Raw genomic sequence first — 922,746 nt, forward strand, 5'->3', positions numbered from 1 at the left:
TCAGGCCTTGGGGGAAAGCGCGCCGTTGCCCTTGGGCGTCTTGATCGACGTGCAGGTGCCGGCCTTCACCAGTTTCCAGGCATTGCCCTGATAATCGACCTTCGACGTTCCCGCACAGCTAGTGCCGGCACCGGCCGCGCAGTCATTCTTGCCGGCGAGCGAGACGCCGTAGCATTTCTCCATCTTCGGCGTCGTTTCTGCATGGGCGGACGCGGCGAGCGTGGTCGCCGAAGCGATGGCGATGCTGGCGGCGAGTGCCGCATGGGTGGTACGCATGATGATGATGTCCTCTTCGATCCAGCGCCTCTGCGCGCGGCCCGGACACAGGGCCGGGCCGCGCGGTGACCGGGGAGGAGGCGGGAAGCCCGTGTCACATTGGCAGGTTCGGGGAAGCACAAGCTGCGGTTACAATCGAACGGCGTAAAAATTATCCGTCGATGCTGTAACCGATGGTCGGTCCGGCCCGAACATGCGGGCGAGGAGATTGAATGCAGACCACAGAGGAGCATCTGCGCGCGTTGATGATCGATGGGCTTGACGGCGATGCCGCCGCCCATGCGGCATTGCTGCGCCTGCTTGTTCCGCTGCTGCGGGGTTTCTATCGACGCCGTGTTCGCGGCGCCGACGACGATGTCGAGGATATGGTGCAGGACACTCTTATTGCCGTTCACACCCGCCGCGCGACCTACGATCGCGGGCGTGCCTTCACCGCCTGGCTCTATGCAGTCGCCCGTTACAAGATGATCGACCATTTCCGCCGTGTCGGCAGATTGTGGCCGATCGACGATCTGGAAGACTTGCTGGTCGCCGACGAATTTGAGGCAAGCAGCATCGCAAAGCTCGACATACACGATCTTCTGGAGCAGTTGCCGCCCAAGCAGGCGCGGATGATCCGCGCCACCCGGCTGGAGGGATTGAGCGTCGCCGAAGCGGCAAGCGCGGAAGGCATAGGCGAATCCGATGTGAAGGTTTCGGTGCATCGCGGGCTGAAGGCGCTGATGGCACGGGTGCAGGGGGCGATGCGATGAACACGGATGATCTGATCCGGCATCTTGCCAGTGATACTCACCCGGTAGCCCGAAACAGCGTCGCGCGACGATTGGTTATCGGTATCGTCGCTGGCGGGATCGCATCAGCGCTTCTCATTCTGGCGTCGATCGGTGTCCGCCCGGATCTGGGCATCGCAATGCAGGGCACGTCCTTTTGGGTGAAATGGGGCTATACCTTCTCCCTGTCGATCGCCGCGCTGATGACCACGGCCCAACTCGCACGCCCCGATAGCGGTCGATTGCGCGGATTGTGGGTGCTTGCAATACCTGTCCTGCTTCTTGCGGCGGTCGGCCTGCTCGAACTGGCGCGCACGCCCTCGTCGCAATGGCTGGCAATGTGGCTCGGCCATAGTTGGAAGAGTTGCCCCTGGCTGGTCCTGTCGCTGTCGGCCCCGATCTTCGCCGGTTTGCTATGGTCCTTCCGCAGGCTTGCCCCGACCCGGTTGCGCGCGGCCGGAGCGGCCGCTGGGCTGTTGGCGGGGGCCTTCGCGGCAACAGTCTATTGTATCCACTGCCCCGAAGTGTCGGCGATCTTCGTCCTGACCTGGTATTCGCTGGGAATATTGCTCGCGACCTTGCTCGGCATGCTGGTCGGGCCGCGGCTGTTGCGCTGGTGAAGCGGAAGCCGCGCCATTGCGCGGCATGTTGCCATCGGTTCGGTAAATTTCTGCCGCCCCTGTAACCGGGGGCCGCTCCAGACCGAAAGACAGGGGCCAGATTGGCTTAACATTCTTTCGGAGAGATCATCATGCTCACCTATAACAGCGGCATTGGCATGGCTGCTTCGGCGGCCGCCATCGCGATCGTTTCAGCAGCAGCGGCCCCGGCCGGGGCGCAGGACAGCGCGGATACGAAAGTCGTTCACTGCTACGGCATCAACAGCTGCAAGGGCACGTCGGACTGCAAGACCGCCAGCAACGAATGCAAGGGGCAGAACGTCTGCAAGGGGCATGGTTTCAAGGCCATGACCGTCAAGGCGTGCAAGGCCGCCGGAGGCAGCCTGACCGAGCCGAAATGACGTTTCACTGCCCGGCGTGCACAGGCGCGTCGGGCAGCCCTAATCAGCAGGGAGTGTACCCATGATCCCCTCCTTCTTCGGTTTCGGACTTGGCCTGCGCAAACAGCATTATGCCGACTTTCTGGACCATCGCATTGCGGTCGATTTTCTTGAGGTGATTTCCGAGAATTTCATGATCGACGGCGGTCGGCCGCGACATATTCTGCGCGATATTCGTGCCCGCTACCCCGTCGCCCTGCATGGCGTGTCCATGTCCATCGGTTCCGCCGACGGACTTGATCGGGCCTATCTCACGCGGCTACGCGCGCTTGTCGATGATATCGAGCCGCTGTTCGTGTCGGACCATCTCAGCTGGTCGCGGATCGAGGGCTTCAGTTCGCACGATCTGCTGCCGCTGCCCTACACGCAGGAAGCATTCGATATCGTCAGCTCCAATATCGACCGCGCACAGAACGCGCTGGGCCGTGCGATGCTGATAGAGAACCCGTCGACCTATATTGATTTCGCTCCGGCGGACATGACCGAATGGCAGTTCATCGACGCCCTGTGCGCGCGAACGGGCTGCGGACTGCTGCTCGATGTCAACAATGTGTTCGTCAGCGCCAGCAATCACGGCTTCGACCCTGTCGCCTATCTCGACGGCGTGCCGCATGACCGCGTGCGGCAGATTCATCTCGCCGGGCACAGCCATGGCGACCATCTGCTGATCGACACGCATGACCAGGCGGTGCCTCGGTCCGTGTGGCAACTCTATGCGCATGTCCTGCCGAAACTTGGACCGGTCGCGACGATGATCGAACGCGATGACGCCATCCCGCCGCTGGCCGACCTGCTGGTGGAGCTTTCCACCGCGCGCGGGATATCCGCCGGGAAGTTGGAGGAAGCGGCATGAGCCTGCTGGCGCTTCAGCGCGACATGCGAGACTGGCTGCTACGGGAAGACATGGCTGCTGCCGATCGCATCGGTGCAGAGGCCGGGCCTGGCCTTGCCCTCTATCAGAATAATTACCGCACCCAGCTTGTCACCTGTCTGGAAGTCAGCTTTCCGCGAACCCGTGCGTGGATCGGTGAGGATATGTTTCTTCATGCCGCCGTACATCACATCGACAGCGTCCCGCCGAGCAACTGGACACTAGACGCATATGGACGCGATTTTCCGGCAACACTTGCACGGCTTCACGCTGCCAATCCCGAGATAGCGGAAATCGCTGGCATTGAGCTTGCACTGGAAGAGCTATTCGTCGCAGCCGACAGCCCCGCCGTTCGGCTGGGCGGTTTGGGCAATGTCGACTGGGATCGCGCGGTGTTGACATTCGCGTCGTCGGTCGACCTTATACACCTCCAAACCAATGGCTTTGTCATATGGTCGGCTCTGGTTGATCAGAAAGAACCACCCGCGCCGCAATATCTGGACATGCCCGATATCGTCATTTTGTGGCGTCAGGGCGAGCAGTGCCGCATCAGGACTATCGACGATGCCGAGTCGCAGGCGCTGATCAAACTGCGTCACGGCATGACATTCGGCGCATTGTGCCGTGACATCGCACTGTCGCTCGGAGAAGAGGCTGGCATGACGCTTGTTGGACGGTGGCTGGGCTTATGGCTTTCCGATCATATAGTGGTTGCCATAGACGATCACGGGCAAGCTTCGTCGCCGTGCTTATAGTCAGATGTTAAGGTTGTGTTTTGAAGATACGACTACTGCGGCTCTCTTTGCAGAACGGCAAAATTGTTCGCCAGTTTGCCGAAAAGGCGGAAGGTCTGCATTTTGGGCGCCGGACTCTGGCTCTGAGCGGCTGATAAGGGGCGTTCCAGGCTCTCCTACGCCCAAGCGAACCCATCCGCCAACAGCCGTCACGAAGAAGCCAGATCACCGGCGGCCCGCAACTCCCATCCGGCAGCGCCTTGCCGACGGGAGAGCGTGATAGCGCCATCCAAGAAGGAAATTGCAGTTGCGCTGTCTTCCCGCGCGTTTGCGACCCTAGCCTTGATCCGCAACAGTTCCGGCATCAGGCATTGTTCGCCATTCGCCTCGCACCGCTGGATGGTGGCGTCGATCACATTGCCAGCCTCCGTGAAACGCGAGTCGAACATCAGGCCCTGGGCCAGTGCGATGGAAAAAGGCGTCGTCAGCAGATCATAGCGGGCAGCGCGTAGCCGGACGAGACATTGCTCGATGGCGGCCAGTGCGTCGCCACCTGCTTGCCCGCGCAGGATCGCGAACTCGCCGGCAAATCCGCTGGCGGCGGCGATATAGGGACCGAGCGCATTGGCTTCGGCGCAGTCGGCAAAGGTGGCGAGCGTTTCCTCCGCAGCTGCAAAATCCATCATCCAGCTGTGGATTGACAGCGACCAGATCAGCGCGATGCAGAGCGTCACGGGATGATTGAGCGTCGCGGCTTCCTCGACGGCCTGGCGCGCCAGCGCCCTGGCTCGCTGTTCATCACCGGTCAGCCAGAGCGTGCGGGCCAATGCGATGATCGAGCGATTGCGATGGTCGAAGCCATAGCGGACGGTCCGGCTGCGCAGCGATGGAGGCGAGCAAGCAAGGGACATGTCCAGATCAGCACGCGCCTGAATCTGGTTGCCGGCCAGATGGTGCGAGATGCCCGACAGGGAATAGGCGACGCCGATCGCCTCATCCTCGCCAATCGCTTCCGCTATTTCGATCGCTCGTTCCGCATGGTCCATTGCGACCTGATATTCGCCGATCCGCTCATGAAAAATGTGCAGTCGGCCGAGAATGCGCAACTCGCTCCAGCGATCCTCCAGCCGCCGGGCGATTTCCAGCGCGCGGTCGAGCGCTTTGCCGACTTCCGGTCGGTTGCCGCGGGTGAACATCAGCGCGATGGCCAGCGCGCCCTGCAATTCCAGCTCGATCGCGGTGCCGCGTTCGCTGTCCGCCATTTCGGCAAGCGCCCGGCTGCACCAGTTGCGGCATTCGATAAGGTGCGAGAGATTGAGGAAGACCGGCGCACTGGCAGCGGCAAGGCGCACGGCGATGCGCCGATCCCCGTCTTCGCCAAAGGCCCAGTCGAGCGCGCTGCGGATATTGCCCAGTTGCTGCCGCAAGGGGCGCTGATCCTGAAGGACGTCATCCTCCTGCGCGAGCAGGGCTTCCAGTTCCGCCAGATAATAGGCAGCATGGCGCCGGGCATTGGCATGGAAATCCGACTGCCCACGGGCGAGCAGATGCTGACGCCCATGGGCGCGGGTCATCTCCAGGAGGCGATAGGTGCCCGCGCCACGCATCCGATTGGGCGCGATCAGCGACTTGGCGACCAGTTGATCGACGGCGGCCGCGATATCGTCCGCGCCCACCAGCGCATCGGCCACCACCGCCAGCGCCGCGTCGATCGAGAAGGGGCCGACGAAGATGGCGAGCCGCTCCAGCACGATCCGCTCGACGTCGGGCAGGAGGTCATGGCTCCAGTCGAGCGTCGCCTGCAACGTCTGCTGACGCGGCAGGGCGGTGCGCCGCCCCGGCCACATCAGGCTGAAGCGTTCGCCCAGTTGCCGGGCTGTCGCTTCCAGACCATGGGTCGCGGCGCGCACGGCCGCCAGCTCGATCGGCAGGGCCATGCCGCCCAGCCGGGCGCACAGATCCCCGATCAGGCGCGCATCGCCTTCATCCACCTGGAACAAGCTGTCGGCCGCGCTCGCCCGTTCCAGGAACAGCTCAATCGCGGGATAGGCGCGCAATTGTGTAAGCGTCAGAGCTTCGCCATCGTCGGGATAGCCCAGCGCGTCGAGGCGATGGACGTGTTCGCCACGCACCCGCAACGGCTCGCGCGAGGTGGCAAGGATGCGCACTTGCGGCGCCGCGTCGATGATATGTTCGACCAGTTCGGCGGTGGGGCCGATCAGATGTTCGCAATTGTCGAGCAGCAGCAGAAAGGATTGATCGCGCAGATGGCCCAGGATCACCGCCAGCGGATCGTCGCTCTGCACGGTCAGGCCCATGGCGCCGGCGATCATCGGCCGCACCAGGCCGGGGTTTTCCAACATGCTGAAATCGACGAAGGCGACGCGATTGGCGAATTGTGGGGCGAGGGCGTGGCCGATCTCGATCGCCAGCGACGTCTTGCCGACCCCGCCGGCCCCGACGATGGTGAAAAGGGGGGTGTCTGCAACCCGATCCTGCAACAAGGCCAGATCATCCGAGCGTCCGATCAGATGGGGCAGGCGGGGCGGGATATTATGCGCTGGCGCCAATGGAACGGCTGCCGCCTGCGCAGGGGACGCCATATTTGCAGGGCTCTGCACCGCGACCGGGGCGACGAAGGCATAGCCGACCCCGACCTGGGTCGCGATGTAGCGCGCGCCATCGGTGCCTTCGCCCAGCAGCTTGCGCAGTCCCGCCATGTGGAAACGCAGGCTGCCATCCTCGACCACCACATCGGGCCAGACGCGCTTGAGCAGATCGCGCTTGGAAAGGATTTGGCCCGGTTGTTCGGTCAGCACCACCAGCAGGTCGAAGGAGCGGCCGCCAATCTCCACGGGCATGCCGTCGCGGGTGAGCAGCCGTTCGGCCGGCAGTAGCGCGAAGGGGCCGAAGCTGCGCCGTTCGCCCAGAAGCTGCTTCTCTCCGTCCGCCACGCTTGCACCATCCCATTTCCGGCGACGCTCGCGCCGCTGTCTGCTGCATTGCCATATCGTTAGCGAAAGGCAACGACCAGTAGGATGGCGAGAGATGGACCGGGAAATCAGCCGAAGGTGAAGGAATAGGCTCTGGCTCCCGGCCGGGCGAACTGGATAGCGATGGTGCGATCGCGAACGGGGCCGCTCTGGCGGACAAGCTGGTAGAGCCGGTCTTCCCGCACTTCGCCCCAGCCCTGCGCATCGGTATCGGCGCCATGGCTGGCACCGGGCGCCGCGCCATCGATCGTCACGCGGAAACGGATCGGGTGGCCATCGGGTGCGCCGCCCAGGACCAGATGCGCGTCACGTGCATGGAAGCGATAGCGCAGCGTGCCATTGGGTGCATCCAGGCGGGTAAATTCCGATCCGACGGTCCAGTCGCCTGACACATCCCACCCGCCCAGCGGCAGATCCGTTGCTGCCCTGTAGCTTGCGGTCGCATCCCGGCGCAGGCCGCCGGGCGATTGGAAGCCGGTTGCCTTGTCATGGCCCAGATAAGCTTCGCCCGATGCCAGATTACGCCAGTCGGCCGGCGCCTCGATCCCGCTCCCCTGGGTTGGCGTCACGGGAATGGCGGCAGGATCGTGGCCGGCCTCGGCCAGCAGGCGGCGGATCAATTGTTCGGATTCGGCATAATCGCCCTCGCCGACGCGATAGCCGCGCACCTGCCCCTTGGCGTCGATGAAATAAAAGCCGGGCCAGCCCTGATTGCCGAACGCCTGCCAGACGGCATAGTCATTGTCTTGAAGATTGGGATAGCCCACGCCCAACCGGGCTGTGGCCTGACGGACCTTGGCGGGATCATGCTCGAACCGGAATTCGGGCGCATGGATGCCGACCACGACCAGTCCCTTATCGCCATAACGTTCCTGCCAGGCCCGTAGATAGGGCAGGGCGCGCAGCGAGTTGATGCAGGAATAGGTCCAGAAATTCACTAGCACCACCTTGCCGCGCAGCGAGGCCACGCCACCCGGCACGGGCGTCAGCCAGGGGCCTGCATGATCGAGCACGTCAATGGCCTTTCGAGGAGTGCCGAACGGCGCGGCAAGGGAAGGGGCTGCGCGGATCGCATCGGCGCAGCAGGCGATGGTGGTGGCACCGGCTGCCAGCAGGGCGGCGGCGATGAAGCGGATCGAACGGGTTCTGGTCATGGCGGGCGGCCTTGTGGTTGCTTTCTTGCCCGCAATGTAGCGCCCGGTCGCGCGGGCGCCCGTTAGGTCCCATGCGCGCGTGTTAGTTGGCGGCAGCGGCGCGTCGGCGGATCGCATTTGCAACGGCTAACGGTTCATCATCCCAACTAACGGGCGTTCCGCGCCCGCTCCTCTATCTCCGGGACCATGACTTCCCGGATCGAGGAAATGAACATGACGGAACCCTATTCGACATCACGCCGCCGGTTCATGGCAGGCGCTGCATTGGCAGGCGCGGCCGGGACCATGCCGTCCGCGCTGCGGGCCGCGATCGACGACACGGCTGTTCGGCCCTTTCGCGTCGCCATCCCGCAGGCGGACATTGCAACGATGAAGCGGCGCATCGCCGAAACCCGCTGGGCCGACGCCCAGCCGGTCTCCGACGACAGCCAGGGCGTGCGCCGCCAGACGCTGGAACCGCTGATGGGCTACTGGGCTGGCGCCTATGACTGGCGTCCGGTCGAGGCACAGCTCAATGCGCTGCCGATGTTCAGCACCCGGATCGACGGGCTCGACATCCACTTCATCCATGTCCGCTCGCATCATGCGGGCGCTATGCCGATGATCCTGACCCATGGCTGGCCGGGTTCGATCCTGGAATTTCTGAAGGTCATCGGCCCGCTGACCGATCCGACCGCGCATGGCGGCACGGCCGACGATGCCTTCCACCTCGTCATCCCCTCCATCCCTGGCTTCGGCTTTTCCGAAAAGCCCCGCGTGCCGGGCTGGGGATCCGACCATATCGGTCGGGCCTGGTCAGTGCTGATGCGACGGCTGGGCTATGACCGCTATGTCAGCCAGGGCGGCGATTGCGGATCGGTGATCTCGCAGCGCATGGCGTTGCAGCATGTGCCGGGCCTGATCGGCATCCATCTCAACATGCCGGCCGTCGTGCCGGCCGAGATCGCCCATATCCTTGCCGCCGGCGATCCCGCCCCCGCCACCTTGAGCGCGCCGGAACGCCGGGCCTTCGACCAACTCGCCGTCTTCTGTCGCGACAATGCCGCCTATGCCGCGATGATGAACACGCGGCCGCAGACGATCGGCTATGCGCTGGTGGACTCGCCGGTCGGCATGGCGGCGTGGATGTATGAGAAGATCGCGCAATGGACCTATAGCGACGGCCAGCCCGAGAAAGTGCTGGGCCGCGATGCCATTCTCGATGATCTTTCGCTTTACTGGCTGACCGGCACCGGCGCCTCGGCCGCCCGGATCTATTGGGAAGATCATAGCAATAACTTCAACGCGCGCGGCGTCATCGACCTGCCGGTCGCGATCAGCGTCTTCCCCGGCGAGATTTTCCGCGCGCCCAGAAGTTGGGCCGAGCGCTGCTACAGCCGCCTCCATTATTTCAACGAGGTGGCCGATGGCGGCCATTTCGCCGCCTGGGAACAGCCGATGCTGTTCACGCAGGAACTGCGCGCCGCCTTTCGCTCGCTGCGCTGAACTCCCTCAATAAAAGGAGACTTGCCATGTCCGACACCAAGACGCTCTACACCGCCCAGGTCCATGTGACCGGCGGACGTGAAGGCCACGCCCGCAGTTCCGACGGTCGTCTTGACCTCCCTCTGTCCACACCCGGCGGATCAGGGCAGGGGACCAATCCCGAACAATTGTTCGCGGCCGGCTGGTCTGCCTGTTTCGAAGGCGCGATGGCGATCGCCGCGAAGGCAAAGGGCGTGGCCCTGCCGGACGACCTTGCCATCGATGCGGAGGTGTCGCTGCGCCATGGCGACGAAGGCTATTCGCTTGCCGCCCGGCTCAATGTTTCGGTGCCCGGCCTCGCATCCGACATGGCCCGGCAGATCATCGAACAGGCGCACCGCACCTGCCCTTATTCCAAGGCGATCAAGGGCAATATCGATGCCCTGGTTACGCTCGTCTGAAACCCCGAACCTCAGGAGATTTGACATGCGGACTCTCATCATGGGCGCATTGCTGGCGGGCCTCGCGGCGGGCAATGCGCAGGCGCAGCCAACCAAGCCGACCATCGTCCTCGTCCATGGCGCCTTTGCCGACAGTTCCAGCTGGAACGGGGTGATCTCCTTCCTTGAACAGGATGGCTATCGGGTGGTCGGCGCGCCCAATCCGCTGCGCGGCGTGCGCGCCGATGCCGATGTCGTGGCCGATCTGGTTCGCAGCATCGCGGGACCGGTGATCCTGGTCGGTCATTCCTATGGCGGGTCGGTGATCAGCGAGGCGGCGGCTGGCGACGCCAATGTAAAGGGGCTGGTCTATGTCGCGGCCTTCGCACCTGACGTTGGCGAAACTGCCATCGGCCTGACTGGCAAATTCCCTGGCAGCACGCTTGGGCCGGCACTGGCGCCGCCGGTCTCGCTCGGTTCGGGAGGCAAGGATCTCTATATCCTGCAGGCCCGCTTCCATGACCAGTTCGCCGCCGACGTGCCGCCGGCCGAGGCGCGGCTGATGGCGGCGGGGCAGCGCCCGATCGCCGAAGCCGCCCTGTCGGAAGCCGCGACCCAGGCGGCGTGGAAGACCGTGCCGTCCTGGTTCATCTATGGCGACGCCGACCGCAACATCCCGCCCGCTGCCATGGCCTTCATGGCGCAGCGCGCAGCGGCGCGGCAGAGCGTGGTGATCCGCGGCGCATCGCATGTCGTGATGGTGTCGCACGCGCCCGAGGTCGCCCGGCTGATCGAGAAGGCAGCGACTGCGGACTGAAGACGCCTGCCGAAGGTGGGGCTGATATAAGGATCGGCTGCGCGTGCCGTGCAGCCGATCCTTTCGCGTTCACGGAATCAGCAACAGCTTGCCGGTGGTGGCACGGCTTTCCATCGCGGCATGGGCGATGGCGGCATCGGCTAGCGGGAATGTCGTGGCCGGGGCGATCGTCAGTTGGCCCGTGCGCACCCAGTCGAACAGTTGCGCGGTACGCGCCCGAAGGCGATGGGGCGTCGGGATATGATCGAAGAAGACCGCGTAGCCGAGCTTGATGCTGCGTGGCAGCTTCATGAGGTCGAAGTCCGTCGGGGCGCCCAGCACCGGGCCATACCAGCAGAAGGTGCCCGAACTGCGTAGCGACGCCAGCGATCCTTCAAAGGTGGCCGGTCCCGATCCGTCATAGACGACATCGACGCCGCGTCCGTCCGTCAGGCGCAGCACGGCATCCGCGAAGTCGCCATTGGCGTCGACGATGACATGCTCAGCGCCAGCCGCCTCGGCAGCGGCGACCTTGTCGGCGCTCGACACCCGGCCGATGACGCGACCGCCGCGCAGGCGGATGATCTGGGTCAATATCTGCCCCAGGCCGCCGGCGGCGGCATGGACCAGCGCTATGTCTCCAGCGCGGACGGGATAGAAATCGGTGGCGAAATGGCTGGCGGTCAGGCCCTGCATCATCAGCGACGCGGCGGTCCGGTCGTCAATATCGTCGGGGATCGGTACGGCGGAACCGGCCGGCATGATTACCCGGTCGGCATAGCTGCCCTGCGCATAGACCCAGGCGACCCGCTGGCCGATCGCCAGCCCTTCGACATCGGCCCCCAGCGCGAAGATCCGGCCCGCGCCCTCGACACCGGGTATATGGGGCAGCGGCACATTCATCATGCCGCGACGGATACCGATGTCCATGAAGTTGACACCGACAGCGACAGGCGCGACGGCGATTTCGCCCGGCCCCGGTTGCGGGTCGGGCAATGCCTCCATTTCCAGTACATCGGACCCGCCATAGGCCCGCATGGTGACAGCTTTCATCGTCAGTCTCCTTATATTGAATGATCGTTCCATAATTGGGAAAAAAAGGGGTCAGCGAAGTGCTCGCATCGCAAAGGGGATCATCGCGGCGACATGATCGGCACTGGCGCCGGCCCGTGCGGCAAGGCGGATGCTGGAAATGGTCTGGAGCAGGAAGGTGGCGAGCGGATCGATGGCAATGTCCGCGCCAAGGTCGCCCTGTTGGCGCGCGCGGTGCAGTGCATCGGTCATCGACTGGGCGAGCACCGCGCCGAAACTATCCCGGATGCGGACGAGTTCGGGACGGGTGCAGCCGAACTCGACGACCGAACCGATGCCCATGCAGCCGGCCGCCGCATCCGCCACCACCCGTTCCAGCATGGCGCGGATTCCGTCGATCGCGCGCGGCGCGTTGGCCAGCGCCGCGACATGGGCGGCAACCTCCTGCTGGCAATATTGGCGCAGGGCTGCGCAATAGATGCCCCATTTGTCGCCGAACGTGTCGTAGAGGCTCTGGCGACCGATCCCCATGGCATCGACCAGCATCTGCGCGGATGTGCCTTCATAACCATGGTCGCGGAACACGCCTACGGCTGCAGCAACGGCGGCATCGATATCGAATTGTTTGGGGCGGGCCATGCCCTTCTAGATAGAGTAATGGAACAATCATTCAAGATGTGTCAAAATGCCCATCGCGAAATTTTGCGAGGCCATCATGGGGGTATGTCGCATGCGCGCTCACAGCAGATCACAGCGATTAACAGGCGCATCGCTGGCGATGCGCCTATCAGAAAGCGGTCGCTGTGAGTGCCGGCCAGCTTGGATCCGGTTCAACCCATGGATGGGAGAATGATGATGCGTCAGGATATTGCAGACCCGGTTCGCCGGGATTTCGTTCGCGTCGCCGCCGCCATGGCCGCGACGCTGGTGGCTGGCGGATCGGCGGGGCGGGCGCTTGGCGCTCCGGTTGCCGGTGCGAACCCGCCTGCGCTGGGACAGATCCGTCAGATCGACGCGGGCGTGCTCAATATCGGCTATGTCGACATGGGGCCGCGCGATGGCGCGCCGGTCCTGCTGCTTCATGGCTGGCCCTATGACATCCACGCTTTTGCCGAGGTCGCGCCGCTGCTGGTGGCGCAGGGGCATCGGGTCATCATCCCGCATCTGCGCGGCCATGGCAGCACCGTCTTCCGCGACGCCGCCACCCCGCGCAATGCACAGCAGGCGGCGCTGGGCGCGGATGGCATCGCGCTGATGGATGCGCTGGGCATCCGCCAAGCGGTGGTGGCCGGCTTCGATTGGGGCGCGCGCACGGCGGACATCATGGCGGTGCTGTGGCCCGAACGGTGCAAGGCGCTGGTGTCGGTCAGCGGCTATCTGATCGGCAGCCAGGCGGCCAATGCCAAGCCGCTGCCGCCAGCCGCGGAGCTGCAATGGTGGTATCAATATTATTTCGCGACGGAGCGCGGCAAGGCCGGCTATGCCGCCAATACCAACGCCTTCAACAAGCAGATCTGGCAATTGGCGTCGCCGCGCTGGGCGTTCGACGATGCGACCTTCACCCGGTCGGCAGCCTCCTTCGTCAATCCCGATCATGTTGCGATCGTCATCCACAATTATCGCTGGCGGCTCGGTCTGGCCGAAGGCGAGCCGCAATATGATGCGCTGGAGGCGAAGCTGGCTGCTGGCCCGCCAGTGACGATCCCCGCGATCACGATGGAAGGCGATGCCAATGGCGCGCCGCACCCCGATCCGGCCGCCTATCGCGCCAAGTTCACCGGCGCTTATGCGCATCGTCTGATCGACGGCGGCATCGGTCATAATCTGCCGCAGGAGGCGCCGGCTGCCTTTGCAAAAGCCGTGCTCGACGCCGCACGCATGGCCGGATGAGGGAGCCAAGCGATGACAAGGATCGGCACTCTGGCCCTGGGCATGGCGGCATTGCTGCTGGGCGGATCGGTGGTCTTCGCCAGCCCGGCCCGCAAGGCGCAGGCGTCCCCTATCTATGGCGTGACCCTGCCCAAGGGCTATCGCGACTGGACGCTGATCGGCGTGGCGCAGGAAAATGGCAAGAATGATGATATTCGGGCGATCCTGGGCAATGCCATTGCGGTGAAGGCCTTTCGCGATGGCAAGCGACCTTTTCCCGATGGCGCGGTGATCGTCCGGCTGGCCTGGCGCTATCAGGCCTCTCCGCGCAACGACGCGGTGTTTCCCGCCCCGCAATCCTTCGTTGCCGGCGCGCCAACCAATGTGCAGGTCAGCGTCAAGGATGCGAAGCGCTATGCCGCGACCGGCGGCTGGGGCTATGGCCAGTTCGAGGGCGGTCGCCCCAATCCCGACCCCGCCGTGGTCCAGAGTTGCTTTGCCTGTCACCAGAAGCTGGAGGGGCTGGAAAAGGGCAAGGATTTCGTCTTCACCGACTATGCGGAATAAGGGGCGGCCTTGCTTTACCAGGGCAGGGGGCCATCCTCATTGAAGAAGCCGCCATTGGGGCCGTCTTCCGGCAGCGTCGCAAAGGTCATGACCACCCGCGCGCCCTGTTCGACCGTGCGGGTGCCGGCATGGCCGTTGAGGTCGGTGGCGATATGGCCAGGCGTCACGCTGTTGATGCGGATGTGCCGGTGCGTCGCGCTGCGCTGGAAGGCGTGGGCATAATGTTGTGTCAGCATCAAAATGGCGGTCTTGGACGAGGCATAGGCCAAGATCGTGTCCGACTGGCCGAACAGGGTGGCGGGATCGCTGGTGAGTGCGAGCGAGGCGCTGGTGCTGGAGACGTTGACGATACGCGGCGCGTCGGATCGGACCAGCAGCGGCAGCATCTGCCGCGTCACCCGCACCAGGCCGAAGACATTGGTGTCATAGGTTTCGCGCATGTTTGCCGCCGACGTCTCGATCGTCGGCACGCGCCGCAACATGCCGGCATTATTGACCAATATGTCGATCCGGCCATGCTCGGCCTCGATCTGAGCGGCGGCCGCGATCACGCTGGCGTCGCTGGTCACGTCGATGAGGATCGACTGGACATCGATCCCTTCGGCGCGCAGCTCTGCCGCCGCCTCTGCGCCGCGCCCGGCATCGCGGCTACCAAGCAGCATCGTCATGCCGGCCTGGCCGAGCTGGCGCACCACTTCCTTGCCCAGCCCCTTGTTGGCGCCGGTGACGAACGCGATCCGGCTCATGCGAGCACCGTGCGCGGTTCGAGGAAGGCGTCGAGGCCGAAGCTGCCAAATTCGCGGCCGATTCCCGACTGCTTCACCCCGCCAAAGGGGGCGAGCGGCTCATGCGCGGCGCCGTTGATGACGACCCGGCCGGAATCCAGCTGTCGTGCCACGCGCTTCAGCCGGTCGGGGTCGGTACCCAGCAGATAATTTTGCAGGCCATAATCGCTATCGTTGGCGATCCGGATCGCATCCGCCTCGCCCTGATAGGCGATGATCGACAGCACCGGGCCGAATATCTCCTCGCGCGCGATGCGCATATCATTGTCGACATCGGTGAACAGCGTGGGCCGGACGAACCAGCCGCGATCCAGCCCCATGGGCCGCCCATCGCCGCCCGCCAGCAGGGTCGCGCCCTCCGCCTGGCCGAGCCGGATATAGGATTGTACCCGGTCCCATTGCCTCTGGCTGACCATTGGGCCGATGCGCGATGCCGGGTCGCTGGCCGGGCCGACCTGCCAATCCGCCAGTGCGGCAATCAGGCGATCCTGCAACGCGCCCTTCAGCCGCGCGGGAACCAGGATGCGGGTACCGGCGATACAGGCCTGACCGCTGTTGATGAAGCCGCTCGTCAGGACCTGAACGGCAGCGGCGTCGAGATCTGCATCGTCGAGGATGATCTGCGCGCCCTTGCCCCCAAGTTCGAGCGTGACGCGGGCCATGCGTTCGGCGGCAGCGTGGAGGATCGCCCGGCCGGTGCCGGTCGATCCGGTGAAGCTGATTTTGGCGATGTCGCGATGGGCCGTGAGCGCGGCGCCGGCGACCGCGCCCGATCCGTTGACGATGTTGAGCGCGCCGGCTGGCAGGTCGGCCCGGTGCAGCGCCTGCAGCAGGACATGGGTCTGCAGCGCGCTCATCACGGACGGCTTGATGACGATCGAAGTGCCCGCTGCGATGGCGGTCGCTAGCTTGGCGCAGATGAAGCCGAAATTGCTGTTCCACGGCGTGATCGCCGCAGCAACGCCGATCGGGCGCATTTCGACCTCGGCAACTCCGATCCGGCGCTGCCAGGCATAGCTTTCCAGCACATGTGCCATGTCGAGGAAGACCGAGCCTGCGCGCCGCGCGCTATAGTCGATGAAATAGGTCGGGGCGCCATATTCCTGGCCCATCGCGGATGCCATCGCATCGCCATTGGCGGCTACCACGTCGGCCAGCCGTCGCAGCATCGCGATGCGCTCGGCCACCGTGCTATGGGCCATCACGGGAAAGGCCCGCTTCGCCGAAGCCACGGCCGCATCCACATCCGCCGCGTTCGACAGGCGGACAATGCCGATCCGTTCCTCCGTGGCGGGGTTGAACAAGGGTACCTGTTCATCGCCCGAAACGGGCAGGAACCGGCCGTTGATATAGTTTTCGCTGATCATCTGCATGGCGTGAATCCTCCATCTTGCATATGCGCAGCATGTGGACCCGCGCCGTCGATCTGATAAGAAGGACAAAATTGCACAGATTGATGAGGAATTTCGCGCAATGATGCCCAGCATCGCGGAGATGGAAGCGGTGCTGGCGGTCGCCCGCCATGGCGGCTTTCGGGCGGCTGCTCGTGATCTGCGCCTGTCTTCCTCCGCGCTCAGCCATGCAGTTGCCGCGCTGGAGGAAAGGCTGGCCGTGCGCCTGTTCAACCGGACGACGCGCAGCGTGGTACTGACCGCTGCGGGCGAGCAGTTCTTGGCCGGGATCGGGCCGGCATTGCAGGCGATCAGCCAGACCGTCGATGATCTGGGCGCCAACACCAGCGAACCGTCCGGTACGCTGCGGATCAACACCTCGCCAGGCGCAGCACGCATGATGCTTCAGCCGATCATTCTCGAATATGGCCGCCGCTATCCTCAGGTCATGGTCGAAGTCGTGACCGAAAGCGCGCTGGTCGACATTACCGGCCAGGGCTTCGACGCGGGCGCGCGGCTGGCCGATGCGATCCCGCCTGACATGATTGCCGTGCCGATCTTTCCGCAACTGCGGATGATAGTCGTCGGCGCACCGGCCTATCTGGGTGGGCATCGTGCCCCGATGGTGCCGGCTGATCTGCTCGACCATCGCTGCATCGGCATGCGACTGTCCAGCGGGCGGCTCTATCGCTGGGAGTTCGAGCGACATGGCGAGGCCATGCTGATCGACGCGCCGGGCAATCTCATCCTGGACGCGACCGACCTGATCCTAGACGCGGCCGTCAATGGCGCTGGGCTGGCCTATGTCGAGGAGTGCGGCGCGCTACCCCATATCGCGGCCGGGCGACTGGTCCCGCTGCTCGACGAATGGACACCGCCCTTTGCCGGCCTGTCGCTCTATTTCGCCGGGCGGCGCCATATTCCGCGCAAGTTGCAGGCACTGATCGAACTAATCCGCGAGATGCACAGGCAGAACGAAGATTTGACCAACCTCATTCTGCGCTAGAGGGACCACAAGAAGCTATGATCGCCACAATGGTCGAAGAGATGCCTTACGTCTGATGCATTCTTTTCACCGTCTACTTCTCGCACTGCATGGGAAAGCGGACGGTCGGCACTTAGATGATCAAAATTGCTGCCGGAATGACCGGCGTGGGTGTGCGCCGTGCGAAGGCGGCACTTTCTAGTGGGTGAAAGGCCCACCCGGCGATGCTCCAGCCGGAAGCAACCGGGGCAGGCATGGAGGTGACGATATGTCTGAAGCCCTCGGATGACGGTCACGTAGGTGACCGTGCGAGCGTACAGGTCGTAACGTGAGTGAACGCTGAGCAATCCTCGAAAAAGACGATGTGCAGGCCGACCCGTTAACCCTTACGGGGAAGGTTGATATGGACGGGCAAGTTTGAGCGACGTTTGAGCCCGTCTGCTGCACCGGGGTAGTGGCGACAGCATGTACGCAAGGAAAGTGCACGCAACACGGGAAGCCCCATGGCGTGCCGAGGGATCGGCAACCGGACGCCCGCGAGGGATGGGACGGGCGCGATGGGGTGGCGGAGAGGCCCGTAATACCGAGGAAGTCGGGTAATGCCGGTGGAGGGAAGGAGCCTCAGTTCAAGATGAACGCAACAAGTGGTGAGGGCAGGAGATTGGGAAACCTATCAACTCCGAAAAGCGTCCAGAAACTACAGAAGGCGTTGCACGCGAAAGCGAAGGCGGAAGCCGGCTATCGTTTCTACGCGCTGTACGACAAGATCATCCGCGTCGACGTCATCAATCGTGAGGAAATTGAGGAGAAGCTCCTCATTCGCCCTGGCAACATCGCCATGCTGGTCAGTGAGACGCCGGGCGTGCGGGTTCAGGCCACATCGCCCGCCCTTGGGGCAGCCAATGTCCGCATCCAGGGCCTCAAGGGTCGCTACACGCAGATACTGGCTGACGGATTGCCGCTCTACGGCGGGCAGACGCCTTCCATCGGTTTGCTGCAAATCCCACCGACCGATCTTGGCCAAGTGGAGATCATCAAGGGCGCTGCCTCGGCGCTCTACGGCCCCTCCGCATTGGGCGGGGTCATCAATCTGGTCTCGCGTCGTCCGGCCGGCGAACCGCAGGGCGAACTGCTGTTCAATGCCACTAGTCGCGACGGGTAGGATGTCACGGGCTATGTGGCCACGCCGCTCAGCAGCGTACTCAGCGCTTCGCTCACGGCCGGCTACGACCGACAAAGCCGGAAGGACCTGAACGACGACGGATGGGCCGACATGCCCGGCTATGAGCGCTTCACGGCCCGACCACGGCTGTTTCTCGATGCTGCCGATGGCACCAAGGCCTTGTTGACTTTCGGCGCGATGGCAGAGCAACGCGACGGCGGAACGATGCCAGGCGCGAATGCGCTGGACGGATCGCCTTTCGCGCAGACGCTGCGCAGCCGACGCTACGATCTGGGCCTTACTGCCGAAACGCCCCTGGAAGGCATCGGGACGCTGCATCTGCGCGCCTCAGGCGTCACCCAGTCGCATCGCCATGTGTTCGGCGACACAGTGGAGAATGACCGCCATCGGACGGCATTTGCCGAGGCGTCGATCGGCGGCAAGGCAGGCGCGACAACATGGCTGGCAGGCGCTGCGGTCCAGCTGGACGACTATCGTTCCAAGGCATTCTCGGCCTTCGACTACAGCTACACCGTGCCCGCGCTGTTCGTGCAGGGCGAGCAGGAGCTGGCTCGCAGGCTGACCTTGGCGGGAAGCCTGCGCTGGGACGCTCATAGCGATTATGGCTCGCACCTTAGCCCGCGCCTTTCCGCGCTTTATCGGCCCGGTGCTTGGACGATCCGCGCTTCGCTCGGGCGCGGCTTCTACGCGCCGACGCCGTTCGTCGAGGAGACAGAGGCCAACGGCCTCGCGCGCCTGCTACCCTATGGAAAGCTCAAGGCGGAGATTGCTGACAGCGGATCGATCGACTTCGGCTACGCCAGCGGACCGTTCGAGGCGAACCTCAGCCTGTTTGCCTCCAACATCGACCATGCCCAGCAGTTGCAGACGGTGGACGCCGTTGCAGACGGTGGACGCGGATCATATCACACTCATCAACGCCAATGGCGTAACGCGGACGCGCGGCGCCGAAGTGCTGCTGCGCTATCATTGGCAGGGTCTTTCTCTAACCGGCAGTTACGTCCATGTTGCCGCGAGCGAACCGGATCCCGATGATCCGGGACGCCGCACCGTGCCTCTGACACCGCGCGACAGTGCAGGCCTTATCGGCATGTGGGAGAAGGAAGAGCGCGGCCGCTTCGGGATCGAGGCCTATTACACCGGGCGGCAATCGCTGGACGACAGTCCCTACAGGTCGCGAAGCAAGCCCCATGTTCAACTCGGCGCGATGGGTGAACTGATACTGGGCAAGGTCAGCCTGTTCCTCAATGCTGAGAACCTGCTCAATGTGCGGCAGACGAAATATGACCCGCTGCTGCTGCCACGCCGGGCGGCGACGGGGGCATGGACGGTCGATGCCTGGGCACCGACTGATGGGTTCGTCCTCAATGGAGGGGTGCGGATTCGCTTCGGCGGGGAATAGGCACGCGCCTCAGTTCACCACGGGCCTGGCGGATGATCTGCCATCCGCCGGACAGGGCAAGGCCGGCCATGATCGCCGCGACCATGATGTCCGGCCAACCCGTGCCAGTGCCGAACACGCCCAGCGCTGCGGCGACCACGGCGATATTGCCGATCGCATCGTTGCGCGAGCAGATCCATACCGAGCGCCGGTTCGCATCACCCGCTCGGTGACGCCACAGCATCGCGGCGCAGGCAAGGTTGGCGACAAGCGCTATCATGCCCACAATACCCATTGTCTCGGCAGCAGGAACTAAGCCCTGCGTCGCCATCCAGATGGTGCTGCCCAGCACCCACAGACCGAACAGCAGTATCGATACGCCCTTGACCATCGCAGCCCGCGCCCGCCACGCCAGCGCCATGCCCGCGACACCAAGGCTGATCGCATAATTGGCAGCGTCGCCCAGAAAGTCGAGCGCGTCAGCTTTCAGTGAAGCTGACCCGGCGGTGACGCCGGCGACGATCTCCACGCCGAACATGACCGCATTGATGGCAAGCGCAATCCACAGCACGCGCCGCCAGGCTGCGTCACTGAGCTTATCCGTATCGTCCTGTGATCCGCTGCAGCATCCGCCAGCCATATGCATCTCCTGTTTCGGTGATGACAGGCTATATAGTCCCTGTAGCAACTACAGGGTCAAGGGTATGGCATTCACGATCGGCGACATGGGCAAGGCGACCGCCACGAAGATCGAGACGATCCGCTATTATGAGAAAATCGGTTTGCTACCCAAGCCGGCGCGCACAACGAGCAATTACCGGGATTATGGGCATGCGGAACTTGGCCGATTGTCCTTCATCCGCCGCGCCCGCGATCTCGGGTTTTCGCTCGATCAAGTCCGGGCGTTGCTCAGCATCTCAGGCGACCGCAGTTGTGATTGCGCCGGGATCGACCGGATAGCCAGAGAGCATCTGCTAGAAGTGGATCGCAAGCTTGCGGACCTTACTTCGCTTCGCAAGGAACTGAAGGCCGTGATCGATTCCTGCGATGGCGGCATCGTTGCTGATTGCCGGATTATCGAGGCGCTTGGACCTGTGCTGCCAGCCTGACGATCACAATTGCTGGCTCTCCCAGGTTCAAAGCAGCTCGTCTCCTTCCGGCAAGTCTGGGGCATCCGGAATAGGGAAGCAGACGGTCCACTCTTGGAACGCAGAAATTTGCGGCTGAGCGTCCGGCGTGGGTCGGTTGTACCGCCGCACGAACAGCTCGATCCGGGGTGACAATACGCTATATTATAAAGTGATGATCGCCTGGTCCCACGGTGCGCAGACCGTCAGGTAAAGCGATATCCGCCCTGCTATTTGCAGGCACCGTCAGCTCAAGCTTCACAGCGTTTGCCTGATAGGCCCATCGGGTCTCAATCAATCCCCTGACGCTGATCAGTTTCGTGCTTGCCTGTGGCACACGAGCGTCAAAGACGGGGGCAACGCGAAACCGCGCGAAGCCCGGTTCGACAGGTTCGATGCCGCCCACTCGCCGGTACAGGAAGCCGCAGACGGCACCCAGCGCATAGTGGTTGAAACTGTTCATCGCGACATCGCCGGTGTCGCCATTCCATCGCTCCCATATCGTCGTAGCGCCCTTGCGCGCCATATAGCCCCAGGAAGGAAATTTCGTGCGCAGCAGCAGATCGAAAGCGAGCCGAGTTTCTCCCACATCGACCAGCGCATCGAGCGCCAGCGGCGTGCCAAGGAACCCCGTTGTGAGCAGCGTTCCACGCTTGCGAATATCTGCCGCCAAGAGCGAGGCGGCTTTCGCGCGAAGCGCCTGCGGAACCAGATTGAGCCGGAGCGCCAGAATATAACTGCATTGGCTGCCGTTTCCGACTCTTCCGTCATCACGAACAAAGGCCGATGCGAAAGCGCTGCGGATCCGATCATGATGCGCGCGCCAAGTTCCGGCCTCGTCAGCGCGGCCCGTCCATTCCGCCATCTGCGCAATCTGCTCCACGGAGCGAGCAAGCATGGCTGTAGCGATAAGCGCCTTGGGGGTCGTCTCGTCCATCGGCGACTTCGCATCGAGCGCGAGCCAGTCGCCAAGATCTGCTCCACGCCCTGTCGACCACAGGCCATCGGGGTTTTTTGCGATTATGCCCTGCGCATAAGCGGTCATCGCCTGCCAATTTTCGTCGACGATCGTGCGATCGCCGCTGTGCAGATAGGCGGTATAGGGGAGCATAACACCGGCATCGCCCCAGCCTGGGGTCGGGCTGTCGGTGCCCCAACCCAGCCCCTGCGGAGAAGGGGTCCAGAGTGGGTAGGCGCCATTGCTGGCCTGCGCGTCGCGCATCGTGCGGGAGAAGGCGCGGGTATAAGCCCCGACATCCATGTTGAAGCTGGCGGCATCCCAGAAAATCTGCGCGTCGCCGGTCCAGCCAAGCCGCTCGTCACGTTGCGGGCAATCGGTCGGAATTCCCATGAAGTTGGAGCGCTGGCTCCACAGCGTATTCAGCCAGAGCTTCTGGACGTCCGGATTGCTGATCTGAAACGTCCCAATTTCAGGCATGGCACTCGAAAGGACCAGGCCAGCGATCATGTCCGAAGTTAGCGTGCTGACCCCGCTGATCTCCGCATAACGAAAGCCCTGGTAACTGAAGACGGGTTCGAGCGTCTCCGATCCGTCTCCGCGCAACCAATAGCGATCTTCCGCCCTTGCCGCCCGCAGGTTTCGACGGTCGAGCTCGCCCTGCTCAGACAAGATTTCAGCATGGCGCACGGTGATCGGCTGCCCTGCAACGCCCTTGACCTGAAGCCGCACGCGACCCGCAAAATTCTGGCCGAAGTCGACAATATGGCGTGCTTCGCCAAGCTTGCGAATGGTGACTGGCGGCAGTTGTCTGATGATGCGTACCGGCTCGGCAAGTGCCGCCGAAATCGGGGCAATTGGCGTCGGCGCCGTCCAGCACCGATCCCATTTGCTATCGTCGAAGTCCGGACGATCCCAGCCCTGGGACTGCGATCGCAAATCCTGGTCTTCGCCGGCGTAAATTTCCGACATCAATATGGGGGCGCGCGCGTGTCGCCATTGGCCGTCGGTGATGATCCGCTCGATCGAGCCGTCGGACCGGGTCAGTTCCAGCATCAATTGCAGTCGGCGGGGCGCACCGCCAAATGCATAGCGGCCGTCGGGCGCCTGGTAGCTCGCATAATAGCCATCGCCGATCACAGCACCGAGGCAGTTGGTGCCCTTTTGGATCAAATCGGTAACATCATAGGCGCGGTAGGGAATGCGAACGGCGTAATTGACAGGCTCTGCCTGCAGTTCATCGTCATTTACCCGGCGTCCGTTGAGCGACAGGCGATAGCCGCCAAGCGCTGCCGCATAGAGCCGGGCTTGGACAATCGCACTATCGTTGGAGAAGCTGCGCCGCAGCAATCTTGCCGGCGTGGGAGGCCAGGGGAAAATGGGCTGTGAATCCAGCAGCGGCGCCACCACCCAGTTTTCTGCCTCGCCAAGGCGGGTTTCCCAGCTGCCGCTCAACCGTTCGCTCGAGCCACTCAATGCAGGAAGACGGATCTGTCCGGCAATCGAGACGAATGGCTTGATGAAGAAGCCCGGTGCAGGCGCAATATCCAGGCTAAGCAGATGATCACCGGCCGGGAGCTGCAAGGCGAGGCGTGTTGCAGGCGCGCCGCCAAAAGCATTGGGATCGCGCGCAGGCAAGGCGAGTGGTTTGCCGTCGAGCTCCAGCCGTGACATCACGCCATCGCCGAAGATGGACAGCAGCGCGTCGCCTGCATCGCTGCGAAAGGCCAGACGAAAGCTGCGCGGCTTGTCGGGCGCAGGGGCGTTGCCGCCTACCCATTGGACACCGCTGAGCCGGTCTTCGCGCTCGACGGCATCTTCGGCGGCCAGCCAGTCACCCGTCCAGTCCTTCGTCTCGAGAAGGCCCATTTCCCAAGAGGCTGGGTCGCTCCAGCCGGTGTTGCCCTTTCCATTCCAGACCTGCACTTTCCAATGGCAGGTCTCGCGCGAGCGCAAGGGTCTGCCTTCATACCGGATGCCCGTGCAGGCGGAGCCTTTGATGCGCCCGCTGTCCCATATGTCGCCGACATTGCGTCCAAGCAAAGACGAACTGGACGCGACGAGAATGCGATATGCCGACTGCATCGTCTCGTCAGGGCCAGTGATCTGCCAGGACAGGCTGGGATGCCGGTCGTCAATTCCGATCGGGTTCTTCCGCATGGCGGCACGCAACTGGGTGGCGCCGAACCGCAGCGTCGATGCGGCTCGTGCCTGATTGGCGCTCAAGCCCAGAATTGCGCTGGTCGCCATGAAGGAACGACGATCGAATATGGGCATGGGCAGTTCCTTGGAAAATCAATATGCGTCGGGCGAGGGAACGGGTCAGATACTGTTGTCTCGCGCGTACCGGCCAAGATGCAAGCCGCTTGGCTTCAATGTGCGGCGGAAGTTCGTCCTGTCGACAGCTACCAGCCCGAATTGCGCCGTATAGGCCCTGTTCCACTCGAAATTATCGAGCAGCGACCAATGGATATAGCCGCGCACGTCCACGCCATCGGCGATCGCTCGCGAGAGACCCGCGAGCGCTCCGTCGATATAGGCGATCCTGCGGCCGTCATCGGCAGTCGCCACGCCATTTTCAGTGACGATGATCGGCCGCTTGGTGGCTTTGGAGACCCAGCGTACCGTGGCTTCGAGCGCCTGTGGATAGAATTCCATCTCGGTTTGCGTGAGTTCCGCGCCGGATGCGGGCGGCAAGTCGATATCATTGCCAACCACGGCTCGGCCATAGGTCTGGACACCCACGAAATCATCCTTGGCGACCGCGTCGAACCAGGGCGCATAGACCTCCGCAATCTTGCGTTCCAACCCGTTCGCGCCAGGAGCGGATTGTTCGTCAGCAACAGAGAGGCTCAGCCCCAATTGCAGATCGGGGCGCACGGACTTGATCGCCTCGATGGCTCGGCGATGAGCCTCCGCCTGTATTGGGCCGGCACGGCGGATGTCAAAAATCGGCGTCGATGAAAAGCGGTCACTGCCCACCGCCTTGGCGGCGGCTGCCGAAGCCTGGATGAAATATGGCATGGTTGCGCGAAAACCGGGCTGCCATGATAGTTGGGCGGCCAGATTGGGCTCGTTGAAGGTAAGCCCATGACTATAGTTCGGACCCAGCGCCTTGGCAGCCCGCTCGCAAAAGCGCAGGAAATGATCGACATTGGCCTGCTCTTCCCACCCGCCCTTTGCTGCGAACCAGCGCGGGACGGTGAAGTGCGAGTAGGTGATGAAGGGCTTCAGGCCCAGCTCGACGCATCCATCCACCATACGGCGATAATGGTCGAGTTCAGCGTTGGAATATTCTCCCTGCTCCGGTTCGATGCGCGACCATTCGATGCCGAAGCGATAGCAGTTGAGGCCCATCTGCTTGACGAGTGCCATGTCCTCACGCCAGCGATGATAGCTGTCGCAGGCGTCGCCGGAGGGCGCTGCAAAGCTGTTGGGCGTCAGATGCTCCATGACCCAGCTGTCGCTGTTGACATTATTGCCTTCCACTTGATGGGCGGCGGTGGCTGCCCCCCAGAGGAAGTCAGGACGCAGCTTGCGACGCGCGGCGAGCGCAGGACTGGCAAGCATCATCGCAAGACTCCCTCCGGCAAGCTGAAGCATGGAGCGGCGTGAGAGCGCAAAGGGCATATCATCCATCCTCAGAACCGGAACTGAATGTTGGCGCCGATGGTGCGTACGGAATCGAACCCGAATTGCTGCTGATAGGTGGCGACGCCGGAGATCGCGTCGCCGGAATCCAGCCCGATGAAGTTGGGATTATATTCGTTCGTGCAATTCTTGCAGAAGATCGACAGGCGCATGCCATTATCGATCCGCACGCCTGCGCTCGCCCCGATCAGATCGGTCGTCGGCACAGTGGCGCCTGGGGCCTGATTGATGAGGTAATTGATCGGGGTCCGATGGTACCAGTTGCCCTCGATGAAGGGATGCATGGTCCCGTCCGTCTGGAACTCGTAGCTGGCCTGGAGGGACGAAGTGAATTTCGGCGCGGTCGGCGTGCGCTTGCCGCCGGCGTTGAACGAACCGCTTGTTGCGCAGCTGGCGTCGGCTTGACCCGGATAGCATTCGGCGCCCGCAAAATCCTTGAACTTGGAGCTGAGGAAGGTCGCCGACCCGTTGATCGAGAGCCCACGGAACGGGTTGGCATTGACGGTCAGCTCGACGCCTTTGCTGATGACCGATGCCGCGTTCTGGACCACGAAGCTCTGCAGCTGGGTGTCGAGCGACTGGGTCTGGTAATTCTTGAACTTCGTATGAAAGAGTGATGCGTTGACCACGAGATGGCGATTGAACCAGCTCGTCTTGGCGCCGATTTCGGCGGTGTTCGATTTTTCCGGCTTGACCAGCAGCGAGGTCGTTGCGGTTGCGCCGGTGTCATTGAAACCGGGGCCCTTATAGCCGCGACCATAGGAGGCATAGATCATCGCATCGCGCGCCACCTGATATTGGCCGCCCGTGCGCCAGCTGAAATCGGTATGGCCATAGGATTGCGCAATTTCGCCGGGCACGCCGAGGGTCACAAAATAGGCACCGCGATTCTGGTCAAGATCGATGCTGATTTCGTCGCGCGTGACGCGGCCGCCGGCGAAGAGCTTCAGCGCGTCCGTCAGGGCATAGGTCAACTGCCCGAATGCAGCATAGCTGTCGGTCTTCATCCGATAGCGATTGTCCCGCCCGAGGAAATAATCATTGCTGACCGAGCAGGTGGGAGGAAAGGCGCCGGGCACTGCAGCTGCGCCGACGCAGAAGGGGAATGTCGGCAGCAGGAAGTCGGGCAGATAATTATTGCCGGCAATCTGGCTGCGCTGATCGATCGTCGAATGGAAATAATAGAGGCCGGCCTGTCCCGTCAGGCGGTTTCCGGCCGGCAGGGCCACGCGCAGTTCGTTCGAAAACTGATCATAGTCGGCATGGGAATAGTTGATGTTCGCGCCGTTGCTGTTGGTGAAGTCGGTATCGAGCTGGGCGTCGAAATTATAGAATTTCCAGGCAAAGATATTGCTCACGACGAGGCCACTGTCTGCGGTGTAGGAGAGCGAAGCCTGGGCGCCGCCCAGCTTCAGGTCACGCCAATATCCGCCGTCGCCCGCGAAGGTGAAATTCTTGTCGCCTGGAACGATGCCAGATGCTGCAAGCGGGGCTGCATTGACACTTCCCTCGCCAAGCTCGCGATAGGTGCGGTCATAGATGCCCGCGACACCGTGAGATTCGGCATATTCGCCGATGACATAAAGCTCGAGCTCAGGCGTGATCTCCTGGAGATATTTGGCGCGGACCCCATATTGCTTGCGATCCAGGTCGTTGCGGACACCGCCGGTACCGACGAAATTGGTGCCAGGCTCTTCCACGGAATAGGTTCCGTTGATCCGCAATGCTGCGGTGTCGCCGACAGGAATATTGACCGTCTGTCGCGCAATCACGGACCAGGCCTCCGCATCGCTGCCCGGCGTGCTGCGATTGTTGAGCTCCAGGTTGGTCTCGCTGCCGAAACTGCCGAGCTTGGGACGGGTCGATACGACGTTTAGAAGTCCTGCCGAGGCATTTTTGCCAAAGAGAAGCCCTTGCGGCCCGTTCAGCACCTCGACCCGTTCGACGTCGTTGAAAAGTCCCTGGGCAAGGAATGGCCGGCCCAGATTGACGTCGTCGAGTGCGGTCGCCACGCTGGAATCGATCGTGGTCGCAAAGGCCTGCGTCCCGACCCCGCGAATGGCAAAGCTGTTGTCATTGCCGACCTGTAGGCTGGGCGCCGCCAGCGCGACTTGGCTCAAATCATTGAGGTTGCGCGATTTGAGCGTGTCGCCGCCAAGCGCCGTCACGCTCACCGGGACATCCTGAAGCCGTTCGGCGCGACGCTGCGCGGTCACGACAATGTCGGTCACGCCCTCGTTCTGAGCGGTTTCCTGTGCATAGGCTGTATGGGCGACGGAGATCAGGCTCGCGCCAACAAACAATAGTGCCTTCCGCATTTCATCCTCCCTATTTTTGCGCAGCTCGTCCTGCACTTGCCGACCGCTTTGGTCTTTGTCATAAAAACAGTCAATCCTGATTGTTTGTATGGATATCGATCCATTTTTGTTATGCATGCGGTCAGCTGTGATAGATGAGAGGATGGCCGCCGGCGCCAAGCGTCGGCGACCTGTTCATGAAGGAAGATGATGGATCGAGCAGCGCCCAGGGTCAGGCGGACTCAGGAAGAACGGACCACCCAGACGCGGCTGGCCCTCATCGAGGCGACCATCGCTTCGATCGGGGACCATGGATATGCCGGTGCCAGCACTACGTTGATTGCACAGCGCGCGGGTGTCAGCCGCGGTGCGATGCTGCACCATTTCGCCACGCGCGCGGCCTTGATGACGCAGGTGGTGCGCCACGTGTTCGACAATGAAATGGCAGAATATGAAGCGATCCGCGTGCGCACGGGAATGGGCGACAATCTGTTCGATTGGCCCAGCTTGCTCTGGTCGGTACTTAGTCGCCCTCCCGGCATGGCGGTACTCGAAATCCTTCAGGCGACCCGTAGCGATCCTGAGCTCGCCGCGCTCGTCGTGCCGATGCAGGAGGAGGTCGAGCAATCGGCTCTGGCGGTGATGCGGGGCGCTTTTGGCGGCGATGAAGCGCTTGCCCGAACGGTCATGCGCCTGATGGTGTGGTCCGTGCGCGGTTTGTCCATTGCGGACCGTTATCTGCCGCACCGAGCAGAAACTGAACATGCCATCCTCCTCCTAGGAGAGATGATGCGCCTGGCAGTGCCCGATGGGCGGATGGAAAAGATGCGCGCACTGATCGAGGGAAAGACGAAGGGATAGGAGCATCATCGCCCCTATCCCATGCCCTCAGGCTTCCACGGCCTCTCGCTCCTGTTCGGCCCGAAACAGGTGCTGGATGAACTGGCGCGTCTGTCGGCCGCCAACATCGCTTGCGATGTCGATCAGCTGCCGCCCTGGCTCTCGCGCGATGCGCCGCTGCTGCATTTCCAGAACGGCCTGGTCTTCCTTGAAGGTGCGCGCCGTCTGTTCGAAGACTAGGTCGGGAATGTCGCCGCGCGTGATGTTTGTCGCCATCGACCAGAAATAATGGGTCGTCGTCTCGGTCTCCGGGGTGATGCCATGAAAGCCGAGCATCGAGAGACCATGGGATCTATCGCCATCATAGGCGCCCGTCCCTTCGTCACATGCGCCGGTATGAATGCGGATGAAGACCGGCTGGAACTCGATCTCCTGCCAGCGATCGACGAGCCCCTTGAAGCCCGCAGCAGCCACATAGGTCGGCGGGGGGACAGAGGAAGGCATTTTTCGCTCGACGCGAACACCATTTGGCAGGCGGGTGGATATCGTCGGGGTCTTGAAATGCAGTTCCGGATCGCCCCCGATGGTCGAGGGGTGGATATAGGGCAGGTGTGACAAATCCATCAGATTGTCGACCAGCAGCTGCCAATTGCCCTGGACATCATAATGGGCGCTCCGCCAGGCCCAGGCTGGATCTTGATGATAGGGATGATCGGGAATGATCGCGATGTCCGCCTTGTCCGCATCCCCCATCCAGATCCACAGGAGTGCGTCCTTTTCGACCAGTGGGAAATGGCGAACGCGCGCAGTCCTGGGTATCTTGTCCTGTGCGGGGATATGCACGCAGGCACCGTCCGTGCCGAATTCAAGGCCATGATAGGGGCAGCGAATGCTCTCCCCAATCACGACACCCTCGCTCAGCGGCATGGCCCGATGGCAGCAGCGATCCTCGAGCGCAGAGACTTCGCCGCCTTCGGTGCGAAACAGCACGAGCGGTTGCCCCAATATGGTTCGGGAGGTCCGGCTCCCTGGCTGCAATTCATGTCCCCAACCCGCGACATACCAGATGTCGTGGAGGAATGATGATCCGACCGTTGGCCCCGACTGCGCGCTCACATCGCTCTCCTGTCTTATTCTCAAGAAAGCCTAGCGCGCTGCCAGCCAATCAATGTAAATAGTTATATCGATATGCTGGATCAGTTTCATGGATTACCGTAGGCTCGACCTCAATCTGCTGGTGGTGCTGGATGCCTTGCTGGAGGAACGCGGGGTGCACGCGACCGCGCGGCGGCTCAACATGAGCCAGCCGAACGTCAGTTTCGCGCTGGGCAAGCTCCGGCAATTTTTCCAGGACCAGTTGCTGGTGCGGATCGGCAACGCCATGCACCCCACACCCATGGGCGACCGATTGCGGGAACCGGTCCGACGCATATTGGAGATGGTCGATGCCGATCTGCTGGGGCTGCCGGTCTTCGACCCGCTCCATGCGGAACGCTGCTTTTCGATCAGCACATCCGACATCGGCGAGCTCGTCTTCCTGCCGACCCTGCTGGAGGTGCTCAAGGAACGCGCGCCGCGTGCGACCCTGCGCTCCCACTCGATGCCGCCCCATGAGCTGGAGCGCGCCATGTCCGACGGGGTGGTCGATATGGCCATGGGCTATTTCCCGGATCTCCAGGGTAGCAATTTCCTGTGCCAGACATTGTTCGAACACCCCTTCAGCTGCATCCTGCGCAAGGATCATCCTGAGGTGGGTGACGCGCTTTCGCTCGAGCAATTTCTGGGGCTCGGCCATATCCTGGTGTCGCAGAAGGGACGGAGCCAGGAACTGGTGGAAATCCGAATGCAGCAGCTTGGCCTATCCCGCCGTATTCAACTGCAATCTCCCCATTTCATGAGCGTTCCGCTGCTTGTCGCCGGGTCCGACCTCATTTCGACCGTGCCGCATGCGGTCGCTGCCATCTTCGCCACCATGGCGCCACTCAAGCTCTTGCCGCCGCCTTTCGAGACGCCGCTGATAAGTCTCCAGCAATTCTGGCATCGGCGTGTCGATCGCGATCCGGCGATCGTCTGGTTTCGTAGCCTCGTCGCGGAGCTCTTCCTCGGCCGTGATCCGTCGATGCCGGCGGGTCGCGCTATAGGGCGATAGAGGCCGCCTCAGCGCAAATCGAGGCGAACACCGAAGCAATCAGCGCCTCAAGGCTTTCGTCGGCCCGGAAGCCGGCCTTGGTCGCTGATGGCGTTACAAGAGCGGGCTGGGATCCGAACAGGCACTGAAGCTCAGGATCGGGCGCATGAACGACCTGCGTCGGGTCTGAAAACAGTTGTTGGACCAGCTGTCCGATGGTGACATGCAGAGCCGGGCAGGTCAGGCTTATGCCGTCCTCGATGTCGCAATGAAGCGCATGGATCAGGTTCAAGGCTGCCCGCCGCGCAGACAATATCCAGATGCTGGCATCTGCCGATACGGGCAAAGTCATCGGCCGCTGTTCCAGCGCCGCGTGGAAGAGGTCGCTCATGAAAGCAGAGGCGAGACCGCTTGGACCCATGGGGCGAGCAACGATACCTGGCAGGCGCAGCCCGACAGCTTTGATGCTCCCTCGACGAGCGAATTGCGTCAGTGCGATCTCGATCATGCGCTTATGTGCGCCATAAAGGGTGGCCGGCGCGGGCACCGTCTCATCATCGACGGGTGAAGGCGTCGGCCCCAATATCGCAATCGAGCTGGCATAGACGAAGCGGCACGGGCGCTTGGCCTGGTCCATCTGCTCGAGGATGGCGAGCGGGGCATCGACATTGATGCGGCGAGCAAATCCGGGCGTCTGCTCCGTCGCGCCTCCAGGAACGGCGGCGAGATGGATGACGCGGTCGACCCCTTCGAGCAATGCGTCGAGATGCTCCGTGGTGGCCAGGTCGAAAGCGACGGCTTCAAATCCGCTGCCGATCGGTATGGGGGGCGCAGTTAGATCCGTCAGCCTGACAGCGCCATAGCCACCCTCATCGGCCAACAGGCGCGCCACTTGGCGGCCGACAAAACCGGATGCCCCGGTAACCAGCAGGGTCATGCCAGATCGTCGTCGAGGACGCCGTCGATGAGGATGAAGGCGATCCGGCAAGGTGCGCCGGAACGGTTGATCCAGCCATGATTGGTGCCACGCTGAATGATGATGTCGCCGGCATGGGCAACGGTCTCGCCCTCGTCCATCATCAATGTGATGCTGCCCGAGAGCAGGATGCCGTAATCGATCGAACGGGTCCGATGGAAACTGGCATGCCGATCGGATGTCTTGCCGACATGCGCGTCGCTGCCGCCGATCGCATCGAACACGGCATCGAAATCCGCCCCGGCTTGCTCCGGCGGGATGTCCAGGACACGGATGCGTGTCCCGCCCGGCGGCGGCGCCAACAGCAGATGCGTTTCTGCAGGTTCGGCGTCGTTCCGGTCAAGGATGGCGGGTGTCTGCCTGGTGTTCCAGACTTCGTGGAACACCAGGCCCTCCTCCCCCAGATTGTCGAAAACCCGGACCGGGGGCGCATCGCTGGCGATGCGCGATCGTCGATCTGCATCATGGCCGGTTACGATACGACGGAAAGATGTGCCGGGTTCTGTACCCATATATTCTCCTGACGCTCGCGCGAGCCAGAGGCTGACGCGCGAGCTGATTTGGGATCGACTAGAAGCGGAAACCGGCGCGCACGCCATAGGTGCGGGGCGGCCTCAGCTGATTGTAAATGACGCCGGGCTTCGCCGGACTCTGCAGCGAATTGGCAAACACCAGCTCATTCTCGATATTGTTGATGAAGCCGGTCAGGGAGAAATTGCCCGACGGGCTTTCATAGGTGAGCCGCGCATTGGACATCATGTAGGAGCCCTGCCGCCCCAGCTCGAGGAAATCGAGCGAGAGATAGCGGGACGTTTCGATCCGCGTATCAGCTGCCGCAATCAGCTTGCCATGATCGCCGAGTTGGAAGCTATGTTCATAGCCCAGATTGAACACCCACCTGGGCGCGTTGACCAGCGGTCGACCCGAACAATCCACATCATAGATGCGGGCGGCCGGTGAGGCACCGGTCTGGCTCGTGGGCGTCACCGTGCAGCCGATGACCGGCGCCGTGCCGGTCGTCGAATAGGCCTGATAGGTCAGCTCATCATATTTGCTGTGCAGATACTGAATATTGGCCGAAAATTGGTCATTGCTCGTCGGCTGGAACAGCGCCTCCAGTTCAAGACCGTAGATGGTCGACTTACCCGCATTTTCCGTGGTGAAGACCGGGCCGTAGATCGCGCCCGCCGGCGTGCTTGCAACCTGGACTGGACCAAGATGCGAGATCTGCTGGTCTTTATATTTCCAGAGGAACGCTTCCGCGTTCAACTGGACCTTGTTGTCGAAGAAGCGATTCTTCGAGCCGATCGTATAGGCCGTCATATTCTCGGGCGCTGAATAGTTGCGCCCTGTCGCCGCAAACAGCGCGCCCGATTTGAAGCCGGTGGCAACCGATGCGTAGAGCAGCGATCGCGGTCCGACGTCATACTCCACGCCCGCCTTCCATGTGACCTTGTTGAAATCCACGTCGGTACGCGGATAGCTGACGATATCGAGGATGATCGGGGTGAAGTTGCCCTGCGCGGGATTGACGAAACCGACGAAGGGAAGCGTATGCGCCTCGGTTGCCTGGCGTTTTGCATCGGTTGTGTAACGCAGCCCGCCTGTCAGCCGGAATCTGTCGGTTACCGAAAAAGTCGCCTGACCGAAGGCCGCGAGGCTTTCGGTTTCCAGTTCCGAGTTGATCCGGGTGCCATTGCTGGCCTGGTCGAATAGCTGCCGGGCGCTCACATCTTCGGCGAAATAATAGCCGCCAACGACCCATTCGAGGGGGCCGTTATGCCCGCCCAGTCGGGTCTCGAGTGACATCTGGCTCGACTTTTCCTGGACGTCGATCAGGAAACTCGAGGCATAGGAGCGAAAGTCGAGATCCGTCTTGCGATAGGCGGGAATGACGGTGAGCGTTGCAAAGCCAAGATCGGCATTGAGCGTCAGCGCTGCGCCGAAGAAGTCATTGTCCTGATAGCCATCATCGCTGGCGATCGCCTGCGGGACCGGCGGCGTTGGCGAACGGGACACATAAGCCGCAATGACACGCGGATCGCTGGGGCCGAGCCGATGCTTTCCATCGAGCAGCGGCATGATCGTGCCGCCGGAACCCATGCCGCCCACATGCGCATAATCGACCGAAAGGGTGGCGTCGAAACCGGTGCCGGTCTCGCCACGCAATTGGGCGCGAACAGCCTGGCTATCCTCGTCATCATAGCCATCGCTGTAATAGCCGTCGCGCTTCACATATTGCCCCGCGATACGGAAGGCGAGCTTCTCACCCAGGGGCAGGTTGAGCGCGGCCGAACCCTTGATGGCATCGTAATTGCCATATTCCGCGTTGATATATCCCGACGTCTCCCCAAGCTTGGGCTTGGCGGTGATGACGTTGACGGCGCCGCCGGTGGCGTTGCGACCATAAAGGGTGCCCTGAGGCCCTTTGAGCACCTCGACGCGTTCGAGATCATAGAAGAGGCCGGCAGGTGCGGCGGGACGGGACAGATAGACCCCATCGAGATTGAAGGCGACGCCCTGCTCTGCAAAGGCATTGGCGCCAAAAGTGCCGACGCCGCGCAGATAGATCTGGGTGAAGGAAGCCGCAGGCGCCACCTGGAGCGCGGGCACGACCCGGGTGAGATCATTGGCCTGGGTGATGCTCTGCTGAACGAGCGTATCGCCGGCCACTGCGCTGACGGCTATCGCCGCCTTCTGCAAATTCTCGCTACGCCGCTGCGCTGTAACGATGATGTCGGCGATGCCGGATGCCTCGGCCTGCGCCGCCTCGCCGTTGGCCTGCTCCTGGACCAAGGCCGGCGTAACCGGGATCAATATCGCTGCAGCTGTCGCTAGTAGGGCCGCCTTCATGCCTGAATCCTCTCCTGATGTGCGCGCCCGGTTCGACGCATCTGTGAGGAAACAGTAGCGGCTTGATGGTCCATAGGTTAAATCGTTTGATCTTATCGTTATCCAATCATGAAATGGATGGATCATGCGTTTCCGCGGCCTCGACCTCAATCTTCTGGCTGTCTTCGAAGGGCTCATGCAGACGCATTCGGTGTCCGGCGCGGCGCGGCAGATGCATCTGAGCCAGCCCGCGATGAGTGCTGCCCTAGCCCGGCTGCGCGACTATTTCGGTGATCCCCTGCTGGTGACCCATGGCAAACGCATGTATCCGACCGCCTTTGCAGAAAGTCTCGCGCCGCTGGTGCGTGAATGCCTCGGCGGGATTGAGACCCTCCTTGCGACATCGGCCTCCTTTGACCCGGCTGTTTCGCAACGAACCTTCAAGGTCATTGCGTCCGACTATGTGATCACGGCGCTCGTGGCGCCCTTGATGGCGGACCTGTCCAGCCTGGCGCCTGGCGTGAGGCTGCAGCTGATCTCGCCCGATCAGCACAGCCCCGAACTGATCGGGGATGGAAAGGCGGATCTGATGATCAGCCCGCGCGAATTTCTCTCCGCCGATCACCCGACGGAATTGCTGTTCGAGGAAGAGCATGTGGTGGTGGGATGGGACGAGAACCCGTTGCTTCAGGCTCCCATCGACGAAGCGAAATTTCTGGGAGCAGGCCATGTTGGCGTCGCCATTGGTTCCCGGTCCAATATCGCCTTTGCCGATCGACATCTGGCGCTGATGGGCAAGCATCGCCGGATCGAGATATCGACCTCGTCCTTCACAACCGTTCCTTGGCTATTAGTGGGAACCCAGCGCCTGGCAGTCATGCATGAGCGGCTGGCGCGGGCGGCCATGCGCTTATTTCCGCTTACGTCGATGCCATTGCCTTTTGCCTTCCCTGTGATGCAGGAACTTGTCCAGTTCCATCAGACGCGCGCAGCTGACGAAGGGCTCAGCTGGCTTCGTGATCAATTGCGCCGTATAGCCTCCCATCCACAAGATGGATAAATTTCGATCCAAACAATCGAATTTTGATATTCAAAAGCGCGGCCTACACTTCTCCCATAACAGATTTGAGGAGAGGAACGCTTGGAAGCGCAGCGCATATTGGTCATTGGCGGTGGTATCGGGGGCCTGACGGCTGCGATTGCTCTCCGCGCCAAGGGGCACCAGGTAGATGTGATCGAGCGGGATCCCGACTGGTCTGTCTATGGCGTCGGCATCATCCAGCAGTCCAACGTCGTTCGCGCGATGGCGCAACTTGGCCTGCTGGACGATTATCTGTCTGCCGGAGTCGGCTTCGACGCGATCGAGATATTCCTTCCCAACGGGACGAAGATTGCCCGCGTGCCCTCGCCCCGGCTGGTCGAAGGGAAGCCCGCCAATGTCGGCATCGGTCGCCCAGCTCTCCACAAGGTGCTGGGCGACCGTACGCTGTCCAGCGGCGCGACCGTCCGTCTGGGCGTAACAGCCGAGCGCATCGTCGACGGAGCCGACTGCGTGACTGTCGATTTCTCCGATGGCAGCAGCGAGCGCTACGACCTGGTTGTGGGCGCGGACGGAGTCTATTCGCAGACGCGCGACCTCATTTTTCCCGATGCCCCCAAGCCCCAGTTCACCGGCCAGTCGGTATGGCGTTACAATTTCGCGCGCCCCGCAGGGCTGGATGCGCTGCAAGTCTATAACGGCCCAATCGGCGTTGGTCTCGTGCCCATCTCGGACGCGCTCATGTACATGTATGCGACCACGCCCGAGCCCGACAATCCGCGCTATCCGCTCGAGGGGCTGGCAGCGGTCATGCGTGCCAAGCTTTCGGGGACCGCGCCAGCCATTCAGGCGCTGGCGCAAGAGATCACACAAGATAGCGCTGTAGTCTATCGCCCGCTCGAAGGCCTGCTGGTCGAAGGGCCATGGCACAAGGGCAGGATCGTCCTGCTGGGAGACGCAGTCCACGCGACCACGCCGCATCTGGGGCAGGGCGCGGGTATGGCGATCGAAGACAGCCTGGTCCTGGCCGATGAACTCTCCAAACATGATGATCTGGAGAGCGTTTTTGAAGCCTATCATGCCCGCCGGTTCGAGCGGTGCGCCTATATCGTTCGGGCCAGCCTCGCCATCTGCCACGGTCAGATCGGCAAGGGGCCGCCTGTCGATAACGCGGCCGCCACCCATGAAATGTTCGAGATGATCGCCGAGCCGATCTGAGGCGGCAGTCCGCCTCCCATGCTTTTACCCAAGGAGTTATCTGATGAGCCGCGTTTCTGAAATTCGCTATGTCGGCTACGGCGTGCCCGACCTGGCCACCGAGCGGACCTTTTACGCCGATCAGTGGAAGCTGGTCGACGTAGGCGAGCAGGATGGCATGGTCCATTTTGCGGCCGATGGCGGCGAAGAGGCCTATGTCGTGCGCCTGCGCGAGAATGAAGATCGTCGCGTTGACGTGATCGCTCTTGCCGCTGAAAGCCAGGCCGATGTCGATGCGCTTCATGGCAAGGTGGTCGCCGCAGGCTGCCGGATTATCTTTCCACCTCGCAACCTAGCCACATTCGCGGGCGGCTATGGTTTTCGCTTCTTCTCGCTAGACGGCCTGCCATTCGAGATTTCCAGTGATGTCGAGCGGCGTACCGCACGAACGCTCAGCCGTTGGGACGGCATCCCACAGAAAATCAGTCACATCGTCCTCCATTCGCCCGATCATCAAGCTCTGGTCCGCTTCTTCGTCGACGTGTTGGGGTTCAAGATCAGCGACTGGCTGGGCGACTTCATGTGCTTCCTGCGCTGCAATGCAGCTCATCACCGGCTGGCCATCCTCCCGGGGCCTCCCTGTCTCAACCATGTCGCCTACGACATGCTGAGCGTCGACGACATGATGGTCGGCATCAACCGACTGCGCCAGAAGGGCACCGACATTCGTTGGGGTCCGGGCCGGCACACTGCGGGCAACAACACCTTCAGCTATTTCACGACGCCCACCGGCTTCGCCGTCGAATACACTTCTGAACTGGAGGATGTCGATTTCGAGTCACATGAGCCACAGGTCCATGTGCCCGGCCCCAAGGTGATGGATCAGTGGGGCATCGGCACCGGCGGTCCTCAGACCATGCCACATCCCGAGGCCGACAAGGGCCTCTTCCAGCCGGTAGAGGCCTGAACCATGGCGCTGTTCGAATATTTCCCCAACTATATCTGGAATCTCTCGATTTCGATCGCGATGGAGTCGGGCGCCCAACTCGGCGAAATCATCGACATGTGTCAGCCGATCCGGGATGCTGCCAATAGCGGCGCCGACGCCGGCACGCCCCAGTTCATGAAGGCCTGGGCGGCGATGGGCGACAAGCTGCTGGAACTAGCGGGAGAAGATGAAGCCAAAGGGCGCTATTTCTCCGCCTCGAACAAGCTGGAGCGGGCATCGCTCTATCTGATCACGGCCGAACGGATGCAGGGTCATGGCGCGCCCGGACGCGAGGCGACCTATGCCAAGGCGCGAGCGGCCTTCGACCGGTCGACCGCGCTTGGCCAGATCAATCGCGAGCGGGTGGAAATTCCGCTCGAGACCGGAACCATGCCTGCGCTTTTCACCCGTGCGCCCGGGGACGGCAGGAAGCCGGTAGTGGTGTTCTGCAATGGGCTCGATAGCTGCAAGGAGTTGCTTTACTGGAGCCGGCTCCCGGAAGAACTGGCTCGCCGGGGCATATCTACCCTATGTGTGGATCAGCCCGGATCGGGCGAGGCGCTGCGACTGCAAGGTCTGCCTGTCGATCCGCATAGCGAAAGCTGGGCCAGCAAGGCCGTCGACTGGCTCGAGCAACAGCCCGAAGTCGACCCAAAAGCGATCGGCATGACCGGCATCTCGCTGGGGGGGCATTTTGCGCCACGCGCGGTCGCCTATGAGCCGCGCTTTGCCAGTGGCGCGGTCTGGGGGGCCAACCATAATTGGCGTGAGGTGCAGGACAAGCGCATGTCTCGCGAAGGGGAGAATCCGGTTCCCCATTATTGGGCGCATGTCCATTGGGCGTTCGGTGCCAGCGATCAGGAGGACTTCCTGGCGAAATCGCAAGCCATGAATCTCAATGGCCATATGGACCGCATTGAGGTGCCATTCCTCGTCACCCATGGCGGAGACGATCGGCAGATCAGCGTCTCCTACGCAGATGATCTCTATGATCAGCTGATCAATTCACCTCGCCGTGAGAAGGTCATTTTCACTGCGCGAGAAGGCGGCGTCGAGCATGTCGGCGCCGACAATATGGCCTATGGCCGCGACCTCATCTCGGACTGGTTCGCCGAGACGCTGGGTGAGCACGCCCGATAATGACAGAGGTTGCGGTCATCAACGCCTATATCCGCAGGGAGACGCGCATCAGCATGGCAATCAACGCCTTGTTGTCGCTGGTGATCTTCTTTGCGGTGTTCGGAATCGGCCGGCCGGTGGAAAGCTGGGGCGTCGGGCAATGGGTGTTCGATTTTCTTCCGCAGAGCTTCATGATCGCCTTGATGAGCGTTCTCATTCCTGGTGCGCTCGCCCGACAAAAGCTCAAAAATGGGACGCTGGCGCCTGGTCCTCATCGCTCGGTCCTTCCGCGCAATCTGCTGGTGCGCGCACTAATCCTGGCGGGATTATCGGCTAGCATCGGCACAGCTTTGGTTGCCGGATTGGTCTGGATGACGGGTATGGCGACGATCGCCCCAATCCCTGCTCTGCTCTTCAAGACGACCTATGGTGCCATTCTCGCCCTGATCGTCACGCCTCCCGCTCTTCGCGCGGCTTTGGCCGCATGATTTCATCATATCCCGTATTTCAAGGAATGCCCCGATGACCCGCCGTTTCGTCGATCTGTCGATCACGCTCGACAATGATGTGGTTTCCGATCCGCCGTTTCTTCGGCCCAAAATAACCTATCAGGCGCATGGTGAAACCGTCGCCGAGCTCCAGCATTTTTTCCCTGGCGTGACGGCGGAAGACACGCCTGATGGCGCGGGTTTCGCCGCCGCGGAATGGGTGACGCTCACGACCCATAACGGCACGCATCTGGACGCGCCCTATCATTTCCATCCCACCATGGATGGCCGCGACGGCGAACCGCAACGCTCGATCACGATCGACGAAGTGCCGCTGGAATGGTGTTTCCAGCCCGGCGTGAAGCTCGACTTCCGCCATTTCCCCGATGGCTATGTCGCCACCGCAGCCGATGTCGAGGCCGAACTGGCCCGTCTCGGCCACAGCCTCCAGCCGCTCGACATCGTCCTGGTCAACACGGCCGCCGGCACGGCGCTGGGGCAGCCCGACTTTGTCAATCGCGGCTGCGGCATGGGCTATGAGGCGACCATCTATCTGACCGAGCGGGGCGTGCGCGTCACCGGCACCGATGCCTGGTCCTGGGATGCGCCGTTCAGCTACACTGCGCAGAAGGTCAAGGAGACCGGCGACACCTCACTGATCTGGGAAGGGCACAAGGCCGGCCGCGACATCGGCTATTGCCACCTGGAAAAGCTGCACAATCTGGAAAGCCTGCCCGGCTATGGCTTCATGGTCAGCTGCTTCCCGCACAAGATCAAGGGCGCGTCAGCCGGCTGGACCCGCGCGGTCGCAATCTTCGAGGAATAGAGATGCGCCTCGCCACTCTCAGCAATGGTCAGCCGGACGGCTGCCTGATCCTCGTCTCCCGCGATGCCTGTCGTTACCTGTCTGCAGTGGGCATTACGAACACGCTGCAGCAGGCGATCGAGCAATGGGACAGCGTCGAGCCGGCGCTGCGCCAGCTTGCCGACCGACTGGAACAGGGGGACGGCGATGTGCTGGACGAAAGCCGCCTGCTCGCGCCTCTGCCTCGTGCCTGGCAATGGCTCGATGGTTCCGCTTTCCCGCAGCATGGCGAACTGATGCAGAAGGCGTTCAACCTGCCGCCGATCGAGACCGACCGGCCGCTCATGTATCAGGGCCTGTCCGACCGCTTCCTGTCCGGAACGCAGGATGTGGTACTTCCCAGCGAAGCTGACGGCATCGATTTCGAGGGCGAGTTCGGCATCATTACCGATGCCGTGCCGATGGGCACCAGCGCGCAGGACGCTCTGCCCCATATCAAGCTGGTCCTGCTCATCAACGACTGGTCGCTGCGCGCGATCGCACCGATCGAGATGAAGACCGGGTTTGGCTGGGTCCAGGCCAAGCCCGCCTGCTCTGTCGCGCCCTTTGCGGTCACGCCCGATGAACTGGGCGACGCATGGCAGGACGGTCGCGTCCATCTGCCGCTGCAGGTGCACGTCAACGATGTCTGGTTCGGAAATCCCCATGGCGGCGAAATGGCGTTCGGCTTCCATGAACTGGTCGCCCACGCCGCCCGCACCCGCGATCTGGTCGCTGGAACCATCCTTGGCTCTGGAACGGTATCAAACGCCAATTTTGAAGAGGTTGGTTCCTGCTGCGTGTCGGAACGACGCGCCATCGAGATGATCGAAAAAGGTGAACCTCAAACCCCCTTCCTGAGCTTCGGTGATCACGTTTCGCTCGGCGTAGCTGGGAACAACAGATCCGTTTTTGGCAACATCAACCAACAGATCATTGCCGCAAATTTCTGATTCCCAAATTTTCATGCGATCCGGGTTTCTTTGATAGAACCAATTTTGTCAGGACCCGGCGTTGACGGGAGATGATTCGAATGGCCGACGTTGGTCGAGAGCCGTTGAACCGGAACGTCCGGAACTGGGCGACGAAAATTGATGGCTGAGAGTCTCATAAGGGTCGTCAAAGTGGCTGGGAGCGGTCGATCCGGCCGCTGTCGAGCAGCGGTGCGGCGTCGATCCAATCTGCGTCCATCAGCACGGCCAGCCTTTCCGTCGCGGCGAGGATCATGGCCTGTTCCCAGGTGGGGAGAGCGTCGAAGCGATCGGTGAAGCGCTTCTGCAACGGGTCGGGGGCGTCGGCCAGGGCGTCGCGGCCGGCGGGCAGCAGGGTCAGGTTGATCTGGCGCTTGTCGCGTTCGCCGCGCTGGCGCTGGACGAAGCCGAGCGCGACCAGCCGGTCGACGATCGCGGTGATCGTCGCCTGGCTGAATTGCAACGCCTGCGCCACGGCGGAGGGGGTGACGGACAGGCGCGTGTCGATTTCCCGCAGCACCAGCAATTGCGATGGCGTGAGCCCGGTCGTCGTCGCCAGCTGACGGCTGCCGATTTCGGTCGCGCGCAGGATGCGGCGCAGCGCGCGCAGGGTCAGGGAGGCGATTTCGGAATCCATGGGAAGGCGCATAGCGCGAAGTCCCGCAAAGCGCCAACGGGGCCAAAAATTCCTCATTATATACTTCATCATATAAAATATAATTTCGGCTTTGGGGTTGAAGATGGCGCTGATGATCGGCATATAACCGCCCGTCTCGCCGGAGAATCTGCTTCTCCGAGTAAAATATAATTCGGGAGATGAATAATCTTCGATTCCCAAGCTACAGCGGCAGCTTCGCCGCCACGGGCTTCTGCGCGCTCTCGATCGGGCGAGGGGCAGGACATCGTCTTACGCAAGCCCGTCGCCACGGACGGGCCGGCCATCAGCGGATTGATCGCGGCCTGTCCGCCGCTCGATCCCAATTCGGCCTATTGCAACCTGCTGCAATGCACCGACTTTTCCGACAGCTGCGTCGTTGCGGAGCGGGGTGGTGAAGTGGTCGGCTGGGTATCGGGCTATCGCCCGCCGGCAGCGCCCGACAATTTCTTCGTGTGGCAGGTCGCGGTGTCGTCCGCCGCGCGCGGCCAGCGCCTTGCCGGGCGCATGATCGAGGCGCTGCTGGCCCGGCCCGAGCAGGCCGGCGTCACTCATCTGACGACGACCATCACCGACGATAATCGCGCATCCTGGGCCTTGTTTCAGGGGCTGGCGCGGCGGTGGGGCGTTCGGATCGAAAAGACCGCCCGCTTTGAAGAACAGGCCCATTTTGCCAGCGCCCACGCCACCGAATGGCAGGCGCGCATCGGCCCACTGCCGACCCCGGCGCAGAGTTGAGAGAGATTGAAAAGAATGACCGTCACGACCCAGCCCAAACCCACCAGCGCCATGCCCGACACGGCCATTTATGAGCGGCGCGAGTCCGCCGTGCGCAGCTATGCCCGCGCCATGCCGCGCCAGTTCAACCGCGCGGAAGGCGTGTGGATGCACGACAATCAGGGCGGCCGCTATCTCGACTTCCTGTCGGGTTGCTCCACGCTCAACTATGGCCACAATCACTCGGTCCTGAAGGCTGCGCTGGTCGACTATATCGCCGGCGACGGCATCACCCATGGCCTCGACCTGCACACCGATGCCAAGGCCGACTTCCTTGTCACGCTGGAGGATGTGATCCTGCGTCCCCGCGGGCTTGATTATCGCGCCATGTTCACCGGGCCGACCGGTACCAATGCGGTCGAGGCCGCGATCAAGCTGGCGCGCAAGATCACTGGCCGCGAACTGGTGATCGCCTTCACCAACGGCTTCCACGGCATGACGCTGGGCGCGCTCGCCTGCACCGGCAATGCCGCCAAGCGCGGCGGCGCGGGCGTGCCGCTGAGCCATGTCGCCCATGAACCCTATGACGGTTATCATGGTCCCGATGTCGATACCGCCGACCTGCTGGAGCGGCGCCTGTCCGATCCGTCGAGCGGTCTCGACGCGCCGGCCGCCATCCTGGTGGAAACGGTGCAGGGGGAAGGCGGCCTCAATGCCGCCTCGCCGCAATGGCTGCGCCGGATCGCCGAGATCGCCAGGCGCCATGGCGCGCTGATGATCGTTGACGACATCCAGGCCGGCTGTGGCCGTACCGGCAATTTCTTCAGCTTCGAAGGCATGGGTTTCACCCCCGACATCGTCACCATGGCGAAGTCGCTGTCGGGCATGGGCCTGCCCTTCGCGCTCACCCTGTTCCGTCCGGAACTGGATCAATGGGCACCGGGCGAACATAATGGCACCTTCCGGGGCAATAACCATGCCTTCGTCACCGCCACCGCTGCGCTGCGCCATTTCTGGGGCGATGCGCAGTTCGAACAGGATATCGCCCGTCGCGGCGCGCTGCTGGAACGGCGGCTGGACGCGATGGCGGCCGAACATGGCCTGTCGACGCGCGGCCGCGGCATGATGCGCGGCATCGACGTCGGATCGGGCGAAATCGCGCAAACCATCACCGCCGCCTGCTTTGCGCAGGGGCTCATCATCGAAACCAGCGGTGCGCATGACGAGATCGTCAAGGTGCTGGCGCCCCTCGTGATCGAGGACGCCGTGCTGTCGGCCGGCCTCGACATTCTTGAGGAGAGCATCCGGTCCGCGCTGACCGTCACCTATGGCGTCGCTGCAGAATAAGAGGAGATTTCAGACATGATCGTTCGCAAGCTTCAGGACATCCGCAAGTCCGACCGCAATGTGAAGTCCAAGGGTTGGGAAAGTGCCCGCCTTCTGCTGAAGGACGACAATATGGGCTTTTCCTTCCACGTCACCACCATGTACGCGGGCGAGGAATTGCACATGCACTACCAGAACCATCTGGAGGCGGTGCTGGTGCTCAAGGGCACGGGCACGATCGAGGATCTGGGCACCGGCATCACCCATCAGCTGGCGCCCGGCGTCATGTATGCGCTCAATGCCCATGACCAGCATATCGTGCGGCCGGAAACCGATATCCTGTGCGCCTGCACCTTCAATCCTCCGGTCACCGGCAAGGAAGTGCATGACGAGAATGGCGCCTATCCCGCTGATACCAGCGCCGCGCGCGAGCCTGCGCTGGCCGACTGATGCGTGACGCCGGCTTGGGGGCTGCCCGAGCCTGCCACGCCCTTATTACCTTAGATTGAAAAAGGGGGAGTCCCATGAAAGACCTCTACCCGTCCCGCCATGCCGACATGGCGGAATTCTTGCCGCGCCACGATCCGGTCGTCCATGCCGACTGGAGCGCAGGCGCGCCGATCAGCCGCGACCAGGCCGAAGCCTTCGAGCGCGACGGCTATCTGGTGCTGGAAGACATCTTCCCCGACGCGGAAGTCGCCTTCCTCCAGCACGAGGCCCGCAAGCTGCTGGCCGATCCCGATGCACTGGAAGCCGAAACGGTCATCACCGAACCGGGCGGCAAGGAAGTCCGTTCCATCTTCCGCATCCATGCCCAGAGCCGGGTGATCGAGCGGCTGGCGGCGGACAGCCGCCTGGCCGGCGTGGCCCGCTTCCTGCTGGGTGACGATGTCTATATCCACCAGTCGCGGCTCAACTATAAGCCTGGTTTCCAGGGCAAGGAATTCTACTGGCACAGCGATTTCGAGACCTGGCATGTGGAGGATGGCATGCCGCGCATGCGCGCGCTGTCCATGTCCGTGCTGCTGGTGGAAAATACGCCGCATAACGGCCCGTTGATGCTGATCCCCGGATCGCATCGCCAGTATCTGACCTGCGTCGGCGAAACGCCGGAAGACCATTATCGCCAGTCGCTCAAGCGCCAGGAATATGGCGTTCCCGACGAGGATAGCCTGGCCGAACTGGCGCATCATCATGGCATCGTCGCGCCGACCGGCAAGCCCGGATCGGTGGTGATCTTCGACTGCAACATCATGCACGGGTCGAACGGCAACATCACGCCCTTCCCGCGCGCCAATGCCTTTCTGGTCTATAATGCGGTGTCCAACCGGCTGGAGGCGCCCTTTGGTGTCGATCGGCCGCGTCCCGCCTTCATCGCCGCGCGCGGCGAACCGCCAGTCATCACGCCCATCACCGGCCCCCTGATGCAGGAGGCGCTGGCATGAGCAGCCTGCATAGCGTCGAGAAGATCGGCGGCACGTCCATGGCCGCGACCGCGACATTGTTCGACAATGTGCTGATCGCCGGCCGAAAGGGCGCGGACCTCTATCATCGCATCTTCGTCGTGTCGGCCTATGCCGGCATGACCGACCTGCTGCTGGAGCACAAGAAAAGCGGCGAACCGGGTGTCTATGCCCGCTTCGTGGCGGACGAGGATGCGGACGGCTGGCGCCAGGCGATGGAGGCGGTGCGCCGCGCCATGCAGGAGCGCAATGCGACGATGTTCGTCCGCGCCGACCGGCTGGCGGAGGCCAATGCCTTTGTCGACATGCGGATCGATGCTGTCGCCGCCTGTCTTGACGATCTGGCGCGGCTGCGCAGCCATGGTCGCTTCTGCGTCAAGGAACAACTGGTGACGGTGCGCGAACTGCTGGCGGGTCTCGGTGAAGCGCATAGTGCGCATTCGACCGCGCTGCTGCTGCGCGACCGGGGCGTCAATGCGCAGTTTGTCGACCTGACCCTGTGGGACCAGCAGGACATGCGCGAACTGGACGACCGGATCGGCCAGGCGTTCGCGCCGATCGACCTTTCCACCACCCTGCCGATCGTCACCGGCTATGCCGGATGCAGCGAGGGCATGGTGCGCCTCTATGCGCGCGGCTATTCGGAAATGACCTTTTCGCGCATTGCCGTGCTGACGAAGGCGCGCGAGGCGATCATCCACAAGGAGTTTCACCTGTCGAGTGCGGACCCGCGCCTGGTCGGCACGGACAAGGCGCGCAAGATCGGCCGGACCAATTATGACGTGGCGGACCAGCTTGCCAATCTGGGCATGGAGGCGATCCATCCCGGCGCGGGCAGGGGGCTGCGCCAGACCGACATTCCGCTGCGGGTGCGCAACACCTTCGACCGGGAGGATGGCGGGACGCTGATCTGCGGCGCCTATGTCTCCGACACGCCGCGCGTCGAGATCGTCACCGGCGTGCGCCAAGCGCAGGCGCTTCAGTTCTTCGAGCAGGATATGGTCGGCGTGAAAGGCTATGACGCGGCGATATTGGACGCGCTGGCCCGCCATGGCGCCTGGATCGTCAGCAAGGCGTCGAACGCCAACACCATCACCCATTATCTGTCCGCCGATGCGGCGACGGTGAAGCGGGTGATCGCGGATTTGCAGGCGCGCTATCCCGACGCTGCCATATCGGCCCAGCCGGTGGCGATCGTGTCGGTCATCGGCAGCGACATCGCGCGACCGGGGCTGGTGCCCGACGCCCTGCGGGCGCTGGCCGATGCCCATGTGCCGATCGTCGCGATGCAGCACCAGATCCGCAATGTCGACGTGCAGTTCATCGTCGATGTCGATCATTATGAGACCGCCGTGGGCGCGCTGCACCGCGCCCTGGTGGAGGACGGGGCGGAACCGGCGGAGGATCGGCGCGCGGCCTGATCCGCCCCCGGTCACCCCCCATGTTCGCCGCGATTCACCCCGTCCGCAGCCTGCTGCTCGCCATCTTCATGCTGATGGCGGGCAGCGGCTTCCTGTCCACGCTGACCGGCCTGCGGCTGGAGCGGGCAGGGGCAGGCACGATGGCGATCGGTGCGGTCGCCACCGCCTATTTCGGTGGACTTGTGGTGGGCGCGTTGCGGGCTGGGGCGATCGTGCGACAGGTGGGGCATATCCGCGCCTTCGCCGCCTTCGTTTCGCTGTTGTCCGCCAGTACGCTGGCCTATGCGCTGGTCCAGTATCCGCTCTTCTGGGCGTGCCTGCGCCTGATCGACGGCATCTGCGTCGCGGGCGTGTTCATCTGTCTGGAAAGCTGGCTCAACGATCGGGCCGAGGCGGAAACGCGCGGCAGCGTGCTCGCCGCCTATATGGTCGCCCTTTATTCCGGGCAGGCGGTCGGGCAATTGCTGCTGGGCGCCAGCGGCGCCTTGCCGGCGGTGCCGTTCCAGATCGCATCCATCCTCATTTCCCTGGCCATCATCCCGCTCTGCCTGACGCGCAGCAGCGCGCCCGCGCCGGTCGATGCCCAGGCCTTCACCATCCGCGCCCTCTATGCCGCGTCACCGCTTGGCACGGTCGGCTCGGTCGCGACCGGGCTGATGCTGGGCGCCTTCTATGGCATGGCGGCGGTGCATGTGCGCCGGCTGGGACTGGACCTTGGCGCGACCGCCAGTTTCATGATGATCGTCATCCTGGGCGGCGTCGCGTTGCAATGGCCGCTGGGGCGTCTGTCGGACCGGCTCGACCGGCGCCGGGTGATCGTCGGCTGCTTTGCCGCGACGCTGGCGGTCTGCTCGGCACTGGCGATGCTGGTGGCGGGCGGCCCGCTGTTGCTGGCACTCGGCGCCCTGTTCGGGGGGCTCAGCTTCGCCCTCTATCCGCTCTGCGTCGCGCACTGCAACGACCGGCTGCTCGCGACCGAGCGGGTTGCGGCGAGCGGGCGGCTGGTGCTGCTTTATTCGGTTGGGGCGGCGATCGGTCCGCTCGGCGCTGCCCTGCTGATGAGCCTGGCGCCGACGAGCGGCCTCTTCCTCTTCATCGCCTTGTGTGCCGGCGCGACACTGGCCTTCGGTCTCTGGCGCCAGGCGGCCACCCCGCCCGTGCCGGTGCCCGACCAGCAGGAATTCCAGATCGTGCCGCGCACGACGCCGGTGGCGTCGCTGCTCGATCCCAATACCGTAGACGGACAGACTCAATGACCACTTCCGCAGTTTCCGCCACCCCCGCTGCCCCGGTGCAGGCCGACAAGGCCACGCTGCGCCGGGCCATCGCTGCATCGACATTGGGCAATGCCACCGAATGGTTCGACTATGGCATCTACGCCTATGGCGTGACCTATATTTCCGCCGCGCTCTTTCCGGGCGAGGTGGACGATGCCGTTCTGTTCGCGCTGGCGACCTTCGCTATTTCCTTCCTTGTCCGGCCCATTGGTGGCCTGTTCTGGGGACCGCTGGGTGACCGGCTGGGGCGCAAGTCGGTGCTGGCGCTGACCATCCTGCTGATGTCGGGCGCGACGCTCGCCGTCGGCCTCATCCCTTCCTATGCACAGATTGGATGGGCTGCGCCCGGGCTGCTCATCCTGCTGCGCATGGTGCAGGGCTTTTCCACTGGCGGCGAATATGGTGGGGCCGCGACCTTCATGGCCGAATATGCACCCGACGACCGACGCGGCTTCTATGGCAGCTTCCTGGAATTCGGCACGCTCGCCGGCTTCTCCTTCGGTGCGGCGCTGATGCTGGGCTTTTCGCTGCTGCTCGGGGATGCGGTCATGCACGCCTGGGGCTGGCGCATTCCCTTCCTGGTGGCCGCGCCGATGGGCCTCATCGGCATGTATCTGCGATCGAGGATGGAGGACACGCCGGTCTTTCGCGAGCAGGCGGCCGAAGGCAGCGGATCGCCGTCCCTTTCCCGACTGCTGCGCGATCATAGGCGGCCGATGCTGGTCGTGGGCGGGCTGGTCGTGGCGCTCAATGTCGTCAACTATACGCTGCTCAGCTACATGCCGACCTATTTGCAGCGCCGCATCGGCCTGTCCCCGGACGAGGCGCTGGTGGTGCCGATCATCGGCATGCTCTTCATGATGGTCTTCCTGCCGATCGCCGGCCATATGTCCGATCGGGTGGGCCGGCGTCCGATGTGGCGGCTGTCGCTAATCGGCCTTCTGGTCGCGGTGGTGCCGCTCTACATGCTGATGGCGACCGGATTTGCCGGCGCGATCATCGGCTTTGTCCTGCTCGGCCTGCTCTATGTGCCGCAACTGGCGACGATCTCGGCGACCTTCCCGGCGCTGTTCCCCACCGCCGCGCGTTTCGCCGGCTTTGCGATCGCCTATAATCTGTCAACTTCGCTGTTCGGCGGTACGGCGCCGGCGATCGGTAGCGCGCTGATCGGCGCGACCGGCAATGAACTCATGCCCGCCTTTTACATGATGGCGGCCTGCATCATTGGCCTGATTGCGCTACATTTCATGCCGGAAACGGCGGGTCGATCGCTCCACGACGATCCGTTCGCGCAGGAGCGCGCCGCATGATCAGCCAGCTCTATATCGCGTCGGACAGCCTTCAGATTCTCACCCGCGGCTATGTCGACAACGCCTGGTTGCAGGCCGTGACGGGATTGCTGCTGCTTGGCGCATTCGCCTGGGCGGCCAACTGGGTGGCCAAGCGTATCGTCCTGACCCTGTTGCTGCGGCTGATCGATCATCTGCCGTTCCGGGTCGAGGCCGCGCATATCGGTGCCGTAGTCGCGCGCCTGTCCAACATCGTGCCGGCGCTCATCATCCAGTCGGGCGTCGCCGCCGTCCCGCATCTGCCGGTCAGGCTCGCCGGCTTCATCGCCAGCCTGTGCTCCGCCTTCATCATCCTGACCTTGGCCATCGCCTTGAGCGGCCTGCTGACGCTCGGCAACGACCTGTATCAGCGCCGCCCTGACGCCGCGAACCGGCCGATCAAGGGCTATGTCCAGGTGGCCAAGTTGCTGGTCTATGGCGCGGCGAGCATCCTGATGATCGCGGCGCTGATGGACCAGTCGCCCTTCCTGCTGCTGTCGGGGCTGGGGGCGATGGCGGCCGTGCTGATGCTGGTATTCAAGGACACGATCCTGTCGCTGGTCGCATCCGTCCAGATCGGCTCCAACGACATGATCCGGGTGGGCGACTGGATCGAGATGCCGCAGCTCGACGCCAATGGCGACGTGATCGATATCGCGCTGCACACGGTGAAAGTCCAGAATTTTGATCGCACCATCACCACCATCCCGACGCACAGGCTGATCAGCGAGAGTTTTCGCAACTGGCGCGGGATGCAGGAATCGGGTGGCCGCCGGATCATGCGGGCACTGGTGATCGACCAGAACAGCGTCGGTTTTCTCGATGAATTTGGGCTGGGGGCTGTCTCGCGCTTTGGTTTGTTGCAGGACTATCTACATGATAAACAGGATGATCTGTTACGCTGGAATGTGGACCATGCGGCGGACAACGGGGTAGACAGTCGGCGGCTGACCAATATCGGCACCTTTCGTGCCTATGTCCTGGCCTATCTGCGTGCGCATCCCAATATACGTGCTGATCAGACCCTGCTGGCGCGCCAGTTGGCACCCAGCGAAAATGGACTGCCGCTGGAAATCTATGCCTTTGCCAACACCACCGTCTGGGCCGCCTATGAAGGGATACAGGCCGACATATTCGACCATCTCATCGCGATCTTGCCCGAATTTGGCCTGCGCCTATTCCAGCGGCCTGCGGGAAGTGATCTGAGGTCGTTCACACATCGTCCACGTAATCGAACCTGATGGGTTCTCCTATCAACTTCCATTGCTACGCGGTGATAATGAAATCGGTCAGGCGCCTTAAGAAGTTGAAGGCGGCGTCGAAAAGCGGACGGGCTGCAACTGGATAGCAGGATTTTCGGGGGCAGCGTCTCGAATGGGTCGGCAGCAGCACGGCTTCAGTCAGTCACCGCACCACCGTGGCAAACTTGCAAACATACGGGAATGAGTTAACCCCGGCAGCCATGTGACCTGTGGGGGAAACATGGCGATCAGCGATGGCCTTGACGCGCCAATACAGCGTTCAGTCTATGAGTTCGGCGATTTTCGTCTGCTGCCGGAACGACAGACCTTGCTATTCAAGGGGCAGCCCGTCGCCTTGGGCGCGCGCGCCTTCGACATTCTGACCCTGCTTGCGTCGCGGGCGGGCGAAGTTGTCAGCAAGGCGGACCTTTTTGCGCATGTCTGGCCGGGCTACATAGTTCACGAGCATAATCTCAAGGTGAATATGGGTGCGCTCCGCCGCAGCCTGGCAGAGCTTGATCCCGAAACGGAATATATCGCCACGATTGCCGGACGCGGATACAAGTTCGTTCGGGAAGTTGGAGGCGGCCGCCAGCATTCTGTTACTGCGAGCGCGAAATTGGCCGGGCCTCATGTCGGGCCGCCCGATGTGCCACATCTCTTCGGCCGCGAAGAGGCTATCCGCCTCATCAACGCGCAGCTTCAGCATCCAGGCTATCTATCTATCGTTGGACCGGGGGGCGCGGGAAAGACGTCGATCGCCATCGCTGCGGCGCAGATAAGCTGCGAGGCGCATGAAGCTGTCGCCTTCGTCGATCTTTCGACCTTGAGCGATCCGCATTTTGTCGTGCCTGCCATGGCATCGGGGGTTGGGGTTTCGCTCGGGCTGGACGATCCGATCGCTGCCGTCATCGACCGCCTCAGCCGCGACGACATGATCCTGATCATCGACAATTGCGAACATGTGCTCTCGATGGCTGCGTCCATAGTCGAGCGGATTTCTTCAGCGCTTCCGCAGGCCCGGCTTATCATCACGACCCGAGAACCATTGCGAACTCGCCACGAAGAAGTCTATTTTCTGCCTGGCCTCCTCTATCCCGATGGAGCGGGGAATATAGACGCCGGCGAGGCGCTTACTTATCCTGCGGTTCAGCTTTTCCTGGCAAAGGTTCAGAATGCGAGTGTCGCGGAACTGACCGACGAATATATTCGCAACATCGCGTCGATCTGCGGGAGACTGGAAGGACTGGCGCTGGCGATCGAACTGGCGGCCGGCACTGCCAGTGTGCTTGCCCCCACCGCGCTCAAACAATTCTTTGAACAGGGCTTCGACGTAATGGGCCGCGGTCCAAGAAATATGCCGCTGCGCCACCAGACATTGGAGGCGACGCTCGACTGGAGTTACCGCCTCCTTCCCGAACGGGAGGCCGTTCTGCTCGAACTGCTCTCACTATTCTCCGGCCGTTTTAGTGCCGATGATGTGGAGGCGCTCTACGCTGCCGGGGGGATGGAGCCGATGGCGGGACGCGACGCCCTATCCCAGCTGGCCACAAAATCGCTGGTAACCACGGAATTCAACCAGGGCGCGTTGCTCTACAGACTGCCCGAAAGCACATCCGCCTACGCAGCCCAGCGGCTTTTCGGAGCGCCCCATCGTCAACTGGCGCGGCGCCATTTTGCAATCGGTATGCGCGACAAGTTGCAGGTCGCTGAGCGCGAATGGTCGCTCCAGACTTCCCGACAATGGCTGGAAAAATATCGGGCGCTCATCGACGATGTTCGCTCCCTGATGATCTGGGCGTTCGACCCAGCGGGCGATGCGGAGATCGGCGCAGCCGTCGTGGTTGCGGCCCTGCCACTGTGGCAGGAATTGTCGGCGTTCAAGGAGCTGCTGGCCGCTATCGAGATGACCGAAGCGGCAGCGCCGGCGATGTCGGCCTTGTCGCCGGTGGACCGCGTCAAGCTCTCGACGGCTAAGGCTTGGGCTATGACGCTGTCCCGCCAGATGCATCCAAGGACCAATCTGGCGTGGCGGGGCAGCATCGATGATGCCCGCGACACCGCAGATCCGGAATTCGAACTCCCGGCTGTTTGCGGTCAAGCCGTGTTCCTGACCTATTCCGGCAAGCCGCTCGCGGCCGTACGCAGCATGCACCGCTATGCCGCCGCCACCGGTCTCAACTGGGCGGCAGCGCCCGACGGCAAGCGCTTCCTGGCGCATGCCGAAATCTATGCGGGAAGATTCTCATGTGCGTCGGTTCGGCTGGAGGAGTTGACGGCAAGCTGGGGGAGCTTGGCCGATGGACGTCGATTGTCGAGATTTCAGGTGGAACTGCCCGTAGCGATCGGCCTTTCCCATGCCTTTCTGCTCTGGTTGCAGGGAGATAGCGAACGCGCGTCCGACGTTGCCGGTCGGGCAATCGCGCGGGCGACCGAACTCGACCATATGATCTCGCTCGGCAATGCGCTCTGTCTAGCGGGCTTGCCTGTTGCCTTCCTGACCGGCGATCTGTCGGCGGCTTCCCGACTTCAGGCGCAATTGGCGGACGTCAGCAAGCGCGAGAATATCGGGATCTACGAAGGGACGAGTCAATTTTTCGCAGGCGCCATCCAGGTGGCTCGCGGCGATGAGGCTGGCCTTGCCACCATGCAAAGGAGCATCGCCGACCTCGAGGCCAATAGCTGGGTCGCCCGGGTGGCATTTTACCGCTGTCTGCTCGCGGAGGCCTGGCTCAAGGCTGGAAATGTGCGGCATGCAGAACAGTGCCTGACAGACGCGCTCGGTCAGCCTGATGTTCGTGAAGAACGCTGGTGCCATCCGGAACTCCTGCGGGTCGCGGGCTTGGTCGAAGGCGAGAAGGGGCATGTCGAAAAGGCAAAACGGCTCCTGGAAAAGTCGGTCCGATGGGCGCGGAGCATGGGTGGCGGGGCCGCAGTCCAGCGTGCCAGCACGTCGCTTTTCCAGATCGGATAGTTTGTCCGACGCGCGCTGGCCACTTTCCGACACCGACGCGATGTGGAAGCTATCGCGTCGGCCGATGACCGCCATGTCTCCAGCCGAAAGCCGGTCAAAGTCACGACGGCCTTTGAAATGGGAGCAGAGATGGTCCGCTCCCATTTCCTCGTACACTCTGCAAACGGCGAGCGTGATGACGATGTCGATGAAGCCATATGCCATAGCCGATACGTCTCGCGCCTGTCGTCCGCAGGGTGGATTGATGTGGCGTCAGAGTGCGTCCCTCGCGGCCTGTTGCGCGCGAGCGTAGCTTTCCGCCACGGCGGCATAGTTTGGCGCCACTAGCCCGTAGAGGGTGGCGAGCTCCGCCGCCTCCGGGCGCGCCCAGGTGCGGTGGAGTTCGGACAGCAGGGCGTTTGTGGAGGTCGGCTTGACCCCGCCCTGGACGAAGCGCGCCAGCGACACGCGTGAGGCCATCTCGCTGGGATCGCCAGAAGCATCGGGCACAGCATAGACATCATAGCCTGCCGCGCGCGCATCGAGCGCCGGGAACATGACGCACACGCTTGTCCAGACGCCCGCCATGATCAGCGTCTTGCGTCCCGTCGATCGAACCGCGGCAACGAAATCGTCATTGTCCCAAGCATTCACCTCGCCCTTGCGCGGCACATAGACGGCATGGGGGGCATGGTGATGGATTTCGGGCATGAGCGGGCCGTTGGGGCCGGCAGGCTCCGATGCCGTGGTAATCACCGGAATGTCGAGCAATGTCGCAAGCCTGGCGATCATCTCGACATTGCGGCGCAGGTCGGACACGGCACTGTCCTTCACGGTCTGGAACAGGCCTGATTGATGATCGAGCAGCAGGATCAGGGCGTCGGACGGATCGATCAGCGCAGCGCCGCCGCCTGAGGGCAGGACGCTTGATTTGGATTTGCTGTTGTACATGGTCACTCTCCGTTGCTTGCATTTTGGTCAGTGGGGCAGGTGGCACGCCAGGAAGTCACGCATCAGGGGGATCATCTCATCGGCCTTTTCCTCGAGTGCGAAGTGGCCGGTCGCGAGAAAATGGAGCGTTGCATCGGGCAAGTCGCGCAGGAATGCGCGCGCGCCGTTGGGCAGGAAGATGGGATCATTTTCTCCCCACAGGATCAGCGCCGGCGGCCGATATTCGCGGAAATAGGCATGAAATGCAGGGTAGAGCGCGACATTGGTCTGATAGTCGGTGATGATGTCCAACTGGATGTCGACGCTGCCAGGACGATCGAGGAACATCTGGTCGTACAGCCAGGCTGCCGGATCGATACGCGCCGGGTCGCTGGCACCAGTAAGATATTGAAAGCGCGTCCCGTCCAGCGACAGAAAGGGCCGCATGGCGTCGCGGTTCGCGGCTCCACTATCGGCCCAATAGGTGCGGGTGGGCTCCCAGAAATCGCCCATGCCTTCCTCATAGGCGTTGCCGTTCTGGATGATCAGAGCGCGCACCCGGTCGGGATGCGCGAGCGCCAGGCGGAAACCGGTGGGGGCGCCATAATCCATCACATAGAGCGCGAAACGGCCAATCTCCAACTGATCGAGCAGGCCAGCCATGATCTCGGCAAAGCGCGCGAAGCCATAGGCGAAGTCGGCCGGGGAAGGCATCGCGGACAGGCCAAATCCCGGCAGATCGGGCGCGATCACATGATAGCGATCGGCCAGCGCTGGCATGAGGTTGCGGTACATGTGTGAAGAGCTGGGAAATCCATGGAGCAACAGCAGGACGGGCTGCCCGCGCTGGCCGGCCTCGCGATAGAATATCTCGATGCCGTCGACAGTCGCGGTCCGGTGGTAGGTGGCAGGGTATGTCATGATCTTTCTCCAGGCTCATGCCAGGGTGGCGGCAGCGGCCGCGATGAAATCGGCCACCTCGTGGGGATGGGACAGCATCGCCGCGTGGCTGCTGTCGATCTCGCTGACTGTTGCACATGTGTGATGCGTCGCTGCGCTCTTGGCGGGACCACCCTGTCGGCCAGAGCCATCGACGAAGGCGCCATGGACAAGGACGATGGACAGGGATGGGGCACTTGTGGCCCGGGTGTCGGAAGCGGGAACCGTCATGTCTGTTCCTTTCGGGTGATGCGGGCGGAGCCGTAGCCCCGCCATGCGCGTCACTTGCAGAGGTTGCGGTCGAGGAAGTCGCGGATCAGCGGCGCCATCACATCCAGCCTGTCCTCCAGCGCGAAATGACCGCTGTCGAGGATGTGCATCTCCGCGTTGGGAAGGTCGCGCAGATAGGGATGCGCGCCGGCCTCGGGGAATATCACATCATTCTTGCCCCAGACGATCAGCGTCGGCGGCTTGCGCTCCCGGAAAAAGGCCTGGAACTGCGGGTAGAGCGGGACATTGCTGCCATAGTCGCCCAGAAGATCGAGCTGGATATCCTTGTTGCCCGGCCGATCGAGCAGCGCCTGGTCCACCACCCAGTTGTCGGGGCTGATCCTGGCGACGTCACCCATCCCGTCGGTATATTGGAATTTCGTCGTTTCAAGCGTCAGCAGGCCGGCCAGCGCTTCGCGGCGGGCTGGCGTCTTTTCGGCCCAATAGGCCTTGATCGGATCCCAGAAGGCGGCAAGCCCTTCGGTATAGGCGTTGCCATTCTGGACGATGAGGGTCTCGACCCGTTCGGGATGCTTGAGCGCGAGCCGATATCCAATCGGTGCACCATAATCCATGACGTACATGCTGTAGCGCTTTGCGCCGACCTTGTCGGTCAGTTGGTCGACGATGTCGGTCAGGTGCGCGAATGTATAGGCGAACTTGCCATGGGCGGGCGCGTCGCTCTGGCCGTATCCCGGATAGTCGGGCGCGATCACCCGGTAGCGGTCCGCCAGCAGTGGGATGAGATTGCGGAACATATGGGATGAGGTCGGGAAGCCGTGCAGCAGGAGCAGGACGGGCGCGTCTGCAGGCCCGGCTTCACGATAGAAGACCTTCACGCCGTCGATGGTGGTGTTCCTGTAATGAATGACGGGAACCGCCTTGGCGGCGATGCTGGTGGGGGCCGGCGCGCAAGCTGCGTAAGCTGCGGCAGGGCTGATCGCCGCGAGGATGGCGATGGCACTGACGAAATGCTTCTTCATGATCCTTACCTTTCCGGGGTGGGTGCAGACCAATCAGCACCTCGGAAATTGGGCTATCATCGCAGGTCTCTGGCCCCGGGATAAATTAGGGTAAAAAGTTGGAAGTCGGTTGTGCTTCGCTCCAATCAGGGAGCGCATCGCTTCGCCAGCAAATAATCAAAACACCTGATACGCCGGATTACATTTCAAAACACTCATCGCCATCTCGATCGACGACGTCGGTCGCGACACGATAGTCATCCAGTTGATCTGCGTTTTCTATGCAGGGCTTTGCAAAATGCAGACGGTCGGCAATCGGTGATGAGAAAATTACGGCTGAGTGAGCGGGAAGGGTCGTTCCCGAATTAAGAGGATTCTTCGAAAAATCGGCACCTGCATCTCAAATCAAAATCGCGCCGTAAATCAGCTCTTTCTGCATCCGACAATCGAGAGCATGTCAAAGGCGAAGCCGCTTCCCTCATAGGGGTCGCCAAGGTTTGTTGGCCTGTGTCGACTAGGCTCAGGACTCATTGATTGAGCCAAAAGATGAAGCTGGCGGCGAAAGCGACGGCTGAGAGGAAGGTGTGAGCACATCGGTCGTATCGTGTGTGGATACGGCGCCAATCCTTGAGGCGTCCGAACATGTTCTCGATACGATGACGCTGACGATAAAGAGTGCGGTCGTGAGGTATGGAGCTTGGTCGTTACTCCACCGCGACTGCGTCCGACACAGCGGGATAGAGCCCCTTTTTGAGCAGGCTGGCGGCGGTGCGGTGGGCCTTGATGTGCGTCGCGTCGATCATCAGCCGATCCGCAGCATCGCCGTCGGCTGCCAGTTCGGCAAAGATGCGATTGAATACACCAAGCCGGCTCCACCGGATGAAGCGGTTGTAGATCGTCTTGTGCGGTCCGTAGGCCGCAGGCGCATCCCGCCACCGCAACCCGTTGCGGATCACGAACAGGATGCCGCTTAGCACGCGCCGGTCGTCCACTCGCCCGATGCCGTGAGACAATGGGAAATACGGCTCGATCCGGCGCATCTGCGCTTCCGATAACAACAGCAGATCATCCATGACGGCACCTCCGCCACCAATGAATCAAACCCGTCGCTCGCGCACAACCGATTTAATAGGTCCTGAGCCTAGCTCAAACCTACGGGCAGAAAGGAGCGGGGAGGAGGGTGAGTCGAAATTAAGTGGTTGTAAAAATAGGAGAATATTGGTACTTTTGGACCTGGGTTTCTCTGCGGGCATGATCGCAATCGCCACAGAAAAAATCCTTTGTTTTCAATCTGATAATTAACAATTTCGGTTGCTGCTAGGCCCACCACGGACATTTTATCAAGATAAATTGATCAGCCGATGATATTTCATGTCTTGACCAACGGCATGTCGGCAGGGCGGATGTCGATCGGAGCAAGCCGTCCTGGCCGCGATCATCAGCGGGGCGGCACGGCCTGATCCTTTCATCATAGAAAAAATCAAATAATTACATATGGTTGATATGTGATCCTGTGGCGCATGCCTCAGTCGCACGGTCATGTTTCGCTTCCGGCACAGATCTGCCGAACAGCGCCCGGTCTATGGAAGCGCTAGCGTGTTCGGGTGCTTGGGCGACGGCACCGGAATCATGCGGGATAATTGACTACTTTAATTGTAGAGATTAAGCGGATTGCCCTGAAGCTTATCACCATGCCCGGGCGTCCACGCCAGCAGCTTTGGCTCTCTTCTGTCCGGGGATATCCAGTGTCTTCAATTCCGCGCAACCTCGCGCAATCATGGCCTGTTTCAATGCGTCGATGGCGTGGAGGAGGCCCTATTCCGAAACCCGTGCGATCGCGCCGCCATTAGCCGCAATGCGTCCCGGGCGATCGGTGCTCGGGCGGCGCATTTGCGCAATATGCTGATGGAAATCGCGGTGACGCTCGTTTCTCCTCATGGGTCGAAGGAATAAGGTTTCAAATTGGTGTGCGCACGAAAAATGGCGTTTGCCGCGTCGTGCGGGCGTCAGAGGCGATCATGGCGGGATTGGAAGGCAGCATTCGTCCTGTCGGCCATGGCCACACTGCCCCTTCCCCCTGTCGAGGCCAGGACAGCGGCGGATGTGCGCGTCGATATCAGCCGGCAGAGATTGGCAAATGCGGTCCAGCAACTGGCGCTGCAGAGCGGTCGTCAGGTGGTGTTCCGGTCTTCAGTCATCGGCGAACGCCTCTCCCCCCGCCTGGCGGGTATGATGTCGTTCGAGGCGGCCTTGCGGCGTCTGCTGAAGGGTAGCGGCCTCGGTTTTCGGGAAACGGCTGGCGGGGTGATCGTGATTGATCCGCTCAGGGCGCCGACCGAACCGTTGGTGCCGGGCAGGGAGGGCGCACGGCCCACGCCGGTTCCCGCCCTGGTCGTGACGGCGGCGCGGCAGACCGATCCGGTGAGCTTTTTCGGCGATCTGCGTCTGCGCCCGCGCCCATCCGCCGGCATCGCCGCGCTGCTCGATTCCAGCCCGGGCATCAGCAGTGAGCCGGGTAATGCGGGGCAAAATGCCCTGATCGTGCGTGGGGTCGGGATGGCCGGCGAGGCGACGACCCTGGTCTATTTCGCCGATGTTCCGGTCGTCGGCCCGTCTGGCACCGGCAGCGATGCTGCGCGCACCACCAGCGACCTGTCCCTGGTGGACGTGGCGCAGGTGCGCATATCGCGCACGGCGCGCAGCGCTGAGCATGGCGTAGGCGCATTGGCCGGCGAGATAGAGATAGAGCCGGAAGAACCGCATCTGGGCCAGTGGGGCGGGGGCGCTGGGTTGAGCCTTGGCATCCAGCAGGGCGGCGAACCGGGCTTGTCGGCTTCCTCCACCCTCAACATTCCACTGGGTACGCGCGCCGCGCTGCGTGCGACTGCCTATGCCAGCCGAGAGGGCGGCTATGTCGACAATGTCCGGACCGGCGCCCGCAATATCAATGATGACGATATTTCCGGCCTGCGCCTGATCGCTCGGATCGCACCGCAGCCCGATCTCGACATCTCCGCTCTTCTGGCCTGGCAGCATCGTCGTATCGCGGATGCCTCATCCTGGTTCCAGTCGCTCGGTCCATATCGCACCGACCGATATTTTGCGGCGGCGACTACGCATGATTTCCTGATGGGCCGGTTGAAGATCGGCTATGGTACCGGCGCCATCCGCCTGACCAGCATCACGTCCGCGTATCGCTGGACGCTTGACCGCCACTATGATCGGACCAATGCCACCTTGTTGCAGGGGCAGGATCCAGACGGTTGCCAACGCTATTTCGGGCTCGACACGCCGACCTGCGATCCCGCCCAGGCTCAGCAATTCGCCGACTATGCCGCCAGCCTCGCGCCGTCGCTGCTGCATATCCCCATCGTGTCGACGCGGATATTGCAGGAACTGCGCCTGAGCCATGACAACGCGCATGGGCTGGGCTGGATCGCCGGCGTGCTGATCGATCACCGGACCGAGAGGCTGCGCAGCGAATTGTCGTCGTATAGCGACGATCCGGGCGCTACCGGAGAGATATTTGGCGCGCGCAGGCTGGCGATCACGCGCGATCAGGCCGCGCTGTTCGGGACGCTCTCCTATCGCGAGGAGGATCTGCTCGTGTCGCTGGGATTGCGCTATGACGATTATCGCGTCTCGTCACAGAATGACGTGGTCGTGCCCAATCTGCTCAGCGGGTCGATCGATTCCTGGCCGCGCACCGTCAATCGCTCGGGCGGGCTGAGCGCGCGGCTGCATGTCGACCTGCCAATCGCGCCGGGCGCGACTTGGCACACCCAGTTGACCCGCAGCATCCGTCCGGGCGGGGTCAATACCGCGTCGGTATTGCTGGCCGATCGTCGTACCTATGACGGTGACAGCCTGTGGGGGGCCGAGCTGGGACTGAACCTGCATCTGGGCCGAGACGTTGAAATGACGCTGACCGCCTATATGAACGACTGGCGCGACATGCAGTATCGCGCCCTGTCGGAAAACCGGTCGCACGCCTATCTGGTCAATATCGGCAACGCCATGATCCTGGGATCGGAGTTCGAGCTGGTCGCGCGGCCCTTACCGGGCCTGACCGCCCGGCTGGAAGCCAGTCTGATCCGGTCCGACCTGACCCGTGTGTCCGATGCCGCATCGCTGGTCGGCGGCGCGGAGCAGGGCGACGCCATCCCGTTCGTACCGCACCGCCGGTTGCGGGTTAGCCTGACGCATGGTTGGGCGGTCGGCGGCCATGGCCAGCTGGCGATCGAGGGTGACGGGCAATATCAGTCCGGCTCCTGGTCCACCTTCACCCGGGACGATCCGGATTTTACTGCCACCAAGGGATTTTCATTGTTCGGCGCGGCGCTGACCTGGCGCCGGGAACGGACCAGCCTGTCGCTGCGGGCACGCAATATTTTCAATCGCGTCGCAAATCTGCGCGCCGTGACTAACGGATATGGGGTCGGTCAAACGTTCAGTTCTGGACCGCGATCGATCCAGCTGAGCTGGGATCGGCATTGGTAGTGCTGGCGGCCATGGGCGGCGGACGAGGCATTGGGAAGCGCGGGCAAGGGGTATCGGATTGAACCGTCTATCAGGATCATCGTTGCGGCAGTCGGGAAAGGCGGAGGATAAGACGGCGGACTATTCCGCCTATATTCCTGCGCTGCGCCGCTATTTTGCCCGTCGCGTCGCCGGCGCCCATATCGTCGATGATCTGGTGCAGGATGTGATGTTGCGCATGCATGTGCGGGATTCACCCGATGGCATCGACAATCTGGAAGGCTATATTTTCCGCACCGCATCGAGCGTCCTGCGCGATCAGGCCCGGCGCGACCAGGTTCGTCATGCCAAGGGCCACGATGAACTGACGGAGAAGGATCATCCTGCTGAGGAACGGACCGCTGATCGCGTCTTACAGGCAAGGGAAGAGATCGCCCAGGTCGTCCGCGCGCTGGAAGAGCTGCCGGAACGGACGCGCGACATTTTCCTGATGCGGCGCTATGAAGGGCTGGCCTATGGCGAGATTGCGGAAAGGCTGGGCATTTCGGTGAGCGCGATTGAAAAGCATGTTGCCAAGGCCGTCGCGCATATCGCCCGGCGCCTGGCACGATAGGATAACGGTCGGTTCATGACCCAGGATGGGGACGACCCCTTCGACATCGCGGCAGCCCATTGGGCACGGTTGCAATCCGGCATGGCGACGCCTGCTGAACGGGCGGCGATCGCGGCATGGTGCGATGCGCCGGCGCATCGCACGGCGATGAATGCAGTTCAGCAGGGCTGGGACAGCGCGGGCCGGGCGCAGGCGGATGATGCGATTACGGCGATGCTGGCACAGATGCAGGCCAGACAGACCGAAGCCGCGGCGCCATCGACCGGGCGCCGCCCCTGGCGTGCGGCCTTGTTGGCGGCGTCGCTGACTGCTTTGCTGGCGGTGCCGGCGACCCTGTGGTTCACCAGCCGCCCGGCCGAGCATCCCGTCCCGCCCGCGCTGTCCGGCGAGCAGGTGGCGCAAGCCACGGGCACGCGCCTGTTCAGCCCGGCCGGCCGTCGCCGCAATATCCAGCTGCCCGATGGCTCGCGCGTGATCCTGGACGCGGACAGCGCGATCCGCTTCGCCTTCTCCGCCGACAAGCGGGCGGTCGCGCTGGAATCGGGCCGTGCCTATTTCGCCGTCCACAAGGACAAGAGCCGTCCTTTCAGCGTATCGGCCGGCAAGCTGACGGCCACGGCGGTCGGCACCGCCTTCGACGTGTCGCGCCTGGCTGGCCGGGAACAGGTGACCACGACCGAGGGACTGGTGCGCGTCGTCACCGCTGCGGCGACCCGCGATGGCAGCCGTGCCACCCTGCTGCCCGCCGGCATGCGCCTGACGCAGAAGGACCAGAGCGTCTCGGTTGATCCGGTCGATGTGACCCGCGAAAGCGCCTGGCGTGATGGGCGCATCGTCTTCACCGGCCGCTGCCTGTCGGACGTCGCGGCGGAAATGAACCGCTATGGATCGGGCCGGCTGGAGGTGAAGGAGGGGGCCGCCCATATCGCCATCAGCGGCGTGTTCGACATCGACAATGCCGACGGCCTGGCGGAGGCGCTGGAGCAGCAGGGACTGGTGCATGTCGCGCGCAGCGCCGACCGGATCGTCCTGACCCGCGGCGATCAGATCATCCCCGGCGACTGCGCCGTCCGGGGCTGATCGAGAAGAACGGGGCGGTTGCCGCCGCCCCGATCCTTTCCTTGTTTCCGGCCTTATTTCCGATCGGCCGCGCCATAGAAGAGCGCGTTGAACAGGAATTTGAACGTGCCATAGGATTGGGCGCGCTGCGCTACTTCCGGCCCCATGACCAGCAGCTTGCCCTTGCCGATATCGACATCGGCGACGGCGATCGTGCCGGCCAGCTTCTCCTGCCCTACGGCCCAGCCGCTGCGCAGCAGGTCGCGGCCCTCGAACCAGGAAACCCGGCCATAGGGTGTCGCGTTCGCTGTCACCGTAAAGGTCTGCGCCTGGTTGAAGAAGATATCGACCTGGTCGGGCAGGCCATAGCCCAGCGGCTGGCGGTTATCGACCCGGGCGCGCAGGATCGAGCCGGGGATGTAGAAGCTCTTGGTGTCGAGTGGCTTCAACGCGCCTTCCACCTCGCGCGACAAAGCCGGCTTCAGCGGCGTGCCGAGCAGGTCGATGAACCGCGCCGAACTGCCGATGGCGACCACCGCGCCGCCATTGCGGGCGAATTCGGCCACCGCCGGCACGGTCTTGGCGTCGGTCGCCTCGCCCAGCATCGGCACGAACTCGGCCGGCGTGTCCTTGATGTCGGGCTGCTTGCCCGCCCGCATCGCGCCCCAGGCACCGCTGGGCGGCAGGGCATCGTCCGCGAACAGCAGGACGTCATAATCCTTGGCCAGATTGCCCGCATCGAGGCGCTTGGGATAGACCGGCGCGAAGGGGAATTCGAACTTCTCCAGCAGGAAGCGGGTCCAGCCGGTCGGGATATTGCCGCCATAGCGATCGACCAGGCCGATGCGCAGGGGCTTGAGCGCAATGCGCTCGCCCTGCGGCGCGGCGTCGAGCGCATGGGCGGTCAGGCCCAGCCCGGTCACCGCGTCGCCGACGATCTTCTGCGCGCCGGCCGATGCCGGGATCCAGATCGCGCCCGCCTGCATCGCCTCGCCATCGGCGCTCATCGCCTGCTTCAGCCAGGCCGGACGCTCGCCGGCCTTCAACAGACGGTTGGTCAGGATGAAGCTGTTGTTGCTTTCATGACCGACGATCCAGCCGGCCTTGCCCTGGCCGATGATCCGGCCGGGCGGCGGCGCCAGCAGGTCGGGCACCGGGGTGAAATGCTGGTCCAGTCCGTCGAGCAGCCGGTCGAAGCCGATCCCCATCTGATAGGCCAAAGTATAGCCGGTAATATCATAGGGCGCCTTGGGCGGGCCACCCGGGAAATCCGTGTCGTGCGGATGGTCCTGCGGCTCGAACATGTCGATCACATGCGGGCGATAGGCCTGGTCGGTGCGCACGATATAGGAGCCGGCGGCATAGCTTTTCCCGCCCGCCTGGAACGGCGCATCGGCCCGCTCCACCTCGACGCCATTCTTGATGAGTGCATTGAGGAAGGCGATCGCGGTCGGCATGTCGCGCTGGTCGGCGGGGATGATGTAGGCGCGCGGATCACGCTCGGCCGGGGCCTGCAACATCGTCTTGTAAAGGCCGGGATCGACCTTCTTGGGGCCGCGCCCTTCGTCCAGCGCCTTGGCATTGGCCAGCCGGTCGACCTTGGACGGGGTGATGGTCCAGCTATCCTTGCGGCCCTTCTCGATGCTGTTGGCACCCATCTTCCAGATGTTGAACAGCAGCCGCTCGCGATTGCGCGAGGCATAGTCGATGACGGCGCGGTCCAGTGTCCACTGATAGTCGAGTGAATCCTGCAAATGCCAGTCGCGCGGGCCGATCGGCATCATCTCGTCGCCGCGCGGCAATTGGGTCGATGGCACCAGCGGGATCTTCGCCGGGGTCGGCCCGCCGATGATCTCGGTCAGCAGGCCGATGCTGTTGTGGAAATAGGCGACCGACCGTTCCATGCCATTGTGCCAGGTCGAATAGGGTGCCGCGCTGCGTGTGCCCGACCCGGCCTTGCCTTCCGAAATCAGGCGGGAGTGCATGGCGAAGCCGACTTCGTTGAGCTGCGCCATGACGATCGGGTCATAGTTGAAATTGAACGGATCGCGGAACGGCGGCACGAACACCACCATGCCCTCCGGCCCGGTCTGATGCTGGTTATAGACGATCTGCGGATACCATTGGCGGAACAGCACCCGATTGACATTCTCGGTCTCGGGCATCGCCGCCATGAAGCTGTCGCGGTTATTATCGTGGCCGATATATTTCTGGTAGAGGCGCGGCAGCGTCGCCATCTCGCGCTTCTTGGGATCGGCAGACCGCATATACCAGTTGGCGACCAGTTCCATGCCGTCGGGATTGTCATGCGCGAACAGGATGATGCAGTCGTCCAGCATGCGCATCGTTTCCGGGTCCGACTGGGTCAGCATCCGGTAGAGCACCTGGATCTGCCCCTGCGACGTCACCGTCTCGGTCGCGTGCATGCCCGCGTCGATCCAGACCACCGCCTTGCCCTGGGCCGCCAGCTTACGCGCCTCGACCTCGTCCACGCCATGGGCGCGGGCCAGCTTCTCGGCAATGGCGCGATACTCGTCCAGCTTGGCGAGGTTCGCGGGCGAGGAGACGATCGCCATCCACTGGCTGCGCCCTTCCGCGCTCTTGCCGATGTCGACCAGCTTCATCCGGTCGCTCTCGGTCGCCAGCTTCTGGAGATAGGCCTCATATTCGCTGTAGTTGGCGAGATAATAGTCGGTCCCCGGCGGCTGCTTGAAGAAGCGCTCGGGCGGGGTCGGCGTGCTGGTCTGAGCCGCGGCCGGGACCGCCTGCAACAGCAGCGCGCCCGACAGGAAAAGCCAATGGGGTTTCATGCAATCTCTCCAGATATCTGGTCGTAAGCGGGCAGAAAGAGGAAAGGGCGCGATGCTCGATCGCGCCCTTTGAAAGAGGCCGTCAGCCCTTAGTAGAAGCGGACATTGTCGATCTGCAACCACATGCGCTTGCCGGGACCGCGCGATCCGCCGAACTCGACCTGGGTGATGCCGTCGCCGGTGAAGGCCGGGCCAGTCTTGCCGCGCCGCTCAACCGGCTTGAACTGGCTGAACGGCACCTCGACCGCAGCCCAGCCCGCGCCGCCCTGCACCTGCGCTTCCCAGACGCCATCGAGGCCGTTCAGGCGAACGGTATAGGTGCCGTCGCCCTTCAGCTCGAAGCGCAGGCCCTTATAGCCGCTGATCTTCGCCGGGGTGATCGACCCGCGGCTCAGCGGAATGGCAAAGCCGGCATAGGCAGCGTCCTTGACCGCCATGCGCGCCGACAGCGACAGCGCCTTGCCGCCCTCGTCACGCGGCACCGTCTGGGTGATCTCGACCGACCGGTCGATGCCGCCATCGGGCGTGTCGACGCGCAGCGTATCGATCGACGAGCGGCGATCGTCGCGCTCGAAATCGTCGATCAGCGCGGGCACGCTGATCGAGGGCAGACGGTCGGTCTTGTTGGCGGCGGGCAGCGCCGGGGCGCCGGCGCCAAAGGCCAGCTTGCCGTCGATCAGCACCTGCGAGACTTTGTAGACATCCTTGATGTTGGTCCAGGGCGTGCCGTCGATCAGCACGATGTCGGCGCGCTTGCCGACCGCGATGGTGCCGCGATCGGCATCGATGCGCATGATCTTCGCGCTGGTCTGGGTGCCGGCGACCAGCGCCTGGCTGGGCGTCAGGCCGGCCTGCACCAGCAATTCCAGCTCGTGCAGGGTCGACGGACCATGCGGCGTGCCCGGCATGCCCGCATCGGTGCCCAGCGCGATCGGCACGCCGGCATCGAACAGCGCCTTCACATTGCCCAGCGCAAAGCCGAACTTGCGGAAGCTCTGCTTCAGGCGCGGATCGTCGGCCTTCACGTCGCCGCGCTTATAGGGATCATAGACCGCCAGCGTCGGCGCCATCGCCATGCCGCTCTGCTTGATCGCGGCGACTTCCTCGGCGGTGATCGGCCGATCCTGCAGGCCATGGGCCAGCGAGTCCACGCCCGCCCGCGCCGCGACCAGGCCGCGATCGACGGTGACGGTGTGGGTCAGCACCGGCCAGTTCTGGACATGCGCCGCCTCGACCGTCGCCTTCAGCGTCCATTCGTCCATGCTGGTATTGTCGGGCGACACGCCATAGCGCCAGCCGTCGGAGAAGATCTTCACCAGATCGGGCTGATAGGGCACCAGGCTCTCGATCGCGGCCTTGCCGGCGCCGGGGGTGTTTACCCAGATGGTGGTCGCCTGATCGGCCCAGTCGGCGCCATGGCCGCCGGGCGTGCTGATGCGCGCGGCAAAGCGGACATGGGGGGCGTTCATCTGGCCCAGCCAGGCGCGCAGCGGCGCGAACGCCTCGGGCGCCTCGTTGAAATCATTCACCGTGGTCACACCAGCCGCGACATAGGCATTGGCGATCTGCGGGAAGGTGCTGGGGCTGCCTCCGGCGGTCCAGTGGGTATGAACGTCGAAGAAGCCGGGCAGCAACGCCTTGCCCTTGGCGTTGATGACCCTGGCGCCGCGCGGCACCTTCACATCGGCGCCGATGGCGGTGATGCGACCATCCTGGATCAGCACGGTGCCGGGTGCGGGCGCCGCGCCGGTGCCGTCGAAAATGGTCGCGCCGACGATGGCGACCGTGCCGCCATCGGCCGGGGCCGAGACGGAGGCAGCGGAATGCAGCGCGATCGGCAGGGCGATGGCCGAGGCCAGCAGAGCAGTGACAACAGATTTACGCATGGGACTTCCCCCTCAAAGGCAATGATTATTCTTCGGTCGCCGGCACCGCCGGCATGCAGAACCAGCATTCGGCATCGCTGCCGATCGGCGCGCCCGGCGGGATCGGCGGCGGCGGCGCGATCGGCTCGGCCAGCTTGGCGCGCTCCTCGGGCGAGGCGGTCAGCAGGACGGCGAGATAGCGGTTATGCGCGGCGTCGGCGGCAGCGCCGCGTTTGCCGAGGCGCCCGGCCAGGCTCTCCATATGCGCCCGCACGATGGCGATCGCGGTCGACGACAATTGCTTGTCATCGGCCAGGCTGATCAGGCGCAGGACATAGCGGGCACGGACCTGCCGCGCGATTTCCGCCTGCCGGCCCGTTGCCCCGGCGGCCATCACCCGATCGTCGATCGCGCCCAGATATTCGTCGAGCGACAACTGGTCGGCATCGGCGGCATTCTGCGCCACCAGCCGGTTGAGCCGCTCGGGCGCCAGCATCGCGATGAAGCTGCCGTCGGCCGCGACCTCGGCCGCGCGGGTCCAGTCGAAGGCGGCGGCGGTGCGGCCGGGCAGCAGTTCGATGTCGGTCTGGCGGTCGCTCATGCCCGACTGGATCGATGACAGCAAAGGGGACAGGCGATCGGGGAGATCGAGCGCCGCGGGATCGAGCGTCGCGAGCAAGGCGCGCAGCGCCGCCCGCTGCTGCGCGGCGTCGACCGGCAGCGCCTGCTCATGGCCGTCGCCCTTCACCGCATAGCTGTAATCCACCCCGCCGATCAGCTTCGACGCGGCCGTCACCTGGTAACGGTGGAACAGGTAGATCGGCACGATCATCCGGCGCAGATCGGCGGCGGCTGCCCCGGCGGGCAGATTGTCGAGCCCGAAGCGGTCGAGCGCGATCCGGCGCACATCCATGATATGGGTCAGCTGCGCGGCAGCATCCGTGCCGTCATCCCACATATTGCCCCAGGGCTGGGCATCGCCATCGCCGCGTGTGTCACCATCGGCGACAAAGCGATAGCCCTTGGCCTGGACCGCGCGGGTCATGGCGTCCAGCGCGCCCTTCTCGTCGGTGCCGGCCGGGAACTGGCGATAGAGCCAGTCGATCGCGAACCTGTCCCAGGCACCGACGCCGGTGGCATAGGCGTCGGAAAAGTCTAGCGCGCCATCCCGCACGGCAATGCGCGGCGCGGGATAGTCCATCACCGACGCCCGGTTCTCGAAGGTCGAACCGGCGAAATTGTGCGACAGGCCCAGCGCATGGCCGACCTCATGCACGGCCAGCTGGCGCAGCCGCGCCTTGACCAGCATGATCGGGTCGTCGCTGGCGCCACTGCCTTCCTTGGATGCACCGGCCAACCCCTCGAAGATCAGCTTGTCCTGCCAGGCGCGCAGCGATCCCAGCTGCACCACGCCGCGCACGATCTCGCCGCTGCGCGGATCGACGATGGTGGTGCCGGTCGACCAGCCGCGCGTTTCGCGATGGACCCAGGCGATGACATTGTAGCGCGCGTCCATCGGATTGGCGCCGACCGGCAGTTCCTCCACCCGGAAGGCATCGATGAAGCCGGCGGCGTCGAACGCCTGCGCCCACCATTGGGCACCTTCCTTCAGCGCATCGCGGATCGCCTGCGGCGCGGCCCGGTCGACATAGAAGATGATCGGTTTCTTGACCGCCGAACGCTCGGCATTGGGATCGGTCTTCTCCAGCCGGAACCGGCGCACCAGCCGGGTGACGATCGGCTCGTCCAGCGCGGCGGCATAATTGTTGCGGATCACCTGCACCGACGTGCCGGTGCGCGGATCATGGTCACGCGTGTGGAACTTGTCGTCGGGCAGGCGGATGAAGCTGTGATGCACCCGCACCGTCAGGCCCCGCGCGTCGGGCAGCACCCGCTCGATGCTGCGCCCCGGCTCGTCGCTGGTGAAGGTCAGCGCCGCCTCGAACTCGACATTGTCGGGAAAGGCCAGGCTCTGCGCGGGATCGACATAGGACAGGGTCGGCGTAATCTTGAAATTGCCGACCTTGGTCGCCTTGAGCCGCCCGGCAACGTCAAAGGCGTCGCGCATCAGCAGGCCGGACAGGTCGAGCGTGATCCCCCTGTCATCTTCGCTGACAATATCGCCCGACCAGATCGGCGAATTGGAGAAGGAGCGCGCAACCGCCTGCTCCTCGCCGGCGTCGCCATTGAGCGCACGGAAGCGGTAATTTTCGAACTCGGCCAGCACCTTGTTGCCGACCTTGCGGAACAGCAGCACCTGGGTCTCGCCCAGCCGCGCGCGATCCAGGCCGATCTCGGCTGCGCCCAGGCCTCCGGCGATCGAGGGGGTGTAGAGATAGCGGGCGATGACGCCATTGGCGCCCGCCCTGGGCAGGATGACCTTCTGCCCGCCAGCAAGGGCAAACAGACTGGTCGGGGCGGGGTTGAGGGCCGGCACCGGCTGGGCCAGCGCGGTGCCGCCGGGCACGCTCAGGATCATAAGGGCCATGAGCGGAAGCGCGCGCAAAGATGTCATCAATAACCTGTCCCGAAAGGAAAAAAGGGGGCACCGGCACGACACCGGTGCCCCAGGGGGCATCAGAATTTGTGGCTGACGTTCATGTACCAGTAGCGACGCAGCGGGGAATAGAGCGTCCCCTCATAGCCGTCCGACGACAGCGGTGGGGCCTTGTCGAACAGGTTGCGCACGCCCAGGCGCATGCTGGTGCCGTTGAGTGGCCCTTCGCTGAAGCGATACTGGCCATAGAGATTGGCCGTGGTGGTCGCCTTGATCGCCCAATAGTCGCCATCGCTGTCGATCAGACCGGTATCATAGACCTTGCCGGTATATTGGGCGAAGGCACCGACCGTGACATTGCCCAGCGACCAGGTGAGCGAGGCAGAGCCGCGCCATTTGGGCTTGCCGTCCAACTGCAGAAGGCTGCCGCCACCGCTGATCGTCGTGCCGGCGTTGATGTCGCCCGCCGCGCGCGCGTCCAGCAGTTGCTGGATGCCCGGCGAAGGTTCCTGATAATATTTCAGGAAGTGCGACGCATTGGCCGCGAAGCTGAAGCGCCCGATTCCGGTTTCCGGCGAGCTATAGGTCAGGTTGAAATCCAGGCCCTTCACTGTCTGCGGCTGCAGGTTGGTATATTGGTCGAGCACATAGAGGACCTGTCCCGCAGGGGTCAGGCCGGTGCCGTCGAACGCCTCAATGTCCGAAGCGGTGGGCGTGGCGCGGATCACGTTGGGATTGCTCGATCCCTGCTGGCGCAACAGATAGTCGAGGATCAGCGCATTGCCTTCGCCGAAGATGCCGACCAGGCCGGTCTGGCGCACCCGCCACCAGTCGGTGGTAAAGGTCAGGTGGCCCATGCCGTCAGGCAGCGGCGGTTCCAGCACCACACCAAAGGACAGGGTCTTGGCCCGTTCGGGCTTCAGGTCCGGATTGCCCGACCGGCGGGCCGAGGTGGTCTGGGCGCGCGAACAGTCGGAGAAACTGTCGATCCGCCCGGCGCGCAGGTCCGCCTCGCAATAGACATAGTCGGTGCGGCTATTGGCCCGGGTCACGACCGTCGCGTTGACCTGTTCCAGGTTCGGCGCGCGGAAGGACTTGGCCCAGGAACCACGGAAGCGGATACCCTTGACCACGTCCCAGGCGCCCGCCACCTTGGGCACCGCGACATCGCCGAAGTCGCTATAATGTTCGTAGCGGCCGGCGACCTGCAGGTCGAGGCTGCGCACCAGCGGTACGCCCATTTCCGGCGATACGACCGGAATGGCGAATTCGGCATAGGCGCCGAACACTTCGCGATGGCCCGATGTGTCGTTGTTGAGCGCCGAGTTGACGAAGTCGCCTGACGTCGCGCCGCTCAGCGGATCGGTATAGGTGATGGTGCCGTCGATGCGCGGATCGCGATCATCAAGCTGGGTCTCGCGCCGCGCCTCGATGCCGGCAGCAAAGCCGACATTGCCGCCGGGCAGGGTGAACAGGTCGGCCTTCGACACGCGGAAGTCATAGGTCGCCAGCGTCGACTTGGTATAGCGGACCAGATCCTCGCGCATCGCATCGATGGTCGACTGGCTGTTCACCGACGTGCCAAAGATATTATAGGCCTCGGGCGTCGACAGGGAGAGATATTCCTGCAGCTTGGTCCGGCTGATATTATCGCTGACGTCTCGCGCCCAGGCTTCCGAATAGCTGACCGCGCTTTCCCAGTTGAAGCCCTTGAATTCGCCGCGCAGTCCCGCCAGCAGGCGAAGCTGCTGGTTGGTGACGGTGACGGTCATCGGACCGAAATCCTCAAACAGATAATTGTTGATCGTCAGCGGCAGGCCCGATGTCGGCGCATTGGTGCCGGCCAGGCGATTGGGATTTGCGGTGCCGTTCGCGAACACGGCCTGGCCCAGCGGGTTCCAATAATTGCTGGCCGGCACATAGATCGGGATCGAGCTCAGCGTCGCGACCGGGCTCTGCTGCGCCTTGGTCTTGCTGCGATAGAAGCCGGCTTCGGTGAAGAAGGTGACGTCGTCGGTCAGGTCATACTTACCGGTCAGGAACAGGTTGAGGCGGTTGAGGCGCGGCATGATCGACGTGCCGGCCGCCAAGGAGTCATAGCGCAGGTCGCGATCCGCGCCGGCGGTGGCCATGGCGCCATTCTGAAGACAACGATCATTGCCGATCGTGGCGACGCAACCCGCGCTGCTGGTCGGCTGGACATGGAACTGGCCCGACGCATTGGTCAGGGCTGAGCCGTTGATCGTGACCGGGACATTCCCGTAGGTGCGCAGATTGGCATAGGGCGTGGTGGTCGATCGGCCATCGAGCGAGGTTGCGCCCTCGAACCGCGTTCCCTCGAACAGGCTGCGCCGGTCCGATGATGCGGTGAAATATTGATCGGTGGAATCGAGGCCGGTGCCATGGTCATAGCTGCCGAACAGGGTGATGTTGCCGCGATTTTCGGCGAAGTTGGTGCCGATGACGCCATTGCCGTTAAATTCGCGCAGGCCCGTGCCTTCGGCGTCGCCATATTGCAGCGACAGTTCCGCGCCCTGATAATCCTGCTTGAGCACGGTGTTGACCACGCCGGCGACGGCATCCGCGCCATAGATCGCGGCCGCGCCGTCGCGCAGCACTTCCAGCCGTTCGAGGCCATTAACCGGAATGGCGTTGGTGTTATAGGTCAGGACCGGCACCAGCTGGTTATTGGCCTGGCTGGTCGGGTTGACGACGACGCGACGGCCATTGAGCAGTACCAGGGTATTGCCGATGCCCAGGCTGCGCAGATCGAGCGAGCCGACGTCGCCGCGCGCGCCGTTGGAGCTGCCGGGCAGATACTGGCTGTTGAACTGGACATCGCCAAACTGGGGGATGGAGCGGAACAGCTCGTCGCCCGATACGGCGGCCGATGCCTTGATCTGCTCGGTGGATATGACGGTGACGGGCAGCGCCTCGTTGATCTTCGCGCCCTTGATCTGCGAACCGACGACGACGATTTCCGCCGACGCAGCCTCATCCGCCGGTGCAGCATCCTGTGCTGCCGCCATGCCGGCCGTCATGGCCCAGCCCATCGCGATCAGGCTTGCCGCGCAGGCGCCCTTGTTCCGATACAGTCCCATAAGTCTTCCCCTGGCTCCCGCCATCCGATCCCTTTCGGATGGGCTAATAGTTTCGGTGGCTTCCCCTCGTCCGGGTGTTCGGCCGGAAACCCTCTCATGGTCGGAGACGCAGGCCCGAAAATTTCCCCCATCAAAAATTTCAGTTTTGTGATGGCGGTATCCATGCCCCTGATCGATAAGCGCTTTCACCATCGGGAACGCGCTGGCGCTATCCCGCATTGCAGCTTCAGGGGATCTGTCCATGCCACGCTTTGTCCGCTCGCTTGTCGGCCTTCTCGCACTGGGTGTATCGGGGCCGGCGCTGGCCGGACCGCTGGCGGACGGCGACCGGATGGCAATCATGGCCGATGTCGATCGCGGCGCCGATACGCTGGCGAAGAATGCCCTGCAGATCTGGAACTATGCCGAAGTCGGTTTTCAGGAGACGAAGAGTTCGGCCCTGTTGCAGCAGGAACTGAAGACCGCCGGCTTCACGGTCGAGGCCGGCGTTGCCGGCATGCCGACCGCCTTCATCGCCCGTTTCCGGACCGGCGATGGCCCGGTGATCGGCCTGCTTGCCGAATATGACGCCCTGCCGGGTCTGCCCCAGGCAGCCGAGCCGGTGCGCAAGCCACTGGACGGCGCGGCGGGCCATGGCTGCGGCCATAACCTCTTTGGCGCCGCATCTGTTGCCGCTGCCATAGCTACCAAGGACTGGATGGTCGCACACAAGATCAAGGGCGAACTGCGCCTTTATGGTACGCCGGCAGAAGAAGGCGGATCGGGCAAGGTCTTCATCGTCCGCGCAGGCCTGACCAAGGATGTGTCCGCCATGATCCACTGGCATGCGGCCGACAGCAACAGCGCGTCACAGAATACGGCGCTCGCCAATATCAGCGGTAAATTCCGTTTTCACGGCATCGCTGCACACGCGGCCGCTGCGCCCGAACGCGGGCGATCGGCGCTCGATGGCGTGGAGGCGATGGACGCGATGGTCAACATGATGCGCGAACATGTGCCGCAGGAAACCCGCATCCATTATGTCATCACCGATGGCGGCAAGGCGCCCAATGTCGTGCCCGACACGGCCGAGGTCTATTATTATGTCCGCCACCCCAATCAGCAGGTGGTCGCCGACATCATGGAGCGCGTGAAGAAGGCAGCCGAGGGCGCAGCGCTGGGTACCGGCACGACGGTGGAGTTCAACCAGGTGGGCGGCACGTTCGACCTGCTGCCCAACGACGTGCTGGGCCATGTGATGTACGACAACCTCAAGCAGGTAGCGCTGCCCAGCTATACCGCGCAGGAACAGGATTTCATCACCAAGATCCAGTCGAGCTTTCCCAAGGGGACACGGATGGGTGACGGCAGTGTCGAACCCTATAGCAGCGGCGGCCTGACCCCGGCGTCGACCGATGTCGGCGATGTCAGCTACACGACGCCGACGGTCGGCATGGTCGCTGCCACCTGGGCACCCGGCACCCCGCCGCACAGTTGGCAGGCGGTTGCGGCCAGTGGCACCAGCGTGGGCACCAAGGGGGCCGTGGTTGCGGCCAAGGCGATGGCGCTGACCGCTGCCCAGTTGTTCCAGAGCCCGGATATATTGACGGAAGCGAAGGCCGAACTGGATCGTCGGCGTGGCCAGGACTTCGTCTACCGCTCGCTATTGGGCGACAAGGGGCCGGCGCTCGAATATCGCACCGACGCGAAGAAATAAGGCGATAGGAAAACGGCCCGGCATCATGGGATGCCGGGCCGGTCGATATCACACCAATTTGTTGGTGCGCACCAGTTCGCGATACCAGTCGGCGCTGAGCTTGGGCGTGCGCTTCTGGGTCTTGAAGTCGACATGGTGGATGCCGAACAGCTTGGTATAGCCATCCTCCCACTCGAAATTGTCCATCAGGCTCCAGACGAAATAGCCCTTTACCGGGATGCCTTCGCGGGTCGCGCGCTGGAGGTGGGTGAGGTAGTTGCGCAGATACATGACGCGGTCGGTGTCATAGACCTTGCCGTCTTCCGCCAGCTTGTCGTCGGCCGAGCAGCCATTTTCGGAGATATAGAGGCCCTTGGGCTTCCAGTTCTCGGCTATGGCGCGCATCCCCCAATAGATGACCTCCGGCGTGACATAGAGCCAGGGGGAGGGCATGCGCGGTGCCTGACCCGGATGCGGCAGGATCTTGTAGCCCGACGGCGCGGTCTCGTCGGCGCGGACGGTGTTGCCGGTATAGACATTGACCGACAGGAAATCGAGCGGCGCGCCGATCAGCTTCATGTCGCCATCCTTGACCACCGGGGCGTCCTTGCCCTGCGCGGTCAGATAGCTGTCGATATAGCGGCCTTCCATGATCGCGGTGAGGAACATGGCGTTCTCTTCGCGCACCGCCTTCTTCACCGCCTCGATATGCTCGGGCGTCTCGATCGCGGGCACATAGATGTTGGGATTGTCGGCAATGCCGACCTGCGTGCCCGCCTTGGTCGCGGCGCGGATCGCCTGTAGCCCCAGGCCATGGGCCAGCACGCCATGGTGACGCACCTGGTTCACCTCCTTCATCGGCAGCTTCAGGCCCGGCGCCTTGCCGCCGGTCATGTAGCTGAGGTCGGTGAAGCAGCGCAGTTCGTTGAGCGTCATGAAATGGTTGACGCGGTCGCCCAGCTTGCCGGCCGTGTAGCTGGCATAATCGGCAAAGGCGTAAGCGGTGTCGCGATTTTGCCAGCCGCCCGGCAGGGCATTGGGCAGGTCCCAGTGGAACATGGTGACATGCGGGGTGATGCCCGCCGCCAGCAGTCCGTCGACCAGCCGGTTATAATAATCCAGCCCCTTGGCGTTGGGCTGGCCCCGGCCATCGGGGAAGATGCGCGACCAGGCGATCGAGAAGCGATAGGCCTTGACGCCCAGCGCCTTCAGCAGGGCGATATCGTCCTGATAGCGGTTGTAGCTGTCGCAGGCGATATCGCCGGTGTCGCCATTGGCGACCTTGCCGGGCGTGTGCGAAAACACGTCCCAGTTGGTCTGCCCACGGCCATCCGCGTTCACGGCGCCCTCGATCTGATAGGCGGCGGTGGCGCAGCCCCACAGGAAGTCGGAGGGGAAGGCGAGGTCGCCTTGCGGCGCAGCCCCCGCCGCATTCTGGGTGCTCGCGGAGCTGCACCCGGCCAGGCCCGCGCCCAGCGCGGCGGCGCCCAGACCCATGCCAAGCCCCAGACCCAGTTCGCGGCGATTGATACCCGTCATCTTCTTTGTCTCCTTATTGACCGACGATCTGCACCAGGCCGCTGATGGCCTGGCCGGTGGGCAGCTTCGTCTTGCTCGTCAGCGTCTTTGCCTTGTCGTCCCAGACCAGCTCGGCCTTCATGCCGCCCTTGCGATAATCATTGGTCTTGCCGTCATCGTCATAGAGGGTGAAGCGGGCATCGGCACCGGGATAGACGCGGATGCCTTCCAGCGCTTGGCGTTCGGCCGTGCTCTTGATCTGCACGCCCATCGGCACGATCGACCCAGCCTTCACGAACAGGGGGATGCGGTTGATCGGGCTGTCGACCTCGATCGTCTGGCCGCCCTCGAACTTCTGGTTGGTCCAATAATCATACCAGGCGGTGCCGGCCGGCAGATAGACCGACCGCTTGGTCTGGCCCTGCTTGGTCACCGGGGCGACCAGGAAGGCGGGGCCGAACATATATTGGTCGCCGATGTCCGACACCTTGGGATCGTTGGGGAAGTCCATGAACAGGCCGCGCATGAACGGCGCGCCGCTGTCGTAGGTGTGGCGGCCCAGTGCATAGATATAGGGCATCAGTGTGTAGCGCAGGCGCAGCCAGTCGGCCAGGATCGGCTCGGCCGCCTTGCCATATTCCCACAGCGCCGTGCCGGGGCGCTGGCCATGGATGCGCAGCGTCGGCGTGAACACGCTATACTGGAACCAGCGCACGAACAGTTCGGGATAGTCGGGATAGTCCGCGCCCATCGCGGTCGCCCCGGTCGGATCGACCAGGATCGGGTTCTGCGCCTTGGGACCGCTCGGCCACTGCCAGCCGCCAATGTCGCTGCCCCAATAGGCCAGGCCCGACGCGGTGAAGTTGAGGCCGGCGGGCACCTGCCGTTCTAGCGCTTCCCAGGTTGATTTGACGTCCGACGACCAGAACAGGCCGCCATTGCGCTGTGAACCCAGATAGGCGGCGCGGGCCAGGATCATGTTGCGGAAACCGGGGCGGTCGCGCTCCGACCCTTCGGCCACGCCGGTGGTGTGCACCAGCGGGAACAGATTGTGATAACGATCGCCCGACCCGATCGAATATTGATAGCCATCGGGGATCAGGTCCGGCTCGGTCTCGTCCAGCCAGAACCAGTCGAAGCCCTGGCTTGCGATATTGTCGCGGATCTTGCCCCAGAACCATTCGCGCGCTTCCGGATTGGTGCTGTCGATCAGCGCGCCGGCCCGGTCGGAGCGCATCGGCAGGCCGTCTACGGGCAAGCCGTCCTTGTCGTGCAGGAACCAGCCCTTGGCTTTCAGAAACTCGAAATAGCGACCCTCGCGCTCGAAACGCGGCCAGACGCTGATGATCGATCGCATGCCCATGGCGTTGAGCTGGTCGTTCATGCCCTTGGGATCGGGATAATAGGTGCGGTCGATGTCGAGCTGGCCCATGCGGGTCCAGTAGAACCAGTCGAGCACCATGACATCGAGCGGCAGATTGCGCTGGCGATAGCCATTGGCGATGTCGAGCAGTTCTTTCTGGCTTTCGTAGCGCGCCTTGCTCTGGATCAGGCCGAAGCCGGCCTTGGGCGGCAACGGCGTCGCGCCGGTCAGCTTGGCATAGCCTGCATAGAGTTCGTCGGTGGTCTTGCCGGTGATGACGAAGAAGGAGACGCGCTCGCCGACCTGGCTCTGGAAGCGGGTGGAGCTGTGCAGGCCTGGCCATACCAAAGTGCGGGCGGGATTGTCCCAGACGATGCCATAGCCCTTGTTGGTGACCAGGAAGGGCACGCAGACGGTCTCGCCGGCCGGCGCATCATAGCTGTGCGAACAGTCGATCTGCTTGCCGCGCAGATCCATATAGCCTTCCTGGTTCTGGCCCAGGCCGTAATAATGCTCGTCCAGCGGCGCGTCGAAGCTGGCACCGACCTTGAAGGTCTTCTCGCCATTGACCGTCACCGGGGACATTTCCCAGCCGGTCATCTTGGTGAGGACCGTGCCGCTGGCATCCTTCACCGACAGGCTGACCGGTGGCAGGGCAGGGGCGAAATAACGCTCCATCTGGGTCGGTGCCTTGGGCCAGGGCTGGGCATCGACGGTCAGCGACAGGGCCGACGAGGTGAAGATGTCGCCGGTGGCGTTGCTGCTGTGGTTCCAGCCGGTGGTGTCGGTCTTGGCATTGGGGCCTTCGCCCGGTGCCGCCTGCGCCAGATCGGGATCGACGGCGATGGTGACGCGCACGATGTTCGGGGCATAGGGTTCGATGGCGACCTTGGCGCCGTTGCGGTCCAGCAGCGCCATCGGTGCGGCGAGCGCGGGGGCGGCGATGGCAATGCAGGACGCACCCAATGCGATGCCTGCCAATCTTGCCTTGAAGCCTGTTGCGATCATCCCTGTCATTCCCTGTACTTGCATTAAACCAGACCCCGACCGTCGATGCGGACGGCGGGGACGAAATCGATGCCGTGCGGCATGGTGAAGTGGAGGCCCGCGCCATCCTGACGGAAGGGTAGCGAACCACCGCCGAGCAGCGTCACCCGCTCGATTGTGCCAGCGACCTGGCCGCGCGCCAGTGAGCGGATGGTCGTAGATCCGGCGGGCTTGCCCAGGAACAGCGCATAGAGCGCGCCCTTGTTGGTGGTGAAGCGGATGTCCTGCGCGGTGAAGGGCTTGGCCTTCTCCTCATTCTGCATGCCGACGATCGCCTGGGTCGGCCCTTCGCCATAGCGCTTCCACGGCCGCGAACCGAAGATCGCCTCGCCGCCATGCACCATCCATCCGGCCATGGCGTCCAGGATCTTCTCCGCCTCGCTGTCGATGGCGCCGTCGCCGGGCTGGGGAATGGACAGCATCAGATTGCCGTTCTTCGACACGACATCGGCCAGCCGCTGGATCACCTGCTCGGCGCTCTTGTAGCTTTTGTCGGTCAGGCGGGCGACATTGTAGAACCAGTCGCCGATGCAGGTATCGGTCTGCCAGGGTTCGTCCCAGATATGGTCGGTATAGCCGCGCTCGACATCCTGGACGATGCCGAACCGGGCATAGGGCTTCAACTGCTTGCCGGTCATGACCACGTCGATCTTGCCGTGCCATTCGATCGAGCGGTTATAATAGTCCGCCGCCGCTTCCAGCCCGACCGGGCCGAAGGGCAGTTCATGATCGTCCATATAGACCATGTCGGGCTTGTATTTCGCGACCAGGTCGGTCTGGCGCAGCAGCCAGCGGGTGACATAGGCCGGGTCATCCTTCGGCCCGGTCTCGATCCACTGGCCATTATTGGCGTCGTGCCACTTGTCCATCGCCTCGATCGTGTCGATGCCGTCGGGCAGCACGGCATGGCCGCCGGTATAGAGTTCCTGCGGGTCGAGGCCTTCCCACCATTTGCCCGTGCCGTCTTCCTTGCGCAGCCGGAACGCGTCGTAACGCACGCCCTTTTGCGGGCCGACCGGATCATAGCCATAAGCGGGCTGATACCAGTGCCAGGCATGGGCGGCATGGTTGGACACGCCGAACTTCATGCCCGCGCGGCGCGCGGCCTTTTCCCAGATGCCGACAATATCCTTCTTCGGCCCGACGCGCAGGCTGTTCCAGGCATGATAGCGGCTGTCATAGCAATCGAGATTGTCGTGATGGCAGGCCAGCGCCATGAAATATTTGGCGCCCGCCTTCTGATATCTGGCGATCAGCGCATCGGGGTCCCACTTGTCGGCGGTCCAGAGGTTCTGGATGTCCTTCATCCCCGCGACCGACGGATGGCCGTAGGTCTTGAGGTGATGCTCGTACATCGGGTGGCCCTGCATATACATGAAGCGGCCATACCAGTCGCCCTGCGCCGGCACCGATTGCGGCCCCCAATGCGACCACATGCCCAGCTTCGCGTCGCGGAACCAGTCGGGATAGCGGTAATTGCTGACCAGCGAGGGCCAGTTGGCCTGCACCGGCCCCTTGGCGGTGCCCATCGGGCTGGCCGCACGGGCGGCATTGGCCAGGCCCAGCGCAGCCGCGCCCGCCAGGAAGGATCGGCGTCCGAAATCCTGCATCACTTGGCTCCCAGCGCTTTGGCGATCGCGGCCTCGGCCAGCGGGCGCATGATGGCATAGCCTTCCTTGGTCGGATGGACGCCGTCGCTGGACAGGCCCGGCTTCATCGCGCCGTCGGTCTGCGCCATCGCCTTGTGATAGTCGACAAAGGTGAAGCCGTTGGCGCGGGCATAGTCGGCCAGCCACGTGTTGATCGCGGCGACCTGCGGCGCGGGCGTCATGCCGGGGCTCCAGGGGAAGGCGGCAGCGGGCGGCACGGAGGCGATGATGACCTTGATGCCGTGCGCACGGGCGAGGTCGGCCATGGTCTGGATATTGCCCAGCACCGTTTCCATCGTCGCCGCGCCGGTATTGCCGGCGATGTCGTTGGTCATCGCCATGATGTGGACCGCCTGCGGCTTCAGCGCGATCACGTCATTGCGGAAGCGCACCAGCATCTGCTGCGTCGTCTGGCCGCTGATGCCGCGATCGACCAGCCCGTTCTGGAACATGGTCGGGTCCAGGTTGATCCAGTTGTCGGTGATGGAATCGCCCATGAAGACGACGCGCACCTTCTGGCCCTCGATCGCCTTGTTGGCGGCGGCATAGCGGCAGAGCTGCCCGAAATCGCGGGTCAGCATGTGCAGGTTCCACAGCTTCCAGCCGGCCTCGTCGCTGGGCTTTTCATGGGTGGGGCAGGGATCGGCGACAATGCCGACCGGATCGTCGGCATGGGGATCGCCCGGCACCTTGGTTTCGGCCAGGGCCGGCGCGGCCAGCGCCAGCGCGCAGGCCGCAGCGAGAAGGGGAGCGGTGAAACGCAGCATCGTCGTCCTCATTTCCTTGTTCCTAGCGCCTGCGCGATCGCCCTGGCAGCGATCGGCGCCATCACGGCATAGCCATTGTCCAGCGGATGCACGCCATCCTGGGTATAGGCGGCGGTCATCAGGCCATTCTGGTCGACCATCTCGCTGTGATAGTCTGCGAACACATGGCCATGCTGCGCACAATAGGCGCGCAGCCATTGATTGAGCGCCACCAGTTCGGCCGGCTTGCGCTCCGCCACCACATCCTTCGCCGCGTCGCTATAGTTGTTGACCGGCAGGATCGATCCGAACACGACCTTGATATGATGGGCGGTCGCGATGTCGGCCATCGCTTCCCAATTGGCCTCGATCTGTTCGGGTGTTTCCTGCTGCAGGAAGCCCTGAACGTCATTGATCCCGGCCAGGATCACCACCACTCTGGGCTGCAGCGCCACGACATCCTGATGGAAGCGCAGCAGCATCTGCGCCGTCACCTGGCTGCCGATGCCGCGATTGACATAGGGCTTGCCGGGGAAGCTGGCCGCCAGGTTCCAGCGATCGGTGATGGAATCGCCCAGGAACACGACGCGCTGTTCGCCGGCCTTCGGCGCGGGCAGGGCTGCATTGGCCGGGGCATAGAGATAGCGTTCGCCAAAATCCTGCATCAGGCTGGGCACCAGCTTCGCGCGGAACGGGCCAAGCCATGGCCCCCAATCCTTGTCCGCGACGGTGCGCCGCTCGGGCGAACTCTGATAATGGCTCGGCGCGGCCTGCGCCGTGCCTGCCATCAGCAGGAACAGGACAGGCAGCGCATATGTCATGCCGGGATCAATCCCTGCTTGGCGGCGAATGTCATGAACAGGTCGGGCCAGGCCGACGCCTGCATCGTCCTGGGCAGGCGGGTGCCAAAGCCATGGCCGCCATCCTCGAAGATATGGAGCGCGACCGGCCGCCTGGCGGCTTCCATCGCCTGGAACAGGGCGATGCTGTTGGCCGGCGGCACCAGTCCGTCGTCGCTGGCATGGACCAGGAAGACGGGTGATGTTTGGGCATCCACCCGCATCTCCACCGATCGGGCGCGGCGCATCTCGGCACTAGCACCTTCGCCCAGCAGATTGTCGCGCGACCCGCCATGGGTGAAGGGCGCGTCTAGGCTGACCACCGGATAGATGAGGCCGGCGACATCGGGCCGCGCGCTTTCGCGATCGGCGGCATCGACCGGGGCATAGACCTGCTCGCCATGGCGGGTTGCCAGCGACCCTGCCAGATGACCACCGGCCGAGAAACCGAGCACGCCGACGCGGCCTTTGTTGACAGCGAAGGTGACAGCCCGAGCCCGTATCAGCCGCATCGCCCGCTGCGCATCCTGCAACGGCACATCCTGCCGCTGCGCCCAGCCTTCGCCGGGCAGGCGATAGAGCAGGATGAAGGCGGTGATGCCCCGTTCGTTGAGCCAGGCCGCCTGGCTGGTCCCTTCATTGTCGTAGGACAGGAAGCCATATCCGCCACCCGGCACCACCAGCATCGCCGCGCCATTGGGGCGGGCAGGACGGCGAACCACCAGCACCGGGCGGGCAATGCCGGTGACGAAGCGGTCGGGCTTGGCAGGATCTTTCGACTGGTCGGCAACCTTGCGGACGATCCGCGCGCCAGTGCTGCCCGGCGGGGAGGCCGGCCACAGTTCGATCACTTCGTCGGCGGCGGTCGTCTGGGCGCCGGCGATGCGCGGCAGTGCAGCGAGACCGGCTGCGGCGATCAGCGCGGTGCGGCGATCCAGGACAGTCATTCTTCTTCCTCCAGGGGACGGGATGGCGCCGTCATGATCGGTGACACGGCCGTGCCGATGGCCTGCGCCGCCGCACGGACCAGATCATTGCATTGGTCGATGCTGGCGCGATTGGCCGCGCCGTCGACGAAGGGCATGGTCAGCGATGCGCGGGCGACGCCGCCGACCAGGATCGGGGCGGACAGGTCGGTGATGCCGGTCAGCATGGGGCTGGGCGAGACCGCGCCGCCTGTCGCGACCGCCGCATCCAGCCGCGCGACCAGGTCCAATTCCTCGATCATATGATCGCTTGCCCGGATTTCCCTGAGCATCGCCTCGCGATTTTCAGGCGACTGGAAAGCCAGCAGGATGCGGCCCGAATTGGAGCGGTGAAGCGGTCGGCGATAGCCCACGCGCACGGCAAAGCCCGACAGCCCCGGCGCTTCGATCGCGATGATGACCACCATTTCCACGCCCGACACCACGCCAAGGTGGCAGCTCTGCCCCGCATTGCGGGCCAGGTCCTGCATGATCGGCAGGGCGGTGGAGGCGAGGTCGCGGATCGGCGGCTGGCTCATGCCCAAGGTGAACAGGCGGTTGGTCAGGCGATAGCCGTCCTCGGCGCGAGCAATATAGCCATGTTCTTCGAGCACCTGGAGCATGCGGAAGATTTCGCTGACCGATCGGCCGAGCGCGGTGGAAATGTCGGACATGATGATCGGTTCGCTGGCACCGGCCAGAAGCTCCAGTATTTCCAGCCCTTTTTTTAGAGCGGGCGCCTGGTAGCGCGTCTTGCCATTCATTCCGGTCCCCTCACCAAGCGGGCGCCATCGCCTATGGTAGCGCCATCATCCGTTAGCCTCCTCCTACACACCATCTACAGGTGAAATCAATTTTTATATTTCACAAATGCGAAACCGGGCGTAATAGGACCGCGCCGTTTGGTATCGCTCCCAATAGCGAGAAGGCGGCGTCAGGGAAGAGCTTGCCGCGGCCAGTGTGCGGCGCCGAAGTCGATCAGTGCTCCGCGCAGGAGCCGTGGGAGAGGAAGGGTTAACATGTTCAAGAATCTGTATATTCCGTCGCGTGCGGAATTGCTGGCGGGTATCTCGCTGGCCGGTATCGTGCTGGGTTGCGCTGCGCCCGCCATGGCGCAGGACGCCGTCGGTGCCACCACCGCCACGAACGCCGAATCGCCTGAAGCTGCGTCCGAAGGGGACATCGTTGTCACCGGCGTTCGCGCCAGCCTTTCCAGCGCCCAGTCGATCAAGCGCAACAGCGACGTCATCGTCGACTCGATCGTCGCCGAAGACATTGGCAAGCTGCCCGACCGCAACGTGGCCGAAGCGCTGCAGCGCATCCCCGGCATCCAGGTGCAGCGCCAATATGGCGAAGGCAGCTCGGTCGCGATCCGCGGCCTGACCCAGGTCCGCACCGAACTTAACGGCCGCGACATCTTCACCGCCTCGGGCGCCAACCAGCTCAGCCTGGAAGACATCCCGTCCGAATTGCTGGCCGGCATCGACGTCTACAAGAACCCGTCGGCCGACCTGATCGAGGACCAGTTGTCGGGCACGATCAACTTCCGCACCCGCAAGCCGTTCGACTTTGACGGTCTGAAGGTCGCCGCCACCGCGACCCAGAGCTATTTCGACCTGACCGACAAGTTCAAGCCCTCGGCCTCGCTGATGGTCAGCGACCGTTGGGACACCGGCATCGGTGAAATCGGCATTCTTGCCAGCGTCTCCTTCCAGAAGACCGCCTTCCGTCAGGACACGATCTCGACCGAGCCCTTCTACACGCTCGATCCGACCAACGCGACCGACGCCGCCGTGCTGGCGGGCCTGGGCCGCACCGGCCAGACCACGACCCTGCCGCATGGCACCGGCATCGGCGAAGTCTATGGCGATCGTCGTCGCCTCGGCACCGACGTTGCGCTTCAGTGGCGCCCCAGCGACACGCTGGAGCTGACCGCAGAAGTCTTCCGTTCGGACTATAAGTTCCGTTTCGACGACTATAGCTTCTTCGCCTACAGCTCGGGCAGCGCGATCATCCCGCAGGCGGGCGCGCCCTTCACCTATGCCGATAACGGCGATTTCCAGAGCGGCACCTTCATCGATCTGCCGATCGGCAACAACACCAGCGCCCAGACCCGTCATTCGACCACGACGGACTATTCGCTGAACATGAAGTGGAAGCCTTCGGACCAGCTGACCATCACCGCCGATGGCCAGTATGTCGATGCCAAGACCAAGAATCTGCGTTCGATCGTCGGTCTGAACGGTACCGCCGACACGCTGTATCAGGATATTTCGGGTTCGGTCCCGGTTGTGAATATCGGTTCGAGCACTGGTCTCACCAACCCGGCCACCTACACCAGCGCCTTCTATCTCGATAACCTCAACGAGTCGAAGGCGTCGGACAAGACCGCGCGCCTGGACGCCGAATATCGCTTCGACGCCGGCATCCTGTCGTCGATCAAGGCGGGCTTGCGCTATGCCGACCGCAAGAACAAGACGATCGATACCGGCTATCGTTACACCGGCCTGAGCAGCGTTCCGACCCAGTTGGAAAATGTCGATCTGGGCGACTTCTTCCGGGGTGACGCGGACCTGTTCGGCAACATCATCGCCTTCAACCGTGGCATCATCCGCAACTATCAGGATACGCTCGACACGCTGGGTATCGCCAGCGCGCCGGCCTATACCCAGAGCGGCACGAACCAGCAGCGGCAGAAGACCTTCACCGGCTATGCTACCGCCTTCTTCAAGGCCGATCCGGTCGACGGTAATATCGGCGTCCGCGTGGTCCGCACCAATCTCGACGTGTCGGGCTATTATCAGCAGACCTCGATCGTGCTGGATGCGAACGGCAATGAAGTCAGCGGCCCGACCGTGTTCAACCCGATCGCCGTGTCGCAGGATTATACCTCGGTCCTGCCGAGCCTGAACCTGCGCGTCCACCTGACCGACGATCTGCAGCTGCGTTTTGCCGCCGCGAAGAACATTTCGCGTCCCAACTTCACGCAGCTCAACCCCAGCCTGACCGTCAGCGAACCGGGTTCCGCCCAGCAGGATCAGATCCACACGACCAGCGGCGGCAATCCGTACCTCAAGCCGATGAAGTCGGACAATCTGGACGCCACGCTGGAATGGTATTTCTCGCGGACCGGCTCGCTGACCGCAGCGGCCTTCTACAAGAATATCAAGAACTACATCCAGACCGCCGTGTCCTATCGCGACGTCACCTTCGACAATGGCAACAGCTACCAGTATGAAGTGACGTCTTACAATAATGTCGCCAAGGGCAAGGTGAAGGGCTTTGAACTCGCCTATCAGCAGTTCTTCGACTTCCTGCCCGGTCCGTTCGACGGCCTCGGCATGCAGGCGAACTTCACCTATGTGGACTCGCAGGCACCGTCGCCCGCCACTAGCGGCCCGGTCACCAACGTCCCGCTCGAACTGCTGTCGAAGTATAATTACAATATCGTCGGCATCTACGAAAAGGGCGGCCTGTCGGCCCGCGTCGCCTATAACTGGCGCAGCAAATATGTCGTCACCACGGCGGGCAACGGCACCGGCAGCCTGCCGGTGTTCAACAAGCCCTTCGGTCAGCTCGATGCGTCGATCAGCTATAATGTGACGCCGCAGTTCGCGCTGGCGCTGGACGGCACGAACCTGACCAACACCCGTCGTGCGACCTATTTCGGTATCGACAGCCGTCCGCGTGACGTGGTCGTCAACGATCGTCGCATCAGCCTGACGGCGCGGCTCAGCTATTGATCCGTGCCGGGGGCATTTCTAGCCTCCTCCCGACTGGGTGGGTCCGATCTCAAAAGGGACGGACCCACCGACTTTTCCCGGCAAAGAGAGGATGATGATGCTGGCCGATGCAAGGGTAGAAAAAGGACCGGCGGAGCAAGGCTCTCGCGCGGCGATGATCCTGACGATCGGCCTCTTCTTTCTTTGGGGCCTCGCCAATAATCTCAACGACGTGCTGATCGCCCATTTCCGGCACGCCTTTGCTCTCTCCGACTTTGCCTCGGGGCTGGTCCAGTCCGCTTTCTATATGGGCTATTTCTGCTTTGCCATTCCCGCTGCCATCACCGCCGAACGTTTCGGCTACAAGGCGACGGTGATCCTGGGCCTGCTGCTGTTCGCGCTCGGCGCCTTGCTGTTCCTGCCGGCCTCTGCCGTGGTCAGCTATCCCTTCTTCCTGTTCGCCCTGTTCGTGATCGCCAGCGGCCTCGCCTTTCTGGAGACGGCTGCCAATCCCATGGTCGCGGTGCTGGGAGACGCCGCCAGCGCGGCCCGGCGGCTTAACCTTGCCCAGGCGTTCAATCCGCTGGGATCCATCACCGGCGTGGCGCTGGGCGCCACCCTGATCCTGTCCGATGCGCCGACACAGGGTGCTGCTGCCGCCGCCGCCGTACAATTGCCCTATCTGCTGATCGCGATCGTCGTGCTGGCTTGGGCCTTTCTGCTGGGGCGTACGCCCTTCCCGAAGGCTGCGGTCGAGGGCAATGCCGATGCCGCGCCACTCGCAGGCTATCGGGAATTGCTGCGTCGCCCGCGCTATCTGGCGGGTATCGCTGCCCAATTCTTCTATGTCGGCGCGCAGGTCGGCATCTGGAGCTATCTCATCCGCTATGCGCAGGCCGCGCTGCCGGGCATCACCGCCCAGCATGCCGCCTGGCTGCTGACCCTGTCGCTCGGCCTGTTCATGGCCGGCCGCTTCGCCGGTGCGGCGCTGCTCACCCGCTTCGATGGCGCGCGGCTGATGCGCCTCTTCGCGCTCGTCAATCTCGGCCTCGCGCTGGTCGGTTCGATCTGGCTCGGCCTGCCCGGCGTCGCAGCACTGGTGGCCGCCAGCTTCTTCATGTCGATCATGTATCCGACCATCTTCGTCCTCTCGCTCGACGGCCTTGGCCCACTGACCAAGCCGGGCGCATCGATGATCGTGATGGCCATCATCGGCGGCGCGGTGCTGACCGCCGTCATGGGCCTGATTTCCGACATGGCCGGCACGATCAACGCGGCGATGGCGGTGCCCGCTTTCTGCTTCCTGGTGGTCGCGGCCTATGCCCATGTGATGCGCGGGAAGGGCGGGACGGCATGATCGACGCCCATGTCCATCTCTGGCAGCTCGGCCGCAACGATTGCAGCTGGCCCGGCGCAGACCTGCCGGCGATCCATCGCGACTATGGGCTGGATGATCTGCTCGCGCAGCTCGATGCCAACAAGGTCGATGCCGCGATCCTGGTGCAGAGCCAGGAATCGGAAGCCGACACCCACTGGCTGCTCGCGCTCGCGGCGGGGACGGATCGGATCGCCGGTGTCGTCGGCTGGGTCGACCTTACCGGCGATGTCGCCGCCCGCGTCGCGGCGCTGCAGGTCGCCGGGCCACTGGTCGGCATTCGCCCGATGATGCAGGGCCGCGCGCCCGACTGTTTCGACGATCCGGAACTGGCGCCCGGCTTCGCGGCGCTCGCCCGCCATGGCCTGGTGCTCGACGCGCTGGTGCGCCCGCAGCATCTCGCCTCGCTCGCCCGGCTGGCCCGGCGGCAGCCCGACCTCAGCATCATCATCGATCATGCTGCCAAGCCGCTGGTCGGCGAGGCGATCCCGGCAGACTGGCGCGCCGCCATGGCCGATCTCGCCGCCTGCCCCAATGTCGCCTGCAAACTGTCGGGCCTGCTCACCGAGCTGGCGCCGGGGGCAAGGGACGGCGCCGCCGCTCCCTTCATCGCAGAATTGCTCGCCCTGTTCGGCCCGGATCGCCTGCTCTGGGGCAGCGACTGGCCGGTGCTGACCCTCGCGTCCGACTATGTTGCCTGGCTCGATCGCGCCCGCGCATCGCTGCCGGTCGCGGCCCATCGCGCCATCTTCGCCGACAATGCCGCCCGCCTCTATCGCGTCACGCAGGGAGCCGCCGCATGATCGACTTCCCGACCCTGGGCATGGGCACCGCGCCCATCGGCAATCTCTATCGCGTCGTCAGCGATGCGGAGGCGCGCGCGACCCTCGACGCCGCCTTTGCCGCCGGCATCCGCTATTTCGACACCGCCCCCCATTATGGCTTTGGCCTTGCCGAACGGCGGCTGGGCGCGGCGCTGGCCGAACATGACCCGCAGGGCAAGGCGCGGGTCTCGACCAAGGTCGGCCGCCTGCTGCGGCCCACCGAAGCGCAGGGCGAGCGCCATGGCTTCGTCGATGCCGACCCGTTCGAGCCGCATTTCGATTATGGCCATGACGCCGTGCTGCGCTCCTTCGAAAGCAGCCAGAAGCGCCTGCGCCGCGACCGGATCGACCTGCTTCTCGCCCATGATATCGGCCGCCTGACCCATGGCGACGCGCATGCCGATCATCTCGCCGCCTTCCTTGACGGCGGCTATCGGGCGATGCGCGACCTGCGTGATGCCGGCGCGATCGGCGCGATCGGCATCGGCGTGAACGAGGTCGCGATCTGCCACGACCTGCTCGACCGGGTGGAACTGGACGCGATCCTGATCGCCGGCCGCTACACTTTGCTCGATCGCGGCGCGGAGGAGCTGCTCGACCGCTGCGCCAGCGTCGATGTGCAGGTCATCGTCGGCGGCCCCTATAATAGCGGCATCCTCGCCCGCGATCTCAGCGGCCCGCTCCATTTCGACTATGCCGCACCGGATGCGGCGATCCTCGCCCGCGCCCATGCCATGGCGGCGCTCTGCCGCGACGCCGGCGTCGCGCTGCCCGCCGCCGCGCTGCAATATCCGCTGCGCCACCCGCAGGTCATGGCCGTGATCCCCGGCCTGGTCGGCGCGGATCAGGTCCATGACACGATCGCCCGTCTGGGCGCCGCAATTCCCGACACGCTCTGGCCGGCGCTTGACGCGGCCGCCCGTGCCCATCCTCTTGCCAAGGCCCACAGCCATGCTTGAACATGACAGCCGCCTCATCCTGCTGCACCCCGACGACAATGTGCTGATCTGCGTCAGCGCGATCGAGGCGGGCGACATATTGCCCGTATCCGGCGGCACCATCCCCGCGCGCGAAGGCATCGCGATCGGCCACAAGATCGCCCGTATGGCGCTGGCGCAGGGTGACAAGGTCATCAAATATGGCGCGCCGATCGGGTCGATGACGGCCCCGGTCGCGGCTGGCCAATGGGTCCATATGCACAATATGAAGAGCGATTATATCAGCAGCCACACCCGCACCGCGCTGGAGCAGGGCGCATGATCCAGGGCTGGCTCCGTTCCGACGGGCGCAAGGGCATCCGCAATGTCGTCGCCGTCGCCTATCTGGTCGAATGCGCGCACCATGTCGCGCGCCGCATCGTCGACAAGGCCGATGATCCCGATGTCCAGCTGATCGGCTTCCCCGGCTGCTATCCCAATGCCTATGCGGCCAAGGTGATGGAGGCGATCGCCACCCATCCCAATGTCGGTGGCCTCGTCATCGTCTCGCTCGGCTGCGAAAGTTTCAATCGTGAGAAGCTGCGCGCCGTCGTGGAGGCCAGCGGCCGCCCGGCCGAACTGCTGGTGATCCAGGAAAAGGGCGGCACCGCCGCCACCATCGCCGCCGGGCTGGAAGCGGTCGAACGGGTGCGGGCGCAGATCGCATCGGTCGAGCGCGTGCCGATGGGCGTCGAGGAACTGGTCGTCGCCACCATCTGCGGCGGGTCGGACGGCACCAGCGGCATCACCGCCAATCCGGCGGTCGGCCGCGCCTTTGACCGGCTGGTGGCGGAAGGGGCGGCCTGCATCTTCGAGGAGACGGGCGAACTGGTCGGCTGCGAGAAGATCATGGCCGACCGCGCCGCCACGCCCGAACTCGCCGCCGCGATCGAGGCCTGCGTGCAGAAGGCGGAGGCCTATTATACCGTCATGGGCTTTGGCAGCTTCGCGCCGGGCAATGCCGAAGGCGGCCTCACCACCCAGGAGGAAAAATCCATGGGCGCCTACAGCAAGTCGGGCAGCTCGCGGATCGACGGCATATTGAAGCCGGGCGATATTCCCCCGATGGGTGGCCTCTATCTGCTCGACGTCGTGCCCGATGGCGAACCGCGCTTCGGCTTCCCCAACATCTCCGACAATGCCGAGATCGTGGAGCTGATCGCCTGCGGCGCGCATGTCACCCTGTTCACCACCGGGCGCGGATCGGTGGTCGGATCGGCGATCTCGCCGGTCATCAAGATCTGCGCCAATCCCGAAACCGGCCGCCGCCTGGCCGCCGACATGGACGTCAATGCCGGCCGCATCCTGGAGGGGGAAGCGACCCTCGACGATGTCGGGCAGGAAATCTACGACGCAATCCTCGCCGTCGCGGCGGGCGAGCGCAGCCTTTCCGAACAACTGGGCCATCAGGAGTTTATTTTGACCTACAAGGCTTTCGATCCCATCGGTCCCGAATGTCTGCCGATGGTGGCGCGCGCATGAGCGCCCCGCAGAACGGCCGCCTCGCCGGCAAGACCGCACTCATTACCGCCGCCGCCCGCGGCATCGGCCGCGCCTCGGTCGAGCGTTTCGTGGCGGAGGGCGCCCGCGTCTTCGCCACCGACCGCGATCTCGATGCGCTTGACGGGCTGGAGGGCTGCGAACGGCTCGCCCTCGACGTCACCGACGGCGCCGCCGTGCGCGCACTGGCCGCAGACATCGGCCCGATCGACATCCTCGCCAACATTGCCGGCGTGGTCCATGCGGGCAATATTCTCGAATGCAGCCAGTCCGACTGGGACTTTGCCGTCGCGCTCAACATGACCGCCCAATATCACACCATTTCGGCCTTCCTGCCGGGCATGGTGGAAAAGGGCGCGGGCGCGATCGTCAACATGTCCTCCATCGCCAGCTCGGTGAAGGGCATCCCCAACCGCTTTGCCTATGGCGCGACCAAGGCGGGCGTGATCGGCCTGACCAAGGCGGTCGCCGCCGATTTCGTCGGGCAGGGCATTCGCTGCAACTGCATCTGCCCCGGCACCGTCGACACCCCTTCGCTGCAGCAGCGACTGCACGACACCGGCGACTATGAAGCCGCCCAGACCGCCTTCGTCGCACGCCAGCCGATGGGGCGCCTCGGCAAGGCGCAGGAGATTGCCGGCCTTGTCCTCTATCTCGCCAGCGACGATGCCGCCTTCACCACCGGCGCGGTCCATGTGATCGACGGCGGCTGGGTGATGTGATGCGTCATGTGCTGCTGATCGACCTGGCCGACGATGCGGCCGCTATCGCCCAATATGAGGCCTGGCACGCATCGGGCGCACTGCCGCCGGCCATCGGCGCCAGCATCCGCGCTGCCGATGTCCGGGCGATGGACATTTATCGCAGCGGCAACCGGCTGGTCATGCTGATGGAGACTGGCCCGGATTTCGACCCGGCGGCGAAGGCGGCGGCCGACGCCGCCGATCCGGCGGTGCAGGCCTGGGAAGCGCAGATGGACGGTGTCCAGCGGCCGTTGCCCTGGTCCGTTCCCGGCGCCAAATGGACCGCCGCCACCCGCATATTTTCCCTAGACGAACAGCCCTGAGAGACCCGATCTGATGCGCAATCTTCTTCCCCTGCTCACGGGCGCCATGCTGCTCGCCACCCCCGCGCTGGCTCAGAATGGCGGACAAGTGCCGCATATCGAGAGCAAGAATGGCCGCCACGCCCTGATCGTCGATGGCGCGCCCTTCCTGATGCTGGGTGGTCAGGTCAATAACAGCAGCAATTATGCGACGCCCCTGAAGCAGGTCTGGGACCGACTCGACAGCATCCACGCCAATACGGTTGAAGTGCCGGTCGCCTGGGAACAGCTGGAGCCCAAGGAAGGCGAGTTCGACTATAGCTTCGTCCAGACCCTGCTCGACGAGGCGCGCGCCCATGACAAGCGCATCGTCCTCCTCTGGTTCGGCGCCTGGAAGAATACCGGCCTTGCCTATACCCCCGACTGGGTGAAGCTCGACAATCGCCGCTTCCCGCGCATGAAGACCGCCGATGGCAAGGATCATGGCGTGCTCTCGCCCCATGGCGCCGCCACGCTGGCGGCGGACAAGCGCGCGTTCCTCAAGCTCATGACCTATGTGCGCGACCATGATGCGCAGAATACGGTCATCATGGTGCAGCCCGAAAATGAAGTCGGCAGCTACCAGAATCCCCGCGACTTCAGCGCCGTCGCGCAGAAACTGTTCGACGGTCCGGTCCCGGCCGAGCTGACCCGTGCGCTCAAGAAGCCGGCGGGCAGCTGGAGGAGCGTGTTCGGTGAAACGGCGGATCGCAGCTTCAACACCTGGTACACCGCCCGCTATATCGAGGAACTGGCCAAGGCCGGCAAGGCGATCAAGCCGCTGCCCATGTATGTGAACGCCTCGCTGACCGATCCCTACAAGCCGGTCGATCCGATGACCGTGTCGAGCGGCGGGCCGCAGGGTGACGTGATCGACATCTGGAAGGCGGCGGCCCCCTCGCTCGATCTCGCCGCGCCCGACATTTATGACCGGGGCAGCCGCAACGTCTTCAAGCATCTCGATCTCTACACAAGGCCCGACAATGCGCTGATGGTGCCCGAAATCGGCAATGCCGCCGAATATGCCCGCTATTTCTGGTCGGCGCTGGGGCGCGGCGCGATCGGCTTCGCGCCCTTCGGCATGGATGATGCCGATTATTTCAACTATCCGCTCGGCGCCAAGAGCTTCGACGACGCGACCATCCACGCCTTCGCGTCCAAATTCGGCGTACTCGGCGCAGCCATGCGCCCCTGGGCGAAGATCGCCTTCGCTCACCCGACCTGGGGCGCGGCGCGGCCGGACGACGGCACGCCGCTCAGCACCACCATGGGCGACTGGACGGTCACGGCCAGCTTTGGCCAGTGGCAGTTCGGCCAGCGCGAATGGTTCCCCAATGCCGACACCCCGGCCTGGGACAAGGCGATGGTCGGCGGCATGGTCGTGGCGCAACTGTCGGCCAATGAATTTCTCTTCACCGGCGACCATGTCCGCGTCCAGTTCGGCTCGCGCGACGGCGCCCCGGCCAACGGCATGATCGTCAAGGTCGAGGAAGGCCATTTCGAAGGCGACAACTGGGTCTTCGACCGCATCTGGAACGGCGACCAGACCGATTATGGCCTCAACCTCATCGACAAGCCGGTCTGGCTCAAGGTGACGATGGGCCGCTATCGCTGATCATTGGAATTGTCATTGCGAACGAAGTGAAGCAATCCACAGGAGCGCGGATTGGATTGCTTCGCTGCGCTCGCAATGACGCAGTCTATTATGCTGAAATCGTCCTGATCTAGCGCCAGCCCAGGGCCGGCGCGATATGCGTCAGGATGGACTCGATCACATGGGCGTTATAGGCGACGCCCAACTGGTTCGGCACGGTCAGCAACAGCGTGTCCGCTTCGGCGATCGCCTGATCCGCCTTCAACTGCTCGATCAGCAGTTCGGGCTCGGCGGCATAGGATCGGCCGAACACGGCCTGCATATTGTCGATCACGCCGAACTGGTCCTTGCCGTCGCCGCGCCCGAAATAGTCATGATCGTCCTGGTTCATCAGGGCAAAGATCGAACGGGACACCGACACGCGCGGTTCGCGCGCATGACCTGCCTCTTTCCATGCTGCCTTATAGGCGCGGATCTGCTGGGCCTGCTGCACATGGAAGGGTTCGCCCGTCTCATCGGCCTTCAGCGTCGAGCTTTGCAGGTTCATGCCCATCTGCGCCGCCCAGATCGCGGTCGCGTTGGACGCCGATCCCCACCAGATGCGATCGCGTAGTCCGTCCGAATGCGGCTCCAGCCGCAGCAGTCCGGGCGGATTGGGGAACATCGGATTGGGATTGGGCTTGGCAAAGCCTTCGCCGTTCAGCAGGCGCAGAAACACTTCGGCATGGCGCCGGCCCATGTCCGCGTCGCTCTGTCCTTCCGCGGGCGCATAGCCGAAATGGCGCCAGCCATCGATCACCTGTTCGGGTGAACCCCGGCTGATGCCCAGTTGCAGCCGGCCGCCGCTGATCAGGTCGGCCGCGCCTGCATCCTCGATCATGTAGAGCGGGTTTTCATAGCGCATGTCGATGACGCCGGTGCCGATCTCGATCCGGCTGGTTTTGGCGCCGACCGCCGCCAGCAGCGGGAAGGGCGATCCGAGCTGGCGCGCGAAATGATGGACGCGGAAATAGGCGCCGTCTGCGCCCAGTTCCTCGGCCGCGACGGCCAGGTCGATTGATTGCAGCAGCACGTCGCTCGCCGATCGGGTGGCGGAATAGGGGGCCTGCGACCAATGGCCGAAGGACAGGAAACCGATCTTCTTCATCTTGGGCCTTCCAGCTTACTCTCTAGCCCAAGAGCTGGCGTCGCCGCGCCGCAAGCGCAACCGCGTGATTGGAATAGAAGAGTTTCCGATCCGCTACCGGACGAGCGGCACCGCTGCCAGCCGGTCCGCCGACGTCAGGAACAATGTCTTGCCGCCCTCGCCGATGCAGCAATTGGCGATCGCCTTGCCGGTGCGGATCTTGCCGAGCAGCCGGCCGTCCGGCGCGCAGATATGGACGCCGCCGGGGCCGGTGGCGAAGACCGTGCCGTCCGGCGCGGTCTTGATCCCGTCGGGCAGGCCCGGCTCGCCCGCCGCCAGTTCCCTGGCCATGTCGCGGAACAGGCGCTGGCCGGTCGGTAGGCCGTCGGCGCCCAGACTATAGGCCAGCACTTGCGGCTGCTTCTCGTCCGACAGGGCCAGATACAGGGTGCGCCCGTCCGGTGACAGGGTCACGCCATTGGGCCGGCGATGGCTGCCGTCGATCAGCGTGACCATGCCATCGGGCGTCAGCCGGTAGAGGCCGTTGACGCCGATTTCCCGCAGCGGCGACGTGTCGCCGTCGGTCAGGCCATAGGGCGGATCGCTGAAATAGATGCTGCCATCGGCCGCGATCGTCAGGTCGTTGGGGCTGTTGAAGCGCTTGCCCTGATAACGGTCGGCCAGGATCGTCCGCGCCTTGGTCTTGAGGTCCACCCGCACGATCGCGCGCGTGCCGCTGTCGGCGCCGACCAGATGGCCGTCCCTGTCGATCGCGATGCCGTTGAGGCCCGCCTCGCGTATCTCCTTGGGTATCGCCGTCTGCAGGCCGGAGGGCGAGAGGAAGGGCGATACCCCATCCTTGCGGGTCCAGCGATAAACGATGTTGGACGGCGGATCGCCGAACAGCAGGGCGTCGATCGGCGCGGCCCAGGTCGGCCCCTCGACCCAGCGATAGCCCTGCGCCAATATCTCCACCTGCGCGCCGGGCGCGATGATGCGGTCGATCGCCGGATCGATCCGGTCGATCCGCGCGGCCGGCAGGTCGGCCGCGTGCGCAAGGGCGTGGGTGAGGGGCAGGGCGGCCATCCCGGCCAGCAGGGTACGACGATCGATCATGCGGGCAGGGTAACCGTTCGATGCTCCGCAGCCGAGCGATAGATCGCTTCGATCACCCGCAGGTCAGCGAGGCCCTCTTCGCCCGCGACGATCGGGGTGGTGCCATTGATGATACATTCGGGCAGATGGTCGAGCTGGGCGGCAAACTGGTTCTTGGCCGGCGCCGGCAAGCTGCGCGGCGCGGTCACGCCATCCTTGCGGATCGTCATCGTCTGGCCGCTATAGGGGGTGGCCGGCTCCATATCGATCCAGCCCTGGGTGCCGATCACCCGATAGCCATTATGGCCCGAGCTATAGCTCGACACGCAATTGGCGATGATGCCCGACGGGAAGCGCAGCATGAAGTCGATCCGGTCCTCGACGGTGGCGAAGCGCGGATCGCTGCGGTCGGTGCTCTCGATCGCGCTTACCTCCACCGGCTCCTCGCCGGTCAGGTAGCGCACGGCGTTCAGGCTATAGATGCCGATGTCCATCATCGATCCGCCACCCGACAGCGGCCGATCGAGCCGCCACTGGTTCGGCTTGATCGAAAAGCCATGTTCGGCGGTGATGATCCGGGTCGGCCCGACATGGCCACCCCGCGCCAGTTCGATCGCCAGCTTGTTGTATGGCTCGAAGCGCGAACGATAGCCGATCATCAGCTTGCGCCCGGCCTTGGCGCAGGCGGCGATCATCGCCTGACATTCGGCGGCCGACACCGCCATCGGCTTCTCGCACATCACATGCTTGCCCGCCTGCGCGGCGCGGATGCTGTATTCGGCATGCAGGCTGTTGGGCAGCACGATATAGACGATGTCGATGTCCGGATTGTCGCGGATGCGGTCAAACTCGGCATAGCTGTAGCGATGCGTCCTGGGGATGCCATATTGGTCGCCATATTGCGCCAGCTTGGCCGGCGTACCGCTGACCAGGGCCACCAGCTTCGCATGGTCGCAGCCGGCGAAATTGGGCATGATCTGCTCCACGGCATAATAGCCCAGGCCGACAATGGCATAGCCCAGCTTGCGTGGCGGCGCGGCGCCGGCGGCGCTCCCGCTCATGCCGGCCAGCACCAGCCCGGCGCCGATGCCGCCCATCAACTCCCGTCGCGATCGGTCCATAGGGCGTCTCCCGCCAGAAAATTGGATATTAGTCGGCGGCGCGGCTCAGCGCCGGGCGCATCCCACTGAAATGGCTCGCGGCGATGGCGACCTGGGTGCGGTTGCGGACGTTGAGCTTGCGCATCAGCGCGGTCATATGGACCTTCACCGTCGCCTCGGCCATGCCCAGCTCATAGGCGATCTGCTTGTTGAGCAGGCCCGAATGGACGCAGCGCATCACTTTCATCTGTGTCGGCGTGAGATGTGGGGCTTCGGGGACCATAGGGTCCTGACGATCGAGAATATGCAGATCCTGCATCCTGCCTCTCCCTGTTGTGATCCACGTGCGGGCGCCGGGTGGCCCAGGATTCGTTAGCGCTAACGATACTGGAATCAGTCAGACAGGTTCAAGCGAAATTTTGCAATATTCGTGAAATAACCTAGCTTGTGACCAAAATACGGCTATAACCTGTCTAACAGCTTTTCGGGATTCGCCCTGCGAATGACCGAAGGCATACAGGAATGAGAGGGTGGGGATGGCGTTACCATATCGTCGATCGGTGCCATGCGGTCAGGTGTCCAGCCGAACCGGAAAGCAGGGAGGCATCATCCGATGAACCCCGCCGACTATCGCCTGCTGATCGCCGCCGTCATCGGCATCGCGCTGTCCATCGCCCTCATCATTCGCGGCCGGCTCCATCCCTTTGTCGGCCTGCTCTGCGGTGCCTTCACCGTCGGCCTGATCGCTGGTCTGCCGATGGAGGAAACCGCCAAGGCGGTCGAAAAGGGCGCGGGCACGATCCTTGGCGGCACCGGCCTTGTCGTCGCGCTGGGCCTGGGCCTTGGCGCGATGCTGCAATTGTCGGACGGCGCCGGCGGCCTGGCCCGCTCGGCGCTGCGCATCTCCGGTGTAAAGGGCGCGCCCTGGGCCAGCCTGTTCATCGCCATCGTCATCGGCCTGCCGCTCTTCTTCGAGACCGGCCTGGTCCTGCTGCTGCCGATCGTCGCGTCGGCCGCCGCCGCGCTCCCCGCCGGGCAGAATGGCGACACCGCCAAGCTCAAGCTGATGCTGCCCGCATTGTCGGGCCTGTCGGTCGTCCACGCGCTGGTGCCGCCGCATCCCGGCCCCTTGCTCGCGGTCAACGCGCTCGGCGCCAATCTTGGCCTCACCCTTCTCTATGGCCTGATCGTCGGCATCCCGACCGCGATCATCGCCGGCCCCGTACTCGCCCGCTTCACCGCGCCCGGCGTGAAGCTCAATCCGCCGCTGCTCGATCCGGTCAAGGTCGATGTCGCCACCCCCTCGGTCGGCCGCGCGCTCGCCGCCGTGCTGCTGCCGGTGGTGCTGATCGCTGCGGGACAGGCGGTGGCGCTGCTGCCGGCGGCGGTCGCGCCGCATTTCCACTGGCTCGGCTGGGTCAGCGATCCGGTCGTCGCGCTGCTGATCGCGGTGCTGGCCGCGCTGCCTTTGCTGTTCGGCCGCCGCATCACCGATGCCAAGATCCAGAACGCCATCTGGACCGAGGCGATGGCGCCGGCGGGCGGCATCATCCTGGCGATCGGCGCGGGCGGCGCGCTCAAGCAGGTGCTGGTCACCGCCGGCCTCTCCGACCTGCTGGTCCGCTTTGCCGCCGGCGGCGCGATCTCGCCGATCCTGCTCGCCTGGGGCGTGTCGGTCTGCATCCGCCTCGCCACCGGTTCCGCCACCGTCGCGACGATCACCACCGCCGGCGTGATGCAGGGGCTGGTCGCGGCCTCGGGCGTGGAGCCCGAATGGATGGTGCTGGCGATCGGCGCGGGCTCGCTCTTCTTCTCCCACGTCAATGATCCCGGCTTCTGGCTGGTCAAATCCTATCTCGGCACCGACATGCCGGGCACGTTCAAGACCTGGTCGATCATGGAAACCGTGGTCGCGGTCGTGGGCCTGCTGCTGGTGCTCGTCGCGAGCAGCATCTTCTGACCAAGGTGCTCCTCGTGCTTGTCGCGAGCAGCATCTTCTGACTAGGAGGCACAGGATGTTGCCCAGCGATCCACAGGTGCGCCGATGAACCAGGTTCGGCTGTCCGACCATGCCTATGCCGGCATCGTCGAGATCATCAACGACCAGGATCTGGAGGTCGGCGATCGCCTGCCGTCGGAAGCAGCACTGGCGGAGCGGTTCGGCGTCTCCCGCGCGATCGTGCGCGAAGCGCTGGTCCGCCTCGCCTCGGACGGCATTACCGAAGCGCGCAGGGGCGCCGGCTCCTTCGTCAAGAGCCGCCCGCAGCGGCTCGCCGCCTTCATGCCCGCCGCCGAACTGCCCGGGACATTGGGCAGCTATGAGGTCCGCTTCGTGCTGGAGGCGGAGGCCGCGCGCCTCGCCGCCACCCGCCGCAGCCCGCTCGAAATGGCCCATGTCGAGGAGGGGATGGAGATGCTGCGCACCGCCCTGCTGTCGAGCGAACCGGCCCATGCCGAGGATATGGAACTGCACCGCCGCATTGCCGAGGCGACCGGCAACCCAGCCTTCCTGATCGCCTTCGACGCGCTCCATGCCGATGTCGACAAGATCATGCGCGCCGGCGTCGACATCAGCCGCTCGCGCCCGCCCGAAGTGATCGCGACCATGCTGCGCGAACATGAACAGATCGTCGCCGCCATCCGCGCCCAGGACCCCGAAGGCGCGGCCCTGGCGATGCGCTGGCATTTGTGGGAAGGGCGGCGACGGCTGATGCCGTGAGGGGGCAGGGCGCCTGTCACCACTTCGCTTGGATGATGGAGCGAGTGGTTTTCCACCATTTCCCTCCCGCTGGCGGGAGGGGAACATGTCTGGAATTAGTCGTTAGCCGTCAAAACCCAATATCGTCATTGCGAGCGTAGCGAAGCAATCCACCGGCGCGAGATGGATTGCTTCGCTACGCTCGCAATGACGGGAGATGATCGCTAGCTGCCATTCCGCTGTCCTACTCAGCCTTTCTCTGATCTATCCTGTCGGATGGAACAGCCCGCTTCTTCGCCGCCAAGCCCTTCGCCGGTTCGCTGTCCAGCGCCGCGCCCGCCGCCTGGTTCCGGTCCGGCTGTCGCCTTTCTGTCGCTTCCCTGTCGCCTGACTGTCGCTTCGGAGGCGCGTCCGTGTAGCGCCACTGTCGCGTCCCTGTCGCTTCGTCGGCGCGTCACAGGCGCGTCATGGCCATTTTCGGCCCGCCAGCGCTGGCTATCGACACTATGAACTTTCAACTGTCGCGTCGGTGTGACCCTATCCCAGCCAGGCCAGCGCCCGGTCGCGCAGCTCGCTCGCCGGGACATTGGTGGTCAGGATCATCGCCCCTTCCTCGGGCAGCGGCGGTTCCAGCGTGGCGAGCTGGCTGTCGAGCAGGCTGGCGGGCATATAATGGCCCGGCCGGTTGCCCAGCCGCGCGAGCAGTTCGTCGCGGTCATTGTCGAGCAGGATGAAATGCACGGGCACGCCGATCGCCGCGCGCAGCCGGTCGCGATAGGCACGCTTCAATGCGGAGCAGGCGGCCACCGCCACGCCCTGCGCCGCCACCGTGCCCGCGATCGCCGCGCCCAGCCGGTCGAGCCAGGGCCAGCGATCCTCGTCGGTCAGCGCCTGCCCGCCGCGCATTTTTTCCACCGCCGCCGCCGAATGATAGCTGTCGCCCTCCAGGAAGGGGCAGTCCAGCGCCTGCGCCAGCATCGCGCCCAGCGTCGACTTGCCACAGCCGCTCACCCCCATGACGATGATGGCGCGTCCCACGGCTTTGGGCGAAACGGGGGCAGGGTCGGCGGAAATCGGCAAGCGGGCGTCCTTGGTCGCGGGGCAGGGGGGATCGCATCACGATCGCGTTTCCCCGCTATAAGGCCGCGCTACCCCTCAGGAAAACTACGACCTTTGTCGCAAGTGCCAAGCCGCCCCCGCTCCCCTAGCCATGCCTCATCAATAAAAATGAGGATGGGAGGCGGACATGATCGGACGCAGCATGATCGCGGCTTTGCTGGCGGCAACAGCCCTTGGAGCACCGGCCTTCGCCGCGACCACCTCGGTTTTCCCCGTGGCACCGGCGGAGCCGCATGCCGTGACGGTGAAGGCCGTCGGCGATGGCCGCACCGACGACAGCGCCGCGATCCAGCAGGCGCTCGACCAGGCCCGCGACGCGACCGGCCATGGCATCGTCTTCCTGCCATCGGGCACCTATCGCATCACCCGCTCGCTGATCGTGCCGGCGGGCGTGCGCGTCTATGGCGTCGGCCCGACCCGCCCGCTACTGCTGCTCGGCGCCAACACCCCCGGCTTCCAGCAGGGCGTGTCGACCATGGTGATCTTCGCCGGCGGCGATCAATATCAGGTCGGCAAGGTGCCGGTCCCGGTGCCGACCGTCGTGCCCCGCGACAAGATCGTTCGCGACGCCAATTCGGGCACCTTCTATTCGTCGATGAGCAATGTCGATATCGAGATCGGCGCCGGCAATCCGGCCGCCGCCGGCGTGCGCTTCCGCATGGCCCAGCATGCCTTTCTCAGCCATATGGAATTCCGTCTCGGCACCGCCTTTGCCGGCGTCTATCAGGCCGGAAACGTGATCGAGAACGTCCATTTCCAGGGCGGTCGCTATGGCATCGTCACCGAAAAGACCTCGCCCGCCTGGCAGTTCACCTTGCTCGATTCCAGCTTCGACGGCCAGCGCGACGCCGCAATCCGCGAGCATGAGGTCGACCTCACCCTCGTTAATGTCGCGATCAAGAACACGCCGGTCGGGATCGAGATAGACCGCGGCTATAGCGACAGCCTGTGGGGCAAGGATGTCCGGTTCGAAAATGTGTCGAAGGCCGGGGTCGTCATCTCCAACGAGAAGAATGTCTTCACCCAGGTCGGCTTCGACAATGCGCTGGCCGTGAACAGCCCCGTCTTCGCCCGCTTCCGCGACAGCGGCAAGACGATCGACGGCAAGGGCAAGGCCTATAAGGTCGCCAATTTCTCCTATGGCCTCGCCGTCCCGGCGCTCGGCCACACGGGCGATTATGCCACCACCGCCGACATCCAGCCGCTCTCCGCCATGCCCGCGCCGCGCGCGCCCGCGATCCGCGACCTGCCGCCGATGGACCAGTGGGTCAATGTCCGCACCCTGGGCGCGGTCGGCGACGGCAAGGCGGACGACACCGCCGCCCTGCAAAAGGCGATCGACGCCAATCGCATCCTCTATTTCCCGACCGGCTTCTATAAGGTGACGGACAGGCTGACCCTGCGCCCGGACAGCATCCTCATCGGCCTGCACCCGGCCATCACCCAGCTCTTCATTCCCGACAACAACCCCAATCATGCCGGTCTCGGCGCGGTCCTGCCGATCCTGGAAAGCCGCAAGGGCGGCGACAATATCCTCTCGGGCCTCGGCCTGTTCACTGGCCGGGTGAACCCGCGCGCCTCCGCCTTGCTCTGGCGTTCGGGCGAGCAGAGCCTGGTCGAGGACGTCAAGATCATGGGCGGCGGCGGGACGCCCACCGCCGATGGCAAGATGCTCGGCACGCTGCGCGTCAACACCGGCGACCCGGTCACCGACAGCCGCCTCGACGCCCAATATCCCAGCATCTGGGTGACGGATGGCGGCGGCGGCACCTTCGCCGACGTCTGGAGCCCCAACAGCTTCGCCCAGGCGGGCTTCTACATCACCGACACCGACACGCCCGGCCATGTCTATGAAATGTCGGTCGAACATCATGCCCGCAACGAATTCGTGCTCGATAGCGTCCATAACTGGGAGTTTCTGGCGCCCCAGACCGAGCAGGAGGTCGATGACGGCCCCGACGCCATCTCGCTCGACATCCGCAACTCCAGCAACCTGCTCTTCGCCAATTATCATGGCTATCGCGTGACCCGCACCTATGCGCCCGAAAAGAGCGCGGTAAAGATCACCAACTCCGGCAATATCCGCTTCCGCAACGTCCATGTGAATGGCGAGAGCGGCTATGCCACCTGCGACGATGAAGGCTGCGGCACCTTCCTGCGGGCCAGCAAATATCCGTTCGACAATGCGATCGAGGATGTGAGCCGCAAGCTGCTGGTGCGCGAACGCGAGTTTGCTGCCCTGGATATCGGCCCGGCCGGCAGCGCGGTCCCGGCAGCGACGCCTTCGGGCACGAAGGTCGAGAAGCTGGAGGACGGCTTCTGGTCCATCTCCGGCGCGGCTGTCGATGCACAGGGGGCACTCTATTTCATCGACCGCCGCTTCCAGCGCATCCACCGCTGGAGCGAGGGCAAGGGGCTGGAGATCGTCCGCGACCATGCGCTCGATCCGGTCAATCTCGCCATCGACGCTTCGGGCCATGTCATGGTCCTGTCCTCGCTCGGCGCGAAGGGCGGTGCCTATTCGTTCGACCCCGCCGGTCCCAAGGACGCGCTGACGCTGATCCAGCCGACCCCGGTGCGCAGCACTGGCTCGGCGAAGACGCTGCTGCCGGTCAACTGGTGGAATAATGGCGAGTTCAAGGATCAACTCGACCCCAAGACCTACGAGTTCACGACGCTGGCTCAGATGTTCGCCCGCGACGTCGGCACGCCCAAGGCAAAGGAATATGTCTCGCCCGACGGCAGCCTGTCTCTGCCCGCCTTCCGCGTTTGGCAGCAGGGGCCGGTCGACCATACCGGCTGGCGCTGGTCCGATGGCCTCAACGCCAACGGCTTCGTCTCGGGCAAGATTGGCGATCGGCTGTTCGTCACCAACGGGTCGGAAAATATCACCTATAGTGGCACGGTGGGCGCGGGCGGCACGCTGACCGCCCTCAAACCCTTCGCCAATCGCGGCGGCGAGAGCGTCGCGGTGGACGGGCAGGGCCGGGTGTTCGTCGCCAATGGCCAGATCTTTGTCTATGGCGCCGACGGCCAGGAAACGGGCCGCATCGATGTGCCCGACCGGCCGCTGCAGATCCTGTTCGGCGGCCCTGACAAGCGCACGCTTTTCATCCTGACGCATCACGCGCTCTATGCTGCAAAGCCCTGAAAATCGGCCATTCCGGGCCATCTACGACCTATGTCGTAAGTGCGGCCGGACGGGGCAGGGATTAATATTCACACAATAGCCCGCCATGGGCGCGCCGACGCCGGGAGGGCGCTTGGTGACAAGAGGGGAAGAGGAATGAACGTGCAGATCGCAATCCATCGCCATCTGGTGGGTGTCAGCCTGGTCGCGATGGCGCTGGCAGGAGTCGCTCAGGCGCAGACGGCACCTGAACCGGCTGCCACGGTTGCGCCGCAGGAGCAGGGCAGCGATGCCGCCGCGCCCCGTGCCGCCGATATCGTCGTGACCGGATCGCGCATCACCACCAGCGGCTTCAATGCGCCCACGCCCACCACCGTCATCGGTGAGGAGCAGATCGCCAACAACGCCCAGCCCAACATCTTCAATACGATCGCGCAATTGCCTTCGCTTCAGGGTTCGACCGGCGCCGCCACCGGCACGTTCAGCACGTCGAGCGGCCAGCAGGGCCTCAGCTCCTTCTCGCTGCGCGGGCTGGGTGCGATCCGCACCCTGACCCTGCTCGACGGCCAGCGCGTCGTCGGTGCCAACGTCACCGGCGTGCCCGACATTTCCATGTTCCCGCAGCTGCTGGTGAAGCGCGTCGACGTCGTCACCGGTGGTGCGTCGGCCTCCTACGGCTCCGACGCGGTCGGCGGCGTGGTCAACTTCATCACCGACACCCATTTTGAAGGCTTCAAGGGCAATATCCTGGGCAGCATCACCACATATGGCGATGATGAAACCGCCCTGGTCCAGGCCGCCTATGGCAAGTCGTTCATGGACAATCGCCTGCATGTCGTGCTGAGCGGCGAATATGATCATGAAGGCGGCGTGGGCGCTGGCGATTTCGGCACCGACCTTGCCGGCAGCCGCGACTGGTATCGCGCCACCACGCTGATGAACACCGGCCAGACCAATAATGGCCTGCCGCAATATAATTATCGCGACTATGCCCAGCCCTATCAATATGCGCGCTATGGCTTGATCAACAACGGCCCGTTGCAGGGCATCGCCTTCGACCAATTTGGTAACCCCTATCAGTTCAACTATGGCTCGAACGGTACGCCGACCGGCACCGGCACGGTCACCAACTGCTATCGCGGCAACAGCTTCTGCGAAGGCGGTGACCTGTCGGGCGCGCCGGGTTCGGGCGCGTCGCTCAAATCCTCGCTGGAACGGATCAATGGTTATGGCCGGATCGGCTATGATTTTGCCGACGACAATGAAGCCTATGTCACGGTCAACATTGCCCAGGTGAAGACCAATAACCAGCCCAGCCCTGGCTATAATCGTTCCAACCTGACCGTCCAATGCTCCAACCCCTATCTGCCGCAATCGGTGCAGGATCAGTGCGCGGTTGCGGGCATCACCTCCTTCGCCTTCGGTTCGTCCAACGCGGCCTTCCCCGATCCTCAGGTCTATACCGACCGCAAGCAATATCGCTTCGTCGCCGGCGCCAAGGGCAAGTTTGGTGCCGCCGGCACCGACTGGAATTATGATGCCTATTATGAGCATGGCATCACCATCTCGGACATTCGGGTGAAGGATATCGTGCTGCAGAACCGCTATGCTGCGGCCGCCAACGCGATCGAGCTGAATGGCGCGATCGTCTGCGCCGATCCGGCCGCGCGGGCGCTGGGTTGCCAGCCGATCAACATCTTCGGCGGTTTTACGCCATCGTCCGCCGCGCTCGCCTACATCGCGCCGCATGAAAATGGGCCGTTCCAGCACACCAAGCTGACCCAGGATGTGGCCAGCCTCAACTTCTCGGGCAATCCGGTCGATCTGTGGGCGGGGCCGCTATCGGTCGCCTTCGGGGCCGAATATCGCCGCGAATATTATCGCGTGAATGCAGATCCCTATGGCGCCGGTGTGTCCGACATCAGCCCCAACAGCGCCGACTATCCTGCCGATCCGCTGCTCAATTCCGCGCTGGGCAGCAACTGGGCGGCCGGCAACTACAAGAATGGCAACGGCAAATATGAGGTCTATGAAGGCTTCGTGGAAATCGACATGCCGCTGTTCGACAGCCAGGCGATGGGCCGTGCCAATCTGAACGCGGCGGGTCGTGGTACTCATTACAGCACCTCGGGCACGGTCTGGGCCTGGAAGGTCGGCGGCACATGGGATACGCCGCTCGACGGCATCCGCCTGCGCGCGGTCACATCGCGCGACGTGCGTGCGCCCAATCTGTCCGAACTCTTTGCCGCGCCGACCGTCACCACCGTGCCCAATTTCAACGATCCGTTCCAGGGCAAGGCGGTGCAGATCTTCCAGAATACGATCGGCAACCCGAACCTGCAGCCGGAAATCGCGCGCAATACCGAAGTGGGCATCGTGCTGGCACGCCCGTCCTGGCTGCCCGGCCTCAGCCTGTCCTTCGATTATTATGACATCAAGCTGAAGAATGTCGTGTCGACCCTGTCGGCGCAGCAGATCGTGCAGCTCTGCTATGACGGTAACCAGGCCTTCTGCGGCGGCTTCAGCCTCGACAATGCCAATCCCGGCCTCAACTATGTCAATGTCCAGCCGTTCAACCTTGCCTCCTGGCGGACCAGCGGTTTCGACATCGAGGCCAGCTATCAGTGGCAGCAGCCGCTCGGTTTGCCTGGCAGCTTCACCATCCGGGCGCTGGGCACCCATATCCGCAAGTTCATTGTCGAAGCGGGTATTGCCGGGGTCGATGCGGTCGATCAGGCTGGCGCCAACAACGGCAACACGCCGGATTGGAAATGGCTGGCGATCCAGACCTATGACAGCGGCAAGTTCAGCTTCACGGTGCAGGAACGCTGGATCAGCGACGGGACCTTCGGCAACCAATATGTGGTATGCCAGTCGTCCTGCCCGGCCTCGACCGCGAACCATCCGACCATCGACTATAACAAGATGGAAGGCGCTTTCTACGTCGACATCGGCGCCACCTTCAAGTTTGGCGACAATGTCTCCATCTATGGCAAGGTCGATAATCTGTTCGACAAGGATCCGGTCGCCTCGCCCCAGACCAATACCGGTCTCGACGTGAACCCGGCGCTCTATGATACGCTGGGGCGCACCTACCGCGCCGGTGTCCGCTTCAATTTCTGATAGAATATAATAATCTCTCCCCCCAAAACTTGTCCCGGTCCTGCACGGCCGGGACATCTTCTTTTTACGGAGCCTGCCTGATGTATCGTGGCCTGATGTGCCGAGGATTGAGCGGAGCTTGTGCGTCGGTGCTGCTATGTCTGGCGGCCGCCCAACCGGCCTTCGCATCGCCATCCGTCTATACCAGCATGCCCGATGATCCGCGCGCGGTGACGGTGAAGGGGGTGGGGGACGGCCGCACCGATGACAGTGCGGCGATCCAGCAGGCGATCGACGCGGCAGCGGCACAGGGCGGTGGCGGTATCGTCTTTCTGCCGGCCGGCACCTATCGTATCAGCCGCACGCTCTTTCTCTGGCCGGGCGTGCGCATCTTCGGTGTCGGCGCCCAGCGGCCGGTGATCCTGCTCGGCGCCAATACGCCCGGTTTCCAGCGCGGCGTCGCCCATATGCTGATCTTCGCTGGCGGCAAGCGCCAGACCGACAAGGACAGCCCGCCTGCAGCCTTCCCCCCGGCCGGCAGCGTGCCGTTCGACAAGAATGTGGCCGACGCCAATCCCGGCACCTTCTATTCCGCGCTCGGCAATATCGATTTCCGTATCATGGACGGCAATCCGGCGGCGACCGCGATCCGCTTCCATTCCGCCCAGCACAGTTTCGTCAGCCATGTCGATTTCGACATCGGATCGGGCCTCGCGGGCCTCTACCATGTCGCGAACGAGGCGGAAGATCTGCATTTCAAGGGTGGCCGCTATGGCATCCTCGCCGAAAAGACCTCGCCCGCCTGGCCCTTCGCCCTGGTCGATGCAACGTTCGAAGGACAGCGCGACGCGGCCATCCGTGAGCATGAGGCGGGACTGACCCTGCTCAACGTTGCTTTCCGCAACGTGCCGGTCGGGATCGAGATCGACCGCGGCTATGGCGACTGGCTGTGGGGGCAGGATGTCCGCTTCGAAAATGTGTCGAAGGCCGGCGTCATCATCTCCAACGAGAAGAATGTCTATACCCAGATCGGCTTCCAGAATGTGCTGGCCGCCAATACGCCCACTTTCGCTCGCTTCCGCGAGAGCGGCAGGACGTTGGCAGGGAAGGGCGCGACCTACAAGGTGTCCTCTTTCACCCACGGCCTGACCCTGCCGGGCCTCGGCCGCATCGGCGAGTATAAGACGGATATGCAGGCGCAAAGCATTGCCAGCCTGCCCGCACCGGCCGCGCCTGCCATCCGCCCGCTGCCGCCCGTCTCCGAATGGGTGAATGTCCGCACATTGGGCGCAAAGGGCGACAATGCCACGGACGACACCGCCGTGCTGCAAAAGGCGATCGACAGCCATCGCGTCGTCTACCTCCCCGCCGGTTTCTACAAGGTCAGCGACACGCTGCGGCTGCGCGCCGATACCGTACTGCTTGGCCTCCACCCCAGCCTGACCCAGATCGTCCTGCCCGACGGCACGCCGGCCTTCCAGGGCGTGGGCGCGCCCAAGGCGCTGGTCGAAAGCGCGCAGGGTGGCGATGCGATCGTCGCCGGTCTCGCGCTCGACACCAATGGCGCCAATCCGCGCGCGACCGGGCTGCTGTGGAAGGCCGGGGCCAGTTCTATGGTCAACGACGTCAAGTTCCAGGGCGGCCATGGCACCGACGCCTTCGATGGTAGCCGGCGCAATCCCTATAACAATAATGCCACCGCCGATCCCGACGCTGCGCGCCGCTGGGCCGGCCAATATGCCAGCCTGTGGGTGACGCAGGGCGGCGGGGGCACCTTCGCCAATATCTGGAGCCCCAGCACCTTCGGCCATCCGGGAATCTTGATCTCCGACACCGAAACGCCGGGCCGGTTGATCCAGGCCTCGGTCGAACATCATGTCCGCACCGAAATCGGCCTCAACCGCGTCGCCAACTGGGAATTGCTGGCGCCCCAGACCGAAGGGGAAGCGGGCGAGAGCGGCGACGCGGTCGCGCTCGAAATCCGGGATTCCCACAACATCCTGGTCGCCAATTTCCACGGCTATCGCGTCACCCGCACGCGCAAGCCCGCGCCAACCGCCGTGTCGCTCTACAATTCGCACGATATCCGCTTTCGCAACGTCCATGTGAACGCGGAAAGCGGGGTGGGAACCTGCGACGAAAATGGCTGCGCCACTTTCCTGCGCCTCACCAAATATCCGTTCGAGAACGCCATTCAGGATATCACGCACGGCCTGGAGGTGCGTGAACGCGAGTTCGCCGTGCTCGACATTCCCGCCAGGCCTGATCCGGTCGTGCCCTCGACCTTCGGCGGCGCGAAGGTCGAGAAACTGGCCGACGGCTTCTACGGCCTGGGCGGCGGCGCAATCGATGCGCAGGGACGGCTCTATTTCATCGACCGCTTCTTCCAGCGGATCTGGCGCTGGTCCGACGATCGGCGGCTGGAGATGATCCGCGACGCTGCGCTCGATCCGGTGAACCTCACCATCGACAAGTCCGGCAACCTCCTCGTCCTCTCCTCCTATGGCCGCAACGGCACCGTCTATAGCGTCACCCCCGGCGCGCCTGACACGCAGGTCAGCGTCATCCCGGCGACGCCCGCCGGGCAGGGCAGCGCGGCCACGATCTTCCCGGTCAACTGGTGGGTGAATGGCGAATTCAGGGACCAGATCGATCCCAAGACCTATCAGTTCACCACCCTGGCCGAGATGTTTACGCAGGATGTGGCGCAGCCCAAGGCCCAGCAATATGTCTCGCCCGACGGCAGCGTCGCGCTGCCGGCCTGGCGCGTCTTCGCCCAGGGACCGGTCGACCATCGCGGCCTGCGTTTCTCGCATTCGCTCGACAGCTATGGCTTCGTCCAGAGCAAGCCGGGTCAGCGCATCTATGTCACCAACGGATCGGAAAACCGCACCTACAGCGCACTGGTCGCCGGCAACGGTACGCTGACCGACCTCAAGCCTTTCGCCGATCGGGGCGGGGAGGGCGTGGTGAGCGATGCGCAGGGCCGGGTCTATGTCGCCAATGGCCAGGTCTTCGTCTATGCGCCGGACGGCAAGGCGATCGGCCGGATCGACGTGCCCGAACGGCCGCTACAACTGCTGTTCGGCGGCCCGGACGGCAAGACCCTGTTCATGCTGTCGCATCATGGCCTATATGCGGCCCGGATCGACTAGGGGGATCGTAATGAAGCGGATGGTCTGGGCTTTATTGGCACTGCTGGGGATGCTCATCCCCACGGCCGCGCAGGCCGAGCCGCAATATAAGCTGCTCATCCTCTCCATCCCCAACAAATATCATTATGAATATATTCCGGTCGCTCGGGATAGCCTGGAGCGGCTGGCCAAGTTGCACGCCTTCAGCTTCACCTGGGCGAACCGCACCGACGTTTTCGACGGTGATCTCAGCCAATATGCGGCGGTCATGTTCCTCAATACGCCGGGGGAGGAACTGAACGCCGGCCAGCGCGCGAAGTTCGAGGCCTATATGCGCGCGGGGGGCAATGCGATCGTGGTGCATCGGGCCGCGATCACGCCACCCAATGACTGGATCTGGTATGAAAAGCTGGTCGGTCGGAGCTTCGTCAACCATCCCATGCTTCAGACCGGGGTGGTGACGATCGCCGACAAGGGCTTTCCGGCAACCTTCGGCCTGCCCGATCGCTGGATCTGGAGCGACGAATATTATGTCCTCGCCGACCCCTTCAAGGTCGCCATCAGTCCGGTGTTGAACGTCGATGAAAGCAGCTATGATCCGACAAAGATCTGGCCGGGCCAGGTGGCAAAGCCGATGGGCAGGGATCATCCCGTTGCCTGGTATCATCCCTATGAAAAGGGCCGGGTGTTCGTCACCACGCTTGGCCATGATGTCGAAATGTATCGCGACCCGGTCTATCTCGCCCACCTGATGGGGGGGATTTACTGGACCGCCACGGGGCGTGGGCAGGTCTCTCGCTAAAGCCCTACAGGGTCAGGCGAAACAGTGCGCCGCCGCTGTTGGAACTATCGATCTCGATCGTCCCGTCATGGGCAAGCAAGACCTGTCGTCCCAGGCTGAGGCCGATGCCGTTGCCGGTCTTCTTGGTGGTGAAGAAGGGGAGGAAAATATCGTGGCGCAGCGCTTCGGGTACGCCCGGGCCATTGTCAGCCACTTCGATCCGGGTCCGGCCGGCGCTGCTGGCGCTGATGCTGAACGCGATTTCTGGCTTGTCGCGATAGCATTCGGCGGCATCGGCGGCGTTGCGGAGCAGATTGATGATGACCTGTGCCAACAGGTCCGGGTCGGCGTCGATCCGATGGTCATCGGGTGTGATGTTCAGTTCCAGACGAAAGGTGGATCGATCATTGTCCGCCGCGAACAACCGGGCCAGCTCTTCGGCGAAGGGACGGGCAGCGAACAGGCGTCGGTCGACCTGGGGCGGGCGCGTGATCGTTCGATAGGTTTCGACGAAGTGCATCACTCCGTCGGCGCGCCGGGCCAGCGTGTCGATTGCGGCGCGGGCATCGGCGATGGCCGGGTCCGTACCATCATCGGCCTGCGCGATCAGATCGGCGGCGGTACGCGCGAGCGAGGTTACCGGCGTCATCGAATTCATGATCTCGTGCGTGAGCACGCGGATGAGGTCGCTCTGCGCCGCGACTTCGACTGCATTCAGCGCCTGCTGGATTACCTGCACGGCAATGACCCGGGTCGCGCCGCCCAGTCGGGTCAGGCTGGCGCAGCGGATGAGCACCCGTTGTGGACCGATATCGGTTTCGATCAGCATGGTCTGGCTGCGACCGGGTTCCAGCCCGGTCAGAGTCGCGGCGAAATGGGCGCCATAGGGGGCATAGTCGTCGGGACGCACACCGGCATGGCGGTTGAACAATTTGCGCGCGGCCTTGTTGACTGGCTCGATCCGGCCATCCGGATCGATGGTCAGCAAGGCGGCAGGGGCATCATCGGCCAGCGCCTCATAAAAGCGCGAGGCTTCCTGTAAGCGGACGCGATCGTCGCGCAGCTTGCGAATGCCACGATCGAGCGCGGCACCCAATATGTCGAAGCCGCTGTCGCTGTCGGGCCGAACGAAACGCGCCTGGAGATCGCCGAACTCGATTGCCTCGACGAAGCGGGCGATTTCAAAATTGGCGCGTCGGACATGATGCCAGAGGGCCAGGCCGCTGAAGAGGACGGACAGCGCACACAGGATGCGGACCGCACCCAGATCCGGTGTCAGCAACGACCAGGCGAGTGCCGCCAGGCTGCCCATAGCCATGGCGAGACGGGCGGCCAGGCCCAGCGAAAAGCGACGGTCAAAGGCCATGTTTTTCCATGCGGCGATAGAGGGAGGCGCGGGTGAGGCCCAGTTCGCTGGCAGCGTTGGAGATATTATAGCCATGCTTGGTCAGTGCCGCCTCGATCAGGCGGCGCTCGACCCGTTCCAGGTTCATATCGTCCGGCGCTTCGTCTGCCTCGACCACGGCCGATCGTTCGATCCGGGGCGCCGCCGCATCATGCGCTCGCAGGGGAATGTCGTCAGCCGAAAAGGGCGCGTCGCCCGCCAGGATGACGGCCCGTTCGATCGCATGACGCAGCGCACGGACATTGCCGGGCCAGTCATAGGCGATCAGCGCGGCGAGAATGTCCGGGGCGATCGGATGGATGGGCTGGGTATATTTGCGCGCATAGAGTGCGTGATAATGGGCGATCAGAGCGGGAATATCTTCACGCCGTTCCCGCAACGGGGGGAGGACGATCTCGACGGTATTGAGGCGGAACAGCAAATCCTGGCGGAAACGCCGTTCATCGGCAATCTGTCCGGCGCTGAGGTTGGTGGCCGCGATCACTCGGATGTCGACCGGCACCGCCTTGTTGGCGCCGACCGGCGTCACCTTGCGTTGTTCCAGGGCGGTTAGCAGCTTGGGCTGGAGGTGCAGGGGCAGGTTGCCGATCTCGTCCAGGAACAAGGTGCCACCATCTGCGGCCTGCAGCCGGCCGATCCGGTCGGCCCGGGCATCGGTGAAGGCGCCCTTCATATGGCCGAACAACTCGGAATCGATCACGCTTTCGGCGATCGCGCCCAGATCGACTGGCAACATGATCCGGTCGGCGCGACGGGATCGGCGGTGGAGTTCGCGGGCGACCAGTTCCTTGCCAGTCCCGTTTTCGCCCAGGATCAGGACATTGGCATCGGTCGGGGCGGCCCGATCGATCAACTGCTGGACGCGCGCCATCGCTGGCGAGGTGCCGAGCAGGGGCGTCTCGCCCGTGGGCGCCGCCGCGATCAACGCGACCTTGTCCTTTTCCGCCACCGTCTTGCGCGAGGCGCGCAGCGCCGCAGCGGTCCGTACCGTGGCGAGCAAACGTTCGTTCGACCAGGGCTTGGTCACGAAGTCGGTTGCACCGCGCTTCATGGCCTCGATCGCGACCTGAACCCCGGCATGGGCGGTGATCATGACAATCACCGCTTGCGGATCACGCGCAAGGAAACGGCCGAGCCACTCAAACCCCTCGGCGGCGTTGGTGGCCCCGCGCGAGAAATTGGCGTCGAGCAGGATCGCTTCGGGCGTCCGGCCGGCGGTAGCGGCAAAAGCGGTCTCGGGATCGGGAAAGGTCAGGACCTCGTCAAAGATCGTGCGCAGCAATAGCCGCGCGGCCAGCAATATGTCGTCATCATCATCGATGACCACGCATAATTCAAATGGCTTGGCTTGTGTCATCCGCCCCTCGGTCATCCGTCCGTTCCCGTACAGCTCCTGTCCGGAACCGTGCAATCAATATCCGTGCCAGATCCTCGATCGATCATCGGATCCCATGGAAATCCGCGCGGAATGGCAAATGGCATGAGCCTTGCGAAAGCGGAAGGAAAGGGAAGCTGCCGCTTTCCCATGGAGACTGACAATGTATTCCCAGCCCGGCTCCTCGCTCTTTAAATCGCTCTCCGTGCTGTTTGGCGTCGCCGCCACCTTGTTGGTGATGGTCGCGCCGCAGGCGGATTCCCGGCCTTTCGGCTGCGAAACGCCTCGCCAGATAGCGGTGGAGAGCGGAAATGTCCGCTGCCCGGCGCGAGCGAGCGCCAATTGCAAGCCCTTCCTGGCCTGATGTTCGGAACCGGACAGGATATGTTCGAAACCGGACAGTGGAGCGACCGCGCATGAGCGTTGTCAGCATGTCGAATGATGCTGCCCAATGCGCGCAACCGACCAGCGGGGGGGCAATGGATCGGGTGGTTCAGCGCCGGACCCTACCCTTGCGAGCGAAGATCGCTCTTGGCACGATCGGCGCAATCGCGCTGCTGGGGGTTGCTTGGTATTATATGCCAAGCAGCAACAGCCAGAGCCTGCCAGCCGACCGCATCGTCATATCGACTGTCACACAGGGCCGGTTCGACGATTTCCTGCCGCTGCGCGCGCGCGTCACGCCGCTCATCACCGTCTATCTCGACGCGATCGAGGGGGGGCGGGTCGAGGAGGTGCTAGTCGAGGATGGCGCCACCGTCCAGAAGGGGCAGCTGCTCGCGCGCCTCTCCAACGCCGAACTGCAACTGTCCGTCCTGGCCCGCCAGACCGAAGTGACGCAGCAGCTCAATTCGATGCGCAGCCAGGAACTGGCGCTGTCGCAGAACCGCCTCACCAATAATCGCGCCATGCTGGAGGCCGATCTCGACCTCAAGAAGGCGCAGCGCCAATATGAACGGGAAGCGCCGCTGGCCGCGCGCGGCTTCGTCGCCGGCCGGACCTTTGCCGACACGCGTGACGACCTCAGCTATCAGCGCGATCGCCGGGCCGTCCTCGCTCGTACCCAGCAGACCGATGAGCGGCTCCAGACCAGCCAGCTCGCCCAGTTGCGCGCTTCGGCAGAAACGCTGCAGTCCAGCCTTGGCGTCGCCCGCGCCAGCCTGGAGGCGCTCAATCTGCGCGCACCGGTTGCCGGCACCGTCTCTGCCTTCTCGATCCAGGTCGGTCAGTCGATGGCGCGCGGCGAGCGGCTGGGCCAGATCGACAGCCCCGGCCGCAACAAGCTGGTCGCCGGGATCGACGAATTCTATCTGCCCCGCGTCCAGCTCGGCCAAACCGCGACGGTCGACTGGAACGGCAAGAGCTATCGGATGAAGGTCGCGAAAATCTATCCGACCGTGCGCAACGGCCAGTTTGAAATCGACCTGCAGTTCCTCGACGGCGAACCGCCCCAGATCCAGCGCGGACAGACGCTTCAGGCCAAGCTGACGCTGGGCGATCCGGTCCGCGCGCGTCTCATCCCCAATGGCAGCTTCTACAATGACACCGGCGGCAGCTGGGTGTTCGTAGTGACGCCCGACGGCGGCGAGGCGGTGAAGCGCGCCGTGCGGCTGGGCCGCCGCAACGCCGACTATATCGAGATTCTCGACGGGCTGGAGCCCGGCGAGCAGGTGCTCACATCCCCCTATACCGGGTTTGCCGACAAGGATCGGCTGGTCCTCGAAAAGAAGTGAAAGGCAAAGACATGACCCAAGCGTTGCTCAGCCTGCGTGAACTCAGCCGCGTCTATCGCACCGATATGGTCGAAACCACCGCGCTCGACGCGATCGACCTTGATATCTTCCAGGGCGAATTTGTCGCCATCATGGGGCCGTCGGGCTGTGGCAAGTCGACTTTGCTGAACGTCATCGGCATGCTCGATAGTCCGTCGAGCGGCTCATACCGCTTTGGCGACACCGAAATTGCCAGCCTGCCCGAACCCAAGTTGGCGGGCATTCGCAAGACGCATCTCGGCTTCATCTTCCAGAGCTTCAACCTGATCGACGAGCTGAGTGTAGCCGAGAATATCGAACTCGCCCTGCTCTATCACGCCATGCCCGCCGCCGAGCGCAAGGCGAAGGTCGAAGCGGTTATGGATCGGGTCGGCATCGCTCATCGTGCCCGCCATCGGCCAAGCCAGTTGTCGGGCGGTCAGCAGCAGCGCGTCGCCGTTGCTCGCGCGCTCGTGTCCGAACCCCGCCTGATCCTGGCCGACGAACCGACCGGCAACCTTGACACCAGCCATGGCGAAGAAGTGATGAAGATGCTCCAGACGCTCAACGCCGAAGGATCGACCATCGTCATGGTCACCCATTCGCCCGCCCATGCCGACTATGCCAGCCGCGTCGTCCACATGCTGGACGGCCGCATCCTGCAGGAACGGCGCCGCGCCGCCTGATAGCCCAAGACGGAGAGACTTCCCATGTGGCGCAATTATCTGACGGTCGGCCTGCGGTCGCTGCTCAAGAGCCGGACCTATGCGGCGATCAACATATTGGGGCTGGCGACCGGCATGGCAGCCTGCCTCATCATCCTGCTGTTTGTCCGCAATGAACTGACCTTCGACGCCTGGCTGCCGCAGGCGGACCGGACCTTCCAGTTCCAGACCTATTATACCGATCCGCATGGCGGCCGGGAAAATAATCTCCAGATGGCGCCGTATGTCGCGCAGGCGGCGCTGCGGAAGGATTTCCCGCAGATCGCCGCGTCCGTCCATCTGCTTTCGGCGGGGCCGGTCGCGTTACGCAACGGCGTCGCGACCGAAGTGGACGAAATGAAATTCGTCGATGGCCCGGTTTTCGACGTGCTCGACCTGCCGCTGGTGAAGGGCGATCCCCGCACCGCGCTGGCCAAGCCCGGCGACATGGTGCTGACCGACAGCGAGGCGAAGCGCCGTTTCGGCAGCGAAGATCCGGTGGGCCAGACGCTGACGCTCATCTCGCGCGGCATCTCGACCGATTATCGCATCAATGGCGTGCTCAAGGACCTGCCCAAGGCCTCGCACCTCAAGATCACCATGCTCGCCCGCTATGATCCGCCCAGCTACTGGACGCAGACGCCCGATTTCCTCAGCCAATATGGCTGGCAATCGGGCTGGATCTATCTCCGGCTGAAGCCCGGTGCCGACGTCAAGGCGATCAACGCCCAGCTGCCGCAATGGGAAAAGCGCAACATTCCCGACCAGTTTTTCGGGGGGCGTCGCTTCAACCAGGGCGATGACATGAACTTCGCCCTGGTCAATGTGCGCGACGTCCATCTCGGCCGGGCGCAGAATGGGTCGATGACGCCGGGCAATGATCGCGGGTCGATCATCACCTTCGCCATCGTCGCGCTGCTGATCCTGGGCATGGCCTGCGTCAATTTCGTCAACCTGGCCACGGCCCGCGCCAGCCAGCGCGCTCGTGAGGTTGCGCTGCGCAAGGTGCTGGGCGCCAACCGCCGCCAGCTGGTGCTGCAATTCATCGGCGAATCCATCCTGGTTTCGGCGGTGGCGATGCTGGTCGCGCTGGCGCTGACCGAATTGCTGTTGCCCCTGGTGAGCCGCTTCCTCGACGCGGATCTCACGCTCCATTATTTCGGCAGCGGCGGTCTCATCCTGCCGATCATCGGCCTGGTGCTGCTGGTCGGCGTGGCCGGCGGCGCCTATCCCGCCTTCTACCTGTCCCGCTTCCAGCCCGCCCGCGTGCTGAAGGCGAACAAGTCGGCGGCCGATGCGGAGGGATCGGGCCGGCTGCGCAGCGCGCTGGTCGTCGCCCAGTTCGCCGTGTCGATCGGCCTCATCATCTGCACCGCGGTGGTCTATGCCCAGACCCTCTATGCCCGCAATTCCGATCCCGGCTACAAGCGCGACGGGCTGATCCAGATTTCCGGCATCAGCCGCCGCCAGCTCGACCCGGTGCTCGACACGATGGTGCGGGAAATCGAGAAGGTCGACGGCGTGACTTCGGTCGGCCGTACCAATATCGGCATCAGCACCACCAACAACACCAATAGCGGCATATTGGTGCCCGGCCGTGAAGAGCCCATCAGCATGGGCATCTATCAGGTCGACACGAAATTCTTCGACACGATGGGCATCAAGCTGCTGGCCGGGCGGAGCTTCGACATCAACCGGCCGATCGACGACATCACTCGGCCTTTCCCGGAGGATCCGGCGGCCGAACGCGCCTTTGCCGCGCGCGGGGCCAACACCGTCGTCAATGAACTGGCGGTCAAGCGGCTGGGCTTTGCCTCGCCGCAGGACGCGATCGGCAAGCAGGTGCGTGGCGGCCTGGTGCGCGACGAATTTGGTGGCAGCGTTCCGATCACCATCATCGGCGTCGTGCAGGATTCACGCTTCCGTTCGATCCGCGACCCGATGGACCCGATCTTCTTCCTTTATGATCAGGACAATCATAATGAGATGCTGATCCGCTATCATGGCAATCCGGCGACAGTGCTGGCGCGGATCGAGAGTGTGTGGAAACGCCTTGCCCCCGAAGTGCCCTTCACCGCCCGCTTCAGCGACGACATCGTGCGCGAAGTCTATCATGCCGAGGAAGCTCGCGCCCAGGCCTTCGCCGCCTTTGCCCTGTTGGCGGTGATCGTCGGTTGCCTCGGCCTGTTCGGGCTGTCCGCCTTCACGGCCCAGCGCCGCACCAAGGAAATCGGCATTCGTAAGGTGCTTGGCGCCAGTACCTGGCGGATCGTGCAACTGCTAGTCTGGCAGTTCACCCGCCCGGTGCTGATCGCCAACCTGATTGCCTGGCCGATCGCCTGGTGGCTGATGCGAGACTGGCTCAATGGCTTCGACGCGCGGATTGCGCTGACGCCGTTGCCCTTCCTGATGGCGGGCGGATTGGCGCTGGTCATCGCGGTGGGAACGATCGGTGCGCACAGCTTCCGCGTTGCGCGAACCAATCCCATCCACGCATTGCGCTACGAATGATGAAGGAAGGAGGTGATGATCCGATCCATCGGTCGGATCATCACCTCATGCGCTTGGCCGATCAGTCCTTTTCGACCTGGCTGACGTCGCGCACCGCGCCGCGCGCAGCGTTGGTGGTGAGCGCAGCATAGGCGCGCAGCGCTGGCGAGACATTGCGCTTGCGGCCAAAGGGCTTCCACGCCTTCTTGCCACGTTCGACCATCTCCTCATGGCGCCGGGCCAGTTCGGCATCGTCGACCGCGAGATGAATGCCACGATTGGGGATATCGATCAGGATCGGATCGCCGGTGACGACCAGCGCGATCAGCCCGCCTTCCGCCGCTTCGGGCGAGACATGGCCGATCGACAGGCCCGATGTGCCACCCGAGAAGCGCCCGTCGGTGATGAGGGCGCAGGCCTTGCCCAGCCCCTTCGACTTCAGATAGCTGGTCGGGTAGAGCATTTCCTGCATGCCCGGCCCGCCCTTTGGCCCTTCATAGCGGATGACGACAATGTCGCCCGCCTTCACCTCATTGCCCAAAATCCCCGCGACCGCTGCGTCCTGGCTTTCATAGACGCGCGCGGTGCCGTGGAAGGTCAGGACGCTGTCGTCGACGCCTGCCGTCTTCACGATGCAGCCTTCGGGCGCGAGATTGCCGAACAGCACGGCGAGGCCGCCATCCTTGGAGAAGGGATGTTCGGCACTGCGGATGACCCCGGTCTGGCGATCCATGTCCAGTTCCTTCCAGCGGTTGCTCTGGCTGAAGGCCTGGGTGGTACGCACGCCGCCGGGCGCCGCCTTGAAGAACTCCTGCACGCTCTCGCTGTTGGTGCGGCTGATGTCCCAGCGGTTAAGCGCATCCGCCATGGTCGGCGCATGGACGGTGGGCAGCGAGGTATCGAGCAGGCTCGCCCGGTCGAGCTGGCCCAGGATCGCCATGATGCCACCGGCGCGGTGGACATCCTCCATATGCACGTCCTGCTTGGCCGGGGCGACCTTGCACAGGCAGGGGACGCGGCGCGACAGCCGGTCGATATCGGCCATGGTGAAATGCACTTCGCCCTCATGCGCGGCGGCGAGCAGGTGCAGCACGGTGTTGGTCGAACCGCCCATGGCGATGTCCAGGCTCATCGCATTTTCAAAAGCGGCGAAGCTGGCAATGCTGCGCGGCAGGGCGGAGGCATCATCCTGCTCATACCAGCGCTTGGCGAGATCGACGATCGTGTGCCCCGCCTCGCGGAACAGCTTTTCGCGGTCGGCATGGGTCGCGAGGACCGATCCGTTACCCGGCAGCGACAGGCCCAGTGCTTCGGTCAGGCAGTTCATCGAATTGGCGGTGAACATGCCCGAGCAACTGCCGCAGGTGGGGCAGGCGGCCTTTTCGATCGCCGCGACTTCCTCGTCGGTATAATTGTCGTCGGCAGCGACGACCATGGCATCGACCAGGTCGAGCGCGACGGTCTGTCCGCGAATGTCCGCCTTGCCGGCCTCCATCGGCCCGCCCGAGACGAAGATGGCGGGGATGTTGAGGCGCATCGCAGCCATCAGCATGCCGGGCGTGATCTTGTCGCAGTTGGAAATGCAGACGAGCGCGTCGGCGCAGTGCGCATTGGCCATATATTCGACGCTGTCGGCGATCAGGTCGCGGCTGGGCAGCGAATAGAGCATCCCATCATGCCCCATGGCGATGCCGTCATCGACCGCAATGCAGTTAAATTCCTTGGCGACGCCGCCGGCCGCTTCAATCTCGCGCGCGACCAACTGGCCCAGATCCTTCAAATGGACATGGCCCGGCACGAACTGGGTGAAGCTGTTGGCGATGGCGATGATCGGCTTGCCGAAATCCGCGTCGGTCATGCCTGTGGCGCGCCACAAGCCGCGCGCGCCGGCCATATTACGGCCATGGGTACTGGTGCGTGAACGATAATGAGGCATTTTGCGCCATTCCTGTAATCTTGTTTCCCTGCAATGGCTGCGCCCTACGCCTTTGCACGAAGGTTGTGAAATATATTATTGGGTTATTATAAGGTCGACAGGAGACTTTATCCATGATCGATCTGCGTTCGCTCCGTCATTTTCTGGCCGTTGCCGATACCCTGCATTTCGGGCGTGCGGCCGAGCAACTGGGCATGACCCAGCCGCCGCTCAGCCAGTCCATCCTCGCATTGGAACGAGAACTTGGCGCGCCGCTCTTCACCCGGTCGAAGCGCAGTGTGGCCCTGACGGGCTTTGGCCGGCAGTGGCTGGCGCATGTGCGCCCTGCGGTGGAAGGGGTCGCCCGGCTACCGGACATCGCCCAGCGCCTGCGTGACGGAACGACGGGACAGATCGGATTGAGCTTCGTCAGCACGGCCGATTATAGTCTGCTACCGATGCTGGTCAGGGAGTATGCGGCGCATTTCCCCGATGTGGAGATCGCTCTGACCGAAGCGACCAGCGATGTCCAAATCGCCAGCCTGCTGGAAGGAATGGGAGATGCGGGTATCATCATCTCTCCCGATGCTGCCCTGCCCGAGGCGCTGAGCTATATGGCGCTGCTGCGCGAACCGCTTGTGGTGGCAGTGCCGGACAATTGGGTGGTGCCGGGAAAAGGCAGAGGCGACGACTGGCTGGACCAACCTCTGGTCCTGTTTCCGCGCCGGGTTGCACCCGCCTTCCACGATGTGGTGACCGGCTATTTGCGTGGGCGGGGTCAGCGCGTGGAGGTCCGGCAGGAAGCGATCCAGATGCAGACGATCATCAGTCTGGTATCGGCGGGCATGGGGGTTGCGCTGGTCCCCGCCTCGCTACGCAATCTGGCACGAACGGGGGTGCGTTATCTTGACCTTGACGATGCGCCGGTTCTGGAAACGGGGCTGGCCTGGCGCAAGGCGGATGACGGTGCAACGCTGGCCGGGCTGCTGGGTGTCGCGCGCCAGCACAGTGACCTCATCCAAAAGAAGCCCCGCCGCACAAGGGAATGCGGCGGGGCCGAGGTTCAGGGAGGTGTCACTTCAAGGGGGGAGAAGTGACGAGGACCGCTATAGCGGCGCCGGATGAACGCCATGTGAAGCAATGCGCGCTTATTCCGGTTTCTTGGGCAGTGCTATTTCGGCGACGGCAGTGCAGATGACCGTACCTTTCTGATTGGCCATGGTCTGCTTGACCTGGATCAGATGTCGCCCGTCGGCGTCGATCATCTTGTCGACGATCGCACCATTTTGCACGGTGATGTCGCCACTCAGCGCGGGCGCGCGGTAGGACGCATTGGAATGCACGACCATGCCATGCTCGCCGGCCCACCCGCTCAAATAATCGGTCACCCACGACCCCATCGACGCGCCATAGCCATAGGCGCGGGGCATGCCGATCCGTCGGGCATATTTCGGGAAAAGATGGCCGCGCGAAGGCCCGTAATAGGCACCATCGGTCAGGGCCGGATTAAGCAACTGCATGTCCGGATCATTTTCATAACCCGCCATTTCCGGGTGAAGCCCAGTGCTTCGAGATCATTTTTGCGCAGATCCATCGTGCCCCAGATATTGACCAGATAGGCACGCCATTCAGTGGCGAAGCTGGCCACGCTGTGCGGGCCGAAGACGCGCTCGGGCAGTTGGTCGCCGATCGCGACCTCATCCCACCAGCGTGGCTTATGAGCAAGGTCGCGCAACATCTCGACCCAACCGAGCTTGCGCGCTTCCAGAGCATCGACATCTTCATCGCTCCATTCAGGCTCCTCTGAATCGGAGAGATCGGTGGCTGCGCCCCCAGCATGGGCGCTGTAGCGGATCGATGTGGAGCGTTGGCGCGCAATGAAGTCGCCATGCTGATTATAATAATTATTGTCGCCGCGCTGGAAGCAGGTCGGGCCGGCGAATTTGGTGTCCTTGACGACATAGTCGAACGGAATGCGTTCGTTGCGGATCGTGTCGCCACCAAAAACGCGCGGGCCATAGAACCACCATTCGTCCCCGCCGAACAGCAGGTGGGAATTGGCGATCCGGCCGACACAGGCAGGGGCGGCACCATGGCCGTCATCGGTGGCGATGCAAAAGCTTTGGGGGCTACCAGCCGACCCCAGTGGCTGGCCATGGCAAAGGCCGGATCATAATGGAGCAGGTTGGGATAATGCATGGCATGGACCCAGCGACGGATATCATTGTTGCCGATCGGTTCGCGCAGAGGCGAGGAATCCATCACCTTGCCCAGATATTGGTCGATGTCGGAACAATCCAGCGTGGCCATATTCATACGCATCTCTCCTCTGGTCCGATTGAGACCCGTCAAAGATGGCGGGGCAAGAGGGCTTGCGCAGCAATCGCCTTCGCGATGGACTACCAGCGCTCACCCTCGCGCGATGCGACGATCGGTCGCTGATAGGATGGATCCTCCTGGCTCCAATGCGCCTTGAGAAAGCCCTTCACATTGCTGGAATAGACCCAACTGCCGTCGGTGTCCGCCGACATCTCGATCGTGCAACGCCGGGTGAGCAGACGCCATTCCCCGTTCCGCCGTTCCAACTGGTCGATATAACGGCCGAAGGCGATCGTCGTGGTCTTGCCGTCCAGCCAGAACAGCCCACCAATCGTGTAAGTCTCGCAATAGGCCGTATCGCCGTCGATCTCGCACAGATGGTTGGTGATATTATGGCTGGTCATCAGGAAGAATTTGCCATGCCCCATATTGGCGCGGGCCGCATAGTCGGGCGCACATGTGATGACGGGGCCATGTTCATCGACCCCATCCTCCCACCAGCAACTGTTGATCTGATCTATGTCCTGGCGGTCACGGCCACGGCATTCACGCTGGATGCAGTCCAGGATATCCTGTCGATCCTTCAGCCCGCGTACCGTGACGGCGAGCCTCGCCAGTTCCTGCTGCATATCCATCAGGCCACTCCTCTCGATCCCATTATGTATCCAATATGAGGAGCGGCGGGCACACGGGTCAATCGGCCCGGGACATATCGTGATGGCGAAGTCGATGGTCAGGCTTGCGGGGTGAGTGTGACCTGCAGCATCTCGCCATTGGGACCCATCGGGCTGTCATATTCCTCGACCAGGCAGACCGGGTTGCTGTTGCTGGCGAATAGGCGCAGTTCATCGGCCTTGCGCACGTCGAGCATCGCCGGGTCGGACAGGCCGCTCATGGCGGCCTCATAATCGGCCCGGCTATTCCACCAGATTTCCATGATGCAGTCATAGCCGGGATGGATGACCTCGCCCGTCAGCGGATTGGGCTGGGGCGTGACGTAACGCCGGACGTAACGCTGGGCGTTGGGCAGGGCGGGTTTTGCCCCCATTTTCTGCGACAGCTGCGAATGCTGGTTCTCATAATAGTCCATGAACTGGTCCATGGAGAGGTCTGCGCGCTTCTTGAGGAAGACGACCTGTTTGATCATGATTGCTCTCTCCCCGTTCAATATTGCCGCTCGCCGGTGGCATCGGACAGTTGGAAGGGCGCGATTGGTTCGATCGCCTTCATCATCACCAGCGGGATCTGCCGGTCGGTCGACTGCTGGTAACCGGCATAGGCGGGGAAAACCTGGCACATGAAGGCCCAGACCCGGTCCCGTTCCTCGCTGTCCGGCTCCCGCCAGGTCGCGCGAAACGCCTGGGTCGCGACCTGGAAGTCGACATGCTCGCTGTCGCGGATGTTGAGATACCAGGCGGGATGATGATCCGCGCCGCCCTTGGACGCCACAATCACCACTTCACCGCCAATATCGCCATAGATCAGCGTGGTGATGAAGGTCTTGCCGCTCTTGCGACCGGTATAGCGGATCATGCAGTGGGTGGTGAAGCCATGCCCGCCGACGGCGGTGATGTCCATGATATGCCCCTGGGCGCCGCCCGAGCGGAGATACATGTCGCGATGCTCGCTGATCCAGTCCTTGCGCGTGTCGCGGATGGCGGCCGATGTGTCGTCACTCATGCTCTGTTCCTCTCTCCTGGCGACCAAATGTAGAGCAATCGTGGCAGGGGTGGATGGGAAAGGGCAGCGCCACAGCGATGTTTGGGCTGGTCACAGGCGGCTGGTGCGGATCACCGGTTCTGCATCGATCAGATGGCCATAGCTGGACAGGCCGGTCCGGGTACGGCGGATATGCAGGATTAACGCGGACTGCGCGATCTCCAGTTCGCGCCGCTCGATCGCGCCGAAATACAGTTCCTGCTCGGTGTGGAGGATGCGGCCGCCATTTTTAAGTGCGAGCTTGGCATAGGCGCGGCGATAGCTTTGCCCGGTATCCCAAAGCCGCTCAACGGCCTGGGCAAGCTGGGGCGCTTGATGACGCTGAAAGGCGATCCAGTGGAACTGCCGGTCGAGCGGCAGGAAGGTTTCGACATCGGCCGCATCGCGCAGGGCATGCAATGTCTCGCGCATCCGTTCGATATCGATGTCGACGAGATGCGGCAGGCTTTCCGCCAGCAGCATGGGCTCCAGGGCTTCGCGCATGCGATAGTTCAGTTCCATGTCGCGACCGCTGCTCCGTGCCACGCGCGCGCCAGCATTCGGGCGCAGCGTCACCAGGCCGCGTGCCTCTAGCATGCGTAGCGCGTCACGCACGGGGATGCGGCTGACATGGAGTTCGGTGGCGATCTCGTCCTGCTTGATCCGGCTGCCGGGCGGCAGGCGGCCGGACAAGATCCATTCGGCGACGATGTCGGCGACGCGCTGGCTCGCAACCTGAGCGGAATCCGTTTGCTTCATGGGTGGCGCCCCTCAGCGGATGATGCGGTCATATTGGGGCAATGGCGCGACGCCATAGCTATCGCGATAAGAAGGGGGCAGGCGACCGCCGGCGTCGGTCAGACCATAACGCCGGGCAAGTTCAGCGCCTATGAATGTCTGGCCGCTCAGCGTCGCAAGAGCCGGGTCCTGAGAAAGCGCCCAGATGAGATGGCCGGTAAATTCCGGCGTTTCCACCATATCTTCCAGATAGCGATATTTGGCCGGATCGGACGCGATCAGTTGCAACAGGCGCCCGGTGCGCAACGCGCCCATCCAGATCGACAGGGCCGACACGCCGGTATCGTGCAGGTCGATCGCCATGTCGGCGGCCATCTTGTCCTGGCTCGCCTTGTGGGCGCCATAGCCCGGGCCATACACATAATGCGCCGCGCCTGATCCCGAGGTGAAAAGGATCAACCCCTTGCCGCGCCCGACCATCATCGGCGCGGCGTGATAGCTGGCAACATAGGAGCTGCGGATGCCGACGTCGATGATGTCGGCCAGCTTCAGCGGCTTTTCCCAGAAGCGGCCGGGCATGGTCAGTTCATCATGAATCGCCGCGACATTGTTGACCAATATGTCGATATGTCCTTGTTCATTTCGGACCTGATCGAACAGGGCCGCGATCTGAGCGTCATCGCGATGGTCGAGCCGGACGGCAATGCCTCGCCCGCCAGCGGCCGTAACTGCCTCGGCTGTTTCATGGATGGTGCCAGGCAAGCTGGCATCCCCGGGCCGCTCCGATCGGCCGGTCACATAGACGATGCAACCATGCTGGCCGAGCGCTGTGGCAATGCCCTGGCCCGCACCGCGGCTGGCGCCGGTGACGACGGCGACGACAGGTATGTCGCGCATCCCTTTTCCTCTCCATCCTGCGCCGGCACATCTTGGTCGATGTGAGGCAATGACAGCGCGCTATGACAGGATTGGATACATTTCAATCGATGAGCTGGTTGAAGCCGTGCTCATCGCCGGGAGGATATGCAGGCTGGCGCAATCCGCTCACCCCTGGGGCGAGGGGGCGGGTGGTGGATTGCCGACCAGCTCCAAGGTATAGCCGTCTGGGTCGTTGATCATCAGGATCGCCGGTCCCTTGCCGGAAAGGCGGATAGCGTTCGTAGCATAGTTGGCGGCTCGCATGCGTTGCACGACGCCTGCCAGATCGGGCACGCGCAGCACGATCTTCGCAAGCCCGTTGCCTGGTGTGATCGGTGGGGACCTATCTTGTCCCCGGTCATGCAGCAGGATCAGGGCCAGTCGCCCGTTCTTGCTGTCGGCGCAGAGCATGACTTCGGTCAAGGATCCATGCTGTAACGTCGTACCGGGGACCAGTCCCAGTGCGGTCTGATAGAAGGCTATGGATCGTTCCATATTGCTGACGCGCAGACCTGGCGCCATCAAGCTGGTGGCGATCGCCGGCACGGGTTCCTGTGCCATGGCGGGCAGGGACGAACTCAGCGCTGCCATCGTGGCGAGGAGGAAGAGGTGTTGGCGCATATCAGGCATTTTCACCGGCCGGAGCATCGGCGACGACGTCCGGGTGGGTCGATCGGCTCTTCACCTTGTCAAAATCGGCCTCGAACTTGGGGCGCATTGTCTTGCACAGCCGATCCCAAATTGTCGTATATCCCCCGAAATTTCCCGTGAAGTAACGATGATGCTGATCATGGAAGGTCGCGGAGATGAACCATTTCGTGGCCCAGCTACGGTTCCACCAGCGCGGCAGGAATTCATAACCGGAATGGACATATAGACCCATCACGATGTTGGTCGGCACGATCAGTGCGACCGTCGCGTCATGAACGGTGAAGACCGCCAGGAACAGGGGCACGAAGCCGCCGTTGATGAGCGATTCCAATGGGCTGACCGACAGGGTGGTGAGCAGATTGGGGGAGGTCGACTTGTGGTGAATCTTGTGGACCCAGCTATAGACCGGCTCCTTGTGCATCCAGCGATGAAGCCAGTAGAAATAGGTATCGAACAGCAGGAAATAGAGAGCATATTCGAGCGCCACGATCCACCAGGTTGCCGGGGCAGGATTGAAACTGATCGCGCCAGCTTCCACCAACTTGGTCTTGAGCGTTCCGAGCAGCAGGCCGGTGATGGCCAGGTTGATGATGGCAAAACCCGCCTCGTTGCGGAATATCTTCCATTTGAAGCCGCGAGGTTGAATCTTGCGCGCTTTGAAGAAGCCGCTGACGATTCCGGCGGCGATGCCGCTCGCCACGAACAGGCCCAGCCAAAGCGAGAGCAGATGTTCTCCATTCCGCAAATATTCCAACACGTCCGTCCTTCCCATTTCGGCACCCTTTGGGCAGCCGTGGCAACGGGCGGGATAGCATGTGTGATGCGGGGTAATTTGTCGCGGTTGACAAAGAAGGCCGGAAATTTGCCTGCCCGGGATCAGTCGTGAGGGTGGATGGGACCATTGGCGTTTATGCCGTCCAGGACGAAATTGGCAACCGCTGCATTGATTGCCGCATCGTCCTTCAGGTCATCGGGGAACAGCCAGTCGCGGAACATCATATTGGCAAGCACCGCCGCAAAGGAGACGCGCACCATCAGTCTGGGGTCGACACGCGGCGGGCCATCGATGCGCTCGCTCTGGACGGCGGCACCTCGATCGAAATAGCGTGTCAGGCTCTCTATGGGGGGAATGCCGCTGCCCTCGTGGCTGCCTGTGAGTAGGGCTGCGTGCAGAAGGCGCGCATTATCGGCCACGAAGCGCTGCAATTCGGCGATATAAAGCCGGGCATTGTCGGCACGGTGGGCAGCATCGGCCGAGATCAGATGATCGCGGTTGAACTGCTCCAGATGCGCGCTCAACGGACGGAATACGGCTTCCTGGAATAATGCGGCTTTTGAGGCAAAGCTACGGAACAACTGGGCTTCCGTTGTCTCGGCTGCGCGCGCGATCGCGGCAGTGGTTGCGCCAGCATAGCCAAGCCGCTTGAATTCCGCCTGGGCCGCAGCGATCAGGCGATTATTGATCTCTTCCGACGAGCGTCGTTTGCGCCGGACGGGCTTGCCCGCTTCGTTGCCTGCCACTGCTTCGGGGGCCTGTGGTTTGGTTCCTGCCATTGCTTTGTTCTAGCTGCGATGCCGCGCTTCCGACAGATCGAGTTCGCGGATGAGCTTGCGTCCCGTCTCGCTGCCGATCGCGCGGTTTCGCAGCAGGTTCGACAAGGCTTCCCGTTCGGCGGCGACGCCCACCAGCCGGAATTCGGACAGCAAGGCACCTTGCTCGCGCAGGCTGTCCTCCTCGCTGTCACTGAGCGCTTCCAGCCGTTCGCGATACAGGTCCATGATCCGGCCGCCGACCTCGACATAGAGGTCGGCATCGCCATGCGTTTCGGCCAGCCTGTGAAGATGCCGCTCGATGGCTTGGATCGCTGCCTGGGCGGTGGCGATACGGGCGGCATTTTCCTCGGCCTGCTTGGATGCCTCGGGCGGCATGTTCAGCCCCTTGAGCAGGATCGGGAGCGCGATACTGGCGATCACCAGCGATAGGATGATGACGCCGGCCGCAAGGAAGATGGCGAGATCCCGTGCCGGGAAGGGCGTACCGTCATTCAGTGTGAGCGGCAGGGTAAGCACGCCCGCCAGCGTGATCGCGCCTCGTACCCCGGCAAAGGATGTTGCTGCAACCAGTCGCCAACTCGGACTCGTGGGGCCTTCCACGCCCTTATACTGGTTGCGCAGGATGGTGAAACGCAACGATACCCACACCCAAAGGAAGCGCAGCGCCGCCAGGCCCAGCACGATGGCAAGAGTGTAAAGGGCGAGCCAGCCCGGCTCGGTGTGGCCAGTCAGGGCCACGGTCCGCTTTGCTTCTGCCAGAATGCTCGGCAACTGCTCGCCCAGCAGGACGAAGATGATGCCATTGAGGGTGAACTGGATCGTTTCCCACACGGAGCTTCGGCGCATCCGCGTTTCGGCCATGGCCTCGCGCGAAATTTCGGCAAAGGTCATGGTGACGCCCGCCGCGACAGCGGCCAGGATGCCCGAGGCATGGACATGCTCGGCCAGCATATAGGCGCCGAACGGAATGAGCAGGCTGACCAGGATTTGCGATCCGCTTTCCTCGCCCCAGCGCCGTGTTACCCAGGCCTTCGCCCGCGAGACGATCAGGGTCAGCGCGACGCCGATGGCGATGCCGGCGAAGGCGAGCCATAGGAAGTTGAGCGCGGCATCGCCGGCCGAGAAGGTGCCGGTGAGCGCGGCGGCGATGGCAAAGCGCAGGCAGACCAGGCCCGATGCGTCATTCAGCAGCGATTCCCCTTCCAATATATGCATCATGCGCTTGGGGATGGGAACGCGGGCAGCGATGGCGGAAACCGCGATCGGATCGGTCGGCGAAACCACGGCCGCCAGCGCGAAGGCGACGGCAAGCGGCATGGCGGGGATCATCCAGTTGATGAAGAAGCCCATGCCTATCACCGTCGTCAGGACGAGGCCCAGCGCCAGCTCAACGACGGTCGATACGTCCTTGAGCAACTCATCCTTGGGAATGCGCCAGCCGTCGAGGAACAACAGGGGAGGCAGGAAGAGTAACAGGAATAATTCGGGATTGAGTGTGACCCGGTAGGAGGTCGAGAGGCCGATTACTGCACCCAACAGGATTTGAACCAACGGTGTCGGCACCGAAAAGGGCAACATCCGCGATATGGCGCCGCTTACGACAACCGCCAGGAACAGGAATAATACGACCGAAACTATATCCAAATTCTCACTCCATATGCTCTTCGTTTGTCTACCTAGTCGGGGCGTTGCGCTGATGGAACCCCTGGGAAGACAAATGCGGCGGAGCGGCTCAGGCGGATTCGACCTGATCGAAGCGGCGGGCAGCAGCCAGTTCTGGGAATAGTCTATGCCACATGAGGGCAAGCCCGATCGCGCCCGCTCCGCCCATGATAACCGCGCCGACCGGACCCAGGAAAGCCGCCGCGACGCCCGTTTCCATCTCGCCCAGTTCGTTCGACCCGGCGATGAACAGGCCCGATATGGCGCCGACCCGGCCGCGTTTGTCGTCGGGCGTGGCGATCTGCACCAGAGACTGGCGGATATAAACCGAAACCATGTCTGCGGCGCCCAAAAGGGCAAGGCAGAACATCGAAAGTGACACCGAACGTGACAGGCCGAACCCGATCGTCGCAAGCCCAAAGAGGGCAACCGCGATCAGCATCTTGCTGCCGACATTTTCCCGTACCGGGCGCCACGAGAGCCAAGTCGCGGTTGCCAGCGCGCCGACCGAGGAAGCCCCGCGCAGCAGCCCAAGTCCGGCAGGTCCGATATGCAGGATGTCACGGGCAAATATCGGCAGCAGCGCAGTGACGCCACCCAGCAGTACCGCGAACATGTCGAGGCTGATCGCGCCCAGCAGCAGGCGATTATGCAGGACATAATGCAGCCCTTCCAACATCAGGTGCCACGCGCGGCGGCCGTCCTGGTGAAAGCTCTGGACGATGGGGCGGATCTGCAGGTGCAGCAGCAGGGCGATGCCCAGTAATATCGCCGATCCGGCGAAGGCCCATCCGGCCCCCAGCGCATAGGCAAAGCCGCCCATCACCGGTCCCAATATCCCGCCGATACGCCCGGCGATCGCGCTGATGGCGATAGCTTGCGGCAACGCGGGACGAGGCACAAGCGCCGGGGGCAAAGCGTTCATGGCAGGCATGTAAAAGGCGCGCGCCGCCGCAAACAGGGCTGCGGCAAGATAGAGCGTAGCCAGTTCCTGTCCGGGACCAAAAGCAAGCAGGGCCAGCATCGCGGGGCAAGCCAATTGGCCCAGCATGGAGAGGCGCACGACCTGTCGCCGATCGAAGCGGTCGGCTGCCAGTCCGGTGATCGGACTGAGCAGCAGGATCGGCAAGAACTGGATCAGGCCGATCAGGCCCAACCGCAGTGCCGCAGCCCGGATGCCCATCGATAGCCGCGCCGCGTCATAGACCGCCCAGCCCAGTGCCACGACCAAGCCGCTATGGGCCAGCATCGCGCAGATGCGCGCTGCCCAGAAATAACGAAAATCGCGATATGCCAACGGGTGGCGTGACCCGGTCACGCGATGAGCATGGCGAGGAGAGTGGGACGGCGTGGCACGGATTACCCTTCGAGCAACTGTTGATATCGCGCTAGCAGTGGCGGCAGGGCGGCGCGAGGTCGCGGGCATCGTTCGATGCTGACCGGAGCGATTTCTTATATCGTGGCCGCGCCCATGCCCATGCTCAGTAGTCGTCGCGCAATCCTATGGGTGTTTCCCCCCATTTTCCGTGGGGAGACAAAGGACGAAGCTATCGCGGCACATGATTATGCGAGGGCCTTGTTCATGGAAGTCATCAAGCAACTAATCCCGCTGCTGGTCACCCTCAGCCTCGCCTTGCTGATCATCAGCGCCGCCATGGCTTCGTCCAGGGGGCAATTCGCCTATGTGCTGTGCCGTCCCCTGCTGCTGCTGAAAGCGATCGTGGCCGTCAATATCATTCCGCTGGTCGCAGCCCTGATCGTCGTATCGATTGCGCCGGGACTCAGTCTTCCGTCCAAGACCGGCATTCTGCTGATGGCGATTTCGCCGGTGCCGCCGCTGGTTCCGGGCAAGGCGTTGAAATCGGGTGCGCGCCCCGAATATGTGTATGGGCTGCAACTGGCGATGGGGGTGGTGTCGCTGATTGCGGTACCGGCGCTCGGCACGTTGGTAGCGCATCATTATGATGCGCAGGCGGTTTTCCCCCTGTCGGTGATCGGGCGCAATCTGGTGATCGGGCTGATCATTCCGATGATCATCGGCATCGCACTCGGCCGTTGGATCGCCCCTGATTTCTCGCGCCGGATTGCGCCCATGGTCGGTACCATCGGGATGTTGCTGGTAGTGATCGCTTTCCTGCCGATCCTGGTGCAGGCCTGGCCCCAGCTGATGGCGCTGGTCGGCGACGGCACGGTGATCGCGATGGCTGTCGTGGCGATCGTCGCGATGCTGGGTGGGCATCTTCTGGGAGGCGAGATGAAGAGCGACAGCTATGCCCTGGCTTTTGCCTCGGCGACCCGTCACCCCGGCATCGCCATGGCCCTGATCGGTGCCAACCATGCCAATGCCGCTCTGCTGGCGGCGGTGCTGCTGTTCCTGCTGATCGCCCTGATCGTTACCATTCCCTATCAGATATTGATCAAGCGGGGGAGCAGGGCCGGATCGACCGACATTCCGTAAGACGACAGCGAAAGCGACAGGCAAAAAAAAGAGGCCTGCCATATGGCAAGCCTCCTTTTTTGGTGCCGGGTTGGGATCAACTGGCGCCGGAATTGGCTTCCGCCATTTTCGAGATCGCATCGTCGATGGTAAAGCTGTTGGGCTTTTGCACCGGCGGGAATTCCCTGAACGTATCGGCGAACATCGCCGCACCGGTCTGTGCCGCATAGATGAAATAGCAGTTGTGCAGATACCAGTCATAATAAGTGTTCGATGTGACGTCCGCGAATTCGTAGGGGTCGGTCCGCAGGTTGAAGATCTTGGGCAGGCGCAGCTTGGTGAAGGGCTCTGCCCACACTTGCAGCGTGCCATGGCAACGCTGTTCCATGAACACGATCTTCCAATTGTCGTAGCGCATCGCCAATATGTCGCCGTCATCGCTGATGTAGAAGAAGAAGTTGCGCGGGCACTCCTTCTCCTTACCCGTCAGATAGGAAACAAGGCTGACCCCATCGATGTGGTTCTTGTAGGTACGACCCGCGGCGGAATAGCCCTGTTTGAGTTTGTCCACGATGTCGGGCGCGCCTGCCATTTCGAGGAAGGTCGGCAGCCAGTCATGATGCTGGACGATGCCGTTGCACACCGTTCCCGGCTTGATATTGCCCGGCCAGCGGGCCAGCATCGGGATGCGGAAGGCGCCTTCCCAGTTGGTATTCTTCTCGCTGCGGAACGGGGTCATGCCACCATCCGGCCAGCTGTTGCGATGCGGCCCGTTATCGGTCGAATATTGGACGAACGTATCGTCGGCGATACCGAGTTCATCCAGCAGATCGAGCATTTGACCGACATTCTTGTCATGATCGATCATGGTGTCATGATAGGGGGACTGCCACCGGCCGGCCTGACCCAGGCTTTCCTTCTTGGTATGGGTGAACATGTGCATGTGCGTCGTGTTCAGCCAGACGAAAAAGGGCTTCCCGTCAGCCTGTGCCTGCTTGATGAAAGTGGACGCCCTTTCGACAAAATCATCGTCGCAAGTTTCCATGCGCTTGGTCGTCAGCGGCCCGGTATCCTCGATCTTCTGCTTGCCGACCTTGCCCCAGCGGGGCATTTCGGTCGGATCGTCGACATCGGTTGCGAAGCTGTGGATCACGCCGCGCGGGCCGAAACGCTCCTTGAACTTCGGATCCTTCGGATAGTCGTACATCTCAGGCTCTTCTTCGGCGTTGAGATGATAGAGGTTTCCATAAAATTCGTCGAAACCATGGTTGGTCGGCAGCATATGATTGAGGTCGCCCAGATGGTTCTTGCCGAACTGACCGGTGGCATAGCCTTGCTCCTTGAGGAGCGCTGCAATCGTCACGCTCTTGTCGTTCATGCCGATCGGAGCCGCAGGAATACCGACCTTGGACAGGCCGGTGCGCAGGACGCTTTGGCCAGTGATGAAGGAGGATCGACCGGCGGTGCAGCTCTGCTCGCCATAGCTGTCGGTGAACAGCGCGCCTTCCTTCGCGATACGGTCGATGTTGGGCGTCTGATAGCCCATCAAGCCGTGGGTATAGCAGCTCAGATTACTCTGGCCGATATCGTCCCCCCAGATGACGAGGATATTCGGTTTTCCGTTCGGCATGGTGGACCTCCTTGCATGTCATGGGTCAAAGGTGACCGGTCCCGATATCATCCGGGCAGACAACCACCCGCCGCATGGGACATTCTGGCCAGGCACCTGACGTTGGAGGGGCGTCATTATATCGTCGGCCTGGGCGTGATGCCGTTCACCGACTGAGCCGTCGTGCCTCTCCAGGTCATGCCGGACTTGCGCAGGCTAGGGGGGCAGTGGCGAGCAGGCCAGTCGGGGATAGTCCCCATCAGCGACGGGGTTTGCCCTTAGCTGTTCAGGTCAGACTGGCCCCGGACAGCGCAACGCAGTTGTCATGCAGCGGCTCTAACATGGCTGAAGGCAATGGTTTTTCGGGGGCGAGTCGATGCAGGCAACTATGGCGCTTGGGGGATCGAGCCGCCCTGACATGGATGGGGGCCTTGGCCGGATCGGTACCGTTGGCTTCGTGGCGGCGATCATCGCCGCGCTCCTCTATGTCGTCTACAGCGTCTATAGCGATGCGACTGCCGTGGGCGTTTCGGCAACGGCCTATCTGCCCTTCCTGCTGCTGTTTCTGGCCCTGCTGATCGCGCTGGGCTTTGAATTCGTGAACGGCTTCCATGATACGGCCAATGCGGTGGCGACCGTCATCTACACCAACGCGATGCCAGCCAATGTCGCCGTGGTGTGGTCGGGCTTTTTCAATTTTCTCGGCGTTCTGCTGTCGACCGGGGCTGTCGCCTTCGGCATTGTCTCATTGCTGCCGGTGGAACTGATCCTGCAGGTCGGGTCGAATGCCGGTTTTGCCATGGTATTTGCGCTGTTGATCGCTGCGATCCTCTGGAATCTGGCGACCTGGTGGCTGGGTATTCCCTCGTCCAGTTCGCATACGCTGATTGGCTCCATCATCGGCGTCGGCGTCGCCAATGCGCTGCTGCACGGCAAGAGCGGCACGTCCGGGGTCGACTGGAGCAAGGCGACCGAGATTGGTCAGGCGCTGCTTTTGTCGCCGTTGATCGGCTTCGGCATGGCGGCGCTGTTGTTCGTTGCCATGCGCGTGCTGATCCGCAATCACGCGCTCTATCAGGAACCCCGGGATGGTGTACCGCCGCCGCTGTGGATCCGGACGCTGCTGATCTTTACCTGCACCGGTGTCAGCTTCGCCCATGGTTCCAATGACGGGCAGAAGGGCATGGGCCTCATCATGCTGATCCTGATCGGTACCGTGCCGACCGCCTATGCGCTCAACCGCGCGGTGCCGGCGCGCTATACCGCCGAATTTCATGCCAATTCCCAGGCCGCTATTGCAGCGCTCGGCGCGCGGACGTCGATTGCGATGACCCCGGTGCAGGCGCGCGCGCAAGTGACGCATTATATTGCCGACAAGGCGTATGAGCCGAGCACGCTACCGGCGCTGTCGGCGCTGATCGGCGATGTTGATCGCCAGGTCGGCGCCTATGGATCGCTGGCGCAGGTGCCGGCAGCCGCTGTCGGCAACATCCGCAACGACATGTATCTTGCGTCCGAGGCGATCAAGCGGATCGGCAAGGAGAAGGCACTGCACCTGCCCGAGCCAGGCATGAAGGCGCTCAATAGCTACAAGGCGTCGCTCGACGCCGGCACCCGTTTCATCCCGACCTGGGTCAAGATCGCCGTCGCCTTCGCACTGGGCCTTGGGACGATGGTCGGGTGGCGACGGATCGTCGTGACCGTGGGAGAGAAGATCGGCAAGACCCATCTGACCTATGCGCAGGGGGCGTCGGCCGAACTGGTCGCGATGGCGACGATCTTCGGCGCGGATCATCTGGGCTTGCCGGTGTCGACCACTCATGTCCTATCTTCGGGCGTGGCGGGAACGATGGCGGCCAATGGATCCGGGCTGCAGATGGGAACGATCCGCAACCTGCTGGTGGCATGGGTTTTGACGTTGCCGGTGTCGATCCTGCTGGCGGGTGGGCTTTACCTTCTGTTCGCGCAGATATTCTGATCGGCAGGGGGTTTATGACCGATCGGGACGATCCTCCCTTTCCCTTCACACAGTCCGTTCCGGGCATCGGGCCGGGATTGATCTGGGGGCTGGATTTCGCGCCCGATGCCATATTGCCGGTCAGCCAGTGCGATGGGCGCCAGCAGGGCGGATTTCGGTGGCTGCACCTCAATCTGGCCGATCACGGTACGCGGCAGTGGATCGAGGCAGCTGACATTCTGCCCGAGGCCGTGCGCGAACTGATATTGTCCCCTGACACCCACCAGCGCGCGCTGGTCGATGGCGATACGGTCGGTTGCGTACTCCATGATTTCGAGCGGGATTTCGACGTCGCGGACACGGCACGCGTGGGCGCGCTGCGCATGGCGTTGACGCCGACATTGATGCTGACCACGCGGCTGCACCCGCTGCGGTCGGCTGACATCGCGCGTCAGCGGCTGGAACGGGCCAAGGGGGTGATCGCCGGGCCGCAGGCGCTGGACCTGCTGATCGGCGCGATCGCCGAGAATGTCGCGGATATCAGCCGGACGCTGGCGGCAGAGGTCCAGCGCGCAGAGGATGCGTTTCTGGAGGGGCACCATCCGCCGCAGCCGGGCGACTTGATCGGCATTCGCCGGCGGCTGGCGCAGTCGCATCGGTTGCTTTCGGGCGCACGGGGCGTTTTCCAGCGGCTGGAACGGGACGAGGAACTGCCCGCAGCGCTGTTGCCCACCGTCGAGAAGCTGACCCAAAGGCTGCAGGCGCTCGATGCGGACATCATGGAGGGGCAGGCGCAACTCCGTCTGCTGCGTGATGAACTGGATATCCAGGCGACACAACGCACCAATCAGAATCTCTATATCCTCTCGATCATCACCGCGCTGATGCTACCGGCGACGCTGGTGACGGGCCTGTTCGGCATGAACACCGGCGACATGCCCTTTGCCGGCGCGCCGCATGGCACGCTGACGGCAACGCTGGTGGCGGCGAGCGCCGCTGGCGCGAGCTATTGCCTGCTGCGCTGGATGGGCTTCATGCGCCGCTAGAGCATGGACAATGATCTAGAAGCGATCCGGGACATAGCGTTCGGGTGGGACGGGATGACGGATATAGTCGGCATGCCGTTCGCGTGCTGGCAGCACGACCGGCGCCTTGGGAACGTCCTCATAGGGGATCTGGTCGAGCAGATGGGCGATGCAATTCAATCGTGCGCGCTTTTTGTCGACTGCTTCGACCACCCACCAGGGTGCCTCGGGAATATGGGTATGTTCGAGCATCGCCTCCTTGGCGCGGGTATAATCCTCCCAGCGGCGGCGGGACTCGACGTCCATCGGCGATAGCTTCCATTGCTTGAGCGGATCATGGATGCGCATGGCAAAGCGGAACTGCTGCTCCTCGTCCGTGATGGAGAACCAATATTTGAGCAGGATGATGCCCGACCGCACGAGCATCCGCTCGAACCCGGGGACCGATCGGAAAAATTCCTCTACATCCTCTTCGCTGCAGAAACCCATCACCCGTTCGACCCCGGCGCGATTATACCAGCTCCGGTCGAACAATACGATTTCCCCCGCGGCGGGCAGATGGACGGCATAACGCTGGAAGTACCATTGGCTGCGTTCCCGTTCGCTCGGGGCGGGCAGGGCGACGACACGGCAGACGCGCGGGTTCAGACGCTGGGTGATTCGCTTGATCGCGCCTCCCTTGCCAGCGGAATCGCGCCCCTCGAAGATCACCACGACCTTTAATCCCTTGTGCTGGACCCACTCCTGCAACCGCACCAGTTCATGTTGCAGCCGGAACAGTTCGCGGAAATAGGTGCGCCGTTCCAACTGCTCGCGCTCGGGATGATCCGACAAGTCGGTCAGCATTTCTTCGAGCCGGCTTTCGTCGATCTCCATTTCCAGTTCCTCGTCGAAACTGTCGGCGATCTCCTGCTTGATGCGATCCATGTCGAAATGCAGCGGTGGCGTGTTCATCAAGGGCCTTTCCAGTCGGTCGTCGCTGCATGGCATGCAGGGATGACAGTATATTGACGGAAAGCCGTGCCGCATCGCAGGTGCGATGCTGCGGCGGAGGGAAGATCGAGGCATCCGCCATCCATAAAGATAGTATATACTATCTAAAATTTGGAGAGGCAGGGTAATGACGAGCGATCCCGATCTATTGGCTCATCTGGCGGGCTTGGGCAGCGCAGTCGATCGATTGGCCGATACCTGGCACCCTGACGATCCGACGTATCGCGCCGATGTCTATCGGCAGACGATGACCAGCCTGTCATATGCCTATTTCGCCTATTTCCACGCAACGCCGGAACATCCCGACTGGGCGCCGCTGTGGAACCCGGTCTACACTTTGCAGCCCAATCCGGACGACATCTATATCCAGTCGCCGATCCGGGGCGACCTGATCTATCGGGTATCAGGCAATCGCGGTACCTGTCGCATCCTGAGCTTCACCACGCAGAAGGCATTGTCGGGAACCGTGGATGAGATGCCGCGCCCCAATGGCCATAATGAGGTCGACGACATCGATCTTGGACTGGAACCGGGCGAATATTTCGAGGTCATCTTCAGCGCCGAACGGCCGGCGGGCTATGCCGGCAAATGGGCGCCGATCGATCCGCAGGCAGGCGGCATGATGGTGCGCTATCGCAGTTATGATTGGCTGAACGAGATTGATCCGCAACTGACCATCGAATGCCTCGATCCGGTCCCTCCCAAGCCGCGCCTGTCGCCCGACCAGATCATTCACCGGATCGAGGAGATGGCGAAATTTCCGGGACGCAAGACCGGGCTTTATTATCCGATGCAAAATGGCGTGAAGGACCGGGTGGGCTTCAACATCTTCGAGCCGGTGCGGATGCCCGGGGCGCTGGCCAAGCAGGTCTATTGGCCGGCCTGTTTCCAGTTCGATGCCGACGAGGCGCTGATCATAGAGACCGATGTGCCGGCGCATGCACCCTATTGGAACATCCAGCTGAACGATCCTTATTTCAATGCCTTGGAATATGTCTATCGCCAGTCGAGCAGCAACGGCCATTATGCGCGGCTAAGCCGGGACGGGAAATATCGCGCCGTCATCGCGCTGGAGGATCCGGGTACCCCCAACTGGCTCGATCCAGCGGGCTATCTTGAAGGGGGCATATACGGGCGCTGGTATGATTGCGACAGCGCGCCGGTGCCGACGATCCGGCGGGTGAAGCTTGCTGAACTGCGCGCGCATCTGCCTGCCGATACCGCCGTCATAACGGCCGAGCAGCGCGCCGAGGAGTTGCGGCTGCGCGTGCGCGCCTGCCAACGCCGCCGCCGCTGGTAAATCGACAGACAAGATGGGAGAGGGGCCATGGAGCCGGGATATCAGCCGCCGTCGCAGTTCCGTACGGCCATTGATGAGCTGCACGAAATCATCATCGCCGAAACGGGCCATGATGATTTCGGACCGGATGATTATCTGCCAGGGCTCAAGGCCCTGCTCCAGTCGATGGATTATGATCCGCATTTTACCGCGCAGGGGCGCCGCACGGCCTGGGGCCATGTGATCGGGGTGTTGCGCAGCCGGGCAATTGCCATCGCCGGCATGCAGGCCAATCCCGATTTCATCGACGGCGCGATCATCAGTCCGGTCGTCATTACCGGCGTACCGCGAACCGGCACCACGGCGCTCCACCGGCTGATGGCGCTCGATCCGCGCTTCCAGGGGTTGCAGAGCTGGCTGCTGGAGTCACCCCGGCCACGTCCGCCTGTGACGCAATGGGCCGATTTTCCGGACTTTCAGCGTTCGGTCGCGATGCTGGAGCGTCGCTATATCGATGCGCCGGGCAAACGGGCGGCCCATCATGTCGCTGCGGCGGAAGTGCATGAATGCTGCATGCTGCTGCGCCAATCCTTCGTATCGAACCTCTGGAGCTGCGGCTGGTCTGCGGCGAGCTATGATGCCTGGTGGAGTGGTCAGAGCGAGGCGGCGGCCTATCGCCATTATCGGCGCTGCGTCCAGTTGATCGGCAGCAATGATCCTGACAAGCGTTGGCTGCTCAAGAACCCAGGGCATATCGAAAATCTCGATCTGCTATTCGCGATTTTCCCCGATGCCCGCGTGATCCAGACGCATCGTGACCCCGCCAAGGCCCTGCCTTCGCTGGTGTCGCTGCTGATGGCGGGGCACGGTGCGATGGAACAGGGGCGAGCCGACCAGCGTGCAGCGATCATGCTGGCGCGCGAGGTATCGAAATGGGCGAGTGCCACGCGCAAGGCGGCGGCGGTGGCGCAACGCTATCCCGGGCAGATACTCGATATCGTCCATGCCGATTTCCACGCGCGGCCGATGGCGGTGCTGGAACAGATATACAGTTTCATTGGGATGGACATTCCAATCGAAACCCAAGCCGATTTCAGCCGACGGATCGAGGACAAGCCCGAATTGCAGCATGGAACCCATCGTTATGCGATCGCCGACTATGGCATGACCGAGGCGGAAGCGCGTGCGCCCTTCGGTGATTATGTCGCGCGCTTCGACCTGGTGGAGGAACGGCGATGAAGGCTGCGCTCTATCCCGGTGGCGGTCAGCCGATCATCATAGCCGATCTGACCGATCCCCGCCCCGGCCCGCATGATCTGCTGATCCGCGTCCATCGGTGCGGCATTTGCGGCACAGATCTGTCGATGACGCGGGGCGGGGCTTGGGACTATGGCAAGGGGGTTCAGTTCGGCCATGAATATGCCGGGGAGGTGGTGGAAGCCGGACGCGAGGTAACCGGATTTAGGCCCGGGGACCGGGTCGCGGTGATGCCATCCGTACCCTGCAGCCGCTGCGAACCCTGCCAGGCCCATGGCAATCCGGTGCTGTGCACGGCCAAGCCCGGCAGTGCGATGGCAGGTTTTGCGGAATATGCCTGTATTCCCGCCAGCGTCGCCGTCCGACTGCCCGCGACGCTGTCACTCGCCGACGGTGCCTTGATCGAACCGCTGGCGATCAGCCTTTATGGCGCACGTCTGGGCCGCATCGGGGCGGGCGACCGCGTGCTCGTGCTGGGTGGTGGCACAGTGGCGCTCTATGCGATCTATTGGGCGCGCAGGTTGGGGGCAGGGCGGATCGTGGCGCTCTCCCGCTCGGCCCGCAGGCGCGATCTGGCGCTGGCCATGGGCGCGGATGAATTTGTCACCGCAGGCGAAGATGAGGTGGGTCTGGTGCAAGAGGTGCTGGGCGGCGCGCCACAGGTCGTTGTCGAAGCCGTGGGCGCCGAAGGGGTGCTTGGCAATGCCATTCGGCATGCCGGCCCCTTTTGCCGGATCGTTTCGCTTGGCTTCTGTACCGCGCCTGACCCCGTGATCCCGGCAATCGCCTCCTACAAATGCGTCTCGCTGCAATTTGCGGTCGGGTACAGGATGGCCGAATTTCTCTACATCGCGGATCAGATGGACAAGGGGCATGTCGATCCGGGAGCAATTGTCAGCCGGACTATCGGCCTCAGCGATCTGCCTGCCATGCTGGCCACGCTGCGGCAGCCGAATGCGGAAACGAAGGTTCATGTCATGTGTGGCGGCTAATCGCGTTGCCCGGTGCGCGATGCTTCTCTAAAAACCAGGGAAGGTCACCAATACATGACGGAAAATGGTGGACGCACTTGGGCTCGAACCAAGGACCCGCTGATTAAGAGTCAGCTGCTCTACCAACTGAGCTATGCGTCCACACCGGCCTATGACGGATCCCGATGGGATCATTCCTGCATCAGGCCCGATGCAGGATTTGGTGGACGCACTTGGGCTCGAACCAAGGACCCGCTGATTAAGAGTCAGCTGCTCTACCAACTGAGCTATGCGTCCATGCCTGTGTCGGTCAACCTGCTGGTTGATCGCTGCGGCGTGGGCGGGCTGTTAGCAGTCACTTGCGATTCTGCAAACACTAAATCGCGATGATCCGGAAATTTTTCGTGCCGGACAGCTATTACGCCCAGTTTCCGGGGCGCGCGATGCGCCGGCTGGAACGATCGATCGACATGATGATGCCAACGCACAGCATCACGGTGAGCATCGAAGATCCGCCATAGGACATGAAGGGCAGTGGGATGCCCACCACCGGCGCCAGCCCCATCACCATCATCAGGTTGATCGCGACATAGAAGAAGATCGTCGTGGTAAGCCCGGCCGAGACCATGCGGGCAAATTTGTCCGGCGTACGCATCGACACGCGAATGCCCCAGCGAAACAGCAGCATGAAGGCGCCGATCAGGAAGACACCTCCGGCCAGGCCCCATTCCTCCGCCATGGTTGCGAAGACGAAGTCGGTATGGCCTTCGGGCAGATATTGCAGGTGACTCTGGGTGCCCTGCATGAAGCCCTTGCCCCATACGCCGCCCGAACCGATCGCGATCTTCGACTGGCTGATATGGTAGCCCGCGCCAAGGGGGTCGCTTTCCGGGTCCATGAAGATCAGCACGCGCTTCTTTTGATAGTCGTGCAGAAAGCTGAAGGCGATCGGGATGACCGCAGCGACGGCGAGGCCCGAACCGACGAACAGGCGCAGGGGGAGCCCCGCCAGGAACATGACGGTAATGCCACCCGCCAGGATCATCGTTGCGGTACCCAGGTCGGGTTGTACCAGCACCAGCGCCCAAGGCACGCCGATCAGCACCAGCGCGGGCCAGATCGCATTCCAGCGGCGGATTTCACCCACCGGCAGCAGGGCATAGAAGCGCGCGACTGCCAGCACGATGATCGGCTTCATGAATTCGGACGGCTGCAACTGCATGAAGCCCAGGTTGATCCATCGCTGGCTGCCACCGGCCACGCCACCGATCAGCTCGACCAGAACCAGCGAGACCAGGATGATCCCATAAGCGGGGAAGGCAAAGCGGGCGATCAATTCAAGGGGAATACGGCTGAGTACCAGTGCCATCACCGAGAAGACAGCGAAGCGGACGCCCTGGTTGATGGCCCAGGGCGTGATGCTGCCGCCGGCCGCACTATAGAGGACCAGGGTGCCGAACAGGGCGATCGCGGTCAGGAGGCCCAGGACACGCCAGGGAAACTGGGTGACCTGCTGGGGAATGATGCTCATTGATCTTCCCCTGTGCCCGGAGGCGCCGGCAGGTCGTCATCGTCCGATACTGCGTTGACGGCGGCCGGGGCGGCTGGCGCGGTTGGCGTTGCGGCATTGGCCGCCTCGGTCGCGTTCGCCGCTGCCGTAACCGGCACTTCGCCCTTCTCGATCGCCTTGGCGAGTCGGAAGGCGCCCATCTGCCGTGCCTGGCGCTCGGCTGGGGTGCCGCCCCAGCCCTTTTCCAGCGTGACCAGCTTCTCCATCGCCGCCTTGGGATCGAACAGGTAGGACATGGTATCGCTGGCGATCATCGGCGCGTCTTCCAGCCGATTGACGTGGCCGCCATGCTCAATGATGCAGGCGATCGCATAGCGCGGATTGTCGAACGGGGCGAAACCCTGGAACAAGGCATGGTCACGCAGTTTGAAGGGCAGGCCGGCATTGCCGCGCACGCCACCGGCGCGTTCGGCCATGGTGATGCGGCGGACCTGCGCGGTACCGGTCTTGCCGGCGATCAGCACATTGGGGATGTTCATACGCGCCGCACCGCCGGTACCGCCGCCATTGACCACCGCACTCATCGCGTCGCGGATCGTGACCAGATGCTCCTCGGGCACGCCGACCAGGGCAGGATCGGGGCGTGCGACGCCGTGCAGGAAATTGGGCATCAACTGTCGCCCAGTCGCCAGCCGCGCTGCCATCACCGCCATCTGCAGCGGATTAATCAGCATATAGCCCTGGCCGATGGTCGCATTGACAGTGTCGTAAACCTGCCATTTCTGGTTATATTTCTTAAGCTTCCATGCCGGGTCTGGAACGGTGCCATAACTCTGGCTGGGGAAGGGCAGGTCAAATTTCTGTCCCATGCCGACGCGCCGCGCCATGCTGGCGATCCGGTCCATGCCGATCCGCTGGGCCATCTGGTAGAAATAGATGTCGCAACTCTGGGCGATCGCGCCACGCATGTTGAGCGGGCCATGGCCGCGCTTCTTGTGGCAGTGGAACAGGGTGTTGCCGACGCGGATCGCCCCGCCGCAACTGACCGTCTCGGATGGCGATACGCCTGCTTCCAGCAGCGCCAGCGCGACCATCGGCTTTACCGTCGATCCGGGCGGGTAGAGGCCCTGCAGCACCTTGTTGCGCAGCGGGACATGGTCGTCCTTCGACAGCATTTCCCATTCGAGATGGCTGATGCCGTCGGAAAAGCTGTTAGGATCAAAACTGGGCATCGATGCCATCGCCAGCACATCGCCATTGTGGCAGTCGATTACCACCACGGCGCCGCTTTGGGTGGCAAGGCGGCGGCCGGCATATTCCTGCAGGCCTGCGTCGATGGTCAGCTTGATCGGATTGCCCGGGGTGTCGGGGCGGGTGGTGAGTTCGCGCACGATCTTGCCGCGCGCCGTTACCTCGACCCGCTTGGCACCCGGCTTGCCCGTCAGATGGGCATCATAGGCGCGTTCCAGCCCATCCTTGCCGACCTTGAAGCCGGGGGTGATCAGGAGGGGATCCTTGCGCTTTTTATAGTCCTCGGCGGTCGCCGCGCCGACATAACCCAACAGATGGCCGACGGCAGCGCCTGCGGGATAGTGGCGGGAAAAGCCCTGGCTGGGCGCGACGCCCGGCAGGTCGGTCAACCGCACGCTGACGGCGGCAAATTGGTCATAGGTCAGCTTGTCAGCGACCTGGACCGGGCGGAACCCTGCCGATTTTTCGAGTTCCTCCCGGATCCGGTCGACCTCGTCCGACTGGAGGGAGAGCAATTGCGCCAGATGTCGGATCGTCCCATCGGCATCGGTCACCCGTTGCGGGATCAGGTCAACGCGAAAATCGGTGCGGTTATTGGCCAGAGGCCGGCCGTTGCGATCGATGATCCAGCCGCGCCGCGGCGGGATCAGCGTCAGGTTGACGCGATTGCTCTCGGAGAGAAGCTGATATTTCTCATTCTCGGCGACGCTGATCCAGGCCATGCGTCCGACCAGAAGCGCACCGACCGCGCCCTGTAGCCCCCCCACCACCATCGCCCGGCGTGTGAAGGTGAAGGATTGGGCGGCTTCGGTGATGATCTTGCGCTTGGGTGTCGGAAACTTCATGCCATGACGCGCCAGCGGTCGATCCGGGCACATTGCCGGACGATGAAGGGAAAGAGCAATATCGTCCAGAGCATTTGCGGTGCGACCAACAGCAGTTTTACGGGACCTCCGCCGGTGATCCGCGCGAAGAACAGGCCGCCGACGATGCAGAAGATAATCGCCATGGTCGCGATTAGCCAGTCCTGCCTGTAGCTGCGCCAGATCAATCGATGCTCGATCGCATCGATCCCCATCAGCATCACGGTCCACAGGAACATGGCGGAACCGATTGGCTGGCCGCTCATCATGTCGTCGAACAGGCCGAGGGGCAGGCCGATCCACGCGCGCCACAATTCCGGGCGCAGCAGGCGCCAGGACAGCAGGATGAGAAGGCCGAAGGGCGGCATCACCGGCGACTGGGCGATCACCGGCAAGAGGGTCAATGCCGATCCGAACATGACCGCCATGACCGGCGTTCCTGCCAGGCGCCAGCGTGACGGATGGCGGCCGAGACGCGGGACGTGCTGGAGATGCGGGTCAATCATGGAACAGCGTTGTTGCCGGTTAGCGGCATGTCGCCTGCGGCATCGGGATTGCTGCCCGGAACGGAGCGGGTCACGACCTGCTCGAACGCCCGCTCGACCACCACGGCATCGACCTTCGACGGATTGGCGAGCGGCACGCCATAGGCGATTTCGCCCTGGACGCGCACGATCACCGCGACCGGGATATTGGGTTGATAGATGCCCCCGATGCCCGACGTTACCAGCAGGTCGCCCGGCTTGAAGGGGTTGCGCCCGGCCGCAAGCGCACGGATTTCCAACGATCCATCGCCGGCACCGGTCGATATGGCGGGAATATTGTCGTTTGCCCGGCGGACCGGCACGATGTTGCTGCTGTCGGTCAACAACAGGACATCGGCGGTGTTGGGCGTGGTCGTCTGGACGCGCCCGACCAGCCCTTCGGCGGCGCGCACGGGCATGCCCGGTCGCACACCCTGCCAGCGGCCGGCATTGAGCCGGGCGAAGCGGCGCGCGCTGCTGGCAGACGAACTGATGAGGCGGGCCGACAGGAGGGCGCTGCTGTCCTCGTCGACCAGCTTCAACAACTTCTTGAGGCGCGCATTTTCCTGGGCGATGCCCTTGGCCTCGATAATGCGATTCCGGTCGGCCTCGACCTGACGGCGCAGGCCGACATTTTGCGAGCCGGCGCGCCAATAGGCGGCCAGAACCTCGTCGACCGAGCTGATCCCACTCACCATCCGCTTCATGCCGGTGGAAAGCGGGCGGGTGATTTCCGCCGTACCGGTCCGTATCGCGGCAAAGCCGGTGGGGTCGAAAATGGCGACCACCACCAGCAACAGCCCGATCGCGGCCCCGGTTATCGCCACTACATAGCTGGCGAACAGCCCATATTGCGCCTTCCGGTTATGACCGGGGCGACGGCTGGTTGGCCGCGCCATCGTCTATGTCCCCCGGCTCAGGCAGTCTGCAACACGCCCCGGAAGATCGGATCCTCCATCGCGCGGCCGGTGCCGATCGCGACGCAGGTCAGCGGATCTTCCGCGATGGTGACCGGCAGGCCGGTCTCGTCGCGCAGTTCGTCATCCAGCCCCTTGAGCAGTGCGCCGCCGCCGGTCAGGACGATGCCCTGGTCGACGATGTCGGCGGCCAGTTCGGGCGCGGTGTTTTCAAGCGCAATGCGCACGCCTTCCACGATCGTGCTGATCGGTTCGGCCAGGGCGTCGGCGATCTGGCCCTGGTTGATCGAGATTTCCTTGGGCACGCCGTTGACGAGGTCGCGACCCTTGATGTGGATCGTCTCGCCGACGCCGTCTTCGGGCGGCTGCGCGACGCCGAACTGCTTCTTGATGCGCTCGGCGGTGGCTTCGCCGATCAGCAGATTATGGTGGCGACGCACGAAGGAGACGATCGCTTCGTCCATCTTGTCGCCGCCGACCCGGACCGATGTGGTGTAGGCCAGGCCGCGCAGCGAGAGCACCGCGACTTCGGTGGTGCCGCCGCCGATGTCGACGACCATCGAACCGATCGGCTCGGTCACCGGCATGTCGGCGCCGATCGCGGCGGCCATCGGCTCCTCGATCAGGAACACCTGGCTGGCGCCGGCATTGCTGGCGGCGTCACGGATGGCGCGGCGCTCGACGCTGGTCGAACCCGAAGGTACGCAGATCACGATTTCGGGGAAGCGCCAGGGACGCGACTTGCCGCCATGCACCTTGGTGATGAAATGCTTGATCATCTGTTCGGCGACGTCGATGTCGGCGATCACGCCATCGCGCAGCGGGCGGATCGCCTCGATCGAATCCGGGGTCTTGCCCATCATCAGCTTGGCGTCGTCACCGACGGCCTTGACCCGCTTGACGCCGTTCAGCGTCTCGACCGCGACCACCGACGGTTCATTGAGGACGATGCCGCGGCCACGCACATAGACCACGGTATTGGCGGTGCCCAGGTCGATGGCCATATCCTGGGACGAGAGCTTGAAGAGGCGCGAGAAGATCGACATGCGTTATCCTGTTTCGCCCGATGCGCCGGCCTATGTTCCGGGACATCGGAAGTCCGTGCCCACGCTCCGTCCCGCCAAAATTATGTGACGCAATTATTTTGGGGTCGCGGCTCGCGGAAAGCGCTCGCTTGGGCTAGTCACTAATCAATGTCAATACGCCGTCTACCCGAACATCTGGTCAATCGCATTGCCGCAGGCGAAGTGGTCGAAAGACCCGCCAGCGCGCTCAAGGAAATCGTTGAAAACGCGCTCGATGCGGGCGCGACTCGGATTGCTGTGCGGCTGTCGGCCGGGGGGCTCGACCGGATCGAGGTCAGCGACGATGGCTGCGGCATGGATTCGCAGGACATGGCCCTGGCGCTGGAACGCCATGCCACCTCCAAGATGCCCGACGACGCGATCGAGAATGTCGCGACCCTGGGCTTTCGGGGCGAGGCGCTGCCGTCCATCGCCTCGGTCGCGCGCCTGTCGATCGACAGCCGGCCGCGCGGCGCCGATGGCTGGAACCGCACCGTCGACAATGGTGTGCTGGTGGCCGAGGGGCCGGCCGCGCTCCCGCCCGGCACCCGCGTCATCGTCGACCAGCTCTTTGCCAAGGTGCCGGCGCGGCGCAAATTCCTGCGCTCGGCCAAGGCCGAATATGCCGCCTGCCTCGACGTCATGCGCCGCCTCGCCATGGCGCATCCCTCGGTCGCCTTCTCGGTCGAGCATGACGGCCGCCGCGTGCTGGGCGTACAGGCGGGCGAGGCGCGGGAGGAGCGGGTCGCCGCCCTCACCGACCGGCAACTGGCCGACAATCATGTGATCGTCAGCCTGGAGCGGGACGGCGTGCAGCTTTCCGGCGTCGCTTCGCTGCCGACCTACAATCGGGGCGTGGGCGATCATCAATATCTGTTCGTCAACGGTCGCCCGGTACGCGACCGGCTGCTGATCGGCGCGCTGCGCGGGGCCTATGCCGACATGCTGGCGCGGGACCGTCATCCGGTCGTCGCCCTGTTCCTCGACGTCCCGCCGCTGGAGGTGGACGTCAATGTCCACCCGGCCAAGACCGAGGTGCGCTTCCGCGATCCGGCGCTGATTCGCGGCATGATCGTCTCGGGCCTGCGTCGCGCTCTGGACGCGGAGGGGTTCCGCGCGGTCCAGCATGCCGATCCGGCCGCGCTCAACGCCTGGAAGCCCGAACCGCTGTCGCCGACGCCGATCGGCGCCATGCCGATCTTCGAGGCGGCGGCCACGCCCTATGCGCCGCCCAGCTACAGCCAGTTCGCGCCGTCCTCGCCCGCCGGCTATCAGGGGGTAGGGGATCGGCGGCCGAATTTCCTGACTCCGCCGCCGCAAGCGCGGGCCGAACCTGCCGCCGCGCCTGCGCCCGAGGGCACCAGCTTCCCGCTTGGCGTTGCGCGGGGCCAGGTCGCCCGCACCTATATCGTCGCCGAGGCCGAAGATGGGTTGGTGATCGTCGACCAGCATGCCGCGCATGAGCGGCTGACCCTGGAACGGATGCGCCGCGCGATGGAGGGGCAGGGTGTGGCGTCGCAGGCGCTGCTGCTGCCCGAGGTGGTGGAACTGGACGAGCCGGCCTGCGATCGGCTGGAGGCGCGGGTCGCCGAACTCAAGGAATTCGGCCTGGAACTGGAGCGCTTCGGTCCGTCGGCCATGCTGGTGCGCGCGACCCCGGCGATGCTGGGGCAGGGCGATGTGCAGGGGTTGGTCTCCGACCTTGCCGATGATCTCGCCGCCTATGACAGCGCCCTGTCGCTCAAGGAGCGGCTGGATCTGGTCGCCGCGACCATGGCCTGCCACGGCTCGGTCCGCGCCGGCCGCATCCTCAGCGTGGCGGAAATGAACGCCCTGCTGCGCGAAATGGAAATCACCCCGCGCTCGGGTCAGTGCAACCATGGCCGGCCGACCTGGGTGAAGCTTGGCCATGGCGATATCGAGAAACTGTTCGGGCGGAAATAGCCTTACCGCTCTACCGCCATCCGTACGGCGAGGCCGCCCAGCACGGTGCCCATCAACCAGCGCTGGATCGTCAGCCAGCGCGGCCGGGTGCCGAGGAAGCCGGCGATCGATCCGGCGAGGCAGGCGATGATCGCGTTGACCGACAGGCTGATGACGATCTGGGTCGCGCCCAGGATCAGCGATTGGCCCAGCACATGGCCGCGCGCCGGATCGACGAACTGGGGCAGCAGCGAGAGGTAGATCATCGCCACCTTGGGGTTGAGCAGATTGGTCAGCAGCCCCATGGCGAACAGCTTGCGCGGTCCGTCGAGTGGCAATTGCTTCACCTGGAAGGGCGATCGCCCGCCCGGCCGCACCGCGTTCCAGGCCAGCCACAGCAGATAGAGCGCGCCGCCTAACCGCAGCGCATCATAGGCGAAGGGCACCGCCATCAGCAAAGCAGTAATGCCAAAGGCGGCGGCCAGCATGTAGAAGAGGAAGCCGCAGGCGACGCCGAGCAGCGAGACCATGCCGGCGGCGCGCCCCTGGCTGATCGAGCGCGAGATGAGGTAGATCATGTTCGGCCCCGGCGTCAGCACCATGCCGAGCGAGATGAGGGCGAAGGCGGCAAGATGCGCGGTGCTGGGCATGGCTGGGTTCCCCGGATGAGCGTTCGGCTTCGTCTAGGGAGGGGCGATCCGCGCCGACAGGTCCGGGCGGAAGGAACTGGCATTTTCATCCGTTCGGTTTGAGCATCGTCGAGAAGCAGCGCGGAAAGCGCTCGCGTTTCTCGACAGGCTCGAAACGAACGGATGTGGTGGGCTTATGCCGGGCGGGTGCGCCACATGGCGATCGGGCACATGGTTAGCACCGGTTCGTCCTTCTGGTTGTAGAGCGTCACCTTGTTGCGGACGATGCCCATTTCCGGGCGGCTCTGCGAAATCTTCTTGTCGATCACCTCATTGGTGCCGCGCAGCGTGTCGCCGGGGCGGACCGGGCGCAGCCAGCGCAGTTCATCGACACCCATCGCGCCCAGGCTGGCGGCCTGGCGTCCGGGTTGCTTCTGCATTTCGGCGACGAACATCTTCATGAACAGGGCTGTGGTGTGCCAGCCGCTGGCCGAGAGGGTGCGGAAATGGGTGGTGGCCGCTGCCTCGTCCGACAGGTGGAAGGGCTGGGGATCAAACTCCGCAGCAAAGGCGATCGTTTCCTCGCGCGTCAGGGTCAGCGGCCCGAACGCGACGCTGTCGCCTATCTCGATATCCTCGAAATAGAGAATGTCGTCCATCTATCCGTCTCCCATTGCAACGGAGATGATGTATGGCGACTTTCCGTTTACGTCAACTGTCAGGTGATGCTCAGGCCCGGTGCGCCGCGTGGCACGGTCAGGGTCGCACGGGTGCTGATCTGCCCGCCAGGCGCCGACACCTGATCCATCACCATAGCCTGCGTCGTCCACGCGTCCGGCGTCACCTCGCAGGTCAGATAGCCGCGCTGGTCGTTGATGAATTTGAGCTGAGGGTTGTTTTTCAGGATGATGTCGCTGCCCGGTCGCTGGTCCGATCCGTCGCCGCCCGAGGAGATGGAGGTCGACACAAACTCGACCGCCACCGGCTTGGTGCCGTCATCCAGCAGGCCGGCGAAATTCTGATGCTCGTCGCCGGTCAGGACCACGACATTGTCCAGCCCCTTCATCCGCCCGAGCAGCCGCTGGCGCTGCACCGTATAGCCGGCCCAGGTGTCCATATTATAGACGGGATCGGTCGCGCTGGCGCTGTTGCGGCGATCAAGTGCCATCATCATCACCTGCTGCGCCAGGCAGTTCCATTTTGCGTCGCGGCGGGAGAGGTTGCGGGTTAGCCAGCCTTCCCCCTCGGCGGAAATGACCTGTGCCTGGGTGGCGGCCATTTCGGCGCAGGCCGGCTTGAAATTGTCGCCACAGGGCTGGTCGGTGCGGAAGGTGCGGGTGTCGAGGAAGTCTATCGCCAACAGGTCGCCGAAATGCGCCTGGCGATACATGGTGCCGATCATCTCGCCACGCGGCGCCATCGCCGCGCGCACCGGCATATATTCATACCAGGCCTGCATGCCGGCGGCGCGGCGCATGCGGAAGGCATCGGCCGGCGCGCCCCTGGCATCGATGTCGCCGACCCAGTTGTTGGCGACCTCATGATCGTCGAAGGTCGGGAACCATGTGTGGTGGCAACGCGCCGCCTGCAGGTCATAATCGCTCAGATATTGGGCGTAGCGCAGCCGATAGTCGGCCAGGTCATAGCAATCCTGGCCGATATGGTCGCGCACCTGCGCTCCGGGCAGGCCGTCCTTGTCATAGTCCGGGCCGCGCTGGCTATATTCATAGATGAAGTCGCCATAATGATAGACGAAGGCGAGATCGTCCTCGCGCGCCAGATGGCGGAAGGCGGTGAACAGGCCGTCCTGATAATTTTGGCAACCCGCGACGCCAAATTTCAGCAGCTTGGGACTCGCCGACGCCAGCGGCAGGGTGCGGGCGCGGCCGCGCGTCGACTGGTCGTTGCCCAGGGCAAAGCGATACCAATAGGGTCGATTGGGCTGAAGGCCGGTCACCTCGACATGGACGCTGTGGCCCAGTTCCGGCCGGGCGATCGCCTCACCACCGGCGACGATGGTCTTGAAGCGATCATCGGTGGCCACTTCCCATTTCACCGGGATCGGCGTCATCGGCATGCCGCCATGCGGCTCGAACGGGCGCGGCGCCAGCTTGGTCCAGATGACGAAGCCGTCGGGCGCCGGATCGCCCGATGTCACGCCCAACGCAAAGGGGTATCCGGCGAACCAGCTCTGGGCACGAAGGATGGCGGGGGCGCCGGCGATCGGGGCGATGGCGGCGGCGGAGAGGAGCGAGCGGCGCGTGAACATGACGCGCCGCCTAGAACCGCATTATGACAAGCGCATGTCGCCCGGTCAGGGCTTGACCAGCCCCTGCAGCACCGCCGGATTGCCGTCGCTCGCCACCGGCGTCACGCCCAGCAGCCGGGCGAGCAGCGGATAGACATCGACATTGGTGAAATCGGCCGAGGGGTGAAAGCCGCCGACGAAGGCCGGGCCGTTGGCGATGAACAAGGCCTGCATTTCGGGCGCCCGATCATCCCAGCCATGGTCGCCGCCGGTCACCGGCTTGGTCGGGGTCGTGTTCTGGAACACCCAGCCGGTTTCGGCCAGGCAGAAATAGGGCGGGATGCGGCGATGGGTGCCATAGTGGAAGCGCGCCGGGATCTCGCTCTTGCGCCAGCACTGCATATGCTCGCGCGGCTTGAACAGCGCGGCCTCCAGCGCCTTTTCCCGGCCAGGGTTGGCGACCAGGCTGGCATAAGGGCCGGCTTCGATCACGCGATAGTCGGCGGGGTCGGCGATCTTGTCGATCGGCAGCACGCGGTCATTCGCCTTGGCGGCCATGCCATGGTCTGAGAGGATGACGATATTGGCCGGCTGGCCCAGCGCCTTCAGGCCCGCGACCAGCTCGCCGATATGGGCATCGACGTCGCCAACCGCCTGGGTGGTTTCCGGCGCGGCCGGGCCGTTGATGTGGCCGGCGGTGTCGACCTCATCGAAATAAAGCGTGACGAAGCGGGGGCGGATGTCGGCCGGGCGACGCAGCACGTCCAGCACGCCGTTGACGCGCTGGGTCGGGCTGATCGCCTCGTTGAACTGCGCCCAGTCGCTGGGGCGCGATCCGCCGCTGATCGTATAGGGCCATTCGGCCGCCTTGGTGCCACCCCAGGCGACGTTGGAGCCGGGCCAGAACATGGTCGCGGTGCGGACGCCCTGCTTTTCGGCGGTGATCCAGATCGGCTCGGCCTCGTTCCACCAATAGGGATCGTCGCTGGCCATGGTGAACTTGTCCTTGGGCCGCCTGTCATCTTCCATATTATTGGCGACGATGCCGCTGCGATCCGGTCGGTCGCCGGTCACGATCGCCCAATGATTGGGAAAGGTCTTGGTCGGGAAGGAGGGGCGCATCGACGCTTCGGTGCCGCCGGCCGCCAGGGCGTTGAGATTGGGCGAGACGCCGCGGGTCAGATAGTCGGGACGGAAGCCGTCGATCGACACCAGGATGGTCACCGGCGCACGCTGCTCGGCCGGTGCAGCAGCGACGCTGGCAGGGCGCTGCTGCACCGGGGCGCAGGCGCCCAGAATGGTCGCAACGGACAAGGCAAGGGCAAGGGGCAGGCGGCGGACGGACATCGGCGACTCTTCGTTATTGTCTGGGAATGCCCCGCTGCTTAGCAGTCGGACGATGTCGGTAAAGTGACGAATGCTTCACGAAGGTGGCACGATATGGTCCGCGATTGCCATCCAGGCCTGCCGTTTGGCTTCACGCGACAGGCTGGCATAGGCCCCGCTGGAAGAAGGAAGGTCGATCAACGACAGATCGGACCCGCCCCCCAATTGTCGCCGGCCATGCAGGGCGGCGGTCTTGCCGTTGAAGGCGATTGCCTGCAGCGCCGGCAGGCGACCGACGAAAGCGGTGAGGTCGCGCAATTCCGCGCCGCGGATACTGCTGTCCAGGCTGCCGTCGCGGTCCGCGCTCTCGATCACGTCCCACAGGCCAACACCCCGTGCACGCAGTCTCTTGAGCTTCACCGCATAGGGCGCGCTGCGCAGATCCTCGCCCAGAACGTCACTCATCAATGCCCAGAAGGCATTGCCGCGATGGGCATAATATTCGCCCTGCTTGATGGAGGCGTCGCCGGGCAGGCTGCCCAGGATCAGCAGCCGCGTTTCCGCATCCACGCTGGGCGGGAAGGCGGCCTTGCGCTGCGCGGGCATCTGGCCGATGCGCAGCGCCATCGGATCAGACGTTGAAGCGGAACAGCATGATGTCGCCGTCCTGCGTCACATAATCCTTGCCTTCCGAACGCCACTTGCCCGCTTCCTTGGCACCGGCTTCGCCGTTGAACTGGACATAGTCGGCATAGGCCATGGTTTCGGCACGGATGAAGCCCTTCTCGAAGTCCGAGTGGATGGCGCCGGCGGCCTGGGGTGCCTTGCTGCCCTTGGCCACGGTCCAGGCGCGGGCTTCCTTCGGGCCGACGGTGAAGAAGGTGATGAGGCCGAGCAACTCATAGCCGGCGCGGATGATGCGGGCGAGGCCGGCTTCGGTCAGGCCCAGCGCTTCGAGATATTCGCCGCGTTCCTCGACCGGCATGGTGATGAGTTCGGCCTCGATCGCGGCGGATACAATGACGGCGCTCGCATTTTCGGCCGCCGCCTTCTCGAACACGCGGGCGGAAAAGGCATTGCCCTCGGCCGCGGCGCCTTCCTCGACATTGCAGACATAGAGGACCGGCTTGGCGGTCAGCAGTTGCGCCTGGGCGAACAGGCGGGCTTCTTCCTCGTCGCGCGGCTGGGTCAGGCGGGCGGGCTTGCCGTCACGCAGCAGTTCCAGCGTCTGGCCCAGAACCGAAGCGGCGGCCTTGGCTTCCTTGTCGCCCTGTGCGCCCTTCTTGAGCAGGTTGGGGACGCGCTTTTCCAGGCTTTCGAGGTCGGCCAGCATCAGTTCGGTCTCGACCGTCTCGGCGTCGGCGATCGGATCGACCTTGCCCTCCACATGGGTGATGTCGTCGTCTTCGAAGCAGCGCAGCACATGGACGATGGCGTCGGTCTCGCGAATGTTCGCCAGGAACTGGTTGCCCAGTCCTTCGCCCTTGGACGCGCCGCGCACCAGGCCGGCAATGTCGACGAAGGCAAGCTGCGTCTCGATGATCTTGGCGCTGCCGCCGATCTTGGCGATGGTCTGCAGCCGGTCGTCGGGCACGGCCACGCGGCCCTCATTGGGCTCGATCGTGCAGAAGGGATAGTTCGCCGCTTGCGCCGCCTGCGTCTCGGTCAGCGCATTGAACAGGGTGGACTTGCCCACATTGGGAAGCCCGACGATACCGCAACGAAAACCCATTTCCGAAACCTTTGAAGACGCGAATTGATGTTGCGTCCGCTAGCGCCTTCCTGGCGCCAAGGCCAGAGTTTCCGACCTCTCGATGATGGAAAAGCGCGTTCGGATGGTGGCATGCTGGGGATGCTAGAGCCTGATCCGATCATATTGGATCGGATCAGGCTCTGTTCGTCTTTTATTGTCCGCATTTTCCGAGCCAGCAGACGATTCCGTCTGCTTAGAAAATGCGCTGGGGGAATGTCCCCTATTGCGTCGACGGGATTTTGGCATAGGATTTTTCAAAAATAGGCGGGTTGCGCTGGTAATCGGGGAGACGATTATGACCATCGCAGCAAGACTTGATGCCGCACTTGGCAAGAATATCAATCAGATATGCGGAAACAAATTTCATGATCCGGCGGCGAATCACTGCGCCCATTTTGTTTCCCATATCTGTGATCTGAATTTTTCCTTTAACTGTAAACAATTTGCGGGTGGATCAAAGCCTGGTGCAAATATTCGCGTCCATGAAGTTTTTGCCCAATGTCCTAAGGTGGGGCGATGGGCCGACGCAGATCTGGGCAAGACGCAGCTGATTTTCGTAACGCTGGACAGCAATGTCGACATTGGCCGCAAGGAGATGGTCAATATCCCGCAGAAACATATCGGCGTCTATCATGGTGGGAAGGTCTATCATTATAGCAACACCGCCGATCAGGTGACGTCGGAATCGCCCGATAGCTTCTTCAACAAGTTCCAGGCGCTTTATGCCGGCAATCAGGGGCTATTCTATGGCTGGATACCGGGCGAAAATCTGATGCTCGATATCCAGTCGGAACCCCACATGGTCAGCGCCGACAAGAAATTCGAGCTGCCCGATCCCGTCGATGGCCGGTGGAAGGCCCGGCTGGTTGGCGAGCCCGATTTCTTCCTGGTCGGCAAGGAGATCAACGACGCCGTTCACAAATATCACGGCATCTATATTCCGGGCAGCAGCTATTGGGGCGAGCGCTACAGGGCCGAAGATTATCGGTCCAGCTTGCGGACATGGGCCACCCTGCTGGAAGTGACGGGCGCGTGCGAGAGCGAAAATTATTTCAACCTCGTCAATACCTATGACCGGGCGAAATTCACCTTTGGCTTCTATCAGCTCGCCGCACATACGCCGCAGGACAATCTGATCCTGATGTTCCACCGGCTGGCGGCGTTGCCCGACTTCAAGGGCTATTTTCCGGAGCTGGAGCTGCGCAACGGACGGCTGTTCAGGGTGGATGACAGCGGCGCGGCCACCGATCTGGAGCAGGAATTTGTCGCCAGCAACGGTGAGCGTCAGATCATGTTGTTCATGAACTATCTCAATCCCCAGCGGGTGCCGATCGACCGGCAGGAAGTGTTGCAGGCGGCGCGGCTGATCCACTGGACGGAGCATGATCCAGCGGCGCGGCTGGCGCAGGTACGGGCTGCGGTTGATATCCTCCAGCGCAAGATGTCGACGCGCTATGCGCAGAAACTGCCGCTCGACGGCAAGTCCGACATCATCTGCGCAATCGTGGCGGACATTTTCCACCAGGGGCGATCGACGTTCGCCGCAGTCAAGCCATTATTGAACAGCGCCAACCCGGTCGACGCCCTGTTGTCGGTCAACAATGCCGCCTGGAGCGGGCGTAACAACCGGCTGCGGGCGGCAATCAAGGTCGCCAAGGATGAGGAGCGGCTGGGGCAGAAACATTATTCCGCCGCAACCAACGAATTTGTCTGATTGGCTAGAGCATTTTCGAAGCAGATGGCATCATCTGCTGGCTCGGAAAATGCGGAAAACAAAAGAAAAATAGAGCGTGATCCGATTCAGTATGAACGGATTACGCTCTAGTGGCGGAAGAACAGGGTGACAGACGCCACATGATTGACGCGCTGGCGACTGCCGCCCTGGTCGATCAGCTGATTGAGATAACCGACCTCCATGGTCGACGCGCCGGGCAGGCCGATCTCGACGCCGGCAAAGCTGCGCAACTGGTCAAAGCCCTTGCGCACCCCCCAGTCGGTGTCGTTGAGGGCGAAGAAGACCTCGCCATAGACGAGCGCGTTGACCGCGTCGCTGCCGGGTTTCAGGGCATGTTCCACCCGCAGCATCTCGCGCAGCCGCCAACCCATGTCGCTGCCGTTGGAGCGCCAGCGTTGCTCCAGGCGGGTGCGCGAAGAAATTTCGGCATCCTTCGGCCGTGCCAGCGTCCAGCTCAATTGCTGGAAACTACGCTCCTCATTGACGTCCTTGCCACCTTCGATCGGCACCACGACATGGGCAAAGCCCTGATAGAGAGTGACGTCGCGAGAGAGTTTCCAGCCGATCGCTCCACGAAACAGTGCCTGGTCTATCCGCGACACGCCGTCGCCGATACGCGGCTGGATTTCGGCGAAATAGACCAGTTCGTCCTTGATCGATCCCATCGCTGTCAGGTTGACCCATAGCTGCTCGTCCTCGGTCGTGGCGGCCCGGGCAGGCAAGGCAACGATAGCAAGGCTGGCGGCGACGGCAAGGGATGTGAAACGCATGAAACCTCTGGCGGTGGAAAGCGATATGTCCACCGCCTTTAGGTTGCTGTCATTGCCATCCCGTTGCTGCGGGGTAAGCGATGGTGAACTGGTTCAGGTAATGACGCTGGGTTCATTCATGCCGGTATAGCCGGCAATGTCGGCCAGTTCCTGCGCCGCCGCAACCAGTGGGGCGAGAGCGTCGCTGGTCGCCAGCGTCAGATCGCCGTCCGGGCTGACATAGCGTTCAATATAGACCCGCAACGTCGCGCCCTCGGTGCCGGTGCCCGACAGGCGGAATACCACGCGCGATCCATCCGCGAACAGGATGCGCACGCCCTGGTTCCTGCTCACCGACTGGTCGGTCGGGTCGGTATAGGCGAAATCGTCGGCTGCCTTCACCGTGCCGCCGCTATTGCCGGTGCCGGGCAGGCTCGCCAGCTTGTCGCGCAGCGCCGCCATCAGCGCATCGGCCTTGTCCTTGGCGATCGCCTCATAATCATGGCGGGCATAATAATTTCGGCCATAGGTCGCCCAATGATCGGCCATGATGTCGATCACGCTCTGCTGGCGTGCGGCCAGGATATTGAGCCACAGCAAGACCGCCCAGATGCCGTCCTTCTCGCGCACATGGTCGGATCCGGTCCCGGCGCTTTCCTCGCCGCAGATGGTCGCCATGCCGGCGTCGAGCAGATTGCCGAAGAATTTCCAGCCTGTCGGCGTCTCGTAGAGCGGAATGCCGAGCTTTTCCGCTACCCGGTCGGCGGCACCGCTGGTCGGCATCGACCGGGCAATACCCTTAAGGCCGGCGGTGTAGCCGGGCGCGAGATGGGCATTGGCGGCCAGCACGGCGAGCGAGTCCGACGGCGTTACATAGCAATGGCGGCCGATGATCAGGTTGCGGTCGCCGTCACCATCCGACGCCGCGCCGAAGTCGGGTGCGTCGCTGGCCATCATCCGGTCATAGAGCGTCTTGGCATGGACCAGATTGGGGTCGGGATGGTGATGGCCGAAATCGGGCAGGGGAGTGCCGTTCATCACGGTGCCGGCCGGTGCGCCCAGCCGCTTCTCGAAAATCTCGGTCGCATAGGGGCCGGTGACCGCGCTCATCGAGTCGAAGGCGAGGGTGAAGCCGCCCGCGATCATCGCCTTGATCGCGGGAAAATCGAACAGGCTTTCCATCAGCGCGGCATAGCCCGCAACCGGATCCACGACCTCGACGATCATGTCGCCCATCTGGTTCGTTCCCAGCATGTCGATGTCGACATCGGCGGTTTCAAGAATGCGATAGCTGTCGATCGCCAGGGTGCGCGCGTGAATGGCGTCGGTGACCTTCTCGGGCGCTGGGCCGCCGTTCGACACATTATATTTGATGCCGAAATCCTCATCCGGTCCGCCCGGATTATGGCTGGCCGACAGCACCAGCCCGCCAAAAGCGCCGGACGAGCGGATCAGGTGCGAGGCTGCCGGGGTGGACAGGATGCCGCCCTGGCCAACCAGCACCCGGCCAAAGCCATTGGCCGCCGCCATTTTCAGGGCGATCTGGATGACTTCGCGATTGAGGTAGCGGCCGTCGCCACCGACGACCAGCGTCTTGCCCTCATAGCCCTCCAGGCTGTCGAACACCGATTGGATGAAATTTTCGGCATAATGGGGCTGCTGAAATACACGGACCTTCTTGCGCAGGCCCGATGTGCCGGGCTTCTGATCGTCGAAAGGCGTGGTCGCGATGGTCTGGATCACCTGTGTCCCCTGCTTTGCCTGATACATTATGGCGCCTCTATGGCGTGTCTGTGCTGCACTGCGCAATGCGGTTCACCGTGCTGGCGGTGCTGGCGAGCGCGCCAGAGGCGGACTGTCCCGCAATAGAGCGGTTAGGCATGGGCATTATCACTAATAGCAAGTTTCCAGGAAATCAGCATTTTAGTGACAGCTCGGTCCCTCATTTCGGGAGGTCTTATGTCTCGCTTGCCTGATTTTTTTGCCGGTGCGGCACTGGCCGCGGCTGCGCTTTCCCCGGCTTCGCGGGCCGATGCCTGTACGCGCGTCGTCTATCATGGCGCCAATGCGGATGTGATCACGGCCCGATCGATGGACTGGAAGGTCGATGTCGGCACCAACCTCTGGCTATTCCCGCGCGGAATTGCACGTAGTGGGGAGGCTGGCCCCAATTCGGTCAGATGGACGTCGCGCTATGGCAGCGTGATCGCCACCGGCTATGACATCTCGACCACCGACGGCATGAACGAGGCCGGGCTGACCGCCAATCTCCTCTGGCTGGTCGAGTCCGAATATCCCCATTATGACGGCAAGAAGCCCGGCATGAGCATCGCGATCTGGACCCAATATGTGCTCGATAATTTCGCTACCGTGACGGAAGCGGTAGACGCGCTATCGAAGGAAAGCTTCGTCGTCGTCACCGACAATATCCCGGGCGAGGAACGGCTCGGCACGCTCCACCTCGCCATATCGGATGCCTTGGGCGACAGCGCCATCTTTGAATATATCAAGGGCAAGCTTGTGATCCACCATGGGCCGCAATATCCGGTGATGACCAATTCGCCGATCTTCGACGAGCAACTGGCGCTCAACGCCTATTGGAAGGAGATTGGCGGCACCACCATGTTGCCGGGGACGAACCGCTCGGCCGATCGCTTCGCCCGCGCCTCCTTCTATGTCGATGCCATTCCCAAGAGCGAGGATGCTGTAACGGCATTGGCCAGCATGTTCAGCGTGATCCGCAACGTGTCAGTGCCACTCGGCATCTCGACGCCGGGCCAGCCCAACATCTCGTCCACCCGCTGGCGCACGGTTGCCGACCATAAGCGCAAACTCTATTTCTTCGAGTCAGCGATGACCCCGAACAGCTTCTGGGTGGATTTGAAGACGATCGATTTCGCGCCTTCGGGCAAGGTGAAGAAGCTCGACCTTGGCCCCAATCAGAGCAAGACCTATTCGGGCGAGGTCGGCGGCCAGTTCAAGGATGCGCCGCCGTTCAAATTCCTCGGTATCTGACCCAACGTCACTCTGCCAGCCGTAGAGCGACCTCGTTCATGAAGCGGGCGTCGTCATTCTTGGCCAGCCATTCCGCCTCGGCGCCGATGGCGCCCAGCATGTCGGCCAGCGCGTCCATCTCGCTCTTGTGGTAGTTGCCCAGCACATAGCCATGGACCTTGTCCTTGTGGCCGGGGTGGCCGATGCCCAGCCGCACGCGGCGGAAATCATTGCCGATATGGGCGTCGGTCGAGCGCAGGCCGTTATGGCCGGCATTGCCGCCGCCGCGCTTCACCTTGACCTTCATCGGCGCGAGGTCGAGTTCGTCATGGAAGACGGTCACGTCCTGCGGCGTCAGCTTGTAGAAGCGCATCGCCTCGCCGATCGCGCGGCCGCTTTCGTTCATGAAAGTGGCGGGCTTGAGCAGGATGATCTTTTCCGGGCCGATCCGCCCTTCCTGCGCCCAGCCCTGGAACTGCTTCCTGGGCGGCGAGAAGCGGTACATGTCGGCGATCAGGTCCACGGCCATGAAGCCGACATTGTGCCGGTGCATCGCATATTGCGGTCCCGGATTACCGAGCCCGGCCCAGATCTGCATGAACATCCTCCAGAAAAGCAAAACCCCGCCCGAGCTTGGCTCTAACGGGCCTAACTCGGACGGGGTTGAGCAACAACCTTGCGGCTAGGAAAGGCTTACTCGCCTTCGGCCTCAGCGGCTTCGCCTTCGGCGCTCTTGAGAGCCGAGGGAGCCACGATGGTCGCAATGGTGAAGTCGCGGTCTTCGATCGCAGCCTTCGCGCCCTTGGGCAGGGTCACGGCGCTGATGTGGATCGAATCGCCGACGTCAAAGCCCTTGAGGTCGACGACGACGTCGTCGGGGATCTCGGCGGCATCGACGACCAGTTCGACGTCGTGACGGACGATGTTCAGCACGCCGCCCTTCTTGAGGCCGGGCGAAGCGTCTTCATTCTCGAAGCGCACCGGGACAGCGACGGTCACGGTGGCATGTTCCGAAACGCGCAGGAAGTCGGCGTGCAGCGGACGATCGGTCACGGGGTGGAAGGCCACATCCTTGGCGAGGGTGCGGACGGTCTTGCCGCCGACTTCGACCATGATGACCGAATTGAAGAAGTGACCGGTGCCGAGCTGCTTGTTGAGGAGCTTTTCCTCGACGTGGATCGACAGGGGTTCTTCGTTCATTCCATAGATGACGGCGGGTACGCGGCCCTCACGGCGGAGGGCGCGGGAGGCTCCCTTGCCTGCCCGATCGCGTGCCTCGGCCGACAGCGTAAGCTGCTCGCTCATTGCGTGTCTCCAAAAGCAAATTTGATACATTTTCCCGCCACGCCTCCAGGGATGACCATCGCGGGAAGGCGGCCCTGTAGCAGAAAGCAGCGATAAAGCAAGTTTAGCGTTGGCTTATTGCACGCGCGTGACCTTGTAGCCCCTGGCCTTGAGCAGATCGATGAGATTGTCCTTGCCGGTGAGGTGTCCGGCGCCCACCGCGATGAAGGGGCGCCCCTTCAACCTGTCGACCGCGCCGACCCAGTCGCGATTGCGGGCGGTCAGGATCGCATCCTCGACCACCGGGTCGGGCTGCTCGCCATTCTGGTCCTCTTTCGCGATCGCCTCCATGTCGCCCTTGGCCCAGGCGGTCAGGATGCGATTATAGAGCGCCTTCATATCCTTGGCTTCGTGGATGGTCTGGATCAGCAGCTTGCGCTGCGCCGCTTCGGGCAGGCCGTCAAAGGCGGCGAACTGGCGCTCGACCGTTTCCAGCCCGCCGATAGGCCGCCCCTTGAAGGCGGCGATCAGCACCGGCTCGACACCATTTTCCTGGCTGACGTTCAGGCTTTGCTGTGACGCGGCGGACAGCAGCATCGCCGCCGCCCAGCTTTCATAGCCGGACAGCGCCTGCGCACTGGTGCCTCCCTCCTTCACGATCCGGTCCAGTTCGGGGCGCTCGCCAGCCGGAACCCGCGCGTCGAGCGCGGCCAGGCCGGGGCTGCGGCCCATGCTCTCGAACAGGCCCAGCGTCTTCTGCTGGTCCTGCAAGTCGGCGGCCTCCAGCACCAACTGGTCGGCATCCTTCCACGCCTGCTTGATCGTCGGCGTCTGCCAATCGACGCCTTCGGGCAGGACATGGATGGTGCCGAAGATCCAGCCGTCCAGGCCCGCGCGTTCGACCCGCCATAGCGCCGGTCCCTGTCCGGCCTCGACCTTGGGGGCAGGGGCCTTCTGTTCGCTGCTACAGGCGGCGATGAGGGCAAGGCCACAGAGAGCCAGAAAACGGATCATCCAGCTTTTCATGGCCTTATTCCCCCTGTTTCACACGCGCGCTGGCGATGCCCAGCGTCTTCAACTGATCCTGCACGCTACCCTTGCCGGCGAGATGGCCGGCGCCGACCGCGATGAAGACGGTGCCCGGCTGATCCAGCCGCGCCTTGATCCACTTGGCCCAATTGGCGTTGCGGTTGATCAGCAGCACCTGCGCCAGTTCCGGCGTGGCTTTCAGGGAATCGTTCATCTCGTCCGCCAGCTTTTCCGGCTGGCCGGTCCGCCAATGATCGAGCAGGGCGGCGAACTCGCTCTCCATCCCGTCCATGCCGTCGACCGTGGCGTTGAGGAACTGGACCTGTTGTGCCATCGGCAGGTCGGCGAAGAAATTGAGCTGTTGCTCCACCGTTTCCAGCGCGCCGACCTTCTTGCCCGCACTCTGGGCAGCGGCGCGCAAGATCTTCTCGGCGCCGATGTCGGACTGATAGCCCAGCTTTTGCAGGGGGGCGACCGACAGGATCATGCCCGCCATCCACGGATTGAAAGCCTCGAAGGATTGCCAGGGAACGCCGGCCGTCACCATCGCCGCGCGATATTTCTGCGCGGCGTCGGGCGCGAGGCGGGTCGACAGGGCGACCCGGTCGGTCGCCATCGCCTTGCCCGCCATCATCTGGCCCATGGCGCTCGGATCGTCGGGCTCGATGATTTCCAGCACCAGTTCGTCCGACGCATCGAACGCCTGCTTTACCCCGCCCTTGAACCAGTCGATCCCCGGCTTCAGCACATGGACGGTGCCGAACAGATAGATGGTCGTGTCGTCATCCTTCACCTGCCACAGGGCAGGGGCGACGTTGACAGCGATGTTGACAGGTTCGCGGGCGGCGACGGGCTGGGTCTGGCCCCAGGTGCCCAGCAGCAAAAGTCCCGCGGAGAGCCAGCGGGACGGGAAAGCGGTCAGTCTCATATCCCTTCCATGCGGGCGCCGGGCGCGCAGGGCAAGCGGCTTAACCCTGTTCGACGCGGCTTTTCCTTGACCCTTGGCCCGGCCTGCGCCAATGCGCGGCCGACCATAATCTGTCATTATTGCAAGGACCACCGGTGGCCGAGGGCAAAGCGCTTTCCTTCCAGGACCTCATTCTCACCCTGCACGCCTATTGGGGCAAGCAGGGCTGTGTCATTCTTCAGCCCTACGACATGGAAGTGGGGGCGGGTACTTTCCACCCGGCGACCACGCTGCGCAGCCTGGGGCCAAAGCCCTGGAACGCGGCCTATGTCCAGCCCAGCCGCCGCCCGACCGACGGCCGCTATGGCGAGAACCCGAACCGGCTGCAGCATTATTACCAATATCAGGTGATCATGAAGCCCAGCCCTGCAAATCTGCAGGAGCTGTATCTGGGCAGCCTGAGGGAAATCGGCATCGACCCGCTGGTCCACGACATCCGCTTTGTCGAGGATGACTGGGAAAGCCCGACCTTGGGCGCCTGGGGCTTGGGCTGGGAAGTCTGGTGCGACGGCATGGAAGTCACCCAGTTCACCTATTTCCAGCAGATGGGCGGCTATGACTGCAAGCCTGTCGCGGGCGAGCTGACCTACGGCCTGGAACGCCTGGCCATGTATATTCAGGGCGTCGACAGCGTCTATGACCTGAAGTTCAACGACCAGGGCGTCACCTATGGCGACGTGTTCCTGGAAAATGAGCGGCAGATGTCGAAATGGAATTTCGAGGTCGCCGACACCGAAAAACTGTTCCGCTGGTTCAAGGACTGCAAGGCCGAATATGACCAGTGCATCGCCAATGATGTGCCGCTCGCGGCTTTCGAGCAGGCGATCAAGGCGAGCCACACCTTCAATCTGCTGCAGGCGCGCGGCGTGATCTCCGTGCAGGAACGCGCCAGCTATATGGGCCAGGTCCGCGACATGGCGAAGGGTAGCTGCGAAGCGTGGATGAAGACCAACGGATGGACCGCCTGATGACCGATTTCCTCCTCGAACTGCGCTGCGAGGAAATTCCCGCGCGCATGCAATTGAAGGCGTCCGACGATCTGGCCCGCCTCTTCACCGAGGAACTGGCCAAGGCCGGGCTCAAGCCCGCGTCGATCGACAGCTTCGTCACGCCGCGCCGCCTGGCATTGATCGCCCGCGACCTGCCGCTGGAAACCGCGGCGGTCAGCGAGGAATTCAAAGGCCCCCGCACCAGCGCCCCGGCGCAGGCGCTTGAGGGATTCTTGCGCAAGACCGGCCTGACCCAGGATCAGCTTGAGGATCGCGATGGCGTGTGGTTCGCCGTGGTGAACAAGCCCGGCCGTGCCACTGCCGATGTGCTGGCGGAAGCCGTGCCGGCGGTCATCCGCGCCTTCCCCTGGCCCAAGTCGATGCGCTGGGGCGCGGCCAGCGCTACCACCGAAAGCCTGCGCTGGGTCCGCCCGTTGCAGGGCATCATCGCGCTGCTCGGCGGCGAAATCGTGCCGCTGTCGATCGAAGGGATCGAGGCTGGCCGCGAGACGGTGGGGCATCGCTTCCATTCGACCGGCACCATCAGCATCGACGGCGCCGACGACTATGCCGACAAGCTGCGTGCCGCCCATGTCATCGTGTCGCACCAGGAGCGTCAGGCGATCATCGAGGCGAAGGCCGGCGAGGCCGCTGCTGCCAAGGGCTATAGCGTGATCGAGGACAAGGGCCTGGTCGCGGAGAATGCTGGACTGACCGAATGGCCGGTGCCCTTGCTGGGCGATTTCGACCCGGATTTTCTTGAGGTTCCGCCTGAAGTCATTCAGCTAACCCTGCGTATTAACCAGAAATATTTCGTTCTGCGTGATGCAGGCGAAAAACTCGCCCCGGCCTTCATCTGCACCGCCAATATCGAGGCGAAGGACGGCGGCGTGGCGATCGTCGCCGGCAACCGCAAGGTGCTGGCCGCGCGCCTGAGCGACGCTCGTTTCTTCTGGCAGCAGGACCGCAAGACCCCGCTGGCAGAGCAGGCGAAGAAGCTTGGCCGCATCACCTTCCATGAGAAGCTGGGCACCGTCGCCGACAAGGTGGAGCGGATTGCCAAGCTGGCCGAATGGCTGGCGAGCGAAGGCATCGTGCCGAACTGCGATCCGGCGCTGGCGCGCCAGGCGGCGAAACTGTGCAAGGCGGACCTCGTCACCGAGATGGTCGGCGAATTCCCTGAACTGCAGGGCGTGATGGGCGGCTATTATGCCCGCGCCGAAGGCCTGCCCGATGCCGTGGCAGACGCGATCCGCGACCATTATAAGCCGGTCGGGCAGGGGGATGATGTCCCCACCGCGCCGGTCACGGTGGCGATCAGCCTGGCGGACAAGCTGGATACGCTGGTCGGATTCTTCGGCATCGAACAGGGGCCGACGGGGTCGAAGGATCCCTTCGCTCTCCGCCGTGCGGCGCTGTCGATCCTGCGCCTGCTGGAACAGAATAGCCTGCGCCTGAACTTGAAGAAGGTCCATGCCGAGGCCCTGAGGGATCACGTCTATCGCCATGTGTTCCTGAACACCAAGGCGTTGGCGGATGTCGATGCTCAGACGTTGGCCAAGTTCGGTTTCGATCCCGGGAAGGTGACCGATATCGAATGGCAGGCGGCCAATCTTGCACGACCGGAAATCAAGTCCTTTGTCGGCGCTTTCGCTGCATCGGACGTGCCCTTCCTCGACTTCTTTGCCGACCGCCTCAAGGTCCAGCAGAAGGAAGCGGGCGTTCGTCATGACCTGATCGACGCGGTGTTCGCGCTGGGGGGCGAGGATGATCTTGTCCGCCTGCTCGCCCGCGTGAAGGCGCTCCAGTCCTTCGTCGCGACCGATGATGGTGCCAATCTGCTCGCGGGCTACAAGCGCGCTGCCAATATCCTCAAGAAGGAAGGCGTGGAGCAGGCGGAGTCGATTTCGCTTTCCTATGAACCTGAAAAGGCGGAAGCTGATCTGATCGCTGCGCTCGACGCGGCGGAACCGCAGGCGGCGCAGGCTGTCGCGGCCGAGGAGTTCGAGGGCGCCATGGCTGCGCTCGCGACGCTCCGTGCGCCGATCGACGCCTTCTTTGAGACCGTGACGGTGAATGATGCTGATCCGGCGAAGCGCACGACTCGCCTCGCGCTGCTGGCGCGGGTCCGTGATGCAGTGCACAATGTCGCCGACTTTTCGAAGATTACAGGATAAGGAAACGAAATTCCAAAATCTGCGGGAAATATGCGAAGTTAAGCGGGATAAGTCCTATCCCCTGATGGTTTGAGCCGCTAATTGCGGCATTATTATTGCAACGCACAACTCGGCAATCAGTGCAGGGAGAGCCGGTATATGGTTATGACGGAAGAGGCCCAGATGAGCACCACTTCGACGCGCTATGTTTATCGTTTCGGCGGCGGCGTGAATGATGGGGGCAAGGGCGACAAGAATCTGCTGGGCGGCAAGGGCGCCAATCTTGACGGCATGGCCGCGATCGGCCTGCCGGTGCCGCCGGGCTTCACCATCACCACCGAAATGTGCACCCGCTATTATACCGATGGCGGCGTCTATCCCGAAAGCCTGAAGGCGGAAGTCGCCAATGGCATCGCCCATATCGAGGCGGTCACCGGCAAGAAGTTCGGTGACGCCGCCGATCCGCTGCTGGTCTCGGTCCGTTCGGGCGCGCGCATCTCGATGCCGGGCATGATGGACACGGTCCTCAACCTCGGCCTCAATGATGAGACCGTGCTGGGCCTGGCCACGGCCTCGGGCGACGAGCGTTTCGCCTGGGACAGCTATCGCCGTTTCATCCAGATGTATTCGGACGTGGTGCTCGAACTCGATCATGGCGCTTTCGAGGAAGCCCTTGAAATCGCCAAGGAAGATCAGGGCTACACGCTCGACACCGAAATGACCGCCGACGACTGGAAGGCGCTGGTTTCGGAATATAAGGCGCTGGTCGCCAAGCTGTGGAACAAGCCTTTCCCGCAGGATGTCGCCGACCAGCTCTGGGGCGCGATCTCCGCCGTGTTCGGTTCTTGGCAGGCGGACCGCGCCAAGGTCTATCGCCGCCTGAACTCGATCCCCGGCGACTGGGGCACTGCCGTCAATGTGCAGGCGATGGTGTTCGGCAATATGGGCGACACGTCGGCCACTGGCGTTGCCTTTACCCGCGATCCGGCGACCGGCGAGAACGCCTATTATGGCGAATATCTCATCAACGCCCAGGGCGAGGACGTCGTTGCCGGCATCCGCACCCCGCAATATCTCACCCTTCAGGCGCGCGAGCGGGCAGGGGCCAAGCCGCTGTCGATGGAAGAGGCGATGCCCGAAACCTATGCCGAACTGGCGCGGGTGTTCGACATCCTTGAAACCCATTATCGCGACATGCAGGACATCGAGTTCACGGTGCAGCAGGGCAAGCTCTGGATGCTCCAGACCCGTTCGGGCAAGCGCACCGCCAAGGCCGCGCTCAAGATCGCGGTCGACATGGCGAACGAGGGCCTGATCACCGAGGAAGAAGCCGTCGCCCGCGTCGATCCCGCCGCGCTCGACCAGCTTCTGCACCCCACGCTCGATCCCAAGGCGCCGCGCGACGTGCTGACCAAGGGCCTGCCCGCCTCGCCGGGCGCGGCCAGCGGCCTGATCGTGTTCGATGCCGACACCGCCGAGCGTCGCAACGAACTGGGTGACGCGGTCATCCTGGTCCGCGTCGAAACCAGCCCGGAAGATATTCACGGCATGCACGCGGCCAAGGGCATCCTGACCGCGCGTGGTGGCATGACGTCACATGCCGCCGTGGTGGCGCGTGGCATGGGTCGTCCCTGCGTCTCGGGCGCGGGCAGCCTGTCGATCGACAATGCCAACAAGATCCTGCGCATCGGCAGCCGCGAACTGAAGGAAGGCGACATCCTGACCATCGACGGCGCCACCGGCGAAGTCATGGCGGGCGAAGTGCCGACCGTTCAGCCCGAACTGGCCGGTGACTTCGGCATCCTGATGGAATGGGCCGACAAGGTTCGTCGCCTCAAGGTGCGTGCCAACGCCGAAACGCCGCAGGACTGCAAGGTCGCGCGCGAATTCGGCGCCGAAGGCGTGGGCCTGTGCCGTACCGAACATATGTTCTTCGACGCGGCCCGCATCACCGCCGTGCGCGAGATGATCCTGGCCGACAGCGAGAAGGGCCGCCGCGTCGCGCTCGACAAGCTGCTGCCGGAGCAGCGCGACGATTTCGCGCAGATCTTCATGGTGATGGCCGGCCTGCCCGTGACCATCCGCCTGCTCGATCCGCCGCTGCACGAATTCCTGCCGCATGGTGAAGCGGAGTTCGAGGAAGTGGCCAAGGCTGCGGGCGTCGGTGTCGACGCGCTCAAGCGTCGTGCCGCCGAACTGCATGAATTCAACCCGATGCTGGGCCATCGTGGTTGCCGTCTGGGCGTGACCTATCCCGAAATCTACGAGATGCAGGCGCGCGCCATCTTCGAAGCCGCGCTGATCGTGAAGCAGCGCAGCGGTGAAGCGCCGATCCCCGAAGTCATGATCCCGCTCGTTGCGACCCGCAAGGAACTGGAACTGATGAAGGCGATCGTCGATCAGGTCGCCAAGGATGTCTTCGCCGAGCAGGGCGCATCGGTCGACTATCTGGTCGGCACGATGATCGAGCTGCCGCGCGCGGCGCTGAAGGCTGGCGAGATCGCCGAGGTAGGCGAATTCTTCTCCTTCGGCACCAACGACCTCACTCAGACCACGATCGGCATCAGCCGTGACGACGCGGGCCGCTTCCTGACGCAATATGTCGACAAGGGCATTTTCGCCCGCGATCCGTTCGTCAGCATCGATGTCGAGGGCGTGGGCCAACTCATCGAACTGGCGGCCGAGCGCGGCCGCGCGACCCGCCCCGGCATCAAGCTGGGCATCTGCGGCGAACATGGCGGCGATCCGGCCTCGATCGCCTTCTGCGAGGCGACCGGCCTCGATTATGTCTCGGCCTCGCCCTATCGCGTGCCGATCGCCCGCCTGGCCGCGGCGCAGGCCGCGCTGGCGAAGAAGTAAAAGCGGAAGGGGCGGGGGAAACCCCGCCCTTTTCAGTTCAGGCCGATCCGGTGAGGCGGCTCAGCAGGCCGGGCTTTTCGCCACGTTCCAGATTGTTGGCCTGAGCGCGCCAATCCTCTTGCGTGATCGTGCCCGGCCTGAGCCCCAGTCGCGCCTCAAGTATAGCCTCCTGCTCCGCATTCAATGCCGCGATCTGGCTATAGCGGTGATAGCCCGCCTCGTTCAGCGTCACTTCCTGGGTCTGGGTGATCCCGTTGATCCGGCTGAGATCATCGCGACCGTGCACGCCGCCCGCCACCGCTGCTGCCGTGCCCGGCCCGATCGGCGCGGATTGCCGCTCCAGTTCGGCGATGCGTTCATTGGCCGCTGACAGCCGGACATCGCGATCTCGTATCGCATGGTGGTGGGCGCTCTGTTCGTCACGCCACAGGCGCTTATATTTGCCCCTGCCGCTCATCATCAGGCCCAGAACCAGCCCGAGCAGCAGCGCGACCAGCAGCAACGCGATTTCATTGGGTGTGAAGCTCATATCGGCATCCTTTCCAAGGTCGAAACGATCGGTTGGGCTGGAAGTTGCCGAAATCCCCAATGGTTCGGGAATTGTCGAAGAAAGTGAAAGAAAAGGCTTGCCAGTGCCGCCGGACGCTTCTAACAGCGCCACTCCAACGCACCCGTAGCTCAGCTGGATAGAGCATCAGACTACGAATCTGAGGGTCGGACGTTCGAATCGTTCCGGGTGCACCATTCTCCTTATCCTATGATAACCAACGGTTTTTCGCCGTTGATTGGCTGATTGACCGGCTGCTTGGAACGGAGAAGATTTCCCATGTCGCCGTGCTGATGATAGTCTCCGGATGCTTTTTGGCATTCAGGGGATATCATGGTCTGGGTCGCACGCTTTCTTCTATTGATCCCTTCGCTGATCGCCGGATGGTTCGTTTCGACGGAAGATCCCCGCTATTGGGTGATTGCCCTGGCGATCGGCTTGACCTTTCTCGCTCTGGGCATTGTTGCGGCTATCTATTTGCCGGCGCTGCATCCTTGGCCACGCAAGAAGCGATAATTACGGCAGGCGCAAATCCCGAAAATTGGGCGTGCGATCGGTCATCTTGTCATAAATTTCACATCGATGCTTTTAGGGGTTGCCAGATCATTCTGGCCCTTCTATCTGCGCCTCCACAACGCACCCGTAGCTCAGCTGGATAGAGCATCAGACTACGAATCTGAGGGTCGGACGTTCGAATCGTTCCGGGTGCACCACTTTCCTTCGGTAATGAACGGGCTGGAAAATCTTAGGATTTTCCAGCCCGTTGGTGTTTAGGCTTGGGTGGATCGGCGCAGGGCGAGTGCCACAATCGCATCGATATCCAGATGGGTTTCCAGTTGCGCGGCGATGGCGTCGAGGGCCATGTCGACGGATCGGTCATAGTCGACGCTACCGGCTTCCACGCCGATGCGTGCCAGCATCGCGGCACGCATCGCGCCGCTTGCCAGCAAGCCATGGACATAAGTGCCCATGACCCGCCCATCGGCACTGACTGCGCCATCGGGTTGACCATCAATCCGGGCGAAGGGACGCATGCAGTCCATGCCTGACGTTTCGCCAATATGCATCTCATAGCCGGTGAAGGGCGCGCCCAGGGCAACGCCATCGACCTGCACCAGCCTTTTGCCCGACGTCAGGCGCGTCTCGACATCCAGCAGGCCGAGCCCCTCGATCATCCCGGCCGGTCCCTCAATCCCTTCGGGATCGATAATATGCCGGCCCAGCATCTGATATCCGCCACAAATGCCAAATATCGCGCCACCCCGCCGATGATGAGCAAGAATGTCGATATCCCAACCCTGGGCGCGCATCGCGACCATGTCTGCGATCGTTGCCTTGGAACCGGGCAGGACGATCAGCGCCGCTTCGGACGGGATCGGCTGGCCTGGCGGGATCATGCGCAATTCGACGCCGGTATCGAGCTTCAACGGGTCGAGATCGTCAAAATTTGAGATGCGCGGCAAGATCGGGCACGCGATAAGCGTGCGCGCGTGATGGGTGGGAGCCGCTCGCTCCAGCACCACAGCATCCTCGCTGGGCAGGCGGGTGGTTTCATCGAGCCAGGGGACCACGCCAAAGCCGCGCCAGCCCGCCAGCGTTTCGATCTGGCGATAGCCGTCCTCGAACAAGGTTGGATCGCCACGGAATTTGTTGATCAGGAAGCCATGGATCATGGCTGCGTCGGCGGGATCGATCACCGCCTTGGTGCCGACGATGGCGGCGATCACTCCACCCCGATCGATATCGCCGACCAGAAGGACCGGGACATTGGCGGCACGTGCAAATCCCATATTGGCGATGTCGCCGGCGCGCAGGTTGATTTCGGCTGGTGAGCCCGCGCCTTCGACGACGACGATGTCGCATTGCGCTTTCAGGCGCTCATAGCTTGCCAGTACGGCGCCAAGCAACTGGCCGCGCGCCGCGCGAAAATTCCCACTGCCCAATCTCCCGCGCACCTGGCCATGGACAATCAACTGCGATGTCCGGTCGGCCTGTGGCTTGAGCAGCACCGGGTTCATATCGGTATGCGCGACCACTCCGCAAGCGATCGCCTGCAGGGCCTGCGCCCGGCCAATCTCGCCGCCATCGACGGTGACTGCCGCGTTATTCGACATATTCTGGGGTTTGAACGGGCGGACATTGTAGCCACGCCGCACCAGTGCACGGCACAGCCCCGCCACCAGCACCGACTTGCCGACGTCCGACCCCGTTCCCTGCAGCATGATCGCGCCCATGGCCCGTTCCTGCAGGCTGGCGGCAGGGATGGCAAGTGCTGTCCCTGCAGGCGGGCGATCAGGCCTGGATGGTCAAGCGACCAGCGTTGGCATGCCGCAGCGCATTTGATGCACTTTGACCGATGCCGTGCCCAACTTGACGCCGAGCAGTCCGGTGACGTTGTTCAGCAGGCCATCGAGAATAGGTGCCGTTGTGCCCAGCAACCCGGCAACGGGTGAAATAAGCGGGCTTAGCGGGAGAGGGATGCCCGCCAGGGTCACTGTGACCTTGGTCTGGTTTGCCAGGCTGGCTGCCAGGCCCTGGGTCAGGTCCTGTGTGCTGACCATCTTGGCTTGCTGCGCGGCGATGTCGCCTGGTGTGAACAGCACATTCTGCGGCGTAACCCCGCCAAGGGCGATATTGGCATAGCCGCTGACCTGCGTGAGCGAACCAAGAACGGACGCCATGACCACCGGACGCGGATTGGCCGGGATTGAGAAGTTGGTCAGCGCGGCATTGTCAACCTCAGCCAGGGCGGCCGTGCCGATCGACGGCGTGACCGCCAGGGTGACGCCGCGATTGAGGGCTGCCTGATCGCAGACGACATCGGAAAGGCGGGCTTCGGCCGACGCCAATTCGACATAGAGCGGGATGCGCAGGTTCGCGATGCCGGACAATGCCGTGCCGACCTTACTATCCAGATAGATGCGGGTCTGCGCCGTGCGGAGCACGACATTCTTGTCGTTCGTGATGCTGATCATCGGCGTGCTGGTCTGGCCAGTGCCGGTGACCATCGTCAGGCGGGTGCTGGTGAGGCCCGGCACGTTCAACGTCAGGTCGATCGGAACGGCTGTCCCGGCCGGCGGACTCAGCACCATGCGCAGCATCGAGAAGGCATCGAGCAATAGGCTCGGTTGGCCGGTGGAACTGCCCGTGCCTTTCATCGGTCCCAGATCCACGATGTCGCTGAGCTTCACGGTTTTACCCGGTACTTTGCCTGCCATGGTCCGCAGGACGCCTGCGGTGCTGCTATTATCGGCTGTGTCGGCGATCGCCCCGATAATGTCGGATAGGGGGATGTTCGCGCCGAACAATTCACCATAGGCGGCGTCATTGCGGCCTGTCCGTACCTTCAGAGCATCAGCGAAATGGAGCAGGTCAACATTCAGGCTGGCAAGTCCCTGATAGTCCATGACGCTCAGGTTAAGCTCGGTTCCTGCAAGTGCAGACAGCAGCATATTGGGCAAGCCGCCGCTGAGTGAGGCGAGCCCGGTGCCCAAGGAGAAGGCCGCCGCATCGGACCGCGCAGCCGTCGCATGCGCCCGAACATCGACACCGTCGCGGCCGACCAGCAGTTTGGCGAAGAATAATGGCGCATGCCTCTGTACTTCCACCCGGGTGGCGTTCGCACGGGCATCGCCGGCGATGAAACGATTGGCGATGGGTACGCTGGTGTCGGAGGCATAATAGCCATTGTCGACGGTGATCAGCGACAATGCGTTGACGCCGCTCTTGGTCAGCAACTGTTCTGCGGCCGAGCGGCCGCCACCGCTGGCGGCGATCGCAGCGGCATCGGCAATGCCCTGCAACTGGCGCTTGGCCAGATAGACAGAGCCCAGGTCAACCGCCACCGTTGACGCGCCGGCCAGCATGAACAGCGCTCCCGCCAGCAGGACGCTGATGCCGCCGCGGTGATCCTGACGCAGCCTTTTCATCATGGTGCCCGAACCTTTCATGAGGCGATCCTGACAATCGCGCTGCGCTGTATCTGCGAAGCGGGGAGTGGGAATGGCGCAGCGGCAAAGAAGGGCGCATTGGTGAGGCTGTAGGTCAACGTCACCGTGTAATAGCCCGAATTGGCAGAGGCGGTGACACCGATGCTCTGAGCGCCTGGCAGTGGGAAGGAGCTGCGGCTTATGGCCACGCTCTGATCCACCAGGGCGCGTCGTTCGGTATCGTTCAATCCGGCAATGGCGGCGCGGGCGGCCTCATTGGCGGCCTGTTGCAAGGTGTGCGCGGTCATGAACCAACTGCCGTAGAGCAATATGCCCAGCAGCAGGGCAATCATGAGAGGCAAGGCAAAGGCCGCTTCGACGAGGACGCTGCCCCGCTCGCTACGAAGCAGAGTCGTCCCTCGCGGGGCGGGGCGTGTTGGCCAATGGAGAAGCGTGTTTCGCATGCTTCTCAGATATGTCCGCAGCGATCAAAAAGCGGTTCGCGGCGTTGTCGATCGGTTTTGCGCGATTTGCGTAAATCTATGCAGTGCTTTTAGGGGATTTTGGACGTTTCGCTGTGGAACGGCGGGGCGATTTCCGGATCTGTCCGTTATGGAGCGGATTTTACATCATGGTTGACGGGACTCGTTCGCCGATTGGGTGGGGGAGTGAGTCATGACCATGACGGCCCCCTCCGTGCCATAGGTGCCGCGTAGTTGAACCAATGCCCCTTCGATCCGCAACAATGACCCGTCATTGGTCAGCAGGCGTGCGTCGATGCGCCGGTCGCCTTCACCGCGCAATACCTCTTCCAGTTCCTGGCGAAATACCGGTCGCCGAGGCAGTTCGATGAGGTCGGCCATATAGGCATTGGTCAGTCTCTCGCCTGGCAGGCCGATCATCGAACAGAAGCTGGCATCGGCAAATTCGATGAATCCGCGACTTGATAAACGCACATAACCCACCCCACCATGGACGCTCATCGCCTTGAGAATACATGATTTTACGTCCGCCAAACGATGGCGCTGCATGTCTGAAGTAATGTCGCGCAACAGCAGCGCAATCCCTTCAGCAAAGGGAAAGGCCTCGACATGCAGCCAGCTTTCCGGTCGGAAGGGGGATGGAATATCGGCCGCGCTCGTTTCACCCGATGTCTGGCTGTGGCGGGCGTGCGCCTCCGTCAGCGTACCGGCGAACTCCGGCAGGGCATCCCACAATATTTGCCCTTCCAACTGGCGGTCCCATCGCTTGGCCATCGCCAGCGCCACGGTATTGATGTGATCGATACGGAAATCCGCACGGCATAGGATTAGTCCCTGTGCCATGCGTGCAGCCAATTCCCGCAGGCGATCGGGGCTTTGCGTCTTTTGGTCGGACACGGCGAGATCGCGAAACTGATCCAGGCCCATGAAAATATGGGTCTCACGCCCGTGGTGCGTGATAAGCAGCGGCCTGCGTGCGCCGATTTCTCGCCAGTGCGCGAAATTGCGCACCAGTTCAGCCGCTGTCACGCTCCGTTCGCTTTGGTCGTCCGGCATGGTATTCCCCTCTCCCAGCTTCAGACAGGACGAAAGGTAACATGTCCGAACGCGCGGGCTAGCGAATAATATCCGTCATTTCGGATGAAAAAATCATCAGCCGGCAGAACGGTGCTAGCGTACGAATCCGCGCTGCAATTCCAGCGCGTCCAATATCTTGCCACCGGCCATGAATACCGCACCAGAACAGGCAAGAGCGAGCAATTGCCCGCCCACACCAGGATATTGGTGCATGTAGACAACGCCGCGTTCGGTTGCGCCAAGCGCCAAAGCATAAATAACCAGGAAGGCCTCGAACTTCGTCTTGATCGTGAACAGGCGCTTGATCGTTTCCATGGCGTTCCATCCGGCGTTGCCGCCTAGCTAAGGCAATAAGTCGCCCGAAAGACGCAGATGGTCAACAAGCGTTAACCATGATTGTTCGATCCTGGCGATGAGACGGGTATCGGCAAGGTCATCCGGCGCAATCGCTTCGGGCCAATAGGCCTCCACAATCCTGCCGATTTCATCAAGCTTGGTTTCATCGACGAGGAAACGCGGATCGATATCCTTTGGATCCGCCACCACGCGCAGGCGCAGGCAGGCCGGGCCGCCGCCATTGGCCATGGACTGCCGGACATCGACGGGGTGCAGTTGGCGAATTGGGCCATTGCCAGCGATCATCTGTTCAAGCCAGTTCCAGACGGCCGGCACCGTCCTGGCTTCGCTTGGCAGGATCAACGCCATGGCGCCGTCGGGCAGGGTGACGAGCTGGGCGTTGAAAAGATAGCTTCTGATCGCGTCACTCAGCGACACGGCGCTCGCCGGCACCTCGACGATTTCGACGCCCGGCAACGCATGGCGCAGCGCGGCGTAGAAGGCGTCTTTGTCGGCAAAGGCCTGTTCATGGGTGAACAGCACCCGTTCATTGGCAACCGCAACGACGTCATTGTGAAATGCGCCGGCGGCGATCGCCGCTTCGGATTGTTGTACGAAAAGGGTTCGCGCCGGATCCAGCTCATGGATGCGCGCCACCGCCTTGCTCGCCTCAATATGCTGCCGCGCGGGGAAGGGGCCGCCGGACTGGCCATAAACGAACACTTCCACGCCGGGCAGGTCGTGCCGCTCGGACAGGCGCATATGGTTGGCCGCACCTTCGTCACCGAAAGGGGCGGGGATCGGTGGGTGCACTGCAAAGGCACGCGTATCGGAAAAGGCCAGCCGCAACTGCATCAGGGTTTGCGGCCATTCATGGCTGCGATGGGCCATGGTGACGAGATTGGCGACGGTGAGATGGGTACGTCCATCTGCCGTGTCAGTCGCAGGCGAAACCGTTGCGGCATTGGCCGCCCACATTGAGGATGCCGACATGGCGGCAGCACGGATATGGGGATCGGCATTGGCAATGTCGGTGCCCAGCATCGCCAGCCAACTGCCGTCAGGCCGCCATTGCGGCAGGAATAGCCCCTGTGCCAGGCCCAGGCGGATATTGCCGCGCATCTTCTCTATGCCCTGGAGCGCGGCAGCCCGGGGATGGGAGATCGCCCCTGCATTGCGCGATGAGGCGAGATTGCCCAGGCTCAGACCCGCATAATTGTGGCTCGGGCCGATCAACCCATCGAAATTGATTTCCCTGACCGTCATGCCCGCCCCGCCATGGTGAATATCTGCCCCGGTTCCAGCCGAAGAAGCGCTGCACTGGCCGCATCGAGCGACACTGCGCCATCCGCGCTTTCCAGCACGAAGCCATAAGTGCAGCGATAGTCCGCCAAGCTGCCCGTCGCGACCAGCATCTTGTCGCCGCCACGCTCGTGAATGGCGGTCAGAGTCGTGTCGCGTGCCTGGGCAACGGTCCGCAATTGATCGATTTGGCCGACCATCGTTGGGCCGCCGTCGAAAATATCGACATAGCCCGCATTTGTGAATCCCTCGGTCTCCAGCATTCGCATCGCCGCGCGCCCATTGGGATGGGGCAAGCCAATGACGGCGCGCGCGCTGTCGGTCAGCATCGCGGTGTAGATCGGGGTCTTGGGCATGAGATCGGCGATGAACTGGTTGCCGTTGACGGCATTGAACTCGTCGGCCTCCTGAAAATTCATCCCGAAGAAACGGCCTGCCAGCCCATCCCAGAAGGGAGAACCGCCCGCTTCGTCGATCACTCCGCGCAGTTCGGCGATAACCCGGTCGCCAAACCGATCGCGATGGTTGCGGATATAGAGGTAGCGGCTGCGCGCCAGGAGCAGGCCTAGCCCTTCGGCACGTTCGCGTGGATGCAGGAACAGCCCGCCGACCTCGGTCGATCCTTCCAGGTCGGTGGTCAGAGACAGCATCTGAGCGCGGAAGGTGCGGGCCAGTTCGCGACTATGCTGGGTCAATACACCCAGGCGATAGGAGTAGAAGGGCCAGCTTTGCCCCACCGTGCTGAAAATCTGGCATGTACCACGAACCTGTCCGGTCTGGGCATTTTCCAGCACCAGGACGATCAGATCGTCTCGAACCCCGGCTTCCTCCCGCGCCAGGGCGGCCTCGGTCCGTTCCAGCTTGGCGGCGAGCGACGTGCGATCGGGTGGCAGATTGGTAAAGCCCCCACCGGTCAGTTTGGCCATTTCATATAATGTCTGCAGATCGTCCGCCCGTGCGGTGCGCATGAAGAAACTCAACCGGCCATCCCCTCTATCTATATTGTCCCTGTGCGATCCGGAGCAGCGTCAGCGTGGAAAGTTGGGCACGCTCGGCCAAGCTGTCGGCGATCAAAAATTCGGCGTCGCTGTGGATGTTGCCGCCGCGCACGCCCATCGTGTCGACAACGGGGACGCCACAGGCCGCAATATTATTGCCGTCACAAACGCCGCCGGTATCGCGCCATCCGATCGGCAGCCCCAATTCTGCACCGCAGCGACGGACCAGGCCGAACAATCTTTCGGCCTTGGCATCCATTGGCTTGGGTGGTCGGCCAAATCCACCATGCAGATGAAGATCGACCTCATGGTTCCGCGCCACGTCGGCCATGGCATGCTCTATCAGTGCCTGGGCAGCGCGCTCGTCCGCTGCCGTGCGGGGGCGGAAATTCACCCGTAATATGGCATGATCGGGCACGACATTATTGGGGCTGGCGCCGTCGATCCTGGCGGGGTTGCAGGACAGGCCGGGGCCGCTGCCGGCCTTCAGCCGCAGCGCGAGGTCGGCAGCGGCCAGTAGGGCGTTGCGGCCATCATCGGGATTGCGCCCGGCATGGGCGCTGCGTCCTGTGACGATGATCGAGAAATTGCCGCTGCCCGCCCGCGCGCCTGCCAATGTACCGTCGGGCAGGGCTGGTTCATAGGTGAAAGCGGCCAACTTGCCCGCTGCGACCTGGCGCAACAGGGCGGCCGATGACGGAGACCCCACTTCCTCGTCGCTGTTGATGACGACGTCATAGCCGATCGTCGCCGCTTCCCGCATCGTTTCGATCGCCGTCAGCGCCGCCAGCATGACGGCAAGCCCCCCTTTCATGTCAGCGACCCCTGGGCCGTTCAGCACTCCAGGCTCCAGCCAGCGCAACGCCTGGAAGGGGTGATCGAGCGGGAACACCGTGTCCATGTGCCCGGTAAGCAGCAGACGTATCGGTGCCTGCGGACGAACCGACAGAAAGAGATGGCGCCCCTGTTCGGTCGTCGAAACATGGCCCTCGGGCGTCACGGCCTCGACCGGGGCGGCGTCGATCAGCCGGAGATCGCCCGGCAGAACGGAAAATGCGTCCGCCAGAAGACTGGCCATATGGCTCAGCCCCGTCAAATTCCGCGACCCGCTATTTATCGCCGCCCAGGTCTCCACCTGCGCAAGCATCGGCGCGGCGGCTGCGCATTCCAGCAGGGCCATTTCGGACGGGAGGATGCCGTTCATCCCGGGGGTCTATCAGAGCAGGGTCGCCGGCTCCACCCCGATCAGAAATCGTAGCTGAGCGTTAGCCGACTGAGCGTGTCAAAGTCTCGTGCGGACAGCAAAGTCTCTGATTCATATTGAACCGTGTAGGAGAGACCCGCAGACAAGCGGGTGCTGACTTTGGTCTGCAACGACGTCAATGAGTTGAGCGAGAAAACATCGCTTTCGGCATAGCCGGCCGCTGTTTGTTTAAACGTCACGTTGGGAGTCAGGCGCCAGGCCAGGTCCATCGAGGCACGGGCGCCGAGCTTCGTTTCCCGCTCGCCGATCACATATTTGGCATGTCGCACCGACGGTCCAGCATCGAGTGACAGGTCCAGCGGCTTGCTGACCACCAGCTTGTAACCGATGCCGGCCGAAGCAGTGTAACGTTCGTCATAGCCGATCGAGGGGTCGCGCTCGAATTGGGTCAGGCCATAGGCGAACCCGCGCGGATCGAACTGATAGCGCGGCTCGTAGCTGGCGGTATAGCGCTCGCGGGACGTGATCCCGTTCGCTCGGCGATAATCGACGGTGGCGCTGAGCTTATGGCTCCACTGCAGTCCTTCCCGCTTGACCTGAGCCGCCGCGCTGATGCCGATTTCGCTCGTGGAACCGGTCGATCGAAAGCCGCCTGCTTCAAATTTTCCGGTCCACAATTCGGTGAAACGGGCTTCGCGTATCACCGTGTCGTGGGTCGCCTTCGTCCGCTCTTTCCAACTGTTCACCATCCGCTGAATTTCGTCCGCAGATTGGGGATTGGTCTGCTTTGCGATCTTGGCGACGGTCGCGATTTCGGTCTCGTTGCCGTTGGCTATGGCTGCTTCCATCATCTCGCGAACGGAAGGCGGCAAGAGCGCAGGCGAATTGGCTGCGGCTGGGGCTGCAAGCAGTGCAGGGATGAGGGCGAGGCAGTATCGCATGCCTAGCTTCATAGCGGCCGGACTGAGGATTTTAACCCCCCTTCAGATCAAGTCCCGGAATTCTTGCAGAATATCCCGATAAAGCTTGCGTTTGAAGGGAACGATCAATTCCGGCAGGGAATCCGGGATCGCCCATTTCCACGCGCGAAATTCGGGATGCTTGGTCTGGATGTCGATATCGCTGTCCTGCCCCAGAAAGCGCGCGAGAAACCAATATTGGCGTTGGCCGCGATATTTGCCGCCCCACAGCTTGCCCGCCAGTTCAGGCGGGAGATCATAGAAATGCTCGTCCCGCGCCTTGGCAATGATATCGACATGATCGGGACGAATTCCGGTTTCCTCACCAAGCTCACGCAGCGCCGCCGTCCTGGCGTCTTCGCCTTCGTCAATCCCGCCTTGCGGCATCTGCCAGGCTTCAACCACATTGTCGATGCGCTGGCCGACGAAGACCTTTCCATCCATGTTGACGAGCATGATGCCGACACATGGCCGGTAGCTCAGTTCCGCGTCATTCGGCCTCGAAGCCATATTGTCCCCTGCATCTTCTGGCGTGCGAGCCGACCCCTGGCTGCGCCATAGCCCCATTCCTTTAGGATGTAGAATAAGCGCGCCAGATGCCCGCGTCCATTGAGCGAATCGGGGTTTCGTCGGATTTGCCGGGCGGGTCCGGACGAACCGATGGGAATTTCTTTGGAACCCATGCAATATATGGGCATTGAAGCGCCATGCCTTCCCCCGTCATTGTGTGGTTCCGACAAGATCTGCGGCTTTCCGACCAGGCTGCGCTCGCCGCAGCGGCGCATGCAGGCCCAGTTATTCCCGTTTATGTGCTGGACGACGATGGGCCACGACAATGGGCGATGGGTGGTGCGGCGCGCTGGTGGTTGCACCATAGCCTGCGCAGTCTGGACGAGAGCCTTCGGGCACGGGGATCACGGCTGATCTTGCGCTGTGGTCGCAGTGCGGACGTGCTGGCGCAAGTCGCGGCGGAAACCGGCGCGAAGAGTGTATATGCCCTTACTCATTATGCGCCATGGTGGCGGAACGCGGAAAAGGCCGTGGGGCAGCGCCTTGACCTGTGTTTGCATGATGGAACGCTGCTGCTGCCCGCCGGCGCGGTCCGTACAGGCGGTGGCACGCCCTATCGAATATATACGCCGTTTGCGCGCGCGCTGATGGAGCATATGCCGCCGGCGGTGCCGCAGCCAGTGCCTGCTCAAATACAGGCCCCGTTGCGCTGGCCCCGCAGCGACGCGCTGGATGACTGGCCCCTGCTGCCGCGCAGCCCGGATTGGGCCAGCGCCTTCCATGCCGATTGGACGCCCGGGGAAAAAGGCGCGGAGGCGCATCTGTCCGCGTTCATGGACGAGCTTGATGAATATCCGGACGCGCGCAACCTGCCTTCGCGGGAGGGGACGTCGCGGCTCTCGCCGCATCTTCATTTTGGAGAAATCTCGCCAGCCCAAGTCTGGCATCAGGCCGCCAACGCGCAGGGAGATGCCATGATCTTCCTCAGAGAGCTGATATGGCGGGATTATGCGCATAACCAGATCTGGACGATGCCAACCTATGGATCGGAAAATGCCCAGCCCGCTTTTGATGGCATGGGCTGGCGCGATCTAGAGGCGGCAAAGGGCGATTTCTATGCCTGGAAACGAGGGCGGACCGGCTATCCGATTGTCGATGCCGGGATGCGTCAGCTTTGGCAGACGGGCTGGATGCACAATCGGGTTCGGATGATCGCCGCCAGCTTCCTCATAAAACATTTGTTGATTGACTGGCGCCACGGTGCGCGATGGTTCTGGGACACGCTGGTTGATGCGGACTACGCCAATAACAGCGTGAACTGGCAGTGGGTGGCCGGCAGTGGCGTCGATGCCAATCTCTTTACCCGGATCATGGCACCGCTCAGCCAGTCGGAGAAATTCGACGCCGCTCAATATATTCGCCAATGGGTGCCGGAACTTGCGCAACTGGACGATCATATGATCCATGATCCTGATGCCCATGCTGCCCGGCCGGCGGATTATCCCGCAAAATGTATCGGGCACCGCGAGGGACGGGAACGGGCGCTTGCCGCGTATCGTGCGATGAAGGCATGATTGCAGCATAGCTTGCCATCGGGCAAATAGTCTTCTGATGAACGCAATCGACCCTCGTCGCGGAAAGTCCGCGCTTTCGATCCGGCGGCCGCCCGCTGAGCGGAAGACCGGTTTTGTCGCTCGCCTGATGGCGCCTTTCTTCCATCGCCTGCTGGATCGAATCGACCTGGGACTGGAATGGGGCACGCTCGAAGCGACCTTGCCGGATGGTACGCGGCGCCTGCTAGGGGGGCGTGCTCCAGGACCTGATTGCACTGTGGCCCTGATCCGGTGGCGTGCGCTCGTCCGTCTCGGGACGGGTGGGTCGGCTGGATGGTATCGTGCATGGGCCGCGGGTGAATGGACTAGCCCCGATCTTGTGTCGCTGTTTGCGTTGTTCATGAAGAATGCGGTGCCGCTCGGCAAGGTCGCACGGGCGCGGGGGCCGGTGCGATGGGGGGCAAGGCTGTTTCACTGGCTACGTCGTAACAGTCGCACCGGATCGCGCCGGAATATTGCGTTCCATTATGACCTTGGCAATGACTTCTATGCGCTGTGGCTCGATCAGAACATGCATTATTCCAGTGCATTGTTCTTGGATCCTGCAAACCGGATCGAGGGACTGGAGCGCGCGCAGCGCCGGAAGGTCGATGCGATACTGGATCGGCTCGACCTGCGTGATGGTCAGTCGCTGCTGGAAATTGGTTGCGGGTGGGGCGGACTGGCCGAGCAGGCAATGGAACGTTGTGCGCTGGTCTATGACGGGCTGACCCTCTCAGTCGAACAGGCTGATTATGCGCGCGATCGACTAGGATCGGGGGCGCGGGTGTTGCTGACGGACTATCGCGACGCTGATGGTCAGTATGACGCGATCGTCAGTGTGGAGATGGTGGAGGCCGTCGGGCAGCAATATTGGCCCGACTATCTGGCAGCGATCGCGCGCCTCCTCAAACCGGGCGGACGCGCCGTCATTCAATATATCCTGATCGACGATGCCATTTTCGAAAGCTACGCCCGCAACGCTGATTTTATCCAGACTTACATCTTTCCTGGCGGCATGTTGCTGTCCGAAAGCCGGTTTCATATGTTGGCCGAACGCGCAGGATTGGAATGGAATGACGTGCGGCACTTCGGCCTTCATTATGCGGAAACACTGCGGCGCTGGCGCGACCGGTTCGATCGCTGTATCGAGGAAGGGCGTCTTCCTGCCGGCTTCGACCAGCATTTCGTCGCCCTGTGGCGCTATTATCTGATGTATTGCGAGGGTGGTTTTCGGGGTGGAACGATCAATGTGGCGCAGGTGACGCTGGTCAAACAGCCCTGATCAGGGCGCGACGCGCATATGGTAGCCATTGGGCTGATCGCTCAGCGCCAGTTCGACGATGGCGGCGCCTACGACAGACGGCGCCTTGAGCGACGCAGGGTCTTCACCCGGGAACGCCCGGGCGCGCATGGCAGTGCGGGTGGCCCCCGGGTCGACGATATGGGTCCGAATAGCGGATATGTTCTTCATTTCCTCACCATAGGCGCCGATCAGGATCTCCAGCGCGGCCTTGGAAGCGCCATAGGCACCCCAATAGGCGCGTGGGGCAGTTCCAACGGATGAGGTCAGCGCTATCACCCGGGCGTCCTGGCTCGCGCGCAGCATGGGATCGAAGGCGGCGATCAAGGCTTGGGGCGCCGCGATGTTGAGGGTCATGAGACGCGCAAATTCCTTGGCGTCGATCGCCGGCACCGACGCGAGCGAGCCCAATGTCGCGGCATTGAGTACCAGAATGTCGAGGGCGTTCCAGCGGCCCGAAATGGCCTGCGCCAGCCGGCCGATGCTGTCGCCATCGACCAGGTCGAGCGGTGCGATCGTGGCGCTGCCACCGGCAGCATGGATCCGCTCCTCCACCTCTTCCAGGCCACCCGAAGTGCGTGCGGTCAGCACGACATGCGCCCCAGCGGCGGCCAATGCCTCGGCCGATGCTGCGCCGATGCCCCGGCTGGCGCCGGTCACAAGCGCGAGTTTTCCGAACAAGGGCAGATCAGACATGGGCTCTCCGTTCGCCCCGCCTTGTGGCACGGAGCCGCTTTTTGGGGAAATAGGGAGGGGATGGCGGGATCAGGTGACCCCGCCGATCAGGTCTCAGACGACTCGCTCTGCGAGCAGCTCGAACTGGTTTTCTACGACGGCATCATCCTGGTCGGTGAGCGTGGTCGGATAATCGCCGGTGAAGCAGGCGTCACAATATTGCGGACGGATGTCCGCCCGCTTGGCTTCGCCCAATGCCTTGTAAAGGCCATCGATCGAGATGAACGACAGGCTGTCCGCATGGATGAAGTCCTGCATGCCGCCAACGTCCAGGCGGTGCGCGAGGAGCTTGGTCCGTTCCGGCGTGTCGACGCCGTAGAAGCAGCTATGCTTGGTCGGCGGACTGGCAATGCGCATATGCACTTCTGCTGCACCGGCTTCGCGCATCATCTGGACGATCTTGAGGCTGGTTGTGCCACGCACGATCGAATCGTCGATGAGCACGATGCGCTTGCCCTGGATCAGGGCACGATTGGCATTATGCTTGAGCTTCACGCCAAGGTGCCGAACCTTGTCGCCTGGCTGGATGAAGGTGCGCCCGATATAGTGCGACCGGATGATGCCAAGCTCGAAAGGGATGCCCGACTGCTGGGCATAACCGATTGCCGCAGGTACGCCGCTGTCGGGTACCGGGATTACATAATCGGCGTCGACCGGATTTTCGATCGCCAACTGGGCGCCGATCGCCTTGCGGACCGAATAGACGCTGGAGCCGTCGACGATCGAGTCGGGACGGCTGAAATAGACATGCTCGAAAATGCAGGGGCGGGGGTGCACGTCGCCAAAAGGACGGATCGAGCGTGTGTCGCCGTCATTGGTGACGATCACCAGTTCGCCCGGGTCGATCGAACGGACATAGTCCGCGCCGACGACATCGAGGGCGACGGTTTCCGATGCGAAAATGGTCGATTCGCCGAGCTTGCCCATCACCAGGGGGCGAATGCCCAACGGATCGCGGCAAGCGATCATGCCTTCGGGGGTCATCACGATCAGCGAATAGGCGCCTTCGACCTGCTTGAGCGCGTCGATGAACTTGTCGAGCAGTGTTCGATAATTTGAAGTCGCAACCAGATGGATGATGACTTCGGTGTCGGAGGTAGACTGGAAGATCGACCCGCGGCGGATCAGTTCACGCCGCAATTTCATCGCGTTGGAGATATTGCCGTTATGGGCCACCGCAAAGCCGCCTGAACTCAGCTCCGCATAGAGCGGCTGCACGTTGCGCAGCGACGTCTCACCCGTGGTTGAATAACGGACATGGCCGCATGCCCAACTGCCAGGCAGAGCGCGAATCACTTCGTCGCGATCGAAATTGCCCGCAACATGGCCCATCGCCCGATGCGTATGGAAATCATGGCCATCCCAGCTGGTGATGCCGGCGGCCTCCTGGCCGCGATGCTGGAGCGCGTGAAGCCCGAGGGCCACCATGGCGGATGCGGTTTCTGCGCCCGAGACGCCGAAAATGCCGCATTCTTCGCGCAACTTGTCGTCGTCGAAAGGGTTTGTCGTGATCATGGGTGTGAGCGGGTCCATAGCCGTTCCTGTCGTCCCGAAGGACGTCGTCGGCGCGCATATAGTGCCTCCCGGTCCGTTTGTCGCCTGCTTGTAACAAAAAACCCTGTCAATCGTGGCAACGCTGGGTTTTCGTGCGTTGCAATGGGCGCAACGGCCCACTGGCGCTCGCCTCCGGCTATCGCTAAGAAACCTTCACTCATGCACCGTTTTGCCAATCCTGCCCGCTTCCTAAAGATCGCCCGTCCATTGACGGGATGGCTGTTCTGGCCGGGGCTGCTGTTGCTGCTCGTGGGGGCGTCCTGTGGTTTGTTCGTGACCCCGCCCGACTATCTGCAGGGCGAGACGGTGCGAATCCTTTACATCCATGTTCCCGCCGCCTGGCTCGGCATGGCAGGTTGGAGCGGCATCGCCGTGGCTGCGCTGATGCAGTTGGTCTGGCGGCATCCGTTGGCCAGCGTGGCGGGCCGAGCGATGGCTGCACCCGGTGCGCTCTTCACGGCGATCTGCTTGATGACCGGATCGATCTGGGGGCGCCCGACATGGGGCACCTGGTGGGAGTGGGACGGCCGCATGACGTCGATGCTGATCCTCTTCTTTCTTTATCTGGGCTATATGGCACTGGCGAATGCCTCCAGCCGGCAGGGTCAGGGCGGGGTCAGCTCCGTCACGGCAATCTTTGGCCTGGTTGGCGCGATCAACATTCCGATCATCAACCGGTCGGTGGTCTGGTGGAACAGCCTGCACCAGGGGCCGAGCATCACCATGCGGGGATCAAGCATCGACGGTTCGATGTTGTGGCCGCTGGGCCTTACCATGTTTGGTTTTACCTTGCTGTTCGTGGCGATAGTGCTGATGCGGATGCGCGCCATATTGGCGCGGAATAAGATAGAGGCGCGGATGCAGCGCCTCGCGAGAGGATAGCAGGGAATGAACCAGTGGGCTTTCGTGATCGCTGCCTATGCGGTGACGGCGATAGGTACGGTGGCGGTCTGCCTCGCCAGTTGGCGGGCAATGCGTGTCGCTGAGGCGCGGGCCGAGCGGTTGTCTGGTCAGCCATGAAGGCGAAGCATCAGCGGCTGATCCTGGTGCTGGTTGCGCTAGTCGGCTTGGTGGGGGCAGGCCTGCTCGCTGCGGCTGCGTTGAAGGATGAAGCGGCCTATTTCTATGCGCCGAGCGACGTCAAGAGCAGGGGCGTGGACACTGGCAAGGCGATTCGCCTGGGGGGCATGGTCGTCAAGGGCAGTTTGAAACATGCCGCCGATGGCGTCACGATGCGTTTCGATGTGACCGATGGCAAAGCGACGGTGCCCGCGCGTTTCACGGGCATCGCACCTGACCTGTTCAAGGAAGGCAGCGGCGTCGTGGCCGAGGGAGCGTTCGATTCTGAAGGCGTTTTCGTCGCCACCAACCTTCTGGCCAAGCATGATGAGCGCTACATGCCACGCGAACTGGATGGCATGACCTATAATGAAACCACGCACGAGATGAAGGCAACGCCATGACCGGCATGCGCGATGATGGAGCCCTGGTCGGATGATTGCCGAAGCCGGGTTGGCCGCCTTGTGGTTCGCGGCTGCGCTGGCGTTGCTCCAGCTGTTTCTCGTTGGTGTCGGATCGGCGGGCGGCAAGAGCGAATTGCTTGATGCCGTGAGGCCCGTTGCGGTGGGGCAGGGCCTGCTGGCGAGTCTCGCCTTCGTCCTGCTGGTGACATTGTTCCTGCGGTCGGACATGTCCGTGCTGCTGGTCGCCAGCAACAGCCATTCCATGAAGCCCTGGCTCTACAAATTTGCGGGCACCTGGGGCAATCATGAAGGATCGATGCTGTTGTGGGTGACGGTGATGGGCGTCGCCGGCGCGGCGGTGGCGCTATTCGAGCGTGCGTTGCGGCGTGACGCGCATATGGCGACGCTCGGCGCCCAGGCGGCGATCAGCCTCGGATTTTACGCCTTCCTGCTTTTTTCCTCGAACCCGTTTGCACGGATTGCATCGCCGCCGACCGACGGGCAGGGGCTCAACCCTCTGTTGCAGGACCCGGGCCTCGCCTTCCATCCGCCGACGCTCTATCTTGGCTATGTCGGATTGTCGGTGGCCTTCTCCTTTGCCGTGGGGGCGCTGCTGACGCGCCAGGTCGATGCGGCCTTCGCGCGCGCCATGCGCCCTTGGGTTCTGGGCGCGTGGGTGCTGCTGACGTTGGGTATCACGGCTGGCAGCTATTGGGCCTATTATGAATTGGGCTGGGGCGGCTGGTGGTTTTGGGACCCGGTCGAAAATGCGTCGCTGATGCCATGGCTGGCGGCGACTGCGTTGCTGCACAGCGTGACCGTGCTCGCGACACGTGATGCGTTGCGCGCCTGGACGGTCATGCTGGCGGTCATCGCCTTCTCTATGTCGATGGTCGGAACCTTTCTGGTGCGGTCGGGCATCCTGACCAGCGTTCACGCATTTGCGGTCGACCCGGAACGGGGCAGCTTCATCCTGGGATTGCTGGCACTTTACATCGGCGGTGCGCTGGCGCTGTTCGGATGGCGGATCGGCACCGTGCGCGAAGGCGCACCGTTCGAGCTGGTTAGCCGGGAAACGATGCTGGTGGTCAACAACCTCCTGTTGTCGGTCATTCTTGGGCTTGTGTTGATAGGGACGCTCTATCCCCTGATGACGGAGGCGTTTGGCCACAAAGTATCCGTCGGGGCGCCCTATTTCGACCGGATAGCCGGCCCGATCGCGCTGCTGTTGCTGATCGCCATGGCGGCCGGCCCCTTGACCCGCTGGCGACGCGACCAGGCAAGGGTCGTGGCCCAGCGGATGCTTGTCCCCGCCATTGTCGCCGCGATCGTGGCGGCGCTGCTGGGGGCGCTGGCGTGGGGGCGCATCGGCCTGCTGCCCTATTTCGGCCTCGTCATTGCATTGGCTGTTGGCTTTGGATCGCTTGCGCCGTTGTGGAAGCGCAAGCTTCGGCGGACGCCGCTCTTCACCTATGGGATGGTGATCGCCCACCTGGGCTGCGCGGTCAGTGTGGCAGGCATGGCATGCGATTCGGCCTTCACGGTAGAGAAGCTGGTCGCGGTGCGTCCCGGCGATCGGATCGAGACGGCAGGTTGGACCCTGTATTTCCAACGAATCATGCCGATCGCCGGCGATAATTGGACTGCGTTGCAGGCTGATATCGCGGTCAACCGGGGCGGCGATGCCGTTATGATCCATCCACAATCCCGTTTCTTTACCGCGCCGCCAACGTCGACGACAGAAGCTGCCTTGCTAACCCGCTGGAATGGCCAGCTCTATGTTGTGCTGGGGCAGGAGGCGGATGATGGCCGATGGCAGATGCGGATTTGGTGGAAGCCGTTCGTGACGCTCATTTGGCTGGGTGGTGCGTTGATTGCCCTGGGTGGCCTCCTGTCGCTGATCGGGCACGAACGGCGGGGATGGCTGCATAGATGGCGTGCGAGGTCGGCGGCATGAGGAAATGGCTCATCTGGCTGCCGCTGTTCCTGTTTCTTGGCTTTTTCGGATTGTTCGCCAGCGGACTGTTCAAGCCCGATGATCGCGTCATCGCTTCCAAGCTGATCGGTCAATCGCTTCCTGCCTTCACATTGCCGGCGGCGGCGAGTGATCGACCGGCGCTGGCGAGCGCCCAACTTGCGACTGGCGCCCCCCGTCTGCTCAACATCTTTGCCAGCTGGTGCGTGCCCTGTGCCGCCGAAGCACCGCAATTGATGGCATTGAAGAACGCTGGCGTCGAAATCGACGCCATCGCGATCCGGGATGCGCGCCCCGACGTCGACGCATTCCTCGCACGCAACGGCAACCCCTATAGCCGCATCGGCCTAGATGCACGCAGCGGCGTGCAGATAGCGCTCGGTTCATCCGGCGTGCCGGAAACCTTTGTGATCGATGGCCGCGGGCGGATAGCCTATCAGCATATCGGCGACATTCGCTCGGACGATGTGCCAATGCTGCTGCATCGCCTGAAGGAGGCGCAATGAGGCTGTACCTCTCTTTTCTTCTGCTGTTGCTCGCCGGACCTGTCCATTCACAGACCGCGCTGCCACCCGCGCCCTATGCGGATCGGCAGTTGGATGACCCGGCACTGGAGCGCAAGGCGAAGGCGCTGATGGAAACAATCCGTTGTCTCACCTGCCAGAGCCAATCGATCGCAGATTCCAACGCCAGTATGGCCGGGGACATGCGCTCACAGATACGCGAGCGGATCATGGCAGGCGAGGAGCCTGAACATATCCGTACCTGGCTTATCCAGCGCTATGGCGACTGGGTCAGTTATGCGCCGACGGCGGCGCCGATATTGTGGCCGCTATGGGCGGCGCCGATAGCGCTGCTGGGCATGGGCCTGCTGCTGCTGCGGGGCCGGATCAAGCGGCGGAGGCGGTCATGAGCGGCTGGATCATTGCTTTTGGCATCGGAGCCTTAGCCTTTCTGCTCCTGCTGTTTGTGGGGCGGATGCCACGGTCCGCGCGTGAAATTGTCGCTGCGGCACTGTTGCTTGGCTTGGCGGGTTATGCTTGGCAGGGCCATCCAGGATTGCCCGGTGCTCCACGCAAGCTTGCGGATGGCGGGGCAGTACAGTTTGACGAGAAACTTGCCGAGCAACGACGCGGTCTGGCCGAACGCTATGGCCCCGCAGGCCAGTGGCTCATCATGTCCGATTCCTATGGTCGCAGGGGGCTGACGAAAGAGGCGGCCAATATCCTGCTGTCCGGCCTGAAGCAGACACCCGATGATCCCAATCTCTGGCTCGGCCTTGGCAATGCACTGGTCGCGCATGCCGATGGGGTCGTGTCGCCATCGGCCGATTACGCCTATCGTCAGGCATTGCGCCTTGATCCGGCAGGGCCGGCGCCGCGCTATTTCTATGGCCTGGCGCTCGCGCGCGCAGGCCAGTTGCAGGCCGCACGCGATCTTTGGCTACCGCTGGCGCGCAGTGCACCGGCAGGGAGCCAGGTCAAGGCGGAACTGGAAGCGAACATCGGACGTATCGATGCCATGCTGGCGGCGGGTGGCCCTGCGCAATGATGCGCTGCAGCACCCGCATTGCGTGGACTCCACACCCATGGTAGGGCGCGGCGGTTTGCGGGACTTAACGTTCTAATGAGGATCACCCTGCAGGGTCGCGACATGGCAATGATCATTGACCGTTTCCTTCATGACTGACGAAGCCGCAGCCCGATCCACGGCGCTGGACGGCGATGAGCAGCATGAGCACGGCCATGCGCGCCAGAAAGCCACGCTGAAGCTGGTTGTGGGCGCCATCGGCATCGTCTTCGGTGATATCGGCACCAGCCCGCTTTACGCATTCCGCGAGACCTTTGCGGGCCACCACCATCTGGATCTGGACCCCGACCATATCCTGGGCGTCATCAGCCTGATGTTCTGGTCGATGATGCTGGTGGTGACGCTGAAATATGTCAGCATCATCATGCGTGCGGACAATAAGGGCGAAGGCGGTAGCCTTGCCCTGCTGGCGCTGATCAATGGGCAGACGAAGACGCAGCGCTGGTCGCGCGGCATCGTCCTGCTGGGCGTTTTTGCGACCGCCCTCTTCTATGGCGACTCGATGATCACGCCAGCGGTGTCGGTGCTATCGGCGGTCGAAGGCCTGGCGGTCTATAATGCAAATCTCGCACCGGCGATCCTGCCCGTCGCGGTACTCATCCTGCTGGGGCTGTTCTGGATCCAGGGGCTGGGCACGAACAAGGTCGCGACGCTGTTCGGTCCGATCATGTTGCTTTATTTCGTGACCATCGCGACGCTTGGCATTCTGAGCATCATCAAGACGCCGGGCATCCTCTATGCCTTCAATCCCTATTGGGCGGTCATGTTCTTCGTCACAGACCCATTGCCAGCCTTCCTGGCGCTGGGATCGGTCGTACTGGCGGTGACGGGAGCCGAGGCGCTGTACGCGGACATGGGCCATTTCGGTCGCAGTCCGATCCGCGTGTCCTGGCTGGTCTTCGTCCTCCCCGCGCTGATGCTCAACTATATGGGGCAGGGTGCCCTGTTGTTCCGCGAAGGCGCCGCTGCGCTGCACAGCCCCTTCTACAACCTCGCGCCGCAATGGATGCAGTTGCCCTTGATCGGTCTTGCAACGCTGGCGGCGATCATTGCGTCGCAGGCGGTGATATCCGGGGCCTTCTCGGTCACGCAGCAGGCGATCCAGCTGGGGTTCATGCCGCGTCTTCGGATCGAACATACCAGCGCGTCGACGGCCGGGCAGATCTACATTCCCCTCATCAATTGGGGTCTGATGATCATGGTCATCCTGCTGGTACTGGTGTTCCAGACATCGTCCAACCTGACCGCCGCATACGGCATTGCGGTGACCGGCGCGATGTTCATCGACAATGTGCTGCTTACCGTCGTCCTCTATCGGCTTTGGCACTGGAAATGGTATTTTGCCGCGCCGCTGCTTCTGGTCTTCTATGTCGTGGATGGGGCCTATCTGGCGGCGAACCTGACCAAGGTGCCCGATGGCGGTTGGTTCCCCTTGCTGATCGGCTTCATCATCTTCACCCTGCTGACCACCTGGTCGCGGGGCCGCCGCCTGGTGCAGGATCGGTTGCGCGAAGCGGCGATGCCCATTCCCGTCTTTGTCGCATCGGCCGCCAACAGCGCGGTGCGGGTACCCGGCACCGCCGTCTTCATGACGTCGACGCCCGATGGGGTGCCCCATGCACTGTTGCACAACCTGAAGCACAACAAGGTGCTGCACGAGCGGGTCATCCTGCTGACGGTCAAGATCAAGGACGTGCCGGTGGTCGAGGATGACGGCCGCTGCAAGCTGGAGGATCTTGGCCGGGGGTTCTTCCGCCTTGTCCTGCAATATGGCTTCATGCAGGAGCCGGACGTTCCCGCCGCGCTCAAGAATGTCACAGGCTGTGGGCAGGCCTTCAAGATGATGGATACGAGCTTCTTCCTCGCGCGCCAGACCTTGTTGCCCTCGGCCAAGCCGGGGATGCCGTTGTGGCGGGAAAAAATCTTCGCCTGGATGCTGCGCAACGCGGAAAGCGCGATGGAATTTTTCCGTCTACCGACAAATCGTGTGGTCGAACTGGGTAGCCAAGTCGAGATCTGACTGGGAAGATCATTTCATATATCAAAGTTCACACCGTTCAGAGCGGAACGATGGGCTGTGATTGTTTCCAAATGAGCATAAAAAAGGGCGCGGCCCAATGGCCACGCCCTCGTTCAACTGCGCGGCAAGATTAGGCGGCGTCGCGATCCGCGTTGATGTCGACCAATTGGCCGCCGTTGACGGCGATCTTCTTGGGCTTCATCGCTTCGGGTATTTCGCGCACCAGCTCAATCACCAGCAGGCCGTCGGCCAGGTCCGCCTTTTCGACGCGGACGAAATCGGCCAGCTCGAAACGGCGCTCGAAGCTGCGGTTGGCAATGCCGACATGCAGGAACTTGGTCCGATCGGCGGCGGTGGATTCCTCCTTGCGGCCGACCACCTGGAGCAGGTTCTGCTGGGCGGTGATGTCGATTTCATCGGGACGGAAGCCCGCGACGGCCAAGGTCACGCGATAGCGGTCGTCGGATAGGCGCTCGATGTTGAAGGGAGGGTAATTGTCCCCCTGTTGCAGGCGTGCATTATTTTCGATCAGGTCGAACAGACGATCGAAACCAACGGTCGAGCGGCGATAGGGGGTCAGGTCGAAACCTCGCATGGTCATAATCTCCAAAAGAGCAAAATGATCGCGCCGGACCCGATCCGTCGGCATCCGGCAATGGCATTGCCCGGCCCCTGATGGCGACCGGACATGGTTGATATGGTTGGGTTCTTTCGGCTTTCAAGGCCCGACCAAGCAATGGCGCGATCCGCGCGGCGGCTCGTCAAGCCAAGATCGGCCCAAGATTGTTGGCCAAAGGACAAAATATCGCGAAGCATTCAGAGATACGCAGAAAAGTCTCGCGCACGACATGCCGCAATGACCCAAAGAAAAAGTGCCCGAACCGCTTTCGCGATCCGGGCACTTAATGGACGATTGCTCGTCTCCCCCTTGGCCTGCCTCTACCGACTTCTCAGCCCCCTAAGCTCGAAGTGGGAAGCAGTATCCCTGAACCACGGCCTTTTGCCTGTGCTTCGAGTGCCTTGCTATGACCGGCGCAGGCCCCTGTCACGGGCTAAATCCGACTGCTGTGATTTTCTGTGACGCCCTGTGTCCCGAGTGCAACATTCCTGCAATGCTTGCCGTCATGACACAGCCTGCTAGACCGGCCGGATCATTCCAAGAAGGGCCGTTCGCGCCACCATGATTCTATCCCGCTACGAACGCATGATCGCCAAGCGCTATTTGCTGCCAGGCAAGGGGGAGGGGTTCATCTTCCTCGTCGCCGGCATCAGCCTGGCCGCCGTCATGCTTGGAGTCGCTGCCCTCATTATCGTGATGAGCGTCATGAACGGTTTCCGCGCGGAACTGTTCGACAAGATTGTTGGCCTTAATGGCCATGCCGTGGTTCAGGGCTATGGCGGGCGACTGCCCGACTGGCGGGATGTGCTGAAGGACGCGAAGGCTACAGCTGGCGTAACCAGCGCAACCCCGCTGATCGAGCAGCCCCTGCTTGCTGTCTTTCAGGGACGGGTCGAAGGCGTGCTGGTTCGCGGTATGACCGTGCCTGACATTCGCAACAACAAGACGCTGAAGGGCAAGGTGGTTGCCGGCGATCTCAACGCCCTGACCGCCAATGGCGGGAAGGTGGGCATTGGCGTCCGGCTGGCGGAAAATCTGGGTATCCAGGTAGGCGACAGCATCACGATCATGAACCCGGCCGGTCGGGCAACCCCGTTCGGTACCATGCCGCGCCAGATATCCTATCAGGTTGCCGCCATCTTCGAGGTCGGCGTCTATGATTATGACAAGGCGTTCGTCGTCATGCCGATCGAGGATGCGCAGACGCTGTTGCTGCTGGGCGATGTCGTCAGCATGATCGAAGTCGAGACGGTCAATGCCGACAAGGTCGGACCGATTTTGGAGCCGCTGGCCGCCAAGGTGGCGGGGCGGGCCGTCGTCCAGGACTGGCGGCAGATGAATGCGAGCCTGTTCGAGGCGCTGGCGGTCGAGCGGGTGGCGATGTTCGTCGTGCTCTCGATCATCGTGCTGGTCGCCGTATTCAACATCCTGTCTTCGCTGATCATGCTGGTGCGTGCCAAGACGCGCGACATCGCGATCCTGCGAACCATGGGGGCAAGTCGCGGGGGCCTAGTCAAGATTTTCATGACCGTGGGCGTTACCATCGGCACGCTGGGCATGGTGGCGGGCATGGTGTTGGGCTTCACCTTCCTCTTCTTCCGCCAGAGCATGGTGAATGCGATCCAGTTCGTGACAGGGCAGAATTTGTGGGATCCGTCGATCCGGTTCCTAACCGAATTGCCGTCCAAGCCCGATCCGGTCGAAATTGCGATCATCTGCATCATGGCGCTGGTCTTCAGCTTCCTTGCCACCCTCTATCCGGCCTTCAAGGCCGCCAACACCGATCCAGTCCAGGTACTGCGCTATGAATGATGTCCTCAAGGTCACTGGCCTGTCCCGTAGCTTCACCCAGGGCGGAGTCACGATCGACGTGCTGCGCGGCGTCGACCTGACCGTCGGGCCGGGCGAAATCGTCGCGCTGCTCGGGCCGTCGGGATCGGGAAAATCGACCATGCTGCAGGCCGTCGGCTTGCTGGAGGGGGGATTTGACGGGTCGATCCGGATCGCCGGCGAGGAGGCGGCGAAGCTCGACAATGATGGGCGTACCCGCCTGCGCCGCGATGCGCTGGGCTTTGTTTACCAGTTCCACCACCTATTGCCCGATTTCAACGCCACCGAGAATGTCGTGCTACCGCAGGTGATCCGCGATGCGACCATGGCGGCGGCGCGGACCCGGGCGGAATCGCTGCTGACCGCGTTGGGGCTCGGCCATCGGCTGGACCATCGGCCAAGCCAGTTGTCGGGCGGCGAGCAGCAGCGCGTCGCGGTGGCCCGTGCCCTGGCCAATCGCCCGGCGCTGGTGCTGGCCGACGAGCCGACCGGCAATCTGGACGAGCGCACCGCCGACGTCGTCCTCGCCGAATTCCTCCGTCTCGTGCGGGGGGAAGGATCCGCAGCCCTGGTCGCCACCCATAATGAACGGCTGGCGCAGAAGATGGACCGCGTCGTCCGCCTGCACGAAGGCCGGCTGGAAGAGGCGTCAGCCCGGTAGCAAGCCTTCGCGCGCGGTCGCGACGATGATTTGGTCGCGCCCCTCGCTCTTGGCGCGCAGCAGCGCGGCGTCGGCGGTGGTGACCATGCGGATGGCGGCGCCATGATCGGGCCAGGCTGCGAGACCGAAGGACGCGGTGATCGGTCCCAACTCCTGGCCGCGATGATCGACCCGCAGGTCGCGGATGCGCTGCTGGATCTGAGCCGAGCGGGTCAATGCCTGTTCCAGCGTGAACCCCGGCATCAGCAGGACGAATTCCTCACCGCCCAGGCGGAAGGCGAAACCCTGTTCGCGCAAAGAGTCGCCCAGCACGGCACCGACCGCCCGCAGCACCGCGTCGCCGGCATCATGGCCATGATTGTCATTGAACCGCTTGAAATGGTCGATGTCGACCATCAGGCAGGAGAGCGGGGCGTGGTTGCGTTCCGCCTCGTCCACCAGCGCCTCGAACATCGCGTCGAAATGGCGGCGGTTGGGCAGGCCGGTCAGTGCGTCGGCCATCGCCATTTCGCGCAGCGCGTCGCGCAGGCGCAGGTTGGCGAGGGCGAGGCCGATATTTTCGGCCAGCATTTCCAGATATTTTTCAGCCCGGTCGAGATGCTCGGCATCCATCGCCTTGGTCTGCTCGAAATAGAGCAGGCCAATGCTCTCGCCCTGGGCGGCGAGCGGGATGCAGATCGTCGGGATCGCGGTCTCGCCTTCCAGATGTTCGCAGGCGATGTCGACCATTTCACCGCGTGGCTTGTGTACCTGGCCGCGGCGTAGTGCCCAGCAGGCCGAGGCCGGGAAGTCACTGCGTGACTGTCTGGGGGAAAGCCAGTCGCACGCCTGCAGCATCATGTTGCGCCGGATATCGTGGATATAGAGGCGGCCGGGGAAGTCGGGCGTGATCTCCGGCGTGAAGCGGCGAACAACCTCGACCAGGTCGGTGGTGTTGTCGCACCCCTGCAATCGCTGGGTCATGCGGGACAACAGGTCCCGCATGGTGCGGTCGACATCGCGCTCCTGCTCCAGGCGCTGTCGCTCCAGGCCATTTTCGCGAAAGATGCGGATCGCCTGGGCCATATCGCCGATCTCGTCCACCTGCGGGAAATCGGGCGGGACTGCCGCGAAATCCTGCGCGGCAAGACGGGTGACGACATCGCTTAGACGCACGACGGGATGCAGGATGCGCTGTTTCAGCACGAAATAGAGTACGCACAGGAACAGCAGGGCGGTGACGCCCAGCATGACTTCCGACATGGTCCGCCACTGGCGCGCCGTATCGGTTGCGCTCTGCACCGCCGTGTCGGTGCGATGGTCCAGCATATATTGGAAACGACCGACCTGAGCGGCAACCCGGTCCAACTCGCGGCCATATTCGTCGCCGAACAAGATGGTGCGGGCTGTCTTGTCGTCGCCCGCCTGCGCCGCCTTGATTGCGACATCCTGTTCGTCGGCCAGGGCATCGGACCATTGGAGGGCCTGGCGCAGCGCGTTCAGCTCATTCTCGTTGGCGCCCGCATCCTTGAGATGGCGGATGCGATCCTCGACCGAACGCAGGGCTTCCTGTTCGCGACGATAGACCACCAGATGGCTGGGGTCGCCGGAAATGACATAGCCGCGCGCCTGTTCGGTCAGGCGATAGACATCCTCCTCCAGCGTGGCGGTGAGCTGATCGAAATTGGCGCGCTGGGCGACGGCGGCGCGCTCGCGCTGCTCGGCCCCCGATGCGAACAGCATCGTCGTGCCGGACGCCAGGGTGAGCAGGACGGTGGCCCCATAGGCCCAGTTGGTGATCGTGGATAAACGCATGATGGCGCCTAACCTAGGTCCGATAGCTTGGCAATTCGTTACGCGAACGACGTCATGGCATTGCCTATTTTGCGGCGAGCGCGGTCAGCCGATCAAGGTCCAGCCCGTTCACCGCAGCCTTGATTTCATCGATATTCGCGGCTGTGCCTTCCGCCTCGATCATGAAGCGGTTGGCGAGGGTGGTCGCATATTTGCCATGGCGGCTGCCCTTGTCCCATTCCTCAGTCACGATGCGGCCGTCGATGGTCTGGGTTCGCTCATAGCCATTGGCTGTTTGCTTGTTCGACTGGATGTTAAGCGCCGCGCCAATCCCGGCAAAGGCGCCGGCGACCGCGATGTCGTTCACCTCAAGCTCGATCTCATCCTCGCCCGCCTGATAACGGGCGCTGGCATGGGTGCCGGCGGACATGCCGCTGCTTTCGATCTCCGTGCGGGTGAAGCGGCCGATCTTCTCAGGCAACAAGGCCTGCAGCACATCGGGCGCGATCGCGGCGGCGTTGCCATTCTTGGTCGCCTCCTCCATCCGCCTGGCGGCTTGCTCCATCTGCTTGCTGGCGGCGTCCATCTTGTCGACATCGATCTTGCCGATGCCGGGTATCACCATTTCGCCACCGGTCTCGTCCGGCCGGGCCTGGCCGCCGAACAGGCCGCTGAACGGCATGGCGAGCAGGCTGGCGAGGATGAAGAGCAGGACGCCCGCAACCAGCGTGACGATGATATAGGGTAGAGCCTTCTGTTCAGGCACCTTCATCAGCCGGGGCAGGCCGAGATAGAGGAGGTAGAGGCCGTAAAGCCCGAGCAGACCGAGCATCCCAAGCCCCGGGATCAGCGAGAAGATGCCGGCCAGCCAGCCTGCGGTCGCCGAATAGGCCGAAATCTTGAACGCCTTGAGCTTGTCGCGCTGGCCGCCGAAACTGGGGGCGAGGAAATTGATGATGATCGCCAGTACCGCAAGGCCGATCAGCGACAGGACATAATGGGCGATGGCCATGCCGATCGCGCCGATCAGCGGCGGGCGCCAGGAAAAGCCAAACAGGCCATGGCCGAAAAGCTGGCCGCCGATCAGCGTGGCAAGCGGCGGGATCGCCGCCAGGATCATGGCATAGCCAGTATAGATTCCGCCGATGCTGGCCGGTTCGGCCTCGATCACCGACCATTCGTCCTTTGGCCGCAGGATGATCGCCTTGGCCCGATCGACGATGCCGGGTGGGGTGGAAACCGGGTTGCTATCCGACATGAGCGTCCTCCCTGTTCTCTGGGGCGATAGGATCAGCAAGCACAGTCCTTGGCAAGCGACAAGTGGTGCTCTTTTGTCCACAGCTTTTCGTAGGCCGGGACTGGCGCGTGAACGCGCGTGTCGTTAGGTTGACGCGATGTCCCATTCTGCCTTCGTACCGCTGCGTATCTTTTCGTCCTTCACCATGCTCGAAGGGGCGATCGACCCCAAGAAGATCGCCAAGCAGGCCAAGGCTCTGGGGTTTCCGGCGGCGGCGATCACCGATCGCAATGGCCTTTATGGTTCGATGGCCTTTTCCGACGGCTGCAAGGGTGAGGGCGTGCAGCCGATCGTCGGCGCCATGCTGGGCGTGGCGCGGCCGGGCCGACCGTCCAATGCGCCGGCGGTGCATGACTGGATCGCCCTTTATGCCCAGGATGCCGGCGGTTACGACAATATCTGCGCGCTCGTCTCTATGGCGCATCTCGACCGGCCGTTGGAGGAAGTGCCGCATGTCACGCTCGACATGTTGGAAGGGCGGACCGACGGCGTGATCGCACTGACGGCCGGCGGGGAAGGGGCGATTGCCCGCCTGTTCGCCGAGGATCAGCCCGACGCCGCGCTCGCCTATGCCGACCGGCTGCAGGCTTTGTTTCCAGATCGGCTCTATGTCGAGATCTGCCGCAGGCTCGATCCGGTCGAGGGCAAGGCGGAGCCGCATCTGCTCGACCTGGCCTATGACCGTAACCTGCCGCTGGTCGCGACGAACCCGACCTGCTTTGCCGAGCCGGAATTCCACGCGGCGCATGACGTGATGCTGTGCATTGCCGATGGCGCCTATGTCGAGACGCCCGATCGCCGTACCAGTTCACCCGACGCTTGGATGAAGCCGGCGGCGGAGATGAAGCGGCTGTTCGAGGATCTGCCCGAAGCGCTGGCCAACACGCTGGTCGTGGCGCAGCGCTGCGCGGTGATGGCGCCCAAGCGCAAGCCGATCCTGCCGAGCCTTGCCGGCGATATCGAGGGTGAGGCGCGGATGTTGCGCGAGCAGGCCAGTGCGGGCCTCGACGCGCGTCTGGAGAAGCTGGACATCACGAGCGATGAGGGGCGCCAGCCCTATCTCGACCGGTTGAAGTTCGAGACCGACATCATCATCCAGATGGGATTTCCTGGGTACTTCCTGATCGTGGCCGACTTCATCAAATGGGCCAAGGATCATGATATTCCGGTCGGACCGGGCCGTGGTTCGGGCGCCGGATCGCTGGTCGCCTGGGCGCTGACCATCACCGATCTCGACCCATTGCAACTGGGCCTGCTGTTCGAGCGCTTCCTGAACCCGGAACGCGTGTCCATGCCCGACTTCGACATCGACTTCTGCGAAACAAGGCGTGGCGAGGTGATCCGCTACGTCCAGCAGAAATATGGCGTCGACCATGTGGCCCAGATCATCACCTTTGGTAAATTGAAGGCGCGCGCCGTGCTGAAGGACACCGGCCGCGTGCTGCAGATGAGCTATGGCCAGGTCGATCGCCTGGCCAAGCTGGTGCCCAACCATCCGACCGATCCCTGGACGCTGGAACGCTCGCTGAACGGCGTCGCCGAGTTCAAGGCGGAATATGACAATGACAATCAGGTCAAGCGCCTGATCGACTATGCGATGAAGCTGGAGGGCTTTCCACGCCACAGCTCCACCCACGCGGCCGGCGTGGTGATCGGCGACCGGCCGCTGAGCCAGTTGGTGCCGCTCTATCGCGATCCGCGATCCGACATGCCGGTGACCCAGTTCGACATGAAGTTCGTCGAGGGCGCGGGCCTGGTCAAGTTCGACTTTCTTGGCCTCAAGACGCTGTCGGTGCTGCAGAAGGCGGTGCAACTGCTCAAGGGACGCGGCGTTACCGTCGATCTCGACACGCTCGCCTGGGATGACACGAAGGTCTATGACCTGCTTCAGCGCGGCGATACGGTCGGCGTGTTCCAGCTGGAATCCGAAGGCATGCGCAAGACTCTGGCCGCCGTGCGCCCGACCAATTTCGGCGACATCATCGCGCTCGTGTCGCTCTACCGCCCTGGCCCGATGGACAATATTCCGATGTTCGGGCGCCGCAAGAATGGCCAGGAAGAGATTGAATATCCACACATCCTGCTGAAACCGATCCTCGAAGAAACCTATGGTATCTTCGTCTATCAGGAACAGGTGATGCAGGCCGCGCAGATATTGGCCGGCTACAGCCTAGGCGACGCCGACCTTCTGCGCCGCGCCATGGGCAAGAAGGTGAAGGCGGAGATGGACGCGCAGCGTTCGCGCTTCGTCGAAGGCTGCGCCAGAAGCGACATCAAACCGGCCAAGGCCAATGAACTGTTCGACTTGATCGACAAGTTCGCCGGCTATGGCTTCAACAAGTCGCACGCCGCCGCCTATGCCCTGCTCGCCTATCAGACGGCGTGGCTCAAGGCGCATTATCCGGCCGAATTCTATGCTGGGTCGATGGCGTTCGATATCCATCTCACGGAAAAACTGACCGTTTTCGTCGACGATATGCGGCGCATGGGGATGACCTGCCTGCCGCCCGACATCAACCGGAGCGAGGCGGACTTCACCGTCGAGGCGGTGCCGTTCGAGGGGGACGATCCACGCCTGGGCTTTGCCGTGCGCTATGCGCTGGGTGGCCTCAAGGGCGTTGGCGAGAAGGCGATGGAGCAACTCGTCGCCGAGCGCGCGGCCAGCGGGCCGTTCAAGAGTCTGGACGATCTGGCCGACCGGATCGAGCCGCGCCTGCTCAACCGGCGCCAGCTTGAAAGCCTGGCCGCTGCCGGCGCGTTCGATACCATCCATGCCGATCGGGCCGGGGTGCATGCCGCCGCCGAAACCATCCTGAGCGTTGCGGCGAGCGCGGCGCAGGCGCGTGAGAGTGGGCAGGGCGGCCTGTTCGGTGATGTCGAGACGCCCCATGCCGATGTCCGCATTCCGCCGCACCAGGCGTGGACCGTGTCGGACCGCATGGCGCAGGAAAAGGATGCCTTCGGCTTCTATTTCTCGGCGCATCCGGTCGATCGTTTCCGTCATCTGGCTGACGCACGCGGCGCAAAAAGCTATGGCGAAATCTGTTCGCAGCCGATGGGCATGCCTAACGCCGAAGGGCGCGTGATGGGCATCATGGCGGCGATGGTCGAGGATGTGCGCTGGCGCGAGACGCGGCGCGGCGCCCGCTATGCCAACGCGACCTTTTCCGACCAGAGTGGCCAGTTCCAGGCGAGCTGTTTCGACGAGGATGCCTGCAAGCAGATCGAGGAAATGGCCCGAGAAGGTGACTGCGCCCTGCTGCATGTCGAACTGGATCGCCTGCCGGGTGAAGAAACGCCGCGAGTTACGGTGCGGCGGGTCGAACCCTTCCGCGAGATTGCCAATGCCTCCCGCATGGAACTGGTGCTCGATGTCGAGGCGCCGGGCGCGATCGAGACGCTGGCGGGCATATTGTCGCGCAGTCGCGGCGGACGCTGCGAAGTCTTCGTGCGGGCGCCGATCGGTGATGGTCAGGCGGCGCGGGTCTTTCTAGGCGACGATTTTACCCTGGGTGCAGATCAGGTCGATGATATCGGCGCAATTCAAGGAATTATCGTTCATAGCTTAAAGCGCATGGAGGCAAAGTCGGACGGCTATCGCGCCCGTAACCGACGTTCCGTGCTGCGCCTGGTCGGATGAGCGTCCTAGAATAACTGCATCTGTGCGCCGGCCGGAGGCCGGAACAGGTCGGCGCGGATGTTGATCCGTTCCTGCCCGAGGCCGGCCTTGCGGCGGGCCTTGGTGAAACGGGTGCGGGTGAGGTCAGCCCAGACGCCCTGGCCCCGCATCCGACTGCCGAAGTCCGGATCATTGTCGCGGCCGCCGCGGATGTCGCGGATCAAGGCCATCACCTTGGCGGCGCGATCGGGATAATGAACGTCCAACCAGGCCCGGAACAGCGGCGCAACCTCATGCGGCAGGCGTACAAGGATATAGTTGACGTCGCGCGCGCCAGCGGTGGCGAGCCGTGCCACCATCTGTTCGATCTCATGGTCGTTGATCGCCGGTATGATTGGCGACATGTTCGCTGACACCGGGATTCCGGCTTCGGCCAGACGAGTGATCGCGGCGATGCGCCGTTCGGGATGGGGCGCGCGTGGCTCCAGCGTCCGGGCGATCCGTGGGTCGAGCGTGGTGACCGAGATCATCACCGCGACCAGATTGTCGCGTGCCAGATCAGCCAACAGGTCGATGTCGCGCACTATGCGATCCGACTTGGTGGTAATGAAGACCGGATGGCGGCATTCCACCATCACTTCCAATATCTGGCGGGTGATGCGCCAATCCTTTTCGATCGGCTGATAGGGGTCGGTATTGGTGCCCATCGCGATCGGCGCGGCTATGTAGCTCCTGCGGGACAATTCACTCCGCAAGAGTGCGGCGGCATCGGGTTTGGCGAACAGCATGGTCTCGAAATCGAGACCGGGAGACAGGTCATGATAAGCATGGGTCGGCCTTGCAAAGCAGTAGATGCACCCATGCTCGCAACCGGCATAAGCATTGATGGACTGGGAAAAGGCGATGTCGGGCGACGCGTTGCGCGAGATGATGGTACGGGGCGTGATCAGCGAGACGCTGGTCCGCAGCTTATGCGCTGGTCCGTCGATCGCCTCGATGGCATCGAGCCAGTCGCCGTCCGCTTCGCGCGCCGCCAGGTTGAACCGCCTGCTGGCCTGATTATGCGTTGCGCCGCGTCCCGAAATGGCTGCCATGGAGCAATAAGAACATATCATGAACTTATTGACAAGGCCGCTTTGGGGGCGTCATGGCTGAACCCTTGAAAACGGGGGAGATATCATGCGTGCTCTTTGGCTGCTTCCGATGCTGATGCTATCCGCGAGCGGAGCGATTGCCGCTACGCCGCCGGCTGATTGCGCCGCCAATCTCGTCTGTGCGAGCCGGCCGCAATCCGTGGTCGAAGCGCTGCAAGGGGCGGGATACAAGGCGGCGCTCACCAAGAACAAGTCGAGCGGCAATCCGATGATCGAGAGCGCGGCAAGCGGCTATAATTTTACGGTCTATTTCTATGGCTGCGAAAAGGCGGCGAACTGCAATTCGCTGCAATTCGCGATCAATTTCGCCGATGATGGCGGCAATACGCCGGAATTGGCCAATAAATGGAACCAGTCCAAACGCTTCATCCAGATGTCGATCGCCGACGACAAGACGCTGGACGTTGCCTACGATGTGAGCACCATCGGAGGGCTGAACCAGGACAATTTCGCCGATGTGGTCGATTGGTGGGCGGTGATGCTGGGTGAGCTGGGCAAGTTCTTCAAGGAAAATCCTGCGCCCACGCTCGAGAAATAGGCGGGATTATCGCTCGGTAAGGCGTGGCATCAGTTCGACGAAGTTACAGGGGCGAAAGCGGCTGTCCAACTGGCTGGCGAGAATGCCGTCCCAAGCATCGCGCACCGCGCCGGTCGAGCCGGGCAGGGCGAAGATATAGGTACCGCGCGCGACACAGGCGGTGGCGCGCGACTGAATGGTCGAGGTGCCGATCGACTGGTAGCTGAGCCATCGGAACAGCTCGCCGAAGCCGGGAATTGGCTTGTCCTGCACCTGGGCCAGCGCTTCGGGCGTGACGTCGCGGCCAGTTACGCCGGTACCACCGGTGGTCAGGATCACGTCGATCTGCGGATCATCGATCCAGGCATGCAGGCGGGCCACGATGGCGCTGCGATCGTCGGTGACGATCAGCCGATCGGCGAGGATATGGCCTGCACCGGTCAGGCGTTCGACAAGCGTGTCGCCGGAGCGATCATCTGCAAGGCTACGGGTATCGGAAACGGTCAGAATGGCGATGCGAACCGGCAGGAATACGCGCGCTTCGTCAATCGGCATCAGTCGGAGCCGCCGGCGATCATCGCCCGACCATCGGCCTTGCTGAGACGCACCAGCTTCACGCCCTTGGCGTTGGGGAAGGTGGGCCACAGGCCCTGCGCCATACCGGTCAGGCAGTCGGCCGTGCCCTTCGCCTGGATCTGGTACATCCAGTAATTGCGCATGACGATGTTCACATAAGCGCGGGTTTCATAATAGGGCAGCGATTCGATGAAGAGCAATGGATCGCCCTTGTCCTTCACCTCGCTGTTCCAGCGTTCCACCGGCAAAGGCCCGGCATTATAGGCGGCCATGACCTTGGGCAGGAGTCCGCCGGTCGCGCTCATGTCGCGCAGCGATTCCAGATATCGCTGGCCATATTCCATATTGGTCGACGGCACGAACAACTGGGATGCGTTGGCCAAGCCCACGTCGCCGGCCGTTCCGGGACGAACCTGCATCAGGCCCCGCGCGCCGGCGCTGGACACCACATCCGAACGGAAGCCGGATTCCTGCAGAGTATGGGCATAGATCAGTGCCGGATCGACGCGCCAGCCGCCATCCGGTCGCCAATCGGGCGCCGGGAAACGCGCAAAGCTGTCGGGCTGCTTACCGGCCGGGCCATTATGGGCCAGCCACAGCTGGGTTTCGGGCAGGCTAAGCGCGCTGGCAAGACGCAGCAGCGCATCATATTGCGCGGTTCCGCCAATCTTGGCCTGATAGCGCAAGGTTTCGTCGGCGCGGCCCAATTCCCCAATGGCGGCCAGCGCGATCGCACTGCGGATATTGGGACTGTCCTTGAGCTGGCGCCATTCGCCATCGCCAAAGCGAGCAGCCATCGGCGCGCCGCCCAGGGGCATGCCGAGCGTCTCGCGTGCCAGCAAGCCGTAGAAGGTCTCGTCCGATCGCGCCGCGACCTTGAGCATATTCTCGACCTTCTCGGCCTCGCCGCAGACCATATAGGCCCGCGATGCCCAATAAGCACCGGCCGCCCGCATATCGTCGTTGGCGGCGAGGGCGGCGACGTTGGCAAAGGCCGGCGCAGCCGCGCGGCAATCATTCTGACGCCATGCGGCCAGGCCGGTGGTCCAGTGCGCCTGCACCGTCCAGTCGCCCCCGGCGCGGGTTTCGAGCGCCTTGGCCGCCAGCCGGCGCGCATTGAGATCATCGCTTTCGATATAATAGGCCCAGGCCACGCGCTGGCGCACCTCGGTCAGGCCTTCGGGGGTCAGGCCGGCCTCGCCGGCGGCGAGCAAGCCTTCCGCGCCGGCGGGATCATCATTCTTCACGAAGGTCTGGATCTGGCCGGACAACGCCTGGGCCAGGATATCGGTCTTGGTGCCGGTGACATATTGGCGGCGCGGAGCAGCGCCGAGCCACACCATCTTCTGCACCTGCGGCAGCGTGGGGAGGATGGTCGCACCGCGCTTTTGCGCCAGGCGCGACAGTTGATCTGCCTTGGGCAACCAAGGCGCCTTGTTGATGAGGTCCAGTAATTCAAACAGTTCGACCCGGGGCGAGCCCTTGGCGAGATACAATTCGGACAGGGCCATTGGACGGAGGGCATCCTGCGCGTCGAGTGCGACGATCATCGCCTTGGCATCGGGCCATTTCTGGTCGCGCAGGGCTGCGAAGATGGCGCTGTAGCGTGCCTTGTCGCCGTCGGACAGGTGCAGGGGCGACGCCGGCGCGGCGCTGGTGGGAATCTGTGGCAGCGTATTGGCCGTTTCGGCATGGGCGGGAGCGCCAAGGGCCGCCGCAAGCGACGTCAGGGCCAGGCAGGATAAACGGGTCGCGGCGCGAATCACGGATGATGTTCCTCGATCAGGCTTTGCAGGGCGTGCCAGCATTCGATCTTCGCAGCCGGCTGTGTCAGCAGCAGGCGGGGATGGAATGTGGCAACGGCGGACACAATGCCGCCGTCATGGTTAAAGGGGTGTAAACCGGACGTGTCGGGCACGGATCCGGTCGGAAGCAGGGCACGGATTGTCCTGTCGCCCAGCAGCAGCAGGCGATGGGGTGCGGCAAGATGGACGTGGAGGCGCATGCGATCGGCAACGGTGGCAAGGTCGCTGGCTTCCACCATGCCGCCGGGCGGGCGGACGGTAAACAGGGATGCCAGCGCGATCGCATCACGGCTGAGGCCGATCGCGCGTAGCATGGCATCGAACAGAACGCCGGCGCGATCCGCGAACAGCGTGCCGGCGCCAGCATCGGCCAGATCCGGCATGTCGGTGATCACCATCAGCGGCGCCCGGGCCGGGCCGGTCGGCAGGATCGGCTGGCCGGGCCAGCGTCGTTCGGGCTGGGCCGAATCCGTGGCAAGCCAGGAAAGAAAGGCGTCGAGCGTCCTGGGCTTGTCGGGAGCGGGCGGCGCGATCGGTGCAGCGGCACCGGCCAAGCCCGGGGACCGCGCAGAAGCCAGCCGCAGCCAGTTCACCGGCGCTTCCGCTACGGCGCCGTCTACCCCCGCCAATGCCCACCACGCCAAATAGGCGTGCGGCATCCCGGCTTCAAAGTCCCGCTCAATTCCCCGCATCATTTGCCCTTGGGCCAGAGGTTGACGCGGGGGTCAAGAATCTTCATCGCGTGAGATGTCAAAACGTTGGAGTAATAAGGCGACTGGATGGACGGGCACGATCCCGCTGGCGCCTTCATGGAGGGATTATGAGCGAACGGGAATCGATGCCCTATGACATCGTCATTGTCGGCGGGGGACCGGCCGGGCTGTCCGCAGCGATCCGGCTGAAGCAACTGGCGAATGATGCGGGGCAGGAACTGGCGGTCTGCGTATTGGAGAAGGGGTCGGAAATCGGCGCCCATATCCTGTCGGGCGCGGTCGTCGATCCCAGGGCGCTGGACGAACTGTTCCCCGAATGGCGCGAGATGGGCTGTTCGCTCGCTGATGTGCCGGTGACCGATAACCAGCATTGGTTGCTGACCAAGGCCGGCAAGATCGCGATGCCGCATATCCTGACCCCCGGCTGGATGCACAATAAGGGCACCTATACCGGTTCGCTGGGTAATCTGTGCCGTTGGCTGGCTGAACAGGCCGAGGGTCTTGGCGTCGAGATATTCCCAGGCTTTGCCGCCGCTGAGATCCTCTACAATGAGGATGGCAGCGTGAAAGGCGTGGCCACCGGCGACATGGGCATCGCCCGCGATGGCGAACGCAAGGGCGACTATCAGCCGGGGCTGGAACTGCACGCCAAATACACCTTCTTTGCCGAAGGCGCGCGCGGCCATCTGACCAAGATCCTCAAGCGCCAGTTTGAACTGGATGCCGATTGCGAGCCGCAGGTCTATGGCCTGGGCATGAAGGAATTGTGGGACATCGATCCTGCCAAGCATCAGCCTGGCCTTGTCATTCATAGTCAGGGATGGCCGTTAACCGACGCATATGGCGGCGGTTTTCTATATCATCAGGCCAATGGACAGGTCGCCCTCGGCTTCGTTGTAGGGCTGGGCTATCGCAATCCGCATCTCTATCCGTTCGAGGAATTCCAGCGCTGGAAGCAGCATCCTGAAATTCGCAAGTTCCTGGAAGGGGGGCGCCGCGTATCCTATGGCGCGCGCGCCATCAACGAGGGCGGTTGGCAGTCGATCCCGAAGCTGGTCTTCCCCGGCGGCGCGTTGATCGGTTGCTCGGCCGGCTTCGTGAACGTGCCGCGCATCAAAGGCAGTCATACCGCCATGAAATCGGGCATGCTGGCGGCAGAGGCGGCGTTCGAGGCCATCCAGAACGAGCGCGCCCGCGATGTGCTGCATGATTATGAGGATCGCCTGCGGTCGAGCTGGATCGCCGACGAACTCAAGCTGGTGAAGAATGCCGAACCGTTGCTGGCGAAGTTCGGCAATACCATCGGCACCTTGCTGGCGGGCATCGATATGTGGATGCGCACGCTCAAGATCGGCCTGCCCTTCACGCTGAAGCACAAGCCGGACAATGAGAAGATCTGGCGCAAGGACCAGTGCGAGAAGATCGCCTATCCCAAGCCCGATGGCGTCATCAGCTTTGACCGTCTGTCCTCGGTGTTCCTGTCGAACACCAATCATGAGGAGGACCAGCCGGTCCATCTGCAGTTGAAGGATCCGTCGATCCCAATTTCCTACAATCTGCCCCTTTATGACGAGCCGGCACAGCGTTACTGTCCGGCTGGCGTTTATGAAGTGGTCGGGCTGGAAGAGGGCGATCCCCGGTTCCAGATCAACGCGCAGAATTGCGTCCATTGCAAAACGTGCGACATCAAAGATCCGACCCAGAATATCAACTGGGTCGTACCCGAGGGCGGCGGAGGACCGAATTATCCGAACATGTAAGCGCCTGATCCCCATTGTCCTGCTGATGTCGCCAGCCATGGCTGGCGCGTCGGTCGATCCCGATACGGCGCTGCATGCTTATGCCCGGGCGCGCTTCGCCGATGGCGAGGGCGCGCTGGGGATTGCGGTGGCAAGCTACCGCGCCGCACTGGCGGACGATCCGGCACGGCTGGAGATTGCGCGCCGCTCCTATGCGCAGGCCCTTGAGAGCGGCGACATGGCGCTGGCCATGCAATCTGCGGCGTTGCTGGATCAGGCCGGCGCGCTGCCGCGGGACGGAACCCTGTTGCGCATTTGCGCCGCGCTAGGCCGCAAGGACTGGGGCGGGGCGCAGCAGTTGACGGACCGGATGGTCGAGGAGGGGAATTTCGCTTTTCTCGCCCCGATCATACGCAGTTGGATTTCGCTGGGCGACCGGCGCTATGCCGCGCCGGTGATCGACGGCAAGGACCGCTTTGGGGCACTGGCTGCCCGCTATCTGGATGAACATGTCGCCCTTCAGGCGATCATGCAGCGAGATATCGCTGGCGCAATTGTCGCGATGCGCCGTGCGGTCGCGTTGCGGAGCTCGGATGATGCCGCCCTGCGCGTGACCTTTGCGGGCCAGTTGGCGGCTCATGGTGAAAGGTCGGCAGCGCTCGACTTCTTGCCGGAAGGCGATGCGCGTTTCGTCAAGGCCCGCACGGATTTGCTGCGGGGCAAAAAGGCTGGGGTGGCGGGTGCGCCGATCAGTCCAGGCCAGGGATTTGGCCGCCTGCTGTCGCGCCTGGCGATCGATATCGCTTCAGACCAGACCGGCGCGGCCCTGGGCATTCGCCTGGCCAGGATCGCAACCTTCGCCGATCCTTCGGGTGCGGAAGCCCATATCGTCGCAGCCCGCCTGCTGGTCGGCGGCGGTTATGCCGCCTACGCCGCGCAAGAAGCGCGGAAAGTGCCGGTCAATGGCTGGTACGGCCGACTGGGCCAGGCCGAACTGATCGATGCGCTCGCGGCTGACGGGAACAAGGACGGCGCGATCGTGCTTGCCCGGGCCTTGGCGGCGACACCGGGGGCGGGTGCGGAGCAACAGGTGCAGTTAGGCCGACTGCTCGCGGATATGGCGGATTATGATGGGGCCGCAGCGGCTTTTCACGCTGCCCAGGCCGACTATGCGCCCGATGTCGTACCTTGGGCACTATTGCTGTTCGAGGGAAGCGCGCTGGAGCAGGGAAAGCGCTGGGATGAGGCCCGCGCTGTACTCGAGCGCGCGGCGAAGATCGCACCGCGCGAACCAGTTGTGCTCAATTATCTTGGCTACGCCCAGATCGAAAGGCGGCAAAATGTGGATGCCGCACTGGAACTGCTGAAAAGGGCGAGTGCGCTCAAGCCGCAGGATGCGTCGATCACGGATTCGCTTGGGTGGGCGCAATTCGTGACCGGCGATGCCAAGGCCGCAGTTCCCGTGCTGGAACGCGCGGCGGCGGGGGCTCCGGCCGATCCCACCATCAACGAGCATCTGGGGGATGCGCTCTGGGTGGTGGGGCGTCGTTATGAGGCGCGCTATGCCTGGCGCGCGGCATTGGCCGTGGCGGAAGGCGCCGCGATCACCCGTCTGGACGCAAAGACCAGAGAAGGCATGAAGCCGGAATATGCCGCTCCATGAGCTCAATATGATAAATTTAATGAGCTTTGATACCCAAATGATTGAAATCGCATATGCCAAGGTCAACCTGGCACTGCATGTCCGGGCGAAACGGCCCGATGGCTTCCATGCCCTGGAAAGCCTGTTCATGTTCGCCGAAGACGGCGATGTGCTTCATGCGCGCGCACGTGAAGATGGTGGTCTGACGCTGGTGATGGATGGGCCATTCGGTAGCCTGCTCGATGCGAATGACGATAATCTCGTGTTGCGCGCCGCCCGATCGCTCCAGATGGCTGCGGGCGTGGGGAGGGGTGCCGACATTTTGCTCGACAAACGCTTGCCGGTGGCATCGGGCATTGGCGGCGGGTCCGCCGATGCCGCTGCCACGCTGCGGTTGCTGGCGCGGCTCTGGGCGATCGATCTGGCTCAAGTCGACCTGCAGGCGATGGCCCTTTCGCTGGGTTCAGACGTGCCGGCCTGCCTTGCGAGCGTGACGCAGATGGTACGAGGGCGGGGAGAGGTGCTGGAGCCGCAGGAGCCGGTCGGCCTGGCGGGACGGCCCCTGTTGCTCGTCAACCCACGGGTGGGGGTTTCGACGGCCGATGTCTTTGCCGGCTGGGACAGGATCGATCGCGGAGCGCTGGATGCCAGCAGCATGGAGGCGCTGGTCCAGGCCGGGCGCAACGACCTTGAGGCACCGGCGCGGGCGCTTGCTCCCGTGATTGGCGACATATTGGCTGCGCTGCGGGGCAGTCAGGCGCGGCTGGCGCGGATGTCGGGCTCGGGCGCGACCTGCTTCGCGCTCTTCGATACGACAGCGGACATGGGCCTGGCGGCAGACAGGCTGCGCCGGGATCATCCAGGCTGGTGGACGATGGAAACGAGGATCAGGACGGTATGAGCGAGGCCTTCACCGAGTTGCACGCGGGCGGGCTCGACCTGCTGATCGTTGCCGATCATGCGTCGGCCCATGTGCCCCCTGATATCGATCTGGGTATCGATCCCACGCTGTTGAGCAATCATGTCGCGATCGATATCGGCGTTGCCGAGGTCAGTCGGCTGCTGGCCGAACAACTGGGCTGCAGCGCCATATTCGGAGGCGTATCGCGTCTGGTGATCGACCTCAATCGCGAGGAAACTGCCCCCGGCCTGCTGCCGGTGATGAGTGACGGCCATTCTATACCCGGCAATCGCGACGCCGATTTGCTGGCACGTCTGATCCGGTTCCATCATCCCTATCATCACCAGGTTGAACATCGGCTTGCCGGCATGACGTCGCCTTTCATCCTGTCAGTGCATAGTTTTACCCCACAACTGGCAAGTGATCCGGAGCAGAAACGGCCTTGGGAGATCGGCATTCTTTACAACGAGGATGATCGCGCCGCGCGCATCGCCATTCCGTTGCTGCAAGCGGCGGGGCTTATGGTCGGCGATCAGCAGCCCTATTCGGGCCAATTGCTCAATGCTACGATGAACCGCCATGCCGAAGCCAACGGTATTCCCTATCTGGGCATAGAGATGCGGCAGGATCTGGTCGCCGATGTCGCCGGGCAACGGCGCTTTGCCGACTTGATCGGTCCGATCGTGCTGGAGTGCCGCAATCGGTTGGCGTGACTGACGGCGGTGGTCACCGGCCAATATGCGATTATACCAGGCTGGGGCATAGGGAGCGTGAGGCATGGCAATGGGAATGATGGGCCGGTTGATCGGATTGGCATGCCTATCCCTTGCGGCATGCAGCGATAAGGGGCGCGATGCAAGCGATGGCCCCAACGCCACAGCCCAAATCGATGATGGCAACGCGGATTGTGCGATCGGCGTTGATGGCGGATGGGCGCATGATTGCCGGATCGATCGCGCCGGCGACTTGCTGACACTGCGCCATCCCGATGGCGGCTTCCGCCGATTGCGGATCGTCACGGACGGGCGCGGACTGGTGTCGGCCGATGGGGCCGAACGTGCGAAACTGACAATCATTGCCGATCGGCGGATCGAGGTGGCGATCGGCCCTGATCGCTATCGATTGCCGGCCACGGTCGCAAACGCCGCACCTTGATGCCGGGGATGGCGATAGTGACGGCGGTGGGGATGCGCGCGGCCGAACAGCACGCCTTTGATGCCGGCGCGGATCCCTATGAGCTGATGGAGGCCGCAGGTGCGGCGGCGGCAGAGATCATCTGGCGGGCGGGTCACCGACGCGACATGTTGCTTATGTGCGGGCCAGGCAACAATGGCGGTGATGGTTTTGTGATTGCGCGGTTACTGGCGGAACGGGGTGTTCCGGTGCGGGTGGCGGCACTGGCGGAAAGCCGGACAATGGCTGCGCAGCGGGCGCGGGCGGCCTGGCCTGGGCCGGTGGAGCCTTTCATGGATGCGAGGCCGGCGAGCCAACTGGTCGATGCGCTGTTCGGAACCGGTCTGACACGCGGACTGGACAATGCGGTGGCCGCACGGCTCGGTGCCTTGGTCGCGCAGGCCAGTCACAGCTATGCGATCGACCTGCCGAGCGGTGTCGGCACGGATGATGGCGCGATATTGTCTCCCCTGCCGCATTTTACCGGCACCATCGCGCTTGGTGCGTTCAAGCCTGCGCATCTACTGCAGCCGGCGGCGGCGCATATGGGATGGCTGGTCTGTGCCGATATCGGGATCGGCGTGCCGGACCGGATTCATGAATTGGCCGCTCCGCACCTTGCCGCGCCGGGGCGCCAACTCCATAAATACAGCCGTGGACTGGTCGCCGTGATCGGCGGCGCTATGCCTGGAGCCAGCATGCTGGCGGCGGCCGCTGCGGCACATGCGGGGGCGGGCATGGTTCGTCGTTATGATGCGCAACCCTGCCCGCTCGGTCCGCTTGCCATCGTCCGGGAGACGCTGGTGGATGCCGGCGCGCTGGCAGATGCCATAGCCGATCCCCGCATCGGCGCATTGCTGATCGGGCCAGGGTTGGGGCGGGATGGCGATGCGCGACGACGGCTCGACGGGGCGCTGGATGCGGGGCGCCCGATGGTCATCGATGCCGACGCGCTATCCTTGCTGGCGGAGGGCGGGCGGATGCGCATACCGGCCGGCGCAATCCTGACGCCGCATGAAGGGGAATTTGTCCGCTTGTTCGGCGATCTGCCCGGCAGCAAGATCGACCGTGCGCTGGCGGCGGCGCAGCAGGTGGCGGGTGTCGTCGTCTACAAGGGCGCGGACAGCATCGTCGCATCGGCCGACGGTCGGGCGGCGGTGACGCGGAGCGGTTCGTCCTGGCTTTCCACCGCCGGCACGGGAGATGTGCTGGCCGGGATAGCGGCTGCTCGCCTGGCTGTTACTGCTGATCCGTTTCGGGCGGCATGCGAGGCGGTATGGCTGCATGGCGAGGCTGCGCGCAGGGCTGGCCCCGCCTTTGTCGCGGATGATTTGCTTGCGCGGCTGCCAGCGGCTATCGGCAGCCGTTGTGAACCAAGATGACAATCTAATCCTCCGCATCGCCGCCAAGGGTGATGGCGTTACCGCCGATGGGCGACATTTCGCGCTGGTGGCGCCCGGTGACCATGTCGCGCCCGACGGTACGGTGCTGCGAGGGCCGCATCATGTCGATGCGCCCTGCATCCATTTTCCTGGTTGCGGTGGCTGTGAACTGCAGCAGCTCGACGAGCCGAGCCTGACGGATTTCGTCACCACCCGCGTCGTTGGTGCGCTGGCCGGGCAGGGTGTGGTCGCAGCGAGGGTGCTGCCCGCCCATATCTCGCCGCCCCAAACCCGTCGCCGGGCTTCGCTGCGTGCTGCGCGGCAGGGCAAGCGGATCACGCTTGGCTTTGCCGAGCAGGGCAGTCATGTGCTCGTCGATCTGGCCATGTGCGAAATACTGGACCCGCGCCTCTTTGCGTTGCTCGCGCCGTTGCGCACCATGCTATTGACCTGCCTGCCCGATAAGCGTGCCGCCCATGTGCGCATGTCGCTTACCGACCAGGGCGTGGACCTGCTGGTGGAAGGGATCAAGATCGAGGGATTGGCCGCCGATGAAGCGCTGGGAGATTTTGCCCGCAATCATGCGCTTGCCCGGCTGACGATCGACCAGGGGGACGGTCTGGAGACGCGATGGGAGCCAGAGCCGGTGACGGTCAGCTTTGGTGGCGTGGCTGTCGGCTTTCCGCCTTATGCCTTCCTGCAGGCGACGCCGGATGGCGAAGAGGCGCTGGTGGCGACGGTGCGTGAGGCGTTGCCGTCGACTGGGGCGGTGGCCGATCTATTCTGCGGCCTGGGTACCTTTGCCCTGGCGATCGGACGCGATCGCCCGGTCTATGCGGCGGAGGGCGCGCGCGATCTGGTCCTGTCCTTGAAGCTCGCGGCCAACCGTGCCCAGCGGCGCATGGCTGCCGATCATCGCGACCTGTTCCGCCGACCGCTGACGCCGGATGAACTAAACCGCTTCACCGCCATCGTCATCGATCCGCCGCGGGCGGGCGCGCGCGAACAGGTGATGCAACTGGCCCAGTCCAGCGTGCCGCTGATCGCCTATGTGTCCTGCAATCCGGGTAGTTTCGCACGGGACGCCGCCCATCTGATTGCAGGCGGCTATGTACTGGAGCGCGTGAAGCCGGTGGGCCAGTTCCGTTGGTCGACCCATGTCGAACTGGTTGGGATATTCCATCGCGCAAAATAGAAATCCCTCGCCGCGGAGGGGGGAGGCGCGGCGGGGGATCTAGGTATATTGGTCCGCAGTCTTGTCACCGGCCGGGACCAGGCACCCTCTCCCAAGGGGAGCGGTGCCCGGGTTAGCCCAGCTTGATGACAGTTGCGCGACGGCGCGCCGGAATCGTTTCGGCATAAAGGCTGGCCATCGGCTCGTCGGAGACTTCGATCGTCGATTCCGACGTAAAGCCATTGAAGCCCGTGCGCATCGCCGCGCCATAGGCGCCCAGCATGCCGATTTCGATATAGTCGCCGACCTTCACGTCAGCCGGGAGCATGAACGGGCCGACCATATGGTCCATGTCGTCGCAGGTCGGGCCATAGAAGGAGAAGCCTTCCAGCTCTTCCTCGCTCTCATCCTCGCGCAGCAGCGCGACGGGGAAGCGCCAGCCGATATGCGCAGCATCGAACAGCGCGCCATAGGCGCCGTCGTTGATGTAGAGTTCGGTCCCGCGACGGCGTTCGACGCGCACGATGATCGAGCTATATTCGGCCGACAGCGCGCGGCCGGGCTCGCACCACAGTTCCGACGAATAGCTGACCGGCAGGCTCTCGAAACCGCGATGGATCGCCTCGAAATAATTTTCGAGCGCGACCGGCTCCATGCCCGGATAGATGGACGGAAAGCCGCCGCCGACATCGATGATGTCGACCGTGACGGCCGCGTCCACGATCGCGGCGCGCACGCGTTCGATCGCATCGCTATAGGCCTGGGGGCTCATCGCCTGGCTGCCGACATGGAAGCAAATGCCCAGTGCGTCGGCCGCCTGGCGGGTGGCCATCAGCAGTTCGCGGGTTTCGCCCAGTTCGGCGCCGAACTTCGACGCGAGGCTGAGTTCCGAATGTTCGGATGAGACGCGCAGACGCACGCACAGCTCCAGATCGGTCGCGTCGCCCGTAGCGCGCATGATCTTTTCCAGCTCCTCGATCGTGTCGAGCGAGAAGGTGCGCACGCCATATTCATGATAAGCCAGCGCGATCGCTTCCTCGGCCTTGACCGGGTGCATGAAGCAGAGCTTGACATCATCTTCACCAGCCAGCGTCTCGGCAACCAGGCGCACTTCCGCGATCGAGGCCACGTCGAAATGCGTGATGCCCGATGCGTATAGCGTGCGGATCAGATCAGGAGACGGGTTCGCCTTGACCGCATAGAGCGAGCGGCCCGGAAACTTCTCCGTAAAGAAGCGGGCGGCCCGAGCGGCGGCTTCGGGGCGAATCAGCGTTACCGGTGCTGCCGGTGTGAGGGTGGTCGCTACCCCCAGCGCGCTAGGATGCTTGTGCAATTCAAGGGACCTCCAGTGTAGTTCAGGGCGAAAAGCTGCCTTGCGGTGGAAGTCCCATGGGGCAGCGGACGGTCGATATATGCGGAGGGGTCCCCCCTGTAAAGCGCACATCTCAATTTTGTTGCGCAGCCTGCTACGAAACGTGCGTGAGCTTGGGTGGAGTGTTGAAAAGAAACGAGATTTCGGTCGGGCGGAAGATACTTTCCGCCCGATTAACGCCTGCAAACAGGGTTCGGCCGATCAAACTCAGGATAGCCGGGTCTTAAAATCGTCATATGAAAAGGATCGGATTTCCGTGAGTTGATCGGATTCGGAATTCCACAGCCAGATGGCGGGCAGGGGCACGCCGTTGAAGGTATTGGTCTTGACCATCGAATAATGGGCCTGATCCAGGAAGGCGATGCGGGCGCCCGGTTCGGCGCCGCCGGGGATACGATAATCGCCGATGATGTCGCCTGCCAAGCAGGACGGGCCGCCAAGCCGCGTGACGGGGCCTTCCTCCGGCTCATGCAGCATGGCGGGGCGATAAGGCGCCTCGATCACGTCGGGCATGTGGCATGTGGCGGAAATGTCGGTGATCGCGACGGGCATGCCATTGTCGATCACGTCGAGTATCTCGCCCACCAGGATACCGGCGTCGAGCGCCATCGCCTCGCCCGGTTCGATGTAGAGTTCAAGGCCGGTCTGCGCCTTGATCCGCTGAAGGAAGGCGATCAGGTCGTCGATCTGGTAATCGGCGCGGGTGACATGGTGGCCACCGCCGAAGTTCAGCCATTTGAGGCCGCCGACATGGGGCATCACATGCGGCTCGATCGCCGCCCAGGTGCGCTCCAGCGGCAGGAAATCCTGTTCGCACAGATTGTGGATGTGGAGGCCGTCGACTCCGTCCAGATGTTCGGCGCGCAGTTGGTTGACCGGGAAACCTAGGCGGCTGTGCGGCTGTGACGGGTCATATTTAGGCACCTCACCCTCGGGGTGAAGCGGATTGAGGCGCAGGCCGATGTCGAAGATGCGGCCGTCAGCGCGGGCGGCATCGATCACCGGCTTCATCCGGGCGATCTGGCCGGGGCTGTTGAAGATCACATGGTCGGAAATCTTGAGGATATCGGCGAGATCGTCGGGCTTGTAGGCGGCGCAATAGGTCGCGACCTCGCCCCGATATTCCTCGCGGCCGAGGCGCGCTTCGTAGATGCCCGAGGCGCAGACGCCGTCGAGATATTCGCCCAGCACGGGACCGAGCGACCACATGGAAAAGGCCTTGAGCGCGCCCAGCACCTTGATGCCGGCCCGGTCGCCGATGGCGCGCAGCACCAACAGGTTGCGCCGTACCGCCGCCTCATCGACGACGAAGGCGGGCGAGGGGACGCGATACAGATCGAAACGGGCGAAAGCGGCGGGATCGCCGGCGCGGGTTTCCATGAAATAATGACTCCGTCATTGCGAGCGCAGCGAAGCAATCCAAAGGGGACGCCATTGGATTGCTTCGCTACGCTCGCAATGACGATTTATTCCACGGTACGGGCGCTTAGAAGGCCAGCGGCGCGTCCAGTTCCTTCACCTGCCAGGGCAGGCCATGCTTGTTCAGCATGTCCATGAAGGGATCGGGATCGAACTGCTCGATGTTGAACACGCCGTCTCCCTTCCAGGCGCCGGTCAGCATCATGGCGGCGCCGATCATCGCCGGCACGCCGGTGGTGTAGCTGACAGCCTGGTTGCCGGTTTCGGCATAGGCGTCCTCATGGTCGCAGACCTGATAGATATAGACGGTCTTTTCCTGACCATCCTTCTGGCCGGTCGCGATGTCGCCGATATTGGTCTTGCCCTTGGTGGTCGAACCCAGGCTCGACGGTTCGGGCAGAACGGCCTTCAGGAACTGGAGCGGAATGATTTCCTGGCCATTATAGATGACCGGATCGATCCGGGTCATGCCGACATTCTGCAGCACTTCGAGATGCTTGAGATAGGCGTCGCCGAAGGTCATCCAGAAGCGGATGCGCTTGATCTCGGGATAGTGGGTGGCGAGGCTTTCCAGTTCCTCATGATACATGAGGTACATATTCTTTTCGCCGACCTGATCGAAGTCGAACACCTGCTTGTGGCTCAAGGCCGGGCCTTCGACCCATTCGCCGTTCAGCCAGTGGCGCGACGGGGCGGTCACTTCGCGGATGTTGATTTCCGGATTGAAGTTGGTGGCGAAATGCTGGCCATGATCGCCGCCATTGCAGTCGAGAATGTCGAGCGTGTCGATCGTGTCGAGCAGATGCTTCTTGATGTAGCTGGCGAACACGCTGGTGACGCCCGGATCGAAACCCGAACCCAGCAGCGCCATGATGCCGGCTTCCTTGAAGCGCTCCTGATAGGCCCACTGCCAGCTATATTCGAACTTGGCGGTGTCGCGCGGTTCGTAATTGGCGGTGTCGAGATAGTCGGTCTTGGTTGCGAGGCACGCGTCCATGATCGCCAGATCCTGATAGGGAAGGGCGAGGTTCACGACCAGCTTGGGCTGGACCTTCTGGATGAGGGCGATGGTCTCTTCGACATTGTCGGCGTCGACCTGGGCCACGTCGATATCCACGCCGACCAGCTTCTTGACCGATTCGGCGACCTTCTCGCAGCTGACGATGCGGCGGCTGGCCAGCGTGATGTGGCTGAAAATATCAGGGTTCATCGCCATCTTGTGGACCGCGACAGACCCGACGCCGCCTGCGCCGATGACCAGAACCTTGCTCAATTCAACTGCTCCATAACTGTGGTCGCGCCGGACGCGCGAAAGCGCCCATATAGGGACGTCGCGTGACAGCGCAAAGTCAGAGTGTCGCTTAGCTGACCAGACGCTTCAATCCCTCGACCGTATCGGCCTCCGCTGCCGGCTTGTCCTTGCGGATGCGGGCGATGCGGGGGAAGCGCATGGCGAGGCCGGACTTGTGGCGCTTGCTGTCATGGATGCTGTCGAACGCGACTTCCAGCACCAGCGTCTTTTCGACTTCGCGGACAGGGCCGAAGCGGTTCACCGTATTGCCCCGGACAAAGCGGTCGAGCCATTTCAGTTCCTCGTCGGTGAAGCCGCTATAGGCCTTGCCCACCGGCAGCAATTCGCCATCCGCCGTCCAGCAGCCGAACGTATAGTCCGAATAGAAGGAGGAGCGTTTGCCATGGCCGCGCTGGGCATACATCATGACGCAATCGGCGGTCAGCGGATCGCGCTTCCATTTGTACCAGAGCGCTGCCTTGCGTCCGGCGACATAGGGGCTGTCGCGGCGCTTGAGCATGACGCCCTCGATCGCCGCGTCGCGGGCGCCGGCGCGGATGTCGGCCAGCGCCGCGAAATCGGGCGTGTCGATGACGGCGGACAAGTCGAACTGGTCGGGGTTTAATTGGGCCGTATAGGCTTCAAGCCGGGCGCGGCGGTCAGTCCAGGGCAGGGCGCGCAGGTCGTCGTCGCCTTCGATCAACAGGTCGTACAGGCGGACGAAGGCGGGGTAATCGGCCATCATCTTCGCGCTGACCGCCTTGCGGCCGAGCCGTTGTTGCAGGGCGTTGAAGCTGGCGGCCTCGCCCCCCTGAAACTCACCTTTCACCAGCAATTCGCCGTCCAGCACGGCGTGGCCGGTGAAGGCCTGCGCGATTTCGGGGAAGCTGCCCGTGATGTCGTCACCCGCGCGGCTGTAGAGGCGGGTTTCGCCCCCATGTTTTGGGCCGGTACCGACGATCTGGATGCGAATCCCGTCCCATTTCCACTCGGCGGCATAGTCGGCGAGGTCGACGCTGTCGACCTCGAGCGGCTGGGCGAGCATGAAGGGACGGAAATAGGGCGTGCCCTCCGGGTCAGGTCGGGCGCTGCGGCCTTCGGCCCAGTCGAACAGGGCGGTGTAGGGCGGAGCAAGGGCGTGCCAGACCTGTTCGACATCGTCGACATCGAGGCCGAAGGCCTGGGCGAATCCGGTCTTTGCGAGGCGGGCGGAGATGCCTACTCGCAGTCCGCCGGTGGCAAGCTTCAACAGGGCGAAGCGGCCGGATGCGTCGAGATGGTCCATCATCTGCGCCAGTGCATCGGGCGCGGTGGCGCGGTTGATAGTGTGGAGGCGGTCGATGACGGCGGACAGGCTGAGCGAGCCGTCGTCCAGTTCGGCCAGTTCATCATGGGCGCGGGGCCAGAGCAGGGCGACGGTTTCGGCCAGGTCGCCGACATAATCGCGGCTCATCTCGAACAGCACGGGATCGGTGCGGGCGCGGATCATCTCGCCGATGGCCGACGCCTTCACCGCCTTGAGGTCGAGATTGCCGGTCAGCGCGGCGAGCGCCCAACCCCGGTCGGGATCGGGGGCTTCGCGCATATAGGCGGCGATCAGCGCCAATTTGCCGTTGCGCGAGCGGGTATAGACGAGGCCGTCGAGGAGCTGGGAAAATTGCCTCATGGATCAATCCCAATCACCGTTCGGGCTGAGCGAAGTCGAAGCCCAGCGCAGAGCGAAGCCAAGTGGCTTCGACTTCGCTCAGCCAGACCCTTCGACAGGCTCAGGGCGAACGGGTTAGATAGCATCACCCTTCCTCCTCATCCTCGCGGCCCACGAGCGCGAGTGCGCGGGCGCGATATTGGTGGGTCATGCACCAGTGGAGCAGGGCTTCCTCGCGGCCGTGGGTGATCCAGGTCTCGCTCGGCGCGATTTCGCGGATCGTGTCGGTCAACTCGTCCCAGTCGGCATGGTCGGAAATGACCAAAGGCAGTTCGACATTGCGCTGCCGGGCGCGCTGGCGCACCCGCATCCAGCCTGACGCCATGGCGGCAATCGGGTCGGGCAGGCGGCGGCTCCAGCGATCGTTGAGGGCGGAGGGCGGCGCCAGCACGATCGCGCCGCGCATATCCTTCGCCGGCACGCCAGTCGCGCCGCGCAACTTCCCCATGTCGACGCCGAAATCCGCGTAGAGCGCGCACATGCGTTCGAGCGCGCCATGGATATAGATTGGGTCATGATGGCCGCGCGCGCGCAATTCGCAGATCACCCGCTGCGCCTTGCCCAGCGCATAGGCGCCGACCAGCACGCAGCGATCGGGACTGGCATGAAGCGCATGGAGCAGCCGGTCCATTTCGCTGCCGGTGTCGGGATGGCGGAAGACGGGCAGGCCGAAGGTCGCCTCGGTCACGAAGATGTCGCAGGGAACCGGCTCGAACGGCAGGCAGGTCGGGTCGGGGCGCCGCTTGTAATCGCCGGTCACCACCACCCGCTCGCCGGCATGGTCCAGGATGATCTGCGCCGATCCCAGCACATGGCCGGCGGGGACATAGCAGATGGTGACGCCGCCCAGCCTGATCTCCTCACCATAGCCGACCGCCGTGCCGCTGGCCGTGCCATAGCGCAGCGCCATGATCGCCAGCGTTTCCCGCGTGGCCCAGACATGGCCGTGGCCGCCACGCGCATGGTCGGCATGCCCATGGGTGACGAGCGCGCGTTCCTGCGGCTGCGAGGGGTCGATCCACGCATCGGCGGGGCGGACATAGATGCCGGTGGGGTGGGGTTCGATCCAGTGCGCCATCAGGTGCAGAAGATGGGAGAGGCGGTCCCGGTTCCGCAAGGGCCGTCATCATGGCGTAACCCAGCGGTCATGCGCACGACACGCGCCTGCCCTATCGGCCGACCGAACGACCCGGCAGCGAGGAGTGAGCCCATGGCCGCATCGGCCCACAAGAAAGTCACCAACGCGGTGCATCGTCACCGCCATCTGTCGAAGCAGGGGCTGCTGGAACGCGCCTTCACCTTCGCCTTCCGTGGCCTGGTCTATGCCCAGATCTGGGAAGACCCGGCGGTCGACATGGAAGCGCTGGCGATCACGCCCGACAGCCACGTGGTGACGATCGCGTCGGGCGGCTGCAATGTCCTCTCCTATCTGACCGCTGATCCGGCGAAGATCACGGCGGTCGACCTCAACACCGCCCATATCGCGCTCAATCGGCTGAAGCTGATGGCGGCGCAGACGCTGCCCGATCATGCTGCCTTCCATCGCTTCTTCGCGCGGGCCGACGACAAGGCGAACATTGCCGCCTATCGCGCGGTCGTGGCGCCGCATCTGGATGAGGCGACGCGCCGCTATTGGGAAGGGCGCGACATGATCGGTCGCCGCCGCATCGGTGGCTTTGCGCGTGGTATCTACAGGCATGGCCTGCTCGGCCGCTTCATCGGCGCGGCGCATTTGCTGGCGCGCCTGCATGGCGTGAACCCCAAGCGGATGCTGGACGCACAGAGCCGTGAAGAACAGCTTGCGATCTTCGAGCGCGAACTGGCGCCGATCTTCGACAAGGGCTTTGTCCGCTGGTTGACCAGCCAGCCCGCCTCGCTCTTTGGCCTTGGCATCCCACCCGCCCAGTTCGAGGCGCTCGCCGGCGACGACCGGATGGATAGCGTGCTCAAGACGCGCCTGAAGAAGCTGGCCTGCGACTTCGACCTTCAGGACAATTATTTCGCCGTTCAGGCTTTTGGGCGGGGCTATGCAGGCGGCGAGGGGCCGTTGCCCCCCTATCTGCAGGCGGCCAATCATCGGGCGGTGCGCGATCGGGCCGAGCGGGTCGATGTCCGGCATATCAACTTCACCGATTTCCTTGCCAACCAGCTAGCGGCATCGTGCGATCGCTACATCCTGCTCGATGCGCAGGATTGGATGGATGACGAGCAACTGAACGCGCTCTGGGCGCAGATCACGCGGACGGCCAAGCCCGGCGCCCGCGTGCTGTTCCGCACCGCCGGCGAACCGAGCATCCTGCCCGGCCGGGTCGCCGACGATGTGCTGGCCCATTGGGACTATCGGGCCGAAGCCTCGCGCGACTATACGGCCCGCGACCGGTCTGCCATCTATGGCGGCGTGCATCTCTATGTGCTGAAGGGCGCCGACGCATGAGCGGCCATGGGCAGTTGATGGACGGGGTCTATCGCTACCAGCGGCACATATATGACCTGACCCGCAAATATTATCTTCTGGGCCGCGACGGGCTGATCGCCGATCTCGATCCGCCTGCCGGCGGCGCGGTGCTGGAGATTGGCTGTGGTACCGGCCGCAACCTGATCGCGGTCGGCAAGGCCTGGCCGAAGGCGCAACTCTATGGTGTCGACATCAGCGATGCGATGCTGGATACGGCGCGCGCTTCGGTAGCGAAGGCGGGCATGGCGGATCAGGTGACATTGGCGCAGGGCGATGCCTGCGGTTTCGATCCGCAGGCGCTGTTCGGGCGGGCGAGTTTCGAACGGGTGTTCATCAGCTATGCGCTGTCGATGATCCCCGAATGGGAGATGGCGCTGGTCCAGGCCGCACGCTGCGTGGCGCCGGGCGGCAAGCTGGAGATCGTGGATTTCGGCCAGCAGGACGAACTGCCAGCGCTCTGGAGACGGGCGCTGTTCGGCTGGTTGGCACGCTTTCACGTGGCACCGCGGCGCGAACTTAATGGCGCGATCAACCGGCTGGCGCAGGATATGGGCGGCTTTCCCCACGTCCGGACATTGTACAAGGGCTATGCCGTGCGCGGCGGCCTGATCAGGGTTTGAATATCCCGGACCTTGTCGGCTGGAGAAGAGGATGCGCGTGAGCGCAAGGTGCTGCCGCAGCTCTTAAGATTTCATCAAATATTGTCTTGCATTCAATGTCTCATCACTTGGGGCAGGGGGTGTGGTCATGAGTGGGAAGCTATTCCTTTTACTCGGCGTATTGGGCGTCGGCGGATATGCCATAGTTAATCATACTCCGGGCGATCCAACGCTCTTCCCGCTGCCCAAGGAAAAGGTCGTCGCCATGCTGGCCGAGGGCCGCACGACGATGCCGCGCCGGGATGGCGATGGCGAGATCAAGATATGGAGCAGCGGCACTTCGATGAAGGGCGTCACGCTGAACATGCAATATGCCAGCTGGGCACCGATGTTGAGCTGCGAAGCGATCGTCACGTCGGTCACGCCCGAGGAAAGCCGGGTCGTCACCGATTGCGGCGGTGGCGACAGCACATCGGCCATCGCCAATACGCAGGACCAGCTGCGCGCGCCGATGTTCGAGGAGCATGTCCAGGCGACCTTGCGCGGGCGTCCGTTCGATCGGGCGTCGGTCGACGCCAAGGAAACGGCCATCGCCATGGGCAATCTGGGCGGGATGCAGCGGGAGGCGCTGAAGCGATCCGACGAGATGCAGCGGATGACGGCGAACGCCCACTGATCGGGACGGGAGCCGCGAGCGGTGGCGATCGTCAAATATGGCATGCTCTTGCTGGCTCTGGGCGGGATCTATGCCGCCCAGCCGCAGCAATCGGGGCCGCAATCGGCGACATTTCCGGTCTCGGCGTCCATCGCAAAGGCACGGCTGCAATCTGCACATCGCGTGGTCGAAGGGACGGGACTTGGCAGCCTGACGCTGCAAAGCATGGGAGCTGATGGTAAAGCCGCCTTGGTCGGCATCACCCGCGCAGGGCAGGTCCGCGCCATCCTCTGCCGGGTCATGATCGAAGCCGAGGGAGCGGACCAGTCGCGCGCCACGGTGGACTGTGCACAACCCCACGGGAAGTATGATCCGGCCCGCGCCGTAGCCGTCAAGGCGATGACCATCGTCGTCGCCGAGCATGTCGCCGCCAGCGTGGCGCAGAGGCCCTATGACATCGATACCGTCGCCAACCGGATGATGGTGCTGGTGGCGGGCAATGTCGTGCTGGCCAGGGCCGCGATGGGACAGAAGCCGGAATGAGGCCGCAGCTCAAGCCGGGTCGTAGATGCGGATGATCCAGCTCACATAATAGACAAGATAGGCCGCCGCGAAGAGGAGGTGAAAGCGCGCGTTGCGCGTCCAGATCGCGATCAGCGAAAGCAGGATGGTGATCGCGATGCGCACCGGATATTCCGGGCCGAGCGAGGCGATATAGCCATGCCCCTTGAGCCCGCTGTCGATCAGGTCGGCGATCATGGTGGCGATGAACAGGCCGAAGAACCAGCCGCGTCGGGACAGGAAATAATCCTGATAGCCGGAATATTCGTCAAGCTGATCGGGGAAGAGCAGATTGGCAAGCAAGGCAAAGAGAAAGGCATAGCCCAGGACGAACAGGAACAGCTCGAAGCGCCAGCGGGGCAGGCCTTCCAGTGCCAATTCCCACCACCAAAAATGAATCGAGGTGATGAGGATGATCGCCACCCAGATGAGGTGGACCGGATAGACCTTCACCTTGCCGGGATGCTGGACCAGGCGGGCGACGCCGTTGAGCAGCCGGGTCAGCGACAGGCCCAGGACAATGCCGATCAGCACCCGGATATGGAGGTAGACCTCATGGCTCATCACCGGATCAGGCGATGAGCCGGGCATGATCGCTTAGGCCGCCTGGCGCTCGGCCAGTTCCAGTTCCAGCCGGTCCCAGATCTCGACCAGTGCCGACACCAGGTCACGCATCATGTCTTCACTATGGGCCGGGCCGGGGGTGAAGCGCAGTCGTTCCGTGCCGCGTGGCACGGTCGGATAATTGATCGGCTGCACATAGGCGCCATATTCGGCGAGCAATATGTCGCTGATCCGCTTGGCCTTGACCGGATCGCCCACCATCAGCGGTACGATATGGGTGACCGAGTTCATCACCGGCAGGCCGGCGTCCCGCATCAATTGCTTGAGCTTGGCGGCCGAGGCCTGCTGGCCTTGGCGCTCTTCGCTCGACGCCTTGAGGTGGCGGACGCTGGCCAGCACGCCGGCGACCAGCACGGGCGAGAGCGAGGTGGTGAAGATGAAGCCGGGCGCATAGCTGCGGATCACGTCGACGATCATCTGGTCGGCCGCGATATAGCCGCCCATGACGCCGAACGCCTTGCCCAGCGTGCCTTCGATGATGGTCAGGCGATCGGCGACATCGTCGCGCTCCGAAATGCCGCCGCCGCGCGCGCCATACATGCCCACGGCATGGACTTCGTCGAGATAGGTGAGGGCGTTGAACTCGTCGGCCAGGTCGCAGATTTCCGCGATCGGCGCGACGTCGCCGTCCATCGAATAGACGCTTTCAAAGGCGATCAGCTTGGGCGCCTCGGGGTCTTCGGCGGCGAGCAGTTCGCGCAGATGATCGAGGTCATTGTGGCGGAAGACGCGCTTTTCGCAGCCCGAATTGCGGATGCCCGCGATCATCGAGGCGTGATTGAGCTCGTCCGAGAAGATGATGCAGCCCGGCAGCAGCTTGGCCAGGGTCGAGAGCGTCGCTTCGTTCGAGACATAGCCCGAGGTGAAGAGCAGGGCCGCTTCCTTGCCATGCAGGTCGGCCAGTTCGCCTTCCAGATCGACATGATAATGGGTGTTGCCGCCGATATTGCGGGTGCCGCCGGAGCCGGCGCCGACATCATGGAGCGCTTCCTCCATCGCGGCGACCACCTTGGGGTGCTGGCCCATGGCGAGATAGTCGTTCGAGCACCAGACAGTGATCGGCTTCGGGCCATTATGGCCATGGAAGCAGCGGGCGTTGGGGAAGGCCCCCTTGTTGCGCAGGATGTCGATGAACACGCGATAGCGGCCCTCGCTGTGGAGCCGGTCGATCGCCTGCGAAAAGATGTGTTTGTAGTTCACTACGCCGTTCTTCCCGTTGCTCGCGCGCCGGTTTTTATGGTCGCGCCATCCTCTTCCTGAGGCTGGCATTTACCTGCGCGGGCGTGCCATTACCAGCGATAACCGCTCGCAACGATACGCGAAATTCCCTATCACTGTGATTGACTTGCTTTGCCATTGGACAAATGGCCTACCCCTGGGGTCAGAGGGCGTCGATCCGATCCAGCCCATAGCCGGCCAGCGCATCGCGCAGCGCTTCGACCGTGTCATCGACGCGGGTGAAGACCGCGACGCCGGGTGAAGGGGCGTCCGGCCAGGGCTGTCCCTGCGTCAGGAAGGCGATGCGCCGGGCGATCCCCTCGCCACCGTGAACAAAGCCGATCGGATGTGGTGCAGCGGCGGCAAGTTCCTGTTCCACCAGCGGAAAATGGGTGCAGGCAAGAACGACCATGTCCATCCGGTCGCCACCTGGCTGATCGATCAGGCCAGCCAGCGCGTCGCGGGCAACGGCAGGATCGAGCGTTTCGCTGCGCAGCTTTGCTTCGGCCAGTTGCACCAGCGCGGCGCTGCCATGGCGCAGCACGGTGCAGTCGGCGCCATGTTCGGCGGCGAGCCGGTCGACATAGGGCTGGCGCACGGTCGCGTCGGTGCCGAGCACGCCGAACACCCGGCTTTTCGACAGCAATGCGGCGGGCTTGATCGCCGGGACGGTACCGACGACCGGGATGTCGAGCGCAGCGCGGACATGGGGGAGGGCGATGGTCGAGGCGGTGTTGCAGGCGATGACGGCGAGCCGTGGTCGATAACGTTCGACCAGCCGGCCGAGCAGCGCGGGTACGCGCGCGGCGATTTCCGCCTCGCTCTTGGTACCATAAGGGAATCCGGCGCTATCGGCGGCATAGACGACCGGGGCGGTCGGCAATGCGGCGCGCGCGGGCGCCAGGATGGAGAGGCCCCCTACGCCGGAATCGAAGAAAAGGATGGGAGCGTCTGGTGCGACCGTCATGCGCGCCTGTGTCGCCACATGGGGCGGGAGTGTCAACGTTTGGCGCTTGCAAAGCGGCCTGGCCGCTGCCACCTCGCCGGCCGATCGAAGGAGATGATGATGACGCAGCCCAGCATGAAACAGAAGATGATCGCGGGCGAACCCTATCATGCGAGCGACCCGGAAATCATCGCGGACCAGTTGGCGGCGGCGGAATGGATGCGCCGTTTTAACGCTACCCTGCCGCCCGAGCGCGAGGCACTGCTGCGCGAAAGGCTGGGCGCGTTGGGCGCGGGATCAACGATCCGGCCACCCTTCCACTGCGACTATGGTTTCAACATCTTCCTGGGCGCGGGCGTGTTCCTGAACTTCAATTGCGTCATCCTGGACGTGGTGCCGGTGACGATCGGCGATGGCACGCAGATCGGCACCGGGGTGCAGATATTGACCGCCGATCATCCGCGCGATCCGGGCGAGCGCGCCACCGGCATCGAATGGGGCGTGCCGATCACCATCGGCCGCAATGTGTGGATTGGCGGCGGCGCGATCATCCTGCCCGGCGTCACGATCGGCGACGACGCATTGATCGGCGCGGGCAGCGTGGTGACGCGCGACGTGCCGGCGGGCGCGACCGTGGTCGGCAATCCGGCGCGGGCGCGGTAAACCGATACAGACCATTGCCCCGCGCGTCTGTCACGCTATGGTCGCGCGCAACAATCAGAACAGGCCGGCCGATTGCATCGGCTGTCCTGTTCTGGTCTTTTGATTTACCGCGTTTTCCGAGTCAGCAGCTGTTCCACCTGCTTCGAAAACACTTTATCGGCGAATTTCATGACACCTCCCTGGCTGCTTCCCGCTTTTGTCCTGGTGCTGGGCTATCTGCTCGGCTCGATCCCCTTTGGCCTGCTGCTGACGCGCTTTACCGGCGCTGGCGACCTGCGCCAGATCGGGTCGGGCAATATCGGCGCGACCAATGTGCTGCGCACCGGGCGCAAGGGGCTGGCGGCGGCGACCCTGCTGCTCGACCTGCTCAAGGGTGCGGCGGCGGTGCTGATCGGCGCGGCGCTGGTGGATGGTGGCGGGCCGATGGCCGGCGCCATGGCATTCATCGGCCATTGCTACCCGGTCTGGCTGCGCTTTGCCGGGGGCAAGGGCGTGGCAACCATGATGGGCGTGGTGACGGCGTTGTACTGGCCGGCTGGCATCGTCTTTGCTGTCGTGTGGCTGGGTGCGCTGTTCGGCACCAAATGGTCGTCGGTGGGCGGCATGTCGGCGGCGGTCAGCGCGCCGGTGGCCATGTATGCCTTCGGCCGTATCGAGCTGGTCCCGGTCAACCTGGCGCTTGCGCTGATCGTGCTGTGGCGGCACCGCGCCAATATCGCCCGACTGATGAAGGGCGAAGAGCCCAAGGTCGGCAGTTCCAAACAGAAAGCCGCCACCGAGTGAGCGGGCAGGAGCGGTTCGACCGTCTCCGCCTGATCCGATCCCCCCGGATCGGCCCCGTCAGCTACCGCCAGTTGCTCGCCCGCTTCGGCAGCGCGGCCGAGGCGCTGCGCGCCATTCCCATGCTCGCCGCGCGCGGCGGGGGCGAGGCGCGGGTGGCCGATGCGGGGGCGGTCGAGCGCGAAATTGCCGCCACCCGTGCGGCTGGCGCTCGCTATCTGCTGATGGGTGATGCCGACTATCCCGCGCTGCTGGCGGAAATGGAGGGTGCGCCCCCCGCACTCATCATTCGGGGGGATGCTGCGATCGCGGCGCGGCCCTGCATCGCCATGGTCGGCGCGCGCAATGCTTCGGCTGCCGCCTGCCGCTTTGCCCGGATATTGGCCCAGCAACTGGGCGAACGCGGCACGGTGGTCGTGTCCGGCCTGGCGCGTGGCATCGATACCGAGGCACATCGCGGATCGATCGACAGCGGCACGATCGGCGTGATTGCGAGCGGCATCGATATCGGCTTCCCGCCCGAAAATGCCGCCTTGCAGGCGGATGTGGCACAGCGCGGTCTGCTGGTGACCGAACATCCGCCCGGCACCCAGCCGCTGGCCCGCCATTTCCCCGCGCGCAACCGGATCATCGCCGGACTGGCGCTGGGCACGGTGGTGGTGGAGGCGGCGCCCAAGTCCGGGTCGCTGATCACCGCAAGGCTGGCGACCGAGGCGGGGCGCGAGGTGATGGCGGTACCCGGATCGCCGCTCGACCCGCGTGCCCAGGGCTGCAACCTGCTGATCCGCGAGGGGGCGACGCTGGTGCAGAATGCGGACGATATATTGGAGGCGGTCGGCGGGCTTGATCCTCGGATGGTGCGGCAGGGGAGTTTCGACTTCATCGGCCAGCCGGTGTCGAGCGATGTCGCCGATGCCGATCGGGCGGCGGTGATCGCGCTGCTGGGGCCGGTCGCCGTTGCGATCGATGAACTGATCCGGCAATCGGGGCTGGCGCCGGCGCTGGTGCAGACGATAGTGCTGGAATTGGAGCTGGCCGGTCGCATCGACCGGCATTCGGGGGGAAGGGTGTCTTTTCATGAACGTTGATGGGGTACAGGTCGATATTGGCGGGGTCTTGACGCGGGCGAGTGGTGTCATTGTGGCAGACCTGCCGCGCTATGGCGGGCTGGCATTGACATCGGCGATCGTGGGCGGGCTGTCCGACACCTATCTGCCGGACGCGGGTAATTTTTTGGGCAATATCGCACTGTTCTTCATATCGGTGCTGGCGGTCTATTTTGCGTTGCAGGCGCGGTTGGCGGATGATGATATCCGGCCCCGTTTCGGTGCTGCCTTCGGCTATAATCTCCTGACCAGCATCGGCATTGGTCTGGGCCTGGTCTTCTTCATCATTCCCGGCTTGCTGCTGTTCGTGCGCTGGTCGGTCGGGCTTCCCGCGCTGCTGCGTGAAAATCTGGGCGTGTCGGAAGCGATGGGCCGCAGCCGCGACCTGACCGAGGGCAATCGCTGGCGGATATTGGGACTGGCGCTGCTGATCTGGGTGCCGTTCCTCCTGGTGATGTTGCTGTTCGGTAGTCTTGCCGGGGCCTTTGGCGGCGAAGCGATGCTGGGATCGTTGGCGTTCAACATGGCCATCAATTTTGCTGCCGGGGCCATCTCGGTCTTTAGCGCCCTGTGCTGGACCGAAGCCTATATTCTGTTGTCGGGTGTGGATCGTGCCGACAGTGCATTGGCGGAAATTTTCGCCTGAAGCCGTTGCGGGGGTGGCGTTTGGTGGCGCTTGACGCGATATCGCGATCATCGCCACACTCGCGCGTATACGTGAGAGATTTGAGAACCGGGGCCTGAATGCAACTTGTCATCGTCGAATCGCCGGCCAAGGCGAAGACCATCGAGAAATATCTGGGTGGGGATTTCCATGTCCTCGCCAGCTACGGCCATATTCGTGACCTGCCGGCCAAGGATGGATCGGTGGACCCTGACGATGGTTTTGCCATGTCGTGGGAAAATTATGGCGACAAGGGCAAGCAGCTCAAGGCGATTACGGACGAGGCCAAGAAGGCCACGCGATTGATCCTCGCGACTGACCCTGATCGCGAAGGGGAAGCGATCAGCTGGCATGTGCAGGAAGTGCTGCGCGCCAAGAAGGCGCTGCCCTCCGTCGTGGACCGGGTGACGTTCAACGCGATCACCAAGGCGGCGGTGCTGGACGCGATGGCCAAGCCGCGCGCGCTGGACGAGGATCTGATCGACGCCTATCGGGCGCGCCGGGCGCTCGACTATCTGGTGGGCTTCACCCTGTCGCCGGTGCTGTGGCGCAAGCTGCCCGGCGCCAAGTCGGCCGGCCGCGTCCAGTCGGTCGCGCTGCGCCTGGTGGTGGAGCGCGAGCGCGAGATCGAAAGCTTCACCCCGCAGGAATATTGGTCGGTCGCGGCCGAAATGGAGCAGGGCGGGCAGGGCTTCACCGCGCGCCTCGTCCGCTGGAAGGGCGAGAAGATCGATCGCCTGACCATCGGCAAGGAAGGCGATGCCATGGCGGCCAAGGCCGATGTGGAGGCCGGCCGCTTCACCGTCGACAAGGTCGAGACCAAGCCGCTCACCCGCAATCCGCCGCCGCCCTTCACCACATCGACGCTGCAGCAGGAAGCCGCGCGCAAGCTCGGCTTCTCCGCCAGCCACACGATGCGGATCGCGCAGCAGCTCTACGAGGATGGCGCCATCACCTATATGCGTACCGACGGCGTGCAGATGGACGGCAGCGCCATCTCGGCCGCGCGCAAGGCGATCGCGGAGCGCTATGATGGCGGATACCTGCCCGAAAAGCCGCGCCAATATCAGACCAAGGCCAAGAATGCGCAGGAAGCGCATGAAGCCATCCGCCCGACCGAATTTTCCCGCGACAAGGTGGGGTCGGGCGATCATGCGCGCCTCTATGACCTGGTGTTCAAGCGCGCGCTGGCGAGCCAGATGGCGTCCGCCCGGCTGGAACGCACCACCATTGACATGGTCGACGGCAGCGGCAGCCATATGTTGCGCGCCACCGGCCAGGTGGTGATCTTCCCCGGCTTCCTGGCGCTCTACGAGGAAGGCCGCGACGATGCCGAGGATGACGACAGCAAGCTGCTGCCGCGCCTGAGCGAAGGGGATGCGCCGGCCAAGAAGAAGGTGAGCGCGGAGCAGCATTTCACCCAGCCGCCGCCGCGCTATTCCGAAGCGTCGCTGGTCAAGCGCCTGGAGGAACTGGGCATCGGTCGCCCGTCGACCTATGCCTCGACGCTGCAAGTTCTGAAGGACCGCGACTATGTCCGCGTCGAGAAGAACCGCTTCTTCGCCGAGGAGAGCGGGCGGCTGGTGACGGCCTTCCTGGAGCGCTTCTTCGAGCGTTATGTCTCCTATGATTTCACCGCGGGTCTTGAGGACGAGCTGGACGAGATTTCGGGTGGCCGCGCCCAGTGGCAGGAGGTGCTGGAAGCCTTCTGGAAGGACTTCAAGCCCAAGACCGCCGAGATCATGGAGCAGAAGCCGTCGGACATCACGGCCGAGCTGGACAAGTTCCTGGAGCCGATGCTGTTCCCGCCCAAGGCGGACGGCAGCAATCCGCGCGCCTGCCCGCTCTGTGCCGATGGCCAATTGTCGCTGCGCGGCGGCCGTTTTGGCGCGTTCATCGCCTGCTCCAACTATCCCGAGTGCAAATATACCCGAAAGTTCGGCCAGCCGGGCGGCAGCGATGGCGCCGATACCGGCCCCGAAATCCTGGGTCAGCATCCCGAGACCGGGCAGGACATTGTCAAGAAGTCCGGCCGCTTCGGTCCCTATATCGAGATGGGCGAGGGCAAGGAGGCCAAGCGCGGGTCGATCCCCAAGGATCTGCCCGATGGCGAGATGACGCTCGACTGGGCGGTCAAGCTGCTCAGCCTGCCGCGCGAGGTCGGCCTGCACCCGGAAACCGGCCTGCCGATCGTCGCCAATATCGGCCGCTTCGGTCCCTATCTGCTGCACGACGGCAAATATGGCCGCCTGTCCTCCACCGCCGAGATTTTCGAGGTGGGCATGAACATGGCGGTCGCCAAGCTTGCCGATGCGGCGAACAAGGGCGGCCGTGGCGGTTCGTCGCGCGAGCCATTGAAGGTGCTGGGCAAGCATCCGCGCACCGAGGCGGAGATCAAGCTGATGGCGGGCCGCTATGGCCCCTATGTCACCGACGGCACCACCAACGCGACCCTGCCCAAGACGATCGAGCAGGACGCGCTGACGCTGGAGGAAGCGGCCCAGCTCATCGACGCCCGCGCGGCGGCGGCCCCGGCCAAGAAGGGCAAGAAGGCGCCGGCGAAGAAGGCTGCTGCCAAGAAGCCGACGGCGAAGAAGGAAGCGGGCGAGAAGAAGCCCGCCGCCAAGAAGGCCCCGGCCAAGAAGAAGGCGGCGGCGGAATAATCCGCCACCGCCTCCGGTCATGTGCGGCGGGCGTCAGAAACGCTCGCCGACCATTTCCTCGCTTGCCAGCCACAGCGCTTCGGCCTTGATCGGGTCGAACGCATAGGGACGCACGCCGCCGCTGATCGAGAAAGCATCGCCATCGGTCGTTACCTCGGCGACATGGCAATCCTCGCAATAATGGCCGCCGACGGCTTCGGCGTCCGCGACGATCGCGGCCCAGACGGATGTGGCGGCGCCCTGCGGGATCGACTTGAACGCGAAGGGCGGGCGGCCGGCGGCTTCATTGACCTTCTGCACATTCTCCACCAGCGCGGCCATGTCGGCTTCGCTCATGTGACGGGCGAGTTCGGTCTGGATGCCGCCCGGGTGGACCGCCGTGGCGCGGACGCCGCGATCGCGATGGCGCCGGTCGAATTCGACCGCGAACAGGATGTTCGCCGTCTTCGACCGGCCATAGGCGATGAAGGGTTCATAGGCGGTGTGATCGAAATTGGGATCGTCGAGGTCGACATCGCTGAAACGATGCCCGGCCGAGGAGAGGGTGACGAGGCGCCCACCATCCTTGAGCAGGCCTGCAATCCGGTTGACCAGCAGGAAATGGCCCAGATGATTGGTGCCGAACTGGGTTTCAAAGCCATCGGCGGTCTTGCCGAGCGGGCAGGCCATGACACCGGCATTGCAGATGATGATATCGAATGGACGGCCGTCGGTGTTGAGCGCGTCGGCGCAGGCGCGGACGCTGGCGAAGGAAGCGAGGTCGAGTTCGACCAGTTCGAGCGATCCCCCCTGCGCGCCCGGCACGACCTGCCTCGTGGCGCGGCGGGCCTTGTCGAGGTCGCGGGCGGCGCCGACGACATCAGCGCCATGAGCAACCAGCACGCGCGCTGTCTCGACGCCAAGGCCGGCCGACACGCCGGTGACCAGGATGCGCTTGCCGCTGAGGTCGATGCCGTCGAGCACCTCGTCGGTGGTTGAATATTGTCCGAAAACCAGGCTCATCTCATTCTCCTTATCTGAAGAGCGAGCGGCAGATGGCGTGGCCCTTGCGGCTTTGCGCGCCGGATCGCCTCACTCTCTTGCCTGATCCTCTCAAAAGCGGGGCGGGATGCGGGGCTGGCCCTTGCATCGCTTTGCGCGCGCGCCGATCTTGCGGCCATGCAGGACCAACTCCAGAGCATGTGCGCGATTGCGCTGCGGCACCCGGACGCACGTCTCAGTCATCCGCGCGCCGGCATCTTCGTCGGCCACAGCACCACGCCGCCATCGCCGGGGGTGTTCGAGCCGATGGTCTGCGTCGTGTTGCAGGGGGCAAAGCAGGTGCTGATCGGCGACCAACTGCTGCGCTATGACAGCGCCAGCTATTTCGTTGCCACGCTGGACTTGCCGGCACAGGGCTGCATTGTAGAGGCGACGCCCGGCCAGCCCTATATCGGCGCGAGCATGGCGCTCAATCGCGATGTGCTGGCGCAATTGCTGTGCGAAGTGCCCGATCGGTCGGCGGGCGAGGCGACGGGGTTCATGGTGAGCGCCATGACGGAGGAATTGCTGGCGACCTGGCTGCGGCTGCTGTCGCTGTTCGACCGTCCGGAGGAAACGGCGATCCTGGGGCCGCTGATCGAGCGGGAATTGCTCTATCGGCTGCTGCAGGGGCCGCAGGGCGCGGTGCTGCGGCAATTGGCGCAGGCGGACAGTCGGTTGTCGCGCATTCGCGCGGCGATCGGCTGGATCCGCGAACATTTCGCCGCGCCGCTGCGGATCGAGGCGCTGGCCGAGATCGCCGGGATGAGCGCGGCCTCCTTCCACCGTCATTTCAAGGCGGCGACGGCGATGAGCCCGCTGCAATATCAGAAGGCGCTGCGCTTGCAGGAGGCGCGGCGATTGCTCATCACCCATGGCGATGCGGCCGCGACCGCCTATCGGGTCGGCTATGAAAGCCCCTCCCAGTTCAGTCGGGAATATGCGCGCATGTTCGGCAACCCGCCGCTGCGCGACGCGGCTCTGCTGCGTGGTTCGGAACCGGCCATCGCCTAGCCCCAATATTGCGCGGCGGCGATCAGCGCGCCGGCGGCCATGATGGCAGCGGCGATCCATTGGCTGCCCCGGTCCGGTGCAGGCGATGCCGTGGGCGCCGGTTCAGCTTCCAGCCGGCGGGTCAGGGCGCGCAGCAAGCGCGGGGCATCGTCGGCGATGCGCGAGAGTTCCAGCAGCAGGGCGACGGTCTTTTCGGGGGCGTGGGCCGCCGCGACCTGGTTCATCACCAGCCGGCCACGCGCTTTCTGGAGCGCCTGCGACAGGTCGAAGCCGGGCTGGATCGCGCCCAGCACCCCGTCCATGGTGATCAGCGCCTTGAAGATGAGGGCGAGGTCGGGCGGCAGGACCAGCCCCTCCTTGCGCAGCAGCGGGAAGAAGTCGGCGACCATGCGGGTCAGCACCAGCGGGCCGCTGCCATGGCGCGCGACCAGTTGCTCGGCGGCGTCCAGCACCCGGCCGGGATCGGGCGCGCTGGCCTTTGACCAGACCCGCAGCGTGTCGGCCAAGGTGCGCGCGTCGCCGGAGCGCAGCGAGAGGATGAAGGACAGGAATTCCCGTCGCCGACGCGCACTGACATGGCCGATCAGGCCCAGGTCGAGCAGGGCGAGCCGGTTGCCGGGCAGGCAGAGGAGATTGCCGGGATGCGGATCGCCATGGAAGCGGCCATGGACCAGCACCATGTCGAGGACCAGCGCAGCGCCAAGGTCGGCGATCGCGGCCGGATCGATGCCGACTGCGCGCAAAGCATCGCCGTCGCGCGGCGGCACGCCGTCGATATAGTCCATCACCAGCACGGTTTCGGCGCAATAGCGCCAGTGGATCGCCGGGATGACGATGGCCGGGTTGTCGGCCAGGTCTTCGCGCAGCCGGTCGGCATTGCGGCCTTCCTGGGTGAAATCCAGTTCCTCCAGCACGGTATCGAGCAATTGCTGCACCAGCGCCTGGGGCTGGAAACGTCGCGCCTCGCGGCTGCTGGCCTCGACGATGCCCGCCAGATGGGTGATGAGGCGCAGGTCCGCCTCCATCGCCTTGCGGATGCCGGGGCGGCGGATCTTGACCACCACCTCCTGCCCGTCGGTCAGGGTCGCGCGATGGACCTGCGCCATCGAGGCGGCGGCAAGGGGCGCGGTATCGAAGCGGGCGAAGGCGGTCTCGACCGGTTCGCCCAGCACGGCTTCGAGGCGCGGGCGAAGCTGGTCGAAGGGCAGGGTAGGGGCGTCGCTGTGCAGCTTGCCGAACTCGGCGATCCACGCTTCGGGCAGCAGATCCTGCCGCGTGGCGAGGATCTGGCCGAGCTTCACATAGGTCGGGCCGAGCGCTTCCATCGCCTGCCGGGTGCGGCGGGGCAGGTCGGGCGGATCGGCGGCCATGTTGTCGCCGTCCTTGGCCAGCCCCAGCCGGGCGAGCAGCATGTCGAGACCGAAGCGGGTCGCGACGCTGGTAATCTCGGCCAATCGTACGCGATCCCGCGTAGCCACCATGATGGTCTTGAGCATTCAGGCTCAACGACCGGGACCGGGATTATGTTTCGCTTGAGCAGCGAAGCGGGATCAGTCCACCCAGTCTAGGCCGATGTCGCGATAGATGAATCGGTCATCCTCCCAGTCTTCCTTCACCTTGACGTGGAGGTAGAGGTGAACCTTGACGCCCAGCAGTTCGGCCAGTTCGGCGCGCGCCTTGGAGCCGATTTCCTTCAGGCGCTGGCCGCCCTTGCCCAGCACGATCGCGCGCTGGCTGGTACGGCCGACCAGGATCTGCTGGTGGATCTCGACCGATCCGTCGTCCCGTTCCTTATACTGCTCGGTATCGACCGCGGCGGCATAAGGGAGTTCGGCGTGGAGCTGGTGGTATAGCTGCTCGCGCGTGATTTCGGCCGCAAGCATGCGGTCGGTCGCGTCGGACACCTGATCCTCGGGGAAGTGCCAGGGACCTTGGGGCATGGCCTTGGCAAAGGCGGACTTGAGTTCGGCCAAGCCGTCGCCGGTCGCTGCGGAAACGAAGAAGGTCTCCTCGATCTCCAACTGCTCATAGAGGCGCTGGGTGTGGACCAGCAGCTTCTCCTTGATCGCGATGTCGACCTTGTTGAGCACCAGCCACTTCTTTTCCGGCCGGGCGGCCAGCGCAGCGATGATGGGTTCCATCTTGGACCCAAGCCCCGCCTTGCCGTCGACAACCAGCACGATCAGGTCCGCGCCCTGTGCACCGCCCCAGGCGGCCTGCACCATCGCCCGGTCGAGCCGGCGCTTGGGCGCAAAGATGCCGGGCGTATCGACCAGAACCATCTGCGCGTTACCCTCGATCGCGACGCCCATGACGCGGGTGCGCGTGGTCTGCGCCTTGGGGCTGGTGATCGCCACCTTCTGCCCGACAAGCGCATTCACCAGCGTCGACTTGCCGGCATTGGGGGCGCCGACGATGGCGATGACACCACAGCGCTGATTTTCAAATTCGATGGTCAATCAAATGCTCCGTTCGCTCCACGCTGATGCGGGGAGACGTCTTCCTAAACCAAAATGAGTGGTGGGGACAGGCTCTAGCCCGCCAGTTGCTCCAGCAGCGCCTTGGCGGCGGCGGTCTCGGCTTCCTGCTTGGATCCGCCCGTCGCACTGGCCTCGCCCACGCCCTTGATCGATACGGTGACGGTGAAGCGCAGCGCATGATGCGGCCCGGACCGGTCCGTCATCACATATTCAGGCGGCTTGCGCTTGTTCGACGCGGCCCATTCCTGCAGCGCGGATTTAGGATGGCGCGGCGCGGCGGTCTGCGTGTCGACCCGGTCTCCCCACAGGCGGCGGACCAGCGCGCGCGCTTCGTCCAGTCCGGCCTCCAGATAGAGCGCGCCGATCAGCGCCTCCATCACATCGCCCAGCACATTGTCGCTGTCGGCGGCGCCATCATCGCGCGCCTGCTTGCCCAGCACCAGATGGGCGGGCACGCCGGCGATGCGAGCAACCGCCGCGCAGGTTTCGCCCGACACCAGTGCGTTGAAGCGGCGCGACAGCTTGCCCTCCGGCTCGTCCGGGAAGCGGGCATAGAGCCATTCGGCGATCAGCAGGCCCAGGATGCGGTCGCCCAGAAATTCCAGCCGTTCGTAATTTTCCGCCTTGGCACTGCCATGGGTCAGCGCTTGCGCAAAGGCTGTGGGGTTGATCGGCGCGCGGCCGATCAGCGCGGCCAGCCAACCCGCCGTGTCGGGCTTGCTCAAAAACCTTCCCCGATCCGGCTCCAGCGCGCGGCGGTGAACCAGGTCCAGGGCAGCAGCCAGTTGGCGCTGCCGTCGGTCGAGAAGACGGATACGAGCGCCTTGCCGACCAGATTTTCCTCGGGGACGAGGCCGATGCCACCGCCTTCGACCGCCGGGAAGCGGCTGTCGGCACTACGGTCGCGATTGTCGCCCATCATGAAGAGATGGCCTTCGGGGACCAGCACGGTGTCACGGTCGTCGGCGGCGCCATCGGGCACCAAGTCGAGGACATTGTAGCTCTTGCCGCCCGGCAACGTTTCGCGGAACTGGGGGTAGCGGCACTGCTTGCCACCGCCCGGCGCGGCCTGCTCGAATTCGGGGCGATAGCAGGGCGAGGGGCTGCCTTCCTTCTGTGCCGCATCTTCCATGTTGGGCGTCACCGGAATGACGAGGTCGGCGACCTTCTGCTTCGGGATTGCCTGGCCATTCAAATAGACGGTGCCGCCCCGCACCGAGACCATGTCGCCCGGCAGGCCGATCACCCGCTTGATATAGTCATTCTTCTGGCTCGGCGGTGCCTTGAACACGACGACATCGCCGCGCTGCGGCGTTGAGGCGAAGATGCGGCCAGGGATCAGCGGCACCGAGAAGGGCAGCGAATAGCGCGAATAGCCATAGGGCCATTTGGCGACCAGCAGATAGTCGCCGATCAAGAGGCGCGGCTGCATCGATTCCGAAGGGATGTTGAAGGGCGAGACGATGAAGCTGCGCAGGACGAACACGAACAACGCCAGCTTGGCGAGGAACCAGATGAAGTCCCGCGTTTCCGATTTTGCGCTCATGTCTGTCTTATGGTCCTTCACAATCGTGCGGCACTGCGGCCTGTCGCGGCTTTTGCGGGGTCGCCCGCGCCGCGTCAAGCGCGTGGACGATGCAATGCGTGCCGCTTTTGGATAAGGAGAGGAAGAATCGACCGGTGCAGCGTCGATATCGACCAACGACCAAGAGGATACCCCGCATGTCCAGTCCTGCACTGGCGGCCCTTGCCGCCCTGCCTCAAGCCGACCTCAAGACCATCTTCACGACCGATCCCGATCGCCTGTCGAAGCTGGTGCTGAGCCAGGGGCCGCTCCGTTTCGACTGGTCCAAGACCCATCTGACTGACGATCTGGTCGACGGCTTCCTCAAGCTGGCGGTGGAGCAGGATTTCGCGGGGCGTCGCGAGGCGCTGTTCGCGGGCGAGCCGGTCAACAATACCGAAGGCCGCGCCGCCGAGCACACCGCGCAGCGCGGTGTCGGCAATGCCGAGAGCGTGGCGCTGGCCAAGGCGCTGCACAACCGCACCCGCGCGCTGATCGACGCGATCGAGGCGGAAGCGCTCGGCCCGATCCGGCATATCCTGCATATCGGCATTGGCGGGTCGGCGCTCGGCCCGGACCTGATCGTCGATGCGCTGGGCGGCGACGGCATGCGCTATGATGTCGCGATCGTCTCCAATGTCGACGGCACGGCGCTGGAAAAGGCGATGGATGCCTTCGACCCCGACGCCACGCTGATCGCGATCGCGTCCAAGACCTTCACCACCAGCGAGACGATGCTGAATGCGGCTAGCGCGATCAACTGGATGGTCGAGGCGGGTGTCGAAGATCCCTATGGCAAGATCATCGCGCTGACCGCCGCGCCGGACAAGGCGATGGAATGGGGCGTCGACGAGACCCGCATCCTGCCCTTCCCCGAAAGCGTGGGCGGCCGCTATTCGCTGTGGTCGTCGATCGGCTTCCCCGCCGCGCTGGCGCTGGGCTGGGATGCGTTCGAGAGCCTGCTGGAGGGCGCGGCGGCGATGGACCGTCATTTCCAGCTGACCGCCCCGCGCGAGAATATCCCGCTGATCGCTGCCTTTGTCGATCAATATTATGCGCGCATCCTGGGCTGCGAGACGCGCGCATTGTTCGCCTATGACGAGCGGCTGGCGCTGTTGCCCTCCTATCTCCAGCAACTGGAGATGGAGAGCAATGGCAAGTCGGTGAAGCTGGACGGAACGCCGGTCGACGGGCCGACCGCGCCGATCACCTGGGGCGGTGTCGGCACCGATGCGCAGCACGCGGTGTTCCAGCTGCTGCACCAAGGCACGATCCTGACCCCGGTCGAGTTCATCGCCTCGATCGAGCCGGGCAATGCGCTCGACCCGGCGCATCATCGCGCGCTGCTGGTGAACTGCTTCGCCCAGGGCGCGGCGCTGATGCGCGGCAAGGACAATGCGGACCCGGCCCGCGCCTATGCCGGCAACCGCCCGTCGACCACCATCCTGATGGACGATGTGAACCCGCATGCCCTGGGGGCGCTGATCGCTTTCTACGAGCATCGCACCTTCGCCAATGCCGTGCTGATGGGGATCAACCCCTATGACCAGTTTGGCGTCGAGCTGGGCAAGGAGATCGCCAAGTCGATCGAGGCCAACGGACCGACCGGCTTCGACCCCTCGACCATGGCGCTGATCGAGATCGCTTTGGGCGAGTAATCCAATAACGTCCGTTCGTTTCGAGCGACGTCGGGATACCCTTCTCGACAGGCTCGAACCGAACGGCGGTTATGGAAATTCCCATTTGTAACTGCGCGGTCCAGCCGCCATATCCGCCGCCAAGCAAGATGGTGCGCCGAGCGGAGACTGGCATGAGCGATTATGATTTCGACCTTTTCGTCATCGGCGCAGGATCGGGCGGGGTGCGCGCATCGCGCGTCGCCGCGGCGCATGGCGCCAAGGTCGCAGTGGCCGAGGAATTTCGCGTCGGTGGCACCTGCGTCATTCGCGGCTGCGTGCCCAAGAAGCTGCTCATCTATGGCGCGCATTTCGCCGAGGATCTGAAGGACGCCCGCCGCTTTGGCTGGAATGTACCGGACTGCGGCTTTGAGTGGGCGACGCTGCGCGACAATGTGCTGGGCGAAGTCGACCGGCTGGAGGGACTCTACAAGAACACCCTGGGCAGTCACAAGGTCGAGCTGATCGCCGAGCGCGCGACGATCGTCGGGCCGCACCAGGTCAAGCTCGCCAGCGGGCGCGAAGTGACGGCCAAGGTCATCCTGGTCGCGACCGGTGCCTGGCCGCTGATCCCGGAAGTGGAGGGCGCCGAACATGGCATCACCTCCAACGAGGTGTTCCATCTGGATGACTGCCCCAAGCGCATCGTGATCGTCGGCGGCGGCTATATCGCCAATGAATTTGCCGGGATCTTCCATCAGTTGGGCAGCCATGTGACCATGGTCAATCGTGGCGGGACGCTGCTGCGCGGCTATGATGAACAGATCCGCGATCGCCTGCTCCAGATTTCGACGATGAAGGGGATTAATTTCCGCTTCAACGCGCAGATGGAGAAGATCGAGAAGATGGAGGACGGCACGCTGTGCGTCCACTTCAAGAATGGCGATCCGGTCGCGGCAGACATCGTGCTGTTCGCCACTGGGCGTCGTCCGCATAGCGACGGGCTGGGGCTGGAAACTGCCGGTGTCGAACTGGACGAGAAGGGCGCGATCAAGGTCGACGAATATAGCCGCACCAGTTGCGAGAGCATCTATGCGGTGGGCGATGTCACCGACCGGCTGCAACTGACCCCGGTGGCGATCCGCGAGGGTCATGCCTTTGCCGACACCGTGTTCGGCGACAATCCGCGCACCGTCGACTATAGCTGTGTGCCGTCGGCCGTGTTCAGCCATCCGCCCCTGGCGGGCGTCGGCCTGACCGAAGCGCAGGCGAAGAATAAATATGGCACGGTGAAGGTCTATACCTCCGACTTCCGGCCGATGAAGAATGTGCTGGCCGGGCGCGATGAGCGGGCGCTCTACAAGATGGTCGTGGACGCGACCACCAACAAGGTGATCGGCCTGCACATGATTGGCCCGGACGCGCCGGAAATCCTACAGGCAGCGGCCGTCGCGGTGAAGGCGGGCCTTACCAAGCAGGATTTCGACGATACCGTGGCGCTGCACCCCAGCATGGCCGAAGAGCTGGTGCTGCTGAAATAATCCTGCCCGCTTGCGGGGAGGGGGACCGCTGGCGAAGCCAGGGGGGGTGCCGTCGGGCCATCCCCCTCCGTCATCGCTAAGCGATGCCACCTCTCCGTGCTGGGGAGGATTGGAACGTCAAAACCAGCGCGTCGCGCCAGGCTGGCTGGGCGGGATCGACGGCGTGGATTTCGGTCACGCCGTGGAAGATGCGATGGTCGTCGATCAGCATCGCGTCGCCCGGCTGGGCCAAGGTGAATTCGCCCATCGGCGTGCCGTCGGCGGAGCCGATGCGGGTAACGCCTTCGCGCACGTTGCGGCGTTCGACCAGCATCACGAAGACCCGGTCGACGCCGTCGCGGTGCATCCCCTCGGGCGTCGGGCGACCCAGTTCGCCCGGCTTCGCCTCGATCCGGAACTGGTGCATCTCGACATGCCAGTGGCCCGATGACGCCGGATCGAAATGGCCGGCGCAGAATTCCAGCAGCGCTTGCGTTACCGGCAGCGCGACGGTCGTATCCTCGACCGGATCGAACCAGCGCTGCACATCGCCGTTCAGCGGGTTATAGTCGCGGCTCTGATAATGGGGCTGGTGCGGCTGGCGGCTGAATTGCCCGGCGGAGCAGTGAAAGGTGGCGTGGCGTCGGCGGCGATAACGGCCTCCATCGGCCATGAACAGGTCGGGGCCAAGATCGTCCCAGCTGCGGGCAAAGGGCGCCCAGTCGGCCGCGCTGATATCCAGTTGGCGCAACAGGTGGGCGCCGGCCAGGCGGGCATAGCCATCCTGTTCCAGCGTCTGGTCGATGGTGGGCAGGCAGTCCGTATCGCTCATTTCCATCCTCATAGGCAGAGGAGGAAACGAGCGACAGGGCCAGTTGCCACAAGCAGGATACAGGAAAAGCCGTTCGTCCTGAGTAGCCATTGAGCGAAGTCGAAATGGCATATCGAAGGATGCTTCGATATGGGACTTCGACAGGCTCAGTCCCTACTCAGCACGAACGGTTACTGGTTTTCCAAGCCGTCAGTAGATCGTGGGCACCATGCCGCCTTCGACCTTGACTGCCGCGCCGTTAGTGGCGGCGGCCAGCGGGCTGGCGAGATAGGCGGTCATCGCGCCGACTTCATCGGCCTCGATCAGCCGCTTGATCAGCGAGAGCGGGCGCAGCTTGGTGAAGAATTCGGCCTCTCGCTCGGCTTCGGACGCGTCCTTGTTCTCGACCACGGAGCGGATGAATTCGACAATGCCCTCTGAGCGCGTCGGGCCAGGCAGCACCGAGTTGACGGTGACGCCGGTGCCGCGCGTATGTTCGGCAAGGCCCCGCGAAATGGCGAGCTGGGCCGACTTGGTCATGCCATAATGGATCATCTCGGCGGGCGGCAGCAGGCCGCTTTCGCTGGCGATGAACAGGACGCGACCCCAGTTCTTGGCCAGCATCTTCGGGAAATAATGGCGGGCAAGGCGGGCGCCGCTCACGACATTGACCTCGAACAGATGGTGCCAGTCCGCGTCGGTGATGTCGGTGAAATCCTTGGCCTCGTAGATGCCGAGATTGTTGACGAGAATGTCGATGTCCGGGACGGCGGCGATCAGCGCGTCGGCGCCCGCGGCGGTGGCGGGATCGGCCAGGACCGGACGGACGGTGCCAGCCTGCGACAGTTCGGCGGCGGCGGCGTCCAGCTTGGCCTGGTTGCGGCCGGTGATGACGACCTCAACCCCTTCCTGGGCCAGACGCCTGGCGATCGCGAAGCCGATGCCGGCGGTCGATCCGGTGACGAGGGCGGTCTTGCCCGAAAGCTGAAGATCCATGTCTTGTTCCTCTGAAAGTGACAGCGAAGTTGACACCTAGATAGACTATTTATCATTGGTGATTAGATTGCACTTTCGCATTTCAGAAGTGATTTGAAATCATGGACAACCGATTCGGCGATATCGAAACCTTCCTGATGGTGGCGGGCGAGGGCAGCCTGGCGGCGGCTGCCAAGGCGCTGCGCCTGACGCCGTCGGCGGTCAGCCGGTCGATCGCCCGGCTGGAGCAGCGGCTGGGCGTTACCCTGTTGCGGCGGACGACCCGCGCACTGGCGCTGACGCCGGAGGGTGTCACCTATCGCGACCGAATGGCGGTGCTGGTCGGCGACATGATGGAATTGGAGGCCGGGCTGGGCGAGGATCGCACCACGCCGCGCGGGCTGTTGCGGATCAACGCCTCCCCCTCCTTCGGCATCGAATGTCTGATCCCGATCCTGCCGGGCTTTCGCGAACGCTATCCGGCGGTGACGGTGGACCTGACCCTGTCCGACACGATCGTCGACCTGGTCGAGGAACGCGCCGACATCGCCATCCGCATCGGTCCGCTGCGCGATACCAGTTTGCGGGCGAAGAAGCTGGGCCATAGCGCGATGGTGCTGGTGGCAAGCCCGGCCTATCTCGCCCGGCGCGGCACGCCCCAAACGCCGGACGATCTGGACGATCATGACTGTCTGCGTTTCAGTTTCCGCCGCTCGGTCGATGGCTGGCCGTTCCGCATCGGCGGGCGCGTGGTGCAGCGGCCGGTCCAGGGCAGTTTCTACGGCAATTCGGGCGAGGTGGTACGCCAGATGGCGGTCGCCGGCGGCGGCATCGCCCGGCACGGTCATTTCCATGTGGCCAGCGACCTGCGGGCCGGACGGCTGGTGGAGGTGCTGGCCGACTATAATCCCGGCGATGGCGAGGATATCCACGCCCTCTATGCGGCGGAAGACCGCACGGCGGCGCGTGTGCGCGCCTTCCTCGACCATCTGGACGAGGCGATGGTGATCGCGACGGGGGTACCGCCATCATAGGCAGCCGCTATGGCTGCCCTCAATAATGCTATTTTACCCTCTGTTCCTTTCCGCTCATGAACGGAAAGGAACAGAGGGGAATGCCATGCCCGTGGAATTGTGTCGTCGCCATGTCCTGATGTCGGCGGCCGCGTTGATGAGCAGCCTGGCGGCGACCGCGCCTGGCGCCGTCGTGAGACGGCATCCGCTGGCGCGGGTCATTGTGGACAATGATTTTGCCGGCGATCCCGACGGGCTGTTCCAACTGGCCCATCATCTGCTCTGCCGATCGGTCGATTTGCCGCTGATTGTCTGTTCCCATCTTCCCCCGGCGTTCGGTGGCCCTGCTTCGGCGACGGCTGCAGCTGAAAAGGTGGGGAAACTGCTGGATGTGATGAAGCTTGATGGACGATATAGCGTCGTGGCAGGCGCCGAACGATCTTTTCCGTCTGGTGCCGCCTGGAAGCCCAGCCCGGCAACGGCGGCCATCGTCCGCGAGGCGATGCGGGAGGACCGGCGGGAGCCGCTTTACTATGCCGCTGGCGCTGGATTGACCGAACTGGCGTTGGCCTGGCGGGCGGAGCCGCGCATCGGGCCGCGCATAACGCTGGTGTGGATCGGTGGCGGTGAGCATCCGGGTGTCGCCTATCCGCCACCCGGGCCAGCCGAACCGGAGTTTAATTTTTCGATCGATCCGACTGCGGCACAGATCATCTTCAATGAATCCGATATCGAAATCTGGCAGGTACCCCGTGACGCCTATCGCCAGATGCTGTTTTCGACGGCCGAGATGGAGGATATGGCGGCGGGCAGCGCGTTGGGGCGCTATCTCAAGGATCGATTGGACGAGATGGCGGCGATGCTGGCGACCATCCCGGGCTTTCCGCCGACACCCGACGCGGATGTCTATGTCCTGGGCGACAGTCCTCTGGTGACATTGACGGCCCTGATGACGCCACTGCAACCCGATCCGGCTTCCAGCCGCTATCTGCGCCAGCCGACTCCCCATCTCAACGAGGACGGCAGCTATCATGACCGTCCGGATGGGCGGGCTATGCGGGTCTACACCGCCATCGATGCCGCGCTGACCTTCCGCGACATGGTCCACAAATTTGCCCGGCCGTTGGGCTGATAAATTCAGCCGATCCAGTAGGGCACGATCTGGCGATTGTCGGGGTCGACATGGATCGGCCGGTCGGCCGGCGGGAAGGCGCGCTGGTCGCAGCTCTGGCGTGAGCAGAGGCGGCAGGTAATGCCGATCGGCGTCGCAGCCCCTTCCTCCTGCAGATGCAGGCCGTCGGCATAGACGAAGTTCGCGGCATGGGCGACCTCGCAGCCCAGCACCACGGCAAAGCGGCGCGGGGTGCGCTGGTAGCTGCCCGATGGCTTCACCAGCCCCTTCGCCATGGAGACATAGCGCACGCCGTCCGGGGTCTCGCCCAGCTGGACGTTGATCCGGTCGGGCACGGCGACCGCCTCATGCACGTTCCACAGCGGGCAGGCGCCGCCGAAGCGGGCGAATTGCAGGCGGGTGGCGCTGTGCCGCTTGGTGATGTTGCCGGCCATGTCGACCCGGCAGAAGAAGAAGGGGATGCCGCGCAGCCCGGGGCGCTGGAGCGTCGAGAGGCGGTGGCAGGCCTGCTCGAAACTGACGCCGAAGGTGCGGGCGAGCCGGTCGATATCATGGCGCATCGCCCGTGCCGCCTCGCGGAAGAGGGCATAGGGCATGAGCAGCGCGCCGGCGGCATAATTGCCAAGGCCAATCGCCAGCAAACGGTCGGCGCCCATGACGGGCAGGGCGGCCTTGCGCACGACGTCGGCGATAACCGCCTGTCCTTCCAGCATCATCAGCTGATGGGCGAGCATGAACTTGCGGCTCTCGGTCGGCAGGGCGGCGTTGACGAACAGTCGCTTGTCGGCGGCGCTATAGGCGCGCAGCGCGCTATCGGGCGTCTCGGCGATCAGTGTTTCGATACCATGGCGGCGGGCCAGCGCCTCGACCAGCATGCCCTCGTCCAGCGTCTGCCCCTGGGTGAAGCTTTCCGCCATCTCCTCGGCCAGGCAGTCGATGGCGTGGACATAATTACCTGCCTCGTGAAACCAGTCGCGCGCCGCTTCCCACGGCAGGCGCGCCTGCACCTCATGATCGTTGGCGATCGCCTCCTCGATCATGTTGATCCGCTCATTGGCGCGCATATGAGCGTTGTAGAGATCGACATAGCGGGCGGCGAATTCGGGAAATTGCAGGTGCAGCTTCTCGATCCGCTCCGGCTCCAGAGCGGGGCCGGGCAGTTCGGGGTGGGACAGGGCAAAGGCGAAGGCGCCGAGCAACTGTTCGTCCTCGCGGCTGTCGAAGCTGGCCCAGTCGGTCGGGAAGGCGTTGGCGAGCGCGGCCTTGACCTTGGCGGTCAGCGGGCGATCGTCATTCTCCATCTGTGAAAGATAGGAGACCGAAATGCCCAGCGCCTGCGCCATCGTCGCCTGATCCATGCGATGGTCCAGGCGCAGCTGGCGCAATCTTGGTCCTGCGAAGATGCGATTGCCGCGTGCCATGATTGCAGCCATAATTTGCGAAGTCGTGATTTGCAAATTAGCAAATTCGCATTTGCGAAAATTCCCAAAGACGGGAAGAGGGCGACTATAACAAGTCGGTGACCTGACCGGAGAGAATGCGTTTATGTCGAAGCTCGCCATCATCGAACAGCTGGAAGCCAAGCGCGAAGGCGCCCGCATGGGCGGCGGCCAGCGCCGCATCGACGCCCAGCACGCCAAGGGCAAGCTGACCGCGCGGGAGCGGATCGAAGTGCTGCTGGACGAGGACAGCTTTGAAGAGCTGGACATGTATGTCGAGCATAATTGCATCGATTTCGGCATGGACGAACAGCATATTCCGGGCGACGGCGTCGTCACCGGATCGGGCACGATCAACGGCCGCCTCGTCTTCGTCTTCAGCCAGGATTTCACCGTCTATGGCGGCGCGGTGTCGGAACGGCACGCGATGAAGATCTGCAAGATCATGGACATGGCGCTGAAGGTCGGCGCGCCGGTGATCGGCCTCAACGATAGCGGCGGCGCCCGCATCCAGGAGGGCGTCGCCTCGCTCGCCGGCTATGCCGAGATTTTCCAGCGCAATGTGCTGGCGTCGGGCGTGGTGCCGCAGATCAGCGTCATCATGGGGCCGTGCGCGGGCGGCGCGGTCTATTCGCCCGCCATGACCGACTTCATCTTCATGGTGAAGGACAGCAGCTTCATGTTCGTGACCGGGCCTGACGTGGTCAAGACCGTCACCAACGAGGTGGTGACCCAGGAGGAACTGGGCGGCGCGATCACCCACACCACCAAGTCGGGCGTGGCCGACGTGGCGTTCGAGAATGATCTGGAAGCGCTGCTGGCGGTGCGTGACTTCGTCGACTTCCTGCCGGCGTCGAACAAGGAGCCGGTGCCCGAGCGGCCGAGCGCGGACCCGTGGGACCGGCTGGAGGACAGCCTCGATACGCTGATCCCGGCCAATGCCAACCAGCCCTATGACATGCACGAGCTGATCCGCAAGGTGGTGGACGAAGGCGACTTCTTCGAGGTGCAGCCGGCCCATGCGGGCAATATCCTGTGCGGTTTCGGCCGGATCGAGGGCAAGACGGTGGGCATCATCGCCAACCAGCCGATGGTGCTGGCCGGCGTGCTGGACATCAACTCGTCCAAGAAGGCGGGGCGGTTCGTGCGCTTCTGCGATGCGTTCGAAATCCCGATCGTCACCTTTGTCGACGTGCCGGGTTTCCTGCCGGGCACCGCGCAGGAACATAGCGGCATCATCAAGCATGGTGCCAAGCTGCTCTTCGCCTATGCCGAGGCGACCGTGCCCAAGATCACCGTCATCACCCGCAAGGCCTATGGCGGCGCCTATGATGTGATGAGTTCCAAGCATTTGCGCGGCGACTTGAACTATGCCTGGCCGACCGCCGAGATCGCGGTGATGGGTGCCAAGGGCGCGGTCGAGATCATCTTCCGCGGCAAGACGCCCGAAGAGATTGCCGAAAAGACCAAGGAATATGAAGACCGCTTCGCCAACCCCTTCGTGGCGGCGAGCAAGGGCTTCATCGACGAGGTGATCCAGCCCCACTCGACCCGCAAGCGGATCGCGCTGGGCTTGCGCAAGCTGCGCAACAAGGCGCTGGAGAACCCCTGGAAGAAGCACGACAATATTCCGCTGTGATAGATGATGTCCGCGCCTTCCCCCTTCGTCATTGCGAGCGCAGCGAAGCAATCCACTGGAGCGCCGTCTGGGTTGGTCCGGGCGGTGCGGCGTGATGCGACCGGCGGTCTACATCATGGCGAGCGGGCGGAACGGGACGCTCTATACCGGTGTCACCTCAAACCTGCCGCAGCGCGTGTGGCAGCATCGGGAGAATATCACCGGTGGGTTCACGCAACGGTACGGCTGCAAGATGCTGGTCTGGTACGAAATGGCGGAGACGATGGAGGTAGCCATTGCGCGCGAGAAACAGATCAAGGCAGGCTCGCGGGCAAGGAAGATAGCATTGATCGTCGGGGCCAATCCCGATTGGCAGGATTTGTATCAGGGCATCGCTCAAGGGTGAAACGTCGCATGGATTGCTTCGCTTCGCTCGCAATGACGAAGGATAGGATGTGAAACTCGGCCGCTTGAACCATATCGGCATCGCGACGCCTTCGCTGGAGGCGTCCCTCGCCTATTATCGCGACATCATGGGCGCGACACTGACGCATGAGCCGTTCGACTTGGCGGCGCAGGGGGTGAAGGTGTGCTTCGTCGATACGCCCGGCGAGGGCGGCACGGCGGGGACGCAGATCGAACTGATCGAGCCGCTGGGGGAGAATAGTCCGATCCATGGCTTCATCGCCAAGAACCCGGCCGGGGGGCAGCATCATATGTGCTATGAAGTGCCGGATATCCACGAGGCCAAGGCCTGGTTTGAAGGCCTGGGCAAGAAGGTGTTGGGCGAGCCGCGCATCGGGGCGCATGGCACGCCGATCTTCTTCGTCCACCCCAAGGATATGAACGGGGTGCTCACCGAGATCATGGAGACGCCGAAGGACGGCGCGCATTAAATGACGTCATGCCGGACTTGATCCGGCATCCCGCTTCTTTTCAGCAAGCGGGATGAAGATAGCGGGACCCCGGCTCAAGGCCGGGGTGACGAATGGGTAGGATAGGACACGCATGACCGAGAAGCCGACGCTGGACCAGTGGGCCGCCGCTGCCGCCAAGGAAGTGAAGGGCAAGGATCTGAACTGGGATACCCCGGAAGGTATCACGGTGAAGCCGCTCTACACCGCCGAGGACGTGACCGTCGATCCGGGCCTGCCGGGCTTCGCGCCCTTCACCCGCGGCGTGCGTGCGTCGATGTATGCGGGCCGGCCCTGGACCATCCGCCAATATGCAGGCTTCTCGACTGCCGAGGAATCCAACGCCTTCTACCGCCGCAATCTCGCCGCCGGGCAGAAGGGCCTCAGCGTCGCTTTCGACTTGGCCACCCATCGCGGCTATGACAGCGACCATCCTCGCGTCGTCGGCGATGTCGGCAAGGCGGGCGTGGCGATCGACACGATCGAGGACATGAAGATCCTGTTCGACGGCATCCCGCTCGACAAGATGAGCGTGTCGATGACCATGAACGGCGCGGTGATCCCGATCCTGGCCTTCTTCATCGTCGCGGGCGAGGAGCAGGGGGTCGAGCGCAAATTGCTCGACGGGACCATCCAGAACGACATCCTCAAGGAGTTCATGGTCCGCAACACCTATATCTACCCGCCCGAACCATCGATGCGGATCATCAGCGACATTTTCGGCTATACGTCGCGCGAGATGCCCAAGTTCAACAGCATCTCCATTTCCGGCTATCATATGCAGGAAGCCGGCGCGACGCAGGTGCAGGAACTGGCCTTCACGATCGCCGATGGCGCGGAATATGTGCGCTATGGCGTGGCGAGCGGCCTCGACATCGACAAGTTCGCCGGGCGCCTCAGCTTCTTCTTCGCGATCGGCATGAACTTCTTCATGGAGATCGCGAAGCTGCGCGCCGCTCGCGTGCTGTGGCATCGCGTCATGACCAAGCTCGGCGCGCAGGATGAGCGCTCCAAGATGCTGCGCACCCATTGCCAGACATCGGGCGTCTCGCTGACCGAGCAGGACCCCTACAACAACGTCATGCGCACCACGATCGAGGCGATGGCGGCGATGCTGGGCGGCACCCAGTCGCTCCACACCAACGCGCTGGACGAGGCGATCGCGCTGCCGACCGACTTTTCCGCCCGCATCGCGCGCAATACGCAGATCGTGATCCAGGAAGAGACCGGCATGTGCAATGTCGTCGATCCGCTGGGCGGCAGCTATTATATCGAGAGCCTGACCCAGCAACTGGTCGACGCCGCGCAGGAGATTATTGACCGCGTGGAAGCCGAAGGCGGCATGGCGAAGGCCGTGGGCGCCGGCTGGCCCAAGGCGATGATCGAAACCGCCGCCGCCGCCCGTCAGGCGCGCGTCGATCGGGGCGAGGATGTCATCGTCGGCGTCAACAAATATCGCCTGGCGAGCGAAGACCTGCTCGAAACGCTGGAAGTCGACAATAGCAAGGTCCGTGAAGCGCAGATCGCCCGCATCAACCGGGTGAAGGCCGAGCGCGACGAGGATGCCTGCCAGGCTGCACTCCAGTCGCTGCGCGATGCCGCCGCCGCGCCGCAATCGATCGAGAGCAATCTGCTCGCCCATGCGGTCGAAGCCGCGCGCGCGCGCGCTACGCTGGGCGAAATCTCCGCCGCCATGGAGGACAGCTTCAACCGTTACGGCACCCAGCCGACGCCGGTGAAGGGGGTCTATGGCGCGCCCTACAAGGATGACAGCCGCTGGAAACAGGTTCTCGACGGGGTGCAGGCCGTCGAACGGCGCCTCGGTCGCAAGCCCAAACTCCTCGTCGCCAAGATGGGGCAGGACGGGCACGACCGGGGCGCCAACATCATCGCCTCGGCTTTCGGCGACATGGGCTTCGATGTCGTGTCCGGGCCTTTGTTCCAGACGCCGGAGGAAACGGTGGTGCTGGCGCTCGACAGCGGCGTCGATGTGGTCGGCGCCTCGTCGCTGGCCGCCGGGCACAAGACGCTGATCCCGGAACTCATCAACCGGCTGCGCGACCACGGCCGTAGCGACATCAAGGTGATCGCCGGCGGCGTGATCCCGCCGCAGGATTATGACTATCTTCGTGACGCAGGGGTTCAGGGCATTTATGGGCCGGGTTCCAATGTCGTGGAGTGCGCCGCCGATGTGCTGCGCCTGCTCGGCCACAACATGCCCCCGGCGGGGCTAGAGGAAGCTGCGTAAATGAATACCCCCTGCACCCTGACCGCCCGCAACGACTGGACGCGCGAGGAAATCGCCGCGCTGTTCGACCTGCCCTTTGGCGACCTGATGTTCGAAGCGCAGTCGATCCACCGCGCCAACTTCCCGCGCAACGAGGTGCAGCTGTCCACCCTGTTGTCGATCAAGACCGGCGGCTGCCCGGAGGATTGCGGTTACTGCAACCAGTCGGCCTCGGCGGAAAGCGGCCTGAAGGCCGAAAAGCTGATGAGCGTGCAGGCGGTGATGCAGGCGGCGGCGCAGGCGAAGGACGCAGGGTCTTCGCGCTTCTGCATGGGCGCGGCCTGGCGCAACCCCAAGGATCGCGACATGCCCGCCATCGTCGAGATGGTGAAGGGCGTGCGCCAGATGGGCATGGAAACCTGCATGACGCTGGGGATGCTCAGCGAAAGCCAGGCCGATATGCTCGCGGAGGCGGGCCTCGATTATTACAACCATAATATCGACACCTCGCCCGAACATTATGAGAAGGTCATCACCACCCGGACCTTCGACGATCGTCTGGTGACGCTGGAAAATGTCCGCAATTCGGGCATCAATGTCTGCTCGGGTGGCATCGTCGGCATGGGCGAGGCGCGCGAGGATCGCGTCGGCTTCCTTCATGCGCTGGCCGTGCTGCCGGTCCATCCGCAGAGCGTGCCGATCAATGCGCTGGTCCCGGTCAAGGGTACGGTGCTGGGCAATATGCTGGCCGACACGCCACTCGCCAAGATCGACGAGATCGAATTCGTCCGCACCGTTGCGGTCGCCCGGATCGTGATGCCGGAAAGCATGGTGCGCTTGTCGGCTGGCCGAGAGAGCATGTCGGATAGCTGCCAGGCGCTCTGCTTCATGGCCGGCGCGAACAGCATCTTCACCGGCGACAAGCTGCTGACCACCGCCAATGCCGGCGACAATGCCGACGCGGCGCTGTTCGCGAAGCTCGGCGTCGTGCCGATGCAGGCGGAAGTGAAGGTCGAGCTGGAGGCGGCTGAATAATTTGATCCGCTATTTGGGGTGCCTGGCGATTGCCATCGCAATTCTTGCAGCGGTTTTTTGGATGATGGTCGATCTGGGCATGTTCATGCACGGCGGCTGAAATCATCCGTTCGGTTCGAGCAAAGTCGAGAAGCGGTTCTCGACAGGCTCGAACCGAACGGAGTTTAGAACAAGGACTGGGACAGGAAGTAGAATGGCAATCACCAAGATCCTGATCGCGAACCGTGGCGAAATTGCGTGTCGTGTCATGCGCACGGCCAAGAAGATGGGCATCAAGACCGTCGCGGTCTATTCCGATGCCGACGCCCGCGCGCCGCATGTGCTGATGGCCGATGAAGCCGTCCATATCGGCCCGCCGCCCGCCGCCCAATCCTATCTGATCGCCGACAAGATCATCGAGGCCTGCAAGGCGACCGGCGCCGATGCGGTGCATCCGGGCTATGGCTTCCTCTCCGAGCGCGAAAGCTTCCGCAAGGCGCTGGACGCCGAGGGCATCATCTTCGTCGGCCCTCCGGCGAACGCCATCGCCGCGATGGGCGACAAGATCGAGTCCAAGAAGCTGGCGATGGAAGCGGGGGTCAATGTCGTCCCCGGTTTCGTCGGCGTGATCGAGGATACCGAACATGCCGTCCGCATCTCCAACGAGATCGGCTATCCGGTGATGATGAAGGCCTCGGCCGGCGGCGGCGGCAAGGGCATGCGCCTGGCCTACTCTGAACAGGATGTCCGCGAAGGCTTCGAGGCGACCAAGCGCGAGGGGCTGAACAGCTTCGGCGACGACCGCGTCTTCATCGAGAAGTTCATCGAAAGCCCGCGCCATATCGAAATTCAGGTGCTGGGCGACCAGCATGGCAATATCGTCTACCTCAACGAGCGCGAATGCTCGATCCAGCGCCGCCACCAGAAGGTGGTCGAGGAAGCGCCGTCGCCCTTCGTCAGCCCCGAAATGCGCAAGAAGATGGGCGAGCAGTGCGTCGCCTTGGCCCGCGCGGTCGGCTATTTCAGCGCCGGCACGGTCGAACTGATCGTCAGCGGCGAGGACAAGACCGGCGACGGCTTCTACTTCCTCGAAATGAACACCCGTTTGCAGGTGGAGCATCCCGTCACCGAGGAAATCACCGGCGTCGACCTGGTTGAACAGATGATCCGCGTCGCCAATGGCGAGGCGCTGTCGTTCGGGCAGGCGGACGTGAAGATCAACGGCTGGTCGATCGAGAACCGCGTCTATGCCGAAGACCCCTATCGCGGCTTCCTGCCGTCGACCGGCCGCCTGATCCGCTATAATCCGCCCGAAACCGGCACGGACGAGAGCGGCGCGCTGATCCGCGTGGATGACGGCGTGCAGGAAGGCGGCGAGGTGTCGATCTTCTACGATCCGATGATCGCCAAGCTGATCACCTGGGCGCCGACCCGTCTGGAGGCGATCGACAAGCAGATCGAGGCACTCGACAAGTTCGAGATCGAAGGGCCGGGCCATAATATCGATTTCGTCTCCGCGCTGATGCAGCATGAGCGCTTCCGCTCCGGCAACATCACCACCGGCTTCATCGCCGAGGAATATCCCGAGGGCTTCCATGGTGCGCCCGCGTCGCCGCAACTGCTCCAGCGCCTGTCGGCGATCGGCGCCTTCGCCGCGATGGCGCAGGCCGACCGCGCCCGCCGGATCGAGGGACAACTCGGCAAGCGCCTCAGCCCCCCGACCGGCTGGCAGGTGAAGATCGGCGATTTCGTCCATGATGTCGTGATCGACGGCGACGAAGTGACGGTCGACGGCGATGCGATTGACATGGCGCTGGAATATACGCCGGGCGATCGCCTGATCGAGGCAGAGTTTGGCGAGGAGCAACTGGCGGTACGGATCGCGCCGGTGCGTGCGGGCTTCGTGCTGACCGCCCATGGCGCCAGCCACAAGCTGCGCATCCTGCCCGCCCATGCCGCGCCCTATGCCAAGCATATGATCGAGAAGATCCCGCCCGATCTCTCGCGCTTCCTGATCTGCCCGATGCCCGGCCTGCTGGTCGCGCTGAACGTCAAGCAGGGTGACAAGGTCGAGATCGGCCAGCCGCTCGCGGTGATCGAGGCGATGAAGATGGAAAATATCCTGCGCGCCGGCAAGGCGGGCACGGTCAAGAGCGTGTCCGCCGCCCAGGGCGAAAGCCTGCCGGTCGACGCGGTGATTTTGGAACTGGAATAAGGCTCGCTTCAACCGTCATCCCCGCGAAAGCTGGGATCCCACTTCTTTTGGCGATGGCGTTGAAAGAAAAAGTGGGATTCCAGCTTTCGCTGGAATGACGGGAATGCTTTGATGGCGCCATGCACCTGACCCACGACCCCGGCGCGCCCGCCGCTGACCCGATCAGCTTCGACGATTTCCTCAAGGTCGACATTCGCGTCGGCACGATCGTCTCGGCCGAGCCCTATCCCGAGGCGCGCAAGCCTGCCTACAAGCTGCTGATCGATTTCGGCCCGGCGATCGGCCAGAAGAAATCGAGCGCGCAGATCACCGAAAACCACGCACTGGAAGACCTGCCCGGCCGACAGGTCGCCGCCGTGGTCAATTTCCCGCCGCGCCAGATCGGCAAGTTCATGTCGGAGGTGCTGACGCTGGGCTTCACCGACGCCGCCGGTGCGGTCATGCTGTTCGCCCCCGACAAAGTGGTGCCAGACGGTTCTCGGCTGTTCTGATATTCCGACTTTCCTAATGTTCCAGAGCGCGTTAACCTTATTCGTCCTCGTTTCCGGGATGACGTGCGATGGCGACAATAAGCGTAGAGGGTTCGCGGAAAGATCAACGGGTCGGATTGGCCGCCATCGTGGATGGTGCCGCCAGGATCGGCCGCATTGGTCGATGGTATTTTGATTTCCAGTCAGGCACGATGCAGTGCGACGAAAGTTGGTACGCGGTCATGGGCCGGACCAGCGATACGCCGATAGAAACGCTGGCCGATTTCCGCGAGATCATCCATCCCGACGATGTCGATCGTGCGACCAATATCGGCGAGGCATTGCAGAATCTGGTCAGCGAGGGCCAGGATTATGGCCTGTTGTTCCGCATATTGCTGCCGGACGGTGGCGAACGCTGGATACGTTCGCTTGCCGTGCTGCAATTTGACGGAGACGGGGACGCTTATGGTGCGGCCGGTTTCGTCCTCGATGCGACCCATGACATGGCAAGGCAGGCGGCGCGAGAAACCGCGCTGGCTGAATTGCGAGAAGCCCATGGCGCGCTGGAGGCACGACAGCGCCATCTGGCCCAATGGTCGTTCCAGGACAGTCTGACCGGCCTTGCCAACCGGCTCTGCTTCGATCGCGATCTGGATCGGGCCTGCGCCACGGCGGTCCGGCGGCGGGAGCGGGTGTCGGTGGCGTTGATCGAGGTCGATCATTTCGACGATCTTGTCGCGGCGCAGGGCGAGGAAGCGGCGCATGCGGCGTTGCGCGCCGTGGCCACCGCAGTCGCGCGCGCAGCCCGACGCCCGCATGATCTGGCGGCCCGCTATGACACGGCGCGCTTTGCGCTGCTGCTGCCCGCCTGCATCGACCCGCGCGCCATATTGGACACCATCCGGGTCGCGGTGAATGCCCTGGAGATTCCCCATGGCGCATCGCCCGTGAAGGCGCATGTGACGCTCAGCATCGGCGGGGTTTCAAGCTGCACGATCGATGCCGCCGATCGCTTGCTGCAACAGTGCGAGCTTGCCCTGTTTGCGAACATCCATGTCGGTCGTGACGGGGTGGTCATCATCCCCGATCGCTGATCCGGCCGGCCTGTCCTACAATGAGCCTATCCAGCAAAAGCGGCGTGACCGACTTCTTTTCCCGCTGGAGATTTCCTTTCCCATAATGGCCTGAAAATGTCAGGATTTACGGGAAATATGCGCAATGAAGGGGGACGGATGCCGGATTCGGTGGGGGCGGGCTATGTCATGGATGCAAAGCGGGACCGGCTGGTCATCACCGCGTCAGCGCTGGGCACCGTGTTTGAATGGTATGATTTCTATATCTATGGCGTGCTGGCGCCGATCATCGGCCGCACCTTCTTCCCGACCGACAATCCGACCGTCGAATTGCTCTATTCGCTGGCCGGCTTCGCCATCGGCTTCGGCTTCCGGCCGCTCGGCGCGATGCTGTTCGGCTATCTCGGTGATCGGCTGGGGCGCAAATATACCTTCCTCGCCACCATCGTCCTGATGGGGCTGGCGACGGCGGGTGTCGGACTGACGCCGTCGGCGGCCAGCATCGGCGTTGCCGCGCCGGTCATCCTGATCGGCTTGCGGATCGCGCAGGGGCTGGCGCTGGGCGGCGAATATGGCGGGGCGGCCATCTATGTCGCCGAACATGCGCCGCCGGGCCGGCGCGGCTTCTATACCAGCTTCATCCAGGCCGGGGTGATCGGTGGCTTCATCCTGTCGCTGATGGTGGTGGTCGGCACGCAATGGATCGTCGGCATGGATGTGTGGGACGCCTGGGGCTGGCGCATTCCCTTCATCTTCTCGCTCGCGCTGCTCGCCATTTCGCTGTGGATGCGGCTTATGCTGCGCGAAAGCCCGGTCTTCACCGCGATGAAGAAGGCGGGGCAACATGCCAAGAACCCGCTGAAGGAAGCCTTCACCGCGCCGGGCAACAGGAAGCGGATGCTGGTGGCGATGATCGGCATCGCGGCGGGCTTCACCGTGATCGCCTATACGGTGATGTTCCAGGCGCTCTATTTCCTGCAGAGCGGCCTGCATGTCGCGCCGGGCATCGCGCAATTGCTGGTCGGTGGCAGCGCCTTTGCCGGCATGGGCGCCTTCATCTTCTTCGGCTGGTTGTCGGACAAGGTCGGACGCAGGAAGCCGATCATCATCGGTTATGCGCTGGTGCTGGTGCTGGTGATGCCGCTCTACCAGTTCATGGGCGCGACCGCGAACCCGGCGCTGTCGCAGGCCGCCGCCCGCGCGCCCGTGCTGGTGAGCGGCCCCGACTGCCGCTTCGATCCCTTCGCCAAGGTGCAGCCGACCGCCTGCGGTAAGCTGCTCGACCATTTTTCCAAGCGCGGCATTCCCTATGAGAAGCGCAGCGGCGCAACGCCGGCGGTCAACATCGGCGGCGTGGCCGTTGCAGATGTCAGTAGCGAAGGGATCGACGCAGCGCTCAAGGCCCAGGGCTATGATTTCGGCGTCGTCCGCCCGGACTGGCCACGTGCGCTGATGCTCTTTGCCGCGCTGCTGCTGCTATGGACACTATCGGGCGCGACCTATGGCCCGGTCGCGGCGCTCCTGTCGGAATATTTCCCGGCGCGCATCCGCTACAGTTCGCTCTCCATCCCCTATCATATCGGCACCGGCTATTTTGGTGGGTTCCTGCCGCTGGTCAGCCAATATATCGTCGCGCGCACCGGCGATCCCTATGCCGGCCTGTGGTACACCATCGCGGTGGTGGCGCTGGCGCTGGTCACCTGCCTCGTGGCTTTGCCGGAAACGAAAGGGCGCCCCCTCGACGCCTGAGCCCTGCCGCGCTATCGGCTGCGGACAATGACTGGCTATATCGCTCCGCTCCGCCTGCGCCTCGATGGCGATGCGCTGCTTTCCAACTGGCGCTGGCTGGCGCGGCAGGGCGGCGCCCCGGCCTGCGGCGCGGCGATCAAGGCCGATGGCTATGGCTTGGGCGCGGCGGGTGTGATGCAGCGGCTGAAGGGCGCGGGCTGCCGCGACTTCTTCGTGTCCAACTGGGGCGAGGCGGCCGCGCTGGAAGCCCAGATGGACGGTGTGAACTTCGCCGTTCTGCACGGGGTGCGCGAGGAGGATATGGTCCAGGCCCTCGCTTCACGGGCGCGGCCGGTGCTTTGCACGCCAGGGCAGGTCGCGCGCTGGAAGGGGGCTGGTGGTGGTGCCTGCGATGTGATGATCGATACCGGCATGAACCGGCTGGGCCTCGACTGGCGCGCCGACCTCACCGGACTGGTCGAGGGGCTGGAGATCGTCACGCTGCTGAGCCATCTCGCCTCGGCCGACGAGGATAGCGATCTCAACCCGACGCAACTGGCGCGATTTCGGCAACTATGCGCTGCCGTCCCGGCGCAGCGCTACAGCCTGGCCAACAGCGCCGGCATCTGCATGGGGGCAGATTATGGCTTCGACCTGACCCGGCCGGGCATTGCCCTCTATGGCGGCGTACCGCATCCCGACGCCGCCGCGCATTTGCGTCAGGTAGTTCAGCCCCAGGCGCAGATATTGCAGCGCCGTTCGGTGATCGCGGGCGATACGATCGGCTATAACGCCACCCATCGCGCCGAGCGCGACCTGGAGATCGCGGTCCTCAATATCGGCTATGCCGATGGCTATCTGCGTGGCTTTTCCGGGCGCGGCGCCGCGATCATCGATGGTGTGGCGTTACCGGTGCTGGGCCGGGTGTCGATGGACCTGCTGGCGGTCGATGTCGGCGCACGACCGGATGTCGCGGAGGGCGACTGGCTGACGATCGACTATGCGCTGCCACAGGCATCACAGGCATCGGGCCTGTCGCAATATGAGTTGCTGACGGGTCTGGGCAAACGGTTCGACCGCATCTGGGCCTGACGGCAAAAGGGCGCCGATCGCATGACCGGCGCCCCATATTAAGCATTGGACCGAAGGCTCAGCGCTCGATGCACATCGCAACGCCCATGCCGCCGCCGATGCACAGGGTGGCAAGGCCCTTCTTCGCGTCGCGCTTGGCCATTTCATACAGCAGCGTCGTCAGCACGCGCGCACCCGAGGCGCCAATGGGGTGACCGATGGCGATCGCGCCGCCATTGACGTTCACCTTCTCCGGATCCCAACCCAGTTCCTGACCGACCGATAGGGCCTGTGCGGCAAAGGCTTCGTTTGCCTCGATCAGATCGAGATCGGCAACCGACCAGCCGGCCTTTTCCAGCGCCTTGCGGCTTGCCGGCGCCGGGCCGATGCCCATGATCGACGGATCGACGCCGCAGGTGGCAAAACCGGCAATGCGGCCCAGGATCGTCGAGCCGCGCTTGGCGGCATCGTCGGCGGTCATCAGCACCAGGGCGGCCGCGCCATCATTGATGCCGCTGGCATTGCCGGCGGTCACGGTGCCGTCCTTCTTGAAGGCGGGGCGCAGCGCCTGCATCGCTTCGATCGTCGCGCCGGCGCGGATATATTCATCGGCATCGACGATGGTGTCGCCCTTGCGGCCCTTGATCGTCACCGGCAGGATTTCGTCGGCAAAACGGCCCGATGCGCGCGCGGCTTCCGCCTTGTTCTGGCTGGCGACGGCGAAGGCATCCTGCGCGTCGCGGCTGATCTGATATTTTTCCGCCAGATTTTCGGCGGTGATGCCCATATGATAATTGTTGAAGGCATCGGTGAGGCCGTCATGGATCATCGTGTCGACCAGGCTGACCGGACCCATCTTGGTGCCGCCGCGCAGATTTTGCGCATGGGGTGCCATCGACATGCTTTCCTGGCCACCCGCGATCATGATGCGGGCGTCGCCCGCCTTGATCGCCTGTGCCGCCAGCGCGACCGCGCGCAGGCCCGATCCGCACAGTTGATTGAGGCCGATCGCGGTGCGCTCCACCGGAATGCCGGCATTGACGGCGGCCTGCCGGGCCGGGTTCTGGCCCTGGCCAGCAGCCAGCACCTGGCCAAGGATCACTTCATCCACTTCTTCGGGCGCAATGGCCGCCTGCGCGATCGCCGCGAGAATGGCTTGGCGGCCCAATTCATGCGCCGGGGTCGATCCGAACGCCCCCAGGAAGCTGCCCACGGGCGTGCGCTTGGCGGCGGTAATGACGATGTCTGACAAAGCCTTGATCCTCACTAGTGGTAATGTTGTTTTCGCGGGTGCACATAACATCATCCGCCATGGCGCGAAAGCCAAAGGGAGAGCGGATCCCACAGCATGTCGGGTGCCCGCTGGCTCAATATCATGCCAACATGGCCAAGGTTCAATATCCGGCTTTCCGTAAGGGGCGGGGCTGCTGCGGCTGGAACGATCCGGTCGATGGCGGAAGCGATCGAGAGGGTGGGGCAGGTGAGTGTAGCCGGATTGACGATCGCCCCGCCGACGCGCCATTCGGCCCGCCCGCTCGCGTTTGCGGCATAGAGCGTCTCGAACAATTGCTGGCCCGCAGCATAGGTGAGTGGTGCGCCTTCATTGGCCCAATCCTCAACGGCAAGGAAGGCTCGCTCCTCGTCGGAGCCGGGGACTATGTCGGCGAAGGCGGCATATTTCTGCACGGTGCGTTGCGGATCGAGTGCCCAGAAACCCGATTGCAATGCTTCCATCGGCACATAGCCCAGCCGATCGCACACCGGTTTCGCGCCGCGCCACAGAGCGGCGATCTCGGCCAGGTCGGCGGACGGAAAGCCGGCAAAGTCCCAGGGCGAGGCGATCGTCGCCAGCGCCGTTACCCGGTGCAATGCTGCGGCCGCGATGGCGATCGTGCCGCCCAGGCAATAGCCGACCAGGATCGGCGGTCGCGGCAGCGCGGCCAGCATCGGGATGAGCCGATCCGTGATGTGCTGGTCCAGCCCCAATTCCCGGTCGGCGGCCGACGGCGTGCCCCAGTCAACCAGATGCGCATCATGGCCTGCTGCAGCCATATGGCGCAGCATGGATCGGCTTTCCGACAGGTCCAGCACCTGTGGCGGGTTGATGAGGGAGGGAATGAAGACGATCGGTGCGCGATCGCTTTGCCATGCTAAATCAGATCGATACCGCAGCAAACGGGCGGCGCCGACGGTCGCCACCAGGGCCGGGGGCGAAGGCAGGGCTAGCCGCTGCGCCTCCTGATAGCGGCGCAAGCCGATGAAAGCGCGGCGACGCAAATCAGGATCGCCCTCCGTTTCGCGCCATAAAATGTTGAGAAAGAGGGGTAAAGGCCGCGGCCCATGTTGCGGCGCGGCATCGCCCTGTGCTAATGCGGCAGGAGCAGGTGAGGGAGAGACAGGCATGGCCAAATCGAAGGCTGCTAATGAATCCGAACCGGTGGTTATCAAGAAGTACGCTAACAGGCGGCTCTATAACACCGAAACTTCGAGTTACATCACGCTGGACCTTTTGTCGCAGATGACGCGCGAAGGGCGAGAGTTTGTCGTGGTCGACGCTAAGTCCGGCGAGGACATCACGCATAATGTGCTGACCCAGATCATCATGGAAGAAGAGCAGCGCGGCAAGAACATGCTGCCGGTCAACTTCCTGCGACAGCTCATCTCGATGTATGGCGATTCGATGCAATCGATGGTGCCGCAATATCTCGAAGCGTCGATGGATGCCTTCCGCAAGAACCAGCAGCAGTTCCAGGAAGCCATGAAGGGCGCCTTTGGCGGTGGTCCGCTGGCCGAGATCGCCAAGCGCAACATGCAGATGTTCGAGGCAGCGGCGAGTGCCTTTGGCACCGGGGTTCCTGGCATGCCCGGCGCTGCGCCGATGCCCGCGCCGGCGGCTTCGGAAGAAAGCAAGGATGACGAGATTGCGGTTCTCAAGGCCCAACTCGCGGCGCTCAACGCGAAGATCGATAAACTGACCTGAGCAGCTTCGGGGTCGACAGGAGCGGCGCGCTTGTCCTATGGCGCGCCATCCACTCCAGACACAGGCGTTCGACCCCGTGAAACACGCTCTTTCCGTTACCCGCGAACAGGATTTTTCCGCCTGGTATCAGGCCGTCATTTCGGAAGCCGACATGGCCGAGGAAAGCGGCGTGCGCGGCTGCATGGTCATTCGGCCGTGGGGCTATGGCATCTGGGAACGGATGCAGAAGCTGCTGGACGCCGAGATCAAGGCGACGGGGCATGAGAATTGTTATTTCCCGCTGTTCATTCCGCTCTCCTATTTCGAGAAGGAGGCCGAACATGTCGACGGCTTCGCCAAGGAAATGGCGGTCGTCACTCATCACCGGCTGATCCAGAAGGACGGCAAGCTGGTCCCCGATCCCGAGGCGAAGCTGGAAGAGCCGCTGGTCGTGCGGCCGACGTCGGAAACCGTGATCGGCGCGGCGTTCAGCCGCTGGGTGCAGAGCTGGCGCGACCTGCCGGTGCTCATCAACCAGTGGGCGAATGTCGTCCGCTGGGAAATGCGCACCCGCATGTTCCTGCGCACCGCCGAGTTTCTGTGGCAGGAAGGCCATACCGCCCATGCCACCGTCGACGAGGCGATGGACGAGACGATGAAGATGCTGCGTGTCTATCGCGACTTTGCCCAGGATTGCGTCGCCATGCCGGTGGTGGCTGGCGAAAAGCCGGAGAATGAGCGTTTCCCCGGCGCGGTCGCGACCTATTCGATCGAAGCGATGATGCAGGACGGCAAGGCATTGCAGGCGGGCACGTCGCACTTCCTGGGCACGACCTTCTCCAGCGCGCAGAATATCAAGTTCCAGAATGCCGAGGGGCAGCAGGAGCTGGCTCAGACGACCAGTTGGGGTGTGTCCACGCGCATGATCGGCGGGCTGATCATGACGCATGGCGACGACGATGGGCTGTGCGTGCCGCCGCGCGTCGCGCCCTATCAGGTGGTCGTGGTGCCGATGCTGCGCGACAGCGAGGAAGATGCCGCGATCCTCGATTATTGCACCGATCTGGTGACCCAGCTCAATGCGCTGGATGCGTTCCGCGAGCCGGTGCGCGCGCTGCTGGACAAGCGCCCTGCCAAGGCGGCGACCAAGCGCTGGGGCTGGGTGAAGAAGGGCGCGCCGATCATTCTGGAAATCGGCGCGCGCGATGTCGCCAACGGATCGGTCGCGCTGCTGCGGCGGGACGAGCTGTACGATATGAACGGCAAGCTCAAGCCCGACTTCATCAAGAAGGAAGATCTGGTCGCCCGTGTGCCCGGATTGCTGGCGGACATCCAGGGTCAGCTGTTTGCGCGCGCCAAAGCCCGCCACGACAGCCGGATCGATGCGTCGATCACGCAGATTGACGCGCTCAAGGCATATTTCAAGGCCAGCAAAAACCCCGGCTGGGCGCTGGTCCAGTGGGCCAAGCCGACCGGCGCGGAACTGGACAAGGTGGTGCAGTGGCTGAAGGGGGAGAAGCTGACCCTGCGCAACGTGCCGACCGACGCGGAAGCGGCGGATGGGACCTGCATCTTCACCGGCGGCACCGCGGCCGAGCGGGTGCTTGTGGGCCGCAGCTACTAAATCGGTGATAGCGAGCGTAGTCGGGAAAGGCTTCTCGACTACGCTCGAAGCGAACGGCCTGGGTCGTTATTGCGCTACGCCCAATTGCTCCAGCGCGAAGGCGCTATACTCCGCCTGATCGCGATAGCGGCGGAAGCGGCCGGACTTGCCGCCATGGCCGGCCTCCATGTTGACGCGGAAGACCAGTGGATTGCTGTCGGTCTTGGTTGCGCGCAGCTTCGCCGCCCATTTGGTCGGCTCATAATATTGGACCTGACTGTCCCATAGGCCGGTGCCGACGAACAGGCTGGGATAGGCTTTCGCCTCGACATGGTCGTAGGGCGAATAGGCCAGCATCACATCATACCATGGCTTTTGTTCGGGATTGCCCCATTCGTCATATTCGCCGGTGGTGAGCGGGATGGTCGGGTCAAGCATGGTCGTGACGACGTCCACGAACGGCACCTGGGCGATGATGACCTTGTAATCCTGGGGCGCCATATTCGCGACGCCGCCCATCAGCAGGCCGCCCGCGCTGCCACCCATGGCGGCGACGCGGCCCTTCTTCGCATAACCCTGATCCACCAGCGCGCGGGTCACGTCGATGAAGTCGGTGAAGCTGTTCATCTTGTTCTTGAGATGGCCGTCATCATACCATTGGCGGCCCATTTCCTGGCCGCCGCGAATATGGGCGATGGCATAGACGACGCCGCGATCGAGCAGGCTGGGGAGCAAGGGCGAGAAGGCCGGATCGGTCGAATAGCCGTAGCTGCCATAAGCATATTGATAGAGCGGGGCGCTGCCGTCCTTTTTGAAGCCCTTGGCGTAGATAAGCGAGACCGGCACCTTCGTCCCGTCGCGCGCGGTCGCCCAGACCCGCTCGGTCACATATTTGGCCGGGTCATAGCCCTTGACCTCCTGGACCTTGAGAAGCTTGCGCTCACCACTATCGACGTTCACCTCATAGGTGGTTTGCGGCGTGCGCAGGCTGTCATAGGTGTAGCGGACCCAGGGCGTGCCGCTTTCGGCGTTGACGGCGAGCGCCATGGCATAGGCGGGCTCGTCTGCCTCGACAAAGCTGCTCTTGCCGCCCCTGGTCAGCAGGCGAAGGCGCTTATTGCCTTCGGACCGTTCCTCGATCGCCAGGAAGCTGTCGAAGGGCTGGAAATTCTCGATGAAGACGCTGGCGCTGGTCGGCACGATGTCCGTCCAGGCGGCGCGGCCCTTGGCGGCATCAGCATCCGAGACCGTCATCAGCCGGTAATTGGGCGCCTGCCAGTTGGTACGGATCGTCCACTGCCCGCCGACATTATCGCTGCTGTAGAGGAAGTCGCGTTCGCGTGGGGCCAGGACAGTGAAGGCGGCGGGGTTGGCGGAGGACGCACAGCGTTCCTCATTGCTGACCGTCGATTGCAGGACGATGCAGATATATTTGTCCGATGTCGTCTTCTTCAGGCCCATGTAGAAGCTGTCGTCCTTCTCCTCATAGACCAGCCGGTCGGCGCTGACGGGCGTGCCCAGCACATGCGCCTTCACCCGTTTGCCGAGCAGGGTGGTGGGATCCTTCTCGACATAGAAGATCGTCTTGCTGTCGTCGGCCCAGGCGAAATCGGGTTCGGCATTGGGGATTTCGTCGGCCAGCAATTTGCCGTCGGCGATGGCCTTGACGCGGATCACATATTGGCGGCGGCCGACCAGATCCTCGGCATAGGCGAGCAGCCGGTCGTCCGGGCTGACTTCCTTGCCACCGATCGCGAAATAGCCCTTGCCCGCGCCCATCCTGGGTTCGTCGAGCAATATCTGCTCGGGCGCGTCCATGCTGCCCTTGCGCCGGGCGACGATCGGGTAATCGCCGCCGGTTTCGAAGCGGCTGTAATACCAGTAACCCTTCTTGCGATAGGGGACGCTGCTGTCGTCCTGCTTTATGCGGCCGGTGATTTCGGCGTAGAGCTTGTCCTGCAACGGCTTGGTCGGCGCCAGCAGTGCGTCGGCATAGGCGTTTTCGGCCGCCAGATAGGCCAGCATCTCGGGATCTTTGCGGCTGTCGTCGCGCAGCCAGTAATAGGGGTCCTGGCGCGTTGCGCCGAAGGGCGCCTTCACCTCATGCGGTTTCTTGGCCGCGACGGGTGGCTTTGGAATTGTCTGCGCCTCGGCGGTGGTGGACAGCGCGGCAATGCCGAGGCTCGCCAAGAGCCAGGCCGAAGTGCGGATCATATTCCCTCCCTGCGAATCGCATGGCGGAGGCTGGCATGATGGCGGGCAGGGGGGAAGATGATCCGGGCCTGCCATGAGAAACGGCAGGCCCGGACTTAAATTATGCGCTCAGTTACAGCACATATTTGCTGAGGTCGGTGTCATGGGCGACGGCCGACAATTGCTTGTCGACATAGGCCTGGTCGATCACCAGCGTCTCGCCGCGGCGATCCTCGGCCTCGAAGCTGACATCCTCCAGCAGCTTTTCCATGACGGTCTGCAGGCGACGGGCACCGATATTCTCGATCTCGCTGTTGACCTCGGCCGCGATCTTGGCGACCGCGCGGATGCCTTCGGGCGTCAGGTCGATCGTCACTTCCTCGGTCGCCAGCAGTGCGCGATATTGCGCAACAAGGCTGGCCTTGGTGTCGGACAGGATCGCGACGAAATCCTCCTCGGTCAGGGCCTTCAATTCCACCCGGATCGGCAGGCGGCCCTGAAGCTCGGGCAACAGGTCGCTGGGCTTGGCCACATGGAAGGCGCCCGAGGCGATGAAGAGGATATGGTCCGTCTTCAAGGGGCCATATTTGGTCGAGACCGTGGTACCCTCGATCAGCGGCAGCAGGTCGCGCTGCACGCCTTCGCGGCTGACCGAACCGCCACGCACGTCGCTGACGGCGATCTTGTCGATCTCGTCGAGGAAGACGATGCCATTCTGCTCGGCGCTGGTGATGGCGACGCGGGCGACGTCATCCTGGTCCAGCCGCTTGTCCTGCTCTTCCTCGACCAGCTTGTCCCAGGCGTCGGCGACGCGCATCTTGCGGCGCTTCTTCTGCTGCTGGCCAAAGGCCTTGGACATCATGTCGCTGAGGTTGATCATGCCGACCTGACCACCCATTCCGGGGATTTCCATCGGCATCGACGGGGTGTCGGCGACTTCCACCTCGACCTCCACCTCGTTCATCTGGTTGCCCTCGATCTTCTGGCGGAAGGAGAGGCGGGTGGCTTCGCTGGCATCCTTGCCGGTCAGCGCGTCGAGCAGGCGGGCCATGGCGGCTTCGGACGCGGCTTCGCGCACGGCTTCGCGGCGACGGTCCTTTTCCAGGCGCACGGCTTCCTCGACCAGATCGCGGACGATCTGTTCGACGTCGCGGCCGACATAGCCGACTTCGGTGAACTTGGTGGCTTCCACCTTGACGAAGGGCGCGTCGGCCAGTTTCGCCAGGCGGCGGCTGATCTCGGTCTTGCCGCAGCCCGTCGGTCCGATCATCAGGATGTTCTTGGGCGTCACCTCGTCGCGCAGGTCGGCGGGCAGATGCTGGCGGCGCCAGCGGTTGCGCAGCGCGACGGCGACGGCGCGCTTGGCGTCATGCTGGCCGATGATATGCGCGTCGAGCGCGGCGACGATGGCTTTGGGGGTCAGATTGTCGTTCATGATCTTTTCTTGAAATCTCAGTTGGCGCTGTCGAGCGTTTCGATGGTGAGCTGGTCGTTGGTGTAGACGCAGATGTCGGCGGCCACGGCCATCGCCTTGCGGGCCAGGGTTTCGGCATCTTCCTCATATTCCACCAGCGCGCGGGCGGCGGCGAGGGCGTAATTGCCGCCCGAACCGATCGCGGCGACGCCGCCGAGCGGTTCCAGCACGTCGCCATTCCCGGTCAGGATCAGGGTGACATCCTTGTCGGCGACGATCATCATCGCTTCCAGGTTGCGGAGATATTTGTCGGTGCGCCAGTCCTTGGCGAGTTCGACGGCGGCGCGCATCAACTGGCCATTATGGCGTTCCAGCTTGGCTTCGAGCCGTTCGAACAGGGTGAAGGCGTCGGCCGTTGCGCCGGCAAAGCCGCCGATGACGCTGCCGTCGTGCAGGCGACGCACCTTGCGGGCATTGGGCTTCATCACGGTCTGGCCCATCGAGACCTGGCCGTCGCCGGCGACGACGACCTTTCCATTCTTGCGGACCGACATGATGGTGGTGCCATGCCAGACAGGCATGGAAGAGCGGTTAGGATCGTTCATGGCGGCGCATATGGGATGGCTGTCCGATCCGTGCAAGCACGCGCAAGAAAAGCGCGATAAAGCCGAGTCGTTGCTTTTCGGCGACAGCTTTATGACAATCCATTCAGGAACAAACTTGCGTCAATTGACATTGTGCAATGCAGCAATCAATCATGTTCGTCCCAAATGGAGGGAAGACTCGCATGTCTTTGAAGGCCAGAGCCCAGGAAAAGGTCGAACGCGCGGGCATCTCCAATTACTCGTTCGATCAGGATATTCTGGTGATGTGCGGCGTCCGCTATGCGGTCGAAGCCTGCGAATGCGGCGAACCTGACTGTGATGGCGTGCGCCTGCGCAAAAAAGGGGCCTTCCCCCGGATACTGCAATAGGACAGGCGCGCGCGCTCTGTTCGGTCGATCTTAGTGGATGACTTCCTTGCCGGCGGTGCCGACGGATTCGATGTCCCGACCGACGCCTTGCACCGTATTGCAGGCGGCGAGAGCAGACAGCAACATGCTGGCAAGGACGAGGGCAACGGTCTGACGCATGGATGGCGACTTTCTTATTTCAGTGGTGCGGCATTTATAATGCGGTTGAACGCACTGGACAGTGTTAATTTCCGTGTCCTGATGCACCGGCGCTTGACAGGCATCGCGCCGAATGCCAATGGCCGCCTCCTCCTTACAGGGGGCGCGTAGCTCAGCGGTAGAGCACACCCTTCACACGGGTGGGGTCACAGGTTCAATCCCTGTCGCGCCCACCATGGCCTTCCGGTCATGGCAGGACATATTATTCCCAAATATTGATCTTTTCCTTCGCCTCGCGCTAAGCCTGCCAGCGATCAAGCGGCGCATTCGTACGCCGACCGGAAAGGATGACCATGCCCCCCTATCTCAACGCCAGTGTCGCGCTCGGCGCACTGTTGCTGCTTCCGATCGTTCCGGTGCAGGCGCAGGAGAAGCTGACGCTGGAGCGCGTATTTGCCAGCCCTGATCTGGCCGGGCCGCTGCCGCGCGTGCTGAAGCTGTCGCCCGACGGCAAGCTGGTGACCCTGCTCAAGCCGCGTGCGGACGAGAAGGAGCGGCTCGACCTGTGGGCGATCGACACGTCGACCGGCGCGGAACGGATGCTGGTCGATTCGAAGAAGACCGGCAGCGGTGCGGAACTCAGTGAAGCGGAGAAGATGCAGCGGGAGCGTGACCGCTCGGTCGCCGGCAGCACCGGCATCACCAGCTATGACTGGTCGCCCGACGGCAAGACTATCCTGGTTCCGGTCGATGGCGATCTCTATCTCGCCGCGCTGGATGGCAAGGTGACGCGCCTGACCGATACGCCGGACGGCGAACTCAACGGCGTGGTCAGCCCCAAGGGCGGCTTCGTGTCCTTCGTGCGCGGCGGCAACCTGTTCGTGAAGCCGATGAACGGCGCCGAAAAGCAGCTGACGCAGGGCGCCAGCGAGACGCTCAACTGGGGCGTGTCGGAATTTGTCGCCCAGGAGGAAATGGACCGGCGCACCGGCTATTGGTGGTCGCCGACCGACGGGCTGATCGCCGTCGCCCGGGTCGATGAAAGCCCGGTCGGCATCGTCACCCGCACCGCCATCGGCGGCGAGGGCACCAAGATCTATCAGCAGCGCTATCCCGCCGCCGGCACGCCCAACGCGGTGGTCGATCTTTTTGTCATGAAGGCCGACGGTTCGGGCCAGGTGCAGGTCGACCTGGGCGCCGACAAGAATGTCTATCTCGCCCGCGTCGATTGGTCGAAGGACGGCAAGACCCTCTATGTCCAGCGCGAGAGCCGCAACCAGCAGCGGCTCGACCTGCTGGCGGTTGACCCGGCGACCGGCAAGGCGAAGATCGTGCTCACCGAAACCGCCAAAAGCTGGATCAACCTCAGCAACAATTTCACGCCGCTGAGCGACGGGAGTTTCCTCTGGTGGTCGGAAAAGACCGGCCATGGCCATCTCTACCATGTGCGCGATGGCAAATGGACGGCGCTGACCAGCGGCGAATGGGAAGTGCGCGACATTGTCGGCGTGGATGAGGGCAAGGGCCTGGTCTATTTCACCGGCAATCGCGACACGCCGCTGGAGCAGCAACTCTATGTCGCGTCGCTGGCGAAGGCCGGGCCGCTCAAGGCGTTGACCGCCAAGGGCTGGTGGAACGACGCGGTGATGGACGGGGCTGCCAGTCGTGTCATCGTCACCCGCCAGAATGCCGACCAGCCCAAGCAGGTCTATCTGGCCGACAGCGGCGGCAGGCAGTTGCAGTGGATCTCGGAAAATGCGCTGAAGGGCGATCACCCCTATGCGCCCTATATCGCCGGCCATGCAAAAACCGTGTTCGGGACGGTCAAGGCGGCCGATGGCAGCATCCTCTATACCAAGATGCTGACCCCGCCTTTGCAGCCCGGCAAGCGCTATCCCGTCTTCATGATCCATTATGGCGGACCTGGCACCGGGCGGCAGGTAACCAACACATGGAGCGGCGCGCTCAACCAATATCTGGTCGATCGCGGCTGGATCGTCTTTGCGGTCGACAATCGCGGCACGCCCGATCGGGGCAAGGCGTTCGAGGACCAGATTTACCGCGCGATGGGGACGGTCGAGGTCGATGACCAGCTAAAGGGTGTCGAATGGCTGAAGGCCCAGCCCTTCGTCGATCCCAAGCGGATTGCCACCTATGGCTGGTCCTATGGCGGCTACATGTCGCTGAAGCTCGCCGAAAAGGCGCCGGGCACCTTCGCGGCGATCGTTTCGGGCGCGCCGGTTACCAAATGGGAGTTTTACGACACCCATTATACCGAGCGCTATCTGGGCCAGCCGCAGGACAAGCCAAGCGCCTATCCCGGCTCTGATGCCGTGGACGACGCGGTGAAGATCACGGACCCGCTGCTGCTGATCCACGGCATGTCCGACGACAATGTCGTGTTCGACAATTCGACGGCGCTGATGGCCAAGATGCAGGCGGCGGCGGTGCCGTTCGAGCTGATGGTCTATCCAGGGCAGACCCACCGCGTGGGCGGGCCAAAGATCAGCGTCCATCTGTGGAAGACGATCGAGCATTTCCTGGCCGATAACGGCGTGAACCCCGCCGATTGACGCCATGACGCAACAGGCATAGCCTCTCCTTTCATGGCTGCATGGGGAGAGGCTATGACGGGGGAGATCTTACTCAGTCCGGTGCGTGGCAAGGCCCGCATTGAAGTGCTCGATATCCTGCGCGGGATCGCGATCCTGGGCATCTTCACCATGAACCTGCCTTTCATGGCGGGGCCTTCCGAATTGATGATGCGCGACATTCGCCAGATGGGCTGGACGCACGCCGATCAGGTCGCCTGGAGCCTGATCGAGATATTCTGGGAAGGCACCCAGCGCGGTTTGCTGGAATATCTCTTCGGTGCCGCGCTGATGGTGCTGGCGGCCAAGGCGATGGAGCCCGACGGTCCGGTTGCGGTCGCCGACCTCTATATCCGGCGCGCCTTATGGCTGCTGCTGTTCGGTTTCGTCGACATCTTCCTGCTCGCCTGGCCTGGTGACATCCTGCATGTCTATGCATTGGCCGCCCTGTTCCTGTTTCCATTTCGCAAGCTGAAGGCGAAATGGCTACTGCCATTGGGACTGGTTTTTGCCACGGTGACGTCCGTGTATCCGGCGATCCAATATGTCGAGCGGATCGACATGATGACCAAGGTAGAAGCGGCAAAGGCCAAGCAGGTGGCGGGTACCCCGCTGGCCCAGGCGGACAAGGCGGCGATGGCGGCCTGGCAGAAAAAGCTGGATCGCTACAAGATCGACAAGGAAACCAAGCAAAAGGCCGAAGCGGAAGCGAAGGCGCGCAGTGGCAGCTATGCCGGTTATATCGGCTTTCTCTGGGGCGTATGGATTGATCTCGCCGGTCAGGGCGAAGTCTATATGGGTGTTGCGGAGGCTTTTTCCGCCATGCTTATCGGCATCGCCCTGTGGAAATGGGGCATCATTCAGGGCCTGCGATCCACCCGTTTCTATCTGGTGCTGGCATTATGTGCCTATGGCTTTGGCCTTGGCGCACGGGCGATCGGCGTTGCCGAAATCACCAGCTTCCAGCCCATTCCCAAGACGATCTGGATCACCAGCGAATATGCCCGGCTGGCCGTCTCGCTGGGCCATGTCGCGCTGGTCAACCTGCTGGTGCGGTTCCGCGTTTCCCATGCCGTCCTGAAACCCTTCGTGGCGGCTGGTCAGGTGGCTTTCTCGCTCTATTTTCTGGAGCAGATCATCGGCATCAACATCCTCTTTTCACCGATCGCGCTGGGATTGCGGGGGGTATTTGGATGGGCAACCTTGTGGGGTTGGGCGACCGCCATCGCGCTTGGCCTGCTGCTCTGTGCCAATATCTGGACGCGCTATTTCGTCAGCGGCCCGATGGAATGGGCATGGCGTTCGCTGGCCTATTGCAAGCGGCAGCCATTCCGACGCCGCGCAGCGATCGGCGATGCCTAGCCATCCACTGACTATCGCTGGCAATAGCCCTTCTTTCTGGACAAATCGCGCAGTTTCGTTATGCGCCACCCCGCAATTCTGCATGGAGTGGAGTGTTTAGTCATGGGTTACAAGGTCGTCGTCGTGGGTGCCACCGGTAATGTGGGCCGCGAGATGCTGACCATTCTCGCCGAACGCGAGTTCCCGATTGACGAGATTGCGGCGGTTGCATCGTCGCGGTCGACCGGCGTCGAAATTGATTTCGGTGACACCGGCAAGACACTCAAATGCAAGAATATCGAGCATTTCGACTTCACCGGCTGGGACATTGCCCTGTTTGCCGCAGGCTCCGGCCCGACCGCCGAATATGCGCCCAAGGCGGCAGCAGCCGGTTGCGTCGTGATCGACAATTCGTCGCTCTATCGCATGGACCCGGACGTGCCGTTGATCGTGCCCGAAGTGAACCCGGACGCGATCGACGGCTACAAGAAGAAGAACATCATCGCCAACCCCAACTGCTCGACCGCGCAGATGGTCGTGGCGCTCAAGCCCTTGCATGACGCCGCCAAGATCAAGCGCGTCGTCGTTGCCACCTACCAGTCGGTCTCGGGCGCCGGCAAGGAAGGCATGGACGAGCTGTTCGAGCAGTCGCGCAACATCTTCGTCGGCGATCCGGCCGAGCCGAAGAAGTTCACCAAGCAGATCGCGTTCAACGTGATCCCGCACATCGACGTCTTCCTGGACGATGGTTCGACCAAGGAAGAATGGAAGATGGTCGCGGAGACGAAGAAGATCCTCGACCCCAAGATCAAGCTGACCGCGACCTGCGTGCGCGTGCCGGTGTTCGTCGGCCATTCCGAAGCGATCAACATCGAGTTCGAGAATGAGATTTCGGCGAAGGAAGCGCAGGACATCCTGCGCGAGGCACCGGGCATCATGCTCGTCGACAAGCGCGAGGATGGCGGATACGTCACCCCGATCGAATGCGTCGGTGATTTCGCGACCTTCATCAGCCGCGTGCGGGAGGATTCGACCGTCGACAACGGCATCAACCTGTGGTGCGTCAGCGACAATCTGCGCAAGGGTGCGGCGCTGAACGCGGTGCAGATCGCCGAACTGCTGGGCCGTCGCCACCTCAAGAAGGGCTGAGCCGGCATATGCTCTCCGGCGCTGTCGCGGCATGGAACAGCCTTCCTGTCGCGCAGCGCCGGATGATCGTCACCCTTCTGGTGGCGATCGGGTTGGCCAATATTGCGCAGCCCTTTCCCGAACTCGCTCCGCTGCAACACGGCCCGACCGTGCTGCTCGCGCTCGCAGCGCCGTGGATACTCCGGCGTTGGCCGCTTTCAAGCCGCTCGGCCGGCTGCATCTGGCTGTTCCTGCTGGTCCACACCTTCGGCGCGCGCTGGATCTATTCCTACGTGCCCTATGACGATTGGGCGCGCGCGCTCAGCGGCCATGATATTTCCAGCCTCTTCGGCTTGCAACGCAATGGCTATGACCGGCTGGTTCATTTCGCCTTCGGTGCGCTGCTGACGGCGCCCCTCGCAGAGATCGCCCGACGCAGAGGCGGTTTGCGCCAGGTCTGGAGCCTGGCCTTCGCCTTTGCCGCCATCGGCCTAGGCAGCGCGCTCTACGAGATATTCGAATGGCTGCTGACGGTGATCGCCGCCGGCGAGACCGCCGATTATTATAATGGCCAGCAGGGCGATGTCTGGGACCCGCAGAAGGACATGGCCGCCGCCCAGATCGGCAGCACCATCGCACTGATCGCGCTCTTGCGCCGCCGAAGCGGAAATCCTATCGGCGAGGCCCCATGCCCCGAAGGACCTGAGCAATGACCGACCTGCAGATCGAACGCCATGACATCGAAGGGCTGGGTGGCATGCCGATCGCCGTGCATGTCGTGGGGCAGGGACGGGACCTGGTGTTGATCCACGGCTATTTCTCCAATGCCTGGACCAACTGGATCCGCTACGGCCATGCAGCCAAGCTGGTGGAGGCGGGTTTCCGCCTGATCATGCCGGACCTGCGCGGCCATGGCGAAAGCGGCAAGCCGCATGATCCGGCCGCCTATCCGGCGGATGCGCTGACCGACGACAATCTGGCGCTGGTCGAGCAGATGGGGCTGACCGATTATGATCTGGGCGGCTATTCGCTGGGCGCGCGCACGACCGTGCGGATGCTGGCGCGCGGCGCGACGCCGCGCCGGGTGATCCTGGCCGGCATGGGCCTGCGCGGTCTGACCCGCACGCTCGACAAGGGCGGCTATTACAAGAAGGTGCTGACCAATCTCGGCACGTTCGAGCGCGGCACGTCGGAATGGATGACCGAGGCGTTCCTCAAGACCACCAAGGGCGATCCGGTGGCGATGCTGCATATCCTCAATACCTTCGTCGACACCGACGAGGCGACCATTGCCGGCTTCCGGCAGCCGACCGATGTGATCTGCGGTGTCGACGACCAGGATAATGGCATTGCCCAGGAACTGGTCGATGCGTTGCCAAACGGTCGCTATGTCGAGATACCGGGCAATCATATGAACGCCGTGACGCGCAAGGAACTGGGCCAGGCGATGGTCGATTTCCTGACCGCTTGACTGTCTCGCCAGCCTAATCCACCTTGGCCCCATAAGAAGACCTAAGGGGCCAAGTTCCATGAAAATCGCCATTTCGATCGCCGCGCTAGCGGCTGCCCTTGTTGCGTCGCCAGTGCTGGCGCAGCAGGCGCCGACCACGCAGCAGCCGACCGCTGCCGAGGCCGAAGCCTTCCTGACCAAGGCGGAGAAGGCGCTGTTTGATCAGTCGCTGATCAGCAGCCGCGCCGCCTGGATCAACGCGACCTACATCACCGACGACACCGACGCGCTCGCTTCCTATTTCGGCGCGATCGATACGACGATGCGCGTCGACTATGCGCTGGAGGCGGCCAAGTTCGCGACCGCACCGGGCCTGACGGAGGAGACGAAGCGCCGCCTGACGCTGCTGCGCACCGCGCTGACCCTGCCCGCGCCGACCACGTCGGGCGCCTCGCAACAGCTCAACGACCTCGCGACCAAGCTCCAGTCCACCTATGGCAAGGGCAAGGGCACGCTGAACGGCCAGCCGATCAACGGCAGCGACATCGAAGAGAAGATGGGCACGGACCGCAACCCGGACGAGCTCAAGGAAATGTGGGTGAGCTGGCACGACAATGTCGGTGCGCCGATGCGTGGCGACTATGCCAAGCTGGTGACGATCGCCAACCAGGGCGCCAAGGAACTGGGCTTTGCCGATACCGGCGCGATGTGGCGCTCCAAATATGACATGCCGGCCGACGACTTCGCCAAGCTCACCGACAAGATCTGGGCCGAGGTAAAGCCGCTCTATGACGAGTTGCATTGCTACACACGCACCAAGCTCAACGAGAAATATGGCGATGCCGTCCAGGCCAAGACCGGGCCGATCCGGGCCGACCTGCTCGGTAATATGTGGGCGCAAGAATGGGGCAATATCTATGATATCGTCGCGCCTGCCGGTGCCGGCGACTTGGGCTATGACATCACCGACCTGCTGACGGCCAAGAATTACGACCCGATCAAGATGGTGAAGACGGGCGAGGGCTTCTACAGCTCGCTCGGCTTTGCGCCGCTGCCGCAGACCTTCTGGGATCGTTCGCAGATTACCAAGCCGCGCGACCGCGAAGTGATCTGTCACGCCTCCGCCTGGGATCTGGATAACAAGGACGATATCCGCATCAAGATGTGCACCAAGGTGAATGGCGACGATTTCGTCACCATCCATCACGAATTGGGGCATAATTATTACCAGCGCGCCTATAATATCCAGAAACCGCTCTATCTCGATGGCGCCAATGATGGCTTCCATGAGGCGATCGGCGACTTCATCGCGCTGTCGATCACGCCAGACTATCTGGTGAAGATCGGCCTGCTCGATCCGGCCAAGGTGCCGGGCACCGACAAGGATCTGGGCCTGCTGCTGCGTCAGGCGATGGACAAGGTCGCCTTCCTGCCGTTCGGCCTGCTGATCGACAAATGGCGCTGGGGCGTATTTGATGGTTCCATCCCGGAGTCGAAATATGAAGCCGCATGGACCGACCTGCGCCGTCAATATCAGGGGATTGTCCCGCCGGTCGCGCGGGACGAAAGCAAGTTCGATGCGGGCGCCAAATTCCATATCCCCGGCAATACGCCCTATACCCGTTACTTCCTTGCCCGCGTGCTGCAGTTCCAATTCTACGAGGCAGCGTGCCGTCAGTCGGGCTGGAAGGGGCCGCTCCATCGTTGCTCCTTCTACGGTAACAAGGCCGTAGGGGAAAAGCTGAACGCGATGCTGGAAATGGGCGCCTCCAAGCCCTGGCCGGACGCGCTGCAGGCCTTTACCGGCAGCCGCGAAATGTCAGGCAAGGCGCTGGTCAATTATTTTGCTCCGTTGCAAAAATGGCTTGTAGTGCAAAATAAAGGCAAGTCGTGTGGCTGGTAAGTTTCAGTAAAACTTGGTAAATGGCCGGTGTATGACCGCACCGGCCGTTATTTTGTCCCTGCTTTTTGGTACCGCCCTGGTGATGACCATCGCCATGGGGGTCGCGTGGCTGCATTTTGGCCGGCAACGGCATGTGCTGACCTGGGCGGCCTCCTATGGCGTCGCAATCCTGCAATGGATCGCCAATGCCGGCGGGTTTTTCCTGCATAGTCGGCTGCTCTATATCCTGACCGGCGTCGGGTTGATCATCAGCGCCTCATTGCTGGCCATCGGGGTCCAGCAAAGGTCAGGCAGGCAGGTTCGGATCACTGCCTTTGCGGTGCCGGCCATGCTGGTCATTATTTCCATGTCGCTGGCGATCGGCCCGGTCGGCAGCCAGATCATGCAGGGCATGATCATTCCCGCCTATGTTGGGGTCTTGCTGGCGGTCAGCGCGCTATCGCTTTGGCCGCGGGATCGCGCATTCACGCCCCCTGAATTGGCGTTCTTCACGGTGCTGCTCGCATTCGCATTGGGCCAATTGGCGCTCGCGCTGTCGGCGTCCCTGATCCGGGGGCCGGAAGAGGGCAAGGAAGTGTATCGCGCGATCCTGGGGCTGGTCATGCCGACCATTTATGTCGGCACGGGGGTTGCCGCCGTGCTTGTGGTGGCGGGCGACCTGGCCCAGCAGTTGCGGCAGCAGATGCGCCACGATCCATTGACCAACGTCCTCAACCGTCGGGGCATCGAGGAATTCGCCAGCCGCGCGATTGCCACTGCCCGAAGGCAGGCGCGCCCGCTGTCTCTCGTGATTTGCGACCTCGACGGGTTTAAGGCGTTGAACGACAGCCACGGGCATATCGCCGGGGATACGGCCTTGCGCAGCTTTGCCCAGTTGTTGACCAATGCGGTGCGCCGCGGCGACGTCGTTGGACGACTGGGCGGTGACGAGTTCGGCCTGCTGTTGATCGACGCGCCGGCACAGGTGGCTGCCGAGGTTATGGAGCGGGTCCGGATGGAGATTAGTTGCTTACGGCTGGATGAAGCCCCTCACACCATATTGTGCGCGAGTTTCGGCGTAGCGGATCTGCGGGTCGAGGATGCGCGGCTGGAAGACATGCTCGCCCGCGCAGACAGCGCACTGTATGACGCGAAGCGCGCTGGCAAGAACCAGGTCAGTATCTGGTGTGACGCCGCCTGACGGTGGCGCCACACCAGATATTTAGCGAAACGGCGGCTCGTTAAAGGCGCGCAGCTTGCGACTGTGCAACTTAGGGCCTTCCTGCCTCAGCAATTCGCAGGCCATCAGGCCAACGCGCAAATGGCCGGCAATCGCTTCCTCATAGAAGCGGTTGGCCTGGCCGGGCAGCTTCAATTCGCCATGGATCGGCTTGTCCGACACGCAGAGCAACGTGCCATAGGGCACGCGGAAACGATAACCCTGTGCCGCGATCGTCGCCGACTCCATGTCTATGCCGACGGCACGGGACAGGCTGAAGCGCAGCGCGGAACTGGAATAGCGCAATTCCCAGTTGCGATCATCGGTGGTGACGACCGTGCCGGTACGCAGGCGGCGCTTGAAATCTTCCGGATTGCCGCTGCCCAGGATCGCCTCGGCCGCGCTCGCCATTGCCACTTGCACCTCGGCGATCGCAGGTACTGGAATTTCCGGCGGCAGCATTTCGTCGAGCACATGGTCGTCGCGCAGATAGGCGTGGGCGAGGACATAGTCGCCGATCCGCTGGCTTGGGCGCAGGCCGCCGCAATGGCCGATCATCAGCCAGGCCTCCGGGCGCACCACCGCCAGATGGTCGCAGATCGTCTTGGCATTGGACGGGCCGACGCCGATATTGACCAGGGTGATGCCGCTGCGATCAGGCGCGATCAGATGATAGGCCGGCATCTGGTGCTTGCGCCAGGCGCTGTCGGCGATCATTTGCGCCGGGTCGGCGGTTTCCGGGGTGACATAAACGCCGCCGGCACCCGACAGGGCAGTAAAGCGGCTGCCTTCGCGCTGAAGTTCCTGGCATGCCCAGTCGACGAACTCGTCGACATAGCGATGATAGTTGGTGAACAGGATATAGCGCTGCACATGTTCGGCCGGCGTACCGGTATAATGCTTCAGCCGCGCCAGCGAAAAATCGGTGCGCAACCCGTCGAACAGGGCTAGGGGCCGGTCGCCATCGGCATCCGGCGCGAACAGGCCGTCGGCGATTTCATCACCGATTTCAGCCAGTTCTGTCGCCGGGAAGTGGCGTGCCAATTCGGTCGGGGGCGTGCCGTCGAGCGCGTTGATGTCTAGGCCATCAAGCACATAGGGGAAGGGAATCTGCTGATCGCTGAGCCCCGTTTCCACTTCAACACCATAATCGCGAACCAGAAGATCGATCTGTTCGGCGAGATAATCGGCAAACATTGCCGGACGGGTGATAGTGGTGACGTAGCGGCCAGGTTTCGACAGCCGGGCGAAGGAACGGCCCGGCGGCGGCGCCTGACTGTCGTCATGATGGACGATCCGCAATTCAGGATAGCAGAAACGGCGATCGGTCCGCGCTTCGGCCGGCGGAATGCTGCCATCGCGCGCATAGGCCCGCATGGCTTCCCGCAGATTTTCAATGGAGGTCTGATAGATGGCGTCGAGTTGCGCGACGATCGCTGTGCCGATGCTCTGTGTCATCGCCCCCTGTTACCGCACTTATATGACGGAAGAAAGATGGCGGTGAAACAATCGCGCACGCCATTGTGGCGGCGTGCGCGATTAGCCCGAATCAGAGTTGCTCGATCAGGAAGTCAGCCGAAGACACCTTGAAATCGCCCGGCGCTTCCACATTGAGTTCCTCGACCACGCCGTCCTTGACCAGCATCGAGAAACGCTGACCGCGCTGGCCCAGGCCAAATTTGCTGCCGTCCATGGTCAGGCCCACCGCCTGCGCGAAGGCGCCGTTGCCATCGGCCAGCATCGTCACCTTGCCGTCGGCACCGGCCGACTTGCCCCAGGCGCCCATGACGAAGGCGTCATTGACGGCGGTGCAGGCGATTTCGTCCACGCCCTTGCCCTTGAGGGCGTCGGCCTTGTCGATAAAGCCGGGCAGATGCTTGGCTGAGCAGGTCGGCGTGAAGGCGCCGGGCACCGAGAAGAGGGCGACGGTGCGGCCCGCGAAATATTCGTCCGAAGCGACCTGTTCGGGGCCGTTTTCGGTCATGGTGGTGAAGGTCGTGCTGGGAAGGCGGTCGCCCTTGGCAATGGTCATCATATATCTCCTGGCCAGTGTTGCGGCGGACGTCGTCGCTATGCCCACCGCTGTCAAGGGGAGTGCCTCGAATATGGCGCGATGCCCCATGGTTGCGACGGCAGGCCATTGGCTTATGCGTGCCCATGCCTATATTCGGGTGGATGGATGACGCACGTTTTTATGGCGGCCGCTTTCTTCTGGCTCTGCCCGGCATGGAGGACGAGCGGTTCGCCTATTCCGCCATTGCCTTGTGCGTGCATGACGCCCAGGGCGCGCTTGGCATCAATCTGGGCGAGGAGATGGTCGGCGTCGGACTACGCGACCTGCTGCAGAGCTTCGACATCGACGGCTCGGGCGTGGAGGACCGGCCCGTGCTGCGCGGTGGCCCGGTCGAGCCGCGGCGCGGGTTCGTCCTCCATTCGCTCGATTGGGCAGGGCAGGATATGGTTCAGGCCGGTGCGGACTGGGGGCTGTCGGGGTCGATCGACATATTGAAGGCGATTGCGCAGGGCCGCGGTCCGCGCCGCTATCTTGTCGCGCTCGGCTATGCCGGTTGGGCGCCCGGGCAACTGGAACAGGAAATGGCCGGCGACAGCTGGTTCCTCGCCGATGGCGACGCGGACCTGCTGTTCGACGTTCCGCCACAGCGAAAATGGGCCGCCGCTTTCGCCGCAGCGGGAGTTGATTCGGCCCATTTGGTGAGCGGTGGAGGATCCGCCTGAGCCGGATATTTCGTTACGCGGTGCAATCTCCCTTGTTTCCCGTGCGAAAGAATAGTTGCGCATGGCCGCTTGTTTCCTGGTCGTAACTGAACCGAGAGCGGTAAATTATCGCTAAGTATCACGATTGATAATTCAGAAATTCGGCACGCGACATGCTGACCCCGGGGCAATTGATACGGGGGTTAATTACATGAAAAAGTTTGCAATTGCGGCACTGGCGGCAGCAATTTCGTTTGCACCTGCGCATGCGTCGACCTGCTGGAAGACGGGGGCTGCCGAAGCGGCGCAGGTTCGTAATTTTGAAATGATGTTGATGGTGTCGGCGCTGCGTTGCCGCACGAGCAGCAACAATTTCCTGCCGGCCTATAATCGCTTCGTTCTGGAAAAACGAGCTGCACTTACCGAAGTGAATGATGCGCTACGCGCCCATTTCAGCGAAGCAGTCGGGCAGGTCAACGGGCTGGGTGCCTATGATGACTATGTGATCAGCCTTGCCAACAGCTATGGCGCCGGGGTCAACGGCCTCATCTGCCGCGACCTGGAGGCGCTGACGGCCGCTGCGAACGCCTTGCCGGCGGACCGGATTTCGCTGCTGAAGCTGACGGATGCGGCCGGCATCACGCCGCGCCTGAATGCGGCACGATGCTCGGATGTCGCACAGATCGCCCAGGCCGGCGCACCCGCACCGGTCGCCCCGCAGGCTCCGGCGATCGCCATGGCCACATCGGCTCCGCGCGGACCGGTCGAATAGCACATAAAGAAAACTTTATATTGAGTTGCCATGGGCGGCGGCGGTTGGTAAAGGCTCCAGCATCGCCGCTGCCTTGTCCTATCAGGCCGCGCCGGAAATTCTAACGGAATGGAGATTGGCTCGTGGCCACCGTACCCGCCGCCCAGGCACAGGATTATGTGATCGCCGACATCGGCCTTGCCGCCTTTGGTCGCAAGGAAATGGATATCGCCGAAACCGAAATGCCGGGCCTGATGGCGCTGCGCAAGGAATTCGGCCCGTCGCAGCCGCTCAAGGGCGCGCGCATCACCGGCTCGCTGCACATGACGATCCAGACCGCCGTGCTGATCGAGACGCTGACTGCGCTCGGTGCGCAGGTTCGCTGGGCGACCTGCAACATCTATTCGACGCAGGACCATGCCGCCGCCGCGATCGCCGCGTCGGGCGTGCCGGTCTTCGCCGTCAAGGGCGAGACGCTGCAGGAATATTGGGACTATGTCGAACGCATCTTCGACTGGCACAATGATGACTCGGGCGTCTGCAACCTGATCCTGGACGATGGCGGCGACGCCACCATGTTCGCCCTGTGGGGCGCGCGCGTCGAAGCCGGCGAAGAGCTGTTCACGCCGTCGAACGAGGAAGAGGAAATCTTCTGCGCCGTGCTGAAGCGCGTGCTGGCTGAGCGTCCCGGTTTCCTGACCAAGACCGTCGCCAGCATCAAGGGCGTGTCGGAAGAGACCACCACCGGGGTCCACCGCCTTTACGAACTGGCCAAGAAGGGCAAGCTGCCCTTCCCGGCGATCAACGTGAACGACAGCGTCACCAAGTCGAAGTTCGACAATCTCTATGGCTGCAAGGAATCGCTGGTCGACGCGATCCGTCGCGGCACCGACGTGATGCTGGCCGGCAAGATCGCCTGCGTCGCTGGCTTCGGCGATGTCGGCAAGGGTTCGGCCGCGTCGCTGCGCAATGGCGGTGCCCGCGTGATGGTGACCGAAGTCGATCCGATCTGCGCGCTGCAGGCGGCGATGGAAGGCTATGAAGTCGTGACCATGGAAGAGGCCGCCCCGCGCGCCGACATCTTCGTCACCGCGACCGGCAATGAAGGCGTTCTGACCGTCGATCACATGCGCGCCATGAAGAATATGGCGATCGTGTCGAACATCGGTCATTTCGACAGCGAGATCGAGATCGCCGGCCTGTCCAACATGAAGTGGACCGAGATCAAGCCGCAGGTCGACGAAGTCGAATTCCCCGACGGCAAGAAGATCATCGTCCTGTCGAAGGGCCGCCTGGTCAACCTGGGCAACGCCACCGGCCATCCGAGCTTCGTGATGTCGGCCAGCTTCACCAACCAGACGCTGGCCCAGATCGAGCTGTGGACCAAGAGCGAGACCTACGGCAACGACGTCTATGTCCTGCCCAAGCATCTCGACGAGAAGGTCGCCGAACTGCATCTGGAAAAGCTGGGCGTGAAGCTCACCAAGCTGAGCCAGAAGCAGGCCGACTATATCGGCGTGCCGGTCGAAGGCCCGTTCAAGCCGGACCACTACCGCTATTGATCGAACAGGCGGGGAGGGCGATCAGCCGTCCCCGCCCTTTTTATCGTTAAAAATGCCCGGCCGATATCGCGCCGGGCATTCTTTGTATCTTCCTTCCATCTGGATGCTTTCCGCTATCGCCGAGTTGCGATAGTCCCACTATCCATATGAACGAAACAATGTTGGTCGCTGGCGGAGCGGGAATGGTGCAATGGCAATGACGAGCCCGCTCGCAACTCTGTTGCTTGGCGTCGTCCTGGCCGCGTGGCTGGGCGCAGCGATCTGGGCGTTGTTCACCGGTCAGCGGATGCGGCGCGAGGGGATGCAGGCCCAGGGCAAGCTCGACCGTTTGGCGATTCTCCTGTCGTCGGCGCCGGCAGCCCCGATCATCATCCATCCCGATGGCCGCATGGAAGCCGCCGACCGTCTGGCCAAATGGCTGGGGCGCGATCGGGTGCCGGCCTTTGTTTCGGAGCTTACCGCGCCCGACAGCGGACTGGAGCCGGCCGACGGCGCGATATTGGGACAGGAAATCGCTGCGGCGCAGAAGGCTGGCAAGAGCTTTTCCCTGCCAATCCGCGGCACGGGCTCGTCGCGGACCTTGCTGGTCCGGGGCGCACCGGCCGGACCTGGGCTGGCCGCCAATGGTGGCGTGGTCCTGTGGATTTTCGACGCGACGGACAGCCAGTCCGAAATCCAGGCGTTGACCGCCACCGTCGGCCAGTTGCGCGATGCCCTGGAAGCGCTGGCCGGGCTGGTCGAGGCCGCGCCGTTCCCGATGTGGCATCGTACGCCCGACCTTAGGCTGAGCCTGGTGAACAGCGCCTATGTGCGCGCCGTCGACAGTCCCGGCGCGCGTGAAGTGATCGCCAACGGAACTGAACTGGTCGAGGCTGTGAGCGGCCTCAGTCCACAGGACGCAGCGGCAGAGGCTGTCGCGGGGGGCGGTCCGATTGCGCGTATGGTGCCGGCCACCATCGACGGCGAACGCCGAACGATGCGGGTGGTCGATGTCCCGCTGGGCGATGCCGGGGTGGCCGGCTTTGCCATGGATCAGCATGAGCTGGAGCAGGCACGCGTCGAGCATCGACGGCTGGAAGCGGCGCAGCGCGACCTCCTCGACCGCTTGTCCGCGGGCGTCGCCCAATTCGGCCCCGATCGGGCATTGCGTTTCTGGAACCAGCCTTTCATCAGCCTGTTCGCACTCAATCAGGATGCACTGGCGGACACGCCCCTGTTTGAACGGGTGCTGGACCAGATGCGCGATGCGCGGCGGTTGCCGGACAATCGCGATTTCCCCGCCTGGCGGGCGGAGCGACGGGACTGGTTCCTGTCGCCCGATCCGCTGGAGGAGAATTGGCTGCTGGTGGATGGCACCCATTTGCGCGTCTATGCGCAGCCGTTGCCCGATGGCGGGCTGTTGCTGATCTTCGAGGACCGGACTGAGCAGGTCCAGCTGTCGAGCGCGCGCGATACCCTGTTGCGGGTGCGGACCGCGACTTTCGACAATCTGTTCGAGTCGATCGGGGTCTTTTCCTCCGATGGACGACTGCATCTGTGGAACAGCCGGTTCCGGATCATCTGGGGGGTAAGCGAAGAGGCGCTGGCAGCCCATCCGCGTATTGATGAGCTGATGCGGACGGTGCAGACCCGCCTTGCAAAGCCGCAACAGAGCAATCTGGTACGCGAACTGGTTCGGGCCGCGACCGTCGAACGCAAGCAGCGCGTCGGTCATGTCGGCTTTGCCGATGGCCGCGTCTTTGAATTTGCCGCCATTCCGCTACCCGATGGCAATGCGCTCTTCACCATGCTGGATGTCACCGACAGCCGGCGGGTGGAACAGGTGCTGCGCGATCGCAACGAGGCGCTTGAACAGGCGGACAAGGTCAAGACCGCCTTCGTGACCAATATGAGCTATGAACTGCGCACGCCGCTGACGACGATCGCCGGCTTCGCCGAGATGATGAGCGCCGGCTATGCGGGGGAATTGAGCGATGCCGCGAAGGAATATGTCGATGGCATTTTGCAGAGCACCGGCCGCCTGTCGATGCTGATCGATAATGTGCTCGACCTCACCCAGGGGGAGGCGGGCACGTTGCCGATCGAACGGACCGCCGTGGATCTGGCCGTGCTGGTCCGGGAAAGCGCCGCCCGGGTGGAGGGCGACGCCAACGCCAAGGGAATCGACCTGGCGGTCACGCTGCAGGATAGTCTGGGTCCGGTGCAGGGGGACGCGCGGCGGATCGGACAGGCGATCGATCATCTGCTCGAAAATGCGCTGCGCTACTGTGGCGAAGGTGCACGGATCTTGGTGCATGGCGACGGCGGACCGGATCTGGTGCGGCTGGTCGTGTCCGACAATGGCCCGGGCATCACGACCGCGCGCCGCGCGGCCATTTTCGATCCGATCACGCGCGCCGAACAAACCCGCAAGGGCGGGCGCGCGACCATAGGCCTGCCGTTGGTCAAGCAATTGGCCGAAGCCCATGGCGGTACGTTCCAGCTGATCTCCGAACCGGGGCAGGGTACCATGGCCGTGATCGAGCTGCCGCGTGGCTGAGCAGACCCTGGTCCTTGACGGCGCAGAGGCGCAGATCGCGCTGGGTCGCCGCCTGGCTCGGCATGTCCGCGTCGGCGATGTGATCGCCCTGGAAGGCGGGCTGGGCGTGGGCAAGACGACGCTGGCCCGTGGCCTGCTCGAAGGCCTTGGGTTGGAAGGCGAGGCGCCTAGCCCAAGCTTTGCCATCGTCCAGCCCTATGACGTTCCCGACGTGCGCCTGCCTGTTGCCCATGTCGATCTCTATCGCCTCGACGACGTGGCGGAGACAGCGGAACTGGCACTGGACGAATATCTGCTCGACAGCCTTCTGATCATCGAATGGCCCGATCGTCTGGGGGATCGGCTATGGTCCCATGCCTTGCGATTGAACATCGCATTCGCGCCCGATGGCGCTCGCCGCTTGACAGCGGACGTGCCCGACGCTTGGACGGACCGATGGTCACAGATATGATCCCACCCGCCACCGCCCCCGCCTTCCTTGCCCAGGCGGGCTGGGATGGTGCCGCCATTGTTCCGCTTGCCGGCGATGCTTCGTTCCGCCGTTATTTCCGTGTGCTGGACGGCGGCCGGCGCGCCGTCCTGATGGATGCGCCGCCACCGCACGAGGATCCGCGCCCGTTCATCGCCATTGCCGAACATCTGGTCGGACAGGGTTTTGCCGCACCGCAGATATTGGCCCGCGATCTGGATCAGGGGTTGGTCCTGATCGAAGATTTCGGGGACGAGCGGCTGAAGGAATATGCCGAATCCCACAACGCGGAAGATGAACTGGCGGTATATGGCCGGGCCATCGACCTGCTGGCTGACCTCCATCGGCTGCCTGCAGCCGATGTCCCCGCTTATGACCACGCCGTCTATCAGCGCGAAGTCGGGTTGCTGACGGAATGGTATTGCCCGGCCGTTGGTCTGGCTGTCGATGTCGACGCCTATCGTGCGGCCTGGGATGCGGTGCTGCCGATCGCGGACCAATCGAAAAGTCCGGTGGTGACGGTGCTGCGCGACTATCATGCCGAAAATATCATGCTAATCGACCGGCCCGAAGCACGCGGCCTTGGTCTGTTGGATTTCCAGGACGCGCTGGCCGGGCATCCCGCTTATGACCTCGTCTCGCTGCTGCAGGACGCCCGGCGCGACGTGTCGCCGGAGCTGGAGGCGGCGATGCTGGCGCGCTATCGGGTAGCGGCGCTGCCACCTGCCGATTTCGATGCGGCCTATGCCATATTGGGCGCCCAGCGTAACGCCAAGATCATCGGGATATTCACCCGGTTGTGGCAACGCGATGGAAAGCCGCGTTATCTCTCCTATCTGCCGCGCATGTGGGGGCTGCTGGAGCGCGATCTGGCCCACCCCGCGCTGGCGCCGGTCAAGACCTGGTTCGACGCCAATATTCCCGCAGACATGCGGCATCATGCGCTGGAAGCGCACGCCCAAGCATGATCGAGACCGCAATGCTCATGGCCGCAGGCCTCGGCAAGCGGATGCGTCCGCTGACCGCAACCCGGCCCAAGCCGCTGGTCAAGGTTGCGGGCAAGCCCCTGATGGACCATGCGCTCGATCGGCTGGCGGCGGGTGGGATCAAGACCGTTGTGGTCAACGTCCATTATCTGGCGGACACGGTCGAGGCGCACCTCAAGACGCGCAAGGACATGACGTTCCGTATCTCCGATGAGCGGCCCAAGCTGCTGGAAACCGGCGGTGGCCTGATCCATGCCAAGCCGCTGTTGGGCGACAAACCGTTCGTCTGTGCCAACAGCGACAATCTGTGGATCGACGGGCCGGCGGAGACGCTGGGCATGATGCAGCGCATCTGGGATCCCGTCCGCATGGACGCGCTGCTGCTCCTGGTGCCGCAGGCGCGCGCCTATTGCCACAGCGGGCCGGGCGATTTCCATATGGCGGCCGATGGCCTGTTGTCACGGCGCAAGACGGGCCATGTCGCCCCCTTCGTCTTCACCGGCGTTCAGATCATGGCGCCCAGCCTGTTGACCGATCCGCCCGCCGACGTCTTTTCGACCAACATCTTCTGGAACCGCGCGATCGCCGCCGGGCGGCTCTATGGCGTGTCGCACCAGGGCCTCTGGTTCGACGTCGGTACGCCACAGGCCATCCCGGTCGTGGAATCCATGCTCGCCTATGGGTGATCGATCTCACCCCGCCCTGTACAATATCCCTTCGCACCGCGCCTTTGCCGATGCGCTGGCCGCCGGTATCCTGGCCCAGCATGGTAACGACCCGGTCATATTGGCGCGCGGCATGGTTCTGCTGCCCAGCAATCGCGCGGTCCGGGCGGTAAGCGACGCCTTTGTTCGCCGGGCCGAGGGCGGCCTTTTATTGCCACGCCTCGTCACTCTCGGCGATCCGGAACTGGGTGAACAGGTCGGTGGCGCGTTGGATCCGCTCTGGGAAGGGGCCGATATTCCCCCCGCCATCGGGCCGATGCGGCGGCAGATGATCCTGGCCCGTATGGTCCAGGATAGCGGTGGCGCGGCCGATGCCGCCCAGGCATTGCAATTGGGACAGGCGCTGGCCATCGTGCTTGACCAGATGCAGGTCGAACGACTGTCGGTCGATAGACTGGCGGTGCTGGAACTGACCGATGGCCTGTCATCCCACTGGCAGAAGTCACTGGACCTGTTTGCTATTCTGACGGCGCGCTGGCCGGCGGAACTGGCCCGGCTTGGCCTGATCGATCTTACCGAGCGTCGCAACCGGCTGTTCGACCGGGTCGCTGCGCGCTGGGCGGTTGAACCGCCCGAAGGATTTGTCATCGCGGCCGGCATCGCGACCACCGCGCCGGCCATTGCCGGGCTTCTGCGCCGGATCGCCGCGATGGACAAGGGGCAGGTCATCTTTGCCGGACTCGACCAGCATATGGACGAGGATGGGTGGAAGGCGATCGGCCCCTTTCCCGCCGATCCGACGACTGGTCGCGCTCCTGCGGGGCACGAAACCCATCCGCAATATGCGCTCAAACGCTTGCTCGACCGGATGGGCGTCACCCGCGACGATATCGCGCTATGGCGCTGGGGCAGCGAGCATGATGCCCGCGCCGTGCGTGGACGCAACATCTCGAATGCGATGCTGCCGCCGTTGCTGACAACACGTTGGCGCGACCTCAAGACTGCCGATCGATCGCTGTCGGGCGTGGAGGCATTGGAGGTCGCCACGGCCGGCGAGGAAGCCCAGGCGATCGCGATCGCACTCCGCGAAGCGCTGGAGACCAAGGAACGTACCGCCGCGCTGGTCACGCCCGACCGCCAGTTGGCCGTGCGGGTGTCTGCCCATCTGCGCCGCTGGGGGATCGATGCCGATGACTCGGCTGGCCAGCCGCTATCCCGTCTGCCGCCCGGGACCTTGCTTATCGCCATGGCGCAGGCCGCCGCGGAACGGTTCGCGCCCGTTGCCCTGCTGACCCTGCTCAAGCATCCGCTGGTGATGCGTGGCGAGATGCGCCTGGCCTGGCTGGAGGGGGTGCGCCTGCTCGACCTGCTGCTGCGTGGGCCACGTCCCCAGGCGGGGCTTCAGGGGATCGACCTGCTGCTTGCACCGCGCGAGGGCGAGGACCGGCAGCGGGATATTCGTGCGCAAGCCCGAACCTGGTGGCCCTGGGCGCGCGATCTGCTCGAACCGCTGGAAGCTGCCTTTGCCCTGGCACCCGATCTGGCGGGACAGTTGGCGGCGGTGCGCGAACAGGCCGGTGCCCTCACCAACGACGCACTGTGGGCCGGACATCAGGGCCACGCTGCCGCCGACCTCTTCGCCGAGATGGAAGCGGCCGCCACCGAAGGGCCGCGCCAGGCCGACATCCGATCACTGCCAGCGCTGCTCGACCATATGCTGGGCGGCGTGTCCGTCCGCCCACCGCAGGGCGGGCATCCGCGCATTTCCATCCTGGGCCTGGTCGAGGCACAGCTGGTGCAAGCAGACCTCATGATCCTGGGCGGCCTTAACGAAGGCAGCTGGCCGGGCCTGCCATCGCCTGATCCATGGCTGGCGCCGCGCATCCGCCGCGAGATGGGCCTGCCGGGCCTGGAAACCCGGATCGGTCTTGCCGCGCATGATTTCGCGAGCGCGCTCGGCGCACCCCATGTGCTCATCACGCGCGCCCGGCGCGGCAGCGCTGGTCCGGCGATAGCCTCGCGCTTCTGGCTGCGGCTGAAGGCGATGGCGGGGCCGCAATGGAAGACCGCCGATCGTTATCGCCTGCTAGCCGCTGCGCTGGACCTGCCGCCCAGCCACCGGCCGGCCGCGCGCCCCGCGCCGGTGCCGCCGCTCGCCGCCCGGCCGACCCGGATTCCCGTCACCGATGTCGACCGGCTGAAGGCCGATCCCTTCGCCTTCTATGCCCGGCGCATCCTGAAACTCAATCGCCTCGACCCGGTCGATGCCGATGCCGGGCCGGCCTGGCGTGGCACGGTCGTGCATGAGATATTGGAGCATTGGGCGCAGGATGGCAGCCGCGATCCGGCCGATCTGGAGGCCCGCGCTCGCGCCATGTTCGCCCGGCCCGATGTCCATCCGCTGCTGCGCGCCCTGTGGCAACCGCGCCTGATGGAGGCGATCCGCTGGATCGCGGCCGAAGTGACGAAGGATCAGGCGGCGGGCCGTGACATCCTGGCGGTAGAGACCGAGGGCAAGGCAGAGATTGCCGGCGTGCTGCTGACCGGCAAGGCCGACCGGATCGACCGCATGCCCGACGGAAGCATCGGCATCGTCGACTACAAGACCGGCAAGCCGCCCAGCGCGCGACAGGTGCGCGGCGGCTATGCGCTGCAACTCGGCCTGCTTGGCCTGATCGCGGAATCCGCCGATGGCGCTTTCCCGGGGGTTGCGGGCGCACGGGTGGCGGGCAGTTTTGAATATTGGTCGCTGGCCAAGAAGGGCGATGCCTTTGGTTATCGCGAGAGCCCGGTCGATCCGATCGGCAAGCGCGACAAGATCGTCACCGCCGATTTCACCGCCTTCGTCTATGACCAGTTCCGCGAGGCGGCCGAAACCTGGCTGACGGGCGCCGCGCCCTTCGCCGCGCAGGTCAATCCGGAAGTGGCCAATTATGGCGATTATGACCAGCTGATGCGGCTGGAGGAATGGTATGGGCGCGACGATGGCTAGAAGCTCCAGTCCGCTGCAGCCGCTGGCCGGCGCGCAGGCGCTGGCCGCCGCACCTGATGCCCATGTCTGGCTGTCGGCCTCGGCCGGCACCGGCAAGACCCATGTGCTGACCGCGCGCGTATTCCGCTTGCTGCTGCAGGGGGTACGACCGGAAAATATATTGTGCCTGACCTTCACCAAGGCGGGCGCGGCGGAAATGGCCGACCGCATCCATGACCGCCTCGCCACCTGGGTTCAACTTGATGGCGTTGAGTTGGCAAAAGACCTCATGGCCCTGGGCGAGGATCATGGCCCGGAGATGCAGGACAAGGCTCGGCGCCTGTTCGCCGAAGTGCTGGAATCGACCGGTGGCGGCCTGCGCATCCAGACCATTCATGGCTTCTGCCAGCAATTGCTGGCCTCCTTCCCGCTGGAGGCGGACCTCGCGCCCGGCTTCCGGCCGCTTGATGCGCGCGAACAGGGCGTGCTGGCCCGCCAGACGCTGGCCGACATGGTCATCCGGGCCGAGGAACTGGGCGATAGTGCGCTGATCGACGCCTTGCAGGCGCTCAGCCTGCGCCTGGGCGAGGGCGCAGCCGAGACTTTCCTGTTGCGCTGTGCCGCGCGTTTGTCGGCACTGGCGGCCCTGCCGGGCGATATCGGCCCCTGGCTGATGCGCGAGCTGGACCTGCCCGAAGGTGATATCGACGCCTGGCTGGCGGAACAATGCAGCGATGCGACGTTCGACATGCGCAGCCTTGCCTGGGTAGCGCAGGCCAATGCCGACTGGGGCACCGGCCGGGCACTGGAACGCTGCGACCGGATCGCCGCCTGGCGCGGACGCGATCCTGCGGGGCGTGGCGCAACATTGAGCGAGCTGCACGGCGCCTGGGCCAAGGCGGACGGGGGCTTGATCTCTGCCAAGGGATGGGTGCCGCCGATCGACGGCTATGGCGAGGCGACGGCGCAGCTCCATGCCCGCTGCGCCGAACTGATCGGGGTCAAGTTGCAGGCCGATTATGCCGCGCTGCTGGCCCGCGCCCTCCATGCCGGGCGCGCCTATGCCCGTGCCTATGATGAGGCCAAGCGGCTCGCCGGCGCGGTCGATTTCGATGATTTGATCGAACGTTGCGCTGCCCTGCTCCAGCAGGATGGGATCGCTGAATGGATTCGTTTCAAGCTGGATCAGCGGATCGACCATATTCTCGTCGATGAGGCGCAGGACACCAACATTCGTCAGTGGCGGATCGTGCAAGCGCTGACCGAAGAATTTTTTACGGATGAATGGGAGCCAGGCGCCAAGGTCAGGACGCTCTTTACGGTCGGCGACTTCAAGCAGGCGATCTTCGGTTTCCAGGGCACCAGTCCCAAGGCGTTCTCCGACGCCCAACTGGTGTTCGGCCATTATGCCGACCGGGCCGGTCACCCCTTCCACGACCTGTCGCTCGATCACAGCTTCCGTTCGACCCCGCCGGTACTCGATCTGGTCGACCGGACGATCGCGACCTTGCGAGCGCAGGCGCTGGGGCTGGCCGACGGCGAGGTCCGCCACATAAGCGCCAATCGCCATCCCGGTGAGGTGTTGCTGTGGAAGCCGACGATCGCGGGTCTGGTCGAAGAGGTCGAGGGCGAGGAAGACTGGGTCGCCGACCAGGAACGGGAGTTGGCGAGCAAAATCGCGCGCCAGATCCGCCAATGGATCGACGAGAAAATGATGCTGGAGGCGCGTGGGCGCCCGGTCCGGCCCGGAGACATCATGATCCTGGTCCGCCGCCGCAGCGAATTGGCGCGATTGATCGTCGCGCGTCTCTATGAGGAAAAGGTTGCGGTCGCGGGAATCGACCGTTTGCGCCTCAACGCCCCGCTGGCGGTCCGCGACCTGCTGGCTGCGCTGCGTTTCGCCGTGCAGCCAGAAGATGACCTCAACCTTGCCGCGCTACTGGTGTCGCCGTTGATCGGCTGGACCCAGGACGAACTGATGGAACGGGCGATCGGTCGCAAGGGCGGCCTCTGGCGCCATTTGCTCCAGCGCCTGGACGATGCGGAGCTGCTGCCGCTGCGCCAATTGCTGGGGCAGGCCGACTTCACCACCCCCTATCGCTATCTGGAGGCGATCCTGTCCGGCCCGATGGACGGCAGGCGCCGGCTGATCGAGCGGCTGGGTGCGGAAGCGGCCGACCCGATCGAGGAATTGCTGAACGCGGCTCTCGGCTTCGAGGCGGACGATCATCCCTCATTGCAGCGCTTCATCGACTGGTTCGACCGGGGCGAGGTGGAGATCGTCCGCGACGCCGCGGCGCAGGGCGACGCGCTTCGGCTGCTGACCGTCCATGGCGCCAAGGGCTTGCAGGCGCCGATCGTCATTCTCGCCGACGCCTGTCTCGATCCTGATGCGGGCAATCGCATGGACTTGCTCGAATGGAACGGGCTGCCGATCCTGGCGCCGCGCAAGGGCGAGCGGCTGGGGCCGATCGGCGACGTCGCGGCCGATGCCGCCGCGATCGAGCGCGAGGAGCATTGGCGCCTCCTCTATGTCGCGCTGACCCGTGCCGAGGAGAAGCTGGTCGTCGCCGGATCGCTCGGGCCAAGGGCCAAGGGTGAGGTCAAGCCGCAAAGCTGGTACGGCGCGGTCGATGCCGCGATGGTCGATATGGGCTGCGACTGGGAGGCCGATCCGCTGTGGGGCGCCCGTCGCCGCTGGCGCGGAACCGAGGTGCTGGCGCCCAAGGCAGCACAGCCCGCAAGCGCAGAGGATAAACCGGTCGTGGTCGAACCCGACTGGTTGCGGGCGCCGGCGCCGGCCGAACAGCGTCCGCCCCGGCCGCTGGCGCCTTCGGCACCGGTCGAGGATGATGTGCCCAACCCGCCGCCGACCGCCGCGATGCGCCAAGCGGCCGAGCGCGGTCGCTGGCTTCATGCCCTGTTCCAGCGCTTGTCGGACCTGCCCATCGAGCGACGACGCGAGGGGGCCGATCGCTGGCTGGAGCAGCAGGGGGCAGGGGACGCCGCGCTGCGCCGCGACGTGATCGACCATGCGCTGCGAGTGATCGAGGATCCGCATTTCGCCGACCTGTTCGCGCCTGAAGCGCTTGCCGAGGCGCCGATTGCGGCGGTGGTGGGCGAGACGGTGATCGCGGGTACCGTCGATCGACTGCGGGTGGAGCCGGACCGGGTCCAATTGGTCGATTTCAAGACGGGCCGGGTAACGCCACGCAGCGCCGACGAAGTCCCGATCGCCCATGTCCGACAGATGGCGGCCTATGTCGCCGCGCTGGAGGTGATCTTCCCCGGTCGCCGCGTGGAGGCTGCCTTGCTTTATACCAGCGCGGCACGCCTCCTGCCGCTGTCCATCGATCAATTGGCACCGTACAAGCCGGGCTATTCGCCCACGCAGCAATATTTGCCGCTCTGACCCGTTGAGCAGGGCGTGCAGCCATCCTAGATATCAACCAACTTAAGGAGTTTGCAGTTATGGCCACCAAGGCAGTTACCGATGTCAGCTTCAAGCAGGACGTGATCGATGCCGACAAGCCCGTGCTTGTCGACTTCTGGGCGGAATGGTGCGGCCCGTGCAAGATGATCGGCCCGGCTCTGGAAGAGATTTCCGAGGAACTGGCCGACAAGGTCACCATCGCCAAGATCAACATCGATGAAAATCCCGATGCGCCGAGCCAGTATGGCGTGCGCGGCATCCCGACGATGATCCTGTTCAAGAATGGCGAAGCGGCCGCGACCAAGGTCGGCGCCGCGCCCAAGAGCGCGCTCAAGGGCTGGATCGAAAGCGTCCTCTAAGCCTCTGATGAATTTAAAAAAGGGACGGTAGCCAAGCTGCCGTCCCTTTTTTTGTTAGCTGAGCGGTATCATCACCGTTTCGACATAGGCCGGCTTCTCGCGCAGCCGCTCATACCAGGCGCGCAGATGCGGCAGGTCAGGCCGCCTCATGTCGAGCGTGAAATAGGTGTGAGCGTAGACGCCCATCGGTACATCCGCGACACCGAAGTTGACACCCGAAAGCCATTCCCGGTCCGCCAGCGCCCGGTCGAGGATCGCCATCGCCGCAGCCGAGGCCTGCGCCGATGTCTCGATCACCTGTAAGTTTCGCTGTCCACTTTGGCGTCGCACCAGCTGGATGAAGGCGTCGCGCTGGGCATCGGCAAAGCTGAACTGCCAATCCATCCATTTGTCGCCCTGCGCCCGCAAAGCCGCGTCGGCAGGATACATCTCCTCCGGGGCGTAGCGGTGGGCGAGATAGCGCAGGATCGCGTTGGATTCCCACAGCATGACATCGCCGTCCTCGATCGTCGGGATCAGGCGATTGGGGTTCATCGCCAGATAGGCGTCGGACATGCCATGTTCCATGCCGACATCATGGCGGACGAAGGGCAGGCCGATTTCCTGCGCGAACCAGGCGACCTTCTTCACATTATGCGAATTGAGGCGGCCCCAGATCGTCAGCATAGTCGGTATTCCTTTGGTCAGGCGTAATAGGTCTTGGCCGCCAGATCCCACAGGCGCGGCGAAGACGCGCCCATCAGGCCCCGACGCTGTTCACCGACCCGATAGGCGCTGCCGTCGAGCCGCTGGCAGCAGCCCCCCGCTTCATTGACGAACAGGGTGCCGGCCGCATGGTCCCAAGGCAGCACGCGCGCGAAGATCGACACGTCATTCTGCCCCAGCACCAGCCGGGGATATTGCTCGGCGGCGCAACGGGGAATGTCCACCATGGTGAAAATAGCCTGCGACTTGCGCTCCATCTCGGCCCGTTCCTCGGCTTCCATGAAGATGGTAGAAATGGCCGCGATCGGCAGGTCGCCTTCACTTTCCTTCGCCATGATCCGTTCGCCATCGACATGGCTGCCGCCGCCCAGGGTCGCATGGCACAGCCGCCCGGTCAGCGGATCGAGGATCCAGCCGGCCAAAGTGGCGCCATTGTCGGCAAGCGCGATCATGATGCCGAAGGGCGGCTTGCCTGACGCGAAATTGCCGGTGCCGTCGATCGGATCGATGATCCAGTTGAGCCCGTCGCCGGCACGGTCGAGGATCGACGGGTCGGCCGCGCAAGCCTCCTCGCCGATGACCCCGGCTTCGGGCAGGATCGAGGCTAGCCCTTCGGCCAGCCGGATCTCGCTTTCCTTGTCGGCGATGGTGACGAAGTCGTTCGCCGCTTTTTCGCTAATCTCTTCCGCCGCCAGATTCTGGTAGCGGGGCATGACGATGTCGCGCCCGACCTGGCGCATCAGCGCGACGACGGGATCATGCAGTTCGACCATCATGCGCCGGTCCCCTTAGCTGCGATAGTCCGCGTTGATCGAGATATAGCCATGGGTCAGGTCGCAGGTCCACACCGTGGCGCGACCGTCGCCCAGACCGATGTCGACGCCGATGACGATATCCTGCCCCTTGAGATGGGCGGCCACCGGCGCCTCGTCATAGCCGTCCAGCGCCAGGCCGCCGGCGGCGACCTGGGTCGCGCCGAAGCGGATGGCGAGCTTGTCGCGCTCGGCCGGTTCGCCGGCCTTGCCGACGGCCATGACCACGCGACCCCAATTGGCGTCCTCGCCTGCGATCGCGGTCTTCACCAGCGGCGAATTGGCTATGGAGAGGGCAATGCGATGGGCGCTGGCATCGCTTTCGGCGCCCTCGACCGTGATTTCGATAAACTTGCTGGCGCCTTCGCCGTCGCGGACGACCAGATGGGCGAGTTGGCGGCACAGGTCGGACAAAGCGGCGGCGAAAGCGTCCGCGCCGGCGTCATCCATTGACACCAGCGGCGTATTAGTCGCCTTGCCGGTGGCAAAGGCCAGCACCGTGTCGCTGGTCGAGGTGTCGCTGTCGACCGTGATGCAGGAAAAGGTCCGCTTGTTGGCGGCCGAGAGCATCTGTTGCAACAGCGCCGGCTCGATCGCGGCATCGGTGAAGATATAGCCGAGCATCGTCGCCATGTCGGGCGCGATCATGCCCGACCCCTTGATGATGCCGACCAGATCGACACGGGTGTCGCCGATCATCGCCGAGACATGGGCGCCCTTGGCATAGGTGTCGGTGGTGCCGATCGTGTTCGCCGCATCCTCCCAGCCGCAGGGCGCGGCGATGAAGGCCGCTTCCAGGCCGGCCTCGGCCTTGTCGATCGGCAGCGGCACGCCGATCACGCCGGTCGAGGAGACGAAGATGTCGGACGGCTGGCAGGACAGGTGATTGGCGACCTTGGCGGCGATCGCTTCCACCGCCGCGCGGCCGCGATGACCGGTAAAGGCGTTGGCGTTGCCGGCATTGACGACGACGGCGCGGGCCTGGCCCAGCGGAATGGCGTCACGGCACCATTCGACCTCGGGCGAGGGGCATTTGCTCTGCGTCGTCACGCCGGCGACCGCCGTGCCCGCGTCCAGCTCGACATAGGTAAGGTCGCAGCGGTCCCAATTCTTGTATCGCGCCCGGGCAACCCGCAAGGTTACGCCGGCAACGGCGGGCAGGGCAGGGAAGGCAGCGGGGGCGAGGGGCGAGCGGTCTGTCATGGGGCGCGGCATGAGCGAAATCCCCCCTCCGTCAATGCCCGGTTCGGGCGCTAATCCCGCAGATAGAGGCGCCCGACGCCGTCCGGCATCGGAACCATATGATAGCCGCGCCGCAGGGCATAGCGGATCAGGCTTTCGTCGGGGCGCAACGGCAATTTCCGGGTGCCATTCTCATAGCCGGTCAGGATTGCAGCGGGCGGCGCGCGATCGAGATCGGGCAGCGTGGCCGGAGCCAGCATATGGAGGCGTCGTGCCTTGGCCGGGTCGATCGTCCAGCCGGTTCGATAGACAAAGGGGCCTGTCGCAGTGCGCGCGTCGATGGCCAGTCCGCTATCGACAGCAAGATGCGGCGACAGGGTCAGGACGGCATGGCCACCGGAGGCGCGGACCAGCCGACCCAGCCAATGGGCGTTGGCCTCCGCCTGCAACAGCGGTGCTCCGTGGCGCACGGCGGCGAAGTCGCGTATAGCGGGTAGCATCCCGGGAATGGTAGCAACGCACATCAGGGTGATCGCCCCTACGCGCAGGCGCTGCGGCCAGTGGCGGGCGTCATCCAACATATAGCCAAGCGCCAGTGCCAGCGGCGGCAAGAGCGGCATCAGATACTGGATTTGTGTCGGCGTGGGCAGCGCCGCCCCGATCAAGGCGCCGGCGGCCATCCAGATAGCGAGGCGGCGACCAGGCGAGCGGACACGTCCCCGCATCGCGAACCGGTTTGCAGCCTGCAGCAGAAGCGCCGCCAGCGCAGGCCCTTTCCACAGATATTTGAGGAGATCGGTTGCCTTCTCAAGCCCTCCCAGTTCATGGGCCGCCCCATTGGCGGCGTACCAGGCATGGGGCGCGGTCATACCATAAGTCAGCACGCCATAGACGAAGCCCTCCGGACCGGCGATCCAGCCAAGCAGGAGTGGCCCCATGCCTAGTATCGATCCGAATGCCAGCAGCATCGCGGCGCGCATGCCGCCCCGCCCGCCCGCCGTGATCACGAACAGACCGACGGCAAGGCCGAGCGGGGCAAAGTTCAGCTTGGTGGCGATCGCCAGGCCATAGAAAATACCCGCAGCGATCCAATGCCGGCCATTGCAGCGGCGCAGGGCCTGCAGGGTAATGAGCATGGCTGCCGATGCGAGCAGTGTCGCGAGCATGTCGTTGCGGACGACGCTGGCGGTGAACTGAAAGGCGGCCGTTGCAGCGACCAGCAATGTAGCAAGGGTGGCGCTGAACCGTGAAATGCCGGCGATGCGTTGCGCCACCGCGATCAGGCCGAGCGACGCCAGCGCCATGAGCGCCGTCGCAAGGCGCATCGCCAGGACCATGTGCCCAGGCGCCCACAGGCTGAGCGGTGCCAATGTCCAGGCATGCAAAGGCGGCTGAAGATAGGCAAAGTCCCGGAAGATCGTCAGTCGGGCGCTGAAATAGGCGCCGGCGACATACTGGCTTTCATCATGATCGAACGGGGCCGCGATGGCGGCAGCAAGGAACCATAAGGCCAGGATCGCGACAATCAGGCCTGCGACCGGCAGGCCGGGACGATCCGCCCGCGCCGTCGAAATGAAACGATACACCTTGCTTTCGCCCCTTGTTGTCGCCGCATCCTTGGAGAACAGGATGCCATTGCGCAAAATATTTTCGGTTATCCAGGCTGTCCCCGCGACGGCAGGACGGCATGGCACCGCAAAAGCCGCCCATGGGACAGGCATGTGACGACAATAGGACGCACGGCGCTTGATTGACTAACCGCCGTACCGTGCCTAAATCGCGGCGCATGTCTGCGTGTACGCCCCCTCGGGCGGGCGCGTCCCCATTTTGTCAGGAATTTGCATGTTCGGCGCACTCGCCAAGTCCATTTTCGGATCGTCCAACGAACGTTATGTGAAATCGCTGGGCAAGGTCATCGACCAGATCGCGTCCTTTGAACCTGCAGTCCAGGCAATGAGTGACGAGGAACTGGCGAACCAGACCGTCCGGTTCCGTGAGCGGCTGACCGGCGGCGAGACGCTTGACGACTTGCTGCCCGAAGCCTTCGCCACTGTGCGCGAGGCTGGCGTGCGCGTGCTGGGCATGCGTCATTTCGATGTCCAGATGATCGGGGGCATCGTGCTCCATCGCGGCGAGATTGCCGAGATGCGCACGGGCGAGGGCAAGACGCTGGTGGCGACGCTGGCAACCTATCTCAACGCACTGGAGGGCAAGGGCGTTCATGTCGTCACGGTGAACGACTATCTGGCCAGCCGCGACTGTGAGTGGATGGGCCAGATCTATCGTTTCCTGGGGCTCACCACCGGCGTGATCGTCCCCAACCTGTCGGAAGACCAGCGCCGCGAGGCCTATAATGCCGACATCACCTATGCGACCAACAACGAGCTGGGTTTCGATTATCTGCGCGATAATATGAAATATGACCGTGCCTCGATGGTCCAGCGGCCGTTCAACCACGCGATCGTTGACGAAGTCGATTCGATCCTGATCGACGAAGCCCGCACGCCGCTCATCATTTCCGGTCCGACCGACGACAAGTCGGAACTCTATGTCGCGGTCGATGCGATCGTGAAGCAGATGAACGATGCCGACTATGAGAAGGATGAGAAGCAGCGCACCGTCACGCTGACCGAGGACGGCACCGAGAAGATCGAACGCCTGCTGGAGACTGCGGGCCTTCTGCAGGGCAATAATCTCTACGATTTCGAGAACACCCAGGTCGTCCATCACGTCAACCAGGCGCTGCGCGCGGTCGTGATGTTCCGCCGTGACATCGACTATATCGTCAAGGACGGCAAAGTCGTCATCATCGACGAATTCACGGGTCGCATGATGGATGGCCGTCGCTGGTCGGACGGCCTGCATCAGGCGGTGGAAGCCAAGGAAGGCGTCAATATCGAGCCGGAGAACCAGACGCTGGCGTCGGTGACCTTCCAGAATTATTTCCGCATGTACCCCAAGATTTCGGGCATGACCGGTACCGCCTCGACCGAAGCGACCGAATTCTACGAAATCTACAAGATGAACGTCGTCACCATCCCCACCAACAAGCCGGTGCAGCGGATCGACGAGGAAGACAGCTTCTACAAGAATCTGGAAGACAAGTTCCGGGGCATTGCCAAGACCATCAAGGTCCATGCCGAGATCGGCCAGCCAGTGCTGGTTGGCACGGTGTCCATCGAAAAGTCGGAAATGCTGTCCGAATTCCTGAACCAGGAAGGCGTCAAGCATGCGGTGCTGAACGCCCGCTTCCATGAACGCGAAGCGCATATCGTGGCCCAGGCCGGGCGCAAGGGCGCGGTGACGATCGCCACCAATATGGCGGGTCGCGGCACCGACATTCAGCTCGGCGGCAATCTGGAGATGCGGGTCGAGGATGAACTGGCCGGCATGCCCGAGGGCGCCGAACGGGACGCCGCGATCGAGAAGATCAAGGCCGAGATCGTCGCTGAGAAGGCAGAGGTTCTGGCCGCCGGTGGCCTGTTCGTGCTGGCGACGGAGCGTCATGAGAGCCGGCGTATCGACAATCAGTTGCGCGGCCGTTCGGGGCGCCAGGGCGATCCCGGCCTGTCGCGCTTCTATCTCAGCCTCGACGACGATCTGATGCGCATCTTCGGACCGGACACGATGTTCGCCAAGATGATCCGGTCGAATCTGGAGGATGGCGAGGCATTGCCGCCGTCCAAGTGGCTAAGCAAGGCGATCGAAACCGCCCAGCGCAAGGTTGAAGCCCGCAATTACGACATCCGCAAGCAGGTCGTCGAATATGATGACGTGATGAATGACCAGCGCAAGGTCATCTATGAGCAGCGGGCGGACATCATGGATTCCCAGACCGTGGACGATGTCGTCATCGACATGCGGCACGAAACGGTCAACGATCTGGTCGGCGCATCCTGTCCTCCGGGCAGCTATCCCGAACAGTGGGATATGGAGACGCTCAAGGCGCGGACGGCCGCTATCCTTGGCCTGGAACCCGATTTCGACGCCTGGCTCGCCGAAGATGCGGTCGACCCGGAGATGATCGAGCAGCGCCTGTCGGCATTGGCCGACGCCACTGTTGCGGACAAGATCCAGGACATTGACGCCGCAGATTGGCACATGATCGAAAAGAGCATCCTGCTCCAGAGCCTCGACCATCATTGGAAGGAGCATCTTTCCACGCTCGATGCCCTGCGGCAGGTCGTGCATCTGCGCGCCTATGCGCAGAAAACCCCGATCAATGAATATAAGCAGGAAGCCTTTGCCCTGTTCGAGCGGATGCTGGAAAATATCCGTGAGGATGTGACCGGCTCGATCGCCCGTGTGCAATTCCGCATGGACAGCGCCGACGCGCTGCCGCCGCCGCAGTTCGATCTGCCGGTGCTGCCCGACTTCATCACCACGCATATCGACCCCTTCTCGGGCGAAGATAACAGTGCCGACATCGACGGCGGTCAGATCGCCGGGATCACGACCACGATTCCGCGTCCCCCGGTAGATAATGTGGCACCGGGCGAGTTCGCCAATCTCGATATCAGCCGCAATGCGCTATGCCCTTGCGGATCGGGCCAGAAGTACAAGCATTGCCATGGTGCGCTGAACTGATTGGCTGCTCATCGCAGAATAGTGAAGGGGGCGTGGTTCGACTGAACCGCGCCCCTTTTCACTATCAGGACAACTTCATTCATCATGGATCGGCCATCGGGCTAGCGGGGCACGGGCCGAGCATGTCGGCGGCGGCCATAGCCGCCATCAGTGTCGTCGCTCCGATCGACGAACCCGTGTCATCGCTGGAATCGCGATCGGCGGCATTTTGAGGCACGGGCCGGGCACCGCGATTGGCACAGGCAGATGCTACATTCCTTCCGCCTTGACGCTGCCAGCACCCTGCGCCTCTGAGCGCGGGGTGCTGCTGCGGTTTGCCCAGGTGCTTGGCCGGGCCTAACTCGCCCAGAGGAAGCGTACCAATGACATAGAAAGCGCAAAAACAAAGGCATATCCAAATCGGTCCAAGCTGACCAAATCCTGCCCTCGTCTGTCTCTAAATCGTCCGATCAACGTCATAAGAATGCCAGCGACGATCGGCGCGATGACTAGGTTTAGCGCCCGGAGGCGTGGGTTCGAAATGGACGAGTGGGGAAATATCCATAGGCTCAAACCGCCAGCCATTGATCCCCAAAGAACAAAGCCGATGGTCGACAGCACCGGATTTTTCGGTTTCTTCGCAGTGTCTGCGAGACTGTGAAAGCCCAGTTCAACGAGCAGTTCGACAACCATTTGGAGCAATATCTCGCCGAGAAACTGGAGAACGATCTCGAATATAAACTCCATTCGCTCGGTGCTCCACATTTCCCAGCGATGGCGGAAGCGGTGGGATTCGAACCCACGGTGAGCTTGCACCCACGGCGGTTTTCAAGACCGCTGCCTTAAACCACTCGGCCACACTTCCGTTGCGACGCTTCCTAGCGAACCCGGCCGCCAAGCCAAGCCTAAAATGGCATATGGCGATAATGCGATGAGAAAGGCCGATGCGCTCCCCGCCGCAAGGGGCAAGCGGGGAGCGTTTCCGGCAACTGTCGGGCACCAGAACCCGTTGGCACCTATGAAAGCTGCTGCGGTTCGTCATACCACTATTGGGGTATGATACCGAAAGTCCTGGTATTTTCCTGCTTCAATCACTGCGGATAGCGCCATTCGGGCGCGGAACGGCATATCAGTCACACTGGCGGGACATTCATCAGCTTTGCGCTCCGATGGCCGGCGGATGCGGTTAAGGGGTTTCGCCCGCCGCCATCCCTGTGCCACAAAAGGCGGATGGCAGATTCTCGGATTAGCTCGCTGGCCATTGCCCTGATGCTGGGTGTGGCGACCATGGTAGCCGGCGTCTGCACGCCATCCATCGCGATGGCGCAGGATGATGGTGACTTTCGCACCTATCTGGAATCGCTGCGTCCCAAGGCGCGGGCGATGGGTATCCGCGATTCAACGCTGGATGCGGTTTTCCCGACGCTGACGATCAATCCCCGCGTCGTCGCTTTGGACCAAAGTCAGCCGGGGGGCGGGGCTTATTCACCGATCCCGAATTTTGAACCCTATCGGCGTCAGCATGTCGATGCTGCCCGGATCAGCCGTGGCCGCAGCGTCTATGCGGCCAATCGCGCCCGCCTGCAGCGGATCGAAGCGGAAACCGGCGTGCCCGAGGAGATCATGGTCGCGATCTATGGCCATGAGACGAATTACGGCGCCTATACCGGCGATTTCGACCTGATCCGATCGCTGGCGACCCTGGCCCATGAAGGGCGTCGGCGCACATTGTTCGAGCCGGAACTGCTGGCGACGCTCAAGATGCTGGATAATGGCGTCCCGCGTAGTCGACTGGTCGGGAGTTGGGCCGGAGCCACCGGCTATCCCCAATTCCTACCGTCCGTCTATCTGCGCCTGGCAAAGGACGGCGATGGCGACGGCAAGGCGGACATATGGACCAGCGAGGCGGATGCGCTGGCGTCGATCGCCAATTATTTCGTGGCGGCGGGCTGGCGTCGCGGTCAGCCCTGGGGCGTGGCGGTCAGCGTTCCTGCCGGTTTCGATCGCGGGACGGTCGCGGCCCGGACCACGGCGCCGCGCTGCCCGCGCGTATTCAACCGGCACAGCCGCTGGCTCAGCATGGCAGAATGGCGCAAACTGGGTCTGTATCCCAGCAGCGGGATCTGGCCGGCGGATACGGTGTTGGCAACGCTGCTGGAGCCGGACGGGCCGGGTAAGACCGCCTATCTGCTGACCAGCAACTATCGCGCGATCCTGGATTATAATTGTTCCAATTTCTATGCTTTGTCTGTGGGGTTGCTGGCGGATGCGGTCAAACAATAGGTTCTGGATACTGGCTGGCTGCGGTGCGCTGACTTTTGTGACCAGCAGTGGACAGGCAGCTCCGCCACCATCGGCGCAGGCCGCTGCCGTCGACGGTCCGGCCACGACAGGGCCATCCTATCAGGTCGGCGGTGTCACCTACACGCCGGCCGATACCGCCAATTATGACGAGGTTGGCTATGTCGGCTGGTATGGCGACGATGCGTCCGGCAAGGTTACGGCCAATGGTGAGGCATTTCTGCCCGACGCCGTCACCGGCGCCCACAAGACGTTGCCGATGCCGAGCTATGTCGAGGTGACCGCGCTGGATAGCGGGCGCACCATCCTGGTGCGGATCAACGATCGCGGGCCATTGGCCAATGATAAGATTATCGCCTTGTCGCACGGCGCTGCCGAACAATTGGGTATCGTGAGCGGCAGCACGGCCGCTGTCCGGGTGCGTCGGGTCAATCCGCCGGAGCAGGAAAAAATCCTGTTGCGGTCCCATGGCCGCGCACCCGAGCGAATTGCCGCGCCGCCGGCCCTGATCAAGGCGTTGCGCCTTCGCCTGCCGCAATCACCGGTTGCGCCGGTCGCCCGCCCGGTGACGGCGGCATCGGCAACGGCGCCTGACAAAACAGCGGTTCTGCGGGCGGCCAGCCCGCTCCCGGCACGGCCAGGGGTTTCCTATGACGGCATCGCCAAGCCCGCACCCATGCCAGCCGCGCCGGCTTCTGTCCCAGCCAGATCGAGCGCGACGCCCGCGCCTGTAGCCTCGAAGCCGCCAGCGCCAGCCGCCAGCGGCGGCGGCTATGTAGTTCAGGTGGCTGCTCTTTCCTCGCGCAGCCGGGCCGACGCGCTGGCGCGGCAGATCGGCGCGCAGGTGGCGGAGGGCGCCGGCATGTGGCGCATCCGCTATGGTCCTTACCCAACCCAGGCGGCAGCGCAGGCCGGCATGAAGGCTGCTGCCGCGAAGGGCTTTGAGAATGCCCGGATCATGGCTAATGACGCGCGATAGGCATCGCGATCCGCCCAGCGAATCCATTCAGTCGAAGGCTTGAGTTCATGAAGAAATCCATTGCCGCCACCTTGTTCGTCGGCCTGCTGGCCCAGCCGCTGGTCGCCGCCGCGCCGCCCTACACCAGCGAGGCGCCGATCGCTTACATGAAGGATTTGTCGTCGGGCGCGGTGCTCTATGACAAGGGCGGCGAAACCAGGATGCCGCCGGCATCGCTCGCCAAGATGATGACGGCGCATGTCGCTTTCCGCCTGATCCAGAAGGGCGAACTCAAGCTCGACACGAAATTCACTGTCCGCCCCGAAACCTGGCAGAAGTGGCACGGCCCGCAGGCCGGTTCGACGATGTTCCTGTCGGCCGGCGAGCAGGTTTCGGTCGAAAACCTGCTGCACGGCATCGTGACGCTCTCGGGCAACGACGCCTGCGTGGTGCTGGCCGAGGGGATCGCCGGGACCGAACAGGCCTTTGTCGCGCTGATGAACGAGGAGGCCAGGCGCATGGGCCTTCGCAACAGCCATTTTGGCACCAGCAACGGCTGGCCGGATGAAGGCGTCACCTATGTGACCGCCGAGGATCTCGCCAAGCTGGCGCAGGGGACGATCGAGGAGACGCCTGACCTCTACAAGCGGTTCTACGCCACCCGGTCCTTCACCTGGGGCAAGACGATGGGCGGGTCGGACATTAATCAGGCCAATCGCAATCCCATCCTGGGCAAGATCCCCGGTGCGGACGGCCTCAAGACCGGGCACACCGAAGAGGCGGGTTTCGGCTTCACCGGATCGGCCGAGCAGGATGGCCGCCGGCTGGTGATGGTGGTTGCCGGCTTGCCGACCTTCAACGGCCGGATCACCGAGTCAGTCCGTTTTATGGACTGGGGCTTCAAGGCATGGAAGGCACAGCCGCTGTTCAAGAAAGGGCAGACGGTCGAGACGGCCGAGGTTCAGCTTGGCAGTGCCACCAGCGTCGCGCTGGTCGCGCCGCAGAACCTGGCCGTAACCTTGCCACGCACGGCATCGGCGAACGTCAATGTAAAGGTCGTCTATACCGGCCCGATCAAGGCGCCGATCGCCAAGGGGCAGAAGATTGCCGAACTGATCGTATCGACACCCGATACCCCGCCACAGGTGATGCCGCTTGTCGCGGGCGAGGATGTCGCCGAGGCGGGGATGTTCGGTCGCCTTTGGAACGGCCTGAAATCGCTGTTCGGTTGAGTTTGTTCGCGTGAACCCTGGCCGTTTCATCACCTTGGAGGGCGGCGAGGGCGCCGGCAAATCGACCCAGTTGCGCGCGCTGGCGGCGGCGCTGCGCGCGGGTGGCCTGGAGGTCGTCGAGACCCGTGAGCCGGGCGGCAGCGAAGGCGCAGAGGCCATTCGCGCCATGCTGTTGACGGGCGGGGATGATCGCTGGAGCCCGCGCGCGGAGGCGCTGATGTTTGCCGCGGCCCGCGCCGACCATATCGAGAAGACGATCCGGCCGGCATTGGCGCGCGGTGCCTGGGTCTTGTCCGACCGTTTTCTCGATAGTAGTCGCGCCTATCAGGGGCAGGGCGATCTGGACGACGCCGACATATTGACCCTGCACGCCCTAGGCAGCGCGGGCTTCCTGCCGGACCGGACATTATTTCTGCAGCTGCCGGCCGAGCAGGCCGAAGCACGGGCACTGATTCGGGACGGAACCGCATCCGATCGCATCGGGGGACGCGATCGCGATTTCCACCGGGCAGTTGCCGCAGCCTTCGTTCGTTTTGCGACCACGGAGCCAGAGCGCATTCGTACCATCGACGCCTCCGGCGATGCTGCTGATGTGACAGGACGCCTGCTGGCTGCACTGGCTGATCTGCTGCCATGACGTCATTGATCGGCCATGACGCGCAGGCCCGGATCATGATGGCGGCGGCGGCAAGCGGCCGCATACATCATGGCTGGATATTGAGCGGTCCCAGGGGCATCGGCAAGGGGAGTTTCGCTCGCGCTATCGCGTTGCGACTGCTGGCCGATGCGACGGGTCCGGGGGTGGCCAGCGATGGAATATATGTGCCGGAGGATCATCCGGTCCGTCGCCTGATCGATGCTGGCGCGCATCCCGATTATGTCGAGCTGGCACCGCTGGAAAAAGATGGCGTGACCGCGCGCAACATCAGCGTGGATCAGATACGTGGCCTGCAGCGGCTGATCCAGTCGGCCCCGTCGCTGTCGTCGCGCCGTATCGTCGTGATCGACAGCGCTGACGATCTGGAGCGCGGTGCAGCCAATGCCTTGCTCAAAAATCTCGAAGAGCCGCCGGCCGACATGATCTTCCTGCTGGTTAGCCATGCGCCGGGACGGCTCTTGCCCACGATCCGGTCGCGGTGCCGCACGATGCGCTTTGATCCGCTTACCGACGACGCCATGATGACGATCCTGCGCCGGGAGAATGGGGCGCTGGACGCGCATGAACTGGAGGCGCTGGTGCGGGCGGGCGAGGGGTCGCCGGGGCGGGCGATGCGCTATGCCGGGCTGGATCTTGCGGCGATAGAAAAATCTCTGTCGATGATCGCGCAAGACGGCGATCCGGGTAACAGACAACGCCTGCAACTTGCCAAAGCGCTGGGAACGAAGGCTGCGCGCCCGCGCTATGAGGCGTTTCTGGAGCGTGCACCCGCGTTCATCGCCCAGGCGGCCCGAACGCGGCAGGGCTCCCCCTTGGGCCATGCCCTCGATCATTGGGAAGCGGCCAGACAGTTGGCGGGGGGCGCGATCATCCTGTCTCTCGACCCCGGATCGGTCGTCTTCGAGCTTGCGGGGCATGTCGCGGCGCTCGCGCCAAGCGAGGGCTGAAAAGCCGCTTTTCGCGCGAGGCAACAGCGGCTAGGGAAGCTGCATGTCGAAGCCCTATACCATCACCACCGCCATCTCCTACCCCAATGGCCGCCCGCATATCGGCCACGCCTATGAGGTGATCGCGACCGATGCGATCGCCCGCTTTCAGCGCATGATGGGCCGCGATGTCTTCTTTCAGACCGGTACGGATGAACATGGCTTGAAAATGGCCCAGACGGCGCGCGGCCGGGGTATCGAGCCACGCGAACTGGCTGATGAAATGTCATCTTATTTCAAGGAAATGAATGACAATCTGAATATTAGCTATGATCGCTTCATCCGCACCAGCGAGCCAGACCATCATCGTGCCAGCCAGGCGATCTGGCAGGCGATGGAAGCCAATGGCGACCTGTATCTGGGCCGCTATGAAGGCTGGTATTCGGTTCGCGACGAAGCCTTTTATGACGAGAAGGAAATCACCGAGGGTGAAGGCGGCGCAAAGCTGTCGCCCCAGGGCACGCCGGTCGAATGGACGGTCGAGGAAAGCTGGTTCTTCCGCCTGTCCCATTATCAGGACAAGCTGCTGGAACTCTATAACAGCCAGCCGGACTTCATCCGCCCGGAAAGCCGCCGCAACGAAATTCTCCGTTTCGTCGAGGGTGGCCTTTCCGATCTCAGCATTTCACGCACCAGCTTCGACTGGGGGGTGAAGGTGCCCGGTGCCGATGGCCATGTGATGTATGTCTGGGTCGATGCGCTGACCAACTATATCACCGGCTGCGGTTATCCCGACGATGCCGAACGGATGGCGCGCTACTGGGCCGAAGGCGGCGATATCACCCATATCATCGGCAAGGATATCGTGCGGTTTCATACGGTTTATTGGCCGGCTTTCCTGATGAGCGCGAAGTTGCCGCTCCCCAAGCAGGTCTTTGGTCACGGCTTCCTGCTGAACCGTGGCGAGAAGATGTCCAAGTCGGTCGGCAATGTTGCCGATCCGCTGGAACTGGCGGAGCGCTTCGGGGTCGACCAGTTGCGCTATTTCCTGCTGTCCGAAGTGACTTTCGGCAATGACGGCAGCTACAGCGCGGAAGCCATCGTTCAACGTTCCAACAGCGACCTGGGCAATGCCTTTGGCAATCTGGCCCAGCGTACGCTGAGTTTCATCGCGAAAAATCTGGAAGGCCACCTGCCGGCAATCAACGGCCATGACGCGGCTGATGCGGAACTGTTTGCACTGATCGACAAGGTCGTGCGCGGGGACATGCCAGCCGCCATGGGCGACCTTGCGCCGTCGGTCGCGATCGACGCCTGGCTGCGCGCCGCCTTCGCCTGCAACCAATATATCGATGCACAGGCGCCCTGGTCGCTGCGCAAGACCGACCCGCAGCGGATGGAGACGGTGCTGGCTACGCTCTACATTTCGATCGCCCAACTGGCGGTCGCGATCCAGCCGGTGATCCCGGCCAGCGCCACGGCCTTGCTCGACCATATGGGCGTACCGGCGGACAAGCGCAGCTATGACGCGATCGGCGATCATTGGTACAGCAGCCTGGCCGAAAGCGATTTCGTGCTGGCTGCGCCCAAGCCGCTCTTCCCGCGCCTGGAATTGACCGAAGCGGACGCCTGACATCATGCTGATCGACAGTCACTGCCACCTCAATTACAAGGGGTTGATCGAGGATCAGCAGAATGTGCTGGAACGTGCCCGCAGCACCGGTGTTGACCTGATGCTCAACATCGCCACCCGAGAGAGCGAATGGGATGATGTGCTCGGCACCGCCGTGCGCGAGGCGGATGTCTGGGCGACGGTCGGCATCCATCCGCATGAAGCGGATGAGCACTCCCATGTCGACACGGCCAAGCTGGTCGAGCGTGCGGCCCATCCGCGCGTCGTCGGCATCGGCGAGACCGGCCTTGATTATTATTATGATCATAGCGACCGCGAGCGGCAGCAGAAGAGCTTCCGCAGCCACATTGCGGCTTGCCGCGAGACCGGCCTGCCGCTGATCGTTCATACCCGCGACGCGGAAGAGGATACGCTGGCGATCCTGCGCGACGAGATGGGGAAGGGGCCTTATGGCGGCGTTATCCACTGTTTCACCGCCAGCGGCGCCTTTGCCGATGCCGCGCTGGAACTGGGCTTTTATATCAGCATTTCGGGTATCGTGACCTTCAAAAGCGCGAAGGATTTGCAGGAAACCGCTGCTCGCCTACCGCTCGATCGGCTGCTGGTGGAAACGGATTCGCCTTTCCTCGCCCCCGTACCCCATCGTGGCAAAGCATGTGAACCGGCCTTCGTGGCCGACACGGCCCGTTTCCTCGCGAACCTGCGTGGCGAGCGCGTCGAGGAACTGGCGGCGGCAACCTCAAGCAATTTCCTCCGCCTCTTTTCCAAGATTGAGGGCCAACTGCAGGCATGAGCCTCAAGCTGACCATCCTTGGCAGCGGCACATCCTCCGGGGTCCCCCGGATCGGCAATGATTGGGGCGCCTGCGACCCGCAAGAACCAAAGAACCGGCGTACACGCGTCTCGATCCTGGTGGAGAGCGCAACGACACGTATCCTGGTCGACACATCGCCGGACATGCGGGCGCAGTTGCTGGCGGCTGGCGTGATCGACATTCACGCGATCCTGTGGACCCACGACCATGCCGACCACAGCCACGGCATCGACGATGTTCGCCAACTATTCCATCATCGTGGCGCCCCGATCCCGGGCTATGCCCGCGCCCAGACCATGCGGCTGCTGAAAGATCGCTTTGGCTATGCCTTTGCAGGGAAGGGGGGCTATCCGCCGATCATCACCGGGCATGACCTGCCCGATGGGCTGCGGATCGGCGACATCGACGTGGCCTGTACCGACATGCCGCATGGCGATATCTACTCGACCGGCTTTCGCTTCAGTCATGACAACAGCCATGTTGGATATGCCACGGATTTTCATTCGATAACGCCCGATATGCTGGCCCTATTCGACAGTCTCGATATCTGGGTGGTCGATGCGCTGCGGGAGCGGCCGCATCCCACCCATGCCCATCTGGAAATGACATTGGACGGCATCAGGGCGACGAGACCTGCGCGCGCAATCCTGACCCATATGGACCAGAGCATGGATTATGCGACCCTGTGCGCGACTCTGCCAAAAGGCGTGGAGCCGGGTTATGATGGACTGGTTATCGATCTGAAGAGAGGAGAGACGCGCGGATGAACGGCACGGATCAGGCGATGTCCAGCCTCTGGTACCTGCTCGCCCTGGTCCTGGTCGGATCCGCGCTCATCGGACGCCGGATTGCGTTGGGCAGCTTCGTCCGTATGGCGCTGCTCTGGGTGCTGATCTTCGGCGCGTTGCTGGGCCTCTTCACGGTCGCTCAGAAGAGTGGATTGCTTCCCCAGAAATTCGCGGCGGAAGGCGATAGGCTGATCCAGCCCGAAACCAGTGTGCAATCCTTGCCGCAACCGCCACAGCCGCCAAAGCCCATCCAGTCCGACGGACAATTGGTGCGCATTCCGGTGGCATCCGACGGTCATTATTGGGTGGATGGCACGATCAACGGCATGCCCGTCCGCTTCCTGATCGACAGTGGCGCGACCATCACGGCCTTGTCGGAAAATACGGCACGCGCGACCGGGCTGAATATTGACATGAACATGCCGCCCATTTCCCTCAACACCGCCAATGGCAAGATCGAGGCACACCGTGCCAGCATCGCGACCCTCGCAGTTGGCCCGCTGCGGGCCAGCGATGTTGAGGTCGTGGTCTCGCCAGCCCTGGGCGACGTCAATGTCATCGGCATGAACATCCTATCCCGACTCAAGAGCTGGAGCGTTGAAAATGGTGAAATGGTGCTGACACCATGACGTCACATAAGAGGCTGAATGCGGGGGCGCCCGACCAGAAGGCGCGGCTCAAGGCGATCATTGGCGGCTCCACCGGCAATCTGGTGGAATGGTATGACTGGTATGCCTATGCCGCCTTCACCCTCTATTTCGCGCCACATTTCTTTCCGAGCGAGGATCGCACCGCGCAGTTGTTGAGCGCCGCAGGGATCTTTGCCGTGGGCTTCCTGATGCGACCGATCGGCGCCTGGCTGATGGGCGTTTATGCCGATCGCCATGGCCGCAAGAGCGGGCTCACCTTGTCCGTCTCGCTGATGTGTGCAGGATCGCTGCTGATCGCGGTGACGCCAGGCTATGAGGTGATCGGCGTCGGAGCACCATTGCTCCTCGTCCTTGCCCGACTGATGCAGGGCCTGTCCATCGGCGGCGAATATGGCGCCAGCGCGACCTACCTCACCGAAATGGCCGGTAAGGATCGGCGCGGCTTCTATTCCAGCTTTCAATATGTGACGCTTATCGCCGGACAGTTGGTCGCGATCTGCGTCTTGCTGCTGCTGCAGTCGGTCCTCACCGAAGCCCAGCTCGACGCCTGGGGCTGGCGTATTCCCTTTGCCATTGGCGGCGCGCTTGCCGTGGTCGTGTTCTGGCTGCGTCGGGGATTGGCCGAAACACAGAGCTATGAAGTTGCCAAGGCCGAGGGCGCGCCCAAATCGGGTTTCATCGAACTGGTTACCAACCATCCGCGCGAGACGTTGACGGTGATGCTCCTGACCGCGGGCGGGACCATCGCCTTCTATGCCTATTCCATCTATATGCAGAAATTCCTCGTCAATACGGCCGGATTTTCACGAGGAACGGCCTCGGAAATCAACGGCATAACCCTGTTTATTTTCATGCTGCTGCAACCGATGGCCGGGGCCTTGTCCGACAGGATCGGGCGCAAGCCGCTGATGGTCAGCTTCGGCATATTGGGCCTGCTCTGCACATATCCGATCTTTGCAACCCTGGCTGTAACCCGCAATCCGCTGGTGGCCGGGTTGCTGGTCATGGCCGGGCTGGTCATCGTCACTGGCTATACCTCGATCAATGCGGTGGTGAAGGCGGAATTGTTTCCAGCCCATATCCGCGCGCTGGGCGTGGCGCTGCCTTATGCCTTGGCCAATACCTTGTTCGGCGGCACGGCGGAATTTGTCGCGCTCTGGTTCAAGCAGGCCGGGATCGAGTCTGCTTTCTACGTCTATGTGAGCGTGATGATCGCCATCTCGTTGGTGGTCTATATCCGCATGCGGGATACCCGAACGCATAGCCGGATCAGGGAGGATTGAGATTGCCCCCGGCAATCCCGTTCCATTTGAATTTAACATAATATATATTATCGAACTTAAATGGATGTAGGAGCTAGTTCGAAACCGGACTCCTGCGCAACTTCGAAACTGGACTCTGGCTTCCCACCGCCCCGGACATCCAACCGGGCTTGAGGAGGTTTGAGAATGTCGAACGACGACCAATGCGAGCCTCTAAATGATGAGGAAACATACGAAAGCAGTGCGATCCGCGCTTATCTCCGCAAGGAACTCAAAGCGTCCGATTTGATGGCATCGCTGGGTGTGTCACGATCGCACATGTTCGCACTCATCAAGCGGTTCCGGGAGTCTGGTCAGGAAGCACTGATCTCGAAAAAATACGGCAATAGGAACCGAGCGCGACCCGACGGCGAGAAAGAGCGCATTCTCGGAATTGTTCGTTCGCAATACGCGGACTTCGGTCCGACCCTAGCACACGAAAAGCTGGTCGAAGATCATGGCGAAAGGCTTTCAGTCGAGACGCTCCGTAAATGGATGAAGGCGGATGGCCTTTGGACAGATCGTGCCGGTCGGAAGCCCAGGATCCATCAATCGAGAAAGCCCCGCCCCCGCCGTGGCGAACTCGTACAGGTCGACGGCTCTTATCATCGCTGGTTTGAAAAGCGTGGTCCTGAATGCTGCCTTATTGTCTTCATCGATGACGCCACGAGTGAACTCATGCACCTTGAGTTTGTCGATCACGAGAGTTCCTACAACTACATGAACTGCTTGAGGCGCTATCTCAATCGGTTCGGATGCCCCGAAGCCCTCTTCTCTGATCGCCACAGCGTATTTCGCGTCGCAAACGCTACAAAAGATGGCGACGTAAACGACACCCAGTTCTCCCGGGCATGTAAGCGTATCGGCATCAAAGTAATTTGTGCGAAGACTCCGCAGGCAAAAGGACGCGTCGAGCGAGCAAATCGCACCTTGCAGGACCGACTGATCAAGGAAATGCGACTACGCAAGATATCCACGATGACAGAGGGAAACGCCTATTTACCAGAATACATGGCCGATCATAATAAGCTATTTTCTCGCGTTCCGGAAAGTGAGGAAAATGCGCATAAGCCCTTGCCTAACGAGAGTATCGACTCTCTTCTTACATATACCGATCAGCGTAAGGTCTTCAAAGACCTGTCTGTGTCCTTCAACAAAATGCGCTTCATTCTTGAGGATAGTGACGCAAGCCGTCGCGCCATCGGGAACCGGGTAACGGTCGCTGTGAGCTTAGAAGGTGACATTGACATCCTGTTTCAGGAAATCCCCCTCTCCTACACTGTGTTCGACAAAATTAGGCGAGTGCCGCAAGGGCCCGATATTGTCGATCACAAGCGCCTGAACGCCGCGCTTGAGCTCGCTGCAGGCATCGCGGACGTCGAACCGCACCACTTTAAGCGTAATAACCACATGCTAGCCGGCTTCAGGAAACATTTTCAGAACCCCACAGACCCGACAAGCGTGTCCCTACAGGAAGCGCCGCCTAAGATCAGGAAGCATCACGGTGGCCGAGCACGTGGCCCGCTCCGGCAACATCCGATTGTTATCGTAGGGCGCAACTGACATTATCCACGTTGTCCTAGGATCGATCTACCTTCCCTAGCGTGCCGTCTGGCAGCATTCTTAAGGTGACGGTGGGACTTCGGTCGACAATTGAGCCATCGCCACGGTGCCGCTCGCAGAGCGTCTCGTAATAGTGGCTATTGACCGTTAGGCGTCCCGCCTCGCCACATCGCTCGCAGGACCTGGCTGATTGCCGCGAAGCATCATCGATCAGAGCAAGAACCTCAGGCGTAGCTTGATCAACATAGACCCTCAGCGTGCCGAATTTTTGTTTGGCGTCTCTAACTTTGGTTCTTGGGGCGACCTCACTGATCGCGTTAATCAAGCCGTCGAATAGCTGCCGCCAGCCTTCTGGAATGTGATCGCGCCAGAGAGAGTTGTCGAACGCCATAGGGGTTGCCTCGTCAGTGCCTGCTGCTGCCCAAATAGCACTATTCTTCGCCAGCCTCAGCCGACTGGGAAAATATCGCGGAATGAGTGCGTAAGTCCGATCGCGAATTCCAGAAAAGTCCTTCAATCGGACACACTGGAGGCAAAATTAAACTCGCAGCGTAATTCTAAGCGGTGAAGGTTTAATATTCAATTTTCCTCCCCCTTATCGTTGCCTTTGTCGTGTGTTGACCGCAGACGTTTGCCGATGACAATAAGTCTCAAATTCTGATCAGCGGTATCAGAACGATTGGAGTTGTTGGGCGTATGATCGACGATAAGCGGCATGCTCGGATTAAGAGCGCGCTGATGCTCCGGGGGACTTCTCTGTCGAGTATCGCCCGCGACTTAGGGGTCTCACCTGGGACGGTATCTATCGTGAGCCGGGGGTTTCGGCGAAGTCGGCGGATCGAAGCTGCGATCGCGAAGGCGCTAGAAGCGTCGCCGAAAGACATCTGGCCAGATCGTTATGCCGATGGCGCAAACAAGGGAGAGCCAAAATGACTTAAGGCATCCGCCTAAAAACGGCGCGCTTTCCGGCAAAAAGAAAAGGCCCCGCCCGGCAAGGCGCGGCCCTTTCGAAGATCAGGTTTCCCTACCGCCTCTTCTGCCAGAACCTGTGATCTTGTCAAGCTGCAGCGCATCTGCGGCTCCGCAGTCCCGCGCGCCTCATCCTAGCTGAAACACGGAAGAGGTATCATAATGTCACAAGCACATGTCCATCCTACGGCGTTTCCCCCCTCTCCCGCTCATGCTGGATTGCTGGACGGCAGTGAACGTGCTCGGAATGCATTCAGCAAGAAGCTCGTTCGTGCAGAAACGATCTTGTTACTGACCAACGGCGTAATCACTGCTGACGAGGCTCAAGCGCTTCTCGGATTGGGCAGAAGCCAAATCTATGCTTTGAGAGCATCTGCATCACGGAACGGGTCGCAGGCTACTTTCTTCGACCGAGTGCCTGCCCGCCCGAGCAACGCGCTGCCAGATAGTCTGAGGGCGCGGGCCATAGACCTGATCCGAGACGAATATCCCGACTATGGTCCAACACTTGTGACAGAGATGCTGCGCGATTCTCACGACATAAGAATTTCCCGAGAGACCGCCCGACAATGGATGATCCAAGCCGGGATCTGGGTTCCCAGCGGCGCCGATAGGCGCAAAATCTATCGGCTACGCAACAGGATGCTAAGCTATGGCGCTTTAATCCAGATTGATGGATCTGATCACGACTGGTTCGAAGATCGTGCCGAACGATGCACGGCTATGGTATATATCGACGATGCTACAAGTAGGATTCAAATTCTTCGGATGTACAGGAACGAAGATCAACATGCGTACCTAGAGACCTCTTTGGAATACATTTGTCGGTATGGCCGGCCCATCAGAATGCAGACTGATAAACACGCCGCAGTATTTTCGCAGGATGGGCCTACTATCTGGGGTAAAGCATTGACCGAGTTGACCATCTCTCACTCGCCTGCGAATTCGCCACAATCCAAAGGTAGGGTCGAGCGAACTCATCGAACGCTTCAAGACCGTCTGGTCAAAGCGTTTCGCAGGGAAGGCATATCGTCGATCGACGCCGCTAACGCATATCTTCCAGCATTCGTCGCAGCCTACAATGACCAGTTTAGCAAAGAAGCCAGATCGGCAGAGGATGTTCACCGTGAGGTGCCGGAACATATCGATTTAGATCGTACATTCTCTTCCAAGTGTAAGCGCAAGCTGGGACGGCAGCCCGAATTCAGCATCAATAACGCAAAATTCGTTGTAGAGGCGAATAAGCGCAATATCGGCCTTTCCGGCAAAAAAATTCATGTCGAGTTCACGCTCGAAAATAAGATGCGTATTTTCGGGCCTGATGGAGAGCTACGGTACTACGCTGTCGACGTTTGACATGAACAGCCGCGGTCTTTTGTGGGCTAATCGTCGCGCCGGGTGCTAACGTTGAAGAGGCTCCACTCGAGGTCGTCAGGCCTATTGCGAATAGTGATACCGTCAGGCAGGACGTACATGCATTCATTCGATCGCGCTGCGGTTGCTTCGGGATCAATACGAAGCGATGTGATGAAACCTTCGCTGTCAACGATCTGGCACCGCCCGTCCCGCCTCCAACCTAGAAAGGACACAGATAGGCTGCTCACGTGTTCAATTCGTTCATTCATGAGCAAATGAAAGAGTGGACGCATCACGCGATCAAGGTGCTCGGGACGTATCATTCCGTTGAAATCAAAAAGCATGGCGGTCCTCCTCAAATCTCAGGGGCGGACCGGCCAAGCCGGGTGTTGGAAACCTGATCGCTAGAGCAGGCGCATGCGCCTTTACCGGCAAGCCGGTTGGACATGCGCGCATGCCACCCGGCCTCAATGAAAGACCGAGTTCTAGCGAAATTGGGGTTTCCACGCCCCGTCACCGGACTGTGATCGATGACGGATAGAGCCGTCGCAGATTGATAAGCCGACGGCAAGGGGCCGTAATGCTATATCTGGTTGGGCTCCCCTCGGTTAGATATCGCCCCTCTTCTCGATCAACGATTAGGATAGTTGCCTTTAGGTCTTATGCGGACGCTTTGCTGGGTATTGGGCCTCCAATGAATGGCCTGAGGTAGCAAAATATTTGGGCAATTAAGATGTCTAGCTTTTGAGACGCCAACCGTTGCCACAAAGAAAGTCGATAGGCGTCGCGATGACGGTTAAAAATAGACATCAACAAAATTCCGAGCAGTGAACGTTATCTCCAAAGGAGTGCGGAAACACGACCATCAGCGTGCCACGATCAGCAGGAGAGCCGAATCACCCCGAGGGCGGAAGCCCATGCTCTTTCTGGTTGATTTTTCAGTTCCTGGTTTGAGCGCTCGTCCAACCATCCTCTCCGGACCGTCAGGAATTTTGCGTAAACTCGACAAAATGGTTTGAAATTTGAATACTTTGAAGTCTTATTGATGAGATAGTGCACGTGCATCGGGGTAGCGGTCATAATGCCTGAATTAGACGATACCGATCGCCGCATAATTAACATTCTGGCGCTGGATGGTAGGGCGTCCGACGTAAGCCTCGGCGAGCAAATTCACCTCTCCAGCACTGCGATCTGTCGCCGCCGGAGAAATTTGGAAGATTCCGGTATTATCAAGGACTACTCTGCAAATTTGGACATGAAGGCGCTCGGGTTTGGCGTAAAAATTTTCATATCAATAGAATTGCAATCGCATGCGGATACCATGATGGGTGAATTCGAGGGCGCAATATTACAATGTCCTTCGGTCAGTTTCTGCGCTCTTGTATCCGGAGATACCTACTTGGTCGCGGTTAACGTTCGATCAATCGAAGATTATGACGCTATCTATCGCAAAGAATTGTCCGCCCTCCCCCATATATCGCGCATCGAAAGCAACATCATGCTCCGTGAGGTAGCGAACCGTAAAGCTGCGCCGATAGCCTAATAGCGGCTTTTGGACCGCGCCAGATTGAGGATGATGTCAGGCATGATGGTCGTGAAAGTTGAAATCTGGCCGGGCGGTAGCGAGGATTACGCACTCGAAATCGGGCGCCTGGAAATCGCAAATCTAAGCAATCTCGCGGATGTCAGCGATTACGCAGTTCGACTGCGCCAAACGGCCGCTGAGCAGTTGGAGGTTAGGCCGATCGACGCACGCACGATAATCAAAGCGCATACTCGGCGTGACGGCCCATGGGCGTTGATCAAACGCGCGCTCGATCAAATTCTCGCGTGAGCTTTGAGCGCCATACGACAGGGTTGATCTGCCCCCCTCCGCGAGTGGGCCGATTGGATCTTCGAGGCAAAGAGCCGCTTCCTTCGGCCGCTATGCCATTCTGGATGCCCGAGATTGGCAGGGCCTGGCCGATTGTGGGAAGGCGGGTTTCGGGAAGCCGACGTGGCATAGCTGCCATTCTTTCGGACGGGGAATAGAAGCGACTGGTGACCAGATTCGGCCATCCTTGGGTCGCTGCCCGAATGAACGGCTTCGCCGTTAGGAGACGGGCAACTGCAATGTGCCATGGACCTACATTGTGGATGCTCATTCACCAGCATCAATAAAGCAGGCATGTTCGGCGATACGCTGATATTGCGCAAGGACGAAATAGAGGTATAAATAGTGACGCGCAAACGATCCAAAAATGCAAGGACAGAGCGTGCCGGGATTAATGCTGTCGATGACGCATGCACTGCGCTTGACTTGATTTGGCGTGATCTGTTTCAAGAAGACGTTGGTGTTGATGGAACCATAGAAGTTTGCATCGGAGAGTTCCCTTCCGGCAAGTTGGTCGGCGCTCAGGTCAAATCCGGAAGCAGTTACATCCGATCTGAATCTGCTTCTGGGTTCCGATTTTATCCCGACGCGGATGATTTGGCTTATTGGGGCCAGCTATCGATTCCGCTATTTCTGTTTGTCCACAACCCTGCGGATCGCAGTATCTATTGGGTAGATGTAACGAAGCATATTCAGGAGCGGACTACCGATCCCCTCGGCCCGCCCTATATCGCTTTTTCAAAATCCAATCGGATCAACGAGGATTTCTACCATTATCTCACGAGCCTTTTCGACCTGACAAGCTACGGCGACGCAAAATTCGCGGCTGTCCGTGCCGAGCTCGAAGCAATTTCGCATACTGACGGCGTCGGTAGTGGACGTGTCACCGTAACGGGTCTTGATCTTTTCACCGGTGGGCTTTGGGGATTATGCAGCAAATTGCAGTTTCATTCGAGCTTGCTTTCTGACCTTTTCAGAAAGGCGGTAAATGTAGCTCGGGAAGATGTTGTCGTGCGCTACAGCTTTTCAAGAGGCGCCCTCTATCCGTTCTTCACACGATATATCGATGTGCTTATGCGTCATCATCTCGCACTGATTGATGGAGCGGACATCAACCATTCGCTGTATGCGAAACTCGAATTTCCGACATTCCTCGCGCCGCTCACGCTCAACGGGCGACGCTTCGTGAAGTACCTGCGCAGCAATGGCCGCGAAGATGCCCATGACAATCGCTTCTTCACGCTCACTCTTGTCCCGCACACCCAGATTGAGGTGTATGCGAGCTTCGAGGAGAGCGATGTGGGTGGGCGCTTCGGCCCTTATACGGACGTCCTTAGTATCTCTTTCAATCCCCATCTGGACTATTATCGTTTGATCCACTGGCGTCGCGCCTCGCCAGAATCGAGGCCGGAAAAACTTGCAGACCAAACGATTTATTTTTTCGAGCTAATTGACCATCTGGATCGAAGCTTTGGAAAGCTCGACAAGGATGTCATCCTTCTGAGACACCTCGATCAACCGCTCACACCGCTGATTTCCTGGCTTGAGTCTTGGTACGGCATCGAGCAGCCTTTCTCAGCATCGGTATTCGAGGGGAAGAGCAACCTCGAGATGTTTGGGTTTCACGATGAGCTCAGTTCGATCATGGGCGCGGCCGGCGTCATGGAAATCTCCGAGCCGGCGCTCCCTGAGTTCCCGCTCAGAAGACTGGCAAGCGGTGAGATCATGAAGATCGATTAGAGGCTGCCAACGCTATCATGACGTTGTTGCGTTTTAGCTTTTCCTCCGAACCTTAGCAGAAAAGGCTCTTCGCTATTCGATCGATATCAAGAATGATTTTGGAGTTATTTGTCTGCGAAGCGATCAATGCTTGTTCGATGTCTGCTGCTAGTGCTCTAATATCTTCATCGGCCATTTCCTTGCCAATAAAAGTCTTGACGCGTGTCCATAAATTTCTGGTTAGCATCTGGTCATATCTGGCAAGGAGGTCATTGACTTTTTCCTCCACTGGGTCTGCTTCCCTTTCCGAAAATCCGAATTCGTCGGTGATTGCATCGACCACAGGTGTGAGGCCATCTAACTCACCAAGGGTGTTTGGTGAAATTTCGGCGGGGCCCTCTGGAAAGAGGATTCTTGCGACCAACTCTCCGCAGCTCCGGCCGTCCGATGCAACTTCAACCTTCCGCCTGGTGCGCTCGAAAAAATCTGCAACCACTTTGCTATCGAGTAGCTCTCGACCCTCACTGCTGAGATCGATAAGTGCTTTCAGCTTTTCGATGTTGGCGTAAGGGAAGCCCAGTTCCCAAGCTACCCGACCGATCAACAGCGACGTATCTGGCGTGTCAAACGGCCTTAGAAGTTTGGCTGGATCGGCTATCTTATGTCCGAGAATGCGTTGACCGGTCGCGTCACTCCAGGTGCTGACGTGAAACGCGCCAAGAGAGACCCGCTCTCCTGGCCCCGGAGAGTGAATGAAGATGAGTTGGTTCAGCACAAGGCTCGCATGGCCGAATCGCTGATTTTCCGTTCCGGTGTTTGACGCGATCTTTGGCATCCCGGATTCGAGAAGGATGTCGCCGGGTTTCAACTTCGCCAAGTTCAGTATAGGCACTCAGAATGTTCCTTTTGAGCTTCTCGATATTAAACAGGTGCATTGCTGCGCACGCTGATTCTTAAGGGGCTATAAACCGCTCACCATCAAAATGGCACTTTCCGCGCGGGGCTTGGTTTCGCTGGGACTGCTACTTTTTTCCAATTTGCTGACCGCGTCAGCCTCGCGCGGCCAGCAGTTCGGCCGATGTCGCGCAAGCGATAATCGTCGCCGCATTTCTGAATTGGCCGGTAGCGAAATCACGGGCTTGGGCCACACATGCTTCCCCTAACGAGATTTTGTGATTGCCGACGCGATCCTGCGGACGTCGCCGATACGGCTGTAGGGAATAATCCGCGGATTCTCCGAGGCGACCGGGAAGCGGCTCACCACGAGATGTTCGACCCGATCGAGCCCCAGTGCACACGCCGCCTGAAGGGACATAAGTTTCGCGATAGCGCCGAATAGGTCGGCCTAGACACAAACCTACTGCCATTCTCGGATGCCCCGGCGCTAAACACTTCACTTCACAACGCATAAATGTGGGAGAGCATCATGGAATGCTTGGCGGAGGATCTGGCCTTTCCGGAAGGGCCGGTTGTGATGGCGGACGGCTCGGTCATTGTGGTCGAATTGCTGGGCGGGCGCGTCACGCGCTGTTGGAACGGGAGGACCGAAACCGTTTGCGAGACTGGTGGCGGCCCTAATGGTGCGGCCATCGGACCTGACGGCGCGCTTTGGATTTGCAACAACGGCGGGTTGTTGCCGGGCACCGAACGCGGCCCCGGCCGAATCGAGCGGATCGATCTTGCCACGGGCCGCTTCGAGCGCGTCTATGATAGCTGCGACGGGGTTCACCTATGCGGCCCAAACGATCTCGTCTTCGATGATGCGGGCCAACTGTGGTTCACCGATAATGGCAGTGATCACGAACATCACAGAATGATCGGCGGCCTGTTTGCGGCCCGGGCGGATGGATCACAGATCACTGCCATCAATCGGCGCGCGATTTCTTACAACGGCATCGGTCTCTCGCCCGACCAATCGCATGTCTATGTGGCCGACACCTCGCAGGCGCGTCTCTACCGCTATGACAATTGCGTTGAAGCGCAGCAGCCGCACTACATCGCCACTGGCATCGGACCTTCCGGCTTTGACTCGCTCGCGGTGACACATGGCGGCAATATCTGCATCGCCAATGTGTTCGGTGGCGGCATCACCACTGTGACGCCCGACGGCCAAGTATCGGTGTTGCCCATTCCCGAAGAATACTATGTCACCAACATCGCCTTCGGGGGCGAGGACATGCGGGACGCCTACATTACGCTGTCTGGCAGCGGAAAACTGGTGCGCATGCGGTGGGAGGAGCCGGGGCTCAGGCTCGCCTTCAACGGCTGAGCCCAAGCCCCGTAATGCATGCCTAGCCCGGCAATCCTTCCGGAATCCAGTTCGGTTGGCGCTTTTCCATGAACGAATTCATGCCCTCGCGCGCTTCACTGTTCGGGCTCATCAGCGAGACGAACATCGTTTCGTAGTCGATTGGTGGGTATTGCTGATTTAGCATGCGTTTGACGTGTGCGCGGCATTCGGGGGCCGTCTGGAGAATCTCGATGGCGGCCTTGCGCGCTTCGGCTTCAAGATCTTCATGTTTGCAGATGCGCGAAATGAGACCGATCCGGTGCGCTTCCGCAGCGTCGATCTTGCGCGCAGACAGCAAGAGGTCGCGTGCCTGGGCCATGCCGACGTGAGCGGGCAGCATGGCCGCGTAGCTTGCATCGACGATGCCCCGCAGCAGTTCCGGTACGCGAAAGGTCGCCTGTTCGGAAACAACAGCAATGTCAGACATCATGGCGACCAACAGTCCGCCCGCCTGGCAAATGCCGTTCACCGCCGATATCACCGGCGCCACGCTCTCGCGTATGGCGATGAACGGAAGCGTCTCGTAGGTAAGGCCTTCAGGAGCTGGCCGGTCTCCTTCCTCATAACGACCGCCTAGGTCGCCGCCCGGTGCGAACGCGTCACCAGTGCCAGTGATGATCAGCGCGCGATAGTCCTTATCGCGGTTCACCCGCCGCACGGCCTGCTTGATCCCGAAATACATCGAGGGCGTGAAAGCGTTACGAGCCTTGGGCCGATCTATGATGCACCAGGCAATCGGGCCTTCGCGCTCGATCCTGAGATTCTTCGTGCCGAGATCCCAGTCCACAACTTCGCGATTGCTCATCCTACTCTCCATTTATGTAAGTGCGCTGCGACGTCAGGCGATTGCACCGCTGGCCTTGAGCGCTTCGATGCTTTCCCATTCGAAGCCAGCTTCCATCAGCACCAACTCGGTATGTTCAGACGCCTGCGGCGCGCGCGTGGTTTCGACCGGCGAATGATCGAACTGGACAGGCCCACGCACCAGTTTGATCGGCGCGCCGCCGTCTATCGCCTCGACTTCGAAAAGCATGTCGTTGGCGAGGGCTTGCTCGTCATGGGCGAGATCAAGCAGGCTTTGGAACGGAGCCCACTGGCCGGAGAAGGCCTTCAGCTGTTCTCGCCAGTAAGCAAAGGTCTGGGCATTGAACTGGCGGTTGATCACTTCGCCCGCAGCCTGCCAATTTTCGAGCAACTTCTCGGCCGTTGAGAAGCGGGGATCCTCAGCCGCCTCGGGCACGCCGATCACTGTGAACAGGCTGCGAATGTGAGGTCCGGGGATCAGCGTGCACAGGTTGATCGTGCCGCCGTCCGATGTGCGGAAATTGCCCATGAAGGGATTGCCGGGGTTGGCCCCCGAGCGCGGCATGCCCACGCGCATCGCCATTCCGGCTTCAAGCTGGATGTCGAGCGCGCTGCCGGCCGACCACCAGGCGGTGCTCAACAACGAGACGTCGAGCTCCACCGCCTTGCCGGTGCGTTCGCGGTGGAACAGCGCGGCGGAGATGCCGCCGGCAATGTTCATGCCGCCGGTGGAATCGCCGAATGCGGGGATGCCCTGGGTCAGCGGTCCCTCGAGTTCGCCGGGGCTCAGCGTCCAGCCCACGCCGCTGCGGGTCCAGAAGGCAGTACCGTCAAAGCCGCCAACGTCGCGTTCTGGCCCTTTGTCGCCGTAGGCACTGCCGCGTGCGTAGATGATGTTCGGATTGATCGCGCGAATGTGCTCGATGTCGATCTTCAGCTTTTGACGCAGGCCCGGCAGATAGTTGGTCAGAAACACATCGGCGGTCTTGGCCAGTTGGTAGATCACCTCCTGGCCCTCGGCCGTGGAGATGTCGACGCCGACGCTGCGCTTGCCCCGGTTGGGGTGCTCCATCATCGTGTTGCGAAGCGGATCGAGCTTCATGCCGCCCATGTTGATGAAGCCGCGCATGGCATCGCCGCGCGTCGGATGCTCGATCTTGAAGACGTCCGCGCCCCAGTCGGCAAGGATCGCGCCCGCCGCCGGCACGAACGTGTGCTGTGCCACTTCAAGAATGCGTATGCCTTCCATCACTCGGGTCATCGTACCTGTCTCCGGTGTATCTGCTCGCCGAGGTCCGTCGCGCAGGGGATAGATTGAGGCAATGGCGGACACTTGCTCGATTGCGACGAACTAGCGTCAGGACGCCATGGAACTTGCATTTAGGGAAACGGAGCCGATTGCTCTGCCGCAGCTATGTTTTGCTACGGGTTGCCCGGAAGCTTCGCGGGCTTTCCCCGATCGAGCGGCGAAATGCAGTGGAAAAGGCCGTTGCCGTGGTAAAACCCACCTGCGCCGCGACTTCGCCGATCGGAAGGTCGGTGTGTTGCAACAGCGCCTTTGCTCGATCCAACGTCAGGTCCTGAACGAAGGCACCGACCGTCCGGCCAGTTTCCTCCCGGAACGCCCGCATCAGCTGGCGGCGGCTTAGGCCGCATAGCTCGGCGAGTTCTCCGAGAGTCGGCAGAGTGGCACCATCTTGTATCCTGGCTTCGATCGTCCGCAGTCGCCACGGCGAGAGGCCGCCTTTTCGCGCGGCGTTGGCTTCCATTTGGCGGAGGATTCTTAGCGTCTCTGCGAGCAGGGTAACACCCAGGCCTTCGACCATCAGTTCTGATGCAAAGCCCGGTTCTCGGACTTCGCGCGCCATCCGGTGCAGGATATCCCGCACACGATCGAACGGCATATTCATGCAGGTCCGCCAGACGGGCGCAGCATCTGTGCCAATCTTCAGCTCGTCCCGGAGTTGCTGATCAACCGCCAATTCAACGAAGAGTGTGCGCTGGCTACCGGGCCCGCCTTGGGCGAGATAGCGCTGCCCTGCTGGAATGAAAAAGAGCTCACCCACCGGATGATAGCCGCCCTCCATGCCTTCGAAGCGGCCACGCGCGCTCAGCGGTCTGCCCGTCAGGCTGAGGTTGAAGAAATAGGAATCGCCCGAATACCATTGCCCCGCGACCTGTTCGTCACGTTCTTGGGCCACAAGGCTGGCGGAAATCGTCGAAGAGCAGACGCGAACGGCTTCCAGTTCGGCGCTTTGGCCGGCCTGCAAGTGCAGCAGGCTGTAGCTTTTGCCTTCAGGATTTGCCGATCTCACCCACATATATTCTGCCATTTTCCGCGAGCTCGCGGACTCGGTCTCCGACGTTGCGCCAGGCGCCTCACAGCATGACCAACCTGTTGCCAGTTTGAGGTGATCCCAGCTGATGACCTTGTCAAGGCGAGCGACGACGACAACGCGGTTGCGGATTATGGCGTCGACGATGGCCTGCCATCGTTGCCTCCGTTCAGTCGCTGTTCCGATTTGCCATCACGCTACCGGTGAATGCGGCGTGTTCGCGAATGTTTGGCGCGCTTGCGAATGAGTTTGCCGTGGCGCGTCGACCCACTGGCGTTACCGGCAGAGTGTACAGCCATCGCAGCAATTAGAGGAAGCCATGAGCCTGCAGAAAGATGCCAACCATGCCGTCAGCGAAGTCCTTCAACGGATGGTCGCCGCTGGTGATGAAATCGGCGTGCAAGTGGCCGCATACCTGCATGGCGAGCAGATTGTCGATGCGTGGGCAGGTCTTGCTGATCCAGCGACCCAACGCGCAGTCGACGGCGACACGCTATTCAACGTTTACTCCGTCACCAAGGGCGTCGCCGCAATGGCGCTGCATGTCCAGGCGGAGCGAGGCCTCGTCGACTACGACAGCCCCGTGGCGCGCTATTGGCCCGAATATGGCACCCACGGCAAAGCGGCCGTCACCGTGCGCGACGCCTTGTCGCATCGCACCGGAACACCGCAGATGCCGGCGGGCGCGACGCCGGATTCGATTTGCGACTGGGACGCGACATGCGCTGGCCTTGCCGCGTTGGAACCAATCTTCCCCGTGGGCGAGCCCGCCTACCAGGCGGTCTCGTTCGGCTGGGTGATCGGCGAAATCGTGCGGCGTACTGATCCGAACGGCCGCAGCTTCCGCGATTTCGTCCAGCAGGAAATCAGTGAACCCTACGGTATCCACGATCTTTGGATCGGCATCCCGGGCGAGGTCGAACCACGCATCGCCAAGCTGACCGATGACCTTGGCCAGAAAGCGCCCCCGCCCGGCACGGCGCTTGAGAAGGCGATGCCCTTCGAAGTGCGTCTGGCGCCCGACGTCTTCGAACTGCCGCAGGTCCGCCGTGCGACGATCGCCGGGGTCGGCGGCATCTTTACCGCGCGCAGCCTCGCCCGCTTTTACGGCATTCTCGCAAACGGCGGCGAACTGGACGGCAAGCGCCTGCTTTCGGCTGACCGGGTCGAAATGTGCTGCCACCTTCGTCCCGGCGGCACGCTGCCTGATCCGGTATTCTTCGGCATGCCGATGCCGCTCGGCGAAGGAGGCTACTGGATGTACGACGGACAGTCGCCGCTGACACTGGCTTTCGGGTCAAAGACCGCGATCGGCAATCCCGGTGCCGGTGGCTCACTGGGCTGGGCCGATCCCCGCACGGGTCTGTCCGTCGCCTATTGCCACAACCGGATGAGCGCCTTTGACGGTGCCAGCCTGGTTGGCAACGCCATCCGCTCGGCACTCGGAATCGACTGATGCGGCCGGTCTACGACTACGTTATTGTCGGCGCCGGTGCTGCAGGATGCGTGCTGGCCAACCGGCTGAGCGAGGACCCCAAAGTCAGCGTCTGCCTGATCGAGGCGGGCGGCTCCGACCGTCACCCCTATGTCACCATGCCGCGCGGTGTCGCAAAGATCATGCGGATGCCGTCCTTCGTCTATTTCTTCAAGACAAACCCGGAACCTCGCACGGCCATGCGCCAGGATTACTGGGTGCGCGGCAAGATGCTGGGCGGTTCTACTTCCGTTAACGGCATGGTCTGGGTGAAGGGGCAGCCAGCCGATTTCGAAGCACTGGCAGCGCAGGCGGGGACGCAGTGGGGCTGGTCAAGTTTCGCGCGCGCCTATGAAGCAATCGAAGGCCACGAACTTGGCGCCGCGCCCGGTCGAGGCGGCAAGGGTCCTCTGCGTATCTCGATCTCGCCAGAGCGTAACGCTCTGACAAAAGCTATGAATGCTGCCGGCGCCAAGATGGGCTGGCGCTTCAAAGAAGATGTCAACGAACCCGACGATGGTGTCGGCATAGGCTATATGCCACGCTCGATCTGGAAGGGCAGGCGCCAAAGCGCCGCAGTGGCGTTCCTGCGCCCGGCGATGAAGCGCCCCAACCTTACCGTTATCACCGGCGCCACGACCGATCGGGTCCTGTTCGAAGGCAAGCGGGCGGTTGGCGTTGAATTTCTGAAGGATGGGGCGCGCCAGCAGGTTGACGCAAAGCAGGAAGTCCTGATCTGCGCCGGAGCGGTTGCCAGCCCGGCAATCCTTGAGCGCTCGGGGGTAGGCGATCCGGCGCTGCTTGCCAGCCTCGACATTCCGCTCGTCCATGCCCAGCCAGCAGTCGGCGAGGGAACGAGCGAGCATCGTTGCATGCGTATGCAGTGGCGGTTGAGTAAGCCGGTGTCGTTCAATCTCAAGTATCGCGGCTTGCCGCTGATCGCCTCGGTGCTGCGATATTATCTGCTGCGCGATGGGCCAATGTCCGGTTCATCGATGGAAATGCGCACCGCGTTCAAGAGCCGTCAAGATATTGAAACGGCGGACATCCAGGTTCAGCTTGGCCTCTATAGTTGGGATTTGACGAAGCCCAGCAGCGAGCTTGAGCGGCAGCACGGTTTCAGCACTATTGCCTACGGGATGGTGCCCTCGTCGCGGGGCTCGATCCACATCACCTCACGCGATCCGGGCGAACAGCCCGCGATTGTGGCCAACTACTATGCGACCGACTACGACCGTGAAGTCATCCTCAGTTGCGCGCGCCAGATGCGTGAATGGGCGGCACAGCAGCCATTGGCAGAGCTGATCGCAAGCGAAACCACACCCGGGCCTGCCGCGCAAACCGATGCGGAACTGCTCGAATCGATCGACCAACTGGGTGTCGCCGGGCTGCACACTGTCGGCAGTTGCCGGATGGGTACGGACGAGACGTCGGTGGTCGATCCCGACCTGCGGGTTCGCGGCGTTGAAGGGCTTAGGGTAATCGACGCCTCGGTCTTCCCGGTTATCCCCGCTGGCAACACTCAGGCGCCTGTAATCGCTCTCGGCTGGCTGGCGTCGGAGATCATTCATGGCAGAGGGTAATGACCAGTCCGTAGCGGAAACTTCAGGGCAGCGGCCAAGCGTACTGATGGCCGGGCTTCTAGTGGTCGGCGTCGTCCCGTTCATGGCGGGCCTACTTGCCCTCTACGCCGTGCTCGGGGTTGGCATGCAATATGTCGGCTTCTTCTTCCTCCTGTACTGGGCAGGAATCCTGCATCAGCAGCCGGCCCAGTTTCTTCCCTCGGTGATAGGCGGTGTCGGCGGACTGGCTTTGGGCTGGGTGCTTCTAGCGCTTCCAGCTGTCGGCGCCCCTGGCGGAAAAGTGGCAGCTGGGGTGATTCTCGCGGCTGTCCTGTTCTGCTTCATGCGCGGCCATCTGAAACTGATCTTCAACAACGCGATGATGCTATTCCTGATAGTAAGCACGATCCCTGATTTACATGTTGAACAGTCCATTGGCATCATGATTGCGTCACTTGCCGTTGGAGCAACGTATATGGGCGGTGTCGCTATGCTGGTTAGCTGGATCGGCTTTATTGCTGCCAGGCGAAAAATCGTGAGCGAGACAACGAATGGCTGATGGTTTGTGTCAATGTGCGGCGATCACCGGGGCCAGTTCAGGCGTGGAGAAAGCCGGAGCCAAGCTGCTGGCGGTGCATCGCAGCCATGTCATCTGCCAAGGCCGCGATCCCGGGCGAACTGCGGCACCCGAGGAGGAAATCTGCGCTGCCGCTGCGCCCGGTGTGAAGCGACCACAAGCCGCATGATAGGACAGGGAGGGATATGACCATGAAGCTTACCCTGACACGCCGAGGCACTCTCACGGCTGGATTGGGTAGCACCTTGCTGCTGGGCGTGCCGGGCAGGCTTCTGGCTGGGTCGCCCTTATCGACCTCGCCCGTCGAGACAATGACCGGGAAAGTACGCGGCAAGCGGGCCGGCGGCGTCTCCAGTTTCCTTGGCATCCCTTACGGCGACGATACTTCCAAGCGCCGCTTCTTGCCCTCCGTGCCGCCGCAGCCGTGGACTGGCGTACGCGACTGCGTCACGCTTGGCCATCAGGCCTCGCAGATGGATCTCTCGGCCACCACCGCCCCAGGCGTCAATCTTTCGACGCCGTTCGTCCAGAAGGTCATGGCGGCGGGCAAGCAGGGCATGGAAGTGGGCAACGAGGGCGAGGATTGCCTCGTCCTCAACGTTTATACGCCTGACGCTTCTTCCGCGAAAAGGCGACCGGTCATGGTCTGGCTGCACGGCGGTGGCTTCGCCATCGGATCGGCGGGCGATCCGCAATATGACGGCTCGGCGCTGTGCCGGCGCGGCGACGTTGTGGTCGTCGGGCTCAATCACCGCCTGAACGCACTGGGCTATCTCTATCTTGGCGCGCTCCATCCCGATTTTGCGGATTCGGGAAATCTCGGCCAGCTCGATATCGTGCTGGCACTGCAGTGGGTCCGCGACAACATCGCCCAGTTTGGCGGTGATCCGGGCAACGTCACGATCTTCGGCGAGAGTGGCGGCGGTTTCAAGGTCAGCGTCATGCTGGCCATGCCCGCGGCCAAAGGCCTGTTCCACAAAGCCATCATCCAGAGCGGCCCCGGCCTCACGATGGTCGAAAAGCCCGCGGCGGAGGAGCACGCCGAGGCGACCTTGGCCAAGCTGGGCGTGGCTCCTGCCGACGTGCACAAGCTCCAGACGATTGACCGGACAGCGCTGATCGCCGCTGCTTCAGCCTCACAGGCAGGGGGTGGCCGCGTTTTGGCGCCATTGGTCGACGGGCGTGCCCTGCCGCGCCATCCGTTCCAGCCAGACGCGCCGGACGTGTCGCGCGACGTGCCGATCATGATCGGGTCAACCAAGGACGAGGCGACGCTATTCCTTTCCGCCGATCCCATGTTTGGCAAGCTCAGCGAAGAGCAGGTGCGAGAGCGTGCGCGGAAGATAGCCGGCCCCAAGGGCGACGCCGCGATCAACACATTCAAGGCGCTACGGCCGAATGACGCACCGTTCTACTGGCTGACCTCCCTGATAACCGCGCAAGGCACCTGGATGAATTCGATCCGCCTCGCCGAGCGCAAGCTCGATCAGAAGGCGGCTCCGGTCTACATGTTCCGGCTCGACTGGGAGGCCCCGTTCGAGGGCGGAGCGCTCAAGAGCCCGCACGGGCTCGATACGCCGCTCGCATTCGACAACCCTGACACGCGCCCGCTGATGAATGGAAGCGGCCCGGAACCGACGAAGGTGGCGGCGGCCATGTCGCAAGCCTGGGTCAACTTCGCCCACAGCGGCGATCCCTCGCAAGCAGGGCTCGGCTGGCCAGCCCACGACACTTCACAACGCCAGACGATGATTTTCAATGTGGCCAGCCATGTAGTGGCAGATCCCGATCAATCTGCGCGAATTCTGCTGAGTAGCTGAATGCTCAGGACGCCGGTTCAGGACCCTCCAACTCCTGTTTGAAGCAGCGCGCTTTCCTGTTTCCGCGTTTCGTCCGCAAAGTCCTCGACCTTGCCCTAAAAGCCGTCGATCGACTGCGTCTGGAGCGGCGGCTTTCGCTGCCCGGGCGCTCATAACCGGACCGAGCAAAATGTCCCATGAGCCGCGCATGAAAGGTCGTTGCCCAAGATGTGTCTGGCCATTTATGATCCAACCATGTTTGATCAGATTGACGTCCGATTGACCGAGCCCACAGCTTACGCTGTGGGTCCGGGGCTCTCCATCTCAAAGTCTGTGTATCAGCAGGGACATCGCTGCGCTGGGAGGATGGCTCCGCGCTGTCCCTGCTGTATCGAGGTTGAGGGGCTGGAGTCCGGTTTCGAACTTGCGCAAATAGTCTCTTTTCAAACTTGGGCTAACAAATGGATGTGGAGCCGTGCTGATGTTCCGGCTCGCCTTCTTTGCTACAGCCACTCATCCTTCTCTCATACGGGTTCCCCATGTCCGACAATGCCAAAGCAAGCCCCGCCGATATCATGCCGATCGCCAATGTGATGGCGCGACTGCGCGATCCCGTGTCCGGTTGCCCCTGGGACATTGAGCAGGATTTCGGCAGCATCGCGCCTTACACGATCGAGGAAGCCTATGAAGTGGCCGATGCGATCGCGCGCCACGATATGGCCGATCTGCGCGACGAGCTGGGCGATTTGTTGCTTCAAGTCGTCTTCCACAGTCATATGGCCGAGCAAACCGGCTATTTCAGCCTTCAGGACGTTATCGACAGCATTACGGCCAAGATGATCCGCCGCCATCCCCATGTTTTTGGTGAAAGCGCGCGCCGCGAGGACGGTCATGCCCAATGGGAGAGCATCAAGGCCGCCGAGCGGGCCGACAAAGACACCGATCCAAGCGCATTGGCAGGCGTGGCGTTAGCCCTGCCCGCCCTGTTGCGCGCCGAAAAGATACAAAAGCGCGCCGCGCGTACCGGGTTCGACTGGCCTGACGCGAGCGGCGCGATCGCCAAGGTCAGGGAAGAACTGGACGAGGTCATCGCCGCAACGAACCAAACCGAGCGGGAAGAGGAAATTGGCGACCTCCTATTTGCCGTCGTCAACCTCGCCCGTCATCTCAAGGTTGACCCTGAAGCTGCACTACGTGCCGGGAATGCCAAGTTCGATGGTCGCTTTCGCGCGATGGAGACCATGGCCGGGGATCGCTTCGCATTGCTGCCTCTCGACGACAAGGAAGCGCTCTGGCAGCGCGCGAAGCGCGATGAAGGACGGACAGATGAACTGGGCTCTTGAAGTGCCAGTTTCATTGCCGGAAGTGATGGTTCTTGTTTCACATCGTTCGGACCCAGCCCATGATTGATCCACTCCCCTCCTCGCTCCCCTGGATCGAACGCCGGTTCGAGATACGCGCCCGCGGATCGGATATTCGTACCGAAATCGTCGCTGGCATCACCACCTTTCTCACCATGGCCTATATCGTGCTCGTCAATCCGGCGATCCTGGGCGAAGCGGGCATGCCTCTGGTCGGGGTCGCTGCTGCGACCTGTTTTGCGGCCGCCTTTGCCAGCATATTGATGGGACTGATGGCCAATGTGCCGCTGGCGCTCGCGCCGGGCATGGGCCTCAACGCCTATTTCACCTATTCGGTGGTGCTGGGCCTGGGCATTCCCTGGCCCGTGGCGCTAGGCTGCGTCTTCCTGTCGGGCGTGGCCTTTCTACTCCTGACACTGGCAGGCATAAGGCAGATGATCCTGGCCGCTGTCCCGCCGCATCTGCTGGCTGCCGTGGCAGGAGGAATTGGTCTTTTCATTGCATTTATCGGCCTGCGCAACGCTGGCATCGTCGTCAGCAACAGTGCCACCTCTGTCGCCTTGGGCGACGTGCGCGCGCCTTCCGTTCTGCTGACCCTGTTCGGCCTGACGGTCATCGCCGCGCTCAGCATTCGCAAGATACGCGGCGCGATCCTGATCGGCATTGTCGCCACCATTCTACTTGGATGGCTCGTCGGCGCACTCAAGTTCACGCCGGCGCCCTATGACGTCACCGTACTGGGCGGCACGGCGTTTCATCTCGATCTGGGCGCGGTCTTCGCCGGCAGCCATGGCATCGGCATCCTGGAAATCATCTTCGTCTTCCTGTTCGTGGACCTGTTCGACAATCTCGGTACGCTGATGGCCGTCACCAAGCGGGCGGGACTGGCCGCTCCCGATGGATCGATCCCCAAACTCAATCGCATTCTGGTAGCGGATGCAGCCGCCACGATGGTGGGCGCTGCCGCAGGCACCAGCACCGTCACAAGCTATATCGAGAGTGCCGCCGGGGTCGCGGCTGGTGGACGGACCGGCTTGACCGCGATCGTCACCGGTATCCTGTTCCTGGCCACGATCTTTGCGGCCCCCTATGCCGGACTGGTGCCGCTTTATGCCACCGCACCGGCGTTGATCCTGGTCGGCAGCCTGATGATGGCACCGCTGGTCGAGGTCCGTTGGGACGAGCCGTTCGAGGCCGTACCGGCCTTCCTCACCCTTGCGCTCATCCCCCTCACCTTTTCGATCGCCAACGGCATCGCTTTCGGCATTGTTGCCCATGCGGTGCTCAAGCTGCTGCGCGGCAAGATGAACCGGGCAGACTGGCTGTTGTTCCTGCTCGCAATCCTGATCGTCATCCGCTTTGCCTGGGTCGCCGCCGCATGAGATTATTCCTTGCCCTGCTTTGCCTGTTTTCGGCCGCGCCAGTTCTGGCTCAGCGGATCGACGGCCGGCCTCGAACCGCGATCATGACCGCGTTTCCGCCGGAGCATGCCGCTCTTGCGGGGCATGTCGAACGGGTCCGTACGGTTCGCGTCAATGGCGTACCGGTGATGTTGGGGACAATGGCCGGCAAACCCGTTCTGCTCGTGGAAAGCGGCGTCAGCATGGTGAATGCGGCCATGACAACGCAGTGGTTGGTCGATCGCTTCAACGTGAAGCGCATCCTTTTTTCCGGCATTGCGGGCGGGATCGATCCGACGCTGCATATCGGCGATGTCGTGGTCGCGGCGGACTGGAGCCAGTATCTGGAAACCACCATGGCGCGGGAGACCGACAAGGGCTATGTGCCGATATTCCGGACGCCTGGCAACGACCTGCCAAATTTTGGCATGATTTTCCCGCGCGATGTCGAAGTTGGCAATAGGGCGGAAGCGAAAAGCTGGCATCGCGCCTTTACTGCCGATACCGCGCTACTGGCCATTGCGCGCGATCTTTCCCTGACTGAAAGCCTGGCCCGTTGTGTCGATGTGACGGCCGTCAAATGCCTGCCGCATCAGCCGGCGCTCCATGTCGGAGGACGCGGGATCAGCGGACCGGCCTTCATGGACAATGCCGCGTATCGCCAATATCTGTTCACGACATTCCAGGCACGGGTTCTCGACATGGAGAGCGCCGCCGTGGCTCAGGTGGCCTATGCGAACCGCGTTCCGTTTATCGCCTTTCGCAGCCTGTCGGACCTCGCCGGCGGTGATGCCGAAAATAATCAAATGACCATCTTCATGACGCTCGCATCCGCCAATTCGGCCCGGGTCGTCCGGGATTTCGTCAGCCGCCTGCCCGATTAAGGATGGATCAGATACGGTCGCGCTTGAGGAAGCGGGCAAGCGCCGAGTCGGACAAGCGCACCTCGACCCGCATTTCTGCATCGCCAGGGTGACTGGCCAGCACTTCGCCATGTTCATGGAGCCATGCGAGCCCCGCGCCATCGGCGATTGGCAGACGCAAATTGTGAACCGTCGCACCTTGCGTAAGACGCTCGCTGATCGCGCGTTGCAATCCGTCGACACCATCCCCGGTCAGAGCGGAGATGATCACGACGTCATCACGGCGCGACGCCGCTTCCCGTGCGAGAGCAACCGCCTCCTGATCGAGCAGATCGAGCTTGTTCCAGGCTTCGATGATCGGTGGCGGGTCAGAATCGGTATCGGCGCGTTCCAGCGCACCCTCCCCCGCCACGCCCAATTCACTCAGCACGTCGAGCACATCGTCGCGCTGTGCATCGGTATCGGGATGGGCGATGTCACGGACATGCACGATGATGTCGGCCGACAGCACCTCTTCCAGTGTCGCACGGAATGCGGCGATCAATTGGGTGGGGAGATCCGATACGAAACCGACCGTGTCCGACAGGATCGCCTTGTCCAGTCCGGGCAGTACGATCTGCCGCATGGTCGGGTCGAGCGTGGCAAAGAGAAGATCCTCCGCCATCACCTCCGCGCCCGTCAGGCGGTTGAACAAAGTCGATTTTCCGGCATTGGTATAGCCGACCAGCGCAATCACCGGCCATGGTGCGCGCTGGCGTCGGGCACGATGCAGCCCGCGAGTCTTGGTAACCTGGTCCAGTTCGCGCCGGATCTTGGCCATGCGGTCGCGGATCATCCGCCGATCCGCCTCAATCTGGGTTTCCCCCGGGCCACCCAGAAAGCCGAAGCCGCCGCGTTGCCGCTCAAGATGGGTCCAACTGCGCACCAGGCGGCCGGCCTGATAGTCGAGATGGGCGAGTTCGACCTGAAGCCGCCCCTCATTGGTCGCCGCACGCTCGCCGAAAATTTCCAGAATCAGGCCGGTACGATCGATGACCTTGGCACCCGTGCCCTTTTCCAGATTGCTCTGCTGCACCGGGGTCAACGCATTGTCGACGATGACCAGTTCCGCTTCTTCCTGGGTTACCAGCGTCGCAATCTGATCGACCTGGCCACTACCGAACAGGGTCGCCGGTTTGCGATCGCGCACCCGAAAACTCTGCGCCGAGCGGACGTCTATGCCGATCGCAAGCGCAAGACCGCGCGCCTCCTCCAACCGCGCATCACTGTCACGGCGGTCGGCATTATGGGTTTCGGCATGAACGACGACGGCGCGCGCGCCGCGCGCCACTTCGTCATCAGAGTCGCGGTTGAATATGGCCATGGGGGCTTAGAGCATCTAGCCGCGCTCCGGTCCACCCGAACCCGCGGGCGGGATGGACCGGATGCAGCGTGGACGATCAATCGTCCTGTTCGTTTTCACCGGTCAGGTCGAGCGCATGAAGCGGCTGGACCGTCGAGATGGCGTGCTTGTAGACCAGTTGAACCATGCCATCGCGTTCGAGCAGCATGCAGAAAAGGTCGAAGGCCGCAATTTCGCCCTGCAACATGACACCGTTCACCAGGAACATGGTCACCGGACTGCCGGACTTTCGCACAGCACTCAGAAAAATTTCCTGAAGAAGACGCGCCTTGCCATTGCCATCACTGGCCTTGCGCAGGTCCGTCAAATCCATCGGCTGGGCAGGCATGACCGTTGAAATGGCATGCTTGTATACGAGTTGCGACTGGCCATCGCGACGCAGCAGCACGGAAAAATTGTCGAACCAGGTGATGATGCCCTGCAGCTTTACACCCTTCACCAGGAACATGGTCACCGGGGTCTTGGACTTGCGCAGGCTGTTGAGGAAAATATCCTGAAGGTTGTTCACTTTGTCGGCCATGGTCTTCGCCATTCCTTTATTGGCGGGACGTTACCCGCTCTCGCACCTCTGGGCGGAGGTGTCTTGCCTGCTCCCGCTTGTCGGAAGCGTTGCGAACCTACCGCAATTGCGAAGAGGCGTCCATGCCTGACGTGGATATCGGTACTTTCCCTAGGCTTATCCATCCTTTCCATCGGTGATGCCGAGCAGTTTCAGCTTCCGGTGCAGGGCAGATCGCTCCATTCCGATAAAGGTGGCCGTACGCGAAATATTGCCGGAAAATCGACGAATCTGGATACGCAGATATTCGCGCTCGAAGCTTTCGCGGGCTTCGCGCAGCGGCGCGCCCATGATCGCCGACTGGCCCATGCCGTCACCGCCGCCGCCGCTGGTCAGTTCCGCCGGCAGCATATCCAGTTCGATCCGCCCGATCCGGTCGCCGGGCGCCAGGATCATCGTCCGTTCGATCACGTTCCGCAGCTGGCGGACGTTGCCCGGCCATTCATTCGCCTGCAACGCCGCCATGGCGTCACTGGCCATCTCGGGCGGCCCGACCCGGCGGTCGGCAGCGAACCTGGCGAGATAATGCTCCACCAGCGGCGGAATATCGTCGCGTCGTTCCGACAACGGTGGAATGGCCAACGGCACGACGTTGAGACGGTAGAACAGATCTTCGCGAAACCGGCGTTCCTCGATTTCCGCAGAGAGGTTGAGCGCGGTTGAGGAGATCACCCGCACATCCACCTTCACCTGCCGTTGACCGCCGACGCGGGTGAAGCTTTGATCGGTGAGAACGCGCAGGATCTTCCCCTGCGTAGTGACCGGCATGTCGGCAATCTCGTCCAGATAGAGCGTGCCGCCATGCGCCTGCTCAAGATAGCCCGGGCGCACCAGTCCGCTCGTGTCTTCCACGCCGAACAATTCTTCCTCGACCCGGTCGGGATCCATCCGGGCTGCGGCCACGATGATGAACGGGGCATCGGCCCGCCCACTCCAACTGTGCAACATACGCGCAGCGACTTCCTTGCCGACGCCCGCAGGACCGGAAATCAACACGCGGCTTCCCGTGCTCGCCACCTTCTTGATGGTGGCACGCACACCGTTAATGGCGGCTGAGGTACCCGTCAGTTCGTCATCCTGCCCGAACCGCGCCCGCAACGTCTGGTTTTCGCGCCGCAACCGCTCGGTCTCGGTCGCCCGCGCCACCAGATGGAGAAGGCGATCAGCCTCGAACGGCTTTTCGATAAAGTCGGCCGCCCCCTTGCGAATGGCCGCGACCGCCGTGTCGATATTGCCATGCCCCGATATCATCAGCACCGGGATGGTCGCATCGCGGCGCTTGATTTCCTCTAGCAGTTCCAGGCCGTCCAGCTTTGACCCCTGAAGCCAGACATCGAGCAGGACCAGGGAGGGGCGCCGCGAATCGAGCGCTTCGATCGCGCTGTCGCTGTTCGCCGCAGTACGGGTCGAAAAACCTTCATCTTCCAGCACGCCCGCGACCAGATCGCGAATGTCCTCTTCATCGTCGACAATCAGAATATCAAGCGCCATTGGCCGTCACTTTTCCCTTGGGCAAGGCAATCACCTGACCCTCTTCCAATTTTTCAAGAGCCGCGATCGGGAACCGCAAAGTCACCCGCGCGCCGCCGCCTTCCGCATCATCGAAGCGGATTTCACCCATATGTTCTTCCACGATCTTCTTGACGATGGCCAAGCCCAAACCCGTCCCTTTGGACCGTGTGGTCATATAGGGTTCAAGAATGCGCTCGCGCTCGGGCGGCAACCCGATACCGTCATCGCGTACCTCGATCACCAGCGTGGTCTGGTCATGGGTCAACCGCATCCGGACATGGCCACGCGGACCATTGTCATCCGGCACAGGCTTGGGCTCGATCGCCTCGACCGCATTCTTGACGATGTTCGTCAGAGCCTGGCCCAATTGCCGCCGATCGCAGATCAATTCCATATCGTCGGCATCCGAAACAAATTCAAAACGAATATCGGGATGCGCGACTTCGTGCAGGAACAGGGCATGCCGTGCAATATCGCCCAACGCCTCGCGCCGGAAGACGGGCTTGGGCATGCGTGCAAAAGACGAAAACTCGTCGACAATCCGGCGCAAATCCCCGACCTGCCGCACGATTGTTCCGGTCAGGCGCGCGAATGTCGGCTTGTCGCTCGTAATCTCCTCGCCATAGCGGCGCTGCAGGCGCTCCGCCGCCAACTGGATCGGCGTCAGCGGATTTTTGATCTCGTGCGCGATGCGGCGCGCGACGTCGGACCAGGCGGCCCGGCGCTGATCCGACAGTTGCTGTGTGATGTCATCAAAGGTCAGGATGTGACCGGACGCGTCTTCCGATACTTTGACCGCCAGTGTGCGCAGGTCGCCCTGCGCGCGGACCTGAACGATGCCGGCATCGTCCGCAGAGGTGACCAGGTCTGCCAGCTCGGCCGAAATGCTCGATAGCGGATGCCCCACGGGATCATCGCCCTCGCTGACCAGAATGGCCGCCGCCGAGCTGTTGAGCAGTTGGATGACGCCATTGCGGTCGACCGACAGCACGCCGGCGCTGACGCCCGACAGGATCGCCTCGATGAAGGCCCGTCGCTCGTCGAGCTGGCTGTTAGCCGCAACCAGCGCGCCCGTTTGGGCCTCCAGTCGCTGGGTCATGCGATTGAAGGCCGATGCCAGCGTACCGATTTCATCCCGGCTCGCAGGACTGGTCACACGCGCGGACAAATCCCCTGCGGTGATCCTGCGCGCGGCCGTCACCAATTCGTTGACGGGCCGCACCATCCAGTCGGCCACGGCCAGCGCGATATAGACGGCAATGCCCACAAGCAGCAGCGAGCCGACGAACAGGGCGACGTTAAAGCGCAGCTGGAGTGCGCGGGATTGGGCGGCGAACAGATCATAGTCCGCCAGAACCTTCTGCGCCCGTTCGACATTACTGAACGCTGACGAACCCGAATCGCGGGTGGCATAGAGATAGATTTTCGCGCCGGGGTAGAGCAGCGTTACCGCCTCGATCTGGTTCGGCTTTGCCTCCACCACCACATTTTCGCCGGCCGCTAGGCGTTCGATCACGCGGGCCGACAGCATCTGGGCCGCTGGTCTGCTGTCCGGATCGACCGTAGCGGCCGTCCGCGCGACGCCGTCCTTGCCAACTTCGATGATGGCCGACCGGTTCAGTTTGCGGGTGACGACCTGGTAGATATAGCCTTCGGCAAAGCGCGGGCTGGAAACCTTCGACTGGTTCAGATAGTCGCGCAGATCGCTGGCCATGGTGACGGTTTCGTCCCCCACCTCGCGCAGATTCTGTTCATAATAGCCGCGCGCCAGATCGCTGGCATTCTGCAGCATGCCTCTGGCGCTGTCGGAAAACCAGAATTGCACGCCATATTGGAACAGGAGCGAAGCAAATATCACCACCAGCAGCATCGGCACGCTGGCAACGATCGAGAAGATGGCAACCAGGCGGACATGCAGTTGCCCGTCGCTGCCGATCGCAGACAGCGCGGCGCGGCGCTTGGCCACGCGCCGCCCCAGCAGAACCAGAAGCGCGATGGCCGGCACCAGATTCGCGACCAGCAACAAGGCGACGATCGGCGGGGTCAACAGCGTATAGGACTGCCCCTGCCCCGACAGAAGATAATAGGTAAGGCCGGCAATGCCGACGAACAGCACCAGCGTCACCGCTTCGATCAGGGCCGCAAGTCGTCCCTTGCGCAGATATGGCCGAACAAATCTTGCCCAAGCCGGCCCCCGCCGGGGGAGTGTCACTGCGCTAACCATAGTGGCTTTGTTACAACAACCCCGTGCCCGATCAAACACAGTATTTGCGTCCAATCATGTCGCTGGTCGACATCACCCGTCGGTTCATCCTGTCGGTGATCAGTCGTTCAGCCTTAGTTGCAAGGGATCCAGGCCATAATCGGTCAGTTTCTTGCGCAACGTGTTGCGATTGATGCCCAACAGACCAGCCGCGCGAATCTGGTTCCCATCCACGCTCGCAAGCGTTTCCTGCAGGAGAACCGGCTCGATCACCGCGAGCAGACCGGTATGAAGATTCGGATTGGACTGGCCCAACCCCACTCCCAGCTGTCTTTTTGTCCATTCACGAACCGCCTGCGCAAGCTGTCCGGCAGGCGCGCCATGATCCGATGGGACCGCCTCAAGCGGGAGTGCGTGGCGCAAGATATCAGCCGCAATCACATTTTCTCGGCTGAGGACAGACAAGCGCTGCATCAGATTTTGCAGTTCACGCACATTGCCGGGCCAGTGATAGGCCATCAGCAGTTGGGCGGCATCATCGGCAAGAGACTTGCGCGGCAACCCTTCCAACGCCGCACGCTCCAGGAAATGGCGAGCGAGCAGGATCACATCCTCGCGCCGTTCGCGCAGCGGCGGCAGCGATACCGGCACGACATTCAGGCGATAATAGAGATCCTGCCGGAACCGGTTCTCCTCGATCAAGGCGGACAAATCCTTGTTCGTCGCGGCAATGATGCGGACATCGACCCGCACCGGCTTCGACCCGCCCACCGTCGTAACTTCGCCCGACTGCAACACGCGCAGCAGGCGCGTCTGCGCCTCCATCGGCATGTCGCCGATTTCATCCAGGAACAGCGTACCGCCCTGCGCCTGCTCAAATTTGCCGGCAGTACGGGCATGTGCGCCGGTAAAAGCGCCCTTCTCATACCCGAACAGTTCGGCCTCGATCAATTCGCGCGGAATCGCCGCCATATTGATGGCAACGAAGGGGTGGCTACGCCGTTGCCCCAGGCTATGGATGGCCTCCGCCACCAGTTCCTTGCCCGTACCGGATTCGCCCAGAACCAGAATGCTCAGATCGTTGGAAAGAACGCGAGCGATGGTCCGATACACTTCCTGCATCGCGGGCGACCGTCCCACCAACGGCAGGCCGTCATGCGGTAGGCCGCTGTCGACTGCTTCATTCCCGTTATCCGCCCTTGTGCCGATCGCGTCCGACACGGCTCGCGTCAGTTCGTTAAGGTCAAAGGGCTTTGGCAGATATTCAAAGGCCCCTTTTTCGGTTGCCCGAATGGCCGTATTCAACGTGTTCTGCGCAGACAGGATGATGACATTCAGATCGGGCTTGCGCTCGAGAATGTCGGCCACGCCCTCAAGTCCATCCCCATCCGGCAGCATGACGTCCGTGATCAACACATCCGGCGCAAAGCTATCCATCAGCAAGCTTCGTTCGCGGATCGATCCGGCGATCTTTACCTTATGCCCCTGTCGGCGCAGGGCTTCGCCGACCACCACGCAGATCGCCGGGTCGTCATCGACAACCAGAACGGCGCCGGTCGCAACCATCAGCCCATCCCCATCGGCAAAAGGATGCGAAAGGTGGATTCTCCCGCCTCCCGATCCCTGGAATATTGCACGAAACCGCTCATGTCCCGAACCAACTTGTCGACCAGGGCCAGCCCCAGCCCCTGCCCGTCACGCTTGCCCGTGATGAACGGATTGAACAGATGATCGAGAATATGCTCGGGAACCCCCGGGCCATTGTCCACAACCAATATTTCGATCGGCAACACCGCACTGCCCTTCCGATCACCCATCAGAACCGACATGCCATGGCGAAAGGCGGTCTCGACTCGAATGCGCGGCTTTTCGACATGCTCCAGCGCCTCCGCCGCATTTTTCAGCAAATTGATCATGACCTGCACCAACGCATCATCGTTAATAATCGCAAATGGCAAAGATGGATCATATCTTTTTATAATTTTAGCATTTTTTGCAAATCCAGCGGCGGCGATATGTGCTGCGCGGTCGATCAGCGGATAGATATTGCCCGGGCCGCATTCGAGTGTGCGATCGGTGGTGAAGTCCTGCATCCGGTCAATTAGCGCAGCGATTCGGTCGACCTCGTTGCAGATGAGCTGGGTCAACGCGACATCGCGCCCGGCATTGCCGGATTCCAACAATTGTGCGGCACCGCGAATACCAGAGAGAGGATTTTTGATTTCATGCGCCAGGATCGCTGCCGCGCCCATGGCAGAACGGGCGCCGCCCGCAGTGCCGCGATGGCCGATCTTGCGGGCCTGGCCCTGGGCGTGGATCGACACGATCCGCCATCCGTCATGATCGACGATCGGCGCGATCATCAGATCCACTTCCATCTCGGCGGTACGACCGGCATGGACCTTGATGTCATAGGCCGCGATCGGCTTGTTGCTGTGCCAGATGTCAAACCGCGCGCCGGCTTCGGCAATCCTGATCGTGCGTGCGACATCGCTGCCAATGATCGCTGACCGCGCCATGTTGAGCAATGTCTCCGCCCGGACATTGGCATCGGCAATGCTGTTATTGGGTCGCACCACCATCGTCGCCACCGGTAGAGCGGTCATCATTTCCGACAGTGAAGGGCCATCCTGCTGCAACTGAAGCGAAGGAATGGACGTCAAAGACACGTTTACGCAGCCTTGCGAGCGGGGGCCGGCTCCCCAGCCGCAATCAACGGCTCATAGAAAGCAGCCAGCATGTCCAGCACCCGCTGCGCATCCGCCTCCTGGTTCACCGCGTTGCGGAACTCAGCCGATCCGGTCAGGCCCTTTGTGTACCAGCCGATATGCTTACGCGCCATATTGACCCCGGTCAGATTGTCATAATGATCGAGCATCATGCGATAATGATCTGTAATAAGGTCATATTGTTCCGCAAGGCTGGGATCATCGCGGCGCTCACCCGTCGCGAACCAGTGCATCACCTGGCCCAACAGCCAGGGCCGACCATAAGCGCCGCGACCAATCATCACGCCATCGGCGCCGCTCTGGTCAAGCGCGGTTTCCGCATCCTCGATCGAACAGATGTCGCCATTGACGATCACCGGCAGCTTCACCGCCTCCTTCACCGAGCGGACAAAGCCCCAGTCAGCACTGCCCTTGTACATCTGGCAGCGGGTGCGACCATGCACGGTGATGAGCTTCGCGCCCAGGTCCTCGGCAATGTGCGCCAGTTCCGGCGCATTGAGGCTGCCATGGTCCCAGCCCATGCGCATCTTCACGGTTACGGGCACGTCGACGGCTTTCACCGTCGCTTCGATAAGCGCTGCGGCCAGCGGCAGGTCACGCATCAGCGCGCTGCCGGCGTCGCCATTGACGACTTTTTTGACCGGGCAGCCCATATTGATGTCGATAATCGCAGCACCGCGATCGGCGTTGAGTTTGGCGGCTTCGGCCATTTCGCTCGGCGAACAGCCGGCCAACTGCATCGACACCGGCTCCTCAAGCGGATGCCATGCGGCCTTCTGCAGCGATTGCCGCGTTTCGCGGATCATCGCAGCGGTGGCGATCATCTCGGTGACGTTGAGGCCGGATCCGAACCGGCGGACCAGCGTGCGGAAGGGCATGTCGGTAACGCCGGTCATCGGCGCCAGGATCACCGGCATATCGACCGTCACCGGTCCAACGGAAATGGGAGAAAGCCTGCGCGTCATCTTCACTACTGCCTAAAAAACAGGCAGCCCATAGCCGAAAATGACCATCACGACAAGGCACCCGGGCCGGCGCAGCCCGTCGCTTTAGAGGTTTGCGAGCATGGGGAACAGCGTCTATGCGGCGCTGCATGACATCGAACAGCAGGATCGTTGCGTTGATCGTCGCTGCCGGGCAGGGAAGCCGGGCCGGCGGTGACATTCCCAAACAATATCGGCAGGTCGGCGACAGGTCCGTACTGGCCCACGCCCATGATGCCCTGACGGCGCATGATGGCGTGGTACATATTCATGTCGTTCTTGGCCCAGATGAGGAAGAGCGTGCCCGGGCCGCATTGGGGAATCGCATCGCCCATTTCGTCACTGGCGCGAACAGCCGGCGCGGTTCCGTCAGGGCAGGGCTGGAATCGATCGCGGCGGCCGGCGGTGCGGATATCGTGCTGATCCATGATGCCGCCCGCCCCTTTCTCCCCGCCGCAGTGATCGATCGGCTGCTGGCGGCTTTGGAAAGCCAAGACGGTGCCATCCCCACCCTGCCCATTGTTGACACGCTCGTTCGGGGCGATGGCGCATTGATGGCTGATGGCGTCGATCGTGCCGGCCTCCACCGGGTCCAAACGCCCCAGGCTTTTCGTTTCGAGACCATCCTGGCGGCCCATCGTGGCTGGGACGAGAAACGCGAGGCGACCGATGATGCCCAGATAGTTCGCGCCTGGGGTCATGACGTCACATTGGTGCAAGGCGATGAAAGGCTTGAGAAATTGACGTATCCCGAGGACTTCGCCCGTGCCGAAACACGTCTGGGCAGCGCTCGCACCATCCGCGTCGGCATGGGATATGATGTGCATCGCCTGGCGCCAGACGAGCAATTATGGCTTGCCGGCGTGCAGGTCCCTCACGACCGGGGCCTTGCTGGCCATAGCGACGCGGATGTCGCGCTCCACGCAATCGTCGATGCCATTCTTGGTACGCTCGCCGACGGCGATATCGGCAGCCATTTCCCTCCCTCCGACCCTCAATGGCGCGGTGCATCGTCGGATCGCTTCCTTGCCCATGCCCGCGACCTTGTCCTGAAGCGGGACGGCCGGATCGATCATGTCGATCTCACAATTATCTGCGAAGCCCCCAAGATCGGCCCATATCGCGATGCCATGCGGGCGCGGATCGCGGAAATATTGGCCATTCCGGTCGACCGCGTCAGCGTCAAAGCGACCACCACCGAACGGCTGGGCTTTGCGGGGCGGCGCGAAGGCATTGCCGCACAAGCGGTTGCCACCCTCTCCCTCCCCGCGCTATCCTGAGATCATCATGCCCGATACCGTCCTCCCAGCTCAACTCGTCGAACTTGCCGAACGGGTCATCATTGCCAACCGGCGTGCCGGGCGCACCATTGCCGTCGCAGAGAGCTGCACTGGCGGGCTCGTCTCCGCCGCGCTTACCGAAATTGCCGGATCGTCCGATGTATTTGAAGCCGGTTTCATAACATATTCCAATGACATGAAGGCGGAACTTCTGAAGGTTTCGCATGATGTGCTGGAAACATTTGGCGCCGTGTCGATCGCCACCGCCTGGGCCATGGCACAGGGCGCACTGAAGAAGAGCCACGCCCATGTCGCCGTTGCGATCACCGGCATCGCCGGGCCGGGCGGCGGCAGCGAGCAAAAGCCGGTCGGTACCGTCGTCTTCGCCCGCGCCGAGCGTGGCGCCAGCCCGGACAAGGTGGTCGCCGACATGCACCATTTCGCGGATAATGGCCGCGGTGGCGTCCGCCTTCAGGCGGCGGTGTGCGCGCTCGAACTATTGCTGCCGGATCCGCCGTCGCCATAAAGTGCAGCGGCGCGCGTCTCGAACGCGCCGATCATCTTGCGCAGCGCCTTGTCGAAGAATTGGCCGGCCAGCATCTCGAAGATGCGGTTCTTGAATTCGAACTCGACCTCGAAATCCACCAGCACGCCACCCTGCCCGTCGTCGCGGAAGCGCCATTCATTATGGAGATGCTTGAGCGGGCCGTTGAGATAATCGACCCGGACATGGTCCGGGCGATGCTTGTGGACGCGCGAGGTGAAGCTCTCGCTGACCCCCTTGAAGCCGACGATCATGTCCGCGATCATCTCGCTCTCGCTGTCCGATCGGATACGAATGGCGCTGACCCAGGGCAGGAATTGCGGATAGGCCGAGATGTTCGACACCAAGTCGAACATCTGTTCCGGACTATAGGGCAGCTGGCGGGTCTCTTCATGCTTGGGCATTCGCCGATCAGGCCTTCGCGGCGGCCGCCTTGGCCAGCTTCGCCTCGCGCGCGGCGCGCATCTCGGCGAAATCCTTGCCGGCATGATAGCTGGAGCGCGTGAGCGGGCTCGATGCGACCTGCAGGAAGCCCTTTGCCCGGGCGATCGCCGCATAGGCATTGAACGCGGCCGGGGTGACGAACTCCATCACCTTGGCATGCTTGGGCGTGGGTTGCAGATATTGGCCCATGGTCAGGAAGTCGATGTCGGCCGAGCGCATGTCGTCCATCACCTGATGAACCTCCAGACGCTCTTCGCCCAGGCCCAGCATGATGCCCGACTTGGTGAAGATCGACGGATCGAGCTTCTTGACGCTCTCGAGCAGGCGCAGCGACGCATAGTAACGCGCGCCCGGGCGGATGGTCGGGTAGAGCCGGGGCACGGTCTCCAGATTATGGTTATAGACGTCTGGGCGCGCCTCTACGATCATCGCGACCGCGCGCTCATGCTTGTTGCGGAAGTCCGGGGTCAGGATCTCGATCGTGGTGCCCGGCGTCGTGCGGCGCAGCGCCTCGATCACCTTGACGAACTGGCTGGCGCCGCCGTCGGGCAGGTCGTCGCGATCAACCGAAGTGATGACGATATGTTCCAGCCCCATCTCGGCGGCGGCATCGGCCAGGTTCTGCGGTTCGTTGACGTCGACCTTGCGCGGCATGCCGGTCTTGACGTTGCAGAAGGCGCAGGCGCGGGTGCAGACATCACCCAGGATCATCACCGTGGCGTGCTTCTTGGTCCAGCATTCGCCGATATTCGGGCAGGCCGCTTCCTCGCACACGGTGGCCAGGCCCTTTTCCCGCATCAGCTTGCGGGTTTCATGATAGCCCGGGCTGGTCGGCGCCTTCACGCGAATCCAGTCAGGCTTGCGGGCACGCTCCGGCTTGGCAGGCTGACCGGGGACGGGGATCGGGGCAATGTCGTTCATCGGCCCCAGATAGCGATGCAGGACCGCTCTTGCCAGCCCTCTCTTTGTGCGGCACATCAACGCGCATGACCGACTTTGCAGACATGCTCGAGGGCTATCGCCGCTTCCGGGGTACCGGATGGTCCCAACAGCGCGAGCGCTGGGACGAACTCAACGAAGGGCAGAGCCCCAGGGTGATGGTGATCGCCTGTTCCGACAGCCGAGTCGATCCTGCCCAGATCTTCGACACCAGTCCGGGCGAGATATTCGTCGTGCGCAATGTCGCGGCGCTGGTGCCGCCATTCGAGACCAATCCGGGCTGGCACGGCGTGTCGGCCGCGCTGGAGTTCGCGGTGCAGGTGCTCAAGGTCGGCGAGATCGTCGTCATGGGCCACGGCAAGTGCGGCGGCTGCAAGGCGGCGCTCAGCCACGACCTCAAGGATGCCCCTCCGGGCGAAGGCGGCTTCATCCATAACTGGATCGAACTGCTCGACCATGCCCGCGAGGTGGTGGTCGGCCGCTATGGCGACCAGCGCGACCGCGAGGTCGAGCGCGCCATGGAGCAGGAGGGCGTCAAGACCAGCCTTACCAACCTGCGCAGCTTCCCCTGCGTGCGCGCCAAGGAAAAGTCGGGCGAGTTGAAGCTGGTCGGCAGCTTCTTCGCCATTTCCGACGGCCAGCTCCATATATTGGACGAACAGACCGGCGTTTTCGCCGCAGCCTGACAGGAGGCGTATCATGCCCATGCGGCAGGAAGGGCGCGGCAATATCGCACTGCTGATCGATGCCGACAACGCATCGGCCGCCCATTTCGACGCGGTCATGACCGTGCTGGCGGAACTGGGTACGGTCAATATCCGCCGGGCCTATGGCAATTGGAGCAAGACGACGCTTAAGACCTGGGCGGCGCTATCGGTCGCGCAGGCGATCGAACCGCAGCAGCAGTTCGACCTGACCAAGGGCAAGAATGCCACCGACATGAAGATGACGATCGACGCGATGGACCTGCTGTCCAGCGGGCGCGTCGAGGGTTTCGGCCTGATGTCGAGCGACAGCGACTTTACCCCGCTGGTGACGCGCCTGCGCCAGGACGGCATTCCCGTCTATGGCTTCGGTACCGCCAACACGCCGGAGGGGTTCCGTCGCGCCTGCACCCGCTTCATTGACGTCGCAGCGCTGCGGCCCGCCGAAGTGCCGGTGGCGAAGCCGGTTTCCACGCCCAAGAAGAAAGCGCCGGCCAAGGGCGCTGCAGCCAAGCCGGCTGCGACAACGCCCTCTTCTACCCCCGCTGCAACGCCGGCACCGTCCGGCACCGGCGCGGCCGTCGATCCGGAGGTCGTGCGCCTGCTGATCGACGCTTATGACGAGGCGAAGCGGGACGAACGCGGCTTCGTGGCACTGGGGCCGGTCGGCCAGCGGGTCGGCAACCGCTCCAGCTTCGATGTGCGCAATTATGGCTTCAAGCGGCTGTCCGATCTGGTCGCCGCCATCCCCAATTTCACCAGCGAAGTGCGCGAGGGCGGCCAGACCTGGATCAAGCGGATCCGCTGATGCCGCCCATTGCCCGCCACCTGATGATCCATGGGCGGGTGCAGGGCGTCTTCTACCGCAACTGGACGGTCGAGACCGCGCGCGGCCTGGGTCTCGCCGGCTGGGTGCGCAACCGGATGGACGGCAGCGTCGAGGCGCTGGTGCAGGGCGATGCGGATGCGGTCGATCGCTTCATTGCGCTGGCGCAGGACGGGCCACCGGCGGCACAGGTCGCCCGGATCGAGGCGACGGATGCGCCGGTCGAGGCGCTGAGCAGCTTCGAGAAGAAGCCGACCGCCTGACGCACAGACATTTTCCGACAGGTCAAAGAGCGGATCGAATTTAGGCCGGCGGATGGCCTGTAGGACAGCGGGAATGGGGGACCGGCACGCCTGCAATCGACGCGACAGTTTATTTTGGCTCGAAGTTCACAGTGTCGTCGGGCCATTTCAGGCCTTTTGCGCCTGCCACGCCCCCATGACGCGACACCCACGCGCCTGCGACGCCACGATGAGGCCAAAGCCAAGGTCACCGCCGCGCGTCGCCGACGCGACAGTCAGGCGACAGCGAAGCGACACCAAAGCGACAGCGTCGGTAGAGCGGCTGAGATCGGGGCGACTTTCCATGGTCCGAGTAGATCAGGATTGCGCCAAATAGGACAGGCCCGCCTCGAACGGCTGACGGATTGATGGCAGCTACCGACCAACCTACGACATGCATCGTGCCGAGAAGAGGATTTTGCAATTGGTACCAAAAAAGGCTGAAGCCTGCGGTTTTCTGAAGGAGCGTGGGGACCGCTTCTGTACTGATTGAGGAAGGGGTGGCGCGCGCCTAAGTGCGCTGATATCGCATTGTAATGACAACAAGCGAGCGCCTTGGACATACCCTCGTTGCCATACCGGTCGCACACATCCTTGGCTCTGCCCTATTTCTTTGGAGCTACTGTCTGGGGTTTGGCGCGAATATCGTCGTTTACGCTTCCGCGTCTGATCTGTTTTCAGTTTCAATTAGTGACATGGTTCGGGTCTATGTCCTCTCGCTGCTGTTTCCCTTGGTTATAACTCTGACCCGTCTTACGTCCGCAACACCCTACGCCGTCGATATGGCGAACGCTCTTCCGCTAGATCAGCAAGCAGGCGCGCACGCTACCAATCGGAAAATGAGGAAGTTCCTCAACTGGATCGCTATTGCTATCTTTCTTATTTTTGGAGGAAGAGCGCTCTACGAGTATCTCTCAGATGAACAGTTTCCATATCCGACTATTTGGGTGGCCTTTCAAGTGCCCGTCCTGATAGCGTGGATGGTGCTTTGCGAAAAGCGAGAATTTGGTAACTGGACATTCGAATCCGGAGCGCTGTTAGGTGGCTTTGTTTTATCGCTATTTTGTATCGGCGCCACAAAGGGGCAGTCTGACCGGTTCTTACCGTACGCAGACGCGCTGACTACGCATACGACATGTTCAAAGTCGGTTGTCCTAAGACAGATATCTAGCAAGTATCTGGCGATTTTGCCGGATGGTTCTCGCGTGTTGATCTCTGAGGACTGTAAGGTCGTGTTCCGAGTGCCAAAACCACGCGGCCGTCCACTGTATGAGAATCCGGAACCCGCCGCAAAGCGGCAGCCTACCAAAGCGGTTGAAGGCAAGGAGCCAAGCACGAAAGCGACGTTGAAGCCGCTTACGAACGAAAAATGATGAAGACATGCGAGCGGGGCAATCAGACAAGAGCGGTACGTCCGCTCCCCACCGTTTTCTTCATTCCCGCGAAAGCGGGTCGAGAGAGGCCCGCGCCTTTCTTCGACATCTCCGGACCTTGCGTCAAGCACCAGGCTGGGGGCATCGATTCCCGCCTGCGCGGGGGTGACGGTGTAGAGAGCCATCTACCATCCCGCCCCCTTCAGCAGCCGTTCGGCCGGCAGAGAGTATCCCGACTTCGCTCGAAGCAATGGCATTTGGCGGCGGTCGCTATCCTCCATCTCGATCGAGCAGGCTCGCCCCCTCCCCCTTTACCCCGGCCTGCGGATCGGTCAGCCTTTGTTCGTCATGCGCGGCGAAGGGGACGGCGGATGCGGTTGGGTGGAGCGGCTATCATCGGGGCGGCGGCATTGCTGGCGACAGGGCTGGGCGCCGTGCGTCCGACCTGGCGCTGGCCGGCCCTGCCCGCTGGCGTCGCAGCGCCCAGCATCCCGGCGGACAATGGCATGAGCGCGGCGAAGGTCGCGCTCGGGCGCCGGCTTTTCTATGATCGCGCCCTGTCGGCCGATGGCAGCATGGCCTGCGCCGATTGCCATCAGCAGGAGAAGGGCTTTGCCGACGGCCTGTCCACCCATCGCGGTGTGATGGGCGACATGGGGGTGCGCAATGTGCCGGGCCTTGCCAATGTCGCCTGGCGCAGCGGCCTGACCTGGACCGAGGCAGGGCTTAGCACGCTGGAGCAGCAGGCGATGGTACCGATGACCGGGACCAAGCCGGTCGAGATGGGGCTGGCGCAGGACGATGCCGGGCTGGCCCGGCGGATCGGCGCCGATCCCTGCTATCGCCGGATGTTCGCCGCCGCCTTCCCCGGCGCTCAGGGCGGGGTCGGCTTTGCCGAAGTGACGGCCGCCCTTGCCGTTTTCCAGCGGACGATGATCTCGTTCGGCAGCGCTCATGATCGCGGCGCGCTGTCGCCGCTGGCCGCGCGCGGGGCGGCGCAGTTCAAGGCGGCAGGCTGCGCCGATTGCCATTCCGGCACGGACCTTACCGACAGCAAGACCCATTATGTCGGCACCAGCGCCCCGCGCGAGGCGGACAGCGCGGCCTATGGCGGCAAGCCCCTGCCCCCGGGCGTCGAGCCGCCGCCCGAGCAGTTCCGCACGCCATCGCTGCGCAATGTCGCCGTCACTGGACCCTGGCTGCATGACGGCCAGTCGCCGACGATCGAATCGGCGATCCGCCGCCATGCCGCGCCGATGCTGGCCGATGTCGACATGCCCGCCCTGCTCGCCTTTCTCGACGCGCTGACGGACCATGATTTCCTGAACAATGCCGCGCTGGCCCGGCCGCCCGCGACCTGCCCCATCCCCACCTGAGCCTGCCCGTCTGAGACCGCACGTTCGATGGACAAAAAAAGGGCCAGCCCCGAAAGGCCGGCCTTGATAAGTTTTAGGAGAGGATGCCTGAAAGGCAGGTCCTATGTGCAGTGCAGCGCATTCTTTCGCAATTGCGAAGGGCGGAACCCCTGTTGCAGATATTGCAACTTCGTTACCGCTGGAGCGATGGCGCAGCAAAACGCCCGGCATCCAGATGGATACCGGGCGTTGCAAATCCTTGTTCTGACAGAATTTTATGGGAGGCCTGTGCCAGCCTCCCAAGTCTATCAGCGCGTCAGCTTCTTATAGGCCAGCGCGGTCGGGCGATCGGCGGCATCGCCCAGGCGGCGACGCTTGTCTTCCTCATAGGCTTCAAAATTACCCTCGAACCATTCGACATGGCTGTTGCCCTCGAATGCGAGGATGTGGGTGGCGAGGCGATCGAGGAAGAAGCGGTCATGGCTGATGACCACGGCGCAGCCGGCGAAATTCTCGATCGCTTCTTCGAGCGCGCCCAGCGTTTCGACGTCAAGATCGTTGGTCGGTTCGTCGAGCAGCAGCACGTTGCCGCCCTTTTTCAGCATCTTGGCGATGTGGACGCGATTGCGCTCACCACCCGACAGCTTGCCGACATTCTTCTGCTGGTCCTGCCCCTTGAAGTTGAAGGCACCGACATAGGCGCGGGTCGACATGTCATGGCCATTGACCTTTACATAATCGAGGCCGTCCGACACTTCTTCCCAGACATTCTTCGTCGGATCGAGATGGTCGCGGCTCTGGTCGACATAGCCCAGGCGCACGGTCGAGCCGATATCGACTTCGCCGGTGTCGGGCGTTTCCTGGCCGGTGATGATACGGAACAGGGTGGACTTGCCTGCGCCGTTCGGGCCGATCACGCCGACGATGCCGCCCGGCGGCAGCAGGAAGGACAGGTCCTCGAACAGCAGCTTGTCGCCATAGGCCTTTGAAATGCCCTTGAACTCGATCACCTTGCCGCCCAGGCGCTCGGGTACCTGGATGACGATCTGCGCCTTGCCCGGGGTACGGTTATTCTGGTTGGCGACCAGTTCCTCGAATTTCTTGATGCGCGCCTTGGACTTGGTCTGGCGGCCCTTGACGCCCTGACGGATCCATTCCAGCTCGTCGTTGATCGCCTTCTGGCGGCCGGTCGCCTCGCGGTCTTCCTGCTCCAGGCGCTTGGCCTTCTTCTCCAGATAGGTGGAGTAGTTGCCTTCATAGGGGAAATATTTCCCGCGATCGAGCTCCAGGATCCAGCCCACGACATTGTCGAGGAAATAGCGGTCGTGGGTGATCATCAGCACCGACCCGGCATATTCCTTCAGGTGGTTTTCCAGCCAGGTGACGCTTTCGGCATCCAGATGGTTGGTCGGTTCGTCGAGCAGCAGGATGTCCGGCTTCTGGATCAGCAGGCGGGTCAGCGCGATACGGCGCTTTTCACCGCCCGACAGGCTTTCCACCGACCAGTCCGACGGCGGGCAGCGCAGCGCTTCCATCGCGATTTCGAGCTGATTGTCGAGGGTCCAGCCATCGACCGCGTCGATCTGTTCCTGCAGCGTGCCCATTTCCTCCATCAGCGCGTCGAAATCGACGTCCTCCGGCGGATCGGCCATGATCATGCTGATCTCGTTGAAGCGGTCCATCTTGTCCGCGATCTCGCGCGCGCCGTCCTTGACGTTTTCCAGCACGGTCTTGTTGGGATCGAGCTGCGGCTCCTGCGGCAGGTAACCCACGGTGATATTCTCGCCCGGCCAGGCTTCACCCGAGAAATCGGTGTCGATACCGGCCATGATCTTCATCAGGGTCGACTTGCCCGCACCGTTCGGACCGACGATGCCAATCTTCGACCCGCGGTAAAATTGCAGGTTGATCTGGTTGAGCACCGGCTTCGCCGCGCCGGGGAAGGTTTTCGTCATGCTCTTCATGACATAGGCATATTGCGATGAGGCGGACATGGGTTCGCGCAGCTCCAAGGGTATGAACAGGAAAATTTGCGCCGAATTAGCGGAGGCGGAAGCCATTGGCAAATGGGGTATGTCTGAGTAAGCCTTCAGCCATGCAGAAAATCCGATCGGGCCAGCTCGCCGCCCTGCTCCTTGGCAGCATCCTCACCCCCGCCCTCGCCCAGGCCGCCCCGGCCAGCGACGCGACGATTCGCGAAGCCGCGCTGAAAGACGATGTCGCCTGGTCCATCACCGAGGGATTGACGACCGAAGTCGGCCCGCGCCCGGCGGCCACGCCGCTGGAAGCGCGCGGGCGCGACTGGGCCGTTGCCAAGCTCAAGGCGCTGGGCTTCGCCAACGTCCGCGCCGAACCCTATACGATGCCGTTGTGGGAACGGGTCCATGACGAGGCGGCGATCATCGCTCCCTTCCCGCAGAAGCTGGTGGTTGCCGCGCTCGGCAATAGCGGGTCCACCCCGGCACAGGGCATTGACGGCGAGATCGCTTATTTCCCGACCATCGCCGACCTGCAGGCCGCGCCGGACAGTGCGGTGAAGGGCAAGATCGTCTTCGTCAGCCATGACATGGTCGCCGCCCAGGATGGGTCGGGCTATGGCTATTATGGCGCGGCGCGGCGCCAGGGGCCGAGCATCGCCGCCAAGAAGGGCGCGATCGCGATCCTGGTCAAGTCGATCGGCACCGATCATCATCGCATCGCCCATACCGGTGTGCAGATGTGGGCTGACGGCGTGACGCCGATCCCCGCCGTTGCCGTCAGCGTGCCCGATGCCGAGCAGATGGCCCGCGTTGTTGCACGGGGCAAGCCGGTGCGGGTCCACCTGACCGCCGTATCCAAGACCGCCAAGGAGCAACCGTCGGGCAATGTCATCGCCGAAATCCCCGGTAGCGATCCCAAGGCCGGCGTGATCGTCGTCGCCTGCCATCTCGACAGCTGGGACCAGGGCACCGGCGCGATCGACGATGCCTCGGGCTGCGGCATCGTCGCCGCCGCCGCGCTGCAGGTTGCCAACACGGGCACGCCGCGCCGCACGATCCGCGTGCTGTTCGCCGGCGCCGAGGAAGTGGGCGGCAATGGCGGCCGCGCCTATTTCGCCGCGCACGGCAAGGAACCGCATGCACTGGTACTGGAATCCGACTTCGGCGCCGACAAGGTGTGGAAGGTCGACTTCACCCTGCCTGCTGGCCATGAGGCCCTGTCGGGCCGGATCGCGCAGGGCCTGGCGCCGCTGGGCATCGTGCCGAGCCGGGACAAAGCGCATGGGGGATCGGACATCGAACCGCTGGTGGATGCCGGCGTGCCGGTGATCGACCTGCAACAGGACGGCGCCCGCTATTTCGACATCCATCACACGCCGGACGACACGCTGGACAAGGTGGATCTGACCCAGTTGCGACAGAATGTGGCGGCCTGGGCTGTCACGCTGAACATTGCTGCAAATGCGGCAGAAACATTGGGCATTAACTGAACTTTTATAGTAGACAACGCCCCGTCGCGTGATTCTGCCGCTTCACCGACGTTAGAAAAGCATTGATTTGTGCAACGCACACGTTAATGCGGGTCGCTCGCGTAGGGTCACATTTGTAACGTGCCAGACGCGGCATAATGCTATGGGAGCCGTACACAATGAAGAAGATCGCTGTTGTTTTCGCTTCGGCCAGTCTGATGGCCCTCGCCGCTTGCGGTGAGAAGCCGGCCAACGAGACCGCGAACGCTTCGAACGCCGTCGTCGAAAACGTTGTCGAGAACGCTGCTAACGCCGCTGACAACGCTGCTAACGCCGCCAACGAAGCTGCTAACGCCGCGAACGTTGCCGAGAACGCTGCGAACGCGAAGTAATCTTCGCCTCGGCGAGATTTCGAAAGGGCGGGCCTGACGGCTCGCCCTTTTTATTTGTCCCAAGAAGAGCGGGACAGCGCGATCGTTCGGGCTGCTGACATGGATTGGCGGCGCAGTCTGGCGAATCGAACGCGATTGGCGCGCTGACCGCCGTTCTCCATCATCGCATCGCTCATATGCTCTACCGGTTGGGCGTTCCATCGTTACGCGCACGCATTTCCCACAGGGTGTCACATTTGGGGAGAGCGATCGCGACATGATACCGCACGGGTGCTTTCCGGGACGGTGACATCGACACCAGCCAAGCCCTGTTCGACGCCAAATTCTGGGGCCAATATTGGACCGTCCATGCCGCGATCTCCACCTGGGCGGGTTGTTCCGGACGGGTCCAGATATGATCGAGGCCCCCGACCAGCAGCCGGCTCTGCTGCCTTGATCGACGCGGCGTCGCTCATTCGGCGGCGACGGCGGTCGGCTGGATGAGGGTGGCGCTGTGGCGTCCGTGTCCGCGATGGCCGGCCTCAGTCCGGCGAGGGCCTGGATATGGCCGGGATTGCGACCAATCGCCGCCGCCCGCCCCTTCCAGGATCGCGCCCAAATGCGGTTGGCGGCATAGTTGATCGGCCATCATCATCTCCCTTGGATGCGGCCCCGGTACCGATGCCCCCCCCCGTATCGATGGCGCACATGTCGTAACGCGCATCGCCGCCGCAATATCGCGACGCCTGCCCCGTCGGCTGGCCGCTTCTGGATGATCGGCAAACGATCCGGCCTTGGCTTATGTCAGCGCGTGGCATAGAGAGGCGGCGTGCCGCGGGGCGATCCGCGGTGCATCATGATCGTACCGGTGCTTCGCAAGAAGCATAATCGGGAATGCGGTGCGGGAATATCTTCCCAAATCCGCAGCTGTCCCTGCAACTGTAAGCGGATAGTGCGATGCGCAGGCCCTGTCATCCAGGGCAGCCACTGGACAGGCCGATTGCCGATCCGGGAAGGCGTGCATCAAGCGACGACCCGTGAGCCAGGAGACCGGCCGGTGCGCTGTTCGCTCTTGCCCTGACCCAGGGAATGGTCTTGGCACGGTAATCTCCGTCTGGGCGACGAAACCGTGTGGCTGGGGCTGCACGTTCGCGTAGTGACGGGCTTCTGACGCGCAGGCCCGCCGCGCCCGCGTCGACCGGCTATGCCCGGCAAGCCCCGCCATCGTTGCCGCAGCGCGCGGGGGATTGCCTCATGGGTCCGGACGACCCGAACAGAAATGCCGGCATGGCCAGGGGCTGGTGCCCCGACGCCTGGCGTCCGATGATGGCGGGCGATGGCTTGCTGATGCGGGTAAAGCCGCGTCACGCTCGCCTGACGCCGGAGGCCATGGCTGTGCTGGGCAAGGTCGCGATGACCTATGGCAATGGTTTGATCGACCTCACCCGGCGCGCCAATGTGCAGATACGAGGGGTCGCGGCCCAGCATTGGCGTGTCCTGCTCGACGACCTCCTTGCGCATGACCTGGTGGACGCATGTCCCGTGCGGGAAGGGCAACGCAATATCCTGGTAACCCCCTGCTGGCGGACAGACGACGACAGCCATCGGATCGCCACCGACATCATGGGCCGGTTGAATGACCTTCCCGGTCTACCCGGCAAGGTCGGGTTCGTGATCGATGCCGGTGCCGGACGGTTGCTTGCAGAGGAACCGGGGGATTTTCGCGTCGAGCGAAGCCGCGATGGGCATCTCATCCTGCGTGCGGACGGGCATGCCACCGGCATCCGGGTCGAACGAGAGACGGCGGCGGATGGGCTGATCGCGATCGCGCGCTGGTTCGTGGAGAGCGGCGGCGCGCGCAGTGGGCGCATGGCACGCCATCCAGCCCCACTGCCCCAATGGGCCAGCGGAACGGACCACCCTGCCCCGGCACTGCCGATGCTGTTGCCCGGCCCGCTCGACATGGGCGTCGCCTATGGCGTCGCCTTCGGCCGCATGAAGGCGGCCACCTTGCTCCAGCTTGCAGATATGCAGGGGACGAGCGCAGTCCGTGTAACGCCGTGGCGGACCCTGGTGGTTGAGGGCGACAGCCAGATCCTCCGCCATGCCGACCTGACGACCGATCCGGCCGCGCCATTACGGCGTGTCGATGCCTGTCCCGGAATGCCCGCCTGCGGGCAGGCAAGCGTGGAAACCCGCCAGATAGCAATGCGCCTAGCGGCGAAGGTGGCCGGAAGCCTGCATGTATCGGGCTGTCCGAAGGGCTGTGCCCGCTCGGCGCGGGCCGATGTGATGCTGACCGGGCGCAACGGAGCCTATGACCTCGCGCTCAATGCCACGACAGGCACGGCCCCGCTGCACACCGGCCTCGATCGCAATCGGTTGCTCAGCCATTTTGGAGCCTGCTGATGCCATATGATTATGAAAAGGATGGCCCCGCCATTTACCAACGGTCCTTCGCCATCATCCGCGCCGAAGCCGATCTGGCCGGTTTCAGCCCCGAAGAAGAACCTGTCGCGGTGCGCATGATCCATGCCAGCGGCATGGTCGGACTGGCGCCGCATATCCGCTTCTCACCCGGCTTTGCAATCGCTGCCCGCACGGCGCTGACGGCCGGTGCCCCTATCCTGTGCGACGCGCGCATGGTGTCGGAAGGCATTACCCGTGCACGCCTGCCGGCGGACAATCCGGTCATCTGCACGCTGCATGATGACGCGGTGCCCGACCTTGCCCGGCATATGGGCAACACGCGCTCCGCCGCCGCGCTGGAGCAGTGGCGTTCCCATCTCGGCGGGGCGCTGGTCGCCATCGGCAATGCGCCGACCGCGTTGTTCCACCTGCTCACCATGCTGGAAGAACCGGATTGCCCACGCCCCGCCGCCATCATCGGCTGTCCGGTGGGGTTCGTCGGCGCAGCGGAATCCAAGGCGGCGCTCTGGCAGGCCATGCCGGCCCCCTGTTGTATCGTGGAAGGGCGGCTCGGTGGCAGTGCCATCACCGTGGCGGCCATCAATGCGCTGGCGAGCCGCGTCGAATGAGCGATATGGAGCGATTGGGCACGATCCACGGCGTCGGCCTTGGCCCCGGGGCGCCGGACCTGTTGAGCGTACGGGCCGACCGGCTGGTCAGGGGCGCTCGGCATATCGCCTTTTTTCGCAAGAAGGGACGCCCCGGTCAGGCACGCCGCATCGCGGCGGGAATGTTGCGGGCGGACGCCGTCGAGATTGCAATGGAATATCCGGTGACAACGGAGATTCCCGTTTCCGACCCGCGCTATAATGCCATGCTTTCGAGCTTCTACACCGAGTGTACCGAGCGACTGATGGTTGCCGCCGGCAGCGGCGAGGATGTCGTGGTTTTGTGCGAGGGCGATCCGTTCTTCTATGGGTCCTTCATGCATCTGCACAGTCGACTGTCCGGGCGCGTCCCCGTATCCGTCGTACCGGGCATCACCGGCATGGCCGGTGCCTGGAACGCGACCAGCCTGCCCATATGCTGGGGCGACGACGTGCTCACTGTCGTCATGGCGACCCTGCCGGAGGAGGATTTGGTCCGGCATATCCGGCAGACCGATGCTCTGGTGGTGATGAAGATCGGCCGCAATCTCCCCAAGCTGCGCCGCGCGATCCGGGCGGCTGGTCGGGAGGAACAGGCATGGCTGGTCGAACATGCGGCGATGCCGGAGCAGCGCGCAACCCGACTGGTCGACGCACAGACGGTGACGCCCTATTTCTCGATCCTGCTGATCCATGGCCAGGGGCGCAGGCCGTGAGCGGCTGGATCGCCGTTGCCGGCCTGGGGCCAGGAAGCGCGACATTGATAACGCCCGAAGTCAGCGCCGCACTCGCGCGCGCCAGCGACCTTGTCGGTTATGCGCCCTATGTCGCACGAGTGGACCCACGCGAGGACCTTGTGCGGCATTCGTCGGACAATCGGGTGGAACTGGATCGGGCGGCGCTGGCGCTCGATCTGGCTGCGCGTGGGCGGCGCGTGGCAATCGTCTCGTCGGGCGATCCCGGCGTCTTTGCCATGGCTGCGGCGCTATTCGAGGCACTGGAGGCAGGGCCGGCTTCCTGGCGCACCCTGGATATCCAGATTTTGCCGGGTATTACCGCAATGCTCGCCGCGTCTGCCCGTGCGGGCGCCCCGCTTGGCCATGATTTCTGTGCCATCAACCTTTCCGACAATCTCAAACCCTGGTCGGTGATCGAGCGGCGACTGCGGCTGGCCGCGGCGGCCGACTTCGCCATGGCCTTCTATAATCCGCGCTCCCGATCCAGGCCGGACGGTTTTGCCAGGACGCTGGCGATCCTGCGCGAAAGCTGCGGTCCAGAGCGCCCCATTCTGTTCGCCCGCGCGGTCACGACGCCCGAGGAGCAATTGCATGTCACGACCCTTGGCACGGCACGGGCGGATATGGCCGACATGCGCACAATGGTGATTGTCGGGTCGAGCCAGACGCGGATTATCGAGCGCCCGATCGGCCCCATCCTCTACACGCCTCGGTCGATCCCGGCATGACCGATCCAGCGCAGCACATCCTCGCTCGCCTCGAACAGCAGGCGGTCGGGCAGCCATGGCCGATCAATCATCAGGACCGGCAGGCCGAGCTGGCGTGCGGCGGCGAGTTTTGCGGCCGCGCCCGGTCCGCCCGCATTCTTGCACAGGACAAGGTCCACGCGATGCGCCTGCATCAGGGTGCTGTCGCCATCCACCGTGAAAGGCCCGCGATCCACGATCAGACTGTGCAGCGGCAGAGGCGGCGGATGGTCGGGCGCATCGACGAAGCGCAATATATAATGATGGTGCGGTTGTGCCGAAAAGGACGCCACATGCTGGCGACCGAGCGCCAGCATGATCCTGCGTCCTGGACCGTCGAGCGCAGCAACCGCGGCCGCGATGTCGGCAACCTGCGTCCAGCGATCCCCGGTGCCCGGCGTCCAGGCCGGGCGGGTAAGCGCAGCAAGGGCGACGTTGGTGCGGGCTGCGGCCTCGACCGCATGGGCGCTCATCGTTGCGGCAAAGGGATGGGTCGCGTCCACCACATGCGTGATCCGATGGCTGCGCACATAATCGACCAGCCCATCGACGCCGCCAAAACCGCCGACCCGCACCGGGATCGGTTGGGGCCTGGGGTTCGCTGTGCGTCCGGCATAGCTCAGCGTTGCGGTCATCCGTGCCTCGGCCAGCAACATGGCGAGCGCAGTGGCCTCCGTCGTGCCGCCCAGCAGGAGGATGTTCGGGGTGGATGAGGAGATTGTCGAAATGGCGATGCCCCCATGGTTGACGATCATCGGCATCGGTGAAAGCGGCGCCGATGGCCTATCCTCCACTTGCCGCGCGGCATTGGCGCAAGCGGAATTCGTCATGGGTGCGCGTCGCCACCTGTCGCTGCTGCCCGCGCTTAGCTGTCCGCTGATCGAATGGCCAGTCCCCTTCGCGGACGGCATCGCGCAGTTACTGGAGAAGCGCGGGCGCAGGGTGGTGATGCTGGCATCAGGTGATCCCTTCTGGTTCGGCGCGGGAAACAGCGTGACGCGGCATCTCTCCCCGTGCGAATGGATCGCCCATCCCGCGCCATCGACCTTCAGCCTGGCGGCCGCCCGCCTAGGCTGGGCGCTTCAGGACGTTGCCTGCCTTGGCCTTCACGCGGCGCCGCTGGAACGGGTGCGGCCGCACCTGTCGCCAAGGCAGCGCTTGTTCATCCTGTTGCGCGACGGCGACGCGATGACCGAACTGGCCGATTACCTGACCCATAAGGGCTTCGCCCAATCCCGCCTGCACATCATGGAACGCCTGGGCGGCCCACATGAGCGTGTACGTTGCGTGACAGCGGCAGCAATGATGCCGATGGACATCGTGCACCCTGTAATGGTCGGCGTCGCGGTGGCGGGAGACGGCCCTGCCCTGCCCGGCACCAGCGGCCTGCCCGATGGGATGTTCCATCATGATGGGCAGATTACCAAGAGCCCGGTCCGGGCGCTCACGCTGTCAGCCCTGGCACCGCGCCCGGGCGAACTGCTCTGGGATATCGGCGCGGGTTCGGGATCGATTGCCATCGAATGGTTGCTTGCCCACGCCGCCAATCGCGCCATCGCGATCGAGGCCGATCCCGTCCGCGCAGACCGGGCACGCGCCAACGCGCTGGCGCTCGGCATGGACAGGCTGACGGTGATATCGGGCCATGCCCCCGATGCCTTGCCGGCAAGCCAGCCTCCCGATGCCGTCTTCATCGGTGGTGGCCTGTCGCCGATGCTGCTCGGGCGATTGCGCGACGACCTGCCCTGCGGAACGCGCCTGGTGGCCAATGCCGTAACGCTGGAATCCGAGGCTCTTCTGATCGCCTGGCATGGTCGCCATGGCGGTACGCTGTTGCGCATCGAACTGGCGGATGCCGCGCCGCTGGGCAGCCGCCATGGCTGGCGATCCCGCTATCCGGTGGTGCAGTGGAGCGTGACGCTATGATCTTTGCCGGTTTTGGCTTTCGCCGCAGCGCCACCATGGCCTCGCTGCGCGCCGCGCTGGAACAGGCGTGGGACGGCGATGGCGTCCTTGCCGGCCTGGCGACGCTGGAGGACAAGATAGAGCCCGCTGCCGAACTGGCCCGACTGCTTTCGCTGCCGCTCATCCCGATAGCCCCGCAATGGCGCACAGCGCTGCCCCTTCTCTCCCATTCCACCGCAGCGCACACCGCGCGCGGTACCGGCAGCGTTGCAGAGGCATGTGCCCTTACCGCCGCCGGGGGAGCCAGCGCCCGGCTGATCGCCCCGCGCGTCATTTCATCGGATCGCCTGGCAAGCTGCGCGATCGCCGAAGGAGTATCGACATGACCGTTCATTTCATCGGCGCGGGGCCAGGTGCCCCGGATCTGCTCACCTTGCGGGGGCGTGACCTGATCGCGGCCAGTCCCGTCTGCCTCTACGCCGGTTCGCTGATCCCCGACGCCGTGCTGGATCATTGCGCACCGGGCACCCGCATCGTGAATACCGCCGTCATGGACCTTGACGCGATCATGGCCGAAATCGCCGCCGCAAACGCCGCAGGACAGGATGTGGCCCGGCTGCATTCAGGCGATCTGTCGGTCTGGTCGGCCATGGGCGAACAGTTGCGCCGGCTGCGCGCCATGGCGATTCCCTTTACCATCACGCCCGGCGTGCCCGCCTTCGCCGCCGCTGCCGCCGCGCTGGAAACGGAATTGACGCTACCCGCGCTGGGCCAGTCCCTGATACTTACCCGGACGCCCGGCCGTGCCAGCACCATGCCCGCGACCGAGAGCCTGTCCAATTTCGCCGTGACGGGCGCCACATTGGCGATCCATCTGTCCATCCACAATCTTGCGCAGGTGGTTGCGGACCTTCTCCCCGATTATGGCGGGGATTGTCCGGTCGCCATTGTCTGGCGTGCGAGTTGGCCGGACCAGCGCATCTTGCGCGCAACGCTGGCGACGGTCGAGACGGCCGCGAGGGGCTGCGCGGAGCGGACCGCCATCATCCTGGTGGGCCGCACGCTGGCGGCCCAGGATTTCGCCGAAAGCAGCCTGTATGCGCCGGATTATGATCGACGCTTCCGCCCGCAGGGGGCTGCGTCGCGCTTTGCCGGGTTGTCGGAATGATCACGCCCGGGCTGGTGATATCAGCAGCCGCGTCCGGCATGGGCAAGACGACGGTCATGCTGGGGCTGCTGCGGGCCTTTCGCGAGGCCGATCTGGTGGCGCAGCCGTTCAAGAGCGGGCCGGATTATATCGACCCGGGCTTTCACCGGGCAGCCGCGGGACGCGCGTCCTTCAACCTCGACAGTTGGGCAATGGACGCGGGCCTGATCGCGACCATCGCAGCCCAGGCCGAAGGGGCGGATATCGCCCTGGTCGAGGGGGCCATGGGCCTGTTCGACGGCGCGACCGCCCAAGGGGCGGCGGGCAATGGTTCCAGCGCCGATATTGCCCGTCGCATGGGGTGGCCGATCCTGCTCGTACTGGACGTTTCGGGGCAGGCGCAATCTGCCGCTGCCACGGCCCTGGGCTTTTGTCGGTTGGATCCCAGCCTCTCCATCGCCGGCATAATTCTCAATCGCGTTGCCAGTCCCCGACACGAAAGGATGGTACGGATCGGGTTGGCTGCCACCGGCATTCCCGTGCTGGGCGCAATCCCCAGGCAGAGCCATCTCTCGCTGCCGGAACGCCATCTGGGCCTCGTCCAGGCGGCCGAACAGCAGGCGCTTGATCATGTGATCGATGGCTATGCGGCGCTGTTGCGCGATAGGGTGGACATCGACGCCATCCGCCAAGCAGCGAAGGCCCATGCCGATCCGGCCCCCCGTACGGCCGCCGGCGTGATCGCCCCGCCAGCCCAGCGCATCGCGGTCGCCCAGGATATCGCCTTCTCCTTCCTCTATCCCCATCTGCTCGACGGGTGGCGCCGTGCCGGCGCGGAAATACTGCCTTTCTCCCCACTCGCGAACGAAGCCCCAGCCGCTGCGGCCGACCTGGTCTGGCTGCCCGGCGGCTATCCCGAACTTCACGCAGGCCGCATCGCCGACGCGGACCATTTCCTCGCCGGCTTATGTTTGCATGCCCAAAGCCGTCCCGTTCATGGCGAATGCGGCGGCTATATGGTGTTGGGAGAGGCACTGATCGATCGGCAAGGAACAGCGCACCGCATGGCCGGCCTGCTCGGCATGGTGACCAGTCAGGCGCAACCCAGGCTGCATCTTGGCTATCGCAGGGCCGAACTGATGGTTGCAATATCCGGCCTCACCGCAGGCACGCGACTGCGTGGGCACGAGTTCCATTATTCCAGCATCGTAGAGCAGCGGGATCCGCCGCTTGCGCGCGTGACGGATCCGGACGGCATGGTCGTCGCCGAAACAGGATCATGGCGTAACCGGGTCAGCGGCAGTTTCTTCCACATGATCGCGAGGGACGGGTGATAGACATAAGCCTGATCGGCATCGGCACGGGCAATCCGGACCATCTGACGGCCGAGGCCGTGAAGGCGATGAACGCCGCCAACCTCATTCTGCTGCCGCGCAAGGGCGACGCCAAATCGGACCTTATCGACCTGCGCCGCGACATCTGTGCGGCGATGCTGTCGCCGTCTGTGCATGTCGTGGAATTCGACCTGCCCGTGCGCGCCAGCGGTACCCCTGATTATCTGAATGCCGTCGCGGCATGGCATGACGCGATCGCCCACATCTGGGCCGAGCAGATCAGGCGGCACCTCCCCACAGGCGGGCGACTCGCCCTCCTCATATGGGGCGACCCCTCTCTCTACGATAGCAGCCTGCGCATCGTTGAACGGTTGAGCAGCATCGGCATGACGACAAAAGTCCGGGTCGTTCCCGGCATCACCAGCATTCAGGCGCTGACCGCTGCCCATGCCCTGTCGCTCAACCAGCTGGGCGCACCGATCACCATCACGACAGGTCGCCTGTTGCGTACCCATGGCTGGCCGGATCATGCCGATACATTGGTGGTCATGCTGGACGAAGGCTGTGCGTTCGAAGCGATCCCCCCCGATGGCATCCACATCTGGTGGGGGGCCTATCTCGGCATGGCGCAACAAGTCCTGGTCGAAGGGCCGCTATCCAAGGTCGGCCAGACGATCAAGGCCGTGCGTGCCGACAGCCGGGCGCGGCACGGCTGGATCATGGATATCTATATCCTGCGAAGGCGATGAAGTCCGCTTCGCGGGCCGGGGCTCTGGCGTCAATCAGCGCGATGAACGATGCGGCCATCGACCAGGGTCAGGCGAACGCGAACGGCGGCGAGGTCGCGGCGGGCTGAGGCCCATGGTCGGTCGAGCAGGCAGACATCCGCCGGTTCGCCCTCGCGAACCTGGCGCGGTGGACCGCCCGGCATTTCGGCAGGACCGGTATAAAGGGCCAGTGCCGCCTCCGGCGTCAAGGCCTCGTCCGCGCCGAAACCGGCAGGGCGCTCCACCGCCGCGGCCATCGACACCCAGGGATCAAGACCGCCAAAGGGGGCGTCACTGCCCGCCGCGATCGGGATACCAGCGCGTTTCAAGCCTGCCAGCCGATAGAGGAACGGACGGTCGACCGCGTCGACATCGGTGCGGTAAGCGCCCGCGCGTTCGGCCAGGAAATGGGGTTGTGACACGACCGTGAGGCCAAGCCTGGCAATCCAGTCACAGGTTTCAGGCCCGATGATCGCGCCATGTTCGATGCGGTCGCCCCGATAGGGGCCGGCCATCTCGATCGCGGCCAGCGTCAGCATCAACTCGGCCGGCGTGACGCAGTGGGATGCTACGGGGCGGCCCGCCGCATGGGCGCCGGCCACTTCCTGGGCCAAGGCATCGAGCCCGGGCAAGTCATGATCATGATAATGGAGCTTGACCGCGCCGCGCCGCGTCAAGGCGATCGGAGCGGCATCGTCCAGATCGCGACGTCCCATGACCAGCAGGCGTTGCGGCAAGCCGGCAAGCGCGTAACGGCGATAGTCCTCCAGGTCATTGCGCGGCGTCACTTCGGTGAGGCCCGTCACGCCAAAGGCGGCAAGGGCGCGGCCGACGGGCAGCAAATCGGGCGCGACGATCGGCAATCGGTCCTTGAGCCAGGCGTCGCTGTCAAGGAAGCGCCCGTCGGCCCTGGGGTCCGCACCGATGGCGGCCAAGGCCAGCCCGTTCATCATCCAGAGCCTGCCCGAGCGATGCTGGATGCGGATCGGCCGGGAGGGAGCGTTGCGGTCCAACCAGTCCCGGTCGATCGCGCCCGCGACCGAATCATGATAGCCGATGCCGCGCAGCCAGCCCTCCCCCGGCGCATCGTGCAGCGCGGCGATCAGGCTGGCGGCGTCGTGCACCGCCGGCGGCCCGCACAAGGCCGAATTGAAGGCGGCAGCGGTGGCATTGATGTGGATATGATGATCGTGCAATCCGGGCAGCAGCGCTCCCCCGTCCGCTTCGATGACAAGGCTGTGGCCCGTCGGATCGATAGCGGGCGCGATCGCCCGGACCAGCCCGCCGGCGAGGGAGATGTCGCGGCGCGCGCCATCCAGCTCTGCGCCACGCAGCAGGATGGCGGCAGTCTCCTTCAGTTCCATCTCGCCCGTCATCGGGTTCCTTCTAGGGCAGGCGCGCCATGCTTGGCGCAGGCGGCAGCCTCCTTGTTTGACTCCTGCGCTAATATTTTTATGCGTGTTATGCAAAGCATGAACCAGCATTCGTGCGTTGAGGCTCGGCGGAAAGAGGCGGAAACCCGGCGGCGTACCAGCCAGGGAATGGGCAGGCGAGGAGATGGGATATGCCCGCAAGTGAGTTGTTTCCTTCACTGGCGCGACCATGGCGACAGGTCGTCCGATCCGACCATCGCTCGACGGGTCGGGATTTCGTGCAGGAAGCATGGCAACCCGCCGCAGGAGCCCATATGTCCGATGTGTCGATGACGCGCAGCCAGATGATGGACGACGTCATCGAGCCATCAGGATCGCACCATTGACGAAGCCTCGGGCGGGATGGGCGGCATCCCCACCCACCGTGCCCATTCTCTCCGGCCCGGCCCTGGTCGATCTGCTGTCCGCGCATCCGCCACGCGAGATGTTCGGACCTGACAGCAGCTTTCCCGCGATCGCCTTTCATCTTGCCGGTGCGGACAGCGCCGACGCCGCGATGCTGGGCATGCTGCCCTGCCCCGTCATCGGCATCGGTCACGGCCGCCTGGCCGAAGCATGCGATACGATCGTATCGGATGAGGTCGCCGCCGCCTTGCTGATCGAACGGATCCTGCGTGCGCCGGTCGCTGCGATGATATTGGTCCAGCATCTGCGTGCAAGCGAGGGCCTGCCCGTAACCCAGGCACTGGTCGCCGAAAGCATGGCTTATGCCACGGTGCAAATGGGACCGGAATTTCGCCGCTGGCAGGGACGACGCCCCGCCATGCCCGCCATCGCCACCGACGGCCCGCCATTGCTGGTCACTCGGGACGGCGGGCTGCTGGCGCTGGACATGAACCGCCCCGGCACGCGCAACGCGATCGATGTCGAGATGCGCGATGCGCTGTGCGCGGCGATGGACCTGGCCCTCGCCGACCCGACCATCGGCCTGGTGCGATTGACGGGCGCGGGCCGGTGCTTTTCCGTGGGTGGCGACATTCGCGAATTTGGCGAAGCGCGTGATCCGGCCACGGCGCATTGGGTTCGCTCGCTCCGCTTGCCGGCAGCGCGCGCCGCGCTGATCGCCGATCGGCTGGAGGCAAGGATCACGGGCGCGGCCATTGGCGCGGGGATCGAGATCGCCGCCTTTGCCCGACATGTGGTCGCCACGTCGGACGCCTGGTTCCAGCTTCCCGAACTGGATTATGGCCTGATCCCCGGCGCGGGTGGCACGGTCAGCGTCACGCGTCGGATCGGGCGGCATCGGGCGGTGGCCATGATGCTGTCGGGTCGACGGGTCCGCGCGCCCGAAGCGCTCACCTGGGGGCTGATCGACGCGATCGAGGACTAGGTCAGGATCGCATTGTCCGCGCCACTGGCGCGCGCCGTCCCCTGGCCCGTGCGCAGGGGATATAGCGCCGTGCCGTCCTGCTCCGCCATCGCCTGCCAGCGCTGCAGTTCCTTCCCCTGCGCCACGCCCGCCGCGCAGGCGAAGGCCACGGTGCGCGTCAACGAGAGATGGACGAGCGCCCCGCGCCCCTGCCGCCACAAGGCCCAGCCAGCGAGCGCCGCGTGCAAGCCGGTGAGCGGATCGGCAATGGCGTCCCCCGCAAACAGCGCCTCGCCCCACCCCCGGGCCATATGGGTCGCAAGGCCGCCCCCGATCGCGGCATCATCGCCAAAGCCGACCCGATCGGGATCATCATGGCCGGTGATCGATATCCAGATCCCGCCGCGCGCGACCACCCGTTCCCGATCGATACCCAGCCGTTTGAGCGCGCGCGGACGCGATCCTTCGATGACGATGTCCGCCCGATCGACCAGGGCCTGCAACTGCCGCATTTGCGCGGGATCGCCAAAGTCGATCGCCACGCTGCGCTTCGCTTCGTTCAGCAGGTCATAGAAGCCGGCATGGCCGCGGCGCGCGCCATCGGGCCGGGACAGGCTCTCCACCTTGATGACATCGGCGCCCAGCATGGCCAGCAACGACCCCGCGAGCGGACCGGCCCAGAGCGCGGCAAAGTCCAGCACGACCGGCGCCCGCGCCGGCAGCCCTGCCGAGCCAGTAGGAGTGATCGCAAAGGGGGAAACCGGTATGGAAACCGGCCCGTCCTGCGCGATCGGCAGGCTCAGTTCGATCCCCAGAGCGAGGATGTGGGCGACCGCGCATCGCGAAGCCGCTCGGGCGATTCCGTCCCATCCATCGACTGTCTCCGCGTCCAACAGGATCGGCATGAGATCCCAATCCTCGTCCCGGGCAAGGTTGAGTGCGATCCGGCCATCGGCCGTGTCGATCAGCCGACAGGAGCCGTTGGCCGAGATGCACCCCTGCCGCCCGAAACCCATGAGGCGCGCGCGCTCCCCCAGCAGCAACGCGCCGTTTACGGGCAACGCATCGGCGTCCGGCGCCAACGCGCGCAAAGCCAGCATGGCGCCGTCCGCCGCCGATGCCAGCGGCGCAGGGCAGACCAGAGCCGGTCCATCCGGCCGCCCCGTAATCGTCATCAACCCTGCCCGGCGCCAGGCCAGGGCTGGATGGTCGGCGCGATCGACGGAACGCTGTGGCTGTGCGTTCAACAGGCCTAGCAAGCGCGCGGCATAAAGAGGTGCTGCCTCGCTCATATGCCAGCCAGCGTGATCGTCGCGCCGCCGCGCCGGGCGTGCATGCCGGGCGCGGTCCATTGCATCAGCCCTTGGTTCGACAGGATATTGTTGCGCAGGAGTGTCTCGAACTGATCGTCTGTGATGCCGTGCATCGGCCCATGATAGGGGCTTGATGCCGCATTGCACACCATGATGTCGATCACGCCAAAGGCTTGGTGCATGGTGGCGACCAGCGCCTTCCATATTGGCGGGGCCGGCGGCAATCACGGGACGCCCCGCGAAGCGCTGCGATGTAAACCGCCCCGGAGGGCATTCGCCAAGTCACTGATTTTTGGTCGGGGAGACAGGATTCGAACCTGCGACATCCTGCTCCCAAAGCAGGCGCGCTACCAGACTGCGCTACTCCCCGACGCAGGGCGCCTTAGCGGTGTCACGTGCCTCCCGTCAATCGACCATCAATGAAAGAACAGCCACAAAAGCAGAATAACCGGAATCGGCACACCGATCAGCCACAGCAAAATACCCTTGCCCATCACATTTCCTCTTCCTGTTTCAGTCGCTTGTAGAAACATTCGGGAGGGTCAGGATGTTCCATCATCGGAAGCGACGACCGCGCTGGCCGCGCTGCCGGACGGGCCGAAGCGTGCCACCATGTCGTAGGAATCGGCCAGGAAAACTTGCCGCACATAGGTAATCGGGTCGCCGCCCCGCCAGGTATGGCGCTCGACGCACAGACACGGAGCCCCCGGCGCGATCGCCAGCCGCGTCGCTTCCTCTCGCGAAGCGCCCACGGCCGAAATACGATTTTCCGCTTCCGTCCAGGGGACATGGCGCAACAACCAGGCGCCGGGCGAGATCGCGTCAAGATCGACATCCACGATTGCCGGCACGGCTCGGATGGCGATCAGGCGATGCTCCACCGCCAGCGGATGACCGTCCGCATAATGGATGCCATCCAGTTCCAGCAGCATTGCGCCATTGGCCAGGATCACCTCCTGCTCCAAGCTCGCCGCGGGACCACGCACCTCACGCCGCAGCAGCCTATAGCTATGCGCCTGCCCCCGTCCGGCGATCTGTTCCGCCAAATCGGGAATATCGAGTACCATCGAATGAACACGCGGCCGAGCAACGAAGCTGCCCGCCTTCTTGCGTCGATCGATCAACCCGGCCGATTGCAGAGCCGATAGCGCCTTGTTCACGGTCATCCGCGAACAGCCATGGGTCTGCATCAGCTCCTGCTCGGTCGGCAGACGATCCCCCGGCGCCAGTACGCCGGCCAGGATACGCGCCTCGAAATCCGCCCGGATTTTTTCGTGCAGCGACTGTTTCACGCCGTCAATCGCTCCAATGTCTTGCGGTAGCGCGCCAGGATCGGATCGCGAGCCTGGTGGCGGCCCCCGCTGACCAATTGCACGCCGCGCCGCCAGACCGAATCGATCGCATCCCTGCCGGCCCCGAACAACAGCGCATCCAGCAGTCGTTCGACCGGACGATGGACCAGGGACGCATGGGCGAGGTCCAGCGTGACGATATCTGCCGATGCCCCCACCTGCAGACCAGCATCATCCCCCAGCGCCTGCCCTCCGCCATCCACCGCCATCCGGTACAAGGCATCGCCGGTGGACCGCCCCGGGGCCAATGCCAGGATGTTCCGCTCCTGCCGGATCAGCCGCTGGCCATATTCCAGCATCCGTAGTTCCTCGATCGCATCGATGCGCACGTTGGAATCGCTGCCGATGCCATAGCGACCGCCCGCCCGAAGAAAGGGTTCAGCCGGGAACAATCCGTCACCCAGATTGGCTTCGGTAATGGGGCAGATGCCGGCAACGGCTCCGCGGCGCGCGACATCGCTCGTTTCGGCCTCCGTCATGTGCGTGGCATGAACCAGACACCAGCGCCGGTCGACATCGGCGTGGTCCAGCAGCCATTCGACCGGGCGTTGCCCGCTCCAGGCGAGGCAATCGCTTACCTCCCGCGCCTGTTCGGCAATATGGATATGGATTGGCCGGTCGCCCGCCATTTGCTGCAGCGCCGATAGCTCCGTCGGCGCAACCGCACGCAGGCTGTGCGGCGCGATGCCGACCAGAGCGTCCGGTAATATCCGCGCGCCGGTGGCCGCCATGTCGAACAGGCCCGCAAAACTATCGATATCCGACAGGAAACGGCGTTGGGCCGTGCTGGGGGGCTGCTGCCCAAAGCCCGACCAGGCATAGAAGACCGGCAACAGCGTGAGGCCGATGCCGCTTTGGGCCGCCGCCTCGATGATCGCGAGGCTGGTGGCCGCCGGTTCGGCATATCGTGCCCCATTCCGGTCATGGTGGAGATAATGAAACTCCCCGACCCGGGTGAAGCCGCTTTCCAGCATTTCGACATAGGCCTGGGCCGCAACGGCAGCGATGTCGTCCGGCGTCATCCGTTCGACAAACCGATACATCGTCTCGCGCCAGGTCCAGAAACTGTCCCCCTTTGGCCCGCGTATCTCGGCCAGACCCGCCATGGCGCGCTGGAATGCGTGGCTGTGCAGATTGGGCATGCCCGGCAGGGCACATGCCGCGTGATGGTCGCCCGGCTGGCGGGCCACGCCCGGCGTAATCGCCACGAACCGGCCGTCCTGGATAGACAGGCGCACGTCAGCGGCCCAGCCCTGGGGCAGCAGGGCGTGATTAAAATGGAGCGTCACCAAAGCGGCCATCCTATCCTTCCCACCGAATATAATGTCTATACATTAAATCGGAAATCATGCAATCTGTCCCCAGATGCAGGAGCGGGAGGGTGATATGCAATGCGACAAGCTATGGACCAATGCCCGCCTCGCCACCTTTGCGGGCGAAGGCCTTGGCATCGTTGACAGGGGCGCGATCGCCTGCCGGGATGGCCTGATCCAATATGCCGGACCGATCGACCAGATGCCACGCCTCGATGCGGTCGAGATCATCGATTGTGCTGATCGCTGGATCACGCCGGGACTGATCGATTGCCATACCCACCTGGTCCATGGCGCCGACCGTGCGGCAGAGTTCGAGATGCGTTTGGCCGGCGCATCCTATGCACAGATCGCGCAAGCCGGCGGGGGGATCGTTTCGACCATGCGGGCGACCCGCAGCGCCAGCGAGGCGGACCTTGTTGCCAGTGCCCTGCCCCGGCTCGACGCCCTGATCGCCGAAGGCGTGACCACGGTCGAAGTCAAGTCGGGCTACGGCCTTGAACGGGATTCCGAACTGCGGATGCTGCAGGCGGCCCGGCGGCTGGGACAGGAACGCCCGGTTCATATCGTCACCAGCTTTCTGGGTGCCCATGCGCTGCCACCGGAATATGCCGGCGATGCCGACGCCTATATCGCGATGCTGTGTGATGTCTTGCTGCCCGATGTCGCCGCGGCGGGCCTGGCCGATGCCGTCGACGCCTTTTGCGAAGGCATCGGTTTTTCCCGCGAACAGACCCATCGCCTCTTCCTGGCTGCGCGACGGCACGGCCTGCCCGTCAAACTCCACGCCGAACAATTGTCCAATCAGCATGGGGCACAACTCGCGGCCGAACATGGCGCATTGTCGGCCGATCATCTTGAACATCTCGACGACGACGGCATTGCCGCCATGGCGCGGGCCGGCACGATCGCCACACTACTGCCGGGCGCCTATTATTTCATGCGCGAAACCCGGTTGCCGCCGATCGCCGCGTTGCGACAAGCCGGTGTTCCCATTGCGATCGCAACCGATTGCAATCCCGGTACGGCGCCGCTCACATCGCTGCTGCTGGCGATGAACATGGGCGCGACCCTGTTCCGCCTGACCGTGGAAGAATGCCTGACCGGCGTAACCCGCAATGCGGCGCGGGCCTTGGGCCTGGCGCATCGGATCGGCACATTGGAACCGGGCAAATGCTGCGATCTGGCGATATGGGACATAGAGCGCCCCGCCGAACTGGTTTACCGCATGGGGTTCAACCCGCTCCATGCCCGCATCTGGAGTGGTCAATGAACGAGGTCATACTCATCCCCGGCGCCGCGACGCTTGGCGACTGGCGCGCGATCTATCGCGGCGCGTCCACGCGGCTCGATGCGGCTGCGGCACCGGCGATCGCCGAAAGCGCCGCCGCCGTCGCGCGTATTCTTGCCAAGGGCGAGCCGATCTATGGCATCAATACCGGCTTCGGCAAACTTGCCAGCGTGCGCATCGGCGACGAAGATCTCGCGACCCTCCAGCGCAACATCGTGCTCAGCCATGCCGCCGGCACGGGCGCGCCCTCGCCGGTACCGGTCATCCGCTTGATGATGGCGCTCAAGCTCGCCAGCCTTGGGCAGGGAGCATCCGGCATCCGTCCCCAGACGATCGCCCTGCTGGAGGCGATGCTGGTTGGCGGACTGACGCCGGTGGTGCCCTGCCAGGGGTCTGTCGGCGCCAGCGGCGATCTCGCCCCCCTGTCCCACATGGCGGCAGCGATGATCGGCGTCGGGGACATCATCATCGACGGCGAGCACCTTCCCGCAACTGCAGCCCTTGCCAGGGCGGGGCTTGCCCCGATCGAACTGGGGCCAAAGGAAGGGCTTGCCCTGCTCAACGGCACGCAATTTTCGACGGCCAACGCGCTGGCGGGCCTGTTCGAGGCGGAAGGGCTGTTCCAGGCGGCACTGGTGACTGGTGCCCTCTCGACCGAGGCCGCCAAGGGCTCCGACACGCCTTTCGATCCCCGCATCCATGCCTTGCGCCGCCATGAAGGCCAGATCGAGACGGCAGCGGCCCTGCGCGACCTGATGGCGGGATCAGCGATCCGTGCCAGTCATCTGCGTGACGACGTCCGGGTTCAGGACCCCTATTGCCTGCGTTGCCAGCCCCAGGTGATGGGCGCTGTCCTGGATCTTCTGCGTCAGGCCGCCTTCACCCTTGCGGTCGAGGCCAACGGCGTCTCCGACAATCCGCTGATCTTCCCGGAGAGCGACGAAGCGCTCTCGGGCGGGAATTTCCATGCCGAACCGGTTGCGTTTGCGGCCGACATGATCGCGCTTGCCATCTGTGAGATCGGGTCGATCGCCGAACGGCGCATCGCCATGCTGGTGGACCCCGCCCTGTCGGGCCTGCCCGCCTTCCTGACGCCGACACCCGGCCTCAATTCCGGTTTCATGATCCCGCAGGTGACGGCGGCCGCGCTGGTTTCCGAAAACAAGCAGCGCGCCTATCCGGCCAGCGTGGACTCGATCCCCACCTCCGCCAATCAGGAAGATCATGTGTCGATGGCGGCCCATGGGGCGCGGCGCCTGCTGGCCATGACCCGCAATGCCAGTGCGGTGGTCGGCATAGAATTGCTCGCCGCCGTGCAGGGGATTGATTTCCATGCACCCTTGGCATCCAGCACGCCGCTTGAAGCGGCCCGGGCCTGCCTGCGCGCGGTCGTGCCCCAACTTGGCGACGACCGCCATTTCCATCCGGATATGGAAGCGGCCAATCATCTCGTCCGGTCCGGCGCTCTGGTGGCGGCTACGGCTCATAACCTGCCGGGGTTGGCATGACCTGGCTGGACGTCGACCAGGGCGACGCCCCGCTGATTGTCGCCTTCCCCCACGCTGGCACCGATCTGGCCGATGTCGGCGACAGTTTCGTTTCCCCCTGGGCGGCACGTGCCGATGCGGACTGGTGGATCGATACCCTCTATGGCTTTGCCCGCGACCTGGGCGCGACCACGATCCGTACAGCCATTTCGCGCAGCGTCATCGACGTCAATCGCGATCCGTCCGGCGCTTCGCTTTATCCGGGGCAAGCGACGACCGAACTTTGCCCGACCACCAGCTTTGACGGCGCGCCCCTCTATCGCGCGCCCTTGCCCGATGCGGCGGAGATAGGCCGGCGCCGCACATGCTGGTTTGATCCCTATCATGCCGCGCTGACGAGCGAGATCGACAGATTGCGCGCGCAACATGCGCGCGTCGTGCTCTACGATGCGCACTCGATCCGCAGTCTTGTGCCCCGCCTGTTCGACGGGATTTTGCCCCAGTTCAACATCGGCACGAATTTCGGCACCACCTGCGCGCCGGAATTGTCGGACGAGGTCGCACGGCTTTGTGCCGCAAGCGGGCTCGGCCATGTCGTGGACGGGCGTTTCCGTGGTGGCTGGACCACCCGTCATTATGGCGCCCCGGAAACGGGCGTTCATGCCATCCAGATGGAACTCGCAATGCGCGGCTATCTCCACGAGCCGGCCCATCGCGACGAAGGCAACTGGCCGCCCGCGATCGACCTTGGCCATGCCCAGCCTGTTATTGCCGTCCTGACCGATATCCTGAAGGCCTGTCGTGCCTTCGCTCAAGCCTGATTTGCCAGGGAGACCAATCATGACCCGCTCGCGCGATGCCCGACTGGACAATAGCCGCATCATCCGTCCGGCGACGGGCACCCATCTCTCCGCCAGGAGTTGGCTCACCGAAGCGCCCCTGCGCATGCTGATGAACAACCTGCATCCCGATGTCGCCGAACGTCCGGAGGAACTGGTGGTGTATGGCGGTATCGGTCGCGCAGCGCGGGACTGGGCCAGCTACGACAATATCGTCGAAACGCTGCAGCGGCTGGAGGCGGACGAGACGCTGCTGATCCAGTCGGGCAAGCCAGTCGGGGTGTTCCGGACCCATGCCGACGCACCCCGCGTCCTGATCGCCAATTCCAATCTGGTGCCGCATTGGGCCACATGGGAGCATTTCAACGAACTGGATAGGCGCGGCCTGGCCATGTACGGCCAGATGACGGCCGGGTCCTGGATCTATATCGGCACCCAGGGCATCGTGCAGGGCACCTATGAGACATTCGTCGAAATGGGCCGCCAGCATCATGGCGGCGACCTCAGCGGAAAATGGCTGCTGACGGCGGGTCTGGGCGGCATGGGCGGGGCACAGCCGCTCGCAGCCGTCATGGCTGGCGCATCCTGCCTTGCGATCGAATGCCAGGCGAGCCGGATCGAGATGCGCCTGCGCACCGGCTATCTGGACGTTGCCGCCGCGACGATCGAAGAGGCCATGGCGATCATCGAGAAAAGCTGCGCGGACAAGAAACCGGTGTCGGTCGGGCTGCTCGGCAATGCGGCGGAAATCCTGCCGGAGATGTTTGCGCGCGGGATCCGCCCCGACCTGCTGACCGACCAGACCAGCGCCCATGACCCGGTCAATGGCTATCTCCCCGCCGGCTGGAGCGTGGCCGAATGGATCGACCGACGCGAGCGCGAGCCCGAAGCGGTGGCGAAGGCGGCCAAGGCGAGCATGGCCGTGCATGTCCAAGCGATGCTCGATTTCCAGGCCGCCGGCGTCCCGACGACGGACTATGGCAATAATATCCGCCAGATGGCGAAAGACGAAGGGGTCGAGAACGCTTTCGATTTCCCCGGGTTCGTGCCCGCCTATATCCGACCGCTTTTCTGTCGTGGCGTTGGACCGTTCCGCTGGGCGGCGCTCTCTGGCGATCCCGAGGACATCTACAAGACCGATGCCAAGGTGAAGGAATTGCTCCCCGACGATACGCATCTGCACAATTGGCTCGACATGGCACGGGAGAAGATCCGCTTCCAGGGCCTGCCCGCGCGCATCTGCTGGGTCGGTCTGGGAGACCGCCACCGCCTCGGCCTGGCCTTCAACGAGATGGTGGCGAACGGAGAACTCAAGGCGCCCGTGGTCATCGGCCGCGATCATCTCGACAGCGGCTCCGTCGCCTCGCCCAATCGCGAAACGGAAGCCATGCGCGACGGCAGCGACGCGGTGAGCGACTGGCCATTGCTGAACGCCCTCCTCAACACCGCGAGCGGCGCGACCTGGGTTTCGCTGCACCATGGCGGCGGGGTTGGCATGGGCTATTCCCAGCATTCGGGTATGGTCATAGTCGCAGACGGCACCGAGGATGCTGCGCGGCGGCTGGCCCGCGTGCTGTGGAACGATCCGGCGACCGGCGTGATGCGCCATGCCGATGCGGGCTATGACGTGGCGCTCGCCTGCGCCAGGGAAAATGGCCTCGACCTGCCGGGCATAACAGGCTGAACGGCGCGTCAGCCGATGCTGCCCGCCACATGCGCCTGAACGGCAGGTTGTCCAACCTGATAGAAAGCGAATTGCGCCTTGCCCGCTCTTTTCGAGCAATAGAGCGCGGCATCGGCATGCGCCGACAGCTCTTCCCAATTGTCGCCATTGTCGGGCGCCAACGCGATTCCGACGCTGACCGATATGTCCATGGCGGCCTGGTTGACCTCGTATGTGGCGCTCAACTGCCGGATAATGCGCCGTGCCAGCATTTCGGCTTCGCCCGGATGCCGCACGGGGCACTGGATCACGACAAATTCGTCTCCGCCCAGGCGGCCTACCATATCCTCGGTCCGCACCAGCCCGTTCAATCGATCGGCGACCTGGCGCAGCAGCGCGTCGCCGACCGGATGACCGAAGCGGTCGTTAATCCCCTTGAACCCGTCCAGGTCCAGGAAATGCAGCGCCATCGCATGCCGCCCCAGCATGACAGGCCGCATCTTTTCCTCAAAATGTTCGCGCAAATGCAAACGGTTCGGCAGTCCGGTCAGGGCATCCTTGCGCGCCAGATGCGACAATTCATGCTTCGTCGTCAGATGCTCGATCGACGACGCATAAAGATGCCACACGGTCTGGAGGCTCATCCCGGTGACGGTCGCCACCAGCACGCTCTCGATCAGGAATAGCTGGGCATGGAGGTCGATCCTCGCATCGCTGAAGGCATGGAGCGCCAGTCCGGCAATGGTTGGCACCGTGGCAAGCAGGAGCGCAGTGATGCAGATGACCGGGCGCCCGGCGATGCGCGAGACGACACCCGCGCCGAACGTGAAGACCAGGCTGACCGCTACCAGATGGGACAGGGGCGAATGGGTGGCCAATACCCGTATGTTGAACAGGGCGAGCACGAGCGCGAAGGCATAGGTTCCCCACGCATAGCGGCGTTCCCACCGCTGCAATGTCCGCATCGCCATGGTGGCCGGATCGCTCCGTTTGTAACCGGCAATGATCGCCAGCCTGCCCAGGGTAATGACCGCCGCGAGCACAGTCATCATACCGACCATGGAATCCCGCCACTGGAAGAAGAGCAGCAGGCCGAGCGCCACCAGGATGACACCCAGCCCCAAGATAGGGAAGGCCATGGTGAAAAGCGTCGCGACGAGATCCCGATAGACCGGCTCTGACAAGGACGTCGGCCGGCGCCAGCCGCGCCGGATGCCAAGCCGGCGCACGGCATCGCGAACTTCCCGCGCGATCGTCATGCCTCTTCTCCTTGCGACCAAACCCGATAGCGGGTCGCGAATTCTATGGCATTTTTGCCTTGTTTTCCATGTCTTACACTAATCTTCCAGCCAGCATTTGCAAGGAAGCAGCAAAATAGTCCGCAGAAAGGCTGGTGGGTGCAGGCAAGCCGAGCACCCCACCCGCGATCGCCATGCCACCAGCAGACAATGCGTAAGGCGCGACTTCACCGGACTGCACATCGACCCAGGCAGGAATAGGCTGGCGTTGCGCAACATAGCCACGCCAGAAATCACGAATGGGGGCCAGCAACGCCTCGCGCCGGCCCGCCTTGGCATAAAGTGGCACACGGACGGCATCGAAACCGAACCGGGCTGGCTTACCGGCCGCAGGGGACACGGCATCGTGACCTGTCACGTCGATCCAGTCGGTCGGCAGTGCCAGCGGACCAAAGCGCGCGGCTCCCAGCATCGCCTCGCCATCCCCGATCACGCGGCCCCAGGCGGCATCGCCATCCAGCCGGCGAAACGCGTCCAGCGCCGGCCAGACATAATAGGACGGGTTGAGCGTGACCGCCTCGGCCGTGACGAACCCCTGTATCCCGGGCAGCAGCAAATGCCGCCCATGCCGTTCAAGCACCAGATTATGCCGGATCGCGCTGCGAATGGCCTTCGATCGGGCGGCATAGGCCTCGTTCCGCCAGGTCCTGGCCGCTTCCGCCAAGATCCAGGCGATGACAAGATCCGCATCGGTCGCATTGTTGGGATCGGCAACCGGGTTCGGCTGACGAGGGTCGTACCGCCACGCATAAAGGGCCATGTCGGGCCTCGCGAGCGTCCTGTCGGTCCAGCCCAAAATCGTGTCGAACGCCGCCCGATCATCATTCCAAAAGGCCAGCGCGAGGCCATAGCTCTGCCCCTCGCTGTGGCTGACACCGCCGTTGCCATTGTCGACGATGCGCCCCGACGGATCGAGGAAACGCGCCTTGAACGTCTGCCAATCGACGCCGCTGGTCACATCCTTGCTCTTGCCCTGCCCTGCCCGGGCACAGGCGGCGGTAAGGACCAATCCCGCGCCCACCAGCAAGCCACGCCGGTCAACCGCCATGACGCAGGTCCATGACGCCGCCGCGCCAGCGGACCACGGACGTATGAATATGGGGGGCAGAACCCAGGGCGTGAAGCCACGCATCATAAGCACCGCACAACAAGGCTGGCGCCATGTCGGCCCAGCGGCCGTCGATATCGCCTTGCAGCGTTTCGGGCAGGCCCTGGTGATGGATCATGATGGCGTTCTCCGTCATTTCCAGTCGCGTTTCACCCCAACCCAACGTCTGCCACAGCCGGTTGATCCGTGACATGATCGCCGCTTCGTCCGAAATATCGCCCACCTGAAGCAAAGCGGCGATCCGGCGTCCAACGGCTGCGAAGAAAGCATCTGCCTGAACGCGACTTGCCGTCGCGAATATCTCGCTGCCGATCATCGCCGTGAGCAGCGCAAGACCATCGTCGGTCCAGTTGTCCGTCTCGGCGGGCTGATAGTCTAGGGCTTCGCGGATCACCGACTGCCTCCCAACGATTGCTTGATGCCAACCAGCGATTTGAACTCGTCATAGCTGCCGAAGGTATTGATGCCAATTTCACCGCCGACACGCGTGCTGGGACTGACACGATAATATATTGAGCCGTCCGCCGAAAGGGCAAAGCCGGTCTTGCTCAGACTGTCATAATAAGAGCGGACATCGCTATTCTGCGCTTTCAGCCCATCGAGTACCGCCTGCGCGGCCGGGTCGGTCGGGTAGATCGATACCTGGTCCTGATTATAGGATTGATAGCCCGGTGCCACGCCGGCCTTCACCTCCAGCAGGTCGGACGCATAGCTGTACCGGACGGGCAAGCTGATGCTGAAGAAGCTCTGGGGGCTGAAATAGCCGCCATGGCCATAGGTGAAGTAGTTCTGATTATTGTCAAAATCCTGATAGTTGACATTGATGCCCCCCACGATCGACGAGCGGTCGCCGCGATAGAAGGGCAGATAGCCACCGACATTCGCCTGCAAGCCGTGGTTCTTGCGCACGTCGGTGCCGGCATAGCGATAATAGGACAGGTCACCATAGATGCCCGCGCCATCCTGGTCATAGGAGAAGGACACGCCGCCGCCGGTCCGCATGACCTGGCCCCAGAATGCCCCGGTGACCGGATCGCGCGTCCCCGCATAGGACAGGACGCTGTCGGTCACCGGCTTGCGCTCGGCCCAGACGCGCGCGGTCGCATAGGGCGACAGGCGCGGACTGATGGCGGCACGCCAGGTGACTTCATTATCTTCAAAGCCAAGCGGCGTCGTGCCCAATTCCAGCTGCAACAGCGGCGTTTCATAGGCGGCCGACAAGGCCACGCCGGACGCATGCTGAGTCTGGGCGTTGACCAGTTGCGACGGCTGCTCGGCGACGATTCCCTGGGCTTCCGGCGTTGCATTGCGGCCAAAGCGCGCCAATGCCGACCCGGTCGGACGGCCGGAATCCAAGACCACGGCCTCGGCCTTCGCCTTGATCCGTCCGCCCCCCAGGCCGGTCGATATCTCGGCCGTTCCAGTCAATTCCTTCAATCCGCTCAGGCCGGTTTCCCCCGACCGCTCGCGATAGCCCGTGCGCAACTCGGCACGCGGCCCGCTCTCGCGCGTAAGCGTCTGGATTTCGGACTGGATGCGCGCCATCACCGGATCGCCCGAAACCACGCCGGGCGCGCTTGGCGCCGGTGCGGCGACGGACGCCGGCAAGGCTGGGCTACCAAAGCCGCCCCCCACAGGCGCCGACTGGGCCACGACCGCTGGCGCAAAGCCGCCGGTGTCGGTTACCGACTGGAAAGGCGCGAAGGCGGCGCCGGCGGGCACGGGCGCCGCTCCGGCCAAACGAGCGCCTGAACCCAGCGCGAACGGGTTGGCGGGTGGCTGGACCGGTGCGGCCGCCTGGTTACGAAACGGATTATTGCCCTGCATCGTCGCGGCGAAGGGATTGCTGGCGCTCAACGTCGCCGCGCCACTCTTGGCTGCATAGACCTCCTTCGCCCGCTTGAGATAGCGCAATGCCGCGCTTTCATCACCGCGCGCCTGCTCCATGCGGGCAGCGGCGAGATAGATTTCATAATCATCCGGCGCGACCTGCAGCGCCCGATCGATCGTACGCCGGGCCAGTTCGCGGTCGCCGGCGGCGCCAGCGGTTTCGATAAGACCCATCAGCGCGCCCCGGTCATCGGGCGACTGGGCCAGCAACATCTGATAGGTCTGCGCCGCCTGCGCCGGCATGCCGCCGGACTGATAGAGCCGGGCGAGCGCCGCCAGCACATCCTGGTTCCCCGGTGCTGCGTTCCAGGCCCCCTGCAGCAGGTCGAACGCAGCGGCATATTGGCCAGCCGTCCGCAACCGGTCCGCCTGCGCGGCCGCCATGATCCCGTTCATCCGCGCGATGACCCGCTGACCATCGGTGGAATTGCCGGCCAGTTGCGCGGCCCGCTGGATCGCGTTGGTGGCAAAGGCATCATGGCCGGTCTTGGCCAGCACCCGGACGATCGGCTCATAGCCTTGCGGATCGCTGATGTCCCCCGACAGTGCCTGCTGCGCCAGTTGCGCGGCGCCCGCCGTATCGCCCAGTTCGTACAGGGCGTCGGCAATCGCGGCCTGCTTGTCGGCGCTGATGCCGGGCGTGGCAGCGAGTTGGCGAAGCGCGCCCAGCGCTTCCCCTTGCCGGCCCTGTGCCGCCAGCGCCTTGGCCCGCTCGATCGCACCATCCACCTTCAACCCGACGGCAAAATGGCGCATCTGCGCCGTACGCTGCATCTCCGGAACACGCGCCATCAGTGCATCGGCAGCGCTCGCCCGCCCCATATCGGCATTCAGCAGGGCGGCGGCGTACAGCCAGTCGGGATCGTTGGAAGACCCGAGGGAATTCATCAACGATTCCGCTTCCGGCAGGCGTCGCCGCGCGGTCAGATAGCGGGCAAATTCGTAGCGGATCCACGGATCGCGCTGATCCAGCAGCAGGCCGGAATGAAATTCCTGTTCCGCCGTGACATCATCGCCCCGTGCAGCAGCGGCGAGCGCCCGATCCCGCGCCGCACGACTGGCAAGCCGTCCGTCGGACTGTTTTGCGCCCTCATTGGCCTGGCGATAGAGGTCAGCCGCATCGGCATAGCGTCCCTGACGCTCATAAATGTCTGCCAGCACTTCCAGTGCCGGCCCGCGTTGCGGATAACCCGAGCGGATCAGCCCCTCAACCTGAGCCTGCGCCTCGCCCAGCCGTCCCTGCGCCAGCGCGGCGCGTGCATCGGCCAGGCCAGCGAAGAAGCGCGCCGATGCCAATGCCTCGGCCCATTGCGACGGGCTTCCGCTACGCGAGGCCTCGTCCAGCAGGTCGCGCGCCTCACCGAAACGGGCCTGCCGCAAGCGTACCAACCCCAGGCCACCCAACGCATCGGCATCGCGGCGGTTTGACTGGACCGCACGCTCAAACGCGCGTTCCGCACCGTCGAGATCATTGGCCTCCAGCGCCTTGAACCCGGCCGCGCGCGATGCGCCACCGGTCGTGTTTGCCCGCTGGGGGGTGCTGCGGACAGCCGGCGTGGCAGACGCAGACGCAGACGGCGCGGTCGCGGGCGCCGGCTCCTCGCGACGCGGCTGCGCCTTGGGCGCCGGCGTGGGCATGGCAGGCGCGCGAGGCGCCGGCCCGGCCAACCCCTGGCGCGCCTGGGCATTGTCGGGATCGAGCGCCAAGGCGCGGCGAAACGCCTGGGCAGCCAGATCCTGGCGTCCCTTGCCCTGCCAGTAGCGCCCCTGCTGGATCAGCGCAGAAACACCGGGCACTTCGGCATGGGCCAGCGGCACCACGCCGGTCAGGGCAAGCAGCGCGCACGCAGCAAGCAGGCGGGTCGACCGGGTCATTCCTCTGCCCCCCCTTCCAGCCGGCGCCGTTGCTGGCGGCTCAGATACAGATAGAGCGGGCCGGCAAGGATCAACGCTGCCAGCAAGCCACAAGCCGCCATCAGCAGCGGGCGTCCGCTCAGCCAGAAGGCCGCCTTCATCCAGAAGGGCAGATAGCCGACCCAATAGCCCGGTCCGACCGCAAAGCTGCTCATGCCATCGCCATTGGTGACCGCCAGGTCGCCCTGGATCTGGGCATTGATCTTGGCATCGGCCATGCCGTCGACCAGTTGCGGCAGCGCACGCGGATCGTCTGCGAGCAGCGCGATCACGCTGCGCCCGCCCTCGAACGGGGATTCAAAGCCGACGATCCCGCTAAAACCCTCCGCTCCGGCCACAAAGTTCACGACCTCGTCATGATCGGCACGATCGAAAGGCGAGAAGAAGGCGAAGATACGCTGCACCGGCGTCGTTTCGGTCACGCGCAGACGGCCATCCATATAGCGCACCGGCGCAGCACCGAAGAGCTGCTCCGATCCGGCCACGCTGCTCGCCCCGATCACGATGATGTCCCGGCCCGACAGGCGATCGGCATCGACCGCGTTCGCCACCGTGACGGCGGTGGTTGCCGCGCCGGTGGAATCGCCCATCCGGCCCATCAGCGTCAGGAAAGCTTCGACCGCCCCCTGCGAAGGTTGCGCGCCCATGAGCACCGTCGTCTCGCCCAGGTCCGGACGGATCGTGAAGGGATAGCCAGCCCCCGCGAAGGTCGCCAGGTCAGGCATGTGCAGCGCATGATAGGCGCGGCTCAGGTCGATACTGCTGCTCGGCCGTACGCTGACACGGACATTTTCGGGCAGCGTGCCTTCGCACTTCTTCTTGTCGGCAATGATCAGATTATAGTCGAAGATCAGCTCATTCTGGCCGAACAGATTATAGCGCGGCAGGATCAGCGACGCACTGGAATCCCGGGAACTGGCCCCCTGCGCCCCGAACAGGCTGTCCCACCAGCCGGCACCAGCCAGCGGCAGGGTGCGCAGATACTGGTTATTGATCGACACGTCGAGGCGCGAGGCCCGCCGGTCCAGCCAGGGCGCTGCCGGATAGCGATAGCGCAGGTCCAGCCGTCCTCCCTGGCGCGGCCAGAAGAACAGATCGGGCGCCACGCGGAAGCGCGCCGACAATGGTCCAGGCGGCAGGCCCATGCCCTGCAGCGCATTGGCGTCCATGATCTCGCCTAACTGCACGGGGCGGTCGGTGCGCAGCCAGCGGGGCGCGGCGTAGCGGGCATAGGTCGGGATACGGACGCCGTCGAAGCTCATCTTCGCGCCGCCGAACACCCCCCGGCCGGTCGCGATCGCGGCCGCGGCCAGTTTCAGTTCCTGCTCATTGCGGCCCATCACCACCAGCAATTCGCCGAAGGGATCGCGCGGATTGCGGATAACGGTCGCGCTCGGCCCGGTGACCGGCAGGGTCAGGCCCGGGATCGCCCGATCGGCCGTCAGGAACAGGATCGCATTGCCCTGCGGGATCTGGTTGTAGAGCGGCTTGAACGAAAAGCCGCGATAGCTGGCCTGTGCGCCCAGCCATGAAGCGAGGCTGGCGGCGGCTTCCAGATCGCCGGCGCGCGGGTTGCCGGCAAAGACGAACGGCAGGCGCAGCGGCAAATTGTCGTGACGGTCAAAGAACGGCCCGGGCAAGCGGCTCAGATCCGGCGCGATCGGCAGGGTCTGGACGGTCAGGTCGAACCAGGAACGCACATTCGAGATATTGGCCCATAGCGAGCTATGAAACGGGTCTTCACAATCCCGGGCATAATGGCCGATCAGGCGCAGGTTCAGCTGGTTGTCACCGGGCAGGAACAGCGCGGGATTGACGGGAATGGTCAGGTTCTGACCACCCGCTTCGCTCGATCGCAGCGGGATCGTGCGCACCACTTCGCCGTTCAGCAGCACGACCAACTGGCTGAGGTCCCCCAGCATCGCGGGCGACCAGGCGAAATTCAGCGTCAGGCTGCTCTGGGTCACCACCTGATTGCGGCGCAGGCCAAAGGGGATGCCGATTTCGCCGCGTGTACCCGCCAGGCGGATGGGCGTCTTGAGCTGGAGATCGCGAAAGCTCAGGCGCTGCTGCTGTACGCCGGCCGTGGCTGCGGCGGGCGCGGCCGCAGGCGCACCCTGGGCCTGGCCCCGGCCCGGCATCATCAGCGACAGTGCCAATGCGGGCAATAGCGCCAAGGTGAGCATCGCCGCGCGCTTGGCCACCGCCGTGGCTTCCAGTCGGGCCTGCTTCTTCTGCTGGCGCCGCTCGCTGCGGTTCAGGCGGAACAGTCGTTTCAGTGTCATGAAATCCACCACGATAATATCCCACAGGGAATGCAGAGCGGACACCGGCTTGCGCGGCGCGACCGGCTCCCAAGCGTCGGCCCGGCCGAGAACGGCCCGCACCAGATGACGGGTCAGGACCATATCCAGTTCCTGGAATCGCAGATTGACCTCGCCCCGTTCGTAACGGACCGTGTCGACCGGAATGGTCAGCTTTTCATCGCCCATCGGCAATGAGACATGGGAGACATGGCGATCGCGCAGCGGAAAATCGGCCGGCACGGCAATCGCGACACCGCCCATCGAGATATCCAGCGTGGTCGCATCGATCACATGGCCATCGGCCATGTAGAGCGTGACCGGCAACTGGGTATCGATCCGGATATGCTCGCGGGCCTGCCGCGTCTCGCGCGCGACCGACACGGCCGCGATCAAGATGATCAGGCTGAACACGGCCCAGACGACATTGAGCACCAGCGTATCGGTCTGGATGTTGAACAGATGGGGGAAGAACACCCGCTTCACCACGCCCAGCAGCACCCCGAACAGGATCAGGCCAATGCAGATCATATGCGGCCGCACGGTCGAAAGATCGAAATAGGTGCGATCGAGCAGGCTGCCCTTGTCGGTCACGTTGAACTTGCCCTTGCGCGGCTGGAACATGGTCAGCACCGTGGGCTTGACCAGATGGAAGGCCAGGATCGTTTCGTAGATTTCACCCCAGAACGGGCGGCGGTCGCCCCCCTGGGTCAGCGCAGACGAGCTCATCGAACAGACCAGATGCGGCAGCGCATAGGCGAAGATCATCGATGCCGATGCGTGAATGATGTTCTGGCCAAAGATCAGATAGGCCAGCGGGCTGGTCAGGAACACGATCCTGGGCAGCGGAAACTGGAAATGCAGCATCGCGTTCAGGTAACACAGGCGCTGCTGCCAATTGAGGCCGCGCCCCAACAGCGGATTGTCGATCCGCAGGATCTGGGTCATGCCGCGCGCCCAGCGGATGCGCTGGCCGATGTGCAGCACCAGACGCTCGGTCGCCAGGCCTGCGGACAGGCGCGCGCCGATATAGGCGGTATTCCAGCCCATGCGCTGCAGCTTGAGCGCGGTATGCGCATCCTCGGTCACGGTCTCGCCGGCAAAGCCGTTGGTCTGGGCCAGCGCGTCGCGCCGGATGACGGCGCAGGAACCGCAGAAGAAGGTCGCGTTCCACAGATCGTTACCGGACTGGACGGCGCCATAGAAAAGGTCGCCTTCGCCCGGCAGGTCGCGCACCGTGCCCAGATTGCGCTGGGCCGGATCGGGGGAATAGAAATGGTGCGGCGTCTGCATCAGCGCCAGCTTGGGATCGCGCTGGAACCAGCCGACCGTCATCTGCAGGAAGGCGCGGGTAGGCACATGGTCGCAATCGAAGATCGCGATCAGTTCACCCTTCGTCTTCTTCATCGCGGCGTTCAGATTGCCCGCCTTGGCGTGCAGATTGTCGGCGCGGGTCAGATAGCCGCAACCCGCCTGGCGGGCAAAGGCCTGGAACTCCGGCCGGCGCCCGTCATCCAGGATGAAGACACGGAACCGATCGGCGGGATAATCCATGTCCATCGCCGCAAACACCGTGTTGCGGACGATCGCCAGGCTTTCATTATAGGTCGGGACATAGACATCGACGCACGGCCACTGGTCGGGCTCACCCTGAATTTCGACCGCTTCCCGGTCGAGCGGCCAGCCGGTCTGCAGAAACCCGAGGACCAGGATCAACCAGGCATAGGCTTCGGCCAGATACAGGCCGGAGCCAAGGAGAAATTCCGCAAAGGTCCCGAACTCCAGCGTCTGGGTCGTACGCCAGAACATGTAGCGGGTCGAAACGAGCATGGAGAGGATCGCCAGCACCAATAGGGTGCGCCGCGACCGCAAGCGCACGAGAATCATGGCGCCGATGATCGTAACGGCCGCGAATATCCATTGCGCTTCCAGATCGAGCGGCACGGTGACGGCCAGCAATGCGAACAGGATCGCAAATGCCATCAGCACCCAACCCCAGACCGGATGATGGCGGCTCATTGCGCGGCCGCCACGGCCGGATCGGCCAGTCCGCACTGCTGCTCGACCGAAATTGCCAGTTTGCGTAGGTCGCTCAAGACGACACTGGCCGGCGCGAACCGGGCGATCGGCTCGAACATCGCCGACGCCTCGTTCACCGCCTCGTCGCGACGGACCGTACCCAACAGCTTGCTACCGAATAATTCCCGCAGGAAGATATGGGTATGACGCGATAGCCTGTGGGTGTCGTCAAGATGGTTCAGCACAAAGCCGGTCTTGGGCAGGTCGATCGTCGGTGTCCCCGGTTCCACCTTGGGCAGCGCCGCAAGCGATCCCGGCCGGGGCTGCAACGTGCAGATATGCAGCGCCGCATAGGGCAGCAGCATGTCCTTGGTCTCGCGGTCGCCGGCGGCCACGTCGGCCACATAGATTTTTCGGGTTTCAAACGGCGAATGGTCTTTGCGCCCGATCAGGTCGATAAAATGCGGATCCCGGCACAGGCTCTGCGCGGAATAAAGGGCGACGCCCGACACCGCGATGGGATCGGCGCTGCCATCGTTCAGCTCGGGCAGGGATTGCGCCGGCGTCAGGCCGAAGAACAGCTTGAGCGCTTCCTGATAGGTGAAGTCGAGCGCGCTCACATCGTGCCCGCGCTGGGCCAGATGGATGGCGACCTGCGCGGCGATGAAGCTGGTGCCCACCCCGCCTTTTGGTGAATGGCAAAGGATCAGGGGCATCAATAATCTCGCTTCGGTGCGGATTGCGACAAATGGCCCAGGAAATCCCGAAGACTGCCCTTCGCGGAAACCGGGGCGGCCGGCTCGCCGGCACCATAGGCATCGAACATGCCAACGGGCGCACCGGGCTCTGACGGGGATGGATGGGGTTCGGCGCGGCGGGTGGACAGAGCCTCAGCCTCCCGCGCTTCAAGCGCCGTGAGCGGCTTTCCGACCACGCGCGGATCCGTCAGAACGGCCTCGAAAATCGGCCATAATTCCATGTCGGCAAAGGAATCGCTGAACTCGCGATAGCGAAAATCCCGGCGCCCCAGCCGGGCCAGAAGGCTTGCAGCATCTGCACGCATGGCCTTGGTCTCCCTGACAATACCGGAAAACCATAGGAGATAATGGTAAATAAAATCTTCACGATCGGCAAAAAGTTGCGCCACATCGAGTGATGGACGCGACGCACCGTTCGTCGTTGCAAAAAATAGCCCCGTGCGATCAAGAAGTTGCCCGTTGATCGCACGGGGATGGGATGATTTTGCCCTCTGCCCTATTTGCGCGGCAGCGCAACTTCCGCCTTGGCGGTGGCGAGTGTGGTGCCGCTTTGGTTGATCATGCGGCAATCAATCTGCACCACCTCCCGACCTTCATCGTCGGTGAACTTGTCTACGACCGTCCCCGTCATGATCGTGATGTCACCGGTAAAGGCAGGGCCGCGATAGGACGCGACGGAGTGGGTGACCATGCCCCACTCGCCGGCCCAGCCGGACAGATAGTCGACGATCCACGCGCCCATCGATGCGCCATAGCCATAAGCACGCGGCATGCCGATGAAGCGCGCCCAGCGCGGGAACAAATGCCCGCGCGACGGACCGAAATAGGCGCCATCGGTCAGTTCGGGATTGATCCGCTCCATCACCGGATCATTTTCATGCCCGGCCATTTCATCGACGAAGCCCAGGGCGGCGAGGTCCAGGTCGGTACGACGATGGGTGCCGCCCCAGATCGTGAACAGATAGGCGCGCCATTCGGTGGTGAAACTCGCGATGCTGTGCGGACCGATCACCCGTTCGGGCAGCGCATCGCCGATCGCCACATCATCCCAGTAGCGCTTGCCATGCCCCAGATCGTGCAACATCTGCACCCAGTTGAACTTGCGATCCTGGATCTCGGCCAGTTCCTTGTCGGTCCAGACCGGGTCCTCCGTCCCCTCCACCAGATCGTCCGTGGTCTTTTCGCGCCCGGCCTCGGCCAGATAGCGGATCGCGGTCGACCGCTGCTTGGCGATCAATTCGCCATTCTGGTTATAATAATTATTGTCGCCGCGCTGGAAACAGGTCGGGCCGGCGAACTTGGTATCCTTGACCGTATAATCGAACGGAATGCGCTCGTTATGGACCAGGTCGCCGCCGTGGATGCGCGGGCCGTAAAACCACCATTCGTCGCCACCAAACAGCAGGTGCGAATTGGGAATGGCGCCGACACAGGCCGGGCCAGCACCATGGCCATCGTCCATCGTGACGGCAAAGCTCTGGGGCGCGACCAGCTTGCCCCAACGCCCGTCCGCCGCATAATCGGCGTCATAATGCAGCAGGTTGGGATAGTGCATCGCCTGCGCCCAGCGGCGAATATCGTTGTTGTGGATCGGCTCGCGCATCCGTGCCGGCTGCATCGGCTTGCCGAGATACTGGTCGATATCCGAACAGTCGAAAATCATGGTGCTCACGGATCTGGTCCCCTCCGGCGATATATGCGTCTGGCCTGCCATGGCGGACGCGCGACCGGCCGCACAAGTGCGACACCGCGGTCGGCGGGCTTGTGCCGGCGCCCTTGGCCCAGCATTTTCCGCAGAAAAGCGTGGCTTTCATGTCCTTGATCGCGATACCGATGTTTGCCGTGACGGCGCGCGGCCTTGAACCGCTCGTCCATTCGGCCTAGATGGAGGTCCAGTTCGCAAACAAGAGGCCCCGCCCGTGGATTTCAACCTGACCGCAATGCCATTCCGCACCATTGCCAGGGAAATCCATGTTCATGCCCTCGATCCTCTGTTCCAATCTCACCTGGTCCACGCCTGACGGCCAGGCCGTCCTTTCCGGTCTAGACCTCCGTTTCCACAATGAACGCGCGGCCCTGGTCGGCCGCAATGGCGTCGGCAAGACGACCCTGTTGCGGCTGATCGCCGGCGATCAGGCCCCAACCAGCGGCAGCGTCACCGTCAATGGCACCGTCGCACGGTTGCGTCAGGCGGTACAGTTCGGCGCCGATCAGCGCATCGCCGACCTTTGGGAAGTGGCCGACGCCATCGACCTGCTCCGTCAGGCCGAAATCGGCGACGCCACAGCAGATCAGCTCGCCAAAGCGGACTGGACACTGGAAACGCGCATGGCCGCAGCATTGGATCGGGTCGGCCTCGACGCCGGACCGGACACGCTTTTGCGGTCATTATCGGGGGGACAGCGGACCCGCGCCGCATTGGCCGGCGCGATCCTCGACACACCCGATTTCCTGCTGCTGGACGAGCCGACCAACAATCTCGACCGTGCTGGACGTGCCGCCGTCGCCGATCTGGTTTCAGGATGGCATGCCGGCCTGATCCTGGTCAGCCATGATCGTGAACTGCTGGAACAGGTCGATGCGATCGTCGAACTGTCCGGCCTTGGCGCCCAGCGCTATGGCGGCAACTGGACCGATTATCGCGCGCGCAAGGCGGTGGAACTCGCCGCTGCCGCCCAGGAACTGGACAGCAGCGAGCGACAGGTGAAGCAGGCCGCGCGCAAGGCCCAGGTGGCAACCGAACGGCAGCAGCGCCGCGACGCGGCCGGCGCGCGCAAGGGCGCACGCGGCGACATGCCCCGTATCCTGATCGGTGCCCGCAAGAACCAGGCCGAAGCCTCCTCCGCAGCCAGCCGCCAGATCGCCGAACGGCTGCGTGACGCCGCCGAGGAGCAAGCCCGCGCCGCGCGCGACCGGGTCGAGATAGTGGAACCGATCCGCCTCGACCTGCCCTCGACCAGGCTGGCACCGGGCCGTACCATCCTTCGCCTTGACCATGTGACCGTCGGCCATGATCCCGAACGGCCATTGCTGTGCGATTTCAGTCTGCTGGTCGAAGGGCCGGAGCGGATCGCGATTGCCGGCCCCAACGGGTCGGGCAAGACCAGCCTCCTCGACACCATTGCCGGAACCCTGCCACCGCTCGCCGGCCATGTCCTGCGACCGGTCCCCCATGCGATGCTGGACCAGACCGTCGCGCTGCTCGATCCGGATCACTCGATCGCCGACAATTGCGCCCGGCTACATCCCGAACTGGATGACAATGCCTGCCGTGCCCTGCTCGCCGCCTTCCGTTTCCGGGGCGACGCGGCGCTGCAGCGGGTCGGTGCCCTCAGCGGCGGCCAGATGCTGCGTGCCGGCCTGGCCTGCGTGCTGGGCAGCGCACCGCCGCCGCTGTTGATCCTGGACGAACCGACCAACCATCTCGATCTCGACGCGATCGAAGCGGTGGAAGCCGGTCTGCGCGGTTATGACGGGGCCTTGCTGGTGGTCAGCCATGATGAACGCTTCCTCGATGCGATCGGCATTACCCGGCGGATCACCCTCCTGCCCCCCAATCAAGCGTCCGGATCGGGGGACCGATCAATCGCACGCCCGCAATTTTCCTGATGCGGGTCTCCGCGACCATGGCACTATGGCAGCGGACAGGATGGAGAGGCTGATGGCTCGCGCATCGCAGGAAAGCGCCTTTGCCCGGATCGAGGCGGATCTGGATTTCCCGGCCGCGCGGGTGCGCATGATCCGCTATCGGCAATCCGGGCCGGTTGACATCATCGGCGCGCCAAGCGGTTACCGGCTTGAACTTGGCCTGCTGCCACGGCCCCAAAGCGGCCAGGCCGGCTTTCCCGACCGTTGGGGCGCGACCCGGTTCGAGCCGATCGGCGAGATGTTCCTGGTGCCCCCGGGCGAGGCCATACGTGCACGGGGTGAAGCGATCGACCAGCTCGCGATCATCTGCGAGTTCGAGCCGGAGGCGCTGGCGCATCGGGGCGTACCCTGCCCGCCGGCCTCCAGCGCGGATCTGGGCCGCCATCTGGATATCGCCAGCCCGGCGATCAAGGCTTCGCTCCGTCGCATCCATGACGAGATCCGCAATCCAGGCTTCGCCAGCGATGCGCTGTGCGAATTGCTGGCGATGCAGGTGGCACTGGACCTTGCCCGCCATTGTCGCGCGGACGACAGCATTCCGGCCGGTGGCCTGGCCCCTTGGCGCCTGCGCCGCATCGACACCCGCCTGGCCGATGGGTCCGGCCCGCCCAGCCTGGATGAACTGGCCCGGCTGTGCGGCCTGTCGGTGCGACAGATGACGCGGGGCTACCGCGTCAGCCGCACCCGTTCGATCGGCGACGACATCGCCCGCCAACAGATTGCCCGCGCCCGGACCCTGCTCGCAGAATCCATGCCGGTAAAGCAGGTCGCACATGCGCTCGGCTTCGCTGCGCCGGCCAATTTCACCGCCGCCTTCACCCGTGCCACCGGGGAAACACCCCGCCAATACCGGCAGCGGATTGCCGCCGAACGCTAGCCGATCGCGATCGCTTCCGGCGTGGAGCGTTCCAGCATGCCATAGGCACTCTGCCCATCCCAGCGATAGCGCGCGCCGGTCTGCTGCAGGTTGAACCCACCCATGTCAGGATTGCCGATGCGAAAGGTCGACAATGCGGTCGCGCCCTCGATCCGGGCGATGCCCAATTCTGTCTCCAGTTCCAGCGAGGCGTCGTCGCCCTGCCCGATTGCCCGCGTCAGCCAGGGTGATCGCACCGCCCGCGCCGGGTACATGCGGCCATCCTGATAGACATAGCCCTCATTATAGCCGTCCGATCCGTCCTCGCGCGGCGGATAGGCGATATAGCCGAAGGCGCGGCCGTCGGGGAACAGCGCCGATTGCCAGCAATGCCCCCGAAAGCCGGCCAGCGGCCTTATGCTCTGGCGATGGATGCGCGAGCCCACGGCACGGAAATCCCGGGTCTGCCCGTCGATCTCCAGCCAGCCCTTGGCCCGGAACATCTGTTCGATCCGATAGCCCACGCCCATATTCGCCGCCTCGATCGCCGCCTCCGCCGACATCTTCGCAACCCGTTCGGGCGCATTGTCCTGTACCCAGGCCGGGGCAGCCATGCTGAGTTCCGCCTCGAACCGGATGGGACTGCGGCGGGACGGATCGACCGCCTGGCCAATCTGTGCCGCGACATCGCTGTCGACCGCCACGCCGTCGAAACCGACCGACCAGCGACGGAATGGCTCGATACAGCGAAAAACCAGCGGTCCCGCGCCCAGGATGCTCGGCTGCCCATCCGGGCCGATGGCCGATGGCGCGGCCCCGATATCGGCGGCATTGAGAACACGCCCGTCGGGAAAGGCGAAATTGGCCTGGAAACGGCGTTGCACCCAATTGCTGGCCTCCGCCTCGATACCAATGCGGGGAAAGCCGAAACTGCCATCCTCGGCGAACAGCCAGATCGATGCGCTTTCCCGCATTTCCGGATCGTCCGGCCGGGACGGGAACATCAGATCCTGCTCCGGGCGCAGCCCGCCGGTCCAGTCTTTCGCGGTCATTCTCATCTCCCCTTCAGGCCGTCGCGACATCCAGATCGAAGCGCCGGGCGTAGAAATCGAACCGGTCCCGCAGCCCCTGCCGGTCCAACCCGAACTCGGCGGGATCGACGCGATGCACACCATGTTTGTCGCGCGGGCTCGACGCCCGCCAGGCTGCGATCCGGGTCCGCGTCTCGTCGGTCAGTTCTTCGCCCATGAAGGCATAGAGCGCCGCCAGCACCGGATAGGGATCGCGCTGGACCGCCGCGAAATCGATGTCGAAGAAACGATGATCCTGCCCGCTATCGCGGAAGGCGATCATCCGCCGCATGCCGGTTTCGCAGAAATCGGCCGTCACCGCACCGATCCACGCCTTGTCGAGCCGGTCGGTGAAGGGCGCGCTGAGTTCGGCATAGAGATCGCTGACCGACGGGATCACATCCGCCACATTACGATGCGTCATCCAGAAGCGCGCGTCGGGAAACACCTGGTCGAGCGCGTCGATGAACAGGATATGGGTGGGGTTCTTCAACCGCCAGCGGCGCGGCGGACAATGCCATTGCAACAGCTTGAGCACCCGCTTCACATAGCTGTAGGTCGGCACCAGATCGGCCCGGTGGTTGAACCAGTCGATATAGGCGGGAATATGGGCGGTTGCCTGAAATAGCTGCGACTTGAAGTCGAACCCCATGAAGGTCTGGCATTCGGTCGGCGAGGTCGCCGTACTGGGTACCATCTGGCGCATGCGCGGAAAGAGGCGGTTGCGCTGTGCCATCGCCGCCTCCGCCTCTGCGATGCGGCGATCATCATATTGGGTAGCGCTCTCTGGCGGCGGACAGGGTTTGCGCCCTTCCCAGTTGCGGATCACGCGGACCGCGGGATCCTGCGCCAACATGCAGGACAAGGGCGTCGATCCGGTGCGCGGCAGTCCGAGGCCGATCAGCGGCGCGACGATCTGCTCCTCGTCAATTTCCGGATGCTGGCGATACCAATGTTCCACTTCCAGCCGGCTGGAAAGGAACGCGACGATCTGGGCATCGAACGCCGCGCGTCCAAGGTCGTTGAAGCCTGCTTCCGCATCCGCCGACGCGATGAGGATATCAAGCCCCTCGCGAAAACCATCCGCGCCGAAATCGGCCAGACCCGTCGCCTGACGAGCCTGGTCGATGAGCCGTGACATATGGTCCATCCTCGCATCCTCCCGCACGCCGCCACATCGACGCCCTGCTCCGGCACAGGATCGCAATCCAGGACGGGAAGGACAATGCCGCCCGACTGGGCGATCGGGACAAAATTATGGTTGCGGGACATAAAGCCCCGCGCCCTCTTCAGCGCACGGCGAGGGCTGTCGTCAGCGCGCCTGCATCATCGCCGACGATCAGGTGTAACCATCCGTTGGCGCGGTCCGGGATCACCCATGCCTTCACCCCGGCTTCGCCCAGCCGGACAGCATCGATCGCGTCGACGCGGTCCAGCCGCACCAGGACCCGCGCGCCCCGCTGCTCGACATCGCGCACGCCAGCGCCACGCAGTAGCGCGATCAGGGCGGCAGCCCCCGAATGCTCCGATGCGAAAGCCTCAGCGCCGGCCAGCGCATTGCGTATTTCCGCCGCGACCTGGTCCGCCACCGGCCCCAGCACCACCTGGAAGCCGCCGTCGCGCAGACGAACGATGCCGCGCGCACCCAGCGCCCGCAACCGCGCCTCGTCAACGATCGCGCTGTCGCCCAGCACCAGACGCAGCCGGGTGGTGCAGGCATCGACCGACCGGACATTGGCTTTCCCGCCCAACGCCGCGACCATCGCCGGCCCGCGCGCGCCGGCCACGCTTGGCATGCCCGCCGCAGCGGCGGGTTCATCCTCGCGCCCCGGCGTCTTCAGGTTGAAGCGGCGGATGCACCAGCTAAAGGTCACATAATAGACAGCGAAATAGACCGCCCCCACCGGGATCAGCATCAGCGGCCGGGTCGCAAGGCCATAGTTCATCAGATAGTCGAACAGGCCGGCGGAAAAGCCGAAGCCCAGCTTCACGCCCAGCGCGTCCATGACGACCATCGACAGGCCGGTCAGCACCGCATGGACGACATAGAGGATCGGCGCCAGGAAGATGAAGCTGAACTCGATCGGCTCGGTCACGCCGGTGAGGAAGGAGGTGAGCGCGAGGCTGAGCAGCAGGCCACCGACCCGCTTGCGCCGATCGGGCAAGGCGGTGCGATACATGGCGAGGCAGGCGGCGGGAAGACCGAACATCATCACCGGGAAGAAGCCCGACATGAAGCCGCCGGCGGTCGGATCACCAGCGAAGAAGCGCTTGATATCGCCGGTCGCGCCATGGAAATCGCCGAGCAGGAACCAGGCGACATTGTTGATGATATGGTGCAGCCCGGTAATCAGCAGCAGCCGGTTCAGCAGGCCAAAGACGAACAGGCCGAGCGGCCCGGCCGCCACCACCCATTGGCTCAGGCGATCGATCCCCGCTTCGATCCAGGGGAAGCCCAGGCCGAACATCAGCGCGCCGAACAGGCCGGCCAGCCCCGCGACGATCGGCACGAACCGCCGCCCGGCGAAGAAGGCCAGATAATCGGGCAGCTTGATGTCCGAAAAGCGGTTGTAGAGCAGCCCCGCGACGATGCCCGACAGGATGCCGGCGGGTACCGAGACCTTGGCGATTTCCTTGGCGCGCCAGGCGGCCTGCGCTGCCTCCGCCACGTCGGGCGGCAGGACCAGCAGCACCTTCGCGCCTTCGGTCGTCACCAGATAGGCGATCACGCCGGCTAGGCTCGCCGCGCCATGATTTTCGCGGGCGAGGCCCACGGCGACACCGGCCGCGAAGAGCAGGCCGAGATTGGAGAAGATCGCGTCGCCCGCCGCCGCGACGAAGGGAATGGCGAGCATGTCGGGCTGACCAAGGCGCAGCAGCAGCGCCGCGATCGGCAACACCGCGATCGGTAGCATCAGCGCCCGGCCGAGCGGTTGCAGCCGGGCCAGCAGGGTGGCGGGACGGAAGCTCATGCCAGGACTCCTTGGGCCATCGCGCGCACGGCGGTAGGGCTTTCGGCGGCGCAGGCGCGCTCCGCCAGGTCGATGCAGCGATCCATGTCGAGCGTGCGTACCACCGCCTTCAATCGGGCGATGGCGGCCGGGGTGGCCGACAATTCGGTGATGCCAAGGCCAATCAGGATCGGCGCGGCGAGCGGGTCGGAGGCAAGGCCGCCACAGACGCCGGCCCAGCGGCCATGGCGCTGCGCCCCGCGCCCGACTTCACGGATCAGGCGCAGCACCGCGGGATGCAGCGCATCGATCCGGTGCGACACCGCCGCGTTACCGCGATCGACGGCCAGCACATATTGGGTCAGGTCATTGGTGCCGATCGACAGGAAATCGGCCTCGGCCGCCAGCATGTCGGCCAGCATCGCCGCCGCCGGCGTCTCGATCATCACGCCCAGCGGCACCGGCGCATCGATACCCAGCGCTGCCTTTTCCGCGTCCAGCATCGCCCTGATCGCGCGATAGTCGGACAGGTCGACGATCATCGGCAGCATGATGCGGCACTGGTCCGCCGGCACGGCGCGCAGGATCGCGCGCAATTGGACCTGCATCAGGTCCGGCCGGGCGAGGCTGAGGCGCACGCCGCGCAGGCCCAGCGCCGGATTTTCCTCCGCCGCCATCGGCAGATAGGGCACCGGCTTGTCGCCGCCAATGTCGAGCGTCCGCACGATCAGCGGTCGATCGCCCAATGTCGTTGCGATACCGGAATAAATTTCCCTTTGCTCGGCCTCGTCCGGCGCCTCCTCCCGCTCCAGGAACAGGAATTCGGTGCGCAACAGGCCGCAGCCCTCGGCCCCGGCCGTCACGGCGGCGGCGGCATCGGCCTGCGATCCCAGATTGGCGAAAATCTCGATCCGGGTGCCGTCCGCCATGCGGCAATCGGCATGGGCCTGCGCCCGGTCGCGGCTGCGCTGCTCGCGCGCCGCGGCAATCCGCTCGCTGACCTCGGCCAGCGTATTCACGCCCGGATCGGCATCGATCCGCGCCCCGTCCGCGTCGAGAATGACCGTCCGCCCTTCGGCGATGGCCAGCACATCCCGCCCGGCGGCGACCAGCATCGGGATGCCGGCCGACGCCGCGAGGATCGCGACATGAGAGGTGGGACCGCCGGCCGCCGTGCAGATTCCGGCCAGACGGTCCCTATCGAGCGCCAGGAACTGCGAGGGGAGCAGATCCTCGGCGATCAATATGCTTTGTGGGGGCAGCGTCGGCACCGCGCTGGCCTGGGTACCGAGCAGGGCGGCGATCAACTGCCGCTCGATGTCGATAAGATCGGCGATACGCTCCATCAGCAGCGCATCGCCGGTCGCGCGGATCGCCTCCGCCGCCTGCGCGGTCGCATGGCGCCAGGCGAAGGCCGCGCTGCGCCCGGCATCGATCTGATGCCCGGCAGCCTCGGCCAGTTCCGGGTCCGCCAGCAACGCGCGATGCGCCGCCGCGATTTCGGCGACCAGGCCATGACCCGCCGACAGTTCGGCATCGACCGCCGCCATCGCGCGGGCGAGCGCGGCATGTTCGGCCGCACCGCCCTGCCCGTCGCTTGGGACATCGACATCAGCAACGCGGAGCTGCACTACCTGGCCGATCGCCAGGCCCGGCGCGGCCGTCACCGGCCCATGTAGCGACACGACCGGTGCCGGCGCAGGATGATCGGCCTTCGCCTCCTCGCCCAGGCCCGCTTCGATCAGCGCCACCAGCGCCTCGACCGCTGCGCGGGCATCGCTACCCTCGCCCCGAATGATGATCTCATCGCCGCAACGCACGCCCAGACCAAGCAGCCCGACCGTGCTGCGCGCATTGACGCTCTTGCCGTCCCGCACGATCGCCACCGGCGCGACGAAGGTCCGCAGCAGCGCCGCGATCCGCGCCGCCGGGCGGGCATGGATGCCATGGGGCGCATCGACCCGCACCGCGCGCTCATGACTGTCGCCTTCGCTGTCACCCTTGGCCGCCACCGGCGCCAGCGCCGTGATCCGCGCGACGCCATCATTCCAGCCGACCAGTCGATCAAGCGGCTCCAGCGACAGGGCATAGCCCTCGCCGGCCAGCACCACCGGCGTGATCAGCGCCTTGGCCCCTTCCGCCACGGCATCGAGGTCGAAACCGATCAGCAGGTCTCCGGTCGCCACGGCATCGCCCGGCTTCACTTGCGGCGTGAAGCCCTTGCCGCCCAGCGTCACCGTCTCCAGCCCGACATGGATCAGCAGTTCCGCGCCATTGGCCAGGCGCAGCGAGACCGAATGGCCGGTCGGCGCCACCGTCAGCACGGTCGCATCGGCCGGCGCGCGGACTTCGCCCACGATCGGGTCGATGGCAAAGCCCTCGCCCATCATCCGTTCGGCAAAGACCGGATCGGGCACGCTTTCGATCGGCGCCAGCCAGCCCGCCAGGGGCGCGCGCAACGTCACGCTGGCCATCATCCCGCTCATGGGATCAGTTCCACCTGCTTGATCGCCCATAGAGGCTCAACATCCTTCGCCGTATAGGTGATGCACAAATTCTGCTTGCCGCCGCGTGGCGCGATCGGCGCGACCAGACGGGTCACTTCCGGGTTTCCGACCGCCGGCCCCAGCGGCAGCACGGCGATGCGTTCACCCTCGCAGCTGCCGGCCCGCACTTCCACTTCGCCAGCCGGGGTCGCCGGGGCGCGGAAATGAATGGCGTCGCGATCCTTGCCGATCTGGAAATTGAAGGGCAGCTGGCCGACATCGATCGCGATCCTGGACGCGCCGCCGACCGGAGCGTCGGCATAGAGCCAGCAGGGCTGGAGGATATCGGTCAGGAAATGCGCGCGCTCGCCCTGCGCCGGGGCATCATCCTCCAGCGAGAGCACCACCTTGTTGGCGCAGCTCGCCAATTGCTCATCAGTGCGGCGGCGCAGGAAGGTGGCGTCGAGACCGATGTCGATCGCGCCCGGCATCATCCCGCCGCGCCAGGCGGTGCCGGCCCGCAGCCGGGTACCGACCGGCAGGCTGAGACCGTCCTTGTACACCGGCGCACGGGGCGTCACCGCGCTGCCGTCCAGCGTATAATGGATCGGGAAGCCCGACTGGCTATCCAGCGTTACCCGTGCCGTCTTGTCGCCCGGCGCATAGTCGGTCTTTGCCGTCACCGTCAGCGCGCTGATCGCGGGCTTCAGCCCCAGCGTTCCCATCCGCATCATCTGCGGCACCAGCCGGTCCATGAAGCTGGCAAAATCATGGCTCGCGACCGGCGACCAGCCGATTTCGGCGACGGCGCTGCCGCGCGGAAATTGCTGCCACTGGGCGCGTTCCTCGGTGCGGACATGCTCGGTGAAGAGATTGCCCTGCAGCCCCAATATATGCTGCTGCTCGGCAGCGCTCAGCCCCTCGGGCTCCGGATTGAAGTCATAGACGCTGTGCAGGTCCGACAGATGCCCCCGCCCCGGCGGCTCCAGCGGCCCGAAGCCCTGGCGATTGTCGAAATAGAGGATCGGCGCCGGGCTCAATATCGCGTCATGGCCGGACTTGGCGGCGGTCACCGCCCCCTCAATCCCGCGCCAGGAGGTGATGGTGGCGTGGGGCGAGGCGCCGCCTTCCAATATCTCGTCCCAGCCGATCGGCTTGCGGCCATGTTTGGTCAGGAAATCGTCGATGCGGTGCATGAACCAGCCCTGCATCGCATCCTCGCTGCCGATGCCCAGCGCCTTCATCTTCGCCTGCATCGCCGGCGAGGATTTCCACTGGTCCTTCACCGCCTCGTCGCCGCCGATATGGATATAGGGCGACGGGAACAGCGCCATCACATCGGTCAGCACGTCCTCCAGAAAGCCAAAGGTCGCGTCATCGGCATTGTAGAGCCAGGGGAAGACACCCCAGTCGGACTCCGTGCCCGGCGGGATCGCCACGCCCATGCCCAGCTTGGGATAGGCGCGGATTGCCGCCAGCGCATGGCCCGGCATCTCGATTTCCGGCACGATCATGATGCCGCGCGCGGCGGCATAGGCGACGATCTCGCGGATTTCGGCCTGGGTGTAGAAGCCGCCGACCTTGGGCAGCGGCGGCGCGCCCGGCGCTCCGGCGGGCACGCGCCAGGCGGAAATTTCCGTGAGGCGTGGATATTTGGGGATCTCAATGCGCCAGCCCTGGTCATCGACCAGATGCCAGTGCAGCCGGTTGAGCTTGTTGACCGCCATCCAGTCGATCAACTGGCGGACATAGGCGGGCGACTGGAAATGGCGGGCGCTGTCGAGCATCAGCCCGCGCCACGGGAAGCGCGGCGCGTCGGCAATCTGCATCGCCGCGACCGACACCGGACCGGCCGCCTGATCCTGCGTCATCGCCTGCCATAGCGTCACCGCGCCATAGAGCAGGCCGGCATCGTCAGTTGCAGCGATCGTTGCGCCCTTGTCCGTGACGTCCAATGTGTAGGATTCAGCCGCGCCGGCCTTGGCCCGGCGGAACGATATCGCATTACTCGCGTCACCACCCGTCTCGATCCGCGGGCGGAAGCCCCGGCTGCGCGCGACCAGGTCGGCGAACCGCTCGGCTGCGTTGCGGGCGGCGGCATCGCCGGCCTGAACCCGGACAGGGGTGACGGATGTAATCTGGAAGCTGCCCTGTCCCTCGCGCATCTGCGCAGGCACCGGCAGCAGGCGGGGCAGTTCGGCCATGGCCGGGGCGTTGGCGATGCCGGACAGCATCAGCGACGCAAACAGCGTCAGGCGGCGGGCACGGATCACGAAACAGGCTCCCGAAAATAGCGTGCCCCTGCCGCGCCGCGCGGGCGCGACAAGGGACGTGCGGCGGGCGGACGCTGTTGCGTTCCGTCCCGCCGTCTTCATGTCATGCGCCTTCTGACAGGCGAGGCAATCAATAGTTGAAGTTCACCGTCGCCATGAACTTGCGGCCCGAGCGATAGACGCCGCGCGGCAGTGCAGTGGTGTTGGCATAGGCATAATATTGCGCGTCGGTCAGGTTCATGCCCGACAGGGTGATGCCGATCTGCGGCGTGACATTATAGGTCGCCGACACGTCCAGATTGTCGGAGTCCCGCACATACATCTCGTCGCCACGGTCGATGCCGGTGAAATATTTCGACCGCCAGGTGTAGGTGGCGCGCAGCGCGACCGGGCCGCTTTCAAAGAAGGGGCTGACGCTGACCTGATGCTTCGAGTTGTAGGGCAGGTCCTGACCACCCTGACCCGAACCGTCCGAATAGGTGTAGTTGGCGAGCAGGCCGAAACCATAAGGCAGGTTCTGCTGATAGGCGACGGCAAAGCCCTTCACCTCGGCCGAACCGGCATTGTAGGGGCGGCTGATCTGATAGGTCGTCACCCGGCCCTGCGACTGGTTGAAATATTGCTCGGGTGCGGTCCTCTGCAGGATATAGTTGCTGATATCCTTGTAGAAGAGTTCGGCCGACAGGATCGAACCCTGCTTGAAATACCATTCGACCGAGGCGTTGAGGTTGCCCGAGGTATAGGGCTTCAGGTTCGGGTTGCCGCCGCCGCCGGTCAGCACCGTGTCCGACAGCCAGAAATAATTGGTCATGTCGGCATAGTTGGGACGCGACATCACTTCGGCGGCCGAGAAGCGGACGATCAGGTCCTGCTGCGCATTCCAGGCCACGTTCAGGCTCGGCAGCCAATTGTCATAGCTGCGCTTGGTGGTCTGCCAGGTCCAGTCGGCCTGGCTGTTGCACGGCGCGCCCGGATTGCAGACATAGCCGGCGCTGTCAGTCTTGGTATTCACATAACGCACGCCGAAATTGCCGCGCAGCGTACCGGTGTCGAAATTGGCCTGGGCGTAGACCGCGTTGATATCTTCCTGGATATTCCAGTTGCCGGCGGTGAACTCGGCTGCCGCGAAGATCGACGGGGTCGGAAGCGTCTGGCCCTCCAGATAGTCGACCATCGACGGGCCGCTGATGACGAAGCGGTTCGCCATCTGGTCGTTGATACCATTGAAGCCGCTCAGATAATTGCCGGCAACGGTCTTGGGATCGAACTGCGCCGCAGCCACCGACAGGCCGTTGAGCGCGATGCCGCCATATTGCTGGCCGGTCTCGTGATGGCGATATTTATAGCCGATCTGGATGCGCTTCAATGCACCGTCGAAATCAAAGCCCAGGTCAGCTTGACCATAGCGTTCCTTGTCGCTGGTCGGCTTGTTGACGGTGTTGCCGCTCCAGCCCGGATCGGTCACGAAAGCATTGGGATTGCCCTGGACATCGGTCGCATAGGTCAGCGTGCCGGGCGCCTTGGGCGCACCGCCGATATTGACGTTATAGTCGGCCCAGTTGAGGAATTCGAGGAAGACCTGACGCTTGGTGCCGCCGTCGGCGTCCGACAGGCCGCCCTCGACGGTCAGGTCCCAGCTGCCACCGTCCCAGCTCGCCTTGCCGCGATAGGTATCCGACTTCATTTCCGCTTCGCGATACTGGACGTCCAGTACCGACAGCGCATTCTTGAAGGTCGCGCTGGTGACGATGCCGTTATTGACCTCGATCCCGGTCAGCGCGCCCAGGCTGTTCCAGGTATTGCCCTGGAAGGCATACATGGACTGGTTGAGATTGTTGTAGGTGGCGTCGATCTTGAGCCAGCTCGCCTCCAGCGTCAGTTCGTCGACCGGCTTCCACTGGGCGGTGGCCGAATAGGTCAGACGCTCGCGGCTCTGCTCGAAATAGGAGGTGCCAAAGGCGTTCGGGCTGATCGCATCCAGATTGTTGGTCAGCGTGGTGGCGCATTCGCCGACGCAGCCATTGTCACGCGAATCCACCGGATTGTCCGCATTGCCGCCGGCCCACTGGTCGGCCTTCATCGTGCCATAGGTTTCGACGCCATCGCGACGCAGACGATCCTTGGCGCGCTGGAACGAGGCGAGGATACCGAACGTGCCTTCCTCATTATGCCAGCTCACCAGCGCCGACCCCTGGATATCGCCCTTCTTCGAGCGATCATTGTAGAGATAGCCAAGCTGGCCCGCCATCGTCAGCGGCTTCAGCTCCAGCGGCTTGCGGGTCACGACATTGACGGTGCCGCCGATCGATCCTTCGTCGATGCGCGGTTCGGGCGACTTGTAGACGTCGACCCGGCCGACCAGCTGCGGCGCGAGCAGCGCATAGTTGAAGGTGCGGCCCGGCGAGTCGAGGATGAACCAGTCGGCCGACGCCACGGTCTGGCCGTCGAGCAGGGTGCGATTGAGCGCCGGATCGGTTCCGAGGATCGAGACCTTCTCGCCCTGACCGAACTGGCGGTCGACGGTCACGCCGGGCACCAGGGTCAGCGCTTCGGCGACATTGGTATTGGGGAATTTGCCGACATCCTCGGCCGAGATGGAGTCGACGATCGCATCCGAATTGCGCTTCACGTCGATCGATTTTGCCAGTGACGCGCGATAGCCGGTAACGACGATATCGCTCTGGCTTGCATCGGCGTCCGGCGCTGCAGCGTCACTGCCCTGCGCATGTGCGGCTCCCGAAAACAGCGCGATGGCGCTGGCGGTGCCGACCAGAAAAGCCCGAATCCCCATATCTCACCCCTTATTTATATATAACGCATGGCATTAATTGGGCGGACCAACTGCATACCAATAAGCAGACCATCCGCTGAAGTTATTTCGGCGTCAAGAGGGATATTTTCAAATTTGTGACGGCGTTTGAAATTTTTCACTAGCATATGGTATTTAATTGGTCTTAGTGTGATGTCGAACCCAGATGCCGTGGAGACGAGATGCCGCTGCTTGCCGAACAGATTGGACCACTCGACGCGCTGGGCGGTGGCCCGCTCTATCGCCGGCTGGAGGATGCGCTGCGCGAAGCCCTGCGAACCCAGCGGCTGAAACCCAATGAAGCCCTGCCGCCCGAACGCGATCTGGCGTCCGATCTGTCGGTTTCCCGCATCACGCTGCGCAAGGCATTGGATTCGCTGGTCGAGGAAGGCTTGCTGGTCCGCAAGCAAGGCGCAGGCACCTTCGTCGCCAACCGCGTCGAAAAGCAGTTTGCCAAACTCTCCTCCTTCTCCGAGGACATGGCCGCGCGCGGGCGTAGCGTTCGCAGCGAATGGCTGGGGCGCAGCGTCGGGGCGGTCACGCCGGACGATGCACTGACCCTGGGCCTCAGCCCGGGCGCTTCGGTCTATCGCTTCAACCGTATCCGCTACGCCGACGATGTTGCCATGGCGCTGGAATATTCGACCATCCCCGGCTTTGGCCTGGACGGTGTCGATGTCGTCGACGCGTCGCTCTATGCCGCGCTGGAAACCGCCGGCAATCGCCCGGTCCGGGCGCTCCAACGCCTGCGCGCGGTGCTGTTCAACGCCGAACAGGCCAAGCTGCTGGGGATCGAGGCGGGCGCGCCCGGCCTGTATATCGAACGGCGGGGCTTTCTGGACGACGGCCGCGTCATCGAAGCGACGCAGAGCTGGTACAGGGGCGACGCCTATGACTTCGTCGCCGAACTTGACATGCGCGCCTGACCGAAAAGATGCCTGATACCATGCTCAATCCGCAAGATACCCTGATGTTCGCCGAAGCTGCAGAAGCTGGCGCCGTGGTCGCCCGCCAGTTCGCGGCCAATAACGCAACCGTGCAGGCACTCGCCGCCAGCCTGCGGGCCGATCCGCCGCGCGGGGTCGTCACCTGCGCCCGCGGCAGTTCCGATCATGCGGCAACCTTTGCCAAATATCTGTTCGAGACCCGCCTTGGCCTGCTGACCACATCGGCAGCGCCCTCGATCGCGTCGGTCTATGGCACGGCGCCCGCACTCGCGGACATGATCGCGATCGCCATATCCCAATCGGGCAAGAGCCCCGACATTCTCGCGACGGTGGAAGCCGCGAAGGGCGCCGGCGCCCGGACGATCGCCATGGTCAATGTCGCCGACTCACCGCTGGCTGCGCAAGTCGACACGCTGCTGCCGCTGCACGCCGGCCCGGAACGCAGCGTTGCCGCCACAAAATCCTATATCGCCTCGATCGCCAGCCTGCTGAACCTGGCAGCCCACTGGAGCCAGGATGGCGATCTGCTGGCGGCGCTGGATCAGGCGCCCGCCCTGCTCGGTCAGGCATGGGCCTGCGACTGGACGCCGCTGGTGGAGCAACTGGCAAGCGCGCGCGGGCTTTACGTTATCGGGCGCGGCATCGGCTTCGGCATCGCTCAGGAAGCGGCGCTCAAGTTCAAGGAAACCTGCGGTCTCCATGCCGAAGCATTCAGCGCCGCCGAGGTCAAACATGGCCCGATGGCACTGGTCGGCCCGGATTTCCCGCTGCTGGTCTTCCGCCAGGCCGACGAAACCGCCGAGAGCGTCGACGAACTGGTGCGCGAAGTCGTAGCGCGCGGTGGTCAGGTACTGATCGCGGGCGAACCGGTCGACGGCGCCATCCATCTCCCCGTTCCCGCCGCCCATCCGGCGATCGAGCCGATGCTGCAAATCCAGGCCTTCTATCGCGCGGTCAACGCCCTGTCGGTGCGTCGCGGCTTCAACCCCGACAGCCCCCCGCACCTTGCCAAGGTGACGGAGACCCTTTGATGCGCCTTGCTTTTGTCAACGGGTCGATCCTGATCGACGGCGCCTTCCATATGGGCAAAGCCGTGCTGGTGGAGGGCGATCGCATCACCGCCATCCTGCCGGAGGGCAATGTGCCAGCGGATGCCGAGCGCCGCGATCTTGGCGGCGATCGACTGGTGCCCGGCTTTATCGACACCCAGGTCAATGGCGGCGGCGGCGTCCTGTTCAACGACGCGCCAACGATCGAGGGCATTGCGGCGATCGGCGCCGCCCATCGCCACTTCGGCACCACCGGATTTCTGCCGACACTGATCAGCGACGATCTGGCGGTGATCAGGCGTGCCGTCGCTGCCGTCGACGCAGCGATCGAGGCCGGCGTTCCCGGTGTGCTGGGCATCCATATCGAAGGCCCCTATCTTAATGTCGAGCGCAAGGGCATTCACGACGGCGACAAGATCCGCCCGCTCGATGCCGAGGGGCTGGAGGTGCTGACCTCGCTGAAACGCGGCCGCACCCTGGTGACGCTCGCCCCCGAACGGACCTCGCCCGACATGGTCCGGCGACTGGTGGAGCGCGGCGTGATCGTCGCTGCGGGCCATAGCAACGGCAGCTATGAGGATATGATGGCTGCGGTCGCCGCTGGTCTGTCCGGCGTGACCCATCTCTACAATGCCATGTCGCCGCTGGGGTCGCGGCGCCCGGGAATCGTAGGCGCAGCGCTGGAACAGGACGGTGTCAGTTGTGGCATCATCGTCGACGGGCATCATGTCAGCGCGACCGCACTGAAGATCGCGCTGCGCTGCAAGCCTGTGGACACGATCATGCTGGTCACCGACGCCATGCCGTCCGTCGGCGCCGATGCCGACGAGTTCATTCTCCAGGGCCGCCGTATCCTCGTACGGGACGGCGCTTGCACCGATGATGCCGGCACACTGGCAGGGTCCAATCTGGATATGATCGGCGCAGTGCAGAACAGTGTCGCCATGCTGGGCGTAACGCTGGAGCAGGCCATCGCCATGGCTTCGTCCGCGCCCGCCCGCTTCCTCGGACTGGCCGCAACGACCGGCAGGATCGCTCCCGGCCTGCGGGCAGACCTTCTGCAGCTCGATGGAAACGGCACCGTGGTGCGTAGCTGGATCGGCGGCGCCTATTGAGACTGTGCCAGCCGCGCCAGCACGGCATAGGAGGGATCCTCCCGATCCCGCCGCCCCATGCCGCCCGCACTGAGCGGCTGCACCCGACGCACCTCATCAAATTCACGTAACGCGATCCGATGGTCCATAGCCCAACGCCCCGCGCGCCACGACCACCGGTCGACATAGCGGGTCCAGACAGACATCTGCACCAGCCCATCAGGCCGCTGCAACCGCAAGGTCGCGATGCAATATGTCTCGCTCCCGGCCCTGTCGCCTTCGAGCGCAACCAGGATATTGGTCATCTGGTGGCAATGGGCCTGCAACCCGGCATGATCGGCACAGATCCGGTCGATCACCCCGCGTCCCGGGCCGCGATAATAGTCGCCATAATCGGCGGTGCCATCATCGTGCCAAAGCCCCTGCCCCAGCGCTACATCAAGCCGATCGACGGCGCGGGCATAAAGATGCAGCGCTTCGTGGATCGTCTGGCGGTCGGCGGCGGGATCGCGTGGGGCCGTCATGCACCTGCGCCTTGCAGGTCGCGCATCGCCTGTTCGATCGCCAGAATCCGGGCGCGACGCGCTGCGGCGGACAGGGGCGCATAGCCCTGTTCGTCATCCGCCAGCCCCCAATGATGCACCGGCCCATGCGGCAATCGCTGTAGCCCGATCCGTGCGACCTCCTCGGGCGAAGCCAGCCCGGCAGGCAGCGCTGCGCCCCGGCTGGCTAGGAAACGGCGCAATTCGGGCGTATCCGTCCGGCTCAGGATCAAGTTCAGCACATCCACGCCATAGGCGCGCAATTCGGCCCACAACGCCTCGCCCAGACACAGGTCGAACGCCTTGGTACCGGCATAGACGCCCAGACCCGCTGCGCCGCCATAACAGGCGCCCGATCCCACCAGGATGATGCCGCCGCGCCGGCGCGCCCGCATATCCCGGCCAAATTGGTGGCATAGCCGCATCGTCGTCGCCACATTGCGACCGACCAGATCGGACCAGTCGTCGATTTCGCTGTCCAGGAAATGGGTGCCGTGCGGGTCGGCCCCGGCGTTGCTGATGAATAGGCCAATCTCGCGATCGCCGCATAGCTGCGTGACACGATCGGCGGCATCGCCCGCCGCCAGATCGACGCTGGCCCACAAGCACTGCGCGTCATGACGCGCGGCAAGATCGGCCGCCAACGCGGCCAGAGGAGCCTCCCGCCGGGCCAGCAGGATCAGCTTCATGCCCTGCGCCGCCAGTTGCGCGGCAAAGGCCCGACCGGTCCCTTCCGATGCGCCCGCTACCACGGCCCATGGGCCATATCGCGCCACGATATCAACCATATCAGCCCGCCTTCCGTACGGCGGTCGGCGCATCCGTCGCCGGCATGCCGGGCGGCGGCCCATAATCGGGAAAGTCGACCAGCGCCGCCGACAGGTCGACCGGCCCGCGATAGTGCAGCGTCCAGTGCCGCGCCGCGAAGAGCCAATGTCCTCCCTGTTCCACATAGCGATCATAATAGGTGCCCAGCGTCATCGCCGCGCTGCCGTCCGCCATCTTCGCCAGTTCGGTCACCGGGATGCGCCCCGTCGCGCCATCCGCCGTGACATCCAGCAGCGGGAGGCCCAGGATCAGCCGTACGCGCGCGCATATGCCGAGCAGCCGGTCGAATTGTGGGCCTATCTCCGCGCCCCGAATGTGAAGGCCGGCGATCTTCCACTCACCATCGGGGGCAAAGCAGGCGGCGAATGCTGACCCGTCCTTGCGCCAGACCGCATCGCAAAACTGCGCATGGAGCTGCCTTATGCCGAAATCGGCGGCGATCAGGTGGTTCATCAGGGGCGCCTCTCTCTTTGGTCACCTTAATCCATCAAACTGATCCATGCGGGGCAAGGGCACGGGCACAGCATCGCCGGGGCGGTGCTGTGCCGGCCCCCAATTCCCGGCCGGCCCGATCCTGCTTATGAGACAATATGTCGCACGGCCGCCATCATCGCGTAGACCTGACCTGTCAGGTGAAGACGCATCGGCTGCCGGGACGAGCATTGCCTGCCTGAAAGGATGCCCATGAAGACTGTCCTGTTCGCAACCGCCCTGCTTCTCGCCGGGACCACCCCCCATATGGCCATCGCGCAAGCGCCGGCTACCGCACCCGCACCGGCCTACAGCATCGACAGCACCGATATCGGCACCTTGCTGGACAATCCCGCAACCAAGGCCGTCCTGGACAAGAATTTGCCCGGTTTCACCGCCAATCCCCAGATCGATATGGCCCGCTCGATGACCCTTAAGGGCGTACAGCAATATGCGCCGGATCAACTGAGCGACGCCGCATTGGCCAAGGTACAGGCCGATCTCAACAAGGTGCCCGCCAAGAAATGACATTGCGAGCCGGCGCGGCCTCTGCGCCGGCTCCCTACGCCTCCCGGCCTTTCTCGCCATTGGCAGTCACATAGCGCATCAGCGCATCCACCATGGCCAGCGCCTCGGCATGGCCCAGGCTAACCCCCAGGCTCTGTTCCATCACGATCGAGCGGGCCATCCCGGCAGCCAGCACCGACAGACCGATCGGCGATAGCGACCCGTCCGGGCCACAACCGCCCTTGGCGATCGCCGCAGCCTGAATGACACGCAACTGCTCGATAAATTCGGCGATTTCCTGCCGGATCGCCTTGCGATGATTCGAAAGGGCCATGAATTCCAGGATGATCGCCGAGCCATCGGGATCCGAGTTGAGCTTCCAGAGCGCCTGCAGCGGATCCGGAGTCGTCAGCCGCGCAGCCAGTTCCTGCTTGAACCGTTCCGACAGGCGACGAAACAAGGCCAGCAGCAGGTCGTCCGTCGTCGCAAAATGATAATGGACCAGGGCCGGGGTAACGCCGACGATTTTCGCCACACGGCGCGTGGATACAGCGGCATAGCCCTCCTGCACCATCAGCCCCTCGGTCGCGTCCAGGATCGCCCCGCGCGCCGATGCTCTTTCCTTTCGGCCGCCCTCCGCCAAGACACATGCCTCCTCTTGTTCCGGCGGCATCACCTGCGGCCCGTTGACGACTCATGACCAAAAAACTAAACAGCTGTTCAGTTGTCTGGCGCACTCGATCCCGCATCCCCTTTCCCGCTCCCGATTGCAAGGATAGTCCCGATCATGTCGATAGGCTGGCGCGCATCCATGGCGTTGCTTCTGACAAGCATGCCGATGGTGGCCATCGCGCAAGACAGAGATGCCGGCAGCGTCCTGTTTCGCCAGCGCTGCCAGAGTTGCCACGGCGTAAAGCCCGGCCAGACCTCCGTCCTGGGTCCGAACCTGGCCGGCGTGACCGGGCGCAAGGCAGCCAGTACCGGCTTTGCCTATTCCAGCGCGCTCAAAAGCTCCGGGTTGACCTGGGACAAATCCACGCTGGACATGTTCCTCGCCGCACCGATGACGAAGGTGCCGGGAACGCGCATGATCATCAGCGTGGCGGATGCCAGACAACGCGCCGACCTCCTGGCCTTCCTGGCGGCGCAGAAACCCTGATCCGCGGCTCAGTCGCCGATCATGTCCATGAAGTCGCGCGCAGCATCCCGATCGGCCGGATCTGGAAAAGCGACATCCAGGTCTGGCGCTGCCCCCAGCATGTGCAGCAAGGCCCAAAGCGCGAAACGGCGAGGACGATCGACCTCCAGGCCGAACGCGACCTGCATACGCTCGATCCCCGCCGCCAACCCAGCGGACGTCATGCCGGCCAGATCGTCGGTACCGAAATAATGGCGGAGCTGATCGTCGAGGTCCATCGCCGCGCTATCCCACAGCGCGGCGCGATTGACCAGACGGATCAGGCCGGCCGTTTGGGCAGTTCGATCTCCGCCTTCGCCGTCGCCAATACCGCGCCGGCCTGATTGGCCATCCGGCAGTCGACCTGCACCATGTGCCGACCGGCCTCGTCGACGAATTTGTCGAGGATCGTCCCGGTCGTGATCGTGATGTCGCCGGTCAGCGCCGGGCTGCGATAATTGCAGGCGGAATGGCGGATCATCCCCCATTCCCCGGCCCAGCCTGCGAAATAATCGGTGATCCACGCCCCCATAGACGCGCCATAGCCATAGCCGCGCGGCATGCCGATGAAGCGTGCCCAGCGCGGGAAGAGATGGCCGCGCGACGGGCCGACATAGGCACCGTCGGTGAATTCGGGATTGATCGCCTCCATCACCGGATCATTTTCATGGCCCGCCATTTCCTTGACGAAGCCCAGCGCCTCCATGTCGAGGTCGGTGCGACGATGGGTGCCGCCCCATTGGGTGAAGATATAGGACCGCCATTCTGTCGCAAAGGACACGATCGAATGCGGGCCGACCACCCGTTCGGGCAGCGCCGCGCCGACCGTCGCATCGTCCCACCAGCGCCGGTCATGGCCCAGATCATGCAGCATCTGGATCCACTGCATCTTGCGCGCTTCCAGCTCTTCCAACTGGTCGTCGGTCCAGACCGGATCGTCGAACCCCTCGGTCGGGACATTGTCCTTGCCCGCTTCCTGGCTGTAGCGGATCGAGGTCGAACGCTGCTTGGCGATCAAATCGCCCTGCTGATTATAATAGAAATTGTCGCCGCGCTGGAAACAGGTTGGCCCTGCAAACTTGGTGTCCTTGACCGTATAGTCGAAGGGGATGCGCTCGTTGAGGATGCGGTCGCCCGCGACCATGCGGGGGCCATAGAACCACCATTCGTCGCCACCGAACAACATGTGCGAATTGGGCACTCGGCCGATGCAGGACGGCGCGGAGCCATGGGCGCAATCCATCGTCACGGCAAAGCTTTGCGGCGCGACCATGCCGCCCCAGCGGCTCTGCGCGGCATAGCCGGCATCATAATGGAGCCGGTTGGGATAGTGCATCGCCTGCACCCAGCGACGGATATCGCCATTGTTGATCGGCTCGACCATCCGTGCGGGCTGGATCGGCTTGCCCAGATAATTGTCGATATCCGAACAATCGAGCGTTGGCGTGGTCATGGATCGTCTCTCCAAAATGGCTGTGTTTGACCGCAAGGCTAGCGACGCACCGGCAGGGCGACTTGACCAAAATGGACAGGCGCCCGGCCCATTGCCGCGCCCCGCAAAATTGCCCAGAAGCGGACGCGAAGAAGGAGGGAAGGGACGATATGGCTACCGCTCGCAGACTTGGCGCCGAAGGATCGCAGAACCGCGCCCGCTTCATCGACGCGGCCGAAACGATCCTGGCAGAGGTCGGCGAACATGGCATTTCCGCGCGGCAGGTCGCCCAGCAGGCCGGGCTCAAGACCCAGCTCCTCTATTATTATTTCCGTACCATGGACGATCTGCTGCGCGCCGTCGTCCAGCGGATCAACGAGCGGCGCATGGCCCGGTTCACAGAAGCACTCGCCGCGCCAAGCCCCCTGCGCGCCATGTGGGATATGATGCGCGATCCCTCCAGCGCAGCGCTCGCGGCGGCGCTGAGCGCGATCGCCCATCATCGCGAGGCGGTACGCGCCGAGATTGTGACTGCCGCCCAAGCGTTTAGAGCACATCAGGCACAGGCCGTGGCAGCCCTGCTCCCCACCGACCAGGCGGACCATGCCAGCGGCCTGGTGATGATCGCCGCTTCACTCGCGCGCATGCTGGTCAGCGAGACGGCGCTGGGCCTCACCGAGGGCCACGACCAGGCACTGGCAATGATCGAGGCGATGCTGGACCAACTCGAACGCAAATGATCGCCCCGGCGCTATCGCTCTACCCGGCATCGCATCCCCCACCTCTACCCTGCTAATGAACTGTTCAGCATCGCGGCACGGCATAGGCGCGCGATGCAAGGAGAGGACATGGCAGGACTGGAAAACAAGGTCGCGCTCGTCACCGGCGCTTCCTCTGGCATCGGCGAGGCGGCGGCGCTCGCGCTGGCGCTTGAGGGTGTCAACATCGCTGTCAACGGACGGCGCCGCGATCGGCTAGATGCGCTGGTCGCCCGGATTGAAGCGGCAGGCGGCACCGCGCTCGCTCTGCCCGGCGACGTCTCGATCGAGGCGGATGCGGCCGCCGCCATCAACGATACGGTGGCACATTTTGGCCGGCTCGACATCCTCATCAACTCCGCCGGCGTCAACGAGGCGGGCGGGATCGAAAGCCTGACCAGCGACCAGTGGCAACGGGTAATCGACATCAACCTGATGGGCACCATTCATGCCTGCCGCGCCGCCTTCCCGGTGATGAAGGCGCAGGGCAGCGGCGACATCGTCAATATCTCCTCGACCGCCGGGCGCCGATCGGGTTGGCGATTCGCCGCCTATTCGACCAGCAAATTCGGCCTGACCGGCTTTACCGAAAGCCTGCGGCAGGAGGGCGGCCAGGCCGGCATCCGTGTCTCGATCATCGAACCGGGCGCCACCGCGACCGAGATCGCCAGTTCCATTTCCGACCCGCAATGGCGCGACATGATCCAGCAGCACACCCACAAGGACGGGGCGATGGCGCCCGACGACATCGTCGCCGGCATCCTGCTCGCCGTCAGCCTGCCGCGCCGCGCCAATGTGAGCCGCATCCTGATCCAGCCGACCATCGACACGGAGCCCATGCCATGAGGCTGGCGGGCAAGTGCGCGGTCATCACCGGCGCGGGGTCGGGCATGGGCAAGGCGATGGCAGAACGCTTCGCGTCAGAGGGCGCGCGAGTGCTCTGCGCCGACATCAGCGGCGCACAGGATGATGTCGCCGCCGCCATCGGCAACGGCGCGATCGGCCTGCATGTCGACGTAGCCGAGGAAGCGGATGTCCAGGCGATGATCGCCGCTGCCCGCGACGCCTTTGGGCGGGTCGACATCCTCGTCAACAATGCCGGCTTCGGTGGCGGCATCATGCCCTTGCACGAACAGAGCAGCGACAATTGGGACCGGGTCCATGCCGTCAATCTAAAGGGCGTGTTCCTGGGCATGAAATATGGCGTGATCGCCATGCTGGAAAGCGGCGGTGGTGCGATCGTCAACATCGGATCGGCCACCGGCATGGTCGGATGGAAGGGCCATGGCGTCTATGCCGCCGCCAAGGGCGGGGTCAGCCAGATTACCAAATGCGCAGCGCTCGATTATGCCGCGCACAATATCCGCGTGAACGCCGTGCTGCCCGGATCGATCTGGACCGGACTGGTGCCGATGGCGAAGGATCACCCCGAACCGCCGCCGGGCATCTTTCGCGTACCCGGCATCCCGATGGACCGGTGGGGCCTGGCCAGCGAAATAGCCAATGCCGCTTTGTTCCTCGCCAGTGACGAAGCGTCCTACATCACCGGCACCTTGCTGCCGGTCGATGGCGGCTATTGCATCGGCTTTTCCGGCATGGCCGCCGAACAAGGTTGAGATCGAAGGAGCAGGATCATGAACGTCATTCACAAGAGCCGCGTCACCTTCCGCCCCGTCAAGCCGCTGATCGGCGCGCTGGTCGAAGCCGATCGGGAGGCACTGTTCGATCCGCAAGTGGTCGCCCAGTGCCGCGACATGCTGGAGGAGCGGACCGTGCTGGTCATGCCGCAGGTCCATTTCACCAATGAGGAGCAACTGGCCTTCACCGACCTGCTCGGCGGACGGCTCAATTTGACCAGCGAGGCGACGACCGACAAGGACGAGGACGTCTATCAGGTGACGCTGGATCGCAAGATCAACCGCGCGCCCGAATATGTGCTGGGCACCTTCTTCTGGCACATGGACGGCATGCCGATGGAGATGCCGCCGCCGCTCGCGACGCTGCTGTCGGCCCGGCGCCTGGCGCCCAAGGGCGGCCAGACCGAGTTCGCCAATACCTTCGCCGCCTATGAGCAGATGCCCGAAGCGCAGCGCGCCGAGATCGAGGATCTGCACATCATCCACAGCGTCGCCGCCAGCCTGCGCTCGATCGCCGACGCCATTCCCGAAGCGGAAAAGGGCAAACTGGCGATCGGCATCGAGAAGGAACGGCCGCTGGTCCAGACCCACAAGAATGGCCGCAAGAGCCTGATCGTCGGGTCGACCGCCGACCGCATCGTGGGCATGGAACTGGCCTATGGCCGCGCCTATATCGCCCGGCTCAACGAATGGGCGACCCAGCCCGATTTCGTCTATCAGCATCAGTGGCAGGCGGGCGACTTCGTGATCTGGAGCAATACCGGCGCATTGCACCGGGTCGTCCCCTATGCCCGCGATTCCGGGCGGATGATGCACCGCACCTCGATTGCGGGCTGAAGCGTCAGGCGGGCGCGTGCAACCGCGCCCGCAACCGCGTCGGCGACGCGCCGAACCAGTGGTTGCAACTGCGCGTCATCACCGACTGCTCTGAAAAGCCCAGCTTCTCGGACACATGGGCGAAGTCCATGTCGGTCTGCTCCAGATAATAGCGTAATATGTCGCGCCGCACCTCGTCCTTGATCTTCTGGAAGCTCGTGCCTTCCGCCGTCAGCCGCCGGTGCAAGGTGCGCGGATGCAGCCCCAGTTCGGCCGCGACCCGATCGTTCGAGCAATGGGCGGTCCACAGCCATTGCATGACGATTCCGCGCACCTGCGCATGCAGCGGCGGATGGCGATGGGGAAACTCCCGCTCGATATAGGCGGTGACGGCCGCGAAGACCGCCGCGTCCCGGTCGATCACCGGGCTCGCCATGTCGCGTTCGGAAAAGCTGATCCCGTCCTCATTCTGGCCGAAATGGACCGGGCATCCGAAATAGCGGCGATAGATGCGCGCCGGCGAAATCGGCTGATGGCGAAAATGCACCCGCCGCGCCCGCGCCCGCCCGCCGGTCAATTCCATCGCGAAGAGATGGCCGACCAACAGGATATGCTCCATCGCCTGCGCCCGGTTGGGCACGCCGTCGAGCAGGATGTCGTGCCCGACGAAGACATGGCGGACCGAGGGAAAGCGGCGCAGCCAGACCGATGCCGCCAGGCTGTGGGCATAATTATGGCTGCACACATAATCGATCGCCGCGCCAAAGGTCGGTGCGTTGCGCATCGCGTCGCCCAGCGGCCCGAACAGGTCGACGCCGCGTTGGCGCAGCGCAAGGCGCATGCCGAAGTCGGGGCAGGCGAGCGCCTGCGCCGCGTCCTCGATCAGCGCGATCGTCTGGCGATAGCTGATCGCCATATCCGTGCTGGCGGGCGCCTGGCCGCCCAGTTCCGCCACCAGTTCCGGCAGGAACCGCAGCATATGGGCATTGATCGCCTCGAACGCATCGCGATCCTCATCCATTGCCTGAACCTCCCATCCGGCCAGCCTGACATCGCCTGTCCGAATAGGTCAAGCGATCGCCGCGGCATTTCGGCGGGGCGATGTGGTCAGAGCCAGTTGAGCTTGCGGAAGCGCCGGTAGAGGATGGAACAGATCAGCAGGATCACGCCCAGCACGACGAAATAGCCATAGCGGGTCTTCAGTTCGGGCATGTGCTCGAAATTCATGCCGTAAATCCCGGCGATCGCGGTCGGCACCGCCAAGATCGCGGCCCAGGCGGCGAGTTGGCGGGTGATCGTGCCGGTGCGCTGCTGCTCCAGCAGATTGCTGAACTCGAAGACGGAATTCAGCACCTCGCGCAGATCGTCGACCATCGTCTGCACCCGCCGCACATGGTCGCGCACATCGCTGAAATAGGGCCGGGTTTCCGGATCGATGCAAGGCAGGTCGATCTTGACGAACTTCGTCGCGACCTCCTGCATCGGCCCCAATATGCGCTGGAAACGGATCAACTGCCGCCGCAGGTTGAAGATGCGGGTGATCTCGTCACGGCCCAGGAAATTGTCGACCGTATGCTGCTCCATCGTCAGCACCTCTTCCTCGATGCCCTCGACGATCGGCAGATAGCCGTCGACAATGAAGTCGAGGATGGCGTGCAACACATAGTCGACGCCATGGGCCAGCCGGTCGGGAACCGCTTCCAGCGCATGGCGCAGCTCGATATGCCCGCGCGCCGAGCCATGGCGGACGCTGATGATATGGCTGTGGCCGATGAAGATGGCGGTCTCGCCATAGGCGATCGTCTCGGCCTCGACATGCGCGGTACGCGCCACGACGAACAACTGTTCGCCATAAATATCGACCTTGGGCAGCTGGTCGGCCTTGATCGCATCCTCGACTGCCAGCGGATGAAGATTATAATTCTGCTGCAGCGTCCGCATTTCCTCGACGGTCGGACTGGCGACGCCGATCCAGACAAATTCCGACTTGTCCTCAGCGCAGTCGATCCGCTCGGTGATCGACACTTCGCGCACGCGCTGGCCGTTGCGATAGAGATAGGCGGCAATGACGGTCATTCGGGCCTCGAAATCATTCTATTTTGCCAAGCTTAACGCGGCCAGCCGCTGGCGGAAAGGCAATCAGGCGGCGGGCGACGGCGCCTGTACCACCAGCATGGCGCCCTGGGCATCGCGCAGGCGGACATAAAGCTTCCCCTCGGTCGGCGCGGGGACGGTCAAAGCCGATCCGGTAAAGCCCTGCGCCACCGGGACGGACTGGTCGAAGGCGGGATTGCCGGCGACGGCATCGACCAGGAACAGGTCGCGGCCCTTGATGGTGCAGCCCTGGTCCTTCTGCGTCTTCGGCGTGCAATCGACCGCCTCGATCCGCGGCAGGCGCGCGAGCGGCATCAGCGGCTGCCAATCCCCCTGTTCGCGGCCCCGCACGATACGGAACTGCAGCGGGCCAAAGGCCGGGTCGAGCGCCGTCGGGTCCAGCGTCGCCACCACCACCTGCGGACTTTGTAGTTGCAGGCCAGAGCCGGCCGCCAACCTGACGCTGGCGCCACCATCCTGCGTTGCGACCTCGATCACATCGGTCATGGCCAATTTGGTGCCATCCTGCGCCTGTACCGAAAAGACGAGCCGGCCATTATTGGGCAGCACATCCGTTCCGCCCAGCGTCACCGGCAGGCCCGTTGCCGCACCCGGCGTGACACTCTTGTTCAGCAGCGTTACGCGCGGACGCGCCGGTGCGATCGTGACCGGCACCGATACGGTACGGCCATCGTCCAGCTGTACGCGAGCGCCGGCGCCTTCGGCCGGGGCCGTCCCGTCGCCCGCAGCCGTCAGGCGCAGCCGATCGACCGAGCCGTCGCGGGTCAGCCCGTCGGGCTTCCAGCTACGGCCGCCAAGGTCGACACTGGCCACCTGATCGAGCCGCTGGCCAGTCAATTCGCCCCAGGCATCGCCCTGATGCACGGTCAGCCCGTCCAGCTTGCTGGCCTGGGCATAGGCGCGCAGAGGCAGAGGAAAGGACTTGGCCACGCCCTGATATTTGACATCGATGGTGAGAGGGCCGGCACGCCTTTCGCCAAGCGGCAGGGTCAGGTCCAGCGCATCGCGCCCCTGCACCTTCCAGCCGATCGCCTGAGGTGCGGCGTTCCCCTGGCGCAGGGTGACACTTTCAACGCAGGCCGGTGCCGCCCCGGTCAAGGTCAGGCCATTGTCGCGCCCGACCACCAGAGTCGGTGCCTCGCCCTTCACTTGCCATGCCGTGTCATCTGGCCGCTGCAGGGTATAATCAGGCCCCTCAAACCGATCAAAGCCCCATTGCCCATAGACATGGGCGTCGATCGATCCCGTGAAATCGGCTGGCCATGGTCCGTCGGCCCGGATCACATAGCCGCCCCGATCGGCCCGCGCCTCCAGCGGATATTCGATCGTCTGGCCCGACGCGGCCTTCAACTGCACCATCATGCCGCGCGCATAGCTGGTCGAATAGATCAGCGGCGCGCCCTCGACCGGCAGGACCATTCCCGGCAGCGCCGCGCAAATCGGCCCCTGTGCGCCGCTGCGCAGACGCGGCGGGCTGTCCGCCTCGATCGAGGGCATGCTGACCACCATCACCGACTTGGGCTTGGCGAAGGACGGCGCCTTGTTCAGCATCAGTCCGATATTATCATCGCGGCGCAGGCTGACGGTCGGCAGATATTCAAAACTGGGGCTGCTGAAGGCACCGAACATCCGGGCCAGGTCACGCACCACGCCGATATAGGGGCTATAATAACCATAGCCCGCTTCCCGGGTGGCGGCGAGCTGCAGCGCCAGGTCGGTCGGTGCGCCAATCAGCGTCTCGGCAATGGAGCTGCTATGGACATCGGCAAGGACCAGTTGATCCTTATTTTCGAGCAGGCAGGCCGCCTGCAGCTCGATCACCTTGGACAGGCAGTCCTCGTTGAGCTTCATCGACAGGCTGCGCGCCAGCGCCGGGGCGACGCTGCGCAGAAATTCGGGGTGGGTATTTTCCTGCGTCCGGATCGCCGTCATGAAGGCGTCGAGCCGCGACCGGTCGAGCGAGGCCTGGTTGAGCTCCTGCGTGGCCCGCACGAATTCCCCCGGCTTGCCGCGCACCGCATCACTGACCGTGCCCTCGCCGCCCCCCGTTTCCGGCACCAGGAACAGCACCATCTGCCGTGCACCTTCGGGCACGGTCAGGCTCAATTGCCGATCCTTGTCCTTCTTCTTCCAGGTCTCGGCACTATCGATCCAGTCCTTGGGCGGCGGATTGGTCGCGCCGCGCAGGAAGGCCGACATCAGCACGAGATTGGCGCCCTGATCCCTGGGGAGGTCGGCCACGATCACCAGCTTGTCGCCGGCCATCAGGCTCGGCACCTGGCTGATCGGCAAGCTGGTCACGCCGCGGGTCACGCTGACCCGCAGCCCTGGTCCCGCCAACTCAAATGGCGCTGGCTCAGCAGCCAGTCCCGGGGCCAGCAACGCGCTTGCCAAGGCCGCTCCGATCGTCAGGCCGATCGGTTTGCGCAGACACGCCATCGGGCGCAGGGCGGAAGGATGGGGCATGTCTCTCGATCCGATATCTATGTTTTTCAGCGACCTGCCGACGCTGTCCCACAGGAATTCGGCAATTCCAAGGCGACAAATGCCAGTCACTCGCTGAACCTGCGGCAACGGGCTAAGAGGAAGCGTCCTACAGAACAGGCAGACGCATGCAGACCGGAACGCTCAAGCTGAAGATCCAGATCCTTTGCGGGGAGGAGATCGCCATGGGGCCTGGCAAGGCCGACCTTCTCGATGCCATCGCCGCTCATGGATCGATATCCGCCGCGGGACGCATGCTGGGCATGAGTTACCGGCGGACATGGTTGCTGGTCGATGCCATGAACCGCTGCTGGCGCGATCGACTGGTCGAAACGGTTGCGGGCGGCGGACGCGATCGCGGAGCGCGGATAAGCGAAACGGGGCAACGGGTACTGACCGCCTATCGCACGCTCGAACAGGTCGCGATGACGGCGACCGCCGGTCAGGCACAGGAAGCGCTTGATGCGCTGCTATGCCCGGCGCCGCGTGCGTCCAGCACGAACGACCCGTCATAATTTCCGGCCACAGGCCGTCAGCAACGGCGCCATGCGCCCGACTGTCACGATATGCGCGTCACCAGCAACGTCACATCAGGATCGCCATTGGCGGCGACCTGCAACAGATAATCGCCCGCTTCCAGGGTGAAGTCGACCATCTTGCGGATACCGGTACAATCGGGGCCGTGACCATGGGCTGTCGAGGCCTTCGCCACCCCGTCCTTTATCACATCGATCCAGGCCCCGCTGCCCAGCGCCACGCGCCATGTGCCCGGCTGATCGACGCGGAACCGCACGATACCACCATAGCTGACGCTGCCACCCGGCTTATTCGGACGCAGCGGATAGGCGACCTTGGGCGTGGGCAGCAGCGCCAGGGTCACCGCCTGACCAGCCGCCAGCGCGCGCCGCGCCGCGGCCTTTGAATCTCCTGCGGCCTCCATCTTCTGCGGCGCGGCCCAGGATGCCATGTCTGCAGGTGGCGATGCCTTGATGGCACAGGCCGGCTGTGCCGCCGGCTGCGCATGAGCGACCGCTGACGGTAGGAGGGCTGACGAAACAAGGGCAGAGCCCATGAAAAGCAGGGCAATGAAGCGCTGACGCACGGGGACATCCTCCACAAGGAAAAACTATATCTCACGGGATATAGAGGCTTGAGCGACGGAGAACAGGGAATTTTGATGCGTGATTGCCCTTGGCGGATGCGCCCGCAGCGCCTGTATGAATGGCAGCCTCGGCGCGATCTTGCGCGATGGATCCCATCGCCTTCTCGATCTGCGATCGTAACAGGCGCGCCGATTATTGCGCTGCAATCAACGACCGCACAAATCCAATGCCTGATCGGACAACTCTACGGCTGCGCTATTTCCCGTCCCGTCCCAATATCTGGCAATCAGGCGACGAGGCGGCTGTTTATCTTTGCATGATCCCGCGCTATCCTGCTTTGCGGTCGCAGTTCTCGCATCGCATCGGGGTAGATGATGGCCGACCTGTTTCCACCGCCACAGGATCGAAAAATCGGGTCGGGGGATGCACCGCTGGCACCGCGCCGAGACCCAAACACAAGCGATTCGGTAGAAGATTCTGGCCTTCTGGGCCGCCTGCCCTTTCCTCATGACCAAGCGGAAGCGGCGATCCGTTGGCTGTCGCGCTATGCCGGCCCTGTCGCGCTGGTCGCCGGACTTGTCGCGATCGGGTGGTTGTTCTGGCGCTGAGTCCTTTGATTCGAGCCACGATCATCACCGGCTGAACGGAGCGGTGAAGGGGCCGCCGCAATCGGCCGGTGCGATGGAACGAACAAGCTGTGCGACGAAAAAGGACCGCGCAACGGATCGTCGGAAATGCGCGTCCGGATATCCCTCCCCTGATTGTCACTGACCAGCAATTATGTCCTGCTGCTCTGCAACATAAATCAAAGGCAGCGGATGTCCTGGGGAACCATCGTCTTCGTCATACGGGCGGACGGCGAGCCAGGGACGTCACGACGCAAAAAAAGGGTTGCCGATGTCGAAAATTGATCTGGCGATTGAAGGAACCCCCAGTCGCCAGCCCGCTACTCCCGCCTTCCAGCGGAATGCGCGGCTGTGGCTTTGCCTGGTTCTGCTGCTCGCCGACATGATCGCACTTGCTGCGGGCTTCGGGATCGGCTTGCGTGCCGCGGGCGTCCCGATCGTGTCGATGGAATTCTGGCAGCCCCTCAGCGGGGGCATATTGGTCTATGCGACCATCGCCTTCCACAACCAGGCCTATAATCCGCGCTGCCTCACGGGCATGGCGATGTCATGCCGCAGTGCGGGAATGGCCTTTGCCGGCACATTGCTGATCTTTCTGCTGGTCGTCTTTTCCCTGAAGGCGACGGGCAACCTGTCGCGCTTCGGCATCAGCGCCGGCCTGCTCTGCAGCGGCATGTTGCTGGTGGTCCAGCGCGTCCTGATCGTTCGTGCCGTGCGGCGCAATTTCGCCGAGGGACTGTTCGCCCATTTGCTGATCGTGGACGAAGCGACGATCCCGGCCGATGTCAGTGGCATGGTGATTGTCGATGCCCAGGCGACCGGGCTGCGTGCCGACCTTGATGATCCCTATATGCTGCATCGGCTGGGGATGCTGCTGCGCGATTTCGACCGCGTCGTGATCTCCTGCCCGCTCGACCGCAAGGCGGATTGGGCACAAATGCTCAAGGGCGGGAATATCCTGGGCGAGATCATCGTACCCGAACTCGATCCCATGGCTCCGCTGGCGGTGCAGAGCTGTCGTGGCCAATCCACGCTGGTGGTCGCACGTGGCCCGCTCAACCTTGCCAACCGCGCGAAGAAGCGGTTGCTCGACATTCTCCTCACCGTGCCCGTGCTGATTGCGCTGGCGCCGCTGATGATCGCGATCGCGATCGCCATCCGCCTTGACTCGCCTGGCCCCATCTTCTTCCGCCAGGAACGGATCGGCCGCGGAAACCGGCTGTTCCATATCCTCAAATTCCGCAGCATGCGGGTCGAGCAATGCGATTCCGCCGGGGCCGCATCGACCCGCCGGGACGATGACCGCATCACCCGGGTCGGTCGCTTCATTCGCAGCACCAGCATCGATGAACTGCCGCAGCTCATCAATGTCCTTCTGGGCGAAATGAGCCTGGTCGGCCCGCGCCCCCATGCCCTCGGGTCGACGGCAGAGGACCAGCTGTTCTGGCAGGTCGACCGGCAATATTGGCATCGCCATGCGCTCAAGCCGGGCATCACCGGCCTAGCCCAGATCCGCGGTTTCCGCGGCGCCACCGAAACCCGCCGGGACATTCTGAACCGGGTGGAGGCAGATCTGGAATATCTGCACGGCTGGAGCCTGATGCGCGACATCGGCATCCTGATCGGTACGGTCAACGTATTGGTTCACCGCAACGCATATTGACCTTCGCGCCACGCGCTTCACCTCGATTGAGGATTTCCTGCACCATAACGGCCCATTTGCGACGAAACGAGCGGAAGTGGCCGTGCTTGGAAACTATTTGTGAACCCTAAAATCGGATATTAACGCCCGTTCATAAATCAGCGCAGGACTTACGGGCGTGGCAGACGATTTTGCGGCGGTTGCCGTTGTTAAAACTTCCTTTTCCGACGCGACCGGCATGGTCGGCGAATTGTCCGAATCGGCTCGTCCCCGTTCCCTCGCGGAACGCGCGGAGGGGCCGATTCACGTCGTTTCGCGCTGGTCCGGCATCCTTGCCTTTTGCGCTGCGGTGTTCGCGATCGCCTATCTGATCATCTGATCGGGGCAAGTTTCCTTGCCCTCAGATTAACAGCCATGATTGGCCGTTAATCGCTTCTTTCATCGATGAAACGAGCCGTTGTTTTGGCGCGACAAGTCGCGTCCGCCCCCGTGTGCATTATGTAGAAATACCTTTAGCATGCCCCTTGTTGCTGCAATGCAATAAGGATTCATGCGTTTGGATATTGCCCTTACCCCGTGTTTGCGGGCGCGCCGCTGTGCGCCCGCAGCAAATGATTTTTCCTGGCCGCATGCTGCGGTCCTCGCTGCCCTGGGCGGCGCGATCCTCGTCTCGGGCGCGGCATCGACGGCGCATGCTCAGGATGACGACAAGCGTGTAGATACGCTCGGCCTGCATCTGACGGCGGGGCTCGATCTCCTCTATGATGACAATGTCTATCGGGTCGACGACCGGGTCGATGATCCGACCGCCGACCTGATCGTCACGCCCTCGATCGAGGCTACCTATGCCCATCCTATCGGCCGCCACGACATCCAGTTGCGGGCGAAGGCAGGCTATGACCAGTTCGTCTCCGAAACCCAGCGCAGCAAGTTGCGGCTCGACACCGAGGCAAAGGCGGTCATCCGCTTCGGCGCCACCTGTTCGGTAACGCCCCGCGCGGCCTATCGCCAACAGCGCGCCGATTATGGCGACATCAATGCCGCGACCGAAAATCTGCAGCGCTTCTCGACGCTTGGGGCAGATCTGTCGTGCGAACGACCGGGCTTTTTCCCGGTCGCCGGCTATCAGCATGACACCACGCGCAACGACAATGACTTCGACTATGCCGATCAGGACAGCGACAGTTTCAAGGTCGGCCTGGGCTATAACAAGCCCAGCCTCGGTACGCTCACAACCTATTATGAGCGGACGGTCAGCGACCGTTTCACCCTGGGCATCAAGAACCGGATCAACGCCTATGGTCTGCGCTTTCAGCGATCGGTCTCCCCCCTCACCCAGATCGATGCCGACCTGCAATGGCTAGACGTGAGCAGCGATTCCGCAGCGGTCGGCGATTATAACGGCCCGGGGTGGAATGTCCGCCTGTCCACCAGCGCGATCCCCAGGCTCAAGCTGACCGCCAGCACTTCGCGCGATATCGTCAATGACAGTCTGATCGCCAGCGGCTTCGCGATCCGGTCCGACTATCGGATCGAGGGCGAGTTCGCCATCAGCGAACTGACCTCGGCCGGCCTCTATGCCGACTGGGAACGTCGCAAGTTCCGGCAGGACGCGGCCTTGCGCGACTATTCGATCACCGCCGACCGCAACCGCCGCTTTGGCGCGACGCTCAAGCGCAAGCTGACCGATCGCTTCGATCTGACGCTCGATGCGCAACATTATGTCCGCCGCACCGACACCGACATCTCCGACTATAGCGGCACCCAGGTGACGCTATCCGCCCTTCTTCGCTTTTGATTCAAAGGGAGCTTGCACCGTGAGAACAGAACCACGCTTCCATCATATAGTCCTGTTGCCGCTGCTGGCGATGCCAGCCATGCTGAGCGCGCAAACGGCGACTGGTCCTACCCCGGCCGGGACGGCTGCCGCCGCCGTGGCCGCCACGCCGACGCGCGCGTCGGTCGCGCCCGGCTATTTGCTAGGCCCCGATGACCGGGTGAAGATTTCGATCTTCGGTCAGCCCGATCTTTCGACGGAAACCCGGATCACGGCGGACGGCACCGTCCTGCTCGCCCTGATCGGCCCCATTCCCGCCCGCGGCAAGACGACCACCCAGTTGGCGCAGGATATCGCCGCTGGCTATGCCGGCGGCGGCTATCTGACCAAACCGTCGGTCAGCGTCGAAGTGAGCGATTTTGTCAGCCGCTCCGTCACGGTGCTCGGCAATGTGCCGCAAGCCGGCAATTATCCGCTCGACCGTAACTATACCGTCGCCTCGATGCTGGCCAAGGCCGGTGGATCGACCACCGCCGGCGCCAATGCCGTCATCCTGACCCCGGCCGACGGCAGCGGCCCCGTCCGGATTTCGCTGGCCGATATGAGCGCGGGCGCAGGCCGGCCCCTGCAATCGGGCGACATTCTGTTCGTGCCCCCGGCCGAGAAGGTCTATGTCTATGGCCAGGTACAGCAGCCCGGCGCCTTTTCTTATGCGCCTGGCCAGACCTTCCGCCAGGCGCTGGCCCTGGCCGGCGGTCCGACCCTCGCCGGATCGACCCGCAAGATCAAGGTGAAGCGTGCCGGCAAGGAGGTCGAGGCCAATCTCGACGATCCGGTCCAGCCTGAAGACGTCCTCATCATCCGGGAGAAGCTGTTTTGACCGCGATGGACCATGATTTCGCCGCCCCCCGGCCGATCGGTGCGATGGATTGGCTCTGGTCGCTGCCACGCCGTCTGGCTGGCAGCGGCGCGCGACAGCAGCGGGTCATTCCCGAATGTGCCCCGCTGCTGCTGGAGGAACCGGTGGCGCCATCCTTCCACGCCGCCCCCGGCACCACTGAAATGGAGGCGCCGCGTCCATTGGCGATGGGGGCCATGGCGGCACCGATCCGTCCGATCAGCCTGCGTCGGGATTCCATCTACAACGCTTTCAGCACGGCGATGCCGGTCACCGATCGTCACGGCCTGACCGGCCGCAACAGCGAACTGGAAAAGCTGGTCGAAGCGATCGTCGTGCAACGCAAGCATGCCATCATCTTCGGCACCCGCGGGTCGGGCAAGACCTCGCTGGCGCGCGTATTCGGTGACCTTGCAGACGAGGCCGGTTGCGTCGCCCTATATGGATCGGCCAGCGGCGAGGCCGATTTCGATGCGCTGTTCCGGCCGTTCCTCACCGAATTGCCGATGAGCGGCACCGGCCAGGAACGGGCGCGCAAGCTTGCCGAAGGGCGGCTTGATGTTGCCGGCCTCGCCTCCCTCCTGGTCGAAGAGGTGCGCCAGCGGTCCATCCTGATCCTCGACGAATATGATCGCGTACGGTCGGAAACGGCCAAGCAGGATGTCGCCACGCTGCTCAAGCTGCTGACGGACATTCATTCGCCGGTCCAGGTCGTGCTGGTCGGCATCGCCGGCGACGTCGACGGGCTGATCGCCGCCCACCCCTCGCTGCGTCGCCATATCGCGCCACAACGGGTCAGCCCCATTCCTCGCCCCGAACTCGAACGACTGCTGGCCAGTTGCGCCGACAAGGCGGGATTGTCGGTGGCGGCCGACGGGGTGGAGGCGCTGGCGGGCGCCGCAATGGGCTCTCCCTATCATGCCCGGCTGTTCGGGATGCAGGCCGCGCTGGTCGCCGAAGCGGCGGGCCGCGACCGGGTGACGTCCGCCGATGTCGATCAGGGGCTGGCTTCCGCGCTGGAGGACTGGGCGGAAATGAGCGGGGCCAGCCATGCGCTCTTCACCCGTGCCCTGCGGGAAACCGGATCGGGCCGGCGGATGATTGCCCTGGCCGGCGTTGTCGCATCCCAGATGTCGGCCATTTCACTCGACCGGCTGCTGCGCGTCGCGGGTGAAATATTGGGCGAGCATCCCGCCATGGAGGCGGAAGCAACCGAGGCGCTCGCCCGGCTGCAACCCGCGCTGGTGCCGACGCCCGGCGGCGAGCTGTGGATGTTTGAAGATACGCTGGCGCCGCAATTCCTGCTGCTGATGGCCAAACAGCCCGCGCCCAGGGCCGCTGTCGCCACGCCTGCCGAAGAAATGCGCGCCATGCTGCGAGGAGTGGACGGACTATGACGATGAACCCCCTGGACCTCGCCGCCGCCGTCAAGGCGCGCTGGCGCACGGCCGCGATGATCGGCGGCGGGCTGTTCCTTTTGATTGCGATTGTCGCCTTCATTCAGCCCCGCCAATATCTCGCGACCTCCTCGCTCATGCTGGACCTGTCGCAGACCGACCCGACCGCCACGACACCCGATCAGACCCGGGTGGATGTGGACAGCATCATCGGCACACAGACCGACATCATCCGCAGCGCCAAGGTCGTCAACGCGATCGCCCGCGAAGCCGGTTTCGTCGACGCCCTGCCCAAGGATATGCCGGAAGATGCCCGGTTGCAGACCGCGGCCGCCCGCGTCCGCGCCGGCCTGCTGATCAACACCGGACGGCAGAGCAATGTGCTGCAGCTGCAGTTCCTCGATCCCGATCCGGCCGTCGCGGCCCGCGTCGCCAACCTTGCCGCGCAGATCTACATGCGCGAACAGGTGGAGCTGCGCGCCTCGCCCGCGCGCACCTCGGCCAAATGGTTCAACGAACAGACCGCCGACGTGCGTCGGCGCTACGAAATCGCGCAGAAGCGCCTGTCCGACTTCCAGCGCGCCCATGATATCATCGGCATCAATCGCATGGATCTTGAAGCCGAGAAGCTCAAGAACATGTCCTATCAGCTGACCCAGGCCCAGGCGGAGGCCGCCGCTGCGCGGTCCAAGGCAGGTGCCGGCTCGGTATCCGATATCGAAGGATCGCTGATCGTCCAGAATTTGCAGGAACAGGTCGCGACCCAGGCTGCGCGCGTCCAGGAACTGGGCAAGACCCTTGGTCCCAATCATCCCTCGATGGCAGCCGCCAGCGCCCAACTTTCCGAACTACAGTCGAAACTTGCCGCTGCCCGTGGCAGCCAGGCCGGCGCGGTCGCGGCCAACAGCGTCGCCGCCAGCCGGCGCGAAGGCGACCTCAAGTCCAACATGGCATCGCAGGAAGACCGGATGATCCGCATGTCGGACGTGCAGGACCAACTGATGGTCATGCAGCGCGACGTCGATGCCGCGCGCCAGACCTATGATACGGTCCGCCAGCGCTTCAACGAGGCCGCACTCAAGAGCCAGATATCCCAGCCCAACGCCAGCCTGCTGGACGAGGCGTCGGTGCCGCTGCTGCCGGCCAAGCCCAATCTGCTGCTCTGGCTTGTGGGCGGGATCGCCCTTGGCCTGGTCGGGGGAATCGCGGCGGTCGTCGTCGCGGAAATCGCCCGTCCCCGCGTTCGCTCCGCCGCCGGCGTGACCCGCGCGACCGAGGTTGATGTCATCACCGAGTTGATGCCGGCGCCCACGCGCACCGGCTTGTTCTTCAAGCGACAGGAGGCCGCATGAGACTGCGTTCCACGGCTAGCGCCCACCCCCATCTGACCGCCAACCCGTCCGCTGGTCTCAAGCCGCGTGGTCGCGAGGCAAAGGACTTCGCCCGCCTGGCGGTCGACCATGGCTTCCTTGCCGAGGCCGATATCGCCCGGATCGAGGCCCATGGCCATGCCGCCGGCCTGTCCTTCCAGCAGGCGGCGACCGACCTTGGCCTGCTCGATCCGGAAACCACCGGCCTGATCATCGCGATGCAGGGCGGCTTCCCGCTGCTGGCGGCCGGGGACCAGCGTGTCGACCCGCTGGTGGTGGCCGCCTTCGATCCTGCCCATGCCTATGCCGCGAAGATACGGGCGGTGCGCGCCAAGATGCGCGCCGTCGCCAAGGATGCGGACGCATCGGCGCTGCGGCTTGCCATCCTGTCGATTGACGCCGGTGACGAGGCCGCCATCCTCGCCGCCAACCTGGCCGTGGTCATGGCGCAGATGGACGGGCAGACCATGGTCATCGACGTCGATATCGACCGGCCCTCGCTCGATCGCCTGTTCCGCATCGCCAACAAGGCCGGCCTGGCCGAACAACTGCTCGGCAGCGCGGCCCTGCTGCCGGCCGCGCGTACGGCAGTGGATGGGCTGTGGCTGATGACGGCGGGCCGCGCGTCAGGCAGCGCGTCGAGCCTGATTGCCAAGGGACCGCTGGCGGAAACCGCCGGTGGCTGGGGCCTGCACGACACGTCGATGCTTTTCTATCTGGCGCAGCGCCGGGGTGAACAAACGCCATTCGGCAGCATTCTGGCGGGGTTCGATGCCGTCACCATCGTCGCCCGACGGGGCGAGACCGCGATCGCCGACATGCGTCGGGTGATCGACGATCTGGATCGCCATGGCGTCGCCATCGCGGGCACGGTGATCGCATGAGCCTGGAGCAGGCCATCCCCCATCAGCCCCCGCGCGCGCCCATCGATCGACCGGACCATGCCGAGATTGCCCATGTCGGCGGCATCCCGGTGTCGACCTATTCGCTGCGCGCGCTGATCGACCGGATGCTGGCCGAGGCACCGCTGCGGCGCATGCTCGATCAGCCCCCCCTGCTGGTATTTGATTGCAACGGTCAGGGCCTGTCGATGAACGCGACAGACCCTGCATTTCGGGCCGATCTGGCAGCGGCAGATTTGATCCATGCCGATGGCCAGATCGTCGTCGCCGCATCGCGCTGGTTCCGCCAGCCGCCGATCGCCGACCGATCGAGTACGACGGATATGTTCATCGACAGTCTGGCCCCCGCAGCCAAGGCCGGGACCAGCTATTATCTGCTGGGCGGCGAAGAGGCGGTGAATGCGGCCTGCGCCCGCAAATGCACCGACATGGCGCCCGGCATCCAGATTGCCGGCCGTCGCAACGGCTTCTGGCGACCGGAGGAAGAAGATGTGGTGATCGACGCGATCAACGCGGCCGCGCCCGATGTCCTGTGGGTCGGTACCGGCAAACCACGCGAGCAGGCCTTCTGCGTGCGCAACCGCGATCGCATCAAGGCCGGGTGGATCGTCACCTGCGGCGGCCTGTTCAACTATATCACCGGGGATTATCCGCGCGCGCCGATGTGGATGCAGCGATCGGGCCTGGAATGGCTCCACCGCATGGCAACGCGCCCCCGGGAACTGGCCTGGCGCTACATCACCACCAATCCTCATGCACTCTGGCTGATCTGGAAGCATCGCCATGGCTGAGGCGCCGGCGGCCAATGGTCGCACCCAGCGTCTGGGCACAATATTTGGCCGCTTTGGCCTCGCCAGTTTTTCCTCGGCGATCGTCTCGGTCAGCCATTTGCTGGTGCAGCTTTTCTCGATCCATCATCTGGGTGCCGCCGGGATCGGCACCCTCGCCTTCCTGCTGGTCATCATCCAGTTCGGCTACAGCCTGTCCAACGCGCTGGTGTCGACCCCCTATACCATCCTCGTCAATCAGGATGAGGAAGTCGACCGCACGGCGCACGGCTTCTTCTTCCCGGTGAACCTGCTGCTGTCCGCCAGCCAGGGCCTGGTCTGCGCCGTCATCGCCTGGGCCACTGCCTCGCCGCAGGCAGCGCTGGTGTTCGGCCTCGCCGGCACCCTGTCGCTGGTCCGCTGGTTCGGCCGCTCCAACGCCTATGCCCATCATGCGCCGATGCAGGCGGCCCGGTCGGACATTGCCTATGCCGCCACCATCCTGATTGGCCTCCTGATCGCGATGCGGACCGGCGCGGATCTGGCCGGCATCGGCCTGATCCTGGTCGGCGCCAGCCTGGCCGGCCTGCTCCCCTTTGGCAGCCCCTATCTGCGCCGCCATTTCGCGATGGGGCCGGTATCCGCGTTGCGCGCCTACCGGCCGGTCTGGCGCGACCAGTCGGCCTGGACCTTGGTCGGCGTCCTTTCGACCGAAGCGACGTCCAACGCGCACAGCTATGCCGTCACCCTGCTTGCCGGCCCGACCGCCTTCGCCCCGATCGCGGTCGGCATGCTCTTCTTCCGCCCGGTCAATGTCTGCATCACCGCCCTCACCCAACTGGAGCGACCACGGATGACCCGCGCCGTCGCGCGCGGCGATCATGGCGCGGCGATCCAGTCGGAACGCATCTTCATGGGGGCGCTGCTCTTCCTGTGGCTGGCGACCTGCGGTGTGGCGGCGATCGCGCTCTATTTCTTCCCCGGCCTCATCCTCAAGCCCACGCTCGACCATCACCTGGTCATCACCGCCGTCGCCTTGTGCGCCATGCTGTCGCTGGTCCAGTGCATCCAGACCCCGATGAGCGTCATGACCCAGGCTCGCCGCGCCTTCCGCCCGCTCGCGGCGCAAAGCCTGCGCAGTTGCGGTGTCGGCATTGGCGCGGTGACGCTGCTGACGCTGACGGTCGCGCCGGTCTTTTCGATCGCGGGCGTGGTCGTGTCCCAACTGGTGATGATGCTGGGCATCTGGCAGCTCGACCGGCGCTGGCGCCGGCAGCAGCGGATGGAGGGCTGACCCATGGCAAGCGCGGCCTGGCAACGCAGCCTTCAACACCCCAACAGCCCTGCGATCAGCCCATCGCGCCTCGAAAGCGCACGACTGGTCCTGACCGCCCAGATTTTCTACTTCGTCTTCCTGATGCTGGTGTTCATCGGCCAGCAGCCCTTCGCTTCGCGCAACCAGGAAGAGCTGGTGGCGATGGCGCAGGACAATGACGGGTCGGATTTCTTCAAGCAGACATTGTTCATCGGCTTCGCCCTGCTGCTGACCGGCGTGCAGCTCATCCGCAGATACCCGCCACGCTACCGCTTCACCCTCTGGCCGCTGGCGATCATGCTCGCATGGTTCTTCATCACCTGTAGCTGGGGCGTCGATCCGTTCGTCTCGTTCAAACGCGCCATGCAGCAGTTGATCGTGATCTATATCACCTTCAGCGCGCTTACCCTGATCGGACCGGAACGGCTGCTGCAATCCCTGCGCTATGCACTGATCCTCTCGCTCATCATCTGCTGGATTTCGCTGCCTTTGACCCCGGCCGCGGTGCATCCGCCGACCGAAAGCGACAAGGCACTGATCGGCGCCTGGCGCGGTTTCTTCTTTCACAAGAATATTGCGGGCGCGGTCATGGCACTGACGTTCATGGTCGTGACCAATGCCTGGATCGATACCAAGCGCTGGTATTATGCGCTCTTCTCGGTGATGGCTTTCGTCTTCGTGATCGGGACCAAGAGCAAGACGTCACTGGCCCTGTCCTTCGCGATCCTGGGCGTCTGCGCCATCTACCGGGCACTGAGCGATTCAACGCAAAAGCGGGCCATCCTGCTCATCATGGTCGCGCTCGGCATGGTCGGCGTGCTGTGGCTCTATGTCGCCTTCCAGCCGGTGGTGGAACGGCTCTTCGCCGATCCGACCTCGTTCACCGGCCGCGTCTCCATCTGGGAAGTCGACCTTGCCTATCTCAAGGATCATCCGTTCCTCGGCGCCGGCTTTGGCGGCTTCTGGCAGGTCGGCGCACGCAGCCCGTCGCTCGACTATCTCAACCAGGCCTTCCAGACGCTGACCGCCCATTCGCATAATGGTTATCTGGAAATCCTGGTGACCACTGGCCCCATCGGATTGATCCTGCTGGTCATTTCCTTCCTGCTGCTGCCCGCCATCTGGTTCCTGACCGGGGCGACGCCGGAAAACCGGGCGCTGATGGTCCCCTGCTTCGCGATCTGGGTGTTCGTCCTCTACCAGAATCTGCTGGAAACCTCGTTCTTCGACAAGGATCGGCAGGTCTGGGTGATCTTCCTGGCGGCCATCGCCGCCGCGCATGCGACCTACAAGGCCCGCCCCCGTCCGGCCTGGCGTCGTCGCTATCTTTCCCGACCGGAGGCTCAACATGGCTAATGTCGTCATCTGTATCGCGACGTGCAATCGCCCCCAGGGGCTGACCCGCACGCTCGCATCCCTCGCCGCGCTCGAAACCCGTCATCGCGTCGACATCCTCGTCGCGGACAATGATGCCGAGCGTCAGCAGGGCCTCGCCGTGGTCGAGGGTCTCGCCAGCGCAGGCTATCGCTGGCCGATCGAAGCCCTGCTGGTGCGCGAACGCGGCATTCCCCTTGTTCGCAACGCGCTGGTGGAAGCCGCGCTGGCGCGCCCCGGCATCACCCATGTGGCGATGATGGATGATGACGAGGCCGCCTGCCCGGGCTGGATCGATGCGCTGGTCGCCGCGGCCGATCGCTGGAATGCCGACGTCGTCGGTGGCGCGGTGCTGCGGGAAATGGACAGCCAGGTCGCGCCATGGGCCGAACGCCACCCCCTGCTCCAGCCCAAGCGCCGGGACAAATCCGGTCCGGTCACGCTGATCGACAGCACCGCCAACGTCCTGATCGGCGCCGATGCCCTGCGTCGTATCGGCCGCCGTCCGTTCGACGAGCGGATGGCGTTGACCGGAGGGTCGGACAAGCAGCTCTTCACCCGGATGCAACGCGCCGGCTTTCGCTTCGCCTGGTCGGAGGAGGCTCTGGTGACCGAATTGATCCCTGCCAGCCGGGTGACCGCAAAATGGCTGCTGATGCGCGGCTACCGCGTCGGCATGACCGACATGATGGTGCTGCGCACGCACAGGGGACGGCTCGGCGCTGCCCTGGCGGAAACGCCGCGAATCCTTGCCGGCTTCGCGGTCGGTGCAATCGGCCCCTTCGCCACCCTGGATCGCGGCAAGCGGGTGGAGCGCCTCGGCAAGCTTTACCGCGCAGCCGGAAAAATCGCCGGCCTTACAGGCTATCATTATGAAGAATATCGAAAGGTCCACGGCGCATGACCCAAGCCCCCTTCTTTTCCGTCGTGATCCCGCTCTATAACCGGGTCGATGTCGTCACCGAAACGATCCGTTCGGTCCTCGCCCAGGACTGGACCGATTTCGAGATCGTCGTGGTCGATGACGGATCGCATGACAATCCGGCACCGGTCATCGAAGCAATCGGCGATCCGCGCCTGCGCTATATCCGCCAGGACAATGCCGGCGGCGGCGCGGCCCGCAACCGTGGCATTCTGGCGGCGCAGGGCCGCTACATCGCCTTCCTCGATTCCGACGACCTGTTCCTGCCGGGCAAATTGTCGATCATGGCGGAGGCGCTGGCCGGCGATGGTGGACGAACCGTCCTCTACTCGCGGATGAAGGTGGACCGTGGGGTCGACCGTTACTGGATCCGTCCCGATCGCGGCATTCGCGAGGACGAGGATGTCGGCGAATATCTATTCTGTGCCAACCAGTTCATGCAGACGTCGACGATGGTGGTGCCGACCGCCATGGCGCAGCAGGTCTTGTTCGATCCGGCGCTCAAAAAGGGGCAGGATCTCGATTTCTGCGTCCGCCTCCAGGGCGCGGGCGCCCGCTTTCGGATGATCGACCGGGCGCTGACCATCTGGCTCGACGCCACCGAAGTTGGCCGGACCTCTTATGTTCGGGGCTATGAAACCTCGCTCGACTGGCTCGATCGCTGCGGCCATATGCTGACCGGCCGGGCGCGGCGCGGCTATCGTGCGACCGTCCTTGCCTATCATATGGCCCCGATCCGGCCCGTCGCGGCCATCAAGGATCTGGTCATCGGCCTCGCCGCCGGTGGCGTCCCTCCCCGGGTTATCGCGCGTCAGGTCTTGCGTTCCTACATGCCCAAGGGGGCGTATCGCTCTCTGGTCAACGGCTTCGTCCTGCGCTTTGGCAAGGCCGATGCACTCAGCCGCAGCAGCGCCCGATCGTGATGTCGGCCTGGCAACCCCCGTCGGTGCTGCAGAAACAGGCAGCGCAGCCGCTCTTCTCGGTCATCATCCCGACCTATCAACGGCGGGATAAGGTGGTGGAGGCCGTCCTGTCCGCGCTCGACCAGAGCATCGCGCTGATCGAGGTGATCGTCGTCGTCGATGGCTCCACGGATGGTACGGAACAGGCGCTGGCCGCGATCCCCGATCCGCGCCTGCAGGTCATCGTTCAGCCCAATCGCGGCGCATCGGCGGCACGCAACACCGGCATCGACCATGCCCATGGCCGCTATATCGCCTTCCTCGATTGCGACGACCGCTTCCTGCCCCATCATCTGGCCGATCTGTTGCCGCTGCTGCAGCAGGGCGAGGCGGTGGTGGCCTATGGCCAGGTTCTGGTCGACCGCGGCCAGGGCCGCAATTTCCTCAAGCCGCCACGGGCGATCGCCAGCGGGGAGGCAATCGACCGCTATCTGATGTGCGACCGGGGCTTCATCCAGACCAGCAGTCTGGCACTCAGCCGCACGCTGGCCGACCAGGTCCGCTATCGTGAGGATGTCCGCTTCGGCGACGACACAGACTTTGCCGTCCGACTGGCACTGGCCGGGGGGCAGTTCCGCATGACCGCACAGCCCGGCACCATATGGGCCGACCGGGATGCGGAACATCGCCTGTCCCATGTGCGCGGCAGCGTCGGCAGCCTCGGCTGGCTGCGCGATCTGCGCCCCCATATTTCGCCGCGCGCCTTTTCCGCCTATATGGGCTGGCACGCGGCCAAGGGCATCTGGCCGACCAGCCGGGTCCAGGCAATGCGCTATTATGCCGTCGCGCTGCTGCGCGGCGCGTTCGGGCCGCGTCTCGCCGCCACCGTCCTGATGCAGATCATCCTGCCCGATCCCGTCTATCGCCGTCTGTCGGATCGCTGGATCGACATGACCCAGCTGGTGGGTGGGAGGCCACGCCTTTGAACCGCCGCGACTTCCTGTGCGGAGCCGCCGGCATGGCGGCCTCCCTGTCGGTGCCCATAGGCGCTGCCGCGATGCCGGCGGGCCTGGCCACCCATGCCCGCGCCAAGGGGCGTTATTTCGGTGCAGCGGTCAAGTCGCGCCAGCTGCGGGAAGACGCCGGCTTTACCCAGGCCGTCGCGCGCGAATGCAATATCCTGGTCCAGGAATATGAGCTGAAACGCGGCACGACCGAGCCGAAGCCGGGCCGCTACGATTTCAGCGGCGCGGACCAGATCATCGACTTCGCGCAAAAGCATGACATGCGCGCGCGCGGCCATGCGCTGGTCTGGTATGCGGCCCAGCCGCCCTGGCTGGAGCCCGCGCTCCAGGCCGCCAGCGACCGCCAGCGCCAGACATTGATGACCAGCTACATCACCACCGCCATGCCCCGCTATGCCGGCCGCATCCAGGAATGGGATGTGGTGAACGAGGCGCTGGAACCCAATGACGGTCGTGCCGACGGCATGCGCGCCGACAGCATGTGGATGCAGGCGCTGGGCGAACATTATATCGACACGGCCTTCCACACCGCGCGCGAGACCGATCCGAAGGCGACCCTGTTCCTCACCGATTATGGCATCGAACATGACTCGCCGCGCTGCGAGCGCCGCCGGACCGCGATGCTGAAGCTGCTCGACCGGCTGAAGGCCCGCGACGTGCCGATCGACGCGATCGGCATCCAGGGTCATCTCAAACCCTATAAGGAAGGGTTCAACGAGCGCCGTTTCGCCGATTTCCTCGACCAGTTGCGCGGCTATGGCGTGAAGCTGGAAATCACCGAATTCGACATTGCCGACATTGGCGGGCCGCCCAACCCGGCCAAGCGTGACAGCGAAGTTGCCAGTGTCGGCCGTGCCTTCATCGATGTCGCGCTGGACAATCCGGCGATGCAGGCCGTGCTCTGCTGGGGCCTGTCGGACCGCTATTCCTGGCTGTCCAACTACAAGGATTATAAATGGCCCGACGGCCAGTTGTCGCGCGGATTGCCGCTGGACGGCTCCCTGCGCCGCAAGCCGCTATGGGACGCCATCGCCGCCGCCTTCGACGCTGCACCGCCGGCAGGGAGACATGTCGCATGAGAATTTCCTCGCTCACGGGCCTGCGCGGCATCGCCGCCGTCTCGGTCCTGCTCTATCATATCCCGCACGCGCCGGCTTTTGCGGCCTTTGCGATCCCGCTTTTCTCGCGCGCCTATCTGGCGGTCGATCTGTTCTTCATTCTCAGCGGCTTCGTCATTTCCTACGGCTATTATGACCGGCTGATGCACAATCTGGGGCGGTCCAGTTACATGGACTTCCTGATCAACCGCACCGCCCGCGTCTGGCCGCTGCACCTGATCGTCACGCTGGTGTTCATGGCCCGCATCCTGGTCAATGTGTCGGGGACACAGGCGATCCCGCTCGACCTGCCCAATATCCTCACCAACCTGCTGATGATCCAGAGCTGGGGTTGGGGCACCCAGCCGATCGCCGGCAACAGCTGGTCGGTCAGCACCGAGGTCGCCGCTTATCTCCTCTACCCGCTGATCGCGATCATGGCCTTTTCCCGCTGGGGCTGGGCGCAACTGGCGCTGTGCGTCGGCATCCTGATCCTCGTCGCCAGTTCCGGGCGCGGGGCCAGCGGACCGCTGGATGTCAACGATTATGACACGGTGCTCACCCTGCTGCGCTGCCTGGCCGGTTTTGCGCTGGGCGTCCTCACCTATCGCATCCGCGACATGGCGCTGACCCGCGCCCTGCTGGATGGCCCCGCTCGGTTTGCCGCCACATGTGTCATCATCGCTGTCACCTTGATGCTGCCCCGCGCGGCCGATGTGCTGGTCGTCTGCCTGATGCCGGCACTGGTGCTGACCTGCTATTATGATGGCGCCGCCGCCCGCGCGGTAATGGCCAATCCGGTCAGCTATCATCTGGGCCTCATCAGCTATTCCATCTATCTGTGGCATCCGCTGGTGCGCGACATCATGGCCCGTGTCATGGGCATCGCCCATCGCCACGGCTTTGTCGGCCATGACTGGGTCTTCATCGCCGCGATGCTGGTCGCGACCTGGCTGCTCTGCTGGGCCAGCTATCGGCTGATCGAAGTGCCCGGCCACAAGGTCATCAAATGGCTGCAGCGCGGCGGGCGTGCCCGCCCCGCCGCGGTCAAGGCCCCCGCCTGATGCCGCCCGTCCCGACCATCTGGATCGCGATCCCGACCTTCCGTCGGCCGGCCCAGTTGCGCCATCTGCTCGAGACCCTGGCCGCCATCATTCCCCATGACGATGTCAGGTTGCTGGTGGCCGACAATGATCCCGTCGGCCAGGAAGGGGCGGCCGTCGCGCACGAAATGCAGGATGATCCCCATTATCCGCTGCCCATCCGCATCCTGCATGTTCCGGAGCCTGGCCTTTGCTCGGTCCGCAACGCGATCATCGCCACCGCATTGGCCGATCCGGCGATGCACTATCTGGCGATGATCGATGATGATGAATGGCCGCAGCCCGGCTGGCTCGACGCGCTGCTGGCCTGTCGGGAAGCAAGCGGTGCCGATGTGATCGGCGGCCCGGTCGACGCCCATTTCATGCGCCCGCCTCCCCGCTGGGCACGTAGCGCCCTGGTCTTCCAGGCGGAGGATCGGCCTTCGGGACCGACCAGCATGCTGTGGGCCAGCAATAATCTGCTGCTGACCCGTGCGGCGTTGGCATTGCTGCCCGCCCCCTGGTTCGACCCGCGTTTCAATCGCAGCGGCGGCGAGGATCTGGATTATCTTACGCGGCTGCGCGACGCGGGCGCCCGCTTCGGCTGGGCCGCCGACGCCCGGGTCAGCGAATGGGTCCCGCCGGAACGGGTGCGCCTCGGCTGGGTGCTGTCCCGCATGTGGCGGATCGGCTTCACCGAGACGCTGACCCGCCGCAAGCACCGGCCCGGCATCATCGGCACCCTCGCCCTGTTCGGCCGGACGCTGGCGGTGTTCGCGATGCGCACCGCAGGCCTTCTTGCCCTGTTGCTGCCCGGCGCGCGACGGGTCGACATCGCCGGGCAGTGGATCAAATGCTGGGGCCGCCTCTATGCCCTGGCGGGCGGCGGCAGCCGCGCCTTTTACGGCGCGGAATAGACCTTGAAGCTGCGGATCGTCATGTCGCCGCTGCCGTCGGCATAGGCACCGGTCGTCTTCACCGCCACGTTCATGATCGGGTAGAAACGGAAGCCCTTGAACGGGTTGACCGACTGGTAGGTCTCCTGACCATCGACGAACCAGGTGATATAGTCACGCTGGATATCCACGGCGAACTTATGAAATCCCTGCGAGAATCCGGACAAGCCATAGGCCTGTTCCGCCTGGATCACGGCCCCGCGCTGGTCATAGCGCGTGCTGTTCGCGCCGACATGGATGGTGGACGAGATATGGCGATCGAAATCCCAATAGCTCTGATAGCCAAAGCCCTCATAGATATCGATTTCCGGCGGCCAGCCGCTGGTCGAAATCAGCCAGAAGGCGGGCCATGATCCCCGCCGGCTGGGCATTTTCGCATCCCATTCATATTGTCCATAACCGATCTGGCTCGCCAGGAAGTTGCGCCCGTCCAGGACGGACGCGCCATAATTATAGCTGGTGCCCTGATAGCTGATCGGCGTCTTGAGCAGCTGGCTGTGCAGGACCAGCCCCTTGTCGCTCCAATATACCGGCCCTTCGATCCCGGGATAGGTGGCGGTATCGACATAGAGGCCGGTTTCGCCATTCGCCGTCTGGGCGCGGCCATGCGACAGGGTGGTCGCCCACCGGTCCCAGCCGCCATCGACCGACCGCTTGTGTGTATCCTTGAGCAACTCGAACTGCAGCGTCCCCGATGGCGTGAACGTCCGCCCCTCGCGGAAGGTACCGGTCGCCTTGGCCGTCGCATCGATATAGGCCTTGGCCGTCACCGTTGCGGTCGACTGGCCCTGCAGCGCGCCCCAGGGCGCCTCACGCAGCTTGACGGTGAATTGCTGCCCTTCTGTCGCGGTCATGACCGGCACCTCGACCGTCTGGGTCAGCGGATCGCCCGGACGGAAGATGACGACGGTATCGACGGTTTTATAGTTAGTGCCCGACAGCGCCTTCAACGTCCCGGTGCCATTGACGGTAGTGATGCGCGCAATCACCGTATTGGGCGTATCGCGATCCAGATAGACCGGAACATAGGCGGTGCTGCTGCCGGGCTTGTAAGTCGCATTGCCGATCCACAATGTAGCCTTGGCCGGCAGTTTCGTGCCATTGGCAAAGTCGAAATCGGCAAAGCTGTTGGTCGTGCTGCTGGCGACCGATGCCGTGACGCTTGTGCTTGCCGTCGCGCCGATGGTGACGGTTCCGCTGTCGCTGTCCGCCGTGGTCGACAGCACCGTACTGCTGGTGGTTCCTCCGGATAATAAAGTTGCCGCGCTCGCGACGAAGATAGATGTGATGAGTGCGCCGGCTCCAAGCATGGAGCCAGCTGTCCTGCTGACCATAGTGCAACCCCCGATTTTGTGAGACCCAAGGGTCCCCCATGGGGGTTAACAAAAGCTTCCAGGCAAGCTCGACCCGTCGCAAATCCGCCATTTTTGCGACGGGCCGTGGAACTTTTACTCGGCGGCTTCAACCAGGATTTCAGGCTGGGGCGGCATGCCCCGGCCAACGCTGTCATAGATAAAGCCAGCGGCCTCAGCGACTTCTGGACGGTAGATGTTGCGCAGGTCGACCAGGCCATTGCCTGCCATCACGCCACGAAGGCGGGTAAGGTCAAGGGCGCGCAAGGCATCCCATTCGGTGACCAGAACCACCGCCGCAGCCCCCTGCGCCGCGCTGTAGGGATCCCGTGCAAAGGCCACCTCACGCAGCAGCGGCTGCGCTGCCTCCATGCCCTCGGGATCATAGGCACGCACCTGCGCTCCGGCATCCTGCAACGCCTGGATGATCGATAGCGACGGCGCATCGCGCATATCATCGGTATTGGGTTTGAAGGTCAGCCCCAGCACGGCGATCGTCTTGCCACGCACCGACCCATTGCACACCGCAATCACCTTGCGCGCCATCGCCCGCTTGCGGCTTTCATTGACCGCGACCGTTGTCTCGATCAGCCGGATCGGTGCCCCGGCATCTTCGGCCGTCTTGACCAGCGCCAGCGTATCCTTGGGGAAACAGGAACCGCCATAGCCAGGCCCCGCATGCAGGAATTTTGAACCAATACGGTTATCCAACCCAATACCGCGTGCCACCTGCTGCACATCGGCACCGACCCGCTCGCACAGTTCGGCCATTTCGTTGATATAGGTGATCTTCATCGCCAGGAAGGCGTTGGCGGCATATTTGATCAGTTCGCTCGTACGCCGGCCGGTGAACTGGATCGGCGCCTGGTTCAGGTAGAGTGGGCGATATACTTCTTCCATCACCGGCCGCGCTCGTTCATCCTCGATCCCGACGACAATGCGATCGGGCCGCTTGAAATCCTGGATCGCCGCCCCTTCCCGCAGGAATTCCGGGTTCGACGCCACCGCGAATTGGGCATCGGGGTTGGTTTCGCGAATGATCCGCTCGACCTCGTCGCCGGTGCCGACCGGCACGGTCGACTTGGTGACCACCACGGTAAAGCCTCGCAGCGACTTCGCGATCTCCCGCGCCGCGTCATAGACATAGCTCAGATCGGCATGCCCGTCCCCACGCCGGGCCGGCGTGCCGACTGCAATGAACACGACGTCCGCATCCGCCACCGCGCCGGCAAGATCCGTGGTGAAGGTCAGTCGCTCCGCCTTCACATTGCGCGCAATCAGATCGCCAAGGCCAGGCTCATAGATGGGAACACCGCCCTCCCGGAGCTTGGCAATCTTGCTTTCATCCTTGTCGACGCAGACGATTTCGTGGCCGAAATCCGCGAGGCACGCTCCCGATACCAAACCGACATAGCCCGATCCGGTCATCACGATCCGCATGACAAATCTCCTTGTCCAAAGTGCAATATTTTCCGGCCTCGGCCGCTATCCACCGGCGCTTCGACAAATATCGGACACAGCAATACGCCCCCGGAATCCCGGGTGCATCATTGCTTGTCGCCCTGCATTGGTCGAAGCATCCAGCGGTCATGGCCAGTGCCGCGTCAGTGGAACCAGCCACCTGTTGACGCGATGCAGCATAACGCGGCGAGCCCGCTTTATGCAACGCGGCCTGCCGCTGCGCGGGCACATATGGACGCGGGAAAATGGCAAAAAGGGCGGACACGCCATGCGCATCCGCCCTCTTCCCTGCAATTTCGAACCTGTGCGGCTCAGAAGCGGAAGCGCACCCCTGCGGTAAACGCGCGGCCGATGAAGTCATAGACCGCTATGTTGGTCGGCAGGTTCACGCCCGGGACGGTACCGGGAATGATCGGCGGCTTCTTGTCGAACAGATTGTTCACGTTAGCGAACATCTCGAAATTGCCGTTGCCCTTGGGCACGGTGAAGCGCAACGCCAGATCGGTGTACCAGACCGGATCCACCTTGTTGTCGACAAAGGCGATCGGCGCCGGGCCGCCAGGAATATCCAGCCGCATCTTGTCGATATATTGTTCCGCAATGGTGATGCCGAACGGACCGTTGCTATAGTCGATCGACAGGTTGCCGCGCCAGCGCGGGAAGCCCGCCGGATTGCTGCCGACCACGCTGACGCCGGCATAATGGGCGATCGGCGCGCCATCATATTGCTGCGCATCAAACTTATCGAGATAGTTCATATAGAGGCGCACGCCCAACGCACCATTGCCGACCGAAGTGCGGTAGCTCGCATCGAAATCGATGCCCGCCGTCTTCAGGAAGGCGATGTTGGCGGGGACGATATGGACCAGCGAGGGCAGGCTGGTCGGCGTCGTGCGATCGATCAGGCTGCATTCGGCAGCGCCCGATCCCCCGGCATTATAGCAGTTGGTGATGATCTGCTGCGACGACAGGCTGTCGATCAGGCCGGTGACCTTGATCTTGTAATAGTCGATCGACAGCGAGAAACCAGGCATGAACGATGGGGTCAGCACGCCACCCAGGGTCAGCGTCTTGGCCTTTTCCGGCTTCAGATTGGCGTTGCCGCTGGTGACCGTGTTGACATTCTGGTTGAGGCCGCTGCCATAGCTGCCGTCGGCCGTCTGCAGATCGTTGACGATGCCGATGCCGCTCTGCGCACCGGCATAGAGCTCGAACAGATTGGGCGCGCGGATGTCGCGCGACAGGGTGGCGCGCAGCATCAGGTCATCAACCGGCTTCCAGGTGCCGCCGACCTTCCAGGTTTCCACCGTGCCCGAGGTCGAATAATCGGTCACGCGCCCGGCGCCGTTGATGCTCAGTTCGCGGAAGAAGGGCTTGTCCTTGAGGATCGGCACCGCCAGTTCGCCATAGATTTCCTTGACGTTCAGGCTGCCATGGGCAGTGCCGACATTGGTCAGCCAGTAGAAATTGGTGGTCGCAGGAACGCCGCGCAGCCCGGCAAAATAGGCAGACCGCTCGGCCGTCGTATCGAGCAGCGAGGGATCGGCATTGCTGGAGAGATTGAGCTTCTGCTTGCGATATTCAGCGCCGACCGCAAAATCGACCGGCCCCGCCGGCAGATCGAACAGGCTGCCGCTCAGGTTCACCGCAAACGCATCCTGGCGGATCGTCGCCTCATAGCGCGATGTGCCGGTGGCATAGGCATAGCCTTCGGGGGTCGATTTGGATGGGTCGCCATGGAGGACGTCGATCGGTTTGCAACCGGCATATTGGCTGGCATAGGTCGGATCGAGCAGCACGCGACAGGTGATCTGGCCGGTGCTGGGGTCCACCACCGCGTCGGATGCGGCATAGAGCTTCTTGCTGTCATACAGGCCCGAATTGGCCATGGTGTGCTTGGAATCGCCGTGCGAATAGCTTGCGCTCCAGTTGAGCGAGGCCAGCTTGCCGGTCAGACCGGCGTTGATCATCCAATAGTCGGTACGTTCCTTTGCCACCGGTGCGGGCTGGCCGGCATTATATTGACCGACCGTATAGCTGTCGGTGGCGGAGGTCAGCGCGGAATTGAGGGCGGAGGAAAGATAGGGGTTGCCCTTGTAGATGGTCACCGCCTGCGACGGCGGCACCAGCGCATTGACCTGGGTCGAATATTCCAGGTCCGCCCGCGACCAGCTGCCCTGGACGAAGGCGTTGATGTCGTCGGTCACATCATAGCTGAGCCGACCGAAGGCCTGATAGGTGGTCAGCGGGGTGATCGCCGAACCGGTGTTCGGAATCTGATAGCCATCGCCGCCCGACTGGAAGCCGGTGGTGCCGACCGCGGTACCGGTGTTGAACGGCCGGGTGGTCCCGTCATTGTTGATGACCTGGCCGACATAGGGATTGCCCGCGACGCTCGATCCGGTGATCCGGCCATTGGGCGCCAATGCCGAAATCAGGATGTTCGACCCGATCGTATAGGGGTTGCGCGCGCCGCCTGGAGCGCAGACCGACGCCGGCTCGGTCGAAGGCCGGGTACAGCCGACCACGCTGCCGACATAGCTATAGCCCTTGGTCGCAAAGTCGCGATCGCTGCGCAGCATGCCTTCATTGTTGGAATATTCACCGCTCAGCAGGAAATGCCCGCGACCGCCGGCGAAATCCTGGCCGACGGCCAGGCCCAGGCGCTGGTTGGCATTGTCGCCCTCGTCGGAGATCCCCGCCTGGGCGACGCCCTTGATGCCGGTGAACTTCTTGTCGAGGATGAAGTTGACGACGCCGGCAACCGCGTCGGAGCCCCATTGGGCCGAGGCGCCGCCGGTCACCACATCGACCCGCTGCATCAGCAGCTGCGGCAGGACGTTGGTATCGATGGTGCCGACATATTCGGTCGGCGACACACGCATGCCGTCGAACAGGATCAAGGTGCGCAACGGCCCCTTGGGGTTGGCGCTGGGGGTACCCAGGCCGCGCAAATTGAGCACATTGCCGTGGATCGGCGCGTTCGAAAAGTTCGACGCCGACTTGGACGGGCTCAGCGAGTTGGAAAATTGCGGCAGCTTGTTAAGCGCATCGGGTATGCTGGACGGCGTCGTCTTCGACAGTTCCTCGGTCGTGGCGACCGTCACGGGCGTCGGCGCGGTATAGCCGTCGCGCACGATGCGCGAACCGGTCACGACGATGTCGGATGTGCTGACTGGCGCGCCAGTGCCCTGTTCGGCAGCCTGTTCCGGCGCCGGCGCGGGCGCCGCAGCATCCTGCGCCAGGGCGCTGCCCGTCAGGGCAACGATGCTGGCGCCGATCGCCAGCGACGACGCAAAAATCTTGTGCTTGGACATTGGTCTTTCCTCTCCCTGGACACAATGTGTCGGCTCTTCGGCCCACACCTGTCATTATTATCCCGGTGTGCATTTTTATTTCTATCGCTCCAGCGGTGGATGTCAACTAAAATTGCACCAGAGGTAAATGTTTGATCCGAGAAGAATCTGCCCGTTGCCGCGACGAAAATCCGGCTTTCTTATAGGAGCCACCGTCAAAACAGCAGAACTGCCCCCGTTCATATATTGACCTATGGTGCAAAAATGTGCGTTATGGCCGGCAACAGATCGTGCCGATCCGCAGACCAGGCACGGCGATCAGGATGGAGAAGGTCGTTGTCGAGCGTAGGCCCCAGAGAATCGGTCGCAATAAAGGCGTTTCGGTCATGAGCGAAACCGCCCTGCCCCTGTCATCTTCGTTGTCATCATCGCCGGCGATCGACAGTCAGCCGTCGCCGCCCCCTGCCCCGATCGTTGCCGACTATCCCAGCCCCGCCATGGGCTGGCTGACGGTCGCGATCCTGTTCCTGCTCTATATCCTGTCGCTGACCGACCGGAACATCATGGCGCTGATGGTCGGCCCGATCAAACAGGATCTGGGCCTGTCCGACCTCCAGATCAGCCTGCTCCAGGGGCCGGCCTTCGCCGTCCTCTTCTGCCTCTGCGCCATTCCGCTCGGCATGGCGCTCGACCGCTACAGCCGCCGCGTCGTCCTCTATCTCTCGGTCACGGTCTGGAGCATCGCGGCGGCCTCCTGCGGTCTGGCCGGCAGCTTCATCGGCCTTGCCATGGCGCGGGCCGGCGTCGGCGCGGGCGAGTCGGGTTTTGGCACCGGCAGCTATTCGGTCGTCGGCGACAGTTTCCCGCCGCACCGCGTCTCGCTCGCCATGTCGGTCTTCATCATGGGCGGCGTCATGGGCGCGGGCATCGTCTTCCTGCTGGGCGGCCCCATCGTCGGTGCGGCGATGAAGGCCGGCCCCGCCACCTGGCCGCTCTTCGGCACGCTCCAGCCCTGGCAGCAGGTGTTCATCATGACCGGCGCGCCCGGCATCCTGCTCGCCTTCCTCGTCTTCCTGTTCCGCGAGCCGCCCCGGCGCAAGGCTGCCAGCAGCAGCGGCGCGGGCTATGGCGAAGCCTGGGCCTATATCCGCCGGCACAAGCCGCTCTACACCGCCGCCTTTGTCGGTTTCGGCCTCGCCTATGCCGCCACCATCGGTTTCCAGCTCTGGACCCCCGTCTATCTCGCCCGCATCCATGGCTGGCAGCCGGCGCAGATCGGCCCCGTGATCGGCATCGCCCAGATCGCCGCCGCCGCGCTGATCCCGCTCCATGGCTGGACCGTCGATCGCCTTTATCGCCGGGGCCGCAAGGACGCGCATCTTGTCTGGTGTCTGATGACCGTGCTGGCCGCCGCGCCCTTCGGCATCGCCGCCTTCCTGGTCGCCAGCCCCTGGGCGACGGTCGTCTGCTACTGGTGCTTCATGGCGCTGATCCTCTCGACCGCCAGCATGGGGCCGGCCACCGTGCAGGTCGTCACCCCGGCCTATCTGCGCGGCCGCGTCTCGGCGCTCTATGTGCTCGCCTCCGGCCTGATCGCGATGGCCGGCGGTCCGGCCTTCATCGGCCTCGTCACCGACAAATTGTGGGGCGACGAGATGAAGGTGGGCCTCTCGCTCATCACCAGCGTCTTCTGCGTGCTGTTGCCCGCAGCCATCCTCTTCGCCCTGGGCCGCGCTTCGATGCGCCGCGCCCATGAAGGCGAGCCGGTCTGACCGGCCTCTTCCCAAAGGACATAAAGATGATCGAAACCCGCCGCCCCGCCTTCCTCGACGGCAAGCCCAAGCAGTTGCTGATCGACGGCCAGCATGTCGACGCCCTGTCGGGCAAGAGCTTCCAGAGCTTCAGCGCGTCGACCGGCGAACTGGTCGCACAGCTAGCGCTGGCCAGCGCCGAGGATGTCGACCGCGCCGTGCGCGCCGCTCGCGCCGCCTTTGAAGGGCCATGGAGCCGCTTCAAGCCGGCCGATCGCCAGGCGGTGCTGCTGCGCCTCGCCGACCTGGTCGATGCGGAGTTTCAGGATCTCGCCCTGCTCGACGTGATCGAGATGGGCCGGCCGATCACCGCCGCCATGGGGCTGCGCGGCATGCTGCAGCGATCGCTGCGCCATTTCGCCGGCGCCGCCACCGCCATCCATGGCGAGACTTTGTCCAACAGCTTCCCGGTCGACCTTCTCTCCTACACATTGAAGGAGCCGGTCGGCGTCGTCGGCGCGATCATCCCCTGGAATGGACCGCTGTTCAGCGCCGCGTGGAAGGTCGCCCCTGTACTCGCCACCGGCTGCACCATCGTGCTGAAGCCAGCCGAGGATGCCTCGCTCAGTCCGCTGCGCTTTGCCCAGCTCTGCCTGGAGGCCGGCGTGCCGCCCGGCGTCGTCAATGTCGTCACCGGCGCGGGCGAGACCGGCGCTGCCCTTGCCGCCCATCCCGACGTCGACAAGATCGCGTTCACCGGCTCGTGCGAGACCGGCCAGCGGATCATCGCCGCCTCGGCCGGATCGGTGAAGAAGGTGACGATGGAACTGGGCGGCAAATCACCCAACATCATCTTTGCCGACGCCGATCTCGACGCCGCCACCCCGGCCGCCGCGATGGGCGTGTTCAACAATTCGGGCCAGGTCTGCGCCGCCGGCACACGCCTGTTCGTCGAACGGCCGGTCTATGAGGAAATGGTGCAGCGCATCGCCGCCTTCGCCGCCAATCTCAAGATCGGTCCCAGCCTCGACCCCGAAACCGTGATCGGCCCGCTGGTGTCGGCCAAGCAGTTCGCCCGCGTCTCCTCCTATCTCGATCTTGGCCCGCAGGAGGGCGCCCGGCTCGTCACCGGTGGCCATCGCGTCACCGGCGGCGCGCTCGACCAGGGCCATTGGGTCGCGCCGACCATCTTCGCCGATGTAACCGACGAGATGCGGATCGCGCGCGAGGAGATTTTCGGCCCGGTATCCTGCATCCTGCCCTTCGACAGCCTGGACGAGGTGATCGGCCGTGCCAACGCCACCCGCTTCGGCCTCGCCGGCGGCGTGTGGACCCGCGACATCGGCAAGGCCATGACGGCGGTCAAGCGTATCCGCGCCGGCTCCATCTGGGTGAACCATTATTTCGCCATGGACCCGTCGGTCCCGTTCGGCGGCTACAAGATGAGCGGCTATGGCCGCGAAGGTGGCGCCGAGCATATCGACGCCTATCTCCAGACCAAGGGCGTGTGGATCCGCACCTGAGCGGCGCTAACCGAGGGGCCGGTCAGCGCCCCTCGGCATAGGCGCGGATCAGCGCATAGAGATAATCGCGCCCGTCATAGACGCTCTTCACCCGGATGCGCTCGTCCACGCCATGGGCGCCATTGCCGTCGGGATCGAGGAAGATGCCCGGCACGCCATAGGTCGGGATGCCCGCAGCGCTGAGATAGCGGCCATCGGTGCCGGCGGTCAGCAGGTTGGGCACCACCGGAATACCGGGGAAATGCCGCTGCGCCAGCTTTTCGGCCGGCCCCATGATCCGGGGATCGAGCGGCGGCGGCACGGCCGGCGCGCCCTTGTCGCCCTTGCGCGTCAGGGCAATCCCGGGCGGCAGCGCCGCGCGTAGCCGCGCCTCGACAGCCTCCACCCTGTCGCCGGGAAACAGGCGGCACTGGATCGTCGCCTGCGCCCGCTGCGGCAGTGCATTTTCGGCGTGGCCCGCCTCCACCTGCGTCGCGACACAGGTGGTGCGCAGCATCGCATTATAGGTGACGTCGCCCGTCACCGTGGCGACCGTCGCGGCGTCATCCTGCCCCTGCCCCAGCCGCTCCATCGCCTGCCCCATCGCGCCGCCGACGATCGGCCCCATGCGGGTGAAATAGCCGCGATTGGTGGGGTTAAGCTGGATCGGGAATGACAGCCGCCGCACCGCCGCCAGTGCATCGGCCAGGTCATAGATCGCATTGTCGGGGCGCGGCCGGCTGCTATGGCCGCCGCTGTTGCGCGCCTCGATCGTGAAGCTCTGCGCATATTTCTCGCCGACCGCCAGATAGAGGGCGATCGGCCGGCCATCCTTGTCGCTGATGCCATAGCCGCCCTCGTTCAGGGCAAAGCCCGCCTGCACCGCATCGCGCCGGTTGCGCAGCAACCAGTCGACGCCGTTCACCGCGTCGCCGCTTTCCTCACCGCAGGTCAGCGCCACCTTGATCGATCGCTGGGGACGGAAGCCCGCCGCCTGCATCCGGATCAGGCTGTCGATCCAGATCGCGGACAATGCCTTGTCGTCGATCACCCCGCGCCCGATGAAATAGCCCTTCTCCTCGGTCAGGCGGAACGGATCACGCGGCCAATCCTCGCGCCGGGCGGCGACCACATCGATATGATCGACCAGCAGCATCGGCGCCGCGCGCGGATCGCTGCCCTCGATCCGGGCGATCAGGCCGCCATCCCTCTCATGCCCCTGCGGCACGAAGACCTCGGCGCGATCCGGCCCGAACCCTGCCTTGTGCAGCCGATCGAGCATCCGGCCCGCCGCGACGGTGCAACTGCCGGTCGGCGCGCTGGTATCGGTCTCCACCAGTTCGCGATAGATATCGCGAAAGGCGATCTGGTCGGGGCGCAGCTCCGCCGCCATCGCCGGGCTGGATGCCAGCGCGACAAGGCCGCCAAGGGCCAGCAGGGAGCCTCTCATTTCTGGATGTCGAGCGCGCGTTCGGGGCAGGATTTGGCGCCCATCCAGGCCAGCCTTTCCTGTTCTTCCGGCACATCGATGTCGCCGGGCATGATATAGCCCTCATCATCCAGCTCGAAGATATCGGGCGCCATCGCCCAGCAGCGGGCATGGCCCTGACATTTCTCGCGATGCACGATGATCTTCATGCCGCATCCTCCTGCGACCAGTCGAGGATGAGGTTTTCGATCCCGAACACATGGCCGCCATAGGTGACCGGCGCGGTGCCGGACTTGATGCGGAAGGTCGGGATGCGTTTCAGCCATTCCTCCAGCCCCACGACGATCTCGCGCCGCGCCAGATGCGACCCCAGGCAACGATGCGGACCATAGGCAAAGGCGGTGTGGCGATTATCCTCGCGGGCGAGGTCGATGCGCGCAGGATCGGCAAATTCCAGCGGATCGCGATTGGCGATCATCGTCGCGCAGGACACATAGTCGCCCTTGCGGATCGGCGCGCCCTCAAAGTCCACGTCCTTGGTCGCCACCCGGATCATCTGCACCGTCGGATAGGCGCGCAGCAATTCCTCCGCCGCCAGCACGATCCGCTTTGGATCATCGCGCAGCCATTGCTGGTCCGCCTGATGCCGCGCCAGATAGTTGAGATCGAATCCGATCGCCGCCGCCACCGTGTCCAGCCCGGCGATGAACAGCAGCACGCCGGTGCCCCTGATCTCCTGGCTAGTAAGTGGGCGATCATCGATCCGCGATTGCACCAGGAAGGACATGAAATCATCGACCGGCTGCCGGCGCCGATCAGCCGACAATTCGTCGATGAAGGCGACAATGGTGCGCGCCGCCGCCGGCCGCTTCACATTGTCGCCATGCAGCAGGTCGTTGGCCCAGCCGACAAACTCATCGAGCCGATCGTCCGACAGGCCCAGGAAGCGCAGGAAGATGTTGACCGCGAAGGGGAAGGCAAAATCGGTCATCACGTCGCAACTGGTGCCCGACGCGGCGATCCGGTCGATCAGCACGCTTGCCCTTTCGCGCACCGCCGTTTCTAGCGCCATCACCCGCTTGGGCGACAGCAGCGGGTTGAGCAACGAACGGAACTTGCCATGTTCGGGCGGGTCCAGTTCCAGCGGGATCATCGGCCAGCTTTCGCCCAGTGCCGAAGCAAAGATGCTGCGATGGCTGGAGAAGGTTTCGGGATCCTGCAACACCCGCCGCTGATCCTGCGCGCGGGTGATGACCCAGGTGCCCTTGCCGTCGCGGGTGTTGACCGGCGAATAGAAGATACGCGGCCCATCATGCACCACTGCGCTCGCCGCCTGCGGATCGCCATTGGGGGTCGGTTCCAGCCCCGGCGAACTGAACAGGCTGAAATTGCCGATCATGTCGGGCGGCACATGCGCCGGGATCGGACGGGCGGCCATGGTTTCCATACTACGCTCTCCTGCAGCAGTAGCCAGTTCTCGCGCCAAGACGGACCGGCCTTATCAATTTTGCATTATGGTATAGTTTATGAACAGGCGACCGGCTGTCAATCGGGCAATCGTCGTTACGATATTTTCCTGCGCGCGCGCCATGAGCGCCACCGCATTTCCGCGCTTTTCCGCCATATTGCGCAAAATTCGCGATTTCTGTTGCGGATGAAAATTATCCTTGAGTGCAAAATATAACTAGCCACCTGTGCAATATTGACCTAAGGAATCGGTCATGGATCGCAAGCGGCCATCCGAAAGCCGCGAGCAGCCCGACGGGTAACACCGGACCGGCGCGCTCGCCTTTCGAGCAGAACAGGGATGTGAGTGGATGGCGGAAATGGAGCCCATCGATAGAGAAGAATTCCGGCAGGAGGCGCGCGCCTGGCTGAAGGCGAATTTTCCGCCGGCGCTGACCAATGTGCCCGGCCTCCTCTTCCAGGGCGACGCCCATGCCGCCGCCGCCAATGACGATTATCAGCTCTGGCGCCAGCGCATGACCGACAAGGGCTGGGGCGTTCCCACCTGGGCGCCGCGCTATGGCGGCGCCGGCCTCACCGAAGCGCATGGCAAGATCATCGGCGAAGAACTGGCGGCGATCGGCGGTTTCAACCCGATCCGCAGCTATGGCACGATGATGCTTGGCCCCACCCTGCTGGAATATGGCGACGAAGCACAGAAGCTGGAACATCTGCCCTTCATCGCCAGCCATGAACGGCGCTGGTGCCAGGGCTTTTCCGAACCCGGCGCGGGATCGGACCTGGCCGCCCTCCAGACCAAATGCATCGACATGGGCGACCACTGGCTGGTCAGCGGGCAGAAGATCTGGACGTCGGGCGCCGACCAGGCCGACTGGTGCTTCGTCCTCGTCCGCACCGACACCGAACGCAAGCAGGGCGGCATCAGCTTCCTGCTGGTCGACATGCAATCCGAAGGGATCGAGGCGCGGCCGATCGTCCTGATCAGCGGATCGACCCATTTCTGCGAGGTCTTCTTCAACGATGTGAAGGTGCCCAAAGGCAATCTGGTGGGTGAGGTCAACCAGGGCTGGACCATCGCCAAGCGGCTGCTGCAGTTCGAGCGCAACAGCCTGTCGGAGGTGAAGGCCGACATCACCCCCCTCGCCCCGCTCGCTCATGACTATCTGGGCACCGACGCGCTCGGGCGGATCGACAGCCCGGACCTGCGCGCCCGGCTGGTGCGCAATGCGATGCGGCACGAAGCCTATATGGCGACCGTACGCCGGCTCGCCGCAGAGGCCAAGAATGGCGGCCCCAGCCATGGCGTGTCCGCACTCAAGAATTTGTGGTCCGGCATCATCCAGGAACGAGCGGAACTGCTGATCGAGGTGATGGGGGCCGATGGCCTGGGTTGGGCCGGCGATCCCTACACCGCTGCCGAGAAGGAGGCGACGCGCGCCTGGCTGCATAGCAAGGCCTTCTCTATCTACGGCGGCAGCTACGAGGTGCAGAATAATATCACCGCCAAGCACACGCTCGGCCTGCCGGGCTGAGCATGGGCAAGGAAGAGAAAAAAGACAGGATGCGGGAGGACGCGCCGTGGCGGTGCTGAACGACGAACAGACAATGCTGAAGGACATGGCGTCACAATGGGTGCGCGACCGCCTGCCCGTGACCGCGCTGCGCGGCCTGTACGATCATGGCGGCGGCGGCCGCTGCGGATCGGACGGCTATGATGCCGATGCCTGGGCCGAAATGGCGCAGATGGGCTGGTGCGGCATCATCGTGCCGGAAGCCCATGGTGGGGCCGATTTCGGCTATCTCAGCCTTGGCCTGGTGATCGAGGAACTGGGCCGCACCCTGGCCGCCTCGCCGCTCATCAGCTCCGCGCTGGTCGCTGCGTCTGCGCTGCGCCTCGCCGGCACGCAAGAGCAACAGGGCCGCTGGCTGCCGGGCATCGCCGACGGATCGCTGATCGGCACGCTGGCGCTCGACGAAGGGCCGCATCATGCCCCCGAGCGCACCGCACTTGCCGCCACAGCCTCGCACGATGGCTGGAAGCTGTCCGGCACCAAGCGCCCGGTACAGGACGGCATGATCGCCCACCTCGCCATCGTCGCCGCGCGCACCAGCGGCGCGCCGGGCGATCGGGACGGCCTGACCCTGTTCCTGGTGCCGACCGACAGCGCCGGGCTGGAGCGGCAGGCACTCGACCAGATCGACGCTCGTCGCCCGGCTCTCTATCGGCTTGAGGCTGTCAATGTCGCTGTCAACGATGTGCTCGGCGAAGTCGGCAAGGCCGCCGACCTGATCGACGCGATCCGCGACCGGGCCGCGATCGGCATGGCGGCCGAAATGCTGGGCAGCGCGACCCAGGCGTTCGACATCACGCTCGATTATCTCAAGACCCGCGTCCAGTTCGGCGCGATCATCGGCTCCTTCCAGGCGCTGCAGCATCGCGCGGCCGAACTGTTCGGCGAATTGCAGCTGACGCGATCGGCGGTCGAAACCGCGCTGGCGGCGATCGATGCCGATGATCCTGCCCTCCCCGCCCTCGCCTCGCTTGCCAAGGCGACGGCCGGCGAGACGCTGCACCGCATCTCCTCGCAGATGGTCCAACTGCATGGCGGCATCGGCATGACCCATGAACATGATGCCGGCCTTTACCTGAAGCGCGCCCGCGTCGCCGAGCAATGCCATGGCAGCACCGCCTGGCATCGCGAGCGCTGGGCGCGGCTCAATGGCTATTGAGGGGCCGATGACCATGCCATCGCGCGAAATACAGCTGAAACGCCGCCCGGTCGGCGCCCCCGTGGCGGAGGATTTCGCCACCGTCGAGCAGGCTCTTTCGCCGCCCGGCCCCGGCGAGGTCCAGGTCCGCAATCTCTGGATGGCGGTCGATCCGGCAATGCGCGGGCGGATGAGCGACGCCAAAAGCTATGTCCCGCCCTTTGCCCTCGACGCGGCGATGGAAGGGCCGGCGATCGGTGAAGTCATCACCTCCAACGATCCGGCCTTCTCGCCTGGCGATCTGGTCTTTTCCCGGCTTGGCTGGCGTGAAGCGTTCAACGCCCCCGGCGCCGCGCTCCAGCATCGCGATCGCCAGGCACTGCCGCCCCAGGCCTATCTCTGCTTCGCCGGCATGACCGGCCTCACCGCCTATGCCGGCCTCATCCGCATTGCCGAATTGCAGCCGGGCGACACCGTCTTCGTGTCGGCAGCGTCCGGCGCGGTCGGATCGATCGCCTGCCAGATCGCCCGCAACATGGGGTGCAAGGTGATCGGATCGGCCGGCGGCCCGGACAAGACCGCCTTCCTGCGCGATGTGCTGAAGGTCGACGCCGCGATCGACTACAAGGCGGAGCCGAACCTCACCAAGGCCCTCGCCCGCGAAGTCAAGGCGATCGGCGCCAGCGGCATCGACGTCTATTTCGACAATGTCGGCGGCGATCATCTGCAGGCCGCTCTGTCGCTCGCCAATGATTTCGCGCGCTTCGCCATCTGCGGCATGATCTCGCAATATAATGTCACCGACGCGCCGACCGTGCCGCGCAACCTCACCATGTTGATGACCAAGCGCATCCGCATGCAGGGCTATATCGCGCTCGACCATATGGATCTGGAGGCGGAGATGCTGGAACGCATGACCGCCTGGAACCAGGCCGGCCAGATGGCCTCGGCCGAAACCGTCTATGACGGCATCGACAAGGCGCTCGACGCCTTCTGGGGCCTGTTCTCGGGCGCCAATATCGGCCGCACCATGGTCAGACTGGGCTAGGGGGAATATCCATGTACGACATGCTCAAGGGCCTGCGCGTGGTCGAAGGTGCCGCCTTCATCGCCGGGCCGTCCTGCGGCCTGCACCTGGCACAGATGGGGGCGGAGGTGATCCGTTTCGACGCCATCGGTGGCGGCCCGGACTATCGCCGCTGGCCGGTCGCCCCCTCCGGGGCCAGCCTCTATTGGGAGGGCCTCAACAAGGGCAAGAAATCGATCGCGATCGACCTTGGCCGTCCCGAAGGACGCGAACTGGCGGTCGCCATCGCCACCGCGCCGGGCGACAATGCCGGCCTGTTCCTCACCAACTATCCGGTCAAGGGCTTCCTCAGCCATGACGCGCTGGTCGCGCGCCGCGCCGATATCATCAGCGTCCGGGTGATGGGCTGGGCCGATGGATCGCCGGCGGTCGATTATACCATCAACGCCGCCGCCGGCGTGCCGATGATGACCGGCCCGGCCGACGATGACCGTCCGGTCAACCATGTCCTGCCGGCCTGGGATTTGCTGGGCGGCGCCTATGCCGCCTTTGCCATGACGTCCGCCCTGCTGCGCCGGCGCGCGACCGGCCAGGGCGCGGAAATCCGCGTGCCCCTGTCAGACCTCGCAGCCTCAACCCTGTCGCATCTCGGCTCCGTCGCCGAAGTGCTGTCAGCTGGCGACCGGCCGCGCATGGGCAATGACCTGTTCGGCGCCTTCGGCCGGGATTTCCTGACCGCCGACGGCAAGAGGCTGATCGTCGTTGCCATCACCCCGCGCCAATGGACCGGTCTTCTCAAGACGCTGGACCTTGGCGAAGCGATCGCCGCGATCGAGGGCGAAACGGGTGCCAACTTCGCCAGGAATGAAGGCGCCCGCTTCACCCACCGCGCCCACCTCTTCCCGCTGTTCGAAGCCGCCTTCGCCGCACGCAGTAGCGATGCCTTGAAGCCCGCTTTCGACGCGGGCGGCGTCACCTGGGGCGAATATCAGTCGCTGCATCAGGCCGTGACGCAGGACGAACGGCTGTTCACCGCCAATCCGCTGTTCGAGACGATCGCCCATCCCAGCGGCCTCACCTACCCCACATCCGGCCCGGCCGGCACGCTGGCTGGCGAGGCCCGCGGCGCCGTTGGCACGGCCCCGCGCCTTGGCGAGCATAGCGACCAGATATTGAGCGAGCTGCTGGGGCTCGACAGCGGCGCGATCGGCCGCCTCCATGACGAAGGACTGGTCGCATGACCCTTTCCCCATCCGATATTGCCCATTGGCAGACATGGGTCGGCAGGACGGAGAGCCGGACCGAAATGCTCGACCGGGAAGCGCTGCGCCGCTTCGCCGCCGCCATTGGCGAGCCGCTCGATGTCGAGGCGGTCCAGCCCTCGCTGGCCCATTGGGCCTTTTTCCTGCCGGTGGCCGCCGCCGACCAGATCGGCCCGGACGGACATCCCAAACGCGGCGGTTTCCTGCCGCCGATCAGCCTGCCGCGCCGCATGTTCGCCGCCGCCGAGATGCAGTTTCATGCCCCGCTGATGCTCGACTGGGAAGCGACCCGCACCTCGACCGTGCTCGACATCGCCCACAAGAGCGGCCGCAGCGGCGAGCTTGTCCTCGTGAAGGTCGGCCACAGTATCGTCCAGGCCGATCGCGAACGGGTGAGCGAGGTGCAGACCATCGTCTATCGCGACACCGGCGCGCCGACGCCCGCGATCGTCCCCGCCGCCTTTGACGCCGCGCCCGATGATGTGAACTGGGCGCCCAGCAGCGTCGACCTCTTCCGTTTTTCGGCCGTCACCTTCAACAGCCATCGCATCCATTATGACCTGCCCTATGCGACCGGCGAGGAGGGCTATCCCGGCCTGGTGATCCACGGCCCCTTCACCGCTGCCAGATTGTTCGGTCACGCCCGGCGCGGCGGCCGCAGCCCGACCCGCTTCGCCTTCCGCGCGGTCGCGCCGGTCTTTGCCGACCAGCCGGTATTGCTGCGCGAGGATGAAGCCGGCCGCTGCCGTGCGATCCGCTGCGACGGCAGCGACGCGATGGTCGCCGACATCGGATATTGAGAGGAGATTTTTCATGGACGCCGAGACGTTCGACCTGTTCCGCACCACCGTCCGCCGCTTCGTCAGCGAAAAGCTGATCCCGGCCGAGGACGCCGTGGAGGAAGCGGATGCCGTTCCCGAAACCATCATCCAGCAGATGCGCGACATGGGCCTGTTCGGCCTGTCGGTGCCGGAAGAGTTTGGCGGCATCGGCTGCACCATGGCGGAGGAAGCGGCGATCATCCGCGAGATCACCCGCGCGTCCATCGTCTTCCGCTCCGTCATCGGCACTACCGTCGGCATCGGCAGCCAGGGCATCGTCATGGATGGGACCGAAGAACAGAAGCGCGAATGGCTGCCCAAATTCGCCACCGGTGAAGCGATCGCCAGCTTCGGCCTGACCGAGCCGGAGGCCGGGTCCGACGCCGGTTCGCTGCGCACCGTCGCCATCCGCGACGGCGATACTTACCGCATCACCGGCACCAAGCGCTTCATCACCAACGCGCCGCGCGCCAGCGTCTTCACCCTGATGGCCCGGACCGAACCGGACGTGAAGGGCGCGGCCGGCATTTCCGCTTTCATCCTGCCCGCCGGCACCCCCGGCATCAGCTTCGGCAAGCCCGACAAGAAAATGGGGCAGAAAGGGTCGATCACCACTGACGTGATCCTGGATGACGTCGTCGTGCCGGCCGCCAACATCATCGGCGGCGTGCCCGGTCGCGGTTTCAGGACCGCGATGAAGGTGCTGGATCGCGGCCGCATCCACATCGCCGCAGTCGCACTCGGCCAGTGCCAGCGGCTGATCGACATGGCCCTGCAATATGCGATGGAACGCAAGCAGTTCGGCCAGCGCATCGCCGATTTCCAACTGGTCCAGGCGATGCTCGCCGACATGAAGGTCGACATGCTGACGACCGAGGCGCTGATGCAGTCGGTCGCCGCCAAGTTCGACGCCGGCGAGCCGGTCAGCCTGGAATGCGCTGCGCTCAAATATTACGCGTCCGAAGCCGTCGGCCGGATCGCCGATCGCGCCGTCCAGATCTATGGCGGCGCCGGCTATATGGCCGAGTATAAGGTCGAGCGCTTCTATCGCGATGTCCGGCTGCTGCGCATCTATGAGGGCACCAGCCAGATTCAGCAGACCATCATCGCCAAGCAGATGATCCGCCAGGCCGAAGCAGCCGCCTGACCCTCCCCATTCGCAAAGGACATCGCATGCGCAGAGCCGCCATTGTCGCCCCCATTCGCACCGCCGTCGGCAAATATGGCGGTTCTCTGAAATCCTTCAGCGCCGGCGATCTGGGCGCGGTCATCATCAAGGCGCTGATGGAGCGCACCAAGATCGATCCCGAACGGATCGACGATGTCGTCTTCTCCCAGGGCTATGGCAATGGCGAGGCGCCCTGCATCGGCCGCTGGTCGGCGCTGGCCGCCGGCCTGCCCGAGAGCATCCCCGGCGTTCAGCTCGACCGGCGCTGCGGTTCGGGACTTCAGGCGGTGATCGACGCGGCCATGCGGATCCAGACCGGCGCCGCCGACATCGTCGTCGCCGGCGGGGTCGAGAGCATGTCCAATGTCGAATATTATTCGATGGACCATCGCTGGGGCGCCCGCTCCGGATCGACCCAGTTCCATGACCGCCTGACCCGCGGCCGCATCATGTCGCAGCCGATCGCCCGCTATGGCATCATCAGCGGCATGATCGAGACGGCGAACAATCTCGCCAAGGATTATGACATCAGCCGCGAGGCCTGCGACGAATATGCCGCGATGAGCCATCGGCGCGCCACAGCCGCCTGGGCCGCCGGCAAGTTCGACGACGAACTGGTCCCGGTCGCCGTGCCCCAGCGCAAGGGCGATCCGCTGATCTTCGCCATGGATGAGGGCATTCGTGCCGACGCCACGCCGGAATCGCTTGCGCTCCTGAAGCCGATCGAGAAGGACGGCGTGGTCACCGCCGGCAATGCCAGCCAGCAGAATGACGCCGCCGCCGCCTGCCTGGTGGTCGCGGAAGACAAGCTGGAGGAACTGGGCCTGGAACCCATGGCCTGGCTGCACAGCTGGGCGGCGGCGGGCTGCGATCCCTCGCGCATGGGAATCGGTCCGGTGCCGGCGGTCGAAAAGCTGTTCGCCCGCAATGGCCTTGGCTGGAACGACATCGATCTGGTGGAACTCAACGAAGCCTTTGCGCCGCAGGTTCTGGCCTGCCTCAAGGGCTGGAACTGGGACGATCGCGACAAGCTCAACGTCAACGGATCGGGCATTTCGCTCGGCCATCCGATCGGCGCGACCGGCGGACGCATCCTCGCCAATCTGCTGCGCGAGCTGCAGCGGCGCGACGGTCGCTATGGCCTGGAAACCATGTGTATCGGTGGTGGTCAGGGCCTGGCCGCCATCTTCGAACGGGCGGTCTGACCACCGCTCTTCAAAAGCCCCCCTGGGCCGGCGTCGAGGCATGCGACGCCGGCCCATTTTTTTTTGCGCTCAGTCGACCGGCCTGCGATCGGGCGAGAAGGCGATGATCGTCACGCCCAGCAGCGCCACCGTCCCACCCGCAATCATGCCGATGGTGATCGGCGTGCCGAAATAGAGCGAGGCAAAGACCGTCGACATCACTGGCGACGCCAGCATCAGCGGCATGATGGTCGAGATCGGATAGCGTTGCAGCAGCCAGGCCAGCGTTCCCTGCCCCAGCACCGTTGCGCCCAGGCAGGAAAAGGCGAACCAGCCGGTCGGCGCCCAGCCGACATGGGCCAGCCCGGCAATCGCCGGCCGCTCGAAGATCAGCGCAAAGGGCGCCAGCACCGCCGCGCCCATCAGGCCGTTCCACGCCTGGCCGTTCATCACGCTCACCCCGGTCAGCTTGCGCTGCACCAAGGTCGCGCCGCCCCACACCATCGCCGCGCAGGCCATGACCAGCACGGCAGGCACCTCCGCCAGGATATGCGGGTCGAACACCAGCGCCACGACCCCGGCAAAGGCCAGCAGCACGCCGACAATCTTGCGCCAGTTGAGCCTTTCGCCCAGCAGCAGCGCGCCCAGCAGCAGCGAGAAGGGTACGCTGAGTTGCCCGGCGATCGCCAGCGCCCCGACATTGGTCGCCATGAACAGGGCCAGGTTCAGCAGCAGCAGGAACAGCCCGCCATTGAGGAAACCATAGAGCATCAGCCAGCCGGTCCGGCCCGGCAGCGGACGCAGCGCCGGCGCACAGATCAGGAAGACCGTCCCCATCCGCAGCGCCACCGACAATAGCGGCGCGGTCGCGTCCACCACCACCTTCATCGCGATCACGTTGAGCGCGAACATGATGTTCACCAGCAAGGCCAGCGCCATGCCGCCCGGCCCGAACCGATGGTTCGCCATGGGTTCGCCATCGGCCATTTCCGCATCCTTCCCGCTTAAACCGCCGTTCAGACTCAGACGGCTATTGGCATATTTATGCACACTGGTATAGAATTTAGCCAGAGAAGAAGGAAAGAGGAATCGGGATGTCGATGAAGCATGTTTCGCGGGTGATGATGTTCGCTATGGCGGTCGCTGCCACCGGCCCGGCGCTGGCCCAGGCGGGCGATGCGACCAAGGGCAAGGCGGTCTTCGCCCGCTGCGCCGTCTGTCATTCGGTCGATCCGGGCGTGAAGAAGCTCGGCCCTTCGCTCTCGGGCGTATTCGGGCGCACGTCGGGCACCGTCCCCGGCTTCACTTACTCCCCGGCGATGCAGAAGGCCAAGATCCGCTGGGACGCCAAGTCGCTTGACGGCTTCCTCGCCAAGCCCAGCACTGCCGTCCCGGGCAGCCGCATGGTCTTTGCCGGCCTGCCCAACCCGGCCGATCGCGCCAACCTGCTCGCCTATCTCGCCGGCGCCACCAAGAAATGACCTGAAAAGTATCCTATAGTGCAATAATTCTTGCCCTCCATTCCTGCACCCGCTATCAGAATCATCAACCGATGCAGCAGATAGGCGGGGACAGGAGCGGATGGCGATGACAGCGGTCATGACGGACAAGGTGGGCAGCCGATGAGCGGCCGCGCTCTAGAAGGGATCAAGGTTCTCGACCTGTCGCGCGTGCTTGCGGGGCCATGGTCGACCCAGATACTCGCGGACTTCGGTGCCGACGTCATCAAGATCGAACTGCCCGGCCATGGCGACGATACCCGCGCCTGGGGGCCGCCCTTCCTGACCGGCGCCGACGGCAAGCCGGAAATCGGCACCAGCGCCTATTATCTCTCCTGCAACCGCAACAAGCGCTCCGCCGCGATCAATCTGGCGACGCCGCAGGGCGCAGAGTTGATCCGCCGGCTGGCGGCGGAAGCCGACATATTGGTCGAGAATTTCAAGGTCGGGGGGCTCAGCAAATATGGCCTCGACTATGCCAGCCTGAAGGCGATCAACTCGCGCCTCATCTATTGCTCGATCACCGGCTTCGGCCAGACCGGCCCCTATGCCGACCGGGGCGGCTATGATTTCGTCGCCCAGGGCATGGGCGGATTCATGAGCATCACCGGCGAAGAAGATGGCGGCCCGCTGCGCGCCGGCGTCGCCATGGCAGACCTGTCGACCGGCATGTTCGCCACCGTCTCCATCCTCGCCGCCCTGCGCCATGCCGAACGCACGGGCGAGGGCCAGCAGATCGACGTGTCGCTGCTCGATACCCAGATCGCCATGCTCGCCAATCAGGGGATGAACTGGCTGGTCGGCGGCATCGTGCCGGGGCGCCTGGGCAATCGCCATCCCACCGTCGTCCCCTACAAGACGTTCGAGGTCGCCGACGGCATGATGATCATCGCGATCGGCAATGATCGCCAGTTCCGCGCCTTCTGCACGGAAATGGGCCATGCGGAACTGGGCACCGATCCGCTCTACGCCACCAGCGCCCAGCGCCTCATCAACCGCGACGCGATCGAGGCGAAGGTGCAGGAGATCGTCCGCCCCTTCGCCCGCGACGACCTGATGGCGCGCTTCGTCGCTGCGGGCGTCCCCGCCGGTCCGGTCAACAGCATCCAGGACGTGTTCGAGGATCCGTTCATCGACGCCCGCCAGACCGTCCATCGCTATCGCCGGGAAGAGGATGGGGTCGAGATCCCGACCGTCGCCTATCCCGGCAAGCTGTCGGCGACACCAGCCGATTATCGTCACTGCCCGCCACGCGTGGGCGAACATAGCCGCGAAATATTGGGGGAATGGCTCGGCCTCGACGACGGCGCGCTCGACGCGCTGACGAACGACGGCGCGATCGCTCAACGCCCCGTGAAGGAGAGGACACAGGCATGAAAATCGACCAGGGAGTGGCCGCCATCGTCACCGGCGGGGCATCGGGTCTGGGTGAGGCGACGGCCCGCGCCATCGCGGCGCAGGGCGCCAAGGTCGCGCTGTTCGACTTCAACGAGGAAACCGGGACGAAGGTCGCAGCGGACATCGGCGGCACCTTCTGCAAGGTCGATGTCACCGACGAGGCCTCGGTCGATGCCGGCTTTGCCAAGGCGCGCGCCGCCCATGGCCAGGAGCGTATCCTGGTCAATTGCGCGGGCACCGGCAATGTCATCAAGACTGCCAGCCGCGACCGCGAGACCGGCGAGATCAAGGCCTTCCCGACCGACCAGTTCGAACGGATCATCCAGATCAACCTGATCGGCACCTTCCGCTGCTGCGCCAAGTCGGCCGCCGGCATGCTGAGCCTCGATCCGCTGGAGGACAAGGCGCGCGGCGTCATCATCAACACCTCCAGCGCGGCGGCGGTCGACGGCCAGATCGGCCAGGCGGCCTATTCCGCGTCGAAGGGCGGCATCGTCAGCCTGACCCTGCCGATGGCGCGCGACCTGATGGGCGAAGGCATCCGCGTCAACGCGATCCTGCCCGGCATTTTCGACACGCCGCTGATGGCGCGGGCCAGCGACAAGGTGCGCGATGCGCTGTCGGCCACCGTCCCCTTCCCCAAGCGTTTCGGCAAGCCCGAGGAGTTTGCCGCGATGGCGCTGGCGATGATCGAGAATGACTATTGGAACGGCGAATATGTGCGGCTCGACGGTGGCCTGCGCATGCCGCCGCGCTGAGGGAGAAGGACGATGTCCGAAGAAGCGCAGCCCGAATTCGTGACCTACAATGTGGTGGACGGCGTCGCCTGGGTGATGCTGAACCGCCCCCAATATGGCAATGCCCAGAATTACCGGCTGCTCGGCCAGCTTGACGATGCCTTCAAGCGCGCGGTCGAGGATGACGGGGTCAAGGTGATCGTGCTCGGTGGCGAGGGCAAGCATTTCTCCGCCGGCCATGACATCGGCACCCCGGACAAGGACAGCCACATGCCGCGCACGCGCACCAGCATGTGGTGGGACCACCTGAACAAGGGCGGCGCGGAACGCCAATATGTGCTGGAACAGGACGGCTATCTGGGCCTGTGCCGACGCTGGGCCGACATCCCCAAGCCGATGATCGCCATGGTGCAGGGCGCCTGCATCGCCGGCGGGCTGATGCTGGCTTGGGTCTGCGACCTCATCATCGCATCAGAAGATGCCTTCTTCCAGGATCCGGTGCAGCGCATGGCCCAGCCGGGGGTCGAATATTTCGCCCATGCCTTCGAACTGCCGACACGCGTCGCGCGCGAACTGCTGCTGCTCGGCCGCCGCATGCCGGCCCAGCGCGCCTATAATTTCGGCATGGTGAACGAAATTTTCCCGCGCGAGACGCTGCGCGAGGAAGTGGCCAAGATCGCCGCCGAAATCGCCCAGCATGAACGGTTCGGCCTGGCCCTGACCAAGCAGGCGTTCAACTTCGTCGAGGATGCGCGCGGCAAGCGGCAGGTGATGGACAGCGTGTTCCACATGCACCATCTCGCCCATGCCCATAATCAGCTGATGACCGGCAATCTGGTCGGCGGGCTGGATGCCAAGGCGATGGCATCGGCCAACAAGAAGCAGGCGGGGGAAGGATGAGCGCGACCATGGAGATGGACAAGAATATCCTGGTCCTGCCCGATCTGCCGGCGCTGCTGTCCGGCGCAGCCGATGCCGCGCACGCCTTCGTCGCCGCCGCCCGCCCGCATGTGAAGGCGCGGATATGCAGCGAAAGCGGCAAGGTCGATCGCGTCCTCGCCGATGTCGAGCAGCATGTCGTCCACGGCTTTGGCTGGTTCGCCGCCTATGCCGAAATGCTGCGCGAAGTCGCCAGTTGGGCGGCCAGTCTCGACGCGCAGGGCAGCTTTGGCGAGATAGAGGCGCTGCTCGCCCAGTTGCTCTTCGCCGAATATGGCGCGCAGATGCTGAGCGGCATCCCGATGAACCAGGGCGAGGTGATCCGCCCTACCGACCTGACCGACGATCTGTCCGCGCTCGACGCCCCGGCCCTGCGCACCCTCATTCGCAGCGGCGGTGGCCAAGCGGTGAAGAGCGCGATTGCCGGTCATCTGGCCGATGCGCGGGGCCGGGCGACGCTGGAAAATTGCGGCCTCGACGAAATGTTCGACATGGTGCGCGATCAGTTCTTCGCTTTGTCGAACGAGAAGGTCGCCCCCTTCGCCCATGAATGGCATCTCAAGGACGAACTCATCCCGCTGCCGCTGGTCCAGGAACTGGGCGAGATGGGCGTGTTCGGCATGACCATTCCCGAGGAATTTGGCGGCCTTGGCATGGGCAAGACCGCGATGTGCGTCGTGTCGGAAGAATTGTCCCGCGGCTGGATCGGCGTCGGCAGTCTCGCCACCCGGTCGGAAATCGCCGCAGAACTGATCCTGACCGGCGGCACCCCCGAGCAGAAGGCCCATTGGCTGCCGCAGATCGCCAATGCCGCGATCCTGCCGACCGCCGTCTTCACAGAGCCTGACACCGGCTCCGATCTTGGCGCGCTGCGCACCCGCGCGACGCTTGCCGATGGCGAATATCGGGTCAGCGGCAACAAGACCTGGATCACCCATGCCGCCCGCGCCGACGTGATGACCCTGCTGGTCCGCACCGATCCCGACACCCGCAATTATAGCGGCCTGTCCATGCTGATCGCGCCCAAGCAGCGCGGCACGGTCGACGCCCCCTTCCCCACGCCGGGCATGAGCGGCGGCGAGATCGAGGTGATCGGCTATCGCGGCATGAAGGAATATGAGATCGGCTTCGACGATTTCCGCGTGCCGGCTGCTAATCTGCTCGGCGGGGTCGAGGGTCAAGGCTTCAAGCAGTTGATGGCGACCTTCGAGAGCGCCCGTATCCAGACCGCCGCCCGCGCCATCGGCGTCGCCCAGGCGGCGCTCGACATCGGCCTTTCCTATGCGCTCGACCGCAAGCAGTTCGGCCGGCCGATCTTCGACTTCCCCCGCGTCGCCAACAAGCTGGCGATGATGGCGGCGGAGATCATGGGCGGGCGCCAGCTCACCTATTTCGCCGCCCGGCGCAAGGATGAGGACCAACGCTGCGATCTGGAAGCCGGCATGGCCAAGCTGATCGGCGCGCGGGTCGCCTGGGCTGCGGCCGACAATGCGCTGCAGATCCATGGCGGCAACGGCTTCGCCACCGAATATCAGGTCAGCCGCCTGCTGGCCGACGCGCGCATCCTCAACATTTTCGAGGGCGCCGGCGAAATTCAGGCCCAGGTTATCGCCCGCCGCCTGCTCGACGAAGGCAATTGATGGGAAGGCTCCGTTCCGGCTCGTGCGCCGGGACGGTCCCTATTCCTCGACGATGCGCATCAGCTTGCGTTCGACCGGGGCCAGCACGCCCTGCAATTCCTGCCCGCGCTTGAGGACATGGCCCGCCTCACCTACCAGCGCCCACATGCCCTGACGGTTGCGCAAGGCCGGCCGTTTCTCGATGCGATATTCGGGCCGCTCGGCCGATCGGCGAAAGGCGGAGAAGATCGCCGCCTCACGCCCCATATCCATGGCATAGTCGCGCCAGTGACCGGCGGCCACCATGCGCCCGTATAAATCCATGATCCGCTGCAATTCCAGCCTGTCGAACCCGACCTGGCCCTGCTGCTGGCCATTGGGTGTGGGGAACGGCGTCACATTGGACATCAGGCCCGGCCGCGCTCCTTGAACATGGCCAGGTCATCCGCCGGCAACGCGGGCTTCTGCTTTTCCGCGAGCAATTCGGCCAATCGCTTCTGCAACTGCTCGATTTCGCACTGGAGCATTTCCAATTTCTGCTTTTCCGGATCGAAACAGTCCGAGCATGGCGTGCCATAGGGCAGGAAGTCGCGCTGATAGGCGGTAACGTCGACCAGCATGGCGCGGGCCGGGATGCCGACCATCGTCGCGCCCTCGGCCACGTCCTTGGTCACCACAGCATTGGCGCCGACGCGCGCGCGCGCGCCGACATGGATCGGTCCCAGCACCTGCGCGCCGGACCCGACGATCACGCCGTTCGCCAGCGTCGGATGCCGCTTGCCGGCAATGCCGTTGGCCGGATCCGTGCCGCCCAGCGTCACATTCTGATAGAGCGTCACATCATCACCGATCACCGCCGTTTCGCCGATCACGGTAAAGCCATGGTCGATAAAGAAACGCCGGCCGATCTGTGCCCCGGGATGAATGTCGTTGCCGGTCAGGAAGCGCGAAAGGTGATTGATCGCACGCGCCATGAAGTAGAAGCGTGCCCGATAGAGCCGATGCGCCACCCGATGAAAGGCCAGCGACCAGACGCCTGGATAAAGCAGGATTTCCGCGCGCGACCGCGGCGCAGGGTCGCGTGACTTGACCGAATCCAGATAGGCGATGAGGTTACGCAGCATCGAAACGTCCCTGAACAGGCCCGCCCAATCGACGTGCCCCTTTTTCCCTGTTGATCACAACATAGAGATAAAGCGGCGATTTTTCCAGAGAGCGCGGTATTTCGCCTTCATTCAGCAAAACAGAAACTTGCTTGGCAGCGCGATATATTCCAATCATTGCAGTAGACAATTCAAGCAAAGGTTTGTGGATGATCGACACTCTCATCGCCCATTTCGATGAAATCTTGCCCTTCATCCTCATCGGCTTCGGCGCGCAGATTATCGACGGTGCGCTGGGCATGGCCTATGGCGTGATCTCCAGTACCCTGCTGCTCGCCATGGGCGTGCCGCCCAGCCGCGCATCGGCCAGCGTGCACGCGGCGGAAACCTTCACCACAGGTGTCTCGGCCATCAGCCATATTCTCCATCGCAATGTCGACTGGGGCCTGTTCGCCCGCCTCGTCATCCCCGGGGTGATTGGTGGCGTGGCCGGTGCCTATCTGCTCTCCAATATCGACGGCGCGATCATCAAACCCTTCGTCCAATTCTATCTTGCCGGGATCGGTGTCTATCTTATCTGGCGCGGTTTCCATTTCCCGCCGCACAGCAAGAGCCCGAAATGGGTGGCCCCGCTTGGCCTGGTCGGCGGCTTCATGGATGCTTCGGGCGGCGGGGGCTGGGGGCCGGTCGTGACCTCCAACCTGCTGATCCAGGGATCGAGTCCGCGGCACACCATCGGCACAGTCAACAGCGTCGAATTCATCCTGACCCTGTCGATCAGCCTGACCTTCCTGTTCCACCTCGGCTGGGAAACCTTCACCACCTACACTATCGGCCTACTCATTGGCGGCGTGGTTGCCGCCCCCTTCGGCGCCATGCTGGCCCGCCATGTGGCACCTAAGGTCCTGTTCGTGGCGGTCGGCATCATCCTCACCCTGACGTCCGCCTTCGGCGTTGCCAAATGGCTTGGATATATCGGATAAAACGCTTATATCTGGATTTCTAATTCAGGAATCCGATCAATGTCGAATTACATGCCCACGCTCAAACAGCTGCAATATCTCGTTGCGCTGAAGGAACATGGCCATTTCGGTAAGGCCGCCGACAGTTGTTATGTCACCCAATCAACCCTGTCGGCGGGCATCCGCGAACTGGAATCGTTGATCGGCGTGACCTTGGTCGAACGGACCCGCCGTGTCGTCCGCTTCACGGCACTGGGCGACCGTATCGTGGAAAAGGCGCATCGCGTCCTGCGCGAGGCGGAGGAACTCGCTGCCATCGCCGAAGCATCGGGCAAGCCGTTGACGGGCGAACTGCGCATGAGCGTCATCCCGACGATCGCCCCCTTTTTGTTGCCACGTCTTCTGCCGCGCCTGCGCGCGGACCGGCCGGAGTTGAAGCTCTATTTGCGTGAGGAAACCACGCAGGCGGCGATTGATTCGCTGCGCCACGGCAATGTCGATTGCGTGCTGATGGCCCTGCCCTATCCGACCGGCGAACTGGACAGCGAGATCCTGTTCCAGGATCCGCTCTACGTGGCTTTCCCCCGCGACGATCCGACCAATCCGCCCGAATGGATCAAGCCGGAGATGATCGACGAGAACAAACTGCTGCTGCTGGAGGACGGGCATTGCCTGAAGGACCATGCGCTCGCCGCCTGCAACCGTCCGGACCTGCGCGCAAGCGCGACGATGATGGGCACTTCGCTCCATACGCTGATCCAGATGGTCGACAATGGCCTTGGAGTCACCATGCTGCCCGAAATGGCGCTGGCCGGCGGCATATTGGAACATACCAACATCACCGCACGCCCGCTTCAATCCGATCATGCCTGGCGCGATATCGCGCTTGTCTGGCGCAAGAACAGTCCGCGCGAGAAGGAATTCCATCTGCTGGCAGAGATATTGCGCGATGCGTCTAACCATCCGACGATCACCGCCAACGCGGCCTGACTCGTCTAGCGATCCCAGTCCCGTATCCTGGCATCGTCTTCCGACCGGGGCGCTATCCATTCCCCCGCGCGATCAGCATGATGCGCCTTCTTCCAAAAGGGCGCACACGATTTCAGCCAGTCGATAAGGAAGGCGCAGCTTTCCAGTGCTGCCACCCGGTGGCGGGATGTGGTGCCGACAAAGACGATCCGCTCACCCGGAACCAGCCGTCCATGGCGATGCAGGATGGACAGGCCCAGCAGAGGCCAGCGTGCCAACGCCATGTCCGCAATGCGTTCGACCTGAATCTGCGTCATGGCGGGATAATGTTCCAGTTCCAGCGCGATCAGGTCACCCTCTGCGCGCACTATACCGGTAAAGCTTGCCACAGCGCCACCGCCCAACGCCTCCAGCGCCGCCAGTTCGGCCCCGACATCAAAGTCCGCCGCCTGGATGGCGATCCGCTTCACCCGCCGGTGACCGGAGGAAACAACGCAAGCTCTCGCGCGCTGCCTATCAATGCATCCAGTCCGACAAATTGCTGGTCCAACGCAGCCCGCAGCCGGGCCGGATCGCCCAGCGCCTCGGCATAGCCCCCACCACGGGCCGCCAGCCGTGCAACCAGTGCGCCGACCGTCTCCTTCTGCGCCACGGACTCAAGACGCTCCTCGTCCAGGCCGATGGCTTCACGCACCCATGCGAAATAGACCAGCGTCAATCCCGTCATATCGATCAATCCATGTGCTTGATGCCGACGCGCAGATAATCCCACCCGGTGATCAGCGTCAAAATGGCGGCTGCCCACAGGGTGACGATACCCACGCTCTGCACGAACGGGAATTGTGGCACCGCACCGGCCAGGATCAGCGCACCCAGCGCGACGATCTGGAAAGTGGTCTTCCACTTCGCCAGACGCGATACCGGGACCGATACCTGAAGCCCGGCGAGAAATTCGCGCAGCCCCGACACCGCGATCTCGCGCAGCAGGATGATCATCGCGGCCGCGATATGGATTCCCATGATGTCGCGCGTTGCGGCCAGCATCAGGATCACCGCGCCGACCATGATCTTGTCCGCGATCGGGTCCAGAAACACCCCCAGCTTCGACACCGCGCCCTGCGCCCGCGCCAGATAGCCGTCAAAATAGTCGGTGACGCCCATCAGGCAATATAGTGCAAAGGCCAGTGCATAGCCGGTGGTCCAGCGCGCGCCCATCTCTCCCGGCCATAGCAGGGCAACGAGCAACGGCACGGTGATGATGCGCGAAAGCGTCAGCAAATTGGGAAGCGTCAGCATCTGGGCGAACTGCCACAGTCAGGCATCGCGCACAAGCTGTGCGAGCCGGCATATGCACAGGAAATTGGACAGGCCCGCCTGCAACGGCTAGACCGCCCCCCGGTCGTCCACAGCGAAAAGCCTATAAGCGGATATGCAAGCCTCACTCAGGCTCCTCAACAAGCGACGTTTCCTGCCGCTTTTCATCACCCAGCTCCTTGGCGCATTCAACGATAACCTGTTCAAGAATGCCATGGTGCTGTTCGTCGTATACCAGGTGTATAATGACGAACGGTCGGAAACCTGGTTCAGCGCGCTGGCGACGGGCATCTTCATCATCCCGTTCTTCCTGCTGTCGGCCCTTTCGGGTCAGCTGGCGGACCAGCGCGACAAGGCGATCATCATCCGCTGGGTGAAGGCTGCAGAAATTGTCATCATGACGATCGGCGCGACCGGTCTTGCCCTGATCTGGAGCGGGGTCGCCATCCATACGCTGGCCATCCCCCTGCTGCTCGCCGCCCTGTTCGCCATGGGCATACACTCGACCTTCTTCGGCCCTATCAAATATGCGATCCTGCCCCAGCATCTGCACGACGACGAAGTGCTGGGCGGCACTGGCCTGGTCGAGGCCGGTACCTATATCGCCATCCTCGCCGGCACGATCCTTGCTGGCATCATTCCGATCGAGGCGGCAGCGATCGGCGTAGTGGCCACCGCCTGCATTGGCTATCTGGCCGGCCGCGCGGTGCCGCCAGCCCCGTCCCTGCTGGAAGCGCAGCCGATCGATTTCCACGTCATTCGCTCATCCATCAAGCTCGTCCGTGGCACGATGCACATACCCCGCCTCTATCTGGCGATCATGTCGATCAGCTTTTTCTGGGCGGTCGGCGCCGTGCTTTTCATCCAGTTTCCACCATTGGTGAAGAATGTCCTCACCGCAGACAAATCGGTCGCCAGCCTGTTCCTCGCCATATTCTCGATCGGCATCGCCATCGGGTCGGTCGCGATCAACAGGCTGCTGGCCGGCCATGTTTCGGCCAAATATGCCCCTGCCTCGGTGATTGGCATGGGCCTGTTCATCATCGCCTTCCACATCGTATGCGACCTGTGGACGCCGGCACCGAACGGCCAGATGCTGCCGCTGGCCGGCTTCCTATCGCATCCGCTGGCCATACCCCTATCCATCTGCTTGCTGGGCGTGGCCACCTTCGGCGGCATGTTCGTCGTACCGCTCTATGCCTTTCTCACCACCACGGTGGAAAAATGCGAAGCGGCCCGGACCGTGGCAGCCAACAACATCGTTAATTCCGGGGCCATGGTGCTAGGCTCGTTGATCGCGATCGGCCTGACCCTTGCGGGCATGCCTGTGGTGCATCAGCTGCTGCTGGTCGCCGCGATGTGCCTGCCCTGCGCATGGCTCGCCTGGCGGCTGCACTGCGCCTGCGACGGGAGCCATTGCGAGCCGGCAGCTTAGAAGATGAAGCTGTAGAAGGCCGTAAAAAAGGCCGAAAAGCTCAACACGAACAATTTCCAGTCATTATCGTCAGAAACGGGATCCGCGCGCCAGCGACGGCGGCGGGCCGGCTTGTCTTCCACGACCTGAAACACATGGCGCGGCAGGCGCTGGCGGAAGGGGTGACGGGCACCCTCGTTGGTGAGGACAAGGACTCGGTTTCGCATGACGATTGGTTAACGCATTATTTACCATTAGGGCCATGCCCAATCTGCGCTAATCTTTGCCTGTCCCGACACGGGACAGGCTTGACTGTGTCACAACCACAATACAGCATGACCGGACCGATGACCGAACAGCAATCCCCTATCCCGTCTGCACCCGCCCTGCCGGAGGAAAACCGTCCATTCGGCGCCGGACCGCCCAGTGCGTTCGCGCCGCCGACGCCCTGGCGCCGCCGGTTGCAGATTCTGGGCTGGATCGTGGCGGCGGGTCTGGCCGTGCTCATGCTTCTGATCGCCTGGCTGGCTGTCACAGCCCCCATGTCGCGCTCGCTCCAGCCGATTGCCCCCCCCAGCATCAGCCTGATGTCGGCGGATGGACATCTGATTGCCAGACGGGGTGCCATCATCGACAAGCCGGTGACGATCGCCGCCCTGCCCCCACATGTGCCGCAGGCCTTCATGGCGATCGAGGATCGGCGCTTTTACAGCCATTGGGGCGTGGACCCGCGCGGAATTGCCCGCGCCATGTGGCACAATATCTGGTCGAACGGCTCCTCTCAGGGGGGCAGTACCATCACCCAGCAGCTGGCCAAGGGCGTCTTCCTGTCCAGCGACCGCACCTTTGGCCGCAAGGCGCGCGAGGCTCTGATCGCGGTCTGGCTCGAAGCCTGGCTGACCAAGGACCAGATATTGGAACGCTATCTGTCGAACGTCTATTTCGGCGACAATGTCTATGGTTTGCGCGCGGCGTCCCTTCACTATTTCGATCGCCAGCCCGAACGGCTGACCATCCCCCAGGCAGCGATGCTGGCAGGATTGCTCAAGGCGCCCTCGCGCCTGGCGCCGACCAGCAACCTCAAGGGCGCGCGTGCGCGCGCCGCCCTGGTCACCCAGGCGATGGTCGAGGCAGGCTATATCACCAAGGCCCAGCGCGACATATTGCCGCCCGCCCGGCTCGACGTTCGCGAGACACCCGATGCCACCACCGGCACCTATTTCGCCGACTGGGTGCTATCCCAGGCACGCGATCGTGCCGGCGCGGTCTACGGCGCACAGCAAGTCGCGACGACCCTCGACTGGCGGATCCAGCGCCTCGCGGAAGCCGCGATCCGCCGGGCACCGCTTGGCCGCGCACAAGCCGCACTGGTCGCCATGAAGCCCGACGGCAGCGTCGTCGCCATGGTCGGCGGCAGGGATTATGGCGAAAGCAGCTTCAATCGTGCCGTCCAGGCGCGTCGTCAGCCCGGCTCCACCTTCAAGCTGTTCGTCTATCTAGCCGCTTTCCGCGCCGGCATGACCCCGGACGACATGATCGATGACACCCCGATCACCACCGGAACCTATCGGCCGGCCAATCATGGTGGCAAATATCGGGGCAGGATCACGCTGCGCCAGGCCTTTGCCGCATCCAGCAACGTCGCGGCCGTGCGGCTGACGCAGAAGGTCGGCGTCGACAATGTCATCAAGGTCGCCCGCGACCTTGGCATCACCGCCCCGCTGACGGAAGATTTGAGCCTGGCCCTGGGCACGTCCGAAATCCCGCTGGTGGAATTGGCCGAAGCCTATGCCGCCGTCGCGGCGGGCGCCTATCCGGTCCTGGCCCATGGGTTGCCGCCCGAAGAACAGGGCTGGTTCGACCGGCTGATGAAGCGCCAGCGCCATTTCAGCGACGATCAACTGGACATGATCCGCGACCTGCTATCCTCCGCCGCCAATCGCGGCACCGGCAGCGCCGCCGCGCTGCGCACCAGCACCTTCGGCAAGACCGGTACGACCCAGGACAGCCGCGATGCCATCTTCGTCGGCTATGCCGGCGGGATCGTCACCGCCGTATGGATCGGCAATGACGATAATGCCCCTCTGCCCGGCGGCGCGGCCGGCGGTGGCGTACCGGCGAGAATCTGGCGCAACTTCATGGCGGGCGCGATTAACGAACCGGTCGAAAAGGTACCCGATGCCGAGCAGGATCCCGATCTCGTCAATGCCATCGCCAATGTCAGCGTCGAAACCAATATCGGCAATGTCGGCCTGGGTATCGATGAAGGGGGCATGACCGTCAATATTGGCGGCGGCCAGATTCGCCTTCCGGTGGTCCAGCCCCCCGCGCAACCGGTAATCACGCCACCGCCCCGCGCAACCGGCCCAACCCAGCCACCCGAAGGCGATAGCCCCGGACCTTAAGCACTTCAGCAGCGCGCAGCCTCTCTACAGGTCGACTTATAAGCCGTTGGTCATAGGGATTTTCCTTGGACCATCTTCGATGATATAAAGCGGCAATAATTCCGATACAGAGGTCGCGAATGGACAGGGGATTGGAAAGCGAGCGCAGCGCCGCGCAACGGGCCTTGGCCGCCCGATGGAGCATCGCTGCCGAAGCCATGGAAGCCCTGGCCGGCGCCCGGTCGCGTGATGCCGTCATCAACGTGCTACGCGCCTTCGCCCGGCGCGCCGTGGGCGCGGACGGGATTGCCGTGGTCCTGCGCGAAGGCGATCAATGCCATTATATCGCCGAAGACTCGATGGAGCCGCTTTGGGCGGGGCAGCGTTTCCCGGCAGAAACCTGCGTATCGGGTTGGGCGATGCTGAACCGCCAGACGGCCGTCATTCCGGATATATTCGACGATCCACGGGTTCCCGTGCAGGCGTATAGCGAAACATTCGTGCGCAGCATGCTGATGGTGCCGATCGGGCGCATCGAGCCTGCCGCTGCCGTCGGGGCCTATTGGTCAGAGCCGTGCCAGCCGACCGACAATGAAATCGCCTTGCTGGAGGCCTTGGCGCGGGCCGCATCGACGGCCCTCGAAAATGGCCGACTTTTCGAGGCGCTCGAAGCCTTGAACGGTCAGCTCGAACAGCGCGTCCGCGAGCGGACCGACGAACTGGAACGATCGCAGGACGTGGTGCGACAGATCCAGAAGATGGAGGTTCTGGGCCAATTGACGGGCCATGTTGCCCATGATTTCAATAATCTGCTGACGCCCATCATCGGCGCACTTGACCTGATGATATCGGGCGGCGCGCCCCATAGCGTCGGCAAGACCGCCGCGATTGCCATGCAGGCCGCTGAAACCGCCCAGACCCTGGTAGGCCGGTTGCTCGCTTTCGGCCGGCGCCAGCCGCTCCAACCAACCGCAATCGACCTTACCACCCTGCTCGCCGGCATGCGCGGGCTGCTCGCCAGCACCCTGGGGCCGCGCATTGCCCTGTCGATCGACCTGCCGCCATCGCTACCGCCGGTGCGGGCAGACGGACATCAACTCGAACTGGCGATCCTCAATCTTGTCGTCAACGCGCGGGATGCCATGCCCGACGGCGGTGCCCTCACCCTGTCGGCCGGCGTCCGCCATACCCAGCTTCCCGCCCCGCTGGCCGATGGCCGGTACGTCTGCTTCACCATCTCAGATACGGGCATCGGCATGACCCCAACCGTCAAGGCAGCGGCAATGGAGCCCTTTTTCACGACCAAGCCAGCGGGGCATGGTACCGGCCTTGGCCTGTCCATGGCGCATGGACTCGCGGGCCAACTCGGCGGAACGCTGGAAATTGACAGCGAAGTCGGAAAGGGCACACAGATCCAGGTCTGGCTTCCGGCAGACCGGCCCAGACGGGTCTTTGTCGATCCGCCCGCCCATGCTGCGCCTGTCGAGGTCCTTCGGGGCAAGGTTCTGCTGGTGGACGACAACGCGCTCGTTCGGAATGCCACACGCGAAATGCTGGCCGACATGGGCTTCGACGTGGTCGATATCGATCATGCCGAACTGGCAATCAGCATGATCGACGCCGGCTATCGCCCCGATATCGTGATAACCGATCACATCATGCCGGGCATGACCGGTGCCGAACTGGCATTGCGCCTGCGCGCAGATCATCCCGACATCGCGCTGCTGATCATCTCAGGCTATGAAGGGATCGACTTGGTTGCGCCGGATATCGTCCGCCTGTCCAAACCATTCCGACGACAGCATCTGCAGGCCAGCATCGCGGCCGCACGCGCCCAGACGGCCTGACATAAAGGGCTACAACGCCTGGCCCGCTGACCATCCACTGGCCCAGGCCCATTGGAAATTATAGCCGCCCAGCCATCCGGTGACATCCACCGCCTCGCCGATGGCATATAATCCGGGCATCTTGGCCGCCTCCATCGTCCGTGATGACAGACCAGCGGTCGCGATGCCGCCAACCGTCACCTCTGCCTTGGCATAGCCTTCGGTTCCCGAAGGCGTGAAGGGCCAGCCCTTCAACCGCTCGCCGGCCTGGCGCAGTTGCTTGTCCGTCAGACTGCCCAATTCCCCCTGAGTACCGATCCGCTCCAGCAGCGCATCGACCAGCCGTTCGGGCAGGACATCGGTCAATGTCCGCCGCAGACCGGTGCGGGGGCGCGCGCGCTTCTCGTCCAGCAACCAGTCGGGCTTCCGGTCCGGCAGGAAATCGACCTGGATCGCGGTACGATGCTGCCAATAGGACGATATTTGCAGCATCGCCGGCCCCGACAGTCCGCGATGGGTGAACAGGGCCGCCTCGCGAAAGCGTGCCTTGTTCCAGCGCACCTCGACCTCGGCCGACACGCCCGATAGCGACTGAAACAACGCATCCTCGCCGCCCAGTGTAAAGGGCACCAGCGCAGGGCGCGGCTGGACAATGGACAGACCGAAATGTCGGGCGACATCATAGGCAAAGCCGCTGGCCCCCATTTTGGGGATCGACGGTCCTCCGGTCGCCAGCACGAGTGCGGGTACCATATGGGTCTGCCCGCCCGTCGTCACCCGGTAACGCCCGTCGCCATGGGTGACGTCCTCCACGGATTGCCCCAGCATCATCGTCACATTGCCGGCAGCACATTCTTCGAGCAGCATCGCCACGATCTGTTTGGCCGAGCCATCGCAGAAGAGCTGACCCAGCGTCTTTTCGTGCCAGGCGATCCCATAGCGATCGACCAGGGCGATAAAGTCCTGCGCTGTGTAGCGCCCCAGGGCCGATTTCGCGAAATGGGGGTTGGCCGAAAGATAACGGTCAGCGGCGGTATGGATGTTGGTGAAATTGCACCGCCCCCCACCGGAAATCAGGATCTTCTTGCCCGGCGCATCGGCATGGTCGACCAGCAAGACCCGGCGGCCGCGTTGACCGGCTATCGCCGCGCACATCATGCCGGCGGCGCCAGCGCCCAGAATTATCGCGTCATATTCTGCCATTACCGCCCCCGCTTCAGTCGAACAACCGCTTCGTCCAGGGAAGACAGGAAACGGGATCGATCGGCCTTGGAGAAAGGCGGCGGGCCACCGATCGGATCGCCCATCGCCCCGGCCCGCAGGTCCGCCATGATCGCGCGCACGGCGATGGCGCTGCCGATCGAGGCGCTGGTGAAGGGCTTGCCATTGGGCGCGATCACGCTTGCCCCGGCCTTGAGGCAGCGATCGGCGAGCAGGATGTCGGCGGTGATGCACAGCGTATCGGCACCGGCGCGCTCGGCGATCCAGTCGTCGGCCGCGTCAAAGCCGTCGCTCACCACCACGCGGTCGATCAGTTCATGCGCCGGAATGCGGATCGGGCTGTTGCTGACGATGGTGACCGGCACGCCATGGCGGAAGGCAACCTTGTAGATTTCCTCCTTCACCGGGCAGGCGTCGGCATCGACCAATATGTGCATCGCCGCGCTGTCCCTTCGTTCCGGCCGTTCGCGGCGGCGATAGGCGGACAGGGACCAACGTGCAATGGGCCGGGATATTAGCCCCGGCCCATCCTGTTCTCAGCGCCCGACGATTTCGAGCAGATGCGGCGGGTAGCGCTCGCCCTCGACCGGGATGGCGTCGGCCGCTGCACGAATCCGGGTCAGGTCGGCATCGGTCAGTTCGACCTTGGCCGCGCCCAGATTTTCCTCCAGCCGGTGCAGCTTGGTGGTGCCGGGAATCGGCACGATCCAGGGCTTTTGCGCCAGCAGCCAGGCGATCGCGATCTGCGCCGGGGTCGCGTCCTTCTCGGCCGCGATGCCCTTGAGCAGGTCGACCAGCGCCAGGTTCTTCTCGCGCGCCTCGGCCGCGAAGCGCGGCAGGCTATTGCGGAAATCGCCCTCGACCAGCGCCGTATCCTTGCCGATCGCGCCGGTCAGGAAACCCTTGCCGAGCGGGCTATAGGGCACGAAGCCGATGCCAAGCTCCTCGCAGGTTTCAAGGATGCCGTTGGTTTCCGGGCCGCGGGTCCAGAGCGAATATTCATTCTGGAGCGCGGCGACCGGCTGCACCGCATGGGCGCGACGGACGGTCGCGGCCGATGGTTCAGACAGGCCGAAATGCCTGACCTTGCCCTCGGCGATCAGATCCTTGACCGTACCCGCCACGTCCTCGATCGGCACGGCCGGATCGACGCGATGCTGATAGAAGAGATCGATCGCCTCGACACCCAGCCGCTTGAGCGAGGCGTCGGCCACCGCCCGGATATTGTCCGGCCGGCTGTTGAGCGCACCAAGGCCGGCGCCGATATCGAAGCCGAACTTGGTGGCGATCACCACCTGGTCGCGCACCGGCGCCAGCGCCGCGCCGACCATTTCCTCGTTGGTATAGGGGCCATAGACCTCCGCCGTGTCGAAGAAGGTGACACCGAAGTCGACAGCCGCACGGATCAATTTGATCCCTTCATCCTGGCTGACGGCGGTGCCATAGCCAAAATTGAGGCCCATGCAGCCCAGGCCAATGGCTGAAACCTCCAGCCCGCTCTTGCCCAAAAGTCGCTTTTCCATGGCAGTCACTCCGATTTGATGTCTGAACGGAAGATAGGCTGTCGCCAAGCGACGGATTAGATCATAAAAGCGGCAAGGCTTTATATTCGGAGTTCATGAATGCGGCGCGAAGAGCTGGTCGACCTCAACGCTTTCCTGATGGTCGCCAACACCGGCAATTTCACCCGCGCGGCCGCGCTACTCGGCACGTCGCAATCCGCGCTCAGCCATACCATAAGACGGCTGGAAACGCGCCTCGGCGTGCGCCTGCTGACCCGCACCACGCGCAGCGTCTCCCTGACCGAGGCCGGCGATCGCCTGTCCGCCACGCTGCGTCCGGCGCTCGACAGCATCGCAACCGAACTCGCGTCGCTGGGCGACCTGCGCGAACGACCGGCCGGCACCATCCGCATCACCGCTGCCGAACATGCCAGCAACACCATCGTCTGGCCAGCACTGCAGAGGCTGTTGCCGCGCTATCCCGACATCCATGTCGAACTCAGCATCGATTCCGGTTTCGTCGACATCGTCAAGGAACGGTTCGACGCTGGCGTGCGCCTCGGCGAAGCCATCGCCAAGGATATGGTGGCAGTGCGCATCGGTCCGGACCTGCGCATGATCGTGGTTGGCGCGCCCAGCTATTTCGCAAGCCGCCCCGTGCCGCGAACCCCACAGGATCTGGCCGCTCATGACTGCATCAACCTGCGCCTGCGCAGTGCCGGTGGTCTTTATGCCTGGGAACTGGAGAAGGACGGCCACGAAATCCGGGTGCGGGTGGAGGGCCAACTGGCCTTCAACAGCATCGAAATGATCCGCCGCGCCGCGCTCGCCGGCTTTGGCCTCGCATTCGTAATGGAGGACCAGGTCCGGGCCGACATTGACGCGCGGCGGCTGGTCCCGGTGCTGGAGGACTGGTGCCCGCCCTTTGCTGGCTATCATCTCTATTATCCCAGCCGCCGCCAGCCCGCCGCCGCCTTCAGTATCTTTGTGGATGCGCTGCGCTATCGTGGTCCCTAGAGCCTAGGCCATTTTGCCGCCTTCTCCCGACGCGATAACTGTCCTACATGGGGAATAATGAGCGCATCCCTCTACAATAACGACATTCTTCGCCTGGCGGCGAGTATCCCGCATCATCAGCGGCTGGCCGATCCGCAGGCGAGCGTCGAGAAGCGGTCGCCGACCTGCGGCTCGCGCATCACCGCTGATGTACGCATGGCAGACGGCAAGCTGGCCGCAATGGGTCTGGACGTTAAGGCCTGCGCGCTGGGACAGGCCTCTGCCGCGCTGATGGCAGCCCAGGCGATCGGCCTCACTGCCGAGGAACTGGCAGAGGCGCGCGACAAGCTGACCGCCTATCTGTCGGGCGAGAGCGAGGATCTGGACTTCTGGCCCGGTCTTGCCGTGCTCGCCCCTGCCCGCGCCTATCCCGCCCGCCATCCCTCGATCCGTTTAGGCTTCGAGGCGATCGCGGAAGCCGCGCGGATGGCAGACGCCTGATGCCGGTCGCCGACGCCGCCAGTTCCGCCACCGACGTTCTTCTGTCCGAAGGCGTGATCCTGCTCGGGGTCGCCGTCTTCTTCGTCCTGCTGTTCCGCCGGTTCGGCCTGGGTGCCGTGCTCGGCTATCTGGTCGCTGGCGCGCTGGTCGGACCGCAGGGCCTGGGCCTGGTCGGCGGCGCCGAATCGAAACTGGCGATCGCCGAGATCGGCATCGTCCTGCTGCTGTTCCTGGTCGGGCTCGAACTCCACCCCGCCCGGCTCTGGCGACTGAAGCGCGACATCTTCGCCCTCGGCCTGGCACAAGTCGTGACCTGCGGCCTCGCCCTCACTGCCATCATCTTCTATTCGACCGGTTTCACCTGGGGGGCCGCGATCGCCCTCGGCCTGCCGCTCGCCCTGTCCTCGACCGCACAGGTATTGCCCAGTCTCAAGAGCAGCGGCCGCATCAATTCGCCCTTCGGCGAGAAGGTCTTTTCGATCCTGCTGTTCCAGGATCTCTCGATCGTCCCACTGATCACGATCGTCGCGGCCCTGTCGCGCAACCCGGCTGATGCTGCCGGTCCGCCCGGATGGATATTGGCCGGTTATACCGTTGCCGCCATTGTCGGGCTCGTGCTCGCAGGCCGTTTCATCCTGCGCCCCTTGCTCAACCTTGTCGGACGCCAGGGCGATCGCGAGTTGTTCGTCGTCGTGGGCCTGTTCACCGTGCTGGCCGCCGCCGCGCTGATGCACGATCTCCACCTGTCGACGGCGCTCGGGGCCTTCGTCGCCGGCGTCATGCTCGCCGATTCGCCTTATCGGCACGAAATCGAATCCGATGTCGAGCCGTTCCGCTCCATCCTGCTCGGCCTCTTCTTCCTGGCCGTCGGGATGGTGCTGGACCTGCGCGCCGTCGCCGCCAATCCGCTGTTCGTCATCGGCATGGCGGCGATGCTCGTCGCGACCAAGGCGGCGATCATCACCCTGCTCGCCCGGCTGTTCGGCATGGCCTGGCAACAGGCATTGAGCGCCGGCCTGCTACTCTCGCAAGGGGGCGAATTCGGCTTCGTCCTCTTCGCCCAGGCGCAAAATGCCTATCTGATCGCGCCGCAGGGAGCGAGCCTGTTCAGTGCAATCGTCACCTTCTCGATGGCGACGACCCCCTTCCTGATGCTGTTCGCCCGCCGGTTCGAGTTCGCGCCGCCCAAGAATCGCGACGATCTGTCCGGGCCGGAGGATGCGCCCCGCGGCACCGCAATCATCGTGGGCTATGGCCGTTTTGGCCAGACCGTGGCGCAGATGTTGATGGGTCATGGCTTCGGCGTCGTGCTGATCGACAAGAAGCCCGCCCAGATCGAGGTATCGAGCCGCTTCGACATGAAGGTCTATTATGGCGATGGCACCCGCATCGATCTGCTCCATCGCGCCGGCGCCGACGAGGCTCGACTAATTGCCTTCTGCATCGACGATCCGTCACTGGACAAGCGCGTGCTCCAGCCGATCGCGGAAGCTTTCCCGCAGGCCGCGCTGATGGCGCGCGTGTTCGACCGGCGCCAGTTGCTGGCGATGCAGGATATCGACCTGGCCGGCGTGGTGCGCGAAGTGTTTGAATCCGCCATCTGCATGGGGGTGCAGGCGATGCAGACGCTGGGCGTACCCCCGGAAGAGGTCGAGGAGGTCGAACGCCAATATCGTGAGAATGACGGCCAGCGTCTCGCCCTGCAGATCGAGCATGGCAATCTGCTGGCGGCGAAGGACCTGATGTATCGCCCCGGCCGGGGCATGCGTCTGCGCGCGCGCGGCGATGGAGAACAAGCATGATAGCCGTTTTTGCCGCATTGTCCGCCGCCCTCGCCATCGCGGCCGGGGCCTTTGGCGCCCATGGCGCATCCAGCCCGCAGGCGGCCGAATGGCTGCGCACCGGCGGCCTCTATCAACTGATCCATGCGGTCGCCGCCCTGGCCGTCGTCGGCGTCGCACGCGGCGCGGCGGTGCTGCTGCTGATCGGCGCGGCGATCTTTGCCGCCACCCTCTATGCCATGGCGCTGGGCTGCCCGCGCTGGCTGGGCGCAATCACGCCGATCGGCGGCCTGCTGATGATCGGCGGCTGGATCTGGGCTGCCTTCAACTACTGGCAGCGGAGCTGACCCGGCCACTTGCCGCCGCACGGGGAGACGCCTAGATAATCGCCATGGCAGACCATAAGCATCATCATCACGAACCCACCGGCACGAAACTGGCCGACGCTGCGCAGGCGACGCTGGAGGCGAAGGATGAGCAATGGACGCCGATGCGCGCCGCCATCTTCGACGCGCTGGCAGCCGAGGAAAAGCCGGCATCGGCCTATGACATTGCCGACACCGTGTCGAAGGCACGCGGCAAGCGGGTTGCGCCCAACAGCGTCTATCGCATCCTCGACCTGTTCGTGGCGAACAATATCGCGATGCGGGTCGAAAGCGCCAATGCCTATATCGCCAATGCGCATCCCGGCTGCCACCATGACTGCATCTTCCTGGTTTGCGACAGCTGCGGACAGGTGACGCATATCGATAATGATCCGATCACCGGTTCCCTGCGATCGGTGGCGGAGAAAGCGGGCTTCGTGCCGGTGCGTCCGGTGATCGAGGTGCGCGGCACTTGCAGCGCTTGCCACTGACCGGCAGTCCATGACCATCATCGAATGGGTCGCAGCTGCGCTGGGCCTCATCAATGTCGTACTGGTGGCGCGGCGTTCGCTGTGGAACTACCCCTTCGGCATCGCGATGGTAGCGCTCTATTTCTTCGTCTTTTTCGACGCCAGGCTCTACAGCGACGCGCTGCTGCAGATCTTCTTCCTCATCATCAATGCCTATGGCTGGTGGAACTGGGTACATAGCGAGAAGGTCGCCGATGGCGGCATCGCGATCGCGCGTCTCAGCGCTTCCGCCCGTCTCGCCTGGATCGCCGGCACGGCGCTTGCCAGCCTGGCCTGGGGCATGGGCATGGCGGACTTTACCGATGCCGCTGCCCCCTTTGCCGACGCCACCATCGCCGGCATGAGCGTCACCGCCCAAATCCTGCAGTCGCAGCGCAAGGTGGAAAGCTGGGTGCTGTGGGTCGCGGTCGATGCCCTCGCCACCGGCCTTTTCTGGAGCCGGGGCCTGATCGCGACTTCCGTGCTGTACGCCGTCTTTTTCTTCATCGCGCTGTGGGGCCTGGCCGCCTGGCGCCGAACCATGGATCAGCGCCCGGCATGACGCGCGGCTTCCTTCTCGGCAAGTTCATGCCGCCCCATGCCGGCCACCAGATGCTGATCGATAGCGCGCGGGCCATGGTCGATGAACTGACCATCCTGGTCTGCTGGCTGCCGGACGATCCCATCCCGGGGCCATTGCGGCTGCAATGGATGCGTGAGCTGGCACCGGACTGCCGCATCGTTGGTCATGACGCCATCGTCCCACAGGCGCCGGAAGACTCTCCCGATTTCTGGTCGATCTGGCGCGCCATCGTGACGCAAGCCCATCCCGAGCCGATCGACATGCTGTTCGCCGGAGAGGATTATGGCCGGCGGCTGGCGCAGGAGGTGGGCGGCTATTTCGTGCCATTGGGCGCCCGGATATTGGATGCCGATCATGACGGTTTGGGCGGCCTGTCCGCCAGCGCCGTACGGGCCGATCCCTGGGGCCAGTGGCGCTGGCTTGCACCGCCAGTGCGTGCACATTTTACCCGGACCATCGTGTTGCACGGCGTTGAAAGCACCGGCAAGTCCGTCCTGGCGGAACGACTCGCCCGGCATTTCGACACCATCTGGGTTCCCGAATATGGTCGTGCCCAGGCCGAAGTTCACAGTGTCGATATGGGCGAGGCCGACCTGCTGCTGATCGGCGCGGCACAGAGCGCGACGATCGCAGCGGGCAGGCGGCTGGCGAACCGCCGCCTCTTTGCCGACACCGATGCGCTGATGACGGCGGCCTGGTCGGAAATGATGATCGGCCATGTGCCCGATCCGCTGATCGCCTATCCCAAGGCAGACCTCTATCTGCTGCTGGAGCCCGACGTCGCCTGGATCGACGATGGCACCCGCATCTATGGCGACGATTCGCAGCGGGCACATTTCGCCCGGATCAGCCGTTCCATGCTCGAAAGCACGGGCGTGAACTGGGCTTCGGTCGGCGGGGATTGGAACATGCGTTTCGACCGGGCCGTTTCCCTTATTGAAGATTTGGCGCCGCCCGGCATGACGTCAGGGTTCGACTTGGCGCAGGAAAACGAGTAGGCAGTTCCCCATGTCCAATCCGTCCACGCCGTTGCTCGATACCGTCCATACCCCCACCGACCTGCGCGCCCTGCAGCCCGATCAGCTACGCCAGCTGGCCGATGAGCTGCGCGACGAAACCATCGCGGCGGTTGGCGTTACCGGCGGCCATCTCGGGTCCGGCCTGGGCGTCGTGGAATTGACGACCGCAATCCATTATGTGTTCGATACGCCCAACGACAAGCTGATCTGGGACGTTGGTCACCAATGCTATCCGCATAAAATCCTGACCGGACGGCGCGATCGCATCCGGACCCTGCGCCAGGGCGGCGGCCTCAGCGGCTTCACCAAGCGCACCGAATCCGAATATGATCCGTTCGGCGCAGCGCACAGCTCGACCTCGATCAGCGCGGCGCTGGGCTTTGCCGTCGCCAACAAGATGCAGGGCAAGCCGGGCAAGGCGATCGCGGTGATTGGCGATGGCGCCATGTCGGCCGGCATGGCCTATGAGGCGATGAACAACGCCCAGGAAGCAGGCAATCGCCTGGTCGTCATCCTCAACGATAATGACATGTCGATCGCGCCGCCGGTCGGCGGCCTGTCCGCCTATCTCGCCCGCCTGGTGTCGAGCCGCGAATTTCTGGGCCTGCGCGACCTCGCGAAGCGACTGGCGCGCAAGCTGCCCCGGCCATTGCACAAGGCGGCCAAGAAGACCGACGAATTCGCCCGCGGCATGGCGATGGGCGGCACCCTGTTCGAGGAATTGGGCTTTTATTATGTCGGGCCGGTCGACGGCCATAATCTCGACCAGTTGATCCCCGTGCTGGAAAATGTGCGCGACAATGCCGAAGGGCCGGTGTTGATCCACGTCGTCACCCAGAAGGGCAAGGGCTATGCCCCGGCCGAGGCGGCGGCCGACAAATATCATGGCGTGCAGAAATTCGACGTCATCACCGGCACCCAGGCAAAGGCGCCTCCGGGGCCGCCAAGCTACACCAATGTCTTCGCCCAGGCGCTGATTGCCGAAGCGCAGCGCGATCCGCGCTTGTGCGCGATCACCGCCGCCATGCCGTCGGGCACCGGTCTCGACAAGTTTGAACTGGCCTTCCCGGATCGGACGTTCGACGTCGGCATCGCCGAACAGCATGCGGTGACCTTCGCCGCCGGCCTTGCGGCCCAGGGGATGCGTCCCTTCTGCGCCATCTATTCGACCTTCCTGCAGCGCGCCTATGACCAGGTCGTGCATGATGTCGCGATCCAGAACCTGCCGGTGCGCTTCGCGATCGACCGGGCCGGGCTGGTCGGCGCTGACGGCTCCACCCATGCCGGCAGTTTCGATGTCACCTATCTCGCCAGCCTGCCCAATTTCGTGGTCATGGCCGCCGCCGACGAGGCGGAACTGGTCCATATGGTCCATACCTGCGCCACGCATGACAGCGGCCCGATCGCGGTGCGCTACCCGCGCGGCAACGGCACCGGCGTGGCCATGCCCAAAATTCCCGAGGCCCTGCCGATCGGCAAGGGCCGCATCCTGCGCGAAGGACGCCAGGTCGCGATCCTGTCGCTTGGCACCCGGCTTGAGGAAGCGATCAAGGCGGCGGACATGCTGGAGACCAAGGGGCTGTCGGCCTCGGTCGTCGATCTGCGCTTTGCCAAGCCGCTGGACGAAGCGCTGATCCGCCGGATGCTGACCACCCACGAAGTGGCGGTGACGATCGAGGAAGGGGCGATCGGTGGCCTTGGCGCCCATGTCCTGACCCTGGCGAGCGACCTTGGCCTTACCGACGCGGGACTCAAGATTCGCACCCTGCGCCTGCCAGACATCTTCCAGGATCAGGATAAACCCGAAAAGCAATATGCCGACGCACGCCTTGATGCCGATGCGATCGTCGACACCGTATTGACGGCCCTGCGCCATAATAGTGCAGGCATCGGCGCCGAGGCGCGGGCCTGAGCGACGACGCCACTAGGGACTGATACTGATCGGGATCAGAGTGGACGCCACGCACGACTTGGCATAGCCTGAACGCCCGCATCCAGCAGGATCGCGGCCTGGAGGGCAGCCATTTGGGCAAGGCATCGCTGGTCGTGCGTATCGCATCTTCGCTCTGCCTTGCATTGCTGCTGGCCGCTTGCTCGGGGAAGGACAAGGTTGAGGCGCCGCCGCGCGCAACCGATCCAGTGCCATCCCCGCAAGGCTCCTCGGTCATCACCGTGCCGATCGAGATAGACCGGACGCTGGTCCTGCATGCCATTGAGCAGGCGCTGCCGCGCGAATTGTGGAGCATCAACCAGCCCGGCGCACGCTGCGTTCCGCCGCAGCATGTCAAGCTGCTCGGCAAGAAGATCAACGTCACGCCCGTGATCAAATGCACCATCGTCGGCACAGTGACGCGCGGCGCCATCCGCCTGCATGGCCAGGGACGCGAATTGATTGCGGACGTACCAATCCGGGCGACGGTGGCCGCCCGCGATGTGGCCGGTGTGCTCAAGGGCGAAACCGCGACTGGCGGGGCGATGGCCCATGCCCGGCTCAGCCTGTCGCTCGCGCCCGACTGGTCGCCCCATGGCACGGTGCGCCTCAGCTATGACTGGACCACCCCGCCGGGCATCGATTTCCTGGGCCAGCGCATCGCCTTTGGCGACAAGGTGGACGAGAAGCTACGCCCCCTGATCGCCAAGCTGCAACAGCAATTGCCCCAGGAACTGGCCAAGGTCGCCCTGCGCCCGCAGGTTGAGAAACTATGGAGCAAAGCCTTCACCAGCATATCGCTCAATCGCGAGAATCCACCGGTCTGGATGCGGGTCACGCCGCAACGGCTGTTGTTCGATGGCTATGCGATGGAAGGTGATCGGCTGCGCATCAATCTGGGCATCCAGGCGGTGACCGAAACCGTGGTCGGCGACCGCCCCGCCGATCCGAAACCCACGCCCCTTCCCCCGCCCGCCGCCGAACCGATCAACGGCGACCTGCGCTTTTTCATCCCGGTCCGCGCCGACTATGCCCAACTGGAACCGGTGATCCTGCGTGCGCTGCAAAAGCGTGCCAAACGGCCGTTCGATGTGCCCAAGGTCGGTGCCCTGCTGGTCCGTTTCGACAAGGTCATCTTCTATGGCACCACCGGCAATCGCGTGGCGGCGGGCGTCGACCTGGCGGTGCGCGGCGCCGGCGGCAAGATCGGCGAGACCAAGGGGCGCATCTGGCTGACGGCGCGGCCGGTCAACGCGCCCAATTCGCCGGTGATCCATTTCCAGGATCTCTCGGTAATGGGCGACAGCAATGGCGTGGGCGGCGACCTGATCATCGCGGTTGCCAGCAGCCCCAGTTTCGCACCGGCCATCGCCGACGCCCTCAGCCAGAATTTCGCCCATGATCTGGACAAGTTGATGGTCAAGATACGGCACGCGATCGGCGAGCGCGACACCCGCAACTTCCACATCTCGACCAGCATCGACAAAACGGAAATCGGCCAGATCGCGGCCTATGGCCAGGGTCTCTACCTCCCCGTCCGTGCCGGCGGCCGGGCACATATCCTCTATGACCCCAGGCAGAATTAGCAACCATTTAGTTGCGTATTTGATCGATCCGGCACATATAGGCAACCAGGAGGTTGCTCATCATGACCAATAGCATCATCAAGACGATCGACATCGCCGCTCCCATCGCGCGCGTATGGGATGCCCTGACCGACCATGAAAAATTCGGCATCTGGTTCCAGGTTGCACTGGACCAGCCCTTTGCCGTCGGCCGGCCTTCGACCGGACACATGACCTATCCGGGCTATGAGGATTATCGCTGGGAAGCGCGGATCGTCGCGATCGAACCGATGATCCGCTTCGCCTATGAATGGCCCGCGACCGGCGGCGACAAGGCGCTGATGGACAGCGGCGTTCCGGTAGCGGAATGGACGCTGGTCGAATTCGTGCTGGAACCAGCCGGCGATGGCACGCGGCTGACCGTCACCGAAAGCGGCTTCGACCAGGTCCCGGAACCGCGCAGGACCAACGTGATGCGCAGCAATGACGGCGGCTGGGCCGAGCAGATGACCAATATCGCCACCTATGTCGCCGGCTGATCCCGCACCGGTCTTCGCCGCCCTGGGCGATCCCACGCGCCTGGGGCTGATCGCGCGATTGGGCGATGGCGGCGCCCGGTCGATCGGACAATTGGGGGAGGATCTGCCGATCAGTCGCCAGGCCGTTGCCAAGCATCTCGACATATTGCTTGGCGCGGGACTGGTCCAGCGGCGCAAAAAGGGTCGGGAAGTGCATTTTGCCCTGCGGCGTCAGGGCATTGAAGACGCACAGGCCTGGCTTGTCCAGGTCGGCACGCAGTGGGACGCCAATCTGTCCCGGCTCAAAGCCATGGTGGAAGGGGGCGCCACAACGCCCCCTTGACCCTTATTACTGCTGCGGCTGGGGCGTAGCCGTCTGGGTCGAGGCGCGGGCATCCTGGCCATCGCCTTCCGGCGCGGCGATGATGTCGCGCGTAGTCGCGCCCTTGTCGACCACTTCCGTGCCCGGATCGCCCGCCTGCGAACGGATGCCGGCAGCGGCATTGGCACGACCGGCGGCATTCAGCGCAGAGGTTTCGGATGCGCTACGCGGTGCGGGACCGCCGAACAGGACATCCTGCGCCGCGCGGCTCGAATCAACGGCGGCCGCCGACGGCGTACCCGGCGCAGGGGGCACGAGCGCGAAATCGGGCGGGATCACCAGCGGTGCCTGACGCGAGACGGCGAATTCATCGGGCCGGGCGCGGCCCATCAGTCCACCGGACGAGCCGCAAGCCGACAGGGTGCCAACAAGACCGGCGGCGAGGATCAGTTTACGCATTACTTCAGGGTCTCCGTCTTTGCGCCCTTCTCGCGCAGCAGCAGCGCCCGCGCAAGCAGGATCAGCACACCAATCGTGATGGCCGCGTCGGCCAGGTTGAAAATCAGGAAGGGCCGCCATTCGCCGAAATGCAGGTCGGCATAGTCGACGACATAGCCCAGTCGCATCCGGTCGACGATATTGCCGATTGCGCCGCCCAGCACCAAGCCGAGCGCCGCGACGTCCGAACGCGCTTTCTCGCGCCACATCCACACGCCGACAAAGCCGGCGATCAACATGGTCATGCCGACCAATATCCAGCGCATCGTATCATTATCGGCATGGAAGAAGCCCATCGAGACGCCACGATTTTCCAGCCAGCGCAGGCGGAAGAAGGGCAATATCTCGATCCCCGCATCCGCCCGGCTCTGCAGCGCGAGCGGATAGGTGACGGTATATTTGACCAGCTGGTCGAGCGCGAGGGTGACGATCGCGACCGTCAGCCCCAGCGGGCGGTGATTGACCGCAGGCTTGAAGCTCATGCCTTCAACACCTCGTCACAGCGGTTGCACAGCGTGCCGTCTTCCTCGACCTCGGGCAGCAGGCGCCAGCAACGGCCGCACTTGTGCCACTCGCTGGGCTTGACGATGATGCCGTCGCCCACGCCCATCTCGATCCGAGCGACGATGGCGATTTCGGCGAAGTTCACACCGTCGCTGGGCAGCAGTTCGCCCATGGTGACATCGGCCTCCAGGCTGGAGCGGATCACCTTTTCGCGACGGAAGGGCTCGATCGCCTCGTTGACCTGCTCACGCTGGTCACGCAGCTCCGCCCATTTGTCGTTCAGATGGCTGTCGATCCAGTGATGGTCGACCTCCGGCCATTCCAGAAAATGGACGCTATCTTCGTCACTTGGAAAACGACTCTGCCATACTTCCTCAGCGGTGAAGGGGATGATCGGCGCGACATAGCGGACCAATGCGTGGAACAGCGTATCGAGCAAGGTGCGATAGGCGCGGCGCTTGGGGTCCGACTTCGCATCGCAATAGAGGCAATCCTTGCGGATATCGAAGAAGAAGGCGCTGAGGTCGCTGTTCGCGAAATCGAAGATCGCGCGGGTGTAGCGGCTGAACTCCAGCCAGTTCTCGCTCTTCGCCGCCTTGTCCACCACCGCGCGCAGTTCCGCGTCGAGCTGGGCCAGGCGATGGAGCATGTAGCGCTCCAGCTCCGGCATCTCGGCATAGCTGACCGCCTCGCTCTCCTCATAATCGGACAGGGCGCCGAGCATGTAGCGGAAGGTGTTGCGCAGCTTGCGATAGGCGTCGGACGAACCGGCCAGCACTTCCTTGCCGATGCGGACATCATCGAAATAGTCGGTGCTGGCGACCCAGACGCGCAGGATGTCGGCACCGCTTTCGGCCATGATCTTGAGCGGATCGACGACATTGCCAAGGCTCTTGGACATTTTCTTGCCCGAGCCGTCGAGCGCGAAGCCGTGGGTCAGCACCGCCTTGTAGGGGGCCTGGCCCCGGGTGCCGCAGCTTTCCAGCAGCGAGGACTGGAACCAGCCACGATGCTGGTCCGATCCTTCGATATAGAGGTCGGCGCGGGTGCCTTCGCCATAGCGGCCCTCGACCACGAAGCTGTGGGTCGAGCCGCTGTCGAACCAGACGTCGAGAATGTCGTTCACGACCTCATAGTCATTGAGGTCATAATCGGCGCCGAGCAGCGCCTGATGATCGGCACCGAACCAGGCGTCCGCACCGGCGCCCTTGAACGCCTCGATGATGCGGGCATTGACTGCCGGATCAACAAGATAGTCGCCAGTCTTGCGATGAACATAGAGGGCGATCGGCACGCCCCAGGCGCGTTGGCGGCTGATCACCCAGTCGGGGCGGCCCTCCACCATCGAGCGGATACGGTTGGTCGACCGCTCGGGCACCCAGCGCGTATGCTCGATCGCGTCGAGCGCGACTTCACGCAGGGTCGGGCCGTTGCTGCTGACGATCGGGGTAGGCATCACGCCGCCATCCATGTCGGCAATGCCGCCTTCCTGCGGCTGGTCCATCGGGATGAACCATTGCGGGGTGCAGCGGAAGATGATCTTCGCCTTGGAGCGCCAGCTATGCGGATAGCTGTGCTTGAAATCGTCCGACGCGGCGAGCAGCGCGCCCGCTTCACGCAGATCGGTGCATATCGGGCCATCCTTGCCGACGAATTTGGGGTTGATGACCGACCCCTGCCCGCCCAGCCACAGCCAGTCGGCGCGATATTTGCCGTCGCCTTCGACCGCGAAGACGGGGTTCAGGCCGTTCGCCTTGCACAGCGCAAAGTCGTCCTCGCCATGGTCGGGTGCCATATGGACGAGGCCGGTGCCCGCATCGGTCGTGACGAAATCGCCCGCCAGGAACGGACGCGGCTTGGCGAAGAAGCCGCCCAGCGCGTGCATCGGGTGACGCGCGACGGCACCGGCGAGGTCGGAGCCACGAATTACAATTGGATTGCCATTATCATCCGTGACTTGCCACAATTTCAGGCCAAGTTCAGAAGCGGCCTCAAATCTGATGGCGAACGCCGTAAACAACGGCGCTGCAATTATAAAGCGACGGTGCTTGTCGGTTACCAAGAAGTAGTCGATCTTCTCGCCATAGGCCAAAGCCTGGTTCACCGGGATCGTCCAGGGCGTGGTGGTCCAGATCACCGCATGGGCGCCGACCAGTTCGGGCGCGTTCGGCGCTTCGACGATCTCGAACGCCACGTCGATCTGGGTCGACGTGATGTCCTCATATTCCACTTCCGCCTCGGCCAGCGCGGTCTTTTCGACCGGGGACCACATGACGGGCTTGGCGCCGCGATAGAGCTGGCCGCTTTCCGCGAATTTCAGCAGTTCACCGACGATCGTCGCCTCGGCATCGAACTTCATGGTCAGATAGGGATCGGCCCAGTCACCCATCACGCCCAGACGCTTGAACTGCTCCTTCTGCACGTCCACCCATTTGTCGGCATAGGCGCGGCACTGGGCGCGAAACTCGGACGCGGGCACCTCGTCCTTGTTCAGCTTCTTCTTGCGATATTCCTCTTCGATCTTCCATTCGATCGGCAGGCCGTGGCAGTCCCAGCCGGGCACATAGGGCGCATCCTTGCCCAGCAGCGACTGGCTGCGGACGATGATGTCCTTGAGCACCTTGTTCATCGCATGGCCCATATGGATGTCGCCATTGGCGTAGGGCGGGCCGTCATGCAGGATGAAGCGTTCGCGGCCGGCGCGCTTCTCGCGCAGCTTGCCATAGAGGTCCATCGCCGCCCAGCGCGCGGCAATCGCCGGTTCCTTCTGCGCGAGGCCGGCCTTCATCGGGAAGTCGGTGACGGGAAGGAAGACGGTGCTTTTGTAATCGGGCTGGTCGGTCATATGGGGTCCGGCAAATTAAGCAAATCCGTTCGTCCTGAGTAGCCATTGAGCGAAGTCGAAATGGCGTATCGAAGGATGAATGCTTCGATACGGGTCTTCGACAGGCTCAGCCCCTACTCAGCACGAACGGGTGAGGTCAGGGGGCATTAAGCGAGGTAAGGCGTTCCCGCAAGGATTTGCCGTGCGTCGTCGCAGTCGCGGGCGATCTGCGCGATCAGCGGGTCGAGGCCGTCAAACTTCGCCTCCGGCCGGAGATAGTGGATCAGTTGCACTTCGATGCTCTGGTCGTACAGGCTTTCGGCAAAATCGAAGAAATGCGGCTCCAGCAACAGCTTGGGCGGATCGAAGCTTGGGCGGATGCCCAGATTGGCGGCGCCGTCCAGCACCCGGCCATCGACCAACAGCCCGCGCACGGCATAGATGCCGAAGGCCGGGCGCAGATAAGGGCCAAGATCGATATTGGCAGTCGGGAAGCCGATGGTGCGACCCAGCTTGTCGCCATGCTGGACCACGCCCTGTATCGCAAAGGGGCGCGTCAGCAGGCGGGTGGCGGTGGCGCAATCACCGGCCTGCAATGCGGCGCGGATGCGGCTGGAACTGATCACCCCTTCCGCGTCCGTGACCGGCGCGACCGCTTCGGCCGGCAGGCCCAGTTCGCCGAAACTGGCGATCGTGCCGCTGCGGCCCTTGCCGAAGGTGAAATCCTCGCCCGTGACGACCGCGGCGACGCCCAGCTCTTCCATCAGCAACCGGACATAGCCGGCGGGGTCGAGCGCGGCGAGTTCGCGGGTGAAGTCGAATACCAGCATTGCGTCGGCGCCGGCGGCCGCGAACAGCGCCTGCCGCTGGTCCAGCGTGGTCAGGCGAAAGGGCGGCGTATCGGGCTGGAACAGGCGCATGGGATGGGGATCGAAGGTGGCGACGATCGCCGGCCGTCCCTCCGCCCGCGCACGCGCGATCGCGCGGCCGACCACCGCCTGATGGCCGGCATGAAAGCCGTCGAAATTGCCAAGCGCCATGACGCCGCCGCGCAGATACGCAGGGATCGGGGCATTGCTGGTAAGCCGCTCCATGGCCGGGGCTATAGGGTGACACACAGGGCGTGGCAATTGGCGATCATGTCCATACATCCCTGTCGTCATTGCGAGCGTAGCGAAGCAATCCACCGACGCACATGGATTGCTTCGCGACGCTCGCAATGACGGAAGATTTACGGGCGACGGCCGAACGTCACGAAGCTGTAGGCCGGGCGCCCGTCCAGCGAGGGATGATCCGCGCGCGCCGTCTCGCGCCAGTCCACCGGATCGGGATAGCCGATATGGGTGTCACCTTCGGCGTCAACATGCACCTCGGTCAGTTCGATCCGGTCGGCCCGGTCGAGGAACAGGCGATAGATTTCCGCGCCGCCGATCACCATCAGCGTGGGCGCATCCGCCAACATGATCGCGGCGTCGACATCATGCGCGACCTCCGCCCCCTCGCCCGCCCAGCCCCGATCGCGGGTCAGCACGATATGGCGACGGCCGGGCAGCAGGCCGGGCAGGCTGTCGAACGTCTTGCGCCCCATCAGCATCGGATGGCCGGCGGTCAGCGCCTTGAAATGCCTGAGGTCGGCCGGCAGCCGCCAGGGCAGATCGCCATCCCGGCCGATCACGCCATTGTCGGCGCGGGCCAGGATCAGGACGATGTCGGGCGTCACAAGCTGAGCCGCGTCACATGCCCCATCTTGCGGCCCGGACGCGCCTCATGCTTGCCATAGAGGTGAAGATGATTTTCAGGGTCGGACAGGATGGCCGGCCACTCCGCCGCATCGTCGCCGATCAGGTTGCGCATCTCGACCCGCTGGGCGGCCAGGCCCGTATCGCCGAGCGGCAGGCCGCAGATCGCGCGGACATGGTTCTCGAACTGGCTGGTCAGCGCGCCCTCGATCGTCCAGTGGCCGCTATTATGGACGCGCGGCGCCATTTCGTTGAACACCGGGCCATCGGCGCTGGCAAAAAACTCCAGCGTCAGCACGCCGACATAGTCGAGCGCATCGGCGACCTGCCTGGCGAGCGCGCGGGCGGCGGGCAACTGCGCCTCGATCAGCGATCCGGCCGGCACGGTCGAGGTGGCGAGGATGCCATCGACATGGACGTTTGCGGCCGAATCCCAGAAACGCACCGCGCCGTCGGCGCCGCGCACCAGGATCACCGAATATTCCTGATCGAAGGTCACGAAACCTTCGAGGATGGCAGGCTGGCGCTGAATTGCGTTCCAGGCACCGACCGCGTCGCCCGGCTCGTTGATCCGGGCCTGGCCCTTGCCGTCATAGCCCATGCGGTTGGTCTTGAGGATCGCGCGGCTGCCGATCATCTCGATCGCGGTTTCCAGATCGTCCAGGCTGTCGACCGGCGCGAACGGCGCGGTCAAGCCGCCGAGGTCGGCGACGAAACGCTTTTCGGCGAGACGATCCTGCGCGATACGCAGCGCGCCGGCGCCGGGGCGGACCAGCCCATGGCTCGCCAGCACCTCGACCGCCGACGGGTCGATATTCTCGAACTCATAAGTGACGACGTCGACGCCCTCGGCAAAGGCGGCGAGCGCGGCGGCATCCTCATAGGCGCCCTGGGTCCAGCTTGGCGAGACATCGGCGGCGGGGCCGCTCGTCTCGGGCGCGTAGATATGGGTGCGATAGCCAAGCTGGGCCGCGGCCATGGCGATCATCCGGCCAAGCTGGCCGCCGCCAAGAATGCCGATGGTGGCGCCGGGAGCAATGGTCGTCATGATCGGGATCAGTCCTCGACGGTTTCGGCGACGGCGTCGGTCTGGCGCGCGCGCCATTCGTCCAGCCGCTCGGCCAGCGCATCGTCATGCGTCGCCAGGATCGACGCGGCGAGCAGGCCGGCATTGATCGCGCCGGGCTTGCCGATCGCCAGCGTGCCGACCGGAATGCCGCCGGGCATCTGAACGATGGAGAGCAGCGAATCCATGCCCTTCAAGGCCTTGGACTCCACCGGCACGCCCAGAACCGGCAGACGGGTCATCGATGCGGCCATGCCCGGCAGATGGGCGGCGCCACCGGCACCGGCGATGATGACCTTGAGGCCGCGGCCAGCGGCGCTGGTGGCATAATCATAGAGGCGTTGCGGGGTGCGATGGGCGGACACAACCTTGCACTCATGGGCAACGCCCAGCGCTTCCAGCGTCTCGGCGGCATGACGCATCGTCTCCCAGTCGGAGCGCGAGCCCATGATGATGCCGACTTCCACTGCCCCGCTCATATATCGCTTCCCCTGATGGGGCGGCCCACCGGCCTGCCCGGAAAGCAAAGCCCCTTAGCGGCCGGGCCGCCAAGGGGCAATGTGGTTTTCCGTATCGGCCGGGCCGAATTACCGTTCCGACAGATAATAGCGATCGGTCGCGGTCAGATCGTCGGCCAGTTCATAGACGATCGGCTGGCCGGTCGGGATTTCCAGTTCGGTGATCTCGTCATCGGGAATGTTCGACAGATGCTTGACCAGCGCGCGCAGCGAATTGCCATGGGCGGAGATGACGACGCGCTTGCCGGCCTTCAGGTCGGGCGCAATGACCGATTCCCAATAGGGCAGCACGCGGGCGATCGTGTCCTTCAGGCTTTCGGTCGACGGGATGGCAATGCCGTCATAGCGGCGGTCCTTCGACAGGTCGAACTCGCTGCCCGCTTCCAGCACCGGCGGCGGAACATCGAAGCTGCGGCGCCAGATCTTGACCTGATCGTCGCCATGCTTGGCTGCCGTCTCCGCCTTGTTGAGGCCGGTCAGGCCGCCATAATGGCGTTCATTCAGGCGCCAGTCCTTCTCGACCGGCAGCCACAGCCGCCCCATTTCCTCCAGCACCAGGTTCAACGTCTTGATCGCGCGGCTCTGGACCGAGGTATAGCATTGGTCGAAATCCAGCCCCTTTTCCTTGAGCAGGCGACCGGCGGCGCGTGCCTCCTCCACACCCTTTTCGGTCACGTCGACATCCCACCAGCCGGTGAAGCGGTTTTCCAAGTTCCAGGTCGACTGACCATGGCGGATGAGGACGAGCGTGGGCATCGGGCGTGTCTCCTGCACGATTGGGGCGAAAGATGCGCCTGCCATAGCGGGCAAAATTGTCCGCGCAAGCTTGTCGCGGGTCAGGACAAGCCCACATTGCAGTCAAACCGGCGATGCGATAGCTCGGGACGACCAACGGAAAAGGAATGGCGATTTGGCATTTGTGAAGGGCGCGTGGCGCATCCTGGTCGCGATCAAGGACGGACTGGTGCTCCTGTTCCTCCTGCTCTTCTTCGGGCTGCTCTATGCCGCCCTGTCCTTCTCGCCCAAGCCGGCCAAGCCCATCGCCAGCGGCGCGCTGCTGCTGGACCTGGACGGCAGCATCGTCGAGCAGCCGGCCGAGGTAAGTGCCACCGCCATCCTGTCGGGCTCGGGCGATCAGGCGAAGGAATATCGCCTGTCCGACATATTGACCGCGCTCGACGCCGCCCGCACCGATGACAAGGTGAAGGCGGTCGTACTCGACCTCGACGATTTCAGCGGCGGCGGCCAGGTCGCGATCGCCCGCGTCGGCAAGGCGCTGGACGCGGTGCGCGCCGCCAAGAAGCCGGTTTTCGCCTTTGCAACCCTCTATAGCGACGACAGTTACCAGCTCGCCGCCCATGCCAGCGAAGCCTGGGTCGACCCGATGGGTGGCGTCGCCATCGCCGGGCGCGGCGGATCGGGCCTCTATTATAAGGGGCTGATCGACAAGCTGGGGGTTAATACCCATGTCTATCGCGTCGGCACCTACAAGAGCTTCGTCGAACCCTATATCCGCGCCGACCAGTCACCCGCCGCCAAGCAGGCCAATCAGGAACTGGCCGGCGCCCTGTGGCAGAACTGGCAGGATGACGTGACCAAGGCGCGGCCCAAGGCGAAGGTTGCGGCCTATGCCGCCGATCCGGCCGCCGCCGCCAGCGCCGCCGGTGGCGACATGGCCAAGGCCGCGCTCGCCGCCGGGCTGGTCGATCATCTGGGCGATCAAGAGGCTTTTGAAGAGCGCGTCGCCAAGGTCGCGGGCGATCCGTCCGACAAGGACGACACCGACTATGCCGCGATCGACTATGCCGCCTATGTGAAGGCCAGGAAGCCCGCCAATGACGGGCAGATCGGCGTGCTGACCGTGGCCGGCGACATTGTCGATGGCGAGGCTGGCCCGGGCACGGCGGCGGGCGATACGATTTCCGACCTGCTGATGAAGGCGCTGGACGAGAAGGACTTGAAGGCCCTGGTCGTGCGCGTCGATTCGCCGGGCGGATCGGTGCAGGCGTCGGAGAAGATCCGCCGCGCCATCATGGAGGCCAAGTCCGGCGGCCTGCCGATCGTCGTGTCGATGGGCAATGTCGCGGCGAGCGGCGGCTATTGGGTCTCGACCCCGGCCGACATCGTCTTTGCCGAGCCCGACACCATCACGGGATCGATCGGCGTGTTCGGCATCATCCCCAGTTTCGAGGGCACGCTGGCCAAGATGGGCATCACCACCGACGGCGTGCGCACCACGCCGCTGTCGGGCCAGCCCGATATCGCGGGCGGCACCACGCCGCAATTCGACCAGATCATGCAGATGGGGGTCGAGGACATCTATCGCCGCTTCGTCGGCCTGGTCGCCCGAGCACGGCACAAGACGCCGGCGCAGATCGACGCCATCGCCCAGGGCCGCGTCTGGGATGGCGGCACCGCCCGCCAGATCGGCCTGGTCGACCGGTTCGGCGACCTCAACGACGCGATCGCCGAAGCCGCGCGTCGCGCCAAGATCGATCCGGCCAAGGCCAAGCCCTACTGGATCGAGAAGCAGCCGGACAAGTTCGCCGAGTTCATCCAGTCGATCGCCGACCGCGAGAAGGATGATGCCGGCGCCCCGCGCGACCTGATCGGCCGCGAAGCACGCCTGCAGCAACGCTGGGCACTGCAGGCAGTGGCCGACGTGCGCGGATTGGTCAGCGGCGCTGGCGTACGCGCCGACTGCCTGGAATGCCGCAGCTATGGCGCGCCCAAGGCAACCGCTGGAAAGGACGAGAAGGGCCTTCTGGCCATGCTGGTCGAACTGTGGCGATAGGGCGGGGGCGGTACTAAGCCGCCCTTACCCGATGATATCCTCGACGGCATAAAGCGGCCGGATTTCGATCTCGCTTGGTCCCGGCATCGGATTGGGACAGCGCTTCGCCCAGAGCAGGGCTTCCTCCATATCGGAAACCTCCCACAACCAGAAGCCCGCGACCTGTTGCCCGGCGGGGGTGAATGGCCCGTCCTTCACGACCCGCCCGGGACCATCGAATGCGATGCGCTTGCCCTCCGACGTCGGCCTGAGGCCGTCCGCCATGCGCAGGATGCCGGCCGCCTGCAGTTCGTCATTGAACCGCCCCATCGCCGCCATCATCTCATCCGTCCATGGCGACGGCGCGAACCCCTGTTCGCTATCTTCCGTCGCCTTCACAAATACCATCACGCGCATCTTCGCCTCCTCGTGCGAACCAGCCCGCCCACAGCATCAGGCCATCGGGGCCAGCATATCATCCGAACCCGCCAATAGTCCTGCGGCGCAATCCAGCAACGCCTGCCGGGCAAAGGGCTTACCGATTACCGGCCGATGCGCATGGTCGACCGGCAGATGTTCCCGGCCATAACCCGATACAAAGGCGAAGGGCACGTCCCGGGCCGCCAACGCCGCCGCAACGGCGTCAACCGGTTCGCCCTGCAGATTACCATCCAGCAGCGCGACATCAAACTGGCCGGCTTCCACGTGGGCAAGGGCCTCGGCTGCCGATGCAGCCACAGCAAATATGACTGCCCCCTGGTCCTCCAGCAGCATGGCAATTTCCATCGCGACCAGGGGTTCATCCTCGACCAGCAGGAAGGAGCGCCCGGCGAGGGCCGCATGCGCGCCCGTCCGTTCGCTTGCGACCCTATCCTTCGGGCTGTTGGCACTGGCGACTCTGCTGATGCGCGGCCCCATTGGCAGGGTCAGCACCCATCTGACCCCATCCGCCGCATAGTCGGCACGCGCATCGCCCCGTTCCGCCCGCAGGCTGCGTTCGATCAAGGCGGTACCGAAACCCTTGCGCGTAGGCGTGCCGACCTCTGGACCGCCGGTTTCAATCCACTCGATGACCAGGCGCTCCTCCTCGATCGTCCAGGACAGCGATACCGACCCGGTCGGAACCGAAAGCGCCCCATATTTATGCGCATTGGTGACCAACTCATGCAGGATCAGCGCCAGGTGCAATGCCAGTTCGGGCGCCAATTCCAGATCGGGTCCATCAATCCTGAGTTGCTTGACGTCGGCGGCGCCAATGTCGATCTGTCCATCGATCAGTTCGCGCAACCCCGCCCCCTGCCAGGTCGAACTGCTGAGCAGCGAATGCGCCCGCGCCAGCGCATGGATACGACCGGTAAAGGTCGGCGCGAAATCCGACGGGCCGGATGAGTGGCGCAATGTCTGGACGGCAATCGCCTGAACCGATGCCAGCGTATTTTTCACACGATGGTTGAGTTCGCCGATCAGCAACCTTTGCGTATCCTCCGCCCGCTTGCGCGCGGTGACATCCAGCATCTGGACATTGATCGATACCAGCCGTCCCCGGCCATCCAGCAAGGCGGAAAAATAGCATTCGCAATCCAGCGTGACGCCTTCGGCCGTGCGCATCCGCAAACATTGCATGTCCCGCACGCGTCGACCCGCGATCATTTCGCTGACCATCGCGCCAAAACGGCCGGCATCCTCCGGATCGAGCCAGTCCAGTTCCAGCGCGCGAAAACCGGCCACTTCCGGCGCCCGCCAGCCGAACATCCGCACCGCGCCATGCGACCACGCGATGATATGCTGCCCTGCGTCGAATTCGATGATCGCCAACGGGGAATTGTCGCCATGCGCCTGCAACCGGGCCAGCGCAGCGGCATGCTGGTCGCGTTCGCGGGCCAGTTCCTGACGCTGGCGGAACAGTTCGACGAACAGGCCTACCTTGTGGCGCAATATGTCGGGATCGACCGGCTTGAACAGATAGTCGATCGCGCCACTCTCGTAACCGCGGAAGCGACGCTGCTCATCCGCTCCGGCGGCGGTGAGGAAGATGATCGGCACGCGCCGGGTCCGCTCCGTGCTCCGCATCAGCTCGGCCAGTTCAAAACCGTCCATGCCCGGCATCTGGACGTCGAGCAGCGCCAGCGCGACATCCTCGACAAGCAACAGTTCCAGCGCCTGCGCCCCCGAACGCGCCTTGAGTATCTCTACGCCCTCCGCCTTCAGCAAGGCTTCAAGCGCAGTCAGATTTTCCTCGACATCGTCGACGGCCAATATTTTCGCGAGCTCAGGCGGCATGATCGAGCGTCCTCAGGTCGGTCAGGTTGCGGCGGTATATCTTCTCGCCCTCGTCGAAATCGGCAAAGCCGTCGGCGTAGCGCGAAAAGCGCAATGTTTCCTTCGCCCCCAATCCCAGAAAGCCGCCGCGGACCAATGAGTCGCCGAACAGGCCCAGCGCCCGGTCCTGCAGATCCCGGTCGAAATAGATGAGGACATTGCGACTGGAAATCAGCTGCGCCTCCGCGAACACCTGGTCGCTCGCCAGATTATGTTCGGCGAATACCGCGCGTCGACGCAGGCTCTTGTCGAACATCACGGCGCCATAGGCGGCGGTATAATAGTCCGACAGCGAGGTCCTCCCGCCGGCAAGCCGATGATTTTCCGTGAATTGCTGGATGCGATCCAGATCGTAGACGCCCGCTTCCGCCTTCTCCAGCGCCGCAGGGCTGATATCGGTGCAATAGAAAATCGTGCGATCCTCCAGCCCTTCCTCGCGAAACAGGATGGCGAAGGAGTAGAATTCTTCCCCATTGGCACAGCCCGCGATCCAGACTTTGAGCGACGGGTAGGTCCGCAAATGGGGAATGACCTGCTCGCGCAGGGCACGGAAATAGGCGGGATCCCGGAACATCTCGCTTACCTGGATGGTCAGGAAACCCATAAGGTCGGCAAATACCGCCGGGTCGCGCAATAGCAGATGCTGCAATTGCGACAGGCTGGCACACGCATGGCGTTGCTGGGCACGGGCAAGGCGCCGATGCAGTGAGCCACGCGAGTAACCACGGAAATCATAATGATACTGACGAAATATCGCCTCGAGTAGCAAGTCGAGTTCCAGCTCCTCATGCGGCGGGAAAATATCTTCGGTCATCGCGGCATCCACACCCGTGTCAGGCTCAACAGCTTGTCCACATCCAGCGGTTTGGCCAGATAGTCGTTGGCCCCCGCATCCAGGCAATCCTGCTGATCGCGCGCCATTGCCTTGGCCGTAAGCGTGATGATCGGCAATTTCCGTCCCCAGGGCCGTGAACGGATTTCGCGCGTGGCGGCCAGACCATCCATTTCCGGCATCATCACGTCCATCAGCACCAGGTCGACCGGGTCGGTCAAACCACGCGCGGCCTCGTCCAGCGCCTGCAACGCCTCGCGCCCGTTGCGCGCGATACGGACATTGGTGCCGTGCGGCTCGAAGATGGAGGTCAGCGCATAGACATTGCGGATATCATCTTCCACCACCAGGATGTTCCGCCCGTCCAGCGCGGCATCGCGGTTGAGCGACTTGGCGATCAATGCCTGCTGCGGCGCAGGCAGGTCCGACACCACCTGGTGCAGGAACAGCGTGACTTCGTCGAGCAGACGCTCGGGCGACTTGGCACCCTTGACGATGATCGACTTGGAATAGCGCCGCAACCGCATCTCTTCGTCACTGCTCAGGTCGCGGCCAGTATAGACTATCACGGGCGGAAAGCCGACCGCCTCGTCGGCGCTCAGTCGATCGAGCAGGTCAAGCCCGGACGCATCGGGCAGGTTGAGATCAAGCACCATGCAATCGAATGTCTCGCGCCCCAGCAGATCAAAACACTGGGCTGCCGAATGGGCCTCGACCGTCTCGACATCGCGCGACGCCAGCAAAAGCTTCACGCTTTCGGCCTGCTGAGCATCGTCCTCCACCACCAGAACGCGACGCATGCGCTGGGCCATGCGCGCCTCCAGTCCCTCCAACATCCCGACCAGCGCGGCGCGCTTCACCGGCTTGAACAGATACCCGATCGCGCCGCTGGAAAGCGCCGCCTGGCTATCGTCATCCACCGACACGACATGCACCGGAATGTGGCGCGTGCGCACGTCCCGCTTGATCCGATCCAGTACGGAAAGCCCGGTATGATCGGGCAGGTTCATGTCTAGGATCACCGCATTGGGCACATATTGCCGCGCCATCAGCGCGCCTTCGTCGGCGGTACCAGCGATCAGGCACTGAAATTTCAGTTCATGCGCGATGTCGCGTAGGATGCCGGCAAATACCGGATCATCCTCGACGATCAGAATGACCCGGGTATCGCCCGTCAGATGTTCACGGTCATCCTGCAGAGCCGGTCCGGAGCGGGACTGCAGCGGCGCGGTATTGGGCGACACGACACGTGGTCGGGCCTGTTCCACAGCCGGCTGTGCCGCCATGATTGCGGCAGGATCGAACCGTTCCGGCAGGATCAGCGCGAAGGCACTGCCCTCTCCTTCCTGGCTTTCCACTTCCACTGTGCCACCCAGCAGCCGCGCCAGTTCACGCGAAATCGACAGGCCGAGGCCGGTGCCCCCATATTTGCGGCTGATCGTGCCATCCGCCTGCTGAAACGCCTCGAAGATAAGCTGCTGCTGATCGGCCGCTATGCCCACGCCGGTATCGCGCACGATAAAGGCGATCCGTCCCGGACTGCGGGGTTCCACCGCGACCATGACCGATCCCTGGTCAGTGAACTTGATCGCGTTGGACAGGAAATTCTTGAGCACCTGCTCGATCCGTTGCGGGTCGCTTTCAATCTCCACAGGCGCTTCGCTATCGGCCTTGGCTCCGAACACCAGCCCCTTGGCTGCGGCCGAGGGGGCGAAAATTGCGGATAGCTTGTCCAGCATGGGCGCAATGCGGATCCGACGGGGCTGCAATTCCAGCTTCCCTGCCTCGATCTTGGAAATATCGAGAATATCGTTGATCAAGGTCAGCAGATCATTGCCCGACGTCTCGATCGTCTCGGCATGTCGCACCTGTTCGGCATTCAGATTGCCGGCGCGATTTTCGGCGAGGAGGCGCGCCATGATCAGCAGCGAGTTAAGCGGCGTGCGCAGTTCATGGCTCATATTCGCCAGAAACTCCGACTTATAGCGGCTCGATTGCTGCAACTCCCCGGCTTGGTTTTTGAGCGAGACCTGCGCGCGCGACAGATCATCACGCTGAATCTCCAGTTGACGGGTCTGTTCTTCCAGCTGGACGTTGGTCTGCTCCAACTCGCTTTGCTGCGCTTCCAGCCTGACGGCGGATTCCTGCAACTGACGGCTTTGCTGCTCCAGTTCCTCGTTATTGGCGCGCAGTTCCTCACTCTGTGCCTGCAACTCTTCGGCCTGTTGCTGGGTTTCTTCCAGCAGTTCGCGCAGGCGGGCACGATATTTCCCGGAACGGATCGCCACTCCGAACTGCCCTTCGACCCTATCAAGCAAGGCCATTGCGTCATGGCCCATATCCTTGGGCAGGCCCAGTTCGATCGCAGCATTGATCGCCCCGTCGGCCTTGGTCGTGGTAATGATCAAGGTTTCGGGATGGGCACGGCCAAGCGCCGATCCATAGGTCAGATAGCCGTCGGGGACCGCGTCGAGAATGAAGCTGCGCCGCCCCGCGACCGCCTGGCCAAGCAGGCCATCGCCCGGGCCAAAACGCTCGGGCAGATTGGCGTCCGCCGGTACCGCATAGGTGGCATAGCGCCGAAATCCGTCGCCATTGGCGATATAGATCACGCCGGCCTGCGCCTTGAGATATTCGGCCAGGAAGGTGAGTGCGCTGGTCGCAAGATCCTCGAGCGATTGCTCTCCACTGACCGCCTCCGCCAGTCCGACCTGCCCCGCCTGCAACCATTCCTCGCGGGCGATGGCCAGCTTGTTGCGAATGAAGAGCAGGCCGATCGCTGCCAATATCCAATAGATTGCGATACCCAGAACGCGGTTGACCAGGGCCACGGCGGGATCGACCCCAGTGGGGGCCAGATAAAAGCCAAAGCAGGTCAGCAATGTCGCGACGGCAGCGATTATGAGCGGCAATTGCGGCCGACGCCCCTGATAGGCAAGCACGACCGGCAGCAAATAGGCGACCCATACCGCCGTTCCGAGCGGAAAGATCAGGTCGGCGCCGAAGGGCAGGACCAAAAATGCCAGCAGCCCGACATAGAGCAAGAGCTGGGCCGACGACGATGTTTTACTAACGCTAGAATTTGCCATGATAGCTGATCTGGACGCGCGGGCGCTTGGCCGCAACAATCTGGATCGGTTTCCCCCAAAAATTATCCCGCCCCGCGCGGCTGCCACGCACGAACGATCCAGATCGGATCGGGTTCCGTCTGGGTCTTCGCAAGAACGGCAAGGCGCAGGCAGGAACGACAGCACCGGCCCCGGATGCTGTCGTTCATCCCGGCTTTAGCAGCTTGAATTGCGATCGATCGCGCGGCCGGCCAAGGCGCCCGCGCCAGCGCCGATAATCGTGCCCGGTGCCCGATCGCCCCGTGTGTCAACCGCACGGCCGAGCAGGGCGCCCGCGACACCGCCGACCAACAGGCCGGTTGTTCCGCCGGACTTGCGGCAGCGATAGCTGCGGTCGTCGCGATACCCCCGGCGGTCGGCATAGCGGCCGCGATCATGACCGCGATCATTGTGATGCCAGCCATGGCCGCGATCACGGGCGAATGATGTGACCGGAACGGTCGCGGAAAAAGTCGCGGCTGCCATAGCGATGGCGATGATGGACTTGCGAATAATCATTGGGTTCTCCTCAACCTGATCAATGCTTTGTACGTCTCCTTCTGCCCTGCACCGGGTGGCCGAAATCTGAACCGGCTGGTTATCTGCCGTTCAGGAAACGCCGCTCCGGCCAAAACCACCACCATGTGGAAACAAATCCCGCATTGCGGCCAACATCTTGACAGCAGTCTTCCTGCAGGAGAAAGTGGCCTGACCAATTTCATAAACAATTGGCGCGCGGCCGGTTCGGTTCCGCCGTGAAAGCCCGATAGCAGGATGAGGAGATGATGATGGCGGGAAGACTGGCGCTGTGCGCCCTGCTTGGTGCGGCATCGACACAGGCGATCGGCTTGGCCGCCGCCCATGACTCGTCGGCCTATATCCAGTCGCCCCGCCAGACCTATAATCTCAATTCCGACTGGCAGATGACCACCGGCGATCAGACCGGCGCGCAGCAGGCCGACTTTGACGACAAGGACTGGCAGCGCGTCACCCTGCCCAACGCCTTCAACGAAACCCAGGCTTTCACCCGCGATATCAAGGCGCTGTCGACCGGCATCATCTGGTATCGCAAGCACATCACGCTCCCCGCCGATGCGACACGCGGCAGGGCCTTCCTGGAATTTGAAGGCGTGCGCCAGGCCGCCGAAATCTGGGTCAATGGCCGTTCGGTCGCCCTGTCCGAACATGGCGTGATGGCCTTCGGCGCCGATATTAGGGCTGCACTCAAACCCGGCGACAATGTCATCGCCGTGCGCGTCGACAATGACTGGAAGTACAAGGAACGGGCCACCGGCAGCGGCTTCCAGTGGAACAACGACAATTTCAACGTCAATTATGGCGGCATCACCAAGAATGTCCGGCTCCACCTGACCGGCCAAGTCTATCAGACGCTGCCGCTCTATTCGTCGCTCGGCACGACCGGCCAATATGTCTGGGCCGACGGTTTCGACATCGCCGGCCGCCGCGCGACCATCCATGCCGAAAGCCAGGTCCGCAACGACAGCGCCGCCGCACGCGCCTTGTCGCTCCGCGTCGAAATCCGCGATCCCGCCGGCCGCCGCATCGCCCGGTTCGACAGTGCCGCCACCTCGATCGCACCCGGCCAGACTGCCACCCTCGCCGCCGCCGCGCCGGTCGCCGACCTCCATTATTGGAGCTGGGGCTATGGCTATCTCTACACCGTCACGACCAGCCTGATGGACAAGGACAAGGTCATCGACAGCGTCGATACGAAGACCGGCTTCCGCCAGACCCGCTTCGGCGATGGCAAGGTCGATCTCAACGGCCGTACGATCATGGTCCATGGCTATGCCCAGCGCACCTCCAACGAATGGCCCGCCGTCGGCACCTCCATCCCGCCCTGGATCAGCGACTTCTCCAACGCACTGATGGTGGAAAGCGGCGGCAATCTGGTCCGCTGGATGCACGTCACCCCGTCCAAGCAGGACATCGAATCCGCCGACCGCGTCGGCCTGATGCAGGCGATGCCGGCCGGCGACGCCGAAAGCGACGTGACCGGCCGTCGCTGGGACCAGCGCAAGGATGTGATGCGCGACGCGATCATCTATAATCGCAACAATCCCTCGATCCTCTTCTACGAAAGCGGGAACGAGAATATCAGCGAAGCGCATATGGCGGAGATGAAGGCGATCCGCGACCTTTACGATCCCCACGGCGGCCGCGCCATCGGATCGCGCGAGATGCTGGACAGCAAGGTCGCCGAATATGGCGGCGAGATGCTCTATATCAACAAGAGCGCGAAGCATCCGATGTGGTCGATGGAATATAGCCGCGACGAAGCCGCCCGCGCCTATCAGGACAATTTCACCCCGCCCTTCCACAAGGATGCGCCCGACTATAATCGCAACCAGGACAGCCACGCCATCGAGGATGTGAAGCGCTGGAACGACTATTATGTCATGCGGCCGGGCACCGGCACCCGCGTCAGTTCGGGCGGCGTCAACATCATCTGGTCGGACAGCAACACCCATTATCGCGGCGACAATAATTACCGCCGCTCGGGCGAGGTCGACGCCGTGCGCATCCCCAAGCAGGGCTTTTTCGCGCATCAGGTGATGTGGAACGACTGGGTCGACAGCGTCACCCCCGCCACCCACATCATCGGCCACTGGAACTACGCCCCCGGCACGGTCAAGGACGTGGCCGTCATATCCAATGGGCAGAGCGTCGAGCTGTTCCTCAACGGCCGCTCGCTCGGCAAGGGGCAGCGCAGCGACAGCTTCCTCTTCAGCTGGAAAAATATCGCCTTCGCCCCCGGCACGCTCCGCGCCGTCGCCACCCACGCCGATGGCAAGACTTCGGAATATAGCCTCTCCACCACCGGCCCGGCGGTCGCGCTGAAGCTCACCCCCCATGTCTCCCCGCGCGGCTTCGTCATGGACGGCGCCGACATCGCACTGGTCGATGTCGAGGCGGTCGATGCCCAGGGCCGCCGCGTGCCGGTCGACGCCAGCAAGGTCCATTTCGACCTCAAGGGGCCGGCGCTCTGGCGCGGCGGCATTGCCCAGGGCGACAGCCATGGCAAGGTCCGCGCCGGCCAGACCGAAGGCGAAGCCGTAGTAACCAAGGCGCATGGCGCGGACGGCACCACCTCCTATGCCGGCACCGCGCGCGAGGAGGATAATTATATCCTCTCGCCCGACCTGCCGCTGGAAGGCGGCGTCAATCGCGTCCTGATCCGCGCAGGCACCAAGGCGGGCACGGTGTCGCTCACCGCGACGGCGCCGGGCCTGAAAACGGCCAGCCTGTCGATCCAGACCAAGCTGCCCGCCGCCACCAAGGGCGGTCTGTCGACCGACTTCGCCGACGCCTTCCAGCCCGGCAGCCTGGTGCGCGGCCCGACGCCCACCACCCCCAGCTTTACCCCGCACCGCACCAGCTTCGTCGCGCAGGATATCCGCGCCGGGTCGGGACAGGCCGATGCCGGTGCCACCGTCGACGACAATGAACTCACCCGCTGGGCGAGCGACGGCAGGCCTGACAATGGCTGGATCGAATATCGCTTCGCCGCCCCGGTGCGCCTCAGCGAAATCGACCTGAAGCTGGTCGGCTGGCGCTCGCGCGCCTATCCGCTCGAACTGACGATCGACGGCAAGAGCGTCTGGCGCGGCGAGACCGAGCGGCAGCTTGGCTACACCACGCTGCGCTTTCCCGCCACGACCGGCCAGACACTGCGCATCCGCCAGACCGGCCCGGTGCAGGACAAGGACGCCTTCGGCAAGGTGGTGGAACTCGCCAGCGCCCGCCAGGCCGGCGACACCGGCGCCGACGCGGTGCCGCCCGGCTGGCACCTGGGCATCGTCGAAGCCGAATTCCACGGCCCGGTCGACTAGGCGGACGGTCTGCAAACGACCAGATGCGGCAATCGTCACCCCGGCCCCTTCGACAGGCTCAGGACAGGCTTGAGCCGGGGTCCCGCTTCTTTATCTGTTGCATAGAAAAGCGGGATGCCGGGTCAAGCCCGGCATGACGGATGTGGGTAGGGCGGCTTGCGGCCATTTTTGGTCATTAGTCGAGCGCGCTTGTTTTCCTATTAGATGACCTTTCTGCCCCTGCTGATGTGCTGACGGGAAGGGAAGTGCACCTATGACCCCGCTGCGACAGCAGTGGGTCCGGTCATTCGTTTGGGTTTTGCATAAAGGGAGCAACCAGCCCATGTCCTTCAGCAAAGGCATTTAAGCGATCCGCGAGACGGTCCGGGTCTTCGTAAAATTGTTTGTCCAATCGCTCCAACCGGGCGGAGCGATGATGGCGGGTGACAAGTTCCGTGAGGCGGCGTACTTTTGAGTTCGTAATCCGCCACCGTTCAGATCGGCTGTCGGGCGGATAATCAGTGTCAAACATGGTGCGAGCGGCTTCTTTGAGCAGTCGGGCCGAGTTTTCTGCTCCCATCTCTTCCAGGCCGCTCAAGGCGAGGCGATAATAGTTGCCTGAACTGTTATAAAAATACTGGTCGAATCCACCGTTATAAACATCACTTTCCATAAGGCAGACGGAGAAATATACCTTTTCCTGTATTGACCATCCATCCAGTTCTTGATTGTCGGCGCTCCGCTTGACGAGAGATACCCAAAGCTCGCGGAAAGGGTCATACTCCTTCAGTTTTTGATAATAGGCGCGCGACGCCTCCATACTTTCCCTTATGCCTTGTTTGCATGCCATGCATATGCCGCCGGTGGCTTCAGCCGTCGTGGGTAGTATCAACGCACCGCATTTATCACAGGGTATTTTGCTCATGGACGATTTCTGCCCGCCCACTCTTGGCAGATCAAGTTTTAGACGCATGCCCACGCAGGACAAAATCTAATGTCCCACGCTCGCGAAGTTCAGATTCACTAAGCCGATGGCCGCGCTTGCGGTTCCCCGAAAAGGAGGAAAACAACGGCAGCTAACCTCACAACTGACGCTAAAAGCGGCCTGTCCGCTTCCCACCCGTCCCGGCCATTGGGCGAGTGCCGGATGCTCCCCCAAAGCAAAACGCGGTCCCGGGGGGAGGCCCGGAACCGCGCTCGCACCGATCCGCGATGCGGATCGTGATCGGATCAGAATTTCGCCTGGACGCCCGCGAAGAAGCGCTGGCCAGGATAATAGACATCCACCGGCATATCCTTGTTGATATAGACCGACGAATATTCCTTGTTGATATTCTGCATCTCGAAGAACACGCTGAAGTGATATTTCGGGAAGCGCAGTGTCACCTTGCCGTCCAGATAGCCTTCACCCTTGCGATAGAGCGGGTTGTTGCCGTTGGTCGCGCTGATCACCGTATCGAGCCACTTGGAGCGATAATTGTAGCTCATGCGGAAGTTCAGCCAGTCCTTGTCGTAGAAGAAGCTGGCATTGTAGGTGTAGCTCGACAGGCCGGGATATTCCTTCAGCTCCTGGCCGGTCGCGCTGTTGGTGAGGTTGGTGCGGATGGCGCGGGCATAGGTGAAGTTGCCGCTCGCCCCGAACCCGTCGAAGGGCTTGGGCAGGAAGGTGAAGGCGGTCTGGGCGCTCGCCTCGATACCGTCGAGCAGCGCGCCGAAACCGTTGACCGGCTGACGCACCGTATAGCTGGTACCGTCATGGAACAGGTCGACGCCGCTGCGCGTCACGTTCGGGATGACGAAGCTCGACTCATATTTCTTGTAATAGCCCAGGCTCAGCACCGTATCGGCGTTGGGATACCAGGCCAGGTTCACTTCCCACTGGTCGGCACGATAGGGCTTGAGGTCCGGGTTGCCCGCGGTGCAGACATCGTCGGTCGCCAGGATGGTCTGGTCGTCCAGGCAGTTGATGTTGGGCACCAGGTCGGTCGGCTTGGGCCGGGCCAGGTTCTTGGCCCAGTTGGCGCGCAGGAACAGGTCGCGGGCCACCTCCAGATTGGCGTTAAACGCGGGCAGGAAGTCGGTGTAGCTGTTCGAGATCTGCGCTTCCTGCGCGGCCAGCGTCACCGTTTCGGTACCGCCCGTCGCATTGAGCCGGGTCACGCGGCTGATGTTGGTGCCAAGGCCGGTATCCTTGGTGTGGGTCCAGCGCAGGCCCGCATTGCCGGTCAGCGGCATGCCGAAAATCTCGGTCTCGATGTCGGCCATGACATAACCAGCATAGATTTTCTCGTCGATGCGCGCGCTCGGGATCTGCGGCAGGCCATTGGCCTCCAACACCAGATCCTGGTCGAAGCCCGACAGGTCATAGAATTGCGACAGCACGCTGCTGTCGAAATTCGGGAAGGCGATCGCGCTCGGAATGCCCGAAGGCGCGCCCTTCAGGCCCGAAAAGAGCGGCGCGCCGCCGGTGACACCACCCAGCGCGCTGACCATCGCCTGATATTGGGCGGGGGTCATGTAATAGGTGTTGCCGTTGCGCGCCTGCGGAGTGGCGACGATGTTGGTCGTGTACGACACGTTGGCGCTCGACTGATAGGTGTTCGTCGTCGGATCGATCAGGCGCGAGCCGCCACCGGCATAGTTCAGGAACTTCTGCTGGCGCCATTGCGCACCGAACTCGATCTTGCTGACGATCGGATGGTCGATGACCCAGTCCGCATCGAACTTCAGCTGATCCTCGGTATTGTTGAGCTGACCCGGACGATATTGCAGCGCGGGACCATAGATCGGCAGGACCTGGCCGTTGGCACCAGTGCGCGTTGCATCGGTATAGACGTTGGGATCGGCTGGATCGAAGCTCGACGGGAAGGTGAAGACCGGTACGCCCTGGTCATTGTTGCGGTCGATGGTGATGCCCGAAACGCTGGTGCCGATCGAGATCAGGTTGGTTTCCTGCTCGGTATGGGCGGTCGCGTGCGATCCCATGAAGTCGAACGTCAGCCGATCGCCCAGCTCCCACTTGAAACCGCCGGAGAAATATTTGCTGTTCTGGTCATAGCTGAAATCGCGGCGCTGCACGCCGACGATATTGGCCGCACCATTATAGTTGGGCGCCGCCGCCGTGCCGATATTGACCGCGTTGAGCGCGGTGGTCAGGCTGGTGACGACATGGTTCTCGTTGACGGTCGAGGTGCCCAGCTGCACGCGCGGACGCGACGTGCCGCCATTGGCGCCGGCCGCCAGCGCCGGATCGAGGTTGAAGCGCTCGATGCGACCCAGGTCGATCGAATAGTTGGTGTCCTGCAGCCGCTGGTTGCGCAGGTTGACCTGGGCATTGGCATAGGCGCGGAAATTGGGCGCGACCTGATATTGCAGCGTCACGTCGCCCGAAATGCGCTTGTCGTTGCGCACCCACTGGCGATAGCGCGGCACCGTCGGCGCCCAGTCGAAGAACTGGGTTTCGCAGGCCAGCCGGCGCGAGGTCGCATTGGCGGTCGTCGTGCCGCCGACGCCGGCGCAGCTCTCATAGGTGTTGTAGTTGGCGTAGAGCGGGTCGGCGACCGTCTTCTCGCCCGAATGGTCGAAATCGGCCAGGCGCGACCAGTTGGTGTTGCTGATATAATCCTGGCGGGTGTCGACATCGCTATAGGTCGCGTTGACCAGGATGCCCAGGCCATCGATCAGGAATTTGGGCGCACCGGCGAAGAAGGCCAGGCGCGGCTTCCAGGTTTCGGTGGTGTCGAGATTCTGGACCGATGCGATCGCCGAGATGATCGGGTCCTTCAGCTCCAGCGGCTTGCGCGTTTCCACGCGCACCGTGCCGCCGATGCCGCCTTCGGTCAGGTCGACGGCATAACCTTTGTAGACGTCGATCGACTTGACCAGTTCGGCTGCCACTTCGCGGAAGTCGCCGGCGCGAGTGCCGGTCGCGCTGACCTGACTGACGCCGTTGATCTCGACGCGGTTGAGGTCAGGCTCGACACCACGGATCGAGACCTGCACGCCCTCGCCGAAGTCGCGGCTCAACTGCACGCCGGTGATGCGGGCCAGCGAGTCGCCGACATTCTTGTCGGGGAAGCTGGCGATGTCGTCGGCGACGATCGAATCGACGACGGTGTTGGCCGCCTTCTTGCGATTGATGGCGGACTGGAGCGAGGCGCGGGTGCCGACCACGACGATATCGGCCGCCGGTACGGCATCGTCCTTCTTCTGGGTGACGGCAGGATTGGCTTCATTAGTCTGAGCAAAAGCAGCCGACGACATCAGCAGCGCGCCGCTCAATGCCAGGCCCGACACCCCCTTCAGCAGGGCGCACAATTGCCGACGATCAACAGAATTTTCAGAATTTTCAATGGTATGCTGACGCATAGCCGATCCCCTCTCTCCCAAAACCCCCTGACCAACTCCGTTTCCCCACGGTCGTCGAATCAGTTTCTAGACGGAGAGTTACTGAACCTATATGTGGGATGCAATTCTAATATTTGGATCATCAATGATCTGAAAGGGGAGATTGATGCAACGGACGTCCACAATGCGGACCCTTTTACTGGTCGCGGCCCTGTCAACATCGCTGTCAACATCGCTGTCAACTTGGGCCGCCAGCCCACCTGCCCGAGTCGCGGCGGAACGGCTGGACCGGGGCGCTGTCGCCCTCCCCGCCCAGGATGGTGGCATGCTGGTGGGCTGGCGCCTGCTGGCGGATGATCCCGCCAATGTCCGCTTCCGCCTGCGCCGCGACGGCAAGCCGATCCATGACAGCCGCGTCGGCGAAGCGACCAGTTTCGTGGACCGCAGCGGCAGCGCCGCCAGCCGCTACACGGTCGAGCGGATCGGCGACAAGGCCGGATCGCAGCCCGTTGCCCTGTGGGGCAAGGGCTATCTGTCCATCCCCCTCACCCCGCCCGCCGATGGCGTCACCCCCTCCGGCGAAGCGTTCAGCTACACTGCCAATGACGCGAGCGCGGCGGATCTCGACGGCGACGGCCGCTTTGAGATCATCCTGAAATGGGATCCGACCAACAGCCATGACAATAGCCAGGCCGGCTATAGCGGGCCGGTCTTCCTCGATGCCTATCGGCTCGACGGCACGCGCCTCTGGCGCATCGATCTTGGCCGCAACATCCGCGCCGGCGCCCATTATACCCAGTTCCTCGCCTTCGACTTTGATGGCGACGGCCGCGCCGAAGTGGCGATGAAAACCGCCGACGGCACGGTCGACGGCACCGGCACGGTGATCGGCGACGCCAAGGCCGACTGGCGCGGCCATGATGGCGAAGTGCCGCAGCAGGACCGCACCGGCGCGAAAGTCCTGCCCGACGGCACCAAGGTCGCACCGATGCAGGGCCGAATCGTCAAGGGACCGGAATATCTGACCGTGTTCGACGGCCTGACCGGCAAGGCGCTGGCCACCGCCCCCTATGATCCGCCGCGCTATCCCGGCGGCAATCCCACCACCACGCAGCTCGCCGAGAGCTGGGGCGACGGCTATGCCAACCGGTCGGACCGCTTCCTGGCCGGCGTCGCCTATCTCGACGGCCATCTGCCCTCGATGGTCTTTGGCCGCGGCTATTATGCCCGCACCGCGATCGCCGCCTGGGACTGGCGCGATGGCAAGCTGACCCAGCGCTGGCTGTTCGACAGCAGCCAGCCCGGCAAGGCCGACTATGCCGGACGCGGCAATCACCAGCTTTCGGTCGCCGATGTCGACGGCGATGGCCGCGACGAGGTGATCTACGGCTCGATGGCGGTCGATGACGATGGCAAGGGGCTGTGGACCCAGCCGCTCTTCCATGGCGACACCATGCACGTCGGCGACCTCGACCCCGCCCGTCCCGGCCTCGAAAAATTCGGCGTGTTCGAAGATGTGAAGCGCAACGGCCAGCTTGGCTCCGCGCTGCTCGACGCCCGCACCGGCCAGCCGCTCTGGACCACCCCGGCCCAGCAAGACACCGGTCGCGGCGTCGCCGCCGATATCGATCCGCGCCACTGGGGCGCCGAATTCTGGAACTCCAGCTCGGCCGAACTGTTCGACGTCGCCGGCAAGCCGATCGGTCCGCGCCCGCGCCAGATGAACTTCGCCATCTGGTGGGACGGCGACCTGCTGCGCGAACTGCTCGACAAGACGACCATTTCCAAATGGGACTGGGAAAATGGCAAGGAAATCCCCCTGCTTTCGCCCGAAGGCCTGTCCTCCAACAACGGCACCAAGGCGACACCGGCGCTGCAGGCGGACCTGATCGGCGACTGGCGCGAGGAAGTGGTGTGGCGCAGCGCCGACAATCGCGAACTGCGCATCTACACCACGCCAATCCCGACCCAGCACCGCTTCGTCACGCTGATGCAGGACCCGGTCTATCGCCTGGGCGTCGCCTGGCAGAACACGGCCTATAACCAGCCGCCGCACACCAGCTTCTATCTGGGCGCCGGCAAGCAGGGGGAGCGATAGGCGCCCCCGTCAGGAGGCGCGGGCCAGATCCTGTCGCCCCGGATCGGCCAGCGCCACCGGACGGTTGAGGGCGACGGACAGGCGATCGGCCGTCCGCAGCGCCAGCGCCGCGATGGTCAGCGTCGGATTGGCCCAGCTCGACGTCGGGAAGGTGGACGATCCCACGACATAGAGATTGGCCTGGCCATGCACCCGGCCATCGGCATCGACCACGCCCTGGCGCGGATCGGTCGCCATGCGGGTCGTGCCCATATGGTGATAGCCGCCGATCGCATGGGAGGAGATGAGCGGATCGTTGCGCCACAATTCGCCCGGCTCGTCCAGCCAATCCGCGCGCTCGACCCGGCCCATGTCCAGCCGTTCGAGTTCGCGGCCAAGGCCATCGACCAGCCCGGTGACGCTATGCTTGTCGATCGCCGACAGCCGCCAGTCGAGCGCCACGCGCGGCACGCCCAGCGCGTCGCGTTCCTTGGTCAGCAGCACCCGGCTGTCGGGATTGGGCGCCTGTTCCGCCCGCACCAGCAGCGCGATCTCCAGCTTGCCCGCCTTGTGCAGCAACCAGGGGCGCAGCGGATCGACATGGCGCTGTGCCCAGGTCGCCGCCTTCTTGGTCATCATCCACAGCTGGCGACCGCCCCGCGTCGGCGACATGTCATGCTTGAGCGAGCCATAGGCCCGCATGCCCCAGAATTGCGACGCGCTCGCCGGCTGCCGCCCGACGATGGTCAGCGAACTGTTGAGCAGCCCCTCGCGCCGCTGCAGATCGGCAGACGGCGTGATCAGCGCCGCCATGTCATGGCCGCCGATCCGGTGCCGCCGGCCGAACGCCTTGAGCAACGGCCAGGCTTTCGCATCGACGATCCGCCCACCGCGCGCATGGGGATGCTCCATGAAATTGCGGCCGACCTGGTCGCGCTCATTGCCGATGTTCGACGCCAGCAGCAACCGGGCATTCTCGATCCCACCCGCCGCCAGCACGAAGGCGCGCGCCTCGACATGCAGATGCGCGCCGGCCAGCGCCTTCGCCTCGACCCGGCTGATCGCGCCATCCCTGGTCACGATCCGCGTGACGCTGGCATGGGTGATGATCTCGCAGCGCGGATGGTCACCCAGATCCTGGCACGCGTCGAAGGTGAAGCGGTTGAAGCGCGGATCAAAATTCCACACCGGCATGTGCAGTTCGGAACGGTCGAACCCGGGCAGCGGCACGCCATGGGCGCTCAGCGCATCGGCGCTCGCCGGCTCGTCGCCAATCTCGAATATGCCGCGCGCCTGGCCATAATAATCCTGCAGTTCGTCCCAGGACAGCGGCCAGCCCGATCCCGCCACCCAGTCGCGGCGCTGGAGGTCGATCGGGTCCAGCGTGGCACAGCGCCCGCCCCAGATCGCGGTCGTGCCGCCAAAGAAGCGCAGCCGCGCATCGTCCAGCTCATAATAGGCCTGGCCGACATTCCTGCCGGCATTGAGGTCGGCGGTCTCCCGCTCATAGTCGAGGCCACCACTTTCCAGCAGTAGCACCTGATGCCCGGCCGCCAGCAGACGACGCGCGGTGGTGATGCCGGCCGCGCCCGCGCCGATGACGCAGACGTCCGCCTGCCGGCGCAGCACGCCGGCCTGTTGCGAGAGATCAATGCTCATTCACGCATCCTGATTATTGGCCAGATCGGCCGCATGTTTCTGCAGGAAAGCCTGGGATTCCACGCCGGTCAGCACATAGACGGTGCCCTTGCGTGCCCAGTAGGCGATGGTTTCGCCATCGACGACCTGCGTGCGCGGCGTCTCCGGCAGCCCGGTTGCGGCACGGGCCGCGAACAGCGATACTGGCGCCTTCTCACCTGCGTCGATCACCAGTTGCAGGCTCGGCCCATAGTCGGACGGGAACAGCTGCACATCCAGCACCCGCCAGCCCGCCGGCAGCACCGGCACGTTGATATGGGTGGCGGACCGGACATCGGCTGGGTCGAAATGCGGGATTTCGGGCTGCGACTTCATGTGCGACCGCACCAGCGCGGTCTTGTGCGACATCAGCGCTTCCTCGATGAACACCGGCATCGCCTGTGCCGGCGGCGCCACGCCCATGTTCAGCTTGCCCACGCCCAGCGCCACGGCGGCGACGATGCCCGCCGCCATCGCCAGCCCCCGGCTCAACCGGCCGAACAGGCGATTGCGGTGCAGCGCGCTCTCGACCTTTCGGGCGCTGTCCTGCAACCGTTGCGGCACCGGCTGCTCATTCTGTTGCGCCAAGGCGCGCATCGCATCGCGAACCGACAAGTCGGCCAGCACGCGCGCGGCGACATCGGGGTGGCGCACCAGATAATCGGCGACCTCCAGCCGCCCCATCGCGTCCAGCTGATCGTCGACATAGGCCTGCAATTCGGTTTCGGTGATGACGATATCCGCCATAGTTCAATCCTTCACGATGCGCAGCTGGGCGGGGCGGGCGGCCGGCATCCCGTCCTCCAGCGCGCGCAACCTCGCCCTGGCGCGGGACAGGCGGGAAATCAGGGTGCCGATCGGAATGCCGATGGCAACGGCGGCGTCCTGATAGGACAGCCCCTCGACCGCAACGAGATGCAGGACAGCCTGCTGCTCTTCCGGCAGCGCCGCCAGCGCCGCTTCGATCTGGTGCAGGCGGACCGATTGCTCCTGCGTCGGGGCCTCGACCGGATCCGCCTGCGCTACGACATCGGCGCGGAACCGTTCGCGTACGGCCGCCCGGCGCGTGCCGCTGACGAAGACATTGTGCAGGATGGAAAACAGCCAAATGCGCAGCGGCCGGCCACGCTCATATTTGTCGACATTGGCATAGGCGCGCACCAGCGCATCCTGCACCAGATCCTCGGCATCGCTTTCATTGCCGGTCAGCCGACGGGCATAGCGCATCAGCGCGGGCAACAGGTCGACAACCTTGGGCGGCATGGGTTTCATACGTCACTTACGCCTCAGTGAACGCTTTAATCCCCCTTCACCCAAATATTTCTAAATTATGGAGGTTCAACCCGGTCAGGGTTGGATTTCGCGCCGTTCCGCGCTGCTGCGCAGGCCTGCTTCCAATATTTCCATCACCGCGATCGCCTCGTCCGCCGGCACCGGATTGGCGCCCTCGCCCCGGATCGCATCAGCCAGCGCCTGCCAGAACAGGCGATAATCACCCGGCTCGTTCGGGACCGGATGCGTGTTGCCCGCCGAATCGGTCAGATGGCCCGGCTGCGGATCAATGCCCCAGTCCGCCCCCTCGGGCCGCTGGCCCGCGACCGTCGCGGCTTCCTGCCCGTCGGTCCCTTGCTTGATCCAGCTGCCCGCCGTGCCATGGACGACGAAGCGCAGCCCATGCGCTGCCGCCTGCTTGGTCGCATGCAGCAGCACCCGGTGGCGCGGATAACGCAATGTCACATGAAAATAGTCTGGCGACATCGCGCCTTCACGCAAGGCGGCAATGTCCGCGCTCACCCCTTCGGGCTTGCCGAACAGGCACAGCGCCTGATCGATCAGATGCGGCCCCAGATCCTGCCAGATGCCCGCCGCACGCGCATCCTTCCATGTCGTCGCCGGGGTCGGCCGCCAGCGGTCGAAATGGCTCTCGAACTGGATGATTTCGCCCAGCCGTCCCTCGGCGATCAGCCGGCGCAGGGTGCGAAAATCCGCGTCCCAGCGCCGGTTCTGGAACACGGCAAGCAGCCTGCCCGCACTTTCCGCCTCGGCCGCCACCCGGCGCGCATCGGCCAGCGTGGTGGCAAAGGGCTTGTCCACCAGCACATGCTTGCCCGCCCGCAGCGCCGCGATCGCATGGTCGGCATGCAATTCATCGGGACTGCACACGATGACAAGGTCGATCCCCGGCAGCGCCAGCAGCGCATCGACATCGGGCACCACCTGCATGCCCGGCAGGCCGGCATGGACCTTGGCCGGATCGCGCGAGATGACGGCGCACAGCGCCATGCCCAGCGTCGCCATCACATAGGGCGCATGGAACGCCCGTCCGCCAAGCCCATAGCCGATCAGGCCCACGCCGATTTCCTGCATCATCATCGTCCCATATCGCCGGGGCGGATCAGGGCGCGCGCGCCTTGCCCCAAAAAGATAGCATATACTATCTTCCTGCCGAATCCCGCGAACGGGATCATCCGGAGAGGATAGCGCTTATGCTGTTGCGCCGACCATCGCCGCTTGTCGACCCGGAATCGGGCGTGCTGCGGGCCGACCATTTCCAGATCGCCTATGCGACCAATGATATCGACCACGCCCAGGCGATCCTGGCCGATCGCTATGGCATCGGCGCCTTTCGCCGGCTCGAAGGGCCGCTGGCGGCGGGCGGCCAGATCCGCGTCGAACTGGCCTGGGTCGGCCCGGTCATGTATGAATTGCTGAACGCCTCCGGGCCGGGATCGGCCATCTATATGGACCGCCTTGCCGCCGGCGACGATTTCCAACTGCGCCATCATCATCTGGGCTATCTGATCCACGACGCCGCGCAGTGGCAGGCTCTCCTCGCCCGTGCACAGGCCGACGGCCTGCCCGTCCCCCATGTCAGCCATAATGAAGGCTTCATGGACAGTTGCTTCGTCGATGCGCCCGAACTGGGCCATTATCTCGAATATATTTTCCCGACCCAGGCCGGGATCGACTTCTTCGCCGCCGTCCCAGCCACCTAAATTCCCCCTGACCCACCCGAAAGGACCAACCATGCCCCCTGCCCCCCGCGCGATCGTCGTCGGCACCGGCTTTGGCTGCCGCATCCATGTCCCCGCGCTGCGCGCTGCGGGGTTCGAGGTGGCAGGCCTGGTCGGCACCGATCCCGACCGCACCCGTCGTCGCGCCGATGCTGTCAATATCGCTGACATCTTCACCGATCTCAGCGAGGCGATCGACCGCACTGGCGCGGTCGCGGTGACAGTCGCCACACCGCCGGCCACCCACGCCGCGCTTGCCCTGACCGCGATCGAGCGCGGCTGCCACATCCTCTGCGAAAAGCCGATGGCCGCCGACCTGGCCGAGGCTCGCGCGATGCTGGCGGCGGCGGAACAGGCCGGGGTCACTCATCTGATCGGCAACGAGTTCCGCTGGGCACCCGATCGCGCGATGATCGGCCGCGCCATCGCCGACGGGCTGATCGGCGATCCCCGCTATGTCACCCTGTCCAGCGTCATGCCGATCGTCGCCGATCCTGCCGCCCGCATGCCGCGCTGGTGGTTCGATGCCGGCGCGGGCGGCGGCTGGCTCGGCGCCCATGGCTCGCATCTGGTCGACCAGTTGCGCGTCTGGCTGGGCGAGGTGGACAGCCTCAGCGCCACCCTGCCCACCGTCTCGGACCGCCCGGCCGACGCGGCGGAGGACAGCTATATCGTCCGCTTCCGCATGAAGAATGGCGCGCAGGGCGTACTTCAACACAGCGCGGGCGTCTGGGGGCCATCCGAAAATATCAGCCGCGTCGCCGGAACCCATGGCACGCTCTGGGTCGACAAGGGGGTGGTGAAGATCGCCGACCGGGATGGCGTGCGCGACCTTCCCGCCGATGCCGACCTGCAACTGCCACCGATCGAAGCCGACGATCCGCGCAAGGCGGCGATGCTGTTTGAGTTCGCCCCCTTCATCCGCCTGTGCGAAGCCCTGCGCGCCGGCGTCGAGGGGCGGCCCATGCCCGAAGGCGTACCGATCCCGACCTTCCATGACGGCGTCGCCGCAATGACGATACTCGACGCGATCCGCCAATCCGCGGCCCAAGATGGCGCTCTCGTCAAACTGTCCTGAAAAAGAGAAGGCCCGTCGACGGGGGGTGTCGACGGGCCAGATCTGCGAGACCGCCAGAGCGGGGGGAAGTGCGGCGGCCTCATCGAATATAACGGACCATTGAAGGGAAGGTTCCCACTTATTGCTGATGCGGCAGCAATTCGATGAACAGCCCTTCGGCATCGGCGCACAACAGGTCGCCATCGCGCAGTTCGCCGCGCACGAAACGCTTGCGCCCCTCGACCTTCGTCACCCAAGCGCTCACCTGCAATTCCTTGTCGATCGGCGTGATCGCCCGATAATTGACATGTAGATAGGCGGTGCGCGCCATGCGCTGGGCGCTCATATTCGCCGGCAGCCCCAATATCTCGTCGAACAGCAAAGCCACCGCCCCGCCATGGGCGGCATAATTGGCGCCCAGATGGAAGGCGCCAAAGGTCACCCGGGCATGCAGCGAATCGTCGCCCATCTGATCGGGGATGAAGGCCGGCGCGAACACCTGGCCATGGCCCGGCGCATCGCGCACCCGGCCGAACATGCGATGCGCCTCTTCCGCCACCATCGGCGTCAGCCGCTGCGTCCAGGCGGCAAGGTCCGCGTCCAGCGCCTGCGCCGTAGCGTCGTCCAGCTTGGCCGCCGCGACATGATCCAGGAAATCGCGCAGCCGATCGATCATGCGCGCATAGGGCGTATCGCCCGTCAGCCAGCGCCCGCCCAGCAGATCCCGATCCTCATTCTGCGATGCTGCGCCGTCCGACATGCCCAAATTCCTCTCTCTGCCATCCTGCTTAGGCATGTCTGGTGCGCAGAGGGAAGCCCCGTCCGGGCGGGAGGCGCAGCAGCGCCGGGACATCATCGCCCCGGCGCCGCATCGTCACAGCCGCTCGACGATCGTCACATTGGCCATGCCGCCGGCCTCGCACATGGTCTGCAAGCCATAGCGCGCGCCACGATCATGCAGCGCGCTGACCAGCGTCGCCATCAGCTTGGCCCCCGACCCGCCCAGCGGATGGCCCAGCGAAATCGCCCCGCCATGGACGTTGAGCCTGTCGGGATCGGCACCCAGCGCCTTGGCCCAGGCCAGCGGCACCGGCGCAAAGGCCTCGTTCACCTCATAGAGATCGATGTCGCCGATCGTCATGCCCGCCTTCGCCAGCGCCCGCTCCGTCGCCGGGATCGGCGCCTCCAGCATGATGACCGGATCATGGCCGATCACCGTCATCTCGTGGATGCGCGCCAGCGGCGTCAGTCCCAGCGTCTTGAGCCCACGCTCGTTGACCACCAGCAGCGCCGCCGCGCCATCGCAAATCTGGCTGGCGTTGGCAGCGGAAATCACGCCCCCCTCGGTCAGCAGCTTGACGCTGGATATCCGTTCCAGACTGGCATCGAACCTTATGCCCTCATCCACGTCGTGGATCACCGTTTCGCCCTCCGGCGTCACCACTTCCAGCGGCACGATTTCCGCCGCAAACTTGCCCGCCTGCGTCGCGGCCGCCGCCCGGCGATGGCTTTCCAGCGCATAGGCGTCCAGCGCATCGCGATCGAAGCCATATTTGCTTGCCATCATCTCTGCCCCGCCAAACTGGCTGAACGGCGTATCGGGATAGCGCGCCTCGATCCCGGGACTGCGATAGGTGCCGAAACCATGCTTGGCCGCAAGCGTCCAGGGCAGGCCCATGGGCACGCGGGTCATGCTCTCCACGCCGGCGGCGATCACGACATCCTGGATGCCCGCCATCACCGTCGCGGCGGCAAAATGCAGCGCTTGCTGGGACGAACCGCATTGCCGGTCGACATGGGTCCCCGGCACGGATTCAGGCAAGCCGCCGGCCAGCACGGCGTTGCGGGCGATGTTCGCCCCCTGCTCGCCGCCCGGACAGGCACAGCCCATGATGACATCCTCGACCGCCGCCGGATCGATCCCCGCCCGGTCGACCAGCGCCGCCAGCACGCGCCCGGCCAGGTCGGCCGGATGCACGCCCGCAAGACGGCCGCCTCTCTTCCCCCCCGCGCTACGTGCGAGGGCGGCGATATAAGCCTCAGCCATGTTTCACTCCTTCTGGCGGCGATCAGACGCCGGTGATGCGGATGCCGGATCCCGGCACCTTATATTTGCGGTTGAGCGCGATCAGGACGGAGGTCAGCCCCTCGGCCACCACCGAATTGCACAAGGGCCCGGCATTCCAGGCGCGCAGGCCGATTTCCTGCGCCAGTTCGACCACCTGGTCCGCCGCCTCGCTGTCGTCGGCGCAGACCAGCACGTCGCACTCGATCTCCTCGTCCAGCTTGGTCAAATGATGCGCGCTGATATTCTGGAAGGCGGACACGACGCGAACGCCATCGCCCAGCATCTTCTGCACCGCCTCGACCGCCGATCCGCCTTCGGGCAACTGCACCCGGCTGACCTTGGGCGGCACCAGTGGCACGGTCACGTCGATCAATATCTTGCCCGCCAGCGCGTCGGCGACATCCTTCACCGTCGATTGCTGCGCAGCATAGGGCACGGCCAGCACGATGATGTCGGCCTGCGCCGCCGCATCGGGATTGGCCGCGCCGACGACCGAACTCCCGCCCAGCGTCGCGTTCATGGCATCGGCCGCTTCCTGCGCCCGCTCGGCGGTGCGGCTGCCGATGATGACCTTGTGTCCCTTGTGCGCCCAGCGCAGCGCCAGGCCGCCGCCTTCCTTGCCGGTCCCGCCAAGCACGGCGATCGTCGCCAAAGCTTCATTCTGCATATTCAAACCTCTCCTGGTTCGTATCGGCCTCGCGCCGCCGCTTGCGCGGGGGCGTCAGGACCATGGGTGTCAGTTCCGCCGCGGTCATTCCGCGTGCATGGATATCCGCGCTCACGCCGCCATAGGCGGTGCTGCGCTGCCGGGGCGTACGGTCGATCGACCGGATCAGCGCCTCCATCGCGGCGGGCGGCATTTCCTGGCCATGCTGGGTGCCGGCCGCGCGCGAGATGCTCTCGTTCATCAGCGTGCCGCCCAGGTCATTGGCGCCGCCCTCCAGGCAGGCTTTCACCCCTTCCGGCCCCAGCTTGACCCAGCTCGTCTGGATCGACCGGATATGGGGATGCAGCGCCAACCGCGCGACCGCGTGCATCAGCCGCACCTCGCGGAAGGTCGGGCCATGGCGCGACTGGCCGCGCACGCCCATCGGCGCCTCCATATGGACGAAGGGCAAGGGCACGAATTCGGTGAAGCCGCCGGTCCGCCGCTGCAGGTCGCGGATGCGGATCAGGTGCCTTGCCCAGTGGCGCGGCGTGTCGACATGGCCGAACATGATCGTCGCAGTGGTGGTGAAGCCCACGCGATGCGCGGTCTCGATCACCTCCAGCCATTGCGCCGTGTCCAGCTTGTCGGGGCAGATGATCGCCCGCACCTCGTCATCCAATATCTCGGCCGCCGTGCCGGGCAGCGTGTCGAGCCCCACCGCCTTCAGCCGGCGCAGGAAATCCTCGACCGGCAGGCCCAGCGTCGCCGCGCCCTGCCACACTTCCAGCGGGGAGAAGGCATGGATGTGCATCTCGGGCACCGCCGCCTTCACCGCGCGGGCCAGGTTGAGATAGGTGTCGCCGGTATAATGGGGGTGGATACCGCCCTGCAGGCAGACTTCGGTGCCGCCCCGCTCCCACGCCTCACGGGTGCGGCGGACCACTTCCTCCAGGTCCAGGTCATAGGGCTTGCCGCGCAGCGCCTCCGCCTTGTCGCCCTTGGAAAAGGCGCAGAAGCTGCATTTATAGGCGCAGATATTGGTGTAGTTGATGTTGCGGTTGACGACATAGCTGATCGTGTCGCCCATCTCCTGCATCCGCAGGGCGTCCGCGCTGGCGCAGACATGCACCAGGTCGGTCTCGCGCGCGGTGAACAGCGCCTCGATCTCGGCTTCTTCCAGCAGCGCCCCGGTCATCGCCCGGTCGACGATCGCCGCGATCGCGGGATCGGCCGGCAGCGCCGACGGCCGCGTGACGCGCGGCTCCAGCGCGATGCCCGGCGACCAGCTATCCTCGCGCGCAAAGCCCATTGCATCGGCATGGGCCAGCACATGGCGGACCATCGCCTGGTCCTGCCAGCGCTCATTATCCTGCGCATAGGCGGGATAGACCGGCAGCCGGGCGACCAGCATCCGCCCTTCGCCCTCGGTCGCGGCGCGCAGCCGCTCGACCGCCGGCCAGGGCGCTTCCGGGTTCACATGGTCAGGCGTCACCGGCGACACCCCGCCCCAGTCATTGATCCCCGCCGCCATCAGCTGGGGGAAGTCCGCCGCCGACAGGTTGGGCGGCGCCTGGATATTCATCTCCGGCCCAAGGATCAGCCGCGCCACCGCGATCGTCCACAGCAATTCGTCCATGTCCGGTTCGGGCGCATCGGCCATCACCGTGCGTTCCTTGGCCCGGAAATTCTGGACGATCACTTCCTGGATATGGCCATAGCCATCCTGCAGGTCGCGGATCGCCTCCAGCGCCTCGATCCGTTCCTTGCGCGTCTCGCCGATGCCGATCAGGATGCCCGTGGTGAAGGGGATGGCCAGTTCCCCCGCCAGCCGGATCGTCTCCAGCCGTGCCGCCGGCTCCTTGTCGGGCGAGCGATAATGGGCGCCGCCCTTGCGGCACAGCCGATCGGACACCGACTCCAGCATCAGCCCCTGCGACACCGAAACCCGGCGCAGACCGGCCATTTCCTCGCGGGTCATGACCCCGGCATTGATGTGCGGCAGCAGCCCGGTCTCGTCGCGCACCAGCGCCGCCATTTCCGCCAGATAGGACAAGGTGCTGTCATGGCCCAGCCGCGCCAGTTCCTCGCGCGCGGCGGCAAAACGCAGCTCCGGTTTGTCGCCCAAGGTGAACAGCGCTTCGGTACAGCCCGCCGCCTTGCCGGCGCGCGCCACCGCCAGCACGTCCTCGCGCGTCATATAGGCATTTTCGCCCGGCCGTGGCGGCTGCGAGAAGGTGCAATAATGACAGAGATTGCGGCATAGCTGGGTCAGCGGAATGAAGATCTTGCGCGACCAGCTCTGCACCCGGCCATGGCCTTCGTCGCGCAGCGCCGCCGCCTGCGCCATCAGCTCGGCCAGCGGCATCGCCAGCAGCTCTGCCGTGCGCATCCGCTCCGCTTCGCCGATCCCGTCCAATCCTGCCATCATCCCGCTCCGCTTGTTTCGTCTTCTATGTTCTGATTGTGATTGCGCCCCGGTTCAACCGACAGGACCCGGCCGATCCGCAATAGCGCCGTCGCGTTGCCCCAGCCCCTTGAGCATCGCCGCCGGAAGATCCGCCGGCGCTTCCAGCAGCGCCACCAGTGTCTGCAGGAAATGCTCGACGCTTGCCTCGCTGCCCCACATCGGATGCGCCCGGCTTTCGTCGGCCAGCGCCCGCTGCCGCGCCGAAAGCACCGCGCTCAGATAAGCCCCCATGAACACGAAGCGCTGGTTCTGCAGCGCCACCGGCAGGTCCGCCATCATCCCGCGCAAATGGTCGAGACACCGGCCATAGGCATTGTTCCAGGCCGGATCGATCGCATCCAGCATCATGTCGCGATGGGTCATGGCAAAGATGACGATGAACTGGACATAATGGCTGTCGGGCAGCGCCAGCACCGGCCGGACCAATATCTCCACCACCTCGCGGATCGTGCGCGGCCCACCCTGCGCCTCCAGCCCGTCGAGCGCCGCATTGCGCTCCCGATCCAGCGCTATCGCGCCGTCCATCACCAGCGCCCGGACCAGCGCCTCCTTCGACCCGAAATAATAGCTCACGGCGCCGTGATTCTTCTGCCCCGCCGCCGCCGCGATCTCGCGCACGGTCACGCCATCGACGCCCTTTTCGGCGAACAGGCGCAACGCCACCTGCTTGATCTGCTCGGCAGCGGATCCGCGGGTGGCATCATCGGCCTTGGCGAGTTGAAGTCTGACCATGAGTGCAATTTCTCATTGCAATGCTGGTTCGTCAAGTGCATTATCCAATTGACCTAATCGACGGCTAACAGTCGATAAAAGCGAGGGATGCCTAAGTGGAATCAGCGGTCGACATCGAGTCGCTGGCGGCGTGGATGACGGATCAGGGGCTTGGCACCGGTCCGATCGACAACGTGACGCCGCTTGCCGGGGGGACGCAGAATATCCTGCTGCGCCTGACCCGCGACGGCCGCGACTATATTTTCCGTCGCCCGCCGGCGCACCCCCGCCCCAACAGTAATGAAACCATGCGGCGCGAGGCCCGGCTGCTGCGCGCCATCGCCGGCACCAATGTCCCCCATCCCGCGCTGATCGCCGATTGCGGCGACGAAAGCGTGCTGGGCGTCGCCTTCTACCTGATGGAGCCGGTCGATGGCTTCAATCCGGTCGGCCAGCTGCCCATGCCCCATGCCGGGTCGCCCAAGATGCGCCACGCCATGGGCCTGGCCCTGGTCGACGGCATCGCCGCATTGGGCGCGCTCGATCATCAGGCGCTGGGTCTCGCCGATTTCGGCCGGCCCGACAATTTCCTCGGCCGCCAGGTCGATCGCTGGCGCAGCCAGCTTGCCGGCTATGGCGAATTTGCCGACTGGACCGGGCCGCAGGCGCTGCCCAGCGTCGACGCCATCGCCGCCTGGCTGGAACGACACCGCCCGGCCGATTTCACCCCCGGCATCATGCATGGCGACTATCATCTCGCCAATGTCATGTACCGCCCCGACAGCGGCGATCTTGCCGCGATCATCGACTGGGAACTGGCGACGATCGGCGATCCGCTGCTGGACCTGGGCTGGGTGCTCGCCACCTGGCCCGACGGCAGCGGCGCCAGCACCGTGTCGGTCACGCCGTGGGAGGGTTTCCCGACGCCCGCCGAACTGGTCGCGCGCTATGGCGCCGGCTCCGCGCGCGATCCGTCTGCGGTCGACTGGTATCATGTCCTTGCCTGCTACAAGCTCGGCATCCTGCTGGAGGGCACCCATGCCCGCGCCTGCGCCGGCAAGGCGCCACGCGACACCGGCGACCGGCTCCACAGCCGCGCCATCCACCTTTTCGACCGCGCCCAGGCGCTGATCCGCTGACATGCAGGAAGGATGTTCCCCCTTGGGCAATGAACTGGACTTCACCGGAAAGACGGTGCTGGTGGTCGGCGGATCGAGCGGCATCGGCAATGGCATGGCCCAGGCCTTCCTGAAGCGCGGCGCCCGCGTCCATGTCTGGGGCACGCGCGCCAGCGCCGCCGACTATGCCGGCGAGGAAGGGTCGGACCTCGACGGCATCGGCTATACCCAGGTCGATGTCAGCGATCCCGCCGCGATCGCCGCCGCGCCCGCCCCCTTCGATGCGCTCGACATCCTCATTCATTCGCAGGGTGCCGTCCTCTATCGCCGCCAGGAGTTCGAGGTCGACGGCTGGAATAAGGTGATGGCGGTCAATCTCGACTCCATCCTCCACATCTCCAACCGCTTCAGGGATGCGCTGGCCGCCACCAAGGGCGCCGTCATCGTCGTCAGCTCGATCGGCGGGTTCAAGGCGACCTTCGGCAACCCCGCCTATGCCGCGTCCAAGGCCGGCGCCGTCAATCTGGTCCGCGCGCTCGCCATCGCCTGGGCGGGCGACGGGATCCGCGTCAACGGCATCGCCCCCAGCCTGGTCGACACAAAGATGACCAAGGTGACGATGGACAATGACGAGCGGCGCGACCGCGCCTTGTCGCGCATCCCGCTCGGCCGCTTCGGCTCGGTGGACGAGATGGCGGGGGTCGCTTTGTTCCTCGCCTCTTCCCTCTCCACTTATATTTGCGGGCAGACGCTGATCGTGGACGGCGGCCTCACGCTGACCTGATCCCCTGCCCGCCTTAGCCCCATTTCCCAAAAGGACCGATCGCATGGATTTCGAATATTCCGACAAGGTGCAGGCGCTGCGGGCGCAACTCACCGATTTCATGGACGCCCATGTCTATCCGATCGAGAAGGAACGGGATCATTTCCACCATGATCCCGCCCATCTGTGGCAGCGCTGGCCGGGCACCGAGACGATCAAGGCCAAGGCGAAGGAAGCGGGCCTGTGGAACCTGTTCCTGCCCCATGAATATGGGACATGGAGCCCCGGCCTCACCAACCTCGAATATGCGCCGCTGGCCGAACTGATGGGCCGGGTGATCGGATCGTCGGAATATTATAACTGCTCCGCGCCCGATACCGGCAATATGGAAGTGCTCGCCCGCTACGGCACGCCCGAGCAGCAGGAAAAATGGCTCAAGCCCCTGCTCGCGGGCGATATCCGCTCCTGCTATGTCATGACCGAGCCAGGCGTCGCCTCGTCCGACGCCACCAATGTCGAAACGACGATCGTCGCCGATGGCGACGACTATGTCATCAACGGCCGCAAATGGTGGATTTCGGGCGCACTCGATCCGCTGACCAAAATCTATATCCTGCTCGGCCGCACCCCCAATGCGGACCGGCCGCGCCACCAGCAGCATTCGCAGATCCTGATCCCGGCCGACACGCCGGGGATCGAGATCGTTCGCCCGCTCGACGTGATGAACGCCGTCCACTCGCCCGGCGGCCATGCCGAAATGGTCTTCAAGGATGTGCGCGTGCCAAAGGAAAATCTGATCCTGGGCGAAGGGCGCGGGTTCGAAATCGCCCAGGGTCGTCTGGGGCCGGGCCGCATCCACCATTGCATGCGCCTCATCGGCCAGGCCCAGCGCGCGCTCGAATATATGGCCCGCCGCGTCGACAGCCGCGTCGCCTTCGGCCGCAAGCTCGCCGACCAGGGCAGCATCCGCCAGGATATCGCCTTGTCCTTCTGCGAGATCGAACAGGCCCGTCTGCTGACGCTCAAGGCCGCCGACGCGATGGACCGTCACGGCAACAAGGTCGCCAAGGATCTGATCGCCGCGATCAAGATCGTCGCCCCGCGCATGACCCAGACGGTCGCCGACCGGGCGATGCAGGTGTTCGGCGGCATCGGCATGGCCAGCGACTTCCCGCCTGCCGCCGCCTTCATGAATGCGCGCTACCTGCGCCTCGCCGACGGGCCGGACGAAGTCCACATGGCCCAGCTCGGCAAGCTCAAGATCGCCGAACTCAACGCATTGCCGCAACGCTGAGAGACGCAAGAGGGCGAAGGGAAGGATCATGCTGATGACCAGCCAGGAAACAGCCCCGGACGGCCGCGATACCCAGCAACTGGGCACCGCCTGGTGGATGGTGGCGGTGCTGTTCGGCCTCTATGTCCTGTCCTGGGTCGACCGGTTGATCGTGTCGATGCTGGTCACGCCGATCAAGGCGCATCTGCTGCTCAGCGATGTGCAGGTCAGCATGATCACCTCGACGTCCTTCGCCATCTTCTACGCCATTTTCGGCCTGCCGCTCGGCTGGGCTGCGGACCGCTATTCGCGCCGCTGGATCATCTTCGGCGGCGTCGCGCTCTGGGCCGTCGCCACGACCGCCTGCGGCTTCGCGCAAAGCTATGAGGCGCTGCTGGTCGGCCGCATCTTCGTCGGCGTGGGGGAAGCGGCGCTGCTGCCCGCCGCCTATTCGCTGATCGCCGACGCCTTCCCGCCGCGCCTGCTGACCCGCGCCACCTCCACCTTCCAGATGGCCGGCAAGGTCGGCTCTGCGACGGCATTTGCCCTGGGCGGCGTCGCCATCGCCTTCGCCGCCGCGCATAGCGGCATCCATATTCCCTTCCATGGCCCGGCCCAGCCCTGGCAGCTGGTGATGATGATGGTCGGCGTGCCCGGCCTGCTCATCGCCCTGCTGGTCTTCACCTTTCCCGAACCGGGCCGCCGCGGCGCGACCAGGGCCGCGCGCCCGGTCGCGGAAAAGGGCGCGATCGCCGGCTTCGTGCGCCAGAACTGGCGGCTGCTGGCGCTGATGCTGGTCGGTACATCCTGCCTCGCCATGTGCGGCTATTCGATGACCAACTGGGTGCCCGCCTATATCGAACGACATTTCGGCTGGAAGCCAGTGCAATATGGCGTGGCGTTGAGCCTGATGAACATCGTGTCGGCCGTGTCGCTGGTGATCAACGGCTGGATCGTCGACCGTCTGTTCGTGCGCGGCATGAAGGACGCCCATCTGCGCTTCTACAGTTGGCTGATCCTCGGCTTCCTGCCGGTGATCGCCTATATGTTCTTCGCCACCAACGTCTATGTCTTCCTGGTCTGCTACTGCGTGGCGCAGTTCATCACCGTACCCTTCATGGTCTATGTCTCCTCGATCATGGGGCTGATCGCACCGGCGACGATCCGCGCGCGGATGCTGGCCTTCTTCCTCTTCGTCTTCACCATATTGGGCCTGGGCGCCGGCCCGGCGATCGTCGCCGCGCTCACCCAATATGTCTTCCGGTCGGAAGCCGCGCTGGGCCAGTCGCTGGCGGTGGTCGTCACCGTCTGCTCGGTCGTCGCCCTCCTCTCCTTCCGTATGGCCCTGCGCTACCTCGCCCCCACCATCGCCGCGCGTGCCGTCCACGCGCCGGCCGCCTGAAAGGACGCCTGATGTCACTCACCCTCCAGGCTGTCGCGCCCGACCGTCGCACCGACATGGCGCTGACCGACGAGCGTGTCTCGCTCGACTGGCTGCAACTGGATGATCGGCTGAACCGCGCCGCCAATGCCCTGAACGGCCTCGACCTGCACGAACGCCGGGTCGCCGTCTTCGCGCCCAACAGCGCTGAAACCGTGATCGCCTATGTTGCCTGTCTGGAGGCCGGCATTTCCAGCGTCCCGGTCAGCTTCCATCTCACCCCGTCGGAGGCCGCCTATATCCTCAAGGACAGCGGCGCCGTCGCCCTGCTGGTCGGCCCGGAAACGATGGAGGCGGGCCTTGCCGCCGCGGCCGAGGCCGGCGTCGCCACCGTCATCGGCTGGCGCTGCCCCGATCATGAGAGCGTGATCCATTGGGAAGAATGGCTTGCCGCCGCCTCGACCGCCGAGCCTGACCCCAGCATGCCACCGCTGCCCCATCTCCATTATACCTCCGGCACCACCGGCCGGCCCAAGGCCACCGAGACCCCGCCGCAATATTTCCCGCGCGTCGCCACGGTGCAGGCCTTGGCGGAAACGGTCCGTGCCCGCATCACGCCCTCGCCCGGTATCGCCGTCGGCCCGCTCTATCATACCGGCCCGCTCGGCATGGCGCGCAACGTCTTCGGCGGCATGAGCCTCATCACGGTCGAGCATTTCGACGCGGAAAGGGCGCTGGCCCTGATCGAGAAATATCGGGTCGCCGGATCGGTCATGGTCCCTACCCATTTCCAGCGCATGCTCGCCCTGCCGGAAGAAGTGCGCGCTAAATATGACGTCTCCAGCATCCAGCGCCTCGCCCATACCGGCGCAGCCTGCCCCCGCGCCGTCAAGCAGGCGATGATCGACTGGTTCGGCCCGGTCCTGGTGGAGGCCTATGGCGGCACCGAGGCCGGCTCCACCACCTTCATCACCTCGCCCGAATGGCTGGAGCGTCCGGGATCGGTCGGCCGCGCCTTGGCCCCGTTCGAAACCGTCATCTATGGCGATGATGGCACGGTGCTGGGCGCCAACGAGGTTGGCCAGGTCTATTTCCGCGACACCAGCGGCCATGGCATCGTCTATCGCGGCGACCCGGAAAAGACCGCCGCCGCCCATATCGCGCCCGGCATCTTCACCCTGGGCGAAATGGGCTATGTCGATGATGCAGGCTATCTCTTCATCACCGATCGCGTGTCCGACATGATCGTGTCGGGCGGCGTCAACATCTATCCGGCGGAATCCGAACATGTGCTGCTGCGCCATCCCAAGGTGGCCGACATCGCCGTGGTCGCGGCCCCCAATGCAGAAATGGGCGAGGAAGCCCGCGCGCTGGTGATCCCGCGCGACCCGTCCGATCCGCCGACCGCCGACGAACTCAACGCCTTCTGCCGCGCCAGCCTCGCCGGCTATAAATGCCCGCGCGGCTACGAGATGGTCGATGACATCGGCCGTACCATCATGGGCAAGGTCAACAAGAAGGCGCTGCGTCAGCGCTTCTGGCCGTCCGACCGGACGATCGGGGGCTGATCTTCATGCGTCTTGCGTCCCTCACTCTGCCGTTTCTGGCCTTGCTCGCTGCCTGCGCGCCCTCCGGACAGACCCGGCGCGACGGCACCGACTGGCCCGGCTATGGCGGCATCGATGAAAATCACTACAGCCCGCTCAAGGACATCAACGACCGCAATGTCGGCCGGCTCGGCCTCGCCTGGTATCAGGATATCGACGGCGGCGGCTCCAGCCTGACCGCACCGATCGCGGTCGACGGCATCCTCTATTATGCCTCGGGCTACAGCGTCGTTCACGCGGTCGACGCCACAACCGGCCATGAACTATGGACCTATGATCCGCAAAGCTGGAAGGCCGCCGACAAGAAGATGCGCGGCGCCTGGGGCAGTCGCGGCATCGCCTATGACAATGGCGCCGTCTATGTCGGCACGATCGACGGCCGGCTGATCGCCATCAATGCCCGCACCGGGCACAAGCTCTGGTCGACCCAGACCATCGGCAAGGATGACGAACGCTATATCAGCGGCGCGCCCTGGGTGTTCAACGGCAAGGTCTTGATCGGCCATGGCGGCGCCGATTTCGCCCCGATCCGCGGCTATGTCACCGCCTATGACCAGAAGACCGGCAAGCAGCTCTGGCGCTTCCACACCGTGCCCGGCGACCCGAAACTCGGCTTCGAGAACAAGGCGATGGCGATGGCCGCCAAGACATGGACCGGCGAATGGTGGAAATATGGCGGCGGCGGCACCGCCTGGAACGCCATGGCCTATGACCCCAAATATAACCGCATCTATATCGGCGTCGGCAATGGCTCGCCCTGGAACCAGAAGATCCGCAGCCCGGGCGGCGGCGACAATCTCTTCCTCTGCTCGATCGTCGCGCTCGATGCCGACACCGGCGAATATGTCTGGCACTATCAGACCAATCCGGGCGAAACCTGGGACTTCAACTCGGCGATGGACATGGAACTCGCCCGGCTGAAGATCGACGGGCAGGAACGCGACGTGTTGATGCACGCGCCCAAGAACGGCTTCTTCTACGTCATCGACCGCGCCACCGGGAAACTGATCTCCGCCCGCAACATCGTGCCGGTCAACTGGGCCAGCGGCATCGACGTGAAGAGCGGCCGGCCGATCGAAAACCCCGCCGCCCGCTATCCCGGCGGCAAGGCGGCGATCGTCTATCCCTCGCCCTTCGGCGCCCATAATATCGAGGCGATGTCCTTCAATCCGGGCAGCGGCCTCGTCTATATTCCGACGATGGATCAGGGCCGCGTCTATATCGACCCGGCCGAACCACTAAAGGGCTGGAAGCATCTTGACGGCCAGCGCATCAGCGTCGGCACCGGCGCGCCGCCGCCCGGCGTCACGCCCGATCGCCCCGCCACCAGCTTCCTGCTCGCCTGGAACCCGGTGACGCAGAGCGAGGCCTGGCGCATTCCGATGCCCGGCCTGCGCGGCGGCGGCGGCACCGCGACCACGGCCGGCAATCTGCTGTTCCAGGGCAATGCCGGCGGCAAGTTCGTCGCCTATGCCGCCACCAGCGGCAAGCCGCTCTGGTCGTTCGATGCCCAGACCGCCGTGATGGCCCAGCCGATCAGCTATCGCGCGCGCGGCAAACAATATGTGACGGTGATCGCCGGCTCCCGCTTCCCCAGCGCCATCGGCCTGCCGCGCGAATGGAATTATCGCACCCAGCAATGGCGCGTCCTGACCTTCGCCCTCGATGGCAAGGCGGCGCTGCCCAAGGTCGATCCCGTCGACATGCCGGTGATCGATGATCCTGCCTTCACGGTCGATCCCGCCAGGGCCGCCATTGGCGCCACCGTCTTTGGCCAGCGCTGCTCCATCTGCCATGGCGCCAACGCCGTGTCCGGCGGCGCCGCGCCGGACCTGCTCCAGTCGGGCGTTCCGCTCGACACCGCCAGCATGAAGGATGTGCTGCACAACGGCATCCTGCGCGAACGGGGCATGCCGCGCTTCCAGGAACTGACCGACGAAGAGATCGCCGGGCTCCAGCATTATTTCCGCCAACGCGCCCGTCAGGTGCTGGCCGCGCAATCCGCCGGTCAGCCGGGCGCCCAAACGCACAGAGGCTTGAATGAAGGTCAATGACGTCGTCACCTATGCGGTGGAAGGCTCCATCGCGGTCATCACGGTCAATTCGCCGCCGGTGAACGCCCTCTCCAACGCCGTGCGCCAGGGCGTCGCCAGCGCGGTCGAAACCGCCATCGGCGATCCGGCGGTCGGCGCGATGGTGCTGATCTGCGAAGGCCGCACCTTCTTCGCCGGCGCCGACATCACCGAATTCGGCAAGCCGCCGGTCGAACCCACGCTGCGCAACCTGCAACTGGTGGTGGAGAATGCCACCAAGCCGGTGATCGCCGCCATCCATGGCACCGCGCTGGGCGGGGGCCTGGAACTCGCGCTCGTCGCCCATTATCGCATCGCCGTGCCCTCGGCCAAATGCGGCCTGCCCGAAGTCAATCTGGGCCTACTGCCCGGCGCCGGCGGCACCCAGCGCCTGCCCCGCATCGTCGGCGTCGCAAAGGCGCTCGACCTCATGACCGCCGGCGGCCCGGTCTCGGCCAGGGCGGCGAAGGAAATGGGCCTGATCGACGAACTCGCCGCCGAAGGCCAGTTGCGCGCCGACGCCATCGCCCTTGCCCAGCGCGTGCTCGACGAAGGCCGCCCGCTGCTCAAGGTCCGCGACCGCACCGAGAAACTGGACGAGGCACGCGGCAAGCCCGAAATCTTCGCCGATTTCCGCAAGGCCAATGCCCGCAAGTTCCGTGGCTTCAACGCCCCCGAAGCGATCATCCGCTGCGTCGAGGCGGCCCTCGAACTGCCCTTTGACGACGGCATGATCTTCGAGCGGCAATTGTTCAACGAACTGCAGGCCGACAGCCAGTCCGCCGCCCAGCGCCATGTCTTCTTCGCCGAGCGTCAAGCCGCCAAGGTCGACAGCCTGCCCGCCGACACCCCGATCCTGCCGATCGCCAAGGTGGGCGTCATCGGCGCCGGCACCATGGGCGGCGGCATCGCGATGAACTTCGCCAATGCCGGCATCCCCGTCACCCTGGTCGAAACCAACGAGGACGCACTGTTCCGCGGCCTGCGCATCATACGCGGCAATTATGAGACGACCGCCAAGAAGGGCAAGATGAAGCCCGAGGATGTCGACACCCGCATGGGCCTGCTCACCGGGTCGATCGCGATGGAGGATCTGGCCGATTGCGACCTGATCATCGAAGCGGTGTTCGAGCAGATCGACGTCAAGCGCGAGGTCTTCACCAGGCTCGACCGGATCGCCAAGCCGGGCGCGATCCTCGCCACCAACACCTCCTATCTCGACATTGACGATATCGCCGCCGCCACCAGCCGGCCGAACAGCGTCGCCGGCCTCCATTTCTTCTCGCCGGCCAATGTCATGAAGCTGCTGGAGGTGGTCCGCACCAGGGACACCAAGCCGGAAATCATCGCCACCGCCATGAAGCTCGCCAAGACGATCGGCAAGATCGGCGTGCTGGTCGGCAATGGCTATGGTTTCGTCGGCAACCGCATCCTCGCCGCCCGCAATACACAGGCGGACCAGTTGATCCTCGAAGGGGCCACGCCCTGGGCGGTCGACAAGGTGCTGTATGATTTCGGCTTTGCCATGGGCCATTTCCAGATGCGCGATCTGGTCGGGCTTGATGTCGGCTGGAACCCCAAGACGACCAGCTCCGCCAATGTCCGCGAAATCCTCAACGAAATGGGCCGGCACGGACAGAAGACGAAGGGCGGCTTCTACGATTATGACGAGAACCGCAAGCAGACCCCCTCGCCGGTCGCGATGCAGGTGATCGAGGATTTCGCCGCGAAGCAGGGCATCGTCCGCCGCGATGTCAGCGACGCGGAAATCCAGGATCGCATCCTCTTCGCCATGGTGAATGAGGGCGCCCGCATCCTCGACGAAGGCATCGCCTCGCGCGCGTCCGACATCGATATCGTCTGGATCACCGGCTATGGCTGGCCGAAATATCGCGGCGGCCCGATGTTCTGGGCCGATCTCCAGGGGCTTCCCACCGTCCTCGACCGGCTGAAGGCGCTGGAGGCCGCGCATGGCGCCGCCTTCACCCCATCGCCGCTGATCGAACGACTGGTGGCACAGGGCAAGGGGTTCAAGGACGCATGATGAAGGGCAACAAGATCGCCATCACCGGCATTGGCGAAACCGCTTTCCTGCGCAAGGGCGAGGAAACGGTGATGCAGATGATGACCCGCGCCAGCCTGGCCGCGATCGCCGATGCGGGCCTCACCCCCGCCGATATCGACGGCCATGTCAGCAACAAATATGTCGGCCACCCGTCGGAGGAGGTCGCTCATGCGATCGGCGCCGCCACCCGGCGCTTCACCGCCGTCGCCGACACGGCGGGCGGCACGGCCACCACCGGCGACGCGCTGCGGCTGGCGCAGCTCGCGATCGAGGCCGGGCTCGCCCGCCATGTCCTCGTCCCCTATGCCATCCGATCGACCAAGCCGGGTGGCGTCTATGGCTTCCACGCGCGCGAGCCGCAAAAGGCGGGGCTGGAAATGCCCGCCGGCTTCTTCGGCCAGCCCACCTATTTCGCGACCATGGCCAATCGCTACGCCCATGAATTCGGCATGAGCGAGGCGGAACTGGCCTCGGTCTCGATGACCTACCGCGCCTGGGCGGCGCTGACCCCCGGCGCCCAGAAGCGCGATCCGATGGACCTCGACGCCTATCGCCAGACGCCGATGATCTCGACCCCGCTGCGCGTCGCCGACTGCTGCCTCACCACCGATGGCGGCGGCGCCTATGTGGTGAGCGCAGTGGAGGCCGCCCGTGACCTGCCCCATCCGGTGATATCGGTGCAGGGCGTCGGCATTGGCTACAACAATTACCCCCATGGCGTGCTGTTCACGCAGAAGCCCTGCACCTTCGACTATCCCGGCTGGGACTCGGCGGCACAGGCCTATGCGATGGCCGGCGTCGATCCCAAGGATCTGGACCTCGCCCAGGTCTATGACGGCTTCTCCATCTCGGCGATCGTCCAGACCGAGATGCTGGGCCTGTGCGATCGCGGCGAAGGCGCGCGCTTCTACGCCGCCGGCCATGCCAAACCGGGCGGCCGGATGCCGGTCAACACCAGCGGCGGCCATATGTCGGGCGGCTATGTCCCCGGCATCAACCTGCTGATCGAGGCCGTGCGACAGCTCCGCGGGCAGGAGGGCGACCGCCAGGTGCCCGACGCGCGCCTCTGCGCCGTTGCTGGCCTGGGCGGCAATAATCATTCCACCACCATCCTTGCGAGGGACTGACCATGGGCATTCCCATCTATCCCGTCCATCTGGAAGACCCGCTGTTCCAGGGCTTCTACGACGGCCTCGATGCCGGCGAACTGCGCATCACCGCCGACGCCGAAACCGGCGAATGGGTCTGGTATCCGCCCGAAGTCGTCCCCGGAAAGCCCGATGCCGTGCTGGAATGGCGTCCGGTCTCGCCGGAGGGCAAGGCCTATAGCTTCACCACCGTGATCCGCAGCCTGCTGCCCGGCGACCACAAGGCTGAAGTCCCCTACACCGTCATCCTGTTCGAGCCGGACGATGCGCCGGGCGTGCGGATTGCGGGCATATTGGTCGACGACGACGGCGTGGAACCGGCCTGCGACATGCGCCTGCGCTTCCGCCCGGTCGAGGCGGGCGATCACCGCATCGCCGGCTTTGCGCCGGTTCGCTGAGATGCAGTTGGACCGGCGCACAGCGATGCTGGGCAGTGCGGCGATGGCGCTCGCCGGCTGCACCCGCGCCGGCCCGTCGCGTGCCTCCACGGTTCCGACGCCCCTGACCCCGGCGGATTTCAGCCTGGTCATCGACGGCCTCGACCATGCCGAGGGTGTCGCCAGCGCGCCCGACGGCCGCCTGTTCCTGTCCAACAGCGGCGGCGCGATCGGCGTGCTGGCACCGGGACAGCCGCTGCGGCAGGTCGGCGCCCCGCTCGCCGCCAATGGCGTCGCCGTCGATGCGCGGGGCCGCGTGATCGTCGCCAATATGGGCCTGCTCAAGCAGCAGCCCGGCCCGCTCCAGCGCATCACCCTCGAAACCGGCGCGGTCGAAACCCTCGTCTCGGAACTGGAGGGCCGCCAGCTCGTCGCCTCCAACGGTCCCGCCACCGCGCGCGATGGCAGCATCTATTGCACCCACAGCAGTTGGGGTCCGGTCGCCAATATCGGCACCACCACGCCGGCGGGCTTCATCTACTTGGTCCGGCCCGACGGCAGCGCCGCGATCGTCGCGCGCGCCCTGCGCGGGGTCAACGGCCTCTGCCTCGACCGGGACGAACGCCATCTCTATGCCTCGCTGACCGCCGAAGGCCGCATCCGCCGCTGGCGCCGCAACGCCGACGGCACCCTTGCCGACCCGCAGGATTTCGGCCCGCAACTGGGCACCGTCGTCCCCGACCAGACGGTCAAGGCGATCCTCGCCCTGCCGCCGCAGGAAAAGGCGGCGCTGGGCTATTGCGACGGCATCGCCTTCGACATGGCCGACAATCTCTGGATCACCCTGCCCTTTTCCAACCGGCTGGTCGCGCTGACGCCACAGGGGCGGCAGATCGACATCCTCCACGATCCCGCCGGCGAAAAGATCGCGATGCCGACCAATCTCTGCTGGGGCGGGCCCGATCGCCGCACGCTCTATGTCGTCTCGCGCGGCAAGGGCATGATCGTCCAGGCCCGCACCGCCATCGCCGGCGCCCCACTCGCCAACTGGCCGGCCGGATAAGAAAGACTCGTCATTGCGAGCATCGGTTGATCTCATGTCCTCCCGCTCTCGCGCTCAGCCCATCTCGATCACCACCTTGCCCTGCGCCTTGCGGTCCATGATCCAGCGGATCGCCTCCCGGCTCTCGTCAAAGCCGAAGCGCGCGCCGATCGCCGGCCGCAACCCGCCCTGCTCATACCAGTCATAAAGCTGCGCCATATTGGCGGCATGGATGTCCGGCTCGCGCCGGCTGTGCATCCCCCATGTCATGCCGACGATCGATGCCGTCTTCACCAGCGGCAGGTTCAACGGGATCGCCGGAATGCTCCCGGCGGCAAAGCCGACCACCAGATAGCGCCCGTCCCAGCCCATGGTGCGGAAGGCCGGCTCGGCCAGATCGCCGCCGACCGGATCGAAGATCACATCGACGCCGCGCTCCCCCGCCAGCGCCTTCACCGCCTGCTTGATGTCGACCTGCGCATAATTCACCGTCTCGTCCGCGCCATGCGCCCGCGCCAGATCCAGCTTCTCCGCGCTGGAGGCCGCCGCGATCACCCGCGCCCCCATGCGCTTGCCGATCTCCACCGCCGCCAGCCCGACGCCGCCCGCCGCGCCCAGCACCAGCAGCGTCTCGCCGGCCTGCAACCGCCCGCGCTGGCGCAGCCCGTGCAGCGCCGTCGCATAGACCATGGTGAAACCGGCCGCGACGTCGAATTCCATCGCATCGGGAATGATGCTGGTGCGGAAAGCCGGCGCCACTGCCTGCACGGCAAAGGCGCCCTGGAACGGGATCGCCGCCACCCGGTCGCCGATGCGAAAGCCGTTGACGCCCTCGCCGATCGCATCGACCACCCCGGCCGCCTCGCCGCCGGGGATGAAGGGCAAGGGCGGCTTGGTCTGGTAGAGGTTCTGGATCATCAGCGCGTCGGGGAAATTGACGCTCGCCGCCCGCACCGCCAGCCTGATCTCGCCCGGCCCCGGCTGGGGCACGGGCACGTCACGAAACGCCAGTTGCTCGGGCGCGCCATGCGCCTCGCACATCAGCGCCCGCACGGATCAGCTACCCAGAAACTGCTGGCGCATCTTGTAATAATCGTCGCTCGGATATTTCTCGCTATGCTGCCCCGCCGGCCAGTCGGCATAGGGCGTCTGCGCGGGTTCGGGCGGCGAGGTATAGTCGGACAGGCCCCGGCGACGGATGATCTTCCACACCCCGTTCCGCCGTTCCAGATCGTCGAGATAGCGGCCCTGGAAGAAGACATCCTCCTCGCCTCCGCCTTCCTTGCGGTCGCGCCGATGCTGCGCGAAATAATAGCATTCGGAAAAAGCCTTGTCCCCCTTCACATCGACCGAGACATTGGTGATGTGGTGGCAGGCATATTTGAGCGTCGACACGATCTTGAACGCGAAGCCGACGAAATCGGACGACTTGCCCTCGAACTTGCCATGCTTGTGCGTCGATTCCGGCCAGAACAGCGATCGCAGCAGCGCCTCGTCCGCCCGGTCATTGGCCCGCGCATAGGCATAGAGGAGTTCGGTGATCGCCTGCTTGGACTCGATGATGTCCAGCCGCTGGGCCATGTCCATGCCGCTCGCCTTTCCCTTTGGCGCGGCGGCCGATGCTTCGGCGGCGGCGGCCATGCCGATAGGCAGCGCCAGCATGGCGGCCAGCGTGCCGCGACGATTGCGTTCTTCCATGCTCATTCTCCCGGATTTTCCAGCAGGCCCGGCTCGGCGCGCAGGCGCGGCAGCACTTCCTTCTCGAACAGGCGCAGGCTGCGCCACGACACTTCGGGGTCCAGCCCGCCCAGCAGCGCGTGGAAGGTGACGGCGGTGCCCCGACCCAGCCCCTTGAGATATTCGAAACATTCGTCGGGCGTCAGCAGCTTGATGTTCGGCATCGCCTTCAGCCCCTCGATCGTTTCGGCGGGCTGGTAACGGGTCTGGCCGGTGCCGCGCTCCTTGGCCCATTCGGCATAGGCGTTGGTCGCATAGGCGACATGCGGCGCCACCAGCGGCCAGTCACGGTCCGGATCGTCGGAGACATAGAGGAAGCTCGCGGCCGGCTTGCGCAGCTCCTCCGGCGGCGGGAACCCGGCCTTTTCGCGCTCTTCCTTGTAGAGGGTGAACAGGTCGGGATGGCCGGGGAAATATTGATAGCCGCCCTTGGCCGCGCGGATCGCCGACTTGTCGGTCGACCCGCCCATATAGATTTTCGGGCCGCCTGGCGTCGCCGGTGCCGGCGTCACCCGCACAGTGCGGTCACGAAACTCGAACGGCTCGCCGGTCCAGGCCAGCTTCAGCGTGGCCATCGCCTCGTTCATGATCGCCAGCCGCTTGCTGATGTCCTTGCCGAACATCTCGAACTCATGCGGGCGATAGCCCATGCCGGCGGTCAGCCACACACGGCCGGGCGCGATATTGTCCAGCACCGCCAGATCCTCGGCCAGCCGCAGCGGATCGTGCATGGTCACGACCAGCGCCGACAGATGCGCGACGATAGTGTCCGTCGCCCCCAGGATCGACGCCGCCTGCACCATGGAGGACGGGCAATAGCCGCCCTCCGCGCCATGATGCTCGGCCAGGAACACCTGCGTGAAGCCAAGCTTATCGGCCCATTGCGCCTGCTCGATCGCGGTGCGGTAAAGCACGGGATGCGGCGCGCCGAAATCCGGCCGGTTCATGTCGTAACGAAGGTTCAACTGCACCCTTTGGGTTCCTCTTCCCTAATATCTGTTGTTGGTTCAGGCGGCCGAGACGCGCGACACGATGCGACCGGTCACGTCCGCCGCCTGCATCGCCTTGCCGCTGTCGATCAGCGCGTCGATCGCGCCCGGCGCATAGCCGATCTCGGCCAATATCTGCCGCGTATGCTCGCCCAGACGCGGCGCGGACTTGCGCGCATGGCCCGGCGTGTCGCTCATATGGATGAAACTGCCGAACTGGCGCACATGGCCATACATGGAATCGAAATTCTCGATCACCCGGTTGCTGGCCACCGCCCAGTCCTGCCACAGCGCCTCGCGCACCCAGCTCTTGGCCGCCGGTATCTCGCACGGCACGCCCGCCGCATCGAGCAGGGCGAAGACCTCCGCGCTTGTCCTGTCGGCAAACCAGGGCGCCAGTGCCGCCAGCAGCGCCGCGTCATGCAGCGACCGTTCCTTCGGCGAGGCAAAGCGCGGATCTTCGATCAGCCCGGCCTGTCCCACCGCCCGCGCCAGCGCCGCGAAGCGCCCGTCTTGCCGGCAGGCTATGCAGATCCAGCCGTCGCTGGTGCGATAGAGCCGGTCGAGCGCATTATAGCCCGCCTGATCCTTGTCGAGGCGGAAGCCATAGACGACCTGCTTGTCGGCATCCAGAAAATGCTCGGATGTGGTCCACAGGCTCGAATGGAGCTGCGGTATCTCCATATAGTCGCCGACGCCGCTGATCGCGCGCCGCTCCAGCCCCATCAATATGCCCGCCGCGCCCAGAAAGCCGTTATTATAATCCTCGTTGCCGAACACCGACCGGGTCGGCGGATTGCCCGCGCCGCCGCCTTCGTAGAGCAGGCCGGTCCAGCCCGACACCAAGGGCGCAAAGCTCTTGAGCAGCGACTTCGGCCCCTTGGAGCCATAGCCGGGCAGATAGACATAGAGCAGGCGCGGATTGATCTTCGACAGCGCCTCATAGCCGATGCCCAGCTTGTCGGCCTTGCCGGGGCGCAGATTATGGGTGACGACATCGGCCTCCCCCACCAGCTTCAGCGCCGCCTCCAGCGCCTCGGGCTGCTTGAGGTTCAGCACGATATCGCGCTTGCCGCGCTGTGCCGCGTCGAAACAGTCGGGCAGCGGCCGCATCTGGTCGCCGTCCGGGGTCTCCACCTTGATGACGTCGGCGCCCAGGTCCGACAACAGCCGCCCGCCAAAGCCCACCGCGAAGAAGGAGGAGAAGTCCACCACCTTGATGCCTTCGAGCGGCCGGTCGAGCGGCTTGCCCGCCGCCGCCAGTTCGCCCCGCTTACGCGCGATCAGGTCGGCCAAGGCGCCATTGTCGGCGCCGATCGCCGGCGCCGGGCGCGGCGCGGCGCAGGGCGTGCGATCGAACCGCACCGCCGGCGCGGCCTGATAGATGGTGCCGAACTCCGCGTCCGGCAGCGCGATCCGTTGCCCGACAAATTCCACCTGCTCGTCCAGCAATACTTCGGCCGGTTCCAGCACCGGCAGCGCCGCCACATCGGCCGCCTGGAACAGTGCGATCCATTCGGCGCGCGGGCGCGCCTTGAACGCATCGAAAATCTCGACGCGGGCGATATGATATTCGTCATCGCTCAATGGCACCGACATTTCCGCCGCACCCTTGACCACCGACACCCGGTCGCCAAAGCCCAGCTGGTCCATCGCCGCCTTGAAGCCGCCCTGGCCGCCGGTATGGATCTGCAGGAACAGGCCGTCGCCGCATTCGAACATGCCGGTCACCAGTCGGGTCCGGCCGAAGCGGTCGACCGCGCCGGAATCCCCCGCCTTGATGTAGGAAATCCCCTCTTCCTGCCACCAGTTGTTCATCGGCGACTGGGCCAGCATGGCGTCGAGCAGCGAGGATTCCACCCTCTGCCCCTTGCCCGTCGATCGCCGCGCACGGATCGCCGTCAGCGCGCCGATCACGCCCAGAAACGCCTGACCATAATGGAGCGCGGGATGGCCGAGATAGACCGGTCCCTCGCGGAACGGGCTGGACTTGTCGATCATCGTGCCGAGCAGCGCCGCCGCCAGCCCTTCGCCGCGCGGCCGGTCGGCAAAGGGCGTGTCCGCGCCATAGGCGGTCAGCGCCGACACGATCAGCCCCGGATAGTCGCGCGCCAGGCTCTCACCGTCCAGGCCTAGCGCCTTCGCCTCCCCTTCCTCCAGCGCATGGATGAAGATGTCTGCTCCGCTCAGTAGCCCGCGCAGCGCCGCCCGGTCGTCCGCATCGGCCGCGTCCAGCTCGACGCTGCGCTTGGACCGGTCCCAGCTCTTGCGGGTCAGTTCATGGGCGAAATAGGCGCCGCCCCTGGGCTCGACCTTCAGCACATCGGCGCCATGGTCGGCGAGCAACATGCCCGCGATCGCGACCGGCATTTCGGTCGACAGCTCGATAACGACAAGATGGTCCAGAGGGCCGGGCATCACGCACTCCTGTTCGGCGGTCTGCGCCGCCTCTTGTTCGGATCTGGCCGATAGTGCGCGGAATCGCGCCTCCGACCTTTCCCTTGAAACAGACACGCTTTTTCCCGGTAGCGCAAGCAATATTGCACTATGGGTTCAAATTCATTCCTTGCCCGTCAGCCGTGCCGGATCATAACGCGGCCGGTCCATCTGGAAACTGTCGCCATTGCGCACATACCAGCCGCTGCCATGGGTGCGGCCGATCAATTTCATCGCTGGCGTATCGAAATAGACCCGTTCGCGATCGGTGATGAACTCGTCGCGGATATGCGCCATGACGATCTCGCCGATGATCACCGTCTGCATCGTGCCGATGTCCATCGCCGCGACCTTGCGGCATTCGAAGCTGACCGGGCTGCTGGCGATCAGCGGGGGCGCGACCAGCACCGACGGCGCGGTCTCGATCCCGGCATAGTCGATCTCGCTGACATCGGCCGGCGCATCGACGCTGCAATGGTTCATCTTCTCGGCATCCTCCTCGCACACCAGGTTCACGACGAACTCGCCGGTGGCGATGATGTTGGCGGCCGTGTTCTTCAGGCCACGCGATACCGGCTCCTTGAGCAGGCCCAGCGCCACCAGCGGCGGCTCGGTGCCGACGCAGTTGAAGAAGCTGTAGGGCGCGGCATTGACCACGCCCGCTTCGGATTTGGTGGTGATCCACGCGATCGGGCGCGGGGTGATGGTCGAATTGACGATCTTGTAGCGGGTCGCCATCGGCAGGCTGCGCATGTCGAACTGCATGACTTATTCCTTCGCCCCAGTTGCGACCTTCGCGGCAGCCTTCGCCGCTGCGCGTGCCTTGAATGCCGCGCGGGCGCGAGGCACTTCCTCCCCCGCCTGGCAGGTATGGCAATAGACCAGTTCCAGCGCATGATTGGCCGACAGGTCGCCGCTCTCCGCCTGGTCGAGCAGCCGCTTGGTCAGTTCGACCGCATGGGCATTGCCGCCGCCAATCGTCGCGCCCAGCGCCAGCGCCTGCGCGACCGCCTCGCCCGGCGGCACCAGCCGGCTGACCAGCCCCAGGCTCAATGCCTCGGCCGCCTCCAATGTCCGTCCCGAAAAGATGATCTCGGCCGCGCGTGCCCGCCCCAATTGCCGGGTCAGGAACCAGGCTGCCCCGCCATCGGGCACCAGCCCGAAATCCAGGAACGGCGCACCGAACCGCGCATTGTCGGCGGCGAAGATCATGTCGCAGGCCATGGCCAGGCTCCAGGAGACGCCAAAGGCGCCACCCTCCACCGCCGCCACGGTCGGGATCGGCAGCGCGCGCAGCCGGCGGATGATCCGCTGCCCCATCTCCAGCCGAGCGGCGAGCCGCAACGCACCCTCGCCCCGCGCCGGCGGCAGCTTTACGTCGCCGCCATTGCTGAAATAGCCGTTCGCGCCACACAGGATCAGCATCCGTGCCGGCGTCGCATTTTCCAGCCGGTCGAGCGCAGCGGAAAACTGCTCCCACATGGTGAAGGAAACGGTGTTCTTCGCGTGCGGCCGGTTGAGGGTGATGATGGCCACGCCATCCGCGCGTAGCTCGAACAACAGTTCGGGGTCTTCGCTCGGCGCGCTCATCTCACTCTCCCATGCTGATGCCCATATTAGGCCTGGGGCATGCCTAGACGAGGCGCGCACCATGATGCAAGAAAATTTGCATCATGGTGCAGATTCATGCCGCTTTCGTCTTGGTCTTGGGCGACATCGGCAGCGCCTCCATCCCACGCTCGGCAACATCCTTGATCAGCGCTTCGACTTCCTTGCGCGCAGCCCCCTTCAGGGAACCGAGCAAGCAGGCCAGATAGCTGCTGACCAGCCGCACGATCACCTCGTCATCGGGAATGCGGCCCTGCGCCCAATCGTTGATCGTCGCATATTCGAAGCGCACCAGATCATCGACCAGCTTGTCGACCTGCACCCAGGGCTGTAGCTGCTTCGTGGCGTCGAGCGCCTCGATCCACTGCTTGTTATGATGGATGGCCGGCGAGTGCATCGCGGTCCAGATGTCGCGATCGACATCCGAACTGAAATAGAGCGCCATGATCGCCTTGATATAGTTGCGGATTTTCCGGTTGCGCTGGACGACCGAGATCATCCGCTCCAGATTATGCTGCATCGTGCCAGGCGGGCTGGAATAGACGATGCGGCTGACATATTCGTCGAAATATTCCTGGATCGCGGTGGCGATCATGCGCTCACGGGTCTGGAAGGCGTTGTAGAGCGTGCGTTTGGCGACGCCCGCGCGCTGGCCGATCTCGTTCATGCTCAGCGCCGCGATCCCCTGCTCGGCGATCACCTTGCGCGTCTCCTCCAAAATCCGGCGGCGTCGCTCGATGATCGCCGGACTGGAATAGGTCTGCGGCCGATCGCCATTTTCCTTGAGATCAGCCATGTCCTTGTCCGTCGTCAACTTCGCTCATCCTCCCCCAGGCGCCCGCAGCAGGCGCACATAACCGTCGATCATAGCGCAATTGCATGAACGTGCAAATTTGATGCCGCACAGCATGGCTTTGCGCAAGCCCTACTCCGGCACGAACAAGAAGCCCCGCCTCCTCGCAAAAGGAAGCGGGGCAAAGCAACATCCGCCACCAGGGGACGGATGCCATGGGAGGTCAGTTCGTCTTTGGCGCGGTTTCCCGCGCACGTTGGCGGATATAGTGGCGCAGGCCTTCCAGGTCCGCATCGCTCAACTGATCGAAGGCCCCCATGCCGCGCGCCATCAGCGCCCCGTCATGCACCACCGATTTGAACGTCTCCGCGTCCAGCGGCACCGCCGACTTGCGCAGGTCCGGCGCGGCGCCGCCCGCCATCATGCCCGCACCATGACAGATGATGCAGCTACTATTGTAGATGCCGCCGCCGACCTTGGCCTTGGCCGCGTCGACGGTGAAGGCCGGATCATCCTGGATCGGCTCGTCCACCGGCTCGAACTTGGGCAGCGCCTTGGTGCCGCCGATCGCGAAAGTCAGCACCCGGCGCTGCTGCTGGCGATAATCCCAATTGGGCACATTGGGGAAGCTGCTGCGGAAACCGGTGATGACCGACACATATTGCTTGCCGCCGACCGTATAGCTGATCGGCGCGGACAATATGCCGTTCTGTGCCGGGAAGGACCAGAGCTTGCGCCCGTCGGTGGCTGAATAGGCGTTGAAATTGCCGTCATTCGTGCCCTGGAACAGCAGGCCACCACCGGTCGCCATGATGCCGCCGTTGAACACGCCGGGCTGCGGGATCGACCAGGCAATCTTGTTGTTGGGCACGTCGAAGGCGACCAGTTTGCTGACGGCCGGTGGCGCCACCATGTCGGATGGCGGCGCGCCCAGCCCGGTATTGACCATCATCCCCGGCTTGTAGGTCCAGTCCTTCACATTGGCCGGATCGACGAAGACGCGGCCGCCCTCCATCACCGGAATATAGCTCATGTTCGTCTTGGGACTGAACGCCATCGCCTGGACGCCATGCGCACCATTGGGGAAGGGGTACATCATGAACGGCTTGCCGTTCGGATATTGCGCCTCGGGATTGATCTCGGGCCGGCCGGTGACCGGATCGATCCGCTTGGCCCAATTCTGCTTGGCGAACTCGCCGGCCGAAATGAACTTCCCGGTCTCGCGGTCCAGCGCATAGAAGAAGCCATTCTTGGGCGCGTGCATCAGCACCGACCGCATCTTGCCGCCAATCTCGATATCGGCCAGTTCGATATCCATCGCATCGTTGAAATCGTGGCTGTTTTCCGGGTTCACCTGATAGTGCCAGGCATATTCGCCGGTCTTCACGTCGATCGCCACGATCGAGGCGAGATAGAGATTGTCGCCGCCGCCGGGCGATCGGATCTTCTGGTTCCACGGCCAGCCATTGCCGGTACCCAGATAGATGCGATCATATTTGGCGTCATAGGCCATGGCGTGCCACACCGTGCCGCCACCGCCGAACTTCCACCATTCGCCGGTCCAGGTCTTGGCCGCCGCCTCCATCGCCCTGTTCTCGAAGCCCTTGGCCGGATCGCCGGGCACCACGAACCAGCGCCACGCCTTCTTGCCGGTCTTGGCATCATAGGCGGTCACATAGCCGCGGGTCGGGCTGTAGTCCGCGCCGCCAAAGCCGACCACAATCTTGTCGCCGGCGACCCATGGCGGGCCGGTGATATAGCCGTTTTCCGCCTCGTCGAGCGTCTGGACTGACCAGCGCGGCTTGCCGGTCTTGGCATCGACCGCGATCAACCGGCCTTCGCGCGTCGCGGTATAGATCAGCCCATCCTTATAGGCGATGCCGCGCGTGCCCCAGCCGGCGCGCATCCGCCATTTCGCCTCGGGCGCGCTGACCACGTCGGGATCATATTGCCACAACAGCTTGCCGGTCTTGGCGTCGAGCGCATGGACAACCGACAGGCCGACCGCAAAATAGAGGACGCCATCTATCGCCAGCGGCTGGGTATAGCTGTCATAGGTGTCGATGTCATAGGACCAGGCCAGACCCAGCTTGCCGACATTGTCGGCGCTGATCTGGTCGAGCGCGCTATAATGCTGCTCCTTGTCGTCGCCGCCATAGCTGGACCAGTTGGCGGTCGGGCCACCCGGCGCCGCGCTGTCCGCCCCGCAGGCGACCAGCCCGCTTGCCAGCGCCAGGCTCGCCGCCACCGTCGACACTCTTCCCTTCATGGTTCTATCCTTTTCCGTGCGCCCCTGTCCGCGCCTCTTTATATTGCACCATGGTGCAGGTTTTTACGGGAGTCAACGGCCGAGCGGTTGACTCGCTCACACCTCCGCATAATATTGCACCAAAGATTATAATTGGAGAGAGGGCAATGGCTTTTCTCATGGAAAAGCAAACATGAACGTCGATGTCTCCTATGATGGTCCGGTCGCGATCCTGACCCTGGATCGTCCGGAACGGCGCAACGCCTTTACCATGGCGATGCGGCAGGACATTGCCCTGGCCTTCGAGCAACTGGCCGATGACGGCAATGTGCGCGCCATCATCCTGACCGGTGCCGGTGGCCATTTCTGCTCGGGCGCCGACACAGGCGAGATGGGCGAACCCGGCACAGTCGCCTTCCTGGCACGCATGCGCCGGCTACATCGCATGATCCGCGCGATCGCCGCCATCCGCAAGCCGACCATCGCTGCGGTGGACGGCGCCTGCGTCGGTGCGGGCTGGAGCCTAGCGCTGGCCTGCGACCTGGTGATCGCCACCCCCGACGCCCGCTTCGCCCAGATTTTCGGCAAGATCGGCTATGCCCCCGACGCCGGCGCCATCTGGCAGCTGGCCCGCCTGATCCCGGTCATGCGCGCGAAGGAGATCGTCTATTCCGCCCGCACGCTGGACGGCACCGAGGCATTATCGCTCGGCCTGGTGCTCGAACTCGTGGCCAGCGACGCGCTGATGCCACGCGCGCGCGACCTCGCTCGATCGCTGGCGGCCGGTCCAACCCTGGCGACCGGCATGGCCAAAGCCCAGTTCGGGAGCGCACTCAGCCTCTCGCTCGACCAGTTTCTGGAGCAGGAATTCCTCATCCAGCCACTGCTCGCAACCACGCAGGACCATCGCGAGGGGATTGCCGCCGTTCGCGACAAGCGCCCGCCGGATTTTCAGGGCTGCTGAGGCAGAAGACTGCGCGCCGGCACGGCAACAGCCTTGCCCCCGGGCAACTCGAACAGGCAATCCTCCCCCGATCCATTGACGCAGATGACCAGGCCCGATGCCCGGAAACGCAATGCCAGCCGCCGTCGCGCCGGATCCTCCCATTGCGCGATGCGCAATGGATGCCCGGCTTCGTCCAGCCAATCGACGTCGCCATCGCGCAACGGCGTAACGTCGTGCAGTTCATCGCATTCGGCGCGCCAGTCCGCCGCCGCAAAGGCATGGGCCTCGATCGCACGGTCCCGCCCCACCCAATCGATCCAGGTCAGCCGATTATCCTGGGCATAGGCATTATTGTTGCCCTGCTGCGATCGGCCAAACTCGTCGCCAGCGGTCAGCATGATCGTCCCCCGCGAACAGAAGAGCGTCGATAACAGCGCCTGCACGTCTCGTCGTCGTACGGCTTGCACGACCGGGTCACCGCTCATGCCCTCGACGCCATTGTTCCAGCTCAGATTTTCGCCATGGCCGTCCCGATTATCCTCGCCATTGGCGCGATTATGCTTGTGTTCATAGGCTGTACAGTCGGCCAGGGTGAAACCGTCATGGGCGGCCAGAAAATTGACGCTGCGGGTTCGCCTCTCTCCGCCGAAAATGTCGAACGATCCGGCCAGTCGCGTCGCAAAGGCCCCCACCATCCCGGCATCGCCCCGCCAGAAGCGACGCATGTCATCGCGATAGCGGTCGTTCCATTCCAGCCATGGCTCGCCGAAACGCCCCAGTTGATAGCCACCCGGGCCGATGTCCCATGGCTCGGCGATCAGGATACGGTCGCCCAATATCGGGTCGGCGCGCATCTCCGCCAGCAATGGAGCATCCGGATCGAAGCCATCGTCCAGCCGCCCGAGCGCAGGGGCCAGATCGAAGCGGAAGCCATCGATTCCCGCCTGTGTGACGAAATGGCGCAGCGAATCCAGGATCAGCCGCCGCACCATCGGCTGGTTGCAATCCACGCTGTTCCCGGTGCCGGTATCGTTGATCAGCCGCCCGCCGGGTTCATGCCGGAAATAGCCGCGCGCATTCAGCCCGCGCAATGAAAGAATAGGCCCTGACCTGTCACTTTCGCCGTCATGATTATACACCATGTCGAGGATCACGCCGATCCCCGCCTGGTGCAGAACCGCCACCGTATCGCACAATTCCGCCATGCCGCCGGGCGCCAGACGGGGATCGAGCGCAAAATAGCTGACAGGATTATACCCCCAGGCATTGGTCAGGCCCAACGGCCCCAGATGCCGCTCGTCAATCCAGGCGTTGATCGGCATCAACTCGACCGCGGCGACATGAAGACGCTGCAGATGTTCGATGATCGCCGGATGGCGGAGCGCAGCGATCGTCCCACGCTCCGCTTCAGGCACATCGGGATGCAGCATGGAAAAGCCGCGCACCTGCAATTCGTAGATCAGGCCGCCAGGCCGGAAACATGGCGGATGCGGATCGACCGCCGGCACTGGCCCCGTGACCAGCCCCTTCGACATCAGCGGCGCCGTATCGGCGCCCTCGCCACGCGCCGCCGCCATCGCGGGATCATAAGTAAAGGCCCGATCGATCGCCGGCGCATAGGGGTCGAGCAGCAGTTTGTCGGGATCGAACCACAGGCCCCCGTCGGGATCATAAGGGCCATCGGCCCGCAAGCCATAGCGCGTGCCAGCCCCAGCCCCTTGCACATGAACCTGCCATAGCGCATCGGCATCCCGCGCCATCGGCAGCCGCCTTTCAGCATCATCCGCGTCGAACAGGCATAGCCACATCTGCGTGGCGTCCGGCGCCCAGACCGAGAAGCGGGTTCCGGCGGCATCGACCACCGGCCCGAACCCGCCCATGCTCATGCCGCCGCTCGATCCAGCAGATCGCGATAGAGCGCGGCATAGCGCGCGGCACTATGGGTCCAGGAAAAATCCGCTCGCATCCCCGCCCGCTGCATCGCCTGCCACGCGTCCGGATCGCCATGCAGGCGCACTGACCGTGCGATCGCCCCGTACAGGGCCAACGGATCGCCTGCGGAAAATAGAATGCCGGTAGCCACGCCGGCATTGACCGCCGCTTCATTGGCGTCGATCACGGTGTCGGCCAGCCCCCCGACCCGCGCCACAACCGGCACGCAGCCATAGCGCAGGCCATAAAGCTGGGTCAGGCCGCATGGCTCGAACCGCGACGGGATCAGGATCGCATCGCCACCCGCCTGCAACAGGTGCGACAACGGCTCGTCATAGCCGATCTGCACGCCCACCCGGCCGCGGTGCCGGTCGGCTGCGGCCAGGAAGCTGCCCTCCAGCGCATGGTCGCCCGATCCCAACACGGCCAGCTTCCCGCCAAGCCCCACCAGATGATCGATCGCACCGACCATCTGGTCCATCCCCTTCTGCCAGGTCAGCCGGCTGATGATGACGAAGATCGGTGCATCGTCGCGCTGCAACCCGAACCGTTTTTCCAGTGCCTTACGATTGGTGCTGCGCCCTCCCAACCCGCGTGCACTGTATCGCCTGGCGATCAGTTCATCCTCCGCAGGGTTCCAGATATCGGTATCGACGCCATTCAATATGCCGTGCAGCCGGTCGCTCCGTCCATTGATCAAGCCGTCGAGGCCCATGCCGTTCATCGGCGAGCGGATTTCCTCGGCATAGGTCGGACTGACCGTGGTAATCGCATCGGCCGACACCAATCCCGCCTTCAGGAAGCCGGTGCCGCCATAATATTCGACGCCATCTACGCCCCACGCCTCCGCCGGCAGGCCCAGTTGACCGAAAATGTCCGCACCGAACCGCCCCTGGAAAGCAAGATTGTGAATGGTGACGATCTTGGGAATCCCATGCGCCGGGCCAAAGCGCATATAGGCGGCAGTCATAGCAGCCTGCCAATCATGGGCATGGACGATGGCGGGGCGCCAGCCCTTGATCCCCTCTGCCGCAATGTCCGCGCCGACCCGCGACAGCGCTGCAAAACGCCGCCAATTATCACCCCAGTCATTGCCCGCATGATCGCCATAGGGGCCGCCTTCGCGCGCGAAGAAATCGGGCGCATCCAGGATCAGCAGGTCCAGACCATCGACATGCGCCGCCAGAACCGTCGCCGTCGCGCCGAACAGGGCCTCATAACGCCGCACCACCTTGGCCTTACCTGCGCGCAACAATACCGACGGATAGCCCGGCACCAGCGTCCGGGTCTCGACGTCATGGCCCACCAGCGCGCCCGGCAATGCGCCGGCGACATCGGCCAGCCCTCCGGTCTTGATCAGCGGATAGATTTCGGACGCAACCGACAGCAGCTTGATCGCCATCCCGTGCTTCATTCCACCAGCCGCTCGATCATGGCGGGAGTGATCAGACAGATGCCGCTATCGGTCCGTCGAAAACGACGCGCATCCTCTTCCGGATGCTCCCCGACGATCAGCCCAGGTGGGATGATGATACCGGAATCGACCACGCATTTATGCAGTCGCGCGCCGCGTCCGACCTCGCAATCGGGCATGATGATGCTTTCGGTGACCGACGAGAAACTGTGGGTCCGCACGCCGGAAAACAATACACTGCGATGCAGCGACGACCCCGACACGATGCAGCCGCCCGCCACCAGTGACGATGTCGCGGCCCCGCGTCGTCCCTCCTCATTATGGACGAACTTGGCCGGTGGCGTCACCTCCGAATAGGTCCAGAGCGGCCAGCTCCTGTCATAAAGGTCCAGGCTGGGCACGACGTCGGTCAGATCGATATTGGCCTGCCAATAGGCATCGATCGTGCCGACGTCGCGCCAATAGGGGACCAGTTCACTTTCGGCGCGCACGCAACTGCTGGAAAAGCGGTGGGCCACGGCCTTTCCGTGCTTCACAATATAGGGGATGATGTCGCCACCGAAATCGCGCTTGCTGTCTCGATCGTCGGCATCCCGGCGCAATTGCTCGATCAGGAAGCGGGTGCGAAAGACATAGATACCCATCGATGCCAGCGCCATGTCGGGCTGGCCGGGAATGGCCGGCGGATCCTTGGGCTTCTCGACAAAGGCGGTGATCACATCCTGCTCGTCGACATGCATCACGCCAAAGCCCACGGCCTCCTTGCGCGGCACCTCCAGGCAGCCGACGGTGACATCGGCACCACTGTCGACATGCTGCTGCAGCATCAGCTCATAGTCCATCTTGTAGACATGGTCGCCGGCCAGGATGACCATATATTCCGGCGCATAGGCTTCGATGATGTCGATATTCTGGAACACGGCGTCGGCCGTGCCCTCATACCATTGGCTTTCGGAGATACGCTGGCTGGCGGGCAATATGTCGAAGCTCTCGTTGCGCTCGGGCCGCAGGAAATTCCAGCCGCGCTGCAAATGGCGGATCAGCGAATGCGCCTTGTACTGGGTCGCCACGCCGATGCGGCGGATGCCGCTGTTGAGCGCGTTGGACAGCGCGAAATCGATGATCCGCGCCTTGCCGCCAAAATGCACCGCCGGTTTGGCGCGGCGATCCGTCAGCTCGGCAAGCCGACTGCCACGACCACCGGCCAGCACATAGGCCATGGCGTCACGCGCGATCGGCTGGTTGCGTTGTTGCATTATGGCTCCTCTCGTGCCCGCGACCGCCTGCACGCGTCCGTCGGTATCAATAGTCCAGTTCCAGCATCAAGGTTCCAAAGGGCGGGATGGTTATGTTCGCCCATCCTTCCTCATCGGCCTCGACCACCCCCATATTGCCGGCGCCACTGCCGCCATATTCGCCTGCATCCGTATTGAGTATCTCGCGCCAGCGCCCGCCGGCCGGCAACCGCATGCGATAGCCGTGGCGCAGCACCGGCGTGAAATGGCTGATGACGACGATCGGGGCATAGCCCGGCGCGCGTCGCTGCCAGGCGAAGACCGAGTCCGCGGCGCCATCCACCAGCACCCATTCAAACCCTTCCGCCTCGCAATCGCGCGCATGCAGCGCCGGGCGTGAGCGGTAGAGATGGTTGAGGTCGCCGACCAGCAGTTGCACGCCATGATGGGGCGCATGATCGAGCAAGTGCCAGTCCAGCGCCCGCTCCTCGCTCCACTCCGCCCGCTGCGCGAATTCCTGCCCCATGAACAATAGTTTCTTGCCGGGATAGCCCCACATGAAGGCATAATAAGCGCGCAGCGTCGCGAATTTCTGCCAATCGTCGCCGGCCATCTTGTGCAGCATCGACGATTTGCCATGCACCACCTCGTCATGGCTCAGCGCCAGCACGAAATTCTCGGTAAAAGCATAGAGAAGGCCAAAGGTGATGTCGTCATGATGATGCTTCCGATGCACCGGCTCGCGCGCCAGATAGCGCAGCGTGTCGTGCATGAAGCCCATATTCCACTTGAAGCCGAAGCCCAGACCGCCTCGATCGACGGGCGCCGATACTTTGGGCCAGCTGGTTGATTCCTCGGCAATGGTCATTATCCCGCCATGGGTACCATATAATGCCTTGTTCATCTTCTGCAGGAAGGTCACCGCCTCGACATTCTCGCGCCCGCCATGGTCGTTGGGTATCCATTCCCCGGCCTTGCGCGAATAATCGAGATACAGCATCGACGCGACCGCATCGACCCGCAGGCCGTCGACATGATAGCGCTCGGCCCAGAACAGCGCATTATTGGCCAGATATTCCGCCACCTCACGCCGCCCGAAATTATAGATCGCTGTGTTCCAGTCGGGATGGAATCCCTTGCGCGGATCCGCATGTTCATAGAGCGCCGTCCCGTCGAACTGGGCCAGCCCATGCTCGTCGGTCGGGAAATGCGCCGGCACCCAGTCGATGATGACGCCAACACCGGCCCGATGCGCGCCGTCGACGAAGCGGGCGAACCCGGCCGGATCGCCGAACCGCGCAGTCGGCGCATACAGACCCAGCGTCTGATAGCCCCAGCTTGGATCATAGGGAAATTCGCTGATCGGCAGAAATTCGATATGGGTGAAGCCCATGCCGACAACATAGGGAATCAGCCGCTCGGCAAGCGCATCCCAATGCAGGAAGTCGCCATGTTCGTCGCGCTGCCATGACCCGGCATGGACCTCGTAGATGGAAATGGGCTGGCGTCGTGCATCTGCCTTTTCCCAATGCGCCCGGTGGCGCGCATCGCCCCACTCATGCGCGGGTGGACCGGCGACGATGGATGCGGTGGATGGCCGCAGTTCAGACCGGAAGGCGTAGGGATCGGCCTTCAGCGGCAGCACGACACCGTCCGGCCCGACGATCTCGAACTTATAGGGGTGGCCGATGCCGACTTCGGGCAGGAAGATTTCCCACACGCCCGCATCCTGCCGGTGCCGCATCGCCGCGCGCCGCCCGTCCCAGCGGTTGAAGTCGCCGACCACCGACACGCGCCGGGCATTGGGTGCCCAGACCGCAAAATGGGTGCCGGCGACCCCTTCATGCTCCATCGGGTGGGCGCCCAGCTTCTCGAACAGCCGCTTATGGGATCCTTCGGCGAAATAATAATCATCCATCGGCCCCAACACCGGGCCAAAGCCATAGGGATCGATCGTCGCATAGCTGCCGCCATCGGCATAATGCGCCTCATAGCGCAATGGCTGACGCTTGCGGACCTTGACCTTACCCTCGAACAGCCCGTCGGGATGGACGCGCGCCAGTTCGCCAACCGGCTTGCCGTCCAGCGTCTGTGCGCTGACGCTGACCGCATCGGGCAGCATGACGCGGGCGGTAAAACCGGGATCAGCCGGATGCACGCCAAGCGTCGCGAAGGGATCGGCATCCCGCCCTTCGACCAGCCGGTCGATCTGCTCCGGCGTCAGCACGCTCCTATCTCCCGTCTCCGCCGATTGCGGCCATTCCTATCATCCCATCTTCCAGATATCGGCGGCATATTCCCGGATCGTCCGGTCGGATGAGAACCAACCCATCCGCGCGACATTGTGGATCGCCTTCTTTGCCCAAAGGGCCTGATCCTGCCAGATCGTATCGACCTGGCGCTGGGCCGCTGCATAGCTGTCGAAATCCGCCGCCACCATGAACCAGTCATGGTCGTAAATGCCCTGGATCAGATCCTTGTACCGATTGGGATCGTCTGGCGAGAAGACGCCGCTGGCGATCGCATTGAGCGCCTGGCTGAGTTCCCGGCTCTGTTCGATCACGTCACGCGGGTTATAGCCTTCCGCCCGACGCTGGTTCACCTCCGCCGCGGTCAAGCCGAAGATCATGATATTCTCTTCACCGACATGGTCGCGCATCTCGACATTGGCACCGTCCAGCGTGCCGATGGTCAGCGCGCCATTGACCGCGAACTTCATGTTGCCGGTGCCCGACGCCTCCATGCCGGCGGTCGATATCTGTTCCGACAGGTCGGCCGCCGGGATCATCATCTCGGCCATGGAGACATTGTAATTGGGCACGAACTGCACCTTGAGCAGCCCCTGCACCGACGGATCATGATTGACCGCGCGGGCGACATCGCCCGCCAGCTTTATGATCAGTTTGGCATTATGGTAGCTGGGCGCCGCCTTGCCACCGAACAGCTTGACCCGGGGCACCCAGGTCTTTTCCGGATGCGACCGGATCTGGTCATAGAGCGCCACCGCTTCGATGATGTTGAGCAGTTGGCGCTTATATTCGTGAATGCGTTTGATCTGGATGTCGAACAGCGCGTCCGCGTCGATCCGGGCATTGATCCGCTTGCGCAGCAGGTCGGCGAGCGCGACCTTGTTCGCCCGCTTGACCACCAGAAACCGTTCCTGAAACGCCGTGTCGTCGGCGAAATTGTCAAGCTCTCGCAGCGCTTCGGCATCGTCCATGAAGCGATCGCCGATCGCCTCGCGGATCAGCTCGAACAGGCCGTGATTGCACTGCATCAGCCAGCGGCGGAAGGTGACGCCGTTGGTCTTGTTGTTGATGCGCGTCGGGTAGAGCTTGTGCAGGTCGGCAAAGACCGTGACCTTCATCAGGTCGGTGTGCAGCGCCGATACGCCATTGACGCTATGTGATCCGGCAAAGGCAAGATTGCCCATCCGCACCCGTCGCTCGCCGCCCTCGTCGATCAACGATATCGTGCCGATTCCTCGGTCGTCGAACTGACCCGATCGCCGCGCCTCGCCCAGCAGCCGGCTATTGACCGCATAGACGATCTGCATGTGGCGGGGCAGCAGCCGCTCGAACAAAGGGATCGGCCAGCTTTCCAGCGCCTCCGGCAACAAGGTGTGGTTGGTATAGCTGAACGTCCGGCGGGTAATGTCCCACCCCTCGTCGAAATCCAGTCCATGCTCGTCGAGCAGGATACGCATCAGTTCCGCCACGGCGACCGCCGGATGGGTATCGTTGAGCTGGATCGCCGCCTTGTCCGGCAGCGTCTGGATGCTGCCGAAATATTGCATATGCCGGCGGACAATGTCCTGCAGCGAGGCCGATGAGAAGAAATATTCCTGCCGCAACCGCAACTCCTGCCCCGCCGGCGAGCTGTCGGCGGGATAGAGCACGCGGGTCAGCGCCTCGGCTCGGTTGCTTTCGGACAGCGCGCCCAGATGGTCGCCGGCATTGAACTTGTCGAGCAATATCGGGTCGATCGGCTGCGCCTCCCACAGGCGCAGCGTGTTGACCCGCTTGCCGCGCCAGCCGGCGATCGGCGTGTCATAGGGGGTGGCGATCACCCGTTCCGCCGGACGCCAATTCATCTGGTGCGGCCCGCAATCCTCGCACTCGGCCGGGTCGACGCGCCCGCCGAAACCGACTTCATAGCTCGCCTCGCGCCGCTCGAACTCCCAGGGATTGCCATGTGCCAGCCAGTTTTCTGGCAATTCCACCTGCCAGCCGTCGCTGATCTCCTGCCGGAACATGCCGTTCACATAGCGTATGCCATAGCCATAGGCGGGGATATCGACCGTCGCCATGCTTTCCATGAAGCAGGCCGCCAGCCGTCCCAGGCCGCCATTGCCCAGCGCCGCATCGGGCTCCAGCGCGGCGATCAGGTCCAGATCGACACCCAGAGAATCCAGTGCGGCCTGCAGATCGTCCAGCATTTCCATATTGGATGCCGCATCGCGCATCAGACGGCCGATCAGGAACTCCAGGCTCAGATAATAGACCCGGCGCCCCTGTTCCTCATAGGTCTTGTGGGTGGACTCGATCCAGGCGTCGATCACCCGGTCGCGGATGGAGAGGATGACGGCATGCAGCCAGTCGTGCGGCTTGGCAGCCTTGGCATCCTTGCCGATGCGATAGGTCAATCGCTCGACAATCTCATGCGCCAGGACCTCGGGATCGACCTGCCGCGGCGCCGGCTTGGGAAGCTTCGTCTCGCCCTTGAGATTCATGGCCGGGATCCCCCTATATGAGTCACAGGCGATGATGGCACAGCGCGCTTCGCCATGCCAATCCATTTTTTGCAGCGCAACATGAGCTATTCCGCGTCTTTTCAGCGCGCTTCGCAGCGATCAGGCGCGGCCCCGGCGCTCGATGATGGCGCCTCCGATACCGGCGCGCAGTTCCGCCCGGACCGGATGAGTGCTGGACGGCAGATGCTGGGTCATAAACAAGCCGATCAGCCGCTCGACCGGATCGATGAAGAAATAGGTCGAGAACACCCCGCCCCAATAAAATTGCTGGTTCGCCAGCGTCATAGCAAAGCCCAGGCCAAAACCGACGCCACTATAGTCGGCTTCGCTGAACATCGCCTGCGACATGCTGGCCAGATCGCCGCCGCCTGGCAGATGATTGGTCCGCATCTGCGCCACCGTTTCGGGCTGCAACAGCCGCATGCCGTCCAGTTCGCCGCCCCGCAGCAGCATCCGGGCAAAGCGATGATAGTCGGCCGTCGAGGAGATCAGCCCGCCCCCGCCCGATCGGAAGCGCAGCTTGCGTCGCCAGCTGCTGCGCGCGCCGCGATCCTTGAGCTTCAACCGATCGCCCTCCAGCCGCCAGGCATCGGTCAGACGATCGATCCGGTCCGCCGGAATGGTGAAGAACGTGTCCTGCATGCCGAGCGGCGCAAAGATTTGCTCGCGATAATGGCGCTCCAGATCCTGCCCCGCCAACCGCTCGACAATCACGCCCAGCACATCGGTCGACACGCCGTAATTCCAGCGCTCGCCTGGCGAGAATTCCAGCGGCAGGCCGGCCAGCGCCGCGATGAACTCGTCCGAAGACCGCTTCTGCTGAAACTCGTCCAGCCCCAGTTCTCGATAGCGCGCATCCACCTGCGTCTGCTTCTGCAGCCCATAGGTCAGGCCCGATGTGTGGCGCAGCAGGTCGATCATCCGCATCGGCCGCGCCAGCCGCCTCGCCCCGTCTGCGCCGACGCGCAGATCCGCAAATTCGGGTAATATGTCGGTCACCGGATCGTCCAGCGCCACCTTGCCCTGTTCGACCAATCGCATGAAGGCGACGCTGGTGACCGGCTTGGTCATGGAGGCGATGCGGAACAGCGCATCGGCTCGCAACGGCTCGCCGGTCGCGCGCGCCTGCCCGCGGCTGACCGACAGCAACGGCACCTCGTCGCGCGACACCAGCATCTGCATATGGGGCAATTTGCCGCTCTGCACATAGGTCCGGTCCAGATGATCGACCAGCGCATCCAGCCGATCGGGGTCCATCCCCGCCGCGCGCGCCGCCGCAGCATCCGTTACCTTCGCTGTCGCCATGTCCGCTCCTGCCATAGGCGGAACGAGCTAGAGCAAGCCGCACGCCAGGTAAATGATTTCGGGCCATGACCGGTCGATCCGCGCCTTGCCATTGCCAAGACCCCATCCATCCCTCTATGGCAACCCGCCTGATCGCCAATACCGGACGCACCACAGGCATGGCCACGGGCCTTTCTGCTATCTTCTTCCAGAACCGCGCTGCCCTGCTGCGCTTCCTGCGTGCGCGCGGGGCCGGCGAGGATGCAGAGGATCTGTTGCAGGACATGTGGATGAAGCTGGAGGCCAAGGATCTTGGCCCGGTCGCCGATCCGCTGCCCTATCTCTACCGCATGGCCAATAATCTGATGCTCGACCGCTATCGCTCCGCCACCCGGCGCGAACGGCGCGAACAGGACTGGGCCGAAGGGGCCGGCGGCGTGATGGCCGACCCGAATGACGACCTGGCGGTCGACGAACGCATGATCCTCAATCAGCGGCTGGAACAGGCGCGTGGCATATTGGCCGATCTTGGCCCTCGCGTCGAACTGGTGTTCCGCCGTTTCCGCATAGAGGGGGTCGGCCAGCGGCTGATCGCGGAGGAATTGGGGGTCAGCCTGACCACGGTCGAAAAGGATCTTCAGAAGGCCTATCGGGCGATGCTCGCGCTCAAGCAAAGTCTGGATACGGAATGAGCGGATCGGCGGCGTCTGGCTCTTCAAGGGGCAAGAAATGAACAGGGCACAGGCCATGATGAATGAGGAGGCGCTCGGGTGGGTGATCCGCACGCGCGATCCCGAATTTGACGACTGGGACGCCTTCACCATCTGGCTGGAGGGCGATCCCGCCCGCGCGACCGCCTATGATGCGCTGATGGCGGCGGACGCGGACCTGGCGGACATGGTTCCGGCAGAACCCGTCGTCATGCCCGTTGCCGCCAATGATGTCGGCGATCGGCGCCCGCTGCGCTGGATCGGCGGCGGCGCGATCGCGGCCGCGCTGGTCGCCGCCATCTCGGTCGGCCTGCTCAACCGCAGCGATATCTACAGCATCACCACCCGCCCGGGTGAAACGCGCAGCATCGCGCTGGACGACGGCACGAAGATCGAACTGAACGGCGGCACCACCCTGCGCCTCGATCGCAAGAATCTGCGCTTTGCCGCGCTTGATGCAGGCGAAGCCGCCTTCACCGTGCGCCATGACGCCGCCGATCCGTTCCGCGTGACCGTGGGCGACGCCGTGTTCGAGGATGCCGGCACCGTCTTCAACATTGTCCATGACGGCGACGCCACCCGCATCGGTGTGTCCGAAGGCAAGGTCATCTACAATCCGCAGGCCGAAGCCATCGCCCTGCCTGCCGGCCGTGCGCTCAGCGATGGTGCCGACGGGCTGCGTGTCATGGACGTTGCCCCACAGGCGGTCGCCAGTTGGCGCCAGGGCCAGCTGATCTACAGCAATGCCGCCGTTGGCGACATTAGCCAGGACATCGCCCGGTCGCTGGGCATCCGACTGTCCGTAACCCCCGGCGCCGGCGCATCGCATTTTACCGGCACCATCCGGCTGGAGCGGGATCCTGCCCGATTCTTCGCCACTGCAGCCCCCCTGATGGGCCTGTCCGCCATCCGACAAGGAAATGGATGGCTGCTGAAGGAAGGGAATGGGCCGCAGAACTGACGCCCTTTTCGTCACCGCCCTTGCCATCACGGCCGCATCGCCAGCGCAAGCGGCAGACAGACAGCAAATCGACCTCGCCCCGGGACGCCTGGGCGAGGCGATGGTGGCGCTCGGCCGTCAGACGGGCGCCAGCATAGGCATGTCGGACCAGTCGCTGGCCAGCATTCCGACCCCGGCGATCAAGGGCCGCATGTCGACCCGTGATGCACTGGATCGGTTGCTGAAGGGCAGCGGCGCAAACGCGCGGCGGATTGACGACAGCAGCTGGCGGATCGTCCGTCGCCGGCCCATGCTCACCGGCACGGCGCCGCCCCTGCCGGCGGCCGCACGCCTGCTGCCCGTCGCGGAAGAAGCGACGGCGGAAATCATCGTCACAGCATCAAAGCGCGATACACCGCTCCCCCGCTATGCCGGCATGGTGGAAGCGGTCGATGGCGGATTCTTCGCCGCCGCTGACGCCGCCCAGGGCACTGCCGCCATCTTGACCCGCGTCGCCAGCCTCAGTTCGACCCATGCAGGTGCCGGCCGCAACAAGCTGTTCGTCCGCGCCATCGCCGATTCCGGCGTGGCCGGCCCGACCCAGGCGACGACGGGCCAATATCTGGGCGACATGCGGCTCAACTACGCCGCCCCCGACCCCGACCTGAAGCTGTACGACGTACGCGGGGTCGAGGTACTGGAAGGCCCCCAGGGCACGCTCTACGGCGCGGGATCGTTGGGCGGTATCATCCGTATCGTCCCCAACGCCCCCGACCTTGCGAATTTCGGCGGCCAGATATCGACCGGCCTGTCGGCAACCCAGCATGGCGATCCGGGCGGCGATTTGTCCGCCATCCTCAACCTGCCGATCCTGGCCGAGAAGATTGCGCTGCGTGTCGTGGGCTATGGCATGCAGGAAGGCGGCTACATCGACGATGTCCTGCGCGACAAGGATGACGTCAACCGCACCCGCACCTATGGTGGGCGTGCGGCCCTGCGCATCGCGCCAAGCGACGACTGGACCATCGATCTCAGCACCGCCTATCAACATATCGAAGGCGACGACGCCCAATATGCCAGCCGCGAAGTCGGCCGACTGGAGCGGGCGTCCAGCGTCGCGCAGCCCTATTATGCCGACTATGTTCTGGCCAACGCCCGGATCGAACATCAATGGGACGATCTTCGTTTCGTCTCATCCACGGGCTATGTCCGCAACATCCTGTCCGAAAGCTATGACGCAACCCAGCCAGAGGGCGCGCCTGCCCTGTTCCGCCAGCGCAACAAGGTCGAGCTATTCTCAACCGAAAATCGGCTGGTGCGCGATCTCGACAATGGCCTGGGCTGGTTGGTCGGCGCCTCCTATCTCGAAAGCACATCGAGCATCCAGCGCTCGTTGATCAGCTATGGAGCGCTTGCCGCTCCCGCAGTCGAAATCCTGCCCGGCGTACCGCTCTATGGCCGCGGTCGCCCTGCTACCGCGACCGGCGTACGCAACCGGATCAAGGAAATTACCCTGTTCGGCGAAGCCTCGTTCGAGCCGTTCAAGGGCCTGGTCGCCACCCTCGGCGGCCGCCTGACCAACAGCCGCCTGACCGGCGAGGCCATCGACCCGGTTGCCATGCTTTCGGCGGTCGCCGACCTCGCCCGGGTCGAGGCGCAGGCCGACCGGTCGGAAACCATCTTTCTCCCCTCCGTCTCGCTGCTCAGCGACGCGGTCAAGGGCCTCACCCTCTATGCCCGGTTTGAACAGGGCTTCCGCCCCGGCGGCCTCGCAGTCGACGACCAGCGCGCCCAATTCTTCCGCAACGATCGTATCTCGACGCTGGAACTGGGGTTCCGTCAGGGCGTTCCGGGGCGCGATCCAATCGCGATCAGCGGCAATGTCGCCTATACCGACTGGAAGGATATCCAGGCCGATGTCACCGACCGGATCGGCCTGCCCACCACCGCCAATATCGGCGATGGACGTATCTATACGGTGGAGGGGCGCCTGACCCTTCGCCCACTGCCAAGCCTGAGCCTCGATGGCAGCATCATCTATAATGATAGCCGCCTGACCCAGCCGGCCCAGTTCGTGCGGGCGCTGTCATATGAAGGGCGATCGCTGACCCTGCCCAATGTCGCCAATCTGGGCGGTCGGTTGGCTGCCGACTATCGCGCGCCGCTGGGCGACGCCATGCGCCTGCATCTATCGGCATCGGCCCGCTATATCGGCAAGTCGCGCCTGGGCGTCGGGCCGATCCTGGGCCGTACCCAGGGCGACTATGTCGATACCAGCCTGTCGGCTTCGGTAGCGCGCGGCCCGCTCGAACTATCGCTGGCGCTCACCAACATTCTCGACAGCGACGGTAATCGCTTCTCGCTCGGCACCCCGTTCGACCTGCGCACCGATTATTATACCCCGCTGCGCCCCCGCACGATGCGCCTCGGCCTCGACTTCGCCTTCTAAATCCCCTCCCGACGCTGCTGCTTCGCATTTTCCCTGACGGGACAGCCCGGACGGTGCCGTCCATGCGGCATGTACGCGCCCATCAAACGGCGTGGCATTCAGAGGAGACATCATGCGACATTTGCTGGCCTGCACGGCCATCGCTCCGGTCCTGGTTGCCCTGGTGGCTACCGACGCCGCGGCGGAAACCACCATCGGTTCATCGACCACCACCGCCGTAAAGACCTCCACGGCCGCCTCCGGCGCCCCTGATTCCATCACCGTCAGTTCGGCTGGCAGCATCACGCTGACCAGCGGCACGGCGATCACGATGGACAGCAACAACAATGTCGGCAACGCTGGCACGCTGAAGATTTCCAACGTCGACAACGCGACCGGCATCCTCGCCTCGGCGGGAACGACCGGGAACATCACCAACAGCGGCACGATCACGCTGGACGAGGATTATACCGCGACCGACAGCGACAGCGATGGCGATCTTGACGGTCCCTTCTCCAAGCAGACCAACAAGAACGGCATATTGGTCGCGGCCGGCGCTGCTCATATCGGCAATGTCGACAATAGCGGCACGATCACGATCGAGGGCAACAACTCCGCCGGCATCCGCATCAATTCCGCATTGACCGGCAATCTGTCGACCTATGGATCGACCAGCGTGGTCGGCGACAACAGCTATGGTGTCGTGGCCAACGACATCAGCGGCAACGCCACCATTCGGGGTGCGATCAACACGGTTGGTGCGAACAGCACCGCCGTTGCATTGCTGGGCGACATCGGCGGCGCATTGAAGATTCAGGGCACACTGATCAGCACCGGCTATCGCTACACTACCCGTCCGAGCGACGTGACCAAGCTTGACGCCGACGACCTGTTACAGGGTGGATCGGCGCTGGTCATCGCCGGCAATGTCAGCGGCGGCGTGATCTTCGACGTGCCGCCCACCGCCAGCGACGATGACGATGATGATGACACCGACATTGACGATGACGGCCTGACCGATACCACCGAAACCACTGCCCAGGTCGTTACCTATGGCTCGGCGGCGGCGGTTCAGGTCGGTGCGGCCGATGCCGACACCAGCATCGGCGTGGTCGCGGCCGATAGCAGCGGCTACGGCATCGTCGTGCGCGGCGCGATCGGCGGCTACGGCATCTATGACGGCGTGTCCGCGAACGGCATGGTTATTGGTGGTCTTGGCGGCGACGTCACGGTGGCCAAGGGCATGCTGATCGCCGGCTCGGTCGCTGCCACTTCCTATGACAGCAACGCCACCGGCCTGCGCCTCGGATCGGGCGCTACCGTGCCGACGGTCGAGGTGTCCGGCACCGTCAGCGCCACCGGCGCATCGCTCGCCAACACCAGTGCCCGCGCTCTGGTGATCGATGCCGGTGCCAATGTCACCACGATCAAGGTCAGCGGCGCGATCGGCGCCCTCGCCCTCGACGATGAAAAGGGCAGCGCGATCGGCATCCTCGACAGCGCCGGAACCGTCACCAGCCTCAGCAACACCGGCAAGATCAGCGCGGCAGGCGGCCTCACCAATGTCGCGATCGACCTTAGCGCCAACAGCAGCGGCGTCACCCTGACCCAGGCCGCGGCCTCTGCCACCGCGGCAGCGCCCAACATCACCGGAACTATCAAGCTGGGTTCCGGCAATGACGTCATGACGGTGTCGGCAGGTACGATCATCGGCAATGTGAACCTGGGCGCGGGCAACAACAGCCTGGCCCTGTCGGGCAGTTCGACGCTGACCGGCAATGTCAGCTATGCCGGTACCGGCGCCGTCCTCACCCTGGCCGATACCGCCAAAATGGCGGGTGCGCTCGATTTCGGCGGCGGCGCAGGCACGATGACGCTCGGCGGTACATCCAGCTACAGCGGCGCCATCAGCAACAGCGGCAATATCGCGCTGGTTTTGAATGGTGGGACGCTGGCGGCCTCCAACACCGGGTCGGTCGCGCTCGCCTCGCTCAGCGCCAGTTCGGGTTCGACCCTGGGCGTCACCATCAATGGCGCGGACGGCAGCCATACCGTCTATGATGTAGCCGGGGCGGCCAGCTTCGCCAGCGGATCGAAGGTCAAGGTGGCGCTTACCCAGGTCGGGGGCTCTGAGGGCGATTATGTGATCGTCCGCGCCGGATCGCTGTCCGGCAGCCCCGCGCTCGACAGCCAGACCCTGCTCCCTTACATGTTCAAGGGCAGCGTCTCGGGCGACAGCACGACCGGCGATGTCACCCTGTCCATCGCCGCCAAAACGACGTCGGAACTGGGCCTGACTGGATCGCTCTCAAGGGCTTATTCCGCAATCTTCAATGCCCTCGATAACGATAGCACAGTCGCCGGCGCCTATCTGGGGATCACCGATGGCGCAACGCTGAACGCTGCGCTGCGTCAAATGCTGCCCGAACATGCCGGTGGCACATTCGAGGCCGTCACCGCCGGTTCGCGCGCAACGGCGCGGATCCTGTCCGATCCCAACGGCATCTATCGCACCAAGGATGGCAGGCTCGGCTTCTGGCTCCAACAGGTCGCCTTCGGCAGTTCCAAGAGCCTGGGCGACACCGCGTCCTACGATATCAATGGCTGGGGTGCTGGCGGCGGCGTCGAATATCTGACCGATCTGGGCGCCTTCGGCGGCTCGTTCGCCTATATCCATGGCAGCGACAACAGCGACAGCTCGAACAATGCCGTCGATTCCGATCAGTATGAACTGGCAGCGCACTGGCGCGGCAGTTGGGGTCCGCTCCAGGCCTTCGCCCGTGCATCGGCGGCACAGATCAACTTCAACGGCACCCGCAATTTCCAGATCGACGATGTGCTGCGTACCGCCAAGGGCGACTGGTCCGGCCAGCTCTATTCGGCAACCGGCGGCCTTTCCTATCAGCTGCAGTTCGACCGGTTCAGCCTGCGTCCGTCCGTCGGCATCGACTATTATCGCCTGAAGGAAGACGGCTATAGCGAGACTGGCGGCGGCGATGCCTATGACCTGACCGTGATGAGCCGCACCAGCGACGAACTGACCGCGAATGGCAGCGTGTCCGTCGGCTATGAACTGGGCAGCCTCAATCGCGAGGATGGCTGGGCACGGATCGAGCTGGAAGGCGGCCGTCGCCAGATCATCGGCGGTTCGCTCGGCAACACGGTCGCCTATTTCAAGGATGGCGACGCCTTCACCCTGGTCGCTGACGAGCGCACCAATGGCTGGACCGGCCGCGCCCGCCTCTATGGCGGCACCGATACCTTCCGGGTCGGCGGTGAATTCGGCGCCGAACAACAACAAAGTCATGTGGCGATCTCATTTAGGGCGACGGTAAACTTCGTCCTGTGACGTCTCACTCATGAATTGGCGGGCCACACCCCACAGACCCTCCCGGTCCGCCAGTTGCGCCATGGCATGATGTTCCTCCCCAAGGAGCGCCAGGGCAAAAAAGAGGGGCGTTGCATGGGTTTCACCCGAGCAACGCCCCTTTTTCATGCGGCGTTTCTTTTTCGTCCCCGCAACTGTCCCGTGCAGCAAAGCCCGATGATATGGCAATGGGCCAAGAAAAAAGGGGCGATGGCATCGCCATCACCCCTTTTTTTCCGTCGATTGACGTCCTGGCCTCAGCCGGCGAGCGCCTTCTTCACCAGTTCGTTGACGACCTGGGGATTGGCCTTGCCCTGCATCGCCTTCATCGTCTGGCCGACGAAGAAGCCGAACAGCGCTTCCTTGCCGCCGCGATACTGCTCGACCTTGTCGCCATTGTCGGCCAGCACCTTGGCCACCGCCGCTTCGATCGCACCGGTGTCGCTGGTCTGCTTCAGGCCCTTTTCCTCGACGATCTTGCCGGGCTTGTCGCCGGTTTCCAGCATGATCTCGAACACCTGCTTCGCGATCGTGCCGCTGATCGTGCCATCGGCCACCAGCGCCAGCAATTCAGCGCCTTCCTCGGGGCTTACCGGGCTTTCCTCAAGGCTTTTGCCAATGCGGTTGAGCGCGCCATACAGCTCCGACAGCAGCCAGTTGGCCGATGCCTTGGCGACTTCGCTCTCGCTCTTCTTCTGGATGCGCGCGCCTTCGGCCAGCAGCGCCTCGAACCAGCGCGCCGTGTCGGCGTCGGCGGTCAGGGTCGCGGCGTTGTAGGCGGACAGGCCCAGATCCTGCGCATAACGACGCAGCTTCGCGTCCGGCAGTTCGGGCAGCGACTGGCGGCATGCCTCCAGGAAGGCATCGTCCAGTTCCAGCGGCAACAGGTCGGGATCGGGGAAGTAGCGATAGTCATGCGCATCTTCCTTCGACCGCATCGAACGGGTCTCGTTCCGATCCGGATCATAGAGCCGGGTTTCCTGCACGATCTTGCCGCCGGCCTCCAGCACATCGACCTGGCGGTTCGCCTCATGCTCGACCACGGCCATCACGAAGCGGACCGAGTTCACATTCTTGGTCTCGGTGCGGGTGCCAAATTCCTCCCCCGGGCGACGCACGGAGACATTGACGTCGGCGCGCATCGAGCCTTGGTCCATATTGCCGTCGCACGAGCCGACATAGCGAAGAATGGTTCGCAGCTTCGAGAGATAAGCCCCTGCTTCGGCAGGTGAACGCATGTCCGGCTTCGACACGATTTCCATCAGCGCCACGCCCGACCGGTTGAGGTCGACATAGGAGCTGGTGGGATGCTGGTCGTGCATCAGCTTGCCGGCGTCCTGCTCGACATGGATGCGCTCGACGCCGATCACCTTGGTGCTGGCTTCGGGATTCTTTTCGTCCAGAACGATCTCGATCTGCCCCTCGCCCACGATCGGGTGATAGAGCTGGCTGATCTGATAGCCCTGCGGCAGATCCGCGTAGAAATAATTCTTGCGGTCGAAGCGCGACCATTTGTTGATCTGGGCGTCGATCGCCATGCCGGTGCGCACCGCCTGGCGGATGCACTCGCGGTTGGGCACGGGCAGCATGCCGGGCATGGCCGCGTCGATCAGCGAGACCTGCGTGTTCGGTTCCGCGCCGAACGCGGTCGCCGCGCCCGAAAAGAGCTTGGCGTTGGACGTGACCTGCGCGTGGACTTCCAGGCCGATCACGACCTCCCACTCGCCGGTTGCGCCCTGGATGCGATAGCTGCTCATTTTTTTCTGTTCCGATGATGAATATAGTTGATCGTGGTCAGGACGGCATTGCTGCCCAGCAGGCCAATGACCCAGCAGGCGGTCAGCAGGCGCAGGACGATGACCTCGAAGCCCAGTTGCGCGCCTGCATGATGCGCAAACAGCGCAGCGACCAGCGCGATGGCGAGGAAAAAGCCCCCCATCCCGAACTCGCCGCGCAGGATCACCGCGTTACCCACGCACAGGCCCAGGATGAATAGCGCGATCAGGACGAAGAATTTGGCCAGCAGTACATGGTCGAACGGCCGATTGTCGATGTCGGTCAGCGAATTGCCGACATAGGCGCTCAGGATCGCGCCGAAGGCGACGTTCAGCGCCGCCTGCGCCTCCCGCAGCACTTCGACATTGCGTTCCCGAAAACCGCCCGGTCTGAACATGGCTTCTCCGTCCCTGGGGCCTCTTGCCTAGCTTACCACCATTTGTCCGGCCGCGCGGTGAACCCGGCCCGCTCTTCGATGGCGAGCGACGCGTTCAGCACGGTCTGTTCGTCCAGCGCCTTGCCGATCACCTGCAGGCCGATCGGCAGACCGGCCGCATCCAGCCCGCCCGGGATCGCCATCGCCGGTAGCCCGGCCAGCGAGGCCGGCACCGTGAAGACGTCGTTCAGATACATGGCCAGCGGATCGGCCTGCTTCTCGCCCAGCGCGAAGGAGGCGCTCGGCGCGGTCGGCGTCAGCAGCAGGTCGCACGTCTCGAACGCCTGTTCGAAATCGCGCGCGATCAGCGCCCGCACCTTCTGCGCCTGGGTATAATAGGCGTCGTAGAAGCCGGCCGAGAGCACATAGGTGCCGATCATGATGCGGCGCTTCACTTCCGGGCCGAAGCCGGCCGCGCGGGTCGCGGCATACATGTCCTGCAGCCCCGCCCCATCGGGCAGGTCGCGCTGGCCATAACGCACGCCGTCATAGCGGGCGAGGTTCGACGAGGCTTCGGCCGGGGCGATGATATAATAGGTCGGCAGCGCATATTTGGTATGCGGCAGCGACACGTCCACCACTTCGGCGCCGGCGTCCTTGAGCCATTCGATGCCGCGATCCCACATGGCGGAGATTTCGGCGTTCAGGCCATCGGGGCGATATTCCTTGGGAATACCGACCTTCTTGCCCTTGAGATCGCTCGACAAATTGGCTTCCCACTGGGGTACGGCCAGATCGAGGCTGGTCGAATCCTTGGGATCGAAGCCCGACATGACCTCCAGCAGGATCGCATTGTCGCGCACCGTGCGCGCCATCGGCCCGGCCTGGTCGAGCGAGCTGGCGAAAGCGACGATGCCGAAGCGCGAGCAGCGGCCATAGGTCGGCTTGATGCCCGAAATGCCGGTGAAGGCGGCCGGCTGGCGGATCGAGCCACCGGTGTCGGTGCCGGTCGCCGCCGGGCAGAGCCGCGCAGAGATGGCCGAGGAGGAACCGCCCGAAGACCCGCCCGGCGCCAGCGCGGCGTTGCCGCCATCATTGCGCCGCCAGGGCGAGATCACATTGCCATAATAGCTGGTCTCGTTGGACGAACCCATGGCGAACTGGTCGAGGTTGAGCTTGCCCAGCATGCCCGCGCCCGCGGCCCACAGCTTGCCCGACACGGTCGATTCATAGGTTGGCACGAAGCCTTCCAGCATGTGCGACGCGGCGGTGGTCTGCGTGCCTTCGGTGCAGAACAGATCCTTCATGCCGATCGGCACGCCCGCCAGCGCGCCCAGAGTCTCGCCGGCCGCCTTCGCCTTGTCTGCAGCGTCAGCCGCTGCCAGTGCCTTTTCCGGCGTTTCCACAATAAAGGCATTCAAGGCCTTGGCGGCGGCGACATTGGCGTTGAAGCCCTCGGCCACTTCGCGCGCCGAAAAATCGCCCGCGCGGAAGCCGTCGCGGATTTCCGCGACCGTCAGATCAGTCAAAGCGTTCTTGTCTGTAGAATTTGGCATTATTCGATCACCTTGGGCACCGCGAAAAAGCCATGTTCGGCCTGCGGCGCATTGGCCAGCACCTTGTCACGCACATTGCCGTCGGTGACGACATCGTCGCGCAGCCGTTGATGGTTGGGGATGACGGCCGTCATCGGCTCTACGCCGGTCACGTCCACCTCGCCCAGCTGCTCCACCCAGCCAAGGATATTGTTGAGTTCGGGCACCATGGCCTCGGCTTCGGCGTCGGTCACCGAAATACGCGAGAGGCTGGCGATCTTTTTCACGGTCTGAAGGTCTATCGACATGGGCCAAGCCGCTAGCACCCGCTCCTGCCCGCTTCAAGTGCCACCTGCGTCATCCGTCCATCTTGCATGGCCGCGCCGCTTGGGCCAGACAGGCGGCAAGAAGGCGGGACGCTCCCGCGCAGGGATGGAGACGAGAGCAAGTGGCCCGCAAATTCCTCTATATTGTGGTCGGCCTCATCGCGCTGGTGATCGTGATGCTGCTCGCCTACCGCGTCTGGGGCACGCAGATGATCCGCGCGGTGATGGTCCCGCGCGAAGCGTTCCAGCCGCTCCAGCCACTGCCCGCCAATGCCTATGACGATCCGAAGATGTGGATCGCTCGCCCCGACATCGCCAAGGACAATCCTGCCCGCTGGACGCCGCAGGGCGCGGCACATCTCGCGCCGATGGAGCAGAAGGCGGCGATCTTCTTCATCCACCCGACCAGCTATGTGACACCGCTCGGCAATGCGCATTGGAATGCGCCGCTGGACGATGCCGAAGCCAACGCAACCGCGCGCCGCTTCGTCTCGGGCCAGGCCAGTGCCTTTAGCGCGGCCGGCAATGTCTGGGCACCACGTTATCGCCAGGCCAATTACGGCGCCTTCCTCACCACCGGGCCGGAGGGTGACCAGGCGCTCGCCGCCGCCTATCGCGACGTAACCCAGGCTTTCGCCGCTTTCCTGAAAGCCAATCCCACCGGCCCGCTGATCCTTGCCGGCCATAGCCAGGGCTCGCGCCATCTGCTCCAGCTGGTGCGCGAACAAGTGTCGGGCAAGCCGGTCGCTGCCCGGGTCGCGGCCATCTATGCCGTGGGTTGGCCGATCTCGATCGAGGCGGATTTGCCCGCGCTCGGCTTCCCGGCCTGCGCGAAGCGCGACCAGTCGCACTGCATCGTCAGTTGGCAGAGCTATGCCGAACCGGCCGACCCTTCCGCCGTCGTCGAAAGCTTCGAGCGCAAGACCGGCCTCAACGGCCAGCCGCGCAAGGGCACGCACATGCTCTGCACCAATCCGATCACCGGCACCTTCAACGGCAATGCGCCGGCCAGCGCCAATATCGGCACGCTCGATGCCCGCGCCGGCGACAAGCCGCCACACCTCGTCGCCGGCGTGGTGCCCGCCCGCTGCGATACCAGCGGCGTACTGATGATCGGCGAGCCAGTCGACATGGGTCCCTACACGCTGCCCGGCAACAATTATCACGTCTATGATTATAGTCTGTTCTGGGGCAATGTGCGCGACGACGCCCGCCAGCGATTGGCGGCCTTTACCAAGACGCACTAGACCTTGATCGCTGCAAGTCGGGCCGGCTTGCAGCGATCAAGGTCTAGAAACAAGGAAGAGAACCTGATTCACATTATCGGCGGAAGCGCAGAGCGCTTCCTCCTCAAACGATCAGGTTCGGGAGATACATGAAACTTGTCACGACGGATCGCGCGCTATTTCGTGCAGCCCTGCCCGAGGGGGGCCGCCTGATCGGCATGGATGTGGGCACCAAGACGATCGGCCTTGCCCTGTGCGATGCCCAATGGTCGATCGCCAGCCCCGCCTACACCGTTACGCGCGGCAAGTTCAGCAAGGACAAGCCAGCGCTTGAAGCTTTCATGACGCAGCAGCAGGTGAAGGGGATCGTCATCGGCCTGCCGCTCAATCTTGACGGCACCAATTCACCCCGCAGCCAGGCGAGCCGCGCCTTCGCCCATAATGTCGCGGATATCGGCCTGCCGGTCCTGCTCTGGGACGAACGCTGGTCGACCCAGGCGGTCACCCGCACCCTGCTAGAAGCCGACGCCAGCCGTGCCCGTCGCGACGAACTGGTCGACAAGCTTGCTGCCAGCTACATCCTCCAGGGCGCGATCGACGGCCTGGTCGCCGGACTGGAGTGAACGGACGCCACACCGCGCAATGAATGCGCAGGAGAAAAGGATGAAGCCCTTCCCGATCATCACCCTCCTGCCCCTGGCGGCTTGCCAGGCTGCCCCCGCGCCGAAGCCGGCCATCGGCATGCCCAATCCGGCGTCGGCCTATTGCGTCGAACAGGGTGGCCGACTGGAAATCCGCAACAGCACCAGCGGGGACAGCGGCTATTGCCATTTGCCCGACGGACGCGTTGTGGAGGAATGGGCATTTTTCCGGTCGCAGCCCGGCCAGTGAGAAACTAAACCGGCATGCCAGCCCGTTCAGGGAAAATCCCGAGTTACGGAAGATCATGGAATATTGAAGCAATATTCTGATATTAAATGATTTTCTGATAAAACATGCCATTATTGGCCCTGATTGACAGCCTTTCCTGCCGGATGCAGCCATGGCTGATCATCACGGAGCTATTTTCATGCGCCATGTCATCTTGCCGCTCGCCGCCGCCCTTGCCTGTGCCAGCCCCTCCGCCCTTGCGAACGAAGCTTATGTCGAACTCACCAGCGGGGTGAGTTGGAATGACGAGGCAACCGACGCCATTGCCGGCATCGCTGTCGGCTATGATATCGACCTTGATGAGCGCTTCTTCGTTGGCGTCGAGGGCACGGCCGAAAAGCTGCTGGCGGACGATACCCGCATCGCCTGGGGCATTGGCGGCCGCATCGGCGCGGAGTTATTGCCCAGAAGCAAGATCTTCGCGGGCCTCAACTGGCAATCCAAGGATTGTGGTGAATGTGGCGATGCCATCGGTCTGGGCACCGGCTGGGAGCAGAATTTGAGCGAGGCGATTTACGTCAAGCTCGAATATAAGCGCCTCTTTGTCGACAGTGGCGAACCCGACGCCAATGTCGCGATCATCGGCCTTGGCATGATGTTCTGATCATCGACGCTGGCTGCCCTACATAGTTGCTGCCTGCCAGGCAGCGGGCCAAGCCTATCACCTCGGTTGCATATAACTGAATTAACAACGTTAAATGCCTATTTACGTGATCATGCTCACGGATCGATCGTTACGAAACCGATATTCAGGCCTCTCCTATCGAACGGAAAAGAGGCGGACGGACATGGCCGAAGGCGAGACTCCGGAAGATATCTGGCAGGTCATCAATGAACGGCGGCGGTTGATGCGCGCCAATCTGCGTGCGGGCGACCCGACCCTGTCGGTACGCAACGAAATGCTGCGCCGGATGAAGGCGCAGAAGCAGACACGTCAGGACGATGATTTCTGAGGGCCGACCTCGAAGGCGCCGATGATCGGACATGGCCCCTCCTTTGACGATTCGCACTGATGGGCTAGTTGCGCCAGTGCGCTGCGCGCGGCACTAAGGTCCGCGATACGCCGATCCAGCACCGCGATCTGCGTCGCCGCGAGCTCTCGTGCCCGCTTACGGTCCTGCCCCGCATCCAGATTCAACAGCTCGCCAATCTGCTCCAGCGTGAAACCCGCTGCCTGTGCAGACCGGATGAAGCGCAGTCGCCGCACATCCCCCTCGCCATAGCGACGCACGCTGCCCTCGGGCCGATCGGGCGCATCCAGCAAGCCGCGTCGCTGATAGAAACGCACCGTCTCCACCCCGACATCGCCCGCGCGGGCCAGTGCGGAAATCGTCATGCTCATGCCTTGACTCCGTACCATGGTACAGACCCTATATGAGGGGCATCGCACTCGATACAAGGACGATGCAATGCCCCAAGGACCGGAAAAGGTCGCTCAACTCTATCGCATGGTGATGCCCGGCCATGTCTGTCCTTATGGCCTCAAGGCACATTGGTTGCTGCGCCGCCATGGCTATCGGGTCGAAGATCACGCCCTCACCAGCCGCGCCGAGACCGATGCGTTCAAGGCGCAGCATGACGTGAAGACCACCCCGCAAATCTTCATCGATGGCCAGCGGATCGGCGGCCATGACGATCTGCGTCGCTTCCTGGGCCTCAAGGTGCCTGTCCCCGGCGCGACCAGCTATGTGCCGGTGCTGACCGTCTTTGCCGTCGCCGCGCTGCTGGCGCTGGCGATCAACTGGCTGACCCTGGCGCCGCTGGTCGGCCTGCTGATGCTGGAGCGGTTCATCGCCATCGCCATGATGCTGCTCGCCATGCTGAAGCTGCAGGATGTCGACAAGTTCGCGACCATGTTCCTGAACTATGACCTGCTCGCCCGCCGCGTCATTCCCTATGGCCGTGCCTATCCCTTCCTGGAACTGGGCGCGGGTACGCTGATGCTGACCGGCCTTGCCCCCTGGCTGTCGATCCCGGTCGCCTTGTTCATCGGCGGCATCGGCGCGATATCGGTGTTCAAGGCGGTCTATATCGACAAGCGCGAACTCAAATGCGCCTGCGTCGGCGGCAGCAGCAATGTCCCACTCGGCTTCGTGTCGCTCACCGAAAATGTGATGATGGTCGCCATGGCGCTTTGGATGGTCGCCGGCATCCACTAAATCGGCAGGACGGGGAATTACTCCCCGTCCCGTCCGTAATCGTCGGGCAGGAACTGCACCCCGTCCGCCGTCGGTATCGCCGTCAGATAGGTGAGATAGACCGGCACCGGTCGGGGCAGCGGCACATATTGTTCGGGCGCATCGCTGTCCGCCGTCGGCGCCTTGCCGAAGAACCAGCGACCCAGCCGCTGCGCATCCTCCAGCCGGACGCAGCCATTGCTGAAATGGCGCACAGGCTTCGTGAACAGCCCCCGGTCGGGCGTGTCGTGCAGATAGATGCCCAGGTCATTGGGGAACATGAACTTGATCTTCCCCATGGCGTTATTGCCGCCCGGCAACTGGCGCACGCGCAATTCGCGCTGACCCGCTGCCACCGCCTGCCAGTCGATCTCGCTCTGGTTCAGCGTCTGCGCGTCAGCGGTCCAGTCGCTCAGCGCCTCATAACGCATATTCCTGAGCGTCGCCCCACCCAGGATCTTGGGCGCCACCTTGCGCTCGACCAGGTCGGGCGGAATATTCCAATAGGGGTTGAGCGTCGCATAACGGATCATGCCCGCCATCATCGGCGTCTGGCTTTCCTTGGCGCCGGCCACGACCTTCATCGATCCGTCCAGTTCGCCACCGCTGTAATAATAGAGCCGGGCTGAAGCCGCATCGACCTCGACATGGCGAACCCATGGGCCGGGCAGCAGCCGCGCCCGCTCCAGATTGAGCTGCAATATCCGGCCATAATAGCCCGGACCACGATTGAGCGCTTCGATCGTCTGGACGCCGGCAACGCCGTCCGCCCCCAGGCCATGGTCGGCCTGGAACTGCTTGACCTTCGCCGCCAGCGCCTTGTCATAGGCCACGCCGTCCGCCAGCCCCAACCGGTGGCGCAGGATGGCGATTTCGCCGCTCGATCCACCCGGCCGCAGCTTGACGTCGGTCGGGACGCTCACCGAAGGCAGCCCGCCCCAGCGCGCTTCGTAGACGCCGCGCACCGCGCGCAATTTCATATAGGTCGGGCTCATCCAGCCCGCCTTCTCGATATAGGCGGCAAGCTGAGGCGCCACCGCAGCCGCGCGCAGCACTTCGGCCGCGTCGGGCGTCTGCGGTTCCACCTCCGGGTCGAGATAGCGCATCTTCACCGCTTTGGAAGGCCGGCGCACATCGGCGACATAGGTTGCCAGCGCCCTCGACAAGGCGACATCCACCCGTGCCAGCGCCTTGGGATCGCCCGAGACATCCGCCTCCTTGATCGCGCGGGCCAGGCCCTTGGCGTCATAGTCGCGTGGCCTCAGGCCATCCTGGTCCGCACTGTCGAGCAGGGCCAGCAAGGCTTCGACTGCATCCGCGCGTATTTTGCCCTTCTCGCTCCACAATGGCCAATAGCCGCGCGTGCCATAGAAATCGCGCAGCTTGCCGCTGGCTGCCGACCGGATTTCAGCGGCCACGCTGGAGCGGGCAGCCGCCTCACTGGCAACCGGCTGCGCAGCCACCATCCCCGGCACGAAACCGGCGATCAGGGCGGCGAGGATCAGGAAAGCGGGATTTCGGGGGGCGCGGCGGGACTGCCGCGCCCGGAAAGAAGGATTGCTCAGCCGCGTTCTCCGGAACGGGGCGGTGCCGGCGGCGGCGGTGGCGGCGGACAGGGCGGACCCTGGACCGGGTGATAGATGCCATCGGCAGTGTAATAGCCGTCGACATAGCCATCGCCATTGCGGTCGGCGGCCACGGTACCGGCGATCGCACCCGGCCCGAGCGGCGGCGCACTGGTCACCGGCGCATCATTTTTCGAGCAGGCGCTCAGCGCCAGCAGGCTACCGGCGACCAGCGCCATTGTCTGGATTTTCATATCATCTCCCTGTGCGTCCCGATCCTGTCGCGACGCCAATTGGACCCACTGCCGGGATGCAGTGCGACGACAACGGTTCAGGGGCGAAATGGAATCCATTACCCTTGTGCAATGACGGCAGGACGTGCCTCAAGCGCGCCCAGCCGTTGGACATATGGGATCAGTCGCGGACCCAGTCGGCCGAAGCGATCCCCTGCGCGTAGAGCAGCACCGACAAGTCGCCATGGATGATCTCGGCCGCCGCCGCCGCGCGGGTCTTGGGCTTGGCATGATAGGCGACGCCCAGCCCCGCCCCTTCGATCATCGGAATGTCATTGGCGCCGTCGCCCACCGCCAGCGTCAGCGCACGGTCGATGCCGCCGTCGATTGCGGCCTCCAGTTCGGTGCGCTTGCGCGCGGCATCGACGATCGGCATGGTGACGGTGCCAAGCAGCGCGCCATCGGCGATCTCCAGCACATTGGCGACATGGACGTCGAAGCCGATTTCCGCCGCCACCGGCCCGGTGAAGCGGGTGAATCCCCCCGACACGAGCAGCGTCCGGGCGCCCCGCGCCTTCATCGTGCGCACCAGTTCGCGCGCGCCGCCCATGATCACCACCCGCTCCTCGCGGCACTGGTCGATCGCGCTGTCGGGCAATCCTTTCAGCAGAGCGACACGGCCATGCAGCGCACCTTCGAAATCCAGTTCGCCGCGCATCGCCCGTTCGGTGATCTCGGCGATCTGCGGCTTGATCCCGGCATAATCGGCCAGCTCGTCGATGCACTCGACCGTGATCATGGTCGAATCCATGTCGGCGATCAGCAGCGTCTTCTCGCGCCCTGCCGCCATCTGCACGATCACGTCGACGCGGTCGCCAATGTCGGTCAGCGCGGCGCGGGCGGTAACGGGATCGCTGCCAAAGAAAATATCCGCCGCCTTGCCCTCGTCCAGCCAGACGCTATCGACCGGGGCGCAGCCGGCAGAGGCCAGCCGTCCGGCCGCTTCGGCAATATCCGCCTGTTTCAGGGTCTCAACTGCCACTAAGGTCGCGACGAACATGTCAAACTCCGAACCAGAAACAGGCGAATCCCGCCCACCGGTCGCGCTTATTGCCGGGCCGACCGCCAGCGGCAAGAGCGCGCTCGCCGTCCGCCTGGCCCAGATCGCCGACGGCGTCGTCATCAACGCGGACGCCAGCCAGGTCTATGCCGACCTGGCGATCCTGTCCGCCCGCCCGTCGCAAGCGGAAATGGGCGGCGTGCCCCATCGCCTGTTCGGCCATATCGACGGAGCGGAAGCGTGCTCCGCCGCGCGCTGGGCGGCCGAGGCCAGGGCAGAGATCGATGCGGCCCATGCGGCCGGCAAGCTGCCCGTGCTGGTCGGCGGCACCGGCCTTTATATACGGACCTTGCTCGACGGCATCGCGCCGGTGCCGGACATCGACGCCGACATCCGTGCCACCGTGCGCGCCATGCCGGTGGCGCAGGCGCATGAAGCGCTGCGCATCGAAGATCCGGAGGCTGCCGCCCGCCTCGCCCCGGCCGACACCACCCGTGTTGCCCGCGCGCTGGAGGTGGTGCGATCGACCGGCAAGCCGCTGAAGATATGGCAGCAGCACAAGCAGGGCGGCATCGCCGACCGCATCAGCCTATCCCCGATGATCCTGCTGCCGCCGCGCGACTGGCTGATCGAGCGCTGCGACCGGCGGTTCGCGCAGATGATCGATCAGGGCGCCGTTGCCGAAGTGGAGGCCCTGCTGCCGCGCAATCTCAATCCCGACCTGCCGGTGATGCGGGCGATCGGCGTGCCGGACATCGCCGCCTGGCTCAAAGGTGACAGCGATCGTGACACCATGATGGCCCGCGGCCAGCTCGCCACCCGCCAATATGCCAAGCGGCAATATACCTGGTTCTCCAACCAGCCGCCGCAGGACTGGCGCCGCGAAAGAAGACCGATTGATGCTGAAATTACCAATGAATTGGCAATTAAATTACAACAATAGGGGTTGACCACGCATTTTATGTCCTCTAGAGGCAGGCGCCTTGCCAATGCGGGCGCGACGGCGCAGACCCGCGAGCCAGCATCTTAAAAAAGAGGAGTTTCATCGTGGCCGAAAAGAGCGGCGCGGACATTTTGGTCGAATGCCTGGTTGATCTGGGCGTCGAAGTTGTGTTCGGCTATCCGGGCGGCGCCGTGCTGCCCATCTATGACGCGCTCTATAATCACCCCACGATCAAGCATGTCCTAGTACGCCATGAACAGGGCGCGACCCACATGGCGGAGGGCTATGCCCGCTCGACCGGCAAGCCCGGCGTCGTCCTGGTCACGTCCGGCCCGGGCGCGACCAATGCCGTCACCGGCATCACCGACGCGCTGCTCGATTCGATCCCGATGGTCGTCATTACCGGCCAGGTGCCCACGCAACTGATCGGCACCGACGCCTTCCAGGAAGCGGACACGGTCGGCATCACGCGCCACTGCACCAAGCATAATTATCTGGTGAAGGACCCTGCCAAGCTGGCCGGCGTCGTCCATGAGGCATTCCACATCGCCACCACCGGCCGCCCCGGCCCGGTCGTCGTCGACATTCCCAAAAATGTCCAGATCGCGACCGCGCCCTATGCCCGGCCGGAACTGAAGGTCCATGCCAGCTATCATCCGCAGACCAAGGCGGATGCCAGCGCGATCGACGCGGCGGTCGAGATGCTGGCGGCAGCGGAACGGCCGATCTTCTACACCGGCGGCGGTGTCATCAATTCGGGTCCGCAGGCCAGCGCCTTGCTGCGCGAACTGGCGGCGATGACCGGCGCGCCGGTCACATCGACCCTGATGGGCCTGGGCGCCTTCCCCGCATCCTCCGACCAGTGGGTCGGCATGCTGGGCATGCACGGCACCTACGAAGCCAATTGGGCGATGAACCAGGCGGACCTCATCATCTGCATCGGCGCGCGTTTCGACGATCGCGTCACCGGCCGGCTGGACGCCTTCGCGCCCAACAGCCGCAAGGTGCATATCGATATCGACCGCAGCTCGATCAACAAGATCGTCGACGTCGATGTCGCGGTCGTCGCCGATGTCGGCAGCGCGCTGGAGGATATGATCGCCCTGTGGAAGCAGCGCGGCCATGAAAAGGCGGACCTGTCGGCCTGGTGGGCGCGGATCGCCGAATGGCGCGCCAAGAAGAGCCTGTCCTATCCCGACAGCGGCAGCGAGATCATGCCGCAAAAGGCGATCGCGGACCTTTACAAGGCCACCCGCGCGACCGGCAAGGACATCATCATCACCACCGAAGTCGGCCAGCATCAGATGTGGGCCGCCCAGCATTTCGGTTTTGAAGAGCCGAACAAGTGGCTGACATCCGGGGGCCTTGGCACCATGGGCTATGGCTTCCCTGCCGCCATCGGCGCGCAGATGGGCAATCCCGACAGCATCAGCATCTGCATCGCCGGCGACGCATCGATCCAGATGAACATCCAGGAAATGGGCACCGCGACCCAATATCGCCTTCCGGTGAAGATCTTCATCCTGAACAATGAATATATGGGCATGGTCCGCCAGTGGCAGGAACTGACCTATGAAAGCCGCTATTCCAACAGCTATTCCGACAGCCTGCCCGACTTCGTGAAGCTGGGCGAAGCCTATGGCTGGACCGGCATCCGCATCGAAGGACCGCAGGAACTGGAGGCCGGCATCCGCCAGATGCTGGAAACCGACGGCCCCGTGATCGTCGATTGCCGCGTGGCAAAGCTCTCCAACTGCTTCCCGATGATCCCGTCGGGCGCAGCCCATACCGACATGCTGCTCGATCCCAACCAGATCGAGGGTGTCATGTCGGACGAGGCCAAGGCGCTGGTTTAAGGGTCGGAGCGTGACGCAACATCTGAAGCTCCGCATCCATGTGACGGAGCCCTGGGATTTCGAGCGCAGCGCCGGGTCGGCCGAACTGACCGGCTGGACCATCGATCATGTCGATCCCGACAATGAGGAATGGGAAGTGCATCTCGATCAGGGTTTTGATTTCAACGAGCGGCATTTCGGCACCTTGCTGGTCAGCCCGCGCTATGTGGGCGAGCATCTTTCGCGGATGCTGGACGCGGTGGCGGGTTTCCCCGTTCGCCTCGCCCACCGGCAGGATGGAGATTGGCATTTCGCCTTTGCGGCGATGATTTCGCAGCGCCACGACGACAAGGACGGGCGCGCAGATATGGATAACGGGGCAAGCATCTGATGCATATCCACGAAGAACAGAGCGAGCGGCACGTCCTGTCGCTGACGGTGTCGAACGAGGCGGGCATATTGGCCCGCATCGCCGGCCTGTTCACCGCACGCGGCTATAATATCGACAGCCTGACCGTGGCCGACATTACCGACGACCATGCAATCAGCCGCATCACCATCGTCACCAACGGCCCGCCCAAGGTGATCGACCAGATCATCGCCCAGCTCGACCGGCTGGTGCCGGTGCACAAGGTGACCGACCTGACCGACGCCGGTCCGTTCGTCGAGCGCGAACTGGCGCTGGTCAAGGTCGCCGGCACCGGCGATCACCGGATCGAGGCCCTGCGCCTGGCCGATGTGTTCCGTGCCAAGGTGGTCGACACCACCATCGAAAGCTTCATCTTCGAGATCACCGGCACGACCGAGAAGATCGACAATTTCGTCGGCCTGATGCGCCAGGTCGGCCTGGTCGAGGTCGGTCGCACCGGCGTCGCCGGCCTGATCCGCGGCAAGGAGCCGGCCTGACATTCCATTCCGCGCCGTCACAGGCGGCGTTTCTTTCCACCACTATTGTCTAACGCCCCCTGCATGGGGGGACGAGAAGGGGTTTTCCAATGAAGGTTTATTACGATCGCGACGCGGACATCGGCCTGATCAAGGGCAAGAAGGTCGCCATATTGGGCTATGGTTCGCAGGGCCACGCCCATGCACAGAATCTGCGCGACTCCGGCGTTGCCGATGTCGCCATCGCACTGCGCCCCGGTTCGCCCAGCGCCAAGAAGGCCGAAGGCGCCGGTTTCAAGGTGCTGCCGAACAAGGAAGCCGCCCAGTGGGCCGACGTGCTGATGATCCTGGCGCCCGACGAGCACCAGGCCGCCATCTATGAAGCCGACATCAAGGGCAATCTGCGCCCCGGCGCCGCGCTCGCCTTCGCCCATGGCCTGAACATCCATTTCGGCCTGATCGAAGTCCCCGCCGACATCGACGTCATCATGATCGCGCCCAAGGGTCCGGGCCACACCGTGCGCGGCGAATATCAGCGCGGCGGCGGCGTCCCCTGCCTGATCGCCGTCCATCAGGACGCGACCGGCAACGCCCATGACATCGCCCTGTCCTATGCTTCGGGCGTCGGCGGCGGCCGCAGCGGCATCATCGAAACCAACTTCCGCGAGGAATGCGAAACCGACCTGTTCGGCGAGCAGGCCGTGCTGTGCGGCGGCGCCACCGCGCTGGTCCAGGCCGGTTTTGAAACCCTGGTCGAAGCCGGCTACGCGCCGGAAATGGCCTATTTCGAGTGCCTGCACGAGCTGAAGCTGATCGTCGACCTGATGTATGAAGGCGGCATCGCCGACATGCGCTACTCGATCTCGAACACCGCCGAATATGGCGACATCAAGACCGGCCCGCGCATCATCACCGAGGAAACCAAGAAGGAAATGAAGCGCGTTCTGGCCGACATCCAGTCGGGCCGCTTCGTCAAGGACTTCATCCTCGACAACCGCGCCGGCCAGCCGGAACTGAAGGCTTCGCGCAAGCAGGCTGCCGCCCACCAGATCGAAAAGACCGGTTCGCAGCTGCGCGCCATGATGCCCTGGATCGGCGCCAACAAGCTGGTCAACAAGGACAAGAACTAAGCCTTTCGCGCACCGGAAACGGAACGATCCGTTTCCGGTTACGCCTCTGGAACAATCGAGGGACGTGGCATATTCTGTGCCTCGTCCCTTGAATGCTTTTGGAGAGCGTTTCCCATGCGCAAATATCTCATTCCCGCCGCGGCCCTGATCGCTGTTGCCGGTGGCACCGTCGTGATCGCCCAGGGCGCAGCCGCCCCCGGCACCAAGGATGTCGCCAAGGTTACTGGCGGCACCTATCAGGTCGAGCCGACCCACACCCAGATCGTCTTCGCCTATGATCATATGGGCTTCACCAACAATATGGGCGTCATCGCCCAGCCGACCGGCACCCTGACCCTCGACAAGGCGAACCCCGCCGCCTCCAAGGTGTCGATCGATGTGCCCGTCGCCAATCTCAAGACCGGCATTCCGGCACTCGACGAGCATCTGATGAAGCCGGAATTCTTCGATTCAGCCAAGTTCGCGACCGCCAAGTTCGTGTCGACCAGCGTGAAGCCGGATGGCGCCACCGGGGCCGACATCAGCGGCAACCTGACCATCAAGGGCATCACCAAGCCGGTGACGCTGGACGCCGAATTTTATGGCGCTGGCGCCAACCCGATGAACAAGAAGGAAAATGTCGGCTTCGTCGCGACCGGCAAGATCAAGCGTAGCGATTTCGGCATGGGCTATGGCGTGCCCATGGTCGGCGACGATATCGAACTGAAGATCATCGTCGCCTTCCAGAAGTGATGTGATGATCCCCCGCCCGGCCCGCGCGATCCTCCTTCTGGGCCTGATCGCGTGCGCGCCGGCGGCGGCTGCCCCGGCCGGGGAGGCATCCAGCCTCTTCGGCCCCGGCCGCTATCTGGTCGATAGCCAGGCGACCAAGGTGCATTTCCATGTGAAGGCACTGGCCGGCAGCTATGCAGGGGATTTCGTTGAGCCCGAAGGGGGCGTCGTGATCGACCCTGCTCATCCGGATCGCGCCGATGTCGACATCCGCTTCCCGATCGAGAAGATGACCACCGGCGACGCATCGACCGACGCCATGTTGAAGGGCGACAGCTTTTTCGACATGGCCCGATTTCCGACCGTCCGCTTCGTCGCGAGGGAAGCGCCGCTCGCGGGCAGCGCAAGTGCATCCATCATTCCGGGTGAACTCACCATGCACGGCCAGACGCGTGCGGTATCCCTATCCGTCCGCCTGACCGGCGTCACGCCCGACGAAGCGCCCGGCATCGCCACCCTCCATTTCAGCGGCAGCATGACTGTCGAGCGCAGCCAATATGGCATGGGCTTTGGCCGCCCCTTCGTGTCCGACAAGGTCGACCTCACCATCGACGCAATTTTCCGTCGCACCTGACGCCGCGTTCGCAAGAAACGGCTTTACCCCTGCCCCTGTCTGCGGTTATGGGGACAGCATCATGCAGAGCGTCGCGCTTCTTACCCTGCTACGACTTACACGCCCTTAGGCGTGGCTTTTGTGCTGCCTTCCGGCTAAGGGCAGCGTCGATCCGCCTAAGGGCATTCATCACAGTCAAGTCGTACCCCGGGAGCGCGCAATAGCGTCCCGTGCCAGGAAGTAGTTTGATCCCATGATGCTGACCGATCCTTCGCAGAAATACCGCCCCTTCCCCCAGGTGGACCTGCCCAATCGCCAATGGCCCTCCAAGGTCATCACCAAGGCGCCCCGCTGGCTGTCGACCGACATGCGCGACGGCAACCAGTCGCTGATCGACCCGATGAACGCGGAGAAGAAGCGCCGCTTCTTCGACCTGCTGGTCAAGGTTGGCGTCAAGGAGATCGAGGTCGGCTTCCCCGCCGCCGGCGCGACCGAGTTCGATTTCATCTCGGGCCTGGTCAAGGACGGCGCGATCCCCGACGACGTGATGCCCCAGGTGCTGACCCAGGCGCGCGAAGACCTGATCGCCACCACCTTCGAAAGCCTGCGCGGTGCGAAACAGGCGATCGTCCATGTCTATAACGCGATCTCGCCGGCCTGGCGCAACATCGTGTTCCAGATGGAACGGCCCGAAATCAAGCAGATCGCGATCAACGCCGCCAAGCTGCTGCGCGACAATGCGGCGCGCATGCCCGACACCGACTGGCATTTCGAATATAGCCCCGAAACCTTCTCGACCGCCGAGCTGGATTTCAGCCTGGAATGCTGCGAGGCGGTGATGGACATTCTGCAGCCGACGCCGGAACGGCCGCTGATCCTGAACCTGCCCGCCACCGTCGAGTGCGCGACCCCCAACATCTATGCCGACCAGATCGAATGGATCTGCCGCAACATCTCGCGCCGTGACAGCGTGGTGATCTCGCTGCACACCCATAATGACCGGGGCACCGGCGTTGCCGCCGCGGAACTGGGCATCATGGCCGGCGCCGACCGCGTCGAAGGCTGCCTGTTCGGCAATGGCGAACGCACCGGCAATTGCGACCTGGTGACCGTCGCGCTCAACATGTACACGCAGGGCATCGACCCGGAACTGGACTTCAGCGACATCGACGAAGTCATCCAGACCGTCGAATATTGCAACCAGCTGCCCGTCCACCCGCGCCACCCCTATGCCGGCGAACTGGTGTTCACCGCCTTCTCAGGTTCGCATCAGGACGCGATCAAGAAGGGCTTTGCCGCGCAGGAAGCGCGCAACGACCTGTTCTGGAACGTCCCCTATCTGCCGATCGATCCCAAGGATCTGGGCCGCGACTATGAAGCGGTGATCCGCGTCAATTCGCAGTCGGGCAAGGGCGGCGTCGCCTGGGTGCTGCAGCAGGACAAGGGTTACAAGCTGCCCAAGCGGATGCAGGCCGACTTTTCGAAGGTGGTGCAGGCGCTGGCCGACCAGTCGAGCCGCGAACTCAACGCCGCCGACATCTCGGCCGCGTTCGACAATTATTATCACCAGACTGGCGACCAGGCCTACAGCCTGATCGACTATCATGAGAGCGGCAGCGCGGGCGACCGCATCTTCACCGGCAAGATCGTCCATGAAGGCGGTGAGCGCTCGATCTCGGGTCGCGGCAACGGCCTCATCTCGTCGGTGCTGGCCGCACTGCGCGACGAACTGGGCGTGGTCCTCGACGTCGCCGACTATAATGAGCACGCCATCGGCGCCGGCACCGACGTGAACGCCGCCGCCTATGTCGAATGCCGCACCGCCGACGGCCGCACCGTCTTCGGCATCGGCACCGACAGCGACGTCGCGACCGCCTCGGTCAAGGCCGTCCTTTCGGCCGCCAATGCGGTGGCCGTGCGGGGCTGATATCCATCCGTTCGCCCTGAGCGAAGTCGAAGGGCACGGCCCACCATCGGAAGGCCACTTCGCTTCGCTCAGTGTCGGGCTTCGACTTCGCTCAGCCCGAACGGAAAGGATAGCCGTTACTTCGCCAGCGCCCGCACCACGCTGTCCCACTGGGCCAGCGAGGCGGCAATGCCCGCCACCGGCACCCGTTCATTGAGGCCATGGGCAAAGCCGTCCTCGGCCTTCATGAACAGGCTGGAGACGCCATAGCTGGGCACGCCCAGCGCGCGGAAATAGAGGCTGTCGGTCGCGCCGGCCGACATGCCCGGCATCACCGTGATCGCGGGCGAGCGCGCCTTGATCGCGGCGGCCACGGCCTTCACCACATCGTCGCGCAATGGCGAGGCATCGCTTCCGGTCGGGTCGTTGAGCGTGGTGAAGGTCGCGCTTTGATCATCCACCACCTTGACCAGCTGCGCCTTCACGTCGTCGATCTTCACGCCGGGGAAGATGCGGCAATTGACGCTGACCTTGGCGCTTTGCGGCAGCGCATTGAGCGCATGGCCGCCCGACAGCATGGTCGCGACGCAGGTGGTGCGGACCTGCCCGACAAATTCCGGTCGGCTCGACAGCAGTTCCGCAGAGGCCGGATCCTGGGTCGCGGCATAGAGGCGCATCGCCTCTCCCACATCGCCGCCGATCCGTTGCGCCGACAGGCTGAGCGACGCCTTGGTCAGTTCGTTGATCATCGGCGGGAACTGATAGGCCGCGATCCGGTCGATCGCCTTGGCCAGCCGATAGATCGGGTTGCCCGGCGTCGGCGCGCTCGAATGACCGCCCGGATCGGTCAAGCCGATCTCGAAATCGGCATAGGTCTTCTCGCCCGCCTGCAACTGGTAGAGGACGGGCTTGCCACTCTCGTCGAGCAGGCCGCCACCGCCATCGCCGTTCAGCAGCAGCTCGGCATCCTTGTACTTGGCCGCCAGCGCCTTGGTGGTGACCATGTTGGTTTCCTCGTCGCCCGACAAGAGCAGGATGACGGTGCGGCGCGGGGTCCAGCCCTCCTTCTTGAGCTGCGCCAGCGTCGCGACCATCATCGCGACATCATATTTGTTATCTTCGGACCCGCGCCCGAAAATATAGCCATCCTCTTCGACCGGGACGAAGGGATCGCGCGTCCAGTCGGCGCGATCGGCGGCCACCACATCCATATGACCGATCATCAGCATGGGCTTCAGGCTGGGATCACGCCCCTTGATCGTCGCCGCCAGGGTCGCGGTCTCGCCCATCGGGGTGATGACGATATCGGCGTCGGCAAAGCCCGCCTGTTTCAGCACCGAGGCATAATAGGCGGCCAGCCCGGGCACCTGCCCCGCGCCCTCGACCGTCCTGAACGCGACCGATTTCTTCAGAATCTCCTTGGCCACGCCCGCATCCGCTGCCGCCTGTGCGCCAACCGGCATTGCCAGCCCCCTCCGGCCAGCATCGCCCCCGCCAGCAATATCCCCCGCAATTGCATATATTTATACTCCTTTATGGACCCGTACGGCGATTGTGGCATAGCGGATCGCGTCGTTCCATGCGTTTGATCGGACGGCGCGCGGAAAGAGGGCCACCTTATCCGCACTGAACCCCTTGAAAGAATTGCTTGCGCGCAATCGGACCGATGCCATCCGATATAGCGCGCCGGTCGTCCAAAGGAATAAAGCCATCATGGCCCTCAATTATCGCAGCTTCGGCTTCCAGGTTCTGCTCGGCATGGTCGTGGGCCTTGCCCTTGGTCTCGTCGCGCGCCAGATCGGCGCAGGCCCCGATGGCGACCTCAACTGGCTGGCGACCACGCTCAAGACGGTCGGATCGATCTTCGTCTCGCTGTTGAAGGCGATCGTGCCGCCCTTGGTCTTCGCCGCGATCGTCGCGTCGATCGCCAATCTGCGCGCACTCGACAATGCCGCCCGCCTCGCCGGCCAGACCCTGCTCTGGTTCGCGATCACCGCGCTGATCGCGGTCAGCATCGGCCTTGCGATCGGCCTCATCGTCCAGCCGGGTGCGGGCCTGCACGGCACCGCGCTTGCCATGGGCAAGGCGGATTCGGTCGGCGGCTGGCTCGATTTCCTCAAGGGCCTCGTCCCCGGCAATAGCCTGGCCCTGTCGGCCGGCACCAAGATCACCGACGGCAGCGCCAGCACCAGCATCTCGTTCAACATCCTGCAATTGCTGGTCATCTCGATCGCGGTCGGCCTCGCCACGCTGAAGGTCGGCGACAAGGCGGAGCCCTTCCTCTCCTTCGTCCGCTCACTGCTCGCCGTCGTCCGCGCGATCCTGGGCTGGGTCATCCGCCTGACCCCGATCGGCTCGGCCGCGCTGATCGGCACCGCCATCGCGACCTATGGCTGGAGCGCGCTGGCCCAACTCGGCACCTTCACCGCCGCCATCTATCTCGGCCTCGGCCTCGTCCTGCTGGTCGTCTATCCGCTGCTGCTGATCGCCAATGGCCTGAAACCCGGCCCCTTCTTCGCCAAGGCCTGGCCGGCGATCCAACTCGCCTTCGTCTCGCGCTCGTCGGTCGGCACCCTGCCGGTGACCGAGACCGTGACCGAGCGGCTGGGCGTCGACAAGGGCTATGCCGCCTTCGCGATCCCGCTCGCCTCGACCACCAAGATGGACGGCTGCGCCTCCATCTATCCGGCGCTGGCGGCGATCTTCGTCGCGGGCTTCTATGGCATCCCGCTGCACTTCATCGACTATGTGCTGATCGTCTTCGTCTCGGTCATCGGCTCGGCCGCGACCGCTGGCCTGACCGGCGCGATCGTGATGCTGACGCTGACCCTCTCGACGCTCGGCCTGCCGCTCGAAGGCGCCGGCCTGTTGCTGGCGATCGACCCGATCCTCGACATGGGCCGCACCGCCGTCAACGTCGCGGGCCAGGTGCTGGTCGGCGTGATCGTCGCCAAGCGCGAGGGCATTCTCGACGAGAGCGCCTATTATGGCGAGGGCGAACTGGTCGCCGCCTGACGGCGGCGCGGTTCAGGGTTCGACGATATTGTTGCGCACCGCATAGCGCACCAGTTCGGCGGTGGTGCCAAGCTTCAGCTTGTGCATCGCCGCCGCGCGGTGGGTTTCCACCGTCTTCACGCTGATTTCGAGCAAATGGGCGATCTGCTTGTTGATCTTGCCCTCGGCAATCAACTGTACGATCTCCCGCTCACGCGGGGTAAGCGTGGCGACATTGCCCCCGGCCATGCTGCTTTTGACAAAATGGTCGAGCAGCGTTTCGGAAATGGCCGCCGAAAAATAGGGCTTGCGAACGGCCAGCGCTTCCACCGCCGACAGCAGATGCGGGCCATTGTCGGACTTGAGCACATAACCGCGCGCGCCGGCCCGCAGCACTTCGACCAGCAAATCCTCCCGATCGTGCATCGTATAGATCAGGATTTCGATCCGCGGAAATTCATGCTTGAGCGCGCGCGTCAGTTCCAGGCCATTCATCAACGGCAGGGAATAGTCGAGAATTGCGATATCAGGCTGGGTCTCACGCGCGGCCTTGAGCGCTTCATGCCCGTCGGATGCCTCTGCCACGATCTGCCAGTGGTCATGGGCTTCCAGGAACGTCCGGACCCCCTGCCTCAGGGCCTCATGGTCGTCGGCAATCAGTATCCGATGTAATGGCCTTCCCATGATCTAACCCCTGTTAATCGATGAGTGCGGTCTGCCATGGGGCAGACAGCCATCATCGCGGCGCTGCGGCAGGACACAATGCGGGTTTCCCCGAGCATTGCGCAAGATAACCCCCATCCGCCGCCGTCCTCCCCATTTTTCTCGTCACCGGCCTATGCTGAACGAACAGGCACATGCCGCTTGATCGGACGCAACCCTGCCATAGCCCCACGTGACAAGCGAGGGATAAGCTTGGTTATCGCCGGATAGGGAAACATCTAGCATAATTATCGGCGCCGCGACGCATGCGACCAATCCCGGGAAATGTCGGGAAATGTCCCGATGGTCCATTGCCCCCGCACAAGAGATGATTGCCCGACTTTCATCCCCGCAGGGGCCAACGGGTATTAGAGCCATGTATCATCATCTGAAGACCTGTCTCACCATCGCTTCCCTGCCGCTGGCCGCACTGTGCGGAACGGCCCATGCTTCGGAAGGAGGCAGCAGTCTTTACCTGCTGGGTTCCGGCGGTCCGGGAACGGCGGTCATGCCGCCGCTGGAGGGCGTATATTTCGACGACAGCGTCTATATCTACAATGGCAGTGCAGGCGCCGACAAGCAGTTCGTCGTCGGCGGCAACGTCGTTGCGGGTCTGGACGCGACGATCGTCGGGGATTTCCTCACGACCCTTGCGGTTCCATCGACAAATTTCCTGGGTGGCACGTTGGCGATCGGCGCGATCGTCCCGGTGGGCGCACCGATGCTCGACGTCAACGCCGTCATTACCGGTCCTCTCGGGAACCAGCGCAGCATCAATGTCCATGATTCGGCGCTCGTCGTCGGCGATCCGGTGGGCACGGTCATGCTCGGCTGGAAGGCAGGCAAGCTGAACATCCAGGCCAGTACGCTGGTCAACGTCCCGATCGGCCATTATCGCGAAGACCAGTTGGCCAATCTCGCCTTTCACCGCTGGGCGGTTGACGGCTCGCTGGCGCTCAGCTGGCATGACGATGCGTCAGGCTGGGACATTTCGGGCAAGGGCGGCGTCACCTTCAACGGCAAGAACGACTATACCGACTATAATAGCGGTAACGAGTTCCACCTCGAAGGCGCGGTGGAAAAGGCCTTGTCGAAGAAATTCTCGATGGGCGTCCAGGGCTATTGGCTCAAGCAGATCAGCGATGACACGGGCGCCGGCGCACGTCTTGGCGCCTTTCGGGGCGAGATCGCCGGCGTCGGCGCAACCGCCGCGCTCAACGTCGTGATGGGACGCTCTCCCGCGACCTTCCGCCTGCGCGCTTTCAAGGAATTTGACGCCACCAACCGGCTGGAAGGCGAAGCCTTCTTCCTGAGCCTCAGCCTGCCACTCTATATGAAGATGCCCAAACAATAGGCTATAGCTGACGCAGTGCCCGAGCCGGGCGCACCGACATCAGCGGGAGGGAGCCGGCCAGACCGATGCCCAGCGTCAACACCGCTCCGCCCGCCAGCGTCGCCAGCATGACGGGCCAGTCGGGCGCCCAGCCGAAATCGAAGACCCGGACCACGACATAGGCGGCCGCTCCCGTTCCCAGCAGCAAGGCGATGGCCGACAGCAATAGCGCCAACAGTCCATATTCCAGGGCTTGCGCGCCCAATATCTGACCGCGCGTCGCCCCCAGCAGCTTCAACACCACGCTGTCGTAGCTGCGGCTCTGGCGTGATGCCGCGATCGCGCCGATCAGCACGGCCACCCCCGCCAATATGGTCACCGACGCCGCCGCCAGGATCGCCCCGGACATCTGGTCGAGTAGCGCCGATACCTGGCCGATCACCTCGCCCACCTCGATCACCGACGCGCCGGGGAAGGCGGCGAGCAAGGCAGTCGTCATCGCCGCCTCGCGCCCCTTCTCCATCGTGATCGTCGCGGTCAGGCTGTGCGGCGCGGCGGCCAGCGTGTTGGGCGAGAAGACCAGCATATAATTGAATCCCATCGTGTCCCAGTTGACCTTGCGCAGCGACGCGATCCGCGCCTCGATCGGCCGGCCCAATATCGTGACGGTCATGCTGTCGCCGACGCCGACGCCCAGCGCATGCGCCTGTTCGGCGTCTACCGACAGCAGCGGTGGCCCGGCATAGTCCCGGGGCCACCATTGGCCGGCCTCCAGCTCGCTGCCGGCGGGCAGGGTCTCGCTATAGGTCACGCCGCGCTCGCCGCGCAAAATCCAGGCGCCCTCCGGCTTTTCCTTCAGCGCCACGACCGGTTTGCCGCCATAGGCGGTGACCGTCCCGCGCAGGGTGGGCACGATATTCAGTTCGGCGCCGGGAGCATGCAGCGCCGCCAGCAGCCGCAATTGCGGCTCTCCGGTCGCGGGCAGGTCGAGCACGAAGAGGTTGGGCGCCCGTTTCGGCACGGTGCGGGCAATTTCCGCCTGCACGCTGGTCTGGATGCCAGCCAGCGTCACGAACAGGGTAAGCGCCAGACCGAGCGCGACGACCAGTGCCGCCGTCTGGGCACCGGGCCGATACAGGTTGGCGATCGCCAGCCGCAACAAGGGACGCCGCGGCCGCCGCACCCGCCGGGCCAGCAGGCGCACGCCTTGCCCCAACAGCAACAGCAACAGCAGCACTCCCGCCACCGCCCCCAGCACGGCCGCTGCAAACAGCGGCGCGCGCGCCGTCAACAGGGTGATGGCGATCAGGACGGCAACGGCCATGCCGACCAGCATCACCGTGCGTCGGTCGATCCGGCGACGCGGGGCGATCAGGGCGCGCAGGATCGCGGCGACCGGCTCGGTCCGGGCCTGTGCCAGCGGCGGCAGGGTGAAGATCAGCGCGATCAGCGCGCCATATATGCCACTGGTCAGAAGCGGCAGAAGATGCAGCTGGAAACCGGGCTGGACCGGCAGCATCCCACCAGCCAGCGCGACCAGCAATGGCGGCAACAAAGCCCCCGCGGCAAGCCCCGCAAAGATGGCCAATCCCGCCACCGCCCCCAACTGCAGCATATAGATGCGTGCGATATCGGCCGATGTTGCCCCCAGCACCTTCAGCGTCGCCAGGCTGCCGCGCTTGATCGCCAGATAGGATGCGACGCCGTTGCTCACGCCAATCCCCGCGATCACCAGCGCCGCAAGGCCGATCAGCGAGAGAAACTGGCCCATATTCTCGATGAAGCGATTGGTGCCCGGCGCCGCCCGATCGCGATCCTTATATTCCCAACCCTGCGCCGCATAGCGCTGCTCCAGCCGCTCGCGCACTGCCTGGGCATCGCTGCCGGCAGGCAGGCGCAGCCGATATTTCGCGCGATAGAGGCTACCCGGCTGGACCAGCGCGGTGCGTTCCATACCCTGCATCGAGACGATCGCCACCGGCCCCAGGGTAAAGCCCTCGCCTACCCGATCGGGTTCATCGGCGATGATGCCAGAGACGGAAAAATCCGCCTGGCCATAGCGCAATCGATCGCCCGGCTTCAGTTCCAGCCGCTGCGCCAGCGCCGGGCCGATGAGGATAGTGTCTGCCGCCAGCGGGGCATAGCGTCCCTGCGCCAGGGTCAGCGCGCCATAGAGCGGATAGGCGTCGTCCACGCCCTTGAGTTCGGTCAGCAAAGGCTGCGCCCCGGCCTTTTGCGCCATGGCGCGCATCCGTACCGTCTCGCTCACCCTGCCCAGCCGGGCGATCGCCTGCCGATCCCCGGCATCCATCAGCCGCTGGCTCATCGCGATCTCGACATCGCCGCCCAGGATCGCCTGCCCCCGCCCGGCAATCTCGCCGGTGATCGCGCTGGTCAGGCTGCCGATCGCCGCCAGCGTCATCACGCCCAGGAACAGACAGACGAACAGCAGCCGCAGCCCCCGGAACCCGGCATGCAGATCGCGCCGCGCAATCCGCCAGCTTGCCCCCCAGCCCAATGTCGTCACGCGGCGACCTCGCCGCTCAACTGGCCGTCGCGCATCTCGACGGTCCGGTCGCACCGCGCCGCCAGCGCCGGATCATGGGTGATGATCAGCAGGGTCGCGCCGCTGGCCTGTTGCCGGGCGAACAGCAGGTCGATGATCGCCGTGCCGGTCGCCTGGTCCAGATTGCCGGTGGGTTCGTCCGCGAACAATATCGCCGGATCGGGCGCCATGGCCCGGGCGATCGCCACGCGCTGCTGCTCGCCGCCCGATAGCTGGGCGGGATAATGGGACAGGCGATGGCCCAGGCCCACCGCCGTCAATTCCCGCGCCGCCCGCTCGAACGGATCGGCCAGCCCCGCCAGTTCCAGCGGCACGGCGACATTTTCCAGCGCCGTCATCGTCGGCAACAGATGGAAGGATTGCAGGATGATGCCGATCCGCCCGCGCCGCGCCCGCGCCAGCCCATCCTCGTCGAGCGCGCGATAATCGACGCCGGCCACGCTGACCGTGCCACCGCTCGCCTGCTCCAGCCCCGACAGGATCGCCATCAGCGACGACTTGCCCGATCCCGACGCGCCCAATATCGCCAGGCTCTCGCCGCGACGAATATCCAGGTCGATGCCCTTCAATATCTGCGTGTTGCCGAGCGAGAGGGTGACATTGCGCGCCTGGATCGCGATATGGGGGGCATCGATGGTCGCATGCATGAAGAAGGAAGGCTCCTTGGCGAACGGTTTCCGGCTATATGGGTTCTCGCTGCTGCTTGTCCAACTGCTCGCCGCCTGTTCCCCAACGAAGCAAGAGGCGCTTCCCGCCGCCGCCGATAATGCAGCGAACATGACAGCGAAGGCGACACAGCCAATCGCTGATGGCAAGCTGGTCGTCGTGTTCGGCGACAGCCTCTATGCCGGCTATAATCTTCAGCAGGATCAGGGCTTTGCACCCATCCTTGAACAAGCCCTGTCAAAACAGGGGATCAAGGCCCATGTTGTCAATGCCGGCGTGTCGGGCGACACTAGCGCCGATGGCCTCGCCCGCCTCGCCTTCGGTCTCGACGGCCTGCCGCGCAAGCCCGACCTGGTCCTCGTGGGCCTGGGCGGTAATGACATGCTGCGTGGCCTCAGCCCACAGGCGACCCGGACCAATATCGACGCCATCCTGACCGAACTCGCCAAGCGCGGCATTCCCGCGATGCTGACCGGCATGATGGCCTCGCCCAATATGGGGCCGGACTATGCCGCCGCCTTCAACCCGATCTACCCGGACCTGGCGAAGAAGCATGGCGTGCCGCTCTACCCCTTCTTCCTCGACGGCGTGATCGGCCAGCGCAGCCTGCTGCTGCCCGACGGCATCCACCCCAACCCGCAAGGCGTCCAGCGCATCACCGCCAAGGTCGCGCCATTGGTGGCCAGGCGATTGCGGGAATAGGCAGCGAGGGGAAATCGGGCACCTGTCAAACGGCCGAAATGGGTGGGAAGCGGACTGCCTGGTGTCAGTCTGGAACGGAGCAATTTTGGTCAGTGCCACATGCTGATTGCGGCTAACCCAAAAATAAGCGCCAGTGCGGTTAGTCGCCCTGCATACATCCAATACAACATCGGCTCCCCTTGGCGCATAGGCGAGAGACCGTAAGAAGGCATTTGCCCAGCTATAAGGCCGCGCGCTAGCAGCGCAGCAAATAAAACCGCCCCAGCCAGCAGGAAAATAGCTGCGTTCATATCGTCCGGTTATGGCGGCTCAACAGTTGGCTATCAATGTCTAAAAATGGTCGTATTTGCCCGTCTGAACTTACCCACCCGGCCTAGATAATCTCGTCACTCTCTAGATCAGCCCCCGCACAATCCAGCCCGGCAGCGTCGCGATCGCCAGCAAAGTCCCCAGCGGCACCCGGCTCTGCCCCTGCACCGCCCGGCCCAGCGCCAGCGCGACCAGCGCTCCCGCCAGCCCCAGCAACGCCGCGATCAGCAGGATGAAGGGCAGCGCCTGCCAGCCCAGCCAGGCGCCGATCGCGCCGAGCAGCTTCGCGTCGCCCAGCCCCAGCCCTTCGCGCCCGCGCAGCGCGCGATAGCCAAGCGCGATCGCCAGCAGCCCCAGATAGCCCGCCGCCGCGCCGATCACCCGGTCGACCAGCGCGACGTCGGTGGTCCACAGCCCCAGGGTGAAGCCGAGGAAAGCGAGTGGCAGGGTCAGCGCATCGGGCAGCCAGAAATGGCGCCAGTCCAGCAGCGCCAGGGTCAGCAGCATCCAGCCGAGCAGCGCCCAGCCGATGCCGCCCAGATCCGGCACGAAGCCCAGCGCCAGCGCGCCGATGATGGCGCAGCCCGCCTCCACCCGGCCATGGAGCGGATCGATCGCCGCGCCACAGGTCCGGCATCGGCCGCGCTGCACCAGCGCGCTCAGCATCGGCACCAGATCGATCGGCCCCAGCATCCGGCCACAGCCGTCACAGGCCGACCGGCCGCGCATCACGCCCCGCCCCTGCGGCCAGCGCAGGATCAGGGTGGCAAGGAAGCTGCCCGCGATCGCGCCCGCGACCGCGCCGACCAGGGCCGCCCAGGGATCGATCACAGCGTCCCTTCGACCTTCAGCACATAGGCGTTACCGACCGTGGCGAAGCCCGCTTGGCCCAGTGTCCCGGCCAGCGCCGGGTCAGCGGTTTCCACCCGCATTTCGGCGGTATAGCGGCCCGACCGCCAGATGCGCAGATTGATCTTCTCCATCCCCGACTGGCTGACCAGCGGCAGCAGCAGCGCGTCACCATCGCAGGCGACCGTACCCGACAGCCCCTGCGACAGGTTCAGCCCGACAATCTGCGTCGCCATCCGCGCCCGCACCCGGCCTTCGGCATGGCCACAGACATCGCCGGAAAAATAGCCGCTGACATCCTCCATCATCAGCCCGCTGACCGGCAGCGGCGCGAAGGTGCGGCCCAGCGGCACCGCCCCTGTCACATCGTCGATGCCGATCCGGCCGAGCCCGACGGTCAGCGCACCCTGTATATCGTCAGGCTGGCCCTTGGTCCGGGCAATGTCGAACCGCGCCCGGCCGACCAGCAGCGATAGCGGCGACAGGCCGGCGCGCACCGACCCCATCGGCATTTCGCCCAGCATCAGCTGGTCGATCCGCCCGCTCCACACGCTGCCGCGTATCTCGCGCGCGGCTAGGCCCAGCCGGTCAAGCTGCGCCAGCCCCAGCGCCACCCGCATCGGCAGGAAGACGATCAGGCCGAATATGAACAACGCGATCAGGATGATGCGCATCCGGCGCGACAGGATCAGACCCTTCATTGGCCGCCTCCCCGCACCAGCACCGCCTGTACCGACACGCTGCCCGCCGTCGGCGAAGGCCGTGCGCTCATCGTCTCGACGCGCAGCCCCTGCGCCTCCAGCCCGGCGATCCAGCTCATCATCGCCGTCGGACGAACCGATGCGATGGCGATTTCCATCCGGTCATTGCCCTGCGGCTGCGCCCGTTCCAGCGTCAACCCGGCTTCGCCCGCACTCTGGCCGACAAACTGCTCGATCGGGATGGCCGGGCCGGTCGGCGCGGGCCTGCGCGGCAAAGCTTTCAGCAGCTTCACCTTGGCGCGGATCGCCGCATTGCGATCGGTCGCTTCGCTTAAGGCTTCGCGGGCGGAACGCTGCGCATGGGTCAGCGGCCGCGCCACGCCCAGCCACAATATCACCACCGCCAGCAGCGCGAACATCACGCCCAGCATCCACTGCTCGCGCGGCGATCGCTCGGTCCAATAGGCTTTCATCCTGTCCATCATGACCGCACCGTAATATCTGCCAGCGTGCGCCCGCCCGGATCCTGGGACGGGGTCGCCGTGATCGTGTAACCGGCCGCCTGCAGCGCCAGCAACACGATGTTGATGTCATCCGCCTTGGCCGCGGCCAGCGTCGCGCGCAGCATGCCGTCGGGATCGCGCGACAGCGACGTCAGCGACACGCCCGGCGCATCCTGCATCGCGCTCATCAGGCCGGCGACCGGCGCGGTGAAGGCATAGGCGCCAGCTCCGCGCGCAGCGAGTTGCCGGTCCATCTCCGCCTCGACCTGCATCACATCGCTCGCATCGGGCAGCACCTGCCGGGCTAGGCCCAGGCTTTGGTCATCGACCTGGCTGGCGGCGACATTCTGCCGTACCAACGTCACCAGGCTGAGGAGCAGGCTCGCCAGCAGGATCAGCCCGCACCAGATCGCGATCCGGCCCAGCACCCGCGCGTCGATCTGCCGCCTGACCCGCTTGGCGAAATCGCCCTGGCGCAGGTCGATCGGCGGCGCATCGAGCGCGGCGACGATCTGCGCATCGATCTCTTCGGCTGCGACCGCTCGCACCGGCGCATTGCCGATCAGTTCGGGCAGCGCCATGTCGCCGGTCAGCGCCATGTCCGGGCCGCGCAAGACCGGCATTCCAGCAATCATTCCGGATACGAAACCATTATCGCTTTCCGGCAGCAGCAGCGCGGCCGGCACGATGATGTCCGGGTCCAGCCCATGATGCTGTGCCCAGAGCAGCCAATGCTGCATGTCGCTGCGCGCTGCGACCGCCACGATATGCGGCCGGGCCGGATCGTCATTCTCGTCGGCGGCGGCGAACAACTGGTCGGACGGCAGGATCGCGCCGGCCAGCGCGCCCAGCCGCGCAGCAGCGCGTCCCTGCCGCGCGGGCAGGTCGGGATGCGACACCCAGTGCAGCGCCACCAGCGCGGCCGGTGGCACCAGCATCACCCGCGCCCTGTCGGGCAGCGCGGCCAGGCCACAGGCAGCCAGCCAGTTGGCGCCCGTGCCGGTCTGGACGATCGCGCCATCCACCACACGCATCCATGTCGGCGCGTCCTCCGCCCCTTCGGGCAGGGCAAGGATCAGGGCATCGGCTGCGCTCATGCGCCCGCCCCCCAATCACGCCGCAACAGCACCACCGGCTGCTGTCGCGCATCGATCAGGCCGCGCTCCACTATCTCGGTTCCCCCCACATTCACCGACACATCCACTCTGAAAAATCCCGTCGTCAACTTGACCTGTTCGGCCACCTCGGCGAGCGGGCTGAGCCCCGCCAGCGAGGGCATAGCCCAGAATTGCACCGTGCTGCCGTAGCCGTCCGCCGGTCGCTGCGCCAGCAATTGCCGCGCCTGGGCGATACTCAGTTGCCCGGGCAGCAGCATCGCGAACAGCGGCGCCTGATCGGGCAGCAAGGTATTGATATTGATCGGCGAAAGATCCGACGTCGGCAGCGCACAGACCCAGGGCCGCACCAGATCGTAGATCGCCGGCGTAATGCCGTTCACCGCGCGCAGTTCGCTGGCGTCGACCATGAAGCGGTTGCCCGTGCGATAGGGCCGCGCTGCGCGGGCATAGGTCTCGTCCTCCGCGCCGCCCGGCTGGGGCGCGCTGTCGGTGTCGATCCAGTCGGCAAGCGAAGCGGCGGCGGCCTGCGCCTGGCGCGCATCGATGCCCAGCGCCTGCAACAGTCCCTGAAATTGCGATACGCCGACCGGACGGACCTTCAGGTTATTCTCATTGTCGCCGGCGACGACGCTGTTGAGGTTGAAGCAGTTGCCGCCATCGGTCACCCTCGCCGTCGCGATACCGCCGGGCACCGGGATCGCCTGCGGCGTGCCCATCCAGTTGCCCGCCAAGGTCGTCTTGCCGGGGCTGGCCGCGATCAGGTCACCGATCTTCAGCCGCGCGATCACCATGCCGGCATCGGCATAGGCCCGCCCCTGGTCGACCGCGCCGCCATTGCCGGTCATCCGCGTCGCCAGCGCCACCCGCTCCAGCGCGGTTGCCGCCACCACCGCCATCACCGCGACCAGCAGCAATACGGTCAGCAGCGCGGCGCCGCGTTCTTCGGGACGGTTGGGATCAGGTCGCCGCATTGGCCGCCTCCATATCCTCGGGCAGCGCTTCCTTGGGACCGGGCGCCACCAGGAAGCGGAGCGTCACCGGCGGCTCGCCGGTGCGCGTCACCATCATTTCCACCGCACGCGGCATCAGGTCGGGCTGGCCCGGCGTCCAATCCTCGCGCCATTCGCCCTCCCCATCGCGGAAGCGCAGCGTCACCTCCTCGACATGGTCGAGCAGCGCCGCCGGCTCGTCACCCGCCGCGCCGTCGATCTGGGCATAGCCGCGTCGTTCGAGCCGGCCCTGCCGCACCCAATATTCGACCTTCTGCAAGGACGGCCGGGGCAGATCGCCAAGATTGTCCCATCCGCCGCGCACGAACTGCATCACCGGCTGTTCCTCGCCATCGCGATGCGCCCAGAAGGCCGGCGCCAGCGTCCCCGCCTCGGTGCGGCTGATGCGCGGCACCGCCTGCCCCAGATCGGCCGACAGCGCGCCCGCAGCCCGCTGGATCGCCGCCATGTCGTCCAGCCGCGCCTTGACCTGCGCCTGCGCCGACACGCTGTTGCCGAGCAGCAGCACGCCCGCCGCCGCCAGCATCGCAAAGATCATCAGCGCGACGAGCAGCTCGATGAGGGTAAAACCTTGTTCATCCCGTCCCCGTTGTGGCTTCTCCGGCCTCATCACTCCACCTCCCGCAGGAAGCTGAGCACCACCGGCGACGCACCCGGCTGGCCGTCGACCACCAGATCGACTTGCAACAGCCTTTTGTCCTCGGTCGCCTTGACGGTGCGGGTCCAGTGCCAGCGGCGACCGCCATTCTCGACCTCGCCATCCTCCTCGCCCACGGAGGGCGGAGCGACATCGCTCTCTACCTCGACCATCAGGTTGCGGGCGACGATCTGGCCCAGCGCCTTGCTGTCGAGATCGGCGGCGGTGCGCAGCGTCACCCCCTGCAACCGCACCAGCGCCAGCGCCGCGAGGCTGAACACCGCCAGCGCGACCAGCATTTCGAGCAGCGTGAAGCCGTTTTCGGCGGAACGCCTCAAAGGCGTGAAGCCGTTTTCGGCGGAACGCTTCAAAGACATGAAGCCCTGTTGGGCGGAACGCCTACCCCAATCACCGTCGTCATCCCGGACTTGATCCGGGATCCATTCGGCGCTCCATCGCCGGGCGTGGAGCCCTGTTGGGCGGAACCCATAGAAGAGGTGAAGCCCTGTTGGGCGAAACGCTCCAAAGCGCAGCGCCGAATGGATCCTGACTTTCGTCAGGATGACGGAAGAAAAGGGCCGCCGATCAACCACCGACCGCGACCTTTCCGGCCATGTCGACGCTGACCTGCACCCGCTCCGCCTCGCGCGCCAGGGTAATGGTCAGCGGATCGGTGGGCAGGCCGGTGCCGTCAAAGGCGATCTGCTGGCGGCCATCCTTGCCGACGAGCGCCCGCGTGCCGGTCTTCCAGTTGGTGCTGACGAAGGGGTTTTCCTCCATCGGCACCCATTGGCCGCCCTCGCGGCGCTGGAAGCCATAGCCCGAGGCCGAGACCCACACACCCATCGGGCGCGCGGTGACGACCGCTTCATCGCGCGCGGCGGCTACGCGCGCGGCAAAGCGATCGGCATCATCGACGATCCGCCCGCGCGGATCGGGAATGGCGATCACCACGGCAGCCGAAATGAAACCGATGATCGTCAGCACGACCATCAGTTCTATCAGCGTGAAGCCGTGTTCGGCGGAACGCTTCAAAGGCGTGAAGCCGTGTTCGGCGGAACGCTTCAAAGGCGTGAAGCCCTGTTGGGCGGAACGTTTCAAAGCCGTAAAGCCGTGTTCGGCGGAACGGCCGTCCCGCTCACCGCCGTCATCCCGGACTTGATCCGGGATCCATTCGGCGCTCCGCTCACGACGCAGCGCCGAATGGATCCTGACTTTCGTCAGGATGACGGCAGGAGAAATCCGCCGGTCAGCCACCGTCATCCACCGTCCGGCCATCAAGGCCCGCGGAAGGCGCGCGCCTTCACAGTTCGCTGGAATAGATGTCCGCATTTTCATTCTCGCCACCCGGCTGGCCATCGGCGCCCAGCGAGCTGATGTCGAACGCGCCCTTCCTGCCCGGCACGGTGTAGATATAGGCGCGCCCCCACGGGTCCTGCGGCAGCTTCTTGATATAGCCGCCGCGGCGATAGCGCTGCGGCTGCGCCAGCGAGGCGGGCGGATTGAGCAGCGCCTGCAGCCCGTCCGACGCGGCGGGATAGGTCAGGTTGTCGAGGCGATATTGCTCCAGCGCCTGTTCGATGGTCGAAATGTCGGCCTTGGCCTTCTCGACGCGGGCGGTGTCGGTCGCGGGGATGACGTTGATCGCCACGATCGTCGCCAGCAGGCCGATGATGACGATCACGACCATCAGTTCGACCAGCGTGAAGCCGTGTTCGGCGGAACGCCTCGCAGACGTGAAGCCGTCTTCGGCGGAACGGCGGGGGGCATGCTGTGCCTCTCGTTCGATCAGCGCGGCCCGGATCTTGTTCAACTTCAGCATATTCTACTCCTTCAAGCCCCGGTCAGGCTTTGCAGCTGCAGGATCGGCAGCAGGATGGACAGGATGATGACGGCGACGATGCCGCCCATCAATATGATGATGATCGGCTCCAGCATGGCGAGCGCGGTCGAGGTGAAGGCATCGAACTCGCGCTCCAGATAATCGGCCGCGCGTTCCAGCATCGTGTCGAGCCGCCCGGCACTCTCGCCGCTCGCCGCCAGATAGACCAGCAGCGGGGGAAACACCCCTGCCCGCTTCAACGCCGCCGACAGGCTACCACCGCCCCGGATCGCCTCGACAATCTCGTCCGACGCCTTGCGCAGTACCCGATTATGCACGGTATTGGCGGTCAGCGACAGACCCTCCATCAGCGGCAGCCGGCTCGCCACCATCGTCGAGAGCGTGCGCGCCATCCGCGCGGCGTGCAGGTCGCGGATCAGCCGGCCCAGCACCGGCAGGCCCAGCAGCCCCGCGTCGAAGCGATAGCGGAAGCTGTCGATCTTGAGCGCGCGCCAGAAGCCGAAGGCGCTGAGGCCAATCAGGATCAGCAACAGCCACCAATAGCCCGCCAGGAAGGCGGAAATAGCCATCACCATCCGCGTGAGCAGCGGCAATTGCTGGCCCACCGTGTCGAACTGTTCGACCACCTTGGGCACGACGAAGATCATCAGCGCCGCGACCACGAACACGGCGAAGGTCGCCAGCACGGAAGGGTAGGCGATCGCGGTCAGCACCTTGGAGCGCATGATCGCCTGCCGCTCCATCAGTTCCGACAATCGCTCCATGATGGTGGGTAGGCTGCCGGAGCTTTCGCCGGCCGAGATCATCGCGCGATAGAGGGCGGGAAAGCTTTTCGGCTCCGCGCCCAGCGCATCGGCCAGCCGCCGGCCCTCCAGCACGCCCGAATGGACCTTGCCCACGATCGCGCGGACATGATCCTGCTCGCTCTGGCGACCAATGGTGCGCAGGGATTCTTCCAGCGGACTCACCTGGACCAGGGTGGAGAGCTGCCGGGTGAAGAGCGTCAGTTCCTTGGCCGACAGCTTAGGCGCGCGCAGCGACAGGCCGGCCCGCTTGCGCGCCTTGTCTGCCGCACCGGCCTCCAGCCGGACGACGAACAGCTTGCGCGTGTCCAGCTTGACCCGCGCCTCTTCGACGCTGTCAGCCTTGACGCTGCCCTTGCGTTCCTTGCCCGCCGGGTCGATCGCGACATAGTCGAAATCAGCCATCGGCGATGGTTTCCGCCTCGATCGCGTCGCGGCGCGACACCCGGATCGCTTCCTCGGCGGTGGTCTGGCCGTCGCGCACCAGCGCGCGCGCGGCCGACCCCAGGTTCGGCGCATTCAGGAAGGCATGGCGAGCGATCAGCGATTCATCGCCGCCATCGTTGATCAGGCGGCGGATCGTGTCGTCGACGCGGATCGCCTCGAACACGCCGATCCGGCCCTTGTAGCCGGTACCGCTGCATTCGTCGCAGCCACGCGCCCGATAGATGATGGTGCCCGGATCAAAGCCCAGCAGCGCGCTCGCCGACTTGTCGGCCTGCACCGGCTCGCGGCAATGCTGGCACAGCCGCCGCACCAGACGCTGGGCGACGACGGCGCGCAGCGTGGAGGCCAGCAGGAAAGGCTCGACCCGCATATCGCGCATACGGGTGATCGCACCGACCGCGTCATTGGTGTGGACGGTCGACAGCACGAGATGGCCGGTCAGCGACGCCTGCACCGCGATCTCGGCGGTCTCGCGGTCGCGGATTTCGCCGACCATGACGACATCGGGATCCTGACGCAGGATCGCGCGCAGCCCGGCGGCGAAGGTCAGGCCGACCTTGGCATTGACCTGGGTCTGGCCGACGCCCTCCATCGCATATTCGACCGGGTCTTCGACGGTCAGGATATTGCGGCTGCCATCATTCAGGTTGCGCAGCCCCGCATAGAGCGTCGTCGTCTTGCCCGAACCGGTCGGACCGGTGACCAGGATGATACCGTTCGGTTCACCCAGCCCCTCGCGGAAGATGCGGTCGGGCGCGCCGGTCATGCCCAGCAGGTCGAGCGTGATGCCGGCATTTTCCTTGTCCAGGATACGCAGCACCACCCGCTCGCCCGCCCGGCTCGGCAGGGTCGAAACGCGCACGTCGAGCAGCTTGCCACCCAGCGTCAGGCCGATGCGGCCATCCTGCGGCACGCGCCGTTCAGCGATGTCGAGCCGCGCCATCACCTTGATGCGGCTGACCACCACCGGCGCGACATGGGGCGGCATGCGCAGCGTCTCGCGCAGCACGCCGTCGACGCGCATGCGTACGACCAGGCCGGTCTCATAGGGTTCGATATGGATGTCCGACACGCCCTGGCGCGCGGCCTCGGCAATGATGCCGTTGATCAGGCGGATCGCCGGCGCATCGTCCGCGCTGTCGAGCAGATCGTCGGCGGTCGGAATGTCGGCGGCCAGAATGTCCAGCTCGTCCGCGCCCATCTCGATCGACCCAGCCATGGCGGCGGCGCTGCCATCCATCGCATAATGGTCCGACAGATGCCGGTCGAACTGCGGCGCCTCGACAAAGCGCACGTCGAAGCTGCGGGCGAGATGGCGGCGCACCTCCAGCAGCACGCGCGGATCGCTGCCCTCGCGGATCGCGATCGCCAGTCGCTCGCCATCCTGCGGCAGCATCACCACGCCATGCTTGCGGGCAAAGCCGTAGGGAATATCGACCGGCCGTAGTGGAAGAACCGACGGCAACGGTGCCCCTTGCTCCAGTTCGCTCACTTCTGCTCTCCGCTTGGCGGCAGGTCGACCGGGCGGACGACGCCGCTCGACTGCCGCACCGTGGGTTCGATGACCTGGACCTGTCCCGGCGCCGGCGCCGTTGCCGGCACACCAGCCTGCGGTTCGACCACGACGTCGCCGGGCTGGGGCGCGATCGGCGGCTGCGCCCCCATATAGTCGCGCACCAGCTCGTCGATGGTCGGCTCGCTGTCGGGGCTGCGCTGCAACTGCATGCCGCGCACATAGCCATAGCGCTGCTGGGTCAGGCGTTGCGCGTCTTCCTTGGTGCGCAGGATGGTCGGCCGGATGAAGACCATGAGGTTGGTCTTGGTCCGGCTCTTGCTGCGCGACTTGAACAGTTCGCCAATGCCCGGAATGTCGGACAGCAGCGGGATGCGCTCGATCGTCTTGCGCTCATTATCGTCCAGCAGGCCGCCCAGCGCCAGTATCTCGCCGTCATCGACCGTGACCGTGGTTTCGATCTCGCGCTTGTTGATGATGAGGTCGCTGCTCGAATTGCTGACTGGCCCCGCCACGCTCGACACTTCCTGCTTCAGGAACAGCTTGATCGCGCCGCCGGTGTTGATCTGCGGCTTCACCTCCAGCTTGATGCCGACATCCTGGCGCTGGACGGTGCGGAACTGATTGTCGAAATTCTGGCTCAGCGCTTCGCCGGTGGTCACCGGCACCTGCTGGCCGACCAGGATCGACGCCTTCTGATTGTCCAGCGTCATCACCGACGGCGTGGACAACAGGTTGCTCTCGGTATCCGACTTCACCGCATTGATGATCGCCCCGAAAATGCCGTTCTTGCCGATCTGGGTGCCCAGGCCGCCGATAATGCCGGTCGCGCCCGCCAGGCTGTCGACCGCCGCCTGGGTCAGGCTGTTGGCCAGGTCGCTGTTGGTCTGGGTCTCGGTCGTCGTGGTCGTGCCATCGGCCGCCACCACGGTCGTCTTGGTCGTACCCAGCTGGGTGGCGCCATAGGCACCGGCGATGGTGATCAGGCTGGGGGAGGCATTGCTGTAATTGGTCGCGGCAAAGCCGGTCGATGTGCTGCCGAGCAGGAACTGCACGCCCAGTTTCTTGGCCGCCGCATCGCTGATCTCGACGATGATCGCCTCCACCAGCACTTGTTCGCGGCGGGTGTCGATCTGGCGGATGGTCTCACCCAGCATGCGCTGCACGTCGCTGTTCGCCGCAACGATGATCGCATTGGCGCCTTCATAGCGGGTGACGATCGCCGGGCCGCGCGTGGAAATGCCGCTGCCGCTCGATCCGGTAGAGGCGGCCACGACCGGCGCTGCCGCTGCGCTCGCCGGGGCTGCGCCGCCGCCGCTGCCGCCACTGGCTCCGGCGGCCGGAACCGACGAGGTGACGGGCGTGCTGCTCGACTGGCCGATCAGCTGCTGCAACACCGGCAACAGCTTCTCCGCATCGGCATGTTCCAGCCAGTAGACGCGAATCTCGGTACCGCTCGCCGCCTGCCGGTCCAGCTCCCGCGCCATGGTGGCAAGGCGCGTGACGGTGTTGACGTCGCCCCGGATCGCGATCGCATTGCTGCTGTCGATCGGCACCACGCTGGCCGCCGCTGGCGCGCCATTCTCGCCGCCCCCGCCGCCGGCGACCAGCGCCTGAAGCGATGTCGCGATCTCGCGCGCGCCGGCATTTTTCAGCATCACCATCTGGGTCGAACTGGTGTCGCGATCGACGCGGGCGATCACCTGGCGGATGCGCGCGACATTGTCGGCATAGTCGGCAACGACGATGCTGTTGCCGGCGCGATTGGCGGTGACCGTGCCTTCCTTGCTGATCAGCGGGCGCAGCGTCTCCAGCACGCTGGCCGCATCGACCGAGCGCAGGCGGAAGACTTCGGTGACGAAGCTGTTGCGAGTGGCCGCGCGGCCCACCGCGCTCGGCTGGCCGGCGGCACCGTCGGCCGGCTGGACGCGATAGGCGCCGCCCGGCGCGGGGATCGCGACCAGGCCGTTGGCGCGCAGGGTCGACAGCACGATCTCGAAATATTCCGACTTGGACAGCGGCCGGTCGGTCACCACCGACACCTTGCCCTGCACCCGATTGTCGATGATGAAGGTGCGACCGGTGACGCGCGCGGCATCCTGGATGAAGGCGCGGATATCGGCGTCGCGCACATTCAGCGTCTGCTGTGCGAAGGCCGGCACGGGGGCAAGCATCGGCGCGGCCAGGATCAACGCGAGCGCGGCGGAATATTGGAGCAAATCTCTGGTCATTGGCCTTGCAATATCAGGTTGATGGACGCGACGGCGGCGCCACGCTCTACGGTCAGGGAGACACGCGCGCCGGGCACGATCTGGTTCTGCAATGTTGCCAGATCGCCCGCCGAACCGATCTGCTGGCCGTTGACCTGGCTGATGATGTCACCCGGCTGGAAGCCGGCATTCTGGAAACCCGGCCCCTTGGCCGTCAGGATCAGGCCGGTCACGCGGCCATTCTGCATGCGCGGGGTGAAGCCGATGTCGCGCTTGATGCTGTCGGCGGTCGGGCTGTCGCGCCCCGGCACCGGCGAGGGCACGCCCTGCCCCGGCGCAGGCGCGGGCGGCGCGCCGCCTTCCCCGCCTGCCTCGGGCGCGGGCTGCGATTGGTCGAGAAACACCTGCTCCTCCGCTCCGCCCCGGTCGATCGTCACATGGTCGAAGGCGACCGCTTTCAGCACCACGCCGGGTATGATCTCGTCGCCCACGGCATAGCTGTTCTGCACGCCGTCCGGGGTCGCCAGGATCGCCGACCCCAGCCCCGAACCCTCGTTCAGCCGTACGCCATAGAGGGTCAGCGCCAGCGAGGTGACGACGCCATTGCCCGCCTGCGGCGCACCGCTGCGAAAGAAGGGGTCGAAACTCGCAAACAGCGCCTGCCGCGCGCTGGCCGACAGCAGCTGTGCCTGACGCCCCTCCCAGGGGCCAAAGGCGCCCACCGGCGTCAGCAGCACCCACAGCAGGCGTGCCAGTTGCAGCACCAGCACGGCCATCAACAGCTTCTCGACCAGCCCCAGCCAGTCGACCGGACGGGCAAAGCGCCGCCATCCCTGCATCTTGTCGCCGAACGGCACACGCATGAGCCGAAATACCCCCCTTGGTTCGCCCGCCTGCTAAGCAATCCGTCTTACCGCTAGATGACGGTTATGTTACGCAAATATGACACGAACAACAGGCGCGCGACGACACTTGCATTTCGCAGGTCGAGCGATAGCTAAAGCACGGAAACCGGCGGCCTGCGCCGTCTATCGCGGAAACCGCCATGACCTCATCCGATCTGCTTTCGCCGCCCGCCGCACCGGATGCCGATCCCGCCTGGATCGCCGCCCATCCGCGCATCCAGCGCGTGCCGAGCAAAGACCTGACCCTCTTCATCCAGCGCGCCTTCCTGACCCCGGTCGAATGCGCGGCGCTCATCGAACGGATCGACGCCCAACGCCGGCCATCGACCATCGCCGACGCCAATGGCGACGGCTATTTCCGCACCAGCGAGACCTGCGACCTCGACCATGGCGACCCGGTCGTCGCGGCGATCAACGCCCGGCTCGATGCCTTTGCCGGTATCGCCAGCGAATATGGCGAACCGATCCAGGGCCAGCGCTATGCCGTCGGCCAGGAGTTCAAGGCGCATACCGACTATTTCGAGCCCAAGGGGCCGGATTATCAGAAATTCTGTTCGGTCGCGGGCAACCGCACCTGGACGCTGATGGTCTATCTCAACGAACCGGCCGCCGGCGGCGCCACCCGCTTCACCAAGATCGGCAAGACGGTCCAGCCCGAAACCGGCAAGCTGCTCGCCTGGAACAATCGCCTCGATCCAGACAGCTACAATCCCGCCAGCATCCACCACGGCATGAAGGTGCGCAGCGGCGTCAAGCATGTCATCACCAAATGGTATCGCGAACGCCCCTGGGGCTAAGCAACATGAGTGCCCGAGCACGCGACCGGTCATGATCCGATGGCAAGGATGGGTGGGGTCCGGAATGCCCCTGATCCCGTCATGCCAACGAAGGCTGGCATCTCAGGCAGGCGCACGCGACATAAACGGATAGCGCAAGACGGCTGGCCTCTTTCTGCCACCGCCTGAGACCCCAGCCTTCGCTGGGGTGACGGAGTTGGGGTGGCTAAGCGCCAGATTGTTTTGGCAGTTCTTCATACCCCTTTCTCCGCGCTCTTCGCGGCTCCGCATGATTCATTATTCGCGCGGAGCCGCGAAGAGCGCGGAGGAGAAAGAAGGAAGGGCGGGAATGGGTGGGTTGCGGACGGCCGGCTTTTTGGCTTTTTAGATAAACTCTCACCACCTGCCACCCGGCGTCTCACCGTTCGATAACTAAAGAGAAAGGCACTAGAGCAGCAGCACACTTGATTCTCGCCATCGCCCCAGCTTCATTATCGATAAGCATTGAATTGCCATGGCCGAAACCTATTGCGTCCCACTTGAATCGCTTTTGGCCGCAGCGCAAAATTGCTTCAGATAGCGCTGATTCTGCCGTGTTATTGCTGGAAAAATTCCGCCAAGTGCCGCTGCCTTTTACGACTTCCGGAGGCTTTTTCATCCAGTCCTCGGCAAAGCTAATTCGGATCATAGGGCTCGCTTCTCTCGCACTGGCGGATAATGGAGCGATACAAAATACGAAAATAAGCGCCAATCTAGCCACTAAAACCTCGCTAGGACAAGCAAATGGATTAGGCGGCCTAACGCCGTAACACATATATTGCAGCGTCAGGTTTTGTCCGCAATTGGCGATCTCGAATTACCAAACGAGTTGCAACAAATGGTCGCTGCCTGCCAATCACTCCCGGCGTCATCCTGACGGAAGCCTCTCCTAAGCCTGCCGAAAGATCCGGATAACCGACACGCTCAGGCTGGCCTTTTCAGAGCAACACATCGCCACTTCTGCCCATCCACGAAAAAGCCGGCCCACATCGCTGCGGACCGGCTCTTTTCGTTGGGCCGCCCCCGGTTGCCCGGGCGCGCGATGTCAGAAGGCGACGGTCATCGCCAGCGCGAAGGTCGTGCCGATCTTGTACCGGTTATAATAGACCCGGTTGCCGTCCAGTTCCTGGAATTCCTGGTATTTGCGGCCGGTCAGGTTACGCGCCTCGAACTTGATCTCGCTGTTGATGCCGCCGGGGAACTTGACCCCCTGGCGGGCCACGAAATCGAGCGTCAGGCCCGGCCGTTCCTTGATGTCGGGCTGCTGGTTGGGGCCGCGGCTGGTGACGCGGTCGCTGGCATAGGTCAGCATCAGCGTCTGCTGCGACAGCTTGTCGGTATCCTCCAGGCCGATCTGCAGATTGGCCAGATGGTCCGACTGGCCAGTCATCGGCGCGCCATCCCGGAAATAGTCCGACGCCAGCGGCAGGTCGCCGGTGGTGTAGGTATAGGGGATGGTGGTGTCGCTGGCGCCGACCTTCAGCTTCGACTGGGTATAGGTGTAGTTGCCGATCAGGACGACGCGGCGGCTCTGGAAGAAGTCCGAACCCGACATCCCGTCGAGCGGGAAATATTTCTGCAGCTCGACCTCGGCACCATAAAGCTGCGCCTCGGGTGCGTTGGCGAAGCTGGTCGTCACCGCATAGACGTCGTTGATGGTGGTGTAGGTTTCGATCGGATTGTCGATCTTCTTGTAGAAGCCGGCCAGGGTGAAGCGCTCGTCACGCCCCATATACCATTCGCCGCGCACTTCCGCGTTCCACAGCTCGCTGTCGGTCACGAACGGGTTGCCGCGATAGGTGCGGTTGGATTCCGTGTCGACATAGGGCTGGGCGATCTGCTCGCGGAACTGCGGGCGGGCGACCGTCTTGGAGGCGCTGGCGCGCAACTGCATGTCGGGGCGCAGCTGATAGGTCAGCGTGACCGCCGGCAGCCAATAGTCCTTCTCGATGACATTGGTCGGCTGGTCGCCCGTATTGTAGACATCGATACCGGTCACCGACTGCTTGCCGCTTTCAAAGCGAACACCGGCGTTGACGCTGAGGCCCGGGAACAGCTCGGCCTGAACCTGGCCATAGCCGGCATGGACGCGCAGAGCCGCGTCATAGACCGGATAATTGCCCGAAAAGTCGAGCATGGTCAGGTCATAGAGCTGGATCGTCGCGTCCGACACCAGATAGTCGGGACGCTCCTGCTGCACCGAAATCGGCAGGTTGGTCGCGTCATAATGCAGCTCGTAGCGCGACGAGGTCCGCTTGGTGTCGGTATAGGCATAGCCCGCCGTGATCGAGAAATCAGGCGAGAATTTGTAGCTCAGGTCCGCGCTGCCCGACCACAGATCCTCGTTCAGGTCGCTAAAGGTGACCGACGCATCGCCGCGCTGGCGATTGAGCGCGTTGATGTAGCGGTCGCCGACCGGATCGACCACCAGGTCACGATTGGTGCGGACATAGACGAACTCGCGCTCATAGGGCGCTTCGCGCTGCGAGTTGGAATAGCCACCGCGCGCATCGAGGCTCAGCGCGTCGGTCAGCTTGAACTCGCCGGCGACATGGGTGTCGATCAGCTGGCGCTCATACCAGGCGGTATTCTGCGTCATATAGTCGGCGCCCTGGATGGCACCGTCATTATAGCCGACCGACAGCTGGCCGCGCTTGAGCGTGTCGCGGATATAGAGGTTGGTCCAGCGGACCTTCTGGTCGCCCCATTCCAGGCCCAGGCCCAGCAGGCCGTTCACCGTCACCTCATTGTCGGTGATCACCTGGTCGGCGCTCTTGCCCGGCGTTTCCTGGGTCAGGTCGATCGACGCCTGCTGCAGGTTGGCGCGGGTGCGCCACTTGTTGCTGTAGGATGCGGTGGCGATCACGCCCAGACGCGCGTCGCTGCCAATGTCGACGGCGGTGCCGCCATTGATCGTACCGTTGAAGTTGAACGGCAGGCTGTTGGTCCGCTGCAGCAGCGTGGTGTCGCTGTTGAGCAGCTGCATCGACATCGCCTGCAGGTCCGACCGGTCCATGTTGGAGAAGGGTACGCCGCTGGCGAAGGCCTGCTTGAGCAGCGGCGGCGTGTCGCGCGAACCGTCGTCGAAGCCGGTCCAGTCCGACTTGCTGCCATAATAGGTATAGCCCATCTGGCCCGACGTCTCGGTATTGGCCGAGCTGCCGACGGTGAGTTCCAGATAGCTTTCGGTCGGGATCGCCTTGGTCGTCAGGTTGATGACGCCGCCGCCGAACTCGCCGGGGAAATTGGCCGAATAGCTCTTCTGCACCAGGGTCGAGGCGATCACGCTGGTGGGGAAGATATCGAGCGGCACGACGCGCTTGAGCGGTTCGGGGCTAGGCAGCGGCGAACCGTTGAGCAGCGCCAGCGAATAGCGATCGCCCAGGCCACGGACATAGACATAGCCGCCCGATACGACCGACAGGCCGGTCACGCGCTGCAGCGATCCGGCGATGTCGCCTTCGCCGGTGCGCTTGATGTCCGCGGCCGACAGCACGTTCACCACCTGCGGCGCGGCCTGCGAGATGTTGCTGGTGCGGCGGCCGGTGACGATGATGTCGGCGCCGGGGATCGACACGTCGACATTGCCCGACTGGGCATCGGCCTCTTCTTGCGCGGTCGGTGTGCCCGACGGGGTGACGGCGCCGCCGGCTTCGCCTGCGGGCGTGGTTTGCGCCATCGCGGCCGGCGCGACCAAAGCGGTGGAAATCAGGAGCAGGCGGGCCATGCTCAGCGGCATCGACATGAAGGTTCCCCTCAGAAATTCAGTGCAAAGAAGGCGGGGAAGCGGCCATGCACGCTCCCCCGCCCCTATTGAGGTCAGGTCCGTTCGATCAGGTCGTCGGGATCGCCGTGCAGGCCTTGCTGGTGCTGCCGAAGCTGGCGCTCACCGAATTGCAGGTCCAGCCGGCATACCAGGTGTCGCTGCTGTCCTTGACCGCGCCGATATAAGCGGTCGTGGTGAAGGCCGCGTCGATCGTCTTGGGATCGACGGCGGTGCGGGCGGTTTCGGTCGCGCCGTTGATGAACAGGCTGGTCAGCGACGGGGTGTAGCTGATGGTGCTGTTCGGGCCGGCCTCGAAGATCGACTGGACCAGCGCCACGTCGACGCCGCCGGTGCCCTTGTACGGGGTGCTGTTGCACTGCATCACGACCGAGATGTAGCGCGGCTTGCCGGCGTCCTGCAGCGTGGCGTCGGCGTCACGCACCGTCGCGGCGCTGTTGATGCGCAGGCAGCTCTGGTTCGGGCTGACGATGATGCCGTTGACCAGGGCGATGTCGGCGCCACCACGGACCAGCATCGCCGCACCGTCGTCGCCGGTGTTCGAACGCTGGATATGGGTGAAGTTCGCCACCTTCAGATACTGGCGCGGCAGCGCGTCTTCACCGGCGTTGGTCGCCGTCGTCGAACCGTTCGAGTCGGTTTCGAGGAAGGTATCGCCGATGTTGTTGCCTTCGCGCTGGGCCGAGATGATGAACTGGGCGGTGCCACGGAAGCCGACGTCGGTGTCGAGATTGTCGTCCTCGTTACCGGTCAGCACCAGATACTTCATGTTGAAGCTGCCGCCGAACGCTTCGATGCCGTCGTCCGAGCTGTTGTGAACCTGGATATGGTCGATCACGGTGCCCGAACCGACGCCCGACGGGGTCAGGCCCTGCAATTCCTTGCTGTCGGCCAGGACGAAGCCCGAATAGCGGATCTGGACATAGGACATGCGGCCCGAATTGTCGGCGTCGTTGGCGCCGCCATAGAGGGCGTTGCTGGTGCCTTCGGTGTCACGCTCGCAGGCAACGGTGCCCGGCGCGGCGGCCGGCGCGGCGCAGTCGGTGATCTTGGCGCGGCCAAGCAGCACGACGCCGCCCCACTGGCCCGACGACTGGTCGGTGGCGGTGCCCAGGACGTTTTCACGGCTGGTGAAGACGATCGGCGCGGTGGCGGTGCCGACGGCGTTGATCTTGTTACCGCGGTTGACGGCCAGATAGGCGTTGCCGGTGCTGGCGAAGATGACCACGCCCGGATCGATCGTCAGGGTGGCGACCGTATTGGTGCTGGACGGTCCCTGGTCGGTGCCGACATCGACGCGACCGGGCAGCGAATAGATCACGCCGGCGGTCTTGGTGATCGCGGTCGAGCTGCTGAAGCGCGCCGGGAAGGCGCAGTTGCGCCATGCGTCGCCGGTGACGGTGTTGGTGATGGTGCCCTGGTCGACCAGCTGATCCGAACCGGCGATCGTCGGGCAGCCTGCAGCGGGCGTCACCGCAGTGGGCGTCGGCGTGGGCGTCGGGGTCGGCGTCGGGGTCGGCGTCGGCGTGGGGGTCGGGATGACGATGGTGCCTTCGCCCGGCGAGGCGATGTCGTCGGCGCCGCAAGCGCTCAGCGCGGCGCAGGCGCAGCCCGCCATCAGGATGGTATGGATACGGTTGATCTTGGCCATGTCGTCTCCGCTCCGGCTGGACACCGGGTTTGTTGAAATGCGGAGCGCAAGGGGGAACTCGAATCGGACAACGCCCCCTGTCGCCCTCGGAAGCGGCAGGTAGGCGCCGTAAATGACAGCCTCATTTTCATTTTATGACGTATCAATGTCTCTAAAATGACATTTCAGAGACATTGATGACAAATAGGTGACATGGAAAGGGGCGCCACCCACCGGCAGCGCCCCTTTTCAAGCATCAAAGACTGGATTTGCGCGCCTTAGAGTCTGTTTGGACATGCGCCGCTGGCGCATCCGCATCGAAAATGCGCTCTTTCGCGCATTTTCCAAACGGGTCTCAGCGCATCGCGTAGCTGGCCTGCAGCCGATCCATCGCCTTGATCGCGATATCGCGCGACGAAGCCTCGCTGCCATCCGCCAGAACCAGCATGGCCTCCGGCGCATAGCGCGCTGCCTGATAGGCATTGCGCGCATCGACCATGCGACCCAGGCCGGCATAGGCATTGCCCAGATTGATGAGACGCGCCGCGTCATTGGCGGCATCGGGACGCACAGCCGTCAGCCGGCGCTCGGCCCGGGCAAAATCCCCCTGGCTCAGCGCGGCGGCAGCCAGGCGTCCATCAGGCAGGCCGACCTCGACCGAACCCGCCTGCTGGGCGGAAGCGGCCATCGGGGCAGCCACAGCCACCGCGAGACCGAGAATCGCAGCGACTTTCACCATCTCATTTCTCCTGAAAAAACTTCCCAACATAGCCAGAAGTATTTCACTTTGATGACGTTGGAGCAAGATCAGCAAGGGACCGTGATTTTGTTTTTTATTCGTTTAATTTCAGAGAATTATAAGTTTTACACAAGAGTGTCATAAAAGCGTAATCGAATGATTGGCCGGTTTCAACCGGCGATTCGAATCGCGATATAGGCGTGCATGACCGGTGCACGCCCAGCCGCTCAGATCATCGAAATGGGAAAGGGTCCGGAGGCTTCTGTTGCCCGGCGCCTCCGGGGGCCGCTGAATTCCCTTCTGTTGCCCGGTGGGTTCAACCGCGCTATTTTAGTATAATGTCAGGCCGTGAGGCCCTCAATTACGCTGCAATGGCGAGTGCTTCGTTATCGTTGGCACTTGTGAGTTTTGCACAGTTTAACGGCTTACACGGGCCGGGTAAAAGCATCGCCTTTGAACACACGTCGATCCTAGTTCGGCCCCGTCAGACATCCCGCCGAGCCTTGCGACCTTCCGGGACATGTGGTGGAACCGCCGGGTACTGCCCCCGGGTCCGCTGCGTCTATTATACGACACGATTTATCACCATAGCCGGGCGAACCCGGCACCCCCTATATGGCGGCGACCGCGTGATTTATCAAGCCGGTGTTGCGTGAAGGAGGCGGCAATATGTGTATCGTGGCATTGGCCTGGCGGGCGCACCCGCGCTGGCAGCTCGTCCTGATCGGCAATCGCGACGAATATCATGCCCGCCCCGCCGCCGCGATGACCCGTTGGGACGATCGGCCGGGGCTGATCGCCGGGCGCGACCTGCAATCGGGCGGCACCTGGCTCGGCGCGGACGAACAGGGCCGGGCCGCCGTCATCACCAATTTGCGCGGCTTCGGCGATCCCCTGCCCGACCGCGCCTCGCGCGGCGCGCTGGTCACGGACCTGCTGGCCGGTACCGGCACCTATGCCGATCCCCATGCGGCGACGCTCGACGATTTCAACCCGTTCAACCTGCTGCTCGCCGACCGCGACCGGCTCATCTTCCTCACCAACCGTCCCGAGCCTCAGCGCAGCCTGCTCGCGCCCGGCCTCTACGGCCTCTCCAACGGCCCGCTCGACCAGCCCTGGCCCAAGACGCTCGCGCTCAAGGCGGCGATGCTGCAATGGCTCGTCGCCGGCGCGACCGATCCGGAAAGCCTGTTCGATGCGCTACGCCGCGAAACCCTGCCCGCCACCGGCATCGCCCCGGCCACGCCCTCCGACGCCCCGCTGGAACCGCCCCTCTCCCCCATCTTCATCCGCAATCCCATCTATGGCACCCGCTGCAGCAGCATCCTCGCCATCGCCCCGGACGGCGCCGGTCTCGCCCTGGAACGCCGCTTCGACGCGGAGGGCCAGCTCACGGGCGACAGCCGCATCCCCTTCCATTGGCCGAAATCTTGATTTGGACCATATAATGGTCCATATTTAAGCTTGTCCACCAGGAGCTTTTCGATGCGCATTTCCGTCTCAGAAGCAAAGGGCCAATTGACCGATCTCGTCCGGCGCGCAGAAGCCGGAGACGAGGTCATCCTGACCCGCCATGGCCAGGCAGCGGTTCGCCTCGTCCCCATCCGCCAACCTGTTGACGGTGCCAGCCGACGCGCACTGATGGAAAAGTTGCGCGCGGCCGCGCGCCCCGCCGCTGGGCCGGACGCCGCCCGCAGCCAGGACTTTCTCTATGGTGAGACGGGCCTGCCCGAATGATCGTGATCGATACGTCGGCGATCATGGCGATCCTGCTCGACGAGCCCGAAGCGGACCGCTGCATCGCCGCGATCGCGGGAAGCGACGTTTTGCTGATGTCAGCGGGCACGCTGGCGGAAACGCTGATCGTCGCCGATCGCCGCGCCGTCGGAGCAGAGGCAGCCAGGCTGATCGATGGCCTCGGCGTGGAGGTCGCCCCGGTCACGCCCGAAGATGCCCGCCGGGTTGCCGCCGCCTACACGCAATGGGGCAAGGGCCTTCATCCCGCCGCGCTCAATTTCGGCGACTGCTTCGGCTATGCGCTGGCACGGGATCGCGATTGCCCCCTGCTCTTCATCGGCGAAAATTTCGCGCGCACCGACGTCATCAGCGCCGCCTGATCACGCCCCCTTGTCGCCATAGACAAAGGCTCGCCGCCCCGACCGCAGCAGCACCTCGCGCCGGACATAGTCGACCTCATAGGCGTCGGCGCTCGCGACATCCGCCTCGGTCAGGCGGAACAGCGTCCCTTCCACCGCATCTTCAACATCGTCGCTCGGCTCGACCATCGGGTGCCAGCGCGTGCCGCTCTTGGCGATCACGTCCGGGTCGCTGATCTCGATCATGCGCTGGCGATAGCCCGGCATCGCGTCGGGCTCCCCCTGCACCAACCGGCCGAACAGCGCCATCTGCACCTCCGCCAGCCGCAGCGTGCCATAGGAAAAGAGCAATATCTCGGTCATCTGCGCGCTCCTCCGCTCAGCCCAGCGCGGCGTTGACGATGCGGATCTGGGTGAATTCCTCCACCCCGGCCAGCCCCTGGTGCCGGCCGATGCCCGATTGCTTGGCGCCGCCGATCGGCACGTCGAAGGGCAGGTCGAACAGCCGATTGACCCAGACCAGCCCGCTGTCGATTCGCGCCGCCATCGCCTGCCCGCGCGCCGCATCGGCGGTCCACACCGACGCGCCCAGCCCATAGGGACCGTCATTCACCCGGCGGACCAGTTCCGCCTCGTCATCATAGGCGAGCAGCGGGATGATCGGCCCGAACTGCTCCTCGCGCACCAGCCGCGCTTCGTCGGGCAGGTCGGTGACGATCGTCGGCGCAATATAATAGCCGTCCCCCTCGATCGGCGCGCCGCCATGCAGCACCCGTCCCTGCGCCCGCGCCTCCGCCAGCAGATCGACCAGCCGCGCATATTGCGCCGCATTCTGCACCGGACCGATGGTCGTGCTCGCTGCCCGGCCGTCGCCGACCACAGCCCGCTCCGCGCATTCGACCAGTGCCGCGCCCAGCGCCGGCATCAACGCGCGCGGCGCATAGATGCGCTTGACGCCGAGGCAAATCTGCCCGGCATTGCCCATCGCCCCGTCGAACAGGATCGGCGCCACCGCCGCGACATCGGCATCGTCCAGCAGGATCGCCGGATCATTGCCGCCCAGTTCCAGCGTGAAGCGCTTCACCGTGTCGGCCGCCGCCGCCATCACCCGCCGCCCGGTCGCGGTCGATCCGGTGAAGCTGACATGGGCGATCCCCGGATGCGCGGTCAGCATCGGCCCGACATCGCCGGCATCGCCCAGCATCTGCACCACCCCGGCGGGGAAGATGTCGGCCGCCAGCGCGCCCAGCATCAATGTCGTCAGCGGCGTCGTCGGCGCGGGCTTGGCAATCACGACATTGCCCGCGGTCAGCGCCGGCGCGAGCTTGAGCGCCAGCAGCAGCAGCGGATAATTCCACGGCACGATCGCCGCCACCACGCCCAGCGGATGGCGCTGCTCGACCACGCGCTCGGTCGCACTCTCCTTCAGCACCACCGGCTCCAGCCGCAGCCCGGCATGATAGCGCAGCGCCGCCACCGCCCCCTCTATCTCGCCCCGCGCCTCGGCCAACGGCTTGCCCTGTTCCTGCGTCAGCAGCGCGGCGAAATCCTCGGCCCGGCCCTCCAGCGCATCGGCGAGCGCTGCAATCAGCGCACCACGCTCGGCAAAGTCGAGCGCGCGCCAGCCGGCAAAGGCCCGCTGCCCGGCCGCCACCGCCCGTTCCACCTGCGCCGCATCGGCACAGGGCGCGGCGGCAAAGATCTGCCCGTCCGCCGGATTGACAAGGTCGATCGCGCGCGCGCCATCGACCAGCTCACCATCGATAAGAAGCTGCATCCCGCCCCTCTACCGCAGCCATGCCATGCTGCAAGCCTGTCCTACAGCCAGCCCGACGGGCTAGAATGCCGCCATGTCCTGCGCCCGCACCACCGACAGCCCCCTCCTCCCCGATCCCGCAACAAGATTTCCAACATTTGTTCCAAAATTTCAGAATGTACGGGAAATATGCGAAGTTAAGCGGGCGATTTCCTATTTTTCCGCTGGCGCATCGACCCGGTCGCCATGGCTTTTGGGCGTCGAATTGACCAGGAAATCGACTGGCGCGCCGCTCCTGTTCTGCGCCCGGTGCGGCACGCCCGGCGGCACTTCCAGCCCCTGCCCCGCTTTGAGCACATGGGTCACACCGCCCGCCTCCAGCGTCAGTTCGCCCGACAGGACATAGAAGAATTGCCGCGCTCGCTGATGATAATGGCGCACTTCCGCCCCGCCCGGCGCGATCCGTTCCTGGATCACCGACATTGCGTCGCGCTTCACCAGATGCCAGCCGTCATTGCTGCCGCCCCAGACATAATGTTCGGCATTGGTCCGGTCGATCGGCGCGATCGGCGCCTCGGGCGGGGCGTCGGGCGAGACATCGGGTGCGGCAGCCAGCAGCAGGGGCAAAAGCAATATCGTCATGCCCGTTCCAACGATCCGCCCTTCCCATCCCGCCATGCCACTGGCGCACGCCCGACCGCCCCCCTATAGCTGGACCATGGCATCGACCGAAAAACAGAAGAAAGCCCCCGCGCGCACCAAGGTGCGCCCCGCCGGCTTCCCGACCCGCGATGAGGTGGTGGACTTCATCACCAGCTCCGACCAGCCCGCCGGCAAGCGCGAGATCGCCAAGGCCTTTGGGCTGAAAGGCCAGGAAAAGATCGCCTTGAAGGCGCTGCTCAAGGACATGGCCGACGAAGGGCTGATCGACATCGGCCCGGCCCGCGCCTTCCACAAGATGGGCGGCGTGCCCAAGGTGACGGTGCTGCGCATCGTCGATGTCGACGACACCACCCTGATCGCCACCCCCGAACGCTGGGAGGCCGAGGGCCAGCCCGCGCCCCGCATCCGCGTGGTCGAACGGGGCAAACGCGGCGCGCTGACGATCGGCGACCGCATCCTCGCCCGCACCGAGGAAGCGGGCAAGGGCTGGATCGCCCATCCGATGAAGAAGCTGGCCAAGGCGACCGAGATGCTGCTCGGCGTGGTCGAGGAAATGGCCGATGGCAAGCTGTGGCTGCGCCCGGTCGACAAGCGCATCCGCAAGGATACGCCGATCAGCGACATCGGCACCGCGAAGAAGGGCGACCTGGTCCTGGCCGAGCCGACCGGCCGCCCGCCGCGGATCAGCGCGCGCGTCACCGACATTCTCGGCGATCCCTTCGCCCCGCGCAGCTTCAGCCTGATCGCGATCCACAAGCATGGCATCCCCAACGTCTTCCCCGAAGCGGTGGAGGAGGAAGCGGTCGCCGCATCGAAGCTGCCGTTGCATGAGGACAAGCGCGAGGATCTGCGCCATTTGCCGATCGTCGCGATCGACCCCAGCGACGCCCGCGACCATGACGACGCCGTCTGGGCCGCGCCGGACGAAGACCCGGCCAATGAGGGCGGCTACAAGGCGATCGTCGCGATCGCCGATGTCAGCTATTATGTCCGCCCCGGCAGCGCGCTCGACCGCGAAGCGCGCAAGCGCGGCAACAGCGTCTATTTCCCCGACCTGGTCGTGCCGATGCTGCCGCACCAACTCTCGTCCGACATGTGCTCGCTGCGCGCCGGGCAGGACCGCGCCGCCATGGCCTGCCATCTGGTGATCGACGCGCAGGGCAAGGTGAAGAGCTTCCGCTTCTCCCGCGCCATCATCCGCGTCGCCGCCGTCCTTGCCTATGAAAATGCGCAGGCGGCGATCGATGGCGAGCAGGATAATGCATTGCTCGAACCGGCCCTGAAACCGCTCTGGGCCTGCTGGGCGCTGCTGCGCAAGGCCCGCGAAAAGCGCGATCCGCTTGCGCTCGACCTGCCCGAACGGCGCGTCGTCCTCGACGAATGGGGCAAGATCGTCAGCGTCGCCGTGCGTGAACGGCTCGACGCCCATATGCTGATCGAGGATTATATGATCGCCGCCAACGTCGCCGCCGCCAAGGCGCTGGAGGCGAAGAAGGCGCCGGTCATGTACCGCGTCCATGAAACGCCGGGCCGCGACAAGCTGGTCGCGCTCAAGGAATATCTCGCCACCTTCGACATCGATTTCGCGCTTGGCCAGGTGATCCGTCCGTCCACCTTCAACCAGCTGATCAAGAAGGTCGGCGAGTCGGAGGAGAAGGAGCAGATCATGACCCAGATCCTGCGCTCCCAGACCCAGGCCTATTATGCGCCGCAGAATATGGGCCATTTCGGCCTGGCGCTGGGCAGCTACGCCCATTTCACCTCGCCCATCCGCCGCTATGCCGACCTTCTGGTCCATCGCGCGCTGGTCGGCGCCTATGATCTCGAACTGCCCGCGCCCAAGGACAACGCGATCCCCGACCGCTCCTCCCTCAGCCAGGAGGATTATGAGAATATGGGCCGGGTCGGCGAGATGATCTCGGGCCATGAGCGCCGCGCGATGGAGGCGGAGCGCGAGACGATCGACCGCTATGTCGCCGCCTTCCTGTCGGCCCATGTCGGCGAAGTGGTAAAGGCGCGGATCACCGGGGTCCAGAATTTCGGCTTCTTCGCCACGGTCGAGGGGCTGGGCGGCGACGGCCTCGTGCCCGTATCGACGCTGGGCGCCGAACATTTCTTCTTCGACGAAGCGGGCAAGGCACTCCAAGGCGTCGAAAGCGGCGACCGCTATACGGTGGGCCAGCGGCTGGAACTGCGCCTCGCCGAAGCCGATCCGATCAACGGCGCGCTGCGCTTCGAACTGCCCGACAATCCTTCCCCGCGCGGCAGCCCGCTGAAACGCGACCGCACCCGCCCGAAAATCCACCGCGGCCGCCCCACCAACATCCGCCATATCGGCAGCAGCCGGGGCAAGCACAAGAAACGCTAAGGGATGGGTGGCGAGCGTTGCCGCCCTCTGCCTATATCGTCATCCCAGCTTTTTTTACCGTCATCCCCGCGAAGGCGGGGATCCATCTCCCACCATAACCCCAGCCGCGAGGTCCGGTGATGGCTTCCCGCTTTCGCGGGAATGACGAAAGTCAAATGATAGCGGTCTGCTTTTCCGTGCCATCAATTATGTGTAGCCAGACTGCATGAAGCCAAACGAATATGCGCAAGCTCAGGGTTGGGATTCCATGATACGTATCATGGTCGTCGGCTGTCTGTTTCTCAGCGCCTTCATGGCTGTCTGTTCAGCCATCGTCCTCAGCATCCTGGCGGACTCTGGCGATGCCATTCTTCTGCGAAGCGCCTTTTTGGTGTTTGGCACATTGGCGTTCACGGCGGGCTTGGCTTTCAGAAAAATCGACCGCCTGACCTGGAAGCACTGGTCAGTCATATGCTTGCTCGCCGCGCCAGGGGCAATTTACATGTTAGTCCACTAAGATCTGGCGTTGTTCGCCCCCTTCCCCCCATCGTCATCCGCGCCTATAGGCTGTGTCCCATGATCCTCGTCATCGACAATTATGACAGCTTCACCTGGAACCTGGTCCATTATCTGATGGAGTTGGGCGCCAAGGTAGAGGTCGTGCGCAACGACGCCATCTCGGCGGGCCAGGCCCTGTCGAGCGGGGCCAAGGCCTTCCTGCTGTCGCCCGGTCCCTGCACCCCCAATGAGGCGGGTGTCAGCCTGGATCTGGTCGCGGCCTGCGCCGATGCCGGCGCGCCGCTGCTCGGCGTGTGCCTCGGCCATCAGGCGATCGGCCAGCATTTCGGCGGCAAGGTGGTGCGCGGCGGGCTGATGCACGGCAAGACGTCGCCGGTGCGCCATGATGGCACCGGCCTGTTCGCCGGCCTCCCCTCGCCCTTCACCGCGACCCGCTATCACTCGCTGATCGTGGAGGATATTCCGGCCGACCTGGTGGTCAACGCGACCAGCGAGGACGGTTCGGTCATGGGCTTCCGCCACGCGACCCTGCCGATCCATTCGGTCCAGTTCCACCCGGAAAGCATCGCGACCGAACATGGCCATGACATGCTGGCCAATTTCATGAAGATCGCCGGCATCCCGGTCCGCGAGCGCGAGGCAGCGTAAGCCCGCCTCCGGGGCAGGCCGCATGTCAGTGCGGCACCGCCCCCGTCTCCACCCCGGTCTTGTCGTGCAGGGCGAAGCGGTCGACGATGTCGGCGCTCGCCCGGTTATAGCCGACCACCTCGACCATGCGCCCCTCGCGCCGCAGCCGGGCGATGATCTTGTCGAGCGCGCCGACACCCGAAATATCCCAGAAATGCGCGCCCGACACGTCGATCCGCACATGGGTCGCGCTTTCCTCGCCCGTGAAGGCGCGGGTGAAGCGGTCGACCGAGGCGAAGAATATCTGGCCGGTGACGCGATAGGTCGCCCGGCCATCGGCCACGCTGAGCTCCACCGCGAACATGCGCTGCACCTTGGCGGCGAAGAAGATGCCCGACAAAAGCACCCCGGTCAGCACGCCCAGCGACAGGTCGCGCGTCGCCACCACGACCACCACCGTCGCCAGCATCACCGCCGAGGAGGTCGGCGGATGGCGCCGCAGATTGGCGATCGAGGCCCAGCTGAACGTGCCGATCGACACCATCACCATCACCGCGACCAGCGCCGGCATCGGGATGCGGCCGACCCACGGCCCCAGCACCGCCAGCAGGAACAGCAGGAAGGCGCCAGCGACGAAGGTCGACAGCCGCCCGCGTCCGCCGGACGTGACGTTGATCACCGACTGGCCGATCATCGCGCAGCCGCCCATGCCGCCGAACAGGGACGCGACGATATTCGCCCCGCCCTGCCCCAGGCATTCGCGCTGCTTGTCGCTGTCGCTATCGGTCATGTCGTCGACGATCTGCGCGGTCAGCAGCGATTCGAGCAGGCCGACCGCCGCCATCGTCACCGAATAGGGCAGGATGATGCGCAGCGTGTCCCAGGTCAGCGGCACCTGCGGCAGGGCAAGGCTCGGCAGTCCTTCAGGCAGGCGCCCCATGTCGCCGACGGTATGGACCGGCAGGCCCAGGCCGATCGACAGCGCGCTCAGCAGCGCGATCGCCACCAGCGGCGCCGGCACCGCCTTGGTGATCCGGGGAAAGAGATAGATGATGGCCAGGCCTCCCAACACCATCGCATAGGTCTGCCAGCCGACGTTCGTCAGCTGCGGCAATTGCGCCATGAAGATCAGGATCGCCAGCGCATTGACGAAGCCGGTGATGACCGATCGCGACACGAACTGCATCAGCAGGTCGAGCCGCAGCAGCCCGGCGATGATCTGCACCACCCCCATCAGGATCGTGGCGGCGAACAGATATTCGACGCCATGCTCGCGCACCAGCGGGCCGACCAGCACGGCGACGGCGGCGGTCGCGGCGGAGATCATCCCCGGCCGCCCGCCGATCAGGGCGATGGTGATGGCGATCGCCACCGAGGCATAGAGGCCGACGCGCGGGTCGACCCCGGCGATGATGGAAAAGCCGATCGCTTCGGGGATCAGGGCGAGCGCGACGACGATGCCGGCCATGATGTCATGGCGCGCCGTCCGAGCGTCGCTGAACCATTGGCGGCGATAGCGGCTGAAAAATTGGGTCATGTCGAAAATCCACATCAGGTCACATGGCGCCAGCTCCGGGCGCGTTCGATAATCATGTGTGATGTTGTCCGGCGGATCGGCGGCCGGAATAGCCACCCGGAATTTCACCGGGTCCATGCGAATGCCGGCCTTCTACAGCCCTGCCCCGCCAATGCAAGCCCGGCCCGCGCGCTCTATCCCTCGCCGAACAGCGCCCTTTGCGAGCTTTCGATTTCCTCGAAATAGCGCCGCCGCGCATGTTTCTCGGTCAGCACGCCCAGTACCAGCCCGCTTTCGTCCACCACCGCCAGCTCGTCCGCCGCCGCCTTGTCGAACAAAGGCAGGATCGCGCGGATATCCGCGTCGGCCCGCAGCGCAATATCGGCCATCGTTGCCAGCGGCGCGATCGGCGCATCCTCCGCCAGTTCGGGGCGATAGGCCGCCGCCGTCGGCACGATGCCGCGATAGCCGCCCGCGCCGTCGATCATGATCGCCTTGCTCGCCGACCCCAGCGGCACCAGCGCGCGAAACTGGCCGACATTCATCCTATCGGGCACTGACACCCAGTCGCGCCGCATCATCCGCCCGGCGGTCAGGTTCATCACCCAGCCAATGTCGCGCGGGCTGCGGATGGTCGATCCACGCAGATGCAGCCGCCAGGTGGAGAAGGAGTAACCGAACATTTCCCGCGTCACCGCGCTCGACAGCAGCGACGCGGTCAGCACCACGCCCATCAGCTGGAAATCATGGGTCGTTTCCAGCATCAGCAGCCCCAGCGTCATCGGCCCGCCGACGATCGCGACGCTCAGCGCCGCCATCCCCACCAGCGCCGCATCATTGGGGTCGAGCGACCAGCCGATCCCGACAAGGTCGATCAGCTGCGCGAAAATCTGCCCCGCCAGCGATCCCAGGAACAAAGACGCGAAGAACAGCCCGCCGCGAAAGCCGAAGCTCAGCGAGATCACCGACGCCGCGATCTTGAGGCACAGGACCATCAGCAGCACGGTCCAGTCGGGCAGCAGGATGAGGTTGAGGTGCAGCGCGCCATGCCCGGCCGACAGCGTCTGCGGCGTCAACCAGGCGAGCGGCATCAGCAGCACGCCGCCGATCACCGGTCGCCACCGCCCCGGCCAGGTCCAGCCCTGCACCCGCAGCTCGGCAAAGGTCACCATCCGCATGATAAGGATACCCAGCCCCGCGCAGAGCAGGCCCAGCAGCGCATAGAGAAGATAGTCCACCGTCCCCAATATCCGGTCCGCCGTGGTCGCGATCAGCCAGGGCTCGACGCCCAAAGCGCGCGTCACGAAGGCCGCGCTCAAGGCTGCCGCCACCACCGGCGCGATCGCGGCGGGCGTATAATGGCCGATCACGATCTCGAACGCATAAAAGGCGCCGGCCAGTGGCGCGCCGAACGCCGCGCCCACGCCCGCCCCTGCACCCGCGCCGACCAGGGTACGCAGATCATTGCGCCGCAGCTTCAGCCATTGGCCCAGCAGCGACGCGACGCCGCCGCCCATCTGCGCATAGGCCGCCTCCAGCCCGACCGAGGCGCCCGCCCCGTTCGACAGCACCGTCTGCCCGGCGATCACCAGATTGTCGGCCATCGGGATGCGCCCGCCATGCAGGGCATTGGCCTCCACCACGTCGATCAGCGGCCTTTGCCGGCGGCGCAGCAGCCGCGCCAGCAACACCAGCGCCAGCCCGCCCAGCGGCAGGCCCAGCAGTCGCCAGGGATGGCGGATCTCGCCCAGCGCGCTCAGCCGGTTGATGCTGACGCCATAGAGCAGCTCCTGAATGCCATGCGCCATCAGCTGCAACAGGTTGGTGATCAGGCCCGCCGCCACGCCCGCCAGCACGGCGAGCAGGATGAAGGCCGCCTCGCTCTCGCGCAACCGACGGCGCTGGCGGATGGCAAGGCTCCAGAACAGGGTCGACCAGGGGCGGCGCATGGCTTCCCCGACAACGCCCCTTTGGCGCCCACGTCAAGCCCCACACGTCAAGCCAATTGCCGGACCACGCAACAAAATTCCAATTGGCGGGCAAATAGCATGTCGCCCTCGACTTTCGCGCGTGGGCGGGACTAAAGGCTTGGCCCATGACCGTTCTGCTCAATTCCGGCCTGCCCGATCCCAGCGCGCCCCTGGCCGCCGACGAAGCCGCCCGCGCCTTCGACCTGCTGTTCGACGCCGACCTGTCGGACGAGGCGATCGCCGGCTTTCTCGTCACCATGGCGCGGCGCGGCGAGACCGCGACGGAGATTGCCGCCGCCGCCCGTGCGATGCGCGCCCGGATGATCCCGGTCGACGCGCCCGACGGCACGATCGACGTCTGCGGCACCGGCGGCGACGGCCATCATACGCTCAACGTCTCGACCGCCGTCAGCCTGGTGGTCGCGGCCGCCGGCGTGCCGGTCGCCAAGCATGGCAATCGCGCCGCCTCGTCCAAGGCGGGCGCGGCCGACACGCTCGAAGCGCTCGGCCTTGACCTCGATCGCGCCGCCGCCACGGCGGAAGCGACGCTCAAGGATCTGGGCATCTGCTTCCTGTTCGCGCAAAATTACCATCCGGCGCTCAAACGCCTCGGCCCGATCCGCCGGTCGATCGGCGAACGCACCATCTTCAACCTGATGGGGCCGCTCGCCAATCCCGCCAATGTCCGTCGCCAGCTCGTCGGCATCGCCCGCCCCGCCTATGTCCCCATCTATGCCGATGCGCTGGGCCAGCTTGGCGCCACCCATGCGATGATCGTGTCGGGGGACGAGGGGCTGGACGAACTCTCGCTCGCCGGCGGCAACGACATTGCCGAGGTGACGGCCGACGGCGTGGTCGCGATGCGGCGCCTGACCGCTGCCGAACTGGGCCTCTCGACCCATCCCGTCACCGCCATTCGCGGCGGCGACCCGGCCCATAATGCCGCAGCGCTCCGTGCCCTGCTCCAGGGCGAGGCCGGCGCTTATCGCGACGCCGTGCTGCTCAACGCCGCCGCCGCTTTGGTGGTGGCTGACGCCGCCCATGATTTCCGCGATGGCGTCGAACAGGCCGCCGAAGCGATCGACAACGGCCTTGCCAATGCGCTCCTCAATTGCTGGATTGCCTATCAATGACCAACAAGCTCATCGAAATCTGCGATTTCAAGCGCGAGGATGTTGCCCGCCGCAAGGCCGCGACCACGATCGCGTCGCTCCACGCCCGCGCCAGCGAGCAGACTCCGCCGCGCGGCTTCCGCAGGGCGCTGGACGATGCCGCCCGCTCGGGTTTCGGCCTGATCGCGGAGGTGAAGAAGGCCAGCCCGTCCAAGGGGCTGATCCGTGCCGATTTCGATCCGCCGGCCCATGCCGTCGCCTATGCCGCCGGTGGCGCCGCCTGCCTTTCGGTGCTGACCGACGAGCCCTATTTCCAGGGCCATGACGATTATCTGATGGCCGCCCGCTCGGCCTGCGCCCTGCCGGTGCTGCGCAAGGATTTCATCGTCGATCCCTGGCAGATCCTCGAAAGCCGCGCGCTCGGCGCCGACGCGATCCTGATCATCGTCGCCGCGCTGGACGACGGCCAGATGCAGGAGATCGAGGACGCCGCGCTCGGCCTTGGCATGGACGCCCTGATCGAGGTGCATGACGAGGCCGAACTGGAACGCGCGCTCAAGCTCCGCTCGCGCCTGATCGGCGTCAATAATCGCGACCTGCGCGATTTCAGCGTCGATTTCGCCCGCACCTATGAACTGGTCGGCAAGGCGCCCGACGGCTGCACCTTCGTCGCCGAAAGCGGCCTTGGCTCCCATGCCGACCTCACCGCCATGGCCGATCATGGCGTGCGCTGCTTCCTGGTCGGCGAGACGCTGATGCGCCAGGCCGATGTCGAGGCGGCGACCCGCAACCTGCTGACCGGCGCATGACCGGCCTCACCCATCTGGACGAGGATGGCGCCGCCCGCATGGTCGATGTCTCGGCCAAGGCGGTGACCGCGCGCGAGGCGGTGGCCGCCGGGCGCATCACCATGGCGGCCGACGCTGCGCAGGCGATCGCCGCCGGCCTCGTCAAGAAGGGCGATGTACTGGCCGTCGCCCGCGTCGCCGGCATCATGGCGGCCAAGCGCACCGCCGAACTGATCCCGCTCTGCCATCCGATCCCGCTGAGCGCCGTCACCATCGACTTCGCCCTCCACGACGATGGCGTCACCGTCACCGCGACCGCGCGCACCGCCGGCCAGACCGGGGTGGAGATGGAGGCGCTGACCGCCGCCACCGCCGCCTTGCTCACCGTCTATGATATGGCCAAGGCGCTCGATAAGGGCATGATAATCTGCGATGTTCGCCTGCTCGCCAAGCGCGGCGGCAAGTCGGGCGACTGGACCGCGCCGGAGCATGCCGGCCGATGAGCCTGATGCCGGTCGCGGACGCGCAGGCGCGGCTCCTTGCCCTCGCCGATCCGCTGCCGACCGAACTTGTGCCCGTTACCGCCTGCGCGGGCCGCTGGCTCGCCACTGACGTCGCCGCGCTCCGCGACCAGCCATGGGCCGACCTTTCCGCGATGGACGGCTATGCTGTACGCGCATCCGAAGGCGCGGGGCCGTGGCAGGTGATCGCCACCAGCAGCGCGGGCGATGCCGATGTCCCGGCCCTGCAACCGGGCCAGGCCTGCCGCATCTTCACTGGCGCCCCCTTGCCGGCCGGCGCGGACGTCATTTTGATCCAGGAAAATGCCACGCGCGACGGCGACAAGCTGACCGCGCATGACGGCACCCTGTCGCCCGGCAAACATGTCCGCCCGCTCGGCTCCGATTTCCGCGCCGGCACACCGCTGGTCGGCGCCGGCAGCCGCCTTACGCCGGGCCAGATCGCGCTTGCGGTGCTGGGCGGTCATGGCAGCCTGCCCGTCGGCGCGCGGCCCCGCGTCGCCCTGCTGTCCACCGGCAATGAACTGGTTCCGCCCGGCGCGCCGACCCCGCCGGGCTTCCTCCCCTCCTCCAACGCGCCGATGCTCGCCGCCCTGCTCGCCGCGCTGCCCTGCGAGGTGATCGACCTCGGCATCGTGCCCGACGATCTCGCCGCCATGACGCGGGCGCTGGAACAGGCGGCACAGGCCGACATCATCGTCTCGACTGGCGGCGCCTCGGTCGGCGACCATGACTATGTCCGCCCCGCCTTCGCCGCCGCCGGCGGCACGCTCGATTTCTACAAGATCGCGATGCGGCCGGGCAAACCGCTGATGGCCGGGCGCCTTGGCAATGCGACCTTCCTCGGTCTGCCGGGCAATCCGGTCTCCGCCTTCGTCACCGGTACCCTGTTCCTCTGCCCGCTGGTCCGCCATCTCGCCGGATCGCGCACGCCACTGCCACCGATCGTGCAGGCCCGCCTGGCCGCGCCGCTGCCCGCGACGGAGGAACGCGATGACTATCTGCGCGCCTATCATTCCGCCAACGGCATCGTGTCGGTCACCGCGCAGGACAGCGCCGCCACCGCGGCCATGGCGACGGCGGATTGCCTCATCAGGCGCCCTGCGGGGGCACCTCCAGCCGTCAGCGGCGATTGGGTCGACATATTGCCGCTCTCCTCCTGAGCCTAAAGCGCTGTACCGCTTTAGGCGCTTGACTTGCCCCTTTCCGTTTCCTATGCGTTCTTCATTCGTTCCATGGAGGATCGCCGATGTTGACGCCCAAGCAGCAGGAATTGCTGAGCTTCATTCAGACCCGGCTGGAAGAAGGCGGCGTGTCTCCTTCGTTCGAGGAGATGAAGGACGCGCTCGACCTGCGCTCCAAGTCCGGTATCCACCGCCTGATCAACGCGCTGGAAGAGCGTGGCTTCATCCGCCGCCTGCCCAACCGCGCGCGCGCGCTGGAGGTGCTGAAGCTGCCTGACGCGATGCACCGCCCCCCCGCCCCGGCCGTTGCGGTGCCCAAGACGCCAGCGCCGGCCGTGCTGCTGCCGACCGCCGCCAATGACGTGATCGAAATCCCGCTGCACGGCCGCATCGCCGCCGGCGTCCCGATCGAGGCGATGGAAAGCCACACCATGCTGTCCGTTCCCGCCGCCTTGCTCGGCTCGGGCGATCATTATGCGCTCGAAGTCTCCGGAGACTCGATGATGGAGGCCGGCATTCTCGACGGCGACTTCGCGCTGATCCAGCGCACCGATGTCGCGCGCGAGGGCCAGATCGTCGTCGCCCTGATCGACGATGCCGAAGCCACGCTCAAATATTTCCGCCGCGAAGGCAGCCGGGTCCGGCTCGATCCCGCCAATGCCGCCTATGAACCGCAGATCTACGATCCGCGCCAGGTCCGCATCCAGGGCAAGCTCGCCGGCCTGCTGCGCCGCTACAACTGACCGGCTGGTCGGGGCCGGCGGCGCACGATCCACGGATGCGCGTCGCCGGGCCGATGGACGGTGTGAACTTTGCCGCGTTCAAGGCCAATCGACAGGCCGCCGGTGCGTGACAGCAGCCGGCGGTCGATCTTCATCCAGCGCGGCCGGCACCACCAGGGCAGCCCCCGGTCGCTGATGACGATATCGGCCGCTGCGCAATCCCGCTCCAATATCGGCCGATCGACCAGCATCGCATTGCGCGTCACCAGCAGACGCCAATCGCGCCCACCCCGGGGCAATGTCACCGCGCACAGGTCTGTCGAACAGCGCGCCTGCTTCATCGTCGCGATCGCCTCCAGCGTCCCATCATAGCCCGCGCTCTCGCTCAGCACGTCGCGCACATAATCGCCCGCCCCCTCGCGCAGCAGCGCCATCGCCCCCGCCGGCGTCCGCACCGCGACATGCCGCCCGTCGCCGGTCACTATTATGTCGGGCGGCGCCAGCAATGCGATGCCGATCAGGCCGATCATGACCGGCGCCAACCCCAGCCAGCGCCAACGGCTGCGCCAGAGCAGGCACCAGAGGCCACCCACCACAATGATCCCGAAAATCCAGCCCGGCACCGCCGGCGCCAGCATCACCGCCATCGGGCTGGCCGCCACGCCATGCGCCACCGCCAGCAACAGCGCGATCGCCTTGGCCGTGAGCCACCAGAAGGGCGCGCCCAGCCCGACCAGATCGAAGCACAGGGCCAGCGCCTCCAGCGGCATGATGACGAAGGTGGTGAGCGGGATCGCGACCAGATTGGCCACCGCGCCCAGCAAGCCAGCCTTGTGAAAGTGGAAAAGCGCGATCGGCGCCAGCACCAGTTCGATGGCAAGCCCCGTCATCAGCATCGCCGCCACCGTCCGCCCGGCCTTGCGCGACCAATGCTCGTCCCGCGCCATCGCGAACGCCTTGAACCGGCGATGCTCGCCCAGCGCCACCAGCGCGACCACGGCGGCAAAGCTCATCTGGAAGCTCGGGCCGATCAGCGCCTCGGGCCAGAAGGCCAGAACCACCAGCGCCCCGGTCGCGACCAGCCGCAGGGTGATCGCCTCGCGCCCCAGCGCCAGCCCGCCCAGCACCAGCAGCGCCGCGACGCAGGATCGCACCGTCGGCACCTCCGCCCCGGTCAGCAGCGTATAGCCGATCCCCGCCAGCGCCCCCCCGCCCGCAGCGATCAGCATCAGCGGCCAGTCCAGCGCTGCGCGCGGGATCAGCGCCAGCAGCCGCAGCAACAGAAAGATCACCGCGCCGATCAGCGCCGTCACATGCAGCCCGCTGATCGACAGCAGATGGGCCAGACCGCTGCGCCGCATCGCCTCCGCATCCGCCTCGGCAATCGCGCCCTGATCGCCGGTCGCCAGCGCCACCGCAATCCCCGCCGGTGCGCCTGCCACCTGTCCGCTGATATGATCGAACAGCCGCGCCCGCAGCGTCGGCCCCTCACGCGCCGGCGCCACCACCTCGACCGGCGCCAGCGCTCGCCCGGTCGCTCCGATCCCCTGAAAATAGGCGCGCCGGGCGAAATCGAACGCGCCCGGCACGCTGGGTGGCGCGGGCGGCATCAGCCGGACCCGAAAGCGCAGTATCGCCCCTTTGCCCAGGGCCGGAGGCACATCTGCATCGGCGATATTCACCCGGATCGCCGCCGGCAGCGCAGGCGCATCAATCGGCCGCAGCCCCACCCGCACCATCTGTTGCGCGGGCAGTCGGGCAATCGCGGTCACCTCGCCCGTCACCTGTACGAATATGGGACGCGCCAGCGGCGGTTGCCCCAGCCATATCGCCTTGCCCCAGACCAGCAGGCAACCGATGCAGGCGAGCACCCCGGCGGTGACCAAGATGTGCCGCAATCGCGCGCCAGCCGGCAGCAACAGCGCGAGACAGGCCAAGCCCAGCGCCCCGCAACAATAGCCCAGCCAGTGCATCTGAGCGGGTAGCGCGAACCAGGCGGCAATGCCCGCGCCCAACGCCACCGGCACCCACAGCGCCAGCTGCTCGCGCTCCACTTCCAACCATTGTTCGATCCGCGCAAATCCATTGTGCGCGATACGCACCGTCCTCCGCCCAACGGACGTTTGTCGTGGCTCAAAAGCCATGCTAGGGGGCGTCGCATCCATGGATCAGCAGGAAGAATGTCAGCGAATATGACGGCAAGTGCAACGGGATTGAACAAGCCGGTGGTGACCCGTTTCGCCCCATCGCCAACGGGCTTCCTGCATATTGGCGGTGCCCGCACGGCGCTGTTCAACTGGCTGTTCGCGCGCCATCATGGCGGCAAGTTCCTGCTTCGTATCGAGGATACCGATCGCGCGCGCTCCACCGAGGAAGCCGTAGCCGCCATCTTCGATGGTCTGGAATGGCTGAACCTGGGCGGCGACGAGCCGGCTATGTTCCAGTTCGCGCGCACCCCGCGCCATGCCGAGGTCGCCAACCAGCTGCTCGCCAATGGCCATGCCTATCGCTGCTATGCGACGCAGGAAGAACTGGCCGCGCTGCGCGAGCAGCAGCGCGCCGCCAAGCAGCCGATGCGCTATGACGGCCGCTGGCGCGACCGGTCACCCGAGGAAGCGCCCGAAGGCGCGCCCTTCGTCATCCGGATCAAGGCCCCTCGTGAGGGCGAGACGGTGATCGAGGATGCGGTCCAGGGCCGGGTCGTGGTGCAGAATGCCGAGCTGGACGACATGATCCTGCTCCGGTCGGACGGCACCCCCACCTATATGCTGGCGGTGGTTGTCGACGATCATGACATGGGCGTCACCCATGTCATCCGCGGCGACGACCATCTCAACAACGCCTTCCGCCAACTCGCCATCATCAAGGCCATGGGCTGGGAAGAACCGGTCTATGGCCATATCCCGCTGATCCACGGGTCGGACGGCGCCAAGCTGTCGAAGCGCCATGGCGCACTGGGCGTAGACGCCTATCGCGACGAGATGGGGATGCTGCCCGAAGCGGTGCTCAACTATCTGCTGCGCCTGGGCTGGGGCCATGGCGACGAGGAGATCATCTCGATCGAGCGCGCCATCGAACTGTTCGACATCGATGGCGTCGGCCGCTCGCCCTCGCGCTTCGACATCAAGAAGCTGGAAAATCTCAACGGCCATTATCTGCGCGAGGCGGACGATGGCCGCCTGGCCGCTCTGGTCGCGCCGCGCGTTGAGTCGCGTCTCGATACGCAACTGAATGACGCCCAGCGCGATATTTTGACCCAGGCGATGGTTTCGCTCAAGCCACGGGCCAAGACGCTTAATGAAATTGCGGAGGGAGCAGAGTTTCTGTTCAAATCTTGCCCGCTCGATTTTGACGAGAAGGCATCGGCTCTGCTAGACGTCTCTGCGCGCGCGCTGCTGGTAAAGACAGCCGACGCTCTCTCCCCCGTCCAGTCCTGGACGGTTGAAGCGATCGATGAAGTGATACGCCGCGTGGCAGAGGATGCGGGACTTGGCCTGGGCAAGGTGGCGCAGCCGCTCCGTGCGGCGCTCACCGGGCGCACGGTCTCGCCGGGTATTTTTGATGTCCTCTTCCTTCTGGGGAAAGAGGAAAGCTTGAAGCGACTGACCGCCGCAGGGCACGCGGTGGCCGGTTGACGGCAGTTAAGGAGAAAAACATGTCGGATAATAATGCCAGTTTGACCGTTGGCGGAGAGGCCAAGGACTATGCCATTCTGGATGGCACCATGGGTCCCCAGGTCATCGACGTTCGCAAGCTCTACGCCAACACCGGCATGTTCACCTATGATCCCGGCTTCACCTCGACCGCGAGCTGCGATTCGGGCCTGACCTATATCGACGGCGACGCCGGCGTGCTGCTGCATCGCGGCTATCCGATCGGCCAACTGGCCGAACAGTCCAGCTTTATGGAAGTCTGCTACCTGCTGCTGAACGGCGAACTGCCGTCCAAGGCCGAGCTGGAAGACTTCACCAACACCATCACGCGCCACACCATGGTGCATGAGCAGCTGACCGCCTTCTTCCGTGGCTTCCGTCGCGACGCCCATCCGATGGCGATCATGGTCGGCGTCGTCGGCGCGCTGTCGGCCTTCTATCATGACTCGACCGACATCAACGATCCGGAACAGCGCCGCATCGCCAGCCACCGCCTGATCGCCAAGATGCCGACGATCGCCGCGATGGCGCACAAATATTCGGTGGGCCAGCCCTTCGTCTATCCGCGCAACGATCTGAGCTATACCGCCAATTTCCTGCGCATGACCTTCTCGGTCCCGGCCGAGGAATATGAGCCCGATCCGGTGATCGTGGACGCGATGGACAAGATCTTCATCCTCCATGCCGACCATGAACAGAATGCCTCGACCTCGACCGTGCGCCTCGCCGGTTCGTCGGGCGCCAATCCGTTCGCCTGCATCGCGGCCGGCATCGCCTGCCTGTGGGGTCCGGCCCATGGCGGCGCGAACGAAGCCGCGCTCAACATGCTGCGCGAAATCGGCACCGTCGATCGCATCCCGGAATATATTGCCCGCGCCAAAAACAAGGACGATCCGTTCCGCCTGATGGGCTTTGGCCATCGCGTCTACAAAAATTACGATCCGCGCGCGACCGTGATGCAGAAGACCGCGAAGGACGTGCTGGAGAAGCTGGGCGTCAACGACCCGATCTTCGACGTCGCCAAGGAACTGGAGCAGATCGCGCTCAACGATCCTTATTTCATCGAGAAGAAACTCTACCCGAATGTCGACTTCTATTCGGGCGTGATCCTCTCGGCGATCGGCTTCCCGACCGAAATGTTCACCGTGCTCTTCGCCCTCGCCCGCACCGTCGGCTGGGTCGCGCAGTGGAACGAAATGATTTCGGACCCAGCGCAGAAGATCGGCCGTCCGCGCCAGCTCTACACCGGCCCGACCGAACGGGATTATGTCCCGGTCGACAAGCGCTAAGACGCCAGATCAGAGACAAGAGGAACGGCGCCCGATCGGGCGCCGTTTTTCGTTGGGGCTGCGCCAGCCCATCGGCATGGCCCCGGGCCGCGCGGCGACCGACGCCGATCAGCCCTTGGCGGGCAGGGACAGGATGAAGCGCGCGCCCTCGCCAGGCGTACCGCCAATGGCGATATCGCCGCCCATTGCCCTGGCTAGCCGGCGCGAAATATACAGGCCCAGTCCGCTCCCCCCCGGATCGTCCCGGCCCAGGCGCTCGAATTTCTCGAAAATCCGTTCCCGATCGTCGATCGCGATTCCCGGCCCCTGGTCGATCACCGCGATCCGCGCCTGGCCATGCTCCCGCTCGACAGCGATCCGCACTTGCGATCCTTCGGGCGAATAGCGGATCGCATTGCCGATCAGATTGACCAATATCTGCAGCACGCGCCGGAATTCGCCCATGGCAAGCAGGATTGCCTCGGCTTCGGGCGTGTGAATCATGATCTGCCGGTCCAGTGCCTTGACGCCCAGCAGGCCGGCCGCACGCCGGCCCAGGTCAGCCAGGTCCACCTCTTCGGAAATCACCGTAAAATCGGGGCGATCGATCGCCTGCAGGTCCGCAAGATCGTCCACCAGCGCCATCAGGTGACGGCCCGCCGCCGCAATATCGCCGGCATAGCCGGCATAGTCCGGCCGCAACGGCCCTTCCAGTTGCGCACTGATGGTATCGGCATTGGCGATGATGCGGCCAAGCGGCTGACGCAGCGATCGGTCAAGCCGCTTGCCAAATTCCGCCGGGTATAATGTCAGCAACGCATTGTCCGCCAGTGGCGGCGCGCTTGCCCGTTCGATCGGGCAAGCCTTGCCGCGATAGCCGACCAGATGGCCGGCCAGGTCGAACAGGGGAAACCCCGACAAGCGCACCTCGCTGTCCGGATCGCTGGCCAGCGCCGCAATCTGTTCGCGAAACGCGCGCCGCTGCGTAAAGCCGCGCAGGATGGCCATATCGCCCTCCTCATCGGCCAACAGTTGAAAATATCCGGAAAAACGGCTTCCGGGCAGCGGCGGGTCGACCGGCAGGGCACTTTGCGGGTCGGTCCCGGCCAATACCATCTGGAACCGTAACTGCGTATCGATCTGCCACGTCCAGCCATCGGCAAGCGCAGCCAGGTCCGCCTCGCGCCGGCCATTGTCGCTGCCTGCGATCACCGATGTCCGTTCGTGCCAGTCCACGACGGACAAGGATATGGTCGGCCCATCCGGTCCGTCATCCGCCCTCGCCCGAACCCACATGTCGATGTCGCCGCGCTCGGCCGCCGCGACGATGGGGCGCGACACGGTCACGCCCAGCCGGGCCGTCAGCCGGACGATCGCCGCCAGTTGGGGAATGGCCAATGGCCCATACAGGTCCCCTCCCGCCTCCTGCTGCAGGGCGAGCAACGGCGGATCTGCACTCAAAAGAGTGCCGTCCCCCCTGGCCGTCGCCCGGACAATGGCAGGATGGATCGACATATTCACCCGGCCGTCACGTGTCGCAGATGATCGAGCTTGGCGCGGAAAGCCGCCGGCGCGCGCAAGGCGCGGACGACGGCATCGGCATGATGGTCGGATAACGCCTGATACTGATCCGCTTCCCGCACGATCGCGGCATCGGACAGGCCGGGGCGGATCGGTCGCAAGGCCAGCAACAATTGGCGATAATCGCTACCCGAACCGCCCAATGCCCGGCACAGCGTCGCGATTTGCCCAACCGGCCCCGTCACCAATATGTCGATGACTTGCACAGTCGCCAGCCGCAGCCGTCGTGCGGCCAGCGCAGCGAACAGCAGAAAACGCCGCTGCCCCAGGGCCGCGCCCAGCAATTCTGCGCTATCCGCCCCGTCGCCCAGGCGACGCACCAACTGGTCCGCTGCCGCAATGGGTCCAGTCGCTTCGTCATGGCCCGCCAGCAAGGCCCAGCCGGCGCGCTCGAACATGCCCATGACCACATCATCGGGTTGCAGCGCCGCACGCTGCACCACCGCCGCCAGGCAAGCCGCGGCGGTCCAGAGCAGTTCGGCAAAATGTTCGGCCGGCAGGTCGGGGCGCATCGGCTGCTGTTCTCCACCCGTCGCAAGCCATTGCCCTTCCGCCAGCGACAACGCAATTACCGCATCGCCGATCTCGGGATCGTCGGGCGAGAGAATCGCATCGACCTCCGGGTCCTCAGGCCGTGGACCATCGGGATGGCCCACCTGGCGCAGCAACAGGCTGATGCCGGCGCGCATCTGCATATGCGCCAGCAGTGCCGGCCCCAGCAGCGTCGGCTGGGCACAGATGGTCGGCCAACATATCGGGTCGGGCCAGCGGGCCAATATGGCTGCCACCGCCGGCTCTCCCGCCAGCGCAATGCGCAGCGCCGCCTCGATCGCGGTCAGACATCCCCCCAGGTGCCGCCGCGTCTCCGCGATCAGCGCATCGTGGCGCGAGCGCTCCTCGAACGGAAAGAAGAAAGCCAGATCGATGGCATGTCCGACCGGCACGGCAGACATGCCGGCCATGACATGTGCCATCGGCCAGCTGTCCGTCATTATGGATCCGGCAAGGAACGGGTGGGCACTCATGGCGGGCAGCATAGCCACACGTCCTTAAAATGCACTAAACCCTGTCGAGGAAAATCAGCGTTCGCGGCGCAAAAGAATGATTGCCCCTGCCGACGCGATTGCACACAGCATCGCCAGGTCAAATCCTAGCGGCAACGCCCCCACCAGCGCGGCGGCGACCAGCAGGAACAGGCCGGTTCCCGGCGTGAAAATCATCCATGACCGAGCGCCGCCGGTTTGTCGCCACCGATCGGCGACCATCAATATGCCAAGCAACAAAGCCAGATAGGCGGCCGCCACGCCGGTTCCCGCAAGCATGATGCCAATCAGCGCCAAAGCCGGCGTGACGAAAGCAACCGCACCCTGCGGTGGTAGGCGCAGCGCCAGCTCGTCCAGCCGATCGGCGACCTCCGCCAGCAGCAACGCCAGCAACAACAGGCACAGGCCTGCGGCGGGCCATGCCAATTCCAGCGGCACCAGCGCGATCGCGCCCAGCGCGATCGAAGCAATCCGCATCTGGGTCGCAGGCACCTGCGTACGCATCAAGGCGGGGCCGATGATTCGCGCGGCCGGACCGAACAGATAATGTTCGATACCGCCGCGATTGGCGGAAATGCCCCGCGCGCCGGTCGACATCACCGCCTGCGCCACCAGGTCCGCCTGCTCCTGGCTGTCGACCAGGGCGACCCGCCCTTCCATCAAATCATCCTGCGGCACGGTGATGCGGTCGGCACCGCCCTGCACGGCGGCACGCACCAGCGTCAGCGCCAGATCCCAGTCGCCGATCATGTCCAGCGTACCGAACAGCAGCGCCGGACTGATGCGCACCAGCCCCGCCCAGCGCTGCCCGGCGTCGATTCGCTCGAACGGCGCGCTCGCCCGGCTGTCGTCGGTCACCAGCAGAGCATTGCCATGCTGGCCGCCCAGCGCATCGAAATGCGGCTGTGCCACGATCGCGCCATCGGCAACCAGCAGGACATCCGTGTCGCGCGGCGCATCGCGCACCATCGTCACCATGTCGCGTACCAGCGCCACCGGAATGCCGTCGGCGCTCAGCCGGTCCACGGCCTGCGAGATAGCCGGGGTAATGACGCTGACCAGAATCAGAATGCGATCGGCCCCCGCGCGGATCGCCTGGCGGGCCTGATATTCGATCAGCGTCTGGCCCGCAAAGTGCAGGCTTGCCCGCAGCGAGGATGGCGAATCGCCAGAAACCCGGCTGGCGCTGAGGATGGCCGCAAAAGTCATGAAGTTAGGAAACCGACCCGTTCTGTGTGATGGGTACCTTCTTGCAAGGCCGGCGCTTCCGCGCAAGCGACGCCTTCACGCTTTTGACAGATCAGGACTGCTGGAGGCCGGCCAGTGCCGTGTGCAGGCGCTGGATCACCCGAGGATCGCCCGGAGCCGCCTGGGCCGCTTCATCCGCCAGTGCCATCAGCGTCGTCAGGCCAAAGCTCGCAGCCAGGCCTTTCAGGCGCCAGGCCGCCAGTTCCCAATTGGCATCGCACCGCGATCGCCCCAGCAAGTCGATATGGCGCGATGCGCTTTCGATGAAAGCGACACGCAGGTCCGCGATCAGCCCGGCATCTTCGCCGACCGCAGCGGCCAATGCCGCATTGAGAGCGCCTGGATCATAAGACATCGGGACGGATGCTATCGGACTTGCGTTAAGTTTTGGTAACAAGGCATTTCCGCACGCGGAAAAGATGATAGGATAGGACCCATGAGTGGGGGCAGCACAATCGTCGAGTTCTGGCGAGACGAAGGGACCGCGACCGGCAACGAGTCGCGCGCGGACGACATTTTGCTTTTGAAACAGGCAGTTCTAGATATCGACGAAGGAGCGGATGCGGGATCGGATGGTGAACCCACCATTTTGCGTGCGCGCATTGGCCTGTCGCTGGCCGCAGTCGCATGGCTCGCCTTTGCCGGCTGGGCCACATTTGTCTCGGGACAATGGCACGACGGCCCCGGCGCGTGGCCGGGGCTGGTGGCCACGTTGCTGGTCCCGCTGATCCTGCTCGGTATCGCCTATATCCTCCTGGTCCGTAACAGCCGGACCGAATCCCGCCGATATCTCGATACGGCGCGCGCCTTGCGAACCGAGGCCGATTTGCTGGAGCTGCGGCTGGGGCGGATCGCCGATCGGCTGGAGGCGGCACGCCAGACCATGCAGGATCAGGCAGAGCTGCTCGACAGCTATGGCGCTGCCGCCAGCAGCAATATGGAGGCGTCGGCCGAACTGATCGCGGGCCGCGCCCAGACGACGGCGACCCGCGCCGAAGCGGCCGATCAGGCCGCTGCCGCGCTCGTCGCGCGGATGGACGGGCTGATCGCTGCCATGCCCGAACTGGAGGATCGCGCCACCCGCATGGCGGCGCAGATCATGGACAACGGGCGCGCGCTGGCCGAACGGATCGACACGCTGGAAACACGGCTGCATGCCGTGGGCGAATTGTCCGACGATGCGCGCGCGCGCACCCTGTCCGCGACCAAGAGCCTGTCGAGCCAGCTTGGCCTGCTTCAGGAAACGACCCGGTCGGCGACCGATGAGGTCAACGGCCTGGCCGACATTGCCGCCGGGCGGATTGAAGCGACGCTGGCAAGCGCGCGAACGGCCATGGGCGAAAGCCGCGCGGATATCGACGCGCAATCTGCTGCTCTTTCGGCCCTGATCGAACGGGCCGAGGCGGGGATCGCCGGCACCGGCGAGCGCGCACTCGGCATCTTGGCGCAGGATCTCGAAAGTGCCGAGGCGGTTCTGCGCGAACGGCTCGACGCTTCGCTTGCCCAGGTACGCGATACCATGGCCGTCGCCCAGGAAGGGCTGTCGACGCAGCGCGCCACGCTGGAGGCGCTGGTGGCCCGGGCACAGGCCGGCATCACCGCCACCAGCCAGAGCGCGCTCGCCACCCTCGACCATGAGCTGGGCGCGATCGAGGGAGATTTGCGCCGGCGGCTGGATGCTACGCTGACCCAGGCGCAGGAGATGATGGCGCTGACCGATACGGGCCTGAACGGCCAGGCGGCGGCGCTCGACGCGTTGATCGCGCGCTCGCGCGAAAGCATAGCCGCGATCGGCAACGACACGGTCGCGGGCCTGACGGATGATATCGGCGAAGTGGAAAGCCGCCTGCACCAGATCAATGATCTGGTCGAGGGACAGCGAACATTGATGGCCGGGCTTCATGGCACGCTCAACCAGACCATCGACCAGACGGAGGCACGCTTCGCCGCGCTTGAGGATAATGCCCTCGCCCGCAGCCAGCGGCTCACCGAAGCGCTGGCCCGGTTGACGGAGGAAACGCGACGGATCGACGAGGCTCTTGCCGACGGTGGCATGACTGCGGAAAAGCTGATCGGCAGTGCCGAAACCCTGCTGGTCGCACTCGATTCCAGCGTCCGCGAACTGGACGAAACCTATCCCGGGGCGCTGCAGCGCTTTGACGCGCGCATGGAGACCAGCCGCGCGCTGCTGGGGGCCGCCACCCCCGAACTGGAACGACTCGAGGCGATTTCCGAAGCGCTGGTCGGCCGCACGCAGGAGGCGGAGGAAATGCTGCGCGGCCAGGGCCGCCGCCTCAGCGAATGGCTTGAAAGCACGCAAAGTGGCATCGAGGCCAATCGCGACCTGGTGGAACGCTTCCGGATTGCCCTCGACGGCGCGCATGAGGATACCACCCGCATCACGGAAGGCGCTGGCCCCTTGCTGGTCACCGCGCTGCTGCGCGTCAAGGACACAGCCGAACAGGCCGCCGAACGCGCGCGCCAGGCGCTGGGCCGGGCCATCCCCGACGCCGCGCAGGAACTGGCGGATGCCAGCGCAGAGGCCATGCAGAATGCGATCGGCGATCAGGTTGCGGCGCAGGTCGCCAAGCTGGCGGGTGTGGCCGAGGAAGCCGTGCGTGCCGCGCATCAGGCCTCCGATCGCCTGACCCGGCAGTTGCTGACCCTCGCCGACACCAGTGCCGGGCTGGAACAGCGACTGGAAGAAGCCGAACGTGTGTCGGAAAATCGCGACCGCGACCATTTCTCGCGCCGTTCCGCGCTGTTGATCGAATCGCTCAACAGCACTGCGATCGACGTCGCCAAGATCCTGTCCAACGATGTGACCGACACCAATTGGTCGGCCTATCTGAAGGGCGATCGCGGCGTCTTCACCCGGCGCGCGGTCAAGCTGCTCGACGCCGGCGAGTCCCGCGAGATTGCGCTGCACTATGACAATGACGCGGATTTCCGCGAGCATGTGAACCGCTACATCCACGATTTCGAGGCGATGCTGCGGATCATCCTGTCGGCCCGCGACGGCAACGCTCTGGGCGTCGCCATCCTCTCGTCCGACATGGGCAAGCTCTATGTCGCCCTCGCCCAGGCGATCGAACGCCTGCGGCAATAAGGATCAGGGGCGGCGCCCGGTCGCCCCATCCCCCTCTCTCAGGGCTGGAACAGCACGCCGCCGGTCATCGGTTCAGGCGCGCCGGTGGTGCCGGGAAAGCTGATCGGCAGGCCGTTGAGGTGCCGCACCGCCATATAGGCAAAGCCCTGCGCCTCCAGCGCGTCACCGTCCCAGCCCAGTTCGTCGACCGATCGGATGTCGGCGCCGGTGCGCGCCGCCAGCATCGCCATCAGCGTCGCATTATGGCGGCCGCCGCCCGCCGCATAGATGCGCGCCGGCCGTTCGGGCAGATGGTCTACGCCCCGCGCCACCGCCTGCGCGGAAAAGGCGGTCAGCGTCGCCGCCCCGTCCGCCAGCGACAGTCCCTCGACCGGCGCGATGGTGAAGGCTTCACGGTCGATGCTCTTGGGCGGCGGCGCGGCGAACCAGGGATCGGCCATCATCGCCGCCAGCCGCGCCTCGTCCACCTCGCCCTGCGCGGCGGTCGCGCCACCCGCATCATAGGCCGCATCGCCATGCGCCTGCATCCAGTTGTCGATCAGGCCGCTCGCCATGCCGGTATCGAAGGCGACGATATCGCCGTCCGATCCGATCGCGGTGATATTCGCCACCCCGCCCAGGTTGAGAATGCCAACCGGCTTTTCCAACCCGGCCGCCAGTGCGCGATGATAGACCGGCATCAGCGGCGCGCCCTGCCCGCCGGCGCGCACGTCGGCGCTGCGCAGGTCGGCAACCACGGGAATGCCGAACGCGCCGGCCAGCACCGCGCCATCGCCAATCTGCCAGGTCCAGCGCCGCTCGGGCCGGTGGGCAACGGTATGGCCATGAAAGCCGATCACACCGATATCCTCGGCCACATGGCCGCTGCGCCCCAGCATGTCGGCGATCGCATCGATATGGAAATTGGTGAGGTCCATCTCCACCGCGCGGATCAGCGGATCCTCGCCCGGCGCGTCCATCGTCATCGCCCGCGCGCAGGCGGCGGCCAGCCGCTCGCGAAAATCATCGGTATAGGGCTGGGCGTGAAAGGCCACCGCCTCGGCCTGCCCTTCACCGTCGGTCTCGATCAGCGCCGCGTCGATCCCGTCGCGCGATGTGCCGGACATCAGGCCGATTGCCAACATGATCGAAAACTCCGCCTCTTTTACAGTGGCGGTCTCAATGCTACAGGCGCGCGCCATGAGCAACTATCAGTCCGATCTCCTCCGCCTGCTCGACACGCGCGGCTACATCCACCAGTTGACCGATGCGGAAGGGCTCGACGCCCTCGCCGCCAGGCAGGTGGTGCCGGGCTATATCGGCTTTGATCCGACCGCGCCGTCGCTCCATGTCGGCAGCCTGGTCCAGATCATGATGCTGCGCCGCATGCAGCAGGCCGGCCACAAGCCGATCGTCCTGATGGGGGGCGGCACCGGCAAGATCGGCGACCCCAGCTTCAAGGACGAGGCGCGCAAGCTGATGACCGGCGACGTCATCGCCACCAACGTCGCCAGCATCAAGCGGGTGTTCGAAAAATTCCTGACCTTTGGCGACGGCCCGACCGACGCGGTGATGGTCGACAATGCCGACTGGCTGGACAAGCTCGAATATATCCCCTTCCTGCGCGACATCGGCCAGCATTTCTCGGTCAATCGGATGCTCAGCTTCGACAGCGTCAAGATGCGGCTGGACCGCGAACAGTCGCTCAGCTTCCTCGAATTCAACTATATGATCCTCCAGGCCTATGATTTCCTGGAACTGTCGCGCCGCGCCGAATGCCGGCTGCAGATGGGCGGATCGGACCAGTGGGGCAATATCGTCAACGGCATCGAATTGTCGCGCCGGGTCGATGGCACCCAGGTCTTCGGCCTGACCAGCCCGCTCATCACCACCGCCGACGGCGGCAAGATGGGCAAGACCATGAACGGCGCGGTGTGGCTCAATGCCGACGCGCTGCCCGCCTATGATTATTGGCAATTCTGGCGCAACACCCAGGATGCCGATGTCGGCCGCTTCCTGCGCCTGTTCACCGATCTGCCGCTCGACGAGATTGCCCGGCTGGAGCGACTGGAAGGCGCGGAAATCAACGACGCCAAGAAGATCCTGGCGGATGCAGCAACGGCTATGGCCCATGGCACCGAAGCGGCCACCGCCGCCGCGGAAACCGCCCGCAAGACCTTTGAGGAAGGGGCATCGGACGCCAACCTGCCGACCGTCGCAGTCGGCGCCGATGGACTGACCGTAGTCCAGGCGACTACCGGCCTTGGCTTTGCGACCTCCAACAAGGAAGTCCGCCGCAAGCTCGCCGAGGGCGCGATCAAGGTGAATGGCGAAGTCGTCACCGACCCTGCCGTCACGCTCAAGCCCGGTGACAAGCTGAGCTTCGGCGCCAAGAAACACGGCCTCGTAACCGCCTGAATGTAAACAGGGTTTCAGCCAAGTTAACGCTAACGGGTAGGAAAGCCTCCACTCCCCGGGCGCTAGGCTGAAACCCATGTCCTCGGTTTTTGCCAATCTCGGCCATGTCATGCGGTCGCGCGATCCTTCGATCGACCAGCGCCGCGTGTCGCGCGACCTGGTTGACATGGTCAGCCATATCACCGTCCATGGCCGCACCCATGGCGTGCGGATCATCAACATCTCCGCGCTGGGACTGATGTGCCGGGCAGAGGAAGCGTTGACGGCAGTCGGCCCCGCCCATGTCTGGCTGCCGCTGCTCAAGGATCGGCCAGCCGACATACGCTGGATCGAGGATGGCCGCATCGGCCTGGAATTTATCGATCCGATCCCGGCCGCCAGCTATGATGCGATGATGGCGCTCATTCCCCCGCGCCGGACCGCTTGGTAGGCTCCAGCCGGGCAAAGCCATCGCCCGCTTCCACGCGCTGGCGCCCGCGCACCAGCGCCTCGGGCATGTCCGTCCGCAGGAAGGTCAGCATCGCCTCGCGCACCTCGCAACGCAGGTCGAAGGCGATCCCCGCATTGCGCGCCGATAACAGCCCGCGCAGTTCCAGCGCATCGGCGCGATGGTCGGTCACCTGCAAGATCGCCACCCGCCCGTCCCAACGCCCGTTCGCCTTCACCGCCTCGACGAAGCGCGCCCGGATGCGCTCGATATCGGCGGTCGGATCGACATAGAGGAAGACGGTGCCCAGCAGGTCCGAGGTCTTCGTCGTCCAGTTCTGAAACGGCTTTTCGAGGAAATAGGAGACCGGCACCACCATGCGCCGGTCGTCCCAGATGCGCACGATGACATAGGTCAGCCTGATCTCCTCGATCCGCCCCCATTCCCCTTCGATGATGACGACATCGTCCAGCCGGATCGGCTCGGAAAAGGCCATCTGGACGCCCGCGATCAGATTCTTGAGCGCCGGTTGCGCGGCGGCACCGACCGCCAGCGCCGCAAGGCCTGCGGACGCCATCAGCGACACGCCGATCGTGCGCACGCCGGGTATCGCGATCAGCATCATCGCGATCACGAAGAAGCCGACGATGCACTGGCAGATGCGATAGAGGATGCCGACCCTGGTTCGCTGCCGCCGCGCCTTCAGATTATCCTCGACGCTGATGTCGGCACGCGCTTCCAGCATCGCCTTGCCCGCCCGCATCGCACGGAAGATCAGCCAGCCCAACAGCAGCGCAAAGGCCATCCGCGCGCCGATCGACCAGATATCCTCGATCCGCGGCCCCATCTCGATCGACTTGAGCCCCGCCCCCAGCGCGAGCAACACCACCAGCCAGCGCGTCGGCTGGAAGATGGCCGGCAACAACAAAGGCTCGATCCGCGCGCGCTTCACCAGCCGCAGCGCGATCCAGTAGAGCGCCCAATGGACGACGAAGGCGACGACCACCGACAGCGCGATCGAAAGCGCGGCCATCGGCGTGATATGGGTCAGGCTGATGTCGGTCATGCCAGGGGCAACGCGACCGCCCCGCATTTTGTTTCGCAGGTGCAGCAGAGATTGTCGCTACACCCGACAGGATCAACGCCTCCCCGGTCGCTACTTCCACCGCATGAATATGGCGGTAAAGGTCAGCGTATCGATGACACCGTGCAACAGAATCAGGGGCCACAGATTGCGCCTGAACAGCAGGAACATCGCCCCGAACGCCAGGCCGATCCCGCCAGTCATGATCGCGCCCCGCCACCCCTGATAATAGAAATGGCCGTAGCCAAAGATCAGCGCGGAAAGGATGACGGCCAGCGTTGCGCCAGCCCGGCCGGCCGGAAGGATCTGTTGCAGCCGGATGATGAGATAGCCGCGAAAGAACATCTCCTCACCAAAGGCCGCCGCACTCCACACGATGCCGATCCACAGCAGATAATGAGGCAAGCTCCCCGCCACCGCGCCCCAGCGATCGGCCACGCCCGCAGATTCCTTCGCCAGGAACGCCAATCCAATCGCCGGCCCGACGATCGTTACCAGTGCAACGACGATGGCGAAGGCCAGCAGCGTCAGCCCCGCCTTGGGCAAAACCATCAGCTTGGCCTTCCATCCGGGCAGCGGGATCAGCCCCATCGCCGACCAGCGCAGTCCGCGACCACGCATATACAGCGTCAACAAGGCCAGCGTCAGCAGCAGCGACACGGGGCCAGCATAGCGCCAGAAGATCAGGCTCAACCCATATTTGGCCAGCAGCGCGAAGCCGACAAAGGCAGCGATCTCGACCGCAATGCCGCGTCGGCTCAGTTTTTGGATCGGCTCTGGCGTCATCGCCACGGGGTGTCCTATGCGAGCAACACTGTCAAGGGAGCGGCCGCGCCGCTCACCCGCCGCGCAGCAATCCCACCGCAGCATCCTTCTCGAACAGATAGAGGCAGGTCCGCGCCGCCTGTCCCCGTTCGCTGTCCAGCCCGCCGTCGCGGTCAATCAGCAGATGGGCGTCGTCGCGCGCGCTATCCACCAGCGCCGACACATGTTCGGGCGTCGCGATCTTCAGTTCCGCCTCGCCCGACTGGCGCGTGCCCAGCACCTCGCCCGCGCCGCGCAGCTTCAGATCCTCCTCGGCGATGCGGAAGCCGTCATTGGTCTCGCGCATCAGCGCCAGCCGCGCCCGCGACGTCTCGCCCAGCGCATTGCCGCGCAGCAGCAGGCAGACCGACGGCTTGTCGCCGCGCCCGACCCGGCCGCGCAACTGGTGCAACTGGGCGAGGCCAAAGCGGTCCGCCCCCTCGATCACGATCAGGCTGGAATTGGGCACGTCGACGCCGACCTCGATCACCGTGGTCGCCACCAATATCTGGGTGCGGTTGGCGGCAAAGGCCTCCATCGCCGCATCCTTGTCCGGCCCCTTCATCTTGCCATGGACCAGCCCCACCCGGTCGCCGAAGCGCTGGCGCAGCGTCTCGGCCCGCATCTCGGCCGCCGCCTGGTCGCTGGTCTCGCTCTCCTCGACCAGCGGGCATACCCAATAGGCCTGCCCGCCCCCTTCGACATGGCGGGCCAGCCCCTCGACCACCTCGTCCAGCCGGTTGGCGGACATCACCAAAGTCTGGATCGGCTGGCGGCCCGGCGGCATCTCGTCCAGCCGCGACACGTCCATCTCGCCATAATAGGTCAGGGTCAGCGTGCGCGGGATCGGCGTCGCCGTCATCACCAGCAGATGCGGCGATCGCTCGGCCTTGCTCGCCAGCATCATCCGCTGCGCCACGCCGAACCGATGCTGCTCGTCGATCACCGCCAGGCCCAGCGCCTTATACTGCACCTTCTCCTGAAAGATCGCGTGCGTGCCGACCAATATATGGATGCTGCCATCGGCCAGCCCCATCAGCGTCGCCTCGCGTACCTTGCCCTTCTCGCGCCCGGTCAGGATCGCAATCTCGATCGGCAGACCCGACGCCATCTTGCGCAGCGTCTCATAATGTTGTCGCGCCAATATTTCGGTCGGCGCCAGCATCGCCCCCTGCATCCCGGCCTCGACCGCGTTCAGCAACGCCATCAGCGCCACCAGCGTCTTGCCCGATCCGACATCGCCCTGCAGCAGGCGCAGCATCGGCGTCGCCTGCGCCATGTCGCCCTCGATCTCCCCGATCGCACGACGCTGGGCACCGGTCGGGGCGAAAGGCAGCTTCAGCATCGCGCGCAGTCGCCCGTCGCCGCTGATCGGCACGCCGCGCCGCCGCCGCGACGATTGCCGCACCAGCATCAGCGCCAGTTGCCCGGCGAAAATCTCGTCATAGGCCAGCCGCTCGCGCGCCTGGGCGTCGGTCGGGTCGGCATGGAAACGCTCCAGCGCCGCGCGCCAGGCCGGCCAGCCCTTGCTCGCCAGCAGGCTCGGCTCGATCCATTCGGGCAGTTCGGGCGCGCGGGCCAGCGCCTGCCCCACCAGGTCGCGCATCCGGTTGTTGGTCAGCCCTTCCGACAGGCCATAGACGCTCTCGCGCGCTGGCACCGTGTCCGCCTCCTCGGGCGGCAGCACATAGTCGGGATGGACCATCTGCAGATTGTCGCCATAGGCTTCCAGCTTGCCCGACACGAATTTCGGTTCGTTGAGTGGCAGCAACTTGCGCGGCCAGGCGCTGTTGCGGCCGAAATAGACGAGGGAGACGGCGTTGCCATGGGCGTCCACCGCCTGCACCCGGAACGGCGCGCGCGCATTGCCGCTGGCGCGATAATCGACCGGGGTCAGCATGATGCCGATCACCTTGCCGGCGTCCGCCATGTCCAGTTCGTCGATCAGCTTCCGGTCGACATAATTGACCGGTAGATGGAAGGCGACATCGACCGCCCGCGCCAGCCCCAGCCGTTCGAGCGGACGGGCCAGCGCCGGGCCAATGCCCTTGAGCGCGGAGATTTCGGCAAAGAGCGGATTGAGAATATCGGGTCGCATGGCTATCTGGGCTTCTCTAACGCAGCCGGGACGGTCATTCAAATATCCGATCGGCTGTTTCGGCACGTCCGTTAAAGGAACAAATTGTGAACGACAACCCGCTGATGCGTCGCCTGAAATTCCGCGCCTGGCACCGGGGCACGCGCGAGGCGGACTATACGGTCGGCGGCTTTTTCGAACGCTACCATGCGACCTGGAACGAAGAGCAGATCGCCTGGTTCGAGCGCTTCATGGACGAACAGGATGCCGACATCATCGGCTGGGCGCTCGGCACCATCCCCGTGCCGGACGAATGGAAAGGACCGATGATGGACCAGTTTCTGAAGCTCGATTTCGTCAAGATCGAGAACTGATCACGGAGTCATTCCCGCGAAGGCGGGGATCCATCTCCGGCGCAAGCACCAAAATGCAAGGTAAGGGAAATGGATTCCCGCCTTCGCGGGAATGACGAAATAAAATGACCGATCTCCAGAAAATCCTGAAGGCGAAGGCGCCGCTCACCTTGTCCGGCGTGCCGGCCGGCTTCCAGCCCTGGCTGCTGGCCGACATCGCCCGCGCGGCCCATGGTTCGGATGCGACCCGCGCCGTCTTCGTCGCCTCCGACGAGCAATTGATGCGCGCGGTCGCCGACACCGCCCATTATTTCGCGCCAGAGATCGAGATCATCGAAATTCCCGCCTGGGACTGCCTGCCCTATGACCGGGCCAGCCCCTCGCTGCGTACCGCCTCCGCGCGCCTCGCCGGCCTCCATGCGCTCCAGGCAAAACCAAAAGGGCCGCAACTGGTCCTCACCACCCTCAACGCGCTCACCCAGCGCACCCTCACCCCGTTCCGCGTCCGCCAGCTGGTCGCGCGCCTCGCGCCCAAGGAGCGGATCGCGATCACGCGCCTCGCCGACATGCTGCAATCCAACGGCTATGTCCGTACCGACACGGTCCATGATCGCGGCGAGTTCGCCATTCGCGGCGGCATCGTCGATCTGTTCCCCGGCGGCGAGGAGCAGCCGCTGCGGCTCGACTTCTTCGGCGACGAGATCGAGACGGTGCGCCGCTTCGACCCGACCGACCAGCGCACCACCGGCAGCATCGACGGCTTCACCCTGCTCCCCGCGTCCGAAGCGCTGCTGGACGAAGACACGATCAAGCGCTTCCGCGGCCGCTATCGCGAAACCTTCGGCGCGACCGCGACCGGCGACCCGCTCTATCAGGCGGTGAGCGAAGGCCGGCGCCTCGCCGGCATGGAACATTGGCTGCCTTTGTTCGAGGAAAAGCTGGTTCCGCTGACCGATCATCTGGGCGATGACGCGATCATCGTCCGCGACCATGGCGTGGTCGGCGCAGCCGACGCCCGGTTCGAGGCGATCCGCGACTATCATGCCAACCGCATCGCCGCGAAATCCGCCGATCCCGGCGCCTATCGCCCGCTCGCGCCGCACGCCCTCTATCTCGACGCCGCCGAGTGGGATGCCGCCGCCGCCAGCTGGCCGATGCACGCCACCACCCCCTTCCACGAGCCCGAGAGCGCCACCGTGCTCGACTGCGCGGTCGACGGCCCGCGCGACTTCGCGCCCGAACGCGCGCAGAACGCCAATGTCTATGAGGCGGTCGGCAAGCATATCGACGCCCTGCGCCGCACGAAGAAGAAGGTGGTGATCGCCAGCTATTCGGCCGGCGCGCGCGAGCGCCTGTCGGGCCTGCTCGCCGATCATGGCGTCGCCCGCCTCGCCGCCGCCGACAGCTGGCAGGAAGCGCTGGGCACCGCGGCGGGCGGCAGCGCCGTCCTCACCGTGCTCGGCCTCGACCATGGCTTCACCGCGCCCGACGTCGCCGTCCTCACCGAACAGGATATGCTGGGCGACCGGCTCGTCCGCCGCGCCAAGCGCAAGAAGAGCGCCGACGCCTTCCTCGCCGAACTCGCCACCCTCTCTCCCGGCGACCTCGTCGTCCATATGGACCATGGCATCGGCCGCTATGAGGGGCTGACCCAGATCCCGGTCAGCAAGACCGCGCATGACTGCGTCGCCCTCTCCTATTCCGGCGGCGACAAGCTCTATGTGCCGGTCGAAAATCTCGAAGTCCTCTCCCGCTACGGCTCCGACAGCGAGGGCGTGAGCCTCGACAAGCTGGGCGGCGAGGCCTGGCAGCGGCGCAAGGCGCGGATGAAGGAGCGGATCCGCGAGATTGCGGGCGAACTGCTCAAGACCGCTGCCGAACGCGCCCTGCGCCCGGCCGAGATCGCCGAGCCGGACGCCGCCGGCTATCCCGCCTTCGTCGACCGCTTTCCCTATCAGGAAACCGACGATCAGGACCGCGCGATCGGCGATGTCATCGAAGACCTCGGCGCCGGCCGCCCGATGGATCGCCTCGTCTGCGGCGATGTCGGATTCGGCAAGACGGAGGTCGCGCTGCGCGCCGCCTTCGTCGCCGCCATGGCCGGGATGCAGGTGGTGGTGATCTGCCCCACTACCCTGCTCGCGCGCCAGCATCACATGAATTTCGTCGAGCGCTTCCGCGGCTTCCCGCTGGAAATCGCCCGCCTCTCCCGCCTCGTCCCCGACAAGGAGGCGAAGGCGACCAAGGCGGGCCTCGCCGACGGCACGATCGACATTGTCGTCGGCACCCACGCCCTGCTCGCCAAGGGGCTGGAGTTCAAGCGCCTCGGCCTCGTCATCGTCGACGAGGAACAGCGGTTCGGCGTCACCCACAAGGAACGCCTCAAGTCCCTGAAGACCGACGTCCACGTCCTCACCCTCACCGCCACCCCGATCCCGCGCACGCTCCAGATGGCGATGTCGGGCCTGCGCGAACTCTCGGTCATCCAGACCCCGCCGGTCGATCGCCTGGCGGTGCGCACCTACATCATGCCCTGGGACGGCGTGGTCATCCGCGAGGCGCTGCTGCGCGAACATTATCGCGGCGGCCAGAGCTTCTTCGTCGTGCCGCGCATCGCCGACCTGACCGAGGTCGAGGAATTCCTGCGCACCGAGGTGCCCGAGGTGAAGCCGATCGTCGCCCATGGCCAGATGAGCGCCACCGATGTCGAGGAGCGCATGTCCGCCTTCTACGACAAGCGCTATGATGTGCTGCTTTCCACCACCATCGTCGAATCCGGCCTCGACATCCCCAGCGCCAACACCCTCATCATCCACCGCGCCGACCGCTTCGGCCTTGCCCAGCTCTACCAGCTGCGCGGCCGCGTCGGCCGGTCGAAGACGCGCGCCTATGCGTATTTCACCACGCCCGCCAACCGCATCATCACCGAAACGGCGGAAAAGCGGCTGAAAGTGCTGTCCGATCTCGATACGCTGGGCGCCGGCTTCCAGCTCGCCAGCCACGATCTGGACATTCGCGGCGCCGGCAATCTCGTCGGCGACGAGCAGTCGGGCCATATCAAGGAAGTCGGCTTCGAACTTTACCAGTCGATGCTGGAGGACGCGATCATGGACGCCAAGGCCGGCGGCGCCGGTCTCGAGCCACGCCGCGACAGCTTCTCGCCCCAGATCAGCGTCGACGCGCCGATCATGATCCCGGAAGAATTCGTGCCGGACCTGGACCTGCGCATGGGTCTCTATCGCCGCATCAACGAGCTGGAGGACCGTCAGGGCCTGGAGGCCTTCGCCGCCGAACTGATCGACCGCTTCGGCAAGCTGCCCGCGCCGACCCAGAACCTGCTCAAGATCATCGAGATCAAGCAGAATTGCCTCAAGGCCAACATCGCCAAGATCGATGTCGGGCCAAAGGGCGCGCTGGTCAGCTTCTTCGAGGATCGCTTCCCCAATCCGGCCGGTCTGGTCGCCTATGTCCAGCGCCTGGACGGCGTCGCCCGCCTGCGCCCGGACAGCAAGGTGGTCGTCACCCGCGCCTGGCCCGACCCCGCCGCCCGCCTCAACGGCGCGCTGCAATTGTCGAAGGGGCTGGCCAAGGCAGCGGGGTAAGCGCAGCCCCATGCTACCTGTGGCCTGCCATGCGGGAAGTGGCGTGGCACGCCGCAACGAATGAACAGGGGCAGCGTGCAAGGTTGCCGTCCATGCTGATCGATTGCGGATTGGCGTGGTGCAATGATGGGCTGCGACACCCTAAGCCGGTTACCAATTGCGCAACGAAAAAACCCGCCCGCTTTGCACCAGTGCACACAGCTTTTCTGTGCAAAATAAACTAAGGTGCAGCGGGGCACCTTGTAATTGCGACACTCAATTCCCAAATAGCGATAGCGCCCGTGTTTCCATTTTATCGGAATTCCGTCCAGCGCTGTCTCTTCACGATCAGAAATTCATTTGATTGGCTTTCCTGAGACAGGAAATGCTCGTCGCCGTGCGCGGAATTTGACAGCCGAGCATCGGCGAAGCCGATGAGGCCTGCCTGATGATCGCATATTTTCTGCTCGTCCACCGTTACCCCGCGCAGTTCAAACGCCTGTTCAGTGCGATTTATCTTCCCGGTAATCAATATGTTGTCCATGTAGACAAAAGTTCTGGCGCGGCACTGGCGGAGGAAATTGCGGCCTTCCTGGAACCCTATCAGGGCGTGGAACTGCTCGAGCCGGAAAATGCGCTATGGGGCGGCTACAGCTTGGTCGATGCCGAACTGCGCGGCATGGCCTGCCTGCTCGCCATGGACAGTCGCTGGTCCCATTACATCAACCTGTCCGGCCAGGACTTCCCCCTCAAGAGCCAGAATTACATCCGTCAATTCTTTGCCGCCAACCCTGGTCGACAGTTCATCCGCGCGCTCGACCAGCGCAAGGAACGGCCCGACACCCTGAACCGGATCAGCCACATGTTCATGGAAGAGGATGGCGCGATGAGGGAAACGGGCGTGGAGCGCCCCTATCTGAGCGGCGACACGCCGTTCATCGGCACCCAATGGAAAGCCGTCACCCGCAGTTTCTGCGAATTTGTCTGCCACGACCCGCAGGCCGACCGGTTCAAGGCATTTTATCGCAACAGCTTCATCGCCGATGAGGGCTTTTTCCAGACCGTCATGATGAACAGTCGCGATCAGGGCATGGTCATGAATGACGATCTGCGGATGATCGATTGGGTACCCGACGGCGCCATAAAGCTGCGCCCGCGCAATTATGATGGAACCGATCTGGAACAGCTAAAATCCAGCAAGGATCTTTTCGCGCGCAAGTTCGATGCTCAGGAAGATCCAGACATATTGTCGCTGCTGGAACGGCATCTGCAGACCCCGGCAGCAAATATCTATCAGGTTGCGGACACTGCCCCGAAAATATCGTTTCGTTTCACCATGCCCGAAACCGTGACGGCCTGAACAACCTACCGACGGATTTTCTGAAAGGACATTATCATGGCTAAAGCACAAAAGAGATCAAATCGGGAAGTTCGCAAGCCCAAGGCCGAAAAGCCCAAGGGCAACGCCTCGAAGCCGTCGCTCAAGACCGGCATTGTGGCCGGACTTGAAAACATGAAGCGGTAGGGAGCAAGGCACATGCAAATTTCAGCCGCTCATTGCAGGGAGCAGGAAGCGCTGCATCGCGCCAGGGCACTCAACGACCCTCTGGAAAATCGCCGGAAGATCGCGATGGCTGCCGCCAAGGCTTGGGAAGTCGAAGCGACCCTGGCTGAAAGGCGCGCGTCGAAATCCCGGGCGCTCGACAAGCTGGATGCCGCAATCACCCTGGAATTTGAACGTGAGACAAGATTGGAATGGACAGATCGGGCGGAATGAGGCGCCCGGCTGATTTCAGGAGATAGACGCCCGCACAAAGCGGGCGCGCGCCTCTCAGCCCGTAACCACCCCGATCGCCAGCGCATCCCCACCCTCAACGATCGCGATCAGCCGGTCGACATTGGGGTGCGCGCCGGGGCGATTGCGGGCATCGGCTGTATGTTCGGCAAATACCGCCAGCCCATGCTCGGCCGCCACCGCGTCCAGCGTGCCGAAGGTCTGCTGCAAATAGGCATAGACAGCCAGCGAGCCCTGCTTGCCCGGCTGGTTCTCGATGCTGGCGACCACCGCGCCGGTCGCATCCGTCAGGTCGATGCGGGCAATGCCGTCGATCGGCGGCAGCAGCTGGAGATTGTCCTTGAACGTCGCACCTGGTTGAATCATCGCTGGCCTTCCCGCCTCGAAAGAGAATGAGCGCGCGCCTAGCAGCTTCCCCCTGTCCGGGCCAGGTCGTCGGCTTCCGCCATCCCTTTCCTATTTGGATTTTCTCTGATCTATCCTGTCGGATGGAACAATGCGCGCGCGCCCACTGTCTTCGCCCGGCCCAGGCTCGCCCGGCCATTCCACCCCCGATCGCCCGGCACGCGCCACCAGATCATGGCCCGCAACCGTCGCATTCCTGTCGCTTCACTGTCGCTTCAAAGTCGCCTCGCAGGCGCGCCACCGACTCTTCACTGTCGCTTCGGCGTCGCCTGACCGTCGCGTACCCCGGCCAAAACGCCCGAAATCGCCCTGCATCGACACTGTGAACTTTCAACTGTCGCGTCGGCGCGCCCGCCGATCCGACCGCCAAGTCGCCATTCATCATCAACCGGAAAAGAAGCAGCAACAGTCGAAACCTACATGCGATTGTGACGACCGGGCAACAAAGCGCGGCGTCATAGCAGGAGAATATGATGAGTTTGATCCTTATGGCGCTTGCCGCCGCCGCGACCCACAATGTGTCGGTCGAGCATCATGGCAGCCAGGTCGGCGCCACCTACACCGCCCGTACCGAGATCCAGACCCGCACCATCGGCGCCAAGACGCCCAACCGGATGGACAATCAGCGCTGCCTGTGGACCGCCACGATCGTCGTAGACCGCAAGCTGGACCATGGCCCGGCGCTGGCCCGTACCGTGTCGAGCGACAAGCAGTTTTCGGGCAGCGAACCGGGCGCCTGCGCCGCCAGCCGCCAGACCGGCGCGCGCAACATCGCCCGCTATCAGGACAAGATCGCGGCGCATCTGGTTGATGTGGCCCAGGCCGATCGCGCGCCGTTGCTGGCCGAACTGGATCAGGTGCGCGCCCTTGCCTCGAACTGATCGACGTCCAACTGATCGCGCCAGGACGATGGCATGGCTGGGCGGGCTTGGCCTCGCCCTCCATGCCTTTCCGGCCGCTGCCCAATATGCGAGCGGCCCCAGCGCCACGATCGAGGTCGCCAGTGACGAACGCCGCCGCGGCCTTAGCTGGTCCGATGGCGACCCGGTGCTGCGCGGCACCTTGTCCGTGCCAGTGACGGACGGGTTCTCGCTCGATGGCGCGGCGACCAGCCTCTGGGGCAGCGCCCGTCATGGCGGCGCCGATGCCGTAATCGACCTTGGTCCCTCCTATGTCCACCAACTCGGCGGCTGGCGCCTGTCGCTCGACGCGCGCTACCATCTTTTCCCCGGCGCCGATCATCAGGGCTATGGCGAGGTTGGCGCGGGCGCCGGCTTCCTGATCGGCCCGGCCAGCATCGACCTTGGCGCCCAATATGCCCCGCGCCAGTCGGCGATCGGCGGCGACAATCTCTATCTTTCCTCGGCCGCGTCCTTCGCCATTCCCGGCACGCCGCTCACCGCCTCGGCCCGGATCGGCCATAGTTCGGGGTCGGACCGCGACCCGATCGTCGCGCAACGGCTGCGGCCGGGTGGCGATTATTGGGATTATGGCGCGGCGATCGCCTGGTATCGTGGCCGCTGGTCGGCGGAGCTGCGTTACAGCGACACCGACATTGCCGGGCGTGACGCGGCCCATGCGGGCGCCGCGCTGATCGGCCGGGTCGGACTAAGCCTGTAGCACCAGGGCGATGAGTTCGGGCGTGGAGACGCCCGCCGAACGCAGGAAACCCTGATAATAGTCACACCCTTCCCGGGCGAGCAGGTCGAGTTGCTCCTCGGTCTCCACCCCCTCGGCGATGACGCGCAGGCCCAGCGACTTGGCCATATGGATGACCCCCCGCACGATGATCCGGTCGCGCGCGGATCCGGCAATATCCTGGGCCAGGCTGCTGTCGATCTTGAGATAGTCTAGCGGCAGGCCCTTCAAATAGGCCAGGCTCGAATAGCCGGTACCGAAATCGTCGATCGCGACCGCCAGCCCTTCGGCCCGCAGCGCCGTCAGCAAGGCGGCAGCAGCATCGACATCCTGGATCAGCCCGCTTTCGGTGATCTCCACCGTCAACCGCGACCGGGGAAAGCCGCTGCGATCGACCAGGCCGAGAAAATCGGCCATGAAGCCCGGCTGGGCGATGTCGGCGGCGGTGACGTTGATCGACAGGCGCAGATTGGACAGCGCGCTCGGCCAGGCCGCCGCCTGACGCAGCGCCTCAGCCTGGATATGGGCCGAGAGCGGCAGCATGTAATCGGATCGTTCGGCCGTTCCGAACAGGATCGCCGCCCCCAGCGGTCCATGTTGTGGATGGTTCCAGCGCGCCAGCGCCTCGACCCCGCTGATATGATGGTCATCGACCGGATATTGCGGCTGGAACACGATGCCGATCTCGCCCCGGTGCAAGGCCAGCCGCAGGTCGGTTTCCAACTGGTCGGCATCGATCTGGCGACTGCGCTTCTCGGCGGAAAAAATGCGGATGCCCTCGCCTCCGCCTTGGCGTGCATCGGCCAGCGCCGCGCCCGCCCGGCGCAGCAATTGGGTCGCATCATCGTCGGCCCGCGCCTGGGCGATGCCACAGCGGGCGATCAGCCGGATCAGATGATCGCCCGCCGTGAACGGTCGGCCGATCGCGCCGATCAATTGCCGCGCGAGATAGGTCGCCGGTTCAGCCGCTGCCGCATCGCCCGTCAAACCGACCAGGAATTCGGTACCCGCGATCCGCGCGACCATGGCATGACCCGCGACTTCGTCAACGATCTGCTCCATTCGCCGCGCGATCCGCCCCAGCAGCGCGTCTCCCACGACCTGCCCATAGGCCGCGTTCATCCGGTCGAAATTGCTGATCGAGAGCAGTACGACGGTGGTCGCCAGCCCCGATCGCCGGTCCAGCCAGTCAAGGGCGGCATGACGCGACCGCAGGCCCGTCAGGTTATCGCGGCTGGTGACATCCTGATCCTGTTCGTCGGACAGCCATTCGACGTCCGCGGCCACCGCCCCGTCATCGAAGCGCAGATGATGCACCAGGCGATTGCCCGGCCGATCAGGCACGGCGTGCGCGAAAGCAGCCGGCCGTCCCGTTTGCATCATGCTGTCCAGGGCTGCGAACACGGCCTTGCGTTCCGTTCGCTGCAATTGCCCGATCAATACGGACGGAGCGTGATGGCGTCCTTCCAGACCCAGATGCCGCGCCAGGCTCTCGCTCAAGCGCATGCCGGCACCATCGCGGTCCATTTCCCAATAGAGCGCGTCGCCCCGCCTGATGCGTTGCGCCCGCTGGCTCTGCATCGCTCCACCGCCCAGCCGCTCCACCAGCCGGTGCGCCGATGCCAGCGTCGCGCGCAATATCTCCGGATTGACGGGCGCCGTGATATAATGGGTGGCGCCTGCCTCGAACAGCTGGGGCAATATGGCCAGCGCCCCCGGTTCGACCAGCACGACCAGCGCACAGCCGCCCGCCTCGACCGCAGGCACGAGCGGGGCGATCAATCTGGCCGCACCGCCGCCGCCGCGCATGTCGACCAGCGCGATCTGCGCATCGCTGCGCAGGAAACGCTGCGGCGCATCCGCTGCGCGCCGGGCGCCGATCGCACGCCATCCCGCCTCCTGCGCTGCTCTGCACAGGGGGTCACGATCGCCGGGCGACAGGATGAAGATGCTACGCTGCCCGTCCGGGGCGGCCTGCCCGCTCACTCTTGTAACGCCTCCCTGACAACCCGCGCCGTGCTGTTGTAACAGCAACCGGTTACCGACCTCTTCAACATCCCGCAACTGGCGTGCTTGCACCGACCCTGCCCATCGCCTAGCTAAGCATCATGGCGATCGTCGATCCTGCCCCTGCCCCCATGACCGACGGCCTGGGCCGCCGGATCAATTATCTGCGGATTTCCGTTACGGATCGATGCGACCTGCGCTGCCGCTACTGCATGGCGGAACGCATGACCTTCCTGCCGCGCAGCCAGGTTCTGACGCTGGAGGAAATCGCGTTGCTGGCAGACCTGTTCATCGCGCGCGGGGTTCGCCGCATCCGCTTGACCGGGGGTGAACCTCTGGTACGGCGTGACATCCTCGATCTTGTCCGCAGAATCGGCCGCCATTTGGGTGGCGGTTTGGACGAACTGACCATGACCAGCAACGGGACGCGACTGGCTCAACATGCCGACGCTTTGTACGAGGCGGGCCTCCGGCGGATCAATGTCAGCCTGGACACGCTGGACACCGATCGCTTCACGCATGTGACCCGCGGCGGCGATATTCGTGCGGTGCTTGACGGATTGGCTGCAGCGCGACTGGCGGGCTTGGCGGTCAAGATCAACATGGTTGCGCTGAAAGGCATCAACGAGGACGAAATTCTGCCGATGCTGCATTGGTGTAACGCACAGGGGTTCGACCTGACTTTGATCGAGACAATGCCGCTGGGCGATACCGGTGAGGATCGCAGCGACCATTATCTTCCCCTGACCAAGGTCGCGGCCGCCATTGATACCCAGCATCGCCTAACGCCAGTCGACATGCGCACTGGTGGCCCCGCCCGCTATCATGCCGTCGATGGCATGCAAACGCGGCTCGGCCTTATTACGCCGATGACGCGCAATTTCTGCGCTGATTGCAACCGAATGCGCATGACCTGCGAGGGCAAGATTTTCATGTGCCTGGGCCATGAGGATCATATCGATTTCAAGACTGCGTTTCGTGACGGGGGCATTGCCGCCGTGGAGCCTCTGATCGACCGGTCCCTGCGGCTCAAGCCTGCCCGTCATGACTTTCGCATAGGGGCCGGCGCCTCGCCTGCAGCCGTGCAACGGCATATGAGCGTTACCGGCGGATGATCGACGAGCCTCGACGCGCGCTGGTCGCGTCCCCCACCCAGGCAGCCAAGGCAGCGGAGGAGCGCCTGCGCGCAGCCTATGACTTCGTGCCGATCGAACAGGCCGACACCGTCATCGCCCTCGGCGGTGACGGCTTCATGCTGCAGACATTGCACGCCATGCTCGAATCGCGCCGCATCCTGCCGATATTCGGCATGAACCTTGGCACGGTCGGTTTCCTGATGAACGAATGGCGGCTGGAACGGCTGGAGCAACGGCTCGAAAGTGCCAAGACCTTCAAGGTCAATCCGCTCCGCATGACGGTCGATACGATCGATGGCGAACGTTTCTCGATCCCGGCGATCAACGAAGTGTCGTTGCTGCGTGAAACCCGCCAGACCGCCAAGCTGGAAGTACAGGTCAATGATCGCCCCGTCCTGCCGGAACTGGTGTGCGACGGCGTGCTGGTGGCGACTCCCGCAGGATCCACGGCGTATAATCTGTCCGCCCACGGACCGATCCTCCCGCTCGGATCCGGCCTCGTCGCCCTGACCCCGATCAGCCCTTTCCGTCCGCGTCGCTGGCGTGGCGCCATTCTGCCGGAAAGCACGGCGATCCGTTTCACGGTACTCGATCCGGTAAAACGCCCGGTCAGCGCGGTGGCCGACCAGCGCGAAGTCCGCGACGTAGCCCAGGTCGAGGTGAAGATCGACCGCGCGACGCCGCTGACGCTGTTGTTCGACCCGGAACATACGCTGGACGATCGGATCGCGGCGGAGCAGTTCATCGCGTAATTTTCTGCAATTTGCCGCTTGCCATTTCAAGATGGTCGCTGCATATGCGCCGCCTGCCCGGCGAAATCCAGGCTGCTCCCCGATAGCTCAGCGGTAGAGCATTCGACTGTTAATCGAATGGCCGTAGGTTCGAATCCTACTCGGGGAGCCACAATTTTCCAGCTCTAAGATTCCGACTGTTTTTCAATCGCCTGGGCCATGAAGCGATCAGGTTGGCCGGATTTCGCACTAACATCGTCGCCGTAATCCTATGGGATTGCGGCTTTTTTTGTTCATATCCAATTTGGCGCCTCCGTCCCTCCCCGCGACGCCGGGATCGCAGGCATTGCGGCGTTCATCCACCGATCATTGAGTAATCATAACCGCCATATCCACGCCTTTCCGCCTCGTCGCAGGCCTGCATAAACAGGCGCTTTGCGAAGGTCTCAACTGCCTAGCCCGGGCATCAGTCCTCAATTCAAACTGAACCGGTCTGGGCTAGATCAGAGAGGGCACGGTCCCGGACCCGCCCATGCTGGTCGAGACAGAAACGGATCGCCCATATCTGACGAGGCTTCAGCGCCCGCTTCGCGCCGACCTTGCGCCCAGCGTTCCAAGACACCCGCTCGAGAGCAGCGGGATAAAACTCTGAAATCCCATGACACTTTTCCTATGGCCCTGACGGCCACAGGTAGAAGGCTTCAGACGACGTCGCCGCTTTGCGGTCGTCCAGCAGCCAAATTTTTCGGTCCCAACTGCGGACGGTTAAATTGCAATTTCCCAATCGGCAAAGCGTAGGCCTGTCCCTCTATTGCGTGAACGCCAGAATTGAGATCGACCCTTTTCCAGGCAAAAATCGGAACAATAGCCAGTGAAAACTGCGACACTTTACGCCAATTAATTGATTTTTATTCGTTAATGATTGAACGAGCGCTGACGTGTCGATTGCGATGTCGCAACGGAGAGGCGTTTTCACGACGGCTTCTCCGTTTCCATGTTGTGCTAAGGCCAGAAATTAGAAAATAATCCACCGAACCAAATCGTCGCAAATGGTCCGGGTCCGGTCGCTTCGGCCAATCGGTGATGGCATATCTGTGAATCTCCTATGCCGGAACCAGAGTTCGCAACGTTAAATGGCCGGCATATGGTGCGTAGCAGCCGCTGCCGCCCTCGCCCCAAATCGGTCATTCGGAAACGATTTTGAAATTACCGAATCCGGAACGTCCGCTTGCTGTGCTTGTCAGCTTGGGACAGGGGCGATGCAGGATTGGGCATCGCCCTTTATGGTCACTCGTACTTACTGTTCCTTGAATATGAGCGATTTACCCACAAAGCGCGCCGGCTTCACATTGGACAAAGTTTGGGCCTTGCGCCCCTTGGTGCTCATCCAGGTAACTTCGACCTTGACCGCGTCCATGGACTTCAGCCCGAAATGCAAGGGCGCTGCATTTTCCGAATTATAGCCGTCGCCAGTCGAAAGCTGTCGCGTGGCCAATATCTTGCCGGCCTTGTCATAGAGGCGCACTTCCGCCCCCATGCGGGTGAAACGCCCCTTCGCGTCGAGGAGTGTAACCGACAGGCTACGCCTGGCGGCCGCACGATCCAGATCATTGTGGAACAGGAAATGGCCGCCCTGGCTGGTATAGCCACGCATCACCGACAGGTCGAGCGCGCCGTCCCGGTCATAGTCGACCCATTGCACGCCATGGTCGCCGACATTGAGCTGCGACGTCTCGGTCAGAACCTGGCGGAACCCCTTGCCCCCTTCATTATGGAAGAGGCTGTCCTTGGGCTGCTGCTGGTCACGGGGACCATGATAGGAGGTGACGTAGAGGTCGAGATAACCGTCATTGTCATAATCGCCCCACACCGCACCGACGGCATGATTATCGATGCCCACGCCCATTTCCTTGGCGACGTTGGTGAAGGTCCCGTCACCATTATTATGGTAGAGCGCGTTCACGCCATAATTGGGCACGAATAGGTCGAGATTGCCGTCATTGTCATAGTCGCCGACAGCGCAACCGACCCCACCTTCTTCCTTGGAACGCCCCGGATTATCGAGGCCCAGTTCGGGCGCGACATCGGTGAAGCTGCCGTCGCCATTGTTGCGCCACAGCGCATCGGTCGCGCCTGACTGATTGGCCAGGAAGACGTCCAGAAAGCCGTCGCGATTATAGTCGAACCAGCAGGCGCCCACGGTCGGCCGGCTATCCGACACGCCGGTGCCGGCCGAGACCGGAACGAACTTGCCATTGTCGTTGCGATAGAGGCTGTTGGGGCCGATGCGATTGGCGGCATAGACGTCCAGGTCGCCATCATTGTCGTAATCGACCCAACTGGTCTGGCGTGCGGAGCGGTTGGGGATGGTCAGGCCCAGTTCGGGTGCGACATTGGTGAATATCTTGCCGCCTTCATTGCGGAAGACCAGGCTGAGTTCCCCCGGCATGGTCGCCCCGCCCAACAGGTCGATCCAGCCGTCGCCATCATAATCGCCCCAGGCGACGCCCCGCATTTCCGGGCCGGATGTGGGGAGACCCAATTGCGGCCCGACATTGACGAACTTTCCATCGTCATTGCGATAGAGGCGGATGTTGCCGCCCTTGAGCGAGACAACCAGGTCGAGGTCGCCATCATTGTCGAAGTCCGCCCAGCTGTTGGACAAGGATCCGGCAATGGCGAAATCGCCTGGCTGTATGGAGGTGAAGGGCGGCTCGGCAGGCGAGGCAGCGTCCTGCGCCATTGCCGGCTGGCACAGCAGCATCAGCGGCAGGATATGGCAAAGCGACCGGTTCGGCGATGGCATGGATATTCCCCTCTTTCTTTCAGATTTGGCTGGTTTTGCGCGTGTCGGGCATGCGCAGATAGACGATCAGCGACACCGCGATCATGGCGGTGACGTACCAGTAGAAGCCGCCTTCCATCCCGGCGTGCTTCATCCAGAGCGCGGCATATTCGGCGGTGCCGCCGAACAGGGTGTTGGCCAGCGCATAGGGAAGCGCGACGCCCAGCGCCCGGATATTGGCCGGGAACAGCTCCGCCTTCACGATCGCGTTGATGGAGGTGTAGCCGGTGACGATCACCAGGCCGCCCAGCACCAGCAGGAAGGCGCCGAAGGAGGAAGTGACACGCTCCAGCGCCGTGAAGATCGCCGTGGTGAACAGGACGCCGCTGACGCCGAAGCCGATCAGCAGCGGCTTGCGACCGATGCGGTCGGACAGCCAGCCGGCCATGGGCTGCAACAGCATGTAGATGAACAGCGCCGAGGCCATGATCGCGGTCGCGGTCTGGCGGCCGAAGCCGGCGCTGTTGACCAGGAATTTCTGCATGTAAGTGCTGTAGGCATAGAAGGCGAGCGTGCCGCCGGCGGTGAGCGCCATGACCAGCAGCACTTCACGCGGATGCTGCCGGATGAGGTTGAGGCCGCTGGAGCGGGGCCGTTCGTTGATGGCCGCACTTTCCTCGAAGGCTTCGGTTTCCTTGAGCCCGCGGCGCAGGCGATAGACGCCGACCGCCATTACCCCGCCGATCACGAACGGCACCCGCCAGCCCCAGCTTTCCAGCTGATGTTCGGTGAGGAACAGCTGGAGCAGCAGCAGGACACAGAGCGCCAGCAGCTGACCGGCGATCAGCGTCACATATTGGAAGCTGGAAAAGAAACCGCGCTGATCGCTCTGCGCCATTTCCGACAGGTAGGTCGCGCTGGCGCCATATTCGCCGCCGATCGACAGGCCCTGCATCAGGCGGGCGAGCAGCAACAAGGCCGGCGCGGCGACGCCGATGCTGGCATAGCTGGGGATGGCCGCGATCATCAGCGATCCGCCGGCCATCATCATGACCGAGAGGGTAAGGCCCGCCTTGCGCCCCTTGCGGTCGGCATAGATGCCCATCGCCCAGGCACCGATCGGCCGCATCAGGAAGCCGACGGCGAAAATCGCTGCCGCATTCAGCAACTGGGCGGTGCTGTCGTCCGATGGAAAGAAGACCGGCGCGAAATAGAGGGTGAAGGCGGAATAGACATACCAGTCATACCATTCGATCAGATTGCCGATCGATCCGCCAAGGATGGATTTCAGGCGATCCTGGCGGGAAAGACTGGCTGGGGAGAGAGACGCAACATGTTCCATCCCCGTTGATACGGACGGCCCCGCTCGTTCTGCTAACTGCCTTCGGCGGACACCAAAATTATCGAATTGTCGCTGCCCGGAACGGCGCGGATGCCAAAGCCGCTTTCGAGTGCGTCGACGAAATCCTGCGACCGGTCGAGGCGGAAGGCGCCGCCGACCCGCAGGCTGGCGATCGCCGGATCGCCGATCACCAGCGGCGTGGGACGATAGCGGTTGAACTCCTCGACCGCCTGGGCGAGCGTGTCCCCCTCGAACTCCACCATGCCTTCCTGCCAGGCGGTGCGCTGCTTGATCTTGGCCGGTTCCAGATGGGTGACGGCGATGCTGCCGCTGCGCACAGCCGCGCTGCGCCCGCTTTCGATCCGACGGACGGCAGAGTCGCCGTTGCGGACCGCCACGATCCCCTCGATCACGGTCAATTCGGTGACATCGGCGCGCAGGCGCACGTTGAACATCGTACCGACGGCGCGCACCAGCGTCCCGTCGGCGTTGACGATGAAGGGGCGTTTGGCGTCATGGGCGACATCAAACTGCGCCTCACCCTTCAACAGGGTGATCGACCGCATGTCGTCGCGCAAGGCGACCTCGACGGAGCTATTGGTGTTGAGATGAATGCGGGAGCCGTCAGCCAGTTGCACCGTGCGGGTCTCGCCCAAGGCTGTACGATAATGGTCAACCGTGCCCAGCAGGCGCAGGGCGACGGTGGAAGCCACCCCAATCGCCGCTGCTGCGGTCGCCAGGCCGAGGAGCAGACCACGACGACCGATCAGGGGCCGCCGGACATCCGCTATGGGCTCCTCCACGACCGTATCGTTGGGCAAGAAACTCGCAGGCGATGCGGGCCTGTCCTGCTGGCTGGCGGGCAGTTCATTCAGTCGCTCGGTCAGTTCCCAGCTGACCTCCGCCTTGGCAAAGGCGAAGCCATGGGCCGGGTCGATCGCCACCCAGGCATAGGCGGCGTTCCAGTCTTCGAGGGCATCACTCGCTCGCGCGTTAAGATACAGACGAGCCGCTTCGGCCTCGATCGCCTGCATGTCCTCCGCGCTTCTGTAGCGACCATCCAAATCCAGAACCCTCATACTGTCCGATGGCTTGCATTATCTTCACAGCCGCGCGCGTCAAATGTTTGTCCACAGTAAAGACGGACAGCTCCATCTCCTCTGCTATCTCCTTGACCGATTTCTCATGGACGCGGCGCAGGATGAAGGCCCGCCGGCATTGGGCAGGTAGCGTGTCGAGAATGGCCTGGAGATGGCGTAGTTCATCTCGTGCATGCAATGCCTCTTCGGTCGAATTGTCGGTCTGGAGCACGTCGAATTCGGCCACCAGCTCCAGCGACACGATCTTCTCGCGCCGGGCCTCATCGATCAGCAGGTTGCGCGCGATCTGGAACAGAAAGGCCTTGCCGCTCTGCACGCGGTGAATGTCACCGTTGGCATAGGCACGGGTCATGCATTCTGCGACGATGTCGTCGACATCCTGGCGGTGGGACACCACCCGGCGCAGGCGAGAGCGCAAGGCGCCTTCATGCGGCAGGATGGCCTGCTTGAACCAGTCCAGCCTTGCCCTGATCGAGTCCACGTCGACAGCCACGCTCGTCCCCCTGTACTTATCATTCTCCTCTCCGGCGCGCCCGATCCGGCGCTGCGTCGAGGCAGTGCCAGACCGATAACGAAGGCCCTCTCGTCACAAAAATGAGATATTTTTAAGCGTCGTTAGCAGAAACGCGATCGGCCTCCGTATCCACCACCGACGGGCAAATAATTTCGCAGCCCAATCATTTCACGGGGGATATGATGTCGCGTAATTTTCGGAACGTTTCTCTGTGCGCGGTCGCAACGGTCGTTGCCCTTAGCACCCAATCGGCCGCAGCGGCAGAACCGGCGAAGTTCAAGATTCCGGCCCAGTCGATGCAGACGGCCCTGACGCTCTTTGCCAAGCAGTCGGGCATCCAGCTTCTCTTCCCCTACGACCAGGTTGCCGGCCTTCATGCCCAGTCGGTCAACGGCAAGATGACACCCGATGTCGCCCTCCAGCGGCTGATCGCCGGATCGGGGCTGAAGATCACGCTGTCGAACAACAATGTCATTGCCCTGTCGCTGAGCGCCCAGGCGCACAAGATCCGCGCCGTCGAAGTCGCGAGCCTGGGCGTCACCGCCCTTCCCTTCGCGATGCAGGCCAGCGCCGTGCCGCAGGCCAGCACCGCGGCCGCCGAGGAAGCCCCTGGCCCTGCGATCGTCGTGACCGGGTCGCGTGGCCAGGCCCGCACCGTCACCGACAGCCCGACGCCGATCGACGTCATTTCCGGCGCGGACCTGACCCGGACCGGCAAGGCGGGTGTGTTCCAGGCCCTCAACACGCTCGTGCCCTCCTTCAACCTGCCGGTACGGGCGGGCGGCGCCACCTCCACCGTCATCGCGACCGGCGGCCTGCGCGGCCTCAATCCCGATCAGGCGCTGATCCTGGTCAACGGCAAGCGCCGCCATAAAACCTCGCTCATCAACGCTGTGTCGTCGCTCTATAATGGCTCGGTTCCGGCCGATCTCGACATGATCCCGACTGCGGCCGTCGATCATATTGAAGTGTTGCGCGATGGCGCGGCCGCCCAATATGGCTCGGATGCCATTGCCGGCGTCATCAATATCATCCTGAAGGATGACAGCAGTGGCGGGTCAGCCAATTTCACCGCCGGCCAGAATTTCGACCGGTCTGACGGCGAACTTTATCAGGCCGATCTCAATTTCGGGATGAAGCTGGGCGCGAACGGCTTTGCGAACCTGTCGCTCAATCTCAAGAAGCAGGAAATGTCGAACCGCGCACTGCCGCTGGCCGACTGTTCGGTAACGGCGACGACGACTTGCCTCTATCCGCTGGTGAACGGGCAGCTCGATCCGCGCGATGCGGCCGCGGTCGGCACCGAGAGAATCGTTACCACCAGCTATGGCGTCATGCCCTCGCGCAGCATCAATACCGCGCTCAATGCGGGATATGATCTGGGCGGTGTCCAACTCTACGCCTTCGGCACCTACAGCCAGCGACGCTCGGACCTGTGGTACAGCTATCGTTATCCCAAGGACATCAACAATGTCATGGGCATCTATCCCGGCGGCTACCGCCCGCACATCATGATCGACGAGGAAGATTTCGAATTCACCGTCGGCGCCAAGGGCGAAGTCGCGGGCTGGGATTGGGATTTCTCCACCGGCTATGGTCGCAATCGCGCGCGCCAGTCGTCAGAAGGTACGCTCAATCCCTCGCTGGGCACACTCAGTCCGACCGAATTCTATATCGGCACGCTCAAATCCTCGGAGTTCGTTACCTCGCTGGACGTGACCCGTGGCTATGATGTCGGCGGCGGCAATCTCCAGGTCTCAGCCGGCGCGCAGCAACGCCACGAACGCTACCAGACCTTCGCCGGGGATGAGCCGAGCTATGCGGTCGGCCCGGCCATCGTTTCTGGCATGACACCGGGCGCGCAAAGCTCGGCCGGGTTCCAGCCGGAGGATGCCGCCTATATGTCGCGCGACAATTATGCCCTTTATGCGGACGTGGCATGGGATCCCAACAAGGACATCACGATCGGCGCGGCTGCCCGTTTCGAGCATTATGACGATGGCAGCGGCAATACGTTGATCTGGAAGGTGAACGGCCGTTATGCAGCGACCGACTGGATCGCCTTCCGCGCGGCCGCCAATACCGGTTTCCGGGCACCCGCCGTTGCCCAGCAAATCTATACCCAGACGACGAACCAGTTCCGCACCGTCAACGGCGTTCCCAACCAGTTGCTGCAGATCAAGACGCTGGCCGTCGATGATCCCGCGGCAATCGCGCTTGGTGCAGAACCGCTGCAGCCCGAAACATCGTTCAACATCTCGGCCGGCGTGGTACTGACGCCGCTGCCCAATTTCAACCTGACGATCGACGCCTATCAGATCGACGTGGATGATCGCATCACCGTCACCAGCACGCTGACGGGTACAGCCATTTCCAACATTCTGATCGCCAGCGGCATCCCGGCATCGCAGGCCAATACCTTGTCGGCGCAATATTATACCAATGCCATCGATACCCGCACGCGCGGCGTCGATGTCGTCGCCTCCTACAGGCACAGCCTGTTCGATACGGTGAACATGCAGTGGAACCTTGGCTTCAACTATAACAAGACCAAGATCACCCATATCATCGACAATCCGCCGGAACTTGCCGCCTTGGGCAGCGACTATGTCCTGTTCGATCGCGCCCGCCGCAGCAACATGACCAATAATCTTCCCCAGACCAAGTTGTCGATCAGCAACCTGGCCACGATGGGCGACTTCACCCTGTCCACGCGACTGACCCGCTTTGGCAGCTTCAAATCCTACCAGAACGGGGTCACCAGCAACGGCGTGACCACCTATCCGAACGATCGCAGCTATGGCGCCAAGTGGATCACCGACCTGGAGGCAAGCTGGCAGGTCACGCCGCTGGTCAATATCGCGATCGGCGCGAACAATATCTTCAACGTCTATCCCGATGAAAATCGCGCCAGCGACGTCAGCGCGACGCTTGGCCAGGGCCTTTACCCTGGAACCTCCCCGATCGGCTTCACCGGCGGCTTCTACTATGGCCGCGTCGGCCTGAGCTTCTGATCCATCACCTATAAAGCGCCGTTCCCCATAGGAACGGCGCATTTTCTACACTGACGGGAGAAATGACGGCGATGCGCCACATGACGATATGGCTCGCGGCTCTGGCCGCATCCTCGGCGATAACGGCCTCGGTCGCGGCCCCTTCCACGACCTGGGGTGGCGGCGAAATCCTGTGGGATAGTTTTGGCGTACCCCATATCTATGCCAAGACCGAGGAAGGCGGCTTCTATGGTTTTGGCTATGCTCAGGCCCAGAGCCACGGCAATCTGCTGCTGCGCATGTATGGCGAAAGCCGTGCCCGCGCCGCCGAATATTGGGGCGAGAAATATGAAAGCCAGGACAAATGGCTGGTCGCCAATGACGTGCCTGCCCGGTCCATCCAGTGGTTCAGGCAGCAGACGCCGCAGATGCAGAAAAATCTCGAAGGCTTTGCGGCCGGGATAAATGCCTATGCCGCCGCCCATCCCGACAAGATCGCGCCGGAGGTGAAGGTCGTCCTGCCGCTCAAGGGTGTCGACATCATCGCCCATGCCCAGCGGCTGATGAATTTCGGCTATATCGCGTCCGACCGCAAGGTGCTGACCGACCCGTCGATCAACGAGGCGGGCGGTTCGAATGCCTGGGCGGTTGCGCCGTCGCGCTCGGCCAGCGGCAAGGCGATGCTGCTCGCCAACCCGCATCTGCCCTGGGCGCCCAGTCAGCTGACCTATTATGAGGCGCAGATAACCGCGCCGGGCCTGGCCATCTACGGCGCGACGCAGGTCGGCCTGCCGGTGCTGCGCTTCGGCTTCAACAATGATCTGGGCTTCACCAATACCGTCAACACGATGCAGGGCTTCACCAGCTACAAGCTGACGCTGGAGGGCGGTGGCTATCGCTTCGACGGCAAGACGCTGCCGTTCAAGGCCGTCACGAAAAGCTACAAGGTCAGGCAGGCCGACGGCACGCTGAAGACGGTCAGCTTCGAACAGAAGAGCACGGTGCATGGCCCGGTCTTCACCCTGCCCGATGGCAAGACGACGGTTGCGCTCAAGGTCGCCGGGCTCGACCGGCCAGGCGTGCTGGAACAATATCTGGAGATGGGCAAGGCGCGCGACTGGGGGGCGTTCGAAAAGGCGCTGCGCAAGATGCAGGTGGTGATGTTCAACATCATCTATGCCGACCGCGCCGGCCATATCCTCTATCTCGACAATGGCCTGCTGCCCAAGCATGAAAGCGGCGATCTCAAATATTGGTCCGCCCCCGTCCCGGGCGATACGTCGGCCACGCTGTGGAAGGATGTCCACAGCTATGATGACATGCCCAAGCTGCTCGATCCGGCGACCGGCTTCGTCCAGAACGCCAATGATCCGCCATGGCTGGCCACCTGGCCCCGCGCGCTCGATCCCAAGAGCTTCCCCGCCTATGTCGCGCCGGTCGGGCCGATGAGCCAGCGCGCCCAGATGTCGGTCAAGCTGATGAGCCAGACGCCCAAGATCAGCTTCGACGATTTCGTGTCGCGCAAGCTGACCACCACCTCGCTGATGGCGGAACGGATGCTGCCTGACCTGCTGGCGGCAGCCGCCGGATCGAACGATGCCGATGTGCAGGCCGCCACGACATTGCTCAAGGGCTGGGACCATCGGTTCGAACCCGACAGCCGCGCCGCGCTGCTGTTCGAGACCTGGGCCGGCCTCTTTGCGCCCAGGAATTTCACCGACCAGTCCAACTATGCCGTCAAATGGACGCTGGACGACCCGCTGGAAACGCCCCGCGGCCTGAAAAACCCGGCGATGGCCGTCGCCATGCTGAAGGACGCGGTAGCGAAGACGAAGCAGCTTTATGGGGCGATCGACCGGCCGTTCGGGGAGGTTTCCCGCTTCCATATCGGGGACGTCAGCGTGCCGGCCAATGGCGGTTTCGGCAATACCGGCGTGTTCCGCACCATCACCTGGGGGCCAATGAAGAATGGCGAGCGCACCCCCGTCCATGGCGAGACATGGGTCTCAATGGTCGAATTTGGCACGCCGATGAAAGCCGTGGGCCTGATGAGCTACGGCAATAGCAGCCAACCTGGCTCCCGCCACAATAGCGACCAATTGCAATTGCTGGCCGACAAGAAATTCCGAACCTTCTGGATCGACCGCGCGGATGTGGAAGGTCATGTGGAAGAGAAGACGGCTTTCTGAGAAATATCGCGATTGCTGGGATGCAGGCACTGCATTCCAGCAATCGATAATTCCGCCCCTTCGCGGCCGTCTGAAATTGCAGCCAATATCTCACAAATGACATGTGAGGCATGACATGCCTGCGACATGGCCGATGCTTCTTCGATCCGCCCCAATATGGCCTGCATCGCCAACGACAGGCCGCATGCCCATGGGGTTAATCATCCCGCGCTGACGGTCTTTTTAAACGGCCCCATCAGTTTGAAACCGCGCCATTTTGCGATCATATATTGGCGAATAATGTGTCAGGCAACGGCTGCGAGAGGCGTCGTCCGCGCTCCCAGCCGGCTTCTGGCAAACCGCTGCTCGATGGCGGTCAGATAGGCAAAAATGCTGACTACGCTACCTTGCTCGCCCTCGAAGTCCGATCTCGCCGTCTGAAGCGAACCGCCCTCCATCAGCAGCTCAAGCGCCGCGCGCGCCCGCGCGACCCGGCTCTTGACCGTCCCTACGGCTGTTCCCATGATTTCGGCTGCTTCCTCATAAGCGAAGCCACCGGCACCGACCAGAATGAGCGCTTCGCGCTGGGGTGCCGGAAGTTGTGCAAGCCCCCGCATCAAATCGGCCAGTTCCGCCGCCTTCTCCTGCCCGGCTGGTGCGGCAAGGACTCGATCCGCGACCAGATCATCCCACGATCCGACGAACTTGCGACGACGGGTGAGGCTGAAATAATGATTGCGAAGGATGGTGAAGGTCCACGCCCTGAAATTGGTCCCCGCGACGAACCGCGCGCGGGCCGCCCAGGCTTTCAGCATCGTTTCCTGAACAAGATCGTCGGCCATATCCCGGTCGCCGCACAAGCCGCGCCCGAAGGCCCGCAATTGAGGCAGCGCAGCGGCAAGTTCCTGCTTGAAGCGCTGATCGGAAAGCCGATCCGCAGCGGGACTCGCATTATGTTCGGTCATGGCAGCCTCCCAGGGTGGTTACGGGAGAAGAACATTCCAACCCGCATTTCTGTTCCCTGCACCGCCCAACGGTAGATTGGGTCGCAAGGGAAGCGCATGAAATCCAAGCGCGCAGAGACCGAGAATCAGGCCATTTTGTTTTTTTGCCGCGATGTTCACACTGGCTCTTGCCATTTGCCAAAAGCCGCTGCATATGCGCCGCCTGTCCGGCGAAATCCGGACTGCTCCCCGATAGCTCAGCGGTAGAGCATTCGACTGTTAATCGAATGGCCGTAGGTTCGAATCCTACTCGGGGAGCCAATTTCCACGCCGCAACTGCCGCGTCGGACAACAGATCATCTCCAACAATCTACGCGAATGCCTTGTCTATAGACTCGCGTGCGCCTCTTGCAGCCCTTGCCCTGCCCCGACATCGACATGGCGCAAATGCAGTACGGGCCACGCCTTTCGACGCAGCCCGTAATATAGCCGTGTGAAGGTGCGCGCTGGCGCGCCGCCAGGGATCAGCGTGACGCGAACTGGCGACCGCGCGGCGCGGCGACAGCCCAGCGCTGCGGCATCGCATTCGGGGCGCCTTCGCGCACGAAACATTGGCCGCGCTGTGCCTTGATCGACTGACACAGCGTCTGTGCATCGGCGCGATTACCAAAGCCACTGATGGCCAGACGGTGAAAGATCTTGCCGTTGACCGTCGCCTGACTGGTCAGCACCGGGAAGGCGGCAATCCGATCGTTGACCCGCGCCATCGACATCCACTTGTCCTTGGCGATCGCCGGTGAGGCATAGGCACCCAACTGGACCACCCAGTTGCTCGCGCCCGTCGTCACCGGCTTGATAAAGGCGACCTGCTGCATCCGCGCCGCTGGCGCAGCAACCGTCGTCGCCTTGGCGATTTTCACCGGCTTGGCCTTGCCTGCGGGGCCTTCGACAATGAAGTCCCGCTTCGCAGCTGTCCGCACCGGGGCCGGCTTGGAGGCAGCCTTGGGCGCGACAACGGCCGCAGGCTTCGCCGCCGGCGTCGAGGCTGGTACGGCAGTTTCAATGATGCGTGTCGTGAGGGTCGCAGTCGGGGTTACCTCGACAGCGGCCGTCTGCACCGGGTTCGGCAAATCGGCGATCGGTGCCGGCGCAGCCTCCGGCGCCGCTTCCGCCAGAGCGGTCGGGGCAGCGTCCGACGCAGCAGGCGCCAGCGCCAGGGCAGCGGGCAGACCGGCATCGGCGGCATCAATGCTAACGCCCATCAACGCAGCGACACGCTGCGGCGCCAGGCTCGGTTCAGCCGTCGCGGCCCACTGCACAATGCGCTGATTGGCAGCCAGTGGTGCAAGGTCCATGCCCACGACCAAACGCGCATCCTTCCAGCGGCCGGCCAGCGCATAGGCATAGGCCAGATTCTGGCGCGTACGCGCGGTAGCCGACGGATCCTGGATCGCGGCCGACAGGATCCGCACACCTTCGGTCGCGTCGCCGGCCATGGCCATCGCCAGGCCATAGTCCCCAGCCGGCACATTATCTGTGTTGGCAGCCAGCAGGCTTCGTGCCGCATCGCTCTTGCCCAGCGCAACCTGCACCAGCGCCAGGCTGACAATGGTCCGCGCGTCGCTGTTACCCAGGGTCATGGCATCGGTGAAGGCCGTCTCGGCTGAGGCAAAGCGCCCCTCCAGCACATAGGCCCGCCCCAGCAGCTGTCGATAGCTCGCATTATTGGGAGCGGCCCGCACGGCAGCCTCGGCGGCCTGCACTGCCTGCACGCCATCGCGCGCAACCAGCGCCTTTTCAGCAGCAGTCACGGACTTGTCCGGATTTTCCTGCCTCACTGCCGCGCTGTGGGAACGGAACGCCGCCCCCGTGCATCCCACCATCGTGGTCGCAACCACCAAAGAGGAAAGGGCTGCCTTTCCAAATGCCGTGCGTTTCATCTGCCTACCCACCCCTTCAATCAGTGCTCGCCGCGTGAGTGCGGCACCTGCTGGGCCAGCCGGTCAATCTCGGGCAGGCCGTCGAGAAATGCGTCCAAGGATTCGGTAACGACCTGCTGTGCCGATCGTCCGGTGATCGCAGCGGCCAATCGCAGCTTGAGATGCCGGGTGGCATCCAGCCGCAAGGTGAAGGCCGCCTTGCGGCCCGATGCACCAGCCATCGACACCGTCTTGGACAGCGCGACCTTCGGCTTGGCGACTTTAGGCGCTGCGACCTTGATCGGCGCAGCCATAGGCTCTGCCGCCTTGGGCGGCGCAACCGCATTGGGCACCGCGTTGGCGATGCGTTCAGCCAGTTCCTCGCGCTCGGCAACGACCGCCGGAACCGAAACCATGGCGGTCATCGGCGTCAGGCCGGTCGCGGCAGGCGGTATCGCCTCGCCTGGCTCCTCATCGTGCGTCGGCACGTCAAAGCCCATATCATTCCAACCCAGGTCTTCGGTCACCATGCCGCCGTTGACGGCACGGCCAAAGCCCAGCATCGGGCGGCGCATGGCGGGCGTCGCAGCGCCCTTGCGAGCAAGCAGACCGGAGGTCAGCGAGGCGATCGGTTTGGCTTCAGCCATGGTGCCTGCTTCCTTTACTGGCCAACGACGCGGCGGCCAAAGCCACCGCCTGCGGGACGGGCAGCGGCAGCAACGCCGACACTGCCCTGAGGCACGGAGAAGACCGTGCGGCGAAAATTCTTCTCCAGGCGATCGGAGATATACGTCCACAGACCGGTTACCTCGGCGGCCGATTTCCCCTTGGGATCGACCTCCATCACGGTACGGCCATCGATCATCGATGCCGCGAAATCGGTACGGTGATGCAGGGTGACCGGTGCGACCGTGCCATGTTGCGACAGGGCGACAGCGGCCTCCGACGTGATCCGCGCTTTGGGCGTCGCCGCATTGACGACAAAGATCAAGGGCTTGCCTGCACGTTCACACAGATCGACCGTCGCGCCAACGGCGCGCAGATCATGCGGGCTGGGACGGGTCGGTACGACGATCAGTTCGGCAACCGAAATAACGCTCTGGATCGCCATGGTGATCGCCGGCGGCGTATCAATGACGGCCAGCTTGAAGCCCTGCTGACGCAGGATTTCAAGATCAGCGGCAAGGCGCGCCACCGTCGTCTGGGCGAAGGCGGGATATTCCGCCTCGCGTTCGTTCCACCAGTCGGCAAGCGAGCCCTGCGGGTCGATGTCGATCAGGACCACCGGGCCCGCGCCGGCAAGCTGAGCTTGCACGGCCAGATGACCGGACAGGGTGGTCTTGCCCGATCCGCCCTTTTGCGATGCCAATGCCAATATGCGCACGCGCCTTCCCCCAGGTAAATCCAGTTCCTGACGGGCTTGCCATGACGGCGCCTAAAATTCGGTTAACTGATGAGCATGCCTCCTCGACATGCGATCATTGGCCATATCCTTGATAAGATGGCATCAATGCTAAGGACCCATTAACCTTATTTCGCGATATCGGCGGGTGAACCTTTCGGTCTGGAGCATGGATATGAAGCGTATCTGGGGAGCGGTCGCGCTCGGAACGGTACTGGGCATGGCCTTGCCGGCCCTGGCCGACGTCAAGGCCGGCGTCGATGCCTGGCAGCAGGGCGATTATGGCAAGGCTATCGGCGAATGGCGCCCCCTTGCCAATGCCGGCGATGCCGATGCGCAGTTCAATCTCGGCCAGGCCTATAAGCTGGGCCGCGGCGTCCCCGCAGACCTCTCGACCGCAATGGATTGGTATCGCAAGGCATCTGCGCAGGGCCACGCCCGCGCCGAGGATAATCTGGGCCTCCTCATGTTCCAGCAAGGCGACCGCGCCGGTGCCATGCCTTATCTTCAGCGCGCCGCGACGCGGGGCGAACCGCGGGCGCAATATATTGTCGGCACCGCCATGTTCAACGGCGACATGGTCGGCAAGGACTGGGTGCGCGCCTATGCACTCATGACCCGCGCGTCCGCATCGGGTCTGCCCCAGGCGTCCAGCAGCCTGCAACAGATGGACAAATATATTCCCGAAGCGCAGCGCAAGCAGGGCTTGGCCCTGGCTGCCAATCTTGAGGCAGACGAAAAGAAAAACGCCATGGCGGCCAACATCACGCCAGTCGATGCGCCCCGCGCCGCCCCCTCCCCGGTGCGCAGCGCGGCCGTACCGGCCTCGACTCCGGCGCCGACAGTGCTGGCTGCAGCGCCACCTTTGCCGCCACCCACAAAAACCGCACCGCAACCGGCCGCCTCCAAGGCATCGCCGGCTCCGGCAAAGCCGGCACCGATCAAGGCCGCACCTGTCCCGGCGCGCGCACCGGCCCCTGCCGCATCGGGCAACTGGCGCGTCCAGCTTGGCGCCTTTGGTGATGAAGCCCGCGCCCGCGCACTGTGGAGTCAACTCAACCGCAAGGTGAACGGCCTGTCGAACTATCAACCCTATCTGGTAAAGGCCGGCACCGTCACCCGGCTTCAGGCTGGTCCGATCGCCAGCAGTGCCGACGCCGCTCGCCTGTGCAACAGCATCAAGGCGGCCGGTTCGGACTGCATGCCCAAGAAAATGTGAGGCAAAGCGCGGACGATTAATCCTCTTCCGCGCGCGCCAGCATCCAGGCGCGAAACCGCGCCAGCCCAGGATGGCCACCCAGCCCCGTGGGATAGACCAGATAATAGGCCTGTTCGCTCGACAGCGGCCGGTCGAACGGGATGACCAGGCTACCCGCCTCCAGCTCCGGCCGGATCAGGAAGCTGGGGATCAACGCCACGCCCGCGCCAGCCACCACGGCCTGCGCCAGCATCAGGAAATGCTCGAATGCCGGTCCCTGCGGCAACGGCCCCGCCTCGACGCCCGCCGCCGCGAACCAGCGCGCCCAGGCGTCGCGCCGCGAACTCTGGCTCAGCAGCGGCTTGCCCAGCAGATCAGCGGGCGACCGCAGCACATTGGCCGCCAGCCAGTCCGGCGCGCAGACCGGCACCATCTGTTCGCGGAACAGATAATCCTGCGCCACGCCGGGCCATTCCTCCGGCAGGCCATAATGGATCGCCGCGTCAAATTCCTCCTGCGCGAAATCGAACGGGTCGGATCGCGATGCAAAGTCGACCACCAGTTCGGGATGCAGCGCACTCAAGCCCGGCAGGCGCGGCGCCAGCCAGCGCATGCCGAAACTGGGCAGGGTCGCGATCCGCAGCGCCCCCTGCGCCCGCCGCGCCGCCACCCGCCGGGTCGCGCGCCGGATCCGGTCGAGCGCCGGGCGGATCTCCTCGGCATAGGCCTGCCCCGCCTCGTTCAGTTGCACCCGCCGCCCGACCCGATCGAATAGGGGGGTCTGCAGCCAATCCTCCAGCAACGCGATCTGGCGGCTGACCGCGCTTTGGGTCAGCCCCACCTCCACCCCGGCGCGCGAGAAGCTGCCATGGGTCGCGGCCGCGTCGAAACTGTTGAGCGCGCTCATCGGCGGCAGCCATTTGCGCGCCCTATCCATTCCAGTTCCGCATCAAGTGATGACAGCTCCCTATTTGCGCGACCCACCCTATCCTGCGATAAGAGCGCTGTCATCGTGGAGCGTTCTTATGTCGTCGCAGAATGAAGGAAGCATCGCCGCCCTGGTCCAATCGGCGCTCGGCACGGACGCCGGCGATGCCGCGCTCAATGCACTGGCGATCGATCCCGAACTGCTCGCCGAAACTGGCCCGACCGTCTCGCGCGCCGCCTTTGCGATGGCGATGAACGTCATCCTGTTCCACGACCTGCTGGAACGGGTGCCGAGCGGCGCGGCCTATGTCGCCGACACGCTGGCGCGCGGCGGCCGGGTGCTGTTCGACCATGGCGCGCTGCGCACCATCCGCTTTGCCGAGGGACCGACCGGCGCCCTCCCCGCCGGCGAGGATGCCTTCACCCGCATCTTCCTGCCCTTGGGCTATCGCCTGGCCGCCCTCTATCCGCTCGATCGCCTCAAGATGACCGGCCGCGCCTATGTCCATCTCGACGCGCCCGAGGCGATCCCGCAATTCTTCCTCTCCGAACTGCATGTCGACCGGTTTGACGGGGAATTTGGTGCGGCCGCGACCCGCATCTTCGGCACATCGCGCGACCCGCTCGACGCCCCTACCCGCGCGCTGCTGGATCGCTACGCCGCCGGCGAACCGGTCGGCTTCGATGCCGCCGCCGCCGCCCTGCCCATCATCGTCTCCGCCTTCGACCGCCAGCATGAACCGCCGGCCTTTGCCGATTATGAGCTGCTGCTCTCCCGCTCCAACGAAGCCGCCTGGATCGCGACCGAAGGCAATGCCTTCAACCATGCGACCGATCGCGTGTCCGATGTCGCCGCGCTGGCCGATCGCCTCAAGGCGGAAGACCGGCCGATGAAGCCCAAGCTCGAAATCTCCGCGACCGGCCGCGTGCGCCAGACCGCCTTCCGCGCCGACAGCGTCGAACGCCTCTTCGCCGATCGCGAGCTGCGCAACGTGCCGGGTTCCTTCTACGAATTCATCAGCCGCGATATCGACCCGGACACCGGCAAGCTGGACCTTGCCTTCGACACCGGTAACGCCACCGGCATCTTTGCCATGACCAGCGCCAAGGCTTGATCGCGGCTCCAGCTTGAGGCAACGCCTGCGCTGAATTGCTGGAGGCGATGCCGTGAACGACAAGACCATCCCGTCCTGGATACTGACCCTGGTCTGTGCCGACCGCGTCGGCATCGTCGCGGCGGTCAGCCAGTTCCTCGCCGAACGGGGCGGCTTCATCACCGACAGCCAGCAATATGCCGATCGCGAGGCCGACCTCTTCTTCATGCGCGTCGCGTTCGAGGCGACCGACACCGGCATGCGCTTCGACACCGCCGGCTTGCGCGACGAATTTGCCGACATCGGCACCCGTTTCGCCATGGACTGGCGCCTGACCGAGGCCGCCGATCGCCCGCGCATGCTGATCGCCGTGTCGAAGGGTTCTCATTGCCTCGCCGACCTGCTGCACCGCTGGCAGACCGGCACGCTGGCGGTCGACATCATGGGCGTCGTGTCCAACCATCCCGACATGCGCCGCATCACCGAATGGCACGGCATCCCCTATCATGAGCTGCCGCCCAATGGCGACAAGGCCGCGCAGGAGGCCGCCCTGCTCGACCTGTTCGATCGCAGCCGGTCGGAATATCTGATCCTCGCCCGCTACATGCAGGTGCTGTCGGAAAATCTGGTCGATCGGCTGGCGGGCCGCTGCGTCAACATCCATCACAGCTTCCTGCCCGGCTTCAAGGGCGCCCGCCCCTATCACCGCGCCCATGAGCGCGGCGTCAAGCTGATCGGCGCGACCGCCCATTTCGTCACCGCCGACCTCGACGAAGGGCCGATCATCGAACAGGCGGTCGAGCGCGTCGACCATCGCGCCACCGCCGACGACATGATCCGCATCGGCCGCGATATCGAGGCCCAGGTGCTGGCCCGCGCCGTCGGCTGGCTCGCCGACCGGCGCGTGCTGCGCAATGGCGGCAAGACGGTGGTGTTCCGGTAAGAGCGCCGAACGACGCGGCATCCGTTCCGGCGCTAAAGCCCCAGCCGAGTCCAGAAATCGTCCGGCGCCAGCACGGCCTCGCCGCTGCGATGAGGCACGACCCGCGACCAGCTGCTGTGGGGGATATGGATCTGCGCCTTCTTGGGCAAGCGCTGCTGGCGGGTACGAACGGGCTTGTGGGTCATCGTCTTCTCCTTGTGCGGGAGGAACACGAAACCGGGCGTTGTCGCTTGGGTACCGTGCGCTTTAGCCGTTGGTGACGCGGAGCAAGCTGACATCCTTCAAAAGCCGCGAAGCGAAACGCTCGGCATCCTATCTACTCATTAAGTAGAGAAAGGCAAAATAGCTTATCTTGGGGCGCGACCATCCGGGCTTTGCCCGGACGGCCCGCCATCAGCCCAGCCGCGCCGCGTGCCAGCGCAGATGATCGTCCATGAAGCTGGAGATGAAATAATAGCTATGGTCATAGCCCTCGCGCAAATTCAGCGAGAGATCGATACCCGCCATATCGCAGGCCGCGCGCAGCAATTCGGGGCGTAGCTGCCCTTCCAGGAAGCTGTCACCCGCGCCTTGGTCCACCAGCAGCGCATCGATCCGCGCGCCATCCTCGATCAATGCGACCGCATCATGCTTGCGCCATGCCGCGCGGTCGTCGCCCAGATAGCCGCCCAGCGCCTTCTCGCCCCAGGGCACCTGGCCCGGCGCGACGATCGGCGCAAAGGCCGACACCGCGCGATAGCGCTCGGGATAGGTGAGTCCAACGGTCAGCGCGCCATGGCCGCCCATGCTGTGCCCCATGATCGACTGGCGATCCATGTCGGCCGGGAACTGTTCCGCGATCAGCGCCGGCAATTCCTGCGTCACATAGGACCACATGCGATAATGGGCCGCATAGGGCGCCTGTGTCGCGTCGACATAGAAGCCTGCACCCAGGCCGAAGTCCCAGGCGCCGTCCGGATCGTCGGCGACCCCCTCGCCGCGTGGCGAGGTATCGGGCGCAACGAAGATCAGGCCCAGTTCCGCGCAGGCGCGGCGAAACTCGCCCTTCTCGGTCACATTGGCATGGGTGCAGGTGAGGCCGGAAAGATACCAGACCACCGGCAGCTTCGCGCCGGGTTCATGCGGCGGCACGAAGACGGAGAAGGTCATCGCCGTCCCCGTCTCGCGTGAGGCGTGGCGATAGACGCCCTGGATGCCGCCAAAGGCCTTGTTGGTCGAAACCGTCTCCACCCGTACTTCCTTCCTCAGCCGATCCGATGCAGGCCGCACAATTTGTTGCCGGCGGGATCGCGCAGATAGGCGAGATAAAGCTTGCCGAAACCGCCTTCGCGTACGCCCGGCGGATCTTCGCAAGCAGTGCCGCCCGCCGCGACCCCGGCCGCGTGCCAGGCATCGGCCTGCTCGGTCGATGTCATGCGGAAACCGATCGTGCCGCCATTGGCATGGCAGGCGGCTTCCCCGTCGATCGGTTTTGTGACCATGAACAGCGCGCCGTCATGCATGTAGATCAGCCGCCCCTTGTCGTCCTGCATCGCCGGCTTGCCGTCGACAGCACCGAACAGCGCATCATAAAAGGCGCGGGAAACGTCGAGATCATTCGATCCCACCATCACATGGCTGAACATGGTCACTCTCCTGTTGGGTTATCGGTTCAGAAGACGACGACGCTGCGGATGCTCTCGCCCGCATGCATCAGATCGAACCCCTTGTTGATGTCCTCCAGCCCCATGACATGAGTGATCATCGGGTCGATCTCGATCTTTCCGGTCATGTACATGTCGACGATCTTGGGCACGTCGGTGCGGCCCTTGGCCCCGCCAAAGGCCGTGCCGCGCCAGTTGCGGCCCGTGACCAGCTGGAACGGACGGGTGCTGATTTCCTTGCCGGCCTCGGCCACGCCGATGATGATGCTGGTGCCCCAGCCGCGATGGCAGGCTTCCAGCGCCACGCGCATCACCTCGGTGTTGCCGGTGGCGTCGAACGTGTAGTCCGCGCCGCCATCGGTCATCGCGACGATCGCGGCGACCACCTCCTCGCGGCTCATTCCCTTTGAGTTGAGGAACTCGGTCATGCCGAACCTGCGGCCCCATTCCTCGCGATCGGGATTGATGTCGACGCCGATAATCTTGTTCGCACCGGCCAGGCGCGCGCCCTGGATGACGTTGAGGCCGATGCCGCCCAGACCGAAGATCACGACATTGTCGCCCACCTGCACCTTGGCGGTGTTGATCACCGCGCCCACGCCCGTGGTGACGCCGCAGCCGATATAGCAGCTGCTCTGGAACGGCGCGTCCTCGCGGATCTTGGCCAGCGCGATCTCGGGCAGGACGGTGAAGTTGGAGAAGGTCGAGCAGCCCATATAATGGAAGATCGGCTGGCCCTTGTAGGAAAAGCGGGTCGTGCCGTCCGGCATCAAGCCTTTGCCCTGCGTCGCGCGGATCGCGGTGCACAGGTTCGTCTTGCCGCTCAGGCAGGACTTACACTGGCGACATTCGGGGGTGTAGAGCGGGATGACATGGTCGCCCGGCACCAGGCTGGTGACGCCAGCACCCACTTCGCGGACGATGCCCGCGCCCTCATGACCCAGGATCGAGGGGAAGATGCCCTCGCTGTCGAACCCGTCCAGCGTATAGGCGTCGGTATGGCAGATGCCCGTCGCCATGATCTCGACCAGGACTTCACCCGCCTTGGGGCCTTCCAGATCGACTTCGACGATTTCGAGGGGCTTCTTCGCTTCAAAAGCGACGGCGGCGCGGGTTTTCACGGCGGGTTACTCCCATGACTGGCGTGAACGGACGCCCCGGGGACGCCCTAAAAGACATTCCCGGCGTTCATATCGGTTCCGGCAGCAATTGCCAGTCGATACCGCTATCGAAAGGAAAGAGAAATCCCGCAAATACTAAAAAAAGTCGAGCGCATCCAGCGACTTATACCGCCAAAAGAACCGCGCTACCTTTTCCGGTCGTGCCCTGTTTAGAAGGACACGTTGTAAATGAACCAGCCCAGGATCAGCAGGCTGCTCACAAGACAGATACGATCACCGAAGACATCAATACGAGACATCTGACACATCCTTCACCCAAAAGACGATCTGCGCCGCCTGTTGAGGGAGAATACATCAGATAAGTGCGTGTGGGAACAGCAATCTCGCGACAAGCCGTGCCGCTGGAGCGATGAATGGAAATCGCCCCATCTTGAAATTTTCGCTGCAGCGCACAGCAATCATTCAACTAATCGAACGTTTCCAAAAAGCCGAATATCGGCAAACACTTACCGCTGATCAGCGAAATGCTGCGCCGCGGTGACGCAGGAAGGACGCCGTCGCCTCCTCCGGCCCGCGATAGGCCTCCTGAAACTCGGCGCTCCAATATTTGAGGTCGTCGAGGTCGATTCGCACACCCGATACGGCGCAGAGCACGAACTGCCCCGGCCGTACCACGTCGAAATGCGGCGTGTCATAATGCAGCACCGCCAAGCCCTGAATGTCCGCTGCCATCAGTCGCCCGTCAGAATGCGGTCGACCAGTTGCTTCACGGTCGGCACGAACCCGTTCGAATAGAAGGGGTCCTGCTTGAAGCGATAGGCAGCATGGCCGGCGAACAGCAGATTCTTGTCCAGGTCGCCGCCATGGACCGATTCCTGCAACGACTTCTGGATGCAGAAGCTGCGCGGATCGGCCAGGCGACCGGTCGAATTGGTCTCGCTGTCCATCCAGCTGGAGAAGCTGCACTGCGACAGGCAGCCCATGCAATCGGTCTGGTCCTTGCGGATTTCGGCCTTCTCTTCCTCGGTCACGAAGACGAGCGTATTGTCCGGCGTCTTGAGCGCGGAGGTGAAGCCCTGGCCCACCCATTCGCGCGCGCGCAGCAGGTCACCGACCGTCACCCAGAAATTCTTGCCCTTCACGCCCGCGTCGAGCTGATGGGTATGGTCGCCTGCCTGCTCGGTGCTGAACGGGATCTGGCGATCCGACCGTGCTTCGAGCGAACGCAGGAAGGGATTGCGGATCGCCGAGCTGTAGAAGCCGGTGGGGGAGAATTTGTGCAGCAGCACGTCGCCCGGCTCCAGCTGCATCAACCGGTCCTTCCAATCCTGCGGGATCGGGCTTTCCTGGGTCAGCAGCGGACGGGTGCCGAACTGGAACATGATCGCGCCCAGCTCGGGATTGTCGATCCAGTCGTTCCAGTCCTTGAGCGCCCATACGCCGCCGGCCATGACGATCGGCACGTCGTCGGAAATACCGCCCTCGCGCATGGTCGCGCGCAGGTCGCGCACGCGCGGATAGGGATCCTGCGGCGCGCGCGGATCCTCCGCGTTCGACAGGCCGTTGTGGCCGCCGGCCAGCCAGGGATCCTCATAGACCACCGCGCCCAGCCATTCCGACGCCTTGGAGTAAGCCCGCTTCCACAGCGCGCGGAAGGCACGGCCCGACGACACGATCGGCAGATAGCTGACATTGTAGGAGGCGGCGATTTCACTGAGCTTGTAGGGCATGCCCGCGCCACAGGTGACGCCGGCGACCATCCCCTTTGTCTTTTCCAGCACGCCGTGCAGCACGCGCTGCGCACCGCCCATTTCCCACAGCACGTTGATGTTGATCGCGCCCTTGCCGCCGGCAATTTCATAGGCGCGCTTCACCTGCTCGACCGCGCCGTCAATGGCATAGGCGATCAGTTCCTCATGGCGGTCGCGACGGGTGCGGCCATGATAGATTTGCGGGATGATATTGCCCATGGAGTCATAGCTGTCGGCATTGACCGCCGATACCGTGCCAATGCCCCCGGCAGCCGCCCAGGCGCCCGAGCTGGCATGGTTGGAAACAGCAACACCCTTGCCACCTTCGACCAGCGGCCAGACTTCACGGCCACCATAGACGATGGGTTTCAAACCCTTGAACAACGACTTCTCCCGCGAAAAATGACCGGCCTCCCCAGACCGGCGAAATGTCGTCCTATAACAGTTCTTGTCAGGGATGACGAATATCGCGCGCCCTAGCGCAAAATATATGGGCTGGCCAGAGCCCCGCCATATAATGCGGCATAGGCGTCGACCATGGTCTTTTCGTCGAAATCGCGCTGCGCCCGCGCCCGATTGGCGGCGCCTAGCGCGGCACGCAATTCCGCGTCCGCCGCCAATGTCCCCAGCGCATCCGCAAGCTCCCGCTCATCAGCCACAACGAAGGGCCGATTGGCTGGGGCAACCATGTTGGCGACATCACCGACATCGGTGGACGCCACCGGCAACCCGGCCGCCATTCCCTCCACCAGCGAGATCGGAAATTGCTCGCTGTCCGACGACAGCGCAAAAATGTCGAACAGGCCGACGAAGCGCCAGGGATCGGCCATGAACCCCGCCAGGCAGATATCGTCCAGCCCCTGCGCCGCTGCCTCGGCCAGGATCGCCTCGCGCTCCGGCCCCTCGCCCACCACCACCAGTTGCAGCCGCTCGCGATGGGCCGCCACCGCGCGCACCAGTCGGGGGATATTCTTGACCGCGCGCAACCCCGCCAGCGTGCCGACGAGCAGCTTGCCCGGCGTGCACACCAGCCCCGGTATCGCATCGGGCGCCGGCGCTTCGGCATAGCGCGCCACATCGGTGCCGTTGCGGATCAGATGCACCTTGCCCGCCGGCTGCTTCCATGCCCGATGCGCGATCTGCTCCAGCCGCGCCGACGGCACCACCAGCGCCTGCGCCCGGCTCAGTGCCATGCGGCGATAGAGATTGCGCTGCGGCTTCAGCCCCGCCGCCTCATCGGCGTTGAAGCCATCCTCATGATGGATCAGCGGCGGCAGGCCCATCGACCGGGCGAACAGCCGGTGCGCCATCACCCCGTCCATCGCCCCCCAATTATAGCCCAGCACCAGGTCATAACCGGTCAGGAACTGCGCGATCGCGCGAAACCGCGCCAGCCCCGGCCTTCCGGCAAAAGCCGGCGAAGCAGGAAAATCGACGGGCACCTGCGGCTCGATCGCGGTGCGAGCGCCCAGCGCCTCGGGCGCGGCACTGACGATACTATGTCGCGCCCTGTCACCCCAGATGTTCATCAGCCGGATGGAACGCGCTTCCTTGCCACCCAAAGTGAAACTGCCATGGATATGCAGGATGCGCGGCGGATTGCCCCGCTGCACGCCGCCGCCATCAGCCACGCAGCACGCGCTCCAGCAGGCGGTCGATCCCGGCCACCGCTTCCGGCTCGTCCAGCGCTGGCGCATGCCCGACATCGGGCACCGTCACCAGTTCGGCGCTCGCCCCCACCTCGCGCGCCATCCGCGCCGCCGTCGGTTCGCTCAGCAGGTCCGACCGGTCGCCGCGCAGCAACAGGGTCGGAATGCCTTGGAACGCGGCCATTACCGGCCACATGTCGACACCGGCCTCGCCACCGGGCGCACGCAGCGGCTCGGCGATGCGCATGTCATAGTCGAGCACGATCCGCCCGCCGCTGTTCAGCCGATAAAGGCGCTTGGCCATGGCCAGCCATTGCTCCAGCCCATAGGCCGGATAGACATCCCCGTTCGCCTCTTCCAGCGCGCGGGCTGCATGAACCCAGCTGGGGTGCGATTGCCCCACGCCGACATAGCCGCGAATCCGGTCCAGCCCCGCCTCGTCCAGCGTCGGCCCGACGTCATTCAGCACCGCGCCCGCCAGCCATTCGCGATGGGTCGCGGCAATCAGCATGGTAATGATCCCGCCCAGCGACGTGCCGACCGCGACGAAGCGGGTGATCGCCAGGTCCGCCAGCAACCGACCGATATCCTGCAAATAGGTGAGCGGCACATAGCTCATCGGATCCTTGGCATAGGCGCTTTCCGCGCGCCCCCGCATATCCGGGCAGATCAGCCGCCACTCGCCCGCCAGCCGCTGCGCCAGCGGCTCGAAATCGCGCGCATTGCGGGTCAGCCCCGGCAGGCACAGCAGGGGCGGCCGCCCGTCCTCGCCGCCCGCATAGTCGCGATAATGCAGCCGCAGTCCATCGGGGGACCACCAATATCCGTCACTATAGCCGGTCAAGCTTGATCCTTCCGCCCATGCTCCCCCATATCGCCGCATGGACAACAAGCCGCAAGCCGCCAATTACAGCCCCGCAACGGAAATCACCGCGCTGATGCCCGACATCGCCGATCCGGTGAGTGCCGCGGACTTTCCGCAGACCCTGTTGCGTTTCCGCAATGACCGCGCCGCCGCCACCGTCGGCCTCGATCATCTGAGCGACGACGAGTGGATCGCCCATTTCGGCCGCTTCACGCCCCTGCCCGGCACTCTCCCCCAGCCGCTCGCCCTGCGATACCATGGTCATCAGTTCCGCAACTATAATCCCGACATCGGCGACGGCCGCGGCTTTCTCTTCGCCCAGCTCCGCGACGCGGACGGCCGCCTGCTCGACCTGGGCACCAAGGGATCGGGCCAGACCCCCTATAGCCGCTTCGGCGACGGCCGCCTGACGCTCAAGGGCGGCGTGCGCGAGATATTGGCGACGGAGATGCTGGAGGCGCTGGGCGTCAACACGTCGAAGACCTTCTCGATCATCGAGACCGGCGAGGCACTGGAGCGCAATGACGAACCCTCGCCCACGCGCGGCGCGGCGATGGTCCGCCTCAGCCATTCCCATGTCCGCATCGGCAGCTTCCAGCGCGCCGCCTATATCGAGGATAATGGCCTGCTCGAACGGCTGACCGACTATGCCCTGACCCGCCTCTATGGGGCGCAACCCGGCGACAATCCACCCGCCCAGCTGCTCGGCCGCGTGGTCGATCGTACCGCAGATCTGGCCGCCAGCTACATGGTCGCCGGCTTCGTCCATGGCGTGCTCAACAGCGACAATATCAATGTGACCGGCGAAAGCTTCGACTATGGCCCCTGGCGCTTCACGCCGCTGTGGGACGCGAATTTCACCGCCGCCTATTTCGACCATGCTGGCCTCTATGCCTTCGCCCGCCAGGCCGAGGCGATCCATTGGGACGTCGCCCAGCTCGCCGTATCGCTGCGCCCACTCACCGAGGCGCCGCCGCTGATCGAACAGCTCGAACGCTTCCCCGCCCTCTATGCCCAGGCGATGCAGCGCCGCTTCTGCTGGCGCCTCGGCGTCCAGCCAGGCGCGGACAGCGCCGCCATGACCGAAACCGCCGTGCGCGCGATGATGACCAGCGCGACGCCGATCGACATCTTCTTTCACGACTGGCGCGGCGGCACGCCCCGCAATCCGGCGCGCTACAACGAGCCGATCTGGGCCGAACTGCGCGACAGGCTGGCCGATCACCCGCCCGTCCCCGGCGCTCGCGACCACGCCTATTGGTCGGACGAGGCCCCCTGCTCCATGCACATTGACGAAGTGGAGGCGATCTGGAGCGCGATCGACCAGTCCGACGACTGGTCCCCGCTCCACGCCAAGGTCGCCGCCATCCGCCGCATGGGCGAGGCCCATGGGGACGCGCCGGCACTGCCCTGAGAAAGGCCCAAACCCGGCAAAGCAATTGTCGCGCCCCTGATCGAGTGGTCGAATTGGGTGGATCAGCGACTGTGCTTCAAACCCATCATGCCAGCGAAGGCTGGCATCCCACTTCTTCTAAATGACGGATTTGGGTGGTGAGCGGACTGTCGGTTTTAGCGAACGATGTGTGTTAAGCGGACGTTGCAGAGGCTGCCACCAAAACGCTATATACCCACAATGTCGTGGATTTTCTTAGCCGTGGTCATTGCCCAGTTGGCCTGTATTATCGATATGCTGATGCACGGACGGACGTTGAGATTGCCGGTTGCTGGGGGATCGGCAACTCAGATCAATAAAAACGAAAGTCCGGTAGCATTCCACTTCATACTTGTGGGCTGGCTCGCTCTGTTTGCATTTATAGACTTCCTCATTTGGGGACGTTCATAGGGCATGCAAATGGCCGATAATGGTCGTCAGCGCCGGTCGAACGCTACCGTCTTGGTTGCCTCAAAGGAAGGTTTGACGACGGCTTCATACCAATCGGCTCGAAAGCCCGGAAGTGCCGATAGATGGGCTGTTAGGTCATTCCAACCCTTTGCTTCCTCATGAAAGGTCCATACGCGACCGGCAATTACGACGTCGCAGCAGATGAGGTCGGTGGTAATTTCATCCAGTTTGTAAAAGATGACCGCATCAATATCGGTCAGCGGAAGCTGAGCAAGGATCGCCGGTGTGATGGTCATTGCGACATGCTGCCTTGCTCACCGAATGTCAGCAAGCGGGAAGCACAAATGAGCCGTGGAACGGCAAAGAATGGTCGATCACGGCACGGCTGGGCTAAATACAGCTTGATGCCAATATGTGTCCGGTGCGCAAAACCATTCAGCGTTTGCGGCGGTTTGGAAGGACGCCAGCTGCCGCATGTCGATCCCATATCGCTGATGCAATGCGAGTAGTTCCCAGAGGTCATCATCGGTTGGAGTGCGGGCAAGCCGGATGAGAAGAGCGGTGCCTCGGCCCTCGTAATCAGATACGACCTCCATCCGATCAAGCCACCCGAAGAAGGTCGCTTCGTCGTTCTCGTGATAATAGATGACACTATCTGCAATGATCGTGGCTCTTTCGCTCATCGTGTCATGTTCCACGATCTTCCATCTCGATCAATGACAGCTTTGAGGAATTCGCAGCCCTTGCCGTAATGGCAATAAATGGTCGTTTCCAGACCGCATAACTCAGCTTTCCTACTCGGGCGGTCTCTGATCTACCCTTGGGCATGGATCAATCGCACGATCTTCACGCCCTCTCGCGGTCGCTCCACAAAGGCTTACTGGCGCATGGGCGTCGCGTCACTGTCGCCCCGCTGTCGCGCCAGCGGCGCGGGACCATGACCCGATTTCCGGGCGGGTGTCGCGTCACAGGCGCGTCGTCGGTGCGGCACAGGCGCGTGGCCGGCGCATTTCGCTGGAATCAGCCTCACGACACTGTGAACTTCGACTGTCGCGTCGATTTCAGGTCGAGACCCGCCACCAATTTTCAGGAAGAAGCCGGACCTATCCGGCCGCTTGTCGCAGCCCGCAGCAGCGCGACACGGAAAAAGCGTCCCGCCTTTGCCCCTGAAGGCGGGACGGGACGCTCCATCGGTCGCAGGCCGCCCCGTGATAACCATGCGCGGGCCGCATCCATCGATCCAACGGCATGGACAAAGGGTCGTTCCCGGGTTGATCGCAGCCCTGCCGCGATCCGTCGCAAAATCTGCCCCATCTGGGCAGCCTCCCGGCCGGATGTCGCCGGGAGGCGTAGCGCCTCAACGCTGGGCAAGCTGGACGGCCGGCTTGCGGCTGATGGTCAGGCCGGCATCGGCCCAATCCTGCTTGCTGCGACAATCGACGCTGGGAACCTGCGAGTTGGGCTGCACTTCGCGGAAGCAATAGCGATCGGTCTTCTCTTCATAGCTGACCTTGGCATTGCCGAACTTGCCTTCCGGCTGGGCGAAGGCGGGCGCAGCGGCAACGGTCATGGCGGCAGCGGCGGCGATGATGGCGATGGTCTTCATGAGCAAATTCCTTCCCTGATCTTCTGTCGAACGAACGCGCCGCTCTCAGCGCTGAGCCAACTGGACGGCCGGCTTGCGGCTGATGGTCAGGCCGGCGTCGGCCCAATCCTGCTTGCTGCGACAATCGACGCTGGGAACCTGCGAGTTGGGCTGCACTTCGCGGAAGCAATAGCGGTCGGTCTTCTCTTCATAGCTGACCTTGGCATTGCCGAACTTGCCTTCCGGCTGAGCGAAGGCGGGTGCGGCGGCAACGGTCATGGCGGCAGCGGCGGCGATGATGGCGATGGTCTTCATGAGCAAATTCCTTCCCTGAAATCTCGATCCATGACCCCCGATCGGGTCATGCCAGGAGCATTGCAGGGGTCGTGCCAATTTGCCGAAAGCCCGATAAATCGGGGTTCATTTCACGCCGGGCGGTCATATTGAATGAAATAAACGCGGATAGTGGGTCTTAAATTACAATATTTGGCATTTTTCACATACAACAATTCACCCCGGCTTCGCCGCACGCCAGAAAAGCCATATTGTCAATCAAAACAGTAGTGATATTATCATGCTGCAGATTTGGAGGCGCAGATGACCATTCACCCCCTGTCGGATGACCGGACCCCCACGATCCTGACCGTCCCCGGCCTGATGAACAGCGGCCCGGGCCACTGGCAAAGCCTTTGGGAAAAGGCGCTTCCAGACTGCCATCGGGTCGAACTGGGCAGTTGGGACGCACCCCGGCGCAACGCCTGGATTACCAATCTTGGCCATGCCATTGCCCGGATCGACGGTCCGGTGATCCTCGCCGCGCACAGCCTGGGCTGCCATGCGGTGACCTGGTGGGCAGCGTTCGAAACCGGACAGTTGCGGGACAAGGTGGTCGGCGCTCTGCTGGTCGCACCGCCCGAAGTGGACAGCGGCGCGGTCGATCGCCGGCTGGTCGGCTTTGGCCCGACGCCCAAAGACCTGCTTCCCTTCCCCTCGATCGTCGTCGCCAGCCGGGACGACCCCTATATCGCCTTTGCCAACGCGCGCCGCCTTGCCCAATTCTGGGGCAGCCAGTTCGCCGATGCCGGCGAATGCGGCCATATCAACGCGGAATCGGACCTTGATGAATGGCGTTTCGGCCAGTTCCTGCTGGCGCGGCTGCGCAATCCCGACACTGCCCATATTGCACATGCCTCTGTCCTGGGCGAAGAAGCCCGGCGCAGTGCCGAAATGACCCTGCGCTACGGCGTCTAACCCGGCCCCTCGTCCGGGCTTTATGCCGGCCCGGGCAGGGATTACCCCGATGGCCTCCCTTGTTGCCACTCCCTAGCCTGCCACCATCAAAACGCAGACAGGGGTTTGCATGGCCAAGTCATTCCGCATCCGTATGCCGGCTGCCGCGCTGCTGCTGTCAACTGTCGGCACCAGCCTGCCCGCCCTTGCGCAACAGGCTGCGGACACTCCCGACAAGGCCAATGCTGCGCTGGCGGCAGACGCGCCAGCCACGCCACCGCCCGATGGCCAGGCGGCCCCCGCCTCCGCAGACCCCGTGATCACACCGCAGAAGAAGGGCTTTTTCAGCCGCTTCATCGACGAGGAAGATCATGGCCTCGATTTCTCGAACTTCCTGGCCAAGGGCGGCTTCATCCCGGTTCCGATCATCATTACCGAACCAGCCGTGGATGGCGGCTTCGGCCTGGCCGCAGCCTTCCTGTCCGCCGATAAGGACCATCCCAGACAGATCACCAAGACGGCCGTTGCCGCCTTCAAGACCGGCAACGGGTCTGACGGCATTGGCGCCTTCCGGTCCGGCTATGCCTTTGACGGGCGTCTCAACTATCGCATCGGCATCGGCCATGGAAAGATCACGCTCGACGCTTTCCCGGCCTTCCTGCCTGAAGGCCTGGAATATACAAATCACTATAAATACGGCATTTTCGGTTCAGCATTCTGGCATCTCAAGGATGACCGCTTTTCCTTTGGACCGCTGTTTGACTTTCGCAAGCTCCAGTCCCGGATCGACATAACCGGTCTGCCCGACGATTTTGCCGACGATTTCAACCGGACGATGAAGACCGGCGCACTCGGTGCCGGTTTCCACTTCGACAATCGCGACAATCCGGTGACGCCGACCCGGGGCACCAACGCCTATGTCGAGGCAAAATTCGACCGCGACGCCTTTGGCAGCAAGCGTGATTTTGAAACCTATAATGTCGAAGCCTATAGTTTCGACAAGTTCACGTCCGATCTGCGCTTTGGCTACAAGTTCGACCTCAACATGATCCGCGGCGACTTCCCGGCCTATTTCGCTCCCGCCATCAATCTGCGCGGCGTCCAGGCCCAGGAATATCAGGGCTCCACCGTCCTTAGCACCGAACTGGAACTGACCTGGCAGGTCAGCCCGCGCTGGTCGCTGCTGGGCTTTGGCGGCTATGGCACCACCGATGGTGGCGACCGTCGGATCTTTCGGGATTCGGGCGACGTCTGGGCCGGCGGCGCGGGCTTCCGCTACAAGCTGGCGCGCAAACTCGGCCTCGATGCCGGCATGGACTTCGCTTATGGGCCGGGTGGCTTCGTCTTCTACATCCAGTTCGGCCATGCCTGGTCCTTCGGCATGGATTGATCCGCTGTCCTACTTTTCAGCTCTTCGCCATACTGCCCCAGAGCATCACCGGAAAGCGGCCATCACCTTCTATAATTTCCAACATATGTTCCTAAATTTCAAAATATGCAGGAAATATGCGAAGTTAAGCGGAACCGCTCCTCTCGCCTAACGCAAGGAAGGCCAATCCTGTCCCGCTCTTTCTTCGTTAACCATTTTCAGCCATATCCTGCTCCATGTCCGCCGTGCTGACGTCCCATGAACCCGCGACCGGTGCGCTGCTATGGCAGGGCGAAACCGGTGACGTCGAAGCCACCGTCACGCGCGCGCGCGCGGCATGGCCGCGCTGGGCCGCCCAACCCATTGCCTATCGCATTGAAACTCTGCGTCGCTTCGTCAATGTCGTGCGCGCCCATGAGGAGAAGCTGGCCGACCTGATCGCCCGCGAAACCGGCAAGCCGCTATGGGATGCCCGCGCCGAAGTCGCCGCCGTCATGGCCAAAGTCGATACTTCGGTCGCCGCTTATTCCGATCGTACCGGTCAGCGCCGGCTGGAGGCCAATCTGGGCGCCCGCCAGTCGGTTCGACACAAGCCCCATGGTGTAATGGCGGTGCTCGGCCCCTATAATTTCCCGGCCCACCTGCCCAACGGCCACATCATCCCCGCCCTGCTCGCCGGCAATGCCGTCATTTTCAAACCCTCGGAAAAGACGCCAGCCGTCGGCGAGATGCTGGTCAGCTTCTATCACGAAGCCGGCGTACCGGCCGATGCCATACAATTGCTGCTGGGTGGCCCGGACGAAGGCAAGGGGCTGGCCGCCCACAGCGATGTCGCAGGTATCCTCTTCACCGGATCGGCGCAGACCGGCATTGCCATCAACCGCCAGTTCGCCGCCCAGCCGGGCAAGATACTGGCGCTCGAAATGGGCGGCAACAATCCTCTGGTGGTCTGGGATACGCCGGAAATCGGCGCCGCCGCCGCCTTGGTGATCCAGTCCGCCTTTCTGTCGAGCGGCCAGCGCTGCACCGCCGCCAGCCGCCTGATCGTCAAGGAAAGCCTCGCCGATGCGCTGATCGCGGAGGTGAAAAAACTAGCCGACCGACTGATCGTCGACCATCCCCATGCCGATCCCACCCCCTATATGGGGCCGGTCATCGACAATCCGACTGCCGACGGCCTCACCGAGAGCTTCCTCTATTTGATGAGCCATGGCGGCAAACCGATCAAACATATGGTTCGCCCGAAAAAAGGCTTACCCTTCCTCACCCCCGCGATCATCGATGTGACTGCAATGACCGAACGGCCCGATGTCGAGTTGTTCGGCCCTCTGCTACAGGTCGTACGCACGCCCGATTTCGAAAGCGCCATCGCAGAAGCCAATAATAGCCGCTACGGCCTGTCCGCCTCGCTGGTCGGCGGCAGTCCCGAACAATATGCGCAATTTTGGGGTAATGTCCGCGCCGGCGTGATCAACTGGAACCGGCCAACCAACGGCGCGTCGGGCACCGCCCCCTTCGGCGGGGTCGGCGTGTCGGGCAACCATCGCCCCAGCGCCTATTATGCGGCCGATTATTGCGCCTATCCAGTCGCCTCCGCCGAGATCGAGCAGCCGCGCGCCACGATCGGCATCGGCCTCAAGGATATCGACCTCAGCACCATGGGCGATTGACAACCGCCGGACTGGACAAAACATTTCCTAAGCCCCTCCATATCCATTCTGAATTGAAACTCCCTCGCCCTTTCGCCATGTGGCGAACATGGCTGACATTGCACCTGCTACCGTCCACCTGGTGGGCGCGGGACCGGGCGACCCGGAACTGCTGACCATCAAGGCCGTGCGCCTGATCCGCGACGCGCGTCTCATCGTGCATGATGGGCTGGTGTCCGACGACATATTGGCGCTGGCCGGGCCGCAGGCCGAACTGATTTCGGTCGCCAAGCAACGTAGCCGCCATTCCATGCCGCAGGAGGCGATCAACGCCCTGCTGGTCCGCTTCGCCTTGGCCGGTGAGCCGGTCGTTCGCCTGAAGGGCGGCGATCCCTTCATCTTCGGCCGTGGTGGCGAGGAAGTCGACGCCTGCCGCGCCGCCGGCGTCCCGGTCGAGGTCGTGCCAGGCATCAGCGCCGCGATCGGCGCCGCCGCCCAGGCGCAGCTGCCGCTGACCCATCGCGAGGCGTCGAGCGCGGTCAGCTTCGTTGCCGGCCAGTGCAAGGGTCTTACGACACAGGACTGGTCGGGCCTTGCGGGAAAAGGCCGCACGCTCGTCATCTATATGGGCGTCGCCACCGCCGCCGACATCGCCGACAAGCTGATGGCCGACGGCGTGTCACCGGCGATCCCGGTCGCGGTACTGGAAAATGGCACGCGCGCCAATATGCGCAGCCTGCGCACCCTGCTCGCCGATCTGGGCGACATGGTGGCGCGTGAAGAAGTCAAAAGCCCGGCCCTGATCGTGGTCGGCGACGTGGCAGCCCATGCCCTGGCACGCGATGTGCTGGCGGACTGGGCGGCAAAAGGGGAGAGTATTTCGGAGATGCGTTCGTGAAGATCCTGACGGGCAATGATCTGGTGACCGGTGATGTCATCTGGTGGGCCGGCGATGGCTGGTCGCGCCAGGTCGGCGACAGCGCCGATGTCGGCGAACAGGGCGACGACCTCGCCCGCACCGAGGAAGCGGCGCTGCGTGTCGTCGGCGCCTATGTGATCGACGCGACCGTCACCGACGAGGGCGTGCGCCCGGCCCATATCAAGGACCGCATTCGCGCCCTTGGCCCCACGGTGCGCCCCGACCTCAATTTGAAACCGAATGACGCCGACGCCGGCAACTGGGTGATCTGACATGTATCGCTACGACAGCTATGACCAGTCCATCGTCGACGCCCGCGTCGATGAATTTCGCGACCAGGTGCAGCGCCGCCTGACCGGCGCCCTGACCGAGGACCAGTTCAAGCCGCTGCGGCTGATGAACGGCCTCTATCTTCAGCTTCACGCCTATATGCTGCGCGTCGCCATCCCCTATGGCACGCTCAGCGGCAAGCAGATGCGCAAGCTGGGCGAGATCGCGGCCAAGTACGACAAGGGCTATGGCCACTTCACCACGCGCCAGAACCTGCAATATAACTGGATCAAGCTGGCTGACGCACCCGACATCCTCGCCGAACTGGCGACGGTGGAGATGCACGCCATCCAGACCAGCGGCAACTGCATCCGCAACATCTCTTCGGACCAATATGCCGGCGTTTCTGCCGACGAGGTGGCGGACCCCCGCCCCTGGGCCGAACTGCTGCGCCAATGGTCGAGCTTCCACCCGGAATTCACTTACCTGCCGCGCAAGTTCAAGATTTGCGTGATCGCCAGCGACGATGATCGCGCGGCGATGCGCCTGCACGATATCGGCCTGAAGCTGGTGTCGAAGGATGGCATCATCGGCGCCGAAGTCTATGCCGGTGGCGGCATGGGCCGCACCCCGATGGTCGCACCGCAGATCAGGGATTTCGTACCGGAGGAGGAGATCGTCTCCTATCTGGAAGCCTGCCTGCGCGTCTATAATCGCTACGGTCGCCGCGACAACAAGTACAAGGCCCGCATCAAGATCCTGGTCCACGAGATCGGCGTCGAGGAATATAAGCGCCAGGTCGAGGAAGAGTTCGCCCATATGCGCGAACTGGGCCTCAACCCGCCGACCGAGGAACTGGACCGCATCCGCGCCTTCTTCGCCAACCCCGCCTATGAAACGGGCCTGAGCGAAGAGATCGACCGTGCCGATCCGGCCTTTGCCCTGTGGGTCGACCGTCAGGTCGCCGCGCACAAGCAGCCGGGCTATGCGATCGTCAATATCAGCCTGAAGCCGCTGACCGGTATCCCCGGCGACGCGTCGGCCGAGCAGATCGACCTGGTCGCGTCGCTGGCCGAGCAGTACAGCCTCGACGAACTGCGCGTCACCCATGCGCAGAACCTGGTCCTGCCGCATGTGAAGAAGGCCGATCTCTACGCCATCTGGCAGCATCTGGACGAAGCGGGTCTGGCCGAGGCCAATCTGGACCTCATCACCGACATCATCGCCTGCCCCGGCCTCGATTATTGCGCGCTCGCCAATGCGCGTTCGATCCCGCTGGCGCAGAAGATCGCGCAGCGCTTCGCCGACAATGAACGTCAGGCGGAACTGGGCGAGTTGAAGCTCAAGATTTCGGGCTGCATCAACGCCTGCGGCCACCATCATGCCGGCCATATCGGCATTTTGGGCGTGGACCGTAAGGGCGTGGAGAATTTCCAGCTGCTGCTCGGCGGGTCAGGCGCGGAGGACGCCTCGCTCGGCCAGATCACCGGCCCCGGCTTCTCCGAAGATGGCGTGGTTGACGCGATCGAGAAGGTCACCGACATCTATCTCGCCGAACGCACCGACGGGGAGCGTTTCCTCGACACCTATCGCCGCATCGGCATGAAGCCCTTCAAGGAGGCGATCTATGGTTGAGTTCCTCTCCTTCCGCGACGGTGAAGCGGCACAGGAACCGGCCGTCACGGTCGAATCCTTCACCGGCCAGTCCAACGCCACCGCCGTCCGCATCGAGCCGGGCGAGGATGCGCGTGAATTGCTGCCCCATCTTGACCGCCTCTCGCTGGTCGAGGTGAATTTCCCGGCCTATGGCGACGGGCGCGGCTATTCCGCCGCCCGTATTCTGCGGGAATCAGGCTATCAGGGCGAATTGCGCGCCGTGGGCGACGTGCTGGTCGACCAGATCAACGCCATGCGCCGATGTGGCTTCGACAGTTTCCACCCCGCCAAAGCCCTGGACGACGCCGCCGTGGAGCGCGCGCTCACCCGCTATGCCGACGTCTATCAGAAGACGATCGATGGCCGTCAGCCCGTCTGGGCGAAACGGCATCCGGAGAAAATTGATGGCTGAACCTGCCCGCCAGATCCCAGAGCGGCTAGTAGATGTGATCGATGCCCGCCCCATCTTTACCCAGGGGGATGCCGATGCGCTCAACGCGCGTTTCGAGCGCGTCGATACGCTGACCATGCTCAAGACCGTGTTCGCGGAAGGCCTCGCCGGCAATGTCGGCGTCGTCTCCTCCTTCGGCACGGAAAGCGCGGTGCTGCTCGATCTGGTGGCCAAGGCCGACAAGGCCATCCCGGTGATCTTCGTCGACACGCAAAAGATGTTCGCCGAAACGCTCAACTATCGCGACACGCTGGTCGCGCGGCTGGGCTTCACCAACAGCAGTGTCGTGGCGCCGGATGCCGCCGTGCTGGCGAAGAAGGACGAAACCGGCCTGCGCTGGTCCTATGACCCTGACGGCTGCTGCGAAATCCGCAAGGTCGAACCGATGAAGCGCGCCAAGGCGAGCCTCGACGCCTGGGTTTCGGGCCGCAAAGCGTTCCAGTCGATCACCCGCCAGAACCTGCCCCGCTTCGAGGTCGAGGACGGCCGGCTGAAGATCAATCCGCTGGGCGACTGGACCAAGACGGATCTGGAGGCTTATTTCGAGGCCGAACAACTGCCCCGCCACCCGCTGGAGGCACAGGGCTATCTGTCGATCGGCTGCGAACCCTGCACGTCCAAGGTGATGCCGGGCGAAGATCCCCGCGCGGGTCGCTGGCGCGGCTGGGACAAGGTGGAATGCGGCATCCATTCGCCGGTTTCGCCGATCCCGACCGTCGACCCGGAAGACCCGGCAAACCTGCCTGCCTTCTGATCGCATCGTTGGATTATCGGTTCCGCACTATCGGTTTGTCGGCAGCGCGCCCTTCCCCTAAGCCTTGCGCCGCGAATCCGAAGGGGTGCGAACGATGGATGACTGGGCGCATGGCTATGATGTTTCCGTAGGCTATACCTATGGTTTCTGCCGGGAAATCGCACCTGCCTGGCTCAATTTCTGCGCCCGGCTGGCGGGACGTCTGCCTCCCTCGTCCGCGCCGGGCAAGCCCTTGCGCTATCTGGAACTCGGCATGGGCCAGGGTATGGGTATCACCCTGCTCGCCGCCGCTAATCCCGACATCGACTTTGTCGGCGTCGACTTCCATCCGGAACATGTCGCCCATGCGCAGGGGCTGGTCGACGCGGCGGAACTGACCAATATCCGCTTCAGCCCGGCCGACTTCATGGCCCTTGCCGACGACTGGCCCGCCGACTTCGGGACATTCGACTATGTCGTGCTCCACGGCATTTTCAGCTGGGTGTCGCCACAGGTCCGCGCGGCCGTGGTCCAATGCCTTGCCCATGCGACCCATGCCGGCAGTCTTGTCTATAATGGCTATAATGCCCAGCCCGGCTGGCTGGGTACCATGCCCTTCCAGCACATCACCCGGCTGATCAAAGACACGAGCGGTCATCCGAGCGACAAGGTGCTGTCCGACAGCATCGCCCTGTTCGACCAGCTCCGAACCGGCGGCGCGGCAACATTCCAGATCCTCCCCGGCCTCAAGGCTCGACTGGACTCAGTCAAGACCAAGAACCTGGGCTATCTGGTCGGCGAATATATGCAAGAAAACTGGCATCCGCTCTGGCATTCCCAGGTCGCGCGGGAACTTGCTGCGGTCGATCTCGCGCCGATCGGAACAGCCACGGTCGCGGAAACAATGCTGCCCGATCTCCTTCCTCCCGCGCTGCGCGACACCATAGTCGCACAGCCGGACGCAAGACTGCGGCAGGACCTGCAGGATTTCGTCACCAACCAATTTTTCCGGCGCGACCTGTTCCAACGCGGCCCGACCGGACCGGCAGATACCAATGCGGCCGACACACCATTGTGCCTGCTGGTGCCGCCGCGGGGCGATGTCGAAATCAAGACCAGCTTTGGCGAGATACGCCTCCAGCGCCCAGCCTTCGCCGAAATATTGGAGACACTCGACACCCATGGCCACCGCACGATCGCGCAATTGAGGGCCTTGCCGGGCATGCAACGGCAGGGCGCGGCGGTGTCCCAGCAGATATTGCTCCTGCTGCTTCAAGCCGGCGTGCTGGGCATAGGATCGTCCGGAATGCAGGCGAGTCCGTCGGTTCAGCGCCTCAATCGCGCCATTGCCAGAGCCGGCGCCCAGGGCCTACCCTATGATCATATCGCCACGGCTTCGACGGGTTCCGCGACCGCCGTGACCAACGTCCAACTGATGATGCTCGACGCCTGGCTCTCCCAAGCAGGCGCCATCAATGCTTCCCAACTCGCCGTTGCAGCCGCCCGGCGCCTGCAAGCACTGGATCGTCCCCTGCCCCAGGACAGAAGTCTCGACCTGCTGGCAGGCGACTTCCTCGATCAGACCCTGCCCCTATGGCGGCGGCTGGTGGCCCTCTGACTATCGGATCGGCCGACAGAACCGCAGCTTATCCCTCCTGCCTTATTGTAACAATGCGTAACAAGCATGGTCGCGCGCTGGACCTGTCGTATCAGCAGCGCAATACACTCCGGCTTTCCAACGGGACTTAAGGGAGTCGCCCCATGGATCGTCGTCAATTCCTTCTTTCGTCGGGTGCGGTTGCACTCGCCACCGCCGCGCCCCGCGTCCTGGCCCAAACAGCGGGGGCCGATGATGCCCGCCTGTCGGCCGCCTTCGCCACCGCTTTCGAGCGCCAACTCGACCTGTCGCCCTCGATGGTCACCAGCCTAGGCCTCGACAAGGGCGCCCGTTCCGCCGCCAAGAGCCAGCTTGATGATAACAGCAAGTCGGGCACCATGAAAAAGCTGGCCGCCACCCAGGCCGCGATCAAGGAATTCAAGGGCTATGAAGGCGCCACCCTGTCGGACGCGCAGCGCCTGAACCTGGAGGTCATCCTCTATTCGCTCGACCAGCAGACGGTCGCCCCAGCCAAGTTCGGCCTCAACAGCGTCCAGCGCCCCTATCGCATCTTCCAGCAGGGCGGCAGCTATTTCCAGACGCCCGATTTCCTGAACACTGCCCACACCATCAACACTGCCGGTGATTGCGAGGCCTATGTCGCCCGCCTCGACGCCTTCGCCCGCAACCTGCGGACCGACACCGCGCTGCAGCGGGACGAAGCTGCACGCGGCTATCTGGCGCCGGGCTGGTCGCTCGACCTGACACTTGGCCAGATGAAGAAGCTGCGTGGCCAGCCGGCCGCGACCAGCAGCCTGGTCCAGTCGCTGGTGAAGCGCGCCGCTGCCAAGGGCGTGACCGGCGACTGGCAGGCACAGGCCGCCGCGATCGTCGAAAAGTCGATCTACCCCGCACTCGACGAGCAGATCGCCGCGATCGAGGCATTGAAGCCCAAGACCGTCGCAGGCGACGGCGTGTGGCGGACCCCGCGCGGCGATGAAATCTATGCTGCCGCCCTCAAGCAGGCGACCACCACTGACCTTAGCGCCGACCAGATCCACGCCATGGGACTGGAGCAGGTTGCCGACATCAGCGCCAAGCTGGACGTGATCCTGAACGGCGCTGGCTTCACCAAGGGCAGCGTCGGCGAAAAGCTTGCCGCGCTCAATGTCGACCCCGCGCAGCTCTATGCCGACAGCCCGGACGGCCGCGCCGCCCTGCTCGCCCAGCTCAACCGCGATCTCGACGCCATGAAGGCGAAGCTGCCCCAGGCGTTCACGACCATCCCCAACACGCCGCTCGAAATCCGCGCGGTGCCGGTCGAGATCCAGGACGGCGCCTCCAACGGCTATTATAACCGCGCCGCGCTCGATGGTTCGCGCCCGGCCATCTATTTCATCAACCTGAAGGATGTCGGCGACTGGCCGAAATATGGCCTGCCCGCTCTCACCTATCATGAAGGCGTGCCGGGCCATCACCTCCAGATCTCGACCGCGCAGACCGCCGGCGATGTGCCGATGTTGCGCAAGGTCGCCTTCATGAGCGCCTATAGCGAAGGCTGGGCGCTCTATGCCGAGCAACTGGCCGACGAACTGGGCGGCTATGCGACGCCGATCGATCGCGCCGGTTACCTCCAGTCCTTCCTGTTCCGCGCCGCCCGTCTAGTGGTCGACACCGGCATTCATTCCAAGCAGTGGAGCGTCAAGCAGGCGACCGACTATATGGTCGAGAAGACCGGCTTTGCTCGCCCCCGCTGCCAGCGCGAAGTCGAGCGCTACTGCACCCAGCCGGGTCAGGCGACCAGCTACAAGGTCGGCCATGGCAGCTGGACCAAGGCGCGCGAAAAGGCGCAGGCGCTGCTGGGCGACAAGTTCGATATCAAGCAGTTCCACGCCGTTCTTGAGGAAGGCGCGATGCCGCTGTCGATCCTGGAAAAGCGGATCGAGGATCGCGCCCGCGCCCTCATGCAGGCCTGACAACGGACAAGCGGGTCCGGCCTTTCCTCAAGGCCGGACCCGTTGCATGATCACAGAAGAACAAAGGGGTATCGCCATGCTTCGTGCCGCACAGATTTCGACCGCCGCCCTGATGATCGCTGCGCTGGCCGCGCCGATCGCCGCGCAGACCGATCCGATGACCCCGGACAAGGTCGATGTCTATGATCCGGCGCGGCCGCAGGCGGACTATGTGCGCAAGGAAGTGATGATCCCGATGCGCGACGGGGTGAAGCTGTTCACCGTCATCGTCATGCGCAAGGGCACGAGCCATGGCCCCATCCTGCTGACCCGCACCCCCTATGATGCGGGCAAGGCGACCAGCCGCAACCGCAGCCAAAGAATAGAGGAAATCCTGCCGGTCATGGACGCGGATTTCGTCAATGACGGCTATATCCGCGTCTATCAGGACGTGCGCGGCCTGCACGGGTCGGAGGGCGACTATGTCATGACCCGCCCGCTGCGTGGCCCGCTCAACAAGACCGACGTCGACAACAGCACCGACGCCTATGACACGATCGACTGGCTGGTGAAGAATGTACCGGAAACCAACGGCAAGGTCGCAATCACCGGCTCCTCCTATCCCGGCTTCACCTCGCTGATGGCGCTGATCGATCCGCACCCGGCCCTGAAGGCCGCCGTGCCACAGAGCCCGATGGTCGACGGCTGGATGGGCGACGACTGGTTCCACAACGGTGCCTTCCGCAATTTCGGCTTCGGCTACAGCCTGTCGCAGACCGCCAAAAAGGGCGGCGGCGCGATCCCGATGGGCAATGGCGACGAATATACGACGATGCTGAACGCAGGATCGGCCGGCGACTTCGCCCGCGCCTATGGCCTCGACGCCTTCCCTTCGGTGCGCAAGCTGCTCGAACACCCCGCCTACGACGCCTATTGGCAGGAACAGGCGGTCGACAAGCTGCTGGCCAAGCGCACGTTGACCGTGCCGACCATGCTGGTCGTGGGCCAGTGGGACCAGGAGGACAGCTATGGCGCACCGGCGGTCTACAAGGCGCTGGAACCGCAGGACAAGAAGAATGACATGGTCAGCCTGGTGATCGGCCCCTGGCGCCATAGCGGCGTCAATTATGAGGGCCGCAGCCTGGGCGATCTCCAGTTCGAGGGCGATACCGGCCGCCAGTTCCGCGTCGGCACGATGAAGCCCTTCCTCGACCATTATCTCAAGGACAATCCGCCCGCCGGCTACAGCATGCCCGGCTCGCTCACCTATGCGACCGGCATCGACAAGTGGGAAACCCGCGCCAAATGGCCGGGCGGCACGCCGACCCCGCTCTATCTCGGCGGCGGCTACAGCCTGTCCTGGGCCAAGCCGGCGGCGGCGGGCAGCGACTCCTATGTCTCCGATCCGGCCAAGCCGGTGCCCTATCTGCCCCGCCCGATCCACCAGGACCAGAATGAAGCTTGGCGGACCTGGCTGGTGAAGGACCAGCGTTTCGTCGATGGTCGGCCCGATGTGCTGACCTATGTGACGCCAGTGCTGGACAAGGATGTCCATATCGCCGGCCAGCCGATGGTCGACCTGTTCGCCGCCACCTCAGGCACCGACAGCGACTGGGTGGTGAAGCTGATCGACGTCTATCCAGAAGAGAACACCGCCAACCCGGTGATGGCCGGCTATGAACTGCCGATCGGCATCGACATTTTCCGCGGCCGCTATGCCCATGGTTTCGACAAGCCGCAGGCGCTGACGCCGGGCAAGGCGGAAAATTACAAGTTCGGCCTGCCCAATGTGAACCATGTGTTCAAGCCGGGGCACCGCATCATGGTGCAGATCCAGTCCAGTCTGTTCCCGGTCTATGACCGCAATCCGCAGACCTATGTGCCCTCGATCTTCGACGCGAAGCCGGGCGACTACAAGCCGGCGACCCAGAGCGTGCAATATGGCGCGGCGGGCGCCAGCGCGATATGGCTACCGATTGTGAAATAAGCGGTCGGCACGGCGTCGCCGCGATCAAGGGAGGGCATGATGGCGGTTGAACTGAAGATCCTGGCCTGGGCCTGCGTCCTGCTGCTGGTCCATATCTTCGCGGCGGCGCACCTCAAGACCAAGCAATATGGCCTGAAATGGAATGCCGGCGCGCGCGATGAAAATCTACCACCGCTTGATCCGATCGGGGGGCGGCTGGTCCGCGCTCAGGCCAATTTCATGGAAACCTTCCCGATCGCGATCATCCTGTTGTTCGGCGTGGTCGTGGCCGGCCGGACCAGCGAATGGACGGCGATCGGCGGCTGGCTGTGGCTGGTGTCGCGCGCGGTCTATCTGCCGCTTTATGGCCTAGGCGTCCCGGTGGTCCGATCGCTGGTCTATCTCGCCAGCATGATCGGCCTGTGCATCATATTCAAGGCATTCGTCACCGGCTGAACCGGGTGGCGGCGGGAAAACCCGCCGCCATGCCTGCCTATTCGAGATCTTCGAGGTAGGAACTGCCCTCGGCTAGGTCCGAGAAGCGGGTAATTTTGGCATCGAATTTCATCCGGATCCGGCCGGTGGAACCGTGACGCTGCTTGGCGACGATCACTTCGGCCAGACCGTAAATGCGTTCCATTTCCTGCGCCCATTCCTGATGCTCTGGCCCTTCCTTATTTCCGGGTTCCTTCGCCGCGACATAATAATCCTCACGGAACACAAACCAGACCATGTCCGCGTCCTGCTCGATCGAACCCGACTCGCGAAGGTCGGACAGTTGGGGACGCTTGTCCTCGCGCTGCTCGACCGCACGGCTGAGCTGCGACAGGGCCAGCACCGGGACATGCAGTTCCTTTGCCAGGGTCTTCAAACCTCGCGAGATTTCCGAAATCTCGTTGACGCGATTCTCATTACCTTTGCCACTGCCTTGCAGCAGCTGAAGATAATCGACGACAATGAAACCGACATCATGGCGGCGTTTGAGACGTCGAGCACGAGTTCGCAGGGCGGCGATCGTCAGACCCGGCGTATCATCGATGAACAGCGGCAATTCCTGCAGGTCGCGCGCCGCGCGCGACAGGTTCTGGAAATCCGCCCGGCTGATCTTGCCCATGCGCAGCGCTTCGCCACTGATCCCCGACTGTTCAGCCAGAACGCGGGTCGCTAGCTGGTCGGCGGACATTTCGAGGCTGAAGAACGCCGTCTTGGCGCCCATATTCTTTTCAATCGGGATGCCGTCATTATGGTCGCGCAGCCAGCGCGACGCGGCATTATAGGCAATGTTGGTCGCAAGCGACGTCTTGCCCATACCCGGACGGCCCGCCAGGATCATCAAATCGGAATTGTGCAGACCACCGATTTTCTCGTTGAGGCTGTTGATGCCGGTCGTGATACCCGACACATGGCCACCGCTGTTGAGCGCCCGCTCTGCGACCTGCACCGCCATGGTGGACGCCGACAGGAAGCTCTTGACTGAACCGGTTTCGCCCTCGCCTTCCGACACGCGATAGAGCGAGACTTCGGCCTGCTCAATCTGTTCGCGGGGATTGACGTCCTCGCTGGTATCCAGCGCATTTTCAACCAGTTCCCGGCCAACATTCACGAGCTGGCGCAACAATGCGAGATCATAGATCTGCGTGGCGAAATCCCGTGCGCCAAGCAAGGCCGCGCCGCTGCCGGTCAATTGCGCCAGATATCCCGCCCCGCCCAGTTCCTTGAGCGCCGGATCCTGTTCCAGCATCGGCTTGAGCGTCACCGGGTTGGCGATCATGTCTCGCTCGATCAGGCGCATCACCGCTTCATAGATGCGGCCATGCAGCGGCTCGAAGAAATGTTCGGGCTTCAGCTTGAGCTGCACGTCCTCCGCGATGCGGTTGTCGATCATCAGCGCGCCCAGCAGCGCGGCTTCTGCTTCGACATTGCGCGGCAATTCCAGGCCGCCATCTTCTGGAGCGGCATTGAGTTTCACGAGTTCAACCATGGCGCCCTCATCGCGCCACGGCGCGGGTCGCGCAAGTCCGAAGGTTGAAACGACGATGCTTGTCGGTCCACAAGTCCCGCTTGCTTTTCGCCGCCCGCCGCCGCAGTGACGACAGACCCGCCATGGCCGACCCGCGCATCATAGACATCAAGCTCGACGAGCGGACGATCCTGTGGCGCAATGCGGACGTCGAACAGGAACGGCGGATCGCGATCTACGATTTGCTGGAAGACAATCATTTCGCGCCCCAGCGGGTCCATAGCGATGGTTATGCCGGCCCCTACAAGGTTATATTGCGGGTGGAGGAAGGCCGGTTGGTCGTCGAAATCAACCGCGACGATGACAGCGCGCTGGAAGCCATCATACTGGGTCTGGGTCGCTTCCGTCGACCGATCCGGGAATATTTCGCGATCTGCGATAGCTATTATCAGGCGATCAGCAACGCTTCGCCGCAGCAGATCGAGACCGTCGACATGGCGCGACGGGCCATTCACAACGATGCGGCCGAGATGCTGATCGAGCGGCTGGAAGGGAAGATCGCGGTGGATTTCGACACTGCGCGCCGCCTGTTCACGCTGATCTGTGTCTTGCATATCAAGGGGTAGAACAATCGGGCGTTTGACTTTGGGGGAGCGCTGGTTCGCTTGGGGACGGGACTGGCGGTTATCGCGGTGCTGGTTCTGGCACTGTGGCTCTATGCACGTTCCTGGGCACCCAGCCGGGAGGAATATCCCGTCCAAGGTGTATCGATCACGGCCGATAATGGCCCGATTGACTGGGGAACATTGGCCGCGCAGGGTACGGATTTCGCCTATATTCGCGCGGTCAAGCAGGCGGCACTGCGCGACCCTGCCTTTGCCGCCAACTGGCGCGGCGGGCGCGGCGTTGGCATGCGCTATGGCGCGATGCTTGAATATAGCCTCTGCGCACGGGCGGTCGACCAGGCAACTCAGTTCATGACGACGGTCCCTCGCGACAATGCCGCCTTGCCGCCCGTCATCCGCCTCGCCTTCGATCCATCCTGCATCAAGCGCCCGGGTCGCGACCAACTGCTGTCCGAACTCAACACGCTCGTCAATCTGGTTGAAAGCCATGCCGGTAAACCGGCCCTGCTCAACATCAGCCCCGATTTCGACGGGCAATATGACATTGCATCGGGAATCAACCGGACATTATGGCTGGACGGCAATTTCTTCCCGCCCGATTATGGCCAGCGCCAATGGGTAATGTGGACAGCCACCGATATGCGGCATATCGACGGCGTCAATGGACCGGTAAGATGGGATGTGGTCGCGCCATGATTTCGCAGGACAAGGATATCGCGTCGCTGGTGGCCGCGGCTCGGGGAGCGCTGGCGCATGCGCACGCGCCCTATAGCCGCTTCGCCGTGGGGGCTGCGGTCCGCCTGACCGATGGCAGCATCGTCACCGGCAGTAACTTCGAGAATGCCAGCTATGGCCTGTCTCTTTGCGCCGAAACCGTGGCCCTTGCGACCGTCAATGCCCAGGGACGGCTGACCGATGTCGCGGCAATTGCCGTAGTTGGCGGCGGAATGTCGGCCGATGACAGCGTGAACGGCGACGCGATCGTCAGTCCTTGCGGCCGTTGCCGCCAGATATTGAACGAGGCCGAGCAGATGGCGGGCCGCACGCTTGCCATCTATTGCGTGGCGCCCAGCGGCGACACCCTGGTGGAACATAGCGTGGCGGGCTTGCTCCCGCATGCTTTCGGCCCCGCCGATCTTGGTATCATTCCCGCGAAGAAGAGCTGAAAACATCATGTCGATTTTGTCCGACCGCTGGATCCGCAAGCAGGCGCTGTCCAACCGCATGATCGAGCCGTTCGTCGAAAACCAACGGCGCGATGGCTGCATCAGCTACGGCCTGTCGTCCTATGGCTACGATGCGCGCGTCGCTGACGAGTTCAAGATCTTCACCAATGTGGACAGCGCCGTGGTCGATCCGAAGGACTTCGCTGCCAACAGCTTCGTCGATCGCAAGACGGACGTCTGCATCATCCCGCCCAACAGCTTTGCTCTTGCCCGTACCGTCGAATATTTCCGCGTACCGCGCGATGTGCTGGTCATCTGCCTGGGTAAATCGACCTACGCCCGCTGCGGCATCATCGTGAACGTCACGCCGCTCGAACCCGGCTGGGAAGGCCATGTCACGTTGGAATTTTCCAATACGACTCCCCTTCCTGCCAAGATTTACGCAAACGAAGGCGCCTGCCAGTTTCTGTTCTTGCAGGGCAATGAACCATGCGAGGTCAGCTACGCCGACCGTAGCGGAAAATATATGGGGCAGCAGGGCGTAACATTGCCGAAATTGTAAGGCTGTGGCAGCATCACGTCCCATGATGCCGTCATGCTGAACCCGTTCCGCCGCGAACTTGATGACCTCGATCGCCAAACCGCGAGCGTAGGCGACAATTGGCGCGTCTATGCTGTGGGCGATATTCACGGGCGCCTCGATCTGCTCGACCAGTTGCTCGGCATGATAGTTGCCGACAATGCGCTGCGCCCGCCCAAGCGATTGCGATTGATCCTGTTGGGTGATCTGGTCGATCGCGGACCGCGCTCGGCCCAGGTTCTCGAACGGGTGCGCGCCTTGCTCGCATCGGGCGGGGACATCCGGTTGATCAAAGGCAATCATGAGGAAGTCTTCTCTCTCGCTGCCCGTGGCGACCTGAACGCCGTCCGCCTGTTTCGACGCATCGGGGGGCTCGAAACCCTGTCCAGCTATGGACTGATCGCCTCCGCCGGCGCCGCAATGGATGACGGTATGCTGGCGGACTGGATGCTCAACAATGTCCCGCGCGCCGATGTCGACCTGATCGATGATTTCATCGACCGGATCGAGATGGGCGACTATCTATTCGTCCATGCCGGCATCCGCCCCCGTGTACCGCTCCATGCGCAACAAGCGTCGGATCTGCGCTGGATTCGTTCCGAATTCCTCGATCACGCAGGTGCTTACGATAAAGTCGTCGTCCACGGCCATAGCATCACCCAGGAGATCGACGAGCGCTCTAACCGGATCGGCATCGACACAGGCGCCTATCGTTCAGGGCGGTTGACCGCGCTCTGCCTGGAGGGTGCAGAACGCTGGTTCCTGCAGACTGGCGAGGACTGATAGCCATAATGACCTAAGATGCGGTCGCCCGCCTGCCGACCACGCAGCGTTTGACACGTTCGGTCGCACGCAAGGCTCCGTTCATATCAGACATCATCAGGAATAGACTCCGTCATGGAGGATCGCCACGAAATCTTCGTTCCCTGATACGAACGGCAAAAATGCCGGCAAGCAGGGGAACAGTCATGCATATTCGACGCGTTATGGCGGGGCTTGCCCTCGCCACATGCCTTGTTGCGCCTACCCAGCTTCTCGCCGCAGCGACGACGGACAGCAGCCTGTCACAGCGGCATAAATTCACCATCCCGCCGCAACCACTCAGCAGTGCCTTGCGCACCCTCTCTGCCCAATCGGGTATCCGGATATTATTTCCCTATGACGAAGTCGCCACCATCCGCAGCCGCCGCGTGGAAGGTTGGCTAACGACCGAAGACGCGCTGGCGCAGTTACTGGCTGGCACCGATCTTCGCCGATCGCAGGCAGGGAGCGGCGTTATCGCTCTTGCAGCCCCTGCCAGTCACAGCGCGGCTCGACGCAGCCCGCTGGCACTCCAATATGCCCAGGCCAACAACTCGGGCAGCATGGAGGCGATGACCATGGCGCCGCAGACCGAAGCGCAGGACATAGCCGCGCCGATCATCGTGACCGGCACGCGCCAGACAACCCGCACCGTCGCGGATAGCCTGGCGCCGATCGATGTGCTGGGGGCAAAGGAGCTGGAGGCAAGCGGCAAGCAGTCGGTTCGCGATCTGCTCGGTACCCTGCTGCCCTCGATCACCGTGTCGAACAGCGGCGCCGGCGCCAGCTTCGCGGTCAAGACGCTGTCGCTGCGCGGCCTGGCCGGTGACCAGTTGTTGGTCCTCGTCAACGGCAAGCGTCGACACAATACCGCGACCCTGTTCATCAACGGGACTACCCAGAATGGCCAGTCGCCGCCGGACCTTGACCTGATCCCATCGAACGCGATCGAGCGGATCGAAGTCCTGCGCGACGGCGCCTCTGCCCAATATGGGTCGGACGCGATCGCCGGCGTCATCAACATCATCCTGAAGCCCGACACCGGCGGCACGGCATCTTTCCTGGGTGGCGGCACCGCCGACGGCGGCGGTGAACAAGGTCGCTTCCAGATCAGTAAGGGTTTTGCAATCGGCGACGGTGGCCATGTGCATCTATCACTGGACGGATTCCTGCAGGGGCGTACCTATCGCAGCGCACTCAATCCGGGCCAATTCTACGCGCGTGTTGGCCAGCTCTATTCCTCGACCACCGGCGCGCTCGATCCACGTGAGGCGACCGTCGACCGCGACGTCAACCGGGGCGGCCAGCCCCAGGTATCGGGCATCAACTTCGCTTATGATGCCGCCTTGCCGGTCAGCGAAGCGGCCGAACTCTATCTGTTCGGCACGGCATCGCGCCGCCATTCCGATGCCTGGCTGACCTATCGTTTCCCCGATGCCAGCAATAATATCCCGGAAATCTTTCCCAACGGCTACAGCCCGCACCTGCACATCTATGACGAGGATTTCCAGGTCGCCGGCGGCATTCGCGGCGATCTGTCTGATACCTTCCATTACGACCTGTCCTCCACCTTCGCACGCGATTGGGTGAAGTATCGGGAATCCTCGGTTCTCAATGTCTCGCTCGGCCCGACCAGCCCGACAGACATGTATATCGGTTCGGTGACCGCGAAGGAGTGGACCACTAACCTTGATCTGCAGAAGACCGTCGACCTCGGCCTTGCCGATCCCCTGCTGATCGCGGTGGGCGCGGAATATCGCTGGAACAGCTATGCGATCGGCGCCGGCGATCCGGAATCCTATATCGACGGAGGCTACCGCTCCACCGCCGGCGCAAATGCCGGGATATTACGAACATCCGGATCCCAGGGCGTGACCGGCTTCCCCGATACGGCGGCGGGCGAATGGAGCCGGGATAATTGGAGCGCCTATATCAACCTGGAGCAGAAGATCACCGACGGGTTCGAGGTCGCGCTCGCCGGGCGGCACGAGGATTATTCGGACTTCGGTACGACCAACACGGGCAAGGCGTCGGTGCGGATCGAGCCGGTGCGGGGTATCGCCCTACGTGGTACTGCCAGCACCGGTTTTCGCGCACCGACCCTGCAGCAGCAGCATTACTCATCGGCAAGCACGATCAATGTCGGCGGCGTATTGCTGCCGGTGTCGGCGCTGCCGGTCGACTCGCCCGCTGCGATCGCCCTGGGCGCGACACCGCTGAAGCCCGAGAAATCGACCAATTACTCGGCCGGCATCGTCATCACGCCAATGCCGCGCCTGAACTTCACCGTCGATGCCTATCAGATCAAGATCAGGGACCGCATCCTGCTGTCCGAAACGCTGCAGGGCACGCTGGTGCGCAACGTGCTGGCTGCGGCCGGCATCACCTCCTCCGCCGGCGGCTTCTATTTCTCCAACGCCGCCGATACGCGAACCCGCGGCATCGATATCGTGGGCACCTACCACGCCAATCTGGGTGATTTGGGCACAGCGCTCATCAGCCTGTCGGCCAATTTCAACAAGACGATCTTCACTCATGTCGATCCGGTTCCCGACGTTCTGGCCAATTCCGGCCTGGTCCTGATCGGCCGGTCGAAGCAGGGCGACTTCACCGACGGCACGCCGCGCAACAAGTTCATCGGCAATGTCGTCTGGACCAAAGGCCCCGCAAGCGTAAACCTGCGCGCCACCCGCTATGGCGACGTGACCATGGTCCACCCCACCAATCCGGCGCTGGACGCGACGATCGATCCCAAGGTCATCTTCGACCTGGAAGTCGGCTATGAATTGACCAAGGGCGTGAAGCTGACAGCCGGCGCCAACAATCTGTTCAATACCTATCCCAACAAGTTGGTGCCCGCGCTGCAGGGCAACGGCTTTTCGCTCTACAATCAATATTCGCCCTACGGCACCAGCGGCGGTTTCTATTATGGCCGCCTGAACCTGGAGTTCTGACGCATGACATCCCTGCCGGACCTCAGCCGCCGCGAGGCTCTCGCGGCGGGCAGCATCGGCCTGCTGGCCACGGGCAGCGCCACATCGATCGCCCAATCCTCGCCCGGTGCCCCGGCGGCGGGCAAGGAGACGGTGGTGACGGTCGAGGATTGCACCAATGTCGCCCTCACCCTCTCGCCCGATGGCAAGCGCATCGCCTTCGACCTGCTCGGCATTCTCTGGACCCTGCCCGTCGGCGGCGGCGCCCTCACCCGCCTGACCGGCGACTTCGACGATCTGGCCCAGCCCGACTGGTCGCCCGACGGCAAGCGGATCGCCTTCCAATCCTATCGCACCGGCAATTTCCATATCTGGTCGGTGGCCGCCGATGGCAGCGACATGCGCCAGCATAGCGACGGCCTGCTCGACGATCGCGAGCCGCGCTGGTCGCCCGATGGACGCACCATCGCCTTTTCCAGCGACCGGGCGGAGGGCCGCTACGCCATCTATCTGCTCGACGTCGCCAGCGGCCAGGTCACGCCCCTGTCCAAGGGGACGACCAATGACAGCGAGCCGGCCTGGTCGCCGGACGGCAAGACCATCGCCTATGTCGCGGGCGGCACCAAACTGGTGACGATCGATATCGCGACCGGCGCCGTGACGGAGGTCGCGGCAGTGACGCCCTCGGCCGATCGCTACAATCCATCGGCGATCATGGCCCCGGCCTTCGCGCCCGACGGCAGCATCGCCTATACCCGGCTGGAGCCGGGCGCATTGACGCTGGTCCATGGCGACAAGGATATCGTCGCCGGCGAGGATATCTATCCCTTCCGCCCCGCCTTCGCGAAGGATGGCACGATCTTCTACGGGTCCAACGGCAAGCTGCGCGCGCTCAAGGGTGGCAAGGCCAGCATCATCCCGTTCAGGACGCAGGTGCCCGTCACCACGCCCGACTACAAGAAGAAGGCGCGCGACTTCACCTCGACCACCGCCAAGCCGGTCGTCGGCATTGCCGCGCCGATGCTGTCGCCCGATGGCAGGACCATCGTCTTTGGCGCGCTCAACGACATCTATGTCATGCCCGTCGGCGGCACCCCAAAGAAGCTGGTCGCCGACGGCTATCACAAATGCGATCCGGCCTGGTCGCCCGACGGCAAGACCATCGCCTATAGCTGCGATCGCGGCGGCACGCTGGACCTGTGGCTGCACGATGTCGCGACCGGCAAGGAACGGCAGCTGACCAACATCCCCGACAAGGCGGTTGCCTGGGGAAGCTGGTCGCAGGATGGCGCGCTGATCGCGTTCCTCGACCAGGAAGGCGCACTGCACAGCGTCGAGGTTGCGACCGGCACGGTGCGCAGGATATTCGACGCGCTGTGGGAACCGGGCCGCCCCTCCTTCGGCCCGGGCGGCAAGACCATCGCCTATGCCGCGTTCAAGCCGGTCACCGGCCGCTATCGCGAAGGCGCCAGCCAGATCCTGACCGTCGACCTTGCCACCGGCAAGGGCCGTTACCAGGCCGTGGCGGAAGGCAAGTCGCTGGGCGTGCGCGGCCATGACGGCCCGGTCTGGTCGCCCGACGGCAGCATGATGGCCTATGTCTTTGCCAGTACCCTGTGGGTCGTGCCTGTCGGGCCGGACGGCAGTTTCGCCGGCGCACCGCGCCAGATCAGCACCGAAACCACCGATGCGCCAAGCTGGAGCGGAGACAGCAAGTCGCTGCTCTATCTCAGCAACGGCAAGCTGCGCCTGGTCGCCGTGGCGGGCGGCGCGGCGCAAACCATTCCATGTCGGCTGACATGGGCCAATGCCAAGCCTTTGGGCCGCACCATCATCCGGGCTGGCAAAATCTGGGACGCACTGTCGCCAGATTACAAGACCGGCATGGACGTCGTGATAGACGGCAATAGCATCACCGCGATCACGCCCCATGACGGCACCGCGCCGTCGGACGCCAATGCGAAATTGGTGGACGGCGGCGCCCTTACCCTGATGCCGGGCCTTATCGACATGCACACCCACCGGCAGATGGCGGGCTATGGCTATGGCGACCGGATGGGCCGGCTGTGGCTGGCGATGGGCGTGACCGCGACCCGATCGCCCGGATGCCCGGCCTATCATATGGTTGAGGATCGCGAGGCGATCCAGAGCGGCCAGCGGATCGCCGCGCGCCACTATGCCACTGGCGAGGCGATCGACGGCGGGCGCATCTTCTACAATTTCATGCGGCCGGTCACCGAAAAGGGTCAGATGGCGCTGGAACTGGAACGCGCCCAGGCGCTGGATTACGACATGGTGAAGACCTATGTCCGCCTGCGCCATGACGTGCAGAAGGATGTGGTGACGCAGGCGCATCGCATGGGGATGCACCTGTCGTCCCATTATCATTATCCTGCGCTGCATAGCGGCATGGACTGCATGGAGCATACCGGCGCCACCAACCGCTATGGCTATTCGCGGACGATCACCTCGCTGGGTGGCGGCTATCATGACGTGAACGACCTGTTCGCGGCGGCCAAGGCCGGGCGCACGCCGACATTGTTCGCGGCGACCGCGCTGCTGGGGCTGGACGATGGTTTCGTCCACGACCCGCGCATCACCACCCTCTATCCCAGATGGGAATATGACAAGCTGTTGGCGCGGGTGAAGGCGATGCAGGGCGATGGCGGCAAGCCGATGCTCGCCTCGCTGGAGCGGCAGGTCGAACAGATCAAGATGACGCTGGCGGCGGGATGGCATCCTTTCTCCGGCACGGATGCGCCGATCGACCTGACCGCGATCAGCCTGCACCTCAATCTGCGCGGCATGGTGAAATATGGCATCAGCCCCTATGAGGCGCTGATGATGACCACCCGCTGGGGCGGCGAGTTTCTGGGCGAGCCGGTCGGCCGGATCGAGCGCGGCATGCTGGCCGATATGATCCTGGTCGAGGGCGATCCGCTGAAGGACATTACGGCCGTCGCCAATGTCCGCCAGGTGATCGCCAATGGTGTCGTCCATACGCCCGAGGCGCTGATGGCCCCGTTCGTCGGGGCAAAGCCGCAGGCGGCGGTGACCCCGGTGCTGCCGCAACTGGCGGACGCCCACCAGCATTTTTGGTGGCACGACCCCGACTATGTCCAGTCGAGCCGGGCCGCCTGCTGTGCCGGCCATGCGGTAGCGCATGCCTGAGGCGGCCCACCGACGCGACAGTTGAAAGTTCACAGTGTCGTGGGCCGCGAAATCGGCCGTTTCTGCGGAAATACGCGCGTGCTACGCGTCGCTGACGCGCCCACGAAGCGACAGTAACGCTACGCCAAGGCGACACGGAAGCGACAGTCACGCGACAGCGAAGCGACGCTTAACGCCAGCCGGCCGCCTGCGCCGCCCGCTCGCCCTGCGCATCGACCGGGGCGCCGTCGATCAAGCCGTCGATGGTGACGAGAAGGCGTGGATCGGCCGAGGCGGCCTGGCGATATTCGCTCGCCTGGCCCTTGCCGGGCACCGCCTGCAGCACTTGCCAGCCGGCATCGGTGCGGCAGGCGACGCCGGCCATGGCCGCGCCGTCGAAGCTGCGGCACCAGCCGCCGCCCTTGCGCCGGAAGCTGAGGCCGATGCGGACCGGGCCATCCTCCCCGGCCGAGGCCAACTGGCTGTCGAGCGCGGTGGCGAGCGATCCCCGCGCCAGCATCGCGCCATCCTTGACCGCGATCGGTCCGTCCGACCCGCCGGACATGCGGCCGATGCCAAGGCCCAGGAGCAGGCTGGCGGCAATCGCGCCGCCCGTCGTCCACGCCCAGCGCCGCGACGGCCGCGCAATCGACACCACCGTCGGCGGCGTGAGCATGGCCTGCATCGCCGCCGGCACATCCTCCTGCGCGATCGGCGCGAAATGGCCGGCCAGCCGCGCGCGGAGCCGCCGATGCTGCTCAAGCCGGGCGGCCAGCGCCGGGTCTTCCGCCACGGCGCGATCGACGCGCCGTCGCGTCACCTCATCCAGTTCGCCGTCGACCCAGGCAATCAGCATGGCTTCGTCAATGTCGGTCATGCCGCTTCCCCCAATAGTTCGATGAGTGCGCCACGGCCGCGTACCAGCCGCGAGGTCAGCGTGCCCATGGGTATGTTCAATATCGCAGCCGCCTCCTTGTAGGACAGTCCCTCCACCAGCACGAGCGCGATCGCCTCGCGCTGTTCGGGCGGCAATGCCTGCATCGCCCGGTCGACGTCGGACAGGGTCATGGCCTGTTCCACCGCCTTGTCGCCGGCATAGCCGACATCGGCCCCCGCCTCTTCCGGCGCGAAGGTTCTGGCGGCCCGCTGACGGGCGCGGCCCTCATCGATCCAAAGATTGCGCATGATCCGATACATCCAGCTATCGAGCCTTGTGCCCGGTTGCCACTGGTCGCGGGCGCGCAGCCCCTTTTCCAGTGCCGCCTGGCACAGATCGTCGCCATCGGCGCGATCATGCGACAGGCTGGCGGCAAAACGCCGCAGCCGGGGCAGGATCGCCAGCAGGTCGCGCTCGAACGACATGGTTTCTCCATATTCTTCGTTTGAAAAATGCGCCCAAGCGCATTTTCAGTACCGCACCAGCCCTCTCCCCCACCCGACCACCCATAGAATATAGCCGTTGGGTGGCCGGGTGGGGGAGAGGGCTGGTGCGGCAAATCCGGTTTCAATCGGATTTACAAACGACCACTTCAGGGATGAAACGTCCCGGCCCGGCCGTTTCATCCCCATCGCACCCTAGCGATCGGAAATTTTTTGACGATGGACGATTTTGACGCTGAAAGGGCCGGCGATGACCGGCGGGAAGAGACAGAGATGAAATGGACGCGCCCGTTGCTGATCGCGGGGTTGTGGCTGGCGGCACCGGCTGCGCAGGCGCAATTGCTGCCGGCGCCGGCCGCCGGTGCGCTGGGCGGGGTCGGCCAGGTTTTGCCCGATACGCTCGACCGGCTGGGCGGCATCGTCGACCAGAGCGGGCTGGATCGGCTGTCGCCGGCACGGCTGGCCGATCGGCTGGCCGCGGCGCGCACGGCGCGGATTGACGCGCTGCTGCGCCAGCATGGCGACGCAATCGAACTGGATGACCGGAGAGAGCCGGCACGGCGCGGGATCATCCTGCTGACCGGCGCGGATGCGGCAGCGATCGAGACGCTGCGCGCGAAGGGCTATGGCGTGGAGCAGGTCGAGACCGAGGGGATCGACATGGCGATCACCCGCCTGACCGTGCCGGACGGCCAGAGCCTGGCGCGGGCGCTGCGCAGCGTGCGCAAGATCGCCCCGCAGGCGCAGGCGAGCGCCGACAATCTCTATTTCCCGAGCGGTGCGGCTGCGGAGGGGCGATCGGCTGCGCTGGCAAGCCATGGGTTGGTCGGGCGCGGCGCGGCGGGATTGATCGATGGCGGCGTGGCCGCTCACCCGGCCCTGGCCGGCGCGATCGAGCAGCGCGGCTTCGTGACCGGCGCGCCAAGGGCCAGCGCCCATGGCACGGCGGTCGCGTCGCTGATCGGCGGCAATGGTAGCCTGAAGGGCGCCGCGCCGGGCACGCCGCTGCTGGTCGCCGATGTCTATGGCGACGATCCGGCCGGCGGCAGCAGCTTTGCCATCGTCCGCGCGCTGGGCTGGATGGCGGCGCGCGGCGCGAAGGTGGTGACGATCAGCCTGGTCGGGCCGGACAATCCCTTGCTGGCCGGCGCGATCCGGCTGGTGCGCGACAAGGGGATGATGCTGGTCGCGGCAGTCGGCAATGACGGCCCGGCCGCCCCACCCGCCTACCCCGCATCCTACCCGCAGGTGATTGCGGTGACCGGCGTGGACGGGCGTGGCCGGTTGCTGCCTGAGGCCGGGCGCGCAGCCCATGTCGATTTCGCCGCGCCCGGCGCGGACATGATGGCGGCCGATATGGACGGCGGCCGCGACAAGGTGCGCGGCACGTCCTTTGCGGCGCCTTTGGTGGCCGGTCGCCTGATGGCTGGCGGATCGGTCGAGGCGCTGCGGCGGGAGGCGAAGCCCGGTCGCAGCAAGGGCTATGGCGCCGGAATCCTGTGCGAGACTTGCAGAAATATGTACTGAATTTCCATGACTTGCGCGAAAATTTCAGGCTTTCGGGATTAAAGCGCAACGCCCCGCCGTTGTCCTGTCATCGGATCAAGATGACCAAGGAGACGGTCCATGAAGACGCAGATTATCATCGCAACCGCCTGCCTCGCGGCGCTGACCACGGCCCCCGCCTCAGCCCAGCTGCTGGGGGGTGGCGGCGCCCTGGGTGGTGGCGGCCTGGGCGGCATGACCGGCGGCCTGGGCGGCACGCTGGGCGGTTCGTTCGGTGGATCGGGCAGCCTGGATCGCAGCATCGACCTCGACAATGGCCGGGTCGGCGCCAGCGGCAGCGGCAATGGCCGCGCCGAAGGATCGGCAAGCCGGCATGGCAAAAGCCGCTCGGCAAGCGGATCGGGATCGGCCAGCGGCAATCTGGCGGTCGATACGCTGGGCACCAGCGATGTGCGCGGCGCCGCCGGCACGGCGCGCAGCCAGGCCAGCGATGGCGTCGGCGCCATCCGTGACAAGGCAGGCAGCAGCGTCGCCACCGCGCGCGACCGGACCCAAAGCGCTGTGGCGGGCACGCAGGACCAGGTGAGCAGCACGGCAACCGCCGCCCGCGATCGCGCCGGCAGCACCGTCGCATCGGCCCGGGACAAGGCCGGTTTGGCCACCAGCGGCGCGCGGTCGGCCGCCGCCAATGCGGCGGGCAGCGCGACCAGCACCATCGGCAGCGCAGCATCGATCGACGCGAGCGGCCAGCTTTCGGGCAGCGGCGAGACCCATGGCAGTACCAGCCAGCCGCAGAGCGAGGCCGCGACCCCTTCCTCTTCCGATCAGGCCACGGATTGACCCCATAGCCCCGTAGCCGTCGCCTGACGGATACGGCCGGCGATCGCGATGGATCGCCGGCCGTATCTTCTTGTCCATTGGCGGCGGTTCAGGCCGAGGCGATCACCATCGCACGCGCCCGGTCGGTGGCGGTCCGGGTATCGCCGGCCAGTTTCTTCACCTCCGCTGCGACGACGGCAAAGCCGCGTCCTGCCTCGCCCGCACGAGCCGCCTCGATCGTGGCGTTGAGGGCCAGCAAATTGGTCTGGCGGGCGAGGCCGCTGATCGTGTCGACAATATCCACCAGCCCGTCGACCGTATTTTTAAGTTCGGCGCGCAGGGCCTTGGATGGCGTCGTGTCCGTCGCAATCTTGAGGATGCGCTCGACCTGGCCCGCTTCGTTGAACACCGGATTATAGGTGGCCTGCAGCCAAACCTCGCGGCCATATTTGCCCAGCCGGCGATATTCGCCGGCATCGAAATCGCCCCGGCCGAGCTTTTCCCAGAAGGTCGCATAGCCGGAGGAACGCGCATATTCGATGTCGCAGAAAATGCGATGATGATGCCCGGCGATTTCATCCAGCCGATAGCCCATCGTCCCGAGGAACAGGTCATTGGCCCAAAGGACGGTGCCGTCCGGCGCGAATTCGATCACCGCCTGCGACCGGCAGATGGCGTCCCAGACGGCGTCCGAACTGAAAGCTAAGGCTAGGCCCATGAAACTGAATACTCCTTCCAGTCTTGCCTAGAGACAGGATGGTAAACAGATTCCTAATTATACATAAATTACATAATTTGTCATATGCTTAGACCAAAGGAGAAGGCCGGAAACCCCTGCGGATCACCGGCCTTTCCACCCCCTGGCAAGCGAAGGCGATCGGATCAGGCGACCTGCGCCTCGAACGCCTCGATCTCATCGGGATCGCGCAGCACATAGCCGCGGCCCCAGACCGTCTCGATATAATTGTCGCCGCTGCAGGCCAGCGCCAGCTTCTTGCGCAGCTTGCAGATGAAGACGTCGATGATCTTGAGTTCAGGCTCGTCCATACCGCCATACAGATGGTTGAGGAACATTTCCTTGGTGAGCGTCGTGCCCTTGCGCAGCGAGAGCAGCTCCAGCATCGCATATTCCTTGCCGGTCAGATGGACGCGGTTGCCGTCCACTTCCACGGTCTTGGCGTCGAGGTTGACCGCCAGCTTGCCGGTGCGGATGACCGACTGCGAATGGCCCTTCGAGCGGCGCACCACGGCGTGGATGCGCGCGATCAGTTCCTCGCGGTGGAAAGGCTTGGTGACATAATCGTCGGCGCCAAAGCCGAAGGAGCGGACCTTGCTGTCCATCTCGGCCACGCCCGACAGGATCAGCACCGGGGTCTGCACCTTGGCCGCCCGCAGCTTCTTGAGCACGTCATAGCCGTGCATGTCGGGCAGGTTCAGGTCGAGGCATATGATGTCATAATCATACAGCTTGCCCAGATCGAGGCCTTCCTCACCCAGGTCCGTCGTATAGACATTGAAGCCCTCGGTCGTGAGCATAAGCTCGATCGCCTTGGCGGTGGTCGGTTCATCCTCAATCAGCAGCACGCGCATGTGAAGCCCCTTTGCGTCGCAGGTCCGTTCACCCCACCAGAACGGCTTCTGCTCCTAATCATTAACCAAAAAACTTCTGAAGGACAAAGGTTAATTTTTCGCTAACCCGCAGAAACCCGCGAGTCGCTTGAAAACGAATCTATTTACAAAGAGTTGAAGCCGAGAGCCGTCCATCGGAGTCAATATGGATTCGGCCACGAAACGAGCCGATTTCACGTCGTCCCGAAATGGCCCCACATGGCATTCCGCACGCGCCGTGGCGCGTTCAGCATCCATGGTGCCGGGTCAGGAAGTCCAGCAGTGCTTCTACTCGCGCCGGGCGCAGGCGCGATGGCGGGGTCACCAGATGCAGGCCGAAGGGCGGCGGCCGCCAGTCGAGCAAAATCTCTTCCAGCTCGCCCGACTTGATCGCATCGCCGACGATGAAATCGGGCAGGCGGGCGATGCCGACGCCAAGGCGCAGCGCGGGCATCATCGCCTCGCCGCTGTTGACGGTGATGCGCGGACGCACCTGCACCGTCACATTCTGCTGCCCCGGCCCGGTAAAGCGCCAGACATCGGGCGCTGCCACGTTGGAATAGCAGAGGCAGTCATGGCTGCCGAGATCGGACGGATGGGTCGGTTGGCCACGCTCGGCGAGATAGGCGGGCGAGGCGACGACATGCATATGGACATCGGCCAGCCGGCGCGCACGCAGCGAGCTGTCGGGCATGTCGGCGATGCGGATGGTGGCGTCGAGGCCCAGTTCAACGATGTCGATCTTCGCATCGGACAGATGCAGATCGACATCGACCAGCGGATGTTCCCGGGTGAATTGCGCGATCATCGGCGCAATCCGCAGCAGGCCGAAATTCATCGGTGCGCCGAGCCGCACCGTGCCCGAGAGTTCGGCGGTCTCGTCGCGCGCGGCTTCCTCCGCCGCCTGCCCTTCCACCAGGATGCGCTGGGCATGGTCGGCAAGGCGCCGGCCGCTTTCGGTCAGCGCCAGGCGGCGGCTGGTGCGGCTGAACAGGCTGGTGTCGAGATGCTGCTCCAGACGGGTCACCGCCTTGGACACGGTGGCCTTGGAGACGCTGAGCGCCTTGGCCGCGTCGGTGAAACTGCGATGTTCGACCACGGCGGCGAACATCGCCCAGGCCTCAAAATCCGGTAGCCGCATAGGGAAACAATCCGTTTCAACACTGCCTATTCAAGAAACGATCCTGATCGCTAGATTGTCGGAAAGCAAGCCGGAAGCATCCGGCACCGCAATCGAAAGGCAGACCCCATGAGCACGACAACCGCGAGCCGCATCGAGCGCCGCCCGTTCGCGTCGCTCGGCCATGCCGACCATGGCTGGCTGAACGCACGGCATCATTTTTCCTTCGCCAATTATTATGATCCCGCCCGCATGGGCTGGGGCGCGATCCGGGTGTGGAACGACGACGAGATCGGTCCGCGCTCGGGCTTTCCGCCCCACCCGCACAGCGACATGGAGATCATCACCTATGTCCGCACCGGCGCGATCACCCACCAGGACAGCCTGGGCAACAAGGGCCGCACGCAGGCGGGCGACGTCCAGGTGATGTCGGCCGGCACCGGCATTCGCCACGCCGAATATAATCTGGAGGACGAGACCACCACCCTGTTCCAGATCTGGGTCATTCCCCGGTCGGTCGGCGGATCGCCCAGCTGGGGCGCCAAACCCTTCCCGAAGGGCGATCGCTCGGGCAAGCTGGTCGTGCTGGCCAGCGGCCATGACGAGGACAGGGAAGCGCTGCGCATCCGGGCCGACGCCCGGTTGCTGGGCGGCACGATCAAGGCCGGCGACAGCGTGACCTATGACAGTGCCGAGGGCCGCCACCTGTACCTGGTCCCGGCGACGGGCCGGATCGAGATCGACGGCCAGACCTTCGAGGCGCGGGACGGCGCCGCCATCATCGGCGGCGCGCCCATCACCATCACCGCGATCGAGGACAGCGAAATCGTGCTGGTCGACAGCGAATAGACATGAAGCTTACGCGCCGGTTCTTTATCCCCTCCCCCAACGAACCGGCCCGGGTCGCCCGCATATCCCCTCCCTCCATGCAGGCGACCACCCCTTTCAACCCTTCCAGTTTCAGATGAGGAGACGTGACAATGGCTAAGGTTCTGGTTCTCTATTATTCGTCCTACGGACATATCGAAACGATGGCCAAGGCCATGGCCGAAGGCGCAGTCGCCGCCGGCGCGCAGGTCGACATCAAGCGCGTGCCCGAAACCGCGCCGCTGGAAGTCGCCCAGGCCGCCCATTTCAAGCTGGACCAGGAAGCCCCGGTCGCGACCGTCGCGGAGCTGGCGGATTATGACGCGATCATCGTCGGCACCGGCACCCGCTTTGGCCGCATGTCGAGCCAGATGGCGTCGTTCCTGGATCAGGCCGGCGGCCTGTGGGCGCGGGGCGCACTCAACGGCAAGGTCGGTGGTGCCTTCACCTCGACCGCGTCGCAGCATGGCGGCCAGGAAGTGACCCTCTTCTCGATCATCACCAACCTGCTGCATTTCGGCATGACGATCGTCGGCCTGGACTATGGCTTTGCCGGTCAGATGGGCGTCGACAAGGTGCGCGGCGGATCGCCCTATGGCGCGACCACCCTGGCCGATGGCGACGGCAGCCGCCAGCCGAGCGAGGAAGAACTGGACGGCGCCCGCTATCAGGGCCGCCGGATCGCCGAAACCGCGATCAAGCTGCACGGTTAATCGCAGCCAGCGCCGTCTGGGGAACGCAGCCTGGCTGCGTTCTTCGGTCGCATGGGTGCGCAATCAGGATGTAGGGAGCTGGCACGCCGGGACTGCGCGCCAGCTCCTTTTTCTTTAGCATCTCTATTGGACGCTAAAGTGCGACGATGGTAATTTCGTTTTCTAGAAAAGATGATCGCAAGTATCTCTTTTAGATGCAGTCAACGGCCCATGACCTAAACGATCAGAGAATCTGACATGACTTGGCAAGCTTATATCGACGAAAGCGAGCAAGATGGCATCTTCGTTTTAGCAGGATATTTATCGACCTCAGATAAATGGGGGGAATTTTCTGCCGAATGGTCGCCGTTAGCACGGAGATTTGGTAGAATTGATGCCAATGGCAGATGGTCTCTGCACATGTCCGAGCAACGCCTAGACCCTGACTTACTACACTACCTCCCCGCATTTCAAGAAATTATAGACAAATATACCGATTTATGCTTTGGAATATCTCTTGATATTAGAGATTTCAAAGCTGGCGTCAATCGCGCTGTGGTCATAAATTCAAATGGAGAACGAGTAAAAATAAAGGGGCCAGCAATTGAAAATCACTACACTTATGCATTTAGCAGAATGTTATCGATATTTCCCAAATTAATTTCAAATTACGAAGAAATTAGTGGGAAATCATATAATTTTGGAAAAGTAGATTTTATCTTTGATGAAAGGTCAGAAAAAAATAAAATCCTACAATTGTACGAAATACAAAAAAATCAATTTTCTTCAAAAAATTTCCTAAGATCCGCTCCGACATTCAAAGATGATGCGGATACTCCGCCACTTCAAGCCGCAGATTTTATATGCTACTTAATATGCAAGTGCATTAAAGATTACGGAATAGAAAAAATTACAGACAATACAATTGCCCACACATTAACACCATGGAAATCAAATCCAACTATAATTTCACTTTACAAAATAAACTCTGATGGAATTTTTAATTTTATTAAAAGTCAAGTCCTGAAAAATCATCCAGGTTTATATGTATTTGACCAAAAATAATCGTGAATTCAGCGTAATTATTACATATTTCCGTATTACAACTCCATCTTATCCCAGCGTCTTGGGCGTGACCCAGACTTCGACCGGGGTGATGAACTTGCCCGGTGCGGGCTTGCCGACGACGACGCGGTCGGCGGTGACCAGTTCGCCATTTTCAAGGTTCAGCGACACCCAGGGCTTGGGCATGCGCTCGAACTTCATCTTCTGGAGGGGCTGGCCGGTGGCCGTGTTCATGATGGTGGCAATGATAGACATAGGCGGCGCCGGCTAGCGCCTGCCCCCGCCCCCTGTCCAGAGCCGGAATCGGCAAAATATTTTCGGCCCTCATGAAAAAAATCGCATCCCATGTCACATCGGGCGCAGCCGTCTCGTCATGTCAGCAATAGCAAGCAAAGGAGCTGTATCATGACCGACAAGATCAATCCCTATGCCGCCGCGCCGCAGTTGATGAAGAGCTGGACGGCCCTCTCCACCGCCGTCGCCGACAGCCTGGAGCCGAGCCTGATCGAACTGGTGAAGATCCGTTCGTCGCAGATCAATGGCTGCGCCAACTGCATCAACATGCACACGTACGAAGCGCGCGAGAAGGGCGAAACCGAACAGCGCATCTACCTGCTGTCCGCCTGGCGCGAGGCGCCCTGTTATACCGACCGCGAGCGCGCCGCGCTGGGCTGGACCGAGGCGCTGACCGAAATCGCCAAGGGCCATGCCCATGAGGCTGCCAAGGAGGCGCTGAACTGGGAATTCACCGAGGAGGAGCAGGTGAAGCTGACCCTGATGATCAACATCATCAATGGCTGGAACCGGATCGCCGTCGGCTTCAACCTCTGGTACGACATGCCGATGAAGGCAGCAGCCTGATGAATGGGGGGACGCAGATGGACGCCGCCGACAGCTTCGACCCGCTGCGTCCCCGCCTGATCCGGGTCGCCTATCGCATGCTCGGATCGGTCGCCGATGCCGAGGATGTGGTGCAGGACGCCTTCATCCGCTGGATGGGCACCGACCGCAGCGCGGTGCGCGAGCCCGAAGCCTTTCTGCGCCGCACCGTCACCCGCCTCTGCCTGGACCAGATGAAGTCGGCGCGGGCGCAGCGCGAAACCTATGTCGGCCCGTGGCTGCCCGAACCGGTGGTCGAGGAAGCGGACGAGGAAGAGGACGTCACCCTGCCGCTGATGCTGGCATTGGAGCGACTTTCGCCGCTGGAGCGGGCCGCCTTCCTGCTGCACGATGTATTTGGGCTGGCCTTTGACGAGGTGGCGAGGACCATCCAGCGCGATGCCGCCGCCTGTCGCCAGCTCGCCGCCCGCGCGCGCGACCATGTGCGCGACGCCCGCCCCCGCTTCCAGATCGAGAAGCAGCGCGGGCTGGAGATTGCCGGCGCCTTCTTCGCCGCCTCGCGCAGCGGCGACATGAGCATATTGGGCGCGCTGCTGGCGCAGGATGTCAGCTTCCACAGCGATGGCGGCGGCAAGCGCCCCGCCGCGATCCGCTCGGCGATCGGCCATGGCCAGGTGATGCAGGTCCACAAGGCGCTGGCGGTGCTGTTCGGCAAATATGGGTCGACCCTGCTGCGCACCTGCATGGTGAACGGCCTGCCCGGCTTCGTCACGCGCGAGGCCGATGGCGAACTGCAGACCACCGCGCTGGACATAGAGGATGGCCAGGTGACCGCCATCTACATCATGCGCAACCCGGACAAGCTGCGTCATCTCCATTGATTAATGCGCGGATAAGCCCGTTCCTTGGGGAAATGGCAGGCCCCGCCGCGCCATGGCAGCATCGGGGACCGGGAGCGACACGAAGATGGTTGGTGCGATCGGCGGCTCGGGCAATGGCTGGGGCCAGTTCAAGAAGGCGATGGAAGAGCTGGCCCAAAAGGCGCGGCAGGCGAGCCAGAACAGCAATAACACGACACCGAAGGTGACAGAGGCGAGCGCGCCGGTGGCTACGGCGCCGGTGGCGGCGGCCGAGCCAGTGGCGAGCGTCCCACCGGCTACTGAAACCGCGCCGCCGGCCGCTCCGGCACCGGTTGTCGCGAACGAACCGGCAGCGGTCAGCGATAGCGTTGACGTGTCATCTTCGCCGTCAATCTTGACCTATAGCGCGCCTTCGCCTGCGCCGCGGACCATGGCGGCGCCCGAGACCACGCTGGACGAACAATTGTCCGATGCGGGCTATTATGCGTCGCCGGCGGCATCGGCCGTGCCCGATCCGGTCGCCCCCGCCCAGCAGGAGAATGCCGCCGCGCTGAGCCAGGCCCAGGTGATCGCCCAGGCCGCCTACGCCCTGGTCGCCCGCGCCGGCGAGGATCATCGCCTGTCGCTGATCCAGAAGGGGTGAAGCGGGATGCCGGGTCAAGCCCGGCATGACGGATGTGGGTAGGGCGGCTTGCGACCATTTGCTGACCGTCCGTTTCTGGCTCATACCTCGGCATATGGAACTTCGACACGGTATTATCGCTGCAGGTGTGTTGGCGCTTTCAGGGTGCTCGTACATCTACGATTTGCGCGCCGTAGTCATCAATGGCCAAATCGCTTTTATCGTTGACCCCAAATCACGGCAGCAAGCCAACTGCATCCGCAGCATACATGTGAAGACCGCGAACGGGGAAACTACACAAGCGAAACCGGGACCAAATGATGACGAAGCTCTCGTCAAAAATGGTGTATTCTGGTGGAAAGACCGTGCCGTAGATCAATGCCTTAACAAATTCCCTATCCGATATGGTCAGCCGCTTGCGGGGCAGCCTTTTGTTTATTCTGGTGGTGACACGAAAGGGGTCGAGGCAAAGCCGTTGGTTATCGGCGTCGTCTACGAAGTGGATACCGGAGGATCGGGATCGGGCTATGGTGGAGGGAAGTTCCGTATTCGGTCTGATCGAACCGTAGAGAACTTACCTTTGGACGGCGCATCTTCTGCCAGCACTACGAATGACCGCTAACCACCCAAGTCTGCCTTTCCCTTTTCCCTCTCCGCGCCCCCGCGTCTCCGCGTGATTCATGTTCGCGCGGAGCCGCGAAGAGCGCGGAGAAAGGGGTATGAAGAACTGCCAAAACAATCTGGCGCTTAGCACGCCAACTCCGTCACCCCAGCGAAGGCTGGGGTCTCAGGCGGTGGCAGAAGGAGGTCAGCCGTCTTGCGCTATCCATTCACCTCGCCTGCGCCTGCTTGAGATGCCAGCCTTCGCTGGCATGACGAAATAGGGAAGCGTCCGCTAGCCACTCCCTGCTGAACGGAGATGGCCTTACCCCGCCTAGAGCATCCAGCGGCTGAGGCGCGGGGACAGGCGGATGAGGTGCCACAGGGCGAAGGGCGCCAGCAGGGCGAGCGCGAACAGCCAGGGCTTGGCCAGATAGGGCGTGCCATAATGGATGATCGCGACATGCAGATACATGATGACCAGCGACGCCCGGCCGATCGCCGCGAGCGGGGCGGCCAGCGGCGCGATCCGGGCGGACAGGCGGAAGAGCAATAGCGACGTCGCGATGCCCGATCCGATCGACAGCAACGGCCAGCCATAATCGCCCGCCTTCATGTTGAGCGTCGGCAGCCAGCCGGCAAGGCCCGCCAGCGCGAGCAGGCCCAGCGGTGCGATCCAGAGGTTGCGCCAGCGCAGCCGGGGCCAGAGCGCGCCGACCCAGAGCAGGATCATCGCCATCGGCACGCTCAGAAGGCCGAGCGGCGAAACCTCCGTCATCCAGCCCAGCCCCTCCGCCAGCACCAGCAGCCCGGACATCAGCACCAGCCATTGCGGGTCGCGCGGATCGGGCCAGCGGTTAAGCGCCAGGTTGAACAGGATGCGCGCCATCATCAGGCAGGGCACGAACCAGAAGATGGTATAAGGCCCGCGCAGCCAGTAGCCGCCGAGCAGGATCGGCAGCAGATCGCCCGGCCATTGGTGGAAGATCGGCACATGGCCGCGCGCCGGCTCGATGAACTGGTCCGCCAGGATCAGCAGCGCGAGGAAGATCGCATAGGGGCGCATCTGGCCGAGCAGTTGCCGCCGGGTGAAGGCGCCCACGGAATGCGGGCGCGAGAGCATGCCCGACAGCAGGAAGAAGAGCGGCATGTGGAAACTGTACATGGCGTCGCGCAAGGACCCGCGGGTCCAGACATGGCCGACCACCACGGCGATGATGCCGATGCCGCGCGCGACATCGACCCAGTCGAGCCGCTGTGGCGCATGATCGCGGGTGATCCCCCTATTCTCCATCGCCTTCACGCCCTATAGAAAGCTGCGTAGCGGTCAATCGCCCGCCCTCCCTTCCCGATCGGATATCGTTCTTGGCCCTTCTTTCCGACCTAGTGCTGTTCATCGATGGCGAAGCCATCATCCTCGACAAGCCCGCCGGCCTGCCGGTCGACGCGCCGCGCGACGGATCGATCAGCCTCGAAAATCATCTCGCCTCGCTGACCTTCGGCTTCCAGCGCTGGCCGCTGGCGGTCCACCGGCTGGACCGCGACACCAGCGGCTGCCTGCTGCTGGCCCGCAATCCCAAGGCGCACAAGCGCTTTGCCGCCGCGTTCGAGGCCGGCACGGTCCAGAAGCGCTATGTCGCGGTACTGGCTGGCGTGCCCGAGGCGGACGAAGGCACGATCGAACTCTCGCTCAAGAAGGTGAGCACGGCGGCCAGCGGCTGGCGCATGATTGCCGCCAAGGCCGGCAAGCCGGCCGTCACCCACTGGCGCAAGCTGGCGGAGAAGGATGGCCGTGCGCTGATCGCCTTCACGCCGGAAACCGGGCGCACGCACCAGATCCGCGTGCACGCCGAACATGGCCTGGGCTTCGGCATCATGGGCGATCCGGTCTATGGCAATGGCGAGGGACCAATGCTGCTGCACAGCCGCTTCCTGAGCGTGCCGCGCGGCGACAACAAGGCCCCCGCCCAGGCCACCGCGCCTTTGCCCGAGACCTTCGTCGCCGCCGGTTTCGGCCCCGAGATATTGGAGGAAGCCGGGCTGTAAGCCCCGGTCATCCGCCATGGTCGCCATCCCCGTCACCCGCTCCATCGCGATCGACAGCGACGAGATCGTCGAGAGCTTCGCGCGCGCGTCGGGGCCGGGCGGCCAGCATGTGAACACCACCGACAGCGCGGTGATGCTGCGCTTCGACGTCGCCGCCTCGCCCGGCCTGCCCGAGGCGGTGAAGCAGCGGCTGGCCGATCTGGCCGGATCGCGCATGACCCGCGACGGCGTGCTGATCCTGCGCAGCGAAGGTGCGCGATCGCAGTTGCTCAACCGGCAGGAGGTGCGCGAACGCCTGTTCGCGCTGATCCGCGAGGCGACGATCGTACCCAAGAAGCGGCGCCCGACCAAGCCGACCAAGGCATCGCAGAAGCGCCGTGTAGACGGCAAGACCAAGCGCGCGGCGGTGAAGCAGGGGCGCGGTCGGGTCAGGATGGATTGAACGCCCGCCCGACCGGGCGCGCCGTTATCGTTTACAATACGTCAATATTTATTGGTTAACGCCGCTTTGAAACCAGCGAGGGGCGTGACCAGATGACGGACGATGACTTTGCGCCAAGGCCCGGACTGTCGGTCGTTATCCCCTGCTATAATGAAGAAGCCGTCCTGCCCGAACTGATCCGGCGCTTGCGGGCGGTATGCGACGCGCACTTCCCCGATGATCATGAGATCCTGCTGGTCGACGATGGTTCGAGCGATGCCACCTGGTCGCTGCTGCGCGGCTATGCCGACAGCGTTCCGGCCATCACGGCGGTCAACCTGGCCCGCAATCATGGCCATCAGCTCGCGCTGAGCGCCGGCCTGCAGCTATGCACCGGCGATCTGGTGCTGGTGATGGACGCGGACCTGCAGGACCCGCCCGAATTGCTGCCCCAGTTCATCGCCAAAATGGCCGAAGGCTATGACGTGGTTTACGGCCAGCGCACCCGGCGTGCGGGCGAAACGCTGTTCAAGCGCGCCACCGCCAGCGCTTTCTATCGCCTGCTCGACCGGCTGGTCGATGTCTCGATACCGCGCGACACGGGCGATTTCCGGCTGATGAGCCGGCGCGTCGTCGACCAGTTCAACGCCATGCCCGAACGGTTCCGTTTCGTCCGTGGCATGGTGAGCTGGATCGGCTTCGGCCAGGTCGCCCTCCCCTATGAACGCGATCCCCGCCTTGCCGGCCAGAGTCATTATCCGCTGCGCAAGATGATCAGCTTTGCGATCGACGCGATGACCAGCTTTTCCACCATGCCCTTGCGCTTCGCATCCCATCTGGGTCTGGCGCTGGGCGGGCTGGGCATCGCCGCGCTGGTCTGGGTGATCGCCGCCTATGCGATGGGCGGAACGGTCGCCGGCTGGAGCAGCCTGGCCGCGCTGATCCTGATCATGGGCAGCGTCCAGTTGCTCGTGCTCGGCATATTGGGCGAATATCTGGGCCGCATGTATATCGAGAGCAAGCAGCGGCCATTGTTCATCGTGCGCGAAATCCGCCGCAAGGCGATCGCGCGGGATAATCCTGTCCATGCCCTCAACGACAAGCTGAAGCAGGTGATCAATGGCTGAAGCCGAATTTGACGCGGTCGCGAACGACTATGTCGATCAGCATGCCCGCTCCATTCAGATCAGCGGCGAAAGCCCTGATTTCTTTGCCGACTACAAGATCGCCGACCTGCGGCGCATGGCCGACCGCCTGGGCTGGTCACCACGCCGGATTCTCGATTTCGGGGCCGGTATCGGCAACAGCCTGGCGCCGCTGCGCCGCTATTTCCCCGATGCCGCGATCACCTGCCTCGACGTGTCCGACCAGTCGCTCGACATCTGCCGCAGCAAGGCCAGCGGCGACACCCGCTTCCTGTGCTATGACGGGGAGAGGTTGCCGGACGATCTGGGCCAGTTCGACCTGATCTTCACCGCCTGCGTCTTCCACCACATCCCGGAGACGCAGCATGTCGACTTGCTGCGCCAGATCCGCCAGGCGCTGGCGCCCGACGGGATGTTCGTGCTGTTCGAGCATAATCCGTGGAATCCGCTGACCCAGCGCGCGGTCAGGGCCTGCCCATTCGATCGCAACGCGGTGCTAATCAGCGCGCCCGAGATGCGCGCGCGCTTCAGGGCGGCGGGCTTTGACCAGATCGACCGGCGCTATCGCATCTTCTTCCCGCGCGCGCTGGCGGCACTACGGCCGCTGGAACCGCTGCTGACAGGCGTGCCGCTGGGCGCCCAATATTCGCTGGCCGGTCGCGCCGCATGATCCAGGCGCTGTTGCGCTTTTCGCTGGTGGGGCTGCTTAACACGCTGTTGGGCTATGCGATCATCCTGGCCGGGCTTGCCACCGGACTGGGCGATTATCCGTCCAACCTGCTGGGTTATGCCGGTGGACTGGCCTTTTCCTTCTTCGCCCATCGGTCCTGGACCTTCCGGTCGGGCAATGGCGCATCCTGGGCGCAGGCGAGCGATTTCGTCCTCGCCTTCCTGATCGCCTATGGCGCCAACCTGCTCGTGATCGGCAGCGCGCGATGGATGGGGTTCATCGATAATCCGCTGACCCACCTCTTCGCCATGGCCAGCTATTCGGCAGTCTTTTTCCTGCTGTCGTCCACCCTGGTGTTCGACAGTCGGCGGAGCGGCCTGCTGTCCGGCACAATCGGTCGCTTCGTGCAGAGCCATTATCCCGAACTGAGCCTGGTGCTGGCTGCCCTGCTCTGCTGGGTGACGATCCGCGCCACCCCCATCACCCATGACGTCGTCTGGCAATATTGGATCGCGCGGCAGATGCTGGGCGGCGCCAGCCTGTACAAGGATATCTGGGAACTGAACCCGCCGCTCTGGTTCTGGAGCGCGGTGCCGGTGCAATGGATGGCCGAAGCCTTGCATGTCCAGCCGCTGCGCCTGATGATACCGGTCATCATCGCCCTGGGCACGGTTTCCGCCCTGTTGTTCGGGGTGCTGGGCACATGGCAGTCGCCCGCCCGTCGCTGCGCCATGATGCTGATGGCCTTTGCCGTCATGGTTCCCATGCCGCTCTATGATTTCGGCCAGCGCGAACAGCTCGCGCTGATCGGCGCCCTGCCCTATGCCGCGCTGATCGCGCGACGCCGGCTGGGCCTGGCAGTGCCGCTGACCATCGCCATTCTGGTCGGGCTGTTTGCCGCCTATGCCTTTGCGCTCAAGCATTATTTCCTGACCATTCCAGTGCTGCTCGAAGCCTGGCTTGTGCTGGGACTGCGGCGCCATTGGCGCCCGATCCGGGCCGAGACGCTGACGCTGGGTCTGGCAGCGCTGCTGTACGCCGGTTGCGTCCTGCTGTTCGCGCGCGATTTCCTGACGCAAATGGTGCCGATGGTCGGCATCGCCTATCATGGCTATCAGATCCCGTTCATCGACGTCTGCCTGCGCGCCTTCCCGATCCTGTGGATGGTCTTCCTGCTGCCGCTGGCCTTTTATGCACTGACGCGCCGCATCGCGATCGAGCCGATTCTGGCCACCGTGCTGCTCACCGCGCTGGGTTTTGCCTTCGCCTATTTCGTGCAGCAGAAGGGCTGGCTCTATCACAGCATTCCCGTCACCGGCGCGCTGCTGCTGGCGCTGGGGCTGGCGGTATCGGTCAATGGCCTGCGGCGAATGCTGGACTATCCGCTGGCCATGCTCGCCCTGACGCTGGGCCTGTGCTTCTGCTTCTCCATCGGCCCATATCGCAATTTCCTGGAAGACAGGATCAATGCCGTGCTCGATACCGTACCGGCCGGCGAGCCCGTGCTGGCGGTAGCGACCGACCCGATGTGGACCTGGCCGGAACTGGAACAGCGTGGCCTGACCTATCCGTCGAGCCTCTATTCCTATTGGATGCTGCCGGCGATCGGCCAATGGGAGAAGGACGGTCGCGGCGGTCCCCAATTGCGCGCTATGGCCGATCAGGTGCTGGAACGGTCGGCCCGCGACCTGCGCTGCAATCCGCCCGCATTGATCGTCATCGAGCGGCGCCGGACCAATATCCAGCAGCCCTCCGACTTCAACGTCCAGCGCTTTTTCATGCAAAACCCTGACATTCGCGGCTTCATGGCCAGTCACTACCGTGCAGAAGCACCGACCGACTATCTCCATATCTATCGCCGGATCGGGACGGTGCCGAAGAGTAGCGAAGCGGGATGCCGCGTTTTGCGTTGACGCGCGAAACCGCTATAGCGGCGCCCATGTTCGATTTTGCCCCCGCCGATGCCGCCGACAAGGCAACCCTCTACGCCGATCTTCTGTCCGCTGCCGATGCGCTGACCCGCGACGAACCCGACGCGATCGCCAATATGGCGAATCTGTCGGCGCTGATCTGGCAGTTCCTGCCCGACCTCAACTGGGCCGGCTTTTATCGCATGGTCGAAGATGAGCTGGTGCTCGGCCCGTTCCAGGGCAAGGCCGCCTGCATCCGCATCCCGCTGGGGCGCGGCGTATGCGGCACGGCCGCGCAAACCCGTGAGACCCAGCTGGTCCCCGACGTCCACGCTTTCCCCGGGCATATCGCCTGCGATGCCGCCAGCGCATCGGAAATCGTCCTGCCGGTCGTGCATGACGGCCGCTTGATCGGCGTGCTTGATCTCGACAGCCCGCTGCCGGGCCGCTTTGACGCGGAGGACGCCCGGGGGCTGGAGGCGCTCATCACCAGAATCGCCGCACGGATTGCCTGAAGCCCAATTGCCTGCTTCGTTTCGGGACAGGATTTCACACCCGCCACATGGTTCCGCGCGGATCATCATGCTAAACAGAATATTAGCATTTTGAACCGCCGGGTCCCTGCTCCCGTCGGCAACAGGGAGTGTTGACCATGCGGACACGGACCATCCTCGCCCTGGGCGCGGGCCTATTGATGGCAGCGGAAGCGGGCATCGGGCTGGCGCAGACTCCGCCGGCCGCCACGACAAGTGCGGGTGTGAGCAGCGCCCATCGCTGGGGCGCCCGTCCCGATGGTCGCTGGTATGCCGGCTGGAACGCGCCGGGCGGCTGGGCCGGCTATCAGCGCCCTGTCCGCGGCTATGCCCTTCCCTCCTATTGGACCAACCCCGCCTTCCAGATCGCCAATTATCGCATTTATGGCCTGTCAGTGCCGCCCGCCGGCTATAGCTGGTCGCGCTATTATGACGATGCGGTGATGATTGACCGCTATGGGCGGGTTTACGACACCCGCAACGGCATCGACTGGACCCGTTATGAAGGCGGTTATGACGACGCCGCCACGCCCCCGGGTGCAGCCTATGCCTATGCCGACGACAGCGTCACCTATAACAGCAATTATCAGGGACGCTGGACGGGCACCTGGCAGGGGCAGGACGGCAAGAGCTATAGCGGCACCTATGAGGGACGCTATGAGGGCCATTATGGTGTCGACTACCAGCCGCCGGCCTATGGCTCGCCACAAAGCCAGCCTGCGCCTGCCCTGCCGCCGGGCGGTTATATTTCGGGCGGCTATTATTATCCGCCGCCCACGGTGACGACGGTGGTGGTCGAACCCGATGGCACGACGCGGACGACCACGAGCTATGGCACGGCGCAGGTCCGTTAAACGCGGCCCCGCGCGGAAGCCTTTTCATCGGGTCGGGCGTTAACCCGCTCCTGGAAGGAGGGCTGCCCATGCTGCATCATGTTTCGATCGGGACCAATGACATCGCCCGCGCCCGGGCTTTTTACGACCCGCTGATGGCGTTGCTGGGCTATCGCAGCCTGCGCGAACACCCGCATTCGCTCGACTATGGCGTGACCGATGTTGTTTTCAGCGTGGAAACGCCCGTCGATGGCGCCCCCGCCAGCCCCGGCAATGGCATCCATATCTGCTTCGTCGCGGCCAACCGGGCGGCTGTCGACGGCTTTCACCGCCTGGCGCTGGAACTGGGTGGCTTGGATGCGGGCGCGCCGGGCGTGCGTGCCCAATATGACCCGCATTATTATGGTGCCTTCATACGCGACCCCGATGGCAACAAGATCGAGGCCGTTACATTTTCCGCGCGATAGTCGAGGCGTCCGCGATCGGAAACAGCAGTTGCTCGGCCTGGGGACGGCCATAATAATAGCCCTGCCCGACCTGGCAGCCATGGCCCAGCAGCAGCGCCGCCTGCTCCGCTGTCTCGACCCCTTCCGCCACCACTTCCATGTCGAAGCTGCTGCCCAGTTTCACCACCGCGTCCACGATCGCGGCATCGCCCCGGTCGTCGGTGATATGACTGACGAAGCTGCGATCGATCTTCAGCACATCGACCGGATATTGCTTGAGATGGCTGAGCGAGGCGAAGCCGGTTCCAAAATCATCGAGCGCGATCCGCACGCCCGCGCGCGCAAAGCGTTCGAGCGCGCGCCCCACCTGATCCGCGCCACGGCCCAGAAAGACCGTCTCGGTCACTTCGATCTCGAAATGCCGGGCCGGCACGCCATGTTCGGCTAGCTTCTGCAGGACATGCTCGGCGAAATCACCCTGGGCGAAATCGGCAGCCGAGGCATTGACCGCGACACGTCCCGGATCGCGCCCGGCCTGCAGCCAGCGGGCGATGTCGCGCAACACGGCATTCAACATCCGCTCCGTCAGCGCCACCGCCAGCTCGCCATGGTCGAAGGCCGCCGAAATGGTCGCCGGCGACTGTACGCCCAGACGCCGATGATGCCAGCGCAGCAAGGCCTCATAGCCCAGAATGCGTCCGCTGCGCATGTCGACCTTGGGTTGATAATAGGGCGTGACCAGATCACGCGCGATCACCTGGCGCGCCATATGGATCATCGAACTGCGCTGTTGCGCCTCGGCCCGCAGTTCCGAATGGAACAGCGTCAGTTGGCTGCGGCCGGATGCCTTGGAGGCATAAAGCGCCAGATCCGCCGCCTTGAACAGCTCATTGGCTTCATCGCCATGTTCGCCGAATACGGCCCCGCCGATGCTGACGCCCGTCTCCAGCAATTGCCCCGCATAGGCGAAGGGACCGCGCACCGTATCGAGCAAGGCCATACTGCACGCCCGCAGCGTCGCGCTGTCCATCAGCGACGGCGATATCAACCCAAATTCATCACCCCCCAGGCGCCCCACGATCGCATCGGCAGGCGCCGCGACGGCCAGCCGCTGGGCAAAGCCGCACAGCAGCGCGTCGCCGGCATCATGGCCCAGCGAGTCATTCACCCGTTTCAGATCGTCGATGTCGAACAGCATCAGCCCGAAGCGGCGACCATCGATCCGTGCCTGTTCCGCCATGTCCTCCAGCGCGGCCTGCCACATCGCGCGATTGGGCATGCGCGTCATCGGATCATGGCTGGCCGCCCAGCGTATCCGTTCTTCCGCGTCGCGCTGTTCGGTGACGTCGAGGAATGTGACGATGACGCGCAATGGGCGCCCGGCATCGGTGCGGGTCGACCATCCCGTGCTGCGAATCCAGCGCATCGCCCCCGTATCGGCGCGATAGATGCGCAGCGTCGCCTCGAAATGGGGGGGAAGCGTCTGCGCCGCGACACTGTCCATCATGGCTTTCAGTTGCGCCCGGTCATCCGGATGCACCAATGCCATCGCCAGTTCGGCGGTCGCAGGATGATCCGGCGTCAGACCAAGCATGGCCCGCAGCTCTGGCGACCATCGGCGCTCGCCGGACACCGCATCATAGTCCCAGATGCCAAGCCGGGCGGATTGCACGGCCAGCCGGAAATGCTCCTCGCTCTGGCTGAGCGCCTGCTGCGCCAGCTTCTGACCATGGATATCCTCCAGCGTGCCGTACCAGCGGACGATCCCGCCCGCGTCATCCCGACGCGCCGCCGCGCGCGCGCGCATCCAGCGATAATCCCCGTCCCGCAGACGGATGCGATAATCGATGTCCACCGGTTCGCCCGATTGCAATCGATCGGCCCATAATGTCAGCGTACGCTCTACGTCATCGGGGTGAAGCGCCTCCAGCCATCCCGCCCCCATCGCCTGCGTAGCCGACATGCCGGTCAGATCCTGCCAGCGCGGCCCGACCTCCTCGATCCGGCCATCGGGCGTCGCCGTCCAGGGCACCTGGGGACTGAGCGCCACCGACCAGCGATAATGTTCGCGTGATTCAGCCAGAGCATGCGCCAGCCCATGGGCCTCCGCGCCTCTTTGATCCGATATCTCCTCGACCGTCCCATACCAGCGCAGACGCGCGCCCGGCATCGTTAATCCCACAAGCCTGATGATGCACCAGCGCGCCTGACCATCGGCACAGCGCAAGCGCAACGTCAGGGGATCGGGACGGGTGGACCGGGTGGCCGCCCGCAACAAGAGACGCCGGTCGCCCGCATCGAATGCGCGCAGCCAGCCATAGCCATGCGGGTCCGAGTCGCGGATGCAGCCCGCCAGGCCTGGCTTCATCTCGCGCGAGAGCACCCGGCCACGATGGTCTGCGACCCAACGCATCAATGCCGGTGAAACCTGGTTAAAAATGGCGCAGAATAAGGGATCGTTACGAGGCAATAATGACGCATCGTCCTGAACATCCGCGTTCAGGCCCGGCAATCGATCGACAAATCGACGATCAGCAAAGCGGTCCATAGCCTGCCCCGGATCGTGCCAGCTTTATCTCACCCATGCCGCATCATAGGCGAAAAGGGTAAACAAGCCTGCATAAACAAGATGCAGCCCGTCGCAATTCGGTTGCGGAATGCCGGTAGAAACGGCCGCAGCGCGTTAACGGCGCAATATCGCCGCCAGTTCGACGGGCAAGGGCGGCTCATCGCGGGGGATCACCACCCGGATCGCCCGTGCCTGCTCTTCCGGGTCGAAACGGACCCAGCCTGCGCGACTGAGCTTTTCCAGCGGACGATAGCGGATCTTATATTGCATCCGCTGCGAACCATCGACCCAATAGCCCAGATAGACATAGGGCAGGCCGGCGCGGGCAGCCCGGTCGATATGGTCCATGATGATATAGTTGCCAAGGCCAGGGCGCGTTTCGGATTCGGTATCGAAGAAACTGTAGATCATCGACAGACCATCGGCCTGACGATCGGTCAGGCAGGCGCCAACCAACTTGCCGACGCGGCCATCAACCCCGGGTTCGCGATATTCCACGACATGGCTGTCGACCGGGGTCTGTTCGACCATGTCGGCAAAATCCATCTCGTCCATCTCGGTCATGCCGCCGCCGGGATGACGCGCGCTCAGATAACGCTGCAACAGCGCAAACTGCTCCTCAGTGGACCAGGGCTTGCACGCCGTGACCACCAGATCGCTGTTCCGCCGCATCAGCTTGCGCTGGGTCGCGTTCGGCTTGAATTCCTGGGCGACGACGCGGACCGAAACACAGGCCGAGCAATCGGCGCAGCTCGGCCGGTAGGCGACATTCTGGCTGCGGCGAAAACCGATGCGGCCCAGCGCATCGTTGAGTTCCGACGCATTGTCGCCATTGAGTTCGGTAAAGACTTTCCGCTCGCTCTTCCCCGGCAGATAAGGGCAAGGCGATGGGTTCGTCACGAAGAAGCGCGGAAAGCGAAATGGTGCGCTCATGCTCCAGACTCCCCCTCGACGCTGCTTGATGGACGATTCATGGGCAGACTATGCCGTCCACGCCCTGCCATGAAAAGTCCATTTACCACGAAAATTTTACCGGTGGTTAAGCATGCCGGGGCGCATCAGGCGACCTCGATAGGGGCCACCTCATATCCTGCCTCACCCAAGGCCGTGATCAAGCGCTGGAGATGAGCGCCGTCGCGTGTCTCGCACTCGACATCAAGGCTGAGGCCCTTGGCCGGCAGGTTGGTGAAGATGCGCTGGTGCGACAATTCCAGAATATTCACCGCTTCCTGATCGAAGATGCGCGCGACGTGGAACAGTGCCCCGGGGCGATCCTGCAGGATGATCCGCAAGCGCGCCAGACGGCCCGAACGGGCCAGATCGCGCAGCAGCACATTCGCCAGCAGGCGCGTGTCGATGTTGCCGCCGGTCAGGATCAGGCCGACATTGCGGCCGACAAACTGCTCACGATATGTCAGCAGCGCAGCCAAGCCAGCCGCCCCCGCGCCCTCCACCACGGTCTTCTCGATCTGGAGGAGCAGACTGACCGCTTCTTCCAGGCGCCGTTCGGTGACCAGCAGGATATCGTCCGCCAGACGTTCGACGAACCGGCGGGTCAGTTCGCCCGGCTGCTTGACGGCGATCCCCTCCGCCAGCGTGTCACCGTCGCACGCAAGGTCCGCCCCCTTGATGAAATCATACATGGACGGGTAGAGTTCGGCCTGCACCCCGACCAGCCTGATGTCAGGCTTCATCGCCCTCGCGGCCGTGCCGATCCCCGAAAAGAGGCCACCACCACCGATCGGCACGATGAGGGTATCGATTTCTGGCGCATCTTCCAGCATTTCAAGGCCGACCGTGCCCTGGCCGGCAATGATATCGGGTTCATCGAAGGGATGAACGAAGGTGAGCCCCTGTTCGGCTTCCAGCTTGCGGGCATGGGCATAGGCGTCATCGAATTTCTCGCCGAACTGAACGACGGTCGCGCCATGGCCCTGGGTCTGGGTGACTTTCACCGTCGGCGTCGTGGTCGGCATGACGATGGTAACGGGCACGCCAAGGCGCTTGCCATGATAGGCAAGGCCCTGCGCATGGTTGCCGGCCGAAGCGCCGATCACGCCCTTGGCCTTGGCGGCGTCATCAAGTTGCAGCAGACGATTGAGCGCGCCGCGTTCCTTGTAGGCCGCCGTGAACTGGAGATTTTCAAACTTCAAGAAGACGTTGCAGCCAAGCATTCGCGAGAAGGTCTGGCTAATGAGCGTCGGCGTCTTGACGATCGACCCGGAAATGCGAGTCCGGGCTGCGAGGATGTCATCGACGGAAACGGGCAGCGGCAACGCGCCCTCGATCTTGCTCAGCGTGTTCATGGCGCAGGCCCCTAACGCAAAATTGCCGGTGAAGAAACTGGCACTTGCCGAAAACTGGCCCTATGGCTTGGCTGCACGCACGAAATGTACGAGGCTTATGGCTAATATCGCGTTTATCGGCCTGGGGGTCATGGGTGGCCCGATCGCGGGACATCTGGCCAAGGCGGGGCATCACCTGACCGTCTATAATCGATCGATCGGCAAGGCGAAGCGCTGGGCCGAGGCCTATGGCGGCGAGGTCGCGATCAGCCCGGCCAAGGCGGCCGAGGAGGCGGAGATCGTCATCAGTTGCGTCGGCACCGACGATGACCTCAGCCAGGTCACGATGGGCCGTGACGGCGCGTTCCGCACGATGAAGCCGGGCGGCCTGTTCATCGACCATACGACGGTGTCGGCGCGGATCGCGCGGCAATTGTTCGTCGAGGGCGAGAGCCTGGGCCTGCACTGCGTCGATGCGCCGGTGTCGGGCGGGCAGGCAGGCGCCGAAAATGGCCGGCTGTCGATCATGTGCGGCGGCTCCGCCCCGGCGGTGGCGGCGGCGACGATCGTGATGCAGGCCTATGCCGCGCGCATCGTCCATGTCGGCAGTGCGGGCGCGGGGCAGACCACCAAGATGGTGAACCAGATCTGCATCGGCGGCGTTCTGCAGGGCCTGGCCGAGGCGATGCGCTTTGCCCAGGCAGCCGAACTGGACCTGGACAAGGTGTTCGAGGCGATTTCCGGGGGCGCGGCGCAAAGCTGGCAGATGGACAATAGATGGAAGACGATGGCGCAGGACAGTTTCGATTTCGGATTTGCCGTGGACTGGATGCGCAAGGATCTGGGGCTGGCGCTGGAGGAAGCACGGGCCAATGGCGCGACCCTGCCGATGACCGCGATGGTCGATCAATTCTACGCCGACGTGCAGGCGATGGGCGGCAATCGGCAGGATACCAGCGCGCTGGTGCGTCGGATCACCCGCGCATGAGGAAGATGATGTTGGCGGCGATCGCCGCAATCGCCCTGCCCTTCCCTGCTTATGCGTCCGGCGTGATCGACAATGTGAACGGCATCGCGGTCGATCCCAATGGCAAGATCGTGCATTTCGGTGCGCTGATGATCGACGATGAGGGCAAGGTCGAGAAGCTGGTCCAGGGCCGCTATCAGGAGCCTGAGTACAAGCCCAAGAAGCCCAAGCGCGGCCAACCCTGGCCCGAGCGCCCCAAGGGGCCGAGCTTCAAGCTGGACGCGGGCGGCAAGACGCTGATCCCTGGCCTGATCGATGCCCATGGCCATGTCATGGGGCTGGGCCTGTCGCTGGTCACGCTGGACCTGTCCGACACCAAATCGCTGGCCGAGGCGCAGGCGAAGATCCGGGCCTATGCACAGGACAATCCCGGCCGCAAATGGATTGTCGGCACCGGCTGGAACCAGGAGATATGGGGCCTGGGCCGGTTCCCGACGGCGGCCGAACTGGACGCGGCCGTGGGCGACATCCCGGTCTGGCTGGAACGGGTAGACGGCCATGCCGGCTGGGCCAACAGCGCGGCGATCCGCGCAGCGGGCGTCAGCGCGACAACCAAGGCGCCGGCCGGCGGCCGGATCGAGATGGCGGCGGGCAAGCCGGCCGGCGTGTTCGTCGACAAGGCGATGGACCTGATCCAGAAGGTCGTGCCCGCCCCTGCCCCCAAGGACCGCGACAGCGCGCTGGAAAAGGCGCAGCGGGCGCTCCTTGCGGTGGGGATCACGGGCATTGCCGACATGGGCACCAGCATCGAGGATTGGCAGGCATTCCGTCGATCGGCCGATCGTGGCGCGCTGCGCGTGCGGATCATGTCCTATGCCTATGGCCTCGATAATATGGTGCTGATCGCTGGGCCGGAACCGACGCCCTGGCTGTATGACGACCATTTGCGCATGGGCGGGGTCAAGCTGATCCTGGATGGCGCGCTGGGATCGCGCGGGGCCTGGCTGAAGGCCGATTATAGCGATGCGCCGGGCCAGCGCGGCCTGCCGATGATCCCGTCGACCCAGTTGCGCAACATCATGAGCCGCGCGGCGATGGACAATTTCCAGGTCGCGGTCCACGCGATCGGTGATGCGGCCAATGGCGAGATACTCGATGCCATCCAGGAAATGGCGGACACCTACAAGGGTGATCGGCGCTGGCGCGTCGAACATGCCCAGATCATCGACCCGGCCGACCTGCCGCACTTTGCCAGGTTCGGCACGATCGCGTCGATGCAGCCGGTGCATGAGACGTCGGACTGGCGCATGGCGACGGCGCGGCTGGGCGAGGCACGGCTGAAGGGCGCCTATGCCTGGAAGGCGATGCTCGACAATCATGTGCCGCTGGCCTTCGGTTCCGACGTGCCGGTCGAAAGCCCCAATCCCTTCCCCGGCATCGCCGCCGCCATGTCCCGCGAGGACGGCAAAGGCGAACCGGCCGGCGGCTGGATGCCCGAACAACGGGTCAGCTTCGAGGCGGCGCTGGACGGCTTTACCCGGCAGGCGGCCTATGCCGGCTTTGCCGAGAAGAAGTTCGGCAGCCTGGTGCCCGGGCAGCGGGCGGACTTCCTGCTGATCGACCGCAATATCGAGACGGCCAGCCCGACGGATATTCGGGGCACGCAGGTGCTGGAAACCTGGATCGGCGGCAAGCGGGTTTATGTGAAGGGGCAATAGCCCCTTCGCTTACATCGCGTTGTCGGCGGCGTTCATAGCGTCGTCGATCGTCTCAGGCAGCGGCGGCTGGACCGGTCGATCGCAACCGGCCAGCTTCATATGGGCGCGCAGCGTGTCCATGCGCCCGAGGTTCCAGCGCGCCAGCGGCACGCCAAGCGGGCGGAATTCGGCGCGGTCGAACAGCTCGACGACATAGGTCTTGCACAGTTCATCCACCTGATCGAGCGTCAGCATGCCAAGGTTCATGACCATCGGCTTGCCCGGCACGCCGTTGCGGCCGCGCACCAGATCGGTGACGTAGAGGCCGCCGCGCGGATCGACCAGCACGACGTCCGCGCGCGAGGCGTCGATCATCCGGTGGCTGGCCGCATAGGGTTCGACGAATACATGGGTGCGCCAGACCAGGAAGGCGGCGGTCAGCAGCGTCACCGCAAAGCCGATAAAGATCGGCCGCATCGCGCCCTGCGGCCGGAAACGCGCCCAGCCAAGGCCGCCGAGCAGGCAGAAGGGACCGATAAAGCCATGGGCATAGCGGAAGCCCCAGCCATAGCCCTGCGCCAGCGCGAGCAGGCAGCCTGCGAGGCAGCCCAGCGCCAGCGGCAGCGCGATCTCGCGGCCGCGGATCGCATCGCGCCAGCGCATCGCGAATACGCCCAGCCCTGCGAGCGGCACCATCAGGATGTTGTTCCAGGCGGCATAGCGGCTGAGATTGACCAGCGGCTGCCAGCGATCGCCCAGGCGCTGGAACAGGCTGCCGACCTTGTCGGCGACGCCGGCGGACGGGCGCACGTCGGTCGGCGCGCCCAAAGCATGGAGCAGGAAGCCGGGCCAGATCTTGGCCCAGAGGATGACGATCGCGACCAGGGTCAACGCGTGGAAGGCGGCCACGGTCCAGCGCCGCGCCAGCAGCATCCAGAGGATGAAGGGAGCGATGAAGATGGGCGGAAAATGCCATTGATGCAGGCCCGCCGCGATCAGCGCAACCACGCCGGCCGACAGATGCCCCGCAATGCCGCCGCGCAGCACCAGCGCCAGCCAGACCATGTTGAGCGCGAAATGGCCGGTCATGGCATAGGGGGTCATCGCCGTGACCCAGAGCTGGGCCGAGGATAGCCCCAGCAGCATCGTTACCCAGACGGCATCGGGCCGGTCGGGGAAGAGATGCAGCGCCACCCGCCACAGGGCGAAGAGGCCGAGCACCAGCAGCGCGGGGCCGGCCAGATTGGGGTCGCCCATTTGCCAGAACAAGGCCTGGATCGCGCTGTTCACCGGCAGATAGGCGGCGGTCCAATAGTCGGCGGCGCCAAAGGGCGAGAAGAATTCGGGCATGATCGCCCGGCGATAGGGTTCCCATTCGACCGGGATCGGCCGGGCGAACAAGCCTTCGCGCATATAGGCGGCGGCAAAGCGCGCGACCTCTTCATCGCGGGAGACCGAATAATCCTGGAACAGCGCATAATGGCCGGCCCAGGCGGCGAGCCCCAGAAAAACGATGATCGGCACGATGATGCGCGCGCGCGGTTGCGGCAGGCGAAAGCCCATCCCCTCGGCAAAGGGCGCGGCCAGCGCCAGCAGGAACAGGCCGATCATCAGCGCCGGGAAATCCTGGTCCAGGAACAGGATGACGGCGAGGCTGACACCCTGGCGCCAGGTCACGTGCCACAGGAAGGTCGCGCCGAGCCACAGGGCGAGGCCGATCGCCCCGGCGAGGAACAGGCGCCGCGCGCTGACGAAGGGCATTCCCTTCGGCATCAGCTGTCCAGCAGCGCCTTGTTGACGAAGATGCCGTCCATTTCGACCAGCAGCGGGAAATGGCCTTTGTTGTTCGCGAAGAAGGCGGAGGGGACGAAGGCGCGCGCTTCCAGCCAGTCGATCATCGTGCGATAGCCGGTGCCGCCTTCATAGATGGGCCGTACGCCCAGTTCCGTCTGGATGCCGGCCATGTCGGCGATGACGCTCCCCGCCCCTTCGCAGACCGACAGGTCATGGCCCTGTGTGTCCATCTTGAGGAAGGGCCGCGCAAAGCCATGCGCGGCGCGCAGTTCGGGCAGCAGGCTGTCGAGCCGGCGGCACTGCATCTCCACCGTCTTCATCACCTTGTTGCGATCGGCGAAGATCGCGTCCTGTGCGCCCGAGGGGCCTTCAGGGAGCTGAACTGGTCGGCGGCCATGATGTTGAAGCTGGCGGTGCCGTCGAAATCGGACAGGGCCATGTTGAAGACATGCCATTTGCGGTCCGACGCGGCGGCCTTGCTCAGTTCGGCGAAGACGTCCGGGTTCGGCTCGAAGGAAAGGATGGTGCCGCCAAAGCCCGCATCCTTGCGCGCCATGGTCGCATATTGGCCGCGATTGGCGCCGACGTCGAACAGGCAGTCGATGGCGAAGGCGGACAGGAAGCGCTTGAGCGCCTGGATTTCGGGATATTGATGGACGCGGCCGGCCAGCGCCAGGCGCAGGGCCAATGCACGGTCGGACAATTCGCGGACATAGCGGTTCATGCGCGCAGCACCTGGCGGTAAATATCGATCGTCGCCAAGGCCATGTCCTTCCAATTGCCCATAATATCTCCATAGGCGCGCGCCCGCGCACCCGCTGCCTGCCTGATGGCCGCGCTTTCGATCAGCGGCAAGAGGGCTTGGGCGAGCGCGGCGGCATTTCCGGCCGGAACCCGCGTGGTGACGCCGTCCGGCAGGGTGCCGAACATGCCCGCGTCGGAGGTCACCATCGCCTTGCCATGATGCAGCGCCGACAGGAAGGCGCCGCTCGAATCGATATGGCGATAGGGGAAGACCATCAGGTCGGCTATCGCCATGTGCGCGTCGAGCCGGGGTTCGGTGAGGAAGCCGAAATCGGTGATGAGGCGGTCGCCAAAGCCGGCGGCATGGACCGGATCGAGGATCGGCGCGACATCCATGAAGGGCTTGCCGGCTAGCACCAGTTCGAAGGGATGGCCCGCGCGCCAGAGTGACAGGCAGGCCTCCACCAGCAGGTCGACACCCTTATAGGGGCGGATCGTGCCGAAGAAGAGGATGCGGGGCGCGGCGGGTTCGGGGATGGCGGCGAGGTCCGCCGGAGCGGCGGGCGCAAGCTGCATCGGCGGGTGCGGGGTCACATGAATGCGAGCGGGATCGACGCCCTGCCCGATCAGCGCCGCGCGCGTCGTGTCGCCATGGACGATCAGCGCATCGAAGCGATCGAGCAGCGCGCGATAGCCGCGCCCCTGCAAGCCGCTATCGGCATGATAGGCATGGGCATTATGGACGGTGTGGACGAGCGCGGTGCGGCCCTTGAGCCGGTCGAGCATCAGCCGGTCGGCCGGCGCCAGCGGCAGCCACTGGACATGGGCCACGTCCGCGCTCGCCATCGCATCGAGATTGCCGAGCGCGCAGGTCAGGCCATATTCGGCCGCCTTGGCGAGGCGGAAGGCCCGCCCCTCCCCCAGCCGATCGCGCAGGGCCTCGCTGCGACGGAAGAAGCGCGGCGTATAGCTATAGCCCTGCGGCGCGATCGCGTCGGTAGCACGCATCGGCCGGCCAAGCAGCGTGACGCTAGCGCCCGACTGCGCCAGGCCGGCGCACAGTCCATCATCATAGCGCCCGGTGAAGAGCGACGGATCGAGCATGGCAATCTTCATGCGCGCACCAGCCGGCGCAGCGAGACGAGATGCAGGCCGGCGGCCAGCATCAGGGTCAGGGCATAGAGGCCGAGAAAGCCGAGGTCGAAACGGTCGGGCCAGAGGGCGCCGGCGAGCGGTACGCTGAGCAGCGAACCGGCAAGGAAGGGTAGCGAGCGCTGGAGCAGATGAGCGAAGCGGCCGAGCGCGGCCTGGACATAGACCGAGACGCAGATGACCGAGAGCGCGACCAGCGCCAGCGCGGTGAGGCCAAGGTCGGCTTGGTCGATCGCCGCGCGGCCGTCGAACAGCTTGTCGAACAGCCAGCCGCCGATCAGCATCAGCAGCGCCGAACCGGCGAGCGCGAAGAAGAGCGCGGCGCCGAGCGCGCGGGTCAGGAGCTGGCGCACGCGCGCGCTTTCGCCGGCATGATAGGCGCGGGTGATGCGCGGCAGGGCCGCCTCCACCATGGCGCGCACCAGCATCGAGAGCGAGCGCGACATCTTGAAGAAAAAGTCGAACAGCAGCATTGGCCGGGCGTCGCTGGTGGCCATGGCGATGGTGAAATAGGGGGCATTATAGGCGACGATATCGGAGACGGTGAAGGCCGCCGACGCGCCGATGTCGCGCAGATAATGGCGGCGCACATGCCCGCCACCGACGCGGAAGGCGAACCAGTGGCTGCGGCGCATGCTAAGGCGGCGATGGACATGGACGATGGCATAGCCGATCACCGCGACACTGATCGCCAGTTGCAGCGCGACCGACAGGCGCGGATCGAGCCCGAACAGGATCGCCGCCAGCAGGCCGATCGTCACCACGCGGCGGGCGCAATCCAACCCTTCCCACAGGAAATTGCCGTCGATCGCCGCCAGCGCCCGCTTGGCGAGCAGCGCCGGCAGGTTGAGGCAGGCGGTGAGGAAGAAGAGCAGGAACAGCATCGGCATGGCCGTATGCAGCCCGCCCAGCGCCAGCGCGCCGAGCAGGATAGCCACCGCGCCGGCGATCAGCAGGCCAAGAAAGAGGAAGAGCACGCCCATTTCCTCCAGCCGGAAGCCGCCATCGGCAGCATCCTCATCGCTGCCCAGCCAGAAGCGGCGCAGGCGCGCATAGATGATGCTGGTGAGGCCGAATTCCGCCGAGATGGTGAAATTGCCGAAGGCGACCAGCAGCAGGAAGGCCTGGAACTCCGCCAGCGGCAATACCCGCACAAAGACGAAGGTGACGGCGAAGCCCCAGATCATCACCAGCCCGACATTGGCGAGCTTGACCAGCGCGAGGATGCGGGCGGATGCCTCCATCCGCGCGAGCATGCTCACTGCGTCGCAGTTCCCAGCGGCTTGCGCGCGCGGAACAGCCGGTCGTCGAGCGCATAGAAATGGCGCGTGTCGGCGTCGATGTCGCGCGCGTCGATTTCCTCCAGCTCGAAACCCGCGGCGCGGATGCGATCGGCAAAATCGAGGCCATATTGGCGGACATGGTCCCACTGGCCGAAGCGGCGCTCGCGCTCGCGCGGGGGAATGTCGAAACTGCCATCCTCGGTCGGCTTGTCCCACAGCGGCACGATCAGCCAGGCTTCGCCGCCGGGCTTGAGCGCGCGCAGGATATTGCGCAGCACGGCCATGTCGTCGGGCACATGCTCCATCACATGGCTGGCGTAGAACAGGTCGTAGCGACCGCCGTCGGACAGCGCCATCAGGTCGACCTTGTGCATGCCGGGCACGGTATAGCGCGCGGGATCGAGATCGGCCGGGACATAGTCGGCCGCCGCCGAGAAGCGCTTGACCAGGCTCCCCTCATTGGGGGCCATGTGCAGGATCGCGCCGTGGGTCGGCACGGTCAGCACGCCCTTCATGAGCAGATAGTTCATCAGCCGCTCGCGCGGCGAAGCGTTACAATTGGGGCAGCCCCATTCGCCATTGTCGCCATAGCGGAAGAAGCCGACGACCGTCGTGCCGCAGGCCGGGCAGCCGCGATTGGCGCGCGCGCCCAGCGTCTTGCGCAGGTCGAGACCCAATTTGGTCAGATGCTTGCCGGCGGCCTTGGCCACCCGCTGGACAGTAATCACGCCATTCTCCGCTCGGTATCAGCTTCCGGCCTATACAATATGGCGCGGCTTTGGCGAGGGGGGATCAGCGTGACTTGGCAGGATTCCATGTCGTGACGGTACGGCCACTCATCGCCTTGAGCACGCCCTGAAGGGTAGCGGCATAGGCGATCAGGATGTCGACCAGCGCGGCCAGTGGCCCGCCACGCGACCGCAGGCCGACCCAGGCGATCAGCGCGATGCCGATCGCGCCGGCCATGTAGAGCATGGGCGACAGGCGCAGTGCCAGTGCGCCGGCCGCGATCGCGCCGGTCAGGATGAAGGCACCGCCAAACCAGCGGACGATCTTGCGCGAGGCATATTTGAACCGGTCGATCGCGGCCATGCGGCGCAGTTGCGGGCGCAGATGGCTGTGGGTGTGCCAGGCGCGCGCGGCGATCCGCACCTTGCGCCGATATTCATCCTTGCGCCCCGTCACCAGCCGCTCGCGCGCGATCACGTCCTTCGCCTTCACCAGCCGCTTGCCGGCAAAGACCACCGCCATCGAGACGGTGAGGTCGTCGAGCACGCTATCGGGAAATGCGGGATAAAGGCTGCGGCGGATGGAGAAGATCGAACCGTCGGCGCCCAGCACATTGCCGGTGCGCGATTCCTCGTCCTTCAGTCGCTCCTCGATCCGCCAGTAGAGCGAACCGACCGCCGCGGTCGCGCTGTCGCCCTGCCCCAGATAATGGAGCGAGCCGAGCACGCCGCCGATGGCAGCGTCGGCATAACGGGCGAGCAGATTGTCGATCGCGTCAGCGTCCAGCAGGACATTGGCGTCGGTGAAGATCAGTATGTCGCCGCGCGCGCGGGCGGCGAGCAATTTCATGCCATGCGCCTTGCCGCTGCGCCCCGGCCCGCGCAGCAAAGTGACCAGACCGCCCTGCGCCGCGATCAGCGCGGCGGTGTCGTCAGACGATCCGTCATCGAAGGCGAGGATTTCGAGCGTGGGATGGCGCGCCTTGAGCATCGCCAGATTGGCGAGCTTTTCCGGCATCGCACCGGATTCATTATAGGCGCAGAAGAGCAGCGAGGCGCTGGGTACCGGGCCATCGACCGGCGTTTCCGCGCGGGTCGGCAGCAGGCGCAGGATCAGCGGATAGAAGAGGAAGGGCCAGGCGACGGCGATCAGCGACGCCAGCAGGACGAGGACAAGCAGCAGGTTAGTCACGGTCAATAGGCCTTGTGATGGACCAGCACGCCCAGCGTCGCGACGATGATGCGCAGGTCGCGCCAGATCGACCAGTCGCTGACATATTCGAGGTCGGAGCCCAGCCGGTCGATCAGATCCTGATGATGGTCGGTCGCACCGCGATGGCCCCGCACCTGGGCCAGGCCGGTCATGCCCGGCTTGATGCAGTGCCGTTCCCAATAGCGGGCGTCGACCTCCCAATAGAGGCTGTCGCCGGCCTTGGCGGCGGCGGCATGGGGGCGTGGGCCGACGATGCTCATTTCGCCGAGCAGCACGTTGAAGAGCTGGGGCAGTTCATCGATGCTGGTCTTACGCAGGAAGGCGCCGACGCGAGTGACGCGATCATCGTCGCGCCGGGTCAGCGTCGCGGCCTTGTGGTCGCTCGCCTCGGTGCGCATCGAACGGAACTTGTAGATGGAGAAAGGCCGCGCGTCCTTGCCGATGCGCGGCTGACGGAAGAGGATCGGGCCGGGACTGGTCAGCTTCACCGCCAGCGCCGCACCGATCAGCACCGGCGACAGCGCGATGGTGGCGATGGTGGCGACAAGGATGTCAAACAGCCGTTTGATCAGGCGATCGCGAAATTGCAGCGGACCGCCAGCGACGATGATCGTGGGTTGGCCATCGAATTCGTCCACCCGGGCCGGGGCAAAGCGCAGCAGTTCGGGCACGACGATCTCGCCCCGTGCCGAGAGCGACTTGAGCGCCGCCGACCAGTCGTCCATCCGTTCGAGCGGACAGGCGACGATCACCCGTTCCGCCATGCCAACGGCAGCGGCGAGGCGCGCAGCCATGTCGGCATCATGGCGTTCGGGATGGAGATTGGCAGAGTCGGCCTGGATCACATCCATATGGGCGCCGGTCTCGGTTGCGATCTCTACCCCGTCCATGATGACCGCGGTCAGATGCGGCACATCGCCAAGCACCCGGACGGCGAGGCGCGCGACCGCCAGCCGCACCAGCGCCAAGGTGCCCGCCCCCAGCAGCAGGCCGGTGAGGAAGGTCAGACGCGAAAGCTGTTCGGCGATCTTGCCCAGATAGACGATCAGCAGCATCAGCAGCGCCGCCTGCGCCAGCGCCAGCAGCGCGCGGAAGATACCGCGCCGCACCCGGTCCAGCGTGTTGATGCCATAGGCGCCGCCCTGCACCGCGAGGATCGCATAGAGCGGCGCGACCATGGCGAACATCACCAGGCCATGGGGCTTGCCCGGTTCACCGAGGAAGGCGCCCACGACCAGCCAGTTGGCGAGGAGGAAGGCGATGAACAGACCCGCCATGTCGCCGGCCAGGCACAGCGCATAGAGGCGCAGCCGAACGATTTCCTTGGAGACGGTCAATGAGGCGCCCTGCATGATCATTATCCTGCCCCGTTGGCACCGGGCGGGGCCGGTTGCAAGGGGATCACGCGCCGAACAGCCGGCCGAGCGCCTTGTCGAGCATCACCATTTGCCAGAGCAGCCGGCCATGGTCGGATACACCCGCCTTGTGGTCGGCCGCGACTTTCGCCAGCATCTTCGTGTCGAACCAGCCCGTGCGGGCCAGCGCAGAGCCGCCCGCGACGGCAGTCGCCTCGCCCGCCAGCGCGCCGCGGAACCAGGCGCTGATCGGCGTCACGAAGCCCATTTTCGGGCGATAGAGAATATCCTGCGGCAGGAAGGGCTCCATCGCCTTCTTCATGAGGTACTTGCCGCTATTGCCGCGAATGCGCTGGGCAACTGGCAGGCGGGCGGCAAATTCGACCAGCCGATGGTCGAGCAGCGGCTCGCGCGCCTCCAGGCTGACCGCCATGCTCATCCGGTCGCTCTTGGTCAATATGTCGCCGGGTAGCCAGATGCGGATATCGGCATATTGGGCGCGATCGAGCGGATCGCGCGCCGGGGCATCGGCCATCGCCTTGATATAGCGATCCTCGGCGCGATAGGCGCCCAACCGGCTCTTCATATCCTGGCTGAAGAGGCGCTGACGCAGGGCGTGGGGCGTGACCCCGACCGAGGCGGCATAGGCTTCGCCGCCATCGCCGGCCAGTTCGAGGAAGGTCGACTTGGCGCGGAGCGGACGCGGCGCCCAGTCGGCCTTGGGATAATAGCGGCCGAGCGTGCCGAACAAGGGTTCACGGACCGAAGCGGGGATCAGGCCGCGCAGCCTTTCGCCCTGCATCTGGAAGCGATGGCGGCGATAGCCGGCGAACGCCTCGTCCGCGCCATCGCCCGACAGGGCCACCGTCACCTGTTCGCGCGCCAGTTCGCAGACCCGGTAGGTCGGCAGCGCAGAGGCATCGGCAAAGGGTTCGTCGAAATGGAAGGCCAGCGTGTCGGCCAATCCATAATCATCGGGTGATACGATGCGCGTGCGGTGATCGGTGGCGAAGCGCCGCGCGATCCGGTCAGCATAGGCGGTCTCGTCCAGGCTGGCGACGTCGAAGCCGATGGTGCAGGTCTTGACCGCCTGGTTCGACGCCTCCGCCATCAGCGCGACGACGCTGCTGCTGTCGACGCCACCGGACAGGAAGGCGCCGAGCGGCACGTCGGACACCATGCGCGAGCGCACCGCCTGACGCATCAGCGCGACCAGTTCCTCCTCCAGTGCCTCGGGCCTGGCCTTGCTGCGATCGGCAAAGCTGATGTCCCAATAACGCTGCGGATGGGGCAGCGGGCGGCCGCGCACCAGGCGCAGCGTCTCGCCCGCGCCCAGCTTGCGCACGCCCGCGACCATGCAGGCATCGTCGGGGACATAGCCATAGGCGAGATAATCCTCGACCGCGCTCAGATCGGGCGCGCGGCGGAGCAGCGGATGGGCGAGCAGGCTTTTGAGTTCCGATCCGAAGATCAGGCTGCCGTCCGACAACAGGGCATAATGGAGCGGCTTCACCCCCAGCCGGTCGCGCACCAGCCAGAGCGACTGCGCGCGCGCGTCGAACAGGGCGAAGGCGAACATGCCGTTGAAGCGGCTGACGCATTCCTCGCCCCACTGGCGATAGCCGTGCAGGATGACTTCGGTATCGCTGTCGGTGCGGAAGACATGGCCCTTCGCCTCCAGTTCGGCGCGAACCTCGGCGAAATTGTAGATTTCGCCGTTGAAGGTGACGACCAGGCTTTCATCCTCGGTCAGCATCGGCTGAGCGCCGCCGCCAAGATCGATGATCGACAGGCGCAGATGCCCGAGCCCCACGCCCGGCGCGGTCCAGATGCCGCTGCCGTCCGGGCCGCGATGCGGCATCACGTCCAGCATGGAGCGCACCCGCGCAGGATCGACCGGCTTGGCCGTTTCGAGATGGAAGATGCCTGCAATTCCGCACATTGTTACGGCCTTAGCCTATGCCCGCGCTGCGGTCAGCCAATTCCTTCACATTGCCCAGATCGCGCAGGAAAGCGGCGATCGCCGCGTCGGAGGGATGGCCGGGATGCTCTTCGGCTGACACCAGGATCGCGATCGAACGCGGATCACGACCCAGCAGCCGGGCCAACATGGTCTGGACCTTCACTTCCGGCTTGCTGCCGGTCGGTGCGCCCTGCCCCACGACATAGAAGCTGACGACATGGCGGACCAGCGGGCCGGGACCGGTGATCTGCTCGCCGCGCGCATCGGCGGGGGCCGGTGCTGGCGAGGACCAGGTCCATTCCTTGTCCGGATCGACCGCGCCCTGGCCGAAACCGACCAGTTCGCGCTTGTCCTCCTGCCGGTCAAAGGCGGCGACGACGAGGTCCACGACCTGTCCTTGCGCGTTGGCATAGCGGCCAGAGATGAAATGATCGGCGCCATCAAAGCGCGGTTTCCAGGGATAGGTCTGGGCGGCACTGGTGCGGGTCCAGCCCGGTATCGCCGGCAAGTCGATATGCGATGGCAGCGGGCGAGCGGCAGCGGCGGTGGCCGCCAGCCAGAGCGGCGCGGCAACGATGATGCCGAGCGCGATGGCCGCCATCGTGCCGGCCGGCGCCTGCCGCCGGACGGTACGCTGCAGCGGCGCGGGATCGAACCAGGGGTCGCCTGGCTTGCGATCAAAGAACGGCCAGGCGGTCGCCATCACGATGATCATGATGATCGCGAAGAAGACCCAGCCATAGACGACATGGTCGAAACCGACGGCAGCATCGACCGTGGTCAGATGGGCGACAAGGATGGTGGCGAAGGCGCGCACGCCATTGGCCAGCACCGACAAGGTGAGCGCCCCGGCCATGAACAGGATGCGGCGCGGCCAGCTCTGGAAGCAGACATTGCAGACCAGCGCGCCATAGGCGGTCATGGCGATCAGGAACTTGGCGCCCGAACAGGCCTCCGCCACCTCGAAATAGCCGGTCGGGGTGGTGATGAAGATGCCCTCCATATGGGCGGGCACGCCGGCCAGCGTCAGGAACAGCATCGACAGATGCGCCGTCACCAACTGGAGATGCGGCACGATCTCCTCACCGAAGGGGACCATGAAGAAAGCGTAGAAGAGCGGGAAGAGCAAGGCGCGCGCCACCATCGGCCCGAGTAGCGCGATCACCGCCCCCTGAAGCATGAGGACAAGCGCGGCATGGCGGACCATGGCCACGCCCGCCGCCGCGCCGAGCAGCCAGGCAAAGGCGCCCAGGCCCAGCCAGATCAGGCCCGGTGGCCAGGCGACCGGCTCCAGCTGGCGCAGGCCGGGCAGACGCTGCTGCACCAGCCAGGCGATGAGGATCGGGATGAAGAGACAATGGCCGAAGGTGGAGGCGTTCCACCAGATCGAGACCATCGAATAGAGATCGTCGAAAAAGAGCGTCAGGACCGCGGCCGCAACGACGCCGAGCGCGATCAGATGGCCGCGCCAACCGCCAAGATCAACGCGCGGCACATCGCCAAGGGAGCGAGCGCGATCGGTCATGCAGCCTGCGAACCGGTCTCGGTCTTGCCGAACAGCATCTCCGGCAAGGCACCGAGCGTTGCCGACCAGCGATAGCGGTCCTCGACACGGCGGCGAGCGGCAAGGCCAAGCTGCGCCCCACGTGCCGGATCGGCGAGCAGCGACAGGACCCCCTGGGCTTCGGCCGTCGGGTCATCCGCAACCAGGAAATCGCGGCCATCGACCGCATCAATGCCTTCGGCCGCCTGCGACGAGGCGACGACCGGGCGGGCCATCGCCATCGCTTCGAGCACCTTGTTCTGGATACCCCGCGCGATGCGCAGCGGCGCGACCACCAGATCGGCGGCGGCCAGCCAGCCGCGCACATCGGGCACGCCGCCGGTGACGATGACACCGGGGAGATCGGCAAGCGCCTGCACCGGCTTCGACGGATTGCGACCGACAATGGCGAAGCGCGCGTCGGGGCGGGCGGCCTGGATGGCGGGCAGCGTCTGGCGCGCGAAACTCTCGACCGCCTCGACATTGGGGCGATAGTCCATCTGGCCGGTGAAGACGATCAGCGGTCCTGGCCCCTTCTCCACCGCCGGGAAATCGGCCGCGGGATCGAAATAGTCGAGCGCCACGCCATTTTCGAGCGCGACGATCCGGTCCGGGCCAAGACCGCAGGCGTCGCGGAACAGCGCGGCTTCGGCTTCGCTGACGAAGCTGCTGATATCGGCGCGCGCCGCGACCTGGCGCTCGAAATCGAGCAGCACCCGGCCCTCGCGCCGGTTGATCCACCCCATCGGACCAGAACCCTGGGCGCCATAAGCGGCATATTTGGCCGAATCGAAATCGACGAAATCCATCAGGAACCGCACCCCCGCCGGCAGCACCGGCACGAAATGGGCCATCTGCGCCGAATAGGCAATGACGGCGCGGATCGGCCGTTCGGCCATGACCTGCGCGACCCAGCGATGCAGGTCCGGATGATCGAACAGCGATACCAGCAGCGACTGGCCACGCGCCAGGCCGGTGAGGCCGGCGACGATACGCGACCGGTCGCGCATCAGCACGCACTGGCTGGCCGTCAGTTGCGCCATGTCCGGGGCAAAGCCCATGTCGCGATCATCATCGGCAAAGCAGCCGACATGGACCGGCGCGACCTGCGCCAGCCGCTGGAGCAGATGATAGGACCGGATCTTGTCGCCCCGGTCGGGCGGGAACGGGATACGATGGCAGAGGAAAAGCAGTTCGCCCGTCATCCAAGGCCCCGGGCGATATGCGGGCCGATGAGGTTGGCGACGGGCAGCGGCAGCTTTTTCCACAATTCCACTTTGCGCCGATATTGCGGCGAGAGCGGATTGACGTCGCGCGTCTCCTTCCCCGGCGCGGTGCGCAGATGATAGCCGAGCGGGTCGCCCTCGAAACCCCATGTCTTCTTCCAGGCGGCGGGGCCGGTGCCGACCTTCGACCGGCCGAAATCGAAATGGGTAAGACCGCGTTCGCGCGCCTGGCGCATCAGCGTGAAATAGAGAACTTCGTTGGAGCGCATCGCCCGTGCCTCCAGCCCGGCGCCATGCCAATAGGGCATGCAGGCGCCGCCATGATAAAGGCTGATGACCGCCGACAGCGGCTTGCCGTCCTTCGATACCATGGCGATGTCCGCATCTGCCCCGAACCGGTCGAGAATGGCATCGAACAGGGCGCGCGGAAAGACCGGCGTGCCCAGATTATGGACGCTCTGGCAATAGAGGCGATAATGGATGTCGCGCAGCCGCTGGTCGCGCCCGGTCTCGAACTGGAGATCGTTGCCCAGGCCCTTGCGGATTTCCGCGCGGTGGCGCTTGGGGATCGCCTTCAGTTCCGCTTCGTCATCGGCCGCAAGGGCACGCGAGAAACCCAGATAGGCGTCCGCCTTATTCTGCCACAGCGCCCCGCCCGGCGCTTCGCCGCCGCGCAGTTCCAGCGTGTCGCAGCCCAGCTTTTCCGCCTGATACCAGGCCGCGTCGGCGAGTTTCGCGATCGCCTTGCGATGGGTCGCGAGGATGCCGCCATCGACCGCGAAGCCGCTGCCGACCAGTGCCTTGCCGAACAGGGCCGAGCGGATATGGGTGAGCGGCAGCACGCCGTTGATCTCACCCGATGGCGTGCGCGCCACCAGCATGATCGCCTTCTGGCCGGTGCCGGCCTCCACACCCATGATCCAGCCCGGACGATGGAAGGGCGTCGACCCCGCCTGCGCGCAGACCCAGGCATCGATTTCCGCCACGACCGCCGGGTCGGACAGGCGTGCCTCCCCGACGATAACGCTCAGATCGACAATGGCATTCATCTGGTCATTCCCTCAGTACCCTGGCACCGGCATAGGCCAAAGGGCTGAACATATCGTAATTAGCCAAGACCCCGGCTGATCATCGGCCCCAGCAGATTGGCGACCGGCAGCGGCAATTTCTTCCATAGTTCGATCCGGCGCTGATATTTTGCGCTGGTCGGGCTGACGTCGCGCAACTGGCCGGTGGGCGACCAGTCATAATAAAAGAGCGGCTGCGGATCGAAGCCGAAGCTCTTCTTCCAGGCGGCTTGGCCGCTGCCGACCTTGGACCGGCCAAAATCGAACCGACCGGCGCCCCGCGCCCGGCCATGGCCCATCAGGCGGTAATACATGAGTTCGTTGGACCGCAGCCGGCGTGCATCGGCACCGCCGCCGCCCCAGAAGGGCATGACCCGGTCACCATGATAAAGGGTCAGCACGGCCGAGACCGGCCGATCGCCATCGCGCACGATGCTGATGTCGGCATCGCTCCCAAAGGCGGCGATCACCTCACGGAAGAGGCGTGCCGGGAAGACCGGGGTGCCGAGGTTGCGGACGCATTCGGCATAGATGCGATAATGGTCACGCAGATGCGCCGCGGTACGACCATGAACGACGCTGAGCGCCGGATTGGCGAGCGCCTTGCGCAGTTCGGCGCGATGTTTGCGCGGGATGGCGAGCAACTCGGCCTCGTCATCGGCGGCGAGCGGGCGGACGAAGGCGACATGCTCGCCCTCGCAGGTGCGCCAGCCCTCGCCGGGAGCGACACCGCCGCGCAGTTCGACCGGCATGTTCCCGCGCGTGCGCGCAGCGTCCTGCGCTGCGGCAGCCAGGGCGGCGATCACGGCGGGATCATCCGCCAATATACCGCCATCGACGGCGAAGGCGGCGGACACCAGCGCCTGGCCAAACAGGCGGCTGCGCACATGCTGGAGCGGCAGCAGGCCGCAAATCTGGCCCGATGGCGCGACCGCCGCGAGCATCAGCGCCCGGTTCGCCGTCGCCCGCTCGATCGCGATCAACCAGGCAGGACGATGAAAGGGCGTGCTTGCGCCATGGCCGAGCACATAGGCATCGGCCGCCTGTACCTGTGCCGGATCGGCAAGGTCCAGCGTGGTGATCGCCAGATCGGCCCGATTGCCCGCGATCATGTGGCGCGCGCCGCTTCCTGCGCAACCAGCGCGTCGACGCGGGTCCAGGCGAAATCCTGGGTCAGGCGGCGCAGCTTGGCGGCCATGACGGAAAGATTGCTATAGTGGCGCACCCGCGATCGCAGCGGCGCGCCGGCGACGCGCGGCTGATCCGGGTCGATTTCCCAGGGATGGAAATAGATGATGGCGGGCCGCTGCGCTTCGCCATTCACCTGGCGGATCGCCCAGCGCGAAAAGCCATAGGGCAGCAGGCGGAAAAAGCCCCCGCCCCCGGCCGCCAGCGTGCGCTGGCCAAGCTTAGCCGTCGTCACCGGCAGTTCCAGCAGGTCCGATCCTGCCACTGGCTTCCAGGCGAAGCGCGGCGAGTCGGGCCAGCCATAATGATCATGCCGGATCGGCGCGACGCTGCTGGAATAGGCATAGCCTTCCTCGGCCAGGATCGGATGCGCCCAGGGCGTGCGCGGATCGATCGAGAAGCTGGGCGCGCGATAGCCCGACACCTTCTGCCCGCTGGCATCCTCCAGGATCGCGCGGGACTTGCGCAGGTCGGCGCGGAACTGTTCGGGGGTGAAGGTGAAGACGCGGGCATGATCATAGCCATGGCTGGCGACTTCATGCCCGGCATCGGCGATGCGGCGCATCAGCGCGGGATAGCGTTCGGCGACCCAGCCCAAGGTGAAGAAAGTGCCGGTGACACCCGCCTGCGCAAACAGATCAAGCACCGCGTCGGTGTTACCCTCGACCCGGTGCGCCAGCCCATCCCAGTCGGCACGGCGGATCGTACGCTCGAACGCGCCGACCTGGAACCAGTCCTCGACATCAACGGACAGGGCGTTTTGCATCATGATAGCCCCCGGACGCGCGCCGGCGGTCAGGCCGCGGCGGCGTTGCGTTCCGGCTCGATCGCCCGTTCCTCGCGCTCGACCCAGTCGACCAGCATGGTCAGCACGCGGCGCAGCGCCGCATCCTGTTCCTCGACGCGGAATTCAAGGCCAGCCAGCCGTTCATCAACCAGCGCAAAACAATCCTTCAGCGCTTCGGGATCGACCGAGGACGTGTAGGAAGAGCGGTTCTGCATCGCACGGAGCGACGCGATTTCCGCGCGCAGCGCCTCGATTTCCTCCTGCACGGCAGGCGGCACCATGTCGGGTGGTAACTGCCCAGCCCAGCCATCGGCCTGCGGCATGGCGGGCGGATTCACCGGCGCGGCCTGGAACCGCGGTTCGGGCTGCGGCGCGGCCGTTTCGGGCTCGCCAGCCTTGTCCAGAACCGATGGCGCCATGGGTTCGGCGGCGACATCGTCGTCAATGCCCATATCCTCGACCACGGCCTGAACGGCGGCGCCGTCAATCTCCGACAGTTCATCCAATGCCCCCAGCAGCAGCACGCGGCTGACCAGCGCATTGATCCGGCGGGGCACGCCGCCGGTCGCGGCATAAATAGCCGCGAAGGCATCATCGGTGAAATGCGGATTGCCGTTCCAGCCGACCAGCGAGAGCCGATGCAGAATATAGGGCTCGACCTCCTGTGCCATCATCGGTTCCAGATGATGGGTGGCGATCACGCGCTGGCGCAACTGTTCCAGTTCCGGCGAGCGCACGAGATCGCGAAATTCGGGCTGCCCCAGCAGGAATATCTGCAGCAGCGACTGCCCCCCCAACTGGAAGTTGGAGAGCATGCGCAGTTCTTCTATCGCCGAGACGGGCAGGTTCTGCGCCTCGTCCACGATCAGCAGCGACCGGCGGCCGGCGCGCGCCTGGCCGTGGAGATAGGCCTCGATCTGGCGCAGCGTCTGGGCCTTGGCGGCACCGTCGGTCGGCAGGCCAAAGCTCTGGGCAGCCAGACGCAGCATGTCGTCGCCTTCGACCTGGGTCGACACGATCTTGGTCGCGGTCAGACGGGCCGGATCGATCGTGCTCATCAGATGGCCGACCAGCGTCGTCTTGCCCGCACCGATATCGCCGGTGATGACGATGAAGCCTTCGCCCTGCGCCAGGCCATAGCCCAGATAGGACAGAGCCTTGCGATGCGTCGCGCTCTCGAAATAGAAATGCGGGTCCGGCGTCAGCTGGAACGGGCGTCCCTGCAATCCATAGAACTGATCGTACATCTGTTCGTCTCCACCCGGCTCAGCGGTGCCTCTTGAGCATCCTTATAGCCGGAATTCCCTTAAAAGCTGTAACGCAGGCCAACCTGGCCCATAGCGTTGATCAGCGTGTCGAAATCATCGGCCTTGACCGCGTCCAGCCCGACTGAGGCGGAGGCCGTCAGACGCCGGGTCAATCCCTTGAAATAGCTCGAAAACGCACCGTAGTTCAGCACATCCGGCCGGCCATTGCTGGCATCAAAATAATTGATGTAGACGGCGGTATCCAGGCTGTCGCGATCGTTGAAGGCATAGGTGATCGTCCCGTTACCGTACCAGTTCTGATCCTTGGTGCCGCTGACGATGACCGTCTGGCCTTCAGGCGTGATGAACTTGCGCTGCGAATAGCCAGTCCCCAGACCCCAGCCCCACGGCCCATGCCGCGACGAATATTGAGCGCCGACGCCGCGATAGCGAAAGTTGGCTGCCGTGATGCCGGTCAGCGCATCGTTGAAACATTGCCCGCCGCCCGTCGGCGAGAAAGCACAGCCCGTGATGTCCCCGGTGAAGGGATTGCGCGGCACGATCAGGTTGGAACCGTTAAGCGCCGCGGCGTCGGACGTGATCATCCGGCCGAAACTGTCGATGCCATCGAACACCACCAGGCCGAAGCTGCTGTTGCGCCCCTGCCAGATGAAGCTGCCCTGATAGGACATGCCGCCATAGCGTTCCCCCACCGTCGCCTGAAGCGACGTGCGGCGATTGGGCCGCCAGAGTACGCCCACATCCCAGATCAGGCCGTCGGAATCATAATAAAGTTCGCGCGGCGAACTCTTGTCGGTGACATAGCGGCCATTGTCGATGACCGGATTGCCATTTGCGTCGAGCAGCGGCGAGCGCTGGCTGATCTCGATATCTTCATAGCCGACGCCCCCCAGCAGCGCGACGGTCGGCGACACCGGCAGGGTCGCGTCGAGGCGACCCCAGACATCCTCGAAACGCTGGTCGAGCTGGCTTGCATCTTCCCGATCATAGCCGGCACTGGCGGTGAGGCCGACCGGCAGCACGGTGCCCGGGGCAAAGCCGATCGATCCGTTCAGGCTTTGCGACCAGCTGTCCGAGAAGCCGCCATTATTGACGGCGCCAGGCGCGTTCAGTTCGACATCATCATCGACGCGGGCATAGCCCAGTCGATAGGCGCCGCGCACATCGAAATCACCCAGCCTGGTCGTGTAGGTCGGGCCGATATAGCCGGCCCAGACCTGGCTGGTATATTCGGTGCCGATCGTCGCCGCGCCCGAATAGCCGTCGGTCCGCACCCGGCTGGCGATGCCGCCCGCCTGCAGCGTGAGGCCGCGTGTCACCTTCACCCCGGCCTGCGCAACGCCGCTCAGCACATCGGAATCGAGCGCACTGCCCCAGCCGAAGCTGTGGGTATATTGGAGATTGGCCGAGGCATCGACGCGCTGCGTCTGCACCTCCACCGTCACGCCGGCGGTCAGGTTGGTGTAGGTGAGGACATCGCCCTCGCCCTTCAGCGGCACCATCAACACCTGATCGATCCCCAGATAGGGGGTTACATCGACCTTCTTGGTGGCAACCGGCTCCTGCCCGAGGGCAGGAATGGCAAATGCCGCCAGCGCCAGAATCGGGCTGCTGGCGAGCAGGGAACGACCGTTCATCCAGCCTCCCCCTTGCCATAATAGCTGCCGAAGCGGCGAGTGCTGCCGGAAAAGCGCACCGCGTTGAGCAGAAGCTGAACCTGCACGCCGCCCTTCAGCATGGAAGCGGCCTCCCGCAATGCGCTTTCCGCCGTACGGTCGGCGCGCACCACGAGCAGCGCGATGGCGGCGTGGCTGGCCAGCACGGCGGCTGGCGATGCCGCCAGCAAGGGCGGCGAGTCGAAGATGATGATGCGATCGGGCCGTCCCTCGGTCAGCCGCTGGAGCAGCGCCTCGGTACGGGCAGAGGCCAGATATTCTGTATCGGCATGGCTGCGCTGGCCCGCCGGCAGGATCGACAGCGACGGGATATCGGTGCGGATCACGCAATCCTCGATCGCCATCGCCGGATCGGCCAGCACATCCATCAGGCCTGGACCGCTGTTGAGGCCCAGCGCCTCGGGAATGCCGGGATTGCCGAAATCGGCATCGACCAACAGGATTTCCCGGTCCTTTTCCGCCGCCAGGCTGAGCGCCAGGTTGATCGCGCAGAAGGTCTTGCCCTCGCCGCTGTGCGCGGAACAGAGCAGGATACGGTTGCCGCGTGCGTTGCCGTCCAACTGAGCGAGCAGCCCGCGCTTGAGCAGGCGAAATTCCTCGCTCATTGCCGTGACCGGTGCACCGGGGAGCAGATAGCCCGCCTCGACCAGCCGGGCACGATCGATCGGCTGGACCGGGCCGGTCCAGTCGGCGGCGCGCAGCGCAAACGGTGCGGCCGGCACTGCGGATGCAGGCTGAACAGGATCGAGCATCGGCGGCGCGGGTGGCGCCTCGGCCGGCACTTCGACCTCCGGTGCGGCGCGGCCACGCAGCGCCGCCTGGAAATCGAAAATCTCGGTGGCGCGTTCGATGAGCGAACCACGCCCCTTGATCGAGCTGTGCTGGTTCATGGGATCAGGCTCCTTCACGCCGTGCCGCGCTGGATGAATTCGACGACGATCAGCAACAGGCAAAGCGCTGCCAAGCCGCCGCTGGCCCCCGCAAACCATTTCATGCGCTGTTTGTCGATCGCCAGTTGCGCCGCGCCCATGGTCTGGCTGATCGAGCCGACCACCGGAATGCCGACGGCGCGTTCGAGCCGGGCCGCAGTGGGGAACGTCCCCTTGAGTTGGCCGATGGCAAAGGCCACGCCCACGCCGGCAGCGATACCGAGCAGCAGCACAGCCAGCAGCAGCAGCGGCCGATTGGGCGCTGCGGGTGCCGTCGGCATGCTGGGCGGCAGGATGACGCGGAACTGGACCGATCCGGTTTCCGTCTTCACATCACCGCGCAGGCGGATTTCTTCGCGATCGGCGAGCATCTTGTCATATTGCGCCTGCTGCGCCGCATAGTCGCGATCGAGCTTTTCCTGTTCGGAGGCCACGCCCGGCTCATCGATCTGACGGCTGGTCATGGTGTTGAGATCGGCCTGGAGCTGCGCCTTGCGGGCGGAAAGTGCCTGTACCGTGGCGGCGCGCTCCGCCTGCATCGAACGGATCGAGAGATAGGCAGGATTGGCGGTACCGCCACCGGCCGCAGCGGTTGCGCCGCCGCCCTGACGGCGGAGCGCGTCAACTTGCCGCTGCGCCGCGATCACATCGGGATGGCTGCTGGTCCAGCCGCGCGCGCGCATATTGGCAAGGTCTGCCTGGGCCTGGGCCAGCGGCGAAGGACCGCCCCCGACACTGACGCCTGGCAGCGTGGGTGGCGTACCGGCAAGCTGGCCGTTCATCGCGCTGAGCGCGCTCTGCGCCTGCACCAGCTGCGAGTCGATATTATTGATTTCCATGCGCGCGGCATCCATGCGCTGGCTGATCGTGCCGGCGCCGGGCAGCAGGCCAGCATAGCGCTGCGCGAATTCGGCGCGCCGCTTATCAGTTTGTTCCAGCTGCTTGCCGCGCGCAGCGATCTGCTGGTCAAGGAAAGCGAGGCTCTGGCGCGTTTCGGCGCGGTCGCCCGAGAGATTTTCCTCCTGGAAAATGTCGATCAGCTTCTGCACGACCTGCTGTGCGATCCGCGCATTGGCGCCGTCGGACAGGCCGCTGTCGGCCGACGTCGCACTGATATCGATCATGCTGGGATCGGCCTGTGCCAGGACCGTGATATGTTCGCGCAGCGTCGTGATCTTGCCGGCGACGTCGCGCGGACCGGCAATGGTCTGCGACAAATCGGTGCCGCGCACGACCTTTTCCAGATTTTCCGCGCTGAGCAGGGTCTGACGAACACGGTCCAGGTCCTGTTGCGACTGGACCTGGGTAATGCCGACCTTGTCCTCCAGCAATGACTGGGTGTTCACATAGACCCGTGCCTTGGATTCATAGCCGTTGGGGATGAGCGAGACGCCCAGCCAACCAAGCATGCACACGCCCCAGGCGATGGCCAGCGCGACCCAGCGCCGGCTCCAGATGCCGTGAAGAATGACCAGCAATTCGTCGTAGAGGCCCGCCATGATCAGAACATGCTTTCAGGAATGATGATGACGTCACCGGGTGCCAGCATGACATTGGCCTTGGTATCGCCCTTCTTGAGCAGGTCGCCGATGCGGACCTGATATTCCTTCTGCTTGCCCGTGTCCTTGTCGAACCGGACCAGCCGCGCGCGGTTGCCCGCTGCATATTCAGACAGACCGCCAACCGAGATCATCGCGTCGAGCAGCGTCATATTCGCGCGATAAGGGATGGATGCCGGCTTTTCGGTCGCACCGACGATCCGCACCTGCTGGCTGAACGTGCCGGAGAAATTGTCGACAATCACCGAGACCAGCGGATTTTCGATATATTGCGATAGCGCCAGCTTGATATCGTCCGCCAGCATCTTGGGCGTCTTGCCCACGGCCGGCATATCGCTGATCAGCGGCGTGGTGATCCGGCCATCGGGCCGGACCTGGACCTTCGCGCCCAGTTCAGGATTGCGCCACACGAAGATGGTGAGATTGTCCAACGGACCGATGATATATTCCTCGCCAGGCCCTTCCTGCGTCGACACGAAGGATGCCGGCGGCAACTGAGGCCCGGGACTGGTCGATGCACAGCCCGACAAGGCGACGGCTGGCAGCGACGCGCCGATCAGAAGCCTGGAAATCCGCTGGAAACGCATAAAATTCACCCTTTTGTGCCGCCATCGCCGGCTACCCGCCCAAAAGGTACGGCCATCGGCAAGCATATGGCTTCACGCTCTTCTTGCCCTGAAAGGGTAAAGATACCGTTAGGAGTTAAATCCCACATTAATCAGCCAAGTAAAAGCTCACGAGGACTTGGATGTCCAAGAAAGGCGGTGGGGCTGGCCGAGGCACCGTAAGCGCCCGCGAGGAAGATGGCGACCAGATCGCCAGGGACGACCGACGGCAGCGCGACCTTGTCCCCCAGGCGGTCGATCGGGGTGCACAGACATCCCACGACCGTTACCGGTTGGGTTTCGGGCGCCCGTCCGAAATGATTGGCGATCGCCATCGGGTAATTGCGACGCACGACCGTGCCGAAATTGCCGCTTGCCGCCAATTGGTGATGCAGCCCGCCATCGACGATGACGAACGTCTCCCCCTGGCTGCGCTTCACGTCGATAACCCGGGTCAGATAGACTCCCGCCTCCCCCACCAGCCAGCGCCCCAGTTCGATCGCAAAGGCGCTGGATTGCAGGATATCGGGCAGGGCGCCAAGCGCGGTATCGAGCGCTACGCCGATCGGACGTATGTCCAGCCGCTCATCCCCGGGGAAATAGGCAATGCCAAACCCCCCGCCCAGATTGACCAGCGGCGGCGCCGTTCCGACGGCATCGGACAGGCGGGCCGCCAGGTCGATGGTCGCCGCCTGGGTCTCGATGATGGCCAGGGGATCAAGGGCTTGGCTGCCGGCGAAGATATGCCAGCCACGCCAGTTCCCGCCGCCGTCGATCATCGCGCGTGCCAGCGCGGCGGCGCGGTCCGCATCGACCCCGAAAGGCTTGGCCCCTCCGCCCATGCGCATGCCTGACCCCTTGAGATCGAAATCCGGATTCACCCGGACGGCCAGATGCGGCACCTTGCCGATCCGATCGGCGATCGCGAGGGCGCGCGCACCCTCCCCTTCGGACTCGAGATTGATGGTGACGCCCGCATGGATCGCCGCCGCCAATTCGTCATCGCGCTTGCCCGGTCCGGCAAAGGAGATACGCGACGGATCCATCCCTGCATCCAGCGCCATCGCCAGTTCGCCGCCCGAAGCGATGTCGAAGCCGTCCACCAAACCGGCCATACGCGCCAGCAGCGGCGCATAGGGATTGGCCTTGATCGCATAATGGAGATCGATACGGGCCGGGATCACCTCACGGAAACGACGGATCTGGGCTTCGATGATGCCCATGTCATAGACGAATAGCGGCGTGTCCCCGGCCTCGTCCACAAGACTCGCCGCGCCGCAACCGCCGATCAGCAGCATGCCTTCCTCTTCGGCGAACCAGGCGGGTATAGGGCCTATCGGCTTCACGACGCAAACTCCTTGGCCAGCGCGACTCGGTCGATCTTGCCATTGGGATTGCGGGGGAAGTGCGCAAGCATAATCATCGTGCGCGGCTGCATGAAATTGGGCAATTCGGCCTTGAGATGGGCGGCGACGGCCGCAGGCGCCTCCGGGTCGCTGCCGCGCAGAAGCAGCAGGACGGCCTGCCCCAGCCGCTCATCCTTGACACCCAATGCCACGGCCTCCGCCACGCCATCGATCGCAACGGCCGCTTCCTCAATCTCGGTCGGACTGATGCGGTTGCCGGCCGACTTGATCATCGCATCGTCACGCCCGACGAAGTAGAGCAGCCCATCCTTATCCCGTCGTACCGTATCGCCAGACCAGACGGCCATTCCGCCATAGCCGGAAGCCGGTGGCGCCGGACGGAAACGCTCGGCCGTTCGACGACTGTCCTGCCAATAGCCCTGCGCTACCAATGGGCCGCAATGTACCAACTCACCCGGCTCGTCATCCTCAGCCAGGCTGCCATCGGGGCGTACCACCAGGATTTCGGCGAAGGGGATCGCCGCGCCCATGCTATCGGGATGGCTGTCGACCAGCGCAGGCGCCAGGAAAGTGGAACGAAAGGCCTCGGTCAGGCCGTACATGGGATAGAGATCGGCCTGCGGAAACAGCGCGCGCAGTCGCGCGACCAGCGGCCGGGTCAACGCCCCGCCGCTATTGGTCAGGCGGCCCAGCTTCGCGGCGACCTCCCCCGGCCAGTCCAGTTCCGTCAATTGCACCCAGAGTGGCGGGACGCCGGCCAGCGTCGTCACATCCCAACGGTCGACCGCCTTCATGACGTCCCGGGGCGTCAGATAATCGAGCGGATAGACGCAGCCGCCGGCATACCAGGTCGAAAATAGCTGGTTCTGACCATAGTCAAAGCTGAATGGCAGCACGCACAGGGTGCGATCCTGCGCCGACAGTCCCAGATAGCCGGCAACCGAAGCCGCCCCCAGCCACAGATTGGCGTGGCTGAGCATCACCCCCTTGGGCCGGCCGGTCGACCCGCTGGTATAAAGGATCGCGGCCAGATCGTCCGGTCCAGCCGCAGAAGGCGGCAGTCCAGAGCCGCCACTCATCGCGGCCGCCGCGTCTTCTTCGCGATGCAGATGGCAGGCAGCGGGTACATCACCGGGTGCCAGCGAATCGAGGCGCGCAGCCGAACCGACCAGCATCGACGCGCCGCTGTCGGCCAGGATGTGCGCGACTTGCGCATGTTTGAGCAGGGGGTTGATCGGCACATGGACCAGGCCCGCGCGTGGTGCCGCCAGCGGCATCAACGCCGCGACCGTGCCTTTGGCGATCCAGCTTGCGACCCGGGCGCCCGGTTCCAGCTCAAAGCCCGCCAACCACCCTGCCAATTGCCCCAATGTCCGTTCCAGCGCGGCATAATCCTGCGCGCCCGATCGCCCGTCCAGCGCAGGCCGAGCCGGCTCGCCACGCAGCAGAACATGGTCTATCGGCGCCATTTCGAGGATAGCGCGCGATGCCGGGGATGCCATAACGGGATCGGTTAACGTCATTTCCAGATTCTTGTCCTAAGCGCGCTATACGTGCGGGAGATAGTCGGTTGCTGGTCCCAAGGGAATATCGGACCCTGACAGAGGTTGCGTTGGCGCTCGCCGACCGGCTTGACCGTGCGCACGTCCCCAATTTGTTCGATCGTCTCGACTGGCACAGCCTGCTCCACATCTTTTGCTTTGCCGACACGCCGTTGCGGGTCCTGCACCTGACCGAGGACCATTGTGAGCTATGGATGTTCCTGCTGGCCCCCGCTCCACGGCGCCTGAGCGCGTTGGCCAACTGGTATAGTTTCTCCTGGGCGCCGGTCTTTCTGGGTGACCCGGACATTGCGGCACAGGGCCGGATGCTGGAGGCGATCGCCCATTATCTGCGTGCCGGCCATGCCCAGATCGACCTCTATCCCGTCGCCATGCCCGACCAGATCGTCGCCGCCTTTCGTCGCGCCGGCTGGTTCGCGGTCGATCGACCGATGGGCGGGCGCCATTTGCTGCATCTGAAGGGCCGTGATTTCGCGACCTATTGGGCCGAGCGCCCCGGCCGATTGCGCAATCAGGTGCGCCGCAAGGCTCGCGCCGGCCGGTTCACCCTGTCGATCACCGATCAACTGACGGACGGCCTGTGGCATGACTATGTCGCCGTGCAATCGCGTAGCTGGAAAGAGTCCGAACCGGGCCTCCCGTTCCTGCGTGCGATGGCCGAGCGGGAAAGCGCGGCCGGAACGCTGCGGCTGGGGTTCGCGCGGCTCGACGGACAGCCTGTCGCGACCCAGTTGTGGACGGTGGAGAACGGCGTAGCGTTGATTCACAAGCTGGCACATGACCAGGCCTATGATGAAGGGTCCCCCGGCACCCTGCTCAGCCACGCCATGTTTGCCCACGCCATCGACGTCGATCATGTCGGACTGATCGACTATGGCACCGGCGACAATGACTATAAACGGGAATGGATGGAGGAACGTGAGACGCTGCACCAGGTCGACCTGTTCAATCCGCGCATGGCATCCGCCTGGATTCCCGCAGCCCGTACCGCCATTTCCGCGCTTGTCGGATAGGCCCCAAGCCATTAGATAGCCGCGCATCATGCGGGTGCACAATTCTCAGCCGGTCGACCGGACAGACGACATCGAAACCCTGGTGCGGGCGCTGTTGCGCGATGTGCTGGCCCTGTCGCAGGAGCGGGTCGATATGTTCGACGCGGGCACCCCGCTGTTCGGCGCCCTGCCCGAACTGGATTCCATGGCCGTCGCGGGCCTGCTCACCGAAATGGAAGATCGGTTCGGCATCCTGATCGAGGATGATGACATCGATGGCGACACGTTCGAGACCTTCGGCACGCTGGTCGCGTTCCTGCAGGGCAAGATCGGCTAATCGCCTGCCTGGCGTTCGGGCTGAGCCGCCATCGGCCCAGCCCCGCCATATTTACGCCTCGACCAACTGCTCGAAGTCCGCTTCGGCGAGGAAGCGTTCGACGTCGAGCGCTGCCATGCAGCCCATGCCGGCCGCGGTCACCGCCTGGCGATAAATCTTGTCGGTCACGTCGCCAGCCGCGAACACGCCCGGAATGGCGGTGTGGGTCGTGCCCTTCTCCACCACGATATAGCCTTCGTCGAGCGGCAGCTTGCCGTCGAACAATTCGGTCGCGGGGTGATGGCCAATCGCGACGAAACCACCATCGGTGGGCACATGCGACTTCTCGCCGGTGACCGTGTCGATCAGGTCGACGCCGACCAGACCTTCGGGTGTGCCACCGCCGACGAACTTGTCGACCGCCTTGTTCCACAGCACCTTGATATTGGGATGGGCGTGCAGGCGCTGTTGCAGGATCTTCTCCGCGCGCAGCGAATCGCGGCGGTGGATCAAGGTCACATCATGGCTGTGGTTGGTGAGGTAGAGCGCTTCCTCGACCGCAGTATTGCCGCCGCCGATCACCACCACCTTCTTGCCGCGATAGAAGAAGCCATCACAGGTGGCGCAGGCGCTGACGCCCTTGCCCTGGAGATGCTCCTCACCCTCGACGCCCAGCCACTTGGCCTGGGCACCTGTGCAGATGACCAGCGTGTCGGCGACATAGAGGGTGCCGCTGTCGCCCTTCAGCTTGAACGGACGCTCGCTGAGGTCGACGTCGACAATCTGGTCATACATCATCTGCGCGCCGACATGCTCGGCCTGGGCCTGCATCTGCTCCATCAGCCACGGCCCCTGGATCACATCCTTGAAGCCCGGATAATTTTCGACGTCGGTGGTGATGGTCAGCTGGCCGCCCGGCTGCATGCCCTGCACCACGATCGGCGCCAGGCCCGCGCGCGCGCCATAGATGGCGGCGGACAGGCCGGCCGGGCCGGAACCGAGAATGAGCATGCGGGTGGAGTGGGTGGCGGTCATCGATAATTCCAGCTGCGATTCGTGTGGCCGCCAGAGATAGGCCCTGCCAGCCCCCGCGCAAGCAGGAGTTGGGCAGGAGATTTGCTTGGGCGCACCCAAGGCGGAGCCACATGCTCATCTTACCAGCCAACAAGATCGCCATTGCGTTATGATCCACAATATATCACAAATGATCCCGGCGATAATGAGCGGGAGAGATGCAGCATGGCGACATTCGTGCTGGTGCATGGTGGGGGGCATGGCGGCTGGTGCTATCAGAAGGTCGCCCGGCGACTGCGCGCGGCGGGACATGAGGTCCATTGCCCGACACTGACAGGCCTTGGCGAACGCGCCCATCTGCTGAACGCCGATATCGACCTCGACACGCATATCCAGGATGTGGTGGCACTCCTAACCTTCGAGGGACTGACCGACATCATCCTGGTCGGGCACAGCTATGGCGGGATGGTGATCACGGGCGTTGCCGATCGCGCGGCCGAGCGCATCCACGAACTGGTCTATCTGGATGCCGCCCATCCGAAAGACGGGGAGTCGCTTGAAATAGTGGCACCGGCGCAGATGGAACCGACCCGTGCCATGGGCCGCACCGTCGACGGGATCGAACTGGTGATGTGGCCCTTCCCCGGCATGGCGGGTTTCTTCGGCATCACCGATCCGGCCGATGCCGCCTGGACCGAGGCGCGGCTGACGCCGCATCCCTGGAAATGCTTCGGCCAGCCGCTACGGCTGGAGAATGGCGACGCAGCCTTTCGTCTGCCGCGCACCAACATCAACTGCACCCATGCTCTGCAGAACAGCCCGGACGAGGCCCGTGCCCGCCAGTTGGAGGGGCAACGCAATTTCGAGATCGATACCGGCCATGACCTGATGATCACCGAGCCGGAAGCAGTCGCGGACATGCTTTTGGAGGTCGCGGGCTAGAGGCCCGCGTGCCCTTCAGTCGAGGACGTTGGGCAAATCCTCGAACCCCTTGCGCAGGGCGGCGGACCAGCCCTGCGAGATCATCGCGAACTCCTCATTATCCGCCTCGATCCGGGTGCGGACACGAAAGTCGAAGCTGTCGGTCTCGATCACCGTCAGGTCGAGTGGCATGCCAACCGACAGATTGGAGCGCAGGGTGGAATCCATCGACACCAGCACTGCCTTGGTCGCATCCTCCAGGCTCGTTTCGCGCTGGATGATGCGATCGAGGATCGGCTTGCCATATTTATGCTCGCCGATCTGGAAGAAGGGCGTGTCCTCGGTCGCCTCGATGAAATTGCCGGCCGAATAGATGAGATAGAGGCGCGGCTTGCCGCCCCGCCGCTGGCCCGCGATCATGATCGACGCGCTCGCAGCAGCACCATCCATGGCAATGCTCTCGCGGTAGCGGCCCTGCATCGTGCGCATCGCATCGCCAACCAGTTGCGCCGCACGGTGCATCGTGTCGCAATTGAGGATGGTTTCCACTTCCGGGTCGCTCTCCGCCTCGCGGATCGCGCGCGACAGCATCGTCTTCACCCCCTGGGTGATCGACAGATTGCCCGAACAGAGCAACGTAATCGCCCGTTCGCCCGGCACATGATAGGTGAAGCTTTTCCGGAAACGCGCGATATTGTCCATGCCCGCATTGGTCCGGGTGTCCGACAGCATGACCAGCCCCTGGTCCACGCGTACCGCCACACAATAGGTCATTGCCCCGCAGGCTCCTGCTTATCCTTACCCTAGGAGCGGGACGTGGGCGTGCTCTGCTGCTGCTGGCGTTGCAATTGCCGTTCCTCGACTCCGTCTTCCGCCTGCGCGATCCGGACATCGGCGTCAATGCTGATATCGCCCGCGACGGTCACGGAGCCCCGGATCGGAGCAGCTTCATCGGCGTCCAGGCCACTGGCAAGGCGCAAATAGCGTTCTGTGATGCAAACCCGGTTGGACGGATCAAAGCCGATCCAGCCGAGCCCCGGCACCAACGCCTCGGCCCAGCCATGGGTTTCATGCAGATCCCCCTCACCCGCCAGCAAATAGCCCGAGACATAGCGCGCGGAAACGCCCAGCAAGCGTGCGCCGGCAAGGAATATCTGGGCATGATCCTGACACACGCCCGCCCCCAGCGCGAACGCCTCGGCTGCCGTCGTTTCGGCGCCAGTCACACCCGGCCGATAGTGGACCGCGTCGCTGACCGCCGCCGACAGCGCATGAAGCTGGGCCAGCGGCCCGTCCTCTTCCGGCAGGGCAGCAACCATCGCGCGGATCGCGTCCGACGGCCTGGTCAATGGGGTGCTGCGCAGGAAATAGCGCGCATCGACGCGGCATTGCGGCAGGCCGCCGATCCCATGAGTCTCGCGCGTTTCCACCAACCCTTCGGCAATGATGACCGCCTGATCAAGCCGATCATGGCGCACCCACACCGCCTCCATCTCGCCATAGCTGTTCGGACGGAAGTTGGTCAGTGGCTCGCCATTGATGCTGACCTGCCAGTCATGCACGTTCTGGCCGGGCGTATCGACCGGCACCAGCTTCAGCCGCATGGCGACGCGCCCGACCGACGCGGGATAGCCGTAGACGGTCTGGTGACGGACGAGCAATTTCATGGCGGTCTCCTCTCCCCCTCAGCCGAAATGATAGGTTTCGGCGATCTCGACGCCGAGCCGGTTGCTCATCATCAGGCTATACTGCACGGTTTCATGCAGGCCGCGGCGGAAGATTTCGCCGCTGTCGAGCTCCTCCAGTTCGCTCACCAGCTGTTTCACCGTGTCGTGACAAGGGCCACGCGCATTGTGCCAGCCGGCCAGGCGATTGAGCCGATAGGCCAGTTGGTCGCAGCAATAGGCGACGCTGCGAGGGAACAGCCGGTTGAGCATCAGGAAGTCGGTGATCTGCCAGGGCGTGTACGTGCCGCCATAGACATGATGATAGGCGCGCGCGCCCGACAGCGCATATAGCACCGACGTCCATTGATAATGATCGCGATTGCCGCCGATCACTTCGGTTTCGGGCAACAGCACATAATATTTTACGTCGAGCAGACGCAGCGTCATCTGCGCACGTTCCAACGCCGAACCGCAGCGCAGGAAATCATGACCTTCATTGCGCAACTGCCCTGAATGGGCCGCCCCACGAAACGTCATCACCCGGGTCTTCACCCAGTCAATCAGCGCGGGCAACTGGGCCTTGGCTTCAGCCAGATCATAGCTGTCCAGCTTGCGCCACCCTTCGTTCAGTGCCTCCCACATGTCCTGGGTCAGCATGGTGCGAGCCGACTTGGCATTGGCACGCGCTTTCAGCAGGCAGGACCGGATGGAACTGGGATTGTCGAGATCCAGCATCAGGTAGGATACGACATCGCTTTCCGTCACCGGTACGCCGTCCGGGAAGCGATGTCCCGCGCCGGTCGCGCGCACAACGGAACGCCATTCGTCGCGATGATGCGCGCCCGGCAGGATCGCCATGCGCTGTCCCATCGACAGCAGGCGGGCGGTGGCTTCGGCGCGCTCCATATAGCGCGCCATCCAGAAGAGATTTTCGGCGGTCCGGCTCAGCATGTCTTGGCTCTTTTCACCGTGGAGGCCGGCGCCATCGCGCCCGGCCCTGCATCATCAGGGACAATCATAAGGAAGGAGGCACTCGCGCCCATCAGTCCTGCAACACCCAGGTATCCTTGACCCCGCCACCCTGGCTGGAATTGACCACCAGCGAGCCTTCGGTGAGCGCCACGCGGGTGAGGCCACCAGGCACCAGCCGCAACTGCTTGCCGACAAGGCAATAGGGCCGGAAATCGGCATGGCGCCCGACCACGCTGGCCGGTCCCAGGGTCGGCACGGTCGACAGGTCGAGAGTCGGCTGGGCGATGAACTCGCCGGGATTGGCCCTGATCCGCGCGGCATAGGCCTCGACCTCATCCTTGGTCGATTTCGGGCCGATCAGCATGCCGTAGCCGCCCGATCCATGGACCTCCTTGGCGACCAGTTCATGCAAATGCTCCAGCACATAGGCCATTTCGTCCGGCTTCGAGCATTGCCAGGTCTTGATATTGTCGAGGATCGGCTCCTCTCCGAGATAGAAGCGGATCATCTCGGGCACATAGATATAGACGGCCTTGTCGTCAGCGATGCCCGATCCGGGTGCTGAGGCCAGGGTCACGCCGCCATTGCGATAGACGCTGAAGATGCCTGGAACCCCCAACAGACTGTCGGGGCGGAACACCAGCGGATCGATATATTCGTCGTCGATGCGGCGATAGATGACATCGACCGCCTTCGGCCCCAGGGTCGTTTTCATCCAGACCCGATCCTCGTCCACGAACAGGTCGGCCGGTTCGACCAGTTCGACCCCCATCAGGTCGGCAAGAAAGCTATGTTCATAATAGGCGCTGTTGAGCGACCCCGGGGTCAGCACGACCACCACCGGATCGCCCTTGCAGGCGGGCGGCGCGACTTCCTTGAGGCTTTTGAGCAGCTCGGCCGGATAATCATCCACCGGCGCGACCAGGCCCTGCCCGAACAGTTCCGGAAACATGCGAGTCATGATCTCGCGATTTTCGAGCATGTAGGACACGCCAGAGGGAGTGCGGCAATTATCCTCCAGCACCTCGAAGCTGCCGGGGCCGGTGCGTACGATATCGATGCCGACGATATGGCTGTAGACCTTTCCCGGCGGGGTAAAGTCCGCCATTTCGGCAAGATAGGCGCTGTTCTGATAGATGATGTCGGCCGGCATGATGCCCGCCTTCACAATCTCGCCGCGATGATAGACATCGTGCAGGAAGGCATTCAATGCCCGCGCGCGCTGGCGAATGCCCTTGTCGAGAATACGCCATTCCTGCCCGGTGAAGACGCGCGGCAGCAGGTCGAAGGGGATCAGCCGTTCCGGATCGCCACCCTCGCCATAGACGGCGAAAGTGATGCCGATGCGCCGGAAGATCGCCTCTGCCTCGTCCATGCGGCGGTTGAGCCCGGCTATGCCTGTTCGCTCCACCCATTTCTGCACTTCATCGTAACAGGGGCGTAGCGAACCATCCGGCTCAAACATTTCATGGAAGGGCAAGTTGTCGTTCCTCCCTCGGCACGGGGCCGGTTGTGCATTGCAACAATAGTGCGCGCCACCTTGAGGATTGCAACAACAAAATCGCACGCACGCAAAAGCTTTGGTCTTCACCGTCCCTCGACACCATATAGGCCGGCGGCACGGGTAGAATCAGCTCAACGGCCGGCGCCGCCATTGCCGCCACCCCAGCGCGGACCGGCCGGTATTTTTGTGCCATCCCGCACCGCGCCAACCAGGAGCGTCGCGCCGCCGATCCCCCGCACAGCCCGCAGGACGGGGATGTTCGTTGCAGGATCACGGAAATTTACACTTCCCTATCAAACCCCCGTTGACCCGTCCGCATCTGCTGCGTATAGCGCCGCCTCACCGCAGGGCCGAGCGCCCTGGCGCAGCCCTTGGGGCGGAGTAGCTCAGCTGGTTAGAGCAGCGGAATCATAATCCGCGTGTCGGGGGTTCAAGTCCCTCCTCCGCTACCATTCAAGCTTTTTATCTTGTTGTTTTTGCATGATAAGCTTGCCCTTCTATCAATCGTAGACCACTATTGTTCCCACTTTTTAGGCGGGTTGCGATGGTATGATTCGGCACCTTGCGGGACGACGTATCCCATTTGATCTTGCGCGGGCTACGCAGGAAGGCTGCGCCTCTCCAACTGGCCGTGGGGCATCCTCCTATTAGGAAGATAGATTTTATCGTCTAGGCTTGGAATTGTTCTGCCCGGCGGATAGGGAGCCCCTAGCTTGTCGTAACTAGGGAATGTTAAAATGGCTCGTGGACGACCAAGGAAAGTCGCAACGGAGCCAGAAAAGCCCAATTCTCGCGCATTTGAGGCTCCTCTTTGGGCTGCGGCTGACAAGCTGCGCGGCAACATGGATGCCGCCGAGTACAAGCATGTTGCGCTTGGTTTGATCTTCCTCAAATATATTTCCGACCGTTTTAACGAACGGCGCAATGAGGCGCTGGCCGACCCTGAAAGCGATTTTCTGGCCGATGAGCGGGATTGGTATGCCGCCGAAAGCGTGTTCTGGGTGCCGGAACATGCGCGGTGGGAATATCTTAAGGAAAACGCCACCGGTACCAAGCCAACGATTGGCGAACTGATCGACACAGCTATGCTCTCGATTGAGAGTGAGAACCCCACGCTGAAAGGTGTGCTGACCAAGAATTATGCCCGGCCAGAGCTGGACCAGACCAAGCTGGCCGAAGTGGTCAAGCTGTTCTCCGATCTGGCGTTCCGCGATCAGCATCATGGGCAGGACGTGCTTGGCCGTGTCTACGAGTATTTCCTTGGCCAGTTTGCCATCGCAGAGGGCAAGCGCGGCGGGCAATATTACACGGCCGGTTGTGTGGTGCGACTGCTGGTCGCGATGATTGAGCCGTTCAAAGGCCGCGTTTATGACCCGTGCTGCGGGTCAGGCGGCATGTTCGTTCAATCCGAACAATTCATCGAGGCGCACGAAGGCGGACGAAACGATATTTCGATCTATGGGCAGGAGTCCAACCCCACGACATGGCGGCTGGCCAAAATGAACCTAGCCATTCGCGGTATCGAAGCGAACCTTGGCAGCAAGTGGGGTGACAGCTTTCACGAGGATATGCACGGCAGCCTCAAGGCGGATTATATCCTAGCCAATCCACCATTCAATGCCAGCGATTGGAGGCGGGAAAAAGACAACCTTCAGGGCGATCAGCGCTGGCAATTTGGTACTCCGCCTGCTGGAAATGCCAACTTCGCATGGATACAGCATATTTATCACCATCTGGCTCCGCATGGCACTGCGGGCTTCGTGCTGGCCAACGGCTCGCTGTCCAGCCAACAATCTGGCGAAGGCGAAATTCGCCAGCGGTTGATCGAGAAAGATGTCATCGACTGCATCGTGGCCCTGCCGGGGCAGCTTTTTTCGACCACACAGATTCCGGTCTGCCTGTGGTTTGTTTCACGCGACAAATCGAATGGCATAGTAAAGGACAAGAAACTCCGGGACCGGCGCGGCGATGTGCTGTTCATCGATGCGCGCAACATGGGCACAATGAAAACACGCACGCTCAAAGAGCTGACGGATGAAGACGTAGCGACGATCGCCGATACCTATCACGCGTGGCGGGAAAAGGGAGGCAACTATGAGGACGTGTCGGGCTTCTCTAAATCGGTGAAAATCAAAGATATCGCCGCGAAGCGCTTTGTGCTCACCCCCGGCATGTATGTGGAGCAGTCGGCACGCGCGACCGATAACGAGCCGGTCTCGGACAAAATGGCGCGGCTTACAGAGACACTAAAAGCACAGATGGATCGCGGCAGCGTGCTTGACATGAAAATCCGAAGCGAATTGAAAAAGGTTGGTTATGGCTGGTGATTGGCCTGAGACCACTTGGGGTAACATAGCCGAATTGAAATACGGCAAGGCGATGACGGCCTATACCGATCAGCCAAATGTTGCTCGCGTCTACGGCACGAATGGCCCGATTGGTTGGCACGACACAGCCTTGCAGCCTGGGCCGGGAGTGATCGTCGGTCGCAAAGGCGCCTATCGAGGTGTGCATTATGCCGATCATCCATTCTGGGTAATCGACACTGCATATTACCTGAACCCCCTGGTGCCGATGGACCTGCGGTGGGCTTATTACTGGTTGCTTGATTACGATGTGAACAACATCGATGACGGCTCCCCCATACCGTCCACGACACGGGAAGCCTTCGGCTTTACCCCATTGAAGCTTCCGCCATTAAATGAGCAAGAAAGAATCGCTGATCTTCTCGCCAGCCTTGATGCAAAAATCGATCTCAACTGCCAAATGGCCGCGACGCTTGAGGAAATGGCGCGATCACTATTCAAGAGCTGGTTTGTTGATTTCGACCCCGTTCACGCAAAACTCGAAGGCCGAGACATTGGTCTGCCCGCCGAAATCGTCGCGCTATTCCCCGGCGGCTTTGGTGATGAGGGGGTGCCAACAGGATGGAACCGAAAACCAATTATCGACTTAGCTCACTGGATTAATGGCGCTGCCTACAAAAACATGCATTTTGTGTCGAAGGATGAGGGCCTGCCGGTTATCAAAATTGCTGAACTTAAGGCGGGGATCACTTCTAAAACGAAATTCACCGGTACTGATTTGGGAGGCCGCTACAAAATCAATGATCGCGAGTTGCTGTTTTCATGGTCAGGGAATCCAGAAACATCCATCGACACATTTTTGTGGATGAATGGAGAAGCATGGCTGAACCAGCATATATTCGCAGTCAGGGAGAATGGTGAGTTGTCGCAACCGATGCTGCACGCGATGTTAAAATTTCTCAAACCGATTTTCACCTCAATTGCTCGGGATAAGCAGACGATTGGTTTAGGGCATGTGACCAAAGAGGATATGGGACGCGTTTTTGTGGCCCTACCAAAAGGCGATTTATTGTGTGCGCTTCGCGACGTATTTGACGCGCTATTTGAACAGTATGCGGAGATGATCTCTCAAAATATCGCGCTTGAGGCCACTAAAACGACGCTGCTTCCGCGTCTCGTCTCTGGTGAACTTCGCGTCAAAGAAGCTGCAGAACGGGTTGCGGCGGCGTGAGGTTCATCTAAATGGCATACCAGCTTCAGCTGCTGCGTTCATTGATTGAACGCCATCCGGAACGGGCTGGCAATCTTGAACTACACGTCCGTGCGCTGGAGCAGAGCATCGAGCAACTGCCCAACACATGCTTGGCCAGCGTGCGCACGATCTTTGAGGCGGCGCAGGCATCCATCGGCCTGCATCTAAACATCGAATTTGGCCGCGACGGCCTGCCCGGCCGCATGACCAAGGTCATCGAAGCCTTCGACTTCTCGATGACCGATCACCCTGATGGCCACAAGATTCATGATGAGCTGTCTGCGCTCATTAAAGGCATTGAAGAAACGACCACTGCCCTTGCCCGGCTGAGCAATATCCCGAACATGCGCCACGGCGGTGCGCTTGATTGGGCGGTGCTGCAGCGCCAGCACGCTTACATGCTGGGCGGCTTGTGCGATGCACTAGTGTCTTTCTTGCTCGATGTCGCGTGGAGCCGCCAATTCGAAGAGATGGAAGATCTGTCCGGCCCGTCCTACGCGCTCGAAAGCGACTTCAACGAAAGTCTCGACAACGGATATGAGCTTGTGGAAATCGCAGGGTCCAGCTTTGAAGCCAGCCGCATCCTCTTTACGCTGGACCCCACGCAATATGAGGCGGCGCTGACCGAATGGCGGCTGACCAAACCCGTCGATGGCGAACAGGAAGCCGCCGCATGACATATTCCACCGGTGGCACTCCCCCTCTCAGTCGTTTTAACGAGGGCGCGGTTGAACTGGCGGCACTGAGCTGGCTCGATCTTTCTGGTTGGCGGGTGCTGACTGGCGATTATCTGGCCCCTGATGGGCCGATGAGCGCTCGCACCGACTACAAGCAGACGGTGCTAGAAGGCCCACTCCGCGATGCACTCGCCACGCTCAACCCCGATGCGACCTCGACGATGGTTGGAGCGGCGGTACGGACGGTGTTGGCCGCGCCCACTCAAAATCTGCTTGAAAACAACCGAGCATTTCATGAGCTGTTGATTTTCGGCGTGCCGGTGGAAGTGAATGAGAATGGCGAAAGCCGAACTGTCCGCTTGCGCCTGATCGACCAGAAGAAGCCAGACAACAACAGCTTCATCGCCGCTAATCAGTTTGTCGTGCAGGCCGAGCGCCATACGATCAGGCCAGACATCGTCCTCTTCATCAACGGCTTGCCGTTGGCGGTGCTGGAGTTGAAAAATCCCGCCGATGAAAACGCCACGATGGACCGGGCGCATGAGCAGCTTCAAAACTACAAGGTCAAGGCTCCGGAACTGTTCCGCTTCAACACGGCGCTGGTCATCAGCGACGGGATGGAAGCGCGCATCGGCGCGCTGACCGCCGGGCTGGACCGTTTCCAGCCGTGGCGGACCATCGACGGCGAAAAGCATGACGACTTTGGCCGGGCGGAACTGGAAGTGCTCATCAGAGGCGCGTTCGATCCAGCGCGCCTGTTGGACCTTGCTTTCGACTATAGCGCTTTTGAAATGGCCGATGGCGTGGTTAGATCGAAGAAGCTGGCAGGCTATCACCAGTTCCATGCCGTGCGGCGAGCGCTGGCATCAACGATCAGGGCGGCAAGTGAAGGGGGACACCGCAAAGGCGGCGTTATCTGGCATACGCAGGGCAGCGGTAAATCGTTGACCATGCTTTTCTATGTCCGCCAGCTACAACTGGCAAAGAAGCTCAAAAATCCTACAATTGTTGTGGTGACGGACCGCAACGATTTGGACGATCAGCTCTTCAAGACCTTCACCGCGCACGGCAGCGCCATTCGCGGTGAACCACGCAATGCTGAAACAGTGGCGGCAGTGCGGGAACTGCTCAAGGTCGATATTGGCGGGCTCGTGTTCACCACGATCCAGCGGTTCCGAGGCGATGACGGCGAGCATCCGCTGCTGACCGATCGCAGCAACGTGATCGTGATCGCCGATGAAGCGCATCGCTCGCAATATGGCCTCAACCGACGTTTCGTGACGCGGGGCGATGAAGTGCGTGAGGAAGTAGGTTTCGCCGAATATCTGCGGCAAGCTCTGCCCAACGCCACCTTCATTGGCTTTACCGGCACGCCGATTGACGAAAAGGATCGCAGCACGGCGGCCGTGTTTGGTGACGTGATCGACACATACGACATGACTCAATCGGTCATCGACAAGGCCACCGTGCCGATCCACTATTCTGCCCGGCTCGCCAAGCTAATGCTTCGACTCGATCAAGGGCAACGCGAAGAGCTGGACGCGCTCGCCGAAGAGCTGACCGAAGGCAGCGACGTGCGCGCCGCCGAAAAATTGAAGGCGAAATTCAGCCGGTTTGAGGAAATCGTCGGCTCTAAGGAACGCATCGAAACTGTCGCGGCCGACATTGTCGCCCATTTCGAAGAACGCAAAATCGCAATGGGCGGCGGCAAGGGTATGATTGTGGCCATCAGCCGTGATGTTGCGGTTAAACTCTATGACGAAATCGCGCGCCTGCGTCCCGCATGGGTTGGGACTGATCCTGCCAATGACGGCGACGGAATGATGAAGGTAGTCATTACCGGCAGCAATTCTGACAGGCAAGCCATGCAACCGCATATCCGCACCAAATCGCGACTGGAGGAAGTGGCCGACCGCTTTAAGAATCCATCATCCGGGTTTGATTTGGTGATTGTGCGTGACATGTGGCTAACCGGCTTTGATGCGCCGTCGCTGCACACCCTTTACATTGACAAGCCGATGCGTGGGCATGGCCTTATGCAAGCCATTGCGCGGGTTAATCGCGTGTTCGGTTCCAAGCCGGGTGGGCTGATAGTCGACTATCTGGGCATTGGCGCGGAACTGCGGGCGGCACTGGCGCAATATAGCGCCCGCGATCAGCAGCAAGTCAGCCTCAATATGGATGAGGCGGTTCGGCAGCTTCTTAGTAAGATAGAATCTGGGCTCGCTTTGCTCGGCAAGGTCAACTGGAATGCATTTTTCGAGGCTGATCCAGTTGCCCGCCTGACCATCCTCAAGCAATGCCTTGAGGAAATTCTGTCCAACGATCACCGCGCAGAGTTCATTGACCTCGCTACACAAGCCGAAGCAGCCTTCGCCATCGCGGCGGGCGATGAGCGCGCTTCTGCAAAGCGACAGGAGGTGGCTCTGATTGTCGCCTTGCGGGCCAATCTCATCAAATACACGTCCGGCAAGGGCGGGCGCGGCAGACACGCCATCGAGCAGGAAATCCGCCAACTCATGTCTCAGGCTGTCATGTCCGATGGCATTCTTGACGTATTCAAGGATGCCGGGCTTGAGCAGCCCGATCTCGCCATCCTATCCGATGATTTCCTGCTGGAAGTAAAGCAAACCCAGCAACCCAATTTGGCGGTTGAAACGCTGCGGCGGCTTTTGCAGGGAAACATCAAGGCGCGCGAACGACTGAACATTGTCGAGGCGCGAAAGCTCAGTGAGCGCCTCGACGATGTGCTGACCCGATATCACAATCGGGCGGTAGATAGCTTGCAGGTGATCGATGAGCTGATTTCGCTTGCCCGAGAAGTGTCGGCGTCCGTCAAGCGCGGCGAAGAGCTAGGCATGGGACCTGAAGAGCTGGCGTTTTACGATGCCTTAGCTGAGAACGGATCAGCAAGGGATTTGATGGAACGCGAAACGCTTCGCACCCTTGCTCAACTGCTGGTCAAAGCAATTCGCAGCACCGTGACCGTCGATTGGACGCAGAAGGAAAGCGTCCGCGCTAAAATGCGGATTGAGGTTCGCAAGCTGCTGGCCCGCTATGGCTATCCGCCCGATTTGCAAAAAGCGGCAGTCGATCTGGTTTTAGAGCAAGCAAACGCGATAGCAATAGACTGGGCTTTGTAGCTCGTATGGAATGGATGTAAATCAATTCTAATTCTTGCTCAGCCTCGCTATGCTAATGATGCATCGAACTGGCTGATTAGTCTCGGCTGCCTGCCGCTCGCAAGCGTCGATGGCCTCGCGGTTGTCATTGCGCATGGCGGCGGCATCAACGATGGCCTGCCACCCTTCCGGGTTCCCAATGCGCATAAATCGGATGCCCGCATCCCATAGCGTCGGCTCGCCTAGCGTGCGACGGGCAACCAGTTCCGGCCAGAGCCAGCTCTGCGGGCCGATGCTGGCCGCCCAGCCGGGATAGATTAACCACAGAAGCGAGATGGCCAGTGCCGCGCCACTGCCGCAATAGAACATGTGCCAGCGCTGTTTCTGTTTGGTCCGAATGGCCCCGACCGCGCGCAACTGATCCGCATGGACTTGATGATGCAATTCCACCGCCTTTTTGATGGTAGCCCGGTCGCTCGTGCGCGCGGCCTGCGCCGCCTCACTGATGCGTTCCGCCATGCCCTCCGGCGTCAACTGCATGGCGGGTGCGTCCATGATTGCCTTCGCCTGCCCGGCCAGCGTCGCGAGATAGCCGTTCATCTTGCCAAGCGTCGGTCCGTAGTCGGGGAACTCGATGCTCTGCTTCTCTATGGCGATATGCTCAAGCGCGCGGGCCATCACCGCCATGCGCCCGTCCAACCGCTCTTCCATAGCTGCGACGCGCTCCGAGAGGCGCGCGAACGCCTCTGCAGCGGCATTGGGCCGGGGTTCCGGCTGCGGCTCGTTCAAAAGGCCTTGCTCGTCGTCCATGTCATGGTCTCCTTGGGGTTAGCGGCTCATGCCGCGACCGATGTCGCGTCCGTGATCGAAGGGAATGGAGGATGCGAGGTCATGGGAGAGGCTGCGGCCTACCTGCTGGCCAATCTCAAGCCCAAGCTCGCGGCTGCGCAGGCCCAGCACCGATTCAAGCTGCGCGTCGCGCTCAAGACTTTTCGCCATGCCCGCCATCTGTTGCGCGGCACTCTTCGCGCCACGGAAATTGCCGTCGCGCACAAGCTCGGCATGATGGCGCTGCAACTGCTGCCAGCCTTCCACGAACCGGTCGGCACGCTGGAAAGGGTCCATGCGAATTTCGGTCTCCAGTTGCATGGCGCGCGCGGCGGCCTGGCCGCGTCCCTCGGCGGCCTCGCGGACGAGTTCCGGGCTGCTGCGGAACGCGCTGTTCAAGTCGGAGGAACCTTCGGGCCGGATCGCGTCCAGTGCATCGCGCGCTCTGTCGAACGCCTCGCGCTGGTGCGGCATGGCGTCCAGATTCTGCGCGCGAGTCTGCTGGATCGCGTCCAGCGCCTTGGCGTAGCGCTCCACCGCACCACGTATGCCGCCTGCGCGTATCGGCTGCGCATCATATTCGGGTTGGTGCCTAACGGCCCGCTCCTGCGCGGGCGGCTCGGCCTTCGGCTGAAAGCCCGCAAATATGTCGCGGTCGTGCTGTAACGGAATATTGGGCCGGAAGTTGTCGAAGATCCCGCGCACCTTCTCGACGATGGGCCTGACGATTTCCGCGACTCGCTCGCCAAAGCTAATGCCGCGCCGCTCGGCGAAATCCCTTGCGGGGTCGGCTTGTCTGTAATCGGTCGTCATATCCTTGCCGCGCTCGCGTGAAAGCGTGCGGACAAGCCGGGACTGATCGCGAAAATCGTCGCGGCCATAATGAAGCGCCACGCCGTCACGATGACGGGACATGGCGACATAAGCCCCGTGGCGATCCATCCCCGGCGTCGCCAGCACATGGGCCCTGTCCACGGTCATGCCCTGCGCCTTGTGGATGGTGGCGGCATAGCCGTGGTCGAGGTCGCGATAATCCTTGGTGTCGAACGATACGGAACGCCCATCGTCGGTGCGGACGGACATATGCTCCGGGCTGACCTTCTCGATCGTACCCAGCGTGCCGTTCTTCACCTCAAGGCTGCGCTCATTGCGCAGGAACATGATGCGGTCACCAGACGCGAATAGGCGGTCGCCGCGCTCGGTCTTCACCTGGCGCTCGTCGCCTAATTCGCCCGCATTGCGCATCGCCGCGCGTGCAGCCTCGTTGAGGTCGCGCACCTCGGCATTGGTGTGGGTCAGGATGATGCGGCTGGCGTCCGGATCGGCTTGCCGTTCGCGATCCCAGCGCTCGACAAGATCGCGCCGCGCATCCTCGCGCGTCTCGGCCTGATGCACCATGTACTTGTCGGCATAGGCGGCAATCGCCTCACCGGTCCTGCCGGTGGCCAGATACCGAGTGGCGTTCTGCTGCCAGCCTTCATGCTGGCGGCGAACCTGGGTGATCTCGACGCCGCCATGGCGCTCATGGATCGCGCGGAACGCCGCGCCTGCTTCGATCGACTGCAGTTGCTGCGGATCGCCGACAAGAACGACCTTCGCGCCAACGTCGGCGGCATGGGAAAGGACGCGCTCCATCTGGCGCGTACCGACCATGCCCGCCTCGTCGATCACCAGCACGTCGCGGGCAGTCAAAAGATCGCGACCCTGCGCCCAGCTATGTTCCAAGCTGGCGATGGTGCGGGACGCAATGCCGGAGCCATTCTCCAGTCCCTCGGCGGCGATGCCCGCAAGCGCCGCGCCGCGCACGTTGAGACCCGCGCCTTCCCATACTTCGCGCGCCACGCCCAGCATGGCGCTTTTGCCGGTTCCGGCATAACCCAGCACCAGTGACAATCCGCGTCCACCGGTTATATGGCGCAGCGCAGATTCTTGCTCTGCTCCCAGGGCCAGGCCACCACTCTCGGCGGCGCGACTGGCGTAGGTCGCCGCCGCCGAGAGACCATCGCTCCGGTCCATCGCCAACCTGTCAGCGGCGCGGCTCATCCGCTGCTCTGTCTCGATCATATCGCGCGACGTGAACCGCTCGTCGCCGCGCCCGTCCTTGCCCAGGGCGATCAGGTCGGGCGAATTACGCACCGCGCGCATGGCGGCGTTGAACTGTTCCTGCCCGTCGCTGTGACGGTGGATGAACATCGCCATGTCGCGGTTGGTGAATGTCGCCTGTTGGTGGGTGATGGCGTTAAGCGCAATGCCGGGATCAGCGATGATGCGTTCGCCATTCTCCCGCGCAATCTCGCGGTGCATCTCGGCGCGGTCGGCTTCCAGCCCTTGGGCTTCCATCCGGTGCGCAGGGCCGCCAATCTTGCTTTGCGGTTCGAGGTCGATGCCCTGATCGGCAAGGCTGCGGTGATCGATGCGCGCGTCAATGTCGAGTTCGGCAAGGCGCGTGTTGACATGGGTCTCCCAGCGTTCGCGCCAGCGCCCAACATTCTCATGATCGTTCCACTCGCGCACCTTCGCCCCGAAGCCAGCGGTGCCGTCCTCGCGCTGCACAACCTCCCGCATGGTGAGCATGACATGGGCGTGCGGCTTGGGCTGGCCGTCCGCGCCCATGTCCCAATGCACATTGAGGTCGGCGATCATGCCGAGATCGACAAACTGCGCGGACACGAAATCGCGGGCCAGTTCGATGCCCTGCGCCTTTGTCATTTCGCGGGGAATGGCAAACTCGACCTCGCGGGCGAGTTGGGCGTCCTTGCGCTTCTCGAATGCCTCGACATCGTTCCAGAGGCGCTCGCGGTCGTGCCATTGTTCGGGCGCACCTTCCGGCAGCATGATTTCGCTATGCTCGACGCCGGAGCGGGCACGGAAATCATGATCGCGGTCGAGGCGCTCGTCGTGCAGCCGCTCGCCCGCACGGTAGGCGGCAGCGGATATGGCGGAACGGCCCGCCGCACGACTGATGACCTGAACGGAGAAATGGAAGATCGCCATGATGGCAAACCATCTACGCCATCAAAGCGCACGTCGGAACGACGTATAAGCGCGCCCTTCTCGAAAATTTCTCGGACGGGACTAGGCGGTGTCAGGCTGTCCCGGCGACTCTACTGCACACCGGGCGGGATCATCTTATCATAGCGCCATCGTCACTCAATGGAGACTTTGCGATGCGTAAACCCCGTGATTTTGATTCGGAACTTAAAGCCCTGGCTGACAAGGCGAGGCAACTCAGGGAACGGCGCGTGAGGCAGCTTGGCGAACTGGTGACAGCGACCGGGGCCGATGCGCTCGACGTGGACGTGCTGGCCGGGGCGCTGCTTCATGCCACTACGGTGAAAGACGCCGCGACAAAGGAGGGCTGGCGCAAGACAGGCTCGGTCTTCTTTCTCGGCAAAGGCGGCAAGCCTGCGGGCGGACCTTCTGGCCAGCAGAGCGGCACTCTCCCGCTCGGCGACGGCGCAACATCGGCTTGAGGCTCGGAAGGCGCGAACCGACATGCGGGACTGGGCCATCGCACGCCGCGAACGCACGCGGCATTTGATCGAATTGGGCGGGCTGGTCGTCAAGGCCGGGCTGGTCGATCTGACCCATGATGACCGGGCAACGATCTACGGCGCGTTCCTCACGGTTGCCGACCGGCTGCGCGGGGACGAGCGTACTAATGCGCTTGCCCTGTGGAAGCGCAAGGGCAAGCGGGCCTTCGAGGCGGAACAGGGCGACGGTTAGCGCGAAACCGACAAGCGCACATTGCCGCCCGGTTCTGCCTGATACTCGACCATCGCCGCTATGGGTGGGCTGCTCTTGTCGCAATAGCGCACGGTGATGACGCTCTCCCGGATCGCGGGACATAGGCTGGAGCCATAGAGAATGTCCGCCAGCGCGTCGAAGGTCGTCGCCTTGGCGCGATAGGCACCGGTCCACCGCACCGTCCAAATGTCTTCATTGGCCTTGACTCGGTAGCCCGCCCTTTGCGCAACGTCCATGACCGCGCCAAGCACCGTGTCCGCGCGCACGTCGAAGTCCAGCACGGCGGAGAGGTCAGCGGGTTTGGAACGGACGGCCTGCGCTGAACTTAAACGCCATAGCGTTGCCTCCGCGCCAGCCATGAAGAAGCACAGGCAGACAATCGCCAAGGGCAGATGGTCAACCCAGCGCATGAACCGGTCGGAGCGCCAGAACCGGCGAACGGGAAAAAGCGGATTCCATCGGCCTTGTAGCGGGGCGACATGTCGCACGATCCGCCATGTCCGTTGCAGCATGTTTGCGCGACCAGCAGGCTTGGAAAGCGCTACCGCCGTTGTCGGCCCTGCGGGTGGCGGGAGCATCGGCGCTGGCAGACTCACGGCAAGCGAAGCCTGATGATCCGCGCAGGCAAACGCGGCCCGTTCCTGCAATATCTTCACCCGCGCGAACGCCCATGACAACTCCTCGCCCGAGATGCGGTAGGATCGCGCATAGCGCGCTTCGACATAGGCGCGGCGAATGCAGCCGAACGCGCGCCGCCCGAACCGGCTGTCGCGCGGCCATGCCGAACATAGGCGCGGGTCCAGCGCTTCCGCCGCCTCGCGCAGTTCATCCAGCGCATGGGTGCGCGGCGCGTGCAGGCTGATCGAACGCAGGACGCACAGATAGAAATGCTCGCACGCCTGATGCAACAGCAGCGCCGCCATCGGCGCATCGCCCCGGTTCCGATAGAAAGCCGCGCCAGCCAGAAATCCGGTGCCGCGCTTATGCCATCGGATAAACTCCACCGCACCCTGGATGACCCGTTCCCGCGCCGGAAGGCGACGCGGCTCTTTCAGCCGGAAGCCCTGCATCTGGTAGAGTGCGATTCCCTGTTCGGCGATGGTGACGAAATGCGGGACGCCTTCGACAAGAGCACCGTTGATCCGCTCAAGGCTTTCCACGCTCAGCCGCACCGGGCGGGTAATTTCGCCATGCTCCCACGCGCGACGAAGACGGTCACGTACCAGCCGCCAGTCGCGTTCGCTGCGTGCAAGGCGGGGATAATTGACGATCGCCAGCAGGCGGAACGCTTCCCCCGGCGCGACATTTTCCCACTCTTTCTCGGCGTGCGGCCCATGCATGATCAGGCTGAGAATGCGGCCTGCCCGGAAATGTTCGGAACATCGGCCCTTGGTCGTTTCCTCGAACGCCTCGAACAGGATTGTGGCGACGTGAAGAAGTTCCTCACGGATCGGCGCGGGCAGATGGTCGGCATCGGTGCGCAATATCATGACCGCGCCTCCTGTAAGCGGCGCTGGCAACCCCTGGGGCGCGGGTGGCCGGTCAAGTCATGCACGCGATCTACCAAGGCACGCAAAAGGGGTGTGATCGTGGCGGGAATGAAGCCGCCCGTGCGGGGCCGGTCTTCCTCCCACTCATGATAATGATAGCCCCATTTCCAATAGGGCGAGAGAACCGCAGCCAGCCGCTCCATGTCGGGGCAGTTGTGACCGAAGCCGCACGCATTGGCGTAGGCCAGCGCCTTGGCGATGTCCTGCTTGATGTGGCTGGCGTTCCACGCATCGGCAAAGCCCATGTCGAGCAGGTAGGCACACAGCGCCTGCTGGGTCACGAAACCGGCCTGATGCAGCGCTTCTTTTGTACGTCGCGGATCGATGAAGAAATCCGCTTCCAGCGTGGTCATCCAGCGTTCCGCATTTTGATAGCGGAAGCGGCTTATGCTCCGGCCATCTTTCGTCCGCTCAAGTGTCGCGGGCTCGTCGTTGTAGCGTTGGTGAAGCGCCGCCAGTACGCCCTCCCAAGGAGACGCAATTGCCGAGGCGGCGACCGGCGCGATAGCTAATCCGCGCAGCAGGGCGCGGCGGGATTTGGAGACAAGCATGTGCACCTCCGTTCCGCATCCATCGCAAGGCGGCGAGATATGACGGGCGGACACGGAACGGTCCCGACACTCTCACATGATTCGCGATGCCGGTCGCGCAATAGCTTTCCGAGAAAGCCCTTGCGCCATATACGCCATCGTTTAATCAATAAACGATGGCGTATATTGAAATAAACGATGGCGTCAATGGGTTTGATTTGGAAATTCCCATTGGACCCGATAGCGACAGGTCGATGGGACGCCCGCCACTTGGAATGAAGCCGACGACGATCAGGCTAACTACCGACACGATCCGTCGTATCGAGTCGCTCGTCGGCAACCGAAGGCTCGCCCTGTTCATTCGCGAGGCTGTGGAGAACGAGCTAAAGCGCCGCGAAAATCCGGAAGCGCTCCAAGGTCAGGGCAACCCCTGACGGAAAGCACTTTTGCGGCGGTTGTCATACGCCCGGCCGATCCGAAAGGGATTGATTGTTGAGCACGGCCAGCGGTGGCGTATCCACTCGGTGGGGATTTTCACAGCATCAGCCCCAGAGTGCGCGGCTAGCGACCGAAATTAATGCTTTTCCGATTGTCGAGTCTGCGCCAATTCTGGTGATTAAGCGTCGCCGCAGGGACTGCCCAGAATCTGGTGATGGCGCTTTGTCGCGGACAGGTGCTGGCCCGCCGCATAGCTAAATCCCAAAGTGGGCTGGGTGTATCGCTGTCCGCGCAGATGCTTGGCCTACTGTCGCTAAAACGTGATGACGAGCGGCCGCATGCTTGCTACTGCCTGCACAATAGTCTTATCGGCGTGGCAAGGGGCCTTTGTGCCGGTGTCTTGGAGTGACAATGGCGACGTCGGCGGACCGAGAATTGATTGAAGGCCTGCAGACTGAACGCCTTCCGGACGAGATGTCCGCCTATCCGCTGGACGACATCATGGTCCGCAAGGATACGCGTGGCGTGGGCGATGTCGTCAAGCGGATAGAGGCGGGTCGTTACTCCATGAACCCCGACTTCCAGCGCGACTTCGTCTGGAAGCCGGACAAGCAGTCGAAGCTTATCGAAAGCTGTGTAATGCGCATCCCCCTTCCGGTGCTCTACGTCGCCGAAGGAGAGGATGGGCGGATCACCGTGGTCGACGGGTTGCAGCGATTGAGCACCTTCCAAGCATTTCTTACCAATAAGCTCAAGCTGACCGGCTTGGGCAAAGATCATCCGCTCGAGGGCAAGCGGTACAACGATCTTCCGATTAACCTCCAAGAGCGAATCGAGGACACGCAACTCACGCTATACATTCTCGACAAGGACGCCCCAGAGGCCGCCCGGCTCGACATCTTTGACCGGGTCAACAGCGGAATTCCGCTCAGCCGCCAGCAAATGCGCAACGCGCTCTACAACGGCCCGGCGACGCGGTGGCTCGCTGCCATGGCGACCGATCCCTTATTTCTCTCGGCGACGGGCGAGACGTTGTCGCGCGAGACTATGCGTGACCGTGAGGCAATCAACCGCTTCGCTGCGTTTAACCTGCTCGGTTGGGAAAGCTATAATGGTGATATGGATCTCCACCTGGCAAAGGCGTTGTCGGCACTGAACGCGGCTGGACCGGACGCTATCGATCAGGCTACTCGTGAATTCCGGGGTAGCATGAAGCGTAACGAGGAGCTGTTCGGTCGGCACGCGTTCCGCAAGTCGCTCGCCGAGCGACGCGAGGATGCCTCCCGGTCGGTAATCAACATCTCGATGTTCGATACCTTCGCCTGCTGCCTTGCCCGCATATCCGACGAAGCTCTCCGCCGCAGCGAAGCGAATATCGTCGAGAGCATCGTCGAACTGATGAGCTTCGAACGCTTCAACAACGCGGTCACATATTCTACAAACAGCACAGTCCAGGTACGCACCCGTTACACAATGATGACTGAGGCGCTTCAGCCTTGGATGACGGCATGATCAACGCCGTACATATCGAGCGCTTCAAGTGCTTCGACGCGTTCACGCTCGACCTCGCCCAGCTGACCCTGCTGACCGGCTACAACGGCGCAGGCAAATCGAGTTCGATTCAGCCGCTGCTACTTCTTTCGCAGGCTCTGCGTGAGCCACCGCTTGGCCTGGTGCTGCCCCTTAACGGGCCGCTCGTCAGGCTCGGCGGCGCTAGCGATGTAGCGTCGACCCGGACGGGCGGCACAGTTCGTATTGGCGTATCCACGCCGGAAGACGAGAGCGCGTTCTGGGTGTTCGAGCACGAACGCGAACTCGGCCGGCATGAGCTCAGCCTGCGCCATAGCCATTTCTCGTTCGAGGACGGCGATGAACCCCGTTGGCTACCCGATGCTCGACATCGCAGCCTGTTGGAGCGCATGCGCGAGGTCATCTTTCTCGGCGCGATCCGCGATCCCTTTGGTGAGGGACAACCCTATCCTGACAACCCGTCCGCCATCGTCGGTGACGTCGGTGTCGATGGGCGGTACGCCGCTTACTGGTTCGTACGCCAAGCGGACGAGGAGGTGCCGGGAGAGCGGCGCCATCCCTCTGACCCCCGGGTGACCGTGCGCGCCCAGGTTGACGCTTGGCTCGCCGAACTTTTCCCCGGCGCCAGTGTGAATGCTGAGGAAATCGAAGGTCTCGCCCTTGCGAAGACGAGTTTCAGGCTTGGCCGCTCGTCCGACTGGCGACGCCCGGCGAACGTTGGCTATGGTCTCAGCTACGCCTTTCCCATTCTAGTCGCGTTGCTCTGTGCGAAGCCCGGGCAGGTCTTCATTGTCGACAGCCCCGAAGCGCATCTCCACCCTCGCGCGCAGTCGGTGATGGGGCGCCTCTTGGCCCGCTTCGCGGCGGCGGGCATCCAGATTATCGTCGAAAGCCATAGCGATCACCTTCTCTCCGGCATCCGCTTGGCGGTGCGAGAGGAACTGTTGCAATCGGAGGAAGTCGCCGTGCATTTTTTCACAAGCTGCGGCACATCGGGAGACGAGCAGACGCGCATCGCCATCGGCGAGGATGGGAGCGTGGCTGACTGGCCAGCGGGCTTCTTCGACCAAGCGATAAACGACTTGATTGGATTATCGTGAGTGGCACGGGGATACCTTAATAGCCTGAGCTTCCCGGCCACTGATGTGAAGTCTGGCCTCGAGCTTCTTTCGGAGCTTCGGGAGGGCATCGCACGGCTCATAAAGGCTGAGGTGATTGCGCCGCCTGTGATGTGCGCACTCCGGGCTTCGCAACTACCCCTCTCGCCAGACTATGTGACCTTGCCCCACGCGGCGAAGACGCACGGCGCGCAGTTCCGAGATACGATCCTGTTCTTTCTTACCGCGCTCGATCAGAGGTCGCCGGTTCATGTTGCCCTCCCGCCCGAAGATCAGGAGGAAGCCCGACCGAGCGTAGTTGACGACGCCGAGTGCGACTTTGATCCCGAAGCGGCCACGGTTCTGGTCTCCTGTGCACTCGACGATGGCGTGCTCCTAAGTCTGGGCTCCAGTGATCGGTGGCGCACGCCAGATATCGAGGTCAGGATGCTGACGGCCAGCGCGGAAACGGAACGCCAGGTTAAAGTTTGCAACGTGCATAACGCGCCCACCGCCGACGCCGCACATGAACGCCGCGCTACGGCGATGGCCGCGCATCGGTTTGAAAACTGGGAGCACCTGACTGGAGACGCTCGACGCGCGCCGCAGCTTGACGACTGGTTCGCCGAATGTCGCACGCGTCCCGGTTTAGAACAGGTTGTGATGCGATCGCTTGCGCTAGCCAGGGCGCAAGGATGGCTCCCGGACGGCGACCTTGTGAAGAAACTGAACGCCAAGTCCTCGTCTCCGGTATTCGAGGTTCGCGCATGGTACAACGGCAGCAACAACGTCCGAGTTCTTTTCGGGCGAACTGCGGCCGGCTCCGTCGCGGTTGGCTTTGGCGGAACCAAGACTTCGCCGGATTGGTACGATAACGCCATACCGCAGGCGGATCGCTTCATATCCGAGCGCTAACAACGCGATAGCTGGCTGACAGCGACTTAGTTGCAGCCCGCTGCGCGCCGTCGCCGTCCCATACTGCTATCATGGCGGAGCGGCCAGCGTTGCGACACCGGCATAACGGCTATCTGGGTGGCCTACTTTGCCCTTGCCGTCCTGCGATATTTTAATGTTTTCCGCTTCGCAGAATGAGAATAGGAGCGCAACTTCGGTGCCTAATTCCTATGAATGAATGACGGAAGTCTGGGGAGGCGTTGAACGTCGCCTTCTGGTTGAAGACTGACGGATAGACATGCTGATCTGCTGCGCGGGGCCAGCCGGACGATTGATGGCAGCTAGCTGCGATTACCCACCGGTAACCGGACAGACTGAAATCGTCCATCATGTACCGACGTGGGCATCTGGCAGCTTACTCCGGCTCGAATTCCGGGGGAACGTCGTGGGGCCACATGCGCGCGCCATGGATTACGCGAAGGACGCGCACGGTATCCCCAATGATCTGGTAAGGTGCGATATAGGGCGTGTGCGCGATCACCAATTCGCGCGTGCCTTCGATCCGGCCCGGACGCCCGCTATTCGGGAAATCTTTGAGGCGCTGGGCTGCTGCCTCGATCCGATCGTCCACATCGGCGGCGGCTTGCGGATTATCCTCGGCAATCCAAATGAATATCGCCAGACGATCAGTCGTCGCCCGATTTGACCAAGCGAGTTTCATTGCACCGGCTTGATGCCCTTTCGAGCATTCGCGCGAAGCTCAGCAAACCGCGCGGAAACCTCGGCGTCGTTAATGTCAGGCCGATCGTCGTCCAGCGCCTCCTGCACCCGCGCCCGGAACCACTGGTCATAAGCTTGCCGCTCTACCAGCAACTCCATGGGGGCAACGCCCTCGCGCGCGGTGCGGGTCAGAAGGATGCGCACGGCGTCTGATACCGTAAGCCCCATCCGCTCGAACACGGCGGAGGCGCGGTCCTTTACGTCCGAATCGATGCGTGTCTGAATCAGGGCATTATTGGCCATGGGATCACTCCTTGGGCTCATGTGTAATGCAATCGCATGACAATTGTCATCAGGAAACGGCAGTCGCGGTGTTACAAGTGCCACCAAAATGTGCAAATCGGCACTGAAATGCCGAAAGCGGCAGTGTAGTGCCTACTTCAGGAACTTCATTTCCTATCCACTTGCACACTCGGAAAAACCGAGACAGCATACTCACCGGAGGCATAGCACAAGACGGCTTGGCGGGTCGTCAACAAGAGGTCCGCCATGGCGTACGACTCGAACAGGTCGATTGCTATCATTTCAGGGGCGAAGCGCCCGCTGCTTGCCCTTGCAAGGCACCGCCCTGCTCTCTCCGGGCAAAAGGCGACCGCCTCTTGCCGCCTGGGGCCACCGATGATCCGCTATCGCCGCCACATGCGCGAAATCTCCGCTGATCCCCGACATTTGCCGCCGTAGGCCCCCCACAACCCTATGCGCGCCGATTGCCCCTTGCGGGCTGAGGGACGGCCCGCATTGTTCACTCTCATGGGGGAAAGGCATAACTGGCGCACCTATGGAATAAGTCGATGTCCAACTCTGATCGTATCATTCGATTGAAGACCGTTCTGGCCCGCACCGGGCTTTCCCGTTCAACCCTTTACCGCAAGATCGCGGACGGGACGTTTCCCGCTCAAATCAGAATCAGCGTCCATGGCGCCGGCTGGCGGGAGTCGTCCGTCGAACGCTGGATGGCCGATCCTGTCAGCTATCGCGAGCAACAGGCTGGGAGCCATTCCCAATGACCGCGCTCCAGCCCCCCGATCCAATCTGCGTCCGCGTCAATGAAGCGGCGCGCATGATCGGCGTCGGTCGCACCAAGCTCTATGAACTGATCGCGGCTGGCGAGGTTGAAACGGTGAAGCTTGGCAGGGCAACCCGTATCACCACCGCCAGCCTGCACGATTTGGTCAGGCGGCAACGCGGCGCACTGTAGGGTCGGACGCCGTTCCTGCGGCGTCCTTCACCTTGCCGTTCTGTGTCTCTGTGCGGTCGAGATACTCGGCCCAACGCGCCATGAGGCTGCGCCGCTTGTCGAAAAAATCGGTGCGGCGATAAGCGGCTTCAACCTTGTTAGGCAGCTTGTGCGCCAGTGCCTTGTCGGCAACCTCCTTCGGAAAGCGCGTCCGTTCGGCTGCCCAATCGGTAAAGGATGAACGAAAGCCATGGACCGTAATTCCTGCGATCCCATCATCTCGCAACAGCTTGGTCATGGTTACGTCGCTGATCGGCTTCTCGCCATTATGTGAGAACACAAGCCCGGTGTCGCTGGTGCGCTCCTTCCAACGCTTGCGCAGCAACGCAACGACAGGCGCGGAAAGCGGCACAATATGGGCTTCCCGCGCCTTCATGCGCTCGCCGGGAATGCTCCAGATGCCATTATCAAGGTCGAACTCGGACCACACCGCAAAGCGCGTCTCATTCGACCGCACAGCGTTGTAGATAGTAAAGCGCAAGGCATCGCGCCCGGTTGTGGGCGAAGCTCCCGCGAGCTTCTGCATGAGCGCCGGGACTTCGGCATAGGACATGGCTTCCATATGACCGCGCTTGTCGTTCTGGCGGGGAAGCCCCTTCCGAACGGAGCGGAGTGATACTTCCTCCGGCACCCATCCCTTGACGTGCGCAAAATCCAGAACGACGCTGATGCGCTGGAGGATGCGGCGGGCGGTTTCCGGTATTTCGAGCCAGATTGACGCAAGCGCCTCGACCACGCAGGCGCTGTCCACCTGGTCTACCGGCTTCTTGCCGATTTTAGGGAAGACGTGCTTTTCGAAGCTCGACAGCCACTTCACATGATGCCCACCTTTCCAGCCTTCACGCAGCGTCTCATGGCAATTTCGAGTCGCGGCTTCGAAGTTGGGCACGATCTTTCGCGCCTTCCGACGCTCGGCGACTGGATCGAAGCCCTCTCGAACACGGCGGCGTAACGCTGTTGCTGCTTCGCGTGCCTCGGCTAGCGATACGTCCAACGCTGATCCCAGCCCGTAGTCACGGCGTTGCCCGTTTCTCTGCATTCGCAGAACCCATGTCCGCGCCCCGCTGTCCTTCACGAGCAAGCAAAGACCTCTGCTATCGGTATGCCGTCCGGGCTTCGCGTTCTTCACTTTCAAAGTTGTCAGCGCCATCGGGTTTGGTTCCCTGTTAGGGAATTTTTCGCCTCGGTTCCCACATTATGAGGCCAAAAATCGTCCCACTTTCGTTCCCACATTTCGATGTGGATTCAGGCAAATGAGGGCGACCGACCGCGAACATACTGCAATATAAATCGCTAATTTTACAGTGGACTTGGGGACGCTCTGAACCTGCCTGATACGAAAGTTTTAGCGCCTCCTCCGCTACCATTTCAAAGACATCGAAATGCTCGCGCAGTCGTCGCTTTTCAGCGATTTACAAGCGAAGCCGAGCATGATGTCGAGATCGTCCGCACATCGGTAAACCGGACTGAATAGGCCTGATTTGGCTCCGGCTGGACGGGATAAGGTTTCCGCCCGTCCCTAGGCGAGCACCGAATGGGCTGCTTCAATCGCCCCGCGCTCGGTTTGTGTGCCCAACAATATCGGCGCGGCCATAACTTCGCTTTGCAGAATGTCCGGCTGCTCGTCTAAAGGCAGGCCGTCAGGATCTGAGTCACAATGAATTATCGCCATTCCTTCCATGCGGGCAATAGCGCCGATGTCGTCAAGCACAGCCTCCTGATCGCCTTGGTGCGGGCCTTGCAGCACAAGCCGGGCGCACTCACTCTGATCGACACCCATGCCGGCTGCGGCCTGTACGACCTTGGCGGCGACGATGCCCAACGCACCGGCGAAGCGACCCAAGGCGTGCTGCGGGCCTTTGCCGACGCGAACCCCTTGCTGGACGACTACCGCGCCGCCGTGCAGGCGGTGAATGTGGGGGACGAACCACGTCTTTACCCCGGCTCGCCGCAGTTTCTGGCACAGCTTTTGCGCCCGCAGGATTGCCTGATCCTCAACGAAAAGCACCCGCAAGACGCTTACACCCTGCGCGGCGTGATGCGGGGCACCAACGCGGCCGTACATGAACGCGACGCCTACGAACTATGGCTGGCCTTGGTACCGCCCCGCACCGCGCGCGGCGTGGTGGTGGTCGACCCGCCCTACGAGCAGACGGACGAACGCGCGCGCATCACCGCCACCCTCGCCGCCGCTTACCGCAAATGGGCGCATGGCGTGACGGTTATCTGGTTTCCGCTGAAAGACCACGCCACGCATTGGCATTGGAAGAAGCAGCTGCGCAAGCTCGGCATCCCGAAATTGCTGTGCGTGGAGCATTGGCTATATGATAGCGAGCAACCCGGCATCTATAATGGCGCGGGCCTCTTTATCGTCAATCCGCCCTACGCTTTCACGCAGGCACTGCCACCCCTGTTGGAGGGTTTGCGCACGGCGTTAGCGCCCGAAGGGCATAAGGGCGAGATACTATCCGGTTGGTTGGGCGATTAAGATAAACCCTTCACCCCGAGGGGGATTGCCGCGCTTCAGACGATGGCGCCTATACGCCCGCTGGCGACGACCTCGACCATATGATCCTGTTCGCCCACAATGGCGACTGGGGGCGTCGATGAGCCCAGTGAGCAGCGATAAGGGCTGATGAACGAACCGTACGATGGTCGACGCCCTGCGCAAGGGGGCGGTGGCGCATGGGCCTGAACCGAGACGTGGCAATCCAGCGGCGGGCTTCGACTACGTTTGTCGTCGTCACGATGTTGTTCGTCGATCAACGGGTGTGATGGGCCGAGAACAGGGCCAGCAGCAAGAACATTGAACCCGGCGTGGCTCAAGGCAGGCGCGGCCGTTCGGTTCGCAAAGGAAATCAGGGGGAGCGTGCGCCTGCCAGCATAAGGCAGCGGCACGAAGAGGGGAATGCAGATCAAGATTCACGCAACAGCGGTCGCCATCGGGGTGGCGCTGGCTTCATCGGCAGTTCGCGCGCAGGATATCACCGCGCCTGGCGATGAAACGCTGCCGACCATCGTCGAAAATCCGGCCGCCAACCGACCGGCCGAACGCGCCGTCTATACGCCGGCCGACTTCCAGCGCTTTGCCCCGCGCAATGCCTGGGACATGCTGTCGCGGGTGCCGGGCTTTGCAATCAAGGAAAGCCAGGAACGGCGCGGTCTTGGCCAGGCGACCAGCAATGTGCTGTTCAACGGCGCGCGCCCCTCCAACAAGTCGGACGATCTGGAAACCCAGCTCACCCGAATCCCAGCCGCCAATGTCGAGCGCATCGAGATTGTCGATGGCGCCAGCCTGGACATACCGGGGCTGAGCGGCCAGGTGGCCAATCTGACCTACAAGGCCAGCCGCACGTCGGGCCAGTTCGAGTGGCGCCCGGTGATGCGGGCGCATTTCGCCGATGAACTTTATACCCGAGGCAATGTCTCGGTCAGCGGCAGTACGGGCGCGCTGCAATATGAGGTCGCGCTCAACAATGACGAAGCGCGGCGCAGTGCCGCCGGCGGCCAGACGGTGATCCGGGGGCGCAGCGGCGATGCGATCGAGCGGCGCGACGATGTATGGACGTCGAACCATGATGCACCGAAGATTTCGGGACAGTTCACCTGGGACGGACCGGGCAGTTCGATCGCTCATTTCGGTGCGAGCTATCAGCAGATCTGGCATCATTATCGAGAAAGCAGCGAACGGACCGGTTCGCCCACCTATCCCGACCGTCTGCGCCGGATCAGCGAGGATAATGACAGCTGGAATTATCAGTTCAGCGGCGATTTTGAGTTTGCCGCCGGACCCGGCCGCCTCAAGCTGATCGGCCTCGAACGGCGCAGCCATGAGCCCTATTCCTCGGAAGTGATCGACTATCCGCTGGATGGCAGCGCCGCGAGCGGTGATCGCTACGCGCAACTGGGCAAGCTGGAGGAGACGATCGCACGCGGCGAATATAGCTGGAAGATGCTGGGCGGCGACTGGCAGCTGGCGGCAGAGGCGGCCTATAATTCGCTCGACAATATCGCCTCGCTCGGCACGTTCGATCCGGTCGAGGGCGGTTTCACGTCGCAGCCTTTCGCCGAGGCAAGCGGCGGGGTGAAAGAAGATCGTTATGAGGCTATCCTCAGCTTCGGGCGTCCGCTGGCCAAGTCGCTGTCGCTGCAGATCGCGCTGGGCGCCGAACATTCCCGAATCGCCCAGACCGGTCCAGGCGGGATCACCCGCGTTTTCGACCGGCCCAAGGGGTCGATATCTCTGGCATGGAAGCCGACCAACAGCTTCGATCTTTCGGCCAAGTTGGAGAGGCGCGTGCTGCAGCTCGACTTCTATGATTTTCTGGCACGCGCCTTTCTGGACGATAATAACCAGAATGCCAGCAATGCAGACCTGCGGCCGCAGCAGGATTGGTCATGGACTGCCGAGATGAACAAGCGGCTGGGTCGATGGGGCTCGACCAAGCTGGAGTTCATCTATCGCGACGTCCAGGACCGGGTCGACATCATCCCCGTCGGCGCGACCGGCGAAGCGGTGGGCAATATCGACAAGGCATGGGCCTGGGCGATCGTGTCGACCAATACGCTCAACTTCGATCCGCTGGGCTGGAAGGGCGCGCGGCTCGACACCTCGATCGTCTACCAGACGTCGGGGCTGAAAGATCCCTTCACCGGGCAGACACGCAACTGGAGCGACTTCGTCGATTGGGAGTTTGAAGGCGACTTCCGCTATGATGTGCCCGCCACCAACTGGGCGACCGGTGTTTCCGCATCCTATATGCACCAGCAGGCGGGCTATCGCCGCAACCAAGTCGACCGTATCTGGGAAGGCCCGGTCTTCGCCTCAGCCTTTATCGAGAACAAGAATGTGATGGGCCTGACCATGCGCTTCACGGTCGGCAATATGCTGAACGCCCGTTCGCGTCGGGAACGCACCATCTATGAAGGCGTGCGGGGAGCGTCGCCAATCCTGTCGACCGAAAGCCGCGACCGCCTGATCGGGCCGACCTTCACCTATATGGTCAAGGGAACGTTCTGATCGGGGCCGGTCCGTCGTCGACGAACTATTATGCGGGCTGCAATATGCGACTTGTCTGGCAAGATCGCTCGCCAGAAAGCGGGCGTGGATGCGTCATTAGCCATGGCGCGAGCCCCCCTTTTGGATTCGGCACGCAAACTTGGATCGGTTTCCCAATCATCCCGATGTCGGCAACGGCATGAACCTGAGCCGATGTCTTTTACATTGCGCCGAGACGTACTTCACAGGGCAAAGGTCGCAGTCAGGCACCAAATTCTCCCATGCTCTCAAAATAGCGCTTGACGATAAATCTATATAGCTAGATTTATCGCACATGTCTCGATCACGTGCACTCTCACCTCATGCTCGGATGGTCCTCGCCATATTGCTCGACGCCGACCGCCAATGGTCTCACGGCTATGAGTTGGTGCAGCGCGCGGAGGTGAAATCCGGTACACTTTATCCGCTCCTCATCCGCCTGGAGGCACAGGGCTATCTCGAAGCGGAATGGCAGCAGCCGGTTGAATCTGGCCGTCCTCCACGGCATGCCTATCGGCTGACGGCGAGCGGCGTGGCGCTTGCCCGCGCCAACCCGCCCGGCCAGACGACGAGGGTCTTGCGACACCGGCAGGCGACCATATGAGTGCCGGCCTTCGCCGCAGCCTCATCGATCTGGCCTGTCGTGCGCTGCAAGCCGCGCTGCCTACCTCGTTGCAGTCGTGGGCATGGGCTGTCCGTTACGAGGCGGCTGCCATCCCGGGCGACACCAAAGCCCTCTTATTCACGCTTGGCAGTCTATGCGGGCTCATGCCTCGTGCGGTCGCGTCGCGCCTTCTCCGCCCCTTCGCCTCGCTTGCTGGTGACAATTTCCCGTTTCCGGAAGGATCGTCCATCATGAATATCCTGGACGCCACGATAAGTCGGCCCCGTATTCTCGGTATCCTCTGCGCGATCAGCGCCGTCTTGCTCGGCATTGCTTATATGGCAATCGCCGGCGCGCCGATGCGCTATCCCGGGGTGAACGTCGGCGCATTATGTATTGGCCTGGCGATATTGGCACTGCCCGACTTTATTATTGCGGCGGGTCAGCGATGGACGGACGGAGCGAACATCGCGATGGCGGGCGCGCTGTTGGTGACAGCCCTTCTCGGCGTCGAGGTCGATGGAGCAGCGCGCTGGGTCTTTCTCGGCGGACTGGCCATTCAGCCGAGCCTGATCCTAATGCCTGTGATGCTCGTTGCCTTCTCGCGAAACCGTAGCGTGCTGGCGACTACCAGCATCGTCACCGCCGCCGTTGCGATGGCGCTTCAACCCGACCGGGCGATGGCCGGAATGCTCACACTTTGCCTAGGCGCGCTCGCGGTCATGCGCCCCGACAGACATGTTGGCGTGGCCCTCGCCGCCAGCGTCACCAGCTTCGCGGCAACACTGGTTCGTGCCGATACGCTACCGGCCGTCCCCTTTGTCGACCAGATCCTCTACTCGTCCTTCAACGTTCATGCCGTCGCTGGCCTGGCGGTGTTGTGCGGCATGGCGCTTCTTCTCGTCCCGGCGATCATTGGCTGGAACCGGGATGGGACCGACCGCACGATCTACGTTGCCTTCGGCGCCGTCTGGTTCGCTGCGATCTTGGCGGCTGCCTTAGGCAATTATCCGACACCGGTCGTCGGCTATGGCGGCAGCGCCATTATCGGCTATGTATTGAGCCTGCTGGCGCTGCCGAGATTGTCCGATGCCCATGCTGGGCCTGCGGGGTCTAGTTGTGGTACAATGAATGGGCCTCCCTCCAACACGCATCTTTTCATCGCGCTGGGCTGATTGCATGGTTGCGCCCGCCGTTGGCGGGTGGCTGTTCCTGAGAAGCGCAAATCGACGGCTGAATGGCGACAAAAGGGCAGAAAATCTGCCTTGGGCGTTGGCCGCGTCATGGCGTTGACCGCCTCTTTTTCGCCCCCTGCCCGCGGCTGTGAACCGGAATGATGCAGGGGCGCGCCCATATCCCATCACTATCAGGCCCGCCCTATATTGCTAATAATTCGCAATAAATGTAAGCGCGCGTTTCGTTGAAATTGATTGCAACAGAGGAACCGCCCCATGCCCGCCATCCGCTCGCTCGCCCTTTGCGGCGCCGCGCTTGTAGCCCTGTCCAGCGCGACCACTTACGCAGCGGAGCAGGCGCCTGACGCCGGTGCGAATAGTCCATCTATCGGCGATGAAGACCAGATCGTCGTCACCGCAGCCAATGCGGGTACGAAGACGGACACGCCGCTCATCCAATTGCCTCAGCCGATCAAGGTCATAACCTCGGAGCAATATCTCTCGCAGGGTGCGATCAGCATCAGCGACACGGTCAAATATGCGGCCGGAGTTCTCGCCAATCCCTATGGCCGTGATACCCGTGTCGATGGCTTCAACGTGCGCGGCATTGACGCCCTGCAGTTCCGGGACGGCATGCGCGACATTTTTTCCTATTATGCCAGCATCACGTCCGATCCTTATAATTTCGAGCGTGTCGAAATTGTCCGTGGTCCTGCCTCGGTGCTTTTTGGCCAGGGATCGATCGGCGGCCTCGTGAACCTGGTTTCCAAGACACCGGATTTCCAGACCCGTGGCGAAGCCAGCCTGGTCTATGGCAGCTTTGACCGCAAGGAAGCGTTGGGCGACGTCAACATCGCGCTGACCGACAATCTGGCGATCCGCGCCGTGGGCCGCGTCCGCAATGCCGACACCTATGTCGACCATGTTCCTGACGACCGCGTGATGTTCGCGCCTTCGATCCGCTGGCAGCCGACGCCCGACACCGACATCGTGCTAACCGGCCTCTATCAGGAGGACGACACCGGTTCGACCTCGCAATTCCTGCCGATCGTCGGCACTTTCCGGCCTAATGAGGCCAACCCTTCTGGGCGCCTCGACCAATATGCCTTCGTCGGCAAGCCGGGCTGGGACCGCTATAATGGTCGGTCGCTCCAGGGTGGCGGCTCCGTCACCCATAGCTTCTCGGACAATATCCGGCTCAGCCTCAAGGCCCGCTATATCGACAGCGACCTGCAATATTTCACGCATTATGCCGACAGCTACAGCTATCCGACCGATCCGTTTTCGGTCTACGGCACCGACGGCCGGACCATCGGCCTCTATGCGGATGCAAGCGATGCGAAGATGAACGTCTTCTCGACCGACAACAACCTCCAGTTCACCTTCCATACCGGGCCTAATATCGAGCATAAGCTGCTCGTGGGCCTGGATTACAGCTGGAACAAGGTCGGCAAGCGCTATGCAAGCGGGTTCGAGATCATCGACCTTTACGACATCGATCAAGATGCCCTGCAGACCTACGATCCCACCGGCCCGTTCGACTATCAATCGCAAAAGCAGCTGGGCGTCTACGTCCAGGATCAGATCCGCTTCTATGACCGGGTGTCGGTCGTGCTGGGCGCCCGCCGCGATCATGTTACCGGCTCGTCCGGGCAGGAGGACAATGCCACCACCTTCCGCGCCGGCATCATCGGAGAAATCGGCGCCGGCATCTCCCCCTTCTTCAGCTATACCGAGAGCTTCCTGCCGATCGCAGGCGCCATCACCAATGCCGATGGCAGCATGGGCGACCCGTATAAACCGCAGACCGGCACCCAGTTCGAAGCTGGCGTGAAGTGGCAGCCGGAACGCAACACGCTGGTCACGGTGACAGCCTTTCATATCAAGGAACGCAACCGCGTCCTCTATCTGGCCAGCGGAGCCACGACCCAATCCGGCGAACTCACCACCAAGGGCTTCGAGATTGAGGCAAGCCATACCCTACCCGGCAATTTCGAGCTGCTGGCCAATTATGGCTACAGCAAGCTGCGTTCCGAGGTGAATACCAGTCTCGACTATATGCCGCGCCATACCGCGTCGCTCTGGTCCACCAAGAGCTTCGGCTTGGCGGGCGGTGCGCAACTGCGGTTGGGCGCGGGCGTGGTGTATAGCGGCAAGAGCAAGTCCACCGGCCTTATCGATCCCTATGGCCTCAATCCGGACATCGCCGCCGGCGCGCTCTATACGATCGTGACGCCATCCCGCACGACCGTCGACGGCCTGGCGGAAATCAACTGGCAGAATTGGCGGTTCGCGCTCAACGCCACCAATCTGCTCAACAACAAATATTATGCGTCCTGCCTGGCACGCGGCGATTGTTTCATGGGCGCCCCGCGCAATGTCATGGGCACAGTCGGCTATCGGTTCTGATCCCCCGGGCTTCGTCAAATCCCGCCCACCCGCAGATCGGGCGCGCGGGATTTGACACCCACGCATATCGACAGATGCCCCTGAGCACCACGCGATCATAACCCGGGCGATGCCTGCCGGTCCTCACCCCTCTCCAGTGAATGGCTGATGATCGATCGGGAACTGGATGAGGAAGCGCAGTCCCGGCGTTGAGGATTCGGCCCTTATCCGGCCATGATGGGCATGGACAATCGCGCGCACCATGCTGAGCCCAAGTCCATGCCCCCCCTTGGAACGGCTGGGATCCAGCCGGACCAGTCGCTCGAATATTGTCTCCAGATCCTTTGTCGGGACCCCCTTGCCATCATCCGCCACCGTGAGGATCGCCTGTCCCGCGTCATGCCGGAGAGATACGCTTGCGCCCGCGCCGTTGCCCGCATGGGCCAGGACATTTTCCAAAAGATTGGCGATCGCCCGCTTGAGCAGTTGCGCGTCCCCGCGGATCGCCACTGGTTGCAGATCGGCCGAAAGGATACGTCCATCATCGTCAAAGGCGGGCCGATAGGCATCGGTCACATCGCCGACAATCTCGGCCAATGGCAGACTGACAAAGCGTTTGCGCGCCGCAAAGCCGCGCACTTCCGAAACCCCGAGAAGTCCCGCAAAAAGATCAAGGAGCGCGTCGATATCGACAATCGCCTGCTCGACGGCCTGGCCCGCCGCCAGATCGGTCGTATCGCGTGCCAGCCGCTCCATATCCTGCCTTATGCGCCCCAATGGCGTCCGCATATCATGCGCCAGATCACTCGAGACTTGGCGCAGCGAACTCATAAGCTCTTCGATCCGCCCCAGCATCTGGTTCAGTATCGCCGAAATTCGGTCGAACTCGCTGCCCGACCCGTCAACGGGTACGCGACGGGCATAGTCGCCCTCGATGATCCCCTGGGCGGTACCGCTGATCAGCACCAGACGTCGGCGAACCAGCCTGCCAAAAGCAATGGTGCTGAGCGTCCCGGTCAGCAAGATCACGCCCAGCCCCATCAGGACGACGAAGAGAATGCGATCATCGGCGCGATGCAAGGCCGATCGATCGGCAGCGATCACCAATTGCCCGCCATCCGGTAACCGGCGGCTGAGCGCCTGCGCCTCTCCCTTGGATCCGTCGGGATGGCGAATGGGCAGGAACTCGCTCCAGCCATCCGGCGGCATATCCGGTATCAGCCGGCCGGCAATCCGTCGCCCGGTGGCGTCCGCCAGAGCATAGAGCATCATGCGTCCGTCGCTGCCGGTGTCCGCAAGATATCCGGTTCCGCCGGTGGCCGCCCCGTCACGGCCCCGTACGACTTGCGCGAGTTGGGCAGCGCCGTTCGACGCATGGAAATCCAGCAGGGCGTCCATCTCGCGCTCGATCCGGTGATCCATCTGCGCCTCGATCTCGTGATGCGAGATCAGGATAGCGGCCGCGCCCAGAATAAGGATGACCAGTCCCGACACCGCTGCCGACAGGATCGAAAGTCCCTTTATCGTGCGCGGAAGCAGGATCATCGTCCGCCGCTCATGATCATATAACCTGCCCCCCTGATCGTCCGGATGGGATCATCACGCCCGCCGTCGTTCAGCTTGGTCCGCAGGCGGCTCATATGCGTTTCGACGATGTTGGTCTTGGGATCGAAGCCGAAATTCCAGACGCGATCGAGCAGCATGGTGCGTGTCACCGGACGGTCCACGTTCCGCAGGAGAAATTCCAGCAGGCTGAATTCGCGGGGTTGCAGATCGATGAGGCGATCGCCGCGTCGCACCGTCCGCTTAAGCAGATCCATCTCTATATCGGCCACCCGCAACAGCGCCTGAAAATCACTGCGATCGCCAGGTGGCGGCCGACGTGCCAGCGCACCGAGGCGCGCAGTAAGTTCGGCAAAGGCGAACGGCTTGATCAGATAATCGTCGGCACCGCCCTCCAGCCCTGCCACCCGATCCTCGATCCCGGCCATGGCCGACAAAATGATGGCCGGCGATTGGCAGCCTGCTTCGCGCGCCAATTGCAGCATGGTGAGGCCATCGAGCCCGGGCACCATCCGGTCGAGAATGAGAATGTCGAAACTCTCGCCCAGCGTCCGCGCCAGCGCCGCCTTCCCGTCGCTTTCCGCCACAACGCGATGGCCCAGTTCCTTCAGCCCCCGGCTCAGATAGTCCCGGGTGTCGCGATCGTCTTCCAGCAGCAATATTCGCATCGCATCCAACCGTTCATGCGTTCCCTCCATGGCGCAAGCATCCCCCTGATGATCATTGGGGTTTCTATACGATTTCCCAATGTTGCCCGATTTGATGGACCTGCGAGCGCCTATCAGTAAACAGGCCGCATCTGCGAGTCATTATTATTAGCGATCGCATCAACCGCTCTCAAGAGCGGCTCGCATGTCTGGATGGTGGAGGTCAGGGTCATGAAATTCACGCGCCTTGTGGCCCGTCGTACAGCACAGGAACGCCAGGTCATCGCCGCCTTGCGCGGCAGTTTGCCTGCACGGCTTGCCACAGTTCGCGGCGCGCAAGCCGATTTCCTGGGACTGGCCGGCAAGGCGGTCCACCAAGGCCTGCTATGCTTTGCCCCACAATCGCCTTTCGTCAGCGACGGCGAGATCGCACTCCTAGATCTGCTCGGCAACGCACAGCGGCAATATCCGCATCAGCCGGGGCTGGCCCTGCCTGACGATCCGGACCTGCTGTTGCGTTGTGCGCTGCTCCTGCGCGACGCCGGCCTTTGGCTGCCACAGGTGCAGCCGGCGGCATCCAGAAATCCGGCCGCCGTCCGCCACCCTGCTGGCGGACATGCCGGCCAGGGCGGCCTGGCACGTGCGCGCGCTCTTTCTCTGGCCCGTTCGCGGCAAGTCGCCAGCACCGGCGATTTCATCAGCATCGGTATCTCCCGCCAATATGTCAGTCGCATGTGCAAGGAGGGCCACCTCCAGCGCGTCCGGCACGGCTGGTACCGCGCCACGCCGGCCGCCGGCGATAGCCCGGCCAACCCATAATCTTCACTGCGGGACTGGAATGATCCGGCCCGCCCATCACGCCAGAAAAGGGGCCTATCCGTGAACCTGAATGACACGCGCGATCGCGCGTCCACCGCTACCAGCTTCCTCGCACTGAGTTGCGTCGGCCTGTTTGCCACCGCTGCGCCCGCCATCGCCCAGTCGACCCAGCCATCCACGGGGACGGACGGGCAGAAGCTGGGCGGTGTCGTCGTCACCGACACGGCGATCGACGAGGAAGGCTATAAGGTCGACAAGGCGGACTCGCCCAAATTCACCGCGCCGCTGGTCAATACGCCGCGCTCGGTAACCGTCATTCCCTCGCAGCTCATTCATGATACGGCGTCGGCTTCGTTGACCGAAGCGCTGCGTACCGTGCCCGGCATCACCCTGGGCGCAGGTGAAGGCGGCAACCCGCTGGGCGACCGCCCCTTCATCCGTGGCTTCGACAGCCAGGCCAGCACCTATCTGGATGGCGTACGCGACATCGGCGCGCAGAGCCGCGAAGTCTTCGCGGTCGAGCAAATCGAGGTGGTCAAGGGTTCGGACAGTTCGATGGGCGGTCGCGGCAGCGCCGGCGGCTCGATCAACCTGGTATCCAAGGCGCCCAAGGCCGATCGTTTCATCGCCGCCAGCGGCAGCCTGGGCAATGCCGACTATAAGCGCGCGACGATCGACATCAACCAGCCGATCAACGATTTCGTCGGCCTGCGCCTCAACGCCATGTGGCATGACCAGGACGTCGCCGGCCGCGATGCGATCTGGTCGAAGCGCTGGGGCGTGGCACCGTCGCTGAAGCTGGGCCTCGACGGCCCGACCAGCCTGACCATCGGCTATTATCATCTCCACACCGAAGAGCTGCCGGATTCGGGTATTCCCTATCTCTACACCATCGGCAACGCGCCGGCGGGCGTGACCGAAACCGGCCCGGCGCAGGATTTCACCACGATCGGTGGCAAGCAGATCAGCGTGCCGCGCGGCGCCTATTATGGCCTTGAGGATCGCGATTTCCGCGACACCGATGTCGACAATTTCACCATCCGTGCCGAACATGATTTCGGCGGCGTGACGCTGCGCAACACGACCCGCTACGGCCGCAGCACCCAGGGCTATGTCTGGACCCAGCCGGACGACCAGCAGGGCAATGTCTATGGCACCAACGCCGCCAATCCGGCGACCGCAGGCGGCCTGGTGTGGCGCCGTACCAACACCCGCTATTCCAAGACCGACGGCCTGCTCAACCAGACCGACCTGTTCGGCGAATTCGACGTTGGCGGGATCAAGAACAGCTTCTCGGCCTCGCTGGAATTCAGCCAGGAAAAGGCGGCAAACGGCACCTATGTCTCGAACGCGGCCACCGGCGCGGCGATCGCCAGCGGCTCCACGATCAGCCCGCGCTGCTCGACCGCGATGATCGCGCGCTATAACTGCACCAGCGTCGACAATCCCAACCCCAGCGATCCCTGGATCAGCTATGCCAGCGATACATCGACCGTGACGGCCGATATCGTACGCAGCGCGCCCAAGACCTGGACCCTGTCAAAGACCACGACGCAGGCGGCCTCCTTCTTCGACACGATCACCATCACCGATCAGTTGCTGATCAACCTGGGCGGCCGTTTCGACCGCTACAAGACCAGCGTCAGCCCGGGTCTGGCGGCGACCTCGACCGCCAACCGTGCTTATTATGAGCGCGAGGATGACCTGTGGAACTATCAGGCCGGCATCATCTTCAAGCCGACCGAGAATAGCAGCCTCTATGCCTCGGCCTCCAGCTCCGCGACGCCGCCGGGCGCCTTCCTGGCCAATGGCAGCGAGGGCAATGCGCTCAACACCACATCGCAAGCACTGACCGACGCACTGAAGGTCGAAAAGACCAAGTCCTACGAGATCGGCGCCAAGGCCAATCTGTTTGGCGACGCGCTGTCGCTGACCCTGGCCGCTTTCCGCACCGAGACCAAGAATGCCCGCGCCACCAATGACGCCGGTTCCGTCGCCTATATCGGTGAGCGGCTGATCAAGGGTATCGAATTCGGCTTCAACGGCAATATCACGCCGGAATGGAATGTCTTCGGCGGCTATACCTATATGGACTCGGAGATCGTGGACGGCGGGTCGACCGTCACCACCGTCAACGGCGTGTCGATCGCCGCGCCGAGCGTGAACACGGGCAAGCAATTCCCCAACACGCCCAAGCACAGCCTGACCGCCTTCACCAATTACAAGATCACCCCCGCCCTCACCCTGGGCGGCGGCGCGATCTACATGGCGAAGGTCTATGGCGGCTATTCCGACACTCGCACCATCAGCAACGGCGCGGTCGTCATCACCAAGGAACTGGCCCGCATGGTGCCCAGCTACTGGCGCTTCGACGGCAACGCATCCTATGCGTTCAGCGATGCGGTGAGCCTGCAGGTCAACGTCAACAACGTCTTCAACAAGCGTTATTATGACAAGGCCTATGCTGCCCATTATGCCAGCCAGGCGGCTGGTCGCACCGCGATCGCGACGCTCAACGTCAAATATTGATCCTGCCGGCTTCGCCAGCAGGCTAGACATGGCCCGTCCCGCAAGGGGCGGGCCATTGCATGGATGGAATTTGTACCGATGCCGTCGACCTTGACGACCATGACGGAAAGCGAACGAGCAGCAGCCCTGGCGGGGCCGCCCGAAGAGGTCGCAAGACTGCTGCTGGAAGCCGCCGAAGCAGGGCATGGTGAGGCACAACTGCTGGTTGGCCAGCTCTGCCTGGACGGCAAGGGCCTGGCGCAAGATCCCGTGGCCGCCCTGCGCTGGTTCGGCCGCGCAGCGCAGGGCGGCAATGCGATGGCGATGAACATGGTCGGTCGTTGTTGCGACCATGGATGGGGCACCGCCATCGACAAGGGACTGGCCGCGCAGTGGTATGAGGCTGCGGCCAGTCATGAACTCGATTGGGGCCTCTACAACCTCGCCACGCTCCACGCCCTGGGCGAAGGTGTGCCGCAGAACCGTGCCACTGCCCTGACATTGTTCCAACGTGCGGCAGCGATGGGCCATGCCAAGTCGATCAACATGATCGGTGGCTTCTACGAAGATGGCTGGATCGTGCCCCATGATATGGACCAGGCCGCGGATCATTATCGCCGCGCGGCCGAAGGCGGCGATTTTCGTGGCCAATTCAATCATGCGCGGATGCTGATTGCACAGGGCGATCAGGACGGCGCCCGCTTGTGGCTGGACCGGATGGCGCAAACCGCGACCCCGGCCTTCCTCGCCAAGGCGCAGCAATGGATCGACACGACATTGGGTGACGGCAATAGCGATTAAAATCGCATATATTGCGCTAGGCTAAGGCCAGGAAGCAGATGCAGATACCAGTGCATTGGCCTCGCATTGCGGTCAGTTGGCGGAAACCAATATGGGTGTCCGACGCGACCAAAAGCCCCATCGCCAGCCGGGCCATCCCAGAAAGGCGGTCATGACGCACAGGCCCGCAACCAGGATGACCATGGGCCAGAGCGATTGCGTGGTTAGCCCATGATCTTGCAGGCCGACCCACGCAGCCGTCAGGAAGCCGGAGAAACCAAGCCCGATCTTGGATATGGCGGTGAACAGGCCATAGCTGGCGGAGAGGTTGGCCACATTGCCCGCGACCCGCGACAAGAGTTCGGAAAATGCCGACCAGGCAAGCAACGCAACGCCGCCAAAGGACGCCCCGAGCAGGCACAGCACCGCTACGCTCCACACCGGTCCCAATGATATCGCCGCTGGCAGCAGCAGGATGGCGCCGGCACATGCCAAATAAGCGAGGCAGAGTGCGATGGCGGAACCAAGGCGCGTTGCTATTGGCGCCCAAAGCCAGGTTCCCAGCAGGCGGACCACGCTGAGCAAGAGCAGCGCATGTTCCAATACCCAGGGGGGCAGTGCGTCGATATGCAGCATCGATTTGCCGATCGACGCCAGCGCGGCGAACCCCATCATCTGGATCAGGCAGAACATCACCAGCGGGCGCGGAGGGATACCTGCCGAACGGCGAACGGCGTCCTGTTCACCGATGCCTGCGTCCCCCTCCATCGCCCCGATCAGCCAGGGCAAGGGCGACAACAGGATCAATGCGACCAGCGCCAGCGCCGGAAAGACGAATATCGCCCGGCTGGTGGCGGCATCCACCCCCACCAACATCGCCGCCGCCGCCGCAATCAGGATGCTCATCATGGCGCTGAGGATCGAGCGCCAGCGCGCCAATGCGAGATGTCCATGCTCTTTGGCGAGCAACGCCGTCGTCGCATTATGGGGCACGTCGAACAGCGCGAAGCTGGTGCGGAACAGGATGAGCGCCACAGCCGCCGCCACGCCCGAACCGACCGGCAAGCTGGGCAATAGCGCAAATGACAGGCAGGCGACGATCACGCAGGCGGCGCACAAAGCCGGCAATATCGGGCGGATCATTGCGGATCGGCCGAGCATATAACCCCATGCCCCGTCCATCGCGGCATTCCAGAAGGACGACAGGACGAACAGCGCCCCTGCCGCGATCGGCGATACGCCAACAACCTTGATCAGGATATACAGGCTGAGCCCGTCGACACCGGACCACAGCAGGTTCTTGCCGCTATGCGCCATGCAGAAGGCGATGAAGAGGAGGCGATTGCGAACCACAGCGCGCCGATAGACGGATTGCGTGACAGGGAGACGACAGACCATCCGCCACATCGGTGCGAGCATGCTGGACTGTTCGGCACGCCACGATATGGATGGCGATATGAGCCCCCCTGTTGACCGCAACGCCATCCGCAATGCCCCAGCCAATGTCGCCATCGTCGATGCTGCGCGCATCGTCATCGCCGAACGCGGCCTTGCCGGGATGAGTCTGCGCACCGTCGCCGACCAGGCCGAGATGTCGGTAGGCTCGATCAGCTACCGGATCGGTGATCGGGCCGCGCTGGTTGCGGCGGTGATCGATCGCGAGTTGGCGTTGGCGGACGCCGCGGCGCAGGCATTCCTGGCCCGGCTGGACGGCATCGAACCGGTCACGGCCGGCCTGCTGCCCGATCTGGTCGGCGCCTGGCTGGACCTGACGGCGGGCGAGCAGCGCATATCCGCCATCGTCACCTGCGAACTGGCGCTGTTCGCCAGCCGAATGCCCGACGCCGTCCCGGACGTGCCCCGGTTGCTCGACCGGTCGGCGGCCCTGTGGCGGTCGATGTTGCAGGCGGTGCCGGACGGCGACCGGCTGGCCGACACGATCCACGCCTATTGCCTTGACGAGCGGCCCTTCTCGATCGCACTCGGCGACATGGCCGACTACCGGCTGCTGCGCCAGTCGACCATCCGGGCGCTGCTGCGCGATCCGACCGAAGCGCCCGCACCAGCGGCAAGCCAATGGCATATGGCGCTGGTCGATCGCCTGGCGGGACCATCGGCCGATGCGCTGGACGCCGCCGACATCATACCGCAAGGCGCGAAGGCCGTGCTGGCCGACCATATCGCCGACCTGATCGTCGCGGACGGCGTCGGCGCGCTGTCGCATCGTGCGGTTGCCCAGGCGTCCGGCATGGCGGCGTCCAGTGTCGCCCATCATTTCCCGACCCATCGCGACATCGTCTTTGGCGGGGTCGAGGCCATCTATCGCCGGATGCGGGCGGATATCCGTGCGTCCAACGGCACCGCGCCGGGCAGCGGGACGATCATTCAGTTGACCCATGAGAGCGCCCTGCTCGCCAATCGCAATCCCGCCTTCCTTCCCTTCGCCATCGACATGCGGCGGCGGCGGGCGGAAAATGTCCATGGGCAGGTGGCGCAGTGGATCGGCGTGCCGGTCGATGACGATCGCGCGCGGGTGCAGGCGATCGTCATGGCGCTGATCGGCCATAGCCTTGAAATCCTTGCGCGCGGTGCACTAGCCGAGCCGCTCCCGGACATGTCACGGCATTTTTCTAGAACCGAACAATCGTATTAAAATCATAATTTTTTAGACTTATTAGCCGAACAATCGTATTAAAACCGTAAAAATATACCTCTAGTGCGCCGCCCAACGGTTCGATGGGACGGAGCAAGAATCATGTTCGGGTACAAGACTAAGCGCAGCCTCTTGCGGCTTTCGACGATGCTGGTCGGCGGCACCCTGCCGCTCGGCGCCGGCATCGCCCATGCGCAGGCGCCTGCCGCGTCGGGCGAGGCGTTGCCGGAAATCGTGGTGACGGCCGAGCGCCGCAGCGAGAGCAGCCAGAAGGTGCCGCTGGCGATCCAGTCGATCAGCGGCGATACGCTGGCCAAGACCGGTTACACCTCTGTCACCGACCTTCAATATACCATGCCGGGCCTGCAGTATGACCCGACCCAGGGCGCGGCCTTCCAGATCCGCGGCGTCGGCAGCACCTCCTTCGACTTTTCCAATGCCAAGTCGGTCAGCGTCGTCGTCGATGATGTGGTGATGGACGGCCAGCGCGCCAACGGCCTGACCGGGCTGGTCGATATCGAGCGCGTCGACGTGCTGATGGGGCCGCAGGGCACATTGTTCGGCAAGAATGCGACGTCGGGCGTCATCGCCGTCACCACCGGCAAGCCGAAGATCGGCGACCTGTCAGTCCGCGCCAGCGCCAGCCTGGGCGAGCATGACGAGCGCATCCTGAACGGCACCGTCAACATTCCGCTCGGGCCGATCGCGGCGCTGCGCGTCTCCGGCTTCGACCAGGCGTTCGACGGCTTCGGTCGTAATGTGACGCTCAACCGGCTGGTCGGATCGCAGCATGAATATGGCGGCCGCGCCAAGCTCTATCTGGAGCCGTCGGACAGCTTCAACCTGATGCTGTCGGGCGATTATGCCTATCATTGGGACAGCAGCGTGCGCACGCCGGTGTCGGGCCAGCCGGCCAATGTCACCGCGATCCTCAATTCGCTGGGCGTCTATCCCGGCCCGGAAAGCGCCGACACGGCCGACTCCTCCTTCGGCGAGATCACGACGGAGGAATGGGGCACGTCGCTGCGCGTCAATGCCAAGCTGGGCGATCTCGATCTGACATCGATCAGCGCCTATCGCCGCACCCGCTATGACAATGCGACCCCGGCCAACCTGACGCCGACCGACCAATATGCCTATATCCCGTTCAACAATGGCTATCTCGATACCGAGAAGGTCAGCCAGGAAATCCATCTCGCCTCGCCCACCGGCGGCTTTGTCGAATGGCTGGTCGGCGGTTTCTACAATGACCTGAAAGCGCGCCAGACGCAGCTGCAATGGGGCACGCTGGGTGCGCCGCTCTATGACGCCAATGGCGTGCCGCGGCCGACCCTCTATGCGCTGACCGGCGCGATCGGGGTCGATGCCAATGCCTCACTGTTCAACGCCGAAAATGAAACGGTGGCGGCATTCGGCCAGTTGAAGTTCAATTTTACCCCGCGCCTCAGCCTGACGCTGGGCGGCCGCTATACCCATGACAACAACTCGCAGAGCCTGGACTTCGTCACTGTCGATCCACTGCCGATCGCCGGCTATGTCCCGACCTTCGTCGGGTCAAGTGCAGCCCCGGCGATCGATTTTGGGCGGGTGAAGGGCGACAATTTCTCCTACCGCATCGCCCCGCAATATCAGCTCAGCGACAATGTCATGCTCTATGCGAGCTATTCGACCGGCTACAAGCCGGCCGGCATCGCCTTTGTCGGCAACAAATATGCGCCCTACAGGGACGAGACGGTCAAGGCTTGGGAAGCGGGCATCAAATCGGAATGGTTCGGCCGCCGCCTGCGCCTGAACCTCGACATCTTCCGGTCCGACTTCAAGGATTTCCAGGCGACGATCCTGACCAAGATCCCGGACGGTGCCGGCGGCCTGCTCGACGCGACGGTGATCGGCAATGCCGGCGGCCTGCGCACCCAGGGCGTGGAAGGCAATGTCGCGGTCCAGCCGGTGAAGGGTCTGACCCTGTCGGGCGCGCTGACCTATACCGACGCCAAGTTTACCGACTATGTCTATAATACCACCACCGACTATACCGGGTCGCGCCTCACCAACTCGCCCGAATGGGCCGGCACGGCGGCGATCGACTATGAAACCGAATTCGGGTCGGGCTTTGGCGTGCGCGCCCATGCGGACTATGCCTATCGCAGCGAATATTGGACCGTGGTCGGCCAGCCCGCCTATTCCAACGTGCCCGGCTATGGCCTGGTCAATGGTCGCCTGACCTTCAGCCTGCCCAGCAAGACGGTCGAATTCGGCGTCTATGCCCGCAACCTGTTCGACAAATATTTCTCGACCGGCTGGCAGAATTACGGGGCGCTCGGCCTGCTCCACTACACCTCGCCCAATGCGCGGCGCACGGTTGGCGGTTTCGTCAACGTCAGTTTCTGATCTCCCACAGAGCCTTCGGGGAAGCACAACATCATGAACAAGACGATTGCTGGCGGCATCGCCGCCGCCGCGCTCATCGCGAGCGCGGCCTGGGGAAAAGAAGCGATGGACAGCGCAGCGCCGGACGATGCGCTGACCATCAACCAGATCCAGGTGGTGGGCACGCATAACAGCTATGCCATGCCCGCCGACCCACGCGTCATGGCGCTGATGGCACCGCGCCTGTCCGCGCTGATGGAGAAAATGGGTCTGGGGATGACAGCGGCGCAGCGCGCGGCGATGGAAGATGAGCACCCCGGCGGCCTGACCGACATGGCCAAGACGCTGGATTATGTGCAGATGCCGTTGCAGGCGCAGTTGCGCAGCGGCGTGCGCAGCATCGAGCTGGACCTGCAGCCCGACCCCAAGGGCGGCGCCTATGCCGATCCCCTGCCCTATCGCCAGTTGCGCGAACAGGGCGCGACCAATCTGGCGCCCATCTATGCCGAGGAACTGCGCAAGCCGGGCATCAAGGTCTTCCATGTCGCCGACCTCGATTTCCGCAGCCAGTGCCCCAGCTTCCGCTCCTGCCTGACGCTGCTGAAACAATGGTCGGACAGCGAGCCGGACCATAGCCCGGTCTTCATCCTGCTGGAGCCCAAGCTGTCCGGGCTGGATCGCGCCATCCCCGGCGCGGCGACCGTTCCGCCCTTCGATCAGGCGGCGTTCGACGAGGTGGACGAGAGCATCCGCACGATCCTGGGCCGGGACAAAGTGTTCGCGCCCGACGATCTGCGCGGGTCCATGCCGACGCTGGAGGCTGCGGCGCTTGCCCAGCGCTGGCCCAGCGTGAAGGCCGCGCGCGGCAAGTTCATCTTCCTGTTCCTGGTGCCGGGCATGAACCTGCCGGCCTTTGCCCCCTATCTGGACGGGCGTCCGTCCTTGCAGGGGCGCATGGCCTTTGTTCAGGGCAAGCCCGGCATGGCGCACACCGCCTTCATGCTGTTCGACAATGCGCTGAGCCACGGCGCGGAAATCAAGGATGCGGTGAAGAAGGGCTATCTGGTCCGCGCTCGCGCCGACATCGACACCGTCGATGCCCGCAACGACGACGTCCGTCGCCGCGATGCCGCGCTGGCGAGCGGGGCGCAGATCATCTCCACCGATTATCTGAGCGCGCCCAATGTCTATGCCAATGGCTATCATCTGGCGCCCTTCGCCCAGGGCTGGCGTTGCAACAGCGTCGTCGCCAAATGCGGTGCCGGCAAATGACGAAGGCCGACCTGTCCCGCCGCGCGATGCTGGGCATCTGCGCGGCGGGGGTGGCGGCCCCGGCCCTCGCCGCGCCCAACAAGGGAAAGCGCGATTTTCCCGAGGGCTTTTTGTGGGGATCGGCGACCGCCGCGCATCAGGTGGAGGGCAATAATGTCGCGTCCGACATGTGGCTGCTGGAACATGTGAAGCCGACCCTGTTCGCCGAACCATCGGGCGACGCCTGCGACAGCCTGCATCGCTGGGCGCAGGATCTGGACCTGGTGAAGGCGCTGGGCCTCAACGCCTATCGCTTCGGCATCGAATGGGCGCGGATCGAGCCGGAGCCGGGCCTGTTCTCGATCGCCATGCTGGATCATTATAGCGCAATGATTGACGGCTGCCTGGAACGGGGGCTGGCACCGATCGTCACCTTCAGCCATTTCAGCGTGCCGCGCTGGTTTGCGGGACAGGGCCATTTCCAGTCGGCCGACGGCGCCGACCTGTTCGCCCGTTTCTGCGACCGGGTGATGCGCCATCTGGGCGATCGCATCGCCTATGCCGTGACGCTTAACGAACCCAATGTCTCCGCGCTGCTGCGCTTCGTCGCGCTGCCGCCCGCTTTCATGGGAGGCGTCAAGGCCATGATGGGCGCGGCGGCCAGGGCGTCGGGCATGCCCGGCTTTGCCAGCGCGCTGTTCAGCGAACAGGATGTCACGCCAGCCATGGTCGCCGCGCATATCAAGGCCTATCGGGCGATCAAGGCGCTACGGCCCCGCCTACCGGTCGGCGTCGGCCTGGCAGTCGAGGACGACCAGCTTGTCGGCGAAGATGACAGCTATCGCGCGGCCAAGCGCCAGGCGGTCTATGCCCCCTGGTTCGACGTGACCCGTAGCCATGGCGATTTCATCGGCGTCCAGAATTATACCCGCCGCCGCTATGACGGCCATGGCCTCATCCCGCCACCCGCAGGCGCGGCCATCGCGAGCGATGGACGCGAAATCTATCCAGAGTCGCTCGGCAACAGTGTCCGCTACGCCCATCAGGGTTCGGGCAAGCCAGTGCTGATTACCGAAAGCGGGATCGCGGCCAGCGACGACAGGCTGCGACAGGCCTATATCCCGCAATCGCTGCAAGGGCTGAAGGCGGTGATGGACGAAGGCGTGCCGGTGCTAGGATACACCCACTGGTCGCTGATCGACAATTTTGAATGGGTGTCCGGCTATGGTCCGCAATTCGGACTGGCATCGGTCGATCGCAAGAGCTTTGCCCGCAAGCCCAAGCCCAGCGCAGGTCTCTATGCCCGAATAGCGCGATCCGGCATCCTTCCATGATCGTCCCAATGTCGAAACCGCAGGGACGGGCACAGGCAGGCGATAGCGCCAGCTAGCGCTTCGGCGCATGCGCTGATGATCCGATCACATGCGGCTGAAGGGGGTACCGTTCGGACACCCGCATCGTCCCTATATGAGTTTCGGCCCGATCGCTTTGGCCGAACTCGTTTGCCTCAATTGTCTACTTCTTTAGTTGGCAATCCACCGCTGGATCGCATCGTTGCGCTCCGGCGGACCAGAGACAAGCGGGGACCAATGAACAACAGGAAATTGCTCGCCACCGGATGTGCGGCCATGGCGATCGCCAGCGCGCCGGTGAGCCATGCCCAGGCCCCGGCGGCCGTCGATGCAGCCGATGCCGGCGGTGAGATCATCGTCACGGCCGAGCGGCGCGCAACCGATCTGCAGAAGACGGCGATCGCCATCTCTGCCTTTACGCCGGAAACGCTGGAGCAACGCAACATCACCAATGTGCGCGATCTCGCCGGACAGGTGCCCAACCTGTTCGTGGCGCGAACATCGATCAGCCACACCACCCAGACCTTCTCCCTGCGCGGCGTGGGCGAATCCGATCCGATCCAGGAGCCGGTCCTCGCCATCTATGTCGACGACGTCTATATTCCGCGCCAGATCGCGTCGATGAGCGAATTTGTCGATCTGGAGCGGATCGAGCTGCTGCGCGGGCCGCAGGGCACCCTGTACGGGCGCAATTCGTCGGCCGGTGCGCTGCGTATCATCACCCGCACGCCCGACGAAACCACCCATGTCACCGCCGAACTGGGCTATGGCAGCTATAATGACGTTCAGGGCCGGGCGCTGGTCAGCGGCAAGATCGCCAATGACCTCTCTGGCAGCATCGCCTGGATCCACCGCACCCGCGACGGCGTTACCTATGATCCGACCTTGGGCCATGACGTCAACCGGATCGACCTGGATGCCTGGCGCGGCAAGCTCCATTATACCGGCATCGCCAATCTCGATGCGCTGCTGACCGTCAATTATATGCGCGATCGCAGCGATACCCGTTCTTATATCCCGGTTCGCCAGCCCGGCAGCTTCAGCCGCCGCCGATCCTATTCGGAGGTCGAGCCGGACCAGCATCTCAACAGCGGCAGCGGTTCATTGCGGCTGGTCTATGACCTGTCGCCCAGCCTGTCGATCAAGTCGATCAGCGCCTATACCGGCTTCAACCTCGACCCCGTCAATTACGAGAATGACGGCGAAGCGGCGATGATCCAGAAGAATTTGATCCATTATAACGACAAGGCCTTCAGCCAGGAGGTGCAGCTGAACGGCGAGTTTGGCGACTTGAGCTTCACCAGCGGCCTGTTCTACCTGCATGAGCGCTTCTTCGTGGAGCGCGACGGCTTCAGCCGCACCGGGCCATTGCCGACCTCTCCGGTCAACCGGCTGCGCGCGCACAACATCACCTATACCGACGCCTATGCGATCTTTGGCGAGGGCACCTGGAAGGCGAATGACATATTCAGCCTGACTGCCGGCATTCGTGGCACGATCGAGAAGAAGCGCTTCGTGTTCGACAACAAGGTGATCGACGACAACCGCAATGTCGTGTCGCAATCGATCCAGGGCGAATCCGAAAAGACCTGGAAAGCGCTGACGCCGAAATTGTCGGTGCAGGCGCAGTGGACGCCCAACCTGCTCAATTACCTCACCTATTCGCGCGGCTTCAAATCGGGCGGGTTCGACAATCGTGCCACCCGGCTGGACCTGGCCACCTTGCCCTTCGACCCGGAAAAGGTTTCCACCTATGAAGGCGGCTTGAAGGCCACCCTGTTCGGGGGCGCGCTGCGCAGCAATCTCGCCATCTTCTACAATGATTACAAGGATCTCCAGGTTTCCTTCTACGATCCGGTCTATGTCGGTTCACGCCGTGGCAATGCCGGCAAGGCGCATAGCTGGGGCGTGGAGCTGGAAAATGACCTGCGCCTGTCGGAGCGTTTCTCGATCCAGGCGTCGGGTGGTTATCTCAAGGCCATTTATGACGATTATAAGGGGGCGGGCGGCATCGGTGTGAATGCCGATGGCAATCCCCTGCTCAACGCGCCCAAATGGTCCTTCTCGGGCGGCGCCAATTACGAGTTGCCGCTGGGCGCCAGCGGCAGCAAGCTGCGCCTGTCGGCCAATGCCCAGTATCAGAGCAGTTTCTACCAGAATGCCCTCGCCCGACCGCAGGACGAGGTGCCGGGCCAGACCTTCGTCAACGGCTCCGTCACCTGGATATTGCCGGACGACCGCTTCCAGTTCGCGATCCAGGGTAAGAATATCCTGGGCGCCGACAAGCCGGTCAGTTCGACCTATATTCCGTCGACTGCGGTCTATTACAAAAATTATGCCGACCCGGCGACCGTGCTGCTGAGCGCCCGCTTCTCCTACTGACGCCTTCCCTATTGGCCCATTTCATATGCGCTTGATGAGTCCGCGTTGGTCGCGCGACCCCACCGGGCGTAGATGGAATGGGCTCACCCTCCCCTCCAGCAGAAGGACAAGGCCATGGCCCGTTCTCCGCATATCAAGCTCGGCTTCATCCTGCATGGCGTCGGCCGCACCTGGCATGACTGGCGCCATCCCGACCGCGACGTCAATGCCAGCACCAGCCTTGCCCGCTATCAGGAACAGGCGGCGACCGCCGAGCGCGGCAAGTTCGACTTCCTGTTCGTCGCCGACAGCCTGTCGATCACCGAACGATCCAGCCCCCATTATCTCAACCGGTTCGAGCCGATCACCATCCTGTCCGCACTGGCGGCGACCACCAGCCGGATCGGCCTGGTCGGCACGCTGACGGTCAGCTATTCCGAACCCTTCAACGTGGCGCGGCAATTCGCCTCGCTCGATCATTTGAGCGGCGGGCGCGCCGGCTGGAATGTCGTCACATCCTGGCTGGGCGACACCGCCGCCAATTTCAGCAAGAGCGAACATCCCGCCCATGCCGTGCGCTATCGCATCGCCGCCGAATATCTGGATGTCGTCCAGGGGCTGTGGGATAGCTGGGAAGACGGCGCCCATGTCGCCGACAAGGAAAGCGGCCAGTTCGTCGATCCCGACCGGCTGCATCCGCTCGACCACAAGGGCGAGTTCTTCCAAGTGCGCGGTCCGCTCAACATCAAGCGCACGCCCCAGGGCCAGCCGGTGATCTTCCAGGCCGGTGCATCGGACGACGGCCGCAACTTCGCCGCGCGCCGGGCCGAGGTCATCTTCACCCATGCCGAGACGATCGAGGCCGGCCAGGCCTATTATGCCGATGTGAAGGCGCGGGCGAAGGGCTTTGGCCGCGATGCCGACCAGTTGTTCATCCTGCCGGGCATCGCCGCGATCGTCGGTGACAGCGACGAGGAAGCCGAAGCGCGCTACCGCGAACTCGCTGCGCTGGAATCGATCGATACCGGGCTTGGCTTCCTGTCGCGTACCTTCAACGATCATGATTTCCGCCAATATGATCTGGACGCCCCCTTCCCCGATGTCGCGCATCTGGGCCTCAACAGCCAGCAGAGCGGGACGTTGCGCATCCTGGCCGAAGTCGAGGCAGAGAATCTGACCCTGCGCCAGGTGGCGGAACGGCTGGCGACGCCGCGCGGCGCCTTCGTGGGATCGGCCGAGACGGTCGCCAACCAGGTGCAGCACTGGTTCGAAAGTGGCGCGGCCGACGGCTTCGTCCTGTTCGAGCCGCTGCCGGGACAATTGGCCCTGTTCGTCGACAAGGTGATCCCGATCCTGCAGCAGCGCGGCCTATTTCGCACCGATTATGACGGCACGACCTTCCGCGAGCATCTGGGCCTGTCGGTGCCGGACAATCGCTACAGCGTTGCGCGCGAGGCCAAGTCGGCCGCCTGATCCACTCGAACAAAAAAAAGCGCCCGGCACATCGATTGCCGGGCGCCTTTTTGTTGCGTTCAGCGCAACCAGGCGAGGATATCGTCCGCCTCCGGCCGGTCGAGCCAGTCGGGGCTGACATGCAAGCGCTGCACCACCCGACCCGGCCCCAGCAGCAGCACGGCGGGCTGCGGCAATTCCCAGCTGCCCGTACCGGTCACCTCGCCGATCCAGCCAGCCGGCGGCGGCGACGGACGGTCATCCGGGACGAAGGCGATCCCCAGCAAGCGGGCGAGTTGATTGTCACGATCGGTCGCGACGGCGAAGGGCAGATCGTGGCGGCGCTTGATCTCCACCAGCCGATCGGATTGCTGCGGGCTGAGTGCAACCAGCGGGACGCCGCGCGCACGCAGCACCGGCCAGAGCGTTTCGGCATAATAAGGCAAGGCGATATTGCAGGCCGGGCAACCGGCGAAGCGGAAGAAGATCAGCAACGCCGGTCCCTGCGCCGTCAGCGCGTCGAGCGTCAGTTCGCCATCCTCGACATCATCGAACCCCAGGTCGGGCAGGACATCGCCGGGCTGGGCTGTTGTCGCTGCATCGAAGCGGGCCACCAACTGCTGCCGTTGCGCCGCGTTGCGCGCCAGTTGGGCGGGTGGCCAGTCCCGTTCCCGTTCCACCTGCAGCGCGGCGTAACGCGCCCTCAAATTGTCGCCGACGATCGTCGCCATCTGCCTGTCTCCTTTGCTGGAGATAGGAAAATGGCGCCGCGTGTGACGCGACGCCAATGAGACTTGGCGGAAAGCCGCCGATTAATGCTTATAGATCAGACGTCATAGCCCGCCGCCTGGCGCGATGCCTTGCGCAGCGCCGCTTCCCAGACCAGATCATAATGGGTGCGCCGCCCCTCGACCGGCTGGCGTTCGCGCGACATCTGGCGCTTCACTTCCTCCTGCGCCTCCTCCGGCGCGATCAGCACATTGTCGCGCCCGACGCTGAGCGAACGCACCTGTGCGGTGCAGGCGGATTCGAGCTGATAGATGCCACTCCACGCTTCACCCGGAGAAGCGCCCAGCGCCAGCGTGCCATGGTTGCGCAGCAGCATGACCTTGGTATCGCCAAGGTCCGCCACCAGCCGCTCGCGCTCGTCCAGGTTGAGCGCCACGCCTTCATAATCATGATAGGACAGGCGCGGGATCAGGGCGAGTGCGCGCTGGTTCAAGGGCAGCAGCCCTTCGGCATGGGCAGACACCGCCATGCCGTCGGCGCTGTGGAAATGGGCGATATAATGGGCGTCGTCGCGCGCGCCATGGATCGCCGAATGGATCACATAGCCGGCATAGTTGATGCCATAGTCGCTCTCCCCGATGACATTGCCGTCAAGGTCGACCTTGACCAGGCTGGACGCCGTGATCTCGTCGAACATCAGGCCGAACGGGTTGATCAGGAAATGATGGTCCGGCCCCGGCACGCGGGCGGAGATATGGGTGTAGATGAAATCGTCCCAGCCATAGAGCGCCGAGAGGCGATAAAAGGCGGCGAGATCGACACGCACCTTCCATTCGGCTTCGCTGATGCCGGTGCGGGAAAAACGATCATCCTTGAGGATGGTGGCCATGGGAAAAGCTCCTTGCGTCAGGATCCGAAACTGGTGTCGAAGGCCTGCGCCACGTCCCGCTTGGGATCGATCAGGCCGGCGCGGCGATAGCGGTCGACGATCGCCTGTTCATGGGCGATCACCCTGGCATCGACGGGCTGCGAAATGCGGTTGCTGCGCGCGAAACTGGCGCGGGCGATGTCCAGCGGCAGGCCGGTTTCCCTGGCCAACACGGCGGCAAACTTGTCGGGATGGGCGCGTGCCCAGGCGACCGCCTTCGCCTCGCGCTGAAGGAAGTCGGCGAGCAGCGCGCGCTTGGGCGCGATCGAGGCATCATGGGCGATGTCGATATAGAGCGGCAGGCCATAATCCTTGGCATCGGCAACCGCCCGCGCCCCTTCTTTGACCGCGACATTGGTATAGGGGGTCCAGGTCGACCAGGCGTCGATCGATCCGCTGTCGAACGCCGCCTTGGCATCGCCCGGCGGCAGGAAAGTGACCTTGACCCTGTCAGCCGGGATATGCGCCCGCTCCAGCGCCTGGAGCAGCAGATGATGGCCGATCGATCCGCGCGTGGTGGCCACGGTCTTGCCAACCAGATCCTGGGCCGATCGGATCGATGATCCGTTCTTCACCAGGATCGCCAGCGCCTCAGGCGCCTGGTTGGCTGGCGCCTGCACCGCGATCGCCTTGACCGGACTGCCGCTCTGATAGGCGAAGATGAACGGCGCGTCGGCAGCGAGGCCAAGGTCCGCCGCGCCGCCGCCGACCGCTTCCAGCAGCGGCTGGGCGGCTGGAAATTCGGACCATTCCACCCGATAGGGCGCGCCGTCGAGCGCGCCGGAGGCTAGCATCATCGCCTTCACCTGCCCCTTCTGGTTGGCGACGCGCAGTATCTTGTCATCACTGCGCTTAAAGGTCGCGGCGGCAAGGCCGAGCCCGGCCACCGCGACGAGGGCCGCCGACAGGATGGCGACTTTTTTCTTCGACATGGATCAGCCCGCGAGCGCGACGTCGACCTTCTCCCGCTCGGCCACCTTGCGGCGGACGACCGGCAGCAGTTCGCGGCCATAGAGGATGGAATCGCCCAGCGGATCGAAGCCGCGGATCAGGAAATGGTCGATGCCGATATCATAATAATCGAGCATCGCGTTGGCGACCTGCTCGGGCGTGCCGACCAGACCGGTGGAATTGCCGGCCGCGCCGGTGAGCGCGGCGACGCCGGTCCACAGGCGCTTGTCCTGCCGGTTGGCCCTGGCCGCTTCCAGCAGGCGCAGCGATCCGACATTGGGCGGGCGATGGCCGGTCAGCGGCAGGCCGGCGGCGACGCGATTGGCGCGCACCTGCTCCTCGATCTCCGCCGCGCGCTTCCAGGCCGCTTCCTCGGTATCGGCGATCACCGGGCGCAGCGACAGCGAGAAGCCGGGATTGCGGCCGTGGCGGGCGGCGGCGCGGCGCACCTGACGCACCGTGTCCTGCACCGCTTCGAGCGTTTCGCCCCAGAGCGCATAGACATCGGCATGACGCCCGGCGACCTCGATCGCCTCGGCCGAGGAACCGCCGAAGAAGACGGGCAGATTGTCCGGCTTGATCGCGCTGAAGGCCTGACGAATATCGTAGAAGTCGCCGCGATGGTCGAAAGGCTGGGCCGCCGTCCATTCCTGGCGCAGGATGGTCAGATATTCGTCGGTGCGCTGGTAGCGCTGGGCCTTGACCGTACCGGTGTCGCCATCGCGCGCCATTTCCTCGTCGGCGCCGCCAGTGATGATATGGACCGCGACCCGGCCGCCCGACAGCTGATCGAGCGTCGCAAGCTGACGCGCCGCCACGGTCGGCTGGGTAAAACCGGGGCGATGGGCGACGAGGAAGCCGAGCTTGCTCGTCAGCGCAGCGGCATGGGCGGCGACGATCTGGCTTTCCGGGCTGTTGGAGCCGAAGGGGATGAGGACGCGGTCGAAGCCGCCCTCCTCCTGCGCCTTCGCCGCCGCCTCGACATAATCCTTGTCGAGTACCCGACTGCGGACTGCCGCCTGGGCTTCCGAGCCATTGTTGAAGCCGATATAGCCGATGAACTTGACGCTCATGGGGTCATTCCTTTCCGCTGATCAGATGACGAAGAAGCCGTGGGTGCCATCCTTTTCGAGCTGGGCGACAAGGCCATATTCCCAGTCGAGATAGGCCTGCATCTTCTCGGCCTTGTTGTCGGTGCCCTCATAGGGGCGCTTGTAGCGGCCCTCGGGTCCACGTGGGGCCGGCGCGCCGTCGCTGCCGCGTTCCAGCACCACCGCCGACCAGTCGACCGACAGGACATAGACTTCCCAGCCGAGCTGGGCGAGCCAGGAGGCGCTCATGTCGGCACGCGGACCAAGATCGTCGGTGACGACGATGCGGGCGCCGCGCACCGGGGCATTATGGTCGGTTTCCTGCACCAGCTGGCCGCCCTGCGCATTGCGGAAACCGGGCAGATGCCCCGCCTCATATTCCCGCGGCTGGCGCACATCATAGAGATAGAGGGTGCGGTCGGCGTCGGCCTTCAGATGTTCCAGATCGTCCCAGCCGATCCATTTGACCCCGGCGCGATAGGCGACATCGCGGGCATGGGCGCGGGCCGCCTCGATCGCCTTGCCATCGACTTCGGGAGCCGCGCGTACCTGGCCGGTCTCCAGACCCTGCCCGGCCAGCGTCCAGCCGATCGTGCCGTTGCGCAGCGCAAAGACCTTGTTGGGCAGGCCGGCGTTGACCAGCGACTGGGTGCCGATGATCGACCGGGTACGGCCGGCGCAATTGACGATGATGGTCGTGTCGGGATCGGGCGCGATCGTGCCGGCGCGCAGCACCAGTTCGGCGCCGGGCACGCTGGTCCCGGTCGGGATGCTCATCGTGTGATATTCGTCGTAGCGGCGGGCGTCGAGGATCGCGATGTCGGCCTTCTCGTCGATCAGCGCCTGCACAGCTTCGGCCGCGAGGCTGGGGGTATGGCGGCGATGCTCGACCAGTTCGCCAAAGGCCTTGGAGTAACTGTTCACATCCTCGAACAATTCATAGCCGGCGTCGCGCCAGGCGCTGAGACCGCCTTCCAGTTCGCGAACGTCGGTATAGCCAAGACCCTGCAACCGCACGGCGGCGCGGCGCGCCAGCCCCTCGCCCGCATCATAGACGATGATCGGCGTGTCGAGCCGGGGGATACGCCAGCGCGCTTCCTCATCGATGCGGCGCAGCGGGATCTGGGCAGCGAAGAGCGGATGGCCCTGCGCAAAATCATGTTCCTCGCGCACGTCGATCAGAGCAATCTCGTCACGGGCGATCAGGGCGGTGCGGATATCGGCCGGGGTCGCGACCTCAGTACGGTCCAATATGTCGGTGGTCATGCGTTTCTCGATCTGTCCCAGAGGTTGGGGATGACGCGGTTGGCGTATCCGGAAATGAAGCTTTTGGGCGTGCCGTCGGGGGCGAAGGTCGCGCGCTCGACCGCGCCGATATTGGCGCCATAGACATGGATGCTGACCGACGGCGCATCGGCCCGGCCGTTGGAGACCCGGTGGATGTCGCCGATCCGGGGCGAGACGGCATCAACCTCGCCCTCACGCAACAGGTCGGCGCCCTGGGCGACCAGCCCGCCGCCGGGCAGGCGATGGAAACGCTCGACCTGCTCGCTGCCGCGCAGCACGCCGACCAGCCCCCAGACGCCATGGTCGTGGATCGGGGTCGACTGGCCCGGCCCCCAGACGAAGCTGACGATGCTGAACCGCTCGCGGCTGTCGCAATGGAGCAGATATTGCTGGTAGCGATCGGGATCGGGCCGGGCATATTCGGGCGGCAGCCAGTCGTCGCGGGCGATCAGCCGGGCGAGCAGGGTGCGGCCGCTTTCCAGCAGCGCCTGTTCGTCGCGGGTGCAGGCGATGAGGTCGGCCAAGGCCGTGACGAAGCCGCGCAGCCGGCTGGTATCGACCGGCCGGTCGATCGTGGTGACGGCGTTCATTCCGCTGCTTCCGCCTGCCGGGGGAAAGGCACGACACCCTCGCCATGATGGTCCCCGCCCAGATGGGAAAGGAGTTGTTCGCGCAGTCGGCCGGCAAGGCCCGCGCGCTCGCCGCGCGCGGCGTGAATGCGCTCCTCCGCGACGATCCGCCCCTTGTCGAGCACCAGCACTCGATCGGCCAGCGCGATCGCCTCCTCCACATCATGGGTGACGAGCAGCACTGCGGGACGATGGGTCCGCCACAGCGAGAGGACAAGGTCGTGCATGCGATAACGGGTCAGCGCGTCGAGCGCGGCAAAGGGCTCGTCGAGCAGCAGCAATTGGGGTTCGCGCACCAGTGCGCGGGCGAGCGCGGCGCGCTGCGCCTCTCCACCGGACAGGGTGAGCGGCCAGGCGTCGAGCCGATGGCCAAGGCCGACTTCCTTCAGCGCGGCTTCGGCTCGATCGCGAATGGCACCGCCTTTCAGGCCGAGCGCGACATTCTTCCAGACCGGTTTCCATGGCAGCAACCGGGCATCCTGAAACACGACGGCACGGCTGTCAGGGACTTCGACATCCTGCACGCCGGCATCGTCCAGCCCGGCGAGCGTGCGCAGCAAGGTGGTCTTGCCCGATCCCGACCGGCCCAGCAGGGCGATGAACTCGCCCGGCGCGATCTCCAGGTCCAGCCCGTCGATGATGCGGTTGGCGCCGAAGCTGCGGGTGAAGCGCTGCAGGCGGACGACCGGTTCGGGATGCGGCTGGTGGGCCGCGCTGTCGATGCTGGAAAAGCCGAGGCGCGCGTCCATGATCAATTCTCCACTATGCTGGGGCGCCAGACGAGGGCGCGGGCTTCGAGGGACCGGACCAGCCAATCGGCACCAAGGCCGAGAATGGCGTAGACCATGAGGCAGACGACGATGATGTCGGTGCGCATGAAGTCGCGGGCATTGTTGATGAGATAGCCAAGCCCCGCCGAGGCGTTGATCTGTTCCGCCACCACCAGCACCAGGATCGAAATGGAGAGCGCATAGCGCAGCCCGACCAGCAGCGAGGGCAAGGCGGCGGGCAGCACGACGTGCCAGACCTGTTCCCAGCGGCTGAGGCCGAAGCTCTTGGCGGCATCGAGCAGGCGCGGATCGACGCCGCGAATGCCGGCATAGAGGTTGAGATAGACCGGGAAGATGGTGCCGAAGGCGATCAGCGCGATCTTGGGCGTCTCACCAATGCCGAACCAGACGATGAACAGCGGCGTCAGCGCCAGCGCCGGAATGGTCCGCTTGATCTGCATCAGCGGGTCGATCGCCAGTTCCGCGCCGCGCGACAGGCCCGCCGCCAGCCCCAGCGCCAGCCCCAGGCCGACGCCGATCAGCAGGCCGACCGCGACGCGCGCAAAGGAGACGAGCAGGTTGGAGGGCAGTTCACCGCTCAGCACCATCTGGATCAGGGTGCCGATTACGGCGGAGGGCGCGGCCAGCGTCCGTTCCGGAATGAGGCCGGTGCGCGACCCCAGTTCCCACAGCAAAAGTAACAGCAAAGGTGACAACCAACGGCCGCCGAAGCGGGCGAGGGAAAAGCGGCGTCTGGCGCGCTGCGGCGGCGGTTCGCCCCTTATTGCCAATGCGGTCATGTCCATCCGTCATGCTGGTGAAGTCGCCTTCATCCAACATCAATTCTCTACTCATTCAATTGAGTTTTATCCTGCGGGCCTATGAGGGAAAATCATAGGTCATCATTCACCCCTATTTCCGGGCATTTCGGCGCGCGATGGGCGGGATAGCTTTTCCTGCCCCCGGGCAAACTCTACTATTTTGATTGATATATTGCGATGGATCATAAGCGCAGGCCCGTGCCCGGCATCGGATCGGCCCCCTTTCACCATCAAAAGGATATGCCGTGCCGGTCAATCTGCCGACCAATCTCCTGCGCAGCTTCGTCGCGATCGTCGACACCGGGTCGATGCTCAATGCGTCGGAACAGGTGTTCGTCACCCAGTCCGCCCTCAGCCTGCAGATCAAGCGGCTGGAGGAACTGGTGCAGCAGTCGCTGTTCCTGCGCGAAGGCCGCCGCCTCCACCTGACTGCGGCCGGCGAGGTGCTGCTCGACTATGCACGCCGGGTGCTGAGCCTGCATGACGAGGCGGTGGCGGCGGTCAGCGCCGGACGCTTTGCCGGCCCGGCGCGGATCGGCATGGTGCAGGATTTTGCCGACAGTCTGCTCTCGGGCCTGCTCTCCCGCTTTGCCGAACTGCACCCGGACGCGCAAATCTATGCGCGGGTCGCGGGCACGGCCGAGTTGCAGGCGCTGCTCGACCGCCGCGAACTGGATATCTTGCTGGGCTTTGCCGCGCCCAATGACGGCAGCGCGGTCACGGTCGCGCCGATGAGTTGGTATGGCACGGCCGAACTGGTCGAGCGCGACACCATCCCGCTGGCAGTGCTGGAGGAGCCCTGTCGTTTCCGCGAGGCGGCGATCCGGGCGCTGGAGGATAATGGCCTGCAATGGCGGATCGCGGTCGAGACGCCCAACCTCGCCACGCTGCGCGCGGCAGTGGCTGCGGGCCTGGGCATCACCGCACGCACCCATTTGTTCCAGGACGATATGACAGTGCTGGAGCATGAGCGCCTGCCCACCCTGCCCCGCGTCGCCGCGATCCTGCGCACCAGCGACAAGCTGGATCGCGCCGCGCATCGGCTGGCGGAACTGGCGCGCGAGACGGTGACCGGGCTTTAGATCGGAATGATTTAGACTGATCCACTGCGTCATTGCGAGCGCAGCGAAGCAATCCAACATCGCTCGGATGGATTGCTTCACTTCGTTCGCAATGACGATTCAAGGGCAAGTGACCGGGCTTTAGCGCCCGGTCATCCCCATCATCAATAACCGCGCGCCGGATCGACGATGTCGGACGGCGCCTCGCCCCGGACGAAGCGGGTCAGGTCGTCCTGGATCTTTTCCAGCAGGCGATGGCGCACCAGTTGGTAATTGCTGGAAATATGCGGGGTCAGCCGTACCCTGGGATGGGTGTAGAGGACATGACCTTCCGGCAGCGGTTCGGGATCGGTGACGTCCAGCGTCGCAAAGCCCAGCCGGCCATCATCCAGCGCCCGCACAAGGGCCGCCTGATCGACCACCGATCCGCGCGCGACATTGATAAGGTGTGCGCCCGGCCGCACCCGCGCCAGCAGCGCGTCATCGACCAGATGGCGGGTCTGGGCAGTGGCCGGCACGGCGAGCAATATATGATCCGCCTCCTCCACCAAAGTGCCGACATCGCCGACCAGTTGCACGCCCGGCACGCTGGGCTGCGCGCCGGATCGCCGCACGCCGATCACCTGCGCGCCGAGCGCCAGGCCGCGCCGTGCCACCGCCGCGCCGATCGCGCCCATGCCGATGATGCCGATGGTCGTGCCCGATACCCGGCCCAGTTGCGCCGGCCCCCATTGTGCCCGTGAACGGACGGTGACGGCATCCAGATTCTTGGCATGGGCATAGATGGCGGCGATCGCATAATCGGCAATCTCCTCCGACGCGACGCCGCGGCCACAGGTCACCAGCGGCGCGTCGAGCAGCCAGTCGGGATAGAAATCGACCCCGACCGAGGCGCTGTAGACCCATTTGAGGCGCCCCGGCCAGGGTGCAGGGCGGCTGACATCGGTCGCACGCCAGGCGGGCGACGGGCGGATCAGCAGGATGTCGGCCTCGTCGGCGGCGCTCCAGGGCGTATCCTCGGCGACGTCGATCAGCACGGGAGCGGACGGGTGGCGGGAGAGGCTCCGGTTGAAATCCGGCTCCATCTGGCTGGCAATGATCAGGGACATGGACTCAATTCCCCAGCGCCGCGCGACCGGCGGCAATCAGGATGGTGTCGGTCTGCGGCGAATGGATACGGCTGCACAGCACGTCGCGATAATGGCGCTCCAGCGGATTATGGCGGCTGATTCCGGGATTGCCGGTCAGTTCCAGCCCGATCTCGACCGCGCGGATGGCGTTCGCGGTGGCGACATATTTGATCGCATTGGCCTCCACCGCCGACGGCGGATCGCCCGCGTCGATCCGCGCGGCGGCGTCGCGCACCAGCGTGCGGTTGACCTGCAACAGCGCCTCGATCTCGCCGAACTTCTCCTGCACGCGCGGCAGGGTGGCGAGCGACGCGCCGAGGTTGCTCGGTACCCGGTCGTTGAGATAGGCGCGCAGCCAGTCGCGCGCGGCCCGCGCCACCCCGTCATAGATGACCGAGATGGAGAGCGCATTCCACAGCGTCTGGACCGGATCGGGCGCGCCCCATTCCTCCGGCCGGCGAATGTCGACCGCATGGTCGGCCGGCGTCGGCGTATCGGTGAAATGGACGGCATGGCTGACCGTCGCTCGCATGCCCAGATGATCCCAGGCCGGCTCGATCTCCACCCCCGAACTCCCGGCCCGGACCAGGAAATTGCCGACGCGCGGGATATCCTCGTCGGTCTTCGCCCAGACCGAATACCAGTCCAGCCCGGTCGATCCGGTCGAATAGATTTTGGTGCCGCTGATCGCCCAGCCATGGGCGGTGCGCCGTGCGATCGTGGCGGGCAGGCCACCGCGCACCGGGGTGCCCAGTTCGGGTTCGACGCGCAGCCCGCCGATCAGGCCCCGGCCCGCCACCGCGTCGCGCGCCAATTGCGCGTAGATGTCCGCCGGCCAGCCGCGCGCCCGGTTGGGCGTGGCATGATAATGATAGGTCATGAACAGGATCAGCGCGGTCGAGGGGTCGCCCTTCGCCACCGCCGCCAGCACCCGCAGCGCTTCAGAGACCGATGCGCCCCGCCCGCCGAGCGCGCGCGGCACGGTCAGCGCGATCAGCCCTTGCTGCGCCAATATGTCGAAATTGGCGCGGGGGAATTCAGCACTACGGTCATATTGCTCCGCATTGGCGGCCAGCAGCCGGGTCAGCCGGTCGAGCTGGTCGGCGGGCACCGGCCCTTCGGGCGGCAGCGGCTGCACGGAAATTGCCTGGGTCGCCATGCTATCAGCCTCTCTTGGGAATGGCATCGTTGAAACGGGCATCCCAGAGCGGGCGGACGTCCACCCGCTTGGGAACCAGCCCGGCCTTGAAGAAGACGTCGGCGACCTGCTGCTGCGATCCGATCGCCTCGGGCGTGACCGGGCGCAGTTCATAGGTCGCGCTCTTGCGGCGGAACTGGTCGAGCACATAATCGCGCGGCACGCCGATATCCTGGGCGACGATGCCGGCCCATTCCTCCTGATGCGTGGCCGCCCAGCCAAAGCCCTGCTGCACCAGCGCCAGATATTCGCGGATGATGGCCGCCTTGTCGGGATCGGCCAGCGCATCGACATGGGCGGAAACGAGATAATTGCCCGACAGGATGCCATTAGCGGTGCGCAATATCCGCGCCCCCTCGGTCGCGATCGCGCGCTGGATCGGGAAGCCATAGATCGCCCAGGCATCGAGCGCCCCTTGCGAGAAGGCCGCTGCGCCGTCCGACACGCCCATCGCAACGGGGGTGATGTCGTCCCAGCTCAGGCCGACCTCCTCCAGCATGCGGATCAGGAAATATTGGGCGGTGGTGGCGCGGACATAGCCGACGCGCTTGCCCTTGAGGTCGGCGATGGCGCGCGCCTTCGATCCCTTCGGAACCAGCACCACCTGATTATTGACGTCGCCATGGGCGACCGCGATCTGGCGGAAGCTCTGGATGGTGGAGGCGGCGGCGAAGATCGGCGGGATCTCGCTCATCCCGCCATAATCGAGCGATCCGCCATTGAGCGCCTCGACCACCAGATGGCCGGACTGAAACTCGCTATAGGCCAGGTCGAAGCCCCTGGGCTGGATGCCCGCCGCCTTGAACAGCAGCCGCGTGTCACCGTCGCCCTTGCCGGTGATCGACACGCGCAAGGTCGGGCGCCCTGTACGCGATGCACCGCACGCCGAAAGCAGCAGACTGCCGGCGGCGGCACCAAGCATATGCCGTCTGGACAGCATATCAGCGCCCGCCAGCCGCGTCCCGCACCGACGCACCGCTATCGCCGGCCCGCTCGAACAGGATGATGGCCGGATCGCGCAGAAATTCCTGCCGGGCCGCCACCTGCAGCCGGACAAATCTATCCTTCCATCGCCGCGTCCATGACATAGACATTCCGTCCTCGATAAGATTGACCAGGCTATTTATCTATCAACGAAGTAGAGATACGTCTGTCAAGCAATGCTCCGCGACTCATTAGAAATGCTTGATCCATGCTGAAGCTCTCTCACCTGACCATCATCGGCGGCGGTTTCAGCGGTACGCTGCTGGCGATCAACCTGCTGCGCTACGGCTCGATGCGGGTCACGTTGGTCGAACGGCGGCCCGATCGGCTGGGCAAGGGCCTCGCCTTCGGCAGCGCCCGTCCCGATCATATCCTGAACGTCCGGGCCGGCAATATGAGCGCCTTCCCGGACCAGCCGACGCATTTCGCCCAGTGGCTGGCACGCGATACCGGCGGAACGGACGCCAGCTTCGCGACCCGCGCCACCTATGGCCGCTATCTGGCTTCGCTGCTCGACGCGGCCCGGGCAGAAGCCGGCGACCGGTTCGAGGTGATCGACGATCAGGCGATCGACCTGGTGACGATGGCGCAGCAATGCCGGGTCGCATTGTCGTCAGGCCGGACACTGACGACCGATCTGGTCGCGCTGGCCCCCGGCAATCTGCCGCCCCATGACCTGCCGCCGTTCCGCGACCTGGCGCCCCCGCTCTACGCCGCCGATCCGTGGGGCAGCGACATCAGCCACGATCTTGCACCAAGCGACCGGGTGCTGCTGCTGGGAACCGGGCTGACGGCGGTAGACTGCATCCAGACATTGCATGGCGCCGGCTTCCAGGGTTCCGTTTTGGCCATGTCGCGGCGCGGCCTGCTGCCACACAGCCATGCGCCATCATCGCCATCGCAGCCCCTGCGCGACAAGCCGGCATCCCATTGCGCAGCCTTGATCCGCACCATCCGCGATCGCGCCGCCACAGCGGGCTGGCGCAATGCCGTCGATGAATTGCGGCCCTTTACGCAGGATATCTGGCGCGCGGCGACGGCGACCGAGCGTGCCCGCTTCCTGCGCCATGCCCGTCCCTATTGGGATGTCCATCGCCATCGCATCGCGCCGCTGGTGGCCGAACGCCTGGCCGCGATGCAGGCCGAGGGGCGACTGAAGGTCGCCGCCGGCAAGATCATCCAGGCGCGTCGCCATGCGCATGGGCTGGTCGTGTGCTGGCGCCCCCGGGGCGAAAGTCAGACACGGGAGGTCCCGGTTGCCCGCGTCATCAATTGCACCGGTCCGCTGGCCGATCTGCGCCGTACCACCGATCCGCTGCTGCGATCGCTCTCCGACCGCGGCATGATCCGTCCCGATGCGTTGGCGATCGGCATCGACACGGACCGCCAGGGCCGCGCCATCGCACAGGATGACCACCCGCAGGATCGCCTGTTGGTCGTCGGACCAATGACACGTGGCGCGCATTGGGAAATCGTCGCCGTACCCGACATCCGCCGCCAGACATGGGATCTGGCTAGGGCACTTACCGGCGCGCAATGGAGCATGGCCGACGGCCTATGACCGACATCCTGCCATGGATGCGGCAATGCCCTTGTCAGGCGAAACCAAAAACATCCAAGCTGTCCCGATAGGCGGCCGAGGGGCGCATCCCGCAAAGCGCCAGAAAATCGAGGAAGCCCGCCACCCTTGCCCGATATCCTTCGCTGAAGGCACGGTAATCCGCCAGCCGGGCCAGTTCGGCCAAGGGCAGTTCGCTGGGGAAATCCTGCTTCGCAATATGCGGCAGCGCGAAGAACTCGGCCATCTCCGTCGTGCGACTGTCGATCGTCACAAATAGCGCGCGCAGGCCAGCCAGCAAGGCCGCGACATTGGCGTGAAAGCGCAAGCCCAGACTGAAATCATGCCGCCGGTCATGCCGGATCCAGGATTCCAGGTCGAAGAACATATGCCCCTGCCGCTCGATCCACGCGATCACCTCGGCATTGTCATAATCCGTGTCGCGGATGGATAGCGCTGTCTGCTCGATGAAGCCGTCGCAATGCTCCTTCAGATAGCGCAGGATCGCATCGTCCTTTGGCGACATCCGGCCCCAGAAAGAGCTGTAATTGCCGACCGCGCTCAAGGGGGCTGTATCCTGCGCCAGATAATCGAGCGACGGTTGAAACAGGGGGATCATATAAAGTGAGGGGCAGCCAACGACATGCACATCGTTGATGCCATGCTGTTGCAGGATGCGAGCGGTGAACGCGCCGCGCGCCGCCACCGGGCCGCGTGAGGCCACTTCCTTCACCGTCGCCAGCATGTCGGGATGGAAATGGAAATCGCCGTCCCCCCGATCTGCCTGCAACCCGATGCTGATCGGGATGATCGGGCGATCGCCGACCCGTTCAAGCCAGCGCACAAGATTGGGCGGTGCAGGGTCCTGTTCGCGTATCCAGATCAGTTCCGTCGTGACGAAACGATCATAGCCCTGCCATGCCTCCTCGTCCCATGGCGAAAGGATGTGACAATCCACCAGACGGGCCAGGGCGTGCATGAAAAGGATATTGCCGCTGTTGTTCGACAAGGCCCAATATTTTTCGTCGAACGAAGCGAACTGGTCGAAAGTGGGAAGAATAACAGCTGTCTGCACAGGCACCTCATGTTGGTGAGTGAGGCTAGCGCGGCGGTTCGTGCGGTCGAGCGCGGCGCGGCCAACCGAGTGATGCACACGCCCCGGCGATGGCGACGCCACCTTGTGACAAAATTCCCACGCATTCAAGATATCCATTCGCAATAGCATTGACAATGCGAATAGGTCTCAATAGCAGCGGCTTCGACACAATTTTGGGGGTTCCGAAACAATGGCAAAGTCCGGCAATATTCCATCCTTCCTTGCACTCAGTTGCGTAGGCATGGCCGCCCTGGCGAGCGGAGCACAGGCGCAGGATGCGCAGCAAGGCCAGGCGCTGGGTGGCGTTACCGTCACGGATACGGCGATCGACGATAACGGCATCAAGGTGGAAAAGCCGGAATCGCCCAAATATGTGCGCCCCCTGCTGGATACGCCGCAGACCATCACCGTCATCGGCAACCAGACCATCCAGAAGCAGAATCTGCTCACCCTGCGCGATGTCCTCTCCACCGTTCCGGGCATCACCTTCGGCGCGGGCGAAGGCGGCGGCGGCTATGGCGACAGCATCAACCTGCGCGGCCAGAGCGCCAATAACGACATCAGCATCGACGGCGTGCGCGACAGCGCCCAATATAGTCGCACCGACCCGTTCAACCTGGAACAGATCGAAGTCACCAACGGCGCCAATTCCGTCTATGGCGGGTCGGGCGCGATCGGCGGCAACATCAACCTCGTCACAAAGCGCCCCAAGGCGGACAGCGAGACGCTGGTCCAGGCGGGCCTAGGCACGTCCGATTATTATCGCGCCACGATCGACAGCAATGTCCGCGTCAACGACCTGATCGCCGTGCGCCTCAATGCCATGTATCATGAAAATGACGTGCCGGCCCGCCAGGTCGACCGCTATGAGCGCTGGGGCGTCGCCCCCTCGGTCAAGCTGGGCGTCGACGGCCCGACCTCCGCCACGCTGATGTATGTTCATCAGGAAGACAAGAATACGCCGCTCTATGGCGTGCCCTATTACAAGAACGCCTTTTACGACGGCGCCCTGCCCGGCGTCCCCTATAGCAGCTATCTGGGCTATCCCAATGTCGACAAGCAGGACCAGACCGTCGATCAGGCAACCCTGATCTTCGACCATCAGTTCAGCGATACGGTATCGCTGCGCAACCTGTCGCGTTGGCAGCGGGTCGAACAGAATCTGGTGGTCAATCCGCCGCAGGGCGGCACCTATTGCCTGGCCGACGGCAAGACCCAGTTGGGCGTCGCCTGCGCCGCCGGCCAGGTGCGCGGCATGTATTATCCGGGCGGCCCGCGCGGCAATTATCGCGACTCGGTGAACCAGTCGCTCTACAATCAGCTCGACCTGACCTTCGACATCCCGGGCGGCCACACGCTGGTGGTCGGCACGTCGGCGATGCAGGAAGATTATGTGCTCGACACCGGCAATGTCCTGCGCAATGCGGGCGGCGCGCTGCCCAACCCGACGCTGAACCCGATCCCGATCGGCGTGCCCACCGACTATAGCGGCCCGGTCAACCCGATCCGCACCGGCCACCAGGTCGGCGACACGTTCAACGTGGCCGCCTATGCCTTTGCCGCCGCCAAGATCATCGACCAGCTCGAACTGAATGGTGGCGTCCGCTATGAACATAACCGTGCCCGCTTCCGGTCCGATACGATCGCGACGCCAGCCGCCGGCGGCGCCTACACCACCGGTGCGAAGCAGGATACGAGCGACAATCTCTTCTCCTATCGCATCGGCCTCGTCTTCAAGCCGGTCGAGAATGCCAGCCTCTACGCCGCCTATGGCAACAGCCTGACGCCGACGTCGAGCAGCGTGCGCGGCGGGTGCGGCATCGCATCGGTCGACCAGGTCAATCTGGGCCTGGAGCCGTGCGGCGTCGACCCGCAAAAGGCCGAAAATTTCGAGATCGGCGGCAAGATCGACCTGTTCGATGCCAAGCTGCAGCTGACCGCCGCACTGTTCCGCAACAAGCGTACCAATTATTCGGTGGCCAGCAACGATCCCGCGATCGGCAACATCAACGTCAATGACGGCCGCAACAAGGTGGACGGCATCACTCTGGGCGCATCGGGCAACATCACCGAGGCCTGGTCGATCTTTGCCAACTACACCTATCTCAAGAGCAAGGTGCTGCAGAGCGTATCCAACTTCTGCCTGGCCAATCCGGGGGCATCCTACACGCCGACCGGCGCAACGGCCGCAGTCACCTGCCCCACTTACGATCCGCAGGCCGGCAACCCGCTGACCAACACGCCCAAACATTCGGGCAGCCTGTTCACCACCTATATGCTGCCTTTCGGACTACAGCTGGGCTATGGCCTGACCTATCAGGGCAGCTTCTACCTGAACAACGCCCAGACCACGCCGACGACCATATTGTACAAGTCGGACGACTATCTGGTCCACCGCGCGATGATTTCCTATAATTTCACCGACAGCCTGTCGGCGCAGCTGAACATCCAGAACTTCACCAACGAAAAATATTATACCAGCATCCGTAACAATGGCTGGGCCAATCCGGGTGAAGGTCGCTCCTGGGTGCTGACCCTGGGTTACAAGCTCTAAGCCCGTCCTCCCCGTCGGGCCGGTGCCGTGGCCCTCCTCGACATCGCACCGGCCCGACGAACCGAACGCCCGCAGCCCGCTGCGGGCGTTCTTTTTTGCACGCGCCGGGCGTGGCGATCAGGGCGCTGGCTGCTACAGGGGTGCTATGAGCCCTTCTGACGATCTTGCCATTCGCCTGCGCCGCGCCAACTTCAACCGTGCACTGGCGGACGCCGACCTTGCCGCCATCGGCCCGATCCTGGCGCCAGACGTGGTCATGGTGACCGGCACCGACAGCGGGGTGATTGCCGGACGCAAGGCCCAGATTTTGGCCTGGAAGCGGGAGTTCGGCGCGCCCGAACGGACCGTCTATACACGCACCCCCGACGATATCCTGATCTCGCCGATCGAACCGATCGCTTTCGAGCATGGCCATTGGCAGGGCATTGCGGCCGATGATGGCCATGCTGTCGCGTCAGGCCGCTATAGCGCGAAGTGGCGCCGCATCCGCGACGAATGGCAGATCGAAGCCGAGCTCTATCTAACCCTGGCCTGAAGGCGAGCAGCGCCCACCAAAATAAAAGAACAAGCAATAGCAGCGGGATCGCCGCGTCTATCGCCGATGCCCACAATAATGGTTAACAAAATATTGCCGCAGGACTGCAACGCGCCTAAGCCGCCATCCATCGATTCATGACGTCACGGCGCAGCATCGAGATGAGGCAATAATTGGCAGAGAAGGGGACTTTCGCCTGTTGCGACAAGGCAGAATAAACTGCCAGCACATGCGAAGATCCGGAAATATCCTGTATGAAAAAGACCGGCTTTTTTCTGATCGCGACAACCGCACTCTCGCTGGCCAGCCCATTGCTGGCTTCCCCTGTGTCAGGCACCGATGCGCTGCGCGAGTGGAATCTGGTCGTGCTGGGCAACCTCGACTCGTCGTCCGAAGTCGAAGGCCGCACCTTTGTCGGCGGAGACCTGACCGGCACCTCCTCCAGCTACCAGATTTCGACGCCGGCAACCTCTCCGTCCGGCCAGCCCGGCCTGACCGTGGTCGGCAATGTGACCGGCGGCATCAAGAATCTGAACAATGGCGCGGGCGCCGTGATCGGCGGCAATGTCGATAGCGGCTTCAACCTCAATGGCGCGACCCAGTCGGTGAAGGTCGGCGGCACGATCAGCAACACCAACGTCAACCAGAACAGCGTGCAGTCGGGCCTGGCCACATCCGATCCCGGCTTCGCCTCCGCCCTCGCCACCCAGGGCACCGTGCTGGCAGGCAGCATGAAACAATTGTCGACCGACCTGTCGGGGCTGGCCGCCAATAGCGACATGGTGATCAGCGGCAACCGCGCGACCTTCAACGCCGCGCCCGACGCCAATGGCCTGGCTGTCTTCTCGATCAGCGCGACCGATCTCGACAAGATCGGGGAAATCGCCTTCAACCTCAACGGCGCCGATACGGCGGTCGTGAACGTCAGCGGCGACGCGATCCACCTCAACGACAATTTCCTGGGCGGCACCGCCAATCTGGGCGAGCATGTGATCTGGAACTTCGGCGATGCCCAGTCGCTCGATCTCACCAACGCCTGGGGCGGATCGGTGCTGGCCCCCTGGGCATCGGCCACCACCAGCAACTATATCCAGGGGTCTGCAATATTCGGCAGCCTGACCCAGAATGGCGAAATGCACCTCGGGACCTATGAAGGCGGCTACACCCCGCCGATCGATCCGCCGACCGGCAGCAGTTCGGGCGGCACGCCCATCCCCGAAGCTCCATCCTGGTCGCTATTCCTGCTGGGCATCGCCGGCGTGCTGCTGGGTCGACGGTTGATCCGCAAGCCGACCTGAGGCAGAGGCGGGCGAACCGCAACGCGCCCGTCCGGCCATTCAGCCAGACCCGGGAAACGGACGGACTGGCGCAGCCCCCTTCTGCTTGGCCCCGCCCGGCGGCACAGGGGGCGACTGATTCAATAATCTGTTTGTAGATCGTCCCATTTCCATGAAAATGCCCCGCTTCTTCTCATCCTCCGCCTGCGACATGGCGATCGACCTCGGCACCGTAAACACCGTCATCTATGTTCGTGACCGTGGCATCGTCCTCAACGAACCGTCGGTGATCGCAATCGAAACCCAGCGCGGCATTCGCCGCGTCAAGGTGGTCGGCAACGAAGCCAAGCTGATGATGGGCAAGACGCCGGCCAATATCCAGGCGATCCGGCCGCTGCGCGACGGCGTGATCGCCGACATCGACGTCGCCGAACAGATGATCAAGCATTTCGTCGACAAGGCGCTGAACGGCGGCCGCTTTGGCCGTCGCCACGACGTCGTGATCTGCGTGCCGTCGGGATCGACCATGGTCGAACGCCGCGCCCTGCGCGATGCCGCATCCAACGCCGGCGCGGCGCGAGTGCAGTTGATCGAGGAACCGATGGCCGCCGCGATTGGCGCCGACCTGCCGGTCACCGAGCCGCGCGGGGCCATGGTGGTCGATATTGGCGGCGGCACCACCGAAGTCGCCGTCCTGTCGCTCAATGGTATCGCCTACAGCAATTCCGCCCGTGTGGGCGGCGACAAGCTGGACGATGCGATCGCGTCCCACATCCGTCGGGTGCATAATCTGATGATCGGCGAAGCCACCGCCGAACGGGTCAAATGCGCCATCGGCTGCGCGACCCCGCCCGATGGCGAGGGCGAGCGCATCATCGTCAAGGGGCGCGACCTGGTGAATGGCCGGCCGTCGGAGATGACCATCAGCGAGACGGAGATTGCCGACGCCCTGTCAGAACCGGTCGGTCAGATCACCAGCGCGGTGATGACCGCGCTGGAACAGACCGCACCCGAGCTGTCGTCCGACATCATCGATGAAGGCATCACCCTGACCGGCGGCGGCGCACTGCTGCGGCGGCTGGATGAAGCGCTGTCCGAGGCCACCGGCCTGCCGGTGCGCATCGCCGAAAACCCGCTTATCTGTGTGGCCATGGGCGCGGGCCGGGCGATGGAAGACCGGGCTTATGAGGGGGTCCTGGCGATCTCCTGATCCCGGCGCACCGCCCGGACGATGGATGGATCCCATCCCTGCCGGGGCCTGCGACATCAGCGCTTGCCAGCACTGGCAAATGCCGCCAAGCAAAAGCCCGCAAAAGAGAGGATAGCGGGCGGATGAGCTTTTACGACGTTCTGATCGTGGGTGCGGGCCATGCCGGGGCACAGGCGGCGATTTCGTTGCGCCAACTCGGTTTCGAAGGATCTGTCGCGATGATCGGCGACGAAAAGGATCCCCCCTATGAGCGCCCGCCATTGTCCAAGGAATATTTCGCCGGCGACAAGAGCTTCGACCGCATCCTGATCCGTCCGGCTGCCTTCTGGGACGAGCGCAAGATCGCCATGCTGCTCGGCCGGCGGGTCAAGAGCGTCGATCCGGTCGGCAAGTTCGTCACGGTGGGCGACGAGGAAATCGGCTATGGCAAGCTGATCTGGTGCACCGGCGGCTCTCCCCGCATGCTGACCTGCAATGGGGCAGACGCCGCCAACGTCCATGCCGTGCGCCGTCGCGACGATGTCGACGCGATGATGGCCAAGATCGACAGCATCAGCCATGTCACCATCATCGGCGGCGGCTATATCGGGCTGGAGGCGGCGGCCGTCCTGTCCAAATTCGGCAAGACGGTCGTGCTGCTGGAGGCGCTCGACCGAGTGCTGGCACGGGTCGCGGGCGAGGATCTGTCGCGCTTCTACGAGGCCGATCATCGCGCCCATGGCGTCGACCTGCGCACCGGCGCCAAGATGGACTGCATCGAGGTGCAGGACGGCCCGACCGGCAATCGGGCAACCGCCGTGCTGATGGCGGATGGCGAGCGGATCGAGACCGACATGGTGATCGTCGGCATCGGCATCATTCCCGAGACCGGACCGCTGATCGCGGCCGGCGCGGCGGGCGGCAACGGCGTCGATGTCGACGAATATTGCCGCACCTCGCTGCCCGACATCTATGCCGTGGGCGATTGCGCATCCCACGCCAACCGCTTTGCCGGCGGCGCGCAGATGCGGCTGGAATCGGTGCAGAACGCCAATGACCAGGCGAAGGTCGCGGTCGGCCATATATTGGGCAAGGAAGAGCCCTATGACGCCGTCCCCTGGTTCTGGTCGAACCAATATGATCTCAAGCTCCAGACCGTCGGGCTGTCGATCGGCTTCGACCAGACCATCCTGCGCGGCAATCCGGCCGCCCGCAGCTTTTCGGTGGTCTATCTGAAAGGTGGCAAGGTGATCGCACTCGACTGCGTCAATGCGGTCAAGGACTATGTCCAGGGCCGCGCGCATGTGCTGTCGGGGGCACATCTCGACCTTGCACAACTGGCCGATGCGAGCATTCCGCTCAAGGAAGTCGGCCTGGCCTGACGGCGCCGGGCCGGCGCGCCGGCCCGGGTCAGCCCCGAAGTTCACAGTGTCGTCGGGCCAAACCGGGCCTTTGCGCCCGCCACGCGCCGGCCACGCACCCGCGACGCCCGCATGGCGCGTCACCGACCGGGCGCGCTCCGACGCACAAGGCCCCGACGCCGCGCCACCGGCGCGCCGGACGCGACGCCGAAGCGACAGAGGCGCACCGGCCATGCGCGTGCCAGGTGGCAATGATGTCGGATTGCGGGGACGGCTTCATCGCCCAAGCTACACCAGAGAAACCCCGCGTAGGACAGACACGACCGATTGTTGCCGTCAAAAGCGGCGGCATGCGATGCCGAATGCGGCCGTTCGCTGCGGGATTCCCTTCTGAATTATCAGGGCTTCTACCAATCCCTAATCCCTCCCCCGAACCATAGGCTCCCGCCGTCCAAGCGCGATGGAGATGACAATGCCCAATGGAAAGCCCAATATTCTCGTCATCTGGGGTGACGATATCGGCATGTGGAATGTGGGTGCCTATACCCATGGCATGATGGGCGACACGCCCAATATCGACCGTATCGCCAAGGAAGGCGCGATCTTCACCGATCATTATGGCCAGCCCAGCTGCACCGCCGGCCGCGCCGCCTTCGTCATGGGCCAGCTGCCGGTGCGCACCGGCATGACCACCATCGGCATACCGGGGTCGGCGCGCGGCATCCAGAAGGAGGATCCCACGATTGCCGAGGTACTGAAATCGGCGGGCTACAAGACCGGCCAGTTCGGCAAGAACCATCTGGGCGACCGCAATGATTTCCTGCCGACCGTCCATGGCTTCGACGAATGGTTCGGCAACCTCTATCACCTCAACGCCGAGGAAGAGCCGGAAGAGTTGGACTATCCGGGCCAGAAGGATCCCGAATATACCAAGAAATACGGCCCGCGTGGCGTTCTGCATGCCTGGGCCACCGATACGCATGACGATACCGATGACGGCATCTTCGGCGTGCGCGGCAAGCAGAAGATCGAGAATACCGGGCCGCTGACCCGCAAGCGCATGGAAACCTTCGACGGCGAAGTGCTGGACAAGACGCTCGACTGGCTGGAACGCAACAAGGAAGGCCCCTTCTTCTGCTGGTTCAACACCACGGCGATCCATATCTTCTCGCACCCGCCCCAGAAGTACAAGCAGATGGCCGTCGATGAAGGCCGGGCCGAGGAAGACGTCGTTCGCGCCAAGATGATTGAGCATGACGAGCAGATCGGCAAGCTGCTGCAATGGCTGGACGACAATGGCCTGGCCGAGGACACGATCGTGATCTACTCGACCGACAACGGCAATGAGATGATGCTGTGGCCCGATGGCGGCTATGCCCCGTTCCGTGGCGAAAAGGGCACCACCTGGGAAGGCGGCGTGCGCGTGCCGATGCTGGCGCGCTGGCCCGCCCAGATCCCGGCCGGCAGCTGGATCAACGGCATGCAGAATCACGAGGATGTCTATGTCACTCTGGCGGCCGCCGCCGGTCTGACCGACATCAAGGAGAAGCTGCTGGACGGCACCAAGCTGGGCGACAGCGAATTGACCTACAAGGTCCATCTCGACGGCTTCAACCAGCTCGACATGTGGACCGGCAAGAGCAAGGCTTCCGCCCGCAGAGCCTATTTCTATTATGACGAAACCGAACTGACGGCCATTCGCGTGGGCAATTGGAAGATGCATATCGGGGTCAAGAAGGAGGGCAGCTGGTTCAATCCCAGAAGCTATCCTTCGGTCCCCTATATCTTCAACCTGCGCATGGACCCGATGGAGAAGATGGACCCGGAAAGCCACGAATGGGGCTATATCGGCCGGAAATTCCTTGCTTCCAAACTGTGGGCGCCGACGGCCGGCACACCCTATGTGGCCGAGCATCTCAAGAGCCTGCAGGCCTATCCGCCGCGTCAAGCTGCTGACACGCTGAGCCTGCACAAGGCGCTGGAAGCCGCGATGGCCAAGCTGGAACAGGCGAACGCCAGCAGCAATTAAGCCGAAGCGCCTGTGATGTGATTCGGCGAGAAGGCCTGAGGCAGTGCATGATTGCCTCAGGCCTTCTGTCTGCGGGAACGAAAAATGAGCGCGATGCCAACGGCTGCGATGCGACGATGCTTCGCCGCAGTCCGTACACCCTTTTCGCCATGTCCGCGACCCGAAGGGCGACCGAATGCCCATGCGGGATGACGGTGTGAAACAGGCCGTGGCCCTTTCACTCCAATAGGCCTTTGTGCACTATCCCCGGAAGCGCGCCGCCATCGCCTCTTCCCACGGGCCGCCGCGATAATGCCAGGCGGCAAGGCCCGCGATCGCCAGCGGGCGGGGACGGAAATCGGCGCGCAACTGGTCGGCAAGCGCGCGCGCCACGTTCGACGCGACCTTGTTCTGGATGGTGAGGTGCGGACGGAAGCCGGCCTGGTCCTGCGGCGTCAGCAGGCCGGCGAAGGTGTCGGCGAGGTCTGCGCGCAACCCCACCAGATCCGGGCTGTCGATGCGATAGGCCACCCCCTGCCCCAGCAGCAATATATCGGCGAGCCGCGCGCGGGGCGCCGGTCCGGTGCATAATTGCTTCAGCCGTATCTTGAGTTCGGGCAGCAGCGAGGGCGGCAGATGATGGAACAGGGTGACATGGGCCGGCACCCGATTGCGGTCGGGCGGAAAATGGGCGCGGCGCTGTCCGTCCGCCCAGGCGAAATCGGCAGCGGCCAGCAGCGCAGTGACGATGATCGGATCAGCCATGATCGCCTCCGCGCGCGAGGACGCCGGACTTCCGCCCGGCCGGGATAGCTTGTATGATCCGGCCCTGGCCGCCCGGCAAGCGGATGCGGCCCGGGAGGGGGACAATCATGCGCGCACCGGCATCCTTCATCGTCATCGCCGTCATCCTGTTGATCTGGAACCTGATGGGGATCACGGCTTTCATCACGCAATATAGCGCCGACCTGACCGAACTGGCGAAAAGCGATCCCGACACCGCACATGCTTTTGCGCAGATGCCGGGCTGGGCCTGGGCGGTCTATGCGGTGGCGGTGGGGGCCGGCACCCTGGGCGCGATTGCGCTGCTGCTGCGCCGGCGGCCGGCAGTCGCCCTGTTCCTGCTGTCGCTGGTTGCGGTGATCGTCCAGTTCGGCCACAGCTTCCTCGCCACCGATCTGCTGGCGGTAAAGGGCTTCGGCGCGGCAGCCTTTCCGGCGGTCATCGTCCTGATCGGTATCGGCCAGTGGCTTTATGCCCGCAGCCAGGCGGCCAAGGGCCTGCTGCGCTAACGCCTAGAGTTCGCCCCGTGCGCGGCGAATCTCGAACCATTTGCGCACATTCTCGTTATGCTGCTGATAGGTGTCGGCGAAGATATGGCCGCCTTTCCCGTCGGCGACGAAATAGAGCGCGTTGGTTTCAGCCGGGTGCAATACCGCCAGGATCGACAGGCGGCCAGGATTGGCGATCGGCCCCTTGGGCAGGCCAGTCATGGCATAGGTGTTGTAATCGTTGACGTCGGCGATCTCGGACTTCTTGATCCGGCGGCCGAGCGGCTTGCCCCTGGTGATCGGATAGATGATCGTCGGGTCGGCCTGCAACATCATATTCTTGCGCAGGCGGTTGCTGTAGACGCCGGCCACCATCGGCCGCTCCTTGGCGATCGCGGTTTCCTTCTCGACGATCGAGGCGAGGATGATCGCCTCTTTGGGCGACTTGGCGATCGTGTTCGGCGCGCGTTCGGCCCAGAGCTTCGCCAGCGCCTTGTCCATCGCCGTCTGCATCCGCTTGAGCACGGCCGCGCGCGGCTCGCCCTTGTCGAAGGCATAGCTGTCGGGCAGCACGCTGCCCTCCTCGGGCACTGCGACATCCCCGGTCAGCTCGTCATTGGCCATCAGCCGTTCCTGGACCAGGACCGATGGCATGCCTTCGGGAATCGTGACCAGCCGGGTCAGCGTCTTGCCGCCCTGCAGGATGGAGAGGATCTCGTTGTTGCTGGCGCCCCGGGGCAGGACGAACTCGCCCGCCTTGATCGGCTTGGCGCCGCCAAAGACCTTGGCTCGGGTCAGGAAGGCATCGGCCGATCGCACCGCGCCGGCCTGTTTCAGCAGGACCGCCGCATCGGACAGGGTCGATCCTTCCGGCACGACGATGCTGATATTCTGCGGGGCCGGTCCGGCCTCGGTCCAGCCATGGACGAAGCGAAACCCCACAAAGGCGACGACGGCCAGGCCGATCAGGAGAATGATACAGCCCAGCCGGCGCATGACAGGTGCCTCAGATCGCCTTCATGATGAGCGATGCGTTGGTGCCGCCGAAGCCGAACGAATTGTTCAGCACTGCGCGCACCTTGCGCTCCTTGGCAACGTGCGGGACCAGGTCCACGCCCTTGCAGCTTTCGCTCGGTTCATCGAGGTTGAGCGTCGGCGGCACGATCTGGTCGCGCATGGCGAGGATGCAGAAGATGCTCTCCACCGCGCCGGCCCCGCCCAGAAGATGGCCAATCGCCGACTTGGTCGACGACATCGACATGGTCGACAGATTGTCGCCGAACAGGCGCTTGACCGCACCCAGTTCCAGCTCGTCACCCAGCGGGGTCGAGGTACCGTGCGCGTTCACATAGTCGATATCCTCAAGGCTGAGGCCCGACTTCTTGAGCGCCATCTGCATCGAGCGGAAGCCGCCATTGCCCTCCGGATGGGGGGCGGTGACATGATAGGCGTCGCCGGTCAGGCCATAGCCGATGACTTCGGCATAGATTTTCGCGCCGCGCTTCTTGGCATGCTCATATTCTTCCAGCACGACCACGCCCGCGCCCTCGCCCATGACGAAGCCGTCACGGTTGACGTCATAGGGACGGCTCGCCTTTTCCGGCGTGTCGTTGAAGCCGGTCGACAGCGCGCGCGCCTGGGCGAAGCCGGCGATGCCGATCGGGCAGATCGCGCCTTCCGCGCCGCCCGCCAGCATCACGTCGGCATCGTCCATCGCAATCATGCGCGCAGCGTCGCCGATCGAATGGGCGCCGGTCGAACAGGCGGTGACGACGGCATGGTTCGGCCCCATCAGGCCATATTTGATCGAGACCTGACCCGAGATCAGGTTGATCAGGCGGCCATGGACGAAGTGCGGCGAAACGCGGTTTGGCCCCTTGTTGGCCAGCACCAGCGATTCGCTTTCGATGCCCGGCAGGCCACCGATGCCCGATCCGATCGAGCAGCCGGCGCGCAGCCGCTCTTCTTCCGACATATTGTCGAGGCCCGCGTCGCGCAGCGCCTGGCTGGCGGCGGAAATGCCGTAGACGATGAACGGATCGACCTGACGCTGGATCTTGTGATCGACGTCGATCGAGGCGTCATAGCCATATTCATGATCGGCCGGCTTCACTTCGCAGGCGATGCGGCACTTGTAATCGGTGGCATCGAAGCGGGTGATCGTCGCCGCGCCGGATTTCGACGCGATGATGTTCTTCCAGGTGGTTTCGACATCCCCGCCAAGCGGGCTTACCATGCCAAGGCCGGTTACGACGACGCGACGCATATGCTTGCTCCGAAATTCCAATTTTGGTTCCGTGCCGCTCATTTAGGCGCTCTTGGCGCGCTTGTGAACGGCAGACCAGATACGAAAAGGCTCCCCAAGCTCCGGGATCGCCGGACAAGAGGAGCCAATCCTTGTGCAAGTCGGCCTACCGCAAGGGCAGGCCGCGAAGCCCTCAGGCCTTGCTGTCGATATAGTCGATCGCGTCCTTGACGGTGGCGATCTTCTCAGCCGCATCGTCAGGGATTTCGACGCCGAATTCTTCCTCGAACGCCATGACCAGTTCAACGATGTCCAGGCTATCTGCGCCCAGATCGTCGATGAAGCTCGCGTCCTCGGTCACCTTTTCGGCTTCAACGCCCAGATGCTCGACGACGATTTTCTTTACGCGATCCGCGGTCTCACTCATGAGTGGTCCTTCTTACTGGGTATCGTTGGTGGTTCTGAATAACCGTTAAGGCATGCCCTAGTGCCAAGCCCCGTTAGAGGCAAGAGGGAAGGCCGCCAAGCCCCTAGATTGGGCTGCGGCCGCCATATGACAAGAAATAGGCGGCGAAAAGCCGGGAAATGCAGCCGGTTTACTAAAATTTCAGCCGCTTGTGGCAAGCCGGCGCCATGCTAGAGCGCCTGTGCCTGGACCATTTTATCACCCTGCCGCGCATGCGCCTGACCGCCTGGCTGGTGCTGGCGGCGACGCTGATCGGGCTGGTCGTCCTGTTCGCCACCGCCCATGGCACGGTGGATTCGCTGGGCCGGCCGCTGGGCACCGACTTTTCCAACGTCTGGACCGCCGGCTGGATGGCCGACCATGGCCAGGCGGCCCAGGCCTGGAGCTGGTCCGCCCATCATGCCGTGCAGCAAACAACCCATCATGACGCTGCCATCCCCTTTTATGGCTGGCATTATCCCCCACCCTTCCTGATCGTCGCAACGCTGCTGGCGCAGTTGCCCTATATCGCCGCGCTGATCCTGTGGCAGGCAGTGACGCTGGCAGGCGCGTTGCTGGTGGTGCGCCATATCCTGCCCAACGACCGCGACGCGCTGCTTATCGCGCTGGGCGCGCCGGTGGTGCTGATCTGCCTGGGCCATGGTCAGAACGCCTTCCTGACCGCCAGTCTGCTGGGCGGCGGCATGGCCCTGCTCGATCGCCGTCCGTGGGTGGCGGGCATGTTGTTGGGCGCGCTGGTCTACAAGCCGCAATTCGCGGTCCTGATTCCCGTCCTGATCTTGGCGCGCGGCAATGTTCGCGCCTTTCTGGGCGCCGGGCTGACCGCTGCGGGACTATGCCTGCTTACCCTCCTCCTCTGGGGCTGGCCGGTGTGGCAGGCCTTCATCGATTCCCTGCCGCTGACCCGCCATGTCGTGATCGAGGCTGGATCGACCGGCTGGGAGAAGATCCCGAGCCCCTTTGCCGCGGTGCGCCAATGGGGCGGCGCCATTCCGCTCGCCTATGCCGTGCAGGGCCTCGTCACCGCCAGTGCCATTGCCGCCGCCGCCCTCTTCGCGCGGCGCGGCACCATGGAAGTCCGCGGCGCTGCCGCGCTCAGCGCCGCCCTGCTCTGCACCCCCTATGTGCTGGACTATGATTATGTCCTGCTGGGGATGGCGATCGCCTTCCTTGTCGCCGACATGCGCCGGCGCGGCGTGCTCCGCTGGGAAAAAAGCTGGCTGGCCTATGCCTGGCTGGCACCGCTTTGCGGTCGTGCGGTCGCGCAATTCACTTATGTCCCGATCGACCTGATCGGCGCCCTCGCCCTGCTGGCCCTCGCGATGCGACGGACCTGCCTGCTGGATGGCGCGTTGCACAAAGATGGCATGACGCTGCGGAGCATTTGAGCGTGAAACTTGAGGCGGCCCTGCTGCTGGCGCTGGCAGGCGTATCCCCGGCCATGGCGCAGGCGGACGACCCGGCCCATGCCGCCAGCACGCAATATCGGGCGGCCCGGCATCTGGGCCTGCCGGGTGAATCCGTGAAGGTCACGCCCGCCACATGGAATGGTGCGCACTGGGTCTTTGCCGACTATCTGACCGGCAAGCCGGGCGAGGAAGAACGGCAACTGGTGATGCTGGACGAACATATGCGTCGCCCGCCCATCCGCGTCACAACCGGTGAACAGGAAGGTGGCGTCCCGGACATCCTGGCCATCGGCTTTGCCAATGCGGACCGGGATAAGGCGAAGGAACTGATCGTCATACTCGGCTGGCAGATCCGCCATTATGATGTGAGCGGCACCCTATATGACGTGCGCATCCTGGACGACTGGCAGCCCGGCCAGCGCGCGCTGGCGCCGGTCAAGGCGGCGGAGCGATTGTTCCAGCATTATGAATGCGATTGCGGCCGGCGCGACGGCCCGGACCAGATCGCCAAGGTAAAGACCATCGCGGCCGTGAAACAGGTCCTGATCCGCGCGGGGTATAGATAGAAAGGGGCCGGAACGCATAGCGCCCGGCCCCCTTTCCATTGCGTCGCGTGACGCGATCAGATCATCGCCATGCCGCCATTGACGTGCAGGGTCTGGCCGTTGACATAGCCCGCTTCCTTGCTCGCCAGATAGGCGACCGCCGCGCCGATATCATCGCCATCGCCCAGATCGCCAGCCGGGATCTTGGCCAGGATCGTGCCCTTCTGCGCATCGCTCAGCGCATCGGTCATGGCCGACCGGATGAAGCCGGGCGCCACGCAGTTCACGGTGATGCCACGGCTCGCCAGTTCCTGGCCCAGCGACTTCGACATGCCGATGATGCCGGCCTTCGACGCGCAATAGTTGGACTGGCCCGGATTGCCGGTGACGCCCACGACCGAGGTGATCGAGATGATGCGGCCAAAGCGCGCCTTCATCATCGGCTTGGCAGCGGCGCGGCACAGGCGGAAGGCCGCTTCCAGATTGACCGAAATGACCTGCGACCATTCCTCGTCCTTCATGCGCAGGATCAGATTGTCGCGGGTGATGCCGGCATTGTTGACCAGGATGTCGAGCTTGCCACCCAGCGCTTCCACCGCCTGCGGCACCAGCGCGTCGACGGCAGCCGGATCGGACAGGTTGCAGACCAAGGTCTTGTGGTCGCCGCCCAGTTCGGCGGCGAAGGCCTTGAGCTTTTCCTCATTGCTGCCCGACAGCGCCAGGGTGGCGCCCTGCGCGGCCAGCGCCTTGGCGATGGAGGAACCGATACCCCCCGAAGCGCCGGTCACCAGCGCGGTCATTCCCGTCAGATCGAACATTCTAGTCTCCCTTGAAGTGTGGCGGCCGGCGGTCGAAAAAGGCGGTGATCGCCTCGTCATGATCCGCGGTCGCGTGGGCCAGCGCCTGCATGGCGCCCGCCATTTCCAATATCTGTGAAAGTTCGGCCGTCTGCGCCGCGCGCAACAGCCGCTTGGTCATCCGCGTCGCGTGCGGCGGATTGGCGGCAATGGCATCGGCCTGCGCCCGCGCCACCGTCATCAGCTCCGCGTCGGGCACGACATCGCCGACCAGCCCGATCCGCAGTGCCTCGCCCGCGTCGATCGTCTCGCCGGTCAGCGACAATTGCGACGCCTTGGAAAAGCCGATGATGCGCGGCAGCAGCCACGCGCCGCCATCGCCCGAGACAAGGCCGAGCTTCACAAAGCTTTCGGCAAAGCGCGCACTCTGCCCCGCGATGCGCAGATCGCACATGCAGGCGAGGTCCAGCCCCGCGCCGATCGCCGGGCCATTGACCGCCGCGATCACCGGCAGTTCGATCGCCTGAAACAGCAGCGGCAGGCGTTGGATACCCGCGCGATAATTGCGCCGCGTCTGGGCCGGCAGACTGGCGCGCAGCCCCCCGGCATCCGGTCGCATCGCGTTGAGATCGCCGCCCGAGGAAAAGGCACTGCCCGCCCCGGTCAGGATCGCGACATGGATGCTCGCGTCCCGGTCCGCCGCCTCGAACACTTCGCACAGCGCATCCACCATCGCCGGATCGGAAATGGGGTTGCGCCGGTCGGGCAGGTTCAGCGTGACCGTCAGGACGGCCCCGTCGCGCTGGGTTAGGACCGGGCTCTCGCTCACAGCGCGCCCAGCGCCGCCTCGATATCGTCCATCGTCACCACGCTGCGCACGGTGGCGTCGGGAGCGATGCGCTTGACCATCGGGCCGAGCACCTTGCCGCCCAGTTCGACGAAATCGGTGACGCCCGCGTCCCACATCGCGCCGATCGACTCGCGCCAGCGCACGCGGCCGGTGACCTGCTCGACCAGACGCTCGCGAATGTCGGCCGGGTCGCTGATCGGCGCGGCCAGCACATTGGCATAGACCGGCAGCAGCGGCGCGTTGATCGTCGCCTTTGCCAGTGCTTGCGCCATCACGTCGGCGGCCGGCTGCATCAGCGGGCAGTGGAAGGGCGCCGACACCGGCAGCAGCACGCCGCGCTTGATGCCATAATCCTTGACCAGCGCGACGGCGCGCTCGATCGCGCCCTTGTGGCCGGAAATGACGACCTGGCTCGGATCATTGTCATTGGCGACGGTGCAGACTTCGCCTTCGGCGGCGGCATCGGCCAGCGCCTGCGCCTTTTCGATGTCGGCGCCCAGCAGCGCGGCCATCGCGCCCTCACCCACCGGCACGGCGGCCTGCATCGCCTGGCCGCGCAATTTCAGCAGGCGGGCGGTGGTGCCAAGATCGAACGCCTCGACCGCACACAGCGCGCTATATTCGCCAAGGCTGTGGCCGGCGACATAATCGCCCTTGTCGGCCAGGCTGAAACCGCCTTCCTTCTGCATCACGCGCAGCGTGGCAAGGGCATTGGCCATGATCGCGGGCTGGGCGTTCTCGGTCAGGGTCAGGTCGCTTTCCGGCCCTTCCACCATGATCCGGAACAGATTCTGCTTCAGGGCATCATCGACCTCCTGGAACAATTCCTTCGCCGCCGGGCTCGCATCGGCCAGTAGCTTGCCCATGCCCACCGACTGGCTGCCCTGGCCCGGAAACAGAAATGCCCTCATCATCCATCCTCTGATCGACATGCGCCCGAAAAGCGCGAAAATTCACGAACGTTACACTTTGAGACATATATGGCATTGAGGCGTACAATGCTTTTCGGCACGTATCGACCAAATGCCCTGCCCCCGCTTCCGGGGAACAAGCTGCCGGCCCCTTTAACGACGACGGAGTGCTAGGAAAAGGTGCGATATCGCATTGCATGGCTCGCGGGATCGGTCCTCGCCTTGTCCGCCTGCGCGGCAGGGCCGGACTATCACGCACCCCAGTCCGCCGCGCTCGGCATTCCCGAAAGCTATAGCCAGGGCGGAAATGCGCCCACCGATCCGGCGACGCTGGCCAGTTGGTGGACGCAGTTGGGCGACCCGACACTGACCACGCTGATCGATCAGGCGATCGCCGGCAATCTCGATATCGTCCAGGCGCAGGCACGGCTGCGGCAGGCGCGGGAATCGCTGCGCCAGGCCAATGCCTCCTTCCTGCCGCAGCTGAGCGGATCGGCGAGCGGCGGCCGCAACTATAATAGCGGCGGCAGCGGCGTGCGCGTCGACGACAATGGCAATGTCATCAACACCGGCCAGGGCAAATGGACCAACAGCTATAATGCCGGCATCAATGCCAGTTGGCAGGTAGACCTGTTCGGCGAATTGTCACGCACATCGGAAGCCGCGCGCGCCGACCTCGCCGCATCGGGCTATGACCTCGCCAATGTCCGGATGAGCATCATCGCCGAACTGGTGAGCAATTATGTCCAGGCGCGCCTGGCCCAGGAGCAATTGCGCATCGCCCGCGAAAGCCAGCGGGTGCAGAAGGATAATTATGACATCGCCAGCTGGCGGCTGCAGGCGGGGCTCGTCTCCTCGCTCGACGAGCAGCAGGCCAAGGCGCAGCTGGCCCAGACCAACGCCACCATCCCGCAGCTGGAAGCCAGCCTGCGCGGTAGCCTCAACCGCATTGCGGTGCTGACCGGGCAGGCACCGGGCGAAGCGACCCGCACGCTGGAGACGCCCGCCGCCATTCCGACCGCCTCGACCCGGATCGCGACCGGCATCCCGGCCGACACGCTGCGCCAGCGGCCCGATATCCGCTCGGCCGAACGTTCGCTGGCAGCCGCCACTGCGCGGATCGGCGTCGCCCAGGCGCAGCTCTACCCCTCGCTCGCGATCAGCGGCAACATCAACTCCACCAGCACCGCGATCAAGAATCTGTTCGATGTCATCACCGGCAACGTCTTTGCCAATGTCGCCCAGGTAATCTTCGACGGCGGCCGACTCGCGTCCCAGGTCCGGGCACAGCGGGCTGCGACCGACGGCGCCTTCGCCCTTTACAAGCAGACGGTGCTGACCGGGCTGGAGGATGTCGAGAACGCCATGGCCTCGCTGAGCAGCGCCCGCGCCCGCAAGGTCGAGTTCGCCAGCGCCATGGAAGCGTCGAACAATGCCGCGATCATGGCCCGCAGCCAGTATCAGGCCGGCCTGATCGACTTCCAGACGCTGTCGACCAGCGAAACCACCCTGCTGAACGCCCGCAACAGCTTCGCCAGCGCCCAATCGGACGAGATACTGGCCATCGCCCAGCTCTATAATGCGCTGGGTGGCGGCTGGCAGAATATGGATGACCGCCCCCATGAGCAATGACGCCAGCCCCGACCAGGATCTCAACGACTTTCTTGGCGCCAAGCCGGAAAAGCCGCATCGCAAATGGGTGATGCGCGGCGTCATCGGCGTCGTGCTGCTGATCCTCGTGCTGTTGGTCGCGCGCTGCTTTTCAGGCGACGACAAGCCCAATTATGCGACCCGCGAAGCCCGCCATGGTGACCTGACGGTCAGCGTGTCGGCGACCGGCAATTTGAAGCCCATCAACCAGGTCGATGTGGGGTCCGAACAGTCGGGCAAGATCACCGCCGTCTATGTCGACGTCAATGATCGCGTGACCAAAGGACAGAAGCTGGCCGAACTGGACACCCGCCGCCTGGTCGACACGATCAACCAGACGCAGGCGCAGGTCGCCTCCGCCCAGGCCAGCGTTGCCCAGGCGCAGGCGCAGGTCGCCCTGGCCAAGGCGACGCTGGATCGTCAGCTCAACGTCTATCAGCTTTCGGGCGGCAGGGTGCCGGCCAAGACGGAACTGGACGCGGCACGCGCCGACTATAACGGCGCGCTCGCCAATCTCCATTCGGCCCAGGCGCAGGTCAATGTCTCGCGCGCCCAGCTGTCGACCGCGCAGACCAACCTCTCGATCGCCCAGATCGTCTCGCCCGTCACTGGCGTCGTGCTGTCGCGCGACATCGAACCGGGCCAGACCGTCGCCGCCTCGCTGAACGCGCCTGTCCTCTTCACCATCGCCGAAGACCTGACCCAGATGGAGGTCGAGGTATCGGTGGACGAAGCGGACGTCGGCCAGGTCAAGGAAGGCCAGACCGCCAATTTCGCCGTCGACGCCTTCCCCGGCCGCACCTTCCCGGCGAAGGTCACGCGGGTCAATGTCGGGTCGAACAGCTCCAGCAGCAGTTCGTCCTCGTCAACCAGCACGACCACCAGCACCACCGGCACGGTCGTCGCCTATACCGCCGTGCTGTCGGTCGACAATCAGGACGAAACGCTGCGCCCGGGCATGACCGCGACCGCCGACATCGTCACCCAGGAACTGCATGACGTGCTGCTGGTGCCCAACAGTGCGCTGCGCTTCAAGCCCACCACCGCAGCGCAGGGTGGCGGCATCACCAGCGTCCTGCCCGGCCCGGGCCGGATGCGCCGCAGCGGGGCCAATCGCCAGGTCAATTTCGGCGCCGGCAGCAGCCAGACCCTGTATGTGCTGGACGAAAAGGGCGATCCCAAGGCGGTGCAGGTGACCGTCGGCGCCAGCGACGGAACGCGCACCGTCATCACCGGCGGCGACCTGAAGCCCGGCATGAGGGTCATCACCGGACAGCTTGCTGCCGGCGCGCAGCAACCCGCCGAGGACCAGAAGACCGATCCTGCCGCCAGCGCCAAGGACCGCCCCCGCAACCCGGCCGCCGACGGCAGCCCGGCCAGTGTCAAGTCGCTTGGCAATTCGGGTGACGCGCCGCCGCAGACCGCACCGGTTGCCCCCACGCCGGCCGCGCCCCAGGGCAGCAGCACGGAAAGCCGGGGTACCGGCCGCCAGAGCGGAACCTGATCCCATGGCCGCCGACCCCATCATCTCGCTGCGGGGGATCACCAAGATCTTCGGCAGCGGCCCCACCGCGTTTCAGGCGCTCAAGGGCATTGACCTCGACATTGCGCAGGGCGATTTCGTCGCCGTCATGGGGCCTTCGGGCTCGGGCAAGTCGACGACGATGAATATATTGGGCTGCCTCGACGTGCCCACCGGCGGCGAATTCCTGTTCAAGGGCCGCCATGTCGAGACGCTGGACCGCGACCAGCGCGCGCTGCTGCGCCGCCGCTATCTCGGCTTCGTGTTCCAGGGCTTCAACCTGCTGTCGCGCACCACCGCGCTGGAGAATGTCGAACTGCCCCTGCTCTATCGCGGCGAGGACAAGAAGACCCGCTACGACATGGGCATGGCCGCGCTCGACAAGGTGGGCCTGAAGGACTGGTGGGACCATACCCCGGCGGAACTATCCGGCGGCCAGCAGCAGCGCGTCGCCATCGCCCGCGCCATCGTCACCCAGCCCGACGTGCTGCTGGCGGACGAGCCGACCGGCAATCTGGATTCCGAACGGTCGGTGGAGATCATGCAATTGCTGACCGACCTCAACCAGAATAGCGGCATCACCGTGCTGATGGTCACGCACGAACCGGACATGGCCGCTTTTGCCCACACCATCGTCCATTTCAAGGACGGGCTGGTCGAACGGATCGAGGGCGGCCAGGGCGCGGCGCAGAAAGGAACAGTGGGCTGATGCTCGGGACGACCGTCATCCTCGCCTTCCGGGCGATCAACCGGCACAAGATGCGCAGCTTCCTGACCACGCTGGGCATCATCATCGGCGTCGCGGCAGTCGTCACCATGGTGACGCTGGGCAATGGTGCCACCGCGGCCGTGCGCGAACAGATCAGCTCGCTGGGCGCCAATGTGCTGCAGTTGCGCCCCGGCCAGGGCTTCGGTCGTGGCGGCGGTGGCCCGCGTCCGCCCAATTTCAAGGAAGCCGACCTGACGGTCATCGAAAACCAGCTGACCGGGGTGCGCGCGGTCGCACCGATCGTGCAGTCGAGCGGCACCGCCATCTATGAAGGCAATAACTGGTCGACCACCGTCTATGGCACGACCTCTGCCTATTCGCAGGTCCAGTCCTGGAATGTCGCCGAAGGGCGGCTGTTCATGCCGGAGGAGGAGGAGGCCGGCAAGGCGGTGTGCATCATCGGCAATACGGTGCGCACCAACCTGTTCCAGGGCGCCGACCCCGTCGGCAAGCGGATGCGCATCAAGGGCGTGTCCTGCCAGGTGATCGGCGTGCTGGCGACGCGCGGCCAGGGCGGTTTCGGCGATCAGGACGATGTCGTCGTCATGCCGATCAAGTTCGTCCAGCGCCGCTTCACCGGCGACCGCGACATCAGCCAGATCATGGTGGCGGTCGACGACGCCTATGACACCTCGACCGTCCAGAGCAGCCTGGAAGAGCTGATGCGCGAACGGCGCAAGATCAAGGCGGGCGCGGAGGATAATTTCAACGTCTTCGACACCAAGCAGATCAGCGACACGCTGACCGGCACGACCACCATCCTGACCCAGATCGTTGCGGCGGTGGCGGCGATCTCGCTGCTGGTCGGCGGCATCGGCATCATGAACATCATGCTGGTGTCGGTGACGGAGCGCACGCGCGAGATCGGCATCCGCCTCGCCATCGGCGCAGTCGCGCGCGAAGTGCTGATGCAATTCCTGGTGGAGGCGATCGTGCTGTCCTGCATGGGCGGCGTCATCGGCCTGGTCATCGCCCTGATCGCGTCGGTCGGCATTGCGCCGCTGATGAAGGTGCCCTTCACCTTCGACCCGCAGGTCAATCTGATCGCCTTCCTGTTCTCGGCCGCGATCGGCGTGGTATTTGGCTATTTCCCGGCGCGCCGGGCGGCCAGCCTGAACCCGATCGACGCCCTGCGGCACGAATAGGCTGATACATTTTCCGACAAAAGGGCGGTTATCCGGGATAATGCTGCGACATCTCCTGCCTAGTTCCTCCTTCCATGGCGCCACCCTGGCGCCGTGGAAGGAGCGCCCCGATGAAAACGATCGTCCTCAGCCTGGCCAGCAGCGCCTTGCTGCTTGGCCTCAGCCTCACCCCCTTTGCCGAGGCGCAGGCGCCGCAGACAGCCCCGCTGCTGGCGGGCAAGGATCATCCCATCCTGCTCGCCCGCATGACCGTTACCGCCACGCCTCTGCCTGCCCCCTCCCCGCCCGCCGCCGCCCACTGAGCCACTGCGCGCCGGAGTGGTGCGCATGAACGGCGTCATCGGCCTGCTCGGCACGCTGGCGCTGCTGCTGGTTGCAGGCGGCGTGATCGGCCTGATCGACCGGCGCGGCTTTCGCCCCGCATGGTTGCTGGTCGCCGCAGCGTTGGTGGCCGCCAATGACGCGCTGCTGACCCGCGCCTATCGCCACCTGCCCGACCTCATCCCTGCTGCCGACTGGAACTGGCAGGGCAAGCTGCTGGCCCTCGCCCTCACCTTGCTGGTCGCCGCGCTGCCCGCCTTCGGCTGGAGGCGGGTCGGCCTGACCCTGCGCCAGGCGCGCGGCAGCCTGACCGCCGCCCTGCCGGTCGCGCTGCTCTACTGCGCCTTCTTCACCGCGCTCGCCCTCTATTTCCCCGATGACCCCAGCAATGCCGAGGAAATCGCCTTCCAACTCACCATGCCCGGACTGGAGGAAGAGCCTTTCTATCGCGGCATCCTGCTGTTCGCGCTCGATCGCGCCTTCAGCCGCCGGGTCCGCTTCCTGGGCGTCGACTGGGGCTGGGGCGCGCTGCTGTCCTGCGGCCTGTTCGGCTTGGCCCATGCGTTCGGCTATGCGGGCGGCCATTTCAGCTTCGATCCCGTCGTGATGGCGCTCACCGCCATCCCTTCGCTGCTGGCCGTCTGGCTGCGCCTGCGCACCGGCAGTCTGCTGCTGCCGATCCTGCTCCACAATTTCGGCAATGCCATCTCGCTGATGCTGTGAGCCGCACAAGAAACTGAAAAAGCATAATTTCTGAACCGATATTCAGATCAAATCGGCTTTTGATACAATTTCCGACAAACTTGCCCCACCCTTGGGACAGGCCTGCGACAAGCGCGGCCTATCTCTGTCTTCGACGCCGGAAGCGGCGCCCTCGAACTGACAAGAGGAGTGAAGACATGTTCAAGAAGATCATCCTGGCCCTGACCGCCACCGCCATGGCCGCCAGCCCGATCGTCACCGCCCAGGCCCAGGCCGCGCCCCATCGCGAGACCGTCCGGGTGGTGAAGCAGACGCCGCACCGCACCGTCGTCCAGAAGAAGACGGTCGTGCGCAACGACCGCCACTGGGCCAAGGGCCAGCGCTTCGACAACCGCTATGCCACCAATTACCGGGTCGTCGACAATTATCGCGGCTATCGCCTGTCGGCACCGCCGCGCGGCTACCACTGGGTCCGCTCGGGCAATGATGCAGTGATGGTCGCCATCACCAGCGGCATCATCGGCGCCGTGGTCGCCAGCGCCTTCCGCTAAGCGTGCCACCGCATGAAAAGCGCCCTGGAGCCACCGCTCCGGGGCGTTTTCGCGTTCAGACAAGCCCGGTCAGATAATAGACCGCGATCACCACGAACACCGTCATCGTCTTGATCAGGGTCAGCGCGAATATGTCCTTATAGGCCTGGCGATGGGTGAGGCCCGTCACCGCCAGCAGGGTGATGACCGCGCCATTGTGCGGCAGGCTGTCCATGCCCCCCGATGCCATCGACGCCACGCGGTGCAGGACCTCTCTTGGGATACCCGCCGCATCGCCCGCTGCCGCGAACTGATCGGCCATCGCCGCCAGCGCGATCGACAGCCCGCCCGATGCCGACCCGGTGATGCCGGCCAGGGTCGTCACCGTGATCGCCTCATTGACCAGCGGGTTGGGCACTGCCTTCAGCGCATCCTTGACGACCAGGAAACCCGGCAGCGCCGCGATCACCCCGCCAAAGCCATATTCGACCGCCGTGTTCATCCCCGCCAGCAACGCGCCACCGACCGCCGCCTTCGATCCGTCGGCAAAGCGCCGGGCCACGATCGGGAAGGCGAAGAGCAGGATGGTGGCGATGCCCATCAGCAGCGCGCCCTCGACCGCCCAGAGCGCCGACTGCTGCGCGACCTTGACCGTCACCGGCTCGGGCAGGCCGGCCAATTGGATGCTCACCACATCCGCCCCGCCGGTGATGCGCGGGATCAGCAGGGTCAGCGCCAGATTGCCCAACCCCACCACCAGCAGCGGCAGCAAAGCAATCGCGGGATGGACGGTCCGCGCCTCCTCCTGCCGGTCCGGTTCGTTGACCAGCGTCTCGGGCGCGCCATAGCCCTCCCCCGCTGCCGCCATCGCCCGGCGGCGCCAGTTGAGATAAAGGAGGCCCGCCGCCGCGATCACCAGCGATCCGACCACGCCCAGCACCGGCGCCGCCCAGGCGGTGGTACCAAAGAAGCTCGCCGGAATGACATTCTGGATCTGTGGCGTGCCGGGCAGCGCATCCATGGTGAAGGTCAGCGCGCCCAGGCCGATGGTCGCGGGCACCAGGCGCTTGGGAATGTCGGCGCGGCGGAACATCTCGGCCGCGAAGGGATAGACGGCAAACACCGCGACAAACACCGACACGCCGCCATAAGTCAGCAAGGCCGTCACGATCATGATCGCCGGGATCGCCCGTCCGGCGCCGACAAAGCCGATCACCGCCGTCACGATCGCGCGGGAAAAGCCCGATATCTCGACCAGCTTGCCGAACAGGGCACCGAGCAGGAAGACCGGGAAATAGAGTTTCAGGAAGGTGGCGACCTTGTCCATGAACAGGCCGGAAAAGGCGGCGGGCACAGCCGCAGGATCGGTCAGGAACACCGCCAGCATCGCCAGCAATGGTGCCATCAGGATCACGCTCATGCCGCGATAGGCCGCCAGCATCAGCAATATCAGCGCCAGTGCCGCGATTGCGACCGCCATCCGTCCCTCCTTCTCTTTTTCTGAAGGGCAGGATAAAGACAGGTAAAGCCCGACTGCAAGCATGGCCGCTGCCGCCCGTGGCTGCACCGATGCCGCTTGCCTTTCCCCCGCTTTTCCGTCATAGGCGCGCCTTCGCTCGGCCCCGGATTCGGACGTCGGACGATTTCGAATGCTTGAGACGACAGCCGGAGGGGCGTTCCACATGGGGTGGGCGTCAGCGATCGGCCAACAGATGAGGCAATACCCATGGCTCTTTACGAGCATGTGTTCCTTGCGCGCCAGGATCTGGCACAGGCGCAGGTGGACGCTCTGGCGGAAACCGCCACCAAGATCGTCGAGGAAAATGAAGGCAAGGTGACCAAGGTCGAGACCTGGGGCCTGCGTTCGCTCGCGTACAAGATCGCCAAGAACCGCAAGGCGCACTACGTCATGCTGAACATCGACGCCCCGGGCAACGTGATTGCCGAGCTGGAGCGTCAGACCCAGATCAACGAAGACATCATCCGCTACATGACCATCAAGGTCGAAGAGCTGGAAACCGGTCCGTCGGTGATGATGCGCAAGCAGGAGCGTTCGGAGCGCGGCGATCGTGGTGATCGTGGCCCCCGTGGTCCTCGCGAAGATCGTGGCCCGCGCCGCGACCGCGAAGAAGCCGCCCCGGCTGCCGAATAAGGAGATCTGAAACATGGCACGCCCGTTTTTCCGCCGCCGCAAGAGCTGCCCCTTCGCCGCCAAGGATGCGCCGAAGATCGATTACAAGGACGTCCGTCTGCTGCAGGGCTTCGTGTCCGAGCGCGGCAAGATCGTCCCCAGCCGCATCACGGCCGTTTCGGCCAAGAAGCAGCGTGAGCTGGCCCAGGCCATCAAGCGCGCCCGCCACCTGGGCCTCCTGCCCTACATCGTGAAGTAAGGGAGTAGATACCCATGGAAATCATCCTGCTCGAGCGCATCGAGAAGCTGGGCGCCATCGGCGACATCGTCACCGTGAAGGACGGCTATGCCCGTAACTTCCTGCTGCCCAACAAGAAGGCGCTTCGCTCGAACGCCGCCAACAAGAAGGTCTTCGAGGCCAACCGCGCGAAGATCGAGGCCGACAACGCCGCACGTCGTTCGGACGCCGAAAAGGCTGCCGAAGGCGTCAACGGCACCCAGATCGTCCTGATCCGCCAGTCGTCGAACGCTGGTGCGCTCTATGGTTCGGTTGCCGTGCGCGACATCGTCGACGCCCTGCACGCCGACGGCATCACCAACGTCTCCAAGGCGATGGTCGTGCTGGAACGCCCGATCAAGACCCTGGGCGTCTTCGACGTCAAGGTCGCGCTGCACCCGGAAGTGACCGTCACCATCCAGGTGAACGTCGCCCGCTCGCCGGAAGAAGCCGAACTGCAGTCGCAGGGCGTCGACGTGATGGCCGACCTGTTTGAAAAGGACGAGACCGGCTTCACCGAGGATTATGATCCGAACGCCGAGCCGGGCGAAATCGCCGTCGAGGCGGAAGAAGCCCCGGCCGAAGAGGCCTGAGCCTTTCGGTTCCGAAAATGAAGAAGCCGCCCCTCACCGGGCGGCTTTTTTGTTGATCTGGGGCGGCATCGCACGCCGACAGCACAGCCCGCAATTTTTGTCCTGTATCGGGTCAAACCCTTGGTTCACCCGATATTCAAATCGGCCTGAATAGCGTATCAACGGGGGGACGGAGAAACGTTATGCACGTTCCAGAAACGATGGAGAATAGGTCCCTGATCGAACGCCTGGCGCGCCATCTGGCGGCGGGTGCCTCGTATAATTGGCCTTATTGGGTCGAAGATGCAGCCAATATCCTGGCCCTGTTGAAAGAGCCTGACGACGCGATGCGCCAGGCGGGCGACACCGCCACATGGGAAGCCATGGTCGATGCTGCGCTGCGCGGCCGCTGGACGGTATTCCCGCCCGACGTCCGGGATGGCGACGATGATGCGGGCACCGACGAGGAAGGCGAGATCACCCTGCTGCCCAGCGCCGTCGACCATAATGAGGCGAATTGGGTCAATATTCACAAATCATCGGAGGAATCGCCGTGAAGGGATTGTTGAAGCTGGCATTTCTAACGGGCCTTGGCGCGGTTGCCTGGAAAAGCTGGTCCCAGCGCAAGGATGCCACCGATGACAGGCTGGACGATCGCGGCCCGGTCGGTTCCTCGGGAATCATACGCGATGCGGGGCCTCAGCATGGCGAGCAGGATTGGGACATGGTCGACGAGCAGTCCGACGAATCCTTCCCCGCCAGCGATCCGCCCGGCAATTTCTGACCCCTTTCCTGCCACACCCCTCCATTGCCCCCAGACGGCACCCGCACTAAGAGACGGGCGCGGGTGGCGCATCGCCACCTCAACAGGGGATTGAATTGACATGCCTTCGGGTCTGATCGCGCTGCTCGACGACGTTGCCGGTATCGCCAAGATGGCGGCCACCTCGCTGGATGACGTGGCAGCCGCCGCCGGCAAGGCCGGCACCAAGGCCGCCGGCGTGGTGATCGACGATACGGCCGTCACCCCCAACTATGTCATGGGCCTGTCGCCCGATCGCGAACTGCCGATCATCTGGAAGATCGCGCGCGGATCGTTGCGCAACAAGCTGCTCTTCCTGTTGCCTGCGGCGCTGGCACTGAGCGCCTTTGCCCCCTGGCTGTTGCCGCCGCTGCTGATGCTGGGCGGCGCCTTTCTCTGCTTCGAGGCGGCCGAAAAGCTGCTGGAAGCGTTGCAGGGCGGCCATGACGAGGCCGAAGAAGCCGCCGCCACCCTGACCTCGAAGCAGCTTGAGGACCAAAAGGTAGCGAGCGCCATTCGCACAGACTTCATCCTGTCGGGCGAAATCATGGCGATTTCGCTCGGCACCGTTGCCAGCGAACCGATCTGGGAACAGGCGATCATCCTGGTCCTGGTGGCCATCGTCATCACCGCCGGCGTCTATGGCGTGGTCGGCTTCATCGTGAAGATGGACGATATCGGCCTGCACCTGGCGCAACGCAGCGCCGCCACCACCCGCGCGATCGGCCGGGGCATGGTGAAGGCGATGCCTGTCATCATGGGCGTGCTCAGCGTCGTGGGTACCGCTGCGATGCTCTGGGTCGGCGGCGGGCTGATCGTGCATGGCCTGCATGAATTCCATTGGGACCTTATCCCCGGCACGATCCACCATCTGGCCCAGGGTGCCGCCCAAGCCCTTCCTGCAGTCGGGCCGATCGTCGACTGGCTGGTCACCGCAATCGGGTCGGGCCTGATCGGCCTGGTGATCGGCGCCCTGATCGTGGCGATCCTCCACCTCATTCCCTCGAAGACGCACTAGGACCAGTCCGATGACATCCCTCTGGCGACGGGAAGCGCGCGCGCTCGTCACGCTCGCCATCCCCATGATCGCGGGCAATGTCGCCTGGGCGGGCATCGCCGCCACCGACCTGTTGCTGCTCGGCCGGCTCGGGTCGGAAGCGGTGGCTGCGGGTGCGCTGGCGATCAACCTGTTCAATGCGCTGCTGATCTTCGGCCTGGGCCTGGTCACCGCTGCCGCCCCGCTGATCGCCAGCGAGCATGGTCGGCGGCGGCATTCGGTGCGCGACGTACGCCGCACCGTGCATCAGACGCTGCGCGCGGCCGCCTGCTTCGTCCTGCCTGCCTGGCTGATCCTGTGGAATTGCGAGGCGATCCTGCGTGCCATGGGCCAGGAGCCCGACCTGGCCCGCGAAGCCGGGCATCTGATGCGGGGGCTGCAATGGGCGCTCCTGCCATTCCTCTGCTTCACCACCCTGCGCAATTTCATTTCCGCGCTGGAGCGGCCGCTCTGGGGCCTCGTCATCATGCTGCTGGCGATCCCGTTCAACGTGCTGGCCGGATGGGTGCTGATCTTCGGCCATCTGGGTTTCCCGGCGCTTGGCCTGCATGGGGCCGGTATCGCCAGCACCCTGTCCTCCACCTTCCTCTTCCTCGGCCTGCTCGCCGTGATCTTGATCGACCGCCGCTTCCGCCGCTACCGCCTGATGGGCCGCTTCTGGACCCGCGACCGCGAGCGCCAGCGGGCAGTCTGGGCGCTGGGTCTGCCGATCGCGATCACGCTGGGCCTTGAAGTGACGGTGTTCAACGCCTCCGCCTTCCTCATGGGGCTGATCGACCGCGAGTCGCTGGCGGCCCACGCCGTGGCGATCCAGATCGCCTCTCTGGTCTTCATGGTGCCGATGGGCATCGGCCAGGCCGCCACGGTCCGGGTCGGCGCCGCCTATGGTCGCGCCGATCGCGCCGGTATCGGCCGGGCCGGCTGGCTGGCCCTGATGATCGGCACCGGCTTTGCGATGGCCGCCGCGCTGATGCTGGTGCTGATTCCGCGCCCGCTCGTCTCGGTCTTCCTCGACCTCAAAAACCCCGCCAATGCCGCCACCGCCGACCTTGCCGTCCGCTTCCTGGCGGTCGCCGCCCTGTTCCAGCTGGTCGACGCGGCACAGGCCGTCGGCGCAGGCGTGCTGCGCGGCATTCAGGACACCAAGGTCCCGATGATCTTCGCGCTGGTCGGCTACTGGATCATCGGCATCGGCGTCGGCGCCCTGCTCGCCTTTCCACTGGGATGGCAGGGCGTGGGCATCTGGCTTGGCCTCGCTGCAGGGCTGGGCACCGTCGCCGTGCTGCTGATCGCCCGCTGGTCGCTCCGTGACCGGCTTGATCTTGTCCCGCGCTAGCGAAAATGAGCGCAACAATTCGTCCTGAAAATCCGGCCGGTTGCACCAAGGGCATATGGTGCGACGCACAAAGCAATTGAAAGACCGGCCGGTTTTTTGATATGGGCAGGCCATCATGCAAGCCCCGACCGTAATCTTCGAAGCCATCGCGCTCCAGAAGTGCCTGAAGGCGACCTATAACAAGATGGTCGTAACCCTGGCGCCCCACATCCTCTACACCCGCCATGACGAGATGTTCATCGACGCCGTCACGGTCGACCGCGACGGGCGCCCCCCGCGCGAGCTGAAGCTGGGTACGTTCAAGCTGGCCGGGCTCAACGACCTGGCCGTGCTGGACGAGACGTTCGAGGCGATGCACGGCCTCTATGACCAGGGCGACGACAAATATAAGGGCGTGACCCTGTTCGCGATCGATCCGCAGAGCGCCGCCGCCTGAGCGAGGGCTGCCCGCATCGACGGATATGAAAAAGGGCGGCCAATGGCCGCCCTTTCCATTTACAGCCTATTTTTTCAGCCGATATCCGGTGCGGAATATCCAGCCAATCGCCGCCAGGCAGACCAGCAGCATGCCGCCCACAAAGGCCAGGCTGTAGCCGATGCCGACGTCGCCCTTGCCAAAGAAAGTCCAGCGAAAGCCCGAGATCAGATAGACGATCGGGTTGAACAGGGTGATGGTCCGCCACGGCTCGGCCAGCATGTGGATCGAGTAGAAGGCGCCGCCCAGGAAGGTCATCGGCGTGATGATCAGCAGCGGGATCACCTGCAACTGCTCGAACCCCTGCGCCCAGATGCCCAGGATGAAGCCGAACAGGCAGAAGCTGACCGCGATCAGCAGCATGAACCCCACCATGGCAAAGGGGTGGGCCACCGGCAGGTCGACGAACAGATGGGCCGTGCCGAAGATGATGAAGCCGACGATCAGCGCCTTGGTCGCCGCCGCGCCGACATAGGCGACCACCGTCTCCATCGCCGACACCGGGGCCGACAGCAGTTCGTAGATGGTGCCGGTGAATTTGGGCATGTAGATGCCGAAACTGGCGTTGAAGATGCTTTCGGTGAACATCGACATCATGATGAGGCCGGGCACGATGAAGGCGCCATAGGGGATGCCGTCAATCTCCCGCATGCGCGAGCCGATCGCCCCGCCGAACACGATGAAATAGAGCGAGGTGGTGATTACCGGGACCAGCAGACCGGTCAGCCAGGTGCGCCGGAACCGATGCAGCTCGAACTTGTAGATGGCGGCGATGGCGCGCAGATTGGGGCCGTTCATGCCGCTTTCTCCTGATGGACCAGGCTCACGAAAATATCCTCCAGGCTGCTCTGCCTTGTGTTGAGGTCCTTGTAGCCGATGCCCAGGTCACCGAGCTTGCGCAGCAGCGAGGAGACGCCGGTGCGCTCGGCCCTTGTATCGAACAGATATTCGATCTCATGCCCGTCCGCCTGCAGCGACAAATCCCAGTCGGCCAGATCGGCGGGCAGGCTGGCCAGCGGCTCGGCCAGCACGATGCGCAGCGTCTTCTTGCCCAGCTTCTTCATCAGCGCGGTCTTTTCCTCGACCAGCACGATCTCGCCATGGTTGATGACGCCGACCCGGTCGGCCATCTCCTCGGCTTCCTCGATATAATGGGTGGTGAGGATGATGGTGACGCCGGTCTGACGCAGTTCGCCGATCAGCTTCCACATGTCGCGGCGCAGTTCGACATCGACGCCGGCCGTCGGCTCGTCGAGGAACAGCACGCGCGGCTCATGGCTCAGTGCCTTGGCGATCATCACGCGCCGCTTCATGCCGCCGGACAGTTCGCGGATCTTGTTGTTGCGCTTGTCCCACAGCGACAGGTCGCGCAGCACCTTCTCGACATAGGCGTCGTTGCGCGGCTTGCCGAACAGGCCGCGGCTGAAGCTGACGGTGTCGATCACCCGCTCGAACTGGTCGGTGTTGAGCTCCTGCGGCACCAGGCCGATGGCGGAGCGCGCACCGCGATAGTCGCGCAATATGTCATGCCCGGCGACGCGCACAGTGCCGCCGGTGGGACGGACATTGGCGCAGATGATCGAGATCATCGTCGTCTTGCCCGCACCATTGGGGCCGAGCAGGGCGAAAATCTCGCCTTCCTCGATATTCAGGTCGACGCCCTTGAGCGCCTGGAAGCCCGACGCATAGCTTTTCGTCAGGCCCTTGATTTCGATGATGGATGCCATGCGGCAGCGCCCCCTTTCCTTGTGCGGGGAAGATAGGGGGCGGACGGCGCCATGCAACCGGCGACGCGGGAAATAGCGAAGCCGCGCAACATATTGGAAAAAGATTGAAGCCTATCGGCGCCAGGCATAGGTTCGGCCCGCCACCATGTGGAGAAGGCTATGAAAAAGGCAGTTCTCTATCTGTCGATCGCGTTGATCGTCATTCCCGATATCGCCATCGCCCAGCAGGGCGGCCGTCCCCCATCCGGCGGCGGCGCGCGCCCCCCCTCCTCGCCTTCCCCCTCCACACGGCCGGCGCCCTCGCCGTCGCGCCCCGGCGGATCGGCCCAGCCCTCGCGCCCCGGTCCCTCGACCCAGCCCTCGCGCCCGTCCGGTCCTTCGACCCAGCCGTCGCGGCCGGGCGGATCCAGCCCACAGCCGCCCCGGCCCGGCCAGCCCTCGCCCGGTCCCGGGCATCCGGGTGGGCCGGCCGTCCAGCCCCCACGCCCGGGCGGCCCTGCGGTGCAGCCGCCGCGTCCCGGTGGCCCCGCCGTGCAGCCGCCTCGGCCCGGCAAACCCGGCCAGCCGCATCGCCCCGGCACCGGTCGCCCACCCAATTTCCGGCCGGTCCATGGCCCGGCCTATCGCTATCCTTCCGGCTATCGCTATCGGCGATGGACCGTCGGCCTGTTCCTGCCGGCCGTCTTCTTCTCCAGCTATTATTATTACAATGACTATTGGCGACTGGGCCTGGGCGCCCCGCCCTATGGCTATCGCTGGGTCCGCTATGGCCCCGACCTGCTGCTGGTCGACGTGCGATCGCGCCGGGTGGTCGATGTGATCTACGGCGCCTTTTATTGAGGCTGTCAGCAAGAGGGCCGCATCATCCGATGCGGCCCTTTCTTGTGCCTGTCGATTATTCGCCGCGTCGGGTGAAACGGAAAACCGTTGCCGGCGGGAAGTTGCGGACCGTCTGGCCTGCACGCACCACATCGAGGTCCAGCTTGTCCAGCACCTCCCGGCTGACCGGCGGCCGCATCGAATAAGTGAACTGGACCAGGCTGCCGCCCGGCTTCAGCATGCGGAAGGCTTCCGACAATATGTCGACATGCATCGACCGATCCATCGCCAATAGCGGCAGGCCACTGACCACGGTCTGATATTCGCCCGGACCACCCGCGGCCGCGACCGAGACGATCTGCGCCGGCGTTTCCAGGATCGAGACATGCGGGAAATGCCGTCGCAGCCCACGCGCGAAGGCGGGATTGATCTCCACCACCTCCAGCATGTCGGCCGGCAGCCCGGTTTCCAATATGGCGCGGGTAAACACCCCGGTGCCGCCGCCCAGTTCCAGCACGCGGCCGCCCTGCGGATCGATGCCCGCCACCATCAACCGCGCCAGATAGCGGCTGCTGGGCACGACCGACGCGGTCTGTCGCGGCTTCTTCACCCAGGCGGCAAGGAAATCGAGATATTCGGTGGCGCGGGCGCGAAACTCGCTGTTGGGCAGGGCGACTGCCCGGCTGCGCTTCGACTTGTGCTGCATGGGCGAAATGCGACCGCTCCTTTCTGGTGCAGACCCCCCTTAGCGGGCCGGAGCGCCCCCGTCGATTGGCTTAACAAGATTTCATGCCGGACCGGCCACGGCCGGTCCGGCCAATCGCATTATTTGCCCTTGCCGGCTTCGGCTGCGGCCAGCACGCGCAGCACGTTGCCGGACCAGATTTTCTGTACGTCCGCCTCGCTATAACCCGCCTTCAGCAGCGCGTCGGTGATCTTGGGCAGGTCGACCACATCCTCCATGCCGACGACGCCGCCGCCGCCATCCCAATCCAGGCCGATGCCGACATGATCGGGGCCGACGACCTTGAGCGCATGCAGCATATGCGCCATGAAATCATCGAAGGTCGGTCGGTCGGTATCGGGATAGAGCTTGTCGATCTCCTGCCGCTTGGCGAGCATCGCGGCCCGCGCCTCGGGCGAAATCTTCGCGTCCTCGCGCATCTGGCTATAGAGCGCCATCAGCGCCTTCTGCCGTTCCGGATTGGGCTTGGACGCGCGCAGATAGGCGCCATAGGCGTTCATCTGGATGACCCCGCCCTTGGCCGCCAGGGCTTTCAGATGCTCGTCATCGATGTTGCGCGGATGGTCATAGACCGCCTTGCAGCCCGAATGGGTCAGCAGCACCGGCGTGGTCGACAGCGCCAGCAGATCGTCCAGCACCTGGTCGCTGCTGTGCGATGCGTCGGGCACGATGCCGAGGCGATTCATTTCCTTCAGCAATTCCTTGCCAAGCGGGCTGAGGCCGCCATAGCGCGGCTTCTTCGACGGATCGGTCGAACTGTCGGCGAACTGGTTATGCGCGAAATGGGCAAAGCCTGACACGCGCACGCCCATGTCGTAGAATGTCTTGATCAGCGAGACATCCTCGCCCAGCGGATAGGCATTTTCGATCGACATATAGACGATCCGCTTGCCCGCCGCCGCGATCGGTGCGGCATCCTTTGCCTCCAGCGCCAGCGCGAAATTATCGGGGTCGGCCGCCACCATCGATCGGATCGACATGCCGCGCAGCAGCGCGAAATCGCGCGCCTTGCGGAAGCCCTCGATCGTCAGCGGCCCCTGCCCCGTATAGATCGCCCAGAAACCGCCATCCAGGCCGCCCTTCTTCATGCGCGGCAGGTCGACCTGGGTATAGTCGCTATGGACGCCATGCTCCTCGTCGATCGACCAGTCGGGCAGGTCGAGCGAGGCAGGCGTATCGAGATGGCTGTCGAGGGTGATCAGCTTCTGGTGCAGCTGATAGACCTGTTTCGACACGCCCCCAGACGCAGATTTTGGTTGCGCCTGTGTCGTAACCGGGAGCAGCGCGACCAGCGCCGCTCCCATCAGATAAATATTCCGCATCAGATTTCGCCCGAGATGGTGAACTGGAAGGTGCGTGGGGACAGCGGCCGGAAGGCGCCATCACCCGTCACCGAGGAGGAGATGAAGGACAGCGTATCCTTGTCGAAGATATTGTCGACGTTGAAACGCGCCTTGATGCTCTTCACCGGGCCAAAGCTCCAGCCATCGCCAATGTCCACATAGCCGCTGAACACGGTATAGGCCGGCACGCTCGACCCGGCGGTGTTGGTGAAGGTCGACCAGCGCTTCGACGTATATTTGCCGGTGATGTTCGCGACCAGCCAGCTTGCCGGCTCGATCGTGACGCCACCGCTGACGATCCATTTGGCGCTGTCCGGGATATATTTGCCGGAAGTCGCATAGGTGACCGATGCGACGATATCATCCTGGAACTTGGCATTATTATAGGTGACGTTGGCGTTGGCATAGGCCAGGCCGTTGAGGAAGGCCGGCTTGTAGGTACCGGCCGCCTCGACGCCATAGGATTCGACCCGACCGACATTCTGGTAGAAGGTTTCGGTGGTGCTGCCACCGCCTTCCTGGAAGGTCGTGATCGACTGGATGCGGTTCTTGAACTTGGTGTAATAGCCCGCGATCGAGGCATAGACCTGCCCCTGGTTGGTACGGAAGCCGATTTCCATATTCTGCGAACGTTCCGCCTTGGGCTGGGGCACCAGCGCGGCGCTGCCCGGACGGGTCACGGCATAGATGTCGTCCATGCCCTTGGGCAGGGCCATCGTCTCGGCATAGGAGGCGAAGACCTGGCTGCGCCCGTCGATCTTGTAGAGCAGGCCGGCCATCGGCAGGAACATGTCGCTATAATGGGCGGTGTTGTACTGCGGCCCCCAGCCCGCGACCGCGACGCCGCCGACGACACGATAATAGTCGTCAAAATCGCGATAGCCACCCAGGCGATAGTCGAGCATCAGCCCCTTGAAGCCGGCGTCCAGCACCAGCCGGTCGTCCATCAGCTTGAGCGTATCCTTGAGGAATATCTGCAGCGTGTTGCGTTCCGAGCGATAGTCGCGGCGCAGATAGACCAGCTCGTCCAGATTGGGCTCGCCGTCGGGCGCGCCGTCCAGCGTGTTGTAGCGGGCCTGGGTGCGATGATATTTATCGACCTCGGCCCAGATGCCGCCTTCCACGGCATTGTTGCCGCTTTCCCAGTGCAGCTTGCTGGTAACGCCATAGCGGTCGCCGCCCACGCCCGACCGGCCATATTGGACGCCCTTGGGCGCGGTCACGCCCAGGCCCACTGCCGCCTGCGGCGTATAGCGGCCCAACGAGTTGGTATAGCTGTCGGGCGAGACGCCATAGCCATTTTTGTCCTCATAATAGAGGGTCGTTTCCGCCCAGACGCCGTCGGCGATCCCGACATGGAAGGTGCCGCCATAGAGCTTGTCCTTCCGCACGTTGATCGCGAGGTTGTAGACGTTGGTATAGTTGGCGTTGGAATAATAGACGCCCGGGACGGTCGGCGCGAAGCCCGGCGTCGTATTGGGTACATTCTCGATATAGGCGAAGTCGCGGCCGCAGGCGCCGACCACGCTGGTCGTGGTGCAATTATACTGGGCGCGGGTGATGGTGGGCGAGTCATAGTCGAAAAAGTCGTTCGACACGAACTTGAAGCGCGCCCAGCTATCGCCGCCCAGATCCGCGTGAATCTGCCCTTCCCAATGTTCGCGATCGACCGAACCGGGGCCGCGCCACAAATCACTGTCCAGCTTGGTACGGCTGACATAGGCCTTGAACGGCCCCACCCGGCCCGTGCTGGCGCGGATGAATGTGCGCTTCATATTATTGTCGCCAAAGCTCTGCGACACGAACAGGCCCATCTCCTCCTGCGGGGCGATGCTGTTATACTGCACCACCGGGCCAAGGCTGGAATAGCTGGGCAGGCCGACGTCGGCGGCACCGACCGATGCTTCCACCACGCCCAGATTTTCATTGTCGACATAGCGGAAGACCGGGCTGCCGCCGAAGGCGTCGCTGCGGCCGGTCGGAATGCCGTCGACCACGAAGCCGATCTGGTCGAGGTTGAAGGCGCGGGTCTGGACGCTGTTGCCAAATTCATAGAGGCCCAGCGCACCGTCGGTCTGGACGTTGAAGCCGGGGAGCTGTTCCAGCATCTTCAGCCCCGAAATGCCCGACGGCGCCGACAGCAGCGCCTCGCGCGTGACGGCCACGACATTGCTGATCTTGTCTTCGCCGATCGCTTCCGACGATTGCGAGATGCGGCGACCGGTCACCGTGATCGTGCCATCCTCGTTGGCCGGCGCAGGTTCCTGTGCCCAGGCGGCGGAGGACAGCGCCCCCGTGCAGCAGGCAAGCAGCAGGGTGGCGCGAAACGCGCGGGAAACGGGCGAAATCGAAGGCATAGTGGCTCCCTGTAGACCCCTTATGGGGCGGTTATGCGCCGATCAGGGGCGCGCGCCTCACCAGGCTTCGCGCCGCTTTCCTCTCCAGTTGTCATTGTACCCGTACGCCCTTTGCAGCGGTGGGTGGAGGCGTTGCTCCGTTGCCATCTGAAACGAGGTGTCCGGGAAAATCCACCACGCGCTTATGATGATTTCTTAAGCGGAATGAACTGGATCAATGGGTTAGCCCATACGATCCGCACGGGGGGTCAGATGCACAGCAAAAACCCTCCCCAGACAGATACCGGGGAGGGTCCGAAAGCTGGCCGTCACATGGAGCTGAAGGAACGGCGTCAGCGCCCCTTCCAGACGCCCGGACGCTTTTCGACGAAGGCCGTCATGCCCTCCTTCTTGTCCTCGGTCGCGGTCAATATCTGGAACAGGCGGCGTTCGGTCAGGATACCCTGGGCCAGGTTGGTCTCGAAGGCGATGTTGACCATTTCCTTGTTCACCATCGCCGCCATCGGCGGCATCGCGGCGATCGCGGCCGCCGTCTTGAGCGCGTCGTCCAGCAGCTCGGCCGCCGGGACGATCCGCGCCACCAGTCCCGCACGCTCGGCTTCCTCGGCCCCCATCATCCGCCCGGTCAAACACATTTCCATCGCCTTGGCCTTGCCGACCGCGCGGGTCAGGCGCTGCGACCCGCCCATGCCCGGAGCCACGCCCAGCTTGACTTCAGGCTGGCCGAACTTGGCCGTATCTGCCGCCAGGATGAAGTCCGCCATCATCGCCAGCTCACAACCGCCGCCCAGCGCAAAGCCGGCGACCGCCGCGATCCACGGCTTGCGCGTAGCAACCACCTTGGTCTGCCAGTCGGAGAAGAAATCCTGCAGGAAAAAGTCCGCCCCCTCCTTGTCGACCATTTCCTTGATGTCCGCGCCAGCGGCAAAGGCCTTCTCGCTGCCGGTCAGCACCGCGCAATGCTGGGACGGGTCGGCATCATAGGCGGCGAAGGCGGCGCCCAGATCGGCCAGGACCTGGCTGTTGAGCGCATTGAGCGCCTGCGGCCGGTTGAGCGTGATCAGCGTCACCGCATCGCGCTGTTCCACCAGGATCGTTTCATATGCCATTGCCGTCTCCCTAAGCTACGAGCGCCGAACTATGTCGGCCAAGAACGGATCGCCAGCCTTTGCGGCCCGGCGATTTTGCCGATCCTATCGGCAAAGATGCATGAAATCGCGGTCGTAGCTGCGCAGATGCGCGCCGCCATCGACATAGAGGGTCTGGCCGGTCACCGCGCTCGCCCCGGCCAGATAGAGCACCGCCTGCGCGATCTGCTCGGCCTGGGGCAGCCGGGCGAGCGGCATCATCTGTTCCAGACGCGCCATCTGGTCCGCGTCATAATCGGGCGTGGCGATGGTCAGGCCGGGCGCGACCGCATTGACCCGGACCTGGGGCGCCAGGCTGCTGGCAGCGGTGCGGGTGAGGCCGGCGAGCGCCAGCTTGGACAGCGTGTAAGCCAGCTGGTCGCCATGGGGATGGTCGATCCGCTGGTCGAGGATGTTGACGATGCAACGATCGCCGGTTCCCGCCGGCACCGTCGCGAACGCCTTGGTCAACAAGGTCGGTGCGGCGCAATTGACCGCATAATGGCGCATCAGATCATCGGCGGTGACGCTGTCGATCCGGTCCTGGCCGAAGATCGCGGCGCTATTGACCAGCAGGTCGGGCGGGCGGCCGAAGCGTTCCGCGACCTGTGCGACCAGCTCCTCGGCGGCCTCGGGGTCGGCGAAGTCGACGACGAACCCCTCCCATTCGGTGCCATGTGCCTCCAGCGCGAGCGCCAGGTGAGAATCGAGCCGCGTGTCATGGCTGCCGTGGATGGCCAGCGAATAGCCCGCCGCCGCCAATGCGCCAGAGATGATGCCGCCCAGCCGGCGATGACCGCCGGTCACCAGCGCCAGCCGGCGCGAAGCCAGCGGCAGCGGCCCGGTCGGGCCTGCATCCTTCTTCGCCCCCCCGATCGGGCGATAGGCGGGCTCGCCGCCCTCTTCCTGTTCGGTCACCCCTTCGCTCACGAGGCGATGAGCTTCAGCACTTCCTCGCGCGACTTTTCGTCGTCGCGGAAGACGCCGAGCATGCGGCTGGTCTTCATGATGACATTGGGGGTGCGCACGCCGCGCCCGGTCATGCAGCCATGGGTCGCCTCGATCACCACGGCGACGCCCTGGGGCTTCAAATGTTCCCAGATGCAGTTGGCGACTTCGGAGGTCAGCCGTTCCTGTACCTGCAACCGGTTGGCATAAGCGTGCAGCACACGGGCCAGCTTGGAAATGCCGACCACATAATCGCCCGGCAGATAGGCGATATGCGCCTTGCCTACGATCGGCGCCATATGATGTTCGCAATGCGACTGGAACGGAATATCCTTCAGCAGCACGACATCGTCATAGCCGCCCACTTCGTGGAAGATGCGCGAAAGATGATAGGCCGGATCATCATGATAGCCGCGGCAATATTCGCGCCAGGCGCGCGCAACGCGCTCAGGCGTTTCCAGCAACCCCTCACGCTCGGGCATATCGCCCGACCAGCGGATCAGGGTACGGATCGCCTCGGACACTTCGGCCGGGACGGGCTCCTTGGAACCTTCGCCTACGGTTTCCGCATCTGGATCAAATACCATGAACAGGGCCACTCCTTCTTTGTCGGCCCCGGCATATGGAGATTGTGTCCCGATATGGCCAGCCCTTTTGCCCGGCTGGACACAACATCGCTCCGGTGGCAAATCGTTGGTTAACGGGAACGCACAATAGCAAAATGGCATTTACAACACGATCATGCGCACTGAACGCATAGCAGCCGTCCTGCTGGCAGCCGGCTTGTCCACCCGCTTTGGCGAGGAAGACAAGCTGATGGCCGACCTGCGTGGCAAGCCGGTCGCCGCACACACGCTGGAAACCGTCGCCTCGATGGCCTTTGCCGAACTGGTCGCGGTGGTCCGGCCGATCCAGTTCGCGCCGGTGCTGCATCGCAAGCTTGACCGGCGCGGCTATGACATCCTGGTCAACGACCATGCCGAGGAAGGCATATCCGGCAGCATCCGCCTGGCGGTCGCGCATCTGATGGACAAGCGCAAGGTACGCGGCATCCTGATCTGCCTGGCCGACATGCCCGACGTGCCGCAGACCCATTATAACCATATCTGCATGGCGGCCGAGGACATCCGTTCGGTGGTCGCCAGCACCGATGGCTTCTCCTCCTCGCCGCCTGCCTTCATCGGCCGCAAGCATTTCCCCGAACTGCTGGCGCTCAGGGGCGACCAGGGTGCCCGTGCGCTGTTAAGCCACGGCATCCAGATCGAGACGATCGGCAATGTGCTGCACGACATCGACACACCGGAAGATCTGGGCCGCCCGCCGGTAACCCCGGTTTAGGTCGAGCGGGTCGGATCGGTCAGGCCGTCGCCCATTTCGCGCGGATCGGGCGCGCGGCTCAGCGGCAGCGACCCGGTCTGGCGTTCCAGCATGCGATGCACCACCGGCAGCTTGCCCCCGCTATGGAGCGCGTGGATAGCCTCACTGTTGGTGATGTCGGCGATGGTGCGCCGCTGGTTGTGGCGGACATAGTCGAGCCAGGTCGACACATGATAGCGCTCGACCCACAATTCCGGATCCCCCAGGTCGCGCATCAGCGACCAGCCATGGGCACCGTCGCGCAGGCGGATGCGCCGGCGCTCGCTCATCGCGCTCAGGAACGGCACCACCGATCCGGCCGGAATGCGATATTCGATGGTGATCACCACCGGGCCGCTGCGCGGCTCCACCGGCACCGCCGTCTCCGGCTCGCGCCAGCGGTTCTGCAGGTCCAGATTATCGTCGCCGGTCTGCGGCAGCGGCCGGATCAGGCCGATCATCGCGGCGACGAACTGGACCCCGGCAGACGCATAGAGCGCCATGTCGACGCCATGCTCCTCCGCCAGATTGCCGAACAGCCAGGCGCCGATCGCCATGCCACCGAAGGCGGTCATCTGGTAGATGGCGACCGCGCGGGCGACCACCCAGCGCGGCGCCGACATCTGCACCGACACGTTGAAGGTCGACAGCGCCATCACCCAACCCGCACCGGCGAGCAGATAGCCCAGCAGTGCCAGCGCCAGATAGCCCGATGCGGCGGTGATCGCCGTGCCCGCCGCCAGCGCCAGCGCCGCCGACCGCACGATCGCCTCGATCGAGAAGCGCGCGCGCAACCGCCGGGTCGACAATGCGCCCGCGACCGCGCCGACACCGAACGCGCCGCTGGTGAGGCCAAAGGTCAGCGCCCCGCCGCCCAGCATGTCGCGCGCGACCAGCGGCATCAGCGCCGACACTGCGCTCGCGCCGATGCCAAAGGCACCCCCGCGCAACAACACCAGCTGGATCTTGGGCGACATCGAGACATAACGGACACCGGCCCACATCGCGACGCCCAGCCGCTCGCGCGGCAGCAGCTTGGGCGGCAGGTCCGGTCGCCAGCGCGACAACACCACGACCAGGCCGATATAGCTGACCGCATTGGCCAGGAACGCCGCCGCCGCGCCCGCCGCCGCGACGATCACGCCGCCCAGTGCCGGCCCGGTGCTGCGCGCGAGGTTAAAGCCCATGCTGTTCATCGCAACAGCGCTCGGCAACACATTGCGCGGCACCATGTCGCCAACCGACGCCTGCCAGGCCGGGCCGTTCACCGCCGTCGCGCACCCGATCAGGAAGGTGAAGCCCAGCAACGTCCAGGGCGTTACCGCCCCCAGCCAGGCGACCAGCGCAAGCGCGGTCGACACCAGCAGCATGACGATCTGGCAGATCATCATCACCTTGCGCCGGTCCAGATTGTCGGCGACCGCCCCGGCCCAGAGCGACAGCAGCATGATCGGCAGCGTCGTGGATGCCGGCACCAGCGCCACCAGCACGGGCGAGGCGGACAGCGACGTCATCATCCAGGCCGCACCGACCGACTGGATCAACCCGCCGAAATTGGACGCCAGGCTCGCGATCCAGATCGCGCGGAAGATAGGAACGGCAAAGGGCGAGGAAGGCTGGGGGGACTCGGTGTCAGGCACGAAAACCATCAAGCGGATTTAGGAACTTGGGTCAAACCCGCGACTCACCCTTTGGTTCATATCCGTCCGGTACGCAGCGCCCGCGCCCAGTCGGGCCGTCCGCGCGCATCTGCTATCGTCGCTGCGGGTTCGACGTCATAGGCGACCAGGACGATCTCCGCATGCCAGCCATCGGCCGTCCGCTCGACCAGCGCATAGCGCGCCTCGGGCGACCCGGTCTCCACCTTGTGCGGCCAGGGCCGGTCATCGTCATAGGCGGGTAGGCCGACGCTGCCCGGATTGACGATCAGCCCGCCATCGGCGCGGCGATGGATGCGCGGCACATGGGTATGGCCGCACAGGATCAGCGGCGCGGCGACGCCCCCTGCCCGCGCCTCCACCTCTGCCTCGGTCGCGGCGCGCAAGCCGTCAGGTTCAACCGTTTCCAGCCAATAATCGATGTCGCTGCCCGGCGTGCCATGGACCATCAATATCTCATCCGTCAGCCACAGCGTCTCGGGCAATTCGGCAATCCAGTCGCGATGACGGGGTTGCAACAGATCATGCGTCACCCGGTCCGACGCGCCCATCCGGTCGGGCGCCAGCGTCAGCAATTGCCGCTCATGATTGCCCCGGATCGTCGGCAGGTCCATCGCCATCAGCCGATCGGCAGTCTCACAGGGGAAGAGCGGCCCCGACAGGATGTCACCGAGATTGACACACAGATCGACATTGCGCGCAGCCACATCCGCCAGCACGGCGTCGAGCGCATCGATATTGCCATGAATGTCGGAAAGAACCGCAATCTTCACCTGGCGCTTGTCCCGCTGCAATCGCGCCCCACATCAGGCCCGCACCTGACCTTACGGCAAGGCCATGTCGGCGGAAACCGACCATTTCAGGCTTGCACTTTACGTAAACGTAAATACATTCAGGGCCACTTCCGGTGCGCCAAAAGCCGCCAACGGAGAGGGAAAAGGAACCATGGAAGCCTATATTTACGACGCCGTCCGCACGCCCCGTGGCCGGGGCAAGAGCGACGGTTCGCTCCACGACATCACCCCCATCCAGCTTGCGACGCAGATGCTCGAAGCGGTGCGCGACCGCACCCAGATCGACACCGCCGACGTCGACGACGTGATCCTGGGCTGCGTCAGCCCGGTGGGCGAACAGGGCGCGGACATCGCCCGCGTCGCCGTGCTGAACGCCGATTATGCCGAAACCGTGCCGGGCGTGCAGATCAACCGTTTCTGCGCATCGGGCCTGGAAGCGGTCAACATGGCCGCTGCCAAGGTCTATTCGGGCGAAGCGATGTTCGCGATCGGCGGCGGCGTCGAATCGATGAGCCGCGTGCCGATGGCATCGGACGGCGGCGCCTGGGCAATGGACCCGGCGGTCGCCTACAAAACCTATTTCGCGCCCCAGGGCATCGGCGCCGACGTGATCGCCACCAAGTTCGGCATCAGCCGCGACGATGTCGACGCCTATGCCGTCGAGAGCCAGCGCCGCGCCAAGGCCGCCTGGGACGAAGGCCGTTTCAAGAAGTCGATCGTGCCGGTCCGCGACGTGATCGGCGGCATCGCCCTCGACCATGACGAACATATGCGCCCCGACGCGACGATGCAGTCGCTCGGCAGCCTGAAGCCCAGCTTCCAGGCGCTGGGCGAGGACATGCCCGGCTTCGACACCGTCGCCCTGCTGCGTTATCCCGAGCTGGAAAAGGTCAACCACGTCCATCACGCCGGCAACAGCAGCGGCATCGTCGATGGCGCCGCCGCGGTGCTGGTCGGCAACAAGGAAATGGGCGAGAAATACGGCCTGAAGCCGCGCGCGAAGATCAAGGCGATGGCCTCGATCGGGTCCGAACCGCTCATCATGCTGACCGGCCCGGAATTTGTCGCCGGCAAGCTGCTGGCCCGTGCCGGCATGACCACCGCCGACATCGACCTGTGGGAACTGAATGAAGCCTTCGCCTCGGTCGTGCTGCGCTACATGCAGGCGATGAAGCTCGACCACAGCAAGATCAACGTCAATGGCGGCGCGATCGCCATGGGCCATCCGCTGGGCGCCACGGGCGCCATGGTGCTGGGCACCGCGCTCGACGAGCTGGAACGTTCGGGCAAGGGCACCGCGCTCATCAACCTGTGCGTCGGCGCGGGCATGGGCACCGGCATCATCATCGAGCGCGTTTGAAACAAGTATAAGACCCGTTCGTGCTGAGTAGGGACTGAGCCTGTCGAAGTCCCGTATCGAAGCATCCTTCGATACGCCATTTCGACTTCGCTCAATGGCTACTCAGGACGAACGGGGTTTGGGAAAGGTAGCCATACCAATGAACACCATCGCATTCGACATCGATGCCGACGGCATCGCCACCCTGACGATCGACGTGCCCGGCCAGTCGATGAACGTCATCGGCCCCGACTTCCTGGCCGACCTCGACGCCGCCATCACGCGCATCGCGTCGGAAGAAGGCATCAAGGGCGCGGTCATCGCATCGGGCAAGGACAGCGGCTTCATGGCCGGCATGGACCTGAAATATTTCGGTTCGATGCTGGCCACGACCGATGGCAGCCGCCCTGCCCCGGCCGCAATCTTCGACCAGGTGTTCGTGCTGAACCAGCTGTTCCGCCGCCTCGAAACCGCCGGCAAGCCGGTCGCCTGCGCCATTGAAGGCACCTGCGTCGGCGGCGGCTTCGAACTGGCGCTGGCCTGCCATCGCCGCTTCGTGGGTGACAGCCCCAAGACCCAGCTCGGCCTGCCCGAAATCCTGATCGGCCTGTTCCCCGGCGGCGGCGGGTCGCAGCGCCTGCCGCGCATCATGGGCGTTCAGGCGTCGCTGATGTACATGCTGCAGGGCAAGCTGTTCCGCCCGGCCGAAGCCGCGATGCTGAAGGTCGTCGACGGCGTGGTGCCGCAGGGTACGGCGCTCGAAGCCGCCAAGGCATGGGTCAAGACCAATCCGAGCGCCAACACCCAACCCTGGGACGTCAAGGGCTTCAAGGTGCCCGGTGGCGCCGGCGGCTTCAACCCCGCCTTCGTCCAGACCATGGCCGGCGCCCTGCCGATGACGCTCAAGCAGACCCAGCGCAACATGAACGCGCCGATCGCCCTGCTGTCGGCGGTCTATGAGGGCATCACCCTGCCGATGGACCGGGCGATCCGGATCGAAAGCAAATATTTCGCCAAGGTCGCCGCCGATCCCCAGGCATCGAACATGATCCGCACCCTGTTCGTCAACAAGCAGGCAGCCGAGCGCGGCGCGCGTCGCCCCAAGGACGAGCCCAAGGCGCCGACCACCAAGCTCGCCATGCTGGGCGCCGGCATGATGGGCGCGGGCATCGCCACCGTCGCGGCGCAGGCCGGAATGGACGTCGTGCTGTTCGACCGCGACCAGGCCTATGCCGAAAAGGGCAAGGCCCATGTCGAGGCGGTGCTGGCCAAGCGCCTGGGCCGTGGCATGACGCCCGAGAAGATGGCCGCCACCCTGGCCCGCGTCACCCCGACCACCGATTATGCCGCGCTCGCCGGCGCCGACTTCGTGATTGAAGCGGTGTTCGAGGATGTCGCGATCAAGGCGGAAGTGACCAAGCAGGTCGAAGCCGTGCTGGGTGCCGACACCATCTTCGGTTCCAACACCTCGACCCTGCCGATCACCAAGCTGGCCAATGCCTGGTCCAAGCCCGAGAATTTCATCGGCGTCCACTTCTTCTCGCCGGTCGAGAAGATGCCGCTGGTCGAAATCATCCTGGGTGAAAAGACCGGCCCGGCGGCGATCGCCAAGGCGCTCGACTTCGTTGCCCAGATCAAGAAGACCCCGATCGTCGTGCATGACAGCCGCGGCTTCTACACCTCGCGCAGCTTCGGCACTTATGTGCAGGAAGGCGCCGAGCTGGTCGGCGAAGGCATCAACCCGGCGCTCATCGAAAATGCCGGCAAGCAGCTCGGCATGCCGACTGGCCCGCTGGCGGTCAGCGACGAAGTGTCGATCGAACTGGGCGTCAAGATCATGACCGCCGCCAAGAAGGAACTGGGCGACGCCTATATTCCCCAGGGGTCGGATGACATCATGCTCAAGATGGTCGAGGCCGATCGCCTGGGCCGCAAGAATGGCAAGGGCTGGTACGACTATCCCGAAGGCGGCAAGAAGCATCTCTCGCCGGTGCTGGGCGAGCTGTTCCCGCTGGCCGATGCGCAGCCGGGCGTCGAGGAAGTCAAGGAACGCCTGCTCTATCGCCAGTTGATCGAATGCGCCCGCTGCTTCGAGGAAGGCGTGCTGGAAACGCCGGAAGATGGCGATATCGGCGCGATCTTCGGCTGGGGCTTTGCGCCCTATACCGGCGGCCCGTTCAGTCATATGGACACGGTCGGCATCGCCCATGTCGTGGCGGTTCTCGACCGGCTGGCCGCCGCCCATGGCCCGCGCTTCGCCCCGACGGCGCAGCTGCGGGAAATGGCGGCGAGCGGCGCGACCTTCTATCGCCCGGTGCCGTCCCGCGCCGCAGCATAAAGCCTTGTAAAGCCCCTCGCCCGTCGGCTAGTCCTCGCCCTCTACCATTTTGGGGGAGTGAGGAATGAGCGACAAGCCCACGGTTCTGGTCACGGGCGGGGCCGGCTATATCGGCAGTCATGCCGTTCTGGCATTGCGTGACGCGGGCTATCCCGTCGCGGTCATCGACAATCTCACCACCGGCTTTCGCTGGGCGATTCCCGACGACGTTCACTTCACCCAGGGCGACATTGCCGACCAGCCGCTGGTCGAAGCGCTGCTGAAGGAACAGAAGATCGGCGCGATCATGCATTTCGCCGGATCGATCATCGTACCGGAATCGGTCGAAGACCCGCTGAAATATTATTACAACAACAGCGCCAAGAGCCGCGACCTGATCGAAAGCGCGGTGCGGTGCGGCGTGCCCCATTTCATCTTCTCCTCCACCGCCGCGACCTATGGCACGCCCGAGGAAAGCCCGGTGCGCGAGGATAGCCCCAAGCTGCCGATCAACCCCTATGGCCGGTCCAAGCTGATGACCGAACAGATGCTGGCGGACGTGGCCAACGCGCATCCGATCAACTATTGCGTGCTGCGCTATTTCAACGTCGCGGGCGCCGATCCGCAGGGGCGCAGCGGCCAGTCGACGGTCGGCGCGACCCACCTCATCAAGGTCGCGGTGGAAGCCGCACTGGGCAAGCGCAGCCATGTCGCGGTGATGGGCACCGATTTCGATACCCCCGACGGCACCGGCGTGCGCGACTATATCCATGTGTCGGACCTGGCCAACGCCCATGTGCTGGCGCTGGACGCGCTGCGCGCCAGCCCGCAGGACAATTACACCCTCAACTGCGGCTATGGCCGGGGTTTCTCCGTGCTCGAAGTGCTCGATGCCGTCGACCGCGTCACCAACATGACCATCGACCGCCGGATGGAGGGCCGCCGCGCCGGCGACCCTGCCTCGCTGATCTCCGACAATCGCAAGATCATGGCGCAATTCCCCTGGCAGCCGGCCCATGCGGACCTCGACCAGATCGTCAATCATGCGCTCGCCTGGGAACGCAAGCTGAGTGACATTCGCGGCCAATGAGCCCCTTCGCATGAGCGACGCCAGCGTCCGCGCCTTCTTCGCCGCGCAGGCCCCCGATGTCGTCATCATCGACCAGGGGACCAGTACCGCGACGGTGATCGAGGCGGCGGCCGCGCTGGGCGTCGAACCCGCACGCATCGCCAAAACCCTATCGCTGCGCGTCGGCGACAGGGTCGTGCTGGTCTGCGCGCGCGGTGACGCCCGCCTGTCCAATGGCAAGGCAAAGGCGGCGCTGGGCGCCAAACCGCGCATGCTGGGCGCGCATGAGGTGGAGGAGATTACCGGCCATCCGGTCGGCGGCGTCTGCCCTTTCGGCCTGGCCAGCGACCTGCCCGTCTATTGCGACATCTCCTTGCAGGCGTTCGACACCGTGTTCCCGGCGGCGGGATCGCGCACCGCCTCGGTCGAACTGACGCCCGACCGGCTTGCCGCCTTGACCGGGGCGCAATGGATCGACATCTGCACCCTTCCCGATTCAACCGAGTGAGAGCCATGCCGACCGAACATCTTTTCGCCACCGGGGCGCAGGCCGCCACCGATATCGCCGCCCGCATCGCCACCCTGCTGGGCGAGGCGATCGCCGAACGGGGCGTCGCGACGCTGGCCGTGTCGGGCGGCCGCTCGCCGCGTCCCGTGCTGGAAGCCTTGTCGATGGTGCCGCTCGACTGGAGCAAGCTGATCGTCACCCTGGTCGACGAACGCTGGGTCGCACCTGACAGCGTTGACAGCAATGAGCGGCTGGTGCGCGAGACGCTGTTGCAGGGGGCCGCGGCGCAGGCCCGCTTCGTGCCGATGAAGAATGACGCCGCCGACGCCTATGCCGGCCAGAGCGCGGTCGAGGCGGATTTCGCCGCCCTGCCCTGGCCGTTCGACATCATCCTGCTCGGCATGGGCGATGACGGCCATACCGCCTCGCTCTTCCCGCAGGGCAAGGAACTGGCCGAAGGACTTTCCAGCCAAGCTTACACCATCGCCGCCACCCCGCCGGTCGCCCCGCACCAGCGGCTGTCGCTGACCGCGCACGCGATCCTGCAGAGCCGCCACATCTGCCTGCAGATTGGCGGCGCGGGCAAGAAGGCGGTCTATGACGCGGCGCTGGCGGGCGGCGCGGTGGAAGAATTGCCGATCCGTCTCGCCCTGTTGCAGGACAAGGTGCCGGTCGAGGTGTGGATCAGCGAAGCCTGATGCCTGCGCTCAATGGCGCGGCGCATGTTTCGAGATCAGATAGCGCCATACCCCGACCGCATTGATCGCCAATAGCGCGACATTCTGCCAGCCGATCCCCTCGCTGTCCTTGTCGAGAAAGCCCCAGCCGATCAGCGCGATCGAGCTGGTGACGAACAGGACGAAGGCCCCGCCGGTGATCCGCCGCCCCAGGTTCAGCGACACGACCAGCGCCGCGAGTGTGGCGGCGCCGGCACCATAATATTGCAGGGCGGTGAGCAGCGCCTGGGTCATGCCAGACAGAACGTAGCGGCCATGGACATGGTTGCCCGCACAGAATAGGCACCCCGCATGATTGCCCAGATCGATCCCTTCCATGCCATCGCCATCAGCCGCGAGGCCCATGCCCTCAAGGCCCAGGGCCGTTCCATCCTGCACATGGAGTTCGGCCAGCCCTCGACCGGCGCACCCGCCGCCGCGATCGCGCTGGCGCATGAGGTGCTCGACACCGACCCGATGGGCTATTGGGAAAGCCCGGCGCTCAAGGAACGGATCGCCCGCCTCTATGCTGACCGGCACAATGTCGCCGTCGATCCCGAACAGGTGCTGCTGACCTGCGGCGCCTCGCCCGGCCTGGTGCTGGCGCTCACCAGCCTGTTCGCACCCGGCGCCCGCGTCGCCACCGCGCGGCCCGGCTATGTCGCCTATCGCAACACATTGAAGGCGCTCTATCTGGAGCCGGTCGAGATCGCCTGCGGTCCGGCCGAACGCTATCAGATCAGCGCCGACGCGCTGGCCGCGCTCGATCCCGCGCCAGACGGCCTGATCCTCGCCAGCCCGGCCAACCCGACCGGCACGATCATCCCGGCCGACGAACTGGCGGCGATCGCCAGGGTCTGCGCAGACCGTGGCATCCGCATCATCTCCGACGAAATCTATCATGGCCTCAGCTTCGGCGAGCCAGCCCGGTCGATGCTGGAATTTGCCCCCGATGCGGTGATCGTGAACAGCTTCTCCAAATATTTCAGCATGGCCGGCTGGCGGCTGGGCTGGATCATCGTGCCCGCCGACCTGATCGGCGCGGCGCGCGCGCGCATGGGCAATCTGTTCCTGACGCCCCCGGTGCTGGCGCAGCAGGCGGGGCTTGCCGCCTTCGACTGCACCGATGAGCTTGAAGGCCATGTCGACACCTACCGCCGCAACCGGCAATTGCTGCTCGACGCCCTGCCCGCGCTCGGCCTCGCCAGCATCGCCCCGCCTGATGGCGCCTTCTACATCTATGCCGATATCAGCCATCTCACCCATGACAGCCTGGCCTTCTGCCAGAAGCTGCTGCGCGAAACCGGCGTCGCCACCGCGCCCGGCATCGATTTCGATCCGGTCGACGGCCACCGCTTCATCCGCTTCAGCTTCGCCGTCTCGACCGATCGGGTCGAGGATGCGATCGCACGAATGATCCCTTGGTTCCAGGCGCAACCGGGCCGCTGACCGGCCTCAGACGATCAGTCCGGGGATGATCTTGTTCGTTTCCAGGCTGCCCGTGCCCCAGCGGTCGACCGGCACGCCCATCGCCTGTTGCAGGGTCAGGCCGACGCGGCTGACCGGCGATCCGTCGCCGGTGATATATTGGCCGGTATGGATGCGCCCGCCGGCCGATCCCGCCGTCATCATCGGGATATTGTCGATGGTGTGGAATTTGGCGAACTCGGTCTCGCTATGGGCAAAGACCAGGCTGTTATCCAGCAGGGTGCGGTCGCCTTCCTTCACCGCATCCATCGCCTTGATGAAATAGGTCCAGGCTTCCATGCACTTGTCGACATAGAAGGTGACTTCGGGCTGATAGCCCAACCGGTTGTCCAGCACCTCCTCATGGGTCAGCTGATGGTGGGTGATGGTACTGCCCACCCGCGTCAGCGACGATGCGCCATTGTTGAAGTTCATGTTGAACAGGCGGACATTGTCGCACGCCATCGCCATCACCAGCAGGTCGGTCATGATCTCGTGATTGCGCATCACATTCTCGATCTCGGCATTGACCGGCAGGTCGGGCACCTTGGGCGGCACGACACAGGCCTGCATCGGCGCCGGCTTGGTCAGCTGCACGTCGAGCTGGTTTTCGAGCTGGCGCAGCGAGGTGAAATATTGGTCGAGCCGCTGCCTGTCGGCCGCGCCCAGCCGCGCCTCCAGCGCCTGGCGCTGGTCGGTGACGCCCGACAACACGCTGCGCCGCGCCATCACCGCCGGATCGGGGGTGAAGGTCGCGCTGTTGGGATCGTGGAACCCGGCGCCGAACAGCCTTGTATAAAGGGCGGCGGGCGACACCTCCGCCGGGTTGAGATTGCCATTGCCGCGCCCGGACAGCGAATTGCGCGGATCGCCGGTCGCCGACAGCTCGATCGAGCGGAAGCGGGTGCGGGTGCCGATCACGTCGCCGATCGACACGTCGAAGGATGGCCCCGGCAGGCCGCGGTCGGAATCGATCGCGATGCCGGTGCGGATGCCGATGCCGCCGCTGATATGCGGCAGGTTGGGCTTGCCGTCGAGCGGCAGGGTGAAATCGCCCAGGATGTTGACCTTGTGCTTGAGCGCCTCGATCGAGGCCAACTCGACCTTCAGCTCATAATCCTTGCCGGCGGCGCTGGGGAACCAGCGCGGCGGATTGACGCCCAGCCCCCAGAACCAGGTGCCGAAGCGGATCGGCATTGGTGCGCCGGTCGCCGCCATGGCGGTGCCGTTGCCGTCGAGGAAGATGTCGAGCAGCGGCAGGCCGACGGCCACGGCCATGCCGTTGACCATGCCGCGCAGCGCGGTGCGGCGATCGAGGGTGAAGCTCATGGGCGGTCTCCTTCACGGATATGCGGGCTGGTCATCATCGCGACCTGCGGTTTGGGCAGTGGCGGCGTGCTGACGCGATAGGCATCGGCCATGGTCGCGACGCGCAGGAACAGCGCCTGGATGCGATAGCCGTCGGCGGCAAAGCCCTGTTCCAGCGCCATCGCGGTCGCTTCCTCATCTTCGGGCATGCGCCCGGTCGCATATTGGAAGGCGCGGCCGGCAACGCATTCGGTGGTCGACTTGCTTGCCGCCAGCGCCTGACCCAGGCCGACATTGCCCTGGAAGGCGGTACCCTCGAACACGCCGGCCGTGTCGATCGGCGCGTCATTTTCGGTTCGGCGGAAGGCGCCGATGCCGTCAAACCGCTCCAGCGGCAGGCCCAGCGGGTCGGTGATCTTGTGGCAGGCGGCACAGACCGGATCGCTATTATGGGCGTTCAGGCGAATGCGCGCGGTCGGCATCGCCTTGTTGCCGACATCCTGGACGGCGGTGAAATTGACGTTGCCCGGCGGGTTGGGCACCGGCTGGCACAGCAGCAGCTCGCGGATCGCCCGGCCGCGCAGGGTCGGCGAGCTGCGGCCCGAATGGGAATAGAGCGCCAGGAAGCCGGCCTGGCCCAGCAGCCCGGCGCGATCGTCGCCATCGCCAAACTCATAGGGCACCCAGCCCTGCATGCTGGACACCTTGGCCTGATAGAGCGGCCCCAGCGCCCGGTTGATGAAGGTGCGCCGGGTGGTGAACAGCTCGCGATAATCGCCCTGCCGCGTCACCAACTGGTCGACGATCATGCGCAGCATCTGTTCGGACAGGGCCGACGCGACATCGGGATTGAAGCGGGGATAGACGATCTGGTCCTTGGCCATTTCGTCGAACTTCTCGAACAACAGCATGTCGGCGAAGAAGGCGCGCACGCCATCCTCCAGCCGGGGCGAGCGCACCATCTTCTGCGCGATCGCCGCGAGCTGGGCCGGATCGGTGAGCCTGCCCTCGTCGGCCGCGCGCAGCAGCGCCTCATTGGGCGTCGTGTTCCACAACAGATAGCTCAGCCGCGCGGCACGGGCATAATTGTCGAGCCGCAAACTGCCGGCCGCTTCCGGGTCGGGCTCCGCGCTTTCGATGATGTAGAGGAACTGCGGCGACACCAGCATGGCGGCGAGCGCCAGCTGCATCCCGTCATAGAAACCCTGGCCATCGCCAGCGCCCTTGCCGGCCATCATCACGAAGGCGCCGATCTCTTCCTGCGTCATCGGTCGGCGGAACAGGTAGCGGCCGATCGGCATCAGCGTCCGGGCCGCGCAATCGGCATCGGGGGCGGCCGCATCGCGCGGGGTGCAGGGCATGAACTGGCTTCGTCGATCTTCGGCGAAGACCTGCGCGGCGATGTTCCGCGCCATCGCGTCGAACTGCTCCAGCCCGGCGGGCGAGATGGTCGATGCGCTGGCGCCGGTCGCGATCAGCTCATGCACCGGCCGCACGATCGGCTCGAACCGGCCCGCGACCTTGATGTCGGGACCGAAGATATCGGCGATGCTGTTGCGATATTGCGCCTCGGTCAGGCGGCGCATCCCCGCCACCTGACCGAGCGGCGCCTTCATCGGCGCGAAACTGGCTTCGGGCGTGGCGGCGGTTTGCGGCGCCTTCTCGACCGTGCAGGCGCTCAGCAGCAACCCGGCGAGCAGCGCCCCGCGCGCCCTGCGGCGAAACGGCCCGCTCATCGCTGCGCCACCTTGGGCTGGGGCAGGCGGTCAGTGATGAAGGCAGGCACGGCCCAGGCCTCCATACCGCTCGAAATGCGGCGACACTGGCCGGTCGCCGGATCGCGATCGCCATCGGCCATGGCCTTCAAGGCCGCATACATGGCGGCGCAATCATAGCCCGCCGTGGTAGCCGCGCCCTCGCCACCGACCGAGGCGCTGGCGATCACGTTCCAGATCGGCTGATAGCCGCCGACGATCCCCTTCAGGCTGCCGTCCGGCTGGAAGGTGAAGCGCAGCCGCGCCCGGGTGAAATCATATTCGTTGCGGCGGCCACGAATGTCGCGCTCCGACCCCTGCCCCCAATTCTGCTTCAGGCGGATATGGGCCGGCTCGGTGGTCAGCACGCCGTTGACGATCCGCCCTTTCAGCGCATTGCGATGGGCGGCATTGGCGGTGACGCTGTAGCTGGCGCCGGGGATGAAATTCTGGCGCGAATCCACCACCGCCCGATCCTCGGTATTGGCGTAGATCACCGTCACATCGGGGTCGTTCTCCAGACTGTCGACGCCGGTCAGCAGCAGCACCTGGCTATGTTCGCCGCTGACCAGAAACTGGGTCAGGCCCTTGACGATGTCGCCGCCCATGCCATCAACCCCGCGCCAGGTACGCACGCAGCCCATCGCCCGCCACATCTGGTTGTCGACGCCCGGCTCGCCGGCAGGCCCGGTGAAATTGGCATGGCCGCATGTGTCGCCCGCCGCCGCGCCATCCGCATCATCGTCCAGGTTCAGACCTTGGGCGACCTTGCCCTGCACCATGCGCTGGGGTGGCCGGTCGAACTTGTCGGGGTGGGTGCAGATGTTGAGATTGTCGGGGCCGAAGGCATAGCCGGTCCAGCGCGCGGTCAACTCCTTCTCGTTCGCCTTTTCCAGCAGGCGCGTCCGCTCGCCCGCCGGCTGGGTCTGCAGGTAATTTTCGCGCAAGGTCGCGGCCAACCCCTGCGGGCAATCCTCCTTCCCCTGATAGATGGCGGGCGCGAAATGGCTGACGACGAAACCCATCTCGCCATTGGCTGGCGGGGCGGGCAGTGTGGCAGGGACGGCGGATTTCGCGGGGGCATCGCCCTGCGCGGAGGCCGACGCCGCGAGTGGCAGCGCGGCCAGCAGCAGGACCAGTTTGCGATGATACGGCACGATCATCCTCTCCTTGCGAAATATCATGGGATCAGCGGTTCGGCCTCGGCGGGAATGTCCGCCGGGTCGTCGCCCTCGATTGTGAAGACCGGCCGGTCGCGATAGGCCCATTGGGCGCGGTCGCCATCGGGCCGCACGGTCCAGGCGCCCAGCCCCCGCCGCGCCATGCCCGCCGGGAAGACGCGCCAGTCGGCGCAGGCCGTGCCACAAGCCTTGGCCTTGGGCGTCACCAGCAAATTGCCCTGACCATCGACCAGCAGATAGCGCCCGTCCACCAGCCGCGCCGTCACATTGCCCGGCGCCTCGATCTTGGGCGCGGCCGGCACATATTTGAGGCTGTTCCAGACCAGAGCGTCCTCGCCCTCATGCGCGATGGTGCCGGGGCGCTCGCCGGCATGGGTGAAGACGAGATTGACCCGCTTATAGACCCATTGCGGCCCGCTCGGCCCCTGCATCACGATCCAGTCGGGGCCATCCTGCTTCAGCCGGGGTGCCTTGCGATCGCCGCCGAACTCGGGCGGCGCGGAGATGACCTCCGCCTTGGCGGGCGCGGCCAGCGGCGTCCATTGCGTCAGGCAATCGCCCGAACACCAGAGCGGCTGATGCCCGGTGCGACCCGTCACCGCGCGCATGTCCATGCCATAGAGGGTGCGGCCATGGGCATCGACATAGACGCTTTGGTCACCGACCTTGCGGATGCTGATGCCGGCCGGCAGCGGCTCGCCACTTGCGGCCTCGGGCGCCAGGTCGGCGGCCTGCGCCCAGAGCGCGACCGGCTGCGCCAGCCACAGGATCGCGGCCGCCCGGCGCCACATCAGCGCTTCTCCTCGACGCGGAAGCTGCGGTGGCAGGTGCCACAGCTCTGACCCAGCGTCTTGGCCGCTACCCGCATCTTCGCCACGTCGCCGCTCGCCGCCACGGTAGCGAAGCTGTTGGCCTGCCCGGTGAAGCCGTCCTGCGCCGCCTTGAACGCGGCCGGCTGGCTCCAGATTTCGGGCTTAGCCGCCGTCTTGACCCCCGGTTTCGGGCCGCTGCCGGCCGGGAACCAGCCCTGTTGCTGGCGCGCATAGTCGCGGATCTGTCGCGCCGAAATCTGGATCACATAGGTTTGCGGCGTGCCCGATTTCAGCTCGTCATTGATATTCTTGAACGCCGCGCCGACCTCGCGGAAGCCCGCGACCCGGGTGGCGACGATATCGCCGGGCGCCGCCGCCAGCGGGGCGGCACAGAGCAGCGCCAGCATCGCGACCGGTCGCTTCATCCGCTTCATATTGTGCATCCTCGTCCCTTTCATGTCTGTCACAGCATCGGATCGGCAAAGACCCACCAGGCGAAGCCGCCCGCCAACAGCAGTGCGACCACGAAAGCGACGGGCGAAGCGCGCCGCACGGCTACCGGGTCGCCGGTCACCTTCGCCCGGCCGCTGACCATCGGCCCGACCAGGTTGCGGCGCCGCACCAGCAGGTAGAACAGCACCGCCAGAACATGCAGGCCGATCAGCATCTGCAGGATGGTGAAGCTGATGCCATGGATGTCGGCGGCGAGCCGACCCTGATCGAAATCGACCAGATGCGACAGCGGCCCGGATTCGATGCCGTCGATATCGACCGCGAACAGGCCGGTGCCGACCTGCACCGACAGCGCCAGCAGCATCGCCACCACGCTCCAGCCACCCAACGGATTATGGCCCGGCGCGGCGGGCGCCCGGCCGCTGAGGTAAGCGAGGATCGCGCGCGGCCCGCGCACAAATTGCGCGAAGCGCGCCGGCCCCGACCCGATCAGGCCCCAGATCAGGCGAAAAGCGATCAGGAACAGCACCGCCTGGCCTGACAGCCGATGCCAGTCCATGTGATAGGTTTCCGCGCTCCACCAGGAAAAGCCGATCAGGCCGACCAGCGACCAGTGGAACAGACGGATGGGCAGATCCCAGACATATTGGCGCGCTACGCTCGCCATCAGCTCTTCTTCGCCCAACTGTCGCACACGCCCTCGGCCGGCACGATGCCGCCGCTCAGCAGCGCGCATTTGCCGCAACCCGGCTGGGCGGCGGTGAAGAAGGCGCACAGGCCGCAGCGCTTGGTCGCATCGGTGGAGGTGCGGAAACCCAGCGACTTGCGCATGCTTTTCTGCGCGGCGGACAGGCTGGCCGGATCGACGCATTCGGCCGCATTGGCCATGCTCGCCAGCCCCAGCGGCACGCAGGCGATCAGGCCCAATGCCGATCGGCGGCTCCAGTGACGGACATGATGATCGCTTGCCGCCATGCGGCCCACTCCTCTTCCCTGCCGGCCCGGTTGGTCCGGCCCTCTTGTGCGATCCTTTTAACAGGGGGACGCCGGATTAATTTGTCAGCCCCGACAAAATCGGCGCAGAATGCAGGCGCTTATTCCGCTCTTTGTGTCGGTCCTGACAAAATCCGGCGAAGGCTGGCGGCTAGAAAGGGCGCAATAGGAAGAGGAGAGACCAGGGTGACAACCGACGGGGCGCCGGGCGACACGCATATCCTGATCGTCGATGACGATCCGTCGCTGCGCGCGCTGGTCCGCGCCTTTCTGGCGCAGGAAGGCTATGTCGTCAGCGAAGCGGCCGACGGCCCGGCGATGCGTGCCATCCTCGCGCGGCAACAGGTCGACATCATCGTGCTCGACGTGATGATGCCGGGCGAGGACGGGCTGTCGATCGCCCGCTCGCTAGCGGGGCAGCAGGATGCCGGCATCATCATGGTATCGGCGCTGGGGACGGAGGGCGATCGGATCACCGGGCTGGAAATGGGCGCCGACGATTATCTGCCAAAGCCGCTGTCGCCCCGCGAACTGCTCGCCCGCATCCGCGCGCTGCAACGCCGCCGCCGCCCGGTCGCCGACATGCGCCAGCCGGTGCTGGCCCATTATCATTTCGAAGGCTGGCAACTCGATCCGGTGCGCCGGGTGCTGCGCGATCCCGCCGGCATCATCATCAGCCTGTCGGAGGGGGAGTTCGCCCTGCTGCTCGCCTTCATCGAACATCCCCAGCAGATATTGAACCGCGACGCGCTGGTCGAACTGGCGCGGGGCGAGGATGCCGATGTGTTCGACCGGGCGATCGACACCCAGGTCAGTCGGTTGCGCCGCAAGCTCGGCACCCGCGCGCGTGGCGAGCTGATCCACACCGTCCGGTCGGAAGGCTATATCTTCCAGGCACCGGTGCAGCGCGGATGAAGGCGGGCTTCCTGCGCTGGGCCAATTCGATCCACGCCCATCTGCTGGCGCTGGCCCTGGTCGTGATCCTGACGCTGACCGCCTTCAGCCTGACCCTGCTGCTCTATTTCATCCCGCCCGAACGGGTGCCGCTGTCGGTCTATGAGATTGCCCGCATCGTCCATGGCCAGCCCCTGCTGCGCGACGCGCCGGTGGTGCATGAGGCGCGGCAGGCCGCCGCGCCGCCGGCGTCGAGCGACCCGGCCGAACGGCTGATCGCCGCGCTGCTGGCCCGGCGCCTTGCCCTGCCGGCGGCCGATGTGCGCATCCGCCTCGACCCCGGCGATCGCGAGCGGATCGGGCAGTTCGTGCAGGAAATGCAGCTCTATGGCCCCGATGGCGTCGCCGACCCCTTCATCATGGGCACTTTCACCGCCGCGATCCGCCAGCCAGACGGGCAATGGCGGATGATCATGCGCGAAGCGCGCGGCGCTCGTTCGCTCTGGCGGCTGCTCGGCCAATATGCCTTTCTGGTCGGCATTGTGCTGGTGATCCCGCTCAGCCTCTGGTTCAGTGCGCGGCTCACGCGCCCGATCCGCGCGTTCGCCGCAGCGGCCGAACGGATGGGGGCGGGGCGCGAGGAACAGCCGATCCCGCTCGACGGGCCAAGCGAAATTCGGCTGGCCGCCCAGTCTATCAACGAGATGCAGTTGCGCATCGCCGGCTATGTCCGCGAACGCACTTCGGTCGTCGGCGCGATCGCGCATGACCTGCGCACGCCCCTGTCCCGCCTCCACTTCCACCTCGCCGCCGCGCCGGCACCGGTCCGCACCGCGGCCGAGGAAGAGATTCGCCAGATGGAAGCGCTGATCGGCACCACCCTCGATTTCGTCGACAATGAAAGCCGCCCCCGGCTGCTGGAACCGCTCGATCTTGGCATGCTGGTCGAGGGGCTGGCCGATGATTTTGCGGACATTGGCCACGATGTTTCGATCGAGGCGATGGAATCGATCACGATCGCGGGCGACATGATCCTGCTCAAACGGCTGTTCACCAACCTCATCGACAATGCGATCAAATATGGCGCGCGCGCGCGCATAGCCGTACGGCGCGAGGACGACATGGCGCTGGTCGAGATTGCCGATGACGGCCCCGGCATGACGCCGCAGGACATGGCCCGCGCCTTTGAACCCTTCTATCGCGGCGAACCCTCGCGCAACCGCAGCACCGGCGGGGTCGGGCTCGGCCTCTCGATCGTCCAGTCCGCCGCTGGCGCGCATGGCGGCCATGTGCGGCTCATATCCCGGCCGGCCGGCGGCCTGCTCGCGCAGGTCGCATTGCCCATGACCAGGTCAGCCTGAACGGGCGCGCGGCCACATGTCATCGATAGGGAATGGTGCGGGCGGTCGGAATCGAACCGACACTCCTTGCGGAACCGGATTTTGAGTCCGGCGCGTCTACCAGTTTCACCACGCCCGCATCTGATCGTGGAAGGGGGCACCTAGCAGGTCGCGAACCGGCTGCAAAGCCCCCAAAATCACCCGCACGACAAAGGGGTGAACCGGCTGGAATCCGACGCGGATATGGCGCTGCCGGCGCTGCTGCGATAGGGAGCGGGCAAAGATCCCCCCTACCCAGGCAGAGACAGAATCATGGCCCGCAAATATTCCAAACATGGCCCCTATGAGGATCTGCACCACGATGCGGAAGAAACGCCGATCGAGGTGCCGCCCTGCTGGCTGTGCGGCCGGCCGACCGGCACTACGATCGTCTGGCACCACCCCGTGCCCAAGAGCCGGGGTGGCCGCGATGTCGTGCCGATGCACGGCATCTGCCAGCAGACGCTGATCGCCAATTTCACCAATTCCGAACTGCAGCGCCACGGCTTGGATGTGGACGCATTGCTGGCCCATCCCCCGATCCGCAAATTCGTCGACTGGGTCGCGAACAAGGATCCCGATTTCACCGCGACCATCACCAAGAAGCAGCGCTGACCGAAGGCAGGCCAGCTGACGCCGCCTGCGGCCTCTCCCGCCGGTCCGAAAAACGATCTTTCCATCCGCCGACATCCCGGATCGAGCTCGGGATGCCGGCAATGGGGATAGGCGGCAAACGAGCCATTCTCGTCATTGTAAGCGTATCGGATTTGGCTGCTGACGACCCATGGCAGCCATCGTCACCCCGGCCTTGAGCCGGGGTCCCGCTCCTGCATGCAGCGCGAAGAAAAGCGGGATGCCGGGTCAAGCCCGGCATGACGGATGTCTGTAGGGCGACGGACGACCAATCCCCGTCATTGCGCGCATGGCGAAGCAATGACGATATCTGGCTTTGACCATTAGCGACCATTTTTGGCCGTTCCCAATAGCGACCCGTCACCCTGATACTTGCCGTTGCGAACCACCCGTCCATCGAGCAGATTGCCAACATGGAAATCTCTATCATCTTCGACACCGCGTTTCAGGGGCAAGCGGAAGGAGCGGTCTGGATCATTCAGAGCGACGAAAACCGCCGATGGTTTGATAGGCAGTCCAATCTTGATGCTGGAAGCGCCATATTCTTCCCGGAGGGTGGGGAGATCGGGCGCGATGCGATACTGCGGTCCATCTGGAACCTTCAGGAGCATTACCCCGATTGGTCACGGATCAACGTCTATGGCGCGGTCTTGACCCAAGAGTTGGTCAGTGAACTCCGTGATGATGGGGACGCGATGGAGATGGAAAACGGGTTCGCGCTCGTCTGCGCATAGTCCGCTTTTCCACCGAAACGATCCAAAAGCTGACAGCCCGCTTCCCACCCATTCTTCCTCACGCCCGCGCAGTCGGGAATGATGCCTTGAATCAAACGGTCGGCGATCCCCCCAAATGTCATCGCCCCCTTGACGTCCCTCCCGCCGATATCGATATGCGGCCCTCAAATGTTACGTTATATCATTTAAGGATCTACCATGCCCCCATGCGAAGCGACCGGTTGCGATCCGGCCCGGCCCCGCTCCTGGCTCGACGGCTTCGCCATCTGCGCCTCCGCACTCTGCACGATCCACTGCCTCGGCCTGCCGCTGCTGTTTGCCCTGTTGCCAGCCATCGCCGCGCGGATCGATCCGGGCGAATCCTTCCATCTGCTGATGCTCGCCATCGCCGTGCCGACCAGCCTGTTTGCGTTGCTTCAGGGCTGGCGGCGCCATCGCGGCGCCTTGCCCGTCATCGCCGGCCTGGCCGGCCTTTCGCTGATGACGGTCGGCGCCTTGGTCGCCCGCACGCCGCTGGCCGAAACGCTCTGGACCGTCGGCGGCAGCGCCTTGCTGGCGGGCGCCCATATGCGCAACTGGTGCCGGGGCCTGCGCGCCGCCTGCTGATCCGCTTCCCGCCCCACCCTGCCGACCCGCGAGTCGTTCGCAGTTGCAGCATCACTTTCCTGCCGATAGCCTGCTTGCGTAACGAAGCACGGCCGGTATAAGGACCGCATCGTGCAGACATAGATAACTAACGGAGAAGGACTGTCCTTTGACCGAACCGTCTGCCACGTTCCTGTTGTTCGGTGCCACCGGCGACCTCGCCCGGCGCATGATTTTCCCATCGCTTTACAATCTTTTGTCGGATAGCCTGCTGCCTGACGACTTCCTCATCATCGCGTCCGGCCGGACCGAGATGGAAGATGAGGCCTTTCGCGATGAAGTGTGCGCGGCGCTGCGGCAGTTCCTGCCCGCCGACCGCTATGATGCCGATATCGCCGCCCGTTTCCGCGCGATGATCATCTACCAGCCGGTGGATTCGAGCAACGGCGCCCATTTCGCCGAACTGGCCGAGCGCGTCGACGGGCGCCTGGAACGCGGCATTTCCGTCTATCTCTCGACCCCGCCCTCGCTGTTCGGCCCGACCGCACAGGGGCTGGCCGATGCCGGCCTGCTGACGCCCAAGACGCGGATCGCGATGGAAAAGCCGATCGGCAAGGATCTCGCCTCGTCCAAGGTCGTCAACGACAGCATCGGCCATCTCTTCGCCGAGGAACAGATTTTCCGCGTCGACCATTATCTGGGCAAGGAAACCGTCCAGAATCTGCTCGCCCTGCGTTTCGGCAATGTCATGTTCGAGCCGCTGTGGAATGCGACCGCGATCGACCATGTCCAGATCACCGTCGCCGAGACGGTGGGGCTGGAAGGCCGCGTCTCCTATTATGATGGCGTCGGCGCGCTGCGCGACATGGTCCAGAACCACATCCTCCAGATCCTCTCGATCCTGACGATGGAGCCGCCCGCGCGGATGGACCCCACCGCCGTCCGCGACGAGAAGGTGAAGGCGCTGCGTTCGCTGCGTCCGATGACCGCGGAAACGGTCAAGACCCACAGCGTGCGCGGCCAATATACGCCCGGCGCCGTCGGCGGCCAGATCGTCACCGGCTATGCCGATGAACTCGGCCAGCCGTCCGACACCGAAACCTTTGTCGCGCTGAAGGCCCATATCGACAATTGGCGCTGGCAGGGCGTGCCCTTCTACCTGCGCACCGGCAAGCGGTTGCCCGCGCGCCAGTCGGAAATCATGATCCAGTTCAAGCCGGTGCGCCATTCGATCTTCGGCCGCGACGGCCAGCATTCGGGTGGCGGATCGGGTTTGGAGCCCAACACCCTGGTCATCCGCCTGCAGCCGGAGGAATATATCCGGCTGACCATCATGTCGAAGCGGCCCGGCCTGGAACGGCAGGTCCATCTGGAGGAAGTGACGCTCGACGTGTCCCTGACCGCCGCCTTCGCCGGCCAGCGCCGCCGTATCGCCTATGAACGGCTGATCCTCGACCTGCTCGCCGGCGACCAGACCCTGTTCGTCCGCCGCGACGAAGTGGAAGCCCAATGGACCTGGATCGATTCGATCATCGAGGGATGGAAGGAGGCGCATATGAAGGTGTCGCCCTATTCATCCGGGAACTGGGGGCCGTCCTCGGCCATTGCCCTTATCGAACGCGACGGAGCCAGCTGGCATGACTGATCTTCACCCCGTGATCGCCAAGGTCACAGACCGCATCACCGAACGCAGCGCGGCGACGCGCCTCAAATATCTCGACCTGATCGAGCGGGGCCGCGACGCCGGCACCAACCGTGCCCAGTTGTCCTGCGGCAACCTGGCCCATGGCTTTGCCGCCAGCGGCGAGGACAAGGCTGTCATCCGCACCGGCAGTGCGATGAACATCGGCATCATCACCGCCTATAACGACATGCTCTCGGCGCATCAGCCCTATGGCCGCTATCCCGAGCAGATCAAGATCGCCGCACGCGAGATCGGCGCCACGGCGCAGGTCGCGGGTGGCGTGCCCGCCATGTGCGACGGCGTGACCCAGGGGCAGGCCGGCATGGACCTGTCCCTCTTCAGCCGCGACACCATCGCCCTGTCGACCGCCGTGTCGCTCAGCCATGCGATGTTCGAGGGCAATCTGATGCTCGGCATCTGCGACAAGATCGTGCCGGGCCTGTTGATCGGCGCGCTGCGCTTTGGCCATCTGCCGACCATCCTGATCCCGGCCGGGCCGATGCCATCGGGCCTTGCCAACAAGGAAAAGGTCCGCATCCGCCAGCTCTATGCCGAGGGCAAGGTCGGTCGCGACGAACTGCTGGAAAGCGAAAGCGCCTCTTATCATGGCGCGGGCACCTGCACCTTCTACGGCACCGCCAATAGCAACCAGATGATGATGGAGGTCATGGGCCTGCACATGCCCGGCGCCGCCTTCGTCAATCCGGGCACGAAGCTGCGCAGCGAACTGACCCGCGCCGCCACCCATCGCATCGCCGACATCGGCTGGGACGGCGACGACTATCGTCCGCTCGGCCACTGCATCGATGAAAAGGCGATCGTCAACGCGATCATCGGCCTGATGGCCACCGGCGGTTCGACCAACCATGCGATCCACCTGCCCGCGATCGCGCGCGCGGCCGGCATCCATATCGACTGGACCGACTTTGCCGAACTGTCGGACGTGGTGCCGCTGCTGGCGCGCGTCTATCCCAACGGCTCGGGCGACGTGAACCATTTCCATGCGGCCGGCGGCATGGCCGTCATCATCCGCGAACTGCTCGACGCAGGCCTGCTCCACCGCGACATCATGACCGTCGCGCGCCGGGACCTCACCGATTATGGCAAGGAACCGGTGCTGCAGGATGAAGCGCTGATATGGCAGGACGTCCCTGCCAGCCGCGACGAGGCGATGCTGCGCCCGGCGTCCAACCCGTTCCAGGCCGATGGCGGCATGAAGCTGCTTGAGGGCAATCTTGGCCGCTGCGTGATGAAGGTCAGCGCGGTCGACAAGGAACGCTGGACGATCGAGGCACCGGCCGCGATCTTCCACGATCAGGACGATGTGCTGCGCGCCTTCAAGGCGGGCGAACTGGAACGCGATGTCATCGTCGTCGTCCGCTTCCAGGGGCCACGCGCCAACGGCATGCCCGAACTGCACAAGCTGACCCCGGCGCTGGGCGTGCTGCAGGATCGCGGCTTCAAGGTCGCGCTGCTGACCGACGGCCGCATGTCGGGCGCATCGGGCAAGGTACCCGCCGCCATCCATCTGTCGCCCGAGGCGCTGGGCGGCGGCCCGATCGGCAAGCTGCGCGATGGCGATCTCGTCCGCGTCTGTGCCGAAAGCGGCCAGGTCGAGGCGCTGGTCGATGCCGCCACCTGGGACGCGCGCGACATTCCCGCCGCCCCGCCCCCGCCCTATGACACCGGCCGTGAACTGTTCGCGCTGTTCCGCCACAATAGCGACCTCGCCGAACAGGGCGCTTCCCCGATCCTCGCCGCGATGGACGCCGAACTCGCGATATAAGCACAGCCATTCGCGCCTTGCCGGCATCCCCGATGCGCCGGCGCGAATGTCCGGAGAGAGAGACATATGACCGACATCATCGCCGCCGACATTGGCGGCACCAATGCGCGCTTCGCCCGCGCCTCGCTGGACGACAAGGGCGTGCCAACGCTCGGCACCGTCCGCAAGTACAAGGTCGCCGACTATCCCAGCCTCCAGGCCTGCTGGGAGGCCTTCGCCGGAGACGAGGCGAAGGCTGGCGCCGGCCCGCTGCCCGACGCCGCCTCGATCGCCTTCGCCACCGCCATCGGCCGCGAGGTCATCAAGCTCACCAACAGCAACTGGGTGATCCGGGCCGATACGCTGGCGGAGGATCTGGGCCTGCGCACCGTGCGCCTGGTCAATGATTTCGAGGCGGTCGCCCATGCCGTCTCGCGCCTGCCGGACGAAAATCTGCCTTTGCTGTTCGGCGAGGACCGCCCCTTCCCGCGCGACGGCGGCGTCACCGTGGTCGGTCCCGGCACCGGCCTGGGCGTCGCGATGATCGCCTATGACGATGGCGTCCCCCATGTGATCGCGACCGAGGGCGGCCATCTCGATTTCGCCCCGCTCGACCAGATCGAGGTCAAGATCCTCGACTATCTGCGCGACAAGTTCCTGCGCGTCTCGACCGAGCGGATCGTGTCGGGACCGGGCCTCAACTATATCTACAAGGCGCTCGCCACCATCGGCCACGACCGGGTCGTGCTGATGGAAGACCCCGAATTGTGGCAGGCCGCGCTCGACGACAGCGACGAATTTGCCCGCCGCGCGCTCGACCGCTTCTGCCTCTGCTATGGCTCGGTCGCGGGCGATCTGGCACTGGCGCATGGCCCCCATGCGGTGGTACTGGCCGGCGGCCTCACCCAGCGGATGAGGGATTTTCTCGAACAGAGCGGGTTCCACACCCGCTTCAAGGCCAAGGGCCGGTTCGAGAGCCTGATGGCAAGCGTGCCGATCCGCTGCGCGATCCATGAAGAAATCGGCCTGTTCGGCGCTGCCGCGGCCTTTAGGGAGAAGAATGCATGAGCTTGACCGTCGAACAGGTGATGGAACTGGCCCCGGTGATCCCGGTGCTGGTGGTCGATCGGGTCGAGGATGCGCTTCCCATTGCCCAGGCGCTGGTGAAGGGCGGCCTGCCCGCGCTCGAAGTCACGCTGCGCACCCCCGCCGCGCTCGACGTCATCCGCGAGATGGCCAAGGTCGAGGGCGCGGTCGTCGGCGCGGGCACCGTGCTGAACCCGGCCCAGCTCGACGCCGCGATGGAGGCGGGCGCCCGCTTCATCGTCAGCCCGGGCCTCACCGAACCGCTGGGCAAGGCCGCGATCGCCGCCAACATCCCCTTCCTGCCGGGCACCGCCACGGCGGGTGACATCATGCGCGGCATGGACATGGGCCTCACCCACTTCAAATTCTTCCCGGCCGAAACGTCCGGAGGTCTTCCCGCACTCAACGCGCTGGCCGCGCCGCTCCACACCGCCCGCTTCTGCCCGACCGGCGGCATCACCGCCCAGAGCGCACCCGAATGGCTGGCCCAGCCCTTCATCAAATGCGTCGGTGGCAGCTGGGTCGTGCCCAAGGGGCCGATCGACCCTGCGGTGATCGAGGCACTGGCGCGCGAAGCCGCCGCCCTGCCACGTTGATGCTGCCGCGCTGAACATAATCCGGGACGGGGTTACGCCATTGCGCCTATCCCCGTCCCGCCCTAGATGCACTATATGATTACGCGCCGCTTCCTTCCCACCATCGCCCTGATCCTGTCGGGCTGTGCCGGCGCGCATGAAGCCTATCCCTCGCTCGCCAAGCGCCCAGCCGAAAGTGCGCGGATCACCGACATATCGCCGCCGCCCGCCCCGGCCCCGGCCGACGGCGCGCTCAAGGCGCAGATTAGCCAATTGACCGGCCAGGCCCAGAACGGCAGCGCCACGTTCGACAGGGCCTATGCGACGGCGGACCGTGCCGTGCGCAGTGCCGGCAATGCTGCGGTATCAAGCGACGCCTGGGTTGCCGCCCAGGTGGCGATCAGCGCCGCCGAAGCGGCCCGCAACGACAGCGTCTCGGCGCTCGCCAGCCTTGACACGCTCTATGTCGAACGCACGAATGCCATGGCCGATGGCAAGGCACAGGGCGGCGTGGCGGAGATTGATGTTGCCCGCGCCGATGTTCTTGCCCAGGTTGATTCGCAAAATGACAGGATAGATGCACTCAAGGCCCGAATCAGCCAACCCTGATCGGGAAAAGGGACTCGCATGTATCCGCCGCCATCCCGCCCCCCCTTCCTCCTCTTCGTTCGGATTCAGATACAGCATCCATGTATACCGAAACGCTGCACCCCTTTGGCGAACCGATGACGCCCGCCACCCAGGAACGGATCTTCCGCACCGTCTATATGGCATCGACCACCAATGGCGGGGTGCTTGGCCGGGTCGTCCTGGGCCGCGATGGCGAAGTCAAGCCGCGCGTGGGCCGCAATGGCATCGGTATCTCCCTCACCGCCGACGGACTGTGGGTGGATCGCAGCAGCGGCCTGGCCACATCCTTCATGGCCTATGCGCCGGACGCCAACATCTTCCATTCGACCGGCTATGACCGGCTGTTCCTGATCCCGATCGCCGAATTTGCCGAACGGGCCTGGCGTCCCGACCTGCCCAAGCTGATCGTCAACTCGATTCCCAAGAGCGGCACCTATTTCATGGAGGCCGCGCTGTCGTCGCTCGGCCTTGCGCCGCTGCATATCCATCTCGCCAACGGCTATTTCCACGACAATCGCGGCATCCCGCCGGAAGACATCCATGCCGCGCCCTATACCCGCCATGTCGAAGTCCCATCGGGCGTCATCGCCCATGTGATGCAGCCGGGCGAAATGGCGGTCGGCCATATCGACGATCATGCCCAGATGGACGAAGCGATCGCGGCCGGCGCGACCCTGCTCCATTGTGTGCGTGATCTGCGCGACGTGATCATTTCCTATTATCATTTCATGCGCAAATCGGTGCGCCCCCGCTGCGCTGGCGACGAAATGTGGCGGACCCAGCATGGCGCGGCGGGGCTGGCGGCGTTCCTGGTCTATACCGAGGAACGCGACATGAGCTTCGTCGCACAGATGACGCGATCGATCCTGGGGCGTCCCGAACCGATCGTGCGCTATGAGGACATGGTGCGTGGCGTGTTGCCACCCGATGCCGTGGCGCAACTGACCGCCGCCGGCGGCCTCAGCGATGTTGCGCTCAGCTCCGCCTTCCACGGCGCCTATGGCCAGGACACATCGACCTGGTCGGGCGGATCGACCCAGCGCGCCGAACTGTGGAGCGCGGAGGTGGAACATTATTTCCAGCAGACCGGCCTGGCCGGGCTGAACGTCCGCCTCGGCTATCCCGAACATCCCTGAGCCGCGCCTGATCGTCTGAAAGGGAAGCGCTCGGTGCTTTCACCGATGACATGGGCCAGGCTCCATTCCTTGATTCCAGACCTTGATCGACGTTGCACGCCGTCAGGGCTGAATGGCGATTGCCCCTGAGTCGCGGGAGCAAATTCGGACGGGCAGGAAGCGACCAGAGATTGTCGTTCAGTTTCCATTCTTCGATCCCCAGAAGCGGTCATGCCACAATACGCTGCCCGTCTGAGGTAGACCGTTAGTAGATCGGTAAATATCAGCCCGCTAAACAATCGAATAACACGGAATTAACGTGAGTGGGATGCGTAATGAGACCTGAAGCAAACAATAAATCTCGGATTTGCTTGAATTTCGCCCGAGATGGGCTGAACGTCTATGCCAACCGTCAGGCATTAATGGACCTCCGCGACCAACTGTCTTGGCTTATCGATTCTCCGGCTGAGGACGTCTATCATTGCCACGTGTTAATGACGTTAGAAAATGACGAGAGCCGTTTTGAGGGCAAGCGCCCGCGCAATGCGGGGGTTTCATTTTCAGGCGATGCGGCAGAAATGGTCAACGCAGATTTTGACAACGGTGAGTGCGTTGATCTGTCGTTCTTCGTAATGCCTGATACTGAAATGGACGATATACAAAAGCATCAGAAATGAGACGCTAGTTCGCTCAAAGCTAGGTCCGCTATTGTGCGTATATCGAACAGAACCGGACTGTCTGAAACCCACCCATCCCGGCCATTGGCGGGCACCGCATTTATCCACGCGGCCTATTCCGCCTGCCGGACCGCGCCCTTATGGGCCTTGGCATTATGGACATAATGATCGACGCCCTCGCGCATGGTGATCAGCGCATCATCGGGCAGGTCGCGCATATATTTGGCCGGCCGCCCGGCCCATAGCTGGCGATGCAATACCGTCTTTCCCGGCGACAGCAGTGCACCGGCCGCCAGCATCGCGTCGCTCTCGACGGTGCAGCCGCTCATCACGATCGCGCCCAGGCCGACAAAGGCCCGGTCCTGCAGGACGCAGCCATGGACCATCGCCATATGGCCGATCAGCACATCCTCGCCGATGATCGTGGGATAGCCGGCATCGGGATAATTGGGCCGCCCATCGCCCGGACTGTCGCAATGGACCACGGTGCCGTCCTGGATATTGGTGCGCGCGCCGATGCGGATATGGTTCACGTCGCCCCGGATCACGCAATTATACCAGATGCTGGCATCCGCGCCGATCTCGACATCGCCGATGATCCGGCATCCCGGCGCAATGAAGGCGCTGGGGTGGATCACCGGCGCCTTGCCATTGAGCGGGATGATGGAAACGTCGGGATGATCGGTCATGAGGCTCTTTCTACAGCTTGAATTTCAGGATCGACAGGATGCTGGCATGGTCGTCGGTCCAGGAGGAAAAGCCCGGCCGCGCGCGCAGTTCCGTCCAGCGCCCCGGCCCGCTCAGCCGCTCCAGCCGGGCGATCTGGCTCGGATCGCGCGACAGGGCGACCCAGACCGATCCGGTGAACAGCCGCGCCAGATCGCGCCGGTCGGGGCGATAGTCGCGAAGCCGCGCCTGCCAGCCGCCATCGCGCGCGGCCGCCGCGATCACCGGCCGCAGGTCGAGATAGCGGTTGGAGATATGGATCATCAGCACCCCGTCGGGCGCCAGCCGCCGGCCATAGATCGCCATCGCCTCGCGCGTGAGCAGGTGCATCGGGATGCTGTCGGAGGAAAAGGCGTCGATTACCAATATGTCGGCGCCATCGGCCGCCTCGCCCGCCAGCACCATGCGCGCGTCGCCCAGCGCGATCTCGGCATTCGGCTGGCAGCGCGAGAGGAAGGTGAAGTCGCGCGGATTGCGGGCGATCGCCACCATGTCGGGGTCGATTTCATAGAAGCGCCAGACTTGGCCCGGCTGCTTGTAGCAGGCCAATGTCCCGGCCCCCAGCCCGACCAGGTCGATCCGCGCCTGCGGCCCGAACAGGTCGGGCGCATGGTTCAGCACCAGGCCGATGCCGGACTCGGGCGCATAATAGCTGGTCGGATCGCGCTCATGCCCGGGCCGCAGATTCTGCACCCCGTGCAGCGTCGTGCCATGGAACAGGATGCGCTGGTCCGGCCCCCTGTTGGTCACGCCATAGACGCCGAAATAGCTGCGCGTTAGCATGTCGGGCGTCACCGCCTGGGCCAGCTTGTCCCACCCCCCCAGGCACAGCATCAGATAGACGGACAGGCCGGCAAAGGCGAAGCGCTGGCCGACCGCCAGCACCGCCATCGCACCGATCGTCACGAAGCAGGCCGCCTTGACCAGATTGCCCGGCGTCGGGGTCAGCGCGCCCGCGCCCAGCAGTGAGAGGACCAGCCCCGCGGCCAGCATCAGCCCCGCCACCCAGACCCGCCGCCCGGGATCGGCCCATAGCTGTCGCCCGCCCTGCAACAAGGGTTCACGTCGCGGCAGCAACAGCGCAGCCCCCGCCAGCAGGATCGGATATTCAAAGGTCCAGTTGAAGATCAGCGGCGCGACCAGCGCGCAGAACAGCCCGCCCAGCATGCCGCCAAAGGACAGGATCAGATAGAAGCGGGTCAGATAGGCCGGGCTTGGTCGCCGGTCGTACAGATGCCCGTGCAGCACGATCGCCACCACGAACAGCAGCGCCAATAGGCCGATCGACAGGATCAGCGGCAAGCGGACCCCGTTCGGAAAGGCACAGCCGGCCCCGGCCAGCAACAGCAGGGGGGCGATCAGCGTCATCCCCCGCACCGTTCCGCGCCGCGCGGCAAAGGCAATCGAGAAGCTCAACAGGTAAAGACCCAGCGGCAGCACCCACAAGAGGGGCATGGCGACGATGTCGGTGGTGAGATAGAGGCTGGTCGCCAGCATCAGCCCCGACGGCACCGCCGCCAGCGCCATCCAGTGCAGCATGGTCGGTCCGTCGGGTGGCGGCCCGGCTTCGGCCGCTTCCTGCGCCAGCAGCGCATCGGTCGACGGCAGGCATCGGGCGCTCAGATAGACAAGGAAGAAGAGCAGGCTGTAGCCCAGCGACCAGCCGATGCTCTGCGCCTTCAGGCTGAACACGGGTTCGACCAGCAGCGGATAGGCGATCAACCCCGCAAAGCTGCCCAGGTTCGACGCGGCATAGAGCGGATAGGGATCGCCCGCCCCGGTGGCGGTGAACCAGCGCTGCAGCAGCGGTGCCTGCGCCGCGACGACGAAGAAAAGCGGCCCGATCGACAGGCCCAGCAACCAGGGCACCCACAACGCCGGATCGACATGCGCGGGTGGCGTCCCCGCGCACAGCCCGATCGGCAGGAAGATCGCCGACAGCAGGAACAGGCCGAGATGGATCAGCGCCTGCCGCCGCGCGGGAAAGCGCCCCAGCCAATGGGCATAGGCATAGCCGGCGAGCAGCAGCGCCTGGAACAGCAGCATCGCCGAATTCCACACCGCCGGCGCGCCGCCCAGCCGGGGCAACGCCATCCGCGCGATCATCGGCTGGACAAGGAACAGGAGGAACGAGCCCGCGCAGATCGTCAGGACATAGCGCGGCCGCGTTCCGATCATGATCTGCCTCGCCCTCCCTCAGCCGGCCGATCATGGCGCAGCGCCGTCACGCTGTCCACGCAGAAGGCAGCCGGGACATTATGCCCAGCAATCCACCTCATAGACGATATGCCGCGCCAATGGGTCGCCCAGGGCTCTGCCGGCTTCGCCATAGTCCAGTTCCGGTCGCCGGCGCATTCGCAACGCCATGACCAACTTGTCCGACGGTTCATTGCCCGGCACCGTACAAGCGAAGATTTTTTCCCCGGGAAAATGCTTTCTTGCCCAGCGGATCGCGGCCCATGCCGCCTCTTCGACCAGGCCCTGTCCACGAAAATCTTCGCCCAACAGCCAGCCGAGTATCAGCTTGTCCGCTATCGGCGTCCCGACCGGGCCGCCCCGCTTGACCCCCAAATAGCCCAGTATTGCGCCATCACTCCTGCGTTCGATGATCCAGAAGCAACAGCCATCGGCCTCCTGATGACGCGCCATGCTCAGCCACAGACGGACAAAATAGGATCGAGGCTGGGGACCGCCCAGATAAGCCATTGTTATCAGCGTATTCACCGCAGCCATCAACGGAACGACATTTCCCTTGCACCATGCGCGCAGGATCAATCGATCCGTCGTGATGGGCAAATCAGCCATTCAGCAGCCGCGCCGCATGCAGCGCATGATAGGTCAGCACGCCCGAACAGCCCGCCCGCTTGAACGCCATCAGCGTCTCCAGAATCAGCGCGTCGCGATCGCCCGAGCCGGCGGCGGCGCCATGTTCGATCATCGCATATTCGCCCGACACCTGATAGGCGAAGACAGGCACGGAGAAACGGTCGCGCACCCGCGCAACGATATCCAGATAGGGCAGGCCAGGCTTCACCATCACGCTGTCCGCGCCCTCGGCCAGGTCGAGCGCGACCTCGCGCAGCGCTTCCTCGCCATTGGCGGGGTCCATCTGGTAATTTTTCTTGTCGCCCTTCAGCAGCCCGCGCGAGCCGACCGCGTCGCGGAACGGGCCATAGAAGGCGCTGGCATATTTGGCGGCATAGGCCATGATCTGGACATTGGCGTGGCCGGTTTCCTCCAGCGCCTCGCGGATCGCGCCGATCCGGCCATCCATCATGTCGCTCGGCGCGATGATATCGGCGCCCGCCGCCGCCTGGTTGAGCGACTGGCCGATCAGCATGTCGATCGTCGCGTCATTGATCACATAGCCGGTCTCGTCGAGCAGCCCGTCCTGGCCATGGGCGGTATAGGGGTCGAGCGCGACGTCGGTCAGTACGCCGATGTCGGGCACCGCATCCTTGATCGCGCGGATCGCCCGGCACATCAGATTGTCGGGGTTCAGCGCCTCGGCGCCATCGTCGCTGCGCCGGTCGGCCTGGGTATTGGGGAACAGCGCCAGGCAGGGAATGCCGGCGTCGCGCGCCTCTTTCGCGCGGGCCACCATCAGGTCGACCGACCAGCGCGACACGCCGGGCAGCGCGGCGATCGGCTCTTCGACACCCTCCCCTTCGGTCACGAACAGGGGCCAGATGAAATCGCTGGGCGACAGGCGGTTTTCGGCATGCATCGCCCGGCTCCAGGCGGTGGCACGGGTACGGCGCATGCGCAGCGCCGGATAGGAAGCAAGTGTCATGGCGCGGGTGTAGGCCGCCGCTCCAGGGGGATCAAGCCGGACCGATTGTCCTGCCCGGACGGAATGCGGGCATTCGCCATGATCCGACGGACAGGAAACGGACCATCATCGATCCTCCCATGCGCGCCGCCCCTGTCATCCCGACAATCCTTGTCCAGGACGGGCATTATGTCCAATTCCCACCGCCACCTTCTGGCGCTACGGCAATAATAGCAGAATAATCATTTCATCATTATACAGGGCTTATTAAAAGCAATGGATTGGTTTCCAGTTGTTTTCATAACATTCAAGATCGTGGTCATCGGGGCGGGCATGTTCTTCGCCGTCAAGTGGCATTATGATCAGGATAAGAAGACACAGAAGAAAGAGGTGCTAAGCGCTGTCGGCAAGATAGGGGCGGTCTTGGTGCTGTCGCTCCTGGGCCTGCTGTTCGTCACCTTCATGCTTGCCAGGACGCTGGGTTTGGACGTGGCATTGCCCCGATAGAGGGCCGCTTCCCCAGCCAGCCTATTGCCCGCCATCATCCGCATTGCCCGCGCCGACGACGGTGCGGGTATAATCGATGCGGATGCGGACCCAGGCACCGACCTGCGGCTTGCCGTCGATGCGCGGCGGCCGCACCAGGAATTGCCAGGCCGCCAGCCGCACGGCGCGGGCAAAGCCCGATCCCATCGGATATTCGCTGATCGTCTGGCAATTTTCGACATGATAATGGTCGATCGTCTTGCACGCGACCAGGCCATAGCCCTGGGCCGGGGCATTGCCGGGCAGATAGGATGACAGTTCGGCATGGGTCGGCCGGCGATACCATTCCGCCTCGAACAGCTGCACCCCGCCCGGCCCTTCGCCCGGCCCGGCCACCGCCTTGGCATTGCCGGTGCCGCTGTCGCCGACGCCCGCCGTCTTCTTTTCCATCTTGCCGATGTCGGCCGCCGCCATCTGCCGGCTGTCGAGCGTGATGAAGGGAAAGGGCGATGGCGGCTGCACGGTCGGGGTCTCGACCGGCTTGGGCGGGCGCACCACGGCCTCGCTCTGCTTCTTGGGCGCCGCCGTGTCGCGCTCGCGCTTTTCGGCCTTCTGCGCCTTGGACTTTTCCTTGTTCGCCTGCTTCGCCGGCTCCATGTCGAAACTGACCGGATTGCGATCCTCGACCCGCTTCGGCTCCATGTGCGGCGCCATCGTCAGCAGCGCCAGCAGCAGGATCGCGTTCAGCACCAGCGCGAACGCCAGCCCTCCGGCCCGTTGCCGCAGCTTGTCCCAAGGAATATTAGAAAATATCAAGCGTGCCGACCGGTCTCTATGCGTTGCGCGTCATGCCCAGACGGCACCGCACAGTCAACGCCGTGGCGGCTGACAAATCGGTAATGTGGTGGGAAGCTCGGCCAGATGTCGCGCGTCAGCAGACATCCTCTTCGCGCACCACCGGCCGGCTCTCGCGGGTCGCGCGCATGCGGCTGGCCTTGTCGTCGACATCGGAGGTCAGCACGACATGGTCGTCATGCACTTCCAGCAGCACCCCTGCGAAGGGAAAGCCTTCCAGGCTGCCGGTCACGCGATAGCTGACCGAATCGCCGACCTTGAAGGTCGCCGGGTCCATGTTGAAGCTGAAGGGACAGCTACCCTCGCCCATATCCTGCATGTCTCTCTCCTCGTTGCGCCGATCCTAGGGCGCCCGGCCCCATCGGATCAAGCATGACGATATCGGTCCGATCGGGGCTGTTGCAGCCATCGCCGCCCCGCTAAAGGCCCTGTCCATGGATATCTGCCTCGCCGCCCCCGCCGACCTGCCCCTGCTCCATCGCGTGATCGAACGCGCCTATCGCGGCGACGAGGCCCGCGCCGGCTGGACCTTTGAATCCGACCTGCTGACCGATGCCCGTACCGATATCGAGACGCTGGAGGCGATCCTGGCCAGCCCGACCGAGCGGCTGCTGGTGGCGATCGACGACAAGGGCGTGCCGATCGGCTGCGTCCAGATCAGCAAGCGCGATGATGGCGTCGCCTATCTCGGCCTGCTCTGCATCGATCCGCAATTGCAGGCCGGTGGCCTTGGCCGCCGCATGATCGCCGCCGCCGAGGATCAGGCCGCCCGCGACTTCGGCGCCACGCAGATCGAAATGACGGTGATCGACCAGCGGCCCGAACTGATCGCTTATTATCAGCGGCGCGGCTACCTACTGACCGACGAGAAGCGCCCCTTCCCCATTCCGCTCGATCCGCCGCTCGAAATGGTCGTCCTGGCAAAAGCGCTGGCGGCTCCGGTTCAACTCAGCTAGGCCCGCCAACGATGCTCACCAAGCTCTATCAGTGGATGCTGGCCAAGGCCGCCCACCCGCACGCCGAACGCTGGCTGTTCGCCTTTTCCTTCATGGAATCGAGCTTCTTCCCGATCCCGCCGCATCCGCTGCTCGGCCTCATGTGCCTGGCCCGGCCGGAACGGGCGATCCGCTATGGCCTCATCTGCACCATTGCCTCGGTGCTGGGCGGCCTGCTGGGCTATGGCATCGGCCATTTCCTCTACCAGGCGGTCGGCGCGCAGATATTGCACCTGCTGGGCCTGTCGGCGAAATTCCCGGTCGCCGCCTGCTATCTGCGCGACTATGGCGCGGAAATCATCCTGATCAAGGGCGCGACGCCGATCCCGTTCAAGCTGATCACCATCACGGCCGGCTTCATCGGCCTGCCGCTCTTCACCTTCCTGTGGGCCAGCATCCTGTCCCGCGCCTTCCAGTTCATGATCGTGGGCTTCCTGTTTTGGAAATTCGGCCGCCCGATCAAGGCGTTCATCGAGAAATATCTGGCCCCGCTATCGGCGCTGTTCCTGGTGCTGGTGGTCGGCGGCTTCATTGCGGCGTCGATGCTGTCGGGCGGCGGGCAGAAGAGCGATCGCTGCTCCAACGCCACCCTGTCCAGCGTCTCCTGATCCGTCCATGAACGCCCTGCTCGCGCGTCATCCCCGGCTTGCCGCCCTGCTTGCCGGCTTTGTCTCGGCGACCGGTTTCGAGCCGCTGAAGCTCTGGCCAGTCACGATCGCCTGCCTCGCGCTGCTGATCCTGCTGGTCGAGCGCGCGCCTGATCGCCGCGCCGCCTTCAGCCGGGGCTGGCTGTTCGGCGTCGGCCATTTCACCCTGGGCCTCAACTGGATCGCTCACGCCTTCACCTATCAGGACGCGATGCCGCACTGGTTCGGCTATGGCGCGGTCGTCCTGCTTTCCCTCTATCTCGCCATCTATCCCGGCCTCGCCACGCTCGCTGCATGGTGGGCGGGGCGCCGCTTTGCCTTGCGCGGCACCGCCTTCCTGCTGCTGTTCGCCGCCTGCTGGATCGCCAGCGAATATGTGCGCGCCACCCTCTTCACCGGCTTTGCCTGGAACCCGATCGGCGTCACCCTGCTGCCGACCGGCGCTGCGATCGCCGCGACCCTGGTCGGCACCTATGGCCTGGGTGCGTTGGTGCTGCTCGCCGCCGGCGCCTGCCTGCTGGCCGCGCGCCGTCAGTTCCGCCCCACCGCCGCGATCGCCGTGCCGCTCGTCGCCCTCGCGCTCTGGGGCCAGTTCTCGCCGGCCCCGGTGGCCCCTGCCGGCGCGCCGCTGATCCGCGTGGTCCAGCCCAATATCGGCCAGGACGAGAAATATTCGGCTGAGCTCGAACAGGCGCATTTCCGTACCCTCGCCACCCTGTCGGGCAAGCCGCGCCCCGCGCCGCGCCTGATCTTCTGGCCCGAGGCCGCGATCCCCGCCTATCTCGACATGGAACCCGCATGGCGCTGGCGCCTGGCGGACCTGATGGGGCCGGGCGACCTGCTGATGACCGGCGCGACCAAGGTCTATTTCAAGGACAAGGGGCCTTATGGCACGACCGAACTGGCCGGCGCCAACAACAGCCTGTTCGTGGTCACCCCCGATGCCCAGCTCGCGGCCCGTTACGACAAGGCTCACCTCGTCCCCTATGGCGAATATCTGCCGATGCGGAATATCCTCCAGCCGATCGGCCTGTCACGGCTGGTGCCGGGCGATGTCGATTTCTGGCCCGGCCCCGGCCCGCAGAGCCTGACCCTGCCCGCCACCCTTGGTCGCCCCAATCTCAAGATGGGGGTACAGATCTGTTACGAGATCATCTTCTCAGGCCAGGTGGTCGATCGCGCCCATCGCCCGGATTTCCTGTTCAACCCCTCCAACGACGCCTGGTTCGGCAGCTGGGGGCCGGTCCAGCACCTGGCCCAGGCCCGGCTGCGCGCACTCGAAGAAGGGCTGCCGATCATTCGCGCCACGCCCACCGGCGTGTCCGCCATCGTCGATGCGCGCGGCCATGTGCTGCACGCGCTTGCCAGCCATCGTGCCGGCTATCTCGACAGCCGCCTGCCACCGCCGCTGCCCGCCACGCTGTTCGCGCGGATCGGCAACTGGGCGCCCTTTGCGTTCATGCTGCTGCTGATCGGCGCAGCCCTTGCCTTGCGCAAAGGCAAAAGCTAATAACGACATAAAGTTTTCTTTATATCCTTTCGTCCGCAAGCGTCTTACGGGAGTCTCATGCGTAATCAATTTCTCTTCACCTCGGAATCCGTTTCCGAAGGCCACCCCGACAAGGTCGCGGACCAGATCTCCGACTCGATCGTCGACCTGTTCCTGTCCAAGGACCCCGAAGCCCGCATCGCGTGCGAAACCCTGACCACGACCCAGCTGGTCGTCCTGGCCGGCGAAATCCGCTGCAAGGGCGTCTATGAAAATGGCGAGTGGGCGCCCGGCGCCAAGGAAGAGATTGAGGCAACCGTGCGCGCCACCGTGAAGCGCATCGGCTATGAGCAGGACGGCTTCCACTGGGAAACCTTCCGCTTCGAGAACAACCTGCACGGCCAGTCGGCCCATATCGCGCAGGGCGTCGATGAAAGCGGCAACAAGGATGAAGGCGCCGGCGACCAGGGCATCATGTTCGGCTATGCGTCGGACGAAACCCCCGATCTCATGCCCGCCACCCTCTATTATTCGCACAAGATCCTGGAGCGCATGGCCGCCGACCGCCACGCCAAGGTCGTGCCCTTCCTGGAACCCGACGCCAAGAGCCAGGTGACGCTCGAATATATCGACGAAAAGCCGGTCCGCGCGACCGCGCTGGTCGTCTCGACCCAGCATGCCGCCGGCATGGACAATGACGACAGCCGCGCCGAGCTGCGCGCTTACGTCAAGGGCGTGATGGCCGATGTCCTGCCCGAAGGCTGGCTGCCCGAAGACGAAAGCATCTACGTCAACCCGACCGGCCTGTTCGAAATCGGCGGCCCCGACGGCGACGCCGGCCTCACCGGCCGCAAGATCATCGTCGACACCTATGGCGGCGCGTCGCCCCATGGCGGTGGCGCCTTCTCGGGCAAGGACCCCACGAAGGTCGACCGTTCGGCCGCCTATATCACCCGTTATCTCGCCAAGAACATCGTTGCCGCCGGCCTCGCCCGTCGCTGCACGATCCAGCTCAGCTACGCCATCGGCGTTGCCGAGCCGCTCTCGCTCTATGTCGACCTGCACGGCACCGGCACCGTCGAAGCCTCGGCGATCGAAGCGGTCCTGCCGACGCTGGTGCGCCTGACCCCCAAGGGCATCCGCACCCATCTGGGCCTCAACAAGCCGATCTACCAGAAGACCGCCGCCTACGGCCATTTCGGCCGCACGCCCGACGGCGACTATTTCCCCTGGGAAAAAACCGACCTGGTCGACGCGCTCAAGGCGAAGCTGGCCTGATCCAACGGTCACGGACCCAATGAAAAAAGGGCGTCGGAGCATGGCTCCGGCGCCCTTTTCCTTGGGTCCCCTTCCTTGCCGGAACATGACGAAAAGTTCATTGGTCTCCCGCCTGCCAAGCCGCCATAAAGAGGGCGTCGGGCTCGCACCCCTGTCGAGCCCGGCACCCTCCACATAAGGCGATGCCATGACCCGACCCATCGCAACCGCCTTTTTCAGCCTTGTTCTTCTGGCCGGCAGCGCCGCTCCTGCGTTGGCGGCCCCATGCAAGGATGCAAAGGGCAAGTTCGTCAAATGTGCCCTCAAGGCCCCCGTCAAAAAGGGGCCGTGCAAGGACGCAAAAGGCCGCTTCACCCAGTGCAAGTGACCTGACGCACCGATGATGCCGGTCGGGCCTTGACCACCCGCCCAGCCTTCGGGCCGTGCCATGGCGCGTCTCTCGGGGATCATCCTGCCGCTCTCCCCTGTTCGGCATTCCATGATCCCCGTACGCTGCCCCCTTCCCGTCCCCTGCCTGCATGCGGGGCGGGAGGGGGCAGATATCCCTTCCTCTTGCCCCCGCGCCCCGCGCCCGCTATCGGCGCGCGCATGACCGCGCATAAATCGGGCGATCCGACCACCCTCAACCGACTCTATGGCCGCCAGTCCGGGCCGAAGCTCCGCA

At 63.9% G+C, this 922,746-nt stretch carries 800 protein-coding genes, 11 tRNA genes, 1 other RNA gene, 5 pseudogenes, 1 riboswitch and 1 other annotated feature (1 of these 819 only partly in view); of the genes and pseudogenes, 433 read left to right on the forward strand and 384 right to left on the reverse strand.

Annotation, left to right across the window (positions count from 1 at the left end; genetic code table 11):
• Positions 1–276 (reverse strand): DUF2282 domain-containing protein, encoded by a 276-nt coding sequence (locus tag PMI04_RS10310; protein ID WP_007712145.1) that lies wholly within the window; start codon positions 274–276, stop codon positions 1–3.
• A 212-nt stretch (positions 277–488) separates the two neighbouring features.
• Here PMI04_RS10310 and PMI04_RS10315 point away from each other — a divergent pair, with 212 nt between their 5' ends.
• The 5 genes from PMI04_RS10315 to PMI04_RS10335 all read left to right on the forward strand — a co-directional run bounded on the left by PMI04_RS10315 (position 489) and on the right by PMI04_RS10335 (position 3,732).
• Positions 489–1,028 (forward strand): sigma-70 family RNA polymerase sigma factor, encoded by a 540-nt coding sequence (locus PMI04_RS10315; RefSeq protein WP_007712148.1) that lies wholly within the window; start codon positions 489–491, stop codon positions 1,026–1,028.
• Positions 1,025–1,666: a DUF1109 domain-containing protein gene (locus PMI04_RS10320; RefSeq protein WP_007712152.1), complete on the forward strand. Its 642-nt coding sequence runs from the start codon at positions 1,025–1,027 to the stop codon at positions 1,664–1,666. Before PMI04_RS10315 ends, PMI04_RS10320 begins: the two co-directional genes overlap by 4 nt.
• Positions 1,667–1,797: 131 nt before the next feature.
• A complete protein-coding gene (locus tag PMI04_RS10325) occupies positions 1,798–2,067 on the forward strand; it encodes a hypothetical protein (RefSeq protein ID WP_007712154.1) in 270 nt (89 codons plus the stop codon).
• Positions 2,068–2,128: 61 nt separating this feature from the next.
• Positions 2,129–2,959, forward strand: a complete 831-nt coding sequence (locus PMI04_RS10330; RefSeq protein WP_007712157.1) for a DUF692 domain-containing protein — start codon at positions 2,129–2,131, stop codon at positions 2,957–2,959.
• Complete coding sequence (locus PMI04_RS10335; protein ID WP_007712159.1) at positions 2,956–3,732, forward strand: DNA-binding domain-containing protein; 777 nt, start codon at positions 2,956–2,958, stop codon at positions 3,730–3,732. Before PMI04_RS10330 ends, PMI04_RS10335 begins: the two co-directional genes overlap by 4 nt.
• Before the next feature lie 188 nt (positions 3,733–3,920).
• Here PMI04_RS10335 and PMI04_RS10340 read toward each other — a convergent pair whose 3' ends face one another.
• Both PMI04_RS10340 and PMI04_RS10345 read right to left on the reverse strand, forming a co-directional pair.
• Positions 3,921–6,665, reverse strand: a complete 2,745-nt coding sequence (locus PMI04_RS10340; protein ID WP_007712162.1) for a winged helix-turn-helix domain-containing protein — start codon at positions 6,663–6,665, stop codon at positions 3,921–3,923.
• Positions 6,666–6,772: 107 nt separating this feature from the next.
• Positions 6,773–7,858 (reverse strand): redoxin family protein, encoded by a 1,086-nt coding sequence (locus PMI04_RS10345; RefSeq protein ID WP_007712164.1) that lies wholly within the window; start codon positions 7,856–7,858, stop codon positions 6,773–6,775.
• Between the two features lie 213 nt (positions 7,859–8,071).
• Here PMI04_RS10345 and PMI04_RS10350 point away from each other — a divergent pair, with 213 nt between their 5' ends.
• The 3 genes from PMI04_RS10350 to PMI04_RS10360 are packed head-to-tail and all read left to right on the forward strand — an operon-like array spanning position 8,072 to position 10,579.
• Positions 8,072–9,343 carry an epoxide hydrolase family protein gene (locus PMI04_RS10350; protein ID WP_007712166.1) on the forward strand — a complete coding sequence of 424 codons (1,272 nt, stop codon included), beginning with the start codon at positions 8,072–8,074 and terminating at the stop codon, positions 9,341–9,343.
• A 26-nt stretch (positions 9,344–9,369) separates the two neighbouring features.
• Complete coding sequence (locus PMI04_RS10355) at positions 9,370–9,783, forward strand: organic hydroperoxide resistance protein (protein WP_007712168.1); 414 nt, start codon at positions 9,370–9,372, stop codon at positions 9,781–9,783.
• A 25-nt stretch (positions 9,784–9,808) separates the two neighbouring features.
• Entirely contained in the window at positions 9,809–10,579 is a 771-nt protein-coding gene (locus tag PMI04_RS10360) for an alpha/beta hydrolase (protein ID WP_007712170.1), read from the forward strand.
• A gap of 69 nt (positions 10,580–10,648) precedes the next feature.
• Here the strand turns inward: PMI04_RS10360 and PMI04_RS10365 are convergent, their stop codons facing one another.
• Complete coding sequence (locus PMI04_RS10365; protein WP_007712172.1) at positions 10,649–11,611, reverse strand: quinone oxidoreductase; 963 nt, start codon at positions 11,609–11,611, stop codon at positions 10,649–10,651.
• Between the two features lie 51 nt (positions 11,612–11,662).
• On the reverse strand, positions 11,663–12,229 hold the full coding sequence (locus PMI04_RS10370; protein ID WP_007712173.1) for a TetR/AcrR family transcriptional regulator: 567 nt from the start codon (positions 12,227–12,229) through the stop codon (positions 11,663–11,665).
• A 216-nt stretch (positions 12,230–12,445) separates the two neighbouring features.
• On the opposite strand from PMI04_RS10370, the gene PMI04_RS10375 reads away from it, so the two are divergent.
• Both PMI04_RS10375 and PMI04_RS10380 read left to right on the forward strand, forming a co-directional pair.
• On the forward strand, positions 12,446–13,480 hold the full coding sequence (locus PMI04_RS10375; protein WP_007712174.1) for an alpha/beta hydrolase: 1,035 nt from the start codon (positions 12,446–12,448) through the stop codon (positions 13,478–13,480).
• Between the two features lie 12 nt (positions 13,481–13,492).
• On the forward strand, positions 13,493–14,026 hold the full coding sequence (locus PMI04_RS10380) for a cytochrome P460 family protein (protein WP_007712175.1): 534 nt from the start codon (positions 13,493–13,495) through the stop codon (positions 14,024–14,026).
• A 14-nt stretch (positions 14,027–14,040) separates the two neighbouring features.
• Here the strand turns inward: PMI04_RS10380 and PMI04_RS10385 are convergent, their stop codons facing one another.
• Together PMI04_RS10385 and PMI04_RS10390 are read right to left on the reverse strand one after the other, a co-directional pair.
• Complete coding sequence (locus PMI04_RS10385) at positions 14,041–14,772, reverse strand: SDR family NAD(P)-dependent oxidoreductase (protein ID WP_007712176.1); 732 nt, start codon at positions 14,770–14,772, stop codon at positions 14,041–14,043.
• Positions 14,769–16,184 carry an aldehyde dehydrogenase family protein gene (locus PMI04_RS10390; protein WP_007712177.1) on the reverse strand — a complete coding sequence of 472 codons (1,416 nt, stop codon included), beginning with the start codon at positions 16,182–16,184 and terminating at the stop codon, positions 14,769–14,771. The genes PMI04_RS10385 and PMI04_RS10390 overlap by 4 nt, the downstream gene beginning before the upstream one ends.
• Before the next feature lie 100 nt (positions 16,185–16,284).
• Here PMI04_RS10390 and PMI04_RS10395 point away from each other — a divergent pair, with 100 nt between their 5' ends.
• From PMI04_RS10395 to PMI04_RS10405, 3 genes and pseudogenes are all read left to right on the forward strand, one after another.
• Positions 16,285–17,208: a LysR family transcriptional regulator gene (locus tag PMI04_RS10395; RefSeq protein WP_007712179.1), complete on the forward strand. Its 924-nt coding sequence runs from the start codon at positions 16,285–16,287 to the stop codon at positions 17,206–17,208.
• 610 nt (positions 17,209–17,818) lie between these two features.
• Positions 17,819–18,349, forward strand: coding sequence for a TonB-dependent receptor plug domain-containing protein (locus PMI04_RS10400; RefSeq protein WP_238535951.1), 531 nt, complete (start codon positions 17,819–17,821; stop codon positions 18,347–18,349).
• 225 nt (positions 18,350–18,574) lie between these two features.
• Positions 18,575–19,772: pseudogene (locus PMI04_RS10405) on the forward strand (TonB-dependent receptor).
• On the opposite strand, the gene PMI04_RS10410 reads toward PMI04_RS10405, so the two are convergent.
• Entirely contained in the window at positions 19,735–20,391 is a 657-nt protein-coding gene (locus PMI04_RS10410) for a cation transporter (protein ID WP_007712193.1), read from the reverse strand. The pseudogene PMI04_RS10405 and the gene PMI04_RS10410 sit on opposite strands and share 38 nt — an antisense overlap.
• 64 nt (positions 20,392–20,455) lie before the next feature.
• On the opposite strand from PMI04_RS10410, the gene PMI04_RS10415 reads away from it, so the two are divergent.
• Positions 20,456–20,860, forward strand: coding sequence for a helix-turn-helix domain-containing protein (locus PMI04_RS10415; protein ID WP_007712194.1), 405 nt, complete (start codon positions 20,456–20,458; stop codon positions 20,858–20,860).
• A gap of 178 nt (positions 20,861–21,038) precedes the next feature.
• On the opposite strand, the gene PMI04_RS10420 is transcribed toward PMI04_RS10415, so the two are convergent.
• From PMI04_RS10420 to PMI04_RS10430, 3 genes are all read right to left on the reverse strand, one after another.
• On the reverse strand, positions 21,039–24,113 hold the full coding sequence (locus PMI04_RS10420; RefSeq protein WP_007712195.1) for an alpha-L-rhamnosidase: 3,075 nt from the start codon (positions 24,111–24,113) through the stop codon (positions 21,039–21,041).
• Positions 24,114–24,158: 45 nt separating this feature from the next.
• Positions 24,159–25,409 (reverse strand): family 1 glycosylhydrolase, encoded by a 1,251-nt coding sequence (locus tag PMI04_RS10425; protein ID WP_007712197.1) that lies wholly within the window; start codon positions 25,407–25,409, stop codon positions 24,159–24,161.
• A gap of 68 nt (positions 25,410–25,477) precedes the next feature.
• Complete coding sequence (locus PMI04_RS10430) at positions 25,478–27,805, reverse strand: TonB-dependent receptor (RefSeq protein ID WP_007712203.1); 2,328 nt, start codon at positions 27,803–27,805, stop codon at positions 25,478–25,480.
• Between the two features lie 186 nt (positions 27,806–27,991).
• Between PMI04_RS10430 and PMI04_RS10435 the strand changes: the two genes are divergently transcribed.
• Entirely contained in the window at positions 27,992–28,645 is a 654-nt protein-coding gene (locus PMI04_RS10435) for a TetR/AcrR family transcriptional regulator (protein WP_157178159.1), read from the forward strand.
• Between the two features lie 27 nt (positions 28,646–28,672).
• Here the strand turns inward: PMI04_RS10435 and PMI04_RS10440 are convergent, their stop codons facing one another.
• A complete protein-coding gene (locus tag PMI04_RS10440; RefSeq protein WP_007712206.1) occupies positions 28,673–29,740 on the reverse strand; it encodes an aromatic ring-hydroxylating dioxygenase subunit alpha in 1,068 nt (355 codons plus the stop codon).
• Positions 29,741–29,828: 88 nt separating this feature from the next.
• On the opposite strand from PMI04_RS10440, the gene PMI04_RS10445 reads away from it, so the two are divergent.
• Positions 29,829–30,773, forward strand: coding sequence for a LysR family transcriptional regulator (locus PMI04_RS10445; RefSeq protein WP_007712208.1), 945 nt, complete (start codon positions 29,829–29,831; stop codon positions 30,771–30,773).
• Here PMI04_RS10445 and PMI04_RS10450 read toward each other — a convergent pair.
• From PMI04_RS10450 to PMI04_RS10460, 3 genes are read right to left on the reverse strand one after another with little or no spacing between them, the layout of a single operon-like run.
• Positions 30,760–31,689, reverse strand: coding sequence for an NAD-dependent epimerase/dehydratase family protein (locus PMI04_RS10450; RefSeq protein ID WP_007712210.1), 930 nt, complete (start codon positions 31,687–31,689; stop codon positions 30,760–30,762). The genes PMI04_RS10445 and PMI04_RS10450 overlap by 14 nt on opposite strands.
• Positions 31,686–32,240: a cupin domain-containing protein gene (locus PMI04_RS10455; RefSeq protein ID WP_007712212.1), complete on the reverse strand. Its 555-nt coding sequence runs from the start codon at positions 32,238–32,240 to the stop codon at positions 31,686–31,688. Before PMI04_RS10455 ends, PMI04_RS10450 begins: the two co-directional genes overlap by 4 nt.
• A gap of 58 nt (positions 32,241–32,298) precedes the next feature.
• Positions 32,299–34,581: a TonB-dependent receptor gene (locus PMI04_RS10460; RefSeq protein ID WP_007712213.1), complete on the reverse strand. Its 2,283-nt coding sequence runs from the start codon at positions 34,579–34,581 to the stop codon at positions 32,299–32,301.
• A 124-nt stretch (positions 34,582–34,705) separates the two neighbouring features.
• On the opposite strand from PMI04_RS10460, the gene PMI04_RS10465 reads away from it, so the two are divergent.
• The 7 genes from PMI04_RS10465 to PMI04_RS10495 all read left to right on the forward strand — a co-directional run bounded on the left by PMI04_RS10465 (position 34,706) and on the right by PMI04_RS10495 (position 41,188).
• The gene (locus PMI04_RS10465) at positions 34,706–35,620 is read left to right on the forward strand and encodes a LysR family transcriptional regulator (protein ID WP_007712215.1); all 915 of its coding nucleotides are present in this window, start codon (positions 34,706–34,708) and stop codon (positions 35,618–35,620) included.
• An 81-nt stretch (positions 35,621–35,701) separates the two neighbouring features.
• Positions 35,702–36,817 (forward strand): FAD-dependent oxidoreductase, encoded by a 1,116-nt coding sequence (locus PMI04_RS10470; RefSeq protein ID WP_007712217.1) that lies wholly within the window; start codon positions 35,702–35,704, stop codon positions 36,815–36,817.
• Between the two features lie 43 nt (positions 36,818–36,860).
• On the forward strand, positions 36,861–37,763 hold the full coding sequence (locus PMI04_RS10475) for a VOC family protein (protein WP_007712222.1): 903 nt from the start codon (positions 36,861–36,863) through the stop codon (positions 37,761–37,763).
• A 3-nt stretch (positions 37,764–37,766) separates the two neighbouring features.
• Positions 37,767–38,924, forward strand: a complete 1,158-nt coding sequence (locus PMI04_RS10480) for an alpha/beta fold hydrolase (protein WP_007712225.1) — start codon at positions 37,767–37,769, stop codon at positions 38,922–38,924.
• Positions 38,925–38,977: 53 nt separating this feature from the next.
• Entirely contained in the window at positions 38,978–39,391 is a 414-nt protein-coding gene (locus tag PMI04_RS10485; protein WP_238535953.1) for a hypothetical protein, read from the forward strand.
• A gap of 34 nt (positions 39,392–39,425) precedes the next feature.
• Positions 39,426–40,217 carry a cyclase family protein gene (locus tag PMI04_RS10490; RefSeq protein ID WP_007712231.1) on the forward strand — a complete coding sequence of 264 codons (792 nt, stop codon included), beginning with the start codon at positions 39,426–39,428 and terminating at the stop codon, positions 40,215–40,217.
• 2 nt (positions 40,218–40,219) lie between these two features.
• Positions 40,220–41,188 carry a fumarylacetoacetate hydrolase family protein gene (locus tag PMI04_RS10495; RefSeq protein WP_007712234.1) on the forward strand — a complete coding sequence of 323 codons (969 nt, stop codon included), beginning with the start codon at positions 40,220–40,222 and terminating at the stop codon, positions 41,186–41,188.
• A 166-nt stretch (positions 41,189–41,354) separates the two neighbouring features.
• Here PMI04_RS10495 and PMI04_RS10500 read toward each other — a convergent pair whose 3' ends face one another.
• On the reverse strand, positions 41,355–41,966 hold the full coding sequence (locus tag PMI04_RS10500; RefSeq protein WP_037486819.1) for a MarR family transcriptional regulator: 612 nt from the start codon (positions 41,964–41,966) through the stop codon (positions 41,355–41,357).
• 141 nt (positions 41,967–42,107) lie between these two features.
• Here PMI04_RS10500 and ectA point away from each other — a divergent pair, with 141 nt between their 5' ends.
• From ectA to PMI04_RS10545, 9 genes are all read left to right on the forward strand, one after another.
• Entirely contained in the window at positions 42,108–42,599 is a 492-nt protein-coding gene (gene ectA, locus PMI04_RS10505; RefSeq protein WP_081491032.1) for a diaminobutyrate acetyltransferase, read from the forward strand.
• 15 nt (positions 42,600–42,614) lie between these two features.
• Entirely contained in the window at positions 42,615–43,925 is a 1,311-nt protein-coding gene (ectB, locus tag PMI04_RS10510) for a diaminobutyrate--2-oxoglutarate transaminase (protein WP_007712249.1), read from the forward strand.
• A 15-nt stretch (positions 43,926–43,940) separates the two neighbouring features.
• The gene (locus tag PMI04_RS10515) at positions 43,941–44,354 is read left to right on the forward strand and encodes an ectoine synthase (RefSeq protein WP_007712251.1); all 414 of its coding nucleotides are present in this window, start codon (positions 43,941–43,943) and stop codon (positions 44,352–44,354) included.
• A 74-nt stretch (positions 44,355–44,428) separates the two neighbouring features.
• On the forward strand, positions 44,429–45,349 hold the full coding sequence (gene thpD, locus PMI04_RS10520; RefSeq protein WP_007712253.1) for an ectoine hydroxylase: 921 nt from the start codon (positions 44,429–44,431) through the stop codon (positions 45,347–45,349).
• Positions 45,346–46,788 (forward strand): aspartate kinase, encoded by a 1,443-nt coding sequence (locus tag PMI04_RS10525; protein ID WP_007712255.1) that lies wholly within the window; start codon positions 45,346–45,348, stop codon positions 46,786–46,788. Before thpD ends, PMI04_RS10525 begins: the two co-directional genes overlap by 4 nt.
• 20 nt (positions 46,789–46,808) lie before the next feature.
• Positions 46,809–48,044 carry an MFS transporter gene (locus PMI04_RS10530; protein ID WP_007712256.1) on the forward strand — a complete coding sequence of 412 codons (1,236 nt, stop codon included), beginning with the start codon at positions 46,809–46,811 and terminating at the stop codon, positions 48,042–48,044.
• Positions 48,041–49,375 carry an MFS transporter gene (locus tag PMI04_RS10535; protein ID WP_007712258.1) on the forward strand — a complete coding sequence of 445 codons (1,335 nt, stop codon included), beginning with the start codon at positions 48,041–48,043 and terminating at the stop codon, positions 49,373–49,375. The genes PMI04_RS10530 and PMI04_RS10535 overlap by 4 nt, the downstream gene beginning before the upstream one ends.
• A complete protein-coding gene (locus PMI04_RS10540; protein WP_007712261.1) occupies positions 49,372–50,634 on the forward strand; it encodes a mechanosensitive ion channel family protein in 1,263 nt (420 codons plus the stop codon). The genes PMI04_RS10535 and PMI04_RS10540 overlap by 4 nt, the downstream gene beginning before the upstream one ends.
• Positions 50,635–50,875: 241 nt before the next feature.
• Positions 50,876–53,608, forward strand: a complete 2,733-nt coding sequence (locus PMI04_RS10545; RefSeq protein ID WP_007712263.1) for a winged helix-turn-helix domain-containing protein — start codon at positions 50,876–50,878, stop codon at positions 53,606–53,608.
• Between the two features lie 252 nt (positions 53,609–53,860).
• On the opposite strand, the gene PMI04_RS10550 is transcribed toward PMI04_RS10545, so the two are convergent.
• From PMI04_RS10550 to PMI04_RS10570, 5 genes and pseudogenes are all read right to left on the reverse strand, one after another.
• Entirely contained in the window at positions 53,861–54,538 is a 678-nt protein-coding gene (locus PMI04_RS10550; protein WP_007712264.1) for an isochorismatase family protein, read from the reverse strand.
• Between the two features lie 27 nt (positions 54,539–54,565).
• Complete coding sequence (locus PMI04_RS10555; protein WP_007712265.1) at positions 54,566–55,438, reverse strand: alpha/beta hydrolase; 873 nt, start codon at positions 55,436–55,438, stop codon at positions 54,566–54,568.
• 15 nt (positions 55,439–55,453) lie between these two features.
• Complete coding sequence (locus PMI04_RS10560) at positions 55,454–55,687, reverse strand: hypothetical protein (RefSeq protein ID WP_007712266.1); 234 nt, start codon at positions 55,685–55,687, stop codon at positions 55,454–55,456.
• A 50-nt stretch (positions 55,688–55,737) separates the two neighbouring features.
• On the reverse strand, positions 55,738–56,712 hold the full coding sequence (locus tag PMI04_RS10565; RefSeq protein ID WP_238535955.1) for an alpha/beta hydrolase: 975 nt from the start codon (positions 56,710–56,712) through the stop codon (positions 55,738–55,740).
• 503 nt (positions 56,713–57,215) lie between these two features.
• Positions 57,216–57,761, reverse strand: a pseudogene (locus PMI04_RS10570) (IS5 family transposase).
• 982 nt (positions 57,762–58,743) lie between these two features.
• Between PMI04_RS10570 and PMI04_RS10575 the strand changes: the two are divergent.
• The 3 genes from PMI04_RS10575 to PMI04_RS10585 all read left to right on the forward strand — a co-directional run bounded on the left by PMI04_RS10575 (position 58,744) and on the right by PMI04_RS10585 (position 62,860).
• Positions 58,744–61,188 (forward strand): TonB-dependent receptor, encoded by a 2,445-nt coding sequence (locus tag PMI04_RS10575; RefSeq protein ID WP_007712271.1) that lies wholly within the window; start codon positions 58,744–58,746, stop codon positions 61,186–61,188.
• Between the two features lie 82 nt (positions 61,189–61,270).
• Positions 61,271–61,780, forward strand: a complete 510-nt coding sequence (locus tag PMI04_RS10580; protein ID WP_007712279.1) for a sigma-70 family RNA polymerase sigma factor — start codon at positions 61,271–61,273, stop codon at positions 61,778–61,780.
• 15 nt (positions 61,781–61,795) lie between these two features.
• On the forward strand, positions 61,796–62,860 hold the full coding sequence (locus PMI04_RS10585) for a FecR domain-containing protein (protein ID WP_007712281.1): 1,065 nt from the start codon (positions 61,796–61,798) through the stop codon (positions 62,858–62,860).
• A gap of 53 nt (positions 62,861–62,913) precedes the next feature.
• On the opposite strand, the gene PMI04_RS10590 is transcribed toward PMI04_RS10585, so the two are convergent.
• The 4 genes from PMI04_RS10590 to PMI04_RS10605 all read right to left on the reverse strand — a co-directional run bounded on the left by PMI04_RS10590 (position 62,914) and on the right by PMI04_RS10605 (position 73,112).
• A complete protein-coding gene (locus PMI04_RS10590; RefSeq protein ID WP_007712283.1) occupies positions 62,914–65,649 on the reverse strand; it encodes a M14 metallopeptidase family protein in 2,736 nt (911 codons plus the stop codon).
• Positions 65,650–65,738: 89 nt separating this feature from the next.
• Positions 65,739–67,535, reverse strand: coding sequence for a CIA30 family protein (locus tag PMI04_RS10595; protein WP_007712286.1), 1,797 nt, complete (start codon positions 67,533–67,535; stop codon positions 65,739–65,741).
• A gap of 25 nt (positions 67,536–67,560) precedes the next feature.
• Positions 67,561–70,002 (reverse strand): zinc-dependent metalloprotease, encoded by a 2,442-nt coding sequence (locus tag PMI04_RS10600; protein ID WP_238535954.1) that lies wholly within the window; start codon positions 70,000–70,002, stop codon positions 67,561–67,563.
• 89 nt (positions 70,003–70,091) lie between these two features.
• Entirely contained in the window at positions 70,092–73,112 is a 3,021-nt protein-coding gene (locus tag PMI04_RS10605; protein ID WP_007712290.1) for a TonB-dependent receptor, read from the reverse strand.
• Positions 73,113–73,353: 241 nt separating this feature from the next.
• On the opposite strand from PMI04_RS10605, the gene PMI04_RS10610 reads away from it, so the two are divergent.
• Positions 73,354–74,808, forward strand: a complete 1,455-nt coding sequence (locus tag PMI04_RS10610) for an amidohydrolase (protein ID WP_007712292.1) — start codon at positions 73,354–73,356, stop codon at positions 74,806–74,808.
• 48 nt (positions 74,809–74,856) lie between these two features.
• On the opposite strand, the gene PMI04_RS10615 is transcribed toward PMI04_RS10610, so the two are convergent.
• From PMI04_RS10615 to PMI04_RS10645, 7 genes are read right to left on the reverse strand one after another with little or no spacing between them, the layout of a single operon-like run.
• The gene (locus PMI04_RS10615; protein ID WP_007712294.1) at positions 74,857–76,326 is read right to left on the reverse strand and encodes a GH1 family beta-glucosidase; all 1,470 of its coding nucleotides are present in this window, start codon (positions 76,324–76,326) and stop codon (positions 74,857–74,859) included.
• 13 nt (positions 76,327–76,339) lie between these two features.
• Positions 76,340–78,676 (reverse strand): TIM-barrel domain-containing protein, encoded by a 2,337-nt coding sequence (locus PMI04_RS10620; protein WP_007712297.1) that lies wholly within the window; start codon positions 78,674–78,676, stop codon positions 76,340–76,342.
• Between the two features lie 23 nt (positions 78,677–78,699).
• Entirely contained in the window at positions 78,700–80,325 is a 1,626-nt protein-coding gene (locus tag PMI04_RS10625) for an alpha-L-fucosidase (protein ID WP_007712299.1), read from the reverse strand.
• Complete coding sequence (locus PMI04_RS10630) at positions 80,325–81,131, reverse strand: SGNH/GDSL hydrolase family protein (RefSeq protein ID WP_007712300.1); 807 nt, start codon at positions 81,129–81,131, stop codon at positions 80,325–80,327. The genes PMI04_RS10625 and PMI04_RS10630 overlap by 1 nt, the downstream gene beginning before the upstream one ends.
• Positions 81,132–81,139: 8 nt before the next feature.
• Entirely contained in the window at positions 81,140–81,931 is a 792-nt protein-coding gene (locus PMI04_RS10635; protein WP_007712301.1) for an SGNH/GDSL hydrolase family protein, read from the reverse strand.
• A complete protein-coding gene (locus tag PMI04_RS10640) occupies positions 81,928–82,896 on the reverse strand; it encodes an alpha/beta hydrolase (RefSeq protein ID WP_007712302.1) in 969 nt (322 codons plus the stop codon). The genes PMI04_RS10635 and PMI04_RS10640 overlap by 4 nt, the downstream gene beginning before the upstream one ends.
• The gene (locus PMI04_RS10645) at positions 82,893–83,678 is read right to left on the reverse strand and encodes an IclR family transcriptional regulator (RefSeq protein ID WP_007712303.1); all 786 of its coding nucleotides are present in this window, start codon (positions 83,676–83,678) and stop codon (positions 82,893–82,895) included. The genes PMI04_RS10640 and PMI04_RS10645 overlap by 4 nt, the downstream gene beginning before the upstream one ends.
• A 255-nt stretch (positions 83,679–83,933) precedes the next feature.
• Here PMI04_RS10645 and PMI04_RS10650 point away from each other — a divergent pair, with 255 nt between their 5' ends.
• The 9 genes from PMI04_RS10650 (at position 83,934) to PMI04_RS10690 (ending at position 94,011) form a co-directional block, all read left to right on the forward strand.
• Complete coding sequence (locus PMI04_RS10650) at positions 83,934–86,657, forward strand: TonB-dependent receptor (RefSeq protein ID WP_007712304.1); 2,724 nt, start codon at positions 83,934–83,936, stop codon at positions 86,655–86,657.
• A 97-nt stretch (positions 86,658–86,754) separates the two neighbouring features.
• Positions 86,755–87,993 (forward strand): L-fucose:H+ symporter permease, encoded by a 1,239-nt coding sequence (gene fucP, locus PMI04_RS10655; protein WP_007712306.1) that lies wholly within the window; start codon positions 86,755–86,757, stop codon positions 87,991–87,993.
• Positions 87,990–88,814, forward strand: a complete 825-nt coding sequence (locus PMI04_RS10660; protein ID WP_007712308.1) for an amidohydrolase family protein — start codon at positions 87,990–87,992, stop codon at positions 88,812–88,814. The genes fucP and PMI04_RS10660 overlap by 4 nt, the downstream gene beginning before the upstream one ends.
• Positions 88,811–89,794 (forward strand): aldo/keto reductase, encoded by a 984-nt coding sequence (locus tag PMI04_RS10665; protein WP_007712309.1) that lies wholly within the window; start codon positions 88,811–88,813, stop codon positions 89,792–89,794. Before PMI04_RS10660 ends, PMI04_RS10665 begins: the two co-directional genes overlap by 4 nt.
• The gene (locus PMI04_RS10670; RefSeq protein WP_007712311.1) at positions 89,787–90,095 is read left to right on the forward strand and encodes a UxaA family hydrolase; all 309 of its coding nucleotides are present in this window, start codon (positions 89,787–89,789) and stop codon (positions 90,093–90,095) included. The genes PMI04_RS10665 and PMI04_RS10670 overlap by 8 nt, the downstream gene beginning before the upstream one ends.
• On the forward strand, positions 90,092–91,294 hold the full coding sequence (locus PMI04_RS10675) for a UxaA family hydrolase (protein WP_007712313.1): 1,203 nt from the start codon (positions 90,092–90,094) through the stop codon (positions 91,292–91,294). Before PMI04_RS10670 ends, PMI04_RS10675 begins: the two co-directional genes overlap by 4 nt.
• Positions 91,267–92,034, forward strand: coding sequence for an SDR family oxidoreductase (locus tag PMI04_RS10680; protein WP_037486823.1), 768 nt, complete (start codon positions 91,267–91,269; stop codon positions 92,032–92,034). Before PMI04_RS10675 ends, PMI04_RS10680 begins: the two co-directional genes overlap by 28 nt.
• On the forward strand, positions 92,034–92,378 hold the full coding sequence (locus tag PMI04_RS10685; RefSeq protein WP_007712318.1) for an L-rhamnose mutarotase: 345 nt from the start codon (positions 92,034–92,036) through the stop codon (positions 92,376–92,378). The genes PMI04_RS10680 and PMI04_RS10685 overlap by 1 nt, the downstream gene beginning before the upstream one ends.
• 13 nt (positions 92,379–92,391) lie before the next feature.
• Positions 92,392–94,011 carry a DUF5597 domain-containing protein gene (locus tag PMI04_RS10690; protein ID WP_007712319.1) on the forward strand — a complete coding sequence of 540 codons (1,620 nt, stop codon included), beginning with the start codon at positions 92,392–92,394 and terminating at the stop codon, positions 94,009–94,011.
• 109 nt (positions 94,012–94,120) lie between these two features.
• Here the strand turns inward: PMI04_RS10690 and PMI04_RS10695 are convergent, their stop codons facing one another.
• The 4 genes from PMI04_RS10695 to PMI04_RS10710 form a co-directional block, all read right to left on the reverse strand.
• The gene (locus tag PMI04_RS10695; RefSeq protein WP_007712321.1) at positions 94,121–95,137 is read right to left on the reverse strand and encodes an LLM class flavin-dependent oxidoreductase; all 1,017 of its coding nucleotides are present in this window, start codon (positions 95,135–95,137) and stop codon (positions 94,121–94,123) included.
• 93 nt (positions 95,138–95,230) lie between these two features.
• Complete coding sequence (locus tag PMI04_RS10700; protein WP_007712323.1) at positions 95,231–96,232, reverse strand: SMP-30/gluconolactonase/LRE family protein; 1,002 nt, start codon at positions 96,230–96,232, stop codon at positions 95,231–95,233.
• Entirely contained in the window at positions 96,229–97,332 is a 1,104-nt protein-coding gene (locus PMI04_RS10705; RefSeq protein ID WP_007712325.1) for a Gfo/Idh/MocA family oxidoreductase, read from the reverse strand. Before PMI04_RS10705 ends, PMI04_RS10700 begins: the two co-directional genes overlap by 4 nt.
• A 28-nt stretch (positions 97,333–97,360) precedes the next feature.
• A complete protein-coding gene (locus tag PMI04_RS10710) occupies positions 97,361–97,630 on the reverse strand; it encodes a LuxR C-terminal-related transcriptional regulator (protein ID WP_007712327.1) in 270 nt (89 codons plus the stop codon).
• A 294-nt stretch (positions 97,631–97,924) separates the two neighbouring features.
• Between PMI04_RS10710 and PMI04_RS10715 the strand changes: the two genes are divergently transcribed.
• Positions 97,925–99,271 (forward strand): gluconate:H+ symporter, encoded by a 1,347-nt coding sequence (locus PMI04_RS10715; protein WP_007712329.1) that lies wholly within the window; start codon positions 97,925–97,927, stop codon positions 99,269–99,271.
• 84 nt (positions 99,272–99,355) lie between these two features.
• Positions 99,356–100,030, forward strand: a complete 675-nt coding sequence (locus PMI04_RS10720; protein ID WP_007712331.1) for an FCD domain-containing protein — start codon at positions 99,356–99,358, stop codon at positions 100,028–100,030.
• Between the two features lie 516 nt (positions 100,031–100,546).
• On the opposite strand, the gene PMI04_RS10725 is transcribed toward PMI04_RS10720, so the two are convergent.
• The gene (locus PMI04_RS10725; RefSeq protein ID WP_007712332.1) at positions 100,547–101,089 is read right to left on the reverse strand and encodes a gluconokinase; all 543 of its coding nucleotides are present in this window, start codon (positions 101,087–101,089) and stop codon (positions 100,547–100,549) included.
• Between the two features lie 166 nt (positions 101,090–101,255).
• Between PMI04_RS10725 and PMI04_RS10730 the strand changes: the two genes are divergently transcribed.
• From PMI04_RS10730 to PMI04_RS10745, 4 genes are all read left to right on the forward strand, one after another.
• Positions 101,256–104,279, forward strand: coding sequence for a glycosyl hydrolase family 28-related protein (locus PMI04_RS10730; RefSeq protein WP_007712335.1), 3,024 nt, complete (start codon positions 101,256–101,258; stop codon positions 104,277–104,279).
• Between the two features lie 135 nt (positions 104,280–104,414).
• Entirely contained in the window at positions 104,415–107,381 is a 2,967-nt protein-coding gene (locus tag PMI04_RS10735) for a TonB-dependent receptor (RefSeq protein WP_007712337.1), read from the forward strand.
• An 80-nt stretch (positions 107,382–107,461) separates the two neighbouring features.
• Complete coding sequence (locus PMI04_RS10740; protein ID WP_007712339.1) at positions 107,462–110,515, forward strand: glycosyl hydrolase family 28-related protein; 3,054 nt, start codon at positions 107,462–107,464, stop codon at positions 110,513–110,515.
• 10 nt (positions 110,516–110,525) lie between these two features.
• A complete protein-coding gene (locus PMI04_RS10745) occupies positions 110,526–111,296 on the forward strand; it encodes a ThuA domain-containing protein (protein ID WP_007712341.1) in 771 nt (256 codons plus the stop codon).
• 4 nt (positions 111,297–111,300) lie between these two features.
• On the opposite strand, the gene PMI04_RS10750 is transcribed toward PMI04_RS10745, so the two are convergent.
• Positions 111,301–112,641, reverse strand: a complete 1,341-nt coding sequence (locus tag PMI04_RS10750) for a HAMP domain-containing sensor histidine kinase (RefSeq protein WP_007712343.1) — start codon at positions 112,639–112,641, stop codon at positions 111,301–111,303.
• On the reverse strand, positions 112,631–114,052 hold the full coding sequence (locus PMI04_RS10755; RefSeq protein ID WP_037486826.1) for a sigma-54 dependent transcriptional regulator: 1,422 nt from the start codon (positions 114,050–114,052) through the stop codon (positions 112,631–112,633). Before PMI04_RS10755 ends, PMI04_RS10750 begins: the two co-directional genes overlap by 11 nt.
• 166 nt (positions 114,053–114,218) lie before the next feature.
• Between PMI04_RS10755 and PMI04_RS10760 the strand changes: the two genes are divergently transcribed.
• From PMI04_RS10760 to PMI04_RS10775, 4 genes are read left to right on the forward strand one after another with little or no spacing between them, the layout of a single operon-like run.
• The gene (locus PMI04_RS10760) at positions 114,219–114,419 is read left to right on the forward strand and encodes a hypothetical protein (protein WP_007712347.1); all 201 of its coding nucleotides are present in this window, start codon (positions 114,219–114,221) and stop codon (positions 114,417–114,419) included.
• A 52-nt stretch (positions 114,420–114,471) separates the two neighbouring features.
• Complete coding sequence (locus PMI04_RS10765) at positions 114,472–115,788, forward strand: efflux RND transporter periplasmic adaptor subunit (protein WP_007712348.1); 1,317 nt, start codon at positions 114,472–114,474, stop codon at positions 115,786–115,788.
• Between the two features lie 11 nt (positions 115,789–115,799).
• Complete coding sequence (locus PMI04_RS10770; RefSeq protein ID WP_007712349.1) at positions 115,800–116,492, forward strand: ABC transporter ATP-binding protein; 693 nt, start codon at positions 115,800–115,802, stop codon at positions 116,490–116,492.
• Between the two features lie 24 nt (positions 116,493–116,516).
• Positions 116,517–119,021: an FtsX-like permease family protein gene (locus PMI04_RS10775; protein ID WP_007712351.1), complete on the forward strand. Its 2,505-nt coding sequence runs from the start codon at positions 116,517–116,519 to the stop codon at positions 119,019–119,021.
• A 61-nt stretch (positions 119,022–119,082) separates the two neighbouring features.
• Here the strand turns inward: PMI04_RS10775 and ilvD are convergent, their stop codons facing one another.
• Positions 119,083–120,936 (reverse strand): dihydroxy-acid dehydratase, encoded by a 1,854-nt coding sequence (gene ilvD, locus PMI04_RS10780; RefSeq protein WP_007712353.1) that lies wholly within the window; start codon positions 120,934–120,936, stop codon positions 119,083–119,085.
• Positions 120,937–121,052: 116 nt separating this feature from the next.
• Between ilvD and PMI04_RS10785 the strand changes: the two genes are divergently transcribed.
• The gene (locus PMI04_RS10785) at positions 121,053–122,012 is read left to right on the forward strand and encodes a LysR family transcriptional regulator (RefSeq protein ID WP_081491034.1); all 960 of its coding nucleotides are present in this window, start codon (positions 121,053–121,055) and stop codon (positions 122,010–122,012) included.
• A gap of 51 nt (positions 122,013–122,063) precedes the next feature.
• Here PMI04_RS10785 and PMI04_RS10790 read toward each other — a convergent pair.
• The 11 genes and pseudogenes from PMI04_RS10790 to PMI04_RS10840 all read right to left on the reverse strand — a co-directional run bounded on the left by PMI04_RS10790 (position 122,064) and on the right by PMI04_RS10840 (position 131,773).
• A pseudogene (locus tag PMI04_RS10790) lies at positions 122,064–123,231 on the reverse strand (MaoC family dehydratase N-terminal domain-containing protein).
• 83 nt (positions 123,232–123,314) lie between these two features.
• Positions 123,315–123,869 (reverse strand): nuclear transport factor 2 family protein, encoded by a 555-nt coding sequence (locus tag PMI04_RS10795; protein WP_007712359.1) that lies wholly within the window; start codon positions 123,867–123,869, stop codon positions 123,315–123,317.
• 98 nt (positions 123,870–123,967) lie between these two features.
• Positions 123,968–124,381, reverse strand: coding sequence for an EthD domain-containing protein (locus PMI04_RS10800; RefSeq protein WP_007712361.1), 414 nt, complete (start codon positions 124,379–124,381; stop codon positions 123,968–123,970).
• 17 nt (positions 124,382–124,398) lie between these two features.
• A complete protein-coding gene (locus PMI04_RS10805) occupies positions 124,399–124,914 on the reverse strand; it encodes a nitroreductase/quinone reductase family protein (RefSeq protein WP_007712363.1) in 516 nt (171 codons plus the stop codon).
• Positions 124,915–125,004: 90 nt separating this feature from the next.
• Positions 125,005–125,691 carry a GntR family transcriptional regulator gene (locus PMI04_RS10810; protein WP_007712365.1) on the reverse strand — a complete coding sequence of 229 codons (687 nt, stop codon included), beginning with the start codon at positions 125,689–125,691 and terminating at the stop codon, positions 125,005–125,007.
• A 12-nt stretch (positions 125,692–125,703) separates the two neighbouring features.
• A complete protein-coding gene (locus tag PMI04_RS10815; protein WP_007712368.1) occupies positions 125,704–126,567 on the reverse strand; it encodes an SDR family NAD(P)-dependent oxidoreductase in 864 nt (287 codons plus the stop codon).
• A gap of 147 nt (positions 126,568–126,714) precedes the next feature.
• The gene (locus PMI04_RS10820) at positions 126,715–127,209 is read right to left on the reverse strand and encodes a VOC family protein (RefSeq protein WP_037486828.1); all 495 of its coding nucleotides are present in this window, start codon (positions 127,207–127,209) and stop codon (positions 126,715–126,717) included.
• 1 nt (position 127,210) lies between these two features.
• Positions 127,211–127,996, reverse strand: a complete 786-nt coding sequence (locus PMI04_RS10825) for a sterol desaturase family protein (RefSeq protein WP_052028092.1) — start codon at positions 127,994–127,996, stop codon at positions 127,211–127,213.
• A gap of 119 nt (positions 127,997–128,115) precedes the next feature.
• Complete coding sequence (locus PMI04_RS10830; protein WP_007712374.1) at positions 128,116–128,793, reverse strand: TetR family transcriptional regulator; 678 nt, start codon at positions 128,791–128,793, stop codon at positions 128,116–128,118.
• A gap of 9 nt (positions 128,794–128,802) precedes the next feature.
• On the reverse strand, positions 128,803–130,437 hold the full coding sequence (locus tag PMI04_RS10835; RefSeq protein ID WP_007712376.1) for a Na+/H+ antiporter: 1,635 nt from the start codon (positions 130,435–130,437) through the stop codon (positions 128,803–128,805).
• Positions 130,438–130,525: 88 nt separating this feature from the next.
• On the reverse strand, positions 130,526–131,773 hold the full coding sequence (locus PMI04_RS10840) for an MFS transporter (protein WP_037486831.1): 1,248 nt from the start codon (positions 131,771–131,773) through the stop codon (positions 130,526–130,528).
• A gap of 264 nt (positions 131,774–132,037) precedes the next feature.
• On the opposite strand from PMI04_RS10840, the gene PMI04_RS10845 reads away from it, so the two are divergent.
• Complete coding sequence (locus PMI04_RS10845; protein WP_007712380.1) at positions 132,038–132,913, forward strand: hypothetical protein; 876 nt, start codon at positions 132,038–132,040, stop codon at positions 132,911–132,913.
• Between the two features lie 76 nt (positions 132,914–132,989).
• On the opposite strand, the gene PMI04_RS10850 is transcribed toward PMI04_RS10845, so the two are convergent.
• Complete coding sequence (locus PMI04_RS10850; RefSeq protein ID WP_007712382.1) at positions 132,990–134,522, reverse strand: arylsulfatase; 1,533 nt, start codon at positions 134,520–134,522, stop codon at positions 132,990–132,992.
• Positions 134,523–134,919: 397 nt separating this feature from the next.
• Here PMI04_RS10850 and PMI04_RS10855 point away from each other — a divergent pair, with 397 nt between their 5' ends.
• Positions 134,920–136,479 (forward strand): inorganic phosphate transporter, encoded by a 1,560-nt coding sequence (locus PMI04_RS10855; RefSeq protein ID WP_007712385.1) that lies wholly within the window; start codon positions 134,920–134,922, stop codon positions 136,477–136,479.
• Positions 136,480–136,493: 14 nt separating this feature from the next.
• Positions 136,494–137,504, forward strand: coding sequence for a transporter (locus tag PMI04_RS10860; RefSeq protein ID WP_007712387.1), 1,011 nt, complete (start codon positions 136,494–136,496; stop codon positions 137,502–137,504).
• A gap of 15 nt (positions 137,505–137,519) precedes the next feature.
• Here PMI04_RS10860 and ppk2 read toward each other — a convergent pair whose 3' ends face one another.
• Positions 137,520–138,437, reverse strand: coding sequence for a polyphosphate kinase 2 (ppk2, locus tag PMI04_RS10865; protein WP_007712389.1), 918 nt, complete (start codon positions 138,435–138,437; stop codon positions 137,520–137,522).
• A 166-nt stretch (positions 138,438–138,603) separates the two neighbouring features.
• Between ppk2 and PMI04_RS10870 the strand changes: the two genes are divergently transcribed.
• Genes PMI04_RS10870 through PMI04_RS10880 form a run of 3 tightly spaced genes read left to right on the forward strand, consistent with a single transcriptional unit; the run spans position 138,604 to position 142,004 of the window.
• On the forward strand, positions 138,604–139,776 hold the full coding sequence (locus tag PMI04_RS10870) for a hypothetical protein (protein WP_007712392.1): 1,173 nt from the start codon (positions 138,604–138,606) through the stop codon (positions 139,774–139,776).
• Positions 139,777–139,803: 27 nt separating this feature from the next.
• Entirely contained in the window at positions 139,804–140,994 is a 1,191-nt protein-coding gene (locus tag PMI04_RS10875) for a sulfotransferase (protein WP_007712394.1), read from the forward strand.
• Positions 140,991–142,004: an alcohol dehydrogenase catalytic domain-containing protein gene (locus PMI04_RS10880; RefSeq protein WP_007712396.1), complete on the forward strand. Its 1,014-nt coding sequence runs from the start codon at positions 140,991–140,993 to the stop codon at positions 142,002–142,004. The genes PMI04_RS10875 and PMI04_RS10880 overlap by 4 nt, the downstream gene beginning before the upstream one ends.
• A 65-nt stretch (positions 142,005–142,069) precedes the next feature.
• Here PMI04_RS10880 and PMI04_RS10885 read toward each other — a convergent pair.
• From PMI04_RS10885 to PMI04_RS10915, 7 genes are all read right to left on the reverse strand, one after another.
• A tRNA-Lys gene (locus PMI04_RS10885) sits at positions 142,070–142,145 on the reverse strand.
• Between the two features lie 59 nt (positions 142,146–142,204).
• Positions 142,205–142,280: transfer RNA gene (locus PMI04_RS10890), tRNA-Lys, on the reverse strand.
• A gap of 121 nt (positions 142,281–142,401) precedes the next feature.
• Positions 142,402–143,514, reverse strand: coding sequence for a rod shape-determining protein RodA (gene rodA, locus PMI04_RS10895; protein ID WP_007704529.1), 1,113 nt, complete (start codon positions 143,512–143,514; stop codon positions 142,402–142,404).
• Positions 143,511–145,589: a penicillin-binding protein 2 gene (gene mrdA, locus PMI04_RS10900; protein WP_007704531.1), complete on the reverse strand. Its 2,079-nt coding sequence runs from the start codon at positions 145,587–145,589 to the stop codon at positions 143,511–143,513. The genes rodA and mrdA overlap by 4 nt, the downstream gene beginning before the upstream one ends.
• A complete protein-coding gene (gene mreD / locus PMI04_RS10905; RefSeq protein WP_037485155.1) occupies positions 145,586–146,113 on the reverse strand; it encodes a rod shape-determining protein MreD in 528 nt (175 codons plus the stop codon). The genes mrdA and mreD overlap by 4 nt, the downstream gene beginning before the upstream one ends.
• Positions 146,110–147,030 (reverse strand): rod shape-determining protein MreC, encoded by a 921-nt coding sequence (gene mreC, locus PMI04_RS10910; protein WP_007704538.1) that lies wholly within the window; start codon positions 147,028–147,030, stop codon positions 146,110–146,112. The genes mreD and mreC overlap by 4 nt, the downstream gene beginning before the upstream one ends.
• 17 nt (positions 147,031–147,047) lie before the next feature.
• On the reverse strand, positions 147,048–148,094 hold the full coding sequence (locus PMI04_RS10915; protein WP_007685698.1) for a rod shape-determining protein: 1,047 nt from the start codon (positions 148,092–148,094) through the stop codon (positions 147,048–147,050).
• A 147-nt stretch (positions 148,095–148,241) separates the two neighbouring features.
• Between PMI04_RS10915 and mutL the strand changes: the two genes are divergently transcribed.
• A complete protein-coding gene (gene mutL, locus PMI04_RS10920; RefSeq protein WP_007704542.1) occupies positions 148,242–150,056 on the forward strand; it encodes a DNA mismatch repair endonuclease MutL in 1,815 nt (604 codons plus the stop codon).
• A gap of 2 nt (positions 150,057–150,058) precedes the next feature.
• Here the strand turns inward: mutL and PMI04_RS10925 are convergent, their stop codons facing one another.
• From PMI04_RS10925 to PMI04_RS10955, 7 genes are all read right to left on the reverse strand, one after another.
• The gene (locus PMI04_RS10925) at positions 150,059–150,685 is read right to left on the reverse strand and encodes a LysE family translocator (protein ID WP_007704545.1); all 627 of its coding nucleotides are present in this window, start codon (positions 150,683–150,685) and stop codon (positions 150,059–150,061) included.
• A 173-nt stretch (positions 150,686–150,858) separates the two neighbouring features.
• Complete coding sequence (locus PMI04_RS10930; RefSeq protein WP_007704548.1) at positions 150,859–151,323, reverse strand: MaoC family dehydratase; 465 nt, start codon at positions 151,321–151,323, stop codon at positions 150,859–150,861.
• 59 nt (positions 151,324–151,382) lie between these two features.
• Entirely contained in the window at positions 151,383–152,933 is a 1,551-nt protein-coding gene (locus PMI04_RS10935; RefSeq protein ID WP_007704558.1) for an alkaline phosphatase D family protein, read from the reverse strand.
• Positions 152,934–152,978: 45 nt separating this feature from the next.
• Complete coding sequence (locus PMI04_RS10940; RefSeq protein WP_007704561.1) at positions 152,979–154,259, reverse strand: ectonucleotide pyrophosphatase/phosphodiesterase; 1,281 nt, start codon at positions 154,257–154,259, stop codon at positions 152,979–152,981.
• 75 nt (positions 154,260–154,334) lie between these two features.
• Complete coding sequence (locus PMI04_RS10945; RefSeq protein ID WP_007704564.1) at positions 154,335–154,865, reverse strand: DNA-deoxyinosine glycosylase; 531 nt, start codon at positions 154,863–154,865, stop codon at positions 154,335–154,337.
• Between the two features lie 4 nt (positions 154,866–154,869).
• A complete protein-coding gene (gene ychF, locus PMI04_RS10950; protein ID WP_007704566.1) occupies positions 154,870–155,970 on the reverse strand; it encodes a redox-regulated ATPase YchF in 1,101 nt (366 codons plus the stop codon).
• A gap of 241 nt (positions 155,971–156,211) precedes the next feature.
• Complete coding sequence (locus PMI04_RS10955; protein ID WP_238535867.1) at positions 156,212–156,385, reverse strand: hypothetical protein; 174 nt, start codon at positions 156,383–156,385, stop codon at positions 156,212–156,214.
• A gap of 114 nt (positions 156,386–156,499) precedes the next feature.
• Between PMI04_RS10955 and PMI04_RS10960 the strand changes: the two genes are divergently transcribed.
• Entirely contained in the window at positions 156,500–157,705 is a 1,206-nt protein-coding gene (locus tag PMI04_RS10960) for a hypothetical protein (protein WP_238535868.1), read from the forward strand.
• Positions 157,706–157,812: 107 nt separating this feature from the next.
• Here PMI04_RS10960 and PMI04_RS10965 read toward each other — a convergent pair whose 3' ends face one another.
• Together PMI04_RS10965 and PMI04_RS10970 are read right to left on the reverse strand one after the other, a co-directional pair.
• A complete protein-coding gene (locus tag PMI04_RS10965; RefSeq protein ID WP_007709328.1) occupies positions 157,813–158,496 on the reverse strand; it encodes a DUF2490 domain-containing protein in 684 nt (227 codons plus the stop codon).
• Positions 158,497–158,589: 93 nt separating this feature from the next.
• Positions 158,590–160,218 carry an alpha-D-glucose phosphate-specific phosphoglucomutase gene (locus PMI04_RS10970; protein ID WP_037486326.1) on the reverse strand — a complete coding sequence of 543 codons (1,629 nt, stop codon included), beginning with the start codon at positions 160,216–160,218 and terminating at the stop codon, positions 158,590–158,592.
• A gap of 216 nt (positions 160,219–160,434) precedes the next feature.
• Between PMI04_RS10970 and PMI04_RS10975 the strand changes: the two genes are divergently transcribed.
• The gene (locus PMI04_RS10975) at positions 160,435–161,490 is read left to right on the forward strand and encodes a linear amide C-N hydrolase (RefSeq protein WP_007709330.1); all 1,056 of its coding nucleotides are present in this window, start codon (positions 160,435–160,437) and stop codon (positions 161,488–161,490) included.
• A gap of 7 nt (positions 161,491–161,497) precedes the next feature.
• On the opposite strand, the gene pth is transcribed toward PMI04_RS10975, so the two are convergent.
• The 4 genes from pth to PMI04_RS10995 all read right to left on the reverse strand — a co-directional run bounded on the left by pth (position 161,498) and on the right by PMI04_RS10995 (position 164,710).
• Positions 161,498–162,067 carry an aminoacyl-tRNA hydrolase gene (pth, locus tag PMI04_RS10980; RefSeq protein WP_007709331.1) on the reverse strand — a complete coding sequence of 190 codons (570 nt, stop codon included), beginning with the start codon at positions 162,065–162,067 and terminating at the stop codon, positions 161,498–161,500.
• 95 nt (positions 162,068–162,162) lie between these two features.
• A complete protein-coding gene (locus tag PMI04_RS10985; protein WP_007709332.1) occupies positions 162,163–162,774 on the reverse strand; it encodes a 50S ribosomal protein L25/general stress protein Ctc in 612 nt (203 codons plus the stop codon).
• A 114-nt stretch (positions 162,775–162,888) separates the two neighbouring features.
• Positions 162,889–163,779, reverse strand: a complete 891-nt coding sequence (locus PMI04_RS10990; RefSeq protein ID WP_007709333.1) for a TraB/GumN family protein — start codon at positions 163,777–163,779, stop codon at positions 162,889–162,891.
• A gap of 4 nt (positions 163,780–163,783) precedes the next feature.
• Positions 163,784–164,710 carry a TraB/GumN family protein gene (locus tag PMI04_RS10995; protein ID WP_007709335.1) on the reverse strand — a complete coding sequence of 309 codons (927 nt, stop codon included), beginning with the start codon at positions 164,708–164,710 and terminating at the stop codon, positions 163,784–163,786.
• 134 nt (positions 164,711–164,844) lie between these two features.
• On the opposite strand from PMI04_RS10995, the gene PMI04_RS11000 reads away from it, so the two are divergent.
• From PMI04_RS11000 to ppdK, 3 genes are all read left to right on the forward strand, one after another.
• Positions 164,845–165,717, forward strand: a complete 873-nt coding sequence (locus tag PMI04_RS11000) for a glycine--tRNA ligase subunit alpha (RefSeq protein ID WP_004207307.1) — start codon at positions 164,845–164,847, stop codon at positions 165,715–165,717.
• The gene (glyS, locus tag PMI04_RS11005; protein WP_007709338.1) at positions 165,717–167,915 is read left to right on the forward strand and encodes a glycine--tRNA ligase subunit beta; all 2,199 of its coding nucleotides are present in this window, start codon (positions 165,717–165,719) and stop codon (positions 167,913–167,915) included. Before PMI04_RS11000 ends, glyS begins: the two co-directional genes overlap by 1 nt.
• Positions 167,916–168,053: 138 nt before the next feature.
• The gene (ppdK, locus tag PMI04_RS11010) at positions 168,054–170,753 is read left to right on the forward strand and encodes a pyruvate, phosphate dikinase (RefSeq protein ID WP_007709340.1); all 2,700 of its coding nucleotides are present in this window, start codon (positions 168,054–168,056) and stop codon (positions 170,751–170,753) included.
• A 37-nt stretch (positions 170,754–170,790) separates the two neighbouring features.
• On the opposite strand, the gene PMI04_RS11015 is transcribed toward ppdK, so the two are convergent.
• Positions 170,791–171,282 carry a hypothetical protein gene (locus PMI04_RS11015; RefSeq protein ID WP_007709342.1) on the reverse strand — a complete coding sequence of 164 codons (492 nt, stop codon included), beginning with the start codon at positions 171,280–171,282 and terminating at the stop codon, positions 170,791–170,793.
• A gap of 138 nt (positions 171,283–171,420) precedes the next feature.
• Between PMI04_RS11015 and PMI04_RS11020 the strand changes: the two genes are divergently transcribed.
• The 3 genes from PMI04_RS11020 (at position 171,421) to PMI04_RS11030 (ending at position 172,013) form a co-directional block, all read left to right on the forward strand.
• A tRNA-Arg gene (locus tag PMI04_RS11020) sits at positions 171,421–171,497 on the forward strand.
• 136 nt (positions 171,498–171,633) lie between these two features.
• Complete coding sequence (locus PMI04_RS11025) at positions 171,634–171,816, forward strand: hypothetical protein (RefSeq protein ID WP_007709345.1); 183 nt, start codon at positions 171,634–171,636, stop codon at positions 171,814–171,816.
• 120 nt (positions 171,817–171,936) lie between these two features.
• Positions 171,937–172,013: transfer RNA gene (locus PMI04_RS11030), tRNA-Arg, on the forward strand.
• Between the two features lie 57 nt (positions 172,014–172,070).
• Here PMI04_RS11030 and PMI04_RS11035 read toward each other — a convergent pair.
• The 10 genes from PMI04_RS11035 to PMI04_RS11080 form a co-directional block, all read right to left on the reverse strand.
• Entirely contained in the window at positions 172,071–173,534 is a 1,464-nt protein-coding gene (locus PMI04_RS11035; RefSeq protein WP_007709348.1) for a cobyric acid synthase, read from the reverse strand.
• A 72-nt stretch (positions 173,535–173,606) separates the two neighbouring features.
• A complete protein-coding gene (locus PMI04_RS11040) occupies positions 173,607–175,250 on the reverse strand; it encodes a TadG family pilus assembly protein (protein WP_007709350.1) in 1,644 nt (547 codons plus the stop codon).
• A complete protein-coding gene (locus PMI04_RS11045; protein ID WP_007709351.1) occupies positions 175,247–175,693 on the reverse strand; it encodes a TadE/TadG family type IV pilus assembly protein in 447 nt (148 codons plus the stop codon). The genes PMI04_RS11040 and PMI04_RS11045 overlap by 4 nt, the downstream gene beginning before the upstream one ends.
• 165 nt (positions 175,694–175,858) lie before the next feature.
• Positions 175,859–176,722, reverse strand: a complete 864-nt coding sequence (locus tag PMI04_RS11050; protein ID WP_238535905.1) for a PAS domain-containing protein — start codon at positions 176,720–176,722, stop codon at positions 175,859–175,861.
• A gap of 159 nt (positions 176,723–176,881) precedes the next feature.
• The gene (locus PMI04_RS11055; protein WP_007709353.1) at positions 176,882–177,103 is read right to left on the reverse strand and encodes a hypothetical protein; all 222 of its coding nucleotides are present in this window, start codon (positions 177,101–177,103) and stop codon (positions 176,882–176,884) included.
• A gap of 27 nt (positions 177,104–177,130) precedes the next feature.
• Positions 177,131–178,390, reverse strand: a complete 1,260-nt coding sequence (locus PMI04_RS11060) for an N-succinylarginine dihydrolase (protein ID WP_007709359.1) — start codon at positions 178,388–178,390, stop codon at positions 177,131–177,133.
• A complete protein-coding gene (locus PMI04_RS11065; protein WP_037486306.1) occupies positions 178,387–179,406 on the reverse strand; it encodes an arginine N-succinyltransferase in 1,020 nt (339 codons plus the stop codon). Before PMI04_RS11065 ends, PMI04_RS11060 begins: the two co-directional genes overlap by 4 nt.
• A 13-nt stretch (positions 179,407–179,419) precedes the next feature.
• Positions 179,420–180,628 (reverse strand): hydrolase, encoded by a 1,209-nt coding sequence (locus PMI04_RS11070; protein ID WP_007709361.1) that lies wholly within the window; start codon positions 180,626–180,628, stop codon positions 179,420–179,422.
• Positions 180,629–180,669: 41 nt separating this feature from the next.
• On the reverse strand, positions 180,670–181,569 hold the full coding sequence (locus PMI04_RS11075; protein ID WP_037486334.1) for a DUF481 domain-containing protein: 900 nt from the start codon (positions 181,567–181,569) through the stop codon (positions 180,670–180,672).
• A 42-nt stretch (positions 181,570–181,611) separates the two neighbouring features.
• Positions 181,612–182,097: an RNA pyrophosphohydrolase gene (locus tag PMI04_RS11080; RefSeq protein ID WP_007709363.1), complete on the reverse strand. Its 486-nt coding sequence runs from the start codon at positions 182,095–182,097 to the stop codon at positions 181,612–181,614.
• Positions 182,098–182,294: 197 nt separating this feature from the next.
• Between PMI04_RS11080 and PMI04_RS11085 the strand changes: the two genes are divergently transcribed.
• On the forward strand, positions 182,295–183,671 hold the full coding sequence (locus PMI04_RS11085) for a deoxyribodipyrimidine photo-lyase (protein ID WP_007709364.1): 1,377 nt from the start codon (positions 182,295–182,297) through the stop codon (positions 183,669–183,671).
• 37 nt (positions 183,672–183,708) lie between these two features.
• The gene (locus PMI04_RS11090; protein ID WP_037486309.1) at positions 183,709–184,974 is read left to right on the forward strand and encodes a cyclopropane-fatty-acyl-phospholipid synthase family protein; all 1,266 of its coding nucleotides are present in this window, start codon (positions 183,709–183,711) and stop codon (positions 184,972–184,974) included.
• On the opposite strand, the gene PMI04_RS11095 is transcribed toward PMI04_RS11090, so the two are convergent.
• Positions 184,975–185,688: an SDR family NAD(P)-dependent oxidoreductase gene (locus tag PMI04_RS11095; protein ID WP_007709368.1), complete on the reverse strand. Its 714-nt coding sequence runs from the start codon at positions 185,686–185,688 to the stop codon at positions 184,975–184,977.
• Positions 185,689–185,781: 93 nt separating this feature from the next.
• A complete protein-coding gene (gene purF, locus PMI04_RS11100) occupies positions 185,782–187,242 on the reverse strand; it encodes an amidophosphoribosyltransferase (RefSeq protein ID WP_238535907.1) in 1,461 nt (486 codons plus the stop codon).
• Positions 187,243–187,440: 198 nt separating this feature from the next.
• On the opposite strand from purF, the gene ccmC reads away from it, so the two are divergent.
• From ccmC to PMI04_RS11140, 8 genes are all read left to right on the forward strand, one after another.
• The gene (gene ccmC / locus PMI04_RS11105; protein WP_007709372.1) at positions 187,441–188,163 is read left to right on the forward strand and encodes a heme ABC transporter permease CcmC; all 723 of its coding nucleotides are present in this window, start codon (positions 187,441–187,443) and stop codon (positions 188,161–188,163) included.
• 6 nt (positions 188,164–188,169) lie between these two features.
• Positions 188,170–188,301 carry a hypothetical protein gene (locus PMI04_RS11110; RefSeq protein WP_007709374.1) on the forward strand — a complete coding sequence of 44 codons (132 nt, stop codon included), beginning with the start codon at positions 188,170–188,172 and terminating at the stop codon, positions 188,299–188,301.
• On the forward strand, positions 188,298–188,744 hold the full coding sequence (gene ccmE, locus PMI04_RS11115) for a cytochrome c maturation protein CcmE (RefSeq protein WP_007709376.1): 447 nt from the start codon (positions 188,298–188,300) through the stop codon (positions 188,742–188,744). Before PMI04_RS11110 ends, ccmE begins: the two co-directional genes overlap by 4 nt.
• Positions 188,745–188,775: 31 nt before the next feature.
• The gene (locus tag PMI04_RS11120; protein ID WP_007709378.1) at positions 188,776–190,701 is read left to right on the forward strand and encodes a heme lyase CcmF/NrfE family subunit; all 1,926 of its coding nucleotides are present in this window, start codon (positions 188,776–188,778) and stop codon (positions 190,699–190,701) included.
• Positions 190,698–191,225: a redoxin family protein gene (locus tag PMI04_RS11125; RefSeq protein ID WP_007709380.1), complete on the forward strand. Its 528-nt coding sequence runs from the start codon at positions 190,698–190,700 to the stop codon at positions 191,223–191,225. The genes PMI04_RS11120 and PMI04_RS11125 overlap by 4 nt, the downstream gene beginning before the upstream one ends.
• On the forward strand, positions 191,222–191,632 hold the full coding sequence (locus PMI04_RS11130) for a cytochrome c-type biogenesis protein (RefSeq protein WP_007709381.1): 411 nt from the start codon (positions 191,222–191,224) through the stop codon (positions 191,630–191,632). The genes PMI04_RS11125 and PMI04_RS11130 overlap by 4 nt, the downstream gene beginning before the upstream one ends.
• Entirely contained in the window at positions 191,629–192,270 is a 642-nt protein-coding gene (locus PMI04_RS11135) for a hypothetical protein (protein ID WP_007709382.1), read from the forward strand. Before PMI04_RS11130 ends, PMI04_RS11135 begins: the two co-directional genes overlap by 4 nt.
• A gap of 130 nt (positions 192,271–192,400) precedes the next feature.
• Complete coding sequence (locus PMI04_RS11140; RefSeq protein WP_007709383.1) at positions 192,401–194,329, forward strand: potassium transporter Kup; 1,929 nt, start codon at positions 192,401–192,403, stop codon at positions 194,327–194,329.
• Positions 194,330–194,459: 130 nt separating this feature from the next.
• On the opposite strand, the gene PMI04_RS11145 is transcribed toward PMI04_RS11140, so the two are convergent.
• Positions 194,460–194,930, reverse strand: coding sequence for an Hsp20 family protein (locus tag PMI04_RS11145; protein ID WP_193378300.1), 471 nt, complete (start codon positions 194,928–194,930; stop codon positions 194,460–194,462).
• Between the two features lie 579 nt (positions 194,931–195,509).
• Between PMI04_RS11145 and PMI04_RS11150 the strand changes: the two genes are divergently transcribed.
• Both PMI04_RS11150 and PMI04_RS11155 read left to right on the forward strand, forming a co-directional pair.
• Positions 195,510–196,760 (forward strand): lipoprotein-releasing ABC transporter permease subunit, encoded by a 1,251-nt coding sequence (locus tag PMI04_RS11150; protein WP_007709386.1) that lies wholly within the window; start codon positions 195,510–195,512, stop codon positions 196,758–196,760.
• Positions 196,753–197,439 carry an ABC transporter ATP-binding protein gene (locus PMI04_RS11155; protein ID WP_007709388.1) on the forward strand — a complete coding sequence of 229 codons (687 nt, stop codon included), beginning with the start codon at positions 196,753–196,755 and terminating at the stop codon, positions 197,437–197,439. Before PMI04_RS11150 ends, PMI04_RS11155 begins: the two co-directional genes overlap by 8 nt.
• Here PMI04_RS11155 and PMI04_RS11160 read toward each other — a convergent pair.
• Complete coding sequence (locus PMI04_RS11160; RefSeq protein ID WP_007709390.1) at positions 197,428–199,233, reverse strand: diguanylate cyclase; 1,806 nt, start codon at positions 199,231–199,233, stop codon at positions 197,428–197,430. The two genes, PMI04_RS11155 and PMI04_RS11160, sit on opposite strands and share 12 nt — an antisense overlap.
• A 64-nt stretch (positions 199,234–199,297) precedes the next feature.
• Entirely contained in the window at positions 199,298–200,470 is a 1,173-nt protein-coding gene (locus PMI04_RS11165; RefSeq protein WP_007709392.1) for a Yip1 family protein, read from the reverse strand.
• Positions 200,471–200,606: 136 nt separating this feature from the next.
• Between PMI04_RS11165 and dnaE the strand changes: the two genes are divergently transcribed.
• Positions 200,607–204,149 carry a DNA polymerase III subunit alpha gene (gene dnaE / locus PMI04_RS11170; RefSeq protein ID WP_007709399.1) on the forward strand — a complete coding sequence of 1,181 codons (3,543 nt, stop codon included), beginning with the start codon at positions 200,607–200,609 and terminating at the stop codon, positions 204,147–204,149.
• A gap of 5 nt (positions 204,150–204,154) precedes the next feature.
• Here the strand turns inward: dnaE and PMI04_RS11175 are convergent, their stop codons facing one another.
• Entirely contained in the window at positions 204,155–205,222 is a 1,068-nt protein-coding gene (locus PMI04_RS11175; RefSeq protein WP_007709400.1) for a PA0069 family radical SAM protein, read from the reverse strand.
• A gap of 85 nt (positions 205,223–205,307) precedes the next feature.
• On the opposite strand from PMI04_RS11175, the gene PMI04_RS11180 reads away from it, so the two are divergent.
• Positions 205,308–205,820, forward strand: coding sequence for a YbjN domain-containing protein (locus tag PMI04_RS11180; protein ID WP_007709402.1), 513 nt, complete (start codon positions 205,308–205,310; stop codon positions 205,818–205,820).
• A 6-nt stretch (positions 205,821–205,826) separates the two neighbouring features.
• Here the strand turns inward: PMI04_RS11180 and moaB are convergent, their stop codons facing one another.
• From moaB to PMI04_RS11195, 3 genes are read right to left on the reverse strand one after another with little or no spacing between them, the layout of a single operon-like run.
• Entirely contained in the window at positions 205,827–206,354 is a 528-nt protein-coding gene (gene moaB, locus PMI04_RS11185; protein WP_007709404.1) for a molybdenum cofactor biosynthesis protein B, read from the reverse strand.
• Positions 206,354–208,141, reverse strand: coding sequence for a lytic transglycosylase domain-containing protein (locus PMI04_RS11190; RefSeq protein ID WP_007709405.1), 1,788 nt, complete (start codon positions 208,139–208,141; stop codon positions 206,354–206,356). The genes moaB and PMI04_RS11190 overlap by 1 nt, the downstream gene beginning before the upstream one ends.
• The gene (locus PMI04_RS11195; RefSeq protein ID WP_037486337.1) at positions 208,138–208,839 is read right to left on the reverse strand and encodes a uracil-DNA glycosylase family protein; all 702 of its coding nucleotides are present in this window, start codon (positions 208,837–208,839) and stop codon (positions 208,138–208,140) included. The genes PMI04_RS11190 and PMI04_RS11195 overlap by 4 nt, the downstream gene beginning before the upstream one ends.
• A 161-nt stretch (positions 208,840–209,000) precedes the next feature.
• Here PMI04_RS11195 and PMI04_RS11200 point away from each other — a divergent pair, with 161 nt between their 5' ends.
• From PMI04_RS11200 to PMI04_RS11230, 7 genes are all read left to right on the forward strand, one after another.
• Complete coding sequence (locus tag PMI04_RS11200; RefSeq protein ID WP_007709407.1) at positions 209,001–210,653, forward strand: electron transfer flavoprotein-ubiquinone oxidoreductase; 1,653 nt, start codon at positions 209,001–209,003, stop codon at positions 210,651–210,653.
• A gap of 25 nt (positions 210,654–210,678) precedes the next feature.
• Entirely contained in the window at positions 210,679–212,295 is a 1,617-nt protein-coding gene (locus PMI04_RS11205; RefSeq protein WP_037486313.1) for a tetratricopeptide repeat protein, read from the forward strand.
• A 37-nt stretch (positions 212,296–212,332) separates the two neighbouring features.
• Complete coding sequence (locus PMI04_RS11210; protein WP_238535908.1) at positions 212,333–213,175, forward strand: 4-(cytidine 5'-diphospho)-2-C-methyl-D-erythritol kinase; 843 nt, start codon at positions 212,333–212,335, stop codon at positions 213,173–213,175.
• Positions 213,172–213,888: an N-formylglutamate amidohydrolase gene (locus PMI04_RS11215; protein WP_007709410.1), complete on the forward strand. Its 717-nt coding sequence runs from the start codon at positions 213,172–213,174 to the stop codon at positions 213,886–213,888. The genes PMI04_RS11210 and PMI04_RS11215 overlap by 4 nt, the downstream gene beginning before the upstream one ends.
• 64 nt (positions 213,889–213,952) lie before the next feature.
• Positions 213,953–214,330, forward strand: coding sequence for a hypothetical protein (locus tag PMI04_RS11220; protein WP_037486316.1), 378 nt, complete (start codon positions 213,953–213,955; stop codon positions 214,328–214,330).
• Positions 214,330–215,730, forward strand: a complete 1,401-nt coding sequence (locus PMI04_RS11225; protein WP_007709415.1) for a bifunctional ADP-dependent NAD(P)H-hydrate dehydratase/NAD(P)H-hydrate epimerase — start codon at positions 214,330–214,332, stop codon at positions 215,728–215,730. Before PMI04_RS11220 ends, PMI04_RS11225 begins: the two co-directional genes overlap by 1 nt.
• Positions 215,675–216,925 carry a class I SAM-dependent RNA methyltransferase gene (locus PMI04_RS11230; RefSeq protein WP_007709417.1) on the forward strand — a complete coding sequence of 417 codons (1,251 nt, stop codon included), beginning with the start codon at positions 215,675–215,677 and terminating at the stop codon, positions 216,923–216,925. Before PMI04_RS11225 ends, PMI04_RS11230 begins: the two co-directional genes overlap by 56 nt.
• Positions 216,926–217,037: 112 nt before the next feature.
• On the opposite strand, the gene PMI04_RS11235 is transcribed toward PMI04_RS11230, so the two are convergent.
• The 5 genes from PMI04_RS11235 to PMI04_RS11255 form a co-directional block, all read right to left on the reverse strand.
• Positions 217,038–218,237, reverse strand: coding sequence for a type III PLP-dependent enzyme (locus tag PMI04_RS11235; RefSeq protein WP_007709418.1), 1,200 nt, complete (start codon positions 218,235–218,237; stop codon positions 217,038–217,040).
• A gap of 246 nt (positions 218,238–218,483) precedes the next feature.
• Positions 218,484–219,656 (reverse strand): carboxynorspermidine decarboxylase, encoded by a 1,173-nt coding sequence (locus PMI04_RS11240; protein WP_007709419.1) that lies wholly within the window; start codon positions 219,654–219,656, stop codon positions 218,484–218,486.
• Between the two features lie 106 nt (positions 219,657–219,762).
• Positions 219,763–220,968 (reverse strand): saccharopine dehydrogenase family protein, encoded by a 1,206-nt coding sequence (locus PMI04_RS11245; protein WP_007709420.1) that lies wholly within the window; start codon positions 220,966–220,968, stop codon positions 219,763–219,765.
• 88 nt (positions 220,969–221,056) lie between these two features.
• Entirely contained in the window at positions 221,057–222,652 is a 1,596-nt protein-coding gene (locus PMI04_RS11250; protein ID WP_007709421.1) for a cisplatin damage response ATP-dependent DNA ligase, read from the reverse strand.
• A gap of 124 nt (positions 222,653–222,776) precedes the next feature.
• Positions 222,777–223,769 carry a ligase-associated DNA damage response exonuclease gene (locus PMI04_RS11255; protein WP_007709422.1) on the reverse strand — a complete coding sequence of 331 codons (993 nt, stop codon included), beginning with the start codon at positions 223,767–223,769 and terminating at the stop codon, positions 222,777–222,779.
• A gap of 132 nt (positions 223,770–223,901) precedes the next feature.
• Here PMI04_RS11255 and PMI04_RS11260 point away from each other — a divergent pair, with 132 nt between their 5' ends.
• The 4 genes from PMI04_RS11260 to PMI04_RS11275 all read left to right on the forward strand — a co-directional run bounded on the left by PMI04_RS11260 (position 223,902) and on the right by PMI04_RS11275 (position 226,943).
• Positions 223,902–225,125, forward strand: a complete 1,224-nt coding sequence (locus PMI04_RS11260; RefSeq protein ID WP_007709423.1) for a DUF3419 family protein — start codon at positions 223,902–223,904, stop codon at positions 225,123–225,125.
• Positions 225,122–225,766: a class I SAM-dependent methyltransferase gene (locus PMI04_RS11265; RefSeq protein WP_007709424.1), complete on the forward strand. Its 645-nt coding sequence runs from the start codon at positions 225,122–225,124 to the stop codon at positions 225,764–225,766. Before PMI04_RS11260 ends, PMI04_RS11265 begins: the two co-directional genes overlap by 4 nt.
• A 127-nt stretch (positions 225,767–225,893) precedes the next feature.
• On the forward strand, positions 225,894–226,421 hold the full coding sequence (locus tag PMI04_RS11270; protein ID WP_007709425.1) for a hypothetical protein: 528 nt from the start codon (positions 225,894–225,896) through the stop codon (positions 226,419–226,421).
• 21 nt (positions 226,422–226,442) lie between these two features.
• Positions 226,443–226,943 (forward strand): hypothetical protein, encoded by a 501-nt coding sequence (locus PMI04_RS11275; protein ID WP_007709426.1) that lies wholly within the window; start codon positions 226,443–226,445, stop codon positions 226,941–226,943.
• Between the two features lie 9 nt (positions 226,944–226,952).
• On the opposite strand, the gene PMI04_RS11280 is transcribed toward PMI04_RS11275, so the two are convergent.
• The 3 genes from PMI04_RS11280 to murI all read right to left on the reverse strand — a co-directional run bounded on the left by PMI04_RS11280 (position 226,953) and on the right by murI (position 229,770).
• The gene (locus PMI04_RS11280; RefSeq protein ID WP_007709427.1) at positions 226,953–227,552 is read right to left on the reverse strand and encodes a hypothetical protein; all 600 of its coding nucleotides are present in this window, start codon (positions 227,550–227,552) and stop codon (positions 226,953–226,955) included.
• A 6-nt stretch (positions 227,553–227,558) separates the two neighbouring features.
• Positions 227,559–228,785, reverse strand: coding sequence for a 5-aminolevulinate synthase (gene hemA, locus PMI04_RS11285; protein WP_007709428.1), 1,227 nt, complete (start codon positions 228,783–228,785; stop codon positions 227,559–227,561).
• Between the two features lie 181 nt (positions 228,786–228,966).
• Positions 228,967–229,770 (reverse strand): glutamate racemase, encoded by an 804-nt coding sequence (gene murI / locus PMI04_RS11290; RefSeq protein WP_007709429.1) that lies wholly within the window; start codon positions 229,768–229,770, stop codon positions 228,967–228,969.
• A 99-nt stretch (positions 229,771–229,869) separates the two neighbouring features.
• On the opposite strand from murI, the gene PMI04_RS11295 reads away from it, so the two are divergent.
• The 5 genes from PMI04_RS11295 to topA all read left to right on the forward strand — a co-directional run bounded on the left by PMI04_RS11295 (position 229,870) and on the right by topA (position 235,625).
• The gene (locus PMI04_RS11295) at positions 229,870–230,412 is read left to right on the forward strand and encodes a sugar O-acetyltransferase (RefSeq protein ID WP_007709430.1); all 543 of its coding nucleotides are present in this window, start codon (positions 229,870–229,872) and stop codon (positions 230,410–230,412) included.
• A 168-nt stretch (positions 230,413–230,580) separates the two neighbouring features.
• Complete coding sequence (plsY, locus tag PMI04_RS11300) at positions 230,581–231,195, forward strand: glycerol-3-phosphate 1-O-acyltransferase PlsY (RefSeq protein ID WP_007709432.1); 615 nt, start codon at positions 230,581–230,583, stop codon at positions 231,193–231,195.
• The gene (gene dprA, locus PMI04_RS11305; RefSeq protein ID WP_007709433.1) at positions 231,192–232,280 is read left to right on the forward strand and encodes a DNA-processing protein DprA; all 1,089 of its coding nucleotides are present in this window, start codon (positions 231,192–231,194) and stop codon (positions 232,278–232,280) included. Before plsY ends, dprA begins: the two co-directional genes overlap by 4 nt.
• Complete coding sequence (locus PMI04_RS11310; protein WP_007709435.1) at positions 232,270–232,944, forward strand: glycerophosphoryl diester phosphodiesterase membrane domain-containing protein; 675 nt, start codon at positions 232,270–232,272, stop codon at positions 232,942–232,944. The genes dprA and PMI04_RS11310 overlap by 11 nt, the downstream gene beginning before the upstream one ends.
• 98 nt (positions 232,945–233,042) lie before the next feature.
• Positions 233,043–235,625 (forward strand): type I DNA topoisomerase, encoded by a 2,583-nt coding sequence (gene topA / locus PMI04_RS11315; RefSeq protein ID WP_283184777.1) that lies wholly within the window; start codon positions 233,043–233,045, stop codon positions 235,623–235,625.
• A 33-nt stretch (positions 235,626–235,658) separates the two neighbouring features.
• Here topA and PMI04_RS11320 read toward each other — a convergent pair whose 3' ends face one another.
• On the reverse strand, positions 235,659–236,627 hold the full coding sequence (locus tag PMI04_RS11320; protein ID WP_007705260.1) for an SDR family NAD(P)-dependent oxidoreductase: 969 nt from the start codon (positions 236,625–236,627) through the stop codon (positions 235,659–235,661).
• A 156-nt stretch (positions 236,628–236,783) separates the two neighbouring features.
• Between PMI04_RS11320 and PMI04_RS11325 the strand changes: the two genes are divergently transcribed.
• Positions 236,784–237,659 (forward strand): AraC family transcriptional regulator, encoded by an 876-nt coding sequence (locus PMI04_RS11325; protein ID WP_007705262.1) that lies wholly within the window; start codon positions 236,784–236,786, stop codon positions 237,657–237,659.
• Here PMI04_RS11325 and PMI04_RS11330 read toward each other — a convergent pair.
• From PMI04_RS11330 to lepB, 4 genes are all read right to left on the reverse strand, one after another.
• Complete coding sequence (locus PMI04_RS11330; RefSeq protein ID WP_007705266.1) at positions 237,656–239,155, reverse strand: AarF/UbiB family protein; 1,500 nt, start codon at positions 239,153–239,155, stop codon at positions 237,656–237,658. The two genes, PMI04_RS11325 and PMI04_RS11330, sit on opposite strands and share 4 nt — an antisense overlap.
• A 54-nt stretch (positions 239,156–239,209) precedes the next feature.
• Positions 239,210–240,118 carry a GTPase Era gene (gene era, locus PMI04_RS11335; RefSeq protein WP_007705269.1) on the reverse strand — a complete coding sequence of 303 codons (909 nt, stop codon included), beginning with the start codon at positions 240,116–240,118 and terminating at the stop codon, positions 239,210–239,212.
• A gap of 74 nt (positions 240,119–240,192) precedes the next feature.
• On the reverse strand, positions 240,193–240,864 hold the full coding sequence (rnc, locus tag PMI04_RS11340) for a ribonuclease III (RefSeq protein ID WP_007705271.1): 672 nt from the start codon (positions 240,862–240,864) through the stop codon (positions 240,193–240,195).
• Positions 240,861–241,685 (reverse strand): signal peptidase I, encoded by an 825-nt coding sequence (gene lepB, locus PMI04_RS11345; RefSeq protein WP_007705273.1) that lies wholly within the window; start codon positions 241,683–241,685, stop codon positions 240,861–240,863. The genes rnc and lepB overlap by 4 nt, the downstream gene beginning before the upstream one ends.
• Before the next feature lie 176 nt (positions 241,686–241,861).
• Here lepB and pgi point away from each other — a divergent pair, with 176 nt between their 5' ends.
• Entirely contained in the window at positions 241,862–243,361 is a 1,500-nt protein-coding gene (gene pgi, locus PMI04_RS11350; protein ID WP_007705275.1) for a glucose-6-phosphate isomerase, read from the forward strand.
• A gap of 152 nt (positions 243,362–243,513) precedes the next feature.
• Positions 243,514–244,860 (forward strand): glutathione-disulfide reductase, encoded by a 1,347-nt coding sequence (gene gor / locus PMI04_RS11355; RefSeq protein WP_007705277.1) that lies wholly within the window; start codon positions 243,514–243,516, stop codon positions 244,858–244,860.
• Positions 244,861–244,936: 76 nt separating this feature from the next.
• Here the strand turns inward: gor and PMI04_RS11360 are convergent, their stop codons facing one another.
• Complete coding sequence (locus tag PMI04_RS11360; RefSeq protein WP_007705280.1) at positions 244,937–245,671, reverse strand: 2OG-Fe dioxygenase family protein; 735 nt, start codon at positions 245,669–245,671, stop codon at positions 244,937–244,939.
• A gap of 189 nt (positions 245,672–245,860) precedes the next feature.
• A complete protein-coding gene (locus PMI04_RS11365) occupies positions 245,861–246,646 on the reverse strand; it encodes an SDR family oxidoreductase (RefSeq protein WP_007705283.1) in 786 nt (261 codons plus the stop codon).
• A gap of 101 nt (positions 246,647–246,747) precedes the next feature.
• On the opposite strand from PMI04_RS11365, the gene PMI04_RS11370 reads away from it, so the two are divergent.
• Positions 246,748–247,659, forward strand: coding sequence for a LysR family transcriptional regulator (locus tag PMI04_RS11370; protein ID WP_007705286.1), 912 nt, complete (start codon positions 246,748–246,750; stop codon positions 247,657–247,659).
• 85 nt (positions 247,660–247,744) lie between these two features.
• Positions 247,745–248,770 (forward strand): nucleoside hydrolase, encoded by a 1,026-nt coding sequence (locus PMI04_RS11375; protein ID WP_007705289.1) that lies wholly within the window; start codon positions 247,745–247,747, stop codon positions 248,768–248,770.
• A 5-nt stretch (positions 248,771–248,775) separates the two neighbouring features.
• Here PMI04_RS11375 and PMI04_RS11380 read toward each other — a convergent pair whose 3' ends face one another.
• Complete coding sequence (locus tag PMI04_RS11380) at positions 248,776–250,191, reverse strand: helix-turn-helix transcriptional regulator (RefSeq protein WP_037485357.1); 1,416 nt, start codon at positions 250,189–250,191, stop codon at positions 248,776–248,778.
• Between the two features lie 124 nt (positions 250,192–250,315).
• On the opposite strand from PMI04_RS11380, the gene PMI04_RS11385 reads away from it, so the two are divergent.
• From PMI04_RS11385 to alr, 10 genes are all read left to right on the forward strand, one after another.
• Positions 250,316–251,848: an acyl-CoA carboxylase subunit beta gene (locus tag PMI04_RS11385; RefSeq protein ID WP_007705299.1), complete on the forward strand. Its 1,533-nt coding sequence runs from the start codon at positions 250,316–250,318 to the stop codon at positions 251,846–251,848.
• Positions 251,849–251,942: 94 nt separating this feature from the next.
• Positions 251,943–252,233 carry a GIY-YIG nuclease family protein gene (locus PMI04_RS11390; protein WP_007705304.1) on the forward strand — a complete coding sequence of 97 codons (291 nt, stop codon included), beginning with the start codon at positions 251,943–251,945 and terminating at the stop codon, positions 252,231–252,233.
• 49 nt (positions 252,234–252,282) lie between these two features.
• On the forward strand, positions 252,283–252,723 hold the full coding sequence (gene mce / locus PMI04_RS11395; RefSeq protein WP_007705306.1) for a methylmalonyl-CoA epimerase: 441 nt from the start codon (positions 252,283–252,285) through the stop codon (positions 252,721–252,723).
• Between the two features lie 112 nt (positions 252,724–252,835).
• Positions 252,836–254,989 carry a methylmalonyl-CoA mutase gene (gene scpA / locus PMI04_RS11400; RefSeq protein ID WP_007705307.1) on the forward strand — a complete coding sequence of 718 codons (2,154 nt, stop codon included), beginning with the start codon at positions 252,836–252,838 and terminating at the stop codon, positions 254,987–254,989.
• Positions 254,990–256,003: a biotin synthase BioB gene (bioB, locus tag PMI04_RS11405; RefSeq protein ID WP_004207227.1), complete on the forward strand. Its 1,014-nt coding sequence runs from the start codon at positions 254,990–254,992 to the stop codon at positions 256,001–256,003.
• Positions 256,004–256,196: 193 nt separating this feature from the next.
• A complete protein-coding gene (locus PMI04_RS11410; protein ID WP_007705311.1) occupies positions 256,197–258,197 on the forward strand; it encodes an acetyl/propionyl/methylcrotonyl-CoA carboxylase subunit alpha in 2,001 nt (666 codons plus the stop codon).
• Positions 258,198–258,316: 119 nt separating this feature from the next.
• Positions 258,317–258,688: a tRNA-binding protein gene (locus PMI04_RS11415; protein ID WP_007705315.1), complete on the forward strand. Its 372-nt coding sequence runs from the start codon at positions 258,317–258,319 to the stop codon at positions 258,686–258,688.
• 116 nt (positions 258,689–258,804) lie between these two features.
• Positions 258,805–259,761, forward strand: coding sequence for a diguanylate cyclase (locus PMI04_RS11420; protein WP_052028023.1), 957 nt, complete (start codon positions 258,805–258,807; stop codon positions 259,759–259,761).
• A 138-nt stretch (positions 259,762–259,899) separates the two neighbouring features.
• The gene (locus PMI04_RS11425) at positions 259,900–261,489 is read left to right on the forward strand and encodes an MFS transporter (RefSeq protein ID WP_007705321.1); all 1,590 of its coding nucleotides are present in this window, start codon (positions 259,900–259,902) and stop codon (positions 261,487–261,489) included.
• A gap of 27 nt (positions 261,490–261,516) precedes the next feature.
• Positions 261,517–262,560 (forward strand): alanine racemase, encoded by a 1,044-nt coding sequence (gene alr, locus PMI04_RS11430; RefSeq protein ID WP_007705324.1) that lies wholly within the window; start codon positions 261,517–261,519, stop codon positions 262,558–262,560.
• Between the two features lie 58 nt (positions 262,561–262,618).
• Here alr and PMI04_RS11435 read toward each other — a convergent pair whose 3' ends face one another.
• Both PMI04_RS11435 and PMI04_RS11440 read right to left on the reverse strand, forming a co-directional pair.
• On the reverse strand, positions 262,619–263,791 hold the full coding sequence (locus tag PMI04_RS11435) for an acetyl-CoA C-acetyltransferase (protein ID WP_007705327.1): 1,173 nt from the start codon (positions 263,789–263,791) through the stop codon (positions 262,619–262,621).
• Positions 263,792–263,841: 50 nt separating this feature from the next.
• Positions 263,842–264,816 carry an alpha/beta fold hydrolase gene (locus PMI04_RS11440; protein WP_007705330.1) on the reverse strand — a complete coding sequence of 325 codons (975 nt, stop codon included), beginning with the start codon at positions 264,814–264,816 and terminating at the stop codon, positions 263,842–263,844.
• Positions 264,817–264,940: 124 nt separating this feature from the next.
• Here PMI04_RS11440 and phaR point away from each other — a divergent pair, with 124 nt between their 5' ends.
• Positions 264,941–265,519 (forward strand): polyhydroxyalkanoate synthesis repressor PhaR, encoded by a 579-nt coding sequence (phaR, locus tag PMI04_RS11445; protein ID WP_007705333.1) that lies wholly within the window; start codon positions 264,941–264,943, stop codon positions 265,517–265,519.
• Between the two features lie 76 nt (positions 265,520–265,595).
• Positions 265,596–267,122, forward strand: coding sequence for a proline--tRNA ligase (gene proS / locus PMI04_RS11450; protein WP_037485364.1), 1,527 nt, complete (start codon positions 265,596–265,598; stop codon positions 267,120–267,122).
• A 66-nt stretch (positions 267,123–267,188) separates the two neighbouring features.
• Here the strand turns inward: proS and PMI04_RS11455 are convergent, their stop codons facing one another.
• The 3 genes from PMI04_RS11455 to hslV all read right to left on the reverse strand — a co-directional run bounded on the left by PMI04_RS11455 (position 267,189) and on the right by hslV (position 271,313).
• Positions 267,189–269,315: an oligopeptidase B gene (locus PMI04_RS11455; protein ID WP_007705340.1), complete on the reverse strand. Its 2,127-nt coding sequence runs from the start codon at positions 269,313–269,315 to the stop codon at positions 267,189–267,191.
• A gap of 112 nt (positions 269,316–269,427) precedes the next feature.
• Positions 269,428–270,729, reverse strand: coding sequence for an ATP-dependent protease ATPase subunit HslU (gene hslU / locus PMI04_RS11460; RefSeq protein WP_007705343.1), 1,302 nt, complete (start codon positions 270,727–270,729; stop codon positions 269,428–269,430).
• A 17-nt stretch (positions 270,730–270,746) separates the two neighbouring features.
• Positions 270,747–271,313 carry an ATP-dependent protease subunit HslV gene (gene hslV / locus PMI04_RS11465; RefSeq protein WP_037485321.1) on the reverse strand — a complete coding sequence of 189 codons (567 nt, stop codon included), beginning with the start codon at positions 271,311–271,313 and terminating at the stop codon, positions 270,747–270,749.
• A gap of 182 nt (positions 271,314–271,495) precedes the next feature.
• Here hslV and PMI04_RS11470 point away from each other — a divergent pair, with 182 nt between their 5' ends.
• Positions 271,496–271,681: a hypothetical protein gene (locus PMI04_RS11470; RefSeq protein WP_007705349.1), complete on the forward strand. Its 186-nt coding sequence runs from the start codon at positions 271,496–271,498 to the stop codon at positions 271,679–271,681.
• A gap of 30 nt (positions 271,682–271,711) precedes the next feature.
• Here PMI04_RS11470 and PMI04_RS11475 read toward each other — a convergent pair whose 3' ends face one another.
• Positions 271,712–271,840: an entericidin A/B family lipoprotein gene (locus tag PMI04_RS11475; RefSeq protein ID WP_004207212.1), complete on the reverse strand. Its 129-nt coding sequence runs from the start codon at positions 271,838–271,840 to the stop codon at positions 271,712–271,714.
• A gap of 140 nt (positions 271,841–271,980) precedes the next feature.
• Here PMI04_RS11475 and PMI04_RS11480 point away from each other — a divergent pair.
• The 8 genes from PMI04_RS11480 (at position 271,981) to PMI04_RS11515 (ending at position 281,412) form a co-directional block, all read left to right on the forward strand.
• Positions 271,981–272,055, forward strand: a tRNA-Val gene (locus PMI04_RS11480).
• A 117-nt stretch (positions 272,056–272,172) separates the two neighbouring features.
• Positions 272,173–274,392 carry a S9 family peptidase gene (locus PMI04_RS11485; protein ID WP_007705352.1) on the forward strand — a complete coding sequence of 740 codons (2,220 nt, stop codon included), beginning with the start codon at positions 272,173–272,175 and terminating at the stop codon, positions 274,390–274,392.
• A gap of 54 nt (positions 274,393–274,446) precedes the next feature.
• Complete coding sequence (locus tag PMI04_RS11490) at positions 274,447–275,772, forward strand: DUF418 domain-containing protein (protein WP_007705354.1); 1,326 nt, start codon at positions 274,447–274,449, stop codon at positions 275,770–275,772.
• Positions 275,773–275,874: 102 nt separating this feature from the next.
• Positions 275,875–276,900 (forward strand): aspartate-semialdehyde dehydrogenase, encoded by a 1,026-nt coding sequence (locus PMI04_RS11495; protein ID WP_007705356.1) that lies wholly within the window; start codon positions 275,875–275,877, stop codon positions 276,898–276,900.
• 8 nt (positions 276,901–276,908) lie between these two features.
• Positions 276,909–277,592 carry a DUF2238 domain-containing protein gene (locus PMI04_RS11500; RefSeq protein WP_007705358.1) on the forward strand — a complete coding sequence of 228 codons (684 nt, stop codon included), beginning with the start codon at positions 276,909–276,911 and terminating at the stop codon, positions 277,590–277,592.
• Positions 277,589–278,350, forward strand: coding sequence for an alpha/beta fold hydrolase (locus tag PMI04_RS11505; RefSeq protein WP_007705360.1), 762 nt, complete (start codon positions 277,589–277,591; stop codon positions 278,348–278,350). The genes PMI04_RS11500 and PMI04_RS11505 overlap by 4 nt, the downstream gene beginning before the upstream one ends.
• 58 nt (positions 278,351–278,408) lie before the next feature.
• Positions 278,409–280,232: a M2 family metallopeptidase gene (locus PMI04_RS11510; RefSeq protein ID WP_007705362.1), complete on the forward strand. Its 1,824-nt coding sequence runs from the start codon at positions 278,409–278,411 to the stop codon at positions 280,230–280,232.
• A 31-nt stretch (positions 280,233–280,263) separates the two neighbouring features.
• Positions 280,264–281,412: a GGDEF domain-containing protein gene (locus PMI04_RS11515; protein ID WP_007705364.1), complete on the forward strand. Its 1,149-nt coding sequence runs from the start codon at positions 280,264–280,266 to the stop codon at positions 281,410–281,412.
• A gap of 21 nt (positions 281,413–281,433) precedes the next feature.
• Here the strand turns inward: PMI04_RS11515 and PMI04_RS11520 are convergent, their stop codons facing one another.
• Together PMI04_RS11520 and PMI04_RS11525 are read right to left on the reverse strand one after the other, a co-directional pair.
• Positions 281,434–282,888: an AMP nucleosidase gene (locus PMI04_RS11520; protein WP_007705366.1), complete on the reverse strand. Its 1,455-nt coding sequence runs from the start codon at positions 282,886–282,888 to the stop codon at positions 281,434–281,436.
• A 91-nt stretch (positions 282,889–282,979) separates the two neighbouring features.
• Positions 282,980–283,462 carry a peroxiredoxin gene (locus PMI04_RS11525; RefSeq protein ID WP_007705369.1) on the reverse strand — a complete coding sequence of 161 codons (483 nt, stop codon included), beginning with the start codon at positions 283,460–283,462 and terminating at the stop codon, positions 282,980–282,982.
• 143 nt (positions 283,463–283,605) lie between these two features.
• Between PMI04_RS11525 and PMI04_RS11530 the strand changes: the two genes are divergently transcribed.
• The 10 genes from PMI04_RS11530 (at position 283,606) to trxA (ending at position 297,880) form a co-directional block, all read left to right on the forward strand.
• On the forward strand, positions 283,606–284,166 hold the full coding sequence (locus PMI04_RS11530; RefSeq protein WP_007705372.1) for a YqgE/AlgH family protein: 561 nt from the start codon (positions 283,606–283,608) through the stop codon (positions 284,164–284,166).
• A 190-nt stretch (positions 284,167–284,356) separates the two neighbouring features.
• Positions 284,357–284,917 carry a hypothetical protein gene (locus PMI04_RS11535; protein WP_007705376.1) on the forward strand — a complete coding sequence of 187 codons (561 nt, stop codon included), beginning with the start codon at positions 284,357–284,359 and terminating at the stop codon, positions 284,915–284,917.
• A gap of 122 nt (positions 284,918–285,039) precedes the next feature.
• Complete coding sequence (gene ahcY / locus PMI04_RS11540; protein WP_007705380.1) at positions 285,040–286,458, forward strand: adenosylhomocysteinase; 1,419 nt, start codon at positions 285,040–285,042, stop codon at positions 286,456–286,458.
• 190 nt (positions 286,459–286,648) lie between these two features.
• A complete protein-coding gene (locus PMI04_RS11545) occupies positions 286,649–288,997 on the forward strand; it encodes a PAS domain-containing sensor histidine kinase (RefSeq protein ID WP_007705382.1) in 2,349 nt (782 codons plus the stop codon).
• Positions 288,990–289,448, forward strand: a complete 459-nt coding sequence (gene tsaE / locus PMI04_RS11550; protein WP_007705385.1) for a tRNA (adenosine(37)-N6)-threonylcarbamoyltransferase complex ATPase subunit type 1 TsaE — start codon at positions 288,990–288,992, stop codon at positions 289,446–289,448. The genes PMI04_RS11545 and tsaE overlap by 8 nt, the downstream gene beginning before the upstream one ends.
• A complete protein-coding gene (locus tag PMI04_RS11555) occupies positions 289,445–290,434 on the forward strand; it encodes a phosphotransferase (protein WP_037485325.1) in 990 nt (329 codons plus the stop codon). The genes tsaE and PMI04_RS11555 overlap by 4 nt, the downstream gene beginning before the upstream one ends.
• Positions 290,431–291,138 (forward strand): nucleotidyltransferase family protein, encoded by a 708-nt coding sequence (locus PMI04_RS11560; RefSeq protein ID WP_037485328.1) that lies wholly within the window; start codon positions 290,431–290,433, stop codon positions 291,136–291,138. The genes PMI04_RS11555 and PMI04_RS11560 overlap by 4 nt, the downstream gene beginning before the upstream one ends.
• Complete coding sequence (gene addB, locus PMI04_RS11565) at positions 291,131–294,109, forward strand: double-strand break repair protein AddB (RefSeq protein WP_007705394.1); 2,979 nt, start codon at positions 291,131–291,133, stop codon at positions 294,107–294,109. Before PMI04_RS11560 ends, addB begins: the two co-directional genes overlap by 8 nt.
• Complete coding sequence (addA, locus tag PMI04_RS11570; protein WP_007705398.1) at positions 294,090–297,500, forward strand: double-strand break repair helicase AddA; 3,411 nt, start codon at positions 294,090–294,092, stop codon at positions 297,498–297,500. Before addB ends, addA begins: the two co-directional genes overlap by 20 nt.
• Positions 297,501–297,532: 32 nt before the next feature.
• Positions 297,533–297,880 carry a thioredoxin TrxA gene (gene trxA / locus PMI04_RS11575; protein WP_349293599.1) on the forward strand — a complete coding sequence of 116 codons (348 nt, stop codon included), beginning with the start codon at positions 297,533–297,535 and terminating at the stop codon, positions 297,878–297,880.
• Between the two features lie 54 nt (positions 297,881–297,934).
• On the opposite strand, the gene PMI04_RS11580 is transcribed toward trxA, so the two are convergent.
• From PMI04_RS11580 to PMI04_RS11595, 4 genes are read right to left on the reverse strand one after another with little or no spacing between them, the layout of a single operon-like run.
• Positions 297,935–298,546 carry a glutathione S-transferase family protein gene (locus PMI04_RS11580; RefSeq protein ID WP_007705402.1) on the reverse strand — a complete coding sequence of 204 codons (612 nt, stop codon included), beginning with the start codon at positions 298,544–298,546 and terminating at the stop codon, positions 297,935–297,937.
• 17 nt (positions 298,547–298,563) lie between these two features.
• Positions 298,564–299,361, reverse strand: a complete 798-nt coding sequence (locus tag PMI04_RS11585; RefSeq protein WP_007705405.1) for an inositol monophosphatase family protein — start codon at positions 299,359–299,361, stop codon at positions 298,564–298,566.
• Positions 299,362–299,373: 12 nt separating this feature from the next.
• Positions 299,374–300,600, reverse strand: coding sequence for a bifunctional glutamate N-acetyltransferase/amino-acid acetyltransferase ArgJ (argJ, locus tag PMI04_RS11590; RefSeq protein ID WP_037485330.1), 1,227 nt, complete (start codon positions 300,598–300,600; stop codon positions 299,374–299,376).
• A 50-nt stretch (positions 300,601–300,650) separates the two neighbouring features.
• Positions 300,651–302,165 (reverse strand): glycosyltransferase family 39 protein, encoded by a 1,515-nt coding sequence (locus PMI04_RS11595; protein WP_238535874.1) that lies wholly within the window; start codon positions 302,163–302,165, stop codon positions 300,651–300,653.
• A 256-nt stretch (positions 302,166–302,421) separates the two neighbouring features.
• Here PMI04_RS11595 and secA point away from each other — a divergent pair, with 256 nt between their 5' ends.
• A complete protein-coding gene (secA, locus tag PMI04_RS11600; protein ID WP_007705414.1) occupies positions 302,422–305,166 on the forward strand; it encodes a preprotein translocase subunit SecA in 2,745 nt (914 codons plus the stop codon).
• A gap of 336 nt (positions 305,167–305,502) precedes the next feature.
• On the opposite strand, the gene PMI04_RS11605 is transcribed toward secA, so the two are convergent.
• Positions 305,503–305,892 carry a hypothetical protein gene (locus tag PMI04_RS11605; protein ID WP_007705417.1) on the reverse strand — a complete coding sequence of 130 codons (390 nt, stop codon included), beginning with the start codon at positions 305,890–305,892 and terminating at the stop codon, positions 305,503–305,505.
• Between the two features lie 28 nt (positions 305,893–305,920).
• A tRNA-Ser gene (locus PMI04_RS11610) sits at positions 305,921–306,010 on the reverse strand.
• Between the two features lie 365 nt (positions 306,011–306,375).
• Between PMI04_RS11610 and PMI04_RS11615 the strand changes: the two genes are divergently transcribed.
• From PMI04_RS11615 to PMI04_RS11665, 11 genes are all read left to right on the forward strand, one after another.
• A complete protein-coding gene (locus PMI04_RS11615) occupies positions 306,376–307,428 on the forward strand; it encodes a lytic murein transglycosylase (protein ID WP_007705419.1) in 1,053 nt (350 codons plus the stop codon).
• Between the two features lie 37 nt (positions 307,429–307,465).
• Positions 307,466–308,425 carry a septal ring lytic transglycosylase RlpA family protein gene (locus tag PMI04_RS11620; protein WP_238535875.1) on the forward strand — a complete coding sequence of 320 codons (960 nt, stop codon included), beginning with the start codon at positions 307,466–307,468 and terminating at the stop codon, positions 308,423–308,425.
• A 47-nt stretch (positions 308,426–308,472) separates the two neighbouring features.
• Complete coding sequence (locus PMI04_RS11625) at positions 308,473–309,636, forward strand: D-alanyl-D-alanine carboxypeptidase family protein (RefSeq protein ID WP_007705425.1); 1,164 nt, start codon at positions 308,473–308,475, stop codon at positions 309,634–309,636.
• A gap of 10 nt (positions 309,637–309,646) precedes the next feature.
• The gene (tmk, locus tag PMI04_RS11630; protein ID WP_007705428.1) at positions 309,647–310,273 is read left to right on the forward strand and encodes a dTMP kinase; all 627 of its coding nucleotides are present in this window, start codon (positions 309,647–309,649) and stop codon (positions 310,271–310,273) included.
• On the forward strand, positions 310,270–311,241 hold the full coding sequence (locus PMI04_RS11635; protein WP_007705430.1) for an AAA family ATPase: 972 nt from the start codon (positions 310,270–310,272) through the stop codon (positions 311,239–311,241). Before tmk ends, PMI04_RS11635 begins: the two co-directional genes overlap by 4 nt.
• A 43-nt stretch (positions 311,242–311,284) precedes the next feature.
• On the forward strand, positions 311,285–312,853 hold the full coding sequence (metG, locus tag PMI04_RS11640) for a methionine--tRNA ligase (RefSeq protein WP_007705433.1): 1,569 nt from the start codon (positions 311,285–311,287) through the stop codon (positions 312,851–312,853).
• Positions 312,854–312,857: 4 nt separating this feature from the next.
• On the forward strand, positions 312,858–313,646 hold the full coding sequence (locus PMI04_RS11645) for a TatD family hydrolase (RefSeq protein WP_007705435.1): 789 nt from the start codon (positions 312,858–312,860) through the stop codon (positions 313,644–313,646).
• Complete coding sequence (locus tag PMI04_RS11650; protein ID WP_007705439.1) at positions 313,643–314,434, forward strand: MBL fold metallo-hydrolase; 792 nt, start codon at positions 313,643–313,645, stop codon at positions 314,432–314,434. The genes PMI04_RS11645 and PMI04_RS11650 overlap by 4 nt, the downstream gene beginning before the upstream one ends.
• Positions 314,431–315,084 (forward strand): TIGR02281 family clan AA aspartic protease, encoded by a 654-nt coding sequence (locus PMI04_RS11655; protein WP_007705442.1) that lies wholly within the window; start codon positions 314,431–314,433, stop codon positions 315,082–315,084. The genes PMI04_RS11650 and PMI04_RS11655 overlap by 4 nt, the downstream gene beginning before the upstream one ends.
• Entirely contained in the window at positions 315,081–316,388 is a 1,308-nt protein-coding gene (locus PMI04_RS11660) for an MFS transporter (protein ID WP_007705445.1), read from the forward strand. The genes PMI04_RS11655 and PMI04_RS11660 overlap by 4 nt, the downstream gene beginning before the upstream one ends.
• A 165-nt stretch (positions 316,389–316,553) precedes the next feature.
• Positions 316,554–317,969 (forward strand): ISNCY family transposase, encoded by a 1,416-nt coding sequence (locus PMI04_RS11665; protein ID WP_007705449.1) that lies wholly within the window; start codon positions 316,554–316,556, stop codon positions 317,967–317,969.
• 16 nt (positions 317,970–317,985) lie between these two features.
• Here PMI04_RS11665 and PMI04_RS11670 read toward each other — a convergent pair whose 3' ends face one another.
• Complete coding sequence (locus PMI04_RS11670; protein WP_157178063.1) at positions 317,986–318,360, reverse strand: hypothetical protein; 375 nt, start codon at positions 318,358–318,360, stop codon at positions 317,986–317,988.
• Positions 318,361–319,100: 740 nt separating this feature from the next.
• On the opposite strand from PMI04_RS11670, the gene PMI04_RS11675 reads away from it, so the two are divergent.
• From PMI04_RS11675 to PMI04_RS11690, 4 genes are all read left to right on the forward strand, one after another.
• The gene (locus PMI04_RS11675) at positions 319,101–320,294 is read left to right on the forward strand and encodes an ISNCY family transposase (RefSeq protein ID WP_007705451.1); all 1,194 of its coding nucleotides are present in this window, start codon (positions 319,101–319,103) and stop codon (positions 320,292–320,294) included.
• A gap of 1,081 nt (positions 320,295–321,375) precedes the next feature.
• Positions 321,376–321,837: an Lrp/AsnC family transcriptional regulator gene (locus tag PMI04_RS11680; RefSeq protein WP_037485332.1), complete on the forward strand. Its 462-nt coding sequence runs from the start codon at positions 321,376–321,378 to the stop codon at positions 321,835–321,837.
• A gap of 42 nt (positions 321,838–321,879) precedes the next feature.
• The gene (locus PMI04_RS11685; RefSeq protein WP_007705456.1) at positions 321,880–322,128 is read left to right on the forward strand and encodes a hypothetical protein; all 249 of its coding nucleotides are present in this window, start codon (positions 321,880–321,882) and stop codon (positions 322,126–322,128) included.
• A 384-nt stretch (positions 322,129–322,512) separates the two neighbouring features.
• Positions 322,513–323,907, forward strand: coding sequence for a DUF4365 domain-containing protein (locus PMI04_RS11690; RefSeq protein ID WP_157178064.1), 1,395 nt, complete (start codon positions 322,513–322,515; stop codon positions 323,905–323,907).
• A gap of 52 nt (positions 323,908–323,959) precedes the next feature.
• Here the strand turns inward: PMI04_RS11690 and PMI04_RS11695 are convergent, their stop codons facing one another.
• Complete coding sequence (locus PMI04_RS11695; RefSeq protein ID WP_007705460.1) at positions 323,960–324,778, reverse strand: hypothetical protein; 819 nt, start codon at positions 324,776–324,778, stop codon at positions 323,960–323,962.
• 534 nt (positions 324,779–325,312) lie between these two features.
• Between PMI04_RS11695 and PMI04_RS11700 the strand changes: the two genes are divergently transcribed.
• Positions 325,313–326,155, forward strand: a complete 843-nt coding sequence (locus PMI04_RS11700; RefSeq protein WP_007705463.1) for an SMP-30/gluconolactonase/LRE family protein — start codon at positions 325,313–325,315, stop codon at positions 326,153–326,155.
• Positions 326,156–326,177: 22 nt separating this feature from the next.
• Here PMI04_RS11700 and PMI04_RS11705 read toward each other — a convergent pair whose 3' ends face one another.
• From PMI04_RS11705 to PMI04_RS11715, 3 genes are all read right to left on the reverse strand, one after another.
• Positions 326,178–326,981: an enoyl-CoA hydratase/isomerase family protein gene (locus PMI04_RS11705; protein ID WP_007705465.1), complete on the reverse strand. Its 804-nt coding sequence runs from the start codon at positions 326,979–326,981 to the stop codon at positions 326,178–326,180.
• A 33-nt stretch (positions 326,982–327,014) separates the two neighbouring features.
• Positions 327,015–328,241, reverse strand: a complete 1,227-nt coding sequence (locus tag PMI04_RS11710) for a CoA transferase (RefSeq protein WP_007705467.1) — start codon at positions 328,239–328,241, stop codon at positions 327,015–327,017.
• Positions 328,242–328,392: 151 nt separating this feature from the next.
• The gene (locus tag PMI04_RS11715) at positions 328,393–329,313 is read right to left on the reverse strand and encodes an AraC family transcriptional regulator (RefSeq protein WP_007705469.1); all 921 of its coding nucleotides are present in this window, start codon (positions 329,311–329,313) and stop codon (positions 328,393–328,395) included.
• A 322-nt stretch (positions 329,314–329,635) separates the two neighbouring features.
• On the opposite strand from PMI04_RS11715, the gene PMI04_RS11720 reads away from it, so the two are divergent.
• The 7 genes from PMI04_RS11720 to PMI04_RS11750 all read left to right on the forward strand — a co-directional run bounded on the left by PMI04_RS11720 (position 329,636) and on the right by PMI04_RS11750 (position 338,373).
• A complete protein-coding gene (locus PMI04_RS11720) occupies positions 329,636–330,772 on the forward strand; it encodes an EstA family serine hydrolase (protein WP_007705472.1) in 1,137 nt (378 codons plus the stop codon).
• Positions 330,772–332,373: a GMC family oxidoreductase N-terminal domain-containing protein gene (locus PMI04_RS11725; RefSeq protein WP_007705475.1), complete on the forward strand. Its 1,602-nt coding sequence runs from the start codon at positions 330,772–330,774 to the stop codon at positions 332,371–332,373. Before PMI04_RS11720 ends, PMI04_RS11725 begins: the two co-directional genes overlap by 1 nt.
• The gene (locus tag PMI04_RS11730; protein WP_007705484.1) at positions 332,360–332,911 is read left to right on the forward strand and encodes a hypothetical protein; all 552 of its coding nucleotides are present in this window, start codon (positions 332,360–332,362) and stop codon (positions 332,909–332,911) included. Before PMI04_RS11725 ends, PMI04_RS11730 begins: the two co-directional genes overlap by 14 nt.
• A 203-nt stretch (positions 332,912–333,114) precedes the next feature.
• Positions 333,115–334,749 (forward strand): carboxylesterase/lipase family protein, encoded by a 1,635-nt coding sequence (locus PMI04_RS11735; protein ID WP_081490982.1) that lies wholly within the window; start codon positions 333,115–333,117, stop codon positions 334,747–334,749.
• 518 nt (positions 334,750–335,267) lie between these two features.
• Positions 335,268–336,071, forward strand: coding sequence for a nucleoside triphosphate pyrophosphohydrolase (mazG, locus tag PMI04_RS11740; RefSeq protein WP_007705490.1), 804 nt, complete (start codon positions 335,268–335,270; stop codon positions 336,069–336,071).
• A gap of 59 nt (positions 336,072–336,130) precedes the next feature.
• Positions 336,131–337,471, forward strand: coding sequence for an NCS2 family permease (locus PMI04_RS11745; RefSeq protein WP_007705493.1), 1,341 nt, complete (start codon positions 336,131–336,133; stop codon positions 337,469–337,471).
• Positions 337,468–338,373: a 5'-methylthioadenosine/S-adenosylhomocysteine nucleosidase gene (locus PMI04_RS11750; RefSeq protein ID WP_007705495.1), complete on the forward strand. Its 906-nt coding sequence runs from the start codon at positions 337,468–337,470 to the stop codon at positions 338,371–338,373. Before PMI04_RS11745 ends, PMI04_RS11750 begins: the two co-directional genes overlap by 4 nt.
• Before the next feature lie 7 nt (positions 338,374–338,380).
• On the opposite strand, the gene hflX is transcribed toward PMI04_RS11750, so the two are convergent.
• The 7 genes from hflX to dusB all read right to left on the reverse strand — a co-directional run bounded on the left by hflX (position 338,381) and on the right by dusB (position 347,722).
• Positions 338,381–339,715 (reverse strand): GTPase HflX, encoded by a 1,335-nt coding sequence (gene hflX / locus PMI04_RS11755; protein ID WP_007705497.1) that lies wholly within the window; start codon positions 339,713–339,715, stop codon positions 338,381–338,383.
• Between the two features lie 76 nt (positions 339,716–339,791).
• Complete coding sequence (gene hfq, locus PMI04_RS11760; protein ID WP_274517621.1) at positions 339,792–340,286, reverse strand: RNA chaperone Hfq; 495 nt, start codon at positions 340,284–340,286, stop codon at positions 339,792–339,794.
• 144 nt (positions 340,287–340,430) lie between these two features.
• Positions 340,431–341,804 (reverse strand): sigma-54 dependent transcriptional regulator, encoded by a 1,374-nt coding sequence (locus tag PMI04_RS11765; RefSeq protein WP_007705504.1) that lies wholly within the window; start codon positions 341,802–341,804, stop codon positions 340,431–340,433.
• On the reverse strand, positions 341,794–344,049 hold the full coding sequence (locus PMI04_RS11770; protein WP_007705507.1) for an ATP-binding protein: 2,256 nt from the start codon (positions 344,047–344,049) through the stop codon (positions 341,794–341,796). The genes PMI04_RS11765 and PMI04_RS11770 overlap by 11 nt, the downstream gene beginning before the upstream one ends.
• 99 nt (positions 344,050–344,148) lie before the next feature.
• The gene (gene ntrC / locus PMI04_RS11775; RefSeq protein WP_007705511.1) at positions 344,149–345,594 is read right to left on the reverse strand and encodes a nitrogen regulation protein NR(I); all 1,446 of its coding nucleotides are present in this window, start codon (positions 345,592–345,594) and stop codon (positions 344,149–344,151) included.
• Positions 345,594–346,637: an ATP-binding protein gene (locus PMI04_RS11780; protein ID WP_238535878.1), complete on the reverse strand. Its 1,044-nt coding sequence runs from the start codon at positions 346,635–346,637 to the stop codon at positions 345,594–345,596. The genes ntrC and PMI04_RS11780 overlap by 1 nt, the downstream gene beginning before the upstream one ends.
• Before the next feature lie 62 nt (positions 346,638–346,699).
• Positions 346,700–347,722, reverse strand: coding sequence for a tRNA dihydrouridine synthase DusB (gene dusB, locus PMI04_RS11785; RefSeq protein ID WP_007705522.1), 1,023 nt, complete (start codon positions 347,720–347,722; stop codon positions 346,700–346,702).
• Between the two features lie 116 nt (positions 347,723–347,838).
• On the opposite strand from dusB, the gene PMI04_RS11790 reads away from it, so the two are divergent.
• Together PMI04_RS11790 and PMI04_RS11795 are read left to right on the forward strand one after the other, a co-directional pair.
• The gene (locus PMI04_RS11790; protein WP_007705525.1) at positions 347,839–349,020 is read left to right on the forward strand and encodes a bifunctional 2-C-methyl-D-erythritol 4-phosphate cytidylyltransferase/2-C-methyl-D-erythritol 2,4-cyclodiphosphate synthase; all 1,182 of its coding nucleotides are present in this window, start codon (positions 347,839–347,841) and stop codon (positions 349,018–349,020) included.
• 7 nt (positions 349,021–349,027) lie between these two features.
• Positions 349,028–349,546 carry a CinA family protein gene (locus PMI04_RS11795; protein ID WP_007705526.1) on the forward strand — a complete coding sequence of 173 codons (519 nt, stop codon included), beginning with the start codon at positions 349,028–349,030 and terminating at the stop codon, positions 349,544–349,546.
• On the opposite strand, the gene PMI04_RS11800 is transcribed toward PMI04_RS11795, so the two are convergent.
• The gene (locus PMI04_RS11800; protein ID WP_007705527.1) at positions 349,492–349,968 is read right to left on the reverse strand and encodes a type II toxin-antitoxin system RatA family toxin; all 477 of its coding nucleotides are present in this window, start codon (positions 349,966–349,968) and stop codon (positions 349,492–349,494) included. The genes PMI04_RS11795 and PMI04_RS11800 overlap by 55 nt on opposite strands.
• Positions 349,969–349,975: 7 nt before the next feature.
• Positions 349,976–350,929 carry a lipoyl synthase gene (gene lipA, locus PMI04_RS11805; protein WP_238535876.1) on the reverse strand — a complete coding sequence of 318 codons (954 nt, stop codon included), beginning with the start codon at positions 350,927–350,929 and terminating at the stop codon, positions 349,976–349,978.
• A 65-nt stretch (positions 350,930–350,994) separates the two neighbouring features.
• Here lipA and PMI04_RS11810 point away from each other — a divergent pair, with 65 nt between their 5' ends.
• The 5 genes from PMI04_RS11810 (at position 350,995) to PMI04_RS11830 (ending at position 355,507) form a co-directional block, all read left to right on the forward strand.
• Complete coding sequence (locus PMI04_RS11810) at positions 350,995–351,633, forward strand: carbonic anhydrase (RefSeq protein ID WP_007705529.1); 639 nt, start codon at positions 350,995–350,997, stop codon at positions 351,631–351,633.
• Positions 351,634–351,646: 13 nt separating this feature from the next.
• The gene (locus PMI04_RS11815) at positions 351,647–352,459 is read left to right on the forward strand and encodes an NYN domain-containing protein (protein ID WP_007705530.1); all 813 of its coding nucleotides are present in this window, start codon (positions 351,647–351,649) and stop codon (positions 352,457–352,459) included.
• Positions 352,459–352,740 (forward strand): acylphosphatase, encoded by a 282-nt coding sequence (locus PMI04_RS11820; protein WP_007705531.1) that lies wholly within the window; start codon positions 352,459–352,461, stop codon positions 352,738–352,740. The genes PMI04_RS11815 and PMI04_RS11820 overlap by 1 nt, the downstream gene beginning before the upstream one ends.
• A gap of 554 nt (positions 352,741–353,294) precedes the next feature.
• Positions 353,295–354,131: a hypothetical protein gene (locus PMI04_RS11825; RefSeq protein WP_037485346.1), complete on the forward strand. Its 837-nt coding sequence runs from the start codon at positions 353,295–353,297 to the stop codon at positions 354,129–354,131.
• A 371-nt stretch (positions 354,132–354,502) separates the two neighbouring features.
• A complete protein-coding gene (locus PMI04_RS11830) occupies positions 354,503–355,507 on the forward strand; it encodes a cytochrome-c peroxidase (protein ID WP_007705533.1) in 1,005 nt (334 codons plus the stop codon).
• A 287-nt stretch (positions 355,508–355,794) separates the two neighbouring features.
• Here the strand turns inward: PMI04_RS11830 and ettA are convergent, their stop codons facing one another.
• On the reverse strand, positions 355,795–357,480 hold the full coding sequence (ettA, locus tag PMI04_RS11835; protein WP_007705534.1) for an energy-dependent translational throttle protein EttA: 1,686 nt from the start codon (positions 357,478–357,480) through the stop codon (positions 355,795–355,797).
• Between the two features lie 101 nt (positions 357,481–357,581).
• On the opposite strand from ettA, the gene PMI04_RS11840 reads away from it, so the two are divergent.
• The 6 genes from PMI04_RS11840 to cobJ all read left to right on the forward strand — a co-directional run bounded on the left by PMI04_RS11840 (position 357,582) and on the right by cobJ (position 363,826).
• On the forward strand, positions 357,582–358,955 hold the full coding sequence (locus tag PMI04_RS11840; protein WP_007705535.1) for a M20/M25/M40 family metallo-hydrolase: 1,374 nt from the start codon (positions 357,582–357,584) through the stop codon (positions 358,953–358,955).
• A 158-nt stretch (positions 358,956–359,113) separates the two neighbouring features.
• On the forward strand, positions 359,114–359,326 hold the full coding sequence (locus PMI04_RS11845) for a hypothetical protein (RefSeq protein ID WP_007705538.1): 213 nt from the start codon (positions 359,114–359,116) through the stop codon (positions 359,324–359,326).
• Between the two features lie 828 nt (positions 359,327–360,154).
• A riboswitch (cobalamin riboswitch) is annotated at positions 360,155–360,379 on the forward strand.
• A gap of 213 nt (positions 360,380–360,592) precedes the next feature.
• Entirely contained in the window at positions 360,593–361,714 is a 1,122-nt protein-coding gene (locus PMI04_RS11850) for a cobalamin biosynthesis protein CobG (protein WP_052028026.1), read from the forward strand.
• Positions 361,714–362,343 carry a precorrin-8X methylmutase gene (locus PMI04_RS11855; protein WP_007705543.1) on the forward strand — a complete coding sequence of 210 codons (630 nt, stop codon included), beginning with the start codon at positions 361,714–361,716 and terminating at the stop codon, positions 362,341–362,343. The genes PMI04_RS11850 and PMI04_RS11855 overlap by 1 nt, the downstream gene beginning before the upstream one ends.
• A complete protein-coding gene (gene cobI / locus PMI04_RS11860) occupies positions 362,340–363,077 on the forward strand; it encodes a precorrin-2 C(20)-methyltransferase (protein ID WP_007705545.1) in 738 nt (245 codons plus the stop codon). Before PMI04_RS11855 ends, cobI begins: the two co-directional genes overlap by 4 nt.
• Positions 363,074–363,826 carry a precorrin-3B C(17)-methyltransferase gene (gene cobJ / locus PMI04_RS11865; protein ID WP_007705548.1) on the forward strand — a complete coding sequence of 251 codons (753 nt, stop codon included), beginning with the start codon at positions 363,074–363,076 and terminating at the stop codon, positions 363,824–363,826. The genes cobI and cobJ overlap by 4 nt, the downstream gene beginning before the upstream one ends.
• Here the strand turns inward: cobJ and PMI04_RS11870 are convergent.
• A complete protein-coding gene (locus PMI04_RS11870; protein WP_081490984.1) occupies positions 363,799–364,605 on the reverse strand; it encodes a cobalt-precorrin-6A reductase in 807 nt (268 codons plus the stop codon). The genes cobJ and PMI04_RS11870 overlap by 28 nt on opposite strands.
• Between PMI04_RS11870 and PMI04_RS11875 the strand changes: the two genes are divergently transcribed.
• Genes PMI04_RS11875 through cobF form a run of 5 tightly spaced genes read left to right on the forward strand, consistent with a single transcriptional unit; the run spans position 364,571 to position 368,979 of the window.
• Positions 364,571–365,770 carry a bifunctional cobalt-precorrin-7 (C(5))-methyltransferase/cobalt-precorrin-6B (C(15))-methyltransferase gene (locus PMI04_RS11875; protein ID WP_007705554.1) on the forward strand — a complete coding sequence of 400 codons (1,200 nt, stop codon included), beginning with the start codon at positions 364,571–364,573 and terminating at the stop codon, positions 365,768–365,770. The genes PMI04_RS11870 and PMI04_RS11875 overlap by 35 nt on opposite strands.
• The gene (locus PMI04_RS11880; RefSeq protein WP_007705557.1) at positions 365,767–366,135 is read left to right on the forward strand and encodes a cobalamin biosynthesis protein; all 369 of its coding nucleotides are present in this window, start codon (positions 365,767–365,769) and stop codon (positions 366,133–366,135) included. Before PMI04_RS11875 ends, PMI04_RS11880 begins: the two co-directional genes overlap by 4 nt.
• On the forward strand, positions 366,132–366,917 hold the full coding sequence (gene cobM / locus PMI04_RS11885; RefSeq protein ID WP_007705560.1) for a precorrin-4 C(11)-methyltransferase: 786 nt from the start codon (positions 366,132–366,134) through the stop codon (positions 366,915–366,917). Before PMI04_RS11880 ends, cobM begins: the two co-directional genes overlap by 4 nt.
• Positions 366,914–368,230: a cobyrinate a,c-diamide synthase gene (locus PMI04_RS11890; protein ID WP_007705563.1), complete on the forward strand. Its 1,317-nt coding sequence runs from the start codon at positions 366,914–366,916 to the stop codon at positions 368,228–368,230. Before cobM ends, PMI04_RS11890 begins: the two co-directional genes overlap by 4 nt.
• A complete protein-coding gene (cobF, locus tag PMI04_RS11895) occupies positions 368,227–368,979 on the forward strand; it encodes a precorrin-6A synthase (deacetylating) (RefSeq protein ID WP_007705565.1) in 753 nt (250 codons plus the stop codon). Before PMI04_RS11890 ends, cobF begins: the two co-directional genes overlap by 4 nt.
• 29 nt (positions 368,980–369,008) lie before the next feature.
• On the opposite strand, the gene PMI04_RS11900 is transcribed toward cobF, so the two are convergent.
• Entirely contained in the window at positions 369,009–370,373 is a 1,365-nt protein-coding gene (locus PMI04_RS11900) for an amidohydrolase family protein (RefSeq protein ID WP_007705567.1), read from the reverse strand.
• 379 nt (positions 370,374–370,752) lie between these two features.
• On the opposite strand from PMI04_RS11900, the gene PMI04_RS11905 reads away from it, so the two are divergent.
• Positions 370,753–371,760, forward strand: a complete 1,008-nt coding sequence (locus PMI04_RS11905; RefSeq protein ID WP_007705569.1) for an enoyl-CoA hydratase/isomerase family protein — start codon at positions 370,753–370,755, stop codon at positions 371,758–371,760.
• Here PMI04_RS11905 and PMI04_RS11910 read toward each other — a convergent pair.
• The 5 genes from PMI04_RS11910 to PMI04_RS11930 form a co-directional block, all read right to left on the reverse strand.
• A complete protein-coding gene (locus PMI04_RS11910; RefSeq protein WP_007705571.1) occupies positions 371,757–373,031 on the reverse strand; it encodes a CoA transferase in 1,275 nt (424 codons plus the stop codon). The two genes, PMI04_RS11905 and PMI04_RS11910, sit on opposite strands and share 4 nt — an antisense overlap.
• Complete coding sequence (locus PMI04_RS11915; RefSeq protein WP_037485353.1) at positions 373,028–373,276, reverse strand: SDR family oxidoreductase; 249 nt, start codon at positions 373,274–373,276, stop codon at positions 373,028–373,030. The genes PMI04_RS11910 and PMI04_RS11915 overlap by 4 nt, the downstream gene beginning before the upstream one ends.
• A 69-nt stretch (positions 373,277–373,345) precedes the next feature.
• Positions 373,346–373,422 (reverse strand) — tRNA-Pro (locus PMI04_RS11920).
• 172 nt (positions 373,423–373,594) lie between these two features.
• On the reverse strand, positions 373,595–374,344 hold the full coding sequence (gene hutC / locus PMI04_RS11925; RefSeq protein ID WP_007705576.1) for a histidine utilization repressor: 750 nt from the start codon (positions 374,342–374,344) through the stop codon (positions 373,595–373,597).
• Positions 374,341–375,705, reverse strand: coding sequence for a formimidoylglutamate deiminase (locus tag PMI04_RS11930; protein WP_007705579.1), 1,365 nt, complete (start codon positions 375,703–375,705; stop codon positions 374,341–374,343). The genes hutC and PMI04_RS11930 overlap by 4 nt, the downstream gene beginning before the upstream one ends.
• Before the next feature lie 85 nt (positions 375,706–375,790).
• Between PMI04_RS11930 and hutI the strand changes: the two genes are divergently transcribed.
• Genes hutI through hutU form a run of 4 tightly spaced genes read left to right on the forward strand, consistent with a single transcriptional unit; the run spans position 375,791 to position 381,018 of the window.
• On the forward strand, positions 375,791–376,990 hold the full coding sequence (gene hutI / locus PMI04_RS11935; protein WP_007705583.1) for an imidazolonepropionase: 1,200 nt from the start codon (positions 375,791–375,793) through the stop codon (positions 376,988–376,990).
• Positions 376,987–378,516, forward strand: a complete 1,530-nt coding sequence (gene hutH, locus PMI04_RS11940; RefSeq protein ID WP_007705586.1) for a histidine ammonia-lyase — start codon at positions 376,987–376,989, stop codon at positions 378,514–378,516. Before hutI ends, hutH begins: the two co-directional genes overlap by 4 nt.
• Positions 378,513–379,316: an N-formylglutamate deformylase gene (gene hutG, locus PMI04_RS11945; RefSeq protein ID WP_007705589.1), complete on the forward strand. Its 804-nt coding sequence runs from the start codon at positions 378,513–378,515 to the stop codon at positions 379,314–379,316. Before hutH ends, hutG begins: the two co-directional genes overlap by 4 nt.
• A 19-nt stretch (positions 379,317–379,335) precedes the next feature.
• Positions 379,336–381,018, forward strand: coding sequence for a urocanate hydratase (hutU, locus tag PMI04_RS11950; RefSeq protein ID WP_007705592.1), 1,683 nt, complete (start codon positions 379,336–379,338; stop codon positions 381,016–381,018).
• A gap of 8 nt (positions 381,019–381,026) precedes the next feature.
• Here the strand turns inward: hutU and PMI04_RS11955 are convergent, their stop codons facing one another.
• From PMI04_RS11955 to PMI04_RS11990, 8 genes are all read right to left on the reverse strand, one after another.
• A complete protein-coding gene (locus PMI04_RS11955; RefSeq protein WP_007705594.1) occupies positions 381,027–382,256 on the reverse strand; it encodes a GGDEF domain-containing protein in 1,230 nt (409 codons plus the stop codon).
• 73 nt (positions 382,257–382,329) lie between these two features.
• Positions 382,330–383,343: a glycosyl hydrolase family 8 gene (locus PMI04_RS11960; protein WP_007705596.1), complete on the reverse strand. Its 1,014-nt coding sequence runs from the start codon at positions 383,341–383,343 to the stop codon at positions 382,330–382,332.
• A complete protein-coding gene (locus PMI04_RS11965) occupies positions 383,333–383,797 on the reverse strand; it encodes a hypothetical protein (protein WP_007705598.1) in 465 nt (154 codons plus the stop codon). The genes PMI04_RS11960 and PMI04_RS11965 overlap by 11 nt, the downstream gene beginning before the upstream one ends.
• Entirely contained in the window at positions 383,794–387,168 is a 3,375-nt protein-coding gene (locus tag PMI04_RS11970) for a cellulose biosynthesis protein BcsC (protein WP_007705601.1), read from the reverse strand. The genes PMI04_RS11965 and PMI04_RS11970 overlap by 4 nt, the downstream gene beginning before the upstream one ends.
• Positions 387,165–391,529 (reverse strand): UDP-forming cellulose synthase catalytic subunit, encoded by a 4,365-nt coding sequence (gene bcsA / locus PMI04_RS11975; RefSeq protein WP_007705604.1) that lies wholly within the window; start codon positions 391,527–391,529, stop codon positions 387,165–387,167. Before bcsA ends, PMI04_RS11970 begins: the two co-directional genes overlap by 4 nt.
• Positions 391,526–392,245: a cellulose synthase operon protein YhjQ/BcsQ gene (locus tag PMI04_RS11980; RefSeq protein WP_007705612.1), complete on the reverse strand. Its 720-nt coding sequence runs from the start codon at positions 392,243–392,245 to the stop codon at positions 391,526–391,528. The genes bcsA and PMI04_RS11980 overlap by 4 nt, the downstream gene beginning before the upstream one ends.
• Positions 392,245–392,676 carry a hypothetical protein gene (locus tag PMI04_RS11985; RefSeq protein WP_238535877.1) on the reverse strand — a complete coding sequence of 144 codons (432 nt, stop codon included), beginning with the start codon at positions 392,674–392,676 and terminating at the stop codon, positions 392,245–392,247. The genes PMI04_RS11980 and PMI04_RS11985 overlap by 1 nt, the downstream gene beginning before the upstream one ends.
• 107 nt (positions 392,677–392,783) lie before the next feature.
• Positions 392,784–393,959 (reverse strand): MaoC family dehydratase N-terminal domain-containing protein, encoded by a 1,176-nt coding sequence (locus PMI04_RS11990; protein WP_007705616.1) that lies wholly within the window; start codon positions 393,957–393,959, stop codon positions 392,784–392,786.
• 299 nt (positions 393,960–394,258) lie between these two features.
• Between PMI04_RS11990 and PMI04_RS11995 the strand changes: the two genes are divergently transcribed.
• Positions 394,259–395,896 carry an ABC-F family ATP-binding cassette domain-containing protein gene (locus tag PMI04_RS11995; RefSeq protein WP_007705618.1) on the forward strand — a complete coding sequence of 546 codons (1,638 nt, stop codon included), beginning with the start codon at positions 394,259–394,261 and terminating at the stop codon, positions 395,894–395,896.
• A gap of 52 nt (positions 395,897–395,948) precedes the next feature.
• A complete protein-coding gene (locus tag PMI04_RS12000; RefSeq protein ID WP_007705620.1) occupies positions 395,949–396,812 on the forward strand; it encodes an AraC family transcriptional regulator in 864 nt (287 codons plus the stop codon).
• Here the strand turns inward: PMI04_RS12000 and PMI04_RS12005 are convergent.
• The 6 genes from PMI04_RS12005 to PMI04_RS12030 all read right to left on the reverse strand — a co-directional run bounded on the left by PMI04_RS12005 (position 396,809) and on the right by PMI04_RS12030 (position 408,362).
• Entirely contained in the window at positions 396,809–397,843 is a 1,035-nt protein-coding gene (locus PMI04_RS12005) for a hypothetical protein (RefSeq protein WP_007705622.1), read from the reverse strand. The two genes, PMI04_RS12000 and PMI04_RS12005, sit on opposite strands and share 4 nt — an antisense overlap.
• A 13-nt stretch (positions 397,844–397,856) precedes the next feature.
• Positions 397,857–399,002 (reverse strand): sulfotransferase, encoded by a 1,146-nt coding sequence (locus PMI04_RS12010; RefSeq protein WP_202947598.1) that lies wholly within the window; start codon positions 399,000–399,002, stop codon positions 397,857–397,859.
• Positions 399,003–399,150: 148 nt separating this feature from the next.
• Entirely contained in the window at positions 399,151–400,833 is a 1,683-nt protein-coding gene (gene nagE, locus PMI04_RS12015) for an N-acetylglucosamine-specific PTS transporter subunit IIBC (RefSeq protein WP_007705640.1), read from the reverse strand.
• Positions 400,830–403,298, reverse strand: coding sequence for a phosphoenolpyruvate--protein phosphotransferase (ptsP, locus tag PMI04_RS12020; protein WP_007705642.1), 2,469 nt, complete (start codon positions 403,296–403,298; stop codon positions 400,830–400,832). Before ptsP ends, nagE begins: the two co-directional genes overlap by 4 nt.
• Positions 403,295–405,571 (reverse strand): family 20 glycosylhydrolase, encoded by a 2,277-nt coding sequence (locus tag PMI04_RS12025; protein WP_283184778.1) that lies wholly within the window; start codon positions 405,569–405,571, stop codon positions 403,295–403,297. Before PMI04_RS12025 ends, ptsP begins: the two co-directional genes overlap by 4 nt.
• Positions 405,572–405,701: 130 nt before the next feature.
• Complete coding sequence (locus tag PMI04_RS12030) at positions 405,702–408,362, reverse strand: TonB-dependent receptor (protein WP_007707025.1); 2,661 nt, start codon at positions 408,360–408,362, stop codon at positions 405,702–405,704.
• 200 nt (positions 408,363–408,562) lie between these two features.
• Between PMI04_RS12030 and PMI04_RS12035 the strand changes: the two genes are divergently transcribed.
• Genes PMI04_RS12035 through nagA form a run of 3 tightly spaced genes read left to right on the forward strand, consistent with a single transcriptional unit; the run spans position 408,563 to position 411,491 of the window.
• Entirely contained in the window at positions 408,563–409,306 is a 744-nt protein-coding gene (locus PMI04_RS12035) for a GntR family transcriptional regulator (RefSeq protein ID WP_007707028.1), read from the forward strand.
• A gap of 20 nt (positions 409,307–409,326) precedes the next feature.
• Positions 409,327–410,358, forward strand: coding sequence for an SIS domain-containing protein (locus PMI04_RS12040; RefSeq protein ID WP_007707031.1), 1,032 nt, complete (start codon positions 409,327–409,329; stop codon positions 410,356–410,358).
• On the forward strand, positions 410,358–411,491 hold the full coding sequence (gene nagA, locus PMI04_RS12045; protein WP_007707035.1) for an N-acetylglucosamine-6-phosphate deacetylase: 1,134 nt from the start codon (positions 410,358–410,360) through the stop codon (positions 411,489–411,491). Before PMI04_RS12040 ends, nagA begins: the two co-directional genes overlap by 1 nt.
• Here the strand turns inward: nagA and PMI04_RS12050 are convergent.
• Genes PMI04_RS12050 through PMI04_RS12060 form a run of 3 tightly spaced genes read right to left on the reverse strand, consistent with a single transcriptional unit; the run spans position 411,485 to position 413,293 of the window.
• Complete coding sequence (locus PMI04_RS12050) at positions 411,485–411,994, reverse strand: nuclear transport factor 2 family protein (protein WP_007707037.1); 510 nt, start codon at positions 411,992–411,994, stop codon at positions 411,485–411,487. The genes nagA and PMI04_RS12050 overlap by 7 nt on opposite strands.
• Complete coding sequence (locus PMI04_RS12055; RefSeq protein ID WP_007707040.1) at positions 411,991–412,800, reverse strand: SDR family NAD(P)-dependent oxidoreductase; 810 nt, start codon at positions 412,798–412,800, stop codon at positions 411,991–411,993. Before PMI04_RS12055 ends, PMI04_RS12050 begins: the two co-directional genes overlap by 4 nt.
• Before the next feature lies 1 nt (position 412,801).
• Positions 412,802–413,293, reverse strand: coding sequence for a nuclear transport factor 2 family protein (locus PMI04_RS12060; protein WP_007707051.1), 492 nt, complete (start codon positions 413,291–413,293; stop codon positions 412,802–412,804).
• 231 nt (positions 413,294–413,524) lie between these two features.
• On the opposite strand from PMI04_RS12060, the gene PMI04_RS12065 reads away from it, so the two are divergent.
• Positions 413,525–413,839 carry a hypothetical protein gene (locus PMI04_RS12065; protein WP_007707057.1) on the forward strand — a complete coding sequence of 105 codons (315 nt, stop codon included), beginning with the start codon at positions 413,525–413,527 and terminating at the stop codon, positions 413,837–413,839.
• 34 nt (positions 413,840–413,873) lie between these two features.
• Here the strand turns inward: PMI04_RS12065 and PMI04_RS12070 are convergent, their stop codons facing one another.
• A complete protein-coding gene (locus PMI04_RS12070; protein WP_007707060.1) occupies positions 413,874–414,461 on the reverse strand; it encodes a TetR/AcrR family transcriptional regulator in 588 nt (195 codons plus the stop codon).
• Positions 414,462–414,605: 144 nt separating this feature from the next.
• Here PMI04_RS12070 and PMI04_RS12075 point away from each other — a divergent pair, with 144 nt between their 5' ends.
• Positions 414,606–414,977, forward strand: a complete 372-nt coding sequence (locus tag PMI04_RS12075; RefSeq protein WP_007707072.1) for a c-type cytochrome — start codon at positions 414,606–414,608, stop codon at positions 414,975–414,977.
• An 8-nt stretch (positions 414,978–414,985) separates the two neighbouring features.
• On the opposite strand, the gene PMI04_RS12080 is transcribed toward PMI04_RS12075, so the two are convergent.
• On the reverse strand, positions 414,986–415,234 hold the full coding sequence (locus tag PMI04_RS12080) for a hypothetical protein (protein ID WP_007707074.1): 249 nt from the start codon (positions 415,232–415,234) through the stop codon (positions 414,986–414,988).
• Between the two features lie 41 nt (positions 415,235–415,275).
• The gene (locus PMI04_RS12085) at positions 415,276–416,448 is read right to left on the reverse strand and encodes a MaoC family dehydratase N-terminal domain-containing protein (RefSeq protein WP_007707077.1); all 1,173 of its coding nucleotides are present in this window, start codon (positions 416,446–416,448) and stop codon (positions 415,276–415,278) included.
• Positions 416,449–416,597: 149 nt separating this feature from the next.
• Between PMI04_RS12085 and PMI04_RS12090 the strand changes: the two genes are divergently transcribed.
• The 4 genes from PMI04_RS12090 (at position 416,598) to PMI04_RS12105 (ending at position 419,659) form a co-directional block, all read left to right on the forward strand.
• Entirely contained in the window at positions 416,598–417,167 is a 570-nt protein-coding gene (locus PMI04_RS12090) for a TetR/AcrR family transcriptional regulator (protein ID WP_007707080.1), read from the forward strand.
• Positions 417,168–417,275: 108 nt separating this feature from the next.
• Positions 417,276–418,031 carry an SDR family NAD(P)-dependent oxidoreductase gene (locus PMI04_RS12095; RefSeq protein WP_007707083.1) on the forward strand — a complete coding sequence of 252 codons (756 nt, stop codon included), beginning with the start codon at positions 417,276–417,278 and terminating at the stop codon, positions 418,029–418,031.
• Positions 418,028–418,801, forward strand: coding sequence for an SDR family oxidoreductase (locus PMI04_RS12100; RefSeq protein WP_007707086.1), 774 nt, complete (start codon positions 418,028–418,030; stop codon positions 418,799–418,801). The genes PMI04_RS12095 and PMI04_RS12100 overlap by 4 nt, the downstream gene beginning before the upstream one ends.
• An 18-nt stretch (positions 418,802–418,819) precedes the next feature.
• Positions 418,820–419,659: a TauD/TfdA family dioxygenase gene (locus PMI04_RS12105; protein ID WP_007707089.1), complete on the forward strand. Its 840-nt coding sequence runs from the start codon at positions 418,820–418,822 to the stop codon at positions 419,657–419,659.
• 4 nt (positions 419,660–419,663) lie between these two features.
• Here the strand turns inward: PMI04_RS12105 and PMI04_RS12110 are convergent, their stop codons facing one another.
• The 3 genes from PMI04_RS12110 to PMI04_RS12120 form a co-directional block, all read right to left on the reverse strand.
• Entirely contained in the window at positions 419,664–420,659 is a 996-nt protein-coding gene (locus PMI04_RS12110) for an AraC family transcriptional regulator (RefSeq protein ID WP_007707091.1), read from the reverse strand.
• Positions 420,660–420,745: 86 nt separating this feature from the next.
• Entirely contained in the window at positions 420,746–421,714 is a 969-nt protein-coding gene (locus tag PMI04_RS12115; RefSeq protein WP_007707092.1) for a magnesium and cobalt transport protein CorA, read from the reverse strand.
• Positions 421,715–421,777: 63 nt separating this feature from the next.
• The gene (locus tag PMI04_RS12120) at positions 421,778–424,219 is read right to left on the reverse strand and encodes a hypothetical protein (RefSeq protein ID WP_007707095.1); all 2,442 of its coding nucleotides are present in this window, start codon (positions 424,217–424,219) and stop codon (positions 421,778–421,780) included.
• 146 nt (positions 424,220–424,365) lie between these two features.
• On the opposite strand from PMI04_RS12120, the gene PMI04_RS12125 reads away from it, so the two are divergent.
• Positions 424,366–424,752, forward strand: coding sequence for a LysR family transcriptional regulator (locus PMI04_RS12125; RefSeq protein ID WP_007707099.1), 387 nt, complete (start codon positions 424,366–424,368; stop codon positions 424,750–424,752).
• Positions 424,753–424,796: 44 nt separating this feature from the next.
• Here the strand turns inward: PMI04_RS12125 and PMI04_RS12130 are convergent, their stop codons facing one another.
• On the reverse strand, positions 424,797–425,204 hold the full coding sequence (locus tag PMI04_RS12130) for a hypothetical protein (protein ID WP_007707102.1): 408 nt from the start codon (positions 425,202–425,204) through the stop codon (positions 424,797–424,799).
• 1,033 nt (positions 425,205–426,237) lie between these two features.
• On the opposite strand from PMI04_RS12130, the gene PMI04_RS12135 reads away from it, so the two are divergent.
• From PMI04_RS12135 to PMI04_RS12210, 16 genes are all read left to right on the forward strand, one after another.
• Positions 426,238–427,629, forward strand: coding sequence for a sugar transferase (locus tag PMI04_RS12135; protein ID WP_007707105.1), 1,392 nt, complete (start codon positions 426,238–426,240; stop codon positions 427,627–427,629).
• A gap of 157 nt (positions 427,630–427,786) precedes the next feature.
• On the forward strand, positions 427,787–427,987 hold the full coding sequence (locus tag PMI04_RS12140; RefSeq protein ID WP_007707108.1) for a hypothetical protein: 201 nt from the start codon (positions 427,787–427,789) through the stop codon (positions 427,985–427,987).
• Positions 427,988–428,158: 171 nt separating this feature from the next.
• Positions 428,159–429,406 carry a hypothetical protein gene (locus PMI04_RS12145; protein ID WP_086014433.1) on the forward strand — a complete coding sequence of 416 codons (1,248 nt, stop codon included), beginning with the start codon at positions 428,159–428,161 and terminating at the stop codon, positions 429,404–429,406.
• 19 nt (positions 429,407–429,425) lie between these two features.
• A complete protein-coding gene (locus tag PMI04_RS12150; protein WP_007707116.1) occupies positions 429,426–430,265 on the forward strand; it encodes a polysaccharide biosynthesis/export family protein in 840 nt (279 codons plus the stop codon).
• A 5-nt stretch (positions 430,266–430,270) separates the two neighbouring features.
• Positions 430,271–431,680 carry an ATP-binding protein gene (locus PMI04_RS12155; RefSeq protein WP_037485730.1) on the forward strand — a complete coding sequence of 470 codons (1,410 nt, stop codon included), beginning with the start codon at positions 430,271–430,273 and terminating at the stop codon, positions 431,678–431,680.
• Positions 431,677–433,032: a GumC family protein gene (locus PMI04_RS12160; protein WP_007707132.1), complete on the forward strand. Its 1,356-nt coding sequence runs from the start codon at positions 431,677–431,679 to the stop codon at positions 433,030–433,032. Before PMI04_RS12155 ends, PMI04_RS12160 begins: the two co-directional genes overlap by 4 nt.
• Positions 433,029–433,934, forward strand: a complete 906-nt coding sequence (locus PMI04_RS12165) for a hypothetical protein (protein WP_007707135.1) — start codon at positions 433,029–433,031, stop codon at positions 433,932–433,934. Before PMI04_RS12160 ends, PMI04_RS12165 begins: the two co-directional genes overlap by 4 nt.
• Complete coding sequence (locus PMI04_RS12170; RefSeq protein ID WP_007707138.1) at positions 433,931–434,743, forward strand: WecB/TagA/CpsF family glycosyltransferase; 813 nt, start codon at positions 433,931–433,933, stop codon at positions 434,741–434,743. The genes PMI04_RS12165 and PMI04_RS12170 overlap by 4 nt, the downstream gene beginning before the upstream one ends.
• A complete protein-coding gene (locus tag PMI04_RS12175; protein ID WP_007707141.1) occupies positions 434,736–436,013 on the forward strand; it encodes a hypothetical protein in 1,278 nt (425 codons plus the stop codon). The genes PMI04_RS12170 and PMI04_RS12175 overlap by 8 nt, the downstream gene beginning before the upstream one ends.
• 3 nt (positions 436,014–436,016) lie before the next feature.
• On the forward strand, positions 436,017–437,390 hold the full coding sequence (locus PMI04_RS12180; protein WP_007707145.1) for an O-antigen ligase family protein: 1,374 nt from the start codon (positions 436,017–436,019) through the stop codon (positions 437,388–437,390).
• Complete coding sequence (locus tag PMI04_RS12185) at positions 437,383–438,312, forward strand: glycosyltransferase (RefSeq protein WP_007707149.1); 930 nt, start codon at positions 437,383–437,385, stop codon at positions 438,310–438,312. Before PMI04_RS12180 ends, PMI04_RS12185 begins: the two co-directional genes overlap by 8 nt.
• Positions 438,309–439,253, forward strand: coding sequence for a glycosyltransferase family 2 protein (locus PMI04_RS12190; RefSeq protein ID WP_007707155.1), 945 nt, complete (start codon positions 438,309–438,311; stop codon positions 439,251–439,253). The genes PMI04_RS12185 and PMI04_RS12190 overlap by 4 nt, the downstream gene beginning before the upstream one ends.
• On the forward strand, positions 439,253–440,218 hold the full coding sequence (locus PMI04_RS12195) for a glycosyltransferase family 2 protein (RefSeq protein WP_007707158.1): 966 nt from the start codon (positions 439,253–439,255) through the stop codon (positions 440,216–440,218). The genes PMI04_RS12190 and PMI04_RS12195 overlap by 1 nt, the downstream gene beginning before the upstream one ends.
• Positions 440,215–441,336 (forward strand): endo-1,4-beta-xylanase, encoded by a 1,122-nt coding sequence (locus PMI04_RS12200; RefSeq protein ID WP_037485734.1) that lies wholly within the window; start codon positions 440,215–440,217, stop codon positions 441,334–441,336. The genes PMI04_RS12195 and PMI04_RS12200 overlap by 4 nt, the downstream gene beginning before the upstream one ends.
• Positions 441,333–442,418 (forward strand): acyltransferase, encoded by a 1,086-nt coding sequence (locus PMI04_RS12205; RefSeq protein WP_007707160.1) that lies wholly within the window; start codon positions 441,333–441,335, stop codon positions 442,416–442,418. The genes PMI04_RS12200 and PMI04_RS12205 overlap by 4 nt, the downstream gene beginning before the upstream one ends.
• Positions 442,418–443,353, forward strand: coding sequence for a glycosyltransferase (locus PMI04_RS12210; protein ID WP_007707162.1), 936 nt, complete (start codon positions 442,418–442,420; stop codon positions 443,351–443,353). The genes PMI04_RS12205 and PMI04_RS12210 overlap by 1 nt, the downstream gene beginning before the upstream one ends.
• On the opposite strand, the gene PMI04_RS12215 is transcribed toward PMI04_RS12210, so the two are convergent.
• The 3 genes from PMI04_RS12215 to PMI04_RS12225 all read right to left on the reverse strand — a co-directional run bounded on the left by PMI04_RS12215 (position 443,338) and on the right by PMI04_RS12225 (position 449,522).
• Positions 443,338–444,618, reverse strand: coding sequence for a glycoside hydrolase family 16 protein (locus tag PMI04_RS12215; RefSeq protein ID WP_238535886.1), 1,281 nt, complete (start codon positions 444,616–444,618; stop codon positions 443,338–443,340). The two genes, PMI04_RS12210 and PMI04_RS12215, sit on opposite strands and share 16 nt — an antisense overlap.
• A gap of 222 nt (positions 444,619–444,840) precedes the next feature.
• Positions 444,841–446,184, reverse strand: coding sequence for a UDP-glucose/GDP-mannose dehydrogenase family protein (locus PMI04_RS12220; protein ID WP_007707166.1), 1,344 nt, complete (start codon positions 446,182–446,184; stop codon positions 444,841–444,843).
• A gap of 332 nt (positions 446,185–446,516) precedes the next feature.
• Positions 446,517–449,522, reverse strand: a complete 3,006-nt coding sequence (locus tag PMI04_RS12225) for a TonB-dependent receptor (RefSeq protein ID WP_007707168.1) — start codon at positions 449,520–449,522, stop codon at positions 446,517–446,519.
• A gap of 365 nt (positions 449,523–449,887) precedes the next feature.
• Between PMI04_RS12225 and PMI04_RS12230 the strand changes: the two genes are divergently transcribed.
• Both PMI04_RS12230 and PMI04_RS12235 read left to right on the forward strand, forming a co-directional pair.
• On the forward strand, positions 449,888–451,273 hold the full coding sequence (locus PMI04_RS12230; RefSeq protein WP_007707174.1) for an MFS transporter: 1,386 nt from the start codon (positions 449,888–449,890) through the stop codon (positions 451,271–451,273).
• 26 nt (positions 451,274–451,299) lie between these two features.
• Positions 451,300–452,775 (forward strand): aldehyde dehydrogenase family protein, encoded by a 1,476-nt coding sequence (locus tag PMI04_RS12235; RefSeq protein WP_007707178.1) that lies wholly within the window; start codon positions 451,300–451,302, stop codon positions 452,773–452,775.
• 22 nt (positions 452,776–452,797) lie between these two features.
• On the opposite strand, the gene PMI04_RS12240 is transcribed toward PMI04_RS12235, so the two are convergent.
• The 3 genes from PMI04_RS12240 to PMI04_RS12250 are packed head-to-tail and all read right to left on the reverse strand — an operon-like array spanning position 452,798 to position 455,630.
• Positions 452,798–454,204: a M20/M25/M40 family metallo-hydrolase gene (locus PMI04_RS12240; RefSeq protein WP_007707181.1), complete on the reverse strand. Its 1,407-nt coding sequence runs from the start codon at positions 454,202–454,204 to the stop codon at positions 452,798–452,800.
• The gene (locus PMI04_RS12245) at positions 454,201–454,392 is read right to left on the reverse strand and encodes a ferredoxin (RefSeq protein WP_004212347.1); all 192 of its coding nucleotides are present in this window, start codon (positions 454,390–454,392) and stop codon (positions 454,201–454,203) included. Before PMI04_RS12245 ends, PMI04_RS12240 begins: the two co-directional genes overlap by 4 nt.
• Positions 454,389–455,630: a cytochrome P450 gene (locus PMI04_RS12250; protein WP_007707187.1), complete on the reverse strand. Its 1,242-nt coding sequence runs from the start codon at positions 455,628–455,630 to the stop codon at positions 454,389–454,391. The genes PMI04_RS12245 and PMI04_RS12250 overlap by 4 nt, the downstream gene beginning before the upstream one ends.
• 370 nt (positions 455,631–456,000) lie before the next feature.
• Between PMI04_RS12250 and PMI04_RS12255 the strand changes: the two genes are divergently transcribed.
• Genes PMI04_RS12255 through PMI04_RS12285 form a run of 7 tightly spaced genes read left to right on the forward strand, consistent with a single transcriptional unit; the run spans position 456,001 to position 463,842 of the window.
• Positions 456,001–457,182 (forward strand): acyl-CoA dehydrogenase family protein, encoded by a 1,182-nt coding sequence (locus tag PMI04_RS12255; protein WP_007707191.1) that lies wholly within the window; start codon positions 456,001–456,003, stop codon positions 457,180–457,182.
• 46 nt (positions 457,183–457,228) lie between these two features.
• Entirely contained in the window at positions 457,229–458,380 is a 1,152-nt protein-coding gene (locus PMI04_RS12260; RefSeq protein ID WP_007707194.1) for an acyl-CoA dehydrogenase family protein, read from the forward strand.
• A gap of 7 nt (positions 458,381–458,387) precedes the next feature.
• A complete protein-coding gene (locus PMI04_RS12265) occupies positions 458,388–459,407 on the forward strand; it encodes an NADP-dependent oxidoreductase (protein ID WP_007707197.1) in 1,020 nt (339 codons plus the stop codon).
• Positions 459,408–459,418: 11 nt separating this feature from the next.
• Positions 459,419–460,627, forward strand: a complete 1,209-nt coding sequence (locus PMI04_RS12270) for a CoA transferase (RefSeq protein ID WP_007707200.1) — start codon at positions 459,419–459,421, stop codon at positions 460,625–460,627.
• The gene (locus PMI04_RS12275) at positions 460,624–461,448 is read left to right on the forward strand and encodes a MaoC family dehydratase N-terminal domain-containing protein (RefSeq protein ID WP_007707203.1); all 825 of its coding nucleotides are present in this window, start codon (positions 460,624–460,626) and stop codon (positions 461,446–461,448) included. The genes PMI04_RS12270 and PMI04_RS12275 overlap by 4 nt, the downstream gene beginning before the upstream one ends.
• Positions 461,449–461,461: 13 nt before the next feature.
• Complete coding sequence (locus tag PMI04_RS12280) at positions 461,462–462,616, forward strand: acyl-CoA dehydrogenase family protein (RefSeq protein ID WP_007707207.1); 1,155 nt, start codon at positions 461,462–461,464, stop codon at positions 462,614–462,616.
• A gap of 26 nt (positions 462,617–462,642) precedes the next feature.
• The gene (locus PMI04_RS12285) at positions 462,643–463,842 is read left to right on the forward strand and encodes an acetyl-CoA C-acetyltransferase (protein ID WP_007707211.1); all 1,200 of its coding nucleotides are present in this window, start codon (positions 462,643–462,645) and stop codon (positions 463,840–463,842) included.
• A gap of 69 nt (positions 463,843–463,911) precedes the next feature.
• On the opposite strand, the gene PMI04_RS12290 is transcribed toward PMI04_RS12285, so the two are convergent.
• Complete coding sequence (locus PMI04_RS12290; protein ID WP_007707215.1) at positions 463,912–464,808, reverse strand: DMT family transporter; 897 nt, start codon at positions 464,806–464,808, stop codon at positions 463,912–463,914.
• A 107-nt stretch (positions 464,809–464,915) separates the two neighbouring features.
• Between PMI04_RS12290 and PMI04_RS12295 the strand changes: the two genes are divergently transcribed.
• From PMI04_RS12295 to PMI04_RS12315, 5 genes are all read left to right on the forward strand, one after another.
• Complete coding sequence (locus PMI04_RS12295) at positions 464,916–465,302, forward strand: cytochrome c family protein (protein WP_007707218.1); 387 nt, start codon at positions 464,916–464,918, stop codon at positions 465,300–465,302.
• Between the two features lie 141 nt (positions 465,303–465,443).
• Positions 465,444–466,697 carry a CaiB/BaiF CoA-transferase family protein gene (locus tag PMI04_RS12300; RefSeq protein ID WP_007707222.1) on the forward strand — a complete coding sequence of 418 codons (1,254 nt, stop codon included), beginning with the start codon at positions 465,444–465,446 and terminating at the stop codon, positions 466,695–466,697.
• Positions 466,694–467,476, forward strand: a complete 783-nt coding sequence (locus PMI04_RS12305; RefSeq protein ID WP_004212325.1) for an SDR family NAD(P)-dependent oxidoreductase — start codon at positions 466,694–466,696, stop codon at positions 467,474–467,476. Before PMI04_RS12300 ends, PMI04_RS12305 begins: the two co-directional genes overlap by 4 nt.
• 12 nt (positions 467,477–467,488) lie before the next feature.
• Positions 467,489–468,355, forward strand: a complete 867-nt coding sequence (locus PMI04_RS12310; protein WP_007707227.1) for an enoyl-CoA hydratase — start codon at positions 467,489–467,491, stop codon at positions 468,353–468,355.
• Positions 468,352–470,034 carry an acyl-CoA dehydrogenase family protein gene (locus PMI04_RS12315; RefSeq protein WP_007707230.1) on the forward strand — a complete coding sequence of 561 codons (1,683 nt, stop codon included), beginning with the start codon at positions 468,352–468,354 and terminating at the stop codon, positions 470,032–470,034. The genes PMI04_RS12310 and PMI04_RS12315 overlap by 4 nt, the downstream gene beginning before the upstream one ends.
• A gap of 39 nt (positions 470,035–470,073) precedes the next feature.
• Here the strand turns inward: PMI04_RS12315 and PMI04_RS12320 are convergent, their stop codons facing one another.
• From PMI04_RS12320 to PMI04_RS12330, 3 genes are read right to left on the reverse strand one after another with little or no spacing between them, the layout of a single operon-like run.
• Positions 470,074–470,421, reverse strand: coding sequence for a DUF2794 domain-containing protein (locus PMI04_RS12320; RefSeq protein ID WP_007707233.1), 348 nt, complete (start codon positions 470,419–470,421; stop codon positions 470,074–470,076).
• Positions 470,421–471,137 carry a serine O-acetyltransferase EpsC gene (gene epsC, locus PMI04_RS12325; RefSeq protein WP_007707237.1) on the reverse strand — a complete coding sequence of 239 codons (717 nt, stop codon included), beginning with the start codon at positions 471,135–471,137 and terminating at the stop codon, positions 470,421–470,423. Before epsC ends, PMI04_RS12320 begins: the two co-directional genes overlap by 1 nt.
• The gene (locus tag PMI04_RS12330; protein WP_157178094.1) at positions 471,127–471,336 is read right to left on the reverse strand and encodes a hypothetical protein; all 210 of its coding nucleotides are present in this window, start codon (positions 471,334–471,336) and stop codon (positions 471,127–471,129) included. The genes epsC and PMI04_RS12330 overlap by 11 nt, the downstream gene beginning before the upstream one ends.
• On the opposite strand from PMI04_RS12330, the gene PMI04_RS12335 reads away from it, so the two are divergent.
• Both PMI04_RS12335 and PMI04_RS12340 read left to right on the forward strand, forming a co-directional pair.
• Positions 471,326–472,099 (forward strand): sulfite exporter TauE/SafE family protein, encoded by a 774-nt coding sequence (locus tag PMI04_RS12335; RefSeq protein WP_007707241.1) that lies wholly within the window; start codon positions 471,326–471,328, stop codon positions 472,097–472,099. The genes PMI04_RS12330 and PMI04_RS12335 overlap by 11 nt on opposite strands.
• A gap of 39 nt (positions 472,100–472,138) precedes the next feature.
• Entirely contained in the window at positions 472,139–473,068 is a 930-nt protein-coding gene (locus tag PMI04_RS12340) for a hydrogen peroxide-inducible genes activator (RefSeq protein WP_007707246.1), read from the forward strand.
• Between the two features lie 5 nt (positions 473,069–473,073).
• On the opposite strand, the gene PMI04_RS12345 is transcribed toward PMI04_RS12340, so the two are convergent.
• Genes PMI04_RS12345 through pgsA form a run of 3 tightly spaced genes read right to left on the reverse strand, consistent with a single transcriptional unit; the run spans position 473,074 to position 474,343 of the window.
• Positions 473,074–473,517 (reverse strand): molybdenum cofactor biosynthesis protein MoaE, encoded by a 444-nt coding sequence (locus PMI04_RS12345; protein ID WP_007707249.1) that lies wholly within the window; start codon positions 473,515–473,517, stop codon positions 473,074–473,076.
• Entirely contained in the window at positions 473,514–473,774 is a 261-nt protein-coding gene (gene moaD / locus PMI04_RS12350; RefSeq protein ID WP_007707251.1) for a molybdopterin converting factor subunit 1, read from the reverse strand. The genes PMI04_RS12345 and moaD overlap by 4 nt, the downstream gene beginning before the upstream one ends.
• 5 nt (positions 473,775–473,779) lie before the next feature.
• Entirely contained in the window at positions 473,780–474,343 is a 564-nt protein-coding gene (gene pgsA, locus PMI04_RS12355) for a CDP-diacylglycerol--glycerol-3-phosphate 3-phosphatidyltransferase (protein WP_007707256.1), read from the reverse strand.
• Positions 474,344–474,476: 133 nt separating this feature from the next.
• Here pgsA and PMI04_RS12360 point away from each other — a divergent pair, with 133 nt between their 5' ends.
• The gene (locus tag PMI04_RS12360) at positions 474,477–475,796 is read left to right on the forward strand and encodes an MFS transporter (RefSeq protein ID WP_007707258.1); all 1,320 of its coding nucleotides are present in this window, start codon (positions 474,477–474,479) and stop codon (positions 475,794–475,796) included.
• Here PMI04_RS12360 and PMI04_RS12365 read toward each other — a convergent pair.
• Positions 475,793–476,002 carry a hypothetical protein gene (locus PMI04_RS12365; RefSeq protein WP_007707260.1) on the reverse strand — a complete coding sequence of 70 codons (210 nt, stop codon included), beginning with the start codon at positions 476,000–476,002 and terminating at the stop codon, positions 475,793–475,795. The two genes, PMI04_RS12360 and PMI04_RS12365, sit on opposite strands and share 4 nt — an antisense overlap.
• A 108-nt stretch (positions 476,003–476,110) precedes the next feature.
• Between PMI04_RS12365 and PMI04_RS12370 the strand changes: the two genes are divergently transcribed.
• Both PMI04_RS12370 and PMI04_RS12375 read left to right on the forward strand, forming a co-directional pair.
• Complete coding sequence (locus tag PMI04_RS12370; RefSeq protein ID WP_037485739.1) at positions 476,111–478,180, forward strand: PBP1A family penicillin-binding protein; 2,070 nt, start codon at positions 476,111–476,113, stop codon at positions 478,178–478,180.
• Between the two features lie 119 nt (positions 478,181–478,299).
• Positions 478,300–480,006: an ATP-binding protein gene (locus PMI04_RS12375; protein WP_007707266.1), complete on the forward strand. Its 1,707-nt coding sequence runs from the start codon at positions 478,300–478,302 to the stop codon at positions 480,004–480,006.
• 9 nt (positions 480,007–480,015) lie between these two features.
• Here the strand turns inward: PMI04_RS12375 and PMI04_RS12380 are convergent, their stop codons facing one another.
• The 3 genes from PMI04_RS12380 to PMI04_RS12390 all read right to left on the reverse strand — a co-directional run bounded on the left by PMI04_RS12380 (position 480,016) and on the right by PMI04_RS12390 (position 482,729).
• Positions 480,016–481,188, reverse strand: coding sequence for an NAD(P)/FAD-dependent oxidoreductase (locus tag PMI04_RS12380; protein ID WP_007707269.1), 1,173 nt, complete (start codon positions 481,186–481,188; stop codon positions 480,016–480,018).
• Positions 481,188–481,643: a YaiI/YqxD family protein gene (locus PMI04_RS12385; protein ID WP_007707273.1), complete on the reverse strand. Its 456-nt coding sequence runs from the start codon at positions 481,641–481,643 to the stop codon at positions 481,188–481,190. Before PMI04_RS12385 ends, PMI04_RS12380 begins: the two co-directional genes overlap by 1 nt.
• A gap of 99 nt (positions 481,644–481,742) precedes the next feature.
• Positions 481,743–482,729 carry an aldo/keto reductase gene (locus PMI04_RS12390; RefSeq protein WP_007707276.1) on the reverse strand — a complete coding sequence of 329 codons (987 nt, stop codon included), beginning with the start codon at positions 482,727–482,729 and terminating at the stop codon, positions 481,743–481,745.
• A 99-nt stretch (positions 482,730–482,828) separates the two neighbouring features.
• On the opposite strand from PMI04_RS12390, the gene PMI04_RS12395 reads away from it, so the two are divergent.
• The 11 genes from PMI04_RS12395 (at position 482,829) to PMI04_RS12445 (ending at position 492,818) form a co-directional block, all read left to right on the forward strand.
• Positions 482,829–483,725, forward strand: a complete 897-nt coding sequence (locus tag PMI04_RS12395) for a LysR family transcriptional regulator (RefSeq protein ID WP_007707277.1) — start codon at positions 482,829–482,831, stop codon at positions 483,723–483,725.
• A gap of 57 nt (positions 483,726–483,782) precedes the next feature.
• The gene (locus PMI04_RS12400; protein ID WP_007707279.1) at positions 483,783–484,205 is read left to right on the forward strand and encodes an iron-sulfur cluster assembly scaffold protein; all 423 of its coding nucleotides are present in this window, start codon (positions 483,783–483,785) and stop codon (positions 484,203–484,205) included.
• Entirely contained in the window at positions 484,205–486,007 is a 1,803-nt protein-coding gene (locus PMI04_RS12405) for a cation:proton antiporter (protein WP_007707285.1), read from the forward strand. Before PMI04_RS12400 ends, PMI04_RS12405 begins: the two co-directional genes overlap by 1 nt.
• A complete protein-coding gene (locus PMI04_RS12410; protein WP_007707288.1) occupies positions 486,004–486,333 on the forward strand; it encodes a DUF423 domain-containing protein in 330 nt (109 codons plus the stop codon). The genes PMI04_RS12405 and PMI04_RS12410 overlap by 4 nt, the downstream gene beginning before the upstream one ends.
• A gap of 44 nt (positions 486,334–486,377) precedes the next feature.
• Complete coding sequence (locus PMI04_RS12415) at positions 486,378–486,842, forward strand: transcriptional repressor (protein ID WP_007707290.1); 465 nt, start codon at positions 486,378–486,380, stop codon at positions 486,840–486,842.
• Positions 486,843–486,852: 10 nt separating this feature from the next.
• Positions 486,853–487,422 (forward strand): nicotinamide riboside transporter PnuC, encoded by a 570-nt coding sequence (gene pnuC, locus PMI04_RS12420; RefSeq protein ID WP_007707292.1) that lies wholly within the window; start codon positions 486,853–486,855, stop codon positions 487,420–487,422.
• Positions 487,419–488,441: an AAA family ATPase gene (locus PMI04_RS12425; protein WP_007707295.1), complete on the forward strand. Its 1,023-nt coding sequence runs from the start codon at positions 487,419–487,421 to the stop codon at positions 488,439–488,441. The genes pnuC and PMI04_RS12425 overlap by 4 nt, the downstream gene beginning before the upstream one ends.
• Before the next feature lie 10 nt (positions 488,442–488,451).
• Positions 488,452–490,374 (forward strand): 1-deoxy-D-xylulose-5-phosphate synthase, encoded by a 1,923-nt coding sequence (gene dxs, locus PMI04_RS12430; RefSeq protein ID WP_007707298.1) that lies wholly within the window; start codon positions 488,452–488,454, stop codon positions 490,372–490,374.
• 134 nt (positions 490,375–490,508) lie between these two features.
• Positions 490,509–491,978 carry a DUF4403 family protein gene (locus tag PMI04_RS12435; RefSeq protein ID WP_037485802.1) on the forward strand — a complete coding sequence of 490 codons (1,470 nt, stop codon included), beginning with the start codon at positions 490,509–490,511 and terminating at the stop codon, positions 491,976–491,978.
• A 62-nt stretch (positions 491,979–492,040) separates the two neighbouring features.
• On the forward strand, positions 492,041–492,496 hold the full coding sequence (locus tag PMI04_RS12440; protein ID WP_007707302.1) for an SRPBCC family protein: 456 nt from the start codon (positions 492,041–492,043) through the stop codon (positions 492,494–492,496).
• Positions 492,483–492,818 carry a metalloregulator ArsR/SmtB family transcription factor gene (locus PMI04_RS12445; RefSeq protein WP_007707304.1) on the forward strand — a complete coding sequence of 112 codons (336 nt, stop codon included), beginning with the start codon at positions 492,483–492,485 and terminating at the stop codon, positions 492,816–492,818. The genes PMI04_RS12440 and PMI04_RS12445 overlap by 14 nt, the downstream gene beginning before the upstream one ends.
• A 6-nt stretch (positions 492,819–492,824) precedes the next feature.
• Here PMI04_RS12445 and PMI04_RS12450 read toward each other — a convergent pair whose 3' ends face one another.
• The 8 genes from PMI04_RS12450 to gpmA all read right to left on the reverse strand — a co-directional run bounded on the left by PMI04_RS12450 (position 492,825) and on the right by gpmA (position 500,702).
• Entirely contained in the window at positions 492,825–493,256 is a 432-nt protein-coding gene (locus tag PMI04_RS12450; protein WP_007707305.1) for a DUF3035 domain-containing protein, read from the reverse strand.
• Positions 493,256–493,777 (reverse strand): signal peptidase II, encoded by a 522-nt coding sequence (lspA, locus tag PMI04_RS12455; protein ID WP_007707306.1) that lies wholly within the window; start codon positions 493,775–493,777, stop codon positions 493,256–493,258. The genes PMI04_RS12450 and lspA overlap by 1 nt, the downstream gene beginning before the upstream one ends.
• The gene (gene ileS / locus PMI04_RS12460) at positions 493,774–496,644 is read right to left on the reverse strand and encodes an isoleucine--tRNA ligase (protein WP_007707307.1); all 2,871 of its coding nucleotides are present in this window, start codon (positions 496,642–496,644) and stop codon (positions 493,774–493,776) included. Before ileS ends, lspA begins: the two co-directional genes overlap by 4 nt.
• 146 nt (positions 496,645–496,790) lie before the next feature.
• Positions 496,791–497,717: a bifunctional riboflavin kinase/FAD synthetase gene (locus PMI04_RS12465; RefSeq protein WP_007707309.1), complete on the reverse strand. Its 927-nt coding sequence runs from the start codon at positions 497,715–497,717 to the stop codon at positions 496,791–496,793.
• 137 nt (positions 497,718–497,854) lie between these two features.
• On the reverse strand, positions 497,855–498,343 hold the full coding sequence (locus tag PMI04_RS12470; RefSeq protein WP_007707310.1) for a dihydrofolate reductase: 489 nt from the start codon (positions 498,341–498,343) through the stop codon (positions 497,855–497,857).
• Positions 498,340–499,410, reverse strand: coding sequence for a 5-(carboxyamino)imidazole ribonucleotide synthase (locus tag PMI04_RS12475; protein ID WP_007707311.1), 1,071 nt, complete (start codon positions 499,408–499,410; stop codon positions 498,340–498,342). Before PMI04_RS12475 ends, PMI04_RS12470 begins: the two co-directional genes overlap by 4 nt.
• 8 nt (positions 499,411–499,418) lie before the next feature.
• Complete coding sequence (gene purE, locus PMI04_RS12480) at positions 499,419–499,907, reverse strand: 5-(carboxyamino)imidazole ribonucleotide mutase (RefSeq protein ID WP_007707312.1); 489 nt, start codon at positions 499,905–499,907, stop codon at positions 499,419–499,421.
• 108 nt (positions 499,908–500,015) lie between these two features.
• Entirely contained in the window at positions 500,016–500,702 is a 687-nt protein-coding gene (gpmA, locus tag PMI04_RS12485) for a 2,3-diphosphoglycerate-dependent phosphoglycerate mutase (RefSeq protein WP_007707313.1), read from the reverse strand.
• A gap of 154 nt (positions 500,703–500,856) precedes the next feature.
• On the opposite strand from gpmA, the gene sppA reads away from it, so the two are divergent.
• A complete protein-coding gene (gene sppA / locus PMI04_RS12490; protein ID WP_007707322.1) occupies positions 500,857–502,740 on the forward strand; it encodes a signal peptide peptidase SppA in 1,884 nt (627 codons plus the stop codon).
• A 24-nt stretch (positions 502,741–502,764) separates the two neighbouring features.
• On the opposite strand, the gene PMI04_RS12495 is transcribed toward sppA, so the two are convergent.
• The 5 genes from PMI04_RS12495 to PMI04_RS12515 all read right to left on the reverse strand — a co-directional run bounded on the left by PMI04_RS12495 (position 502,765) and on the right by PMI04_RS12515 (position 509,496).
• Positions 502,765–503,136 (reverse strand): YciI family protein, encoded by a 372-nt coding sequence (locus PMI04_RS12495; RefSeq protein ID WP_007707324.1) that lies wholly within the window; start codon positions 503,134–503,136, stop codon positions 502,765–502,767.
• Between the two features lie 36 nt (positions 503,137–503,172).
• A complete protein-coding gene (locus PMI04_RS12500; RefSeq protein ID WP_007707326.1) occupies positions 503,173–504,999 on the reverse strand; it encodes a response regulator in 1,827 nt (608 codons plus the stop codon).
• A complete protein-coding gene (locus PMI04_RS12505) occupies positions 504,989–505,864 on the reverse strand; it encodes a CheR family methyltransferase (protein ID WP_037485745.1) in 876 nt (291 codons plus the stop codon). The genes PMI04_RS12500 and PMI04_RS12505 overlap by 11 nt, the downstream gene beginning before the upstream one ends.
• The gene (locus PMI04_RS12510; protein ID WP_007707328.1) at positions 505,849–508,959 is read right to left on the reverse strand and encodes a response regulator; all 3,111 of its coding nucleotides are present in this window, start codon (positions 508,957–508,959) and stop codon (positions 505,849–505,851) included. Before PMI04_RS12510 ends, PMI04_RS12505 begins: the two co-directional genes overlap by 16 nt.
• Before the next feature lie 195 nt (positions 508,960–509,154).
• Positions 509,155–509,496 carry a glycine zipper 2TM domain-containing protein gene (locus PMI04_RS12515; protein ID WP_007707329.1) on the reverse strand — a complete coding sequence of 114 codons (342 nt, stop codon included), beginning with the start codon at positions 509,494–509,496 and terminating at the stop codon, positions 509,155–509,157.
• Between the two features lie 263 nt (positions 509,497–509,759).
• Here PMI04_RS12515 and PMI04_RS12520 point away from each other — a divergent pair, with 263 nt between their 5' ends.
• Entirely contained in the window at positions 509,760–512,831 is a 3,072-nt protein-coding gene (locus tag PMI04_RS12520) for a DUF4982 domain-containing protein (protein WP_037485750.1), read from the forward strand.
• Positions 512,832–513,114: 283 nt separating this feature from the next.
• On the opposite strand, the gene PMI04_RS12525 is transcribed toward PMI04_RS12520, so the two are convergent.
• Both PMI04_RS12525 and PMI04_RS12530 read right to left on the reverse strand, forming a co-directional pair.
• Positions 513,115–513,735, reverse strand: a complete 621-nt coding sequence (locus tag PMI04_RS12525; protein WP_238535887.1) for a DMP19 family protein — start codon at positions 513,733–513,735, stop codon at positions 513,115–513,117.
• Positions 513,736–514,040: 305 nt separating this feature from the next.
• Positions 514,041–517,178 (reverse strand): TonB-dependent receptor, encoded by a 3,138-nt coding sequence (locus PMI04_RS12530; RefSeq protein ID WP_007707334.1) that lies wholly within the window; start codon positions 517,176–517,178, stop codon positions 514,041–514,043.
• A 163-nt stretch (positions 517,179–517,341) separates the two neighbouring features.
• On the opposite strand from PMI04_RS12530, the gene PMI04_RS12535 reads away from it, so the two are divergent.
• Positions 517,342–519,255, forward strand: coding sequence for a rhamnogalacturonan lyase (locus PMI04_RS12535; protein ID WP_274517623.1), 1,914 nt, complete (start codon positions 517,342–517,344; stop codon positions 519,253–519,255).
• A 9-nt stretch (positions 519,256–519,264) separates the two neighbouring features.
• Here the strand turns inward: PMI04_RS12535 and PMI04_RS12540 are convergent, their stop codons facing one another.
• From PMI04_RS12540 to PMI04_RS12555, 4 genes are all read right to left on the reverse strand, one after another.
• Positions 519,265–520,893: a GMC family oxidoreductase gene (locus PMI04_RS12540; RefSeq protein ID WP_007707340.1), complete on the reverse strand. Its 1,629-nt coding sequence runs from the start codon at positions 520,891–520,893 to the stop codon at positions 519,265–519,267.
• Complete coding sequence (locus PMI04_RS12545) at positions 520,894–521,658, reverse strand: hypothetical protein (RefSeq protein WP_007707346.1); 765 nt, start codon at positions 521,656–521,658, stop codon at positions 520,894–520,896.
• A gap of 3 nt (positions 521,659–521,661) precedes the next feature.
• Positions 521,662–522,174, reverse strand: coding sequence for a sigma-70 family RNA polymerase sigma factor (locus PMI04_RS12550; RefSeq protein WP_238535888.1), 513 nt, complete (start codon positions 522,172–522,174; stop codon positions 521,662–521,664).
• 84 nt (positions 522,175–522,258) lie between these two features.
• Positions 522,259–523,284, reverse strand: a complete 1,026-nt coding sequence (locus PMI04_RS12555) for an oxidoreductase (protein WP_081490995.1) — start codon at positions 523,282–523,284, stop codon at positions 522,259–522,261.
• A 113-nt stretch (positions 523,285–523,397) separates the two neighbouring features.
• Between PMI04_RS12555 and PMI04_RS12560 the strand changes: the two genes are divergently transcribed.
• Together PMI04_RS12560 and PMI04_RS12565 are read left to right on the forward strand one after the other, a co-directional pair.
• Positions 523,398–523,907, forward strand: a complete 510-nt coding sequence (locus PMI04_RS12560) for a hypothetical protein (RefSeq protein ID WP_007707370.1) — start codon at positions 523,398–523,400, stop codon at positions 523,905–523,907.
• Between the two features lie 31 nt (positions 523,908–523,938).
• Positions 523,939–525,003: a Gfo/Idh/MocA family oxidoreductase gene (locus PMI04_RS12565; RefSeq protein ID WP_007707373.1), complete on the forward strand. Its 1,065-nt coding sequence runs from the start codon at positions 523,939–523,941 to the stop codon at positions 525,001–525,003.
• Between the two features lie 118 nt (positions 525,004–525,121).
• Here the strand turns inward: PMI04_RS12565 and PMI04_RS12570 are convergent, their stop codons facing one another.
• From PMI04_RS12570 to PMI04_RS12590, 5 genes are all read right to left on the reverse strand, one after another.
• Complete coding sequence (locus tag PMI04_RS12570; RefSeq protein WP_007707375.1) at positions 525,122–525,742, reverse strand: PaaI family thioesterase; 621 nt, start codon at positions 525,740–525,742, stop codon at positions 525,122–525,124.
• A 114-nt stretch (positions 525,743–525,856) separates the two neighbouring features.
• Complete coding sequence (locus tag PMI04_RS12575; RefSeq protein ID WP_007707378.1) at positions 525,857–527,029, reverse strand: acetyl-CoA C-acetyltransferase; 1,173 nt, start codon at positions 527,027–527,029, stop codon at positions 525,857–525,859.
• Positions 527,030–527,051: 22 nt separating this feature from the next.
• Positions 527,052–527,717 (reverse strand): NADPH-dependent F420 reductase, encoded by a 666-nt coding sequence (npdG, locus tag PMI04_RS12580; protein ID WP_007707381.1) that lies wholly within the window; start codon positions 527,715–527,717, stop codon positions 527,052–527,054.
• On the reverse strand, positions 527,707–530,127 hold the full coding sequence (cofH, locus tag PMI04_RS12585) for a 5-amino-6-(D-ribitylamino)uracil--L-tyrosine 4-hydroxyphenyl transferase CofH (protein ID WP_037485754.1): 2,421 nt from the start codon (positions 530,125–530,127) through the stop codon (positions 527,707–527,709). Before cofH ends, npdG begins: the two co-directional genes overlap by 11 nt.
• A gap of 51 nt (positions 530,128–530,178) precedes the next feature.
• Entirely contained in the window at positions 530,179–530,898 is a 720-nt protein-coding gene (locus tag PMI04_RS12590; RefSeq protein WP_007707386.1) for a TetR/AcrR family transcriptional regulator, read from the reverse strand.
• 95 nt (positions 530,899–530,993) lie between these two features.
• Here PMI04_RS12590 and PMI04_RS12595 point away from each other — a divergent pair, with 95 nt between their 5' ends.
• Genes PMI04_RS12595 through PMI04_RS12640 form a run of 10 tightly spaced genes read left to right on the forward strand, consistent with a single transcriptional unit; the run spans position 530,994 to position 543,744 of the window.
• Positions 530,994–532,016, forward strand: coding sequence for a phosphotransferase family protein (locus PMI04_RS12595; RefSeq protein WP_007707389.1), 1,023 nt, complete (start codon positions 530,994–530,996; stop codon positions 532,014–532,016).
• A 22-nt stretch (positions 532,017–532,038) separates the two neighbouring features.
• On the forward strand, positions 532,039–532,779 hold the full coding sequence (locus tag PMI04_RS12600) for an SDR family NAD(P)-dependent oxidoreductase (RefSeq protein WP_007707393.1): 741 nt from the start codon (positions 532,039–532,041) through the stop codon (positions 532,777–532,779).
• Positions 532,780–532,822: 43 nt separating this feature from the next.
• On the forward strand, positions 532,823–534,052 hold the full coding sequence (locus PMI04_RS12605) for an acyl-CoA dehydrogenase family protein (RefSeq protein ID WP_007707396.1): 1,230 nt from the start codon (positions 532,823–532,825) through the stop codon (positions 534,050–534,052).
• 34 nt (positions 534,053–534,086) lie between these two features.
• Positions 534,087–535,433 (forward strand): MFS transporter, encoded by a 1,347-nt coding sequence (locus PMI04_RS12610; protein ID WP_007707398.1) that lies wholly within the window; start codon positions 534,087–534,089, stop codon positions 535,431–535,433.
• Positions 535,434–535,444: 11 nt separating this feature from the next.
• Positions 535,445–536,980 (forward strand): AMP-binding protein, encoded by a 1,536-nt coding sequence (locus tag PMI04_RS12615; protein ID WP_007707401.1) that lies wholly within the window; start codon positions 535,445–535,447, stop codon positions 536,978–536,980.
• A gap of 5 nt (positions 536,981–536,985) precedes the next feature.
• Positions 536,986–539,073 (forward strand): PQQ-dependent dehydrogenase, methanol/ethanol family, encoded by a 2,088-nt coding sequence (locus PMI04_RS12620; RefSeq protein ID WP_007707403.1) that lies wholly within the window; start codon positions 536,986–536,988, stop codon positions 539,071–539,073.
• Positions 539,060–541,135, forward strand: coding sequence for a 3-hydroxyacyl-CoA dehydrogenase NAD-binding domain-containing protein (locus PMI04_RS12625; RefSeq protein ID WP_007707405.1), 2,076 nt, complete (start codon positions 539,060–539,062; stop codon positions 541,133–541,135). Before PMI04_RS12620 ends, PMI04_RS12625 begins: the two co-directional genes overlap by 14 nt.
• A complete protein-coding gene (locus PMI04_RS12630; RefSeq protein WP_238535889.1) occupies positions 541,132–542,283 on the forward strand; it encodes a thiolase family protein in 1,152 nt (383 codons plus the stop codon). Before PMI04_RS12625 ends, PMI04_RS12630 begins: the two co-directional genes overlap by 4 nt.
• Positions 542,284–542,285: 2 nt before the next feature.
• Positions 542,286–542,702 carry an OB-fold domain-containing protein gene (locus tag PMI04_RS12635; RefSeq protein ID WP_007707411.1) on the forward strand — a complete coding sequence of 139 codons (417 nt, stop codon included), beginning with the start codon at positions 542,286–542,288 and terminating at the stop codon, positions 542,700–542,702.
• Position 542,703: 1 nt separating this feature from the next.
• The gene (locus tag PMI04_RS12640; protein ID WP_037485759.1) at positions 542,704–543,744 is read left to right on the forward strand and encodes an SMP-30/gluconolactonase/LRE family protein; all 1,041 of its coding nucleotides are present in this window, start codon (positions 542,704–542,706) and stop codon (positions 543,742–543,744) included.
• A 54-nt stretch (positions 543,745–543,798) separates the two neighbouring features.
• On the opposite strand, the gene PMI04_RS12645 is transcribed toward PMI04_RS12640, so the two are convergent.
• The 8 genes from PMI04_RS12645 to PMI04_RS12680 form a co-directional block, all read right to left on the reverse strand.
• Positions 543,799–544,776: an NADPH:quinone oxidoreductase family protein gene (locus tag PMI04_RS12645; RefSeq protein ID WP_037485762.1), complete on the reverse strand. Its 978-nt coding sequence runs from the start codon at positions 544,774–544,776 to the stop codon at positions 543,799–543,801.
• 3 nt (positions 544,777–544,779) lie between these two features.
• Entirely contained in the window at positions 544,780–545,421 is a 642-nt protein-coding gene (locus PMI04_RS12650; RefSeq protein ID WP_004212299.1) for a nuclear transport factor 2 family protein, read from the reverse strand.
• Between the two features lie 2 nt (positions 545,422–545,423).
• A complete protein-coding gene (locus PMI04_RS12655) occupies positions 545,424–546,431 on the reverse strand; it encodes an LLM class flavin-dependent oxidoreductase (RefSeq protein WP_007707425.1) in 1,008 nt (335 codons plus the stop codon).
• A gap of 36 nt (positions 546,432–546,467) precedes the next feature.
• Positions 546,468–548,867 carry a CoA transferase gene (locus tag PMI04_RS12660; RefSeq protein ID WP_007707428.1) on the reverse strand — a complete coding sequence of 800 codons (2,400 nt, stop codon included), beginning with the start codon at positions 548,865–548,867 and terminating at the stop codon, positions 546,468–546,470.
• Positions 548,868–549,008: 141 nt separating this feature from the next.
• Positions 549,009–549,650, reverse strand: coding sequence for a flavin reductase family protein (locus tag PMI04_RS12665; protein WP_007707429.1), 642 nt, complete (start codon positions 549,648–549,650; stop codon positions 549,009–549,011).
• A gap of 3 nt (positions 549,651–549,653) precedes the next feature.
• Positions 549,654–550,475, reverse strand: coding sequence for an enoyl-CoA hydratase/isomerase family protein (locus PMI04_RS12670; protein ID WP_007707430.1), 822 nt, complete (start codon positions 550,473–550,475; stop codon positions 549,654–549,656).
• Positions 550,476–550,569: 94 nt separating this feature from the next.
• Positions 550,570–551,289 (reverse strand): TetR/AcrR family transcriptional regulator, encoded by a 720-nt coding sequence (locus PMI04_RS12675; protein WP_238535890.1) that lies wholly within the window; start codon positions 551,287–551,289, stop codon positions 550,570–550,572.
• A 220-nt stretch (positions 551,290–551,509) separates the two neighbouring features.
• A complete protein-coding gene (locus PMI04_RS12680) occupies positions 551,510–553,555 on the reverse strand; it encodes a PQQ-dependent dehydrogenase, methanol/ethanol family (protein ID WP_007707434.1) in 2,046 nt (681 codons plus the stop codon).
• Between the two features lie 172 nt (positions 553,556–553,727).
• On the opposite strand from PMI04_RS12680, the gene PMI04_RS12685 reads away from it, so the two are divergent.
• Complete coding sequence (locus tag PMI04_RS12685; protein ID WP_007707437.1) at positions 553,728–554,498, forward strand: enoyl-CoA hydratase/isomerase family protein; 771 nt, start codon at positions 553,728–553,730, stop codon at positions 554,496–554,498.
• On the opposite strand, the gene glgX is transcribed toward PMI04_RS12685, so the two are convergent.
• The 6 genes from glgX to PMI04_RS12715 form a co-directional block, all read right to left on the reverse strand.
• Complete coding sequence (gene glgX / locus PMI04_RS12690) at positions 554,486–556,366, reverse strand: glycogen debranching protein GlgX (RefSeq protein ID WP_007707448.1); 1,881 nt, start codon at positions 556,364–556,366, stop codon at positions 554,486–554,488. The genes PMI04_RS12685 and glgX overlap by 13 nt on opposite strands.
• Entirely contained in the window at positions 556,363–557,814 is a 1,452-nt protein-coding gene (gene glgA / locus PMI04_RS12695; protein WP_037485769.1) for a glycogen synthase GlgA, read from the reverse strand. Before glgA ends, glgX begins: the two co-directional genes overlap by 4 nt.
• 8 nt (positions 557,815–557,822) lie before the next feature.
• Positions 557,823–559,082: a glucose-1-phosphate adenylyltransferase gene (gene glgC / locus PMI04_RS12700; protein WP_007707454.1), complete on the reverse strand. Its 1,260-nt coding sequence runs from the start codon at positions 559,080–559,082 to the stop codon at positions 557,823–557,825.
• A gap of 46 nt (positions 559,083–559,128) precedes the next feature.
• The gene (glgB, locus tag PMI04_RS12705) at positions 559,129–561,288 is read right to left on the reverse strand and encodes a 1,4-alpha-glucan branching protein GlgB (RefSeq protein WP_007707456.1); all 2,160 of its coding nucleotides are present in this window, start codon (positions 561,286–561,288) and stop codon (positions 559,129–559,131) included.
• Between the two features lie 39 nt (positions 561,289–561,327).
• Positions 561,328–563,793, reverse strand: a complete 2,466-nt coding sequence (locus PMI04_RS12710) for a glycogen/starch/alpha-glucan phosphorylase (RefSeq protein WP_007707458.1) — start codon at positions 563,791–563,793, stop codon at positions 561,328–561,330.
• 120 nt (positions 563,794–563,913) lie between these two features.
• Positions 563,914–565,119, reverse strand: a complete 1,206-nt coding sequence (locus PMI04_RS12715; protein ID WP_007707460.1) for a serine hydrolase domain-containing protein — start codon at positions 565,117–565,119, stop codon at positions 563,914–563,916.
• 158 nt (positions 565,120–565,277) lie between these two features.
• On the opposite strand from PMI04_RS12715, the gene PMI04_RS12720 reads away from it, so the two are divergent.
• From PMI04_RS12720 to PMI04_RS12735, 4 genes are all read left to right on the forward strand, one after another.
• Entirely contained in the window at positions 565,278–565,790 is a 513-nt protein-coding gene (locus PMI04_RS12720) for a sigma-70 family RNA polymerase sigma factor (RefSeq protein ID WP_029547652.1), read from the forward strand.
• Between the two features lie 55 nt (positions 565,791–565,845).
• Positions 565,846–566,769: a FecR domain-containing protein gene (locus PMI04_RS12725; protein ID WP_007707465.1), complete on the forward strand. Its 924-nt coding sequence runs from the start codon at positions 565,846–565,848 to the stop codon at positions 566,767–566,769.
• Entirely contained in the window at positions 566,753–569,197 is a 2,445-nt protein-coding gene (locus PMI04_RS12730) for a TonB-dependent receptor (protein ID WP_007707466.1), read from the forward strand. Before PMI04_RS12725 ends, PMI04_RS12730 begins: the two co-directional genes overlap by 17 nt.
• Before the next feature lie 112 nt (positions 569,198–569,309).
• Positions 569,310–572,525, forward strand: coding sequence for an autotransporter outer membrane beta-barrel domain-containing protein (locus PMI04_RS12735; protein ID WP_007707467.1), 3,216 nt, complete (start codon positions 569,310–569,312; stop codon positions 572,523–572,525).
• Positions 572,526–572,800: 275 nt separating this feature from the next.
• Here PMI04_RS12735 and gatB read toward each other — a convergent pair whose 3' ends face one another.
• Genes gatB through gatC form a run of 4 tightly spaced genes read right to left on the reverse strand, consistent with a single transcriptional unit; the run spans position 572,801 to position 576,538 of the window.
• Entirely contained in the window at positions 572,801–574,300 is a 1,500-nt protein-coding gene (gatB, locus tag PMI04_RS12740; protein WP_007707470.1) for an Asp-tRNA(Asn)/Glu-tRNA(Gln) amidotransferase subunit GatB, read from the reverse strand.
• Positions 574,297–574,716, reverse strand: a complete 420-nt coding sequence (locus tag PMI04_RS12745) for a hypothetical protein (RefSeq protein WP_007707473.1) — start codon at positions 574,714–574,716, stop codon at positions 574,297–574,299. Before PMI04_RS12745 ends, gatB begins: the two co-directional genes overlap by 4 nt.
• A 32-nt stretch (positions 574,717–574,748) precedes the next feature.
• On the reverse strand, positions 574,749–576,251 hold the full coding sequence (gene gatA, locus PMI04_RS12750) for an Asp-tRNA(Asn)/Glu-tRNA(Gln) amidotransferase subunit GatA (RefSeq protein ID WP_007707477.1): 1,503 nt from the start codon (positions 576,249–576,251) through the stop codon (positions 574,749–574,751).
• Positions 576,251–576,538, reverse strand: a complete 288-nt coding sequence (gene gatC, locus PMI04_RS12755) for an Asp-tRNA(Asn)/Glu-tRNA(Gln) amidotransferase subunit GatC (RefSeq protein WP_007707480.1) — start codon at positions 576,536–576,538, stop codon at positions 576,251–576,253. The genes gatA and gatC overlap by 1 nt, the downstream gene beginning before the upstream one ends.
• 140 nt (positions 576,539–576,678) lie before the next feature.
• Here gatC and PMI04_RS12760 point away from each other — a divergent pair, with 140 nt between their 5' ends.
• The 5 genes from PMI04_RS12760 to PMI04_RS12780 all read left to right on the forward strand — a co-directional run bounded on the left by PMI04_RS12760 (position 576,679) and on the right by PMI04_RS12780 (position 579,665).
• A complete protein-coding gene (locus tag PMI04_RS12760) occupies positions 576,679–577,803 on the forward strand; it encodes a DUF3089 domain-containing protein (RefSeq protein WP_007707488.1) in 1,125 nt (374 codons plus the stop codon).
• A gap of 128 nt (positions 577,804–577,931) precedes the next feature.
• Entirely contained in the window at positions 577,932–578,405 is a 474-nt protein-coding gene (ruvX, locus tag PMI04_RS12765; RefSeq protein WP_007707490.1) for a Holliday junction resolvase RuvX, read from the forward strand.
• Positions 578,406–578,445: 40 nt separating this feature from the next.
• Positions 578,446–578,673: a DUF333 domain-containing protein gene (locus PMI04_RS12770; protein WP_007707491.1), complete on the forward strand. Its 228-nt coding sequence runs from the start codon at positions 578,446–578,448 to the stop codon at positions 578,671–578,673.
• 178 nt (positions 578,674–578,851) lie between these two features.
• On the forward strand, positions 578,852–579,316 hold the full coding sequence (locus tag PMI04_RS12775; protein ID WP_007707492.1) for a hypothetical protein: 465 nt from the start codon (positions 578,852–578,854) through the stop codon (positions 579,314–579,316).
• Between the two features lie 184 nt (positions 579,317–579,500).
• Positions 579,501–579,665: a hypothetical protein gene (locus PMI04_RS12780; protein ID WP_007707494.1), complete on the forward strand. Its 165-nt coding sequence runs from the start codon at positions 579,501–579,503 to the stop codon at positions 579,663–579,665.
• On the opposite strand, the gene PMI04_RS12785 is transcribed toward PMI04_RS12780, so the two are convergent.
• On the reverse strand, positions 579,647–580,054 hold the full coding sequence (locus tag PMI04_RS12785; RefSeq protein ID WP_007707497.1) for a MerR family transcriptional regulator: 408 nt from the start codon (positions 580,052–580,054) through the stop codon (positions 579,647–579,649). The genes PMI04_RS12780 and PMI04_RS12785 overlap by 19 nt on opposite strands.
• Before the next feature lie 67 nt (positions 580,055–580,121).
• Between PMI04_RS12785 and PMI04_RS12790 the strand changes: the two genes are divergently transcribed.
• Positions 580,122–580,871: a MauE/DoxX family redox-associated membrane protein gene (locus tag PMI04_RS12790; RefSeq protein WP_007707500.1), complete on the forward strand. Its 750-nt coding sequence runs from the start codon at positions 580,122–580,124 to the stop codon at positions 580,869–580,871.
• Between the two features lie 17 nt (positions 580,872–580,888).
• On the opposite strand, the gene PMI04_RS12795 is transcribed toward PMI04_RS12790, so the two are convergent.
• The 3 genes from PMI04_RS12795 to serB form a co-directional block, all read right to left on the reverse strand.
• Positions 580,889–582,355, reverse strand: coding sequence for a L,D-transpeptidase family protein (locus PMI04_RS12795; RefSeq protein WP_007707503.1), 1,467 nt, complete (start codon positions 582,353–582,355; stop codon positions 580,889–580,891).
• 95 nt (positions 582,356–582,450) lie between these two features.
• Complete coding sequence (locus tag PMI04_RS12800; RefSeq protein WP_007707506.1) at positions 582,451–582,708, reverse strand: hypothetical protein; 258 nt, start codon at positions 582,706–582,708, stop codon at positions 582,451–582,453.
• Between the two features lie 160 nt (positions 582,709–582,868).
• Positions 582,869–583,747 carry a phosphoserine phosphatase SerB gene (gene serB, locus PMI04_RS12805; RefSeq protein ID WP_037485775.1) on the reverse strand — a complete coding sequence of 293 codons (879 nt, stop codon included), beginning with the start codon at positions 583,745–583,747 and terminating at the stop codon, positions 582,869–582,871.
• Here serB and miaA point away from each other — a divergent pair.
• From miaA to leuA, 8 genes are all read left to right on the forward strand, one after another.
• Entirely contained in the window at positions 583,746–584,690 is a 945-nt protein-coding gene (gene miaA, locus PMI04_RS12810; protein WP_007707512.1) for a tRNA (adenosine(37)-N6)-dimethylallyltransferase MiaA, read from the forward strand. The two genes, serB and miaA, sit on opposite strands and share 2 nt — an antisense overlap.
• Positions 584,691–584,794: 104 nt before the next feature.
• Positions 584,795–586,546 (forward strand): acetolactate synthase 3 large subunit, encoded by a 1,752-nt coding sequence (locus PMI04_RS12815; RefSeq protein ID WP_007707515.1) that lies wholly within the window; start codon positions 584,795–584,797, stop codon positions 586,544–586,546.
• A gap of 10 nt (positions 586,547–586,556) precedes the next feature.
• Positions 586,557–586,916, forward strand: a complete 360-nt coding sequence (locus PMI04_RS12820; RefSeq protein ID WP_007707518.1) for a hypothetical protein — start codon at positions 586,557–586,559, stop codon at positions 586,914–586,916.
• On the forward strand, positions 586,916–587,431 hold the full coding sequence (gene ilvN, locus PMI04_RS12825; protein WP_007707522.1) for an acetolactate synthase small subunit: 516 nt from the start codon (positions 586,916–586,918) through the stop codon (positions 587,429–587,431). Before PMI04_RS12820 ends, ilvN begins: the two co-directional genes overlap by 1 nt.
• A gap of 89 nt (positions 587,432–587,520) precedes the next feature.
• Positions 587,521–588,540 (forward strand): ketol-acid reductoisomerase, encoded by a 1,020-nt coding sequence (gene ilvC, locus PMI04_RS12830; protein WP_007707524.1) that lies wholly within the window; start codon positions 587,521–587,523, stop codon positions 588,538–588,540.
• Positions 588,541–588,654: 114 nt separating this feature from the next.
• Positions 588,655–589,272 (forward strand): YceI family protein, encoded by a 618-nt coding sequence (locus PMI04_RS12835; RefSeq protein WP_007707526.1) that lies wholly within the window; start codon positions 588,655–588,657, stop codon positions 589,270–589,272.
• 4 nt (positions 589,273–589,276) lie between these two features.
• Entirely contained in the window at positions 589,277–589,885 is a 609-nt protein-coding gene (locus PMI04_RS12840; RefSeq protein WP_007707529.1) for a YceI family protein, read from the forward strand.
• Between the two features lie 232 nt (positions 589,886–590,117).
• Positions 590,118–591,791: a 2-isopropylmalate synthase gene (leuA, locus tag PMI04_RS12845; RefSeq protein ID WP_007707532.1), complete on the forward strand. Its 1,674-nt coding sequence runs from the start codon at positions 590,118–590,120 to the stop codon at positions 591,789–591,791.
• Between the two features lie 116 nt (positions 591,792–591,907).
• On the opposite strand, the gene PMI04_RS12850 is transcribed toward leuA, so the two are convergent.
• Positions 591,908–593,233: a M20/M25/M40 family metallo-hydrolase gene (locus tag PMI04_RS12850; protein WP_037485813.1), complete on the reverse strand. Its 1,326-nt coding sequence runs from the start codon at positions 593,231–593,233 to the stop codon at positions 591,908–591,910.
• A gap of 250 nt (positions 593,234–593,483) precedes the next feature.
• On the opposite strand from PMI04_RS12850, the gene PMI04_RS12855 reads away from it, so the two are divergent.
• A complete protein-coding gene (locus PMI04_RS12855; protein WP_007707541.1) occupies positions 593,484–594,785 on the forward strand; it encodes a dicarboxylate/amino acid:cation symporter in 1,302 nt (433 codons plus the stop codon).
• A 12-nt stretch (positions 594,786–594,797) separates the two neighbouring features.
• Here PMI04_RS12855 and PMI04_RS12860 read toward each other — a convergent pair whose 3' ends face one another.
• Positions 594,798–595,448 carry a response regulator transcription factor gene (locus PMI04_RS12860; RefSeq protein WP_007707544.1) on the reverse strand — a complete coding sequence of 217 codons (651 nt, stop codon included), beginning with the start codon at positions 595,446–595,448 and terminating at the stop codon, positions 594,798–594,800.
• Between the two features lie 394 nt (positions 595,449–595,842).
• Between PMI04_RS12860 and PMI04_RS12865 the strand changes: the two genes are divergently transcribed.
• Positions 595,843–596,820: a transporter gene (locus tag PMI04_RS12865; RefSeq protein WP_007707548.1), complete on the forward strand. Its 978-nt coding sequence runs from the start codon at positions 595,843–595,845 to the stop codon at positions 596,818–596,820.
• Position 596,821: 1 nt separating this feature from the next.
• On the opposite strand, the gene PMI04_RS12870 is transcribed toward PMI04_RS12865, so the two are convergent.
• Both PMI04_RS12870 and PMI04_RS12875 read right to left on the reverse strand, forming a co-directional pair.
• Positions 596,822–599,326 (reverse strand): FtsX-like permease family protein, encoded by a 2,505-nt coding sequence (locus PMI04_RS12870; protein WP_007707550.1) that lies wholly within the window; start codon positions 599,324–599,326, stop codon positions 596,822–596,824.
• Positions 599,323–600,012: an ATP-binding cassette domain-containing protein gene (locus tag PMI04_RS12875; RefSeq protein ID WP_007707553.1), complete on the reverse strand. Its 690-nt coding sequence runs from the start codon at positions 600,010–600,012 to the stop codon at positions 599,323–599,325. Before PMI04_RS12875 ends, PMI04_RS12870 begins: the two co-directional genes overlap by 4 nt.
• On the opposite strand from PMI04_RS12875, the gene PMI04_RS12880 reads away from it, so the two are divergent.
• Entirely contained in the window at positions 600,011–600,733 is a 723-nt protein-coding gene (locus PMI04_RS12880) for an arylesterase (RefSeq protein ID WP_037485781.1), read from the forward strand. The genes PMI04_RS12875 and PMI04_RS12880 overlap by 2 nt on opposite strands.
• 393 nt (positions 600,734–601,126) lie before the next feature.
• Here the strand turns inward: PMI04_RS12880 and PMI04_RS12885 are convergent, their stop codons facing one another.
• The 13 genes from PMI04_RS12885 to PMI04_RS12945 form a co-directional block, all read right to left on the reverse strand.
• Positions 601,127–601,873, reverse strand: a complete 747-nt coding sequence (locus PMI04_RS12885) for an A24 family peptidase (RefSeq protein WP_007713510.1) — start codon at positions 601,871–601,873, stop codon at positions 601,127–601,129.
• Entirely contained in the window at positions 601,870–602,592 is a 723-nt protein-coding gene (gene gspN, locus PMI04_RS12890) for a type II secretion system protein N (protein WP_007713508.1), read from the reverse strand. The genes PMI04_RS12885 and gspN overlap by 4 nt, the downstream gene beginning before the upstream one ends.
• A complete protein-coding gene (locus tag PMI04_RS12895; RefSeq protein ID WP_007713507.1) occupies positions 602,589–603,077 on the reverse strand; it encodes a type II secretion system protein M in 489 nt (162 codons plus the stop codon). Before PMI04_RS12895 ends, gspN begins: the two co-directional genes overlap by 4 nt.
• Entirely contained in the window at positions 603,074–604,192 is a 1,119-nt protein-coding gene (gene gspL, locus PMI04_RS12900) for a type II secretion system protein GspL (RefSeq protein ID WP_007713506.1), read from the reverse strand. Before gspL ends, PMI04_RS12895 begins: the two co-directional genes overlap by 4 nt.
• The gene (gene gspK, locus PMI04_RS12905) at positions 604,189–605,184 is read right to left on the reverse strand and encodes a type II secretion system minor pseudopilin GspK (protein WP_007713505.1); all 996 of its coding nucleotides are present in this window, start codon (positions 605,182–605,184) and stop codon (positions 604,189–604,191) included. The genes gspL and gspK overlap by 4 nt, the downstream gene beginning before the upstream one ends.
• Positions 605,171–605,833 (reverse strand): type II secretion system minor pseudopilin GspJ, encoded by a 663-nt coding sequence (gspJ, locus tag PMI04_RS12910; RefSeq protein ID WP_007713504.1) that lies wholly within the window; start codon positions 605,831–605,833, stop codon positions 605,171–605,173. The genes gspK and gspJ overlap by 14 nt, the downstream gene beginning before the upstream one ends.
• Positions 605,833–606,237, reverse strand: a complete 405-nt coding sequence (gene gspI, locus PMI04_RS12915; protein WP_007713503.1) for a type II secretion system minor pseudopilin GspI — start codon at positions 606,235–606,237, stop codon at positions 605,833–605,835. The genes gspJ and gspI overlap by 1 nt, the downstream gene beginning before the upstream one ends.
• 208 nt (positions 606,238–606,445) lie before the next feature.
• Positions 606,446–606,895, reverse strand: a complete 450-nt coding sequence (locus PMI04_RS12920) for a GspH/FimT family pseudopilin (protein WP_349293600.1) — start codon at positions 606,893–606,895, stop codon at positions 606,446–606,448.
• Between the two features lie 268 nt (positions 606,896–607,163).
• Positions 607,164–607,682 carry a type II secretion system major pseudopilin GspG gene (gspG, locus tag PMI04_RS12925; RefSeq protein WP_007713500.1) on the reverse strand — a complete coding sequence of 173 codons (519 nt, stop codon included), beginning with the start codon at positions 607,680–607,682 and terminating at the stop codon, positions 607,164–607,166.
• Positions 607,683–607,693: 11 nt separating this feature from the next.
• On the reverse strand, positions 607,694–608,911 hold the full coding sequence (gene gspF, locus PMI04_RS12930; protein ID WP_007713499.1) for a type II secretion system inner membrane protein GspF: 1,218 nt from the start codon (positions 608,909–608,911) through the stop codon (positions 607,694–607,696).
• Positions 608,904–610,418 (reverse strand): type II secretion system ATPase GspE, encoded by a 1,515-nt coding sequence (gspE, locus tag PMI04_RS12935; protein WP_238535990.1) that lies wholly within the window; start codon positions 610,416–610,418, stop codon positions 608,904–608,906. Before gspE ends, gspF begins: the two co-directional genes overlap by 8 nt.
• A gap of 23 nt (positions 610,419–610,441) precedes the next feature.
• Complete coding sequence (gene gspD / locus PMI04_RS12940) at positions 610,442–612,697, reverse strand: type II secretion system secretin GspD (RefSeq protein ID WP_007713497.1); 2,256 nt, start codon at positions 612,695–612,697, stop codon at positions 610,442–610,444.
• Positions 612,694–613,539 (reverse strand): type II secretion system protein N, encoded by an 846-nt coding sequence (locus PMI04_RS12945; RefSeq protein WP_007713490.1) that lies wholly within the window; start codon positions 613,537–613,539, stop codon positions 612,694–612,696. Before PMI04_RS12945 ends, gspD begins: the two co-directional genes overlap by 4 nt.
• A 182-nt stretch (positions 613,540–613,721) precedes the next feature.
• Here PMI04_RS12945 and PMI04_RS12950 point away from each other — a divergent pair, with 182 nt between their 5' ends.
• Positions 613,722–614,378 (forward strand): 2OG-Fe(II) oxygenase, encoded by a 657-nt coding sequence (locus tag PMI04_RS12950; RefSeq protein ID WP_007713488.1) that lies wholly within the window; start codon positions 613,722–613,724, stop codon positions 614,376–614,378.
• Positions 614,379–614,775: 397 nt separating this feature from the next.
• Here PMI04_RS12950 and PMI04_RS12955 read toward each other — a convergent pair whose 3' ends face one another.
• The 5 genes from PMI04_RS12955 to ssrA all read right to left on the reverse strand — a co-directional run bounded on the left by PMI04_RS12955 (position 614,776) and on the right by ssrA (position 621,194).
• Positions 614,776–615,045 carry a hypothetical protein gene (locus PMI04_RS12955; protein ID WP_283184779.1) on the reverse strand — a complete coding sequence of 90 codons (270 nt, stop codon included), beginning with the start codon at positions 615,043–615,045 and terminating at the stop codon, positions 614,776–614,778.
• A gap of 396 nt (positions 615,046–615,441) precedes the next feature.
• Positions 615,442–618,141, reverse strand: a complete 2,700-nt coding sequence (locus tag PMI04_RS12960; protein WP_007708896.1) for a TonB-dependent receptor — start codon at positions 618,139–618,141, stop codon at positions 615,442–615,444.
• An 88-nt stretch (positions 618,142–618,229) separates the two neighbouring features.
• Entirely contained in the window at positions 618,230–619,831 is a 1,602-nt protein-coding gene (locus PMI04_RS12965) for a hypothetical protein (protein WP_007708901.1), read from the reverse strand.
• A gap of 334 nt (positions 619,832–620,165) precedes the next feature.
• Positions 620,166–620,549 carry a hypothetical protein gene (locus PMI04_RS12970; protein ID WP_007708903.1) on the reverse strand — a complete coding sequence of 128 codons (384 nt, stop codon included), beginning with the start codon at positions 620,547–620,549 and terminating at the stop codon, positions 620,166–620,168.
• Between the two features lie 289 nt (positions 620,550–620,838).
• Positions 620,839–621,194: a transfer-messenger RNA gene (ssrA, locus tag PMI04_RS12975) on the reverse strand.
• Between the two features lie 24 nt (positions 621,195–621,218).
• On the opposite strand from ssrA, the gene PMI04_RS12980 reads away from it, so the two are divergent.
• The 3 genes from PMI04_RS12980 to PMI04_RS12990 are packed head-to-tail and all read left to right on the forward strand — an operon-like array spanning position 621,219 to position 622,666.
• A complete protein-coding gene (locus PMI04_RS12980) occupies positions 621,219–621,983 on the forward strand; it encodes an NRDE family protein (protein ID WP_007708917.1) in 765 nt (254 codons plus the stop codon).
• Positions 621,984–622,034: 51 nt separating this feature from the next.
• Positions 622,035–622,286 (forward strand): type II toxin-antitoxin system prevent-host-death family antitoxin, encoded by a 252-nt coding sequence (locus PMI04_RS12985; protein WP_007708920.1) that lies wholly within the window; start codon positions 622,035–622,037, stop codon positions 622,284–622,286.
• The gene (locus PMI04_RS12990) at positions 622,283–622,666 is read left to right on the forward strand and encodes a type II toxin-antitoxin system VapC family toxin (RefSeq protein ID WP_007708923.1); all 384 of its coding nucleotides are present in this window, start codon (positions 622,283–622,285) and stop codon (positions 622,664–622,666) included. The genes PMI04_RS12985 and PMI04_RS12990 overlap by 4 nt, the downstream gene beginning before the upstream one ends.
• Here PMI04_RS12990 and PMI04_RS12995 read toward each other — a convergent pair whose 3' ends face one another.
• The 3 genes from PMI04_RS12995 to PMI04_RS13005 all read right to left on the reverse strand — a co-directional run bounded on the left by PMI04_RS12995 (position 622,667) and on the right by PMI04_RS13005 (position 625,043).
• Positions 622,667–623,008 (reverse strand): gamma-glutamylcyclotransferase family protein, encoded by a 342-nt coding sequence (locus PMI04_RS12995; RefSeq protein WP_007708925.1) that lies wholly within the window; start codon positions 623,006–623,008, stop codon positions 622,667–622,669.
• A gap of 16 nt (positions 623,009–623,024) precedes the next feature.
• On the reverse strand, positions 623,025–624,422 hold the full coding sequence (locus PMI04_RS13000) for an aldehyde dehydrogenase family protein (RefSeq protein ID WP_007708928.1): 1,398 nt from the start codon (positions 624,420–624,422) through the stop codon (positions 623,025–623,027).
• 192 nt (positions 624,423–624,614) lie between these two features.
• Complete coding sequence (locus PMI04_RS13005; RefSeq protein ID WP_007708930.1) at positions 624,615–625,043, reverse strand: cupin domain-containing protein; 429 nt, start codon at positions 625,041–625,043, stop codon at positions 624,615–624,617.
• A 76-nt stretch (positions 625,044–625,119) separates the two neighbouring features.
• Here PMI04_RS13005 and rnr point away from each other — a divergent pair, with 76 nt between their 5' ends.
• From rnr to PMI04_RS13020, 3 genes are all read left to right on the forward strand, one after another.
• On the forward strand, positions 625,120–627,432 hold the full coding sequence (gene rnr / locus PMI04_RS13010) for a ribonuclease R (protein WP_037486182.1): 2,313 nt from the start codon (positions 625,120–625,122) through the stop codon (positions 627,430–627,432).
• A 205-nt stretch (positions 627,433–627,637) separates the two neighbouring features.
• Positions 627,638–627,928, forward strand: a complete 291-nt coding sequence (locus PMI04_RS13015) for a hypothetical protein (protein WP_283184780.1) — start codon at positions 627,638–627,640, stop codon at positions 627,926–627,928.
• 59 nt (positions 627,929–627,987) lie between these two features.
• Positions 627,988–628,578 carry an aminodeoxychorismate/anthranilate synthase component II gene (locus PMI04_RS13020; RefSeq protein ID WP_007708936.1) on the forward strand — a complete coding sequence of 197 codons (591 nt, stop codon included), beginning with the start codon at positions 627,988–627,990 and terminating at the stop codon, positions 628,576–628,578.
• Positions 628,579–628,603: 25 nt separating this feature from the next.
• On the opposite strand, the gene PMI04_RS13025 is transcribed toward PMI04_RS13020, so the two are convergent.
• Both PMI04_RS13025 and PMI04_RS13030 read right to left on the reverse strand, forming a co-directional pair.
• Entirely contained in the window at positions 628,604–630,094 is a 1,491-nt protein-coding gene (locus tag PMI04_RS13025) for a SulP family inorganic anion transporter (RefSeq protein ID WP_081491002.1), read from the reverse strand.
• A gap of 62 nt (positions 630,095–630,156) precedes the next feature.
• Positions 630,157–630,212 (reverse strand) — a sequence feature (sul1 is cis-regulatory element that is thought to sense ions involved in sulfur or methionine metabolism; They are found in Alphaproteobacteria).
• Between the two features lie 55 nt (positions 630,213–630,267).
• Entirely contained in the window at positions 630,268–632,022 is a 1,755-nt protein-coding gene (locus PMI04_RS13030; protein ID WP_007708940.1) for a chloride channel protein, read from the reverse strand.
• A gap of 146 nt (positions 632,023–632,168) precedes the next feature.
• Between PMI04_RS13030 and trpD the strand changes: the two genes are divergently transcribed.
• From trpD to lexA, 5 genes are all read left to right on the forward strand, one after another.
• A complete protein-coding gene (gene trpD, locus PMI04_RS13035) occupies positions 632,169–633,176 on the forward strand; it encodes an anthranilate phosphoribosyltransferase (protein WP_007708943.1) in 1,008 nt (335 codons plus the stop codon).
• The gene (gene trpC / locus PMI04_RS13040) at positions 633,173–633,964 is read left to right on the forward strand and encodes an indole-3-glycerol phosphate synthase TrpC (RefSeq protein ID WP_004207475.1); all 792 of its coding nucleotides are present in this window, start codon (positions 633,173–633,175) and stop codon (positions 633,962–633,964) included. Before trpD ends, trpC begins: the two co-directional genes overlap by 4 nt.
• Entirely contained in the window at positions 633,961–634,446 is a 486-nt protein-coding gene (gene moaC, locus PMI04_RS13045; RefSeq protein WP_007708948.1) for a cyclic pyranopterin monophosphate synthase MoaC, read from the forward strand. The genes trpC and moaC overlap by 4 nt, the downstream gene beginning before the upstream one ends.
• Complete coding sequence (gene glp, locus PMI04_RS13050; RefSeq protein ID WP_007708951.1) at positions 634,443–635,627, forward strand: gephyrin-like molybdotransferase Glp; 1,185 nt, start codon at positions 634,443–634,445, stop codon at positions 635,625–635,627. Before moaC ends, glp begins: the two co-directional genes overlap by 4 nt.
• A gap of 86 nt (positions 635,628–635,713) precedes the next feature.
• Positions 635,714–636,391: a transcriptional repressor LexA gene (lexA, locus tag PMI04_RS13055; protein WP_007708952.1), complete on the forward strand. Its 678-nt coding sequence runs from the start codon at positions 635,714–635,716 to the stop codon at positions 636,389–636,391.
• On the opposite strand, the gene PMI04_RS13060 is transcribed toward lexA, so the two are convergent.
• Complete coding sequence (locus PMI04_RS13060) at positions 636,382–638,535, reverse strand: ComEC/Rec2 family competence protein (protein ID WP_349293585.1); 2,154 nt, start codon at positions 638,533–638,535, stop codon at positions 636,382–636,384. The two genes, lexA and PMI04_RS13060, sit on opposite strands and share 10 nt — an antisense overlap.
• A gap of 15 nt (positions 638,536–638,550) precedes the next feature.
• On the opposite strand from PMI04_RS13060, the gene gltX reads away from it, so the two are divergent.
• Together gltX and PMI04_RS13070 are read left to right on the forward strand one after the other, a co-directional pair.
• Positions 638,551–640,005, forward strand: coding sequence for a glutamate--tRNA ligase (gltX, locus tag PMI04_RS13065; protein WP_007709173.1), 1,455 nt, complete (start codon positions 638,551–638,553; stop codon positions 640,003–640,005).
• A 20-nt stretch (positions 640,006–640,025) separates the two neighbouring features.
• Positions 640,026–641,312: a citrate synthase gene (locus PMI04_RS13070; RefSeq protein ID WP_007709176.1), complete on the forward strand. Its 1,287-nt coding sequence runs from the start codon at positions 640,026–640,028 to the stop codon at positions 641,310–641,312.
• Positions 641,313–641,420: 108 nt separating this feature from the next.
• Here the strand turns inward: PMI04_RS13070 and PMI04_RS13075 are convergent, their stop codons facing one another.
• From PMI04_RS13075 to PMI04_RS13090, 4 genes are all read right to left on the reverse strand, one after another.
• Positions 641,421–642,812, reverse strand: a complete 1,392-nt coding sequence (locus PMI04_RS13075; protein WP_037486252.1) for a HAMP domain-containing sensor histidine kinase — start codon at positions 642,810–642,812, stop codon at positions 641,421–641,423.
• Positions 642,809–643,864, reverse strand: coding sequence for a DUF2336 domain-containing protein (locus tag PMI04_RS13080; RefSeq protein ID WP_081491005.1), 1,056 nt, complete (start codon positions 643,862–643,864; stop codon positions 642,809–642,811). The genes PMI04_RS13075 and PMI04_RS13080 overlap by 4 nt, the downstream gene beginning before the upstream one ends.
• Before the next feature lie 87 nt (positions 643,865–643,951).
• On the reverse strand, positions 643,952–645,124 hold the full coding sequence (locus PMI04_RS13085; RefSeq protein WP_007709185.1) for a hypothetical protein: 1,173 nt from the start codon (positions 645,122–645,124) through the stop codon (positions 643,952–643,954).
• Between the two features lie 91 nt (positions 645,125–645,215).
• Complete coding sequence (locus tag PMI04_RS13090; protein WP_007709187.1) at positions 645,216–645,518, reverse strand: Hpt domain-containing protein; 303 nt, start codon at positions 645,516–645,518, stop codon at positions 645,216–645,218.
• A gap of 81 nt (positions 645,519–645,599) precedes the next feature.
• Between PMI04_RS13090 and PMI04_RS13095 the strand changes: the two genes are divergently transcribed.
• Positions 645,600–648,272 carry a hypothetical protein gene (locus PMI04_RS13095; RefSeq protein ID WP_007709189.1) on the forward strand — a complete coding sequence of 891 codons (2,673 nt, stop codon included), beginning with the start codon at positions 645,600–645,602 and terminating at the stop codon, positions 648,270–648,272.
• Positions 648,273–648,310: 38 nt separating this feature from the next.
• Here the strand turns inward: PMI04_RS13095 and PMI04_RS13100 are convergent, their stop codons facing one another.
• Positions 648,311–649,396 (reverse strand): anhydro-N-acetylmuramic acid kinase, encoded by a 1,086-nt coding sequence (locus PMI04_RS13100; RefSeq protein WP_283184781.1) that lies wholly within the window; start codon positions 649,394–649,396, stop codon positions 648,311–648,313.
• A gap of 55 nt (positions 649,397–649,451) precedes the next feature.
• On the opposite strand from PMI04_RS13100, the gene tyrS reads away from it, so the two are divergent.
• Together tyrS and PMI04_RS13110 are read left to right on the forward strand one after the other, a co-directional pair.
• Positions 649,452–650,669 (forward strand): tyrosine--tRNA ligase, encoded by a 1,218-nt coding sequence (gene tyrS, locus PMI04_RS13105; protein ID WP_037486263.1) that lies wholly within the window; start codon positions 649,452–649,454, stop codon positions 650,667–650,669.
• A gap of 76 nt (positions 650,670–650,745) precedes the next feature.
• Positions 650,746–651,099 (forward strand): PilZ domain-containing protein, encoded by a 354-nt coding sequence (locus PMI04_RS13110; RefSeq protein ID WP_007709197.1) that lies wholly within the window; start codon positions 650,746–650,748, stop codon positions 651,097–651,099.
• Here PMI04_RS13110 and PMI04_RS13115 read toward each other — a convergent pair.
• From PMI04_RS13115 to recG, 3 genes are all read right to left on the reverse strand, one after another.
• Positions 651,071–652,189, reverse strand: coding sequence for a mechanosensitive ion channel family protein (locus PMI04_RS13115; protein WP_037486261.1), 1,119 nt, complete (start codon positions 652,187–652,189; stop codon positions 651,071–651,073). The genes PMI04_RS13110 and PMI04_RS13115 overlap by 29 nt on opposite strands.
• A 63-nt stretch (positions 652,190–652,252) precedes the next feature.
• Positions 652,253–652,966: a CPBP family intramembrane glutamic endopeptidase gene (locus PMI04_RS13120; RefSeq protein ID WP_007709199.1), complete on the reverse strand. Its 714-nt coding sequence runs from the start codon at positions 652,964–652,966 to the stop codon at positions 652,253–652,255.
• Positions 652,967–653,018: 52 nt separating this feature from the next.
• Positions 653,019–655,082: an ATP-dependent DNA helicase RecG gene (gene recG, locus PMI04_RS13125; RefSeq protein WP_007709201.1), complete on the reverse strand. Its 2,064-nt coding sequence runs from the start codon at positions 655,080–655,082 to the stop codon at positions 653,019–653,021.
• An 86-nt stretch (positions 655,083–655,168) separates the two neighbouring features.
• Here recG and PMI04_RS13130 point away from each other — a divergent pair, with 86 nt between their 5' ends.
• From PMI04_RS13130 to PMI04_RS13150, 5 genes are all read left to right on the forward strand, one after another.
• Positions 655,169–655,435 (forward strand): succinate dehydrogenase assembly factor 2, encoded by a 267-nt coding sequence (locus tag PMI04_RS13130; protein ID WP_004207494.1) that lies wholly within the window; start codon positions 655,169–655,171, stop codon positions 655,433–655,435.
• 104 nt (positions 655,436–655,539) lie between these two features.
• Positions 655,540–659,016, forward strand: a complete 3,477-nt coding sequence (gene mfd / locus PMI04_RS13135) for a transcription-repair coupling factor (protein WP_283184782.1) — start codon at positions 655,540–655,542, stop codon at positions 659,014–659,016.
• 427 nt (positions 659,017–659,443) lie between these two features.
• The gene (locus PMI04_RS13140; protein WP_007712118.1) at positions 659,444–660,355 is read left to right on the forward strand and encodes a beta-1,6-N-acetylglucosaminyltransferase; all 912 of its coding nucleotides are present in this window, start codon (positions 659,444–659,446) and stop codon (positions 660,353–660,355) included.
• Positions 660,356–660,391: 36 nt separating this feature from the next.
• Positions 660,392–660,520: a hypothetical protein gene (locus tag PMI04_RS13145; RefSeq protein ID WP_007712116.1), complete on the forward strand. Its 129-nt coding sequence runs from the start codon at positions 660,392–660,394 to the stop codon at positions 660,518–660,520.
• A 105-nt stretch (positions 660,521–660,625) separates the two neighbouring features.
• Positions 660,626–660,772: a hypothetical protein gene (locus tag PMI04_RS13150; protein WP_238535950.1), complete on the forward strand. Its 147-nt coding sequence runs from the start codon at positions 660,626–660,628 to the stop codon at positions 660,770–660,772.
• Positions 660,773–660,826: 54 nt separating this feature from the next.
• Here PMI04_RS13150 and PMI04_RS13155 read toward each other — a convergent pair whose 3' ends face one another.
• The gene (locus PMI04_RS13155; RefSeq protein ID WP_007712112.1) at positions 660,827–661,156 is read right to left on the reverse strand and encodes a DUF2322 family protein; all 330 of its coding nucleotides are present in this window, start codon (positions 661,154–661,156) and stop codon (positions 660,827–660,829) included.
• A 512-nt stretch (positions 661,157–661,668) separates the two neighbouring features.
• On the opposite strand from PMI04_RS13155, the gene PMI04_RS13160 reads away from it, so the two are divergent.
• Positions 661,669–662,076: a hypothetical protein gene (locus PMI04_RS13160; protein WP_007712110.1), complete on the forward strand. Its 408-nt coding sequence runs from the start codon at positions 661,669–661,671 to the stop codon at positions 662,074–662,076.
• A gap of 28 nt (positions 662,077–662,104) precedes the next feature.
• Positions 662,105–662,815, forward strand: a complete 711-nt coding sequence (locus tag PMI04_RS13165; RefSeq protein ID WP_007712108.1) for a TorF family putative porin — start codon at positions 662,105–662,107, stop codon at positions 662,813–662,815.
• Here the strand turns inward: PMI04_RS13165 and PMI04_RS13170 are convergent.
• Positions 662,804–664,819: an EAL domain-containing protein gene (locus PMI04_RS13170; RefSeq protein WP_007712106.1), complete on the reverse strand. Its 2,016-nt coding sequence runs from the start codon at positions 664,817–664,819 to the stop codon at positions 662,804–662,806. The two genes, PMI04_RS13165 and PMI04_RS13170, sit on opposite strands and share 12 nt — an antisense overlap.
• A gap of 122 nt (positions 664,820–664,941) precedes the next feature.
• On the opposite strand from PMI04_RS13170, the gene moaA reads away from it, so the two are divergent.
• The 3 genes from moaA to PMI04_RS13185 all read left to right on the forward strand — a co-directional run bounded on the left by moaA (position 664,942) and on the right by PMI04_RS13185 (position 666,879).
• Complete coding sequence (gene moaA / locus PMI04_RS13175; RefSeq protein WP_007712104.1) at positions 664,942–665,955, forward strand: GTP 3',8-cyclase MoaA; 1,014 nt, start codon at positions 664,942–664,944, stop codon at positions 665,953–665,955.
• A complete protein-coding gene (locus tag PMI04_RS13180) occupies positions 665,952–666,728 on the forward strand; it encodes an NAD kinase (protein WP_007712102.1) in 777 nt (258 codons plus the stop codon). Before moaA ends, PMI04_RS13180 begins: the two co-directional genes overlap by 4 nt.
• A gap of 76 nt (positions 666,729–666,804) precedes the next feature.
• A tRNA-Asn gene (locus PMI04_RS13185) sits at positions 666,805–666,879 on the forward strand.
• Positions 666,880–667,203: 324 nt separating this feature from the next.
• Here the strand turns inward: PMI04_RS13185 and PMI04_RS13190 are convergent.
• The 5 genes and pseudogenes from PMI04_RS13190 to PMI04_RS13210 all read right to left on the reverse strand — a co-directional run.
• Positions 667,204–667,362, reverse strand: a pseudogene (locus PMI04_RS13190) (integrase); the annotation flags it as partial.
• 642 nt (positions 667,363–668,004) lie between these two features.
• On the reverse strand, positions 668,005–669,513 hold the full coding sequence (locus tag PMI04_RS13195) for a CRTAC1 family protein (protein ID WP_007712100.1): 1,509 nt from the start codon (positions 669,511–669,513) through the stop codon (positions 668,005–668,007).
• 19 nt (positions 669,514–669,532) lie between these two features.
• Positions 669,533–670,834 carry an MFS transporter gene (locus PMI04_RS13200; RefSeq protein ID WP_007712098.1) on the reverse strand — a complete coding sequence of 434 codons (1,302 nt, stop codon included), beginning with the start codon at positions 670,832–670,834 and terminating at the stop codon, positions 669,533–669,535.
• Positions 670,835–670,866: 32 nt separating this feature from the next.
• The gene (locus PMI04_RS13205; RefSeq protein WP_007712096.1) at positions 670,867–671,868 is read right to left on the reverse strand and encodes a FecR domain-containing protein; all 1,002 of its coding nucleotides are present in this window, start codon (positions 671,866–671,868) and stop codon (positions 670,867–670,869) included.
• Positions 671,828–672,427 carry an RNA polymerase sigma factor gene (locus tag PMI04_RS13210; protein ID WP_007712087.1) on the reverse strand — a complete coding sequence of 200 codons (600 nt, stop codon included), beginning with the start codon at positions 672,425–672,427 and terminating at the stop codon, positions 671,828–671,830. The genes PMI04_RS13205 and PMI04_RS13210 overlap by 41 nt, the downstream gene beginning before the upstream one ends.
• Before the next feature lie 317 nt (positions 672,428–672,744).
• Between PMI04_RS13210 and PMI04_RS13215 the strand changes: the two genes are divergently transcribed.
• Positions 672,745–675,462, forward strand: coding sequence for a TonB-dependent receptor (locus PMI04_RS13215; protein WP_238535949.1), 2,718 nt, complete (start codon positions 672,745–672,747; stop codon positions 675,460–675,462).
• Positions 675,463–675,542: 80 nt separating this feature from the next.
• A complete protein-coding gene (locus PMI04_RS13220; RefSeq protein ID WP_238535948.1) occupies positions 675,543–677,630 on the forward strand; it encodes an acylase in 2,088 nt (695 codons plus the stop codon).
• Positions 677,631–677,914: 284 nt separating this feature from the next.
• On the opposite strand, the gene PMI04_RS13225 is transcribed toward PMI04_RS13220, so the two are convergent.
• The gene (locus tag PMI04_RS13225; protein WP_007712081.1) at positions 677,915–678,574 is read right to left on the reverse strand and encodes a sigma-70 family RNA polymerase sigma factor; all 660 of its coding nucleotides are present in this window, start codon (positions 678,572–678,574) and stop codon (positions 677,915–677,917) included.
• 225 nt (positions 678,575–678,799) lie between these two features.
• Between PMI04_RS13225 and PMI04_RS13230 the strand changes: the two genes are divergently transcribed.
• Positions 678,800–678,874 (forward strand) — tRNA-Asn (locus PMI04_RS13230).
• 203 nt (positions 678,875–679,077) lie between these two features.
• Here the strand turns inward: PMI04_RS13230 and PMI04_RS13235 are convergent.
• The 3 genes from PMI04_RS13235 to PMI04_RS13245 are packed head-to-tail and all read right to left on the reverse strand — an operon-like array spanning position 679,078 to position 681,856.
• Positions 679,078–680,493, reverse strand: coding sequence for an SPOR domain-containing protein (locus PMI04_RS13235; protein WP_007712079.1), 1,416 nt, complete (start codon positions 680,491–680,493; stop codon positions 679,078–679,080).
• 20 nt (positions 680,494–680,513) lie between these two features.
• On the reverse strand, positions 680,514–681,119 hold the full coding sequence (locus PMI04_RS13240) for a hypothetical protein (RefSeq protein ID WP_007712076.1): 606 nt from the start codon (positions 681,117–681,119) through the stop codon (positions 680,514–680,516).
• 14 nt (positions 681,120–681,133) lie between these two features.
• The gene (locus PMI04_RS13245; protein WP_007712074.1) at positions 681,134–681,856 is read right to left on the reverse strand and encodes a ParA family protein; all 723 of its coding nucleotides are present in this window, start codon (positions 681,854–681,856) and stop codon (positions 681,134–681,136) included.
• Positions 681,857–682,043: 187 nt separating this feature from the next.
• Here PMI04_RS13245 and PMI04_RS13250 point away from each other — a divergent pair, with 187 nt between their 5' ends.
• Positions 682,044–683,093 (forward strand): SPOR domain-containing protein, encoded by a 1,050-nt coding sequence (locus PMI04_RS13250; protein WP_037486793.1) that lies wholly within the window; start codon positions 682,044–682,046, stop codon positions 683,091–683,093.
• Positions 683,094–683,109: 16 nt separating this feature from the next.
• Here PMI04_RS13250 and gcvA read toward each other — a convergent pair whose 3' ends face one another.
• Complete coding sequence (gene gcvA / locus PMI04_RS13255; RefSeq protein WP_007712072.1) at positions 683,110–684,009, reverse strand: transcriptional regulator GcvA; 900 nt, start codon at positions 684,007–684,009, stop codon at positions 683,110–683,112.
• An 88-nt stretch (positions 684,010–684,097) separates the two neighbouring features.
• Here gcvA and PMI04_RS13260 point away from each other — a divergent pair, with 88 nt between their 5' ends.
• The gene (locus tag PMI04_RS13260; RefSeq protein WP_007712071.1) at positions 684,098–685,114 is read left to right on the forward strand and encodes a DUF1338 domain-containing protein; all 1,017 of its coding nucleotides are present in this window, start codon (positions 684,098–684,100) and stop codon (positions 685,112–685,114) included.
• A gap of 52 nt (positions 685,115–685,166) precedes the next feature.
• Positions 685,167–686,036, forward strand: a complete 870-nt coding sequence (purU, locus tag PMI04_RS13265) for a formyltetrahydrofolate deformylase (RefSeq protein ID WP_007712070.1) — start codon at positions 685,167–685,169, stop codon at positions 686,034–686,036.
• A 32-nt stretch (positions 686,037–686,068) separates the two neighbouring features.
• Here the strand turns inward: purU and PMI04_RS13270 are convergent, their stop codons facing one another.
• From PMI04_RS13270 to PMI04_RS13305, 8 genes are all read right to left on the reverse strand, one after another.
• On the reverse strand, positions 686,069–686,221 hold the full coding sequence (locus tag PMI04_RS13270) for a hypothetical protein (protein WP_007712069.1): 153 nt from the start codon (positions 686,219–686,221) through the stop codon (positions 686,069–686,071).
• 208 nt (positions 686,222–686,429) lie between these two features.
• Positions 686,430–687,266 (reverse strand): S-formylglutathione hydrolase, encoded by an 837-nt coding sequence (gene fghA, locus PMI04_RS13275; RefSeq protein WP_007712068.1) that lies wholly within the window; start codon positions 687,264–687,266, stop codon positions 686,430–686,432.
• A 14-nt stretch (positions 687,267–687,280) separates the two neighbouring features.
• Positions 687,281–687,661: a VOC family protein gene (locus tag PMI04_RS13280; RefSeq protein ID WP_007712060.1), complete on the reverse strand. Its 381-nt coding sequence runs from the start codon at positions 687,659–687,661 to the stop codon at positions 687,281–687,283.
• Positions 687,662–687,687: 26 nt separating this feature from the next.
• The gene (locus PMI04_RS13285; protein WP_007712058.1) at positions 687,688–688,800 is read right to left on the reverse strand and encodes an S-(hydroxymethyl)glutathione dehydrogenase/class III alcohol dehydrogenase; all 1,113 of its coding nucleotides are present in this window, start codon (positions 688,798–688,800) and stop codon (positions 687,688–687,690) included.
• A gap of 516 nt (positions 688,801–689,316) precedes the next feature.
• A complete protein-coding gene (locus PMI04_RS13290; RefSeq protein WP_007712055.1) occupies positions 689,317–689,532 on the reverse strand; it encodes a DUF2093 domain-containing protein in 216 nt (71 codons plus the stop codon).
• Positions 689,532–690,935: a nitronate monooxygenase gene (locus tag PMI04_RS13295; RefSeq protein WP_004212237.1), complete on the reverse strand. Its 1,404-nt coding sequence runs from the start codon at positions 690,933–690,935 to the stop codon at positions 689,532–689,534. Before PMI04_RS13295 ends, PMI04_RS13290 begins: the two co-directional genes overlap by 1 nt.
• Positions 690,936–691,027: 92 nt before the next feature.
• Positions 691,028–692,182 carry a glycosyltransferase gene (locus PMI04_RS13300; protein WP_007712052.1) on the reverse strand — a complete coding sequence of 385 codons (1,155 nt, stop codon included), beginning with the start codon at positions 692,180–692,182 and terminating at the stop codon, positions 691,028–691,030.
• Complete coding sequence (locus tag PMI04_RS13305) at positions 692,175–693,044, reverse strand: alpha/beta hydrolase (protein WP_007712049.1); 870 nt, start codon at positions 693,042–693,044, stop codon at positions 692,175–692,177. Before PMI04_RS13305 ends, PMI04_RS13300 begins: the two co-directional genes overlap by 8 nt.
• A 37-nt stretch (positions 693,045–693,081) precedes the next feature.
• On the opposite strand from PMI04_RS13305, the gene PMI04_RS13310 reads away from it, so the two are divergent.
• Positions 693,082–694,479, forward strand: coding sequence for a protein adenylyltransferase SelO family protein (locus PMI04_RS13310; RefSeq protein ID WP_007712047.1), 1,398 nt, complete (start codon positions 693,082–693,084; stop codon positions 694,477–694,479).
• A gap of 455 nt (positions 694,480–694,934) precedes the next feature.
• On the opposite strand, the gene PMI04_RS13315 is transcribed toward PMI04_RS13310, so the two are convergent.
• From PMI04_RS13315 to PMI04_RS13330, 4 genes are all read right to left on the reverse strand, one after another.
• On the reverse strand, positions 694,935–695,204 hold the full coding sequence (locus PMI04_RS13315) for a hypothetical protein (RefSeq protein WP_007712044.1): 270 nt from the start codon (positions 695,202–695,204) through the stop codon (positions 694,935–694,937).
• 78 nt (positions 695,205–695,282) lie between these two features.
• A complete protein-coding gene (locus PMI04_RS13320; protein ID WP_157178157.1) occupies positions 695,283–695,606 on the reverse strand; it encodes a hypothetical protein in 324 nt (107 codons plus the stop codon).
• A gap of 659 nt (positions 695,607–696,265) precedes the next feature.
• Complete coding sequence (locus tag PMI04_RS13325; RefSeq protein ID WP_007712043.1) at positions 696,266–696,514, reverse strand: hypothetical protein; 249 nt, start codon at positions 696,512–696,514, stop codon at positions 696,266–696,268.
• A gap of 45 nt (positions 696,515–696,559) precedes the next feature.
• A complete protein-coding gene (locus PMI04_RS13330) occupies positions 696,560–696,808 on the reverse strand; it encodes a hypothetical protein (protein WP_007712043.1) in 249 nt (82 codons plus the stop codon).
• A 282-nt stretch (positions 696,809–697,090) separates the two neighbouring features.
• Between PMI04_RS13330 and PMI04_RS13335 the strand changes: the two genes are divergently transcribed.
• The 12 genes from PMI04_RS13335 (at position 697,091) to PMI04_RS13390 (ending at position 710,744) form a co-directional block, all read left to right on the forward strand.
• Positions 697,091–697,744, forward strand: a complete 654-nt coding sequence (locus tag PMI04_RS13335) for an alpha/beta hydrolase (RefSeq protein ID WP_007712040.1) — start codon at positions 697,091–697,093, stop codon at positions 697,742–697,744.
• 109 nt (positions 697,745–697,853) lie between these two features.
• Entirely contained in the window at positions 697,854–699,113 is a 1,260-nt protein-coding gene (locus PMI04_RS13340; protein ID WP_007712036.1) for a hypothetical protein, read from the forward strand.
• A gap of 215 nt (positions 699,114–699,328) precedes the next feature.
• On the forward strand, positions 699,329–700,762 hold the full coding sequence (gene astD, locus PMI04_RS13345; protein WP_007712034.1) for a succinylglutamate-semialdehyde dehydrogenase: 1,434 nt from the start codon (positions 699,329–699,331) through the stop codon (positions 700,760–700,762).
• An 88-nt stretch (positions 700,763–700,850) separates the two neighbouring features.
• The gene (cobA, locus tag PMI04_RS13350) at positions 700,851–701,639 is read left to right on the forward strand and encodes a uroporphyrinogen-III C-methyltransferase (protein WP_007712030.1); all 789 of its coding nucleotides are present in this window, start codon (positions 700,851–700,853) and stop codon (positions 701,637–701,639) included.
• Positions 701,636–701,932, forward strand: coding sequence for a DUF2849 domain-containing protein (locus PMI04_RS13355; RefSeq protein WP_004212225.1), 297 nt, complete (start codon positions 701,636–701,638; stop codon positions 701,930–701,932). Before cobA ends, PMI04_RS13355 begins: the two co-directional genes overlap by 4 nt.
• 1 nt (position 701,933) lies before the next feature.
• On the forward strand, positions 701,934–703,565 hold the full coding sequence (locus PMI04_RS13360) for a nitrite/sulfite reductase (RefSeq protein WP_007712027.1): 1,632 nt from the start codon (positions 701,934–701,936) through the stop codon (positions 703,563–703,565).
• Positions 703,558–703,998, forward strand: a complete 441-nt coding sequence (locus PMI04_RS13365) for a DUF934 domain-containing protein (RefSeq protein WP_004212223.1) — start codon at positions 703,558–703,560, stop codon at positions 703,996–703,998. The genes PMI04_RS13360 and PMI04_RS13365 overlap by 8 nt, the downstream gene beginning before the upstream one ends.
• Complete coding sequence (locus PMI04_RS13370) at positions 703,991–704,791, forward strand: phosphoadenylyl-sulfate reductase (RefSeq protein ID WP_007712021.1); 801 nt, start codon at positions 703,991–703,993, stop codon at positions 704,789–704,791. The genes PMI04_RS13365 and PMI04_RS13370 overlap by 8 nt, the downstream gene beginning before the upstream one ends.
• Before the next feature lie 94 nt (positions 704,792–704,885).
• The gene (locus PMI04_RS13375; RefSeq protein ID WP_007712018.1) at positions 704,886–706,388 is read left to right on the forward strand and encodes a class I SAM-dependent methyltransferase; all 1,503 of its coding nucleotides are present in this window, start codon (positions 704,886–704,888) and stop codon (positions 706,386–706,388) included.
• Between the two features lie 143 nt (positions 706,389–706,531).
• A complete protein-coding gene (locus PMI04_RS13380) occupies positions 706,532–708,343 on the forward strand; it encodes a DUF885 family protein (RefSeq protein WP_007712016.1) in 1,812 nt (603 codons plus the stop codon).
• Between the two features lie 76 nt (positions 708,344–708,419).
• Complete coding sequence (locus PMI04_RS13385; protein WP_037486788.1) at positions 708,420–710,309, forward strand: CocE/NonD family hydrolase; 1,890 nt, start codon at positions 708,420–708,422, stop codon at positions 710,307–710,309.
• Between the two features lie 39 nt (positions 710,310–710,348).
• Positions 710,349–710,744 (forward strand): MAPEG family protein, encoded by a 396-nt coding sequence (locus tag PMI04_RS13390; protein ID WP_007712008.1) that lies wholly within the window; start codon positions 710,349–710,351, stop codon positions 710,742–710,744.
• Between the two features lie 37 nt (positions 710,745–710,781).
• On the opposite strand, the gene PMI04_RS13395 is transcribed toward PMI04_RS13390, so the two are convergent.
• Positions 710,782–712,269 carry a replicative DNA helicase gene (locus tag PMI04_RS13395; RefSeq protein ID WP_007712004.1) on the reverse strand — a complete coding sequence of 496 codons (1,488 nt, stop codon included), beginning with the start codon at positions 712,267–712,269 and terminating at the stop codon, positions 710,782–710,784.
• 122 nt (positions 712,270–712,391) lie between these two features.
• On the opposite strand from PMI04_RS13395, the gene PMI04_RS13400 reads away from it, so the two are divergent.
• From PMI04_RS13400 to PMI04_RS13430, 7 genes are all read left to right on the forward strand, one after another.
• Complete coding sequence (locus PMI04_RS13400; RefSeq protein ID WP_007712002.1) at positions 712,392–712,874, forward strand: UPF0262 family protein; 483 nt, start codon at positions 712,392–712,394, stop codon at positions 712,872–712,874.
• 30 nt (positions 712,875–712,904) lie between these two features.
• Positions 712,905–713,570, forward strand: coding sequence for a GH25 family lysozyme (locus PMI04_RS13405; protein WP_037486803.1), 666 nt, complete (start codon positions 712,905–712,907; stop codon positions 713,568–713,570).
• Entirely contained in the window at positions 713,567–714,040 is a 474-nt protein-coding gene (locus tag PMI04_RS13410) for a cytidine deaminase (RefSeq protein WP_007711998.1), read from the forward strand. Before PMI04_RS13405 ends, PMI04_RS13410 begins: the two co-directional genes overlap by 4 nt.
• Before the next feature lie 7 nt (positions 714,041–714,047).
• On the forward strand, positions 714,048–714,602 hold the full coding sequence (gene dcd, locus PMI04_RS13415; RefSeq protein WP_007711996.1) for a dCTP deaminase: 555 nt from the start codon (positions 714,048–714,050) through the stop codon (positions 714,600–714,602).
• A 33-nt stretch (positions 714,603–714,635) separates the two neighbouring features.
• The gene (locus tag PMI04_RS13420) at positions 714,636–715,403 is read left to right on the forward strand and encodes a metallophosphoesterase family protein (RefSeq protein ID WP_007711995.1); all 768 of its coding nucleotides are present in this window, start codon (positions 714,636–714,638) and stop codon (positions 715,401–715,403) included.
• A 185-nt stretch (positions 715,404–715,588) separates the two neighbouring features.
• Entirely contained in the window at positions 715,589–718,375 is a 2,787-nt protein-coding gene (locus PMI04_RS13425) for a TonB-dependent receptor (RefSeq protein WP_007711990.1), read from the forward strand.
• A gap of 3 nt (positions 718,376–718,378) precedes the next feature.
• Positions 718,379–721,525, forward strand: coding sequence for an amidohydrolase family protein (locus tag PMI04_RS13430; RefSeq protein WP_007711987.1), 3,147 nt, complete (start codon positions 718,379–718,381; stop codon positions 721,523–721,525).
• A 169-nt stretch (positions 721,526–721,694) separates the two neighbouring features.
• Here PMI04_RS13430 and PMI04_RS13435 read toward each other — a convergent pair whose 3' ends face one another.
• Both PMI04_RS13435 and PMI04_RS13440 read right to left on the reverse strand, forming a co-directional pair.
• Complete coding sequence (locus PMI04_RS13435; protein ID WP_007711985.1) at positions 721,695–722,381, reverse strand: hypothetical protein; 687 nt, start codon at positions 722,379–722,381, stop codon at positions 721,695–721,697.
• Positions 722,378–722,866 carry an RNA polymerase sigma factor gene (locus PMI04_RS13440; protein WP_004212209.1) on the reverse strand — a complete coding sequence of 163 codons (489 nt, stop codon included), beginning with the start codon at positions 722,864–722,866 and terminating at the stop codon, positions 722,378–722,380. The genes PMI04_RS13435 and PMI04_RS13440 overlap by 4 nt, the downstream gene beginning before the upstream one ends.
• A 237-nt stretch (positions 722,867–723,103) precedes the next feature.
• Here PMI04_RS13440 and PMI04_RS13445 point away from each other — a divergent pair, with 237 nt between their 5' ends.
• On the forward strand, positions 723,104–724,411 hold the full coding sequence (locus PMI04_RS13445; RefSeq protein ID WP_007711984.1) for a S8 family serine peptidase: 1,308 nt from the start codon (positions 723,104–723,106) through the stop codon (positions 724,409–724,411).
• 99 nt (positions 724,412–724,510) lie between these two features.
• Positions 724,511–725,230 carry a hypothetical protein gene (locus tag PMI04_RS13450; RefSeq protein ID WP_007711982.1) on the forward strand — a complete coding sequence of 240 codons (720 nt, stop codon included), beginning with the start codon at positions 724,511–724,513 and terminating at the stop codon, positions 725,228–725,230.
• An 88-nt stretch (positions 725,231–725,318) separates the two neighbouring features.
• On the opposite strand, the gene PMI04_RS13455 is transcribed toward PMI04_RS13450, so the two are convergent.
• The 3 genes from PMI04_RS13455 to PMI04_RS13465 form a co-directional block, all read right to left on the reverse strand.
• Positions 725,319–725,927 (reverse strand): methyl-accepting chemotaxis protein, encoded by a 609-nt coding sequence (locus tag PMI04_RS13455; RefSeq protein ID WP_007711980.1) that lies wholly within the window; start codon positions 725,925–725,927, stop codon positions 725,319–725,321.
• A 164-nt stretch (positions 725,928–726,091) separates the two neighbouring features.
• Complete coding sequence (gene ctrA / locus PMI04_RS13460; protein WP_007711959.1) at positions 726,092–726,799, reverse strand: response regulator transcription factor CtrA; 708 nt, start codon at positions 726,797–726,799, stop codon at positions 726,092–726,094.
• Positions 726,800–727,064: 265 nt separating this feature from the next.
• Positions 727,065–727,958: a LysR family transcriptional regulator gene (locus PMI04_RS13465; RefSeq protein ID WP_037486785.1), complete on the reverse strand. Its 894-nt coding sequence runs from the start codon at positions 727,956–727,958 to the stop codon at positions 727,065–727,067.
• A 108-nt stretch (positions 727,959–728,066) separates the two neighbouring features.
• Between PMI04_RS13465 and PMI04_RS13470 the strand changes: the two genes are divergently transcribed.
• The 3 genes from PMI04_RS13470 (at position 728,067) to PMI04_RS13480 (ending at position 730,561) form a co-directional block, all read left to right on the forward strand.
• On the forward strand, positions 728,067–728,786 hold the full coding sequence (locus tag PMI04_RS13470; protein ID WP_007711957.1) for a pirin family protein: 720 nt from the start codon (positions 728,067–728,069) through the stop codon (positions 728,784–728,786).
• Between the two features lie 131 nt (positions 728,787–728,917).
• Complete coding sequence (gene wrbA / locus PMI04_RS13475; RefSeq protein WP_007711955.1) at positions 728,918–729,517, forward strand: NAD(P)H:quinone oxidoreductase; 600 nt, start codon at positions 728,918–728,920, stop codon at positions 729,515–729,517.
• 237 nt (positions 729,518–729,754) lie between these two features.
• Positions 729,755–730,561 (forward strand): DUF3800 domain-containing protein, encoded by an 807-nt coding sequence (locus tag PMI04_RS13480; RefSeq protein ID WP_007711954.1) that lies wholly within the window; start codon positions 729,755–729,757, stop codon positions 730,559–730,561.
• A 48-nt stretch (positions 730,562–730,609) separates the two neighbouring features.
• On the opposite strand, the gene PMI04_RS13485 is transcribed toward PMI04_RS13480, so the two are convergent.
• Positions 730,610–730,816 (reverse strand): hypothetical protein, encoded by a 207-nt coding sequence (locus PMI04_RS13485; RefSeq protein WP_193378309.1) that lies wholly within the window; start codon positions 730,814–730,816, stop codon positions 730,610–730,612.
• Positions 730,817–730,966: 150 nt separating this feature from the next.
• On the opposite strand from PMI04_RS13485, the gene PMI04_RS13490 reads away from it, so the two are divergent.
• From PMI04_RS13490 to PMI04_RS13505, 4 genes are read left to right on the forward strand one after another with little or no spacing between them, the layout of a single operon-like run.
• On the forward strand, positions 730,967–731,422 hold the full coding sequence (locus tag PMI04_RS13490; protein WP_007711952.1) for a carboxymuconolactone decarboxylase family protein: 456 nt from the start codon (positions 730,967–730,969) through the stop codon (positions 731,420–731,422).
• The gene (locus tag PMI04_RS13495; RefSeq protein WP_007711951.1) at positions 731,422–732,282 is read left to right on the forward strand and encodes a sigma-70 family RNA polymerase sigma factor; all 861 of its coding nucleotides are present in this window, start codon (positions 731,422–731,424) and stop codon (positions 732,280–732,282) included. Before PMI04_RS13490 ends, PMI04_RS13495 begins: the two co-directional genes overlap by 1 nt.
• A 52-nt stretch (positions 732,283–732,334) precedes the next feature.
• Positions 732,335–732,904, forward strand: a complete 570-nt coding sequence (locus PMI04_RS13500) for a hypothetical protein (RefSeq protein ID WP_283184783.1) — start codon at positions 732,335–732,337, stop codon at positions 732,902–732,904.
• 25 nt (positions 732,905–732,929) lie between these two features.
• Complete coding sequence (locus PMI04_RS13505) at positions 732,930–733,505, forward strand: hypothetical protein (RefSeq protein WP_007709232.1); 576 nt, start codon at positions 732,930–732,932, stop codon at positions 733,503–733,505.
• A gap of 312 nt (positions 733,506–733,817) precedes the next feature.
• Here the strand turns inward: PMI04_RS13505 and PMI04_RS13510 are convergent, their stop codons facing one another.
• Complete coding sequence (locus PMI04_RS13510; RefSeq protein ID WP_007706372.1) at positions 733,818–734,777, reverse strand: acyltransferase family protein; 960 nt, start codon at positions 734,775–734,777, stop codon at positions 733,818–733,820.
• Positions 734,778–734,848: 71 nt separating this feature from the next.
• On the opposite strand from PMI04_RS13510, the gene PMI04_RS13515 reads away from it, so the two are divergent.
• From PMI04_RS13515 to PMI04_RS13550, 8 genes are all read left to right on the forward strand, one after another.
• Positions 734,849–735,529 carry an RNA pseudouridine synthase gene (locus tag PMI04_RS13515; RefSeq protein WP_007706370.1) on the forward strand — a complete coding sequence of 227 codons (681 nt, stop codon included), beginning with the start codon at positions 734,849–734,851 and terminating at the stop codon, positions 735,527–735,529.
• A 16-nt stretch (positions 735,530–735,545) separates the two neighbouring features.
• On the forward strand, positions 735,546–735,971 hold the full coding sequence (gene arfB / locus PMI04_RS13520; RefSeq protein WP_007706368.1) for an alternative ribosome rescue aminoacyl-tRNA hydrolase ArfB: 426 nt from the start codon (positions 735,546–735,548) through the stop codon (positions 735,969–735,971).
• A gap of 92 nt (positions 735,972–736,063) precedes the next feature.
• Positions 736,064–737,077, forward strand: coding sequence for a glycosyltransferase family 2 protein (locus PMI04_RS13525; RefSeq protein WP_007706366.1), 1,014 nt, complete (start codon positions 736,064–736,066; stop codon positions 737,075–737,077).
• On the forward strand, positions 737,070–737,765 hold the full coding sequence (locus tag PMI04_RS13530) for a class I SAM-dependent methyltransferase (protein WP_007706363.1): 696 nt from the start codon (positions 737,070–737,072) through the stop codon (positions 737,763–737,765). Before PMI04_RS13525 ends, PMI04_RS13530 begins: the two co-directional genes overlap by 8 nt.
• Positions 737,762–739,678 carry a GtrA family protein gene (locus PMI04_RS13535; protein WP_007706360.1) on the forward strand — a complete coding sequence of 639 codons (1,917 nt, stop codon included), beginning with the start codon at positions 737,762–737,764 and terminating at the stop codon, positions 739,676–739,678. The genes PMI04_RS13530 and PMI04_RS13535 overlap by 4 nt, the downstream gene beginning before the upstream one ends.
• Positions 739,679–739,704: 26 nt before the next feature.
• Positions 739,705–740,190 carry a GAF domain-containing protein gene (locus tag PMI04_RS13540; protein WP_037485554.1) on the forward strand — a complete coding sequence of 162 codons (486 nt, stop codon included), beginning with the start codon at positions 739,705–739,707 and terminating at the stop codon, positions 740,188–740,190.
• 137 nt (positions 740,191–740,327) lie between these two features.
• Complete coding sequence (locus PMI04_RS13545) at positions 740,328–741,062, forward strand: RcnB family protein (RefSeq protein ID WP_007706354.1); 735 nt, start codon at positions 740,328–740,330, stop codon at positions 741,060–741,062.
• A 68-nt stretch (positions 741,063–741,130) separates the two neighbouring features.
• Positions 741,131–741,508 (forward strand): VOC family protein, encoded by a 378-nt coding sequence (locus PMI04_RS13550; protein WP_007706351.1) that lies wholly within the window; start codon positions 741,131–741,133, stop codon positions 741,506–741,508.
• On the opposite strand, the gene PMI04_RS13555 is transcribed toward PMI04_RS13550, so the two are convergent.
• The 3 genes from PMI04_RS13555 to PMI04_RS13565 all read right to left on the reverse strand — a co-directional run bounded on the left by PMI04_RS13555 (position 741,489) and on the right by PMI04_RS13565 (position 746,362).
• Positions 741,489–744,035: a bifunctional diguanylate cyclase/phosphodiesterase gene (locus PMI04_RS13555; RefSeq protein WP_037485552.1), complete on the reverse strand. Its 2,547-nt coding sequence runs from the start codon at positions 744,033–744,035 to the stop codon at positions 741,489–741,491. The genes PMI04_RS13550 and PMI04_RS13555 overlap by 20 nt on opposite strands.
• 135 nt (positions 744,036–744,170) lie before the next feature.
• Entirely contained in the window at positions 744,171–744,989 is an 819-nt protein-coding gene (locus PMI04_RS13560) for an arginyltransferase (RefSeq protein WP_007706346.1), read from the reverse strand.
• A 125-nt stretch (positions 744,990–745,114) separates the two neighbouring features.
• Positions 745,115–746,362 (reverse strand): threonine ammonia-lyase, encoded by a 1,248-nt coding sequence (locus PMI04_RS13565; protein ID WP_007706343.1) that lies wholly within the window; start codon positions 746,360–746,362, stop codon positions 745,115–745,117.
• A gap of 97 nt (positions 746,363–746,459) precedes the next feature.
• Here PMI04_RS13565 and PMI04_RS13570 point away from each other — a divergent pair, with 97 nt between their 5' ends.
• Entirely contained in the window at positions 746,460–747,329 is an 870-nt protein-coding gene (locus PMI04_RS13570; protein WP_007706340.1) for an NAD(P)-dependent oxidoreductase, read from the forward strand.
• An 8-nt stretch (positions 747,330–747,337) separates the two neighbouring features.
• Complete coding sequence (locus PMI04_RS13575) at positions 747,338–749,026, forward strand: amidohydrolase (protein ID WP_007706337.1); 1,689 nt, start codon at positions 747,338–747,340, stop codon at positions 749,024–749,026.
• 9 nt (positions 749,027–749,035) lie between these two features.
• On the opposite strand, the gene PMI04_RS13580 is transcribed toward PMI04_RS13575, so the two are convergent.
• The 20 genes and pseudogenes from PMI04_RS13580 to PMI04_RS13675 form a co-directional block, all read right to left on the reverse strand.
• Entirely contained in the window at positions 749,036–750,778 is a 1,743-nt protein-coding gene (locus PMI04_RS13580) for a hypothetical protein (protein WP_007706334.1), read from the reverse strand.
• Positions 750,778–751,523, reverse strand: a pseudogene (locus PMI04_RS13585) (FkbM family methyltransferase). The gene PMI04_RS13580 and the pseudogene PMI04_RS13585 overlap by 1 nt, the downstream one beginning before the upstream one ends.
• The gene (locus PMI04_RS13590) at positions 751,520–752,659 is read right to left on the reverse strand and encodes a glycosyltransferase family 4 protein (protein WP_007706327.1); all 1,140 of its coding nucleotides are present in this window, start codon (positions 752,657–752,659) and stop codon (positions 751,520–751,522) included. The pseudogene PMI04_RS13585 and the gene PMI04_RS13590 overlap by 4 nt, the downstream one beginning before the upstream one ends.
• Positions 752,656–753,939, reverse strand: coding sequence for a hypothetical protein (locus tag PMI04_RS13595; RefSeq protein ID WP_007706325.1), 1,284 nt, complete (start codon positions 753,937–753,939; stop codon positions 752,656–752,658). The genes PMI04_RS13590 and PMI04_RS13595 overlap by 4 nt, the downstream gene beginning before the upstream one ends.
• Positions 753,940–753,953: 14 nt before the next feature.
• Complete coding sequence (locus PMI04_RS13600; RefSeq protein WP_007706322.1) at positions 753,954–754,706, reverse strand: methyltransferase domain-containing protein; 753 nt, start codon at positions 754,704–754,706, stop codon at positions 753,954–753,956.
• A 64-nt stretch (positions 754,707–754,770) separates the two neighbouring features.
• Entirely contained in the window at positions 754,771–755,898 is a 1,128-nt protein-coding gene (locus PMI04_RS13605) for a glycosyltransferase (protein WP_007706319.1), read from the reverse strand.
• Positions 755,899–755,900: 2 nt separating this feature from the next.
• On the reverse strand, positions 755,901–757,277 hold the full coding sequence (locus PMI04_RS13610; protein WP_037485548.1) for an exopolysaccharide biosynthesis polyprenyl glycosylphosphotransferase: 1,377 nt from the start codon (positions 757,275–757,277) through the stop codon (positions 755,901–755,903).
• 43 nt (positions 757,278–757,320) lie between these two features.
• Positions 757,321–759,216 (reverse strand): XrtA/PEP-CTERM system amidotransferase, encoded by a 1,896-nt coding sequence (locus tag PMI04_RS13615; RefSeq protein WP_007706313.1) that lies wholly within the window; start codon positions 759,214–759,216, stop codon positions 757,321–757,323.
• A gap of 10 nt (positions 759,217–759,226) precedes the next feature.
• Positions 759,227–760,762: an EpsI domain-containing exosortase gene (locus tag PMI04_RS13620; protein ID WP_007706310.1), complete on the reverse strand. Its 1,536-nt coding sequence runs from the start codon at positions 760,760–760,762 to the stop codon at positions 759,227–759,229.
• A complete protein-coding gene (locus PMI04_RS13625; RefSeq protein WP_007706307.1) occupies positions 760,759–761,985 on the reverse strand; it encodes a TIGR03087 family PEP-CTERM/XrtA system glycosyltransferase in 1,227 nt (408 codons plus the stop codon). The genes PMI04_RS13620 and PMI04_RS13625 overlap by 4 nt, the downstream gene beginning before the upstream one ends.
• On the reverse strand, positions 761,982–763,055 hold the full coding sequence (locus PMI04_RS13630) for a FemAB family XrtA/PEP-CTERM system-associated protein (protein WP_007706304.1): 1,074 nt from the start codon (positions 763,053–763,055) through the stop codon (positions 761,982–761,984). The genes PMI04_RS13625 and PMI04_RS13630 overlap by 4 nt, the downstream gene beginning before the upstream one ends.
• Before the next feature lie 59 nt (positions 763,056–763,114).
• The gene (locus tag PMI04_RS13635; protein WP_007706301.1) at positions 763,115–764,185 is read right to left on the reverse strand and encodes a FemAB family XrtA/PEP-CTERM system-associated protein; all 1,071 of its coding nucleotides are present in this window, start codon (positions 764,183–764,185) and stop codon (positions 763,115–763,117) included.
• Positions 764,182–765,030: an XrtA system polysaccharide deacetylase gene (locus PMI04_RS13640; protein WP_007706297.1), complete on the reverse strand. Its 849-nt coding sequence runs from the start codon at positions 765,028–765,030 to the stop codon at positions 764,182–764,184. Before PMI04_RS13640 ends, PMI04_RS13635 begins: the two co-directional genes overlap by 4 nt.
• A 26-nt stretch (positions 765,031–765,056) precedes the next feature.
• The gene (locus PMI04_RS13645) at positions 765,057–766,295 is read right to left on the reverse strand and encodes an XrtA/PEP-CTERM system-associated ATPase (RefSeq protein ID WP_007706294.1); all 1,239 of its coding nucleotides are present in this window, start codon (positions 766,293–766,295) and stop codon (positions 765,057–765,059) included.
• Positions 766,296–766,354: 59 nt separating this feature from the next.
• Positions 766,355–767,953, reverse strand: a complete 1,599-nt coding sequence (locus PMI04_RS13650) for a hypothetical protein (RefSeq protein WP_007706291.1) — start codon at positions 767,951–767,953, stop codon at positions 766,355–766,357.
• The gene (locus PMI04_RS13655; protein WP_007706283.1) at positions 767,950–768,882 is read right to left on the reverse strand and encodes an AAA family ATPase; all 933 of its coding nucleotides are present in this window, start codon (positions 768,880–768,882) and stop codon (positions 767,950–767,952) included. Before PMI04_RS13655 ends, PMI04_RS13650 begins: the two co-directional genes overlap by 4 nt.
• A gap of 14 nt (positions 768,883–768,896) precedes the next feature.
• Positions 768,897–770,420: an XrtA system polysaccharide chain length determinant gene (locus PMI04_RS13660; RefSeq protein ID WP_007706281.1), complete on the reverse strand. Its 1,524-nt coding sequence runs from the start codon at positions 770,418–770,420 to the stop codon at positions 768,897–768,899.
• Positions 770,421–770,422: 2 nt separating this feature from the next.
• Positions 770,423–771,067 carry an XrtA/PEP-CTERM system exopolysaccharide export protein gene (locus PMI04_RS13665; RefSeq protein ID WP_007706279.1) on the reverse strand — a complete coding sequence of 215 codons (645 nt, stop codon included), beginning with the start codon at positions 771,065–771,067 and terminating at the stop codon, positions 770,423–770,425.
• 131 nt (positions 771,068–771,198) lie between these two features.
• Positions 771,199–772,431, reverse strand: a complete 1,233-nt coding sequence (locus PMI04_RS13670; protein WP_007706277.1) for a pyridoxal-dependent decarboxylase, exosortase A system-associated — start codon at positions 772,429–772,431, stop codon at positions 771,199–771,201.
• Positions 772,428–773,954, reverse strand: a complete 1,527-nt coding sequence (locus tag PMI04_RS13675; RefSeq protein WP_037485546.1) for an acyl-CoA ligase (AMP-forming), exosortase A system-associated — start codon at positions 773,952–773,954, stop codon at positions 772,428–772,430. Before PMI04_RS13675 ends, PMI04_RS13670 begins: the two co-directional genes overlap by 4 nt.
• 68 nt (positions 773,955–774,022) lie before the next feature.
• Here PMI04_RS13675 and PMI04_RS13680 point away from each other — a divergent pair, with 68 nt between their 5' ends.
• Both PMI04_RS13680 and PMI04_RS13685 read left to right on the forward strand, forming a co-directional pair.
• Positions 774,023–775,027, forward strand: a complete 1,005-nt coding sequence (locus tag PMI04_RS13680) for a GNAT family N-acetyltransferase (RefSeq protein WP_007706271.1) — start codon at positions 774,023–774,025, stop codon at positions 775,025–775,027.
• 28 nt (positions 775,028–775,055) lie between these two features.
• The gene (locus PMI04_RS13685) at positions 775,056–775,343 is read left to right on the forward strand and encodes an acyl carrier protein (RefSeq protein ID WP_007706270.1); all 288 of its coding nucleotides are present in this window, start codon (positions 775,056–775,058) and stop codon (positions 775,341–775,343) included.
• 51 nt (positions 775,344–775,394) lie between these two features.
• On the opposite strand, the gene trxB is transcribed toward PMI04_RS13685, so the two are convergent.
• Positions 775,395–776,357 (reverse strand): thioredoxin-disulfide reductase, encoded by a 963-nt coding sequence (gene trxB / locus PMI04_RS13690; RefSeq protein WP_004212146.1) that lies wholly within the window; start codon positions 776,355–776,357, stop codon positions 775,395–775,397.
• Positions 776,358–776,561: 204 nt separating this feature from the next.
• Between trxB and PMI04_RS13695 the strand changes: the two genes are divergently transcribed.
• On the forward strand, positions 776,562–777,278 hold the full coding sequence (locus PMI04_RS13695; RefSeq protein WP_007706269.1) for an alpha/beta hydrolase: 717 nt from the start codon (positions 776,562–776,564) through the stop codon (positions 777,276–777,278).
• A 15-nt stretch (positions 777,279–777,293) separates the two neighbouring features.
• Here the strand turns inward: PMI04_RS13695 and PMI04_RS13700 are convergent, their stop codons facing one another.
• The 4 genes from PMI04_RS13700 to PMI04_RS13715 form a co-directional block, all read right to left on the reverse strand.
• The gene (locus PMI04_RS13700) at positions 777,294–778,031 is read right to left on the reverse strand and encodes a peptidase (RefSeq protein WP_007706268.1); all 738 of its coding nucleotides are present in this window, start codon (positions 778,029–778,031) and stop codon (positions 777,294–777,296) included.
• A 29-nt stretch (positions 778,032–778,060) separates the two neighbouring features.
• Positions 778,061–778,924 (reverse strand): transglutaminase family protein, encoded by an 864-nt coding sequence (locus PMI04_RS13705; protein WP_007706264.1) that lies wholly within the window; start codon positions 778,922–778,924, stop codon positions 778,061–778,063.
• A gap of 18 nt (positions 778,925–778,942) precedes the next feature.
• Positions 778,943–779,875, reverse strand: coding sequence for an alpha-E domain-containing protein (locus PMI04_RS13710; protein WP_007706261.1), 933 nt, complete (start codon positions 779,873–779,875; stop codon positions 778,943–778,945).
• A gap of 91 nt (positions 779,876–779,966) precedes the next feature.
• Positions 779,967–781,376 (reverse strand): circularly permuted type 2 ATP-grasp protein, encoded by a 1,410-nt coding sequence (locus PMI04_RS13715; protein ID WP_007706258.1) that lies wholly within the window; start codon positions 781,374–781,376, stop codon positions 779,967–779,969.
• Between the two features lie 399 nt (positions 781,377–781,775).
• On the opposite strand from PMI04_RS13715, the gene PMI04_RS13720 reads away from it, so the two are divergent.
• The 5 genes from PMI04_RS13720 to PMI04_RS13740 all read left to right on the forward strand — a co-directional run bounded on the left by PMI04_RS13720 (position 781,776) and on the right by PMI04_RS13740 (position 788,778).
• Positions 781,776–781,852, forward strand: a tRNA-Met gene (locus tag PMI04_RS13720).
• A gap of 285 nt (positions 781,853–782,137) precedes the next feature.
• On the forward strand, positions 782,138–783,727 hold the full coding sequence (locus tag PMI04_RS13725; RefSeq protein ID WP_037485541.1) for a class I SAM-dependent DNA methyltransferase: 1,590 nt from the start codon (positions 782,138–782,140) through the stop codon (positions 783,725–783,727).
• Complete coding sequence (locus PMI04_RS13730) at positions 783,717–784,937, forward strand: restriction endonuclease subunit S (protein WP_007706251.1); 1,221 nt, start codon at positions 783,717–783,719, stop codon at positions 784,935–784,937. The genes PMI04_RS13725 and PMI04_RS13730 overlap by 11 nt, the downstream gene beginning before the upstream one ends.
• Positions 784,938–784,948: 11 nt before the next feature.
• Complete coding sequence (locus tag PMI04_RS13735) at positions 784,949–785,635, forward strand: abortive infection family protein (protein ID WP_007706248.1); 687 nt, start codon at positions 784,949–784,951, stop codon at positions 785,633–785,635.
• Entirely contained in the window at positions 785,632–788,778 is a 3,147-nt protein-coding gene (locus tag PMI04_RS13740) for a type I restriction endonuclease subunit R (RefSeq protein ID WP_007706244.1), read from the forward strand. Before PMI04_RS13735 ends, PMI04_RS13740 begins: the two co-directional genes overlap by 4 nt.
• Before the next feature lie 27 nt (positions 788,779–788,805).
• Here the strand turns inward: PMI04_RS13740 and PMI04_RS13745 are convergent, their stop codons facing one another.
• Both PMI04_RS13745 and traA read right to left on the reverse strand, forming a co-directional pair.
• Positions 788,806–789,567 (reverse strand): DUF6118 family protein, encoded by a 762-nt coding sequence (locus PMI04_RS13745; RefSeq protein ID WP_007706241.1) that lies wholly within the window; start codon positions 789,565–789,567, stop codon positions 788,806–788,808.
• Positions 789,568–789,585: 18 nt separating this feature from the next.
• The gene (gene traA / locus PMI04_RS13750) at positions 789,586–792,579 is read right to left on the reverse strand and encodes a Ti-type conjugative transfer relaxase TraA (RefSeq protein WP_007706238.1); all 2,994 of its coding nucleotides are present in this window, start codon (positions 792,577–792,579) and stop codon (positions 789,586–789,588) included.
• Between the two features lie 173 nt (positions 792,580–792,752).
• On the opposite strand from traA, the gene PMI04_RS13755 reads away from it, so the two are divergent.
• Positions 792,753–793,058 (forward strand): conjugal transfer protein TraD, encoded by a 306-nt coding sequence (locus PMI04_RS13755; RefSeq protein WP_007706235.1) that lies wholly within the window; start codon positions 792,753–792,755, stop codon positions 793,056–793,058.
• 22 nt (positions 793,059–793,080) lie between these two features.
• The gene (locus tag PMI04_RS13760; RefSeq protein WP_007706233.1) at positions 793,081–793,311 is read left to right on the forward strand and encodes a conjugal transfer protein TraD; all 231 of its coding nucleotides are present in this window, start codon (positions 793,081–793,083) and stop codon (positions 793,309–793,311) included.
• On the opposite strand, the gene PMI04_RS13765 is transcribed toward PMI04_RS13760, so the two are convergent.
• Positions 793,308–794,822, reverse strand: coding sequence for a hypothetical protein (locus PMI04_RS13765; protein WP_007706230.1), 1,515 nt, complete (start codon positions 794,820–794,822; stop codon positions 793,308–793,310). The genes PMI04_RS13760 and PMI04_RS13765 overlap by 4 nt on opposite strands.
• The gene (locus PMI04_RS13770) at positions 794,819–795,433 is read right to left on the reverse strand and encodes a hypothetical protein (protein WP_007706227.1); all 615 of its coding nucleotides are present in this window, start codon (positions 795,431–795,433) and stop codon (positions 794,819–794,821) included. Before PMI04_RS13770 ends, PMI04_RS13765 begins: the two co-directional genes overlap by 4 nt.
• Positions 795,434–795,588: 155 nt before the next feature.
• Between PMI04_RS13770 and PMI04_RS13775 the strand changes: the two genes are divergently transcribed.
• The 4 genes from PMI04_RS13775 (at position 795,589) to PMI04_RS13790 (ending at position 799,392) form a co-directional block, all read left to right on the forward strand.
• Entirely contained in the window at positions 795,589–795,846 is a 258-nt protein-coding gene (locus PMI04_RS13775) for a hypothetical protein (RefSeq protein WP_007706222.1), read from the forward strand.
• Between the two features lie 415 nt (positions 795,847–796,261).
• Positions 796,262–797,362 (forward strand): DUF262 domain-containing protein, encoded by a 1,101-nt coding sequence (locus PMI04_RS13780; protein WP_007706220.1) that lies wholly within the window; start codon positions 796,262–796,264, stop codon positions 797,360–797,362.
• Entirely contained in the window at positions 797,359–798,480 is a 1,122-nt protein-coding gene (locus PMI04_RS13785) for a DUF3696 domain-containing protein (RefSeq protein WP_007706217.1), read from the forward strand. The genes PMI04_RS13780 and PMI04_RS13785 overlap by 4 nt, the downstream gene beginning before the upstream one ends.
• Positions 798,481–798,525: 45 nt before the next feature.
• Positions 798,526–799,392, forward strand: coding sequence for a hypothetical protein (locus tag PMI04_RS13790; protein WP_157178078.1), 867 nt, complete (start codon positions 798,526–798,528; stop codon positions 799,390–799,392).
• A gap of 394 nt (positions 799,393–799,786) precedes the next feature.
• Here PMI04_RS13790 and PMI04_RS13795 read toward each other — a convergent pair whose 3' ends face one another.
• Both PMI04_RS13795 and PMI04_RS13800 read right to left on the reverse strand, forming a co-directional pair.
• Positions 799,787–800,092, reverse strand: a complete 306-nt coding sequence (locus PMI04_RS13795) for a type II toxin-antitoxin system mRNA interferase toxin, RelE/StbE family (protein ID WP_007706215.1) — start codon at positions 800,090–800,092, stop codon at positions 799,787–799,789.
• The gene (locus tag PMI04_RS13800; RefSeq protein ID WP_007706214.1) at positions 800,089–800,394 is read right to left on the reverse strand and encodes a type II toxin-antitoxin system RelB/DinJ family antitoxin; all 306 of its coding nucleotides are present in this window, start codon (positions 800,392–800,394) and stop codon (positions 800,089–800,091) included. Before PMI04_RS13800 ends, PMI04_RS13795 begins: the two co-directional genes overlap by 4 nt.
• A 548-nt stretch (positions 800,395–800,942) precedes the next feature.
• On the opposite strand from PMI04_RS13800, the gene PMI04_RS13805 reads away from it, so the two are divergent.
• Together PMI04_RS13805 and PMI04_RS13810 are read left to right on the forward strand one after the other, a co-directional pair.
• Positions 800,943–801,158, forward strand: a complete 216-nt coding sequence (locus PMI04_RS13805) for an AlpA family phage regulatory protein (protein ID WP_081490990.1) — start codon at positions 800,943–800,945, stop codon at positions 801,156–801,158.
• Complete coding sequence (locus PMI04_RS13810) at positions 801,155–801,349, forward strand: helix-turn-helix domain-containing protein (protein WP_007706212.1); 195 nt, start codon at positions 801,155–801,157, stop codon at positions 801,347–801,349. Before PMI04_RS13805 ends, PMI04_RS13810 begins: the two co-directional genes overlap by 4 nt.
• On the opposite strand, the gene PMI04_RS13815 is transcribed toward PMI04_RS13810, so the two are convergent.
• The gene (locus PMI04_RS13815) at positions 801,324–802,538 is read right to left on the reverse strand and encodes a site-specific integrase (RefSeq protein ID WP_037485537.1); all 1,215 of its coding nucleotides are present in this window, start codon (positions 802,536–802,538) and stop codon (positions 801,324–801,326) included. The two genes, PMI04_RS13810 and PMI04_RS13815, sit on opposite strands and share 26 nt — an antisense overlap.
• A gap of 507 nt (positions 802,539–803,045) precedes the next feature.
• On the opposite strand from PMI04_RS13815, the gene rlmJ reads away from it, so the two are divergent.
• From rlmJ to PMI04_RS13840, 5 genes are all read left to right on the forward strand, one after another.
• Complete coding sequence (gene rlmJ, locus PMI04_RS13820) at positions 803,046–803,876, forward strand: 23S rRNA (adenine(2030)-N(6))-methyltransferase RlmJ (protein WP_007706204.1); 831 nt, start codon at positions 803,046–803,048, stop codon at positions 803,874–803,876.
• Between the two features lie 420 nt (positions 803,877–804,296).
• Positions 804,297–806,408, forward strand: coding sequence for a TonB-dependent receptor plug domain-containing protein (locus tag PMI04_RS13825; protein ID WP_007706195.1), 2,112 nt, complete (start codon positions 804,297–804,299; stop codon positions 806,406–806,408).
• 313 nt (positions 806,409–806,721) lie between these two features.
• Entirely contained in the window at positions 806,722–807,030 is a 309-nt protein-coding gene (locus PMI04_RS13830; RefSeq protein ID WP_052028034.1) for a PadR family transcriptional regulator, read from the forward strand.
• A gap of 251 nt (positions 807,031–807,281) precedes the next feature.
• Positions 807,282–808,205, forward strand: coding sequence for a hypothetical protein (locus tag PMI04_RS13835; protein WP_037485562.1), 924 nt, complete (start codon positions 807,282–807,284; stop codon positions 808,203–808,205).
• Between the two features lie 276 nt (positions 808,206–808,481).
• Entirely contained in the window at positions 808,482–810,614 is a 2,133-nt protein-coding gene (locus PMI04_RS13840; protein WP_007706186.1) for a TonB-dependent siderophore receptor, read from the forward strand.
• Positions 810,615–810,737: 123 nt separating this feature from the next.
• Here PMI04_RS13840 and PMI04_RS13845 read toward each other — a convergent pair whose 3' ends face one another.
• Positions 810,738–812,138, reverse strand: coding sequence for a HAMP domain-containing sensor histidine kinase (locus tag PMI04_RS13845; RefSeq protein ID WP_007706183.1), 1,401 nt, complete (start codon positions 812,136–812,138; stop codon positions 810,738–810,740).
• A complete protein-coding gene (locus PMI04_RS13850) occupies positions 812,135–812,854 on the reverse strand; it encodes a response regulator transcription factor (protein ID WP_007706180.1) in 720 nt (239 codons plus the stop codon). Before PMI04_RS13850 ends, PMI04_RS13845 begins: the two co-directional genes overlap by 4 nt.
• Positions 812,855–813,034: 180 nt before the next feature.
• Between PMI04_RS13850 and PMI04_RS13855 the strand changes: the two genes are divergently transcribed.
• The 3 genes from PMI04_RS13855 to PMI04_RS13865 all read left to right on the forward strand — a co-directional run bounded on the left by PMI04_RS13855 (position 813,035) and on the right by PMI04_RS13865 (position 816,931).
• Complete coding sequence (locus PMI04_RS13855) at positions 813,035–813,622, forward strand: type IV toxin-antitoxin system AbiEi family antitoxin domain-containing protein (protein WP_007706177.1); 588 nt, start codon at positions 813,035–813,037, stop codon at positions 813,620–813,622.
• A gap of 60 nt (positions 813,623–813,682) precedes the next feature.
• Positions 813,683–816,151, forward strand: a complete 2,469-nt coding sequence (locus tag PMI04_RS13860; RefSeq protein ID WP_007706174.1) for a TonB-dependent receptor — start codon at positions 813,683–813,685, stop codon at positions 816,149–816,151.
• A 78-nt stretch (positions 816,152–816,229) separates the two neighbouring features.
• Entirely contained in the window at positions 816,230–816,931 is a 702-nt protein-coding gene (locus PMI04_RS13865; RefSeq protein WP_007706171.1) for a tetratricopeptide repeat protein, read from the forward strand.
• 72 nt (positions 816,932–817,003) lie between these two features.
• Here PMI04_RS13865 and PMI04_RS13870 read toward each other — a convergent pair whose 3' ends face one another.
• The gene (locus tag PMI04_RS13870; protein ID WP_157178077.1) at positions 817,004–818,263 is read right to left on the reverse strand and encodes an MFS transporter; all 1,260 of its coding nucleotides are present in this window, start codon (positions 818,261–818,263) and stop codon (positions 817,004–817,006) included.
• Positions 818,264–818,366: 103 nt separating this feature from the next.
• Between PMI04_RS13870 and PMI04_RS13875 the strand changes: the two genes are divergently transcribed.
• From PMI04_RS13875 to PMI04_RS13900, 6 genes are all read left to right on the forward strand, one after another.
• Positions 818,367–819,563 carry a helix-turn-helix domain-containing protein gene (locus tag PMI04_RS13875; protein WP_007706165.1) on the forward strand — a complete coding sequence of 399 codons (1,197 nt, stop codon included), beginning with the start codon at positions 818,367–818,369 and terminating at the stop codon, positions 819,561–819,563.
• Between the two features lie 102 nt (positions 819,564–819,665).
• On the forward strand, positions 819,666–821,951 hold the full coding sequence (locus PMI04_RS13880; RefSeq protein WP_007706158.1) for a TonB-dependent receptor: 2,286 nt from the start codon (positions 819,666–819,668) through the stop codon (positions 821,949–821,951).
• Between the two features lie 33 nt (positions 821,952–821,984).
• Positions 821,985–823,202, forward strand: a complete 1,218-nt coding sequence (locus tag PMI04_RS13885) for a Ca2+-dependent phosphoinositide-specific phospholipase C (RefSeq protein ID WP_007706155.1) — start codon at positions 821,985–821,987, stop codon at positions 823,200–823,202.
• Positions 823,199–824,515: a family 1 glycosylhydrolase gene (locus tag PMI04_RS13890; protein ID WP_007706152.1), complete on the forward strand. Its 1,317-nt coding sequence runs from the start codon at positions 823,199–823,201 to the stop codon at positions 824,513–824,515. The genes PMI04_RS13885 and PMI04_RS13890 overlap by 4 nt, the downstream gene beginning before the upstream one ends.
• Positions 824,516–824,770: 255 nt before the next feature.
• Complete coding sequence (locus tag PMI04_RS13895; RefSeq protein ID WP_037485528.1) at positions 824,771–826,915, forward strand: TonB-dependent receptor; 2,145 nt, start codon at positions 824,771–824,773, stop codon at positions 826,913–826,915.
• A gap of 114 nt (positions 826,916–827,029) precedes the next feature.
• Positions 827,030–828,367, forward strand: coding sequence for an LLM class flavin-dependent oxidoreductase (locus PMI04_RS13900; protein ID WP_007706145.1), 1,338 nt, complete (start codon positions 827,030–827,032; stop codon positions 828,365–828,367).
• Between the two features lie 59 nt (positions 828,368–828,426).
• On the opposite strand, the gene PMI04_RS13905 is transcribed toward PMI04_RS13900, so the two are convergent.
• The 8 genes from PMI04_RS13905 to PMI04_RS13940 form a co-directional block, all read right to left on the reverse strand.
• Positions 828,427–829,077 (reverse strand): peroxiredoxin-like family protein, encoded by a 651-nt coding sequence (locus PMI04_RS13905; RefSeq protein WP_007706142.1) that lies wholly within the window; start codon positions 829,075–829,077, stop codon positions 828,427–828,429.
• 95 nt (positions 829,078–829,172) lie between these two features.
• Positions 829,173–829,964: a class II aldolase/adducin family protein gene (locus tag PMI04_RS13910; protein ID WP_007706139.1), complete on the reverse strand. Its 792-nt coding sequence runs from the start codon at positions 829,962–829,964 to the stop codon at positions 829,173–829,175.
• Positions 829,965–829,981: 17 nt separating this feature from the next.
• Positions 829,982–830,935, reverse strand: a complete 954-nt coding sequence (locus PMI04_RS13915) for an ABC transporter substrate-binding protein (RefSeq protein ID WP_007706136.1) — start codon at positions 830,933–830,935, stop codon at positions 829,982–829,984.
• A gap of 3 nt (positions 830,936–830,938) precedes the next feature.
• Positions 830,939–832,027 carry an LLM class flavin-dependent oxidoreductase gene (locus PMI04_RS13920; RefSeq protein WP_007706132.1) on the reverse strand — a complete coding sequence of 363 codons (1,089 nt, stop codon included), beginning with the start codon at positions 832,025–832,027 and terminating at the stop codon, positions 830,939–830,941.
• Positions 832,028–832,048: 21 nt separating this feature from the next.
• A complete protein-coding gene (locus PMI04_RS13925) occupies positions 832,049–833,311 on the reverse strand; it encodes a rhodanese-like domain-containing protein (protein ID WP_007706128.1) in 1,263 nt (420 codons plus the stop codon).
• A complete protein-coding gene (locus PMI04_RS13930) occupies positions 833,308–833,922 on the reverse strand; it encodes a cysteine dioxygenase (protein ID WP_007706125.1) in 615 nt (204 codons plus the stop codon). The genes PMI04_RS13925 and PMI04_RS13930 overlap by 4 nt, the downstream gene beginning before the upstream one ends.
• Complete coding sequence (locus PMI04_RS13935) at positions 833,919–834,710, reverse strand: ABC transporter ATP-binding protein (RefSeq protein ID WP_007706122.1); 792 nt, start codon at positions 834,708–834,710, stop codon at positions 833,919–833,921. The genes PMI04_RS13930 and PMI04_RS13935 overlap by 4 nt, the downstream gene beginning before the upstream one ends.
• Before the next feature lie 2 nt (positions 834,711–834,712).
• Positions 834,713–835,531, reverse strand: coding sequence for an ABC transporter permease (locus PMI04_RS13940; RefSeq protein WP_007706119.1), 819 nt, complete (start codon positions 835,529–835,531; stop codon positions 834,713–834,715).
• Between the two features lie 266 nt (positions 835,532–835,797).
• Between PMI04_RS13940 and PMI04_RS13945 the strand changes: the two genes are divergently transcribed.
• Positions 835,798–836,634 (forward strand): LysR substrate-binding domain-containing protein, encoded by an 837-nt coding sequence (locus PMI04_RS13945; protein ID WP_007706116.1) that lies wholly within the window; start codon positions 835,798–835,800, stop codon positions 836,632–836,634.
• Between the two features lie 143 nt (positions 836,635–836,777).
• Here the strand turns inward: PMI04_RS13945 and PMI04_RS13950 are convergent, their stop codons facing one another.
• The 4 genes from PMI04_RS13950 to PMI04_RS13965 are packed head-to-tail and all read right to left on the reverse strand — an operon-like array spanning position 836,778 to position 840,035.
• Complete coding sequence (locus PMI04_RS13950; protein ID WP_007706105.1) at positions 836,778–837,722, reverse strand: NAD(P)-dependent oxidoreductase; 945 nt, start codon at positions 837,720–837,722, stop codon at positions 836,778–836,780.
• Between the two features lie 4 nt (positions 837,723–837,726).
• On the reverse strand, positions 837,727–838,902 hold the full coding sequence (locus tag PMI04_RS13955; protein ID WP_007706101.1) for an acyl-CoA dehydrogenase family protein: 1,176 nt from the start codon (positions 838,900–838,902) through the stop codon (positions 837,727–837,729).
• A 4-nt stretch (positions 838,903–838,906) separates the two neighbouring features.
• Positions 838,907–839,881 (reverse strand): ABC transporter substrate-binding protein, encoded by a 975-nt coding sequence (locus tag PMI04_RS13960; protein WP_037485525.1) that lies wholly within the window; start codon positions 839,879–839,881, stop codon positions 838,907–838,909.
• 1 nt (position 839,882) lies between these two features.
• Positions 839,883–840,035: a hypothetical protein gene (locus tag PMI04_RS13965; protein ID WP_007706096.1), complete on the reverse strand. Its 153-nt coding sequence runs from the start codon at positions 840,033–840,035 to the stop codon at positions 839,883–839,885.
• Positions 840,036–840,133: 98 nt separating this feature from the next.
• Between PMI04_RS13965 and PMI04_RS13970 the strand changes: the two genes are divergently transcribed.
• Positions 840,134–841,486, forward strand: coding sequence for an FAD/NAD(P)-binding protein (locus tag PMI04_RS13970; protein WP_007706093.1), 1,353 nt, complete (start codon positions 840,134–840,136; stop codon positions 841,484–841,486).
• Positions 841,487–841,520: 34 nt separating this feature from the next.
• Here the strand turns inward: PMI04_RS13970 and PMI04_RS13975 are convergent, their stop codons facing one another.
• Complete coding sequence (locus tag PMI04_RS13975) at positions 841,521–842,558, reverse strand: polysaccharide pyruvyl transferase family protein (protein ID WP_007706092.1); 1,038 nt, start codon at positions 842,556–842,558, stop codon at positions 841,521–841,523.
• Between the two features lie 211 nt (positions 842,559–842,769).
• Here PMI04_RS13975 and PMI04_RS13980 point away from each other — a divergent pair, with 211 nt between their 5' ends.
• From PMI04_RS13980 to PMI04_RS14005, 6 genes are all read left to right on the forward strand, one after another.
• Positions 842,770–845,133 carry a TonB-dependent receptor gene (locus tag PMI04_RS13980; protein ID WP_007706088.1) on the forward strand — a complete coding sequence of 788 codons (2,364 nt, stop codon included), beginning with the start codon at positions 842,770–842,772 and terminating at the stop codon, positions 845,131–845,133.
• Between the two features lie 145 nt (positions 845,134–845,278).
• On the forward strand, positions 845,279–845,668 hold the full coding sequence (locus tag PMI04_RS13985; protein ID WP_007706085.1) for a nuclear transport factor 2 family protein: 390 nt from the start codon (positions 845,279–845,281) through the stop codon (positions 845,666–845,668).
• A gap of 254 nt (positions 845,669–845,922) precedes the next feature.
• On the forward strand, positions 845,923–846,966 hold the full coding sequence (locus PMI04_RS13990; protein WP_007706083.1) for a choice-of-anchor A family protein: 1,044 nt from the start codon (positions 845,923–845,925) through the stop codon (positions 846,964–846,966).
• 151 nt (positions 846,967–847,117) lie between these two features.
• Complete coding sequence (locus PMI04_RS13995) at positions 847,118–848,155, forward strand: rod shape-determining protein (RefSeq protein WP_007706070.1); 1,038 nt, start codon at positions 847,118–847,120, stop codon at positions 848,153–848,155.
• Between the two features lie 122 nt (positions 848,156–848,277).
• Complete coding sequence (locus PMI04_RS14000; RefSeq protein WP_007706067.1) at positions 848,278–849,516, forward strand: FAD/NAD(P)-binding oxidoreductase; 1,239 nt, start codon at positions 848,278–848,280, stop codon at positions 849,514–849,516.
• A 451-nt stretch (positions 849,517–849,967) separates the two neighbouring features.
• Positions 849,968–851,524 (forward strand): arylsulfatase, encoded by a 1,557-nt coding sequence (locus tag PMI04_RS14005; protein WP_007706066.1) that lies wholly within the window; start codon positions 849,968–849,970, stop codon positions 851,522–851,524.
• 240 nt (positions 851,525–851,764) lie between these two features.
• Here the strand turns inward: PMI04_RS14005 and PMI04_RS14010 are convergent, their stop codons facing one another.
• Positions 851,765–852,268 (reverse strand): 2'-5' RNA ligase family protein, encoded by a 504-nt coding sequence (locus PMI04_RS14010; protein WP_007706062.1) that lies wholly within the window; start codon positions 852,266–852,268, stop codon positions 851,765–851,767.
• 107 nt (positions 852,269–852,375) lie between these two features.
• On the opposite strand from PMI04_RS14010, the gene PMI04_RS14015 reads away from it, so the two are divergent.
• Entirely contained in the window at positions 852,376–852,795 is a 420-nt protein-coding gene (locus PMI04_RS14015) for a hypothetical protein (protein ID WP_007706059.1), read from the forward strand.
• Between the two features lie 3 nt (positions 852,796–852,798).
• Here PMI04_RS14015 and mltG read toward each other — a convergent pair whose 3' ends face one another.
• The 3 genes from mltG to PMI04_RS14030 form a co-directional block, all read right to left on the reverse strand.
• Positions 852,799–853,770 carry an endolytic transglycosylase MltG gene (gene mltG / locus PMI04_RS14020; protein WP_007706054.1) on the reverse strand — a complete coding sequence of 324 codons (972 nt, stop codon included), beginning with the start codon at positions 853,768–853,770 and terminating at the stop codon, positions 852,799–852,801.
• A gap of 10 nt (positions 853,771–853,780) precedes the next feature.
• A complete protein-coding gene (fabF, locus tag PMI04_RS14025) occupies positions 853,781–855,040 on the reverse strand; it encodes a beta-ketoacyl-ACP synthase II (RefSeq protein ID WP_037485520.1) in 1,260 nt (419 codons plus the stop codon).
• A 172-nt stretch (positions 855,041–855,212) separates the two neighbouring features.
• Positions 855,213–855,446, reverse strand: coding sequence for an acyl carrier protein (locus PMI04_RS14030; RefSeq protein WP_004212096.1), 234 nt, complete (start codon positions 855,444–855,446; stop codon positions 855,213–855,215).
• Between the two features lie 206 nt (positions 855,447–855,652).
• Here PMI04_RS14030 and PMI04_RS14035 point away from each other — a divergent pair, with 206 nt between their 5' ends.
• Positions 855,653–856,873, forward strand: a complete 1,221-nt coding sequence (locus PMI04_RS14035) for a glycosyltransferase family 87 protein (RefSeq protein ID WP_007706045.1) — start codon at positions 855,653–855,655, stop codon at positions 856,871–856,873.
• Entirely contained in the window at positions 856,870–857,460 is a 591-nt protein-coding gene (locus PMI04_RS14040; RefSeq protein ID WP_157178076.1) for a hypothetical protein, read from the forward strand. Before PMI04_RS14035 ends, PMI04_RS14040 begins: the two co-directional genes overlap by 4 nt.
• Positions 857,461–857,516: 56 nt before the next feature.
• Here the strand turns inward: PMI04_RS14040 and fabG are convergent, their stop codons facing one another.
• From fabG to fabD, 3 genes are read right to left on the reverse strand one after another with little or no spacing between them, the layout of a single operon-like run.
• Positions 857,517–858,257, reverse strand: a complete 741-nt coding sequence (gene fabG, locus PMI04_RS14045; protein WP_007706037.1) for a 3-oxoacyl-[acyl-carrier-protein] reductase — start codon at positions 858,255–858,257, stop codon at positions 857,517–857,519.
• A 1-nt stretch (position 858,258) separates the two neighbouring features.
• Entirely contained in the window at positions 858,259–859,065 is an 807-nt protein-coding gene (locus tag PMI04_RS14050; RefSeq protein ID WP_007706036.1) for a crotonase/enoyl-CoA hydratase family protein, read from the reverse strand.
• Positions 859,062–859,997, reverse strand: a complete 936-nt coding sequence (gene fabD, locus PMI04_RS14055) for an ACP S-malonyltransferase (RefSeq protein ID WP_007706031.1) — start codon at positions 859,995–859,997, stop codon at positions 859,062–859,064. The genes PMI04_RS14050 and fabD overlap by 4 nt, the downstream gene beginning before the upstream one ends.
• A 180-nt stretch (positions 859,998–860,177) precedes the next feature.
• Here fabD and PMI04_RS14060 point away from each other — a divergent pair, with 180 nt between their 5' ends.
• The 7 genes from PMI04_RS14060 (at position 860,178) to PMI04_RS14090 (ending at position 866,657) form a co-directional block, all read left to right on the forward strand.
• Positions 860,178–861,629: an efflux transporter outer membrane subunit gene (locus PMI04_RS14060; protein ID WP_283184784.1), complete on the forward strand. Its 1,452-nt coding sequence runs from the start codon at positions 860,178–860,180 to the stop codon at positions 861,627–861,629.
• Positions 861,619–863,151 carry an efflux RND transporter periplasmic adaptor subunit gene (locus tag PMI04_RS14065; RefSeq protein WP_007708826.1) on the forward strand — a complete coding sequence of 511 codons (1,533 nt, stop codon included), beginning with the start codon at positions 861,619–861,621 and terminating at the stop codon, positions 863,149–863,151. Before PMI04_RS14060 ends, PMI04_RS14065 begins: the two co-directional genes overlap by 11 nt.
• Before the next feature lie 4 nt (positions 863,152–863,155).
• The gene (locus tag PMI04_RS14070) at positions 863,156–863,878 is read left to right on the forward strand and encodes an ABC transporter ATP-binding protein (protein WP_007708828.1); all 723 of its coding nucleotides are present in this window, start codon (positions 863,156–863,158) and stop codon (positions 863,876–863,878) included.
• The gene (locus tag PMI04_RS14075) at positions 863,878–865,083 is read left to right on the forward strand and encodes an ABC transporter permease (protein ID WP_007708829.1); all 1,206 of its coding nucleotides are present in this window, start codon (positions 863,878–863,880) and stop codon (positions 865,081–865,083) included. The genes PMI04_RS14070 and PMI04_RS14075 overlap by 1 nt, the downstream gene beginning before the upstream one ends.
• Positions 865,084–865,193: 110 nt before the next feature.
• Complete coding sequence (locus PMI04_RS14080) at positions 865,194–865,385, forward strand: hypothetical protein (protein WP_007708831.1); 192 nt, start codon at positions 865,194–865,196, stop codon at positions 865,383–865,385.
• Positions 865,386–865,410: 25 nt separating this feature from the next.
• Positions 865,411–866,127: a CPBP family intramembrane glutamic endopeptidase gene (locus tag PMI04_RS14085; protein ID WP_007708833.1), complete on the forward strand. Its 717-nt coding sequence runs from the start codon at positions 865,411–865,413 to the stop codon at positions 866,125–866,127.
• Positions 866,128–866,303: 176 nt separating this feature from the next.
• Positions 866,304–866,657 (forward strand): RcnB family protein, encoded by a 354-nt coding sequence (locus tag PMI04_RS14090; RefSeq protein WP_007708835.1) that lies wholly within the window; start codon positions 866,304–866,306, stop codon positions 866,655–866,657.
• Between the two features lie 55 nt (positions 866,658–866,712).
• Here PMI04_RS14090 and PMI04_RS14095 read toward each other — a convergent pair whose 3' ends face one another.
• On the reverse strand, positions 866,713–868,116 hold the full coding sequence (locus PMI04_RS14095) for a GntP family permease (protein WP_007708837.1): 1,404 nt from the start codon (positions 868,114–868,116) through the stop codon (positions 866,713–866,715).
• 246 nt (positions 868,117–868,362) lie between these two features.
• Between PMI04_RS14095 and rpsF the strand changes: the two genes are divergently transcribed.
• From rpsF to PMI04_RS14135, 8 genes are all read left to right on the forward strand, one after another.
• Positions 868,363–868,788 carry a 30S ribosomal protein S6 gene (gene rpsF / locus PMI04_RS14100; RefSeq protein WP_007708840.1) on the forward strand — a complete coding sequence of 142 codons (426 nt, stop codon included), beginning with the start codon at positions 868,363–868,365 and terminating at the stop codon, positions 868,786–868,788.
• A gap of 13 nt (positions 868,789–868,801) precedes the next feature.
• Positions 868,802–869,026, forward strand: a complete 225-nt coding sequence (gene rpsR, locus PMI04_RS14105) for a 30S ribosomal protein S18 (RefSeq protein ID WP_004212076.1) — start codon at positions 868,802–868,804, stop codon at positions 869,024–869,026.
• Between the two features lie 14 nt (positions 869,027–869,040).
• Positions 869,041–869,637 (forward strand): 50S ribosomal protein L9, encoded by a 597-nt coding sequence (gene rplI, locus PMI04_RS14110; RefSeq protein WP_007708844.1) that lies wholly within the window; start codon positions 869,041–869,043, stop codon positions 869,635–869,637.
• 182 nt (positions 869,638–869,819) lie between these two features.
• Entirely contained in the window at positions 869,820–870,173 is a 354-nt protein-coding gene (locus tag PMI04_RS14115; protein WP_007708846.1) for a hypothetical protein, read from the forward strand.
• Positions 870,170–870,400 carry a hypothetical protein gene (locus tag PMI04_RS14120; RefSeq protein ID WP_007708848.1) on the forward strand — a complete coding sequence of 77 codons (231 nt, stop codon included), beginning with the start codon at positions 870,170–870,172 and terminating at the stop codon, positions 870,398–870,400. Before PMI04_RS14115 ends, PMI04_RS14120 begins: the two co-directional genes overlap by 4 nt.
• A gap of 100 nt (positions 870,401–870,500) precedes the next feature.
• Positions 870,501–871,436, forward strand: coding sequence for a DUF808 domain-containing protein (locus PMI04_RS14125; RefSeq protein WP_283184785.1), 936 nt, complete (start codon positions 870,501–870,503; stop codon positions 871,434–871,436).
• Between the two features lie 10 nt (positions 871,437–871,446).
• Positions 871,447–872,811, forward strand: a complete 1,365-nt coding sequence (locus PMI04_RS14130; protein ID WP_007709009.1) for an MATE family efflux transporter — start codon at positions 871,447–871,449, stop codon at positions 872,809–872,811.
• A 115-nt stretch (positions 872,812–872,926) separates the two neighbouring features.
• On the forward strand, positions 872,927–873,247 hold the full coding sequence (locus tag PMI04_RS14135) for a hypothetical protein (RefSeq protein ID WP_007709008.1): 321 nt from the start codon (positions 872,927–872,929) through the stop codon (positions 873,245–873,247).
• 66 nt (positions 873,248–873,313) lie between these two features.
• On the opposite strand, the gene PMI04_RS14140 is transcribed toward PMI04_RS14135, so the two are convergent.
• Together PMI04_RS14140 and PMI04_RS14145 are read right to left on the reverse strand one after the other, a co-directional pair.
• On the reverse strand, positions 873,314–874,084 hold the full coding sequence (locus tag PMI04_RS14140) for an ABC transporter permease (protein ID WP_007709005.1): 771 nt from the start codon (positions 874,082–874,084) through the stop codon (positions 873,314–873,316).
• Positions 874,081–875,013, reverse strand: a complete 933-nt coding sequence (locus PMI04_RS14145; RefSeq protein ID WP_007709002.1) for an ABC transporter ATP-binding protein — start codon at positions 875,011–875,013, stop codon at positions 874,081–874,083. The genes PMI04_RS14140 and PMI04_RS14145 overlap by 4 nt, the downstream gene beginning before the upstream one ends.
• A gap of 159 nt (positions 875,014–875,172) precedes the next feature.
• On the opposite strand from PMI04_RS14145, the gene PMI04_RS14150 reads away from it, so the two are divergent.
• Positions 875,173–875,853 carry an RcnB family protein gene (locus tag PMI04_RS14150; protein ID WP_007708999.1) on the forward strand — a complete coding sequence of 227 codons (681 nt, stop codon included), beginning with the start codon at positions 875,173–875,175 and terminating at the stop codon, positions 875,851–875,853.
• Between the two features lie 55 nt (positions 875,854–875,908).
• On the opposite strand, the gene PMI04_RS14155 is transcribed toward PMI04_RS14150, so the two are convergent.
• The 6 genes from PMI04_RS14155 to folE all read right to left on the reverse strand — a co-directional run bounded on the left by PMI04_RS14155 (position 875,909) and on the right by folE (position 882,939).
• Entirely contained in the window at positions 875,909–876,538 is a 630-nt protein-coding gene (locus tag PMI04_RS14155; RefSeq protein WP_007708997.1) for a methyltransferase domain-containing protein, read from the reverse strand.
• A gap of 119 nt (positions 876,539–876,657) precedes the next feature.
• Complete coding sequence (locus PMI04_RS14160; protein WP_007708995.1) at positions 876,658–877,899, reverse strand: dipeptidase; 1,242 nt, start codon at positions 877,897–877,899, stop codon at positions 876,658–876,660.
• Positions 877,899–880,277, reverse strand: a complete 2,379-nt coding sequence (locus PMI04_RS14165; protein WP_007708993.1) for a TonB-dependent receptor — start codon at positions 880,275–880,277, stop codon at positions 877,899–877,901. Before PMI04_RS14165 ends, PMI04_RS14160 begins: the two co-directional genes overlap by 1 nt.
• A gap of 332 nt (positions 880,278–880,609) precedes the next feature.
• A complete protein-coding gene (locus PMI04_RS14170; protein ID WP_007708991.1) occupies positions 880,610–881,386 on the reverse strand; it encodes an enoyl-CoA hydratase-related protein in 777 nt (258 codons plus the stop codon).
• An 84-nt stretch (positions 881,387–881,470) separates the two neighbouring features.
• Positions 881,471–882,334 carry an SDR family oxidoreductase gene (locus PMI04_RS14175; RefSeq protein WP_283184786.1) on the reverse strand — a complete coding sequence of 288 codons (864 nt, stop codon included), beginning with the start codon at positions 882,332–882,334 and terminating at the stop codon, positions 881,471–881,473.
• Complete coding sequence (folE, locus tag PMI04_RS14180) at positions 882,331–882,939, reverse strand: GTP cyclohydrolase I FolE (RefSeq protein ID WP_007708988.1); 609 nt, start codon at positions 882,937–882,939, stop codon at positions 882,331–882,333. The genes PMI04_RS14175 and folE overlap by 4 nt, the downstream gene beginning before the upstream one ends.
• A gap of 154 nt (positions 882,940–883,093) precedes the next feature.
• Here folE and PMI04_RS14185 point away from each other — a divergent pair, with 154 nt between their 5' ends.
• Positions 883,094–883,690 (forward strand): nucleotidyltransferase family protein, encoded by a 597-nt coding sequence (locus PMI04_RS14185; RefSeq protein ID WP_007708985.1) that lies wholly within the window; start codon positions 883,094–883,096, stop codon positions 883,688–883,690.
• Here the strand turns inward: PMI04_RS14185 and PMI04_RS14190 are convergent.
• Both PMI04_RS14190 and PMI04_RS14195 read right to left on the reverse strand, forming a co-directional pair.
• The gene (locus tag PMI04_RS14190; RefSeq protein ID WP_007708983.1) at positions 883,687–885,357 is read right to left on the reverse strand and encodes an MFS transporter; all 1,671 of its coding nucleotides are present in this window, start codon (positions 885,355–885,357) and stop codon (positions 883,687–883,689) included. The two genes, PMI04_RS14185 and PMI04_RS14190, sit on opposite strands and share 4 nt — an antisense overlap.
• Before the next feature lie 47 nt (positions 885,358–885,404).
• Positions 885,405–886,160: a metallophosphoesterase family protein gene (locus PMI04_RS14195; protein ID WP_081491003.1), complete on the reverse strand. Its 756-nt coding sequence runs from the start codon at positions 886,158–886,160 to the stop codon at positions 885,405–885,407.
• Between the two features lie 151 nt (positions 886,161–886,311).
• Between PMI04_RS14195 and PMI04_RS14200 the strand changes: the two genes are divergently transcribed.
• The 5 genes from PMI04_RS14200 (at position 886,312) to pgl (ending at position 892,091) form a co-directional block, all read left to right on the forward strand.
• Entirely contained in the window at positions 886,312–887,520 is a 1,209-nt protein-coding gene (locus PMI04_RS14200; protein ID WP_007708980.1) for an acetyl-CoA C-acetyltransferase, read from the forward strand.
• 139 nt (positions 887,521–887,659) lie between these two features.
• Entirely contained in the window at positions 887,660–889,837 is a 2,178-nt protein-coding gene (locus PMI04_RS14205; RefSeq protein ID WP_007708975.1) for a 3-hydroxyacyl-CoA dehydrogenase NAD-binding domain-containing protein, read from the forward strand.
• Between the two features lie 64 nt (positions 889,838–889,901).
• The gene (gene galE / locus PMI04_RS14210; RefSeq protein ID WP_007708973.1) at positions 889,902–890,906 is read left to right on the forward strand and encodes a UDP-glucose 4-epimerase GalE; all 1,005 of its coding nucleotides are present in this window, start codon (positions 889,902–889,904) and stop codon (positions 890,904–890,906) included.
• A 10-nt stretch (positions 890,907–890,916) separates the two neighbouring features.
• Positions 890,917–891,393, forward strand: a complete 477-nt coding sequence (locus tag PMI04_RS14215) for a YbaK/EbsC family protein (RefSeq protein WP_007708971.1) — start codon at positions 890,917–890,919, stop codon at positions 891,391–891,393.
• Between the two features lie 5 nt (positions 891,394–891,398).
• Complete coding sequence (gene pgl, locus PMI04_RS14220; RefSeq protein WP_007708969.1) at positions 891,399–892,091, forward strand: 6-phosphogluconolactonase; 693 nt, start codon at positions 891,399–891,401, stop codon at positions 892,089–892,091.
• Between the two features lie 9 nt (positions 892,092–892,100).
• Here pgl and PMI04_RS14225 read toward each other — a convergent pair whose 3' ends face one another.
• Positions 892,101–892,364: a hypothetical protein gene (locus PMI04_RS14225; RefSeq protein WP_007708968.1), complete on the reverse strand. Its 264-nt coding sequence runs from the start codon at positions 892,362–892,364 to the stop codon at positions 892,101–892,103.
• A 57-nt stretch (positions 892,365–892,421) separates the two neighbouring features.
• Between PMI04_RS14225 and PMI04_RS14230 the strand changes: the two genes are divergently transcribed.
• Positions 892,422–893,558 (forward strand): aminotransferase class I/II-fold pyridoxal phosphate-dependent enzyme, encoded by a 1,137-nt coding sequence (locus PMI04_RS14230; RefSeq protein WP_007708967.1) that lies wholly within the window; start codon positions 892,422–892,424, stop codon positions 893,556–893,558.
• Between the two features lie 6 nt (positions 893,559–893,564).
• Here PMI04_RS14230 and PMI04_RS14235 read toward each other — a convergent pair whose 3' ends face one another.
• Genes PMI04_RS14235 through PMI04_RS14265 form a run of 7 tightly spaced genes read right to left on the reverse strand, consistent with a single transcriptional unit; the run spans position 893,565 to position 900,059 of the window.
• Positions 893,565–894,905: a DUF1552 domain-containing protein gene (locus PMI04_RS14235; protein WP_007708966.1), complete on the reverse strand. Its 1,341-nt coding sequence runs from the start codon at positions 894,903–894,905 to the stop codon at positions 893,565–893,567.
• The gene (locus PMI04_RS14240; protein WP_007708965.1) at positions 894,902–896,620 is read right to left on the reverse strand and encodes a DUF1592 domain-containing protein; all 1,719 of its coding nucleotides are present in this window, start codon (positions 896,618–896,620) and stop codon (positions 894,902–894,904) included. The genes PMI04_RS14235 and PMI04_RS14240 overlap by 4 nt, the downstream gene beginning before the upstream one ends.
• A complete protein-coding gene (locus PMI04_RS14245; RefSeq protein WP_037486196.1) occupies positions 896,617–897,801 on the reverse strand; it encodes a hypothetical protein in 1,185 nt (394 codons plus the stop codon). Before PMI04_RS14245 ends, PMI04_RS14240 begins: the two co-directional genes overlap by 4 nt.
• A gap of 17 nt (positions 897,802–897,818) precedes the next feature.
• Positions 897,819–898,610 carry a hypothetical protein gene (locus PMI04_RS14250; RefSeq protein WP_283184787.1) on the reverse strand — a complete coding sequence of 264 codons (792 nt, stop codon included), beginning with the start codon at positions 898,608–898,610 and terminating at the stop codon, positions 897,819–897,821.
• Positions 898,610–899,065, reverse strand: coding sequence for a cytochrome c (locus tag PMI04_RS14255; RefSeq protein WP_007708782.1), 456 nt, complete (start codon positions 899,063–899,065; stop codon positions 898,610–898,612). Before PMI04_RS14255 ends, PMI04_RS14250 begins: the two co-directional genes overlap by 1 nt.
• A 29-nt stretch (positions 899,066–899,094) precedes the next feature.
• Positions 899,095–899,751: a cytochrome b/b6 domain-containing protein gene (locus PMI04_RS14260; protein ID WP_007708783.1), complete on the reverse strand. Its 657-nt coding sequence runs from the start codon at positions 899,749–899,751 to the stop codon at positions 899,095–899,097.
• A complete protein-coding gene (locus tag PMI04_RS14265) occupies positions 899,751–900,059 on the reverse strand; it encodes a high-potential iron-sulfur protein (RefSeq protein WP_007708785.1) in 309 nt (102 codons plus the stop codon). Before PMI04_RS14265 ends, PMI04_RS14260 begins: the two co-directional genes overlap by 1 nt.
• Before the next feature lie 204 nt (positions 900,060–900,263).
• On the opposite strand from PMI04_RS14265, the gene PMI04_RS14270 reads away from it, so the two are divergent.
• Both PMI04_RS14270 and PMI04_RS14275 read left to right on the forward strand, forming a co-directional pair.
• Complete coding sequence (locus tag PMI04_RS14270; RefSeq protein ID WP_007708794.1) at positions 900,264–900,992, forward strand: response regulator; 729 nt, start codon at positions 900,264–900,266, stop codon at positions 900,990–900,992.
• On the forward strand, positions 900,989–902,332 hold the full coding sequence (locus PMI04_RS14275; RefSeq protein WP_007708796.1) for an ATP-binding protein: 1,344 nt from the start codon (positions 900,989–900,991) through the stop codon (positions 902,330–902,332). The genes PMI04_RS14270 and PMI04_RS14275 overlap by 4 nt, the downstream gene beginning before the upstream one ends.
• A gap of 33 nt (positions 902,333–902,365) precedes the next feature.
• On the opposite strand, the gene PMI04_RS14280 is transcribed toward PMI04_RS14275, so the two are convergent.
• Positions 902,366–902,450 (reverse strand) — tRNA-Leu (locus PMI04_RS14280).
• Positions 902,451–902,623: 173 nt separating this feature from the next.
• Here PMI04_RS14280 and PMI04_RS14285 point away from each other — a divergent pair.
• The 10 genes from PMI04_RS14285 to PMI04_RS14330 all read left to right on the forward strand — a co-directional run bounded on the left by PMI04_RS14285 (position 902,624) and on the right by PMI04_RS14330 (position 911,834).
• Positions 902,624–902,965 (forward strand): hypothetical protein, encoded by a 342-nt coding sequence (locus PMI04_RS14285; protein WP_007708802.1) that lies wholly within the window; start codon positions 902,624–902,626, stop codon positions 902,963–902,965.
• 431 nt (positions 902,966–903,396) lie between these two features.
• Positions 903,397–903,717, forward strand: a complete 321-nt coding sequence (locus tag PMI04_RS14290) for a hypothetical protein (RefSeq protein WP_007708803.1) — start codon at positions 903,397–903,399, stop codon at positions 903,715–903,717.
• 198 nt (positions 903,718–903,915) lie between these two features.
• A complete protein-coding gene (locus tag PMI04_RS14295; protein WP_007708804.1) occupies positions 903,916–904,323 on the forward strand; it encodes a MerC domain-containing protein in 408 nt (135 codons plus the stop codon).
• A gap of 148 nt (positions 904,324–904,471) precedes the next feature.
• The gene (gene zwf, locus PMI04_RS14300) at positions 904,472–905,947 is read left to right on the forward strand and encodes a glucose-6-phosphate dehydrogenase (protein WP_007708805.1); all 1,476 of its coding nucleotides are present in this window, start codon (positions 904,472–904,474) and stop codon (positions 905,945–905,947) included.
• Positions 905,940–907,772 (forward strand): phosphogluconate dehydratase, encoded by a 1,833-nt coding sequence (edd, locus tag PMI04_RS14305; protein WP_007708806.1) that lies wholly within the window; start codon positions 905,940–905,942, stop codon positions 907,770–907,772. Before zwf ends, edd begins: the two co-directional genes overlap by 8 nt.
• A gap of 66 nt (positions 907,773–907,838) precedes the next feature.
• On the forward strand, positions 907,839–908,819 hold the full coding sequence (gene glk / locus PMI04_RS14310) for a glucokinase (RefSeq protein ID WP_007708809.1): 981 nt from the start codon (positions 907,839–907,841) through the stop codon (positions 908,817–908,819).
• Positions 908,816–909,433 (forward strand): bifunctional 4-hydroxy-2-oxoglutarate aldolase/2-dehydro-3-deoxy-phosphogluconate aldolase, encoded by a 618-nt coding sequence (eda, locus tag PMI04_RS14315; protein WP_007708812.1) that lies wholly within the window; start codon positions 908,816–908,818, stop codon positions 909,431–909,433. The genes glk and eda overlap by 4 nt, the downstream gene beginning before the upstream one ends.
• A 75-nt stretch (positions 909,434–909,508) precedes the next feature.
• On the forward strand, positions 909,509–910,021 hold the full coding sequence (locus tag PMI04_RS14320; protein ID WP_037486146.1) for a hypothetical protein: 513 nt from the start codon (positions 909,509–909,511) through the stop codon (positions 910,019–910,021).
• An 80-nt stretch (positions 910,022–910,101) separates the two neighbouring features.
• A complete protein-coding gene (locus tag PMI04_RS14325; RefSeq protein ID WP_007708816.1) occupies positions 910,102–911,178 on the forward strand; it encodes a sulfotransferase domain-containing protein in 1,077 nt (358 codons plus the stop codon).
• A 314-nt stretch (positions 911,179–911,492) separates the two neighbouring features.
• Positions 911,493–911,834: a hypothetical protein gene (locus PMI04_RS14330; RefSeq protein WP_283184788.1), complete on the forward strand. Its 342-nt coding sequence runs from the start codon at positions 911,493–911,495 to the stop codon at positions 911,832–911,834.
• A 113-nt stretch (positions 911,835–911,947) separates the two neighbouring features.
• Here PMI04_RS14330 and PMI04_RS14335 read toward each other — a convergent pair whose 3' ends face one another.
• From PMI04_RS14335 to hemB, 4 genes are all read right to left on the reverse strand, one after another.
• Positions 911,948–912,523, reverse strand: a complete 576-nt coding sequence (locus tag PMI04_RS14335; protein WP_007706893.1) for a gamma carbonic anhydrase family protein — start codon at positions 912,521–912,523, stop codon at positions 911,948–911,950.
• Between the two features lie 10 nt (positions 912,524–912,533).
• The gene (locus PMI04_RS14340) at positions 912,534–914,738 is read right to left on the reverse strand and encodes a fused MFS/spermidine synthase (protein WP_007706895.1); all 2,205 of its coding nucleotides are present in this window, start codon (positions 914,736–914,738) and stop codon (positions 912,534–912,536) included.
• 78 nt (positions 914,739–914,816) lie between these two features.
• On the reverse strand, positions 914,817–915,365 hold the full coding sequence (locus tag PMI04_RS14345) for a GNAT family N-acetyltransferase (protein ID WP_037485675.1): 549 nt from the start codon (positions 915,363–915,365) through the stop codon (positions 914,817–914,819).
• A complete protein-coding gene (gene hemB / locus PMI04_RS14350; RefSeq protein ID WP_037485677.1) occupies positions 915,358–916,353 on the reverse strand; it encodes a porphobilinogen synthase in 996 nt (331 codons plus the stop codon). The genes PMI04_RS14345 and hemB overlap by 8 nt, the downstream gene beginning before the upstream one ends.
• A 255-nt stretch (positions 916,354–916,608) precedes the next feature.
• Between hemB and PMI04_RS14355 the strand changes: the two genes are divergently transcribed.
• Positions 916,609–916,839, forward strand: coding sequence for a hypothetical protein (locus PMI04_RS14355; protein WP_007706913.1), 231 nt, complete (start codon positions 916,609–916,611; stop codon positions 916,837–916,839).
• A gap of 21 nt (positions 916,840–916,860) precedes the next feature.
• Here the strand turns inward: PMI04_RS14355 and PMI04_RS14360 are convergent, their stop codons facing one another.
• Positions 916,861–917,634 (reverse strand): hypothetical protein, encoded by a 774-nt coding sequence (locus PMI04_RS14360; protein WP_007706914.1) that lies wholly within the window; start codon positions 917,632–917,634, stop codon positions 916,861–916,863.
• A gap of 115 nt (positions 917,635–917,749) precedes the next feature.
• Complete coding sequence (locus PMI04_RS14365; protein WP_007706915.1) at positions 917,750–917,992, reverse strand: hypothetical protein; 243 nt, start codon at positions 917,990–917,992, stop codon at positions 917,750–917,752.
• Positions 917,993–918,107: 115 nt separating this feature from the next.
• Here PMI04_RS14365 and PMI04_RS14370 point away from each other — a divergent pair, with 115 nt between their 5' ends.
• From PMI04_RS14370 to PMI04_RS14390, 5 genes are all read left to right on the forward strand, one after another.
• A complete protein-coding gene (locus tag PMI04_RS14370) occupies positions 918,108–918,629 on the forward strand; it encodes a GNAT family N-acetyltransferase (RefSeq protein WP_007706916.1) in 522 nt (173 codons plus the stop codon).
• Positions 918,630–918,640: 11 nt separating this feature from the next.
• Positions 918,641–919,276, forward strand: a complete 636-nt coding sequence (locus PMI04_RS14375) for a DedA family protein (protein WP_007706917.1) — start codon at positions 918,641–918,643, stop codon at positions 919,274–919,276.
• 7 nt (positions 919,277–919,283) lie between these two features.
• The gene (gene lnt, locus PMI04_RS14380; RefSeq protein WP_007706918.1) at positions 919,284–920,825 is read left to right on the forward strand and encodes an apolipoprotein N-acyltransferase; all 1,542 of its coding nucleotides are present in this window, start codon (positions 919,284–919,286) and stop codon (positions 920,823–920,825) included.
• A gap of 57 nt (positions 920,826–920,882) precedes the next feature.
• Entirely contained in the window at positions 920,883–922,082 is a 1,200-nt protein-coding gene (metK, locus tag PMI04_RS14385) for a methionine adenosyltransferase (RefSeq protein ID WP_007706922.1), read from the forward strand.
• A 588-nt stretch (positions 922,083–922,670) separates the two neighbouring features.
• On the forward strand, positions 922,671–922,746 hold the start of the coding sequence (locus tag PMI04_RS14390; protein WP_007706927.1) for a tRNA (guanine(46)-N(7))-methyltransferase TrmB. 620 nt of this gene lie beyond the right edge of the window; 76 of the gene's 696 nt are visible here — the first part of the coding sequence; its start codon is at positions 922,671–922,673; its stop codon lies off the right edge, out of view.

Origin of the sequence: Sphingobium sp. AP49 (assembly GCF_000281715.2) — a bacterium.
Classification (GTDB): domain Bacteria; phylum Pseudomonadota; class Alphaproteobacteria; order Sphingomonadales; family Sphingomonadaceae; genus Sphingobium.

Excerpts from the sequence above, each read along its gene's own strand:
- PMI04_RS10310 (WP_007712145.1), bottom strand. The coding sequence starts at position 276 with ATGCGTACCACCCATGCGGCACTCGCCGCCAGCATCGCCATCGCTTCG.
- PMI04_RS10315 (WP_007712148.1), top strand. The coding sequence starts at position 489 with ATGCAGACCACAGAGGAGCATCTGCGCGCGTTGATGATCGATGGGCTT.
- PMI04_RS10320 (WP_007712152.1), top strand. The coding sequence starts at position 1,025 with ATGAACACGGATGATCTGATCCGGCATCTTGCCAGTGATACTCACCCG.
- PMI04_RS10325 (WP_007712154.1), top strand. The coding sequence starts at position 1,798 with ATGCTCACCTATAACAGCGGCATTGGCATGGCTGCTTCGGCGGCCGCC.
- PMI04_RS10330 (WP_007712157.1), top strand. The coding sequence starts at position 2,129 with ATGATCCCCTCCTTCTTCGGTTTCGGACTTGGCCTGCGCAAACAGCAT.
- PMI04_RS10335 (WP_007712159.1), top strand. The coding sequence starts at position 2,956 with ATGAGCCTGCTGGCGCTTCAGCGCGACATGCGAGACTGGCTGCTACGG.
- PMI04_RS10345 (WP_007712164.1), bottom strand. The coding sequence starts at position 7,858 with ATGACCAGAACCCGTTCGATCCGCTTCATCGCCGCCGCCCTGCTGGCA.
- PMI04_RS10350 (WP_007712166.1), top strand. The coding sequence starts at position 8,072 with ATGACGGAACCCTATTCGACATCACGCCGCCGGTTCATGGCAGGCGCT.
- PMI04_RS10355 (WP_007712168.1), top strand. The coding sequence starts at position 9,370 with ATGTCCGACACCAAGACGCTCTACACCGCCCAGGTCCATGTGACCGGC.
- PMI04_RS10360 (WP_007712170.1), top strand. The coding sequence starts at position 9,809 with ATGCGGACTCTCATCATGGGCGCATTGCTGGCGGGCCTCGCGGCGGGC.
- PMI04_RS10365 (WP_007712172.1), bottom strand. The coding sequence starts at position 11,611 with ATGAAAGCTGTCACCATGCGGGCCTATGGCGGGTCCGATGTACTGGAA.
- PMI04_RS10370 (WP_007712173.1), bottom strand. The coding sequence starts at position 12,229 with ATGGCCCGCCCCAAACAATTCGATATCGATGCCGCCGTTGCTGCAGCC.
- PMI04_RS10375 (WP_007712174.1), top strand. The coding sequence starts at position 12,446 with ATGCGTCAGGATATTGCAGACCCGGTTCGCCGGGATTTCGTTCGCGTC.
- PMI04_RS10380 (WP_007712175.1), top strand. The coding sequence starts at position 13,493 with ATGACAAGGATCGGCACTCTGGCCCTGGGCATGGCGGCATTGCTGCTG.
- PMI04_RS10385 (WP_007712176.1), bottom strand. The coding sequence starts at position 14,772 with ATGAGCCGGATCGCGTTCGTCACCGGCGCCAACAAGGGGCTGGGCAAG.
- PMI04_RS10390 (WP_007712177.1), bottom strand. The coding sequence starts at position 16,184 with ATGCAGATGATCAGCGAAAACTATATCAACGGCCGGTTCCTGCCCGTT.
- PMI04_RS10395 (WP_007712179.1), top strand. The coding sequence starts at position 16,285 with ATGATGCCCAGCATCGCGGAGATGGAAGCGGTGCTGGCGGTCGCCCGC.
- PMI04_RS10400 (WP_238535951.1), top strand. The coding sequence starts at position 17,819 with ATGAACGCAACAAGTGGTGAGGGCAGGAGATTGGGAAACCTATCAACT.
- PMI04_RS10410 (WP_007712193.1), bottom strand. The coding sequence starts at position 20,391 with ATGGCTGGCGGATGCTGCAGCGGATCACAGGACGATACGGATAAGCTC.
- PMI04_RS10415 (WP_007712194.1), top strand. The coding sequence starts at position 20,456 with ATGGCATTCACGATCGGCGACATGGGCAAGGCGACCGCCACGAAGATC.
- PMI04_RS10420 (WP_007712195.1), bottom strand. The coding sequence starts at position 24,113 with ATGCCCATATTCGATCGTCGTTCCTTCATGGCGACCAGCGCAATTCTG.
- PMI04_RS10425 (WP_007712197.1), bottom strand. The coding sequence starts at position 25,409 with ATGATGCTTGCCAGTCCTGCGCTCGCCGCGCGTCGCAAGCTGCGTCCT.
- PMI04_RS10430 (WP_007712203.1), bottom strand. The coding sequence starts at position 27,805 with ATGCGGAAGGCACTATTGTTTGTTGGCGCGAGCCTGATCTCCGTCGCC.
- PMI04_RS10435 (WP_157178159.1), top strand. The coding sequence starts at position 27,992 with ATGATGGATCGAGCAGCGCCCAGGGTCAGGCGGACTCAGGAAGAACGG.
- PMI04_RS10445 (WP_007712208.1), top strand. The coding sequence starts at position 29,829 with ATGGATTACCGTAGGCTCGACCTCAATCTGCTGGTGGTGCTGGATGCC.
- PMI04_RS10450 (WP_007712210.1), bottom strand. The coding sequence starts at position 31,689 with ATGACCCTGCTGGTTACCGGGGCATCCGGTTTTGTCGGCCGCCAAGTG.
- PMI04_RS10455 (WP_007712212.1), bottom strand. The coding sequence starts at position 32,240 with ATGGGTACAGAACCCGGCACATCTTTCCGTCGTATCGTAACCGGCCAT.
- PMI04_RS10460 (WP_007712213.1), bottom strand. The coding sequence starts at position 34,581 with ATGAAGGCGGCCCTACTAGCGACAGCTGCAGCGATATTGATCCCGGTT.
- PMI04_RS10465 (WP_007712215.1), top strand. The coding sequence starts at position 34,706 with ATGCGTTTCCGCGGCCTCGACCTCAATCTTCTGGCTGTCTTCGAAGGG.
- PMI04_RS10475 (WP_007712222.1), top strand. The coding sequence starts at position 36,861 with ATGAGCCGCGTTTCTGAAATTCGCTATGTCGGCTACGGCGTGCCCGAC.
- PMI04_RS10480 (WP_007712225.1), top strand. The coding sequence starts at position 37,767 with ATGGCGCTGTTCGAATATTTCCCCAACTATATCTGGAATCTCTCGATT.
- PMI04_RS10485 (WP_238535953.1), top strand. The coding sequence starts at position 38,978 with ATGGCAATCAACGCCTTGTTGTCGCTGGTGATCTTCTTTGCGGTGTTC.
- PMI04_RS10490 (WP_007712231.1), top strand. The coding sequence starts at position 39,426 with ATGACCCGCCGTTTCGTCGATCTGTCGATCACGCTCGACAATGATGTG.
- PMI04_RS10495 (WP_007712234.1), top strand. The coding sequence starts at position 40,220 with ATGCGCCTCGCCACTCTCAGCAATGGTCAGCCGGACGGCTGCCTGATC.
- PMI04_RS10500 (WP_037486819.1), bottom strand. The coding sequence starts at position 41,966 with ATGCCGATCATCAGCGCCATCTTCAACCCCAAAGCCGAAATTATATTT.
- ectB (WP_007712249.1), top strand. The coding sequence starts at position 42,615 with ATGACCGTCACGACCCAGCCCAAACCCACCAGCGCCATGCCCGACACG.
- PMI04_RS10515 (WP_007712251.1), top strand. The coding sequence starts at position 43,941 with ATGATCGTTCGCAAGCTTCAGGACATCCGCAAGTCCGACCGCAATGTG.
- thpD (WP_007712253.1), top strand. The coding sequence starts at position 44,429 with ATGAAAGACCTCTACCCGTCCCGCCATGCCGACATGGCGGAATTCTTG.
- PMI04_RS10525 (WP_007712255.1), top strand. The coding sequence starts at position 45,346 with ATGAGCAGCCTGCATAGCGTCGAGAAGATCGGCGGCACGTCCATGGCC.
- PMI04_RS10530 (WP_007712256.1), top strand. The coding sequence starts at position 46,809 with ATGTTCGCCGCGATTCACCCCGTCCGCAGCCTGCTGCTCGCCATCTTC.
- PMI04_RS10535 (WP_007712258.1), top strand. The coding sequence starts at position 48,041 with ATGACCACTTCCGCAGTTTCCGCCACCCCCGCTGCCCCGGTGCAGGCC.
- PMI04_RS10540 (WP_007712261.1), top strand. The coding sequence starts at position 49,372 with ATGATCAGCCAGCTCTATATCGCGTCGGACAGCCTTCAGATTCTCACC.
- PMI04_RS10545 (WP_007712263.1), top strand. The coding sequence starts at position 50,876 with ATGGCGATCAGCGATGGCCTTGACGCGCCAATACAGCGTTCAGTCTAT.
- PMI04_RS10550 (WP_007712264.1), bottom strand. The coding sequence starts at position 54,538 with ATGTACAACAGCAAATCCAAATCAAGCGTCCTGCCCTCAGGCGGCGGC.
- PMI04_RS10555 (WP_007712265.1), bottom strand. The coding sequence starts at position 55,438 with ATGACATACCCTGCCACCTACCACCGGACCGCGACTGTCGACGGCATC.
- PMI04_RS10560 (WP_007712266.1), bottom strand. The coding sequence starts at position 55,687 with ATGACGGTTCCCGCTTCCGACACCCGGGCCACAAGTGCCCCATCCCTG.
- PMI04_RS10575 (WP_007712271.1), top strand. The coding sequence starts at position 58,744 with ATGGCCACACTGCCCCTTCCCCCTGTCGAGGCCAGGACAGCGGCGGAT.
- PMI04_RS10585 (WP_007712281.1), top strand. The coding sequence starts at position 61,796 with ATGACCCAGGATGGGGACGACCCCTTCGACATCGCGGCAGCCCATTGG.
- PMI04_RS10590 (WP_007712283.1), bottom strand. The coding sequence starts at position 65,649 with ATGAAACCCCATTGGCTTTTCCTGTCGGGCGCGCTGCTGTTGCAGGCG.
- PMI04_RS10595 (WP_007712286.1), bottom strand. The coding sequence starts at position 67,535 with ATGCGTAAATCTGTTGTCACTGCTCTGCTGGCCTCGGCCATCGCCCTG.
- PMI04_RS10600 (WP_238535954.1), bottom strand. The coding sequence starts at position 70,002 with ATGGCCCTTATGATCCTGAGCGTGCCCGGCGGCACCGCGCTGGCCCAG.
- PMI04_RS10605 (WP_007712290.1), bottom strand. The coding sequence starts at position 73,112 with ATGGGACTGTATCGGAACAAGGGCGCCTGCGCGGCAAGCCTGATCGCG.
- PMI04_RS10610 (WP_007712292.1), top strand. The coding sequence starts at position 73,354 with ATGCCACGCTTTGTCCGCTCGCTTGTCGGCCTTCTCGCACTGGGTGTA.
- PMI04_RS10615 (WP_007712294.1), bottom strand. The coding sequence starts at position 76,326 with ATGACGGGTATCAATCGCCGCGAACTGGGTCTGGGGCTTGGCATGGGT.
- PMI04_RS10620 (WP_007712297.1), bottom strand. The coding sequence starts at position 78,676 with ATGATCGCAACAGGCTTCAAGGCAAGATTGGCAGGCATCGCATTGGGT.
- PMI04_RS10625 (WP_007712299.1), bottom strand. The coding sequence starts at position 80,325 with ATGCAGGATTTCGGACGCCGATCCTTCCTGGCGGGCGCGGCTGCGCTG.
- PMI04_RS10630 (WP_007712300.1), bottom strand. The coding sequence starts at position 81,131 with ATGCTGCGTTTCACCGCTCCCCTTCTCGCTGCGGCCTGCGCGCTGGCG.
- PMI04_RS10635 (WP_007712301.1), bottom strand. The coding sequence starts at position 81,931 with ATGACATATGCGCTGCCTGTCCTGTTCCTGCTGATGGCAGGCACGGCG.
- PMI04_RS10640 (WP_007712302.1), bottom strand. The coding sequence starts at position 82,896 with ATGACTGTCCTGGATCGCCGCACCGCGCTGATCGCCGCAGCCGGTCTC.
- PMI04_RS10645 (WP_007712303.1), bottom strand. The coding sequence starts at position 83,678 with ATGAATGGCAAGACGCGCTACCAGGCGCCCGCTCTAAAAAAAGGGCTG.
- PMI04_RS10650 (WP_007712304.1), top strand. The coding sequence starts at position 83,934 with ATGTTCAAGAATCTGTATATTCCGTCGCGTGCGGAATTGCTGGCGGGT.
- fucP (WP_007712306.1), top strand. The coding sequence starts at position 86,755 with ATGCTGGCCGATGCAAGGGTAGAAAAAGGACCGGCGGAGCAAGGCTCT.
- PMI04_RS10660 (WP_007712308.1), top strand. The coding sequence starts at position 87,990 with ATGATCGACGCCCATGTCCATCTCTGGCAGCTCGGCCGCAACGATTGC.
- PMI04_RS10665 (WP_007712309.1), top strand. The coding sequence starts at position 88,811 with ATGATCGACTTCCCGACCCTGGGCATGGGCACCGCGCCCATCGGCAAT.
- PMI04_RS10670 (WP_007712311.1), top strand. The coding sequence starts at position 89,787 with ATGCTTGAACATGACAGCCGCCTCATCCTGCTGCACCCCGACGACAAT.
- PMI04_RS10675 (WP_007712313.1), top strand. The coding sequence starts at position 90,092 with ATGATCCAGGGCTGGCTCCGTTCCGACGGGCGCAAGGGCATCCGCAAT.
- PMI04_RS10680 (WP_037486823.1), top strand. The coding sequence starts at position 91,267 with ATGTCTGCCGATGGTGGCGCGCGCATGAGCGCCCCGCAGAACGGCCGC.
- PMI04_RS10685 (WP_007712318.1), top strand. The coding sequence starts at position 92,034 with ATGCGTCATGTGCTGCTGATCGACCTGGCCGACGATGCGGCCGCTATC.
- PMI04_RS10690 (WP_007712319.1), top strand. The coding sequence starts at position 92,392 with ATGCGCAATCTTCTTCCCCTGCTCACGGGCGCCATGCTGCTCGCCACC.
- PMI04_RS10695 (WP_007712321.1), bottom strand. The coding sequence starts at position 95,137 with ATGAAGAAGATCGGTTTCCTGTCCTTCGGCCATTGGTCGCAGGCCCCC.
- PMI04_RS10700 (WP_007712323.1), bottom strand. The coding sequence starts at position 96,232 with ATGATCGATCGTCGTACCCTGCTGGCCGGGATGGCCGCCCTGCCCCTC.
- PMI04_RS10705 (WP_007712325.1), bottom strand. The coding sequence starts at position 97,332 with ATGGACCGATCGCGACGGGAGTTGATGGGCGGCATCGGCGCCGGGCTG.
- PMI04_RS10710 (WP_007712327.1), bottom strand. The coding sequence starts at position 97,630 with ATGCAGGATCTGCATATTCTCGATCGTCAGGACCCTATGGTCCCCGAA.
- PMI04_RS10715 (WP_007712329.1), top strand. The coding sequence starts at position 97,925 with ATGAACCCCGCCGACTATCGCCTGCTGATCGCCGCCGTCATCGGCATC.
- PMI04_RS10720 (WP_007712331.1), top strand. The coding sequence starts at position 99,356 with ATGAACCAGGTTCGGCTGTCCGACCATGCCTATGCCGGCATCGTCGAG.
- PMI04_RS10730 (WP_007712335.1), top strand. The coding sequence starts at position 101,256 with ATGATCGGACGCAGCATGATCGCGGCTTTGCTGGCGGCAACAGCCCTT.
- PMI04_RS10735 (WP_007712337.1), top strand. The coding sequence starts at position 104,415 with ATGAACGTGCAGATCGCAATCCATCGCCATCTGGTGGGTGTCAGCCTG.
- PMI04_RS10740 (WP_007712339.1), top strand. The coding sequence starts at position 107,462 with ATGTATCGTGGCCTGATGTGCCGAGGATTGAGCGGAGCTTGTGCGTCG.
- PMI04_RS10745 (WP_007712341.1), top strand. The coding sequence starts at position 110,526 with ATGAAGCGGATGGTCTGGGCTTTATTGGCACTGCTGGGGATGCTCATC.
- PMI04_RS10750 (WP_007712343.1), bottom strand. The coding sequence starts at position 112,641 with ATGGCCTTTGACCGTCGCTTTTCGCTGGGCCTGGCCGCCCGTCTCGCC.
- PMI04_RS10755 (WP_037486826.1), bottom strand. The coding sequence starts at position 114,052 with ATGACCGAGGGGCGGATGACACAAGCCAAGCCATTTGAATTATGCGTG.
- PMI04_RS10760 (WP_007712347.1), top strand. The coding sequence starts at position 114,219 with ATGTATTCCCAGCCCGGCTCCTCGCTCTTTAAATCGCTCTCCGTGCTG.
- PMI04_RS10765 (WP_007712348.1), top strand. The coding sequence starts at position 114,472 with ATGAGCGTTGTCAGCATGTCGAATGATGCTGCCCAATGCGCGCAACCG.
- PMI04_RS10770 (WP_007712349.1), top strand. The coding sequence starts at position 115,800 with ATGACCCAAGCGTTGCTCAGCCTGCGTGAACTCAGCCGCGTCTATCGC.
- PMI04_RS10775 (WP_007712351.1), top strand. The coding sequence starts at position 116,517 with ATGTGGCGCAATTATCTGACGGTCGGCCTGCGGTCGCTGCTCAAGAGC.
- ilvD (WP_007712353.1), bottom strand. The coding sequence starts at position 120,936 with ATGCCTCATTATCGTTCACGCACCAGTACCCATGGCCGTAATATGGCC.
- PMI04_RS10795 (WP_007712359.1), bottom strand. The coding sequence starts at position 123,869 with ATGGATATGCAGCAGGAACTGGCGAGGCTCGCCGTCACGGTACGCGGG.
- PMI04_RS10800 (WP_007712361.1), bottom strand. The coding sequence starts at position 124,381 with ATGATCAAACAGGTCGTCTTCCTCAAGAAGCGCGCAGACCTCTCCATG.
- PMI04_RS10805 (WP_007712363.1), bottom strand. The coding sequence starts at position 124,914 with ATGAGTGACGACACATCGGCCGCCATCCGCGACACGCGCAAGGACTGG.
- PMI04_RS10810 (WP_007712365.1), bottom strand. The coding sequence starts at position 125,691 with ATGAAGCAAACGGATTCCGCTCAGGTTGCGAGCCAGCGCGTCGCCGAC.
- PMI04_RS10815 (WP_007712368.1), bottom strand. The coding sequence starts at position 126,567 with ATGCGCGACATACCTGTCGTCGCCGTCGTCACCGGCGCCAGCCGCGGT.
- PMI04_RS10820 (WP_037486828.1), bottom strand. The coding sequence starts at position 127,209 with ATGCGCCAACACCTCTTCCTCCTCGCCACGATGGCAGCGCTGAGTTCG.
- PMI04_RS10830 (WP_007712374.1), bottom strand. The coding sequence starts at position 128,793 with ATGGCAGGAACCAAACCACAGGCCCCCGAAGCAGTGGCAGGCAACGAA.
- PMI04_RS10845 (WP_007712380.1), top strand. The coding sequence starts at position 132,038 with ATGGAAGTCATCAAGCAACTAATCCCGCTGCTGGTCACCCTCAGCCTC.
- PMI04_RS10850 (WP_007712382.1), bottom strand. The coding sequence starts at position 134,522 with ATGCCGAACGGAAAACCGAATATCCTCGTCATCTGGGGGGACGATATC.
- PMI04_RS10855 (WP_007712385.1), top strand. The coding sequence starts at position 134,920 with ATGGATGGGGGCCTTGGCCGGATCGGTACCGTTGGCTTCGTGGCGGCG.
- PMI04_RS10860 (WP_007712387.1), top strand. The coding sequence starts at position 136,494 with ATGACCGATCGGGACGATCCTCCCTTTCCCTTCACACAGTCCGTTCCG.
- ppk2 (WP_007712389.1), bottom strand. The coding sequence starts at position 138,437 with ATGAACACGCCACCGCTGCATTTCGACATGGATCGCATCAAGCAGGAG.
- PMI04_RS10870 (WP_007712392.1), top strand. The coding sequence starts at position 138,604 with ATGACGAGCGATCCCGATCTATTGGCTCATCTGGCGGGCTTGGGCAGC.
- PMI04_RS10875 (WP_007712394.1), top strand. The coding sequence starts at position 139,804 with ATGGAGCCGGGATATCAGCCGCCGTCGCAGTTCCGTACGGCCATTGAT.
- PMI04_RS10880 (WP_007712396.1), top strand. The coding sequence starts at position 140,991 with ATGAAGGCTGCGCTCTATCCCGGTGGCGGTCAGCCGATCATCATAGCC.
- rodA (WP_007704529.1), bottom strand. The coding sequence starts at position 143,514 with ATGAGCATCATTCCCCAGCAGGTCACCCAGTTTCCCTGGCGTGTCCTG.
- mrdA (WP_007704531.1), bottom strand. The coding sequence starts at position 145,589 with ATGAAGTTTCCGACACCCAAGCGCAAGATCATCACCGAAGCCGCCCAA.
- mreD (WP_037485155.1), bottom strand. The coding sequence starts at position 146,113 with ATGATTGACCCGCATCTCCAGCACGTCCCGCGTCTCGGCCGCCATCCG.
- mreC (WP_007704538.1), bottom strand. The coding sequence starts at position 147,030 with ATGGCGCGGCCAACCAGCCGTCGCCCCGGTCATAACCGGAAGGCGCAA.
- PMI04_RS10915 (WP_007685698.1), bottom strand. The coding sequence starts at position 148,094 with ATGTCGATCTTCTCGCGCCTCTTCAAGCTCTCGTCCCAGGATATGGCC.
- mutL (WP_007704542.1), top strand. The coding sequence starts at position 148,242 with ATGTCAATACGCCGTCTACCCGAACATCTGGTCAATCGCATTGCCGCA.
- PMI04_RS10925 (WP_007704545.1), bottom strand. The coding sequence starts at position 150,685 with ATGCCCAGCACCGCGCATCTTGCCGCCTTCGCCCTCATCTCGCTCGGC.
- PMI04_RS10930 (WP_007704548.1), bottom strand. The coding sequence starts at position 151,323 with ATGGACGACATTCTCTATTTCGAGGATATCGAGATAGGCGACAGCGTC.
- PMI04_RS10935 (WP_007704558.1), bottom strand. The coding sequence starts at position 152,933 with ATGTTCACGCGCCGCTCGCTCCTCTCCGCCGCCGCCATCGCCCCGATC.
- PMI04_RS10940 (WP_007704561.1), bottom strand. The coding sequence starts at position 154,259 with ATGTCCGTCCGCCGCCTGCCCCTTGCCCTTGCCTTGTCCGTTGCGACC.
- PMI04_RS10945 (WP_007704564.1), bottom strand. The coding sequence starts at position 154,865 with ATGGCGCTGCGCATCGGCCAGATGCCCGCGCAGCGCAAGGCCGCCTTC.
- ychF (WP_007704566.1), bottom strand. The coding sequence starts at position 155,970 with ATGGGTTTTCGTTGCGGTATCGTCGGGCTTCCCAATGTGGGCAAGTCC.
- PMI04_RS10955 (WP_238535867.1), bottom strand. The coding sequence starts at position 156,385 with ATGGGCGCAGTGATTCGCCGCCGGATCATGAAATTTGTTTCCGCATAT.
- PMI04_RS10965 (WP_007709328.1), bottom strand. The coding sequence starts at position 158,496 with ATGCGTTTCACATCCCTTGCCGTCGCCGCCAGCCTTGCTATCGTTGCC.
- PMI04_RS10975 (WP_007709330.1), top strand. The coding sequence starts at position 160,435 with ATGTCTCGCTTGCCTGATTTTTTTGCCGGTGCGGCACTGGCCGCGGCT.
- pth (WP_007709331.1), bottom strand. The coding sequence starts at position 162,067 with ATGCAGATCTGGGCCGGGCTCGGTAATCCGGGACCGCAATATGCGATG.
- PMI04_RS10985 (WP_007709332.1), bottom strand. The coding sequence starts at position 162,774 with ATGAGCGAGCAGCTTACGCTGTCGGCCGAGGCACGCGATCGGGCAGGC.
- PMI04_RS10990 (WP_007709333.1), bottom strand. The coding sequence starts at position 163,779 with ATGAAAAGCTGGATGATCCGTTTTCTGGCTCTCTGTGGCCTTGCCCTC.
- PMI04_RS10995 (WP_007709335.1), bottom strand. The coding sequence starts at position 164,710 with ATGAGACTGACCGCTTTCCCGTCCCGCTGGCTCTCCGCGGGACTTTTG.
- glyS (WP_007709338.1), top strand. The coding sequence starts at position 165,717 with ATGACCGATTTCCTCCTCGAACTGCGCTGCGAGGAAATTCCCGCGCGC.
- ppdK (WP_007709340.1), top strand. The coding sequence starts at position 168,054 with ATGGTTATGACGGAAGAGGCCCAGATGAGCACCACTTCGACGCGCTAT.
- PMI04_RS11015 (WP_007709342.1), bottom strand. The coding sequence starts at position 171,282 with ATGAGCTTCACACCCAATGAAATCGCGTTGCTGCTGGTCGCGCTGCTG.
- PMI04_RS11025 (WP_007709345.1), top strand. The coding sequence starts at position 171,634 with ATGGTCTGGGTCGCACGCTTTCTTCTATTGATCCCTTCGCTGATCGCC.
- PMI04_RS11035 (WP_007709348.1), bottom strand. The coding sequence starts at position 173,534 with ATGGGCGCGATCATGCTGCAGGGAACGGGGTCGGACGTCGGCAAGTCG.
- PMI04_RS11040 (WP_007709350.1), bottom strand. The coding sequence starts at position 175,250 with ATGAAAGGTTCGGGCACCATGATGAAAAGGCTGCGTCAGGATCACCGC.
- PMI04_RS11045 (WP_007709351.1), bottom strand. The coding sequence starts at position 175,693 with ATGCGAAACACGCTTCTCCATTGGCCAACACGCCCCGCCCCGCGAGGG.
- PMI04_RS11055 (WP_007709353.1), bottom strand. The coding sequence starts at position 177,103 with ATGGAAACGATCAAGCGCCTGTTCACGATCAAGACGAAGTTCGAGGCC.
- PMI04_RS11060 (WP_007709359.1), bottom strand. The coding sequence starts at position 178,390 with ATGACGGTCAGGGAAATCAATTTCGATGGGTTGATCGGCCCGAGCCAC.
- PMI04_RS11070 (WP_007709361.1), bottom strand. The coding sequence starts at position 180,628 with ATGAACGGCATCCTCCCGTCCGAAATGGCCCTGCTGGAATGCGCAGCC.
- PMI04_RS11075 (WP_037486334.1), bottom strand. The coding sequence starts at position 181,569 with ATGCGATACTGCCTCGCCCTCATCCCTGCACTGCTTGCAGCCCCAGCC.
- PMI04_RS11080 (WP_007709363.1), bottom strand. The coding sequence starts at position 182,097 with ATGGCTTCGAGGCCGAATGACGCGGAACTGAGCTACCGGCCATGTGTC.
- PMI04_RS11085 (WP_007709364.1), top strand. The coding sequence starts at position 182,295 with ATGCCTTCCCCCGTCATTGTGTGGTTCCGACAAGATCTGCGGCTTTCC.
- PMI04_RS11090 (WP_037486309.1), top strand. The coding sequence starts at position 183,709 with ATGAACGCAATCGACCCTCGTCGCGGAAAGTCCGCGCTTTCGATCCGG.
- PMI04_RS11095 (WP_007709368.1), bottom strand. The coding sequence starts at position 185,688 with ATGTCTGATCTGCCCTTGTTCGGAAAACTCGCGCTTGTGACCGGCGCC.
- purF (WP_238535907.1), bottom strand. The coding sequence starts at position 187,242 with ATGATCACGACAAACCCTTTCGACGACGACAAGTTGCGCGAAGAATGC.
- ccmC (WP_007709372.1), top strand. The coding sequence starts at position 187,441 with ATGCACCGTTTTGCCAATCCTGCCCGCTTCCTAAAGATCGCCCGTCCA.
- PMI04_RS11110 (WP_007709374.1), top strand. The coding sequence starts at position 188,170 with ATGAACCAGTGGGCTTTCGTGATCGCTGCCTATGCGGTGACGGCGATA.
- ccmE (WP_007709376.1), top strand. The coding sequence starts at position 188,298 with ATGAAGGCGAAGCATCAGCGGCTGATCCTGGTGCTGGTTGCGCTAGTC.
- PMI04_RS11120 (WP_007709378.1), top strand. The coding sequence starts at position 188,776 with ATGATTGCCGAAGCCGGGTTGGCCGCCTTGTGGTTCGCGGCTGCGCTG.
- PMI04_RS11125 (WP_007709380.1), top strand. The coding sequence starts at position 190,698 with ATGAGGAAATGGCTCATCTGGCTGCCGCTGTTCCTGTTTCTTGGCTTT.
- PMI04_RS11130 (WP_007709381.1), top strand. The coding sequence starts at position 191,222 with ATGAGGCTGTACCTCTCTTTTCTTCTGCTGTTGCTCGCCGGACCTGTC.
- PMI04_RS11135 (WP_007709382.1), top strand. The coding sequence starts at position 191,629 with ATGAGCGGCTGGATCATTGCTTTTGGCATCGGAGCCTTAGCCTTTCTG.
- PMI04_RS11140 (WP_007709383.1), top strand. The coding sequence starts at position 192,401 with ATGACTGACGAAGCCGCAGCCCGATCCACGGCGCTGGACGGCGATGAG.
- PMI04_RS11145 (WP_193378300.1), bottom strand. The coding sequence starts at position 194,930 with ATGACCATGCGAGGTTTCGACCTGACCCCCTATCGCCGCTCGACCGTT.
- PMI04_RS11150 (WP_007709386.1), top strand. The coding sequence starts at position 195,510 with ATGATTCTATCCCGCTACGAACGCATGATCGCCAAGCGCTATTTGCTG.
- PMI04_RS11155 (WP_007709388.1), top strand. The coding sequence starts at position 196,753 with ATGAATGATGTCCTCAAGGTCACTGGCCTGTCCCGTAGCTTCACCCAG.
- PMI04_RS11160 (WP_007709390.1), bottom strand. The coding sequence starts at position 199,233 with ATGCGTTTATCCACGATCACCAACTGGGCCTATGGGGCCACCGTCCTG.
- PMI04_RS11165 (WP_007709392.1), bottom strand. The coding sequence starts at position 200,470 with ATGTCGGATAGCAACCCGGTTTCCACCCCACCCGGCATCGTCGATCGG.
- dnaE (WP_007709399.1), top strand. The coding sequence starts at position 200,607 with ATGTCCCATTCTGCCTTCGTACCGCTGCGTATCTTTTCGTCCTTCACC.
- PMI04_RS11175 (WP_007709400.1), bottom strand. The coding sequence starts at position 205,222 with ATGGCAGCCATTTCGGGACGCGGCGCAACGCATAATCAGGCCAGCAGG.
- PMI04_RS11180 (WP_007709402.1), top strand. The coding sequence starts at position 205,308 with ATGCGTGCTCTTTGGCTGCTTCCGATGCTGATGCTATCCGCGAGCGGA.
- moaB (WP_007709404.1), bottom strand. The coding sequence starts at position 206,354 with ATGCCGATTGACGAAGCGCGCGTATTCCTGCCGGTTCGCATCGCCATT.
- PMI04_RS11195 (WP_037486337.1), bottom strand. The coding sequence starts at position 208,839 with ATGCCGCACGCCTATTTGGCGTGGTGGGCATTGGCGGGGGTAGACGGC.
- PMI04_RS11200 (WP_007709407.1), top strand. The coding sequence starts at position 209,001 with ATGAGCGAACGGGAATCGATGCCCTATGACATCGTCATTGTCGGCGGG.
- PMI04_RS11205 (WP_037486313.1), top strand. The coding sequence starts at position 210,679 with ATGTCGCCAGCCATGGCTGGCGCGTCGGTCGATCCCGATACGGCGCTG.
- PMI04_RS11210 (WP_238535908.1), top strand. The coding sequence starts at position 212,333 with ATGATTGAAATCGCATATGCCAAGGTCAACCTGGCACTGCATGTCCGG.
- PMI04_RS11215 (WP_007709410.1), top strand. The coding sequence starts at position 213,172 with ATGAGCGAGGCCTTCACCGAGTTGCACGCGGGCGGGCTCGACCTGCTG.
- PMI04_RS11220 (WP_037486316.1), top strand. The coding sequence starts at position 213,953 with ATGGCAATGGGAATGATGGGCCGGTTGATCGGATTGGCATGCCTATCC.
- PMI04_RS11225 (WP_007709415.1), top strand. The coding sequence starts at position 214,330 with ATGCCGGGGATGGCGATAGTGACGGCGGTGGGGATGCGCGCGGCCGAA.
- PMI04_RS11230 (WP_007709417.1), top strand. The coding sequence starts at position 215,675 with ATGATTTGCTTGCGCGGCTGCCAGCGGCTATCGGCAGCCGTTGTGAAC.
- PMI04_RS11240 (WP_007709419.1), bottom strand. The coding sequence starts at position 219,656 with ATGGAAACCCGCGCCGGCGATCCCGCCGCTTTCGCCCGTTTCGATCTG.
- PMI04_RS11250 (WP_007709421.1), bottom strand. The coding sequence starts at position 222,652 with ATGAGGCAATTTTCCCAGCTCCTCGACGGCCTCGTCTATACCCGCTCG.
- PMI04_RS11255 (WP_007709422.1), bottom strand. The coding sequence starts at position 223,769 with ATGGCGCACTGGATCGAACCCCACCCCACCGGCATCTATGTCCGCCCC.
- PMI04_RS11260 (WP_007709423.1), top strand. The coding sequence starts at position 223,902 with ATGGCCGCATCGGCCCACAAGAAAGTCACCAACGCGGTGCATCGTCAC.
- PMI04_RS11265 (WP_007709424.1), top strand. The coding sequence starts at position 225,122 with ATGAGCGGCCATGGGCAGTTGATGGACGGGGTCTATCGCTACCAGCGG.
- PMI04_RS11270 (WP_007709425.1), top strand. The coding sequence starts at position 225,894 with ATGAGTGGGAAGCTATTCCTTTTACTCGGCGTATTGGGCGTCGGCGGA.
- PMI04_RS11280 (WP_007709427.1), bottom strand. The coding sequence starts at position 227,552 with ATGCCCGGCTCATCGCCTGATCCGGTGATGAGCCATGAGGTCTACCTC.
- murI (WP_007709429.1), bottom strand. The coding sequence starts at position 229,770 with ATGACGGTCGCACCAGACGCTCCCATCCTTTTCTTCGATTCCGGCGTA.
- PMI04_RS11295 (WP_007709430.1), top strand. The coding sequence starts at position 229,870 with ATGACGCAGCCCAGCATGAAACAGAAGATGATCGCGGGCGAACCCTAT.
- plsY (WP_007709432.1), top strand. The coding sequence starts at position 230,581 with ATGACACCTCCCTGGCTGCTTCCCGCTTTTGTCCTGGTGCTGGGCTAT.
- PMI04_RS11310 (WP_007709435.1), top strand. The coding sequence starts at position 232,270 with ATGAACGTTGATGGGGTACAGGTCGATATTGGCGGGGTCTTGACGCGG.
- topA (WP_283184777.1), top strand. The coding sequence starts at position 233,043 with ATGCAACTTGTCATCGTCGAATCGCCGGCCAAGGCGAAGACCATCGAG.
- PMI04_RS11320 (WP_007705260.1), bottom strand. The coding sequence starts at position 236,627 with ATGAGCCTGGTTTTCGGACAATATTCAACCACCGACGAGGTGCTCGAC.
- PMI04_RS11325 (WP_007705262.1), top strand. The coding sequence starts at position 236,784 with ATGCAGGACCAACTCCAGAGCATGTGCGCGATTGCGCTGCGGCACCCG.
- PMI04_RS11330 (WP_007705266.1), bottom strand. The coding sequence starts at position 239,155 with ATGCTCAAGACCATCATGGTGGCTACGCGGGATCGCGTACGATTGGCC.
- lepB (WP_007705273.1), bottom strand. The coding sequence starts at position 241,685 with ATGAGCGCAAAATCGGAAACGCGGGACTTCATCTGGTTCCTCGCCAAG.
- pgi (WP_007705275.1), top strand. The coding sequence starts at position 241,862 with ATGTCCAGTCCTGCACTGGCGGCCCTTGCCGCCCTGCCTCAAGCCGAC.
- gor (WP_007705277.1), top strand. The coding sequence starts at position 243,514 with ATGAGCGATTATGATTTCGACCTTTTCGTCATCGGCGCAGGATCGGGC.
- PMI04_RS11360 (WP_007705280.1), bottom strand. The coding sequence starts at position 245,671 with ATGAGCGATACGGACTGCCTGCCCACCATCGACCAGACGCTGGAACAG.
- PMI04_RS11365 (WP_007705283.1), bottom strand. The coding sequence starts at position 246,646 with ATGGATCTTCAGCTTTCGGGCAAGACCGCCCTCGTCACCGGATCGACC.
- PMI04_RS11370 (WP_007705286.1), top strand. The coding sequence starts at position 246,748 with ATGGACAACCGATTCGGCGATATCGAAACCTTCCTGATGGTGGCGGGC.
- PMI04_RS11375 (WP_007705289.1), top strand. The coding sequence starts at position 247,745 with ATGCCCGTGGAATTGTGTCGTCGCCATGTCCTGATGTCGGCGGCCGCG.
- PMI04_RS11380 (WP_037485357.1), bottom strand. The coding sequence starts at position 250,191 with ATGGCACGCGGCAATCGCATCTTCGCAGGACCAAGATTGCGCCAGCTG.
- PMI04_RS11385 (WP_007705299.1), top strand. The coding sequence starts at position 250,316 with ATGTCGAAGCTCGCCATCATCGAACAGCTGGAAGCCAAGCGCGAAGGC.
- PMI04_RS11390 (WP_007705304.1), top strand. The coding sequence starts at position 251,943 with ATGCGACCGGCGGTCTACATCATGGCGAGCGGGCGGAACGGGACGCTC.
- scpA (WP_007705307.1), top strand. The coding sequence starts at position 252,836 with ATGACCGAGAAGCCGACGCTGGACCAGTGGGCCGCCGCTGCCGCCAAG.
- bioB (WP_004207227.1), top strand. The coding sequence starts at position 254,990 with ATGAATACCCCCTGCACCCTGACCGCCCGCAACGACTGGACGCGCGAG.
- PMI04_RS11410 (WP_007705311.1), top strand. The coding sequence starts at position 256,197 with ATGGCAATCACCAAGATCCTGATCGCGAACCGTGGCGAAATTGCGTGT.
- PMI04_RS11415 (WP_007705315.1), top strand. The coding sequence starts at position 258,317 with ATGCACCTGACCCACGACCCCGGCGCGCCCGCCGCTGACCCGATCAGC.
- PMI04_RS11425 (WP_007705321.1), top strand. The coding sequence starts at position 259,900 with ATGCCGGATTCGGTGGGGGCGGGCTATGTCATGGATGCAAAGCGGGAC.
- alr (WP_007705324.1), top strand. The coding sequence starts at position 261,517 with ATGACTGGCTATATCGCTCCGCTCCGCCTGCGCCTCGATGGCGATGCG.
- phaR (WP_007705333.1), top strand. The coding sequence starts at position 264,941 with ATGGCCAAATCGAAGGCTGCTAATGAATCCGAACCGGTGGTTATCAAG.
- PMI04_RS11455 (WP_007705340.1), bottom strand. The coding sequence starts at position 269,315 with ATGATCCGCACTTCGGCCTGGCTCTTGGCGAGCCTCGGCATTGCCGCG.
- hslU (WP_007705343.1), bottom strand. The coding sequence starts at position 270,729 with ATGAACGACAATCTGACCCCCAAAGCCATCGTCGCCGCGCTCGACGCG.
- hslV (WP_037485321.1), bottom strand. The coding sequence starts at position 271,313 with ATGAACGATCCTAACCGCTCTTCCATGCCTGTCTGGCATGGCACCACC.
- PMI04_RS11470 (WP_007705349.1), top strand. The coding sequence starts at position 271,496 with ATGTCTTTGAAGGCCAGAGCCCAGGAAAAGGTCGAACGCGCGGGCATC.
- PMI04_RS11475 (WP_004207212.1), bottom strand. The coding sequence starts at position 271,840 with ATGCGTCAGACCGTTGCCCTCGTCCTTGCCAGCATGTTGCTGTCTGCT.
- PMI04_RS11485 (WP_007705352.1), top strand. The coding sequence starts at position 272,173 with ATGCCCCCCTATCTCAACGCCAGTGTCGCGCTCGGCGCACTGTTGCTG.
- PMI04_RS11490 (WP_007705354.1), top strand. The coding sequence starts at position 274,447 with ATGACGGGGGAGATCTTACTCAGTCCGGTGCGTGGCAAGGCCCGCATT.
- PMI04_RS11495 (WP_007705356.1), top strand. The coding sequence starts at position 275,875 with ATGGGTTACAAGGTCGTCGTCGTGGGTGCCACCGGTAATGTGGGCCGC.
- PMI04_RS11500 (WP_007705358.1), top strand. The coding sequence starts at position 276,909 with ATGCTCTCCGGCGCTGTCGCGGCATGGAACAGCCTTCCTGTCGCGCAG.
- PMI04_RS11505 (WP_007705360.1), top strand. The coding sequence starts at position 277,589 with ATGACCGACCTGCAGATCGAACGCCATGACATCGAAGGGCTGGGTGGC.
- PMI04_RS11510 (WP_007705362.1), top strand. The coding sequence starts at position 278,409 with ATGAAAATCGCCATTTCGATCGCCGCGCTAGCGGCTGCCCTTGTTGCG.
- PMI04_RS11515 (WP_007705364.1), top strand. The coding sequence starts at position 280,264 with ATGACCGCACCGGCCGTTATTTTGTCCCTGCTTTTTGGTACCGCCCTG.
- PMI04_RS11520 (WP_007705366.1), bottom strand. The coding sequence starts at position 282,888 with ATGACACAGAGCATCGGCACAGCGATCGTCGCGCAACTCGACGCCATC.
- PMI04_RS11525 (WP_007705369.1), bottom strand. The coding sequence starts at position 283,462 with ATGACCATTGCCAAGGGCGACCGCCTTCCCAGCACGACCTTCACCACC.
- PMI04_RS11530 (WP_007705372.1), top strand. The coding sequence starts at position 283,606 with ATGGATGACGCACGTTTTTATGGCGGCCGCTTTCTTCTGGCTCTGCCC.
- PMI04_RS11535 (WP_007705376.1), top strand. The coding sequence starts at position 284,357 with ATGAAAAAGTTTGCAATTGCGGCACTGGCGGCAGCAATTTCGTTTGCA.
- PMI04_RS11545 (WP_007705382.1), top strand. The coding sequence starts at position 286,649 with ATGGCAATGACGAGCCCGCTCGCAACTCTGTTGCTTGGCGTCGTCCTG.
- PMI04_RS11555 (WP_037485325.1), top strand. The coding sequence starts at position 289,445 with ATGATCCCACCCGCCACCGCCCCCGCCTTCCTTGCCCAGGCGGGCTGG.
- PMI04_RS11560 (WP_037485328.1), top strand. The coding sequence starts at position 290,431 with ATGATCGAGACCGCAATGCTCATGGCCGCAGGCCTCGGCAAGCGGATG.
- addB (WP_007705394.1), top strand. The coding sequence starts at position 291,131 with ATGGGTGATCGATCTCACCCCGCCCTGTACAATATCCCTTCGCACCGC.
- addA (WP_007705398.1), top strand. The coding sequence starts at position 294,090 with ATGGGCGCGACGATGGCTAGAAGCTCCAGTCCGCTGCAGCCGCTGGCC.
- PMI04_RS11580 (WP_007705402.1), bottom strand. The coding sequence starts at position 298,546 with ATGCTGACGATCTGGGGCCGCCTCAATTCGCATAATGTGAAGAAGGTC.
- PMI04_RS11585 (WP_007705405.1), bottom strand. The coding sequence starts at position 299,361 with ATGATGGTCGAACTGCATGATCCCGTCGTCGCGCTGATGCGCCAGGTC.
- argJ (WP_037485330.1), bottom strand. The coding sequence starts at position 300,600 with ATGACAGACCGCTCGCCCCTCGCCCCCGCTGCCTTCCCTGCCCTGCCC.
- secA (WP_007705414.1), top strand. The coding sequence starts at position 302,422 with ATGTTCGGCGCACTCGCCAAGTCCATTTTCGGATCGTCCAACGAACGT.
- PMI04_RS11605 (WP_007705417.1), bottom strand. The coding sequence starts at position 305,892 with ATGGAGTTTATATTCGAGATCGTTCTCCAGTTTCTCGGCGAGATATTG.
- PMI04_RS11615 (WP_007705419.1), top strand. The coding sequence starts at position 306,376 with ATGGCAGATTCTCGGATTAGCTCGCTGGCCATTGCCCTGATGCTGGGT.
- PMI04_RS11625 (WP_007705425.1), top strand. The coding sequence starts at position 308,473 with ATGAAGAAATCCATTGCCGCCACCTTGTTCGTCGGCCTGCTGGCCCAG.
- PMI04_RS11635 (WP_007705430.1), top strand. The coding sequence starts at position 310,270 with ATGACGTCATTGATCGGCCATGACGCGCAGGCCCGGATCATGATGGCG.
- metG (WP_007705433.1), top strand. The coding sequence starts at position 311,285 with ATGTCGAAGCCCTATACCATCACCACCGCCATCTCCTACCCCAATGGC.
- PMI04_RS11645 (WP_007705435.1), top strand. The coding sequence starts at position 312,858 with ATGCTGATCGACAGTCACTGCCACCTCAATTACAAGGGGTTGATCGAG.
- PMI04_RS11650 (WP_007705439.1), top strand. The coding sequence starts at position 313,643 with ATGAGCCTCAAGCTGACCATCCTTGGCAGCGGCACATCCTCCGGGGTC.
- PMI04_RS11655 (WP_007705442.1), top strand. The coding sequence starts at position 314,431 with ATGAACGGCACGGATCAGGCGATGTCCAGCCTCTGGTACCTGCTCGCC.
- PMI04_RS11660 (WP_007705445.1), top strand. The coding sequence starts at position 315,081 with ATGACGTCACATAAGAGGCTGAATGCGGGGGCGCCCGACCAGAAGGCG.
- PMI04_RS11665 (WP_007705449.1), top strand. The coding sequence starts at position 316,554 with ATGTCGAACGACGACCAATGCGAGCCTCTAAATGATGAGGAAACATAC.
- PMI04_RS11670 (WP_157178063.1), bottom strand. The coding sequence starts at position 318,360 with ATGGCGTTCGACAACTCTCTCTGGCGCGATCACATTCCAGAAGGCTGG.
- PMI04_RS11675 (WP_007705451.1), top strand. The coding sequence starts at position 319,101 with ATGTCACAAGCACATGTCCATCCTACGGCGTTTCCCCCCTCTCCCGCT.
- PMI04_RS11680 (WP_037485332.1), top strand. The coding sequence starts at position 321,376 with ATGCCTGAATTAGACGATACCGATCGCCGCATAATTAACATTCTGGCG.
- PMI04_RS11685 (WP_007705456.1), top strand. The coding sequence starts at position 321,880 with ATGATGGTCGTGAAAGTTGAAATCTGGCCGGGCGGTAGCGAGGATTAC.
- PMI04_RS11700 (WP_007705463.1), top strand. The coding sequence starts at position 325,313 with ATGGAATGCTTGGCGGAGGATCTGGCCTTTCCGGAAGGGCCGGTTGTG.
- PMI04_RS11705 (WP_007705465.1), bottom strand. The coding sequence starts at position 326,981 with ATGAGCAATCGCGAAGTTGTGGACTGGGATCTCGGCACGAAGAATCTC.
- PMI04_RS11710 (WP_007705467.1), bottom strand. The coding sequence starts at position 328,241 with ATGACCCGAGTGATGGAAGGCATACGCATTCTTGAAGTGGCACAGCAC.
- PMI04_RS11715 (WP_007705469.1), bottom strand. The coding sequence starts at position 329,313 with ATGGCAGAATATATGTGGGTGAGATCGGCAAATCCTGAAGGCAAAAGC.
- PMI04_RS11720 (WP_007705472.1), top strand. The coding sequence starts at position 329,636 with ATGAGCCTGCAGAAAGATGCCAACCATGCCGTCAGCGAAGTCCTTCAA.
- PMI04_RS11725 (WP_007705475.1), top strand. The coding sequence starts at position 330,772 with ATGCGGCCGGTCTACGACTACGTTATTGTCGGCGCCGGTGCTGCAGGA.
- PMI04_RS11730 (WP_007705484.1), top strand. The coding sequence starts at position 332,360 with ATGGCAGAGGGTAATGACCAGTCCGTAGCGGAAACTTCAGGGCAGCGG.
- PMI04_RS11735 (WP_081490982.1), top strand. The coding sequence starts at position 333,115 with ATGACCATGAAGCTTACCCTGACACGCCGAGGCACTCTCACGGCTGGA.
- mazG (WP_007705490.1), top strand. The coding sequence starts at position 335,268 with ATGTCCGACAATGCCAAAGCAAGCCCCGCCGATATCATGCCGATCGCC.
- PMI04_RS11745 (WP_007705493.1), top strand. The coding sequence starts at position 336,131 with ATGATTGATCCACTCCCCTCCTCGCTCCCCTGGATCGAACGCCGGTTC.
- PMI04_RS11750 (WP_007705495.1), top strand. The coding sequence starts at position 337,468 with ATGAGATTATTCCTTGCCCTGCTTTGCCTGTTTTCGGCCGCGCCAGTT.
- hflX (WP_007705497.1), bottom strand. The coding sequence starts at position 339,715 with ATGGCCATATTCAACCGCGACTCTGATGACGAAGTGGCGCGCGGCGCG.
- hfq (WP_274517621.1), bottom strand. The coding sequence starts at position 340,286 with ATGGCGAAGACCATGGCCGACAAAGTGAACAACCTTCAGGATATTTTC.
- PMI04_RS11765 (WP_007705504.1), bottom strand. The coding sequence starts at position 341,804 with ATGGCGCTTGATATTCTGATTGTCGACGATGAAGAGGACATTCGCGAT.
- PMI04_RS11770 (WP_007705507.1), bottom strand. The coding sequence starts at position 344,049 with ATGGTTAGCGCAGTGACACTCCCCCGGCGGGGGCCGGCTTGGGCAAGA.
- ntrC (WP_007705511.1), bottom strand. The coding sequence starts at position 345,594 with ATGGTTGCGACCGGCGCCGTTCTGGTTGTCGATGACGACCCGGCGATC.
- PMI04_RS11780 (WP_238535878.1), bottom strand. The coding sequence starts at position 346,637 with ATGATGACCGCTCTACCGGTGGCGACGATGGTGGTGCGACCCAATAAC.
- dusB (WP_007705522.1), bottom strand. The coding sequence starts at position 347,722 with ATGACGCGCAGGCTTTCTCCCATTTCCGTTGGACCGGTGACGGTCGAT.
- PMI04_RS11790 (WP_007705525.1), top strand. The coding sequence starts at position 347,839 with ATGCGGCGCTGCATGACATCGAACAGCAGGATCGTTGCGTTGATCGTC.
- PMI04_RS11795 (WP_007705526.1), top strand. The coding sequence starts at position 349,028 with ATGCCCGATACCGTCCTCCCAGCTCAACTCGTCGAACTTGCCGAACGG.
- PMI04_RS11800 (WP_007705527.1), bottom strand. The coding sequence starts at position 349,968 with ATGCCCAAGCATGAAGAGACCCGCCAGCTGCCCTATAGTCCGGAACAG.
- lipA (WP_238535876.1), bottom strand. The coding sequence starts at position 350,929 with ATGAACGACATTGCCCCGATCCCCGTCCCCGGTCAGCCTGCCAAGCCG.
- PMI04_RS11810 (WP_007705529.1), top strand. The coding sequence starts at position 350,995 with ATGACCGACTTTGCAGACATGCTCGAGGGCTATCGCCGCTTCCGGGGT.
- PMI04_RS11815 (WP_007705530.1), top strand. The coding sequence starts at position 351,647 with ATGCCCATGCGGCAGGAAGGGCGCGGCAATATCGCACTGCTGATCGAT.
- PMI04_RS11820 (WP_007705531.1), top strand. The coding sequence starts at position 352,459 with ATGCCGCCCATTGCCCGCCACCTGATGATCCATGGGCGGGTGCAGGGC.
- PMI04_RS11825 (WP_037485346.1), top strand. The coding sequence starts at position 353,295 with ATGACAACAAGCGAGCGCCTTGGACATACCCTCGTTGCCATACCGGTC.
- PMI04_RS11830 (WP_007705533.1), top strand. The coding sequence starts at position 354,503 with ATGCGGTTGGGTGGAGCGGCTATCATCGGGGCGGCGGCATTGCTGGCG.
- ettA (WP_007705534.1), bottom strand. The coding sequence starts at position 357,480 with ATGTCCGCCTCATCGCAATATGCCTATGTCATGAAGAGCATGACGAAA.
- PMI04_RS11840 (WP_007705535.1), top strand. The coding sequence starts at position 357,582 with ATGCAGAAAATCCGATCGGGCCAGCTCGCCGCCCTGCTCCTTGGCAGC.
- PMI04_RS11845 (WP_007705538.1), top strand. The coding sequence starts at position 359,114 with ATGAAGAAGATCGCTGTTGTTTTCGCTTCGGCCAGTCTGATGGCCCTC.
- PMI04_RS11850 (WP_052028026.1), top strand. The coding sequence starts at position 360,593 with ATGGCCAGGGGCTGGTGCCCCGACGCCTGGCGTCCGATGATGGCGGGC.
- PMI04_RS11855 (WP_007705543.1), top strand. The coding sequence starts at position 361,714 with ATGCCATATGATTATGAAAAGGATGGCCCCGCCATTTACCAACGGTCC.
- cobI (WP_007705545.1), top strand. The coding sequence starts at position 362,340 with ATGAGCGATATGGAGCGATTGGGCACGATCCACGGCGTCGGCCTTGGC.
- PMI04_RS11875 (WP_007705554.1), top strand. The coding sequence starts at position 364,571 with ATGGCGATGCCCCCATGGTTGACGATCATCGGCATCGGTGAAAGCGGC.
- PMI04_RS11870 (WP_081490984.1), bottom strand. The coding sequence starts at position 364,605 with ATGCCGATGATCGTCAACCATGGGGGCATCGCCATTTCGACAATCTCC.
- PMI04_RS11880 (WP_007705557.1), top strand. The coding sequence starts at position 365,767 with ATGATCTTTGCCGGTTTTGGCTTTCGCCGCAGCGCCACCATGGCCTCG.
- cobM (WP_007705560.1), top strand. The coding sequence starts at position 366,132 with ATGACCGTTCATTTCATCGGCGCGGGGCCAGGTGCCCCGGATCTGCTC.
- PMI04_RS11890 (WP_007705563.1), top strand. The coding sequence starts at position 366,914 with ATGATCACGCCCGGGCTGGTGATATCAGCAGCCGCGTCCGGCATGGGC.
- PMI04_RS11900 (WP_007705567.1), bottom strand. The coding sequence starts at position 370,373 with ATGACGGGCGAGATGGAACTGAAGGAGACTGCCGCCATCCTGCTGCGT.
- PMI04_RS11910 (WP_007705571.1), bottom strand. The coding sequence starts at position 373,031 with ATGAGCGAGGCAGCACCTCTTTATGCCGCGCGCTTGCTAGGCCTGTTG.
- PMI04_RS11930 (WP_007705579.1), bottom strand. The coding sequence starts at position 375,705 with ATGGCCGCTTTGGTGACGCTCCATTTTAATCACGCCCTGCTGCCCCAG.
- hutI (WP_007705583.1), top strand. The coding sequence starts at position 375,791 with ATGCAATGCGACAAGCTATGGACCAATGCCCGCCTCGCCACCTTTGCG.
- hutH (WP_007705586.1), top strand. The coding sequence starts at position 376,987 with ATGAACGAGGTCATACTCATCCCCGGCGCCGCGACGCTTGGCGACTGG.
- hutG (WP_007705589.1), top strand. The coding sequence starts at position 378,513 with ATGACCTGGCTGGACGTCGACCAGGGCGACGCCCCGCTGATTGTCGCC.
- hutU (WP_007705592.1), top strand. The coding sequence starts at position 379,336 with ATGACCCGCTCGCGCGATGCCCGACTGGACAATAGCCGCATCATCCGT.
- PMI04_RS11955 (WP_007705594.1), bottom strand. The coding sequence starts at position 382,256 with ATGACGATCGCGCGGGAAGTTCGCGATGCCGTGCGCCGGCTTGGCATC.
- PMI04_RS11960 (WP_007705596.1), bottom strand. The coding sequence starts at position 383,343 with ATGGCGGTTGACCGGCGTGGCTTGCTGGTGGGCGCGGGATTGGTCCTT.
- PMI04_RS11970 (WP_007705601.1), bottom strand. The coding sequence starts at position 387,168 with ATGACCCGGTCGACCCGCCTGCTTGCTGCGTGCGCGCTGCTTGCCCTG.
- bcsA (WP_007705604.1), bottom strand. The coding sequence starts at position 391,529 with ATGAGCCGCCATCATCCGGTCTGGGGTTGGGTGCTGATGGCATTTGCG.
- PMI04_RS11980 (WP_007705612.1), bottom strand. The coding sequence starts at position 392,245 with ATGCCCCTGATCCTTTGCCATTCACCAAAAGGCGGGGTGGGCACCAGC.
- PMI04_RS11995 (WP_007705618.1), top strand. The coding sequence starts at position 394,259 with ATGTTCATGCCCTCGATCCTCTGTTCCAATCTCACCTGGTCCACGCCT.
- PMI04_RS12000 (WP_007705620.1), top strand. The coding sequence starts at position 395,949 with ATGGCTCGCGCATCGCAGGAAAGCGCCTTTGCCCGGATCGAGGCGGAT.
- PMI04_RS12005 (WP_007705622.1), bottom strand. The coding sequence starts at position 397,843 with ATGACCGCGAAAGACTGGACCGGCGGGCTGCGCCCGGAGCAGGATCTG.
- PMI04_RS12010 (WP_202947598.1), bottom strand. The coding sequence starts at position 399,002 with ATGTCACGGCTCATCGACCAGGCTCGTCAGGCGACGGGTCTGGCCGAT.
- nagE (WP_007705640.1), bottom strand. The coding sequence starts at position 400,833 with ATGAGCTTCCGTCCCGCCACCCTGCTGGCCCGGCTGCAACCGCTCGGC.
- ptsP (WP_007705642.1), bottom strand. The coding sequence starts at position 403,298 with ATGAGCGGGATGATGGCCAGCGTGACGTTGCGCGCGCCCCTGGCGGGC.
- PMI04_RS12030 (WP_007707025.1), bottom strand. The coding sequence starts at position 408,362 with ATGGGGATTCGGGCTTTTCTGGTCGGCACCGCCAGCGCCATCGCGCTG.
- PMI04_RS12035 (WP_007707028.1), top strand. The coding sequence starts at position 408,563 with ATGCCGCTGCTTGCCGAACAGATTGGACCACTCGACGCGCTGGGCGGT.
- PMI04_RS12040 (WP_007707031.1), top strand. The coding sequence starts at position 409,327 with ATGCTCAATCCGCAAGATACCCTGATGTTCGCCGAAGCTGCAGAAGCT.
- nagA (WP_007707035.1), top strand. The coding sequence starts at position 410,358 with ATGCGCCTTGCTTTTGTCAACGGGTCGATCCTGATCGACGGCGCCTTC.
- PMI04_RS12050 (WP_007707037.1), bottom strand. The coding sequence starts at position 411,994 with ATGACGGCCCCACGCGATCCCGCCGCCGACCGCCAGACGATCCACGAA.
- PMI04_RS12055 (WP_007707040.1), bottom strand. The coding sequence starts at position 412,800 with ATGGTTGATATCGTGGCGCGATATGGCCCATGGGCCGTGGTAGCGGGC.
- PMI04_RS12060 (WP_007707051.1), bottom strand. The coding sequence starts at position 413,293 with ATGAACCACCTGATCGCCGCCGATTTCGGCATAAGGCAGCTCCATGCG.
- PMI04_RS12065 (WP_007707057.1), top strand. The coding sequence starts at position 413,525 with ATGAAGACTGTCCTGTTCGCAACCGCCCTGCTTCTCGCCGGGACCACC.
- PMI04_RS12075 (WP_007707072.1), top strand. The coding sequence starts at position 414,606 with ATGTCGATAGGCTGGCGCGCATCCATGGCGTTGCTTCTGACAAGCATG.
- PMI04_RS12080 (WP_007707074.1), bottom strand. The coding sequence starts at position 415,234 with ATGGACCTCGACGATCAGCTCCGCCATTATTTCGGTACCGACGATCTG.
- PMI04_RS12085 (WP_007707077.1), bottom strand. The coding sequence starts at position 416,448 with ATGACCACGCCAACGCTCGATTGTTCGGATATCGACAATTATCTGGGC.
- PMI04_RS12090 (WP_007707080.1), top strand. The coding sequence starts at position 416,598 with ATGGCTACCGCTCGCAGACTTGGCGCCGAAGGATCGCAGAACCGCGCC.
- PMI04_RS12095 (WP_007707083.1), top strand. The coding sequence starts at position 417,276 with ATGGCAGGACTGGAAAACAAGGTCGCGCTCGTCACCGGCGCTTCCTCT.
- PMI04_RS12100 (WP_007707086.1), top strand. The coding sequence starts at position 418,028 with ATGAGGCTGGCGGGCAAGTGCGCGGTCATCACCGGCGCGGGGTCGGGC.
- PMI04_RS12105 (WP_007707089.1), top strand. The coding sequence starts at position 418,820 with ATGAACGTCATTCACAAGAGCCGCGTCACCTTCCGCCCCGTCAAGCCG.
- PMI04_RS12110 (WP_007707091.1), bottom strand. The coding sequence starts at position 420,659 with ATGGATGAGGATCGCGATGCGTTCGAGGCGATCAATGCCCATATGCTG.
- PMI04_RS12115 (WP_007707092.1), bottom strand. The coding sequence starts at position 421,714 with ATGACCGTCATTGCCGCCTATCTCTATCGCAACGGCCAGCGCGTGCGC.
- PMI04_RS12120 (WP_007707095.1), bottom strand. The coding sequence starts at position 424,219 with ATGCCCCATCCTTCCGCCCTGCGCCCGATGGCGTGTCTGCGCAAACCG.
- PMI04_RS12125 (WP_007707099.1), top strand. The coding sequence starts at position 424,366 with ATGCAGACCGGAACGCTCAAGCTGAAGATCCAGATCCTTTGCGGGGAG.
- PMI04_RS12130 (WP_007707102.1), bottom strand. The coding sequence starts at position 425,204 with ATGGCATCCTGGGCCGCGCCGCAGAAGATGGAGGCCGCAGGAGATTCA.
- PMI04_RS12135 (WP_007707105.1), top strand. The coding sequence starts at position 426,238 with ATGTCGAAAATTGATCTGGCGATTGAAGGAACCCCCAGTCGCCAGCCC.
- PMI04_RS12145 (WP_086014433.1), top strand. The coding sequence starts at position 428,159 with ATGCGTTTGGATATTGCCCTTACCCCGTGTTTGCGGGCGCGCCGCTGT.
- PMI04_RS12155 (WP_037485730.1), top strand. The coding sequence starts at position 430,271 with ATGGACCATGATTTCGCCGCCCCCCGGCCGATCGGTGCGATGGATTGG.
- PMI04_RS12160 (WP_007707132.1), top strand. The coding sequence starts at position 431,677 with ATGACGATGAACCCCCTGGACCTCGCCGCCGCCGTCAAGGCGCGCTGG.
- PMI04_RS12165 (WP_007707135.1), top strand. The coding sequence starts at position 433,029 with ATGAGACTGCGTTCCACGGCTAGCGCCCACCCCCATCTGACCGCCAAC.
- PMI04_RS12170 (WP_007707138.1), top strand. The coding sequence starts at position 433,931 with ATGAGCCTGGAGCAGGCCATCCCCCATCAGCCCCCGCGCGCGCCCATC.
- PMI04_RS12175 (WP_007707141.1), top strand. The coding sequence starts at position 434,736 with ATGGCTGAGGCGCCGGCGGCCAATGGTCGCACCCAGCGTCTGGGCACA.
- PMI04_RS12180 (WP_007707145.1), top strand. The coding sequence starts at position 436,017 with ATGGCAAGCGCGGCCTGGCAACGCAGCCTTCAACACCCCAACAGCCCT.
- PMI04_RS12185 (WP_007707149.1), top strand. The coding sequence starts at position 437,383 with ATGGCTAATGTCGTCATCTGTATCGCGACGTGCAATCGCCCCCAGGGG.
- PMI04_RS12190 (WP_007707155.1), top strand. The coding sequence starts at position 438,309 with ATGACCCAAGCCCCCTTCTTTTCCGTCGTGATCCCGCTCTATAACCGG.
- PMI04_RS12195 (WP_007707158.1), top strand. The coding sequence starts at position 439,253 with ATGTCGGCCTGGCAACCCCCGTCGGTGCTGCAGAAACAGGCAGCGCAG.
- PMI04_RS12205 (WP_007707160.1), top strand. The coding sequence starts at position 441,333 with ATGAGAATTTCCTCGCTCACGGGCCTGCGCGGCATCGCCGCCGTCTCG.
- PMI04_RS12210 (WP_007707162.1), top strand. The coding sequence starts at position 442,418 with ATGCCGCCCGTCCCGACCATCTGGATCGCGATCCCGACCTTCCGTCGG.
- PMI04_RS12220 (WP_007707166.1), bottom strand. The coding sequence starts at position 446,184 with ATGCGGATCGTGATGACCGGATCGGGCTATGTCGGTTTGGTATCGGGA.
- PMI04_RS12225 (WP_007707168.1), bottom strand. The coding sequence starts at position 449,522 with ATGTCCAAGCACAAGATTTTTGCGTCGTCGCTGGCGATCGGCGCCAGC.
- PMI04_RS12230 (WP_007707174.1), top strand. The coding sequence starts at position 449,888 with ATGAGCGAAACCGCCCTGCCCCTGTCATCTTCGTTGTCATCATCGCCG.
- PMI04_RS12235 (WP_007707178.1), top strand. The coding sequence starts at position 451,300 with ATGATCGAAACCCGCCGCCCCGCCTTCCTCGACGGCAAGCCCAAGCAG.
- PMI04_RS12240 (WP_007707181.1), bottom strand. The coding sequence starts at position 454,204 with ATGAGAGGCTCCCTGCTGGCCCTTGGCGGCCTTGTCGCGCTGGCATCC.
- PMI04_RS12245 (WP_004212347.1), bottom strand. The coding sequence starts at position 454,392 with ATGAAGATCATCGTGCATCGCGAGAAATGTCAGGGCCATGCCCGCTGC.
- PMI04_RS12250 (WP_007707187.1), bottom strand. The coding sequence starts at position 455,630 with ATGGAAACCATGGCCGCCCGTCCGATCCCGGCGCATGTGCCGCCCGAC.
- PMI04_RS12255 (WP_007707191.1), top strand. The coding sequence starts at position 456,001 with ATGGCGGAAATGGAGCCCATCGATAGAGAAGAATTCCGGCAGGAGGCG.
- PMI04_RS12265 (WP_007707197.1), top strand. The coding sequence starts at position 458,388 with ATGACCATGCCATCGCGCGAAATACAGCTGAAACGCCGCCCGGTCGGC.
- PMI04_RS12270 (WP_007707200.1), top strand. The coding sequence starts at position 459,419 with ATGTACGACATGCTCAAGGGCCTGCGCGTGGTCGAAGGTGCCGCCTTC.
- PMI04_RS12275 (WP_007707203.1), top strand. The coding sequence starts at position 460,624 with ATGACCCTTTCCCCATCCGATATTGCCCATTGGCAGACATGGGTCGGC.
- PMI04_RS12280 (WP_007707207.1), top strand. The coding sequence starts at position 461,462 with ATGGACGCCGAGACGTTCGACCTGTTCCGCACCACCGTCCGCCGCTTC.
- PMI04_RS12285 (WP_007707211.1), top strand. The coding sequence starts at position 462,643 with ATGCGCAGAGCCGCCATTGTCGCCCCCATTCGCACCGCCGTCGGCAAA.
- PMI04_RS12290 (WP_007707215.1), bottom strand. The coding sequence starts at position 464,808 with ATGGCCGATGGCGAACCCATGGCGAACCATCGGTTCGGGCCGGGCGGC.
- PMI04_RS12295 (WP_007707218.1), top strand. The coding sequence starts at position 464,916 with ATGTCGATGAAGCATGTTTCGCGGGTGATGATGTTCGCTATGGCGGTC.
- PMI04_RS12300 (WP_007707222.1), top strand. The coding sequence starts at position 465,444 with ATGAGCGGCCGCGCTCTAGAAGGGATCAAGGTTCTCGACCTGTCGCGC.
- PMI04_RS12305 (WP_004212325.1), top strand. The coding sequence starts at position 466,694 with ATGAAAATCGACCAGGGAGTGGCCGCCATCGTCACCGGCGGGGCATCG.
- PMI04_RS12310 (WP_007707227.1), top strand. The coding sequence starts at position 467,489 with ATGTCCGAAGAAGCGCAGCCCGAATTCGTGACCTACAATGTGGTGGAC.
- PMI04_RS12315 (WP_007707230.1), top strand. The coding sequence starts at position 468,352 with ATGAGCGCGACCATGGAGATGGACAAGAATATCCTGGTCCTGCCCGAT.
- PMI04_RS12320 (WP_007707233.1), bottom strand. The coding sequence starts at position 470,421 with ATGTCCAATGTGACGCCGTTCCCCACACCCAATGGCCAGCAGCAGGGC.
- epsC (WP_007707237.1), bottom strand. The coding sequence starts at position 471,137 with ATGCTGCGTAACCTCATCGCCTATCTGGATTCGGTCAAGTCACGCGAC.
- PMI04_RS12335 (WP_007707241.1), top strand. The coding sequence starts at position 471,326 with ATGATCGACACTCTCATCGCCCATTTCGATGAAATCTTGCCCTTCATC.
- PMI04_RS12340 (WP_007707246.1), top strand. The coding sequence starts at position 472,139 with ATGTCGAATTACATGCCCACGCTCAAACAGCTGCAATATCTCGTTGCG.
- moaD (WP_007707251.1), bottom strand. The coding sequence starts at position 473,774 with ATGACGGGATTGACGCTGGTCTATTTCGCATGGGTGCGTGAAGCCATC.
- pgsA (WP_007707256.1), bottom strand. The coding sequence starts at position 474,343 with ATGCTGACGCTTCCCAATTTGCTGACGCTTTCGCGCATCATCACCGTG.
- PMI04_RS12360 (WP_007707258.1), top strand. The coding sequence starts at position 474,477 with ATGCAAGCCTCACTCAGGCTCCTCAACAAGCGACGTTTCCTGCCGCTT.
- PMI04_RS12365 (WP_007707260.1), bottom strand. The coding sequence starts at position 476,002 with ATGCGAAACCGAGTCCTTGTCCTCACCAACGAGGGTGCCCGTCACCCC.
- PMI04_RS12370 (WP_037485739.1), top strand. The coding sequence starts at position 476,111 with ATGACCGGACCGATGACCGAACAGCAATCCCCTATCCCGTCTGCACCC.
- PMI04_RS12375 (WP_007707266.1), top strand. The coding sequence starts at position 478,300 with ATGGACAGGGGATTGGAAAGCGAGCGCAGCGCCGCGCAACGGGCCTTG.
- PMI04_RS12380 (WP_007707269.1), bottom strand. The coding sequence starts at position 481,188 with ATGGCAGAATATGACGCGATAATTCTGGGCGCTGGCGCCGCCGGCATG.
- PMI04_RS12385 (WP_007707273.1), bottom strand. The coding sequence starts at position 481,643 with ATGCACATATTGGTCGATGCCGACGCCTGCCCGGTGAAGGAGGAAATC.
- PMI04_RS12390 (WP_007707276.1), bottom strand. The coding sequence starts at position 482,729 with ATGGAAAAGCGACTTTTGGGCAAGAGCGGGCTGGAGGTTTCAGCCATT.
- PMI04_RS12395 (WP_007707277.1), top strand. The coding sequence starts at position 482,829 with ATGCGGCGCGAAGAGCTGGTCGACCTCAACGCTTTCCTGATGGTCGCC.
- PMI04_RS12400 (WP_007707279.1), top strand. The coding sequence starts at position 483,783 with ATGAGCGCATCCCTCTACAATAACGACATTCTTCGCCTGGCGGCGAGT.
- PMI04_RS12405 (WP_007707285.1), top strand. The coding sequence starts at position 484,205 with ATGCCGGTCGCCGACGCCGCCAGTTCCGCCACCGACGTTCTTCTGTCC.
- PMI04_RS12410 (WP_007707288.1), top strand. The coding sequence starts at position 486,004 with ATGATAGCCGTTTTTGCCGCATTGTCCGCCGCCCTCGCCATCGCGGCC.
- PMI04_RS12415 (WP_007707290.1), top strand. The coding sequence starts at position 486,378 with ATGGCAGACCATAAGCATCATCATCACGAACCCACCGGCACGAAACTG.
- pnuC (WP_007707292.1), top strand. The coding sequence starts at position 486,853 with ATGACCATCATCGAATGGGTCGCAGCTGCGCTGGGCCTCATCAATGTC.
- PMI04_RS12425 (WP_007707295.1), top strand. The coding sequence starts at position 487,419 with ATGACGCGCGGCTTCCTTCTCGGCAAGTTCATGCCGCCCCATGCCGGC.
- dxs (WP_007707298.1), top strand. The coding sequence starts at position 488,452 with ATGTCCAATCCGTCCACGCCGTTGCTCGATACCGTCCATACCCCCACC.
- PMI04_RS12440 (WP_007707302.1), top strand. The coding sequence starts at position 492,041 with ATGACCAATAGCATCATCAAGACGATCGACATCGCCGCTCCCATCGCG.
- PMI04_RS12445 (WP_007707304.1), top strand. The coding sequence starts at position 492,483 with ATGTCGCCGGCTGATCCCGCACCGGTCTTCGCCGCCCTGGGCGATCCC.
- PMI04_RS12450 (WP_007707305.1), bottom strand. The coding sequence starts at position 493,256 with ATGCGTAAACTGATCCTCGCCGCCGGTCTTGTTGGCACCCTGTCGGCT.
- lspA (WP_007707306.1), bottom strand. The coding sequence starts at position 493,777 with ATGAGCTTCAAGCCTGCGGTCAATCACCGCCCGCTGGGGCTGACGGTC.
- ileS (WP_007707307.1), bottom strand. The coding sequence starts at position 496,644 with ATGACCGACCAGCCCGATTACAAAAGCACCGTCTTCCTTCCCGTCACC.
- PMI04_RS12465 (WP_007707309.1), bottom strand. The coding sequence starts at position 497,717 with ATGGAGCGGCTTACCAGCAATGCCCCGATCCCTGCGTATCTGCGCGGC.
- PMI04_RS12475 (WP_007707311.1), bottom strand. The coding sequence starts at position 499,410 with ATGACGACCATTGCTCCCGGCGCCACCATCGGCATTCTTGGCGGCGGC.
- purE (WP_007707312.1), bottom strand. The coding sequence starts at position 499,907 with ATGAGCGGGGCAGTGGAAGTCGGCATCATCATGGGCTCGCGCTCCGAC.
- gpmA (WP_007707313.1), bottom strand. The coding sequence starts at position 500,702 with ATGCCCACGCTCGTCCTCATCCGCCATGGTCAGTCGACCTGGAACTTG.
- PMI04_RS12495 (WP_007707324.1), bottom strand. The coding sequence starts at position 503,136 with ATGCGCGTGATGGTATTTGTGAAGGCGACGGAAGATAGCGAACAGGGG.
- PMI04_RS12500 (WP_007707326.1), bottom strand. The coding sequence starts at position 504,999 with ATGCCGCCTGAGCTCGCGAAAATATTGGCCGTCGACGATGTCGAGGAA.
- PMI04_RS12510 (WP_007707328.1), bottom strand. The coding sequence starts at position 508,959 with ATGGCAAATTCTAGCGTTAGTAAAACATCGTCGTCGGCCCAGCTCTTG.
- PMI04_RS12515 (WP_007707329.1), bottom strand. The coding sequence starts at position 509,496 with ATGATTATTCGCAAGTCCATCATCGCCATCGCTATGGCAGCCGCGACT.
- PMI04_RS12520 (WP_037485750.1), top strand. The coding sequence starts at position 509,760 with ATGATGATGGCGGGAAGACTGGCGCTGTGCGCCCTGCTTGGTGCGGCA.
- PMI04_RS12525 (WP_238535887.1), bottom strand. The coding sequence starts at position 513,735 with ATGAGCAAAATACCCTGTGATAAATGCGGTGCGTTGATACTACCCACG.
- PMI04_RS12530 (WP_007707334.1), bottom strand. The coding sequence starts at position 517,178 with ATGCGTCAGCATACCATTGAAAATTCTGAAAATTCTGTTGATCGTCGG.
- PMI04_RS12535 (WP_274517623.1), top strand. The coding sequence starts at position 517,342 with ATGCGGACCCTTTTACTGGTCGCGGCCCTGTCAACATCGCTGTCAACA.
- PMI04_RS12540 (WP_007707340.1), bottom strand. The coding sequence starts at position 520,893 with ATGAGCATTGATCTCTCGCAACAGGCCGGCGTGCTGCGCCGGCAGGCG.
- PMI04_RS12545 (WP_007707346.1), bottom strand. The coding sequence starts at position 521,658 with ATGGCGGATATCGTCATCACCGAAACCGAATTGCAGGCCTATGTCGAC.
- PMI04_RS12550 (WP_238535888.1), bottom strand. The coding sequence starts at position 522,174 with ATGCCGCCCAAGGTTGTCGACCTGTTGCCCGCGCTGATGCGCTATGCC.
- PMI04_RS12555 (WP_081490995.1), bottom strand. The coding sequence starts at position 523,284 with ATGATGATGCAGGAAATCGGCGTGGGCCTGATCGGCTATGGGCTTGGC.
- PMI04_RS12560 (WP_007707370.1), top strand. The coding sequence starts at position 523,398 with ATGCTGTTGCGCCGACCATCGCCGCTTGTCGACCCGGAATCGGGCGTG.
- PMI04_RS12565 (WP_007707373.1), top strand. The coding sequence starts at position 523,939 with ATGCCCCCTGCCCCCCGCGCGATCGTCGTCGGCACCGGCTTTGGCTGC.
- PMI04_RS12570 (WP_007707375.1), bottom strand. The coding sequence starts at position 525,742 with ATGTCGGACGGCGCAGCATCGCAGAATGAGGATCGGGATCTGCTGGGC.
- PMI04_RS12575 (WP_007707378.1), bottom strand. The coding sequence starts at position 527,029 with ATGGCTGAGGCTTATATCGCCGCCCTCGCACGTAGCGCGGGGGGGAAG.
- npdG (WP_007707381.1), bottom strand. The coding sequence starts at position 527,717 with ATGCAGAATGAAGCTTTGGCGACGATCGCCGTGCTTGGCGGGACCGGC.
- cofH (WP_037485754.1), bottom strand. The coding sequence starts at position 530,127 with ATGATGGCAGGATTGGACGGGATCGGCGAAGCGGAGCGGATGCGCACG.
- PMI04_RS12590 (WP_007707386.1), bottom strand. The coding sequence starts at position 530,898 with ATGGTCAGACTTCAACTCGCCAAGGCCGATGATGCCACCCGCGGATCC.
- PMI04_RS12605 (WP_007707396.1), top strand. The coding sequence starts at position 532,823 with ATGGATTTCGAATATTCCGACAAGGTGCAGGCGCTGCGGGCGCAACTC.
- PMI04_RS12610 (WP_007707398.1), top strand. The coding sequence starts at position 534,087 with ATGACCAGCCAGGAAACAGCCCCGGACGGCCGCGATACCCAGCAACTG.
- PMI04_RS12615 (WP_007707401.1), top strand. The coding sequence starts at position 535,445 with ATGTCACTCACCCTCCAGGCTGTCGCGCCCGACCGTCGCACCGACATG.
- PMI04_RS12620 (WP_007707403.1), top strand. The coding sequence starts at position 536,986 with ATGCGTCTTGCGTCCCTCACTCTGCCGTTTCTGGCCTTGCTCGCTGCC.
- PMI04_RS12625 (WP_007707405.1), top strand. The coding sequence starts at position 539,060 with ATGAAGGTCAATGACGTCGTCACCTATGCGGTGGAAGGCTCCATCGCG.
- PMI04_RS12630 (WP_238535889.1), top strand. The coding sequence starts at position 541,132 with ATGATGAAGGGCAACAAGATCGCCATCACCGGCATTGGCGAAACCGCT.
- PMI04_RS12635 (WP_007707411.1), top strand. The coding sequence starts at position 542,286 with ATGGGCATTCCCATCTATCCCGTCCATCTGGAAGACCCGCTGTTCCAG.
- PMI04_RS12640 (WP_037485759.1), top strand. The coding sequence starts at position 542,704 with ATGCAGTTGGACCGGCGCACAGCGATGCTGGGCAGTGCGGCGATGGCG.
- PMI04_RS12650 (WP_004212299.1), bottom strand. The coding sequence starts at position 545,421 with ATGGAAGAACGCAATCGTCGCGGCACGCTGGCCGCCATGCTGGCGCTG.
- PMI04_RS12660 (WP_007707428.1), bottom strand. The coding sequence starts at position 548,867 with ATGCCCGGCCCTCTGGACCATCTTGTCGTTATCGAGCTGTCGACCGAA.
- PMI04_RS12665 (WP_007707429.1), bottom strand. The coding sequence starts at position 549,650 with ATGCAGTTCGACATGCGCAGCCTGCCGATGGCGACCCGCTACAAGATC.
- PMI04_RS12670 (WP_007707430.1), bottom strand. The coding sequence starts at position 550,475 with ATGAGCGCGCCGAGCGAAGACCCCGAACTGTTGTTCGAGCTACGCGCG.
- PMI04_RS12675 (WP_238535890.1), bottom strand. The coding sequence starts at position 551,289 with ATGGCTGATCTCAAGGAAAATGGCGATCGGCCGCAGACCTATTCCAGT.
- PMI04_RS12680 (WP_007707434.1), bottom strand. The coding sequence starts at position 553,555 with ATGAAGGGAAGAGTGTCGACGGTGGCGGCGAGCCTGGCGCTGGCAAGC.
- PMI04_RS12685 (WP_007707437.1), top strand. The coding sequence starts at position 553,728 with ATGAACGTCGATGTCTCCTATGATGGTCCGGTCGCGATCCTGACCCTG.
- glgX (WP_007707448.1), bottom strand. The coding sequence starts at position 556,366 with ATGAGCATGGGCGGGTTCGGGCCGGTGGTCGATGCCGCCGGAACCCGC.
- glgA (WP_037485769.1), bottom strand. The coding sequence starts at position 557,814 with ATGGCGATCAAGCTGCTGTCGGTTGCGTCCGAAATCTATCCGCTGATC.
- glgC (WP_007707454.1), bottom strand. The coding sequence starts at position 559,082 with ATGCAACAACGCAACCAGCCGATCGCGCGTGACGCCATGGCCTATGTG.
- PMI04_RS12710 (WP_007707458.1), bottom strand. The coding sequence starts at position 563,793 with ATGAATCTCAAGGGCGAGACGAAGCTTCCCAAGCCGGCGCCGCGGCAG.
- PMI04_RS12715 (WP_007707460.1), bottom strand. The coding sequence starts at position 565,119 with ATGGCGACAGCGAAGGTAACGGATGCTGCGGCGGCGCGCGCGGCGGGG.
- PMI04_RS12720 (WP_029547652.1), top strand. The coding sequence starts at position 565,278 with ATGGCCACGGGCCTTTCTGCTATCTTCTTCCAGAACCGCGCTGCCCTG.
- PMI04_RS12725 (WP_007707465.1), top strand. The coding sequence starts at position 565,846 with ATGATGAATGAGGAGGCGCTCGGGTGGGTGATCCGCACGCGCGATCCC.
- PMI04_RS12730 (WP_007707466.1), top strand. The coding sequence starts at position 566,753 with ATGGGCCGCAGAACTGACGCCCTTTTCGTCACCGCCCTTGCCATCACG.
- PMI04_RS12735 (WP_007707467.1), top strand. The coding sequence starts at position 569,310 with ATGCGACATTTGCTGGCCTGCACGGCCATCGCTCCGGTCCTGGTTGCC.
- gatB (WP_007707470.1), bottom strand. The coding sequence starts at position 574,300 with ATGAGCAGCTATCGCATCCAGGGCGCAACCGGCGAGTGGGAGGTCGTG.
- PMI04_RS12745 (WP_007707473.1), bottom strand. The coding sequence starts at position 574,716 with ATGTTCAGACCGGGCGGTTTTCGGGAACGCAATGTCGAAGTGCTGCGG.
- gatA (WP_007707477.1), bottom strand. The coding sequence starts at position 576,251 with ATGCCAAATTCTACAGACAAGAACGCTTTGACTGATCTGACGGTCGCG.
- gatC (WP_007707480.1), bottom strand. The coding sequence starts at position 576,538 with ATGTCGATAGACCTTCAGACCGTGAAAAAGATCGCCAGCCTCTCGCGT.
- ruvX (WP_007707490.1), top strand. The coding sequence starts at position 577,932 with ATGAAACTTGTCACGACGGATCGCGCGCTATTTCGTGCAGCCCTGCCC.
- PMI04_RS12770 (WP_007707491.1), top strand. The coding sequence starts at position 578,446 with ATGAAGCCCTTCCCGATCATCACCCTCCTGCCCCTGGCGGCTTGCCAG.
- PMI04_RS12775 (WP_007707492.1), top strand. The coding sequence starts at position 578,852 with ATGCGCCATGTCATCTTGCCGCTCGCCGCCGCCCTTGCCTGTGCCAGC.
- PMI04_RS12780 (WP_007707494.1), top strand. The coding sequence starts at position 579,501 with ATGGCCGAAGGCGAGACTCCGGAAGATATCTGGCAGGTCATCAATGAA.
- PMI04_RS12785 (WP_007707497.1), bottom strand. The coding sequence starts at position 580,054 with ATGAGCATGACGATTTCCGCACTGGCCCGCGCGGGCGATGTCGGGGTG.
- PMI04_RS12790 (WP_007707500.1), top strand. The coding sequence starts at position 580,122 with ATGCCCCAAGGACCGGAAAAGGTCGCTCAACTCTATCGCATGGTGATG.
- PMI04_RS12795 (WP_007707503.1), bottom strand. The coding sequence starts at position 582,355 with ATGGTGGCTGCGCAGCCGGTTGCCAGTGAGGCGGCTGCCCGCTCCAGC.
- PMI04_RS12800 (WP_007707506.1), bottom strand. The coding sequence starts at position 582,708 with ATGAAAATCCAGACAATGGCGCTGGTCGCCGGTAGCCTGCTGGCGCTG.
- miaA (WP_007707512.1), top strand. The coding sequence starts at position 583,746 with ATGTCAAACTCCGAACCAGAAACAGGCGAATCCCGCCCACCGGTCGCG.
- serB (WP_037485775.1), bottom strand. The coding sequence starts at position 583,747 with ATGTTCGTCGCGACCTTAGTGGCAGTTGAGACCCTGAAACAGGCGGAT.
- ilvN (WP_007707522.1), top strand. The coding sequence starts at position 586,916 with ATGCATATCCACGAAGAACAGAGCGAGCGGCACGTCCTGTCGCTGACG.
- ilvC (WP_007707524.1), top strand. The coding sequence starts at position 587,521 with ATGAAGGTTTATTACGATCGCGACGCGGACATCGGCCTGATCAAGGGC.
- PMI04_RS12835 (WP_007707526.1), top strand. The coding sequence starts at position 588,655 with ATGCGCAAATATCTCATTCCCGCCGCGGCCCTGATCGCTGTTGCCGGT.
- PMI04_RS12840 (WP_007707529.1), top strand. The coding sequence starts at position 589,277 with ATGATCCCCCGCCCGGCCCGCGCGATCCTCCTTCTGGGCCTGATCGCG.
- leuA (WP_007707532.1), top strand. The coding sequence starts at position 590,118 with ATGATGCTGACCGATCCTTCGCAGAAATACCGCCCCTTCCCCCAGGTG.
- PMI04_RS12850 (WP_037485813.1), bottom strand. The coding sequence starts at position 593,233 with ATGCCGGTTGGCGCACAGGCGGCAGCGGATGCGGGCGTGGCCAAGGAG.
- PMI04_RS12855 (WP_007707541.1), top strand. The coding sequence starts at position 593,484 with ATGGCCCTCAATTATCGCAGCTTCGGCTTCCAGGTTCTGCTCGGCATG.
- PMI04_RS12860 (WP_007707544.1), bottom strand. The coding sequence starts at position 595,448 with ATGGGAAGGCCATTACATCGGATACTGATTGCCGACGACCATGAGGCC.
- PMI04_RS12865 (WP_007707548.1), top strand. The coding sequence starts at position 595,843 with ATGTATCATCATCTGAAGACCTGTCTCACCATCGCTTCCCTGCCGCTG.
- PMI04_RS12880 (WP_037485781.1), top strand. The coding sequence starts at position 600,011 with ATGAAGAAGGAAGGCTCCTTGGCGAACGGTTTCCGGCTATATGGGTTC.
- PMI04_RS12875 (WP_007707553.1), bottom strand. The coding sequence starts at position 600,012 with ATGCATGCGACCATCGATGCCCCCCATATCGCGATCCAGGCGCGCAAT.
- gspN (WP_007713508.1), bottom strand. The coding sequence starts at position 602,592 with ATGAAGGGTCTGATCCTGTCGCGCCGGATGCGCATCATCCTGATCGCG.
- PMI04_RS12895 (WP_007713507.1), bottom strand. The coding sequence starts at position 603,077 with ATGATGGACAGGATGAAAGCCTATTGGACCGAGCGATCGCCGCGCGAG.
- gspL (WP_007713506.1), bottom strand. The coding sequence starts at position 604,192 with ATGAGCGCAGCCGATGCCCTGATCCTTGCCCTGCCCGAAGGGGCGGAG.
- gspK (WP_007713505.1), bottom strand. The coding sequence starts at position 605,184 with ATGCGGCGACCTGATCCCAACCGTCCCGAAGAACGCGGCGCCGCGCTG.
- gspJ (WP_007713504.1), bottom strand. The coding sequence starts at position 605,833 with ATGAGGCCGGAGAAGCCACAACGGGGACGGGATGAACAAGGTTTTACC.
- gspI (WP_007713503.1), bottom strand. The coding sequence starts at position 606,237 with ATGTCTTTGAAGCGTTCCGCCGAAAACGGCTTCACGCCTTTGAGGCGT.
- gspG (WP_007713500.1), bottom strand. The coding sequence starts at position 607,682 with ATGCTGAAGTTGAACAAGATCCGGGCCGCGCTGATCGAACGAGAGGCA.
- gspF (WP_007713499.1), bottom strand. The coding sequence starts at position 608,911 with ATGGCTGATTTCGACTATGTCGCGATCGACCCGGCGGGCAAGGAACGC.
- gspD (WP_007713497.1), bottom strand. The coding sequence starts at position 612,697 with ATGACCAGAGATTTGCTCCAATATTCCGCCGCGCTCGCGTTGATCCTG.
- PMI04_RS12945 (WP_007713490.1), bottom strand. The coding sequence starts at position 613,539 with ATGCGTGTGCCGTTCGGCGACAAGATGCAGGGATGGCGGCGCTTTGCC.
- PMI04_RS12950 (WP_007713488.1), top strand. The coding sequence starts at position 613,722 with ATGACCTCATCCGATCTGCTTTCGCCGCCCGCCGCACCGGATGCCGAT.
- PMI04_RS12955 (WP_283184779.1), bottom strand. The coding sequence starts at position 615,045 with ATGATCCGAATTAGCTTTGCCGAGGACTGGATGAAAAAGCCTCCGGAA.
- PMI04_RS12960 (WP_007708896.1), bottom strand. The coding sequence starts at position 618,141 with ATGTCGATGCCGCTGAGCATGGCCCGCCTGCTCCTGATTTCCACCGCT.
- PMI04_RS12965 (WP_007708901.1), bottom strand. The coding sequence starts at position 619,831 with ATGGCCAAGATCAACCGTATCCATACCATCCTGATGGCGGGCTGCGCC.
- PMI04_RS12970 (WP_007708903.1), bottom strand. The coding sequence starts at position 620,549 with ATGGTGAAAGTCGCTGCGATTCTCGGTCTCGCGGTGGCTGTGGCTGCC.
- PMI04_RS12980 (WP_007708917.1), top strand. The coding sequence starts at position 621,219 with ATGTGTATCGTGGCATTGGCCTGGCGGGCGCACCCGCGCTGGCAGCTC.
- PMI04_RS12985 (WP_007708920.1), top strand. The coding sequence starts at position 622,035 with ATGCGCATTTCCGTCTCAGAAGCAAAGGGCCAATTGACCGATCTCGTC.
- PMI04_RS12990 (WP_007708923.1), top strand. The coding sequence starts at position 622,283 with ATGATCGTGATCGATACGTCGGCGATCATGGCGATCCTGCTCGACGAG.
- PMI04_RS12995 (WP_007708925.1), bottom strand. The coding sequence starts at position 623,008 with ATGACCGAGATATTGCTCTTTTCCTATGGCACGCTGCGGCTGGCGGAG.
- PMI04_RS13000 (WP_007708928.1), bottom strand. The coding sequence starts at position 624,422 with ATGCAGCTTCTTATCGATGGTGAGCTGGTCGATGGCGCGCGCGCGATC.
- PMI04_RS13005 (WP_007708930.1), bottom strand. The coding sequence starts at position 625,043 with ATGACGATATTGCTTTTGCCCCTGCTGCTGGCTGCCGCACCCGATGTC.
- rnr (WP_037486182.1), top strand. The coding sequence starts at position 625,120 with ATGGCATCGACCGAAAAACAGAAGAAAGCCCCCGCGCGCACCAAGGTG.
- PMI04_RS13015 (WP_283184780.1), top strand. The coding sequence starts at position 627,638 with ATGAAGCCAAACGAATATGCGCAAGCTCAGGGTTGGGATTCCATGATA.
- PMI04_RS13020 (WP_007708936.1), top strand. The coding sequence starts at position 627,988 with ATGATCCTCGTCATCGACAATTATGACAGCTTCACCTGGAACCTGGTC.
- PMI04_RS13025 (WP_081491002.1), bottom strand. The coding sequence starts at position 630,094 with ATGACCCAATTTTTCAGCCGCTATCGCCGCCAATGGTTCAGCGACGCT.
- PMI04_RS13030 (WP_007708940.1), bottom strand. The coding sequence starts at position 632,022 with ATGCGCCGCCCCTGGTCGACCCTGTTCTGGAGCCTTGCCATCCGCCAG.
- trpD (WP_007708943.1), top strand. The coding sequence starts at position 632,169 with ATGACCGTTCTGCTCAATTCCGGCCTGCCCGATCCCAGCGCGCCCCTG.
- trpC (WP_004207475.1), top strand. The coding sequence starts at position 633,173 with ATGACCAACAAGCTCATCGAAATCTGCGATTTCAAGCGCGAGGATGTT.
- moaC (WP_007708948.1), top strand. The coding sequence starts at position 633,961 with ATGACCGGCCTCACCCATCTGGACGAGGATGGCGCCGCCCGCATGGTC.
- glp (WP_007708951.1), top strand. The coding sequence starts at position 634,443 with ATGAGCCTGATGCCGGTCGCGGACGCGCAGGCGCGGCTCCTTGCCCTC.
- lexA (WP_007708952.1), top strand. The coding sequence starts at position 635,714 with ATGTTGACGCCCAAGCAGCAGGAATTGCTGAGCTTCATTCAGACCCGG.
- PMI04_RS13060 (WP_349293585.1), bottom strand. The coding sequence starts at position 638,535 with ATGGATGCGACGCCCCCTAGCATGGCTTTTGAGCCACGACAAACGTCC.
- gltX (WP_007709173.1), top strand. The coding sequence starts at position 638,551 with ATGTCAGCGAATATGACGGCAAGTGCAACGGGATTGAACAAGCCGGTG.
- PMI04_RS13070 (WP_007709176.1), top strand. The coding sequence starts at position 640,026 with ATGTCGGATAATAATGCCAGTTTGACCGTTGGCGGAGAGGCCAAGGAC.
- PMI04_RS13080 (WP_081491005.1), bottom strand. The coding sequence starts at position 643,864 with ATGACGGACAGCTGGCCGATGGCACATGTCATGGCCGGCATGTCTGCC.
- PMI04_RS13085 (WP_007709185.1), bottom strand. The coding sequence starts at position 645,124 with ATGACTTTTGCGGCCATCCTCAGCGCCAGCCGGGTTTCTGGCGATTCG.
- PMI04_RS13090 (WP_007709187.1), bottom strand. The coding sequence starts at position 645,518 with ATGTCTTATGATCCAGGCGCTCTCAATGCGGCATTGGCCGCTGCGGTC.
- PMI04_RS13095 (WP_007709189.1), top strand. The coding sequence starts at position 645,600 with ATGAGTGGGGGCAGCACAATCGTCGAGTTCTGGCGAGACGAAGGGACC.
- PMI04_RS13100 (WP_283184781.1), bottom strand. The coding sequence starts at position 649,396 with ATGTTGGCAATCGGCCTGATGTCCGGCACATCGCGCGACGGGATCGAC.
- tyrS (WP_037486263.1), top strand. The coding sequence starts at position 649,452 with ATGAGCAACTATCAGTCCGATCTCCTCCGCCTGCTCGACACGCGCGGC.
- PMI04_RS13110 (WP_007709197.1), top strand. The coding sequence starts at position 650,746 with ATGTCCTCGGTTTTTGCCAATCTCGGCCATGTCATGCGGTCGCGCGAT.
- PMI04_RS13115 (WP_037486261.1), bottom strand. The coding sequence starts at position 652,189 with ATGCGGGGCGGTCGCGTTGCCCCTGGCATGACCGACATCAGCCTGACC.
- PMI04_RS13120 (WP_007709199.1), bottom strand. The coding sequence starts at position 652,966 with ATGACGCCAGAGCCGATCCAAAAACTGAGCCGACGCGGCATTGCGGTC.
- recG (WP_007709201.1), bottom strand. The coding sequence starts at position 655,082 with ATGCGACCCGATATTCTCAATCCGCTCTTTGCCGAAATCTCCGCGCTC.
- mfd (WP_283184782.1), top strand. The coding sequence starts at position 655,540 with ATGACCGATCTCCAGAAAATCCTGAAGGCGAAGGCGCCGCTCACCTTG.
- PMI04_RS13140 (WP_007712118.1), top strand. The coding sequence starts at position 659,444 with ATGATCGCATATTTTCTGCTCGTCCACCGTTACCCCGCGCAGTTCAAA.
- PMI04_RS13145 (WP_007712116.1), top strand. The coding sequence starts at position 660,392 with ATGGCTAAAGCACAAAAGAGATCAAATCGGGAAGTTCGCAAGCCCAAG.
- PMI04_RS13150 (WP_238535950.1), top strand. The coding sequence starts at position 660,626 with ATGGCTGCCGCCAAGGCTTGGGAAGTCGAAGCGACCCTGGCTGAAAGG.
- PMI04_RS13155 (WP_007712112.1), bottom strand. The coding sequence starts at position 661,156 with ATGATTCAACCAGGTGCGACGTTCAAGGACAATCTCCAGCTGCTGCCG.
- PMI04_RS13160 (WP_007712110.1), top strand. The coding sequence starts at position 661,669 with ATGAGTTTGATCCTTATGGCGCTTGCCGCCGCCGCGACCCACAATGTG.
- PMI04_RS13165 (WP_007712108.1), top strand. The coding sequence starts at position 662,105 with ATGGCATGGCTGGGCGGGCTTGGCCTCGCCCTCCATGCCTTTCCGGCC.
- moaA (WP_007712104.1), top strand. The coding sequence starts at position 664,942 with ATGGCGATCGTCGATCCTGCCCCTGCCCCCATGACCGACGGCCTGGGC.
- PMI04_RS13180 (WP_007712102.1), top strand. The coding sequence starts at position 665,952 with ATGATCGACGAGCCTCGACGCGCGCTGGTCGCGTCCCCCACCCAGGCA.
- PMI04_RS13195 (WP_007712100.1), bottom strand. The coding sequence starts at position 669,513 with ATGCCATCGCCGAACCGGTCGCTTTGCCATATCCTGCCGCTGATGCTG.
- PMI04_RS13200 (WP_007712098.1), bottom strand. The coding sequence starts at position 670,834 with ATGGAACATGTTGCGTCTCTCTCCCCAGCCAGTCTTTCCCGCCAGGAT.
- PMI04_RS13205 (WP_007712096.1), bottom strand. The coding sequence starts at position 671,868 with ATGCAGGCGATCGAGGCCGAAGCGGCTCGTCTGTATCTTAACGCGCGA.
- PMI04_RS13215 (WP_238535949.1), top strand. The coding sequence starts at position 672,745 with ATGCAGACGGCCCTGACGCTCTTTGCCAAGCAGTCGGGCATCCAGCTT.
- PMI04_RS13220 (WP_238535948.1), top strand. The coding sequence starts at position 675,543 with ATGACGATATGGCTCGCGGCTCTGGCCGCATCCTCGGCGATAACGGCC.
- PMI04_RS13225 (WP_007712081.1), bottom strand. The coding sequence starts at position 678,574 with ATGACCGAACATAATGCGAGTCCCGCTGCGGATCGGCTTTCCGATCAG.
- PMI04_RS13235 (WP_007712079.1), bottom strand. The coding sequence starts at position 680,493 with ATGAAACGCACGGCATTTGGAAAGGCAGCCCTTTCCTCTTTGGTGGTT.
- PMI04_RS13240 (WP_007712076.1), bottom strand. The coding sequence starts at position 681,119 with ATGGCTGAAGCCAAACCGATCGCCTCGCTGACCTCCGGTCTGCTTGCT.
- PMI04_RS13250 (WP_037486793.1), top strand. The coding sequence starts at position 682,044 with ATGGATATGAAGCGTATCTGGGGAGCGGTCGCGCTCGGAACGGTACTG.
- gcvA (WP_007712072.1), bottom strand. The coding sequence starts at position 684,009 with ATGGATAGGGCGCGCAAATGGCTGCCGCCGATGAGCGCGCTCAACAGT.
- PMI04_RS13260 (WP_007712071.1), top strand. The coding sequence starts at position 684,098 with ATGTCGTCGCAGAATGAAGGAAGCATCGCCGCCCTGGTCCAATCGGCG.
- PMI04_RS13270 (WP_007712069.1), bottom strand. The coding sequence starts at position 686,221 with ATGACCCACAAGCCCGTTCGTACCCGCCAGCAGCGCTTGCCCAAGAAG.
- PMI04_RS13280 (WP_007712060.1), bottom strand. The coding sequence starts at position 687,661 with ATGTTCAGCCATGTGATGGTGGGATCGAATGATCTCGACGTTTCCCGC.
- PMI04_RS13290 (WP_007712055.1), bottom strand. The coding sequence starts at position 689,532 with ATGGCAGCGGACATTCAGGGCTTGGCGGTGCTGCATTATGACACGCCG.
- PMI04_RS13310 (WP_007712047.1), top strand. The coding sequence starts at position 693,082 with ATGGACAACAAGCCGCAAGCCGCCAATTACAGCCCCGCAACGGAAATC.
- PMI04_RS13315 (WP_007712044.1), bottom strand. The coding sequence starts at position 695,204 with ATGACCATCACACCGGCGATCCTTGCTCAGCTTCCGCTGACCGATATT.
- PMI04_RS13325 (WP_007712043.1), bottom strand. The coding sequence starts at position 696,514 with ATGAAGACCATCGCCATCATCGCCGCCGCTGCCGCCATGACCGTTGCC.
- PMI04_RS13330 (WP_007712043.1), bottom strand. The coding sequence starts at position 696,808 with ATGAAGACCATCGCCATCATCGCCGCCGCTGCCGCCATGACCGTTGCC.
- PMI04_RS13335 (WP_007712040.1), top strand. The coding sequence starts at position 697,091 with ATGACCATTCACCCCCTGTCGGATGACCGGACCCCCACGATCCTGACC.
- PMI04_RS13340 (WP_007712036.1), top strand. The coding sequence starts at position 697,854 with ATGGCCAAGTCATTCCGCATCCGTATGCCGGCTGCCGCGCTGCTGCTG.
- astD (WP_007712034.1), top strand. The coding sequence starts at position 699,329 with ATGTCCGCCGTGCTGACGTCCCATGAACCCGCGACCGGTGCGCTGCTA.
- cobA (WP_007712030.1), top strand. The coding sequence starts at position 700,851 with ATGGCTGACATTGCACCTGCTACCGTCCACCTGGTGGGCGCGGGACCG.
- PMI04_RS13360 (WP_007712027.1), top strand. The coding sequence starts at position 701,934 with ATGTATCGCTACGACAGCTATGACCAGTCCATCGTCGACGCCCGCGTC.
- PMI04_RS13365 (WP_004212223.1), top strand. The coding sequence starts at position 703,558 with ATGGTTGAGTTCCTCTCCTTCCGCGACGGTGAAGCGGCACAGGAACCG.
- PMI04_RS13370 (WP_007712021.1), top strand. The coding sequence starts at position 703,991 with ATGGCTGAACCTGCCCGCCAGATCCCAGAGCGGCTAGTAGATGTGATC.
- PMI04_RS13375 (WP_007712018.1), top strand. The coding sequence starts at position 704,886 with ATGGATGACTGGGCGCATGGCTATGATGTTTCCGTAGGCTATACCTAT.
- PMI04_RS13380 (WP_007712016.1), top strand. The coding sequence starts at position 706,532 with ATGGATCGTCGTCAATTCCTTCTTTCGTCGGGTGCGGTTGCACTCGCC.
- PMI04_RS13385 (WP_037486788.1), top strand. The coding sequence starts at position 708,420 with ATGCTTCGTGCCGCACAGATTTCGACCGCCGCCCTGATGATCGCTGCG.
- PMI04_RS13390 (WP_007712008.1), top strand. The coding sequence starts at position 710,349 with ATGGCGGTTGAACTGAAGATCCTGGCCTGGGCCTGCGTCCTGCTGCTG.
- PMI04_RS13395 (WP_007712004.1), bottom strand. The coding sequence starts at position 712,269 with ATGGTTGAACTCGTGAAACTCAATGCCGCTCCAGAAGATGGCGGCCTG.
- PMI04_RS13400 (WP_007712002.1), top strand. The coding sequence starts at position 712,392 with ATGGCCGACCCGCGCATCATAGACATCAAGCTCGACGAGCGGACGATC.
- PMI04_RS13410 (WP_007711998.1), top strand. The coding sequence starts at position 713,567 with ATGATTTCGCAGGACAAGGATATCGCGTCGCTGGTGGCCGCGGCTCGG.
- dcd (WP_007711996.1), top strand. The coding sequence starts at position 714,048 with ATGTCGATTTTGTCCGACCGCTGGATCCGCAAGCAGGCGCTGTCCAAC.
- PMI04_RS13420 (WP_007711995.1), top strand. The coding sequence starts at position 714,636 with ATGCTGAACCCGTTCCGCCGCGAACTTGATGACCTCGATCGCCAAACC.
- PMI04_RS13425 (WP_007711990.1), top strand. The coding sequence starts at position 715,589 with ATGCATATTCGACGCGTTATGGCGGGGCTTGCCCTCGCCACATGCCTT.
- PMI04_RS13430 (WP_007711987.1), top strand. The coding sequence starts at position 718,379 with ATGACATCCCTGCCGGACCTCAGCCGCCGCGAGGCTCTCGCGGCGGGC.
- PMI04_RS13435 (WP_007711985.1), bottom strand. The coding sequence starts at position 722,381 with ATGACCGACATTGACGAAGCCATGCTGATTGCCTGGGTCGACGGCGAA.
- PMI04_RS13440 (WP_004212209.1), bottom strand. The coding sequence starts at position 722,866 with ATGTCGTTCGAGCGCGACCTGCTGGCGATCCTGCCCCGGCTGCGGCGT.
- PMI04_RS13445 (WP_007711984.1), top strand. The coding sequence starts at position 723,104 with ATGGACGATTTTGACGCTGAAAGGGCCGGCGATGACCGGCGGGAAGAG.
- PMI04_RS13450 (WP_007711982.1), top strand. The coding sequence starts at position 724,511 with ATGAAGACGCAGATTATCATCGCAACCGCCTGCCTCGCGGCGCTGACC.
- PMI04_RS13455 (WP_007711980.1), bottom strand. The coding sequence starts at position 725,927 with ATGGGCCTAGCCTTAGCTTTCAGTTCGGACGCCGTCTGGGACGCCATC.
- ctrA (WP_007711959.1), bottom strand. The coding sequence starts at position 726,799 with ATGCGCGTGCTGCTGATTGAGGATGAACCGACCACCGCCAAGGCGATC.
- PMI04_RS13465 (WP_037486785.1), bottom strand. The coding sequence starts at position 727,958 with ATGCGGCTACCGGATTTTGAGGCCTGGGCGATGTTCGCCGCCGTGGTC.
- PMI04_RS13470 (WP_007711957.1), top strand. The coding sequence starts at position 728,067 with ATGAGCACGACAACCGCGAGCCGCATCGAGCGCCGCCCGTTCGCGTCG.
- wrbA (WP_007711955.1), top strand. The coding sequence starts at position 728,918 with ATGGCTAAGGTTCTGGTTCTCTATTATTCGTCCTACGGACATATCGAA.
- PMI04_RS13480 (WP_007711954.1), top strand. The coding sequence starts at position 729,755 with ATGACTTGGCAAGCTTATATCGACGAAAGCGAGCAAGATGGCATCTTC.
- PMI04_RS13485 (WP_193378309.1), bottom strand. The coding sequence starts at position 730,816 with ATGTCTATCATTGCCACCATCATGAACACGGCCACCGGCCAGCCCCTC.
- PMI04_RS13490 (WP_007711952.1), top strand. The coding sequence starts at position 730,967 with ATGACCGACAAGATCAATCCCTATGCCGCCGCGCCGCAGTTGATGAAG.
- PMI04_RS13495 (WP_007711951.1), top strand. The coding sequence starts at position 731,422 with ATGAATGGGGGGACGCAGATGGACGCCGCCGACAGCTTCGACCCGCTG.
- PMI04_RS13500 (WP_283184783.1), top strand. The coding sequence starts at position 732,335 with ATGGCAGCATCGGGGACCGGGAGCGACACGAAGATGGTTGGTGCGATC.
- PMI04_RS13505 (WP_007709232.1), top strand. The coding sequence starts at position 732,930 with ATGACGGATGTGGGTAGGGCGGCTTGCGACCATTTGCTGACCGTCCGT.
- PMI04_RS13510 (WP_007706372.1), bottom strand. The coding sequence starts at position 734,777 with ATGGAGAATAGGGGGATCACCCGCGATCATGCGCCACAGCGGCTCGAC.
- arfB (WP_007706368.1), top strand. The coding sequence starts at position 735,546 with ATGGTCGCCATCCCCGTCACCCGCTCCATCGCGATCGACAGCGACGAG.
- PMI04_RS13525 (WP_007706366.1), top strand. The coding sequence starts at position 736,064 with ATGACGGACGATGACTTTGCGCCAAGGCCCGGACTGTCGGTCGTTATC.
- PMI04_RS13530 (WP_007706363.1), top strand. The coding sequence starts at position 737,070 with ATGGCTGAAGCCGAATTTGACGCGGTCGCGAACGACTATGTCGATCAG.
- PMI04_RS13535 (WP_007706360.1), top strand. The coding sequence starts at position 737,762 with ATGATCCAGGCGCTGTTGCGCTTTTCGCTGGTGGGGCTGCTTAACACG.
- PMI04_RS13540 (WP_037485554.1), top strand. The coding sequence starts at position 739,705 with ATGTTCGATTTTGCCCCCGCCGATGCCGCCGACAAGGCAACCCTCTAC.
- PMI04_RS13545 (WP_007706354.1), top strand. The coding sequence starts at position 740,328 with ATGCGGACACGGACCATCCTCGCCCTGGGCGCGGGCCTATTGATGGCA.
- PMI04_RS13550 (WP_007706351.1), top strand. The coding sequence starts at position 741,131 with ATGCTGCATCATGTTTCGATCGGGACCAATGACATCGCCCGCGCCCGG.
- PMI04_RS13555 (WP_037485552.1), bottom strand. The coding sequence starts at position 744,035 with ATGGACCGCTTTGCTGATCGTCGATTTGTCGATCGATTGCCGGGCCTG.
- PMI04_RS13560 (WP_007706346.1), bottom strand. The coding sequence starts at position 744,989 with ATGAGCGCACCATTTCGCTTTCCGCGCTTCTTCGTGACGAACCCATCG.
- PMI04_RS13565 (WP_007706343.1), bottom strand. The coding sequence starts at position 746,362 with ATGAACACGCTGAGCAAGATCGAGGGCGCGTTGCCGCTGCCCGTTTCC.
- PMI04_RS13570 (WP_007706340.1), top strand. The coding sequence starts at position 746,460 with ATGGCTAATATCGCGTTTATCGGCCTGGGGGTCATGGGTGGCCCGATC.
- PMI04_RS13575 (WP_007706337.1), top strand. The coding sequence starts at position 747,338 with ATGTTGGCGGCGATCGCCGCAATCGCCCTGCCCTTCCCTGCTTATGCG.
- PMI04_RS13580 (WP_007706334.1), bottom strand. The coding sequence starts at position 750,778 with ATGCCGAAGGGAATGCCCTTCGTCAGCGCGCGGCGCCTGTTCCTCGCC.
- PMI04_RS13590 (WP_007706327.1), bottom strand. The coding sequence starts at position 752,659 with ATGAAGATTGCCATGCTCGATCCGTCGCTCTTCACCGGGCGCTATGAT.
- PMI04_RS13595 (WP_007706325.1), bottom strand. The coding sequence starts at position 753,939 with ATGGAGGCATCCGCCCGCATCCTCGCGCTGGTCAAGCTCGCCAATGTC.
- PMI04_RS13610 (WP_037485548.1), bottom strand. The coding sequence starts at position 757,277 with ATGATCATGCAGGGCGCCTCATTGACCGTCTCCAAGGAAATCGTTCGG.
- PMI04_RS13615 (WP_007706313.1), bottom strand. The coding sequence starts at position 759,216 with ATGTGCGGAATTGCAGGCATCTTCCATCTCGAAACGGCCAAGCCGGTC.
- PMI04_RS13620 (WP_007706310.1), bottom strand. The coding sequence starts at position 760,762 with ATGACCGATCGCGCTCGCTCCCTTGGCGATGTGCCGCGCGTTGATCTT.
- PMI04_RS13625 (WP_007706307.1), bottom strand. The coding sequence starts at position 761,985 with ATGACGGGCGAACTGCTTTTCCTCTGCCATCGTATCCCGTTCCCGCCC.
- PMI04_RS13630 (WP_007706304.1), bottom strand. The coding sequence starts at position 763,055 with ATGAATGCCATTGTCGATCTGAGCGTTATCGTCGGGGAGGCACGCCTG.
- PMI04_RS13635 (WP_007706301.1), bottom strand. The coding sequence starts at position 764,185 with ATGATCGCGGGCAATCGGGCCGATCTGGCGATCACCACGCTGGACCTT.
- PMI04_RS13640 (WP_007706297.1), bottom strand. The coding sequence starts at position 765,030 with ATGATGCAAAACGCCCTGTCCGTTGATGTCGAGGACTGGTTCCAGGTC.
- PMI04_RS13645 (WP_007706294.1), bottom strand. The coding sequence starts at position 766,295 with ATGTACGATCAGTTCTATGGATTGCAGGGACGCCCGTTCCAGCTGACG.
- PMI04_RS13650 (WP_007706291.1), bottom strand. The coding sequence starts at position 767,953 with ATGAACGGTCGTTCCCTGCTCGCCAGCAGCCCGATTCTGGCGCTGGCG.
- PMI04_RS13655 (WP_007706283.1), bottom strand. The coding sequence starts at position 768,882 with ATGAACCAGCACAGCTCGATCAAGGGGCGTGGTTCGCTCATCGAACGC.
- PMI04_RS13660 (WP_007706281.1), bottom strand. The coding sequence starts at position 770,420 with ATGGCGGGCCTCTACGACGAATTGCTGGTCATTCTTCACGGCATCTGG.
- PMI04_RS13665 (WP_007706279.1), bottom strand. The coding sequence starts at position 771,067 with ATGCGTTTCCAGCGGATTTCCAGGCTTCTGATCGGCGCGTCGCTGCCA.
- PMI04_RS13675 (WP_037485546.1), bottom strand. The coding sequence starts at position 773,954 with ATGGCATCCCCGGCATCGCGCGCTATCCTCGAAATGGCGCCGATAGAC.
- PMI04_RS13685 (WP_007706270.1), top strand. The coding sequence starts at position 775,056 with ATGCGGGTGCACAATTCTCAGCCGGTCGACCGGACAGACGACATCGAA.
- trxB (WP_004212146.1), bottom strand. The coding sequence starts at position 776,357 with ATGACCGCCACCCACTCCACCCGCATGCTCATTCTCGGTTCCGGCCCG.
- PMI04_RS13695 (WP_007706269.1), top strand. The coding sequence starts at position 776,562 with ATGGCGACATTCGTGCTGGTGCATGGTGGGGGGCATGGCGGCTGGTGC.
- PMI04_RS13700 (WP_007706268.1), bottom strand. The coding sequence starts at position 778,031 with ATGACCTATTGTGTGGCGGTACGCGTGGACCAGGGGCTGGTCATGCTG.
- PMI04_RS13705 (WP_007706264.1), bottom strand. The coding sequence starts at position 778,924 with ATGAAATTGCTCGTCCGTCACCAGACCGTCTACGGCTATCCCGCGTCG.
- PMI04_RS13710 (WP_007706261.1), bottom strand. The coding sequence starts at position 779,875 with ATGCTGAGCCGGACCGCCGAAAATCTCTTCTGGATGGCGCGCTATATG.
- PMI04_RS13725 (WP_037485541.1), top strand. The coding sequence starts at position 782,138 with ATGGCTCGTGGACGACCAAGGAAAGTCGCAACGGAGCCAGAAAAGCCC.
- PMI04_RS13730 (WP_007706251.1), top strand. The coding sequence starts at position 783,717 with ATGGCTGGTGATTGGCCTGAGACCACTTGGGGTAACATAGCCGAATTG.
- PMI04_RS13735 (WP_007706248.1), top strand. The coding sequence starts at position 784,949 with ATGGCATACCAGCTTCAGCTGCTGCGTTCATTGATTGAACGCCATCCG.
- PMI04_RS13740 (WP_007706244.1), top strand. The coding sequence starts at position 785,632 with ATGACATATTCCACCGGTGGCACTCCCCCTCTCAGTCGTTTTAACGAG.
- PMI04_RS13745 (WP_007706241.1), bottom strand. The coding sequence starts at position 789,567 with ATGGACGACGAGCAAGGCCTTTTGAACGAGCCGCAGCCGGAACCCCGG.
- traA (WP_007706238.1), bottom strand. The coding sequence starts at position 792,579 with ATGGCGATCTTCCATTTCTCCGTTCAGGTCATCAGTCGTGCGGCGGGC.
- PMI04_RS13755 (WP_007706235.1), top strand. The coding sequence starts at position 792,753 with ATGCGTAAACCCCGTGATTTTGATTCGGAACTTAAAGCCCTGGCTGAC.
- PMI04_RS13760 (WP_007706233.1), top strand. The coding sequence starts at position 793,081 with ATGCGGGACTGGGCCATCGCACGCCGCGAACGCACGCGGCATTTGATC.
- PMI04_RS13765 (WP_007706230.1), bottom strand. The coding sequence starts at position 794,822 with ATGATATTGCGCACCGATGCCGACCATCTGCCCGCGCCGATCCGTGAG.
- PMI04_RS13770 (WP_007706227.1), bottom strand. The coding sequence starts at position 795,433 with ATGCTTGTCTCCAAATCCCGCCGCGCCCTGCTGCGCGGATTAGCTATC.
- PMI04_RS13775 (WP_007706222.1), top strand. The coding sequence starts at position 795,589 with ATGGCGTATATTGAAATAAACGATGGCGTCAATGGGTTTGATTTGGAA.
- PMI04_RS13780 (WP_007706220.1), top strand. The coding sequence starts at position 796,262 with ATGGCGACGTCGGCGGACCGAGAATTGATTGAAGGCCTGCAGACTGAA.
- PMI04_RS13785 (WP_007706217.1), top strand. The coding sequence starts at position 797,359 with ATGATCAACGCCGTACATATCGAGCGCTTCAAGTGCTTCGACGCGTTC.
- PMI04_RS13795 (WP_007706215.1), bottom strand. The coding sequence starts at position 800,092 with ATGAAACTCGCTTGGTCAAATCGGGCGACGACTGATCGTCTGGCGATA.
- PMI04_RS13800 (WP_007706214.1), bottom strand. The coding sequence starts at position 800,394 with ATGGCCAATAATGCCCTGATTCAGACACGCATCGATTCGGACGTAAAG.
- PMI04_RS13805 (WP_081490990.1), top strand. The coding sequence starts at position 800,943 with ATGTCCAACTCTGATCGTATCATTCGATTGAAGACCGTTCTGGCCCGC.
- PMI04_RS13810 (WP_007706212.1), top strand. The coding sequence starts at position 801,155 with ATGACCGCGCTCCAGCCCCCCGATCCAATCTGCGTCCGCGTCAATGAA.
- PMI04_RS13815 (WP_037485537.1), bottom strand. The coding sequence starts at position 802,538 with ATGGCGCTGACAACTTTGAAAGTGAAGAACGCGAAGCCCGGACGGCAT.
- rlmJ (WP_007706204.1), top strand. The coding sequence starts at position 803,046 with ATGAATTATCGCCATTCCTTCCATGCGGGCAATAGCGCCGATGTCGTC.
- PMI04_RS13825 (WP_007706195.1), top strand. The coding sequence starts at position 804,297 with ATGCAGATCAAGATTCACGCAACAGCGGTCGCCATCGGGGTGGCGCTG.
- PMI04_RS13830 (WP_052028034.1), top strand. The coding sequence starts at position 806,722 with ATGTCTCGATCACGTGCACTCTCACCTCATGCTCGGATGGTCCTCGCC.
- PMI04_RS13835 (WP_037485562.1), top strand. The coding sequence starts at position 807,282 with ATGAATATCCTGGACGCCACGATAAGTCGGCCCCGTATTCTCGGTATC.
- PMI04_RS13840 (WP_007706186.1), top strand. The coding sequence starts at position 808,482 with ATGCCCGCCATCCGCTCGCTCGCCCTTTGCGGCGCCGCGCTTGTAGCC.
- PMI04_RS13845 (WP_007706183.1), bottom strand. The coding sequence starts at position 812,138 with ATGATCCTGCTTCCGCGCACGATAAAGGGACTTTCGATCCTGTCGGCA.
- PMI04_RS13850 (WP_007706180.1), bottom strand. The coding sequence starts at position 812,854 with ATGGAGGGAACGCATGAACGGTTGGATGCGATGCGAATATTGCTGCTG.
- PMI04_RS13855 (WP_007706177.1), top strand. The coding sequence starts at position 813,035 with ATGAAATTCACGCGCCTTGTGGCCCGTCGTACAGCACAGGAACGCCAG.
- PMI04_RS13865 (WP_007706171.1), top strand. The coding sequence starts at position 816,230 with ATGCCGTCGACCTTGACGACCATGACGGAAAGCGAACGAGCAGCAGCC.
- PMI04_RS13875 (WP_007706165.1), top strand. The coding sequence starts at position 818,367 with ATGAGCCCCCCTGTTGACCGCAACGCCATCCGCAATGCCCCAGCCAAT.
- PMI04_RS13880 (WP_007706158.1), top strand. The coding sequence starts at position 819,666 with ATGTTCGGGTACAAGACTAAGCGCAGCCTCTTGCGGCTTTCGACGATG.
- PMI04_RS13885 (WP_007706155.1), top strand. The coding sequence starts at position 821,985 with ATGAACAAGACGATTGCTGGCGGCATCGCCGCCGCCGCGCTCATCGCG.
- PMI04_RS13890 (WP_007706152.1), top strand. The coding sequence starts at position 823,199 with ATGACGAAGGCCGACCTGTCCCGCCGCGCGATGCTGGGCATCTGCGCG.
- PMI04_RS13895 (WP_037485528.1), top strand. The coding sequence starts at position 824,771 with ATGAACAACAGGAAATTGCTCGCCACCGGATGTGCGGCCATGGCGATC.
- PMI04_RS13900 (WP_007706145.1), top strand. The coding sequence starts at position 827,030 with ATGGCCCGTTCTCCGCATATCAAGCTCGGCTTCATCCTGCATGGCGTC.
- PMI04_RS13905 (WP_007706142.1), bottom strand. The coding sequence starts at position 829,077 with ATGGCGACGATCGTCGGCGACAATTTGAGGGCGCGTTACGCCGCGCTG.
- PMI04_RS13910 (WP_007706139.1), bottom strand. The coding sequence starts at position 829,964 with ATGGCCACCATCCTCAAGGATGATCGTTTTTCCCGCACCGGCATCAGC.
- PMI04_RS13915 (WP_007706136.1), bottom strand. The coding sequence starts at position 830,935 with ATGTCGAAGAAAAAAGTCGCCATCCTGTCGGCGGCCCTCGTCGCGGTG.
- PMI04_RS13920 (WP_007706132.1), bottom strand. The coding sequence starts at position 832,027 with ATGAGCGTCAAGTTCATCGGCTATATCGGCTTCAACAATGGCTCGGAA.
- PMI04_RS13925 (WP_007706128.1), bottom strand. The coding sequence starts at position 833,311 with ATGACCACCGACATATTGGACCGTACTGAGGTCGCGACCCCGGCCGAT.
- PMI04_RS13930 (WP_007706125.1), bottom strand. The coding sequence starts at position 833,922 with ATGAACGCCGTCACCACGATCGACCGGCCGGTCGATACCAGCCGGCTG.
- PMI04_RS13935 (WP_007706122.1), bottom strand. The coding sequence starts at position 834,710 with ATGGACGCGCGCCTCGGCTTTTCCAGCATCGACAGCGCGGCCCACCAG.
- PMI04_RS13940 (WP_007706119.1), bottom strand. The coding sequence starts at position 835,531 with ATGACCGCATTGGCAATAAGGGGCGAACCGCCGCCGCAGCGCGCCAGA.
- PMI04_RS13950 (WP_007706105.1), bottom strand. The coding sequence starts at position 837,722 with ATGTCCCTGATCATTGCCAGCCAGATGGAGCCGGATTTCAACCGGAGC.
- PMI04_RS13955 (WP_007706101.1), bottom strand. The coding sequence starts at position 838,902 with ATGGCGACCCAGGCAATTTCCGTGCAGCCGCTGCCGCCCGAAGGGCCG.
- PMI04_RS13960 (WP_037485525.1), bottom strand. The coding sequence starts at position 839,881 with ATGCTGTCCAGACGGCATATGCTTGGTGCCGCCGCCGGCAGTCTGCTG.
- PMI04_RS13965 (WP_007706096.1), bottom strand. The coding sequence starts at position 840,035 with ATGTCTATGTCATGGACGCGGCGATGGAAGGATAGATTTGTCCGGCTG.
- PMI04_RS13970 (WP_007706093.1), top strand. The coding sequence starts at position 840,134 with ATGCTGAAGCTCTCTCACCTGACCATCATCGGCGGCGGTTTCAGCGGT.
- PMI04_RS13980 (WP_007706088.1), top strand. The coding sequence starts at position 842,770 with ATGGCAAAGTCCGGCAATATTCCATCCTTCCTTGCACTCAGTTGCGTA.
- PMI04_RS13985 (WP_007706085.1), top strand. The coding sequence starts at position 845,279 with ATGAGCCCTTCTGACGATCTTGCCATTCGCCTGCGCCGCGCCAACTTC.
- PMI04_RS13990 (WP_007706083.1), top strand. The coding sequence starts at position 845,923 with ATGAAAAAGACCGGCTTTTTTCTGATCGCGACAACCGCACTCTCGCTG.
- PMI04_RS13995 (WP_007706070.1), top strand. The coding sequence starts at position 847,118 with ATGAAAATGCCCCGCTTCTTCTCATCCTCCGCCTGCGACATGGCGATC.
- PMI04_RS14000 (WP_007706067.1), top strand. The coding sequence starts at position 848,278 with ATGAGCTTTTACGACGTTCTGATCGTGGGTGCGGGCCATGCCGGGGCA.
- PMI04_RS14005 (WP_007706066.1), top strand. The coding sequence starts at position 849,968 with ATGCCCAATGGAAAGCCCAATATTCTCGTCATCTGGGGTGACGATATC.
- PMI04_RS14010 (WP_007706062.1), bottom strand. The coding sequence starts at position 852,268 with ATGGCTGATCCGATCATCGTCACTGCGCTGCTGGCCGCTGCCGATTTC.
- PMI04_RS14015 (WP_007706059.1), top strand. The coding sequence starts at position 852,376 with ATGCGCGCACCGGCATCCTTCATCGTCATCGCCGTCATCCTGTTGATC.
- mltG (WP_007706054.1), bottom strand. The coding sequence starts at position 853,770 with ATGCGCCGGCTGGGCTGTATCATTCTCCTGATCGGCCTGGCCGTCGTC.
- fabF (WP_037485520.1), bottom strand. The coding sequence starts at position 855,040 with ATGCGTCGCGTCGTCGTAACCGGCCTTGGCATGGTAAGCCCGCTTGGC.
- PMI04_RS14030 (WP_004212096.1), bottom strand. The coding sequence starts at position 855,446 with ATGAGTGAGACCGCGGATCGCGTAAAGAAAATCGTCGTCGAGCATCTG.
- PMI04_RS14035 (WP_007706045.1), top strand. The coding sequence starts at position 855,653 with ATGCTAGAGCGCCTGTGCCTGGACCATTTTATCACCCTGCCGCGCATG.
- fabG (WP_007706037.1), bottom strand. The coding sequence starts at position 858,257 with ATGTTCGATCTGACGGGAATGACCGCGCTGGTGACCGGCGCTTCGGGG.
- fabD (WP_007706031.1), bottom strand. The coding sequence starts at position 859,997 with ATGAGGGCATTTCTGTTTCCGGGCCAGGGCAGCCAGTCGGTGGGCATG.
- PMI04_RS14065 (WP_007708826.1), top strand. The coding sequence starts at position 861,619 with ATGAGCAATGACGCCAGCCCCGACCAGGATCTCAACGACTTTCTTGGC.
- PMI04_RS14070 (WP_007708828.1), top strand. The coding sequence starts at position 863,156 with ATGGCCGCCGACCCCATCATCTCGCTGCGGGGGATCACCAAGATCTTC.
- PMI04_RS14075 (WP_007708829.1), top strand. The coding sequence starts at position 863,878 with ATGCTCGGGACGACCGTCATCCTCGCCTTCCGGGCGATCAACCGGCAC.
- PMI04_RS14080 (WP_007708831.1), top strand. The coding sequence starts at position 865,194 with ATGAAAACGATCGTCCTCAGCCTGGCCAGCAGCGCCTTGCTGCTTGGC.
- PMI04_RS14085 (WP_007708833.1), top strand. The coding sequence starts at position 865,411 with ATGAACGGCGTCATCGGCCTGCTCGGCACGCTGGCGCTGCTGCTGGTT.
- PMI04_RS14090 (WP_007708835.1), top strand. The coding sequence starts at position 866,304 with ATGTTCAAGAAGATCATCCTGGCCCTGACCGCCACCGCCATGGCCGCC.
- PMI04_RS14095 (WP_007708837.1), bottom strand. The coding sequence starts at position 868,116 with ATGGCGGTCGCAATCGCGGCACTGGCGCTGATATTGCTGATGCTGGCG.
- rpsF (WP_007708840.1), top strand. The coding sequence starts at position 868,363 with ATGGCTCTTTACGAGCATGTGTTCCTTGCGCGCCAGGATCTGGCACAG.
- rpsR (WP_004212076.1), top strand. The coding sequence starts at position 868,802 with ATGGCACGCCCGTTTTTCCGCCGCCGCAAGAGCTGCCCCTTCGCCGCC.
- rplI (WP_007708844.1), top strand. The coding sequence starts at position 869,041 with ATGGAAATCATCCTGCTCGAGCGCATCGAGAAGCTGGGCGCCATCGGC.
- PMI04_RS14115 (WP_007708846.1), top strand. The coding sequence starts at position 869,820 with ATGCACGTTCCAGAAACGATGGAGAATAGGTCCCTGATCGAACGCCTG.
- PMI04_RS14125 (WP_283184785.1), top strand. The coding sequence starts at position 870,501 with ATGCCTTCGGGTCTGATCGCGCTGCTCGACGACGTTGCCGGTATCGCC.
- PMI04_RS14130 (WP_007709009.1), top strand. The coding sequence starts at position 871,447 with ATGACATCCCTCTGGCGACGGGAAGCGCGCGCGCTCGTCACGCTCGCC.
- PMI04_RS14135 (WP_007709008.1), top strand. The coding sequence starts at position 872,927 with ATGCAAGCCCCGACCGTAATCTTCGAAGCCATCGCGCTCCAGAAGTGC.
- PMI04_RS14140 (WP_007709005.1), bottom strand. The coding sequence starts at position 874,084 with ATGAACGGCCCCAATCTGCGCGCCATCGCCGCCATCTACAAGTTCGAG.
- PMI04_RS14145 (WP_007709002.1), bottom strand. The coding sequence starts at position 875,013 with ATGGCATCCATCATCGAAATCAAGGGCCTGACGAAAAGCTATGCGTCG.
- PMI04_RS14150 (WP_007708999.1), top strand. The coding sequence starts at position 875,173 with ATGAAAAAGGCAGTTCTCTATCTGTCGATCGCGTTGATCGTCATTCCC.
- PMI04_RS14155 (WP_007708997.1), bottom strand. The coding sequence starts at position 876,538 with ATGCAGCACAAGTCGAAGCGCAGCCGGGCAGTCGCCCTGCCCAACAGC.
- PMI04_RS14160 (WP_007708995.1), bottom strand. The coding sequence starts at position 877,899 with ATGCGGAATATTTATCTGATGGGAGCGGCGCTGGTCGCGCTGCTCCCG.
- PMI04_RS14165 (WP_007708993.1), bottom strand. The coding sequence starts at position 880,277 with ATGCCTTCGATTTCGCCCGTTTCCCGCGCGTTTCGCGCCACCCTGCTG.
- PMI04_RS14170 (WP_007708991.1), bottom strand. The coding sequence starts at position 881,386 with ATGGCATATGAAACGATCCTGGTGGAACAGCGCGATGCGGTGACGCTG.
- folE (WP_007708988.1), bottom strand. The coding sequence starts at position 882,939 with ATGGTATTTGATCCAGATGCGGAAACCGTAGGCGAAGGTTCCAAGGAG.
- PMI04_RS14185 (WP_007708985.1), top strand. The coding sequence starts at position 883,094 with ATGCGCACTGAACGCATAGCAGCCGTCCTGCTGGCAGCCGGCTTGTCC.
- PMI04_RS14190 (WP_007708983.1), bottom strand. The coding sequence starts at position 885,357 with ATGGTTTTCGTGCCTGACACCGAGTCCCCCCAGCCTTCCTCGCCCTTT.
- PMI04_RS14200 (WP_007708980.1), top strand. The coding sequence starts at position 886,312 with ATGGAAGCCTATATTTACGACGCCGTCCGCACGCCCCGTGGCCGGGGC.
- PMI04_RS14205 (WP_007708975.1), top strand. The coding sequence starts at position 887,660 with ATGAACACCATCGCATTCGACATCGATGCCGACGGCATCGCCACCCTG.
- galE (WP_007708973.1), top strand. The coding sequence starts at position 889,902 with ATGAGCGACAAGCCCACGGTTCTGGTCACGGGCGGGGCCGGCTATATC.
- PMI04_RS14215 (WP_007708971.1), top strand. The coding sequence starts at position 890,917 with ATGAGCGACGCCAGCGTCCGCGCCTTCTTCGCCGCGCAGGCCCCCGAT.
- pgl (WP_007708969.1), top strand. The coding sequence starts at position 891,399 with ATGCCGACCGAACATCTTTTCGCCACCGGGGCGCAGGCCGCCACCGAT.
- PMI04_RS14225 (WP_007708968.1), bottom strand. The coding sequence starts at position 892,364 with ATGACCCAGGCGCTGCTCACCGCCCTGCAATATTATGGTGCCGGCGCC.
- PMI04_RS14230 (WP_007708967.1), top strand. The coding sequence starts at position 892,422 with ATGATTGCCCAGATCGATCCCTTCCATGCCATCGCCATCAGCCGCGAG.
- PMI04_RS14235 (WP_007708966.1), bottom strand. The coding sequence starts at position 894,905 with ATGAGCTTCACCCTCGATCGCCGCACCGCGCTGCGCGGCATGGTCAAC.
- PMI04_RS14240 (WP_007708965.1), bottom strand. The coding sequence starts at position 896,620 with ATGAGCGGGCCGTTTCGCCGCAGGGCGCGCGGGGCGCTGCTCGCCGGG.
- PMI04_RS14245 (WP_037486196.1), bottom strand. The coding sequence starts at position 897,801 with ATGATCGTGCCGTATCATCGCAAACTGGTCCTGCTGCTGGCCGCGCTG.
- PMI04_RS14250 (WP_283184787.1), bottom strand. The coding sequence starts at position 898,610 with ATGTGGCGCCGGGCGGCCGCGATCCTGTGGCTGGCGCAGCCGGTCGCG.
- PMI04_RS14255 (WP_007708782.1), bottom strand. The coding sequence starts at position 899,065 with ATGAAGCGGATGAAGCGACCGGTCGCGATGCTGGCGCTGCTCTGTGCC.
- PMI04_RS14260 (WP_007708783.1), bottom strand. The coding sequence starts at position 899,751 with ATGGCGAGCGTAGCGCGCCAATATGTCTGGGATCTGCCCATCCGTCTG.
- PMI04_RS14265 (WP_007708785.1), bottom strand. The coding sequence starts at position 900,059 with ATGGCGGCAAGCGATCATCATGTCCGTCACTGGAGCCGCCGATCGGCA.
- PMI04_RS14275 (WP_007708796.1), top strand. The coding sequence starts at position 900,989 with ATGAAGGCGGGCTTCCTGCGCTGGGCCAATTCGATCCACGCCCATCTG.
- PMI04_RS14285 (WP_007708802.1), top strand. The coding sequence starts at position 902,624 with ATGGCCCGCAAATATTCCAAACATGGCCCCTATGAGGATCTGCACCAC.
- PMI04_RS14290 (WP_007708803.1), top strand. The coding sequence starts at position 903,397 with ATGGAAATCTCTATCATCTTCGACACCGCGTTTCAGGGGCAAGCGGAA.
- PMI04_RS14295 (WP_007708804.1), top strand. The coding sequence starts at position 903,916 with ATGCCCCCATGCGAAGCGACCGGTTGCGATCCGGCCCGGCCCCGCTCC.
- edd (WP_007708806.1), top strand. The coding sequence starts at position 905,940 with ATGACTGATCTTCACCCCGTGATCGCCAAGGTCACAGACCGCATCACC.
- glk (WP_007708809.1), top strand. The coding sequence starts at position 907,839 with ATGACCGACATCATCGCCGCCGACATTGGCGGCACCAATGCGCGCTTC.
- eda (WP_007708812.1), top strand. The coding sequence starts at position 908,816 with ATGAGCTTGACCGTCGAACAGGTGATGGAACTGGCCCCGGTGATCCCG.
- PMI04_RS14320 (WP_037486146.1), top strand. The coding sequence starts at position 909,509 with ATGATTACGCGCCGCTTCCTTCCCACCATCGCCCTGATCCTGTCGGGC.
- PMI04_RS14325 (WP_007708816.1), top strand. The coding sequence starts at position 910,102 with ATGTATACCGAAACGCTGCACCCCTTTGGCGAACCGATGACGCCCGCC.
- PMI04_RS14330 (WP_283184788.1), top strand. The coding sequence starts at position 911,493 with ATGAGACCTGAAGCAAACAATAAATCTCGGATTTGCTTGAATTTCGCC.
- PMI04_RS14335 (WP_007706893.1), bottom strand. The coding sequence starts at position 912,523 with ATGACCGATCATCCCGACGTTTCCATCATCCCGCTCAATGGCAAGGCG.
- PMI04_RS14340 (WP_007706895.1), bottom strand. The coding sequence starts at position 914,738 with ATGATCGGAACGCGGCCGCGCTATGTCCTGACGATCTGCGCGGGCTCG.
- PMI04_RS14345 (WP_037485675.1), bottom strand. The coding sequence starts at position 915,365 with ATGGCTGATTTGCCCATCACGACGGATCGATTGATCCTGCGCGCATGG.
- hemB (WP_037485677.1), bottom strand. The coding sequence starts at position 916,353 with ATGACACTTGCTTCCTATCCGGCGCTGCGCATGCGCCGTACCCGTGCC.
- PMI04_RS14355 (WP_007706913.1), top strand. The coding sequence starts at position 916,609 with ATGGATTGGTTTCCAGTTGTTTTCATAACATTCAAGATCGTGGTCATC.
- PMI04_RS14365 (WP_007706915.1), bottom strand. The coding sequence starts at position 917,992 with ATGCAGGATATGGGCGAGGGTAGCTGTCCCTTCAGCTTCAACATGGAC.
- PMI04_RS14370 (WP_007706916.1), top strand. The coding sequence starts at position 918,108 with ATGGATATCTGCCTCGCCGCCCCCGCCGACCTGCCCCTGCTCCATCGC.
- PMI04_RS14375 (WP_007706917.1), top strand. The coding sequence starts at position 918,641 with ATGCTCACCAAGCTCTATCAGTGGATGCTGGCCAAGGCCGCCCACCCG.
- lnt (WP_007706918.1), top strand. The coding sequence starts at position 919,284 with ATGAACGCCCTGCTCGCGCGTCATCCCCGGCTTGCCGCCCTGCTTGCC.
- metK (WP_007706922.1), top strand. The coding sequence starts at position 920,883 with ATGCGTAATCAATTTCTCTTCACCTCGGAATCCGTTTCCGAAGGCCAC.